General features: G+C 73.5%; 802 protein-coding genes, 11 tRNA genes, 1 other RNA gene, 27 pseudogenes, 2 riboswitches and 2 other annotated features (2 of these 845 running past the window's edge). Of the genes and pseudogenes, 478 read left to right on the top strand and 363 right to left on the bottom strand.

The features are described 5' to 3' along the window. Positions 1–35: the 5' end (the start) of an ROK family protein gene (locus CBP52_RS09355; protein ID WP_094180720.1), read on the bottom strand. 733 nt of this gene lie to the left of the window's left edge; only the first 35 of its 768 coding nucleotides appear in the window; its start codon is at positions 33–35; the stop codon falls past the left edge of the window. Between the two features lie 31 nt (positions 36–66). Between CBP52_RS09355 and CBP52_RS09350 the strand changes: the two genes are divergently transcribed. Next, positions 67–1,500 carry an RHS repeat-associated core domain-containing protein gene (locus CBP52_RS09350; RefSeq protein ID WP_094180719.1) on the top strand — a complete coding sequence of 478 codons (1,434 nt, stop codon included), beginning with the start codon at positions 67–69 and terminating at the stop codon, positions 1,498–1,500. A 291-nt stretch (positions 1,501–1,791) separates the two neighbouring features. Here the strand turns inward: CBP52_RS09350 and CBP52_RS09345 are convergent, their stop codons facing one another. Next, entirely contained in the window at positions 1,792–2,199 is a 408-nt protein-coding gene (locus tag CBP52_RS09345) for a DUF3459 domain-containing protein (protein ID WP_094180718.1), read from the bottom strand. Positions 2,200–2,203: 4 nt separating this feature from the next. Between CBP52_RS09345 and CBP52_RS09340 the strand changes: the two genes are divergently transcribed. From CBP52_RS09340 to CBP52_RS17905, 6 genes and pseudogenes are all read left to right on the top strand, one after another. Next, positions 2,204–2,875 (top strand): TNT domain-containing protein, encoded by a 672-nt coding sequence (locus tag CBP52_RS09340; protein WP_232514424.1) that lies wholly within the window; start codon positions 2,204–2,206, stop codon positions 2,873–2,875. A gap of 732 nt (positions 2,876–3,607) precedes the next feature. Then, a complete protein-coding gene (locus tag CBP52_RS09335; RefSeq protein WP_094180716.1) occupies positions 3,608–3,889 on the top strand; it encodes a hypothetical protein in 282 nt (93 codons plus the stop codon). 135 nt (positions 3,890–4,024) lie between these two features. Next, a complete protein-coding gene (locus tag CBP52_RS18710; RefSeq protein WP_198303427.1) occupies positions 4,025–4,312 on the top strand; it encodes a transposase in 288 nt (95 codons plus the stop codon). Then, on the top strand, positions 4,309–5,265 hold the full coding sequence (locus tag CBP52_RS18705; RefSeq protein ID WP_094180714.1) for a DDE-type integrase/transposase/recombinase: 957 nt from the start codon (positions 4,309–4,311) through the stop codon (positions 5,263–5,265). Before CBP52_RS18710 ends, CBP52_RS18705 begins: the two co-directional genes overlap by 4 nt. After that, positions 5,150–6,337, top strand: coding sequence for an IS30 family transposase (locus CBP52_RS09320; protein ID WP_369826348.1), 1,188 nt, complete (start codon positions 5,150–5,152; stop codon positions 6,335–6,337). The genes CBP52_RS18705 and CBP52_RS09320 overlap by 116 nt, the downstream gene beginning before the upstream one ends. Beyond that, positions 6,273–6,636 (top strand): annotated as a pseudogene (locus tag CBP52_RS17905) (IS3 family transposase); the annotation flags it as partial. The gene CBP52_RS09320 and the pseudogene CBP52_RS17905, both read left to right, overlap by 65 nt. A gap of 128 nt (positions 6,637–6,764) precedes the next feature. Here the strand turns inward: CBP52_RS17905 and CBP52_RS09310 are convergent. Together CBP52_RS09310 and CBP52_RS09305 are read right to left on the bottom strand one after the other, a co-directional pair. Beyond that, complete coding sequence (locus CBP52_RS09310) at positions 6,765–6,998, bottom strand: hypothetical protein (protein WP_198303426.1); 234 nt, start codon at positions 6,996–6,998, stop codon at positions 6,765–6,767. A 216-nt stretch (positions 6,999–7,214) separates the two neighbouring features. Next, complete coding sequence (locus CBP52_RS09305) at positions 7,215–7,955, bottom strand: DUF6338 family protein (RefSeq protein ID WP_369826347.1); 741 nt, start codon at positions 7,953–7,955, stop codon at positions 7,215–7,217. Positions 7,956–8,119: 164 nt separating this feature from the next. On the opposite strand from CBP52_RS09305, the gene truA reads away from it, so the two are divergent. Together truA and CBP52_RS09295 are read left to right on the top strand one after the other, a co-directional pair. After that, the gene (gene truA, locus CBP52_RS09300; RefSeq protein ID WP_094180711.1) at positions 8,120–9,013 is read left to right on the top strand and encodes a tRNA pseudouridine(38-40) synthase TruA; all 894 of its coding nucleotides are present in this window, start codon (positions 8,120–8,122) and stop codon (positions 9,011–9,013) included. 39 nt (positions 9,014–9,052) lie between these two features. Then, positions 9,053–11,782: an HAD-IC family P-type ATPase gene (locus CBP52_RS09295; protein ID WP_094180710.1), complete on the top strand. Its 2,730-nt coding sequence runs from the start codon at positions 9,053–9,055 to the stop codon at positions 11,780–11,782. A gap of 3 nt (positions 11,783–11,785) precedes the next feature. Here CBP52_RS09295 and CBP52_RS09290 read toward each other — a convergent pair whose 3' ends face one another. Both CBP52_RS09290 and CBP52_RS09285 read right to left on the bottom strand, forming a co-directional pair. After that, positions 11,786–12,628, bottom strand: a complete 843-nt coding sequence (locus CBP52_RS09290) for a CAP domain-containing protein (protein ID WP_157732558.1) — start codon at positions 12,626–12,628, stop codon at positions 11,786–11,788. A 68-nt stretch (positions 12,629–12,696) separates the two neighbouring features. Continuing rightward, positions 12,697–13,131: a DUF5709 domain-containing protein gene (locus CBP52_RS09285; protein WP_094180708.1), complete on the bottom strand. Its 435-nt coding sequence runs from the start codon at positions 13,129–13,131 to the stop codon at positions 12,697–12,699. Positions 13,132–13,215: 84 nt separating this feature from the next. Here CBP52_RS09285 and CBP52_RS09280 point away from each other — a divergent pair, with 84 nt between their 5' ends. Both CBP52_RS09280 and CBP52_RS09275 read left to right on the top strand, forming a co-directional pair. Beyond that, entirely contained in the window at positions 13,216–14,898 is a 1,683-nt protein-coding gene (locus tag CBP52_RS09280; RefSeq protein ID WP_094180707.1) for an ABC-F family ATP-binding cassette domain-containing protein, read from the top strand. 64 nt (positions 14,899–14,962) lie between these two features. Beyond that, on the top strand, positions 14,963–16,507 hold the full coding sequence (locus tag CBP52_RS09275; RefSeq protein WP_094180706.1) for a GIY-YIG nuclease family protein: 1,545 nt from the start codon (positions 14,963–14,965) through the stop codon (positions 16,505–16,507). Positions 16,508–16,511: 4 nt separating this feature from the next. Here the strand turns inward: CBP52_RS09275 and CBP52_RS09270 are convergent, their stop codons facing one another. Next, a complete protein-coding gene (locus CBP52_RS09270; RefSeq protein ID WP_094180705.1) occupies positions 16,512–17,117 on the bottom strand; it encodes a LysE/ArgO family amino acid transporter in 606 nt (201 codons plus the stop codon). Positions 17,118–17,188: 71 nt separating this feature from the next. Here CBP52_RS09270 and CBP52_RS09265 point away from each other — a divergent pair, with 71 nt between their 5' ends. The 6 genes from CBP52_RS09265 (at position 17,189) to CBP52_RS09240 (ending at position 22,777) form a co-directional block, all read left to right on the top strand. Further along, entirely contained in the window at positions 17,189–18,082 is an 894-nt protein-coding gene (locus CBP52_RS09265) for a LysR family transcriptional regulator ArgP (protein ID WP_094180704.1), read from the top strand. A 664-nt stretch (positions 18,083–18,746) separates the two neighbouring features. Continuing rightward, positions 18,747–19,196 carry a 50S ribosomal protein L13 gene (rplM, locus tag CBP52_RS09260; protein WP_094180703.1) on the top strand — a complete coding sequence of 150 codons (450 nt, stop codon included), beginning with the start codon at positions 18,747–18,749 and terminating at the stop codon, positions 19,194–19,196. A gap of 36 nt (positions 19,197–19,232) precedes the next feature. After that, positions 19,233–19,718 (top strand): 30S ribosomal protein S9, encoded by a 486-nt coding sequence (gene rpsI / locus CBP52_RS09255; protein ID WP_094180702.1) that lies wholly within the window; start codon positions 19,233–19,235, stop codon positions 19,716–19,718. Positions 19,719–19,865: 147 nt separating this feature from the next. Beyond that, positions 19,866–21,212, top strand: a complete 1,347-nt coding sequence (gene glmM, locus CBP52_RS09250) for a phosphoglucosamine mutase (RefSeq protein WP_094180701.1) — start codon at positions 19,866–19,868, stop codon at positions 21,210–21,212. Next, entirely contained in the window at positions 21,209–21,859 is a 651-nt protein-coding gene (locus CBP52_RS09245; RefSeq protein WP_094180700.1) for a peptide deformylase, read from the top strand. The genes glmM and CBP52_RS09245 overlap by 4 nt, the downstream gene beginning before the upstream one ends. Positions 21,860–22,063: 204 nt before the next feature. Then, positions 22,064–22,777, top strand: coding sequence for a DedA family protein (locus CBP52_RS09240; RefSeq protein WP_094180699.1), 714 nt, complete (start codon positions 22,064–22,066; stop codon positions 22,775–22,777). A gap of 19 nt (positions 22,778–22,796) precedes the next feature. Here the strand turns inward: CBP52_RS09240 and coaA are convergent, their stop codons facing one another. After that, positions 22,797–23,762, bottom strand: a complete 966-nt coding sequence (gene coaA, locus CBP52_RS09235) for a type I pantothenate kinase (RefSeq protein WP_094180698.1) — start codon at positions 23,760–23,762, stop codon at positions 22,797–22,799. Positions 23,763–23,856: 94 nt separating this feature from the next. Between coaA and glmS the strand changes: the two genes are divergently transcribed. From glmS to CBP52_RS09220, 3 genes are read left to right on the top strand one after another with little or no spacing between them, the layout of a single operon-like run. Beyond that, positions 23,857–25,713: a glutamine--fructose-6-phosphate transaminase (isomerizing) gene (gene glmS, locus CBP52_RS09230; protein ID WP_094180697.1), complete on the top strand. Its 1,857-nt coding sequence runs from the start codon at positions 23,857–23,859 to the stop codon at positions 25,711–25,713. A 3-nt stretch (positions 25,714–25,716) separates the two neighbouring features. Continuing rightward, positions 25,717–26,052 (top strand): pyrophosphatase, encoded by a 336-nt coding sequence (locus CBP52_RS09225; protein ID WP_094180696.1) that lies wholly within the window; start codon positions 25,717–25,719, stop codon positions 26,050–26,052. Continuing rightward, positions 26,049–26,402, top strand: a complete 354-nt coding sequence (locus tag CBP52_RS09220) for a holo-ACP synthase (protein ID WP_094180695.1) — start codon at positions 26,049–26,051, stop codon at positions 26,400–26,402. Before CBP52_RS09225 ends, CBP52_RS09220 begins: the two co-directional genes overlap by 4 nt. A gap of 78 nt (positions 26,403–26,480) precedes the next feature. Here CBP52_RS09220 and CBP52_RS09215 read toward each other — a convergent pair whose 3' ends face one another. From CBP52_RS09215 to CBP52_RS09205, 3 genes are all read right to left on the bottom strand, one after another. Beyond that, positions 26,481–26,684 (bottom strand): hypothetical protein, encoded by a 204-nt coding sequence (locus CBP52_RS09215; protein WP_094180694.1) that lies wholly within the window; start codon positions 26,682–26,684, stop codon positions 26,481–26,483. A gap of 66 nt (positions 26,685–26,750) precedes the next feature. Then, the gene (locus CBP52_RS09210; RefSeq protein ID WP_094180693.1) at positions 26,751–27,737 is read right to left on the bottom strand and encodes an LLM class F420-dependent oxidoreductase; all 987 of its coding nucleotides are present in this window, start codon (positions 27,735–27,737) and stop codon (positions 26,751–26,753) included. A 38-nt stretch (positions 27,738–27,775) separates the two neighbouring features. Then, the gene (locus CBP52_RS09205; RefSeq protein WP_094180692.1) at positions 27,776–28,228 is read right to left on the bottom strand and encodes a hypothetical protein; all 453 of its coding nucleotides are present in this window, start codon (positions 28,226–28,228) and stop codon (positions 27,776–27,778) included. A 104-nt stretch (positions 28,229–28,332) separates the two neighbouring features. Here CBP52_RS09205 and CBP52_RS09200 point away from each other — a divergent pair, with 104 nt between their 5' ends. From CBP52_RS09200 to CBP52_RS09175, 6 genes are read left to right on the top strand one after another with little or no spacing between them, the layout of a single operon-like run. Next, positions 28,333–29,964, top strand: a complete 1,632-nt coding sequence (locus CBP52_RS09200) for a bifunctional ADP-dependent NAD(P)H-hydrate dehydratase/NAD(P)H-hydrate epimerase (RefSeq protein ID WP_094180691.1) — start codon at positions 28,333–28,335, stop codon at positions 29,962–29,964. Continuing rightward, positions 29,961–31,181 (top strand): alanine racemase, encoded by a 1,221-nt coding sequence (gene alr, locus CBP52_RS09195; RefSeq protein ID WP_094180690.1) that lies wholly within the window; start codon positions 29,961–29,963, stop codon positions 31,179–31,181. Before CBP52_RS09200 ends, alr begins: the two co-directional genes overlap by 4 nt. Next, complete coding sequence (gene tsaE, locus CBP52_RS09190) at positions 31,178–31,765, top strand: tRNA (adenosine(37)-N6)-threonylcarbamoyltransferase complex ATPase subunit type 1 TsaE (protein WP_094180689.1); 588 nt, start codon at positions 31,178–31,180, stop codon at positions 31,763–31,765. Before alr ends, tsaE begins: the two co-directional genes overlap by 4 nt. Before the next feature lie 5 nt (positions 31,766–31,770). Further along, on the top strand, positions 31,771–32,460 hold the full coding sequence (gene tsaB, locus CBP52_RS09185; protein ID WP_094180688.1) for a tRNA (adenosine(37)-N6)-threonylcarbamoyltransferase complex dimerization subunit type 1 TsaB: 690 nt from the start codon (positions 31,771–31,773) through the stop codon (positions 32,458–32,460). Continuing rightward, the gene (gene rimI, locus CBP52_RS09180) at positions 32,457–32,987 is read left to right on the top strand and encodes a ribosomal protein S18-alanine N-acetyltransferase (RefSeq protein WP_094180687.1); all 531 of its coding nucleotides are present in this window, start codon (positions 32,457–32,459) and stop codon (positions 32,985–32,987) included. The genes tsaB and rimI overlap by 4 nt, the downstream gene beginning before the upstream one ends. Then, on the top strand, positions 32,984–33,844 hold the full coding sequence (locus CBP52_RS09175) for a sulfurtransferase (protein WP_094180686.1): 861 nt from the start codon (positions 32,984–32,986) through the stop codon (positions 33,842–33,844). The genes rimI and CBP52_RS09175 overlap by 4 nt, the downstream gene beginning before the upstream one ends. 8 nt (positions 33,845–33,852) lie before the next feature. Here the strand turns inward: CBP52_RS09175 and CBP52_RS09170 are convergent, their stop codons facing one another. Beyond that, a complete protein-coding gene (locus tag CBP52_RS09170) occupies positions 33,853–34,494 on the bottom strand; it encodes a malonic semialdehyde reductase (protein WP_094180685.1) in 642 nt (213 codons plus the stop codon). A gap of 157 nt (positions 34,495–34,651) precedes the next feature. On the opposite strand from CBP52_RS09170, the gene tsaD reads away from it, so the two are divergent. The 8 genes from tsaD (at position 34,652) to CBP52_RS09130 (ending at position 43,149) form a co-directional block, all read left to right on the top strand. After that, positions 34,652–35,698 (top strand): tRNA (adenosine(37)-N6)-threonylcarbamoyltransferase complex transferase subunit TsaD, encoded by a 1,047-nt coding sequence (gene tsaD, locus CBP52_RS09165; RefSeq protein ID WP_094180684.1) that lies wholly within the window; start codon positions 34,652–34,654, stop codon positions 35,696–35,698. Between the two features lie 143 nt (positions 35,699–35,841). Beyond that, on the top strand, positions 35,842–39,072 hold the full coding sequence (locus tag CBP52_RS09160) for a [FeFe] hydrogenase, group A (protein WP_094180683.1): 3,231 nt from the start codon (positions 35,842–35,844) through the stop codon (positions 39,070–39,072). A gap of 23 nt (positions 39,073–39,095) precedes the next feature. Then, positions 39,096–40,139, top strand: a complete 1,044-nt coding sequence (locus tag CBP52_RS09155; protein WP_157732557.1) for an ABC transporter substrate-binding protein — start codon at positions 39,096–39,098, stop codon at positions 40,137–40,139. A gap of 10 nt (positions 40,140–40,149) precedes the next feature. Further along, complete coding sequence (locus tag CBP52_RS09150; RefSeq protein WP_094180681.1) at positions 40,150–40,974, top strand: ABC transporter permease; 825 nt, start codon at positions 40,150–40,152, stop codon at positions 40,972–40,974. After that, the gene (locus CBP52_RS09145; RefSeq protein WP_094180680.1) at positions 40,971–41,597 is read left to right on the top strand and encodes an ABC transporter ATP-binding protein; all 627 of its coding nucleotides are present in this window, start codon (positions 40,971–40,973) and stop codon (positions 41,595–41,597) included. Before CBP52_RS09150 ends, CBP52_RS09145 begins: the two co-directional genes overlap by 4 nt. A 10-nt stretch (positions 41,598–41,607) precedes the next feature. After that, positions 41,608–42,222, top strand: coding sequence for an FMN-binding negative transcriptional regulator (locus tag CBP52_RS09140; RefSeq protein WP_094182297.1), 615 nt, complete (start codon positions 41,608–41,610; stop codon positions 42,220–42,222). Between the two features lie 49 nt (positions 42,223–42,271). Next, entirely contained in the window at positions 42,272–42,664 is a 393-nt protein-coding gene (locus tag CBP52_RS09135; protein WP_094180679.1) for a helix-turn-helix domain-containing protein, read from the top strand. Next, positions 42,661–43,149 carry an SRPBCC domain-containing protein gene (locus tag CBP52_RS09130; RefSeq protein ID WP_094180678.1) on the top strand — a complete coding sequence of 163 codons (489 nt, stop codon included), beginning with the start codon at positions 42,661–42,663 and terminating at the stop codon, positions 43,147–43,149. Before CBP52_RS09135 ends, CBP52_RS09130 begins: the two co-directional genes overlap by 4 nt. Positions 43,150–43,250: 101 nt before the next feature. Here CBP52_RS09130 and CBP52_RS09125 read toward each other — a convergent pair whose 3' ends face one another. Next, positions 43,251–44,387, bottom strand: a complete 1,137-nt coding sequence (locus CBP52_RS09125; RefSeq protein WP_094180677.1) for a glutamate--cysteine ligase — start codon at positions 44,385–44,387, stop codon at positions 43,251–43,253. Next, positions 44,387–45,592 carry a class I SAM-dependent methyltransferase gene (locus tag CBP52_RS09120; RefSeq protein ID WP_094180676.1) on the bottom strand — a complete coding sequence of 402 codons (1,206 nt, stop codon included), beginning with the start codon at positions 45,590–45,592 and terminating at the stop codon, positions 44,387–44,389. The genes CBP52_RS09125 and CBP52_RS09120 overlap by 1 nt, the downstream gene beginning before the upstream one ends. A 221-nt stretch (positions 45,593–45,813) precedes the next feature. On the opposite strand from CBP52_RS09120, the gene groES reads away from it, so the two are divergent. After that, a complete protein-coding gene (groES, locus tag CBP52_RS09115; protein ID WP_094180675.1) occupies positions 45,814–46,110 on the top strand; it encodes a co-chaperone GroES in 297 nt (98 codons plus the stop codon). A 166-nt stretch (positions 46,111–46,276) separates the two neighbouring features. Here the strand turns inward: groES and CBP52_RS09110 are convergent, their stop codons facing one another. Further along, positions 46,277–46,582, bottom strand: a complete 306-nt coding sequence (locus CBP52_RS09110) for a WhiB family transcriptional regulator (protein WP_094180674.1) — start codon at positions 46,580–46,582, stop codon at positions 46,277–46,279. A 370-nt stretch (positions 46,583–46,952) separates the two neighbouring features. On the opposite strand from CBP52_RS09110, the gene CBP52_RS09105 reads away from it, so the two are divergent. The 4 genes from CBP52_RS09105 (at position 46,953) to CBP52_RS09090 (ending at position 51,830) form a co-directional block, all read left to right on the top strand. Further along, on the top strand, positions 46,953–47,873 hold the full coding sequence (locus CBP52_RS09105) for a MerR family transcriptional regulator (protein WP_369826346.1): 921 nt from the start codon (positions 46,953–46,955) through the stop codon (positions 47,871–47,873). Between the two features lie 185 nt (positions 47,874–48,058). Beyond that, the gene (locus tag CBP52_RS09100; protein ID WP_232514422.1) at positions 48,059–48,757 is read left to right on the top strand and encodes a response regulator transcription factor; all 699 of its coding nucleotides are present in this window, start codon (positions 48,059–48,061) and stop codon (positions 48,755–48,757) included. Between the two features lie 54 nt (positions 48,758–48,811). After that, positions 48,812–50,329 (top strand): IMP dehydrogenase, encoded by a 1,518-nt coding sequence (gene guaB / locus CBP52_RS09095; RefSeq protein WP_094180673.1) that lies wholly within the window; start codon positions 48,812–48,814, stop codon positions 50,327–50,329. A gap of 232 nt (positions 50,330–50,561) precedes the next feature. After that, entirely contained in the window at positions 50,562–51,830 is a 1,269-nt protein-coding gene (locus tag CBP52_RS09090) for a cellulose binding domain-containing protein (RefSeq protein ID WP_094180672.1), read from the top strand. Positions 51,831–51,913: 83 nt separating this feature from the next. On the opposite strand, the gene CBP52_RS09085 is transcribed toward CBP52_RS09090, so the two are convergent. Further along, positions 51,914–52,633, bottom strand: a complete 720-nt coding sequence (locus CBP52_RS09085; RefSeq protein WP_094180671.1) for an exonuclease domain-containing protein — start codon at positions 52,631–52,633, stop codon at positions 51,914–51,916. Between the two features lie 78 nt (positions 52,634–52,711). Between CBP52_RS09085 and CBP52_RS09080 the strand changes: the two genes are divergently transcribed. After that, positions 52,712–53,836, top strand: coding sequence for a GuaB3 family IMP dehydrogenase-related protein (locus CBP52_RS09080; protein WP_094180670.1), 1,125 nt, complete (start codon positions 52,712–52,714; stop codon positions 53,834–53,836). Between the two features lie 38 nt (positions 53,837–53,874). On the opposite strand, the gene CBP52_RS09075 is transcribed toward CBP52_RS09080, so the two are convergent. The 5 genes from CBP52_RS09075 to CBP52_RS09055 all read right to left on the bottom strand — a co-directional run bounded on the left by CBP52_RS09075 (position 53,875) and on the right by CBP52_RS09055 (position 58,492). Further along, a complete protein-coding gene (locus CBP52_RS09075) occupies positions 53,875–54,399 on the bottom strand; it encodes a PH domain-containing protein (RefSeq protein ID WP_094180669.1) in 525 nt (174 codons plus the stop codon). A gap of 85 nt (positions 54,400–54,484) precedes the next feature. Continuing rightward, positions 54,485–55,249: an ABC transporter ATP-binding protein gene (locus CBP52_RS09070; RefSeq protein ID WP_232514773.1), complete on the bottom strand. Its 765-nt coding sequence runs from the start codon at positions 55,247–55,249 to the stop codon at positions 54,485–54,487. Between the two features lie 65 nt (positions 55,250–55,314). Then, positions 55,315–56,379 carry an iron chelate uptake ABC transporter family permease subunit gene (locus CBP52_RS09065; RefSeq protein ID WP_094180667.1) on the bottom strand — a complete coding sequence of 355 codons (1,065 nt, stop codon included), beginning with the start codon at positions 56,377–56,379 and terminating at the stop codon, positions 55,315–55,317. After that, positions 56,376–57,425 carry an iron ABC transporter permease gene (locus tag CBP52_RS09060; RefSeq protein WP_094180666.1) on the bottom strand — a complete coding sequence of 350 codons (1,050 nt, stop codon included), beginning with the start codon at positions 57,423–57,425 and terminating at the stop codon, positions 56,376–56,378. The genes CBP52_RS09065 and CBP52_RS09060 overlap by 4 nt, the downstream gene beginning before the upstream one ends. After that, positions 57,422–58,492: an iron-siderophore ABC transporter substrate-binding protein gene (locus tag CBP52_RS09055; RefSeq protein WP_094180665.1), complete on the bottom strand. Its 1,071-nt coding sequence runs from the start codon at positions 58,490–58,492 to the stop codon at positions 57,422–57,424. The genes CBP52_RS09060 and CBP52_RS09055 overlap by 4 nt, the downstream gene beginning before the upstream one ends. 186 nt (positions 58,493–58,678) lie before the next feature. On the opposite strand from CBP52_RS09055, the gene CBP52_RS09050 reads away from it, so the two are divergent. Next, the gene (locus CBP52_RS09050) at positions 58,679–60,346 is read left to right on the top strand and encodes a succinic semialdehyde dehydrogenase (RefSeq protein ID WP_094182294.1); all 1,668 of its coding nucleotides are present in this window, start codon (positions 58,679–58,681) and stop codon (positions 60,344–60,346) included. A gap of 102 nt (positions 60,347–60,448) precedes the next feature. Here the strand turns inward: CBP52_RS09050 and CBP52_RS09045 are convergent, their stop codons facing one another. From CBP52_RS09045 to CBP52_RS09035, 3 genes are all read right to left on the bottom strand, one after another. Continuing rightward, complete coding sequence (locus tag CBP52_RS09045) at positions 60,449–61,648, bottom strand: acetate/propionate family kinase (RefSeq protein WP_094180664.1); 1,200 nt, start codon at positions 61,646–61,648, stop codon at positions 60,449–60,451. Continuing rightward, entirely contained in the window at positions 61,645–63,732 is a 2,088-nt protein-coding gene (gene pta, locus CBP52_RS09040; protein WP_094180663.1) for a phosphate acetyltransferase, read from the bottom strand. Before pta ends, CBP52_RS09045 begins: the two co-directional genes overlap by 4 nt. 118 nt (positions 63,733–63,850) lie before the next feature. After that, complete coding sequence (locus CBP52_RS09035) at positions 63,851–66,331, bottom strand: phosphoketolase (RefSeq protein WP_094180662.1); 2,481 nt, start codon at positions 66,329–66,331, stop codon at positions 63,851–63,853. A gap of 288 nt (positions 66,332–66,619) precedes the next feature. On the opposite strand from CBP52_RS09035, the gene CBP52_RS09030 reads away from it, so the two are divergent. Next, complete coding sequence (locus tag CBP52_RS09030; protein WP_232514421.1) at positions 66,620–67,495, top strand: SURF1 family protein; 876 nt, start codon at positions 66,620–66,622, stop codon at positions 67,493–67,495. A gap of 161 nt (positions 67,496–67,656) precedes the next feature. Next, a complete protein-coding gene (locus CBP52_RS09025; RefSeq protein ID WP_141319929.1) occupies positions 67,657–68,073 on the top strand; it encodes a hypothetical protein in 417 nt (138 codons plus the stop codon). 76 nt (positions 68,074–68,149) lie between these two features. On the opposite strand, the gene CBP52_RS09020 is transcribed toward CBP52_RS09025, so the two are convergent. Then, a complete protein-coding gene (locus tag CBP52_RS09020) occupies positions 68,150–69,889 on the bottom strand; it encodes an ABC transporter ATP-binding protein (protein ID WP_094180660.1) in 1,740 nt (579 codons plus the stop codon). Then, complete coding sequence (locus CBP52_RS09015) at positions 69,886–71,739, bottom strand: ABC transporter ATP-binding protein (RefSeq protein WP_094180659.1); 1,854 nt, start codon at positions 71,737–71,739, stop codon at positions 69,886–69,888. The genes CBP52_RS09020 and CBP52_RS09015 overlap by 4 nt, the downstream gene beginning before the upstream one ends. A gap of 127 nt (positions 71,740–71,866) precedes the next feature. On the opposite strand from CBP52_RS09015, the gene guaA reads away from it, so the two are divergent. From guaA to CBP52_RS08995, 4 genes are all read left to right on the top strand, one after another. Further along, positions 71,867–73,450: a glutamine-hydrolyzing GMP synthase gene (gene guaA, locus CBP52_RS09010; protein WP_094180658.1), complete on the top strand. Its 1,584-nt coding sequence runs from the start codon at positions 71,867–71,869 to the stop codon at positions 73,448–73,450. A 28-nt stretch (positions 73,451–73,478) separates the two neighbouring features. Then, positions 73,479–73,907 (top strand): DUF3817 domain-containing protein, encoded by a 429-nt coding sequence (locus CBP52_RS09005; protein WP_369826208.1) that lies wholly within the window; start codon positions 73,479–73,481, stop codon positions 73,905–73,907. A 155-nt stretch (positions 73,908–74,062) separates the two neighbouring features. Further along, entirely contained in the window at positions 74,063–74,758 is a 696-nt protein-coding gene (locus tag CBP52_RS18700) for a hypothetical protein (RefSeq protein ID WP_369826207.1), read from the top strand. A gap of 262 nt (positions 74,759–75,020) precedes the next feature. After that, positions 75,021–75,515 carry an aromatic ring-opening dioxygenase LigA gene (locus tag CBP52_RS08995; RefSeq protein WP_094180657.1) on the top strand — a complete coding sequence of 165 codons (495 nt, stop codon included), beginning with the start codon at positions 75,021–75,023 and terminating at the stop codon, positions 75,513–75,515. 67 nt (positions 75,516–75,582) lie between these two features. Here the strand turns inward: CBP52_RS08995 and CBP52_RS08990 are convergent, their stop codons facing one another. Together CBP52_RS08990 and CBP52_RS08985 are read right to left on the bottom strand one after the other, a co-directional pair. Continuing rightward, positions 75,583–75,933 (bottom strand): hypothetical protein, encoded by a 351-nt coding sequence (locus CBP52_RS08990; protein WP_094180656.1) that lies wholly within the window; start codon positions 75,931–75,933, stop codon positions 75,583–75,585. Continuing rightward, a complete protein-coding gene (locus CBP52_RS08985) occupies positions 75,930–77,312 on the bottom strand; it encodes a PspC domain-containing protein (protein WP_094180655.1) in 1,383 nt (460 codons plus the stop codon). Before CBP52_RS08985 ends, CBP52_RS08990 begins: the two co-directional genes overlap by 4 nt. Positions 77,313–77,613: 301 nt before the next feature. Here CBP52_RS08985 and CBP52_RS08980 point away from each other — a divergent pair, with 301 nt between their 5' ends. The 6 genes from CBP52_RS08980 to CBP52_RS08955 all read left to right on the top strand — a co-directional run bounded on the left by CBP52_RS08980 (position 77,614) and on the right by CBP52_RS08955 (position 85,552). Then, positions 77,614–79,011, top strand: a complete 1,398-nt coding sequence (locus tag CBP52_RS08980) for an ATP-binding protein (RefSeq protein ID WP_232514420.1) — start codon at positions 77,614–77,616, stop codon at positions 79,009–79,011. Then, positions 79,008–79,709: a response regulator transcription factor gene (locus CBP52_RS08975; RefSeq protein ID WP_094180654.1), complete on the top strand. Its 702-nt coding sequence runs from the start codon at positions 79,008–79,010 to the stop codon at positions 79,707–79,709. The genes CBP52_RS08980 and CBP52_RS08975 overlap by 4 nt, the downstream gene beginning before the upstream one ends. 94 nt (positions 79,710–79,803) lie before the next feature. Further along, a complete protein-coding gene (locus CBP52_RS08970; protein WP_094180653.1) occupies positions 79,804–80,151 on the top strand; it encodes a hypothetical protein in 348 nt (115 codons plus the stop codon). Between the two features lie 64 nt (positions 80,152–80,215). Continuing rightward, on the top strand, positions 80,216–80,698 hold the full coding sequence (locus CBP52_RS08965; RefSeq protein WP_094182290.1) for a DUF456 domain-containing protein: 483 nt from the start codon (positions 80,216–80,218) through the stop codon (positions 80,696–80,698). 74 nt (positions 80,699–80,772) lie between these two features. Next, positions 80,773–83,370 carry a DNA helicase PcrA gene (gene pcrA, locus CBP52_RS08960; protein WP_094180652.1) on the top strand — a complete coding sequence of 866 codons (2,598 nt, stop codon included), beginning with the start codon at positions 80,773–80,775 and terminating at the stop codon, positions 83,368–83,370. A gap of 148 nt (positions 83,371–83,518) precedes the next feature. Further along, the gene (locus CBP52_RS08955) at positions 83,519–85,552 is read left to right on the top strand and encodes an acyltransferase family protein (RefSeq protein ID WP_232514419.1); all 2,034 of its coding nucleotides are present in this window, start codon (positions 83,519–83,521) and stop codon (positions 85,550–85,552) included. A 14-nt stretch (positions 85,553–85,566) separates the two neighbouring features. Here CBP52_RS08955 and CBP52_RS08950 read toward each other — a convergent pair whose 3' ends face one another. Both CBP52_RS08950 and CBP52_RS08945 read right to left on the bottom strand, forming a co-directional pair. Further along, complete coding sequence (locus CBP52_RS08950) at positions 85,567–86,088, bottom strand: Clp protease N-terminal domain-containing protein (RefSeq protein ID WP_094180650.1); 522 nt, start codon at positions 86,086–86,088, stop codon at positions 85,567–85,569. Then, positions 86,088–86,303, bottom strand: a complete 216-nt coding sequence (locus CBP52_RS08945) for an RNA polymerase subunit sigma-70 (RefSeq protein ID WP_094180649.1) — start codon at positions 86,301–86,303, stop codon at positions 86,088–86,090. The genes CBP52_RS08950 and CBP52_RS08945 overlap by 1 nt, the downstream gene beginning before the upstream one ends. Before the next feature lie 91 nt (positions 86,304–86,394). Here CBP52_RS08945 and CBP52_RS08940 point away from each other — a divergent pair, with 91 nt between their 5' ends. Continuing rightward, on the top strand, positions 86,395–88,512 hold the full coding sequence (locus tag CBP52_RS08940) for an ABC transporter ATP-binding protein (RefSeq protein ID WP_094180648.1): 2,118 nt from the start codon (positions 86,395–86,397) through the stop codon (positions 88,510–88,512). Here CBP52_RS08940 and CBP52_RS08935 read toward each other — a convergent pair. The 3 genes from CBP52_RS08935 to CBP52_RS08925 form a co-directional block, all read right to left on the bottom strand. Further along, a complete protein-coding gene (locus tag CBP52_RS08935; protein WP_094180647.1) occupies positions 88,448–89,212 on the bottom strand; it encodes a hypothetical protein in 765 nt (254 codons plus the stop codon). The genes CBP52_RS08940 and CBP52_RS08935 overlap by 65 nt on opposite strands. Before the next feature lie 162 nt (positions 89,213–89,374). Beyond that, entirely contained in the window at positions 89,375–89,677 is a 303-nt protein-coding gene (locus CBP52_RS08930) for a type VII secretion target (protein WP_094180646.1), read from the bottom strand. After that, entirely contained in the window at positions 89,674–90,402 is a 729-nt protein-coding gene (locus CBP52_RS08925; protein ID WP_094180645.1) for a hypothetical protein, read from the bottom strand. The genes CBP52_RS08930 and CBP52_RS08925 overlap by 4 nt, the downstream gene beginning before the upstream one ends. Before the next feature lie 335 nt (positions 90,403–90,737). Between CBP52_RS08925 and sucC the strand changes: the two genes are divergently transcribed. The 3 genes from sucC to CBP52_RS08910 all read left to right on the top strand — a co-directional run bounded on the left by sucC (position 90,738) and on the right by CBP52_RS08910 (position 94,304). Next, on the top strand, positions 90,738–91,913 hold the full coding sequence (gene sucC, locus CBP52_RS08920) for an ADP-forming succinate--CoA ligase subunit beta (RefSeq protein WP_094180644.1): 1,176 nt from the start codon (positions 90,738–90,740) through the stop codon (positions 91,911–91,913). Between the two features lie 23 nt (positions 91,914–91,936). Next, complete coding sequence (gene sucD, locus CBP52_RS08915; protein ID WP_094180643.1) at positions 91,937–92,827, top strand: succinate--CoA ligase subunit alpha; 891 nt, start codon at positions 91,937–91,939, stop codon at positions 92,825–92,827. Positions 92,828–92,969: 142 nt separating this feature from the next. Further along, positions 92,970–94,304 (top strand): DUF6350 family protein, encoded by a 1,335-nt coding sequence (locus CBP52_RS08910; protein WP_232514418.1) that lies wholly within the window; start codon positions 92,970–92,972, stop codon positions 94,302–94,304. A gap of 84 nt (positions 94,305–94,388) precedes the next feature. Here the strand turns inward: CBP52_RS08910 and CBP52_RS08905 are convergent, their stop codons facing one another. Then, entirely contained in the window at positions 94,389–94,934 is a 546-nt protein-coding gene (locus tag CBP52_RS08905) for a hypothetical protein (protein ID WP_094180641.1), read from the bottom strand. A gap of 219 nt (positions 94,935–95,153) precedes the next feature. Here CBP52_RS08905 and purH point away from each other — a divergent pair, with 219 nt between their 5' ends. Continuing rightward, on the top strand, positions 95,154–96,788 hold the full coding sequence (purH, locus tag CBP52_RS08900) for a bifunctional phosphoribosylaminoimidazolecarboxamide formyltransferase/IMP cyclohydrolase (protein WP_094180640.1): 1,635 nt from the start codon (positions 95,154–95,156) through the stop codon (positions 96,786–96,788). Between the two features lie 71 nt (positions 96,789–96,859). Here purH and CBP52_RS08895 read toward each other — a convergent pair whose 3' ends face one another. Together CBP52_RS08895 and CBP52_RS08890 are read right to left on the bottom strand one after the other, a co-directional pair. Further along, positions 96,860–98,155 carry an NAD(P)/FAD-dependent oxidoreductase gene (locus tag CBP52_RS08895; protein ID WP_232514417.1) on the bottom strand — a complete coding sequence of 432 codons (1,296 nt, stop codon included), beginning with the start codon at positions 98,153–98,155 and terminating at the stop codon, positions 96,860–96,862. Between the two features lie 57 nt (positions 98,156–98,212). Then, complete coding sequence (locus CBP52_RS08890) at positions 98,213–98,449, bottom strand: hypothetical protein (RefSeq protein WP_157732556.1); 237 nt, start codon at positions 98,447–98,449, stop codon at positions 98,213–98,215. Positions 98,450–98,483: 34 nt separating this feature from the next. On the opposite strand from CBP52_RS08890, the gene CBP52_RS08885 reads away from it, so the two are divergent. After that, positions 98,484–98,801, top strand: a complete 318-nt coding sequence (locus CBP52_RS08885) for a DUF3017 domain-containing protein (RefSeq protein WP_094180638.1) — start codon at positions 98,484–98,486, stop codon at positions 98,799–98,801. 29 nt (positions 98,802–98,830) lie between these two features. Here the strand turns inward: CBP52_RS08885 and CBP52_RS08880 are convergent, their stop codons facing one another. The 3 genes from CBP52_RS08880 to CBP52_RS08870 form a co-directional block, all read right to left on the bottom strand. Then, positions 98,831–99,274, bottom strand: coding sequence for a hypothetical protein (locus CBP52_RS08880; protein WP_157732555.1), 444 nt, complete (start codon positions 99,272–99,274; stop codon positions 98,831–98,833). Positions 99,275–99,372: 98 nt separating this feature from the next. Beyond that, complete coding sequence (locus tag CBP52_RS08875; RefSeq protein ID WP_157732554.1) at positions 99,373–100,566, bottom strand: hypothetical protein; 1,194 nt, start codon at positions 100,564–100,566, stop codon at positions 99,373–99,375. Positions 100,567–100,828: 262 nt separating this feature from the next. Continuing rightward, positions 100,829–101,902, bottom strand: coding sequence for an MIP family channel protein (locus CBP52_RS08870; RefSeq protein WP_094180635.1), 1,074 nt, complete (start codon positions 101,900–101,902; stop codon positions 100,829–100,831). Between the two features lie 234 nt (positions 101,903–102,136). Here CBP52_RS08870 and CBP52_RS08865 point away from each other — a divergent pair, with 234 nt between their 5' ends. Both CBP52_RS08865 and pulA read left to right on the top strand, forming a co-directional pair. Further along, a complete protein-coding gene (locus CBP52_RS08865; RefSeq protein WP_094180634.1) occupies positions 102,137–103,354 on the top strand; it encodes an NADP-dependent isocitrate dehydrogenase in 1,218 nt (405 codons plus the stop codon). A gap of 299 nt (positions 103,355–103,653) precedes the next feature. Further along, positions 103,654–110,646, top strand: coding sequence for a pullulanase-type alpha-1,6-glucosidase (pulA, locus tag CBP52_RS18215; RefSeq protein WP_232514416.1), 6,993 nt, complete (start codon positions 103,654–103,656; stop codon positions 110,644–110,646). Between the two features lie 71 nt (positions 110,647–110,717). On the opposite strand, the gene CBP52_RS08850 is transcribed toward pulA, so the two are convergent. Then, the gene (locus tag CBP52_RS08850) at positions 110,718–112,142 is read right to left on the bottom strand and encodes a PHB depolymerase family esterase (RefSeq protein WP_094182288.1); all 1,425 of its coding nucleotides are present in this window, start codon (positions 112,140–112,142) and stop codon (positions 110,718–110,720) included. Between the two features lie 281 nt (positions 112,143–112,423). Between CBP52_RS08850 and CBP52_RS08845 the strand changes: the two genes are divergently transcribed. Next, positions 112,424–113,425: a malate dehydrogenase gene (locus CBP52_RS08845; RefSeq protein ID WP_094180633.1), complete on the top strand. Its 1,002-nt coding sequence runs from the start codon at positions 112,424–112,426 to the stop codon at positions 113,423–113,425. Positions 113,426–113,432: 7 nt separating this feature from the next. Beyond that, on the top strand, positions 113,433–113,702 hold the full coding sequence (locus CBP52_RS08840; protein WP_094180632.1) for a DUF167 domain-containing protein: 270 nt from the start codon (positions 113,433–113,435) through the stop codon (positions 113,700–113,702). Between the two features lie 103 nt (positions 113,703–113,805). Here the strand turns inward: CBP52_RS08840 and purU are convergent, their stop codons facing one another. Next, complete coding sequence (gene purU / locus CBP52_RS08835; protein ID WP_094180631.1) at positions 113,806–114,681, bottom strand: formyltetrahydrofolate deformylase; 876 nt, start codon at positions 114,679–114,681, stop codon at positions 113,806–113,808. A gap of 48 nt (positions 114,682–114,729) precedes the next feature. Between purU and CBP52_RS08830 the strand changes: the two genes are divergently transcribed. From CBP52_RS08830 to CBP52_RS08820, 3 genes are read left to right on the top strand one after another with little or no spacing between them, the layout of a single operon-like run. After that, positions 114,730–115,218, top strand: coding sequence for a GNAT family N-acetyltransferase (locus CBP52_RS08830; RefSeq protein ID WP_094180630.1), 489 nt, complete (start codon positions 114,730–114,732; stop codon positions 115,216–115,218). A 7-nt stretch (positions 115,219–115,225) separates the two neighbouring features. Next, positions 115,226–115,981 (top strand): aminoglycoside 3'-phosphotransferase, encoded by a 756-nt coding sequence (locus CBP52_RS08825; RefSeq protein WP_094180629.1) that lies wholly within the window; start codon positions 115,226–115,228, stop codon positions 115,979–115,981. A 48-nt stretch (positions 115,982–116,029) separates the two neighbouring features. After that, entirely contained in the window at positions 116,030–117,481 is a 1,452-nt protein-coding gene (locus tag CBP52_RS08820; RefSeq protein WP_094180628.1) for a hypothetical protein, read from the top strand. Between the two features lie 7 nt (positions 117,482–117,488). Here CBP52_RS08820 and CBP52_RS08815 read toward each other — a convergent pair whose 3' ends face one another. The 4 genes from CBP52_RS08815 to CBP52_RS08800 all read right to left on the bottom strand — a co-directional run bounded on the left by CBP52_RS08815 (position 117,489) and on the right by CBP52_RS08800 (position 119,914). Further along, entirely contained in the window at positions 117,489–117,974 is a 486-nt protein-coding gene (locus CBP52_RS08815) for a VOC family protein (RefSeq protein ID WP_094180627.1), read from the bottom strand. Positions 117,975–118,073: 99 nt separating this feature from the next. Beyond that, entirely contained in the window at positions 118,074–118,547 is a 474-nt protein-coding gene (locus CBP52_RS08810) for an SRPBCC family protein (RefSeq protein WP_094180626.1), read from the bottom strand. Then, positions 118,544–118,891, bottom strand: coding sequence for a helix-turn-helix transcriptional regulator (locus CBP52_RS08805; RefSeq protein WP_094180625.1), 348 nt, complete (start codon positions 118,889–118,891; stop codon positions 118,544–118,546). The genes CBP52_RS08810 and CBP52_RS08805 overlap by 4 nt, the downstream gene beginning before the upstream one ends. A gap of 75 nt (positions 118,892–118,966) precedes the next feature. Then, positions 118,967–119,914 (bottom strand): DMT family transporter, encoded by a 948-nt coding sequence (locus CBP52_RS08800; RefSeq protein WP_198303424.1) that lies wholly within the window; start codon positions 119,912–119,914, stop codon positions 118,967–118,969. A 39-nt stretch (positions 119,915–119,953) separates the two neighbouring features. Here CBP52_RS08800 and CBP52_RS08795 point away from each other — a divergent pair, with 39 nt between their 5' ends. From CBP52_RS08795 to CBP52_RS08780, 4 genes are all read left to right on the top strand, one after another. Next, a complete protein-coding gene (locus CBP52_RS08795; protein WP_094180624.1) occupies positions 119,954–120,469 on the top strand; it encodes a MarR family winged helix-turn-helix transcriptional regulator in 516 nt (171 codons plus the stop codon). A gap of 79 nt (positions 120,470–120,548) precedes the next feature. Beyond that, positions 120,549–120,638, top strand: a riboswitch (ZMP/ZTP riboswitch). A 72-nt stretch (positions 120,639–120,710) separates the two neighbouring features. Continuing rightward, positions 120,711–121,994 carry a serine hydroxymethyltransferase gene (gene glyA / locus CBP52_RS08790; protein ID WP_094180623.1) on the top strand — a complete coding sequence of 428 codons (1,284 nt, stop codon included), beginning with the start codon at positions 120,711–120,713 and terminating at the stop codon, positions 121,992–121,994. 2 nt (positions 121,995–121,996) lie between these two features. Next, positions 121,997–122,878, top strand: a complete 882-nt coding sequence (locus tag CBP52_RS08785) for a bifunctional methylenetetrahydrofolate dehydrogenase/methenyltetrahydrofolate cyclohydrolase (RefSeq protein ID WP_094180622.1) — start codon at positions 121,997–121,999, stop codon at positions 122,876–122,878. 149 nt (positions 122,879–123,027) lie between these two features. Further along, entirely contained in the window at positions 123,028–123,402 is a 375-nt protein-coding gene (locus tag CBP52_RS08780) for a hypothetical protein (protein ID WP_157732553.1), read from the top strand. 20 nt (positions 123,403–123,422) lie between these two features. On the opposite strand, the gene CBP52_RS08775 is transcribed toward CBP52_RS08780, so the two are convergent. Next, positions 123,423–124,178, bottom strand: coding sequence for a D-Ala-D-Ala carboxypeptidase family metallohydrolase (locus tag CBP52_RS08775; protein WP_141322239.1), 756 nt, complete (start codon positions 124,176–124,178; stop codon positions 123,423–123,425). A gap of 184 nt (positions 124,179–124,362) precedes the next feature. Between CBP52_RS08775 and CBP52_RS08770 the strand changes: the two genes are divergently transcribed. Continuing rightward, complete coding sequence (locus tag CBP52_RS08770) at positions 124,363–125,175, top strand: exodeoxyribonuclease III (RefSeq protein WP_094180619.1); 813 nt, start codon at positions 124,363–124,365, stop codon at positions 125,173–125,175. 5 nt (positions 125,176–125,180) lie between these two features. On the opposite strand, the gene CBP52_RS08765 is transcribed toward CBP52_RS08770, so the two are convergent. Genes CBP52_RS08765 through CBP52_RS08735 form a run of 7 tightly spaced genes read right to left on the bottom strand, consistent with a single transcriptional unit; the run spans position 125,181 to position 131,798 of the window. Then, the gene (locus tag CBP52_RS08765; RefSeq protein ID WP_198303423.1) at positions 125,181–125,417 is read right to left on the bottom strand and encodes a hypothetical protein; all 237 of its coding nucleotides are present in this window, start codon (positions 125,415–125,417) and stop codon (positions 125,181–125,183) included. A gap of 59 nt (positions 125,418–125,476) precedes the next feature. Next, positions 125,477–126,649, bottom strand: a complete 1,173-nt coding sequence (galK, locus tag CBP52_RS08760; protein WP_094180618.1) for a galactokinase — start codon at positions 126,647–126,649, stop codon at positions 125,477–125,479. Continuing rightward, complete coding sequence (gene galT / locus CBP52_RS08755) at positions 126,646–127,863, bottom strand: galactose-1-phosphate uridylyltransferase (protein WP_232514415.1); 1,218 nt, start codon at positions 127,861–127,863, stop codon at positions 126,646–126,648. The genes galK and galT overlap by 4 nt, the downstream gene beginning before the upstream one ends. Then, positions 127,860–128,705, bottom strand: coding sequence for a DeoR/GlpR family DNA-binding transcription regulator (locus CBP52_RS08750; protein ID WP_198303422.1), 846 nt, complete (start codon positions 128,703–128,705; stop codon positions 127,860–127,862). Before CBP52_RS08750 ends, galT begins: the two co-directional genes overlap by 4 nt. A gap of 55 nt (positions 128,706–128,760) precedes the next feature. Next, a complete protein-coding gene (locus tag CBP52_RS08745) occupies positions 128,761–129,936 on the bottom strand; it encodes an Mrp/NBP35 family ATP-binding protein (protein WP_094180616.1) in 1,176 nt (391 codons plus the stop codon). Position 129,937: 1 nt separating this feature from the next. After that, positions 129,938–130,498, bottom strand: coding sequence for a DUF1003 domain-containing protein (locus CBP52_RS08740; RefSeq protein ID WP_094180615.1), 561 nt, complete (start codon positions 130,496–130,498; stop codon positions 129,938–129,940). After that, positions 130,491–131,798, bottom strand: coding sequence for a magnesium transporter MgtE N-terminal domain-containing protein (locus CBP52_RS08735; RefSeq protein ID WP_094180614.1), 1,308 nt, complete (start codon positions 131,796–131,798; stop codon positions 130,491–130,493). The genes CBP52_RS08740 and CBP52_RS08735 overlap by 8 nt, the downstream gene beginning before the upstream one ends. 126 nt (positions 131,799–131,924) lie before the next feature. On the opposite strand from CBP52_RS08735, the gene CBP52_RS08730 reads away from it, so the two are divergent. Both CBP52_RS08730 and CBP52_RS08725 read left to right on the top strand, forming a co-directional pair. Continuing rightward, positions 131,925–133,850 carry an adenylyl cyclase gene (locus CBP52_RS08730; RefSeq protein WP_094180613.1) on the top strand — a complete coding sequence of 642 codons (1,926 nt, stop codon included), beginning with the start codon at positions 131,925–131,927 and terminating at the stop codon, positions 133,848–133,850. Between the two features lie 116 nt (positions 133,851–133,966). Further along, positions 133,967–134,605, top strand: a complete 639-nt coding sequence (locus CBP52_RS08725) for a stage II sporulation protein M (RefSeq protein WP_232514414.1) — start codon at positions 133,967–133,969, stop codon at positions 134,603–134,605. 4 nt (positions 134,606–134,609) lie between these two features. Here CBP52_RS08725 and CBP52_RS08720 read toward each other — a convergent pair whose 3' ends face one another. Beyond that, complete coding sequence (locus CBP52_RS08720; protein ID WP_094180612.1) at positions 134,610–136,199, bottom strand: aminopeptidase P family protein; 1,590 nt, start codon at positions 136,197–136,199, stop codon at positions 134,610–134,612. 82 nt (positions 136,200–136,281) lie between these two features. Here CBP52_RS08720 and CBP52_RS08715 point away from each other — a divergent pair, with 82 nt between their 5' ends. Together CBP52_RS08715 and CBP52_RS08710 are read left to right on the top strand one after the other, a co-directional pair. Next, positions 136,282–137,121 carry a PHP domain-containing protein gene (locus tag CBP52_RS08715; protein ID WP_094180611.1) on the top strand — a complete coding sequence of 280 codons (840 nt, stop codon included), beginning with the start codon at positions 136,282–136,284 and terminating at the stop codon, positions 137,119–137,121. Between the two features lie 93 nt (positions 137,122–137,214). Then, positions 137,215–137,841: a MarC family protein gene (locus CBP52_RS08710; RefSeq protein WP_094180610.1), complete on the top strand. Its 627-nt coding sequence runs from the start codon at positions 137,215–137,217 to the stop codon at positions 137,839–137,841. Between the two features lie 107 nt (positions 137,842–137,948). Here the strand turns inward: CBP52_RS08710 and CBP52_RS08705 are convergent, their stop codons facing one another. Further along, the gene (locus CBP52_RS08705) at positions 137,949–139,721 is read right to left on the bottom strand and encodes a DEAD/DEAH box helicase (protein WP_232514413.1); all 1,773 of its coding nucleotides are present in this window, start codon (positions 139,719–139,721) and stop codon (positions 137,949–137,951) included. Between the two features lie 300 nt (positions 139,722–140,021). On the opposite strand from CBP52_RS08705, the gene CBP52_RS08700 reads away from it, so the two are divergent. Further along, a complete protein-coding gene (locus CBP52_RS08700) occupies positions 140,022–140,783 on the top strand; it encodes a ferritin-like fold-containing protein (protein WP_094180609.1) in 762 nt (253 codons plus the stop codon). A 95-nt stretch (positions 140,784–140,878) separates the two neighbouring features. Here the strand turns inward: CBP52_RS08700 and CBP52_RS08695 are convergent, their stop codons facing one another. Beyond that, positions 140,879–141,103 carry a DUF3107 domain-containing protein gene (locus CBP52_RS08695; protein WP_094180608.1) on the bottom strand — a complete coding sequence of 75 codons (225 nt, stop codon included), beginning with the start codon at positions 141,101–141,103 and terminating at the stop codon, positions 140,879–140,881. A gap of 185 nt (positions 141,104–141,288) precedes the next feature. Between CBP52_RS08695 and CBP52_RS08690 the strand changes: the two genes are divergently transcribed. Next, positions 141,289–142,257: an IS481 family transposase gene (locus CBP52_RS08690; protein WP_157732448.1), complete on the top strand. Its 969-nt coding sequence runs from the start codon at positions 141,289–141,291 to the stop codon at positions 142,255–142,257. Between the two features lie 110 nt (positions 142,258–142,367). Here CBP52_RS08690 and CBP52_RS08685 read toward each other — a convergent pair whose 3' ends face one another. Further along, positions 142,368–143,042: a TetR/AcrR family transcriptional regulator gene (locus CBP52_RS08685; protein WP_094180607.1), complete on the bottom strand. Its 675-nt coding sequence runs from the start codon at positions 143,040–143,042 to the stop codon at positions 142,368–142,370. 126 nt (positions 143,043–143,168) lie between these two features. Between CBP52_RS08685 and CBP52_RS08680 the strand changes: the two genes are divergently transcribed. The 3 genes from CBP52_RS08680 (at position 143,169) to CBP52_RS08670 (ending at position 150,854) form a co-directional block, all read left to right on the top strand. Beyond that, positions 143,169–144,062, top strand: coding sequence for a DUF3152 domain-containing protein (locus CBP52_RS08680; protein ID WP_232514412.1), 894 nt, complete (start codon positions 143,169–143,171; stop codon positions 144,060–144,062). Between the two features lie 118 nt (positions 144,063–144,180). Next, complete coding sequence (locus tag CBP52_RS08675) at positions 144,181–147,414, top strand: UrvD/REP family ATP-dependent DNA helicase (RefSeq protein ID WP_232514411.1); 3,234 nt, start codon at positions 144,181–144,183, stop codon at positions 147,412–147,414. Next, positions 147,411–150,854: an ATP-dependent DNA helicase gene (locus CBP52_RS08670; protein ID WP_094180605.1), complete on the top strand. Its 3,444-nt coding sequence runs from the start codon at positions 147,411–147,413 to the stop codon at positions 150,852–150,854. The genes CBP52_RS08675 and CBP52_RS08670 overlap by 4 nt, the downstream gene beginning before the upstream one ends. Positions 150,855–150,885: 31 nt before the next feature. Here CBP52_RS08670 and CBP52_RS08665 read toward each other — a convergent pair whose 3' ends face one another. Continuing rightward, positions 150,886–151,869, bottom strand: a complete 984-nt coding sequence (locus CBP52_RS08665; RefSeq protein WP_094182283.1) for a phosphotransferase — start codon at positions 151,867–151,869, stop codon at positions 150,886–150,888. 161 nt (positions 151,870–152,030) lie between these two features. On the opposite strand from CBP52_RS08665, the gene nudC reads away from it, so the two are divergent. Further along, complete coding sequence (gene nudC / locus CBP52_RS08660; protein WP_094182282.1) at positions 152,031–153,056, top strand: NAD(+) diphosphatase; 1,026 nt, start codon at positions 152,031–152,033, stop codon at positions 153,054–153,056. A 48-nt stretch (positions 153,057–153,104) separates the two neighbouring features. Here the strand turns inward: nudC and CBP52_RS08655 are convergent, their stop codons facing one another. Both CBP52_RS08655 and CBP52_RS08650 read right to left on the bottom strand, forming a co-directional pair. Beyond that, on the bottom strand, positions 153,105–153,767 hold the full coding sequence (locus CBP52_RS08655; protein ID WP_094180604.1) for a Type 1 glutamine amidotransferase-like domain-containing protein: 663 nt from the start codon (positions 153,765–153,767) through the stop codon (positions 153,105–153,107). Between the two features lie 60 nt (positions 153,768–153,827). Continuing rightward, positions 153,828–154,088: a mycoredoxin gene (locus tag CBP52_RS08650; RefSeq protein ID WP_094180603.1), complete on the bottom strand. Its 261-nt coding sequence runs from the start codon at positions 154,086–154,088 to the stop codon at positions 153,828–153,830. A 136-nt stretch (positions 154,089–154,224) separates the two neighbouring features. Between CBP52_RS08650 and CBP52_RS08645 the strand changes: the two genes are divergently transcribed. Next, a complete protein-coding gene (locus tag CBP52_RS08645) occupies positions 154,225–156,243 on the top strand; it encodes an ATP-dependent helicase (protein WP_094180602.1) in 2,019 nt (672 codons plus the stop codon). A gap of 546 nt (positions 156,244–156,789) precedes the next feature. Further along, positions 156,790–157,122 carry a WhiB family transcriptional regulator gene (locus tag CBP52_RS08635; protein WP_094180600.1) on the top strand — a complete coding sequence of 111 codons (333 nt, stop codon included), beginning with the start codon at positions 156,790–156,792 and terminating at the stop codon, positions 157,120–157,122. Here the strand turns inward: CBP52_RS08635 and CBP52_RS08630 are convergent. Next, the gene (locus CBP52_RS08630) at positions 157,055–158,371 is read right to left on the bottom strand and encodes a ThiF family adenylyltransferase (RefSeq protein ID WP_094180599.1); all 1,317 of its coding nucleotides are present in this window, start codon (positions 158,369–158,371) and stop codon (positions 157,055–157,057) included. The two genes, CBP52_RS08635 and CBP52_RS08630, sit on opposite strands and share 68 nt — an antisense overlap. 119 nt (positions 158,372–158,490) lie before the next feature. Continuing rightward, entirely contained in the window at positions 158,491–158,649 is a 159-nt protein-coding gene (locus CBP52_RS17900; RefSeq protein ID WP_094180598.1) for a DUF5679 domain-containing protein, read from the bottom strand. 272 nt (positions 158,650–158,921) lie between these two features. Here CBP52_RS17900 and CBP52_RS08620 point away from each other — a divergent pair, with 272 nt between their 5' ends. After that, the gene (locus CBP52_RS08620; RefSeq protein WP_369826206.1) at positions 158,922–159,614 is read left to right on the top strand and encodes a M48 family metallopeptidase; all 693 of its coding nucleotides are present in this window, start codon (positions 158,922–158,924) and stop codon (positions 159,612–159,614) included. A gap of 5 nt (positions 159,615–159,619) precedes the next feature. Here the strand turns inward: CBP52_RS08620 and CBP52_RS08615 are convergent, their stop codons facing one another. Further along, positions 159,620–161,074 carry a zinc-dependent metalloprotease gene (locus CBP52_RS08615; RefSeq protein WP_369826205.1) on the bottom strand — a complete coding sequence of 485 codons (1,455 nt, stop codon included), beginning with the start codon at positions 161,072–161,074 and terminating at the stop codon, positions 159,620–159,622. Between the two features lie 192 nt (positions 161,075–161,266). On the opposite strand from CBP52_RS08615, the gene CBP52_RS08610 reads away from it, so the two are divergent. Both CBP52_RS08610 and CBP52_RS08605 read left to right on the top strand, forming a co-directional pair. After that, on the top strand, positions 161,267–162,247 hold the full coding sequence (locus CBP52_RS08610) for a nucleoside-diphosphate sugar epimerase (protein WP_232514410.1): 981 nt from the start codon (positions 161,267–161,269) through the stop codon (positions 162,245–162,247). Positions 162,248–162,290: 43 nt separating this feature from the next. Then, the gene (locus CBP52_RS08605; RefSeq protein ID WP_232514409.1) at positions 162,291–163,439 is read left to right on the top strand and encodes a PDZ domain-containing protein; all 1,149 of its coding nucleotides are present in this window, start codon (positions 162,291–162,293) and stop codon (positions 163,437–163,439) included. A gap of 29 nt (positions 163,440–163,468) precedes the next feature. Here CBP52_RS08605 and CBP52_RS08600 read toward each other — a convergent pair whose 3' ends face one another. Continuing rightward, positions 163,469–164,044, bottom strand: a complete 576-nt coding sequence (locus CBP52_RS08600; protein ID WP_094180596.1) for a PPA1309 family protein — start codon at positions 164,042–164,044, stop codon at positions 163,469–163,471. A 133-nt stretch (positions 164,045–164,177) separates the two neighbouring features. Between CBP52_RS08600 and CBP52_RS08595 the strand changes: the two genes are divergently transcribed. The 4 genes from CBP52_RS08595 to CBP52_RS08580 all read left to right on the top strand — a co-directional run bounded on the left by CBP52_RS08595 (position 164,178) and on the right by CBP52_RS08580 (position 170,083). After that, entirely contained in the window at positions 164,178–167,210 is a 3,033-nt protein-coding gene (locus CBP52_RS08595; RefSeq protein ID WP_094180595.1) for a UPF0182 family protein, read from the top strand. 154 nt (positions 167,211–167,364) lie between these two features. Next, on the top strand, positions 167,365–168,345 hold the full coding sequence (locus CBP52_RS08590; RefSeq protein WP_094180594.1) for a metal ABC transporter solute-binding protein, Zn/Mn family: 981 nt from the start codon (positions 167,365–167,367) through the stop codon (positions 168,343–168,345). Continuing rightward, positions 168,342–169,139, top strand: a complete 798-nt coding sequence (locus tag CBP52_RS08585) for a metal ABC transporter ATP-binding protein (RefSeq protein WP_094180593.1) — start codon at positions 168,342–168,344, stop codon at positions 169,137–169,139. Before CBP52_RS08590 ends, CBP52_RS08585 begins: the two co-directional genes overlap by 4 nt. After that, positions 169,136–170,083, top strand: a complete 948-nt coding sequence (locus CBP52_RS08580; RefSeq protein ID WP_232514408.1) for a metal ABC transporter permease — start codon at positions 169,136–169,138, stop codon at positions 170,081–170,083. The genes CBP52_RS08585 and CBP52_RS08580 overlap by 4 nt, the downstream gene beginning before the upstream one ends. A gap of 25 nt (positions 170,084–170,108) precedes the next feature. Here CBP52_RS08580 and CBP52_RS08575 read toward each other — a convergent pair whose 3' ends face one another. Together CBP52_RS08575 and CBP52_RS08570 are read right to left on the bottom strand one after the other, a co-directional pair. Next, positions 170,109–170,513 carry a Fur family transcriptional regulator gene (locus CBP52_RS08575; protein ID WP_280525798.1) on the bottom strand — a complete coding sequence of 135 codons (405 nt, stop codon included), beginning with the start codon at positions 170,511–170,513 and terminating at the stop codon, positions 170,109–170,111. A 54-nt stretch (positions 170,514–170,567) separates the two neighbouring features. Beyond that, positions 170,568–171,107 carry a type 1 glutamine amidotransferase domain-containing protein gene (locus CBP52_RS08570; protein WP_094180592.1) on the bottom strand — a complete coding sequence of 180 codons (540 nt, stop codon included), beginning with the start codon at positions 171,105–171,107 and terminating at the stop codon, positions 170,568–170,570. A 148-nt stretch (positions 171,108–171,255) separates the two neighbouring features. Between CBP52_RS08570 and CBP52_RS08565 the strand changes: the two genes are divergently transcribed. Both CBP52_RS08565 and CBP52_RS08560 read left to right on the top strand, forming a co-directional pair. Then, positions 171,256–172,086: a hypothetical protein gene (locus tag CBP52_RS08565; protein ID WP_094180591.1), complete on the top strand. Its 831-nt coding sequence runs from the start codon at positions 171,256–171,258 to the stop codon at positions 172,084–172,086. A gap of 142 nt (positions 172,087–172,228) precedes the next feature. After that, on the top strand, positions 172,229–173,044 hold the full coding sequence (locus tag CBP52_RS08560; protein ID WP_094180590.1) for an alpha/beta fold hydrolase: 816 nt from the start codon (positions 172,229–172,231) through the stop codon (positions 173,042–173,044). Positions 173,045–173,182: 138 nt separating this feature from the next. On the opposite strand, the gene CBP52_RS08555 is transcribed toward CBP52_RS08560, so the two are convergent. Continuing rightward, on the bottom strand, positions 173,183–173,371 hold the full coding sequence (locus CBP52_RS08555; RefSeq protein WP_094180589.1) for a CsbD family protein: 189 nt from the start codon (positions 173,369–173,371) through the stop codon (positions 173,183–173,185). 66 nt (positions 173,372–173,437) lie between these two features. Further along, positions 173,438–173,665, bottom strand: a complete 228-nt coding sequence (locus CBP52_RS08550; protein WP_094180588.1) for a hypothetical protein — start codon at positions 173,663–173,665, stop codon at positions 173,438–173,440. 63 nt (positions 173,666–173,728) lie between these two features. Here CBP52_RS08550 and CBP52_RS08545 point away from each other — a divergent pair, with 63 nt between their 5' ends. The 6 genes and pseudogenes from CBP52_RS08545 to CBP52_RS08520 all read left to right on the top strand — a co-directional run bounded on the left by CBP52_RS08545 (position 173,729) and on the right by CBP52_RS08520 (position 180,420). Then, entirely contained in the window at positions 173,729–174,175 is a 447-nt protein-coding gene (locus CBP52_RS08545; RefSeq protein WP_094180587.1) for a MarR family transcriptional regulator, read from the top strand. A 137-nt stretch (positions 174,176–174,312) separates the two neighbouring features. Continuing rightward, positions 174,313–175,752: a glucuronate isomerase gene (gene uxaC, locus CBP52_RS08540; RefSeq protein ID WP_232514726.1), complete on the top strand. Its 1,440-nt coding sequence runs from the start codon at positions 174,313–174,315 to the stop codon at positions 175,750–175,752. 159 nt (positions 175,753–175,911) lie between these two features. Then, positions 175,912–176,915: pseudogene (locus tag CBP52_RS08535) on the top strand (ABC transporter permease). Between the two features lie 47 nt (positions 176,916–176,962). After that, positions 176,963–177,853: a carbohydrate ABC transporter permease gene (locus CBP52_RS08530; RefSeq protein WP_232514770.1), complete on the top strand. Its 891-nt coding sequence runs from the start codon at positions 176,963–176,965 to the stop codon at positions 177,851–177,853. Between the two features lie 107 nt (positions 177,854–177,960). Further along, positions 177,961–179,637 carry an extracellular solute-binding protein gene (locus CBP52_RS08525; protein ID WP_094182275.1) on the top strand — a complete coding sequence of 559 codons (1,677 nt, stop codon included), beginning with the start codon at positions 177,961–177,963 and terminating at the stop codon, positions 179,635–179,637. A gap of 72 nt (positions 179,638–179,709) precedes the next feature. After that, positions 179,710–180,420 (top strand): DUF624 domain-containing protein, encoded by a 711-nt coding sequence (locus tag CBP52_RS08520; protein WP_232514725.1) that lies wholly within the window; start codon positions 179,710–179,712, stop codon positions 180,418–180,420. A 45-nt stretch (positions 180,421–180,465) separates the two neighbouring features. Here the strand turns inward: CBP52_RS08520 and CBP52_RS08515 are convergent, their stop codons facing one another. Together CBP52_RS08515 and manD are read right to left on the bottom strand one after the other, a co-directional pair. Beyond that, complete coding sequence (locus tag CBP52_RS08515) at positions 180,466–182,574, bottom strand: alpha-glucuronidase (RefSeq protein WP_198303550.1); 2,109 nt, start codon at positions 182,572–182,574, stop codon at positions 180,466–180,468. Between the two features lie 5 nt (positions 182,575–182,579). Further along, entirely contained in the window at positions 182,580–183,863 is a 1,284-nt protein-coding gene (gene manD, locus CBP52_RS08510; protein ID WP_369826330.1) for a D-mannonate dehydratase ManD, read from the bottom strand. Positions 183,864–184,063: 200 nt separating this feature from the next. Here manD and CBP52_RS08505 point away from each other — a divergent pair, with 200 nt between their 5' ends. Then, positions 184,064–185,035, top strand: a complete 972-nt coding sequence (locus tag CBP52_RS08505) for a LacI family DNA-binding transcriptional regulator (RefSeq protein WP_232514724.1) — start codon at positions 184,064–184,066, stop codon at positions 185,033–185,035. Positions 185,036–185,069: 34 nt separating this feature from the next. Here the strand turns inward: CBP52_RS08505 and CBP52_RS08500 are convergent, their stop codons facing one another. The 4 genes from CBP52_RS08500 to CBP52_RS08485 all read right to left on the bottom strand — a co-directional run bounded on the left by CBP52_RS08500 (position 185,070) and on the right by CBP52_RS08485 (position 190,484). Then, entirely contained in the window at positions 185,070–187,673 is a 2,604-nt protein-coding gene (locus CBP52_RS08500) for a polynucleotide kinase-phosphatase (RefSeq protein ID WP_094180584.1), read from the bottom strand. Beyond that, positions 187,673–189,151 carry a 3' terminal RNA ribose 2'-O-methyltransferase Hen1 gene (locus CBP52_RS08495; protein WP_369826329.1) on the bottom strand — a complete coding sequence of 493 codons (1,479 nt, stop codon included), beginning with the start codon at positions 189,149–189,151 and terminating at the stop codon, positions 187,673–187,675. Before CBP52_RS08495 ends, CBP52_RS08500 begins: the two co-directional genes overlap by 1 nt. A gap of 78 nt (positions 189,152–189,229) precedes the next feature. Beyond that, positions 189,230–189,457 (bottom strand): hypothetical protein, encoded by a 228-nt coding sequence (locus CBP52_RS08490; RefSeq protein WP_094180583.1) that lies wholly within the window; start codon positions 189,455–189,457, stop codon positions 189,230–189,232. 298 nt (positions 189,458–189,755) lie between these two features. Continuing rightward, on the bottom strand, positions 189,756–190,484 hold the full coding sequence (locus tag CBP52_RS08485) for a TetR/AcrR family transcriptional regulator (RefSeq protein ID WP_157732552.1): 729 nt from the start codon (positions 190,482–190,484) through the stop codon (positions 189,756–189,758). A gap of 166 nt (positions 190,485–190,650) precedes the next feature. Here CBP52_RS08485 and CBP52_RS08480 point away from each other — a divergent pair, with 166 nt between their 5' ends. Beyond that, positions 190,651–193,215, top strand: a complete 2,565-nt coding sequence (locus tag CBP52_RS08480) for an MMPL family transporter (protein WP_094180581.1) — start codon at positions 190,651–190,653, stop codon at positions 193,213–193,215. 4 nt (positions 193,216–193,219) lie between these two features. Here the strand turns inward: CBP52_RS08480 and CBP52_RS08475 are convergent, their stop codons facing one another. The 5 genes from CBP52_RS08475 to CBP52_RS08455 form a co-directional block, all read right to left on the bottom strand. Continuing rightward, on the bottom strand, positions 193,220–193,579 hold the full coding sequence (locus CBP52_RS08475) for a hypothetical protein (protein ID WP_094180580.1): 360 nt from the start codon (positions 193,577–193,579) through the stop codon (positions 193,220–193,222). Then, entirely contained in the window at positions 193,566–193,979 is a 414-nt protein-coding gene (locus CBP52_RS08470) for a hypothetical protein (RefSeq protein WP_232514723.1), read from the bottom strand. The genes CBP52_RS08475 and CBP52_RS08470 overlap by 14 nt, the downstream gene beginning before the upstream one ends. Next, positions 193,976–195,205, bottom strand: coding sequence for an Nramp family divalent metal transporter (locus CBP52_RS08465; protein ID WP_094180579.1), 1,230 nt, complete (start codon positions 195,203–195,205; stop codon positions 193,976–193,978). The genes CBP52_RS08470 and CBP52_RS08465 overlap by 4 nt, the downstream gene beginning before the upstream one ends. After that, positions 195,202–195,666: a hypothetical protein gene (locus CBP52_RS08460; protein ID WP_157732551.1), complete on the bottom strand. Its 465-nt coding sequence runs from the start codon at positions 195,664–195,666 to the stop codon at positions 195,202–195,204. The genes CBP52_RS08465 and CBP52_RS08460 overlap by 4 nt, the downstream gene beginning before the upstream one ends. A gap of 68 nt (positions 195,667–195,734) precedes the next feature. After that, positions 195,735–196,598 carry an SDR family oxidoreductase gene (locus tag CBP52_RS08455; RefSeq protein WP_094180577.1) on the bottom strand — a complete coding sequence of 288 codons (864 nt, stop codon included), beginning with the start codon at positions 196,596–196,598 and terminating at the stop codon, positions 195,735–195,737. A 569-nt stretch (positions 196,599–197,167) separates the two neighbouring features. Between CBP52_RS08455 and CBP52_RS08450 the strand changes: the two genes are divergently transcribed. The 4 genes from CBP52_RS08450 (at position 197,168) to CBP52_RS08435 (ending at position 201,458) form a co-directional block, all read left to right on the top strand. Next, positions 197,168–198,088, top strand: coding sequence for a DUF2231 domain-containing protein (locus CBP52_RS08450; RefSeq protein WP_094180576.1), 921 nt, complete (start codon positions 197,168–197,170; stop codon positions 198,086–198,088). Positions 198,089–198,279: 191 nt separating this feature from the next. Beyond that, the gene (locus CBP52_RS08445) at positions 198,280–200,505 is read left to right on the top strand and encodes a SpoIIE family protein phosphatase (RefSeq protein ID WP_094180575.1); all 2,226 of its coding nucleotides are present in this window, start codon (positions 198,280–198,282) and stop codon (positions 200,503–200,505) included. Positions 200,506–200,605: 100 nt separating this feature from the next. Then, complete coding sequence (locus CBP52_RS08440; RefSeq protein WP_094180574.1) at positions 200,606–200,941, top strand: STAS domain-containing protein; 336 nt, start codon at positions 200,606–200,608, stop codon at positions 200,939–200,941. Further along, the gene (locus tag CBP52_RS08435; RefSeq protein ID WP_232514722.1) at positions 200,874–201,458 is read left to right on the top strand and encodes an LLM class flavin-dependent oxidoreductase; all 585 of its coding nucleotides are present in this window, start codon (positions 200,874–200,876) and stop codon (positions 201,456–201,458) included. The genes CBP52_RS08440 and CBP52_RS08435 overlap by 68 nt, the downstream gene beginning before the upstream one ends. 24 nt (positions 201,459–201,482) lie before the next feature. On the opposite strand, the gene CBP52_RS08430 is transcribed toward CBP52_RS08435, so the two are convergent. Together CBP52_RS08430 and CBP52_RS08425 are read right to left on the bottom strand one after the other, a co-directional pair. Continuing rightward, positions 201,483–202,352, bottom strand: a complete 870-nt coding sequence (locus CBP52_RS08430) for an NAD(P)H-hydrate dehydratase (RefSeq protein ID WP_094180573.1) — start codon at positions 202,350–202,352, stop codon at positions 201,483–201,485. After that, a complete protein-coding gene (locus CBP52_RS08425) occupies positions 202,349–203,110 on the bottom strand; it encodes a histidine phosphatase family protein (RefSeq protein ID WP_094180572.1) in 762 nt (253 codons plus the stop codon). Before CBP52_RS08425 ends, CBP52_RS08430 begins: the two co-directional genes overlap by 4 nt. 112 nt (positions 203,111–203,222) lie before the next feature. On the opposite strand from CBP52_RS08425, the gene CBP52_RS08420 reads away from it, so the two are divergent. Then, positions 203,223–203,363, top strand: coding sequence for a hypothetical protein (locus CBP52_RS08420; RefSeq protein WP_157732550.1), 141 nt, complete (start codon positions 203,223–203,225; stop codon positions 203,361–203,363). 78 nt (positions 203,364–203,441) lie between these two features. Beyond that, a complete protein-coding gene (locus CBP52_RS08415) occupies positions 203,442–204,167 on the top strand; it encodes a DUF72 domain-containing protein (RefSeq protein ID WP_094180570.1) in 726 nt (241 codons plus the stop codon). A 3-nt stretch (positions 204,168–204,170) separates the two neighbouring features. Here CBP52_RS08415 and CBP52_RS08410 read toward each other — a convergent pair whose 3' ends face one another. The 5 genes and pseudogenes from CBP52_RS08410 to CBP52_RS08400 form a co-directional block, all read right to left on the bottom strand. Further along, positions 204,171–205,178 carry a DUF808 domain-containing protein gene (locus tag CBP52_RS08410; protein ID WP_094180569.1) on the bottom strand — a complete coding sequence of 336 codons (1,008 nt, stop codon included), beginning with the start codon at positions 205,176–205,178 and terminating at the stop codon, positions 204,171–204,173. Positions 205,179–205,302: 124 nt separating this feature from the next. Further along, positions 205,303–206,070, bottom strand: a pseudogene (locus CBP52_RS08405) (APC family permease); the annotation flags it as partial. After that, positions 206,043–206,168 carry a hypothetical protein gene (locus CBP52_RS18475; protein ID WP_255407198.1) on the bottom strand — a complete coding sequence of 42 codons (126 nt, stop codon included), beginning with the start codon at positions 206,166–206,168 and terminating at the stop codon, positions 206,043–206,045. The pseudogene CBP52_RS08405 and the gene CBP52_RS18475, both read right to left, overlap by 28 nt. Further along, positions 206,165–206,341, bottom strand: coding sequence for a CDGSH iron-sulfur domain-containing protein (locus CBP52_RS18210; RefSeq protein ID WP_141318777.1), 177 nt, complete (start codon positions 206,339–206,341; stop codon positions 206,165–206,167). Before CBP52_RS18210 ends, CBP52_RS18475 begins: the two co-directional genes overlap by 4 nt. A 68-nt stretch (positions 206,342–206,409) precedes the next feature. Next, complete coding sequence (locus CBP52_RS08400; RefSeq protein ID WP_232514721.1) at positions 206,410–207,471, bottom strand: iron-containing redox enzyme family protein; 1,062 nt, start codon at positions 207,469–207,471, stop codon at positions 206,410–206,412. Between the two features lie 238 nt (positions 207,472–207,709). On the opposite strand from CBP52_RS08400, the gene CBP52_RS08395 reads away from it, so the two are divergent. Both CBP52_RS08395 and CBP52_RS08390 read left to right on the top strand, forming a co-directional pair. Then, positions 207,710–208,852 (top strand): zinc-dependent alcohol dehydrogenase, encoded by a 1,143-nt coding sequence (locus CBP52_RS08395; RefSeq protein ID WP_094180568.1) that lies wholly within the window; start codon positions 207,710–207,712, stop codon positions 208,850–208,852. A gap of 15 nt (positions 208,853–208,867) precedes the next feature. After that, positions 208,868–209,461 carry a hypothetical protein gene (locus CBP52_RS08390; RefSeq protein ID WP_094180567.1) on the top strand — a complete coding sequence of 198 codons (594 nt, stop codon included), beginning with the start codon at positions 208,868–208,870 and terminating at the stop codon, positions 209,459–209,461. Between the two features lie 126 nt (positions 209,462–209,587). Here the strand turns inward: CBP52_RS08390 and CBP52_RS08385 are convergent, their stop codons facing one another. The 7 genes and pseudogenes from CBP52_RS08385 to CBP52_RS08360 form a co-directional block, all read right to left on the bottom strand. Beyond that, a complete protein-coding gene (locus CBP52_RS08385) occupies positions 209,588–210,832 on the bottom strand; it encodes a cellulose binding domain-containing protein (RefSeq protein ID WP_094180566.1) in 1,245 nt (414 codons plus the stop codon). 178 nt (positions 210,833–211,010) lie between these two features. Further along, complete coding sequence (locus CBP52_RS08380) at positions 211,011–211,946, bottom strand: PaaX family transcriptional regulator C-terminal domain-containing protein (RefSeq protein WP_094180565.1); 936 nt, start codon at positions 211,944–211,946, stop codon at positions 211,011–211,013. Positions 211,947–212,106: 160 nt separating this feature from the next. Then, a tRNA-Met gene (locus CBP52_RS08375) sits at positions 212,107–212,180 on the bottom strand. 25 nt (positions 212,181–212,205) lie between these two features. Then, positions 212,206–212,676 carry a DMT family transporter gene (locus CBP52_RS18695; protein WP_369826345.1) on the bottom strand — a complete coding sequence of 157 codons (471 nt, stop codon included), beginning with the start codon at positions 212,674–212,676 and terminating at the stop codon, positions 212,206–212,208. 63 nt (positions 212,677–212,739) lie between these two features. Further along, a pseudogene (locus tag CBP52_RS18690) lies at positions 212,740–213,123 on the bottom strand (EamA family transporter); the annotation flags it as partial. Between the two features lie 169 nt (positions 213,124–213,292). Next, positions 213,293–214,885, bottom strand: coding sequence for a DUF2079 domain-containing protein (locus CBP52_RS08365; RefSeq protein WP_157732549.1), 1,593 nt, complete (start codon positions 214,883–214,885; stop codon positions 213,293–213,295). Positions 214,886–214,944: 59 nt separating this feature from the next. After that, entirely contained in the window at positions 214,945–215,934 is a 990-nt protein-coding gene (locus tag CBP52_RS08360; RefSeq protein ID WP_157732548.1) for a DUF4349 domain-containing protein, read from the bottom strand. A 574-nt stretch (positions 215,935–216,508) separates the two neighbouring features. Here CBP52_RS08360 and CBP52_RS08355 point away from each other — a divergent pair. Then, complete coding sequence (locus tag CBP52_RS08355) at positions 216,509–216,946, top strand: GNAT family N-acetyltransferase (protein WP_094180562.1); 438 nt, start codon at positions 216,509–216,511, stop codon at positions 216,944–216,946. On the opposite strand, the gene CBP52_RS08350 is transcribed toward CBP52_RS08355, so the two are convergent. Both CBP52_RS08350 and CBP52_RS08345 read right to left on the bottom strand, forming a co-directional pair. After that, a complete protein-coding gene (locus tag CBP52_RS08350; protein ID WP_094180561.1) occupies positions 216,879–217,859 on the bottom strand; it encodes an AlkA N-terminal domain-containing protein in 981 nt (326 codons plus the stop codon). The two genes, CBP52_RS08355 and CBP52_RS08350, sit on opposite strands and share 68 nt — an antisense overlap. Before the next feature lie 303 nt (positions 217,860–218,162). After that, positions 218,163–218,681 (bottom strand): thioredoxin domain-containing protein, encoded by a 519-nt coding sequence (locus CBP52_RS08345; protein ID WP_232514720.1) that lies wholly within the window; start codon positions 218,679–218,681, stop codon positions 218,163–218,165. A gap of 125 nt (positions 218,682–218,806) precedes the next feature. On the opposite strand from CBP52_RS08345, the gene CBP52_RS08340 reads away from it, so the two are divergent. Continuing rightward, positions 218,807–219,613 carry an SDR family oxidoreductase gene (locus tag CBP52_RS08340; RefSeq protein ID WP_232514719.1) on the top strand — a complete coding sequence of 269 codons (807 nt, stop codon included), beginning with the start codon at positions 218,807–218,809 and terminating at the stop codon, positions 219,611–219,613. Here the strand turns inward: CBP52_RS08340 and nhaA are convergent. Continuing rightward, on the bottom strand, positions 219,586–221,064 hold the full coding sequence (gene nhaA / locus CBP52_RS08335) for a Na+/H+ antiporter NhaA (protein WP_094182267.1): 1,479 nt from the start codon (positions 221,062–221,064) through the stop codon (positions 219,586–219,588). The genes CBP52_RS08340 and nhaA overlap by 28 nt on opposite strands. Before the next feature lie 270 nt (positions 221,065–221,334). Here nhaA and CBP52_RS08330 point away from each other — a divergent pair, with 270 nt between their 5' ends. After that, a complete protein-coding gene (locus tag CBP52_RS08330) occupies positions 221,335–222,750 on the top strand; it encodes an MFS transporter (protein WP_094180559.1) in 1,416 nt (471 codons plus the stop codon). 13 nt (positions 222,751–222,763) lie between these two features. Further along, positions 222,764–227,056, top strand: a complete 4,293-nt coding sequence (locus tag CBP52_RS08325) for a bifunctional nitrate reductase/sulfite reductase flavoprotein subunit alpha (RefSeq protein WP_094180558.1) — start codon at positions 222,764–222,766, stop codon at positions 227,054–227,056. 174 nt (positions 227,057–227,230) lie between these two features. Here CBP52_RS08325 and CBP52_RS08320 read toward each other — a convergent pair whose 3' ends face one another. The 6 genes from CBP52_RS08320 to CBP52_RS08295 all read right to left on the bottom strand — a co-directional run bounded on the left by CBP52_RS08320 (position 227,231) and on the right by CBP52_RS08295 (position 234,244). Next, positions 227,231–228,898 carry a molybdopterin-dependent oxidoreductase gene (locus CBP52_RS08320; protein WP_094180557.1) on the bottom strand — a complete coding sequence of 556 codons (1,668 nt, stop codon included), beginning with the start codon at positions 228,896–228,898 and terminating at the stop codon, positions 227,231–227,233. A 139-nt stretch (positions 228,899–229,037) separates the two neighbouring features. Further along, complete coding sequence (locus tag CBP52_RS08315) at positions 229,038–229,484, bottom strand: HIT family protein (protein ID WP_094180556.1); 447 nt, start codon at positions 229,482–229,484, stop codon at positions 229,038–229,040. Between the two features lie 44 nt (positions 229,485–229,528). Next, a complete protein-coding gene (locus CBP52_RS08310) occupies positions 229,529–230,773 on the bottom strand; it encodes an ABC transporter permease (protein WP_094180555.1) in 1,245 nt (414 codons plus the stop codon). After that, complete coding sequence (locus tag CBP52_RS08305) at positions 230,770–231,855, bottom strand: ABC transporter ATP-binding protein (protein ID WP_094180554.1); 1,086 nt, start codon at positions 231,853–231,855, stop codon at positions 230,770–230,772. The genes CBP52_RS08310 and CBP52_RS08305 overlap by 4 nt, the downstream gene beginning before the upstream one ends. Before the next feature lie 177 nt (positions 231,856–232,032). Further along, positions 232,033–232,593, bottom strand: a complete 561-nt coding sequence (locus tag CBP52_RS08300; RefSeq protein ID WP_094182266.1) for a DUF1697 domain-containing protein — start codon at positions 232,591–232,593, stop codon at positions 232,033–232,035. Positions 232,594–232,633: 40 nt separating this feature from the next. Beyond that, positions 232,634–234,244, bottom strand: coding sequence for an HNH endonuclease signature motif containing protein (locus CBP52_RS08295; protein WP_094180553.1), 1,611 nt, complete (start codon positions 234,242–234,244; stop codon positions 232,634–232,636). Positions 234,245–234,464: 220 nt separating this feature from the next. Here CBP52_RS08295 and nirB point away from each other — a divergent pair, with 220 nt between their 5' ends. The 5 genes from nirB to CBP52_RS08270 are packed head-to-tail and all read left to right on the top strand — an operon-like array spanning position 234,465 to position 240,631. Further along, positions 234,465–237,017 carry a nitrite reductase large subunit NirB gene (gene nirB, locus CBP52_RS08290; protein ID WP_304441738.1) on the top strand — a complete coding sequence of 851 codons (2,553 nt, stop codon included), beginning with the start codon at positions 234,465–234,467 and terminating at the stop codon, positions 237,015–237,017. Further along, on the top strand, positions 237,014–237,448 hold the full coding sequence (gene nirD / locus CBP52_RS08285; RefSeq protein ID WP_094180551.1) for a nitrite reductase small subunit NirD: 435 nt from the start codon (positions 237,014–237,016) through the stop codon (positions 237,446–237,448). Before nirB ends, nirD begins: the two co-directional genes overlap by 4 nt. Next, positions 237,445–238,725: a uroporphyrinogen-III C-methyltransferase gene (gene cobA / locus CBP52_RS08280; RefSeq protein ID WP_094180550.1), complete on the top strand. Its 1,281-nt coding sequence runs from the start codon at positions 237,445–237,447 to the stop codon at positions 238,723–238,725. The genes nirD and cobA (CBP52_RS08280) overlap by 4 nt, the downstream gene beginning before the upstream one ends. Further along, entirely contained in the window at positions 238,722–239,858 is a 1,137-nt protein-coding gene (locus CBP52_RS08275; RefSeq protein ID WP_232514718.1) for a uroporphyrinogen-III synthase, read from the top strand. Before cobA (CBP52_RS08280) ends, CBP52_RS08275 begins: the two co-directional genes overlap by 4 nt. A gap of 17 nt (positions 239,859–239,875) precedes the next feature. After that, positions 239,876–240,631, top strand: a complete 756-nt coding sequence (locus tag CBP52_RS08270) for a sirohydrochlorin chelatase (RefSeq protein WP_094182264.1) — start codon at positions 239,876–239,878, stop codon at positions 240,629–240,631. Between the two features lie 101 nt (positions 240,632–240,732). On the opposite strand, the gene CBP52_RS08265 is transcribed toward CBP52_RS08270, so the two are convergent. The 3 genes from CBP52_RS08265 to CBP52_RS08255 all read right to left on the bottom strand — a co-directional run bounded on the left by CBP52_RS08265 (position 240,733) and on the right by CBP52_RS08255 (position 244,971). After that, complete coding sequence (locus tag CBP52_RS08265) at positions 240,733–243,516, bottom strand: hypothetical protein (protein WP_232514717.1); 2,784 nt, start codon at positions 243,514–243,516, stop codon at positions 240,733–240,735. Between the two features lie 2 nt (positions 243,517–243,518). Beyond that, positions 243,519–244,193, bottom strand: a complete 675-nt coding sequence (locus tag CBP52_RS08260; protein WP_094182262.1) for a hypothetical protein — start codon at positions 244,191–244,193, stop codon at positions 243,519–243,521. 193 nt (positions 244,194–244,386) lie between these two features. Continuing rightward, positions 244,387–244,971 carry an NYN domain-containing protein gene (locus CBP52_RS08255; protein ID WP_094180549.1) on the bottom strand — a complete coding sequence of 195 codons (585 nt, stop codon included), beginning with the start codon at positions 244,969–244,971 and terminating at the stop codon, positions 244,387–244,389. Between the two features lie 350 nt (positions 244,972–245,321). On the opposite strand from CBP52_RS08255, the gene CBP52_RS08250 reads away from it, so the two are divergent. From CBP52_RS08250 to CBP52_RS08230, 5 genes are all read left to right on the top strand, one after another. Then, positions 245,322–245,786 carry a MarR family winged helix-turn-helix transcriptional regulator gene (locus CBP52_RS08250; protein WP_094182261.1) on the top strand — a complete coding sequence of 155 codons (465 nt, stop codon included), beginning with the start codon at positions 245,322–245,324 and terminating at the stop codon, positions 245,784–245,786. A 134-nt stretch (positions 245,787–245,920) separates the two neighbouring features. After that, positions 245,921–246,421 (top strand): flavodoxin domain-containing protein, encoded by a 501-nt coding sequence (locus CBP52_RS08245; RefSeq protein ID WP_094180548.1) that lies wholly within the window; start codon positions 245,921–245,923, stop codon positions 246,419–246,421. Between the two features lie 161 nt (positions 246,422–246,582). Beyond that, on the top strand, positions 246,583–247,731 hold the full coding sequence (locus CBP52_RS08240) for a ferrochelatase (protein WP_094180547.1): 1,149 nt from the start codon (positions 246,583–246,585) through the stop codon (positions 247,729–247,731). Between the two features lie 93 nt (positions 247,732–247,824). After that, positions 247,825–248,523, top strand: coding sequence for a hydrogen peroxide-dependent heme synthase (gene hemQ / locus CBP52_RS08235; RefSeq protein ID WP_341765917.1), 699 nt, complete (start codon positions 247,825–247,827; stop codon positions 248,521–248,523). A gap of 98 nt (positions 248,524–248,621) precedes the next feature. Continuing rightward, positions 248,622–249,044 carry an META domain-containing protein gene (locus tag CBP52_RS08230; RefSeq protein ID WP_094180546.1) on the top strand — a complete coding sequence of 141 codons (423 nt, stop codon included), beginning with the start codon at positions 248,622–248,624 and terminating at the stop codon, positions 249,042–249,044. 32 nt (positions 249,045–249,076) lie between these two features. On the opposite strand, the gene CBP52_RS08225 is transcribed toward CBP52_RS08230, so the two are convergent. From CBP52_RS08225 to CBP52_RS08200, 6 genes are all read right to left on the bottom strand, one after another. Further along, positions 249,077–250,327: a Glu/Leu/Phe/Val dehydrogenase gene (locus CBP52_RS08225; RefSeq protein ID WP_094180545.1), complete on the bottom strand. Its 1,251-nt coding sequence runs from the start codon at positions 250,325–250,327 to the stop codon at positions 249,077–249,079. A 95-nt stretch (positions 250,328–250,422) separates the two neighbouring features. Continuing rightward, positions 250,423–251,472: a LacI family DNA-binding transcriptional regulator gene (locus CBP52_RS08220; protein WP_094180544.1), complete on the bottom strand. Its 1,050-nt coding sequence runs from the start codon at positions 251,470–251,472 to the stop codon at positions 250,423–250,425. 114 nt (positions 251,473–251,586) lie between these two features. Continuing rightward, positions 251,587–252,501 (bottom strand): carbohydrate ABC transporter permease, encoded by a 915-nt coding sequence (locus CBP52_RS08215; protein ID WP_094180543.1) that lies wholly within the window; start codon positions 252,499–252,501, stop codon positions 251,587–251,589. After that, the gene (locus tag CBP52_RS08210) at positions 252,498–253,535 is read right to left on the bottom strand and encodes a carbohydrate ABC transporter permease (RefSeq protein WP_094182259.1); all 1,038 of its coding nucleotides are present in this window, start codon (positions 253,533–253,535) and stop codon (positions 252,498–252,500) included. Before CBP52_RS08210 ends, CBP52_RS08215 begins: the two co-directional genes overlap by 4 nt. A 161-nt stretch (positions 253,536–253,696) precedes the next feature. Next, positions 253,697–255,013, bottom strand: coding sequence for an ABC transporter substrate-binding protein (locus tag CBP52_RS08205; RefSeq protein ID WP_094180542.1), 1,317 nt, complete (start codon positions 255,011–255,013; stop codon positions 253,697–253,699). A 380-nt stretch (positions 255,014–255,393) separates the two neighbouring features. Next, the gene (locus CBP52_RS08200) at positions 255,394–255,900 is read right to left on the bottom strand and encodes a DUF2505 domain-containing protein (RefSeq protein ID WP_094180541.1); all 507 of its coding nucleotides are present in this window, start codon (positions 255,898–255,900) and stop codon (positions 255,394–255,396) included. Positions 255,901–256,027: 127 nt separating this feature from the next. Here CBP52_RS08200 and CBP52_RS08195 point away from each other — a divergent pair, with 127 nt between their 5' ends. Continuing rightward, positions 256,028–257,512 (top strand): sensor histidine kinase, encoded by a 1,485-nt coding sequence (locus tag CBP52_RS08195; RefSeq protein WP_094180540.1) that lies wholly within the window; start codon positions 256,028–256,030, stop codon positions 257,510–257,512. Between the two features lie 139 nt (positions 257,513–257,651). Here CBP52_RS08195 and CBP52_RS08190 read toward each other — a convergent pair whose 3' ends face one another. Next, on the bottom strand, positions 257,652–257,900 hold the full coding sequence (locus CBP52_RS08190; RefSeq protein WP_013883096.1) for a WhiB family transcriptional regulator: 249 nt from the start codon (positions 257,898–257,900) through the stop codon (positions 257,652–257,654). A gap of 379 nt (positions 257,901–258,279) precedes the next feature. Between CBP52_RS08190 and CBP52_RS08185 the strand changes: the two genes are divergently transcribed. Further along, positions 258,280–258,795, top strand: a complete 516-nt coding sequence (locus tag CBP52_RS08185) for a hypothetical protein (protein WP_232514716.1) — start codon at positions 258,280–258,282, stop codon at positions 258,793–258,795. A 30-nt stretch (positions 258,796–258,825) separates the two neighbouring features. On the opposite strand, the gene CBP52_RS08180 is transcribed toward CBP52_RS08185, so the two are convergent. From CBP52_RS08180 to CBP52_RS08165, 4 genes are all read right to left on the bottom strand, one after another. Then, positions 258,826–261,339 carry an FtsX-like permease family protein gene (locus tag CBP52_RS08180; protein WP_094180539.1) on the bottom strand — a complete coding sequence of 838 codons (2,514 nt, stop codon included), beginning with the start codon at positions 261,337–261,339 and terminating at the stop codon, positions 258,826–258,828. Further along, complete coding sequence (locus tag CBP52_RS08175; RefSeq protein ID WP_094180538.1) at positions 261,339–262,130, bottom strand: ABC transporter ATP-binding protein; 792 nt, start codon at positions 262,128–262,130, stop codon at positions 261,339–261,341. Before CBP52_RS08175 ends, CBP52_RS08180 begins: the two co-directional genes overlap by 1 nt. Positions 262,131–262,284: 154 nt before the next feature. Beyond that, entirely contained in the window at positions 262,285–263,022 is a 738-nt protein-coding gene (locus tag CBP52_RS08170) for a response regulator transcription factor (protein WP_094180537.1), read from the bottom strand. Between the two features lie 18 nt (positions 263,023–263,040). Next, positions 263,041–264,294, bottom strand: a complete 1,254-nt coding sequence (locus CBP52_RS08165; protein ID WP_094180536.1) for a sensor histidine kinase — start codon at positions 264,292–264,294, stop codon at positions 263,041–263,043. Between the two features lie 251 nt (positions 264,295–264,545). Here CBP52_RS08165 and CBP52_RS08160 point away from each other — a divergent pair, with 251 nt between their 5' ends. From CBP52_RS08160 to manA, 3 genes are all read left to right on the top strand, one after another. Next, positions 264,546–265,241 (top strand): response regulator transcription factor, encoded by a 696-nt coding sequence (locus CBP52_RS08160; RefSeq protein WP_094180535.1) that lies wholly within the window; start codon positions 264,546–264,548, stop codon positions 265,239–265,241. Positions 265,242–265,253: 12 nt separating this feature from the next. Further along, positions 265,254–266,579 carry an ATP-binding protein gene (locus CBP52_RS08155; protein ID WP_094180534.1) on the top strand — a complete coding sequence of 442 codons (1,326 nt, stop codon included), beginning with the start codon at positions 265,254–265,256 and terminating at the stop codon, positions 266,577–266,579. Positions 266,580–266,774: 195 nt separating this feature from the next. Further along, entirely contained in the window at positions 266,775–267,971 is a 1,197-nt protein-coding gene (manA, locus tag CBP52_RS08150) for a mannose-6-phosphate isomerase, class I (RefSeq protein ID WP_094180533.1), read from the top strand. Positions 267,972–268,007: 36 nt separating this feature from the next. On the opposite strand, the gene CBP52_RS08145 is transcribed toward manA, so the two are convergent. After that, positions 268,008–268,589 carry a GtrA family protein gene (locus CBP52_RS08145; protein ID WP_232514715.1) on the bottom strand — a complete coding sequence of 194 codons (582 nt, stop codon included), beginning with the start codon at positions 268,587–268,589 and terminating at the stop codon, positions 268,008–268,010. Between the two features lie 73 nt (positions 268,590–268,662). On the opposite strand from CBP52_RS08145, the gene CBP52_RS08140 reads away from it, so the two are divergent. Beyond that, on the top strand, positions 268,663–269,862 hold the full coding sequence (locus CBP52_RS08140; protein ID WP_094180532.1) for a 5-(carboxyamino)imidazole ribonucleotide synthase: 1,200 nt from the start codon (positions 268,663–268,665) through the stop codon (positions 269,860–269,862). 2 nt (positions 269,863–269,864) lie between these two features. Then, entirely contained in the window at positions 269,865–270,404 is a 540-nt protein-coding gene (gene purE, locus CBP52_RS08135; protein WP_094180531.1) for a 5-(carboxyamino)imidazole ribonucleotide mutase, read from the top strand. A gap of 52 nt (positions 270,405–270,456) precedes the next feature. On the opposite strand, the gene CBP52_RS08130 is transcribed toward purE, so the two are convergent. The 4 genes from CBP52_RS08130 to CBP52_RS08115 are packed head-to-tail and all read right to left on the bottom strand — an operon-like array spanning position 270,457 to position 274,852. Continuing rightward, positions 270,457–271,650: a DUF6716 putative glycosyltransferase gene (locus tag CBP52_RS08130; protein WP_157732547.1), complete on the bottom strand. Its 1,194-nt coding sequence runs from the start codon at positions 271,648–271,650 to the stop codon at positions 270,457–270,459. After that, the gene (locus tag CBP52_RS08125) at positions 271,647–272,642 is read right to left on the bottom strand and encodes a hypothetical protein (protein WP_094180529.1); all 996 of its coding nucleotides are present in this window, start codon (positions 272,640–272,642) and stop codon (positions 271,647–271,649) included. The genes CBP52_RS08130 and CBP52_RS08125 overlap by 4 nt, the downstream gene beginning before the upstream one ends. Positions 272,643–272,664: 22 nt before the next feature. Beyond that, entirely contained in the window at positions 272,665–273,561 is an 897-nt protein-coding gene (locus CBP52_RS08120) for an N-acetylneuraminate synthase family protein (protein WP_094180528.1), read from the bottom strand. 52 nt (positions 273,562–273,613) lie between these two features. Next, positions 273,614–274,852, bottom strand: a complete 1,239-nt coding sequence (locus CBP52_RS08115) for an acylneuraminate cytidylyltransferase (protein ID WP_094182256.1) — start codon at positions 274,850–274,852, stop codon at positions 273,614–273,616. A gap of 356 nt (positions 274,853–275,208) precedes the next feature. Between CBP52_RS08115 and CBP52_RS08110 the strand changes: the two genes are divergently transcribed. Genes CBP52_RS08110 through CBP52_RS08100 form a run of 3 tightly spaced genes read left to right on the top strand, consistent with a single transcriptional unit; the run spans position 275,209 to position 278,632 of the window. Next, entirely contained in the window at positions 275,209–276,198 is a 990-nt protein-coding gene (locus CBP52_RS08110) for a glycosyltransferase family 2 protein (RefSeq protein ID WP_157732546.1), read from the top strand. Beyond that, positions 276,195–276,863 (top strand): hypothetical protein, encoded by a 669-nt coding sequence (locus CBP52_RS08105; RefSeq protein ID WP_157732545.1) that lies wholly within the window; start codon positions 276,195–276,197, stop codon positions 276,861–276,863. The genes CBP52_RS08110 and CBP52_RS08105 overlap by 4 nt, the downstream gene beginning before the upstream one ends. Continuing rightward, positions 276,860–278,632: a glycosyltransferase family 2 protein gene (locus tag CBP52_RS08100; RefSeq protein ID WP_198303549.1), complete on the top strand. Its 1,773-nt coding sequence runs from the start codon at positions 276,860–276,862 to the stop codon at positions 278,630–278,632. The genes CBP52_RS08105 and CBP52_RS08100 overlap by 4 nt, the downstream gene beginning before the upstream one ends. Before the next feature lie 9 nt (positions 278,633–278,641). On the opposite strand, the gene CBP52_RS08095 is transcribed toward CBP52_RS08100, so the two are convergent. Both CBP52_RS08095 and CBP52_RS08090 read right to left on the bottom strand, forming a co-directional pair. Then, positions 278,642–279,733, bottom strand: coding sequence for a glycosyltransferase family 4 protein (locus CBP52_RS08095; protein WP_094180524.1), 1,092 nt, complete (start codon positions 279,731–279,733; stop codon positions 278,642–278,644). Positions 279,734–279,748: 15 nt separating this feature from the next. Beyond that, the gene (locus CBP52_RS08090) at positions 279,749–281,515 is read right to left on the bottom strand and encodes a polysaccharide pyruvyl transferase family protein (RefSeq protein WP_157732544.1); all 1,767 of its coding nucleotides are present in this window, start codon (positions 281,513–281,515) and stop codon (positions 279,749–279,751) included. A 187-nt stretch (positions 281,516–281,702) separates the two neighbouring features. Here CBP52_RS08090 and CBP52_RS08085 point away from each other — a divergent pair, with 187 nt between their 5' ends. Further along, positions 281,703–283,838, top strand: a complete 2,136-nt coding sequence (locus CBP52_RS08085; RefSeq protein ID WP_094180522.1) for an acyltransferase family protein — start codon at positions 281,703–281,705, stop codon at positions 283,836–283,838. 55 nt (positions 283,839–283,893) lie between these two features. Continuing rightward, entirely contained in the window at positions 283,894–285,195 is a 1,302-nt protein-coding gene (cysC, locus tag CBP52_RS08080) for an adenylyl-sulfate kinase (protein ID WP_094182255.1), read from the top strand. 35 nt (positions 285,196–285,230) lie between these two features. Here cysC and CBP52_RS08075 read toward each other — a convergent pair whose 3' ends face one another. Next, positions 285,231–286,490, bottom strand: coding sequence for a polysaccharide pyruvyl transferase family protein (locus tag CBP52_RS08075; RefSeq protein WP_094180521.1), 1,260 nt, complete (start codon positions 286,488–286,490; stop codon positions 285,231–285,233). Positions 286,491–286,735: 245 nt separating this feature from the next. On the opposite strand from CBP52_RS08075, the gene CBP52_RS08070 reads away from it, so the two are divergent. The 5 genes from CBP52_RS08070 to CBP52_RS08050 all read left to right on the top strand — a co-directional run bounded on the left by CBP52_RS08070 (position 286,736) and on the right by CBP52_RS08050 (position 292,097). Continuing rightward, the gene (locus CBP52_RS08070) at positions 286,736–287,164 is read left to right on the top strand and encodes a hypothetical protein (RefSeq protein WP_094180520.1); all 429 of its coding nucleotides are present in this window, start codon (positions 286,736–286,738) and stop codon (positions 287,162–287,164) included. Then, entirely contained in the window at positions 287,157–289,118 is a 1,962-nt protein-coding gene (locus CBP52_RS08065) for a hypothetical protein (RefSeq protein ID WP_094180519.1), read from the top strand. The genes CBP52_RS08070 and CBP52_RS08065 overlap by 8 nt, the downstream gene beginning before the upstream one ends. Then, entirely contained in the window at positions 289,115–289,912 is a 798-nt protein-coding gene (locus CBP52_RS08060; protein WP_094180518.1) for a 3'(2'),5'-bisphosphate nucleotidase CysQ, read from the top strand. The genes CBP52_RS08065 and CBP52_RS08060 overlap by 4 nt, the downstream gene beginning before the upstream one ends. Positions 289,913–289,989: 77 nt before the next feature. Then, positions 289,990–290,835 carry a sulfate adenylyltransferase subunit CysD gene (cysD, locus tag CBP52_RS08055; RefSeq protein WP_232514769.1) on the top strand — a complete coding sequence of 282 codons (846 nt, stop codon included), beginning with the start codon at positions 289,990–289,992 and terminating at the stop codon, positions 290,833–290,835. 2 nt (positions 290,836–290,837) lie between these two features. Further along, positions 290,838–292,097: a sulfate adenylyltransferase subunit 1 gene (locus tag CBP52_RS08050; RefSeq protein WP_094180516.1), complete on the top strand. Its 1,260-nt coding sequence runs from the start codon at positions 290,838–290,840 to the stop codon at positions 292,095–292,097. Positions 292,098–292,122: 25 nt separating this feature from the next. On the opposite strand, the gene CBP52_RS08045 is transcribed toward CBP52_RS08050, so the two are convergent. Together CBP52_RS08045 and CBP52_RS08040 are read right to left on the bottom strand one after the other, a co-directional pair. After that, positions 292,123–293,535, bottom strand: a complete 1,413-nt coding sequence (locus tag CBP52_RS08045; RefSeq protein ID WP_094180515.1) for an LCP family protein — start codon at positions 293,533–293,535, stop codon at positions 292,123–292,125. A 2-nt stretch (positions 293,536–293,537) separates the two neighbouring features. Continuing rightward, the gene (locus tag CBP52_RS08040; protein WP_232514714.1) at positions 293,538–294,797 is read right to left on the bottom strand and encodes an LCP family protein; all 1,260 of its coding nucleotides are present in this window, start codon (positions 294,795–294,797) and stop codon (positions 293,538–293,540) included. 225 nt (positions 294,798–295,022) lie between these two features. On the opposite strand from CBP52_RS08040, the gene CBP52_RS08035 reads away from it, so the two are divergent. The 4 genes from CBP52_RS08035 to CBP52_RS08015 are packed head-to-tail and all read left to right on the top strand — an operon-like array spanning position 295,023 to position 299,220. Beyond that, the gene (locus CBP52_RS08035) at positions 295,023–296,189 is read left to right on the top strand and encodes a glycosyltransferase family 2 protein (protein ID WP_094180514.1); all 1,167 of its coding nucleotides are present in this window, start codon (positions 295,023–295,025) and stop codon (positions 296,187–296,189) included. 7 nt (positions 296,190–296,196) lie between these two features. Beyond that, the gene (locus CBP52_RS08030) at positions 296,197–297,066 is read left to right on the top strand and encodes an ABC transporter permease (RefSeq protein ID WP_094180513.1); all 870 of its coding nucleotides are present in this window, start codon (positions 296,197–296,199) and stop codon (positions 297,064–297,066) included. Next, on the top strand, positions 297,044–298,099 hold the full coding sequence (locus CBP52_RS08020; RefSeq protein ID WP_232514713.1) for an ABC transporter ATP-binding protein: 1,056 nt from the start codon (positions 297,044–297,046) through the stop codon (positions 298,097–298,099). The genes CBP52_RS08030 and CBP52_RS08020 overlap by 23 nt, the downstream gene beginning before the upstream one ends. Positions 298,100–298,125: 26 nt before the next feature. Beyond that, positions 298,126–299,220, top strand: a complete 1,095-nt coding sequence (locus tag CBP52_RS08015) for a glycosyltransferase (protein ID WP_232514712.1) — start codon at positions 298,126–298,128, stop codon at positions 299,218–299,220. 3 nt (positions 299,221–299,223) lie between these two features. On the opposite strand, the gene CBP52_RS08010 is transcribed toward CBP52_RS08015, so the two are convergent. Next, on the bottom strand, positions 299,224–299,583 hold the full coding sequence (locus tag CBP52_RS08010; RefSeq protein ID WP_094180512.1) for a hypothetical protein: 360 nt from the start codon (positions 299,581–299,583) through the stop codon (positions 299,224–299,226). Continuing rightward, positions 299,580–300,899 carry a glycosyltransferase gene (locus CBP52_RS08005; protein ID WP_094180511.1) on the bottom strand — a complete coding sequence of 440 codons (1,320 nt, stop codon included), beginning with the start codon at positions 300,897–300,899 and terminating at the stop codon, positions 299,580–299,582. The genes CBP52_RS08010 and CBP52_RS08005 overlap by 4 nt, the downstream gene beginning before the upstream one ends. Before the next feature lie 162 nt (positions 300,900–301,061). On the opposite strand from CBP52_RS08005, the gene CBP52_RS08000 reads away from it, so the two are divergent. Continuing rightward, positions 301,062–302,288: a hypothetical protein gene (locus CBP52_RS08000; RefSeq protein WP_094180510.1), complete on the top strand. Its 1,227-nt coding sequence runs from the start codon at positions 301,062–301,064 to the stop codon at positions 302,286–302,288. 24 nt (positions 302,289–302,312) lie between these two features. On the opposite strand, the gene CBP52_RS07995 is transcribed toward CBP52_RS08000, so the two are convergent. Continuing rightward, positions 302,313–304,073, bottom strand: a complete 1,761-nt coding sequence (locus CBP52_RS07995) for a glycosyltransferase (protein WP_094180509.1) — start codon at positions 304,071–304,073, stop codon at positions 302,313–302,315. After that, complete coding sequence (locus tag CBP52_RS07990; protein WP_094180508.1) at positions 304,070–305,371, bottom strand: nucleotide sugar dehydrogenase; 1,302 nt, start codon at positions 305,369–305,371, stop codon at positions 304,070–304,072. Before CBP52_RS07990 ends, CBP52_RS07995 begins: the two co-directional genes overlap by 4 nt. 168 nt (positions 305,372–305,539) lie before the next feature. Here CBP52_RS07990 and CBP52_RS07985 point away from each other — a divergent pair, with 168 nt between their 5' ends. The 3 genes from CBP52_RS07985 (at position 305,540) to CBP52_RS07975 (ending at position 311,258) form a co-directional block, all read left to right on the top strand. Then, positions 305,540–306,859 carry a glycosyltransferase gene (locus tag CBP52_RS07985; RefSeq protein WP_094180507.1) on the top strand — a complete coding sequence of 440 codons (1,320 nt, stop codon included), beginning with the start codon at positions 305,540–305,542 and terminating at the stop codon, positions 306,857–306,859. After that, on the top strand, positions 306,852–308,618 hold the full coding sequence (locus CBP52_RS07980) for a glycosyltransferase family 4 protein (RefSeq protein ID WP_094180506.1): 1,767 nt from the start codon (positions 306,852–306,854) through the stop codon (positions 308,616–308,618). Before CBP52_RS07985 ends, CBP52_RS07980 begins: the two co-directional genes overlap by 8 nt. A gap of 129 nt (positions 308,619–308,747) precedes the next feature. Beyond that, a complete protein-coding gene (locus CBP52_RS07975; protein WP_157732543.1) occupies positions 308,748–311,258 on the top strand; it encodes a cell wall-binding repeat-containing protein in 2,511 nt (836 codons plus the stop codon). A gap of 265 nt (positions 311,259–311,523) precedes the next feature. On the opposite strand, the gene CBP52_RS17895 is transcribed toward CBP52_RS07975, so the two are convergent. Continuing rightward, the gene (locus CBP52_RS17895) at positions 311,524–312,000 is read right to left on the bottom strand and encodes a hypothetical protein (protein ID WP_198303627.1); all 477 of its coding nucleotides are present in this window, start codon (positions 311,998–312,000) and stop codon (positions 311,524–311,526) included. Here CBP52_RS17895 and CBP52_RS18685 point away from each other — a divergent pair. The 4 genes and pseudogenes from CBP52_RS18685 to CBP52_RS07955 all read left to right on the top strand — a co-directional run. After that, positions 311,945–312,421, top strand: a pseudogene (locus CBP52_RS18685) (SpoIID/LytB domain-containing protein); the annotation flags it as partial. The gene CBP52_RS17895 and the pseudogene CBP52_RS18685 overlap by 56 nt on opposite strands. Continuing rightward, positions 312,337–313,482, top strand: a complete 1,146-nt coding sequence (locus CBP52_RS18205; RefSeq protein WP_369826344.1) for a cell wall-binding repeat-containing protein — start codon at positions 312,337–312,339, stop codon at positions 313,480–313,482. The pseudogene CBP52_RS18685 and the gene CBP52_RS18205, both read left to right, overlap by 85 nt. Next, the gene (gene wecB / locus CBP52_RS07960; protein WP_094180503.1) at positions 313,479–314,555 is read left to right on the top strand and encodes a non-hydrolyzing UDP-N-acetylglucosamine 2-epimerase; all 1,077 of its coding nucleotides are present in this window, start codon (positions 313,479–313,481) and stop codon (positions 314,553–314,555) included. Before CBP52_RS18205 ends, wecB begins: the two co-directional genes overlap by 4 nt. Beyond that, positions 314,552–315,910 carry a SpoIID/LytB domain-containing protein gene (locus tag CBP52_RS07955; protein WP_094180502.1) on the top strand — a complete coding sequence of 453 codons (1,359 nt, stop codon included), beginning with the start codon at positions 314,552–314,554 and terminating at the stop codon, positions 315,908–315,910. The genes wecB and CBP52_RS07955 overlap by 4 nt, the downstream gene beginning before the upstream one ends. Before the next feature lie 64 nt (positions 315,911–315,974). Here the strand turns inward: CBP52_RS07955 and CBP52_RS07950 are convergent, their stop codons facing one another. The 4 genes from CBP52_RS07950 to CBP52_RS07935 form a co-directional block, all read right to left on the bottom strand. After that, positions 315,975–316,964, bottom strand: a complete 990-nt coding sequence (locus tag CBP52_RS07950) for a Gfo/Idh/MocA family protein (protein ID WP_094182251.1) — start codon at positions 316,962–316,964, stop codon at positions 315,975–315,977. Next, positions 316,964–318,064, bottom strand: coding sequence for a DegT/DnrJ/EryC1/StrS aminotransferase family protein (locus tag CBP52_RS07945; protein ID WP_094180501.1), 1,101 nt, complete (start codon positions 318,062–318,064; stop codon positions 316,964–316,966). Before CBP52_RS07945 ends, CBP52_RS07950 begins: the two co-directional genes overlap by 1 nt. Next, on the bottom strand, positions 318,061–318,678 hold the full coding sequence (locus CBP52_RS07940; protein WP_232514711.1) for an acyltransferase: 618 nt from the start codon (positions 318,676–318,678) through the stop codon (positions 318,061–318,063). Before CBP52_RS07940 ends, CBP52_RS07945 begins: the two co-directional genes overlap by 4 nt. A gap of 178 nt (positions 318,679–318,856) precedes the next feature. Next, entirely contained in the window at positions 318,857–319,627 is a 771-nt protein-coding gene (locus CBP52_RS07935; RefSeq protein WP_094180499.1) for a TIGR03089 family protein, read from the bottom strand. Positions 319,628–319,888: 261 nt separating this feature from the next. On the opposite strand from CBP52_RS07935, the gene CBP52_RS18575 reads away from it, so the two are divergent. From CBP52_RS18575 to CBP52_RS07920, 3 genes are all read left to right on the top strand, one after another. Continuing rightward, the gene (locus CBP52_RS18575; RefSeq protein ID WP_094180498.1) at positions 319,889–320,227 is read left to right on the top strand and encodes a WhiB family transcriptional regulator; all 339 of its coding nucleotides are present in this window, start codon (positions 319,889–319,891) and stop codon (positions 320,225–320,227) included. 129 nt (positions 320,228–320,356) lie between these two features. Next, the gene (locus tag CBP52_RS18570) at positions 320,357–324,142 is read left to right on the top strand and encodes a glycosyltransferase (RefSeq protein ID WP_094180497.1); all 3,786 of its coding nucleotides are present in this window, start codon (positions 320,357–320,359) and stop codon (positions 324,140–324,142) included. Then, positions 324,142–325,713, top strand: coding sequence for a DUF5719 family protein (locus CBP52_RS07920; protein WP_094180496.1), 1,572 nt, complete (start codon positions 324,142–324,144; stop codon positions 325,711–325,713). The genes CBP52_RS18570 and CBP52_RS07920 overlap by 1 nt, the downstream gene beginning before the upstream one ends. A gap of 4 nt (positions 325,714–325,717) precedes the next feature. Here CBP52_RS07920 and CBP52_RS07915 read toward each other — a convergent pair whose 3' ends face one another. Continuing rightward, positions 325,718–326,203 carry a metallopeptidase family protein gene (locus tag CBP52_RS07915; RefSeq protein WP_232514710.1) on the bottom strand — a complete coding sequence of 162 codons (486 nt, stop codon included), beginning with the start codon at positions 326,201–326,203 and terminating at the stop codon, positions 325,718–325,720. Positions 326,204–326,368: 165 nt separating this feature from the next. Here CBP52_RS07915 and CBP52_RS07910 point away from each other — a divergent pair, with 165 nt between their 5' ends. The 6 genes from CBP52_RS07910 to CBP52_RS07885 all read left to right on the top strand — a co-directional run bounded on the left by CBP52_RS07910 (position 326,369) and on the right by CBP52_RS07885 (position 331,621). After that, positions 326,369–326,761, top strand: a complete 393-nt coding sequence (locus CBP52_RS07910; RefSeq protein ID WP_094180495.1) for a DUF3499 domain-containing protein — start codon at positions 326,369–326,371, stop codon at positions 326,759–326,761. Between the two features lie 2 nt (positions 326,762–326,763). Further along, the gene (locus tag CBP52_RS07905; RefSeq protein ID WP_094180494.1) at positions 326,764–327,036 is read left to right on the top strand and encodes a hypothetical protein; all 273 of its coding nucleotides are present in this window, start codon (positions 326,764–326,766) and stop codon (positions 327,034–327,036) included. An 82-nt stretch (positions 327,037–327,118) separates the two neighbouring features. Beyond that, a complete protein-coding gene (locus tag CBP52_RS07900) occupies positions 327,119–328,597 on the top strand; it encodes a phosphomannomutase/phosphoglucomutase (protein WP_094180493.1) in 1,479 nt (492 codons plus the stop codon). Next, complete coding sequence (locus tag CBP52_RS07895) at positions 328,594–328,812, top strand: Trm112 family protein (protein ID WP_232514709.1); 219 nt, start codon at positions 328,594–328,596, stop codon at positions 328,810–328,812. The genes CBP52_RS07900 and CBP52_RS07895 overlap by 4 nt, the downstream gene beginning before the upstream one ends. A 65-nt stretch (positions 328,813–328,877) precedes the next feature. Continuing rightward, on the top strand, positions 328,878–330,269 hold the full coding sequence (locus tag CBP52_RS07890) for an SGNH hydrolase domain-containing protein (RefSeq protein ID WP_157732541.1): 1,392 nt from the start codon (positions 328,878–328,880) through the stop codon (positions 330,267–330,269). A gap of 53 nt (positions 330,270–330,322) precedes the next feature. Further along, positions 330,323–331,621 (top strand): SGNH hydrolase domain-containing protein, encoded by a 1,299-nt coding sequence (locus CBP52_RS07885; RefSeq protein WP_094180491.1) that lies wholly within the window; start codon positions 330,323–330,325, stop codon positions 331,619–331,621. 25 nt (positions 331,622–331,646) lie between these two features. Here CBP52_RS07885 and CBP52_RS07880 read toward each other — a convergent pair whose 3' ends face one another. Then, on the bottom strand, positions 331,647–332,486 hold the full coding sequence (locus tag CBP52_RS07880) for an RDD family protein (protein ID WP_232514708.1): 840 nt from the start codon (positions 332,484–332,486) through the stop codon (positions 331,647–331,649). Positions 332,487–332,565: 79 nt separating this feature from the next. Between CBP52_RS07880 and CBP52_RS07875 the strand changes: the two genes are divergently transcribed. Then, on the top strand, positions 332,566–333,555 hold the full coding sequence (locus tag CBP52_RS07875) for a stage II sporulation protein M (RefSeq protein WP_094180490.1): 990 nt from the start codon (positions 332,566–332,568) through the stop codon (positions 333,553–333,555). A 21-nt stretch (positions 333,556–333,576) separates the two neighbouring features. Here CBP52_RS07875 and CBP52_RS07870 read toward each other — a convergent pair whose 3' ends face one another. From CBP52_RS07870 to CBP52_RS07850, 5 genes are all read right to left on the bottom strand, one after another. Continuing rightward, complete coding sequence (locus CBP52_RS07870; RefSeq protein ID WP_094180489.1) at positions 333,577–334,917, bottom strand: DUF58 domain-containing protein; 1,341 nt, start codon at positions 334,915–334,917, stop codon at positions 333,577–333,579. Positions 334,918–334,921: 4 nt separating this feature from the next. Then, positions 334,922–335,842: an AAA family ATPase gene (locus CBP52_RS07865; protein ID WP_369826325.1), complete on the bottom strand. Its 921-nt coding sequence runs from the start codon at positions 335,840–335,842 to the stop codon at positions 334,922–334,924. A 148-nt stretch (positions 335,843–335,990) separates the two neighbouring features. Further along, positions 335,991–337,181 carry a DUF4350 domain-containing protein gene (locus CBP52_RS07860; RefSeq protein ID WP_094180487.1) on the bottom strand — a complete coding sequence of 397 codons (1,191 nt, stop codon included), beginning with the start codon at positions 337,179–337,181 and terminating at the stop codon, positions 335,991–335,993. Beyond that, positions 337,178–337,861, bottom strand: coding sequence for a DUF4129 domain-containing protein (locus tag CBP52_RS07855; protein ID WP_232514707.1), 684 nt, complete (start codon positions 337,859–337,861; stop codon positions 337,178–337,180). Before CBP52_RS07855 ends, CBP52_RS07860 begins: the two co-directional genes overlap by 4 nt. Beyond that, the gene (locus CBP52_RS07850) at positions 337,858–339,021 is read right to left on the bottom strand and encodes a hypothetical protein (RefSeq protein WP_166771942.1); all 1,164 of its coding nucleotides are present in this window, start codon (positions 339,019–339,021) and stop codon (positions 337,858–337,860) included. Before CBP52_RS07850 ends, CBP52_RS07855 begins: the two co-directional genes overlap by 4 nt. Positions 339,022–339,293: 272 nt before the next feature. Here CBP52_RS07850 and mtrA point away from each other — a divergent pair, with 272 nt between their 5' ends. The 3 genes from mtrA to CBP52_RS07835 are packed head-to-tail and all read left to right on the top strand — an operon-like array spanning position 339,294 to position 343,406. Beyond that, positions 339,294–339,977 carry an MtrAB system response regulator MtrA gene (gene mtrA / locus CBP52_RS07845; protein ID WP_094180486.1) on the top strand — a complete coding sequence of 228 codons (684 nt, stop codon included), beginning with the start codon at positions 339,294–339,296 and terminating at the stop codon, positions 339,975–339,977. A gap of 28 nt (positions 339,978–340,005) precedes the next feature. Next, entirely contained in the window at positions 340,006–341,709 is a 1,704-nt protein-coding gene (gene mtrB / locus CBP52_RS07840) for an MtrAB system histidine kinase MtrB (RefSeq protein ID WP_094180485.1), read from the top strand. Next, a complete protein-coding gene (locus CBP52_RS07835) occupies positions 341,706–343,406 on the top strand; it encodes an LpqB family beta-propeller domain-containing protein (RefSeq protein ID WP_094180484.1) in 1,701 nt (566 codons plus the stop codon). Before mtrB ends, CBP52_RS07835 begins: the two co-directional genes overlap by 4 nt. Positions 343,407–343,454: 48 nt before the next feature. On the opposite strand, the gene CBP52_RS07830 is transcribed toward CBP52_RS07835, so the two are convergent. Both CBP52_RS07830 and CBP52_RS17875 read right to left on the bottom strand, forming a co-directional pair. Continuing rightward, a complete protein-coding gene (locus tag CBP52_RS07830) occupies positions 343,455–344,366 on the bottom strand; it encodes a PH domain-containing protein (RefSeq protein WP_094180483.1) in 912 nt (303 codons plus the stop codon). Positions 344,367–344,409: 43 nt separating this feature from the next. Beyond that, positions 344,410–344,577 carry a hypothetical protein gene (locus CBP52_RS17875; RefSeq protein WP_166771971.1) on the bottom strand — a complete coding sequence of 56 codons (168 nt, stop codon included), beginning with the start codon at positions 344,575–344,577 and terminating at the stop codon, positions 344,410–344,412. 276 nt (positions 344,578–344,853) lie between these two features. Here CBP52_RS17875 and CBP52_RS07820 point away from each other — a divergent pair, with 276 nt between their 5' ends. From CBP52_RS07820 to secA, 5 genes are all read left to right on the top strand, one after another. Next, complete coding sequence (locus CBP52_RS07820) at positions 344,854–345,693, top strand: ComF family protein (protein ID WP_157732540.1); 840 nt, start codon at positions 344,854–344,856, stop codon at positions 345,691–345,693. A gap of 225 nt (positions 345,694–345,918) precedes the next feature. Next, positions 345,919–346,551 carry a ribosome hibernation-promoting factor, HPF/YfiA family gene (hpf, locus tag CBP52_RS07815; RefSeq protein WP_094180480.1) on the top strand — a complete coding sequence of 211 codons (633 nt, stop codon included), beginning with the start codon at positions 345,919–345,921 and terminating at the stop codon, positions 346,549–346,551. Between the two features lie 139 nt (positions 346,552–346,690). Then, positions 346,691–348,028 (top strand): winged helix-turn-helix domain-containing protein, encoded by a 1,338-nt coding sequence (locus CBP52_RS07810; RefSeq protein ID WP_369826324.1) that lies wholly within the window; start codon positions 346,691–346,693, stop codon positions 348,026–348,028. 72 nt (positions 348,029–348,100) lie between these two features. Further along, positions 348,101–349,105, top strand: coding sequence for a DMT family transporter (locus CBP52_RS07805; RefSeq protein WP_094180479.1), 1,005 nt, complete (start codon positions 348,101–348,103; stop codon positions 349,103–349,105). Continuing rightward, entirely contained in the window at positions 349,068–351,833 is a 2,766-nt protein-coding gene (secA, locus tag CBP52_RS07800) for a preprotein translocase subunit SecA (protein ID WP_094180478.1), read from the top strand. Before CBP52_RS07805 ends, secA begins: the two co-directional genes overlap by 38 nt. A gap of 137 nt (positions 351,834–351,970) precedes the next feature. Here the strand turns inward: secA and CBP52_RS07795 are convergent, their stop codons facing one another. After that, a complete protein-coding gene (locus CBP52_RS07795) occupies positions 351,971–352,579 on the bottom strand; it encodes an Rv3235 family protein (protein ID WP_094180477.1) in 609 nt (202 codons plus the stop codon). Beyond that, the gene (locus tag CBP52_RS07790) at positions 352,576–353,688 is read right to left on the bottom strand and encodes a LysM peptidoglycan-binding domain-containing protein (RefSeq protein WP_157732539.1); all 1,113 of its coding nucleotides are present in this window, start codon (positions 353,686–353,688) and stop codon (positions 352,576–352,578) included. Before CBP52_RS07790 ends, CBP52_RS07795 begins: the two co-directional genes overlap by 4 nt. Positions 353,689–353,859: 171 nt before the next feature. Between CBP52_RS07790 and CBP52_RS07785 the strand changes: the two genes are divergently transcribed. After that, positions 353,860–354,387, top strand: coding sequence for a hypothetical protein (locus CBP52_RS07785; protein ID WP_094180475.1), 528 nt, complete (start codon positions 353,860–353,862; stop codon positions 354,385–354,387). A 51-nt stretch (positions 354,388–354,438) separates the two neighbouring features. Here CBP52_RS07785 and CBP52_RS07780 read toward each other — a convergent pair whose 3' ends face one another. Continuing rightward, positions 354,439–354,675, bottom strand: coding sequence for a helix-turn-helix domain-containing protein (locus CBP52_RS07780; RefSeq protein ID WP_094182244.1), 237 nt, complete (start codon positions 354,673–354,675; stop codon positions 354,439–354,441). 119 nt (positions 354,676–354,794) lie between these two features. Between CBP52_RS07780 and CBP52_RS07775 the strand changes: the two genes are divergently transcribed. From CBP52_RS07775 to CBP52_RS07755, 5 genes are all read left to right on the top strand, one after another. Then, positions 354,795–355,481, top strand: coding sequence for a hypothetical protein (locus tag CBP52_RS07775; protein ID WP_094180474.1), 687 nt, complete (start codon positions 354,795–354,797; stop codon positions 355,479–355,481). After that, entirely contained in the window at positions 355,478–356,785 is a 1,308-nt protein-coding gene (locus CBP52_RS07770; protein WP_094180473.1) for a hypothetical protein, read from the top strand. The genes CBP52_RS07775 and CBP52_RS07770 overlap by 4 nt, the downstream gene beginning before the upstream one ends. A gap of 62 nt (positions 356,786–356,847) precedes the next feature. Continuing rightward, positions 356,848–357,315 carry a hypothetical protein gene (locus CBP52_RS07765; RefSeq protein ID WP_094182243.1) on the top strand — a complete coding sequence of 156 codons (468 nt, stop codon included), beginning with the start codon at positions 356,848–356,850 and terminating at the stop codon, positions 357,313–357,315. A gap of 151 nt (positions 357,316–357,466) precedes the next feature. After that, positions 357,467–357,538 (top strand) — tRNA-Gln (locus CBP52_RS07760). A 94-nt stretch (positions 357,539–357,632) separates the two neighbouring features. Continuing rightward, positions 357,633–357,705 (top strand) — tRNA-Glu (locus CBP52_RS07755). Between the two features lie 182 nt (positions 357,706–357,887). On the opposite strand, the gene CBP52_RS07750 is transcribed toward CBP52_RS07755, so the two are convergent. Further along, positions 357,888–358,607 carry an IclR family transcriptional regulator gene (locus CBP52_RS07750; protein ID WP_094180472.1) on the bottom strand — a complete coding sequence of 240 codons (720 nt, stop codon included), beginning with the start codon at positions 358,605–358,607 and terminating at the stop codon, positions 357,888–357,890. Between the two features lie 128 nt (positions 358,608–358,735). On the opposite strand from CBP52_RS07750, the gene leuC reads away from it, so the two are divergent. The 5 genes from leuC (at position 358,736) to CBP52_RS07725 (ending at position 364,460) form a co-directional block, all read left to right on the top strand. Beyond that, a complete protein-coding gene (leuC, locus tag CBP52_RS07745; protein ID WP_094180471.1) occupies positions 358,736–360,202 on the top strand; it encodes a 3-isopropylmalate dehydratase large subunit in 1,467 nt (488 codons plus the stop codon). Positions 360,203–360,233: 31 nt separating this feature from the next. Then, the gene (gene leuD / locus CBP52_RS07740) at positions 360,234–360,896 is read left to right on the top strand and encodes a 3-isopropylmalate dehydratase small subunit (RefSeq protein WP_094180470.1); all 663 of its coding nucleotides are present in this window, start codon (positions 360,234–360,236) and stop codon (positions 360,894–360,896) included. A 385-nt stretch (positions 360,897–361,281) separates the two neighbouring features. Continuing rightward, positions 361,282–362,598: a UDP-N-acetylglucosamine 1-carboxyvinyltransferase gene (murA, locus tag CBP52_RS07735; RefSeq protein ID WP_094180469.1), complete on the top strand. Its 1,317-nt coding sequence runs from the start codon at positions 361,282–361,284 to the stop codon at positions 362,596–362,598. 75 nt (positions 362,599–362,673) lie between these two features. Next, the gene (locus CBP52_RS07730; protein WP_094180468.1) at positions 362,674–363,429 is read left to right on the top strand and encodes a 1-acyl-sn-glycerol-3-phosphate acyltransferase; all 756 of its coding nucleotides are present in this window, start codon (positions 362,674–362,676) and stop codon (positions 363,427–363,429) included. Beyond that, complete coding sequence (locus CBP52_RS07725; protein ID WP_094180467.1) at positions 363,426–364,460, top strand: NAD(P)H-dependent glycerol-3-phosphate dehydrogenase; 1,035 nt, start codon at positions 363,426–363,428, stop codon at positions 364,458–364,460. The genes CBP52_RS07730 and CBP52_RS07725 overlap by 4 nt, the downstream gene beginning before the upstream one ends. Positions 364,461–364,481: 21 nt before the next feature. Here the strand turns inward: CBP52_RS07725 and CBP52_RS07720 are convergent, their stop codons facing one another. Then, a complete protein-coding gene (locus CBP52_RS07720) occupies positions 364,482–365,636 on the bottom strand; it encodes a PLP-dependent aspartate aminotransferase family protein (protein WP_094180466.1) in 1,155 nt (384 codons plus the stop codon). A gap of 57 nt (positions 365,637–365,693) precedes the next feature. On the opposite strand from CBP52_RS07720, the gene CBP52_RS07715 reads away from it, so the two are divergent. Further along, positions 365,694–366,848 carry a D-alanine--D-alanine ligase family protein gene (locus CBP52_RS07715; protein ID WP_094180465.1) on the top strand — a complete coding sequence of 385 codons (1,155 nt, stop codon included), beginning with the start codon at positions 365,694–365,696 and terminating at the stop codon, positions 366,846–366,848. Positions 366,849–366,872: 24 nt separating this feature from the next. Here the strand turns inward: CBP52_RS07715 and CBP52_RS07710 are convergent, their stop codons facing one another. After that, positions 366,873–367,358, bottom strand: a complete 486-nt coding sequence (locus CBP52_RS07710; RefSeq protein ID WP_094180464.1) for a DUF3515 family protein — start codon at positions 367,356–367,358, stop codon at positions 366,873–366,875. 87 nt (positions 367,359–367,445) lie between these two features. On the opposite strand from CBP52_RS07710, the gene CBP52_RS07705 reads away from it, so the two are divergent. Further along, positions 367,446–368,462 carry a thiamine-phosphate kinase gene (locus CBP52_RS07705; RefSeq protein ID WP_094180463.1) on the top strand — a complete coding sequence of 339 codons (1,017 nt, stop codon included), beginning with the start codon at positions 367,446–367,448 and terminating at the stop codon, positions 368,460–368,462. Positions 368,463–368,474: 12 nt separating this feature from the next. Here the strand turns inward: CBP52_RS07705 and CBP52_RS07700 are convergent, their stop codons facing one another. Further along, entirely contained in the window at positions 368,475–368,999 is a 525-nt protein-coding gene (locus CBP52_RS07700) for a GNAT family N-acetyltransferase (RefSeq protein ID WP_094180462.1), read from the bottom strand. Between the two features lie 87 nt (positions 369,000–369,086). Then, positions 369,087–369,278 carry a 50S ribosomal protein L28 gene (rpmB, locus tag CBP52_RS07695; protein WP_019136706.1) on the bottom strand — a complete coding sequence of 64 codons (192 nt, stop codon included), beginning with the start codon at positions 369,276–369,278 and terminating at the stop codon, positions 369,087–369,089. Between the two features lie 395 nt (positions 369,279–369,673). Here rpmB and CBP52_RS07690 point away from each other — a divergent pair, with 395 nt between their 5' ends. The 10 genes and pseudogenes from CBP52_RS07690 to mutM all read left to right on the top strand — a co-directional run. Continuing rightward, the gene (locus tag CBP52_RS07690; RefSeq protein WP_198303548.1) at positions 369,674–371,251 is read left to right on the top strand and encodes a DAK2 domain-containing protein; all 1,578 of its coding nucleotides are present in this window, start codon (positions 369,674–369,676) and stop codon (positions 371,249–371,251) included. A gap of 44 nt (positions 371,252–371,295) precedes the next feature. Next, positions 371,296–373,530: an ATP-dependent DNA helicase RecG gene (locus CBP52_RS07685; protein WP_094180460.1), complete on the top strand. Its 2,235-nt coding sequence runs from the start codon at positions 371,296–371,298 to the stop codon at positions 373,528–373,530. A 182-nt stretch (positions 373,531–373,712) separates the two neighbouring features. Further along, entirely contained in the window at positions 373,713–374,318 is a 606-nt protein-coding gene (rsmD, locus tag CBP52_RS07680; protein ID WP_094180459.1) for a 16S rRNA (guanine(966)-N(2))-methyltransferase RsmD, read from the top strand. After that, positions 374,315–374,944, top strand: coding sequence for a GNAT family N-acetyltransferase (locus tag CBP52_RS07675; protein ID WP_094180458.1), 630 nt, complete (start codon positions 374,315–374,317; stop codon positions 374,942–374,944). Before rsmD ends, CBP52_RS07675 begins: the two co-directional genes overlap by 4 nt. 5 nt (positions 374,945–374,949) lie before the next feature. After that, a complete protein-coding gene (coaD, locus tag CBP52_RS07670; protein WP_094180457.1) occupies positions 374,950–375,429 on the top strand; it encodes a pantetheine-phosphate adenylyltransferase in 480 nt (159 codons plus the stop codon). Positions 375,430–375,524: 95 nt separating this feature from the next. After that, positions 375,525–376,007: a hypothetical protein gene (locus tag CBP52_RS07665; protein ID WP_094180456.1), complete on the top strand. Its 483-nt coding sequence runs from the start codon at positions 375,525–375,527 to the stop codon at positions 376,005–376,007. Between the two features lie 239 nt (positions 376,008–376,246). Then, positions 376,247–376,825, top strand: a complete 579-nt coding sequence (locus CBP52_RS07660) for a DUF177 domain-containing protein (RefSeq protein WP_094180455.1) — start codon at positions 376,247–376,249, stop codon at positions 376,823–376,825. Between the two features lie 2 nt (positions 376,826–376,827). After that, the gene (gene rpmF / locus CBP52_RS07655) at positions 376,828–377,025 is read left to right on the top strand and encodes a 50S ribosomal protein L32 (protein WP_094180454.1); all 198 of its coding nucleotides are present in this window, start codon (positions 376,828–376,830) and stop codon (positions 377,023–377,025) included. 58 nt (positions 377,026–377,083) lie between these two features. Beyond that, on the top strand, positions 377,084–377,803 hold the full coding sequence (rnc, locus tag CBP52_RS07650; protein ID WP_232514706.1) for a ribonuclease III: 720 nt from the start codon (positions 377,084–377,086) through the stop codon (positions 377,801–377,803). A 3-nt stretch (positions 377,804–377,806) separates the two neighbouring features. Further along, positions 377,807–378,718 (top strand): annotated as a pseudogene (gene mutM, locus CBP52_RS07645) (bifunctional DNA-formamidopyrimidine glycosylase/DNA-(apurinic or apyrimidinic site) lyase); the annotation flags it as partial. 38 nt (positions 378,719–378,756) lie between these two features. On the opposite strand, the gene CBP52_RS07640 reads toward mutM, so the two are convergent. Beyond that, entirely contained in the window at positions 378,757–379,698 is a 942-nt protein-coding gene (locus CBP52_RS07640) for an NAD(P)-dependent oxidoreductase (protein ID WP_094182242.1), read from the bottom strand. Between the two features lie 67 nt (positions 379,699–379,765). On the opposite strand from CBP52_RS07640, the gene CBP52_RS07635 reads away from it, so the two are divergent. From CBP52_RS07635 to CBP52_RS07615, 5 genes are all read left to right on the top strand, one after another. Then, complete coding sequence (locus tag CBP52_RS07635) at positions 379,766–380,392, top strand: response regulator transcription factor (RefSeq protein WP_094180452.1); 627 nt, start codon at positions 379,766–379,768, stop codon at positions 380,390–380,392. A 512-nt stretch (positions 380,393–380,904) separates the two neighbouring features. Further along, the gene (locus CBP52_RS07630; protein ID WP_157732538.1) at positions 380,905–381,216 is read left to right on the top strand and encodes a transposase; all 312 of its coding nucleotides are present in this window, start codon (positions 380,905–380,907) and stop codon (positions 381,214–381,216) included. A gap of 26 nt (positions 381,217–381,242) precedes the next feature. Beyond that, positions 381,243–382,073 (top strand): IS3 family transposase, encoded by an 831-nt coding sequence (locus CBP52_RS07625; RefSeq protein WP_094180450.1) that lies wholly within the window; start codon positions 381,243–381,245, stop codon positions 382,071–382,073. Positions 382,074–382,298: 225 nt separating this feature from the next. After that, complete coding sequence (locus CBP52_RS07620) at positions 382,299–382,523, top strand: hypothetical protein (RefSeq protein ID WP_232514705.1); 225 nt, start codon at positions 382,299–382,301, stop codon at positions 382,521–382,523. Beyond that, entirely contained in the window at positions 382,520–382,765 is a 246-nt protein-coding gene (locus CBP52_RS07615; RefSeq protein WP_094180449.1) for a hypothetical protein, read from the top strand. The genes CBP52_RS07620 and CBP52_RS07615 overlap by 4 nt, the downstream gene beginning before the upstream one ends. 2 nt (positions 382,766–382,767) lie before the next feature. Here the strand turns inward: CBP52_RS07615 and CBP52_RS07610 are convergent, their stop codons facing one another. The 4 genes from CBP52_RS07610 to istA (CBP52_RS07595) form a co-directional block, all read right to left on the bottom strand. Then, positions 382,768–383,877, bottom strand: coding sequence for a cell wall metabolism sensor histidine kinase WalK (locus CBP52_RS07610; RefSeq protein ID WP_094182241.1), 1,110 nt, complete (start codon positions 383,875–383,877; stop codon positions 382,768–382,770). A 126-nt stretch (positions 383,878–384,003) separates the two neighbouring features. Beyond that, positions 384,004–385,193, bottom strand: a protein-coding gene (locus CBP52_RS07605) for an IS3 family transposase (protein ID WP_094180236.1) whose coding sequence is annotated in 2 segments (ribosomal slippage) — positions 384,004–384,912 and positions 384,915–385,193 — 1,188 coding nt in all. Because the reading frame shifts where the segments join, the coding sequence is not laid out codon by codon here. 175 nt (positions 385,194–385,368) lie between these two features. Further along, positions 385,369–386,163, bottom strand: a complete 795-nt coding sequence (istB, locus tag CBP52_RS07600) for an IS21-like element helper ATPase IstB (protein WP_094180448.1) — start codon at positions 386,161–386,163, stop codon at positions 385,369–385,371. Further along, positions 386,164–387,444, bottom strand: coding sequence for an IS21 family transposase (gene istA, locus CBP52_RS07595; RefSeq protein WP_157732537.1), 1,281 nt, complete (start codon positions 387,442–387,444; stop codon positions 386,164–386,166). Between the two features lie 248 nt (positions 387,445–387,692). Here istA (CBP52_RS07595) and CBP52_RS07590 point away from each other — a divergent pair, with 248 nt between their 5' ends. The 10 genes from CBP52_RS07590 to CBP52_RS07540 all read left to right on the top strand — a co-directional run bounded on the left by CBP52_RS07590 (position 387,693) and on the right by CBP52_RS07540 (position 396,626). After that, complete coding sequence (locus CBP52_RS07590) at positions 387,693–387,989, top strand: hypothetical protein (protein WP_013115605.1); 297 nt, start codon at positions 387,693–387,695, stop codon at positions 387,987–387,989. A gap of 1 nt (position 387,990) precedes the next feature. Beyond that, on the top strand, positions 387,991–388,974 hold the full coding sequence (locus CBP52_RS07585) for a cytochrome c biogenesis CcdA family protein (protein WP_094180447.1): 984 nt from the start codon (positions 387,991–387,993) through the stop codon (positions 388,972–388,974). Beyond that, positions 388,971–389,597, top strand: coding sequence for a peroxiredoxin (locus CBP52_RS07580; RefSeq protein WP_094180446.1), 627 nt, complete (start codon positions 388,971–388,973; stop codon positions 389,595–389,597). Before CBP52_RS07585 ends, CBP52_RS07580 begins: the two co-directional genes overlap by 4 nt. Positions 389,598–389,814: 217 nt before the next feature. Then, positions 389,815–390,441 carry a DUF305 domain-containing protein gene (locus CBP52_RS07575; RefSeq protein WP_013115608.1) on the top strand — a complete coding sequence of 209 codons (627 nt, stop codon included), beginning with the start codon at positions 389,815–389,817 and terminating at the stop codon, positions 390,439–390,441. Positions 390,442–391,140: 699 nt separating this feature from the next. Next, on the top strand, positions 391,141–391,542 hold the full coding sequence (locus CBP52_RS07565) for a four-helix bundle copper-binding protein (protein ID WP_094180445.1): 402 nt from the start codon (positions 391,141–391,143) through the stop codon (positions 391,540–391,542). 96 nt (positions 391,543–391,638) lie between these two features. After that, the gene (locus CBP52_RS07560) at positions 391,639–392,280 is read left to right on the top strand and encodes a DUF305 domain-containing protein (RefSeq protein WP_232514704.1); all 642 of its coding nucleotides are present in this window, start codon (positions 391,639–391,641) and stop codon (positions 392,278–392,280) included. Positions 392,281–392,543: 263 nt separating this feature from the next. Beyond that, positions 392,544–394,694 (top strand): heavy metal translocating P-type ATPase, encoded by a 2,151-nt coding sequence (locus CBP52_RS07555; RefSeq protein WP_369826343.1) that lies wholly within the window; start codon positions 392,544–392,546, stop codon positions 394,692–394,694. Positions 394,695–394,778: 84 nt separating this feature from the next. Further along, positions 394,779–395,327, top strand: coding sequence for a CueP family metal-binding protein (locus CBP52_RS07550; RefSeq protein WP_013115612.1), 549 nt, complete (start codon positions 394,779–394,781; stop codon positions 395,325–395,327). A 343-nt stretch (positions 395,328–395,670) separates the two neighbouring features. After that, a complete protein-coding gene (locus tag CBP52_RS07545; protein WP_090034559.1) occupies positions 395,671–396,030 on the top strand; it encodes a helix-turn-helix transcriptional regulator in 360 nt (119 codons plus the stop codon). Beyond that, the gene (locus CBP52_RS07540) at positions 396,027–396,626 is read left to right on the top strand and encodes a cadmium resistance transporter (protein ID WP_013115601.1); all 600 of its coding nucleotides are present in this window, start codon (positions 396,027–396,029) and stop codon (positions 396,624–396,626) included. Before CBP52_RS07545 ends, CBP52_RS07540 begins: the two co-directional genes overlap by 4 nt. A gap of 312 nt (positions 396,627–396,938) precedes the next feature. On the opposite strand, the gene merA is transcribed toward CBP52_RS07540, so the two are convergent. Next, positions 396,939–398,318: a mercury(II) reductase gene (gene merA / locus CBP52_RS07535; RefSeq protein ID WP_094180443.1), complete on the bottom strand. Its 1,380-nt coding sequence runs from the start codon at positions 398,316–398,318 to the stop codon at positions 396,939–396,941. A gap of 55 nt (positions 398,319–398,373) precedes the next feature. Between merA and CBP52_RS07530 the strand changes: the two genes are divergently transcribed. The 5 genes from CBP52_RS07530 to CBP52_RS07510 all read left to right on the top strand — a co-directional run bounded on the left by CBP52_RS07530 (position 398,374) and on the right by CBP52_RS07510 (position 401,671). Then, positions 398,374–398,772, top strand: coding sequence for a heavy metal-responsive transcriptional regulator (locus CBP52_RS07530; RefSeq protein ID WP_198303547.1), 399 nt, complete (start codon positions 398,374–398,376; stop codon positions 398,770–398,772). A gap of 155 nt (positions 398,773–398,927) precedes the next feature. After that, positions 398,928–399,953: an ankyrin repeat domain-containing protein gene (locus CBP52_RS07525; protein ID WP_094180442.1), complete on the top strand. Its 1,026-nt coding sequence runs from the start codon at positions 398,928–398,930 to the stop codon at positions 399,951–399,953. A 111-nt stretch (positions 399,954–400,064) separates the two neighbouring features. Then, positions 400,065–400,268, top strand: a complete 204-nt coding sequence (locus CBP52_RS07520) for a hypothetical protein (protein WP_243860739.1) — start codon at positions 400,065–400,067, stop codon at positions 400,266–400,268. After that, complete coding sequence (locus CBP52_RS07515) at positions 400,269–401,096, top strand: Fic family protein (RefSeq protein ID WP_232514703.1); 828 nt, start codon at positions 400,269–400,271, stop codon at positions 401,094–401,096. It begins immediately after the preceding gene. Further along, positions 401,093–401,671 carry a recombinase family protein gene (locus CBP52_RS07510; RefSeq protein WP_094180440.1) on the top strand — a complete coding sequence of 193 codons (579 nt, stop codon included), beginning with the start codon at positions 401,093–401,095 and terminating at the stop codon, positions 401,669–401,671. The genes CBP52_RS07515 and CBP52_RS07510 overlap by 4 nt, the downstream gene beginning before the upstream one ends. 41 nt (positions 401,672–401,712) lie before the next feature. On the opposite strand, the gene CBP52_RS07505 is transcribed toward CBP52_RS07510, so the two are convergent. Next, a complete protein-coding gene (locus CBP52_RS07505; RefSeq protein WP_094180439.1) occupies positions 401,713–401,931 on the bottom strand; it encodes a hypothetical protein in 219 nt (72 codons plus the stop codon). A 495-nt stretch (positions 401,932–402,426) separates the two neighbouring features. Here CBP52_RS07505 and CBP52_RS07500 point away from each other — a divergent pair. The 5 genes and pseudogenes from CBP52_RS07500 to CBP52_RS18675 all read left to right on the top strand — a co-directional run. Then, positions 402,427–402,777, top strand: a pseudogene (locus tag CBP52_RS07500) (helix-turn-helix domain-containing protein); the annotation flags it as partial. 51 nt (positions 402,778–402,828) lie between these two features. Continuing rightward, positions 402,829–404,066 (top strand): IS3 family transposase gene (locus CBP52_RS07495; protein WP_232514680.1). Its coding sequence is split into 2 segments (ribosomal slippage): positions 402,829–403,108 and positions 403,108–404,066, totalling 1,239 coding nucleotides; the frame shifts between segments, so codons are not numbered across the junction. Continuing rightward, positions 403,107–403,220, top strand: a sequence feature (AL1L pseudoknot). Its footprint overlaps the gene before it by 114 nt. A gap of 60 nt (positions 404,067–404,126) precedes the next feature. Next, positions 404,127–405,011: a hypothetical protein gene (locus tag CBP52_RS07490; protein ID WP_369826323.1), complete on the top strand. Its 885-nt coding sequence runs from the start codon at positions 404,127–404,129 to the stop codon at positions 405,009–405,011. Next, entirely contained in the window at positions 405,012–405,512 is a 501-nt protein-coding gene (locus tag CBP52_RS18680) for an ATP-binding protein (RefSeq protein WP_369826322.1), read from the top strand. Beyond that, the gene (locus CBP52_RS18675) at positions 405,458–405,805 is read left to right on the top strand and encodes an ATP-binding protein (protein WP_369826342.1); all 348 of its coding nucleotides are present in this window, start codon (positions 405,458–405,460) and stop codon (positions 405,803–405,805) included. The genes CBP52_RS18680 and CBP52_RS18675 overlap by 55 nt, the downstream gene beginning before the upstream one ends. A 51-nt stretch (positions 405,806–405,856) precedes the next feature. Here the strand turns inward: CBP52_RS18675 and CBP52_RS07480 are convergent. From CBP52_RS07480 to CBP52_RS07435, 10 genes and pseudogenes are all read right to left on the bottom strand, one after another. Further along, positions 405,857–406,144, bottom strand: a pseudogene (locus CBP52_RS07480) (DDE-type integrase/transposase/recombinase); the annotation flags it as partial. Positions 406,145–406,167: 23 nt separating this feature from the next. Beyond that, a protein-coding gene (locus tag CBP52_RS07475; RefSeq protein WP_094180161.1) for an IS3 family transposase occupies positions 406,168–407,441 on the bottom strand; the annotation gives its coding sequence in 2 pieces (ribosomal slippage) (positions 406,168–407,093 and positions 407,093–407,441; 1,275 coding nt in all). Positions 407,442–407,502: 61 nt separating this feature from the next. Beyond that, positions 407,503–407,826, bottom strand: coding sequence for an IS3 family transposase (locus CBP52_RS07470; RefSeq protein ID WP_094180437.1), 324 nt, complete (start codon positions 407,824–407,826; stop codon positions 407,503–407,505). A gap of 2 nt (positions 407,827–407,828) precedes the next feature. After that, complete coding sequence (locus CBP52_RS07465; protein WP_157732536.1) at positions 407,829–408,140, bottom strand: transposase; 312 nt, start codon at positions 408,138–408,140, stop codon at positions 407,829–407,831. Positions 408,141–408,154: 14 nt separating this feature from the next. Beyond that, positions 408,155–408,544 carry a hypothetical protein gene (locus CBP52_RS07460; RefSeq protein WP_094180435.1) on the bottom strand — a complete coding sequence of 130 codons (390 nt, stop codon included), beginning with the start codon at positions 408,542–408,544 and terminating at the stop codon, positions 408,155–408,157. Positions 408,545–408,588: 44 nt separating this feature from the next. Then, positions 408,589–410,370 carry a GAF domain-containing sensor histidine kinase gene (locus CBP52_RS07455; RefSeq protein WP_094180434.1) on the bottom strand — a complete coding sequence of 594 codons (1,782 nt, stop codon included), beginning with the start codon at positions 410,368–410,370 and terminating at the stop codon, positions 408,589–408,591. Further along, complete coding sequence (cydC, locus tag CBP52_RS07450; RefSeq protein ID WP_232514702.1) at positions 410,367–412,205, bottom strand: thiol reductant ABC exporter subunit CydC; 1,839 nt, start codon at positions 412,203–412,205, stop codon at positions 410,367–410,369. Before cydC ends, CBP52_RS07455 begins: the two co-directional genes overlap by 4 nt. Continuing rightward, complete coding sequence (gene cydD / locus CBP52_RS07445) at positions 412,202–413,878, bottom strand: thiol reductant ABC exporter subunit CydD (protein WP_094180433.1); 1,677 nt, start codon at positions 413,876–413,878, stop codon at positions 412,202–412,204. Before cydD ends, cydC begins: the two co-directional genes overlap by 4 nt. Continuing rightward, positions 413,875–414,960 carry a cytochrome d ubiquinol oxidase subunit II gene (cydB, locus tag CBP52_RS07440; RefSeq protein ID WP_094180432.1) on the bottom strand — a complete coding sequence of 362 codons (1,086 nt, stop codon included), beginning with the start codon at positions 414,958–414,960 and terminating at the stop codon, positions 413,875–413,877. Before cydB ends, cydD begins: the two co-directional genes overlap by 4 nt. A 22-nt stretch (positions 414,961–414,982) precedes the next feature. Then, positions 414,983–416,509 carry a cytochrome ubiquinol oxidase subunit I gene (locus tag CBP52_RS07435; RefSeq protein ID WP_094180431.1) on the bottom strand — a complete coding sequence of 509 codons (1,527 nt, stop codon included), beginning with the start codon at positions 416,507–416,509 and terminating at the stop codon, positions 414,983–414,985. A 426-nt stretch (positions 416,510–416,935) separates the two neighbouring features. Here CBP52_RS07435 and CBP52_RS18565 point away from each other — a divergent pair, with 426 nt between their 5' ends. The 13 genes from CBP52_RS18565 to CBP52_RS18195 all read left to right on the top strand — a co-directional run bounded on the left by CBP52_RS18565 (position 416,936) and on the right by CBP52_RS18195 (position 428,055). Continuing rightward, positions 416,936–417,670 (top strand): hypothetical protein, encoded by a 735-nt coding sequence (locus tag CBP52_RS18565; RefSeq protein WP_157732535.1) that lies wholly within the window; start codon positions 416,936–416,938, stop codon positions 417,668–417,670. Next, positions 417,604–420,327: a ribonuclease E/G gene (locus tag CBP52_RS07430; protein ID WP_157732534.1), complete on the top strand. Its 2,724-nt coding sequence runs from the start codon at positions 417,604–417,606 to the stop codon at positions 420,325–420,327. The genes CBP52_RS18565 and CBP52_RS07430 overlap by 67 nt, the downstream gene beginning before the upstream one ends. A gap of 243 nt (positions 420,328–420,570) precedes the next feature. Next, positions 420,571–420,879, top strand: a complete 309-nt coding sequence (gene rplU / locus CBP52_RS07425) for a 50S ribosomal protein L21 (protein WP_174773827.1) — start codon at positions 420,571–420,573, stop codon at positions 420,877–420,879. Between the two features lie 63 nt (positions 420,880–420,942). Next, entirely contained in the window at positions 420,943–421,200 is a 258-nt protein-coding gene (rpmA, locus tag CBP52_RS07420) for a 50S ribosomal protein L27 (RefSeq protein WP_094180429.1), read from the top strand. Between the two features lie 94 nt (positions 421,201–421,294). Beyond that, positions 421,295–422,812, top strand: coding sequence for a GTPase ObgE (gene obgE, locus CBP52_RS07415; protein ID WP_094180428.1), 1,518 nt, complete (start codon positions 421,295–421,297; stop codon positions 422,810–422,812). Positions 422,813–422,828: 16 nt separating this feature from the next. Then, positions 422,829–423,974, top strand: coding sequence for a glutamate 5-kinase (gene proB / locus CBP52_RS07410; RefSeq protein WP_094180427.1), 1,146 nt, complete (start codon positions 422,829–422,831; stop codon positions 423,972–423,974). Between the two features lie 154 nt (positions 423,975–424,128). After that, complete coding sequence (locus CBP52_RS17870) at positions 424,129–424,284, top strand: hypothetical protein (protein WP_166771978.1); 156 nt, start codon at positions 424,129–424,131, stop codon at positions 424,282–424,284. 19 nt (positions 424,285–424,303) lie between these two features. Further along, positions 424,304–424,891, top strand: a complete 588-nt coding sequence (gene nadD / locus CBP52_RS07405) for a nicotinate-nucleotide adenylyltransferase (protein ID WP_268534407.1) — start codon at positions 424,304–424,306, stop codon at positions 424,889–424,891. Next, entirely contained in the window at positions 424,888–426,411 is a 1,524-nt protein-coding gene (locus CBP52_RS17550; protein ID WP_157732533.1) for a hypothetical protein, read from the top strand. Before nadD ends, CBP52_RS17550 begins: the two co-directional genes overlap by 4 nt. A 22-nt stretch (positions 426,412–426,433) precedes the next feature. Next, entirely contained in the window at positions 426,434–426,826 is a 393-nt protein-coding gene (gene rsfS, locus CBP52_RS07390; RefSeq protein WP_094180423.1) for a ribosome silencing factor, read from the top strand. Next, positions 426,823–427,518 (top strand): histidine phosphatase family protein, encoded by a 696-nt coding sequence (locus CBP52_RS07385; protein ID WP_094180422.1) that lies wholly within the window; start codon positions 426,823–426,825, stop codon positions 427,516–427,518. Before rsfS ends, CBP52_RS07385 begins: the two co-directional genes overlap by 4 nt. 94 nt (positions 427,519–427,612) lie before the next feature. After that, positions 427,613–427,685 (top strand) — tRNA-Ala (locus tag CBP52_RS07380). Between the two features lie 130 nt (positions 427,686–427,815). Then, complete coding sequence (locus tag CBP52_RS18195; RefSeq protein WP_232514701.1) at positions 427,816–428,055, top strand: hypothetical protein; 240 nt, start codon at positions 427,816–427,818, stop codon at positions 428,053–428,055. Here the strand turns inward: CBP52_RS18195 and CBP52_RS07375 are convergent. The 8 genes and pseudogenes from CBP52_RS07375 to CBP52_RS07340 all read right to left on the bottom strand — a co-directional run bounded on the left by CBP52_RS07375 (position 428,004) and on the right by CBP52_RS07340 (position 435,474). Next, positions 428,004–429,338, bottom strand: coding sequence for a recombinase family protein (locus tag CBP52_RS07375; RefSeq protein WP_232514700.1), 1,335 nt, complete (start codon positions 429,336–429,338; stop codon positions 428,004–428,006). The genes CBP52_RS18195 and CBP52_RS07375 overlap by 52 nt on opposite strands. A gap of 181 nt (positions 429,339–429,519) precedes the next feature. Further along, positions 429,520–429,747 carry a hypothetical protein gene (locus CBP52_RS07370; protein WP_034224858.1) on the bottom strand — a complete coding sequence of 76 codons (228 nt, stop codon included), beginning with the start codon at positions 429,745–429,747 and terminating at the stop codon, positions 429,520–429,522. Positions 429,748–429,751: 4 nt separating this feature from the next. Then, positions 429,752–430,309, bottom strand: coding sequence for a hypothetical protein (locus tag CBP52_RS07365; RefSeq protein WP_034722060.1), 558 nt, complete (start codon positions 430,307–430,309; stop codon positions 429,752–429,754). Positions 430,310–430,328: 19 nt separating this feature from the next. After that, on the bottom strand, positions 430,329–430,769 hold the full coding sequence (locus CBP52_RS07360) for a single-stranded DNA-binding protein (RefSeq protein ID WP_034224863.1): 441 nt from the start codon (positions 430,767–430,769) through the stop codon (positions 430,329–430,331). 80 nt (positions 430,770–430,849) lie between these two features. Further along, the gene (locus CBP52_RS07355; RefSeq protein ID WP_094180421.1) at positions 430,850–432,628 is read right to left on the bottom strand and encodes a type IV secretory system conjugative DNA transfer family protein; all 1,779 of its coding nucleotides are present in this window, start codon (positions 432,626–432,628) and stop codon (positions 430,850–430,852) included. Beyond that, a complete protein-coding gene (locus CBP52_RS07350) occupies positions 432,625–433,173 on the bottom strand; it encodes a hypothetical protein (RefSeq protein WP_094180420.1) in 549 nt (182 codons plus the stop codon). Before CBP52_RS07350 ends, CBP52_RS07355 begins: the two co-directional genes overlap by 4 nt. Next, positions 433,170–434,653: pseudogene (locus CBP52_RS07345) on the bottom strand (ATP-binding protein). Before CBP52_RS07345 ends, CBP52_RS07350 begins: the two are co-directional and overlap by 4 nt. Then, positions 434,650–435,474 carry a hypothetical protein gene (locus CBP52_RS07340; protein ID WP_094180419.1) on the bottom strand — a complete coding sequence of 275 codons (825 nt, stop codon included), beginning with the start codon at positions 435,472–435,474 and terminating at the stop codon, positions 434,650–434,652. Before CBP52_RS07340 ends, CBP52_RS07345 begins: the two are co-directional and overlap by 4 nt. A 43-nt stretch (positions 435,475–435,517) precedes the next feature. On the opposite strand from CBP52_RS07340, the gene CBP52_RS07335 reads away from it, so the two are divergent. Continuing rightward, entirely contained in the window at positions 435,518–437,311 is a 1,794-nt protein-coding gene (locus tag CBP52_RS07335) for a hypothetical protein (protein WP_198303545.1), read from the top strand. Between the two features lie 19 nt (positions 437,312–437,330). Then, the gene (locus CBP52_RS17545; protein WP_157732532.1) at positions 437,331–438,149 is read left to right on the top strand and encodes a hypothetical protein; all 819 of its coding nucleotides are present in this window, start codon (positions 437,331–437,333) and stop codon (positions 438,147–438,149) included. Positions 438,150–438,194: 45 nt separating this feature from the next. On the opposite strand, the gene CBP52_RS07325 is transcribed toward CBP52_RS17545, so the two are convergent. From CBP52_RS07325 to CBP52_RS07315, 3 genes are read right to left on the bottom strand one after another with little or no spacing between them, the layout of a single operon-like run. Then, positions 438,195–439,664: a PrgI family protein gene (locus tag CBP52_RS07325; RefSeq protein ID WP_094180418.1), complete on the bottom strand. Its 1,470-nt coding sequence runs from the start codon at positions 439,662–439,664 to the stop codon at positions 438,195–438,197. Beyond that, positions 439,661–441,055: a conjugal transfer protein TrbL gene (locus tag CBP52_RS07320; protein ID WP_369826321.1), complete on the bottom strand. Its 1,395-nt coding sequence runs from the start codon at positions 441,053–441,055 to the stop codon at positions 439,661–439,663. The genes CBP52_RS07325 and CBP52_RS07320 overlap by 4 nt, the downstream gene beginning before the upstream one ends. Positions 441,056–441,073: 18 nt before the next feature. Then, entirely contained in the window at positions 441,074–441,370 is a 297-nt protein-coding gene (locus CBP52_RS07315; RefSeq protein ID WP_369826341.1) for a DUF6112 family protein, read from the bottom strand. A gap of 187 nt (positions 441,371–441,557) precedes the next feature. Between CBP52_RS07315 and CBP52_RS07310 the strand changes: the two genes are divergently transcribed. Beyond that, complete coding sequence (locus CBP52_RS07310; protein ID WP_094180416.1) at positions 441,558–442,424, top strand: TIGR02391 family protein; 867 nt, start codon at positions 441,558–441,560, stop codon at positions 442,422–442,424. A gap of 14 nt (positions 442,425–442,438) precedes the next feature. Here the strand turns inward: CBP52_RS07310 and CBP52_RS07305 are convergent, their stop codons facing one another. From CBP52_RS07305 to CBP52_RS07265, 9 genes and pseudogenes are all read right to left on the bottom strand, one after another. Continuing rightward, positions 442,439–442,705, bottom strand: a complete 267-nt coding sequence (locus CBP52_RS07305) for a DUF6112 family protein (protein ID WP_094180415.1) — start codon at positions 442,703–442,705, stop codon at positions 442,439–442,441. Positions 442,706–442,711: 6 nt separating this feature from the next. Next, a pseudogene (locus CBP52_RS07300) lies at positions 442,712–444,324 on the bottom strand (M23 family metallopeptidase). A gap of 13 nt (positions 444,325–444,337) precedes the next feature. Then, positions 444,338–445,030, bottom strand: coding sequence for a hypothetical protein (locus CBP52_RS07295; RefSeq protein ID WP_094182234.1), 693 nt, complete (start codon positions 445,028–445,030; stop codon positions 444,338–444,340). A gap of 36 nt (positions 445,031–445,066) precedes the next feature. Beyond that, positions 445,067–446,068, bottom strand: a complete 1,002-nt coding sequence (locus CBP52_RS07290) for a ParB N-terminal domain-containing protein (RefSeq protein ID WP_094180414.1) — start codon at positions 446,066–446,068, stop codon at positions 445,067–445,069. Next, positions 446,065–446,952: a hypothetical protein gene (locus CBP52_RS07285; protein WP_094182233.1), complete on the bottom strand. Its 888-nt coding sequence runs from the start codon at positions 446,950–446,952 to the stop codon at positions 446,065–446,067. Before CBP52_RS07285 ends, CBP52_RS07290 begins: the two co-directional genes overlap by 4 nt. A 93-nt stretch (positions 446,953–447,045) precedes the next feature. After that, entirely contained in the window at positions 447,046–447,450 is a 405-nt protein-coding gene (locus CBP52_RS07280; protein WP_094180413.1) for a hypothetical protein, read from the bottom strand. Continuing rightward, positions 447,447–448,088, bottom strand: coding sequence for a DUF2637 domain-containing protein (locus tag CBP52_RS07275; protein WP_094182232.1), 642 nt, complete (start codon positions 448,086–448,088; stop codon positions 447,447–447,449). The genes CBP52_RS07280 and CBP52_RS07275 overlap by 4 nt, the downstream gene beginning before the upstream one ends. 32 nt (positions 448,089–448,120) lie before the next feature. After that, a complete protein-coding gene (locus CBP52_RS07270; RefSeq protein WP_094182231.1) occupies positions 448,121–449,053 on the bottom strand; it encodes a bifunctional DNA primase/polymerase in 933 nt (310 codons plus the stop codon). Beyond that, positions 449,053–450,126: an ImmA/IrrE family metallo-endopeptidase gene (locus CBP52_RS07265; protein WP_048548412.1), complete on the bottom strand. Its 1,074-nt coding sequence runs from the start codon at positions 450,124–450,126 to the stop codon at positions 449,053–449,055. The genes CBP52_RS07270 and CBP52_RS07265 overlap by 1 nt, the downstream gene beginning before the upstream one ends. 260 nt (positions 450,127–450,386) lie before the next feature. Between CBP52_RS07265 and CBP52_RS07260 the strand changes: the two genes are divergently transcribed. From CBP52_RS07260 to CBP52_RS07210, 11 genes and pseudogenes are all read left to right on the top strand, one after another. Then, entirely contained in the window at positions 450,387–450,869 is a 483-nt protein-coding gene (locus CBP52_RS07260) for a hypothetical protein (RefSeq protein WP_369826320.1), read from the top strand. 59 nt (positions 450,870–450,928) lie between these two features. Next, positions 450,929–451,393 (top strand): hypothetical protein, encoded by a 465-nt coding sequence (locus CBP52_RS07255; RefSeq protein WP_094180412.1) that lies wholly within the window; start codon positions 450,929–450,931, stop codon positions 451,391–451,393. Beyond that, the gene (locus CBP52_RS07250; protein WP_094180411.1) at positions 451,390–452,403 is read left to right on the top strand and encodes an MAB_1171c family putative transporter; all 1,014 of its coding nucleotides are present in this window, start codon (positions 451,390–451,392) and stop codon (positions 452,401–452,403) included. Before CBP52_RS07255 ends, CBP52_RS07250 begins: the two co-directional genes overlap by 4 nt. Beyond that, positions 452,400–453,536 (top strand): alpha/beta hydrolase, encoded by a 1,137-nt coding sequence (locus CBP52_RS07245; RefSeq protein ID WP_094180410.1) that lies wholly within the window; start codon positions 452,400–452,402, stop codon positions 453,534–453,536. Before CBP52_RS07250 ends, CBP52_RS07245 begins: the two co-directional genes overlap by 4 nt. A gap of 135 nt (positions 453,537–453,671) precedes the next feature. After that, positions 453,672–453,854: pseudogene (locus tag CBP52_RS17865) on the top strand (helix-turn-helix domain-containing protein); the annotation flags it as partial. 73 nt (positions 453,855–453,927) lie between these two features. Further along, entirely contained in the window at positions 453,928–454,572 is a 645-nt protein-coding gene (locus CBP52_RS07235; RefSeq protein ID WP_094180409.1) for an N-6 DNA methylase, read from the top strand. Further along, positions 454,569–456,242, top strand: a complete 1,674-nt coding sequence (locus CBP52_RS07230; RefSeq protein ID WP_094180408.1) for an Eco57I restriction-modification methylase domain-containing protein — start codon at positions 454,569–454,571, stop codon at positions 456,240–456,242. Before CBP52_RS07235 ends, CBP52_RS07230 begins: the two co-directional genes overlap by 4 nt. A gap of 124 nt (positions 456,243–456,366) precedes the next feature. Next, positions 456,367–457,650, top strand: a complete 1,284-nt coding sequence (locus CBP52_RS07225; protein WP_198303543.1) for a DEAD/DEAH box helicase family protein — start codon at positions 456,367–456,369, stop codon at positions 457,648–457,650. 57 nt (positions 457,651–457,707) lie between these two features. After that, a complete protein-coding gene (locus tag CBP52_RS07220) occupies positions 457,708–459,045 on the top strand; it encodes an ISL3 family transposase (RefSeq protein ID WP_198303495.1) in 1,338 nt (445 codons plus the stop codon). 7 nt (positions 459,046–459,052) lie between these two features. Then, on the top strand, positions 459,053–460,276 hold the full coding sequence (locus tag CBP52_RS07215; RefSeq protein WP_232514699.1) for a hypothetical protein: 1,224 nt from the start codon (positions 459,053–459,055) through the stop codon (positions 460,274–460,276). A 30-nt stretch (positions 460,277–460,306) separates the two neighbouring features. Continuing rightward, complete coding sequence (locus CBP52_RS07210) at positions 460,307–461,710, top strand: DUF262 domain-containing protein (protein WP_198303542.1); 1,404 nt, start codon at positions 460,307–460,309, stop codon at positions 461,708–461,710. A gap of 554 nt (positions 461,711–462,264) precedes the next feature. On the opposite strand, the gene CBP52_RS07205 is transcribed toward CBP52_RS07210, so the two are convergent. After that, a complete protein-coding gene (locus tag CBP52_RS07205; protein ID WP_232514698.1) occupies positions 462,265–463,182 on the bottom strand; it encodes a DNA cytosine methyltransferase in 918 nt (305 codons plus the stop codon). A gap of 272 nt (positions 463,183–463,454) precedes the next feature. On the opposite strand from CBP52_RS07205, the gene mobF reads away from it, so the two are divergent. From mobF to CBP52_RS07185, 4 genes are all read left to right on the top strand, one after another. Further along, a complete protein-coding gene (gene mobF / locus CBP52_RS07200) occupies positions 463,455–467,066 on the top strand; it encodes a MobF family relaxase (protein WP_094182228.1) in 3,612 nt (1,203 codons plus the stop codon). 146 nt (positions 467,067–467,212) lie between these two features. Beyond that, on the top strand, positions 467,213–469,045 hold the full coding sequence (locus CBP52_RS07195) for a DNA cytosine methyltransferase (protein ID WP_157732531.1): 1,833 nt from the start codon (positions 467,213–467,215) through the stop codon (positions 469,043–469,045). Next, the gene (locus tag CBP52_RS07190) at positions 469,042–471,288 is read left to right on the top strand and encodes an ATP-binding protein (protein ID WP_094180406.1); all 2,247 of its coding nucleotides are present in this window, start codon (positions 469,042–469,044) and stop codon (positions 471,286–471,288) included. Before CBP52_RS07195 ends, CBP52_RS07190 begins: the two co-directional genes overlap by 4 nt. Then, positions 471,288–472,367, top strand: coding sequence for a hypothetical protein (locus CBP52_RS07185; protein ID WP_094180405.1), 1,080 nt, complete (start codon positions 471,288–471,290; stop codon positions 472,365–472,367). The genes CBP52_RS07190 and CBP52_RS07185 overlap by 1 nt, the downstream gene beginning before the upstream one ends. A 330-nt stretch (positions 472,368–472,697) precedes the next feature. Here the strand turns inward: CBP52_RS07185 and CBP52_RS07180 are convergent, their stop codons facing one another. The 5 genes from CBP52_RS07180 to CBP52_RS07160 form a co-directional block, all read right to left on the bottom strand. Continuing rightward, positions 472,698–473,951 carry an APC family permease gene (locus CBP52_RS07180; RefSeq protein ID WP_094180404.1) on the bottom strand — a complete coding sequence of 418 codons (1,254 nt, stop codon included), beginning with the start codon at positions 473,949–473,951 and terminating at the stop codon, positions 472,698–472,700. Next, positions 473,944–474,264: a PadR family transcriptional regulator gene (locus tag CBP52_RS07175; protein ID WP_094180403.1), complete on the bottom strand. Its 321-nt coding sequence runs from the start codon at positions 474,262–474,264 to the stop codon at positions 473,944–473,946. The genes CBP52_RS07180 and CBP52_RS07175 overlap by 8 nt, the downstream gene beginning before the upstream one ends. 123 nt (positions 474,265–474,387) lie before the next feature. Next, positions 474,388–475,206, bottom strand: a complete 819-nt coding sequence (gene istB, locus CBP52_RS07170; protein ID WP_094180402.1) for an IS21-like element helper ATPase IstB — start codon at positions 475,204–475,206, stop codon at positions 474,388–474,390. Next, entirely contained in the window at positions 475,203–476,876 is a 1,674-nt protein-coding gene (gene istA / locus CBP52_RS07165; protein WP_094180401.1) for an IS21 family transposase, read from the bottom strand. The genes istB (CBP52_RS07170) and istA (CBP52_RS07165) overlap by 4 nt, the downstream gene beginning before the upstream one ends. A gap of 88 nt (positions 476,877–476,964) precedes the next feature. Further along, the gene (locus CBP52_RS07160) at positions 476,965–477,768 is read right to left on the bottom strand and encodes a DNA-processing protein DprA (protein WP_094180400.1); all 804 of its coding nucleotides are present in this window, start codon (positions 477,766–477,768) and stop codon (positions 476,965–476,967) included. Between the two features lie 61 nt (positions 477,769–477,829). On the opposite strand from CBP52_RS07160, the gene CBP52_RS07155 reads away from it, so the two are divergent. Genes CBP52_RS07155 through CBP52_RS07150 form a run of 3 tightly spaced genes read left to right on the top strand, consistent with a single transcriptional unit; the run spans position 477,830 to position 481,067 of the window. Then, a complete protein-coding gene (locus tag CBP52_RS07155; RefSeq protein WP_369826318.1) occupies positions 477,830–478,354 on the top strand; it encodes a hypothetical protein in 525 nt (174 codons plus the stop codon). A gap of 29 nt (positions 478,355–478,383) precedes the next feature. After that, on the top strand, positions 478,384–478,551 hold the full coding sequence (locus CBP52_RS17540) for a hypothetical protein (protein ID WP_157732530.1): 168 nt from the start codon (positions 478,384–478,386) through the stop codon (positions 478,549–478,551). Continuing rightward, complete coding sequence (locus CBP52_RS07150; RefSeq protein WP_094180398.1) at positions 478,548–481,067, top strand: AAA family ATPase; 2,520 nt, start codon at positions 478,548–478,550, stop codon at positions 481,065–481,067. The genes CBP52_RS17540 and CBP52_RS07150 overlap by 4 nt, the downstream gene beginning before the upstream one ends. A 78-nt stretch (positions 481,068–481,145) precedes the next feature. Here CBP52_RS07150 and CBP52_RS07145 read toward each other — a convergent pair whose 3' ends face one another. Next, positions 481,146–481,475: a hypothetical protein gene (locus tag CBP52_RS07145; RefSeq protein WP_232514696.1), complete on the bottom strand. Its 330-nt coding sequence runs from the start codon at positions 481,473–481,475 to the stop codon at positions 481,146–481,148. A 253-nt stretch (positions 481,476–481,728) separates the two neighbouring features. Then, positions 481,729–482,091, bottom strand: coding sequence for an AAA family ATPase (locus CBP52_RS07140; protein WP_157732529.1), 363 nt, complete (start codon positions 482,089–482,091; stop codon positions 481,729–481,731). Between the two features lie 109 nt (positions 482,092–482,200). Between CBP52_RS07140 and CBP52_RS07135 the strand changes: the two genes are divergently transcribed. The 5 genes from CBP52_RS07135 (at position 482,201) to CBP52_RS07115 (ending at position 488,155) form a co-directional block, all read left to right on the top strand. Continuing rightward, positions 482,201–482,551 (top strand): DUF488 domain-containing protein, encoded by a 351-nt coding sequence (locus CBP52_RS07135; protein ID WP_166771980.1) that lies wholly within the window; start codon positions 482,201–482,203, stop codon positions 482,549–482,551. A gap of 6 nt (positions 482,552–482,557) precedes the next feature. Further along, complete coding sequence (locus CBP52_RS07130; protein ID WP_094180395.1) at positions 482,558–483,823, top strand: threonine/serine exporter family protein; 1,266 nt, start codon at positions 482,558–482,560, stop codon at positions 483,821–483,823. After that, positions 483,820–484,425, top strand: a complete 606-nt coding sequence (locus tag CBP52_RS07125) for a hypothetical protein (RefSeq protein ID WP_094180394.1) — start codon at positions 483,820–483,822, stop codon at positions 484,423–484,425. The genes CBP52_RS07130 and CBP52_RS07125 overlap by 4 nt, the downstream gene beginning before the upstream one ends. A 180-nt stretch (positions 484,426–484,605) precedes the next feature. Next, entirely contained in the window at positions 484,606–485,361 is a 756-nt protein-coding gene (locus tag CBP52_RS07120) for a hypothetical protein (RefSeq protein ID WP_094180393.1), read from the top strand. Between the two features lie 118 nt (positions 485,362–485,479). Further along, on the top strand, positions 485,480–488,155 hold the full coding sequence (locus tag CBP52_RS07115) for a phosphoenolpyruvate carboxylase (RefSeq protein WP_232514695.1): 2,676 nt from the start codon (positions 485,480–485,482) through the stop codon (positions 488,153–488,155). Positions 488,156–488,266: 111 nt separating this feature from the next. Here CBP52_RS07115 and CBP52_RS07110 read toward each other — a convergent pair whose 3' ends face one another. Beyond that, the gene (locus CBP52_RS07110; protein WP_094180391.1) at positions 488,267–488,755 is read right to left on the bottom strand and encodes an NUDIX domain-containing protein; all 489 of its coding nucleotides are present in this window, start codon (positions 488,753–488,755) and stop codon (positions 488,267–488,269) included. Between the two features lie 69 nt (positions 488,756–488,824). Continuing rightward, positions 488,825–489,469, bottom strand: coding sequence for a YkoF family thiamine/hydroxymethylpyrimidine-binding protein (locus CBP52_RS07105; protein ID WP_094180390.1), 645 nt, complete (start codon positions 489,467–489,469; stop codon positions 488,825–488,827). A 289-nt stretch (positions 489,470–489,758) separates the two neighbouring features. Between CBP52_RS07105 and CBP52_RS07100 the strand changes: the two genes are divergently transcribed. The 4 genes from CBP52_RS07100 (at position 489,759) to CBP52_RS07085 (ending at position 495,447) form a co-directional block, all read left to right on the top strand. Continuing rightward, positions 489,759–491,399, top strand: a complete 1,641-nt coding sequence (locus CBP52_RS07100) for an ABC transporter substrate-binding protein (RefSeq protein WP_094180389.1) — start codon at positions 489,759–489,761, stop codon at positions 491,397–491,399. A 79-nt stretch (positions 491,400–491,478) separates the two neighbouring features. Next, a complete protein-coding gene (locus tag CBP52_RS07095; protein WP_094180388.1) occupies positions 491,479–492,573 on the top strand; it encodes an ABC transporter permease in 1,095 nt (364 codons plus the stop codon). Between the two features lies 1 nt (position 492,574). Then, positions 492,575–493,723: an ABC transporter permease gene (locus CBP52_RS07090; protein WP_094180387.1), complete on the top strand. Its 1,149-nt coding sequence runs from the start codon at positions 492,575–492,577 to the stop codon at positions 493,721–493,723. Next, positions 493,720–495,447, top strand: a complete 1,728-nt coding sequence (locus CBP52_RS07085) for an ABC transporter ATP-binding protein (protein WP_094180386.1) — start codon at positions 493,720–493,722, stop codon at positions 495,445–495,447. The genes CBP52_RS07090 and CBP52_RS07085 overlap by 4 nt, the downstream gene beginning before the upstream one ends. 63 nt (positions 495,448–495,510) lie before the next feature. Here the strand turns inward: CBP52_RS07085 and CBP52_RS07080 are convergent, their stop codons facing one another. After that, the gene (locus tag CBP52_RS07080; protein WP_094180385.1) at positions 495,511–497,256 is read right to left on the bottom strand and encodes an alpha/beta-hydrolase family protein; all 1,746 of its coding nucleotides are present in this window, start codon (positions 497,254–497,256) and stop codon (positions 495,511–495,513) included. A 714-nt stretch (positions 497,257–497,970) separates the two neighbouring features. Then, positions 497,971–499,020, bottom strand: a complete 1,050-nt coding sequence (locus CBP52_RS07070) for a glutathione S-transferase family protein (protein WP_094180384.1) — start codon at positions 499,018–499,020, stop codon at positions 497,971–497,973. Positions 499,021–499,097: 77 nt separating this feature from the next. On the opposite strand from CBP52_RS07070, the gene CBP52_RS07060 reads away from it, so the two are divergent. From CBP52_RS07060 to CBP52_RS07045, 4 genes are all read left to right on the top strand, one after another. Next, the gene (locus CBP52_RS07060; RefSeq protein ID WP_157732528.1) at positions 499,098–500,777 is read left to right on the top strand and encodes a hypothetical protein; all 1,680 of its coding nucleotides are present in this window, start codon (positions 499,098–499,100) and stop codon (positions 500,775–500,777) included. 77 nt (positions 500,778–500,854) lie between these two features. After that, the gene (locus tag CBP52_RS07055; protein WP_094180381.1) at positions 500,855–502,696 is read left to right on the top strand and encodes a metallophosphoesterase family protein; all 1,842 of its coding nucleotides are present in this window, start codon (positions 500,855–500,857) and stop codon (positions 502,694–502,696) included. 87 nt (positions 502,697–502,783) lie between these two features. Further along, positions 502,784–504,367, top strand: coding sequence for a D-alanyl-D-alanine carboxypeptidase family protein (locus CBP52_RS07050; RefSeq protein ID WP_094180380.1), 1,584 nt, complete (start codon positions 502,784–502,786; stop codon positions 504,365–504,367). Positions 504,368–504,372: 5 nt separating this feature from the next. Continuing rightward, the gene (locus CBP52_RS07045) at positions 504,373–505,092 is read left to right on the top strand and encodes a metal-dependent transcriptional regulator (RefSeq protein ID WP_094180379.1); all 720 of its coding nucleotides are present in this window, start codon (positions 504,373–504,375) and stop codon (positions 505,090–505,092) included. A 36-nt stretch (positions 505,093–505,128) separates the two neighbouring features. Here CBP52_RS07045 and CBP52_RS07040 read toward each other — a convergent pair whose 3' ends face one another. Next, positions 505,129–506,979 carry a helicase HerA-like domain-containing protein gene (locus CBP52_RS07040; RefSeq protein ID WP_094180378.1) on the bottom strand — a complete coding sequence of 617 codons (1,851 nt, stop codon included), beginning with the start codon at positions 506,977–506,979 and terminating at the stop codon, positions 505,129–505,131. Between the two features lie 53 nt (positions 506,980–507,032). Between CBP52_RS07040 and leuS the strand changes: the two genes are divergently transcribed. The 5 genes from leuS to holA all read left to right on the top strand — a co-directional run bounded on the left by leuS (position 507,033) and on the right by holA (position 514,470). Beyond that, the gene (leuS, locus tag CBP52_RS07035) at positions 507,033–509,957 is read left to right on the top strand and encodes a leucine--tRNA ligase (protein WP_094180377.1); all 2,925 of its coding nucleotides are present in this window, start codon (positions 507,033–507,035) and stop codon (positions 509,955–509,957) included. After that, entirely contained in the window at positions 509,954–510,979 is a 1,026-nt protein-coding gene (locus CBP52_RS07030) for a DegV family protein (RefSeq protein WP_369826340.1), read from the top strand. Before leuS ends, CBP52_RS07030 begins: the two co-directional genes overlap by 4 nt. A gap of 97 nt (positions 510,980–511,076) precedes the next feature. After that, positions 511,077–511,916 carry a ComEA family DNA-binding protein gene (locus CBP52_RS18185; protein WP_232514693.1) on the top strand — a complete coding sequence of 280 codons (840 nt, stop codon included), beginning with the start codon at positions 511,077–511,079 and terminating at the stop codon, positions 511,914–511,916. After that, positions 511,913–513,508: a ComEC/Rec2 family competence protein gene (locus CBP52_RS07020; protein WP_094180375.1), complete on the top strand. Its 1,596-nt coding sequence runs from the start codon at positions 511,913–511,915 to the stop codon at positions 513,506–513,508. Before CBP52_RS18185 ends, CBP52_RS07020 begins: the two co-directional genes overlap by 4 nt. 29 nt (positions 513,509–513,537) lie before the next feature. Continuing rightward, a complete protein-coding gene (holA, locus tag CBP52_RS07015) occupies positions 513,538–514,470 on the top strand; it encodes a DNA polymerase III subunit delta (protein ID WP_369826339.1) in 933 nt (310 codons plus the stop codon). Between the two features lie 37 nt (positions 514,471–514,507). On the opposite strand, the gene CBP52_RS07010 is transcribed toward holA, so the two are convergent. The 4 genes from CBP52_RS07010 to CBP52_RS06995 all read right to left on the bottom strand — a co-directional run bounded on the left by CBP52_RS07010 (position 514,508) and on the right by CBP52_RS06995 (position 517,178). Beyond that, the gene (locus tag CBP52_RS07010; protein ID WP_094180373.1) at positions 514,508–515,122 is read right to left on the bottom strand and encodes an EAL domain-containing protein; all 615 of its coding nucleotides are present in this window, start codon (positions 515,120–515,122) and stop codon (positions 514,508–514,510) included. A 168-nt stretch (positions 515,123–515,290) separates the two neighbouring features. Then, entirely contained in the window at positions 515,291–515,812 is a 522-nt protein-coding gene (locus tag CBP52_RS07005) for a diguanylate phosphodiesterase (RefSeq protein WP_232514692.1), read from the bottom strand. Between the two features lie 312 nt (positions 515,813–516,124). Further along, complete coding sequence (rpsT, locus tag CBP52_RS07000) at positions 516,125–516,385, bottom strand: 30S ribosomal protein S20 (RefSeq protein WP_094180372.1); 261 nt, start codon at positions 516,383–516,385, stop codon at positions 516,125–516,127. A 238-nt stretch (positions 516,386–516,623) separates the two neighbouring features. Beyond that, positions 516,624–517,178: a type II toxin-antitoxin system PemK/MazF family toxin gene (locus CBP52_RS06995; protein WP_232514691.1), complete on the bottom strand. Its 555-nt coding sequence runs from the start codon at positions 517,176–517,178 to the stop codon at positions 516,624–516,626. Between the two features lie 154 nt (positions 517,179–517,332). Between CBP52_RS06995 and CBP52_RS06990 the strand changes: the two genes are divergently transcribed. Genes CBP52_RS06990 through CBP52_RS06975 form a run of 4 tightly spaced genes read left to right on the top strand, consistent with a single transcriptional unit; the run spans position 517,333 to position 521,177 of the window. Beyond that, positions 517,333–517,776: a hypothetical protein gene (locus CBP52_RS06990; protein WP_094180370.1), complete on the top strand. Its 444-nt coding sequence runs from the start codon at positions 517,333–517,335 to the stop codon at positions 517,774–517,776. A gap of 34 nt (positions 517,777–517,810) precedes the next feature. Further along, positions 517,811–519,418 (top strand): circularly permuted type 2 ATP-grasp protein, encoded by a 1,608-nt coding sequence (locus tag CBP52_RS06985; RefSeq protein ID WP_094180369.1) that lies wholly within the window; start codon positions 517,811–517,813, stop codon positions 519,416–519,418. Continuing rightward, positions 519,412–520,341: an alpha-E domain-containing protein gene (locus CBP52_RS06980; RefSeq protein ID WP_094180368.1), complete on the top strand. Its 930-nt coding sequence runs from the start codon at positions 519,412–519,414 to the stop codon at positions 520,339–520,341. Before CBP52_RS06985 ends, CBP52_RS06980 begins: the two co-directional genes overlap by 7 nt. Beyond that, positions 520,338–521,177 carry a transglutaminase family protein gene (locus CBP52_RS06975; protein WP_094180367.1) on the top strand — a complete coding sequence of 280 codons (840 nt, stop codon included), beginning with the start codon at positions 520,338–520,340 and terminating at the stop codon, positions 521,175–521,177. The genes CBP52_RS06980 and CBP52_RS06975 overlap by 4 nt, the downstream gene beginning before the upstream one ends. 19 nt (positions 521,178–521,196) lie before the next feature. Here the strand turns inward: CBP52_RS06975 and CBP52_RS06970 are convergent, their stop codons facing one another. The 4 genes from CBP52_RS06970 to CBP52_RS06955 form a co-directional block, all read right to left on the bottom strand. Beyond that, positions 521,197–522,045 (bottom strand): hypothetical protein, encoded by an 849-nt coding sequence (locus tag CBP52_RS06970; RefSeq protein ID WP_094180366.1) that lies wholly within the window; start codon positions 522,043–522,045, stop codon positions 521,197–521,199. After that, entirely contained in the window at positions 522,030–522,536 is a 507-nt protein-coding gene (locus CBP52_RS06965) for a DUF6318 family protein (protein WP_157732527.1), read from the bottom strand. The genes CBP52_RS06970 and CBP52_RS06965 overlap by 16 nt, the downstream gene beginning before the upstream one ends. A 303-nt stretch (positions 522,537–522,839) precedes the next feature. Continuing rightward, positions 522,840–523,040: a dodecin family protein gene (locus CBP52_RS06960; RefSeq protein WP_094180364.1), complete on the bottom strand. Its 201-nt coding sequence runs from the start codon at positions 523,038–523,040 to the stop codon at positions 522,840–522,842. Between the two features lie 129 nt (positions 523,041–523,169). Then, the gene (locus CBP52_RS06955; RefSeq protein ID WP_094180363.1) at positions 523,170–523,925 is read right to left on the bottom strand and encodes a maleylpyruvate isomerase family mycothiol-dependent enzyme; all 756 of its coding nucleotides are present in this window, start codon (positions 523,923–523,925) and stop codon (positions 523,170–523,172) included. A gap of 158 nt (positions 523,926–524,083) precedes the next feature. On the opposite strand from CBP52_RS06955, the gene lepA reads away from it, so the two are divergent. Both lepA and hemW read left to right on the top strand, forming a co-directional pair. After that, the gene (gene lepA / locus CBP52_RS06950) at positions 524,084–525,955 is read left to right on the top strand and encodes a translation elongation factor 4 (RefSeq protein ID WP_094180362.1); all 1,872 of its coding nucleotides are present in this window, start codon (positions 524,084–524,086) and stop codon (positions 525,953–525,955) included. A 24-nt stretch (positions 525,956–525,979) separates the two neighbouring features. Next, the gene (hemW, locus tag CBP52_RS06945) at positions 525,980–527,218 is read left to right on the top strand and encodes a radical SAM family heme chaperone HemW (RefSeq protein ID WP_094180361.1); all 1,239 of its coding nucleotides are present in this window, start codon (positions 525,980–525,982) and stop codon (positions 527,216–527,218) included. Between the two features lie 21 nt (positions 527,219–527,239). Here hemW and CBP52_RS06940 read toward each other — a convergent pair whose 3' ends face one another. After that, positions 527,240–527,545 (bottom strand): DUF4870 domain-containing protein, encoded by a 306-nt coding sequence (locus tag CBP52_RS06940; protein WP_094182226.1) that lies wholly within the window; start codon positions 527,543–527,545, stop codon positions 527,240–527,242. A 283-nt stretch (positions 527,546–527,828) separates the two neighbouring features. Here CBP52_RS06940 and CBP52_RS06935 point away from each other — a divergent pair, with 283 nt between their 5' ends. After that, positions 527,829–528,722 carry a hypothetical protein gene (locus CBP52_RS06935; RefSeq protein ID WP_094180360.1) on the top strand — a complete coding sequence of 298 codons (894 nt, stop codon included), beginning with the start codon at positions 527,829–527,831 and terminating at the stop codon, positions 528,720–528,722. A gap of 55 nt (positions 528,723–528,777) precedes the next feature. Here CBP52_RS06935 and CBP52_RS06930 read toward each other — a convergent pair whose 3' ends face one another. Continuing rightward, complete coding sequence (locus CBP52_RS06930; RefSeq protein WP_094180359.1) at positions 528,778–529,629, bottom strand: DUF3097 domain-containing protein; 852 nt, start codon at positions 529,627–529,629, stop codon at positions 528,778–528,780. A gap of 158 nt (positions 529,630–529,787) precedes the next feature. Between CBP52_RS06930 and hrcA the strand changes: the two genes are divergently transcribed. From hrcA to CBP52_RS06915, 3 genes are all read left to right on the top strand, one after another. Continuing rightward, positions 529,788–530,807: a heat-inducible transcriptional repressor HrcA gene (hrcA, locus tag CBP52_RS06925; RefSeq protein ID WP_094180358.1), complete on the top strand. Its 1,020-nt coding sequence runs from the start codon at positions 529,788–529,790 to the stop codon at positions 530,805–530,807. Between the two features lie 75 nt (positions 530,808–530,882). Next, entirely contained in the window at positions 530,883–532,013 is a 1,131-nt protein-coding gene (gene dnaJ, locus CBP52_RS06920; RefSeq protein WP_094180357.1) for a molecular chaperone DnaJ, read from the top strand. Positions 532,014–532,038: 25 nt separating this feature from the next. Then, on the top strand, positions 532,039–532,797 hold the full coding sequence (locus CBP52_RS06915; RefSeq protein ID WP_094180356.1) for a 16S rRNA (uracil(1498)-N(3))-methyltransferase: 759 nt from the start codon (positions 532,039–532,041) through the stop codon (positions 532,795–532,797). An 82-nt stretch (positions 532,798–532,879) separates the two neighbouring features. Here the strand turns inward: CBP52_RS06915 and ppdK are convergent, their stop codons facing one another. Then, positions 532,880–535,585, bottom strand: a complete 2,706-nt coding sequence (gene ppdK, locus CBP52_RS06910; RefSeq protein ID WP_094180355.1) for a pyruvate, phosphate dikinase — start codon at positions 535,583–535,585, stop codon at positions 532,880–532,882. Between the two features lie 407 nt (positions 535,586–535,992). Here ppdK and CBP52_RS06905 point away from each other — a divergent pair, with 407 nt between their 5' ends. The 21 genes and pseudogenes from CBP52_RS06905 (at position 535,993) to CBP52_RS06810 (ending at position 564,152) form a co-directional block, all read left to right on the top strand. Continuing rightward, complete coding sequence (locus tag CBP52_RS06905) at positions 535,993–536,949, top strand: PhoH family protein (protein ID WP_094182225.1); 957 nt, start codon at positions 535,993–535,995, stop codon at positions 536,947–536,949. Further along, on the top strand, positions 536,946–537,398 hold the full coding sequence (gene ybeY, locus CBP52_RS06900) for an rRNA maturation RNase YbeY (RefSeq protein WP_094180354.1): 453 nt from the start codon (positions 536,946–536,948) through the stop codon (positions 537,396–537,398). The genes CBP52_RS06905 and ybeY overlap by 4 nt, the downstream gene beginning before the upstream one ends. Then, a complete protein-coding gene (locus CBP52_RS06895) occupies positions 537,395–538,681 on the top strand; it encodes a hemolysin family protein (protein ID WP_094180353.1) in 1,287 nt (428 codons plus the stop codon). The genes ybeY and CBP52_RS06895 overlap by 4 nt, the downstream gene beginning before the upstream one ends. Next, entirely contained in the window at positions 538,678–539,610 is a 933-nt protein-coding gene (gene era, locus CBP52_RS06890) for a GTPase Era (protein ID WP_094180352.1), read from the top strand. Before CBP52_RS06895 ends, era begins: the two co-directional genes overlap by 4 nt. 107 nt (positions 539,611–539,717) lie before the next feature. Beyond that, entirely contained in the window at positions 539,718–541,214 is a 1,497-nt protein-coding gene (locus CBP52_RS06885; protein ID WP_232514690.1) for a S9 family peptidase, read from the top strand. Positions 541,215–541,400: 186 nt separating this feature from the next. Then, a complete protein-coding gene (locus CBP52_RS06880; protein ID WP_232514689.1) occupies positions 541,401–542,231 on the top strand; it encodes a PP2C family serine/threonine-protein phosphatase in 831 nt (276 codons plus the stop codon). Continuing rightward, entirely contained in the window at positions 542,228–543,886 is a 1,659-nt protein-coding gene (locus CBP52_RS06875) for an FHA domain-containing protein (RefSeq protein WP_094180349.1), read from the top strand. Before CBP52_RS06880 ends, CBP52_RS06875 begins: the two co-directional genes overlap by 4 nt. Positions 543,887–543,949: 63 nt before the next feature. Continuing rightward, a complete protein-coding gene (locus tag CBP52_RS06870) occupies positions 543,950–545,506 on the top strand; it encodes a serine/threonine-protein kinase (protein ID WP_094180348.1) in 1,557 nt (518 codons plus the stop codon). Continuing rightward, on the top strand, positions 545,503–549,498 hold the full coding sequence (locus CBP52_RS17855) for an Ig-like domain-containing protein (RefSeq protein ID WP_198303541.1): 3,996 nt from the start codon (positions 545,503–545,505) through the stop codon (positions 549,496–549,498). Before CBP52_RS06870 ends, CBP52_RS17855 begins: the two co-directional genes overlap by 4 nt. Further along, positions 549,486–551,654, top strand: a complete 2,169-nt coding sequence (locus CBP52_RS18180; RefSeq protein ID WP_232514764.1) for a fibronectin type III domain-containing protein — start codon at positions 549,486–549,488, stop codon at positions 551,652–551,654. The genes CBP52_RS17855 and CBP52_RS18180 overlap by 13 nt, the downstream gene beginning before the upstream one ends. Positions 551,655–551,692: 38 nt before the next feature. Next, a complete protein-coding gene (locus CBP52_RS06860; RefSeq protein ID WP_094180346.1) occupies positions 551,693–552,649 on the top strand; it encodes a MoxR family ATPase in 957 nt (318 codons plus the stop codon). Beyond that, on the top strand, positions 552,649–553,791 hold the full coding sequence (locus CBP52_RS06855) for a DUF58 domain-containing protein (RefSeq protein WP_094180345.1): 1,143 nt from the start codon (positions 552,649–552,651) through the stop codon (positions 553,789–553,791). Before CBP52_RS06860 ends, CBP52_RS06855 begins: the two co-directional genes overlap by 1 nt. Continuing rightward, positions 553,788–556,196: a transglutaminase domain-containing protein gene (locus CBP52_RS06850; RefSeq protein WP_094180344.1), complete on the top strand. Its 2,409-nt coding sequence runs from the start codon at positions 553,788–553,790 to the stop codon at positions 556,194–556,196. The genes CBP52_RS06855 and CBP52_RS06850 overlap by 4 nt, the downstream gene beginning before the upstream one ends. Continuing rightward, a pseudogene (locus CBP52_RS18670) lies at positions 556,193–556,642 on the top strand (RDD family protein); the annotation flags it as partial. The gene CBP52_RS06850 and the pseudogene CBP52_RS18670, both read left to right, overlap by 4 nt. 346 nt (positions 556,643–556,988) lie before the next feature. Continuing rightward, complete coding sequence (locus CBP52_RS17535) at positions 556,989–557,411, top strand: FHA domain-containing protein (RefSeq protein ID WP_157732526.1); 423 nt, start codon at positions 556,989–556,991, stop codon at positions 557,409–557,411. 330 nt (positions 557,412–557,741) lie between these two features. Then, on the top strand, positions 557,742–559,100 hold the full coding sequence (locus tag CBP52_RS06835; RefSeq protein ID WP_198303540.1) for a PQQ-binding-like beta-propeller repeat protein: 1,359 nt from the start codon (positions 557,742–557,744) through the stop codon (positions 559,098–559,100). 196 nt (positions 559,101–559,296) lie between these two features. Continuing rightward, positions 559,297–561,090, top strand: a complete 1,794-nt coding sequence (leuA, locus tag CBP52_RS06830) for a 2-isopropylmalate synthase (RefSeq protein WP_094180341.1) — start codon at positions 559,297–559,299, stop codon at positions 561,088–561,090. A 66-nt stretch (positions 561,091–561,156) separates the two neighbouring features. Then, positions 561,157–561,888 (top strand): DNA repair protein RecO, encoded by a 732-nt coding sequence (gene recO / locus CBP52_RS06825; RefSeq protein ID WP_094180340.1) that lies wholly within the window; start codon positions 561,157–561,159, stop codon positions 561,886–561,888. Between the two features lie 34 nt (positions 561,889–561,922). Next, entirely contained in the window at positions 561,923–562,714 is a 792-nt protein-coding gene (locus CBP52_RS06820) for an isoprenyl transferase (RefSeq protein WP_094180339.1), read from the top strand. A gap of 125 nt (positions 562,715–562,839) precedes the next feature. Continuing rightward, a complete protein-coding gene (locus tag CBP52_RS06815) occupies positions 562,840–563,547 on the top strand; it encodes an ABC transporter ATP-binding protein (RefSeq protein ID WP_094180338.1) in 708 nt (235 codons plus the stop codon). Continuing rightward, positions 563,544–564,152 carry an FtsX-like permease family protein gene (locus CBP52_RS06810; protein ID WP_157732525.1) on the top strand — a complete coding sequence of 203 codons (609 nt, stop codon included), beginning with the start codon at positions 563,544–563,546 and terminating at the stop codon, positions 564,150–564,152. The genes CBP52_RS06815 and CBP52_RS06810 overlap by 4 nt, the downstream gene beginning before the upstream one ends. Here the strand turns inward: CBP52_RS06810 and CBP52_RS06805 are convergent. Continuing rightward, positions 564,112–565,812, bottom strand: a complete 1,701-nt coding sequence (locus CBP52_RS06805; protein ID WP_094180336.1) for a bifunctional NAD(P)/FAD-dependent oxidoreductase/class I SAM-dependent methyltransferase — start codon at positions 565,810–565,812, stop codon at positions 564,112–564,114. The genes CBP52_RS06810 and CBP52_RS06805 overlap by 41 nt on opposite strands. Before the next feature lie 86 nt (positions 565,813–565,898). Between CBP52_RS06805 and CBP52_RS06800 the strand changes: the two genes are divergently transcribed. The 3 genes from CBP52_RS06800 (at position 565,899) to CBP52_RS06790 (ending at position 568,440) form a co-directional block, all read left to right on the top strand. Continuing rightward, a complete protein-coding gene (locus CBP52_RS06800; protein ID WP_369826316.1) occupies positions 565,899–566,492 on the top strand; it encodes a helix-turn-helix domain-containing protein in 594 nt (197 codons plus the stop codon). Positions 566,493–566,531: 39 nt separating this feature from the next. Further along, the gene (locus CBP52_RS06795; protein ID WP_094180335.1) at positions 566,532–566,882 is read left to right on the top strand and encodes a VOC family protein; all 351 of its coding nucleotides are present in this window, start codon (positions 566,532–566,534) and stop codon (positions 566,880–566,882) included. A 172-nt stretch (positions 566,883–567,054) separates the two neighbouring features. Next, the gene (locus CBP52_RS06790; RefSeq protein WP_094180334.1) at positions 567,055–568,440 is read left to right on the top strand and encodes a glycine--tRNA ligase; all 1,386 of its coding nucleotides are present in this window, start codon (positions 567,055–567,057) and stop codon (positions 568,438–568,440) included. Positions 568,441–568,582: 142 nt separating this feature from the next. Here the strand turns inward: CBP52_RS06790 and CBP52_RS06785 are convergent, their stop codons facing one another. Continuing rightward, entirely contained in the window at positions 568,583–570,181 is a 1,599-nt protein-coding gene (locus CBP52_RS06785) for a hypothetical protein (protein ID WP_094180333.1), read from the bottom strand. Next, positions 570,178–570,759, bottom strand: a complete 582-nt coding sequence (locus CBP52_RS06780; protein ID WP_094182223.1) for a SigE family RNA polymerase sigma factor — start codon at positions 570,757–570,759, stop codon at positions 570,178–570,180. Before CBP52_RS06780 ends, CBP52_RS06785 begins: the two co-directional genes overlap by 4 nt. Positions 570,760–570,849: 90 nt before the next feature. On the opposite strand from CBP52_RS06780, the gene dusB reads away from it, so the two are divergent. After that, the gene (dusB, locus tag CBP52_RS06775) at positions 570,850–572,046 is read left to right on the top strand and encodes a tRNA dihydrouridine synthase DusB (RefSeq protein WP_369826338.1); all 1,197 of its coding nucleotides are present in this window, start codon (positions 570,850–570,852) and stop codon (positions 572,044–572,046) included. 33 nt (positions 572,047–572,079) lie between these two features. On the opposite strand, the pseudogene CBP52_RS06770 reads toward dusB, so the two are convergent. The 4 genes and pseudogenes from CBP52_RS06770 to CBP52_RS06755 all read right to left on the bottom strand — a co-directional run bounded on the left by CBP52_RS06770 (position 572,080) and on the right by CBP52_RS06755 (position 576,140). Next, a pseudogene (locus CBP52_RS06770) lies at positions 572,080–572,897 on the bottom strand (AAA family ATPase). Continuing rightward, the gene (locus CBP52_RS06765) at positions 572,894–574,303 is read right to left on the bottom strand and encodes a Mu transposase C-terminal domain-containing protein (RefSeq protein ID WP_013882286.1); all 1,410 of its coding nucleotides are present in this window, start codon (positions 574,301–574,303) and stop codon (positions 572,894–572,896) included. The pseudogene CBP52_RS06770 and the gene CBP52_RS06765 overlap by 4 nt, the downstream one beginning before the upstream one ends. A 4-nt stretch (positions 574,304–574,307) precedes the next feature. After that, on the bottom strand, positions 574,308–574,907 hold the full coding sequence (locus CBP52_RS06760) for a recombinase family protein (protein ID WP_094180331.1): 600 nt from the start codon (positions 574,905–574,907) through the stop codon (positions 574,308–574,310). A 372-nt stretch (positions 574,908–575,279) separates the two neighbouring features. Further along, a complete protein-coding gene (locus CBP52_RS06755; RefSeq protein WP_094180330.1) occupies positions 575,280–576,140 on the bottom strand; it encodes an FAD-dependent oxidoreductase in 861 nt (286 codons plus the stop codon). Between the two features lie 23 nt (positions 576,141–576,163). Here CBP52_RS06755 and CBP52_RS06750 point away from each other — a divergent pair, with 23 nt between their 5' ends. The 11 genes from CBP52_RS06750 to lnt all read left to right on the top strand — a co-directional run bounded on the left by CBP52_RS06750 (position 576,164) and on the right by lnt (position 587,014). Then, a complete protein-coding gene (locus tag CBP52_RS06750; RefSeq protein WP_094180329.1) occupies positions 576,164–576,553 on the top strand; it encodes a metalloregulator ArsR/SmtB family transcription factor in 390 nt (129 codons plus the stop codon). Further along, entirely contained in the window at positions 576,550–578,517 is a 1,968-nt protein-coding gene (locus CBP52_RS06745; protein WP_094180328.1) for a cation-translocating P-type ATPase, read from the top strand. The genes CBP52_RS06750 and CBP52_RS06745 overlap by 4 nt, the downstream gene beginning before the upstream one ends. Then, positions 578,514–579,044 (top strand): signal peptidase II, encoded by a 531-nt coding sequence (locus CBP52_RS06740; RefSeq protein WP_198303539.1) that lies wholly within the window; start codon positions 578,514–578,516, stop codon positions 579,042–579,044. The genes CBP52_RS06745 and CBP52_RS06740 overlap by 4 nt, the downstream gene beginning before the upstream one ends. Before the next feature lie 86 nt (positions 579,045–579,130). Beyond that, the gene (locus CBP52_RS06735; protein WP_094180326.1) at positions 579,131–579,526 is read left to right on the top strand and encodes a helix-turn-helix transcriptional regulator; all 396 of its coding nucleotides are present in this window, start codon (positions 579,131–579,133) and stop codon (positions 579,524–579,526) included. A 118-nt stretch (positions 579,527–579,644) separates the two neighbouring features. Further along, the gene (locus tag CBP52_RS06730; protein WP_094182222.1) at positions 579,645–580,196 is read left to right on the top strand and encodes a TlpA disulfide reductase family protein; all 552 of its coding nucleotides are present in this window, start codon (positions 579,645–579,647) and stop codon (positions 580,194–580,196) included. After that, positions 580,193–580,939: a cytochrome c biogenesis CcdA family protein gene (locus tag CBP52_RS06725; RefSeq protein ID WP_094180325.1), complete on the top strand. Its 747-nt coding sequence runs from the start codon at positions 580,193–580,195 to the stop codon at positions 580,937–580,939. Before CBP52_RS06730 ends, CBP52_RS06725 begins: the two co-directional genes overlap by 4 nt. A 30-nt stretch (positions 580,940–580,969) precedes the next feature. Further along, positions 580,970–581,608, top strand: a complete 639-nt coding sequence (locus CBP52_RS06720; RefSeq protein ID WP_084074655.1) for a DUF3105 domain-containing protein — start codon at positions 580,970–580,972, stop codon at positions 581,606–581,608. 44 nt (positions 581,609–581,652) lie between these two features. Next, positions 581,653–582,294 (top strand): DUF305 domain-containing protein, encoded by a 642-nt coding sequence (locus CBP52_RS06715; protein ID WP_232514688.1) that lies wholly within the window; start codon positions 581,653–581,655, stop codon positions 582,292–582,294. A gap of 200 nt (positions 582,295–582,494) precedes the next feature. Continuing rightward, positions 582,495–584,000, top strand: a complete 1,506-nt coding sequence (locus CBP52_RS06710; protein ID WP_232514687.1) for a cytochrome c biogenesis protein ResB — start codon at positions 582,495–582,497, stop codon at positions 583,998–584,000. A gap of 2 nt (positions 584,001–584,002) precedes the next feature. Then, a complete protein-coding gene (ccsB, locus tag CBP52_RS06705; protein WP_084074650.1) occupies positions 584,003–584,989 on the top strand; it encodes a c-type cytochrome biogenesis protein CcsB in 987 nt (328 codons plus the stop codon). A gap of 219 nt (positions 584,990–585,208) precedes the next feature. Next, positions 585,209–587,014 carry an apolipoprotein N-acyltransferase gene (gene lnt, locus CBP52_RS06700; RefSeq protein WP_094180324.1) on the top strand — a complete coding sequence of 602 codons (1,806 nt, stop codon included), beginning with the start codon at positions 585,209–585,211 and terminating at the stop codon, positions 587,012–587,014. 10 nt (positions 587,015–587,024) lie between these two features. On the opposite strand, the gene CBP52_RS06695 is transcribed toward lnt, so the two are convergent. Continuing rightward, a complete protein-coding gene (locus CBP52_RS06695) occupies positions 587,025–588,017 on the bottom strand; it encodes a cytochrome c oxidase assembly protein (protein ID WP_094180323.1) in 993 nt (330 codons plus the stop codon). A gap of 128 nt (positions 588,018–588,145) precedes the next feature. Here CBP52_RS06695 and CBP52_RS06690 point away from each other — a divergent pair, with 128 nt between their 5' ends. The 4 genes from CBP52_RS06690 (at position 588,146) to CBP52_RS06675 (ending at position 590,973) form a co-directional block, all read left to right on the top strand. Further along, entirely contained in the window at positions 588,146–588,523 is a 378-nt protein-coding gene (locus tag CBP52_RS06690; protein WP_013882290.1) for a metalloregulator ArsR/SmtB family transcription factor, read from the top strand. Beyond that, positions 588,523–589,437, top strand: coding sequence for a cation diffusion facilitator family transporter (locus CBP52_RS06685; RefSeq protein ID WP_013882289.1), 915 nt, complete (start codon positions 588,523–588,525; stop codon positions 589,435–589,437). The genes CBP52_RS06690 and CBP52_RS06685 overlap by 1 nt, the downstream gene beginning before the upstream one ends. Positions 589,438–590,014: 577 nt before the next feature. After that, a complete protein-coding gene (locus CBP52_RS06680; RefSeq protein WP_006590980.1) occupies positions 590,015–590,374 on the top strand; it encodes a helix-turn-helix transcriptional regulator in 360 nt (119 codons plus the stop codon). After that, positions 590,371–590,973 (top strand): cadmium resistance transporter, encoded by a 603-nt coding sequence (locus CBP52_RS06675; RefSeq protein WP_048695616.1) that lies wholly within the window; start codon positions 590,371–590,373, stop codon positions 590,971–590,973. The genes CBP52_RS06680 and CBP52_RS06675 overlap by 4 nt, the downstream gene beginning before the upstream one ends. 183 nt (positions 590,974–591,156) lie before the next feature. On the opposite strand, the gene CBP52_RS06670 is transcribed toward CBP52_RS06675, so the two are convergent. Next, positions 591,157–592,065, bottom strand: coding sequence for a carbohydrate kinase family protein (locus CBP52_RS06670; protein ID WP_094180322.1), 909 nt, complete (start codon positions 592,063–592,065; stop codon positions 591,157–591,159). 106 nt (positions 592,066–592,171) lie between these two features. On the opposite strand from CBP52_RS06670, the gene CBP52_RS06665 reads away from it, so the two are divergent. Next, positions 592,172–593,647 carry an alpha-amylase family protein gene (locus CBP52_RS06665; RefSeq protein WP_094182219.1) on the top strand — a complete coding sequence of 492 codons (1,476 nt, stop codon included), beginning with the start codon at positions 592,172–592,174 and terminating at the stop codon, positions 593,645–593,647. 73 nt (positions 593,648–593,720) lie between these two features. On the opposite strand, the gene CBP52_RS06660 is transcribed toward CBP52_RS06665, so the two are convergent. Continuing rightward, positions 593,721–595,436 carry a glycoside hydrolase family 13 protein gene (locus CBP52_RS06660; RefSeq protein WP_094180321.1) on the bottom strand — a complete coding sequence of 572 codons (1,716 nt, stop codon included), beginning with the start codon at positions 595,434–595,436 and terminating at the stop codon, positions 593,721–593,723. A 151-nt stretch (positions 595,437–595,587) separates the two neighbouring features. Next, positions 595,588–596,649 carry a LacI family DNA-binding transcriptional regulator gene (locus tag CBP52_RS06655; protein ID WP_094180320.1) on the bottom strand — a complete coding sequence of 354 codons (1,062 nt, stop codon included), beginning with the start codon at positions 596,647–596,649 and terminating at the stop codon, positions 595,588–595,590. Between the two features lie 244 nt (positions 596,650–596,893). Here CBP52_RS06655 and CBP52_RS06650 point away from each other — a divergent pair, with 244 nt between their 5' ends. The 7 genes from CBP52_RS06650 (at position 596,894) to dnaG (ending at position 607,885) form a co-directional block, all read left to right on the top strand. Next, on the top strand, positions 596,894–598,153 hold the full coding sequence (locus CBP52_RS06650) for a maltose ABC transporter substrate-binding protein (RefSeq protein WP_094180319.1): 1,260 nt from the start codon (positions 596,894–596,896) through the stop codon (positions 598,151–598,153). Positions 598,154–598,325: 172 nt separating this feature from the next. Further along, complete coding sequence (locus tag CBP52_RS06645; RefSeq protein ID WP_094180318.1) at positions 598,326–599,948, top strand: ABC transporter permease subunit; 1,623 nt, start codon at positions 598,326–598,328, stop codon at positions 599,946–599,948. Further along, positions 599,948–600,853: a sugar ABC transporter permease gene (locus tag CBP52_RS06640; protein ID WP_094180317.1), complete on the top strand. Its 906-nt coding sequence runs from the start codon at positions 599,948–599,950 to the stop codon at positions 600,851–600,853. The genes CBP52_RS06645 and CBP52_RS06640 overlap by 1 nt, the downstream gene beginning before the upstream one ends. After that, entirely contained in the window at positions 600,850–602,697 is a 1,848-nt protein-coding gene (locus tag CBP52_RS06635) for a glycoside hydrolase family 13 protein (protein ID WP_094180316.1), read from the top strand. The genes CBP52_RS06640 and CBP52_RS06635 overlap by 4 nt, the downstream gene beginning before the upstream one ends. Before the next feature lie 28 nt (positions 602,698–602,725). After that, a complete protein-coding gene (locus CBP52_RS06630) occupies positions 602,726–604,009 on the top strand; it encodes a deoxyguanosinetriphosphate triphosphohydrolase (protein WP_094180315.1) in 1,284 nt (427 codons plus the stop codon). 247 nt (positions 604,010–604,256) lie between these two features. Next, positions 604,257–605,849, top strand: a complete 1,593-nt coding sequence (locus tag CBP52_RS06625) for a glycosyl hydrolase family 18 protein (protein WP_232514686.1) — start codon at positions 604,257–604,259, stop codon at positions 605,847–605,849. A 95-nt stretch (positions 605,850–605,944) separates the two neighbouring features. Next, the gene (gene dnaG / locus CBP52_RS06620; protein WP_094180313.1) at positions 605,945–607,885 is read left to right on the top strand and encodes a DNA primase; all 1,941 of its coding nucleotides are present in this window, start codon (positions 605,945–605,947) and stop codon (positions 607,883–607,885) included. Positions 607,886–607,918: 33 nt separating this feature from the next. Here the strand turns inward: dnaG and CBP52_RS06615 are convergent, their stop codons facing one another. After that, positions 607,919–608,740, bottom strand: a complete 822-nt coding sequence (locus CBP52_RS06615) for a transglutaminase family protein (protein WP_094182218.1) — start codon at positions 608,738–608,740, stop codon at positions 607,919–607,921. 270 nt (positions 608,741–609,010) lie between these two features. Here CBP52_RS06615 and CBP52_RS06610 point away from each other — a divergent pair, with 270 nt between their 5' ends. Further along, complete coding sequence (locus CBP52_RS06610) at positions 609,011–609,808, top strand: DUF1206 domain-containing protein (RefSeq protein WP_094180312.1); 798 nt, start codon at positions 609,011–609,013, stop codon at positions 609,806–609,808. Positions 609,809–609,811: 3 nt separating this feature from the next. On the opposite strand, the gene CBP52_RS06605 is transcribed toward CBP52_RS06610, so the two are convergent. The 3 genes from CBP52_RS06605 to CBP52_RS06595 form a co-directional block, all read right to left on the bottom strand. Continuing rightward, the gene (locus CBP52_RS06605; protein WP_094180311.1) at positions 609,812–611,149 is read right to left on the bottom strand and encodes a nitrate/nitrite transporter; all 1,338 of its coding nucleotides are present in this window, start codon (positions 611,147–611,149) and stop codon (positions 609,812–609,814) included. 172 nt (positions 611,150–611,321) lie between these two features. Beyond that, a tRNA-Asn gene (locus tag CBP52_RS06600) sits at positions 611,322–611,394 on the bottom strand. 46 nt (positions 611,395–611,440) lie between these two features. Then, on the bottom strand, positions 611,441–611,953 hold the full coding sequence (locus tag CBP52_RS06595; protein ID WP_094180310.1) for a hypothetical protein: 513 nt from the start codon (positions 611,951–611,953) through the stop codon (positions 611,441–611,443). 64 nt (positions 611,954–612,017) lie between these two features. Here CBP52_RS06595 and CBP52_RS06590 point away from each other — a divergent pair. Both CBP52_RS06590 and CBP52_RS06585 read left to right on the top strand, forming a co-directional pair. After that, a tRNA-Ile gene (locus tag CBP52_RS06590) sits at positions 612,018–612,091 on the top strand. 293 nt (positions 612,092–612,384) lie between these two features. Beyond that, a complete protein-coding gene (locus CBP52_RS06585; RefSeq protein WP_157732524.1) occupies positions 612,385–613,062 on the top strand; it encodes a transposase in 678 nt (225 codons plus the stop codon). Positions 613,063–613,064: 2 nt separating this feature from the next. Here CBP52_RS06585 and CBP52_RS06580 read toward each other — a convergent pair. After that, positions 613,065–613,642 (bottom strand): annotated as a pseudogene (locus tag CBP52_RS06580) (transposase); the annotation flags it as partial. Between the two features lie 842 nt (positions 613,643–614,484). Between CBP52_RS06580 and CBP52_RS06575 the strand changes: the two are divergent. Both CBP52_RS06575 and CBP52_RS17530 read left to right on the top strand, forming a co-directional pair. Continuing rightward, on the top strand, positions 614,485–614,997 hold the full coding sequence (locus tag CBP52_RS06575; RefSeq protein ID WP_094180308.1) for a sigma-70 family RNA polymerase sigma factor: 513 nt from the start codon (positions 614,485–614,487) through the stop codon (positions 614,995–614,997). Between the two features lie 365 nt (positions 614,998–615,362). Continuing rightward, positions 615,363–615,578, top strand: coding sequence for a hypothetical protein (locus tag CBP52_RS17530; protein WP_157732523.1), 216 nt, complete (start codon positions 615,363–615,365; stop codon positions 615,576–615,578). Between the two features lie 22 nt (positions 615,579–615,600). On the opposite strand, the pseudogene CBP52_RS06565 reads toward CBP52_RS17530, so the two are convergent. Further along, positions 615,601–616,609, bottom strand: a pseudogene (locus CBP52_RS06565) (IS481 family transposase). A 1,809-nt stretch (positions 616,610–618,418) separates the two neighbouring features. On the opposite strand from CBP52_RS06565, the pseudogene CBP52_RS18175 reads away from it, so the two are divergent. Continuing rightward, a pseudogene (locus CBP52_RS18175) lies at positions 618,419–618,661 on the top strand (IS21 family transposase); the annotation flags it as partial. Positions 618,662–619,363: 702 nt separating this feature from the next. Next, positions 619,364–620,605, top strand: a complete 1,242-nt coding sequence (locus CBP52_RS18170; protein WP_232514685.1) for a S1 family peptidase — start codon at positions 619,364–619,366, stop codon at positions 620,603–620,605. Positions 620,606–620,775: 170 nt separating this feature from the next. Here the strand turns inward: CBP52_RS18170 and CBP52_RS06545 are convergent. After that, positions 620,776–621,481: pseudogene (locus CBP52_RS06545) on the bottom strand (transposase); the annotation flags it as partial. 120 nt (positions 621,482–621,601) lie between these two features. Between CBP52_RS06545 and CBP52_RS06540 the strand changes: the two are divergent. After that, positions 621,602–622,912, top strand: coding sequence for an ISL3 family transposase (locus CBP52_RS06540; protein WP_094182216.1), 1,311 nt, complete (start codon positions 621,602–621,604; stop codon positions 622,910–622,912). Between the two features lie 390 nt (positions 622,913–623,302). Next, positions 623,303–623,377: riboswitch (cyclic di-GMP riboswitch) on the top strand. A gap of 18 nt (positions 623,378–623,395) precedes the next feature. Further along, entirely contained in the window at positions 623,396–623,620 is a 225-nt protein-coding gene (locus CBP52_RS06535; protein ID WP_094180305.1) for a BldC family transcriptional regulator, read from the top strand. A gap of 111 nt (positions 623,621–623,731) precedes the next feature. Here the strand turns inward: CBP52_RS06535 and CBP52_RS06530 are convergent, their stop codons facing one another. The 3 genes from CBP52_RS06530 to CBP52_RS06520 are packed head-to-tail and all read right to left on the bottom strand — an operon-like array spanning position 623,732 to position 627,548. After that, positions 623,732–624,268 carry a TetR/AcrR family transcriptional regulator gene (locus tag CBP52_RS06530; protein ID WP_094180304.1) on the bottom strand — a complete coding sequence of 179 codons (537 nt, stop codon included), beginning with the start codon at positions 624,266–624,268 and terminating at the stop codon, positions 623,732–623,734. Between the two features lie 39 nt (positions 624,269–624,307). Then, positions 624,308–626,731 carry a YhgE/Pip domain-containing protein gene (locus CBP52_RS06525; protein ID WP_094180303.1) on the bottom strand — a complete coding sequence of 808 codons (2,424 nt, stop codon included), beginning with the start codon at positions 626,729–626,731 and terminating at the stop codon, positions 624,308–624,310. A 25-nt stretch (positions 626,732–626,756) separates the two neighbouring features. Then, complete coding sequence (locus tag CBP52_RS06520) at positions 626,757–627,548, bottom strand: ATP-binding cassette domain-containing protein (RefSeq protein WP_094180302.1); 792 nt, start codon at positions 627,546–627,548, stop codon at positions 626,757–626,759. Between the two features lie 140 nt (positions 627,549–627,688). Here CBP52_RS06520 and def point away from each other — a divergent pair, with 140 nt between their 5' ends. Then, positions 627,689–628,177 carry a peptide deformylase gene (gene def / locus CBP52_RS06515; protein WP_094182215.1) on the top strand — a complete coding sequence of 163 codons (489 nt, stop codon included), beginning with the start codon at positions 627,689–627,691 and terminating at the stop codon, positions 628,175–628,177. Positions 628,178–628,398: 221 nt separating this feature from the next. Then, the gene (locus tag CBP52_RS06510; RefSeq protein ID WP_094182214.1) at positions 628,399–628,899 is read left to right on the top strand and encodes a DUF3145 domain-containing protein; all 501 of its coding nucleotides are present in this window, start codon (positions 628,399–628,401) and stop codon (positions 628,897–628,899) included. A gap of 62 nt (positions 628,900–628,961) precedes the next feature. On the opposite strand, the gene CBP52_RS06505 is transcribed toward CBP52_RS06510, so the two are convergent. The 5 genes from CBP52_RS06505 to CBP52_RS06485 all read right to left on the bottom strand — a co-directional run bounded on the left by CBP52_RS06505 (position 628,962) and on the right by CBP52_RS06485 (position 634,067). Continuing rightward, positions 628,962–630,206, bottom strand: a complete 1,245-nt coding sequence (locus tag CBP52_RS06505) for a beta-ketoacyl synthase (protein ID WP_094180301.1) — start codon at positions 630,204–630,206, stop codon at positions 628,962–628,964. 170 nt (positions 630,207–630,376) lie between these two features. Further along, positions 630,377–630,625 (bottom strand): acyl carrier protein, encoded by a 249-nt coding sequence (locus CBP52_RS06500; protein WP_094180300.1) that lies wholly within the window; start codon positions 630,623–630,625, stop codon positions 630,377–630,379. Between the two features lie 100 nt (positions 630,626–630,725). Next, entirely contained in the window at positions 630,726–631,727 is a 1,002-nt protein-coding gene (locus tag CBP52_RS06495) for a beta-ketoacyl-ACP synthase III (RefSeq protein WP_094180299.1), read from the bottom strand. Continuing rightward, positions 631,724–632,713, bottom strand: a complete 990-nt coding sequence (locus CBP52_RS06490; RefSeq protein WP_094180298.1) for an ACP S-malonyltransferase — start codon at positions 632,711–632,713, stop codon at positions 631,724–631,726. Before CBP52_RS06490 ends, CBP52_RS06495 begins: the two co-directional genes overlap by 4 nt. 109 nt (positions 632,714–632,822) lie before the next feature. Further along, positions 632,823–634,067 (bottom strand): CdaR family transcriptional regulator, encoded by a 1,245-nt coding sequence (locus CBP52_RS06485; protein WP_094180297.1) that lies wholly within the window; start codon positions 634,065–634,067, stop codon positions 632,823–632,825. Between the two features lie 295 nt (positions 634,068–634,362). Here CBP52_RS06485 and CBP52_RS06480 point away from each other — a divergent pair, with 295 nt between their 5' ends. Beyond that, positions 634,363–634,923, top strand: a complete 561-nt coding sequence (locus CBP52_RS06480) for a hypothetical protein (RefSeq protein WP_094182213.1) — start codon at positions 634,363–634,365, stop codon at positions 634,921–634,923. Positions 634,924–635,024: 101 nt separating this feature from the next. Here CBP52_RS06480 and aceE read toward each other — a convergent pair whose 3' ends face one another. Then, a complete protein-coding gene (gene aceE, locus CBP52_RS06475; protein ID WP_094180296.1) occupies positions 635,025–637,772 on the bottom strand; it encodes a pyruvate dehydrogenase (acetyl-transferring), homodimeric type in 2,748 nt (915 codons plus the stop codon). 352 nt (positions 637,773–638,124) lie between these two features. Here aceE and CBP52_RS06470 point away from each other — a divergent pair, with 352 nt between their 5' ends. The 7 genes from CBP52_RS06470 to CBP52_RS06440 all read left to right on the top strand — a co-directional run bounded on the left by CBP52_RS06470 (position 638,125) and on the right by CBP52_RS06440 (position 643,227). Then, on the top strand, positions 638,125–638,544 hold the full coding sequence (locus CBP52_RS06470) for a DUF3052 domain-containing protein (RefSeq protein WP_094180295.1): 420 nt from the start codon (positions 638,125–638,127) through the stop codon (positions 638,542–638,544). A 38-nt stretch (positions 638,545–638,582) separates the two neighbouring features. After that, positions 638,583–639,014: a peroxiredoxin gene (locus CBP52_RS06465; RefSeq protein WP_232514684.1), complete on the top strand. Its 432-nt coding sequence runs from the start codon at positions 638,583–638,585 to the stop codon at positions 639,012–639,014. 95 nt (positions 639,015–639,109) lie between these two features. After that, positions 639,110–639,186 (top strand) — tRNA-Val (locus tag CBP52_RS06460). 42 nt (positions 639,187–639,228) lie between these two features. Then, positions 639,229–640,059 carry an MOSC domain-containing protein gene (locus CBP52_RS06455; protein WP_094180293.1) on the top strand — a complete coding sequence of 277 codons (831 nt, stop codon included), beginning with the start codon at positions 639,229–639,231 and terminating at the stop codon, positions 640,057–640,059. A gap of 27 nt (positions 640,060–640,086) precedes the next feature. After that, positions 640,087–641,274 (top strand): Nif3-like dinuclear metal center hexameric protein, encoded by a 1,188-nt coding sequence (locus tag CBP52_RS06450; RefSeq protein ID WP_094180292.1) that lies wholly within the window; start codon positions 640,087–640,089, stop codon positions 641,272–641,274. A 64-nt stretch (positions 641,275–641,338) separates the two neighbouring features. Beyond that, complete coding sequence (locus tag CBP52_RS06445) at positions 641,339–642,079, top strand: zinc ribbon domain-containing protein (protein ID WP_094180291.1); 741 nt, start codon at positions 641,339–641,341, stop codon at positions 642,077–642,079. Then, positions 642,079–643,227, top strand: coding sequence for a bifunctional RNase H/acid phosphatase (locus CBP52_RS06440; RefSeq protein ID WP_094182212.1), 1,149 nt, complete (start codon positions 642,079–642,081; stop codon positions 643,225–643,227). Before CBP52_RS06445 ends, CBP52_RS06440 begins: the two co-directional genes overlap by 1 nt. Here CBP52_RS06440 and CBP52_RS06435 read toward each other — a convergent pair. The 3 genes from CBP52_RS06435 to CBP52_RS06425 are packed head-to-tail and all read right to left on the bottom strand — an operon-like array spanning position 643,224 to position 645,557. Continuing rightward, on the bottom strand, positions 643,224–644,396 hold the full coding sequence (locus tag CBP52_RS06435) for an SLC13 family permease (protein WP_094180290.1): 1,173 nt from the start codon (positions 644,394–644,396) through the stop codon (positions 643,224–643,226). The two genes, CBP52_RS06440 and CBP52_RS06435, sit on opposite strands and share 4 nt — an antisense overlap. Then, on the bottom strand, positions 644,393–645,172 hold the full coding sequence (locus CBP52_RS06430; protein WP_094180289.1) for a YaaA family protein: 780 nt from the start codon (positions 645,170–645,172) through the stop codon (positions 644,393–644,395). Before CBP52_RS06430 ends, CBP52_RS06435 begins: the two co-directional genes overlap by 4 nt. A gap of 37 nt (positions 645,173–645,209) precedes the next feature. Next, positions 645,210–645,557, bottom strand: coding sequence for a DUF6191 domain-containing protein (locus CBP52_RS06425; protein WP_094180288.1), 348 nt, complete (start codon positions 645,555–645,557; stop codon positions 645,210–645,212). Between the two features lie 49 nt (positions 645,558–645,606). Between CBP52_RS06425 and rnpB the strand changes: the two genes are divergently transcribed. The 3 genes and pseudogenes from rnpB to CBP52_RS18165 form a co-directional block, all read left to right on the top strand. Next, positions 645,607–646,004: RNase P RNA component class A (rnpB, locus tag CBP52_RS06420), an RNA gene on the top strand. Between the two features lie 78 nt (positions 646,005–646,082). Then, positions 646,083–646,709 carry a hypothetical protein gene (locus CBP52_RS06415; protein ID WP_094180287.1) on the top strand — a complete coding sequence of 209 codons (627 nt, stop codon included), beginning with the start codon at positions 646,083–646,085 and terminating at the stop codon, positions 646,707–646,709. A 77-nt stretch (positions 646,710–646,786) separates the two neighbouring features. Continuing rightward, a pseudogene (locus CBP52_RS18165) lies at positions 646,787–647,182 on the top strand (copper resistance protein CopC); the annotation flags it as partial. A gap of 122 nt (positions 647,183–647,304) precedes the next feature. Here the strand turns inward: CBP52_RS18165 and CBP52_RS06405 are convergent. The 4 genes from CBP52_RS06405 to map form a co-directional block, all read right to left on the bottom strand. Beyond that, positions 647,305–648,405 (bottom strand): DUF817 domain-containing protein, encoded by a 1,101-nt coding sequence (locus CBP52_RS06405; RefSeq protein WP_369826315.1) that lies wholly within the window; start codon positions 648,403–648,405, stop codon positions 647,305–647,307. A 73-nt stretch (positions 648,406–648,478) separates the two neighbouring features. Beyond that, positions 648,479–649,288: an MBL fold metallo-hydrolase gene (locus CBP52_RS06400; protein WP_157732520.1), complete on the bottom strand. Its 810-nt coding sequence runs from the start codon at positions 649,286–649,288 to the stop codon at positions 648,479–648,481. 31 nt (positions 649,289–649,319) lie between these two features. Further along, positions 649,320–650,075, bottom strand: a complete 756-nt coding sequence (ppgK, locus tag CBP52_RS06395) for a polyphosphate--glucose phosphotransferase (protein ID WP_094180284.1) — start codon at positions 650,073–650,075, stop codon at positions 649,320–649,322. After that, positions 650,072–650,935, bottom strand: a complete 864-nt coding sequence (map, locus tag CBP52_RS06390; RefSeq protein ID WP_094180283.1) for a type I methionyl aminopeptidase — start codon at positions 650,933–650,935, stop codon at positions 650,072–650,074. The genes ppgK and map overlap by 4 nt, the downstream gene beginning before the upstream one ends. Before the next feature lie 92 nt (positions 650,936–651,027). Here map and CBP52_RS17520 point away from each other — a divergent pair, with 92 nt between their 5' ends. Further along, the gene (locus tag CBP52_RS17520) at positions 651,028–651,204 is read left to right on the top strand and encodes an SPOR domain-containing protein (RefSeq protein WP_157732519.1); all 177 of its coding nucleotides are present in this window, start codon (positions 651,028–651,030) and stop codon (positions 651,202–651,204) included. A 56-nt stretch (positions 651,205–651,260) separates the two neighbouring features. Here the strand turns inward: CBP52_RS17520 and panB are convergent, their stop codons facing one another. Both panB and CBP52_RS06380 read right to left on the bottom strand, forming a co-directional pair. Beyond that, a complete protein-coding gene (gene panB, locus CBP52_RS06385) occupies positions 651,261–652,073 on the bottom strand; it encodes a 3-methyl-2-oxobutanoate hydroxymethyltransferase (protein ID WP_094182210.1) in 813 nt (270 codons plus the stop codon). Positions 652,074–652,138: 65 nt separating this feature from the next. Beyond that, the gene (locus CBP52_RS06380; RefSeq protein WP_094180282.1) at positions 652,139–653,791 is read right to left on the bottom strand and encodes an NAD+ synthase; all 1,653 of its coding nucleotides are present in this window, start codon (positions 653,789–653,791) and stop codon (positions 652,139–652,141) included. A gap of 175 nt (positions 653,792–653,966) precedes the next feature. Between CBP52_RS06380 and CBP52_RS06375 the strand changes: the two genes are divergently transcribed. The 3 genes from CBP52_RS06375 (at position 653,967) to CBP52_RS06365 (ending at position 659,301) form a co-directional block, all read left to right on the top strand. After that, positions 653,967–655,304, top strand: coding sequence for a glutamine synthetase family protein (locus tag CBP52_RS06375; RefSeq protein WP_094180281.1), 1,338 nt, complete (start codon positions 653,967–653,969; stop codon positions 655,302–655,304). A 5-nt stretch (positions 655,305–655,309) separates the two neighbouring features. After that, positions 655,310–658,357 carry a bifunctional [glutamine synthetase] adenylyltransferase/[glutamine synthetase]-adenylyl-L-tyrosine phosphorylase gene (locus CBP52_RS06370; protein WP_094182209.1) on the top strand — a complete coding sequence of 1,016 codons (3,048 nt, stop codon included), beginning with the start codon at positions 655,310–655,312 and terminating at the stop codon, positions 658,355–658,357. Between the two features lie 173 nt (positions 658,358–658,530). Next, positions 658,531–659,301 (top strand): BTAD domain-containing putative transcriptional regulator, encoded by a 771-nt coding sequence (locus CBP52_RS06365; protein ID WP_157732518.1) that lies wholly within the window; start codon positions 658,531–658,533, stop codon positions 659,299–659,301. Positions 659,302–659,315: 14 nt separating this feature from the next. On the opposite strand, the gene CBP52_RS06360 is transcribed toward CBP52_RS06365, so the two are convergent. The 20 genes from CBP52_RS06360 to glnA form a co-directional block, all read right to left on the bottom strand. Beyond that, positions 659,316–665,270: a DUF4157 domain-containing protein gene (locus tag CBP52_RS06360; protein WP_094180279.1), complete on the bottom strand. Its 5,955-nt coding sequence runs from the start codon at positions 665,268–665,270 to the stop codon at positions 659,316–659,318. A 5-nt stretch (positions 665,271–665,275) separates the two neighbouring features. Continuing rightward, on the bottom strand, positions 665,276–668,509 hold the full coding sequence (locus CBP52_RS06355) for a hypothetical protein (protein ID WP_094180278.1): 3,234 nt from the start codon (positions 668,507–668,509) through the stop codon (positions 665,276–665,278). A gap of 19 nt (positions 668,510–668,528) precedes the next feature. Further along, positions 668,529–669,992 (bottom strand): hypothetical protein, encoded by a 1,464-nt coding sequence (locus tag CBP52_RS06350; RefSeq protein WP_094180277.1) that lies wholly within the window; start codon positions 669,990–669,992, stop codon positions 668,529–668,531. Continuing rightward, positions 669,989–670,882, bottom strand: a complete 894-nt coding sequence (locus CBP52_RS06345) for a hypothetical protein (RefSeq protein WP_094180276.1) — start codon at positions 670,880–670,882, stop codon at positions 669,989–669,991. Before CBP52_RS06345 ends, CBP52_RS06350 begins: the two co-directional genes overlap by 4 nt. Before the next feature lie 3 nt (positions 670,883–670,885). Then, entirely contained in the window at positions 670,886–672,568 is a 1,683-nt protein-coding gene (locus CBP52_RS06340) for a hypothetical protein (protein ID WP_094180275.1), read from the bottom strand. Between the two features lie 27 nt (positions 672,569–672,595). After that, the gene (locus tag CBP52_RS06335; RefSeq protein ID WP_094180274.1) at positions 672,596–673,543 is read right to left on the bottom strand and encodes a hypothetical protein; all 948 of its coding nucleotides are present in this window, start codon (positions 673,541–673,543) and stop codon (positions 672,596–672,598) included. Between the two features lie 17 nt (positions 673,544–673,560). Continuing rightward, on the bottom strand, positions 673,561–674,058 hold the full coding sequence (locus CBP52_RS06330; RefSeq protein WP_094180273.1) for a hypothetical protein: 498 nt from the start codon (positions 674,056–674,058) through the stop codon (positions 673,561–673,563). A gap of 9 nt (positions 674,059–674,067) precedes the next feature. Next, positions 674,068–675,339 carry a hypothetical protein gene (locus CBP52_RS06325; protein ID WP_157732517.1) on the bottom strand — a complete coding sequence of 424 codons (1,272 nt, stop codon included), beginning with the start codon at positions 675,337–675,339 and terminating at the stop codon, positions 674,068–674,070. Beyond that, the gene (locus CBP52_RS06320; RefSeq protein ID WP_157732516.1) at positions 675,339–677,126 is read right to left on the bottom strand and encodes a baseplate J/gp47 family protein; all 1,788 of its coding nucleotides are present in this window, start codon (positions 677,124–677,126) and stop codon (positions 675,339–675,341) included. The genes CBP52_RS06325 and CBP52_RS06320 overlap by 1 nt, the downstream gene beginning before the upstream one ends. Continuing rightward, positions 677,123–677,575 carry a DUF2634 domain-containing protein gene (locus CBP52_RS17515; RefSeq protein ID WP_141319753.1) on the bottom strand — a complete coding sequence of 151 codons (453 nt, stop codon included), beginning with the start codon at positions 677,573–677,575 and terminating at the stop codon, positions 677,123–677,125. Before CBP52_RS17515 ends, CBP52_RS06320 begins: the two co-directional genes overlap by 4 nt. Next, positions 677,572–677,973 (bottom strand): PAAR domain-containing protein, encoded by a 402-nt coding sequence (locus CBP52_RS06315; RefSeq protein ID WP_094180270.1) that lies wholly within the window; start codon positions 677,971–677,973, stop codon positions 677,572–677,574. Before CBP52_RS06315 ends, CBP52_RS17515 begins: the two co-directional genes overlap by 4 nt. Then, a complete protein-coding gene (locus CBP52_RS06310; protein WP_094180269.1) occupies positions 677,973–678,623 on the bottom strand; it encodes a phage baseplate assembly protein V in 651 nt (216 codons plus the stop codon). The genes CBP52_RS06315 and CBP52_RS06310 overlap by 1 nt, the downstream gene beginning before the upstream one ends. Further along, positions 678,620–679,630 carry a hypothetical protein gene (locus tag CBP52_RS06305; protein WP_094180268.1) on the bottom strand — a complete coding sequence of 337 codons (1,011 nt, stop codon included), beginning with the start codon at positions 679,628–679,630 and terminating at the stop codon, positions 678,620–678,622. The genes CBP52_RS06310 and CBP52_RS06305 overlap by 4 nt, the downstream gene beginning before the upstream one ends. Then, complete coding sequence (locus CBP52_RS17510; protein ID WP_157732515.1) at positions 679,627–680,331, bottom strand: hypothetical protein; 705 nt, start codon at positions 680,329–680,331, stop codon at positions 679,627–679,629. The genes CBP52_RS06305 and CBP52_RS17510 overlap by 4 nt, the downstream gene beginning before the upstream one ends. Next, positions 680,328–681,713, bottom strand: a complete 1,386-nt coding sequence (locus CBP52_RS06295) for a hypothetical protein (protein WP_094180267.1) — start codon at positions 681,711–681,713, stop codon at positions 680,328–680,330. The genes CBP52_RS17510 and CBP52_RS06295 overlap by 4 nt, the downstream gene beginning before the upstream one ends. A gap of 12 nt (positions 681,714–681,725) precedes the next feature. Then, positions 681,726–682,106: a hypothetical protein gene (locus CBP52_RS06290; RefSeq protein ID WP_094180266.1), complete on the bottom strand. Its 381-nt coding sequence runs from the start codon at positions 682,104–682,106 to the stop codon at positions 681,726–681,728. 10 nt (positions 682,107–682,116) lie between these two features. Further along, complete coding sequence (locus tag CBP52_RS06285; protein WP_094180265.1) at positions 682,117–683,811, bottom strand: hypothetical protein; 1,695 nt, start codon at positions 683,809–683,811, stop codon at positions 682,117–682,119. A gap of 185 nt (positions 683,812–683,996) precedes the next feature. Continuing rightward, positions 683,997–685,145: an AI-2E family transporter gene (locus tag CBP52_RS06280; RefSeq protein WP_094180264.1), complete on the bottom strand. Its 1,149-nt coding sequence runs from the start codon at positions 685,143–685,145 to the stop codon at positions 683,997–683,999. Between the two features lie 412 nt (positions 685,146–685,557). Next, entirely contained in the window at positions 685,558–686,955 is a 1,398-nt protein-coding gene (locus tag CBP52_RS18160) for a cellulose binding domain-containing protein (RefSeq protein ID WP_094180263.1), read from the bottom strand. Between the two features lie 201 nt (positions 686,956–687,156). Next, on the bottom strand, positions 687,157–688,581 hold the full coding sequence (glnA, locus tag CBP52_RS06270; protein WP_094180262.1) for a type I glutamate--ammonia ligase: 1,425 nt from the start codon (positions 688,579–688,581) through the stop codon (positions 687,157–687,159). Between the two features lie 212 nt (positions 688,582–688,793). Here glnA and CBP52_RS06265 point away from each other — a divergent pair, with 212 nt between their 5' ends. After that, a complete protein-coding gene (locus CBP52_RS06265; protein ID WP_094180261.1) occupies positions 688,794–689,282 on the top strand; it encodes an RDD family protein in 489 nt (162 codons plus the stop codon). 84 nt (positions 689,283–689,366) lie between these two features. Here CBP52_RS06265 and CBP52_RS06260 read toward each other — a convergent pair whose 3' ends face one another. Both CBP52_RS06260 and lipA read right to left on the bottom strand, forming a co-directional pair. Beyond that, positions 689,367–690,077 (bottom strand): DUF4191 domain-containing protein, encoded by a 711-nt coding sequence (locus CBP52_RS06260; protein WP_094180260.1) that lies wholly within the window; start codon positions 690,075–690,077, stop codon positions 689,367–689,369. 41 nt (positions 690,078–690,118) lie between these two features. Then, positions 690,119–691,120, bottom strand: a complete 1,002-nt coding sequence (gene lipA / locus CBP52_RS06255; protein WP_094180259.1) for a lipoyl synthase — start codon at positions 691,118–691,120, stop codon at positions 690,119–690,121. 152 nt (positions 691,121–691,272) lie between these two features. Here lipA and CBP52_RS06250 point away from each other — a divergent pair, with 152 nt between their 5' ends. Further along, a complete protein-coding gene (locus CBP52_RS06250) occupies positions 691,273–691,764 on the top strand; it encodes a flavodoxin domain-containing protein (protein ID WP_094180258.1) in 492 nt (163 codons plus the stop codon). 31 nt (positions 691,765–691,795) lie between these two features. On the opposite strand, the gene lipB is transcribed toward CBP52_RS06250, so the two are convergent. Further along, positions 691,796–692,491: a lipoyl(octanoyl) transferase LipB gene (gene lipB / locus CBP52_RS06245; RefSeq protein WP_094180257.1), complete on the bottom strand. Its 696-nt coding sequence runs from the start codon at positions 692,489–692,491 to the stop codon at positions 691,796–691,798. A 108-nt stretch (positions 692,492–692,599) separates the two neighbouring features. On the opposite strand from lipB, the gene CBP52_RS06240 reads away from it, so the two are divergent. The 3 genes from CBP52_RS06240 to CBP52_RS06230 all read left to right on the top strand — a co-directional run bounded on the left by CBP52_RS06240 (position 692,600) and on the right by CBP52_RS06230 (position 696,095). Beyond that, a complete protein-coding gene (locus CBP52_RS06240; RefSeq protein ID WP_157732448.1) occupies positions 692,600–693,568 on the top strand; it encodes an IS481 family transposase in 969 nt (322 codons plus the stop codon). Between the two features lie 46 nt (positions 693,569–693,614). Further along, complete coding sequence (locus CBP52_RS06235; protein ID WP_094180256.1) at positions 693,615–694,637, top strand: Gfo/Idh/MocA family oxidoreductase; 1,023 nt, start codon at positions 693,615–693,617, stop codon at positions 694,635–694,637. Between the two features lie 81 nt (positions 694,638–694,718). Continuing rightward, positions 694,719–696,095: a hypothetical protein gene (locus CBP52_RS06230; RefSeq protein ID WP_157732514.1), complete on the top strand. Its 1,377-nt coding sequence runs from the start codon at positions 694,719–694,721 to the stop codon at positions 696,093–696,095. A gap of 3 nt (positions 696,096–696,098) precedes the next feature. Here CBP52_RS06230 and CBP52_RS06225 read toward each other — a convergent pair whose 3' ends face one another. The 5 genes from CBP52_RS06225 to CBP52_RS06205 form a co-directional block, all read right to left on the bottom strand. Further along, complete coding sequence (locus CBP52_RS06225; RefSeq protein WP_094180254.1) at positions 696,099–696,989, bottom strand: TIGR01777 family oxidoreductase; 891 nt, start codon at positions 696,987–696,989, stop codon at positions 696,099–696,101. A gap of 111 nt (positions 696,990–697,100) precedes the next feature. Next, positions 697,101–698,915, bottom strand: coding sequence for a 2-oxoglutarate dehydrogenase, E2 component, dihydrolipoamide succinyltransferase (gene sucB / locus CBP52_RS06220; protein ID WP_094180253.1), 1,815 nt, complete (start codon positions 698,913–698,915; stop codon positions 697,101–697,103). 27 nt (positions 698,916–698,942) lie between these two features. Beyond that, a complete protein-coding gene (gene lpdA, locus CBP52_RS06215) occupies positions 698,943–700,328 on the bottom strand; it encodes a dihydrolipoyl dehydrogenase (RefSeq protein ID WP_094180252.1) in 1,386 nt (461 codons plus the stop codon). Between the two features lie 171 nt (positions 700,329–700,499). Continuing rightward, positions 700,500–700,868 carry an oxidoreductase gene (locus CBP52_RS06210; protein ID WP_094180251.1) on the bottom strand — a complete coding sequence of 123 codons (369 nt, stop codon included), beginning with the start codon at positions 700,866–700,868 and terminating at the stop codon, positions 700,500–700,502. A gap of 40 nt (positions 700,869–700,908) precedes the next feature. Further along, a complete protein-coding gene (locus CBP52_RS06205) occupies positions 700,909–702,381 on the bottom strand; it encodes a leucyl aminopeptidase (RefSeq protein ID WP_094180250.1) in 1,473 nt (490 codons plus the stop codon). A 95-nt stretch (positions 702,382–702,476) separates the two neighbouring features. Between CBP52_RS06205 and CBP52_RS06200 the strand changes: the two genes are divergently transcribed. From CBP52_RS06200 to CBP52_RS06185, 4 genes are read left to right on the top strand one after another with little or no spacing between them, the layout of a single operon-like run. Next, positions 702,477–702,836, top strand: a complete 360-nt coding sequence (locus CBP52_RS06200; protein ID WP_094180249.1) for a hypothetical protein — start codon at positions 702,477–702,479, stop codon at positions 702,834–702,836. A 20-nt stretch (positions 702,837–702,856) separates the two neighbouring features. Beyond that, the gene (locus CBP52_RS06195; protein WP_094182208.1) at positions 702,857–703,309 is read left to right on the top strand and encodes a hypothetical protein; all 453 of its coding nucleotides are present in this window, start codon (positions 702,857–702,859) and stop codon (positions 703,307–703,309) included. 4 nt (positions 703,310–703,313) lie between these two features. After that, complete coding sequence (locus CBP52_RS06190) at positions 703,314–704,360, top strand: quinone-dependent dihydroorotate dehydrogenase (RefSeq protein ID WP_094180248.1); 1,047 nt, start codon at positions 703,314–703,316, stop codon at positions 704,358–704,360. Continuing rightward, positions 704,357–704,569, top strand: coding sequence for a hypothetical protein (locus CBP52_RS06185; RefSeq protein WP_232514683.1), 213 nt, complete (start codon positions 704,357–704,359; stop codon positions 704,567–704,569). The genes CBP52_RS06190 and CBP52_RS06185 overlap by 4 nt, the downstream gene beginning before the upstream one ends. A 24-nt stretch (positions 704,570–704,593) precedes the next feature. Here CBP52_RS06185 and CBP52_RS06180 read toward each other — a convergent pair whose 3' ends face one another. Next, positions 704,594–706,057: a PLP-dependent aminotransferase family protein gene (locus tag CBP52_RS06180; protein WP_094180247.1), complete on the bottom strand. Its 1,464-nt coding sequence runs from the start codon at positions 706,055–706,057 to the stop codon at positions 704,594–704,596. A gap of 247 nt (positions 706,058–706,304) precedes the next feature. Between CBP52_RS06180 and CBP52_RS06170 the strand changes: the two genes are divergently transcribed. After that, complete coding sequence (locus tag CBP52_RS06170; protein ID WP_232514682.1) at positions 706,305–706,985, top strand: YitT family protein; 681 nt, start codon at positions 706,305–706,307, stop codon at positions 706,983–706,985. 2 nt (positions 706,986–706,987) lie between these two features. Here CBP52_RS06170 and CBP52_RS06165 read toward each other — a convergent pair whose 3' ends face one another. After that, positions 706,988–707,998 carry an aldo/keto reductase family protein gene (locus CBP52_RS06165; RefSeq protein WP_094180245.1) on the bottom strand — a complete coding sequence of 337 codons (1,011 nt, stop codon included), beginning with the start codon at positions 707,996–707,998 and terminating at the stop codon, positions 706,988–706,990. A 76-nt stretch (positions 707,999–708,074) separates the two neighbouring features. After that, positions 708,075–708,641: a DUF3043 domain-containing protein gene (locus CBP52_RS06160; RefSeq protein ID WP_232514681.1), complete on the bottom strand. Its 567-nt coding sequence runs from the start codon at positions 708,639–708,641 to the stop codon at positions 708,075–708,077. 56 nt (positions 708,642–708,697) lie between these two features. On the opposite strand from CBP52_RS06160, the gene CBP52_RS06155 reads away from it, so the two are divergent. Both CBP52_RS06155 and CBP52_RS06150 read left to right on the top strand, forming a co-directional pair. Next, entirely contained in the window at positions 708,698–710,092 is a 1,395-nt protein-coding gene (locus CBP52_RS06155) for a dipeptidase (RefSeq protein ID WP_094180244.1), read from the top strand. 374 nt (positions 710,093–710,466) lie between these two features. Next, entirely contained in the window at positions 710,467–712,920 is a 2,454-nt protein-coding gene (locus CBP52_RS06150) for a hypothetical protein (protein WP_157732513.1), read from the top strand. Positions 712,921–713,141: 221 nt separating this feature from the next. On the opposite strand, the pseudogene CBP52_RS06140 reads toward CBP52_RS06150, so the two are convergent. Further along, a pseudogene (locus CBP52_RS06140) lies at positions 713,142–713,435 on the bottom strand (transposase); the annotation flags it as partial. A 157-nt stretch (positions 713,436–713,592) separates the two neighbouring features. Here CBP52_RS06140 and CBP52_RS06135 point away from each other — a divergent pair. Continuing rightward, positions 713,593–714,782, top strand: a protein-coding gene (locus tag CBP52_RS06135; protein WP_094180236.1) for an IS3 family transposase whose coding sequence is annotated in 2 segments (ribosomal slippage) — positions 713,593–713,871 and positions 713,874–714,782 — 1,188 coding nt in all. Because the reading frame shifts where the segments join, the coding sequence is not laid out codon by codon here. A 19-nt stretch (positions 714,783–714,801) separates the two neighbouring features. On the opposite strand, the gene CBP52_RS06130 is transcribed toward CBP52_RS06135, so the two are convergent. The 3 genes and pseudogenes from CBP52_RS06130 to CBP52_RS17505 form a co-directional block, all read right to left on the bottom strand. Beyond that, positions 714,802–716,088 carry an IS30 family transposase gene (locus tag CBP52_RS06130; RefSeq protein ID WP_369826313.1) on the bottom strand — a complete coding sequence of 429 codons (1,287 nt, stop codon included), beginning with the start codon at positions 716,086–716,088 and terminating at the stop codon, positions 714,802–714,804. Positions 716,089–716,182: 94 nt separating this feature from the next. Then, a pseudogene (locus CBP52_RS06125) lies at positions 716,183–717,168 on the bottom strand (IS3 family transposase); the annotation flags it as partial. Between the two features lie 628 nt (positions 717,169–717,796). Continuing rightward, positions 717,797–718,432: a hypothetical protein gene (locus CBP52_RS17505; protein ID WP_157732511.1), complete on the bottom strand. Its 636-nt coding sequence runs from the start codon at positions 718,430–718,432 to the stop codon at positions 717,797–717,799. A 13-nt stretch (positions 718,433–718,445) separates the two neighbouring features. On the opposite strand from CBP52_RS17505, the gene CBP52_RS17500 reads away from it, so the two are divergent. Continuing rightward, positions 718,446–719,159 (top strand): hypothetical protein, encoded by a 714-nt coding sequence (locus CBP52_RS17500; protein ID WP_157732510.1) that lies wholly within the window; start codon positions 718,446–718,448, stop codon positions 719,157–719,159. Here CBP52_RS17500 and CBP52_RS06115 read toward each other — a convergent pair. Then, positions 719,160–720,433, bottom strand: a protein-coding gene (locus CBP52_RS06115) for an IS3 family transposase (RefSeq protein ID WP_094180161.1) whose coding sequence is annotated in 2 segments (ribosomal slippage) — positions 719,160–720,085 and positions 720,085–720,433 — 1,275 coding nt in all. Because the reading frame shifts where the segments join, the coding sequence is not laid out codon by codon here. Positions 720,434–720,568: 135 nt separating this feature from the next. Between CBP52_RS06115 and CBP52_RS06110 the strand changes: the two genes are divergently transcribed. The 3 genes and pseudogenes from CBP52_RS06110 to CBP52_RS06100 all read left to right on the top strand — a co-directional run. Next, entirely contained in the window at positions 720,569–725,518 is a 4,950-nt protein-coding gene (locus CBP52_RS06110) for an RHS repeat-associated core domain-containing protein (protein WP_198303537.1), read from the top strand. Then, positions 725,493–725,849, top strand: a complete 357-nt coding sequence (locus tag CBP52_RS06105; RefSeq protein WP_094180238.1) for a hypothetical protein — start codon at positions 725,493–725,495, stop codon at positions 725,847–725,849. Before CBP52_RS06110 ends, CBP52_RS06105 begins: the two co-directional genes overlap by 26 nt. 391 nt (positions 725,850–726,240) lie before the next feature. After that, a pseudogene (locus CBP52_RS06100) lies at positions 726,241–726,605 on the top strand (transposase); the annotation flags it as partial. A 35-nt stretch (positions 726,606–726,640) separates the two neighbouring features. On the opposite strand, the pseudogene CBP52_RS06095 reads toward CBP52_RS06100, so the two are convergent. Beyond that, positions 726,641–726,940 (bottom strand): annotated as a pseudogene (locus CBP52_RS06095) (integrase core domain-containing protein); the annotation flags it as partial. Between the two features lies 1 nt (position 726,941). Further along, on the bottom strand, positions 726,942–727,424 hold the full coding sequence (locus CBP52_RS06090; RefSeq protein WP_157732509.1) for an IS30 family transposase: 483 nt from the start codon (positions 727,422–727,424) through the stop codon (positions 726,942–726,944). Positions 727,425–727,455: 31 nt separating this feature from the next. On the opposite strand from CBP52_RS06090, the gene CBP52_RS06085 reads away from it, so the two are divergent. Next, positions 727,456–728,693 (top strand): IS3 family transposase gene (locus tag CBP52_RS06085; RefSeq protein ID WP_232514680.1). Its coding sequence is split into 2 segments (ribosomal slippage): positions 727,456–727,735 and positions 727,735–728,693, totalling 1,239 coding nucleotides; the frame shifts between segments, so codons are not numbered across the junction. After that, positions 727,734–727,847 (top strand) — a sequence feature (AL1L pseudoknot). Its footprint overlaps the gene before it by 114 nt. An 18-nt stretch (positions 728,694–728,711) precedes the next feature. Here CBP52_RS06085 and CBP52_RS06080 read toward each other — a convergent pair. The 3 genes and pseudogenes from CBP52_RS06080 to CBP52_RS17845 form a co-directional block, all read right to left on the bottom strand. Then, positions 728,712–729,437 (bottom strand): annotated as a pseudogene (locus CBP52_RS06080) (IS30 family transposase); the annotation flags it as partial. Further along, positions 729,322–730,281 carry an IS3 family transposase gene (locus CBP52_RS18155; RefSeq protein ID WP_157732508.1) on the bottom strand — a complete coding sequence of 320 codons (960 nt, stop codon included), beginning with the start codon at positions 730,279–730,281 and terminating at the stop codon, positions 729,322–729,324. The pseudogene CBP52_RS06080 and the gene CBP52_RS18155, both read right to left, overlap by 116 nt. Beyond that, the gene (locus tag CBP52_RS17845; RefSeq protein ID WP_198303536.1) at positions 730,227–730,562 is read right to left on the bottom strand and encodes a transposase; all 336 of its coding nucleotides are present in this window, start codon (positions 730,560–730,562) and stop codon (positions 730,227–730,229) included. The genes CBP52_RS18155 and CBP52_RS17845 overlap by 55 nt, the downstream gene beginning before the upstream one ends. Before the next feature lie 155 nt (positions 730,563–730,717). Between CBP52_RS17845 and CBP52_RS06065 the strand changes: the two genes are divergently transcribed. Next, positions 730,718–731,907 (top strand): IS3 family transposase gene (locus tag CBP52_RS06065; RefSeq protein WP_094180236.1). Its coding sequence is split into 2 segments (ribosomal slippage): positions 730,718–730,996 and positions 730,999–731,907, totalling 1,188 coding nucleotides; the frame shifts between segments, so codons are not numbered across the junction. Here CBP52_RS06065 and CBP52_RS06060 read toward each other — a convergent pair. From CBP52_RS06060 to nadA, 4 genes are all read right to left on the bottom strand, one after another. Further along, positions 731,908–732,057 (bottom strand): transposase, encoded by a 150-nt coding sequence (locus CBP52_RS06060; RefSeq protein WP_157732507.1) that lies wholly within the window; start codon positions 732,055–732,057, stop codon positions 731,908–731,910. Between the two features lie 228 nt (positions 732,058–732,285). Further along, on the bottom strand, positions 732,286–732,828 hold the full coding sequence (locus tag CBP52_RS06055) for a thioesterase family protein (protein WP_094180234.1): 543 nt from the start codon (positions 732,826–732,828) through the stop codon (positions 732,286–732,288). Between the two features lie 43 nt (positions 732,829–732,871). Next, a complete protein-coding gene (locus tag CBP52_RS06050) occupies positions 732,872–733,471 on the bottom strand; it encodes a DJ-1/PfpI family protein (protein ID WP_094180233.1) in 600 nt (199 codons plus the stop codon). A 36-nt stretch (positions 733,472–733,507) separates the two neighbouring features. Continuing rightward, on the bottom strand, positions 733,508–734,728 hold the full coding sequence (gene nadA, locus CBP52_RS06045; protein WP_094180232.1) for a quinolinate synthase NadA: 1,221 nt from the start codon (positions 734,726–734,728) through the stop codon (positions 733,508–733,510). 93 nt (positions 734,729–734,821) lie between these two features. Here nadA and CBP52_RS06040 point away from each other — a divergent pair, with 93 nt between their 5' ends. Together CBP52_RS06040 and erpA are read left to right on the top strand one after the other, a co-directional pair. Then, positions 734,822–736,018: a glycerate kinase gene (locus CBP52_RS06040; protein WP_094180231.1), complete on the top strand. Its 1,197-nt coding sequence runs from the start codon at positions 734,822–734,824 to the stop codon at positions 736,016–736,018. A gap of 156 nt (positions 736,019–736,174) precedes the next feature. Continuing rightward, positions 736,175–736,525: an iron-sulfur cluster insertion protein ErpA gene (gene erpA, locus CBP52_RS06035; RefSeq protein WP_094182205.1), complete on the top strand. Its 351-nt coding sequence runs from the start codon at positions 736,175–736,177 to the stop codon at positions 736,523–736,525. A gap of 99 nt (positions 736,526–736,624) precedes the next feature. Here the strand turns inward: erpA and CBP52_RS06030 are convergent, their stop codons facing one another. Next, entirely contained in the window at positions 736,625–737,794 is a 1,170-nt protein-coding gene (locus CBP52_RS06030; protein WP_232514679.1) for a cysteine desulfurase family protein, read from the bottom strand. A gap of 250 nt (positions 737,795–738,044) precedes the next feature. Between CBP52_RS06030 and coxB the strand changes: the two genes are divergently transcribed. Genes coxB through CBP52_RS06015 form a run of 3 tightly spaced genes read left to right on the top strand, consistent with a single transcriptional unit; the run spans position 738,045 to position 741,129 of the window. Next, entirely contained in the window at positions 738,045–738,923 is an 879-nt protein-coding gene (gene coxB, locus CBP52_RS06025) for a cytochrome c oxidase subunit II (protein WP_094180229.1), read from the top strand. After that, positions 738,923–740,734 carry a cytochrome c oxidase subunit I gene (ctaD, locus tag CBP52_RS06020; RefSeq protein WP_094180228.1) on the top strand — a complete coding sequence of 604 codons (1,812 nt, stop codon included), beginning with the start codon at positions 738,923–738,925 and terminating at the stop codon, positions 740,732–740,734. The genes coxB and ctaD overlap by 1 nt, the downstream gene beginning before the upstream one ends. Continuing rightward, positions 740,731–741,129, top strand: coding sequence for a cytochrome c oxidase subunit 4 (locus CBP52_RS06015; RefSeq protein ID WP_094180227.1), 399 nt, complete (start codon positions 740,731–740,733; stop codon positions 741,127–741,129). The genes ctaD and CBP52_RS06015 overlap by 4 nt, the downstream gene beginning before the upstream one ends. 414 nt (positions 741,130–741,543) lie before the next feature. On the opposite strand, the gene CBP52_RS06010 is transcribed toward CBP52_RS06015, so the two are convergent. The 5 genes from CBP52_RS06010 to CBP52_RS05990 form a co-directional block, all read right to left on the bottom strand. Then, positions 741,544–742,173: a superoxide dismutase gene (locus CBP52_RS06010; RefSeq protein WP_094180226.1), complete on the bottom strand. Its 630-nt coding sequence runs from the start codon at positions 742,171–742,173 to the stop codon at positions 741,544–741,546. Between the two features lie 110 nt (positions 742,174–742,283). Further along, on the bottom strand, positions 742,284–744,005 hold the full coding sequence (locus CBP52_RS06005) for a cytochrome bc complex cytochrome b subunit (protein WP_094180225.1): 1,722 nt from the start codon (positions 744,003–744,005) through the stop codon (positions 742,284–742,286). Beyond that, positions 744,002–745,045 carry a ubiquinol-cytochrome c reductase iron-sulfur subunit gene (locus tag CBP52_RS06000; RefSeq protein WP_094180224.1) on the bottom strand — a complete coding sequence of 348 codons (1,044 nt, stop codon included), beginning with the start codon at positions 745,043–745,045 and terminating at the stop codon, positions 744,002–744,004. The genes CBP52_RS06005 and CBP52_RS06000 overlap by 4 nt, the downstream gene beginning before the upstream one ends. Beyond that, the gene (locus CBP52_RS05995) at positions 745,042–745,827 is read right to left on the bottom strand and encodes a c-type cytochrome (RefSeq protein ID WP_094180223.1); all 786 of its coding nucleotides are present in this window, start codon (positions 745,825–745,827) and stop codon (positions 745,042–745,044) included. Before CBP52_RS05995 ends, CBP52_RS06000 begins: the two co-directional genes overlap by 4 nt. 46 nt (positions 745,828–745,873) lie before the next feature. Then, positions 745,874–746,521: a heme-copper oxidase subunit III gene (locus CBP52_RS05990; RefSeq protein WP_094180222.1), complete on the bottom strand. Its 648-nt coding sequence runs from the start codon at positions 746,519–746,521 to the stop codon at positions 745,874–745,876. 275 nt (positions 746,522–746,796) lie between these two features. On the opposite strand from CBP52_RS05990, the gene CBP52_RS05985 reads away from it, so the two are divergent. After that, positions 746,797–747,222 (top strand): response regulator transcription factor, encoded by a 426-nt coding sequence (locus tag CBP52_RS05985; RefSeq protein ID WP_094180221.1) that lies wholly within the window; start codon positions 746,797–746,799, stop codon positions 747,220–747,222. Continuing rightward, positions 747,219–748,262 (top strand): anthranilate phosphoribosyltransferase, encoded by a 1,044-nt coding sequence (gene trpD, locus CBP52_RS05980; RefSeq protein ID WP_094180220.1) that lies wholly within the window; start codon positions 747,219–747,221, stop codon positions 748,260–748,262. Before CBP52_RS05985 ends, trpD begins: the two co-directional genes overlap by 4 nt. Before the next feature lie 37 nt (positions 748,263–748,299). Here trpD and CBP52_RS05975 read toward each other — a convergent pair whose 3' ends face one another. After that, entirely contained in the window at positions 748,300–748,581 is a 282-nt protein-coding gene (locus CBP52_RS05975) for an Lrp/AsnC family transcriptional regulator (RefSeq protein ID WP_094180219.1), read from the bottom strand. A 23-nt stretch (positions 748,582–748,604) separates the two neighbouring features. Further along, positions 748,605–750,515, bottom strand: coding sequence for a DEDD exonuclease domain-containing protein (locus CBP52_RS05970; protein WP_094180218.1), 1,911 nt, complete (start codon positions 750,513–750,515; stop codon positions 748,605–748,607). A gap of 130 nt (positions 750,516–750,645) precedes the next feature. Between CBP52_RS05970 and CBP52_RS05965 the strand changes: the two genes are divergently transcribed. Further along, positions 750,646–752,013, top strand: a complete 1,368-nt coding sequence (locus tag CBP52_RS05965) for an NYN domain-containing protein (RefSeq protein WP_094180217.1) — start codon at positions 750,646–750,648, stop codon at positions 752,011–752,013. Positions 752,014–752,083: 70 nt separating this feature from the next. Beyond that, positions 752,084–752,317 (top strand): hypothetical protein, encoded by a 234-nt coding sequence (locus CBP52_RS05960; protein WP_094180216.1) that lies wholly within the window; start codon positions 752,084–752,086, stop codon positions 752,315–752,317. A gap of 130 nt (positions 752,318–752,447) precedes the next feature. Here the strand turns inward: CBP52_RS05960 and CBP52_RS05955 are convergent, their stop codons facing one another. Then, positions 752,448–754,271, bottom strand: coding sequence for a long-chain fatty acid--CoA ligase (locus CBP52_RS05955; protein WP_094180215.1), 1,824 nt, complete (start codon positions 754,269–754,271; stop codon positions 752,448–752,450). A 258-nt stretch (positions 754,272–754,529) separates the two neighbouring features. Between CBP52_RS05955 and CBP52_RS05950 the strand changes: the two genes are divergently transcribed. Further along, entirely contained in the window at positions 754,530–755,474 is a 945-nt protein-coding gene (locus CBP52_RS05950) for an ROK family glucokinase (protein WP_094180214.1), read from the top strand. 16 nt (positions 755,475–755,490) lie between these two features. Here the strand turns inward: CBP52_RS05950 and CBP52_RS05945 are convergent, their stop codons facing one another. Continuing rightward, on the bottom strand, positions 755,491–756,123 hold the full coding sequence (locus CBP52_RS05945; protein ID WP_094180213.1) for a hypothetical protein: 633 nt from the start codon (positions 756,121–756,123) through the stop codon (positions 755,491–755,493). A 100-nt stretch (positions 756,124–756,223) separates the two neighbouring features. Between CBP52_RS05945 and CBP52_RS05940 the strand changes: the two genes are divergently transcribed. The 3 genes from CBP52_RS05940 to CBP52_RS05930 all read left to right on the top strand — a co-directional run bounded on the left by CBP52_RS05940 (position 756,224) and on the right by CBP52_RS05930 (position 759,774). Beyond that, complete coding sequence (locus CBP52_RS05940) at positions 756,224–757,018, top strand: 1-acyl-sn-glycerol-3-phosphate acyltransferase (protein WP_232514678.1); 795 nt, start codon at positions 756,224–756,226, stop codon at positions 757,016–757,018. Positions 757,019–757,204: 186 nt separating this feature from the next. Beyond that, positions 757,205–758,425: a pyrophosphate--fructose-6-phosphate 1-phosphotransferase gene (locus tag CBP52_RS05935; protein ID WP_094180211.1), complete on the top strand. Its 1,221-nt coding sequence runs from the start codon at positions 757,205–757,207 to the stop codon at positions 758,423–758,425. Beyond that, a complete protein-coding gene (locus CBP52_RS05930) occupies positions 758,422–759,774 on the top strand; it encodes a class II 3-deoxy-7-phosphoheptulonate synthase (protein ID WP_094180210.1) in 1,353 nt (450 codons plus the stop codon). The genes CBP52_RS05935 and CBP52_RS05930 overlap by 4 nt, the downstream gene beginning before the upstream one ends. An 85-nt stretch (positions 759,775–759,859) precedes the next feature. Here CBP52_RS05930 and pknB read toward each other — a convergent pair whose 3' ends face one another. Together pknB and CBP52_RS05920 are read right to left on the bottom strand one after the other, a co-directional pair. Further along, positions 759,860–761,869, bottom strand: a complete 2,010-nt coding sequence (pknB, locus tag CBP52_RS05925) for a Stk1 family PASTA domain-containing Ser/Thr kinase (RefSeq protein WP_094180209.1) — start codon at positions 761,867–761,869, stop codon at positions 759,860–759,862. 140 nt (positions 761,870–762,009) lie between these two features. Then, complete coding sequence (locus CBP52_RS05920; protein WP_094180208.1) at positions 762,010–763,209, bottom strand: LysM peptidoglycan-binding domain-containing protein; 1,200 nt, start codon at positions 763,207–763,209, stop codon at positions 762,010–762,012. Between the two features lie 168 nt (positions 763,210–763,377). On the opposite strand from CBP52_RS05920, the gene CBP52_RS05915 reads away from it, so the two are divergent. Further along, positions 763,378–763,782 carry an Rv2175c family DNA-binding protein gene (locus CBP52_RS05915; RefSeq protein WP_232514677.1) on the top strand — a complete coding sequence of 135 codons (405 nt, stop codon included), beginning with the start codon at positions 763,378–763,380 and terminating at the stop codon, positions 763,780–763,782. 65 nt (positions 763,783–763,847) lie between these two features. Here the strand turns inward: CBP52_RS05915 and CBP52_RS05910 are convergent, their stop codons facing one another. Both CBP52_RS05910 and CBP52_RS05905 read right to left on the bottom strand, forming a co-directional pair. Beyond that, positions 763,848–764,999: a polyprenyl synthetase family protein gene (locus tag CBP52_RS05910; RefSeq protein WP_232514676.1), complete on the bottom strand. Its 1,152-nt coding sequence runs from the start codon at positions 764,997–764,999 to the stop codon at positions 763,848–763,850. Positions 765,000–765,008: 9 nt separating this feature from the next. Continuing rightward, a complete protein-coding gene (locus CBP52_RS05905) occupies positions 765,009–765,530 on the bottom strand; it encodes a hypothetical protein (RefSeq protein WP_094180207.1) in 522 nt (173 codons plus the stop codon). 108 nt (positions 765,531–765,638) lie between these two features. On the opposite strand from CBP52_RS05905, the gene CBP52_RS05900 reads away from it, so the two are divergent. From CBP52_RS05900 to CBP52_RS18150, 3 genes and pseudogenes are all read left to right on the top strand, one after another. Then, complete coding sequence (locus tag CBP52_RS05900) at positions 765,639–766,892, top strand: DUF4192 domain-containing protein (RefSeq protein ID WP_198303535.1); 1,254 nt, start codon at positions 765,639–765,641, stop codon at positions 766,890–766,892. A gap of 122 nt (positions 766,893–767,014) precedes the next feature. After that, a pseudogene (locus tag CBP52_RS05895) lies at positions 767,015–767,406 on the top strand (universal stress protein). Positions 767,407–767,776: 370 nt separating this feature from the next. Continuing rightward, positions 767,777–769,372 carry an RNA polymerase sigma factor gene (locus CBP52_RS18150; protein ID WP_094180205.1) on the top strand — a complete coding sequence of 532 codons (1,596 nt, stop codon included), beginning with the start codon at positions 767,777–767,779 and terminating at the stop codon, positions 769,370–769,372. A gap of 196 nt (positions 769,373–769,568) precedes the next feature. Here the strand turns inward: CBP52_RS18150 and CBP52_RS05885 are convergent, their stop codons facing one another. Beyond that, a complete protein-coding gene (locus CBP52_RS05885; RefSeq protein ID WP_094182202.1) occupies positions 769,569–769,817 on the bottom strand; it encodes a hypothetical protein in 249 nt (82 codons plus the stop codon). A gap of 195 nt (positions 769,818–770,012) precedes the next feature. Here CBP52_RS05885 and CBP52_RS05880 point away from each other — a divergent pair, with 195 nt between their 5' ends. The 3 genes from CBP52_RS05880 (at position 770,013) to CBP52_RS05870 (ending at position 774,106) form a co-directional block, all read left to right on the top strand. Then, on the top strand, positions 770,013–772,142 hold the full coding sequence (locus CBP52_RS05880; protein ID WP_094182201.1) for a type IIA DNA topoisomerase subunit B: 2,130 nt from the start codon (positions 770,013–770,015) through the stop codon (positions 772,140–772,142). A gap of 52 nt (positions 772,143–772,194) precedes the next feature. Beyond that, a complete protein-coding gene (locus tag CBP52_RS05875; RefSeq protein WP_094180204.1) occupies positions 772,195–773,232 on the top strand; it encodes a GNAT family N-acetyltransferase in 1,038 nt (345 codons plus the stop codon). Between the two features lie 115 nt (positions 773,233–773,347). Next, the gene (locus CBP52_RS05870; RefSeq protein WP_094180203.1) at positions 773,348–774,106 is read left to right on the top strand and encodes a lysoplasmalogenase; all 759 of its coding nucleotides are present in this window, start codon (positions 773,348–773,350) and stop codon (positions 774,104–774,106) included. Between the two features lie 28 nt (positions 774,107–774,134). Here CBP52_RS05870 and CBP52_RS05865 read toward each other — a convergent pair whose 3' ends face one another. After that, on the bottom strand, positions 774,135–776,621 hold the full coding sequence (locus tag CBP52_RS05865) for a DNA topoisomerase (ATP-hydrolyzing) subunit A (protein WP_094180202.1): 2,487 nt from the start codon (positions 776,619–776,621) through the stop codon (positions 774,135–774,137). Positions 776,622–776,740: 119 nt separating this feature from the next. Here CBP52_RS05865 and CBP52_RS05860 point away from each other — a divergent pair, with 119 nt between their 5' ends. The 4 genes from CBP52_RS05860 to CBP52_RS05845 all read left to right on the top strand — a co-directional run bounded on the left by CBP52_RS05860 (position 776,741) and on the right by CBP52_RS05845 (position 782,096). Continuing rightward, positions 776,741–779,518: a GNAT family N-acetyltransferase gene (locus CBP52_RS05860; protein WP_094180201.1), complete on the top strand. Its 2,778-nt coding sequence runs from the start codon at positions 776,741–776,743 to the stop codon at positions 779,516–779,518. Positions 779,519–779,586: 68 nt separating this feature from the next. Next, a complete protein-coding gene (locus CBP52_RS05855) occupies positions 779,587–780,159 on the top strand; it encodes a DUF5998 family protein (protein WP_094180200.1) in 573 nt (190 codons plus the stop codon). Positions 780,160–780,172: 13 nt separating this feature from the next. Beyond that, positions 780,173–781,390 (top strand): alkaline phosphatase family protein, encoded by a 1,218-nt coding sequence (locus tag CBP52_RS05850; RefSeq protein ID WP_232514675.1) that lies wholly within the window; start codon positions 780,173–780,175, stop codon positions 781,388–781,390. Between the two features lie 19 nt (positions 781,391–781,409). Further along, positions 781,410–782,096 carry a thymidine kinase gene (locus CBP52_RS05845; protein WP_094180199.1) on the top strand — a complete coding sequence of 229 codons (687 nt, stop codon included), beginning with the start codon at positions 781,410–781,412 and terminating at the stop codon, positions 782,094–782,096. Positions 782,097–782,145: 49 nt separating this feature from the next. Here CBP52_RS05845 and sepH read toward each other — a convergent pair whose 3' ends face one another. Then, a complete protein-coding gene (gene sepH / locus CBP52_RS05840; RefSeq protein ID WP_094180198.1) occupies positions 782,146–783,276 on the bottom strand; it encodes a septation protein SepH in 1,131 nt (376 codons plus the stop codon). Positions 783,277–783,485: 209 nt separating this feature from the next. On the opposite strand from sepH, the gene CBP52_RS05835 reads away from it, so the two are divergent. From CBP52_RS05835 to CBP52_RS05825, 3 genes are all read left to right on the top strand, one after another. Further along, positions 783,486–784,079, top strand: a complete 594-nt coding sequence (locus CBP52_RS05835) for a TRIC cation channel family protein (protein WP_243860906.1) — start codon at positions 783,486–783,488, stop codon at positions 784,077–784,079. Continuing rightward, entirely contained in the window at positions 784,067–784,930 is an 864-nt protein-coding gene (locus CBP52_RS05830; protein ID WP_094180196.1) for an inositol monophosphatase family protein, read from the top strand. The genes CBP52_RS05835 and CBP52_RS05830 overlap by 13 nt, the downstream gene beginning before the upstream one ends. 162 nt (positions 784,931–785,092) lie before the next feature. Further along, entirely contained in the window at positions 785,093–785,392 is a 300-nt protein-coding gene (locus CBP52_RS05825; RefSeq protein ID WP_013883495.1) for a DUF4193 domain-containing protein, read from the top strand. 82 nt (positions 785,393–785,474) lie between these two features. On the opposite strand, the gene CBP52_RS05820 is transcribed toward CBP52_RS05825, so the two are convergent. Then, entirely contained in the window at positions 785,475–785,987 is a 513-nt protein-coding gene (locus tag CBP52_RS05820) for a DUF3093 domain-containing protein (protein WP_094180195.1), read from the bottom strand. Here CBP52_RS05820 and dut point away from each other — a divergent pair. The 4 genes from dut (at position 785,986) to CBP52_RS05800 (ending at position 788,585) form a co-directional block, all read left to right on the top strand. Further along, complete coding sequence (gene dut, locus CBP52_RS05815; protein ID WP_094180194.1) at positions 785,986–786,531, top strand: dUTP diphosphatase; 546 nt, start codon at positions 785,986–785,988, stop codon at positions 786,529–786,531. The genes CBP52_RS05820 and dut overlap by 2 nt on opposite strands. A gap of 133 nt (positions 786,532–786,664) precedes the next feature. Continuing rightward, complete coding sequence (locus tag CBP52_RS05810) at positions 786,665–787,435, top strand: DUF3710 domain-containing protein (RefSeq protein ID WP_094180193.1); 771 nt, start codon at positions 786,665–786,667, stop codon at positions 787,433–787,435. Beyond that, positions 787,432–787,800: an OB-fold nucleic acid binding domain-containing protein gene (locus CBP52_RS05805; protein ID WP_094180192.1), complete on the top strand. Its 369-nt coding sequence runs from the start codon at positions 787,432–787,434 to the stop codon at positions 787,798–787,800. The genes CBP52_RS05810 and CBP52_RS05805 overlap by 4 nt, the downstream gene beginning before the upstream one ends. Further along, the gene (locus CBP52_RS05800) at positions 787,797–788,585 is read left to right on the top strand and encodes a DUF3159 domain-containing protein (RefSeq protein WP_369826311.1); all 789 of its coding nucleotides are present in this window, start codon (positions 787,797–787,799) and stop codon (positions 788,583–788,585) included. The genes CBP52_RS05805 and CBP52_RS05800 overlap by 4 nt, the downstream gene beginning before the upstream one ends. Here CBP52_RS05800 and CBP52_RS05795 read toward each other — a convergent pair. Together CBP52_RS05795 and CBP52_RS05790 are read right to left on the bottom strand one after the other, a co-directional pair. Next, positions 788,521–789,234, bottom strand: a complete 714-nt coding sequence (locus CBP52_RS05795; protein ID WP_094180191.1) for a TrkA family potassium uptake protein — start codon at positions 789,232–789,234, stop codon at positions 788,521–788,523. The genes CBP52_RS05800 and CBP52_RS05795 overlap by 65 nt on opposite strands. Continuing rightward, a complete protein-coding gene (locus tag CBP52_RS05790; protein ID WP_094182198.1) occupies positions 789,231–789,881 on the bottom strand; it encodes a TrkA family potassium uptake protein in 651 nt (216 codons plus the stop codon). The genes CBP52_RS05795 and CBP52_RS05790 overlap by 4 nt, the downstream gene beginning before the upstream one ends. Before the next feature lie 104 nt (positions 789,882–789,985). Here CBP52_RS05790 and CBP52_RS05785 point away from each other — a divergent pair, with 104 nt between their 5' ends. Beyond that, positions 789,986–791,986, top strand: coding sequence for an APC family permease (locus tag CBP52_RS05785; RefSeq protein WP_094180190.1), 2,001 nt, complete (start codon positions 789,986–789,988; stop codon positions 791,984–791,986). After that, complete coding sequence (locus tag CBP52_RS05780; protein WP_094180189.1) at positions 791,979–793,247, top strand: class I SAM-dependent RNA methyltransferase; 1,269 nt, start codon at positions 791,979–791,981, stop codon at positions 793,245–793,247. Before CBP52_RS05785 ends, CBP52_RS05780 begins: the two co-directional genes overlap by 8 nt. Before the next feature lie 66 nt (positions 793,248–793,313). Here CBP52_RS05780 and CBP52_RS05775 read toward each other — a convergent pair whose 3' ends face one another. Continuing rightward, positions 793,314–794,621 carry a hypothetical protein gene (locus CBP52_RS05775; protein ID WP_094180188.1) on the bottom strand — a complete coding sequence of 436 codons (1,308 nt, stop codon included), beginning with the start codon at positions 794,619–794,621 and terminating at the stop codon, positions 793,314–793,316. Between the two features lie 160 nt (positions 794,622–794,781). Further along, a pseudogene (locus tag CBP52_RS18665) lies at positions 794,782–795,111 on the bottom strand (carboxypeptidase-like regulatory domain-containing protein); the annotation flags it as partial. A 196-nt stretch (positions 795,112–795,307) separates the two neighbouring features. Here CBP52_RS18665 and CBP52_RS05765 point away from each other — a divergent pair. From CBP52_RS05765 to acnA, 3 genes are all read left to right on the top strand, one after another. Then, positions 795,308–795,481 (top strand): translation initiation factor 2, encoded by a 174-nt coding sequence (locus CBP52_RS05765; RefSeq protein ID WP_094180187.1) that lies wholly within the window; start codon positions 795,308–795,310, stop codon positions 795,479–795,481. 92 nt (positions 795,482–795,573) lie between these two features. Beyond that, entirely contained in the window at positions 795,574–795,747 is a 174-nt protein-coding gene (locus tag CBP52_RS17490; RefSeq protein ID WP_157732506.1) for a hypothetical protein, read from the top strand. 69 nt (positions 795,748–795,816) lie between these two features. Next, a complete protein-coding gene (gene acnA, locus CBP52_RS05755) occupies positions 795,817–798,561 on the top strand; it encodes an aconitate hydratase AcnA (protein ID WP_094180186.1) in 2,745 nt (914 codons plus the stop codon). Positions 798,562–798,714: 153 nt separating this feature from the next. Here the strand turns inward: acnA and CBP52_RS05750 are convergent, their stop codons facing one another. The 6 genes from CBP52_RS05750 to CBP52_RS05725 all read right to left on the bottom strand — a co-directional run bounded on the left by CBP52_RS05750 (position 798,715) and on the right by CBP52_RS05725 (position 804,031). Further along, positions 798,715–799,188, bottom strand: coding sequence for an aromatic ring-opening dioxygenase LigA (locus CBP52_RS05750; RefSeq protein ID WP_094180185.1), 474 nt, complete (start codon positions 799,186–799,188; stop codon positions 798,715–798,717). 163 nt (positions 799,189–799,351) lie between these two features. Then, on the bottom strand, positions 799,352–800,245 hold the full coding sequence (locus CBP52_RS05745; protein ID WP_094180184.1) for a phosphotransferase: 894 nt from the start codon (positions 800,243–800,245) through the stop codon (positions 799,352–799,354). After that, positions 800,242–800,964, bottom strand: coding sequence for a CoA pyrophosphatase (locus CBP52_RS05740; RefSeq protein ID WP_232514672.1), 723 nt, complete (start codon positions 800,962–800,964; stop codon positions 800,242–800,244). The genes CBP52_RS05745 and CBP52_RS05740 overlap by 4 nt, the downstream gene beginning before the upstream one ends. Next, entirely contained in the window at positions 800,961–801,659 is a 699-nt protein-coding gene (locus CBP52_RS05735) for a type 1 glutamine amidotransferase (RefSeq protein ID WP_232514671.1), read from the bottom strand. Before CBP52_RS05735 ends, CBP52_RS05740 begins: the two co-directional genes overlap by 4 nt. After that, entirely contained in the window at positions 801,656–803,110 is a 1,455-nt protein-coding gene (locus tag CBP52_RS05730; RefSeq protein WP_094180183.1) for a GuaB1 family IMP dehydrogenase-related protein, read from the bottom strand. Before CBP52_RS05730 ends, CBP52_RS05735 begins: the two co-directional genes overlap by 4 nt. 93 nt (positions 803,111–803,203) lie before the next feature. Next, on the bottom strand, positions 803,204–804,031 hold the full coding sequence (locus CBP52_RS05725) for an alpha/beta fold hydrolase (RefSeq protein WP_094180182.1): 828 nt from the start codon (positions 804,029–804,031) through the stop codon (positions 803,204–803,206). Positions 804,032–804,096: 65 nt separating this feature from the next. Here CBP52_RS05725 and CBP52_RS05720 point away from each other — a divergent pair, with 65 nt between their 5' ends. From CBP52_RS05720 to pflA, 4 genes are all read left to right on the top strand, one after another. Then, the gene (locus tag CBP52_RS05720) at positions 804,097–804,684 is read left to right on the top strand and encodes a DUF4126 domain-containing protein (RefSeq protein WP_094180181.1); all 588 of its coding nucleotides are present in this window, start codon (positions 804,097–804,099) and stop codon (positions 804,682–804,684) included. Positions 804,685–804,762: 78 nt separating this feature from the next. Continuing rightward, a complete protein-coding gene (gene dxs, locus CBP52_RS05715) occupies positions 804,763–806,652 on the top strand; it encodes a 1-deoxy-D-xylulose-5-phosphate synthase (protein ID WP_094180180.1) in 1,890 nt (629 codons plus the stop codon). 111 nt (positions 806,653–806,763) lie between these two features. Then, entirely contained in the window at positions 806,764–809,037 is a 2,274-nt protein-coding gene (pflB, locus tag CBP52_RS05710; RefSeq protein WP_094180179.1) for a formate C-acetyltransferase, read from the top strand. 89 nt (positions 809,038–809,126) lie between these two features. Further along, positions 809,127–810,020 carry a pyruvate formate-lyase-activating protein gene (gene pflA, locus CBP52_RS05705; protein WP_094180178.1) on the top strand — a complete coding sequence of 298 codons (894 nt, stop codon included), beginning with the start codon at positions 809,127–809,129 and terminating at the stop codon, positions 810,018–810,020. On the opposite strand, the gene CBP52_RS05700 is transcribed toward pflA, so the two are convergent. From CBP52_RS05700 to CBP52_RS05675, 6 genes are all read right to left on the bottom strand, one after another. Next, entirely contained in the window at positions 810,017–810,685 is a 669-nt protein-coding gene (locus CBP52_RS05700) for a maleylpyruvate isomerase N-terminal domain-containing protein (RefSeq protein ID WP_094180177.1), read from the bottom strand. The two genes, pflA and CBP52_RS05700, sit on opposite strands and share 4 nt — an antisense overlap. Before the next feature lie 160 nt (positions 810,686–810,845). Next, positions 810,846–812,960 carry a 3-hydroxyacyl-CoA dehydrogenase NAD-binding domain-containing protein gene (locus tag CBP52_RS05695; RefSeq protein ID WP_094182195.1) on the bottom strand — a complete coding sequence of 705 codons (2,115 nt, stop codon included), beginning with the start codon at positions 812,958–812,960 and terminating at the stop codon, positions 810,846–810,848. Positions 812,961–813,016: 56 nt separating this feature from the next. Beyond that, on the bottom strand, positions 813,017–814,279 hold the full coding sequence (locus CBP52_RS05690; protein WP_094180176.1) for a thiolase family protein: 1,263 nt from the start codon (positions 814,277–814,279) through the stop codon (positions 813,017–813,019). 180 nt (positions 814,280–814,459) lie between these two features. After that, entirely contained in the window at positions 814,460–815,794 is a 1,335-nt protein-coding gene (locus CBP52_RS05685) for an HRDC domain-containing protein (RefSeq protein WP_094180175.1), read from the bottom strand. 67 nt (positions 815,795–815,861) lie between these two features. Further along, positions 815,862–816,365: a LuxR C-terminal-related transcriptional regulator gene (locus CBP52_RS18560; RefSeq protein WP_280525816.1), complete on the bottom strand. Its 504-nt coding sequence runs from the start codon at positions 816,363–816,365 to the stop codon at positions 815,862–815,864. Positions 816,366–816,478: 113 nt separating this feature from the next. Further along, complete coding sequence (locus CBP52_RS05675) at positions 816,479–817,063, bottom strand: DUF3000 domain-containing protein (protein WP_094180174.1); 585 nt, start codon at positions 817,061–817,063, stop codon at positions 816,479–816,481. A gap of 362 nt (positions 817,064–817,425) precedes the next feature. On the opposite strand from CBP52_RS05675, the gene CBP52_RS17485 reads away from it, so the two are divergent. The 3 genes from CBP52_RS17485 to CBP52_RS05660 all read left to right on the top strand — a co-directional run bounded on the left by CBP52_RS17485 (position 817,426) and on the right by CBP52_RS05660 (position 820,647). Then, positions 817,426–817,797: a YbaB/EbfC family nucleoid-associated protein gene (locus CBP52_RS17485; RefSeq protein WP_157732505.1), complete on the top strand. Its 372-nt coding sequence runs from the start codon at positions 817,426–817,428 to the stop codon at positions 817,795–817,797. Positions 817,798–817,924: 127 nt separating this feature from the next. After that, positions 817,925–819,385: an NADP-dependent phosphogluconate dehydrogenase gene (gndA, locus tag CBP52_RS05665; RefSeq protein ID WP_094180172.1), complete on the top strand. Its 1,461-nt coding sequence runs from the start codon at positions 817,925–817,927 to the stop codon at positions 819,383–819,385. Continuing rightward, positions 819,382–820,647 carry a hypothetical protein gene (locus tag CBP52_RS05660; RefSeq protein ID WP_094180171.1) on the top strand — a complete coding sequence of 422 codons (1,266 nt, stop codon included), beginning with the start codon at positions 819,382–819,384 and terminating at the stop codon, positions 820,645–820,647. Before gndA ends, CBP52_RS05660 begins: the two co-directional genes overlap by 4 nt. Before the next feature lie 33 nt (positions 820,648–820,680). Here the strand turns inward: CBP52_RS05660 and CBP52_RS05655 are convergent, their stop codons facing one another. The 8 genes from CBP52_RS05655 to CBP52_RS05620 are packed head-to-tail and all read right to left on the bottom strand — an operon-like array spanning position 820,681 to position 828,220. Beyond that, positions 820,681–821,166 (bottom strand): hypothetical protein, encoded by a 486-nt coding sequence (locus tag CBP52_RS05655; protein ID WP_094180170.1) that lies wholly within the window; start codon positions 821,164–821,166, stop codon positions 820,681–820,683. After that, on the bottom strand, positions 821,163–821,975 hold the full coding sequence (locus tag CBP52_RS05650) for a dihydrofolate reductase family protein (protein ID WP_094180169.1): 813 nt from the start codon (positions 821,973–821,975) through the stop codon (positions 821,163–821,165). Before CBP52_RS05650 ends, CBP52_RS05655 begins: the two co-directional genes overlap by 4 nt. Positions 821,976–822,009: 34 nt before the next feature. Continuing rightward, positions 822,010–823,194 carry a uroporphyrinogen-III C-methyltransferase gene (cobA, locus tag CBP52_RS05645; protein WP_094180168.1) on the bottom strand — a complete coding sequence of 395 codons (1,185 nt, stop codon included), beginning with the start codon at positions 823,192–823,194 and terminating at the stop codon, positions 822,010–822,012. Then, positions 823,194–824,702 carry a sulfate adenylyltransferase subunit 1 gene (locus CBP52_RS05640; protein WP_094180167.1) on the bottom strand — a complete coding sequence of 503 codons (1,509 nt, stop codon included), beginning with the start codon at positions 824,700–824,702 and terminating at the stop codon, positions 823,194–823,196. The genes cobA (CBP52_RS05645) and CBP52_RS05640 overlap by 1 nt, the downstream gene beginning before the upstream one ends. After that, on the bottom strand, positions 824,702–825,652 hold the full coding sequence (cysD, locus tag CBP52_RS05635; protein WP_198303534.1) for a sulfate adenylyltransferase subunit CysD: 951 nt from the start codon (positions 825,650–825,652) through the stop codon (positions 824,702–824,704). The genes CBP52_RS05640 and cysD (CBP52_RS05635) overlap by 1 nt, the downstream gene beginning before the upstream one ends. Next, positions 825,649–826,368: a phosphoadenylyl-sulfate reductase gene (locus tag CBP52_RS05630; RefSeq protein ID WP_094180166.1), complete on the bottom strand. Its 720-nt coding sequence runs from the start codon at positions 826,366–826,368 to the stop codon at positions 825,649–825,651. Before CBP52_RS05630 ends, cysD (CBP52_RS05635) begins: the two co-directional genes overlap by 4 nt. Next, complete coding sequence (locus tag CBP52_RS05625) at positions 826,365–826,562, bottom strand: hypothetical protein (protein ID WP_094180165.1); 198 nt, start codon at positions 826,560–826,562, stop codon at positions 826,365–826,367. Before CBP52_RS05625 ends, CBP52_RS05630 begins: the two co-directional genes overlap by 4 nt. Then, positions 826,559–828,220 (bottom strand): nitrite/sulfite reductase, encoded by a 1,662-nt coding sequence (locus CBP52_RS05620; RefSeq protein WP_094180164.1) that lies wholly within the window; start codon positions 828,218–828,220, stop codon positions 826,559–826,561. The genes CBP52_RS05625 and CBP52_RS05620 overlap by 4 nt, the downstream gene beginning before the upstream one ends. A 300-nt stretch (positions 828,221–828,520) precedes the next feature. On the opposite strand from CBP52_RS05620, the pseudogene zapE reads away from it, so the two are divergent. Both zapE and CBP52_RS05610 read left to right on the top strand, forming a co-directional pair. Beyond that, positions 828,521–829,608, top strand: a pseudogene (gene zapE / locus CBP52_RS05615) (cell division protein ZapE). A gap of 150 nt (positions 829,609–829,758) precedes the next feature. Beyond that, a complete protein-coding gene (locus tag CBP52_RS05610; RefSeq protein ID WP_232514670.1) occupies positions 829,759–832,782 on the top strand; it encodes a cellulose binding domain-containing protein in 3,024 nt (1,007 codons plus the stop codon). 57 nt (positions 832,783–832,839) lie between these two features. Here the strand turns inward: CBP52_RS05610 and CBP52_RS05605 are convergent, their stop codons facing one another. Further along, complete coding sequence (locus CBP52_RS05605) at positions 832,840–836,319, bottom strand: bifunctional proline dehydrogenase/L-glutamate gamma-semialdehyde dehydrogenase (protein ID WP_094180162.1); 3,480 nt, start codon at positions 836,317–836,319, stop codon at positions 832,840–832,842. A gap of 364 nt (positions 836,320–836,683) precedes the next feature. Here CBP52_RS05605 and CBP52_RS05600 point away from each other — a divergent pair. From CBP52_RS05600 to CBP52_RS05580, 5 genes are all read left to right on the top strand, one after another. After that, positions 836,684–837,957 (top strand): IS3 family transposase gene (locus CBP52_RS05600; RefSeq protein ID WP_094180161.1). Its coding sequence is split into 2 segments (ribosomal slippage): positions 836,684–837,032 and positions 837,032–837,957, totalling 1,275 coding nucleotides; the frame shifts between segments, so codons are not numbered across the junction. 237 nt (positions 837,958–838,194) lie between these two features. After that, complete coding sequence (locus tag CBP52_RS17835; protein ID WP_094180160.1) at positions 838,195–839,166, top strand: RHS repeat-associated core domain-containing protein; 972 nt, start codon at positions 838,195–838,197, stop codon at positions 839,164–839,166. Further along, positions 839,163–839,438, top strand: a complete 276-nt coding sequence (locus tag CBP52_RS05590; protein WP_232514669.1) for a MafI family immunity protein — start codon at positions 839,163–839,165, stop codon at positions 839,436–839,438. Before CBP52_RS17835 ends, CBP52_RS05590 begins: the two co-directional genes overlap by 4 nt. A gap of 16 nt (positions 839,439–839,454) precedes the next feature. Beyond that, positions 839,455–840,156, top strand: coding sequence for a hypothetical protein (locus CBP52_RS17830; protein WP_198303533.1), 702 nt, complete (start codon positions 839,455–839,457; stop codon positions 840,154–840,156). Continuing rightward, positions 840,156–840,650, top strand: coding sequence for an immunity 26/phosphotriesterase HocA family protein (locus tag CBP52_RS05580; RefSeq protein ID WP_094180158.1), 495 nt, complete (start codon positions 840,156–840,158; stop codon positions 840,648–840,650). The genes CBP52_RS17830 and CBP52_RS05580 overlap by 1 nt, the downstream gene beginning before the upstream one ends. Before the next feature lie 18 nt (positions 840,651–840,668). Here CBP52_RS05580 and CBP52_RS05575 read toward each other — a convergent pair whose 3' ends face one another. Continuing rightward, on the bottom strand, positions 840,669–841,067 hold the full coding sequence (locus tag CBP52_RS05575) for a helix-turn-helix domain-containing protein (RefSeq protein WP_094180157.1): 399 nt from the start codon (positions 841,065–841,067) through the stop codon (positions 840,669–840,671). On the opposite strand from CBP52_RS05575, the gene CBP52_RS18660 reads away from it, so the two are divergent. The 4 genes from CBP52_RS18660 (at position 841,034) to CBP52_RS05555 (ending at position 842,895) form a co-directional block, all read left to right on the top strand. Then, a complete protein-coding gene (locus CBP52_RS18660) occupies positions 841,034–841,282 on the top strand; it encodes a CHC2 zinc finger domain-containing protein (protein WP_157732503.1) in 249 nt (82 codons plus the stop codon). The genes CBP52_RS05575 and CBP52_RS18660 overlap by 34 nt on opposite strands. Further along, positions 841,279–842,262, top strand: a complete 984-nt coding sequence (locus CBP52_RS05565; RefSeq protein WP_094180156.1) for a Hint domain-containing protein — start codon at positions 841,279–841,281, stop codon at positions 842,260–842,262. Before CBP52_RS18660 ends, CBP52_RS05565 begins: the two co-directional genes overlap by 4 nt. Then, complete coding sequence (locus CBP52_RS05560) at positions 842,262–842,501, top strand: hypothetical protein (RefSeq protein ID WP_157732502.1); 240 nt, start codon at positions 842,262–842,264, stop codon at positions 842,499–842,501. The genes CBP52_RS05565 and CBP52_RS05560 overlap by 1 nt, the downstream gene beginning before the upstream one ends. A 130-nt stretch (positions 842,502–842,631) precedes the next feature. Then, positions 842,632–842,895, top strand: coding sequence for a hypothetical protein (locus tag CBP52_RS05555; RefSeq protein WP_157732501.1), 264 nt, complete (start codon positions 842,632–842,634; stop codon positions 842,893–842,895). A gap of 38 nt (positions 842,896–842,933) precedes the next feature. On the opposite strand, the gene CBP52_RS05550 is transcribed toward CBP52_RS05555, so the two are convergent. Together CBP52_RS05550 and CBP52_RS05545 are read right to left on the bottom strand one after the other, a co-directional pair. Beyond that, complete coding sequence (locus tag CBP52_RS05550) at positions 842,934–843,473, bottom strand: endonuclease V (protein ID WP_094180153.1); 540 nt, start codon at positions 843,471–843,473, stop codon at positions 842,934–842,936. Between the two features lie 8 nt (positions 843,474–843,481). Further along, positions 843,482–843,844, bottom strand: coding sequence for a helix-turn-helix domain-containing protein (locus CBP52_RS05545; RefSeq protein WP_157732500.1), 363 nt, complete (start codon positions 843,842–843,844; stop codon positions 843,482–843,484). Between the two features lie 69 nt (positions 843,845–843,913). On the opposite strand from CBP52_RS05545, the gene CBP52_RS05540 reads away from it, so the two are divergent. After that, positions 843,914–844,180: a hypothetical protein gene (locus tag CBP52_RS05540; protein WP_198303532.1), complete on the top strand. Its 267-nt coding sequence runs from the start codon at positions 843,914–843,916 to the stop codon at positions 844,178–844,180. A gap of 5 nt (positions 844,181–844,185) precedes the next feature. Next, positions 844,186–844,452, top strand: coding sequence for a hypothetical protein (locus tag CBP52_RS05535; RefSeq protein WP_094180150.1), 267 nt, complete (start codon positions 844,186–844,188; stop codon positions 844,450–844,452). A gap of 101 nt (positions 844,453–844,553) precedes the next feature. On the opposite strand, the gene CBP52_RS18655 is transcribed toward CBP52_RS05535, so the two are convergent. Beyond that, a complete protein-coding gene (locus CBP52_RS18655; RefSeq protein WP_369826309.1) occupies positions 844,554–845,081 on the bottom strand; it encodes a DUF3459 domain-containing protein in 528 nt (175 codons plus the stop codon). Between CBP52_RS18655 and CBP52_RS05525 the strand changes: the two genes are divergently transcribed. The 4 genes from CBP52_RS05525 (at position 844,986) to CBP52_RS05510 (ending at position 848,024) form a co-directional block, all read left to right on the top strand. Next, a complete protein-coding gene (locus CBP52_RS05525) occupies positions 844,986–845,828 on the top strand; it encodes an RHS repeat-associated core domain-containing protein (RefSeq protein ID WP_094180148.1) in 843 nt (280 codons plus the stop codon). The two genes, CBP52_RS18655 and CBP52_RS05525, sit on opposite strands and share 96 nt — an antisense overlap. A gap of 127 nt (positions 845,829–845,955) precedes the next feature. Then, positions 845,956–847,269, top strand: coding sequence for an ISL3 family transposase (locus tag CBP52_RS05520; RefSeq protein WP_094180147.1), 1,314 nt, complete (start codon positions 845,956–845,958; stop codon positions 847,267–847,269). 12 nt (positions 847,270–847,281) lie between these two features. Beyond that, a complete protein-coding gene (locus tag CBP52_RS05515) occupies positions 847,282–847,686 on the top strand; it encodes a hypothetical protein (protein WP_157732499.1) in 405 nt (134 codons plus the stop codon). A gap of 65 nt (positions 847,687–847,751) precedes the next feature. Continuing rightward, positions 847,752–848,024: a hypothetical protein gene (locus CBP52_RS05510; RefSeq protein WP_157732498.1), complete on the top strand. Its 273-nt coding sequence runs from the start codon at positions 847,752–847,754 to the stop codon at positions 848,022–848,024. A gap of 434 nt (positions 848,025–848,458) precedes the next feature. On the opposite strand, the gene treZ is transcribed toward CBP52_RS05510, so the two are convergent. The 4 genes from treZ to CBP52_RS05490 all read right to left on the bottom strand — a co-directional run bounded on the left by treZ (position 848,459) and on the right by CBP52_RS05490 (position 856,188). Beyond that, positions 848,459–850,279, bottom strand: a complete 1,821-nt coding sequence (gene treZ / locus CBP52_RS05505; protein ID WP_094180144.1) for a malto-oligosyltrehalose trehalohydrolase — start codon at positions 850,277–850,279, stop codon at positions 848,459–848,461. A gap of 1 nt (position 850,280) precedes the next feature. Continuing rightward, entirely contained in the window at positions 850,281–852,788 is a 2,508-nt protein-coding gene (gene treY / locus CBP52_RS05500; RefSeq protein ID WP_094180143.1) for a malto-oligosyltrehalose synthase, read from the bottom strand. After that, positions 852,785–855,049, bottom strand: a complete 2,265-nt coding sequence (glgX, locus tag CBP52_RS05495; protein ID WP_094180142.1) for a glycogen debranching protein GlgX — start codon at positions 855,047–855,049, stop codon at positions 852,785–852,787. Before glgX ends, treY begins: the two co-directional genes overlap by 4 nt. Positions 855,050–855,156: 107 nt before the next feature. Next, positions 855,157–856,188: a glutamate--cysteine ligase gene (locus CBP52_RS05490; RefSeq protein WP_369826308.1), complete on the bottom strand. Its 1,032-nt coding sequence runs from the start codon at positions 856,186–856,188 to the stop codon at positions 855,157–855,159. A 412-nt stretch (positions 856,189–856,600) separates the two neighbouring features. On the opposite strand from CBP52_RS05490, the gene CBP52_RS05485 reads away from it, so the two are divergent. Genes CBP52_RS05485 through CBP52_RS05475 form a run of 3 tightly spaced genes read left to right on the top strand, consistent with a single transcriptional unit; the run spans position 856,601 to position 861,077 of the window. Continuing rightward, positions 856,601–858,307 (top strand): glycosyltransferase, encoded by a 1,707-nt coding sequence (locus tag CBP52_RS05485; RefSeq protein ID WP_094180141.1) that lies wholly within the window; start codon positions 856,601–856,603, stop codon positions 858,305–858,307. Further along, positions 858,304–859,035: an HlyD family efflux transporter periplasmic adaptor subunit gene (locus CBP52_RS05480; protein ID WP_094180140.1), complete on the top strand. Its 732-nt coding sequence runs from the start codon at positions 858,304–858,306 to the stop codon at positions 859,033–859,035. Before CBP52_RS05485 ends, CBP52_RS05480 begins: the two co-directional genes overlap by 4 nt. Continuing rightward, entirely contained in the window at positions 859,032–861,077 is a 2,046-nt protein-coding gene (locus CBP52_RS05475) for a glycosyl hydrolase (protein WP_094180139.1), read from the top strand. The genes CBP52_RS05480 and CBP52_RS05475 overlap by 4 nt, the downstream gene beginning before the upstream one ends. On the opposite strand, the gene CBP52_RS05470 is transcribed toward CBP52_RS05475, so the two are convergent. The 7 genes from CBP52_RS05470 to CBP52_RS05440 are packed head-to-tail and all read right to left on the bottom strand — an operon-like array spanning position 861,036 to position 866,747. Then, the gene (locus CBP52_RS05470; RefSeq protein ID WP_369826307.1) at positions 861,036–861,596 is read right to left on the bottom strand and encodes a pyrimidine dimer DNA glycosylase/endonuclease V; all 561 of its coding nucleotides are present in this window, start codon (positions 861,594–861,596) and stop codon (positions 861,036–861,038) included. The genes CBP52_RS05475 and CBP52_RS05470 overlap by 42 nt on opposite strands. A gap of 11 nt (positions 861,597–861,607) precedes the next feature. After that, positions 861,608–862,537 carry a prenyltransferase gene (locus tag CBP52_RS05465; protein WP_369826306.1) on the bottom strand — a complete coding sequence of 310 codons (930 nt, stop codon included), beginning with the start codon at positions 862,535–862,537 and terminating at the stop codon, positions 861,608–861,610. After that, a complete protein-coding gene (locus CBP52_RS05460) occupies positions 862,534–862,866 on the bottom strand; it encodes a lycopene cyclase domain-containing protein (RefSeq protein ID WP_094180138.1) in 333 nt (110 codons plus the stop codon). The genes CBP52_RS05465 and CBP52_RS05460 overlap by 4 nt, the downstream gene beginning before the upstream one ends. Further along, positions 862,863–863,276: a lycopene cyclase domain-containing protein gene (locus tag CBP52_RS05455; RefSeq protein WP_094180137.1), complete on the bottom strand. Its 414-nt coding sequence runs from the start codon at positions 863,274–863,276 to the stop codon at positions 862,863–862,865. The genes CBP52_RS05460 and CBP52_RS05455 overlap by 4 nt, the downstream gene beginning before the upstream one ends. Continuing rightward, positions 863,273–864,874: a phytoene desaturase family protein gene (gene crtI, locus CBP52_RS05450; protein WP_094182189.1), complete on the bottom strand. Its 1,602-nt coding sequence runs from the start codon at positions 864,872–864,874 to the stop codon at positions 863,273–863,275. Before crtI ends, CBP52_RS05455 begins: the two co-directional genes overlap by 4 nt. After that, entirely contained in the window at positions 864,871–865,773 is a 903-nt protein-coding gene (locus CBP52_RS05445) for a squalene/phytoene synthase family protein (protein WP_094180136.1), read from the bottom strand. The genes crtI and CBP52_RS05445 overlap by 4 nt, the downstream gene beginning before the upstream one ends. Beyond that, positions 865,770–866,747, bottom strand: a complete 978-nt coding sequence (locus CBP52_RS05440) for a polyprenyl synthetase family protein (protein WP_094182188.1) — start codon at positions 866,745–866,747, stop codon at positions 865,770–865,772. Before CBP52_RS05440 ends, CBP52_RS05445 begins: the two co-directional genes overlap by 4 nt. Positions 866,748–866,832: 85 nt before the next feature. On the opposite strand from CBP52_RS05440, the gene CBP52_RS17475 reads away from it, so the two are divergent. Further along, entirely contained in the window at positions 866,833–867,027 is a 195-nt protein-coding gene (locus CBP52_RS17475; RefSeq protein WP_157732497.1) for a hypothetical protein, read from the top strand. Between the two features lie 18 nt (positions 867,028–867,045). Beyond that, positions 867,046–867,576: a MarR family winged helix-turn-helix transcriptional regulator gene (locus tag CBP52_RS05435; RefSeq protein ID WP_232514667.1), complete on the top strand. Its 531-nt coding sequence runs from the start codon at positions 867,046–867,048 to the stop codon at positions 867,574–867,576. A gap of 33 nt (positions 867,577–867,609) precedes the next feature. Here the strand turns inward: CBP52_RS05435 and CBP52_RS05430 are convergent, their stop codons facing one another. Both CBP52_RS05430 and CBP52_RS05425 read right to left on the bottom strand, forming a co-directional pair. After that, a complete protein-coding gene (locus CBP52_RS05430; RefSeq protein WP_094180134.1) occupies positions 867,610–868,674 on the bottom strand; it encodes a LacI family DNA-binding transcriptional regulator in 1,065 nt (354 codons plus the stop codon). 74 nt (positions 868,675–868,748) lie between these two features. After that, positions 868,749–868,997: a hypothetical protein gene (locus CBP52_RS05425; protein ID WP_094180133.1), complete on the bottom strand. Its 249-nt coding sequence runs from the start codon at positions 868,995–868,997 to the stop codon at positions 868,749–868,751. A 275-nt stretch (positions 868,998–869,272) separates the two neighbouring features. Between CBP52_RS05425 and CBP52_RS05420 the strand changes: the two genes are divergently transcribed. The 11 genes from CBP52_RS05420 to CBP52_RS05370 all read left to right on the top strand — a co-directional run bounded on the left by CBP52_RS05420 (position 869,273) and on the right by CBP52_RS05370 (position 882,634). After that, positions 869,273–870,292 carry a phosphatase PAP2 family protein gene (locus CBP52_RS05420; protein WP_157732496.1) on the top strand — a complete coding sequence of 340 codons (1,020 nt, stop codon included), beginning with the start codon at positions 869,273–869,275 and terminating at the stop codon, positions 870,290–870,292. A gap of 89 nt (positions 870,293–870,381) precedes the next feature. Further along, a complete protein-coding gene (locus CBP52_RS05415; RefSeq protein ID WP_094180131.1) occupies positions 870,382–871,593 on the top strand; it encodes a toxic anion resistance protein in 1,212 nt (403 codons plus the stop codon). A 7-nt stretch (positions 871,594–871,600) separates the two neighbouring features. Beyond that, the gene (locus CBP52_RS05410) at positions 871,601–872,125 is read left to right on the top strand and encodes a hypothetical protein (RefSeq protein WP_094182187.1); all 525 of its coding nucleotides are present in this window, start codon (positions 871,601–871,603) and stop codon (positions 872,123–872,125) included. Further along, complete coding sequence (locus CBP52_RS05405; RefSeq protein ID WP_094180130.1) at positions 872,122–873,675, top strand: AAA family ATPase; 1,554 nt, start codon at positions 872,122–872,124, stop codon at positions 873,673–873,675. The genes CBP52_RS05410 and CBP52_RS05405 overlap by 4 nt, the downstream gene beginning before the upstream one ends. Next, positions 873,672–874,952 carry a hypothetical protein gene (locus CBP52_RS05400; protein WP_094180129.1) on the top strand — a complete coding sequence of 427 codons (1,281 nt, stop codon included), beginning with the start codon at positions 873,672–873,674 and terminating at the stop codon, positions 874,950–874,952. Before CBP52_RS05405 ends, CBP52_RS05400 begins: the two co-directional genes overlap by 4 nt. Next, positions 874,952–875,944: a glutamate ABC transporter substrate-binding protein gene (locus tag CBP52_RS05395; RefSeq protein WP_094180128.1), complete on the top strand. Its 993-nt coding sequence runs from the start codon at positions 874,952–874,954 to the stop codon at positions 875,942–875,944. Before CBP52_RS05400 ends, CBP52_RS05395 begins: the two co-directional genes overlap by 1 nt. Beyond that, positions 875,941–877,059: a hypothetical protein gene (locus tag CBP52_RS05390; RefSeq protein WP_232514666.1), complete on the top strand. Its 1,119-nt coding sequence runs from the start codon at positions 875,941–875,943 to the stop codon at positions 877,057–877,059. The genes CBP52_RS05395 and CBP52_RS05390 overlap by 4 nt, the downstream gene beginning before the upstream one ends. Beyond that, a complete protein-coding gene (locus tag CBP52_RS05385) occupies positions 877,056–879,383 on the top strand; it encodes a serine/threonine-protein kinase (RefSeq protein WP_094180126.1) in 2,328 nt (775 codons plus the stop codon). The genes CBP52_RS05390 and CBP52_RS05385 overlap by 4 nt, the downstream gene beginning before the upstream one ends. Next, positions 879,380–880,480 carry a PP2C family serine/threonine-protein phosphatase gene (locus CBP52_RS05380; protein ID WP_232514665.1) on the top strand — a complete coding sequence of 367 codons (1,101 nt, stop codon included), beginning with the start codon at positions 879,380–879,382 and terminating at the stop codon, positions 880,478–880,480. The genes CBP52_RS05385 and CBP52_RS05380 overlap by 4 nt, the downstream gene beginning before the upstream one ends. A 64-nt stretch (positions 880,481–880,544) precedes the next feature. Then, the gene (locus CBP52_RS05375) at positions 880,545–881,822 is read left to right on the top strand and encodes a VWA domain-containing protein (RefSeq protein ID WP_094180124.1); all 1,278 of its coding nucleotides are present in this window, start codon (positions 880,545–880,547) and stop codon (positions 881,820–881,822) included. Beyond that, positions 881,819–882,634, top strand: a complete 816-nt coding sequence (locus tag CBP52_RS05370; protein WP_094180123.1) for an FHA domain-containing protein — start codon at positions 881,819–881,821, stop codon at positions 882,632–882,634. Before CBP52_RS05375 ends, CBP52_RS05370 begins: the two co-directional genes overlap by 4 nt. Positions 882,635–882,656: 22 nt before the next feature. Here the strand turns inward: CBP52_RS05370 and CBP52_RS05365 are convergent, their stop codons facing one another. Then, positions 882,657–884,768: an acyltransferase family protein gene (locus tag CBP52_RS05365; RefSeq protein ID WP_094180122.1), complete on the bottom strand. Its 2,112-nt coding sequence runs from the start codon at positions 884,766–884,768 to the stop codon at positions 882,657–882,659. A 248-nt stretch (positions 884,769–885,016) separates the two neighbouring features. Here CBP52_RS05365 and CBP52_RS05360 point away from each other — a divergent pair. The 3 genes from CBP52_RS05360 (at position 885,017) to CBP52_RS05350 (ending at position 885,296) form a co-directional block, all read left to right on the top strand. Further along, positions 885,017–885,088, top strand: a tRNA-Gly gene (locus CBP52_RS05360). A 45-nt stretch (positions 885,089–885,133) separates the two neighbouring features. Next, positions 885,134–885,204 (top strand) — tRNA-Cys (locus CBP52_RS05355). A gap of 17 nt (positions 885,205–885,221) precedes the next feature. Next, positions 885,222–885,296: transfer RNA gene (locus tag CBP52_RS05350), tRNA-Val, on the top strand. A gap of 14 nt (positions 885,297–885,310) precedes the next feature. Here the strand turns inward: CBP52_RS05350 and CBP52_RS18140 are convergent. Continuing rightward, the gene (locus tag CBP52_RS18140) at positions 885,311–885,844 is read right to left on the bottom strand and encodes a glycosyl hydrolase family 65 protein (protein ID WP_232514762.1); all 534 of its coding nucleotides are present in this window, start codon (positions 885,842–885,844) and stop codon (positions 885,311–885,313) included. A 130-nt stretch (positions 885,845–885,974) separates the two neighbouring features. Next, positions 885,975–886,568, bottom strand: a pseudogene (locus tag CBP52_RS18135) (HAD family hydrolase); the annotation flags it as partial. 174 nt (positions 886,569–886,742) lie between these two features. On the opposite strand from CBP52_RS18135, the gene CBP52_RS05340 reads away from it, so the two are divergent. Next, positions 886,743–887,876, top strand: coding sequence for a chorismate-binding protein (locus CBP52_RS05340; protein ID WP_094182186.1), 1,134 nt, complete (start codon positions 886,743–886,745; stop codon positions 887,874–887,876). A gap of 4 nt (positions 887,877–887,880) precedes the next feature. Next, complete coding sequence (locus tag CBP52_RS05335) at positions 887,881–888,741, top strand: aminotransferase class IV (protein WP_094180120.1); 861 nt, start codon at positions 887,881–887,883, stop codon at positions 888,739–888,741. Between the two features lie 97 nt (positions 888,742–888,838). Here CBP52_RS05335 and CBP52_RS05330 read toward each other — a convergent pair whose 3' ends face one another. Then, positions 888,839–889,267: an SsgA family sporulation/cell division regulator gene (locus CBP52_RS05330; RefSeq protein WP_094180119.1), complete on the bottom strand. Its 429-nt coding sequence runs from the start codon at positions 889,265–889,267 to the stop codon at positions 888,839–888,841. Positions 889,268–889,725: 458 nt separating this feature from the next. On the opposite strand from CBP52_RS05330, the gene CBP52_RS05325 reads away from it, so the two are divergent. From CBP52_RS05325 to CBP52_RS05230, 20 genes are all read left to right on the top strand, one after another. Continuing rightward, positions 889,726–889,800: transfer RNA gene (locus CBP52_RS05325), tRNA-Val, on the top strand. Positions 889,801–890,059: 259 nt separating this feature from the next. Continuing rightward, positions 890,060–892,075 (top strand): threonine--tRNA ligase, encoded by a 2,016-nt coding sequence (gene thrS / locus CBP52_RS05320; protein ID WP_094180118.1) that lies wholly within the window; start codon positions 890,060–890,062, stop codon positions 892,073–892,075. A gap of 36 nt (positions 892,076–892,111) precedes the next feature. Further along, positions 892,112–892,681 carry an HIT domain-containing protein gene (locus tag CBP52_RS05315; protein WP_232514761.1) on the top strand — a complete coding sequence of 190 codons (570 nt, stop codon included), beginning with the start codon at positions 892,112–892,114 and terminating at the stop codon, positions 892,679–892,681. Positions 892,682–892,685: 4 nt separating this feature from the next. Further along, the gene (gene pgsA, locus CBP52_RS05310; RefSeq protein WP_094180117.1) at positions 892,686–893,330 is read left to right on the top strand and encodes a phosphatidylinositol phosphate synthase; all 645 of its coding nucleotides are present in this window, start codon (positions 892,686–892,688) and stop codon (positions 893,328–893,330) included. After that, entirely contained in the window at positions 893,327–894,307 is a 981-nt protein-coding gene (locus CBP52_RS05305; RefSeq protein ID WP_094180116.1) for a phosphatidylinositol mannoside acyltransferase, read from the top strand. The genes pgsA and CBP52_RS05305 overlap by 4 nt, the downstream gene beginning before the upstream one ends. A 20-nt stretch (positions 894,308–894,327) precedes the next feature. Then, positions 894,328–895,524: a glycosyltransferase family 4 protein gene (locus CBP52_RS05300; RefSeq protein WP_198303579.1), complete on the top strand. Its 1,197-nt coding sequence runs from the start codon at positions 894,328–894,330 to the stop codon at positions 895,522–895,524. Then, positions 895,521–896,198, top strand: coding sequence for a hypothetical protein (locus CBP52_RS05295; RefSeq protein ID WP_094180114.1), 678 nt, complete (start codon positions 895,521–895,523; stop codon positions 896,196–896,198). The genes CBP52_RS05300 and CBP52_RS05295 overlap by 4 nt, the downstream gene beginning before the upstream one ends. Before the next feature lie 183 nt (positions 896,199–896,381). Further along, positions 896,382–897,308 carry a pyridoxal 5'-phosphate synthase lyase subunit PdxS gene (gene pdxS / locus CBP52_RS05290; protein WP_094180113.1) on the top strand — a complete coding sequence of 309 codons (927 nt, stop codon included), beginning with the start codon at positions 896,382–896,384 and terminating at the stop codon, positions 897,306–897,308. Next, a complete protein-coding gene (locus CBP52_RS05285; protein ID WP_232514664.1) occupies positions 897,305–897,958 on the top strand; it encodes an NUDIX hydrolase in 654 nt (217 codons plus the stop codon). Before pdxS ends, CBP52_RS05285 begins: the two co-directional genes overlap by 4 nt. A 69-nt stretch (positions 897,959–898,027) precedes the next feature. Further along, positions 898,028–899,212 carry a pyridoxal phosphate-dependent aminotransferase gene (locus CBP52_RS05280; RefSeq protein ID WP_094180112.1) on the top strand — a complete coding sequence of 395 codons (1,185 nt, stop codon included), beginning with the start codon at positions 898,028–898,030 and terminating at the stop codon, positions 899,210–899,212. A gap of 88 nt (positions 899,213–899,300) precedes the next feature. Next, positions 899,301–899,906, top strand: a complete 606-nt coding sequence (gene pdxT, locus CBP52_RS05275; protein WP_094180111.1) for a pyridoxal 5'-phosphate synthase glutaminase subunit PdxT — start codon at positions 899,301–899,303, stop codon at positions 899,904–899,906. 7 nt (positions 899,907–899,913) lie between these two features. Further along, positions 899,914–900,669 carry a YebC/PmpR family DNA-binding transcriptional regulator gene (locus tag CBP52_RS05270; protein ID WP_094180110.1) on the top strand — a complete coding sequence of 252 codons (756 nt, stop codon included), beginning with the start codon at positions 899,914–899,916 and terminating at the stop codon, positions 900,667–900,669. A gap of 167 nt (positions 900,670–900,836) precedes the next feature. Next, entirely contained in the window at positions 900,837–901,397 is a 561-nt protein-coding gene (gene ruvC / locus CBP52_RS05265; protein ID WP_094182183.1) for a crossover junction endodeoxyribonuclease RuvC, read from the top strand. Positions 901,398–901,492: 95 nt separating this feature from the next. Then, positions 901,493–902,116, top strand: coding sequence for a Holliday junction branch migration protein RuvA (gene ruvA, locus CBP52_RS05260; RefSeq protein ID WP_094180109.1), 624 nt, complete (start codon positions 901,493–901,495; stop codon positions 902,114–902,116). After that, positions 902,109–903,182: a Holliday junction branch migration DNA helicase RuvB gene (gene ruvB / locus CBP52_RS05255; protein ID WP_094182182.1), complete on the top strand. Its 1,074-nt coding sequence runs from the start codon at positions 902,109–902,111 to the stop codon at positions 903,180–903,182. The genes ruvA and ruvB overlap by 8 nt, the downstream gene beginning before the upstream one ends. A 157-nt stretch (positions 903,183–903,339) precedes the next feature. Then, positions 903,340–903,795, top strand: a complete 456-nt coding sequence (gene yajC, locus CBP52_RS05250; protein ID WP_232514663.1) for a preprotein translocase subunit YajC — start codon at positions 903,340–903,342, stop codon at positions 903,793–903,795. Positions 903,796–903,939: 144 nt separating this feature from the next. Beyond that, on the top strand, positions 903,940–905,901 hold the full coding sequence (gene secD, locus CBP52_RS05245) for a protein translocase subunit SecD (RefSeq protein ID WP_094182180.1): 1,962 nt from the start codon (positions 903,940–903,942) through the stop codon (positions 905,899–905,901). Beyond that, positions 905,901–906,995, top strand: a complete 1,095-nt coding sequence (gene secF, locus CBP52_RS05240; RefSeq protein WP_094180108.1) for a protein translocase subunit SecF — start codon at positions 905,901–905,903, stop codon at positions 906,993–906,995. The genes secD and secF overlap by 1 nt, the downstream gene beginning before the upstream one ends. After that, entirely contained in the window at positions 906,992–907,546 is a 555-nt protein-coding gene (locus CBP52_RS05235; protein ID WP_094180107.1) for an adenine phosphoribosyltransferase, read from the top strand. Before secF ends, CBP52_RS05235 begins: the two co-directional genes overlap by 4 nt. A 120-nt stretch (positions 907,547–907,666) precedes the next feature. Next, the gene (locus tag CBP52_RS05230; RefSeq protein WP_369826304.1) at positions 907,667–910,054 is read left to right on the top strand and encodes a bifunctional (p)ppGpp synthetase/guanosine-3',5'-bis(diphosphate) 3'-pyrophosphohydrolase; all 2,388 of its coding nucleotides are present in this window, start codon (positions 907,667–907,669) and stop codon (positions 910,052–910,054) included. On the opposite strand, the gene CBP52_RS05225 is transcribed toward CBP52_RS05230, so the two are convergent. From CBP52_RS05225 to CBP52_RS05215, 3 genes are all read right to left on the bottom strand, one after another. Continuing rightward, complete coding sequence (locus CBP52_RS05225; protein WP_094180106.1) at positions 910,012–910,650, bottom strand: hypothetical protein; 639 nt, start codon at positions 910,648–910,650, stop codon at positions 910,012–910,014. The genes CBP52_RS05230 and CBP52_RS05225 overlap by 43 nt on opposite strands. Before the next feature lie 61 nt (positions 910,651–910,711). Then, positions 910,712–912,361 (bottom strand): DUF349 domain-containing protein, encoded by a 1,650-nt coding sequence (locus CBP52_RS05220; RefSeq protein ID WP_094180105.1) that lies wholly within the window; start codon positions 912,359–912,361, stop codon positions 910,712–910,714. Next, positions 912,358–913,152 carry a peptidylprolyl isomerase gene (locus tag CBP52_RS05215; RefSeq protein ID WP_369826303.1) on the bottom strand — a complete coding sequence of 265 codons (795 nt, stop codon included), beginning with the start codon at positions 913,150–913,152 and terminating at the stop codon, positions 912,358–912,360. The genes CBP52_RS05220 and CBP52_RS05215 overlap by 4 nt, the downstream gene beginning before the upstream one ends. A gap of 207 nt (positions 913,153–913,359) precedes the next feature. On the opposite strand from CBP52_RS05215, the gene CBP52_RS05210 reads away from it, so the two are divergent. The 4 genes from CBP52_RS05210 (at position 913,360) to aspS (ending at position 918,539) form a co-directional block, all read left to right on the top strand. Beyond that, the gene (locus CBP52_RS05210; protein WP_094180104.1) at positions 913,360–914,088 is read left to right on the top strand and encodes an MBL fold metallo-hydrolase; all 729 of its coding nucleotides are present in this window, start codon (positions 913,360–913,362) and stop codon (positions 914,086–914,088) included. Between the two features lie 44 nt (positions 914,089–914,132). Continuing rightward, entirely contained in the window at positions 914,133–915,512 is a 1,380-nt protein-coding gene (gene hisS, locus CBP52_RS05205) for a histidine--tRNA ligase (protein WP_094180103.1), read from the top strand. A 92-nt stretch (positions 915,513–915,604) separates the two neighbouring features. Further along, on the top strand, positions 915,605–916,633 hold the full coding sequence (locus tag CBP52_RS05200; protein ID WP_094180102.1) for an Rv2578c family radical SAM protein: 1,029 nt from the start codon (positions 915,605–915,607) through the stop codon (positions 916,631–916,633). A 121-nt stretch (positions 916,634–916,754) separates the two neighbouring features. Beyond that, positions 916,755–918,539 carry an aspartate--tRNA ligase gene (aspS, locus tag CBP52_RS05195; RefSeq protein ID WP_094180101.1) on the top strand — a complete coding sequence of 595 codons (1,785 nt, stop codon included), beginning with the start codon at positions 916,755–916,757 and terminating at the stop codon, positions 918,537–918,539. A 102-nt stretch (positions 918,540–918,641) separates the two neighbouring features. Here aspS and CBP52_RS05190 read toward each other — a convergent pair whose 3' ends face one another. Beyond that, positions 918,642–918,983: a hypothetical protein gene (locus tag CBP52_RS05190; RefSeq protein WP_094180100.1), complete on the bottom strand. Its 342-nt coding sequence runs from the start codon at positions 918,981–918,983 to the stop codon at positions 918,642–918,644. Between the two features lie 19 nt (positions 918,984–919,002). Then, the gene (locus tag CBP52_RS05185; protein ID WP_232514662.1) at positions 919,003–921,237 is read right to left on the bottom strand and encodes an MMPL family transporter; all 2,235 of its coding nucleotides are present in this window, start codon (positions 921,235–921,237) and stop codon (positions 919,003–919,005) included. Positions 921,238–921,376: 139 nt separating this feature from the next. Between CBP52_RS05185 and CBP52_RS05180 the strand changes: the two genes are divergently transcribed. Further along, on the top strand, positions 921,377–922,746 hold the 5' portion of the coding sequence (locus CBP52_RS05180) for a replication-associated recombination protein A (RefSeq protein WP_094182177.1). It continues 28 nt past the right edge of the window; 1,370 of the gene's 1,398 nt are visible here — the first part of the coding sequence; it begins with the start codon at positions 921,377–921,379; its stop codon lies beyond the right edge, outside the window.

The following is a 922,746-nucleotide window of genomic DNA, read 5'->3' as shown; positions in this document are numbered from 1 at the left end:
TCCACGGCGAGCGTGTACGGCTCCACCTCAGGCACACCGCCACGCTAGAGGACGCCCCGCGCCCACGTGGAGCGCGACAAGCCGCCCCGACTGACCACCGAGACGAAGGTCCCGGGACAAGCCGGGTCAATCGGCCGCGCATCCTCGGTGAACGGGGCGGCGCCCACGACCGCGGGCTACGAGTACGACGCGGCCGGGCGGCAGACCGCGCGGCCGGGTTCGGGGCCGCTGGTGTGGGACGGTGAGGGTGAGCTCACGGCGGTGGGCGCTGCGGGGTCGAGGACCTCGATGGTCTACGACGCGGACGGTGAGCGTCTGACCCGCACGGACTCCTCCGGCACGACGGTCTACCTGCCTGGTGGGCAGGAGATCCGCGTCGAGCACGGCGAGGTCGTCTCCGCGGTGCGGTACTACTCGTTCGACGGGCAGACCGTGGCCGTGCGCACCGGCAAGGGTCTGGGGGCGGTCACGTCCTTGGTCGCCGACCTGCACGGCACGGCCCTGATCGCGATCGCGAACACCACATGGACCGCGGCCTGTGTCGTCAAGCAGTACACCGACCCGTTCGGCGCGGCCCGCAGCGCGGGCGTCGACGTCCCCGGTGAGCGGCAGTTCCTCGACAAGACCCGAGACGTGAGTACCGGTCTGACGCAGGTCGGTGCCCGCTACTACGACGAGACCACCGGCCGGTTCATCTCCGTCGACCCGGTACTCGACCTGACCAACCCTCAGCAGTGGAACGCCTACGTCTACGCCAACAACAACCCGACCACCTGGTCAGACCCCACCGGGTTGATGATCAGCTGGGACTGGCTCACCGATCCGATCGCCCGAGCCGGGCGGGGGACTGCGAACTGGTACAGCACGTGGTTGGAGGACTCCGACTGTCAGAGCATCATCGTCAACAGCCTGCAGTCGTGGGGCGCCGGATCAGCCGACGCCGTGCTCGGCGCGGTCGACCTCGTCACCCCAGGAACCATCGGGCGGTTCGGGAACCCGAACACCAACAGCATCTACGCGTACTCCGACGACATCGGAGAGTGGGCCGGTCCCCAGATCCTGATCGGCGGGAACGCGGGCAACGCCGCCAAGGCGACCACCTACGTCGGTAACCTAGGCGAGAAGGCACTCGCGCAGGCCGCGGCGTCACTGTCGGCTCGCGCAGCCGTCGAAACGGCCGTAGAGGCCGCTCCTTCGGTGGTTGCGGCCGAGCGAACGGCGGCCCAGGCGCTGAAGCCAAGTGAGGCCGTTGCTCGCTGGGACGATTTCTTGGGGAAGGGACCGACCACGAACACCCACCCTCGTACCGGTCTGCCTGACCCGAACAGGATCGTTTCGGCAGACGGCGCCCGGAGCATCCGCTTCGGTCCACATGAGATGGGCAGTTCCCGGACGAGGTTTCACTTCCACGAGGAGACGTGGAGCTTCGACCCGGGTTCGAACACCTGGTTCGTCGACAACGTGCTCGTGCGGGTGCCCTTCCCGAAGGGAGCCTGGTGATGCGCGTCGCCCTCGGCGAGGTCGCCGAGGGCGACCCTCCTACTGTGGTCGTGACTGCCTCGGGAGTGTCTGGCACTGGTCTGTGGCGAGGCGAGGCCCCTCCGACGGCCGTGACCGAGGTTGATGTTGAACTCGAGGTTCCCGGGCAGATCGACTGGGCCGACATCTTTGTCGCTCCGGACCTCCCTGGAGGCATTGCCCCGGCGGACGGCGAGTTGCTGCTACAAGGAGTCGTCGAGGGCGTTGACCAGGATGGAATTCTGACGCTGCGCATCGTGCATTCGATCGTTCTCATTGAGACTGTCGGTGAACCCCCCGTGGGTTTGGTGGGCACGCACGTCGCGGTGCTTGCTCGCCACACTGGGATCTATCCGACGGGTGTGTAGCGAGCGTGTCCGGGCCGTCGTAGCGGACGGTGTTCCATGCCGCGGCGACGACGAGCGGGACGTCGGGTTCGAGCGTGATCGCGCGCTCGTCGTCGTCGAGGTTGACCAGGATGCGTGCGTCGCCGCGGCGCAGGTCGAGCAGTCCGCGCCACGGGCCGGCGCTGTCGTCGGGGCCGGACCACATGAGGTCCGTCGCGGCCAGGTCGCCCGAGGCGAGGTCGGCGGACGAGCGGCGTAGCGCGACGAGCGTGCGGTACTGCTTCCAGCAGGCGGGCATGGTCGCCGTGCGGGGGACCGCGAACTGGTACAGCACGTGGTTGGAGGACTCCGACGGTCAGAGCATCATCGTCAACAGCCTGCAGTCGTGGGGCGCCGGATCAGCCGACGCCGTGCTGGGCGCGGTCGACCTCGTCACCCCAGGGACCATCGGGCGGTTCGGGAACCCGAACACCAACAGCATCTACGCGTACTCCGACGACATCGGACAGTGGGCCGGCCCCCAGATCCTGATCGGCGGGAACGCGGGCAACGCCGCCAAGGCGACCTCCTACGTCGGTAACCTGAGCGAGAAGGTACTCGCGGAGGCCGCCGCGTCACTCTCCGCCCGCGCAGCCGTCGAGACGGCCGCAAACACCGGCATCGCAGCGATTAAGGCGTCGGCGCGGGTTGCACCGTGGGCCGGAAACTCATTGAGTCGGCTGTCGTGCGAGGGCGAGACGATGTATCGGGTCTGGGGTGGTGGCGCGGACCAGGCCGGTTCGTGGTTGACCCCGATCAGGCCGGTCTCGTCGGTTGCGGCGCGGGAGGGTCTTGCACTCCCGGCTGAGAACGCGGCAACCTACGTCTCGCGGGTGACCCTCCCACCGGGCGTGCGCATGCAGGTGGGGACCGCGGCACCGGCCTTCGGTCAGCCTGGCGGATGGGCACAAGCCCAACTGCTGGAGCGCATCCCGCTCTCCAGTTTCGGGAAGGGAGAGATCCTCCCGTGAGTAGCCGGCTCTTCTTCTCGGTGAGTAGCGGGGTCCTCACGATCGCATCGGAAGGCGCGCGTGAGTTGTGGACCGGCATGCCGGACGGTATGCCGGTCCGAGATCTGCACGTAGCTCCGGATGGTCGTTCGGCGATTGCACTGCTAGACCCGCCAACTGGTGGAGGCCGAGTTCGGAATCTCGTGCGAGTCACGTCCTCTGGTGAGGTCGCATGGCGGGGTGAACTTCCCGAGGTCGGATCGGCGGATGCATTCGTCGGGGTGGACGTAGGCATCGAAGGAGTCCTCCTGGCAGCGACGTGGACCGGGTACCGCGTCCGCCTCGACCCGGTGACGGGACGATTGCTCAGCCAGGAGTTCACCAAGTGACTCTTCCATGGCACCGCGATCACCGTCTTAACCCACCGTCTCCCGGTCAAGGGAAGATCGGCCCACGCACAAACGTCACAAGAGTCCACGTTCCCCTAAACTTTGCGAGGTGAGCGCAGTGATCCTTTCGAAGGTCGCGGTGCTCAAGGCAACAGTGAATAGATCGGCGATCGACGGAGTCGCAGAGTTTCCACTCGCATTGATCCGCTGATTTTCGGAAACGGCGTGTACGCCGTTCAGCCTGGGTGGCAGAGCGACGTGTTTCATGCCGGGCTCATAGGGGTTACGCATGCATTCTGAATCGAAAGAGCTCTCGGTTCGACGGGCGCTGATTCGTTTCCTTCGGTCTGAAGAGGGTGGGCGGGTGAGCGCGCCGCTGTCTGGTGTTCGCTCGCAACTGGAACTCGGCGAGTTCCAGACCTCATGTGTCGTCGAGAGCGCTACGGGCATTTCGCATTTTGCGCTCGGCGAAGAGGTGCTTGTCGACATTCGAGTAATGCACCCTCAAATGCTCGGCGCGGCATTTGCTCAGCTCGAGAAGGTCGAGCTCTACGAGGGATCGAGGCTCGTCGCTTCCGGAAAGTTCGTTCGGGGGGCGCATGAGGTCCGCGCGAGCTTCCGCGGCTCATCGCAGTCGAGGGTGTAGTCGTGAAGCGCCGGTTTCGAGCAGGCTGCGGACGATGTAGTTGGTCAGGTTGCGGAACCCGAGGGCGGGTCTGCTGCACGGATAGGTGACACCTGACCTGCGGTGCCGTGAGGTGCCGCTGGAAGGATGTGCATCGTGCCCAGACCCTATCCCAAGGAGTTCCGCGACGACGTCGTGGCGATCGCCCGGCGCGGCGAAGCGCCGGTCTCGCAGATCGCGAAGGACTTCGGCATCTCCGACTCGTGCCTGCGCAACTGGATGCATGCCGCCGACGTCGAGGACGGCAACCGACCCGGCGTGACGACCAGCGAGTCGGTCGAGCTGCGCGAGCTGCGCCGCCGCAACCGGCTTCTCGAGCAGGAGGTCGAGGTGCTGCGCCGCGCCGCGGCGTACCTGTCCCAGGCGCATCTGCCGGGAAAATGATGTACCCGCTCGTGAAAGAGCTCGCCGGTCACGGGATTCCCGTCGCGGTGACGTGCCGGGTCCTCAAGCTCGCCCGCCAGCCCTACTACCGGTGGCTCGCCGCACCGGTGACCGCCCGCGACCTCGAGGAGGCGTATCTGGCGAACGTCCTGTTCGACGCCCACCGCGGCGACCCGGAGTTCGGGCACCGGCTGCTGGCCGACGAGGCCGCCGCGGCCGGCCTGGCAGCGTGTGACCGGCGGGTGTGGCGGATCTGCCGGGACAACCGGTGGTGGTCGGTGTTCGGCAAGGGCCGCGCCAAGAACGGCAAGAAGCCCGGGCCACCGGCCCACGACGACCTCGTGCGCCGCCAGTTCCGCGCCAACGCCCCGAACCGGTTGTGGCTGTGGGACATCACCGAGCACCCCACCGCCGAGGGCAAGCTGTACCTGTGCGCGATCAAAGACGTGTACTCGGGCCGGATCGTGGGGTACTCGATCAGCGACCGCATGAAGTCCCGGATCGCAGTCAACGCCCTGGCCGGCGCCGTACAACGCCGTCGTGACGTCGCCGGGTGCATCGTGCACTCCGATCGAGGCAGCCAGGGCGGACTCAACCGGTCGTCGCAACACCTCGTGATCACGGAGGTGTCAGGTGGTGCGACGGCAGCAGCAGGCGGACCGGGCGTTGCGACCGGCGATGCGTTCACCGGGGCGGCCGATTCCCGCTCGGCATGTGGAGCGGGAGTTCTGGCGGTTGATCGCGGCGGGCAAGAGTTCCGAGGAGGCCGCGGCCGGGGTTGGTGTGTCGTGGCCGGTCGGGTCGCGGTGGTTTCGTCACGCTGGCGGGATGGCGCCGTTGCCGCTGGCCGAGCCGACCGGCCGCTACCTGTCGTTCCACGAGCGCGAGGAGCTCGCACTTCTCAAAGCGCGCGGGCTTGGTGTTCGCGCGATCGCCCGCGAGCTGGGGCGTGATCCGGGGACGATCTCGCGGGAGCTGCGACGCAACGCGGCGACCCGGGGCGGCAAGCCCGAGTACCGGGCGACGGTCGCGCAGTGGAAGGCGCAGACCGCCGCCCGGCGCCCCAAGCCAGCCAAGCTCGTCATCAACGCTCGTCTGCAGGAGTACGTCCAGGTCCGGCTGAGCGGCCAGTTGCGCCGACCGGACGGGACGCTGGCGGCAGGGCCGGCGACGACCTGGAAGGGCCTGAACAAGCCGCACCGCAGCGACCGGCGGTGGGCGACGGCCTGGAGCCCGGAGCAGATCTCGCGGCGGCTGGTCATCGACTTCCCCGACGATGAGGACATGCGCATCAGCCACGAGGCGATCTACCAGGCGCTCTACATCCAGGGACGCGGGGCGCTGCAGCGCGAGCTGGTGGCCTGCCTGCGGACCGGCCGGGCGCTGCGCAAGCCCCGGGAGCGGGCCCGCAACAGGCCCCAGGGGCACGTCACGGCTGACGTCGTCCTGGCCGAGCGGCCCGCCGAGGCCGAGGACCGGGCAGTGCCCGGGCACTGGGAGGGCGACTTGATGATCGGGCTGAACCGGTCCGCGATCGGCACCGTCGTGGAACGCACGAGCCGCTACACCCTGCTGGTCCACCTGCCACGTCTCGAGGGCTACGGGACAGTCCCACCGGTCAAGAACGGGCCCGCGCTTGGCGGCTACGGCGCCATCGCGATGAAGGACGCCCTGACCGCGACGATGACCACGATGCCGTCCGAGCTGTTGCGGTCGTTGACTTGGGACCGCGGCAAGGAGCTGTCCGCCCACGCGCAGTTCACGATCGACACCGGGATCGCCGTCTACTTCGCCGACCCGCACTCACCCTGGCAGCGCGGCACGAACGAGAACACCAACGGGCTGCTGCGCCAGTACTTCCCCAAGGGCACCGACCTGTCCCGCTGGCCGGCCGAGGACCTCCTGGCCGTCCAGGCCGCGATCAACAGCAGACCCCGCAAGGTCCTCGGCTGGAGAACACCGGCCGAGGTCCTCGATGAGCAGCTACGGTCGCTCCAACGGGCAGGTGTTGCATCGACCGGTTGAACCCAGTCAGTTCCGCAGCAGGAAGGTGCTGCGCGAACTGACCCGCCACGACCTGGTCGGGTCCATGGGCCAGGTCGCCTCCGCCGGGGACAACGCCGCCATGGAGAGCTGTCTTCTCCCTGCTGCAGAAGAACGTCCTGGACCGACGACACTGGGCCACCCGCGCCGACCTACGCCTGGCGATCATCATCTGGATCGAACGGACCTACCACCGCCGACGACGCCAGGCCCGACTCGGTCGACTGACACCCATCGAGTACGAGACCATCAACACCCCTCAGGTCGCACTCGCCGCCTGAAACCGACTGTCACCTATCCGTGCAGCAGACCCGACGGCTGACACCGATCGAGTTCGAGACCATCATGACCACTCAGGTCGCACTCGCCGCCTGAGACCAGCTGTCACCAACTCGTGCACCAGCCCCCCTCACTGGGTCTTGCGTGCGGTCTCTCGACGCAGTTCGTCGGGTGCGTGCACGAGCATTGCCTTCATCGTCACCATGGCTGCAGGTCGGTGCTCGACGGCCTGGTCGTGGGCGATCTTCAGCTGCCGAATCATCTCTGCGGCACCGTCGGCGCTCTCGGGAGTGGCAGTCGCGAACCCGGCCAGAACGGCTCGTGCGGCGTTCTCGGCATCGAGAGTGTCGGACTTGCCGGCCAACCGTGTGCCGCGGGTCGCGGCACGGGTCCTTCAGGGCTGCGCGTTGAGCTTCTTCGCAGCGGTGGACGAGCCGGCGCTGCCGGGGGTGGTGTCTTGGGCGCTGTCGACGCGGGGAGCCGCGTGGCGACCGGTGTTGCGCCGCGCTGGCCCTCCTGGATGAGCATCCGCAGCGGGCGCGGGGAGCCGTCGGCCGCGCGTCGATGTGCGTGCGGTTCGCTAGTCACCACGGGTGGCTCCTCCAGTCGATGGTGCGGTGGCCGATTCGGCAGCCGCGTTGTCCGGGTCGACCCAGTCGATGATGTCACCAGGCTGCAACGCGTACCAGAAGCCGTCGCTTCCTGGTACCGCCCCGAGGAACTCGCCCGTCTCTGACATCCGCCACTGCTGCTCGACGTAGAGGTCGTGCGGCTCCGGGTAGGTGCTCACGAAGCTGTTCTCGCCGAACCAGCCGCCGACGAACTTGCCGGAGGCGGTCTCGATGCGCACGAACCGCCTCCCGAGGTTCGGCGCCGCAGCGTCCCACGCAGTAGGGATTCGGCTGAACGCGGGGACGACGCGGCCGACGTTCGCGGTCCACCACCCGGCTGCGGCCCGGCGCAGCGGACGCGCCCTGCGGATGGCCCAGCGGAGCGCGCCTGACGTCGGGCGGGTCCATCGGCTTCCCCGGTGAGCGATCCAGGCGACGAGCGCCGGGACGACCGCGCCGAGGACGAGTGCGTACGTCGCGGCGGCTCGCACGGAAGGCAAGCGACCGTCCGCGAGCGTGAATGCCTCGATCAGGGCCGCCCCGAAGACGGCCAGGTACACGAGGTCGAAGACGACTCCGGCGGCCAGGCCCTCACCGACCTTGAGCGTGGCGCTGATCGTGGATGCCCCGAGGCCGCGCGCCCTGTTGCGCACCGTCGCGTAGGTGATGCCGGGAAGCGCGACCAGGACCAGCACCATCACCTGTGTCACGGACGAGGGCAGGTCCACGCATCCTCCGAATGGTCGATCGTCGAGCACCCTGCCAGCGAGTCGGGCCCGCGACAAGAGCTTCAGGGCGGGCTGTGGACAACCGTGCGTGCGGGTCGTCACAGGTCCGGGGCGGAGGAGGTCGGCTGGGCCGGTAGCGTGGCGGCGTGAATGCCGTGCGCCTCCGTCTGGATCTCGCGTACGACGGGAGCGACTTCGCCGGGTGGGCGCGTCAGCCCGCGCTGCGGACCGTGCAGGGGACGCTCGAGGACGGGCTCGCGACGATCCTGCGCACGGGTCCGCGCGGGGTGCCCGCGCCTCGGCTGGTGGTCGCGGGGCGCACCGACGCCGGGGTGCACGCGCGTGGGCAGGTCGCGCACGTGGAGGTGGACAACCACGCGCTCGCTGCGGCACAGGGACGCAGCGAGCGTGACCCGCTCGACGCGGTGCTCACGCGGCTGGCAGGGGTGCTGCCGCCGGACCTCGTCGTGCGCCGCGTGACGCTCGCGCCGCCGGGGTTCGACGCACGGTTCTCGGCGCTGCGCCGCCGGTACTCCTACCGGGTGTGCGACGACGCGGCGGCGCGCGACCCGCTGACCCGCAGCCACGTGCTGTGGCACGCGCGCGCGCTGGACGTCGACGCGATGTGCGAGGCGGCAGCGGCGCTCGTCGGGCTGCACGACTTCGCGGCGTACTGCAAGCCGCGACCGGACGCGACGACCATCCGCACGCTCGAGCGCTTCGAGTGGACGCGACCGACGGAGGGTGCCGATGCCGGGCTCGTCGTCGCGACTGTGCAGGCCGACGCGTTCTGCCACTCGATGGTGCGCTCGCTCGTCGGCGCGAGCCTGGCCGTGGGGGAGGGGCGGCGCGCGGTGTCGTGGCCCGCGGAGGTTCTCGCGGCGCGGCGGCGTGACGCGGCGGCGCACGTGGTCGCCGCGCACGGGCTGACGCTCGAGGCCGTGCAGTACCCGGCCGACGACGAGCTCGAGGCTCGTGCCGAACAGACGCGCGCGCGTCGCGGCGAGCACGAGGTGCGCCCGGCGGCCGACTGCTGCTGAGCCGTGGCGCCCGGCCGGGCACCCGGCCAGGATGAGGCCATGACGGTCGCGCCGGAGCTCGCCGCCCACGCCGAGACACCCGATGCGGTGTTCACGACCCTCGCCAGCTCGCCCGACGGGCTCACCGAGGCGCAGGCGGCTCGCCGGCTCGCCGAGGTTGGCCCGAACCGGCTGCCCGAGCCGCCGCGCAAGAACGTCGTCCTGCGGTTCCTCGAGCACTTCGACGACGTGCTCATCTACATCCTGCTCGCCGCCGCGGTGCTCAAGGCGATCCTGGGTGACTGGGTCGACTTCGCGGTGATCCTCGCGGTGGCGGTCGCGAACGCGGTCGTCGGGTTCGTGCAGGAGGGGCGCGCGGACAAGGCGCTCGCGGGCATCGCGACGATGCTGTCGCTCGAGGCGGACGTGCGACGTGACGGCGAGTGGCGCTCGGTCGCGGCCGACGACCTGGTGCCGGGTGACGTGGTGCGCGTGCGGTCGGGCGACCGGGTGCCCGCGGACGCACGGCTCGTCGAGGCGACGACGCTGCAGGTCGAGGAGGCCGCGCTCACGGGCGAGTCGGTGCCGGCGAGCAAGGACGTGGAGCCGGTCGGCGCGGATGCGGGCGTGGGGGACCGGTCCTCGATGCTGTTCTCCGGCACGATCGTCACGGCCGGGCGCGGGGTCGCGGTCGTCACCGCGACCGCGGGTGCCACGGAGATCGGACGGATCCAGCAGCTCGTCGCGGAGGTCGACCACCTCGACACCCCGCTCACGCGCCAGCTCGCGCGGCTCGGGAAGCAGCTCAGCCTGCTGATCCTGCTCATGGCCGCCGCGATGCTCGTCATCGGCCGCGTGATCCACGACTTCGCGCTCGACGAGCTCGTGTCCGCGGCGATCGGGTTCGCGGTCGCCGCCGTCCCCGAGGGGCTGCCGGCGCTCGTCACCGTGACGCTCGCGCTGGGTGTGCAGCAGATGGCGAGGCGCCACGCGATCACCCGCAAGCTCACGTCCGTGGAGGGCCTCGGGTCCGTCACGACGATCTGCTCCGACAAGACCGGCACGCTCACGCGCAACGAGATGACGGTGCGCACCGTCGTCACGCCCGAGGCGACGTACGACGTCGAGGGCCTCGGGTACGAGCCCGTGGGTGCGGTGCGCCTGCACGACGACGACGGGCCACGTGACCTGGTCGAGCTCGACGCCCGGGCGGACCTCGCCGCGCTCGTCGGCGCCGGGGTCCGGTGCAACGACGCGCGCGCCGTGCAGACCGACGGGCGCTGGGGGATCGTCGGGCAGCCCACCGAGGGCGCGGTCGTCGTGCTGGGCGACAAGCTCGGCTACGCGCCCGCGGGACAGCGGCTCGCGCAGGTGCCGTTCGAGTCGTCGACGAAGTTCGCCGCGACGCTCGACGAACTCGGCGACGGCACGCGTGCGGTGCACGTCCTCGGTGCACCCGACCGGCTGCTCGACCGCTGCACCACGCAGCGCGACGACTACGGCTCGGCGCCCCTGGACACCGCGTACTGGGAACGGCAGATCGACGAGCTCGGCGCGCAGGGGCTGCGCGTACTCGCCGCCGCGCGGCGCGACGCGACGGACGAGACCGCGCTGGCCGGCGACGACGTCGGCACCGAGCTCGAGCTGCTGGGGCTGTTCGGGATCGTGGACCCGCCGCGGCCCGAGGCGGTCGCGGCGATCGCCGACTGCCACCGCGCGGGCATCCGGGTCAAGATGATCACGGGCGACCACGCGGGCACCGCGCTCGCGATCGCGCGTGAGCTCGGCATCGTCGGCGGCCACGTGGCAGGCGAGGCTGGTGAGCCGAACGACGACGCCGAGGTCATCACGGGCGCCGAGCTCGAGGCGATGTCCAACGAGCAGCTGCGTCAGCGTGTGCGCGGGGTCGACGTGTTCGCGCGCACGTCGCCCGAGCACAAGATCCGCATCGTGCGCGCGCTGCAGTCGCACCGCGAGGTCGTCGCGATGACGGGCGACGGCGTCAACGACGCGCCCGCCCTCACGCGCGCCGACGTCGGCATCGCGATGGGCATCAAGGGCACCGAGGCCACCAAGGAGGCCGCGGACATCGTCCTCGCCGACGACAACTTCGCGACCATCGAACGCGCGGTCGAGGAGGGGCGGCGGATCTACGACAACATCCGCAAGTCCGTGGCGTTCCTGCTGCCGACCAACGGCGCGCAGTCGCTCGTCATCCTCGTCGCGGTGCTCGCCGGGCTCGCGCTGCCGCTCACGCCCGTGCAGATCCTGTGGGTCAACCTCATCACCGCGGTGACGCTGTCGCTCGCGCTCGCGGGTGAGCCCGCCGAGCCGGACATCATGACCCGCCCGCCGCGCTCGCCCGACGCGCACGTCATCACCGCGCGCTCGCTCACCCTGATCCTCGTGGCGTCCGCCGTGATCGGTGCGGCCACGCTCGCGGTGTTCCTCGTCGAGAAGGACCAGCTGGGGGTGTCCGACGAGTACGCCCAGACCTCCGCGGTCCTCATGCTCGCGCTGGGCCAGCTCGCCTACCTGCTCAACTGCCGGTTCCTGGGCTCGACGAGCCTCACGTGGCGCGTGCTCGTCGGGAACCGGCTCGTGTGGCTCGCGGCCGGCGCCCTGCTGCTGCTGCAACTCGTGTTCACGTACGCGCCGTTCATGCACGACTGGTTCGGCTCGACCGCGATCGGCGCGCGCGAGTGGGGCATCACCGCGCTCGGCGCCGTGGTGGTGTTTCTCGTGATCGAGGTGGCCAAGGCGCTGACGCGCCGGACGCTGCGGGACTGACGCTCAGGCCAGGAACACCTGCGCGCACAGCGGTCCGCGGTCGGTGTCCGCGCACCCGACGCCGATCGACGTGAAATCGCCCAGCAGGTTGGCGCGGTGCCCGGGTGAGTCGAGCCAGCCGTCGACGGTCGCGCGCGCCGTGGGGTAGCCGAGCGCGAGGTTCTCGCCGACGGAACGCGCGTCGCACGCCTGGAGCACGGGCTCGAGCGGGTCGTGCTCGAAGCGGTCCTCCGCGGCGAGCACGGCGGCGCGGTCGGCCGCCTGGTCCGTCGCGCACGTCGACACCTCGAGGGGGTCCAGCCCGGCGTCGCGCCGCGCCTCGTTGGTGAGGGCGACGACCTCGTCGGCGGGCGTGGGTGCGGCGTCCGGCGGAGCGGACGAGGGAGCCGCCGAGGAGGGGGCGCTCGTCGCGCGCGGGGACGAGGGGCGCCCGGAGGGGGACGGAGCCGTGCGCTCGTCCTGCCCGGGCCGCGTCGTCGTCGCCGTCGTGGGTGCGGGCGGGGTCGTCGTGGTGGGTGCGGCCGAGGCGCTCCGCTGCGCCGAACGGCTCGCGGGTTCGCGCACGCCGTCGCGCGGGTCGGCGGTCGGGGTCGTCGGCCCGGCGGGGACCTCGACGACCGGGCCCGCCGCCTCGTGCGCGTCCGGGGCGAGCACCGCCGGGACGACGAGCGCGAGCGCCCCGAGCACGACGAGGGCCAGTGCGGCGTGCGACAGGCGGCGCCGACGCTGCCGCCGTGCCTGCCGCCGGGCGGAAAGTCGGCGCAGGTCACGGCGACGCGGGTCGCGTCGCACGGCGGGGTCGGGACGCGTGGCGCGACGTCCGGGGGAGGGCGGGGGAACCGGCACGAACCGGACGTTATCGGATCGTGACCTTGCCGGGGAGGGTCGGCGGCGCGGTACGCCCGATCGAGCGCTCAGTCCTCGTCGCGGTACGCCTCGTCGACGTAGACCTCCTCGACCACGTGCACCGCGGCCTCCTCGGCGCTCGCGGCGCCTCCCGCGACGCCCGAGTCGACCGCGAACGCGTCCGTGCCCCCGGCCGCGACCGCGTCGTCGTCCTCCACGAGGCGACCCGCGCGGTTCTCCTCACGGTCACCGGTGACCCGCGGCGCCTGCTCCCAGATCTCGGGCTCCTCCTGCGTGACGCGCTGGTCGATCGTCTCGCGGTGCTTCTCCTCCCACGCCGTCTCGCCGTAGTGCGAGCGGTTGTCCCGCTCGGGCGGGGAGTAGCCCTCGTCGAGCAGGTCGTCGACGCCGCGGTCGATCAGCGTGTCCTCGCGAGGGAGCTGGTCGGTGTCACCCTCCGAGCCGAGGGCAGGGTCGGTGCTGCTGGCAGGTGTCTCGCTCATGAGTCGACCTTCGCACCGCCGCCGGGCGCCCGCCACCGGCAATGGCTTTGGCCGGCGGGCGGGTCGCACCGCACACTGGCGGGCATGGGACACCTCGACGTCATGGGTGTCGGGTACGTGCTGCCCGACGGGCGGCCGCTGCTGGACGACGTGACGTTCCGGGTGGGCGACGGCGCGCGCGTCGCGCTCGTCGGCCCCAACGGCGTCGGCAAGTCCACGCTCCTGCGGATCGTCACGGGCGACGAGCAGCCGCACGCGGGCTCGGTCGCGCGCTCCGGCGGGCTGGGCGTCATGCGTCAGGACGTGGGGCGCATCGACGACGACCGCAGCGTCCGTGACCTGCTCGCGTCGTTGGCCACCGCCGCGGTGCGGGACGCGGCCGCCGAGCTCGCCGCCGCCGAGCTCGCGATGATGCAGGTCGACGACGAGCCCGCCCAGCTGCGGTACGCGCAGGCGCTCGTCGACTGGGCGGACGTCGGCGGCTACGAGGCGGAGGCCGGCTGGGACCAGGTGACCGACGCGGTGCTGTCCGTGCCGTTCGAGCGCGCGCAGTACCGCGAGGTCCGCACGCTGTCCGGCGGCGAGCAGAAGCGGCTCGTCCTCGAGGCGCTGCTGCGCGGTCCCGACGAGGTGCTGCTGCTCGACGAGCCAGACAACGCGCTCGACGTGCCCACCAAGCGCTGGCTCGAGGAGCGCCTCGTCGCCGCGGGCAAGACCGTGCTGCTGGTCAGCCACGACCGCGAGATGCTCTCGCGCGTGGCGACCCACGTCGCGACGCTCGAGCCCTCGCCCGCAGGTGCCTCGGTCTGGGTGCACGGCGGGAGCTTCACGACCTACCACGAGGCGCGTGAGGAGCGCATGAGCCGGGCCGACGAGCTGCTGCGGCGCTGGGAGGAGGAGCACGCCAAGCTCCGCACGCTCGTCACGACGCTCAAGCAGAAGGCCGCCTACAACGACGGCATGTCGTCGCGCTACCAGGCCGCGCAGACGCGCCTGCGCAAGTTCGAGGAGGCCGGGCCGCCGGCCGTGCGCGTGCGTGAGCAGTCGGTGACGATGCGGCTGCGCGGCGGGCGCACCGCCAAGCGCGCCGTGGTCGCGCGGCACCTCGAGCTCACGGGGCTGATGGAGCCGTTCGACCTCGAGGTCTTCTACGGCGAGCGGGTCGCGGTGCTCGGCTCCAACGGGTCGGGCAAGTCCCACTTCCTGCGTCTGCTCGCGCGCGGCGGCTCCGACCCCGGGCCCGAGCACGAGCCGGCCGACGACGCCGTGGTCGAGCCGGTCGCGCACACCGGCACGGTGGTGCTCGGCTCGCGCGTGCGGCCCGGCTGGTTCGCGCAGAACCGCACGCACCTCGACCTCGAGGGGCGCACGCTGCTCGACATCCTGCACCGCGGCGACGGCCGACGCGCCGGGCTCGGCCGTGAGCAGGCGAGCCGCGCGCTCGACCGCTACGAGCTCGTCGCGCAGGCCGAGCAGCGCTACGAGACGCTGTCCGGCGGTCAGCAGGCGCGGTTCCAGATCCTGCTCCTCGAGCTCGGCGGCGCGACGCTCCTGCTCCTCGACGAGCCGACCGACAACCTCGACCTGCACTCGGCCGAGGCGCTGGAGGACGGGCTCGCCGCGTTCGACGGCACGGTCCTCGCGGTGACCCACGACCGCTGGTTCACCCGCACGTTCGACCGCTACCTGGTGTTCGGCGCGGACGGCCGCGTGCGCGAGACACCGACCGCCGTGTGGGACGAGGGGCGCGTCGATAGGGTTCGGTGAACATGTCGCGGAGCGACATGACTCGGGCGCCGATTCGCACGGGGGCGTACAGCCGGGAGGGCGCATGTGTCGTGAGGGCGGGGACGAGCACGTCTCGAGGAACGGCTCTGAGATGGCCGCAGGAGGGTGGCGCAACCGCTACGCGGGTTCCTGGCTGATCGCGGCTGAACTCGTCCGTCGCGGTGGCCGAGAGGTCTTCTGGGACGACCACCCCCAGGGTGTCGCATACGACAACCTCCACGTCCAGCTCGTTGACCCCTCGGAGGCGGAGGTCTCGATGAATCGCGGCGGCGCGTTGCATCTCTGGCCCGATCACCCGGGGTGGATGCAGTGGGACGAGGCGTTCGAGATCGAGTCCGGGCAGCTCGCGGACCGGATGCTGGCAGGCCTCGGGTTGGCTCTGCCCTCGCGGGAGCTTTCGCTGCGCGCAGTGACGTATTCCGCGATCGCGAGCATTCTCACTGCGCTCTCGACCGACGGTGCCTGGGACGCCCGTCCGTGGGAGCAGCGGTCGGAGACCGACGAGCGTGGGTTCGAGCACGCGTCGCGGCATCTGATGCAGATGGGGCGGGCCGGGGTGACGGTGCGGTCCTGGAAGGTGGTCAGGGTCCCACGGAGCGGGTCGTCCTTCGGTCGTCCGGTTGTGGTGCTCACCGATGACGGGCGACTGTTCCTCCCGGACGGTCGGACGTCGGTCGACCTTCGTAACCTCCCGATGGGACCAAGCGCTGACCGAGAGGCGGTCGTCGGCTTGCAGCACGATACGGCTGGCTCCCGGCCCGACGTGGCTGAGCCAGCGGCACCAGTTCGCGAGTTCAGCACCTTGGCCCAGGAGGCGATGCGCTACTACGTGTACCTACTCCGGGACAGCCGGGACGGCACGGTCTTCTACGTGGGCAAAGGGATCGGGAACAGGGCCTTCGACCATGCGCGGGACGCTCTCGGTGGCGACGCGGCGCCGAGCGACAAGCTGGACCGAATCCGTTCGATCCTCGCTTCAGACGGGCACGTCCAGGTGGAGGTAGTCCGGCACGGAATCGAGAGCGAGAAGCACGCCTTCGTCGTCGAAGCGAGCGTGATCGACGCCCTGCGTGCTGTTGGGCACCCCCTGACGAACAAGGTCCTGGGTCACGATGTCGCTCTGCGCGGTTGGGCGAACGCCGAGGTCGTGAACTCGATCTACGACGCAGCGCCTCTGGGCGAGACGAAGGAGAGCCTCGTCCTTCTCAAGATCCCGCGCCTCTGGACGCCGGCGATGCCCAGCGGCGAGCTCTACGAGGCGACCAGGGGCTGGTGGGTCATGTCCGGAACGACAGCCGGGCGCGCCCGCACCGCGCTCGCGGTGTCGAAGGGTGTCGTCCGGGCCGCCTACGAGGTCGCGTACTGGCGGGAGCGTGTGGAGGGTGACCGTGACTACATACCGTTGGGGAAGCCTCGACTGGGCTTCTTCGGCAAGGCGATCGACCGCCCCGACATCGTGAACAAGAGCGTCAAGCACCTCAAGGGGCAGAACCCGGTGATGTACCTGAACTGCGGACCGGAGCAGCAGCAAGCCGTACCCGTATACCGCGGGGAGATTGCCCGGAAGGCGGCCGCGTCGGAGGCCTGAGGCGTCACGCGACGACGAGCGTGACCGCGAGCGTCGCCATGACGGCGGCGACGACGAGGTCGAGCACCTGCCACGCGCGCGGGCGGGCGAACAGCGGCGCGAGCCGCGTGGCCCCGAAGCCCAGCGCGCTGAACCAGCTCGCGCTCGCGAGCACCACGCCCACGCCGAACCCCCACGGGTGCGGCCGGGTGTGCGCGAGCGAGCCGAGCAGCACCACCGTGTCCAGGTAGACGTGCGGGTTGAGGAACGTCAGGGCCAGGCACGTCGTCACGACGCTGCGCCTCGAGGCGGGCCCGGCCGCGGCGGGGTCGAGACGCTCGGGGTGGCGCGCGCGGCGGACCGCCGCGACGGCGAGCCAGGCCAGGAACGCGGCGCCGAACCACCGCACGCCCGTGAGCGCGGCGGGATGCGCCGCGACCAGCGGTCCCAGCCCCGCGATGCCCGCCGCGGTGAGGACGAGGTCCCCCGCGGTGCACAGCGCGACGACGACCGCCACGTGCTCACGCCGGATGCCCTGGCGCAGCACGAACGCGTTCTGCGCCCCGATCGCGACGATCAGGCCGAGGCACGCGAGGAAGCCGGCCGCGAGGGCACCGAGGGCAGGAGGCACGACGAGGACGCTAGGAGACCCGCTGACTGGGAGTCCATCTCAGGTTTCTGAGGGAGCATTAGCCTGGCTTCATGAACCTCGACGCCGAGCAGCTCCGAGCACTCGCCGCCGTGCTCGAGGAGGGCACGTTCGAGGCCGCCGCCGCCCGGCTGCACGTGACCCCGTCGGCCGTGAGCCAGCGCGTGCGTGCGCTCGAGCAGCGGGTCGGGCAGGTGCTCGTCGTGCGCTCGCGGCCCTGCCGTGCGACCGAGCCCGGCGCCGTGCTCGCGCGCCTCGCCGGCCAGGTCGCCCTCCTCGAGCGGGACGCGGCGGCCGAGCTCGCGGGGGCTGGCCACGACGAGGCCGGTGGTGCGCCCACGCGCCTCGCCGTCGCGGTGAACGCCGACTCGCTGTCGAGCTGGTTCCCCGCCGCGCTCGTCGGCCTGCCGGAGGGTGTCGTCGTCGACCTGCGGCGCGAGGACCAGGACCGCACGGCCGAGCTGCTGCGCGACGGGACCGTCACCGCGGCCGTCACCGCCCAGGCGCACGCGGTCCAGGGCTGCCGCGTCCGGCCGCTCGGGGCCATGCGGTACCTCGGGCTCGTCGCACCCGCGGTGCGCGACCGCTGGTTCCCCGACGGTGTGACGGCCGCGGCGCTCGAGCGCGCACCGGTGCTCGCGTTCAACCGCGCGGACACGCTGCAGCACCGGTTCGCCGCCGCGCTCGTCGGGCGGGACGTCGCGCCGCCCGTGCACCACGTGCCGTCGAACACCGCGTTCCTCGAGCTGCTCGCCGCGGGGCTCGGCTGGGGGATGGCGTCCGAGGCGGCGGCCGCCGACGCCCTCGCGACCGGCGCGCTCGTGGACGTCGCTCCCGGTCGGTGGCTCGACGTCCCGCTGTACTGGCAGCACTGGTCCCTGCGCACCCCGACCCTCGACGACCTCACGGCCCGGGTCGTCCGCGCCGCGTCCACGTCCCTGCGCTGACCCCACCGACCACCCACCGACCACCCGCCGCCCACCCGCCGCCCACCCGCTGCCCACCCGCCGACCACCCGCCGCACCCACCGCCGCCCCCAGCTCCCGTCGAGCACCCTCCGTCGACCCCGTGGTTGTTCCGGTTCTCGTCGTCCGTTCCCGGAGCAACGACGGTCTCGTCGAGGGGATGACGGTCGACCCCGTGGTTGCTCCGGGTCTCCGCCCTGACAGCCGGAGCGATGGCGGTGTGGCGTGGTGGTGCGTCGACCCTGTGGTTGTTCCGGTTCTCGTCCGCCGTTCCCGGAGCAACGACGGTCTCGTCGGTGGGACGTCGGCCGACCCAGTGTTTGCTCCGGGTCTCGGCTCCGAGAGCCGGAGCGATGGCGGGGTCGGGGGGTGTGGGGGCGAGGGGGCAGGGTGTCGGGGGAGGGTGTCGGGGGGAGGGTGTGACGGACGTGGTTTTGACCCGTGTTCTCCGGCCCAGGTAGTCTGTTGAGTCGTTGTGCGTCCCTGTCGTGCGCCCGTGGCTTCTCACCACGCGGAGGCGATGGTAGGTCGGTGCGTTCCCACTCGCCGGTCGCGGATGCGCCACCGACAGCATCGACCGCCCCGCCGCGCCCGCGCGCGGATGGACGGTCGCCACACGACGCAACACGAGACAAAGGCAACGACCGTGCGTACGTACACCCCGAAGCCGGGCGAGATCGAGCGGAACTGGTACGTCATCGACGCGACCGACGTCGTCCTCGGCCGTCTGGCCACCCACGTGGCCACGCTGCTGCGCGGCAAGCACAAGGCCACCTTCGCCCCGCACGTCGACGGCGGTGACTTCGTCATCGTCATCAACGCGGACAAGGTCGCCCTGACCGGCAACAAGCGCGAGGCCAAGCTCGCGTACCGCCACTCCGGCTACCCGGGCGGCCTGCGTGCCACCCCGTACTCGGAGCTCCTGGCCAAGCACCCCGAGCGTGCGATCGAGAAGGCTGTGCGGGGCATGCTCCCCAAGAGCTCGCTCGGCCGTCAGCAGCTCGGCAAGCTCAAGGTCTACGCGGGTGCCGAGCACCCGCACCAGGCGCAGCAGCCGAAGCCGTTCGAGATCACCCAGGTCGCGCAGCAGGCCTGACGGCCGGCGCGACAGTAGAGACGACAGGACATCCCCGTGGCAGAGACGACGGTCGACTACGACCTCGAGGGCGACGCGCCCAGCAGCTACACCAGCGAGACCTCGGCCCCGACCGGCCGTGGCCAGAGCATCACCGCGCCGGGCCAGGCGCTCGGCCGCCGCAAGGAGGCGATCGCGCGTGTGCGCCTCGTCCCCGGCACCGGTGAGTGGAAGATCAACGGCCGCACCCTCGAGGACTACTTCCCGAACAAGGTGCACCAGCAGCTCGTCAACTCCCCGCTCAAGGTCGTGGACGTCGAGGGTCGCTTCGACGTCATCGTCCGCGTGACCGGTGGTGGCGTGTCCGGCCAGGCCGGCGCCGTCCGACTCGGCATCGCGCGTGCGCTCAACGCGATCGACGCGGAGTCGAACCGCCCGGCCCTCAAGAAGGCCGGCTTCCTCACGCGTGACGCGCGTGTGGTCGAGCGCAAGAAGGCCGGTCTCAAGAAGGCCCGCAAGGCGCCGCAGTACTCGAAGCGCTGATCCTCAGCGCGGCCCGATGGCCCCGCGGTCGCTCGACCGTCGGGGCCATCGGCATGTCCGGGCCGCGTCCACGCCGGACGCGCACGCCCGCCCGCGGCCTGCCCGCGGGACCAGTAACGTTGCAGCGCGACGACGAAGGGGTCTGACATGGGCCAGCTGTTCGGTACCGACGGGGTGCGCGGGCTCGCGAACCGGGACGTCACGGCGGAGCTCGCGCTCGACCTCGCGGTCGCGGCGGCGCACGTGCTCGGCACGCGCGGGGAGTTCGAGGGCCACCGGCCCCGAGCGGTCGTCGGGCGCGACTCGCGTGCGTCGGGCGAGTTCCTGACCGCGGCGATCGCGGCCGGCCTCGCGTCGGCGGGCGTCGACGTGCACAACGTGGGCGTCCTGCCCACGCCCGCGGTGGCGTACCTGACCGCGACGACGGGCGTCGACATCGGCGTCGTGCTGTCCGCGTCACACAACCCCATGCCGGACAACGGCATCAAGTTCCTCGCGCGGGGCGGGCACAAGCTCGACGACGACCTCGAGGCGCAGATCGAGGCGCGCATCGGCGAGGACTGGCAGCGCCCTTCGGGCGGTGCGGTCGGCCGCATCCGGGTGGACACCGGCGGCGCGGGGGACGCGTACGTGCAGCACCTCGTCGCCAGCATCGGCACGCCGCTGACCGGCCTGCGCATCGCGGTGGACTGCGCGAACGGCGCCGCGAGCGAGGTCGGCCCCGCCGCGCTGCGCGAGGCCGGCGCCGACGTCGTCGTCATCAACGCCTCGCCGGACGGGCGCAACATCAACGAGAAGTGCGGCTCGACGCACCCCGAGCAGCTCCAGGCGTTCGTCGTGGCGTCCGGCGCCGACCTGGGCGTCGCGTTCGACGGTGACGCGGACCGCTGCCTCGCGGTCGACAGCTCAGGCACGCTCGTCGACGGCGACCAGATCATGGGCGTTCTCGCGGTCGCGCTGCGGGACGCGGGCGAGCTCGCGCAGGACACGCTCGTCGCGACCGTCATGAGCAACCTGGGCCTCAAGCTCGCGATGGAGTCGGTCGGGATCCGGGTGCTCGACACCGCGGTGGGCGACCGGTACGTGCTCGAGGCGATGCGCGCGGGCGGGTACACGCTCGGCGGCGAGCAGTCGGGCCACATCATCATGTCGAAGCACGCGACCACGGGTGACGGCGTGCTGACGGCGCTGCACCTCGCGTCGCGCGTCGCGGCGACCGGCACGCCGCTGCACGAGCTGGCGGCGCTCGTCGGGCGGCTGCCGCAGACGCTGGTCAACGTGCCGGGCGTCGACAAGAACCGCACGCACGACGAGGCGCTGCTCGACGCGGTCGCGGCGGCGGAGGTCCGGCTGGGCCGCACGGGCCGGGTGCTCCTGCGCCCCAGCGGCACCGAGCCGCTCGTGCGCGTCATGGTCGAGGCCGCGACGCAGGACGAGGCGGACGACGTCGCGGCCGGGCTCGCGGACGTGGTGCGCGAGCGGCTCGCGCTGTGACGTCGCCCGCGGCCCGGCTGCGCGACCTCACCCTGCGGGTCGTCGAGGCGGCCGCCGAGGGCGTCGCGCCGATCGTCCGCGCGGGTCACCCGGCGCTGCGGGCGACCGCGCAGGCGTACGACGGCCAGCTCGCGGACGACGAGCTCGCGGCGCTCGTCGCGGTCATGCACCGCACCATGCGCCACGCACCCGGGGTCGGGCTCGCGGCGCCGCAGATCGGCCTGCCGCTCGCGATCGCCGTGGTCGAGGACCCGGGCGTGAGCGACGAGCGCGTCGCGGAGGTGCGTGAGCGGGTCCGAGTCGAGGCGCGGGTGCTCGTGAACCCCGCGTACGAGGCGGCCGACGACGAGCGCGCCGCGTTCTACGAGGGCTGCCTGTCGGTGCCCGGCTACCAGGCCGTCGTCGCACGGCACCGCAGGGTCCGGCTCACGGGCCAGGACGAGACGGGCGCCGCGCTCGACGAGGTGCTGACCGGCTGGCCCGCGCGCATCGTGCAGCACGAGACCGACCACCTGCGCGGGACGCTCTACCTGGACCGCGCGGAGCTGCGCTCGCTCGCGGCGGCCGACGAGCTGGGTCTGCGCTGGGCGAGCGAGCCGCGGCCGGAGGCCGCGTCGGCAGCGCTGGGCTTCCCGCTGCCGAGCTGACCAGCGGGGACGTGGCGCGGCGCCGGAACCCCGGGGCGGCGCCACGCGTTGGGCAGGAAGGACCGGTACGCGAGCAGGCCGGCCGCTGCCCGTCAGGGGTGAGCCGGGGCGGTCACGGATACCAGGACCAGCCACGGGCCCGTACGGTGGACCAAGGTCCGTGGTCAGCGGACCGCAGGGGGACCGGCGGAGGGACGGAGCGAGATGGGCTTGGAGCAGTGGGCGCTCGATCTCGCGGCGTCGCCGTGGATCTACCTGGTCATGTACCTGTTCGCGGCGATCGACGGCTTCTTCCCCCCGATCCCGAGCGAGTCCGTCGTGATCGCGCTCGCCGCGCTCGCGGTGGGCCCCGGGGGCGAGCCGAACCTGTGGGTCGTCGTCCCGGTCGCCGCGCTCGGCGCGTTCACGGGTGACCAGATCGCCTTCAGCATCGGCCGCCGCGTGCCCGTGCACCGGTTGCGGCTCTTCCGCTCGGGCCGTGGGCAGGCCGCGCTGGCGTGGGCCGAGCGGGCGCTGGAGCGCCGCGGCGCGTCGTTCATCATCGCCGCGCGGTACATCCCGGTGGGCCGCGTGGCGGTCAACATGACCGCGGGTGCCGTCGGGTTCCCGCGCCGGCGGTTCACGTTCCTCGCGGCGATCGCCGCCGTGACGTGGGCGTGCTACTCGACGGTGATCGGCGTGAGCGCGGGTGCCGCGTTCCGTGACCACTCGCCGCTGTGGGGCGTCGTCGTCGGGGTGGTCGGGGGCGTCGTCATCGGCGTCGTCGTCGACTGGGCACTGCGCCGCTGGCTGTCGCGCGCGGACCCGGACGGTGCCGCGATCCTCGAGGCGGACGAGTCGCCCGCCCCCACCGACCCGCCGCAGGCGCCCGCGGACAAGGTCCGCACACCGCAGCACCACGGCCCGCACACGCGGTGACCCGCAGGGGCGGGCGGTCCTAGAGCTTGCGCAGGCGCACGCGCTGGACGCTGTGGTCGGAGCCCTTGGTGAGGACGAGGGTCGCGCGGCTGCGCGTCGGCAGGATGTTCTGCTCGAGGTTCGGGGAGTTGATGGAGTCCCAGATCGACTCGGCGCGCGCGACCGCCTCGTCGTCCGACAACGACGCGTACCGGTGGAAGTACGAGGCCGGGTCGGCGAACGCGGTCTGCCGCAGGCTGAGGAACCGGTCGACGTACCACTGCCGCACGTCGCGCGGCTTGGCGTCGACGTAGATCGAGAAGTCGAAGAAGTCGCTGACCGCGAGGCTGGAGCTGCCCTCGGCCGAGGGGCGCGCGGGCTGGAGCACGTTGAGCCCCTCGACGATCAGCACGTCGGGCCGCCGCACGACGATGTGCTCGCCGGGGACGATGTCGTACGTCAGGTGCGAGTACACCGGTGCCGTGACCTCGGGCTTGCCCGCCTTGACCTTGGACACGAACCGCAGCAGCGCGCGCCGGTCGTACGACTCGGGGAACCCCTTGCGCTGCATCAGCCCGCGGCGCTCGAGCTCGGCGTTCGGGTACAGGAAGCCGTCGGTCGTGATCAGCTGGACGCGCGGCGTCGCGGGCCAGCGGGCCAGGAGCTCGCGCAGCAGGCGGGCGGTGGTCGATTTGCCGACCGCGACGGACCCGGCGACCCCGATGACGAACGGCGTGGGCGTGATGTCCTCGCGCAGGAACGTCGACGACGCGGCGTGCAGACCGCGGGTGGCCTCGATGTACAGGTCGAGCAGGCGCGAGATGGGGCGGTAGATCGCGTCGACCTCGGCGAGGTCGATCGGGTCCCCGATGCCCGCGAGACGTTCGACGTCCGCGTCGGTGAGCGGCAGGGGGGTGGACGCCGACAGCCGCCGCCACGCCTCCCGGTCGAGGTCGACGTACGGGGTGGCGGGGGCCAGGGACGGCGTCGACGACGACGGGAGCACCCCCCGATTGTGCCGGACGCGGCGGCTGGCCACGTGACGGGGGCGACCTGCCACGCCGCGAGCCCCGTACGGGGCGCCGGATAGACTCGCCCTCATGTGTGGAATCGTCGGCTACGTCGGTAGCCCGGTCGCCAGCGCCCGCCCCCTCGAGGTCGTCATCGAAGGTCTGCGGCGGCTCGAGTACCGCGGGTACGACTCCGCGGGCGTCGCGCTGGTCGGCCCGTCGGGAGTCCTCGCCACCGCCAAGAAGGCCGGCAAGCTCGCGAACCTGGTCGAGGAGATCGACGCGCACCCGCTGCCGGACGCGACCGCCGCGATCGGCCACACCCGCTGGGCCACGCACGGCGGGCCGACGGACGTCAACGCGCACCCGCACGTCGCGGGGGACCTGGCGGTCATCCACAACGGCATCGTCGAGAACTTCGCGGTTCTCAAGGCGCAGCTCGTGGCGGACGGTGTCGAGTTCGCCTCGGAGACCGACACCGAGGTCGTCGCGCACCTGCTCGCCCGGGCGTACACCGAGACGGGCGACCTGACGACCGCGATGGGCCGCGTGGCCCGCGCGCTCGAGGGCACGTTCACGCTGCTGGCCGTGCACGCCGCGGTGCCGGACACCGTGGTCGGCGCCCGGCACGACTCGCCGCTCGTCGTCGGGCTGGGTACGGGGGAGAACTTCCTCGGCTCGGACGTCGCGGCGTTCATCGCGCACACGCGCGAGGCGCTCGAGCTGGGCCAGGACCAGGTCGTGACGATCACGCCCGACGAGGTGCGGGTGACCGACTTCGACGGCGTGCCCGCGCAGGCGCGGCGCTACACGGTCGACTGGGACGCGGCGGCAGCGGAGAAGGGCGGCTTCCGCTCCTTCATGGACAAGGAGATCCACGACCAGCCGCACGCGGTCGCGGACACGCTCCTGGGCCGCACCGACGTGAGCGGGCGCCTGGTGCTCGACGAGGTGCGCATCGAGGAGTCGGTGCTGCGCGCGGTCGACAAGATCGTCGTCGTCGCGTGCGGTACCGCGGCGTACGCGGGGCACGTCGCCAAGTACGCGATCGAGCACTGGTGCCGGATCCCGGTCGAGGTCGAGCTCGCGCACGAGTTCCGCTACCGCGACCCCGTGGTGGACGAGCGCACGCTCGTCGTCGCCGTCTCGCAGTCCGGCGAGACGATGGACACGCTGATGGCCGTGCGGCACGCGCGCGAGCAGGGCGCGAAGGTGCTCGCGATCGTCAACACCCACGGCTCGACGATCCCGCGCGAGTCCGACGCGGTCCTCTACACGCACGCCGGCCCGGAGATCGCGGTCGCCTCGACGAAGGCGTTCCTGTCGCAGATCACCGCGGCGTACCTGTTGGGCCTGTACCTCGCGCAGCTGCGCGGCAACATGTACGCCGACGAGGTCGCGCGCATCCTCGACGAGCTGCGCGCCATCCCGGACAAGATCCAGCAGGTCCTCGACCGGGCGGGCCGCGTGCGGGAGATCGCACGGTGGATGGCGGACACGCAGTCGGTGCTGTTCCTCGGCCGGCACGTGGGCTTCCCGGTCGCGATGGAGGGTGCGCTCAAGCTCAAGGAGCTCGCGTACATCCACGCGGAGGGCTTCGCGGCGGGCGAGCTCAAGCACGGCCCGATCGCGCTGATCGAGCCCGGCCAGCCCGTGTTCGTCGTGGTGCCCTCGCCGCGTGGCCGGCACTCGCTGCACTCGAAGGTCGTCTCGAACATCCAGGAGATCCGGGCGCGCGGCGCGCGCACGCTCGTGATCGCCGAGGACGGCGACGAGGCGGTCCGCCCGTTCGCGGACGAGGTGTTCTACGTCCCGCAGTCGCCCACGCTCCTCGCGCCGCTGCTCGCGGTGGTGCCGCTGCAGATCTTCGCGTGCGAGCTCGCGACCGCCAAGGGCCTCGACGTCGACCAGCCGCGCAACCTCGCCAAGTCCGTCACGGTCGAGTGAGCGGTGGAGCTCGCCGACGCGCAGCGTGAGGTCGAGACGATCAGCCGCGTCTACGCGCGGCTGCACGGCATCGAGCGCACCGACGACTGGGCGGTGCTCAAGCTGGGCGAGGAGGTCGGCGAGCTGACGCGCGCCTACCTCGCGGCCACGGGGCGCTCGCGGCACCAGGGCGACCCGGCCGAGCTCGCGGCCGCGGTGCGCGACGAGGTCGCGGACGTCCTGGGGATGCTCATGATCGTCGCGCACCGCCTCGGCGTGGACCTCGACGACGCGGTCGAGCGCAAGTGGCTGCGGTGGAAGCACCTGGTCGAGGAGCAGGACCTGGAGCCGCAGCCGTGATCGTCGGGGTCGGCATCGACGTCGTCGACGTCGCGCGGTTCGTCGCGACGCTGCACCGCGTCCCGGCGCTGCGCGAGCGGCTGTTCACGCCCGACGAGCGTGTGATGCCCGAGACGTCGCTCGCGGCGCGGTTCGCCGCGAAGGAGGCCATCGCGAAGGCCCTGGGGGCGCCGCCGGGGATGTCCTGGCAGGACGCGACCGTGCGGCGGGTGGTGGGCGCGCAGCCGGTGGTCGAGCTGACCGGCACGGTGCTCGCGCGCGCGGCCGAGCTCGGGGTCACGCGGTGGCACCTGTCGATCTCGCACGACGCGGGCATCGCGTCGGCGATGGTCGTCGCGGAGCGCGACTGACGAACCGGCCGGGGCCGTCGGGACGGCCGAGGCCCGCCACCGCGACAGCGGTGACGGGCCCCGGCGTGGTGCGTGCGGTCAGCGCGCGATCGCGGCGGTCTGCTTCGACGTCGCCGTGCCGGCCAGGTGGCCGGGACGCTTGGCCGTGACCTTGACCGAGAGCTTCTTGCCCGCGTCGGACGAGGTGAGCGCGTAGGTGTTCTTCGTCGCGCCCGAGATCGCCTTGCCGTCACGCAGCCACTGGTAGCCCGGTCGAGCGAGCCCGGACGTCCCGACCGCCACCCGTGTGCGCGCGGTACGGCGGGTGACGGGCCGCCGGCCGCCCCGGGCGGCGCCGGGTCGGGTACGTCAGCGCAGCGCGGGGACGACCTGGTCGGCGAACAGCTCGATGCTCGAGCGGTCGTACGCCGCGTCGGCGAAGTAGGTGATCGCGTACCCGAGGCCCAGCTCGCGCAGCGCCGTCAGCTTCTCGACGACCTGCTCCGGCGTGCCGACCAGCGGCCCCTTGCGGAGGTCCTCGGCGAGCCCGGGCGCCTTGTCCGGCACGGTCAGCGCGTAGTGCTCCTCGAGCCACGCGACCTTGTCGTCGACGTCCGCCTCGGTCTCGCCGATGACGACGTTGTAGTTGGCCGAGCGCGTGATCTCGGCTGGGTCGCGGCCGATCGCGGCGCAGTGCTCCGCGAGGATCTGCGACTTGTGCGCGAAGCCCTCGGGGCTGCCGTCGAAGTTGGTGTACTGCGCGTGCTCGGCGGCGATCCGCAGCGTCTTGCGCTCGCCGCCGCCCGCGATCCACAGCGGGGGACCGTCGACCTGCAGCGGCAGCGGCGACAGCTGGGCGCCGTCCACCTGGTAGTGCCGGCCGGCGAACGTCGCGACGCCGTCGGTCCACATCTGCTTGAAGATCTGCACGCCCTCGTCGAGCATCGCGATCCGCTCGCCGGCGCTGGGGAACCCGTACCCGTACGCGCGCCACTCGTGCTCGTACCAGCCCGCACCGATGCCCATCTCGACGCGTCCGCCCGAGATCACGTCGGCCGTCGTCGCGACCTTCGCCAGGTAGGCGGGGTTCCGGTATGCCATGCACGTGCACATCTGCCCGAGCCGCACGCGCGACGTGCTCGCCGCGAACGCGTTGATGAGGCTCCACGCCTCGTGCGTCGCCTCGCCGTTCGGCTCCGGCACCGCGTGGAAGTGGTCGTAGACCCAGATCGACTCGAACGCGTCGCCCTCGTCGGCGTACCGCGCGAGCCCGCTCATCACCGCCCAGTGCTGCGAGGCGTCGATGCCCGTGAGGTCCTGCCGCCAGCCCTGGGGGATGAAGAGTCCGAAGCGCATGCGGCGCACGCTACCCCCGCGGGCGCGGGACGGCAGGGTCAGGCGGGGAACGTCTCACCGAACCGGACGACGAGCGCGGCGAAGCCCGTCCCGACGGTGCCGGCGAGCGTGACCGCGGCGAGGATCAGGGTGAGCGTCGCACGCGTGGTGCGTCCCTGGCGGCGCGGGGTCACGTCGGCGGGGTGGTGCGGGTCGACCCAGACCGTGCCGTCGAACGTGTACGCCACGCCGGGCGCGCGCACGAGCCAGACGAACAGCTGAGCCCGCAGCGGGCGGCCGTCGGGCCCGGGGTACTCGACGTCGACGAACGTCCCCGGCCCGACGTACGCGGACGACAGGGCGCGTGCCGGCACCTGCACGCGGTGCACGCGCCGTGCGGCGGCCAGCCAGCGCCCGCCGAGGGTCGCCAGGACGGCGGTGAGCAGAGCGCACACCGCGCACACGAGCCACAGCACCGCGGCGGGGGACGGGTCGCTCGCGGTGGCGTGCACGGTTCCTCCTGGATGACGCGACGGGGCGGGACGACTGGACCGGCGGGAAACGTAGCAAACCGCTCTCGTTGGCCTCGTCGCGGATCCGGCGCGAGGATGGGCACGTGCTGCTGTCCTGGACGTCCGCGCAGGTCCGCGCCGCGGAGGCCCCGCTCCTCGCCGACGGTGTCCCGCTCATGCAGCGCGCGTCGTTCGCGCTCGCGGGCGCGGTCGCGCGCGTGCTGCGTGAGCGACGTGGTCGCGTCGTCGGCGGGTCCGTCGTGCTGCTGGTCGGGCCGGGGAACAACGGCGGTGACGCCCTGCACGCGGGCGCGTACCTGCGGGCACGGGGTGCGGACGTGGTGGCGCTCGCGGTCGCACCGCGCGTGCACGACGAGGGCCGCGCGGCGCTCGAGGCGGCGGGCGGTCGCGTGGTCGTGGTCGACGAGGACGGCGTCGCGGCCGCCGCGGCGCGTGCGGCCGGTGCGGACGTCGTGCTCGACGGGATCCTGGGGATCGGGGCCCGGCCCGGGGGGCTGACGGGCGTCGCGGGCGCGCTCGTGGCACGGCTGTCGGCGCGCGACGACGAGCGCGGCCCCGTGGTCGTCGCGGTCGACACGCCGTCGGGCATCGGCGTCGACGACGGCTCGGCGACCGGGACGGTGCTGCGCGCCGACCGGACCGTGACGTTCGGTGCCGCCAAGCCGGGGCTGCTGCTGCCGCCGGCGGCCCGGCTCGCGGGTGAGCTCGAGGTCGTCGACATCGGTCTCGACCTGCCGGGGCGGCCCGCGATCGCGCGGCTCGAGGGCCACGACGCCGCCGCGCTGTGGCCCGTCCCCGGGCCGACGGCGCACAAGTACTCGCGCGGGGTCGTCGGGGTGGTCGCGGGCGCGCGGCGCTACCCCGGCGCGGCGGTGCTCGCGACGTCGGCCGCCGTGCTCGCGGGCGTGGGGATGGTCCGGTACCTGGGTGACGTGGCGGACCTCGTCGTCGCGCGGCGGCCCGAGGTGGTGGCCGGGCCGGGGCACGTGCAGGCGTGGGTGTTCGGGCCGGGGGTCTCGCCCGAGGACGCCGCGCAGCGGCGGCGCATCGAGCACGCCTTCGAGGGCGTGCTGCACCGCGCCGAGCCCGCGGTCGTCGACGCGGGTGCGCTCGAGCTGCTGCCGCCGCGCGTGCCCGCGCACGTCGTGCTCACCCCGCACGCGGGTGAGCTCGCGCGGCTGCTGACGGCCCGCGGGCACCGCGTCGACCGCGAGCACGTGGAGGCGCACCCGTTGCGGCACGCGCGCCTCGCGCACGAGCTCACGGGCGCGACCGTGCTGGTCAAGGGGCACGTCACGCTCGTCGTCGGGCCGGACGGCGCCGCGTACGCGCAGTCCGACGCGCCCGCGTGGCTCGCCACCGCGGGGGCCGGCGACGTGCTCGCGGGCCTGCTGGGGGCGATGCTCGCGGGACGCGCGGCGGACGTCGCCGACGACCCGTCGCTCGCGGCCGCGCTCGCGGCGGCCGCCGCGCTCGTGCACGGCCGTGCGGCGCGCACCGCGAACCCCGGCGGTCCCGTCACGGCGCGCGCGGTCGCGCTCGCGCTGCCCGAGACGGTGGCCGCGCTGCTCCGCGCGGACGCGTCCCGGCCGACGGTCGGCTGGACCGCCGGCTCGACGGCCCGCGTGACGACAGGGCCGACGACAGGGCCGACGACAGGGCCGACGACGAGGTCGGCGGAGGGGCCGGGTCGCGGTGGGAGGATGGGCCGGTGAGCTTCCCCGCCCGAGCCGTCGTCGACCTGTCCGTCATCGCGTCCAACGTCCGCTCCCTGCGCGCCCACGCGCCCACCGCGCAGCTCATGGCCGTGGTGAAGGCCGACGCGTACGGGCACGGGCTCGTGCCGTCGGCGCGCGCGGCGGTCGCGGGCGGTGCGACGTGGCTGGGCACCGCGCAGATGGACGAGGCGATCGCGCTGCGCGACGCGGGCGTCACCGCGCCGCGTGTGCTCACGTGGCTGTACGCGCCGGGCGCACCGATCGCCCGCGCGATCGAGGCGGACGTCGACGTCTCCGTCTCGTCCGCCCCCGCGCTCGACGAGGTCGTCGCGGCCGCGCGGCTCGTCGGCCGGACCGCGCGCGTGCACCTCAAGGTCGACACGGGCCTCGGCCGCAACGGCCTGACCCCCGACGGCCTCGCGGACCTGCTCCCCGCCGCGCTGCGGGCCCAGGCGGAGGGCGCGGTCGCCCTCGTCGGGATCTGGTCCCACCTCGCGTTCGCCGACGAGCCCGACCACGCGACCGTGCGCGCGCAGCACGACGTGTTCGCCGACGCCGTCCGGCTCGCGGAGGCCGCCGGCGCGGCGATCGAGGTCCGGCACATCGCGAACTCCGCCGCGACCCTCACGTCGCCGCAGGTGCACTACGACCTGGTGCGGCCCGGCATCGCGGTCTACGGGCTGTCGCCCGTGCCGCAGCTCGGTGGTCCGGGCGACTACGGGCTCGTGCCCGCGATGACGCTCGAGGCCGAGCTCGCGACCGTCAAGCGCGTGCCCGCGGGCCACGGGGTGTCCTACGCGCACCAGTACGTCACGCCGCACGAGACGCGGCTCGGGGTGGTGCCGCTCGGGTACGCGGACGGCATACCGCGGCACGCCTCGGGCTCGCGCGAGCGGTCCGGCGGGCCGATCCGCGTGGGTGACCGCACGCTCGGCGTCGCGGGGCGGGTCTGCATGGACCAGGTGGTCGTCGACCTCGGCCCGGACGCGACCGAGCAGGCCGGGGACCGCGTCGAGCTGTTCGGCACGGGTGCGGACGGCGGGCCGACCGCGCAGGACTGGGCCGTCGCCGCCGGGACCATCTCGTACGAGATCGTCACGCGGCTGTCCGGCTCGGTGCCGCGCGAGTACGTCGGCGTCGAGGTGCTCGGGGGCTCCGCCGGCGAGGCCGCGGCGGCGACCGGCGCGGCCGCGGTCACGGGAGGTGCGCGATGAGCGACGTCGTCGTCCGGCTGCCCGACGCGCAGGCCACCCGCGGGTTCGGCCGTGCGCTCGCGGGCGTGCTGCGCGCGGGTGACCTCCTGGTCCTCACCGGTGACCTCGGCGCCGGCAAGACCACGCTCACGCAGGGCATCGGCGCGGGCCTCGGCGTGCGCGGACAGGTCGCCTCGCCGACGTTCATCATCGCCCGGGTGCACCCCGGGCTCGTGCGCGAGGACGGCACGCAGGGCCCCGACCTCGTGCACGTCGACGCGTACCGGCTGTCCTCGCTCGACGAGGTCGAGGCCCTCGACCTCGACTCGAGCCTCGAGGACGCGGTCACGGTCGTCGAGTGGGGTCGGGGCTGGGTGGAGGCGATCGCCACCGACCGGCTCGAGATCGCCCTGACGCGACCGCGCGGTGCGGCGACGGCGGAGGACGCCGCGGAGGTCGCCGACGACGACGGGGGTGCGGGGGAGCGCGTCGTGACGCTGCGCGCGGTCGGCGAGCGGTGGTCCGGGGTCGACCTGGCGGCGCTCGCGCGCGCGGCGGACGACGCCGCCGACCGCACGGTCGGCGCGGACGACGTGGCAGGCTGAGCGTCGTGCCCCTGCTCGCCCTCGACACGTCCTCGTCCGTCTCCGTCGCCGTCACGGACGACGCCGGCAGCGCGCTCGTCCGCCACCGCGCGGACCTGCCCCGTCATCACGCGGAGCTGCTCGCCCCGCTCGTCGCCGAGGCGCTCGCGGATGCCGGCGTCGACCGCCGCGAGCTGTCCGCGGTCGTCGTCGGCACCGGTCCGGCGCCGTTCACCGGCCTGCGCGTCGGCCTGGTGAGCGCGCGGACCCTCGCGCTCGCACTCGGCGTGCCCGCGCTCGGCGTGCCGAGCCTCGACGCGCTCGCCGCGGCCGCGACCCGTGCGGTCCCGACGGGCGCGCCGCTGGTCGTCGCGACCGACGCGCGCCGCCGCGAGGTCTACTGGGCCGCGTACCGGCGTGACGAGCAGGGCGTCCTGGGCGCGCTCGTCGAGCCGCGCGTCGGGCCGGCGCACGAGGTGGCCGACGAGCCCGCGGTGGCGGGCGGCTTCGTCGTCGGCGCCGGCACGCACCTGTACCCCGACGCGTTCGCGGGCCTGACGCACGTGGCGGGCGCCGACGACCTCGACGCGGCCGAGCTCGTGCCGCTCGCGCTCGCGCGCCGCGCGGCGGGTGAGGCGCTCGGCACCGACCCGCTGTACCTGCGCCGCCCGGACGCCGTGCCGTCGGCGGGCAGCAAGCGCGTCCTGGGCGGATGAGCCCCGACAGCACGCCGCTGCGGCTGCGGCCGCTGACGCCCGACGACGTCCCGGCGCTGGACGTCCTGGAGCGCACGCTGTTCGGCGCCGCGGCCTGGTCGCCCGCGAGCCTCGCCGACGAGGTCGTCGGCCCGGGGCGCTGGTACGTCGGGGCGCAGTACGGCAACGGCCCGCTCGTCGGGTACGCCGGGCTGTGGTTCGACGGCTACGACGCGCAGGTGATGACGATCGGCACGGCGGTGGGGCACCAGGGCCGCGGCATCGGCCGGGTGCTGCTCGACGCGCTCGTCGCGCGGGCGCGCGAGGTCGGCGCACCGTCGGTGTTCCTCGAGGTGCGGGTCGACAACGAGCCCGCGCTGCGGCTGTACCAGCGGGCCGGGTTCGAGAAGCTCGGCCTGCGCCGCGGGTACTACCAGCCGGAGAACAAGGACGCCTGGACGATGCGCCTCGACCTGGCGCAGGCTCCGGGTGGAGGACCCCGCGCGACCGCGGGGTCCGGTGCCGACGAGACGGGGGAGCGGGCATGACGAACGGGACGACGGACACGACGCGCGCCGCGGTGCTGGTGGACGCGGTGGCGCTCGCGGCGGAGCTGGCGGGCGACGAGCCGCCCGTCCTGCTGGACGTGCGCTGGGCGCTGGGCCGCTCCGACGGCCACGAGCAGTACCTCGCGGGGCACCTGCCCGGCGCGGTCTACGTGGACCTCGACTCCGAGCTCGCGGCGCCGCCGAGCGCCGCCGCCGGCCGGCACCCGCTGCCGGACGTCGCGGCGCTCGAGGCCGCCGCGCGGCGCTGGGGCGTGCGGGAGGGGGTGCCGGTCGTGGCGTACGACGCGAGCGGCGGCACCTCCGCGGCGCGCGCGTGGTGGCTGCTGCGCTGGGCGGGCGTCGCGGACGTGCGGCTGCTCGACGGCGGGCTCGCGGCCTGGTCGGCAGAGGGCTTGTCGCTCGAGCCGGGCGAGGTCACGCCGGAGCCGGGCGACGTGGTGCTCGCGCCCGGCGCGCTCCCGACGATCGACGCCGACGACGCGGCCGCGTGGCCGCACGAGGGCACGCTGCTCGACGCTCGCGCGGCGGAGCGCTACGCGGGCGAGGTCGAGCCGGTGGACCCGCGTGCGGGCCACATCCCGGGCGCGGTGAGCGCGCCGACCGCGCAGAACCTCGCGGACGACGGCACGTTCCTGCCCGCGGACGCGCTGACGGAGCGGTTCCGCGCGCTGCGGGCCGCGGCGGGTGCGCCGGTCGCGGTGTACTGCGGCTCGGGGGTCACGGCGGCGCACCAGGTCGCGGCGCTCGCGAGCATCGGGGTGGAGGCGGCGCTGTACCCGGGTTCGTGGTCGCAGTGGTCGTCGGACCCGGACCGCCCGGTCGCGACCGGGTCCTGACCGACGCCTCAGACGGTCGTGGAGACCTGGTCCCAGGTGAGCCGCGCGGCCCGGGGGTGCGCGGTGCCCACGCCGTCACGGTGGCCGACGAGGACGATCAGCTGCGACTGCCAGCCCGTCCCGGCGAGCAGCTGCTCGTCGACGCCCGCGGCGTCGAACCCGCCGATCGGGCCCACGTCGAGGCCGGTGGCGCGCAGCGCGGTGAGCAGGTAGCCGGTCTGGATGAGCGTGTTGGTGCGCGCCATGCCCGCGCGCGTCTCGGGCTGGGCGTCGAGCGCGTCGACCATCGCGGCGCGGTGCGGGGCGAGCACCGGCAGGTGGTGGTGGAACGCCGGGTCGGCGGCGACGACGAGCGTGACGGGCGCGGCCAGGACGCGCTCGCGGTTGCCCTCGGCGGCGAGCGCGGCGAGCCGGGCCTTCGCCTCGTCGGAACGCACGACGAGCAGGCGCAGCGGCGTGATGTTCATCGCGGTCGGGCCCCACTTGAGCAGGTCGTACGCGGCCTGCAGGTCGGCGTCGGTCACGGGCTGGTCCGTGAACGCGCCGACGGTCCGGGCGCCGCGGAATAGCAGGTCGGCGGCGTCGTCGCCGATCGCGTACGTGGGCGTCGGGAAGTCGAGGGAGTCGATCGTCGAGGTCTCGGTCGTCATAGTTCACTTGAAGTCTCAACCAACCTCGACACTTCCCCCGGCGGCGTGTGACCGTCGTCACAGTGCGTCGGCACGTCTCGCGCTCGCCTCGCACGGGGGCCCACCCGGCGACGCGGCCGGTGCGAGCCCGGCGCGCGAGCGGCCTAAGGTTGTCGGCATGCCGAACAGCGAGCCCCTCGTCCTCGGGATCGAGACGTCGTGCGACGAGACCGGCGTCGCGCTCGTGCGCGGGTACGACCTGCTCGTCGACGCGGTGGCGTCCTCGGTCGACGAGCACGCGCGGTTCGGCGGGATCATCCCCGAGATCGCGTCGCGCGCCCACCTGGAGGCGATGGTCCCGACGATCGAGCGTGCGCTCGCCACCGCCGACGTCACGCTCGACCAGGTCGACGCGATCGCCGTGACCGCGGGACCGGGCCTGGTCGGGCCGCTCACCGTCGGCGCCGCCGCGGCGAAGGCCCTCGCGATCGGTCTCGACAAGCCGCTGTACGGCGTCAACCACGTCATCGGCCACGCCGTCGTCGACGAGCTCGTCGACGGCCCGTTCCCGGAGCGCGTCATGGCGCTCGTCGTCTCCGGCGGGCACTCCTCGCTCCTCATGCTCGACGACACCGTGCACGTCACCGAGCTCGGCTCGACGCTCGACGACGCCGCAGGGGAGGCGTTCGACAAGGTGGGCCGCCTGCTCGGCCTGCCCTACCCGGGCGGCCCGCACATCGACCGCCTCGCGCGTGAGGGGAACCCCGAGGCGATCCGCTTCCCGCGGGGTCTGACCGCCGCCAAGGACCAGGCGAAGCACGCGACGGACTTCTCGTTCTCCGGGCTGAAGACGGCGGTGGCGCGCTGGGTCGAGGCACGCCAGGACGCGGGCGAGGAGCTGCCGCTCGCGGACGTGTCCGCGTCGTTCGCCGCCGCGGTCGCGGACGTGCTGACCGCCAAGACGATCGCGGCGTGCCGCGCGCACGGGGTGTCGACGCTCGTCGTCGGCGGCGGGTTCTCCGCCAACTCCCAGCTGCGGGACCTGGCCGCCCAGCGGTGCGCCGAGGCCGGCATCGAGCTGCGCATCCCGCCCATCCGCTACTGCACCGACAACGGCGCGATGATCGCCGCGCTCGGCTCGGCGGTCGTCCGCCGCGGCATGCGGCCCTCGTCGCTCGACATCCCCGTCGACTCCTCGATGCCCCTCACGCAGGTCCTCGTCTAGGGCCCCGGCCTGCGCATCTGGGTCGGAAGTCACGCGCGCGCGCCGGGGTGGCGTCCCTAGCGTGGACGTGACGCGGCGTGGGCACGCCGCGCAGCGTGCGGGCGACGAGGCCCGGCGCGTGAGCCCTGCGAGGAGGGCGCCGCGTGAGCGTGCACGACGAGCGCGTGACCGTGACGGTCGACGGCCGCGAGGTGGAGGTCGACGCGGGCACGACGATCCTGCGGGCGCTGGCCGCCGAGGGGATCGCGATCCCGTCGCTGTGCCACGACGTGCGCCTCGAGCGCTCCAACGCGAGCTGCGGGCTGTGCGTGGTGGAGGTCGGCGAGGGCGCGCCGCGTGACGTCAAGGCGTGCCTGACGCCGCTGACCGCGGGCATGGTCGTCACGACGCGGTCGCCGCGCCTGGAGGCCTACCGCAAGGTGCGCCTCGAGCAGCTGCTCACGGACCACAACGCCGACTGCGTCGCGCCGTGCGTCCAGACCTGCCCCGCGGGCGTCGACGTGCAGACCTACCTGCAGCACGTCGCGGACGGCAACTACGAGGCCGCGGTGCGGGTGATCAAGGACCGCAACCCGTTCCCGTCGGTCTGCGGGCGGGTGTGCCCGCACCTGTGCGAGTCGGCGTGCCGGCGCAACCTCGTCGACGAGCCCGTGGCGATCAACTACGTCAAGCGGTTCGCGACCGACTGGGACATGGCGCGCGAAACACCGTGGGTCCCGCGGACCGCGCCCGCGACGGGCAAGCGGATCGCCGTCGTCGGCGCCGGGCCGTCCGGGCTGTCCGCGGCGTACTACAGCGCGCTCGCCGGCCACGCGGTCACGGTGTGCGAGAAGCAGGACCACGCGGGCGGCATGATGCGCTACGGCATCCCCGAGTACCGCCTGCCCAAGTCCACGCTCGAGCACGAGATCGACATCATCCGCGCGCTGGGCGTGCGCGTCGTGACCGGCAAGGCGCTCGGCACGCACCTGAGCCTGGAGGACCTGCGCCGCGACTTCGACGCCGTGTACCTCGCGATCGGCTCGTGGCGGGCGACACCGCTGCGCATCGACGGGGAGAACCTCGACGGCGTGTGGCTGGGCATCCAGTACCTCGAGCGCGTGGCGAAGGGCGACGAGATCCCGCTGGGCCGCACGGTCGTCGTCGGCGGCGGCAACACGGCGATCGACTGCGCGCGTACGGCGCTGCGCTCCGGGGCGTCGCGCGTGCAGCTCGTGTACCGGCGCACGCGCCAGGAGATGCCCGCGGAGCCGTTCGAGGTCGAGGAGGCCGTCGCGGAGGGCGTCGAGATGCTCTACCTGACGGCGCCCGCGCGGATCACGGTCGGTGCCGACGGCACCAAGCGCCTCGTCTGCCTGCGCATGGAGCTGGGCGAGGCGGACCGCACCGGGCGGCGTCGCCCCGTGCCCGTCGAGGGCAGCGAGCTCGAGATCGAGGCCGACACGATCATCGGGGCCATCGGCCAGAGCACCGACACGGCGTTCCTCTACTACGAGATGCCCGTGCACATCAGCTCGTGGGTGCGCGGTCGTCCCGCGCACGGCGCCGAGGAGGCCGCGTACGCGGACCTGCCCGTGCGGCTCAACCAGTGGGGCGACGTCGAGGTCGACGGCCGGACCATGCAGTCGTCGGAGGACAAGATCTTCGCGGGCGGCGACTGCGTCACCGGTCCCGCGACCGTGATCCAGGCGGTCGCCGCGGGACGCCGTGCGGCGGCCGCGATGTCGGACTTCGTCCTGCGCGGCTACGTCCGGCCGAGCCACGAGGACTACTCCTGCTCGCGCGGCACGCTCGAGGACCTGCCGCGGCACGAGCTCGAGGACGTCGTGCGCGTCCCACGCGCGACGATGCCGTCGCTGCCCGTCGAGGAGCGCCTCGCGGGGTTCGCCGAGGTCGAGACCGGGCTGACCGAGCAGCAGGCACGCACCGAGGCCGCGCGCTGCCTGTCCTGCGGGTGCGCCAAGCAGGACTGCTGCCAGCTGCGCGACGAGGCGACCGCGCACGGGGTCGTGTTCGAGCTGCCGCTGCACGTGCGGCCGTACGAGCCCGTGGTCGCGGACCACCCGTTCATCGTGCGCGACAACAACAAGTGCATCGCGTGCGGGCGGTGCGTCACCGCGTGCGCCGAGATCGAGGGGCCCGGGGTGCTGGCGTTCCAGTACCACGAGGGCCGGCTCGTCGTCGGCACGCACAACGGGCTCCCGCTGTCGCAGACCGACTGCGTCTCGTGCGGCCAGTGCGTGCGCGCGTGCCCGTGCGGTGCGCTCGACTACGTGCGCGAGCGCGGGGACGTGTTCACCGCGATCAACGACCCGCACACGGTCGTCGTCGGGTTCGTCGCGCCCGCCGTGCGGTCGGTGATCGCCGCGGAGTACGGCATCGAGCCGGCCGCGGCGAGCCCGTTCATCGCCGGGCTCATGCGCCAGGTCGGGTTCGACAAGGTGTTCGACTTCTCGTTCGCCGCGGACCTGACGATCCTCGAGGAGACCACCGAGTTCCTCGAGCGGGTCGCGACCGGGGGCGTGCTGCCGCAGTTCACGTCGTGCTGCCCCGGCTGGGTGAACCTCGTCGAGCGGCGCTACCCCGAGCTGATCGACCACCTGTCGAGCTGCAAGAGCCCGCAGCAGATGATGGGCACGACCGTGAAGCACCACTTCGCCGCGCAGGCCGGCATCGCGCTCGACGACCTGTACGTCGTGTCCGTCGTGCCCTGCATCGCCAAGAAGGACGAGGCCGCGCGGCCCGAGCACACGACCGACGGGGTCCGGGACGTCGACGCGGTCCTGACCACGACCGAGCTCCTCGAGATGGTGCAGATGCTGCGGCTCGAGGCCGCGGACGTCGAGCCGGGCGAGTTCGACGAGCCGTACGCGCGCGTGTCCGGCGCGGGTGTCCTGTTCGGCGCGTCGGGCGGTGTGGCCGAGGCCACGCTGCGCATGGCGGTCGAGCAGCTCACCGGTGAGCCGCTCGTCGACCACCTCGACTTCACCGAGCTGCGGGGGACCGACGGGTTCAAGGAGGCGCACGTCACCGCCGGGGGCGTCGACGTGCGGGTCGCCGTGGTCTCGGGGCTGGGCAACGCCGAACCGCTCATCCGCCGGGTGATCGCGGGCGAGGACGTCGGGTACGACCTCGTCGAGATCATGGCGTGCCCGGGCGGGTGCGTGAGCGGCGCGGGTCACCCCGTGCCGACGTGCGCCGCCGAGACGCCCGGCCGCCAGCAGGTGCTCGTCGACATCGACCAGCTCTCGCCGATCCGCAAGTCCCAGGAGAACCCGGACGTCCTGCGGCTCTACGACGAGTTCTACGGCGCACCGGCCTCGCCGCTCGCGCACGAGCTCCTGCACACGACGTACGCGCCGTTCCGCGCGTGACGACGACCGGGAAGGAGGCCGCGATGAGGCGGACCGTCGCCCTGCTCGGCGCGTGCGTGCTCGCGCTGCTCGCCGCGTGCGGCCCGAGCACGCCCCCCACGGACCCGGCCGCCGTCACCACCACCACGCCCGGGCCCCGCCCCTCGCCGTCCGCCGAGCGCGTCACCGTACGGGTCGCCGCGCTCGCGGGCCCGACGACGATCGGTCTGCTCGGCCTGATGCGGGACGCGGCCGCGGGCACCGCGCGCCAGGACTACCGGGTCACCACGTACGGCACGCCCGACGAGGTGGTCCCGCAGCTCGTGCGCGGCGACGTCGACATCGCGCTGCTCCCGGCGAACCTCGCCGCGGTCGTGCACCGGCAGACCCGCACGGACGCGGGCCCGGCCGTGCAGGCGCTGGCCGTCAACACGCTCGGCGTGCTCTCGGTGCTCGAGCACGGGACCGACGTCCGCTCGCTCGCCGACCTGCGCGGCCGCACGGTGCTCTCCACCGGCAAGGGTGCGAGCCCGCAGTACGTGCTCGAGCACCTCCTGCGGCGCGCGGGCCTGACGCCCGGCACGGACGTCACCGTCGAGTACGTGCCCGAGCCCACGCAGGTCGCCGCGGCCCTCGCCGCCACGCCCGGCACGGTGGGTGTCCTGCCGCAGCCGTACGCGACCGCGGTCACCGTGCAGGAGCCGGACGTGCGCGTCGCGGTCGACCTCACGCAGGCGTGGGCGGACGTCGAGCCGTCGTCGCAGCTCGTCACGGGAGTCACGGTCGTGCGGACCGCGTTCGCGCGCGAGCACCCCGGCGCGCTCGCCGACTTCCTCGCCGACGACGCGCGCTCCGTCGCGTTCGTGACCGGCTCGCCGCAGGACGCCGCACCGCTCGTCGTCGCGGCGGGGCTCGTGCGGTCCGCGCCCGTCGCGCAGGCCGCGATCCCCGCGTGCCACCTGGTGCTGCTCACGGGCGACGAGATGCGTGCCGCGCTCGAGGGCTACCTGGCGGTGCTGCACGCCGCGGAGCCGCGGTCGGTCGGCGGGGCGCTGCCGGGGGACGACTTCTACCTGGGTGCGACGTAGGCGGCGCAGGATGACGGGCCGCCAGGTGAGGGGCCGCCGACGGGCGACGACGCAGCGGGCGCGGGTGGCCGTGGCGGTCGTCGGCTGGCTCGTCGTGTGGCAGCTCGCCGCCGCGGCGGTCGACCAGCACGTCCTGCTCGTCGGACCGTGGGACGTGGCGGTGCGGCTCACCGAGCTGGTGCCGACGAGCGCGTTCTGGGCGGCGGTGACCCGCACGCTCGTGAGCATCGCCGCGGGCTTCGTCCTCGCCGTCGTCGTCGGTGTCGCGCTCGCGGCGGCGTGCGCCGCGTCGCGGTGGGCGGACGCGGTCGTCGCGCCCGTCGTCGTGACGGTGCGCGCCACGCCGGTGGTCAGCTTCATCATCCTGGTGCTCGTGTGGACCGACGCGTCCCGCCTCGCGCTCGTGGTCGCGTTCCTCATGGCGCTCCCGGTCCTGCACGCGACCGTGCTCGAGGGCATCCGGGCGCGTGACGTGCGGCTGCTGGAGATGGCGCGCGTGTTCGCGGTCCCGTGGCCGCGGCGGGTCACCGCGGTCGACGTCCCGCAGGTGCTGCCGTTCCTCGTCGCGGGGTGTCGCACGGGTGTCGGTCTGGCGTGGAAGGCGGGCATCGCGGCCGAGGTCATCGGCCTGCCCGCCGGGACGATCGGTGAGCAGCTCTACCAGGCGAGGCTGTTCCTGGCGACGGCGGACGTGCTCGCGTGGACGGTCGTCGTCGTCGTGCTCGCGGCGCTCACCGAGCGCGTCGTGGTCGCGGCCCTCGACCGTGCTGGCGGTCGGGGCGGCGAGCCGGTCCGTCGCCGCCCGTCGGGCCTCGAGGCGGGGGGCGTCGCGTGATCGCGCTGCACGACGTCACGGTCCGGTACGGCGGACGCACCGCGCTCGCCGGCCTGTCGGCCGTGCTGCCGCGGTCCGGTGTGACCGCGGTGACCGGGCCGAACGGTGCGGGCAAGACGACGCTCGGCCGGGTGCTGCTCGGGCTCGTGCCGCCGTCGTCGGGCCGCGTGACCGGGCTCGACGGGCTGCGCCGCGCGGTGGCGTTCCAGGACCTGCGGCTGTGCGAGCAGCTGTCGGCGGTCGCGAACGTGCGGCTGGTGCTGCCGCGGTCGGTGCGCGCGGTGGCCGTCACCGACGCGCTGGATTGCGTCGGTCTCGACGGGCGCGCGTGGCACGTCCCCGTGCGCACGCTGTCCGGCGGTCAGCGCCGCCGCGTCGCGCTCGTGCGCGCGCTCGCGGGCGACGCGGACCTCGTCGTGCTCGACGAGCCGTTCACCGGGCTCGACGCCGCCGGGCGGGACGCGGTCCTCGCGTGGACGCGCGAGCGGCTCGAGGGGCGCACCGTCGTGCTCGTGACCCACGACCCGGGTGACGTCGCGTTCTTCGCGGCGACCGAGCTGCCGCTCGTGCCGGCCGACGCCGGGCCGTGGCCGCCGCAGAATGCGCTGGACGGCGGTCGGTAGCCTCACGCGCATGTACGTCCCGGTGTTCAACGCCATCGACGACGACGACGCGCGTGCGCTCGTGCGTGCCGTCGGGTCCGCCGAGCTCGTGACCGTGGGTCCGGACGGGTTCCCGGTCGCGACGCTGCTGCCCGTGCTGTGGGACGAGGACCGGCTGGTCGCGCACATGGCGCGGGGCAACGGGCAGTGGCGGGGGATCGAGCCAGGCTCGCCGGCGCTCGCCATCGTGGCGGGAGACCAGGCGTACGTGTCGCCGTCCTGGTACGCGTCGAAGGCCGAGCACGGGCGCGTGGTGCCGACGTGGAACTACTCCGCGGTGCACCTCACGGGCCGCGTCACGGTGCACGACGACCCGCGGTGGGTGCGGGACGCGGTCACGCGGCTCACGGATGCGCACGAGGCGCAGCGGTCACGGCCGTGGCGCGTGACCGACGCGCCCGAGGTGTTCGTGACCAAGCAGCTGCGCGCGGTCGTCGGGGTCGAGCTCGTGGTGGAGCGCGTGGAGGGCAAGGCGAAGCTGAGCCAGAACCGGTCCGCGGCCGACCGTGCGGGCGTCGTCGCCGGGCTGCGCGGCGAGGCGGCGGCGGGTGCGCGGGCCGTCGCCGAGGCGATGCGCACGGACTGAGGTCCCCGGGGGTTGTGGCTGAGCCGGTCCGCGCGTAACGTACAACCACATGGTTGTAGGAACAGGCGTCGCCCAGCTCGACCAGGACGAGGTCGACCGGATCTTCGGCGCGCTCGCCGACGCGACCCGGCGCGACATCGTCGTGCGCGTGCTGCGGGACGAGCAGTCGGTCTCGACGCTCGCCCGGCGGTACTCGATGAGCTTCGCGGCGGTCCAGAAGCACGTCGCGGTGCTCGAACGGGCGGCGCTCGTGCACAAGCGTCGGCAGGGACGTGAGCAGATCGTGAGCGGCGACGTCGAGACGGTCCGGGCGGCAGCCCGGCTGCTCGACGCGTACGAGGCGGTCTGGCGCGGCCGGGTGGACCGGATCGCGGACCTCCTCGCCCAGGACGACGACCACCAGCAGCACCCGCCCACCCAGGACGAGAGGGACCCGTCATGACAGTCGTCAGCACGACCAAGGACACGCAGGCGCTCAGCCTCGTGATCGTCGCGGAGCTCGCCGCACCGCCCGAGAAGGTGTGGCAGATCTGGGCCGACCCGCGCAAGCTCGAGCGCTGGTGGGGCCCGCCCGAGTGGCCCGCGACGTTCCCGGACCACGACTTGCGCGTCGGCGGCCACGTCTCGTACTTCATGACGGGCCCGGACGGCGAGAAGGCGCACGGCTGGTGGACGTTCCTGGCGATCGACGAGCACAGGTCCATCGAGTTCGAGGACGGGTTCGCCGACGACGCAGGACAGCCGTCCGACGAGATGCCGACCATCCACGGGCGCGTGACGTTCGAGCCGCTCGAGGGCGGCACCCGGATGACCGTGACGTCGCGGTTCGACACCCTCGAGGACCTCGAGAAGCTCGTCGCGATGGGGATGGCCGACGGCATGACGGCCGCCATGGGCCAGATCGACGCGGTGCTGGCCGATGCCTGAGGGGACGGTGAGCGGCCCCGCCTCGTACTTCCCGTCGATCGAGCGGACGTACGCGCAGCGCTGACCACGCGGGCGGGCTCGAGGCGCGAGTCCCGGCCGGCTCAGAGCGGCTTGCCCGCCCGGAGCTCGGCGACGAGGGACGCGACCACCGCGTCGAGCTCGCCCGCGTTGCGCCGCGCGACCGCGCGCTGGCGCTGGTAGGACGCGCCCCGGCGCAGCACCACGCGCACCTGGTCGAGCTCGTCGGCGCAGCCGAGCCGCTCGGCCACGGGCGCGAGCACCTCGAGCCAGCGGGACACCGAGTCGGTGACCAGCTCCTCGTCGCCGGCCGCGTCGGTGATGACGATCGCGTCCATCCCGTAGCGCGCCGAGCGCCACTTGTTCTCCTGGACGAACCAGGTCGGCATGCTCGGCAGCGGCTCGCCCGCGTCGAGGAGCGTCGAGAAGTGCTCGACGAGGCAGTGCGTCAGCGCCGAGATCGCGGTGACCTCGAGCAGGTTCGTCGCGCCGTCGGCGATGCGCATCTCGAGCGTCCCGAACCGGGGCGACGGGCGGATGTCCCAGCGCACCTCGTCGAACTGGTCGATCACGCCCGTGTGCATCATGTCGCCCACGTACTGCTCGAGCTGCGACCACTCCTCGAACTGGTACGGCAGGCCCGCCGTGGGCAGCTGCTGGAACAGCAGCGCGCGGTTCGACGCGTAGCCGGTGTCCTTGCCGTTCCAGAACGGCGACGACGCCGACAGCGACTGGAGCTGCGCGAACACCGTCAGCATCGCGCGCGAGATCGGCAGCACCTTGGCCCGGTCCTCGACGCCGACGTGCACGTGCACGCCGTAGATCAGCATCTGCCGGCCCCACCACTGCGTGCGGTCGATCAGCGTCGCGTAGCGCTGCTTGTCGCTGACCTTCTGCGTCGCCCAGTTCGCGAACGGGTGCGTGCCGCCGCCCATCAGGTCGATGCGCAGGGGAGCGGCGGCCGCGGCGACCTCGTCGAGCGCGCGCTGCAGGTCCCGGCCCGCCTCGGCGACCGTGCGGCACTTGCCCGAGGAGATCTCGACCGTGTTCCGCAGGAGCTCCTGCGTGATGTTGGGGTGGTCGTGTCCGACGGTGTCGAAGATCGCGTCGGCCGCCTGGCGCAGGTCGCCCGAGTCGGCGTCGACGAGGGCGACCTCCCACTCGAGGCCGACCGTCGAACGCTCGCTGCGGGCGAACGGCAGGTGCACGGGTGCGGCCATCACGCGTCCCCCGGGGTGCTGGTGCGGGTCTCGAGCGGCTCGACGACGAGCACGCTCTGCTGCCCGGCGATGCGCGTCAGGACGATCGTGCCCGTCGCCTCGCCCCGCAGGTCGAGCTGGCGGCGCAGCTGCTCGGGCACGACGGCGGTGCCGCGCTTCTTGATCGTGAGCCGCCCGACGCCGCGCTCGCGCAGGTACGTGCGCAGGCGCTTGAGACCGAACGGCATGCGGTCGAGGACGCGGTAGCCCGTCGCGAACGGGGTCGCGCTGCGCTCGTCGGACGTCACGTACGCGATCGTCGGGTCGACGAGGCGTCCGCGCACGTCGAGCGCGACGTCCCCGACGAGCCCGGCGCGGATCACCGCCCCGTCGGGCTCGTACAGGTAGCCCCCGAGCTCGCCGACGTGCGCGGCCGCGGGCTCGTCGGGTGCGAGGACGTGCGCGGTGCCGCCCGCGAGGACGAGCGCGGACCGCCCGGGGCCCTCGGGTGCGAGGGGCCCGAACCACAGACCCAGCTCGACGACGTCACCGTCGACCGAGACCCACTGCGCGCGCGCGTCCGCGGGCAGGTCGCGGTGCGCGACGCCCGGGCCGAGCTTGAGGCCGAGGGCGGGGACGCGCTCGCGTACGGCGAGCACCGCGTCGAGCGGCGGTGCGTACGCGGCCGGGTCGTGGACGCGCGAGCCGCCGCCCGTGCGCCGGGCGGGGTCGGCGTAGACGCCGTCGACGTCCGCGAGGTCGAGCGTGAGGCCGTCGGTGTGCCGGACCTCGACCTCGGGGAAGTGGCGCAGGTTGACCGTGGCGATCGCGGCGGTCATCTCGTCGAGCTCGGCCGCGGTGACGCGCAGCCCCACGCCCGCGAACGCGAGCGCGTCGGCCCCGATCCCGCACGTGAGGTCCGCGACGTGCGTCAGGCCCGCGTCGCGGTACCGGCGCGCGTGGTGCGCGGCGACCTCGAGCCGGGTCGCCTGCTCGAGCCCGGCGGACGTGAACAGCATGCCGTCGGCGAAGTCGCCGAGCTTGGCGTGGGCCTTGGCGCGCAGCCGGGACTGCGTGAGCGCGGCCGCGACGAGTGAGGGGTGCAGCCCCTCGGCGCGCAGCCGCTCGCCCAGCGGCATCGCCAGCCGCTCGTCGTACGGCGGCAGGGCGGACAGCAGCGCCCACCCCTCGGGGGCGAGCAGCCGGCTGAGCCCGTCGGCATCCATGGCGGCGATCCTTCCACCTGTCGCGCGCCGCGGTGCACCGCACCGGGCGGCGGGTGGACACGGTTAGCACTCGCCTTGACCGAGTGCCAAGGCGTTCCTAGAGTGAGGGAACTGGCACTCTCGGTGTGAGTGTGCCAATGCGCCAGGCCTTCCGGCACCCGCGACGACGGTGGCTGGGCGCGACCCGCTGAACCACTCAACACGCGAAGGGGAGGTCCGCTGTGTCGGTCTCCATCAAGCCGCTCGAGGACCGGATCGTCGTGAAGCCGCTGGAGGCGGAGACGACGACGGCCTCGGGCCTGGTCATCCCGGACTCCGCCAAGGAGAAGCCCCAGGAGGGCGAGGTCCTCGCGATCGGTCCGGGCCGGATCGACGACAAGGGCAACCGTGTCCCGCTCGACGTCGCCGTGGGTGACAAGGTCATCTACTCGAAGTACGGCGGCACCGAGGTCAAGTACGCCGGCGAGGAGTTCCTGATCCTCTCGGCGCGCGACGTGCTGGCGGTCGTCGCCAAGTGATCGCCCGCCGGCTCGCGCCGCCGTCCGTGTGACGGTGACCGCGGTCGGCGACGACGAGGGCCCCCGTCCTGGTGGACGGGGGCCCTCGTCGTTCCCCGGTGGGTCCCGGTGGTCTCTCGGTGCCCGAGGTGCCTCGCGGCGGTCCGGGCGGTGGCAGCAGCGGGAGTCAGGCGCTGGTGCGGGCGACGACCGTGCGGGCACGCTGGGCGAGCAGCGCTGCGCGCTCGTCCTCGGAGAGCCCGCCCCAGACGCCGTACGGCTCACGGACCGCGAGCGACTGCTCACGGCACTGCTCGAGCACGGGGCACGTGGCGCACACGGCCTTGGCGGCCTCGGCGCGGCGACGGCGGGCTGAACCACGCTCGCCCTCGGGGTGGAAGAACAGGTCGGGGTCGGCCTGGCGGCAGGCGCCTTCGAACTGCCACTCCCACAGGTCCATCACCGGTCCGGGCAACCTCGAGATCTCGGCCATGCGTCCTCCTCGTGCAATCGTCCGGCTGCGGATCCGGGCGATCTGGTGTCTGGCGGTGGTGCGGTGCTGGTGGGCGGTGACCAGGGTCCGAAGTCCCAGGCCGAGCCGCTGTCGTGACCGGAACGCTACAACCGAGTCAGAATCCGGTCAAGACCCGTTCGCGAGGCAGTCGTGACGCGGTTCGAGTCGCGTGTGTCCCGGTTTTCCCCGAACGGGGGACGGCTCGGGACCGCGCCGGTGCGCGCAGCCCGCGAGGCGACTGGCAGAATCGCGCCATGACCTTGTCGCCCGACGACGGCTCTGCCGCGCCCGAGCGCGACCCGTCGGACGACACCGTGGCGACCGCACCCCCCGACGCCACGCCGCGCCGCTGACGGTCGCGGCCGTCGCCGCGCGCCTGGGCGTCGCGCCCGCGACGCTGCGCACGTGGGACCGCCGGTACGGGCTCGGTCCGTCCGAGCGCTCCGCCGGGTCGCACCGGCGCTACTCCGCGAGCGACGTCGAGCGGCTCCTCGTCATGCGGCGCCTCACGCTCGACGGCGTCGCACCCGGTGACGCCGCGCGCATCGCGAGCGTGACCGAGGTCGAAGGGCACGCGCAGCCCGGCCCGACGAACGTCGAGACCGCCCTGCAGGGCGGCGTCGGCGCGCGCCCGGGCGTGCCGTTCGGTGCGGGCACCCCCACCGCGCTCGTCGACGCCGCCCTCACGGGCGACGCCGCCACGTGCCGCGCGCTCGTCGCGCTGCCGCGCACGGCAGGCGTCGCCGAGCTCGAGCACTGGTGGACCGGGCTGCTCGAGCCGGCGCTCACCGAGCTCGCGCGTCGCACCGTGGTCGACCGGCCCGGGCAGGACGCGCCGCTCACCGTGCGGGCCGCGGCGGTCGAGGCCCTGCGCGCGTGGCTGCCGGCCGCGCCGCGCGGCGGGGGAGTCGTCCTCGTGCTCGTCCCGGAGGGCCAGGAGCGCCCGCTGCTCGTGCACGCGCTGACCGCCGCGCTCGTCGCCGCCGACGTCGACGCGCGGGCCGTGGGCGGGCCGACGAGCGTGCACCACGTGCTCGAGCTCGTGGTCATGACCCGGCCCGGCGCGGTCGTCACGGTCTCGCGACGCGCCGACGTGGACCTGGCGCATGTCGCCCAGCTCGCGCATGCTCATCCCGGGCTCGCCCAGTTCGTCATGATTCCCGACACGACGTCCGACGTGCCCTCGGGTGCGTCGGTGACCCGATCCCGCACGTTCCGCGGACTGCTGCACGAGGTGCTCGCAGTCGCGGGTCGTACTCCGAACGGGTGAAGTCCACGGTGGGCCGCGCCGCGGGCTGCGGGGGGAATGTGCCGGTGTCGGACGTAGCCATACCGTCCGATAGCAGCACATGCGGCCATCAAGCACCCATCCGGTACGCGGGACCCCCACCCGCCGCGCTGGACGGGCTCGCTAACGTCACGTACCCGAAGGGCCGATAGCACACGCAGGTCCCGATGGGGAACACCTGGAAGAAGGAGGACGCGATGGCGGGTGTGGTCGTCTGCCATGCCTCGACCGCCGTTCGTGAACGACTGGTCGTGACGTCGATCGGCGTGCCGACGCTGAGCCCGGTGCGAGCCGCCGCCACCGTCGACGAGCTGCTCGCGCACGCACGTCGCGTCCCGCCGACGGTCGTGCTGCTCGATGCGCACATCCCGGCGCCCGGCGCCGGTGAGGCGATCCGTCGGTTGCGCGCCGTCGCGCCCGGCGTCGCCGTGGTGCTGCTCGCGCAGCCCGACGACTCGGCGGCCCTCGACCGGGCGCTCGCGCTCGGTGCGCGGGGGTTCCTCGCGCCGGACGTCGGCCGTGCGGAGCTCTCGGCGGTCGCGGCGCACGTGCTCGCGAGCCCGGTGCTGCCCGGCGGGCAGCGGCCCGTCGTGGACGTGCCGCGTCCGGCGGTGCCCGCGGCGGAGGCCGAGGGCGGCGCGGGTGTCGCGCAGGAGCCGGCCAAGCCGGCCGTGACGCTCACGAAGCGGGAGATCGAGGTCCTCGTCGGCATGAGCAACGGGCGGTCGAACGCGCAGATCGGGGCCGAGCTGTTCCTCTCGGAGGACACGGTCAAGACGCACGCGCGGCGGCTGTTCCGCAAGCTCGGCGCCAACGACCGGGCCCAGGCCGTGGCGATCGGCCTGCGCGGTGGTCTGATCCGCTGAGCCGCAGTCGTGGACGGGCGGCCGTAGGGGCGGCGGGCGACGTATCCTGAGCGGATGACGGGACCCGACTCGCCGGCCGACCCCTTCGCTCGCATCGGCCTGACCTACGACGACGTCCTCCTGCTCCCGGGAGAGACCGACGTGATCCCCAGCGAGGTCGACACGACCTCGCGGCTCACGCGTGAGATCCACGTCCGCGTCCCGCTGCTCTCGGCCGCGATGGACACCGTGACCGAGTCGCGCATGGCCGTCGCCATGGCGCGCCAGGGCGGCATCGGCATCCTGCACCGCAACCTGTCGATCGCCGACCAGGCGCACCAGGTCGACCGGGTCAAGCGCTCGGAGTCCGGCATGGTCTCCGACCCCGTGACCGTGTCCCCGGACGCGACGCTCGCCGAGCTCGACGAGCTGTGCGGCCAGTACCGCGTCTCCGGCCTGCCGGTCGTCGACGACGAGCGCCGCCTGCTCGGCATCATCACCAACCGCGACCTGCGGTTCGTGCCGGTCGGCGAGTTCGCGACGCGCCGCGTGCGCGAGGTCATGACCGCGATGCCGCTCGTCACGGCGCCCGTCGGCATCGACCGCGACGACGCGGCGGCGCTGCTCGCCAAGCACAAGATCGAGAAGCTCCCGCTGGTCGACGACGCGGGCGTGCTGCGCGGCCTCATCACCGTCAAGGACTTCGTGAAGTCCGAGCAGTACCCGCTGTCGACCAAGGACGCCGAGGGCCGGCTCGTCGTCGGTGCCGCGATCGGCTTCTTCGGCGACGCGTGGGAGCGCGCCACGGCGCTCGTCGAGGCGGGGGTCGACGTGCTCGTGGTCGACACCGCGAACGGCCACGCGCGGCTCATGCTCGACATGGTCCGCCGCCTGAAGTCCGACCCGGCCACGCGCGGCGTGCAGGTGATCGGCGGCAACGTCGCCACCCGCGAGGGTGCGCAGGCGCTCGTCGACGCGGGCGTCGACGCTGTCAAGGTGGGCGTGGGACCGGGCTCGATCTGCACGACGCGCGTCGTCGCCGGCGTCGGGGTGCCGCAGGTGACCGCGATCCACGACGCGTCGCTCGCCTGCAAGCCCGCCGGCGTCCCGGTGATCGGCGACGGCGGTCTGCAGTACTCGGGCGACATCGCCAAGGCGCTCGTCGCGGGCGCCGACACGGTGATGCTCGGATCGCTGCTCGCGGGCTGCGACGAGTCGCCGGGCGAGCTCGTGTTCGTCAACGGCAAGCAGTACAAGCACTACCGCGGCATGGGCTCGCTCGGTGCGATGGCCTCGCGCGGGCGCATCTCGTACTCCAAGGACCGCTACTTCCAGGCCGACGTCGCGTCGGACGAGAAGATCGTCCCCGAGGGCATCGAGGGGCAGGTGCCGTACCGCGGGCCGCTCGCGGCCGTCGCGCACCAGCTCATCGGCGGTCTGCACCAGTCGATGTTCTACGTCGGCGCGCACACCATCCCGCAGCTCCAGCAGCGCGGGAAGTTCGTGCGCATCACGGCGGCGGGGCTCAAGGAGTCCCACCCGCACGACATCCAGATGACGGTCGAGGCGCCGAACTACTCGTCGCACCGCTGACCCCTCCCGAACGGCGGCCGCCCCTGCGGGGGTGGCCGCCGTTCGTCGTCCGGGGCAACCCCGCGAGACTCAACGTTTCACCCATGGGCCGGACGGTGCGGCGTGGATACCGTCTTCCCACCTCATGCCGTGGGGTCGGCGGCGCTCGTATGTGAGCGCTCAACCGGCCGGTCCGGGCGCGGTACCACTCGCACGACGCCGTGCGGCGCGTGCGCGACGGAAGGAGCACACGATGCCCGCTGGAGCTGCGACCGCACGACGGGCGGGGGTGGCGCTGCTCGCGGCGCTCGCCGTCGTCCTCGCGTGCCTCACCGTCGCCGCCTCGCCCTCGACCGCGGCGACGACCGCGGGCTGCGGGAAGGCCCCGACGCTGTCCACGGGACAGCACACCATCACCAGCGGCGGCGTGTCCCGCACGTTCCGGCTCGACGTCCCCGCGGGCTACGACCGCAACAAGCCGTACCGGCTCGTCGTCGGCCTGCACTGGTGGCACGGCACGTCCAACGACGTGGTGAACGAGAACTACTACGGCCTCAAGCCGCTGTCCGGGACGAGCACGATCTTCGTCGCGCCGCAGGGCATCGACAACGCCTGGCCCAACTCGGGCGGCCGTGACGTCACGTTCATCGACGACGTCCTGCGGCGCGTCGAGTCCGACCTGTGCGTCGACACCACGCAGCGCTTCGCGCTGGGCTTCAGCTACGGCGGCGGCATGAGCAACGCGCTCGCGTGCGCCCGTGCCGACGTGTTCCGCGCTGTCGCGATCCTCAACGGCGCCGAGCTCAGCGGGTGCGCCGGCGGCACGCAGCCGATCGCCTTCCTCGGCTCGCACGGCGTCAGCGACGACGTCCTCAACATCTCCATGGGGCGCTCGCTGCGCGACCGCGCGCTGCGGAACAACGGGTGCACGGCCCAGAACGCGCCCGAGCCCGCGCCGGGCAGCGGCACGCACACGCGCACCGCGTACAGCTGCCGTGCCGGCTACCCGGTGGTCTGGCTCGCGTTCGACGGCGGGCACGCGTGGGCCGCGCGCGACCGCAACCAGGGCCAGTCCTGGGTGCCGGGCGAGGTGTGGCAGTTCTTCACGTCGCTGACGTCGACGACGACCACGCCGCCTACCCAGACGACGCCGCCGCCGACCGAGACGACCCCGCCGCCGACCGGGACGACCCCGCCGCCGACCGAGACGACGCCGCCGCCGGTCACCGGCGCCTGCACCGCGCGGTACACGACGGTCAACTCGTGGCCCGGCGGGTTCCAGGGCGAGGTCACCGTCACGGCGGGCTCCGCCGCCCTCGGCGGCTGGACCGCGAGCTGGGCCCTCGCCTCGGGGCAGGGCGTCACGCAGGTCTGGGGCGGCACCTCGTCCGTGAGCGGCGGTCGCGCGAGCGTCGCGAACGCGCCGTGGAACGGGAGGCTCGCACCCGGGGCGTCGACGACGTTCGGCTTCATCGGCACGGGCTCGCCGAGCACGCCCTCGGTGGCGTGCGCGGCACGGTGAGCGGCGACGGCTGACGTCGCGCACCGCGAGGGTCGTCGTCCGCGTCCGGGTCAGCGCGGACGACGACCCGTCCGGGCCGCAGGTCAGCCGACCGCCGCGGGCGACGGGACGGTCATGAGGGCGTCGAGCACCGCCTGGGCCGCCTCGGCGGCCTTGCGCGCGTGGTACGCCGCGCGCCACGCGGCGACCGCCACGCGCTGCCGGTCGTGCAGGTCCTCGGGCGTCGCGGCCAGCAGCGCGGGGGACGACGCGAGCACCCGCTCCAGGACGTCGAGCGTCGCGAGCGCGTCGGCGTCCGCGGTGTGCAGCAGGCCCGTGGTCACGCCGTGGTGCTCGCACAGGTCGACGAGCCGGCGGCCGCCGGCACGCGCCGGGTCGGCCATCCGGTCGAGCACCATGGGGTCCAGGACCGGGCGGACCGGCCCGCCGAGGCGCTCGGGGAGCGTCGGCAGGCCGTGCCGGACCAGCTCCGCGTCGAGCACCGCGAGGTCGAAGTCCGCGTTGTACGCGACGAGCGCGCTGCCGCCGCGCAGTGCCGCCGCGATCTCGTCGGCCACCGCGTCCAGCGCGGGGCCGGGTGCGGTGCCGTGCTCGCGCACGTGCTCCGTCGTCAGCCCGTGCACCGCGCCGGCCGCCTGCGGGATCTCGACACCCGGGTCGACGAGCCACGTGCGCACGTGCGTCCCGGTGGCGTCCCGGCGCACGAGCGCGGCGCTCACCACGCGGTCGGAGCGCACGTCGACACCCGTGGTCTCGGTGTCGAAACCCAGCAGAGGCACGTGGTTCCAGCTCGCGGCGTTCACCCGCGCAGCATCGCACCGCGCACCGACACCGCCGAGGCAGCGACACGGCGCGCGAGATCGCCCCGGTAGGCTCGTCGGGTGAGCAACGAGATCGAGATCGGCCGCGGCAAGCGCGGACGGCGGGCCTACTCCTTCGACGACATCGCGGTGGTGCCCTCGCGGCGCACGCGTGACCCGCAGGACGTGTCGGTCGGGTGGCAGATCGACGCCTACCACTTCGACCTGCCGGTGGTCGCGGCCCCGATGGACTCCGTGATGAGCCCGGCGACCGCGGTCGCGCTCGGTCGCCTCGGTGGTCTCGGCGTGCTCGACCTCGAGGGTCTGTGGACCCGGTACGACGACCCGACCCCGTACCTCACGGAGGTCGCGGCGCTCGACCCGCAGCAGGCCACGGCCCGCATGCAGGAGATCTACGCGGCGCCCATCCAGCCCGAGCTGATCACCGCGCGGCTCAAGGAGATCCGCGCCGCGGGCGTCACCGTCGCGGGCGCCCTGTCGCCGCAGCGCACGCAGGAGCACTGGCGCACGGTCGTCGACGCGGGCGTCGACCTGTTCGTGATCCGCGGCACCACCGTCTCGGCCGAGCACGTCTCCGGCAGCGCCGAGCCGCTCAACCTCAAGCGCTTCATCTACGAGCTCGACGTCCCGGTGATCGTCGGCGGCGCGTCCACCTACACCGCGGCGCTGCACCTCATGCGCACGGGCGCCGCGGGCGTGCTGGTCGGGTTCGGCGGCGGCGCCGCCCACACGACGCGCGTCTCGCTGGGCATCCACGCCCCCATGGCGACCGCGGTGGCCGACGTCGCGGCCGCGCGCCGCGACTACCTCGACGAGTCGGGCGGCCGGTACGTGCACGTCATCGCCGACGGCGGCGTGGGCCGCTCGGGTGACCTGGTCAAGGCCGTCGCGTGCGGCGCCGACGCGGTCATGCTCGGTGCGGCGCTCGCGCGCGCGACCGAGGCGCCCGGACGCGGCTTCCACTGGGGGCCCGAGGCGCACCACCCGCACCTGCCGCGCGGCGAGCGCGTCGAGGTGGGCACGTCCGGCACGCTCGAGCAGATCCTGTTCGGCCCCGGCCGCACGGCTGACGGCACGCTGAACCTCATCGGCGCGCTGCGCCGGGCGATGGCGACGACCGGCTACTCGGACCTCAAGGAGTTCCAGCGCGTCGAGGTCGTCCTGTCGCCGTACCAGCCGCGCTGACGCCGTTCCCGACGGACGCCGGCCCCGCGGGGGCCGGGTCAGGCGTTCGGGAAGCGGTCGGGCTCGTCGTCCAGGCGGTCGTCGAGGCGTGCGTACAGCAGCGCGTGCACCTTCTCGACGCGCGGGATGTCCTCGAACTCCAGCGGGTCGTCCGACGCGGACTCGATGATGAGCGTCCCCGTGCGCAGGATCCGGTCCACCAGCCCGTGCCGGAACTGCACGGAGTTGATGCGCAGCACGGGGATGTCGATGCCGGAGCGCGTGAGGATGCCCTGGCGGAACATCACGCGGCGGTCGGTGATGACGAAGTGCGTGGTGCGCCACGACACGAGCTTCGCGACGAACCACACGAGCGCCGCGAGCCACACGACGGCGACGGCGACGGCGACGGCCGTCGCGACACCGTCGGACACCGAGTCGCCGGTCGACCACGCCAGCCCCCAGCCGCCGAGGGCGGTGGCGACGACGAGCGCCAGGCCCGGGGCGAGCAGCGCCTTGACGTGCGGGTGCTGGTGGACGACGACGACCTCGTCGTCGGTCAGCACGTCGTTCGGGTAGCCCACGGCTCCTCCTCGGTCCCGGCCGCCCGGCCGGCGGCGGCGTCGTCGGCGGAAGCATCCCACGCCGCGCGCCCCCCGCGGAACTCCGTCAGCCGGTCAGCTCCTGCGGCGTGACCTGCGGGTTCGTCGGCGTGTGGTGGCGTCCGACGGGCACGACGAGCGGCGTTCCCGACACCGGGTCGGCGATCACGCGAGCCGTCATGCCGAACACCTCCTCGACGAGCGCGGGCGTCACCACGTCGGACGGGGCGCCCTGCGCGACGAGCCGGCCCTCGCGCAGCGCGACCAGGTGGTCCGTGTAGCGCGCGGCGAGGTTGAGGTCGTGCAGCACCATGACGATCGTCGTCCCGCGCGCGCGGTTGAGGTCGGTGAGCAGGTCGAGCACCTCGACCTGGTGCGCGACGTCGAGGAACGTCGTCGGCTCGTCGAGCAGCAGCACGTCGGTCTGCTGCGCGAGCGCCATGGCGATCCACACGCGCTGGCGCTGGCCGCCCGACAGCTCGTCGACGGACCGGTCCGCGAGGTCGAGGATGTCGGTCGCGCGCAGCGCCTCCTCGACGGCCGCGTCGTCCTGCGCGGTCCACCGGCGGAACCAGCCCTGGTGCGGGTACCGGCCGCGTCCGACGAGGTCCGCGACCGCGATGCCCTCGGGGCTGACGGGCGTCTGCGGCAGCAGGCCGAGCACGGAGGCGACCTCGCGCGGCGGGATCGTGTCGATCGGGCGGCCGTCGAGCAGCACGCGGCCGGTCCGGACCTTCAGGAGCCGCGCCATCGCGCGCAGCAGCGTGGACTTCCCGCAGGCGTTGGCGCCGACGATCGTCGTGATCCGGCCCGCCGGGACCTCGAGCGTCATGTCGTGCACGACGACGCGCTCGTCGTAGCCGATCGTCGCGGCCTCGACCGCGAGGGTGTGGGTGCTCACAGGCTTCCTCCGGAGCGGTTGGTCCTGGCCAGGAGCCAGAGCAGGTAGGGCGCGCCCAGCACGCCGGTGACGACGCCCACGGGGAAGCGCGCGACGAGCAGGTGCTGGCCGACGAGGTCGCCCACGAGCACGAGCAGCGCGCCGACGAGCGCGGCGGGCACGAGCAGCGACCCGGTGCCGCGCACGAGCCGGTGCGCGATGGGGCCGGACAGGAACGCGACGAACGCGACGGGCCCGGTCGTCGCGGTCGCGACCGACACGACGGCCACCGCGACGACGATCAGGGCGAGCCGCGTGCGGTCGGGGCGCACGCCCAGCGCCGACGCGGCGTCGTCACCGAGCTGCAGCGCCGACAGGCGCCGCGAGAGCGCCAGCAGCACGGGCAGCAGCACCGCCATGGCGACCGCGAGCGGACCGACGCCCGGCCAGAACGCCGAGTTGAGGCTGCCGGTGAGCCAGCGCAGCGCCTCGTTCGCGTCGTACACGCCCGCGCGCGTCATCGCGTACGCGATGACCGAGTCGAGCATCGCGCCGACCGCGATGCCGATGAGCACCAGACGCGCGCCGTGCACACCGCCGCGCCACGACAGCCCGTAGATCGCCGCCGCCACGGCGATGCCGCAGACCACGGCGACGAGCGACAGCGCCGTGCCGCTGAGCCCGAACATCGTGATCGCGACCACCGCGGCAGCGCTCGACCCGGCGCTCACGCCGATGATGTCGGGGCTGGCCAGCGGGTTGCGCAGCATCGTCTGGAACACCACGCCGCCCATGCCGAACCCGAGGCCGACGAGCAGACCGGTGAGCATCCTCGGCAGTCGGATCGTCTCGACGTTGAACGTGGCCCCCGGCACGCGCTCACCGAGCAGGACCTGCAGGACCTGGGCCGGTGAGTAGGTCCGCTCGCCGACGCACAGCGTCACGACGGCGACGACGAGCAGGATCCCGACGAGCACGCCCACGACGGTGCGGCGGCGGCGCGCGCGTGCGCGACGTCCGGCGCTGACCGTGCTGATGCCTCCTGGGGCGGGCCGAGCCGCGGGAGGCAGGACGGCCGTCACAGCTCGCGCACCTTCTGCCGGCGGATGATCGCGATGAACACGGGCGCGCCCAGCACGGCGGTCACGATGCCGACCTCGACCTCCTGCGGCCGCGCGACGACGCGCCCGACGACGTCCGCGGCGAGCAGCAGGGCGGAGCCGAGCGCCGCCGCGTACGGCAGCAGCCACCGGTGGCTGGGGCCGGTGAACGCGCGCGCGAGGTGCGGGACGACGAGCCCGACGAACCCGATGGGGCCCGCGATCGCGACCGACGCGCCGCACAGCAGCACCGTCGCGAGCGCGCCCACCCCGCGCACGAGGCCGACGCGCTGACCGAGCCCGGTGGCGACCTCGTCGCCGAGCGCGATCGCGTCCATGCCGCGCGCGCAGCCGACCGCGAGCACCGTGCCGACCACGAGGAACGGCACGATCTGCCCGATCTCGGCGTACGACGCGCGGCCGATCGACCCGACCTGCCAGAACCGGAACGTGTCGAGCACGTCGGTGCGCGTGAGCAGCACCATGGACACGGCGGAGAGCAGCGCGGCGGACGTCGCGGCACCCGCGAGCGCGAGCTTGAGCGGGGTGGCGCCCTCGCGGCCCATCGAGCCGATCGCGTAGACGAGCAGCGACGCGAGGGCCGCGCCGAGGAACGCGGCCCAGACGTACTGGGTGAGCGTCGCGAGGCCGACCCAGGCCATGCCGAGCACGACGAACAGCGACGCGCCCGAGCTGACCCCGAGGAGCGCGGGGTCGGCGAGCGGGTTGCGCGTGAGCCCCTGCATGACGGAGCCCGCGAGGCCCAGCGCGGCGCCGACGAGCAGGCCCAGCAGCGTGCGCGGCACGCGGGAGGCCACCGCGGCCTGGGCGATGGTGTCGTCGGGGTGCAGCACACCGGCCACGACGTCGGACCAGCCGACGACGCGTGAGCCGAACGCGAGCGAGCACACGACGGCGACGACCACCGCGAGCACGCACACCGCGAGCCCGGTCGCGCGTCGCGGGCGCGCCGACGCCGGCCGCCTCGGGGCGAGGTCGGCCGGCGTCGCGGTGGTGCGCAGGGTCACCCGACCTTCTTCGCCGCCGCCTCGAACTTGTCGAGGTAGTCGTCGAGGACCCACGGGATCGACAGGACCGTCGGGCCGGACGTGGCGGCCGAGAGCGGGCCGTCGTTGGGCATGACGACGACCGAGCCGCGCTGCACCGCCGGGATCTTGCCGTAGAGCGGGTCGGCCTGGAGCGTGGCGAGCGTGCTCTCGTCGCCGTAGGTGACCAGGATGTCGACGTCCGCGAGCTCGTCGACGCGCTCGGCGGACAGGGTGATGTAGAACTCGTCGGTCTCGCCGGCGAGCGCGGTGACCGACGGCGCGACCGTCAGGCCGAGGTCCTCGACGAGCTGCACGCGCGCGTCGAGCGGCGAGTACAGGCTCACGGTGGTCGCGGCCGACGGGTCGATCCAGCCGTACGCGAACGTCTTGCCCGCGACGTCGGGGCGCGCGGCGAGCGCGTCGGCGATCTGTCCCTCCACGTCGTCGACGAGCTCCTGCGCCTGCGTCCCCAGGCCGAGCGCGCGGCCGTCGATCAGCGCCATGTCCTGCCAGCTCGTGCCCCACGCGTACTGCGGGTAGGAGACGGTCGGGGCGATGCCGCTGAGCGTGTCGAACTGCTCCTTCGTCAGGCCCGAGTAGGCCGCGAGGATGACGTCCGGCTCGGTGTTGTTGACCGACTCGAACGGGATGCCGTCGGTCTCGTCGAACAGCACGGGGAGCTGGTCGCCCGTGGCGCCGAGCTCCTCGAGCGCCGCGTACGTCCAGGGCAGGACGCCGTCGGTGTCGTCGTCCCCGTACGTCGACTTCTGGATGCCGACGGGCACGACGCCGAGCGCGATCGGCACGTCGTGGTTGCCCCAGTTGACCGTGGCGACCCGCTGCGGCTGCGACTCGATCGTGGTGTCGCCGAACGTGCTCGTGATCGTCACCGGGAACGCGTCCGACGAGGCGGCCGTCGTCGCGGCGCCGGTGGGTGCCGCGCCGTCGTCGGAGCCCGACGAGCAGGCGGTGAGCGCGAGCGCGGCGGCGGCCGCGACGGCGGCGAGCCGGATCGGGCGCGGGGCGCGCAGGAGTGCGGGGCGCATGGGGGTCCTCACGGTGGGGAAGGAGGCGCAGGCCTCTGACGTGCGTCGATTAGGCGAGCCTCACCTTAGTCCGCCCACGCGCGTGCTCCAAGGTCACCGTGATCACAGCACGGCGTCAGAAACGACACCCGGACACCGCGCACGGGCGTCCGCGGGTGCGTGGGCGGCCGCGCGTACGCTGACGGGATGTCGCAGGATCACGAGGGGCAGCGCCCCGGTCACGACGGCGGGCAGCGCGGCTCGGCGGAGCTGTACGACCCGGAGACCGACCCGCTCGCCACGTACGTCCTCGAGCCCGAGGACGTCGCGACGCTGCTGCGCCGCGTCGTCGCCTCGCCCGGCGCGCAGACGCACACCTCCCACGCGCCGTTCACGGGCGCGCCGATCGCCGCGGTCCCGCTCTCGACGCCCGACGACGTCGCGCGCGCGGCCCGCTCCGCGCGCGCCGCGCAACGGCTGTGGTCGGCCCGTTCCGTGCGTGAGCGCGCCGCGGTCCTCTCACGCGTGCACGACCTGGTGCTCGCGCGGCAGTCGGACGTGCTCGACCTCATCCAGCTCGAGACGGGCAAGGCGCGCGTCTCCGCGTTCGAGGAGGTCGCGGACATCGCGCTCGTCGCACGGCACTACGCCGCGCGCGCCCGGCGCTACCTCGCGCCGCGGCGGGTGCTCGGCACGGTGCCCGGGCTCACCGACGTGCGCGTGCTGCGCCACCCCGTCGGCGTGGTCGGCATCATCGCGCCCTGGAACTTCCCGCTCACGCTCACGCTCGGGGACGTCCTGCCCGCGCTCGTCGCCGGCAACGCCGTGCTGCTGCGCCCCGACCCGCAGACCGCGCTCACCGCGCTGTGGGCCGCCGAGCTGCTCGAGGACGCCGGGCTGCCGCCGGGTGTCCTCCAGGTCGTCGTCGGCGACGGCCCCACGGTCGGCGCCGCCGTCGTCGAGCACGTCGACCACGTGAGCTTCACCGGCTCGACCCGCACGGGCCGCGCGGTCGCGGCGAGCGCGGGGGACAAGCTCGTGCCCGCGACGCTGGAGCTCGGCGGCAAGAACGCGATGTACGTCGCCGACGACGTGGACGTCGAGACGGCCGCCGAGGGCGCGGTGCGCGCGGCCTTCGTCGGCGCCGGGCAGGTGTGCGTGAGCATCGAGCGCATCTACGTGCACCGCGACGTCCGGGACGACTTCCTCGAGGCGTTCGCGCGGCGCACGCGGGACCTGCGGCTCGGCGCCGGGCTCGACTACCGCAGCGACGTCGGCTCGCTCACGTCCGCCGCGCAGCTCGCGACGGTCGTCGAGCACGTGGAGGACGCCATCGGGCTGGGCGCACGCGTGCTCGCGGGCGGGGTGCACCGTTCCGACCTCGGCCCCTGGTTCTACGAGCCCACCGTGCTCGTCGACGTCTCGCCGCACGCGCGGCTGTTCCGCGAGGAGACGTTCGGGCCCGTCGTCGCGGTCTACCCCGTCGCGTCCGACGACGAGGCCGTCGCCGCGATGAACGACACCGAGTTCGGGCTCAACGCGAGCATCTGGACGCGCGACGCGCGTCGCGGGGCCGCGCTCGCGCGGCGCGTGCACGCGGGCACCGTCAACGTCAACGAGGGCTACGTGGCCACGTGGGGCTCGGTCGGCGCACCGCAGGGCGGCTGGGGCGCGTCGGGCATCGGCGTGCGGCACGGGCGCGAGGGGCTCTGGGAGACGACGCGCCTGCAGAGCGTCGCGGTGCAGCACGGCGCGCACGGCGCGCTCGGGCTGCCGCCGTTCGGGCTGCGACGCCTCTTCGAGCTCGGGACCGACGTGTGGCCGCAGGTCTACACCGAGCTCCTGCGTGTCATGAAGGCCGCCCGGCTGCCCTGACCCGGCACGACGACGGCAGGTGGCCCGCTCTCGCGGACCGACCTGCCGTCGTCGTGGTGTCGGGGATGGTGCCGGGGACGGTGTCGCGGACGGTGCGCCCGGTCAGCGGTCGCGGACCACGTCCAGCGCCTGGCGGGCGATCGCCAGCTCCTCGTTCGTCGGGTAGACGACCACGGTCGTCGCCGAGGCCTCGGTCGAGATGACCGTCGGCTCCTTCTTGCGGCCCGCGTTGCGCTCCAGGTCGATCTCGATGCCGAAGCCCTGCAGCCCCTCGAGGGACCGCGCCCGGACGATGTCGTCGTTCTCGCCCACGCCCGCGGTGAACGCGATGACGTCCACCCCGCCCATGACCGCGGCGTACGAGCCGATGTACTTCTTGATGCGACGCGTGTAGACGTCGACCGCGAGCCGCGCGTCCTCGTCACCCGACTCGACGAGGTCGTGGACCTCGCGCAGGTCGTTGTGGCCCGTCAGGCCCTTGAGGCCCGAGCGGCGGTTGAGCAGGTCGTCGATCTCGTCGATGCTCATGCCCGCGTTGCGCGACAGGTGGAACACCACGGCCGGGTCGATGTCGCCCGTGCGCGTCCCCATCACCAGGCCCTCGAGCGGCGTCAGGCCCATCGACGTGTCCACCGCGTGACCGCCGTCGACGGCCGAGACGGACGCCCCGTTGCCCAGGTGCAGCACGATCGTCCTGGTGGTCGCCAGGTCGCGGCCGAGGAACTCCGCGACCTCGCGCGAGACGAACTGGTGCGACGTGCCGTGCGCGCCGTAGCGGCGGACCTTGTACGTCGCGGCGACCTCGCGGTCGATCGCGTACGTCGCGGCCGCCGCGGGCAGGTGGTGGAAGAACGCCGTGTCGAACACCGCGACGTGCGGCACGTCCGGCAGCAGCGCGCGCCCCACCCGGATACCCGTGAGGTTCGCCGGGTTGTGCAGCGGGGCGAGCGCGGACAGCTCGTCGATCTTGCGCTCGACCTCCGCGTCGACCAGCACCGGGCCGTCGAACGCCATGCCGCCCTGCACCACACGGTGACCCACCGCGACGACGTTCGCCTCCGCGAGGTCCGGACCCGCCACCTCGAACAGGCTCAGCACGCGCCGCAGGCCCTCGCCGTGGTCCGGGATGTGCAGCTCACGCTCGGTCGTCGTCCCGCCGTGCACGTGCCGCAGGGAGCCCGTGGGCTCGCCGATGCGCTCGACGACGCCCGACGCGACCGCCGCTCCGGTGCCGAGCTCGACCAGCTGGTACTTGATCGAGGACGACCCCGAGTTGACGACCAGGACTGTCTGGGTGGTCATGCCTGAGCCTCCTCGCCGGCCTGCTGGGCCTGCGCCTGGATCGCGGTGATCGCGACCGTGTTGACGATGTCCTGCACGAGCGCGCCGCGCGACAGGTCGTTGACCGGCTTGCGCAGGCCCTGCAGGACCGGGCCGATCGCGACCGCTCCCGCGGAGCGCTGCACGGCCTTGTAGGTGTTGTTGCCCGTGTTCAGGTCCGGGAAGACGAACACGGTCGCCCGGCCCGCGACGGCGGAGTCCGGGAGCTTGGTCTTCGCGACCGACGCGTCGACCGCCGCGTCGTACTGGATCGGTCCCTCGACCGACAGGTCGGGCCGGCGCTCGCGCACGAGCGCGGTGGCCGCCCGCACCTTGTCGACGTCCGCGCCCGAGCCGGACTCGCCGGTCGAGTACGAGAGCATCGCGATGCGCGGCTCGATGCCGAACTGGATGGCCGTCTCCGCCGACGAGATCGCGATGTCCGCGAGCTGCTCGGCGCTCGGGTCCGGGATCACCGCGCAGTCCGCGTAGACGAGCACGCGGTCCTCGAGACACATGAGGAACGCCGACGAGACGTTCGAGACGCCGGGCGCGGTCTTGATGATCTCGAAGCTCGGCTTGATGGTGTGCGCGGTGGTGTGCAGCGCACCCGAGACCATGCCGTCCGCCAGACCCAGGTGGACCATCATCGTGCCGAAGTACGACACCGACGGGACGATCTCCCGGGCCCGCTCGACCGTCATGCCCTTGTGCGCGCGGATCTTGGCGTACTCGCCCGCGAACCGGTCCACGTACTGCGGGTCGTGCGGGTCGATGACGTCGGCCGCGTCCAGCGCGAGGCCCAGCTCCGAGGCGCGCGCCCGGATCGCGGACTCGTCGCCGAGGATCGTGAGGTCCGCGACGCCGCGCTCGAGCAGAGTCGAGGCCGCCCGCAGGATCCGGTCGTCGTTGCCCTCGGGCAGGACGATGCGCTTGCGGTCGGAGCGGGCGCGGTCCAGCAGCGTGTACTCGAACATCAGCGGCGTCACCACGTCCGGCTTCGCGACGTCGAGCGCCGCGAGCAGACCCGGGCCGTCGACGTGCCGCTCGAACAGGGACAGCGCGGTGTCGACCTTGCGCTGCGAGTCGGCCGACAGCCGCCCGCGCGTCGAGGCGACCGTGCTCGCGGTACGGAACGTGCCCAGGTCGGTCGCGATCAGCGGCAGCCGGCTGCCCAGGCCCTCGACCAGCCGCGAGATCGTCTTCGACGGGCGGAACCCGCCGTTGAGGATGATGCCCGCGAGCGTCGGGAAGCCGTCCGCCTGGTGCGCGAGCAGCAGACCGAGCAGGATGTCGGACCGGTCGCCCGGAGTCATGATGACCGCGCCGTCCGAGAGGCGACCGAGCAGGTGCTCGATCTCCATCGCGCCGACGAGCATGTCGAGCACCTCGCGGCCCAGCAGCTCCGGGTCGCCCGAGATGAGCGTGCCGTCCACCGCCTCCATGAGCTGGCGCATGGTCGGCGCGGACAGCAGCGGGCTCTCCGGGAGCGCCCAGGTCGGCCGGTTCAGCGACGTCTGGAGCAGGCGGCGGACCACGTCGAGCGCGGGCTGCGCGCAGCGGTTCGGCACGATCGCCGCGACGTGCGCGTGGTTCAGCGCGAGCTCGTTGACCGCGACCTCCGCGACCTGCTCGATCTCGTCGGGCCGACGGCGGGCGCCGTTGATGACCAGCACGACGGGCGCGCCCAGGTTGGCCGCGATCCGCGCGTTGAACGCGAGCTCGGTGGGGGAGGTGACGTCGGTGTAGTCGGTGCCGACGATCACGACCGCGTCGCAGCGGCGCTCGACCGCGTGGAAGCGCGCGACGATCTGCGACAGCGCCTCCTCGGGGTCGTCGTGCACCTGCTCGTACGTCGTGCCGATGCACTCGTCGTACGACAGGCCCACGCCGTCGTGCTCGAGCAGCAGCTCGAGCACGTAGTCACGCGCCTGCGTCGAGCGCGCCACGGGGCGGAACACCCCGACGCGCTGGACGGTGCGGGCGAGGAGGTCGACGAGACCGAGGGCGACGGTCGACTTGCCGGTGTCGCCCTCTGGAGAGGCGACGTAGATGCTGCGGGCCACGGTGGGCGTGCTCCAGTCCTGCGGGGAGGGGTGGTGCTTCTAGCGGGTCGTGCTGGTGGTGCAGGTTCGTGAGGTGACGGCGGGGGCGGGCCTGACCGGGCCCGCCCCCGCGTGTCGTCTACTCGTTGTCACCGCCCGTCGCGACGGTCGCGGCCACCTGGCCGGAGTCGGACAGGTCCTGCGCGTCGGGCCACACCCAGTCGCGGACCTCGGGAAGGTCCTCGCCGTGCGCCCGCGTGTACTCGCGGGCCCGGAGGCGGGCGTCGACCATGCGCTGGCGCAGGCCGGCCTGCGACGCGCGCAGCCAGTGCACGTGGTCGATGACGTCGATCACCAGGTGGTACCGGTCGAGGTCGTTGAGCATGACCATGTCGAACGGCGTCGTCGTCGTGCCCTCCTCCTTGTACCCGCGCACGTGCAGGTTCGCGTGCCCGTTGCGGCGGTACGTGAGGCGGTGGATGAGCCACGGGTAGCCGTGGTAGGCGAACACGATCGGGCGGTCGGCGGTGAAGATCGTGTCGAACTCCGCGTCCGTCAGGCCGTGCGGGTGCTCCCGTGCGTCCTGCAGGCGCATGAGGTCCACGACGTTGACCACGCGGACCTTGAGCTGCGGCAGCTCGCGGCGCAGGATGTCGACCGCGGCGAGCACCTCCAGCGTCGGCACGTCGCCCGCCGCCGCGAGCACGACGTCCGGCTCCTCGTCGGGCGCCTCCGAGCCCGCCCACTCCCAGATGCCGAGGCCGCGCGTGCAGTGCGCGACCGCCTGCTCCATGGTGAGGAAGTTCGGCGCGGGCTGCTTGCCCGAGACGACGACGTTGACGTACTGACGGCTGCGCAGGCAGTGGTCGTACGTGCTCAGGAGCGTGTTCGCGTCCGGCGGCAGGTACACCCGCACGACCTCGGCCTTCTTGTTGACCACGTGGTCGATGAAGCCCGGGTCCTGGTGGCTGAAGCCGTTGTGGTCCTGACGCCACACGTGGCTCGACAGCAGGTAGTTCAGGCTCGCGATGGGCCGGCGCCACGGGATGTCGTTCGTGACCTTGAGCCACTTCGCGTGCTGGTTGAACATCGAGTCGACGATGTGGATGAACGCCTCGTAGCTCGTGAACAGGCCGTGCCGCCCGGTGAGCAGGTAGCCCTCGAGCCACCCCTGGCACTGGTGCTCCGAGAGCATCTCCATCACGCGACCCGCGCGAGCCAGGTGCTCGTCGACCTCGGGACCCAGCAGCTCGGCGTTCCACTGCTTGTCCGTCACGCCGTACACCGCCTGCAGACGGTTCGACGCGGTCTCGTCGGGACCGAAGATCCGGAAGTTGTCCGGGTTCCGGCGGATGACCTCCGTGAGGTACTCGCCCAGGACGCGCGGCGCCTCCGAGATCGAGCCGCCCGGCTTGGGCACGTCCACCGCGAAGTCACGGAAGTCCGGCAGACGCAGGTCCTTGAGGAGGATGCCGCCGTTCGCCTGCGGGTTCGCGCTCATGCGCAGGTCACCCGACGGCGCGAGCGCGCGGATGTCCGGGTCGAGCCGGCCGGTCGCGTCGAACAGGTCCGCCGCGCCGTACGACTCGAGCCACTGCTCGAGCACCTGCAGGTGCTCCGCGGTGTCCCGTGCGTTCGCGAGCGGCACCTGGTGCGCGCGCCACGAGCCCGTCGTCTTCTTGCCGTCGATGACGTCCGGACCCGTCCAGCCCTTCGGCGTGCGGAACACGATCATCGGCCAGGCCGGCCGCGTGAGGTCGCCCGCCGCCGCACGCGCCTTGATCGCGGCGATCTCGTCGAGCACCTCGTCGAGCAGCGCCGCGAACCGGCGGTGCACCTCGACCATCGGCTCGTCCGTGTCGTAGCCGCCCTCGAAGACGTAGGGCTTGTGGCCGTAGCCGACCATGAGCGCGCGCAGCTCGTCGTCGCCGATGCGGTCCAGCACCGTCGGGTTGGCGATCTTGTAGCCGTTGAGGTGCAGGATCGGCAGCACCACGCCGTCCTGCGCGGGGTTGACGAACTTGTTCGAGTGCCAGCTCGTCGCGAGCGGGCCCGTCTCCGCCTCGCCGTCGCCGACGACGGCCGCGACCAGCAGGTCGGGGTTGTCGAACGCCGCGCCGTACGCGTGGGACAGTGCGTAGCCGAGCTCGCCGCCCTCGTGGATCGAGCCGGGGGTCTCGGGGGCCACGTGGCTCGGGATGCCACCCGGGAAGGAGAACTGCCGGAACAGCCGGCGCATGCCCTCCTCGTCCTCCGTGATGTCCGAGTAGACCTCGGAGTACGTGCCGTCGAGGTACGCGCTCGCCACGAGTCCGGGACCGCCGTGGCCCGGGCCCGTGACGTAGATCGTCGACTGGCTCCGCTCCGCGATCGCCCGGTTGAGGTGCGCGTACAGGAAGTTGAGGCCGGGGGTGGTGCCCCAGTGGCCCAGCAGGCGCGGCTTGACGTGGTCCCGGGTCAGGGGCTCACGCAGCAGCGGGTTGTCGAGCAGGTAAATCTGGCCGACCGACAGGTAGTTGGCGGCGCGCCACCACTTGTCGATGCGCCCCAGGGTCTCCTCGGAGACCTGCGAACCCTGTCCGGTCTGCCATGCGGTCGTCGCCGCCGTCGTCGTGCTCATGCATCGCTCCCCGTGTCGTCCCACGGCGTGCGCCGCAGGTCTTCGAGCCGGATCCAGCCTCTACCGCACGCTCTGCGACCCGTGGGACGTCCGACCCACGGGCGTCAGCACGCCATCTGCCATACAACCGCATTCCGAGCGGTGCCGCAGGACCAGATCGTCGCAGGTCACGGGCAGTTTGCGGGTGCGCGGGCGGGGCCCGGCGCGCCGCGCGACCCCGGGCGCAGGCGGCGGTGTGACGTTGGTGACGCAGCCGAGGCGCGCACAGCCCGCGGGTTACCGTGGAGCGTGCCCGAACGACCCCTCGCGCCCGCACCGGCCGAGACCCCCGCGGCGGACGGCGCGTGGGCGGTGCGCCGCGCCGACGAGCCGACGAGCATGCTGCGCGCCGCCGTGCGACCCCGGATGCTCGGGCTGCTCGTCGTGCTGCTCGCCGCGGCCGCGGTATGCGGGATGCTCGGCGCCTGGCAGCTCGACCGCGCGGAGATCCGTGGGTCGCGTGCGCAGGCCGAGCACGAGGCGGCGATCGTCGCGGCGGACCCCGTGCCGCTGGGCGACGAACTCGCGCCGCAGACCACGTTCCGCGGCGAGCTGGTGGCGCGCAAGGTCACCGTCACCGGCACGTACGAGGCGTCCGGGCAGGTGCTCGTGCGCCAGCGCGTGCACGACGGCACGTCCGGCTACCTGGTGCTCACGCCGCTGCGGGTCAGCGACGCGGGCGGCACGTCCGGGCGGGATGCCGCGGGCGCCGTGCTCCCCGTCGTGCGCGGGTGGGTCGCCACCCCGCAGGACGCCGACGTCCCGCCCGTCGGCCCGGTCGACGTCGTCGGGTACCTGCAGGCCTCCGAGGAGTCCGGCGACGGTGTCGAGGACGGCGAGGTCGTCGCGATCTCCTCCGCCGAGCTCGTCGGCGCGTGGGGCGGCCCCATCTACACCGGGTACCTGGTGCTCGTGGCGTCCGAGCCCGGCCAGTCGGGTGCGCTCGCGCTGCTCGACCCGCCCACCACGCCCGGCTCGGAGCTCAACCTGCAGAATCTCGCGTACGCGGCGCAGTGGTGGATCTTCGGGGCGTTCGCCGTGCTGCTCTGGCTGCGCATGGTGCGCGACGAGGCCCGCGGGCGGCCCGCCGACGAGCCCACCGCGCCGCAGACCACGGCGACCTGACCCCGTCCGACCTCGTGGCCGGGTCCGGCGCTCGTGGGTCTGCTCGTGCCGTGGGGTCGTCCGGCACGCCGCACCGACCCGAGACGCACGCGCCGCCAGGTGCGACGATGCACCCGGGCGCGGGGGTGCGCCGGGACGGTCGCGGACGACAGGAGACGAGCATGCTCGCGCAGGGCACCTACGACGCCGACTACATCGCGGACAGCCGGGGCCAGGTCGAGGCCGACATCGCGGCGTTCGACAACGCGCGGGCGGACGCCGACAGCGACGACCACGCGCTCGACGACCTCGAGCTCAGCTACTTCGCCGCGCTCGTGCTCGCGCTCGAGATGCGGTTCGTGCACCGCAAGCGCGGCCGGGAGGGCACGGACGGCAACGCGCTCAACGAGGTGCGGCTGCTGGCCCGGTCGCTCATGACGAACGGCGGGCGGCTGCTGGAGGACCCCGCGATCACGCTGGACCCGGCGCGCAGCGTGCTGGGCCTGCGGCCGGGGGACGACATCGTGGTGCGGTACGAGGACTTCGTGCGCCTGTCGCGGGCGTTCTTCGACGAGCTCGAGGCGCGCTACCTGGACTGACGCCGACCTGGACTGACTCCGACGCCCCTGTTCGCTGTGGGCGAACAGGGGCGTCGGACCGGCTCCGCGGCGGGCGTCAGGCGGACTCGTGCTGCCAGGACCGCCACAGCGCCGCGTAGTCGCCGCCGGCCGCCACGAGCTCGTCGTGCGGGCCGATCTCGGTGATCCGGCCGCCGTCGACGACCGCCACGCGGTCGGCGTCGTGCGCGGTGTGCAACCGGTGCGCGATCGCGACCACCGTGCGGCCCTCCAGCACGCCGTTGAGCGAGCGCTCGAGGTGCCGGGCCGCGCGCGGGTCGAGCAACGAGGTCGCCTCGTCGAGGACCAGCGTGTGCGGGTCGAGCAGCACGAGCCGCGCAAGCGCGACCTGCTGCGCCTGGGCCGGCGTGAGCGGGGCACCGCCCGAGCCGATCTCGGTCTCGAGCGCCTCGGGCAACGCGCACACCCAGCCCCACGCGTCGACCGCCTCGAGCGCACGGCGCAGGTTCTCCTGCGAGGCGCCCGGGGCCGCGAGACGCAGGTTGTCCGCGACCGTGCCCACGAACACGTGGTGCTCCTGGGTCACGAGCGCGACGTGCCCGCGCAGCTCGTCCAGCGGCAGGTCGACGAGCGGCACGCCGCCCACGGTCACCGTGCCGCCCGTGGGCGGGTGGATGCCCGCGAGCATGCGGCCGAGCGTCGACTTGCCCGCGCCCGACGGCCCGACGACCGCGAGGCGCTCGCCAGCGCGCAGGTCGAGGTCCACGCCGTGCAGCACGTCGTGACCCTCGCGGTACGCGTACCGCAGACCCCGCGCGCGCAGGTCCTCGTCGACCGGGGTCCCCTCGCGCACCTCGCGGTCCGGCTCGACGAGCCGCACCCCGACGATGCGCGCGAGCGACGTCGCGGCGACCTGGATCTCGTCCAGCCAGAAGATGAGGTCCCAGACCGGGCCGGACACCTGGTAGGTGTACAGCACGATCGTCGCGACCACACCGATCGTCACGTGCCCCTGCGAGACGAGCCAGCCGCCCCACAGCAGGACCGCGACGGGCGCGGTGATGAACGCGAAGTCGACGCCCGGGAACAGGACCGTGCGCAGGTTCAGCGTCGCGGTCTCCGCCTCGAACGCCTCGCGCAGGTCCGCCTCGACGCGCGCCTGCCGACGCGCGCCCATGCGCAGCGCGTCGATCGTGCGCGCACCCTCGACCGACTCGGTGATGGTGCCGTTCAACGTGGCGTAGGAGGCCGACTCGCGCAAGTACGCGGGCGTCGCGCGACGCAGGTACCAGCGCACGATCACGAGCATCACCGGCACGCCGACGAACATCGCGACGGCGACCAGCGGCGAGAGCACCAGGCACGCGACGACCGTGAGCGTGATCGTCACGACCGCGACGATCACGCGCGGCACGCCGAACCGCACCGCGTTCTGCAGCTTGTTGACGTCGTTCGTCGTGCGCGCGACCAGGTCGCCCGTGCCGGCGCGCTCGACGGTCGACAGCGGCAGCGACGTCACGGTCTCGATGAACTCCTCGCGCAGGTCGGCGAACACCATCTCGCCGAACCGCATCGAGGACCGCTGGGCGAACCGCGTGAGCACGGTCTGCCCGAGCACCGCGCCCGCGCCGACCGCCACGAGGGCGTTGACGTAGCCCGTCGTCGTGCCGTCGGCGACCGCGTCGACCAGCCGCCCGAGCAGCCACGGGCCCGCCAGGCCCAGGACCGCCGCGCAGGTGTGCAGCACCGCGATCCCGCACAGCGGGCGGCGGTGCGCGCGCAGCAGGTACGCCGCGTAGGCGCGCACGGTCGCGGAGTCCGCGATGGGGAGCTTCACGGCCGTCCTCCTGTCCTGTCCCGGGCCCCGGCGGGCTCGTCCTGCAGCAGCTCGTCGAACGCCTCGTCGGCGATCGGGTCGTCGTCGCCCACCTGTGCGACGCCGTGCGGTGGTGTCATCTCGTCGAGGTCGCGCCCGACGACGCGGCGGTACGCCGCGCCGTGCGCGTCGGTCCGCGCGAGCAGCCCGGCGTGCGTGCCCGTCGCGACCACGCGCCCGTCGACCAGCAACTGCACCTCGTCGACGTGGTCGAGGACGAGCGGCGAGGCGGTGACGACCAAGGTGGCCCGCCCGCGCCGGGCCTCGGCGAGCCGCGCCGCGATCCGGGCCTCGGTGTGCGCGTCGACGGCCGAGGTCGGCTCGACGAGCAGCAGGATCTCGGGGTCCAGCAGCAGCGCACGCGCGAGCGCGACGCGTTGCCGCTGGCCGCCCGACAGCGACCGGCCCTTCTCGGGCAGCTCGCCGTCGAGGCCGTCGGGCACGGAGTCGAGCACGTCGTGCGCGTCGGCCAGCGTGATCGCGTGCAGCAGCCGTTCCGCGTCCCGCGTGCCGTGCACGTCGAGCTCGGACGCGAGCGTCCCGGAGAACAGCTGCGGCGTGGCCTCGGCGAGGACGACACGCTCGCGCACCGCGAGCTTGTCGAGCTCGGCGAGCAGCTCGCCGCCCAGCCGCACCGGGGTGTCCGCCTCGGCCGCGTCGTCGAACCGCGCCATGCGCGTCGCGACGGCCGCGGAGGCGTCCGGGTCGACGCACACGAGCGCCGAGACCCGGCCCGGGGTGACGACCGTGCCGGAGACCTCGTCCACGAGCGGGACGTGCGCGGGCGGCATCGGGCGGGTGCCCGGCCGGGCACCCGTCGCGGGCACCACGCGCAGCACGTTCAGCACCTTGCTCGCGCCCACGTGCGCGCGTGTCGCCGACTGCACCGTGTACGTCATCTGCTGCACCGGCCACGACAGGAACGCCGCGAACCCGTACGCCTGCACCAGCTGGCCGGGCGTGATCTCGCCCGCGACCGCGAGGTGCGCGCCGTACCAGATGAGCACGACGACGAACGCGCCGGGCAGCAGCACCTGGAGCGCGTCGAGCCAGGACTGCGTGACCGCGACGTCCTCGCCCTTGCGTCGCACGAGCTGCGACTGCTCGCGGTAGCGCGCGGTGAACACGCCCTCGCCGCCGATGCCGCGCAGGATCCGCAGGCCCGAGACCGTGTCGGAGCCGAGCGTCGTCAGCCGTCCGGACGCCTCACGCTGCGCGGCCTGCCGCCGTTGCAGCGGCTTGACGAGCGCGGCGATGCACACGGCGACGGTCGGCAGGCCGAGCAGCACGATGAGGCCGAGCGACACCGACGTGCGCAGCATGACGAACGCGGCGATGCCGTAGGCCACGACCGAGCCGATGAACCGGGCCGACGTGTGGTAGATCTCGCCGATCCGCAGCGCGTCGTTCGCGACCGCGGACACGACCTCGCCGGTCGGCAGCTCGGCCGTGATGGTGTGCCCCGAGTGGGACACGCGGCGGCCGACGAGCTGGGAGGCGGCGAACGACGCGCGCAGCCAGTTCTCGACGTCGTACCGGTGGCCGACCGCACCCGCGGTGGCCGAGACCACACCCAGCCCGAGCAGCATCGCCGCCGACCGCCACAGGTCCGCGCCGAAGCCGTGCGCGAGGCCCGAGTCGATCGCGTGGCCGGTGACGTAGGGCAGCGCCGCCTGGCACGAGAACATGAGGACGCCGAGCAGCGCGCCGACGGTGAGGATGCCCCACTGGCGGCGCGCCTGCCACACCAGGTACGCCACGGGCCCCGTCAGAGGCGGGGTTCCCGGGTCGGTGAGGGGGAGGGATCGCACCCGCTCCACGTTACGTGCGGGCACCGACAGACCCGGAACGCTTTTCCGCGCCCGGGCCGGACGTCGTCGGGTTCCCGGGCGTGGACGGCGGGCCGGAGCAGGCCGGCGCGGCGACTACCCTGGGGGCGTGACCCAGACGCCTGAGCCCACCGCTCATCGCCCGGTCCTCGTCGTCGACTTCGGCGCCCAGTACGCGCAGCTCATCGCGCGCCGCGTGCGCGAGGCCAACGTGTACTCCGAGATCGTGCCGCACACGGCACGCGTCGAGGACCTGCTGGCCAAGGACCCGGCCGCGATCATCCTGTCGGGCGGCCCCTCGTCGGTGTACGCCGACGGCGCGCCGTTCGTCGACCCCGCCCTGTTCGAGGCGGGCGTCCCCGTGCTCGGCATCTGCTACGGCTTCCAGGCCATGGCGCAGGCCCTCGGCGGCACGGTCGCGCAGACCGGTCTGCGGGAGTACGGCGGCACCGCGGTCGAGGTGACGCGGGCGGGCACCGTCCTTTCGGGCAGCCCCGAGCAGCAGACGGTGTGGATGAGCCACGGCGACGCGGTGCACGCTGCGCCGGAGGGCTTCGAGGTGCTCGCGACGAGCGAGGGCTCGCCCGTCGCCGCGTTCGAGGACCGCGAGCGGCGCCTGTTCGGCGTGCAGTGGCACCCGGAGGTGCGGCACTCGCCGCTGGGTCAGAAGGCGCTCGAGAACTTCCTGTACGAGGGTGCGGGCCTCGCGCCCGACTGGAACCCCGGCAACGTCATCGCCGAGCAGGTCGAGCGGATCCGCGCCCAGGTGGGCGACGCGCGCGTGATCTGCGGGCTGTCCGGCGGCGTCGACTCCTCGGTGGCCGCGGCGCTCGTGCAGCGCGCGGTGGGCGACCAGCTCACGTGCGTGTTCGTCGACCACGGCCTGCTGCGGGACGGCGAGGCCGAGCAGGTCGAGCAGGACTTCGTCGCGTCGACCGGCGTGCGGCTCAAGGTCGTCGACGCGCGGGCGCGCTTCCTCACGGCCCTCGCGGGCCACACCGACCCCGAGACCAAGCGCAAGATCATCGGCCGCGAGTTCATCCGCGTGTTCGAGGACGCGGCGCGCGAGGTCGTCGCCGAGGCGGGCGACCACGGCCAGGAGGTCAAGTTCCTGGTCCAGGGCACGCTGTACCCCGACGTCGTCGAGTCGGGCGGCGGCGAGGGCGCGGCGAACATCAAGTCGCACCACAACGTGGGCGGCCTGCCCGACGACCTGCAGTTCGAGCTCGTCGAGCCGCTGCGCACGCTGTTCAAGGACGAGGTCCGCGCGGTCGGCCTCGAGCTCGGCGTCCCCGAGGCGATCGTGTGGCGTCAGCCGTTCCCGGGCCCGGGCCTGGGCATCCGGATCATCGGCGAGGTCACGGCCGAGCGGCTCGACGTGCTGCGCGCGGCCGACGCGATCGCGCGCGAGGAGCTGACGAGGGCCGGGCTCGACCGCGAGATCTGGCAGTGCCCGGTGGTGCTGCTCGCCGACGTGCGCTCGGTCGGCGTCCAGGGCGACGGCCGGACCTACGGCCACCCGGTCGTGCTGCGGCCCGTGTCGTCCGAGGACGCCATGACGGCCGACTGGACGCGGATGCCGTACGACGTGCTCGCGACGATCTCGACGCGCATCACGAACGAGGTCCCCGAGGTCAACCGCGTGGTCCTCGACGTGACGAGCAAGCCGCCGGGCACCATCGAGTGGGAGTGACGGCGAGCCGGTGGACAGGGAGCAGGACGTGACGCAGGACGGGACGACGACGGGTGCGACGGGCACTGCGGGCGCCTCGGGTACGGCGGGCGCGTGGGCGACGAAGGCGCGCGGCTCGCTGACGCGCTACCGCGTCCTCGCGTGGGTCACCGGGGTGATGCTGCTGCTGCTCTGCGTGGAGATGGTGCTCAAGTACGTGGTCCACTCGCCGGTGGCGGACGCGTTCGCGTGGATCCCGTACGCGCACGGCTGGATCTACGTCGTGTACCTCGTCACCGTCTTCGACCTGTGGGCCACGATGCGCTGGGGCTTCGGCAGGCTCGTGACGATGGCGCTCGCGGGCGTCGTGCCCGTCATGTCGTTCGTGCTCGAGCGCCGCGTGCACGCCCAGGCGCTCGCGCGCATCGACGCCGCGGCACCCCGCTCGCCCGCCGCGCCGGGCCCCGTCGAGGGCTGACCCTCCGGGCACGGCCCGGACGTGCCCGCCCGGCACGCCGCGGGTGCGTCCCGTGCGCCCCTCGCTAGGCTTGACGTGCAGGGACGCGACGAGCGGCCCGCGCACGGCCCCGTTCGCGAGGCGTCGGGGACCGGCTCTCCAGAGAGGGGAAGCACGTGGCGACCACCGGTAAGCAGCCAGGGGCGAGAGGTCTGGGCCTCTGGGTCATCGTCTTCGGGATCATCTTCATCGTGGCCGGGGCGGTCACCTGGGGTGCGGTCAGCACCAACCTCGCCGCCGAGAACATCACCGTGTCCGACGACGCGAGCGCCTTCCAGGGCCAGCTCGTCGACACCCCGTGGGAGGCCTGGGTCCAGGCCGACATCATCAACCACCACGCGCTCGACGCTTCGGGCGGCAAGACCTACGCCGAGCTCGACCGCGAGGACCCGGTCCGCGAGACGATGATGACCGCGTCCTTCCTGCGGTCGTCGCTGTTCACGTCGGTGGTCGCGTTCGGGGTCGCGCTGCTCGTCGTCGGCGTCGGTGTCGCGCTCCTGCTCGTCGGGATCGCGCTGCGTCGGCTGAGCCCCGTGGTCGTCGACGACGACACGTCCGCGCACACGCGCGTCGCGCCGGCGGTCGCTCCGGCGAGCGCGTCCCCGGTGGTCGCCGCGCCGGCTGCCCCGGCGCCGCCTGTCACCGCGCCGCCCGCCCCGGTCGCCCCGGCGACCGCGGCACCCACGACCGCGGCGCCCACGACCGCGGCCCCCACGACCGCGGCCCCCTCGACCGCGGCGCCGCCCGCGGTCGAGGGGCACACGCACGCCGCCCCGCCCGACCCGACGGTCGAGCGCGACGACCGCGCCTGACCCCCGCCGCCGAGGCCCGCGTCCCGCCCGGACGCGGGCCTCGGCCGTGCCCGGACCGTTTCAATTCGCGGCCCCTGAGTCCGATAGTTGCGGATTAAACGGTTATACCTCTCGAAATGACGTCACCCGTTCTGGTTACCGTCCCGCATGGCGCCACGGCCGGCGCCGACCCGCGGTCAGGCACCCGACCCACCATCCGACGGACACCCGACGGACGCCGACGGACCTGGTGACGGCGCGGGACGTCGAGAGAGGGGAAGACGTGACGACGACAGCACGCAGCCGCGCAGCCCGGAGCCTGGGTCTCTGGGTCACGATCCTCGGGATCACCTTCATCGTGGCCGGCGTCGGCTCCTGGGTGGGCGTGAGCGTCAGCCTCGGCTCCGAGCGGATCACGGTCTCCGACGACGCACCGGCGTTCGGCGGCAACCGGCTCGACACGCCCTGGGAGGCGTGGGCGCAGACCGAGCAGATCAAGAAGCACGCGCTCGACGCGTCCGGGGGTCAGACGTTCGCGCAGCTCGACCGCGACGACCCGGTGCGCGCGACGCTCGAGACGGCGTCGTTCCTGCGCACGTCGCTGCTCACCTCCGTGATCGCGTTCGGCATCTCGCTGCTCGTGATGGGGGTCGGGCTGGGGCTGCTGCTCACGGGGCTGGCGATCCGCAAGCTCGCGCCGGTCGCGCAGGTCGAGCCGGCCGCGGTGGCCGAGCGCGCGCCCGCGGGCGTGGCGCCGGCCTCGCCGGCGATCGCCTGACCCCGGCGCACCCGGCACACGACGAGGGGCCCCGACCGCCGGTCGGGGCCCCTCGTCGATACGGGCGTCAGCCCCGGCGCCGCACGCCGGAGACGACGGACCCGACGAGGAGCGCCACGCCCGCGCCCGCGACCAGCACGATCGCGGCGACGTCCACGTCGATCTGCCGGCCCGCCGCCCAGGCCAGGACCCCCACGCCGAGCACGGCGAGCACCAGACCCCACACGACGGTCCCGACGCGCGGTGCGCGCACGTCGCGCTCCGGGCGCACGGGCGGCGTCTCGGGGGCCGGCTGCGCCGACGTCTCGTCGGGCTCGAGCACCTGCGTGGCGCCCGTCGTCGGGTCGGTCTCGTCGACCGCCGGGTCGGGCGACGTCGTCGCGTCCGGCTCGAGGCCGCGCGGGTCCTGCGTGCTCATGAGTCCTCCCGGGTGATGGTGACCTCGCCCGCGCCCACGGACACGTCGAGGGACAGCTGTGGCGAGCCCGCACGGCTCGCGTCGTCGCGGAACGTCGTCCCGCCGATGCCGATCCCGGACGTGCTCTCGTACTGGCCGTCCACGTCCCACGTGGCGCTGCCGAGGCCGATCCGTGCCGTCGCCTCGACGGCCGCGTCCGCGGGGACGACGACGTCGAGCCGACCGGCGCCCACCGAGATCGGCACGACGAGGAGATCGTCGGTCAGCGGGACGTCCGTGAGGTCGAGCGTGGCCTCGCCGGCACCGAACCGCAGCCCGTCCTGCGCGGCCGCGCGGCTGGTCACCACGACCGGGGCGCCTGGACGGTGCACGCCGGCCTCGTCCCAGGTCCAGCTGCGGTGCTCGACGGCACCCGCGGGGAGCGACACGAGCAGCGCGACGATCGCGAGGAAGCCGAGCGACCCGCTCGAGCGGCCCCGCAGCCCGGCGACGACGACGCCCGCACCCGCGAGCACCGCGGTGACCCCGAGCGTCGTGAGCAGGACCGGACCGTCGTAGCGGTCCGCGCGCTCGGCGGCGAGCAGGCCGGCGAAGGTGAGCAGCGCCAGCGCGACCACGACGCCCACGCTCGTCGCGCCGGGCCCACGGCGGCGCGGCTTGGTGGGCGCGGGCACGTGGGGTGTGGACGCGTGCGGCCGGGAGACGTAGGGCGCGGTCGCGTAGGGGGCGGTCGCGTAGGAGGCGGTCGCGGGCGGCCCGCTCGGGGCGCCGTAGGGACCGTACGGGGCGTGCCCGGCCGTGCCCGTGTGGGGCGGGGTCCCGTACGGCGGCGCAGAGGTCGGTGCAGAGGAAGACGCAGAGGTCGGCGCAGACGGGACCGGGGCGGACGGCTGCCCCGGGGTCGGGCCGTAGGGGCCGTACGGCGGGCGCGGCGGCTGGCCGGCCCACGGTGGCACCGGGCCGCGCGACGGACGGCTGCGCGTCACCAGGACCAGCACCGTCACGGCGACGGCGACGACGAAGCCGAGCCACAGCAGGCCGGACAGCACGCCGAACACCCCGTGCGCCCAGCGCGGGCCGGCGTTCCACCAGCCGTTGTCGCCGCGGCCCAGGCCGATCACGAGGAGCGCGGCCGCGCCGAGCACCGCGGTGTCGAACCGTCCGGCGACGAGCTCCTCGGCGTGGATGCGGCCGTCGCGGCGCTCGGGCAGCAGGGCCCACGCGATCGCGTAGGCGACCGCGCCGACCCCGGACAGCAGGAACGTCACGACGAGCAGGCCGCGCACGATGAGCGGGTCGATGCCGAGCCGGTCGGCGACGCCGGCGCACACGCCGCCGACCCAGCGGTCGTCGGAGCGCTGGACGCCGAGCCGGCGCATGGCGCCGAAGAAGCCGCCGCCGTCGGGGCGGGGCGCCCCGTCGGGTGCGGGTCCGTCGGTGGGCTGGGGGAGGCGGCAGGCGGTGGTGTGCCGGGCGTGGTCGAGCTCATACGACGATCGTGGCGGCCGCGGCCCGCGCGCGACATCGGGTGCTCCCCTGACCGGACCCTGAACCCGGGGTCCGCACCCCGGGTCCGGGCCCTGAGCGACGCCCTGATCCCTGCCCTGATCCGTGCGTGATCCGCGCCTGCGGCGCTGTTCGGCGGCCCCGGTCGGCGTCGTGACGTGTGACGATGCGGTGGTGGACCTGACTGCCGGACCGACCGCCGTGCCGCGCCCCCGCGTGCCGCGCGGCGCGCTGCGGCGCCCCGAGCGCGGGCGCTGGGTCGGTGGTGTCGCCTCCGGAGTCGCGGCACACCTGGGCCTCCCGCTGGGCGGGGTGCGCGTGGCGTTCGTCGTCGCGACGCTCGTCGGCGGGGTCGGCGTGGTGCTGTACGTGTTCTGGTGGCTCACCGTCCCGCCGGGCGACCCGTGGGACGTCGCGGCGGCGTCGCGGCCGTCCAACCTCGCGCGGCTCGCCGGCCGGCCGGGCGGCGACGACGAGCACCCGCGGGGCCGCCGGTGGCCCGTGACCGACATCGCGGTGGGTGTCCTGCTCGTCGTGGTGGCCGGGGTGCTCGTCGCGGTGCGCACCGACCGGCTCGACGCGGGCTGGGTGCTGCCGCTGCTCGTCGTCCTGGCGGGTGCCGCGCTCGCGTGGAGCCAGCTCGACGAGGTCGCGCGGGGTCGCTGGCGCAGCCGCGCGGGCGGCCGCACGCCCGTGTCGGTGGTGCGGCTCCTGGGTGGTGTGGTGATCGCGGGCGTCGGTGTGCTGCTGCTCGTGGGGCGCGCGACGGGCCCCGGGGTGGACGCCGCGACGTTCGTGCAGTCGGTGGTCGCGTCGCTCGCGGTGCTCGCGGGGGTCGCGCTCGTCGTCGCGCCGTGGTGGCTGCGGCTGTGGCGGGCGCTGGCCGACGAGCGGGCGGCGCGGGCGCGCGAGTCGGAGCGCGCCGACATCGCCGCGCACCTGCACGACTCGGTCCTGCAGACGCTCGCGCTCATCCGCGCCCGGGCCGACGACCCGGCGGAGGTCGCGCGCATGGCCCGCGCCCAGGAGCGCGAGCTGCGCGAGTGGCTGTACGACGACCGCCCGGCGCCCGGCACGTCGCTCGCGGCGGCGCTGCGGGACCTCGTCGCCGAGGTCGAGGACTCGCGCTCCGGACCGGGTGGCGAGCCGGTGGCGGTCGACACGGTCGTCGTCGGCGACCGCGTGCCCGACGAGGCGACGGCGGCCCTGCTGCAGGCGACGCGCGAGGCGCTCGTCAACGCGGTCGTGCACGGCCGCCCGCCCGTCTCGCTCTACCTCGAGGTCGGCGCGGCCGAGGTCGAGGTCTTCGTCAAGGACCGCGGCGACGGGTTCGACCCGGAGGCAGTCTCACCCGACCGGTTCGGCGTGCGTGAGTCGATCCTGGGCCGTGTGCGCCGCCGCGGCGGCACCGCGACGGTGACGAGCCGGCCCGGCCAGGGCACGGAGGTGCACCTGGCGATGCCGTTCGCGGCGAGCGCGCCGGCCGACCCGTCTAGCGTGACGCCGACCGGGCCCGGCACCGGCGTCCCCCTGTCCGCGGGTGCGCAGGCACCGACCGAGGAGGAGTCATGACGCAGGACGTCCCGCAGGTGCCCGACCGGATCGCCGGCTCGGCCGGGCCGGGCGCGGTCGACGTCGTCCTGGTGGACGACCACCACCTGTTCCGCACGGGTGTGCGTGCGTCGCTCGACGAGCGGGTGCGCGTCGTCGGGGAGGCGGCGGGCGTGGACGAGGCGGTGCGCGTCGTGCACGAGCTGCGCCCGCCCGTCGTCCTGCTCGACGTGCACCTGCCGGGCGGCGACGGGGGAGGGGGCGCGGAGGTGATCCGCGCGTGCGCCGACGTCCCGGGGACGCGGTTCCTCGCGCTGTCGGTCTCGGACGCGGCGGAGGACGTGGTGGCGGTGATCCGGGCGGGTGCGCGCGGATACGTCACCAAGGCGATCGACGGGAACGCGCTGAGCGACGCCGTGCGTCGCGTCGCGGACGGCGACGCGGTCTTCTCGCCGCGGCTCGCGGGGTTCGTCCTCGACGCGTTCGGCGCGGCGGCGGGGGACGTCGCGACGGGCGACGACGAGCTCGACCGGCTGTCCGCGCGTGAGCGTGAGGTCATGCGGCTGATCGCGCGCGGCTACACCTACCGCGAGGTCGCGGGGGAGCTGTTCATCTCGATCAAGACCGTCGAGACCCACGTGTCCGCGGTGCTGCGCAAGCTGCAGCTGTCGAACCGGAACGAGCTCACGCGGTGGGCCGCGGCGCGGCGCCTGCTGTAGCGCGCGAGGTCTGGGGTGCGCGGGGCGGCGACGCCCGACGGGCCGATCCTGACACGGTGTCAGAACGTCATGCTGCCCGTCGTATCCTTGCGGCATGGAGCTCCTGAAGAACCTGCTGCTCGTCCTGCACCTGCTGGGCTGGGCCGTCGTGCTCGGCGGCGTGCTCGTCAGCATGCGCGACCCGAAGATCCCGGCCGGCGCCCTGCACGGTGCCCTCACCGCCCTCGTCACGGGCATCCTCATGGTGGGGGTGAAGGAGATGAGCGACGACCTGGCCGACCCGAACATGGTCAAGATCACGGTCAAGCTCCTCATCACGCTCGTCGTCACCGCGCTCGTCGTCGTCGGCGGGCGTCGGCCCGAGAAGGTGACCACCGGCTTCCTCGGTGCGATCGCCGGCTTCACCGTGCTGAACGTCGCGATCGCGGTGCTCTGGCACTGACCCGTCCACCCTGCCCGTGGCCTCGCGCCGCGGGCAGGGTCCGCGCCCGGTAGCCTCGGGCCTCGTGCCGGGCTGGGGAGAGGTCGTCGTCGGGGTCGTCGTCCTCGTCGGGCTGTTCGGGGTCGTCGTGCAGGTGCTGCCCGGTGCGCTGCTCGTCGCGGGCGCTGTCGTCGTCTGGGGCGTCGTCACGGGTGGCGTCGTCGGCTGGACGGTCGCGGTGGTCTCCGTGCTGGTCACGGCCGCCGCCATGGTCGGCAAGTACCTCCTCGCCGGACGGCACCTCAAGCGTGCCGGCGTGCCCGGCAGCACGCTGGTCTGGGGCGGCGTGGCCGGCGCCGTGCTGTTCTTCGTCATCCCCGTGGTCGGGCTCGTCGTCGGCTTCGTCGGCGCGGTGTACCTCGCGGAGTGGGTGCGTGTGCGCCGGGCGCAGCCCGCCTGGCGCGCGACGCTCGCCGCGATGCAGGCGACCGGGCTGACCATCCTGGTCGAGCTCGCCGGCGCGATGCTCGTCACGCTCGCGTGGCTCGTCGGCCTCGCGACCTCGTGACCCGCGTCCCGGGACCGGAGGTGCCGCGTGGGGCGTCCCCGGGTGTCGGTGGCGGCGCCTAGGCTGGTCGGGCCATGACGTCGCTCTTCGAACACCTCCCCGACTCGCTCGGCAGCTCCTTCCGGTCAGCCGTCGCGGCGGCCGCCGCGCGCTCGCACGCGGGCGAGTCGTCCGGGTTGCCGCTCGTCGTGCCGCCGCGCGGCGACTCCCCGGACGGCGCGTCCGACGGGTCGGCAACCGGACCCCACGAGTCCGCCGCCGAGGACCGGCGTGCGCATGACGACGCGGCCCGCGCGGAGCGCGCGCTGGCCCTGCTCGAGGGGCTCAACCCCCAGCAGAAGGAGGCTGTCACCCACCACGGCGGGCCGCTGCTGATCGTCGCGGGCGCCGGCTCGGGCAAGACGCGCGTCCTCACGCACCGCATCGCGTACCTGCTGGCCATGCGCCGGGCGCGCGCGGGCGAGGTCCTCGCGATCACGTTCACCAACAAGGCCGCGGCCGAGATGCGTGAGCGCGTGGGCGGGCTCATCGGCCCCGCCGCGGGGCGCATGTGGGTCTCCACGTTCCACTCCGCGTGCGTGCGGATCCTGCGCCGCGAGGCGACCACCCTCGGGCTGCGCTCGAGCTTCTCGATCTACGACTCGGCCGACTCGCAGCGGCTGCTCACGCTCGTGGCGCGCGAGCTCGACCTGGACCCCAAGAAGTACCCGGCCAAGGCGCTCGCGTCCAAGATCTCGTCGCTCAAGGACGAGCTCGTGGACCCCGAGACGTTCGCGGCGACCTCGGGCGGAGGCGCGGCGAACGACTTCGACACCGCGCTCGCGCAGGTCTACACGCGCTACCAGGCGCGGTTGCGCCAGGCGCACGCGCTCGACTTCGACGACCTGATCATGACGACCGTGCACCTGCTGCAGGCGTTCCCCGCGGTGGCCGAGCACTACCGCCGCCGGTTCCGGCACGTGCTCGTCGACGAGTACCAGGACACCAACCACGCGCAGTACGTGCTGGTGCGCGAGCTCGTCGGCACGGGGGCCGAGGACGGCCTCGAGCGCGGCGAGCTCACGGTCGTCGGCGACGCGGACCAGTCGATCTACGCGTTCCGCGGCGCCAACATCCGCAACATCCTGGAGTTCGAGGCCGACTACCCCGACGCACGCACGATCCTGCTCGAGCAGAACTACCGCTCGACGCAGACCATCCTGTCCGCGGCGAACGCGGTCATCAGCAAGAACCCGGGCCGCAAGCCCAAGCGGCTGTGGACCGACTCGGGCGCGGGCGCGCAGATCGTCGCGTACGTGGCGGACGACGAGCGCGAGGAGGCCCGGTTCGTCGTCGAGGAGATCGACCGGCTCGGGGACACCGCGGGTGTGCGTCCCGGCGACGTCGCGATCTTCTACCGCGCGAACGCGCAGTCCCGCGTGATCGAGGACGCGCTCGTGCGCGTGGGGCTGCCGTACAAGCTGGTCGGCGGGACGCGGTTCTACGAGCGGCGCGAGATCAAGGACGCCATCGCGTACCTGCGCGCGGTCGCGAACCCCGACGACGACGTGAACCTGCGGCGGATCCTCAACGTGCCCAAGCGCGGGCTGGGGGAGCGCTCGGAGGCGATGGTCGCGTCCTTCGCCGAGCGCGAGCGCATCTCGTTCGGGGCCGCGCTCGAGCGCCTCGACGAGGTCCCCGGGCTGGGCACGCGGGCGGTCACGGGCCTGCGCGCGTTCGTCGAGCTCATGGCGGGACTGCGCGCGCTCGCGGCGAGCGCCGGCCCGGCCGAGGTGCTCGGCGCGGTGCTCGACCGCTCGGGCTACCTGGCCGAGCTGCGCGGCAGCGAGGACCCGCAGGACGCGTCGCGCGTCGAGAACCTGGCCGAGCTGCACGCGGTGGCGACGGAGTTCGAGCAGAGCGACCCCGACGGTGACCTGGCCGACTTCCTCGAGCGCGTGTCGCTCGTCGCGGACTCCGACCAGATCCCGTCGCCCGACGGCGGCGACGAGGTCGCGGACGACCAGCCCGAGCCCGGCGTCGTGACGCTCATGACGCTGCACACCGCCAAGGGCCTCGAGTTCCCCGTGGTGTTCCTCACGGGCATGGAGGACGGCACGTTCCCGCACCTGCGCTCGCTGTCCGACCCGGACCAGCTCGCCGAGGAGCGACGGCTCGCGTACGTGGGCCTGACCCGCGCGCGCGAGCGGTTGTACATCTCGCGTGCGGCGATCCGTACGGCGTGGGGCGTGCCGAACGAGTTCCCGCCCAGCCGGTTCCTGGCCGACCTGCCCGAGGAGCTCATCGACTGGCGCCGCCGCGAGTCCTCCACCTCGGCGTTGCGCGGCGGGTGGGGCTCGGGCTTCGGCGCGGGCGGGCGCTCGGGCGGGTCCGGCTACGGCTCGGGCTCGGGGTACGGCTCCGGCCGTGCCGGGTCCGGCGGGTACCCCGCCAAGCGCGACGAGCGCCCGGCGCTGCCGTCCACCGGCGCGACGTTCGGCTCCGCGACCCCGCGCCCCGCCGGCGCGATCCCGTCGCTCGAGATCGGCGACCGCGTGACGCACGACGCGTACGGCCTGGGGACGGTCGTGGCGCTCGAGGGGGCAGGGCACAACGCGGTCGTGAAGGTCGACTTCGGGACCGAGGGGACCAAGCGTCTGCTGCTCCGGTTCTCACCCGTGACGAAGTTGTGACCTGCGGCTTTGCCATGATCCCGGGCTCGGGCGACAGTCTCGGGGTGAACCGCCGACCGGTGGGTTCGTCGCGGACCGGAGTGTCCGCGTCCGGCGTCCGCCTGAAGGCACCTACCGTGGCCTTCAGCAGCGAGCAAACGAGGTGCTGGTGACCACCACGACGTCGCGTCCGGAGTCCGGCGAGCAGACCGCTCCCGAGCCGACCACGCGCCGCCGTACGGCCGGGCACATCCGCGGCCTGGACGGGCTGCGGGCGATCGCCGTGCTCGCCGTGATCGCCTACCACCTGTGGCCCGCGGCGGTGCCCGGCGGGTTCCTCGGCGTCGATGTCTTCTTCGTGGTCAGCGGGTTCCTCATCACCACGCTGCTGCTGCGGCGCATGGGCGGCGGCGGTGGGCTCGCGCTGCGGGACTTCTGGGTGCGCCGGGCCCGGCGCCTGCTGCCCGCGCTCGCGCTCGTCCTGGTGGTCGGGACGCTCGCCGCGCGCCTCGTCGAGCCGGACCTGCTCGTGGGTGTGCGACGCCAGTGGCTCGGCGCGTGGACGTTCTCCACCAACTGGCTCGAGATCGCGGCGGGGTCGAGCTACTTCGACGCGACGCAGCCCGAGCTGTTCCAGCCGTTCTGGTCGCTCGCCATCGAGGAGCAGTTCTACGTCCTGTGGCCGCTCGTGCTCGCCGGCCTCGTGCTCGCCGCCGGCGCCCTGCACCGGCACGGCGGGCGCAGCATCGCGATCGCGGTCGGCGGTGCCGCCGTGGTCTCCGGCGTCCTCATGGCCGTGATGTACACGCCGGGGGACGACCCGACGCGCGTCTACTACGGCACCCCGACGCACGCCTTCGGCCTCCTCGCCGGGGCGGCGCTCGCGATCGCGGTGACCGGGCGGCCCGCAGCCGCGCCCGCCGGCGGGTCGCCGAGCAACGTCCGGGCGCTGACCCGCGCGCTGCCCGTCGTCGGGCTGCTCGTCCTCGCGGCGCTGGTCGCGCTGCTGCGCGACGACTCCTCGTTCACGTACCGGGGCGGCATCGTGCTCGGTTCGCTCGCCGCGCTCGCGCTCGTCGCGGGCTGCGCGTCCGAGCAGCCCCGTGCGCTGCTGGCGGTGCTCGAGCTGCGGCCCGTCGTGTGGGTCGGGGACCGCTCGTACGGGCTGTACCTGTGGCACTGGCCCGTGATCCTCGTCGTGGGCGCGGCCTTCGGGGACGCGCCGGGCTCCCCGCTGTGGTGGCGCGTCCCGGTCGTCGCGCTCGCGCTGTCGTTCGGGCTCGCGCACCTGAGCCACCGGTTCGTCGAGATGCCGGTGCGGCGCGACGGCTTCCGGGCTGTCGCGGCTCGTGCGGCGGCCGCGCTGCGGGGTCCACGGCCGGGCGCGCGCCTCGCGGGCGTGCTCGCCACCGTGCTCGTGCTCGGCGCGGTCGTCTCGGTCGCGACCGCTCCGGCCGTGACCTCGACGCAGCGGGCGATCGAGGCGGCCCAGCGCGAGATCGACCGGCGCGCCCAGGAGCAGGCCGGTGACGGCACGACGGGCGGGGACGAGAAGGGCACGGACCCGAAGGGCACGGATCCGAGGGACACGGACCCGAAGGGCGCCGACGGGCAGGACCCGGACGCGCAGGACCCGGACGCGACGGACCCCGACGGGGAGCAGGGCGGCGAAGACGGGGCCGGCGGCCCCGGCCGTGATGCGCAAGGCGCGATCGACGGGTCGGGCGTCGTCGGGTTCGGCGACTCGGTGCTGTCCGGCGCGGCGCCCGCGCTGTTCGACGCGTTCCCGAAGATCGCGATCGACGCCAAGCCGATCCGCAAGTGGCTCGACGCCCCGGCCGTCGTGCGCGACGCCAAGGACGCGGGCGGTCTGCGCCCGGTCGTGGTCCTCAACTTCGGGACCAACGGCGGCTTCAAGTTCGACGGCTCGCGCGAGGCGTTCGAGGAGACGCTCGACATCATCGGGCCGGAGCGCCAGGTGCTCGTGCTCACCGTCGTCGGGATCAGCTACTGGGTCGACGACGCGAACGCGGAGCTCGTCGAGATCGCGAACAGCCGGCCGAACGTGCACGTGGTGGACTGGCACGCGTACGTCGCGAAGCACCCGGGCCTGCTGCACTCGGACAAGACGCACCCGAACATGGAGGGCATCGTCGCGTTCGCGGACCTGCTGCGCGAGGCGCTCGAGAAGCTCGACTCCTGACTCCGCTCGGGCAGTCAGGCGGCCGCCGCCCACGCCGCGGTGACCGCGTCGCGGACCGCGTCGTCGGTCAGTCCGAGGGCGCCGAGCGCGGCGTGCGCGCCCGTCTCGTCGAGCCGGACCGCCGCCAGGAGCAGGTGGCCGGTGTCGATGCTCCGGCGCCGGCTGCGCACGGCCTCGCGCAGGGCGACCTCGAGGAGCTTCTTGGCGTCCGGGGTGAACGTCCTCGGGGAGGTCGGCGGGCCGGCGTCGAGAGCGCCGGGACCGAAGGTCGACTCGACCTGCTCGCGGATCGCCGCCAGGTCGACGCCGATCGACGCGAGCGCCTCGTCGTCGAGCCCCTCGCGCGCGCGGACCGCGGCGGCGACGTCGTCGGGCTGGATGCCGAGCGACGCGAGCGCGCGCCGCGCGGCGCCGTCGGTCCGCACGGCCGCGAGCAGGACGTGGTCGGAGTCGATGCGCTCTGCCCCGAGCGCGCCGGCCTCGTCCTGGGCCAGGGTGACCGCGGCGCGGGCGTCGCGGGTGAACCTCTCGAACATCAGGGCACCGCCTTCCCGTACTTCTTGTGGACGGCCTGGCGCGTCACGCCCAGGCAGTCGGCGATCTGCTGCCAGGACCAGCCCCGGCGGCGGGCACGCTCGACCTGGAGGGCCTCGAGCCGGTCCGCGAGGGTGCGCAGCGAGCGCACGGCCCGCAGGCCCTCGGCGGGCTCGGCGGCGCCTGCCGCGGTGAGCAACGAGTCGCTCCCGGTCATGGTGTCAACATAGGTTGACTGCCATCTGGATGTCAACATCGGTTGACACGCGGCGCGGCGGCCCGCATCGCCCTACCGTGTCCCGGTGAGCATGGGCGGGCCGGGCGGCCGAGGACGAGGAGCGGGTCGACCGCTCGACGAGGCGGCGCAGCGCCGCCTCAACGCGCAGGCGCCTCGCGTGCCGCAGCTGCGCCGCCGCGTGGTCGCGCTGTTCCGGCCCTACCGCGGGCGCATCGCCGTGACGGGCGTCATCGTCGTGGTCGCCGCGGGGATCGCCGTCGTCCCGCCGCTCGTCGTGCAGCGGATCTTCGACGACGCCCTCTTCCCGCTCGACGGCGGGCCGCCCGACCTGCCGCTCCTGGTACGCCTCGTCGTTCTCATGGTCACGCTGTTCCTCGCGTCCGCCGCGCTCACCGTCGCCCAGACCTGGCTCACCTCGACCGTCGGCAACCGCGTGACGGGCGACCTGCGCGTGCGCCTCTTCGAGCACCTGCAGTCGATGGAGCTCGGCTTCTTCACCCGCACCAAGACGGGCGTCATCCAGTCCCGGCTGCAGAACGACGTCGGCGGCGTCGCGGGCGTCCTGACCAACACCGTCACCACGATCCTGGGCAACGCGGTCACCGTGGTCGCCTCGCTCGTCGCGATGGTGCTCATCGACTGGCGTCTCACGCTCGTCGCGGTGGTCCTCATGCCCGGCCTCGTCGTCGTGCAACGGCGCGTCGGCCAGGTGCGGGCACGCATCGCCGGCGAGACCCAGGAGTCGCTGTCGGAGCTCACGTCGATCACGCAGGAGACGCTCAGCGTGAGCGGCGTGCTGCTGTCCAAGTCGTTCAACCGCCAGCAGTCCGAGTCCGCGCGGTACCGGGCGGAGAACGACAACCAGGTGCGCCTGCAGGTACGGCGAGCCATGAGCGGGCAGGGGTTCTTCGCGGTCGTGCAGGTGCTCATGGCGAGCGTCCCCGCGGTGGTCTACCTGGTGTCCGGCCTGCTGATGCGCGACCCGGCCGGCCAGACCATCACCGCCGGCACCGTCGTCGCGTTCACGACCGTCCAGGCGCGACTGCTCGGGCCGCTGCTCGGCCTCATGCGCGTCGCGCTCGACGTGCAGACCTCCGGCGCGCTGTTCGCCCGGATCTTCGAGTACCTCGACCTGCGGCCCGTCATCCGCGACGAGCCCGGCGCGATCGACGTCGAGCAGGCGCCCGGACCCCTCGGCCGGGTCGAGTTCCGCGACGTCGTGTTCCGCTACCCCGACTCCGCACCCGGCTCGCGCGCCACGCTCCAGGGCGTGAGCTTCGTCGCCGAGCCGGGGCAGCACGTCGCGTTCGTCGGTCCGTCCGGCGCGGGCAAGACGACCGTGCTGTACCTCGCGCCTCGCCTCTACGAGGCGTCGGAGGGTGCCGTGCTGTTCGCCGGGCAGGACGTGCGTGACCTCACGCAGCGCTCGATCATCGCGTCGGTCGGCATCGTCTCGCAGGAGACGTACCTGTTCCACGCGACCATCCGCGAGAACCTCGCGTACGCGAAGCCCGGCGCGAGCGACGAGGAGATCGAGGCCGCCTGCCGCGCCGCGAACGTCCACCACGTCATCGCGGGGTTCGAGAAGGGGTACGACACCGTCGTCGGGGAACGCGGCTACCGGCTGTCCGGCGGCGAGAAGCAGCGCATCGCGATCGCCCGCGTGCTGCTCAAGGACCCGCCCGTCCTCCTGCTCGACGAGGCGACCTCCGCGCTCGACACCGTCTCGGAGCGGGTCGTGCAGGAGGCGCTCGACGCCGCGGCGCACGGGCGGACCACGCTGACCATCGCGCACCGGCTGTCGACGGTGCTCGACGCCGACGTCATCCACGTGGTCGACGCCGGGCGCATCGTCGAGTCCGGGACCCACCCCGAGCTCGTCGCCGCGGGCGGGCTGTACGCCGAGCTGGCCGCGCAGCAGCTCGCGACCTCCCGGGTGCTCGCGAGCGAGCCCCACGAGCCGCCGGCAGACCACCCGTCGCGCCGCGCCGACCGCGCCCCCGACGAGGTCCCGGCCGACGTGCCCGACGCCCTCGCCGACGACGTGCCCGACGCCCTCGCCGACGTGCCCGACGACCTCGACGACGAGGCAGACGACGTGCCCGGCGCCGCGAGAGGACGGGTCACGCCGTCGCCGACGGCCAGTGACCGTGCGGGAACGCCGACGACTGACCCGTCGCGTTGGTGACGTGGACCGTCGCCGTCGCCGCGGCACCCTGGACGGCCATGAGCCCGGCGACCGCCGCGACGACCATGCCGCTCGTCACCGCCGCCTCCTCGACGACGAGCAGGACCCCCGCCCACGAGAACACCGCCGAGCCGAACGCGGCGATCGCGACCGCGAGGGCGGTCACGACCTTCGCGACGATCACCCCGAGCGCGACGTAGAACGCCAGCCCCGCGGCGGCGCACGTGGTCAAGGACGTGGCCACGGCCGTCGCGACGGCGTGCACCTGAGCCGCGGCCGGCGCCTGCCCCGCGACCGCCGCGCGGTACGCGGTCGCCGCCGCGCCCTCCCACGGCGTCGTGTGCAGCGCGGACGGCTGGAGCGCACCGGCCACGCGCGAGGCCGGTGCGCCGACGTCCGTGACCCAGTCGTTCGCGCGCACGAAGAACAGCACCGGCGCGGCGGCGCCCGTGAGCAGCTCGCCGACACGCGCGGCGAGGTCGCGGCCGAGGGCCACGAGCCGGTCCGTGCACGAGCGCACCGCGTCGGCCAGCCACCCCGGCACCCATGCGTGGCCCACGGCGTGCGACGCCGCGCGAGGGAGCTCCGTGAGCTGTCCGGACAGCGTGCGCACGCCGGCGCGCAGGCTCTCGACGGTCGCCTCGTAGGTGGCGGGGCTGAAGTCGGCGTGCCCGACGGTGATGACGCTGGCTGGGGTCATGGCGGTGTCCTCGCGGTGTCGGCGGTGCTGGCGGCAGGGCGTTGCTGGCGGCAGAGCGGTGCTGGCGGCAGGGCGTTGCTGGCGGCAGAGCGGCGGTGCGGGGCGTGGTCGAGCGTGGTGCGGTGTCGATCAGGGGTGCGGGTGGGCGGCGGGCCCCGGGGCTCAGAACGTCCCGGTCACGCGGTCGGCCACGGCCGCGTCCCGGCGCTCGTACGCCTCGGCGACGGTCCGCAGGGCGGCAGCGACGTCACTCATGGCCGCGCCGCCTTCCGTGCAGCGCCCGACGACGTGGTCGACCGCGTCGGCGTGCGCATCGCGCATGAGCGCGAACACCCCGCTCTCCAGGGTCGACAGGCGCAGCCGCCCGGCGGCCTGCGCGACCTGGCGGATCCCGGCCGCCTGCTCGTCCCAGGTGACGGCCTCGCGACGCAGGGCCGCGAGGACGACGTCCACGTCGGCGCTCACGTGCGGTCGCCGGCCGACGCCGGGTCTGCGGTCAGCGCCCGCAGGTGCGCGAGCACCTCGGCGAGCAGCGCGTCGCTCACGGCGGGCGCCTGCGCGGCGAGCCGGTGCCGCAGGTCCGTGACGGCGGCGCGCACCGCTCCGGTGAGCAGCCGGGACAGCTGGGTGCCGCTCGTGCGCGCCACGCGTGGCCCGCGTAGCGTGACGCCGACGATCCCGCCGCGCACCACGCGGACCTCGATCTCGTGGTCGAGCGCGCTGCCGGTGCCGACAGCCGCCGCGTCATCGGCCTGCGACGCCGCCGACAGCGACGTGATCGCGATCTCCGCGAGCTCGTCGAGCGGGCGCGGGGTGCCCGCGGGGGCGGGGCTCGCCACGGGCGCGCTCGGCGTGCGCCGGCGCCGGTCGGCGTCGTCGGCCAGGGAGGCCCACGCCCGCTCGTCGAGCGTCCGGGCGGCCGTGCGGGCGGCGTCGAGCACCGCGGCGGCGAGGTCGTCAACGGCGGCGTGGCGCTCCCAGCCGTCGACGACCTGCACGGCCGCGGGGGAGCCGTGCGCGTCGAGGGTGACCCGGGCGAGCCGACGGCCGTCCCACGCGGTGGTCGTCTCACGACCCGACGACGTCTCGCGGCCCGGCTCCGCCTCGTGACCCGCCTCCGCCTCGTCGCCCGCGGGTGCCCACGCGCCGGGTGCGTGGGGATGGTCCCGGTGGGTGCTCTGGTGGGGCATCGGTGCTCTCCTCGCCGTCGTCGTGCGCGCGGGCTGGCGTGCGCACGGGTCGTGCACGTGCAGGTGCTGGTCGTGACGTCCGCGGCTCGCCGGCGGCGCGTCAGGAACGGACACTAGAGGGCGATACGGACATCGCGCAGGTCTTCGGCCGGGGTTGTGGACGTGCGGGCGACACCGCGCGGCACGCGCGGGTGCGGCGGGTCCGGTGTCTCGATGTGAAGAGGTCCACATCTCTCGACATGAAGAGATCTGGGCGCGACGGTCTAGCATCGACCCGGCGCACACGGCCGCACCGAGGCCGCCGTCGCGCGGTCGACGAGAGGAACTGGACCACAGTGGACCTGTTCGAGTACCAGGCACGGGACATCTTCGAGAAGCACGGCGTACCGGTGCTCGGCGGCATCGTCGCCACCACGCCGGACGAGGCCCGCGCTGCGGCGGCGACGCTGCTCGGCGACCAGCCGGGCGTGGTCGTGGTCAAGGCGCAGGTCAAGACGGGCGGTCGCGGCAAGGCCGGCGGCGTCAAGCTCGCACGCTCGGCCGACGAGGCCGCGGAGCGGGCCGGCGAGATCCTCGGCATGGACATCAAGGGCCACACGGTCCACCGCGTGATGATCGCGGCGGGAGCGCGGATCGCGCAGGAGTTCTACTTCTCGCTGCTGCTGGACCGTGCCGAGCGTCGCTACCTGGCGATGTGCTCGGTCGAGGGCGGCATGGAGATCGAGCAGCTCGCGGTCGAGCGCCCGGAGGCGCTGGCGAAGGTCGCGGTCGACCCGCGCGTCGGCATCGACGCGGCGAAGGCCGACGAGATCGTCGCCGCGGCCGGCTTCGACGCGAGCATCGCCGGCAAGGTCGCCGACGTCCTGCAGAAGCTGTGGCTCGTCTACCGCGACGAGGACGCCACGCTGGTCGAGGTCAACCCGCTGGTCCTCACCGAGGACGGCGAGGTCGTCGCGCTCGACGGCAAGGTCTCGCTCGACGCGAACGCGGACTTCCGGCACGCGGACCACGCGGAGCTCGAGGACAAGGCCGCGGCGGACCCGCTCGAGGCCCGCGCCAAGGCCAAGGACCTCAACTACGTCAAGCTCGACGGCGAGGTCGGCATCATCGGCAACGGCGCGGGGCTCGTCATGAGCACGCTCGACGTCGTCGCGTACGCCGGTGAGAAGCACGGCGCGGTGAAGCCCGCGAACTTCCTCGACATCGGCGGTGGCGCCTCGGCGGAGGTCATGGCCGCGGGGCTCGACATCATCCTCACCGACCCGCAGGTCAAGTCGGTGTTCGTCAACGTCTTCGGCGGCATCACCGCGTGCGACGCGGTCGCGAACGGCATCGTCGCCGCGCTGGAGATCCTGGGCGACGAGGCGAGCAAGCCGCTGGTCGTGCGCCTCGACGGCAACAACGTCGAGGAGGGCCGCCGCATCCTCGCGGAGGCGAACCACCCGCTGGTCACGCTCGCCGACACCATGGACGGCGGGGCCGACAAGGCCGCCGAGCTCGCGAACGCCTGAGACGACGAGAGAGAACAACTGACATGGCGATCTTCCTCACCGAGGCCTCCAAGGTCATCGTCCAGGGCATGACCGGCTCCGAGGGCACCAAGCACACGACGCGCATGCTCGCCTCGGGCACGACCGTCGTCGGCGGCGTGAACCCGCGCAAGGCCGGCACGAGCGTGTCCTTCCCGCAGGGCGACGGCACGGTCGACGTGCCCGTCTTCGGGTCCGTCGCCGAGGCCGTCGCGGCCACGGGCGCCGACGTCTCCGTGATCTTCGTCCCGCCGGCCCACACCAAGGGCGCCGTCGTCGAGGCCGTCGACGCGGGCGTCCCGCTCGTCGTCATCATCACCGAGGGTGTGCCGGTCGCGGACACCGCGGAGTTCTTCGCGTACGCGCAGGACAAGGGCGTGCGGCTGATCGGCCCGAACTGCCCCGGCCTCATCAGCCCCGGGAAGTCGAACGTCGGGATCATCCCGGCCGACATCACGGGCCCCGGGCGCATCGGCCTGGTGTCGAAGTCGGGCACGCTGACGTACCAGATGATGTACGAGCTGCGGGACCTCGGCTTCTCGTCGGCCGTGGGCATCGGCGGCGACCCGATCATCGGCACCACGCACATCGACGCGCTCGCGGCGTTCGAGGCCGACCCGGACACGGACGTCATCGTGATGATCGGTGAGATCGGCGGCGACGCCGAGGAGCGCGCCGCGGCGTTCATCCAGGAGCACGTCACCAAGCCGGTCGTCGGCTACGTCGCGGGCTTCACCGCACCCGAGGGCAAGACGATGGGCCACGCCGGCGCGATCGTCTCGGGCTCGTCGGGCACCGCACAGGCCAAGAAGGAGGCCCTGGAGGCCGCGGGCGTGAAGGTCGGCAAGACGCCGTCCGAGACCGCCGCGCTCGCCAGGGAGCTGCTCTCGCGCTGAACCTGATCCCTCGGCGCAGGACGACGCCCCGCACGGCACCATCCGTGCGGGGCGCCGCCGTTCCCGGGGCAGTCGGACCGGATGCGGGGACTCGCCGGGCGGCGTGCACGGATCCCCGGCCCCGGGCGGTGACGATGGGGCGGTGAGTGTCCCGACCGGATCGCGCCGCCGCACGAGACCCGCCCCCGGGGCGTCGACGCGGCCCGACGAGCGACGCCCGCCCGTGGCGCCCGGCCGGCTCGGGACGGGCAACGGCCGCTCGTCGGCGTTCTTCGTGAGCGCCCTCGACGGGTCGCCGCACTGGCTGGCGGGTGCGCTCGCCGCGCTGCAGGGCGCGCTGCTGTCGTTCCTCGTCGTCGTGCTGCCCGCGGTCGCGGCGTACGTCGCCACGTCGGCCGACCCGGCGAACGAGGGCGTCGAGTGGTTCCGCTCGGTCACGGTCGGCGCGAGCATCTGGCTCGCGGGGCACGGCGTCCCGGCGGACGTCGGTGGCGTGCCGATCACCCTGGTGCCCCTGGGGGTCACGCTGCTGGCGCTGTTCACCGGCTGGGCGTCCGCGCGGCGCTCGGGCGTCGCGGACCGGACCGCACTGCTGGGTGGCACGCTCGCGTACGCCGGGCTCGTGGCGGTGCTGGCGTTGGCGACGGCCGGCCCGGTGGCGGCGCTCCGCGGCCTCGCGGGTGGGGCGCTCGTGGGTGGGGCCGGGGTCGCCGCGGGGCTGCTGGCGCGCCCCGAGGCGCCGACGTGGCGTGAGGTCACCCGGCCCTGGCACGGGCGGCTGCCCGTCGTGGTCGCGGTCGGCGTCGAGGCCGCGACGGTCGCGGCCGCAGCCGTCGTCGTGGTCGGCGCAGTCGTCGCGACGAGCTGGGTGCTCGCGGGCCGGACGACGGTCGTCGCGATCGCGGAGGGTCTCGACCTGGACACGCTCGGGGGAGCGGTGCTCGCGCTCGCCGAGCTCGCGTTCGCGCCGGTGCTCGTCGTGTGGGCCGTGGCGTGGGCCGCCGGGCCGGGCTTCTGGGTGGGCGAGGGGACGCACTTCGCGACCGACGCGGTGACGGGCGGCACGCTGCCGGCGGTGCCGATGCTCGGGGCCCTGCCGGGGGCGGACGTCGTCGGCGGGCCCTCGCTGCTCGCACCGGCGCTGCTGGTCGGCTGCGGGGCGCTCGCGGGCTGGTACCTGCACCGGGGGCTGCGCGCGCGCGACGGCCTGCGGGCCTGGAGCACGGGCGTGGCGTGCGTGGTGTGCGCGGCGGGTGCGGGCCTCGTCGCCGGGCTGCTGGTGCTGGCGGGGTCGGGCGGGGTCGGCCCGGGTCGCATGGCGCAGGTCGGCGCGTCGGCCGTGACCGTGGGCGGTGCGGTCGCGCTCGAGGTGCTGTTCGGTGCGGTGCTCGTCGCGCTGCCCTCCGACGAGCGGCTGCGCCGGGCGTGCGCGGCGGGGCTCGTCGGCGCGTGGGCGCGGCTGCGCGGCGCACGCTGAACCGCCCGCGCTGAACCGCCCGCGCTCAACCCCACGCTGAACGACACCAGCGCGCTGCACCACGCCACGGGTGCGGCGGGTCCGTCAGCGGCCGGTGCGCTCCTCGAGCCAGTCCTGGACGGACCGCTCGAACGTCGCCTCGCACTCGTGCCGCGCGCTCACGGTCAACGCACCCGCGAGGCACTCCTGCCGGTCGAGGTAGAGCGGCCACATGAGCGTCATCCCGGCCGACACGACCAGCCAGAACGCCGTCAGTCCCGTGCCGCCCGCGAGCAGCCCGATCATCGCGCCGCGCACGTGCCCCCGCACGGCACGCACGAGCGCACGGATGCCGACGACGAGCGCGATCGCACCGAACACGAGGCTCGCGCCCTGCCACGGGACGGGGAACGTACCCGTGAGCAGCGTCGCGAGCATGAGCACGGCGAACGTGCGTGTCCGCCGGGCGACGTCCACCACGACCGCGGGGTCCGGGGGCGGGGTCTGCCGCGGCGGCGGCGCGACGGGCTGCTGCGCGGGCGGCACGCCCCAGCCCGGCTCGGGGCCACGCTGGTGCTCGCGCGGCGGCGTGCGGCGCTCCGGAGCGTCCGCACCGGGGCGGTCGTCGGGCGGCGCGTAGGGGTTGCTCACCCCGGCATTCTCACTCACGGCACCCACCCGTGACCGCGCGGGACGCGAGGTGGGCCCGGACCGTGACCTCTTCGACCGGAGCAGGTGGCGGGCTAGACTGACCCCGGCCGTGACTGGCGAGGGTGGGAGCGACCACCGGGGAGCGGCCGAACGTCCCTGCAGCGCACCGCCCGCCTGGGTGCCTGGGTCCCCTGCGAAGCCGACCCAGGAGTGTGCCCCATGAGCGCCGTCCCGCCCGTCCCCGCCACGACCGCCGACCCGGCGTCCGACGTCACGCGCCGCCCGGTCCGCCGTGCCCTGGTCTCCGTCTACGACAAGACGGGCCTCGTCGAGCTCGCCACGGCGCTGCACGCCGCGGGCGTCGAGCTGGTCTCGACGGGTTCGACCGCGTCGACCATCGCCGGCGCGGGTGTGCCCGTGACGCGCGTCGAGGAGCTCACCGGGTTCCCCGAGTGCCTCGACGGGCGCGTCAAGACGCTGCACCCGCGCGTACACGCCGGGATCCTCGCGGACACGCGCCGGCCCGAGCACCTGGCGCAGCTCGACGAGCTGGGCGTCGCGGCGTTCGAGCTCGTCGTCGTCAACCTCTACCCGTTCACGCAGACGGTCGCGTCGGGTGCGGCGCCGGACGAGTGCGTCGAGCAGATCGACATCGGCGGGCCGTCGATGGTCCGCGCGGCCGCCAAGAACCATCCGAGCGTCGCGGTCGTCGTCGACCCGGCCCGGTACGACGAGGTCGGCGCCGCCCTCGCCGCCGGTGGCTTCACACTCGCGCAGCGCCGCGCGCTCGCCGCGCAGGCGTTCGCGCACACCGCCGCGTACGACACGGCGGTCGCGGGCTGGTTCGCGAACGCCTACGCACCCGACGAGACCGCCGACGAGTCGGGCTTCGGCGCGGTCGTCGGGGCGCAGTGGACGCGCGGGGAGGTGCTGCGCTACGGCGAGAACCCGCACCAGTCGGCGGCGCTGTACCTGTCCGACGAGGGGCGCGCGGGGCACGGCCTCGCGGGCGCGACGCAGCTGCACGGCAAGGCCATGAGCTACAACAACTACGTCGACGCGGACGCCGCGTGGCGCGCGGCGCACGACCACGGCGACGCGCCGACGGTCGCGATCATCAAGCACGCCAACCCGTGCGGCATCGCGGTCGGTACCGACGTGGCGGACGCGCACGCGAAGGCCCACGCGTGCGACCCGGTCTCGGCGTTCGGCGGCGTGATCGCGACGAACCAGCGGGTCACGCTCGCGGCGGCCGAGCAGATCGCGCCGGTGTTCACCGAGGTCGTCGTCGCCCGCGGGTTCGACGACGACGCGCTCGCGCTGCTCACGCAGAAGAAGAACATCCGCCTGCTCGTGGTGGACGGCCCGCCGTCGTCCGTCGTCGAGCTGCGCGCGGTCTCGGGCGGGCTGCTGCTGCAGCACGTGGACCGCATCGACGCGGCGGGCGACGACCCGGCGTCGTGGACGCTCGCGGCCGGGGACGCGGCCGACGAGGCCACGCTCGCCGACCTGGCGTTCGCGTGGCGTGCGGTGCGCGCGGTGAAGTCGAACGCGATCCTGCTCGCGCAGGACGGCGCGTCGGTCGGCGTCGGCATGGGCCAGGTCAACCGCGTCGACTCGTGCCGCCTCGCGGTCGAGCGCGCGAACACGGGTGACACCCCGCGCGCCCGGGGCGCCGTGGCGGCTTCCGACGCGTTCTTCCCGTTCGCGGACGGGCTGCAGGTGCTGCTCGACGCGGGTGTGCGCGCGGTCGTCCAGCCGGGTGGCTCGGTGCGGGACGAGGAGGTCGTCGCGGCGGCGCAGGCCGCGGGCGTCACGCTCTACCTCACGGGGACGCGGCACTTCGCGCACTGACCCGCCGGCCTCGGACGGCCCTCGGCGCCTCGGCGCACGGGGGCCGTCCGCGTTCGCGTTCCTGCCGTCGGTCAGGGGCGCAGCGGGCGGTCCGGGTCGGCAGCGAGCGGTCGTGCGAGCTCGGGGAGCGTCGCCGACGTGAACAGCCGGCGTGCGGCACCGACGTCACGCGGCCGGTCGACCGTCAGCACCCCGCTGATCGTGTCGCCGCCCGGCCGGTACCAGAGCGCGGTCCACCCGCCGTCCGCGGCGGGGTCGCCGCGCAGCACCACGTCGTCCTCGGCGGACGGCTGGCCGAACAGCGTGAGGTCGTGCCCGAGCTGCGTCGAGAACACGTACGGCGCGCGGTCGCCGCGTCCCGCCGCGGCCGCGTCGCCCTCGAGCAGGTCCGCGACGAGCTCGGCCGGGTCGCGCAGCGCACCGTCCCAGTGGCCGCCGGGCACCCAGCCGTGCCGCCGCGAGCGGCGCAGCGTGACGTCACCGACCGCGCGCACGTGGCGGCCCGGCGCACCCAGCACCGCGAACCCCTCGTCGACGCGCAGCGCCCCGTCCGCCTCGCGTGGGAGCGCGTCGCCGAGCCAGGCCGTCGCGGGGCGGGCGCCCACGGCGGCGAGCACCACGTCCGCGGGCAGGTGCGTGCCGTCGGACAGCCGCACCCCGCGGGCGTCCACCTGCGCGATCGTCCGGCCGGTCAGCAGCCGCACGCCGTGCTCGCCGTACCAGGGCACGGTCAGCGCGCCTACGCGCGCCCCGAGTGCACCCGCGAGAGGCGCGGCCGCCGCCTCCACGACCGTGACGTCCACCCCCGCGCGCGCCGCGACGCCCGCGACCTCGGCCCCGATCCAGCCGGCACCCACGACGACGAGCCGGTCCCCGGGCCGCAGCGCCGTGCGCAGCTCCTGCGCGTCCGCCCAGGTGTGCAGCGTGCGGGCGCCCACCCACGCGCCCGGCAGGACCGCGTGGGCACCGGTCGCGACGACGAGCGCGTCGGAGGTGAGGTCGCCCGCGTCGGTGTGCACCGTGACCGCGTCGGGCGTCACGACGAGCCCGCGGGCCGGCCGTGCGAGGTGGACCGCGTCGGCCTGCGACGTGATGTCGGTGCCGACCTCGTCCGCGAGCCACGCGGGGCTCACGTGGTCCAGGAGGTGCTTGGACAAGGGAGGTCGGTCGTACGGGGCGACGCCCTCGGCCCCGAGCACCGTGACGTGACCGGAGTAGCCGACCTCGCGCAGTGCGGCGACGGTCTGCGTCGCGGCCAGCCCCGCGCCCACGACGAGCACGGACGCGGGCCTGCGCGTGGGCCCTTGCGGCGGGCCACCCGCGTCACTCGTCGTGCGTGTGCGCGGTCGCTCGGGCGTCAGGCTCACCCGGCAACGGTAGTCTCACCCGTCGGGAGGCGGGATGGTTCACGAGCGCGTGCACGGTCAGTCGGCACGGACGACGACGCACGGCACCCCGCTGCCGGGCGCACCGGCCGGGTGGTCGGCGGGTCCGGCGACCCCGGCACCCGAGGCGCGGGCGGGCGGGCACGAGCCCGCGCCGCCTCCGCAGCACGCGCGACCCGCGTCGGCGAGGTCGTCGGCGGCGTCCCCCGTGCCCGCGGCCGGGCCCGCGAAGCGGCCTGCGCCCGCGAGCGCTCCCGCGAGCACTCCCGCGAGCACTCTTTCGAGCACACCCGGGGGCGTCCCCGAGGACGTGCCGCCCGCCGAGCGCCCGCTCGACCCCCGCGCCATCGCGCGCGCCTCGCTCGAGGCGTCGCGCAACGCGTCGTTGTGGTGGACGGCGGCGGGCGTGGCGCTCGCGTGCCTCGTCGCACTCGTGGCCGGGACCCCCGCGGGGGCGTGGACGCTGTCCGCGCTGCTCGCGGCCGGTGCCGGGGTCCGTGCGGTGCGCCCCGAGCCCGGCCCGGTCGCGTGGGCCGTGCGCTCGCGCGCGCTGGACGTCACGGTCCTGTGCTTCCTCGCGGTCTCGATCGCGGTGCTCGCCGCGATCCTCCCGACACCCGAGAGCTGACACGACCGAGCACCCGGCGCTGAGGGCGATCAAGAACACTCGGGCGAATGACCCGTGATCGACATCGCGGTCCTGTCCTGCCCGGCTCTGCGAGTCCCGTCCTCGTCGTACTCGACGCGAGTCGCCTCGAAGTGCGCGTCGTCGCTCAGCGTCCGCATCGGCTGGACGATCTGCCACAGCTCGCCGGGCCCGATCACGCCTTCGTCGAGGTCGACCCGATGTGACCACGCCTGTGCCGACCACTCGTCTCCCGGTGCTGGAGGAATGTCGCCGGCAACGGTGTACCACCGTCCACCTTCCTGGACCAGGAAGGGAGCGTCGATCTCCAGGTCGACCGCGCCAACCGCCTGGACGCTGACGATCCTGATCGGGGACGTCCCGGTGTTCTTGACCCACACCGCGCTCAAGGCGCGTGTGCTGCGCACGCCGGCGTCGGCACAGTTCAGCTCTTGCCCGCCCGGGCCGATGCTCAAAGAGCCACCTGGCAGGCCTGAGTCATCAGAGCAGGCCGAGCTCGCGCCCGCGAGGCCAAAGGTCAGAAGGGCAAGCGCAAGGGTGCGTCGACCGAGGGTCACGGCCTGGCGACCAGTCGCCCGGTGTTCACCTGCTCGGGAACATTGCCTGTCCCGCACACGGCGTACGACGTGCCATCAGGGCGAGTCATGATGATCTTCGACTCGTAGCTGTAGGCGGTCTGTGCGGAGGCGTTGAAGCCCATGGCTGCGGGAAGCGCCACACCGCTCGACCAGTACTGCGCCTTCCCCTTGCTGAAGTGATGCGTCGAGCTGTATCGCACGCAGTAGGCGGACGGCGTGGCGGGCACCGTCGAGCCCGCTTCGTACGATCCGAACGGTCGACCGATCGGCCGGACGGTGTAGGACACGATCTGGCCAAAGTCGCCATCGCAGATGACGCTCTTGTACTTGCCGTAGTTAAGGTACTTCTTGTAGATCTTTGCGTGACTGCCGGCCTTCTTGTCGAATTCGTCCACGTCGCCGTTACTGATCTTTGCTGTGCTGGATGCCGTCCATGAAGCATTGGCTCCGGTCTGGCTGAAGCCAATCCCGAACGTGGACTCGGCGCCCTTCGTGTAGATGAACTGGGTGGTCACTCTGGGTGCCGTCGAGTACGTCGAGCCGATGATTGTCGGCCGCCTGTCGAGTCGCTGCACCAGTTTCGTGCCGCACTCCATCCCCGCTGGCGCCGAGTCTTCCGCCGCCACCGGCGGGATCCCGTCCACCTCAGACGTGTCGGAGATCTCGTCCACTGTCAACGGCTCGTCAGCGTCAATCATGAGTTCATCGGTCAGAGCGCCGCTGATGGAGTCGTCGACGGCGATCTCAGGCGAAAGAACGGCTGAGGTCGAGACCATGGCTACCTTGGCGCCCGCGTTGGCGGCGGTCACGTCAAAGTTCACGATTCGTTCGTCACCGTCGGTGGCCTCCGCCACGGCTTCTGGGTCGGCGACCAGTTCGAAGCTGCCGTCTGTATTCGTCAAGGCTGCGGCGATCGTGACGAGTTCGACGGCGTCTCCCGGCTGGTGTCGGTCGAGTGTCTCCTGGTCAGGCCAGGCCTTCGCGATCACCGGGACGCCGGCGTGGGCGCCAATCACCTCTCCTGCGACGAGTACTGGTCCGTCCAGCTCGGTCGATGGTTCTACGCTGACCAAGACCGCAAGCGCGTCAACCTGCTCTTCAGTGGTGGGGCGCGGGTCCGGCTCCACGGGCGCGGATGCGCCGATCAGCAAGATGGCGGTCAGGGCCACCCCCGACAAGCGCATGACATCGGACCGCATTCGTATCTACCCCCTGCTCATAGTCGCGCGTTGCGCGCGGCGAGGAGGCGAGTGGAGCATACCGCGGGCTCGAGATGGGAGGAATTCGGCACAGTCTGCCCGAAATGGCCGCGTGATGTGCGTCACATGGCCGTCGTCGCGGAAGTTGGGGCGCGATCTCGCGCCGTGGGCGGGTGCCGGCCTCGACATCGAAGGGCCCGGGCGCGGTGCGCCCGGGCCCTTCGATGTCGGATCAGCGCTGCTGCTCCTCCACGACGACGACGTCCTCGCCGGTCACGTACACGTCGTCCTCCTCGAGGAGGTTGTCCTCGAGCGGGGGCTCCGCGGCGAACGCGCGGTACACGATGCCCGCGAGCGCGGCGCCGACGAGCGGCGCGACCCAGAAGACCCACAGCTGCTTCCACGCCCACGACTCGGAGAAGATCGCGGCGGCCGTGGCACGCGCGGGGTTCAGCGCACCGTTGGTGAGCGGGATGGTGATGAGCAGGCCGACGGCGAGCGTGAGGCCGATCGCGAACGGCGCGACGCGCGTGTTGGCGCGGCGGTCGGTCGAGCCGAGGATCACGGCGACGAAGATGCCCGTGACGACGAGCTCGATGACGAGCGCGGTGAACAGCGTCGTCTCCGCCTGGCCGCCCGAGGCGGTGCTCAGCGCGGTGTGCTCGCCGTAGCCGTTGGCGACACCGGAGAAGAACGCGCGCGCCGACTCGGACTGCACGAGGTTCGGCAGGCCGGACGGGATCGCGATGAACGCGACCGCGGCGCCGAGCGCGCCGCCGACGAGCTGCGCGAGCCAGTAGGGGAGCACGTCCTTCCAGGACGTACGGCCGCCGAGCGCGGCGCCGAGCGTCACGGCCGGGTTGAAGTGGCCACCCGAGACGTGGCCGAACGCGGCGGCACCGGCCGCGAGCGCGAGGCCGAACGCGAGGGCGACGCCGAGCGCACCGGACCCACCGCCGAAGATGGCGAAGTTCGACGACGAGAACAGCGCGACCCCGAGGCCGGCGAGCACGAGCAGGAACGTGCCGAGCACCTCGGCCCCGAGCCGCGCGGTCAGGCTCGGGCCGTCGACGATGACGGTGCCGGCGGGCACGACGTACGCGTCGTACTCGGTGGTGTCGGCCTCAGGACCGGGCGTGGGCTCGGGCGTGGGCTCCGGGGTGGGCTCGACGACCGGCTCGACGACGGGCTCGGCGACCGGCTCGACGACGGGCTCGGAGGTGGCCGCGGTCGGCTCGGCGGGCGTCGGCTCGGAGGGCTGGGCGCCCTTCGGCTCGGTCGCGCCGGCGGTGGGGTCCTGGGACATGGCGGTCCGTTCGGTAGGTTCGAGTGGTTCGCGGGCCAATATGCCAGTCCTGGCCGTGCACCGCGGCTGGTGGCGAGCACCAAAATCGGTGCTGCGCGTGGTTCGGCGCGGGTGTGGCGCGCGGGTGGGTGCGCGGCGTCGTCGGACGTGACCAGGCTCGCGTCGGCGGCCCGGCCGAGATCTCTCGATGTCGAGTAATCTTGGGTCGGCCCAGTTCCCAGCAAGGAGTCCCGCATGGCGAAGATCAAGGTCGTCGGCCCGGTCGTCGAGCTCGACGGCGACGAGATGACGCGCATCATCTGGCAGTTCATCAAGGACCGCCTGATCCACCCGTACCTCGACATCGACCTGCGGTACTACGACCTGTCGATCGAGAACCGCGACGCGACCGACGACCAGGTGACGGTCGACGCGGCCCACGCGATCAAGGAGCACGGCGTCGGCGTCAAGTGCGCGACGATCACGCCGGACGAGGCGCGCGTCGAGGAGTTCGGCCTCAAGAAGATGTGGCTGTCCCCGAACGGCACGATCCGCAACATCCTGGGCGGCGTCGTGTTCCGCGAGCCGATCATCATCAGCAACATCCCGCGGCTGGTCCCGGGCTGGAACAAGCCGATCATCATCGGTCGCCACGCCCACGGCGACCAGTACAAGGCGACGAACTTCAAGGTCCCCGGCGCCGGCACCCTCACGCTGACCTTCACGCCGGCCGACGGCTCCGAGGAGATCAAGCAGACGGTCGTCACCTACCCGGAGGCGGGCGGCGTGGCGATGGGCATGTACAACTTCAACGAGTCGATCCGCGACTTCGCGCGCGCCTCGTTCGCGTACGGGCTGCAGCGCGGCTACCCGGTGTACCTCTCGACGAAGAACACGATCCTCAAGGCGTACGACGGTGCGTTCAAGGACATCTTCCAGGAGGTGTTCGACACCGAGTTCAAGGAGCAGTTCGACGCCGCGGGCCTGACGTACGAGCACCGCCTGATCGACGACATGGTCGCCGCCGCGATGAAGTGGGAGGGCGGCTACGTCTGGGCGTGCAAGAACTACGACGGTGACGTGCAGTCCGACACGGTCGCGCAGGGCTTCGGCTCGCTGGGCCTGATGACGTCGGTGCTCATGACGCCGGACGGCAAGACCGTCGAGGCCGAGGCGGCGCACGGCACGGTGACGCGGCACTACCGCCAGCACCAGCAGGGCAAGCCGACGTCGACGAACCCGATCGCGTCGATCTTCGCGTGGACGGGCGGTCTGAAGCACCGCGGCAAGCTCGACGGCACGCCCGAGGTCACGGCGTTCGCCGAGACGCTCGAGGACGTCGTCGTCACGACGGTCGAGAGCGGCAAGATGACGAAGGACCTCGCGCTGCTCATCGGCCCGGACCAGCCGTGGCTGACGACGGAGGAGTTCCTCGCGGCGCTCGACGAGAACCTGGCGGCGCGCCTGGGCTGAGCCCGCGCGTCCCTCGAACGGCGTCCACCCTCCGGGGTGGGCGCCGTTCGTCGTCCTCCGCCGTCCGGCGTTCTCCGTCGTTCTCCGCGGTCGCGTGGCGGGCGGTTCGTGGTGGTTGGTCACGGGTCGGCAACGGCGGCAGCAAACTCTTGCTGCAAGTTGCGGCAAGCCGGTACGGTGCCGCCAGCCGTCGACGCCGCCGTCGTCGGACGCCCCGCAGCGGTGACCGCAGACGCCGCCGCGGGGCGTGCCAGCCCGCATGCCCGCGCCGACCGGCGCGGAGACGAAGGAGTCGCCGCATGTCCAGCGTCCTCGCGCGCGCCCGTCGCCCCCTGTCGCTCCTGACCGCCGCGACACTCGCGCTGGTCGGCGGCGCGGTGGTCACGCAGGGGGCGGCCACGGCCGCCGACCCCACGTACACGCTCGTCGGCTCGCTGCAGACCGAGCTCGGCTGCGCGGACGACTGGTCGCCCACGTGCACCGACGGCGACCTCGCCCCCGTCGACGGCCGCGAGGGGCACCACGGGGCGACGGTCACGCTGCCCGCGGGCAGTTACGCCTTCAAGGTCGTCGCCGACCACGCGTGGGACACCGCGTACGGGTTCGGCGGGTCGAGCGACGCGGGTGCACCCGACGTGCCGCTCGTCCTGGCGGGCCCCACGCGGCTCCTCGTCGACTTCGACGTCGCGACCGGACGCACGTCCCTGACGCCGCTCGACCTGCAGGACGAGGCCGAGCAGGACGCGGTCGCGCTCGCGCCCGTCCGCCAGCCCGGCTCGGGTCAGCAGCTCTACTTCGTCATGACCGACCGGTTCGCCGACGGTGACCCGTCGAACGACCGCGGCGGCCTCACGGGCGACCGCCTGGTCACGGGCTTCGACCCGACGGACAAGGGGTTCTACCAGGGCGGCGACCTCGCGGGCCTGATCGACCGGCTCGACTACGTGCAGGGCCTGGGCACCACCGCGATCTGGCTCACGCCGTCGTTCACCAACAAGTACGTGCAGGGTGCCGGCACCGACGACGTCTCGGCGGGCTACCACGGCTACTGGGTCACGGACTTCACGACGCTCGACCCGCACTACGGCACGATGGCCGAGCTGGACGCGCTGCTGGACGCCGCGCACGACCGCGGCATGAAGGTCTACTTCGACGTCATCGCGAACCACACGGCCGACGTGATCCAGTACGAGGAGGACCCGCAGCCGGGCGACACCCCGTACCCGTACGTCTCGCAGGCGGACCGCCCGTACACGGACGCGGATGGCGACGCGTTCCTGCTCGCGGACGTCGTCGGACGCCCGTTCCCCGAGCTGGACCCGGCGACGTCGTTCCCGTACACGCCGGTGGTGCCCGAGGCGGAGCGGGACGTCAAGGTCCCGGCGTGGCTCAACGACCCGACGCTCTACCACAACCGCGGCAGCTCGACCTACGCGGGGGAGTCCTCGACACTCGGTGATTTCGGCGCGCTCGACGACCTCATGACCGAGAACCCCCTGGTCGTCGACGGGATGGCCGACATCTTCTCCGACTGGGTCGACCGCGGCATCGACGGCTTCCGGATCGACACGGTCAAGCACGTCGACATGGAGTTCTGGAGGTCCTGGACGGCGCAGGTCATGGACCACGCGCGCGCCACGGGCAAGGACGACTTCTTCATGTTCGGCGAGGTGTACGACGCGGACGCGGCGAAGACGAGCCCGTACGTGCGGCAGACCGACATGAGCGCGGTGCTGGACTTCGCGTTCCAGTCCGCGGCGTCGGGGTACGCCGGCGGCGGGTCCGCCAGGAGCCTCGCGGGGCTGTACGCCTCGGACGACCTGTACACGACACCGGACTCGAGCGCGTACGCGCTGCCCACGTTCCTCGGCAACCATGACATGGGGCGCATCGGGTACTTCCTCGCGGGCAAGGACGCGGCGCTGGACCGGGACGTCCTCGCGCACCAGCTGATGTTCCTCACGCGCGGCCAGCCGGTCGTCTACTACGGCGACGAGCAGGGCTTCGCGGGCACCGGTGGCGACAAGGACGCGCGGCAGTCGATGTTCGGCACCCAGGTGGACTCGTACGCGGACCAGCCGCTCGTCGACGGCACGCCGATGGGCACCGACGACCACTTCGACACGGGCTCCCCGCTGTACGAGGCGATCGCCGAGCTCGGCGCGCTGCGCGGCGAGCACGACGCGCTGTCCCAGGGCGCCCAGGTCGAGCAGCTCGTCGCCGACGGCACGGGCGTGTACGCGTTCAGCCGCGTCGACCGCGACGAGCGCGTCGAGTACCTCGTCGCGGTCAACAACGCGACTGCGGCACGCACCGCGACGTTCACGCCGCTCACGCCGGACGCCACGTTCGACGCGCTGTACGGCGCGACCGGCTCCGTCACGGCGGACGACGAGGTGACGCTCGAGGTGCCGGCGCTGTCCGCGGTGGTCTACCGCGCGACGAGCCCGCTGCCCGCGCGCACGGCCGCCGTCGACGCGCAGTTCGTCGGCGCGCCCGGTCTGCCGGTCACCGCGCTCGAGGACCTCGCGGTCACGCTCGACGAGGAGGCGTACGCGGAGACGACGTTCTCCTGGCGGGTCGCGGGCGACGACGCGTGGACGACGCTCGGGACGAGCGACACCGGCCGCCCGCGCGTGTTCCACACGACCGCGGGCCTCGCGCCGGGTGCGCTCGTCGAGTACCGCGCGGTGGTGCGCGACGCGAGCGGCAACGAGTCCGTCGCGACGACGTTCGCGACCGTGGGCGAGGGCTACGGGCCCGGCACGCCCGTGGTGGCCGACGCCGAGAGCGTCGTGACGCTGCCCGGCAGCCACGGCTCGGAGATGGGCTGCGCGGCCGACTGGCAGCCCACGTGCGCCGCCGCGCAGCTGACGCAGCAGCCCGACGGTCGCTGGTCGGGCACGTTCGCGTTGCCCGCGGGGACCTACGAGTACAAGGTCGCCGTCGGCGCCGCGTACTACGAGGCGCAGGGCGCCGAGAACGGCGGCTGGCACGAGAACTACGGCGAGGACGGCGTGAAGAACTCGCCGTCGGGCAACATCACGTACACCGTGACGGACCCCGATCGTCCCGTGACGTTCTGGTACGACCCCGCGACGCACCGCGTGGTGAACGACGCCGCGGGCGCGGTGTACACGGTCGCGGGTGACTTCCAGACCGAGCTCGGCTGCGCGGGGGACTGGAGCGCCACGTGCCTGACCGGCGTCCTGGCCGACCCGGACCGGGACGGCGAGTGGACGTACACGACGTCCGCGATCCCCGCGGGCACGTACCAGGCCAAGGCCGTGCGCGGCTTCGACTGGTCGACGAGCTACGGCACGGCCGGTGGCGACGATGTGGCGTTCGCGGTGACCGCGGAGACCCCGACGGTCACGTTCCGGCTCGACACCGCGACGGGCGTGCTGACGATCGACGCGGGCACGCCGCAGGAGCCCGGGCCGGGCGACCTCGTCGTGAGCGTGCCCGGCAGCCACAACAGCGAGATGGGCTGCCCGGGTGACTGGGCGCCCGACTGCGCCGACGCGCGCCTCGAGCTCCAGCCGGGCGGGGTGTACGCGGGCACGTTCACGATCCCCGCGGGCTCGTACGAGTACAAGGTGGCGATCGGTGGCTCGTGGAGCGAGAACTACGGCGCGGGCGGCGTGCGGGACGGCGCGAACGTCGCGTACACGCTGGACGCCGAGCGTGCCGTGACGTTCGTCTACGACCCGGTGACGCACCAGTTCACGTCGACCGCCGAGGGGCCGCTGTTCACGCTCGCGGGCGACTTCCAGTCCGAGCTCGGCTGCCCGGGCGACTGGCAGCCCGACTGCCTCGCCGCGCTCCTGCAGGACGGTGACCGCGACGGGACGTCCACGTTCACGACGACGAGCCTGCCGACCGGGTCGTACCAGGTGAAGGTCACGCAGGACCGGTCCTGGGACCTCAACTGGGGTGCCGACGGCGTGCCCGGGGGTGCGAACATCACCTTCTCCGCGACGACGGGCAAGCAGGTGCTGTTCTCGTTCGACTCCGAGACGAAGGTGCTCACCGTGACGGTCCAGGACCCGCCGCTGCCCGGCACCGGCCAGGCGCGCGCGCACTGGGTCACGGCCGACACGCTCGCGTTCCCGCAGGACCTGCTCGGCGACGCCGACGCGGCGGACCTGACGTGGTCGCTGCACGCGTCGCCGACGGGCGGGCTCGAGCTCGCCGACGGTGCGGTCGAGGGCGGCGAGCCGGTCGCGCTCACGTACGACCCGGCGGGACTGCCCGGGGACGTCACGGCCGCGTTCCCGGCGCTCGCGGGCTACGCCGCGCTGCACCTGTCCGCGTCCGACGCGGCGCGTGCGCCGCAGCTGCTCGAGGGCGAGCTGCGGGTGCTCGCGGCGGGCGACTCCCCGGTCGCCTTCACGGGCGTGCAGGTCCCGGGCGTGCTCGACGACCTGTACGCCGACGCGGCGGCCACCGCGGACCTGGGCCTGACGTGGGACGACGGCACGCCGTCGTTCGCGCTGTGGGCGCCGACCGCCCAGGACGTCGACCTGCTGGTGTGGCCGGGCGAGGTGTCCGGCGAGCCCACGCGCGTGCCCGCCGAGCGCGGCGACGACGGCGTGTGGCGCGTCGCGGGCGAGGCGGGCTGGACCGGTGCGGCCTACCGCTACGCCGTGACGGTGTACGCCCCGAGCCTGCGGCGTGTCGTCGTGAACGACGTGACGGACCCGTACTCGGTCGCGCTCACGCAGAACTCGACCCACTCGGTCGTCGTCGACCTGGCCGACCCGGCCACGCGGCCGGCGATCTGGACGGACACGCCGTCCCCGACGGTCGAGCAGGCCGTGGACCGTGCGATCTACGAGCTGCACGTGCGGGACTTCTCGATCGCCGACGAGACCGTGCCCGCGGCCGAGCGCGGGACGTACCTCGCGTTCGCCCGCGACAGCGCGGGCACGCGGCACCTCGCCGAGCTCGCCGGTGCGGGCCTGACGACGGTGCACCTGCTGCCGACGTTCGACATCGCGACCATCGAGGAGGACCGCGGGGAGCAGGAGAGCCCCGCGTGCGACCTGGCGTCGTACGCGCCGGACTCCACCGAGCAGCAGGCGTGCGTCACCGCGGTGGCCGACGCCGACGGCTTCAACTGGGGCTACGACCCGTTCCACTACCAGGTGCCCGAGGGCTCGTACGCGGTCGACCCCGACGCGCGGGTCGGCGAGTTCCGCACGATGGTCGGGGCCCTGCACGCCACAGGCCTCGAGGTCGTGCTCGACGAGGTGTACAACCACACGTCGGCGGCCGGCCAGGCGGACACCTCCGTGCTCGACAAGGTCGTGCCGGGGTACTACCACCGCCTCGACGCGACGGGTGCCGTGCAGACGAGCACGTGCTGCTCGAACATCGCGACCGAGCACGCGCTCGCGGGCAAGCTCATGGTCGACTCGGTCGTGCTGTGGGCGCGCGAGTACAAGGTCGACGGGTTCCGGTTCGACCTCATGGGTCACCACTCGGTGGCGAACATGCAGGCCGTGCGGGACGCGCTCGACGAGCTGACGCTCGCCGACGACGGGGTCGACGGCTCGCGCATCTACCTGTACGGCGAGGGCTGGAACTTCGGCGAGGTCGCCGACGACGCGCTGTTCGAGCAGGCCCGCCAGGGCAACCTCGGCGGCACGGGCATCGGCACGTTCTCCGACCGGCTGCGCGACGCGGTGCGCGGCGGCGGCCCGTTCGACGAGGACCCGCGCGTCCAGGGCTTCGGCTCGGGCCAGCTCACCGACCCGAACGGCGCCGCGGTCAACGGCGACGCCGCGGCGCAGGCCGCCACGCTCGCGCACCAGACCGACCTGGTGCGGCTCGGGATGGCGGGCAACCTCGCCGACTTCTCGTTCCTCGCGAGCGACGGGACGGTGCGTACGGGCGCGCAGGTCGACTACAACGGCCAGCCCGCGGGGTACGCGACCGAGCCCGACGAGGTCGTCACGTACGTCGACGCGCACGACAACGAGACGCTGTGGGACTCGCTCACCATGAAGCTCCCGCAGGCCACGTCGATGGACGACCGCATCCGGATGAACACGCTGTCGCTCGCCACCACCGCGCTGGCCCAGACGCCGTCGTTCTGGCACGCGGGCGCGGACCTGCTGCGCAGCAAGTCGCTCGACCGCAACAGCTACAACTCGGGCGACTGGTTCAACGCGATCGACTGGACGGGGCACGACAACGGGTTCGGCAAGGGGCTGCCGCCGCGGCCGGACAACGAGGCGAAGTGGCCGTACATGGCGCCGCTGCTGGCCGACCCGGCGCTCAAGCCGTCCGCCGACGACGTCGCCACGGCGTCGGACGCGGCGCTCGACCTGCTGCGGCTGCGCGCCTCGACCCGCCTGCTGCGCCTCGGCTCGGCGGACGCGATCGAGACCAAGCTGACGTTCCCCACCAGCGGCCCCGACGCGACGCCCGGCGTGATCGTCATGAGCGTCGACGACACGCTCGGTGCGGACGCCGACCCCGCGCTCGACGGCGTGCTCGTCGTGCTCAACGCCGGCACGGAGGCGACCACCCAGGTCGTCCCCGAGCTCGCCGGGCGCGAGTACGCGCTGTCCCCGGTGCAGGTCGCGGGGTCCGACGACGTCGTCAAGGTGACCGCCTGGGACACCGCGACCGGCACGGTGACGGTCCCGGCCCGCACGGTCGCGGTGCTCGTGGAGGCCCAGGAGGACGGCGGGCCGACCCCGACGCCCACGGCGACGCCGACGGCCGGCCCGACCCCGACGGCCGGTCCCACGCCGACGACGAGCCCGACGGCCACGCCGAAGCCGCACCCGACGCGCACGCCCCACCCGCACCCGACGCGCACGGCGAAGCCGCGACCCGAGCCGACGCGCACGGCGAAGCCGCGGCCCGAGCCGACGCGCACGGCCGCCCCGAGGCCGCGGCCGCGGGTCGAGCTCTCGGCGGGCGTCGTCCGGCGCGGGAGCACCGTCGAGGTGCAGGCGTCGGGTCTCACCGCGGGGGAGCGGGTCCAGGTGTGGCTGCACTCGACGCCGGTGCTGCTGCTCGGCGGGTCGGCCTCGACGGACGGGACGGTCGACCTGACCGTGACGATCCCGGTGGACGCCGCGCTGGGTGAGCACACCCTCGAGGTCCGCGGCCTGACCTCCGGGCTCAGCGGGTCCGCGGCGGTGCGGGTCGTCGCGGCCGACGCGGAGCTCGGGGCCACCGGGTTCGACGCCGGGCTCGTCGCGCTCGCGGCCGCCGCGCTCGTCGCCGGCCTGGTGCTCGTGCTCGTCGTACGGCGGCGCCGCGAGAGCTGACGGGCCCGCGGGCCCGCGCACGAGGAGGGGCCCGGTCGCACCGACCGGGCCCCTCCTCGTCGTGGTGCACGTCAGCCGCAGAGCATGCCGTTCAGGGTGAACGACGTGGGTGCGGCGGCCGAGCCGCTGTGGCTCGCGTTGAAGCCGAGCTGGACGTTCCCGCCGGCCGGGATCGTCGCGTTCCACGGCGCGTTGGTGACCGTCACCACCTGACCGGACTGGGTGACCTGCGAGCTCCACGCCTGCTCGACCCGCTGGCCGGCGGGCAGCGTGAACCGCAGCGTCCAGCCGTCGACCGCGGTGGCGCCCCAGTTGCCGATGGTCACGTTGGCCGTGTAGCCCGTGTTCCACGCGTTGACCTGGTAGCTCACGCGGCACCCGGAGGGCACGGTCGTCGTCGCGGTGCCCGTCGGGGTCACCGACGGCGACGACGTCGGGGTGGGCGTGGGCGTGGGCGTGGGGGTGGGCGTCGGTGTCGGGGACGCGCTGTCCGTCGGGTGCGGGCTGCTCGTCGGCGACTGCGTGGGCGCGGGGCCGTCGAGGCCGAAGAAGTGGATCGCGGCGGCGGCGTCGACCGGCAGGTTGTGCGTCGTGTTCGCCAGCGAGTTCGCCTCGACGGGTGCCTGGTCACCCGTGCCGCCGTACCGCGTGCGCGTGACGACGCCGTTGACGCTGGTCGACGACGGCGTCGCGGAGACGCCGAGCACGTTCGTCCACTGCTCGACGGCCTCGCCGAAGTTGGCGTACGCGAGCGTCGTGTCCTGCGTGCCGTGCCACAGCTGCACGCGCGGGCGGGCGCCCGTGTAGCCGGGGTACGCCGCGCGCGCCAGGTCGCCCCACTGCTGGCCGGTGCGGTTGATGCGCCCCTGCGCGCAGTCGCTGTTCCACGGCGCCTGGCTCGTCGAGCCGGGCGGGGGAGAGGACGTCGAGAAGCACGTCGCCGGCACGCCCGCGAACGCGGCCCCCGCCGCGAAGATGTCGGGGTACGTCGCGAGCATCACCTGCGTCGTCATGGCGCCCGACGAGGTGCCCGTGACGAACACGCGCGACGCGTCGGTCGAGTAGGTGCGCTGCACGTAGCGGACCATGTTCGCGATGCTCGTCGGGTCGCTCCCGCCGTCGTGGCGCAGCGCCTGCGCGGACGACACGTCGAAGCACGCGCCCGGCCGGTCGGCCTGCGGGTACACGACGATGTAGCCGTACCGGTTCGCGAGCTCGTCGAACTGCGTGCCCGAGAACATCGCCTGGGCGCTGCCCGTGCAGTAGTGCACGACGACCAGGACCGGCGCGTTCGGCTTCACCGAGTCGGGGACGTACAGGTACATGCCGAGCCCGCCGGGGTTCTGGCCGAAGCTCGAGACCCGCACGAGCGAGGCGGCCTGGGCGGGTGGCGCGGTGGTGGTGGTGGAGACCAGGGCTCCCACCGTCGCGAGGCTGAGGGCGGCCAGCGCGGTGCCGGCCAGGGCGCGCAGGCGCCGGGACAAGGACGTCGACATCGATGACCCTTCCGTCGGGCGGACCCGCGTGCGCGCGTCCGCCCGGAAAGCGTCGTCCCGCCGCTCGACGAGCGACAACCCGGCGTCGGGCGATGAACCGTTTCGCCTCGACACCCGATGGGCCCGGGACGCACGGCCCGGCCGGGGCGGGACCGGGCCGACGCGCGTCGCGCGCTCGTCGCCGCGCCGGACGACCGCGCGCGATAGGTTCGGCGCAGGGAGTCGGGCCGCCCACGAGGCGCCGACGACCCGCACGTCCGGTCGATCGAAGGAGCCCGCCCGTGTCCGCACAGAACGCCGAGAAGACCCCCGCCGTCGTCACCGTGACGGGTGCGGCCGGGCAGATCGGGTACGCCCTGCTGTTCCGCATCGCGTCGGGCCAGCTCCTCGGGCCCCACACCCCGGTGCGGCTGCGTCTCCTCGAGGTCCCGCAGGCCGTGCGCGCCGCGGAGGGCACCGCCATGGAGCTCGACGACTGCGCGTTCCCGCTGCTCGCGGGCATCGACATCACCGACGACGTGCGTGCCGCGTTCGACGGCACGAACGTCGCACTGCTCGTCGGCGCGCGTCCGCGGACCGCCGGGATGGAGCGTGGCGACCTGCTGTCCGCCAACGGGGGGATCTTCGCGCCGCAGGGAGCCGCGATCAACGCCGGCGCGGCGGACGACGTCAAGGTGCTCGTCGTCGGCAACCCCGCGAACACCAACGCGTTCATCGCCGCCTCGCACGCGCCCGACGTGCCCGCCGAGCGGTTCACCGCGATGACCCGGCTCGACCACAACCGCGCGCTCGCGCAGCTCGCCGCGCGGACCGGACGGCGGGTCGACGAGATCCGCCACCTGACCATCTGGGGCAACCACTCCGCGACGCAGTTCCCCGACCTCACGCGCGCCACGGTGGCCGGCACGCCCGCGACGGACCTCGTCGACGCCGCGTGGGTGGCCGACACGTTCATCCCCACCGTCGCGAAGCGCGGTGCCGCCATCATCGAGGCGCGCGGCGCGTCGTCCGCGGCCTCGGCGGCGAACGCCGCGGTCGACCACGTCCGCACGTGGGTCGACGGCACCCCCGCCGACGACTGGACGTCGGCGGGCGTCGTCTCCGACGGCTCGTACGGCGTGCCCGAGGGGCTGATCTCGTCGTTCCCCGTGACCTCCGACGGCACGTCGTGGTCGATCGTGTCCGACCTGGAGCTCGACGCGGACTCGCGCGCGCGGCTCGACGCGTCGGTGGCCGAGCTCGTCGAGGAGCGCGAGGCGGTGCGCGCGCTCGGCCTCGTCTGACCGGGCCGTGCGGGTCGCGATCCGGGTCAGGCCGGGGGCGTCACGGACGCGCGTCGGCGGGTCGCACGCCGGCGCGCTCGTCGTCGCCGTGTCCGCCCGGGCCGTCGACGGCGCCGCGACCGAGGCCGCGCTCGCGGCGGTCGCGGACGCCTTCGGCGTGCGCCGCCGCCACGTCACGCTGGTGACGGGCACGACGAGCCGCGACAAGGTCGTCGACGTCGACGACGACGCGCTCGCCGACGCCCCGGCCCGCCTCACGGCACTCCTGAACCCCTGACACCCACCCCGGCCCGCGCGAGGTCGCGCGTCTCTCGGGAAGTCGCGCAGACGACTGCACGACCTCGCGAGAATCGCGCGACCTCACGAGGAATGACCCGGCGTCAGCGGAAGACGATGGTCCGGTGGCCGTCCAGCAGGACGCGGTGCTCGGCGTGCCAGCGCACCGCGCGGGCCAGCGCCCGGCGCTCGACGTCCTGCCCGAGCGCGACCAGGTCGTCGACCGACCGCGTGTGGTCCACGCGCTCCACGTCCTGCTCGATGATCGGCCCCTCGTCGAGGTCGCCCGTGACGTAGTGCGCGGTCGCGCCGATGAGCTTCACGCCCCGGTCGTGGGCCTGCGCGTACGGGCGCGCGCCCTTGAAGGACGGCAGGAACGAGTGGTGGATGTTGATGACGCGCCCGGCGAGCCTGCGGCACAGGTCGTCGGACAGGATCTGCATGTACCGGGCGAGCACGACGAGCTCGACGTCCAGCTCCTCGACGAGCTCCAGCAGGCGGGCCTCCGCGTCGGCCTTGGTGGCCGCGGTCACGGGCACGTGGTGGAACGGGATGCCGTAGAACTGCGCGAGCGGCTCGAGCACGGTGTGGTTCGACACGACGGCGACCAGGTCGACCGGCAGCTTCTCCGAGCGCTGGCGGAACGCGAGGTCGTTGAGGCAGTGCGCGGCCGTGGAGCCCATGACGAGCGTGCGGACCGGCCGGCCGGCGACGTCGAGCGACCACGTCATGTCGAAGGCCGCGCAGATGCGCTCGAGCGCCCCCGCGAGCTCGTCGTACGTCACCGCGGACGTGACCTGGACGCGCATGAAGAACAGACCGGTGAGCGCGTCCCCGAACTGCTGCGACTCCGTGATGTTCCCGCCGTGGTCCGCGAGCAGCCCCGCGACGGCGTGCACGATCCCGGGGCGGTCCGGGCACGAGAGGGTCAGGACCCAGTGGGTCTCTCCTGGGGTCGTCGGGCTCGCAGTGTGGGACACGAGTCCCGAGAGTAGTGCGCCGCGCCGCGCGGCTGACACGATGGCCGTATGACGGCCGACCTCGACATCCGCAAGGTGACCACCGACGACGCCGGCGAGCTGCTCACGCTGCGCCGCGCCGCGTTCGTCACCGAGGCGCAGCAGTACGGCGACCCGCACATCCCGCCGCTCACGCAGACGGTCGAGGAGCTCGTCGAGGACCTGCAGCGTCCGGACGTCGTGACGCTCGGGGGCTGGGACGGGCACCGGCTCGTCGGGTCGATCCGCGTGCTCATCGAGGACAAGAAGGCCACGCTCGGCCGGTTCGCGGTCGCGCCGGACCTGCAGGGCAAGGGGTTCGGGACCCAGCTGCTGCTCGCGATCCTGCCGTACCTGCCGGACGGCATCGAGGAGGTGTGGGTGTTCACGGGCCGCGACTCGGTGCAGAACATCGCGCTGTACGCGAAGCACGGCTACGAGCACCAGCACGACCAGACCGCGGGCGACCTGACCTACGCGTTCCTGCGCAAGACCCTGGTCGAGACCCCGGAGGACTGACCGCCACGTGAGCATCCCGACAGGGCCCGTCGTCGTCCCCGAGGCGGTCCACCGGCTCGTCGGCGACGCGCCGTTCGTCGCGGACCCGCCGGTGCACGCGGTGTGGCAGAACCTGGACGGCGGGACGACCTTCCACTCGCCGGTGCACGGCGTCTTCGTGAAGTGGGCGCCCGCGGGCACGCCGTTCGACCTCGCGGCCGAGGCCGAACGGTTGGTGTGGGCGGGGCGGTTCAGCCCTGTCCCCGAGGTCGTCACGCAGGGCGCCGACGACGAGGGCGCGTGGCTCGTGACGCGCGCGGTCCCGGGCCGCAGCGCGGTGGACCCGCTGTGGCTGGCGCGACCGCTCGACGCGGTGCGGGCCGTCGGGGCGGGCCTGCGCGCGCTGCACGACGCGCTGCCGGTCGTCGGCTGCCCGTTCTCGTGGTCGGTCGAGGACCGGCTCGGCCGGCTCGACGACCGGGACCGTGCCGCCGCGCTCGCCGAGGCGCCCCCGGTCGACCGGCTCGTGGTGTGCCACGGCGACGCGTGCGTGCCCAACACGCTGCTGTCCGACGACGGCGCGTGGCTCGCGCACGTCGACCTCGGCCGGCTCGGGGTGGCCGACCGTTGGGCGGACCTGGCGATCGCGACCTGGAGCACCGTGTGGAACTACGGCCCGGGCTACGAGGACGCGCTGCTCGACGCGTACGGCGTCGCGCCCGACCTCGAGCGCACCGCGTACTACCGCGCACTGTGGGGCAGCCCGCGCGTCTCGGCCTGGTAGGCGACGGCGGGGGCTCATCCAGTGACGGGCCCGTGCCGATGAAGCGGCGTGACCGAGGACCTCGCCGCGCCGCCGCGTCTCGCCGAGGACGACCGGCGCGAGCTGCTGCTGTCGTGGGCCGTCGCGGCAGACGCGCACGACGAGCTCGTCCTGTGCGACCTGCTCGTCGACGCGTCGGGCGGCACGGCGCAGCCCGTCACGTCCTGGCGCGCTCGCACCGCCGTGCTCCGCGGGGAGCCGGTGCGGGCCCTCGAGCTGCTCGGGCGTCGCGTCGACGAGACCGAGCTCGCGGTGCCGCGCGAGCCCGACGACGTCACCGCGCTCGTCGCGCTGGCGACGCTCGGCGACCGGCGCGCGCTGCCCCTGCTGGTGCGTGCGGGGCAGGTCCCGGGGACGACCCGTGCGGCCCACCTGTACCTGCTGGCGCTCGCCGCCGAGTACTCCGGCCGGGCGGATCTGGCGACCGACGCGTGGTGCGCGCTCGCGGACCAGGGCACGGACACCCCTCTGGTGCTGGGCCGCGCCGCGGCGGGCATGGTCGCGCGCCGGGACCGGACGGACGCGGACCGCGCCGCCGACGAGGTGTACGCGGCCGCGCTCCTCCTGCGCGGCGGCTCGCCGTCGCCGTGGCGTGACCCGGCCGCTCTCGAGCACGCCGCGACCGTGCTGCAGGACTCGGGTGACCCGGCCGGTGCCACGCTGCTCGCGTGCGCCGTGCGCCAGGTGTGCCCGCCGGGCGCTCCGCTCGAGGAGGTCGTGCGGCGGCTGCGGCCCCGGCGCAACCGGTGGGCGTCGCTCGCCCCGTGGCTCGTCGCGCTCCCCATGCTCGCCTTCGGGGTCCTCGGGCTGGTCGCGGGCTGGTACCTGGGCGGGATGCTGCAGCGGGCCTGGCGGCGGATCCCGTCGTGGTCGTTCGAGGACGAGCGGCTGTGGTTCGGCATCCGCGCGCAGTCCTACGACGTCGCGCGCGGTCGTCCGCGGACGTCCACGCTGCGCCCGCTGGACGTGCTCGGCGCGGTGCTCGGTGCGGCGGTCGGGACCGGGCTCGCGGCGGGTGTGGCGGGTGCGGTGCCGCTGAGCACCGAGACGGGCGCCTCGACGGCCCTCGCGGTCGTCGTGTGGACGACCGGCGTCCTCGGAGGGCTCGCCGCGGGCGCCCTCGGCGGGGAGGCGGTGCACCGCGCGCGTGACCGACGCGGGCTCCTCGCGGGCCTCGAGGTCGACCTCGCCGTGACGCGTCGCGTGCTCGCGACGTGCCGCTGCTGGTCCACCCAGTCGCTCGTCGGTGTCGCCGCCGCCGCGTACGCCGAGGGGCACCTGCGCCCCGCCGGGTACCCGGACGCGGGGCTCGACCGGCCCGGCACGGTGTTGCTGTGCGAGCTCTCCGGGGCCCGGTGGCTCGCGACGTGGACCGCTTCGGGGCGGTCCGCGCTGCTCCTGCGCGGGGTGCCGCGCCAGGACGATGTCGTCGAGCCGGTGGCCACCGGCCTCTACCTGTGAACCGGCGTCACTCGCCGCGGTAGGCCGCCTCGAGCGCGGCGATGTCGAGCTTCTTCTGCGTGAGCATCACCTGCGTGGCGCGGGCGGCGCCCTCGGGGTCGGCGTCGGGGGACAGCGTGAGCTCCATGAGGCGCGTGGGCACCACCTGCCAGGACAGGCCGAACCGGTCGGTGAGCCAGCCGCACGCGACCTCCTGCCCTCCGCCCGTGAGCAGCGCGTCCCAGTAGTGGTCGATCTCGGCCTGGTCGGCGCAGTCGACGACGAACGAGAACGCGGCGTTGAGCTGCAACGACGGCCCGGCCGAGATCGCGTCGACGCGCTGGCCGTCGAGCTCGAACGTGACGACGAACGGCGCGCCCTTGGTGACGCCGGGCATGTCCGCGGGCGCGCGCACGACGTTGAGGATGCGGGAGTTCGGGAACACCGAGACGTAGAACTCGGCGGCCTCGAGCGCGTTGTCGGAGTACCAGAGGTGCGGGTGGACGATGCCCATGGTCGTGCTCCTTCGTGGTGCGTGCTGTCGGGGTGGGTGTGCTGGTGGTGGTGCGCTGGTGGTGTGCTGGTGGTGGTGTGCTGGTGGTGGTGCGGCCGGTCAGGCCGCGACGATCGCGTCGAGGCGCGCGTAGCCCTCGGTGAGGCCGCGCTCCATGTCGCTCGCGACCATGCCGTCGCGTGCCTCGACCGTGGGGTAGACGGAGTGGATCTCGAGGCGCGTACGACCGTCGCCCAGGTCGACGAAGCGCAGGGTCTCGATCGACACGACGTCGGGGAACCCGAGGAACTCGAACGTCTGGATCGCGAGCTCGTCGGTGCGCACGGTGTGGAACGTGCCGCGGAACGCGTACGTCTCGCCGTCGGGCTCGGTCTGCTGGAAGCTCCAGCGCCCGCCGGAGACGAAGTCCCACTCGGTGACGTCGGTGCCGAGCCCGTCGGGGCCCATCCACCGCGCGACGAGCGCCGGGTCGGCGTGGGCGGCGAACAGACGGGACACGGGCGCGTCGAACTCGCGGGTGATGTCGATGAAGGGGACGCCGGCGGGTGCGTCGACGTGCACGGGGTGGGTCATGGCGGATCCTCCCGCTGGGCGGGGTCCTGCGCGAGCAGCGCGTCGAGGGACCGGAACCTGCGCTCGTGGACCAGTCGGTACCGGTCGATCCACGCGGTGAGACGCTCGAGCGCCTCGGGGGCCAGGTGCACGGGCCGGCGCTGGGCGTCGCGCGTGCGGGTGACGAGTCCGGCCTGCTCCAGCACGTGGATGTGCTTGGAGACCGCCTGCAGCGAGATGGCGTGCGGCTCGGCGAGCTCGTTGACGGTAGCGGGGCCGCGCGACAGCCGCGCGACGATCTGGCGGCGCACGGGGTCGGCCAGGGCCAGGAAGGCCCGGTCGAGCCGCTCGTCGTCCTCCGCCACGGTGTCCTCACGGCCGGCTCTCGTCGGCCGTCGTCCCTCCAGTTCGAGTATTCAACCTACAAGTTGAATAGGACGCTACGCCCGGCCGGACCGGACCGCAAGGGGTGCGGTGGGGTCGGTTTCGCGCTCCTGTGCCGGCAGGGGGGCCTCGACGGTGCGCACCGTGCCGCGACGGGCGAGCGCGGGGTGGCCCAGGGCGACGCCCGCGAGCACGACGAGCGCGCCGGCGGCCTGCTGGAGGGCGAGCCGCTCGTGCGCGACGAGCAGGCCCAGCGCCAGGCCGGCCACCGGGTTGAGCAGGCCGACGAGGCCCACGGTGCCGGCCGGGAGGCGACGCAGGCCCGCGAACCACGCGAGGTAGGCGAGCGCGGTCGCCGCGACCGAGAGGAACGCCAGCCCGGCCCACGCGGGTGCGTCGAGGTGCGGGGGAGCGCCCTCGACGACGAGCGCGGCCCCCAGCAGCGTGGACCCGCCGGCGACGAGCTGCCACGCGGTCGACGAGACCACGTCCACGTCGTCGTCGCGCCACCGCTGCGCGAGCACGAACCCGACGCTCGACATGAGCATCGCGGACACCGAGGCGACCAGCCCGCGCGCGTCGAGCGACGTCCCGCCCGTGAGCACCATGGCACCCACCCCGACGAGCCCCAGCACGCCTCCTGCGACCGCCGGCAGAGCCGGCCGCTGCGCGACCAGGGCCCACGCCACCAGCATCATCACCAGGGGCGAGGTCGCCATGACGGTCGCCGCGACGCTCGTCGGGAGCAGCTGGGCGGCGACGTACACGAGGACGAAGAACGCGCCCATGGTGAGGGTCCCGAGCACGAGCGAGCGCCACCACCACGCACCGCGGGGCAGGCGGCGCGCGACGAGCAGGAGCACGAGGCCGGCGGGCAGCGCGCGCAGCGCGGAGCCCCACAGCGGCGAGTCCGCGGGCAGCAGGTGCCGGGTGACGTAGTAGCTCGCACCCCAGGTGAGCGGCGCGTAGGCGGTGAGCGCCATGAGCCGCAGATTGCCTTCCATGGAAGACAATATATCTTGCCCGGAAGATAGTGTGGGGCGGTGCCCACCACACCTCCACCCGACCGGCTCGACCTGATCCAGGCCGCCTGGCGGCGCGAGCGCCCCGACCTGGACCCGTCGCCGCAGGGCGTCATCGGTCGCCTGCACCGCGTCGCCGGGCACCTGACCGACGAGCTCGTCGCCGTGTACCGGCAGCACGGGCTCTCGGAAGGTGACTTCGACGTCCTCGCGACGCTCCGCCGCGCGGGCGAGCCGTTCGAGCGGACCGCGGGCGACCTGGCCGCCAACACCCTCGTCACCTCCGGCGGCATGACCAAGCGCATCGACCGGCTCGAGCGCGCCGGGCTCGTCTCGCGTCGCGTGTCCGACGACGACGCGCGTGCCCGCCTCGTCGCGCTCACCCCGGCCGGCCGCGAGCTGATCGACGCCGCGTTCACCGACCACATGGCGAACGAGCACCGCCTGCTGGCGGCCCTCGACCCCCGCGACGCCGCCACGCTGGCCCGCATCCTGCGCACCTGGCTCACCCACCTCGAACCCCCACCCACCCCCTGACCGCGCGCCGCAGCAGGGATCGACGAGCGCGCGCAGCGCGTGGGAAAGGCGGTGGGTGGTCGCGCCGGGGTTGGTACCCTGGGCGCGTCGTGACTGGCGCAACGGGTGGGTCACCACCGGGGAGCGACGCAGCAGCTGGACCACGGGGTCGGACGCCTGGGCCCTCGGTCGCCTCATCACCGGACCGTCCGTGTGCGTGGCGCCGAGCGCGCCCGCACCTGACTGCGACAGGAGCAGCCGCATGAGCGACAACGTGCTCGACCAGAACATCGCCGACCTCGACCCCGAGATCGCCGCCGTCCTCGACGGTGAGCTCGCGCGCCAGCAGGGCACGCTCGAGATGATCGCGAGCGAGAACTTCGTCCCGCTCGCCGTCCTGCAGGCGCAGGGCTCCGTGCTGACGAACAAGTACGCCGAGGGCTACCCGGGCCGCCGCTACTACGGCGGCTGCGAGCAGGTCGACATCGCCGAGAACATCGCGATCGAGCGCGCGAAGGCGCTGTTCGGCGCGCAGTTCGCGAACGTCCAGCCGCACTCGGGCGCGACCGCGAACGCCGCCGTGCTGCACGCGATCGCCCGCCCCGGCGACACGATCCTCGGCCTCGCCCTCGACCAGGGCGGCCACCTCACGCACGGCATGAAGATCAACTTCTCGGGCCGGCTGTACGACGTCGTCGCGTACGGCGTCGACGAGACGACCTCGCTGGTCGACATGGACGAGGTCCGCCGCCTCGCCGTCGAGCACAAGCCCAAGGTCATCATCGCGGGCTGGTCGGCGTACCCGCGTCAGCTCGACTTCGCGGCATTTCGCGCGATCGCCGACGAGGTGGGCGCGTACCTGTGGGTCGACATGGCGCACTTCGCGGGCCTCGTCGCGGCGGGCGTGCACCCCTCCCCGGTGCCGCACGCGCACGTGGTGTCCTCGACCGTGCACAAGACGATCGGCGGCCCCCGTTCGGGCTTCATCCTGACCAACGACCCGGACCTCGCGAAGAAGATCAACTCCGCGGTGTTCCCGGGCCAGCAGGGCGGTCCGCTCATGCACGTCATCGCGGCCAAGGCCGTGGCGTTCAAGGTCGCCGGCTCGCCCGAGTTCCGTGACCGCCAGGAGCGCACGGTCCGCGGCGCCGCGATCATCGCCGAGCGGCTCACGCAGGCCGACGTCGCGGCGGCCGGCATCACCGTCCGGTCGGGCGGCACCGACGTGCACCTCGTGCTCGTCGACCTGCGCGACGCGGCGATCGACGGCAAGCAGGCGGAGGACCTCCTGCACGAGGCCGGCATCACGGTGAACCGCAACGCCGTCCCGAACGACCCGCGCCCGCCGATGGTCACCTCGGGCCTGCGCATCGGCACGCCCGCGCTCGCGACGCGCGGCTTCGGCGACGTCGAGTTCACCGAGGTCGCGGACATCATCGCGACCGCGCTGGTCGGCGGCGAGCAGGCGGACCTGGCGGCGCTGCAGGCGCGCGTCGCCACGCTCACCGCCGAGTTCCCGCTGTACCCGACGCTCAAGCAGTACTGAGCATGACGGCCCAGATCCTCGACGGGACCGCCACCGCGGCGGCCATCAAGGCGGAGCTCGCGCAGCGCGTCGCGGCGCTCGCCGCGCGTGGCGTGACCCCCGGCCTCGGCACGCTGCTCGTCGGCGACGACCCGGGCAGCCGGTGGTACGTCGCGGGCAAGCACCGGGACTGCGCCGAGGTCGGCATCGCCTCCATCCAGGAGGAGCTGCCGGGCGACGCGACGCAGGAGGACATCGAGGCGGCGGTGCGCCGGCTCAACGAGAACCCGGCGTGCACCGGCTTCATCGTCCAGCTGCCGCTGCCGAAGGGCATCGACACGCACCGCGTGCTCGAGCTCGTCGACCCGGAGAAGGACGCCGACGGCCTGCACCCGACGAACCTCGGTCGCCTGGTCCTGCGGGTCAACGAGCCGATCACGAGCCCGCTGCCGTGCACGCCGCGCGGCATCGTCGAGCTGGTCGAGCGGCACGGGATCTCGCTGCACGGGGCGGACGTCGTCGTCGTCGGACGCGGTGTCACCGTCGGCCGGTCGATCGGTCTGCTCCTGACGCGCCGGGCCGTCAACGCGACCGTCACGCTGACCCACACGGGCACCGACGACCTCGCGGAGCACACGCGCAACGCCGACGTGGTCGTCGCCGCGGCGGGCGTGCCCGGGATCATCACGCCGGACATCGTCAAGCCGGGCGCGGTCGTGGTCGACGTGGGCGTCTCGCGGGCGACCGACCCGGAGACCGGCAGGTCGCGGGTCGTGGGGGACGTCCACCCGGGCGTCAAGGAGATCGCCGCCTGGGTCTCGCCGAACCCGGGCGGGGTCGGCCCCATGACGCGGGCGATGCTGCTGAGCAACGTCGTCGAGACCGCCGAGCGGCTCGCCGGCTGACGACGCGTGCGAGAGCCCCGACCGGTCGCCGGTCGGGGCTCTCGCACGTCCGTGCGACGAGCACTGCGGAACGCCCACGCGCCCGGCCGCCGCGGCCCTACGCTGCGACCAGGTCGCCCGCGTCCGTGGGCGCGACGAAGGGACGTGCGATGGCGCGCAGTTTCGGACCCTCGGCGAAGGTCCTCGTGTGGGGCGTGGCGATGCTCGTCCTCGGTGCCCTGGCGAGCGTGTGGGGCTGGCTGTCACAGATCGCGCAGGCGTCCCGCGGGTACGTCGACACCGACGGGACCACCGCGCTCGTCGTGCTCGGCATCGTCGCGGCGCTGATCGGGCTGGTGGTCACGCTCGCGGGCGTCTGGCAGCTCGCGACGAACGTCGACATCGCGGCGCTCGCCGCGCAGGAGGCCGCGGCCCAGGTCGAGCGTGACCAGGAGCGGGCGGAGCGCTCGTACGCCGAGGCCGCACGCGACGTCGAGGAGCGCTGGAAGAACCGGCTCGCGGACGAGTCGGGGCGCGACGACTGACGACCCGGTCACCGGCTCGCTCACGCCTGTCGCAGGACGTCCTTGGCGGCCACCCGCGCGACGCGGTTGACCTGCGCCTTCGTCATCGCCCCGGCGGGCAGGGCGCGCGCGATCGCCTCGGCCAGCAGCTTGACGTCGACGACGCCCTTGGCCGCGGCCTGCGCGTTCGCGTTGGTGCGGCGCAGCAGCGCGTAGGTGTCGACGCGCTCGAGCTCCCTGTTCTTGTACCCCCAGACCGCACGGGCGATCTCGTCGACGGTCGGCATGTCGTCCTCCTCGGGGACCGGGCCCGACTTCTGTTCGGTGACGCGTCCGACGAACGCGCGGACGTCCGCCAGGGTGGTGCCCCTGGCGAGCTCGAAGTGCATCGCGTCGCGCCGCCCGCGGGGGAAGTCCAGCCCCCAGACGAACAGCCCGCCGGCGTCGCGCAGGACGTCCCGCACCGCGCGCTCCTGCGCGGCCGAGAAGCCGGACACGTACGGGGTGCCCCGCGGCTGGTGGAGCTCGAACGGGTGCCTCGCCCCGTTGACGTCCACGGCGGTCCCGGAGATGTGGTTGGAGCCCGCGGCGCCGCCCACCTGCGTGTTGAACGCCCTCGAGCGCCAGCCGTTGACCACGGCGACCTTCTCGACCCGCTCGTGCAGCTGCTCCAGGAGCCAGACGAACGCGCGGGCGACGTCGCCGTCGCGCACGGTGGCGCCGTTCGCGTCGTCGCCGACGACGATGCGCGTGACGCTCGACTCGCGGGCGTCGGACCACCCGTTCATCGTGACCATGTCGCCTCCTGACCGCTGGGCGCGGGACCAGTCGTGGGGCGTCGCGGGTCGGGGCTCGCGGCAGCGTACGTGGGACAAGGTGCCGTGCGGGGTCCGTCCTGATACGCCGACGAGGTCGTCCCGCCGGTGAGGCAGGATCGTCCCGGACGACCGCGGGAGGCCCGCGCGCCGAGGAAGGACTGCTGTGCTCACGATCGCGACCGTCAACGTCAACGGCATCCGGGCGGCGTTCCGCCGCGGGATGGGCGAGTGGCTCGACACGCGCAAGCCGGACGTGCTGCTGCTGCAGGAGGTGCGCGCCACCGACGAGATCCTCGCCGACCACCTGTCTCCCGGCGAGTGGCACCTCGCGCACGAGGCGTCGGTGACGAAGGGGCGCTCGGGCGTCGCGATCGCGACGCGCCTGCCGATGACGGCGGTGCGCGTCGGGCTCGGCACCGGTGTCCCCGGGGACTGCGGTCGGTGGGTCGAGGCCGACCTCGAGGTCGACGCGCACGACGGGCAGGGGCCGCGCACGCTCACGGTCGTCTCGGCGTACATCCACTCCGGCACGCTCGGCACACCGTCGATGGACGAGAAGTACGCGTTCCTCGAGGTGGTGACCGCGCGCCTCGCGGAGCTCGCGCAGGCGGGCCGGATGGTGGTGGTGGCGGGGGACGTGAACATCGCACACCGCGAGGCCGACATCAAGAACTGGAAGGGCAACCTCAAGTCGGCCGGGTTCCTGCCGCAGGAGCGCGCCTACCTGGACCGCTGGCTCGACGGCCTGGGCTGGCGCGACCTGGGCCGCGAGCTCGGCGGCGAGGGCCCCGGGCCGTTCACGTGGTGGTCGTGGCGCGGCAAGGCGTTCGACAACGACGCGGGCTGGCGGATCGACTACCAGCTCGCGACGCCCGCGCTCGCGGACCGCGCGGTCGCCGCGACGGTCGACCGTGCCGCGACGTACGACGCGCGGTTCTCCGACCACGCGCCGCTCGTCGTCGAGTACGACCTGTAGGCGGGTCAGCCGGGCGGCGTGCCGTGCACGGGCGCCGGCGGCAGGTCGCGGGAGCGCAGCAGCGGGGAGACGACGACGGGCAGCGTCGCGACGAGGCCGATGCCGGCGGCGACCCACAGCGTCGTCAGGACGCTCGTCGTGTGCCCGAGCCACCCGCCGAGGAGGCTGCCGAGCGGCATCGAGCCCCACACGAGGAACCGCACGGACGCGTTCATGCTCGTCGGGCGTTCGGCGAGGATCACGGGGTGAGCTCTTCGGCGGCGGCGAGCATCCGTGGATGTCCGACGAGCAGGGGAAGGGCTCAGGCGACGAAGGCCGGGGCTCGCAGGCCCTCGCGCGCGAACGCCGCGGCGACCGCGTCCGCGACGGTGACCAGCGCGTCCGCCTCGACCAGCGCGATGGCGGAGCCGCCGAACCCGCCGCCCGTCATGCGTGCACCGAGCGCGCCCGCGGCCCGGGCGGCTTCCACCGCGACGTCGAGCTCGCGGCACGACACCTCGTAGTCGTCGCGCAGCGAGGCGTGCGACGCGTCGAGGAGGGGACCGGTGTCACGCAGACGGCCCGCGTCGAGGAGGGCGACGAACTCGCGGACGCGCGCGATCTCGGTCAGCACGTGCCGTACCCGGCGCGCACGGAGCTCGCCGTCGGGCGTCCCGTCGTCGAGCGCCACGATCGCGTGCTCGGCATCCCCCGGGGCGTCGGTGAGCTCGCGCAGCGTGGCCACGCCGAGCAGCCGCGCGGCCTCGTCGCACGTCGCCCGACGCGCCGCGTACTGCCCGTCGACGAGCGCGTGCTCGGCGCGCGTGTCGATCACGAGGAGGGCGAGGCCCTCGGCGGCCGGGTCGAACGGCACGTGCCGGACCGACTGGTCGCGGCAGTCGAGCAGCAGCGCGTGGCCCGGCTCGGCACGCAGCGCCGCGGCCTGGTCCATGCCGCCCGTGGGTGCACCGGCGATCTCGTTCTCGGCGCGTACGCAGTCCGCGGCGAGCGCGGCGCGGTCCTGCGCGAGCGCGTTCACCGCGTCGAGCGCGAGCGCGACGGAGCAGGACAGCGCGGCAGAGGACGAGAGCCCGGAGCCGACGGGCACGCACGAGTCGATCGCGACGTCGAAGCCCGCCACCGGCAGCCCGCGCTCGCGCAGCGCCCACGCGACGCCCGCGACGTACGCGGTCCAGCCGGCGACGGCACCGGGGGCGACCGACGCGAGCTCGAGCGCGGTCACGACGCTCGCGTCCCACGCGGAGGCCATGCGCGCCGTGCCGTCGCCGCGGCGGCGCACGGCCGCGAACGTACGGTGCGCGAGCGCGACCGGCAGGCACAGGCCGCCGTTGTAGTCGGTGTGCTCGCCGATGAGGTTGACGCGTCCGGGTGCCGACCACACGCCGTCAGGCGCGACACCGAACGCGGTGTCGAACACCGCACGGGCGCGCTCCTCGCCCGTCCCCGCGTCCCACGCGGGCACCCACGTGGTCATGCGAGCTCCTGCAGCCGCGCCGCGATGCGCTCGGGCGTCGTGTCGCTGACCCAGGCCGCGACGCCGGACTCGACGCCCGCGAGGTACTTGAGCTTGCCGGGGGCGCGCAGCACCGAGAACACCTGTAGCGACAGGCGCCAGTCGTCACGTCCCTGCCGCGCGGGCGCCTGGTGCCAGCCCGAGATGTACGGCAGCGGGACCGCGGTGTCGTCGTCGACGAAGAACAGGTCGAGGCGCCGCAGCAGCTCGAGGTAGGTGGTCGCCAGGTCGGCGCGCTCGGCGTCGTCGAGGGCTGGCAGGTCGGGGACGTCCCGGCGGGGGACCAGGTGCACCTCGACGGGCCAGCGCGCCGCGAACGGCACGTACGCGACCCAGTGCTCGGACTCGAGGACGACGCGCGTGGCGTGCCGCAGCTCCGCGTCCAGCACGTCGCGGCCCAGCAGGCGGCCGGTGCGCGCGCGGTGCTCGCTCGCGGCCGCGAGCATGGTCGCGGTGCGGGGCGCGAGGTAGGGCAGCGCGTAGATCTGCCCGTGCGGATGGTGCAGCGTGACGCCGATCTCCTTGCCGCGGTTCTCGAACGCGAAGACCTGCTCGACGCCCTCGGTCGCGTTGAGCGCCGCGGTGCGGTGCGCCCACGCCTCGATGACCGTGCGCATCCGGCGCGGGCCGACTGTCCGCAGCGACGCGGTCGGGTCCGCCGAGAAGCACACGACCTCGCAGCGGCCCACCGCGGGGCGCGTCTGCCACAGCGGCTCGTCGTCGCGCAGCGTCACCTCGTCGAGCACTCCGGGCACGCGCAGCAGCGACGGGAAGCGGTTCTCGAACACGACGACGTCGTAGTCCTCCGCGGGGATCTCGCCGTCCTGGTACGCGGCGCCGGGCCGGGCGGGTGCGAGCGGGTTCGCGTCCGCGGGTGGCAGGAACGTGCGGTTCATGCGGTGCGCCGCCATCGCGACCCACTCGCCCGTGAGCGGGTCGCGCCGCAGCTCGGGGCCGGTGGGCACGACGCCGTCCGCGTCGGGCGCGAACCGGTCCGGCAGCGGGCGCGGGTCGTCCAGCCGGCGTGTCGCCGCGCCCGAGACGTAGGGCTCGGAGTCGTCGAAGTAGAGCAGCTCGCGGCCGTCGGCGAGCGTGGTGCTCGTGACGCGCACGCCGGCGCTCGCGGTGGGGGTGCCTGCGGGCGTGGCCGTGGTCGTGCTCGTGCGGGTGGTCATGCGTCGTCTCCCACGTGCGGAGGAAGGGTGCCGGGGGCACCCGCGGGGGGTCCGGCGGGATCGTCGCCGACGACGACCGTCTGCAGGCGGTCGGTGAGCAGGCGGCGGGCCGCGGCGGGGGCCTCGTCGTCCATCACGACGAGGTCGACCTCCTCGAGGTCGGCGATCTTCGCGAGACCGACCGTGCCCCACTTGGTGTGGTCCGCCAGCACGGTGGTCGCGGCCGCGCAGCCCATGAGCGCGCGGTCGGTCGCGGCCTCGGCGAGGTTCGGCGTGGTGAGGCCGGACTCGTCGAGCCCGTGCACCCCGAGGAACGCGCGGTCGACGCGCAGGAGAGCGAGCACGGCGTCGGCGACGCGTCCGACGAGCGCGTCGGACGGGGTGCGCACGCCGCCCGTGAGGACGACCTCGAGGTCACGCGGTGCGACGGCCCGGTGCAGGACGTCGGCGATGCGCAGGCCGTTGGTGACGACCGTGAACGGGCGCAGCGCGGCGTCCTGCGCGACGAGCTCGGCGAGCCGGTAGGTGGTCGAGCCGGCGGACAGCGCGACGGTCTGGCCGGGCTCGAGGTCCGCGTGCGCGGCGCGCGCGATCGCGGTCTTCTGCGGCCCGGCGTGCTCGACCTTGACCTCGAAGCCGGGCTCGTCTGACGCCCGCGTGCCCTCCGGCGCCACGGCCCCGCCGTGCACGCGGCGCACGAGGCCGGCGCGCGCGAGCTCGGCGATGTCCCGCCGGATCGTCATGTCCGAGACGCCGAGGTCGTCCACGAGGTCGGACACGCGTGCGGCACCGTGCGCGCGCACGGCCGCGAGGATCAGCTCTTGTCGTTGGGTCGCCAGCACTCGAACATCGTCGCACATGACCCAACAGAAACAAACACCCGGACGGGTGGGTCCGTCAGCGTCCCGCGGGGGAGAGGCCGAGCGAGCGCCCCGCGAGCCCGCGCTGACGGGTGCCCAGGGTGCGGGCGACCTGCCGCAGCGCGACCGCCGCGGGCGAGTCCGGGTGGCTCAGCACCACCGGCTCGCCCACGTCACCGCCCTCGCGCAGCGTCACGTCGATCGGCACCTGGCCCAGCACGGGCACGGTCCCGCCCGTGAGCTGCGTCAGGCGCGCCGCGACGTGCTCGCCGCCGCCCGAGCCGAACAGCTCGAGCCGCGAGCCGTCCGGCTGCTCGAGCCAGGACATGTTCTCCACCACGCCCACGACCTGCTGACGGGTCTGCACCGCGACCGAACCCGCGCGCTCGGCGACCTCCGCGGCCGCCGCCTGCGGCGTCGTCACGACGACGATCTGCGAGCCCGGCAGCAGCTGGGCGACCGAGATCGCGATGTCACCCGTCCCCGGCGGCAGGTCCAGCAGCAGCACGTCCAGGTCGCCCCAGAACACGTCCGCGAGGAACTGCTGCAGCGCACGGTGCAGCATCGGCCCGCGCCACACCACGGGCTGGCCCGGCGGCACGAACATCCCGATCGAGACGACCTTGACGTCGTGCGCCACCGGCGGCAGGAGCATGTCGTCGACCTTCGTCGGCGGCCGGTCCACGCCCAGCATGCGCGGGATCGAGAAGCCGTAGATGTCGGCGTCGACCACGCCGACCCGCAGGCCGTCCGCCGCCATCGCGACCGCGAGGTTCGCCGTCACGGACGACTTGCCCACGCCGCCCTTGCCGGACGCGATCGCGAACACCTTCGTGAGCGACGTGGCCTGCGCGAACGGGATCGTCGGCTCCGCGTCCGTGCCGCGCAGCAGGCGACGCAGGTCCGCGCGCTGCTCGGCGGTCATGACGCCCAGCTCGACGGCCACCTCGTCAACCCCGTCGACCCGTGCGACCGCGGCGGAGACGTCCCGCGTCAGGGTCTCCTTGAGCGGACAGCCGGGGGTCGTCAGGTCGATGCCGACGACGACGCGCGCGCCGCCCGTCGCGGTGGGTGCGCCGAGGTCGACCGAGCGGACCATGCCGAGCTCGGTGATCGGGCGGCGGATCTCGGGGTCCTGGACCGTGGCGAGCGCGGAGCGCACGGCGTCGAGGAGCGCGGCGTCGGTGGCGGGAGTCGGGGGCACGGCGACCATGCTAGGTCGGCCGCGGCGCGCCCCGTCCGGGCCGTCCGGCCCGGGCCCCGCCCGGCTCGGCGTCCTCGGCGTCGTCCTCCTCCGGCTGGGCCAGGAGCTCCTCGAGGAGGTTGCGCAGCTCGGAGCGCACGAAGTCGCGCGTCGCGACGTCACCCAGCGCGATGCGCAGCGCGGCGACCTCGCGCGCGAGGAACTCGGTGTCCGCGAGGTTGCGCTCGGCGCGCTGCCGGTCCTGCTCGGCCTGCACGCGGTCGCGGTCCGTCTGCCGGTTCTGCGCGAGCAGGATGAGCGGTGCGGCGTAGGACGCCTGGAGCGACAGCATGAGCGTCAGGACGGTGAAGCCGTTCGCGGAGCTGTCGAACCGCGGGCGGTCCGGGCCCCAGTCGGCGTTCCAGGTGAGCCACGCGGCGCAGAAGATCGTCAGCCAGAAGATGAACGACGGCGTGCCGAGGAACCGCGCGATGCTCTCCGACGCGCGCCCGGCGGCGTCCTGGTCCGCGTTCGGGCGCGGCAGCGACAGGCGTCGCCGCGACTCGCGCGGCTGGTCGAGGCGCTCAGCCACGACCGACCACCGGTCGGGCCGGGCGGGCGGGGGTGGTGCGCAGGGCGTGCTCCTCGTCGTCCTGCTCGCGCCAGTCCTCGGGCAGCAGGTGGTCGAGCACGTCGTCGACCGACACCGCGCCGAGCAGGCGCTTGTCGGCGTCGACCACCGGGAGCGCGAGCAGGTTGTACGTCGCGAGCTGGCGGGTCACGGCGATGAGCGGCTTGCCGGCCTCGACTGGCTCGATGTCGGTGTCGACGATCGACCCGATCGCCTCGTGCGGGGGTTCGCGGAGCATGCGCTGCAGGTGCACGACGCCGATGTAGCGCCCGGTGGGCGTCTCGAGCGGCGGGCGCGCGACGAACACCATCGACGCGAGCGCGGGCGTCAGGTCCTGGCGGCGCACGTGCGCGAGCGCCGCGGCGATCGGGGTCTCGGGGCCCAGGATCACCGGCTCGGTGGTCATGAGGCCACCCGCGGTGTTGTCCTCGTACGCGAGCAGGCGCCGGACGTCTCGGGCCTCCTCGGGCTCCATGAGCTCGAGGAGCTCGGCCGCCTGCTCGTCGGGCAGCTCGCCCAGCAGGTCCGCCGCGTCGTCGGGCTCCATGGCCTCGAGGACGTCGGCGGCGCGGCCCATCTCCAGGCCCTGGAGGATCGCGACCTGGTCGTCCTCGGGCAGCTCCTCGAGGACGTCCGCGAGCCGGTCGTTGTCGAGGGCCGAGGCGACCTCGAGCCGGCGCGTGGTGCCCAGGTCGTGCAGCACGTCCGCCAGGTCCGCGGGCTTGAGGTCCTCGTACTGCGCGAGCAGCAGCTCGGCGCCCTGCTGGCCGGCGGCGCGGGCGAGGCCGGTGACCTCGCCCATCGAGACGAGCTGCGTCTCGCCGCGGCGGCGCAGCAGGCCGCGGTGGCCGGGGACGACCCGCCGCACGAAGAGCTTGGTGACCACCCAGTCGTTGTTGCGCTGCAGCTCGATCGCGACGTCCTCGATCGTCGCCGACCCGCTGCCGTCCGCCAGGTCGACCGTGCGGTCGAGCAGCTCGCTCACGACGAGGGTCTCGAACGCGCGCTGCTCGAAGCGCCGCATGTTCACCAGGCCGGTCGAGATGACCTGGCCCGGGTCCATCGCGGTGACGCGCGTCAGGGGCAGGAACACGCGGCGCTTGCCGGGGACCTCGACGACGAGCCCGACCGCGCGCGGTGCGCCCTTGGGGCGCACGAGCACGACGACGTCGCGCACGCGCCCGACCTGGTCACCGAGGGGGTCGAAGACCGTGGTACCGGCCAGGCGCGCGACGAAGACCCGGGTGCCCACGCTGCTCACGCGGTCAGCCTAGACGCCGGGGCACCGGGCGGGGTCGTGGACACGTTTCACCACATCACTTACCGATCGGTCAGCAGGTGTGGTTTGCTCCGGTGTGTCCGGTCGAGCTCAACGGAGAGGATCACCGTGCACCACCACGCCACCGCACCAGCAGGACGCGTCCGCCGACGCGCGGCGCTCGCCGCGGGTGTCAGCCTCGTCGTCGCCGCGCTCGTCGCGGCCCCCGCCGCCGCGGGCGCCCGTCCCGGCCCACCCGGTCCCACGCGTCCCGACCCCACGCGTCCCGACCTCGGCGCGAACGTCGTCGTGCTCGACCCGAGCATGCCGGTCGCCCAGGTCCAGGCCGCGTTCGACGAGGTCCACGCCCGCCAGGTCGACGCCGAGATGGGCACGGGCCGCGCCAGCCTGCTGCTCCTGCCCGGCGAGTACGGGACCGCCGAGCAGCCGCTGCACGTCCGCGTCGGCTACTACACCGAGGTCGCGGGCCTCGGGGCGTCGCCGGGGGACGTCGTCGTGCACGGCACGATCGAGACGTACAACCGCTGCCTGTCCGACGACCCCGCGAACCCGAACTGCCTCGCGCTCGTGAACTTCTGGCGCACGCTGTCCAACCTCACGCTCGACATCGACGTCACCGGCCAGGACGGCTGCCGCTCGACGGCGAACTTCTGGGCCGTCTCGCAGGCCGTGTCCGTGCGCCGCCTGGACGTGCGCGCCGACCCCGGCGACCCCGCGTTCTCGCTCATGGACTACTGCACCGCCGGTCCCCAGTACGCGAGCGGCGGGTTCATCGCCGACTCGCGGTTCGGCGACGTCGTCAACGGCTCCCAGCAGCAGTGGCTCACACGCGACAGCGAGGTGCGCTCGTGGTCCAACGCGGTGTGGAACCAGGTCTTCGCGGGCGTCGAGGGCGCACCCGACGACGCGACGTTCCCCGACCCGCCGTACACGACCCTCGACACCACGCCGGTGAGCCGCGAGAAGCCCTACCTGTACGTCGACGCGCGCGGCGCGTGGCAGGTCCGCGTGCCGTCGGTGGCGCGCGGCAGCCGCGGCGTCACGTGGGCCGACGGGACGACACCCGGCCGGTCGGTCCCGCTGCGCGACTTCTACGTCGCCCGTCCCGGCGACGACGCCGCCCGTCTCGACCGCGAGCTCGCGCGCGGCAAGCACCTGCTGCTCACCCCCGGGCTCTACGACGTCGCGCGCACGATCACCGTGCGACGCCCCGGCACGGTCGTGCTCGGCCTCGGGCACGCGACGCTCACCTCGGTGCGCGGCGCCGTCCCGCTGGTGGTCGCCGACGTGCCGGGCGTGGTCGTCGCGGGCCTGACCGTCGACGCCGGTCCGACGAGGTCGCCTGCCCTGCTGCGGGTCGCCGGCACGCACCACGGCCCGCACGCCGCCGCCGCGAGCCGGCGCGACCCGATCACCCTGTCCGACGTGTACTTCCGCGTCGGCGGGCCGCACCGCGGCAGCACGGACGTCGCGCTGCAGGTCGACGCCGACCACGTGCTCGTCGACCACACCTGGGTCTGGCGGGCCGACCACGGCGTCGAGGGGTTCACCGAGGGCGTCAACGGCGACACCGACCGCTGGCGCACCAACATCGGCCGCACGGGCGTCGTCGTGAACGGCGACGACGTCACCGCCACCGGCCTGTTCGTCGAGCACTTCCAGCGCCACAACCTCGTCTGGAACGGCGAGCGCGGGCGCGTCGTGATGTTCCAGAACGAGCTGCCCTACGACCCGCCGACGCAGGCCGACTGGACGAAGCCCGACGGCACGCCCGGCTGGGCGGGCTACAAGGTCGGCGACCGGGTGCGCACGCACGAGGTGTGGGGTGCGGGCGTGTACGTGTTCAACCAGAACAACCCGTCGGTCGTCACCGAGCGTGGGTTCGAGGTGCCGCGCCGCCCGGGCGTACGCCTGCACCACGTGATGACCGTCAACCTCAGCGCCGGCACCGTGCGGCACGTCGTCAACGACACCGGCGCGCAGGTGGACGCCACGAACACCGGGACGCCCGCGTTCGTCGCGCAGTACCCCTGAGCGCTCGGGACCGGCCCCGGCGCTCCCGCGGCCCGGCACGCACGCGCTCGCGCGTCGCGTGCCGGGCCGACGGGCGCGCCTGGCGCACTGCCAGGTCGGCGGGGGAGGATCGGGCCATGGCGTTCACCGGTCAGTCCCGCATCCCGCGCACCCCGACCCCCCCGCAGGGCGAGACCGTCGCGCGGTACGACACGTACGCGCAGGCCCAGAAGGCCGTCGACCTGCTCGCCGACAAGGCGTTCCCCGTGCAGATGGTCACGATCGTCGGCGCCGACCTGCAGATGGTCGAGCGCGTCACCGGGCGGCTGTCCTACCCGCGTGCCGCGTCCGGCGGTTTCGTCTCCGGGGCGTGGTTCGGCCTGTTCGTGGGCATCCTGCTGTCGCTGTTCTCCGAGCCCGGCGGCACGAGCCCGTTCCTGCCCGCGATCCTCATCGGCGGGGCGTTCGGCCTGATGTTCTCCGTGCTGACCTACTCGCTCACGCGCGGGCGGCGCGACTTCACGTCCGCGAGCCAGATCGTCGCCGCGTCCTACGCGGTGCTGTGCCACGCGGAGAAGGCGAACCAGGCGCGTCAGCTCCTCGGCGAGGTGGGCGGCGTCGTGTCCGGTTGGCCCCCGCGCCCGGTCCAGCCCGCGCAGGTGGACCAGCCCGTGCCGGCCGACCAGCCCGCGCCCGTCGACCGGCCGGCGCCCGCCGAGCAGCCGCCCGCCGCGTCCGGCGAGGCCGGTCCGACGACGACCGGCCCCGCCGCGTAGCGCGTCAGCGCCCGAGCAGCCCCGCCATCCACGCCTCGACCGCGTCGGGGTCGCGCGGCAGCGCCGCCGAGAGGTTCTCGTTGCCGTCCGCGGTGATCAGCACGTCGTCCTCGATGCGCACGCCGATGCCCCGGTACTCCTCCGGGATCAGCAGGTCGTCGGACTTGAAGTACAGGCCCGGCTCGATCGTGAACACCATGCCCGGCTCGAGCACCCCGTCGAGGTAGAGCTCGGCGCGTGCCTGGGCGCAGTCGTGCACGTCGAGGCCCAGGTGGTGGCTGGTGCCGTGCACCATCCAGCGGCGGTGGTGCTGGTTGTCGGGGTGCAGCGACTGCGCGGCGGGCACCGGCAGCAGGCCCCACTCGTCGAGACGTGCGGCGATGACCTCCATCGCCGCCGCGTGCACGTCGCGGAACCGGGCTCCCGGCACGGCCGCGGCGAACGCGGCGTCGGCCGCGTCGAGGACCGCCTGGTAGACGCGGCGCTGGACCTCGGTGAACACGCCGTCGACCGGGAGCGTGCGCGTGAGGTCCGCGGTGTAGAGCGAGTCGACCTCGACGCCCGCGTCGAGCAGCAGCAGCTCGCCCGCGCGGACCTGCCCGTCGTTGTCGATCCAGTGCAGCGTGGTCGCGTGCTCGCCGGCGGCGGCGATCGTCTCGTAGCCGACCGCGTTGCCCTCCTGGCGCGCGTGCCCGACGAACGTGCCCTCCACCACGCGCTCGCCGCGCGCGTGGGCCTGCGCCGCGGGCAGCGCGCGCACGACCTTCTCGAACCCCTCGATCGTGGTCGCGACCGCGAGGCGCATCTGCTCGACCTCGTGGGCGTCCTTGACGAGCCGCAGCTCGGACAGCGCCTCGACCAGGTGCTCGTCGCGGTCCTCCTGCTCGGCCACCCGCTCGGCCTCCTGCCGACGGATCTCCTCGACGACCGCCTCGACGGCCGGGTCCACCTCGGGGACGACGAGCAGCTGCACGCCACCGGACCCGACGTCCTTGGCGAGCGCGTCGCGCAGGTCGTCGAGGTGCCGGGTGCTGATGCCCGTGAGCGTCTCCACGTCCTCGAGCGTGGGACGCGCGCCCACCCAGAACTCGCCGTAGCGCGAGTCCGAGAAGAACTCGGTGGTGTCCCGGCCCGCGAGCGGGCGCAGGTACAGCACCGCGTGGTGACCGCTGCCGTCGTCGCCCGTGCCGTCGGCCACGGGGTGCAGGACGAGCACCGCGTCGGGCTCCTGCTCGACACCGAGCCCGGTGAGGTGCGCGAACGCGGAGTGCGGGCGGAACCGGTAGTCCGTGTCGTTCGAGCGCACCTTGAACGTGCCGGCGGGCACGACGAGCCGGCGGCCCGGGAACTTGCCGGACAGCGCGCTGCGCCGCGCGGACGTGAAGTCCGCCGCGGGACCGCGGGTCACCCCGGACGCGGGGCGCGGCGCCCAGCCGGACGTCACGAACTCCAGGAACGCCGCCGACCCCGGCCGCTGCGAACGGTTCGCGCCGCGCTCCTCGACCGGCTGGCCCTCCTGCCAGCCCGGGGCGCCCGGACCGGCGCCCGCGGGAGCCGTCGTCGTCGCGTCGGTGGCTGCGGTGTCGTCGCTCATCCGACCATCTTCCCACCGCGTGCCCGGGACCCGTCCGGCGCCCGGCGCGCGAGGCGCCGACCGGGCTCGATACGGTTCCGGGGTGCGCATCGACCTGCACGCCCACTCGTCGGCGTCCGACGGCACGCAGAGCCCGGCCGAGCTCGTCGCCGCGGCCGCGCGCGCCGGGCTCGACGTGCTCGCGCTCACCGACCACGACACGACCGTCGGCTGGGCGCGCGCCGCGCGCGCCGCGCGCGAGCACGGCATCGCGCTCGTGCGCGGCACCGAGGTGTCCGCCCGGTGGCGCGGCGTGAGCGTCCACCTGCTGTCCTACCTGCAGGACCCGGACCACCCCGCGCTCGTCGCCGAGCTCGAGGCCACGCGGCACGCGCGCGTCACACGCGCCGAGCGCATGGTCGAGCTCCTCGCGGCGGACGTGCCGATCACCTGGGCGGACGTGCTCGCGCAGGCCGGTGACGCCGTGACCGTCGGGCGCCCGCACGTGGCGGACGCGCTCGTCGCCAACGGGGTCGTCCCGGACCGGGGCACGGCGTTCGCCCACCTGCTGCGCGCCGACGGGCCGTACCACGTGCCCCACTACGCGCCCGCCGCCGCGGACGCGGTCCGCGCGATCGTCGCCGCCGGTGGCGTCGCGGTCTTCGCGCACCCGGGCGCCGACGCGCGCGGCCGCATCGTGCCGGACGAGACGTTCGACGAGCTGGCTGCCGCCGGCCTCGCCGGCCTCGAGGTCGACCACCGCGACCACTCTCCCGCGCAGCGCGAGCGGCTGCGCGCGATCGCCGACCGGCTCGGTCTGCTCGTCACCGGCGGCAGCGACTACCACGGTGCGGGGAAGGCCAACGAGCTGGGGGAGAATCTCACCCGGCCGGAGATCCTGGCCGTGATCGAGGAACGAGGCACGAGTGAGGTGGTCCGGTGACCCCGGCGCAGCGACCGGTACGAGCGGCCCGGCGGCCGACATGAGCGCACGCGCGCACGCGCGCACCAGCGACGGCGTGAGCGGGGTGCGCCCGTGACCGAGGTCTTCGACCCGCGCCTGTTCGCGTCGGTCTTCATCACGCTGTTCGTCATCATGGACCCGCCTGGGACCGTGCCGATCTTCCTCGGCCTCACGGGCGCCATGACGCGCAAGCAGCGCAACAGGGCCGCGTGGCAGGCCGTCGCCGTCGCGCTCGGCGTGATCGTGTCGTTCGCGATCTTCGGCCAGTCGATCCTGTCGTACATGCACATCTCGCTCGCGGCGCTGCAGGCGTCCGGCGGGCTCCTGCTCCTGCTCATCGCGATGGAGCTGCTCACCGGCAAGATGGAGGAGCAGCAGGCGTCACCGAACGCCAAGGTCAACGTCGCGCTCGTGCCTCTCGGCACACCGCTGCTCGCGGGTCCCGGCGCGATCGTCGCGACGATGGTCTTCGTCAAGCAGGCCGACGGCACCGTGGGGGACTGGACGGCGATCGCGCTCGCGGTCGTCGCGGTGCACGTGTCCCTCTACCTCGCGATGCGGTTCGCCAACGTGATCCACCGCGTGCTCAAGGACTCGGGCACCATCCTCGTCACCCGCATCGCGGGTCTGCTGCTCGCCGCGATCGCGGTCCAGCTCATCGCCGACGCGGTGGTCGCGTTCGTGCAGGACGCGTCCTGACCGTTCCCGGCCCGCCGCGCACCGCCTGACGACGCGCGAAGGCCCCCGCGCCGTGGAGCGCGGGGGCCTTCGTTCGTCTGCGCGGCCGGCCGGCCGGCGGTGCGCGGTCAGGCGCCGGCGGGCTCGCCTGCGCCGCTCGCGCCGGCGTCCGCGCCCGACTCGCCCGCGGGGCGGCCGCCGCGCGTACGACGACGGTTGCGCGAGCGACGTGCGCGCGGCTCGCCGCCCTCGTCGGACCGCGGGGTGCCGGCGGGTGCGGCAGCGGTGCCACCGGCCTCGCCCGCACGGTCGCCCGCACGGTTCTCGTTCGCGCCGGCCTCGCCGGCGCCCCGGCCGCGGCCGCCGCGACGACGACGGCGGGCGCCGTCACCCTCGCCGGCGGTGTCGCGGGCCGGACGCGCGTCGGACCGGCCGCGCGAGCCGTCCTGCCCGCCGCGCCCACCGGACGCGCCCTGGCGCGTGCGCTTGCCGGTCTCGCCCAGGTCCTCGATCGCCTCGGCGGCGAGACCCTCGCGCGTCTGCTTGTCCTTCGGCAGTCGACCCTTGACGCCCTCGGGGATGTCGAGGTCGGTGTACACGTGCGGCGAGCTCGAGTACGTCTCGACGGGCTCGGGCTCGCCGAGGCCGAGCGCCTTGTCGATCAGGCCCCAGCGCGGCATGTCGTCCCAGTCGACGAACGTGACGGCCGTGCCCTTGTTGCCCGCGCGGCCCGTGCGGCCCGTGCGGTGCAGGTACGTCTTCTCGTCCTCGGGGCACTGGTAGTTGATGACGTGCGTGACGTCCTCGACGTCGATGCCGCGCGCCGCGACGTCGGTCGCGACGAGCACGTCCACCTTGCCGTGACGGAACGCGCGCAGCGCCTGCTCACGCGCGCCCTGGCCCAGGTCGCCGTGCAGCGCGCCCGCGGCGAACCCGCGCTCGACGAGCTCGTCGGCGACCTTCGCGGCCGTGCGCTTGGTGCGCGCGAACACGATCGTCAGGCCGCGACCGCGCGCCTGCAGGATGCGGGCGAGCAGCTCGACCTTGTCCAGCGCGTGGGCGCGGTACGCCACCTGCTTGATGTTCTTGACGGTCTGGCTGCCGTCGTCGTCGGGGTCCTGCGCGCGGATGTGCGTCGGCTGCGACATGTAGCGGCGGGCCATCGCGACGACCGGGCCGGGCATGGTCGCCGAGAACAGCATCGTGTGGCGCGTCGCGGGCGTGGCCGCGAGCAGCGTCTCGACGTCCGGCAGGAAGCCCAGGTCGAGCATCTCGTCGGCCTCGTCGAGCACGACCGTGCGCACGTGGGACAGGTCGAGGTGGCGCTGCTTGAGCATGTCGATCATGCGGCCGGGCGTGCCGACGACCACGTCGACGCCCTTGTTCAGCGCGTCGATCTGCGGCTCGTACGCGCGCCCGCCGTAGACCTGCACGACGCGCACGTCCCGGCGTGCGGACGCGGTCGCGAGGTCGCCCGCGACCTGGACGGCGAGCTCACGCGTCGGGACGACGACGAGCGCCTGGGGCTTGCCCGGCGCGCGCAGCGCGTCGTAGCCCTCCTCGCCCGGCGCGACGATGCGGTGCAGGAGCGGGACGCCGAAGCCCAGCGTCTTGCCCGTGCCGGTCTTGGCCTGGCCGATGATGTCGTGGCCGGACAGCGCGACCGGCAGCGTCATCGCCTGGATGGGGAAGGGGCGGGTGATGCCCGCGTCGGCGAGCGCCTGGACGATCTCGGGCCGGACGTCGAAGTCGGCGAAGGAGGCGTCCACGGCCTGCACGGACGAGGCCGTGCTCACCAGGGGGCGGGTCGAGGGGGCTGCGAGGGCCGAGGCGTGCTCGCTGGTGGTCTCGTCGGGGGCGCCGAGGTCGTCGGCGGGCAGGTTCGTCTGCGTCTGGGTCACGTGTGCTCTTCGGTGCGGGTGGCGGCCGCGCGCCGTCCGGTCGGGCGCGCCGTGGGGACGGGTCGCGCGCGCCGGGCGCAGCGGGGCGCCACGGGTGGCCGGCAGCCGATCGCGGATTGTCGAGCTCGCGGTCTCCGCCTCGTCGCGGGGCGACAGGGGCGTGCGAGGGGGTCGTGGTCGACCGGGCAACCGATGTACCCGTCCAGGGTAGCCGACGAGCACCCCCCACCGGGCGGGCGTCGCCCGGTCGCGTGACCAGCGTCTCAGCCGCGGGGCGTCCGGGCGTTCTACGATCCTCGGATGAGCAACGCCGCGCCGACCCCGCCCGCAGGTCCGTCCTCGTCCTCGGCCAGGTCCTCGGCGCCGGCCGCCACGGCGGACGCCGTGGAGCTCCTGGGCCTGGTCGCCCAGCTCGAGCACACCGCGTTCGTCCGGCTCGCGGGGGACTGCGCGCTCGCCCCCGACGTCGAGCAGCGGCTCGCGCTGTCGCGGTTCGCCGCGGCGGCGGTGGAGCGGCGCGACCGCGTCCTCGCTCGCGTCGCGGAGCTCGGGGCCGACCCGGCGGCCAGCATGCGCCAGTTCGACGACGTGCTCACCGAGTTCGACGAGCGCACGCAGCCGAGCTCCTGGTGGGAGCGGCTGCTCAAGGCGTACGTCGGCTACGGCGTCGCGGACGACTTCTGCCGCATCGCCGCCCAGGGGCTCGACGAGCGCTCGCGCGCGGTCGTGCTCGAGGTGCTCGACGACGCGTCGCACGCCGAGCTCGCGGTGGCAGAGCTCGACGCCGCGGGATCGGGCGACGGCGTGCTGTCGTCGCGGCTCGCCCTGTGGGGCCGCCGCCTCGTCGGTGAGGCGCTCGGGACCGTCCAGCGGCTCATCACGCAGCGCCCGGCCCTGGAGCGGCTCGTGGCGGCCGCAGCCGCCGAGCCCGTCGGCGCGCCGAGCGACGGCGGCAACGCGTCGGCCGCCGGCACGACGACGCCCAACGCACCCGCCAAGGTGTTCGGCGAGCTCACCGCGCAGCACACGCGGCGCATGAGCCGCCTGGGCCTGACGGCCTGACGGCCTGACGGCCTGACGGCCGCCACGACGCCGCCGGGCCCGATGCCTGGCGGCGCCCGATGCCTGGTGGTCGCGTCAGTCCGGGCGCGGGCCCGTCAGATCGAGCCGAAGCCCACGCGCGGCTTGGCCTCGACGCCGACCTCGACGTACGCGAGCGACGCCGTGGGCACGATCACCCGGCGGCCCTTGCTGTCGGTGAGCTCGAGCGCGGGCTTGCCGGCGAGCGCCGCCGCGACGGCGGCCGACACCTCGTCGGAGGTCTGGTCGCTCTCCAGGACGATCTCCCGCGCCGCGTTCTGCACGCCGATCGTGATCTCCACGCCCGTCTCCCTCCGTCGCCACCACGTGCGCGACACGTCGCCGTGACCCGGTCGCCCGGACCCGGCCTGCTGGTCTCGCGACGATCCTAGGTGTACTCGGCCATCACGTTGGTGACAGGGCGTTGACGTGGGCGAGGGCCTCCGGCGTAGTGGAGATGTCTCGTCTTCACGATCCGGAGGCCCTCGTGGTTCACGCTAATGCGCGGCTGACGCCGCATGGGAGATGGTTGTTGGTGCAGCGGGTGCGGGTGCAGGGGCGCCCGGTCGCTCATGTCGCCCGCGAGCTGGGTGTCTCGCGCCAGTGCGCGCATCGGTGGGTGGCTCGTTTCGATGCGCAGGGCCGTGCCGGTCTGCAGGACCGGTCCTCGCGTCCGCGACGGTCACCGGCGGTGACCAGCCCTGAGCGGGTCGCACTCGTGCTCGCTGCGCGTGAGCGGTTGCGGCGCGGTCCGGACGAGCTCGCGCGGGCGACCGGAGTGCCGGCGCGGACCGTCTCGCGGATCCTGCGCCGCGCCCACGTGCCCTACCTGTGGCAGTGCGACCCGATCAGCGGTGAGCCGATCCGGGCGTCGAAGGTGACCGCGGTCCGCTACGAGCACGCGCACCCGGGTGACCTCGTGCACGTCGACGTCAAGAAGGTCGGGCGGATCCCGCAAGGCGGTGGGTGGAGAGCGCATGGGCGAGCCGGCACCCAGGCCGCGAAGAAGAAGCGCCCGCTGATCGGCTATGACTACGTCCACGCCGCCGTGGACGACTACTCACGAGTCGCCTACGCCGAGATCCTGCCGGACGAGAAAGGCGCGACCTGCGCGGGCTTCATCGACCGTGCCCTGACCCACTTCGCCGCGCTGGGCACACCCGTCAGAGCCGTCCTCACCGACAACCACTGGTCCTACGCACACGCCCACGAGGTCGCTGCGGTGCTCGCCGCGCACCAGACCGCGCACTGGTTCATCAAGGCCCACTGCCCCTGGCAGAACGGCAAGGTCGAACGATTCAACCGCACCCTCGCCAGCGAATGGGCCTACCGGCATCCATGGACCTCGAACGACCAGCGAACCACCGCCTTCACCACCTGGCTCAACGAGTACAACACTGAACGTCACCACCACGCCGTCGGCGCCGCCCCCGTCACCCGACTGTCACCAACGTGATGGCCGAGTACACCTAGGCGGCTGCCGCGCACGGTCACGCCGTGTCCGCGACCAGCGAAACCCTGCACCCCGTGGCGCCCGCGCGGCCGTCCCGCACCGGATCCGGGGCGCTACTCGTCGTACGAGAAGTCCGCCCGCACGAGGCCCTGGACGCCCGCCCACGCCAGCCGCGTCACGAGGTCGGCCGCGTGCTCGGACGCGCGCGGGTCGGCGACCTGCGCGCCCCGCAGCCGGTGCGTCGCGGCGCCCTGGGCGAGCGAGATCAGGGACACCGCGATCACGTCGCAGTCCGCGGGCGGCAGGCCGGTGACGGGCTCGAGCACGGCCGCGCACCGCTGCGCCGCGACCGACGACGCGTGCTCGACGCGCTTGCGCACGTCGGCGTCGCGCGTCACGTCCGACTCGAACAGCAGGCCCGACGACTCGCCCGCGACCTCGACGAACGTCATGTACGCGCGGACGATCGCCGCGATCACGGCCTGCCCGTCGCCGCGGCGCACGGGCCCCTGCTCGATGGGTGCCACGGCCTGCTCGACCGCCGCGATGAGGTCCGCCCCGCAGCGGTCCACGACCGCCAGGTACAGGTCGAGCTTCGACGGGAAGTGGCGGTACAGCACGGGCTTGCTCACCATCGCCCGGTCCGCGATGTCGTCCATCGAGACGTGGTGGAAGCCCTCGCTCGCGAAGAGCTCCTGGGCGATCTCGAGCACCTGCGCGCGCCGCTCGCCTCCCGACATCCGGACGGTGCGGGGTCGCGGCGTCAGCTCGCTCGGGGGCTCGGCCATGCCGCGAATGCTAGCCACCGAACGTTTCCGGGATGCGACGATGTCGGGGTGAGGCCGCCGCGAGTGCACCGGACGAGTGACCCGAGCGCGCCCGGACGCACGTCCGCGGGCGTCCGGGGGGCGGTCGTGCGCCGCGCTCGGGCACGCGCCGCGACCGTCGTCGTGGGGGCCCTGCTCGCGGGCGCGGGGACCGGGTGGGTGGTCGCCGGACCGCCGACGACGAGCGCGGCCGAGCCGGTCGCCCGGCCGCCCGCCGCGACGCTCGACGCGCTCGACGTCGCCGTGCGCGGGGGCGGTGCCGCCGCTCGCGGCGCGGCGGGTGACCGACCGCTCGTCGGCCCGTCGCGTCCCGCCGGGCCGGGCCCCACCTCCCCGGGCGTCCCGAGCACCGCGACCACCCGGGCCGCGAGCCCGGCCCCCACCGTGCCACCGGGGCTGACGGCGGCGGACGTCGCGGCGGGGCTGCTCGCGGCGGACGTGCCGGAGCACGCGTCGGGCGAGCTCGTCGTCGTCCCGGCCGCGCAGCGCGCGCATGCGGACGCGGCCGGCGGCACCGACCGGGTGCTGCGCGTCCGCGTCGAGGTCGAGAAGGGCCTGCCGGTCGACCCGGCGGTGTTCGCCGACTTCGTCATGACCACGCTCACCGACGGTCGCGGGTGGGGCGGTGACGGGTCGGTGGCCTTCGAGGTCACGGACGCGGAGCCGGACGTGCGCGTCGTGCTCGCGTCGCCGGACCTCGTCGACGAGATGTGCGCGCCGCTGCGCACGGCGGGTCAGGTCTCGTGCGGCCGCAACGGGCACGCGGCGCTGAACTTCCGGCGCTGGGTCGAGGCCGTCCAGGACTACGGCGACGACCGCACCTCGTACCGGCAGTACCTGGTCAACCACGAGGTCGGCCACCTCCTGGGCCGGCCGCACCGGCCCTGCACCGCCGCGGGGGCGGTCGCCGACGTGATGCAGCAGCAGTCGTACGCGGTCAAGCCGTGCCTGCCGAACGCCTGGCCGTTCCCGCAGGACTGACCGCGCCGGCCCGCCGCACGGTGCCCGGATGTCGGCCCCGACGTCGGCCCGGATGTCGGCCCGGATGTCGGCCCGGATGTCGGCCCGAATGTCGGTGGGCCGTGATGGGATGCACGCCGTGACGACCCCCGCCCCCGTGCTGCGCCGGCCCGCTCTCGCCGACGCACCCGTGCGGGGACCGGGGTCGCCCGTGACGCTCGACGACGCGCAGGCGGCGGCCGTCGCGTGGGCCGTGGATGCGGGGTCCGACGAGCGCGCGCTGCTCGTCCTGGGTGCCCCCGGGACCGGCAAGACGACGGTCGCGCTCGAGGCGGCGGTCGCGGCCGTGCGTGCCGGGCTCGCCCCCGAGCACCTGCTCGTGCTGTCGGCGACGCGACGCGGCGCGGCCGACCTGCGCGACCGGCTCGCCGCGCGGCTGCCCGTCACCTCGAGCCGCCCCCTGGTCCAGACCCCCGCGGCGGCGGCGTTCGCCGTGCTGCGCGCGCACGCCGTCGCGCGGGGCGAGGTGCCGCCGACGCTCGTGTCGGGCCCCGAGCAGGACCTGGTGCTCGCGGAGCTGCTCGCGGGGCACGCCGCGGGCGAGGGCCGAGCCGTCGACTGGCCCGAGCGCGTGCGGGGTGAGGCGCTCGGCGTCCGCGCGTTCCGCGACGAGCTGCGCGACGTGCTCATGCGCGCCGCGGAGCGCGGCCTGGGTCCGGCGGACCTCGACGCGCTCGGTCGTGCGCACGCACGCCCCGAGTGGTGCGCGGCCGCCCGCGTGTACAGCGAGTACCTCGACGTCCTCGACCTGCGCGCGGCGACGCCCGACGCGGGGCTCCGGCTCGACCCGGCCGTCGTCGTCGCCGAGGCGTCGCGGGTGCTCGCGTCGTGGGAGCGCGAGGCGCCCGGGGCACGGCCGCCCGCGTGGCGCCTGGTGGTCGTCGACGACCACCAGGAGAGCACGTCCGCGACCGCGTCCCTGCTGGGCGTGGTCGCGGCCCGCGGCGCGCGCGTCCTCCTCACGGCGGACCCGGACGCGGCCGTCCAGACGTTCCGCGGCGCGGAGCCGGCGCTCGTCGCGCGCGCGAGCGCGCCGCGTGCCGCGGGCGGTCGGGCGGACGACGCGGCTGGCGCGCTCGGCGCGGCGCGCGTCGTGCTGCCGACGGTGTGGCGCCACGGGACGCACGTGCGCGACGTCGTCGAGCGGGTCACGCAGCGGGTCGGCACGCTCGGTGTCGCGGTGCACCGGCGGGCGGCGTCCGCGGCGCAGGCCCCTGCGGCGAGCGCGCGCGTCGCGATCCTGCCGAGCGGGGCGCAGGAGGCCGCGTTCGTCGCGCGCGAGCTGCGCCGCGCGCACCTCGAGGACGGTGTCCCGTGGGAGCGGATGGCCGTGGTGGCGCGCGCCGGTTCGCAGGTCACCGCGCTGCGCCGCGCGCTCGCGGGGGCGTCGGTGCCGGTCGCCGTGCTGGGCAGCGACGTGCCGCTGCGCGACGAGCCCGCGGTACGGCCGCTGCTGGACGCGATGGCGGTCGCGTGCGGCACCGCCGAGCTCGACGCGGTCCTCGCGGCGCGCCTCGCGTGCTCCCCCCTCGGCGGGCTCGACCCGGTGGGGCTGCGCCGCGTGCGCCGCGCGCTGCGGGCCGAGGAGCTCGCGGGCGGCGGCGGGCGGTCGAGCGACGCGCTCCTCGTCGAGGTGCTGGACGCGCCGGGCCGGGCCGGGACGCTGCCGCCCACGGTCGCGGCCCCGGTCGAGCGGCTCGCCCGCGTCGTGGACGCGGGCCGAGCGGCGGCCGCCGCGCCCGGTGCCGACGCGCAGGGCGTGCTGTGGGCGCTGTGGGACGCCGCGGGGCTCGCCGAGCCGTGGCGGCGCGCCGCGCTCGCGGGCGGCGCCGCGGGCGAGCGTGCGGACCGCGACCTCGACGCGGTGGTCGCGCTGTTCCGCGCGGCGGAGACGTTCGTCGAGCGCATGCCGCGCACACCGCCCGCGGCGTTCGTCGACTGGCTGCGAGCCCAGGACCTGCCGTCCGACTCGCTCGCGCCGCGCGCCCGGCGGGCCGCGGTGCCCGTGCTGACGCCGGCGGGCGCGGCCGGCGGGGAGTGGGACGTCGTCGCGGTCACCGGCGTGCAGGAGGGGGTGTGGCCCGACCTGCGGCTGCGCGACTCGCTGCTGGGCGCCCAGGCACTCGCCGACGTGGTCTCGGGGCGCACGACGACCGCGCAGGACGCCGCCGCGGCGGCGCAGGACGCGCGCGCCGCGGTGCTCGCCGACGAGCTGCGCTCGTTCGCCGTCGCCGTCTCACGCGCGCGGCGGGTGCTCGTGGTGACGGCGGTCGCCGACGCCGACCACCAGCCCTCGCCGTTCGTCGACCTCGTCGAGCCGGCCGAGGGGGAGCGGGACCACCGGCGCACGCAGGTCGAGCCCGCGCTGGACCTGCGCGGGCTCGTCGCGCAGCTGCGCGCGACGCTCGAGGCCGCGGCGGCCGCGGGCGAGCCCGCCGACCCGGGTGCGGTGGCCGCGCTCGCGGACCTCGCCGCGCGCGGCGTGCCCGGCGCCGACCCGCGGGAGTGGCACGGACTCGCGGCACCGAGCACCGACGCGCCGCTGTACGGGCCCGACGAGCTCGTGCGTGTCTCGCCGTCGAAGCTCGAGACCGCGCACCGGTGCGCGCTGCGCTGGGCGCTCGAGGCCGCGGGTGGGACCGCCGCCACGAGCAGCGGGCAGTCGCTCGGCACGCTCGTGCACGCGGTCGCGCAGGAGCACCCGCACGGCACGCGGGCCGAGCTCATGGCCGTGCTCGACGAGCGCTGGGACTCGCTCGGGCTGGGCACGGGCTGGCCCGCGCGCGCGATGCGCGCCAAGGCCGACGCGATGGTCGAGCGGCTCGCGGCGTACCTCGCGGGCGCCGGTGAGGCGTTGCTCGTCGAGGCCGACTTCGCGGTGCGCACCGACCGTGCGCTCCTGCGCGGCTCGGCCGACCGCATCGAGCGTGACCTCGAGCATCCCGAGCAGGTGCGCGTCGTCGACCTCAAGACCGGCGCGCGTCCGCCCGCGCGGGACGAGGCACTGGTCAACCCCCAGCTCGGCGCGTACCAGCTCGCGGTCGACGCGGGCGCGTTCCCGCTGCCCGAGGGTGCGACGAGCGCCGGCGCGCAGCTCGTGTACCTCGGCACCGGCAGGGCGGGGACGGTGCGCGACCAGCCCGCCCTCGGTCCCGAGGACGACGGGCCGTCCTGGGCGCGCGTGCTCGTCGACGAGGTGGCGCAGAAGATGGCGGCGTCCGCGTTCACGGCGTCGGCGAACGACCTCTGCGACCGCTGCCCCGTGCGTCGCTCGTGCCCCGTGCGACCCGAGGGCGGGCAGGTGGTCGCATGAGCGAGCGCACGGTGGCGCCCGGCGGCGGGCCGGTGAGCACGACGACCGAGGTGCCCTCGCAGGGTCGGTCCGCGGACGGGGCCCGGCCGGGCGGCGTCGTCGAGCCCGTGAGCGCGGAGGACATCGCGCGGCTGCTGGGGCGCGACCTGCCGACCCGGGAGCAGCGCCGGATCATCGAGGCGCCGCTGGGCCCCGCGCTCGTCGTCGCCGGTGCGGGCTCGGGCAAGACCGAGACGATGGCGGGCCGGGTCGTGTGGCTCGTCGCGAACGGGCTCGTCGAGCCGCAGCAGGTGCTCGGCCTCACGTTCACGCGCAAGGCGGCGGGTGAGCTCGCCGAGCGCGTGCGCCTACGGCTGCGCCGCCTCGCCCGGGCCGCGGCCGAGCAGGGTGTGGCGCTGCCCGGCCGCGCACACCTCGAGGACGACGTGCTCGGCGGCCGCCCGACCATCGCGACGTACAACTCCTACGCCGCGTCCCTCGTGCGCGACCACGCGCTGCGCCTGGGCATCGACCCGAGCGCACGCCTGCTCGGCGAGGCGGCGCAGTGGCAGCTCGCGAGCGAGGTCGTCGAGGCGTGGCAGGAGGACCTGGGCGTCGACGCGGCGGTGTCGACCGTCGTCGAGGCGGTCCTGTCGCTGTCCGGGGCGCTCGACGAGCACCTGCTGGACCCGGCCGCGGCGCGGTCCGCGGTCGAGGCCATCTGCGCGGACATCGAGGCGACCCCCACGCCCACGCGCGCGCACTACGCGGAGGTGGTCGCCCTGCTGCGGTCGCTGCGCGAGCGCGAGCGGCTGCTCGACGTCGTCGCGGCGTACCGGGCCCGGAAGCGGGCGAGCGACGCGATCGACTTCGGGGACCAGGTCGCGCTCGCGGCGCGGCTCGCGCGGGAGGTGCCCGAGGTCGGTGCGGGCGAGCGCGAGCGGTTCGCGGTGGTCCTGCTCGACGAGTACCAGGACACGTCGTTCGCGCAGCTCACGTTGCTCGCGGCACTGTTCGGGGACGGTCACCCGGTGATCGCGGTGGGCGACCCGCACCAGTCGATCTACGGGTGGCGCGGCGCGAGCGCCGGCGGCCTCGAGCGGTTCCCGACGACGTTCCGCCGCTCGGCCGCCGAAGGCGGGGGACCGGCCGAGGTGCTCGCACTGACCACGTCGTGGCGCAACGACGTCGCGGTGCTCGACGCGGCGAACCACGTCGCGGCCCCGCTGCGTGCGCGCACGGCGCGCGTGCCGGTCCCGCAGCTCGCCGCGAGCCCCGTCGCGGGTCCGGGCCGGGTCGAGGCGCTCATGGCGGCGACGGTGGTCGAGGAGGCGGACGCCGTCGCCGAGCTCGTCGCGGCGCACTGGCGGCCGGCGGGCCAGGGGCCGGACGGCGGTCGTGTGAGCGCCGCGGTGCTGTGCCGCAAGCGGTCGCAGTTCGCGGCGCTGCGCCGCGCGCTGCGCGCGCGAGGGCTGCCGGTGGAGGTCGTCGGGCTCGGCGGTCTGCTCTCGACGCCCGAGGTCGTCGACGTCGTCGCCGCGTTGCAGGCCGCGTACGACCCGCTGCGCGGCGACGCGCTCGTGCGGCTCATGACGGGCGCCCGCACCCGGTTGGGGGCGGCGGACCTGCACGCGCTCGCCGCGTGGGCGGGCGAGCTCGTCGGGCAGCGCACGGGACGCGACGCGGGCGTCGAGCTCGACGTCATCGACGAGCGCAGCATCGTCGACGCGCTCGACGAGCTGCCGCGGCCGGGGTGGCGCAGCCCGGGCGGGCGCGCGCTCAGCGACGAGGGTCGCGCGCGGCTCGCCGACCTGGCGGGGCTGCTGCGCACGTTGCGTGCGCACTCCTACCTCTCGGTCCCGGACCTGGTCGCGGAGGCGGAGCGGCTGCTCGGCCTCGACATCGAGGTCGCCGCGCGTGCGGGCGTCGGCGCGGGCCGCGCGCGGGCACAGCTCGACGCGTTCCGCGACGTCGCGGTGGACTTCGCGCGGTCGGTCGACACCCCGACGCTCGGCGGGTTCCTGTCGTGGCTCGAGGCCGCCGACGCGCGCGAGAACGGCCTCGAGCTGCCCGTCACGGACCCGGACCCGGACGCGGTCCAGCTCATCACCGTGCACGCGGCGAAGGGCCTCGAATGGGACGTCGTCGCGGTGGCCGGGCTGGTCGACGGCGTGTTCCCGACGACCGCGACGCAGGGCAAGGACGGGCCCAAGGACTCGGCGTGGCTCACCGGGCTCGGCGAGCTGCCGTACCCGCTGCGCGGCGACGCGGACGACCTGCCCCGGCTCGAGTACGCGGGGGCGCAGGACCCCAAGGAGCTGCGTGACCGCGTGCACGCGCTGCGGCTCGACGCGGGCGAGCACGAGGTCGCCGAGGAGCGCCGGCTCGCGTACGTGGCGCTCACGCGCGCCCGGCACCGCCTGCTGCTCACGGGCTCGTGGTGGGGGGACGGCAAGAAGCCGCGCCCGCCGTCGACGTTCCTGCTGGAGCTCGCGGAGGCCGGCCTCGTCGACGTGCGCGGGTGGGCGGACGAGCCGGCGCCCGACGACGCGAACCCGGCCACGGGCGAGGCCGCGACGGCGGTGTGGCCCGCGGACCCGTTCGCGGTCGAGGACGGCCCGGGGCGGCGGCCCGCGGTCGAGCAGGCCGCGGCGTGGGTACGAGCGGCGGCGGGGCGTCCCCGCGCGGGCGAGAGCCGCTGGGAGGTGCTCGCGCGCACGCTGCTGGAGGAGCAGCACGCCGCGCGCGCGTCGACAGGGGCGGTCGACCTGCCGTCGCACCTGTCGGCGTCCGCGCTCGTGCGCCTCGGCGCGGACGCGGCCGAGTTCGCGCGTGGCCTGCGCCGGCCGGTCCCCGCGGAGCCGTCGGGGCGGGCGCGGCTCGGCACGCGGTTCCACGCGTGGGTCGAGGGCTACTACGGCGCCGCGACGCTCGTCGACCTCGACGCGCTGCCCGGCGCCGAGGACGAGGACCTCACCGGGCCGGACCAGGTGGACGTCGACGAGGCCCGGCTGCGCGCGGCGTTCCTCGCGTCCGGGTGGGCGGACCGTCGGCCGCTCCAGGTCGAGGCGGACGTCGAGACGCACGTCGCCGGGTACGTGCTGCGCTCCCGGATCGACGCGGTGTTCCCGGCCGCGCCGGGCGACCCCGTCCCGGTGGGTGAGGGGGTGGTCGTCGTCGACTGGAAGACGGGCTCCGCCCCGCGGGACGCGGCGACGCGCGAGGCGCGGGAGATCCAGCTCGCGGTGTACCGGCTGGCGTGGTCGCGGTACTCGGGCGTGCCGCTCGAGCGGGTGGCCGCGGCGTTCCACTACGTCGCGGGTGGTCAGACCGTGTGGCCGCAGCGGCTGCTCGGCGAGGACGAGATCGCCGCGCTGCTGGAGCGCGTCACCGACGACGAGCCGGTCGGCGTGCGGGGGTCAAGTACGGACGCCGGCGTGCCGGGGTCGCGGCGCAGGTGACGGCGACGGGCGCGCCGCTCGGCCGGTCGGCTCAGGCGTACGAGGAGACCGCGGCGACGGGGGCGGTGGGTGCGTCGGAGCCCCACGCGACGCCGGACGGCGACGTCCGGGTGTGCTCGTCGAGGTCCTCGAGCATCGCGACCGCGTCGGCCACGACGTCCTCGTTGCCGGACCGCACGCCGTACAGGAGCCAGCGCGCGAGCGCGAGCTCGCCCGCGAGCAGCGCCCGGTCGGTCAGGTGCGGGTCGATCAGCTCGGTGCGGCGCAGCTGGTACGCCTCCATGATCGAGTCGGCCGCGTCCGGCGGCGCCGCGACGAGCAGCCACGACAGGTCGTCGGCCGGGTCGGCGACGCTCGCGTCGCCCCAGTGCAGGATCCCGCTCACGGTGCCGTCACCGACGAGGACGCGTTCGTTCGTCAGGTCGCCGTGCACGACGGTCGGCACGAACCGCCACAGCGCGACGTCCTCGAGCCGCTCCTCCCAGCGCCGCAGGAGCGTGGGCGGCACCTTGCCGGTGGCGGCGGCCTCGTCGACCTCGGCCTGGCGGCGGGCCCGGTACGCACCCGCGTCGTAGACGGGCAGCCCGGCGTTCTCGACGACGCTCGTCGGCAGCTCGTGGACCGCGGCGATGGCGCGTCCGAGCGACGCGCACAGCCCCGGTCCGGGCTCGAGCTCGGCGACGTCGAGGGCGCGGCCGGGGATCTCCTCGTGCACCGCGGCGCGACCGCCCTCGGGCAGGTGGGCGAACCCGACCGGGGCGGGGACGGCGAACGGCAGGGTGCCGTCGGTCGCGAACGCGTCGAGCCCGGCGAGCAGCTCGACCTCGGCCTCGAGGGCTGCGCCGGCGGCGGCGTTCACGGGTGCGCGCACCACCCAGCGTCGGCGGGCGGCGTCCACGACGACCGCGATGTCGTAGTCGGTGCCGGGGTGCGCGGGCCGCCGCACGTCGTAGGCGTCCAGACCCGGCACGGCCACGGTGGCCAGTGCGGCGAGGGCGAGCGGGGAGCGGGGCACGGGCCCAGAGTAGGCGCGCACGCGCCCGGCGGCCGCCAGCCCCTGCGGCGTGTCCGTCCCATTCGTCCCGTCCGGCCTGGTCGGGCCCGTACCCGGCGGGCTCGCGGCCGCCCGCGCCGGACCGGTGGGGGACGTCGTCGGCGCCGCGTACGGTGACGCCCGTGAGGTCCGACGAGCTGCCCCTGTCCCGCGCGGTCGTCGACCGTGCCGCGCACCTGCGCACCGATGCCGCGCAAGAGCGTGCCCTGGCGGACCCGGCGACGCGCGTCGTGCTGCTGCGCGACGGCCGGGTGCCGGTCGACGCGCGCGGCCGTCTGGTCCTGACGACGGTCGCGCAGGCGCAGCGGGCGGCGGCCGGCGGTGACCGTGCCGACGGCGAGCACCCGTGGCTCCTGCTCGGGGCCGACGACGAGCGCGCGTACGTCGCGCGTCGCGCACCCGGCGACGCCGACGACGTCGCGGACCTCCCGCAGCGCGGCGCACCGTCCGACCGGGACGTGCACGCCCCGGCCTCGCCGCCCGCCGACCCGCCCGCGCCGCGCGCCGTGGCGGACGGTGACGCGGTCCGCTGGGCGTCGCTGCGTGAGGTCGGGTCGCACCTCGAGGCGCGCGACGCGGGCCTCGTCGCCACCGCGGTCGCGCTCGACGCGTGGCACGAGCGGCACCCGCGCTGCCCGCGCTGCGGTGCGGCGACGCGCGTCACGCAGGCCGGCTGGGTGCGCGCGTGCACGGTCGACGGCTCGGAGCACTACCCGCGCACGGACCCGGCGGTGATCATGGCGGTCGTCGACGACGCGGACCGGCTGCTGCTGGCGCACGCGGTCGCGTGGGCGCCGGGCCGGTACTCGACGCTCGCGGGCTTCGTCGAGCCGGGGGAGTCGCTCGAGCACGCGGTGCGGCGCGAGGTCGCCGAGGAGACGCGCGTCGTCGTCGGTGAGGTCACCTACGCGGGCAGCCAGCCGTGGCCGTTCCCGGCGTCGCTCATGGTCGCGTTCGTGGCACGGGCGGTGGCCACGGACGTCCGGGTCGACGGGGTCGAGGTGGAGCACGCGGCGTGGTTCACGCGCGACGAGCTCGCGAGCGCGGTCGTCGCGGGCACGGTGGTGCCGCCGTCGCGCTCGTCGATCGCGCGCGCGCTCGTCGAGGACTGGTTCGGCGGCCCGCTCCCGGAGCCTGCCGCCCGCTGACCCGCCGGCGCCTGCGGCCCTGCGCCGTGCTGCGCGGTCCTGCGCTGCCTACCCGTCGAACCGGGTCCAGCGACCTTCCGAGACCACCTCGACACGGCCGTCGGCCACGACGAGCGCGGTCTGCTCGTCGATCGCGTAGGCGGGACCGTCGATCTCGGCCGCCCAGGCCCGTGCGTGCTCGGCGGTGTTCGTCGGGAAGGCGTCCAGGTGCGGGAAGACCGAGAAGTCGACGACACCCAGCGTGCGGTCGTCGGGTGCGCCGGCCCACTCGACGAACGAGGTCCCGATGCGCGGGGTCAGCACCATGCTCCCGGCGCTCACCCCGACCCAGACCGTGTCCGGCAGCGACGGCAGCAGGTCCGCGAGACCGGACTCGCGCAGCCAGTGGGCCAGGTAGGTGGCGTCGCCACCGTCGACGAGCAGCGCGTCGGCGTCCCGGACCCACGGCACCCACCGCTCGGCGCCGATCGTCGGCAGCGCGGTGAGCTCGAGCACGCCGAGCGAGGCCCAGCCCAGGCCGCTGAGGTGCGGGGACCCGTCCGCGCCGGCCGCGAGGCGCTGCACCGACGCGGGCCCGCACAGGGGATGGCCCCACTGCGCGGTGGGCACGACGAGCGCGGAGCTCTCGGCGACGGGTCTGCCGAGCAGCTGCTCGAGCGCGGCGCGGATGCGGGCGTTCGTCACGCCGCCGGACGTCAGGAGCAGCTTCACGGTGCCTCCGCCGATCTCGTCGTGGTCGGCACGATCCTGCCGGTGCGCCCCCGCGGACGCTCAGGACAGGCGCGCGCGCACCTCGACGAGCGACGGGTTGGTCGCCGCGGAGCCGTCGGGGAAGACGACCGTCGGGACCGTCTGGTTGCCCCCGTTGAGCGACGCGACGAGCGCGGCGGCGTCCGGGTGGTCCTCGATGTCGACCTCGGTGTAGCCGATCCCGACCGAGTCCAGCTGCGACTTGAGGCGGCGGCAGTACCCGCACCACGTCGTGGAGTACATCGTGATGGTGCCGGGCTCGGGGAGGGTCTGCGTGCTCATCGGTCCTCGCGTTCTCGTGGGTGCCTGCAGCGAGAGCCAACCACGACGACGCCCGGGTGATTCCGCCCGGTCCGCGCCGGGCGTGCCTGTGCATGCCCGCCCGCGGTGTCCGCGGTGCCTGAGAGACTGTCCGGCGATGTCCCCCGACGACCTGCTGGCCGCGCTCGACCCTGAGCAGCGCGCCGTCGCGACCGCGCTGCGCGGCCCGGTGTGCGTGCTCGCGGGCGCGGGGACCGGCAAGACGCGCGCGATCACCCACCGCATCGCGTACGGCATCCGCACGGGCGTCTTCCGTGCGGACCACGTGCTCGCGGTGACGTTCACGGCACGCGCGGCGGGGGAGATGCGCACGCGGCTGCGCGAGCTCGGTGCGGCCGGTGTGCAGGCGCGCACGTTCCACGCGGCGGCGCTGCGTCAGCTCACCTACTTCTGGCCGAAGGTCGTCGGGGGCGCGCCGCCGCGCATCGCCGAGGCGAAGGCGCAGCTCGTCGCGGAGGCCGCGCGCCGGGTCGGGCTCCCCGCGGACCGTACGGGCGTGCGCGACCTCGCGGCCGAGGTCGAGTGGGCGAAGGTCAGCCTGGTGGTGCCCGACGAGTACGCGGTCGCGGTCGCCGCGGTCGACCGCGTGGTGCCGGGCGGGCACGACGCCGCGGCGGTCGCACGGCTGATGACGGCGTACGAGCAGGTGAAGGACGAGCGCGGGGTCATCGACTTCGAGGACGTGCTGCTGCTGCTCGCGGCGATGCTGGCGGAGCGGCCCGACGTGGGGCGTGAGGTGCGCGGCCAGTACCGGCACTTCGTCGTCGACGAGTACCAGGACGTCAGCCCGCTGCAGCAGTACCTGCTCGACCAGTGGCTCGGCGGTCGTGAGGAGCTGTGCGTGGTGGGCGACCCGTCGCAGACCATCTACTCGTTCGCGGGTGCGACACCGCACCACCTGCTGACGTTCGCGCGCACGCACCCGGGCGCGCAGGTCGTCCGGCTGGTGCGGGACTACCGCTCGACGCCCCAGGTGGTCGAGCTCGCGAACCGGGTCATCGCGCACGCGGGCCGGGGCACGGGCGCGTCGACGCCCGCCCCGCTGGAGCTGCGGGCGCAGCGTCCCGACGGCCCGGCGGTGCGGTGGGCGGCGTACGCCGACGACGAGGCGGAAGCGGCGGGCATCGCGGCGGCCGCGGCGCGGCTCGTCGCGGACGGTGTCCCCGCGTCGCAGATCGCGGTGCTGTACCGGACGAACGCGCAGGCCGAGGCGTTCGAGGAGGCGCTCGGGACCGCGGGCGTCGCGTACCAGGTGCGCGGCGGGGAGCGGTTCTTCTCGCGGCGGGACGTGCGCGAGGCGCTGGTGTTCCTGCGAGGCGGTGCGCGCGCGGCCGACCCGCAGGTCGCTCTCGGCGAGGCGGCCCGGGACCTGCTGCGCAACGCGGGCTGGACGGAGCAGGCGCCGACCACCCGCGGTGCGGCGCGGGACCGGTGGGAGGCGCTGGACGCGCTCGCGCGGCTCGCGGACGAGGTCGAGGCGCGCGCGACGAGCGAGGGTAGGCGCGGGAGCGTCGCGGACCTCGTCGCGGAGCTCGACGAGCGTGCGGCCGCGCAGCACGCCCCCACGGTCGAGGGCGTGACGCTCGCGTCGCTGCACGCCGCGAAGGGCCTCGAGTGGGACGCGGTGTTCCTCGCGGGCCTGAGCGAAGGGCTCCTGCCGACGTCGCTGGCGGAGACGCCCGAGGCGATCGAGGAGGAGCGCCGGTTGCTGTACGTCGGCGTGACGCGCGCCCGCGAGCACCTGCAGCTGTCGTACGCCCGCTCGCGTCTGCCGGGTGGTCGTGCCTCGCGGCGGCCGTCCCGGTTCCTCGACGCGCTGTGGCCCGGGTCGTCGGCCGCGAGGCCCCGGGCCGGCGCCGGTGGTCCGCCGGCCGCGGACGAGGACCCGCGGGCGTCCGCGGTGCTCGCCGCGCTCACGCGGTGGCGCGACGAGCGGGCGCGGGAGCTCGGGGTCAGCCCCGGGCGGGTGCTCGCGACCCATGCGCTGCACACGCTCGCGGCGCGGCGGCCGGCGTCGCGTGAGGAGCTCGCGCTCGTGCCGGGCATCGGTGCGCAGACCCTCGCGACGGTCGGTGACGACGTGCTCGCGGTGCTCGCGCGCTCGGTCCGCGCCTGAGCCCTCGCCGGTGCGAGCGCCGGACCGGCGAAGGCCACGGCGCCGCTGCGCGGCACCTCGTCACGGCATTTCGGACGGTCTCGAGAACTCGTCGAACTTCTTTCGTTAATTCTGTTGTCCGCCCCGCGCGAGCGCGCCTAGGGTGGAGCCCGTCCTGGTAGCAGACCTGCGTCGTGACAGCGCGGGAAGATCCGAGAGAGGAGGTGGGCAGCGGTGAAGAAGATCCAGTTCACCCCGGTCGTCCGGTCGAGCATGCAGCTCCCGACGCTCCTGATCGCGCCCACCTTCGGCGGCTTCCAGGGGCGTGCTGTGCCCGCTGCGTGGCGTGCGTCCGATGACGCGCTCATCGCGCGTCACGGCGTGACCGTCGACGGGACGGCACTCGACCCTCTCAGGGCTTCGTTGGTCTAGACCAGGTTGGTCATCAAGGCCGCGGAGTCCGACAGGCTCCGCGGCCTTCGTCTTTCCCCCGGTGATCCCGGCGGGCGAGTCGGGACGTGGACGCCGAACCACCACCGCTCACCCGCAGGACACCAGGAGGACATCGTGCGGCTCACGACGCTGCTCGACACCAGCGGATCAGGCCCCTGGCCCACCAGCAGCACCGCGACCACCGACGACACCACCTTCGACCAGCTGGTCCGAGGGCTCATCCCGTGCCGCAACAACGACCCCGAGCTCTGGTTCGCGGAGCAGACCGCTCGCGTGGAGCAGGCGAAGGCGCTCTGCCGCGAGTGCCCGATCATGGCGGGCTGCCTCGCCGGGGCGCTCGAGCGCGAGGAGCCCTGGGGCGTGTGGGGTGGCGAGGTGTTCATCGGCGGCGTGGTCGTCCCGACGAAGCGTGGGCGAGGCCGTCCGCGCAAGAACCCCGCGGCCTGACGTCGGCGTCCGCGGGGCCGCCCTCCGGGGTGTCGACCGACAGGTCGACGTCGTGCTCCGGCCGGGCGGTCCCCGGCGCGTCGTCGGTGACCGTGATGCCCCGATGGGCGGTGCACCCGCAGGCCGGGTGCACCGCCCATCGGCGTCTGCGGGGCAGCGCGTCGGGCAGGCCGATCTCGACGGTCGTGCCGCCCAGCGCGCAGGTGCCCGTGTCGAGGAACGCGAGGACCGCGGCGGCGGCGATCCCGACCGCGACGCCCACGACCGCCGGGGGCTCGGGCGGGGACGGTCGCGTCCCGGGCCGGCCGGTCGCGGCCGCGCTCGTCGCGGGACCCGCCGCACGACCGACCGTGATACCAGCAGCGAGACCAGCAGCGAGACCAGCAGCGAGACCCGGACCGTGACCCGTCGCGACGCCCCGGGCGTGCGTGCCGAGCGCGTCCGCGACGACCGGCCAGGCGGGGTCGGCGTCGGTCCGGTGCAGGTCGAGGCAGCGCAGGCACGGGCCGGTGCCGGGGGCGACGAGCGGGCCCACGACGGTGTCCGCCTCGCGCAGCACGACGCTGAGGTGCGGCGTCGCGCGGTTCAGCAGCAGCGCACCGAGGCTGGGTGCGACGACGTCGTCGCTCACGACGACCACCAGGTCGGCACCGGCGGACGGTCCTCCCGACTCCTCGCCGGGTGCCACGCCCGCAGCGGTCGCCACGGCGGTCGTCGCGGGTGCGACCGCCGCGAGGACACCGACCGCGGCGGCGACCCGTCCGTGCCCGACGTCCTGGAACCGGTAGCCGCCCGGCCCGACGTCGCCCGAGCGCACCGGGCGGTCGTCGTCGAGCAGCACCCGGCCGACACCCGCCGCGGCGAGCGTGACCGCGATGCCCAGGCCGGTCGCGCCGAGCCCCACGACGCCGACGGTGCGGTGCGCCCGGCGCAGCACCCGGGCGGCGCCCGCGGAGTCGGGGTCGAGCAGCGAGAGCACGCGCGCGTCGTCGCCCGCGGCCCCCGGCAGCGCTCGCGCCCCGCCGGGCGCGGTCAGCCCCGCCTGGCGGAGCTGGTCCGTGAGGTGGGCGAGGCGCTGCGGATCGAGCTCGGCGGCGGCCAGCGCGAGCGGGAGTCCCTGGCCGAGCGCGACGAGCGCGCGCTCCTCGTCGGGGGTCAGGTCGTCGACCCGTACCGCCCACCGGGGGTCCGTGCCGACCTGCACCTCACCCGGCGCCCGACGCACGACGCGCAACCCGGTCCGCAGCATGGCGCCAGGCTGCCACCGGAGGGCTCGGCCGCGGACCGGTCATCCACAGGGGCGGGTACGACAAGGGGCGCCGTCCGTCGGACGACGCCCCTCGCAGCTTCTCGGCGGTCGAGCGGTGCTCAGGCCTTGCCGAGGATGCGGTTCAGCTTGGTGCCGCAGACGGGGCAGACGGCCTTGGCCATCTTGCGACCCGACTCGGAGACGACGACGTCACCCTCGGCCTCGCGCTTCTCCTTGCACTTCACACAGTAGAACTCGCCTGCATAGGTCTCGGCCATTGGTCCTCCTCGCGGTGTCCGGTGCACCGCCGACGTCCCGCGGCGATGGCCGGGCAGAGCGGTGACCTGCCCGAGCGCCTTCCACAGTAGTGGCCGATCCGCGTCGTCCCGCCGATGTGCGCGTGTCGCGGGCCGGTGTCGGTGATCTCGCACGTCCCGGTTCCTCCGAGCGGGTGACGGCGCGCAGCACGCCGGGGCCGTTCGGTGGCCCGCGTGCGGCACCCCGGCGCGCGGGGGCTGTCCGTGTGGGCGTGGCACGCTAGCGTGCGGCTGTGCTCCCGACGTACGACCTGTCGACGATCGACGGGGTCGACCACGAGGTCGAGGTCCGTCGCTCGCGCAGGCGCGTGCGGACCGTGACGGCCTGGCGTGAGGACGGCCGGACGGTCGTGGCCATCCCCGCGCGGTTCACGCGCGCCCAGGAGGCGGAGTGGGTGCGTCGGATGCTTCTGCGCCTCGCGACGCAGGAGCGACGCCGCCGGCCGTCGGACGACGAGCTCGTCTCGCGTGCCGCGGAGCTGTCCGCACGGTACCTGCAGGGCAGGGCGGTGCCGACGAGCGTGCGGTGGTCGGCGAACCAGGGGCGCCGCTGGGGGTCCTGCACGCCGTCGGACGGCTCGATCCGGATCTCCGACCGGGTGCGCGGCATGCCCCGCTGGGTGCTCGACTACGTGCTGCTGCACGAGCTGACGCACCTGCTGCACCCGGGGCACGGGCCGGAGTTCTGGGCCGAGCTCGACGCCTACCCCCGCACCCAGCGTGCGCGGGGCTTCCTCGAGGGCTACTCCTACCGTGAGGAGCGCGGCCCGCAGGACCCGGCGCCCGACGACGACGTCGAGGACGTCGAGGACACCGACGACACCGACGACGCCGAGCGGGTCGAGGCGCACGTGGGCGCGCTCGAGGGCGCGGCTGTGGACCGCCCGCCCGCGGCCGACGGCACGGACCGAGACGGTACGGACTGACCGGGTCAGGGGGTCGTGGGGTCCTGCGGGGGCTCCTCGCCGAGGATCTCGGCCAGCGCCTTGTCGAGGTCGGCGGACTCGTCGGCCGCGGCGCTGCGGCGGCGGGCGTAGCCGGCGGGGTCGTCGAGGTCCTCGGCGGTCGGCATGAGGTCCGGGTGGTCCCACACGGCGTCGCGCGCCGCGGGGCCGCCCTCGGTGCGCTCGATGTGCGCCCACAGGGCCGCGGCCTCACGCAGCCGGCGGGGCCGCAGCTCGAGCCCGACGAGCGTGGCGAACGTCTGCTCGGCGGGTCCGCCCGCGGCGCGGCGACGGCGGATCATCTCGCGCAGCGCGACGGAGTGCGGCAGGTGGGCGAGCGCGGCGGCCGCGCTCACCTCGTCGACCCAGCCCTCGACGAGCGCGAGCGCGGTCTCCAGCCGCTCGAGCGCGGCCCGCTGCGCGGGGGTCGTCTGCGGCGCGAACACGCCGCTCGACAGCGCGCTCTGCAGGGCCTCGGCGTCGGTCGGGTCGATCGAGCCGACCGCCTGCTCGAGCTGCTCGACGTCGATCGTGATCTCGCGCGCGTACGTCTCGACGAGCGCGAGCAGGTGCGCGCGCAGCCACGGCACGTGCGTGAACAGCCGCGTCGCGGCGGCCTCGCGGAGCGCCAGGAACAGCCGCACCTCGTCGGCGGGCGCGTCGAGGCCCTCGGCGAACGCGTCGACGTTGGACGCCACCAGCACCGGTGCGGGCACCTCGAGCAGCGGGAGGCCGATGTCGGTCGTGCCGAACACGTCGCGTGCGAGCGTGCCGGCGGCCTGGCCGACCTGCAGCCCGAACACCGCGGAGCCGAGCCGCCGCAGGAGCTGCCCGGGCGCGAGGCCCCCGGGCAGCGCACCGCCGGGCAGCCCGAGCGCGCGCATCTGCTCGTCGAGGTCGTCGCCCGCCCCGAGCTCGGGCAGCTCCCCGCCGAGAGCGTCGACGAGTGCGGTCGACAGGGACGACGCGACGGGCTCGGTGAGCGTGCGCCACGTGGGGAGCGTCGCCTCGACCCACTCGGCGCGGCTCCAGGCACGGCCGGGCGTGGTCGCGGGGGGCAGGTCGGTCGCGGCGTCGAGCCACAGCTCGGCGACCGTCAGCGCGTCGAGCACCTGACGCGTGCGAGCGGGCGTGAGCGACGGGTCACCGCCCACGGACGCCTGCTGCCGCGCCAGGTCGTGCGCCATCTGCCAGTTGACCGGCTCGTCGCCGCCGCTCGCGAACAGGCTCTGCACCTGCGCGAGGACCTGCTGCATCGCGGCGGGGTCGGTGGGCAGCGTGCCCGCCGCGCCGAGCGCCTCCGGGTCGATCCCGCGCGCCCGCATCTCGGCGATCGCCTCGTCGGCCCGGTCGCCCAGGAGCGCGCGCAGCATCTGCTCCCACGGCGGCTGCGTCGGTTCGGGCGTCGGTTCGGGCGTCGGGTCGCTGTGGTCCGGGCTCACGTGCGCCTCCTGGGAGTATGACTGCGGGGACACCGCCGACGGGCACCGGGACGGCGGGGTCGGGCGGGCCGGGTCGGGACGGTTCGGTCGCGGTCTGGCCGGGCTGGCCCCACGGTAACCACGTGACCGAGGAGTTCGTCGATGGCGGGTCGAGAGGTTCGCTCAGGGCGCAGCGCGCCGGACGTCGTCGTCGTGGGCACGGGACCCGTCGCGGCGGGCGTGCTCGCCGCGTGGGGAGCGCGGGCCCGCGCGGTCGACGAGGTGCCGACGGCGGCGCCCGCGTCGGCACTCACGGGCGCGCGTGTCGTCGTGCTCGTCGCGCACCCGGGCGACCTCGCGTCCGTGGCCGGGCGCCGGGGACCGCAGGGGCACGCCGCCGCGGTCGCGCACGCGCAGCGCACGTTCGCGGCGGCGCGCGAGGTGCGGGCCGAGCACGTGGTCGTCGTGACGTCGGCGCTCGTGCACGGCGCCCACCCCGACCGGCCGGTCCTGCACGACGACGAGCCCGTGCTCACCGGTGCGCGCGCCGTCCCGGACGGGCTGGTCGGCCACCTGCTCGCGGTCGAGGCGGTCGTCGCGCGCGCGGCCCGCCGCCGCTCACCGCGCGTGACGGTGCTGCGGCCCGCCGCGATGGTCGGTCGCGGCACCGACACGTTCGTGACGCGGCACTTCGAGGCGCCGCGCCTGCTCGTCGTGCGGGGCGTGGAGCGGCCGTGGCAGCTCGTGCACGTCGACGACGTGGGCGCCGCAACGGTGTTCGCGGTCGAGCACGCGCTGACCGGTGCGCTGACCGTCGGGCCGCCGGACACGCTGACGCCCGAGCAGGTCAGCGCCGCGGCCGGGATGCGCACGGTCGCGCTCGCGCCCGCGACGGCGTTCGGCACGGCCGAGCGGCTGCACCGCGTGGGCGTCCTGCCGGCGCCGGCGGCCGAGCTCGCGTACGTGGTCTACCCGTGGACGGTGGCGGCGGACCGGCTCACGGCGGCGGGGTTCACGCCGCGGTACTCGAGCGCCGAGGCCCTCGACGTGCTGCTCGAGGGCGTGCGCGGGCGCCTCGCGCTCGGCGGGCGCCGCGTCGAGCGGCGCGACGCGGCCGCGCTCGGCGCGGCGGGCGCCGCGGTCGCGCTGCTGGGCACCGCGGCCATCTGGCGGCAGGCGCGGCGTCGCGGCTGACCGCCCGCGTGTCGCACACACCCGCGTGCGGCATGATGCCGACGTGCCCGACGAGAACGTCACCCCGCCCGCACCCGCGTCCGCCGACGACGCGCTCGGCGCGCCCGCGCCCGTCGTCGCCGAGCGGCCCAGCCGCCGCGCGATCACGCTGTCGGTGTCGATGCTCGCCACCGCGGTGCTGCTCGCGGCGGTGGCCGTGCTGCCCGCGCCGTACTCGGTGAGCAGCCCGGGCCCGACCGAGGACGTGCTGGGCAAGGTCGACGACAAGCCGCTGATCACGATCGACGGCGCGCCGACGTACGACTCGACGGGCGAGCTGCGCCTCACGACGGTGTCCGCGACCGGTGGACCCGGGTACCCGTCGAGCACGCTGCGGGTGCTGCGCGGGTGGTTCTCGCCGTGGTCGGTCGTGCAGCCGCGCGAGATCCTGTTCCCCGATGCGGACGAGTCGCAGGAGGACATCGACCGCGAGAACACCGCGCAGATGGTGTCCTCGCAGGAGAACGCGGCCGTGGCGGCGCTGTCCGAGCTCGGCCGCCCGGTGCCCGCGACGCTCGTCGTCGCGGACACCGTCGAGGACACCGGTGCGGACGGCGTGTTCGAGGACGGCGACATCATCACCGCGATCGACGGCACGCCGCTGCCGGACTACCAGAGCCTCGTCACGACGATGGCCGCGGTGAAGCCGGGTGCGGACGTCACGGTCACGGTGCGCCGCCAGGGTGAGGAGGTCGACCTCACGGTCGAGACCACCGCGGGCGACGACGGTCGCGCGCAGATGGGCGTGTACATCGACCCGGACTTCGACATGCCGGTCGACGTGACCATCGACGCGGGCCGGATCGGCGGCCCGAGCGCGGGGACCATGTTCGCGCTCGGGATCATCGACCTGCTCACGCCGCAGGACGAGGCGAACGGCCAGGTGGTCGCGGGCACGGGGACGATCGACGTGGTCGGTCGGGTCGGCGCGATCGGCGGCATCCGCCAGAAGCTCGCGGGTGCGCACCGTGACGGTGCCCGGTGGTTCCTCGCGCCCGAGGCGAACTGCGGCGAGGTCGTCGGGCACGTGCCCGACGGGCTGCGCGTCGTGCGCGTCGCGACGCTGCACGAGGCGTACACGGACCTCGTCGCGATCGGCAAGGGCGAGGGTGACGCGCTGCCCACGTGCACGAAGGAGCCCGCGGGGTCCTGACGGGGCGGGCGCGGGGCCGGCGGCGAGGCTCAGGCGAGCGTCGCGCGCAGCGCCTCCAGCAGACCCGGGACCACGTCGGCACCCTGGCCCACCTGGTCGTCGCTGTCGTGCGCGCGCTGCCGCACGGCGCACCACGTCGGGCCCTCGCGCAGCACACCCACGGCGAGGCGCACGTCCTCGCGGTCGGGGTGGGCGAGCAGCCACGCGAGCGCCTCGTCGGGGTCGGCGGGCATCTGCGCCTCGGCGGCGGGCGGCAGCACGACGCGCTCGGCGGTCACGGCGACGCCGTCGACCGTCTGCGGCCACGACAGCCCCGCGAGGAGCGTCTCGAGGTCCGGTGCGTCGGGCAGGCCCTCCTGCTCGATCGACGTCAGGTGCCACGGCTCGGCCTGCGCGGCGGCGAGCGTCTGCGGCGTGAGCTGTGCGGCGAGCGAGGGCTCCGCGGCGAGCGCCGCCTGCGTGCGGACCAGGGCGAACACCCGCACGGGGGCGTCCCAGCCGGCGGCGGCGACGTGGTGCTCGATCTCGCGCACGGCGTCGGCGAGCGCGCGGGTCGCGGCGTCGGGGGCGGGCGTGGCGGCGGGCGGCGTCGTGCTGGGGTTCACCGGGCCATCGTCGCACCGAGCACCGCCACGGCGGGACCTGACACCTCGGACCGGGCGTGTGGGAACCTGGGCCCGTCCGCCCGCGTTGGGCTGGGCGAGTACACGACACCGAGACGACGAGGACCGCACCGACGTGAGCTTCGCCAGCACACCCCGCAACCCGAGCGCCGGCCGACCAGCCGGCCGTCCGAGCGAGAGGCGGCGCGGTGCGCTCGTCCCGACGCTGATCGTGCTCGGCGCGATCGTCGTGCTCGTCCTGATCCTCGCCCAGGTGTGGACCGAGTGGCTGTGGTTCGACCAGCTCGGGTTCATCGAGGTGCTGCGCACCGAGTGGGGCACGCGCGCCGTGCTGTTCGTCGTCGGCTTCCTGGCGATGGCCGTCGCTGTGGGGCTGACGATGCGGTACGCGTACCGCTCCCGGCCCGTGTACGCGCCGTCGACGCCCGAGCAGGCGAGCCTCGACCAGTACCGCGAGGCCATCGAGCCGCTGCGCCGGCTCGTCATGATCGTCGCGCCCGCGCTGCTCGGCCTGTTCGCCGGTGCCGCGGTGTCGCAGCGCTGGGACACGGTCCAGCTCTGGATGCACGCGCAGCACGTCGGGACGGCCGACCCCCAGTACGGGATCGACCTGGGCTTCTACCTGTTCGTGCTGCCCGGCATCCGGTTCGTCGTGTCGTTCCTCATCGCGGTCACGGTGCTCTCGGGCGTCGCGGCGCTCGCGACCCAGTACCTGTACGGCGGCCTGCGGGTCGGCGGCAGCAACGACATGCCGCGCACCACGCGGGCCGCGCGCATCCAGCTGTCGGTGATCGCCGCGGTGCTCATGCTGCTCGTCGCCGCCAACTACTGGCTGGACCGCTACTCGATCCTCACCAAGACCGCGGAGAAGTTCGACGGCGCCGCGTACACCGACGTGCACGCGGTGATCCCGTCCAAGGCGATCCTCGCGGGCATCGCGGTGTTCGTCGCGGTCACGTTCGTCGTGACGGCGGTGCGCGGCAACTGGCGCATGCCGCTGATCGGCGTGGGGCTGATGGTGGTCGCGGCGATCGCCGTCGGCGGCATCTACCCGGCCGTCGTGCAGCGCTTCCAGGTGCAGCCGAACCAGCAGGACGCCGAGGCGGAGTACATCAAGCGCAACATCGAGGCGACGCGCGACGCGTACGGCATCGAGGACGTCGACGTGAAGGAGTACGACGCCAAGGTCACGGCGGAGCCGCAGGCGCTGCGCGACGACGCGGAGACCGCGGCGTCGATCCGTCTGCTCGACCCGCAGGTCGTCAGCCCGTCGTTCAAGCAGCTGCAGCAGGTCACGACGTTCTACAGCTTCCCCGACACGCTCTCGGTCGACCGGTACGAGATCGACGGCGAGAGCCAGGACACCGTGATCGCCGCGCGCGAGCTCAACCTCAGCGGTCTCGAGGCGTCGCAGCGCAACTGGACCAACGACGTCACGGTCTACACGCACGGCTACGGCGTGGTCGCCGCGGCGGGCAACCGGACCGCGGCGCGCGGCGCCCCGTCGTTCCTCGAGAGCGGCATCCCGTCGAAGGGCGTGCTGGGCGAGTACGAGCCGCGCATCTACTTCAGCCCGGGCTCGCCGCAGTACTCGATCGTCGGCGGGCCCGAGGGCTCGGACTGGGAGCTCGACCGTCCGACGAACGACGGCGGCGGCTCGGTCAACACGCGCTTCCCGACGCAGGACGTCTCGGCGGGACCGAGCGTCGGCAACGCGTGGAACAAGCTGCTGTACGCCGTGAAGTTCGGCTCGGAGCAGATCCTGTTCTCGGACCGCGTGAACGAGCACTCGCAGATCCTGTACGACCGCAGCCCGCGCGACCGGGTCGAGAAGGTCGCGCCGTACCTGACGCTCGACGGGCGCGTGTACCCGGCCGTGGTCGACGGGCGTGTGGTGTGGATCGTCGACGGCTACACGACGAGCAGCCAGTACCCGTACGCCGCGCAGGTCACGCTCGACGACGCGACGGTCGACTCGCTCACGCAGTCGTCGCAGACCGTCCAGGCGCTGCAGCCGAAGACCGCGAACTACATCCGCAACTCGGTCAAGGCGACGGTCGACGCGTACGACGGCACGGTGACGCTGTACGCGTGGGACGACGAGGACCCGATCCTGCGGGCGTGGCAGGAGATCTTCCCGACCTCGCTGCAGCCGCTCAGCGAGATCGAGGGCGAGCTCATGGCGCACCTGCGCTACCCCGAGGACCTGTTCAAGGTGCAGCGTGAGCTGCTCGCCCGCTACCACGTGAGCAACCCGAAGCAGTTCTTCACCGGCACGGACTTCTGGGCCGTCCCGGACGACCCGAACACCGCGGGCAACGTCGCGCAGCCGCCGTACTACATGACGCTGCGGATGCCCGAGGAGAAGAGCGCGAGCTTCTCGCTCACGTCCACGTTCATCCCGTTCGGTCAGCAGGCCCGCAACGTGATGCGCGGGTACATCGCGGTCGACGCGGACGCGGGGTCGCAGGACGGCACGAAGGCGCCCGGGTACGGCAAGATCCGGCTGCTGGAGCTGCCCCGGGACGGCTCGGTGCCGGGCCCCGGCCAGGTGAACAACAACATGACGACCGACTCGAAGGTCGCCGAGGAGTTCACGCTGCTCGGCCGTGGTGGCGCGAACATCGTGCGCGCCAACCTGCTCGCGCTCCCGGTGGGCGACGGGATGCTCTACGTCCAGCCCGTGTACCTCCAGGCCGAGACGGGGACGACGTTCCCGCTGCTGCAGCGCGTGATCGTCGCGTTCGGCGACGAGGTGGCGATCTCCGAGACGCTCGACGGCGCGCTCAACGACGTGTTCGACGGGGACTCGGGGGTCGAGACCGACCCCGGCGCCCCGCCGGCCGGCGAGGACCCGGGGACGGGTGGTGAGAAGCCCGAGGAGCCGACCACGCCGCAGGAGCCCGGCGACGCCGACGCCAAGGCGCGGGCGGACCTGGCGGACGCGCTCGAGCGGGCGCGGGTCGCGATCCAGGAGGGTCAGGCGGCCCTCGCCGAGGGTGACTTCGCGGCGTACGGCGAGTCGCAGGACGCGCTCGACCAGGCGATCGCGGACGCGCTCGACGCCGAGGCGAGGCTCGAGGGCGGTACCGCGGTGACGCCGACGCAGGCGGCGACGCCGGCGCCGACGGCCACGGCCGGCAGCTGACGACCGACCCGACGAACGAGGGGGTCCGTGCCCGGGTGGGCGCGGGCCCCCTCGTCGGTCTCCGAGGAACCGGGGTCGCACGGTCCAGATCCTTATTGGGAACTGCTATCGTTATCGCTGGCCGCACGGTGCGGCACCGTGAAAGGGGTCCTCGATGCGTGCCCGCGCCGCCACCTCGCTCGCCCGCTCCGGGGCGGGCGCCCTCGTCCTTGCCCTCGCTCTCGCCGCCTGCTCGTCGGACGACGGGCCCGACGGCGCGTCCGACGACGCCACGCTGTCGGTCGTCGCGTCGACCAACGTCTGGGGCGACGTCGTGCGTCAGGTCGGCGGCGACCTCGTCGACGTCACGTCGGTCGTCGACGACCCGTCCGTCGACCCGCACTCGTTCGAGGCGAACGCGCGCGTCGAGCTCGCGATGTCGCGCGCCGACCTCGTCGTCGTCAACGGCGGGGGCTACGACGACTTCGCGTCGCAGCTGCTGGACGCGCTCGACCAGGCGCCGCCGGTCGTCGTCGCGGTCGACTCCCACGCGGCCGACGACGCGCACGCCGACGAGTCGCCCGAGGAGACGCACGCCGAGGAGACGCACGCCGAGGACGGCCACGCGCACGGCGAGGGCAACGAGCACGTCTGGTACGACCTGCCGACGGTCGAGGCGGTCGCCCTGGACGTCGCGGACGAGCTAGCGGCGCTCGCACCCGAGCACGCGGCGCAGCTGCGGGCCAACGCGGACGCCTTCGTCGGGCGGCTCGCCGAGCTCGAGCAGCGGGCCGCGCGGCTCGCCGAGGAGCACGGCGGTGCCGAGGTGCTCGCGACCGAGCCGGTCCCGCTGTTCCTCGTCGAGGCGGCGGGGCTCGTGGACCGCACGCCCCCGCAGTTCTCGGCGGCGGTCGAGGAGGAGACCGACGTCCCGCCGGCCGCGATGAGCGAGATGCTCGACCTCGTGTCGTCGCCCCAGGTGGCGTTCCTCGTGTACAACGAGCAGACGACGGGTCCGCAGACGGACCAGGTGCTCGAGGCGGCGCAGGCCGCGGGGCGCCCCGTCGTGGACGTGACCGAGACGCTGCCGGAGGGCGAGGACTACGTGTCGTGGATGGCGGGGAACCTGGACGCGTTCGCCCAGGCGCTCGCGTGAGCGCACCGGCGGCGCCGCTCGAGCTCGCGGGGGCGCGGCTGGCCTACGGGCCGCGCGTCGTGTGGTCGGACCTCGACCTCGTCGTGCGACCGGGGGAGTTCCTCACCGTGCTGGGCCCCAACGGGTCGGGCAAGACGAGCCTGCTGCGCGCGATCCTGGGGCTCGCGCCGCTCGACGGCGGGCGCCTGAGCATCCTGGGCCGCCCGCCGCGCCGCGGGAGCCGCGCGGTCGGGTACATCCCGCAGCAGCGGCTGATCGACCCGGCGACGCCCGTGCGTGCGCGGGACCTGGTGCGGCTCGGCCTCGACGGCGACCGGTGGGGTGTCGGCGGGCGCCGCACGCGTGCGCGGGTGGACGAGCTGCTCGCGGCGGTCGGGGCGACGTCGTACGCGGACGTCCCGCTCGGCATGCTCTCGGGCGGTGAGCAGCAACGCGTGCGCATCGCGCAGGCGCTCGGCACGGAGCCCGGGCTGCTGCTGTGCGACGAGCCGCTCCTGTCGCTGGACCTGCGCCACCAGCACGAGGTCACCGCGCTGATCGACGCCATGCGCCGCGAGCGGGGCACGGCCGTGGTGTTCGTGACCCACGAGATCAACCCCGTGCTCCCGTACACGGACCGCGTCCTGTACCTGGGACCCGCCGGGCACGCGATCGGCGCGCCCGACGAGGTCCTCACCTCGAGCCGGCTCACCGCGCTGTACGGCACGCCCGTCGACGTCCTGCGCTCGCACGGGCGCGTCGTCATCGTCGGCGGCGACGACGAGCACCACCACGTCGAGGAGGCCGAGGCATGAGCGTGCTCGCGACGAGCGCCCTGACGAGCGCCCTGACGAGCGCTGCGCCCGCCGGGGTGCGGGCGGAGGTCGCCGACGACTGGTGGCGGCGGGTGTTCGACTTCAGCGACTACGGCGCGCTGCTCGGCCTGGTGCACAACTCGCTGATCGCGGCCGCGGTGCTCGGGCTCGTCGGCGGTCTCGTCGGGGTGTTCGTCATGCAGCGCGACCTCGCGTTCGCGGTGCACGGGATCAGCGAGCTGTCGTTCGCGGGCGCGGCGGCGGCGCTGCTGCTGTCGGTCGACGTCATGCTCGGCGCGGTGCTCGGCTCGGTCGTCGCGGCGGTCGTGATCGGTCTGCTGGGCACGCGTGCGCGCGACCGGAACTCGATCATCGGCGTGCTCATGCCGTTCGGGCTGGGCCTCGGCGTGCTCTTCCTCGCGCTCTACCCGGGCCGTGCGGCGAACAAGTTCGGGCTGCTCACGGGGCAGGTCGTGGCGGTGGACTCGACCCGGCTGTCGGTGTTCCTGGTGGTCGCCGCGCTCGTCGTCGCGGGCCTGCTCGCGATGTGGCGCCCGCTGACGTTCGCCAGCGTGGACCCGGACGTGGCGGCCGCGCGCGGTGTGCCGACGCGCGCCCTGGGTCTGGCGTTCATGCTCCTGCTCGGGCTGGCGGTCGCGCTCGCGGTGCAGGTGGTCGGCGCGCTGCTCGTGTTGTCCCTGCTGATCACGCCCGCCGCGGCCGCGACGCGCGTGTCGGCGTCGCCCGTGGTGGTGCCCCTGCTGTCGGTGGGGTTCGCGATGACCAGCGCGGTCGGCGGGATCCTGCTCGCGCTCGGCGGCTCGGTGCCGATCAGCCCGTACGTCACGACGATCTCGTTCGTCATCTACGTCGTGTGCCGGCTCGTCGGACGCGCGCGCACGCGGCGCGGCTGGGCGCGCAGGACGCAGGCCGTCGCGGCCTGAACGGCCGCGTCCCTCGTCGGCCCCGTCAGGAGGTCGCGAGCTCCTCGGCGCACGTCGCGCACGTGCCGAACAGCTCGAGCGTGTGCGACACGTCCACGAAGCCCGTCTCGTCGGACAGCGAGGCGACGAGCGTCTCGAACGCGGCGGCCTGCACCTCGACGGTGCGCCCGCAGCTGCGGCACACGAGGTGGTGGTGGTGCCCCTGCCGCTCGCACCGGCGGTACAGCGTCTCGCCGGTCGCGGTGCGCAGCACGTCGAACTCGCCGCTCGCGGCCATCGCCCCGAGCGTGCGGTACACCGTCGCCAGGCCGATGTCCTCGCCCCGCTGCGCGAGGAGCTGGTGGATCTGCTGCGCGCTGCGGAAGTCCGCGAGCTCGTCCATGAGCTGGCCGATCGCGCGTCGCTGGCGCGTCGTGCGCTGACCGATCACGTGCACCTCCCGGGGGTCGCCCGAGTCTACGTGGCGCGGCCGTGCCGGACGGCGTCAGCCCCGGGACGTGCCACCCGCGCCGACCGCCTCGACGAGCGCCTCGCCGAACGCGGGCAGGTCGTCGGGCGTCCGGCTGGACACGAGCGGCCCGTCGACGACGACCTGCTCGTCCACCCACTGCGCGCCCGCGTTCGTCAGGTCGGTGCGCAGCGACGGGTAGCTCGTCATGCGCCGCCCGCGGACCGCGTCCGCCTCGACGAGGACCCACGCGCCGTGGCAGATCACGCCCACGGGCTTGCCCGCGTCGACGAACTCGCGCACGAACCGGACGGCGTCCTGCGACATCCGCAGGTCGTCCGCGTTGACCACGCCGCCCGGCAGCACGAGCGCGTCGAAGTCGGCGGCGTCGGCGGTGGCGACCGGGAGGTCGATGTTCTGCTCGTACCCGTTCTTCCCGACGACCGTGACGTCCGTGGGGGACACGAGCGACGCGCGCGCTCCGGCGTCCGTCAGGGCCGCCCACGGGTGGGTGAGCTCGCTGTCCTCGAAGCCGTCGGTGAGCAGGAAGGCGACGGTGCGGTCGTCGAGCGACATGGGGTCCTCCTCGTGGTCGGTCCGGTCAGGCTAGGCACGCCCCGTCCGGGTCGGCACGTCGAGCGGCGACGCCGCGCGCCACATGCACCCGCCGCGCGCGGCGTGCGCCCGCCGCGCGCGACGCCGCGCCGCGTGCCACGGTGGCGCCATGACGAGCGCGGTGGGGTCGATGTGGGCGTGGGACAACCCGGTGTCGCAGCAGGACGACGCGCGTGGGCGGGGGTACGCGCCGGCCGCACCTGCCCCGCTCGCGGCGTTCGCGGCCACGCGCGGGCTGGGCCGCGTGCACCTCGCGGCCCCGTGGGCGGCCGACGAGGGGCCCGTCGGGGAGTGGTTCGGCGACGCGGCGCGCGCGCTGCGCGCTGCGGGCGTCGCCGTGGGTGCGCTCGGCGGCGACCCGGGCTGGCTCGACCAGCCCGCGCTCGCCGCGACGTGGGCCGACGCCGCGCTGCGCTCGGCGGGCGGCGCGCTCGACGCGGTGCAGCTCGACGTCGAGCCGTGGACCCTGCCCGCGTGGCAGACGGACCCGGCCCCGGGCGCGCGCGCGTGGCTCGCGGTGCTCGACGCGACGCGCGCGGCCGTGGACGTCCCGCTCGGGGCGGACGCGCCGTGGTGGCTCACGACCGTGCCCGCCCCGGACGAGCCGGGCACGCTGCTCGACGCGGTCCTGCGGCGGGTCGAGCGCGTGGTGGTCGTCGCGTTCGCGGACCACGCGGACGGCGCCGACGGGATCGTCGCGCTCGCGCGGCCGGCCGTCGCCGCGGCACAGGCGGCGGGCGTCGCGTGGAGCGTGGGGGTGGAGACGGACACGCCCGAGGTCGCCGGGGGAGCGCAGTTCACGTTCGTCGACGAGGGTGCGGCGGTGCTCGAGCGTGAGGCGGCGCTCGTGGCGTCGGCGTTCGACGAGCCGGGCTGCGTGTGCGTGGAGCACCACCGCGCGTGGCGGCGACTGCTCGGGCTCGACGCCGCGCAGGACTGACCCGGCGCCGATCCGGTGCCGGGTCGGAGCTGACGCCTCGTCGTCCACAACCGGGTGCAGGGACCTCGTCGTCCCGTCGCGTGCGTCCTACGGTGGACGCAGGGACCGGGACATCGGCGTCCCGGGGGCGGAGGGAAGGCTCATGACCGCGGGTGAGCTCTGCACGGCTCGGTCGGGCGACGGGACGACGATCGCGTACGAGCGTTCGGGCGTCGGCCCGCCGCTCGTGATGGTCGGGGGCGCGTTCACCACGCGTGAGGTGTTCCGCCCGCTGGCCGAGCTCCTCGTGGACGTGTTCACGTCCGTGCTCGTGGACCGGCGGGGCCGGGGGGACAGCGGCGACGCGATCGTCCCGCACGAGGCGTTCTCCTACACGGTCGACCGCGAGGTGGAGGACCTCGAGGCGGTGGTCGCGGCCGAGGGCGGCCGCGCTGCGGTGCTGGGCTTCTCGTCGGGCGCGAACCTCGCGCTGCACGCGGCGGCGGCCGGCCTGCCCGTCACGGCCCTCGTGCTGTACGAGGCGCCGTTCTCGCTCGCCGGCCTGCCCGCCGCGGCGCCGGACGTGCCGCGCCGGCTCGCCGGTCTCGTCGCCGAGGGACACCTGGGCGACGCCGTCGCCACCATGCAGCGCGAGGTCATCGGCCTGCCGGCGGCGATGGTCGAGCAGGCGCGACGGTCACCGGGCTGGCACGCGCTCGAGGAGCTCGCGCAGACGTGCGTGTACGACGCGACGATCACGGCCGCGCCGAACGTCCCGACCCCCGCGATGCGTGCGCTCGCGGTCCCGACGCTCGTGGTCTGCGGTGCGCAGACGTGGCCGACGCTGCGTGCGGCTGGCGCGGCGCTCGCGGGCGAGCTGGCGGCCGCGCGGTACGTCGAGGTCCCGGGCGGTGCGGGGCACGAGATCGCCGCCGAGGCCACCGCAGCGCTCCTGCGCGCCGAGCTCGCCCACGGGTGACGCGCGCCGAGCGCGCACGCGGGATGACGAGCGGGGCTGCCGCGCTCGCCTGAGACGCGACGAGGGCGGGACCGCGTGGTCCCGCCCTCGTCGCGTCCTGGTCGCCCGCTGGGAGCGCCCAGGTCTGCTCGGCTGCCGTCAGAAGGCGTCCTTGACGTCCTTCGCGGCGTCCTTCACGTGGTCACCGGCCTGCTTGACGCCGGCCTCGGCCTGCTCGGCGCGGCCCTCACGCTCGGTGTCCTCGTCGCCCGTGGCCTTGCCGAGGCCTTCCTTGGCCTTGCCCGCGAGCTCTTCGCCCTGGTGCTTGATCTTGTCGTCGAGACCCATCGCGTCGTCCTTCCCTCGTGGTTGTCTCGAACGTAACCGCTCGCCGCGGGGGGCGCGCGGCGAGCGTCAGACGTCGCGCTCGTCGGGCTCGGTGGCGGACCGCTCGACGAGGTAGGTGCGTCCGTTGGCGTCCTGCACCCGCACGAGGGTGCTGCGCAGCTCCTGCTCGCGGGCGTGCTCCTGCTCGGTCGTCGGGCGTGCGGGCTCGCGGCTGTCGCCGACCTGCGCGGGGCCGAGGAGGTGACGCGCGAGCCAGTCGGTCAACGCGCGACCGGTGCGCGGCGAGCGGGACATGCGGTGCCTCCTGGCGACGGTGATAAGTGCCCTCACTATAAGTGCCCTCACGATCGACCTAGGATGACGCGCGTGACCGACGACCCTCTCGCGCTCGAGGCGCAGGTGTGCCTCGCGCTGTCCGCCGCCGCCCGTGCGCTCGTCGGGACCTACCGCACGCTGCTCGAGCCGCTCGGCCTGACGCACCCGCAGTACCTCGCGATGCTCGCGCTGTGGCAGCACGGGCCGATGTCGCTCGCGGGGCTCGCCGGGCGTCTGCACCTCGAGCCGGCCACCGCGTCGCCGCTCGTGCGCCGGCTCGAGGACCGTGGGCTCGTCGCGCGCCGGACGGACGAGCGGGACGAGCGCGCGCTGCTCATCGAGCTCACCGACGCGGGTGCCGCGATGCGCGCGCAGGCCGTCGGCGTGCCCGCCGCGATGCTCGACCGGCTGGGGATCGACGTCGACGAGGCCGCGCGGGTGCGGGACGCCGCGCTGCGCATGCTCGACGCGTGCGAGCGGGCGGTCTGAGCGCGCCGTCCGAGCGTGCGTCCGTCGCGTGACGTGCCTGGTTGCGCCGATGTCGGCGAAAGTGACAAACTCGCATGGCAAACGTTTGCAGCAGAGAGTCGGACGACGAGGTCCGGCCGCGACCGGAAGGAACCGCGGTGACGCGCCCCGCCCTGACCCTCGACCCCGACCGGGCGCTGCCGGCCGAGCCCACCGTCCGGGCCATCGCGCGCGAGCTGCTCGCCGGCACCCAGGACCTGCCGCTCGTCTCGATGCACGGCCACGTCGACGTGGACCTGCTCCTGGCCGACGAGCCGTTCCGTGACCCCGCCGAGCTCCTCGTCGTACCCGACCACTACCTGCTGCGGCTGCTCGTCTCGCAGGGCGTGAGCCTCGACGCGCTGGGTGTCCCGCGCCGTGACGGCGGCGCCGTCGAGCGTGACCCGCGCGAGATCTGGCGGCAGGTCGCCTCGCGCTGGCACGTGCTGCGCGGCACGCCGACGCGGTTCTGGCTCGAGCACGAGCTCGTGGACGTGCTCGGCGTGACGGTGCGCCCGTCGGCGCAGACCGCCGACGAGACCTACGACCAGATGGCCGAGGCGCTGGCCAAGCCGCAGACGCGGCCGCGTGCCCTGTTCGAACGGTTCCAGCTCGAGCTGCTCGCCACGACCGACGACGCGACCGCCCCGCTCGACGCGCACGCCGCGCTCGAGAACGCGGGGCTGCCGGGCCGGGTCGTGCCGACGTTCCGGCCGGACGCGCTGCTCGACGCCGCGGCGCCCGGGTGGGGGCAGCGCGTCGCGCGGCTCGACGAGCTCACCGGGGTGCGCGTGCGCGACGCGCGCACGCTCGTCGAGGCGCTGGCGGTCCGCCGGGGCCACTTCGTCGAGCGCGGTGCGCTCGCGACCGACCACGGCATGCGGACGCTGCGGGCGGAGCGCCTCGACGACCACGAGGCCGACGCGCTCGTCGTCGCCGCGCTGCGTGCCGCCGAGGCCGGGCACGCGCTCGACGCGCAGCAGGCCGGCGCGCTCGCGGGGCACCTGCTGTTCGAGATGGCGCGGACGTCGTGCGAGGACGGCCTCGTCATGCAGCTGCATCCCGGGGTCCTGCGGGGGTACGACACCCAGGTCGACGCGCTGCGCGGACCGGATGTGGGCTACGACATCCCGGTGGCGACCGACTTCGTGCACGGGCTGCGCCCGCTGCTCGAGGCGTTCGGGCACCATCCCCGGTTCCGGCTGGTCGTGTTCACGGTCGACGAGGACGCCTACTCGCGTGAGCTCGCACCGCTCGCGGGCGTGTACCCGGCGATGCGGCTCGGAGCGCCGTGGTGGTTCCTCGACACCCCCGACTCGATGCGGCGGTTCCGCGAGGCCGTGACGGACACCGCGGGCTTCTACAACACGACGGGCTTCGTGGACGACACGCGCGCGTTCTGCTCGATCCCGGCGCGGCACGACCTGGCGCGCCGGGTGGACGCGGGGTTCCTCGCGCGGCTCGTCGCGGAGCACCGGCTGGACCTGGACGAGGCGCACGAGACGGCGGTCGACCTCGCGTACCGGTTGCCGCTCGCGTCGTACCAGCGACCCATCTGACGCGGTTCGCAGGGTGTACACGCCGCACCCCCTGTGGCAACATGCGTGGCAACCGTTAGCCATCCGATTTGCCCCGCACGGTCACGGGACGTCGGCGGCACACCGGACGGCGACATCAGGACCTGCCGGCTCACGACGAGGTGAGAGGAGCTTCGCCCCATGGTCAGCGACACCGCAGGCGCGACGAGCGTCGTGGAGCCGCGCGCGCCGCAGAGGTGGCCGGGCGCACGCTCGCGGCCCCCGCGCCTGGACCGACCACCGCGTCGCACGTGGCGCCAGGCGCTCGCCCGTGACTGGCGGCTGTACTCGTTCCTCGTGCTCCCGCTGGTCTTCTTCGCGGTGTTCCGGTACCTGCCGATCCTCGGCAACGTCGTGGCGTTCCGCCGCTTCCGGCCCGGCTCGAGCATCTTCGGCGACGAGTGGGTCGGCCTGTACTACGTGCGGATGTTCATCCAGGACCCCGCGTTCTGGTCCGCGTTCTGGAACACGGTGGTCCTCGGTGGCCTCACGCTCGTCGTGGTCTTCCCGCTACCGGTCGTCCTCGCGCTCATGCTCAACGAGCTGCGCTCGCGGCGGTTCAAGCGCGCCGTGCAGACGATCAGCTACCTCCCGCACTTCATGTCGGTCGTCATCGTCGCCGGCATGGTCTTCCAGCTCACGGCCGCCAAGGGCACGGTCAACCAGGTCGTCACGTCGCTCGGCGGGACCGCTGTCGCGTTCTTCCAGGACCCCGACTGGTTCCGCCCCATCTACCTGACCTCCGAGGTGTGGCAGACCGTCGGGTGGGGCACGATCCTCTACCTCGCGGCGCTCACGACGATCGACGAGCAGCTCTACGAGGCCGCGCGGATCGACGGCGCCAACCGGTGGCGCCAGACGTGGCACATCACGCTGCCCGGCATCCGGCCGACGATGATCGTGCTGCTCATCCTCAACATCGGCTCGTTCATGGCGGTCGGCTTCGAGAAGGTCCTGCTGCTGCAGAACCCGGTGATCTACTCGACGGCCGACGTCATCTCGACCTACCTGTACCGCGTCGGCATCGTCTCGAACAGCGTCTCCTACGCGACCGCGATCGGGCTGTTCGAGGCGCTGATCGGCCTGACGCTGATCCTGTCGGCCAACGCGATCTCCAAGCGCACCGTGGGGCCTCGCTGTGGTGAGCGACGTGACGACGAGGAAGGTCGACCTCGGCCGGCCGCGCGCGCGGGTGCCGCGCGGGGTCCGCCCGCGCGACGGGGCGGGCTACACCGCGTTCCGCGTCGCGAACGCGGCGCTGCTGCTCGTGATGTGCGCGCTCGTGCTGTACCCGTTCGTCAACATCGTGGCGCAGGCGTTCAGCTCCGAGGGCTACATCAACTCGGGCCAGGTCAACCTGGTGCCGCGCGGGTTCAACCTCACGACGTTCCAGGTCGTGATGTCGGACGACATGTTCTGGGTCAACTACAAGAACACGGTCGTGTACACGGTCGTCGGCACCGCGATCGCGATGGCCCTCACCACCACGTACGCGTACGCGTTGTCGAAGAAGCACCTCAAGGGCCGCACGTTCTTCATCGGCGTCGCGGTGCTCACGATGTTCTTCAACGGCGGCCTGGTGCCGAACTACGTGCTCATCAACACGCTCGGGTTCAAGGACACCATCTGGGCGATCGTGCTGCCGAACGCGATCAGCGTGTTCAACCTGCTCGTCATGAAGTCGTTCTTCGAGAACTTCCCCGACGAGCTCGAGGAGGCCGCCGCGATCGACGGCATGTCGACGTACGGCATCTTCTTCCGGATCGTGATCCCGCTGTCCAAGGCCGTGCTCGCCACGATGGTGCTGTTCTACGCCGTGGCGTTCTGGAACAGCTGGTTCTCCGCCTACCTGTACATGACGGACCCGCACAACTACCCGGTGACGGTGTACCTGCGCAACCTCATGGCGGGCGTGACGTCGGGGACCACGGTGGCCGGCGGGAGCCTCGACAACACGACCCAGATCGCCTCCAACGTGCAGTCCGTGACGATGCTGCTCACGGTCCTGCCGATCGTGTGCCTCTACCCGTTCATCCAGAGGTACTTCGTGTCGGGCGTGATGCTCGGCGCGGTCAAGCAATGACGAGCGGGCGCACGCCGGGCCGTGAACCCGGCGTGCGCCCTATCGACCCCGTTCGCATTCCCAGCACCGAGCAGGACGACGAAGTTCCACCGGAGAAGGAGAAGGTCATGAGATCGACGAAGAAGAGCGTAGTCGCGTTCGGTTCCGCGGCCGCGCTCGTGCTGACGCTCACCGCGTGCTCGTCGGACGACCCGGAGCCACAGGCGACGGGAGGCGACGCGACCGCGAGCGGCGTCACTATCGACGAGGAGCACAGCGTCGGCGCCATGGCCGACTTCGCCGCCGGCACGCCGTTCGTCGCGACCGAGCCCGTGACGTTCTCGCTGCTGTACCGGGACCACCCGAACTACCCGCTCAAGAAGGACTGGCTCTTCTTCTCCGAGCTCAAGGCCAACACCAAGGTGTCGTTCGACATCACGAGCGCCCCGCTGTCCGACTGGGACGCGAAGAAGTCGCTCATCATCTCGGCCGGCGACGCGCCGGACCTGATCCCGGTGACCTACCCGGGCCAGGAGACGCAGTTCGTCGCGGGCGGTGCGCTCCTGCCCATCAGCGACTACGTGCAGTACATGCCGAACTTCCAGCAGAAGGTCGCCGACTGGGGACTCGAGCAGGCGATCGACAACCTGCGCCAGGTGGACGGCAAGTACTACATGCTCCCGGGCCTGTTCGAGTCGCCGCAGCCGCAGTACTCGATCGTCACGCGCCAGGACCAGTGGGACGCCGCGGGCATCACCGAGGCGCCCGAGACCTGGGACGACTTCAAGGCCGACCTCGCGACCCTCAAGCAGAAGAACCCCGACGCGTGGCCCATGTCCGACCGCTGGTCGACCACCAACAACGTCCCGCTCGGCGCGACGCTGCAGATCGCCTCGCCGAACTTCGGCACGGTCGCCGGGTGGGGCTTCGGCAACGGGCTCTGGTACGACGAGGAGTCGGGCGAGTACCAGTACGCGCCCGCGACCGAGGGCTACAAGCAGCTCGTCGAGTACTTCGCGGGCCTCGTCGCGGACGGTCTGCTCGACCCCGAGTCGATCACGCAGGACGACGACACCGCGATCCAGAAGTTCACGTCCGGCGAGTCGCTCACCATCTCCGGGAACACGCAGGAGATCACCACGTACCGCACGTCCTTCACGGACGCCGGCACGGACGCGACGCTGCGGCTGCTGCGCGTGCCGTCCGGCCCCGCGGGCGACAACGTCTCGGCGGGCAGCCGCACCGGTCCGGGCTTCATGCTGTCGGCCAAGGCGGCCGAGAACCCGAACTTCCTCGCGCTGCTGCAGTTCGTCGACTGGCTGTACTACTCCGACGAGGGCATCGAGTTCGCCAAGTGGGGGGTCGAGGGCACCACGTACACCAAGGACGGCGACACCCGCACGCTCGCCGACGACGTCGACTGGAACGGCCTGAACCCGGGTGCGCCGAAGCTCCTCAACGCCGACTTCGGCTTCAGCAACGGTGTGTTCATGCTGGCCAACGGGTCGTCCGACGAGCTCGTCGCGTCCACGTCCTCCGACGAGGTCAAGGAGTTCGTCGAGGAGATGTCGACGAAGACCGAGCTGCCGCTCGCACCCGCCGCGCCGCTCGAGGAGATGGAGCAGGAGCAGGTCAACCTGTGGCAGACGTCGCTCAACGACGCGGTCACGCAGGGCACGGCCGCGTTCATCCTCGGCAAGCGGCCCCTGTCCGAGTGGGACGCGTTCGTCGGCGAGCTCAAGGCGCTGAACATGGACCAGTACGTCGCCACGTTCAACACCGCGCTCGAGCGCGCGCAGGGCTGACGGCCTCCGGTGGCGGTCCGGGTGCGTGCCCGGGCCGCCACCGGCCGCCACCGCGCGTCAGGAGGAGGGACCGTGACCGTGACGGACCGCAGCACCCCGGCCTCCGAGATCGGCCGTGGACCGCTGTCGCGCTGGTCGGCGGCGGTGTACTGGGCGCTGGTGATCGAGCTGCTGATCCTGCTCACGGCGCTGCCCGGGCTGCTGGCCCTGGTCCTGCTCGACCGCTCGGTGTCCAACGCGCCGCTCGTCGCGCTGTGCCTCGTACCGCTCGGACCCGCGCTCGGCGCCGCGACGTACGCCTGGCGCGCCTACCTCGTCTCGCCCCCCGACCAGCGTGACCTCACGCCCGCGTCGTGGTTCTGGCGCGGCTACCGCCTGTCGTGGCGGGACGTGCTCGCGTGGTGGGTGCCCATGCTCGTCGTGCTCGCGCTGTTGGCGGTCGACGTCCTGCACGCCGGTGCCGTCGTCGGGCAGGGCTGGGCGGTCGCGTCGCTGGTGGTGGCCGTCGCGCTGCTCGTGTGGGCGGGCAACGCGCTCGTGCTGTCGTCGCTGTTCGCGTTCCGGACCCGGGACGTGGTGCGGCTGGCGGCGTACTACCTCGCGGCGCGCCCCGTCGCCGCGCTCGGCAACCTGACGCTCGTCGTCCTGGGCGCGACGCTGGCGACGGTCACCACGGACCGCCTCGTCCTGGCGCTCGCGACCCTCGCCGTGGCGTGCCTGGTCCGCACCGCCACGCCGGTCGTCGCCGACGTCACCGCCCGCTTCACGTCCCCGACCGACTGAGCCCGCCCCTCCGCCGACTGCGGACCGGGCCGGGGCGGGGACGGGTCAGGGGATGACGCGGCCGGCGGGGTCGGGGATGCCGGACTTGCGCCAGAAGTAGGTGTTGACCTGGTCGCGCCACTCGGCGGCGGAGCGGACCTGCTCGTCGAGCCGCTCCGCGACGCGGGCGTACACGGCGTCGGGGACCAGCCCCCGCACCTCGCGCCACGTCTCGCGCATGCGCTCGGTGGCCTGCGCGCCCGCGACGTGGGTGTCGTAGACGTGCTGGACCACCGTCGAGCCCGAGTGCAGCACGTGCGTGTAGGGCACGTGGTGGAAGAACAGCAGGAGCTCGTCGGGGCACGTGTCGAGCGACTCGTAGACGTCGCACCAGGGCGCCGGGTACTGGCCGGTGAACCCGGTGCCGGTGGCCCGCGTGCGGTCGACGCCGATGCCGTCACGGTCGGCGAAGTGGTACGTGCCCCACGGGGAGTACTCGTAGCCGTCGACGTCGGGACCGTAGTGGCCGTTCGGCTTGACCATGAAGCCGACTCCGAGCGGCGCGGTGTAGCTCTCGTAGACGCGCCACGAGTCGTCGAGGACCGCGTGCACGGTCGCGCGCACGCGCTCGTCGCAGCCGGGGAACGTCAGCGCGAGCCACTCGTCGAGCAGCGCCGACGGGGCGAGGGTCGGGTCCCACGCGAGCCGGCCGTACGCGTAGAGGTTGGCCTGCGCGAGGGGGTGCCCGGTCCAGAACGGGTCGTCGCCGACGTTGGCCACCGCGGCGAGCGCGCCGGCGAGCGTCCCGTCCCCGCGCACGACGTCGGCGACGGTCCGGCCCGGCCGCGCGGGGTCGAGCGGACCCCACGGCCGGAAGTCGAGCGCCTCGCGCCACAGCGGGGCGAGGTAGCACGCGTGCCGCTGCTGGCCGGTGTACTCCTGGGTGACCTGCAGCTCCATCGCCAGGCGGGTGCGCGGCATCGCGGCGATGAGCGGGGACAGGGGCTCGCGCACCTGGAAGTCGACCGGCCCGAGCTTGACCTGCACGACGACGTTCTCGTCGAACTGCCCGTCGAGCGGGGTGAAGTGGTCGTACGCGGCGCGGGCACGGTCGGTGCTCCGGTCCCGCCAGTCCTGGCGGTGGTCGTACACGAACGCGCGCCAGAACACCGTGCCGCCGTACGGGGCCAGCGCGCGCGCCAGCAGGTTCGCGCCGTCGGCGTGCGAGCGGCCGTACGCGAACGGCCCGGGCCGCCCCTCGGAGTCCGCCTTGACGACGAACCCGCCGAAGTCCGGGACCGCCGCGTGCACCCCGGCCGCGGCGTTCGCCCACCAGGCGCGCACGTCGTCGTCCAGCGGGTCGCTCGTCGTGAGCGCACCCGAGGTGATCGGCGCGGCGAAGTCCACCGCGAGGTACGTGCGGATGCCCTGGGCGCGGAACACCTCGGCCAGCCGTGCCACCTGGTCCAGCCCGGACGTCAGCAGCGCCGACTCGCGCTCGTGCACGTTGACGTTGTTGACGCACACCGCGTTGACGCCGACGTGCGCGAGCAGGCGCGCGTAGTCGTGCACTCGCGTGAGGTCGTCACGCAGCCGACCGTCGGCGAACCACAGCGACGCGCCGGCGTACCCGCGCTCGACCGGGCCCATGGGGGAGTCCGCGGCGATGTTGTCCCAGTGGTCGAGCTTGCGGATCGCGACGGCGGGCAGGTGGTCGACGAGCCCGGAGACCTCGTCGAGCACCTGCTCGTCGAACAGCGGCTCGCCGGTGCGCAGGACGTGGTGCCACCCGGCCAGCAGCCCGACCGGGGTCGCGGCGACGACGACGAGGGTCTCGCCGTCCCGTCCGACGACGAAGCCCTGGCGGCCGAGCTCGCCGTCGACCCCCGGCCGTCGCGCGAGGTCCAGCGCGCGTCCTGCCGCGCCGCTCAGCGCGGGCAGGACGCGCGCGTCGGACGCGAGCGCGAGGGTCAGGTGGGCGCGCTCGTCGTGCACCACGGCGCCGCCGTGGAGCCCGGTGGCCCGCACGAGCTCGTCGCGCAGGGTGGTCAGGACCGGGTCGTCACCGTCGGCCAGCAGCCGCACGCGCCGTCGCCCGGCCGGGCGGAGCACCTCGTCGGGCAGCCAGGCCGCGTGCCAGGGCCGGCCCGTCGGGCTCGTCGGACGTGTCGTCACCGGCCTCACCAGTCGTGGATGGTGCCGTCGTGCAGGCGCGTGAACGGCAGGTAGGCGGGCTCGTACGGGTGCGCCGCGGCCGCCTCGTCGTCGTACCCGACCCCGAGGCCCGGCTCGTCGCCCGGGTGCAGGTAGCCGCCCGTGAACGTGTACGACGTGCGGAACACCTCGCGCGTGCGCGGGGAGTGCGGCATGAGCTCCTGGATGCCGAAGTTGTGGATCGCCAGGCCGAGGTGCAGGGCGGCGGCCATGCCGACGGGGGAGATGTCCGTGGGCCCGTGGAAGCCCGTGCGGACCTGGTACATCGCGGCCTGGTCGGCGACCTTGCGCAGCGCGGTGACGCCGCCCGTGTGCGTGACGGACCCGCGCACGTAGTCGATGAGCTGCTCGCGCAGGAGCGTCTGGTAGTCCCACGCGGTGTTGAACACCTCGCCGATCGCGAGCGGCGTGGTGGTGTGCTGCCGCACCAGGCGCAGCGCCTCCTGGTTCTCGGCGGGCGTGCAGTCCTCGAGCCAGAACAGGTCGTAGGGCTCGAGGGCCTTGCCGAGCCGCGCCGCCTCGACGGGGCGCATGCGGTGGTGCCCGTCGTGCAGCAGCGGCAGGGCGGGGCCGAACTCGCCGCGCACCGCCTCGAACACGCCCGGGATGTGGCGCAGGTAGGCGCGTGTGTCCCAGTCCTCCTCGGCGGGCACGACCGCGCGCTGCGCGGGTTCGTAGTCATAGCGCGTGCCGGTGGTGGTGGGCTGGCTCGCGACGCCGTAGACCGTGCGCACGCCCGGCACGGACGTCTGCACGCGGATCGCGCGGAACCCCTCGTCGAGGTGGCGGCGCACCGAGTCGAGCAGCGCGGGCACGTCACGGCCCGACGCGTGCCCGTACGCGAGCAGGCCCGCGCGGCTCGCGCCGCCGAGCAGCTGGTACAGCGGCATGCCGGCGCGACGCGCCTTGATGTCCCACAGCGCGGTGTCGACCGCCGCGATCGCGGCCATCGTCACGGGCCCGCGGCGCCAGTACGCCGAGCGGTACAGGAACTGCCACGTGTCCTCGATGCGCTGCGCGTCGCGCCCGACCAGCAGGGGGACCACGTGGTCGCCGAGGTAGCTGGCGACCGCGAGCTCGCGGCCGTTGAGCGTCGCGTCGCCGAGGCCGACGACCCCGTCGGCCGTCGTGACGCGCAGCGTGACGAAGTTGCGGTCGGGGCTGGTGACCAGCACCTCGGCGCGGGCGATGACGTCGCGCTCGGCGGGCTCGGGGAAGGCGATGGGCTCGGCGAGCGGGGTGGTGCTCACGTCGGGGTCTCCTCGGTCGGCGGCGCCGGTGCCGCACGTGTCGTGACCCCGCGACCATAGCCAGCCGTTTCACCCTTTGGCAACCGTTTGCGCACAGTTGCCCGAGAGGCCGCGCGGCTGCGAGGATGATCCGCGGCAGACCCCGTCCCCGTCGTCCGGAGGCCCACGAGGTGGCAGAACGAGCAGCGACGCTCCGCGACGTGGCGGAGCGCAGCGGCGTGGCCGTGTCGACCGCCTCGCGCGCGCTCACCAAGCCCGGCCGCGTGAGCGAGGCGACCGCGCAGCGCGTCCTCGACGCCGCGCGCGAGCTCGGCTACTCCGCGTCCGCGGCCGGCCGCGCGCTCAGCTCCGGGCGGACCTGGACCGTGGCGCTCGTCGTCCCCGACATCACCAACCCGTTCTTCTTCGGCGTCATCCGTGGCACGCAGTCACGGCTGCGCGAGGGCGGCTACGCGCACGTGCTCGTCGACACCGAGGAGTCGGTTGAGGCCGAGGAACGCGCCCTGCGCTCGCTGCGCCGCTCGGTCGACGGCGTCATCCTCGCCGCCTCGCGCCTCGACGACGACAGCCTCGTGCGCTGGTCCGGCGACATCCCGCTCGTCACGCTCAACCGCACCTTCCCGGCGCTGACCAGCCCGAGCGTCGTCATCGACACCCCCAGCGGCGCCGTCCAGGCGCTCGAGCACCTCGCCTCGCTCGGGCACCGGCGCGTCGCGTACGCGGGCGGGCCGCGCACCTCGTGGTCCGACGGGCGGCGCCGCACCGCGCTCGCGGAGGCGGCGCGGCGGCTCGGCGTCGAGCTGACCGCCCTGGGGCCCTACGCCCCGCAGCGCGAGGCCGGCCCCGCCGCCGCCGACGCCGTCGTGCAGTCCGGCGCGACCGGTGTGCTGGCGTTCAACGACCTGCTCGCGTTCGGCATGCTCGAACGGCTCGAGCACCGTGGCGTGCGCGTCCCCGACGAGATGAGCGTCGTCGGCTGCGACGACGTGTTCGGCGCGGACCTCGTGCGCCCCTCGCTCACCACCGTCCGCGCCCCGCTCGAGAAGGCGGGTCACCACGCCGCCGAGCTCCTGCTCGCGTCCCTCGACCCGGTGCACCCCCGTGCCGGCGCGCCCGTCGAGCTGCCCACGCACCTCGTCGTCCGCGAGTCCTCCGGCCCCGCGCCGTCCTGACCGTCCTGGCCGGGCCGACGCGGGCGTCGGCGCCTCAGAGGCGAGGGTCGACCGGTTCGGACTCGAGCGCGAGGACCGCGAAGACCGCCTCGTGGACGCGCCAGAGCGGCTCGTCCGCGACGACGCGGTGCAGTGCCTCGATCCCGAGCGCGTACTCACGTAGCGCAAGGGCACGCTTGCGGCCCAGGTTGCGCGAGCGCAGGCGCTCCAGGTTCGCGCGCGTCGTGTACTCCGGGCCGTAGATGATCCGCAGGTACTCGCGGCCGCGGACCTTGATGCCCGGCTGGACGGTGCCGCGCGGGCCGCGCACGAGGTTGGCGAGCGGCTTGACGACCATCCCCTCGCCGCCGGCCGCGGTGAGGTCGGTCCACCACCGCGTGCCGGCCTCGACGGACGCCCGGTCCGCGGGGTCGACCACGAGGCGGCGGGTCGTGAGCAGTACGTCGTGGGGGTCGGCGGCGACGAGCGCGTCGGCGACCTCGAGGTGCCACAGGTGGTCGCGCTGCTCGAACGTCGCACCGCCGGACGCGCGACCCGCGGCGAGGAGCTGGAACGGTGCGAGCCGCACGCCGCGCAGCCCGTCGGTCGGCCAGACGTACGGGCGGTACGCGGCGGTGAACGCGTCGGCGTCGGCCACGCGCCGTGCGGTGCGCTCCAGCAGGTCGCCCACGTCGAGCCCGCGCGCGGCGGCCGTGGTCAGGGCGTCGAGCGACGCGCGGGTGGACGCCCGCGCCGCGGCGCCCACCGCCGCGTACTGCTCGCGCAGCAGGTCGCCCGCCTTGAGCGACCAGGGGAGCAGCTCGGCGTCGAGCAGCAGCCAGTCCGCGGGCGCTCGCGTGTCGTCGCCGGGCAGCGACGCGCCCACGGACGCCCACACGTCCGCCGCGTCGGCGGCGTCGCGGACGACCGCGAGCAGCTCCTCGGTGCGCGCGTCGTCGAAGAACGGGCGGCCGGTGCGGGTGTGGACCGCTCCGGTACTGCCCGCCGGCAGGGCGAAGCGTGCGGCAGCGACCTCGGGCGTCCGGCACACGAGCACCACGGCACGCGAGCCCATGTGCTTCTCCTCGCAGACCACGCGGTCCACGCCGTCGGACGCGTACTGCGCGAACGCCTGCGCCGGGTGCTCCAGCAGGTCGGCGCCCTCGGGCGCGGTGGCGCACGGCGACATCGTCGGCGGCAGGTACAGCAGGTGGCGCGGGTCGGTGGCGAACCGGCTCATCACCTCGAGCGCACCCGCGGCGTTCTCCTCCGCGACCGTCACACAACCCGCGAGCGTCGTCTCGACGACGCGCTTGCCGAGCACGTCGGTCACGTCGAGCACGTCCGGGTCGCGCGTCGCGGAGGCCGCCGGACCGGACACGAGGAACGGCCGCGGCGGCTCGCACCACACCTGCTCGGCGGGTACCTGCACGACCTCCTTCTCCGGGTAGCGCAGCGCGCTGAGCCGCCCGCCGAACACGCAGCCGGTGTCGAGGCACATCGTGTTGTTGACCCACACGGCGTCCGCCGACGGCGTGTGGCCGTACAGCACCATCGCCTTGCCGCGGTAGTCGTCGGCCCACGGCAGGCGCACCGGCAGTCCGTCCTCGTCGCTCTCCCCGGTCGTGTCGCCGTACAGCGCGAACGCGCGCACCCGGCCCGACGCCCGGTTGTGGTACGCCTCCTTGAGCCCGGCGTGCGCGACCACGAGCCGGCCCTCGTCGAGGACGAGGTGCGCGACGAGCCCGTCGCAGAAGTCCCGAACCTCCCGGCGGAACTCCTCAGGCTCGGCGGCGAGCTGCGCGAGCGTGCCCGCCAGCCCGTGCGCGGTCTGCACGGGGCGGCCGTCGAGCGCGCGGACGAGCTTGGCCTCGTGGTTGCCCGGGACGGCGAGCGCGTGGCCTGCGCCGACCATGCCCATGACGAGCCGCAGGACGCCCGCGGAGTCCGGGCCGCGGTCGACCAGGTCGCCGACGAACACCGCCCGCCGACCCTCGGGGTGCCGGGCGTCCACCGGCCGCCCCGCGTCGTCGCGGACGATCACGTAGCCGAGGCGCCCCAGGAGCGTCTCGAGCTCGCCGCGGCAGCCGTGCACGTCGCCGATCACGTCGAACGGCCCGGTCTCGTCCCGGCGGTCGCTGCGCAGGGGGCGGCGCTCGATGGTCGCGGCGTCGATCTCCTCGACCCCGTGCAGCACGTGCACGGTGCGGAAGCCCTCGCGGCCCAGACCGCGCAGCGACCGGCGCAGCTGGTCGCGCTGGCGCGCGACGACGCGTGACGGGACGGACCTGTCGGTGCGGGCCGCGTTGCGCGCGACGCACACCTCCTGCGGCGGGTCGAGCACGATCGCGACGGGGAGCACGTCGTGCTCGCGGGCGAGCGCGACGAGCTCGCGGCGCGCGTGCGGCTGGACGTTCGTCGCGTCGACGACCGTGAGCAGGCCCGCGCGCAGGCGCAGGCCTGCCGCGTGGTGCAGCAGGTCGAACGCGGCGTCGGTCGCGGACTGGTCCTCGGGGTCGTTCGAGACGACGCCGCGGCACCAGTCCGACGAGAGCGTCTCGAACGGACCGAACAGTCGGGCGGCGAAGGTCGACTTGCCGGAGCCCGAGGCGCCGACGAGCACGACGAGCGAGAGCGCGGGGACGTCGAGGGCGGCCATCACCGGTCTCCTTCCGTGCTCGTCGTGCTGCTCGTCGTGCTGGTCGGCTGGTCCTGGCGGTGGAACACCGCGAGCTGCGTCGGCGGCCCGACGTCCGGGTCGTCCGGACCCACGGCTGCGAACGACACCGTGTACCCGTACGCGCTCGCCGACCGCTGCGCCCATGCGCGGAACTGCGCGCGCGTCCACTCGAACCGGTGGTCGTGGTGGCGCACCCCGCCCGCGGCGAGCGACGGGTAGCGCACGTTGTGCTCGGCGTTCGGGGTGGTCACGACGAGCGTGCGCGGGCGAGCGACACCGAGCACCACACGCTCCATGGCCGCGAGGCGCGGCGGGTCGAGGTGCTCGACGACCTCCATGAGCACGGCCGCGTCGAACCCCGCGATGCGCGCGTCGGTGTACGTGACCGACGACTGCACGAGCTCGACGCGGGCGCGCACACGCTCCGGCATCGTGTCGAGGTGCAGGCGGCGTGCGGCCGTGGTCAGCGCGCGCACCGACACGTCGGTGCCGACGACGCGCGCGTACCCCTCGTCGAGCAGCCGCCCGACGAGGGCGCCCTCGCCGCAACCGAGGTCGACGACGGTGCGCGCGTCGGACGCGCGCAGGGCGGCGAGCACGGCCTCGTGCCGCTGGCGCACGATCGGAACGTCCGCCGGCGGCTCGGGCGTCGGCGTTCCTCCGGAGGGGTACGCCGCGTCGTCGTCGGTGGCCTCGACCGGCGCGACGCCCTCGACCTCGGCGAGGCGGTCCAGCGCGGAGGTCGTGAGCGCCCGGCTGCGCGCCAGGTAGCGGCGGGTGATCTCGTCGCGGGCCGGGTGCGCCGCGAGCCAGGCGCCGCCCGCGCGCAGGAGCTTGTCGACCTCACCCTCGTCGACCCAGTAGTGCTTGGTCCCGTCGAGCGCGGGCAGCAGGACGTACAGGTGGCTGAGCGCGTCCGCGACCCGGTGCGTGCCCCGCAGCCGCAGGTCCACGTACCGCGAGTCGCCCCACGCGGGCACCTGCGGGTCGAGCGGCAGCGGCGTCGCCTCGACCTCCCAGCCGAGCGGCGCGAGCAGTCGCTGCGCGGCCTCAGGCCCTCCCGCGCAGCCGACGACCGGCACGTGCACCTCGAGCGGCCAGCGCCGGTCGACCAGGTCGGGGCGGGCGTCGCAGCGGCCCGTGAGCGCCGAGCGGAACACGCGTCCCATCGCGACGACGAGCTGCGACGACGCGGTGTACGGCCGGTCGTTGACGTACTGCGCGAGGACGAACGGCTCGCGCCTGCCGGTGCCGCGCACGAGCGCGACGGGGTCGACCTCGAGCAGCACGGCGACCGTGCAGCGCTCGTCGTCCGCCTCCGGGTAGAGCACGTGCACGGTGCCGCCGTCGAACGTCTGCACGCGCGCGGGGTGCTTGTGCAGCAGGTAGCCGAGGTCGGACGCCGGCGTGGCGTCGTCCGGCCGGGTGGTCGTCAGGGTCAGCAGCACGCGGGGCATCTTCGCAGGTCGCGACCCCGCCCGTCGGTCGTTTTTCCCTGGCGGCCTCAGGGGGTCCCTCGTCGTCGAGCTCAGGCGTCAGCGCTTGTCCTTGACGTACTTCTTCGACGCCTCGTAGAGCTCCTGGCGGCTCATGCGGCCGGCCTTCGTGCCGGGAGGGAGGGCGGCCATGCCGTACGTGGCCTGACAGTCGGTGCAGACCGCGACCTCGTCCTGATCGGCGATCTTCGACGGTCGAGCCGCCTTGATGAACCGGACGTCAGAGTTGGTGAGCCCGGGTCGTCGCACGCGGAGTGCGCGTGCCACGTCGTCCTCGGCGCCCCCGCCTCGCCGAGGTTCTTCTTCGCCAAGTCCGCGTAGCTCGGCACGCTCATCGCTTCCCCCTCTACGTCGGCCGCGCTCGCCACGCGTGTCGCGTCGTCGAGCCGGCCGTCCAGCACCAGCACAGGGACGGCACGGACCGTCCGCCACTCTGGGCGGGGTGAACTTCTGGCTGGCGGCCGCGTCCGGCGGCGCTCGGGCCTGCCGGCGAAGGGCGGCGACGTCTCTGCCCATCTCGAGCGCGACACGTCCGGTCTCACGTGTCCCACGTGCCGGCCGCAGGTCAGGGGGTGCGTATGCGGGACCGCGAAGAGGATTCGGCCCAGTGCAGCGAGATCGACTGGACGGCGGGTTCGTCGAGCGGGTCCGGGATCGGGGCATGGTCCGGCGACGCGCGCAGCCCGTCGAGCAGGACGGTCGTGTAGCGGCGGTAGGCGTCGGGGCGGGTGTCGACGGCGTGCTTGGCGAGCTCGGTGACCATCCAGAGGACGATGATCACGTCCTGCTCCGTGGCTCCCTCGCGCAGGTCGCCCTGCTCGCGTGCCCGGCGGAACAGGTCGCGCGTGAGCTCCGCGATGCCGCCTGTGACCTCGGGGACCAGGTCCTCGTACCCGCCGAGGGCGGCGTCGCGCAGGCCGATGTTCTCGACCAGCAGGTCGGTCACGCGGCCGACGAGCAGCACGAGCCCGTCCCATGCGCGCGGCGTCGCGGCGGCCTCGCGCGCGACCGCGTAGAGCTCTTGGAGCGGCGCGGCGAGGGCGGCCTCGAGGAGCTCGCGGCGGTCCGCGAACCGGCGGTACACGGTGCCGACGCCGACGCCCGCGCGGTGCGCGACCTCGTTGAAGCCGACGCCGAGGCCGTGCTCGGCGTACAGCTCGCACGCGGCGCGGATGATCCGCTCGCGGTTGCGCTCCGCGTCCCGGCGCAGCGGCGCCGGGTGCGCCGTTCCGCCCGACACGCCGTGCGCCGTGCCGTGCGCGGGGGTGGGGGTCCGCGCCGGAGTCCTGTCCATCCGCTCAGGGTAACCCGCAAGCGGATACATGAGATCAACTTCACACCGGGCAAGCGGATGACCCGAATCAACTTGTGTGCCTACGATGCGGATCTGGAATGACGTGCCGGCGCACCCGCCGCACGCGACGACCAGCCGGCGGCGCCGGCGGGAGGACACCCCCCTCATGGCTGAGCTGCTCTACCGGATCGGCATGTTCGCGGCGCGTCGCGCCTGGCTCGTCGTCGGCGCGTGGGCCACGGCCCTCGCGCTCGCGGTCGGCGCGTTCCTCACGTTCGGCGGCACGCTGACGGAGGCCATCTCGATCCCCGGCACCCCGACCGCCGAGGTCACCGACCGGCTCGCGCGCGAGCTGCCGTCCGCGAGCGGCGGGACCGGTCGCGTCGTGTGGAGCACCGACGACGGCTCGGCCCTGACCGACGAGCAGCAGCAGGCCATCAGCGCCGAGCTCGCGAAGGTCGCCGACGTCGACGGCGTCGTGCAGGTCGCCGACCCGTTCGCCACCGAGGCGCAGCGCGCCGAGCAGGCCCGGCAGGTCAGCGAGGGCGAGCAGCAGCTCACCGCCGGCAAGGCGGAGCTCGACGCGGGCCAGCAGCAGCTCGCCGACGGCCAGGCGCAGCTCGACGCGGGACGCGCACAGCTCGAGAGCGCACAGGCCGAGCTCGACGCGACGGTCGCGCAGGTCGGCGACAACGCCCAGACCCAGGCCGCGCAGGCCGAGCTGGACGCGCAGCGCGCCCAGCTCGACGCCCAGCAGAAGGCGCTCGACGACAAGCAGGCCGAGCTCGACGCGGGGCGCGCGGAGCTCGAGGCCCGCGCGCCGCAGCTCACCGACGCGAAGGCGCTGCTCGACATGGCGTCCGAGATCCGCCTCGTCTCGAGCGACGGCTCCACAGCGGTCGGCACGGTCGTGTTCGCCCTGCCCCAGCACGAGGTCCCGGACGAGACCAAGCAGGCCGTGGTCGACACCGTGACGGCCGGCGTGCCCGACGGCGTCACCGCGGACTTCTCGACCGAGATCGCGCAGGGCTCGATCCAGCTCGGCGGCGCCGCCGAGGCGATCGGTGTGCTCGTCGCGGGCATCGTGCTCGTCGTCATGCTCGGCACGCTCGTCGCCGCAGGCCTGCCGCTGCTCAACGCACTCGTGGGCGTGGGCGTCGCCGCCGCGGGGGCGATGGCGTTCTCCGGCGTGGTCGAGATGACCTCGGTGACGCCCGTCCTGGGCGCGATGCTGGGCCTCGCGGTCGGCATCGACTACACGCTGTTCATCCTCAACCGGCACCGGCGACAGCTGCGGCTCGGGATGGACGTGCGCGAGTCGATCGGGCTGGCGAACGGCACGTCGGGCAACGCGGTCGTGTTCGCCGGCACCACGGTGCTGATCGCGCTGCTGGGCCTCAACCTCACGGGCATCGACTTCCTGGGCCTCATGGGCACCGTGGCGGCCGCGAGCATCCTCGTCGCGGTGCTCGTCGCGGTCACGCTCACGCCCGCGATGCTGGGGCTGCTCGGCCGCCGGATCCTGCCCGCGAAGCACCGCGACGAGGTCCGGCCGGACGCGCACGAGGCCGCGCAGCCCATGCGCAACGGCCGGGCGTGGCTGTCGATCGTCGCGGGCGTGGGCGTGCTCGTCGTCGTGGCCCTGCCGGCGCTGTCCATGCGCCTGGGCCTGCCGACCGGCGCGAACGAGCCCACGGAGTCGACGCAGTACCAGGCGTACGCCGCGGTCTCCGACGCGTTCGGCGCGGGCGTCAACGGCCCGCTCGTCGTCGTCGCCGACCTGCCCGAGGCCGTCACGCAGGACGAGCTCACGTCCGTCCAGGCGCGCCTGGGCGCGCAGCTCATGGCCGACGACGACGTGGTCGCCGTCGCGCCGGTCGGCACCAACGAGGCGCGCACGGTCCTCGTCTTCCAGGTCGTCCCTGCCGAGGGGCCGGACAGCGAGTCCACCGAGGAGCTCGTGCACACGCTGCGGGCGCTCGAGGTGGACGGCGGCACCGGCACGTTCCAGGTCGCCGGGAGCGCGAGCGCGAACATCGACATCTCCGAGAAGCTCGCCGACGCGCTGCCCGTGTACCTCGCGGTGGTCATCGGGCTGTCGATCTTCATCCTCGTCGCGGTGTTCCGCTCGTTCCTCGTCCCGGTCGTCGCGACCGGCGGGTTCGTGCTGTCGCTGTTCGCCGCGATGGGCGGCGTCACCGCCGTCTACCAGTGGGGCTGGGCGGCGGACCTGTTCGGCGTGTCCAACCCCGGCCCGGTGCTGAGCTTCCTGCCCACCCTGCTGGTCGGCATCCTGTTCGGCCTCGCGATGGACTACCAGCTGTTCCTCACCTCGGGCATGCGCGAGGCGTACGCGCACGGGGTTCCCGCGCGGCGCGCGGTCATGGAGGGCCTGCACGCGGGCCGGGCCGTCGTGACGGCCGCGGCGATCATCATGATCTCCGTGTTCGGCGGGTTCGTGTTCTCCCACCTGTCGTTCGTCCGGCCGCTCGGGTTCGCGCTCGCGTTCGGCGTGCTGCTCGACGCGTTCGTCGTGCGCATGCTGATCATGCCCGCGGTGCTGCACCTCGCCGGGGACAAGGCGTGGTGGCTGCCGAGCTGGATCGACCGCGTGATGCCCGACGTGGACGTCGAGGGCGCCAAGCTCGAGCGTCGTCACCCGGGCGTTCCCGGCGGCGCGCCCACCGAGCCGACGAGCGAGCCGACGAGCGAGCCGACGAGCGGGCCCTGACCCGTCAGCCGCCGGTGCGCGGCGGGAGCGTCGGCGCCCAGCGGCGGTAGCCCGCGCGCAGCTCCACCGGACGCTCGTCGTCGTCGCTGCCGTGCCCGGCGACGTCCTCCCACAGCACCAGGAACGTCCCGCGGTGCCGCCGGCGCAACCAGCCGGCGAGCACCGCGGGCGCGCGCGCGTCGGACCGCTCGTAGCCGAGGAACGACGTGCCCGTGCGTGGCGAGACGAGCAGGCCGTGCAGGCGCGGCGCGGCGAGCGCGCCGTCGAGCGGCCCGTCGAGCACCAGTCGCACGTCGACGACGAAGCCCAGCGGACGTCCGCGGTCGTCGACGACCCTTGCGTCCAGCAGGTCACTCAGGAGCATGGCGACCCCCCGGGATGCGTCCGATCACGTGCTCGCGCAGCCACCGCTCCACCCACAGCACGTCGAGCTCCTCACCGTGCACGCCCAGGCGGACCACGATCCCCACGTCCGTGACGTGCCGCCACGCGATGCGGTGCCAGCGGCTGCGCGGCGGGCGGCCGCCGAAGACCCGGGTCGCGAGCACGGGACCGGACAGCAGGTCGGTGACGACCACGAGCCCGTCCCGCTCGGCCAGCTCGACGTCGTCGACGGTCGCCACCGGGTCGCCGGCCACGTCGTCGACCTGGCGGTCCAGCAGGTGCAGGCGGGCGTCGAGGACGAGCCCGGCGGGACGCGGAGGGTCGGGCAGCCGCTCGTCGGGCGGGAAGGGGCGTTCGTGGCGCCGCGGGCGTGGGCTCATCCGCCGGCTCCCGTCGCGATCATGAGGGGGATCGCCGCGAGCGACGCGGCGAGGATGACGACCAGGTAGACCAGGCCGAGCGCGTTCGTCGCCCGACCGTTGACGTGGTCGCCCATGTACTCGCGGTCGTTCGCGACGACGAGGATCGGCAGGTACGTCAGCGGCAGCGCGACCGCCGAGAAGACCACCGAGTACTCGGTGACGGCGACCGGGTCGACGTTCGTCAGGAGGACGAGCGTGCCGACGAGCACGGCGACGGCCATCGCGGTGTGGAACCGGGCGGCCTGCGCGGGCCGGTGGTACTTGCCCCACGACCACCCGAAGAACTGCGCGAGCGTGTAGCCGGTCGACAGCGCGGTCTCGAGCGCGGCGCCGAACGTGGCCGCGACGATCCCGAGGATCACGAGCGCGAGCAGCAGCTTGCCGCCGGCGAGCGCGACGGGCAGCGTGATCTGAGACAGCGTCGAGACCTCGATGCCGCGGGGGAGCAGGACGACGGCCGCGCACCCGGCGATCGCGACGGACAGCAGCCCGCCCAGCGGGAACCCGATGAGCACGTTCGCGCGCGAGACGGACAGGTCCTTCACCGTCCAGCGCTCCTCGCGCGCGCCCGACGAGAAGAAGAACACCTCGTAGGGCGTCATCGCGGCGCCGAACAGCGCGACCGCGTAGTACCAGTACGTGGGGACCGGCTCGCTCGCGGGGACCTGCGGGCGCGTCGCCTGCTCGACGAGCTCGCCCCAGTCGGGGCCGAGCTGGAACAGCGCCACCGCGAACGCGGCGAGCGTGAGGCCCAGCAGCCCCGCGACGTTCTCCAGGACCGAGAACTTCACGCGCCACAGCACGAGCCACACGGCCAGCCCCGCGAACGGGATCCACAGTCGCCGTTCGACGCTGCTCGCGAGCTCGAGCGCGAGCGCGATGCCCCCGATCTCCGCGGTGAGCGTGAGCAGGGTGACGAGGAAGGACGCGACGAGGTTCGCGCCGCCCACCCGCGGGCCGAGGCGTTCGCGGATGATCTCGAACGTCGCGCGTCCGCTCACCGCGGCGACGCGCCCCGACATCTGCGCGAACAGGCAGATCCCGACGACCCCGACGAGCACGACCCACACGAGCGACAGCCCGAACCGCGCACCGACGACCGCGTTGGTGACCAGGTCGCCGATGTCGACGAAGCCGCCGATGGCCGTGAGGATGCCGAGCGCGACCGCGAAGAACTTCTTCACGAAGCCGCCTCCAGGTCGGCCGTCACGGCGTCGATCGCGTCGCCCGCCTCGGTGAGCGCGGCCGTCACGTCGTGCGCGGAGCCCGCGGACAGGTCGTTGACCCACGCGCGTGCCGCGGCGAGCGCGGTCGTCGCGGACGCGACCGCATCCAGCGCCCGCGCGCGGGTGTCCTGCCGCTCGAGCGGCGGCAGCGCGTCGGCGAGCGCGCTGCTCGCCGACCCGACCTCGGCGATCGCGTCGCGCAGGGTGCCGTCCGCGACGGGCGTCGTCGTGCGGTCACGGACGACGAGGTCGACGACGAGGAGGCCGACCTCGACGCCCGACGACGCCTCGTCGAGCGCGGCCGTCAGGGTGATCTGCGCCGACCCGTCGGCGGACGACGGACCGTACGCGCATCCGCCCAGCAGGAGGAGGCACGCCCCCGCGGCCGCGGCTCGCCCGGGGGTGAGTCGGCTGGTCATGTCGGTGATCGTGGACCCGCGCGGCGCGACGCGCACGGCGAGGCGCCGCGCGGGTCCGGGGCGACGGGTCAGAAGACCGGCTTGCCGCCCGTGACGCCCAGCACCGTCCCCGACACGTACGAGCCGGTCGTCGACGAGGCGAGGAACACGAACGCGTGCGCGACCTCGGCGGGCTCGCCCGCACGGCCGAGCGGGGTGTCCTGGCCGAACACCTCGACCTTCTCGGGCGGCTGCGTCGCGGGCTGCAGCGGCGTCCAGATGGGACCGGGTGCGACCGCGTTGACCCGGATGCCGCGCTCACCGAGCTCGGCCGCGAGGTTGACGGTGATGTTGTTGATCGCCGCCTTGGTGGAGGCGTAGTCGACCAGCGACTGCGACGGCTGGTACGCCTGGATCGACGTGCAGTTGACGATCGAGGACCCATCACCGAGGTGCTCGAGCGCCTCCTGCGTGACCCAGAACAGCGCGTACAGGTTGGTCTTCATGACCCGGTCCAGGTCGTCGGTCGTGACGTCGGCGAGCGAGTCGCGGCGCGCCATCTGGAAGCCGGCGTTGTTGACCAGCAGGTCGAGGCCGCCGAGACCGTCGACGGCGGTCCGGACGGTGCCACGCGCGGTCTGCTCGTCGCGCAGGTCGCCCGGCACGAGCACGCACGTCCGGCCCGCCTCGCGCACCCAACGCGCGGTCTCCTGCGCGTCCTCGTCCTCCTCGGGCAGGTAGCTGATCGCCACGTCCGCACCCTCGCGTGCGAACGCGATCGCCACGGCACGCCCGATGCCCGAGTCGCCGCCGGTGACGAGCGCGCGCCGGCCGGCGAGCAGACCGTGGCCGGTGTAGCTGTGCTCACCGTGGTCGGGCTGCGGGTCCATGGGGGCGGTGAGGCCCGGGGGCTCCTGCTGCTGGGCGGGTCGGACGGCGTTCTCGTCGCTCATGGTGCGCTCCCTCGAGGTCGTCGGTGGGTCCTCGCCACGCTAGGCAGAGGTACTGCGGACCGGCACCTCGAACGGTCGTCGACCTGGTGGGAGACGGCCCGCGGGGAACCGGCCAGAGGCGGGCAGAGACCCGAAGACACCCGAAGAGACCCGAAGAGACCCGCTCGCGGCCGCCGCGCTCGCCCGCACAGGGCGTCCGTGGCGTCTGGGCGGGGCTCTCGCCTCACGCTCGCGACGCGGGTCTCAGGTCGCCGCGACGGGTCGCGGCCTGGTGCTGGTCCTAGGTGTCGGCCCTAGGCGTCACGGCCCTAGGTGTCGGCCGCGCGGACGTCGCACATGCTCGCTCACCCCTTGATGTCCTGCCCCCGCACGCCTCGACGCGTGCCCGGACCCGGCAACGGCCGGTCGGGGCATCGCACCTCGGCCGGTCGGCACGTCGACCATAGGCCGCCCCGGCCGGCCCCGCATGTCGAGCGACCCGCACGGGCCGCGCACCGCCGCCTCCCTGCACGTGCGGGTACCGGTCGCGCACCGCAGGATGGGCACGGACCGACGGCGAGGAGGAGCCCATGGGTGGCGTGGACGAGGTGCTGCAGCGCTCGGGGAGGACGGTGCGCGGCGCCGTGGCGCGGCTCGAGGAGTCCGCGGCGCTCGACCGGCCCGCGACGGCCGTCCGGGCGGCCGCACGTGCGGTGCTGCGGCCGCGCGCACTGTCCGACGTGCTGCGCGGCGTGCCCGCCGGTCACCCCGCGCACCCGCCGCTCACCGACGTGCCGATCGGGCTGTGGCTCTCCGCGAGCACGCTCGACCTGCTCGCACCCGTCGCGGGGCGTCGCGCCGCGGACCGGCTGGTCGGGCTCGGCGTCCTCGCTGCGACGCCGACGGCGCTGACCGGCTTGGCCGACTGGGGCACGAGCGAACGGAACGACCCGGCGGTGCGGCGCGTCGGCGTCGTGCACGGCGTCGCGAACCTCGCCGCGCTGGCCTGCTACTCGACGTCGTGGGTGCTGCGCCGCCGCGGGCACCGGGCGGCGGGCGTGCTCGCGGGCCTCGCGGGTGGTGCGGTCCTGGGCGTCGGCGGCTACCTCGGCGGCCACCTCGCGCTGGTGCGCGGTGTGCCCCGCCAGGACCCGGTCGCGCGCGAGGTGGACCGGGTCGCGACCGGCGTGAGCCGCACGGCGTCGCACGAGGCCACGGCGGACCTGTTCGACCCGGTGGCCGTCGACGAGTCGAAGCGCAGCACCACGGACCACGCGGAGATCCGCACCTGGGTCGAGGCGCAGGGTGGAAGGCCCGCGCTCGTCCCGCCGCTCGGGCGCGGTGAGCCGCCCGTGCCGGCGGTGATCTTCCCGAGCGGGCCGAGCGGCCACGGCGCGGTCCCCGCGACGTGGCAGGAGTGGTTCGACGCGTTCGACCGCGGCGGTCTCGCGTTCGTCCGCCCGGCACGGCTGACCGACGCGCCGCCGTTCTTCGAGCTCACCCAGGCCTGATCGGGCGGGTGCCCACCGGGGTCCTCCAGCGGTGAGAGGACCCGCGTTCGCTTGCCGTGGACGCGCCCGCGCACGTACCGTCGTGAGCGCGGCCCGTATCGGGGCGGCATGCGAGGTGGCCTGCGACGCCCTCGCTCAGGCGGGCGGTCAGCCGTATCCTGCCCGCGACGGAGCACGTCGAGAGGCAGCGGATGACGGAATGGCTCGACCCTGAGCTCGCCGGGATCCGCGCAGACCTGCCCGACGACGGCGTGGACCACCTGCTGGCCCGCCGCCCGGCGTGGCGCGAGCGTGCGTCAGGCTCGGGCACGCGCCCGGACCGGGAGGCCCACGCGGACGGCGGCACGGACGCGGTGCTCGCCGACCTCGCCGCGCGGTACGAGGCCGACCGGCTGAGCTGGCAGCTCGCCGTCACCGCGGGTGGGGTCGGCAGCTTCGACTGGGACCTGCGCACGGGCCGGCTCGCGTGGGACGACCAGCTCCTGACGATCTTCGGGGTGGACCGCGCGCAGTTCGGCGGGACGATCGACGCGTTCTACGCGCTCGTCGAGCCGGACGACCGCGCACGCGTCGCCGAGGCCGTCGAGGGGGCCGTCGCGACGTGCGGGGCCTACGAGGCCGAGTACCGCGTGCTCCGCGGCGACGGGACCGTGCGCTGGGTCAAGGCGCGCGGTCTCGCGCTCGCGGGCCCGGACGGTCGAGCGGCGCGGCTCCTGGGCGCCGCGTACGACACGACGAGCGAGCGGGACGCCGAGGCGCGCATGGACCGCGTGCTCGAGACGATGCCGGGCGCGTTCCTCATCCTCGACGACGAGTGGCGGTTCCGGTACGTGAACTCCTCGGGCGAGCGTCTGCTCGGACGCCCGCGCGACGAGCTCGAGGGCGGGGTGCTGTGGGAGCTGTACCCGTTCGTCGTCGGCACGCAGGTCGAGGAGAGCTACCGCGCGGCGGTGCGCGACGGGAAGCCGCGGATCTTCGAGGTCGGCTCCGAGCTCCACCGCGGGCACTGGTACGAGGTCCGTGCGTGGCCGGGACCGGACGGGCTGTCGGTGTACTTCGACGACGTCACCGAGCGGCGCGCGGCGCAGGACGAGGCGCGCGCGGCGCGTGAGCTCGAGCAGGCGTCGTCGCGACGCCTGGCGCTGCTCTCCGAGGTGGGCGACCACCTGAGCTCGACGCTCGAGACGGAGGAGGCGGTCCGCCGCCTCGCGCGGCACCTGGTCCCGACATTCGGGTCGTGGTGCCTCGTCACGATGTCCGAGGACCAGCGCCACCTGCGGGACATCGCGGCGTGGCACGAGGACCCGACGCGCCGCGCGACCGTCGCCCGCTACGCGTCGCTGCGCATCGACTCGCTCGCACCGGACGCGTACCTGTTCCGCACGCTGCGCACCGGTGAGCCCGTCGTCGTGCCGGACGCGACCAGCTCGATCGTCCGCGTGCTGTCCGGCGGTGCGCGGGACGTCCTGCGCGAGCTGGCCCCGCGCACGGCCTACGCCGTCCCGATGCGCTCGCGCGGGCGGACGGTGGGTGCGATCACGATCTTCCTCGACGAGGGCTCGCCCGACCTCGGCACCGAGGACCTCGCGCTGCTGGTGCAGCTCGCGGACCGTGCGGGGCTCGCGCTGGAGAACGCGCGCCTGTACGAGCGTCAGCGGGAGATCGCGGTCGCGCTGCAGCGGTCGCTGCTGTCCGCGCCCGCGCAGAGCGAGGACCTCGACGTCGTCGTGCGGTACGTCGCGGCGGCGGAGGCCGCTCAGGTCGGCGGCGACTGGTACGACGCGTTCGTGCAGCCGTCCGGGCACACGGTCGTCGCTATCGGCGACGTCATGGGCCACGACACCCCCGCGGCGGCGGCCATGAGCCAGCTGCGCACGCTCCTGCGCGGCGTCGCGCACACCACGAGCGGCACGCCCGCGCAGGTGCTCGCGGCGCTGGAGTCGGCGAGCGCCGCGCTGCGCGTCGACGCGATGGCGACCGCGGTCGTCGCTCGGTTCGAGCCGGCCGACGACGACGACCTGACGACCATGCGGTGGACCAACGCGGGCCACCTGCCGCCGCTGCTCGTGCTCCCCGACGGCTCGGTGAGCCTGCTCGAGCCGGGACGTCCCGAGCTGGTCCTGGGCCTCGACCCGGGCACCACGCGCACCGACCGGACCACGACCGTGCCCCGCGGCTGCACGCTGCTGCTGTACACCGACGGGCTCGTGGAGCGCCGGGGCGAGCACCTGCGCCGGGGGCTCGCGCGGCTGGTCGACGAGGTCACGCGGCTCGTGCCGCTCGCGCGCATGTCGGGGCCCACGGGTGCGCTCGACCTCGAGCGACTGGTGGACGACCTGCTGGGTCGCATGACCGCCGGGCCGCCGGACGACGACATCGCGGTCCTCGCGGTCCAGCTCCGCCCGCTCGGCGTCTGACCGCTGCACTTGACCTCGGTCCGGATGCGCGCGGCGCCGCGACATGTGACGGTGTGCCTTGGTACGTCCCCGCCCGACGCGGGGGACCGCGGAGGACGCCATGACCGTGCGATATCGCCTGCCGGGTCGGATCGACCTGGAGCCGGGCGTGCCCCCGATCCTGCGGGTCTCGGGTGACGTGGACTTCTCGACCGTGGACGGGTTCTGCGTCCGGCTCGGGGTGGACCAGGCCGGGGTGGGCCGGGTGCTCGCGAGCAAGGGCGTGCGGGAGATCGACCTGTCCGAGGCGACGTTCATCGACTCCGCCGTGCTGAGTCTCGTCGTCGGGATCGCGCCGTACCTGCGCCCGGACCGGCTGCGGCTGCGGGGTGCGTCGGGAGCGCCGCTGGCGGTGCTCGAGATCACGGGCGTCGACCGGCTCGTCGACCTGGGCTGACGCGCGGCCCCCGACGCTGCGGTACCACCCGGCGGTCGTCGCGCAGAAGGCCGCGACGCTCGGCGTGCTGTCGCAGGGGCGGTTCCTGCTGAACCTCGGCGCGGGCGAGAACCTCGACGAGCACGTCGTCGGGCAGCGGTGGCCCGCGGTCGGAGAGCGGCACGACATGCTCGAGGAGGCGGTCACGGTGATCCGCGCGCTGCTCACGGGCGAGCGCACCACGTGGGAGGGGGCGCACTTCCGTGTCGACTCCGCGCGGGTGTGGGACGTGCCGGACCAGCCCGTGCAGATCGGGGTCGCGGTCTCCGGCGACCAGTCGGTGTCGCGGTTCGCTCCGCTCGCGGACCACTTGGTCGCGGTCGAGCCGTCCGCCGAGCTCGTGGCGGGCTGGGCGCAGGCGCGGCCCGCCGGCTTCACGGACGTGGCCGTGGTCCAGGTGGGCGACGAGGGCCAGCAGCGGTTCCTCGACGAGGCGGCCGGCCTGTTGCTCGAGCGGCTGCGCGCGGCTGCGCCCTGACGACGCGTCGGTAGCGGCGCGCCGTCAGCGGTGCGCGTGCGCGACCGCGGCGAGGTGCCGGCGGACCGCGGGCAGGGCGTCGGCCACCTCGCGTGCGAGGTAGCCCGCGGCACCCTGCTCGTGCGCGAGCCGCGCACCCGCCCCGGTGTGCAGCGCGACGCCCCACACCGCCGCGTCGACCCGCGGGAGCCCCGCGGCCAGGAGACCCGCGACGGCGCCCGCGAGCACGTCGCCGCTGCCCGACGTCCCGAGCCCCGGCGTCGTGGCGTCCCCGGCCCGGACGTCGCCTGCGGGGTCCGCGACGGCGCTCGCGGCGACGACGACCGCGTCCAGCCGGGCCGCGAGGCGAGCGGCCGCCTCGCGCTCGTCGTCCGGTCGGTCCTCGCCGAGCAGCCGGTCGAGCTCGGCCCCGTTGGGCGTCAGCACCGCGCGGCCGCGCACGCGGTCCTGGAGGTCCGGTGCGTCGGCGAGCACTCCGAGCGCGAACGCGTCGAGCAGCAGCGGCACGCGCGGCGCTGCCGTCTCGACGACCTGACGCAGCAGGCGCAGCGAGTGCTCGGGGTCCGCCAGTCCCGGCCCGACGAGCACCGCGTCGGCGCCCGCGAGCTCGTCGAGCGCCTCGTGGTCGCAGCCCTCGTCCTGCGACCAGGTGAGCACGCCGGCCTCGAGCACCGCGACCGCCGCGGGCGTCGCCGCGGCCTCGTCGACGACGAGCGTGAGCCGCCCCGCGCCCACCCGCAGCGTCGCGATCCCCGCGAGCAGGGCCGCGCCCACCGTCGCGCGGGCTCCACCGACCACGACGACGCGCCCGCGCGTGTCCTTGCTGCCGGTCGCCGCCGGGAGCGGCATCCCCGCCAGCAGCGTGCCGTCGATCGGGGTGGTCGACCCGCTCATCGCACCTCTCCCGCGTGCTCGGTGACGGGCGCTCCGACGTCGCGCAGGTGCGCCACGTCGTCGAACCGCTCCGCGCTCCAGACGCCGCCGCGGCGCACGAGCGTCGTGAGCGACGCGTTGCGTACGCCGTGCTCACGCACGAGCTCCATGACGCCCTCCTCGTCGAGCCGCTCGAGGACGTAGCGCAGCAGGACGACGACCGCGTCGTGCGTCACGACGAGCAGCGGGCCCTCCTCGTCGCGCACGTCCGTGACCCAGGACCGCAGGCGCAGCGCGACGTCGAGCCACGACTCGCCGCCCGCCGGCCGGTGGTAGAGCTTGCCGAGGTGCCGGCGCGCCGCCGCCTCGTCGGGGTGCAGGCGCTCGACGCCCCGGCGCGTGAGCCGGTCGAGCACGCCGAGCTCGCGGTCCCGCAGGCGGTCGTCCGTCCGCACGGGCAGGTCGAGGCCGGCGCGCTCGAGCGCGAGCCGCGCGGTCTGCCGCGCGCGCACGTACGGCGAGGACCACACGGCGACCGGACGCTCGTCGGGGTCGAGGTCACGCAGCGCGACCCCGAGCGCCGCCGCCTGCTGCGCGCCGAGCGGTGACAGCGGGGTGTCCGCGTCCCGGTGCTCGAGCTCGAGGCGGTCCAGCCCGCGGCGGTCCGCGTCGCGCGCCGCGACGTTCCCGGCGCTCTCCCCGTGCCGCACGGCGTGCACGACGAGCGGGCGGGAGTCGGCGGGAGCGGGGGAGGCCTGCGTCTCGGGTGACGTGCGCACCGGTCCACGTTCGCACCCGGGCGCGCGGCCCGCACGAGGAGCGGGCGGGTTCGAGATGCCGTGCGCCGGGCGGTCGCGCACGATCGAGGGGACCGCACGAGAGGAGATCGAGATGTCGCAGCCGCAGGAGCGAGAGCACCCGGTGGAGCCCGCCGAGGGTGCGCCGGAACCCGGTGAGCCGGGCACGCAGGGCGATGCGGGGACGGACGAGCGTGAGCACTCCCAGGACCCGGCGGAGGGCGGCGAGCAGTAGCGGTCGCACGGACCTGCGGAAGTCCCTCGCGCGGACCGGCGGCTGCGCCGGCCCGCGCGGGCGTGTCCGGGAGGGCGGATGAGCGTCGCCGTCGGGACGTCGGGGTGGTCGTACGACCACTGGACCGACGTGCTGTACCCGCCCGGGATGCCGCCCGAGCACCGGCTCGCGCGCTACCTGCAGGAGTTCGAGACCGTCGAGCTCAACGCGAGCTTCTACCGGTGGCCTCGGGACGCGGCCTTCGCCTCGTGGCGGCGCCGCCTGCCCGAGGGCTTCCGGATGACGGTCAAGGCGCCCCGCGGGCTCACGCACGCGCGTCGGCTGTACGGCCCCGAGGCGTGGCTCGGGCGGGTCGAGCGCGGGCTGCACGAGCTGCGGGGCCGGCGCGGTGCGCTCCTCGTCCAGCTGCGCCCCGACCAGGAGCGTGACGACGCCCGGCTGGACTGGTTCCTCGCGCGCGTCCCGCCGTGGGTGGACGTCGCCGTCGAGCTGCGGCACCCGAGCTGGCAGGTCGACGAGGTGTTCGACCTGCTCGCGCGGCGCCGCGCCGCGTACGTGGTGCTGAGCGGGGCGGGGCTGCCGTGCGTGCTCCGCGCGACTGCGCCGCTCGTCTACGTGCGGCTGCACGGTCCCGATCACCATCACCTGTACGCGGGCTCGTACTCCGACGAGGACCTCGGCTGGTGGGCCCAGCGGGTGCGCGAGTGGCAGCGCGGCGGGCACGACGTGCTCGCGTACTTCAACAACGACGGCGGCGGGAACGCGGTGCGCAACGCGCGCACGCTGCGTGACCTGCTGCGCTGAGCGTCAGGGCGCGGGGGCCGCGTCGTCCTCGTCGTGCGCGCCCTTGCCGTGCGCCGCCTCGTCGTGCGCTTCGTCGTGACCGCCCCGCACGTGGTGCACCAGGTGCATCACGCCGACGACGACCGCGCCCACGACGACGCCGACGAGCGCCGCGACGAGCGTGCCGACCAGCCAGGTGAGGACCCCGCCCACCCCCGCGACGCCGTGCACGGCCTCCTCGAGGTGGTGCACCACGTCGTGCGGCCAGTGCCAGCCGAGCTCGTCGACGCCCGAGAGCAGGATGTGCCCACCCACCCAGAGCATCGCGACCACGCCGACGACGGACAGCACCGAGAGGACCTTCGGCATCGCGGCGACGAGCCCGCGCCCGAGCGCGGCGCTCGCACCGAACCGCGTCTGCGCGAGCCGCAGCCCGACGTCGTCCATCTTCACGATGACCGCGACCACGCCGTACACGAGAACCGTCATGAGCAGCGCGACGACCACCAGGATCGCGGCGCGCAAGGCCAGCCCCTCGTCGGCCACCTCGTTGAGGGAGATGACCATGATCTCGGCGGACAGGATGAAGTCGGTGCGGATGGCGGCGCCGATGAGCCGCTTCTCGGCGGCCGCGCCGTCCTCCTCCGCGGCGACGGGGACCTCCTTGCCACCGTGCCCGGTCACGGCCTCCCACAGCTTCTCGGCGCCCTCGAACGCGAGGTACGTCCCGCCGACCATGAGGATCGGGGTGAGCAGCCAGGGCAGGAACTGGCTGAGCAGCAGCGCCGCGGGGAGGATGAACAGCAGCTTGTTGCGCAGCGAGCCCCGCGCGATCCGCCAGATGATCGGCAGCTCGCGCTGCGGCGAGACGCCCGTGACGTAGCGCGGGGTGACCGCGGTGTCGTCGATGACGACGCCCGCGGCCTTGGCGCTCGCGCGCCCGGCGGCCGCGCCGACGTCGTCGACCGACGCCGCGGCGAGCTTCGCGAGCGCCGCGATGTCGTCGAGCAGTGCTGCCAGTCCGCCTGCCATGAGCCGCCTTCGTCGTCGTGCCTACCGGGGTATGCCGCATCCTGCCAGCAGGACGCCCTGACGGTGCGTCACGTCCACACGCCCGGCGGGCGAGGGCGCGGCGGACGGGTGGGGACCGGCCGCCTCACGCGTCGGGCGCGCCGGTGCGCGCCGGCTCGGGCTCGGCGGCCGGGGTGCCGCGGCGGGCGGACCACCGCGCGAGGGCGTACAGGACGACGCCGAGCGCGAGCAGGACGCCCGCGAGCAGCCAGTGCCGCGCCTGCTGCTGGGTGAGCAGCCCGAGACACGTCGCCGCGGCGAGCACCGGCAGCGCGGTCCAGGCGCGGAAGTGGTCGTGCCCCACGTGGTCGCGACGCAGCACGAGCACCGCGACGTTCGTGCTCAGGAACACGAGCAGGAGCAGGAGGACGACCGTGGACGCGAGGTCGACGAGCGAGCCCGTGGCGGTCAGCACCATCGCGACCGCCGTCGTCGCGACGATCGCGACGACGGGCGTGCGGCGCCCCGGCAGGACGCGTGCGAACACCGGCGGCAGCAGACCCTCGTCGGCCATCCCGTACGCGAGCCGGCTCGACATGATCATGGTGAGCAGCGCGCCGTTGGCCACCGCGACCAGCGCGATCACGGAGAACACCTCGAGCGGCACGCCGCCGGCCGCCTCGACGACCTCGAGCAGCGGCCCGCTGGACTCCTGGAGCTGCCGGGGCGGGACCGCCGAGGGTGCGACGAGACCGACGAGCAGGTACACGACGCCCGCGGTGGCGAGCGCGCCGAACAAGGCGCGCGGGTACACGCGCCGCACGTCGCGCACCTCCTCGGCGATGTTCGCCGAGGTCTCGAACCCGACGAAGGAGTAGAACGCGATCAGGGCGCCGCCCAGCGTCGCGGCGGCCCCAGCACGTCGCCCAGGATGAACAGGAACAGCAACGGGCCGGTCACGGCGCGCCGCAGACGGGTCGGACGCTCGTCCGTCGCGGGTGCGGTGGTCATGAGGTGGTGAAGCCGATCGCCTTGTGCGTGCCGTCGCAGTAGGGCGCGATCGCGGAGCTGCCGCAGCGGCACAGCGCGACGGTGCGCCGCCGCCGCGGCAGCGGACGGCCCTCGTCGTCGACGATCTCGACGTCGCCGCGCACGAGGATCGGGCCGTCGGGGCACGCGACGATCCGCGGCGGTGCGAAACGGTCCGGCCGGGGTGCGGTGCCCTCGGGCGGGGGAGCGGGCTGCGTCGTCGTCACGCCGCCTCCCGCAGCGAGGACCGGCCGTGCTCCCACGCGTCGAGCACGTGCGCCGCGACGAGCTCGTCGAGGTACAGGCAGACCGCGGCGCCGAACAGGATGTCCGGCACGAGCGCGGGCTCCTGCTCGGCCAGCCCGCCCGCGAGGTCGCGGCCCGCGATCTGCTCGTGGACCGCGTCGGCCTCGACGTGCTCGTCGAAGTACCAGGTCGTGTCGGGGCCGAGCCCGTGGCGCCGGAACCCGTCGCCGTACAGGCGGTTGGGCAGCGAGCTCGTCATCTCGAACGCGGCCAGGTGGCCGGTGATCGCACCACGCAGACGCCGGTGCAGGCCCAGCAGCGACATCGCGTTGACGGAGGCGAGCGTGACCGCCGGGACCTGGTCGACGAACGCCCCGAAGGTCGCGTCGAGCCCCGCGCCGCGCATCGCGACCGCGAACAGCTCGCAGTGCATGCGCTCGGGTGCGCCGCCGCCGTACTCGTCCGCCTGGATCTCGACGAGCGCCGCCTTGGCACCACCCTCGAGGCGCGGGATCGCCCACGTGTGAGGGTCGGCCTCCTTGAGCTGGTAGACCGATCGGTGCACCAGGAACTCGTCGAGCTGGTCGCGCGTCGCACGCCGTCCGACGAAGCGCGCGAGGCTCGGCCCGGGACCGGGCGCCGTCATCGCGAACAGGGCGTCCGCGACCGCGCGCCGGTCGGCCGGGACGCCCGTGGGGGTCTCGACGCGATCGCGTAGGACCCGCTCGAACGCGTCCTCCAGCACGGCGCGGGCGCGCAGCAGGTCCGGGTCCCACTCCCACCGGTCGTCCACGCCGGCGAGGCCGCGGTAGTGCAGCTCGTACAGGACGAACAGCGTCAGCTGGACGTCGTCGTCGCGCAGCAGGTCGGTGGTGGACGCCACCGCCTCCCGAGCGGCGACGAGGAGGGCGGCGCGGTCGTCGTCGGGAACCGCGTCGGGTGCTGCCGCGAGCACGGGCAGCACGCGTGCGCTCAGCGGCCCCCGGGGCCCGGGTACTCGCATGGCGCCTCGCGCGGCGCCGACCGTGACCGTCGTCATCGCTGCCCTCGGCCGCCGACGGGGGCGCCTCGCCGGCGCTCGTCCCGTCCGTCGCGGGTCCCGTCGGCACGCCTCGACCCGAGGTCCGACCCGTCGTCCACATCAGCACCTGGACAGGCTGCCACGGCCCCGGCGAGGCCGCCTCCGGGGACGTGCGCCCCCGCGGATCGCGGCCCCGGATGCGGGACGGACGATGGCGTGCCCACCCTGGAGACCACCGACCTCCAGGAGGACGCCCATGCGCGCCATGGTCTACCGCGGTCCGTACAAGGTCCGCGTCGAGGACAAGGACGAACCGCGCGTCGAGCACCCCAACGACGCGGTCGTGCGGGTGACGTGCGCCGCGATCTGCGGCTCCGACCTGCACCTCTACCACGGGATGATGCCGGACACGCGGGTGGGTCACACGTTCGGGCACGAGTTCGTCGGGGTCGTCGAGCAGGTCGGTCCGTCGGTCGAGAACCTGCGCGTCGGCGACCGGGTCATGGTGCCGTTCAACATCTTCTGCGGCTCGTGCTTCTTCTGCGCGCGCGGCCTGTACTCGAACTGCCACAACGTGAACCCGAACGCGACGGCGGTCGGCGGCATCTACGGGTACTCGCACACGACCGGCGGCTACGACGGCGGCCAGGCCCAGTACGTGCGGGTCCCGTTCGCCGACGTGGGCCCCTCGCCGGTCCCCGACTGGCTGCCCGACGAGGACGCCGTCCTGATGACGGACGCGCTCGCCACCGGGTACTTCGGCGCGCAGCTGGCGGACATCGCCGAGGGCGACACCGTCGTCGTGCTGGGCGCCGGGCCCGTGGGGCTGTTCGCTGCGCGGTCCGCGTGGCTCATGGGGGCGGGCCGCGTGATCGTCGTCGACCAGCTCGAGCACCGGCTGGCGAAGGCCCGCGAGTTCGCGTACGCGGAGACGCGCAGCTACGCGGAGCACGACGACATCGTCGTCGAGCTCAAGAAGGCGACCGACGGCCTGGGCGCCGACCGCGTCATCGAGGCCGTGGGCGCCGAGGCGGACGGCAACCTGGTCCAGCACGTGACGGCCGCCAAGCTCAAGCTCCAGGGCGGCTCCCCGGTCGCCCTGAACTGGGCGATCGACGCCGTGCGCAAGGGCGGCACGGTGTCCGTCATGGGCGCCTACGGGCCGCTCTTCTCCGCCGTGAAGTTCGGCGACGCGATGAACAAGGGGCTGACGATCCGCACCAACCAGGCCCCGGTGAAGCGGCAGTGGCCGCGGCTGCTCGAGCACGTCCGCAACGGGTACCTCACGCCGTCGGACATCGTGACGCACCGGTTCCCGCTCGAGCACATCGCCGAGGCCTACCACGTGATGTCCGCGAAGCTCGACGGGTGCATCAAGCCGCTCGTCGTGCCCGCCTGAGGAGAGGTGACACCGATGACGACCCCCGCCGACGACGCGACGCCGACCCACGCCCCGTACACCGCCGACCGCCCTCCGCTGCGCGAGACCCCCGACGAGCTGCGCGCCCGCATCCCCGGGTGGGGTGCCGATCTCGACCCGGCCGACCGGCCCTCGTACCCGCGCGAGCGCACCGACCTGCCGCGTGCGCGCTGGGACTTCCCCGAGCGGCAGGAGCAGACGTCCCCGCGTGAGCGGTCGCTCGAGCACCTGGAGCTCACACCCGTGTTCGGGACCGCGCAGCCGCTGACGGGCGTCGCGGGGGCGATCCGCCGCTACTCGTACGAACGGTTCAGCGAGGGCCGGGCCGCGCACTGGCTGCTGCTCATCGCGGCGGACCGCGTCGAGTCGACCGCGGCGCACTGGCGCTCGCTCGCGAGCACCCGGTCCGACGACCCCCTCACCGAGACCGGGGTCCTCTCGGAGGCGCACCGGCACCCGGTCGCGTCGCGACGGGGGAGGGTGGACGTGCGGCACCAGCCGCTCGACGTCCTGGTCGTCGCCGGCCCGTGGGTCGCGGCCGGGCTGGCCGCGGTGGTGGCGGTGCGGGCGGTGGTCCGCCGCCGTTGACCCGGCGTGACCCGGCGCGCGCTCGTCGACCGGCTCGCCCCGCACGACGCGCCCGAGGTGGACCCCGACCCGGCCGCCGCCTGACGTCGACGCCGCGCCCGTGCCCCCCGCGCGGTCAGCGGCCGATCATGCGGCCCGGCACGTCACCGTCGCCCCGGCGCCGGACCCGGTGCCCTGGAACCCGAAGCTCGTGCGCTCGCCCTGACGCAGCGTGCCGTTCCACGGTGCGTTGCCGAAGGTCACGGTGCCGGTGGTGCCGGACTGCGCGCTGCTCCACGAGCCCGCGACGGCCGCACCGTTGGGCAGCCGCACCTGCACCACCCACCCGTTCAGCGCGGACCCGGCGGTCACGTCGATGTTCGCGACGAAGCCCTCGCCCCACTGGCTCGCGACCGTGTACGTCGCGGTGCACGCGCCGCCCACCGGGTCGTCGGTCCGGTCAGGCGTCGGCGTCGGGGTCGGCGTGGGGGAGGGCGTCGGCGTGGGAGTCGGTGTGGGCGTGGGAGTCGGTGTGGGTGTGGGGGTCGGCGTCGGGTCCGTCAGGACGAGGTTCTTCTGCCGGACGTCCCACTGCCCGCCGCACAGGCCGCAGCTCTGCCCGACGAACGCGCGTCCGGCCTGGGCGTCGCCCTTGAGCTGCCACGTGAACCAGAGCGTGCCGACCCGCGCGAACTCGCCACCGTTGTACTGGTCGTACGTGCCGCCGTGACCGACGGGCAGGTTGCCCATGAAGGCGGGCAGGCCCGCCGGCAACTTGCCCCAGTCGTCGATCGCGTTGGGATAGGCGATGTCGCCGGGTCCGCCGATGAAGTACGCGATCGGGTCGTCGAGACGGCGCAGCTGCCAGTCGTCGCCGTCGTTGAGCAGGCCGCTGGAGAAGATCGCGGTCGTCGTGACCCGCGGGTCGCCGGCGACCGCGTACGCCTCGAGACCGCCGCACGAGAAGCCCGCGACCGCGACCTCGCTCGTGTCGATGCGCCCGGCCAGCGCGCTGCCCGCACGGCTGTTCTCGGCGAACGCCCAGTCGATCGACTGCGTGAGCATCGTCGAGGTGGTGCTGCCCCCGCCGTTGGGGGAGCCGTTGGCGATGACGAGGAACCCGTGCGAGGCGATCTCCCGCAGGAAGTTGACCTGCGAGGTGCCGTTGCCGGAGCACCCGCCGTTGCCCCAGACCACGATGGGCAGGCGCTCGGCGGGGAGGTTCACGGGGCGGTAGATGGTGTGGCTCGGCAGCGAGCCGGCGGTCGAGTAGTCGGCCGGGTAGGGGCCGGACCCGCCCGGCGCCGCGGCCGCCGGTGCGAGCCCTGCGCCCAGCGCGCCGAGGGCGAGCGCGGCGGTCAGGCCCGCGCGGGTGAGCAGTCGTCGTCTCATGGGAGTCCTCCCTCGGAGGTGCGCGGACGCACCGATGCGTTCGTGTGCATCAACCGTCGCGGGAGTGACGAAAACTGTCGAGTACTTGTGCGGTGGTCCGGCGTCGCGGAAACGATTCGGCCAGTCCTCACCCGCAACCAGTCGTCACCCGCAGCCAGTCGTCACCCGCAACCAGTCGTCACCCGCGGCGCGGCGGCTGCGCGGGGTCGGTGGCGGCGACGAAGTACGTGACCCACCGGGTCGCGTCGGGCCAGGACGGCGCCGCGACCTCGACGAGGCGTCGTCGTGCCCCGGGCCCGAGCGCCGTGTGCACCTCGACGAACAGGTCCCGGGCCGCTTGCACGGGCCAGTCGGCAGGGACGACGTCGGCCGGCAGGTCCGGGTGTCGCAGGACGAGCGAGCGCCACTGGTCCATGAGGCGTGTCCGGGCGACCAGCGCACCGGCGTCGTCGACCGCACCCGCGCGCACGGCGTGCAGCACCGGGGTGTGCGCCGCGAGGAACGCGCGGAACTCCTGCGCCACGCCCGCGAGGTCGTACGCGTCCGCCGGGCCCTGCGTGCCCGCGACGTCCTCGAACCGCACCCGCATGACCGACCAGCGCGCCGCGTCGACGCCGCCGAGCACGTCCCGCAACGCGGCGAGGACCTCCTCGCGGACCCCCTCCGGGCTGATCCACACGCTGTCGTACAGCCGCGCGAACCCTGCCGAGGTCAGCACCTTGCGGACCGCGTGCCGCTCCGCGTGGCGTGACTCCGGCAAGGAGTACGAGACGGCGGACCAGCGGTCGTCGGGTGCGGCGGTGCGGGTCCCGTACGCGAGGAAGCGGTGCATCGTGGTCTGCCGCGCGATCGACGCGGTAGTGAGGTGGTACACGGTCGCCCGGCCGCGTCCGCGCGCCTCGACGAGCCCGCGCCGGGCCAGTCGGTTCAGCGCCGCCCGGGCGCTCGAGGCGCTGAACCCGAACTCCGCGAGCACCGCGTCGAGCGCAGCCGGCGGCAGCGGCGCGTCGGCGGAGTCGAGGTACTCGCCCAGGAGGGTCGCCAGCAGGTGCTGCGGGTTGGGGCCCGTCCGGGCCCGAGGGGCGTCGAGGTCGTCGTCGGCGCGGCTCGCCATGCGACGACCCTAGGCCCGAGCAGCCGAGCGCGGTGACGACGCGGGCATCTGCCCCGCCCGGCATCCCGACGCTGACCGCCGGCGGAGGGTGTCACGGTCGACGCCCGGACATGCCGAAGGCCCTTGCGCTCGTCTGAGCGCAAGGGCCTTCGGGTTCTTGTAGCGGGGGCAGGATTTGAACCTGCGACCTCTGGGTTATGAGCCCAGCGAGCTACCGAGCTGCTCCACCCCGCGTCGGCTCGACAACCTTACGACAGACCTACCGAGCGGCCAAATCGTCCCGACGTGACCCGCGCCACGGGAGCGGCCCGAGCCGCACCGCGCCCTGCGCGACGACGACCCCGACGACCACCAGGACGCCGCCCACCGGCTCGTGCCACGCGAGGTGCTCGCCGAGCACCGCCATGCCGAGCGCGACGCCGACGACGGGCGTGAGGTAGGTGACGGTCGAGGCGCGCTGCGCGCCCCACGCAGCCACGACCTGCGTGTTCCACACGTACGCGATCCCGGTGCCGAGCACGCCGAGCGCGACGACGCTCAGCACCACCGACGTGGAGAGCGTCACGGGCTCGCGCGCCACGACGGGTGCGAGCAGCAGCATGACGACCGCCGCGCTGCCCACCTGGCCGGCCGCGACGGTCGGTGCGGGCAGGTGCAGGGGAGTGACGAAGCGGCGCAGGTACGTCATGCCCAGGCCGTAGCACGCGGTCGCGCCGAGGCACGCGAGCACCGCGGCGACGGGTGCGCTCGCGGCCAGGTCGGACACGTAGGTCCAGGGCCCGACGATCACGACGACGCCGACGATGCCGAGCGCGAGCCCGACGCGCTGCCGGGCGGTGAGCCGCTCGGTGGGCAGGAGCGCCGCGGCGGCCGCGGCGGTCATGAGCGGGGTGGTCGCGTTGAAGATCGACGACAGACCGGACGCGAGGTGCTGCCCGGCCCACGCGAACGCGATGAACGGCAGCACGCACAGCAGCAGACCGAGCGCGACGAGGTGGCCTCACGTGCGCGGGTCGCGGGGCCAGGAGGAGCGTGTGGCCAGGGCGACGACGACGAGTGCGAGCGCGCCGAGGACCGTGCGCGCGAGCGCGACCTGCACCGGCGCGAGACCCTCGAGCGCGACCTTGATGAGCAGGAAGCTCGAGCCCCAGATGAGCGCGAGCGCGAGGTACTTCACCACCACGCCCCGGGCGGCACGGGCCGGCCGCACGGGGGTGTCGCCGGGCGCGTGCGCGGTGACCGCGGGCACGGGGGGCTGGCTCACGGGACGACGATCCGCCCGGTGACCCCCGTGAGGCAAGCGGATGTCGACATGACCGCGCGGCGCGCGGGTGCGCGCGCCTGCCTCAGCCCGTGCGCTTCGCGAGCTGGTACCCGCCCGCGTCGTAGACGACCTGCCACGTCGTACCCGGGTGCCGGTCCGCCGCGTACTGCGCGATGTCCGACGGCGCGGGGTTCCACCCGCCGCCCTGCTGGTCGATGACCAGGAAGTCCGGCGCCGGGTTGTCGGCGTTGCCGACGTAGAACACGTCGTTGTGGTCGACGAGGTACGACATGAGGCCGATGTCGGTCTCCACCACCGACCCCTCGGGGATCAGGTCGAGCAGCCCGCGGGCCTCGACCGCGCGCGACGACGGGGCCCACAGGTCGTCGGGCCGGCCGAGGCGCGCGACGTCGAGCTGCGGCACGAGCATCGCCGCGACGACGACCGCCACGGGTGCGGCGGCCAGCGAGTAGCGCCGCAGCCAGCCGCGTGGTGAGCGCCGCGCGAGCAGGACGCCGTCGAGCAGCGCCGCGAACGCGATCGGCATGAGCACCGCGGAGTAGTGCCACGTGTGGCCGTAGTAGTAGTCGATGTCCGCGTAGAACCGCCACATGATCGTCGGCACCGCGATGAGCAGCACCGGCGAGCGCAGCCCGACGAAGCCGGTGACCGCGACGAGCATGAGCAGCGTGACGATCTTCGAGCCGTCGTCGACGAGCAGCGTGACCGCCGTCCAGGGGTGCGTGACGATCGCGGCGAAGTCGATCCGCGAGCCGTAGTCGTACTGGTCCTTGGTGTTGAGCGCGGGCAGCAGCACGGTCGTCGACAGGACGACCCAGGCGAGCCCCCACAGTGCGAGCCACGCGCCGAGCAGCGGCTCGCGCACGTCCGTGCGGCGCCGCGTCCGCCACCACATCACCGCGCCGAGCGCCGCGACCGTCAGGCCCAGGTCCTCCTTGACCAGCACGAGCGGCGCCGCCCACAGGGCCGCCGCCCACCATCGCTCGCGCAGGAACGCGACCAGCGCCAGCGCGAGGAGCGGGACGGCGAACGCGATCTCGTGGAACTGCGCCGCGACCGCCCCGACCAGGCCGAAGCTCACCGCGTACGCCGCGGCGACGGACGTGCCCTGCAGCGCGCCGAGCACGCGGACCGCTTCACGTCCGACGACGTACACCGAGAACGCGAACAGCAGCCCCTGCACGACGAGCAGGGTGAGCGCCGAGGGTGCGATCCGGTACGGGACGCCGAGCAGCACCAGCAGCGGGTGGAAGTGGTCGCCGAGCAGGTTGAACCCGTCGCCCTTGATCGTCACGACCGGCGCCTCGAGGTGCGCGTACCGGCGCGCGAGCTGCGTGAAGATCCCCAGGTCCCACGACGGCGACTCGAACCGCCGCCACTGCAGCACCGAGTACAGGACGTACGTGGCGGCGGCGAGCAGCGCGACGACCAGCGGCCCGGCCCACGCGGCGACGCCTCGCGCCGGCTCGGGAGCCAGCGGCTCGCTCGCGACGGGGACCGGGACGGCGACGGTCGAGGAGCCGGGCGCCTCGTCCTTCCAGGTCCCGCTCTCGGGAGCCGGCGCCTCGGTGGGGTCGACCTCGGCACCCTGGTCCGGCTCCGCCGATGCGGGTGCCGGGTCAGGCGTCTTCGTCGCGTCGTCCGTCACAGCCACCGGGGCATCATGGCAGGCTCGGCCGTCACGCGGCGCGAATGCCGCCGATCGGGCGTCCGTCAGCCGTCGTCGCCGGGGCGGACGCCACCCTCGTCGGACCCGGACCGCGCGCCGACGGCCACGGGCTCGGGCGCCGCCGGCTCAGCCGGTGCGGGGCGGCGACGGCGCCGGACCGCCATCACGACGAGCGCCACGACCCCTGCCGACGCGAGCCACGGCAGCAGCGCGCCGAGGACCACCATGACCACGCCGACCGTCGTCACGAGCGCCTCCCAGCCCGACGCGAGGCCCGTGAGGAACGTGCCGTCCTCCTCCTGGGTCTGCACCGGCAGGACGCCCGGACCGGACACCACCACCTCGATGGTCGACAACGCGACCTGGTCCGCCAGCCGCGCGCGCTGCGACTGCAGGCTCTCGAGCTCGGCCTGCCGCTCCGAGAGCGCGGACTCGGCCTCGAGCAGGTCCTTGGTGGTGCCCGCCGCCGACATGAGCGCCTCCATGCGCTGCACCGAGAGCTCGAGCGCGTGGATGCGGGCGTCGAGGTCCTGCGCCGTGCTCGTGACGTCGTCGGCCTGCAGGTCGACCGCGGTGACCTCGCCGATCCTGCCCAGCTCCTCGATCGTCGCCGTCACCGAGCTCGCCGGCACCCGCACGACGAGCACCGCGGTCGCGGTCCCGTCCGCGCTCGCGGCCGACTCCGAGCGTGACTCCACCCGGCCGCCGCGGCGGTCGACGTCGTCGGCGACCGCGCGCGCCGCGGCGATCGGGTCCTCCGCCTCGACGTGCACCGACCCGGTCTGCACGACCATCCGCGCGTCGTCCCGTGCGGCGGCCTCCCCGCCGGCGTTCTGCCCCGATCCGCCCTCGTCCGCGTGGGCCGCCGAGCCGTCGACCGCACCGCCGACCGCGTCGCCGGCCGGGGACACGGCGGAGTCCGCGTCCTGCGAGCACCCCGCCAGCAGCACCCCCGCGACGAGCAGCCCGAGGAGCGCACCGGCCGGTCGCCGGGCAGGTCGTGGGGTCCGCAGGCGCAGCAGGCTCGTCGTCATGCCACCGACGCTAGGGACCGGCCGACGCGTGCGAGCAGGTTCGCCGAGGATGTGCCGCAATCGTGACGAGCCCGACGCCGGATCGTCGTCGGACCGCCTGCAAGAAGCCCGCGTCACCGCACAGTGAGACCGTCCCCGAACGTGGTTGACCGGCGTGAGAACGGGACGTACCGTCGCGTCGAACGGGTCGGACGTGCCCGTGTCGGAGGTGTGCACGATGGACGGACGCCGGGTCGAGCCCGCGACGTCGGCCTCGTGCGCGCTCATCCGTGAGGCCATGCGAATGCGCCCGGCGACGACCGCCGTGCGATATCCGCGCGGCTGTTGCTGTCGCCACTGACCTCACCCGCCGAGCCGGGGCGAGGCGAGCGTCGACCGTCCGGTCCGCTCGCACCCCGCGTGCTCGTGCCCGCGCAGCGCGCGCTCACGGACCGCACGGTCCCGACGAGAGCCGCGTGACCCGTCGACCGCGACGCACCCCGCCCGCCGGGCGCAGCACCGCCTCACCGCGCGTGCCGCCCGCGGCGCCACCCGAACGTCCCACCACAGCGACCCGCGTCGCCGAGGAGTCCCCGTGTCCCAGGTCCTGGACCTTCCCGTCACCCCCACGTCGCTCGTCGGCGACGACCCGACCTTCGTCGTCGACGAGGACGACGACGCGCGCACCGCGGACGACGTGGTCGTCGTGTTCGACCGCAACGTCGCCGTCGCCGGCGGGTCCTACCGCGGACGGAGCGCCGCGCTGCCCGCACCCGCGGGGGACGGCGCGCGCGTCGCGCACGTCACCGGCGTGTGGGTCCTGCCGGGTCGGCGCCGCCGCGAGCACGTGCGTCGCGCGCTCGTCGAGCTCGAGGCCAGCGCCGCCCGCGCCGGCTTCTCGCGTCTGCACGTCGTCGTCGAGCAGTCCCGGACCGACGCGCTCGCGCTCCTGCGTGAGCGGTGGTTCACGCCCGTGGACGCGCCGTCCGCGACGGGCGACCTCGAGCTGGAGAAGTGGCTGCTGCCCGCGTGAGGCGCGCGAGCTGAGCCGCGGACCACACGTGCTGCGCCGCGAACGCCCGCCACGGTGACCATCGCGCGGCGCGTCGTCCGAGCTCCGCGGCCGGTGCGAGTGCGAACGCCTGGCGCAGCACCAGGTCGCCCGCGGGGAACGCGTCCCGCGCGCCCAGGGCCCGCAGGGCCAGGTAGTCGACCGTCCACGGCCCGACGCCCGGCAACGCGAGCAACCGCTCGCGCACCGCGGGCGCGTCGGCACCGGGCGACAGGTCGACGCCGTCGGCGCACGCGCGGGCGACCGCGACGAGCGTGCGCGCCCGGGTGGCCGGGACGCGGAGCACGCCGCGCAGCTCGTCGGCGTCCGCGGCGGCGACCACGTCCGCGGGCGGGAAGAGCGTCAGGCCGTCAGGACCCGGTGTGCCCAGCGCCTCCGCGAGCCGGCCCGTGAACGTCCGCGCCGCGGCGAGCGAGACCTGCTGGCCCAGGACCGTCTGCGCCGCGACCTCGAACCCGTCGACGTGCCCCGGCACGCGCAGGTGCGGGCGCGCCGTGACGAGCGGGGCCAGCACGTCGTCGTGCCGCAGGTGCTCGCCGGCCGCCGCGACGTCGTCGTCGAGCCCGAACCACCGTGCGAGCAGGTTCTCGACCTCGTCGGACGTCAGCCCCGGTCCGACCCCCGACGCCGGGTGGGCCTCCGCGACGACCTCGTCCGGCGCGAGCCGCACCACCAGCCGGACGACCGACCCGTCCGCGGCGCGCACGAGCCGCTCCACGCGGCCGCTGCTCGGCGTCCCCGCGTCCGCGCCGACCACCTCGTCGACCACCCCGTCGAGCTCGAGGCGTTCGACGCCCGGGACGAGGTGCACCGCGAGGTAGGCGAGCATCGCCCGCGCGTCGAACGGCACCCGCACCACCACCGCGCCCCGCATCACCCGGCCAACCTAACGGGCTCTCCCCACACCACCGCCGCTCCGCCCCTCCCGACCCCGCGCTTGCTCCGGCTCCGCCCCCGCACTCCCGGCGCAACGACGGTCTCGTCGACGTCCCGTCCCGCGACCCCGCGCTTGCTCCGGCTCCGCCCCCGCACTCCCGGAGCAACGACGGTCTCGTCGGCGGCCCGTCCCGCGAGCCCGTCGTTGCTCCGGCTCAGGGGCCGGATTGCCGGAGGAAGGGCGGGGTCGGCGGGTCGTTGGGGGCGGCGGGGTGGGACGGGAGGGGGGTGGTCCGGGTGGTCAGGGGGCGGTGGCGGCGCGGAGGGCCGGGAGGGTGAGCGGGCCGCGGTAGGGCTCGCCGTCGACGAGCAGCGTGGGCGTCCCCGCGACGCCGTGCGACAGACCGTCGAGGTAGTCCGCCTCGACCGCGGGCGCCCAGCGCTGCGCGGCCTGGCCGACGACCTCGTCGGGGTCGATGCCCGCCTCGACGGCGTAGCGCCGCAGGTCCGGGTCGGCGAGGTGGTCCTGGTGCGCGAACGCCGCGTCGTGGAGCTCCCAGAAACGACCGTGCGCACCGAACGCCTCGGCCGCGAGGGCCGCGGTGAGCGCGTGCGGGTGCACCTCGAACAGCGGGAAGTGCCGCCAGACCAGACGCACCGCGCCGTCGGACGCGTCGACGAGCGTGCGCAGCACGGGAGCGGCGGCGCGGCAGTGCGGGCACTCGAGGTCCCCGAACTCCACGACCGTCACGCGCGCGTCGGGCGACCCGTACACGTGGCGCACGGATCCGGGGGACTGCGCGGCGGCGTCAGACGGCACGAGGTCAACCTAGGCCCGCCGGCGCCGCACGCGCACCGGGACGGGCACTGCGCGCGCCAGGACCGGGCCGCCCCCTCCGGCTGTCCCGGCAGGGCGCACCGAGCGTGAGGTGGCAGGGTGGGAGCGTGACTCGGACGGCTCTGGTGACAGGTGCAGGACGCGGGATCGGGCGGGGCATCGCGCTCGGCCTGGCGGCTGCGGGGTACGACGTGGCGCTCGTCGGGCGCACGCGCGCGCATCTCGACGAGGTGGCGGCCCTCGTCGCGGGACGCAGCCCGCAGGTGCGGGTCGTGGTCGCCGCGGCCGACCTCGTCGACCCGACGCAGGTCGCCGACGCGGTCGCGCGGGTCGAGGACGGTCTGGGCGGGATCGGTCTCGTCGTGAACAACGCGGGCGTGATCGAGCGCGCGGAGACGGACTTCGTCTCGGACGAGGTCGAGGACGCGTGGCGCGTGGTCGAGACGAACGTGCGGGGGCCGATGCTCGTCGCGCACGCCGTGCTGCCCGCGATGCTCGCGCGCGGTGAGGGACGCCTGCTGCAGGTCAACTCGGGCTCGGGCTACAGCACGGCGGGCGCCTACACGGGCTACGGCATCTCGAAGGGCGCGCTCGCGCGTCTCACCACGCTGCTCGACGCGCAGTACCGCGACCGCGGCATCCGCACGCTCGACCTGGCGCCGGGGGTCGTCGCGACCGACATGACGGCCGCCATGCCCGTGCACGCGGACCGCACGCGGTGGACGTCGCTCGACGACGTGGTCGCGCTGGTGCGGGCGTTCGGCGACGGCGAGCTCGACGCGCTCTCGGGCCGGTTCGTCCGCGCGGGTGCGGACACGGTCGCCTCCCTGCTGGCGGCCGCGGACCGCATCGCGGACACCGACACGCGCCGCCTGCGCGTGCCCGCCTACGGCCCGGACGACCCGCTGGCCTGACCGGGCAGGCACTGCTGCGCCCCGGCGTCGTCCGCCGCGTCCGTCGTCGCGCCGGGGTCCGCCGGGTCGTGCGCGCCCGGGGCGCGCCAGGGGAGCGGGGGGAGCGCCGGTGGGGGGTCGGACGGCGGGGAGCACAGCGGAAGGCGTTCGCCGAGCCAGCGCAGCAGCACCGAGCCGACGACGGCCGCGACCAGCGAGCCCGCGAGGATTCCGGTCTTCGCCTCGGCGAGGTGCTGCTCGTCGTCGAACGCGAGCTCGGCGATGAACAGCGAGATCGTGAACCCGATGCCGGCCAGCACCGCGCCGCCCATGAGGTGACCCCAGCGCACGCGGCCGGGCAGGTCACCGAGCCCCAGGCGGATCGCGAGCGTCGCGGCGCCGGTGATGCCGACCGCGTTGCCGACGACGAGGCCGACCATGATCGCGAGCGTGAGACGCGAGCGCGCCGCGTCGGCGAGCGACTCGGTGTCCAGCCGCACGCCGGCGTTGGCGAGCCCGAACAGCGGGACGACGACGAACGCGCTCCACGGGTGCAGCATGCGCTGCAGCCGGTCGCTCGCCGGGACCGCGGCACGCGACGCGAGCTCGGTCAGGTGCTCGCGCTCCGCCGTGGTCTCCTCGACGAGGTCGCGCGCGTAGCCCTTGACGGCCTGGACGTCCTCGCGGCGGGCGGCGGTGGCGGGGACGACGAGCCCGACCGCGACGCCGGCGAGCGTCGCGTGGACGCCGGACGCGTGCACGGCGACCCACAGCGCGACCCCGCACAGCGCGTAGGGGAGCAGCCGCCACACGCGCACCCAGCGCAGGACCAGCATGACGACGACGAGCGCGCCCGCCACGGCCAGCGCCACCAGGTCGACGTCGTCGGTGTAGAACACGGCCATCGCCGTGATGGCTCCGATGTCGTCGACGATCGCGAGCGTCAGCAGGAACAGCCGCAGCCGGTCCGGGCACGCGGGTCCGAACAGCGCGAGCACGCCGACGAGGAACGCCGTGTCGGTCGACATCACGACGCCCCACCCGTGCGCCACGTCGGTGCCGGCGGTGAGCGCGAGGTACAGCAGCACGGGCACGACGAGCCCGCCGAGCGCCCCGAGCGCGGGGACGGCGACGGTGCGCCGGTCACGCAGCTCGCCCCGCGTGGCCTCGCGGGCGATCTCGAGACCGACGACGGTGAAGAACACGGCCATCGCGGCGTCGTTCACCCAGGCGTGCAGCGACAGGTCGAGCGACCACGAGCCCAGGTGCAGGCCCGCGGTGGTGTCCCACAGCGCGTCGTACGCGGCCGACCACGGCGAGTTGACCCAGACGAGCGCGACGACGGTCGCGGCGAGCAGCGCGAGCGCCGACGCGGCCTCGGTGCGCAGGAAGTCCAGCACGGACGGGGACAGCGACGGCACCCGCACGCGCAGCGCGGGACCGACGCCGCCGCGCGGCGGTGCGCTGGTCACGCGCGGCCCGGGGTGCGTCGGGCGGTGCAGCGCGGGGCGGTGGCGGCCGCAGTCATAGCGGTGAACGTACGCCAGGGCGCCGACGCGACGCACCTGCCGGGTGCCGGGCGCGGCGGCCCGGCAGGTGCACCGCCCGCTACTTCTCACGCCTGGCGCCGCGCACGTGTGCGCGAAAGGTTCCCGGGACGCAACAGCGCCGCGTCGGGCGACGAAACATCCGATTCCTAGCGTCGGGGACGTCCGAGCCCCACCCGAGCCCCGGAGGCCCCCATGGCGCAGCCGCTCGCGACCGTCGACGAGTCGCCCTCGTCGTCCCCCTCGTCGTCCAGCACGTCGTCCAGCACGTCCGGCACGTCCCCCACGGCCCTCGCGGGCGCACCGCTCGTCCACCGCCGCGGCCGGTGGATCGATGGCTGGGACCCGCAGGACGAGGCGCAGTGGAGCGCGGTCGGCCGCGCGATCGCCCGCCGCAACCTCGCGCTGTCGATCTTCGCGGAGTTCCTCGGCTTCGCCGTGTGGGCGCTGTGGAGCATCGTCGTCCCGCAGCTCCCGGCCGCGGGCTTCGACCTGAGCGTGGACCAGATGTTCTGGCTCATCGCGCTGCCCAGCCTCGTCGGCGCGACGCTGCGCATCCCGTACACGTTCGCGGTGCCGCTGTTCGGGGGCCGCAACTGGACCATCGTGTCCGCGCTGCTCCTGCTGATCCCGACGATCAGCCTCGCGGTCGTCGTGCAGGAGCCGGGCACGTCGTTCGGCGTGCTGCTGGGCGTCGCGGCGCTCGCGGGTGTGGGCGGCGGCAACTTCGCGTCGTCGATGGCCAACATCTCGTTCTTCTACCCGGAGAAGGAGAAGGGTCGCGCGCTGGGTCTCAACGCGGCGGGCGGCAACGTGGGCACCGCGGCGGTGCAGCTCGCCGTGCCGCTGGTGATCGGCGCGGGCGCGGCGCTGTCGCTCGAGCGGGCCGGCCTGATGTTCGTGCCGCTCGCGATCCTGGCCGCCGTCCTCGCGTGGCGGTGGATGGACAACCTGTCGCACGCGAAGTCCGACCCGCGCTCGTACGGCGTGGCGGCACGCGCCCGGCACACCTGGGTCATCTCGTTCATCTACATCGGCACGTTCGGCTCGTTCATCGGCTTCTCGGGCGCGTTCCCGACGCTGCTCAAGGGGACGTTCCCGGAGGTCACGGCGACGGTCGCGTTCCTCGGGGCCCTCGTCGGGTCCGTCGCCCGGCCGCTCGGCGGCATCCTGGCGGACCGGCTCGGCGGGGCGCGGGTCACGATCGCCGCGTTCGCGGTGATGGCCGCGGGCGTGGTCAGCGCGATCTTCGCCCTGCGGTCGCACAGCTTCGGCGCGTTCCTCGCGTCGTTCCTGGTGCTGTTCGTCGCGACGGGTGCGGGCAACGGCTCGGTGTACCGCATGATCCCGGCCGTGTTCCGGCACGGCGCGACCGACGCCGAGGACCGGGTCCGGCGGGCGCGCGCGGCGGCGGGGTGCCTCGGCATCGCGGGTGCGGTCGGGGCGTTCGGCGGGTTCCTCATCCCGCGCGGGTTCGCGGTCTCGACGTCGCTCACGGGGAACATCCAGGCGGCGCTGTGGGTGATCGTCAGCCTGTACGCGGTCATGGCGTTCGTGACGTGGGCGGTGTACTCGCGCCGCGGGTCGGCCTTCGGCGACACGGTCATCTGAGCCGCGAGAGCCGATGACGACCACCACCACGCAGGTCCAGGGGAGCACGCCGTCGCTCGAGCAGGTGGCGACGGTGTGCTCCTACTGCGGCGTCGGCTGCGGGATCGTCCTCGACGTCGCGTGCGACGACGAGGGCCGCCGGGTCGCGCGCGGCGCGCGAGGCGACAAGGCGCACCCCGCGAACGCCGGTCGCCTGTGCACCAAGGGCGCGACGAGCGCCGACATGCTGGCCGCGGGCGGTCGCGCGACGCACGCGCTCGTCCGCGCGGAGCGGGGGGCCGAGCCCGAGCGTGCGGACCTCGACGAGGCGGTCGCGCTCGTCGCGCGTCGGCTGCGCGAGGTGATCGACACGCGGGGACCGGACGCGGTGGCGTTCTACGTGTCGGGGCAGATGAGCCTCGAGGCGCAGTACCTCGCGAACAAGCTCGCGAAGGGGTACGTGCGCACGCAGTGGATCGAGTCGAACTCGCGGCTGTGCATGGCGTCGGCGGGCACGGGGTACAAGCTGTCGCTCGGCTCGGACGGCCCGCCCGGCTCGTACGACGACCTCGACCACGCGGACGTGTTCCTCGTCATCGGCGCGAACATGGCCGACTGCCACCCGATCCTGTTCCTGCGGCTCCTGGACCGTGTCAAGGCGGGCGCCAAGCTCATCGTCGTCGACCCGCGGCGCACCGCGACCGCCGACAAGGCGGACCTGTTCCTGCAGGTCAGGCCCGGGACGGACCTGGCGCTGCTGAACGGGTTGCTGCGGCTCGTCGTCGAGGCGGGCGGTCTCGACGAGCAGTTCGTCGCGGAGCACACCGCCGGCTGGGACGCGGTCGAGGCGATGCTCGAGGACTACCCGGCCGACGAGGTGGAGCGGCTCACGGGCGTGCCGGCGGCGGACCTGCGGGCCGCGGCGGAGCTGATCGCCGCCGCCGGGAGCTGGGTGTCGTGCTGGACGATGGGGCTCAACCAGTCCACGCACGGGACGTGGAACACGAACGCGCTGGTCAACCTGCACCTCGCGACCGGCGCGATCTGCCGGACCGGGTCGGGGCCGTTCTCGCTCACCGGGCAGCCCAACGCGATGGGCGGCCGCGAGATGGGCTACATGGGCCCGGGCCTGCCGGGCCAGCGCTCGGTGCTCGACGCGGCGGACCGCGCGTTCGTCGAGGAGGTGTGGGGGCTTGAGCCGGGCACCATCCGCGCCGAGTCGACCGGCCGCGGCACGGTGGACATGTACGAGCGGATGGCCGCCGGCGAGATCGCGGCGTGCTGGGTCATCTGCACCAACCCCGTCGCGTCGGTCGGCAACCGGCGCACCGTGATCGAGGGGCTCGAGCGTGCCGAGCTCGTCGTCACGCAGGACGCGTTCGCCGACACCGAGACCAACGCGTACGCGGACGTGGTCCTGCCCGGGGCGCTGTGGTCGGAGTCCGACGGCGTGATGATCAGCTCCGAGCGCACCCTGACGCTCGCCCGCGCCGCGCTGCGGCCGCCGGGCGACGCCCTGCCGGACTGGCTGCTGATCGCACGCGTCGCGCAGGCGATGGGCTACGACGGCTTCGACTTCACGACCTCGCAGGAGGTGTTCGACGAGCTGCGCGCGTTCGCCAACCCCCGCACGGGGTACGACCTGCGCGGCGCGACCTACGAGCGGCTGCGCGGCGGCCCCGTGCAGTGGCCGGTCGCGCCGGACGGCCCGCGCCGCAACCCGATCCGGTACCTCAACGACGGCGTCAGCCAGCCGGAGCTCGTGCGCGAGGACGGCACGCGACCGCGGCTGCGGTTCGCCACGGCCGACGGCCGCGCGCAGTTCCACGCACGGCCGCACCTGCCCGCCGCGGAGCTGCCCGACGACGACTACCCGTACGTGCTCAACACCGGGCGTGTGCAGCACCAGTGGCACACGCTGACCAAGACCGGCAAGGTCGCCAAGCTCAACCGCCTGGCGCCCGGCCCGTTCGTCGAGGTCCATCCCGACGACGCGGCCGCGCTCGGCGTCGTCGACGGCGCGTCCCTCGAGGTCGCGTCGCGGCGGGGGCGCGCGGTGCTGCCCGCCGTGGTGACCGACCGCGTGCGCCCGGGCTCGCTGTTCGCGCCCTTCCACTGGAACGACCTGTTCGGGGAGTACCTGGCCGTGAACGCCGTGACGTCCGACGCCGTCGACCCGCTGTCGTTCCAGCCCGAGCTCAAGGTCTGCGCGGTCGCGGTCACCCCCGTCGCCGGCCCGACCGGTGGCCCCGACCGTGCGGACGGTGCGACCGACGTGCGTGAGCACGACGAGACGGCGGGCCCCCTCGCGCCGGGACCGGGCACGACGAGCCGCGGCGGGCTGACCCCGGGCGCGGTCGCGATCCGGGCGCTCGGCGCCGCGCTCGGGCTCGACGGCCTCGAGCCGCCGCCGCTCGGGGCCGACGAGCGGCGCTACCTCGCGGGCTTCCTCGCGGGTCTCGGCGGGGGCGCACCCGGCACACCCGTGCTCCCGACGTCCGCACCGCTGGCGCCCGACCAGGCGCTGTGGGTCGACGGCCTGCTCGCCGGCCTGTTCTCCCGCACGCCCGAGCCGCACCCGGCCCGCGCGTCGCGCGCTGCGGGCGAGGCGCCCGGTGTGCGCGCGCGGCAGGTCGTCGTGCTGTGGGCCTCGCAGACCGGGAACGCCGAGGAGCTGGCCGCGCTCGTCACCGAGCGGGTCACGGGTGCGGGGCTCGCGGTGCGGTGCGTCGCGATGGACGACTGCCCGCCCGCCGACCTGCCGACCGACGCGGACCTGGTGCTCGTGACCAGCACGTTCGGCGACGGCGACGCCCCCGACAACGGCACCGCGTTCTGGGAGGCGGTCGCCGCGCCCGACGCCCGGCGGCTCGACGGCACGCGCTTCGCGGTGCTCGCGCTCGGGGACTCGAGCTACGACCGGTTCTGCGGGCACGGGCGCCGCCTCGACCACCGGATCGCGGAGCTGGGCGCCACGCGCCTCGTCGAGCGCGGGGAGTGCGAGCCCGGCGAGGACGACCGCGCGCACGCGTGGCTCGACGCGCTGCTCGCCGTCCTCGTCCCCGCGACGGCCGATCCTGCCGCGGGCGGCGCACCCTCGACCGGGATCGCGTCGTCCGCGTCCCTCGTCGTCCCGGCGCCCGGCGCGTCCTCGAGCTCCTCTGCCTCGTCGGCCTCGTCGGCCTCGTCGCCGCGCGACCCCGCGGCCGCGACGCGGCAGGACCCCGGCGCGGCGCGGCTCGTAGGGAACCGGCTGCTGTCACTGCCGGGCTCCGCCAAGGAGGTCCGCGAGATCGTCCTCGACGTGGCTGACAGCCCGCGCGCGGTCACGTACCGGGCGGGCGACGCGCTGGCCGTCCGTCCGACGAACGCGACCGCACTCGTCGACGAGTGGTTCGCCGTCACCGGGTGGGACCCCGAGCAGCTCGTCGCCGTGGACGGCCGGGCCGTCCCGCTGCGCGCCGCGCTCACCGACGAGCTCGACATCACGCGCGTCTCACGCGACCTGCTCGCCGTCGTCGCGGAGCACGGCGGCAGCCCCGAGCTGCGCCGCATGCTCCGGCCCGACGGCGGCACCGACCTCGCGCGCTGGACCTGGTGCCGCCAGGCGGTCGACGTGGTCGCCGAGCTCGCACCCGACGTCCCCGCGACCGCGCTCGTCGGCGCGCTGCGACGCCTCGCGCCGCGGCAGTACTCGATCTCCTCGAGCCCTCGCGTCACGCCCCGCACCGTGTCGCTCACGATGTCGGTCGTGCGGTACGCGTCGCCGTCCGGCGCCGCGCGCGGCGGGGTGTGCTCGACGTTCCTCGCCGACGCGCCCACCGGCACCGTCGTCCCCGTGCACGTGCAGGCCAGCGCCCACTTCCACCCGCCCGCCGCGGACGTCCCCGCGATCATGATCGGCCCCGGCACGGGCGTCGCGCCGTTCGTCGGCTTCCTCGCCGACCGCGCGGCCGCCGGTCACACCGGGCGCAACTGGTTGTTCTTCGGCGAGCAGCACGCCGCGACCGACTTCTACTACCGCGACGAGCTGTCCGCGATGCTCGCCGACGGTCGGCTCGACCGCCTCGACACCGCGTTCTCGCGCGACCAGCGCGCCAAGGTCTACGTGCAGGACCGCATGCGCGAGCACGGCGGACGCGTGTGGGAGTGGCTCGAGTCCGGGGCGTCCGTGTTCGTGTGCGGCGACGCGTCGCGCATGGCGAGGGACGTCGACACCGCGCTGCGGGACGTCGTCGTCGCGCACGGCGGGCTCACCCGCGACGCGGCCGACGCCTACGTCAAGGACCTCACCACCACGCGGCGGTACGTGCGCGACGTCTACTGACCCCGCGGTCTGCCCCGTGACCCTGCCCGGCGACGCTGCTTGGTCACGCTGACCGGTCACGCTGACCGGTCACGATGTCCGGTCACCCTGTCCGGTCACGCTGCCCGGTCACGCTGCCCGGTCACGCCGTCCGGTCACGCTGTCCGGTCGTGCCGCCCGACGAGCCCGTCCGGGTCACACGACCGTGACGTGCACCGAGTCGTAGCCCGTCGCGCCGTCCGGCAGCACGTCCGCGACCTCGCCCGTCTGCGGGCCCTCCGGGTCGAACGCCCGCACGTGCAGCACGTGCTCGCCCGGCTCTGCGCGCCACGTCCAGCGCCACTGCCGCCACGAGTCGATGCCGCCGTCCGCCGCGAGCGTCGCGTCCTGCCACGCGCCCTCGTCGGCCCGGACCTGGACCCGCCGCACGCCACGGTGCTGCGCCCACGCCGTCCCGGCGACCACGACGTCACCCGCCGCGACGTCCCCGCCGCCGCGTGGCACCTCGATCCGTGACTGCGTCTTCACCGGGCCGCGCTCCGACCACCCGCGCTGCGTCCAGTACGCCCGCGCGTCGGCGAACCGCGTGACCTCCAGCTCGGTGACCCACTTCGTCGCCGACACGTACCCGTACAGGCCGGGCACGACGAGCCGCACGGGGAACCCGTGCTCGACGGGCAGCGGCGCGCCGTCCATCCCGACCGCGAGCAGCGCGTCCCGGTCGTCGGTCAGCGCCTCGATCGGTGTGGACGCCGTCCAACCGTCGGCGCTGCGCGAGAGCACCATGTCCGCGTCCGCGTGCGGCACCGCACGCGCGAGCAGGTCCCGCACCGGGAGCCCGAGCCACCGCTGGTTCCCGACGAGGTCACCCCCCACCGGGTTCGACACGCAGCACAGCGTCACCCACGCCTCCACCAGGTCGGAGGCGAGCAGCTCGTCCCACGTGAGCTCCACCTCACGCTCGACGAGGCCGTGCACCCGCAGCGTCCAGGTCGCCGGGTCGACCTGCGGCACGACGAGCGCGGTGTCGATCCGGTAGAACGCGTCGGGTGGCGTCCGCCACGGCTCGACCCCGTCGACCGGGACGTCGACCCCTGCGGGCACCGGTGCCGCCGCGCGGACCGGCCGCGGGAGCCGGACCGCGTCGCGCGCCGCCGTCACCGCGCGTCCCGCCGCACCCGCGGCCCGGCCGACGACCACCCCGACCGCTCCGAGAGCCGCCGCCACCCCCACGGCCTGCAGGAAGCCCCGCCGGTCCGTCCTCGACCACGCATCGCGCGCGGACGTCCCGACCGTCCCGGGCCCGCCCGCGCTCGCGGTCCCGACCGGGTGCGCGGGCGTGCCCCCGCTGCCGGTCGCCGCGACGGAGCTCGACCGGGCGGGCGCCGGCAGGCGGTCGACGAGCAGCCGGAGCGTCCAGAGCCCGGCGGCGGTCCCGACGACCGCGGGCGCCGCCGTCCACGCCGACGCCCCTGGCCGGCCGAGTGCCGCGGCGGCTGCCACGAGACCGAGCGCGACCACGACCGCGGCGCCCCAGACCCACCGCCGCGCGGCCAGCACCCCGGCGAGCGCGGCGAGCCCCGCGAGCACGAGCGCCTCGCCGACGGCGAGCGCAGCCTTGTCGGCGGTGCCGAACGTCTCGGCGGCCAGCTCCTTGAGCCACGTCGGCGTCGCGTCGACGAACGCCGCGCCGACCGCGACGAGCGGATCGCTCGACGCCCCGGTGACGACCGCGACCAGCGCAGCGGCCCCGAGCGTCACGAGCCCCGAGGCGAGCCCGGCCAGCGCCGCGAACCGCGCCCGCGCGCTCCGCCCCCGGCGGTGTCCCGAGCCCTGCTCGTCACCCGTCCCGACCGCCGCCATGCCTCCATGCTGCGGCCTGACCCGGCTCCCGACCAGACCCGGCGCCCGACGAGTACGCCGTTCCCGACGAGAGTCTGTTCGCGACGAGACTCTGTTCCGGGTCTGACTCTGTCGGCGCCTCGTGCGGCCGGCGCGCGGGTCAGAGCGCGGGGGAGCCGAGCGTCGCGGGGACGTGGTCGGTGTGTCCCGCGGTGCGCAGCGCTGTGCGCAGACGCTCGGCGGCGGCGTCGAGCTCCTCGGCGGGCACGTCGCTGCGCGCGTTCGCGAACGTGAGGCTCGACTCGTCCCACGCGGGCAGCACGTGCAGGTGCAGGTGCGCGACCTCGAAACCGGCGACGAGCAGCGCAGCGCGCGGCGCACCCCACTCGGCCTGCTGCACCGCCCCGATGGTGCGCGCGACGACCGCGAGGTGCGCGACGACGTCGTCCGGCGCCTGCGTGAGCTCGGTGATCTCGGCGCGCGGCACGACGAGGACGTGCCCCGGCGTGATCGGCACGATGGTCGCGAAGGCGACGCACACCTCGTCGGCCCAGACGAACCGTCCGGGGATCTCGCCGTCGATGATCTTGGTGAACAACGTGGCCATGCGTCCAACCTAGCCGCGCGCCGGGTCTCGTCCGCGCGGCGTGCTCAGGCGCGCCGCAGGGCGTCGCGGATCTTCATGCGGCTCCCGGAGTGCAGGATCGCACCCGAGTAGATGCGGCCTGCGAGCCACACCAGCACCGGCACGAGCGCGATCGACAGCCCGAGCGCGAGCAGCGCCTCCCAGGTCTCCGCGGCGCCGAGCGCGATGCGGATCGGCGTGAGCATCGGTGAGCAGAACGGCACGAAGGACAGCCAGGTGGCGAGCGAGTTCGTCGGGTCCCAGGGCAGGATCGAGATGCCGAGGACGTAGGGGACGATCATCAGCGTCGTGACGGGGCCGATGACCGAGCCGACGTCCTCCTGGCGCGAGACGAGTGCTCCGAGCGCGCCGAGCACGAGCGCGTACATCGCGAACCCGACCACGAACCACACGAGCGCCCACACCGCGGTCGTGCCGATGTCGAGCGACGAGGCGTCGAGCAGCCCGAGTGCGGTGGCGGTGCCGGCTCCGGCGGCGACGACGAGCGCGACCTGCAGCAGCCCGACGACACCGATGCCGAGCACCTTGCCCGCCATGAGCTGGGCGGGCCGCACGGTCGCGAGCAGGAGCTCGACGACCCGGCTGGACTTCTCCTCGACGACGCCCTGCGCGACGAGCTGGCCGGCCGTCATGAGTGAGATGAACAGCAGGATGCCCGCGATGTAGCCCGCGACGATCTGACCGCCGTCGCGCACCGGCTCCGGGTCCAGGGCGGTGACCTGCGGCTGGGCGTCGGCGATCTGCCCCGCGACCTCGGCGGGCTCGCCGCCCAGGTCGGTGACGGCCGACGCGAGGGCGAGCTGCTGCGCGAACGCCGCGAGCACGGGCTCGAGCGCCTGGCCGACCGCGTCGTCGACGGTGACGTCGAGCGTCGGGTCCACCGCGGTCACCACGAGCTCGAGCGAGCCGTCCTGCAGCTGCTCGTCGACGGTCGCGTCGTCGACCTCGTGGGTCTGGACCGTGACCCCCATGCCCTTCGCGGTGGCCTCGAACAGGCTCGCCGCCTGCGCGGCGGACGGCGTGAAGCCGACGTCGGTGGCGTCGGGCTCCTGGCCGCCCACGACGTCGAGCAGGATCCCTCCGAGGACGACCGCGGCGACGAACAGCGCGGTCGTCCAGATGAACGCGCGCGTGCGGACCCGCGTCGTGATCTCCCGAGCCGCGACGAGGCGGATCGCCGCGCTCGTCCCGAGCTCCCCGGTCGCGGCGACCTGGCGCGTGCTGGCTCCCTGCCGTGCATCGGCGCTCACGCCGTCACCTCCGTGCTCGTCGAACCGGCCGAATCGGTGGTCGAACCGGTCGGCAGTACGGTCGGGGTCGACCCGTCGGGACCGGGCGGGTCGTCGCTGGTCACCACGTGCCGGTACAGCTCGACGAGCGACGGGCGCACGCGGGCGAACTCGCGCACCGGGCCGACGCCCAGGGCCGCGGCGAGGAGCTGCTGGTCGACGTCCTGCAGCTGCGGGTCCGCGACCTCGACGACGCTGCGCGTCCCTGCGGCCCCGACGCTGCGCGTTCCTGCGGTCGCGTCTTGCCCCGCGACCGGGCTCGTCGGGCTCCCGGCTCCGGGCGCGAGGTCGGTCTCCTGCGTGGAGACGAGCCGCGCTGCGGGCACCTGAGCGAGCCACAGCCGCGGTGCCGGCCCGTCGACGAGCCAACGCCGCTCGGGCGTCGAGCGGAGCTCGTCGATCCCGCCCACCGCGACCATCGAGCCCGACCGGACGATGCCGACGCGGTCGCACAGCCGCTCGACGAGCTCGAGCTGGTGCGACGAGAACATGACGGGCACACCCGCTGCCGCCTGGTCGTGGAGCACCTGGCTCATGACGTCGACCGCGACCGGGTCGAGCCCCGAGAACGGCTCGTCGAGCACCAGGATGTCGGGGCCGTGGACGAGTGCCGCCGCGAGCTGCACACGCTGCTGGTTGCCGAGCGACAGCTTGAGCACCTCGTCCCCGCGCCGCGAGTCGATCCCGAGCACGTGCGTCCAGTGCTCCATGGCGCTCACGGCGTCCGACTTGGACATGCCGTGCAGCCGCGCGAGGTACACCAGGTGCTCGCCGACCCGCATCTTGGGGTAGAGCCCCCGCTCCTCGGGCATGTACCCGATGCGCCGGCGCACGGTGAGGTCCAGCGGCCGGCCGTCCCAGCGCACCTCGCCCGAGTCGGCTGCGAGAACGCCCAGGATGATGCGCATCGCCGTGGACTTGCCCGCACCGTTCGACCCGACGAACCCGAAGATCTCGCCGGCGCGCACCGAGAAGGACATGTCGCGCAGTGCTTGTACGGGCCCGTACGCCTTGGACAGGGAGTCGATGGTCAGCTCGGCCATGACCACGATCCCATCAGACGGATCGCCATCTGACCAGCACGATCACGGCGGCGCGCCCAGGTCGCGAGGGGTACGACCCGCGGTCCGCGAGCCAGGGCGCGCGTCGCCGGCCGGTCGCGCTGATCGTCACCTGGTCCTCCCACCCGCCCGCCGTGCCGCTCCCGTCTCCCCGCGCGCTCAAGCCTGACCTCCCGCCTCGCGTTCGCGTGCCAACGCGTCGAGGGCGAGCACGGTGTTCCAGTTGCGGGCGGTCCCGCCCCGGCCCGCGGCCTTCTCGAGGACGGGCAGCGTGAGCCGCGACCGACCGATCCCGTCGGGGTAGTAGGCGTAGAGCTCGGTGCGCGACCAGACCAGCCGCTCGTTCCCGTACCGCGCCGGGTCGAACGCGCTGGCGGTCTCGGCGACCGGGCCGTCCCACGCGACCACGACGAGGTGCGACGGGTCGTCGCGGGCCTCGTCGGAGAACGGGCACGCCTCGACGACCGCGTGCCACGCGCTCGCCGTCCGGGCGACGACCGGGACGTCGAACCCCGCCTCGGCGGTGAGCGCGGCACCGAGGGCGTCCGCGGCAGCGGGCGCGCCGTGCGGCGCGACGACGACCACGTTCCCGGAGTTCACGTACGTCTTCACCTCGGTGTACCCGAGCCCTTCCGCGGCCGCGCGCAGCTGTGCGGACGTGAGCTTGCGTCCACCCACGTTGACCGCGCGCAGCAGGCCGATGACCACAGTCCTGGTCACGGAGTCCACCTCTCTGTCACGGGGTCCACCTCTCTCTTGCTCATGGGCCGCACCGCGGGTCGGGCCCGGGCCCGTTCACCACGCGCCCGGACCGGCCGAGGAACTCGTACCGCGCGGGCACGTCGATCCCGGACGTCGGCCCGGTGTCCTGGTCGTCAGCATCCCGTCCCGGGCGGGGCGGGTCCACCGGCGACAGGCGGCGCACGTCGAGGTCGAGCCGGTGCACCTCGTGGTGGTGGAACCCGCACAGCAGCACGGAGTTCTCCAGGTCCGAGGGGCCGCCGTCGCGGTGCCACCACCGGATGTGGTGGACCTGGCTGTACCGCGCGGGCGTCGAGCACCCGTTCCAGGCGCACAGCCTGTCCCGAGCGACCACCGCGAGGCGTTGGGCGGGCGTGAACATGCGTCGACTCCTTCCGACGTCGAGGGGAAGACCAGATGCGCTCATGACCACGCGCGCCATCGCGCAGTCGCACAGCGCCGCCGCGAGCTCGGTACGCGTCAGCACGACCCCGTCGTCGCTGACCGCCGGCCGCACCCGCGGCACCGCCCGCGACGTGACCTGCGACGAGACCTGCGACGTGACCTGCGACGTGACCTCGGACGAGTCCGGTGGTGGTGCATCTCGCGGTGCTGCATCTCCCGGTGGTGCACCTCGCGCCGCCGGGAGCCCGTCACCGGCCGAGCGGCTCGACCGGGCCCGCTCGCGGACCTCGAGCCAGGCCTCGGCGGGCACGAGCAGGCTCACGTGCGCGGCAGGCGCCCGCGCCGCGCCGTCGGGCAGCTGACCGTCGTCGGCATGCAGCGCGACGTCCGGCGGACCGGCCGGGGCCGATGCCCCCGTGGCGCTCGGAGGGTGCGTGCGCTGCCCACCCGTCAGTGCGTGGTGCGCGAGGGCTGTCAGCGCGTCGGCGCGCGCCTGCTCGCCCGTGCGGTCGTCGTCGGCGCGGTGCCCTGTGGCGTCCAGGGCGCGGGCAAGAGCGTGACCGGACAGCGGGTCGAGCCGACCACGCAGGTAGGTCCCGTCCGCGCCGTGCGTGAGCGTGAGGAACCGGGCCCGGCGCGCGGCCTCGCGGGCGTCGCTGACCACGTCCGGCTCGTGCTGGGCGACGAGCGCCCCGACCGACCGCGCGAACTCGCGCGCGTCGGTCTGCCGTGCGAGCTCGACGAGCTCGCGCTGCGTCTCGGGCCGCGCAAGGACGTCGACCGCGCGCGGGCCCGCCGTCGTGAGCGTGCGGCCGAGGACGTCGAGGTGGCCGACGGGCACGACGTGCTCCGCCACGGCCCGTCCGACGTGGGGGAGCGCAGCCATGGCGTGCGCCGCACCCAGCTCGCGCGCGACCGCCGCCCGGCTGGCCCCGGACTGCCGCGCCCGGGCGTCGACGAACCCGCGCTCGTTCGCCACCTCGGCGGCCGCGGCGTGCTGCGCGACGAGCAGCGGCGCGCGCACCGCCGTGACGACGGCGGCGAGCCCGTCGAGCACACGGATCGCCCGCGCGCGCGTCGCGGCGTCCCACGTCCCGGGCTCGCTGGACCCCGCCAGCGACCGCAGCGAACCGTGCGCGCGCTCCAGCAGCGCCAGAGCGCTCTGGCTCCCAGGCGCCCCCGGCGCCCGCGCGGCGCCTCCGGTCACGACATCGGCCTCGAACATGTGTTCGACCCTACGCGATCCGGACATCGGCGCGCCAGGGGTCGGCGCACCCCGTGCGGGGCTCACATCGACGCGGCGCCCGGTGTGCGAGAAAGGTTGCGACCGGGAAACGCGAGCGCACGCGTGCCCGAAACACGCGGTTCGTAGCGTCGGCGGTGTTCTCGTCACCCGTCGGACGGAGCCCCCCGTGAACAAGCACCTCGTCGTCGTCGGCGGCGGCATGGTGGCGCAGCGCCTCGTCGAGGCCATGCGTGACCGCGACACCGCCGGCACGTGGCGCATCACCGTGCTGGCCGAGGAGCCGCGTCGTCCGTACGACCGCGTCGCCCTCACCAGCTACTTCTCCGGCCGCGACGCGGACGACCTCGCGCTCGGCGACCCGGCGCTGTGGGACGACCCGCTCGTCACGCTGCGCAGGGACGACAAGGTGGTGGCGGTCGACCGGTCGGCGCGCACGGTCACCACCGCGCGCGGCCGCACGGAGCGCTACGACCACCTGGTGCTCGCGACGGGCTCGTCGGCGTGGGTCCCGCCGATGGAGGGTGCGGACCTGGAGGGCGTGTTCGTCTACCGCACGGTGGACGACGTCGCGGCGCTGCGCGGGTACGTCGAGCGGCTGCGGGAGAGCGGACGCGTGGTGCGTGGCGCGGTGCTCGGCGGTGGTCTGCTGGGCCTGGAGGCCGCGGGCGCGCTGCAGGCGCTGGGCGCGCAGGCGACGGTGATCCAGGTGGGCACGCACCTGATGTCGACGCAGGTCGACCTGGGCGGCGGTGAGGCGCTGCGGCGCCTGATCAACGGCCTGGGCGTGGGTGTGCGGCTGAACGCGATGACCACGCGGATCCGCCCGCACCGCCGCGGGGGTGTGGGCCGGCTCGACCTCGCGGACGGGGGCCGCGTGGACGCGGACGTCGTCGTGGTCGCGGCGGGCGTGCGGCCGCGTGACGAGCTCGCGCGCAGCAGCGGTCTGACGGTCGGGGAGCGCGGGGGTGTCGTCGTCGACGACACGTGCCTGACCGACGACCCGCACGTCTCGGCGGTCGGCGAGGTCGCCTGCATCCGGGGCGCGTGCGTCGGGCTCGTCGCGCCGGGCTACGCGATGGCGGAGGTCACGGTGGACCGCCTGCTGGGCGGGGCGGCGCAGTTCCCGGGCGCGGACACGGCGACGAAGCTCAAGCTCGCGGGGGTGGACGTCGCGAGCTTCGGCGACGCGTTCGGCACGACGCCGGGCGCACTCGAGGTCGTGTGGGCGGACCCGGTCGCGGGCGTCTACAAGAAGCTCGTGCTGTCCGACGACGCGCGCACGCTGCTCGGGGGCGTCCTCGTCGGTGACGCGTCCGCGTACGCGAGCCTGCGGCCGATGCTGGGCCGTGAGCTGCCCGGCGACCCGGGCGCGTACCTGCTCCCGGAGGGCGGGGCGGGTGCGCCCGACCTCGAGCTGCCCGACGACGCGGGCGTCTGCTCGTGCAACAACGTCACCGCAGGCGCGGTCCGGGCGGCGGTCACGGAGCACGGCTGCACCGACGTGGGCGCGGTCAAGGCGTGCACGCGGGCGGGCACGTCCTGCGGCTCGTGCCTGCCGTTGGTCAAGAAGCTCGTGGGGACGGAGCTCGCGAAGCAGGGGATCACGGTGTCGTCGGCGCTGTGCGAGCACTTCGCGCTGTCCCGCGCGCAGCTCTACGACGCGGTGCGCGTCTCGGGCGTCGCGTCGTTCACCGACGTCATCGCGCGGTTCGGCACGGACGCGGCGGGCCGCGGGTGCGACATCTGCAAGCCGGCGGTGGCGTCGATCCTCGCGACGACGGCCCCGGCGCACGTGCTCGAGGGTGAGCGTGCGGCACTGCAGGACACGAACGACCACGTGATGGCCAACCTGCAGAAGGACGGTTCGTACTCCGTGGTGCCGCGCATCCCGGGCGGTGAGGTCACGCCCGAGGGGCTGATCGCGATCGGCGAGGTCGCCAAGGACTTCGGCCTGTACACGAAGATCACGGGCGGTCAGCGCATCGACCTGTTCGGCGCGCGCATCGACCAGCTCCCGGCCGTCTGGCAGCGGCTGGTCGACGCGGGGTTCGAGTCGGGGCACGCGTACGGCAAGTCGCTGCGCACGGTGAAGTCGTGCGTCGGGTCGACGTGGTGCCGGTTCGGGGTGCAGGACTCGGTGGCGCTCGCGGTGCTGCTGGAGCTGCGGTACCGCGGCCTGCGCAGCCCGCACAAGATCAAGCTGGGCGTCTCGGGGTGCGCGCGCGAGTGTGCGGAGGCGCGCGGCAAGGACGTCGGGGTGATCGCGACGGACAAGGGCTGGAACGTCTACGTGGGCGGCAACGGCGGGTTCACACCGCGTCACGCACGGCTGCTCGCGGAGGACCTCGACACCGAGACGCTCATCCGGACGATCGACCGGTTCCTCCTGTACTACGTCCGCACGGCGGACCGCCTGCAGCGCACGGCACCGTGGGTCGACGAGGTCGAGGGCGGCCTCGAGGGGGTGCGCGCGGTCGTCATGGACGACTCGCTGGGGATCTGCGCGGACCTGGACGAGCAGATGGCGCGGCACGTCGAGGACTACACCGACGAGTGGCGCGCCACGCTCGAGGACCCCGAGAAGCTGCGGCGGTTCGCGTCGTTCGTGAACGCCCCCGAGGTGCCCGACCCGTCGCTCGCCTACGTCCCCGAGCGGGGCCAGGCCCGACCCGCCACGCCCGACGAGCGTGCCGCCGCCGAGCGCGGCGAGCCGGTCCTCGTCGCCGGCACGACCCTGGAGGTACGCGCATGACCGTCCTCGACATCCCCCAGCACACCCGGCGGACCGAGCCCGCGGGTGGGTGGGTCGCCGTCTGCCGGCTGGCGGACCTGACCCCGGAGCGCGGCGCGGCCGCGTTGGTCGGCGGTGCGCAGGTCGCGCTGTTCCGGCTCGTCGACGACACGGTGCACGCCGTGCAGCAGCAGGACCCGTTCTGCGGTGCGTACGTGCTGTCGCGCGGCATCGTCGGGACGCGTCACGTCGGCGACGAGGTGGTGCCCACCGTCGCGTCGCCGATGCACAAGCAGGTGTTCGACCTGCGCACGGGCGTGTGCCTCGACGCGGTCGGCAGGTCGCCGGTGGCGGGGATGCCGGCGGACCTGCGCACGTGGCGCGTGCGCGTGGTGGACGGCGTGGTCGAGCTCGCGGCCCCGTCGGCGGACGTCGCGGGGAGTGCCGGATGACGACGATGCTCGGGGTGGACCTGACGGGCCGGCGCGTGCTCGTGGTCGGCGGTGGCCCGGTCGCGGCGCGGCGGGTGCCGGCGCTGGTGGCCGACGGCGCGCGCGTCGTCGTCGTCGCGCCCGCGTTGTGCGAGCCGCTGCGGGACGCGCATCGCTGGGGTCAGCTCGAGTGGCGCGCGCGCGAGGTCGTCGAGAGCGACCTCGACGGCGTGTGGCTCGTGCACACGGCGACGGGGGACCGCCGGTGCGACGACGACGTGGCGCGCTGGGCCGCGGACCGCCGGGTGTTCTGCGTGCATGCCGCACGGGCCGCGGGTGGCACGGCACGGACGCCGGCGACGACGAGCCTCGGCGACGTGCTCGTCGGCGTCGTCTCGACCGGCGCGCCCGACCCGGGCCGCACGGCGGTGGTGCGCGACGCGCTCGCGGAGCGGGTGCGCGACGTGCTGGCCGAGCACCTGCGGGAGGGGCGTGCGGACGTGCGCGCGCGGCGCCGCGGCGGCGCGGGGCGGGTCGTGCTCGTCGGCGGCGGTCCCGGTGACGTGGGGCTGCTGACGCTCGCGGGCCGGCGGGCGCTCGCGGAGGCGGACGTGGTGGTGACCGACCGGCTCGGCCCGGTCGAGGTGCTCGACGAGCTCGCGCCCGACGTAGAGGTCGTCGACGTCGGGAAGACGCCCGGCCATCACCCGGTGCCGCAGCACGAGATCGGCAGGATCCTCGTCGAGCACGCGCAGCGCGGGCGCGTCGTCGTGCGGCTCAAGGGCGGTGACCCGTTCGTGTACGGGCGCGGCGGCGAGGAGGTCCTCGCGTGCCGTGAGGCCGGGGTCCCGGTGACGGTGATCCCGGGCGTGAGCTCCGCGCTCGCCGCGCCGGCCGCGGCGGGCATCCCGCTCACGCACCGCGGCACGGTCGGAGCGCTGCACGTGATGAACGGCCACGACGGCTGGTCGTCGGCCGCGCTCGTCGGGCTGCGCGACGCGACGTGCACGGTCGTCGTGCTCATGGGCGTGGCGGCGCTGGGCGAGCTCGCGTCGGGCGCGCTCGCCGCGGGTGTGCCGCCGACGACGCCCGCCGCGCTGGTCGAGCGTGCGACCACCCCGACGCAGCGGGTCACGCGCGCCACGCTCGGGACGCTCGAGGCGACGGCGCTCGCGGCGGGCGTGCGCGCACCCGCGGTGCTCGTGCTGGGCGAGGTCGCGGCGCCGGGTCTGCTCGACCCGCGTGGCGCGGACGCGTGCGAGACGACGGACCTCACAGACCGCACAATGGCGTGGTGAGCATCGCGCCGAGCACGACCCACGAGGGGATCGACCAGACCCTGGCGGGGTGCGTCGTGCTCATCACCGCCGACCGACGCTCCGCCGAGCTGACCGCCGCGCTCACGCGCCGTGGCGCCGCGGTGCGCCACGCCGCGGCGCTGGGGATGGTCCCGCACATCGACGACGCGGCGCTCATCGCCGCGACGCGCGACCTCGTCGCGGACCCGCCGGACACGGTCGTCGTGACCACCGGGATCGGGTTCCGCGGGTGGGTGGAGGCCGCGGACGCCGCCGGGATCGCCGACGACCTGCTCGCGGCGCTGCGGGACGCCCGGATCGTCGCACGCGGCCCGAAGGCGCGCGGCGCGATCCAGGCGGCGGGCCTGACGCCCGACTGGGTCGCGGAGTCCGAGACGAGCGCCGAGGTGGCGCAGGTCCTGCTCGACGAGGGCGTCCACGGTCGCGACATCGTGGTCCAGCACCACGGCGCGGGATCCGACGGCCTCGACGACGCGTTCCGTCTCGCGGGCGCGCGCGTCCGCAGCCTCGTCGTGTACCGCTGGGGTCCGCCGCCCGACCCGGCCGCCGTCGCGGCGTCGGTGTGCGCCGTGGCCGGGGGTGAGGTCGACGCGGTCGCGTTCACGTCCGCACCGGGTGCGGCGGCCTGGCTCGACGCCGCCGACGCGCAGGGGGTGACCGACCTCGTCGTCGAGCGCTGCCGCGAGGGGTCGGTCGTCATGGCGGCCGTCGGACCCGTGACGGCGGCGCCGCTCGTCGCGCGCGGCATCGAGCCGCTCGTGCCCGACCGCGGCCGGCTCGGGTCGCTCGTGCGGCTGATCGTCAACCACTACGGCGGTCTGGAGGCGCTCGAGACCGCAGCAGGTCCGCTGCGCGTCTACCGCGGTGCGGCCGTCCTCGACGGCCGGGTGCTGCCGCTGACACCGACGGGTCTGGAGATCCTGCGGCTGCTGGCCCACGCCCGCGGGTCCGTCGTGCCGCGCGACCAGGTCCTCGCGGCGCTGCCCGGCGACTCGCGCGACCCGCACGCCGCCGAGGTCGCGATCGCCCGGCTGCGGGAGGCGACGGGCTCGCGCGGGCTCATCCGCACGGTCGTCAAGCGCGGGTACCGGCTCGAGCTGGCGCTGTCGTGACCCCGGAGACCGCCGCGGTGCGCGCGGCGCGCGACGCGAGCGCCCCGCGACGCCCGACGAAGCCGCTCGTCCTGGTCGGCTGCTCGCACGGCACCGACGACCACGACGGCCGTGCCGCGATCCGGTCGATCCTCGCGGGGGTCGCCGCGCTGCGCAGCGACCTCGACGTGCGCGAGGCGTTCGTCGACGTGCAGTCGCCCGAGGTCGCCGATGTCGTGGCGGACGCGGTCGCGGGTGGCGCGCAGGCCGTCGTCGTCCCGCTGCTGCTCTCGGTGGGCTTCCACGTCAAGGTCGACGTCCAGGCGGCGGTCGACGTGCCGGACGCGTGCGCGGCCGCGCCGCTCGGGCCGGACGCCACGCTCGTGGAGATCCTGGTCGACCGTCTCGAGGAGGCGGGTCTGGGGCCCGACGACGCGGTCGTGCTCGCTGCGGCGGGCTCGACGGACCCGGCCGCGGCGCTGGCGGTCCGGGCGACCGCCGACCGGCTCGCGGCTGCCCTGGGCCGGCACGTCGGGCCGCCCGACGAGCGCGGGGGAGGGCTGGTCGTCGGGTACGGCGCGGGTGCGAGCCCACGCGTGCCCGAGGCGGTCGAGATCGTCCGCGCGGCGTCGGACCGGCGGGTCGTCGTCGCGTCGTACCTGCTCGCGCCCGGGTTCTTCCTGGACCGGGTGCGCGAGGCGGGTGCGGACGTGGTCGCGGCGCCCCTCGCGCCTGACCCGCGCCTGGCGCATCTGGCCCTGCGCCGGTTCGAGGAGGCGCTGGCGGCGGGTTGAGCCGTCGACGGGTCCCGGGCGCGGTCGGCCCGGCACCCCCTGGCACGACGACGCGCCCCCGGCGAGCCGCGGCTCCCCGGGGGCGCGTCCGCGCGACGCCGTCAGGCGGTGCGACGCCGCACGACCGTGCCGATCACGCCGGCCGCTGCGAACAGCGCGAGCGCGGCGACACCCTTGCCGACGTTCGTCGCGTTGCCGCCGTCGACCCCGGCGATCTCGAGCGAGTAGGCCGTGGTCCCCGTCGCCCCCTCGGGTGCACCGAACGCCATGCCCTCGGTCGCGGCGCGCTCGGCGCCCGCGGCGAGGACCGCGTACCCCGTGCCGAACCGGGCTGCGGTGCCCGCGCCCGACTCGACGAGCTGCGACGTGCCCTCGTCGGACAGGCGCTGGGTGCCGTCGACGAGCTGCGGGGCGCCGTCGGCGGCGCTGCCGAGACCGTCCGCGAGCTGCTGCGACCCGTCGGCGGCGTCCCGCAGGCCGGCCGCGAGGTCGCGCGAGCCGGCCGCGGCCGTCCCGATGCCGACCGCCAGGTCGCTCGAACCCTCCGCCGCGGTCCCGATGCCCGCCGTCAGCCGGCTCGAGCCGGCCGCCGCGGAGCGCAGGCCGTCGAGCAGACGCTGCGAGCCGGTGCCCGCGGTGGCGAGCCCGGTCGACAGGGTCCGGGAGCCGGTCGCGGCGGTGTCGAGCCCCTCGGCGAGGCGGCCCGCCCCGGTCGCGGCGCCCGCGATGCCTGTGGACAGCGTGCGGGACCCGCGCGCGGCGCTGGTGATGCCGGCGGACAGCTCACCCGCGCCGGTGCTGAGCTGCGACGCGCCCGCACCGAGCTCGCCGAGCCCGGTGACGAGTCCGTCGCCGCCGTCCTGGAGCAGGCCGACGCCTGCCTGCAGGCCGTTCACGCCGCCGCGCAGCGTCTCGTCGTCCGGCGTGTCCGTCGCGGTGCCCACGCCGCCCTGGACCCGCGCGACCACACCGTCGGTGAGCGTCGTGAGTCCCGCGTCGACACCGGCGAGGCCCTCGAGCAGGCCGGGGCGGGCCGGGTCGCACACGCCCGGGAGGGACGCGGCGGACAGCCCGCACTGCACGAGCGCGAGCGTCGAGGACGCCGTGCCGAGCTGGGTCGCCGAGCCGGTCATGCCGGTCTCGAGCTGGCCCAGACCGTCGGCGATGCCTCCGAGGAGCGCCGTGTACGACGCCTGCGCGCCGGCGGGCAGCATCGCCGTGAAGGCCTCGAGCCCCGTCGCCGGGTCGGTCACCGCGGCCTCGAGGTCCTGGATCGACCCGACGGTGCCCGTGGCCGTGCTGGACGCCGCCGCGAGCTGCGTGCGCAGGGCGTTGACGGCGTACATCAGGCTCGGTCGCTGACCCGCCGCCGGGGGTGCCGTGGTGCCGATCCCCGCGCGCATCGACGTCACCGCGTCGTGCAGCGGCTGCGCCTGGGCGGGCAGCGTGCCGATCTGCGTGGCGAGCGTCTCGAGGCCCGCCTCGACCTTCGCCAGGCCGTCGTCGACCTGCGTGAGGCCGGCGACGAGCGCGGGCGCCTTGGTGAGCGCCGTGGCGAGGCCCGCGTCGAGCGCGGCGGCACCGGCCGCGACGCGCTTGGCGCCCGGCGCGGCCGAGTCGTTGAGCCCGGCCGCCAGCGCCGCGGCACCCGGCGCCGCGGAGTCGGTCAGACCCTCCGCGAGCTCGGTGGCACCGGGCGCGAGCTGGTCGTTCAGGCCCGCGGCGAGCTGCGCGGCTCCCGGGGCGAGCTGGTCCGCGAGCCCCTCGTGGAGGTCGGACATGCCCGGCACGAGGCGTCCGCCGAGCCCCGAGCTGAGGTCCTTGGCCCCCGGCAGGATCTGGTCGTTGAGGCCGTCGGCCAGCGTGCGCGCGCCGGGCGCCGCCGAGCCGGTCAGGCCCGTCGCGAGCTGCTCGGCGCCGGGTGCGGCCTGGCCGACCAGCCCGTCGCGCAGCGTGCCCGCACCGTCGCGCAGCTGGACGATCCCGGCGAGCAGCTCCGCCGCGCCGTCGTGCAGGCGCTGCAGGTTGTCGTCGATCTGGATCGCGCCGGACGTGAGGTCGACGCCGGACTGCGCGCCCGACGCGTAGCTCTCCGAGCCACCCTTGAACGAGGGGTAGTCGAGCGGCGAGACGGGCATCGACGTGAGCGTCGCCGCGGGGACGACCCCGCGCGAGATGCGCGCGCTGTACCCGAACTCGGCCGTCGGCGAGCCGATCGGCGGGAACAGCGTCATCTGGAACTGCAGGCGCGTGCCGCCGCGCCCGTCGCCCGCGATCCCGGCCTCGGCGGACTCGACCGCCGTGAAGGACGGGGGCAGCACGGTGACGAGCTGGCCGATCATCGGCACGACGGTCGTCGCGGTCGTCGTCGCGGTGCCGCCGCGCCCGTCGTCGTACGTCACCTCGTCCTCGCGTGTCGTGAGGTTGGTGACCGTGTAGCGGACCTCGAGCAGGCCCGAGCGTCCGACGACGTCTCCCGGCGTGACCTTCTCGCCGTCGAGCGTGTAGTGCACCTCGACGCCGATCGGCAGGTCCGCGTCGTAGTCGCTCACGGTGCGCAACCGGCGCTCGCCGTCGACGTCCACGTCGACGACCATGCGACCGTCGGAGACGGAGTACGACGAGAAGCCGTCGAGGTTGCGCAGACCGCTCGTCGAGACGGGGTTGGCGATGTGCGCGGTGCCGCGCCCGCTGAGCGCGAGCTGCTCGTACACGCGGGCCTCGCGCAGCGCGCCGGTCGCGTCGAGCCTGGCCTGCACGGTCTCGGTGTTCGCGACGACGACGTCGCCGGTGTCGTCGGCGGCCGCGGCCGCGGTGCCGCACAGCAGCAGGGGCAGGGTCAGGGGAACCGCCGCCAGTGCGACGACGGGACGGGGACGACGCACGGTCAGGCCTCCGGCTGGGGGTGCGAGGACGGGTGGGCAGCCGCGGCCTGCGGCGCGGGCGACGAGAAGACGGGGTGCGCCGTGGACGTGCTCTCGTCGCGCGGTCCGACGACCGGCACGCCCCGCACGGGCGTCGCGGTGTCGTCGGCGTGCGCCCCGCGGGACGTCGCCGTGCGGCCCGCTGCGCGCGCGGCGCCGGACGCCGGGGCGAGGAACGCGGTGGCGAGCAGCCCGACGGCCGCGGCGAGCAGGACGCTCGTGACGGTCTCGACCGACGTGCTCGCGACCGCCGACGGGTCGGCCGCGTAGACGCGCTCGTACGCGCCCGCCACGGCGGCGACGCCGAGCAGCGGGCTCCAGGCCGGGACCCGGCCGCGCGCGGCGGCGACGACGACCACGCCGATCCCGAGCACGACCAGCGCGGCCACGGCCCGGCCGGCGGCCGAGTCGGGCAGCGCGGCCGCGCGCAGGACGTAGCCGACCCAGGCGAGCAGCGCGCCCGCGACGAAGCCCACGGCGCGCGCCGCGACCGAGCCGTCGGGCACGAGCCCGAGCGCCCCGCCGAGGGCGGCTCCGAGCAGGACCACCGGTGCACCCTCGGCGCCCAGGAGGGACGTGCCGACGACCACCGTCGTGAGGACGGCGAGGACGAGCCCCGCCATGACGTAACGCTTCATCGACCACCTCGTCGTGAGCCAGGGCCCGGAGGTCGCCTTCGTCCTCCGGTCGCGAGGTGTCTACCAGGGGCACGGATACCGTGGCCATCCGGTACTAGGTAAATCCCCGGGGAGTATCAGGTAACCGTTATCGAGCCGTGACCAGGGGTGGGACCGACGGCCCTGGCGCCGCCGTCCCCGCCGGTCGCGCCCGTCAGAGGTAGCGCGTCGGGTCGAACTCGTCGAGCGGGATGATCCGGACACGCGGCAGCTGCACGTTGAACGCGTTGACGTCGTGCTCGAGGTCGAACGTCTGCAGCCCCTGGCCGATCAGGCCCGACAGCGCGGTGGAGGTGAACTCGCGGAACGCGATGAGCCCGGTCCGGCGCGCGGGGTCCTCGACGAGCGTGGCGAGCTCACCCGCGAAGTCGCCGTCGTGGCTCACCAGCATGACGTCGCCCGAGCGGCCGGCGATCGCCTCGAGCGTGCGCTTGATGCCGATGTCGACGACCTTCTCGTGCGACTCGCCCGACAGCGGGATCGGCTGGAACCCGATGGCGAGGAGCGCCTGCACGAAGCTCATGGGCAACGAGCCGCTCGAGGCGTTGAGGAAGAACAGCCCCTTGACGTCCTGGCCCCACTCCTTCTGCGCGAACGCGAGCACCCGCTCCCAGCGCGGCCGCTGGTCCGGGGCCGGGCGCGCCTGCAGGATCGCGGTCCCCAGCGTCGCGTCGATGTTCTCCCCGTCGACGACGACGTACGTGGTGCCGGACGTGCCCGGGTCGCTCGCTGTGCTCATCGCCCCAGGCTAGACGCACTGGCGGGGCGCCGGGCCGTCGTGACCCGAGGGAACGGGAGTGGGGGTCGCGACGGCCCGGCGCGCGGGCGCGGGCGAGGGGATCGACCGGCCGCGACGGCCGCCGCGGGGAGCGCCGGGTCGGACGCGCCGCGCCGGTCGCGACGGCACCGCCGGGGCGTGCCAGAGTGGGCGCAGCCGGTGGTGCCGGGCGACGGCGCGGGCGGACCCCGTGCCTCGTGCGCAGGACGGCCGTGCCGCGTCCAGCGTGGCGTGCGCGTGCCGCACGCCACGAGGGCTCCAACCGATTAGGTTGCCCCGAGGTGTCGACGACGGTCGAGGAGGATGCGCGCATGACGACGAGCGCGCGCCGTGCCACCCCGCGCGAGGCCGCGCAGGCCTGGGAGTCGCTGTTCCGGACGCAGGTCGCGCTCATGCGCCGGTTCGCGGCCGAGGACGTGTGGGGCGACCTGTCGGTGCGGGAGTACGACGTGCTGTTCACCCTGTCGGGCTGCGAGGGTCGCGCCGCGCGCCTGCGCGAGCTCGGTGCGCAGAGCCTGCTGTCCCAGCCGAGCCTGTCCCGCATGGTCGAGCGGCTCGAGCACCAGGGCCTCGTGCGCCGCTCGCCCGCGCCCGACGACGGTCGCGGCGTCGTCGTCACGCTGACCGAGGAGGGCGTGCGGGTGCAGCGCGAGATCGGGCGGCGGCACGTCGACCAGATCCACCGGCTCGTCGGGGGCGCGCTCGACGCCGAGGAGCTCGCGACGCTGCGTCGCCTCACCGACCGGCTCCGGGAGCGCCAGGCCACCATCAGGTGAGCAGCCTCACGCCCTCGCGCACGTCCCGGGGCCGTGCCCGGGCACGTCTCGGGACTCAGGGCCCACCCGCCGCGCGCCTCCTCGTCGGACGATGGACGGGCCAGCACGCAGGAGGAACGGACCAGGAGGTGCGCATGCGGGTGCTCGTCGCGGTGGCGTCCCGGCACGGCGGGACGTGGGGGATCGGTGAACGCGTGGCCGAGGTGCTGCGCGCCCGGGGCCACGCGGTCGAGCTCCGGGAGCCCGAGGACGTCGTCGACGCCCAGGGCTACGACGCGCTCGTCCTGGGGTCCGCGGTCTACACGGGGCACTGGCTGCCCGCGGCGCGCGCGTTCGCCGAGCGCGTCGAGGCGGGCGGGGTGCCGCCGCTCGTCTGGTTGTTCTCGTCCGGGCTCGCCACGCAGCCCGCGGCGGCGGCGAACTCGCCGCACGAGCTCTCCGCGCTCGGCGCCGCGCTGCACGCACGCGGGCACCGCAGCTTCCGCGGGCGGCTCGACATGGCCGCGCTCTCGTTCGCGGAGCGCGCGATCATCGCCGGTGCGCGGGCGCGCGCCGGCGACCACCGCAACCTCGAGCTCGTCGCCGAGTGGGCGAACGGGCTCGCGGACGCGATGGCGCTGCAGCCGGCGCACTAGCGGCCCGACGACCGCCGCCGCCCCCGACCGTCCAGCGGCCGGGGGCGGCGTGCTGCCCGGGCCGTCGGCCCGGCGATGCTGACACGGTGTCGGGTCGATCTCACTGCCCCCGTCACACCCTTCGACGGGGCGCTCGGGCGGCGCGGTGCGATGATCGACGGGTGCCTCACGACGAGTCCATCCTGAGCCCGGCAGCGCCCTACGACGCCCTCCTGCTCGCCTCGTTCGGCGGCCCGGACGGCCCCGACGACGTGCTGCCGTTCCTGCGCAACGTGACCGCGGGCAAGGGCATCCCCGACGAGCGCCTGGCCGAGGTCGCCGAGCACTACCACCACTTCGGCGGCGCGAGCCCGATCAACGGCCAGAACCTCGCGCTGCAGCGCGCGCTGGTCGACGAGCTCACGCGGCGTGGCATCGACCTGCCGGTCCTGTGGGGCAACCGCAACTGGACGCCCTACACCAAGGACGCGCTCGCGGCCGCGCACGCCGACGGCCACCGTCGCATCCTCGCGCTCGTGACGAGCGCGTACTCGTCGTACTCGGGCTGCCGCCAGTACCGCGAGGACTTCTGGACGGCGCTCGACGAGCTCGAGGACGAGCTCGGCTTCGACGACGAGGAGCCGCTGCGGCTCGACAAGCTGCGCTCGTACTTCAACCACCCGGGCTTCGTCGAGGCGAACACCGACGCGGTCGCCGAGGCGCTCGGCAAGGTGCCCGAGGACGCGCGCGTCGTGTTCGTGACGCACTCGATCCCCGACACCATGGAGGAGGCGTCCGCGGTGAGCGGCGCGACCTACTCCGCGCAGCACCTCGACGTCGCCGCGAGCGTCGCCGCCGCCGTGGGCGAGCGGCTGGGCCGCACGCTCGAGTGGGACCTCGCGTACTGCTCCCGGTCCGGCCCGCCGAGCCAGCCGTGGCTCGAGCCCGACGTCAACGACCTGCTCACCGCGCTGGCCGGGCAGGGCGTGCAGTCCGTCGTCCTGGCGCCGATCGGCTTCATCTCCGACCACATGGAGGTCGTGTACGACCTCGACACCGAGGCGCTGGAGACCGCCGACTCGCTCGGGCTCACGGCCGTGCGGGCGGACACCGTCGGCACGCGCGAGCCGTTCGTGCGCGGCCTGGTCGACCTGATCCTCGAGCGCGCCGCCGCCGAGCGTGCCCTGGCCGCGGGCGAGACGCCGCTGCCCGGCGCCGCCGTGGGCACGTTGCCCGCCTGGCACGGCGTCTGCCCGCCCGGGTGCTGCCGCCGGCAGGCCGGCGTGGACTCGGGCCGCCCCGCCGCGTGCGCGGTCGACCCGCTGCGCTGAGGTCCACCCGGCGCACGGCCCCCGGGCCGGCGTCGTCCGACTGCCGAGCGCGTCCCCGCCGGGACGCTCGTCGCCCCACGAAAGGAACGCCGCGTGACCGACGTCGACCACGAGGTCCTCAACGCCACCGTCCGCTACACGATGTGGTCCGTCTTCGCGCTCGAGGAGGTGCTGCCCGCCGACGCCGACGAGCGTGCCGCGCTGATCGCGGACGCGCAGGCCGCCGTCGGCGAGGACGCCGCGCTCGTCGTGCGGGGCTGGTACGACGTGGCCGGCCTGCGGGCCGACGCGGACCTCATGGTCTGGTGGCACGCCGAGACCGTCGAGCAGGTGCAGGGCGCGTACCAGCGCCTGCGCGCGAGCGACCTCGGCCGCCACCTGCTGCCCGTGTGGTCGGTCGTGGGCCTGCACCGGGCCGCCGAGTTCAACCGCAGCCACGTCCCCGCGTTCCTCGCGGGTGAGGAGCCCGGCGCGTACCTGTGCGTCTACCCGTTCGTGCGGTCCTACGACTGGTACGTCCTGCCCGAGGACGACCGGCGGCGCATGCTCGTCGAGCACGGCCAGGCCGCACGTGACTACGCCGACGTGCGCGCCAACACCGTCTCGGCGTTCGCGCTCGGCGACTACGAGTGGCTGCTGGCGTTCGAGGCGCCCGAGCTGCACCGCATCGTCGACCTCATGCGGGAGCTGCGCAACACCGAGGCGCGCCTGCACGTGCGCGAGGAGGTGCCGTTCTACACCGGCCCGCGCACGACCCTGGAGGCGTGGGCGGAGCGTCAGCCGCGCGGCTGACCGCGGTACCGGCGGCATCGGCGCGATCGGCGCCTCGTCCGGCGGCTCGTCCGGCGGCTCGTCCGGCGTCGGGGAGGCGCCGGTGCCATGATCGACGCATGCTGCGACTCGTCGGCCGGTGGCGTGTGGACGTCCGCACGGCCACCCCGCCACCTGCCGACGACGCGACCTCGTCGGAACCTCCACGCACCGCGTCGCTCACGTTCGAGGGCGACGGGCAGGTCTTCGGGACCGGTGGGGTCAACCGGCTGCGGGGGACGTGGTCCGTCGACGGGGACACGCTCACGTTCGGACCCGTCGCGTCGACGCTCATGGCCGGGCCCACCGCCGCGATGCACCAGGAGGCCGAGCTGCTGCGCCTGCTGCACGAGCCGCTCGAGCTGCGGGCACCCGACGGGAGCCCGGTCACGGTGCTCGAGCCTCTCGCGGCGCCGGCGGGTCCCACCGACGACGGCGCGGCGGCCCGGGTCGAGCTCGTCGCCGCCACGGGGGAGCGGCTGACGCTCACGCGCGAGGACTGACGCCCGGGCCAGGGGCCGCAGGGGTAGAGGCCTCAGGGGTAGAGGCCGCGGATCTGGTGCGCCTCTGCGACCCGCTGGACCCCGATCGTGAGCGCAGCGTCGCGCAGCGAGAGGGACTGCTCGCGCGCCGTGCGGGAGACCGCGTCGTACGCGGTCCGCATGCGCAGCGCGAGCCGGTCGGCGATCTCCTCGGCGGTCCACCAGTACGCCTGGTTCGCCTGCACCCACTCGAAGTACGAGACGACGACGCCGCCCGCGTTCGCCAGGATGTCCGGCACGACGACGATGCCCCGGTCCGCGAGCACGCGGTCGCCCTCGGGCGTCGTCGGCCCGTTGGCGCCCTCGACGACCCAGCGCGCCTTGACCCCCGCCGCCGTGGTCTCGTCGAGCACGCCCTCGACCGCCGCGGGCACCAGCAGGTCCACGTCCAGGGCGAGGAGCTCGGCGTTCGACACCGGTGTCCCGCCCGGGAAGTCCGCGACCCGGCCGCCCTGCGCCCGGTGCGCCAGCAGCGCGGGCACGTCCAGCCCGCCGTCCGCCCGCGTGCCGCCGTCCACGTCGGTCACGGCGACGACGCGCGCCCCGCCCTCGTGGAGCCAGCGCACGGCGTGCGAGCCGACCTTCCCGAAGCCCTGCACCGCCGCGGTGACCTCGGACAACGTCACCCCGTCCTCCGCGAGGGCGGCCTCGGCCGCATGCACCACGCCCCGGCCCGTCGCGGTCGCACGCCCGAGCGAACCGCCCACCGCGAACGGCTTGCCGGTCGTCACACCCGGGATCGTGTAGCCGAGGTTGACCGAGTACGTGTCCATGACCCACGCCATGGTCTGCTCGTCGGTGCCGATGTCGGACGCCATGATGTCCCGCTCAGGCCCGATGATCGGCATGATCTCCGAGGTGTACCGACGCGTGACGCGCTCGAGCTCCGCGCTCGAGTACTGCGACGGCTCGATCGTCACCCCGCCCTTGGCGCCGCCGTACGGGACGTCGACGACCGCGCACTTCCACGTCATCCACATGGCCAGCGCCCGCACCTCGTCGATGTCGACCGACGCCGCGTAGCGCAGCCCGCCCTTGCCCGGGCCCCGCGAGATGTTGTGCTGCACGCGGTAGCCGTGGAACATCACGATCTCGCCCGTGTCGCGGCGCAGCGGGACCGCCACGTTCATCTCCCGACGTGGGGTCGCGAGCATCTCGTGCAGACCCGGGGAGTACCCGAGGATCTCGACGGCGGACGCGAGCTGGGCCTGGGCGGTGGTCAACGGTGACGTCACGCCCGACACTCTGCCATCCGGCCCGGGCCTCGTCCTGGTGGCCCGTCGTCCCGGCTCGTCCTGACGGCTCGTCCCGTGGCCCGTGCCGGCGCCGGGGCAGGACGTCAGGCGGAGGCGCGGACGATCAGCTCGGGGGCGAAGATCAGCGGGTCGCGGGTCAGGCTCTCGCCGTGGAGCTGGGCGAGCAGCCGCTGCCCGGCGGCGCGCGCCATGGACACGACGGGTTGCACCACGGTCGTCAGGGGAGGCGTCGTCGACGCAGCGACACCGATGTTGTCGTAGCCGACGACCTTGATGTCCCCGGGCACGTCCTTGCCGAGCTCGGCGAACGCGGCGAGCGCGCCGGCGGCCATGAGGTCGGACGCGATGAACACGCCGTCCACGTCGGGGAACCGCTCGACGAGCTCGCGGGCCAGGCGCGCACCCGACGCGAGCGTGAAGTCGCCGTGCAGCACCGCGTCGTCGGGCAGACCCGCCGCGCGCACCGCGGTGCGCCACCCGGCGAGGCGGTCGACGCCCGCGGACATGTCCTCGGGGCCGGCGATCGTCGCGATGCGGCGCGTCCCGTGCTCGATGAGGTGGCGGGCGGCGAGCTCGCCACCGGCGACGTTGTCGGTGTCGACGTAGTGCACGTCGTCCGGGTCGACCGACAGGGGCCGGCCGACGAAGACGTTGGGCACACGCGACGAGAGCAGCACGCGGTCGAGGTCGTCGGTGCGGTGGTGCGACACGACGATCGCGCCGTCGACGTGACCGTTGCGCAGGTAGCGGACCGTGCGCTCGCTCTCGCCGGGGCGGGCGATCACGAGGACCACCTGGATGTCGGAGTCGGCGAGCGCGGCGCTCAGCCCGTTGAGGGTGCCGGCGAAGAACGGGTCCGACAGGACACGCTCGTCGGGCTCGGGTACCACGAGCGCGATGGAGTCGGTGCGCTTCGTGACGAGGGAGCGGGCGGCGCGGTTGGGCGTGTAGCCCAGCTCGGCCACCGCGGCCTCGACGGCGGCGAGCGCGTCGGGCGAGACGCGCAGCCCGCCGTTGATCGCCCGCGACGCGGTCGACCGGGACACACCCGCTCGCTCGGCGACCTGCTCGAGCGTCGGAGCGGTGGGTCGGTCGTCGCCGGCGAGGGCGAGGGGAGAGTTCTCGACCACCATCGGTCAGTTCCCTTTCGTGTGCCAGGCAGTCGTCCGGATCCCGGGGCCTGGTGCCTGGCGGCCCGGCGGACCACCGGGTCGGGCCGGCGACACCGCCGGCCCGACCCTGGAGGATCAGCCCTTGACTGCTCCGGCCATGATGCCCGCCACCAGCTGGCGGCCGGCGAAGGCGAACAGGACGAGCAGCGGGAGCGTCATGAGGAACACGCCCGCCATGATCAGCGAGTAGTCGACGAAGTAGTTCTGCTGCAGCAGCCGGATGGCGAGCGGCAGCGTCGGGTTCTGGTTGTTGAGCACGATCGACGGCCAGAAGAAGTTGACCCACTGGGCGACGAACGTGAACAGCGCGAGCATCGCAGCTGCCGGCCGCGCGGCCGGCAGGGCGATGGACCAGAACGTGCGGAACATCGACGCGCCGTCGACACGGGCGGCCTCGATGAGCTCGTAGGGCAGAGCCTCCTCGAGGTACTGCGTCATCCAGAACACGCCGAACGCGCCGACCAGGGCGGGGACGATGATGGCCTGGAGGTGCCCGATCCAGCCGAGCTTCGTCATGATGATGTACATCGGGACGACGCCGAGCTGCGTCGGGATGGCCATCGTCGCGATCACGAAGACGAGCAGCCCGCGGCGACCGGGGAAGCGCAGCTTCGCGAACGCGAACCCGGCGAGTGTCGAGAACAGCACCGTGGACGCCGAGACGACGACCGCGATGACGACCGAGTTCCACACCGCCTGCCAGAAGCTGAAGGCGTCGGCGTCGATGACCCGCTTGAAGTTGTCGAACAGGCTCGCGTCCGGGAAGACCTGCGGCAGAGCCTTCTGCGCGATCGCGACCGGGTCGGAGGACCCGATGACGAGCGTGTAGTAGATCGGGAGGATGCCGATGAGGACGACGATCCCGAGCAGGACGTAGTTCACGAAGTGCGGGCGGCGGTCGTACCCACCGACCTTGCGGTTCGACCGGCGCGCGGCGGCGCGTGCGGCACCCCGGCCGGCACTCTGCTCGATGGCGGGGATGGAGTTCATGCCGACGTCCTGTTCGAGTCGTAGCGCTTGGACTGCCGCTTCACCTTCTTGCCCGGCCCGGAGGACGAGCCGCTGGCGATCCGCTGCGTCAGCGCGAAGTTGACGAGACCGATCACGAGGATGAGCAGGAAGAGCAGCCAGGCGATCGCGGCCGCGCGGCCGAGGTTGTACTGGCCGCTCCAGCCCGTGTTGTAGAGGTACAGGGTGGTGGTGAGCCACTGACGCGAGGCGCCGCCGGCGCCGCTGCTGTCGAAGACGCGCGGCTCGTCGAAGATCTGCAGGCCACCGATCGTCGAGGTGATCACGACGAAGAGGACGGTCGCGCGGATCTGGGGGATCGTGACGGAGAAGAAGCTCCGCACGCGTCCGGCGCCGTCGATGATCGCGGCCTCGTAGAGCTCACGCGGGACGGCCTGCATGGCGGCCAGGAAGATCAGCGCGTTGTAGCCGGTCCAGCGGAAGTTCACCATCGTCGCGATGGCGATGTGGCTTGCGAGCGGGTCGACGTGCCACCGGACGGGGTCCATCCCGAAGGCGCCGAGCCACGCGTTGATGAGGCCGGACTGGTCGGCGAAGAGACGGCCGAAGATGAGGCCGACGGCGACGGGGGCGACCACGTAGGGGAGGAGGACGCCCATGCGCCAGAAGGTCTTCGCGCGCAGGTTCTGGTCGAGGAACGCGGCGATGAGGATCGCGGCGATGACCTGGGGGACGGCCGAGATCACGAAGATCGACAGCGTGTTGCGCAGGGAGAGCCAGAAGTCCTTCTGCTTGAACACGTCGACGTAGTTGTCGAAGCCGACGAAGTCGCCCTGGCCCTGCAGCAGCTGCCACTTGTGCACCGAGACGTAGCCGGTGTACAGGATCGGGAACAGACCGGTGACGAAGAACAGGATGAAGAACGGCGAGATGTACAGGTAGGGCGAGACCTTGACGTCCCAGCGGCTCAGCGTCTGGGAGAAGCCCACGCGGCGCGGCTGCCGCGGTGCGGGCGCGAGATCGCTCTCGGGCTCGACGGGTGACTGGACGGACATGACCACCTCATGACGGCGTGAGTGGACACGGCGCCCGGCGGATGCCCCGCTCCCACAGGGGCGAGGGCTCCCGCCGGGCGCCGCTCGGATCCAAGGCCGGCTCTCTCAGCCGGACACTCGGCTGGTCGGGCCGGGCGCCTCAGCGCCCGGCCCGACCCGGGTCACAGACCCAGCGCGTTGAACGCGTCGAGCGCGCCCTGCCAGGCTGCAGCCGAGTCCGCCGACTTGTCGACGTCGACCTTCGTGATGGCGTCGCCAACCGTCTGGTGGATCGAGAAGTAGTTCGGGCCCTTGAACGGCGTGACCTTGATGGCCTTGTAGCGGTTGCCGAAGATCGTGCCGACCGGCGCGTTGTTGAAGAAGTCGTTCTTCGCGCCGGTCAGAGCCGGGTCGGTCAGCGCCTCGGTCTGGCTCGGGAAGGTGCCCGCGTTGAGGAACGCCTTGATCTGGATCTCGGGCGAGGTGAGCCACGCCGCGAGCTCCTTGGCCGCCTCGGCGTTCGCGCCCGCCGCCGGGACGGTCAGGTACGAACCGCCCCAGTTGCCGCCGCCGCCGGGGAAGACGTCAGCGATGTTCCAGCCGGTGATGCCGCCCGAGTTCTGCTCGATCGGACCGGTCATCCACGCCGGGCAGAGCATCGTCGCGAAGCCGTTCTTCTGGAACGCAGCGGTCCAGTCCTCCGACCACTGGCCGAGGTGCGCGGAGAGCTCCTGCACCTGGGCGCCCGTGACGGTCTCGTACAGGCCCTTGACCTGGTCGTTCTCGGCGAGCGGGATCGGCGTGCCGTCCGTGTTCTCGTACGCGGCCTCGAGCTGGTTGACCATGCCCTGGTAGATGGCGTTGGCCGAGTCGAACCAGGCGCTCTCCGACTTGTCGACGAACGTCTTGCCGACCTCGAAGTACTTGTCCCACGTGGCGCCGTCGCCACCGAGGAGCTCGGCCACCTCGGCCGGGTCGGTCGGCAGGCCGGCCGCCTCGAACAGGTCGGAGCGGTAGCAGATGGCCTCGGGGCCGACGTCGGTGCCGTAGCCGATGAGCTTGCCGTCAGCGGCCGTGGCCGGCTTGGTCTTGAACTCGAGCCACCGGCCCTCGACCTCGTCGGAGTTCAGGTCGAGGAACTTGTCGGACGACTGGACGAGCTCGGGGAGCCAGTCGATCTCGATGGCCTCGACGTCCGCCAGGCCCGCGCCACCGGCGGCGAGCTTGGTCGTCAGGTTGGTGCGGGCGTCCTCCGCCTTGGCGGCGACCGTCTGCTTGACCGTGACGTTCGGGTGCGTCTTGGTGTACTCGGCGAGGAGCTCGTCGGTGTAGCCGAAGTTGTTGAACGTCGCGACGGTCAGCGTGATCGGCTTGCTGTCCTTGGTCGCGTCACCCGTCGACGCCGGCTTCGGGTCGTCGGACGAGCACGCCGTCGCCAGGAGGGCGATGCTCGCGACCCCGGCCGTGGCGGCCAGGAACTTCCGTGTGGTCTTGCGCACTGTGACTCCCTTGTCATTCGGACGGCTGCCATGCCGTACCTCTCGGGGTCGCCTCCGCGGCCGGACACGTGCCTCCGAACCACGTCGGCGTGGGTCTGAGAGACCCCGCCTGGGAGCGCTCCCCTCCGCAGTCTGCGGGAGCGTTCCCACGCGCTGGGTGACACCTTCGTCGGACGGGTCCGAGGTGTCAAGGAGCGTGGCGTCCGAAATGCGCGTGGTAGCGATTCCACGGCAGTGTTACCGCAGGTCAGAGCGCACTTCCACGATTCCCACGTTACCGAATCGTTACGGCGTGGAAGCGGTACCGTGACCAGTGCGTCGGATCCCCGCCGCACCCGCTCGGGTGACCCGGGCGCGGGCGTCCGGCACGGGACGCCCGGTCAGGCCAGTCGAGCGGCCGCGGCGGCCGCCTCCGCGGCCAGTGCCGTCCGGATCGCCCGGGCGGTCGCGTCCTCGATCGCGGCGCCGAACAGCGGGACGGAGGCATGCAGCTCTCCGTCGTAGCGCACCGCCGTGGCGCCCGTGCCGTGCGCGACGAGCGTCGCCCGCCCGGTCAGCCGCACGGGCGCCCCCGCGACCTCCACGAGGACCGTCCCGACCCGCTCGCCGGTCTCGTCCGGCCGCTCCCAGGCCTCGACCTGCCGCACCTCGATGCGCCCGCCGACGAACCCGCGCAGGTGTGCGGGGATCTGGTCGGCGGGCAGCGCGCGCCGCGTCGTGACCGTGAACGCACCGACCGGGTCGCCCGCGACCTCGCCCGTGACGTCCGCCTGCTCGCACGTCGCGCCAGACGCGACGACCTTCTCGCGCGCGAACGCCGGGTCGGCGAGCAGGCGCGCGGCCGCGCGCGGGTCGGTCGGCAGGACGATCGTCTCGGTCAGGCGCACCGGGGTCTCCTTGGTCGGTCGCGCCGCAGGCGCGGCGCGTCGAGCCTAACGAGCGCCACCACAGCCGTACGGCGCAGGCCGCGGTGCCTGGCGGCCGGTGTCCCGCGCGCCGCATAGGCTGGGCGCCGTGTCGACCCTGAGCGTGCTCGTCGAGCGTCACGGCTCCCTGTCCGGTGCGGACCTCGAGTGGCTGCACCTGCTCGTGGGGGACTGGCAGGTCGCCTCCGACCTGGCGTTCGCCGACCTGGTGCTCTGGCTGCCGACGACCGACGGCGACTTCGTCGCGGTCGCGCAGTGCCGCCCGTCGACGGGTGCCACGGTGCACTACGACGACGTCGTCGGCTCGCGCGTACCCGAGGGGCAGCGCCCGCAGCTGCGGCGCTCGCTCGACGAGCGCCGCCAGCTCCGCTCGCGCGAACCGCGCTGGTTCGGCTCCTACGCGGTCCGCGAGGAGGCCGTGCCGGTCGTGCGCGACGGCCGTGCGATCGCGGTGATCGCCCGCCAGACGAACCTCGGGGGTGCGCGCACGCCGAGCCGGCTCGAGCTCAACTACGTCGAGGCGGCCGACGACATCTTCGCGATGATCGCCAACGGCGAGTTCCCCGCGCCCGACGCCCCGACCGGCCCGCGCCGCGGTGCCCCGCGCGTGGGGGACGGTCTCGTCCGGCTGAACTCCGAGGGTGAGGTCCTCTACGCGAGCCCCAACGCGCTGTCGTGCTTCCACCGGCTCGGCGCGCTGGGTGACCTCGTCGGGCGCTCGCTCGTCGAGGTCACCGCGGACCTGATCCCCGAGCAGCGCGCGACGGTCGACGAGTCCATGCCGCTCGTGCTCATGGGCCGCGCGCCGTGGCGCACCGACGTCGAGGTGGGCGGGGTGGTGCTGTCGCTGCGGGCGGTGCCGCTCACCGAGAGCGGGCAGCGGATCGGTGCGGTGCTGCTGTGCCGTGACGTGTCCGAGCTGCGCCGGCGCGAGCGCGAGCTCATCACCAAGGACGCGACGATCCGCGAGATCCACCACCGCGTGAAGAACAACCTGCAGACCGTGGCCGCGCTGCTGCGGCTCCAGTCGCGCCGCATGACGTCGCCCGAGGCGCGCGACGCGCTGGCGGAGGCGATGCGTCGGGTCGCGACGATCGCGCTGGTGCACGACTCGCTGTCCCAGACGATCGACGAGAGCGTGCCGTTCGACGACCTCGTCGGGCGCAGCCTGCGGCTCGCGGCGGACGCGGCGTCCGCCGGCGCGCACGTGCGCACGACGGTCACGGGCACGTTCGGCTCGGTCCCGGCCGAGGACGCCACCGCTCTCGCGCTCGTGCTCACCGAGCTCGTGACGAACGCCGTGGAGCACGGGTTCGACGGGCGCCCCTCGGGCACCGTGGAGATCGTCGTCGAGCGCGACGACGACGCGCTGCGGGTCACGGTGCTCGACGACGGCTCGGGCATCCCCGAGGGCCGCGGCGCGGGCTCGGGGCTCGGCACGCAGATCGTCCAGACGCTCATCACCAACGAGCTGCGAGGGACCATCGAGTGGCGGCCCCGCCCCGAGGGTGGCACCGCGGTCGAGGTGTGCGCCGAGCTGCGGACCGGGCGCGACGCGGCCCAGCTGGGCTGAGCACCGGCGTCCGGTCGGGGTCGCTCGGCGGGCTCACCGGGCAGGGACGACGGAGGGGCCGGCCGCGCGTGCGGCCGACCCCTCCGGGAGATCGTGTGCGTCGTCCGACCCGGACCGGCTCGGCCGGTGCGGCGACCGGTCAGCCGGCGCGGCGCTGGCGAGCCGTGCGGCGCTTGAGCGCGCGGCGCTCGTCCTCCGAGAGCCCGCCCCACACGCCGGCGTCCTGGCCCGTCTCGATGGCCCACTTGAGGCATGTGTCGACGACGTCGCAGCGACGGCAGACCGCCTTGGCCTCCTCGATCTGGAGCAGGGCGGGGCCCGTGTTCCCGATCGGGAAGAACAGCTCGGGGTCCTCGTCGAGACATGCTGCGCGGTGGCGCCAATCCATGGAAGTCTCCTTGGGCGCACGACAGCGACGGCGCCAGGATGAGGGCGCGCGCCGTCATGGCGGTGTCGTGGGGGGTTTGACCGGGGGTTTGACCGGGGGCTGGGTGATGAAACCTGCTGCATCAAGGTTCACACCCGTTCACCTCTCCGCACAAGGGGTTACGAGTTGGTTTCGACTCAGTTACGGATGAGGCGTTCATCACACAGGTTCCCGCTCGGCACGCCGCTCTCGGAACGATTCGGGCATCGCGGGTGGGGCTCCTGGGCGGTCGTCCGGTTCGGCTGGGATCGTCCGTGTGGTATGCGATCCGCGTCACTGCGGGCGGCGCACGCCTCGGCCACCGGACCCGTGCCGCCCACCGCCCCGTAGTCTCGGGCGCGTGAGCCCGTCCCGCCGCCCGACCACGCCGTCCGGACCCCGCGAGGGAGGCCGCCGCCCGCCCGCGCCCGCGCGGCAGCCCGATCCCGCACCCGCCCGCCCGCCGCTGCTCGCGGTCCTCTGCCTCCTGACGCTCCTCGAGGCCGCGGCCGCGGTGGGTCTCGCGGTCGCATGGGTCGTCGACCTGGTGAGCGGCGTGTCGGTGCGCCCGGCCGCGACGGTGTTCCTGGTGGTGTTCGGGCTCGCGGTCGCACTCGTGCTGGCCGCCTCGGCGCGCGGGCTGTGGCGCGGCCGGCGCTGGGCGCGCTCGCCCGTCATGACGTGGCAGATCATGCTCGTCGTCCTGTCCCTCGGATGGGTCGGGGCCGACCCCGCACCGTGGACATGGGCCGTGCTCGCCGTCGCGCTCGTCGTAGGGGTGGGCCTGCTGCTGCCTCCCGTCGTCGCGGCCACCACGGGCCGCGCGGGGGACGACGACGCCCCGGGTACCGCGAGGGGTACCGCGGGGCGTCGCTGACCGGCGCACGCCGGCTCGGGGCTCAGCCGCTCACTCGACGCTCAGCGCCGCGACCGGCCGGGTGCGCACCGCGGAGCGTGCCGGGATCACCGAGGCCGCGAGCCCCGCGAGCAGCGCGACCGCGACGATCACGACGAGGTCGAGCCACGGCACCGTGAGACGGGCCTCGCCCAGCGACTCGAACGCGATGGCCGCACCCGCCCAGCCGTACAGCAGGCCGAGCAGCGCCCCGAACAGGCCACCGACGCCCGCGATGAGCGCACCCTCCGTCGCGAGCGACAGCCGCAGCTGACCGCGCGTCAGGCCGATCGCCCGCAGGATCGCGGACTCCCGTCGCCGCTCGATGACCGACAGCGACAGGGTGTTCGCCACGCCGATCAGCGCGATCACCACGGCGACCGCGAGCAGGCCGATGACGATGGCGAGCAGCGCGTTGATCACCTGCTCGTACTGCGCCCGCTCGGAGGCCGCGCTCTCGATCGACACGGACTGCGAGGACAGCTCGCTGCGCACGGAGTCGACCACCTCGCCGGCGGCGGCGTCGGACGAGACCATCGCCCACACGCTCGTCGTCGCGTGGTCCCCGACCACCTTCTCGAACGTGGCAGGCGTCAGGTAGACGTCGCCGGTCCGCGGGCTGTCGACCACGACGGCGTCGACCGTCGGCGCGTCCGTCGTGGGCTCGCCGTCGACCGTGTCCTGCGCCGCGCGGATCGTCGTCGAGGAGGATCCCAGGTCGACGGGCAGGACCACGGCGCCGTCGCGCAGGGCCGCCGGGACACGGTCGTCCCGCAGGACCTTCGCGGCCTCGGGGGTGACCTCCCATGCCGTCATCCACCGGTCGTCCCCGAGCGTGACGTCCGCGCTGCGCACGAGCGCGGTCCGCTCGATGCCCTCGACGCCCGCCACGGTCCGCGCCACCTCGGCGCTCACCCGGTCGCCGTCGGTGGGCGCCACCGTGATGTCCACGAGGTAGTGCGCGTCGAGCTCCGCCGCGGCCGAGAGCCGGGCGCTCGCGGCACCCGTCGACATCATCGCGACCAGCGTCACGCCGATGAGCAGCGCGGTGCTGGTGGCGGCCGTGCGCCGCGGGTTGCGCACCGAGTTGACCGCCGCAAGACGTGCGGCGGCGCCGCTGCGGCCCAGGGCCCGGCCCATGAGGTCGACGACCCGCGGCACCCAGAACACGGCGCCGACGAGCACCCCGACGAACGAGACCGCGCCCCCCAGCATGCCGAGACCCAGCCAGATCACGGCGTCGTCCGAACGCGTCCGCGCACCGACGATCGCGAGCGGGAACGCCAGCGCCCCGCCGACCGTCAGGACGAGCGCGAACGCGAGCCGCAGCCTGCCGGCGCGCGAGCCGACGTCCGGTGCGTCCATGGGGCGCAGCGCGACGATGGGGCTCACCTTGGTCGCCGCACGGGCGGGCACGAGGGCGGCGAGCAGCGTGACGGCCGTCCCCACGAGCAGGGGGACGATCACGACGACGGGCGTGACCTGCACGTACTCCGGCAGCGGCACCTCCTGCTGCACGCCGCGCAGCACCGACAGCGCCACCTGCGCGAACACGGTCCCGAGGACCACGCCCGCGACCGAGGACGCGACGCCGAGGATGCCCGCCTCGAGCAGCACGGAGCGCCGCAGCTGGCCGCGGACGGCGCCCACGCAGCGCAGCAGCGCGAGCATCCGCGCCCGCTGCGCGACGAGCACCTGGAACGTGTTCGAGATGACGAGCGCGGCGACGACGAGTGCGACCGCCGCGAACCCGAGGACGATCACGACGATGACGTTGTCGCCGTCCGCGAGCTCACGGATGCGCTCGTCGCTCGCCTCGTCCTTGGTCAGCACGCGCACGTCGTCGGACAGCGCCTGGAGCGCGACCTGGACGGCTGCCGTGTCCTTCGGTGCGTGGACGATCATGCCCTCGTCCCACACGAACTCCTCGTCGAGGTCGCCCCACGTCTGCAGGGCGCCCAGGGTCACGAGCGACGCGCCGCCGAACCTCGTCCACGCGCCCTCGGGGTCGCTGGTCAGGCCGGTGACGGTCGCCGGCACGACCTTCTCGGTGCCCTCCTGCGTGTCGTCGTCCCACACCCAGTAGCGGACGTCGACCGTGTCGCCGACGGCCACGCGCAGGCGCTTCGCGGTGGCCTCGGGGAGCGCGATCTCGTCGTCCGTGGCGGGCGCGACGCCCTCCTCGACACGGAGCGCGCCGAGGTGCGGGTCCGACGGCACGGGGACGAGCAGCTGCCAGCTGCGCTGCGCGCCCTTCTGGAGCTCGGCGCCGCTCGCGGCCAGCGGGTCGGCGGCGACGACGCCGGGCGTCGAGCGGATCTTCTCGTGGATCGCGCCCACGTCGCCCTCGACGACGAGGTCGGCCTGCGCGAGCTCGGCCGTCACGGCGTCATAGCTCGAGCGCGTGATGACGCCACCGGTGAGCAGCGTCGCGGCGACGAAGCCCGTGCCGATGGCGGTCGCGATCGCGGCCGCGGTGAGCCGGCCCAGGCTGCGGCGCATCTGGGCGAGGGTGAGTCGCAGCATCAGGCACCCACACCGTCGGCGACGGGCGCCTCGAGCGCGCGCAGGGCGTCGAGGCCGGCGAGCACGGACTCCGGGGTCGGGTCCGCGATGTCGCCCGCGATGCGACCGTCGGCCAGCAGCACCACGCGGTCGGCGTAGGCGGCGGCGGTCGGGTCGTGCGTGACCATGATGACCGTGCGGCCCAGCTCGCGCACCGAGCGGCGCAGGAACGAGAGCACCTCGGCCCCGGAGCGCGAGTCGAGGTTGCCGGTCGGCTCGTCGGCGAACACGACGTCGGGCCGCGTGATGAGCGCGCGCGCGATCGCGACGCGCTGCTGCTGGCCGCCGGACAGCTCGCTCGGGCGGTGCGTCAGGCGGTCGCCGAGACCGAGCGTCGCCGTCAGCAGGTCGTACCAGTCCGGGTCGACGCGACGGCTCGCGAGCTCGAGCGGCAGCGTGACGTTCTGCGCCGCGGTGAACATCGGCAGCAGGTTGAACGACTGGAACACGAACCCGACGCGGTCACGACGCAGCCGCGTCAGCGAGTCGTCGTCGAGCGAGGTGATCTCGGTCTCGCCCAGGCGTACCGAGCCGGTGGTGGCCTGGTCGAGCCCCGCGAGCAGGTGCATGAGCGTCGACTTGCCGGAACCCGAGGGGCCCATGATCGCGGTGAACGCACCCGCGGCGAAGTCGACGTCGACGCCGTCGAGGGCGCGCACGGCGGCGGCACCCGCGCCGTACGTCTTGGTCAGGCCACGCGCCGACGAGGCGGGCGCGCTCCCGGGCGTCGGGGCGGCGGGGATGGAGGTCACGGTGCTCCTCGGTTCGTTCCGGTGGGGACGTGACCACGCTAGGCAGCGGCCGTCGGCCGCCTCGTCGGACCCCGGTCTCGACGTGGGGTGCCGCGGTCATCCCGTGGCATGACCCGGCGTGCGACCGTGGGTGCGCCGTCGGGCGCGCCCGCGCTCACGTGCCGGGCGTGACCAGTCCCGCCTCGTACGCGGTGACGACCGCCTGCACCCGGTCGCGTGCGCCGAGCTTGGCGAGGATGCGCCCCACGTGCGTCTTGACGGTGGCCTCGGCGACGAACAGGTCGCGGCCGATCTCGGTGTTGGACCGGCCGCGCGCCATGAGCAGCAGGACCTCGCGCTCGCGCTCGGTGAGGTCGTCGACGGCCGCGCGCGCGGGGCTCGGCGGGCCGTCCGGCACGGCCTCGGGCAGCGCCGAGACGAGGTGCTCGATGAGCCGGCGGGTGGACGACGGCGCGATGACGGCGTCGCCGCGGTGCACGGTGCGGATCGCGGTGAGCATCTCCTCGGGCGGCGCGTCCTTGAGCAGGAACCCGCTCGCGCCCGCGCGGATCGCGGACATGACGTACTCGTCGAGGTCGAACGTCGTCAGGACGATGACGCGCGGTGCCGGGTCGGCGTCCGTGCCGCGCGCGATGATCTGCGCGGTCGCCTCGAGCCCGTCCATCGTCGGCATGCGCACGTCCATGAGCACCACGTCGACGCGACCGAGCGCGGTGCGGGCCGCGGGGTCGAGCGCCCGGACGGCCTGGGCGCCGTCGCCCGCCTCCAGCACCACCTCGAGGTCCGGCTGCGAGTCGATGACCATGCGGAAGCCCGCACGCACGAGCTGCTGGTCGTCGACGAGCGCGACGCGCACGACGTCGCTTCGGTGGGCGCTCGGCTGCTCGGTCACGGGCGTGCTCCTCGGGTGTCAGGCGTCGGGTGCCGCGGTGCGCGGCCGGTCGGGGAACGGCAGCCGCGCGCGCACACGGTAGCCGCCGCCGGGCCGCGGACCCGCGGTGACCGAGCCGCCGAACATGGTGGCGCGCTCGTGCATGCCGCGCAGCCCCTGCCCGAGCCCGTCCGTGCCCGCGGACGCGCCCCGGCCGTCGTCGGTGACGTCCAGCTCGATCGAGTCGGGCCGCCACTGGACGACGACGGTGACGCGCGGTGCCGGCCCCGCGTGCTTGAGCACGTTCGTGAGGGCCTCCTGCGTGATGCGGTACACCGCGAGCCCCACGCCGGGCGGCAGCGGGCGCGGCTCGCCCATCCGCACGAGCGAGACCTGGGCGCCGCTCGCGCGGACCTGGTCGACGAGCCGCGGGATGTCGGACTCGCCGGGCTGGGGCGCGACCTCGGTCAGCGGTGCCCGGCGCAGGACCCCCGGGCCGTCGGCGGTCGCGCGCAGCCGCCCGTCGGGCTCGCTGCGCAGCACGCCGAGCAGGCGGCGCATGTCGGTGAGCGCGGCGCGGCCGGTCTCCGCGATCGTCTCGAGCGCGCGTCCCGCGGCGCCCGGGTCGGACTCCGCGGCGTAGCGGCCGCCGTCGGCCTGCGCGATGACGACGGACAGCGAGTGCGCGACGATGTCGTGCATCTCGCGCGCGATGCGCGCGCGCTCGGCCTGCGTGGCGAGCTGCGCCTGCTGGTCCCGCTCGTTCTCGAGGCGCACCGCGCGGTCGACGAGCGCCTCGAGCGTCTCGCGGCGCGAGCGGCGCACGAGCCCGAACGCCCACACGGTGAGCGAGCTGGTGCCGATGAGCAGCGCGGCCACCGTCACCACGGGCGCCGTCATGTCGGCGACGAGCCGCAGGGGGAGCAGCACACCCGCGGCGAGCGCGCACGCGATCGCCGCGCGGTGCGCCCACACGGGGCCGTGCACGGTGACCGAGTAGAGCGCGACGAGCACCGCGAGGTCCCCGGGCAGCACCGTGGGGGCGACGACGAGCTGCGCCAGGCCCACGGCGTACACGGCGCCGGCCGATGCGACGGGCTGCACGCGCCGCCACGCGAGCGGGGCGACGAGCAGGAGCGTCCAGCCGAGCATGGCGTCGGACGACGGCGCCATGCCGACGCCGGTCACGAGCGACAGTGGGCTGACCACGACGAAGAAGAGGACGGCACCGACGGCGTCGACGACGAACCGGTGCGAGTCCTCCCAGCGCAGCAGCCGGTCCCACGTGCTCACCCCGCGAGCCTAGGGCGGAGCGCGCACGCTCGTCGTACCCCCGCAGGCGGACGGTCGCGCGGGCCGCTACGACGTGGGTCGCGGTTCGCTCACCCCGCGCGCGGTCCGGCGCGGCCCGCGTCGGACGCCGCACGAGCCACCGCCGGGTACGTGCGTGCACGCACACCCGGGCGCATCTCACACCCGTCGACGTGCACCCGTGGGCCGCGAGTCCTGGCGGTGGATACCAGGGCGTGACCTAGCATGGGGCAATGACCCAGGTGCTTCTGGCGGAGGACGACCCCGCTATTGCCGAGCCTTTGGCCCGGGCCCTCGGACGTGAAGGCTATGACGTCCGCGTGCAAGGGACCGGTCAAGGTGCCATCGACGGGGCCGCCGCCGCGGACCTCGTGGTGCTCGACCTGGGGCTCCCGGACATGGACGGCCTCGACGTCGCCCGCGCCATCCGCAACCAGGGCCTCACCACGCCCGTGCTCGTCCTGACGGCGCGCGCCGACGAGGTCGACCTCGTCGTCGGGCTCGACGCGGGCGCCGACGACTACGTGACCAAGCCCTTCCGGCTCGCCGAGCTGCTGGCGCGCGTGCGGGCGCTGCTGCGCCGCACCGCCGTCGAGGCGGGCGACGAGGACGAGCTGCACGCGCAGAACGTGCGCGTCGACGTCGCGGCCCACCGCGCGTTCCAGGGCGAGCGCGAGCTGCACCTGACCGCCAAGGAGTTCGACCTGCTGCGCGTGCTCGTCGCGTCGGCCGGCACCGTCGTCGCGCGCGACACGCTCATGCGCGAGGTGTGGGACTCGGACCCGACGGGCTCGACCAAGACGCTCGACATGCACGTGTCGTGGCTGCGTCGCAAGCTCGGCGACGACGCGAACGCGCCGCGCTACATCTCCACCGTCCGCGGCATGGGCTTCCGGTTCGAGACCGGGCCCGTGCCCGCCGGCGGCTGAGGCCGGCGGCGCGTGCGTCGTCGCGTCCTGCAGGCGACCATCGCGGCGGTGACCGTCGCGGTGGTGCTCCTCGGCTTCCCGCTGGCGTTCCTCGGCGCGCAGCTCGTGCGCGAGAACGAGGTGCAGCGGATCGAGACGCGCGCGCAGTCGGCCGCGCGTGCGGTGGACTTCCGCATCGGCCTGGGCATCGAGCTCAACGACCAGATGTTCGAGCCGTTCGCCACGGGCAGCGAGGGTGACCTGCCCGCCTCCGTCGTGGTGCACGCACCCGACGGCACGGTCTACCAGGCGGGGGAGCGGGTCGACGGGCGCACCGAGTCGGTGCGGGCGCTGTCCGACCAGGGCGCGGTCGTCGTGCTGTACGTGTCCTGGTGGGAGGTGTTCTGGCTCGGAGCGCGCGTGATCGCGCTCGTCGTCGTCGCGGCCGTCGTGGCGTTCGCCGCGGGCATCGCGATGGCGATCTGGCAGGCGAACCGGCTCGCGGCGCCGCTGGTCTACCTCGCGGCGTCGGCGGAGCAGCTCGGCTCGGGCCAGGTGCGGCCGCAGCTCGAGCCGTCCGGCGTCGAGGAGATCGACCTCGTGGCGTCCGAGCTCGCGCGCAGCGCCGACCGCATGGCCGGCCGGCTCGCGGCCGAGCGCAAGTTCGCCTCCGACGCGTCCCACCAGCTGCGCACACCGCTCACGGCGCTGTCGATGCGGCTCGAGGAGATCATGCTCGCGTCGGACGACGAGGAGGTGCGTGAGGAGGCCCGCATCAGCCTCGAGCAGGTCGAGCGCCTCGTGCGGGTCGTGGACGACCTGCTCATGGCGTCGCGCCGGGCCCAGGGCGGCACGACGGAGGCGGTCCGGCTGATCGACGTCGTGCACCAGCAGGAGGAGGAGTGGTCGGCGACGTTCGAGGCCGTCGGGCGCCGGTTCGTCGTCGAGGTGGACGCCGCGACGCAGGTGCTCGCGACGCCCGGTGCGCTCGCGCAGGTGCTCGCGACCCTCATCGAGAACTCGCTGCGGCACGGCGACGGGACGACGACCGTGCGGTCGCGCTCCGGCGGACCGTCGGGCACGGTCGTCGTCGAGGTCGCGGACGAGGGTGAGGGCGTGCCCGACGAGCTCGCGGGGCGGATCTTCGAGCGGGACGTGACCTCCGGCAAGGGCACGGGCCTGGGCCTCGCGCTGGCCCGCGACCTCGCGTCCGCCGACGGCGGGCGCCTCGAGCTCGCGCAGCGGCGGCCCGCGGTGTTCGCGCTGTTCCTGTCCGGCGTGCCCGCGTCGCTGCGCCCCGACGTGGTGCTCCCGCTCGGCGCGGTCGTCTCGTCGCGCCCCGACCGCCGGCGGCGCTGAGGCCGCGGCGCCGGACGGCGACGGGCGTGTGTGGCGTTCCGCACAGCCCGATCCGGGGCGAACGGGGTCAGGTGCGCCCGCGCCGGTCCGGGCCACCGGCGCGGGGCGCGTTGCGGACACCTGCGGCGGAATCGCCCGCGAGGGTCGCCCGGTAGGGTGTGGGGAACCTTTGCGCCCCGCCCGGAAGGACGCGCGTTGTACCGCCTCGCTCCCGCGACCCAGAGCTACGCCTGGGGCTCGACGACCGCGATCCCGCAGCTGCTCGGCACCGAGCCCGACGGCCGTCCCGTGGCCGAGGCCTGGTTCGGCGCCCACCCGCTCGGGCCCGCCCGCCTGACCGGCGCCGACGCCGAGCGCCTCGACGCGCTGGTCGCGGCCGACCCCCGCGGGGCTCTCGGGGAGGACGTCGTCGCGCGGTTCGGCCGGCAGCTGCCGTACCTGCTCAAGGTCATCGCCGCGGCCTCGCCCCTGTCCCTGCAGGTCCACCCGTCCCGGGCCCGGGCGCACGCCGGCTACGAGCGTGAGGACGCCGCGGGCGTCCCGCTCGACGCGCCGCACCGCAGCTACCGCGACCGCAACCACAAGCCCGAGCTCGTGTTCGCGCTCTCGCGGTTCGAGGCGATGGTGGGCTTCCGTGCGCCGCGCCGCGCCGCGGAGCTGCTCGTCGGGCTCGAGTCGACGCTCGCCGAGCAGCTGCACAAGATCCTCGCCGACGACCCGACGCCCCAGGGTGTGCGGACCGCGTTCGAGTGGCTCCTCGCGCCGCACACCCGCCCGCACCCCGACGACGTCGCCGAGCTCGCCCGTGCGTGCCAGCGCCGCCTCGACGCCGGCTCGCCGTCACCCCGCACGGACGGCACGGTCGTGCGCCTCGACGCCCAGTACCCCGGCGACCCGGGTGCCGTGACGTCGGTCCTCCTCAACCCCGTGACGCTGCAGCCGGGCGAGGCGCTGTTCGTCCCCGCGGGCGCGGTGCACGCCTACCTCGAGGGGCTCGCGGTCGAGCTCATGGCGAACTCCGACAACGTGCTGCGCGCGGGTCTGACCGCCAAGCACGTCGACCTGCCGGAGCTGCTCGACAACCTCGACGTCGTCGCCGCCCCGCCGATCCGCATCGCGCCCGAGCACGTGTTCACCGCGACCGCGGTGTACTACGCACCCGTCGACGACTTCGAGCTGTCGGTCACCACGCTGGCGGACGACACCGAGACCGTGCGCCTGCCCGGCCGCGGGCCGCGCATCCTGCTGTGCCTCGACGGGACGGTCGAGCTGCACGGCGAGCACGACGGGACGCTCGAGCTCGTCGCCGGGCAGTCCGCGTTCGTGCCCGCCTCGGACGGTCTGCTCACGGCGCGCGGCACGGGCCGCGTCGTCCAGGCGGACGTGCCCTGACCCGACGTCCCGGCCGGGGCACCGGCGGTCGCGGCGTCAGCCGTCGTGGTGCTCGAGGTGGTCCTCAGCCGCCAGCACGGCACCGAGCGGGATGACGGGCTGCACGGCGAGCGCCACGGCCGCCTCCTGCGCGGCGTGCTCGTCGCGGCCCTCGTCGGCGGACGTCGTCTCGCCCGTGAACACCCACTGCTTGTAGCCGACGTACCGCAGGACCGTGCCCAGCGCGATGCCGATGAGGTTCGCGACGTTGTCCGGGACCGGCCCGTCGAGGTGCAGCACGTACTGCGAGAACGCGAGCGGCGCGGCGCCGACCGCCAGGCCCAGGCCGTTGACGACGACGAACAGGAACAGCTCGCGCCCGCGGTGCCGCGTGCGCTGCGACGCGAACGTCCACAGCCGGTTGCCGACCCACGACACGAGCGTCGCGACGAGCGTCGCCACCACCTTCGCGGTGAGCGGCTTGGCTGCGAGCAGCTCGCCGGGACCGAACCGCAGCAGGTTGTACAGGCCCACGTCGACGACGAACGCCACGCCACCGACGGACAGGAACCGTGCGAGCTCGAGGAGCCGGGCCCGGTGGTCGGGTCCGAGCAGTCGCGTCAGCACGGCGGTCGTCACGTCCGCGAGGATATCCCGCGCCCCCGTGGACGCCTCGTCGGACCCTGGTCCTACTCGGTTAGGGTGGGCGCCCGTGAACGCACCCGTGGTGGCCGTGGTCGGCGGTGGGCAGCTCGCCCGCATGATGGCTCCCGCAGCGACCGCGCTCGGGGTGCACCTGCGCGTGCTGGTCGAGAGCGCGACGGGCTCCGCCGCGCAGGTCGTCGTCGACGCGCCCGTCGGGGCTGCCTCGGACGAGGACGCGATCACCGCGCTCGTCGCGGGTGCCGACGTGCTCACGTTCGAGCACGAGCACGTGCCCGGCGCTCTGCTCGACCGCATCGACGGCTCGGGTGTCCCGGTCCGGCCCGGCGCCGCCGCGCTCGTGCACGCGCAGGACAAGATCGTCATGCGCCGCCGGCTCACCGAGCTCGGCGTGCCGTGCCCGCGGTGGGCGCCCGTGACCACGCGCGAGGACCTGGCGCGGTTCCTCGCGGGCAGCGCCGACGGCACGGCGGTCGTCAAGACCGCGCGCGGCGGCTACGACGGCAAGGGTGTGCGCGTCGTGGCGGCCGACGACGAGGCCGACGACTGGCTCGCCGCGGCCGCCCGGCCCGGCGGGGTGCCCGTCCTGGTCGAGGAGAAGGTGCCCTTCACGCGTGAGCTCGCCGCGCTCGTCGCGCGTCGCCCGTCGGGCGAGGTGCGCACCTGGCCGGTGGTCGAGTCCGTGCAGCGCGACGGCGTGTGCGCGGAGGTGGTCGCCCCGGCGCCCGACCTGGCGGAGGACACCCGCGCCCAGGCGCTCGACGTGGCGGTGCGCGTCGCGGAGGGGCTCGGGGTCGTCGGTGTGCTCGCGGTCGAGCTGTTCGAGGTGCCGGACGCGGACGGTGGCGCCCCGCGCGTGCTCGTCAACGAGCTCGCGATGCGCCCGCACAACTCGGGTCACTGGACGATCGACGGCTCGGTGACCAGCCAGTTCGAGCAGCACCTGCGCGCGGTGCTCGACCTGCCGCTGGGCGACGTCACGCCGCGCGCACCCTGGACCGTCATGGCGAACGTGCTCGGCTCGACGCTGCCCGAGCTGACCGACGCGCTGCCCGCCGTGGCCGCGCTCGACCCGGGCGCGAAGGTCCAGCTCTACGGCAAGGAGGTGCGTCCGGGTCGCAAGCTCGCGCACGTCAACGTGAGCGGGGACGACCTCGCGCAGGTGCGCGCGCGTGCGCTCGCCGCCGCCGCGCTCCTGCGCGGCGAGCAGCCGGGGCAGGATGGCCCCACCCGGACGGACGGAGAGTGACCATGACCGCAGGCGCCCGCGTGGGCATCGTGATGGGTTCGGACTCGGACTGGCCGGTCATGCGGGCCGCCGCCGAGGCGCTCGCCGAGTTCGACGTGCCCGTCGAGGTCGACGTCGTCTCGGCGCACCGGCAGCCCGACAAGATGGTCGCGTACGGCCGCGAGGCCGCGGCGCGCGGGCTGCGGGTGATCGTCGCCGGGGCCGGGGGTGCCGCGCACCTGCCGGGCATGCTCGCCGCGGTCACGACGCTCCCGGTGGTGGGTGTGCCCGTCCCGCTGCGCCACCTCGACGGGTTGGACTCGCTGCTGTCGATCGTGCAGATGCCGGCCGGCGTCCCCGTGGCGACGGTGTCGGTCGGTGGCGCGCGCAACGCGGGGCTGCTCGCGGTGCGGATCCTCGCATCGGGCACCGACGACGAGGCCGCGCGCCTGGCCGCCGCGATGGCGACGTTCCAGGACGGTCTGCGCGAGCAGGCCGACGCGAAGGGCGAGCGTCTGCGCGCGCAGGCCGCGGGCCGACCCGCGACGGGCTTCACCGCCTGACCCGCACGCCGCGAGGCGGGACGGGCCGTGCGATGTGGACGTGCCGGCCCCGTCAGGGGGCCAGGCGGCGGGTCGCGCGCACGCTGGGCATGAGCGCCATGACGCGACGCGACGCCGCGGGGGCCGCGAGCCGCAGGCGCCGGCGCAGGTGCGACGGGACCGAGCCGACGCGCGGCGGCGCCGCGAGCGGGGCCAGGGGCGCGGCGAGGAGCTCGTCGAGCGCGCCCGGCAGCTCGTCGGGCGTGTCCTGCAGGTAGTTCTCGCGCAGCCAGGCCGGGTCCGCGTGGTGCACGCGCGCGGCCGCGAGGTCGGCGAGCGAGCCGACCAGGCCGCTGTCGGCGTACGCCGCGGTGAGGTTGTGCTCGCCGATCCCGAAGTCGTCGAGCACGAGCGCGCGCAGGCCGAGCGCGAGCGCCTCGAGCAGCGCGGTCGAGCTCACGGTCACCAGCGCGGTGCCGGGCACGAGGAACTCCTCGAGCGGACCCGTCGCCACGCGCAGGCGGGCGACGCCCGGCTCGTCGGCGTGCCGTGCGGTGAGCGCGTCGAACGGGAACGCCTCGTGGTGCGTCTGCGGCTCGCCGACGAGCCCGCGCAGCTTGACGACGACGTCGAGGTCCGGCCGGGCCTCGGCGAGCGCGGCGAGCCCGTGCAGCAGCCGGACGCGGTCGTCGAGCGTCTCGGGGAACTTCGCCTGGGGCGCGAACACGACGCGGTGCAGCGCGGTCGTGTCGGGCTCGGGCAGGGCACCGCCCGTGCCGGCGAGGAACGGCAGACGGTCGACCACGAGGCGCGACCGCGTGCCGAGCTGCCGCGCGAGCTCGTCGAACGCGCGCGCCTCGCGGTGCGAGTGCACGACGAACAGGTCGGCCGTCGCGCGGTAGCGCAGCGCGAGCGCGGTCGCGGGCAGCGACATCCCCGGCAGACCCGTGACGACCACGGGACGCGCCGGCAGGCCGGGCAGCGCGCGCAGCACGAGCTCGGCGGCGGGGCCCGTGGTCGCGACGAGCAGCACGTCCGGCGGTGCCGCGCGCAGCGTGCGGACCAGCGCGCGCAGCCGCAGCAGCCGCGGCGCGGCGGCCGCGAGGCGGGTCCCGGCGACCGCTGCGCGGACCTGCGCGGGGGAGGGACGCACCGGGCTGTCGAGCACGACGAGCGACGCCGTCACGTCGTCGAGCCGGTCGAGCGTCGCGGCCGCCCACTTCACGTACGAGTCCGAGTCGGCGACCGCGAGCACCCGCCGCGTCACGCGTGACCCGCGATCGACCGTACGGAGGCGCGGAACCGGGCGCTCGCGTGCGGCGTCCACCACGAGTCGGGCACCGACGAGCCGACGAGCTCGACGCCCGCGTCCGCGAGGAGGCTGCGCAGGGTCAGCAGCGGCGTCGACGGCAGGCAGTGCACCACCGAGCCGGGCGCCAGGCAGCGCAGGCTCACCTCGACCGGCCACGGGCCGCGCTCGACCCGGATCGAGTCGCGGTCCGCCACCGCCGCCGTGATCGCGGGCGTCTCTCGGCGGTGCGGGATGTAGACGACCTCGTCGTGGCCCGCGTCGGCGATCTCGTGGACCCAGGCCGCGTACGCGTCCGGGTCGACCAGCCCGTCGGACGCCATCGCGGACCCGACGACGACGACGCCGGCGCCGTGCAGCTCGGGCTCGCGCAGCGACGCGCTCCACGCGAACGAGTGCCCGACCAGGCGTCCGCCCGTCGCGCGGAACGCGTCCGCCAGGCCGTCCGGCACGGGCAGCGCCGTGAACACCGTGAGCAGGCCGGCGTCCGCTAGCGACAGGAGCCTGCTGCGGGCGGCCGAGGCGAGCGTGCGGCGCGCGAGCCCGGGGTGCGCGCGGGCGCGCACGAGGTAGCGGCCGTCGGCGGCGGTGAGCAGGCGCAGCAGGTGCAGCGTCGCGAGCCCGTCGTCGAGCACGACGAGCGGGCGGCGCACGCCGAGCAGACCGCGCGCCTGGACAGCGCCCGAGAACGCGTCGCCGACCGCGCGGACCTGACCGTGGCGCCACAGGCTGCGCGTGCTCTCGGGGGTGACGGTCGTGCCCGCGGGCAGCGCGATCGTGCCGAGCCGCGCCGCGAGCTCGGCCAGCGGCGTGATGCCCGTGCGGTAGACCACGTCCACCGACGGGCCCAGGAGCCCCGCCGCGCTCGCCTCGAGCGCGGACACCATCTGCAGGGGTGACTCGACCCACGCACGGGCGAGGTCCGTGCGAGCGCTGCTCGAGGTCGTCACGACGGCGGGGCTCCGGCGCAGGTCAGGCGCCGACGCGGCGCAGACGCGACAGCGGTGCGAGCTCGCCCGGGAAGACGCGCTTGACGCCGTCCCCCATGGCCTGCTCGACGATGCGGATGTCCCGCACGAGGTTCTTCAGGCCCGTCGGCTCGAGCGAGGACGCCTGGTCCGAGCCCCACATCGTCCGGTCGAGCGTGATGTGCCGCTCGACGGCGACCGCGCCGAGCGCGACCGCGGCGACCGAGATCTGCAGCCCGCGCTCGTGGCCCGAGTAGCCGACCGGCACGCCGTAGCGCTCCTGCAGCGTCGTGATCGTGCGCAGGTTCGCCTCCTCGGGAGGCAGCGGGTAGGTCGAGGTCGCGTGCAGCAGGACGAGGCGCTCGGTGCCCAGCGTCTCGACCGCGACGTCGATCTGCTCGAGCGTCGACATGCCGGTCGAGAGGATGACGGGCTTGCCGGTCGCCGCGAGCGCGCCGAGCAGCTCGAGGTCCGTCACGGACGCCGAGGCGACCTTGTGGCCGACGACACCGAGCTCCTCGAGGAACTCGACCGAGGGGACGTCCCACGGCGAGGCGAACCAGTCGAGGCCGCGCGCCGTGGCGTGCGCACCGATCTCGAGGTACTGCTCGCGGCCGAACTCGACGCGGTAGCGGTACTCGAGGTACGTCATCTCGCCCCAGGGCGTCTGACGGATCTGGTCGCGCTGCGCGGCCGGGGTGGAGATGTCCGGCGTGCGCTTCTGGAACTTCACGGCCTGGGCGCCCGCCTCGGCCGCGACGTCGATGAGCTGCTTGGCGATCTCGACGTCCCCGTTGTGGTTCAGGCCGATCTCACCGATCACGTAGACCGGCGCGTCGGCACCGATCCGGTGCGCGCCGAAGGGCACGCCGGCAGGGGTGGCAGTGGGGGAGGTGGTCATCGCTGTCCTCTTCTCGGACGCGCGCCGTGCGCGCGCGTCGTCGTCGTCGCTGTCATCGTGCCACGCCCGCCGGGGCGGGTCCGTCGTCCTGCCGGGCGGCCAGCACCCGGTCGGTCACCTCGCGCACGGCGCCGTGCCCACCCGCGGAGCGCAGCACCACGCGGGCGGCGGCGAGCACCTCGGGACGGGCGTCGGCGACCGCGACGGGCCAGCCGACGAGCGCGAGCGCGGGGAGGTCGTTCACGTCGTTGCCGACGTACGCGACACGCGCGGGGTCGAGCCCGCGCTCGGCCATCCACGCGCGCAGCGCGGACGCCTTGTCCTCGACGGCCTGCAGGCACTCGACGCGGAGCTTGCGGGCGCGTGCGGACACGACCCCGTCGGTCTCCGTCGAGAGGATGAGCACGGGCACGCCCGCGCGACGCAGCCGGGCGACGCCCAGGCCGTCGCCGCGCAGCACGCGCACCGACTCGTTCCCGGCGGCGTCCACGTGCGCCGCGTCGTCGGTGTGCACACCGTCGAAGTCCGTCACGAGCGCGTCGACGTCGATCGCGTCACCGTCGGTCGCGTCGCCGTCGGTCGAGCCGGGCCGCTGTGCCGCGGCGTGCTCGTCGGCGAGCGTGCGCGCGACCGCGAGGTCCGCGGGCGTGTCGATCTCGACGGCGGTCGCCTCGTCGACGACCTCGATCCCGGTGCGCCCGAAGAACCGGTGCCCGCCCGCGCGCAGGCCGCTCGTGCGCATCGCGTAGAACGCGCCCGTCTCGGCGTACAGCGGCTCTCGGTCCTGGCGTCGCGGGCGGTGCGCGGCGTCGTGGCCGACCGCGACGGCCCGGCCGTCGTCGACGCGCCACGTGAACACGTGCGTGGGTGCGGCGGCGAGGACCGAGTCGTCCTCGTCGTCGAGCACGCGGCGCACCGCGTTCGCGAGCGCGGTCGCGTCGATGAACGGGGAGGTGGCCTGCACGAGGACGGTGACCTGCGGGTCGACGCCCTCGGGGAGCAGCGCGTCGAGCGCATGCAGCACCGCGGACTCGGACGTCGCGGTGTCACCCGAGAGCGCGGCCGGGCGCTCGACGACGCGTGCGCCCGCCGTGCGGGCCTCGGCCGCGATCTGCTCGTGGTCCGTGCTGACGACGACGAGGTCGACCGCCGGCAGGCACGCCTCGACGGCGCGCGCGACCAGCGAGCGGCCGCCGACGGCCTGCAGGTTCTTCAACGGGACGCCCTTCGACCCGCCGCGGGCGGGGATGACGGCGACCGAGCGCGGGCTCGTCGCGACGCTGCGCTCCAGGGTCGTCCTCCGATGTCGTGTCCCGCGGGCGGGCGGCGGCTCGTGCGGGCTCGTCGTGCTGATCGGTCGTGCTGATCGGTCGTGCAGCGCGTTCGTGCAGATCGGTCGTGCGTGACGTCCCGCGTGGCCGGACGAGGGCCGGTGCGTGACCCGGCGTCGGCCGGGTGCGGCTCCGGCGGGAGGCCGGCCGTGGCCGGCGGACTCCGCCCGTGCCGACACTCGCGTCGGCCTGGTCATCCTATGCTGTCGCCGACATGTGCCGTCGACGTCGGGCGTGTCGCCGCACCCGGGAGCGCCCGGGCGGGACGCGGGCCGACCAGCGGCCCCGCGGCCGACGAGGGACACGGGAGGCGAGCATGCCGGGCCGTCCGGACGCCCTGCTCGACGTCGTGGTGGCCGTGCACGACGGTGCCCGGCACCTGCCGACGTTCGTCGCGAGCGCCCGCCGCAACCTCGTCCCCGGCATCCGGTTCGTCGTGGTGGACGACGCGTCGTCCGACCAGACGCCGCAGCTGCTCGCACGAGCGGCGCGCGAGCTGCCGCTCGAAGTCCTGCGCAACCCCGAGAACCGCGGCGTGGCCGCGAGCCGCAACCGTGCGCTCGACGCCGCGGACGCCCGCTACGTGACGTTCGTCGACGCCGACGACTGGTGCGCTCCCGGGCACCTGCCCGCGATGCTGGCAGCGGTCGAGCGCACGGGCGCCGCGATGGTGCGCACGGACCACGTGCGGGTCGACGGCCTGCGCCGCGAGGCCGAGCGCGCGCCGTGGGACGGACCGCGTGACGTGGCGTTCGCGGCGCGCGAGGGGATCGGCGACGCGGGCGGGCGCGCACTGGTCGACTACCCGTACCTGTGGGCCGCAGCGTTCGACCGCGAGCGCGTCGAGCCGCGGCTGCTGCGGTTCCACGAGGACCTGCGCACGGCCGCGGACCGCCCGTGGTTCTGGCGGCTGCACCTCACGGACCTCACGTGCGCGGTGGTCGACAGCCCCGGGTACTTCTACCGGCGGTCCGCGGGCTCGGGCTCGCTTACGCAGGCCGGTGCGGACCGTCTGTTGGACTTCCTCCTCGCGTACGACCGCGTCCTCGACCTCGCGCTCGCCGACGGCGACCCGGCCGTCGAGCGGCGCGCGCTGTACGGCGCGTGCCGGATCGTCGACTTCCACGTCTCCCGGCGGCACCGGCTCTCGCGTGCGCTGCAGCGCCGGCTGCTCGCGGGAGCGGCCGCGCTGCTCGCACGCGGCGGCGACGACGCCTTCGAGGTGGCCGTGCAGGGCGCACCCGCGGGCGGCCGACGGCTGCTGCGCGGGCTGCGCGCCACCGGCCGGGCGGCGGGTGCCGCATGAGCACCCTGGTGCTCGCCACCGACGCGCGGCAGGTCGCACGCGCGTGCGACGCCGTGGCGTCCGGCGTGCTGCGCGACGACGACGGGCTGGTGCTGCTCGTCGCCACGCTCGACCCCGTGCCCGAGGTCGCGCCCTCGCCGCTCGACGGCGACGACGGCGCGGGGCACGACCTGGCGGCACGGGCCGCGGACGCGTTCGTGCGCGTGCTCGACCTGGGCGCGCTCGTCGCGCCGCAGCACCCGGCGGCGTGGGACGCGCGGGACCTCGCCGCGGGCGCCCCGGTGCTGCTCGACGCGCTCGCGGGCGTGCACCGCGTGGTCCGCTGCGTGGCGGGAGCGGTGCCCGTGCTGCCCCTCGTGCTGCCCGACGCGCGCTCCGGCCTGCTCGGCGCGCACGAGGTCGTCGCCGACCCCCACCGGCTCGGCGCGGTCCCGACGCCCGAGCAGGCGTCGGCCGCGCGCGGCCGCGTGCTGCGCACCGCGCGGCGCGCCCCGGGTGCGGTGCGCCGACGCGTCGAGCGGGCGCTGCGGCCGTGGTGGGAGCGACGGGTGCTCGCGCGCGCCGGGCGTGACCTGGCCGCGCTGCGCGCGCAGGGCGACGCCGACGGGACGCCTATGCTGGCGCGGGCCGTGGCGGCCACGCCCGGGTGGAGGAGGAGACGTTGACGGACGGCGAGCGCACGCCCGCGATCTCGGTCGTGGTGCCGACGCACGACGTGGTCGAGTGGGTCGACGACTGCCTGACCAGCATGCTCGACGACCAGGACGTCGACCTCGAGGTGGTCGTCGTCGACGACGGCTCACGTGACGGCACGTGGGAGCGCGTCACGGCGCGCGCCGCGGCCGACCCGCGCGTTCGCGCCTTCCGGGCGCCGGGCGTGGGCGGCGGCCAGGCGCGCAACTTCGGTGTCGAGCAGGCCCGCGGCGAGTTCCTCGCGTTCGCGGACGGCGACGACCTGGTGCCGCGCGGCGCCTACGCGGCGATGCTCGCGTCCGCGCGCTCGTCGGGCTCCGACATGGTCGTCGGCGACTTCCTGAAGTTCTCCGCGCTGCAGACCTGGAGCCCCACCGCGCGGTGGACGGGCTTCGCCGAGCGGGCGCAGGGCCTGACGCTCACGGACCGCCCGCAGCTCGTGCGCAACCGCGCGTGCTGGAACCGGCTGTTCCGCACGCGGTTCTGGCGCGAGCAGGCCATCGCCTACCCGTCCGTCCCGCGCTCGAACGACATCGTCCCGATGGTGACCGCGCTCGTGGCGGCCCGCACGATCGACGTCGTCCCGGACCTCGTCTACCTCTACCGCGAGCGTCCCGGCGGCACGTCCATGACCGCCCAGGCGAGCGCCGACGCCGCGGTCGCGTCGTACCTCACGCAGGAGCTGCTGTGCGCGCACCTGCTCGGCTCGTACGACGACGACCAGCTCGCCGCGACGTACTGGCAGATGGTGCTCAACGCCGACGGGTGGGTGCACCTGCGTCGCTACGCGCGCGGCGCGCAGACGCGCGGCGAGCAGTCCGCGGTCCCGCAGCTCCTCACCGAGCTGCTCTCGCTGCGCCGGACCTACACGTTCTCCCGCCTGCGGCCCGAGAAGCAGGCCGTCTACGCGCTGGGCACGCTCGGCGAGGTCGAGCTCGCGCGCGAGGTCCTGGACGTCATCGGCGACGGTGGCACGGACCCCGTGCCGATGGACCCCGTGCGGGCGATGCGGGCGACGCTGGCCGCCGCGGGCACGGGCCTGCTCGACGAGCGCGCGCAGCGCGGGCTCGCGTACGCGCTCGTCGTCGAGAACGTCGCGGGACGCGCCGTCCCGGTCGACGAGGGGACAGCCGCCGAGCTCGTCGCGCTCGCCGCACCGCACACGGCGTGGTTCACCTCGTCCGTCGCCCCCGTCGAGCGTCCGCAGGACCGCCTCGCGCGCGCCGCCCTCGTCGCCGGGGACCCCCACGCCCTGCGTGAGGCGTCCCGTGGCGGTGAGCCGCAGGTCGTCCAGTCCCTCGTCGTCGGGCGGACGGCCGCGCAGGTCGAGCTCGGTCTGCCCGCCGACCTCGCGGCCGGCGCGACGCTCGAGCTGCGCGCGTACAAGCCCGGACGCCCCGAGACGCAGCGCCCCGTGGGGCGGGTCCGCCGCGACGGCGAGCGGTGGGTCGCCCGCGTGGGCGCGAGCGCGCTGCCGAGCGAGGGCACGTGGGCTCTCGAGCTGCTCGTGACCGCGCCCGACGGCGAGCTGCAGGTGCCGCTCGTCGTGCAACGGTCCGCGGTGCGCCTGGAGGGCGGACGCCTCGGCCGGCTCACGGTGCGCGGCAAGGGCGCCGGCCTGGTGACCGTGACGCTGTTCCGCCGCCCGTCGGTCGTGCGCCGCGCGGTGCGCGCGCTGCGCCGTCGAGGAGCCGCCGTCGTCGCTGAGCTGCCCTCGTCGCTGAACTGCCCTCGTCGCTGAGCGGGCGGGTCAGCCCGCGAGCGCCCGCGGCGCCGGCCCGACGGGCGCCTGCCCGTCGAGGATGCGCAGGAAGTCACGGCTCATCGCGTACGGCGGGTAGCGCGACGCGAACGCGGCCGCGTCGTGCGCGGTGCGCCGCGCCGTGCGCAGCGCCGACTGCACCGCGCGCGCCAGGTTCTCCACGACGTCGCCACCCGGGCGGTAGAACGTCACCCACGGCTCGTCGCCGAGCTCCGCGACCAGGTGCGCCTCCCGGGGCAGCACGCACGGGCGCCCGAGCGTCGCCGACAGCAGCACGGACCCCGAGTTCAGGACGCGCTCGTACGGGAACACCATGACGTCCGCGGCCCGGAACCACGTCTGCATGTCCGCGTCCGCGACGAAGTCGTGGAACCGGACCGTGCGCACCCCGCGCGGCAGCGCCGCGTCCACCTGCGGCAGCACGTCGTCGCGCGTCTTGCCCGCGAGCAGCAGCGTGAGGTCCTCGACGTCCTGCGCGACCCGCCCCGCGGCGGCCAGCAGCGTCGTGATGCCCTTGTAGGGACGGATCTGCCCGACGAAGCCGATGGTCGGCGACGTGAGCGGCACGTCGAGGCGCGCACGCGCCTGCGCCTGCGTCATGGAGTCGGGGTACACGCCGCGGTAGGACGCGTGGGGGAGCGTGACGACCTTCTCGACCGGCAGCGTGTACTCGTCCGCGACCGCCTCGACGGTGTGCCCGTTGAGCTGGATCACGACGTCCGCGAGCGCGGTCAGGTGCTGCGCGAGCTCCAGCTCCAGGTCGCGGTAGGCGACCTCGTGCGGCAGCTTGTTGTGCACCGTCCACACGAGGCGCACGCCCGACGCGCGCGCCGCGCGGACGGTCGCGACGAACGTGTCGAGCCGCTCCCGCGCGGTCCTCGCGTCCGGTGCGGCCTGGCAGATCGGCGACGTCCAGTGCACGTGCAGCACGTCGCCCGAGCCCAGTGCGCGCGTGCGGCGCACGAGCTCGTCGAACGCGGTCGTGCCCTGCACGTCCCAGCCGGCACCGCGCGTCGCGAGGTACAGCAGGTTGAGGTACGGGTTGTCGCGCCAGGCGGGGAACGCCAGCAGCGTGGGCATGCGGATCCTCTCAGCTCACGCCGGGACGGCGGTCGGGTCGACGTGCAGCGTCCACGCGGTCGGCGGCGGTGCCTCGCCGCCTGCGCCGGACATCACCAGGCCGAGCGTCCCGCGCGGCGCCAACGGCACCTCGGAGCGCGTGCCGAGCCCTTCGACGAGCAGGACGTGCACGTCCCAGCGGTCGCCGCCGCCATCGGTGGACGCCGCGGACTCGAGCGCGTGGCGCGGCACCAGGACGTCGACGTCGAGGTGCCACTGACGCGCGTGGAACGGCGAGCGCGGCACGGGGACGACGACGCGTGCGTCGGAGCCCTGCGCACGCAGCACGAGCGCGAGCTCGTCGATCCCGCCGCGCACGTGCGGCACCTGGACCGTGAGGCTCAGGACCCAGCCGCCCGCGGCCGGGCGCTGCGCACGCAGCTCGGCGGCGGCCGGGCGGCCGTGCAGGCGGGCCGCGACCGCGAGCCGTGCCGCGTCGCGGCGCTGCACGAGCTCGGCGAGGTCGCGCTGGTCGTCCTCCAGCGTCGTGGTGTCCAGGCCGGGCACGACGAGCGCGCGGTACGTCGCCGCGACCTCGAGCGGGTCGTCGGGCGCCTCGTCGGACGCGTCGTCCGAGGCGAGGGCGGGCGCGTCGTCGGCCTGCGCGTCGTCGGCCTGCGCCTCGTCTGCGCTGGCCTCGTCTGCGCTGGCCTCGTCCGCGGTGGCGTCGTCTGCGGTGGCCTGATTCGCGGTGGCCTGGTCTTCCGTGGCCCGGTCGGTCGGCTCGAGCACCAGCGGCGCGACCTCCGCGCCCGTCGCCGCACTCACCGCGCGCGGCACGAGCTGCTCGAGCCAGCGCGCGCGCAGGTCGTCGGCCGACAGCTCGTCGCGGGTCGCCCGCAGCAGGTCGCTCGTGACGACGCGCGGGAACCGCGCGACCCCGAACTCCCGCCCCGCCCACCCGGTCTGCCGGGAGTCGAGCGCCCAGACGTCCCGGGGGAAGGCCGCGAGCAGGCGCTCGAGGTCGATCACCGGGGGCTCGTGCGGCCCGAGCTCGAGGGCCTGGTCGACCGAGTCCGCGATGCGCGCCAGGGGCCGGCCGGTGCCCGCCAGGTAGTCGCGGTACTTGAACACGGACTCGTTCGCTGAGGCCACGAACCGCGCGGGGATGCCGAGCGCGTCCGCGATGATCACGGCGTGCAGGGAGGACCCGACGACGAACCGGGACTGCGCGATGGTCCGCAGGACCGTGCGCAGCGGGTCGGTCGGGACCAGCAGGCGCTGCCCCGCCTCGGGGTCGACCGGCCACGACGGCCCCGAGCGCAGGTCGTTGAGGTTCGGGGCGACCAGCAGGTCGGTGACCTGGTGGCGCGTCCAGAGCGACAGCTCGGGCATGAGCATCGGCAGGAGCATCGCCGGGTCGCCGTAGACCTCGGGCACGTCGATGCCGCGCGCGGTCATGTACGCGGCGGACAGCGGGCCGCGCACGGCGCGGACGTCGAGCTTGCGCTCGCCGTGCACGCGCGCGTTCGTCACCTTGCCGTTGATGCCCGTGCCCCACACCACGTCACGCGGGCGGGCGAAGTGCATGACCGAGCCGACGGACACGACGCGCCGCTCGGGCGTCTGCTCGAGCCGGGTGCCGGGGGCGATCGACTCGAGCACCAGCTCGACCACGACGGGGCCGAGCAGGTCGCCGAAGTTGTTCAGCAGCTGCGTCTCGCCGTCGACCTCGCGCAGCGGGTTCCACTGGAAGGCGTGCACGCCACCGACGCGCCGCAGGTAGTCGCCAGGCTCGTCCACCGGGCCGAGGGTACCGGAGCGCGGGCGGGGGGCGTGCGCGCGCGGCACGCCGGAGCGGCTCACCTGCGGCGTCGTCGGGTGCTGGGGCAGGGCGGTATCTTTTCGGAGCGCTCAGGCCCGCCGTCAGGAGGCGGGCCGTGGCAGAAGGAGCCCCCAGGACGATGGCCGGGACGATCGAGGCCGCCGCATGACGTCGGCGACCGCGCAGGCCGTGGCGGCGTCGGCCGAGCGCCCGACGCCGGCAGCGCGCCGGAGGGACGTCCAGGGGCTGCGTGCCGTCGCGGTGATCGCCGTGATGGCCGACCACGTGGTCGGCTGGCCGCACGGCGGGTTCGTCGGTGTCGACGTGTTCTTCGTCATCAGCGGCTACCTCATCACCGGACTCCTCCTGCGCGAGCACCGCCGCAGCGGCACCATCTCGTTCCGCGGGTTCTACGCGCGCCGCGTGCGCCGCATCCTGCCCAACGCGCTCCTGACGCTCGCCGTGACCGTGGGGCTCACGGCCGTGCTCGTGGGCGGCAGCCGCCTGGCGAGCACGGTGCGCGACGCCGTCGCCGCGGCGCTCACCGTCGTCAACTGGCGGTTCGCGCGCGAGGGCACCGACTACTTCGCGCAGGGGCTGCCGCCCTCGCCCGTGCAGCACTTCTGGTCGCTCTCCGTCGAGGAGCAGTTCTACTTCGTGTGGCCGTGGCTCATGCTCGGCCTGCTCGTCCTGACGGCGCGCCGCGCGGCGGGGCGCGAGCGCGCGGCGCGGCACGGCCGTGCGCTGTTCGCCGCGATGAGCGTCGTCGTCGCTGCCTCGTTCGTGTGGGCGGTCGTCCAGACCTCGGCGCAGCCGACCTACGCGTTCTTCTCGACGCTCACGCGGGTGTGGGAGCTGGGCATCGGTGCGCTCGTCGCGATCGCCGCGGCGCGCCTGGGCATGACGCTCGGGCGTGCACGGCCCGTCCTCGCGTGGGTGGGGCTCGCGGGGATCGTCGTCTCGCTCCTGGTCGTGCGGGAGGACGCGGGCTTCCCCGCACCGTGGGCCGTGCTGCCGGTGCTGTCCACCGCGCTCGTGATCGCCGCGGGCGAGGGCGCGGGCGTGCGCGGCCCGTGGCCGCTGACCAACCGGTTCGCGAACTACGTGGGCGACGCCTCCTACTCGCTGTACCTGTGGCACTGGCCGGTCGTCGTGCTGCTGCCCACGCTGCTCGCCGAGGACTCGCCGTGGTTCGTGCCCGTGGCGCTCGCCGGCGGCGTGGCGCTCGCGCTCCCGGCCTACCACCTCGTCGAGAACCCGGTGCGGCACGTGGGCGGGCTGCCGCGGCGCGAGACGGCGCGACGGCTGCGCACCCCGCTGGTCGCGGCGAGCGCGATCACGGTGCTCGTGGTCGCGGGCGCCGCGGCCGGGGTGCGTGCGCTCGAGCAGAACGCGACGCCGACGGCCACCGCACCCCCCGCGGTCCAGGCGGACTGCCGCGGCGCGCTCGCGCTCGAGCACCGCGAGGCGTGCGCGGGCGTCACGTTCGCCGGCATGGTGCCCTCGCCGCAGGACGCGGAGCACGACACCGAGCGCGCGTACGACTGCTACTCGACCCCCACGTCCGGCGCCCGCACGTGCGAGGACGGCGACCCGGACGGGTCGCTGCGGGTCGCGGTCGTCGGCAACTCGCACGCCGCGGCCCTGCTGCCCGGGCTGCTCGAGCAGGCCGACGAGCGCGGCTGGCGCGTCACCGTCATGGTGGGCAACGGGTGCTCCCTGAGCCGCGACGTGAACGAGAACTGCGTCGAGACGTCCGAGGAGATCCGCTCGAAACTGCTCGACGGCGAGCCCTACGACCTGGTCATCACGTCGGGCAGCCGGTCGGCGGTCGGCGCCGAGAAGCTCTCGCGCGTGCCCGGCATGGCGGCGATGATGCGCGACGTCGCGCGCCGCGGCTCGCAGGTCGTCGCCGTCTCGGACGGTCCGATCGTGAGCGAGGCGGCCCTGGCGTGCGTCGCGCGCATCGGGCAGGACCCCGCGGGCTGCACCATCCCGCTCGACGAGGGCTTCGCCGTGGTCGACCTGCTGCAGCTCGCGGTGGAACGCGTGCCCCGGGCGCACTACGTCGACATCCAGGACCTGTACTGCACGGACACCGGGTGCCCCGTGGTCATCGGCGGCGTGCTCGCGTACCGGGACACGGCGGGGCACATCACGGCGACGTACGCGCGCTCGCTGGGCCCGCTCGTCGCCGACCGGATCCTCGCCGCCACGGGTCTGGACGAGCGCGACGACGACGCGCGTGACCGCACGGGCAGCCCCGAGCCGCACCCGAGCGGGACCGCCGCGGACGGGTGACGGCCCGCGCCGGGACGCGTTGTCGACCTCCGGGGTCGAGATAACCTGGGCGATCATGAGCGACGACTGGACCCGCTGGAGCGGTCTACCCCAGCTGGTCCTCGGCGCGACGGACGCCGACGCCGTCGAGCTCGCGCTCGGCGGGGCGATCCCGGCCGACCGGCACCCGGTGGTCGCGGCCGCCCCGGACGGCGCCGTCGTCCTGCTGGACGACGAGAACACGCCCGTCGCGGTCCGCGAGCGCGGCGGCCACCCGCTGGCGGCGCTGCGCCCCCGCGGGCTGCGGGGCGGCGAGGACGCGGACCCGCGTGCCCGCGTGGCCGCGCACGCCGTCCGGGACCGCGTGGGCGACGGACCCGTGCTGGGCGTCCTGGTCGACGACGTGGTCGGTCTGGACCAGGTCGACGGGCTCGTCGAGCGGGCCCGGGACGTGCGCAGGGTCCTCCTGCTCTGCCTCGTCGCACCGCCGCGCCCCGCGCACGCGCTGGACGTGACGGCGGCGGGCGTCGTGCGGGCGACCGCCGCGCTGCGCGACGAGCTGACGCGCGCGGGCCGGGTCGCGGTGCCCGTCGAGGTCGTGGCGGTCCCGTGGGCGCGCGGCGCGCGCCTCGAGCGCCTCGCGTGGCCGGGCGGCGAGCCCACGCTCGACGAGCTCGCCCGCGCGTACGGCGCGACCGACGTCCTCGACCTCACGGCGGCGCCCAGCGCAGCGCGGGTGGCGTACGCCGAGGCCGAGCAGCGCCGCGCGGCCGTGCTCGAGGCCCGGTTCCCCGCCGCCTCGGTGCGGGAGCTGGCGTCGTCGCGCGACGCGGGCGCGGGGCCCGGCGCGGTCGTGCTGTTCACGGGGCTGTCGGGCTCCGGGAAGTCGACCGTCGCCAAGGCCGTCGCGCAGCGCCTGCAGACGTCCGTGTCCCGGCAGGTCACCGTGCTCGACGGCGACGAGGTGCGGCACATGCTGTCCGCGGGCCTCGGGTTCGACCGCGAGTCCCGCTCGCAGAACGTGCGCCGCATCGGCTACGTCGCCTCGCTCGTCGCGGGCGCGGGCGGCATCGTGCTCGTCGCGGCGATCGCGCCGTTCGAGGAGGACCGCGCGGACGTGCGCCGCCGCACGGAGGCGGTCGCGGGGTTCGTGCTCGTGCACGTCGCCACGCCCCTCGAGGTCTGCGAGGCGCGTGACCGCAAGCACCTGTACGCGCGCGCCCGGGCGGGGGACCTGCCGGAGTTCACGGGGGTGTCCTCGCCCTACGAGGTGCCGCACGACGCGGACGTCGTGCTGGACACGTCGCGCGACGACATCGGCGGCGCGGTCGCGACCGTCCTGGCGGCCCTACGCGCAGCGGGGGTCGACGGCCTCTGAGGCGTCGACCCCCGCTGCGGGGTGCGGTGCTGCGGTCAGCGCGCGACGACCGCCTCGGCGATCGCGTTCGCGAGCCCGCGCATGTGCTCCGTCGCCTGGCGGCGGATCCGCGCGAGGTCCGTCGGGTCGACCTCGGGCCGGCCGTCGAACTTCTCGATCAGCTGCGGCGAGTCGAAGCTCGACACGAGCGCGTCGAGCCCGATGCGGTGCATGAAGTTGATGTTCTTGTTCGTCGGGATCATGACGATCGACGGCACGCCGTACATCGTCGCGACCACGGTGCCGTGGAACTTCATCGACGCGAGCGTGGTGCACTCGCCGATCGCGCGCGACAGGTCGTCGAGGTCCTCGGAGTACACGACCTCCTTGCCCTCGAACACGAAGTCCTCCGCGTTCGCGAGGTCACGCTTGCCCACGTTGTTCGTGCCCAGGATGATCTGGCGCACGCGCCACCCCTGCTCGGTCACGTGCTGCGCGAGCTTGACGACCTCGGAGTAGTCGTCCGGCTTCGCGCGGTTGGGGCGGAAGCGGGTCACGACGCCCAGGATCGGCGCGCCCGCGGGCTTCGTCGCCGGGGGCAGGTCGAGGCTCGAGACGATGTCCGGCGCGACGAGGATCTCGCCCGGCGGGTCGAGCCGGTCGCGGATCCACAGGGCGGCCTGGTCGTCGCGGACGCCGATCCGGCGCACGTTCGGGTGCGCCATGAAGCGGCGGTGCCGCGCGACGATGTGCTCCTTCTCCTCGGGCGCGTTGGGGCCCGTGTACTGGGGCACGCCGATGCCGACGACGAACACCGGCTTGGCCAGGAACGCGTGGTTGAAGTAGCGCGGGTCCTGGTTCCACGGCTGCAGGATGTCGCCGCCGCCGATGACGATCGCGTCGACGTCCGCGACCACGTCCTTGACGTCGCGCGAGAAGTACGGCGTGCTCGGCAGGTCCGCGAGGACCTTGAGCTCGAAGTGCGGGCCGAGGTGCTGCTTGAACACCTCGAGGAACAGCTCGTCGCCGTAGTTGCCGTCGCCGAAGAACCCGGCGAGGCCCACGACGGGCTTGCGGCCGGAGACCTTCGCGGTCGTCGGGCGCGCCGCCGTGACGGTGACGCCGCCGGGCAGGCCGCCGACGAGGCGGCGGACCTCCGCGAGCGCGCTCTCGGCGAGGTCCGCGGACGTCGCCGCGTCGCGCGCGGCCTTGCTGGCCTTCTTCGCGTCCGAGGCGACGGCCGGTGCGACGACGTTGCGCACCCTCCGCTTGAGAGAGCGCTTGGCGCGGCCAGCTGTCGATCGCAGTCGACCCATGGGGGATGTCCTCCTGAAGACTCGGTCCCGGGCACGACGAGACGTGGCGCGGCCCGGCCGAGGCTGAACGCTACCGTATGGGTCGGTGCCCGCCGCCGGACCTCCGGCGTCCCCCACGGGCGCCGGAGAGCCCGTCGGCCCGCCTGTGCGGGACCGTGAGGAAAGGCAGTGCACTGACGTCCCCCGAACGTCCCGGCATCACCGCAGGCCACGACGCACAGCACGACGACCGGACGACCGCGACGGTGCGGCTCGACGACGAGAGCGCCGCGGCGCAGCGTCGTGCCTGGGCGCGGGCCGTGCTCGCGGGGGACGTGCGGACCTTCGACGAGTGGGCCGCCCAGCCCGCGGTCCAGACCGACGGCGGGGCCGACGCAGGGTCCGAGGCTGGGGCGTCGGACGACCGCCCGCTCCCGTCCGACGCGGCGCTCGAGCTCGTCCGCCGGGTCACCGCGGCGCTGCCCCCGACGGAGCCCGGGACGCTGCGGGACCGCCTGCGCGCGGACGTCGTCGCCGACGTGCTGCGGCTCGCGGCGGACGGCACGGGCACGGCGCACGGCTCCCCGGCGGTCGACGAGGTCGACGCCGAGCTCGTCGGCGAGCTCCTCGCGGGGGTGTTCGTGCGCACGCTCGCGCTCGTCGACGAGGCGCGCGCGGAGGTGGCCCGTGGCTGACCTCGTCCTCGAGCCGCTCCCGGAGGGCACACGGCTCGTGCACATCGGCGCGCACAAGACCGGGACGTCGTCGGTGCAGGGCGCGTTCCACGACCAGCGCGCCGAGCTGCAGGCGGCCGGTGTGCAGTACCCGGGCACGGACGTCAACCACGCGCTCGCGTTCCGCGCGCTGTTCGGGTGGGCGAGCGTCGAGACGCAGACGGCCGGGCAGCACCGGCTGGGGGACCTGCGGGCGGCGCTCGCGGCGGACACGACGAGCCGGGTGCTGCTGAGCTCCGAGGAGCTCACCTGGTCCGACCTCGACGAGGTGCGCCGCGTCCGCGAGCTCGTCGGCCCGCGCTCGCACGTCGTCCTCACGCTGCGGGACATGGGCGGCTTCCTGCCCTCGATGTGGCAGCAGGCGGTCCGCAACGGTGAGCCCACACCGTTCGACGACTGGCTCGCCGCGCGGCTGCGCCGGCCCGAGCGCGTGCGCACGTTCCACCGCGCGGACGACACGTGGCTCACGCACCGGTGGGCGCGGGTGTTCGGTGCCGAACACGTGACGGTCGTCGTGCTGCAGCGCTCCGCGCCCGAGCGGCTGTTCTCGGTGTTCGAGCAGCTGCTCGCGATCCCGGCCGGCACGCTCGCGGTGAGCGAGCGCAACCGCGGCATGACCCTGCCCGAGAGCGAGCTCGTGCGGCAGCTCAACGTCCGCACGCGCCGGCTGCGGGTGCCCGCCGCGCGCCGTCGCGCGCTGGTGTACCGCGGGGCGGTCACGCCCATGCTGCACGGGTGGGAGCCGCCCCCGGGGACGGTGCGGCCGACCATCCCGGCGCCGCTCGTCGCGGGTGTCGCCGCGCTCGGCCGGCAGGTCGCCGACGAGGTCCGCGCGTCGGGTGTGCGCGTGGTCGGTTCGCTCGACGAGCTCGCGCGCGTCCCGGCGGACCCGCCCGCGTCGAACACGACGACGAGCGTGCCGCTGGACGTCGCGACGATCGCGCTCGCAGGTCTGCTCGAGCGGGCGGAGGAGCTCGTCGCCGAGGCGCAGGCGGGGACGCAGCGCCGGCACCGCCTCGACGGGGTGAACCTCGTGCCCGCGCCCGGCCGGCTCGTGCACGTCGGGCCGCCGCACACGGGCGGGCCTCGCCTGCGCGCGGCGTTCGCCGCGTCCGCCGACGCGCTGCGCGCGCACGGCGTCGACCTGTCGCCCGACGCGCCCGCCGCGGGCCGCCGGACGTTCGTGAGCGACGACGCCTGGGCCCTGGACCCCGGTGCGGTGTCCGACTCGGACCTGCGGGACGCGCGCGTGCTCGTCACGCTCCGCCCGCTCGGGGACGTCCTGCTCGGCTGCTACGCCGACCACCTGCTCGCGGGCGGGACGCAGACCCTGCGGTCGTGGCTGACCGCCGCGCTCGCGGCCGGCGGGCCGGGCCGCGTGCCGCTCGCCGCGCCCGACCGTGAGGACCTCCTCGGCGTGTGGACGCGCCGCGTGGGTGTGGAGGGCGTCACGGTGCTGGTGCCGCGACCGTCCGACGGCGCGCTGCTGGTCGACGCACCCGTGCGCATGCTGGACCTCCCGACGCGCCTCGTGCGGGCGGGTCGCGTGGTCCGGGCGATGAGCGACCGCGAGGCCGCGGTGCTGCGGCTGCGCAACACCGGCGCGCTCGGTCGACGCGCGTCGGGCCTCACCCCGGCGCAGGTGCGCACGGCACTCTCGCGGTGGTCCACGGGTCCCGACGAGCCTGCGCTCGGCGTGCCGGAGGACCTGCAGCCGCAGGTCGCGGAGCTCGCCGAGCTCCTCGTGGCGCGCGTGACCGCGTCGGGCGTCGCGGTCGTCGGCGGGCTGGGGACCGTGCTGCGGCCACCGCGCACCGCCGCGGACGACGACGTGGTCGACGCGTCGGCGCCGCGGCTCGTGGGTGCGGCTCGCGCGCTGCGCTCGACGCTGACCCCCAAGGAGGACGACGCATGACCGACCACGAGCTGGCCGCCGCGCTCGCGCAGGGCGCGGGCCGGGTGCTGCTCGCCGAGCGCGACCGGGGCGACACGGCCGACCTGCGCGCGCGGGGCGACCGCGTCGCCCAGGCGTATCTCGCGCGTGAGCTGACGCGGGCGCGCCCGCACGACGCGGTGCTGTCGGAGGAGGCCGCCGACGACGGTGCGCGCCTGTCCGCCGACCGTGTGTGGGTGGTCGACCCGCTCGACGGCACCCGCGAGTACGCCGAGCGGCACGACGACGGCTCGTGGCGTGACGACTGGGCGGTGCACGTCGCGCTCTGGCAGCGCGGGCGGGGGCTCGTCGCGGGCGCCGTGGCGCTGCCCGGACGAGGGACGGTGCTGCGCACCGACGCGCGCGTCGAACGGCCCGCGCGCCGGCCCGGCCCGCTGCGGCTCGCGGTGAGCCGCTCGCGCCCGCCCGCGCTCGTCGACGCCCTCGCGACGCTGGCCGACGTCGAGCTCGTGCCCATGGGCTCGGCGGGGGTCAAGGTCGCCTCGGTCGTGACGGGCCGGACCGACGCGTACGTCCACGCGGGTGGCCAGTACGAGTGGGACTCGGCCGCGCCGGTCGCGGTCGCGACCGCGGCCGGTCTGCACTGCTCGCGCGTCGACGGCGCCGCGCTCGAGTACAACCGGCGCAGCCCATGGCTGCCCGACCTGCTCGTGTGCGAGCCCGAGCGCGCGGACGAGCTCCTGGGCCTGGTCGCCCGCGCGCAGGCGCTCGTCGCACCCGACGCCCCGCCGACCCGGGAGGATGATGCCCCGTGACCCCGAGCCGACCGCACCACCAGCCGCACTACCAGCTGAGCCACCTCGAGGCCCTCGAGTCCGAGAGCATCCACGTGATGCGCGAGGTCGCGGCCGAGATGCGCCGGCCCTGCCTGCTGTTCTCGGGCGGCAAGGACTCGATCGTCATGCTGCACCTCGCGGTGAAGGCGTTCGCGCCCGCGCGCATCCCGTTCCCGGTGATGCACGTCGACACCGGGCTGAACTTCCCCGAGGTCATCGAGTTCCGCGACGCGGTCGTCGACGAGCTCGGGCTGCGGCTCGTCGTCGCGTCGGTCCAGGAGGCGATCGACCGCGGGCTGGTCCGCGAGGAGCGCAGCGGCTCGCGCAACCGCATCCAGACGCCCGTGCTGCTCGAGGCCGCGGAGCAGCACGGCTTCGACGCGCTGTTCGGCGGGGCGCGGCGCGACGAGGAGAAGGCCCGGGCCAAGGAGCGGGTGTTCTCGTTCCGTGACGAGTTCGGCCAGTGGGACCCGAAGAACCAGCGCCCGGAGCTCTGGTCGCTGTACAACGGCCGCGTGCACCCGGGCGAGTCGATCCGGGTGTTCCCGCTGTCCAACTGGACCGAACTCGACATCTGGTCGTACATCGGTGCGCAGGACGTCGCGATCCCCGACCTGTACCTGGCCGCGGAGCGCGACGTCGTCGAGCGCGACGGGATGCTCTACGCGGTCAACGCGTTCGTCGAGCCCCGGGAGGGCGAGACCGTCACGCGCCGCAGCGTGCGCTACCGCACGATGGGCGACGCGAACCTGACCGCGGCGGTCGAGTCGACCGCCGCGACCGTGCAGGACGTGATCGACGAGATCGCGGCCGCCCGGCTCACGGAGCGCGGCGCGACGCGCGGCGACGACCGGGTGAGCGAGGCCGCGATGGAGGACCGCAAGCGCGAGGGGTACTTCTAGACATGAGCGATCTGCTGAGGTTCGCGACCGCCGGCTCCGTCGACGACGGGAAGTCGACGCTGATCGGACGCCTGCTGTACGACAGCAAGTCGCTGTTCACCGACCAGGTCGAGGCGGTCGAGCGGGTCAGCGCCGACCGGGGCGACGACTACACCGACCTCGCGCTGCTCACCGACGGCCTGCGCGCCGAGCGCGAGCAGGGCATCACCATCGACGTCGCGTACCGCTACTTCTCCACGCCGCGGCGCAAGTTCATCATCGCGGACACCCCGGGGCACATCCAGTACACGCGGAACATGGTCACGGGGGCCTCGACCGCGGACGCGGCGCTGATCCTCGTCGACGCGCGCAAGGGCATGACGGAGCAGAGCCGCCGCCACGCGTTCCTCGCGACGCTCCTGGGCGTGCCGCACCTCGTCGTGTGCGTGAACAAGATGGACCTCGTCGACTGGTCGCAGGACGTGTTCGACGAGATCCGCGCCGACTTCGCCGACTTCGCGGCGCGACTGCGCACGCACGACCTGACGTTCATCCCGGTGTCCGCGCTGCTCGGGGACAACGTCGTGGACCGCAGCACCCGCACGCCCTGGTACGACGGCGCGACGCTGCTCGGGCATCTCGAGCACCTGCACGTCGCGAGCGACCGCAACCTCATCGACGTGCGCTTCCCGGTGCAGTACGTGATCCGCCCGCAGTCGAGCTCCGCGCGCGACTACCGGGGGTACGCGGGCCGGGTCGCCAGCGGCGTCATGCGGCCGGGCGACCCCGTGGTCGTGCTGCCCAGCGGGTTCACCTCGACGATCGCCTCGATCGACCAGGCCGGCGAGCCCGTCGACGTGGCGTTCCCGCCGATGTCGGTCGTCGTGCGGCTCGCCGACGAGCTCGACATCAGCCGGGGCGACATGCTGTGCCGTCCGGCGAACACGCCGCACGCGACGCAGGACCTCGACGTGCAGGTGTGCTGGATGGACGAGACAGCGCCGCTACGGCCCGGCGTCGTCTACGGGCTCAAGCACACGACGCGCTCGACGCGCGCGAAGGTCACGGCGGTGGACTACCGGATCGACATCAACACGCTGCACCGCGACCCGGGTGCCGACACCCTCGAGCTCAACGACATCGGCCGCGTGCGGCTGCGCACCGCGACCCCCGTGCTCGTCGACCAGTACGAGCTGAACCGCGAGACCGGGTCGTTCATCCTCGTCGACGAGTCGACGTTGCGGACCGTCGGCGCGGGGATCGTCACGGCGGCGCGCGACTGACCGGTGCGGCCGGGACGCCGGGGAGTCAGTCGCCCCCGACGGTCCCCGGCTCGAGCGTGCCCTCGCGGATCGCCTTCCAGAACGGGGGCGTCCGCTCCGGGTCGAGCTGGACGGTCGAGCCGACGCCGCCGGGACGGTAGTCCATGCTCGCGATGGGCGGTGTCCCCGTGATGCCGCCCTTGCCGTTCGCGGCCTTGAACGCGAGCGCGAGCCGGGCGAGGTCGACGACGTCGCTCGACTCGTCGACCGTGAGCGCGTCCGTCGCGGCGGACACGAGCGAGACCTGCTGCGACGGGTGCAGCGCGAGGGACTTCGGGTCGACCTTGTCGAGCACTGCGCCGACGAGCTGACGCTGACGCTGACCGCGGCCGATGTCGCCCAGCGGGTCGGCCTTGCGCATGCGGGCGAACTGCAGCGCCTTCTGGCCGCCCACGGAGTGGCAGCCCGCCGACCACTTCATGTGCGAGTCACGGTCGTCGACGTCGTGGTCGTAGCACAGGCGCACACCGCCGACCGCGTCGACCACGTCCTTGACACCCGCCATGCCGATCTCGGCGTAGTGGTCGACCGTCAGCCCCGTGAGCTCCTCGACCGTCTCCACGAGCAGCGGTGCCCCGCCGAACGCGAACGCCGCGTTGATCTTGTTCGGGTCGTGCCCCGGGATCTGGACGTACGTGTCGCGCGGCAGGGAGATGAGGGCGGTGGGGCCGCTGTCCGGCACGTGCAGCACCAGGATCGTGTCGGAGCGCTGGCCCTGCGTGCCGTCGTCCTTGACCCCGCCGTCGGCGCGCGAGTCGGACCCGGTGATCAGGTAGGTGGTGCCGGGCGTGCCGTCCGCGCCCGAGAGCGCCTCCGTGCGCTGGATCTTGCCGTTGGCCCACACGAGCAGCCCGATGGGCCACGCGAGCAGCAGGACCAGGACGAGCGCGACGACCGCGAGGGCGATCCGGCCGCGGCGGCGACGCGGGGGCGCCTGGTCCGGGCCCGCGACGGCCGCGCCGCCGGGACCCGTGGGACCGCCGGGACCGCGGCCCGCCGGAGCGCGCCCGGCGGGCGGGGCGGGTCGGCCGGCCGTGGCGCCACCGGTCGTCGGCCTGCCCGGCGCGCGACCCGACGGTGCCGCGGTGCGACCCGACGAGGCCGCGGTGCGACCCGACGGGGCGGCCGTGCGACGCGGCGCGGTCCGCGCGGTCTCGTCGCCCGGCGTGAACGACGGGGGAGTGCCGCCGGTGCCGCGGGGCGCCGTGGGGCGCCGGCTCGTGGCGGCCCGGGGCGCGGCGGTGCGAGGAGGAGCGGCGGTGCGAGGAGGCGCGGGCGGCGTCCCGGCACCACCGGGCGACCTCGACGAGCCGACGACGACCGCGTCCTGCCCCGTGGGCCGGCTCCCGCCGGACCCCGGGGCGAAGCTCGGCGGCGTGCCCCGCTCGTCGCGCGCCATGCTCAGCAGCTGGCCGTGTTGTCGTCGAGCGTGAACGCCTCGCGGCCGGCCTTGCGCGTGGCCTTCGGCGTGGGCGCCTTGGTCGGCTCGGCGGTCTGGCCCTGCGTGGGCGTCGCGGTCGCAGACGGCTTGTCCGTGGCCTTCGCGCCCGGGTCCTGCGACGTGCCGGTGAGCAGCGGCGTGTCCGCCGCGATGTTCGACCAGATGATGTCGGCCTCGTCGGTCCACACCACACGGTTCTTGTCGTCGGGCGCCGCGCCCCACGGGATCGTCATGAACGTGATGTTGCCAGTGCGGATGCTCCGGGCGCTGTAGGCGAGGCCGGCCATGTCGGGCGTGTGCATCGACGTCGTGAGCGACTTGGTCGCGGCGTTGAGCAGGCCCAGCAGGTCCGTCCAGTCCGTCAGGACGTTCTTCGACAGCGTCTGCGAGGCCATCGCGGCGAGCAGCCGCTGCTGGTTGCCGATGCGGCCGATGTCCGAGCCGTCGCTCACCTGGCTGTGCCGCGAGCGCGCGAACGCCAGCGCGGTCTTGCCGTCCAACGTCTTGTTGCCGGCCTCGACGTGCAGCTTCGCCTTCTTGTCGTCCATGTCCTGCGGGATGCAGATGTCCACGCCGCCGATCGCGTCGACCATCGTCTGGAACCCGGCGAAGTCGACCAGCATGAAGTCGTGGATGGTGATGCCCGTGTTCGCCTCGACCGTGCGCCACGTGCACGCGGCCGCCGACTGCAGGTCCAGCCCCAGGTCCCAGCCGCGCGCGAACGCCTCGTTGAACATCGCGTAGCTGCTCGCGCCGGTCGTCCCGTTCGTCGTCTGGCACGAGGGGATCTCGACCATCGAGTCACGCGGGATGGAGACCATCTCGACGCGGTCCCGGTCCGCCGAGATGTGCATGACGATCGTCGTGTCGGAACGCATGCCGCCCGCGACGCGACCGCCGATCTCCCCGTTGGCACCCTCGCGCGAGTCCGAGCCGATCAGGAGGATGTTGACGTCCTTGCCGGCGTTCGGGTCCTTGCCGACCTGCGCGCCGTTCGTCGGCCGCGGGCCGATGAGGCCCGAGACGTCGACGTGGTTGATGTTGCCGTTGAGCCGGGCGTAGACCGCGTACGCCGCGGTGCCGCCGAACGCGAGCAGTGCGACCGTCGCCAGCGCGGTCCCGCGCAGGATGTGGCCGGTGCGGTGGTGACGGGCGTGGCGCACCGTCGACGGACGCGCGGCGGAGGCGTGGCGGGCCGAGGAGGCAGGGGTGCTGGTCACGCGGTCGATCCTAGGGAGCCCCCTCGGCGTGAGAGGGGGAGTCCTCGCAGGTGCCCGGTGGAGAGATTGTGGAGATGCGCGCACACCCGGCGAACGGGTGACGTCGCAGGTCACAGCGGCGGGTCGCGCAGTCGCGCCGGGCGCCGAGGCAACCGTCCCGGATCGCCCTGACGGGCGTCGCGCGCGAGCCTGCGCACGTCGTCGCCTGGGCTAGCCTTGTCGGCGATGTCCCCCGCGAAGAGCCCGTCGGAGCCCGACGGCACCAGCCACCTGCCTCCGGTCTCCGTGTTCCTCACGGTGCGCGACGAGGAGCGGCACCTGACGGCCGCGATCGAGCGGGTCCTGGGCCAGGACTACGCCGGCGAGCTCGAGGTCGTGCTGGCCGTCGGACCGAGCCACGACCGGACGCTGGAGATCGCGCACGAGCTGGCCGGGCGCGACGCCCGCGTGCGGGTCATCGACAACCCGACCGGACGCACGCCCGACGGGCTCAACCTCGCGGTCGCCGCCGCGCGGCACGACGTGCTCGTGCGCGTCGACGGCCACAGCGAGCTCGAGCCGGACTACGTGCGGCGCGCCGTCGATGCCCTGCTCGAGACCGGCGCCGCCAACGTCGGCGGACGCATGGTGCCCCTGGGGACCACGTCGTTCGAGGACGCCGTCGCGCGGGCGATGAGCAGCCCGCTCGGCATCGGCTCCGCCGCGTTCCACACCGGGGGCGAGCCGGGGCCCGCACCGACCGTGTACCTGGGGGTCTTCCGGCGCGACGCGCTCGAGCGGGTCGGCGGGTACGACGAGCACTTCGTGCGCGCGCAGGACTGGGAGCTCAACCACCGGCTGCGGGAGGCCGGCGAGGTCGTCTGGTTCGTGCCCGACCTCGGCGTGACGTACCGGCCGCGCGGCGACGTGCGCGCGCTCGCGCGGCAGTTCTTCCGCACGGGGCAGTGGCGGCGCCAGGTCATCAAGCGCCACCCGCAGACCGCCGGGCTGCGCTACCTCGCGCCCCCCGCCGCGGTCGCCGGGATCGCCCTGGGGACCGCGGTCGCGGCCGTCGGTGCGACCGCCGGCCCGCGCTGGCTCCTCGTCGGGCTCTCCGCGCCCGTGGGGTACGCCGCGGCCGTCGTCGCGGGCTGCGCCGTCGTCGGCCGCGACCTGCCTCCCGCGGCGCGCCGCCGCCTGCCCGGCGTCGTCGCCACGATGCACCTCGCGTGGGGCTCCGGCTTCCTGCGCGGGCTGCCGCGTGCGGGAGCACCGGCGGTCGCTCCCGGGACGACCGCATCCGCCTCCGCGGCGGGGGCGACGACGGGCGTCGTCTATCCTGTTGCGGCGAATGCGCCCCGTCCGGCCCCGACCGAAGGCCCGGGGCCTGACCGTCACGTGACGGAGGACTGACCACCACATGTCGACCAAGGACGTCGTGCGCGATGCCGACGCGGACCTGCAGGTCTACTCGCCCCACCGGGCGGGCCTGCCGAGGTTCGGACCGTACTTCCGCGACCTGCGCGCGCGACTGCCGTTCGCGGCGGAGTCGTCGAAGGCCAGCATCCGTGCCGCTCACTCGCAGACGGTGTTCGGCCAGCTCTGGCTGATCATCAACCCGCTGCTCATGTCGTTCGTGTACTTCCTTCTCACCGTCATCATCGGCGGCAAGGGCGGTATCGACCTGCTCGCGCACATCGTCAGCGGGCTGTTCGTCTTCCACCTCGTGTCGGGCTCGATGTCCGCGGGCGCGAGCTCGGTGACGGGTGGCGGCCGACTGATCATGAACATGGCGTTCCCGCGCCTGCTCATGCCGATGTCCGCGGTGCGTACCGCGTTCTTCCGGTTCCTGCCGACGCTGCCCGTGGTCCTGATCATGAAGGCCTTCACCGACGAGGAGTGGGGGCCGCAGATGCTCCTGGCGGCCGTCTTCCTGGGCTTCATGGTCGTGTTCTCCATCGGGCTCGCGTCCGTCCTGGCGACGCTGCAGGTGTACTTCCGGGACACGTCGAGCTTCCTGCCGTTCGTCACCCGCATCTGGCTGTACATGTCGCCGATCATCTGGACCGTCGACACCGTGCAGACCGGCAAGTTCGCGCGGTTCGCCGACTTCATGCTGTACGGCAACCCGCTGTTCACGATGGTCGGCGGATGGACGGACCTCGTGCTCGACGGGACCGTCCCGCCGCTGTCGTTCTGGGTGATCTCGGCCTGCTGGGCCGTGGGCATGGCCGTCGTCGGCAGCCTGTTCTTCATGTCGAGGGAGCGTGAGTTCGCTGTCCGCCTCTGAGGTGAGCACGTCGGGCGACTCCCGACGACCGTCCGGCACCGCGACGGGCGCGGACGCGCCCGCGCAGCCCGCCGACCCGCAGCAGCCCGACGCGCCCGCGGCGCCGTCCGCGCCCGACGCGCCCGCCGACCAGACGGCACCCGCGGGCGAGGAGGCGGCCCCGAAGCCCAAGGCCAAGAAGCCGGCGGCCAAGAAGCCCGCGGCCAAGAAGCCCGCCGCCACGGTCGAGCCGCGCATCGAGCGCAAGTACCAGGTCGACACGAGCGTCCCGCCCGCGGTCAGCGTCCAGGACGTGTCGATCACGTACCGCACGACGTTCGAGAAGGTGCCGACCCTGAAGAGCGCGATCGTGCGCTTCGGGCGCGGCGAGCGCGCGGTGCGCGAGGTCGAGGCGATCCAGAACATGTCCTTCGACGTCCCGGTGGGGACGGCGCTGGGCATCCTCGGCGCGAACGGCGCGGGCAAGTCGACGCTCATGCGAGCGCTCGCGGGCGTGCTCCCGCCCACGTCGGGCCGCATCGAGGTGCGCGGGAAGATCAGCTCGCTGCTGTCGCTCGGTGTCGGGTTCAACTCGGCCCTCACGGGGCGGGAGAACGTGGTGCTCGGCGGGCTCGCGCAGGGCCTGACGCGCGAGCAGGTCGCGGAGCGCGCCGACGAGATCGCGGACTTCGCCGAGATCGGCGAGTTCATGGACATGCCGATGCGCACGTACTCGTCGGGCATGTCGCAGCGGCTCGCGTTCGCGGTGTCGGTCCACATGGAGCCGGACATCCTGCTGATCGACGAGGCGCTGTCCGCGGGTGACGCGAAGTTCAAGAACAAGGCCGCCGCGAAGATGGACGAGCTGATGTCCTCGGCGCGCGCGATGTTCCTCGTCTCGCACTCGCTCGGGTCGATCCGTCAGCTGTGCAACGACGCGATCTGGATCCACAAGGGCAAGCTCATGATGCGCGGCACCCCGGAGGAGTGCGGCGCGGCGTACACCAAGTTCCTCGAGGTCGGCGAGACCGCGTTCACGCTCGAAGACTTCTGAGCGGGGTGCGCGCGATGAGGCCGCAGGTGAGCATCGTGACGTCGGGCCACGACGTCGCGGACGCCCGCCTGCACCGCGAGGTCGCGGCGCTGAGCCGGCGCGGGCTCGAGGTCGAGGTGCTCGGCCTGGGCCAGGCCGCCGCCGGGCCGCCCGAGGCGTCGACCCGCTCGTGGCGACGGGGCGGGGGACTGCGCCGCTCGTGGCACGCGCTCACGCTGCCCCTGCGTGCCCGCGGTGACGTGCTCGTCGCGCTCGACCCCGACTCGGCGGCGGGCGTGTGGCTCGCGCGCGGCCTGCGCCGGCTCACCGGCCGCCGGATCGCGGTGGTGACCGACGTGCACGAGGACTACGAGCTGCTGCTGCAGGACCGCCCGTGGGCGTCGGGGGTGCGCGGTGCGCTCGCGTCGGTGTGGGCGCGCCTCGGCATCCGTGCCGCGCAGCGTGCGGACCTGCTCGTCGTCGCCGACCAGCACCTCATGACGGACGTCGAGCGACGCCTCGTGGTGCGCAACCTCGCCGACACCTCGATGCTCCCGGGGCCGACCGCGCCGGGGCCGACCCCGCGCGCGCTGTACATCGGTGACCTGCGGCGCAGCCGCGGTCTGTTCGCCATGCTCGACGCGGTCGAGGCGGCTCCCGGGTGGGAGCTCGACCTCGTCGGGCCCATCGCCCCCGCGGACCGCGAGGAGTTCCTCGAGCGCCTCGCGTCGCCCGTGCTCGCGGAGTGCGTGCGGTGGCACGGCCGCCAGCCCCCGCGCGAGGCGTGGACGCTCGCGCGCGGCGCATGGGTCGGGCTGCTGCTGCTCGACCAGACTCCCGCGTTCCGCGACGCGATCCCCAGCAAGCTCTACGAGTACCTCGCGTGCGGCCTCGCGGTGGTGGCCACCGACCTGCCGCGCAGCGCGCGCGTCGTGCGCGAGAGCGCCGCGGGCGTCGTGGTCGACGACGCCGCGGGCGCCGCCGAGGCACTGCGGACGTGGCAGGCCGACCTGGGCGGGTTCTCGCGCGTGCGCGACGCGGCGGTCGCCGCCGGCGGCGCGTACGTCGCGGAGGACGACCTGTCGGCCTTCGCCGACGCGGTCGCCGCCCTCGTCAAGACGCCGGTGGCCGCCGGGGTCTGAGCGTCACCGCCGCCCCGCGAGCACGCGCTGCCCCGCGGGGACGCCGTTGACCAGTGCCGCGCTCGGGTTGGTGCGCCGCGTGCGCCACACGGCGGGGACGGCCGTGCGGTCGGCGGCGACGATGAGCTCGGCGTCCCGGAGCTGTGTGCGCTGCGCCGTCGTGACGCGGCGGGCCGCGGACCACGAGGCGGTGGTCCCGGCCAGGGCTGCGGCGAGCCGGCCGGTCGCGGTGCGGGTGCCGGGCGCGCGCAGGTCGACGACCGCGACGTCGCCGCCCGCGTCGCGCAGGGCAGCGGCCAGGGACTCGACGGCCTGGTCCGAGGTGTCGGACGAGGCGACCACGAGGACGGTGCGGGTGCTCATGCGTGCTCCCCGTCGAGGGCGGCGCCGAGCGCGGCGACGCGCGGGGCGAGCTGGGCGTCGCGCCGGTACGCGAGGGCCAGGCGGGCGAGGGTGTCGGCGTGCTCGGGTGCGGCCGCGACGAGCGCGGGGACCTCGCCGAGGGCGCGCGCGACCTCGGCGGGCGTCACCTGCTCCACGCGCGCGACGAGCGGGTGCCCCGCGATGACGTCGGTGGTCGCGTTGCGCGGGTCGTGCACCGCGACGACGGGGCGGCCCGCGGCGACGTACTCGTAGACCTTGCCGCTGCTGACGTAGCGGCCGGACCCGAGCGCGAGGACGAGCGCGTCGGCGTCGGCGTAGAACCGTGAGACGTCGGCCTTCGCGACGGGACCGACGTACCGCACGCCGTCGGCCGCGGCGTCGGCGACGGCCTGCGCCAGCGTCCCCTGGGGGACGGCGAAGTAGCCCAGGTGGCCGCCGAGCGTGAGCGTGGACCCGGCGGGCAGGCGTCCGTCGGCCAGCGCGAGGCGCCAGCCCGCGATCAGCTCGGCCAGCGGGACCTTGGGCGTGACGGTCCCGAGGTACGCGAGCCGCAGGCCCGGGCCGGGGCGCGGCGTGTGCACCAGCGGGACCTCGAGCAGGGACGGGTCCCAGCCGTTCGCGACGACGTGCATCCGGTCCGCGGCGTGCGGGTACTGCTCCCGGTGCCACGCGCGGATCGGCTCGTTGACGAACCACACCTCGTGGGCGTCGGCGACGAGCCGGCGCTCCCAGCGACCCACGCGGGAGTGCGCGGAGGCGGTCGTCGCACCCGAGAACACGTCGAGCCGCCACGCGTCGCGGTAGTCCATGACGTACGGGACGCCCGCGGCGCGCCGCAGGTCGTGCGCCGCGGCGAACGTCACGTGCGGGTTCGCGGTCGCGAGGGTCAGGTCGACCGGGTGCTCGGCGTGCACGGCGCGCGCGGCCGCGGCGAGCCGGGCGCGCCACGGGCCGTAGGACGCCTCGGGAAAGGGGATCTCGTCGGCGAGGCGGCGCAGGCGCGCCCACACGGGCGGGAGCGCGACGCGCAGCGCCGAGTAGCCGCGGATGTCGGTGTCCTGCGCGGGCCAGTCGAACGGCACGCGCCGGACCGTGACGCGGGGGTCGACGAGCGCCTCGAGCGACGTGTCCGCACCCGTGTACCGCTCGAACGTCTCGCGGCTCGCGGTGACGACGGTGACGTCCCAGCCCGCAGCGGCGAAGGCGTTGACGGTCGCGAGCGCGCGGTACACGCCACCCGCGCGCGACGGCGGGAAGCCCCACGCGAGGTGGAGCAGGTGCTTCGGTGTGGTCATCGTCCCTCGGGAGAGCGGGTGCGGGCCGCCCCCGAGGGTACGCGGTGCCTGCCCGACGAGGCCGCGTGCGTGCTCGGCGAGGCGCGCGGGCCGTCACAATGGGTCTGCGCGACGCGACGCGCACGGCACCGGCGGAGCACCGCCGAGACACGAGGAGGACCCGTGGTTCGACGAGCCCGCGCGCTCGCCGCCGGTGCGGCGTCCGTCCTCACGACGCGCCGACACGCGCTCCCGCCCGCCGTGGACCGCGCGCTGGACGCGGCCAAGTGGGCGCGCGCGCCGTGGACGGCCGACCCGGGCGCCGTGCCGACGCTGGTCTCGCCCCGGTCGGGTCGCCCGGCGCGCGTGCTGCTCGGACCGGCGAACTTCGCGGGCCAAGGGCTCGCGTGGGCGGCGGCGCTCGACCGCGCGGGCGTGCCCGCCGTGGCGTGGGCGTTCACGGCGGACCCGAGGTTCCGGCACGGCGCCGACCACACCGCGCCGCTGGCCGTGGTGCACCGCGCGTCGCGCGCGTACCAGCAGCGCGTGTTCGACGCGGTCGTCGCCGGCGTCGAGGCGGTCGTGATCGAGGCGGGCCGGCCGTTGTTCGGGCGGCTGCACGGCTTCGACCCGGTCGCCGAGGCGCGTGCGCTGCAGGCCCGGGGCGTGCGCGTCGCGCTGCTGTGGCACGGCACGGACGTGCGCGTGCCGAGCCGGCACGCCGCGACCCACCCGGCTTCGCCGTTCCGCGCGGGGCCCGGCGGTGACCCGCGCACGCGCGCGCTCGAGTCTGTCGCGCTGCGCAACCGGCGCCGCGCCGCGGGGTTCGACGGCCCCGTGCTGGTCTCCACGCCCGACCTGCTGCCGGGCTGGCCGGGCGCACGGTGGTGCCCGGTGGTCGTCGACGCGGACGCGTGGGCGAGCGACGCGCCCGTGCTGGAGCGCGCGGTGCCGCGGGTGGTGTTCGCGCCGAGCAACGGTGTGCTCAAGGGCGCGGACCTCGTCGGGCGGGCGCTCGCGCCGCTCGTCGCCGAGGGGCTCGTGGAGCGGCGCGTCGTCGCCGGGGTGCCCGCCGACGAGGTGCGCGCGCTGTACCGGGACGCGGACGTCGTGCTCGACCAGTTCCGGCTCGGCATCTACGGCGTCGCGGCGTGCGAGGCGATGGCCGCGGGACGGCTCGTCGTGAGCCACGTCGACGCGCAGGTCCGGGCCGAGGTCCGCGCCGCGACCGGGCGGGACCTGCCCGTGCTCGAGTCCGCCGGCGACGCGCTGGGCGGCACGCTGCGCACGGTACTCGCGGACCGCGACGCGGCGCGCGCGACGGCCGCCGCGGGTCCCGCGCTCGTGGCAGAGCTGCACGACGGGCGTCGCAGCGCCGCGGTCCTGCGCGAGGTCCTGCTCGACGGCTGACCGGGGCACCCGGACAGCGGGCGGTCAGACCCCCAGGAGCCGGCGCAGCGTCGCGTCGCTCGGCGGTCGCACGACGCGTGCGTCGGGGTGCCGCTCGCGCAGCACGGCCGCGAGCGCGTTGGCGCTGCGGTCGCCGAGCACGACGACGTCGGCGGGCTCGTCGGCCCACCCCGGCGCGAGCCGGTCCGCGGCGTCCGGCAGCACGCGGCCCTCGACCCGTGCGAACAGCGCCCGGTCCGCACCGCGGCGCGCGCGGGCCGCGGCGCGGCGCCAGCGGGCGAGCACCGCGCTCGTGGCGCGCTCGCCGCGAGACGCGAGGGCCGAGGTGGGGCCGGGCACGCGCGCGACGAGCGCGCACGCGCGCCGCACCGCCCGAAGCACGAGGTCGGGCGCGAGCTCGAGCCCGCGCCACGCGACACGCCACGGCAGCCGAGCGACCCCGGACGACAGGTCGACGACCTCGACGACCGGCTCGGCCGCGACAGCCTCGGCCGCGAGCTGCGTCACGAGCCGGACGTGCGCACCGGCGCGGACGGCCTCGGCCTGCACGGGCACGAGCGCACCCGCGCCCGCCTCGCTCGTCGCGAGCAGCACGACGCGGACCGTGGACGCGGCGGACGGGAGCGGGGCGTCGAACAGGTGGTGGCGCAGCGCGTCGCGGTAGGCGGCGGTGCCGTAGCGCGCGACGAGCACGTCCCGCACCGCCGCACGGTCGCACGTCTCGGCGCGTGCGGCGAGCGCGGTGACCGCCGCGACGACCTCGTGGGGCGCGGGACGCACGGGCACGAACGCGACGAGCCCCTGCTCGGCGGCGTCGGACAGCGTCTCGGGCGGGCCCGCGCTGCGGGTCACGACGACGGGCAGCCCCGCCATCGCCGCCTCGACGACCGTGAGACCGAACGTCTCGTAGTCGGACAGGTGGACGAGCACGTCGGCCGCGGCGAGCAGCCCGGGGAGCTCGTCGGGGTGTGCGGGGCCGTGCCAGGTGACGCGGTCGGCGACGCCGAGGCGGTCGGCCAGCGCCGCCAGCTCGTCGCGCTGCGGGCCGTCCCCGACGAGCGTGAGCCGCGCGGCGGGGTCCGCGACGGCGAGCGCCTCGAGCACCGTGCGCACGTTCTTGCGCTCGACGAGGTTGCCGACGTAGACCCAGCGCAGCAGCGGCCCGTGCGGCGCGGGGACGGGCACGAACCGCGCGTCGTCGACCGGGTTGCCGATCACGTCGACGCGCGGGCGCAGGTCCGGCACCCGGCGGCGCAGGTCGCGCGCCTGCGCGCGGGACACGGTCAGGTGCACGTGCCCGCGCTCGAGCATCGAGCGGTACGCGGCGAGCCCGTCCGGCGTGCGCAGGACGGTCTCGAGGTAGGTCGCGTGCTCGGTCGTCACGAGCCGCTGCCCCGCGCGCAGCAGCGGCGCGACCGCGAACCCCGACGGCATGCCGACGTGCGCGTGCACGACGTCGGCCGCCGCGAGCTCGGGCAGGTCGCCCGCGGCCTGGGCGGCGACGATCGCCTCGCGGTGCGCGAGCGCGGTCGCGACGCGCGGCGTCATCGGGTCGAGCGGCACACGCAGACGCACGACGGTCCCGTGCGGCGAGTCCTCGCGCGTGAGCGAGGCGGCCTCGTCGGGCGCCACGGAGGTGACCTGCACGATCGTCGTCGCGCTCGCGGGGTGCGCGAGCGCGGCGACCGACTGCTCGACGAACGAGCCGTGGTAGGGCGCGTCGGCCGTCGGGTACCACGGCGTCAGCACGACGAGCCGCCGCTCGCCGCCCCCGGGCCGCGTCACGTCGTGGCCGCGCCGAGCACGATGCGCGTGACGCCGTCCCAGCCGGGCTCGCCGGTGACGCGGCGGCCGTCGACCAGCACGCGCACGCCGGGCAGCTGCTGTGCGGACAGCGTGCGGTACTCGTCGTGGTCGGCCTGCACGACGGCGACGTCGACCGGCTCGCCGAGGTGGTAGGCGTCCCAGCCGAGCGAGCCGAGCTCCTCGTCGGAGTACAGCGGGTCGTGCACGAGCACCTGCGCGCCCGCGGCGCGCGCGGCGTCGACGGTCGCGAACACGCCCGAGAACGCGGTCTCCTTGACGCCGCCGCGGTACGCCGCGCCGAGCACGACCACGCGCAGCCCCGACAGCGAGCCGCCCGCGGCGGCGCGCGCCAGGTCGACCGCGTGCGACGGCATCGCGGCGTTGGCCTCGCGGGCCGCGCGCACGATCGTCGCGTCCGGGTCGTTGAACAGGTAGAGCCGCGGGTAGACGGGGATGCAGTGCCCGCCGACCGCGATGCCGGGCCGGTGGATGTGCGAGTACGGCTGCGAGTTCGAGGCCTCGATCACGGCGTGCACGTCGATGCCGTTCTTCTCGGCAAACCGGCCGAACTGGTTGGCCAGGCCGATGTTGACGTCGCGGTACGTCGTCTCCGCGAGCTTGGCGAGCTCGGACGCCTCGGCCGAGCCGAGGTCCCACACGCCGTTCGGGCGGGCCAGGTCGGGCCGCTCGTCGAAGTCGAGCACCTGCTCGTAGAACTCCACCGCGCGCTGCGCGCCGCGCGGCGACAGCGCGCCGACCAGCTTGGGGTAGCGCCGCAGGTCCGCGAACACGCGGCCCGTCAGGACCCGCTCGGGGGAGAACACCAGGTCGAAGTCCACACCCTCGGTCAGGCCGGAGACCTCCTCGAGCAGGGGCTTCCAGCGGGTGCGCGTGGTGCCCACCGGCAGCGTCGTCTCGTAGGACACGAGCGTGCCCGGGGTCAGGTGCGCACCGAGCGAGCGCGTCGCGGCGTCCATCCAGCCGAAGTCCGGCTGCCACGTCTCGTCGTCGACGAACAGCGGCACGACGAGCACGACGGCGTCCGCGCCGGGGATCGCGTCGGCGTAGTCCGTGGTCGCGCGCAGCCGGCCCGCGGGTACCAGCTCGGTGAGCTTGTCCTGCAGGTGCGCCTCGCCGGGGAACGGCTCCGTCGCCGCGTTCACCAGCTCCACGACCTGCGGGTTCACGTCGACACCGACGACGTCGTGCCCCTTCGACGCGAACTGGACGGCCAGCGGGAGGCCGATCTTGCCAAGGGCGACGACAGCGATCTTCACAGGATCCTCGAGGGTGCGGGGGCGGGGCTGACGGACGTCGACAGGAACCGCGCGAAACGGCCTCCCTATACTAACGACGGCCTTCGCGCTGTCCCCGGGACCCACCGGGACCCACGCGGAGGTCGTCCCTTGTCGACGCGGCGCGCCCGGCGCGCCCGAGGAGGTCGAGTGGTCCACGACGGGCGACGCCCGCACGTCCTGCTGGTCGCGCTGTACTACCCGCCGTCCCGCGCGAGCGGGGTGTTCCGACCGCTGGCGATGGCGAACCACTTCGCCGCGTCGGGCTGGGACGTGACGGTCGTGACGGTGACGGAGGACTTCTTCGACCGGGTCGTCGGCTCGCGCGACGACTCGCTGCTCGCGACCGTCGACCCGCGCGTGCACGTCGTGCGCGTGCCGCTGCCGATGTCGCACCTCGACCCCGACCTGCGCCACCGCGGGCGTCTCGCGACGACGCTGCCGTTCGTGCACCGCGCGCTGACGATCGCGGGGCAGAAGTACGTGTTCCCCGAGCAGTACGGCTCGTGGGTCCTGCCCGTCGCGAACGCGATCGGCCGCGTGCACCGGCACCACCCGGTCGACGTCGTCGTCGCGACGGGGAACCCGTGGTCGGACTTCGCCGCGGCGTACGCGGCGCACGTGCGCCACCGCATCCCGTACGTCATGGACTACCGCGACTCGTGGACCCTCGACCTGTTCGAGGAGACCGACGCGTTCCCGCCCGGGCACCTCGCGAGGCGCTGGGAGAGCCGGCTGATCGGCTCGGCCGCGCGCGTGACGTTCGTCAACGAGGCGCTGCGGCACTGGCACGCCGAGCGCTACCCCGCGGCCGCGGACCGGATGCGTGTGCTGCCCAACGGGTACGACGCGGACCTGCTCGGCGAGCCGGGGTTCCGCTCGCCCGAGCCCGGCGCACCGCTGCGCTTCGGGTTCATCGGCACGGTCACCGACCGGCACCCGCACGACGCGATGTGGGAGGGCTGGAAGCTCGCCCGCCGCGACCCCGCGATGGCGGGCGCGACCGCGCACGTCTACGGGCACCTCGGGTTCTTCGCCGGCCAGGCGGACCGCATCCGCGCGCTGCTGCCGTTGGACGAGAACGTCGGGGTCACGTACGAGGGCCCGGTCTCGAAGGCCACCATCGGGAAGGTGTACGACGACCTCGACGCGATCCTGCTGATGGCGGCGGACTCGCGCTACGTCACCTCGGGCAAGGTGTTCGAGTGCATGGCGTCGGGCAAGCCGATCACCGGCGTGTTCTCCCCGACGACCGCGATCGCCGAGCCGCTCGCCGGCTACCCGCTCGCGTGGTCGGCGGCCGAGCTCACGCCGCAGGGCGTCGCCGACGCGCTCGTCGCGACCGCCCGCGGCGCGCGCGAGCAGACCGCCGGCCAGCACGTCGACGCGCTGGTGCACGCCCGCACCTACCGGCGCGACGCGTTGCTCGAGCCGTTCGTCGCCGAGGTCGCGGAGGTGGCCGGTGCCTGAGCCCACGCAGGATCGGACCGCGGCCGGCCGGCCGGGCCGGCTCGTCGTCGTCACCCCCTGGTACCCGACGCCGGAGAACCCGTACTGGGGCGCGTTCGTGCGGGCCACGACGCTCGCGCTGGTCGAGCAGTTCCCGGACCCGCTCGTCGTGCACGTCGAGGCGCGCGTCCCGGACGCCCCGGCGGTCGCGACGTCGCGCGAGGTGATCGACGGGATCGAGGTGCTGCGCGTGCCGTTCGTCGTGGCGCCCGCCACGTCCCGCGCCCGCGTCGCTGAGCTCACGCGTGACGCGCTCGCGCCGTACGCCGACGAGCTCGCGGCCGCGCAGGTCGTGCACGCGCACGTCGGCATGCCGACCGGCTGGGCGGTCGTCGACCTCGTCGGGGAGCGCACGCGCGTCGTCGTGAGCGAGCACGCCTCCTACCTCAACCGGCTGTGGGCCGACGAGCGCACGTCCGCGATGTACGCCGACACGGTGCGCGGGGCCGCGCGGTTCACGAGCGTCGGCGAGGACACCTCGCGCGCCCTGCGCCGTCGGTACCCGGACGTCGCCGAGTCGGTCCACACCGTGCACAACCCGGTCGACGTCACGCGGTTCGAGCTGCGCGAGGACGTGCCGGGCCGGCTCGACCGGTGGCTGTACGTCGGCAACGTGCTCGAGGCCAAGGGCGTGCTGCGGCTCGTGCGCGCGTTCGCGGCGTGGCGCGCGCGCCGCCCCGACGCGACGCTCACGGTCGCGGGCGGCGGCGCCGACACCGACCGCGCGCTCGCACTCGCCGACGAGCTCGGCGTGGCGGACGCGGTGCGGTTCCTCGGCCGCGTCGACCCCACCGGGATCGCCGCGGTCTACCGCGACGCGGACGTGCTCGTGCACCTGTCGGTCTCGGAGACGTTCGGGCTGTCCGCCGTGGAGGCGCTCGCGACCGGGCTGCCCGTCGTGGCGACCGCGACGCGCGGTGCGCAGCGCAACCTCGACGTCGCCCAGGACCTGTGGATGGCGTGGCTCGTCGAGGTCGGCGACGAGGTGGACGACGTGCTGGCCGCCGTCGAGGGCCTCGAGGCGCGGCACCGCTCGGCCCGGCCGGGGCTCGTGCGCGAGGATCTCGCGCTGCGGTTCGGCCCGCAGACGGTCGCGGCGACGCTCGGACGCACGTTGCGCGGCGAGCCGGAGCCCGAGCTGCCGGCCGACGCGCCGGTCGTCGTCGCGATCGCTCTGCACCGCGCGGTCGTCGCCGCCGCGACGCGCGTCGTGCGGGACGCGGCGCGGCGCGGGGCGCGGGCGTACCTCGTGACGGACGGCTCGCACGCCGTCGATGTCGACGACCGCGTGACCGTCCTGGACGTCTCGCCCGCGCGCTACCGGGTGATCACGCACCGTCTCGAGCGGTGGACGGTCGACGGCGTGCCGCGTGTCCTGCTCGGCGCGGCGCGCCCGCTGGCGCGCGGCCTGGGCCGCGCGGACGCCCTGGACGCGCTCGCCGCGCGGCAGCAGGACCTGAGCACGCGGCTCAAGCGCACCGTGGGGGAGAAGGGCGTGCACGCGCACGTCGACCCGCTCGTGCTCGCGCGCTACGTCGAGCGGACGTGGGGTGACCTGCTCGTCGACCCGGTGCTGGTGACGTGGGGCGACCCGCGCGGCATCCCGCTGGCGACGCGGCTCGCACGCGCGAACCCCGACGCGCACGTCGTGCGGACCGCGCACCACGACCTGCTCGTCGACGTGCTGGCGGGCGCGTCGGGCACGCGCGACACCGACTGACGGCCGACCGCGGGGACCGGTGGGACGTGGCGCGCCACGCCTCGCCGGTCCCCGCGGCCTGCGTGCATGTGTGACAGGTGTGAATTACTGTGACCGCGGCTTGGACCGCGAGCAGCGAGGGGCACCACCATGCGACGACGCCGACACCTCGCCCTGGTGTGCGCTCTCGTCGGCGCGCTGACCGTGACGGCGGCCCCCGCGGCCGTGGCGGCCCCGGCGCGCGACGCCCTCCCGGCGGCGGGCGCGGACCCCGGCGGCGTGACGGGCGCGACCAGCGTCCCCGTCGCGCCGGACGCACCGGTCCGCACCACCACCGTGCCGCTCGCCGGCGGCGTCGACGGCCCCAGCCGGCGCACGCTCGACCTGCCGGTGGACGCGGACCACGACCACGAGGTGCCGGCGACCTCCCGGCTCGCCGTGCTCACCGCGGCGCGCGGCACCGCCGACTTCGACCTCGTCGGCGTGACGTGGGCCGCGGGGGCGCAGGTCACGCGCGTGCTCGTGCGCACGCGGCACGCCGGCGCGTGGTCGACGTGGCAGGAGCTCGAGGTCGACCCCGCGACACCCGAGGCCGGGACCGCCGAGGCCGAGGGTGCGCGCGGCGGCACCGCGCCGTTCGTCCGCACGGGCTCCGACGGGCTGCAGGTGCGGCTCGAGACCGCGACCGGAGCCGCGCCCGCGCGGCTGTCCGCGACGCTCGTCGACGCGGGCGTCGAGGACCTCGCCGACGCCCAGGTCACGCAGGTCACCGACGCGACGGCGGGCGTCGCCCCCGGCACCACCGCGCTCGACACCGCCACCGCCGTGGCCGGCGTGAGCCCCGCCGCGCTGCGGCCCGCGATCGTCACGCGCGCGCAGTGGCGCGCGAACGAGCGGCTGCGCAAGCCCATCGACTGGAGCTCGACCATCCAGGCGGCCGTCGTCCACCACACGGTCAACGCGAACGACTACACGCGCGCGCAGGCACCGGCGCTCGTGCGGGGCATCTACGAGTACCACATCAAGGGACGCGGCTGGAGCGACGTCGGCTACCACTTCCTCGTCGACCGGTTCGGGACGGTGTACGAGGGGCGCAAGGGGTCGCTCGACAAGGTGCCGCTCGGCGTCCACTCGGGCGGCTTCAACACCAACACCATCGGCATCGCGATCATCGGCGAGTTCACGAGCAAGGTCCCGTCGACGACCGTGCTGCGCGCCGTCGCGCAGGTCGCGTCGTGGAAGCTCGCGTCGTACGGGCGTGACCCGCTCGGCACCACCGTCCTGACCGCCCGCAGCGGGAGCACGCACCCCAAGCGCAAGCCGGGCTGGCGCGGTGAGCTGCCCGTCATCATGGGTCACCGCGACGTCGGGTCCACCGCGTGCCCGGGCCAGATGGTCTACAACCGGCTCTCGACGATCCGCTCCTACGCGGCCGACCAGGTGAACCGGGTGACGTCGCGCGTCGCGACGGCCGCGAGCACGCCCGGCCGCAACGTCGTGGCCGAGGCGTACGCGAAGAGGTGGTCGACGTGGTCGGCGTCGGTGCGCTCGGTGTGCACCGGCTCGGTCGTCGCGAGCCTGTCGGGCAAGAGCCGCGGGTGGATGCCGGTGCGGTGGGGCCAGAAGCTCGCGGACGGCTCGACGGCACCGCCAGGGCTGTACTCGATCACGACCACGCGGCACGGGCTCGTCGACACGGTGTACGTCGAGGCGCTGCCGAAGGGCGGGTACGGCGACGAGTCGTGCGGCATCTCGCGCTGGGGTGGCGCCGACCGGTACGCGACGGCGGTCGCGCTCGGCCGCGCCGCGACCGGTGGCTCGCAGCAGGTCGACGACATCGTGCTGGTCGCCGGCACGCAGTCCTCGGTCGTCGACGGGCTCGTCGCCGGCCCGTTCGCGGCGTCGCTCGACGCGCCCGTGCTGCTCGGCGCGGTCGACGGGCTGCCGGAGGCCACCCGGACGGAGATCCGGCACCGCGCCCCCGAGCGGGTGTGGCTCGTCGGCGGGACGGGCGTGCTGGGCCGGGCCGTCGAGTCGCAGCTCGAGGCGCTCGGCGTCCGGGACGTGCGCCGGCTGGCGGGGGCGGACCGGTACGGCACGGCGGCGGCGGTCGCGGCGCGGATGCCGGCCGGCCGCTCGGTCGTGCTCGCGTCCGGTGCGCAGGCGAACCTCGTGGACGCCGCGGCGGCCGGCGGGGCGGCGGCCGCGACCGAGCAGCCCGTGCTGCTCACGGCGCCGGGCACGCTGCCCACGGCGACGAAGAACGCCATGCAGGCGCGAGGGGTGCGCACGACGACGGTGGTGGGCGGCACCGGCGCGGTGTCGCTCGCCGTCACGTCGTCCGTGCGCTCCGTGACGAAGGGACAGGTCGTGCGGTTCGGAGGTGACGACCGCTACGCCACCGCGCTCGCGGTCGCGAAGGGGTTCGCGTCGGCGGTCGGGACGTCGCGCGTCGTCGTCGCGGCGGGCTCCGACGACCACCTGATCGACTCGGTCACGGCCGGTGCCCTCGCGCGCCTCGTCGTGCTGGTGCCGGGGAACGCGAGCCACGGCGGCGTGCAGAAGTGGCTCAAGGCCGCAGGCACGGACCGGCTGGACGTCGCGGGCGGCGCCGGTGCGGTGACGCCCGGCACGCTGCGGAGCCTGGTGGCGGCGATCTGATGCGCCGAGCCCTCACGCCGCTGCTCGCGGCGCTCGTCACCAGCACGCTCGTCGTGACCCCGGCGGCCGCGATGGACCCGCCCGTGAGCCCGACGCAGAGCGGTCGCACCGAGCGTGCGGCCGCGTCCGTCGACCTCCCGGCGGCCGCGCCCGCGTCCTTCACGGTGCACGGCAGCGGCTGGGGCCACGGCCTGGGGATGTCGCAGTTCGGCGCGTACGGCATGGCGCTCGACGGTCGCTCGGCGACGAACATCCTCGAGCACTACTACGCGCCCGCGAAGGTCACGACGCGCACCGACGACCCTTCGATCCGCGTACAGGTCCGTGCGGGCGTCACCTCGGTCACCGTCAGCCGGGACTCGGGCGTGACGTGGACGCTCGGCACCGCGCCGGGCACCACCGTGTCGGTCGCCGCGTCGTCGCTCACCTTCACGTACTCCACCGCGAGCGGGACCGCCCGCGTCTCGACGACCGTCGACGGCACCCAGTACCGCACCAACCCGTCGACGTGGCCGGAGCTCACGCTCACCTGGAAGGGCGGTGTGGTCAGCGTGCCCGGCGCCAACGGTGGGACGGGCACCGTGCGGTACAAGCGCGGGAGCCTCGCGTTCGGCCCGCTGAGCGGCGCGGTGAACACCGTCAGCGTCGTGCGGCTCAACAGCGAGTACCTGTACGGCATCGCGGAGATGCCGTCGTCGTGGCCGGCGTCCGCGCTGCAGGCGCAGGCGATCGCGGCGCGCACGTACGCCTACCGCAAGTACCAGGCGGGCGTGCGCTCGTCGATCAACGCGCACCTCACCGACGAGACGACCGACCAGAAGTACACGGCGTACAACAAGGAGGCCGAGGCGGGGTACGGCAAGTACTGGGTCGCGGCCGTGGACGCGACCCGCGCGTCGGGCAACGCGCGCGTGATCCAGGCGCCGGACGGCCGGCTCGCCGAGACGTACTACTCGTCGTCGACCGGCGGTCGGACGACCAACTCCGAGGACGTGTGGGGGAGCGCGACGATCCCCTACCTGCGCAGCCGCGACGACCACTGGTCCGTCGACCCGCGCGTGCGCAACCCGTACGCGACCTGGACCACGACGATCACGCAGGCGCAGATCCGCGCGAAGTTCCCGCGGCTGTCGGACGTGGCGCGCCTCGAGGTCTCGCAGCGCGCGAGCTCGGGCGCGGCCATGCAGCTCAAGGCGACGTCCACCGCCGGCTCGGTGCAGTACCTCCTGGCCAAGCCGACGACCGACGGTGTGCGCACCGCGCTGGGGTCGCGGCTCGGGATCATGTCCGCCTACCTCAGCCTCGAGGCGCCCCGGCGCCCGACCCGAGGTCGGACGTCCAGCGGCTCTCGGGCGACGACCGGTTCGCCACGGCGGCGGCCATCGGTCGCGCCGCGTTCCCCACGGGCCGCACGGTCGTGGTCGTCTCCGGCCAGCAGGCCTCGCTCGTCGACGGGCTCGTCGCCGCGCCGTACGCGCGCTCGATCAAGGCGCCGGTGCTCCTCTCGACGCGCAGCTCCGTGCCCGAGGCGTCGATGGCCGAGATCACGCGTCGCGGCGCCACGAGCGCCGTGCTCGTCGGCGGCACGGGTGTGCTCACCACGGACGTGTCCGCGCAGCTGCGCGCCGCGGGGCTGTCCGTCACGCGCCTGTCGGGGGCGGACAGGTACGCGACCGCCGCCGCGGTCGCGCGGGCGTTCGGCTCCGCGAGCTCCGTCGTCGTCGCGTCGGGCGTCACGGCCAACCTCGTCGACGCGGCCGCCGCGGGCGGACCCGCTGCGGCGTCGGGCCAGCCCGTGCTGCTGGTGCCGCGCTCGAGCGTCCCGCCCGCGACCCGCGCGACGATCACGGCGCTCGGTGCGCGCAGCGCGACGATCGTCGGCGGCACGGGCGTCGTGACGAGCAGCGTGGCGGACGCCCTGCGCGCGGACGGCCTGCGGCTCACGCGACTGTCGGGCACCGACCGGTACGCGACCGCGGCGGCGGTCGCCGACGCCTACGAGCCCTCGGTCAAGGCCGGTACGGTGGTCCTCGCGTCCGGTCTGGACGCGAACCTCGTCGACTCCCTCACGGGCGGCGTGCTGGGTCGGCTGACCCTGCTCACCGCGGGTGCGGGGGTCCCCGCCGCGACCGACCGGTGGTTCGCCGTGCGGGAGGTGTCGCTGCTGCAGGTGCTCGGCGGCACGGGCGCGGTCCCGGACTCCGCGGTGGAGGCAGTGCGTTGAAGGTCCTGAGCGTCGTCGGCGCTCGTCCGCAGTTCGTCAAGCTCGCCCCGATCGCCGAGGCCCTGGGCCGCGCGGGCGCCGAGCACGTGATCGTCCACACGGGTCAGCACTACGACCCGGGGATGTCCGACGTGTTCTTCGCCGACCTGCGCATCCCCGCACCGGACGTGCACCTCGCGGTCGGGTCCGGTTCGCACGGTGCGCAGACCGGCGCCATGCTCGGCCCGCTCGAGGCGGTCATGGACGAGCACCGGCCGGACTGGGTGCTGGTCTACGGCGACACCAACTCGACGCTCGCGGCCGCGGTCGCCGCGGTGAAGATCCACCTGCCGCTCGCGCACCTCGAGGCGGGACTGCGCTCGTTCAACCGGCGCATGCCCGAGGAGCACAACCGCGTGCTCACCGACCACGCCGCGGACCTGCTGCTCGCCCCCACGCAGGTCGCGATGGACCACCTCGCGCACGAGGGGCTGGCCGAGCGGTCGGTGCTCGTTGGCGACGTGATGACGGACGTGTGCTTCCGGGTGCGTGACGCGGTCGCCGCGTCGGGGACCCGTCCGGCCGGCGTCCCCGACGGCGAGTACCTCGTCGCGACGATCCACCGCGCGGAGAACACCGACGACCCGGCGCGCCTGCGCGCGATCGTCGCCGCGCTCGCCGCCCTGCCCGTGCCGCTCGTGCTGCTCGCGCACCCGCGCCTGCGCGCCCGCTGCGCCGAGCACGGGATCGACCTCGCGCAGGGGTCGGTCGTGGTCGCCGACCCGCTGCCGTACCCGGAGATGGTCGCGGCCGTGATGGGCTCGGTCGGCGTCGTCACCGACTCCGGCGGCCTGCAGAAGGAGGCCTTCCTCCTGGGGCGCGCGTGCACCACACTGCGAACCGAGACGGAATGGGTCGAGACGCTCGAGGGGGGATGGAACGTGCTGCTTCCGGACGAGGCGGACCTCGCGCGGCTCGCGCAGGTGGCGCTGCGAGGACCAGGTGCGCTGCCGCAGGCGACGCCGTACGGGTCGGGCGACGCCGCCGACCGGGTGGTGCGGGTGCTGCAGGACGCGCTCGAGGGTCGGCCGTGAGCGCGCGCGTGCGTCGCGGCGCGCTCGCGGCGCTGGTCGCCGCGGTCGTCGTCGGCGCGGCCGCTCCCGGGGCCTGGGCGGACGACTCGAGCCTCGAACGGCCGGGTGCGCTGGGCGGGACCGCGGACAGCGCGGTCGTCGCCGCCACCGCGCGGCCGCTCGCGGACGCCCGCCCGGCGGCTGCCGGCGACCTGACGATCGACGGGCGCGGGTTCGGCCACGGCATCGGGTTGTCGCAGTACGGCGCGCAGGGCCAGGCGAAGGCGGGCCGCACCGCGAGCACGATCCTCGCGTTCTACTACCCGGGCACCGGCTCGACCACGCGGTCGGACTCGCGTGCTCTCAAGGTCTGGCTGCGCGACGACACCGACCACCTGCTCACGTTCGTCGCGGAGCCGGGCCTGACGGTCGCGGGCAGCAACCCCGTCACGGGCACGTCGAACGCCGCGACGCCGCTGCCGGAGACGGTCGTGCAGGGCGGCAAGCGCCTCACGGTGACGTTCTGGCAGGTCCGCCGCTCGGGTTCGTCGTGGGCGCTGCAGGCCAAGGCGAACGGCACCTGGTACCCGTACACCAGCAGCCGCGTGCGCACCGCCCTCGCCGGGTCGACCAAGGTGACCGTGCGCGCCAAGGACAGCACGCTGCGCAACGTCAACGGCTCCAAGGCGCGCGAGTACCGCGGCACCCTCGCCGCGAACCTCACGGGGACGTCCGCGAGCTCGGTGACCGTCACGGCCGGCACGACGTACACCTCGTACCTCGTCTCCGTCGTGCCCTCGGAGATGCCCTCCTACTGGCACCAGCAGGCGCTGCGCGCGCAGGCTGTCGCCGCCCGCACGTACGCCGCGTTCGACGCCGGGTACTCGAGCCGCCCGTGGTGGTACGACACGTGCGACACGGCCGCGTGCCAGGTGTTCAAGGGCCTCGCCGAGTACGACCTCAAGGGCACCCGGCTGCAGACGTTCACGGCCGCGAGCACCACCGAGGCCGTCAAGGCGACCGCGGGACTGGTCCGGACGTACGGCGGCAAGCTCGCGTTCACGCAGTTCAGCGCGTCCAACGGGGGATACACCGTCGCGCGCAGCGGTTATCCGTACCTCAAGGCGCGGGCCGACACGTACGACGCGTACCCGGCGTGGCAGGTGACGGTCAGCCGCGCGACGGCCGAGAGCGTCTTCGGCGTCGGCCGGGTCACCAAGGTCGCCGTGACGCGCGACGGCAAGGGTGCGTACGGCGGCCGGGCCACGTCCGTGACGGTCACGGGGACGGCGGGCTCCAAGACCCTCACGGGCGACGCGTTCCGCATCGCGCTCGGCCTGCGCTCGACGCTGTTCACGGTGTCGGTCGGGTCCTGACGCCCGACGACGACGCGCGCGGCCCCCGTGGTGGGGACCGCGCGCGTCGTCGTCCGGTGCGGGATCAGTCGAGGAGCTGCGTCGTGCCCGTCGCGGCCGAGCGCAGCACGGCCTCCGCGACACGCACGGTCGCGAGGCCGTCCTGCATCGTGACGATGTCGACCTCCTTGCCGAGCACCGCGTCGCGGAACGCCTCGTGCTCGGTGCGCAGCGGCTCGGGCTTCGGGATCGCGAACCGCACGACGTCGCCCTCGCTCACTCCGCGGAACTTGGCGATCGACTCCCACGTCGTCGGGACCGTGCCGTTGGCGTAGAACGTCAGGTCGGCGGTGAGCGTGTCGGCGACGAACGCGCCCCGCTCGCCGGTGACCACCGTGACGCGCTCCTTGAACGGCGACAGCCAGTTCACGAGGTGGCTGGTGACGGTCCCGTCGGCGAGCTTGCCGACGACCGCGACGAGGTCCTCGTGCTCGCGGCCGCTCTGCAGCGAGGTCTGCGCCGCGACGGACACGAACGACGACTGCGTGACCCACGCGGTGAGGTCGATGTCGTGCGTCGCGAGGTCCTTGACCACGCCGACGTCGGCGATGCGCGCCGGGAACGGGCCCTGCCGACGCGTGACCACCTGGTACACCTCGCCCAGCTCGCCCCCGGCGAGCCGCTCGCGCAGGTGCTGGAGCGAGGGGTTGTAGCGCTCGATGTGCCCGACGGCGCCGACGAGCCCGCGTGAGGCGAACGCGTCAGCGACGCGCTGCGCGGCCGCGGTGTCGGGGGCGAGCGGCTTCTCGACGAGGCAGTGCACGCCCGCCTCGGCGAGCGTGATCGCGACCTGCTCGTGCAGCGTCGTCGGGACCGCGGCGGTGACGTAGTCGACGCCCGCGGCGATGAGGTCCTCGACGGAGCGGCCCACGGGCAGCCCGCCCGCGACGCCGTGCCGGTCGCCGCTCGGGTCCGCGACCGCCACGAGGTCGACGCCGTCCAGCGAGCGCAGGACCCGCGCGTGGTGGCGCCCCATCATCCCCAGGCCGATGAGCCCGGCGCGCAGGTTCGCCATCACGCACCCGCCTTCGCGACCGCGTTGACGCCCGCGACGACGCGCTCGAGGTCCTCGGCGCTCAACGCCGGGTGCACCGGCAGGGACAGCACCTGCTCGCACGCCTCGCGGGTGACCGGCAGGTCGAACTCGAGGCCGAACGAGGGGAGCTGGTGGTTCGGGATCGGGTAGTACACGCCCGAGCCGACGCCGTGCTCGGCGAGCAGGGCCTTCGCGAACCCGTCGCGGTCGTGCGGGACACGGATCGTGTACTGGTGCCACACGTGCGTCGCGCCCGGCGCGACGTACGGGACACCGACACCCTCGAGGTGCTCGGACAGGAACGCGGCGTTCGCCTGGCGCTGCGCGGTCCAGCCGGGCAGCTTGCCGAGCTGCACGCGGCCGATCGCGGCGTGCACGTCGGTCATGCGCGCGTTGAACCCGACGACCTCGTTCTCGTAGCGGCGCTCCATGCCCTGGTTGCGCAGGAGCTGGACCTGGCGCACGACCTCGGGCGTCGCGCACGAGACCATGCCGCCCTCGCCGGACGTCATGTTCTTCGTCGGGTAGAGCGAGAACATCGCGAACGTGCCGAACGAGCCGACCGGCGCGCCCTGCCACGTCGCGCCGTGCGCCTGCGCGGCGTCCTCGAACAGCTGCAGGCCGTGCGCCTGCGCGAGCGCGCCGAGGGCCGTGACGTCCGCGGGGTGGCCGTACAGGTGCACCGGCATGATCGCGGCGGTGCGCTCGGTGATCGCGGCCTCGACCGACGCCGGGTCCAGGCAGTAGGTCCGCGGGTCGATGTCGGCGAACACCGGGGTCGCGCCCGTGAGCGCGACCGAGTTCGCGGTCGCGGCGAACGTGAACGACGGGACGATCACCTCGTCGCCCGGGCCGATGCCCGCGGCCAGCAGGCCGAGGTGCAGGCCGGTGGTGCCGGAGCTGACCGCGACGCACGCGCGGCCGCCGACGAGCGCCTCGCCGAACTCCTTCTCGAACGCGGCGACCTCGGGTCCCTGCGCGATCATCCCGGAGCGCAGCACGCGGTCGACCGCGGCGCGCTCCTCGTCACCGATGAGCGGCTTGGCCGCCGGGATCGTGGTGGGCGTCGTTGCGCTCATGCGTCCTGCTCCTCGTCCGCCGACGCACGTCGCGTCAGCACGCCGTCGTGCTCGTCGTAGACCTCGCCCGTGGTGGGGCAGCGGAACACGCCGCCGCCGGCGTCCTCGAGCGGGACCCCCGCGCGTCCCACCCACTTGAGCCGGCGCGCCGGGACACCCGCGACGAGCGCGTAGTCCGGCACGTCCCTCGTCACGACCGCACCGGCGGCGACCGTGGCCCAGCGTCCGACCGTCACGGGCGCGACGCACACGGCGCGCGCGCCGACCGACGCGCCCTCGCGCAGCGTGACGCCCACCGCCGTCCAGTCGTGCGCGCTCTTGGCCGTGCCGTCGGGGTTCACCGCACGCGGGAACTCGTCGTTGGTCAGCACCGCTGCGGGCCCGACGAACACGCCGTCCTCGAGCACCGCGGGCTCGTACACGAGCGCGTAGTTCTGCACCTTGCAGTTCTCGCCGATCCGCACGCCGGAGCCGATGTAGGCGCCGCGTCCGACGACGCAGCCCGCGCCGAGCGTCGCCCCGTCACGGACCTGCGCGAGGTGCCAGACGGACGTCCCGTCGCCGATCGTCGCGGTGGGATCGACGTCAGCGGACGCCACGATGCGCACGTTCACCAGGCAGTTCTCCGGTCGGGGCAGCGGGTCGGGACGGTCCCGGCGGGGCGCCGAGACCTCGCACAGCGTACCGACGCGGGGCCGCCCGCCGGGGACGGGAGGTCCCAGGCACGCGGGTGCGGTCATGGTTCCGTGCGGTCACGGTTCCGTGGGGTCACGGTCACGGTCACGGTCACGGTCACGGTTGCGTGCGGGTGACCCGCTCGGTGGCGACGAGCCGCTCGAGCGCGGCGGCGTCCTGCGCGAGGCCCGCGGCGCGCGCGGGGGAGAGCAGGACCACGGAGCCGTCGGCCGCGAGCACCCGCAGCACGTCGCGCAGCCAGCCGGCGACGTCCGGGCGCGGCGCGAGCAGCACGCGGGGGCGGTCCGCGTCCTCGCCGGACCACCAGGCCGCGAGCTCGGCGTGCCGCACCGTGGCGGCCGGGTCCTGCGGGTGCGTGGCGAGTGCCGCGCGCGCCGGGTCCGCGGGGGGCACCCAGCCGAGCTGGTCGGCGTACGTCATGACGGCGGCCGCGGCGTCCACGGCGCCGGCGGGGAGCGGTCCGTCGGCGCGGCGCGCGAGCGCGGCGAGGGTCACGACGACGAGCGCGGCGCGTGGGGCGGGCTCCGGCGGGCTCGTCGTGAGCAGGACGTCGACGTCGTCGCCCACGCGCGCGGTCGCGTCGCCGGGGACGACGAGCGTGGCACCCGCACGCCAGGTCGCGAGCGCCCACAGCACGGTGCGCCAGTGCGGTGGCAGGTCGCTGCCGACGCCGGTCCCCGGGCCCGCGTCGAGCTCCTCGACGAGCAGGTTGGTGGTCTTGGCGACCCAGTTCGCGAGCACCGCCCCGGACAGCTCGACGCGCTCGCCGTCGTCGCCGTACCACGTGAGCCGAGGCCGTCCCGGGTCGGCCGTCAGGAGCTGCAGGAGTGCGGCCGGGTCACGCGGCGCGGGGGTGTGCGAGGGCATGCTCGTCACCCTAGAGGGGGCTCGCCGGAGCCGCGGCGCGCCGACCGCGTGGCCAGAATGTGAAAGTTCACCCGACAAACCGGGACAACTACCACGCCCCCGGTTGACGCCTAGGAACGACACGCGTGTAATTCGGATTGTCCGAGAACCAACTGGCGCAGCACCGGTGGACACGGCCGTCGACGGCGGCCCGCCGCAGGGGCCGCACAGGTCGAGCCTCGACCAGTCGATCATCAGATCCAAGCACCACCGGAGGCACGCATGTGGAACCTGCTCGACGATGACGGGGCCACGTCCGAGTTCCCCTCCGACGCGCACCGCCAGGCGCCCGTCGCGGCGTCGAACGTCCTGTCGCTGTTCGGCACGCCGGACGACGACGGCCCGATGGGCTGGCAGGAGCGCGCACTGTGCGCCCAGACCGACCCGGAGGCGTTCTTCCCCGAGAAGGGCGGTTCGACGCGCGAGGCCAAGAAGGTGTGCTCGGGCTGCGACGTGCGAGCGGAGTGCCTCGAGTACGCCCTCGAGAACGACGAGCGCTTCGGCATCTGGGGCGGCCTGTCCGAGCGCGAGCGCCGCAAGCTCAAGCGTCGCGTCGTCTGACCGCCCGAGCGCCTCGGTGCGGGTGCGGGTCCTGTCCCGCGCCGCGCCCCGAGCGTGCGGCGGCCGGTCGGGGGAGCGTGGCGAGTCGGTCCCGGCACCCACGGCCCCGGCGTGCATCATGGCCCGAGCATGAACTCCACCCGCCCGCCGCACGACCCCGCGGCGCACCCCGCGACGACGCCTGACCCGACGACCGGCCCGGGCGCACCCGCCGTCGACCTCGGCGCAGCGGCAAGCGCTGCGACCCCGACGAGCTCGACCCCGACGACGAGCTCGACGGCGACGAGCTCGATCCCGACGACGACGTCGGTGACCGCGGTCCTCGTCACCCGCGGGCGCACGCCGTACCTGGCAGCGACGCTCGACGCGCTCGCGGGTCAGTCCCGTCGACCGTCCCGCGTGCTCGTCGTCGACGTCGCACCGCGCACCGACGACCCGCAGGGCCCGCTGCCCCTCACGGTCGAGCGCGCGTTCGCGGTCGCGGCGTCCGCGCACTCCGGCCCGCTCCCGCAGGTGCGGGTCCTGCGGGCCCCGCACGCCCGCACGTTCGGGCAGGCGGTCCGCGACGCGCTCGCGTCCGACGACGGTGCACGCACCACGTGGCTGTGGCTCCTGCACGACGACAGCGCGCCCGAGCCGACCGCGCTCGCCGAGCTCGCGCGCGCGGTCGCCCGCGCGCCGTCGGTCGTGATCGCGGGGGCCAAGCAGCACACGTGGACCGACCCCGTCCGGCTGCTCGAGCTGGGGGTGCGCACCGACCGGTCCGGGCGGCGCATGACGGACGTCGAGCCGGGGGAGCTCGACCAGGGCCAGCACGACGCGCGCGACGACGTCCTCGGCGTCGGGACCGCGGGTGCGCTCGTGCGCCGCGACGCGTGGGACGAGCTCGGTGGACCCGACCCCGCGCTCGGGCCGTTCGGCGACGGGTTCGACCTGTCCCGCCGGGCGCGGCTCGCGGGGCACCGCGTCGTCGTCGTGCCGAGCGCCGTGGTGCGGCACGCGCAGGCGTCCTACCTGGGCCTGCGCGGGACGGGCCCGTCCGGGCGCGACGCGGACGGCGACGGCGAGGACGACAGCGCGGACCCGCGCCGCTCGTTCGCGGCCCGCCGCCGGGCGCTGACCCACCAGAGACTGGTCACCGCGCCGCTGGTGTTCGTCCCGGTCGTCGTCGTGCTCGCGCTCGTCAGTGCGGTGGTGCGATCGCTCGTGCAGGTCGCCGCGAAGCAGCCCGGGCTGGCGGTCGACGAGCTGCGCGGCCCGCTCGAGGCGCTCGCGCGTCCGACGGCGGTCGCCGCCGCGCGCCGGCGTGCGCGCCGCACGCGTCGGCTGCCGCGTCGCGCGCTGCGGCCGCTGCAGGCGACGTGGCGCGACGTCTGGCGCCAGGCACGAGACCGCCGGCTCGCCCGGCGCGAGGCGCGGCGCGTGGTGCAGGCGCCCTCGGAGCTCGAGCTGCGCGAGCTCGCGGCGCTCGCGACGCGCCGCCGTGCGGGCCTCGCGACCGTCGCGGTCGCGCTCGTCGCGGTGTCCGCCGTCGCGTTCGGCCCGCTGGCCGCGGCGGTCGGCCGTGGGGCGCGGCTGGTCGGCGGCGGGCTGCTGCCGCTCGCGGACGGTCTGGGTGACCTGTGGGCCGCCGCGACGTCGAGCTGGGTGTCCGGCGGGCTGGGTGAGCCGGGGCCCGTGGACCCGCTGCTGGGCGCGCTCGTCGTGCCGACGACCCTCGCGGGCGGACGCCCGTCGGTGGGCGTGGCGCTCGTCGTGCTCGGTTCGGTGCTGCTCGCGGGTCTGGGCGCGTGGGCTGCCGCGGGTGCCGCGACGCGCGCGGTGACGTCGCGCGCGTGGGCCGCGGTCGTGTGGGCGGGAGCGCCTGCGCTGCTGCTCGCGGTCGGTGACGGCCGGCTCGGGCCGGTCCTGGCGCACGTGCTGCTGCCGTGGGTCGCGCTCGGGATCGCGCGCGCGGTCGGCGTGCAGCGCGTGGACCTGGTGCTGTCCGGTCTGGCGACCGCGCGCCGCCGGGACGACGAGCGCGCGGGCGGACGGGCAGCGGACGAGGGGTCCGACGGGGATCAGCGGTCCGACGAGCGGTCCGACGAGCGGTCCGACGAGCGGTCCGACGAGCGAGCCGACGAGCGGTCCGACGACGAGCGGTCCGATGACACGGCCGAGGACGGGACGGCCGCCGTCCGGGCGCCGGTCACCAACGCGACCCGTCGCTCGCGCCGCGACGAGCGTGCCGAGGCGCGCGCCGACCGCTCGCGGGGGACCCGCCCGCGACCCGTGACGTCCGCCGACCCCGCCGACTGGGTGGGTGCCGCCGCCCGCCCGACGGGATCGGTGACCGCCGCGGCCGCGGCCGCGCTCGCGTTCGCCGGCGTGGTCGCGGGTGCCCCGGCGCTGCTGGTCCCCGGTGTGCTCGCGGTCCTCGTCGCGGCGGCGTGCGCACCGCGGCACCGGCGCCGGGTCGCGTTCGTCGTCGTGCCCGCGCTGGTCGTGTCGGGACCCGTGCTCGTCGAGGCGTTCACGCGCGGCGCCGCCGGCCTGCGGCTGCTCGTCGCGGACCCCGGCCTGAGCGTCGCGACCCGCCCCGAGGGGGCGTTCGAGCGCCTGCTGGGGCTGCCGAGCGCCGCGGGTGCGCTGGTGCCGCAGAGCGTGCCGGACGGCGCGGTCACGCGTGCCTGGCCGCTCGCGCTCGGCGCGGTCGTGCTCGGCCTCGCGGTCCTGGCGCTGCTGCGCGGCCGGGTCGCGCGCGGCGTGCGGCTCGGCTGGGCGGTCGCGGCGGTCGCGCTCGCGGCCGCGACCGCGGTCGCGCTGCTGCCCGTCGGCGTGCAGGACGGTGTGGTCGCCTACGGCTGGACGGGCCCGGCGCTGTCGCTCGCGCTGCTGGGCCTGGTGCTCGCGGCGCTGCTGGGCGCCGACGGGATGCTCGCGCGGCTCTCGCGGTACGCGTTCGGCTGGCGGCAGGCCGGGGTCGGGCTGGTCGCGGTCGTCGCGCTCGCCGTCCCGGTGGTGTGGCTCGCGGGGTGGGGTGTGCAGGCGCGCGACGGCTCGGCGCTCGCCGTGACGGCCACCGAGCGCACGGTCGTGCCCGCGGTCGGGCGGCAGGCGCAGGGCTCGGCGAACGCGTCCCGCGTGCTGGCGATCGCGCGGGCGGCCGACGGCGCGGTCACGTGGCAGCTCCTGCGCGCGGACGGCCCGCAGCTCGTGGACGTCGCGGCCGCGGTCGAGACGCGCGCGGTCGCGGGCCCGGCGGACGCGCCGCACGGCGCCGGGACGGACGCGGCGACCGACGAGGTCGACGCGCTCGTCGCGCGCCTCGCGGCGGGTGCGAGCGGCGACGTCGCCGGGTCCCTCGCGGCGCTCGCGGTCGGCGACGTGCTCGTGCCGGTGCTGCCCGACGGTTTGTCCGAGGAGGGCGAGGCCGCCGCGGAGCGCGAGCGGGACGCGCTCGTCGCGGAGCTCGACTCGACCGCCGGTCTCGAGCGCGTCACCCAGAACGCCTCCGGGATCCTGTGGCGCGTGCAGCCGGCGGCACCCGCCGGTGGCGGCGAGGCCGTCGACGTGGTCACCGCGTGGGCGCGCACCGTCCCGGGCGGCGACGTGCGGGACCCGGCGACGGACGCGGTCGCGGTGCCCGCGCGCGGACGCTCGGTCGACACGCGCGTCGCCGACGGTGACCCCGGCCGCCTCCTCGTCCTCGCCGAGCGTGCCGACCCCCACTGGCACGCGACCCTCGACGGCGTCCCGCTGCGCTCGGTCGACAACGGCTGGCGGCAGACGTTCGAGCTCGGTCCGCAGGGTGGTCACCTCGAGGTCGGGCACGACGCCCCGCAGCGCACCACGTGGCTCGTCGTCCAGGTGGTCGTCCTGGCCCTGACAGTGCTGCTCGCGATGCCGGTACGACGACGGAGGGCGGGCTGATGGGCGCGCGGGTGACGGCGGTGACCGCGGTGCGGCTCGTGTCCGGGGCGGCGGTGGCGGCGCTGGTCGCCGGGGTCGCCGTCCTCGGCTCGGGGCTGCCGTCCCCGGCGACCGACGAGGTGACGGTCCCGGGCGCGCTCGTCGACGTGCCGTTCTCCCCGACGCGCCTGGTGTGCGCGGGGCCGCTCGTGCTGCCGCAGGAGCGGGACGCGGGAGACGCGTTCGACCCGGTCCCGGTGACGCCGCTGACCTCGCTCGTCGCGGTCGCGACGTCGAGCGGCGGCGGTGCGGTGACCGACCTCGGGGGCGGCGTCGTGGCTGAGCGGTTCGGCGCGGGCGCGAGCTCGACGACGTCGCGCTGGGTGACCGAGCCCCTCGTCGTGCAGGCGGAGCCGACCGACGACCCCGCGTCCGTCGCCGCCGCGACGTCGGCCTACGTGACCGCGGGCGACCTGCGCGGCCTCGCCGCCGCGTCGTGCCAGGCGCCGACGACCGACGCGTGGCTCCTCGGCGGCTCGACCGAGCTGGGCGCGACGGCGCTGCTCGTCCTGCAGAACGCCGGGTCGACCGCGGCGGTCGTGCACCTCGACGTGTACGGCGCCACGGGTCCGGTCGACCTCGACACCGAGCAGTACCTGGTCGCGCCCGGGGCCGAGCGCGTCGTCGTGCTCGGCGGTCTCGCGCCGCAGGAGCGGCGGGTCGCGGTCCACGTCACCGCGACGGGCGGGCGGGTCACGGCGCACGTGCAGGACTCCACGCTCGACGGCTTCACCCCGACGGGCACGGACCTCGTGGTCGCGAGCGCGCCGCCGTCGCGGCGCCAGGTCGTGCCCGGCGTGGCGGTCCTGGCCACCGAGGTCGACGACCCCGACGCGGGGGCGGTGCGGCTGCTCGCGCCGGGCGGTGGGACGACGACGGCGCGCGTGCGACTGCTGGGCCCCGACGGGGTCGAGGACCTGCCGGGCGCGGGCGAGCTCGTGCTCGAGCCGGGCGTGGTGACCGACGTGCCGCTCGGCGGACTGCCCGCCGGCGCGTACACGCTCGTCGTCGAGGCGGACCGTGCGGTCGTCGCGAGCGCGATGCTCGCTCGGCCGGGTGCCCCGACGCAGCAGGACCCGGACGTCGCGACGCGCGAGCGGGCGTGGGTCCCCTCGGTGCCGGCGCCCGACGCCGCGGCGGCCACCGACGCGCAGGTGGTGGCCGTGCCGGACCGCGCCACGGGCACGCTCGTGCTGGGCGCGGTGGCACGCTCGGGTGCGCTCGACGCCGACGGCACGGCGACCGCCGAGGTGCGCGTGCTCGGCCCGGACGGGGAGCCCGTCGTCCGCGAGCGGGTCGAGCTGGCGCTCGGCCGGACCGCCGCGTGGGACCTGACGCAGCTCGTCCCCGCAGGCACGCGCGTGCGCGGTGTGCAGGTCGTGCCGGACGGCGGAGCGTGGCTCGCCGGTGGGCTCGTCGCCCAGGTCGACCGGCCGGACGGCACGCTGCTCTCGGTGCTCGTCCCGGTCCCGGCGGACCTCGTGTCCGGCGCGACCGAGGTGCGCGAGGACCCGCGCCTCGGGACCCGCTGACGCGTCAGCGCGCGTCGTCGCCGTACGTCGGGTCCACGTCCTCGGGCGCGCGGCCCAGCATGTGCGCGACCTGCTCGACGACGACGTCGCGCACCAGGTCCGCGAGGTCGAGCGGGTCGTGCGCCCGCCCCTCGACCGGCCGGCGGTACACGACGACCCGCGCGGGCAGCCCCGCGTCGGCGGGGAAGTAGCGACCGAGCGGGACACCGCCGTGCTCCCACGGCGCCGGGTTGGACGGCGGGACGTCCTCGACCGCGAACTCGGTGCCCTCGAGCTGGCGTGCCCAGCGCCGCTCGAGGTGCTCGACGGCGTCGAGCACGAGGTCGTCGAACCGCTGCGCACGCGTGCGGTACGCGGGCATCGTGGTCGGCATCAGGGGTCCGCGCAGCCCGCGGCCGCGCCGGTCACGGCGCCGTACGGGCTGGACCGCCGGCGCCTCGCGCGGGCCGAGCGCGCGGCGTCCGGCACGGTCGGGCGAAGACGTGCTCACGCTCCGCACGATAGTCGCTGGACGAGCACGGGACCGCCGCGGCGGGCGGGGGAGGCGGGCCAGGCGCGACAGGACGGCGGCCGGTCGTGGTCGTGGCGGGGCGCTGCGCGGCGACGAGCGGCGTGGACGCGCGACGCCCCGCGCGCGGCGGGGTAGGTTCAGCCCGTGAGATCCGTCCGGCAGTGCTCGCGCACCGCGTGCGGCCGCCCGGCCGTCGCGACGCTGACCTACGTGTACGCGGACTCGACAGCCGTGCTCGGCCCGCTCGCCCAGCACGCCGAGCCGCACTCCTACGACCTGTGCGTCCCGCACGCCGAGCGCCTCACCGCGCCCCGCGGGTGGGAGGTCGTCCGGCTGCTCCCGGAGTTCGAGCCGCTCGCGCCGAGCCGCGACGACCTGCTCGCGCTCGCGGACGCCGTGCGCGAGGCAGGGCGCGCGCCCGAGCCGGTGGTGGCACCGGGCGTGCCCGAGCCGGCGGCGCTCGCCGACGCCCCGCGTCGTGGGCACCTGCGGGTGCTGCGAGGGGCAGGCGCGGACGTGGGCGAGGGGACGGTCTAGCAGTGGCACGTCGCAGGGGGGACGCCGCACGCGCGCGCGCGGCCGCGGCACCGGAGCCGCTGGGCTCCATCAGCCAGCCGCGGGGCGCGCTACCGCCCGGGACGCAGGAGTGCCTCGGGTGCGGCGAGACCCGCTTGACCCGCATCCGCATGGCGCTGCCGGACACGCGTCAGGCGACGTTCGTCTCCTGCCCGTCGTGCGAGGTGACCAACTGGTTCGCCCTGGAGGGTGACGGGACGCCGCTGTCCCGCGACGAGGTGACGGGCGGCGCGTGACGTCCCGCCCCGGGTGCGCGGGGCGTGCGCCGCAGCGCGTCCGACGTCCGGCGGTTCGACCGTTCCCCGATACGATGCCCCGGTGAGTGCCGAACGAGTCGACCTGTCCGCGTTCATCAAGGCGTACGACGTGCGAGGGGTCGTCCCCGACGAGCTCGACGCGCGCGTCACGCGAGCGATCGGCGCGGCGTTCGCCGACGTCGTCGTGATCCCCGAGACGCCGGCGGGATCCCGGCCGACCGTGGTCGTGGGCAACGACATGCGCCCCTCGGGCCCCGAGCTCGTGGCCGGTTTCGCCGACGGCCTCGCAGGTCGCGGCGTCGACGTCGTGACGATCGGGCTGTGCTCGACCGACGGCCTGTACTTCGCGTCGGGCAGCCTCGGCGTCCCGGGGGCGATGTTCACCGCGAGCCACAACCCGGCCCGGTACAACGGCATCAAGCTGTGCCGCGCGGGTGCGCGCCCGGTGGGCCAGGACACGGGACTCGCCGCGGTCCGGGACCTCGCGGGCGACTACCTCGGGGGCGAGGTGCCGCAGGTCGCCGACGACGAGCGCGGCACGGTCACCGAGCGGGAGATGCTCGCGGACTACGCGGCGTTCCTGCGGTCGCTCGTCGACCTGTCGGGCATCCGGCCCCTGAAGGTCGTGGTTGACGCGGGCAACGGCATGGGCGGGTACACGGCCCCCGCGGTCCTGGGCACGGCCGCGGGCCTGCCCGAGCTGCCGCTCGACGTCGTCCCGCTGTACTTCGAGCTCGACGGCACGTTCCCGAACCACGAGGCGAACCCCCTCGAGCCCGCGAACCTCGTGGACCTGCAGAAAGCCGTCGTCGAGCACGGGGCGGACATCGGCCTCGCGTTCGACGGCGACGCCGACCGCTGCTTCGTCGTCGACGAGCAGGGCGACCCCGTCTCCCCGTCGGCGATCACCGCGCTCGTCGGGCTGCGCGAGGTCGCGCGGGAGCAGGCGGCGGGCCGCGAGTCGACCGTGATCCACAACCTCATCACGTCGCAGGTCGTCCCCGACCTGCTGCAGGCCGCGGGAGCGCGCACCGTGCGCACCCGCGTCGGCCACTCGTTCATCAAGGCGCAGATGGCCGAGCACGAGGCGGTGTTCGGCGGCGAGCACAGCGCGCACTACTACTTCCGCGACTTCTTCTTCGCCGACACCGGCATGCTCGCCGCGCTGCACGTGCTCGCGGCGCTCGGCGGCCAGCCGCACCCGCTGTCCGCGCTCGCGGACTCCTACCAGCCGTACGTCGCGTCGGGCGAGATCAACTCGCGCGTCGTGTCCGTGCCCGACGCGCGTGCGCGCGTCGTCGACGCGTACGTGACGCGTCAGGGCGCCGGCCCGGTGACGGTCGACGAGCTCGACGGCCTGACGGTCTCGCACTGGGACTCCCACCCGCGCTGGTGGTTCAACCTGCGCGCGTCCAACACCGAGCCGCTCCTGCGGCTCAACGTCGAGGCCGCGGACGCCGACATCATGGAGAAGGTGCGCGACGACGTGCTCGCGCTCGTGCGGCAGGGCGAGCCCGCGTACGCCGGGGGTGCGGCGTGAGCCCCGACCTGACCGCCGCGAGCGGCGGGATCGAGGCGTGGGCTCGCGACCTGCTGCGCTGCCCCGTGACGGGCGCGACTCTGATGGACGCGACGGACGAGGAGGGCGCGCCGTGCCTGGACTCCACGGACCCGCAGCGTCCGCTGCGGTACCCCGTGCGCGACGGCATCCCCGTCCTGCTGGAGTCCGCCGCGACGCCGCTGCCGGCGCGCTGACGACGACGCCCGGCGTCCGCACGCCGACGCTCACGCAGCTCGCCGCGGTCCTGCTCGCAGCGGTCGTGATCGGTGCTGTGCTGATCGGTGCGGTGCCGGCGGTGGCCGGCGCGACGGGCTCGCGCGCGGGCGGCGACCGCGCGGACGCCCGCGACCAGACCGCCGCGCGGGCACCGTCGCTGCCCGTCGCCGCGCGCGCCCTCGCGCCCGCGGCCGGCGCCCCGGTCGTGGCCACCGGGGCCGCGCGGACGGTGACGGGGCCGTGGGCGGTCGGTCAGCCGTTCGTGCCGCTCGCCGCAGGCGCCGGTCGGGCGGTCGCGGACGTGGTCGTGACCGGCACGGGCGGGCCGGGGAGCGCGCGTGACGTCGCCGGGCACGTGCGGCCCGCCGCCGCCGGGGCGCCCGTCGCGCTGCAGCGGTGGACGCCCGCCGGGTGGCAGACGGTCGACCGCGGCCGGGCACGCGTCGACGGTGCGTTCACGCTGCGGCTCGTGACGGGCGGGCTCGGCAACGCGCAGTACCGGGTGGTCGCGCCGCACTGGCTCGGGCAGCCCCGGGTCGCGAGCGACGCGATCGACGTGGGCGCCTACGGCGACCTGCGCGAGGTCCTGCCGCCCGACGAGCCGTGCCAGGGCGCGGTCGCGTTCGCCGAGCCCGGGTGCGAGAACCCCGACCTCGCGGGCCGGCTGATGCCCGACCCGCGCCGCGGCGTGGGCTGGCACCGGGACACCAACGGCGCGTTCACGTGCTTCCACGGCGAGACCGACGTCCCCGTGGAGCGGTGCGACTACGGGTCCACGCGTCCCGACGCGCTGCGGGTCGCTCTCGTCGGCGACTCGCACGCGGCGATGGTGCTGCCCGGGCTGCGGGACCAGGCCGAGCGGCTCAACTGGCGGCTGCACAGCTACGCGGCGGCGCGCTGCCTGCTCGCCGACCCCGGGCCGGTCGACGACGAGTGCCACTTCCGCCGCGGCGACCTGCTGCGCCGGTTGCTGGGCGGGCGGTACGACGTCGTCATCCTCACCGGCTACCGGCAGACCGCGGCGGCGCCGGACGCGATCGCGCTGGCGCTGCGGCGGCTGCTCGGCACCGGCGCGGTGGTCACGGTGATCGGTGACGGCCCGAAGCTCGACGACGCCACGCTCGCGTGCGCCACGAACCCGGCCGCCACGGTCGCGCAGGTGGTCGCGTGCGCGATGCCGCGTGCGGCGGCGCTCCAGCCGCCCGACCCGCTGCTCGCCGCGCACGCGCAGGCGCCCGGGACGGTGCTCGTCGACACGGTCGACCTCATGTGCGGCGCCGCCGACTGTCGGCCCGTCGTCGGGCACGTCATGGCGTACCGGGACCTGCACCACCTGTCGGCGACGTTCGGCCGCTCGATCCTCGCGTACCGTCTGGGGCCGGTGGTGGCGGCGCTCGACGCGCGCGCCGCGGGGGAGCGCGGCATCGTCGGATGAGACCTCCCCAGCCTCCGGACCCGACGCGACCCCGTACCGCCCAGGAGGACCTCATGAGCGCCCTGCGCCGCACGCGCCTGCCCGGTGCCCTCGCCGCGCTCGTCGCGCTCGTCGCGCTGCTCGCGGTCGGGGTACCGGCTCCGGCGGCCCGAGCGGACGGCTCTGCCGCAGGCGCGTCCACGCGTGCGACGACGGGCGGTGCCGTGCGAGCGGGCACCGAGGCGGCCGCCACGACGTCGCGGCGCGTCACCGGCTTCGCGGCCCGCGGGACCGGCGGGCCGGGCACGCTGCGCGTGTTCTCGGGCCGCGTGCTGCCCGCGGCCGACCAGGCACCGGTCGTGCTGCAGCGCTGGACCGCGGGCTCGTGGGTCACCGTGGCGCGCGCCCGCACGGGCTCGCGCGGCGGGTTCGACCTGCGCGTGCGGCCCGACGCGCTCGGGAACCGCCAGTACCGGGTGGTCGCCCCGGCCTGGTACGGGCGGCCGTGGGTCGCCAGCGGCGCGCTGGACGTGGGCGCGTACGGGGACCTCACGCGCGTCCTGGGCACGGGGGTCCCGTGCCTCGGCGCGGCCGCGATGGACCCCCGCGACCATCCGTGCACCAACCCCGACCTGTCGGGCAGCATCCGCCCCGACCCGCGCCGCGACGGGTGGCAGGACGACACCGGAGGCGCGTTCTCCTGCTACGTCGCCGCCGTGACGGAGCGCGTGCGCTCGTGCACGTACGGGTCCCGGTCGCGGGATGCGCTGCGCGTCGCGGTCACGGGCGACTCGCACGGGGCCATGACGCTCCCCGGGCTGCGGGACTCCGCGGCGCGGCTGAACTGGCGGCTCGACACGTACGTCGCGCAGGGCTGCCTGCTCGCCGACCCGGGGCCGGCCGAGCACGCGTGCCACCTGCGCCGCGCCGACCTGCTGCGCCGGCTCGTCGCCGGGCGGTACGACGTCGTGGTCGTGACGGGCTACCGCGAGACGGGCGCGACGCCCGACGCGATGGCCGTCGCGTGGCGCCGCCTCCAGGAGGCGGGCACGCGCGTCGTCGCGATCGTCGACAACCCCACCATGAGCCGGTCGGCCCTCACGTGCGCCACGGGCGCCACGACCGTGCGCGTCGCGCTCGCCTGCCGCACGGCGCGCGACGTCGCGCTCGCGACGCCCGACCCGCTGCGCAAGGCCCACGCGCTGGTGCCCGGCAGCGTGCTCGTCGACACCACGTCGCTCCTGTGCACGTCGTCGGTGTGCCGGCCCGTGGTCGGGCACGTGATGGCGTACCGGGACCGGCACCACCTGTCGGCGACGATGAGCCGCACGCTCGCGCCGTACCGGCTCGACCGCATCGCCGCGGCGCTCTGAGCGCCGCGCCGCACCCGGCGGGGCGTCAGGACCGGGGGTCCGGGACGCCGTGCGGCAGACGGTGCAGGAGCGCCGCCTCACGGTCGCGACGCTCGGCGGCCCGGTGCTCCGCGACCAGCTCGCGGTCCCGTCGCTCGGCCAGGACCGCGGCGAGGAAGGCCTCAGGATGCGTCCCGGCAGGCGGCAGCGGGTGCACGTAGCGTTGCACCTCCTGCGTGAGACGCGTGCCGAGCTCGACGCGCGAGCCCAGGTGCAGACGCGGCGCGCGCCCGAGGAACTGCCGCGTCGACAGCGCGAGACCGTCGGGCAGGCGTGCGACGTCCGCGGAGCGCGCCCACGCGGCCAGGTGCGGGGGCATGACGAGCGGCGCCCGCGAGGGTGAGCCACCCCGCACCCGCACCGCGTACGTCCCGGCCAGCACGTCACCGACCCGCTTGCCGCGCGGGTGGACCATCGACGTGATCAGCGCGACCGAGCCGAACGTGAGCCACAGCTCGACGACGCCGGTGAGCGCGCGCACGAGCGCCTGACGGAACACGATCGGGCCACCGTCGTCGCGCACGATGCGGATGCCGACCGCGAGCTTGCCGAGCGAGCGCCCGCGCGTGAGCGTGTCGACGAGCGTCGGCAGCCCGATCAGCAGGAACGCGACCATCACCGTCCCGCCGACGCTCGCGACGGCCTCGGACGCCGTGATCCGCACGACGTTCGCGAGCAGCATCGCGGCGGCGATCAGCACGACGACCAGCACGGCCAGGTCGATGAGCGCGCCGAGCAGGCGCGAGAGCACCGACGCCGACCGCGCGTCGAGCTCGACGGCCTCACCGATGACGATCGTGTCCGCCCCGACGTCCAGCCCGCTCACCTCCGGCCCCCTCGTCTCCCGACCCGCTCACCCCGCGTCCGCACCCTAGCGGGTCGGGCGGGATGGCAGGCTGTGCCGCATGGACCTCGACGCCTACCAGGCGGTGCACGCCGCGTCCTGGCAGCGGCTGGACGACCTCACGCGCATCCGGCGGCGGACGGGAGCGCAGACCGACGAGCTCGTGCGGCTCTACCAGGCCGCCGCGACCGACCTGTCGACGATCCGCTCGGCCGCACCCGACCCGGAGACCGTCGCCCAGCTCTCGCAGCTCGTCGCCCGGGCCCGGGCGGCGGTCGCGGGCACGCACGAACCGTCCTGGCGCGAGGTCGTGCGGTTCGTCGTCGTGACCGTGCCCGCGGCGTTCTACCGCCTGCGCTGGTGGACCGTGGGCGTGATGGTCGCGTTCGTCGCGGTCGCGCTGGTCGCGGGCGTGTGGGTCGCGACGGATCCGGGCGCGCTCGCGGCGATGGGCACGCCCGCGGCGCGGCAGGAGTACGTCGACGACGCGTTCGCCTCCTACTACGACCCGGGCGTGGGCTTCGCGGCCACGGTGTGGACCCACAACGCGCTGCTCGCGGCGATCTGCGTGGGCACGGGCGTCACCGGCGTCGGGCCGGTGTACTTCCTGTGGTCCAACGCGGTCGCGATCGGCAACATCGGCGGCATGATGTCCGCGCACGGCGCGCTGGACGTGTTCCTGACGCTCATCGCCCCCCACGGGCTGCTCGAGCTCACGGCCGTGTTCGTCGCCGGCGCCGCCGGGCTCAAGGTCTTCTGGGCGTGGGTCGCGCCCGGGCCACGCACGCGTGGGCGCGCCCTGTCGCAGGAGGCCCGTGCGCTGTTCACCGCCGCGATCGGGCTGGTCGGTGTCCTCGGGCTGTCGGGCCTCGTCGAGGGCTTCGTGACCGGCTCGGGCCTGTGGTGGTGGCTGAAGATCGTCATCGGCGCGCTCGCGCTCGCGGCGTTCTGGACGTACACGATCGTCCTGGGTGGACGCGCCGTGCGGGCGGGGGAGACGGGCGACCTCACCGACGACCGCGCCGGGTACGCCCTGGCGACCGCGGGCTGAGACGGGCCGCCAGGCCGCGGCTCAGAGCCGGCCGGCGGCCTTGAGCGCCAGGTAGGTGTCCGCGAGCCGCGGTGCGAGGTCGTCCGGCAGCCCCTCGACCACCTCGGCGCCGCGCTGACGCAGGCGCACCGCGACCGCCGCACGCTCGAGGCCGGCGCGCTCGGCGGCGGCCGCGTCGAACACGGCCGTCGCGTCCGCGCGTCCGCGCGCCAGCTCCGCGACCTCCGGGTCGGCGACCGACGCGACGACCACCTGGTGCCGGTCGGCCAGCCCGGCGACGACGTCGAGGAGCCCGTGCTCGACGACCACGGGCTCCAGCGTCGTCAGGAGCACGACGAGCGCGCGCTGCGACATCCGGGCACGCACCTGCGCCACGACCCCGGGCCAGTCCGTCTCCACGAGCGCGGGCGTCACGCCCGCGAGCTGGTCCGCCAGGGCGGGCATGAGCCGCGGCCCGGACGTCCCGGCGACCCGCGCGCGCACGCGCCGGTCGTAGGCCAGCAGCTCGACGCGGTCGCCCGCGTGCTGCGCGAGCGCGGACAGCAGCAGCGCGGCCTCGATGCCCGCGTCGAGCCGCGGCTCGTCCTGCACGCGCACGGCCGACGTCCGGCCGGTGTCCAGCACGATCATCACGCGCCGGTCCCGCTCGGGCCGCCACGTGCGGACCACGACGTCGGCACGACGCGCCGACGCGCGCCAGTCGATCGAACGCACGTCGTCGCCCATGACGTACTCGCGGAGCGAGTCGAACTCGGTCCCCGCACCGCGGATCTGCACCGCGGCGCGCCCGTCGAGCTCGCGCAGCCGGGCGAGACGCGAGGCGAGATGGCGCCGGGAGCGGAACGCGGGCAGCACGCGCAGCCGCGTGGGCACGTCCACGGATGCCTGGCGCGCGGCGAGTCCCAGCGGCCCCCACGCGCGGATCGTCACGCGGTCGCCCCGCAGGTCGCCGCGGCGCGTCGGGACGAGCAGCGTGCGGACGCGCCGTGCGTCGCCCGGGGCCAGGTCCACCGCGTGCCGGTCCGGGTGCGTCTGCGCGCCACGCCCCCCGGTGCCGGGGTCGCCGCCCGGGGTCGCACCGGCCGACGGCGGCCAGGCGTCCCGCACGTGCGCGCGCAGCCGCCGACGACCGCCGACGTGCGTGAGCGTGACCGTCGAGCGGACCGGCTCGCCGAGCCGCACGGACGCCGGCACCTCGCGACGCACCGCGACCTCGCGCGGTGACGCCGCGAGCCACGCGTCCACGCCGCACGCGAGCACGACGAGCACGGCCCACACGATCACCGTCCCGGACATCGGGACGAGCAGGACCACGGGGATCCCGAGTGCGGCGAGCAGCACGGCCCGCCAGGTCACCGCCACGTCGTCAGCGCGGGACGGGGACCGAGGCGAGGACCGTGTCGAGCACGGTCTCCGCCGTCACGCCCTCGAGCTCGGCCTCCGCCCGCAGCTGCACGCGGTGCCGCAGCGTCGGGTGCGCGAGCGCCTTGACGTCGTCCGGCGTCACGTACGCCCGCCCGGACAGCCACGCCCACGCGCGGGCCGTCGCGAGCAGCGCCGTGGCGCCACGCGGCGAGACGCCGAGCGACAGCGAGGGGGACCGCCGCGTCCCGCGGCACACGTCGACGGCGTACCCGAGCACCTCGCGCGCCACCTGCACGCGCGCCACCTCGGCCCGCGCGCGGTCGAGCACCGCCTGGTCCGCGACGGGCCGCACGCCCGCGGCCGCCAGGTCGCGCGGGTCGAAGCCCGCGGCGTGCCGCGCGAGCACCTCGACCTCGTCCTCGCGCTCCGGGAGCGGCAGCGTGAGCTTGAGCAGGAAGCGGTCGAGCTGCGCCTCCGGCAGCGGGTACGTGCCCTCGTACTCCACGGGGTTCTGCGTCGCGATCACGAGGAACGGGTCGGGCAGGCGGCGCGGCTCGCCGTCGACCGAGACCTGCCGCTCCTCCATCGCCTCGAGCAGCGAGGACTGCGTCTTGGGGGGCGTGCGGTTGATCTCGTCCGCGAGCAGGAGGTTGGTGAACACCGGCCCGGCCCGGAACGAGAACTGCGCGGTCCGGGCGTCGTACACGAGCGACCCGGTGACGTCGCCCGGCATGAGGTCCGGCGTGAACTGCACGCGCTTGGTCTCGAGCTGGAGGCTCGCCGCGAGCGTGCGCACCAGCAGCGTCTTGGCGACGCCGGGGACGCCCTCGAGCAGCACGTGCCCGCGGCACAGCAGCGCGATCACCAGACCGGACACCGCGGCGTCCTGGCCCACGACGGCCTTCGCGACCTCGGCGCGCACGTCGGCGAGCGCCTGGCGCAGCTCGACGCTGGGCGCGAACCCCGCGGGTGCGGCGGGCTGCCCGCCGGCCGGGGGGGCCGGGGGGCTGCTCGGGGGGCTGCTCGGGGGGCTGCTCGGGGGGCTGCTCGGGGGACGGTCACGTCGTCGGTCACGATCGGTGAACCTCGCTCTCCAGGGTGTCGAGCCGGCCGGCCAGCTGGGCCAGCGCGGAGTCGGTGGTCGGTGGCGGGCCGTACAGCAGCTCCTCGACGCCGGCCGCGTCGCGTCCCGTGGCGCGCGCGACCGCGTCGATCACGTCGGGTGCGGCGGCCGAGCGCGGCAGGCCGAGCCGCGCGGCGCACCGGCTCGCGGTCGCGGCGCGCAGGGCGGCCGCCGCGTGCCCGTGCGCGCGGCCCCGGCGGTACAGCCGTCCGCGGCCACGCGTCGTCTCGCCGGCCCGCACGACGACGGGCAGCGGCTCGACGACGAGCCGCCCGAACCGTCGTCCGCGCCACACGCCCGCGACCACGACGACGAGCGCGAGCATCCACAGCAGCGGTCCGGTCCACGGGGGCATCGTGCTCGCGAGCGTCTCGTCGGACGCGGTGCCGTCCCACGGGTCGTCCCAGGACGGCAGGTACCAGACGAGGCGTTCGCCGCGACCCAGCACCCGCAGAGCGAGCGCGGCGTTGCCGGCGGTCTGAAGGTGGTCGTTCGTCAGGAGGTCCGCGCTGCCGAGCGCCGCGACACGGTGGCCGTCGACCTGCGCCACGACGTACGCGACCGACGCCCCGGCCGAGGGGAAGCAACCGACCTGGCCGGGTGCGGCGACCAGCGCACCGGTCGAGACGACCGTGCCCGCGGCGCGCGCGTCGGGGTCGTCGCAGCGGGCCGGCCGCGGGGCGTCGCTCGTGGCGCCGAAGCCGCCGCGGATCCCCGCGACCTGCTCGGCCGTCCACGGTGTGCCGACGAGCACGAGGTCCGCCCCGAGGCCGCGCAGCGCGTCGACCTGCGCGTCACCGAGCGCGGACTCGCCGAGCACCGCGACGGTCACGCCCGGCGCGTCTGCCGCGACGACGTCGGCGAACCGGCGCGTGTACTGCACGTCCACGCCGTGCCGCCCGAGGATCTGCGCGACGGCCCGTGCACCCGTCGGTCCCGGGTTGTCCGGTGCGAGCGGCGTGGTCGAGGTGCGCGGCTCGGGCAGCGCGGCGAGCAGACCGATCACCAGGAGCGCCGCGACGAGCGCGAGCGGGACCCGCAGGCGCCGCCAGCGGCCGGCGGCGCGCGAGCGCGTCGTCGTCCCGTCGCCGACCACACCGGCCGGGTGGCTGCCGGCGTGCACGTCCGTGGTGCTCATCGCGGCACCGCCACCGAGCCGTGGTGCGCGGTGCCCGCGGGCGCGGTCGGCCGCGCGGCGCCGACCGCGACGACGAGCGCGCGGAGCCGGTCGTCGTCGACGCGCGTCGCGGTCCGGCCGCCGTACGCCACGTCGTCGAACAGCGTGCCGCCCGCGACGAGCTCCGCGGAGACGTCGGGCAGCCGGGCGCCCGCGTCGAGCGTGGCCTCGTGTGCGGTGCGCCCGGGACGCTCGTCGAGCACCGCGCGCTCCTCGAGGTCGCGCACGACGGCGCGGAACCGCTCGAGCACCGCGGTGGTCCAGTCACCCGCACGCGCGGCCGCGTCCGCCGCGGCGCGCAGCTGCGCGGCGGTGCGCGTGTCGTCGTGGTCGAGCACCGTGCGGGTCGCGGACGCGCGCCCGCTGCGCACCGGACCGGCGACCCACCACGCCACCAGCAGCGCCAGCGCCACCGCGCCCACCAGCACGAGCGCGACCACGGGCCCGTCGAGCGAGACGCCCTGCATGTCCGAGAACTGCCGCTGCAGCCACTCCAGCAGCCGCTCGAGGACCGAGCGCCGGTCCTGGTACTCCGGGCTCGCGAGCTCCTCGACGGCCCAGCGGCGTGCGGTCTCGGCGTCGGGCGTCACGGGCGGCTCCACCGCGCCGAGGACCCGCGCGAGCAGCGCGCCTGGCGTCACGCGGCCTGCTCCGCCGCGCGCGCGAGCTCGATGTCGAGGCCCTCGCGGCGCATGCGCGTGTCGATGTACAGCAGTGCGACGACGGTCGCCGTGAAGACGGTCGTGAGCGTCAGCGCGAGCACGTTGCCGACCGACGTCACCGCGATCGCCCCGCCGCTCAGCGCGTCGGTCGAGCCGACGACGAACGTGAGCACGAGCGTGACGGGGAACTGCACCACCCACGCGACGACGCTCGCGATGAGGTAGGTGAGGATCTGGATGCCGAGCAGGCGCCAGAAGCTGCCGCGCGTGAGGCGCCAGGCGCGCGCCACGGTCGGCCAGAACTTGCGCTGCTCGAGCATGAGCGCCGCCGGCACGAGCAACGTGCGCACGCCGAACCACAGCGCCGCGACGACGAACGCGAGCCCCGCGAGGAGCGCGTACGCGAGCACCCAGCCCCACGAGGTCTGCGTCGCGATCAGCACGCCGATCCCGATGGCGACCGCGGCGACCAGGGTGACCGCGACGCCCTGCAGCAGCGAGAAGCCGACGACGTGCCACACGCGTCCCGAGCGCAGCACCTGCGACATGGTCGCCTTGCGTGCGATGACCGAGCGGCTGACGCTCACGATGAGCAGGCCGACGAGGATCGTGGTGGCGAGCGCGGTGACCGGCTGCGTCAGCAGCATCGCGCTGGAGGCGCCGAGCGAGCTCGCGCCGTCGTCGGCCAGGCCCGAGTCGACGAGGACCGGGTCGTCGAGGACCGAGGACCACTCCTGCGCGAGCAGGCCGCCGACGTACCACGTGAGGACGCCCTGCAGCAGCACGGCGACCGCGACGACCGCGAACGACAGCCCGAACATGACCGCCGGGTTGGCGCGCACCGCCCGGAACGCGCCGTCGAGGATCTCGCCGAGGTTCAGCGGGCGCAGCGGGATGATCCCCGGGCGCGCGGCGGGCGGCTGCCAGCCCGCGGGGCCGTAGCCGGGAGCGGTGGTGCCGTACCCGGGCGGAGGCCCGTACCCGGGCGGGGGACCGTAGCCCGGCGGGGGACCGTAGCCCGGCGGCGTGCCGTAGCCGGGCGCCGGCTGGCCGGCGGGAGGGTAGGGCGCGGGCGGCTGCGCACCGGGCGCCGGTCCCCAGCCGTCCGCCGCGGGGGCCGCAGGGGGCACGGCTGGCACGGAGGGCACGGTCGGTGCGGCGGGCGTCGGCGGTGTCGACGGCGCCGATCCGGGCGCGGCCCACGTGGGCGTCTGGTCGGCGTCCTGCGGGCCCGTCATCGAGCGTCGCTCCCTCGCGTCGGTGGCCGGGTCGGTCGCCCGGTCGTGGCAGCGCGCGGTCGGGGCCGAGCGCGCCCTCATCGTGCCACGTCGGGCGTCCCGCGAGGCAGATCCACCCGGTCGGCGGCACGGCATCACCCGGAGCTGCCGGGTCGCGGTGCGACAATGCCGCCATGAAGGGACGCGTGCTGGTGGTCGACGACGACACCGCCCTGGCCGAGATGATCGGGATCGTGCTGCGGTCGGAGGGTTTCGACCCGGTGTTCTGCGAGGACGGCGACGAGGCGCTGGGCGTGTTCCGCCAGACCCAGCCGGACCTCGTCCTGCTCGACCTCATGCTGCCCGGCAAGGACGGCAACGAGGTGTGCCGGCAGATCCGCGCCGAGTCGGGCGTGCCCATCGTCATGCTCACCGCCAAGAGCGACACGGTCGACGTCGTCCTGGGCCTCGAGTCGGGCGCGGACGACTACATCTCCAAGCCGTTCAAGCCCAAGGAGCTCGTCGCGCGCGTGCGCGCCCGCCTGCGCCGGTCCGACGAGCCCGCGCCCGAGCACCTGACCATCGGCGACGTGACGATCGACGTGCCCGGCCACCGGGTCGAGCGCGGCGGCCGCCCGGTGTCGCTCACGCCGCTCGAGTTCGACCTCCTCGTCGCGCTCGCGCGCAAGCCGTGGCAGGTGTTCACCCGCGAGGTGCTGCTCGAGAAGGTCTGGGGGTACCGGCACGCCGCGGACACGCGTCTCGTCAACGTCCACGTCCAGCGCCTGCGCAGCAAGATCGAGAACGACCCCGAGCAGCCGGAGATCGTCGTGACCGTCCGGGGCGTCGGGTACAAGGCAGGTGTGACGCCCACGTGACGGCCGGGACCGCCGGGGGGCACGCGCGATGCCGCGGCTGAGGGGGACCGGGCGGCTGCTGCGGGCGCGCGCGGGCCGTCGGCTGCGGCGCTGGGGGCACGCGTGGCGCTCGTCGCTGCAGGTCCGCGTCATCACGACGACGCTCGCGCTCGGCCTCGCCGCGCTCGGCGCGATCGGGCTGTACGTCGGCGAGCGCATGAAGGATGGGCTGTACACGGGCCGCGTCGAGCAGCTCCTCACCGAGAGCGCGCGCAGCACCGCGCAGGCGCAGACGACGTTCGACTCGTCGAACGCGCAGACGGCGGTCGACGTGCAGCGGCTCCTGCGTGAGGTGGCCGCCGCGCAGGCGTCCGGCGGCACGGGCGAGCGTGAGGTGTTCCTCCTGCGCGCGCCGGGGGAGGAGTCGGCCCTGTCGGTCGGCGTCGCGGGCTCCAAGCTGGCGCTCGCGGACCTGGTGAGCGAACGGCTGCAGGACGCGACGGCCGAGGGCGGCCAGCACTGGCAGTCGGTCGCCTGGGAGGTCGGCGGACGCGTCGAGCCGGCGGTCGTCGTCGGGCAGGACGTCACCGTGCCGCAGGCCGGCGAGTACGGCCTGTTCTTCCTCTACAGCCTGCAGGCCGAGCAGGAGCGGCTGGACTTCCTGCTGCGGACCCTGGCGGCCGCCGCGGCCGCGCTCGTCGTCCTCCTGGGCGGCATGACGTGGCTCGTGACCCGGCAGGCGGTGCGTCCCGTGCGCCGCGCGGCCGAGGTCGCCGAGCGGCTCGCCGACGGCCACCTCGCGGAGCGCATGCCGGTGCGCGGCGAGGACGAGATGGCGACGCTCGCGTCCTCGTTCAACGAGATGGCCGCGAGCCTGCAGGACCAGATCCGCCGCATGGAGGAGCTCTCGGCCGTGCAGCGCCGGTTCGTGTCCGACGTGTCGCACGAGCTGCGCACCCCGCTCACGACGATCCGCATGGCGGGCGAGGTCATCCACGCCTCGCGCGACGACTTCGACCCCGCGGTCAAGCGGTCCGCCGAGCTGCTGCAGACCCAGCTCGACCGCTTCGAGGACCTGCTCGCGGACCTGCTCGAGATCAGCCGCTTCGACGCCGGCGCCGCCGTGCTCGACGCGGACTCGCGCGACGTGCGGGACGTGGTCCTCGCGGCGGTCGAGCACACGTTCCCGCTCGCGGGACGACGCGGCTCGTGGCTGCGCGTCGACCTGTCCGCGTCGGAGTGCGTCGCGGACATCGACCCGCGCCGCGTCGAGCGCGTGCTGCGCAACCTGCTCGTCAACGCGGTCGAGCACGCCGAGGCCAGCACGGTCGAGGTCGTCGTCGCCGCGGACCGCAACGCGGTCGCCGTGACCGTGCGGGACCACGGCGTCGGGATGACCGCCGACGAGGCCCAGCACGTGTTCGACCGCTTCTGGCGCGCCGACCCCGCTCGCGCGCGCACCACGGGCGGCACGGGACTCGGGCTCGCGATCTCGCTCGAGGACGCGCACTTGCACGGCGGCTGGCTCGAGGCGTGGGGCCGCCCGGGCCGGGGTGCGAGCTTCCGGCTCACGCTCCCGCGGCGTGCCGGCATCCGGCTCACCGACTCGCCGCTCCCGCTCGTCCCGGAGGACACCGTGCCGCCCGACCCCGTGACGCGGACCGTCAGCCGCCCGCGGACCGACCCGGCGGCGCTGCCGGACCTCGGGGACGAGCCGTCGACCGACCCGCGCGAACGTCAGGAGGTGCGATGAGCACGGCCCGTCGCCGGTCCGCCGGCGCTCCCGCCGGCCGCGGGGGCGCACGCGTGGTGCGCCTGCTCGGCGCGCTCGTCGCGACGGCCGCCCTGGGCGCGTGCGCGGCGATCCCGACGTCGGGTGCGGTGCGCGAGGGCGACGGCACCGTCTCGGAGAGCCGGGACGTCGACGTGCTCGCCGAGGGCCCCCGCGCCGGCGCCACGCCGCAGCAGATCGTCGAGGGTTTCCAGCTCGCGGGGGCCGCGGGCTTCGTCGGCGAGTTCTCCACGGCGCGCGAGTACCTCACGGGGGCGGCGCTCCAGTCGTGGGAGCCGCTTGCGGAGGTCCTCGTGTACGACGACCCCGTGATCCCGGCCTCGACACAGGCCGGGACCGTGATCGCCACGATCCCGCTCACCGCTCGCGTCGACGCGGACGGGCGGTTCACCGAGGCGCCCCGGGACGCGCAGCGGGCGCTGACGTACGAGCTCGTGCGCAACCGCTCGGGGGAGTGGCGGATCGCGGACGCGCCCGACGGTCTGGTCCTGTCGGAGTCGGTCTTCGACAAGCAGTTCCGCGCGACCTCGCTGTACTTCCTGTCCGCCGACGGCACGTTCCTCGTGCCCGAGACGCGCTGGTTCCCCTCGCAGTCCCACAACCTGCAGACCTGGGTCGCGCGCGCGCTGCTCGCCGGCCCGTCCCCGTGGCTGCGGGACGCCGTGACCACGGCCGTCCCCGAGGGCGTGCAGCTGCAGGCCGACACCGTCGTCGTCGACGACTCGGGCATCGCGACCGTGCCGCTCGACATGGGCACGACCGTGCTCAAGGGCGACACCGCGAGCCTGTACGCCCAGCTCGACGCGACGCTGCGGCAGGTCCCCGGGGTGCGCGAGGTGAAGGTCACCGCGGGCTCCGTGCCGATCGTCGACACGCGGTCGGTGCAGCGCGGCGGCCTGCCGGACGGACCGGTCGAGATGATCCAGGACGACCGGCTCGTGACGCTCGGCGAGGACGGGCTCGGCCCGGTCGAGGGCGTCGCTCCGCTGCCCGTGGGCGCACGCTCGCCCGCGCGCGACGAGGACGGCACCGTCCGCGTGATGCTCGACCCGGCCGGCACGCTCGTGACGGTGCCGCTCGAGGACAGCCCCTCGCAGGTGCTGCTCGACGGGCCGCGGCTCGTCGCACCGTCGGTCGACCGGCTCGGCTGGGTGTGGACCGCACGGCCCGGCGAGGGTGTCATCGCGGTCAAGCAGGGGCTCGACCCGGTCGTGGTCCCCGCCGAGTGGCTCGACGGGCGCACGGTGGTCGCGTTGCGCATGGCGCGCGACGCGACCCGCCTCGCGGTGGTCTCGCGCGGCTCGGACGGGGTGTCCGTCGACGTCGCGGCGGTGGTGCGCGACGCGCAGGGCACGCCGCAGAACATCGGCGAGCCCGTGCGCGCGGGTGCGGTGCTCCAGGACGCGAGCGACGTCGTGTGGCTCGACGAGTCCGTGCTCGGCGTCGTGGGGTCGAGCGACTCGTCGGTGCTCGTGCACAAGGTGCCCGTCGCGGGGCGCACGACCACCGAGGCCGAGGTCCCCGACCTCGCGGGCCTCGCGGGCGGGCGCGTCGTGTACGTCGCGACGACCGACGGCACGCTGCACCGGCTGGTCGGCTCGACGTGGGCGGCCGTCACGCACGTCGAGGGGGTGCGGGACCCGGCGTACCCGGGCTGACGGTAGGCACGCCCGCCGGGTGGCCGCGGATCCGACGCGCCTTGACGGCTACCGGCCGCGGCCCTCGTCGCGGCCCGGACGCGATGGCCACGGCGGGGCGTCGGGCACGTCGTCCTCGTGGCGCCGCCCGCGGCCGGTCAGGTCGACGAAGCGTGTGGTCGGCTCGGAGACGTCCCACGACCGCTCGACGACGGTCTCGACGACGGGCTGGGGGCCGACGCGCGGTCGCACGCGCAGCGGCTGCGTGTCGTGCGGCTCGTAGCGCCCGTCGTCCTCGTCGGGCTCGTCGTCGGGGAAGTCGGCGTACGCGTCGTCGAGCTCGTCGTCGGACGTCTCGTCGGGGTCCTGCGCCGCCGCCGAGTGCCGGCCGTGGCCGGTCGGGCGCGCGGGCAGGACTGCGGGTGGCAGGGGACCCGCGTCGTCCTCGCCGTCCGGGGGCGGCGCCTCGCCCGGCGTGAAGATCAGCGCGCACAGGTCCCGGTACGTCGCGTCGGGGCGGGCGACCCAGTTGATCTGCCGCAGCGCCTGGTCCTGGCCGGCGGACTCGAGCAGGAACTGCCCGTAGCCGAGCAGCTGGCCGAGCACGGACCGCGAGTACCGCATGTCCGTGACCTTCATGAGCGGCATCATCCCGATCTGGTGGGTGACGAGCCCGGTCAGCAGGAGCATCCGCTTGTCGGTCGCGACGAACCACTCGACCCGCCACACGAGCGCCAGCCAGGCGAACCGAGCCAAGGCCGCGGCCCACAGCCACCAGACCCACAGCGCACCGTCCCCCAGCGTCGGGGTCAGCGCGATCGTGAGCCAGCCGCACAGGACGAACACGCCCGTCGCCGTGAGCGCAGGCTCGACCAGCTGCGCCCAGTGCCGCCGCGCCGCGAGCACCACGCGCTCGCCCGGCAGGATGTAACGGCGCAGCAGCCGGTGGGACATGACGATCCGGGTCGCGTCGTCGTCCACCCCCGTCACCTCCTCACCGGCGCAGCGGCCCCCGGCGAGCCCGTCAGGCCGCCAGGTTGCTGAAGAACTGCGCGAACCCCGCGAACGCGCCGTAGATGAAGTCCCACACGGACCGCACGACGTCGGCGGCCTTGTCCGGGTTGCGCACCACGGCGTAGATGACGAAGACCACGACGATCCAGATCAGGATGCTCTTCGCTCTCGGCGGCATGGTCGGACCCTCCGGCTCGTTCGTCGTCGCGTGGTCAGGGCTGCTGGGCACCGCAGACGTCGTCGTCCGGCCGGTCATCCGCGACCACGGCGTGCGGTCCCGGACGGCGCACACAGTACAGACCGGGAGCAACTGTGCGAAAAGGGCGCGCGGTGCGTCGGTGGGACCGGCGCGATCCGCCAGGCCACCCGACCCCAGCCCCGCAGCCCGGCGCGCCCGTCCCCAGCCGGACGCCGTGCCGGTCCCGCGCGGCGCCGTCGGCGTCACCCTGGGGGCGTGCGGGACGATGGGACGGGGCGCGGCGCGGCGGTGGCCGCGCTCGTCCGCGCGTGGTGGGCGCAGGTCGTGCACCTGGTCCTGCCCGTGCGGTGCGCGGGGTGCGACCTCGCCGACGTCGCGTGGTGCGCGTCCTGCCGCTCGGCGTTCGACGAGGACCCGTGGCGCTGCGAGGACCGTGCGGGTCGCCTCGACCCCGTGGGGGCGCGGGGTCTGCCCGTGCTCACGCTGGCGGACTGTGCCGGCCCGGTGCGCGCGGCCGTGATCGCGTGGAAGGACCGCGGGCGGCGGGACCTGACGCGTCCGCTCGTCGGGCACGCCCGACGGCTCGGGGCCGCCTGCGCGGCGGTGCTCGACGAGTCCCTCGCGGCGGAGCCCTGCCCCCGCTCGCGGCCGACCGCGCCCGTGCTCGTCGTCCCCGCGCCGTCGACACCCGTGGCGCGGCGGCGCCGTGGCTTCGCGCACGTCGACGAGCTCGCACGCGGCGTGGTCGAGGGCCTGCGCGCCGCCGGACGCCCGGCTCGTGTGGCGCGGGTCCTGCGCCGCCGGCGCGGTGACCGTGCCGACCAGGTCGGGCGGGGCGTGCGCGACCGCGCCCGGGTCGACGTGCGCGTCGCGGCGCGGCATCGCGACGCGCTGCACGGCCGTGTCGTCGTGCTCGTCGACGACGTGCTGACGAGCGGTGCGACGCTCGCGGCCGCGCAGCGCGCGCTCGTCGTCGCAGGCGCGTCGCCGCGCGCGGCCGTCACGCTCGCGTCCACGCCCGGCCCGGCCGACCGCGGGGCGGGCCGCGGCCCGATGCACCTGGTCGCCGCAGGTGGGGTTGCTCCGACAGGGTGAATCCGGGACCTTCCGCCCGCGGGAGCGACGTTCCCGGCGCGCACAGTGGTCACGTGCCCCCTGCGGCGTTAGCGTGGCAGTCCGAGCCGACGGCGCCGCACGGACGGGTTCCTCGCGAACCCTCGGGCGCGTGGAGGAGGTGATGCCCGCAGCGGCCCTCTCGAGGGCCACGACCGCAGACATCGGGCGGCGGCCCCGCCGCCCCTCACCTCCCAGGAGGCTCTCATGGAGATCGTGGTTGCAGGCCGGCACACCGAGGTGTCCCCGAAGTTCCGGGCACACCTGACGGACAAGCTCGCGAAGGTCGAGCAGCTGGCCCCCCGCGCCCAGCGGATCGACGTCCTCGTCTCGCACGAGGTCAACCCCCGTCAGGCGGACAGCTCGGAACGCGTCGAGCTCACCGTCGTCGACAAGGGGCCCGTGATCCGCGCCGAGGCGTGCGCCGACGACCGGTACGCCGCGCTCGACCTCGCGCTCGCGAAGCTGCTCGAGCGGCTGCGCCGGATGCGCGACCGACGCAAGGACCACCGCAACCACACTCCGCTGACCCCCGTGGACGTCCGGCCGCCCCAGGAGGAACCCCTCGCGGCCGACACCCCGGTCGCGGTCGACGGCGCGGTGGAGGTCACGCTCGGCGACTCGCCGGTGGTCATCCGTGAGAAGACCCACCAGGCGCAGCCCATGACGATCGACGACGCGCTGTACGAGATGGAGCTCGTCGGGCACGACTTCTTCCTGTTCGTCGACGCCGAGACCGCCCAGCCCGCGGTCGCGTACCGGCGCCGCGGCTGGAGCTACGGCGTGATCAAGCTCGACTCGCCCGTCGTGGGCACCGAGCGCGCGCAGGCGGTCGGCTGACCGCCGGGCGGCTCCCGAGACCGACGCGCCCGGCCGGCGGCACGCCCCCGGCCGGGCGCTGTCGCGTCGTCCCGCCTCGCTGTCGCGTCGTCCCGCCTCGCCGGTGAGGCGTGTCGGTGGCCGGCGGCAGGATGACCGCGTGGTCACGAGCACCGGAACAGAGCCGACCGCGGCGCGAGCCGCCGGCGCCCGCGCGGCGTCTGCCGCCCCCGAGCGCTACACGCTCGCGCAGGCGCGGCGGATCGCGCTGGCCGCCCAGGGGCTGCACCGCCCCCGCGCGGGGCGCGCGGTCACGATGCGCCAGGTCCAGCAGGTCGTCGACCGCATCGGGCTGCTCCAGATCGACTCGGTCAACGTGCTCGCGCGCGCCCACCAGGTCCCGTTGTTCTCCCGGCTCGGGCCTTACGACACCGCGTTGCTCGACCGTGCGGCGGGCCGTGCGCCGCGCCGCCTCGTCGAGTCGTGGGCGCACGTGGCGTCGTACGTGCCCCCGGAGACGTACCGCCTGCTCGAGTGGCGCCGCCGGGAGGACCGCGAGCGGTTCGGCGGGCACCTGGTCGAGGGTGTCCCGCTGCGCGACTCGCCCGTGCTCGAGGAGGTGCGCACGGTCGTCGCGGAGCGGGGTCCCGTGACCTCGCAGCAGGTGCACGCGCTGTTCGCCGAGCGGTTCCCGCGCCCCACCGGCGCGTGGGGGTGGAACTGGACGGTCGCGAAGAGCGCCCTGGAGTACCTGTTCTTCGCCGGCGACGTGGCCGTCAGCGGCCGGAACGCGGCGTTCGAGCGGCTGTACGACGTCCCCGCGCGGGTGCTGCCGCGCCCGGTCGCGGACCTGCCGGCGCCGGACGGCGAGGAGGCGGTGCGCGCGCTCGTCGAGATCTCGGCCCGCGCGCACGGCATCGGCACGCTCGGCTGCCTGGCGGACTACTTCCGGCTGCGCACCGCACCGACCCGGCGGGCGGTGGCGGAGCTCGTGGACGCCGGCGTCCTCGTGCCCGTGCGGGTCGACGGCTGGCGCGAGGCGTACCGCCACGTCGAGGCGACGACGCCGCGGCGGGCGACCGGGCGCGCGCTGCTCAGCCCGTTCGACCCGCTGGTGTTCGAGCGTCGACGGCTCGAGGAGCTGTTCGGGCTGCGGTACCGGATCGAGATCTACGTACCCGCGGCGCAGCGCCGGTGGGGCTACTACGTCCTGCCGTTCCTCATGGACGAGGCGATCGAGGCGCTCGTCGACCTCAAGGCCGACCGGGCCTCGGGCCGGCTCGTCGTGCAGGCCGCGCACCGCGCACCCGGCGCCCGGGACCGGGCGGCGGGGCGGGGGACGCGCGTGCCGGACGACGACGAGGTCGCGGCAGCGCTCGTGGACGAGCTCGTGCTCGTCGGCCGCTGGGCGGGCGTGCCCGAGGTCGTCCTCGGGACGGACGGCATCGGGGGTGACCTCGCCGTCGCGCTGGCCCGTAGGCTGGCGCACGGTCGCTGAGCCCCCCGTGGTCGCGCGAGGGTGCCGCGCCGCAGGTCAGGCGCGTGTCGAGCGGTGTCGGAGGGAGCTCGGGTGGGCCGTCGCGGGGACTTCTGGCTCGTCGCGCTCGCCGGCGTGCTGTGGGGGACCGGCGGTCTGGCGGGAGCCGAGCTCGGCGACGCGGCCGGACTGACGAGCGCCGCGGTCGCGGCCTACCGCCTGCTCGGCGGCGGCGGCCTGCTGCTCGTCGCGCTCGCGGTCACCGGGCGTCTGCGCGGCGTGCCGCGCTCGCGGGCCGCGGCGGTGCGCGTCCTGGCGACCGCTGGCCTGATCGCGGTCTTCGAGGCCGCCTACTTCGAGGCGGTCGCGCGGGCCGGGGTCGCCGTGGCGACGCTCGTGACGCTCGGAGCGGCGCCGCTGCTCGTCGCGTCCGCGACGGCGCTGCGGGCGAGGGCGTGGCCGGGACGCAGCACGGCCCTCGCGCTCGCCCTCGCGCTCGCAGGTCTCACGGCGCTGGTGCTGGGCCGCGACGCGGGGCACGCGGTCGACGCGGGAGGTGTCGCGCTCGCGCTGGTCGCCGCGGTGGCGTTCGCGTCGCTGACCGCGGTGAACACCCGCCCGGTGCCCGGGCTCGACGGGCTCGCCGTGACCGCGCTGGCGTTCACGCTCGGCGGGGTCCTGCTCGTGCCGTACGCCGCCTCGGTCGGGCTGCGCGTGCCGCACGACGCCGCGGGCTGGGCGTGGCTCGTGTTCCTCGCGGTGGTGCCCACCGCGGCGGCCTACAGCGCGTACTTCACGGGCCTGCGCACCGTGCCGGCGACGACGGCGACCCTGCTGTCGCTGCTCGAGCCGGTGACCGCAGCGGCGCTCGCGGTCGTGGTCCGGGACGAGCGGCTCGGCGCCTGGGGCGTGGTGGGCGCGATCCTGCTCGTGACTGCTGTGGTCGTCCTGCGCCCACGGAGCGCTGCCTCGCCTACCATGGTCGGGCTCGGCGACGCCGCCGGGCGCCCGCGCCACCCCGCGCCGACCACGCACGGGGCGTCTACACCAGGAGTCATGCGTGTCAGCGATTCTCGAGAAGGTCCTGCGACTCGGTGAGGGTCGGATCCTCAAGAAGCTGTCGGGCGTCGCCCAGCAGGTCAACGCCCTGGAGGACGCGTTCGAGTCGCTGAGCGACGCGGAGCTGCGGGAGGAGACCGACCGCTTCAAGCAGCGCCTCGCGGACGGTGAGACGCTCGACGACATCCTCGCGGAGGCGTTCGCGACGGTGCGTGAGGCGGCCCGCCGCACGCTCGGGCAGCGGCACTTCGACGTCCAGCTGATGGGCGGCGCGGCCCTGCACCTCGGCAACATCGCCGAGATGAAGACCGGTGAGGGCAAGACGCTGGTCGCCACGGCGCCGGCGTACCTCAACGCGCTGACCGGCAAGGGCGTGCACGTCGTCACGGTCAACGACTACCTGGCGAGCTACCAGAGCGAGCTGATGGGCCGCGTGTTCCGGTTCCTGGGTCTGACGACGGGCTGCATCCTGTCGTCGATGACGCCCGCGGAGCGCCGTGAGCAGTACGCCGCGGACATCACGTACGGCACGAACAACGAGTTCGGCTTCGACTACCTGCGCGACAACATGGCGTGGAGCACGGACGAGCTCGTGCAGCGCGGCCACAACTTCGCGATCGTCGACGAGGTGGACTCGATCCTCATCGACGAGGCGCGTACGCCGCTGATCATCTCGGGCCCGTCCTCGGGCGACGCGAACCGCTGGTACGCGGAGTTCGCGAAGGTCGTGCGCCGCCTGCAGCCCGAGCGTGACTACGAGGTCGACGAGAAGAAGCGCACCGTCGGCGTCCTCGAGCCGGGCATCGAGCGCGTCGAGGACTACCTCGGCATCGACAACCTGTACGAGTCGCTGAACACGCCGCTGATCGGCTTCCTCAACAACGCCATCAAGGCGAAGGAGCTGTTCAAGCGCGACAAGGACTACGTCGTGATGAACGGCGAGGTGCTGATCGTCGACGAGCACACGGGCCGCATCCTGCCCGGGCGCCGCTACAACGAGGGCATGCACCAGGCCATCGAGGCCAAGGAGGGCGTGGCCATCAAGGCCGAGAACCAGACGCTCGCCACCATCACGCTGCAGAACTACTTCCGGCTGTACGCCAAGCTCTCGGGCATGACCGGTACCGCCGAGACCGAGGCGGCGGAGTTCCAGGGCACGTACAAGCTCGGCGTCGTGCCGATCCCCACGAACCGCGAGATGCAGCGCATCGACCAGCGCGACCTCGTCTACAAGAGCGAGGCCGGCAAGTTCGACGCGGTCGTCGAGGACATCGTGGAGCGGCACGCCAAGGGCCAGCCCGTGCTCGTCGGCACGACGAGCGTCGAGAAGTCCGAGCTGCTGTCCACCAAGCTGCGCAAGCTCGGTGTCCCGCACGAGGTGCTGAACGCCAAGCAGCACGCGCGCGAGGCCGCGATCGTCGCGCAGGCGGGCCGTAAGGGCGCCGTCACGGTCGCCACGAACATGGCCGGCCGCGGTACCGACATCATGCTCGGCGGCAACGCGGAGTTCATGGCTGTCGCGGACCTCGCGGCACGTGGCCTGGACCCCGCCGAGAACGCCGACGAGTACGAGGCCGCGTGGCCCGGTGCGCTCGAGAAGGCCCGGCAGGCCGTCGCGGCGGAGCACGACGAGGTCGTGGAGCTCGGCGGGCTGTACGTGCTCGGCACCGAGCGTCACGAGTCGCGCCGCATCGACAACCAGCTGCGCGGCCGGTCGGGCCGTCAGGGCGACCCGGGCGAGTCCCGGTTCTACCTGTCGCTGCAGGACGACCTCATGCGCCTGTTCAACTCGGGCCTCGCCGAGTCGATGATGACGCGCGCGGGCTTCCCGGAGGACCTGCCGCTCGAGTCGAAGATCGTCACGCGCGGTATCCAGTCGGCGCAGTCGCAGGTCGAGTCGCGCAACTTCGAGATCCGCAAGAACGTCCTGAAGTACGACGACGTGATGTCCCGCCAGCGCGAGGTCATCTACGACCAGCGTCGGCGCGTGCTCGAGGGCGAGGACCTGCAGGAGCAGGTCGGGCACTTCCGGTCCGACGTCATCTCCGCGTACGTCGAGGGCGCCACGGCCGAGGGGCGTCCGGAGGACTGGGACCTCGAGGCGCTGTGGACGGCGCTGCGTGCGGTGTTCCCCGTCTCCATCACGCCCGAGGACGTCGTCGAGGAGGCGGGTGGACCCACGCGGCTCACGGCCGAGCTGCTCACGCGTGAGCTCGCGTCCGACGCCGAGGTCGCCTACGCCGACCGCGAGCAGCAGATCGGCTCGGACAACATGCGTCAGCTCGAGCGTCGCGTGACGCTGTCCGTGCTCGACCGCAAGTGGCGTGAGCACCTCTACGAGATGGACTACCTCAAGGAGGGCATCGGGCTGCGGGCGATGGCGCAGCGCGACCCGCTCGTCGAGTACCAGCGCGAGGGGTTCCAGCTGTTCAACGCGATGACCGACGCCATCAAGGAGGAGACGGTCGCCTACCTGTACAACCTGCAGGTCCAGGTGCAGACCGACGAGGACACCTCGGTGCAGGACGGTCCCGTGGTGACCGCCGACTCCGCGGCGGCCGCTGCGGGCGGTGGCCCGCGCCTGGTCGCGAAGGGGATCGACGGGCCGGAGCGACGCGTCCCGCTGCAGTACTCGGCGCCGTCCGTGGACGGCGACGCGACCGGTGTCGCGCAGGCGGCGGCCCCGGAGGACGAGCCGGCGCCGTCCGGCGACGCGGGCAACCGCGAGGCCCGTCGTCGCGCGGCGAAGCAGCAGCGCAAGCGCTGACGTGACGGGCCTGCGGGCCGACACGAGCACGACGAGACGCCGCCGGCGGGGGATCCCGCCGGCGGCGTCGTCGCGTCGTGCGTCGTGCGGTGGTGCCGTGGTGCCGTGGTGCCGTGGTGCCGTGGTGCGTGGGCCGGTCAGCCGATCTCGAGCGCCGTCACGCGCCACGACCGGCGGTGCGCCTCGAGCCGCATCGCGACCGCCCGCACGCGCGTCCCGTCGTCCACGACCGCGCTCGCCTCGAGGACACGCTCCTGCGTCCGGCAGCCCCGCACGCTGCGGACCACGACCGACCGTCCGCCGCCGCGGGCGGCGAGCACCCGCGCCGAGGCGGTGGCGCGCGCGTGCAGCGCGTCGTAGACCCCGGGCGTGAGCCATCGGGCGAGCTGTGCGACCGAGCGTCGGCCGACGAGCGACTCCACGCTCGCGAGGGCGAGCGACCCGACGAGCGCGCGCGGGTCCACGGGCGCCGCGGGTGCCGGCTCGTCGGCGTCGTCGCCGAGGTCCGTGCGGTCCGTGCTGCGCAGCACGGCGATGCGCGTGCGCAGCGTGTGGACCGGGCGCACGTCGTGCTCGACCTCGGGCAGGGGGGCGGGGGAGGGCGCCAGGTCGGGCAGCGGACGCACGCGCGGTGCGCCCGCGAGGCGCAAGTGGGTCCCCGCCCGGGGCCGGCGCGGTGCGGCGATCCCGGCGGCGAGCGCATCCTCGAGCGGCGAGGCGACCTCCGCGACGGTGAGCGCGCTCATCGGGCCGCCTCCGTCGCGGGAGCCGTGAGCTGCTGGCCGGGCTGGAGGACGTCGGGGTCGTCCCCGACGACGTCGCGGTTCGCCTCGTACCAGCGCGGCCAGGCTGCGGCGACCTGCGCGTCACTCGCGCCACGCGGCAGGTGGGCGGCGGCGATCGACCAGAGCGAGTCGCCGGCCGCGACCACGACCACGTCGGCTCGGTCCGCGCCGCCGGCGGGCGCCGTGGCCGGTCCGCGGTCACCCGACCGACCCGCGACCTGACCAGCGACAGGACCCGCGGTCTGACCAGCGCTCTGGGCGGCGGCGCTCGCGCCACGCGCGCGGTCTCCCGTGGCGCCGTCCGTCCGGCCGCCCGCGCCGTCCGCGGCCGCACCGCTCGTCGGGACCCAGCCCGCGGCGACCGGTGCGGGTGCCGGGCCGTCCGGGGGCAGAGCGCCGTCCGCGGGGGCAGTGCCATGCGTGGGGGACGTGCCGTCCGTCGGTGCGGTGACCGGCCAGCCGAGCGCGGGCGACGCCGGGTCCGGAGCCCCGACCGGGGCCTGCGGCGCGGTCCCGGTGTCGCGGACCGAGTCGACCGAGCCGACCGCCACAGAACCCACGGGGACGACGCCCGAGCCCCGCGAGGGGCCCTCGAGGGTGCCGTCCGCCACGCCGTCCGCGCCCGTGCGGGGTGCAGGAGGCTCGGACGGCGCCTCGTCGGCGACGCTCACCGCCACCGGTGCCGGGTCGACGGGCGCCGCCTGCGCCCCGGTCGCGACGAGCCCGAGCCCGAGGCTCGCACCGACGGCACCTGCGACGGCCCGTCGCACGACGACGGGCGCGCAGCGCCGCAGGAGCGCCTCGCCGGAGCGCCAGCCGGCCCCGACCAGCCGCCCGGCGACGCACGCCGACCCCAGGGCGCAGGACACCGCGAGCCACGCGGCGACCGCCGCGCCCAGCGCGGCGACCGCGACGTTGACGACGTCCTGCACCGCCAGGGGCCGGTCCGGCTGTGCGGCCGCCAGTGCGGCCAGCACGAGCGCGACCGCGACCGCGGCGGCGGTCAGTGCGGCGACGGCGAGCGTCGCGGCCGTCGTCGCCATGGGCCGGCGACGTGCCCTGCTGGTCATGTTTCCCCCCGCATGCTTCGTGATGATGTCGTTTGATCACGTTTGATGTCCGTAGGTCTAGCGGAGGACTGTCCGATCTGTCCAGTCGTGTCCGCCTCCTGGCTACCCGGCGGGCTGCTTCGCGGTCGGCGGTCGCGCCCGCCGAGGGTCGGTCACCGCTACCGTGGGCGCGTGCGGTGGGAGGCGCTGTTCGCGGACCTGGAGAGCGGTCTCGATGCCGCTCGGGCCCAGGACCTGCGTGACGAGGTCGCCGAGCTGACGCGTGCCGAGCGGGCGCAGGTGCACCTGGCGGACCGGCTGCGGGCCGCGCGCGCGACGACGCTGCGACTCGTGCTGCGCGACGGTCAGACGGTCGACGGCGTCGTCGTCGACGCGGCGCCGCAGTGGGTGCTCCTCGCGCCCGACGGCGTCCGACGTGCTCTCGTGCCGACGGCGGCCGTGACCGCGGTCGTCGGCCTCGGCGCATGGGCGGCACCGGCCGCGGGCGAGGTCGAGCGCCGGCTCGCGCTGGGCCACGCGCTGCGCGCCGTGGCGCGGGACCGCACGCTCGTGCGGGTCGACGCGCAGGGCGTGAGCGTCTCCGGGCGCATCGACCGGGTCGGCGCCGACCACGTCGACGTCACGCCCGCGGACGCCGCGCGCGGAGCCGCGGGCTGGACGTTCGCGTTCGAGACGCTGCTCGTCGTGCGGTCCGGCTGAGGTGACCGCGGGTGCGGTCCCGGAGGCCGGGGTGCGACCGCCGGACGGGCGTCAGGACTCGTCGCGGCCCTCGTCGTCGAACCCCGCGCCGCTCGTGATGCGCTCGCGCGTCCGCGCCTTCGCGCGCTGGACGTAGGCCTCGAGGTCGGCGACGTCGACGCGCCAGATCTTGCGCCCGCCCATCTGGAAGCCCTCGAGCTCGCCCGTCGTCACCATGGTGCGCACCTGGCCGACCGAGACCCCGAGGGTCTCGGCGACGTCGGCGAGGGAGAGGTACCGCTGCGGCATGACCGCAGTGTGGCACGCGGTGGCGGGCACATCCGGTTATCCACAATCCTTCCGTTTCGCCCGCTTCGCCCCCGCCGTCTGGGGCAGGATGCGGAGCGCCGACGACCGAAGGAGCCCGCGTGGACACCGCCCTGCTCGACCTCCCTGCGCCGACCGCGGCGCGGCTGCGCCGTCCCGGGTGGCGCGACCCACGGCTGCTCGCGGGGATCGTGCTCGTCGCCGCCGCCGTCGCGCTCGGCGCGTGGGCCGTGCGGTCCGCGCAGGAGACCGTGCCGGTCTACGCGACGCGTGGCGTGCTCGTCCCGGGGTCCGCGGTGGGCCCGGACGACCTCGTCGTCGTCGAGGTGCGCCTGCCCGAGCTCGCGGGCGCGGAGTACGTCTCGGCGTCCCGCGCCTTGCCGCAGGACGCGGTCGCGCTGCGCACGGTCGGCGCGGGTGAGCTGGTCCCGGCCGACGCGCTGGGATCCGCAGCGGACGTCGCGCTGCGGCCGGTCGCGGTCCCGGTGCGGTCGGCGCCGTCCGACGACGTCGTGGCGGGCGCGGTCGTCGACGTGTGGTTCACGCCCAAGCCGCCTGCGTCCTCCTCCGAGCAGGGCAAGGAGGGCAAGGACGCGCCGGGGCCGCGGACGCTGGCGACGGGGGTGACGGTCGCCGAGGTGAACCGGCCCGAGGGGACGTTCGCCACGAGCGGGGCGGCCGTGGTGCACGTGCTGGTCCCGCAGGACGCGCTCGCCTCGCTGCTCGCCGCGCTCTCGGCCGAGGGCGCGATCGACGTCCTGCCCGTCCCCGGGCCGGCCGGGCGATGAGCGAGCAGTCGCCGGGCGTCGTCGGCGTGCTGTGCGCCGTGCGCGGGACGGCCGAGGTCGCGGTGGTCCGCGCGCTCGACGACGACCCCGCGCTGCGGGTCACCCGTCGGTGCGCCGACCTCGCGGAGCTGCAGGCGGCGGCGGACGCCGGTCTGGGGCGTGTCGCGGTGGTCTCGTCCGACGTCGAGCAGCTCGACCTGACCGCGGTCGCGGTCCTGCGCGCCGCCGGCGCCGCCGTCGTCGTCCTGCTGGACCCCGAGCGCACGTCCGCGGCGGACCGGGCGCGCGTCGCCGCTGCCGACCTCGTCCTCGACGCACCCGTGGACGCCGGGGGAGCGGCCGCGCTCGCGGACCGCGTCGTGACGCTCGTGCAGGGGATGCACCGAGCGCCCGCACCCGACGTCCCCGACGGCCCGCACTGGTCGGGAGCCGCGCCGTGGGACGAGGCGCCGGTCCCGCCCGCCGAGCGTGGCCGCCTCGTGGCGGTCTGGGGCCCGACGGGTGCGCCCGGCCGGTCCACGGTCGCGCTGAACCTCGCCGCGGAGGCGGCGGCGGCCGGCCGGTCGACGCTGCTCGCGGACGCCGACACGTACGGCGGCTGCCTCGCGCAGCTGCTCGGCCTGCTCGACGAGTCGCCCGGTCTGGCGGCCGCGGCCCGCGCGGCGGGGCAGGGCTCGCTCGACCTCGTGACGCTCGCGCGCCTCGCGCCGTACGTGAGCGGGGACCTGAGGCTGCTGTCGGGCATCACGCGCGCCGACCGGTGGCCCGAGCTGCCGGGCTCGGCGCTCGACGCGGTCTGGGTGGTCGCGCGGCGGCTCGCGGCGCTCGTCGTCGTCGACTGCGGGTTCTCGGTCGAGCAGGACGAGGTGCTGAGCTACGACACGCGCGCGCCGCGGCGCAACGCCGCGACGCTCGGGGCGCTCGCGGCGGCCGACGAGGTCGTCGTGGTCGGGTCCGCGGACCCGGTCGGCATCCAACGCCTCGTGCGCGCGCTGTCCGACCTCGGGGAGCTCGGGATCACCCCGCAGCACGTCGTCGTCAATCGTGTGCGCGCGTCGGTCGCGGGGCCCCAGGCCGCTCGCGCGGTCGCGGGAGCTCTCGAGCGGTACGCGGGCGTGCGTGACGCGGTGCTGGTGCCGGACGACCGGCCGAGCCTCGACGCGGCGGTGCTCGAGGCGCGCACGCTGCGGGAGATCGCACCGGGATCGCCGGCCCGCCGCGCGATCGTCGGCCTCGCCGCACGGGTGGGGCAGGGGGTCGGCGGCGGCGTCCCTGCGGTCGCGTCTGTCGCGCCGTTCGCGTGACGTGGAGCGGGAGCGCGCGCTCCGGTGCGACGCGCGCCCCGCACTCGCGGCACACTGACGTCGTGCGCCTCTACCTGCCCGCCACGCTCGACGAGCTCGACCCCGCCGCCGACGGCTCGGTCACGCTCGGCCCCCGGACCGCTCACGCGGTCACCGCCGCACTGCGCGCCGCGCTGCCCGACGAGGACGACGAGGGGCTCGAGTTCTCCGCGCACCTCATGGCCGCGGACGACAGCCTCGCGATGCTCGCCGCGCGCGGTGACGCACCGCGCCTGCGGCTCGTCGTGACGGTCGACGTCCCCGACGGCGCCGTCCGGCTCGACGCCGCACCCGACGACGCGGGCCCGAGCGCGGTCGCGCTCGTCGACGCCGTGGGTGGCGACGCGATCGCGTGCGTGCACGTCGACGAGCCCGAGGTCGCGGCGGACGTCGCCCGGGCGCTCGAGGGCGACGTGGCGGCGGCGGAGCGCGTCGACGACGCGGACCTGCTCTGGTACGACGCGGCGGAGATCGCCCAGATCCCTCGCTGAGCGGCGTGGCGCGGCTCTCACGGCAGCGGTTTGGTCGTCGGGCCTGCGACCGGGTAACGTTCACGGGCGGTACGACGTCCGGATCAGTCCGAACCGAGTGGCCCTCACGCCCCGTCGTGAGGCTGCCGGGAGGCCCGGAAGTTATACCCCATGGGGTATGGTGTAATTGGCAGCACGACTGATTCTGGTTCAGTTAGTCTAGGTTCGAGTCCTGGTACCCCAGCGCGAGCACCGCTGATCGGACGGTTCGGAGCACGAGCGGACGTCGGGTAAAGTGTTCACACGCAAGCGAGGCCCACGGGTCACGCAGGCGATAGGCCCCCGTTGTGTAGCGGCCTAGCACGCCGCCCTCTCACGGCGGTAGCGCCGGTTCGAATCCGGTCGGGGGTACGTCAGAAGGCCCGGTCACCACGGTGACCGGGCCTTCGTCGTCGTGAGCTGATCCTCGTGAAGATGACGTCGTGAGCGCGGTGTGCTCGGCGCCTCTCATGCACGACGATGGCCCCGGCGCAGGGCCGGGGCCATCGCGTGAGGTCTCGGACCTCTGGGGGGACGTGGGGAGGTGGCGGGTGTCACTCCGCGGTGCGGCGCAGCACCTCGGTCAGCCGGTTGGCGGCGGAGACGACCGCGGCGGCGTGCAGGCGGCCCGGCTGGCGGGTCAGACGCTCGAGCGGTCCGGATACCGAGACGGCCGCGACGACGCGTCCCGACGGCCCGCGCACGGGTGCGGAGACCGACGCGACGCCGACCTCGCGCTCCGACACGGACTGGGCCCAACCGCGGCGGCGCACGCCGGACAGGATCGTCGCGGTGAACTTGGCGCCCTGCAGCCCGCGGTGCAGCCGGTCGGGCTCCTCCCATGCGAGCAGCACCTGCGCGGCCGAGCCGGCCTGCATGGTGAGCGTCGCGCCGACGGGGATGGAGTCGCGCAGGCCGATGGGCCGCTCGGCGGCAGCGACACAGATGCGCTGGTCACCCTGCCGGCGGTAGAGCTGCGCGCTCTCGCCCGTGTGGTCGCGCACGGCGGCGAGCACCGGTCCGGCCGCGGCGAGCAGCCGGTCCTCGCCCGCCGCGGTGGCGAGCTCGGACAGGCGCGGGCCGAGCACGAACCGGCCCTGCATGTCGCGGGCGACGAGACGATGGTGCTCGAGCGCGACGGCGAGCCGGTGGGCGGTCGGTCGAGCAAGATGGGTGGCGGTCACGAGCTGCGCGAGGGTCGCCGGACCGGCCTCGAGCGCGCTCAGGACGGCTGCGGCCTTGTCCAGGACGCCGACTCCGCTAGAGTTGTCCATAGGCCGATATTGGCGTCTCGCAGGCTGAGATGCAAGTGCAGAGGCACGACGCGTTCGAGAAGTCACCCCGATCGGCCCCGAGAACCGGGAACACCCCCACCCGGACGAGCAGAACAGGACCGCAGCACATGTCCGGTACGTTGGCGGAGAAGGTCTGGGACGCGCACGTCGTGCGACGAGGCACGGACGGAGCCCCTGACCTCCTCTACATCGACCTCCACCTCGTCCACGAGGTCACCAGCCCGCAGGCGTTCGAGGGCCTGCGGCTCGCCGGCCGTCCGGTCCGTCGCCCGGACCTGACGCTCGCCACCGAGGACCACAACACGCCGACGCTCGACATCGACCGCCCGATCGCGGACGCGACGAGCCGCACGCAGATCGAGACGCTGCGCACCAACGCCGCCGAGTTCGGCGTGCGCATCCACTCGCTCGGCGACGCGGACCAGGGCATCGTCCACCAGGTCGGCCCGCAGCTCGGCCTCACGCAGCCCGGCCTGACGGTCGTCTGCGGCGACTCGCACACGTCCACGCACGGCGCGTTCGGCGCGCTCGCGTTCGGCATCGGCACGTCCGAGGTCGAGCACGTGCTCGCGACCCAGACGCTCCCGCTCGCGCCGTTCAAGACCATGGCGATCACCGTCGACGGCCGTCTGCCCGAGGGCGCGACCAGCAAGGACATCATCCTCGCGGTCATCGCCAAGATCGGCACCGGTGGCGGCCAGGGGTACGTGCTGGAGTACCGCGGCGAGGCCATCCGCGCGCTGTCGATGGAGGCGCGCATGACGATCTGCAACATGTCGATCGAGGCCGGTGCGCGCGCCGGGATGATCGCGCCCGACGAGACCACGTTCGAGTACCTCAAGGGCCGCCCGCACGCGCCCGAGGGCGCCGACTGGGACGCGGCGGTCGAGTACTGGCGCACGCTGCACTCGGACGACGACGCGGTCTTCGACGCCGAGGTGGTCCTGGACGCCGCGGACCTCGAGCCGTTCGTCACGTGGGGCACCAACCCGGGCCAGGGCCTGCCGCTGTCGGCCGACGTGCCCGTGCCCGAGCAGATCGCGGACGCGAACGAGCGCGTCGCCGCCGAGCGCGCGATCGAGTACATGGGCCTGACGCCGGGCCAGCCGCTGCGCTCGATCAAGGTCGACACGGTCTTCATCGGCTCGTGCACCAACGGCCGCATCGAGGACCTGCGCTCGGTCGCGAAGGTCGTGCAGGGCCGCAAGAAGGCCGACGACGTGCGCGTCCTCGTGGTCCCGTCGTCGGCGCGCGTGCGCCTGCAGGCGGAGGCCGAGGGGCTCGACAAGATCTTCCTCGACTTCGGTGCGGAGTGGCGCAACGCGGGCTGCTCGATGTGCCTGGGCATGAACCCCGACCAGCTCGCTCCGGGGGAGCGTTCGGCGTCGACGTCGAACCGCAACTTCGAGGGCCGCCAGGGCAAGGGCGGGCGCACCCACCTCGTCTCGCCGCTCGTCGCGGCCGCGACCGCCATCCGCGGCACGCTCTCGTCCTACGCGGACCTGGGCACGGGCCGGCCCGCGCCGGACGGCTCGCCGCTGACCGGCCCCGCCGCCGACCTCCAGACGGTCTGACGACCCGACGACGAACGAGAGAGACAGACCCATGGAGAAGTTCACCCAGCACACCGGCGTCGGGGTCCCGCTGCGTCGCAGCAACGTCGACACCGACCAGATCATCCCCGCCGTCTACCTCAAGCGCGTGACGCGCACGGGGTTCGAGGACGCGCTGTTCGCGGCGTGGCGCGGCGACCCGGAGTTCGTCCTCAACCAGGACGCCTACCGCTCCGGCTCGGTCCTCGTCGCGGGCCCCGACTTCGGGACGGGCTCGTCGCGTGAGCACGCGGTGTGGGCGCTCAAGGACTACGGCTTCAAGGTCGTGGTCTCGGCGCGGTTCGCGGACATCTTCCGCGGGAACTCGGGCAAGCAGGGCCTGCTGGCCGCTCAGGTCGCCCAGGAGGACATCGAGCTGATCTGGAAGATCCTCGAGACGCGCCCGGGCACCGAGGTCACGGTCGACCTGGTCGCGCGCACCGTGCAGTGCGACGACGTCGTCGTCCCGTTCCACGTGGACGACTACACGCGCTGGCGGCTCATGGAGGGTCTGGACGACATCGGCCTGACGCTGCAGCACGTCGACGAGATCTCCGCGTTCGAGGAGCGTCGTGAGTCGTGGCGTCCCGCGACGCTGCCCGCCAAGCACCTCCCGCCGGTGGAGATCAAGGCAGCGCGGCCGGTCGAGGTCGCGATCGGGCGCCGCCCCGCCTGACCCGCCCGGTACGACGACGGCCCCGGTGCGCCCCGGACGGGTGCGCCGGGGCCGTCGCGTGCGGGCACCGCGTTCGCGCTAGCGTGGGCAGCGGTCCGTCGCGCCGGAGACGCCGGTGCGGGAAGAACTCCGCGACGGTCCTGGTTGGCTGTGCTCGGGCGGACGGCCCCTCGTCGGCGCGCGGTACATGGCGCCGGTGGGAGGTCGAGGCCAAGAACGGACCGGGTGCGCGCAAGCGGCTCGGCAAGAGGTCGTCACGGCGTCGTCGTGCGGGGCGACACCCGCGCGCGCGGGTGTCGCCGGCCTGTGAAGGTGTCGTGCGGAGCAAGGTGTCGGGCCCCCGTGTGGTCGGGGGCCGGTGCCGTGGGTAGGCGAGGATGGGCGCGTGAACGATCTGCTGTACGTCAACGGTGGCAACCCGCTGCGGGGAGAGATCACCGTGCGTGGCGCCAAGAACTTCGTGTCGAAGGCCATGGTGGCCGCGCTCCTGGGGGAGACCCCCAGCGTGCTGCGCAACGTGCCGCAGATCCGGGACGTCGCGGTGGTCAAGGGGCTGCTCGAGCTGCACGGGGTGCGCGTCGAGGCCGACGACGCCGCCGGCACCCTGCGCCTGGACCCGAGCGACGTCGAGATCGCGCACGTCGCGGACATCGACGCGCACGCCGGCTCGAGCCGCATCCCGATCCTGTTCTGCGGCCCGCTGCTGCACCGCCTGGGCGAGGCGTTCATCCCCGACCTGGGTGGCTGCCGGATCGGCGACCGGCCGATCAACTACCACCTCGACATCCTGCGCCAGTTCGGCGCGGTCGTGGAGAAGCGCCCCCAGGGCATCTACCTCAGCGCCCCGCGGCGCCTGCAGGGCACGAAGATCGCGCTGCCGTACCCGAGCGTGGGCGCCACCGAGCAGCTCCTGCTCACGGCGGTCCGCGCCGACGGCATCACCGAGCTGGCGGGCGCGGCGATCGAGCCCGAGATCATGGACCTGATCAACGTCCTGCAGAAGATGGGCGCGATCATCTCGGTCGACACCGACCGCGTGATCCGCATCGAGGGCGTCGAGCGGCTCGAGGGGTACCAGCACACCTCGCTGTCCGACCGCATCGAGGCGGCGTCGTGGGCGTCCGCGGCGCTCGCGACGGGCGGTGACATCTACGTGCGCGGAGCGACGCAGCCGGAGATGACGACGTTCCTCAACACATTCCGCAAGGTGGGCGGCGAGTTCGCGGTCGACGACGAGGGCATCCGCTTCTACCACCCGGGCGGCGACCTGCGCTCGATCCAGCTCGAGACGGACGTGCACCCCGGCTTCATGACGGACTGGCAGCAGCCGCTCGTCGTCGCGCTCACGCAGGCCAAGGGCCTGTCGATCGTGCACGAGACGGTGTACGAGAACAGGTTCGGGTTCGTCGACGCGCTCGTCGGCATGGGCGCGACGATCCAGGTCTACAAGGAGTGCCTGGGCGGGCGGCCGTGCCGGTTCGGCCAGCGCAACTTCTACCACTCGGCGGTCATCAGCGGCCCGACGCCCCTGTCGGCGGCGGACATCGAGGTGCCGGACCTGCGCGGCGGCTTCAGCCATCTCATCGCGGCGCTCACCGCGAAGGGCACGTCCCAGGTGCGGGGGATCAGCCTGATCGACCGCGGGTACGAGCACTTCATGGACAAGCTCTCGGCGCTCGGGGCGGAGTTCAGCCGCGACTGACCCCGCACCTCGGGCACCCCCGTCCCCTGGTGGCGCCCAGGTCCCGTCCCGCCGCCAGAAGGTAGCCTGCTCGTCGTGCGTCCGCCTGCCCGTTCCAACCGCGCCTACCGCAACGTCGCGCGGATCGTCCGACCCTTGCTCAAGGCGATGACCAAGCCCGACTGGCACGGTGTCGAGCACCTTCCGACCGACCGCGGGTTCATCGTCGCGGCGAACCACATGACGAACGTCGACCCGCTGACGTTCGCGCACTTCCTGTGGGACAACGGCGTGGCGCCCAAGGTGCTCGCGAAGGACCCGCTGTTCAAGGTCCCGCTGGTGGGCCGCGTCCTGCGCGCGACCGGGCAGATCCCCGTCTACCGCAACACGAGCGCGGCGGGGGAGTCGCTCGGCGCGGCGGTCACGGCGCTCCAGCAGGGTGACGCCGTCGCGGTGTTCCCGGAGGGCACCCTGACGCGCGACCCGGACCTGTGGCCCATGGTCGGGAAGACGGGCGTCGCGCGGCTGGCGCTGACGACGCGCGTCCCCGTGATCCCCGTCGCGCAGTGGGGCCCGCAGAACCTGCTGGGGCGCTACGCGAAGCTGCTCAGGCCGATCCCGCGCAAGACCGTCACGATCGTCGTCGGGCCGCCGGTGGTGCTCGACGACCTGTACGAGCGCCCGCAGGACGCCGCGACGCTGCGCGAGGCGACGGAGCGCGTCATGGACGCCATCACGCGGCTGCTCGAGGGCATCCGCGGCGAGCAGGCACCCGCCGTGCGGTACGACATGCGCAAGCCCGACGCGCAGCGGTCCGGCGGCGAGCGCGCGGCCCGGCCGGAGCAGCCGTGACGGCGTCCGACGAGAACGGCGAGACGCTGCGCACGGCCGTCCTCGGCACCGGCAGCTGGGGCACGACGTTCGCGGCGGTGCTCGCCGACGCGGGGTGCGACGTGACCGTGTGGGGCCGCTCGGCCGCCGTGGTGCGGCAGATCGCGGACCAGCACCGCAACGAGGCCTACCTGCCCGGCATCGACCTGCCCGCGTCCGTGACCGCGACGACCGACGCCCGCGCGGCCGTCGCGCACGCACGCATCGTCGCGGTCGCCGTGCCGTCGCAGGTCGCGCGCGACACCCTCGCGCCGCTGCGCGGTGCGCTGCGCGACGACGCGGTCGTCGTGTCCCTGATGAAGGGTGTCGAGCTCGGCACCGACAAGCGCATGAGCGAGGTCGTCGCCCAGACGCTGGGTATTCCCGACGAGCGCGTGGCCGTCGTCTCCGGCCCGAACCTCGCACGCGAGATCGCGCGCCACCAGCCGACCGCCACGGTGGTCGCCTCGACGTCGCCGGAGACCGCCGCGCTCGTCGCGCGCGCCGTGGCCTCGTCGTACTTCCGCCCGTACACCAACCCGGACGTCGTGGGCGTCGAGCTGTGCGGTGCGGTGAAGAACGTCATCGCGCTCGCGGTCGGCATCTCGCAGGGGCGCGGCCTGGGCTACAACACCATGGCGACGGTCATCACGCGGGGCCTCGTGGAGATCACGCGTCTCGGGCTCGCGCTCGGGGCCCGCCCTGAGACGTTCCCCGGGCTCGCCGGCATGGGGGACCTCATGGCGACGTGCGCGTCCCCCGACTCGCGCAACCACACCCTCGGCGGTCACATCGGCCGGGGGATGGGGCTCGACGAGGCCATTGCCGCGACCGGTGGGACGGCCGAGGCGGTCAAGACGTGCCGCCCCGTCCTGGAGCTCGCACGCCGGCTCGGGATCGAGATGCCGATCACCGAGGCGGTCGTCAAGGTGCTCTACGAGGGTCTGCCGGTCGACCAGCTCGCCCCCATGCTCCTCGCGCGGCCGCGCCGCTCGGAGGTCGTGGTCCGCTGAGCCGCCCCGGGTGCCGGGCGCTCAGAGCGTCGCGAGCGCGGCGTCGAGGTCGCGCCAGAGGTCCTCGACGTCCTCGATGCCGACGCTCAGGCGCAGCAGGTCCTCGGGCACGGTGACGGACTCGGTGGTGAACCGGCGGCGCCGCTCGAGCGTCGACTCGACGCCGCCGAGGCTCGTCGCGGGCACCCAGAGCCGCAGCGCGTCGACGAGCGCGTCCGCCCCGTCGGGCCCGCCTGCCGGGCGCATGCCGATGATCGAGCCGTAGCCGTCCATGAGCTTCGTCGCGCGCGCATGCCCGGGGTCGTCGGGCAGCCCGGGGTGGCGCACCGCGAGGACACGCGGGTGGGCCGCGAGGCGGTGCGCGAGCTCGAGCGCGTTGGCCTGGGCGCGCTCGACCCGCAGCGCGAGCGTGCGCAGCCCGCGCAGCGCGAGCCAGACCTCGAACGGCCCCGCGATCGCGCCGTGCACGGTGCGGTACTCGTGCAGGCGGGCACGCACCCGCGGGTCGGCTGCGAGCACCGCGCCGAGCACCACGTCGCTGTGCCCCGCGAGGTATTTTGTGACGGAGTGCACGACGACGTCCGCGCCGTGCTCGAACGGCCGCTGCACGAGCGGCGTGGCGAACGTGTTGTCGACCGCGACGAGCGCGCCGGCCTCGTGCGCCCCGGCGACGAGCGCGGGCAGGTCCGCGACCTCGAGCATCGGGTTGGTGGGGGACTCGACCCACAGCAGGTCCGCGGGCGGCGTGCCGTCGGCGCCGCGGGTCGCGGCGAGGACCGCATCGGTGTCCGCCACGTCCACGAGCTCGACCTGCACGCCGCTGCGCCGTGCGAGGTCGGCCGCGTAGCCGAGCGTGACCTGGTAGCTGTGCCGGGGGAGCACGAGGCGACCCCCCGAGGGCACGAGCGAGAGCGCGGCCGCGATCGCGCCCATGCCCGAGCCCAGCACGAGGGCAGGGGTCGGGGACGCCTCGAGCGCGGCGAGCGCCTCCTCGAACGCGTGCCACGCGGGCGTGTCGGCGCGCCCGTACATCGGCTCGTCGCCCGGTACGCCCTGCGAGACGAACGTGGAGGACAGCACGAGCGGCGGGTTGAGCGGCGCGCCCTGCCCGCGGTCGGGGCGTCCGGCGGTCACGACGAGCGTCGCAGGGGCCCGGTGCGCGTGCGGCGAGGTCACCGCGCCAGCGTACGCGCGCGGTCGGCACCTGGTCGGCGGCAGGTAGGGTCGTCCCCGATGAACGCCCAGCCGCAGCCCGCCGACACGAGCGCCCCCGCTTCCTCCGCCCGTCCCCGCGTCATGGTCCTGTTCGGCGGCCGCTCCGGGGAGCACGCGATCAGCTGCGCGACCGCGGGCGGCGTGCTGCGCGCGCTCGACCGTGACCGGTACGACGTCCTCGCGGTCGGGATCACGCCCGAGGGGCGCTGGGTGCTGGCGGACGACGACCCGGACCGCTGGGCGATCACCGAGGGGCGGCTGCCGCAGGTCGAGGACGCGCGTGCGCACGTGCAGCTCCCGCAGTCGTCGTCGGACCGTGAGGTGCACCTCGTCTCCGACGGTGACGTGCCGCTCCCGCTCGGTGAGGTCGACGTGGTGTTCCCGCTGCTGCACGGCCCGTTCGGCGAGGACGGCACGCTCCAGGGCATGCTCGAGCTCGCGGACGTGCGGTACGTCGGCGACGGCGTGCTCGCCTCGGCCGTCGGCATGGACAAGCACATGATGAAGCTCGTCTTCGCGGGCCAGGGGCTGCCCGTCGGGCCGTTCGTCGTGCTCCTGCCCGGCGCGTTCGACCGCGATCCGCAGGGCCAGACGGAGCGGGTGCGCGCGTTGGGGCTGCCGCTGTTCGTCAAGCCCGCGCGCGCCGGCTCGAGCCTGGGCATCACGCGCGTCGACGACCTCGCCGACCTGCCCGCGGCGGTCGCCGAGGCGCAGCGCCACGACCCGAAGGTCGTCGTCGAGGCCGCGATCGTGGGCCGCGAGATCGAGTGCGGCGTGCTCGGCGGGCACCACGGCGAGCGGGCGCGCGCGTCGCTGCCGGGCGAGATCGTCGTCGACGCGGGCAAGCACGCGTTCTACGACTTCGAGGCCAAGTACCTCGACGAGGCGGCCGTGCGGCTGGCGTGCCCCGCCGACCTGCCCGAGCACGTCACGGACCGCGTGCGCGAGGTCGCCGTGCAGGCGTTCGAGGCGCTCGGGTGCGAGGGCCTCGCGCGCGTGGACGTGTTCGTCACGCCCGACGACGAGGTGATCGTCAACGAGATCAACACCATGCCCGGGTTCACGCCGTTCTCGATGTACCCGCGCATGTGGGAGGCCACGGGGCTGACCTACCCGGAACTGGTCGACGAGCTGGTGCGGCTCGCGCTCGAGCGCCCCACCGGCCTGCGCTGACGCCCGGCCCCGAGCCGGGCGCGGCTACAGGCAGCCGCGCTCGCGCGTCGTGTGCTGGACGGCCGGGCCGAGCGCGTCGAGGAACGAGGTCGGGTGCGTGCGCGCGATCGCGGCGGGCACCAGGAGCTGGACCGCCGGCACGCGGCCGTACGTCGTGAACGTCCAGTCGCTGCCCGCCTCGTCGTCAGGGTCGGACGCGACGACGACCCAGTCGACCGACGTGCCGTCGGGCGACTCGACGCTCTCGCAGCGGTCGGTGGTCGGTCCGAGCGGCTCGACGCCGCAGCGCAGCACCACCGCGCCCGAGTCGTCGGCCCACGCGGTCGTCGCCTGCGCGTCGGTGTCGCGGCGCTCCAGCCCGCTTAGCTCGTCGGGGGTCGCGAGGACGACCTGCGCGCACACGGGGTCCGTCGCGTGCGGGCCGGGGGCGGTCGCGACGGCCGACGCGCACCCGGCGAGGGCGGCCGGGACGAGGGCGAGGGCGAGGGCACGACGAGCAGCGCGGGGCACGTCACCACCGTAACGACTCGCGGGGCGTGCTCCGCACGAGCGCGTGCGCGGGCTGGCTCGCCGTCGCGCGGGCGCTAGCGTGGGCGGGTGCGAGTCGCGGACCTGACCGAGGAGCAGCTGCTGGCCCGGATCGTCCCGGAGCTGCCGGCGGGCGCGGCGACCCTCCTGGGCCCGGGCGACGACGCAGCGGTCGTCGCGGCAGCGGACGGGCGGTTCGTCGTCACGACGGACGTGCTGGTCGAGGACCGGCACTTCCGTCGCCCGTGGTCCTCGGGCGAGGACGTCGGGCGACGCGCGGCGGTGCAGAACCTGGCCGACGTCGCGGCGATGGGCGCGGTGCCCACGAGCCTGGTCGTGACGCTCGTCGTACCCGCGGAACTGGACGTCGACTGGGTCGTCGGGCTCGCGCGCGGTCTCGCCGCCGAGTGCGGCCCGCTGGGTGCGGGCGTGGTCGGCGGGGACCTGTCGGGCGGGCCGCTCGTCGTCGTCGGCGTGGCCGCGCACGGCGACCTGCAGGGGCGTGCCCCCGTGCTGCGCTCCGGCGCGCGGACCGGTGACGTGGTCGCGCACGCGGGGGTCCTGGGGTGGTCGGCCGCAGGTCTGGCGTCGCTGTCCGCGCGCGCCGCGCACGTGCCCGCCCGGTTCGTCGAGGCCTACCTGCGGCCGCGCTCACCCCTCGCCGCGGGGCCGGACGCCGCGCGCGCGGGCGCGACCGCAATGATGGACGTGTCCGACGGGCTGCTCAAGGACGCGGGGCGGCTCGCGCGTGCGAGCGGGGTCCGCGTGGACCTGGACCGCGGTGCCCTCGCCCCGGCCGCGGACGCGCTCGCGGACGTGGCCCGCGGGCTCGACGCCGACCCGTGGGCATGGGTCCTCGGCGGAGGAGAGGACCACGGCCTGCTCGCGACGTTCCCCGCGGGGACCGAGCTCCCGGCACCGTTTCGCGTGATCGGCCGGGTGATCGGCCGGGTGGTCGACGGGGCGGTCGGTGGGGTGGTCGGCCGAGGGGAGCCGGCCGGGGACGACGAGCCCGCCGTCACCCTCGACGGGGAGGCTCCCGGTGTCGCGACGGGCTGGGACCACTTCGCCGGCCGGACGGGCTGAGCGTCCTGGCGGTCAGCGGCGGCGGTAGCGGACCTCGAGCAGCTCCTCGCCGCCCACGTCCTCGAACCGCTCGACACCGTCGGGCTGGAAGCCGTGGCGCCGGTAGAAGTGGCGCGCGCGCTCGTTCGCCGCGAGCACCCACAGCGACAGCGGCGTGTGGTCGCCCGCCTCGGCGATGAGGGTGCGCATGAGCTCACGCGCGACCCCGTGCCCCCACGTCCCGGGGTCGAGGTAGATCGAGTAGATCTCCAGGTCGCCGCGGCCGGCGTCCTCGTCGCGGCTCGGACCCATCGACGCGAAGCCCAAGGGCCGGCCGCCGTCCTGCGCGAGCCACGTCCGCACGCCGTCGTCCGGTCCGCGCTCGAGGTGGTGCCGCCACCGCTCGGCCGCCGACTGCGGGTCGAGCGAGTCGAGGTAGGTCGCGGAGACGATCCCGACGTACGCCTCCTGCCACGAGCGCACGTGCACGGACGCGATCGCGGCGGCGTCCGCCGGCCCTGCCGCGCGGATGGTCAGCTCCTCGATCTGCTCGGCCATGGGGTCACCATGCCACACGGGCGCGACGACGCAAGGCCCGCGAGGAGAATTCCTCGCGGGCCTTGCGGTCGATGCTGGAGGTGCGACTCAGACGGCGCGCTGGACCTTGCCGGCCTTGAGGCACGAGGTGCACACGTTGAGACGCTTGGGGGTCCCGGCGACGACCGCGCGGACGCGCTGGATGTTCGGGTTCCAGCGACGCTTCGTGCGGACGTGCGAGTGCGAGATGCTGTGCCCGAAGCTCGGGCCCTTGGCGCAGACGTCGCAGGTGGCGGCCACGGTCTTCTCCTGTTGCTCTGGTCGAACTTGAACAGCCGCGAGGTCCGCGGCGAAGTCGGTGTTTCCCGGTGGGCGGCGGTCGCGGACCGTCGGACGAGATCGTCGGACGAACCTGCCACCGCGCCCGTCAGGGCGCGCCCGAACCCGTCGGGCAACCGGTCAAGACTAGCCCATGGCGCGCAGGGCCCCCAAATGTGGGTGCGGTGGTGCAGGGTGAGATGCGCCGCACCGACGTCCGCCGCGTCGGGCAGGCTGGTGCGCGGTCTCGTCGCCGATGGGACGGACGGCACGACGACCTGACGACGACGACTGGACCACCACGACGACCGGACCACCACGACGACCGGACCACCACGACTACCAGACCACGGCGGGACGACGAGAAGGGAGCGCGCGTGCTGCTCGGGACCGACCAGGCCCTCGCCTGGGTGTCCGCCGCACGCGCGGGGCTCGTGGGTGCGCGGGGCCGCATCGACGCCGTCAACGTGTTCCCCGTGGCCGACGCGGACACCGGCACGAACGCGTGGCTCACCGTCGAGGGCGGCGCCCGTGCGGTCGACGACCTGCTCGCGTCCCCGGGTGGGCCGCCCGACGCCGAGGCGGCCCTCGCGGCGTTCGCGCGCGGCGCCATGCTCGCGGCGCGCGGCAACTCCGGGGTGATCCTCAGCCAGTGGCTCGCAGGCTTCGTGCGGCGCGCACGGCGCGACGAGGACGGCCCGGCACGTGTCCTCGCGGACGCGCTGCGGGACGCGGCGCGCGCGGCGCGGCTCGCGCTCGCGGACCCGCAGGAGGGCACCGTGCTCACGCTGGCCGACGAGGTCGCGGAGGCGGCCGGGCTCGCCGCGGACGCCGGTGCGCCGACCGAGCAGGCCGTGGCCCATGCGGCCGCCGCGGGGCACCAGGCGCTCGCCCGGATCTCCGCCACGCACCCGGTGCTGCGCCGCGCGCACGTCCCGGACGCCGGGGCGTGCGCGCTCCTCGTCGTCGTGGACGCGCTGGTCGCGGCGGTGACGCGCGAGCCGGCACGCGACCCCGCGCTGTGGCTTCCGGAGCGCTCCGTGCCGCGGGCGCGGGACGCGGACGGCGACCTGCCGGACGCGGGGCACGGCGGCGGGGCGTTCGAGGTCATGCTCGTCGTCCAGGCGCCGCGCGCGGACCTGGGCGACCATCTGCGCGAGGGGCTCGCGGCCGTCGGGGACTCGGTCGCCGTCGTGGGGGCCGACGGCTGGTGGCACGCGCACGTGCACACCGACGAGCCGGTCGCCGCGATCGACGCGTGCGCCGCGGGCGCGCGCGAGCAGGTGGTGGTGCGGCGGCTCGACGTGGTCGACGCCGCGGTCGGCCCGCGCCCGGACGGGTGGGGCCTGGTCGTCGTGACGGCGTCACCGGGGCTCGCCGCCTGGTACGCGACCGCGGGGGCCGTCGTCGTCGTGCGCTGCCCCGAGCTGCCCGTCCGGGCCGAGCACGTGCGGCGTGCCGTGGAGGACGCGCGCGACGAGTCCGGCCGGGCCGTGCTCGTCGTGCCCGGTGGTGCCGTGGCGGGGGACGAGCTGGACCTGCTGCTCGGGATCGACGGGGTCGAGGTGCTCGGCGCGGACGACGAGGCGCGCGCGGCGGTCGCCACGCTCGCGTTCGTGACCGCGGGGACCTCGGCAGCGGCCGCGGCGGCGCTCGCGACGGCCCGCGCGCGGGTGGCCGCGCTCGAGCCCGACGCGTCGGTCGCGGAGCTCGGCCGGACGGTCGACGGCCTCGTGCGCGCGGTGCCCGACCGCCTGGCAGACCTCCCCGACCGCCCGGCCGGCGCCCTGACGGACGGCGTCCTGCCGGTCCCGGAGAGCCTGACGGTCGTCGTGCCGGGGCCGCTGGACGAGGTGCTGGCCGCGCAGGTCGAGCGCGTCGCGGCGCAGCACGGGCTCGAGCCGACCGTGCTCGCGGACGCGAGCGCGACGCGCGTGCTCGTCGCGGTGGACTGACTCGAGGTGCGGGCGACGAGGATGCGGACGACGAAGGAGGACGCGTGCGGTACGCGGACGGGGTGAGGCGCGCGGCGGGGCTCGACCGCCCGGTGGGCTCGCTCGTGCCGCGCACGGGGCCGAAGTTCGAGGCCCTGGGCGTGCGGACGGCGGGCGACCTGCTGCGCTACTACCCGCGCCGGTACGCCGACCCGAGCCGGCTGACGGACATCGCGGGTCTCGTGATCGACGAGAAGGTGTCGGTGGTCGCCGAGGTGCGCTCGTGCTCCGGTGTGCTGCGCGCGCGGTCGTCGGGCAAGCTCCGCGTCGAGGCGCAGGTCACCGACGGACGGTCGGTGCTGCACCTCGCGTTCTTCGCGCAGCGCGAGCACATGGCCAAGCGGTTCGTGCAGGAGCTGCGGCCCGGGCGGCGGGGGCTGTTCACGGGGAAGGTCGGCTGGTTCAACGGCCGCGCGCAGCTCGCGAACCCCGAGGCGGTGTGGTTCGACGCCGACGACGAGGGCGCGGCGCTCGAGCACGCCGCGCGACCGCTGCCGGTCTACCCGGCGAGCGCGGGTCTCGACAGCGCGCGGATCGCGACCGCCGTGCAGCTCGTCCTCGACCCGCTCCGGGACGGTGACGTCCCCGACCCGGTGCCCGCGCAGGTGCGCGACGCGCGCGGCCTGGGCGACCTGCTGCCCGCGCTGCGCGCCATCCACCGCCCCGAGACCGAGGAGGACTGGCGCGCGGCCCGCCGCCGGCAGCGCTACGAGGAGGCGTTCGTGCTGCAGGCCGAGCTCGCGCGCCGCCGGGCGCGCGCGGCGGCGCAACCCGCGGTGGCCCGGCCCCACGTGCCGGGCGGGCTGCTCGACGCGTTCGACGAGCGGCTGCCGTTCACGCTCACCGCGGGTCAGCGCACGGTGGGCGAGCAGGTCGCCGCCGAGCTCGCGGAGCCCGTCCCCATGCAGCGGCTCCTGCAGGGTGAGGTCGGGTCCGGCAAGACGGTGGTCGCGCTGCGCGCGATGCTGCAGGTGGTCGACTCGGGTGGGCAGGCGGCTCTGCTCGCGCCGACGGAGGTGCTCGCCGCCCAGCACGCGCGGTCGCTGCGGGCGATGCTCGGCGACCTCGCCGAGGGCGGGATGCTCGGGGGTGCCGACCAGGGCACGCGCGTCGCGCTCCTGACCGGCTCCGTCACGGGTGCTGCGCGCAAGCAGGCGCTGCTCGACGCCGCGTCGGGTGCCGCGGGCATCGTCGTCGGGACGCACGCGCTGCTCGAGAAGACCGTGCAGTTCGCGGAGCTCGGGCTCGTGGTGGTCGACGAGCAGCACCGGTTCGGCGTCGAGCAGCGCGACGCGCTGCGCGCCAAGGCGTCGGCACAGCCGCACCTGCTGGCCATGACCGCCACGCCGATCCCGCGCACGGTCGCGATGACCGTGTTCGGGGACCTCGAGACGTCGGTGCTCGACGAGCTGCCCGCGGGCCGGTCCCCGATCACGACGTTCGTCGTGCCCGCGCACCTGCCCACCTGGATGTCCCGGACGTGGGCACGCGTCCGTGAGGAGGTCGCCCGGGGTGGCCGCGCGTACGTCGTCTGCCCCCGCATCACGGGCGACGACGCGGACGGGGCGGACCTCGTGGCCGACGAGCCCGCGACGCTCGGCGACCAGGGCGCGACGCCGCGGCGTCCGCCCCGGGCGGTCCTCGAGGTGGTCGAGGAGCTGAGGTCGCTGCCCGAGCTCGCCGGGGTCGGCGTCGGGATGCTGCACGGGCGGCTCGCCCCCGAGGAGAAGGACCGCGCGCTCGCGGACTTCGCGTCGGGCGCGGTGCCGGTGCTGGTCTCGACGACGGTCGTCGAGGTCGGCGTCGACGTGCCCGAGGCGACCGCGATGGTGATCCTGGACGCCGACCTGTTCGGCGTCTCGCAGCTGCACCAGCTGCGTGGCCGTGTGGGCCGCGGCAGCGCGCCGGGCGTGTGCCTGCTCGTCTCGGGCGCGCAGGAGGGCGGTCCCGGGCACGAGCGGCTGCGCACGGTCGCGGAGACGCTCGACGGGTTCGCGCTCGCGGCGTTCGACCTGGAGCAGCGGCGCGAAGGTGACGTGCTGGGCGCGTCGCAGTCCGGCGGGTCGACGTCGTTGCGCCTGCTGCGCGTCACGCGCGACGGTGACCTCATCGAGCAGGCGCGGGCGGACGCGCGCGCGGTGGTCGAGCAGGACCCCGAGCTCGAGTCGTACCCCGCGCTGCGCGACGCGATCGAGGCGCTGCTGGCGGGCGAGCGCGAGGAGTTCCTCGACCGTGCGTGACGGGTCGGGGCTCGGCCGGTACCGGGCGAGGTGACGGCCGGGCCGGTGATGGGCGAGGCTGTGCGCACGGCACACCGTCCCTGGTGCGGCTCCGGTCGCCGGGCCGCAGGTCGGGTCGTCGCACATCGGGTCGTCGCAGGTCGGGTTGTCGCAGGTCGGGTTGTCGGGGACGGGAGGACGGCGTGACGAGGATCGTCGCGGGCAGCGTCGGCGGACGGGCGCTGCAGGTGCCGCGGGCCGGGACGCGGCCGACGAGTGAGCGCGTGCGCGAGGCGCTGTTCTCGCGCCTCGAGCACCTCGACGTCGTCGCCGGCGCGCGCGTGCTCGACCTGTACGCCGGCTCGGGTGCGCTCGGGCTCGAGGCCGCGAGCCGCGGCGCCGGGGCCGTGACCCTCGTCGAGCTCGCGCGGCAGGCCGCCGAGGTCTGCCGGCGCAACGTGGTCACGCTCGGCGTCGGGGACCGCGTGGTGGTCGTGGCCGAGAAGGCCGAGCGCTTCGTCGAGCGGGCCCCGCTGTCGCCGTGGGACCTCGTGCTCGTCGACCCCCCGTACGACCTGCCCGAGGCCGACCTGGAGGCCGTGCTGCGCGCCCTGGCCGGGCACCTCGCCCCGGGCGCGGTGGTCGTCGTCGAGCGCTCGGGCCGGGCGCCCGAGCCCGCCTGGCCGGACGGGGTGCGCCGGTTCGACGCGCGTTCCTACGGCGAGACGGCGGTGTGGTTCGCCGAGCCGGACGAGCCGGCGGTCACGGACGAGGGTCCCGACGACGTCGAGGAGGGCGGTCCACGATGATCGACGAGCGGCTGGTGCGCGCGGCGCGTTGGGACGACGTCCCCGCGATCCGGACGGTCCTCGCGCTGGCGTTCCACGACGACTCGCTCGTGCGGTGGGCGCTGCCCGACGAGGCGACGCGCGACGACGTGTGCGCGGCGTGGTTCGGTGCGCTCGTCGACCGGTACGTCGCGGTCGGGCGGGTGGACGTCGTGGAGGTCGACGGGGAGGTCGTGGCGGTGGCCGCGTGGCGTCCGCCCGACGTGCCGGCCGACCACCCGGTGATGACGAGCCTGCCGTCCGTCCCCGGCGTCGTCGCCGCGGTCGTCGGCCCCGAGCGCGCCGCGCACCTGTTCGCGACGCTCGGGCGCTCGTCGGCCCTCGCGCCTGCGGGCGCGCCGACCTACCTGCACCTGCTGGCCGTCCGGCCGGACCTGCAGGGCCGCGGCCTGGGAACGCTGCTCGCCACGCGGGGGCTCGCGTCGTGCGACGAGCGCGGCGCGACGAGCTGGCTGTGCACGGCGGAGGCACGCGACGTGGTGCTCTACGAGCGGCTCGGGTTCACGGTCGTGGGTCAGGTGCCGCTCGACGACGTGGGGACGCTGCGCGTGATGCACCGTGCCCCGCGGGACGCTGGCCTACGCTGACGCACGTGAGCCTCGCCGTCTGCCCCGGGTCGTTCGACCCCCTGACGCTCGGTCATGTCGACGTCGTGCGGCGCGCGCGGTCGATGTTCGACGAGGTCGTCGTCGGGATCGCGCGCAACTCCTCAAAGTCCCCGCTGCTCGACGTCGACCGTCGGGTCGCGCTCGCCCGGGCGGCGTTCGCGCAGGACGCGGGCGTGCGGGTCGAGGTCGTGCCCGGGCTGCTCGCGGACTTCGTGCGCGAGGTCGGCGCCGCCGCGGTGGTCAAGGGCCTGCGCGGGGGAGCGGACTTCGACGGCGAGCTGCCGATGGCGCTGATGAACCGGCACCTCACGGGCGTGGAGACCGTGTTCGTGGTGGGCGACCCCGCGCTCGCGCACATCGCGTCGTCGCTGGTGAAGGACGTCGCGCGGTTCGGCGGGTCGGTCGCGGACCTGGTCCCGGCGGGCGTCGCGGACGCCGTGCGCGACGCCCTGGCCCGCGCCTGAGCCGTGCCTGAGCCGCGCGGGGCGACCTGCGGTGCGAGGCTGGACCCGCGCACCGCGCCGGACCGGGCCGTGCGTGCGAGAGGAGGAGGATCGTCGTGAGCGAGGCGCAGGAGCGCACCGAGGGCCTGACGGGGGTGCTCGACGCGATCGAGCAGGCCGTCGCGTCCGCCCGGAACATGCCCATGTCGTCGTCGGTGCTGGTGAGCCGCGCCGAGCTGCTGGACCTCGTCGCGCAGGCCCGCGAGGTGCTGCCCGACCAGCTGACCCGCGCCGACCAGGTGCTCGCCGACGCGGACGCCGCGCGCACCGCCGCGCAGGAGGACGCCGAGCGGATCCTGGAGCGTGCGCGGGCGAGGGCGGCCGAGCTCGTCGCGCAGGAGGCGGTCGTGACGGCCGCGCAGGAGCACGCGGCGGCGCTGGTCGCCGACGCGCAGAGCACCGCCGAGGAGCTGCGACGCGACGCGGACGACTACTGCGACCGTCGGCTCGCGGACTTCGAGATCGACCTGGGCAAGGTGCTCGCGCAGGTCCAGGCGGGCCGCGCGAAGCTCGCGGGCAGGCTCTCGACCGACGTCTGACCCCACCACCCCGCTCGCGCCGACCCCGCACCTGCTCCGGCTCGGCGTGCCGATACCCGGACCAACCGCGGCCTCGTCGTGGCCTTCGGCGTGACCCTCGTCGCGACCCTCGTCGTGGTGGCGACGCTCACGGCCCGAGGATTTGGGGGCGTCCCGCGGGACCTGTAGCATCGTCCGTTGGTCCTGCCGGTCTGGCGGTACCGAGAATCCAAGGAACAGCACCTGACGAGGGGACGGCCGTGCAGCGCCCAGTTCACCTCGATCCCCGCTCGCCGTTCGTGCTCGACACCCACGAGCTCGGCCGACGTCCGGGATCGACGCGGACCGTGCAGCGGACGGTCGCCGCTCCCGCGGATCTCGGCACCGACGTGATCGGTTTCCCCGAGGGGGCGGATCTCGAGCTCGACCTGAGGCTCGAGGCCGTCATGGAGGGGGTCCTGGTCACCGGATCCGTCCGTGGTCGGGCGGTCGGGGAGTGCGTGCGCTGCCTGGGCGAGGTCGTCGACGACGTCGACGTCTTCCTCACGGAGCTCTACGCGTACCCCGAGCGCGCGAAGGCCGCGGCCGAGGAGGGCGACGAGGGTGAGGACGTGCGTGAGCTCGAGGGCGACCTGATCGACCTGGAGCCCGCGCTGCGGGACGCGGTGGTGCCGGCTCTGCCGTTCCAGCCGTTGTGCCGGCCCGACTGCCCGGGTCTGTGCTCCGAGTGCGGAGCGCGCCTGGCGGACGACCCTGACCATTCGCATGAGACGCTTGACCCTCGCTGGTCCGCCCTGAGCGGTCTGGTGAGCCAGGACGACGAGACGAAAGAGAGCTAGCCGTGGCGGTTCCGAAGCGCAAGATGTCGCGCAGCAACACCCGTGCGCGTCGGTCGCAGTGGAAGACCACTGCCACGACGATCACGCAGTGCCCCAACTGCAAGGCCGACAAGAAGCCCCACACGGCCTGCCCGTCGTGCGGTGCCTACAACGGCCGTCAGTACGCCGAGGCGCTGCGCAGCGAGCACGACGCCCGCTGACGCGGGTGCGCGCAGTCGTGACGTCCCGGGCCCTGGCATGAGTGCCGGCGGGGGCGACATGGCCACCGAACTCCTCGAGAAGCTCGGGGTCCACCTGGACCCCGAGCTTCTCGTGCTCGCCCTGACCCACCGGTCGTTCGCGCACGAGGCCGGCGGCATCCCGACGAACGAGCGCCTGGAGTTCCTGGGCGACACGGTCCTGGGCCTCGTGGTGACGGAGTCGCTGTACCGCACGCGTCCCGACGAGCCCGAGGGTGCGCTCGCGAAGATGCGTGCCGCTACCGTGTCGCAGCGCGGGCTCGCGGGCGTCGCGCGGGACCTTGACCTGGGCCGCTACGTGCTGCTCGGCAAGGGCGAGCTCGCCACGGGCGGCCGCGACAAGGACTCGATCCTGTCCGACACGCTCGAGGCGCTGTTCGGGGCGATCTACCTGACGCACGGGCTCGAGACCGCGCGTGTCGTCGTCGAGCGCCTCGTCGGCCCGACGCTCGCGCAGGCGGCCGACCTGGGCGCAGGTCTCGACTGGAAGACGTCGCTGCAGGAGCTTTCCGCGTCCCTCGGGCTCGGTGCGCCGCACTACGACGTCGTGGGCGAGGGCCCGGACCACGCGCGGTCGTTCACCGCGCACGCCGTCGTGGGCGGCGAGGTGCGCGGCACGGGCGTCGGCCCGGCGAAGAAGGTCGCCGAGCAGCAGGCCGCAGAGGCCGCGTACCGACGGCTGCAGGCCGAGAGCGCGGTGGACGACGACGCTGCGGCTCCCGGGGCTGCCGCCGGCTGACGCGTGCCCGAGCTGCCCGAGGTCGAGACCGTCCGCGACGGGCTCGCACGTCACGTCGTCGGCCGCCGCGTGCTCGACGCGCAGGTGCTGCGCGACTACAGCGTCCGTCGGCACCTGGGCGGTCCCGCCGACCTCGTCGGCCGCGTGCAGGGACGCACGCTCGCCGCAGCGGTGCGGCGCGGGAAGTTCCTGTGGGTGCCGCTCACCGGGGACCGGAATGCCGCCGACGAGGCGTTGCTCGTCCACCTCGGGATGAGCGGCCAGCTCCTGGTGCGCTCGTCGGACGAGACCGCGGGAGACCGTGCGGCCCATCCGCACCTGCGCGTGCGGTTCGTGCTCGACGACGGGGGCGCGCTCGACTTCGTCGACCAGCGCACGTTCGGCCACGTGAGCGTGCAGGACCTCGTCCCGACCCCGGACGGTGCGCCCGGTGGGCGCGGGTCGTCGGACGCGACCGTCCCGGAGCCCGTCGCACACATCGCGCGCGACCTGCTCGACCCGGCCCTCGACCTGCCGGCCCTCGTGCGCGCGGTGCGTTCGCGTAGGACCGGCATCAAGCGCGCCCTGCTGGACCAGACGCTCGTCTCGGGCGTCGGCAACATCTACGCCGACGAGGCGCTGTGGCGCGCGCAGGTGCACTTCGCGCGGCCGACCGCGGCCCTGCGGCCGACCGACGTCACGCGGGTGCTGGACGCGGCCGCGCAGGTGATGTCCGAGGCGCTCGCGCAGGGTGGCACGAGCTTCGACGCGCTGTACGTCAACGTCAACGGCGCGTCCGGGTACTTCGACCGCAGCCTCGCGGTGTACGGGCAGGAGGGGCGCCCGTGCCCGCGCTGCGGCACGCCGATCCGACGCGTGGAGTTCATGAACCGCAGCTCGGCGTTCTGCCCCCGCTGCCAGCCCGCCCCCGCGCGCCGCGCGTCCCCGCACGGTCGACGTGACCTGCCGGGGCGTCAGCGTGCGACGACGTTCGGCAGCGGGCGCCCGTCGTCGTACGCCCGCAGCGCGTCGCTGAGGAACGTCCCGGCACGCTGCGGGCGGCCCCCGGCGGCGTGCGGGCTGATGAGGATGCGGGGCTCGCCCCACAGCGGGCTCGACGGCGGCAACGGCTCGCGCTCGAACACGTCCAGCGCGGCACCCGCGATCTGCCGCGTGCGCACCGCGTCGACGAGCGCGCTCTCGTCGAGCGTCGAGCCGCGCCCCACGTTCACGACGAACGCGCGCGGCGGGAGCATCGCGAGCACCCGCGCGTCGATCGCGTGCCGGGTCTGCGCGGTGGCGGGCAGGATCCCGACGAGCGCGTCGGCCGTCGGCAGCACGCGCGGCAGCTCGTCGGGCGTGACCACACCGAACCCCTCGCGCTCGCCCGCGGTCCGCGCGACCCCCGTGACGTTCGCCCCGAGCGCCACCAGCAGCGGGGCGAGCCTGGTCGCGATGGACCCGAACCCCCAGACCACGACGTGCGCCCCCGCCAGGGTGCGGAACTTCGTGTCGTGCACCCGCTGCACGCCGCCGAGCTCCCCGGCCCACCGGCGCTCGTCCTGCGCGCGCACCAGGTCGGGCAGCCGCCGCGCGCACGCGAGCAGGAGCGCGAGCGCGTGCTCGGTGACGGGCCCGTCGTGCAGCCCGCGACCGGACGTCACGACGACCGACGGATCGAAGCCCGCGTCGTCGACCGCGTCCGTGCCCGCCGCGAGGCACGCGACCCAGCGCAGCCCCGCCAGGCGTCGCGCGGCGTCCGCCAGCGCGGGACGACGGTTCCCCCACACCACCAGCACCTCGGCGTCGAGCCCCGCGGTCGGCAGCGGCAGCGCGGGGTCGTAGTCGAGCGAACGCCACCCTTGTGGCAGCGCGACGCGCTCTTCGAGCGTGGTGGGCAGCAGGATCGTCCTCATGCCTGGCTACGATGCCACTGTGCCGAACCTTGACGCCGCCCCAGGGAAGCAGGGACCGATCACGGTCATGATCGTCGACGACCACGAGGTGGTCCGTCGCGGCATCGCCGAGGTGGTCGAGCGCACCGAGGGGATGACCGTTGTCGCAGAGGCGGGGTCCGTCGCCGACGGCGTGCGCCGTGCGACGCTCGTCCACCCGCAGGTCATGCTCGTCGACCTCCAGCTGCCTGACGGCACGGGGATCGACCTGCTGCACCAGGTGCACGAGAAGCAGCCGGGGGCGCGCGCCATCGTCCTGACGTCGTTCGACGACGACGACGCGGTCGCCGCCGCGCTCGAGGCGGGCGCCGCGGCCTACCTGCTCAAGTCCGTGCGCGGTGCCGAGATCACCGACGTCATCCGCGCCGTGGCCGCGGGCCGCACGCTGCTCGACGAGCGCACGGTCACCCGCCGTCGCGCGGGCCAGGACGACCCGACCGAGAACCTCACGCCCAGCGAGCTGCGCGTGCTCGACCTCATCGGCGAGGGCTTGTCGAACCGCGAGATCGCGGAGCGGCTCGGCGTCGCCGAGAAGACCGTGAAGAACCACATCACGTCGCTGCTCGCGAAGATGGGCCTGCAGCGCCGCACGCAGGTCGCCGCGTGGGTCGCGTCCCGCAAGCACTCGAGCTGGCGCGCCGAGCCCGGCCACTGACCTCTGCTCGGGTGCACAGTCCGGGAGGCGTAGTGGCCTCCGCCGTCGAGGTGCGCCCTGGAGGGGGCAGTAGTCGCTTGGCTCGCGGTGACCGCGCGCCCACGCCCGACGCCGATCCTCCGCTGCTCGAGGTCACATGCCGCTCGATTCAACGACCGCCGCAGGCCCGATGACCCCTCATCCGGTTCGGGAATGATCGCCTAGGTTGAAGGTCATAGTTCGCCTCGGGATCTGCCTGGTGCGTCCGTATGTGTTGAATTGCTGACGGCTGCGTGGGCGAAACGCGTCCGGACATGCCCGGCGTCCTGCTAGTTTTCGGCTGCCCAGTTCGAGGCGGTCCTGCACCGACTGGTGGATGTCGGTTGGTTGCGGTTGTCGGCGTAAGCGCCGGGCGTGACCGGATGAGCGGGGGCCTTGGTGGGCGTGTGACGCGGACCCTGCCGGCTCGTTGACACTTCCCTGAGCCGTCGGGCTTGGGGACGATGGTCGCTCTGATCGCCCTGGGAGGGCTGATGAGCGAGAAGCGCAAGTACCGGCAGTTCACGCCGGAGCAGAAGACCGAGGTCGTGCTCGCGGGGCTGCGCGGGGACCGTTCCGTGCGGGACGTGTGTCGCGAGTACGAGATCTCCGAGACCCTCTACTACTCCTGGAGGGACAAGCTGCTCGAGGGCGGCAAGGCCGCCCTCGCGTCATCGAACGCCCGGACCCCGGAGCACGTCGAGGTCGTGGAGCTGAAGAAGCAGGTCGCCGCCCTGGAACGGTCCCTGGGGCGCAAGACCTACGAGCTGGAGATCGCGGGGGAACTCATCCGGGACTGGACGTGAGCACCCGGGTGTCCAGGGCCCGCGCCGTGATCGCCACCGGGCGCAAGCCAGCCGTCGTCGCGCGCGTCGCCGGGGTGTCCCGTCAGGCGCTCTACCGGCCGATCTCCCGGCGACCACCCGGCGCCGGCCCGGGCCGCGGTCGACCAGGTGACGACGCGATCGTCGAGGTCGCCCGCGCGAACCCGGTCGACGGCACCCGGATGGTCGCCGCCCTGGCCTCACGAGCGCTCGGTGAGCCGGTCAACCGCAAACGCGTGCAACGCGTCATGCGCGCCCACGGGCTGCTGCAACGCTCCCGTAGCACCGACCGGCGCCGCCGGCCGGGGTACTTCCGGGTCCGTCGGCCGGACGAGCTGTGGCACCTGGACATGACCAAGGTCTGGACCGCGGCGCACGGCTGGGTCTACCTGCACGTCGCGGTGGACTGCTGCACCCGGGAGGTCGCCGGCTGGACCCTGGACCTGCGCACCCGCACGCAGGAGGCGATCGCCTGCGTCGAGGCCGCCGTCCTCGCACGTGGGGTCACGCCGGGGCGCCTGACGCTCGGGACCGACAACGGCAGCCAGTTCACGTCCCGGGACTTCCGCAAGCACCTGTCCGCCCGCGGGATCACTCACCGCCGCGGCGGATACCGCGACCCCGAGTCCCAGGCGTTCATCGAGTCCTGGTTCGGGCAGTTCAAGAAGCGCTGCGCCTGGCGCACCGAGTGGGAGACCATCGAACAGGCACGTCAGGAGATCGCCTCCTACATCGACGCCTACCACCACCGCCCGCACTCCGGGCTGGCCTACCGCACCCCCACCGAGGTCGCCCGCACCTGGGCCGACCCCGAATCCCTACACACCGCAGCGACCTGACCCGTCAACGGCGACGGGGTCCACGTCAGGAGACACGCCCTAGTCGCGGCGCCCTGGACTGAGCAGCCTGGCATCGATTGCCCAACGGGTTTGCGTTCCCGACGAGCTCTCTTTCATCGAGCCTTCATCGGACCTCGACCGCATCTTGGGGGTGCCCGGGGCAGCCTCAGGCCGTGGGCGCCGTCGGCGCCCGGCGCGAGAGGGAGCGGACCGATGCCGTGGTGCGTGGATCTGGGAGTCGGCGGCTGGCTGGTCCTCGCGTCGAGCCTGGCGGTGCTCGGCATGGCCGTGTGGGCGGTGACGCGACTGTTTCCCGCTGCACCAGAGCCGGACGCGGTGACGCTGCTCGACGCCCGGCTGGCCGCCGGGCAGATCGATGTGGACACCTACCGCAGGCTTCACGCCGAGCTCGCCGGACCTGTTCCGGCGCGATCGGAAGGACTGCGATGAAGAGCCACCTCAAGGGAATGGTCGTCGCTGCTGCGGCGGTGCTGGTCGTGGCGCTGGCAGCGGGTGTGCGTCCTGGCGCGGCGTTGGCGGCTGCGCTGGCGTGCCCGCTGATGATGATCGCCATGATGGTGTGGATGCACCGCCGCGGCCACACCGGGCAGCCCCACCATGGCGCGCACGACGTCACGGCGGACGCGCCCGTGACGTCGCCGCCGCACAGCGCGGCGCCGGGAGCCCGCTGAGCTCAGCCGGGCGGCACCGGAAGCGTGACGGTGAACGATGCGCCGGCTCCCGGGCCGTCGCTCGTTGCGGTGATGGTGCCGCCGTGGGCCTCGGTGAGCGCTTTGCAGATCGCCAGGCCGATGCCCGATCCGCCGTGGGTACGGTCACGCGCGGTATCGGCCCGGTAGAAGCGCTCGAACAGGTGCGGCAGGTGCTCGGGCGCGATGCCGGCACCGGTGTCGGACACGTGCAGCGCCACGCGCTGGTAACCGCCGGTCGCACGGAGCGTGATCGTGCCTCCGGCCGGGGTGTGACGCAGTGCGTTGGCGACCAGGTTGTCCAGGACCTGGCCCATACGCTGGCGGTCGACACGGACGTGTCCCAGCTCGGGGTCGACCTGGACCCGCACGTCGACCCCGGCGGCGGTCGCGCGCTCCCGCCAGGTGCCGGTGGTCGCTGCAAGCAGTTCGTCTGGCGCGAGCGGTTCGAGCGTGAGTACGAGGTCACCGGCCTCGGCGCGGGTCACCGCGGCGAGGTCGCGTGCCAGCCGGGTCAGGCGCGCGGACTGGTCGCGCAGCACGGCCATTGTGGGCTCGTCCATCGGTTGCAGGCCGTCTTCCACGGCCTCGAGGTACCCGGCGATGGTGGCGACGGGGGTGCGGACCTCGTGGGCGACGTCGGCCAGGAGCCGGGCCCGCAGCCGCTCGGCCTCTTGCAGCCGCGCGGCCATGGCGTTGAACGACTCGGCGAGGTCGTCGAACTCCGCGCCCAGTCCTGCAGCCGGGACGCGGGACTCGTACCGACCGGCGCCCAGGCGCGCCGCAGCGGTGGCCACGGCCGCCAGAGACCGGCCGATGCGCCGCGCGAGCACGAGACTCACGGCAGTTGAGGCCACAGCGGCGGCGCCCAGGGCCAGGGCCAGGGAGACGGCGCTCGCGTCGCGAAAGGCCCGCTCGGCGTGCATGACGGCGTCGTCGTGGTCCTCCAGGCCGGCGCGCACCATGTGCTCGTGGAACAGGCCTGGGCCCACGGCGGAGGCCACCAGCCACGCTGTCAGGGCTGCGGTCGCGAGCACGATGACGAGCGCGATGAGCAGGCGACCTGCAAGGCCCCACCGCGCTGCCGGCGGGATCGGCTTCACTCCCCGGTCCCGATCCGGTACCCGACACCTCGCACCGTGCGCACGAACCGTTGCTGTTCAGCACTGTCACCGAGCGGGTCTGCCCCCGGTCTGGTTGACACTCGGGGTTTGCGGTAGTCAGGCCGCGTCTGCGGCCGTGTAGATCATCTCAAACTCGACGGGCGTGAGCTTGCCGAGGGCGCGTTGGCGTCGTCGGCGGTTGTACTTGGTCTCGATCCAGGTCACGATCGCCAGGCGCAGGTCGTCGCGGGTGTGCCAGCGGCGGGTGTTCAGGACGTTCTTCTGCAGCAGGGAGAAGAAGCTCTCCATGCTCGCGTTGTCGCCCGCGCCGTAGGAGCGGCCCATCGACCCGACCAGGCCGTTGTTCGCCAGCAGCCGCTGGGTCGCCTTCGCACGGAACTGGCCGCCTCGGTCCGAATGACACACCGTGCCGGCCGGTGAGCGCAGCGCGATCGCGTTGCGCATCGCCGCCCGCGCCAGGGACGACTTCATGCGCGAGTCGATGGAGTACCCGACGATCTTGTTCGAGTAGACGTCCTTGATCGCGCAGATGTAGAGCTTGCCCTCGGCGGTGGGGTGTTCCGAGATGTCCCACAGCCACACCTTGTCCGGGGCGTCCGCGACGAACTCGTGACGGACCACGCCATGCTCGTCGACCACGGCGAGCAGGTCGTCGTGCGGCGCGGGACCGCTCGATCCGGCCTTGGACCGTCTCTTGTGGTGGCTCGCGGTGATGCCGGCGAGCCGGCACAGCCGGTGCACCCGGTTCTCCCCGACGCTGATCGCGTGCTCGTCGGCCAGTTCGTCGGTGATGAACCGGTAGCCGAGCGTCGCGTCGTCGCCATGGATCTCGTAGATCGCGTCCAGGACGTGCGCGTCGTCCCAATCCCGCCGAGACACGGGGTCCTTGAGCCACTTGTAGTACCCCTGGGTCGACAGGCCCAGGACCCGGCACGCCACCGCGACCGGCACCCGCACTCGGGCGCCGGCCGCGGCCATCTCACGGACGAGCGGGAAGACTATTTTCCCGGCAGACCCGCCTGCGCCAGGTAGGCGGCCGCGCGACGCAGGACCTCGTTCTCCTGCTCCAACACCCGGATCCGCCTGCGCGCCTCACGCAACTCGGCGCGCTCGGCCTGCGTCGGCCCGGACCGGCGACCGTCCTCGACATCGGCCTGCTTCATCCAGTTCGACAACGACCCTTCGGAGATACCGAAGTCCTTCGCGATCTGCGTCAGCGGCACCTGCCCCTTGCGGGCCACGGCCACGACGTCATCACGGAACTCCTTGGGATACGGCTTCGCCACGGGGACATCCTTCCAGCGAGGACCAGATCCTCACAGGTCAGGTGTCAACCAAACTCGGGGCAGACCCAGCTTCTGGCGCACGTGCAGCACATGCACGTCGACGAGGTGTGTCAACGACGGCTGAAAACTGAGCAGGAATCGACGCCTGAAAACTGAGCAGGCCAGGTGCCCTGGGCTACTTGTCGCGGTCCTTGGCGAGCAGTTCGCGGCGGGCTCGGGTGCGGTAGGACTCGCCGGCGAGGGTGAGGACTTCGGCGTGGTGGACGAGGCGGTCGATCATCGCGGCGGCGACGACTTCGTCGCCGAAGACCTCGCCCCAGCGTCCGAACGGCAGGTTGGACGTGACGAGGATGGAGCCGGTCTCGTAGCGGGACGCGACGAGCTGGAAGAACAGGTTCGCGGCGTCGGTGTCGAACGGGATGTAGCCGACCTCGTCGATGATCAGCAGCTTGTAGCGGCGGATCTTCTTCAGCTCGGCCTCCAGGGCGCCGCTGTGGTGCGCACGGGCGAGGCGGTCGATCCAGTTCGTCGCGGTGTCGAACAGCACCGAGTTGCCGGCCTGGGCGGCCTTGATGCCCAGCCCGATCGCGAGGTGGGTCTTGCCGAGTCCGGGTGGGCCGAGCAGGATCACGTTCTCGGCCTTGGGCACGAACGTCGCGGTCGCCAGGTGCGCGAGCACGTCCTTCCTGAGGGAGGGCAGGTGCTCGAGGTTGAAGTCCTCCAACGTCTTGATCGCCGGGAAGTGCGCGGTGCGGATCCGCATCGTGGTCCCGGCGGACTCCCGGTCGGCGACCTGGCGTTCGAGGACCGCGGCCAGGTACTCCTCGTGCGACCAGTTCGCCTCCCGTGCCTGATCAGCGAGTGTGTCCCAGGTGCGCCCGATCGTCGGGGTCTTCAGGACGCGGGTCAGGTAGGCGAGCTTGGAGTCCAGCCCGTCCGGGACACCCCTGGGCTTCGTGGTGGTGGTCATCTACGTCCCTTCGGCGATCGTCTGGCGGTCCGTCCCAGGTTCGGGGCGGGGGTCGAAGTCGACGCCGAACAGGGCGTCGTAGTCCGGCAGCGCCCGGATCGCCACGACGTGTCCGTCGGCGTGCTCACGCGTGAGGCGGTCCTGACGGCGAGCGGCGAGGTCCGCGCGCATCTGCTTCGCGGTCGCCCGGTGGGCGGGATCAGTGATCGTCGCGCCGCTCGACCAGCAGCGGGCGTGCTGCGCGACGACCTGCCCGGCGCAGATCGCGGTGACCTGGTGCAGGTCGGCGTGCACGTCGACGAACCTGCCGATCACGCGCGGGTCGATCGAGTAGTCGTTGGCGTCCAGCCGCACGTAGTAGTCCCGCCCGAGCCGGACCCGGTGCGCCAGCCCGACGGTCGGCGCGAGCGGCGGTAACGCGACCATCGCCGCCCGATCGGCGTCCCAGCGGTCCAGCGACCGCGCGCCGCCCAGGGCGCGCAGCGGCCGGGTCGCGGCCCGCGCCGGCAGCCACGCGCTGATCTGCTCGGTGAAGTCACGCGGGGAGGTGAACGTGCGCACGGGCAGGAACGAGGTCTCGAAGAACCCGTTGCGCCGCTCGACCAGCCCCTTGAACTCCGGATCACGCGGCGGGGCCAGGCGCAGCCGGACGCCGAGGGTCCCGACGAACGAGGTCGCCTCCAGGGTCGGCTTGCCGGACCCGCCGATCGCGGCCTCCCGGTCCCAGACCAACGTGCGCGGGCAGGCATCCCAGCCGGCGACGATCTGCCACATCCCGGCCAGGATGTCCCCGGCCTTGCGACTCGGGATCATCACCGCCGAGGTCATCCGCGAGTACCCGCACGTCATCGCCAGCACCGGCAGCACCCGCGCCGTGCCGCCGCCAACCGGGACCGGCACCGGCGGGAACCACAGGTCGCACTGCGCAACCTGGCCCGCCTCGTACTCGACCCGGTCGGTCGGGTCCGGCGGCACGAACAACGGCCGCAACTGCGCGACCCGGACCTTGAGCACCGTCATCGACCGCGTCCAGCCGATCCGCTCGGCGATGACCGTCGCGGGCATCTTCGCGTCCAACGCCAGCTCGCGGCGGATCGCCGCCTCGAACGCGTCGACCGCCGACCCCGTCGCCGGCCGCGAGTACCGCGGCGGCTGGGCCGAGGCCAACGCCTTGGCGACCGTGTTCCTCGAGATCCCCAGACGACGCGCGATCGCCGCCTGCGACAACCGCTCCGACCTGTGCAACCGACGGATCTCGGCCCAGTCCTCCACGCTGATCACCCCTCAGCAGTACCGCGGGATGCTCACGATTCACCCGTCGACTACCGCTCAGTTTTCAGCCGTCGTCGACAGCGCGCCGCGCTGTGGTCGTCGTGGTGTCTGGGGTGGGGGTCACCTGGCCATTGTCGGCTGCGGACGGACGCCGGTCGGGGACCTTCATCGAACCTTGATCCAAGGGCGACCGGTCCTTCGGTGCGGCACGTCGACGCTCCACATGTACCGATCCGCGACCGCCTGCAGGAGAACCCGTGTCGACCATCGAGCCCGCCGACCCACCGGTCCTCGTCACCGTCGTCCATGCCCCGGCGTGCCATTTCTGCCACGACGCCGAGGAGGCCCTAGCCGCCCTGGCCGGTGATTTCCCGCTGGTGGTCCGCAGTGTCGGCATCGATACGGACGAGGGCCGGGCCCTGGTCGCCGAGCACCGCCCGCCGATGAACCCGCTGGTGCTGGTAGACGGGGAGTTCTTCTCCGCCGGGCGACTGCCGCGGAAGAAGCTCACCAAGGTCCTGCACAGCCGGCGCACGGCAGCGGTCGGGGCCTGAGATGGGCAGCGAGTTGCTGACGACTGGGAGCATCCTGGCGGCGTTCTTCGCCGGCGGGGTGGCCCTGTTCGCCCCGTGTTGCATCGTCTTCCTGGCGCCGTCCTACCTGGCCGGTGCGGTCAAGAACGCCCGGTGGCGGCTGCTGCCGCTGACCTTCGTCTTCGCGGCGGGCTTGGCCGTGGTGCTGGTGCCGATCACGCTGGGGATGAGCCTGCTCGCCGGCGCGATCGCCCGGTACCACGCTCCGCTGTACTGGGCCGGCGGCCTGCTGATGATCGCCCTGGCGGGCCTGGCCCTCTCGGGTCGGATGTGGTCGCTGCCGTCGTTCCTGCGTACTCCGGATACCACCGGTGGTGACACCGCGAGCTTCTTCTCCCTCGGGGTGTTCTCCGGGATCGCGTCCTCGTGCTGCGCCCCAGTCCTGGCCGGGGTGATGACCCTGTCGATTCTGTCCGGGTCTCCCATCGGGGGGCTGGCCCTGGGGTTGGCGTACGTGTTCGGCATGGTCTTCCCGCTGTTCGTGATCGCCCTGGTCTGGGACAAGGCGCGCCTCGGTGAGCGCAAGCTGTTCCAGGCCAGAACCGTCCGGCTGCGCGTCGCGGGCCGCACCCTGGTCACCAACACCCTCAACATCGCCGTCGCGGTCGGGTTCACGGTGATGGGCGTGTTCGTCATCGCCCTGGCCGGCAGCAAGGACATGACCGGCGGCTCGGCGTTCCAGGACGCCGCCAGCCGCACCCTGACCGACGTGTTCGCCGCCGTCCAGGACTTCCTGTCTCCGGTGCCCGAGCCCCTGCAGGGGTTGGCGCTGCTCGCGGTCGCCGCCGCGTTCATCTGGGCGACGCTCGTCGACCGGCGCCGGCCCGCTCGGTCGAAAAGCGCCGCCCCGGCCACGACCACGGCTGCTGCAGGGCCGAGCGACGGCCCAGCCGTGCCCGTCCCGTCCTGCCACGCCACCCCGACCACGGAAGAAGTGACCCGATGACCTCCGGAACCGCCACCCGCCGCCTCGCCGAACGCCAGCAGGCTCTGCAGGAGGTTCAGGCCGCGCAGGCGGGACAGGCGCGCCGCCGCCAGCGCATCAGCTGGGCCGCGTGGGGCGCCGGTCTGCTGATCGTGGCCACGCTGATCGCCGCCGCGTTGATCACCTCCCAGCCGACCACGTCCAGCGACGTGCGCGTCGCACCGGACTTCACGCTGCCCGCCTCGGACGGCTCGACCGTCTCGCTGGCGGACTTCCGCGGTGGACCGGTCGTCCTGTACTTCAACGAGGGCGCCGGCTGCGACTCATGCCTGCTGCAGATGGCCGAGATCGAGAAGGATCCAGCGTTCGCCGAGACCGGCATCACCGTGCTGCCGATCGTGATGAACACCGCCGAGCAGATCAACACCGATCGCCAACGCCTCGGCGTCCAGGCACCGTTCCTGCTTGACGACGGCACCGTCTCCGCCGCCTACGACACCCTCGGCAAGGGCATGCACGAAGGCCTCCCGGGGCACGGGTTCGTCCTGGTCGACGCCGACGGCAACCAGCTGTGGCACGGCAACTACCCGTCCATGTGGCTTGCCCCCGCCGACCTGCTCAAGGAGGTCAGCAGCCGACTCTGACCATCACCGTTTGACCTGACGCGCGCGTCACCGACCTATGAAGGAGAGCCCGATGGGCTGCTGCCAGGACACCCCTACCTCGACGACCACGACCCAGAGCACGGCCACCACGACGAGCAACAGCTGCTGCGGCGGCGGCGCTCAGGACGCGGACACCTGCTGCACGACCAGCACCTCGGCCTGATCCCCAACACCGATCCTGGGAAGGAACCACCCCTTGACGAGCACCACGCGCCGGCGCCTCGCCGCGACGACAGCAGCACTCGCCCTGGCGGCCACCCTGACCGCCTGCTCCACCGGCGACGAACCGACGCCCGAACCCCCCGCGGCGCAGGAGTCCTCGAGCAGCGAGGACGCCGAGGCGGCGACTGAGCACAACGCCGCCGACGTGGAGTTCGCGCAGATGATGATCGTCCACCACCAGGGAGCGCTTGAGATGGCTGAGCTCGCGGTCGAGCGGGCCTCCACCGACGAGGTCCGCGCACTGGCCGAGCGAATCGCCGCAGCGCAGGGCCCGGAGATCGAGCTCATGTCCGGCTGGCTGGAGACCTGGGACGAGGAGCTCCCCGCTGAGGCTGAGCACGGCGGCATGGACCACGGCGGGATGGAGATGGACGGCATGGACCAGGAGGAGGCGATGTCCACCCTGGCCGAGTTTGAAGGGGTCGCGTTCGACCGGAGGTTCCTCGAGCTCATGGTCGCCCACCACCGCGGCGCCGTCGAGATGGCCCAGGCCCAGATCGGCGAGGGCGCAGACCCCGACGCCCTGGCACTCGCCCGGACGATCAGGGACGACCAGAACATAGAGATCACCGAGATGGAGAACCTGCTGCGGTCCCTCTGAGCAGCCCGCAGCACGACCGGCAGGAGGCCACCCCGCACGAAAAGGTGGCCTCCTGTCGCGTGCGTCTGCCACCGGCGCTGCGGCGAAGCGCTAGGTGCGGACGTACCGTCGCCCGGTGCCGAACTCCCCGTTTGACAAGGAAGAACCTGCCCGGCCTCACCGCGTGCAGTCTGTGTGCCGGAGAGACCCTGGGCGAAGCTGACACCGCCCCGCGTGGCCAGCTGCAGCGCCTGAGGCACCTGGCCGACTCCGGCGTGGCTCGCCTGACGACCGTCGACTGCCTCGACGCGTGCGATCGCGGCGACGTCGTGGTCGCTCGTCCGTCCGGTGCATGCCGCCGCACCGGCGCACGACCGGTGTGGTTCGAACGCCTCGCCGGGGATGAAGTCACCGGCGAGCTCGCGCGCTGGCTCCGGTGCGGCGGTCCGGGCGTCGCGCGACTGCCCGACCGACTCGTCGGCAACGTCATCCAGCGCTCTGACCCCGTGCCCGCCGGCCCTGCGGCGTAGCCGTCGGATTCACGGCCTGACGCGCGTTCGCCCTTGCGCGGCCGTCCGCCGGAGAGACCCTCATCGAACCTTCATGGCGGCGCCGTCCCTCTCACCGCGCGAACACGCGGCCCTGTCTATAGCGTCGAAAGGGTCCCCGCGGCGCACGAGCGATCGATGTGCCGCACGATCCGCAAATCAGGAGGCCGTCGTGAAGACCACGCAGATGCTCGACACCTACCCCGCGACCATCAACCTCGACCGCCAGCTGCTGGCTCGCGTCATCGAGTCCCTGGTCGCCTGCTCGCAGGCGTGTACCGCGTGCGCGGACGCGTGTCTGAGTGAGGAGATGGTCGCCGACCTGCGCAAGTGCATCCGGTCCAACCTCGACTGCGCCGACAGCTGCGCGGCCACGGCGCGGATCCTGTCCCGCCACACCGGCTATGACGCCAACATCACCCGGGCTCACCTCGAGGCCTGCATCGCCGCGTGCCGGGCCTGCGGCGACGAGTGCGAGCAGCACGCGGGCATGCACGAGCACTGCCGCATCTGCGCCGAGGCGTGCCGGGACTGCGAGGCCGCCTGCGCCGAGCTCCTCGCGGCCATCCGCTGAGCCCGTCCACGCGGTGCCGGCGGGCATCCCGCCCGCAGCACCCCGTGAGTCCGTCCGACACCCAGGCAGGTAGGAGCGAGACGAGGAGACGCAGCGATGTCCGTGCAGCGTGAGCACGATGGCGAGTCGATGAACGACGAGCACGACGGTGACGGCGCCCATCACGGGGGTGAGCGGCACGGCGGTGGGCAGGGCCATCAGATGAAGGGCATGTACCTGCGGTTCGCCGCCATGATCCTCACGGCCATGGTGGTCATGTACTGGGTGATGTTCGTCGGCTCGTGGGAGCTGGATCACGTCCGATTCAGCCAGAGCCGGATCTTCATGGCGGTCACCATGGGCGGCACGATGGGGCTGATCATGCTCGCCTGGATGCTGAACATGTACAAGAACGCGAAGGCGAACATCGCCGTGGTCGCCGTCAGCGTGCTGCTCCTTGCCGGCGGCGTCGCCCTCGACCGCAGCCAGGTCACGGTCGGCGACACCGCATTCATGCGCGCGATGATCCCGCACCACTCCCTGGCTATCACCCGCTCCGAGCGGGCCCAGATCGACGACGTCCGGGTGTGCGAGCTCGCCGTCGAGATCATCGAGGCTCAGCAGCGGGAGATCGCCGAGATGGACTGGCTCATCGAGGACATCGAGCGCAAGGGCATCGCAGCAACGGCGGCCGAGGCCGACGCGCGCCCCGTACCGGACTTCGAGGGCACCGCGCTGCGCTCGTGCCCGACCCCCTGACCTGACCCGCTCGGCGTCGAGGTGCCCCCGAGCCGGGAATACCGGCCATGAGCACGCCGTTGGCCGCTCACATACCCCCTGGGGGTATTTTTACGCAGATGACGGTGGAGCACGGGTCGAGGAGAAGAGCCATGAGCAACGCGCACCAGGGCCACGACGTGCACGGCGAACGACGCAGCAGCGCGAGCCAGCGGCACGAGCTGTCCGTCGAGGACACTGATCCGCTGGCTCACGACCGCCACGGTGGGCACGACGCCGGCCAGATGGAGCACGAGGGCCACCACATGCCCGCGCATGTGGATGGGCACGACGCCGAGCACCGGCCCTCCGCGAGCCACCATGGCGTGCACATGGGCGCCGAGGGTGGCCACGGCGGGCACGGGGCACACGGCGGTGGTCACGGTGACCACGTCGCCCTGTTCCGGCGCCTGTTCTGGATCAACCTCGCGCTCGCCGTGCCGACGGTCCTGCTCAGCGGGATGTTCGCCGACCTGCTCGGCTATGCCCTCCCCGACGTCCCGGGGCTCACCTGGGTCGCGCCGGCCCTCGGCACCGTGATCTACCTGTGGGGCGGACGGCCGTTCCTCACCGGAGCGGTCGCTGAGTTCCGGGCCCGCAAGCCGGGGATGATGCTGCTCATCGGGATGGCGATCACCGTGGCGTTCGTCGCCTCCTGGGGCGCGACCCTCGGGGTACTCTCGCACGAGCTGGACTTCTGGTGGGAGCTGGCCCTGCTGGTCGTGATCATGCTGCTCGGCCACTGGCTGGAGATGCGGTCCCTGGCGCAGACCTCCTCCGCTCTGGACTCCCTGGCGGCGCTGCTGCCGGACGAGGCGGAGAAGGTCGACGGCGACTCCGTCGTCACGGTCGCTCCGTCCTCGCTCGCCCTGGGGGACGTCGTCATCGTCCGCCCGGGCGGCCGGGTGCCGGCCGACGGGCAGGTCGTCGAGGGCGCTGCCGACGTCGACGAGTCGATGATCACGGGCGAGTCGCGGCCGGTGTTCCGGACCGTCGGCGACCAGGTCGTCGCGGGAACCGTCTCGACCGACAGCGCCCTGCGCGTGAGGGTCGACGCCGTCGGTGACTCGACCGTGCTGGCCGGGATCCGACGACTGGTCGCCCAGGCGCAGTCGTCCACGACGCGTGCGCAGCTGCTGGCCGACCGCGCCGCCGGGTGGCTGTTCTGGTTCGCCCTGATCGCCGCCGTCATCACGGTCGCGATCTGGAGCGCCGTCGGGACACCGGACTTCGCAATCATCCGCGCCATCACGGTGCTCGTCATCGCCTGCCCGCACGCCCTCGGGCTCGCCATCCCGCTGGTGGTGTCGATCTCCACCGAACGCGCTGCCCGGGGTGGCGTGCTGGTCAAGGACCGTGCCGCACTCGAGCGGATGCGCGTGGTCGACACCGTCCTGTTCGACAAGACCGGGACGCTCACCAAGGGCGAGCCCGTCGTGCACGATGTCGCGACGACCGGGATCGGTGACGACGAGCTCCTCGCGCTGGCCGCCGCCGCGGAAGCCGACAGCGAGCACCCGCTGGCACGTGCGATCACCGCCGCAGCACACCATCGAGGGCTCACGGTGCCGCGCGCCGAGGACTTCCAGGCCTCGACGGCTGTCGGAGTCTCCGTCACCGTGGACGGACGCTGGGTCGCCGTCGGCGGCCCGAACCTCCTGGCCGAGCAGGGGCTCGATCCTCTGCCGGTGACCCAGCCCTGGTCCGACCGCGGACAGATCGTCCTGCACGTCGTGGTCGACGGCCGCGTGGCCGGAGCGCTAGGGCTCGCCGACGAGGTACGTCAGGAGTCCCGCGAGGCGGTCGACGCCCTTCACGCCCTCGGCATCCGCGTAGTGATGATCACCGGTGACGCCGAGCCGGTGGCCAAGGCCGTGGGGACGGAACTCGGCATCGATCAGGTCTTCGCGGGCGTCCGCCCGGAGGACAAGAGCAGCACGGTGGCCTCCCTGCAGGGTGAGGGGCGGACCGTGGCGATGGTGGGTGACGGCGTCAACGACGCGCCCGCCCTCGCGCAGGCCGACGTCGGCGTCGCCATCGGTGCCGGCACGGACGTGGCCATCGCCTCGGCCGGGGTCATCCTCGCCTCCGACGACCCCCGGTCTGTCCTGTCCGTCATCCAGCTCTCCCGTGAGGGCTACCGGAAGATGAAGCAGAACCTGTGGTGGGCCGCCGGCTACAACATCGCCGCCGTGCCCCTCGCCGCCGGAGTCCTCGCGCCGGTGGGGTTCGTCCTGCCGATGGAGATCGGCGCGATCCTCATGTCCCTGTCCACGGTCGTCGTGGCCGCGAACGCCCAGCTCCTGCGGCGTCTTGACCTGAGCCCACAGGCCTCGACAGCCGCAGCACACGGGGCCCAGCGCGTCGGACCGCGGACAGCGGTGCCAGCTGCCTGAGCAGACGACCCCTTCATCGAATCTTCATCGCCGACGGGCCTTCGGTCGGCGGAGCCGCGCACGACGGTGAGCGAGGATCTTCACATGCGTTCTCGACTCCGCCTCGCCGCCGTCGTCGTTGCTGCCACCGCTGTGCTCGCCGGCTGCTCCGCCACCTCGGATGACGACGTCCTCGCCGACCTCGGGCTCGACGGCCTGACCGGTCAGGAGATCGTCACGCGACTCGACACCTCGACGGACAGCCGGCCGCTGAACTTCACGGCCTCCGTGCGCGAGGACGAGGTCCTCGTCGGCGACGGGACCGCCGAGGTCGCCGTGCCCCTCGACGAGGGCGAGTTCTACGTCTCGATCGCGCCGTACATCGAGACGACGCACGAGTGCTACTTCCACAGCCTCGCGACCTGCCAGGGCGAGTTGGTCGACGAACCGGTGGAGGTCACGATCACCGACGCCGACGGTGTTGTCCTCGTCGAGGAGAGCGCCACGACCTACTCCAACGGGTTCGTCGGCTACTGGCTCCCTGAAGACGTCGAGGGAACGATCGAGATCACTCAGGGCGACCTGAGCGGCAACGTTCCGTTCAGCACGACCGAGGGCAGCCCGACCTGTGTGACCACCCTCCAACTCACCTGATCGACACGGCCGCTCCGAGCGGGCTCGGCCTCCGGTCGCCGTCGACGCACAGAAGCCGGGGGTGTTGCTCAGCTCCGCGGCATTGGGCCGAGGTTGGCCGCAGCAACCACAGGTCCGAGTCGCGGTCGACAGTGCACCGCTGCGGTGCGGTCATGACCCCGCGCTGTCGAAGAATCACCCCAGCTCCCGGACGGAACTCCCGGCCGGGCACCGCCACTTAGCCTCGGCAGAAGCCCGCCATCTTCCGCTGGAAGTCACACCGCCCGGCCCTCCGGCGCGTGTAGCGGAATCGTTCGTTTGCGGCACAGGCTGCCGGTTCAGTCAGTGCTGTATAGTTCAGCACATGCTGAGCATTGCTACTCGCCTGGACGTGATGAACCGGTTGGGCCGGGCAATGGCCGACCCAACACGGTCACGGCTCCTGATGGCGTTGTTGGAGCGGCCCGCCTATCCGGCAGAGCTGGCACGCGACCTCGGGCTGACGCGCTCGAACGTGTCGAACCATCTGGCTTGCCTGCGCGACTGCGGCATCGTGGTCGCCGAGCCCGAGGGCCGCCAGACACGTTACGAGATCGCCGACCCGCACCTGGCACGGGCGCTCAACGCACTGGTCGAGGTCACCCTCGCCGTGAATGAGAACGCTCCCTGCATCGATCCTGCCTGCCCTGTTCCCGGGTGCGCCAACGCGGAGCCTGACGCGTGATCGTTTCCTCGGTCCTGCAGGCGATCGGCCTGTTCGTTGCCACCAACATCGACGACATCATCGTGCTCTCGCTGTTCTTCGCCCGGGGCGCAGGGCAACGCGGGACGACGGCCCGGATCACCGCAGGCCAGTACCTCGGGTTCGCCGGCATCCTGGGCACCGCCGTGCTCGTGTCACTGGGCGCGGGAGCATTCCTTCCTGAAGAAGCCATCCCCTACTTCGGGCTCATCCCCCTGGCCCTAGGCCTGTGGGCCGCATGGCGGGCCTGGCGCGGGAGCGACGACGATGACGATGACGCCAAGGTTGAGGGCAAGAACGTCGGCGTCTTGACCGTCGCCGCGGTCACCTTCGCCAACGGAGGAGACAACATCGGCGTCTACGTCCCGGTCTTCCTCAACGTGGGACCTGTAGCCGTGGTCGCCTACTGTGTCGTCTTCCTCCTGCTCGTCGCGATCCTCGTCATGCTGGCCAAGTTCATCGCCACGCGCCGACCGATCGCCGAAGTCCTCGAACGCTGGGAACACGTGCTGTTCCCGATCGTTCTGATCGGCCTGGGCATCGTCATCCTCGTCAGCGGCGGAGCCTTCGGCCTCTGACGCCCTGCCCCGGCCCATGACGCATCTCGGTTGAGAGACTGCACGCACGGAGCGAAGAGCTCCGAGGAGAGGCATGGTGGATAGCCGCGCCGGTGTTGCCATCGCGTGGCCGCGCTGGCAGATCTCGCGGTAGACCCGCGATCACCCCCTGGTTGTCGGCGCCAGCTGACCCGACCGCCACAGAACACCGACAAGGCCCCGCCACCTGAACGCCAAGACCACACGGTCTCCGCACGAACTGCGGGCTCCCCGCCTGTTCCACTTCCAAGGAAGTGGGACACGGGCCGCGCGGAACCGGTCAGCCGCTGCCGTTCACGCGCAGCAGCTCGTTGGCATGTCGCTGCGGAAGAGGCCGGCGCAGATGCGCAACGCCTCGCTCATGGTCAGGTAGGGCGCCCAGGTGTCGGCGAGGTCGTCGACGGTGAGCCCGAACTTGATCGCGTAGGTCGCGGCGAGCATCACGTCGCCGGCGCCGTCGAGGGCGGCGTGGACCCCGAGGATCTTGCGGGTGTGGGCGTCGACGACGACCTTGAGCGTGCCGCGGGTGTCGCGGTTGGCGAGCGATCGGGGGATGTCCTGGGCATCCAAGACCCGGGAGTCGCACTCGTGCCCGGCGGCCAGTGCCTGCTGCTCGGTCAGGCCCGCGGAGGCGAGCTGGGGGGTCGTGAACGTCACCGACGGCAGGCCGCGGTAGTCGACGGTGGTGGGCCGGCCAAGGGCTCCGGCAGCTGCAGCGTGACCGGTCTGTGCAGCGACGTAGACGTACTGCGGGGCGCCGGAGACGTCACCGGCGGCGAAGATCCGCGGGTTGCTCGTGCGCTGGTGCGCATCCACCGTGATGAACCGTCGGTCGTCGGTGTGCACCCCGGCGTCGTCCAGCCCGAGGTCGTCGGTGTTCGCGTGCCTCCCGGTGGCCACCAGCAGACGCTGACCGGTCAGCTGCGCGCCGCGCTCGGTCCGGACCAGCACGGCGCCGTCGGCGGTGCGCTCGAGCGCCACCGCGCGTTCCTCCACGACGGTGATGCCGTCGTCGGCGAACACGGTCCGCAGCACGTCCGCGACCTCTGGCTCGGCGTGAGGCGCGAGCCGGCCGACGAGCGTGACCGCGACACCGAGCTGGGACCAGAGCTGGGCCTGCTCGAGCCCGACGTACCCACCGCCGAGCACCACCATCGAGGAGGGGATGTCCTGCAGCTCCATCGCGGTGGTGCTCGTCAGCGGGTCGATCGTGTCCATGCCTGGCAGGGCCGGGATGTGAGCGGCCGAGCCTGTCGCGACGATGTATGCCGCGCCGGCGACTCGCTCACCGTCGACCTCGAGCGTCTGCTCGTCGACGAATCGCGCGTGGCCGTACATGACCGGGAAGCCGTGCGCCTCGGCCACGTCGGTGTACTTCGCCTGACGGAGCCGGTCGATCAGCTCCTGCTTCTGCGCCATCAGAGCCGCCAGGTCGACGCCCCCCGCGCCGGTCGGGAGGCCGGGGAACGGGTTGACGAGCGCCCGGTGACGGCGCCCCGCGGCCGCGAGCAGGTTCTTGCTCGGGATGCACCCCACGTTCAAGCACGTTCCACCCAGCACCCCGTGCTCGACCAGCAAGACCGACTTCCCGCGCGACCGGGCCTCAATCCCCGCGGCCATCGCCGCCCCTCCGCTACCGATGACGACCAGGTCCCACGTCTCTTCCATGCCCATCGACGGACCGTAAACGTTCCACCGCACGGCAAGGTCAAGACGTAGCCTTGAGACCATGAGGATCGGGGAGCTGGCCGAGCAGGCGGGTATGACGACGAAGACCTTGAGGTTCTACGAGCAGGCGCAGGTGCTGCCGCAGCCGGCCCGGACCGCGTCGGGCTACCGCGACTACGACGAGACATCGCTCGCGCGGCTCCGCTTCGTCCGAGCCGCCCAGGGTGCCGGCTTGAGCCTCGCCGAGATCCGCACCATCATCACGGTCCGCGAAGACCAAGGGCCGCCCTGCGGACACGTCACCGCGCTGCTCGAGCGACACGCCGCTGCCCTGGACGAGCGCATCGCAGAGCTCGAGGCGACGCGCGAGGAGGTCCGCCGGCTCCGGGACCGCGCAGCCACCCTGAACCCCGCGGCCTGCTCCGAGGACGGCGTCTGCCACGTCATCCCCACCCACTGACAGGCGGCCGCGGGCTTAGAGTCGGTGCTGGCGCGGAGGGCGCCACCGGGCCCGCGGACAGGACTGAGTCCACCTCCACAGCACCACGACGAACCACTCCCGTCGACGATCTCCTCTGCCTGGCAGCGCGGGCCGCCAGCTCCTAAGGAGACGTCATGCCCCTTCTGCCAGCGCGCGCCGACCTCGAGCAGCTCCGGCGCCAGGCCAAGGACCTTCTACGGACGGCCGAACGCGGTGACCCAGCTGCCGTCGCCCGGATCCGCTCCGTATCCGAGCAGCTCGCCCTGAGCTCAGCGCAACTCTCCGTGGCCCGCGAGTACGGGTTCCCCCACTGGGCCAAGCTCAAGCTCGAGGTCCAGCGACGCGCCATCCTGGACAGCGGCGACGCCGCCCGGCTGGTCGACCTGCTCGCCGCGCACCCCGAGCTGGCCGTCCAGAGGATGTCCGGGTGGTGTGACCACCTGCACGGAGCCAGCCCCCTGGGCTACGTGGCGATGATGCGCTTCGACACCACGCGCGACACCTGGCGAGACGTCCCCGGCACCGCTGCTCTCGCCCGCGCGCTCCTCGACGCCGGCGCTCCGGTCGAAGGCGATCCCCTGGACGCCGAGACGCCCTTGATGACCGCCGCCAGCTACGGCGACGCGGAGGTCGCGCGGGTCCTCGTCGAGGCTGGAGCGGACCTGGACGCGACCGCGTCGCCCACCGCCGGTGGCGTCCCAGGAGGGACCGCCCTCCGACACGCTGTCGTCTTCGGCATGACCGACGTCGTGGACGTCCTACTCGCCGCCGGAGCGCAGGACCTGGTTCAGGCTGCGGCTGCTGGTGACGTCACCGGCGCCCTGAGCTCCGAGACCTGTGAAGAGGATCGCGTCGCGGCCCTGCGGACTGCCGCGGCACACGGCCGGCTGAACGTGATCGATCAGCTCATCGCAGCGTCCACGCCCGTAGATGGGGTCGACCGGGACGGATCCACCGCCCTGCACGAGGCCGCCTTCTCCGGCCGAGCCGACAGCGTTACCCGCCTGCTCCATCACGGCGCAGACCCCACGCGCCGCGACACGAGATTTGGCAGCACGCCCCTGGAGTGGTGCCAGCACCAGCGCGCCGAGATCGGGCCCGGGAAGGGACACGACGAGGTCGAGGATGTCCTGCGACCCATCACTCCCGGCGCCACCTGACTGTCCCGCCACGCTGCGGCGGCAGAACCCCGCCATTTAGCGCCGAAAGTCACAGGAGAGGGGACCCGCGCCGTGGCTACAAAGTTCGACGTTGAGGAGCGCTGGCCTGAGTTGTTTGCGCAGCTCGACAGCGCGCAGCGCCGCGCGGTCGTGCAGTCGCTCGCCAGTGCGTGGCACGAGGGCTGGGAGCCCAACCGTGAGGACGTCGCGGACCTGATCGACGAGGCGCGCGGTGCGATCACGTTCGAGGAGTACCAGCGGCGGTCGGTCGCGAAGGCCGAGCGTGCCATCTCGCGCGAGCGTGCTGCTCTGTAGGTGGCTACCCGGTTCGACTCCTGGGAGTTCTACTTCTACCCCGAGACCTATGACCCGCGGACCGGCCAGGGTGTCATGCGGAACCTGCGTGAGTGGCGCAGCGCGGAGGCGCTGAGCAGTTACGAGTACCGCATGACGGGTGCGCGTCAGCGGCAGCTCCTTGCCCGGCCGGACCTCGTGTCGCACACGTTCGACGCCGACCACGTGCGAGCGATTCACCAGCACCTGTTCCAGGACGTCTACGAGTGGGCCGGACAGTTCCGCGGCGTGAACATGGCCAAGGGCTCCGGACGTGGATTCGGAGACGTCAAGACCGGCGAGATCGACCGGTACCTCAGCGACGTGCACCGGCTGGTCGAGAGCACCGCATGGGAGCGGCTGGACCGCGAGCAGTTCGGGGAGCGGACAGCGACCGTGTTCGCCTATCTGAACCAGGCTCATCCGTTCCGGGAGGGCAACGGGCGCACGTCGAAGGTGTTAATGGAGCACGTCGCTGCGCGATCGAGGTTCGCCCTCGACTTCGACCGCGTGTCACCTCTCGAGTGGAACCAGGCCTCGGAGTTCACCCGCCCGGACCTGCTCGCCTACGACCCGGTGCCGGACTCGCTCGTACCGGTGTTCCGACACATCGCGGTCGAGCGCCCGGCAGCGCCAGCACCCGCCGTCGACGCCGCCGCACAAGTGCGCTCGCTGCTCAGCGCGAGCTACCCGCGACCGGCTACCCCGGGACCCAGCACGGCCGCGCAGAGCACCACGGAGCGGCCCCGTCGCACCGGTCTGGGTCTGCCGGGGCAGGGCTACACCACGGGACGAGGGGAGGGCCGATGAGCAACGTCGTCGGCTACGCGCGCGTGTCACGTCACGACCAGGACCCGGCCGCGCAGGAGGCCGAGCTGCGCGCCGCCGGCGCGGTGCGGGTGTTCGTCGACCAGGGCGAGTCCAGCCGGGTGAGGGACCGCCCGCAGTGGCTCGCGTGCCTGGACTACCTGCGCGCCGGGGACACCTTGCTCGTGCGCCGGCTCGATCGGATCGCCGGCAGCGAGAAGATGGCCATCGAGACCATCAACGAGTTGCACGAGCGCGGCGTCAACATCAAGTCGTTGACGGAGCCGGACATCGACACCACGACCCCGATGGGCCGCGCCCTGTTCGGGATCGTGGCGGTGTTCGCGCAGCTGCGCGTCGACACCATCCGCGACAACACCCGCCGCGGCCTGGCGCACGCCCGCGCGCAGGGCCGGGTCGGCGGCCGGCCGTCGGTGATGACCCCCGAGCGCACCGCGGCCGCGGCGCGGATGCACGAGCAGGGTCAGAGCATCGCGCACATCGCCCGCGTGCTCGGCGTGGGCGCGTCCAGCGTCTCGCGCGCACTGGCGAAGGCCGAGGAGACGACGACCGTCTGATCGGACAGCGCCGGATCAACACGGTCGCCCGGATGATCCCCTCAGAGGTACTGGCGCAGCCAGTCGGGCATGCTCGAATCGTCGAGGTCCCACGACTCCACGACTTCCTCATCGTGATGCCAGGTGCTCTCGTCGCCATCGAAGAACTTCTGTCGGTGGCACTTGTACTTGACGACGCTGTTGCCTTCCAGCCGGTACTCGTTCCAGTAGTAGTTCTGCTTGCCGTGCCCCTGCCACTCGTTGGTCGTGTAGATCGTCACGCCGGAGGCCTCCTCTGGTCCTTGTCCACCGGCAGAGCATCGCGCACATCGCACGTGTGCTCGGCGTCGGTGCGTCCAGCGTGTCGCGGGCGCTGGCCAAGGCCGACGAGGCGACGTCGGTCTGAGGCCGGCCCCCGGCACTTCCCCCGTCCCCGATAGCGGCCAGCCAACGCACGAGAGCCCCCCGTCAAGGGTGCGGCGTAGACGCATCACGGAGTGACGCGCAGCGCTCTTGACGGGGGGCTCTCGTGCGTGAGGATCAAGGCTGCGGGGGAGCGGGGTGCCTCGCACCCACCCAGGCCGTGCACGGGCCGCACGCGCTCGTCGCGAGCCGGTCTACGGACGGTGACGGTGCGGCCGGTGTGCGGGCGGTCAGCCGGGGTCCCGCTGTCCACCTGTGGGCGGCCGGAGCCGCGGAGCGGTGTTCTCGACGACGCGCTGAGACTGACCCCCTGACGACGGATTGGGACTGACCCCCTCCGGGACTCTGGAGGGGTGATTGCGCTGGAAGGTTGGGCTGAGATCCGTCGGCTGCATCGGGCCGAAGGGGTCCCGATCAAGGAGATCGCGCGTCGGCTCGGGCTGGCGCGCAACACGGTCCGAGCAGCGTTACGGGCCGAGGCGCCGCCCTCGCGCGAGCGCGGTCCGCGGGGTTCGGCCGTCGACGCGGTCGAGCCGCAGATCCGGGCGTTGCTGGCGGAGTTCCCGCGGATGCCTGCGACGGTGATCGCGGAGCGGATCGGGTGGACGCGGTCGCTGACGGTCCTGAAGGACCGGGTCCGTGAGCTGCGGCCGTTGTTCGTGCCGCCCGACCCGGCCGACCGGGTCGAGTACGACCCCGGCGAGTGAACCGCCCCGGGTTCCATGGAGGCTCTCAATCCACGGAGGATGAGAGTCATGGCAGCACCGAGGAAGTACCCGGACGAGCTTCGGGAGCGGGCGATCCGGCTCGTGCTGGACGCGAGGAAGGACCCGGCGACCCGACCGGCAGCGGCGCGGCGGATCGGTGAGCAACTCGGGATCAACCCGGAGACGCTGCGCGGGTGGGTCAAGCAGGCCGAGATCGACGCCGGGGACCGGCCCGGGACGAGCACTGCGGATGCGGCGCGGATCGCCCAGCTGGAGCGGGAGAACCGGGAGCTGCGCAGGTCGAACGCGATCTTGCGCAGTGCGTCGGCTTTCTTCGCGGCGGAGCTCGACCGCCCGTCGACCAGGTAGTGGCGTTCATCGACGCCCACCGTCAGGAGTTCGGGGTCGAGCCGATCTGCGCGGAACTGCAGGTCGCCCCGAGCACCTACTACGCGGCCAAGGTCCGACCGCCCTCGAAGCGGGCGCTCACCGACGCGGCGCTGAGCGAGGTGATCGTCGTCGAGCACGCGGCGAACTACTCGGTCTATGGGGCGCGGAAGATGTGGAAGCACCTGCACCGCGCCGGTCACCCGGTCGCGCGCTGCACGGTCGAGCGACTCATGCGGGCCGCTGACCTGCACGGAGTCGTCCGCGGCCGGGCCAAGCGCACCACAATCCCGGGCAAGGACGGTTCTCGGGCCGGTGACCTGGTCAACCGGGCGTTCACCGCGACCGCGCCGAACCAGCTGTGGGTGGCGGACTTCACCTACGTCCGGACCTGGGCCGGCTTCAGCTACGTCGCGTTCGTCATCGACGTGTTCTCCCGGATGATCGTCGGTTGGAAGGCCGACACCCGCATGCGCGCCGACCTGGTCACCGACACCCTCGAGATGGCCGTCTGGGCGCGCGGCCGCGCCGGGGTCAACGACCTGGCCGGGTTGATCCACCACAGCGACGCGGGAGCCCAATATGTCAGTCTGGCGCTGACCGAGAGGCTCGCCGCGCTCGGGATGCGCGCCTCGATCGGGTCCGTCGCCGACGCCTACGACAACGCCCTGGCCGAGTCCACGATCGGCTTGTTCAAGAACGAGCTGATCCGCCGCAAGGGACCATGGCGCACGCTCGACGACGTCGAGATCGCCACGCTCGAGTACGTCGACTGGTTCAACAACCGGCGCCTGCACACCGAGCTCGGCGACATCCCACCCTCCGAGCACGAGGCCAACCACTACCGTCAGAACCCGGCGTCGACGACGCTGGAGACCAGAGAACCGAGCCTCCACTGAACCCGGGGCGGTTCAGAGGTCGCCCAGTGCGACCTGTGGTTCCCGCCGCAGCCGATCCCCGTGGGCGGCGGGCAGGAGCGGGTGCTGCCGGTGCTGGCGATGACGTGCGGGTACTCACGCGTCACGGGCGGGGTGATGATCGCCTCGCGCAAGGCCGGGGACATCCTGGCCGGGATGTGGCAGATCGTCGCGGGGTGGGACGCCTGTCCTCGGACGCTGGTCTGGGACCGGGAGGCCGCGATCGGCGGGACCGGGCGGCCCACGATCGAGGCGACCAGCTTCGCGGGGACGATCGGGGTCCGGCTCAAGCTCGCTCCGCCGCGAGATCCGGAGTTCAAGGGCCTGGTCGAGCGTCGCAACGGGTTCTTCGAGACCTCGTTCCTGCCCGGGCGCACGTTCACCTCGCCGGTGGACTTCACCGAGCAGATCAGCGGCTGGCTGGCGACGCGCGCGAACACGCGGGTGCTGCGCTCGATCGGGTCGTTGACGCCCACGGACCGCTGGGCGGCCGACCGGGCGGCGATGGTCGCCCTGCCGCCGGTCGCACCGTCGATCGGGCTCACGCACCGGGTCCGGCTCGGGCGGGACTACTACGTGCGCATCGACGCCAACGACTACTCGATCGACCCGCGGGCCATCGGCCGGTTCGTCGAGGTCCTGGCCACCCCGGCCCGGGTCGTGGCGACCTGCGCGGGGCAGGTCGTGGCCGACCACGCCCGTGACTGGGGCCACGCCCGCACGATCACCGACCCCACCCACCAGGCGACGGCCAGGGCGCTGCGCCAAGACCTCGCGATCCGCCGCCAGCAGCAGGCGCGCTCGACCCGTGTTCACGGCGATGGGCACGTCGTGACGATTCGGGCGCTGCCGGACTACGACGCCCTGTTCGGCGTCGACTTCGACCCCCGCCCCGCCCCGGGAGCGGCAACCGCTGAAGGGAGGTAGATGACCACCACGACGAAGACCAGACCGACCCCCGACGGGCTGGGATCCAAGCTCGCCTACCTGACCAGGGTCCTGAAGACCCCGACGATCGGGCGGACCTGGGAGAGCCTGGCCGAGCAGGCGCGGGAGGCGAACTGGTCGCACAAGGAGTACCTGGCCGCGGTCCTGGAACGCCAGGTCGCCGACCGGGAGTCGGCCGGCACGACGATGCGGATCCGCACCGCGCACTTCCCGGCGATCAAGACGTTGGAGGACTTCAACCTCGAGCACCTGCCCTCGCTGCGCAAGGACGTGCTCGCGCACCTGGCCACCGCGACGTTCGTGCCCAAGGCGGAGAACGTGATCCTGCTCGGCCCGCCCGGACTCGGCAAGACCCACCTCGCGATCGGGCTGGGCATCAAGGCCGCGCAGTCCGGCAACAGCGTGCTGTTCGACACCGCGACGAACTGGATCGACCGCCTCGCCCGCCCCACCACGCCAGCGCGCTGGAGGCCGAACTGAAGAAGATCCGCCGCTACAAGCTGATCATCATCGACGAGGTCGGCTACATCCCCTTCGACACCGACGCCGCGAACCTGTTCTTCCAGCTCGTCGACTCCCGCTACGAGACCGGCTCCATCCTCGTCACCAGCAACCTGCCCTTCGGGCGCTGGGGCGAGGTCTTCGGCGACGAGGTCGTCGCCGCCGCGATGATCGACCGACTCGTCCACCACGCCGAGGTCCTCACCCTCGCGGGCGAGTCCTACCGCACCCGGGCCCGCCGCGAACTGCTCGCCAAGGACCGCGACCAGTAGCACGAACCGACCCCCTGGGGGTCAATCCCAATCCGTCGCTACGGGGTCAGTTCCAGTCCGTCGTTGACACCAACGGGCCATCCGCAGCGGGACCATGACGAGATCGGTCGGCCGGGACGACATCGCGTGCCAGCCCACGATCTTCTGGGCGAACACGTCCACGACGAACGACACGTAGACGAACCCAGCCCAGGTGCGCACGTAGGTGAAGTCGGCCACCCAGACCCGGTTCGGTGCGCCCGCACGAAAGTCCCGGTTGAGCAGGTCACCGGCCCGGGCCCCGTCCTTGGCGGGGATCGTGGTGCGGTGCATCCGGCCGCGGCGCAAGGGCCCTACCCCCGGATCTTGGACACGGGGTGTGATTACGCAGCGGTGGGCAGCGTAGTGGCCCGGCGGGCCTCGTAGTTGGAGGGGGACAGGTAGCCGCACCAGGAGTGACGGCGGCGGGTGTTGTAGCGGACGAGCCACGTGAAGACCTGTCGGCGGCAGGTCAGCTCGTCGGGCCAGCAGGCGGCGTCTTGGAGGACCTCGCGCTTGATCGTGGCGTTGAACGATTCCGCCAGTGCGTTGTCGGCCGAGGAGCCGACGGCGCCCATGGACTGGGTGAGACCGAGCTTGCGGCACAGCTTGGCGTAGGCCTTGGAGCAGTAGACCGACCCGTGGTCGCTGTGGAACACGGCGCCCTTGAGGCTGCCCCGGGTTGCGGCGGCGGCCTTCAGGGCGTCCTCGACCAGCTCGGTGCGCATGTGGTCGGCGATCGCCCAGCCGACGAGCCGTCGGCTGTAGCAGTCGATCACGGTCGCCAGGTACAGGTTCGTGCCGTCCGCGATCGGGAGGTAGGTGATGTCCCCGACGTAGCGCTCGTTGGGGCGCTCGGCGGTGAAGTCGCGGTTGACCAGGTCGGGGTACTTCTGTCCCGACGGCTCGGGGATCGTGGTCCGCGCCCGGCGCTTCTTCACATAGCCCCGGATGCCCTCGACCCGCATCACCCGCGCGACGCGCTTGTGGTTCACCCGCTCACCGCCAGGACCGCTGTCGCCGAGCTGAGCGTTGAGCTCGACGGTGATCCGCGGCGCGCCCTGGGTGTTGTCGACGGCATGAATGGCCCTGATCCGCTCGGCCAGCGCGGCGTCCGCGGCCGCCTTGGCTCCGCGGGCAGGGGCCGCCTTGAGCCAGGCGTAGTAGGACGAGCGCTCGATCTCGACGAGCTCGCACAGTCGCTTCACCTCGAAGGTGGTGGAGTTGTCGGCGACGAACTGGAAGCGACTCACCAGCGCGTCTCCCCGGCGAAATACTTGGCCGCCCGCTGCAGGATCTCCCGCTCGGTCGTGAGCTTGGTGGTCTCGACCTCGAGCTCGTTCACCCTGGCCTCGAGCCGGGCGATCTTCTGCTCCGGCGTCTCCCCGGCCGGCGCGGACGACCTCGCCGGGGACGTCTTGGACTGCAGCGGGCTGGAGGTCAACGTCCCGTCAGCGGCGGTCTTCTTGCCGGTCCCGTAGACCTCGAGCCAGTGCCGCAGCGTGCCGCGCACAATGCCGAGATCCTCGGCGATGCCGCGGACCGTGGCGCCCGGGATGGACTCGTACAAGTCGACAGCCTGACGACGGAACTCCTCGGAGTAGTTCTTCCTGGCCATGGTTCCTGAATCATCTCGCTTCCCCAGCAGATGCTGGATTCAGCGTGTCCAAGAACCGGGGTCAAGCCCCCAACCCGTTCCAGCCGTGCTCACGCATCAGCCGGTCGACCGTGCAGTGCGCCACTGCCAGGCCGCGGCGACGCAGCAGCGCGGTCGTCTTGCGTCGCCCGTAGAGCGACTCCGGGGTCGGTCGGCCGTGCTCGTCGATCCGTGACGAGCGGATCGCGTCGACCACGACCGCGTCCGACACCGTCCGCGCTGCCGGCGACAGCCTGGACCAGGACCGGTACGTCCTCGCGGCGACCTGCACGCCCTGCTCACGCAGGACGGCGCAGATCGTCTCGACCGCGAAGCCCTTGCCCCTCATGGAGTCGATGAACCCCATGATCAGCGGTTTCGGGAGTCGAGCTCTCCCGCGAAGAAAATGGAAGCCGCGCGCAGGATCGCGTTCGCCTCCGCCAGCCGCTTGTTCTCCGCCTTGAGCCGGCGGATCTCCTCGGACTCCGCCGTGCTGACACCGGGCCGGGCGCCGTCGTCGATGTCGGCCTGCGCGACCCAGCGACGCAGCGACTCCCGCGCGATCCCCAGCTGGGCACCGACCGCGACCGACGCCGCCGTCACCGACCCGTAGTCCTTGACGTGCTCACGCACCATCCGCACCGCCCGAGCCTTGACCTCGGGGTCGTACTTCTTAGGCATCTCGCCATCCTTCATCACAAGGAAGCGGCCGAGAAGCCGTGACGGTTCAAGGTGTACGGGTGCCAATAAGGCGCAGCTCCACCCACCTCGGAGGCTGTGCTCGGCGCGGCGCACGAGGTGGCCGACTTCGCGGTCCACGCCTGGATCAGGCGGCGCAGCTCGTCGTACTGGAAGCACTGGTTGTCCCAGGGCAGGGCCGCCTTGCCGATCTTCGCGGTGGGCTGGTCCTTCGCGCTGATGACGTTGCCCGCGTCGTCGTACGCGCAGCGCATCGCCAGATCGGTACCGGTGACCTGCTCACGGTCGAGCGCCCTTGACCGGGCAACCGCCCGGGCGCGGTCCTGCCAGCCCGCCACGACCCGCTCGGGCACGCCGATCAGGCAGCAGAACCTCGCGTTCGCCATGCCCGCCTCGACGCGGACCTCACGCCGGGATCTCCAGGTGCGGGTCAGCCGAGGGGGGCCTGCCAGCTCAGGAGGGTGCCGCGGCCGCCGGGTGCGGTGCCGAGGGTGAACGTGCCGCCGTGCTGGCGGGCGCGGGAGGCGAGGTTGCCGGTGCCGGAGCGGCGGCTGCGCGTCGTGGGCAGGCCCAGGCCGTCGTCCTCGACGTCGACCCGCACCGAGCCGAGCGGCCCCTGACCCGACACGTCCACGCGGACGGACACGGACGACGCGTGCGCGTGCCGCGCGGCGTTGGCGAGCCCCTCACGCACGACCGCGACGACGTCGTCGGTCAGCTCCGTGCCGACGCGCTCGTCGAGGCGGTCCTCGTCGAGCCCGTCGTCGGACAGGGGTGCGCCGTCGAGCTGGACGACGAGCGAGGGGGCGAACCCGAGGCCGGTGCGTGCGAGCGACGCCTCGCGGCGCAGCCGCTCGACGAGGCCGGTGGCGGCGTCGGGGTCACGCAGCGCGTGGACGATCTTGCGGATCTCCCGCACGGAGGAGTCGACGTTGTCGAGGGCCTCCTCGACGATCGAGGTGAGCTCGGACGGGTCGACGCCGCGGGCGGCGCGGCGGCGCACGGTCTCGAGCTGCATGCCGGTCGCGAAGAGCTGCTGGATCGCCATGTCGTGCAGGTCACGCGCGATGCGCTCACGCTCGTCGAGCAGCGCGGCGATGTCCTGTGCGTGCCGGGCCTCGGCGAGGACGAACGCGAGGGCGGCCTGGGAGGCGAACGACTCGGCGGTGGCGAGGTCGCTCTCCTCGAACGGCAGCGACCCGACGCGCCGCAGCAGGATCAGCACCCCGACCCCGCGGCCGGAGGTCTGCAGCGGCGCGAACATCGCGGGGCCGAACGCGCGCATCTGCTCGACCTTGACGTTGCGTGACGCGGACAGCGAGGGCGTCAGCAGACCCCGACCCTCGGTCATGACGGTCCAGGCACGCCCGTGCTCGGGCATCTGCACGCCGACCAGGCGGTCGGCGTCGTGCCCGTCGGCGAGCTCGATCATGAGCCGGCCCCCGACACCGGGCAGCGCGAGCGCGGCCGTGTCCGCCCCGGCGACGGCGCGCGCCGTGGCGGCGATGTGCGCGAGCGCGTCCTCCTCGTCGATGCCCTCGAGCAGCATCGTCGTGATCTCCTGGCCCGCGCGCAGCCAGTGCTCGCGGCGGCCGGACTCGGCGTAGAGCTGGGCGTTCGCGACCGCGACACCGGTCGCGGCGGCGAGCGCGATCACGGTCTGCTCGTCGGACTCCGTGAACCCGCCCGGCTTCTCGGACAGGTACAGCTGGCCGAACACGTGGTCACCCAGCCGGACGGACGCGCCGAGGAAGGAGCCCATCGGCGGGTGGTTGGCGGGCCAGCCCTGGAACGCGGGGTGGTCGGTGAGGTCGTCGAGGCGCAGCGCGCCCAGGACCGGGATCTGGCCGAGGACGCCGCGCGCGTGCGGGGCGTGCCGCATCATCCGGGCGATCGCCGTGGGCACGCCCGTGTAGACGAACGTGGTGGAGGCGCCGTTGTCGTCGAGCACGTTGATCGCGCCGTACCGGGCGCCCGTGAGCTCCGCGCTGACCTGCACGAACCGGTTGAGGACGGCGGGCAGCTCGAGCTCGGAGGCGACCGCGAGGATCGCGTCGAGCAGGTCGGTGAGCGCGTCGCCGGTGAGCGGGACGGGCGGAGCCTGCGAGTCGGACATGACGCCGCCGGTGAACGGCTGTCCGGCGACCGGGACCAGGCCGTCCTCGCCGCGGCCGCCGCGGCGGTGGGCCGGGCCCGGGTTGTCGTCGCTCATCGCTGGTCCTGGAGCTCGTGCTGCACGGCCTCACGGTAGCCGTCGTCGTGCGCGAGCAGGTGCGCATGCGTACCGCGCGCCGCGACCCGGCCGTCCGCGATGCGGATCACCTCGTCCGCGACCTCCAGCCCGGTCAGGCGGTGCGTCACGACGAGCACGCCCCGGTCGTGCTGCGCGCGCAGGACGTGCAGCACGTCGTCGGCGCCCGCACCGTCGAGGTGCTCCGTCGGCTCGTCGACCAGGAGGAACGGCGTGCCGGTCAGCAGCGCGCGCGCGAGCAGCAGGCGGCGGCGCTCGCCGCCGGACAGGGTGCGACCGTCCGGCCCGAGCGGTGTGGCGAGGCCGTCCGGCAGGTCCGCGAGCCAGGGTCCGAGCCCGACGGCGGCCAGCGCCGCGCTCGCCTCGTCGGGTGTCACGTCGCCGCGCGCGACGCGCAGGTTCTCCAGCAGCGTCGTGCCGAACACGTGGGCGTCCTCGGCGGTGAGGGACGTCGAGCGGCCCGGCACCGGCGCCGTGCCACCGCCGGAGGTCGAACCGTCCACGTCCACGTCGCCGGCGTGCGGTGCGAGCAGGCCCGCGAGCGTGAGCAGGAGCGTCGTCTTGCCCGTCCCGGAGGGACCGACGACGGCGACGAGGCGCCCGACGCGCAGGTCGAGGTCCAGGGACAGCAGGTCGGGTCCGCCCGGCCAGCCGACGACGAGGTCGCGTGCGGCCAGACGCGTCGCGCGCGTGCCGGCGGCCTGCGCGGTGCTGGCCGGTGCGGTATCGGCCGACGCGGTGCCGTCCGGTGCGGTGCCGTCCGGTGCGGTGCTGCCCGGTGCGGTGCCGGCCGCGTCGAGCAGCGCGAGGATGCGCGCGGCGGCCGCGCGCGAGCGGTGCACCTGGACCGCGGCATGGGGGAGGACCGACGTCGCCTCGAACGCGGCGAGCGGGGTCAGCACGACGACCGCGAGGAGCACCGGGGCGAGCCGGCCGTCGCCGACCGCCGGGATGCCGGTGACGAGGGCCGCGAGCACCGCCAGCCCCGTGGCGAGCTGGCCGAGCCCGGCTGCCAGGGCGGAGGGGCCGGCACCCGCGTCCACCGCGGCACGCGCGCGGGCGTCGGCCTCACGCAGCGCGGCGAGGCGCTGCGGGACACGACCCGCGACGGTGAGCGGCCCGGCGTCGTCGAGCAGCGCGAGGGCCTCGGCGGTGACGTCGGCGCGGGCCCGGGTGCCGAGCCGTTCCGACGTGCGGGCGCCGCGGTCGGCGAGCCACGGTGCGACCACCCCCGCGAGCACCAGGCAGGCGCCGAGCGCGAGGCCGGCGGGCGGCCAGATCATCGTCATGGCCGCGGTGGTCGCGACGCCGAGGGTCGCCGCGACCGCGGCGGGCAGCAGGCCGCGCACGACGAGGTCGCCGACGTCGTCGACGTCCGCCCCGACCCGGGCGAGCAGGTCGCCGCGCCGCACGGCGAGCACCGCGCCCGGCTGCCCGGACGCGAGCCGTTCGTAGAGCGAGGTCCGCAGCCGGCTCATGCCGGACAGCGCCAGGTCGTGCGAGACGAGCCGCTCCACGTACCGCAGCACGCCGCGCCCGACGCCGAACGCACGCACACCGACCGTCGCGACCGACAAGGTCAGCACGGGCGGCATCTGGGAGGCGCGGGCGATGAGCCACGCGGAGACGGCGGCGAGCGCGACCGCGCAGCCGAGCGCGAGCGTGCCGAGCAGGACCGCGAACGCGAACCGTCGGCGGTCGACCTCGAGCAGCGCGACGGCCCGGCGCAGCGTGCCGCGCGCGGGGGAGTCGCGCAGCTCCACCACGCGCGGGGCCGTGGGGCGGGTCGCCGTCACGGCGTCACCCGCTCGCCCGCGAGCACCACGACGTCGTCCGCGCACGCGAGGAGCGCGGGCCGGTGCGCGACGAGCAGCACGGTGCGTCCGGCGTCGCGCAGCGCCGCGACGGTGCGGAGCACCACGCGCTCGCTCGCGTCGTCGAGGTGCGCGGTGGGCTCGTCGAGCACGACGAGCGGTGCCGCCACGACGAGCGCGCGCGTGAGCGCCGCACGCTGCGCCTGACCGACGGACAGGCCGTGCCCGCCCCGGCCGACGCGGGTCGCCCAGCCCTCGGGGAGCTCGTCGACCACGACGTCGAGCCCCGTCACGGCCGCGGCGGCGGCGCGCTGCTCGTCGTCGCCGCCCACGACCTGTGCGAGCGTGCCGGGCTCCAGCACGGGACGCTGGGGCAGCCACGAGACCTGCCGCCGGAAGTCGGCGAGGTCGACCGTGCCCGGGGCGTCGGCGGCGACGACGACCGCGTCCTCGCCGAGCACCACGCGGCCCTCGTCGGGCGGCAGGAGGCCGAGCAGCACCTCGACGGCGGTGGACTTGCCCGACCCGGGCGGCCCGGCGAGTGCGGTCACCCGGCCGGGGGTCAGCACGACGCTCAGGTCGTCGGGCGTGGCGCCGCGGGCGGTGCGCACGGTGACGTGCTCGAGCCGCACGGCGGTGCGGCTCAGGTCGGGCGCCGGCCCGGTGGCGGCCGCGGCGACGGGCAGCGGCTCCTCGAGCAGCGCGAACGCGGCCTCGGCGGCGGCGACGCCGTCGGTCGAGGCGTGGAACTGCGCGCCCACGGCCCGCAGCGGGGCGAGCACCTCGGGCGCGAGGACGAGCACCGCGAGGCCGGTCACCAGGTCGAGGTGGCCGTGCACGAGCCGCAGCCCGACGCCGACCGCGACGAGCGCGACCGACAACGTCGCCAGCAGCTCGAGCACCATGCCCGACAGGAACGCGATCCGCAGCGTGCCCATCGTCGCCCGCCGGTGCGCGTCGCCGAGCGCCTGGACGCGCGCGCCTGGGCCGCGCTCGCGCCCGAGCGCCCGCAGCGTCGACAGCCCCGCGACGAGCTCGAGGACCTGCGCCGAGAGCCGCTGCATGGCCGCGAGGCCCCGCTGCGAGCGGCCCTGCGTCAGCACGCCCACGAGCCACATGAACAGCGGGACGAGGGGGAGCACGGCGGCGAGGATCGCCGCGGACACCCACTCCAGCCCGAGCACCACGAGCAGCGTCGCGGGTGTGACCGTCGCCGCGAGCACGAGCTGCGGCAGGTAGCGCACGAAGTACGGCTCGAGGTCGTCGAGCCCGCGCGTCGCGAGAGCGACGACCTCGGGTGCGCGGCCGTCGCCGAGCCGTCGCGGTCCCAGCGCGGTGGCGTGCGCGACGACGCGCTCGCGCAGCTCGGCCACCGCGCGCGCCGCGGCCCGGTGCGCGTACCGCTCCTGCACCACGGTGACGAGCACGCGCAGGGCGACGACGAGCACGAGCCAGCCGACGAGCGGGGCGAGCGCGTCCCACGCGCCGGCCCCGAGGTCCACGCCGTCGGACACGGCCCGCCCGAGCGCGTGTGCCAGCAGGAGTGCCTGCGCGACGACCAGGGCGGCGGTCACGAAACCGAGCGCGACGGTCAGGGCGACGTACCACCGCGCTGCGCGGGCGTGGCGCAGCAGGCGCGGGTCGAGCGGTCTCACCCCTCGATCGTGCCCGATCCCGCGGAGTCCGTCGGACCGGCGTGCGCCTCGACCGGACGCTCGAAGCGCAGGCCCGCGGGCGCGGGGAGGTGCTCGGTCGTCAGACGCTTGCGGAACACCCAGTACGTCCAGCCCTGGTAGAGCAGGACGAGCGGGGTGAGGATCACCGCGACCCACGTCATCACCGTGAGCGTGTAGCTCGTCGACGACGCGTTCTCGACCGTGAGCGAGTTCGCCGGGTCGAACGCGGGCATGACGTCCGGGAAGAGCGAGCCGAAGATCAGCACCACGGCGGCGACGATCGCGACGGCGGACGCGACGAACGCCCGGCCCTCGCGGCGCGCGCGGGTCGCAAGCACCAGGAGGACGAGCGCGACGGCGGCGACGGCGACCGCGGCCCACGTCCAGCCCTCGTCGGAGTAGGACAGCTGCAGCCACACGGCCCACACGCCCGCCGCGACGAGCGTCGCGACCGACGAGCGCGCGGCGAAGGCGCCGGCCCGCGTGCGGATGTCGCCGTCGGACTTCAGCGCCAGGAACACGGCGCCGTGCGTCAGGAAGATCAGGGCGGTCACCACGCCGCCGAGCAGCGCGAACGGGTTGAGCAGCGCGAAGAACCCGCCCACGTACTGGTGGTCGGCGTCGAGCTCGACCCCGCGCACGATGTTCGCGAACGCCACACCCCACAGGACGGACGGCAGCCAAGAGCCGAAGATCAGCGCGCGGTCGGCCCAGGCACGCCAGCGGTCGTCGTCGATCTTGCCGCGCCACTCGAACGCCACGACGCGCACGATGAGCGCGACGAGGATGAGGAACAGCGGCAGGTAGAACCCGCTGAACAGCGTCGCGTACCACTCGGGGAACGCCGCGAAGGTCGCTCCGCCCGCGGTGAGCAGCCACACCTCGTTGCCGTCCCACACCGGGCCGATCGTGTTGATCATGACGCGTCGCTCGCGCTCCTTGTCGCCCTTCTTGGGCAGGAGGCCGAGCAGCATGCCGACACCGAAGTCGAACCCCTCGAGCACGAGGTAGCCGGTCCACAGGACCGCGATGAGGACGAACCAGACGGTCGTGAGCTCCATGGTGATGTCTCCGTCTCGCGGCTCAGTAGGCGAAGGACAGGGTCGAGTCGTCGTCGGAGCCGTCGCCCCCGGCGGCGGCGCGCGCCTCGGGGCTCGGGTCCTTCTCGCTGGCGGCGACGCCCTCGACCGCGTAGCGGTGCATGAGGCGGTACCAGACCACGGCGAGCACGCCGTACAGGAGCGTGAAGCCGATCAGCGAGATCCAGATCGTCGTGGGGCTCGTGACGACCGAGACGCCCCGCGCGGTCAGCAGCCACACGCCGTCGACGCCCGAGGAGTTCGGGTTCGGGGCGACCACCCACGGCTGCCGGCCCATCTCGGTGAAGATCCAGCCGAACGACGAGGCCAGGAACGGCGTGGCGATCGCGGCGATGCCCAGCGTGCCGAACCACGGCTTGTCCGTGACCGCGCCCTTCTTGCGCAGCAGCCACAGAGCGGCGAGCGACAGGGCCGCCGAACCGACGCCGAAGCCGATCATGAGGCGGAACGACCAGTAGGTGATCGCGAGGTTCGGGTAGAAGCGCGTGTCGTCGTCGAACGTGGGGGCGACGCCGTTGGCCTCCTCCCAGTCGCGGATCCACTGCGCGTAGTAGTCCTGCAGCTCGTCGACGCCACGGACCCGGGAGTCGAACTCGCCGGTCGCGAGGAACGAGGTCAGGCCGGGGATCTCGATGAGGTGCTTGACGCCCGCGCAGTCGTTGGTGAGGTCGCCGATCGCGAGGATCGAGAACGACGCGCCGTCGGCCGACTCGCACAGGCCCTCGGCGGCCGCCATCTTCGCCGGCTGCTGGTCGAACATCAGCTTGGCCTGCGAGTCGCCCGAGATCGCGACGCCCGCGCCGCCGACGAGCATCGCGACGAGACCGAGGATCACGGCCGGTCGGTACACGTCACGCGCCGTGGCGGCGTCGCCCGAGCGGACCTTCTTCACCATCCACCAGGCGGCGATGCCGGCGACGAACGTGCCCGCGGTCAGGAGCGCGGCGGTGATCGTGTGCGGGAACGCGGCGAGCACCGTCGGGTTCGTGAGCACCGCGCCGATGTCGTTCATCTCGGCGCGACCGGTCTCGAAGTTGTACGTGATGCCCACGGGGTGCTGCATCCACGAGTTGGCCGCGAGGATGAAGTACGCCGACAGGTTCGTCGCGATCGCGACCGCCCAGATGCACGCGAGGTGGATCTTCTTGGGCAGCTTGTCCCAGCCGAAGATCCACAGCCCGAGGAACGTCGACTCGACGAAGAACGCGGCGAGCGCCTCCATGGCGAGCGGCGCCCCGAACACGTCCCCGACGAAGCGCGAGTACTCGCTCCACGCCATGCCGAACTGGAACTCCTGCACGATGCCGGTGGCGACGCCGATCGCGAAGTTGATCAGCAGGAGCTTGCCGAAGAACTTGGTCAGTCGCAGCCAGCGCTCGTTGCCCGTGCGGTACCAGATCGTCTGCATGATCGCGACGAGCGGCGACAGGCCGATCGTCAGCGGCACGAAGATGAAGTGGTAGACGGTCGTGATGCCGAACTGCCAGCGGGCCAGGTCGAGGGCGTCCACGTGTTCTCCGGAAGGCGTGCGGGCGGCGTGGGATCGGGCGTGAACCCACCTGGGCGAAACGCTAGGACGGCGCTGTCGACGGTCCCGGGACCAAGGTCCCGGGACCTGACGTCGTGTCGTGAACCGCCGGGACGCCGGGACGCGCCCCGGCGGCCGTGCTGTGCGATACTGACCGCGGTCCGACGAGCGCCCACACCGCGAGGCGGACCCGTGAGCTCGCACCCAGTGCGCTGCGCGCGCCAGCCGCCGCTGCACCGTCGAGAGGCCACCCGGCCCGGACGGACGAGGCAGGCGATGGTGCGCGCCGGCCCGGTGTGCGGCCGCGACCACCGACTTCCGCCGCCACGCGCCGCGTGGGCGACGACCGACCGACCGAGGACCGCCACACGTGTGGAGGGTGGTTCGCGGTACCCAGGAGCGCTTCGCGTGACCGACCAGAACACCCCCGAGCTCGACGCAGCAGCAGCACCGAGCCTGGACGGGGGTGAGCCGACGACCACGCGCCCGCGTCGTCGTCGCGCATCGCGCCCCGCGGCTCCGCCCGAGGCGGTGGCGGCCGAGGCCGCCGCGGGGGAGACGCCGCCCGTCGAGGCCCCGCCCGTCGACATCTCTGCTCCCGAGGTCACGGCGCCCGAGGTCGCCGCGCCCGAGGTCGCCGTGGCCGAGACGCCCGCGGCGGAGAAGCCCGCCAAGGCGCGCCGTACCCGCGCGCCCCGCGCGACGAAGGCCGGCGCTAAGGCCGCCGAGGCGCCCGCCACCGACGCGGCGCCCGAGTCGGCCGCCGAGCCGTCGGACACCGTGTCGTCCCACGCTCCGTCGCCCGACGCTCAGTCGCCGGACGCTGAGTCGCCGGACACGCAGCCTGCCGACGCCGAGGCGCCGGCCCGGCCCGCGCGTCGCCGACGTGCGGCGACGCGTCCGGTCGCGACGCCCGCGCCCGAGGCGCTCGCTCCCGAGGCGCTCGAGGGCACCGACGAGCAGACGCCCACCGCGGACGACGCGTCCGCCCCTCAGGCCGCCGAGAAGACCCCGAGAAGGCCCCCGAGAAGCCGGCCCGTCGTCGCGCGCGCCGCGCCACCACCGCCCCGGAGCCCGTGGTCGAGGAGGCGCCCGAGGTCGTCGAGGAGGAGGACGAGGACGCCGCGGTCGCGCAGGACGTGACCCCCGCGCCCGCCGACCGGGCCGCGACCGAGCCTGCGAGCGAGGCCGCCGCACCCCTGGCGCCGCGACTGGCGACCACGGCACTGCTGTTCCAGGCACCGGACCTCACGACCTCGCGCCCGCGCCGTCGCCGGGCGACGTCCAGCACGGGCTCGCCCGAGGAGATCTCGCAGGCCGCCCGCCACACCGCCGAGGAGGTCCCCGCGGAGAAGGCCGACGCCGCCGGACCCGCCGAGGGCGCGCCGGTCGAGGCCGGCGACGAGGCGCAGGGCGGCGAGCGTCCGAGCCGTCGTCGCGGCCGTCGGGGCCGTGGTGCGCGCACCGACGAGACGCAGGACAAGGCTGCGGCCGAGGAGACCGTCGCCGAGACGGTTGCCGGCGACGACCTGGCGGGCGCCGGCGGCGACCTCACGGCCGACGCCGCCGCCCAGGAGTCCGCGGACGCGACCCCGGCCACCGACTCGGGCAGCAACTCGGGCGGCAGCACCGACGAGGCCGAGGACGACGGCGCGGAGGGGTCGGCGGCCCAGCGCCGCCGTCGTCGTCGCGGTGGCCGTGGCCGCCGCCGGACCGACTCGGCCGAGCGCGACGACGAGGGCACCGAGACGCCCGGTGACGCCGCGTCGGGCGACGACGAGCCCGAGAACGACGAGGGCGACGACGAGCAGGGCGACGGGGGCTCGAGCCGTCGTCGGCGCCGTCGTCGGCGCGGTTCGCGCTCGGGCGAGGGCGAGAGCGCTGCGGAGCCGCGTCGCCGCGGTGACGAGGTCACCGCGCTGCGCGGCTCGACCCGCCTGGAGGCCAAGCGTCAGCGCCGCCGCGAGGGCCGTGACGCGGGCCGCCGCCGCCAGATCATCACCGAGGCCGAGTTCCTCGCGCGCCGTGAGTCGGTCGAGCGGTCGATGATCGTGCGGGAGAAGGACGGTCGCACGCAGATCGCGGTGCTCGAGGACGGCGTGCTCGTCGAGCACTACGTCTCGAACCAGGCGCAGGCCTCGATGGTCGGCAACGTGTACCTGGGCCGCGTGCAGAACGTGCTGCCGAGCATGGAGGCGGCGTTCGTCGACGTCGGCAAGGGCCGCAACGCGGTGCTGTACGCGGGCGAGGTGAACTGGGACGCGGCCGGGCTCGAGGGCCAGCCGCGCCGGATCGAGCAGGCGCTGAAGTCCGGCGACTCGGTGCTGGTGCAGGTCACCAAGGACCCGATCGGCCACAAGGGCGCGCGGCTGACCTCGCAGGTCACGCTCGCGGGCCGGTACCTGGTGTACGTGCCCGGTGGTGGCATGACCGGCATCAGCCGCAAGCTGCCCGACACCGAGCGCAACCGTCTCAAGAAGATCCTGCGCGAGGTCGTCCCCGACTCCGCGGGCGTGATCGTGCGTACCGCCGCCGAGGGTGCCAGCGAGGACGAGCTGCGCGCCGACATCGCGCGCCTGCAGGCGCAGTGGGAGGCGATCGAGAAGAAGTCGAAGACCGCGTCCGCGCCCGCGCTCCTGCAGGGCGAGCCGGACATGGCGATCCGCGTGGTCCGCGACATCTTCAACGACGACTTCTCCTCGCTCGTCGTCCAGGGCGGCGACGCCTGGTCGACCATCTCGTCGTACATCGACGAGCTCGCGCCGGACCTCGCCCAGAAGGTGTCGAAGTACACCGGCACGGGCGACGTGTTCGCGGCGCACCGCATCGACGAGCAGCTCACCAAGGGCATGGACCGCAAGGTCTGGCTGCCGTCGGGCGGCTCGCTCGTGATCGACCGCACCGAGGCGATGACGGTCGTCGACGTCAACACCGGCAAGTTCACCGGCTCGGGCGGCACGCTCGAGGAGACCGTCACGCGCAACAACCTCGAGGCGGCCGAGGAGATCGTCCGTCAGCTGAGGCTGCGCGACATCGGCGGCATCATCGTCATCGACTTCATCGACATGGTGCTCGAGTCGAACCGCGACCTGGTGCTGCGCCGGCTCGTGGAGTGCCTGGGCCGGGACCGCACCAAGCACCAGGTGGCCGAGGTGACGTCGCTGGGCCTCGTGCAGATGACCCGCAAGCGCGTCGGCCAGGGCCTCGTCGAGGCGTTCTCCGAGACGTGCGAGCACTGCCACGGGCGCGGCTTCATCGTGCACGACCAGCCCGTCGAGAAGAACCCGCGTCCCGACGCGGGGGCGCCCGCGCCGGCCGCGGCCGACGAGCCCAAGCGCGCGCGGCGCAAGCGCGGCGGGACCAAGGAGGCGGCCCCTGCCGCGGCGCACACGGGCGTACCCGTGCTCCCGCAGGAGCGCTCGGCCGTGAAGGCGACGCTCGCGACCATCGCGGCCGCCGCCGCGCACGCGCACGAGCACGACCACGAGCACCACGACGAGGTCGCACCCGAGCAGGTCGCACCTCAGCCGGACGCACCCGAGGCCGTCGCACCTGAGCCCGTCGCGTCCGAGCCTGGCGAGCCCGACGCCGCGGTGCACGAGGTCGCGACGACGGTCGTCGTCGAGACGCCGGCCGACCCCGAGAAGGGCGCCGGCCCCGAGCTCGACGTGCTCGCCGAGCTGTCCTCGCTGCGCAAGGAGCCGGCCTCCGCGGAGCACCTGGAGCTGACTCCCGTCGACCCGTCGGTCTTCGTGACGTTCGACGCCGACGAGGCGCCGGACGACGGTGCGACGCGTTGACCACCGCGCGGCGCGTGTGACGTGCGCCGCGTGGTTTGACCCTGCGGCGCAGGGTCCGTAACCTAGATCGACGGTGCGCCGTGTGCGCGCTGGTCATGTGTGCCGCCGATCGACCGACGAGGTCGACGCGGACGCGACTCCCCACCGGACCGGGCCTCCCGGACGCTGCGGGACGCGCGCGGGCGCAGGCTGGCACCTGACACCCTGGACCGAGCAGTTCGACGAGCAGAGATGAGCAGCAACGTGGTGTACGCGATCGTGAAGGCCGGCGGCCGCCAGGAGAAGGTCGCCGTCGGCGACGTCGTCGTCGTCGACCGTCTCGCCGCCGAGGCGGGTTCGACGGTCGAGCTGCCGGCACTCCTGCTCGTCGACGGCGAGAAGGTGACCACCGACGCGGGCGCGCTCGCGAAGGTCAAGGTCACGGCGGAGGTCGTCCGGGACGAGAAGGGCCCGAAGATCGACATCCTCAAGTACAAGAACAAGACCGGCTACCGCAAGCGCCAGGGCCACCGTCAGGCCCTCACGCGCCTGAAGGTCACCGGCATCAAGTGATCTCGCGCCGCGGCACGCCGCGGCTGCAGCGACAGTTCTGAGCAACCCGAGAGCAGGTTCGTCATGGCACACAAGAAGGGCGCGAGCTCCTCGCGCAACGGTCGCGACTCGAACGCCCAGCGCCTGGGCGTGAAGCGCTTCGGTGGCCAGGTCGTCAAGGCCGGCGAGATCATCGTCCGCCAGCGCGGCACCCACTTCCACCCCGGCAACAACGTGGGTCGCGGTGGCGACGACACGCTGTTCGCGCTGGCCGCCGGTGCGGTGCAGTTCGGCACGCGCCGCGGCCGCAAGGTCGTCGACATCGTGGCTGCCGAGGCCTGAGTCCTCTCCACGACTCGTCACGAAGGGGCGCACCGTCTCGGTGCGCCCCTTCGTCGTTCGACCATCGAAGTCCCGCTATCCCAGGAGGTCCGCCGTGGCGACGTTCGTCGACCGCGTGGTGCTGCACGCGACCGGTGGTGACGGCGGGCACGGCTGCGCCTCCATCCACCGTGAGAAGTTCAAGCCGCTCGCCGGCCCTGACGGCGGGAACGGCGGCAACGGCGGCTCGGTGATCCTGCGGGTCGACCCGCAGGTCACCACGCTGCTCGAGTTCCACCACCTGCCGCACCGGCGGGCCTCGTCCGGCACGCAGGGCATGGGTGACCACCGGTCGGGTGCGACGGGGGAGGACCTCGTCCTCGGCGTCCCGGACGGCACGGTCGTCAAGACCCCGGACGGCGACGTGGTCGCCGACCTCGTGGGGGTCGGCGCGGAGTACGTCGTCGCGTCCGGCGGGCGTGGCGGGCTCGGCAACGCGGCGCTCGCGTCGCCGCGCCGCAAGGCACCCGGCTTCGCGCTGCTCGGCGAGCCCGGCGAGAGCGCGGACGTCGTGCTCGAGCTCAAGACGATCGCCGACGTCGCGCTCGTCGGGTACCCGTCGGCGGGCAAGTCGAGCCTCGTCGCCGCGATCTCCGCGGCACGCCCGAAGATCGCGGACTACCCGTTCACCACCCTCGTGCCGAACCTCGGCGTGGTGCAGGCCGGCGACGCGCGCTACACCGTCGCAGACGTGCCGGGGCTGATCCCGGGCGCGTCCGAGGGGCGTGGGCTCGGGCTGGAGTTCCTGCGGCACGTCGAGCGGTGCGCCGTGCTCGTGCACGTGCTCGACTGCGCCACGCTGGAGCCCGGCCGCGACCCGCTGAGCGACCTCGACGTCATCGAGGCCGAGCTCGCGGCGTACGCGGGGGACCTGGAGATCGAGGGTGGTGGCGTGCCGCTCACCCAGCGTCCGCACGTCGTCGTGCTCAACAAGATCGACGTGCCGGAGGCGCGCGAGCTCGCCGAGCTGGTCCGTCCCGAGCTCGAGGCGCGCGGCCTGCGGGTGTTCGAGGTGTCGACGGCCAGCCACGAGGGCCTGCGTCCGCTCACGTTCGCCCTCGCGCAGATCGTCGAGACCGCGCGTCGCGAGGCGCCCGCGCCCGAGGCGACGCGCGTCGTGCTGCGACCGCGTGCCGTCGACGAGGCGGGCTTCACGGTCACCCGGCGCGAGGCCGGCGGTGAGGTGTGGTTCCAGGTGCGGGGCGAGAAGCCCGAGCGCTGGGTGCGTCAGACGGACTTCAACAACGACGAGGCCGTCGGGTACCTCGCGGACCGCCTCGCGCGCCTCGGCGTCGAGGAGCGGCTGTTCGCCGCCGGCGCCGTCGCGGGCGACGAGGTGCGCATCGGGCCCGAGACGAACTCCGTCGTGTTCGACTGGGAGCCCACTCTCGTCACCGGCGCCGAGCTGCTCGGTGCGCGCGGGACGGACCTGCGGCTCGAGGACCACTCCCGTCCGACGCGCGGCGAGAAGCGCGCCGAGTTCAAGGACCGGATGGACGCCAAGGCCGCCGCCCGCGCCGAGCTGCGCTCCGAGCGCGAGCACGGCGTGTGGACCGACCCGGACGCCGACTGATCGGGAGAATGCCCAGGTGACCGCCGCCCCGTTGCACGACCGTGCCGAGATCGCCACGGCCTCGCGGATCGTCGTCAAGGTCGGGTCGTCGTCCCTGACGAGCCCGGACGGGCGCCTCGACCCGGCGCGGCTGCGCGCCCTCGTCGACGTGCTCGCGAAGCGGCGCGCCGAGGGCGGGCAGGTCGTGCTCGTCTCGTCGGGCGCCATCGCCGCGGCCATCGGTCCACTCGGCCTCGCGGCACGCCCGCGGGACCTCGCGACGCAGCAGGCGGCCGCCTCGGTGGGGCAGGGGCTGCTGGTGGCGCACTACACCAAGGCGTTCGCGGACCTCGGGCTGCGCGTCGGGCAGGTGCTGCTCACCGCCGACGACACCGTGCGGCGGGTGCACTACCGCAACGCGCACCGCGCGCTCACCCGCCTGCTGGACCTGGGTGTCGTCCCCGTCATCAACGAGAACGACGCGGTCGCGACCGACGAGATCCGGTTCGGTGACAACGACCGCCTCGCGGCGCTCGTCTCGCATCTCGTGCACGCCGACGCGCTCGTGCTGCTGACCGACGTGGACGCCCTGTACACCGCGGCGCCCTCCGCGCCGGGCGCGCGGCGGATCTCGCGCGTCGACACCCCGCGCGACCTCGAGGGGATCGACGTCTCGCGGCGCGGGTCGGCAGTCGGCACGGGCGGGATGGTGACGAAGCTCGAGTCGGTCGCGATCGCGACCGCGTCCGGCATCCCCGTGGTCCTGACCTCGGCCGCGCAGGCCGCGCAGGCGCTCGCGGGCGACGACGTCGGCACGTGGTTCGCGGCGACCGGACGGCGCACGTCGATCCGCCTCCTGTGGCTCGCGCACGCCGCGCGCGTCCGTGGGCGCCTCGTCCTCGACGAGGGTGCGGTCAAGGCGGTCGTCGAGCGACGCACGTCGCTGCTGCCCGCGGGCGTCACCGCCGTCGAGGGCGACTTCGAGGCGGGTGACCCGGTCGAGCTCGTCGCACCCGACGGGCGCGTCGTCGCCCGGGGTCTCGTCGCGTTCGGCGCCGACGAGGTGCCGAGCCTGCTCGGACGCTCGACGCGCGACCTGCGCCGCGAGCTCGGTGCGGGCTACGACCGCGAGCTCGTGCACCGCGACGACCTCGTCCTCATGCGCCGCCGCCTGTCCTCCTGAGGCCGGGGGAATCCCGTCCGGACCCGGCGGACGGGGTCTCACGGGCCGCGCGGGCCTCCGCCCGCTCAGCAGGACGTGCGACAATCGTCAACGCTCGTCCCCCGGGAGGGGGGCGATGGTCAGAGCACCACCACTCGAGCACCGGAGGACTGCCGTGCACGCCGCCTTGATCGCCGCCGCTGGGGAAGCTGCCGAGAAGACGAACGAGCTGCCCTTCCCGCCCGTCGTGTTCGGCATCGGTGCGTTCGTGGGCCTCGTCGCAGCGCTGCTGTTCACCTACGCCTTCCGTCTCGTCGGCACGCGTCACTGATCGCGTGCACGACCGCCCGGTGACGCGACTGGGGGTGATGGGCGGGACGTTCGACCCCGTCCACCACGGCCACCTGGTCGCGGCGAGCGAGGTCGCCGCGAGGTTCGGCCTCGACGAGGTCGTCTTCGTCCCGACGGGCACGCCGTCGTTCAAGCAGGACCAGGACGTCACGCCCGCGGAGCACCGCTACCTGATGACCGTGATCGCGACGGCCTCCAACCCGCGGTTCACGGTCAGCCGGGTGGACATCGACCGCGGCGGTGTGACGTTCACCGTGGACACCCTGCGCGACCTCAAGGCGGCTCGGCCGGATGCCGAGTTGTTCTTCATCACCGGTGCCGACGCTGTCGCCCAGATCCTGACGTGGAAGGATGCGCAGGAGCTGTTCTCGATGGCGCAGTTCGTGGCCGTCACACGCCCGGGGCACACGCTCTCGGTCGAGGGACTGCCGGAGGACCGGGTGCACGTCATGGAGATCCCGGCCCTGGCGATCTCCTCGACCGACGTGCGCGCCCGGGAACGGGCCGGCCAGCCGGTCTGGTACCTCGTCCCCGACGGGGTGGTCCAGTACATCGCGAAGCACCAGCTGTATCGAGGTTTGTCATGACGGAACCAGGAGCACGGCCGCGGCGCCGTGACCTGCACCGGAGCGACGACGCCAGCGTCGGGACGCCCGTGACCCCGCAGGCCCCGCAGGCGTCCGCCACGGGACCGGACGCGGGGCCCGCACCGGGGTCGCGCCGCGCCCGACGCGCGGCGAGCGAGTCGTTCGACGCCCCGGTCCAGCAGCACCCGACCGCCCCCGGCTGGCCCGGCACGCAGAGCGGGTACCCGGCGTCCGGCGGCGCTGCGGCGCCCACCACGCCGCAGCGTCCGTCCGCGCAGCCCACGGCACAGCGTCCGTCCGCGCAGCCCGCGGCTGCCCCGGCGTGGGCGCCCCAGCAGCCGACCGGCCCCACCGCGCCGCGGCCGGCCTCGTCGGCTGCTCCTCAGCCGTCCGCGCGACCCGCGGGCACTGCGATGCCCGCTCCGGGCGCACCCACCGCAGGCCCCGCCGCGGGCCCGTCGGCTCCCGCTCCCGTGGAGCGTCCCCGCCGGTCGTCCGTGCGCGACACGATGCTCGACCCGACGAGCTCGCGCTCGGTCGCCGTCCCGCCGAGCGCGCCGCGGCCCGCCGCGACGCCCGCCCCGGCCCCGGCGCCCGGTCCCGCATGGGGGACGTCGGGCCAGCCCGGTGCAGCCCGGCCGGGCGCAGCCCAGCCCGGTGCCCAGCCCGCAGCAGCCCAGCGCGGCGCGCAGGCACCCCCGGCGCAGCCCGTCGTCCCCGCGGCGCGCACGTCCGCGTGGACGGGCGGTCGCCCGGAGGCGCCCGCGTCGTCGTACGCGCCCCCCGCCGCCCAGCCGTCCGCCCGTCCCGCCCCGGCGGTCCCGCAGCAGCCGGCCGGTCCAGCGCCGGCGGCCGCGCCGTCGTGGTCGCAGCCCGCGCAGGGCACGGGGTGGGCTCCGACGACCGCTGGCGCGCAGGCGCCGGTGACCCGCCCGGACGGCTCGGTGCCGAGGACCGCGCGCTCGGCGCCCGCGCAGCCCGCCCCGACGCAGCCTGCCCCGACGGGTCCGGCGCCCACCGGCGGGCCGTCGGCACCGGCATCGGGCTTCGGGGTGACGGGTTTCGGCGTGACCGGGCTCGGTGCGGCCGCTGCCGCGTCGGCCCCGGCACCCGCCGCAGCCCCCGCCGCGTCTCCCGCGGCGGCGCCCGGCTCGAGCTGGGCGCCCGCGGGTGCCTCGACGGGGTGGACGCCGACGCCGTCGGTGGCGCCCGGCCCGGCGCCCCAGGCCGAGCCCGCGGCGACGCCGTGGGGCCACGACACCCCGTCCGAGTCCGCCGCGGGCCGGCCCTTCGCACCCGTGCCCGGCACCGAGCACGACGCCGTCGAGCCCGACGAGGAGGAGGACGACGAGCGTCCGCGCCACCCCTACACGTGGCTGCACCTCATCGTGCTCGCCGTCGTGGCGTTCGTCCTCGGCTTCCTCATCGTCCTGCTGTACACGAAGGCGAGCGGCGAGGCGACCGCCTCGGGCAGCACCGTGGTCACGGTGTCCGCCGCCCGGGCCGGGCCGAGCGCCTGACCCACCCGAACCTAGGAGACCAGTGCCCGCCACCGAACGTGCCGTCGAGCTCGCCGTCGCCGCCGCCCGCGCGGCGTCCGACCTCAAGGCGCAGGAGATCATCGCGCTCGACGTGAGCGAGCAGCTCGTCCTGACGGATGTGTTCCTCATCGCGTCGGGCACCAACGAGCGGCAGGTCGGCGCGATCGTCGACGCGGTCGAGGAGTCGCTGTTCGCGCTCGGCGCCAAGCCCGTGCGTCGCGAGGGCAAGGCGCAGGGGCGCTGGGTGCTCATCGACTTCGGCGACGTCGTGGTGCACGTGCAGCACGCGGAGGACCGCGTGTACTACGCGCTCGAGCGCCTGTGGAAGGACTGCCCGCTCATCGAGCTGCCCGCCGACGCGCGGGGCGGTGACGGGAGCGAGGCGGACGCGTGACCGTCGGCCGCCTGCTGCTCTGGCGGCACGGCCGCACCGCGTTCAACGCCACCGCCCGGCTCCAGGGCCAGGTGGACATCCCGCTCGACGACGTCGGGCGCTGGCAGGCGCGCACCGCGGCGGCCGCGATGCTCGTGCGGCACACACCGACGCGCGTCGTGTCCTCCGACCTGGGCCGCGCCCGTGAGACCGCCGACCCGCTCGCGCGCATGACGGGCGTCGAGGTCGAGACCGACGAGCGCGTGCGCGAACGCGCGTTCGGCGAGTGGGAGGGTCTGAGCGGCGCTGAGATCGCCGAGCGGTGGCCGCAGGAGTTCGCGCTGTGGCGGGCCGGCGGTGAACCCGAGCGCGTGGGCGCCGAGACCCGCCTCGAGGTCGCGCAGCGCACGGCGGCGGCGATCGACGAGCACGCCCAGCGCATGACGCGCGAGGAGACCCTCGTGATCGTGTCGCACGGTGCCGCGATCAGCTCCGCGGTCGCCGAGCTCATGGGTCTGCCCGCCGACTGGCGCGCGCTCGCGGGGATGCACAACGCGCACTGGGCGGAGCTCGTGCCGTCGTCGTCGGGTGTCGCGCCCGCGTGGCGGCTCGTCGGCTACAACCTCGGCCCGACGGACGCCTCCGCGGACTGGAACGCCGGCCCGGACCGCACCGACGAGCACGAGGGCGGCTCGACCCGCGACCCCGACTGACGCGTGACGTGTGTCGCACGGAGCGGATTGGCGTCGGGGCCGGTCATCGGCCTAGACTCTCCGAGCGTCCCCACGGGGGCCGACAACAGAACACGGGGCTGTGGCGCAGCTGGTAGCGCACCTGCATGGCATGCAGGGGGTCAGGGGTTCGAGTCCCCTCAGCTCCACCGCACGCACAAGGCTCGAACCCTTGCCAACGGAAACGTTGGTTGAGGTTCGGGCCTTGTGTGCGTCTGTGGCCCAGGTCAGCGCGTTGGCGTTGACCTGTGGATCGAGGAGCATCTCGAAGGGTCGGTTGTGCTCGACGCGCAGCTCGTTGTCTTCGTCGATGAAGACCTTGGTGAAGAACGCCTGATTGCACAGCCGCCGGTTGGTGTCGTCGCACCGGGTGTAGATGTCGGCGCAGTTGGCGAGCAGACCGAGCGCGTCGTCGAGGTGGGAGCGGGCGTCGGCGTAGTCGCCGTAGTGGGCGTCGATGCGGCGGGTCACTTGGTCGAGTTCGGCGACGATGCGGTCCTGTTCGCGCTTGAGCACTGAGAGCGGAATCGCGTCGGCGTAGTGCGCCTGCATGAGGCGGTCCTGCTCGCTTTCGAGCCGGTCGCGGTTGGTGGTGAGGCGTTCCAGTTCCTCGGTTTCGGCGGCCATGAGCCGGTCGAACTCGTGGTGGAGCATCCCGCGAGCGCGTCCTGCTGGGCGGGCGTGATCTGGACGCGGGTGTAGTAGTCCTCGACGAGTTTCTCGACGTCTTCGATGAGCATCGCCTGGCGTGTGCAGTCGGTGCGCTTGGAGTGCCGGCCGGAGCACACGAAGTAGCAGTAGACGTTGCCGTGGCGGTTCTTCGCGTTGGAGACGATGAGTCGGGAGCCGCACTGGCCGCAGTGGATGGTGCCTTTGAGGTAGTGGCCGTGGACTTGGGTTGCCTCGACGGCGCACTGGTGCGCGGTGAGCACGGACTGGACCTGGTACCAGACCTCGGCGGGCACGAGCGCCGGGTGGTTGCCCTTGTAGCGGGTGCCTCGGTAGACGACATCGCCCTTGTAGTACGGGTTGGTCAGGAGGCGGTGGATGGTGGACACGGCGAGCGGCTTCGCCGGCCTCTTCGGCGTGGGCAGACTGCGCAGCCCCCGCGAGGTGAGTTCGTCGTGGAGTTGGCTGACGCTCCAGTTGCCCGAGGCGTAGGCCTTGAACGCCCATTCGATCATCGGTGCGCGCTCAGGATCGAGCTCGATGGTGCGGACTTCGCGCCCGAGCTCGTCGCGCTTGCGGACGTTCAAGTAGCCGATGGGCGCGCGCCCGTTCGTGCCGCCGCCGATGGCCTTCTGGTTCATGCCCTTGGCGACCTCGGTGGCGAGGTTGCGGGAGTAGAACTCGGCGATGGTGGACATGATGCCGTGCAGCAGCATCCCGGAGGGGGTCTCGTCGATGTTCTCGGACGCAGACACGAGCATGACCCCGCACTGTTGGAGTGCGAGGTGGATACTCACGTCGTCGGCGCGGTTGCGGGCGAGCCGGTCGACCTTGTGAACGATGCAGTACGCGACCTTATTGGCCTTGACATACTGGATCATCCGCATCAGCTCGGGCCGGTCGGACGACTTGGCTGAGGCTCCCGCGTCGACGAACTCCTCGACGATGCCGGCGCCGAGCTGTTCGGCCTTACGCCGGGTCGCTTCGCGCTGGGCAGGGATCGAGAAGCCTTCGTCGGTCCCGCCCTTCTCGGCCTGCTCGCGGGTGGAGACCCGCAGGTACGACACGGCGGCAGCCGCAGTCTTGGGCGGGTCGATGAGGCTGGCTGCCGGATCGTCGGCAATGGTGGTCATCGGGGGCTCACTCTCACGCGGTTCGACCCTCGCGCTCCCACTGTTGGTGGGAGGGGTGTTGATCGTGAGAGCAGCCGTTGAAGGCTGTAGGGCGAGACCCGATGGTCTCGGTGCGTGTTGCCCGCCGAGCGGCGAGGTTTAGGCCACAACACCCCGCATCGCGAGGCTTGCACAGTTCATTCTACCGGGCGGCTTCAGAGGCGGCCAGGCCATCCGGCGCCGCCCGGTAGGTGTCGGGCACCCGCTCGGCCGCGCGGGCCGCGCGGCTCTCGCCGGTCTCCTGCAATGTCAGCCGGATGAGAACCTCGGCGAGCTTGTGCAGGTCGGCGCGTTCGCGGTGGACGGCCCGGACGGAGAACGACCGCTCCTCGTAGGGGCGACGGTCGGTCTTCTTGGCGTAGCGGCTCATCGGTCTACTGCGCTTCGTCGTCGTCCAGGCCGGCGTAGAACTCGTCTTCGGCCTCCTGGCGCTTGCGGACTTGGGCGATGACGAACTCGACGAACTCGGCGTCCCGGTCGGTGAAGGTGAAGTCCTGGATCGTGGGTGCCGGGTCCTCACCGGGCCACGCAGCTTGCCGGGTCGGGCGGTCGCGGTCCCCACGAGTACCGCAGGCCGTGACCCAGTAGCGAAGCCGCTCTCGAGCGTCGGCGAAGTCGCGGTGCCAACCGAGCGGCGCGGATGCGTTCTGCTCGGGGTCGTAGGCCGCGAGCCAATGCAGGTGCAGCGCCGACAGCTCCCAGACCATCTCCGGGTGGTGGTGCCAGAACGGCGGCACCACCGCGACCGGGAGGCCATAGGTGCGCCGCAGCCAGTCAACCCACCGGTTCAGCGCGAGCCATTCCTGCTCCAGCTCGTGCGCCGTCAGCAGGTTCCAGTTCACGGGGTGCGGCGGTTCGGGCATGTCCGCGTTCGTGACACGGGGCGGTCCGTCGAAGACGTCCGGCTCATCCATCTCATGCTGATCGTTCATGGTGCTTCGACTCCCGAACTCACATGCTGACCGGGGCGTGCGCCGCGGTCGCTGCTCGCTGCGTCGGCTCGTACGTTGCTGCGTCCCGGCCCACTCCATTGCGCGGCGTCCGGTCGACCTCGTAGCGGGTTCGCGCGGCGTCGTGGCCGATCTTCTTGGCGACGAACTCTTCGCCCTCGATTGCCTGACCGTTGCGCTCGTAGTTGACCGGCCGCGTGTAGCCCTCGGCGACGAAGTTGTCGCCCTGGGCGAAGCTCGCGTGCGCGTGCTCAGCGGAACGCCCGAACATCACCAAGTGGTGGTAGGTCGTCTCGGTCTGCGTGAACGAGCCGTCGTCCTCGCGGCGGAAGTGCTCCTTGCCGATACGGGCGAAGAACCTGGCGTCTCCCTTTGCCGTCTCGGTGAGCAACGGCTCCGAAGCGATGAAGCCTGACAGCGATTCCTGGGTGTGAATGGCCATGATGGCCTCCTCCTGACTCGGGCGACCAACTGCGTGTGGGTCGCTCTGTCAGGCAGGTGCACTGGAGCTTCCAAGCGTCGTCAGGAGGCGGGACGGTGGCGCAGAAGCGCTTCGAGTTCGTCGCGGTCAGTGCGGAGCTGCGCTGCGTCGGGCCGGGTCGGCCAGGCGCGCAGGTCGGTGACGATGGGCGGCGCAGAGCGCAGCATCGTGATGCCGGTGCCGAACGGCAGTGTTCGGATGCGGTCTGGCGGCAGGATCGGGACGCGGCGGATCGAGCGCTGATTCGAACGGGTGCCGTGGTCGCCGAGGGTCACGCTGTCGGTGTACTCGTCGCGCTCTCCGATGAGCGTGGAGAGGTCTTGGAGGTCACGGCTGTTGGATGCGCCGCCGAGGATGATCTTGACGATGCTGGCGTCCCAGATCGCGCCGGCCTGATGCTCACTCCACCTGTCGCGAGCCTGGGCGAGGGACTGCAAGACCGGCATGGTCGTGATCCCGGTGCCGCCACCTTCGGCCATGAGCGTCGGCAGTGACGGCAGCGGCGCGAGGTTTCCGATCTCGTCGAGCGCGAGCAACAGCGGCGGGTCGAGCCGGGCTCCCGGTGAGCGTGCCGCGAGTCGGCGGGCGGTTTCGATGAGGTCTTCGACGAACGCCGCGACCAGCGACGCGGAGGCTCCCGCTCCGGCACCGGTGGCGAGCAGGTAGAGGGTGCCTTGCTCGGTGAGGAAGGTCTCGGGGTCGAAGTGTTCGTGCGGTCCTGGCGTGACAGCATCGAGCACGCGCGGGTCGGCGAGGGCTGCGAGCGCGAGGGAGACGCCTTGCCAGATGCTGTCGCGGGTCTTGGGGTCGGCGTCGATCATCGCGGCTAGCGAGTCGTCCCAGCCCATCGCGGCGTTCGGGTGCGAGTTGAGGATCGCGACGGCCTCCGACGCCGCGCTGGGATCAAGAGTCCACCTGAACAGCTCGGCCGGCTGGCGGCCGTCGAGCGCGGCAGCGTGCAGCAGGCTCTGGAGTGCTGTGCGGGTCTTGCCCTCCCAGAACCCGCCGGACTCGACCCCGCCAGCACTGAGGCCTGTGGCGGCGGCGAGGCCGTTGGCGCGGATCATCGCGGTCAGCGGATCGTCGCACCCGCGAATGGGCGACCAGCGCAGCCCGGCGGGGATGCCCTCGGCGAGGTGTTGCGGGTCGAACACGGCGACCGGCCCGCCCTTGCGGCGTCGGTCGCGGAGGGTCGCGGTGAGGTTATCGGGCCTGGTGCTGGTGGTGACGACCGCTCCGGGTGCGTCGAGGATCGCGTTGATGACGACATGCAGGCCCTTGCCTGAGCGGGGCGGGCCGATCAGCAGGATCGAGTCTTCGACCGATGCCCAGACCTTCGTTCCACGACTGGCACCGAGCAGGTAGCCGACATCCTGCGGTGCTGGCGACTCCAAGGAGGGCCGCAGCGTGGCCGCGCGGTGAAGCAGTGCTTTCGCGGATGCGGCGGTCTTGACCTCGTGGCTGGTCGCGATCCCCGCCAGTCGGTGCGGGTCGGTCTCTGTCTTCCGCGTGTGGCGGCGCAGCACGATCCACACCCAGACGATCCCGGCAGCGAGTCCGCCGAGCAGTGCCGTGCTGACAAGCCAGTAGACGACCGGGTTGAGTCCGTCGGCACCGAGCGCGGTCGCTGGATCGCCGGGGTTGAACAGTACGGCGAGCCCCGCCGCTGCGCCGGCGTCTGGTTGCGGTGTGCCGGTGAGGAACGCGGCGACGCTACCAGCGGCGCGGAGGGCGAGAGCGATCCCGAACATGCCGATCAAGCCAATGAGGGCGGCGTTGGTGAGTTCGTCGCCCATGCCCGCGGCTTGCCGCTGGTTCATGTCAGCCGCCGCACCGCGAGCGTGCCCGAGATGCGCCCGAACAGGATCACCTCGTGTGTGCCGTCCGGCAGGTCGTCGAGGTCAATGAGCGTCCGGGTTTCGCCGGTTCCGGTGGCGTCGGTGTGGGAGACGATCGTCGCGACGGCGACATCCTCGCCGGGGACGAACCCGCCCGCGGTGACCTCGGCCAAGCGCGGCATCCGTCGGGCGTGACGGCTCCGACGAGTCTCCGGCACCGGGTTCTCGGTCGGTGCCGCTGCGCGTCGGGGCTTGCGGGTGCGGAGGATGTCGGTGAAGACGCTGCCATCGTTCTCGCGCACTTCGACCCGGACCGCGATGGTGCGGTCCTTGGTGATGGCATCCATGAGCGGCCCGAACGTCGCCCGCGTCCAAGCGCTCCCGTCCGGCGACGCGAACGGTGTCCCATCGACCATCGCGGCGAGGGTGCCGTCTTCGGCGACGGTCACGAGGACATGCGGCAGCTCGACGGGAGCCGTGTTCTCGTCGTCGGTCGTGGTGGATCGGCGTGGGCCATTGAGGTTCATCGGTGGCCTCCGGCTGCACGGCTGCTGGTGTCGAATAGTGCGAGTTCGTCGGGGTGGAGTTGGTGTTGGCAGACGAAGCTTCTGGCCTTGATCCGCCATAGGCCTTGTCCGACGCCGAGGTTTGGCAAGAGCTGCTGCTCGGTGCCGGTCAGGCCGAGAGCGGTAGCGGTCGGTCCGAGTTGGTCGGACTCCTGCCGGTACACGATCCGCGTCTCGGCGTTCGCAAGCAGTGAGTTGGCCAGCGAGCGCATGGCGGAGCCCTGGTCGCCCACGTTGTCGAGGTCGGTGAGCTTGTGGAAGATCAGCATGTTCGCGATCCCGTAGTGCCTGGCGAGTCGCCAGTGCGCATCCATCCGCCGCAACAGAGCCGGGTGGGACATGAGCCGCCAGGCCTCGTCGTAGATCACCCACCGCTGCCCACCGTTCGGGTCGAGCAGCGCAGACTCCATCCACGCCGACGAGCACGTCATCAACACCGAAATGAGCGTCGAGTTCTCGGTGACCCGCGAGAGATCGAGCGAGATCATCGGCAACGACGGATCGAACGCGACCGTCGAAGGCCCATCGAACAGCCCGGCCAGGTCACCGGCCACGAGGCGGCGCAGCGCATGGCCGACAAGCCTGCCGTCCTCGGCCAACCTGCCGTCGGCATCCGCACTCGGGCGAGGATGCGATCAACGACCATCGGCAGGATCGGCACGTCGTTCTCCCGCACCGTCTGAGTCAGGGCGATGTCGATCGCGGTGTGCTCCAACGGCGACAAGCCGCGCGCGAGCACGGTCTCCGCGAGGGCGCCGATCAGGTCACGGCGTCGCGCAGCGACGGTCGAGGCCCACTGCTCATCCGAGAGTCCGCTGGGCCGGTGGCCTTCGTCGAGTGGATTCAGGCGAGTGTTGAGTCCGTGGCCGAGGACGATGGCGCGTCCGCCGACGGCGTTGGCGACGGCGGTGTGTTCGCCCTTTGGATCGCCGGGAACGTACACGCGCCGCCCGAACGGTAGCGACCGCGTGTAGAGGGACTTGGCCAGCGATGACTTGCCGGAGCCGACGATCCCGGCCAGCACCACGTTGGGTGCGGTGATGATGCCGCGTGCGTAGAGCACCCACGGGTCGTAGACGAAGCTCCCGCCCGAGTAGAGGTCTTGGCCGACGAACACGCCGTCGGCGCCGAGACCGCCCTCGGCGACGAACGGGTACGCGCCCGCCAGTGTCGCCGACGTGTCCTGATGCCGCGTCAGATGAAACCGACCTGGGGTGCGCAGCCGCGCAGCACCGGACTCGCCCGCCTTCGGCAGGTAGATCGTCGCGCGGCGCTCGGCGCGCTCCTGCTCAGCCTTCGCCTTCGCGGCGGCGATCGCGGTCCTGTGCTGCTCGGCGTGGAGCCTCGCCTCGGCCTTGCGGCGCTGCTTGCGGAGCTTGCGCCGCTCCTTCGACGGTGCCACCAGAACGGCAGTGTGCAGCCGCGCGCGATCCTCGGTCACCGCACCAGCCCCCGCGCCTGCTTGACCGCCGTGGTCTTGGCCGGCTCGAACCACGACCCGTCTCGCTTCGGCGCGGGCAGGTCGGCCCGCTCTGGGGCGCCCGGCGACGAGTACGACACCAGCAGTTCCGGCCCACCCTGCACCGGCTCGATCTGTTCGGCGGCCTGGGTCTCTGCCTCCGGTTCGGTGTAGCGGCGCAGCAACGAGACGTAGCCGACGTGCGGGTTGACGACCAGCGCGTAGTCGCCCGAGAGCGCCACCCGGTCGTTTGTTCCCTCGCCGGGCTCGTCGTAGACGTATCCGTTCTCCAGCGCGGCCTGCGTGGTCTCGTCGCCGTAGTCCCACTGCGCGAGGAAGTCCACCGCATCGACATGGCCCAGCTCGCCGAGGATGCGCAATGGCCGGTCGGCCTCTTCGCCCTGGAGGAACACCACGCTGACCCACCGCGACGGCGCGGCCTCCTCGACGGCGGGCTCGGGATGCCAAGCGATCCGCCCCGCAGCGATGAACCCCTCCGCGAGCCGGTCATACGCCCGGTCGACGAGACTCGCGGCCTGACGCAACTCCTCCGCAGTGGCGAGCGCGTCCCGCACTCCTGCCTCGTGGCTGCCGGCGTCGTTGAAGGCGTGCGCGGCCTTGCGCTCGTGAACATCAGCGATCTGGTCGAGCGCCTGCCGCAGCGACCGCATCCCCGAGGACAGGTCACCGATAACCCCATACATCTCGGCTGGCTGATCGAACCCCCGGCTCGCGTGAGTGAGTTCGCGCAAGGCTTCGGACGCCTCAGCGGCATCGGCAGTCGAATCGAAGAACGTGGGCATGGTCGGCCTCCTCGCAAGTCGTGTGACCAGGAGGTGTGCTGCGATGACCCAGGCGCTGTCGAAGGCGGCTGACATACTTGATGGAGGCGTCGGAGGGAGGCACGAGGCAGTCACCGGCGAGAAGGAGAGCCACATGGACGACCCGCGCGACGAGTCCGGTAATGATGACGCCGTTGGCAGGCAGACCGCAGAGGATGGTCAGGTCAGGTCCGACGCGCTTGAGCTCGCAGCGTCCACGACCCTCGTCGAGGTGACGCCAGGCGTCGCAGTCGTATTCGGCGAAGTCCCCGACGGTCTTGAACTCATCAGCCTTGACATGGTGCCGTCCTTCGACCGCGCTCAGCTCTCCACCGCTCTCGGCTCCTTCGGCAACGCAGGCACGATCGTCGGGAACGTCGCAGAGGCTGTATCGAGCGCGCAAGGCCTCTTCCGCGTCAACGATGCGACGCTATCTCTGTTGAAGAGCGGCGGGGAGATGGCAGCAAAGGACGGCGCCAAGCTCGGGGCGATCTTCAAGAACGGTGAACTGGTCGCCCAGGCGCGATTCATCCCAGCCTCCATGACGGCCGCCACGGCGATCGCAGCTATCGGCCCGGCCGTCGCCATGATCGCGCTCCAAATGCAGCTCGGCGAGATTTCCGGCCTCGTCCGCTCCAACATCCAGCTCACGACGCAGACGCTCAAGGCCATCCGAAACGAGCAATGGGCAGAGCTTGAAGGGCTGGCGGAGTCCGTCGATGAGGCAGTCAAGGAAACCCGCGAACTCGACGCCATCACAGACTCTGTCTGGGAGCCCATCGCTCCCAGCGGTCCCAACATCCGCAAGCAATTGAAGCTATACCGCAAGAACGTGGCAGGCCATGTCCAGGAACTCGGGAAGTTGGACAGTCGCGCTCGCCGCCAGTACCTCGAATCCAACGCCGAAGCAATCGTCTTCGATACCTACGCGCTTCTCAGCTCACTCAAGACCCACGCGGAGTACCAGGCTGTCCGGGCCGCCCTCGCCAGAACACGAAGCACCAACGACGAGAGCGAAGCGCAGCTCTTCGACCGGATCGCCCGGAACACTCCCGTCGAGATCGACGAGTCGCTCTCCGAAATCCGATCGCTGACCGAGTCGCTCGTCCGCGAGTTGCGGATCATCGCCGAACTCCCCGGCCGCGCCACCGTGCCTCTCACGAAGAAGCGAAAAGACGCCAAGGCTTCTCAACTCACTTGCAGGCAGCTCCTCGAAGCGATCGACCCTTTGGCCAACATGCTCCAGCCAGCAGTCGAGATGCCAGCAGTACCAGCGGCGGTATGCGCACCCGAAGGGCTTGAACTCGATCCGTATCTGCATATCCTTCGGTGGTTCCTTGAGGATGGCGAGACGCTTCGCAGCGTGGCCTTCCCATACGAAATGGGAACTCACAACTTCGCTGGCGTCGTGCCGGCCATTCTCGCCAGAAGGGTTGATGCGACCTGGGATGCGCTCGCGCCAGGAAGAGCCAGTGCCATCGTTGAGAAGCTCGCGTCGAGCACGTTCGTAGCGGTGACTGACCGACGGATCGTCACCGCTAACCCAGGGAACCTCCTAAAGCGAGGCGAACTCGGCCCGATCTACTCCCTGGATGACGTGCGGAATGTACGCGGTCGCTCGCACCGCGGAGCGGGCGTCCGACCCACTATCGACGTGGCCACAGAGGAGCGCGATCTGCATTGGATGTTCCCCGACGCCGCGGAGCACGAGGACATCGACAGCCTGGCGGCGGCTCTCTCCGAAAGAACGCCCCACGCTGTTTCGGCCCCGACAGCGATTGAAGGACTTGCCACAGCAGACTCCGCCATCGACGCCTAGAGATTGCGCGAGTGCAGGCATGAGTGAGCAGGAAGGCTTCCGGCCGACGGGTGGGCGGGCAAAGAGCGGCAAGTGCGCGCTGTGCGGGGCCCGGGCAAGACTCACCAAGGCACACGTGCCACCGAGAGCTGCATTCAACAATGGGAGCTTCTCTTGGGGCGGCACGACAGCAGGCAACCGACTTGCCCACGGGCGTCCACGACTCGGTGGCGCCAGCCTGTATGCGCATTGCGAACCTTGCCGGGCAGCCACATCCCCTTGGGATGACGAGTACATTCGGTGGGCCTACACCTTTGCAGGCAACCTGCTCCACTCCCAATGGAAGGGCGAGCGGACTCATATTGAAGGAAAGCTCAACGAGGTTCGCCCGGGCCGATTCATCCGCTCCGCGCTCGCGGGCATGACAGCGCTGACTCCGAAACTCATCGATTCACACCCTGACCTGGTCGGGGCCGTGCGGCATGGAGTCGCAGCCCCAGCGCCAGAGGGCATCCGGCTCTTGGCGGCGATCGCGCCGGACGGAGCGGCGGCGGTCCTTGAGGGAGCACACGAGGGCTTGGCCGTAAAGCTGTCGCGGGATGGTGGAAGGGACGATGAATGGACGACAACGACCACACCGACAATCTCTGCCGTGATTCACTTCCCTCCGTTCAGCTTGCTGCTCGCGGATCGCCAGCTGGTGAGCGCTTTGCCACATGCCGACTGCACGGACTGGCTAGAACTCGGGGTCGACGACCTCGCAGACGTGTCCCTGGTGCTTCCCGTGGTCGATCTGCCACGAACCCCAGACGCGCCGGTTCCTGTTTCGATGCTTCGGTTCATCGAGGCGCGAGCCTGATCCCCGGAGCAAGGGTCGGGTCACGCCGCGGCGGTGGCGGTTGACCTAGACCCGGCGGCAGAGCGGGAGCGCGGCGGCGGTGAACGCGGCGGCTTGCTGTCCGACGAGGAGCCGGGTCTCACAGGATGCCTGGATCGCGGCTTGCTCGATGGCGGCAACGGCTGCGTCGAGTTCTTCGACGGTGGGTGCGGAGACGGCGATGAGGCCGGTGTAGCGAAGGATGCCGTGTCCGGCGGTGAGATCGGCTTCTTGTTGGAGCACGTCGTGGTACTCGGCGGTCTGGGAGGCATCTTCGATCTGGCCGATCTTCGCGCGCTGGGCCTGGTCGGAGATGTGCTCGACCTTCTTCTTGCGGATGTCGCGAGCGGCAGCATCGGAGCGCATCGGGGTGCAGATCAGCGAGAACGATCGCTGGATGCCAGTGGACAGCAACACCGGCGACAGGAACCCCGGATACACCAGCGACCGCGGCCACTCGCTGACCCAGAGCACCGCATGGTGAGCGGAGTCGGTGCGCAACCTGCCCCAGGTCTCGGTGACGGCAACCGGCCCCGCAGTCGCAAGCGACTGGCCGAGCCTCCCGTGGCGTTCCAGCGTGGCGGCGATGGCGGGGTCGTAGGCCGAGCGCAGCATCACCGCGATCTGCCCCGGTGTCAGCCACCCGGACGGCGAGAGGTCGGCGGAGCGGAGCGCGGCGACGAGGGTGTTCATCTCCTGGCGCAGCACGGCGGCGGCACCGCGTATCCCGCCGCCAGCGGTCCTGATCTGACGAGCACTGGTCTTCATGTCCAGTGACAGCGAGAGCGTGGTGGCGTGTCGTTCGCCGGCGGGTCCGGCGCGGTCGATGAGTTCGGCGTAGGTGTCGGCCGCCCACGAGCCGTCCGGGGTGCCGTGGGTGGCCCACCATTCGGCCAGTCCGGTGCCGGAGTCCGGGAGGGTGCGTTCGAGGACTTGCAGCGTCGCGATCCGCCCGGAACGGCAGACGGTGGCCAGGACGCGGCCCCAGGAGCTGACGCGGCGTTCCTGCTCGCCGGGATCGAGGAGCACGAACGCGGGATGGGTGACCTCGCACACGACGGTCAACGTGGCGGCGTGGGGGTCGTGGATCATGCCGGCGCTGGTGTCGGGCTCGGTGTACTCGCGCAGTCGCGCCATGTCGCCGGGCAGTGCGAGGGTGCCGACAGGGCGCGGGACGACGATCCTGAGCCGGTACAGCAGTTGGCCGCCGGTGGTGCGCCACAGCCACCAGCAGGCGATGGGTAGCCACTCCACGATGGGACGGCCTGCGATGGGTATCCAGGTCAGGGCTGCGGCAAGTACCCAGATGGGCGCGGTGTAGGCGAGGAGCATCCCGCCGCCGGCGTAGAACGCGCCGATGAGCGTGGCTCCGCCGATGGCAAGCGTGATGAGCTGGGTCAGCGACAGGCCGAGAAGGACACCACGGCGGGTGAGGCGGGAGAACTTCACCGGCACGAGTTCGCCCGCGGTCGGGTGGTCGTGGTTCGTGCTGCTCATCGTCTACTCCTTCGGTGGGCGTGGCGCGGGCGCAGGGGCTGCTTCGGCGGCGGTGACGGGTCGGTGCTCGGCGGTCGTGGTGCCAGGCTCGACGGCGGTGCCGCAGGTGAGGCTGCGGGCGGTGGCGGTGTCTGCGCGGCGGCGTCGGCGGCGTGCTCGCCCTGGGCACCCAGCGCGGTTCCGGCCTTCGGCCCGGCGGTCGCGGCACCCTTGGCGACACTCGCTCCGATCACCACCCCTGCTGCCACGGGACCGGCTGCGGCTGCACTGCTCCCGCCTGCTGCTGCTCCACCACCGGCGGCGCCTCCGCCGCTCGCGGCGGGTGCCGGCGCTGGGGTTTTCGGCGGTGGCGGTGTGCTACTTCCTCCACCGGAGCCTCCGCCCGCGTTCCCGCCGCTGCTGGTTCCGTCGAGTACCTTCTTCGGGTCACCGCCACCTTGCGGCTTGGTCGGGACCGGGATTGGCCGGTTGAGTGCGCTCTTGGCGTCCTGCTCGGAGCCGATTGCGTGGTACATGTCGAACCCGACGAACGCGATGAACTTGTAGGTGAGATAGGGCGCGAATGCGGCCATCGCCATCAGCACGATCCCCGCGATGGGATCGCTGACCGAGGCGAGGTCAGCATCGATCGGTGCAGAGACCTGGGTGATCGCGACGAGGAACATCACGACGAGCACGAGCTTGGAACAGATCAGCGCGACGACGAACATCGCCCACTTCCCGATCCACCCCCGCGAGGCATCCCAGGATGCGCCGCTGAACGCAAGCGGCGCGAACACGACCGCCACCAGCAAGAGAGCTTTCCTGACGAGGAGGGACAGCCACACAATCGCGGCGGCGGTGATCGCAAGCCCGGCCATGAAGATCGTGATGATCGCACCGACGCCGGGAGCGGCGGTATTGATGCCGACCAGCCCTGCGGCGAGGAGGGCGATCTTGTCGCCCATCGACTCAGTGGTCTCGCCGGCTGCCTGCACGATCCCGATGCACAACTGATCGATCACTTCCAGCAGCAGCGCCGTGAGCGTGATGACCACGAACGACCCGAGGACCGACTTCGCCAGCCCCAGGGCGGCGCGGGTGAGGGCGGTGGGGTCGCGGCGGATCAGACCGGTAATGAGTTGGAGGCAGAAGAAGATCAGCATCACGAAGACCGCGATGCCGAACAGCAGGTTGTAGACGGCGATGTAGCCGGGCTTGGTGACATCCACCAGGGTCGTGGTGTCGAAGACCGACCAGACCGCCTCGAACAGCCACCCGGCGGCGGCGCCCATCGCCTGGGCGAGCCAGTCGAACGGGGCCGCGACCAGAGACGCGGCTCCTTCGCCGACGGCATCGCAGACCGAGGAGATCACGGGAACATCGCACACGCCCATCACGAACACCAGCACTCTCGACGACAGGGTGGGTCAGACGGACTGGCCGACGTTCCAGAAGAAGTTGATGAGCGTCACGCTCGCGCCGCAGATCACCGCCGCGCCGCAGGAGACGAGGACGCCGACCTTCCCGCGCGAGGCGAGGTGCGGGTTCGACGAGTTCGCGCCGAAGCCCCACACGATCGCGGACACGATCAGCGCGAGCACGCTGAGGATCAGGCCGATGGTCATCACCGCGCCGACGATGGTGCGCAGCTGGTTGATCCCCGGCAGGCCGTTGGTGTTGGGGTCGATGTTGATGTCCATCGGCACCAGCAGCGGCGCGGACATGACGTTGGCGAGCAGATCGAACACGGTAGGTCTCCTTGGCGACAGGCGGCCCGCCCACGGAATCGCAGACGGGGTACACGCGACAGGTGCGCGCTCGTCGCCGTCCCCGTCGGTGGCCGCCCGTAGCCTTGGAGTATCTGTGCGTCGCTCGCCCGCACGGGACCGCCGGACGAGAGGTGCAAGGAACATGAGTCAGTACGGGGTGGATTACCTCCAGCGATTGCGTGCCGCTGTTGAGAAGTTCGAGGAAGCGTTCGACGCCTGGATGAGCACTCAGGTTGAGTCGGATCACATGTCGGCGCGCGGCCTCTTTCCTACTGTGTGGACAAAGGAAGGCCAGGATCAGAGCGAGGTTCAACGGCTCGAACTCCGTGTCGCGGAGGCTGCTGGCCTGGCGGCGAGCGCTGTGTCAGTGACCGGCGCCTACATTGGGATCGCTGGTCTCGGGGCGATCGACCCGATCTCCAACTGGTCATTCATGTCTGCACCCAAGGCCCCCATCGCGCCTCGGGATATTCGGACTACGACCGCCAACGTCAAGGGCAGGCTCGACGCGATGATCGTCGACGCCGAGTCACGTACGGACTCTGACCTTCCGACCTTCGCTCCCGCACAGTTTCACCCCGTGGTCTGGGCTGGTGCTTCCGCCCATTGGACGACGCATCAGTACCGAGTGGCAGTTCGTGAAGCGGCCGAAGGCCTCACGGTCCACTGGAAGGAACGTCTCGGCCGGAACGATGTCGATGACACGGTCTTCTGGCAGCAGACGTTATCGCCGGGCGCTCCTGAACCGGGCAAGCCGAAGCTCACCTGGCCGGGGGGGGCGGATGACAAGACGGTGAAGAGCATGCGCGGTGGTCTTGAACCGCTCGCTAAGGCCCTCAACGCCCTGGCCACTGGTCTGAACCTCACGGTCCGCAACGTGACGACCCACACACGCACCGAACTGTCCGAGCAGGAAGCGATGGAGCGCCTCGCGGCATACAGCTACCTCGCGCGCCTGCTCGACCAGTGCGAGACAGCGAGCGCCGACGCGGAGGAATCGGACCGATGACCGCGACGCCGCAACTACAAACTTGAACCGACTGTGAGGAGCCAGTTCATCCATGCCACGCCGCCTCCGGCGAGGACGGCCGCGCCGACGGCGACGAGCACACCGATTCGGCCTTTGCTGGCGGTGGCGTAGTTACCGTGGGCGGTCGCGATGGCCCAGACGATTGCAGAGACGATCAGCATGAGGACGGCGACGATGAGGATGAACGTCAGGAGCGCGCCGACGACGGCGCGGAGGTCGCCGATGCCGCCGAGTCCGTCGAAGTCGGGGAAGACACCCATCGCCGGTCACCCTGCCTTGACGGTGACGTGGAGGTGGTCGTAGTGGCCTCCGGTGATGGAGGCGGGGTCGTGCATACCGCCTTCGTTGTAGGGTCGCCAGCCGTCGGCGTCGCGTGCGACGGACCAGATTTGGCCTTGCCAGATCAGGTACTCGACGCCGAGCACGTCGGCGTTGTCCTTCATCCAGTTGGTGACCTTCCAGCCGGCGTCGAGTTGGGCCGGGGTGGGGCGCTGGCCGATGCGGTTGCCGAAGGTGATGTCGCACGCTCTGCCGAGGGGATGCTCGGACTTGGTGCCGGGGCGCGGTGAGTAGCAGCCCCAGCCGGTGTTGGGGAACGCGGCGAGGGTCTGCTGGTAGAGGTGGAGCATGCGGGCGGTGATCTTGCCCGAGCTGGTGGGATCGTCGACGAGCCGGTCGGGGTCTCCATCGACGCCGGTCGGCGTGCCCGCAGTGGTGGTGTTGCAGGCGGTGGGTGATCCGCTGGTCGCTGTCGGCAGGTTCGCGGCACCGTGCTCGTTGAGCCAGGCGGCGGCGTCGATGGCCTCACCGTTCGTGCCACCGGGCCGGACCTCGAAGTGCAGATGCGCACCGGTGCTCATGCCCGAGGAGCCGACATCGCCGATGTGCTGCCCCGCGCTCACCCGGTCGCCGGGACGGACGTGGATGCCGCTCTGCCACATATGGGCGTATGCCGTGGCGACGGTCTTGCCGGCGATGGTGTGCTCGATGACGATGAGGCCGCCGTACCCGCCTGAGAACTCCGCGACGGTGACTGTGCCGTCCGCGGTGGCGAGGATCGGGGTGCCGTCGGGCGCGGCGAAGTCGGTGCCGGTGTGCATCTTCCGTTCGCCCGTGATCGGGTGCACCCGCATCCCGAACGGCGAGGTCAGCACCCAGGTGCCCTCGGGTAGCGGGAACACCACCCGCAATGACGAGACCGCCGGCCCACCCATGCCGCGAACCGGAGTGCTGCCGCCGCTGGTGAGGGCGGCGAGGATGCTGTCGGCGACGGGCGCGTAGTTGCGGTATCGGTCGGGGTAGGCAGAGACCTCGACGGCTTGGGCGGCTTCGCCGGGGTCCATCTGTTGCCAGCCGGGGATGTCGAGCAGGCCGCGCGGTGAGGGGTAGTTCGGTCCGGTCGGTCCGCCGAAGAACGCTCGCGCCTGATAGTTCGGGTCCATCAGTTCGGCGACCGAACCCCAGCCCGATTGCGGGCGCATCTGGAACAGGCCGAGGGAGTCGTGGTCGCCGCCGTTGCCGTCGTTGGGGTAGTTCGCCGACTCGGGTAGGCGCTCGTGTTGGTGAGCATCCGTAGCGTGGACTCGGTGAGCGCGGCCATCAGCGCGATCTTGATTCCAGGCTTGCCCACGTCGGTGATGCCGTTGCCGACGGCGATGATCGTTGCCGCGTGCGTGAGCTGCTGACGGTTCAGAGTGAAGGTCTCGCCGTTCGCGGTGGTCACGGTGAGCGAGTCCGGGATCGGGCCGAGGTTCACGGTCCCGGCAGGGGTGGCGCAGTAGGCGGCAGCGGGGTTCATCAGCACCCCGATCCCGAGGAGTGCTGCGGTGGGGGCGAAGGACAGCAGCGCCAGGGCTGCGATGGCGGCTTTGCGGAACACGACTACACCCCCTTCAGCGCAGCGGGTTGTCGAGCTGGGACAGCCGCAGCAGGTGGCAGGTCGGGTAGGTCGGTGCGCAGACGACGAACACGGTGAACGCGACCGGATGCTCGCTGGTGACCGGCTGGCCGTTCCAGACCCCGGCACGGTGGCGGGTGCCCTCGATCGTGACGGCTGTAGTTCCGGCCGCGAGCTGCTCTGGCTGGGCCTGCGCGACGGCGTCGGCCCAGGCGTCGGGGATGTAGGCGGTGTCGATGGTGAGGTGCTGGCGGGTGGCGTACTGGCGCAGCTCGATCCAGGCGTCGCGGGTCGGCAGGTACGCGGCCACGTCGGAGGCGAGCCCGGCTTGCTCGTCTCCGCTGGGGTCACCGACCGCGAGGATCGCTGAGGTGTAGTCCAGCGGCCACAGCCCCGAGGCCGTGTCCCACGCGAACAGCGTGGACGCGACGCCCTGAGCGAAGGTCTCGGGATTGGCCGAACGCGGAACCGCTGGAACCCGTGGTGGCTGGGGCGTGCTCGGTGCCACGGTCGGCGGTGCCGTCGTGGCCGGGCCGGGCTCCGGGTCGGGATCGGTGCTGGTGCTGCTTCGGGGCCCGGTGAGGAGTCCGTACACGCCGACGCCGGCCAGGAGCAGCAGGGCGATGCCGGCGGTGATGAGGGCGACGAGTCGGCGGCGGTTCCAAGGATCAGTAGGTGCAGGGCTCATGCCGAGCAGGTGCGCACCCGGCACCTCTGCCCGTTGTCACAGTGCGCGGAGTCGTGGCCGCTCCGCCGCGCCGCCGCGGGCGGCTCGGAGTGCGTCGGCGAACCGGACGGTGCCGTCGGCGGTGGCGAGGAAGTTCTCGAACTGCTCGTCGGTCAGTTCATCGGCGAGAGTGTCGGCGTCGTAGTGGGTCCACCAGTTCGTCAGTTCGCCCCAGGTCTGGATGAACGCGCGCAGTGGGTAACGGACGGGTTGCCCGTCTTCGGTGGCCAGGGGCAACGGACGCGGTGGGGTGCGCCTGCCCTTCTTGATCGACTTCGCGCGGGCCACGGCTGCTTCGGCGCGGGCGTGCAGCTCTGCCTCGCGCCGCTCCCGCTCGGTGGTGTCGGCGTCGCGGATCGCTTGATAGATCGGATGCACCGAGTCCCCGGCCTCGATCCGCTCCAGCCCGGCGGCGGCCTCGGCGCGCAACGTCTCGGGCTGGGTGGGGTTGTTGGCGACGTCTTCGAGGTAGCCGATCTTCTCCAGTGTCGTGTGCGACGCGCCGCCGGGAATCATCGCCGCCGCCTGCTCCCGGGCCTTCCCGAGCGGCCCGTTCGACGGTGGTGCAAAGTTTGCACCACCGTCACTTCCGGGCTGATTCTCGCTGCTGAACTGGGTCGCGCTCTTGCGGCGGGCGGCGTCTTCGGCCATGACCTGCTTGAGTTCTCGGTAGAGGCCGGCGGCTTCGAGCTGGGTGTAGGGCTTGTGGAGCATGTTGTCGTCCTGCTCGGCAAGGAGCTGCCCGAGCCGGTCGGACAGGCCACTGCGAACCCACACGTTGACGGTGCGCCAGCCCAGCTTCTTGATCGCGGCAAGGCGTCGTGCTCCGCACACGAGCACGCCGTCGATTGTGATCGTGAGCGGTTGCAGCAGGCCGTCGCGGTCGATGGATGCCGCGAGGGCGTCGATGTCGCCGAGGTCGGCGCGGTGCCGGGCGCCGACGAGGATCGAATCGACGGTGCGGTCGAGCTGGATGCTGCCGATCAGCGGCTCGCTCACGACGACTCACCGCCTCCACCGTTCGGAGCGGCCAGAGCGAGCGCGAGGATCAGATCGTCGTCGCGGAGCAGCAGGTCGAGCGTCTCGCCCAACAGCAGCCGGAGCAGGACGCCGCGGCCACTGCTGGTGGCCACGTAGGCCGGGTGCGGGTTCCCGAGCAGCGCCTTCAGCAGCGCGGCCCAGGAGCGGCGCGGCAGGTCGAGCAGTGCCCGCGCGTGCCGATCGCGGCGCAGCGTCTCGTAGGCGGACTGGCGGGTGCCGGCCTTCATCAACGCTCCGCAGACGTGCTCGACGGCGGCCCGTGCGGTATCGGCCGGCCAGTCGAGCAGGCACAGCATCGCGATGGCGTCCTCGGCGGCCGATCCGGCGGACATGCATGCCTGCGCCGACCCGAGACTGTCGCGCGGCTCAGGTTCGAGGTCGCTGGGACGCAGGTCGGTGGTGTGGAACGCGGGATGATAGTCGGCCAGCGCGGTGTCGCGTTCGGAGAACCGTTCGGGATCGTGGAACGCCGAAACGTGCGCGCGACGAGCCTGGTGCACCGAGCAGAGCAGGCCTTGGGCGCGTTCCTCGTAGACGCAGGTGATCCGCACGGCGTGGGTGATGATCGCCCACGGATCGTTGGCCTCGCGGGTCGAGCGGTACTGCATCGCGTCGAACGCCGCCGTCACCGCTTCCCAGGTGTCGAGCTTGTGCTTCCTCGCGAGAGCGCGGTACTTGTCGGCGGCGAACTCCATCAGATCGCGAGCCACCGGGTCGTGAACCCAGGCATCCTCGCCGCCCGCGGCGAGGCGATGGAGCAGGGCGCGCAGGCCCTCGCCGGTGGTGAAGTCCTCAGCCCCGAAGGCCGTCTGCTCGGTGCTGGTGCGGGTTGGTGTGGTCATGGTGTCGGCACCTCCTGGCAGGCAGGTGAGCACTCGCTCCCACGAGCGCGTCCTGCATGCCGATGCCGTCGCCACCATGACCTCTCACCACCGTCAGCTCATCGAGACCCCAGAGCGGGACACCTGCGAGGCAGGCGCGCTGCTGCGCCCGAACGCCGAGATCGGCGGCAACCGCCGGGCGCGATCCCCGAGACGACGAACACCGGCACCGAGCGGGGTGCGGGTGCGGCGTGCCAGCTCGGCCTGGAAGTCGAGGCCACGCCCGGCGGCGTGCGCCGAATGCCGGGCGATCAGGTCGGTGGGGCGCACCCACTCCACGCCGCGCCCGCGAACGAGCGCGTGCTGCTTGTCGTCGCGGGCGACCTGCGCGGCCCGCACCGCTTCCGGCGTGCTCGTCGCTTCGACGGGCTCGGGTCGCTCCCGCGGCTCCTCGGGCACGAGGCGTGCGGGATCGGGCCTCGCGGGGTCGTTCTGTTGCGGGTTGTCGGTGGTGTTCATGGGGTCGTCTCCTCCCGCTCGTCTGCGGTGTCGGTGGTGTCAGTGAGGTGCGCGACGGCGAACCATCTGCCCACGGTCGAGGGATGCACCCCGAGTTCGCGGGCGATCCGCTTGTTCGACCAGCCCGCCTCGCGCAGCTCCCACCCCAGCGCCCGCCGATCCGCCACACCGTCGTTTCGACGGGTCGGTTCCGGCCCGCCAGACGACAGCTCTGGCATGGGCTCGACGGCGACCGTAGAGAACGCGGCGGCCGGTTCCTTGTCGGGGTCGGTGGTGCGGGTGAGGATCACGGTCAGGTGCGTGATGGCGAGCAGAACGACGGGCGGCACCGCGGCGACCGAGGCTGCGAGCATCCGTGGCACGTCGGCGTCTGCGGCGACGACTGCGTGAATGGCGTTCGCTGTCACTGAGACAAGCGCGCCGCCGACCAGCAGCGCCCACGGATACCAGGCCGAGCGCTGCCCGGCGAGCGCGACGACGGCGACCGTGGCGACGACGATGATGCCGTCCACGATCAGCGGCCACGCCCACGCCTGCCCCGCCCCGATCCCGGAGCGAGCGGCCAGATCGGCCAACGACGTGAACGACAGCCAGAACGCCCCGGCAGCGATGAACACCGTCCCCGCGACCGCCGTCATCGCGGCCCACCGCCGCCCCTCCGATTCACGCCTCACAGCCCCGCCCTCCCGAAGGCTGCGGACGGTGGGCTCGCCGAACGACCGAACCAGCGACCCACGTTCCGGCTCCGGCCGTCTGACGCGGTCTCGGATGCGGGCTGAATGGCTCGGTAGGCAGAGCGCACGGTCGTGGCGATCTCGCGATCACCCAGACCCGCCGACTGTGCCGCAGCACCCAGCGCATCGAGCGCATCGGCGGCCGAGACGCCGTTCTCGGCGAGGCGACAGGCAGCCCAGAACAGGCCACGGTTCCGCTCGCCCTCATCCCGCCCGGCGACCCACGCCGCCAACCGCTCAGATTCCATATCCATCGAGCCGCTGCTGGGACGTGGTGGGGCGACGGGGCGCGGGTCGAGAAAGTCCCGCAGACGTGCCGCATCCACCGCGCCGACCGAGTGCGCGGCGATGTCCGCGACCTGGTAGAGCTTCACATTGCCGTCGATGATTCGCCGGGAAGGAGGAGCGATGATGTAGCCGCCGTCGCCCCGGAAATCGACACCCGCAGCGGCTGCCTGCCACGAACGCTGTTCGCTGCCCGGTGTCGCCGGGAAGTACACGTGCGCGCCACCGGTGGGTGTGCGCACCAGCAGACCCGCTCCATCGACGAGCCCCGCTTCGGTGGCGCGCTGGTACGCCGCGCGGCCATCGTGGGGGCCGTGGACATCGACATCCACGACGACAACGCCCGATGCCGCTCCCGTCGGGATGCCGATGTTCGCATTCGGTGTGCGCGACCACCACGCGGCAACCTGTTCCGGGTCGCTGCTCGCGTCGAGGAACCCACGGCGGGTCAGCGGACGCTTCCCCTCCACGAGGCACGGGAACACGGGCACCCCCGCCGCCGCGAGACTCTGCGCAGCCAAGGCCAGGTTTGGTGAGCGATCCACGCGAATGAGCGCCGCAAGGACATCGAATGGATCGGGCATCACAGCCCCCGCCCCGCCAGCGCCGACGCAGCACGCGGACGATCGGTCTCTACCGCAGGCGCAGCCGTGCGGGAAGTGCGCGGACTGGGGGTGTCACGGTCGAGGCCGGGCGGGGTGCCGTCGCCGACCTGGAGCGTGTCGAGCTGGTCGAGGATCGCCAGCGCGGTCTTCCGCACCCTCTCGCCGGTGGCCTGCACCACCTGGACGGGCTCGTGGCCGTCCACTCGGGCGGCCCAGGTCGAGACGTACGGGATCGTGTACCCGGCGGTGTCCATGCCGTGCGCGGCACCGATCATCAGCGCGACGGACTCGGCTTCGACCTCGCGGATGCCGCGATGCTGCCGCGCCTCCTCGTCGTCGGGATCGTGCATCAGCACATGCGCCAACTCGTGCGCGAGGGTCTTGACCTGCGCGGCAGGGTCCATGTTCTCCCGCACCGCGACCGTGCGCGCCTCGTAGTCGGTCATGCCGTTCGCGCCGGAGATCATCCCCTCGTGCGGCACCCGCCGCACCTCAAACCCCGCGACGCGAATCTGCCCGGCCAGCCCCTCCCACAACCCTGACGGTGCTTCGCCTTCCAGCAGCGTCGGAGCGGGCGGCACCGGCAGCGGTTCGCCGTCCGTCTGCGAGGCATCCCACACGTAGGCCGGGCGCGCTCCGACCATCCGCGAGCGCACCACCTCGTTGACCTTGTGCTTCTCTCGCGGCCCCAAGCGACGCCAGGAGTTCGGATCGGCAGGATTGGACGACGCGAACCGGCCCGTCACCGGCGCGAAGATCATGTACCCGGTCTGCCCTTTCATCACCTGCCGCCCGAGCCCCTGCCACTGCCGGTACCCGGCGACCAGGGTGGGGAAGGGCTCGGGCACGCGGCCCGCCTCGAACGCGGCCTCGTGCTGCACCCAGATCAGCATCGTGTTGTTGAATGACCGCGACCTGAACCGTGCGGCGAAGGCGAGCGCCTGCCGCCAGTCGTCACCCGAGACCAGCGACTCGACCGCGCCGGTCAGTTTCTCGTGCAGCTCGTCGAGCTTCGCCTCTCGCGCCGCGCGGGCGTCCTCGTTCGATGCCATGCTCCGGCCTCCTCTTCGGCGGGCCGCGCCAAGGTTGCGCGCGGCGGTACACCTGGCAGGTAGGCGCGAACACCCGTGCCCGAACCGTGAGCTGGACATCGTTCACCTCCTTGAGGCAGCCCGAGCCGAGACCGGGACGCGGCATTGAGCATGCTCAAAATGTCCCGGAGTCCTGTTCTAACACCGCCCGTTGAGCATGCGCAAGCCTTGATTTGTGCATGCTCAACGAGTACGGTTGAGCATGCACAACCACCCTCCGGGTGGACTACATCGATGCCTTGCCCGTCGCGAAGGGAAGGGGGTCAGCCACCATGACCGAAGACGAGAGCCAGGCTGCGGCCGAAGACCTCGCCAAGCGTCTACGGCTCCTGATGGATGTCGCCGTCGCCGAGTCCGGCACCGAACCGACCTACTCGCAGATCGCCGACTACCTCCACGAACGAGGCACCAACCTGTCACGGTCGCGCTGGACGTACATGGTCAACGGCCACCGCTACGTCCAAGACCCCGCCGTCTTCGAGGGGCTCGCTGCGTTCTTCGACGTGGACGCCGCGTTCCTGCTCGGCGAGGACGGTGCCGCCACGCCCGAGAAGGTCTCAGCGCAGCTCGATCTGGTTCGGTCCATGCGGGCCGCGAAGGTGAAGTCCTACGCAGCGCGCACCCTCGGCGACATCTCGCCGAAAGCACTCCACGCCATCACCAAGTTCCTGGACGAGGAAATGACACATATGCCCGAGCACTGACCGGTACCGCGCGACGGAGCCGCCACCGGTCTCTGCTCCCTACAGAGAAGGGGCGAACCGTGAATATCGAACAGACCGTATCGGCGGCCGTCGCGGGCCTTGAGCTCGGCAACACCTTCGCCCTTGACGATCTCCTCCACACCGTCCAAGACCGGCGCCACCGTAGGCTCCGCGTCGTTGAACTCGCCGGCCTTGGCACCCACGATGGCCTCTGCGCGCTCTGGCTCTCCACCGATGCCGAAGACGTCGTGCTTCACGCCCGCAGCGACTCCGCGCTGCATCGCCAGCAGTTCGTGCTCCATGAGCTCGCCCACATGATCCTCGGGCACTGCGAAGGCGACGACTGTGCAGTCGGGGAGGCACTGCTGCCCAACATCCCGCCGTACACCAGAGGTCGCCTGCTCAGGCGGCAAGACCTCGACAGCGAAACCGAGATCGCCGCCGAGTCCCTCGCCGACCGGCTCGCCGCAGGCATCCGAGGATCGGTCTTCGCCGAATCGGCCTACTCGGAGGTCTTCGGATGATCCAGACGCTCGTCGCGACGCTCATGTGGGCGCTCGTGGCGAGCCTGCTCATCTTCCGCCGCAAACGCACCGACCGCAGCATCACCTACGCCGCCCTCACCATCGCCATCGCCATGACGCTGAACGTCGATGACATCTACACGGTCGTCGATCCGCTCCTCGGCGGCACGAACATCGCGACACTGATCGCGGACGCGCTCCTGATGACAGGGCTCTTCTTCCTCGGGCGCGGCGTCATGAAGTCCGGCGAGTACCGGCCCAGGCTCGTCCGCGCCACCGTCAGCGCACCCGTCCTGCTCGTCGCGCTGCTCGCGATCACCGCATCGTTCCTGTTCATCGACCGCGGCACCACCACCACGACACGATTCATGAACGACCTCGGCGCGCAACCAGCGGCAGCGGTCTATTCGATCATCAACTTCAGCTACGGAGCACTCGTCATCGCGACGATGCTCGTCCTCGCAGCCCGGCAGTATCGGCACAGCGCCGGCATCCAGCGCCTCCCCGCCGCACTGCTCAGCCTGGGATCGGCGTTCGGTGTCACGCTCTGCCTCGCCGTGATCGTCATGGACATCGCCCACGCCGCCGACCACCTCGATCTCATGCACGCCATCCAGGCCGCCTACGATCCGCTTTCTGTCCTCACTTTCGTGTTCCTCTGCGCCGGGTTCGCGGTCCAGCCCGCCGTCCGCCGCGCCCAGCACCGCTCCCGGCGTCGGCACACGATCTCGTTCACCGCGCAGTTGGAGCCGCTCTGGCTCCGAGCGACACATGCACGGCCCGGGCTGAGCCAAGCCGACCCCCTCGCCGCCAACCGCGAAGACCCCGAAGGGCACCTCCACCGAGTGATCGTCGAAATCCGCGACGCGATGATCGACCCGCGCATCACCTTCGCCATCAGCACCGACGACCGCGACCTACTCGAACGCGCCGAGACCCACCTCGTCGGAAGCGATAGCGCCCTCGCAGAGACCTTGCACGTTCCCAACGTTGAGGAGCGTGGAGCGTGATCGGCCGCATCGCGCTTGGCGGCGGGATCGCGGCGGCAGCGGCTGCCGGGCTCGGGTGGACCATCGCGCGGCGACTCACGGCACCCGTCGGCCCACGCACGTTCGACCTCACCATCCGCAGCGTTGAGCACGACGACAATGGCGACCTGATCGTGCTCGACCGAACCGAGCAGACCACCGCGCACGGCATCTACAACCTCTGGTTCGAGCACGGTGGGTGGGCGCAACTCTCCACCGAGGTCATCGGTCGCGGACCCACCCGAGTCGCCCGCAGAATCACGGGCCTCACATCGGGCTCCACTCCAAAGGCCGGCGACCGGACCTCCTGGAGCGGCATCTACTACGCCACCCCAGCCGAAGCCGGACTCCACGCCCGTGACATCACCATCACGACCCCCGCCGGGCGATGCCCGGCCTGGCGCATCGAGGGAGACCCTTCGGTCTGGGCGATACACATCCACGGCCTCGGCAGCACCCGCGCCGGCACCCTCCGCGGCGTGCGGGTCGCAACCGAACTCGGCTACACCTCCCTCGTCGTCAGCCACCGCAACACCACCGAAGGGCCACGAGTCGGCACCGGCCGAACAACCCTCGGCCACACCGAGACGAGCGACGTTGACGAAGCCATCGGATACGCCGTTCGACGCGGAGCGCAGCAAGTCGTGCTCTTTGGCTGGTCAATGGGGGCCGCCATCGCCCTCCAACTCGCCGACCACCCGCGACACGATGGACTGATAGCCGCGCTCGTACTCGACTCACCCGCCCCCAGCTGGACCGAAGTCATCAAGACCAACTGCGTTCGCAGTGGACTGCCCGCAGCAGCCGGGCACCTTGCGATCCCGTGGCTCACCGTCGGCCCGCTGGCTCGCGCAGTTGGCTTGCCGGGCAGCATCCCGCTCCGCTCCTTCAACTGGACCGCACGAACCGCAGACCTCGCGACGCCGACCCTGATCCTCCACGGCACCCGAGACGACTCCGTACCGATCCGGCTCTCACAAGCACTCCGAGACGCCCGCCCGGACCTCGTCAAGCTGGAGACCTTCGACGCCGACCACACCCTCTGCTGGAACACCGACCCCGACCCGTGGCGGGAAGCAGTGATCACCTGGCTCAGGGCCCGTGTCCCGCACTGATCGGCCGAGCAGATCGACCACCCTCGGCACCCACCTCGTTCGGCCACGCCCGGAGAAACCCCACTCAAGCCGTACCTCCACCGGTATCATCGTGAGTGTTGGCCTGCCTGGGCCATTGAGCGAGGGAGGACCAACGTGGCTGAGCCGTGGCTGTCCGCAGACGACATCGCCGCCCACCTCGGGGTCACCAAAGACACCGTCTACACCTGGATCGCCGAGAAGGCCATGCCAGCCCACAAGGTCGGACGCCTCTGGAAGTTCCAAGCCAGCGAGATCGACGACTGGGTGCGTGCGGGCGCGGCGGCCAGCGACGACGAGACCGCTCAGCAGCCCACGCAAATGTCAGCGGTCACTCCTACGATCGTGACAACGAGCACGGGAAGGGGAGACGATGACGCTGAGTGAAGCCCAGCGCTTGGTGAAGTCCAAGCAGCGCGTTGCCGATCACGGCGAGGTGTTCACGCCGGGGTGGATGGTCGAGGACATGCTCGATCTCGTCAAGCACGAGTCGGAGCGGATCGACGCTCGCGTGCTTGAGCCCGCTTGTGGCTCGGGAAACTTCCTTGTCCCGGTCCTGGCCCGCAAGCTCGTCACCGTCCAGCTCCGTCACGGCAAGAGCGAGTTTGAGAAGCGCCACTACGCCCTGTTTGCGCTGATGTGCACGTACGGCATCGAACTCCTCGCAGACAACGCCGAAGAGTGCCGCGACAATCTAGCCGAGGTGTTCAACACGTTTCTGGGCATCAGCAGCGATGACCAGTGGGCGCAAGCGGCGCGCGCGGTCCTAGCCGTGAACATCGTCCAGGGGGATGCCTTGACCATGACCTTGGTGAGTGGCCAGCCGATCACCTTCCCTGAGTGGGGCTACCTCGGCAAAGGGAAGTTCCAGAGGCGCGACTTCCGCTACGACGATCTCACCCAGAGAGCCTCGTACGAGGGCACACTGTTCGGCGAACTGGACGACGACGACCTGTTCGTTCCCGCGCAGACCTACCCGACCATGACCGTCAATCAGATCGCCGAGGCCGCCGCGTGACCCTTGCACCCTTTACCCTCAGAGGGCACAACCCGGATGTCTTGACCTGCATCGCAAACCTCTCCAACGATGAGGTCTTCACTCCGCCGGAGTTCGCAAGCCAGATGCTCGACACGCTTGCCGCCGCCTGGGCAGACGCCAACGACGGTGCGAACATCTGGGCCAATCCTGACATCACGTTCCTCGATCCGTTCACAAAGTCCGGTGTGTTCCTCCGCGAGATCGTCCGTCGACTCACCGACGGGTTGATCTTGGTGATCCCCGACTTGGCCGAACGCGTCGATCACATCCTCACCCGCCAGGTGTTCGGCATCGGGATCACTCAACTCACCGCACTGCTGGCACGCCGCAGCGTCTACTGCTCGAAACTAGCCAACGGCCCGCACTCGATCGCCAAGTCATTTACGACCGAGGACGGCAACATCTGGTTCGAGCGCACCGAGCACACATGGGGCGGCGGCAAACGCGAGTTCCGATCCGATCCGCTGACCAGCGAAGAAGTCATCGTCTATACCAACCGCAAGTGCATCTACTGCGGAGCGGGCGAGGACGACTACGCACGTGGTGACGATCTTGAGACTCACGCCTACGCCTTCATCCATACCGACGACATCAAGGCTCGGATCGCCGAGCTGTTCGGAGACAACATGCAGTTCGACGTCATCATCGGCAACCCGCCCTACCAGCTCAGCGACGGCGGACACGGAACCAGTGCTGCGCCGATCTATCAACTGTTCGTGGAGCAAGCCAAGAAGCTTGATCCCCGCTTCCTCACGATGGTCATTCCTTCCAGATGGTTTGCCGGTGGCAAGGGATTGGAGGATTTCCGCGAGTCGATGCTCAAAGACGGACGACTTCGCTCGATAGACGACTTCCTCAGTGCGGCCGATGTCTTTCCGGGCGTTGGCCTCAAGGGCGGCGTGAACTACTTCCTCTGGGATCGCGACCATCCTGGAGAGTGCGTGGTCACGACCCACTTCAAAGGATGGGATGACTCGACCGACACCCGGCCGCTACTCGAAGAAGGCGCCGATGTCTTCATACGCTTCAATGAGGGTGTTTCCATCCTGAAGAAGATCATGAAGGTCGAGCTCGCAGGGCAGCCGAGCGTTTCCCTCCCGGCCGAGAAGAGCTTCAGCGAACTTGTAAGTTCGGCCCGTGCGTTCGGGTTGCGGACCTTCTTCAAAGCGAAGTCCGTCGCCGGCCCCGAGGATGTGAAGGTCTACCAGAACGGTGGCATCGGCTATATAGCGAGGAGCGAAGTGGCTTCTGGCAAAGCGTTGATCGACAAGTGGAAGATCTTCGTCAGTTACGCGGCTCCGGGTACCGGCAACAAAGACTCGTATCCCCACCGCGTCATCAGCACGCCATTCCTCGGCGAACCCGGGAGTATCTCCACGGAGACATACCTGGCCATCGGCCCCTTCAATTCGAAGGAGGAAGCAGAGAGTGCGCTCTCGTACCTGTCCTGCCGGTTGACGCGCTTGTTGATTCAGCTCCGAAAGGCCTCCCAGCATGTTACGAGCAGGGTCTACGGCTTCGTGCCTGTTCAAGAATGGACCAAGCAGTGGACCGACTCTGACTTGTATGCGAAGTACCGTTTGACCGATGAGGAGATCACGTTCGTCGAGAAAGTAGTCCGTCCGATGGAGTTGGGAATCGATGAGTAGAAGTCTCGACGAGCTTCTCCCGGAGAGGCCGAAGGCGCGTCTACGCATATACGCGTGGTCGCCGAATGATCCACCCGCGGGATATACGGGACTGCTGAAGGTGGGACAGACGACCAAGAGGGACGTGAACGCCCGCATCCGCGAGTCGCAGGGCCAGATGCAGCAGGCCTACACGCTCCACGTGGATGAGCTCGCCGAACGCGGCGATGGGTCGATCTTCCGCGACTCAGATGTGCGTCAACGGTTGGTCGACAAGGGCTTCGAGAACCCGATCTTCGGCTCAGCGCGAGAGTGGATGCGCTGCACCCCGGACGATGTGCGCACGGCGATCACTGAGCTTCGCACGGGCGTGAAACTTAGCGGCACCCATCATGAGACTTTCCCAATGCGCCCGGAGCAGGTCAGCGCCGTCGAGAAGGCGCAGGGCTACTTCGAGTCGATTTGGGCCGAGAATTACCACGCGGTGCCACGCTTCCTGTGGAACGCCAAGATGCGCTTCGGAAAGACCTTCGCCGCCTACCAACTCGCTAAGCGGCTCGGCGCCAAGCGCATCCTCGTGGTCACCTTCAAACCTGCGGTGGAGGACGCCTGGCAGACCGACCTGGAGTCTCACGCCGACTTCGACGGCTGGCAGTACCTCTCCTCAGCGACTGGGGGTAGCCCGGACGACGCCGACAAGACTCGGCCGCTGGTCTACTTCGGATCGTTCCAGGACCTGCTCGGGCGCGACCGGAAGACCGGTCTCATCAAGGCAAAGAACGAATGGGTCCACACCACCAACTGGGACCTCGTCATCTTCGACGAGTACCACTTCGGTGCCTGGCGTGAATCCGCCAAGGAGCTGTTCGAGGGCGAGGACGAGAAGGTCAAGCAGAAGGAGTTGGCCGCCGAGTACAACGACGGCCTAGTCGCCTTCGATGAAGAGCTTGACGAGCTCGGCAACGACGAGGACGACTTCCTGCCGATCACCACCCGCGCCTACCTGTACCTGTCGGGCACGCCGTTCAAGGCGCTGGCGACTGGTGAGTTCATCGAGGAGCAAATCTTCAACTGGACCTATACCGACGAGCAGCGGGCCAAGGCTGAGTACGCAGTCGCGCACCCGAACGACTGGAACCCGTACGGGGCACTCCCGGAGATGCGCCTGTTCACCTACCAGATGCCCGACGAGCTCATCGCCGTCGCGAACCAGGGCGAGTTCGACGAGTTCGACCTCAACGAGTTCTTCGAGGCAAAGGGCATCGGCGCGGACGCCGAGTTTACGCACAAGACCGACGTTCAGAAGTGGCTCGACCTCATCCGTGGAGCTCACCTGCCCACGCAGGTCGACGCCATGCGAATGGGGCTCTTCGCAGATCCGGTGGGGGTGTCGCGACGCGCCGGTGAGGCGGGTTGCGTGGTGATGTAGGTCGAGGTCCTCAGGATCGGTAGCGACCAAGCAAACCGTTCCACGATGACCTCGACGATGCCCAACGCTACGGGGTGCGCCGCTGGCGCGCCCGCATCTGACCCCTGCCCGCGGTGCGAGGTGCTGCTCGGCCTGGACGGCGTGCAGGTGGTGGGCGTCGAGCGTGACGACGGGCGCCTGCGGGTCACGGTCCAGACGCCGTGGACGCTGATGGGCTGCCCGGACTGCGGGGTCGTTGCCCCCAGTCGGGGGCGACGCACCCGGGTCCTTCACGACGTGCCCGGGACGGTCCCCGTCGAGATCGTGTGGCGCCAGCGCCGGTGGGCGTGCCCCGATGCGGGCTGCCCGCGGCGCACGTTCAGCGAGCAGGTGCCGACCCTGGTCACTGCGCGCGGGTCGATCACGACGCGGGTGATCTCCTGGGCGATCAGGCAGCTACGCGCCGAGCACGCCACGATCGGCGGTCTGGCCCGTCAGCTGCGCGTGGCGTGGTGGACGCTGTGGCGGGTCGTCAAGCCGCGTCTGGAAGACCTGGCCGCCGATGAATCCCGGTTCGCCGGGGTGGGGACTCTCGGGGTCGATGAGCACGTGTGGCACCACACCCCGCACAAGACCTCCACCAAGGGGCCGGCGATGTTCACCGGGATGGTCGACCTGACCCGTGACCAGGACGGACGCGTCCACGCCCGGCTGCTCGACCTCGTGCCGGGGCGCACCGGCAAGGCGTACGCGACCTGGCTGACCGACCGCACGGCCGCGTTCCGGAGCGGGGTGAAGGTCGCCACCCTGGACCCCTACCGCGGCTACGCCAACGCGCTGCGCGACGAGTTGTCCGAGGCGGTCCCGGTCCTGGACGCGTTCCACGTCGTCAAGCTCGCCGCCCAGGCGATGGACGAGATCCGCCGCCGCGTCCAACAAGCCACCCTCGGGCACCGCGGCCGCGCCGGCGACCCGCTCTACCGGATCCGCAACATCCTGCACCGCGCCGCGGGCGAGCTGACCGAGCGGCAGTGGGCCCGGCTTCTCGACTGCCTCGAGCGCGGCGACCCCGGCGACGAGGTGCTCCTGGCCTGGCAGTGCTACCAGCAGGTCCGCTCCGCCTACGCCGCCGTAACTCCCGCCGCCGGCAGGGCCATCGCCGAGCACGTCGTGGCGAGCTTCGCGTCCTGCCCGATCACCGAGATCGCCCGCCTGGGCCGCACCCTGCGCCAGTGGAAGAACACCTACCTGGGCTACTTCACGACCGGCGGTGCGAACAACGGCGGCACCGAGGCGATCAACGGGATCATCGAGCTGCACCGACGCATCGCCCGCGGCTACCGCAACCCCGACAACTACCGCCTGCGCATGCTCCTCGTCGCCGGCGGACTACTCCTCCCACCGGATCTGCGATGAGCCGCGAATGGGCACCCGCCCGCCGTTCCCGTACTCCGATGTCCGGCTCCTGCCCTACCTGCAGCACTCGTTCTGGTTCCTACCCAATGTGGCTGCCTGCCAGGCGATGGCCAACCTGCTCGCGGAGAAGCAGAACGTGTTCTGGCACGACTACAAGGTCCTCGTCGTCGCAGGCACTGGCGCGGGCATTGGCCTGGATGCCCTCCCACCGGTGCGAGCGGCGATCGGCGACGGCCACGACACGAAGACGATCACCCTGTCCTGCGGCAAGCTCACCACGGGCGTCACCGTCAAGCAGTGGTCCTCGATCCTGATGCTGCGAAACCTCAACTCGCCCGAGACCTACTTCCAGGCCGCGTTCCGTGTGCAGTCACCATGGTCGATCAAGAACCCCGACGGGGACAATCCGAGCGCCGAAGCTGTCCTCAAGCCGGTGTGCTTCGTGTTCGACTTCGCGCCCACCCGGGCGCTGCGTCAGATCGCCGACTACGGGGCTGGTCTCTCGCCGGAGACGCCGAACCCGGAGCAGGCCGTCGAGGAGCTCGTGAAGTTCCTGCCCGTGTTGGCCTACGACGGGTCGAACATGACCCAGGTCGATGCTGGCGGCATCCTCGACATCGCCATGTCGGGCACGTCCGCGACCCTCCTGGCCCGCAAGTGGGAGTCCGCGATACTCGTCAACGTCGACAACGACACCCTGCGCAAGATCATGAACAACCCTGACGCCCTCAACGCCGTCATGAACATCGAAGGCTTCCGCGCGCTCGGCAACGACATCTTCGAGACCGTCGTGAACAAGAGCGACGCCGTGAAGAAGGCGAAGAAGGAGAAGGGCGAAGAGATCACTCCGGCGGAGAAGAAGGAACTCACGGCGGAAGAGAAGGAGTACAAATCCAAGCGGAAGCAGATTCAAGAGAAGCTGGTCAAGTTCGCCACCCGCATCCCGGCGTTCATGTATCTAACCGACTTCCGCGAGAACACCCTCCAGGACGTCATCACCAAGCTCGAACCGGGCCTGTTCCGCACCGTCACTGGACTGACCGTTGAGGACTTCCATCTGCTCGTGAACCTCGGCGTCTTCAACGCCACCCACATGAACCAGGCCGTCTTCGCCTTCCGGCGCTACGAGGACTCGTCCCTGTCCTACACCGGCATCGAGTCCCACAAGGGGCTGCGGCACTACGGCCTCTACGACACTGTCGTGGCCGTCGATGACGACGCCATCGCCTGACCATCTGCCAGCCCGACCGAGAGAATCCGCATGTCGTTCCAGACCCCGCGCAGCATCGAGGAGATGCTGACCGCTATCCACAAGCGCGAGTACCTGATGCCGGCGATCCAGCGAGAGTTCGTGTGGGGTGCCGATCAGATCACCAAGCTCGTCGATAGCCTCATGCGTGGGTACCCCGTCGGGTCGTTCCTGCTCTGGGACGTCAAGCCTGAAACTGCGCAGTCGTACACGTTCTACGAGTTCCTGACCAACTACCACGAGCGCGACAACCCCTACGCCGACAAGGCAACGGTTCCCTCCGGGAGTGGCACGACGGCGGTGCTCGATGGACAGCAGCGGCTCACCTCGTTGAACATCGCGCTGTACGGCAGCTTCGCGGAGAAGAAGAAGTACGCGTGGTGGAACAGCGCGGACGCGTTCCCCGTCAAGCGCCTCTACCTCAACCTCGTCGACGAGCCCGACGACGAGGAGCTCGGCACGAAGTACGACCTGCGGTTCCTCACCGACCGGGAGGCCTCCCCGGCGGACGGCGAGGCCGACAAGTGGTTCCGAGTCGGCGCAGTCCTCGATCTCGCCAACGCTGGCCCCGCGATCATGCGCGAGCTGGAGCAACGCGGCATCGCTGGATCGGCTGACGCGTTCCAGCGGCTCTACGACCTGTACGAGGCGGTGCGGGTTCTCAAGCCGATGAACTACTTCCTGGTCACCGATCAGGACGCCGACAAGGTGCTCGAAATCTTCGTCCGCGTCAACAGCGGCGGCACCACGCTCTCGTACTCCGACCTGCTGCTGTCGATGGCGACGAACCAGTGGCAAGAGCTGGACGCGCGCGAGGAGGTCCGCTCGCTGGTCTCCGAGATCAACAGCAACGCCGGGCGACAGTTCTCGTTCTCCAAGGATGTGGTGCTGAAGACCGCGTTGACGATCGCGGACGTGGATGTGCGGTTCAAGGTCACCAACTTCACCCAGGGGAACATGGCCAAGGTGGAGGCCGCGTGGCCGCAGATCAAGGGAGCCTTGCTGCGTGCTGCGACTTTGCTTCAGCAGTTCGGGTACAACGAACGTAACCTCACCGCGAACAGCGTGATCGTCCCGGTCGCGCACTACCTGCACCTCCGGGGCGCAGGTGACTCCTACCTCGACTCCACCGTGGACGCGGCCGACAGGCTCGCCCTTCAACGGTGGGTGACCCGCTCGCTGGTCAAGCGCGGCATCTGGGGTCGGGACTCGACACGCTCCTCACCCGCATCCGCGATGTCCTCCGCACTAACTCGACGAACGGCTTCCCGGTCGCTGCGGTCGAGGAGGCAATGGCGGCCGTCGGCAAGAGCCTCACGTTCGACAACGCCGAGATCGACGAACTGCTCAACCTCAAGTACGCCGGCCAGCGGACGTTCTCCGTCCTCTCGGTTCTGTATCCGGGGCTGGACCTGAGCAAGAAGTTCCACGAAGACCACATCTTCCCCAAGTCCCGGTTCACCAAGAAGAAGCTCCTCGACGCCGGAGTCCCGCTCGACAGCATCGACGACTACCTGGCGGCCGTGAATCTCCTGCCGAACCTCCAGTTGCTCGCTGGCACCGCCAACATTGAGAAGCAGGACGGCCTGCCCGCGGAGTGGATTGAGACTGCCTTCCCGAGCGAGGACAAGCGAGCCACCTACCTCGCCGAGAACGACCTCGACGGCCTTCCGCTCGACCTGGCCGACTTCACGTCGTTCTTCGAGCAGCGCAAGCAGCGAATCCGGACCCGCCTACTCGCCGCTCTGGGAACAGCACCGGGCGCACCGGAGGACGCGGCTCTGTAGTAACCCACGTTCACGCGGCGAGCAGCGACAGTGCGGACACGGCCTGGAGAGGTAGCACTCCGTTGCCCAGCGCGGTGATCTGCTGGTTCTGCGTCAGGTCATCGCTGTCCGTAACCCATCCGTTCGGTAAGCCCATGAGCCATTCGACGAAAGCTGGTGCTGGGCGGGGGTCGTCGGCGTCGTTCAGGAGGGCTGGCGCTGGCGCGGGGCGTCCGGTGATGTGTTCCCAGCGGGTGATGGCGTCGGCGTAGCGTCCCCAGCGTTGAAGAGTCCCTCTATCAGGGACCACAGGGTCTCCGATTCGGCTCTCCTGGTCGGTGAGCCAGCCGGTCCGTGGAGCGCGAAGTCGATGATCTGGTGCGACAGTGCGATCGTCCCGCGCCTCGCTCGCACCTGGTCGAGAGTCTCCCCGCCGCGCGATGAGTCGGTCGCCAGCGGGGTGCGGAACAGTGCGCCGGGCGAGGGCGAAGATGTGGAAACGTTGGTGAGGAGCGCCGATAAGGGAAGCCGGTAGGCCGATCCATCGCGCATCCAGCCGCAGGTCGGCCAGATCACCGAGAACGGCGCCGAGAGCCCGTAGAGGTCGAGCTGCGTTGTCTCCCAGATGCCACGGGTCGCGTCCATGCCGCGAAGGGTTGCGCCGTCGGGGGTTGCATCGCCGGGGTTGCGTCGGTCATGGTCGTCTCCTTCTGCGGGTGGCCGTGTCGCGGGTGAGGACAGCAGCCCGCGGACGTTCTCGATGACGACCCATTCGGGCTGGAGCGCGTCGATGGCCACGGCCATGTGCGCCCACAGACCCGAGCGCGTACCCGGGGCGAGACCGGCGCGCTTGCCTACCGTCGAAACGTCTTGGCACGGGAACCCGCCGATAAGGATGTCCACAGGCTCGACCTGACGCCAGTCGATGGTCGTGATGTCGCCGAGGTTCGGCGCGTCGGGCCAGTGGCGGGCGAAGATGCGGGCGACGGGCTCGTTGAGTTCGGAGAACCACACGGTCTTGGCGTTGAAGACGTGCTCGACGGCGAGGTCGAGGCCGCCGTAGCCGCTGAAGAGCGATCCGATCCTGAGTCCTGGGCCACCGCTGGCGTTGAGGTCGTGCATGAAGTCTGCTCCGGTGACGGTCGTCCTCGGCAACGCCTCATCCGGAAGCTGATGCCGAGCTGGTCACCTGTCAGGTGCACGACTCCGACACGCGCTCGCTGCTCAACCGAGACCCGCTTGCCGCCGCCTGAGGTCCTCCATCTCCGGCCTCGGCTCCGACCGCCATCCGAGGCCACACGCGTCTTGCAGGTCGAGGTAGAAGAGCCGGGCACTACCGGCTCAGAAGTCACCGGGTGCGGGTGCTCACCTGCTCGCCAGGAACGGAGGTGAGCATGACGGTTTCGATGCGCGTGATGTCGGCAGGTGATGGCTACAAGTACCTGCTCAAGACGGTCGCGGCAGCCGACGGCAACAGGCCGCTCTCGACGCCGCTCACTCGTTACTACATGGAAGAAGGCACACCGCCCGGCCGCTGGCTCGGCGCAGGCGTAGCGGCCCTCGGCAAGGGCGAGATTCAGGTGGGCGACCGAGTATCAGAAGACCAACTCCAGCTCCTGATGGGCACGGGCTGTGATCCGATCACCGGCGACAAGCTCGGCCTGGGCTTCCCTGCGTACAAGAGCCAGGACGAGCGGATCGAGGCACGGATCGCCGCTCTTGACCAGACGCTCACACCTGGGGCCAAGGGCGAGGCCATCGCGCAGATCGTTGCCGAGGAGACAGCTCACAGCACACGGCGTGCGGTCGCAGGCTTCGACTTCACCTTCTCCATCCCGAAGTCCGCATCGGTGCTGTGGGCAGTCGCCGACGCCGGGGTCCAAGCACTCATCGGGGAGGCGCACCATCGAGCGGTTGCGGAGGTGGTTGCGTTCATGGAACGTGAAGTTGCAGCCACCCGCGCGGGCGCAACCGCCGGAGACGGCGCGGTTGCGCAAGTCGATGTCACCGGGCTCATCGCCGCCGCCTTCGATCACTTCGACTCCCGCGCCGGCGACCCCCACATCCACACGCACGTGGTGATCAGCAACAAGGCCAAGACCGTCGTCGATGGGAAATGGCGCTCGCTTGACGGCAGACCGATGCACGCCGCCGTCGTTGCCCTCTCCGAACTACACGAAGCCGTGTTCGCCGACCATATGACGCGCTCCTTCGGCGTCTCGTGGGAGGAGCGCGAGATGGGGCGGGACCGGAATCCGGCGTGGGCGATCACCGGGGTTCCGGAAGAGCTGGTCTCGGAGTTCTCGTCCCGTGCCCGTCACATCGACGTCGAGAAGAACCGGCTCATCGCCGAGTACGTTGCCCATCACAGACACCAACCATCGAACGCGACGATCCTCAAGCTGCGAGCCCAGGCCACGCTGGCCACGAGGCCTGAGAAGCAGGTCCGATCCTTGGCTGACCTGACCGCCGAGTGGCGGGATCGCGCATCCAAGACTCTCGGTCGGGACGCGACGACGTGGGCACGCGAGATGACCGACAACGACAAACCGCTCCTGCTACGCGCCGACGACGTGCCACTCGACGTGATCGGCGAGCTCGGGCGCTCGGTCGTCGAGGTGGTCGGTGAGAAGCGCTCGACCTGGCGGCGATGGAATCTCATGGCCGAGGCATCCCGGCAGACGATGGGCTGGCGGTTCGCCACCACGCAGGACCGGGAAGCCATCGTCGCGATGGTCGCCGACGCCGCCGAACTCGTCTCGCTTCGGCTGACGCCGCCCGAACTCGCCGCGTCCCCGGTTGTGTTCCGTCGGCCCGACGGCACCTCGGTGTTCCGGCCGAAGAGCTCGACCGTGTTCACCTCCGAGTCCCAGCTCGCGGCGGAGGACAGACTCCTGGAACGAGCAGCGAACCTGGCCGGTCCGACGGTGCAGCTCGCGACGGTCGAGAAGATCACGCGCAGACCCGACGCGGACGGTCGGATGCTCGGCGACGACCAAGCCGATGCCTTGACCCGCATCGCGGTGTCGGGACGGATGCTCGACGTGCTGGTCGGTCCTGCCGGGGCAGGCAAGACCACCGCCATGAACGCACTCCGCCGCGCCTGGGAAGCCGAGCACGGCGCCGGTTCCGTCGTCGGGCTCGCGCCGTCAGCGGTCGCCGCACAGGTCCTCGCCGATGATCTCGGGATCGCGACTGAGAACACGGCGAAGTGGTGGCAGAACCACATCCTCCACGGCGACACGTTCGAGGCGGGTCAGCTCGTCATCATCGACGAAGCCTCCCTCGCCGGCACCCTGTCGCTGGACCGCATCACACACCTCGCCCAAGACGCGGGCGCGAAGGTGCTGCTGGTCGGCGACTACGCCCAGCTCCAGTCCGTGGACGCCGGCGGTGCATTCGCGATGATCGCCAGAGACCGCGCCGACACCCCCGAACTGGTCGACGTTCACCGCTTCACCCACGCCTGGGAGAAGACCGCCTCACTCGAGCTACGCCACGGACACACCCGGGCCATCGAGACCTACCTCGCCCACCAGCGCATCACCGACGGCGACGCCGAGGCCATGACCGACACGGCCTACAACGCCTGGCGCGCCGACCGCGACGCCGGACTCACCTCGGTGCTGATCGCCGAAACCCACGAAGACGTGACCGCGCTGAACCGTCGCGCCCGCGCCGACCTGATCCTCAACAAGACATTGATCCCCGACCGCGAAGTCGAACTGCGCGACGGCACCGCCGCAGGCGTCGGCGACACCATCATCACCCGACGCAACAACCGGAACCTCCGCACCATGGCAGGGCGGGACTGGGTACGCAACGGCGACATATGGACCATCACCGCCGTCGGCGACGACGGGACAATCACCATCGCACGCGACTACGGGACCGGCACCACTGTCCGCGAAGACGGCACCATCAGGGCTCGCAGGCGTGAGCGCAGGTTCGGCGGCAGCATCCTCCTCCCAGCCGCATACGTGGCCGAGCATGTCGATCTCGGATACGCAGTCACCGCCTACCGTGCCCAGGGCGTCACGACGGACACTGCGCACGTGCTGGTCGAGCCGACCTCGACGAGGGAGACCTTCTACGTCGCGATGACCAGGGGGCGGAACTCGAACCACGCCTACGTGGCTCTCGACCGCGCCGACGACCACACGCAGCCGCACCCCGGCGACGACCCGAATGCCACCCCGCGAAGCGTTCTCTACGGCGTTCTCCAGCACAGCGGAGCCGAACTCTCAGCGCACGAAACCATCGTGACTGAGCAGGAGCAGTGGGGCTCCATCGTTCAGCTCGCCGCCGAGTACGAGACCATTGCCGCCGCAGCCCAACACGACCGGTGGGCCACCCTCGTCCGCGGCTCCGGACTCACCGACGAACAGGCCGAGAGCGCTATCGAATCTGAGGCGTTCGGCCCGCTCGCGGCTGAACTCCGCCGTGCCGAGGCCAACCATCACAACGTCGAAGCGCTGCTCCCGCGCCTCGTCGCAGCGCGCGGATTCAGCGACGCCGACGACATCGCCGCCGTCCTCCACTACCGGGTCGAGCGTGCGACAGCACGACCCGCAGGCTCGGGCCGGACTCGCAAGCCGCCGCAACTCATCGTCGGCCTCATCCCACAGGCGCACGGAGTGATCGACGCCGAGATGCGAGCAGCTCTCGATGAGCGAGAGGCACTGATGGAGGCGCGTGCCGCCGCCGTACTCGACGGCGCGCTGACCGAGAGCGCGCCGTGGACGAAGGCTCTTGGAGTGCAGCCGAACGAGCGACGACGAGCCGCGACCTGGCGCAAGTCCGCACGCGTGGTCGCTGCCTACCGAGACCGCTACCGCATCACCGACGACGCACCTCTCGGTGCGCCGCCCGAGTCGGCCCCCCAGACGATCGACGCTGCGCGGGCACGAGTGGCGCTTGAACAGGTGCGAGGCTTGGAGCGGGCAGAGGAGCCGCGGCCAGCAGGGCGAACGCCGGGTAAACAGGTGCCCGGCGTCTCGATGTGAACCGCTGCGGGGTGTTCCGACGCGGAACCGACCGCATCGCTAAGATGGACTGAGGTGACGTGTCGGTTCGGCGAACCTACACGCTGCGAGAACGTCAACTGTGTTCTCCTGGAGGTGAGCGTCTAGACGGGAAGGAGCGCTGGGGCTTGGCAACGTACGCAGTGAAACTTGAGCGCTCGGCGCCGCTTACACTCCCGAGACACCCGGAAGCACCCGAAGAAGAGTCCTTCGAAGAGTGGTGCGCGCGGGAGAAGGCAACAGGGCGTCCGCTCGCCGTCGACCTCTTCTCCGGCGCAGGAGGGCTCGGTGCCGGTGTAGAAGCCGCAGGCTGGACCGTTGTCGCTGCCGTGGATCATGATCGCGCGGCCCTAGAGACGCACCAATCTAACTTCCGCGGGCTTGCCCTCGATGTGGACATGTCCGACCAAGACCAGGTGGCGGCTCTCATCGAGAGGCTCCAGCCGCTTGGGATTGATCTTGTCGCGGGAGGGCCACCCTGCCAGCCATTCAGCCGGGCGGGCCGCGCGAAGATACGAAGCCTCATCAACGAGGGAGTCCGTGAGGAGGAGGACGCCAGAAAGGAGCTCTGGCGATCCTTCATCGACGTTGTTCTCGCGGTCGCGCCTCGGGCGGTGCTCATGGAGAACGTCCCGGATATGGCAATCGGCGACGACCTGACCGTCATTCGCGAGATCGCCATGCTCCTCGAAGAGTCCGGCTATATCGTCGACTATCGACTCCTCGATGCGTGGCGTTACGGGGTGCCCCAACACCGCAAGCGCTTCATCCTCCAGGCACGCAACGACGGAGCGCTCCCGGTCTGGCCAGAACCAGCGACGACCCGTCCTACTGTTCGCGACGCCATCGCCGACCTGCCAACGCTGAACGACACTACGGGAGCACGTGAGCTGCGCTACACGGGAGAGCCCTCCAGCGCGCTGGCCAAGGCACTGCGAGGGGACGGACAGAGCGACGTCATCCACGACCACATGACTCGCCCCGTTCGCGACGACGATCGCGAAGCCTTTGAGCTCATGACCTCATCAACGCTGTATTCGGACCTTCCTGAACGGCTCCGCCGCTACCGTTCAGACACGTTCAACGACAAGTACAAGCGCCTTGACTGGGACGACTTGAGTAGAACAATCACGGCCCACATTGCCAAGGACGGTTACTGGTACATCCATCCCGCCGAGCATCGCACGCTCACCGTTCGCGAAGCCGCACGCATCCAGACGTTCGCAGATGACTTCCGCTTCGCCGGAACCCGCAGTGATGCGTTCCGGCAGATCGGCAACGCCGTTCCACCAAGCCTGGGCAAGTACGTCGCCGAGGCGATCCTCCCGTTGGACTTGCCGCGCACTGAAGCTCCCCGACTCCCAGCGATGCGCGAGCTACTGGTTCAGTGGGCGAAAGAGCAACGCGCTGTGAAATGGTGGTGCTATCCCGGCCCCGATATGACTCAGGCTGCTGCTGCCGTCGCATCGCTGCTCGACGTTCACCGCATGCCCACCGCCGCTGCTGAGACTCTCATGACGCCGCTGCGGGGCGTGGAGAAACTATCACTCGACCTGCTCCAGCACATCGATGTCCATACGCTCAGCGCTACCCGCAAGCGGACCCTGCGAGCACTCCGCGAGTGCCTCCGCGACGAGGACAACAAGGACTGGCCCGAGCATGTCGAGTCGGCGCTGGGCGAAGCCCAGGGTCGTCTCTACTCCCTGCTCCGGGGCTCTGACGAACTTGTAGTCAACGGCCACGTGAGCAAGATCGTCGTGCTCCTCATGGACCTTCCTGACGATCACACTGGCCTGCGCACCGACATCAAGGTCGCGTTGGCTCAGCTAGTCTCAAGTGGGGATGAGGCGTCACTGAGAATGTGTGCCATCCGCGGCATCACTGTTGCTGAAGCGCGGGCGCGCATTGCGTCCAACGTCCTTTCGGTGCGGGATGCGGCTCCCGAGGAGAGTGCCTCGTGACACGCGGTGCGAACCAAGACTCCGGGGCGGAGCCAGCAGGACGCGGCGCGCTACGCCCCAAAGCGCGGCTTCTCAGGACACTCGGCAGCGACCTCATCAGCAGCGACAAGGTTGCGCTCATCGAACTGGTGAAGAACTCCTACGACGCCGACGCAGGTGTCGTCCTGATCCGGTTTCGTGGTCCTCTGAACGCGGGCGAGGGAGGCATCGAAGTTTGGGATGACGGACATGGCATGGACGCTGCCACGCTCCAGAGTTCCTGGCTCGACATTGCCACCGACACCAAACGACGGAACCCACGCAGCGACGGCGGGAGGCGTGTTCTCGGCGAGAAGGGTATCGGGCGCCTTGCTGCCGCGCGCCTTGGCGAGGAGATGCTCCTTACCACGAGGAAGCAGGATGCTGACGAGGTCAAGCTCCTCATCGACTGGACAGACTTCGACCGGGAGGATGCCTACCTGGACGAGATCGAGGTCGCCTGGGAGGTCGGGGCCCCGGATGTCTTCGCGGCAAACGGTGCCGCTGCGGCGGCCTTCAGCGATCTCCACGCTGACGGGTGGCATCAAGAACGAGGCACTGTTCTCCAAGTCGACAGGCTCTCCCGGGAGTGGACTCGCGACGACCTTCTTGAGCTTCGCACGGCCCTCACCCGCCTTATCCGCCCGCGTCCGCAGGGTTCAGGCGCTGGATCGGCCAAGGACGCATCCACCGAGCCGGACTTCCAGATTGTGCTTGAGCTCACGGATGTGGACGACACGCTGGAGGATCTCGCTGGTCCGATCGAGCCGTCGGCAGACCTACGAACCCCCCACTACCGACTGAGCGGTTCGATCGATGTCAATGGATCGGCCACGCTGCACTACGAGCAGCAGGACCCGCCGGAGACCCAAGACATCGGAGTGATGCAACTCTGGAACCTCGAAGACCGCCCACCTCAGGCCGGCCCCTTCGAATTCGAGATCAGCGTCTGGGATCGAGAGAAGACCGCACTCCAGAGATCACTACAAGCAGCCAACCCCGAGAACACTGCACCGAGCGCCAGCGACCTCAAGGGCTTCCGAGACACGATGGACGAGGTTGCGGGCGTCAGCATCTACCGCGACGGGTTCCGCGTACTCCCGTTCGGTGAGAGTGGAGACGATTGGCTCGGACTCGACCTGCGACGCGTGCAGAGCCCGACGCTGAGGCTGTCGAATAACCAGATCATCGGTCACGTCTTCATCGGTGCGGACACAAACGAGAGCCTCAAAGACCAGTCCAACCGCGAGGGCATCCTCGCCGGGGTCGCCTACGCCGATCTTCAATCCCTGGTGCGGGCGGCACTCAACCAACTCGAACAACGCCGCTACGGTGCTCGACACCCGAAGAAGGAGCAGCCAGAACGTAAGGGTGGTCTGTTCGAGCGGTTCGACCTCGGTGAGATCAGCACTGCACTGAAGCAGAGCTACCCGGGCGACAAGCGGCTGCACGGCCTCATCGACGAGAAGAATCGCGACATCCAGGAGGGCGTCACACAGGTCCAGAACGTCCTGTCTCGGTACTCACGCCTCGCCACCCTCGGCGCGCTCATCGACCGAGTGCTCCACGATGGGCGCACCGTCGTCACCCGACTCAAGAACATCGCGCGCTTCGGAACCCGCGACCTCAACAAATCGAACTTGAAGGACAGCGACAAGATCAGCATCGCGCTCGGATCAATGACTGACACCGCCGAACAGGCCGAACTTCTCTCTTCATTGTTCAAGCAGATCGAGCCGTTCGGTGGACGGAAGCGCGGCCGTCCCAAGCAGATCAGCGTCGGCGAAGTCATCGACCGCGCTATCTCGATACTCCAGCAGGAAGCCGATGATCGCAGCGTGCAACTCGTCGGCGGCGGCGCAGGTACTGCGGTCAAAATCGATGAGGCAGAACTCCTGACAGTCCTCGTGAACCTGATCCAGAACGCGATCTACTGGGCCGCTACCCAACCCCACGGGATTGAGCGGAAGGTCGTTGTGGATGCCCGGTCGAACGACGATGGATCGGTGACACTCATCGTTAGCGATTCCGGGCCGGGGGTCGCGTCAGCGAACCGAGATCACATTTTCGATCCGTACTTCTCCAGCAAGCCCGACGGAGTAGGGCTCGGACTGAGCATCGTGGGAAACCTTGTCGAAGACATCTACGCGGGAGAGCTCATGCTCGTCGATGAAGGGCCGCTTGACGGTGCAACCTTCGAGGCCACGTTCAGGAGGCGAGTGTAGTGAAGCAGGTGGTGCGAGTCCTCATCATCGAGGATCAAGCGCGCGAGGCAGCGGACGCCCAACGGGAGATCACGGACGCCTTCGAGGGCAATGAGGAGATCGAGGTTCTTGTCTCGCTCGCCTCTGATTTCGACGACGGTTTCACTCGTGTTCGCAATGGCGAGAGCGATGTCGTCGTCCTCGACGTCCGGCGGGAAGCCACAGCTTCGGTGCCGGAGGACGACACTGCTGGTCACGCTACGTATCTCGACATCAAGAAGGCTCGTTTCGCTCCCGTTGTGTTCTGGACTGCATTGCCGGAGAAAGTCATTGATGAGGAGATGCCACCGCTAGTGACGGTGCTCACCAAAGAGGACATTGAGCAGCTCCCGGTCGCCATCACCGCGGCAGTTGAGAGCCGAGCGGTTGCCACGATCAACGAGATTGAGCAACAAGTCGCGGACGTTCTGACCGAGCATATGTGGAATGAGCTGGCTCCGAACTGGGCTGAGTACACGGCGGACGGCGACGCCGCCGACATCAGCCAGGTACTGCTGAGTCGGCTTGCGCGAATCCTCAACGATAAGCGGGAACAAGCCAACGCTTCACACCCGAGCCACCGCTACGTGTACCCATCACCTTCCGCGCACCGCGCGCCCGGCGACATCCTCCGCGCGACGGACGAAACGTGGTGGGTGACGCTCACTCCAGCTTGTGACTTCGCTCAGGACAAGGTCAAGTTCGTCCTTATCGCAAAGGCCGATCCACTGGAGACGAATGCTCGGTATCAGGCTTGGGCAGAGAAGAGATCGAACGGTGCGTGGAAGGAGCTGGAACGAAACGTTCTGAGGGCGACCCAGGGTCGCTACTACTATCTCCCGGCGTTCAGGGACATCCCTGACCTTGTGCTCGACCTAGAGAATGTCCGGACGATCACCGTTGACGAACTTGAACCGATGGAGGCTGTGGCCTCGCTGGTCAGTCCCTTCGCCGAGGCGCTGCTTGTGCAGCACAGCCAGTTCCGGGGCCGAATCGGTGTGCCAGACCTCAACGCCGGGTTGGTCCAAGCTCGACTTCTGTCCAGCAGCGCAGCTGACTGACCGCTCCGTCACCTACTCTGTGCTACAGGACAGGCCGCTGATCGACTGAACGCGAACCCGCTCGGATCACCGCTGAGCCTAGCGAAGGTTCGCTCGCTGGATGCCGGTCAGACTGATCCAGAACATCTCCGCCGCATGTGACGAGCGTGGCGTTGCCCTCGCGAACCAGCCGGTGAGGCCCCACGCTCGTTGCGCTGGTTACCGGGCCGGGCACGGCGCGAACGTTGCGCCCTAGGTCGTGCGCGAACTGCGCCACCTTCATAGAGCCTGAGCTGAGTATGTCAACTATTTTTGGCCCCGTTAGGGCGGCCATATCCGGCCCCGTCCGGGTCAGGATTTTCTGCTTAGCCTGACCAGGCGCAGGATGATTCCTGCCGCGAACATGAGGATGCCGAGCACCACAGACAGCGGCGGGAGGGTGGTAACCAGGGCAACGCATGCCACGGCGCCAAGTACTTGCAGTGCTTTGGGATAACGGCGGTCCGTGTCCGGCTGCGTGAAAGCGGCGATGTTGGCGACCAGGTAGTAGATCAGCACGCCGAACGAGGAGAAACCGATCGCGCCTCGCAGGTCGGCGACGGAGATGATCGCGCAGATCACCACGGCCAGGGTGGTCTCGGCCCGGTGGGGAACTTTGTAGCGGGGGTGGACGGCGGAGAGCCAGTGCGGAAGGTCGTGTTCGCGGGCCATGGCCAGGCTGGTTCGTCCCAGCCCGGCAATGAGGGCCAGCAGGGCGCCCAGTGCCGCGACAGCTGCTCCTGCCCGGACTACGGGGCCAGCCCATGACATCGACCCGGCTTCTACCGCGGCGGCGAGGGGTGTGGGGTTGGTTGCCACTCCTTCGGGGCCGATGGTCGCCAGGAGGGTGACGGCAATGACGGCGTAGACGATGATGGTGATGCCCAGGGCGATACCGATAGCGCGGGGGATGGTGCGTTTGGGGTCACGGACTTCTTCGCCCATGGTCGCGATTCTGGCGTAGCCGGCGAAGGCGAAGAACAACAGCCCCGCGGATTGCAGGATCCCGTACCAGCCGTGAGCCAGCAGCCCGTCCCCGAGAATCCTTGCCGGGTCCGGGGAGGAGCCTCCCCAGCAGGCCGCAACGGCGATCGCGAGGGCTGCCAGCACGGCGACGACGAGGATGCGGGTCAGCCCGGCTGTCCTTGTTACGCCGTGGTAGTTCACGGCGGCGAGAACGATCACGGCGGCGATGGCCACGGGACGTTCCCACCCTGCCGGGGCGGCGTAGGCGGCGAAGGTCATGGCCATGGCCGCGGCGCTGGCGGTTTTGCCGATCACGAATCCCCACCCTGCCAGGAATCCGGACCAGGGACCGAGCCGTTCACGGCCGTAGACGTAGGTTCCGCCTGAGGTCGGGTAGACGGCGGCGAGCTGGGAGGAGGATGTGGCGTTGCAGAACGCCACGAAGGCCGCGACGACCAGACCAACCAGCAGGCCGGACCCTGCCGCGGCCGCTGCAGGGGTGAATGCCGCGAACACACCGGCGCCGATCATCGAGCCAAGACCGATGACGGACGCGTCGAATGTTCCCAACCGGCGGGCCAGGGCCTGAGGGTTACTCATACGGGTTCTCCTTCGGGGACGTGGGGAGGACTTCGGCGGCGAGTTCAGCAATGGACCTGCGGCCTTCAGCCAGGGCGTCAAGGCCTGCTGTCGTAGCCCGGTAGACGCGGCGGGGCCTGCCGCCGACTACTTCCTGGCGGGAGACCAGCAGGCCGTCCTGCTCCATCCGGTGCAGTGTCGGATACAGGGTTCCGGGAGAAATGGAATACCCGTGGTTGGCCAGCTCTTCGGACATCCAGGCGCCGTGGATGTCTTCCTCGGCGGCGTGGTGGAGGATGTGGAGTCGCACGGCTGCACGCATCAATTCACGCATCGCACTCCCAATGTCGAATACAGATATCGAAATCCGATATCTGGTCTGGGTTCTACGATACCTCCGCTCCGCGTCTTCTCCGAGCCCGAGGACACGTTCTCGGACGGAGGGCCTGGACCGCGCTTACTGGCCCTGGGCCGTTGCGAGACTGCGGGCGAGTCGGTAAGAGTCAGTGCCGGTTTCGATGATGGTGCCGTTGAATGTCAGACGGTCCACGATGGCTGCACAGAGTCGTGGATCCGTAAATGTCTTGGTCCAGCCGGAGAACGACTCGTTGCTGGCGATGGCCACGGAGTTCTTTTCTTCGCGTTCGGTGAGGACCTGGAACAACAGCTCTGCACCGCGCCGGTCCAGTTCCATATAGCCAAGTTCGTCAATACACAACAAGTCCACGCGCCCGTAGCGGGCAATGGTCTTGGCCAAGACTTTCTCATCAGAGGCCTCGACGAGTTCGTTCACGAGCCGGGTGGCCAGCGTGTATTTGACCCGGTAGCCCTTCTCCGCTGCGGCGGTGCCGAGGCCGATGAGCAGGTGGGACTTTCCGGTCCCGGAGTCGCCGATCAGGCACAGGGGCGATCCTTTGCGGATCCAGTCCCCGGTTGCCAGGGTGTGGATCGTGGCGGCGTTGATGTTCGGGTTCGCGTCGAAATCGAAATCCCCGAGCCATTTATCCCGCGGGAAGCCGGCTGCTTTGACGCGGCGGATCGAGGAGCGCCGATCCCGGTCATCACACTCGGCCAGCAACAGCTCCGCCAGGAACCCCTGATAGGAGAGCTGTTCCTTCCCCGCGACGTTGAGGGCTTCATCGAGCACCGCCCGGACGGTGGGCAACCGGAGCCGCCGGCAGGCCTGGTCCACGGCCGCGACCGCCGCCTGCTCGGTCAGGCCACGCCGCCGGCGCAGGGTCGGAGTGATGCTTGTTCCAGGGACGCTGGGGCTCATGAGATGTTCTCCTTCGACACTGTTCCTTCGGTATGGGTGCGTTTGGCCAGCAACTCGTCATAAGCACTGATCGAGGGCATTGGCCGGGTGTCCGGCGGGAGTCCTGCGATGACGGCTGCAGGGTCCATGAGCCGGCGCTGGGTGAGGCTGACAACCCGTTGCACATTCACTTCCACATGAGCACCGGGATGACAGTCCGGACCGGACCCACCTCCGGAAGAAATCGTTGCGTGTCTGCGGGCTTCGACCGCGACGACGTCGGCGCTGACCGCACCCACTCCCAGGGCTGCGGTGATTCCTGCAGTGACAGCGGATGCGTCCATGGAGCGGTGAAGCAGCAGGACGCCGATGAGTTCACGGGTGCCGACCGCGTCGCCGTTGACTCTGCGGGAGGCGGCCCAGAACGCCTCATGAGCACTGGTAAACGCGCCCGACTCCCGCGCCCGGGCCAGAGCCGTGGAACCAGGCAGTGCGCCGGGTTTGGTCTTGAGGACCTCGAGGTAGTGATCCAGCTGAACTGACTGCCCGTGTTTGGCAACAATCCGCTGATGCCTGGCGGCCACGGCACGGCCGTCGAAAACCACGACTTCGGAGGCCCGCAAGGACACCCGGACCTTCCTGCCGATGAACCGGGCCGGAACGGAGTACTTCACCATCCGCACCGTGATCATCGAGGACCGGTCCACCCGCGGTGTCAGCGCCAGCCCCGGGTCGAAGACCTCTCCCGGCAGCGGCGCCAGGAACGGCTGTTCGGTCTCGAAGTCCTGGCCGATGGTGTGGATCCTGTCATTGATCCGCCGCCGGCCGTCCAGGGATTCCCATTCACGGATCCGGTCGTTGAGCTCATCCAGAGACGAAGCGACAGGCATGGGCGAGAGCCTGTTACGACGGAACCAGCCCACCTCGCCTTCGACCCCACCCTTCTCGTGAGCCCCTGCAATGCCGGGCTGGCAGTAGAAGGGATCAAAGCCGTAGTGCGAGCGGAACAACACCCACCGGTCGTTCTCCTGCCGTTGCCGGCCCTGCCCGAACACCACGGCACTGACCGCGCTGGTGAGATTGTCGTAGCGGATGTGCTTCGTTGGGATGCCGCCCAAAACTTGGAAGGCGGCGATGTGGCCTTCCAGAAACGCTTCCTGGGCCTGTGTCGGGTAAATCCGGTGGATAGCCTTGCCGGAGTGGGATAACCGGAAGACGAACATATGACACTTCGTCTTCACACCATTCAGGACCACCCAGACTTCACCGAAATCCACCTCCGCCTCCGCACCCGGGGCATGCTCCTGCGGGACGAATACTTCAACCCGGCGGCCGGCCTCCACATCGATCTGAGCCCGACGGACCCGCACATAGTCACGCACGGTCGAATACGACAACTCCTCCGCCCCGCGCTCCTCAATGAGCCGGGCCAGAATCCGGCGGGCAGTATGGCGTTGCTTCCGTGGCGCCGTCGTATCCTCGGTCAGCATGGCATCGATCGCAGGCTTGAACGGCTCCAACCGCCAGGCCACGCCTTGTCGTGGTTTGCGTTCGGGAGGGGAAGCAGATTCCAGAGCCTGTCTCACAGTCCTTCGGTGAACCCTGTGCCTAGCCGCTAGTGCACGGACCGAGAGGCCCTCGACCCGGGCATCCCTTCGGATCTGCGCGAACAACTCCACTCTCGACTCCATCCAGACCAGCCTTCCGCCGCATCCATACACTGATGAATCCAAGGTTGAAGGTGGGGCCACATATAACCGTCACAAGGTGCCCGGCGAGTCATGATGTGGGGCCAGAGATAACCGTCCTACCGGGGCCATTCAAACCTGTCACAGTCACTGAGCGAGCTCCGGCCTCGACAACGACAGTCGCTGCGGAGAGTGCGGCCATCAGGCGTGCGCGAGCGAGGAAGCGATGGCGCGTCGGCACTGCGCCAGGTGGAACCTCGCTGACCATGAGGCCGAGGTCAGCCACTCGCTCAAGCAGTTCACGGTGACCCACCGGGTAGGGGCGATCGACGCCGTTCGCCATGACCGCGATCGTATCGCCACCCGATGCCAGCGCCGCTCGATGGGCGGCACCTTCGATGCCGTACGCGCCGCCGGCCACGACAAGCCGTTCAGCGTTGGTGAGGTCGGAAGCAAGCCGTCTGGCCACCTGCTCGCCGTAGGATGTCGAGGCCCTTGCGCCGGTGATCGTGACGAGATCGCTGAGCGGCCGCGCAAGGAACGATGTCGTGCCGCGAGTCCAGAGGACGTACGGCCGCCGGTCGCCAAGATCGTCGAGTGCGGAAGGCCACTCCTTGTCGCCGGGGATCAGCGTGCCGATACCGGCGCGCTCGGCTGCGACAATGTTCTGCTCAAGTGTCCGAGTATCTGAACGCTGGAACTGGGAGCGCCACACGTGAGCGTCAACGGCACTGAGGCCCGCCACCACGTCATCACGCTCGGCAAGCCGAAGCAGCTCAAGCGCCCCCAGTTGGCGAAGGAGACGCCCGGACACGGCGTCGTCTGGTTCCACGATCATCGACAGCACCATCCGTGCTGTGCGTTCGTCCTGGACTACGTCGCTCAGGTTCGTCATCGTCGGGTCCTCTCACTCCTACAGAGAGGTGCGCGTGGCGACGCGGGAGCCGAAGGGTTCCGTGAACGCCGACCCCGGCGTACAGTGGATGGTGAGGCAGGTTCTCCTCATATTGCGGGTCCTCCGGGACGGCCTTCGGGCACTCACACACGTTCTGCCTCCTCGACGGAGTAACACGTGTGACGAGAGGCCCGTCATGTTCCGCCTTATCTGGACGATCAGCGTTCGCACCCGCGACTACCTGCACCGCTACATGCCGAGCAACCGACTGCTCGCTGCCATCCGCACACGTCGCGGACTTAAGTGGGGGATACCCGCGATGCTGGTCGCGCTTCCATACATCCTGATCGCCAGCATCTGCTCTAGCTCGGCAGCCGACGGCGGCCCCGGCTGGCTCCACCTCATCGTCCTGTGGGCATGCTGGAACGCACTCAAGTTCATCATCATGGGCCCCACGAGCCTCCTCCTGTTGGTGCGCGCGAGCATCGCTGAGGCCGCCGCGCGACACGGTGGGCGGAGAGACGACGATGCGAGCCAGTCGAGGGGCCACGCCGCAGCTGGTACCGAGCCGTTGCTTCACAGGTGAGTGCGGGTCCGTTCACTACACTGTTGTGGGTGTCCGAACTGTTGCCCAACCTGGAGCCGCTGACTGCGCTGCTTGGGCACGCCACGCCCGCGAAGGCAGACGCTCACGCGCTCCTCGATGCGGTCGCGACGGCCGCGTCGGTCGATCAGTTGGATGAGGCTATCGGCACGATTGTCGAGAGCTGGCGAACCCCATGAGCAGAACCAGCATCGTCTCAATCGACGTACGCGGTTTCAGAGCTTTCGGCACGGTGCCTGCCCACTTCGAACTGGACGCGCCCCTGACGGTGGCTCACGGCGGCAACAGCCAGGGCAAGACCAGCCTGGCCGAGGCTGTGGAGTTTTTGCTGTCGGGTTATAGCAGTCGCCGGGAGCTTCTTGGTGGTGCGAAGGCTGAATACAACGACAGCCTACGAAATGCTCATCTCCCTGAGGGCGACGATGAGGTCTTCGTGGAAGCTGTAGTGCGTACTGCTGACGGTTCGCTCCACCGTGTTCGGCGGATCTTGACCGGTGACTTTGGCCGAGGGGCGGAATGCGAGAGTCGGCTCCTCGTCGACGGGAACGAGGTCAGTGACCTGTCGAGTGTCGGGCTCATGCTGGCCGACCCGCCGGTGCGCGCTCCCGTCCTGTTGCAGCACATCCTTCGCCACGCCCTTTCGACGGAGCCCAAGCAACGAGTCTCCTACTTCAAGTCGCTTCTGTCCCTCAGTGACCTCGACCTGCTACGTGCACGAGTCGCCGAAGCACGCAAGCACCTGGAACAAGAGCCCGATGGACCGTGGCTCCAGAGGGTGGCGACGCTACCTACGGACCTCTCTGACGCACGGAATCGTCTCCAAACCATCGCCAGAACCGCATCCTCCGGTGCTGGCGCGGTCACGGACGCTTTGTCCGCAGAGTTACGTGAGGCGGCCGGAGCAGCTACGGGAGAGCACTACTCAACTCTTGCCGACGCCAAGACCGGACTTGAGACCCGCGCTAGAGCCAAGGCGGAGGCGCTCTTCCCGATCGCACAGTTTGTTGCAGCGCCGTTTCCCTCAGTCGAACTCGAGGTGCCCGACACAACTTCCTACAGGGAGGCGCTTGCCTCGATTGAGGAGGAAGTCGCCCGCCTGCTGCCCATCTTCGCAGCAGTCCTGCGAGTGCATGAGTTCGCGGAGCTAACTGCTCCCGCAGACTGTCCGGTCTGCGCGACGCCGGAAGCGCTGACACCAGCGCGCATTGACACGATGAGAGCCGAGCTTGGCCACGCTTCAAATCTTGATCAGACCGCCGCCACGACACTCGCATCCATTGACCGAGCAGGCGAGACGCTCACGGCCCTCGCAGAGTTCGTGCGTGCAGGCATGCCTAGCGCTGGCAGCCTGTCGGAGACCGAGCTCAACGCGCTGGCGGCGAAACTTCAGGACTGGGGCCTTCGGCCCACACTCGTCCGAGACGCCTATGCCGCTGCGACAGCTCTGACCGATTCCACGCAGGCGCTCGTCACCGCGGGGCGCGAAGTCCGTGAAGCGATCGCCACTCTGCGACTTGCGATCGAGCGACGAGAGTACCCGACTGACATTGAAGCGGCCTTCGTCGGCCTGCGTACAACTCTCGATACTGTACGCACGAAGCGCGAGTTGCACGCGGAAGCCGCCTCCGCGCTTGAAACTGCAATCGCGCCGGTCATCGAGGAACGCGCTGGGATCGCTGATCATCGGCAGTTGCTGACGCTGCTCGACGGAGTGGCGGAGCTCGCAGGTGACGTGATCAGATCATCCGAGCGGCAACGCGCATTGACCCGGGCGAAAGCGGCCGAGAAGGCACTTCAGGATGCTTCGGTCGAGCTGCTCGACGCGCGCTTCGCCGAGATGAGCGACACCATCAAGTCTTGGTGGCTGACGATCCGTCCTGACGAGTTGGTCGACTTCGTGGGTGCGCGAACACGTGCCGGCGGCACTCGCTTCGTAAACTTGATAGCCGCACTGCACGCCGAAGCGGGAACATCGCCGGTCGTGCGCGACGCGCTCGGCGTTTACAGTGACTCACAGTTGAACGCGCTCGGCCTGTCGATCTTCCTGGCACGCATCGAACTCCTTGACTCACCGGTAGTGGTCCTCGACGATCCCATCCCTGGAAGCGACCCTGACCACCGACTTACCTTCGTTCAGAACACCATTGCGAAGCTTCTCGATGATGGTGTGCAGGTCATCTTGACTACTTACGACAGCAGACTGGCTGACTGGACAATGAGCAATCACGACCATCGTGGACTGATTGCGTATGAACTGAATCTTGTCGATCCCAGGGCCGGTACTGTGCCGACACAGACGTCCGACATGTTTAGCCGACTGATGCTGGATGCTGAGGACAATCTCAACGCACCAACTGCACGCGGCCGCAGGGCCGCGTGCGGAAGCTATCGTTCGGCGGCAGAGCGCCTTGCGAAGCAGATCATCGCTACCGGGCGTACTCAGGCGGGTGCAGCCTGCTCGGTCGCGGACGTCGATGCCGAGGCATCAATGCTGGGGCAACTCGTCCCGCTCGTCCGCGGTTTCGCTCTTGATAACGGGGAGAAGGGTCAATGGAACACCTTTGCGACGGTCCTGAATCCTGGGAACCACGACGACGACGTGCCGTCGACGGCAGAACTGAGAGTCGTCCGAGGTAACCTGCGCAAGATCGCGAAGACACACCGGGAGCACTGGCCGAACGGCTTGGTCTCGTGATCCCCGGCTAGCAACCAAGAGTTGGATAAGAGCGCGGGTCGAGCAAGTCCTGATCATCGCTCTCCGCTATCGAAGCCCCTACGCAGTGATCCGGGAACCACGGCGCCCACCAGGACGGATCATTACGCCGTGCGAAGCAAGCGCTCGCCGGACTGCCTGAGGCCCCGCCCCGACCTTCACGCCGACCTCTGCCAGCGTCAACCCGCTGAGGTAGAGGTCGGCTGCTTCGTGGATGCGGGAAGGATCGAACCGTCCACGGCGGATCGTCACCTCCCGCCGGGTGAGGTGGGTGGCGACCGTGCGGCGGTTCACTCCGAACAGGGACGCCAGCTCCACGAGCGTCGCGCCCTCGCGGTACTGCGCCACCAGGTCGTCGACCTGCTCGGGCCGTAGCAGGGTTTGAGCCATCTCAAGTGATCGCACCACTCGACCCCTGGAGTCGAAGACTGTAGGCTCCGATGAGCGCTGGTCATGGTCGTACAAGCCCCGTGACCTGCGCAAAGACAAGGTTTTCAGGTGTGGGCAGGGGTTCTCAAACTCTCTACGGAGGTCCACCGGATCGAGAGCGGGTCGTCGTCGACGGCCCGCTCTCGTCGTCTCTGGCGCCGGTGTGGTGCGAGCGGGTGGTCGCTGGGGTCCGCCCTCGCGCCGCGAGGACCGGTCATTCTCCTGGTGGTCCGGCGTGGTCGCTCGGGCCGAGGACGTACCGGCCGGAGCCCACTGCCGCGTGCACCGCGCAGGCGGTCTGCGCGAGCATCCATGGCCCGACGATGCCGTCGACGACCGTGAGGTAGCCGCCCTCGGCATACGTGAACGCTGCCTGGGCCACGACGCGCAGGACCGTCTGGTTCTGCGCGTCGGCCTCGGGCAGGTACGGGGGGACTGCCCCCGAGACGACCCAGTGCCAGACGTCGTCGGTGTGCAGGTGCACCGCACGCGGGTGCGACGCGGCGAGCGCGCGTGCCGTCGTGGACTTCCCGGCCCCGGGCGGGCCAGTGAGGATCCCGACGTCGGCTGCGCCCACGTCGGGATGCTACCGAGCGGTGAGGTGCCGCACCTCGGGCCGGCGGCCTCGTCGCGGTCGGCCGGCGCTCGGCGCGTGCGGGTCGGGAGGAAAGTGCATGATGTGGGGCATGGTGCAGGTCGGGCGGGTGTACGACGAGGGCGACGGGAGCCGTCGCGTCCTCGTGGACCGGCTGTGGCCGCGCGGGATGCGCAAGGACGACCCGCGGATCGACGAGTGGCTGCCGCTGGCCGCGCCGAGCACGGAGCTGCGGCACTGGTACGGCCATCGTGCCGAGGCGTTCGACGAGTTCGCCCGTCGCTACGAGGCGGAGCTCGCGCAGGGCGAGCAGGCGGACGCGTTCGCGCGGCTGGCCGCGCTGGTGGAACACGAGCCGACGACGATGGTGACCGCGACGCGCGAGGTGGAGCTGAGTCACCTCACGGTCCTGGCGCGGCTGCTCGACGAGCGCACGCGCTGACCCCCGATGCCCGGCGCGCGGTGGGTCGCGGACGTCGACCCGCTCCCGGCGGCGACGCCCGGCGAGTCGTCGACGCCCGCTGCGACCTCGGTCCCCGCGACCCAGGAGCCCGTCCCGACGGGACCGGCGGCGACGCCGAGCCTGCCGATCCCGGCGCCCGACGCGACCGCCCCGCCGACGGCCCCGCCGACCGCCGTTCCGACGCCGTCCGCATCGCCGTCGCCCGCGGGTACGGGATCTCCGGCGCCGCTGCCGACGACGAGCGAGGTCGCCACCCCGACGCCGACCAGCACCGGGTCGGTCTGGACGACGCCACCGACGGTCACGACGAGCGAGCTGCCGGTCGGGATGCTCGTGCTCGCCCTGCTGGTCCTCGTCGCGGCGAGCGCCGCGATCCTGCTGGCGACGCGTCGCGGGGGTGCGCGGCGGCCGACGACCGCGCCGGCGACGGCGTCCGCCCCGGCGACGGCGTCCGCCGCGACACCGGGCACGACCGTGACGGTCCCGCTGCGGGTCCCGACGTCCACGCTGCTCGTCGGCGGCTCCGCCATCGCGAATGCCGACGAGGACGTCGCCGACCTGCTCGCGGCGACACCGCCCGACGAGGCGCCGGTGGGGCCCGCGGAGGAGCCGGCGACGGCGGACGAGACGGTGCGGTTCTGCCTCCAGCTCGGTGAGGCGATGATCGACGCGACCGCGCCGGTGGTGCAGGTGCAGGACGCGCTCGAGCACGTGGCGCACGCGAACGGGCTGCCGGACGTGGAGGTCGTCGCGCTGCCGACCGCTCTGGTGCTGTCCACGCCGCGCGCGGCGCAGACGCGCACGGTCGCGGTGTCGGCGGGGTACCGCTCGCTGCGGCTCGACCAGGTGCACGCGGTGCTCGAGGTCGCGGACCTGGCGCGCGAGGGGGAGGTCGGGCCGGCGGAGGGCTCGCGCCGGATCGCGGCGGCGTTCGCGAGCGACTCGCCGTACACGGCGTGGCAGCAGGCCATGGGGTACGTGACCTCGGCCGTGGGGCTCGCGCTCGTGCTCGGCGGGTCACTCACGGACGTGGCGCTCGCGGCGGTGCTGGGTGCGGCGGTCGTCGGGTTCGAGAAGCTCACCGGCGCGTGGGCCGGACCGTACCGGTCGATCGTCGTGCTGCTGTCGGCGTTCGGCGTGTCGACGGTCGTCTTCTCGGCGTCGCGCACGGGGCTCGACGTGTCGCTGCTGCCCGCGCTCGTGGCCCCGCTCATCACGTTCCTGCCGGGGCGCTGCTCACCACGTCGGTGATCGACCTCGCGACGCGGCAGATGATCGCGGGCGCGGCGCGGCTCGCGGCCGGCGTCATGACGCTCGTGCTGCTCGCGCTCGGGATCGTCGGGGGAGCGAACCTCGTCGGCATCCCGGCGTCGGCGGTCGCACCGGGCGGGGAGCAGGCGCTCGGCTGGCCGGGTGCCTGGCTCGGGGTCGTGGTGTACGGGGTGGGCGTGACGATCCGGCACAGCGCGCGGCGGCGCGCGGTGCCGTGGATCCTGCTCGTGCTCGTCGTCGCGTACGCGGGGCAGCTCGTCGGCGGCGCGCTGCTCGGCTCGCAGGTGTCCGGCTTCGTCGGCGCGCTCGCCATGACGCCGGTGGCGCTCGTCGTCGCCCGCCACCCGGACGGTCCGCCCGCGATGGTGAGCTTCCTGCCGGCGTTCTGGCTCCTGGTCCCCGGGGCGCTGGGTCTCGTCGGCGTGACGTCGGTGCTGGGGGAGTCGGCCGGGCAGGGGATCACGGCCGTCGTCACCGCCGCGACGACGATGGTCGCGATCTCGCTGGGGGTGCTCACGGGCCTGGGCGCGGGGTCGTGGGCGCTCGCGAACCGGTGGTGGGTGCGCGAGCGGACGGGCTGAGCCGCCTCGGCCTAACGGGTGAGCGCGGGACGAGCACCTGGTCCGTGAGGGTCGAGGGCGCCACACGTCCGGGTCGTTTGTCCGGACTTCGCGCCCGAAAACCCGACATGCCGGGTAGTGTCCGGCGCGGCCGTCCGTGCGCGGAGGGCCGCACGACCCGACGAACGAAGGAGCAGGCGGATGAGCAGGTGGACCACGGTCGCGACGAACGGGCGCAAGCGGTGGGCGGCGGTGGTCGCGGGTGCGGCGCTCGTGCTCACGACGGCGTTCGCGGCGGCGCCGGCGAACGCGGACACGGCGCAGGCCTACCCGGTCACCATGAAGATCTCGCCGTTCAGCGCGACGAAGCCCGCGAGCGGCTGCAAGGACATCTTCTGGTGGGTCACGGTCTCCGGTCTGAAGTCGGGCACGGTGTACAAGTTCACGTCCTCGGCGAAGCAGGGGACCGCTGACCCGATCACCGGCTCGCTCGTCAGCTACCCGCTGAAGAACGGCAGCAACAAGGTCCGCGGCTACGTCTGCTCGAGCCTCGACAAGTCCGGCCCGTACAAGATCAACGCAGCCGTGCGCGTGGACGGCAAGGTCCAGGGCGCGGCCGAGGCGCGCGGTGCGCTGCGCGTCACGCCGGTGCTCGACCTCAACGGCTACGACACCACCTCGGGCTTCTACGTCTACGGGTACCCGTCTCCTGCCATCGACATGAAGGGCAAGGAGATCCGGATCTACTTCAAGAAGAAGGGCACGAGCACGTTCAAGGTCGTCGGCAAGACGACCGTGAACTCGAGCGGCAAGTGGGGCTTCAAGTCCAAGGCGATCACGCTCGGTCACGTCTACGTCAGCTACGCGGGCTCGGACTACGTGCTCAAGGCGCGGTCCGTGACGCGTGAGATCGTCCCGGCGCGCTCGTCGTCGGCGACCGGCGTGTCGCTCGGCTGACCCGTGTCGCGCCTCGGGCCCGGACCCCTCGTGGGTCCGGGCCCGAGGCCGTTCCGGGGCCCTGCTCACGCCGTGGAACGCGGGCACGGACCGCACACCCGTGGCCTATGTTGTCCGGGTGACAGCACCACTTCCCGCCCGTGAGAACCGCCGCGGCACCGCCCGTCACGAGGTCCCCGAACCCCTGCGCAACGACGTCCGCGTCCTCGGTGAGTTCCTCGGCCGGGTGCTGCGGGAGTCGGTGGGGGACGGCCTCCTCGTGGACGTCGAGCGGCTCCGCGAGCTCGCGATCGCCGCGCACGACGAGCCCGAGGGCGACGCCCTCGCCCGAGCCGAGGAGCTCGTCGCGGGCTTCACGCTCGAACGTGCCGAGCAGGTCGCCCGCGCGTTCACGTGCTACTTCCACCTCGCCAACACGGCGGAGGAGTACCACCGCGTGCGCGTCCTGCGGGAGCGCGAGGCCCACGCGGACCCGCACACCCTCACGGCCGACGACTCCCTGCCGTCCGCGGTCGCGCAGCTCGCGACCGAGGTCGGCGAGCAGGAGGCACGCCGTCGCCTGGCCGAGGTCGAGTTCCGGCCGGTCCTGACGGCGCACCCCACGGAGGCGCGCCGCCGCGCGGTGTCCCGCTCGATCCGGCGGATCGCGGAGCTGGTCGCCGAGCGTGACGTGCTGTCGACCGGCGGGGTGTCGCTCGCCGAGAACGACCGGCGCCTGCTCGCCGAGATCGACACGCTGTGGCGCACTGCGCCGCTGCGTCAGTCGAAGCCGACCGTGCTCGACGAGGTCCGCACGGTGCTCGGCGTGTTCGAGTCGACCCTGGCCGACGTGCTGCCCGCCGTGTACCGCCGCCTCGACGACTGGCTCCTCGACGGTGACGCGGGCACCACGCCGCCCGTCGTGCGCCCGTTCGCGCGCCTGGGCTCGTGGATCGGCGGCGACCGCGACGGCAACCCGAACGTCACCGCGGAGATCACGCGTGCCGCGGCACAGCTCGCCTCGGAGCAGGCGCTGCTCGAGCTCGAGCGGTCCGCGGTCCGCACGGCGGCCGGCCTCACGCTCGACGGCGCGGGCACGCCCGCCTCGTCGGAGCTCAACGCGCTGTGGCAGCGCGAGCGTTCGCTGTCGGAGGCGATCGCATCCCGCGTCGCGGCCGAGTCGCCCAACGAGCCGCACCGCCGCGCGCTGCTGTTCGTGGCCGAGCGGCTCGCCGCCACGCGCAGCCGCAACGCCGACCTGGCGTACGGCACCTCGGGCGAGCTCGAGGCCGACCTGCTCGTCGTGCAGCGTTCGCTCGTCGACGCCGGCGCGACCCGGCAGGCGTTCGGTGACCTGCAGCGCCTGCTGTGGCAGGTGCAGACGTTCGGCTTCCACCTGGCGGAGCTCGAGCTGCGCCAGCACTCCCAGGTGCACGAGGCCGCACTGGCGGACATCGCGGCCAAGGGCGTCGACGGTGACCTGGAGCCGCGCACGGTCGAGGTGCTCGACACGTTCCGGACCATCGGCACGGTGCAGAAGCGGTTCGGGCCGGACGCGGCGCGCCGCTACATCGTGTCCTTCACGCAGAAGCCCGAGCACCTGGCGGCGGTCTACGAGCTCGCCGAGCTCGCGTACGGGGGCGCGGAGAACGTGCCCGTGATCGACGCGGTGCCGCTGTTCGAGACGTTCGCGGACCTGCAGGCGAGCGTCGGCATCCTGGAGAAGGCGCTCGAGCTGCCGCAGGTGCGCAAGCGCCTCGCGGAGAACGGCCGACGGGTCGAGGTCATGCTCGGCTACTCCGACTCGTCGAAGGACGTCGGCCCGCTCTCGGCGACGCTCGCGCTCGACGACGCGCAGCGGCGCATCGCGCAGTGGGCGAGGGACAACGACATCCAGCTGACCCTCTTCCACGGGCGCGGCGGGGCGCTCGGCCGCGGTGGCGGTCCCGCGAACCGTGCGGTGCTCGCGCAGCCCCCGGGCTCGGTCGACGGTCGGTTCAAGCTGACCGAGCAGGGCGAGGTCATCTTCGCCCGCTACGGCGACCCGCACATCGCCGCGCGGCACATCGAGCAGGTCGTCGCGGCGACGCTGCTGCAGGGCGCGCCGAGCGTGGAGCGACGCAACGCCGAGGCCGCCGACCGGTTCCGGCCGCTCGCGGACCGGCTCGACGTCGCGTCGCGCTCGCACTTCCACGCGCTCGTGAGGGCCGAGGGCTTCCCGCAGTGGTTCGCCCAGGTCACGCCGCTCGAGGAGATCGGTCTGCTGCCGATCGGCTCGCGCCCGGCGCGCCGCGGCCTGTCGGTGTCGTCGCTCGACGACCTGCGGGCGATCCCGTGGGTGTTCTCCTGGTCCCAGGCGCGCATCAACCTGGCCGGCTGGTACGGCCTGGGCACGGCGCTCGAGTCGGTCGACGACCTCGCCGAGCTGCGCTCCGCGTACGAGCAGTGGCCGCTGTTCGCGACCATCATCGACAACGTCGAGATGTCGCTCGCGAAGACCGACGAGCGGATCGCGGCGCGCTACCTCGCGCTCGGTGACCGCGAGGACCTCGCGCAGCTCGTGCTCGACGAGATGGTGCGCACGCGGCACTGGGTGCTCGCGATCACGGACTCGGACGCGATCCTGTCCCGCCGTCGGATCCTCGGCCGCGCGGTCCAGCTGCGCAGCCCGTACGTCGACGCGCTGTCGCTCCTGCAGCTGCGCGCGCTTCGGGGGCTGCGCACGGGCGACGCGCCCGAGCGCACCGAGGACCTGCAGCGTCTGCTGCTGCTGAGCGTCAACGGCGTGGCCGCGGGCGTCCAGAACACGGGCTGACGCGCACGCACCCGGACACACGACGAGGGCTCCCCGGCAGTGCCGGTGGAGCCCTCGTCGTCGTGCGGGCCGTCGTCGTGCGGGCCGTCGTCGGGCGTGCGGCGACGTCCCTCAGCGTGGCAGCGAGACGACCGCCGGCAGCGGGCGTCCCGTCGCGAGCGCGTCGAGCACCAGCCGCTCGTGCGGGACGACGTCCGGCAGCGCGGTGAGCGGGTACCAGCCCATCGCGGCGCTCTTGTCCGGCTCCTGGAGCGTGGGCTCGCCGTGCCACGACCGTGCGAGGAAGAACGCGTCGAGGCGCTGCTCGACCGCCGGCCCGCCGCGCTCGAACCGGTGCAGCGCGGTGAGCGGCTCGAGCGCGTCGGGGTCGACCCGGACGCCGCCCTCCTCGAGCGCCTCGCGCACCGCGGCCTCGTGCACCGACTCGCCGGGGTCGACGTGCCCCGCGAGCACGCCCCAGCGGCCGTCCATGTAGCCGGTGCCCTGCCGCAGCTGCAGCAGGACCTCGTCGCCTCGTCGCAGCACGACGTAGGCGGCGGCGACGAGCAGGCTGCGGTGGCCCAGGTGGTCGTCGGGACGGTAGTGCTCGGGTGTGGTCACCCGGCGATCATCCCCGACGCGGAGCCACCACGAGCCGGCTCACCACGAGCCCGCTCACCACGAGCCCGCTCACCAGGACGGCGAGGCGACGACGAGCGTCGCGTGGGTCGCGACGTGACGCACGGTCCGCCCCGCGGTGAGCCAGCCCTCGACGACGGTCGTCAGCACGTCGGCGAGGTCGCCGTCGAGCCGGGTGACGAAGTGCTCGGGCGTGACGTCCACGCGCCGGTGTGCGGCGTCGACCGCCGCGGTCACGGCCGACATGTGGTCGCCCTGGCGTCCGGGCGCACCGTCGTCGAGCGGGTACAGCGACCAGTGCGCGGCGGTCGGCATGCCGCAGCGGGGCAGGACGGGGACGGGCGGGGTGGCGAGCACGACGTCGTCGGGCAGGTCGCACGCGACCTCGCCGGGGCAGCCGCGCGACAGGTGCACGTGGGCGACCAGGTGCCCGCCCGCCTCGGCGGCGGCGCGCAGCGCGTCGAACAGGTACCGCACGACCGCGTCCTCGGTGCCGCGCACGAACGTCGTGACGTCGTCGGTGGTGACCTCGACGTCGTCGGCCTGCGCGGCGTCGAGCGCGTCGATGATGACGTCGACGAAGTCGTCGCGGTGCGGGTGGAGCGAGAACCGGGCCCCGATGCCCAGCTCGGTGGGTGTCGGACCGGGCCGCCGGTCGGTCGGTGCTGTCGTGAGCGTGCGCGTGTCGTGCGTCATCCGTGTGCCCCCTAGTCGTCGCGGTCGAGGCGCCCGACGACGGCTCGCGCCGGCCGCGGCACGCCCCGCGGGCACGACCCTAGCGACCCGCCCGGAATGCCCGGGATGTCCGTCCCGCGAGGTGGACGGGCGTGTCGCGGTCGGATGCGTGCCCGGGCCGTTGCCGAATCGAGATCGCGATGTTACTCACCGGTAAGACGGCGGTTACCCACGTCATACCTGTGTGCTACACAAGCCCTCACCACGTACTGCGCCGGCCTCCAGCCGGCCCCCACGGAAGAGGTGACGGATGACCTCCGCACGCAACCGCCGTCGCGTTCTCGCGACGGCCGCAGGCCTCACGGTCGCAGCGCTCGTGCTCACGGCCTGCTCGGGCAAGGACGACTCCGCCGACGGCGGCCCGACCGGCGGGGGCGGGGGCACGCTGACGATCGGGACGACGGACAAGGTCACGACGCTCGACCCGGCCGGCTCGTACGACAACGGCTCGTTCGCCGTCATGAACCAGGTGTTCCCGTTCCTGCTGAACACGCCGTACGGCAGCCCCGACGTCGAGCCCGACATCGCCGCGTCCGCGGAGTTCACCGCACCCACCGAGTACACCGTCACGCTCAAGCCCGGCCTGAAGTGGGCCAACGGGAACGACCTGACCTCGTCGGACGTCAAGTTCACGTTCGACCGTCAGCTCGCGATCGCCGACGAGAACGGCCCCTCGTCGCTGCTCTACAACCTCGAGAGCGTCGAGGCCAAGGACGACACCACGGTCGTGTTCCACCTCAAGAGCGAGAACGACCAGGTCTTCCCGCAGATCCTGTCGAGCCCCGCGGGCCCGATCGTCGACGAGGAGGTCTTCGCGGCCGACGCGCTGACCCCGGACGCCGACATCGTCAAGGGCAACGCGTTCGCGGGCCAGTACGTCATCACGAGCTACGACTTCAACAACCTCGTCTCGTACGAGGCGTACGCGGACTACCAGGGCGTCCTGGGTGCGGCGAAGACGAAGGAGGTCAACGTCAAGTACTACGCGGACTCCTCCAACCTCAAGCTCGACATCCAGCAGGGCAACATCGACGTCGCGTTCCGCAGCCTCACCGCGACCGACATCGAGGACCTGCGCGGGAACGACGCCGTCCAGGTCGTCGACGGCCCCGGTGGCGAGATCCGCTACATCACGTTCAACTTCGACACGCAGCCGTACGGCGCCAAGACGCCCGAGGCCGACCCGGCCAAGGCGCTCGCGGTGCGCCAGGCCGTGGCGGACCTCATCGACCGGGACGCGATCTCGGAGCAGGTCTACAAGGGCACGTACACGCCGCTGTACTCCTACGTCCCGGCAGGTCTGACGGGCGCGACCGAGTCGCTCAAGGGGCTGTACGGCGACGGCTCGGGCGGCGCGGACGCCGCGAAGGCCAAGGAGCGCCTCGCGGCCGCGGGGGTCACGACGCCCGTGAAGCTCGGCCTGCAGTACTCGAACGACCACTACGGCCCGTCGTCGGCGGACGAGTACGCGATGATCAAGGACCAGCTCGAGGCGGACGGCCTGTTCTCGGTCGACCTGCAGACCACGGAGTGGGTGCAGTACTCGAAGGACCGCACCGCCGACGTCTACCCGGCGTACCAGCTCGGCTGGTTCCCGGACTACTCGGACGCGGACAACTACCTCACGCCGTTCTTCCTGACGGAGAACTTCCTGGCGAACCACTACGCGAACCAGGAGGTCAACGACCTCATCCTGCAGCAGGCGGTGACCACGGACCCCGCCGAGCGCACCTCCGTGATCGAGAAGATCCAGGACGAGGTCGCGGCGGACCTGTCGACGGTGCCGTACCTGCAGGGCGCGCAGGTCGCGGTCGTCGGCAAGGACGTGCAGGGCACGCAGGACACGCTCGACGCGTCGTTCAAGTTCCGCTACGGCGCACTCTCCAAGTGACCCGACGACGGCCCGCCCCGCAGCTCGCGGGGCGGGCCGTCGCCCGTCACGCACCTCCGACGCCGAACCGGGACGACCCATGACGACCCTGACCACCGACGACACGGCGAGCGCCGCCGCGGCGGCGACCACGCCCGGGCGACGACGCCCGGGCGGTGGCCTCGGCCGCTACCTGCTGGTGCGCTTCCTGCTGATCTTCCCGACGATCCTCATCCTCGTGACGACCGTGTTCGTCATGATGCGCGCGACCGGCGACCCGATCACCGCGGCCCTCGGCGGCCGCCTGACGGCCGACCAGCTCGCCGAGCGCATCCACGACGCGGGGTACGACCGGCCGATCGTCGTGCAGTACCTCGAGTACCTCGGCGGCATCCTGCGGGGCGACTTCGGCACGACGATCTCCGACAACCGGCCCGTGACCGAGGTCCTCCTGACGTACGGCGCGGCGACGCTCGAGCTCGCGGTCTACGCGCTCGTCGTCGCGTTCGCGGTCGGCATCCCGCTCGGTCGGCTGGCCGCCGCGCGCCGCGACACGGGTGCGGACGCGACGCTGCGGGTGTCCGCGGTGCTCGTGTACGCCACGCCGGTGTTCTTCGCGGGGATGCTCCTCAAGCTCGTGTTCTCGGTCTGGCTCGGGTGGTTGCCCGTGGCCGGCCGGGCGTCCACGGGCGCCGAGATCCAGATGCAGCGCACCGGAGCGGACACGGGGATCTACCTCGTCGACGCCATCAGCACGGGCGACGGCGCGGTCGTCGCGGACGTGCTCGAGCACGCGGTGCTGCCCGCGATCGCGCTGGGCCTGCTCACCGCGGGGGTGTTCCTGCGCCTGGTGCGCACCAACGTCATCGGGACGCTGACCACCGGGTACGTCGAGGCCGCGCGCTCGCGCGGCGTCTCCGAGCGGCGCCTGCTGCGCAAGCACGCGTGGCGTCCCGCGCTCGTCCCCATCATCACGGTCATCGGCCTGCAGATCGCGCTCCTGCTCGCGGGCGCGGTGCTCACCGAGACGACCTTCGAGTGGAAGGGGCTGGGCTTCCAGCTCGTCCAGTACCTGCTCGCGCGCGACTTCGTGGCGGTGCAGGGCATGGTCGCGATGCTCGCCGTGATCGTCGCGCTGACCAACTTCGTCGTCGACGTGATCGCGGCGCTCGTCGACCCCCGGGTGAGGTACTGACATGGCGACCGAGACCCCTGTGCCCACCCCGGTGCCCACCCCCGTCGGGGCCGCCGCGGCGCCCGAGCACACGTCACGCTGGAAGCGTCTGCCGGTGGTGCACCAGCTGCGCACGAGCGTCGGCCTGCAGCGCGGCATGCTCGTCGCGGGCCTGGTGCTGTGCGTGGTGTTCCTGGTCGCCGCGCTTCTCGCACCCGTGCTCGCGCCGTACGGGTGGGCGCAGCTGCGCGCCGACGGCGAGCTGTTCGGCGCGCACGTCGAGCCGAACGCCGACCACCTGCTCGGCACGACGGTCGCCGGCTACGACGTGCTGTCGCGCGTCGTGTGGGGCGCCCGCACCGCGCTGTACACGATCGTGATCGGCGTCGCGGCGTCCATCGTCATCGGCGTGGTGCTCGGCCTGGTGTCCGGGTACTTCGGCGGGTGGCTGGACCGCGTGCTCGTCGTCGTGTCCGACGCGATCTACGCGTTCCCGTCGCTGCTGCTCGCGATCCTCGCGGCCATCGTCATCAGCGGCGGGCAGTCGTCCATGTGGGGCGGTGTGATCGCGACCGCCGTGTCCATCACCGTGGTGTTCATCCCGCAGTACTTCCGCGTGGTGCGCGCGGAGGTGGTGCGCGTCAAGGGCGAGGCGTTCGTCGAGTCGGCGCGCGTCGTCGGCTCGGGGCACGTGCGGATCATGACGCGGCACGTGCTGCGCAACGCGGTCCGCACCCTCCCGCTGATCGTCACGCTCAACGCGTGCGAGGCCGTGCTGACCCTCGCGGGCCTCGGCTTCCTGGGGTTCGGCATCGAGCCGACCGCCGCGGGGGACTGGGGCTACGACCTGCACAAGGCGCTCGCGGACGTGACGAGCGGCATCTGGTGGACGGCGATCCCGCCGGGTGTCGCGATCGTGCTCACCGCGCTCGGCGTGACGCTCGTCGGGGAGTCGCTCAACGACCTCGCCGACCCGCGCCTGCGCACGCGCCGCCGCAAGGCACTCGTCGCGGGCGAGGTCGGCCAGACCGTCGCCGTGCCCGGCGGCGTGCTCGCGGCCGGTCCGGAGGGTGTCGGCGCCCTCGACGCGCTCGAGGGCCCGCCGCCCGACGTCGTCCCCGAGCCCGAGGACGGCCCCGCCGAGGAGCCCGCCGAGGAGAAGGACCGATGAGCACACCCGTCGTCGACATCCGCGACCTGCGGATCACGTTCGACACCGACGCCGGACCCGTCGAGGCCGTGCGGGGCGTGAGCCTGCAGGTCGCGCCCGGCGAGGTGCTGGCGGTCGTGGGGGAGTCCGGCTCGGGCAAGACCGTGACGGCCCGCACGATCCTCGGGCTGCTGCCGCGCACGGCACGCACGCAGGGCGCTGTCCTGCTCTCGGGCCGCGACGGTGGTGAGGCACGCGACGTCACCACTGCGTCGCCCGCCGAGCTGCGTCGGCTGCGGGGGCAGGACGCCGCGATGGTGTTCCAGGAGCCCTCGTCGGTGCTCAACCCCGTCTACCCGGTCGGCTGGCAGATCGTCGAGGGGCTGCGCTCGCACACGCGCATGTCCCGCGCCGCGGCGCGCGAGCGGGCGGTCGACGTGCTGCGGCGTGTCGGCATCCCGGACCCGGAGCACCGCGTAGACCACTACCCGCACCAGTTCTCCGGCGGGCAGAAGCAGCGCATCGTCATCGCGCAGGCGCTGGTCCTGAACCCGGGTCTGGTGATCGCCGACGAGCCCACGACCGCGCTCGACGTCACGGTGCAGGCCGAGATCCTCGACCTGCTGCGGATCCTGCCGCGCGAGTTCGGTGCGGCGATCGTGCTCATCACGCACAACATGGGCGTGGTCGCCGACCTCGCCGACCGCGTTGCCGTGATGTACGACGGCGAGATCGTCGAGCAGGCCGAGGCGCGCACGCTGTTCACCTCGCCCCAGCACCCGTACACGCGCCGGCTCCTCGACTCGGTGCCGCGGGTCGGCGGGCCGTCGCTGCGGGCGCGCCCCGAGCCCACGCTCACGTCGCACCCGGCGGACACAGGGGCGGGGGTGGCGTCGGGAGCAGTGGCGGGACCGGCGGCGGGGGCGGTGGTCCGCGCACGCGCGCTCGAGGTGACGTACCCGGGCCGGCTGCGGCGCCCCGGGTTCCGTGCCGTCGACGGCGTGGACCTGCACATCGGGGCCGGTGAGGTGCTCGGCCTGGTGGGCGAGTCCGGCTCCGGCAAGACGACGATCGGGCGCGCGATCGCAGGCCTGACGCACGTCACGGGCGGTTCGCTCGAGGTGCTGGGCGTCGAGATGAACGGCGTGCGCGAGCGCCGGTTCCGCCCGGTGCGCAAGCGCATCGGGTTCGTCTTCCAGGACCCGGCGACGAGCTTCAACCCGCTGCTCACGATCGCGCAGTGCGTCGCCGAGCCGCTCGTCGTGCACGGTGTCGCGACGTCGCCGCAGGCGGCGCGCGGCCGGGTCGACGAGCTGCTCGAGGCCGTGCAGCTGCCGCGCGCGTTCGGTGACCGGTTCCCGCACGAGCTGTCGGGCGGGCAGCGCCAGCGTGCGTCGCTGGCTCGTGCGCTCGCGCTCGACCCGGAGCTGCTGATCGCGGACGAGCCGACGTCCGCGCTCGACGTCTCGGTGCAGGCGCGCGTGCTGGACCTGTTCGCGCGGCTGCAGGCCGAGCTCGGGTTCGCGTGCCTGTTCATCAGCCACGACCTCGCGGTGGTCGACCTGCTGGCGGACCGCATCGCGGTGCTGCACCGCGGGTCGCTCGTCGAGGAGGGCACGGGCGCCCAGGTGCTGGGCGACCCGCAGCATCCCTACACGCAGCGCCTGCTGGCGTCGCTGCCGGTGCCGGACCCGGTCGAGCAGGCCGAGCGCCGGGCGCGGTGGCAGGAGCTGCGCACGCCGTGAGCGGACGAGGGGCGGGGTGCCGGACCGCGGTGCCCCGCCCCTCGTCGACCGTCGCCCGGGCGGTCAGGCCACGGACTCCACGAGCCCGACGACCTCGCGCAGCACGGCCGTGTCCTGGGTCGTCCAGCCGGGCGGCGGGGCGATCGCCGACCAGCCGTCGGCGTACTCCGTGTGGTAGTTGTGCCCGTGGCCGGCGGGTGCCGACCCCGCGACGAACAGGTCGATCGTCGTCTGCCAGAACGTGACGATCGGCACCCAGCGGGTCGAGGGGAGTACGTCCGAGCCGCGGGGCTCGCTCAACCGGTCCGGCTTGTTGAGGACGAGGCGCGGAGACCACCAGGTCACGCCGTCCGACGCGTGCTGGTCGTACACGACGCGCGGACGCTCCCAGTCGTCCCCGAGCGCCCACAGCTGGCGGTCCGAGCCGTCGGCGGGCCGGTTGGCCCACCGCACGGTCCGGCCGTCGTCGAGCACGGGCGTGATCTCGGGCGAGCCGGGGTCGCGGTCCGCGGTGAGCTCGCCCCACAGCGGCGTGAAGCCGGGCGTGCCGACCCACAGTGCGCCGTCCGTGCGGGCGACGACGTCCTGCACCGACGAGAAGGCGCCCTGGGAGCCGTACGACCCGAGCGAGATGCCGGCGGCGTACAGCAGCGGCCGGTCGTCCTCGGGGAGCTGCGACCAGCGCTCGTACACGGCCTCGAACAGCGCCTTGCCTGCCGCGGGCGGCGTCGAGCGGTCGCCGACGAAGCTGATCCACGACGGCAGGTAGGAGTACTGCATCGACGCGATCGCCGTGTCGCCGCCCCACAGCAGCTCGAGGGAGTCCGACATCGACGGGTCGACCCAGCCGGTGCCGGTGGCGGTCACGACAGCGAGCACCGAGCGGTCCCACGCGTGGGTGCGGTCCAGCTCGGCGACGACGAGCTGCGCGACCTCGTCGAGCGAGTCTCCGGCGGACAGCCCGGCGTAGACGCGGATGGGGTCCTGCAGCGGCTCGGTCCTCCCCGTGCGGGCCGCGACCTCCTCGAAGTGGGCGGCCGGGCGTCCGCCGGCGACGAAGGTGCGCCCCTGCAGCCCGAGGTCGTCCCACGCGGACGACGACTCGGGCGACCCGCTGCGCAGCGGGTCGTCGGGTTGCACCACGCCCGGCGCGGTCCCGCTGTCGAGCGTCGAGTAGACGCCGTTGAGCGCCGCGAGGCCACCCCGCACCACCGTGCCGTCGAGCACCACGACCGTGAGCCACGCGACCAGCGCCACCGCCACGAGGCGGGTGACGGGGACCGGCACCCACCGGCCCAGCACGCGGCCGACGAGCCCGCCCACCCAGCGTGTGACGCGCCGCAGCCCGCGCCCGACCTGGAGCAGCAGCACGGCGAGGACGAGCGCGAGCGTCACCACGACGAAGGGGTGCGACGACTCCGCGGGCGGCTCGCCGAACAGCCCGCGCAGCTCGTCCTGCCACGTGCGGTTCCACCACAGCGCCGCGGGGACCGCGACGAGCGTCGCGGCGAGCAGGACGCGCCGGAACCAGCGGCTCACGCGGCGTGACCACGGCACCCCGGCGCGGCGCACCACCCAGGCGAGCAGCGCGCCGAGCCCGTACCCGATCGCCGCGCAGATGCCCGCGACCGCGCCCTGGTAGAACGCGGCGCGGGGGAGCAGCGCCGGACCCAGCGAGATCGTGAAGAACACGAGCGCCCCGGCCAGACCGGGGCCGGACAGCCGGCGGGGCCAGTGCGCGAACGCGTCGAGGACGCGACGTCCGAGCGTGGGCCGGTGGGGCGTGGCAGCGGGGCGCTGGACCGTCATGGCGTCCTCCGAGGTCGGGTCGCGGCGCGGCAACCGTCGCGCTCGCCCGTCGCGACCCTAGCGTGGGGGCGTGAGCGACACCGGGTACGGGGACTTCGAGTTCGAGCGACGGTTCTGGGTGCGGGACCTGCCGGTCGACCTGCTCGACGAGTCGCCGACGATCATCGTGCAGTCGTATTTCCTGGCCGACGAGGGGTTCGCGCTGCGCGTGCGCGTCCAGACGTCGGGCGGCGCCCCCGCGGTGGACCCGGCGAGGTCGCCGCTCGAGGTGCTCGACGAGCACGCGGACCGGTTCGACTTCTGCGCCGTCACCGTGAAGGGCCCGATGAACTCCGGCACGCGCTACGAGGCCGAGCGCGAGCTCGACGTCGCGGTGGGGATGGAGCTCGTGCGGCGCGGTGGGCAGCGGGTCGCCAAGACACGGCACTCGGTGTGGCTGGGCGACGACGGCTGGGTCGTCGACGTGTTCGCGGGTGCGAACGCGCCGCTCGTCGTGGCCGAGGTCGAACGTGGCGGACCCGTCACGGACCTCGTCGTGCCCGAGTTCTGCGTCACGGAGGTGACCGACGACCCGCGGTTCGGCAACGACGCGCTCGCGCGCACGCCGTACGGCGCGTGGGCCGCAGGCTACGAACGCGAGCTCGCCGCGACCGGCCCCGGTTCCTGCCGGGCCTGGGCCGTACGCGTCGCGCCGGCCAGGACTGAGCGGACCCCTCAGGCGGGTCGGGGGGCGGTGTGCTCCGCGGGGACCTCCTCGCCCGGCGCCACCGGACCCGGCGGCGTGCCGTCACCGAACGGTCGCCCGCCGAGCTGCTCGCGTGCGTGCGGCGTCCACCAGCCCGACAGGTCGGGGCCCAGGGGCACGATCCCGCGGGGGTTCAGGTCGCGGTGCACCTCGTAGTAGTGCCGCTTGATGTGGACGAAGTCGACCGTGTCGCCGAACCCGGGCGTCTGGAACAGGTCGCGCGCGTACGCCCACAGCACCGGCATCGCCGCCAGCGTGCTGCGGTTGCACTTGAAGTGCCCGTGGTAGACGGCGTCGAACCGCACCAGGGTCGTGAAGAGGCGCACGTCGGCCTCGGTGATGGTGTCGCCGACGAGGTAGCGCCGGCTCGCGAGCCGCTCGCTCAGCCGGTCGAGCCGGTCGAACAGGCGGTGGAACGCCGCGTCGTAGGACTCCTGGTCGCCGGCGAACCCGCACCGGTACACACCGTTGTTGACGTCGCGGTACACGACGTCCGCGACCTCGTCGATCTCGTCGCGCAGGTGCTCGGGGTACAGGTCCGGCGCGCCCGCGCGGTGGTGCGCGGTCCACTCGGTCGACAGGTCGAGCGTGAGCTGGGCGAAGTCGTTGGTGACCACCTGCCCGGTCGGCACGTCGACGATCGCGGGCACCGTGATGCCACGCGGGTAGTCGGGGAACCGGGCGAGGTAGGCGTCGCGGATGCGGGGGATCCCGAGCACGGGGTCGACCCCGCCCGGGTCGAGGTCGAACGTCCACGAACGCTCGTCGTGCGTCGGCCCGCACACGCCCATCGACAGCACGGGTTCGAGGCCGAGCAGGCGTCGCACGATGATCGCGCGGTTCGCCCACGGGCAGGCCCGCGCGACGACGAGCCGGTACCGGCCCGGCTCCACGGGGTAGCCGTCTCGGCCGTCGGCCGTGATGCGGGTGGTGATGTAGCGCGTGTCCCGCCGGTACTCGGTCCCGTCCTGGGAGTACACACCGGGACGGTCGTGCGCGTCCTGCGCGGTGGGGCTCATCGTCCGATCATGCCCGGTCCGCCCACCGCCGGCAGCCGTAGAGTGGCTGGCCTTGTCTCCGGCAGGAAGGGTGGGGCGTGGGTCGAGGTCGGGTGGTCGTCACCGTCGTGGTGCTCGCGGTGCTGGTGGGGACGCTGGCAATCGTCGTGGGGAGCCAGGGCTGGCCGCAGGCGTGGTCGCCCCGGGGCGCCTCGACCGCACCGTCGGCCGGGGCGTCGGCGGTCACGACGCGCGCGGCGCCGACGCCGACACCGTCCCCCGCGGTTCTCGCCGCGCGGGTGCGGGCCCCGCAGGAGGCGGCCACGGTGCTGGCGGCGGACGACCCGGTCGCCGCGGCGGTGCAGGCGTCCTCCGCGGTGTTCGCGTCCGCGCCCGTCGTCGTGATCGCCCCCGACGACGACCCCGCGGCCCAGGCCACGGGCGCGTCCGCCGCGGTCGAGGTCGGTGGCCCGCTGCTGCTCATGACGGGGTCGACGGCCGACCGACCCGTGCGCGCCGAGATCGTCCGGCTCGCGGCGCGGGCCGTCCTCGTGGTCGGCTCCGCCAGCACGCGCGCACTGCCCGAGTCGGTCGCGCTGGTGCCCGTCCCCGCGGACGCCGACGCCGACGAGCTCGCGGCGGTCACCGGCGCACGGACGCCGGTGACGGCCACCCGCGCACCGACGCCGTCCGCGTCGTCGCGCGCGACCCCGCCGGCCACCCGACGCCCGGCGCGTGTGCCGGGCCTCGTCGGGCTCACGGGTGCGGGCGGTGACACGACCGCCGCGGTCGCGACGCTGCGAGCCGCACGGATCCCGCTGGTCGCGGTGCCCGGCGCCGACCCGCGCGCCTCGACGCACACGGTCCGGGCGCTCGCGAAGGCCGAGGCGACGCACGTGGTCGCGCTCGGGGCCGCGTTCGGACCCGCGGACCGCCTCGCGGCGCGGGTCGCGACCGCCGCCACCGGGACGCTCGCCCCCGGGGGCGGCCAGCTCGTGTTCCCCGCGGTCGAGGGCGTGCCGGCGAAGCGGTACGTCGCGCTGTACGGCTCGCCCGGCTCGGGTGCGCTGGGTGTGCTCGGCGAGCAGGACGTGCCCGCGACGATCGCACGCGCGCAGAAGGTCGCGCGGCACTACCGTCCGCTCACCGACGCCACCGTGGTGCCCGCCGTCGAGGTCATCGCGACCATCGCGTCCGCCGAGCCGGGTGACGACGGCGACTACTCGCGCGAGCGCCCCGTCGCGGAGCTTCGTCCGCTCGTCGAGGCGGCGGGGGAGGCGGGCCTCGCGGTCGTGCTCGACCTGCAGCCGGGCCGCACGGACTTCCTCACGCAGGCGAAGCGGTACCGCGAGCTCTTGGAGCTGCCGTACGTCGGGCTCGCGCTCGACCCCGAGTGGCGCCTCGAGCCCGACCAGAAGCACCTCGCGCAGATCGGCTCGGTCGGCGTCGACGAGGTCGACGCGGTCGGCGACTGGCTCGCCGAGCTCACCGCGTCGCGCCGGCTGCCGCAGAAGATGTTCGTGCTCCACCAGTTCTCGCTGCGGATGGTCGAGGGCCGCGAGCGGCTCGACACGAGCCACGACGAGCTCGCGATCGTGATCCACGTCGACGGGCAGGGCACGCAGCCCGCCAAGCAGGGCACGTGGCGCACGCTGCGACGGGGTGCGCCAGCCGTGCACTGGGGGTGGAAGAACTTCTTCGACGAGGACTCGCCGATGCTGACCCCGCGGCAGACCAACCAGGTCGACCCGGTCCCGGACCTCGTCACCTACCAGTGAGCCCACGGCCAGGCGGGCCGTCGCGGTCCGACGACCCCGCCGCGATGCGGCGCGCTCACGCGTCTAGGCTCGTCGCGATGAGCGAGCAGACCGACGCGACGAGCGACGACCGGCGCACGCGGTGGCTCGTGCGCGCCGCCCTCGCGCTCGTCGCGGTCCTGGTGTCGCTGACGTACGGCCTCACGACGGCGCGCGCCGAGGCCGGCTTCGGGCCGCACCTGGCGCAGTACGCCGTCACCACCGACGACCTCGTGGTGGTCGACCTCGGCCCGCTCGGCACGCTCGAGGTCGACTCGCCGCTGCCCCTCACGCTGGGTGCGCGCGTGACGGTGCAGGAGATCCCCGCGACGCTGACCGAGGTCGACGACGCGACCACGCTCCAGGCCCTGTCCGGGGACCTGCAGCGGTACGTCCAGTTCTTCTCCGCGCCGCGCGCGACGATCGAGGACGTGACACGCGCGATCGTCGCCGACGCGCTGCGCCGCGCCGGGGGCGCGCTCGTCGTGCTCGTCGGGCTGTGGTGGCTCGGGCGCGTCGCGCTCGGGGCGACCCGTCGCGCGGAGCTGGGCGCCACCTGGGGCGCGCACCGCGCGCAGATCGCCGTGGGCACCGCGCTCGCGGTGGCGGTCGCGAGCCTGACCACGTCGAGCCTCGGGCCGCGGGACCACGTCGACGAGGCGCGGCAGGTCTCGCGCGTGTTCGACGGCACCGCGCTCGAGGGGGCGCGGGTCACCGGCCGGCTCGGTGGCGTCATCGACACCTACGGCGCGAAGGTGCTCGCGGCGTACCGCACGAACGAGGAGTTCTACGCACGCGCGGACGAGGCGCTCGCGGTCGCGTGGGACGAGCGGCAGGACGCGCAGGCGCGTGAGGCGGCGCAGGCGGCGCAGGCCGAGCGGCTCGCGCAGGAGCTCGCCGAGCGCGAGCGCGCGGCGGCCGGGGGTGCCGCGCCTCCCGCCCCGACCACGGACACGACGACGGACCCGACGAGCGCCCCGACGTCCGACCCGACGAGCGCCCCGACGTCGGACCCGACGAGCGCCCCGACGACCTCACCGACGGCCGCCCCGCCCACGACGAGCCCGAGCCCGACACCGAGCCCCACACCGAGCCCGACACCGCCGACGCGCGCGGAGGACCTCGTGACGCTCGTCGTCGTCTCCGACCTGCACTGCAACGTGGGGATGGCCCCGCTCATCACGACGCTCGTCGAGCGGTCGGGTGCGTCGGTCGTACTGGACGCGGGCGACACGACGATGAACGGCACGGCGGTCGAGCAGTACTGCACGTCGACGTTCGCGTCTGCCGTCCCGGACGGCGTCGACCTCGTCGCGGTCGGCGGCAACCACGACTCGGCCGAGTCGGCGCACAGCTACGCGAAGGCGGGCGCGACCGTCCTGTCCGGCAAGGTGGTCGAGGTCGACGGCATCCGGGTCCTCGGCGACGCCGACCCGAACGAGACGCGCGCGGGTGCCGCGACCGCCTCGCTCGGCGAGAGCGCACGGGACGCGGGCGAGCGGCTCGCGGCCGTGGCGTGCGACGACGACGGCGTCGACCTCCTGCTCATCCACACCCCCGCGGTGGGGGAGGCCGCGATGTCGAGCGGCTGCGTGCCCGCGCAGGTCTCGGGCCACCTGCACCGGCGCACGGACCCGCAGCAGGTCGGTCTGGGCGTCCGGTTCATCAGCTCGAGCACCGCGGGCGCGACGCTCGGGCAGGCAACGGTCGGCCCGCTGAACGGCACCGCGGAGCTCACGGTCCTGCGGTGGGACCCCGCGACGCGGCTGTTCGTGGACTCCCAGGTCGTGCGGGTGTCGCCCGCGGCGACGGTCGAGGTGCTCGAGCGCCGACCCTGGCCGACGGTCGTGCGGCCCGAGCGCGGGTCGCCCGTGCCGATCCGGGGCCCGGTCCCCTTCTGACGGTTCACCCGTGCCTGCTCGCGCGCACGGGCTTACCGTGGACCGGTGGCGAGGCGGCCCGGGGGGATCGCGCCGCGACGGTCGAGGGTGACCGCCGCGTCGTCGCACACGTCCCTGCGGCACTCGCTCGTGCGGGTCGTGCTGACGATCCTGCTGGCCCTGGGTCTGACGGTCCTCGCGATGCTCGGTCCGGTCGCGCCGGGCAACGCGGGTGCGGACACCGACCACCTCGCCGCGGGCGAGTCCCTGCGGCCGCGCGAGTCGCTGGTCTCGCCCGGGGGGACGTCGGTGCTCGTCGTGGGCGCGTCCGGACGGGTGTCGGTGTACGGCCCGGGCGGTGACGTGGTGTGGACCGTGGGCGGTCGCTCGCGCGGTGCGGCGCTCGAGCTCGACGACGAGGGCCACCTCGGGCTCGTCGGGCGGGGCGGGCGCACGCTGTGGACGCCGGACCTCGGCGAGGGCCGCGTCGTCGGGGCCCGCCTCGAGCTGCGGGACGACGGCGACCTGGTGCTGCTCGACGACACGGGCGCGACGGTGTGGGCGACGGGCACGGCGCAGCGCTCGTCGACGCTCGCGGCCGGCGGCTCCGTCCTGCCCGGCCAGCCGCTCACGTCACCGGACGGGCGGCACGTGCTCGTCGTGCGGCGGACCGGCAACGTGGTGCTGCTCGGCCCGGACTCGCGTCCACGCTGGTCGAGCGCGACCGAGGGCGCGGGCACGGCGTTGACGCTGGACGCGGACGGCGTGCTCGCGGTCCGCGACGCGCAGGGTGCCGCCGTGTGGACCACGCACCGCGCGGCCGTGCCCGGCTCGACGCTCGTCCTGCGCGACGACGGTGACGTGGTGCTCACGGCGCCCGACGGCAGCGCGGTCTGGAGCAGCGGGACCGGGCTCGGACCTGCGTCCCTGCCGGTCGACGCCGCGCTGACCGAGGGGCAGCGCCTCGACGGCCCCGACGGTCACCTGCACCTGGACCTTGCCGCGGACGCGCTGACGCTGCGCTACGACGACACCACGGTGTGGGCCGCGCCGGCGGCCCCCGGCCCGGGCGGCTCGTTGCACGTGCGCGGTGACGGGCGGCTCGTGCTGGTCGACGGCGACGGCCGGGCCGTCTGGGGGACGCCGGCCCCGGAGGGCGGGGCGCCCGGTTCCGCGCTGCGTCTCGACGCCGCCGGTGCGCTGCTCACGGCGGGCAACGGCCAGGAGCTGTGGCGCGTCGACGTCCCCGCGGACGTGCTCGCGGCCGCGACCGCACCGCCGCCCGCCGACTGCTCGCTCGTCGACGGCCCGGTCGGCCTCGACGCCACGGTCCTGACCAGCCACGGCGCCCGCGTGCACGCCTGCCTCGCGGACGCGGTCGACGAGCTGCTCACGCAGGCCCGCGCGGCGGGCATCGACCTCGGGGCGTCCGGCTGGCGCAGCCACGAGCAGCAGGTGGCGGCCCGCGCCCGCAACTGCCACGCGACGTCGTCGGGCGTCGTGTGCCGTCCACCGACCGCCGTGCCGGGCAGCTCGCGGCACGAGCGCGGGCTCGCGCTCGACCTCACGGACCACGGACGGCTCGTGCGGACCGGGACGCCCGCGTGGGACTGGCTGGTCGAGCACGCCGGGCGGTACGGGCTGCAGAACCTGCCGGGCGAGCCGTGGCACTGGAGCGTGGACGGGTCCTGACCCGCATGGTCGCCTGGCCTAGCCTGGTCGTCGTGACCGATGCCCGACCCGAGCCGACCCCCGCGCTGTCGCCCGTCGCGCAGGACTACCTCAAGGTCGTGTGGTCGGCCACGGAGTGGGCCGAGCGACCGGTCACGACGAAGCTGCTCGCCACGCGGCTCGGCGTCGGCGCCTCGACCGTCTCGGAGACCGTGCGCCGGCTCGCGGACCAGGGTCTGCTCACGCACGAGCCGTACGGCGCCGTCGGCCTGACCGACGAGGGGCGCCGGCACGCGCTCGCGATGGTGCGCCGCCACCGCCTCGTCGAGACGTTCCTCGTCGAGGTGCTCGGGTACGGCTGGGACGAGGTGCACGACGAGGCGGAGGTGCTCGAGCACGCCGTGAGCGACGTGTTCGTCGAGCGCGTCGCCGAGCGGCTCGGCCACCCGGTGCGCGACCCGCACGGCGACCCGATCCCCGGCCCCGACGGCAGCCTGGTGGCGCCCGACGCGACGCCGATGTGGGACGCCGACCCGGGCCGGTGGACGGTCGCGCGGATCAGCGACGCGGACCCCGACCTGCTGCGCTACCTCGACGAGGTCGGCATCGGCATCGACACCGTGCTGACGGTGGGCCCGCGCCGCGACGCGGTCGGGACGGTCGGCGTCACCGTGGGTGACCGGGTGCTGGACCTGGGCCAGGTCGCGGCGCACGCGATCTGGATCACCCCGGCCGCGACGCGCTGAGCAGGCGGCGGACGCGACGCCCGGGAGGTGCGGCGCTCAGCGCCGCCGCGTGCCGAACACCGTCCGGGTGATCTCCCGGCCGAGCTGCGTGCCGACCGAGCGCAGCAGCGAGTCGAACGCACCGCTCGTGCGCTGCGTGGTCTTCTTGCGTGCCGCGGCGGCCTCCTTCTCGCGCTGCTTGGCGACCCGCTCGGCCTCCTCGGCCTTCTCCTTCGCCTGCTCCGCCTCCTGCGCGGCCTGCTGCGCGGCGAGCCGCTCCGCGGCGCTCTGCTCCGCCCGCGCCGTGAGCAGCTCGTACGCCGACTCCCGGTCCACGGCCTGCGCGTAGCGCGCGGCGAGGGGGCTGGCGGTCACCGCGGCGGTCTGCTCGTCGGCCGGGGCCGGGTCCATCGACGACTGCGGCGCACGCAGCCGGGTCCACGCGACGGGCGTCGGGACACCCTTCTCGCCGAGCACCGTCACGACCGCCTCGCCCGTCCCCAACGAGGTGAGCACCTCCTCGAGGTCGTAGGGCGACGTCGGGAACGTGCGCGCGGCGGCCCGCAGCGCCTTGGCGTCCTCCGGGGTGTAGGCGCGCAGCGCGTGCTGCACGCGGCTGCCGAGCTGGGCGAGCACGTCCGCGGGCACGTCCTTGGGGCTCTGGGTCACGAAGAACACGCCGACACCCTTGGACCGGATGAGCCGGACGGTCTGCGTGACCTGCGTGAGGAAGTCGTCGGACGCGTCGTGGAACAGCAGGTGCGCCTCGTCGAAGAAGAACACCAGGCGCGGCTTGTCGGGGTCACCGACCTCGGGCAGGACCTGGAACAGCTCCGCGAGCAGCCACATGAGGAACGTGGAGAACAGCGCGGGGCGGTCCTGCACGCCGGGCAGCTCGAGGGCCGTGACGACCCCGCGGCCGTCGGCGGCGGTGCGCAGCAGCTCGGTGACCTCGAACGCGGGCTCGCCGAAGAACGCGTCGGCACCCTGCGCCTGCAGCGCGACGATCTCGCGCAGGATCACTCCCGCCGTCGCGGCGGACAGCCCGCCGATGCCCTTGAGCTCGGCCTTCCCCTCGTCGGACACGAGGTACGCGATCGTCGACTGCAGGTCCTTGAGGTCGAGCAGCGCGAGCCCCTGCACGTCCGCCCAGTGCATGATCAGCCCGAGGCTGGACTCCTGCGTCGCGTTGAGCCCGAGCACCTTGGCGAGCAGCAGCGGACCGAAGTCCGTGACGGTCGTGCGCACCGGGACCCCGGTGCCCATCCCGCCCAGCGTGAGCAGCTCCACGGGCGACGCCGTGGGCACCCACTCCTGGCCGACGCTGCGCGTGCGCTCGAGGAGCTTGTCCGACGACGTCCCGGGCCGCATGAGCCCGGACAGGTCGCCCTTGACGTCGGCGACGAACACCGGGACGCCCGCGGCCGAGAGCCCTTCCGTCATGACCTGCAGCGTCTTGGTCTTGCCCGTGCCGGTCGCGCCCGCGACCAGGCCGTGCCGGTTGAGCATGGCGAGCGGGAGGCCCACCTGCACGGACGCGACGGGGGAGGAGTCCTCCAGGAACGCGCCGAGCGGGAGCACGGCGCCGGAGAACGTGTAGCCCGCGCGCACCGTCGCCGCGTGCTCCGACAACGTGGCGGGCGTCGACGCGGCCGGCTGGGCGGCGGCGGGCGTCGTTCCGGGCGCCGTGTCAGGCGTCGTACCGGGCGCCGACGAGAGTGCGGCGGCCTCGGCCGCGGCGAGCGCGGCTGCGGCGGCGGCCGCCTTCGCCTCGGCCGCCTCGGCGGCCGCTGCTGCCGCGGCGGCGCGCAGCGCGGCGAGCTCCGCCTCGCCGGCGGGGGCGCTCGGGGTGCTCGGGGTGCTCGGGGTGCCGGCGGCGCCGGCGGCAGGGACCTCGCTGTCCGACATGCGTCGATCCTAGAGCGGCCAGGGGCCCCGCGCGGGCTCGGTAAACTCGCGGGGTGACCACGACCCCTGCGCAGAGCCCCGATCCGAGCGTCGAGTCCCGCGACGACGTGCCGTTCCGCTACACCGCGGACCTCGCACGAGAGATCGAGCTCCGCTGGCAGGACGAGTGGCAGGAGCGCGGGACGTTCTTCGCCGCGAACCCCACGGGTCACCTCACCGACGGCGAGGGGCGCCACGCGGACCCGTCGAAGCGCACGTTCTTCGTCATGGACATGTTCCCGTACCCCTCGGGCGCGGGCCTGCACATCGGTCACCCGCTGGGCTACATCGCGACCGACGTCGTGGCGCGCTACCGCCGCATGCGGGGCGACAACGTGCTGCACGCCCTCGGCTTCGACGCGTTCGGCCTGCCGGCCGAGCAGTACGCCGTGCAGACGGGCCAGCACCCCCGGGTCACGACCGAGGCGAACATCGCGATCATGCAGCGTCAGCTGCGCCGCCTGGGCCTCGCGCACGACCCGCGACGCTCGTTCGCGACGATCGACCCGGAGTACGTGCGCTGGACGCAGTGGATCTTCCTGCAGATCTTCGGCGCCTGGTACGACGAGGACGCGGTGCGCGCCGACGGCGGCCGCGGCAAGGCCCGGCCGATCGAGGACCTCGAGGCCGAGCTCGCCGCCGGCACACGGCCCGTCCCGGCCGTCGACGGGGTGCGCGCGGGTGTCGCGTGGGCGGACCTGGACGCCGTCGAGCGTCGTCGCGTGCTGGACTCGCGCCGCCTGGCGTACGTCTCCGAGACGCCCGTGAACTGGTGCCCGGGCCTCGGCACGGTCCTCGCGAACGAGGAGGTCACCTCCGACGGTCGCTCCGAGCGCGGCAACTTCCCCGTGTTCCAGCGCAGCCTGCGCCAGTGGAACATGCGGATCACCGCGTACGCGGACCGCCTGACCGACGACCTCGAGCACATCGACTGGCCCGAGAAGGTCAAGTCGATGCAGCGCAACTGGATCGGGCGCTCGTCGGGTGCGCACGTGACGTTCGCGGTCGAGGGCGGGCAGGAGGTCACGGTCTTCACGACGCGGCCCGACACGCTGTTCGGCGCGACGTTCATGGTCGTCGCGCCCGAGCACCCGCTGCTCGACGAGGTGCCCGCGGCCTGGCCCGACGGGACCAAGGACGCGTGGACGGGCGGTCACGGGTCGCCCGCCGCCGCCGTGGCGGCGTACCGCGCGGAGGCGGCCGCGAAGACGGCCGTCGAGCGGCAGGCGGACGCGGGCCGCAAGACGGGCGTGTTCACCGGCCATCTGGCGGTGAACCCCGTGAACGGCGAGCCGCTGCCGGTGTTCACCGCCGACTACGTGCTCATGGGCTACGGCACCGGCGCGATCATGGCCGTCCCCGGCGGCGACGCGCGTGACTTCGCGTTCGCGCAGGCGTTCGACCTGCCGGTCGTCTACACGGTCGACGGCGAGGAGACGGACGCCGCCCGCACGGGCGACGGCGCCGTCGTCAACTCCTCGAACGACGAGATCTCGCTCGACGGTCTGGACGTCGCGACCGCGAAGGACCGGATCACGCAGTGGCTCGAGGCCAAGGGCGTGGGGGCGGGCACCGTCACGTACCGCCTGCGCGACTGGCTGTTCTCGCGCCAGCGGTACTGGGGAGAGCCGTTCCCGATCGTCTACGACGAGCACGACCTGCCGATCGCGCTGCCGCTCGACGCGCTGCCGGTCGCCCTGCCCGACGTGCCCGACTACTCACCGCGCACGTTCGACCCCGACGACGCGGACTCCTCGCCCGAGCCGCCGCTGGGCCGCAACGAGGACTGGGTGGCCGTCACGCTCGACCTGGGCGACGGACCGCGCACCTACCGCCGCGACACCAACACGATGCCGAACTGGGCGGGGTCGTGCTGGTACTACCTGCGCTACCTCGACCCCGCGTCGCAGGACGTGCTCGTCGACCCGGTGCTCGAGAAGTTCTGGCTGGCGCCGGGCCACTCGGGCGACCCGACGGACACGGTCGGGGGTGTCGACCTGTACGTCGGCGGCGTCGAGCACGCGGTGCTGCACCTGCTGTACGCGCGGTTCTGGCACAAGGTGCTGTTCGACCTCGGCCACGTGAGCGGCGCCGAGCCCTTCCACAAGCTGTTCAACCAGGGCTACATCCAGGCGTACGCCTACACCGACGAGCGGGGCGTGCACGTGCCCGCGGCCGAGGTGGTCGAGGACGCGTCGTCGTCCACGGGGTTCTCGTGGGAGGGCCGGCCCGTCAACCGCGAGTACGGGAAGATGGGCAAGTCGCTGAAGAACATGGTGACGCCCGACGAGATGTACGCCGAGTACGGCGCCGACACGCTGCGCGTGTACGAGATGTCGATGGGGCCGCTCGACCTGTCGCGGCCGTGGGAGACGCGCGCGGTCGTCGGGTCGCAGCGGTTCCTGCAGCGCCTGTGGCGCAACGTGGTCTCGGAGACGGACGGCACGCTCGTCGTGTCCGACGACGCCCCGTCGGACGAGACGCTGCGCGTGCTGCACCGCACGATCGCGGACGTCACCGAGGACATGGCGCACATGCGGATCAACACCGCGATCGCCAAGCTCATCGTCCTCAACAACCACCTCACGACGCTGGACGCGGCGCCGCGGGCGGCGGTCGAGGCGCTCGTGCTCATGACCGCGCCGATCGCACCGCACCTCGCCGAGGAGCTCTGGGCCCGCCTGGGCCACGAGCGCTCGCTCGCGCACGCGCCCTACCCGGTGGCGGACCCGGCGTACCTCGTCGAGGACACCGTCACGTGCGTCTTCCAGGTGCAGGGCAAGGTCCGGGGTCGCGCGGAGGTCTCGCCGCAGGTGTCGGACGACGACCTGCGCGCGCTCGCGCTCGCGGACGCCGGTGTGCAGCGCGCGCTCGACGGCCGTGACGTGCGCACCGTGATCGTGCGCGCGCCCAAGCTCGTCAACGTGGTGCCGGCCTGATCGGGCGCCGCGGGCGGCCGGCCGCCGGGCCGGTCGCCGTCGTCACGGACTCCACCGCGTCGCTGCCCGAGGGGCTCGCGGAGCGGTGGGGCGTGCGCGTGGTGCCGCTCGACGTGCTCGTCGGGACGCGACGGCACGTCGAGGGCGTGGACCTCAGCCCGGCCGACCTGCTCGGGGCGCTGCAGCGCGGTGAGCGCGTCAGCACCTCGCAGCCACCGCCCGCGGCGTTCGCGGCCGCGTACCGCGCGGCCGCGGAGGCCGGGGCGCGCGAGGTCGTCTCCGTGCACCTGTCGGGAGAGCTGTCCGGCACGGTCGGGGCCGCGCGGGTCGCCGCCGCCGACGCACCGGTCCCGGTGCACGTGGTCGACTCCGCGGTCACCGTCATGGCGCTCGGGTTCGCGGCGCTCGCCGCAGCCCGGCACGCGCGAGGCGGTGCCGGGGGCGGTCCCGGGGGCGGTCTCGTGGGCGTCCCAGGGGGCGACGAAGGCGCGGTGCGTCTCCTGGACGGGCCGCCGGCGTCCGAGCCCGCGTCCACGCGCCTGGTCGACCGGGTCGCGCAGTGGGTCGCCCGGGGCGACGCGCCCGCCCTGCCCGACGGTGACGACGTCGCGCGCGTCGCACGCGAGCGCAGCGCCGCCGCGCGGGCGTGGTTCCTCGTCGACTCGCTCGACCACCTGCGACGTGGTGGTCGGCTGTCCGCGCCCGCGGCGGCGCTCGGCACCGTGCTGGGGCTGCGTCCGCTCCTGACGCTCGACGAGGGCCGCGTGGTCGTGGCCGAGAAGGTCCGCACCCGGCGCGCGGCGCGGGAGCGTCTCGAGACCGTCGCGCGTGCCCACGCCGAGACACGCGGCCCGGTGCGGGTCGCCGTGCACCACCTGGGGCAGCCCGACGTCGCGGCGGAGCTCGTCGCGCAGGTGCGCCGGTGGCCGCGCGTCGTCGAGGTCGTCGCGTGCGAGACCAGTGCGGTCATCGCGGCGCACGTCGGCCCGGGGCTGCTCGCGGTCGTCGTCGTCGACGCCTGACGCGCCACCCGACCCCAGCCCCCGCACGGGCGCGAGGCCTCCACAGCCGGGGACCGTGCCGTCCGCCGACGGGACGCCGCGGCCTAGCGTTCGGGCGGTGATCCCGCTCGACCCGACCCGGTCCCGCGACGTGCGCTCGCGGCTGCGCGCCCTGACGGCGCCGGACCCCGACGCGGCCGACGACACCGCACGGCCGGTGCCGTCCGGGTCGAGGCGTGCGTTCGGGGACGCGCTCGCAATCGCCGCGGAGCGGTACGCCGACGCGCACGGCGTGCTGCCGGTGCCTCACCCGGAGCCCACCCGCGTGCGGTGGCGGCCGAGCGTGCGCAGCGCGCTCGCGGGAGCGGTCGCGCTCGCGCTCGTCGCGGGAGCCGTCGTCGTGCGCAGCGTCGCGACGCAGCCCGGGCCCCCGGTCACGCTCCCGGTGCCGGCGCCGCTGGCCTCGTCCCCCGCCCCGGCGTCGGACGCGACGAGCGGCGGCGCGCCGGGTGCCACGGCGACCGCGGCGCAGGAGGTCGTCGTGGACGTCGCCGGGGAGGTCGTCCGGCCCGGCGTCGTGCGCCTGCCGGCGGGGTCACGCGTCGTCGACGCGATCGAGGCCGCCGGGGGAGCGACCGGCGGCGCGGACCTCGCGCGGCTCAACCTCGCGCGGGTGCTCGTCGACGCGGAGCAGGTGCTCGTCCCGCGCCCGGGGGACCCGCTCCCGGCCGGTCCGACGTCGGGGTCCTCGAGCGCGTCGTCGGCGGGCGCCCTCGTCGACCTCAACCTCGCCGACGCCGCGACGCTCGACACGCTGCCCGGCATCGGCCCGGTGCTCGCCGGGCGCATCGTCGAGCACCGGACGCAGCGCCCCTTCGGGAGCGTCGACGAGCTGGTCGACGTCCCCGGCATCGGGACGGCGCTGCTCGAGCAGCTGCGCGACCTGGTGCGCGTGTGACGGTCGACCTGCGCCTCGCACCGGCCGCGCTCGGGTCCTGGGTCTGCGCCCTGCTCGTCGTGCGCGCTCCGCCCGGGACGGCGCTCGTCGCCGCGGTCGCTGCGGGGGTCGTGGCGCTCGTCGTGGCGCTCGGGCCGAGCCGGCGCCGCTGGGACGGGCTCGAGCGGCCGACGTGGCGGGCGTCGGTGGTCCTGGCGCTGCTGGCGGCCGCGGCGGTGGGTGCCGCCGGCGCCGCGCAGGTCGGGGCGCGGGAGCGCGGCCTGCTCCCCGAGCTCACGGCCCGCGCCGCGGTGGGCACGGTGGTCGGCCGTGTCAGCGCCGAACCGGTGCCGGTGCGCGCGGCGTGGCCGGGCGCACCGCCGCGCGTGCGGTGGGCGCTCGACGTGACGCGCGTCGAGGCCGCCGGTCGGGCGTCGGGCGCCGTCGGGCGGGTCGTGGTGCTGAGCGGCGAGCCCGCAGCCGGCGGCCCGGCGTACGGTGCGCGCGTCCAGGTCACGGGCCGGGTGCACGCGGCGCAGCGCGGGGCCCGCGAGGTGGCGCTGCTGGTCGCGTCCGCCGACCCGGTCGTGCTCGCGCCCCCGCGGGCCTGGGACGCGGTCGCCGGACGGGTCCGCGCGCACGTCCGCGGGCTCGCGGACCCGCTCCCCGGTGACGCGGCGGCGCTCCTGCCGGGCGTAACCGTGGGGGACACCGCGCGCGTCCCCGACGACCTGTCGGACGCCATGCGGGCGTCCGGGCTGACCCACCTCGTGGCCGTCTCGGGTGCGCACTTCGCGCTCGTCGCCTCGCTCGTCCTCGCCGGCACCGCAGCCCTGCGCGCGCCGCCGCGCGTGCAGGCCGCCGCGACCGTCGTCGTCGCCGCCGGGATGCTCGTGCTCGTGCACCCCGAGCCCAGCGTGGTGCGGGCGGCCACGATGGGTGCGGTCGCGGTGCTGGGAATGGCGGCCGGGCGGCCGGCGCGCTCACCCGCGGCGCTCGGCGCGGCCGTGACGGTGCTGCTCGTCGCGGACCCCTGGCTCGCGGCCGAGCTCGGCTTCGCGCTGTCGGTCGCCGCGACCGCGGGCATCGTCCTGCTCGGCGTCGCGCTCACCCGGCGCTGGGCGGGTCGGCTCGGGCACGGCGTCGCGGCGGCGCTCGCGGTCCCGGTCGCGGCGCAGCTGGTGTGCGCCCCGCTCGTCCTGGTGGCGAGCGGTGTCCTCACGCCGTGGGGCGTCCTGGCGAACGTCGCGGCCGCGCCCGCGGTCGCGCCGGCCACGCTCCTGGGGCTGCTCGCCGCGGCGCTGGCGCCGTGGTGGCCGGGCGGCGCGCAGGCCGCCGCGGCGGCCGCCGGGGCGGCGTGCTGGTGGATCGGCGCCGTCGCCCGGCACGCCGCGCAGCTGCCCGGTGCGCGTCTCGCGTGGGTGCCGGGGACGGCGGGCGTGACGCTCCTCGCCGTCGTGGGCCTCGCGCTCGCGCGGCTGCTGCTCGGGCGGCGGCGGGAGGTGTCGGCGGCGTCTGGCAGGCTGGACCCGTGCCCGCGCCCACCCGCTCCAGCCGCTCCTCCGGTGGTCGCCCCGGCGGTCAGCGCCGCGCGTCGTCGCCCCCCGGCCTGACGTGGGAGGAGGCGGCGCCCGCACCCGTCGTGCTCGTGCGCGGTGCGGAGGGCCTGCTCGTCGACCGTGCGACCGACCGGATCGTCGGCCTCGCGCGCGAGGCGGACCCCGACGTGGAGGTCACGCGGATCGACGCGGCGCAGTACACGGCCGGGATGCTGGGCGTGACGACGAGCCCGTCGCTGTTCGCCGAGGACAAGGTCGTCGTGGTCGAGGCGCTCGAGACGGGCACGGACGACGTGTTCGCCGACGTCCAGGCCTACCTGACGGCGCCCGCTCCGGGCGTCGTGCTGGTCCTGCGCCACGGCGGGGGAGCCCGCGGGAAGAAGACGCTCGACGCCCTCCGCGCCGCGCAGGTGCCGGAGGTCGCGTGCGACGCCGTGACCTCCGACTCGGACAAGACCTCGTTCGTGAACGCCGAGCTGCGGCGGGCGGGCCGGCGTGCCGACGGCGCCGCGGTGCGCGCGCTCGTCGACGCCGTCGGCAGCGACCTGCGCGAGCTCGCCGCGTCGTGCTCCCAGCTCGTGGCCGACACCACCGGCATGATCGGCGTCGAGGTCGTCGAGCGGTACTACGGCGGCCGCATCGAGGCGACCGGCTTCCGGGTCGCCGACGCCGCGGTGGCGGGCGACGCGGGTCAGGCGGTCGCCCTGCTGCGCCACGCGCTCGCCACCGGGCTCGACCCCGTGCCCGTCGTCGCCGCGCTGGCCGCCAAGCTCCGCACCATCGCGAAGGTCGGCGCCGTGCGCGGCCGCGGGCAGGGCGCGCTGCGGGACCTCGGGCTGGCCCCGTGGCAGGTGGACCGCGCGCTGCGCGAGCTGCGCTCGTGGACGCCGGAGGCGCTCGCGGAGGCGATCAGCGCGGTCGCTCAGGCGGACGCCGAGGTCAAGGGCGAGAGCCGGGACCCCCGGTTCGCGGTCGAACGGGCAGTGCTCCGCGTGGCGGCCGCCGCCCGCTCCTGACGGTCGACCGTCCGCCCGGCCGGCGCCAGGACGACCGTCAGAGCATCGTGGCCGCGGGGCCGAGGATGTCGCCCTGCAGCAGGTCGAACCCCCACGCGACGCAGTGGTCCACGAGCGCGGCGTCGCTCACCCGCTCGGCGACCACCTGCGCCCCCGTGCTGCGTGCGAGCTCCACGAGCGCGCTGCCGTGCCGGACCAGGTCGCGGCAGTCGATCTTCACGTAGTCGGCCCACGGCAGCATCGCGAGCTGCGCGGCGGTCGCGGTGAAGTCGTCGATCGCCAGGCGGTAGCCCGCCGACCGCAGCCGCGTGAGGCCGGCGAGGGCGGCGTCGTCGGCCGGGACGGTCTCGACGACCTCGAGCACGAGCCGGTCGCGGTGCGGCGGCAGGGTGCGGCTGTCGACCAGGTAGCCACGCGTGACGTTGACGAACGCGAGCGTGTCGTGCAGGTCCATCGTCGGGATCCGGCCGAGCACCGCCTCGGTGGCGTCCTCCTGGCGCCCCTCGTCCCAGTGGTCCACGCCCGCCGGTGTGCCGTCCGGCCTGCGGTACAGCAGCTCGTAGCCGTGCAGGTCACCGCCCGGTGACCAGATCGGCTGGCGCGCGACCTGCGGCGGCGTCGAGGGCCGTGACGCGCTCGTGGAGGGACTCACGCTGGATGAGAGGCGCAGACGCGCGATCCATGACGCCGTTTCGTGGGACACGTCGCCGGCGTCCGTGTCCGCGTCAGTCGACGATCTGGGCGCTCGCGCGGTCAAGGACGCCCGCGCGCTCGAGAAGGTTGCCCTGGAACAGGGTGAACCCCAGGTCACGGGCGTGTGTCATCGCCTCGGGGTCTCGACGTACTCCGCGACGAGGCTCGCGCCGTACGAGCGGGCGAGCGTGACGACGGGGTGCCCCTCGACGTCGAGGTCCCGCACGTCGACCTTGACGTAGTCCGCGTGCGGCAGGAGCCGACGCTGCGCCGCGCTGCTCACGAACGCCGGCAGCGCGAAGCGGTAGCCCTCGGCGCGCAGGCGCCGGACGCCGGCGAGCACGTCGGCGTCGATCGGCACGGTGTCCGGGACGACGAGCACGAGCCGGTCGGGGCGGCGTGGCACCGCGAGGTCCCCGACGAGGTACGCGCGCGTGCACCGCACGAACAGCAGCCGTCCGTTCGCGACGCTCTCGAGGTCCGCGCGGCCGAACGTCGCGGACAGCACGTGGGCGGTCGCACGCTCGTGCTGCTGCGCGCTCCAGGAGCCCGCGGAGGCGCCCGACAGGGCGCCGTCCCCGCGGTAGGAGAGCTCGTACGCGACCGGTTGGCCGGATGCGGTGAAGATGCCCTGGCGGCCGACGAGCACGGGGGAGGCCGAGACGTGCGCCTCCCACTGCGTGCGAAGGGCCCCGGGATCGCCTCGTCCACAGCCGCCGCGAGGCGCCGGAGTGCCGCGTCGTCGAGGTCGTCCTTCACACGCACCATGACATCACAGGTGCGCGGCGCGGTTGCGCGAACGCCCGGGTGGAAATCGCTCGCCCCAAACGTTTCATCCACGCGGTGGTCCACGCTGCCGCGACGCGCGGCCGCCGGAGACGGGACGAGGCGCCACCCCCTCAGGGGTGACGCCTCGTGGCTCACGCACGACGTGCGGCGTGTGCTGCCCGCGCGCGGGAACTCAGAGCGAGTTGACCGACTTCGCGAGCGCCGACTTCTTGTTGGCCGCCTGGTTGGCGTGGATGACGCCCTTGCTGACCGCCTTGTCGAGCTTCTTCGACGCGGTCTGCAGCGCGGCGGTGGCCGCGTCCTTGTCACCGCCGGCGACGGCCTCGCGGACGCGACGGACGTGCGTCTTGAGCTCGGACTTCACCGACTTGTTGCGCAGGCGCGCCTTCTCGTTGGTGCGGATGCGCTTGATCTGGGACTTGATGTTCGCCACTGGTGGACTCTCTTGTGCGTTCGCCGAAGCGATCTGACAGGTCGTAGAGGGCGCGCGCAGCTCCGGGACTGGGGCGTGGGGACACCCGCGGAGAGGAGCTGGGCGAGTGCCCGCCGACCTGGGCGGACACGCAAGGGAAGATGCTACCCGACGCGGACGCCCCCACCCAAGCCGCGCAGCCCGGACCGGCGGACGTCACACCGGGTCGCCACCGCCGGGGTCTCGGGGGCGACGGCCCTCAGGCCCGGCCGCGCAGCTCGGTCAGCGCGTCGGTCACCCGCACGAACAGGTCGTGGTCGACGACGGCGCCCTCGCGGCGGATGGAGTCGGGGTCGAGGCGCAGCACCCGGTCCAGGCGGACCTCGCTGTCCCGGCGCCGCGCGTCCCACGGGCCCGAGCCGATGTCCATCCACACGCGACCCTTGCGCGCCTCCCGCGCGGCGTTGCGGCCGTGGTCCGTGCTCGTGAGCATGAGGCCGAGCACGACCGGCCCGTCCCAGCCGACGACGAGCACCGGGCGGTCCTTGCCCTGCGTCGCGTCCTCCTCGTAGGGCACCCACGTCCACACGATCTCGCCCGGGTCGGCGGCGCCGTCCGGCTCGGGGCTGTAGTGGATCGGCACCGCGCCGACGTGGTCCGGCAGCGTGCGGCGTGCGGTCTGCGGGGCCGTCGGCCCCGCGGGGCGCGGTGGGCGCGGGCGTTCGCGGGTGCTCGACGAGCCGCGTGCGCCGAGCGCGCGCAGCAGCGCGGCAGCGCTGCGCAGGAGGTGCGAGACGGAGGACGAAGCGGGCACGCCCGGGAACCTAGCGGGTCGCCCGGGTCGGTGTGCAACCTCGTCGGGACCCACCGGGTCGCATACCGGGTCTCGTACGAGATCCAGCACCAGGTCTACGGTCGGCGCGTGGACGTCCGGGCCGGACGCCACGCGACGGTGGAGGGGAGCGCACATGGCGGGACGGACCACCCGCGTCGAGCCCTGGGACGGGTGGGTCGCGAGCCGGCCCGCTCGCCACCTGCGGGCGCCTGCGGCGCCGGGCGTCCTGCTCGACGCGTTCGTGCGTGCCGCGCGCGGCGCACGGCTGCGCGTCGCCGTCGGCGCGGCGGGGGCGCGCGCCGCGCGGGGCGTGCGCCTGGGCGGCCTCGCCGCCGAGGTCCTCCAGCTGCCCGTCGCGCACCTGTGGGCACGTCTCGAGGTGCGGGCCGACGAGTACACGGTCGTCGACGAGCCGCAGCTGCGCGAGCTGCGGGTCGTGTGCGTCGCGGGGGAGCGCGAGCCGGGCAGCGCGACGAGGGTCGCCCGGCTCCTCGACGACGCGGTGGCGCGCGTGGAGCGCTCGGGCGTCGCCGTCGACGTGCTGCCCTGGGCCGCCGCGCTCGACGGGGCCACGTAACGCGCCGGTGATCTGCCCGGGCTACGTTCGGCCCATGGCGGACCTCTTCGACGACTACCCGGCCGGGGTCGCCTGGGACGAGATGCTCGACCCCGCGACCGGCCCGCGCGCCGCGTACAAGCACGTGCACGCGGCGCTCGCGCAGCTCTCCGCCGGCGAGCTGCGGGCTCGCGCCGACGCGCTCGCCCGCACCTACCTCACGCAGGGCGTGACGTTCGACTTCGCGGGCGAGGAGCGGCCCTTCCCGCTCGACGTCGTGCCGCGCGTCCTGGCGGGCGACGAGTGGGAGCACGTCGCGCCGGGCGTCGCGCAGCGGGTCCGCGCGCTCGAGGCGTTCCTGGCGGACGTGTACGGGCCGCAGCGGGTCGTCGCGGACGGCGTGCTGCCGCGCTCGGTCGTCGTCTCGTCGACGAACTACTGCCGCGCCGCGCGCGGGATCACCCCGCCCAACGGCGTGCGGGTGCACGTGTCGGGCATCGACCTGATCCGCGACTCGCTCGGTGGCTGGCGTGTGCTCGAGGACAACGTGCGCGTCCCGAGCGGCGTGAGCTACGTCCTGTCGAACCGGCGGGCGATGGCGCAGACGTTCCCGGAGCTGTTCGCGGCGCTGCGGATCCGGCCCGTCTCGGACTACCCGCGCCGCCTGCTCGCCGCGCTGACCGCGGCCGCCCCGGCTGGCGTGGACGACCCGACGGTCGTCGTGCTGACGCCGGGCGTCTACAACAGCGCGTACTTCGAGCACTCGCTGCTCGCGCGGACGATGGGCGTCGAGCTCGTCGAGGGTCGCGACCTGTTCTGCGCCCAGGGTCGCGTGTGGATGCGCACCACGCAGGGTCGTCGTCGGGTGGACGTCATCTACCGCCGGGTCGACGACGACTTCCTCGACCCGGTCACCTTCCGTGCCGACTCGCTGCTGGGCTCGCCCGGCCTCATGACGTGTGCGCGCAACGGCACGGTCACCATCGCCAACGCGGTGGGCAACGGCGTGGCCGACGACAAGCTCGTCTACACGTACGTGCCGGACCTGATCCGCTACTACCTGGGCGAGGAGCCGATCCTCGCGAACGTCGACACGTGGCGCCTGGAGGAACCCGGGTCGCTCGAGGAGGTGCTGGACCGGCTCGACGAGCTCGTCGTCAAGCCCGTCGACGGCTCGGGCGGCAAGGGGCTCGTCGTCGGCCCGGCGGCCACGCGCGCCGAGCTCGACGCGCTGCGCTCGCGGCTCGTCGAGGACCCGCGCGGGTGGATCGCCCAGCCCGTCGTGCAGCTGTCGACCGTCCCGACGCTCGTCGAGGACGGGTTGCGCCCCCGGCACACGGACCTGCGCCCGTTCGCCGTCAACGACGGCGACGACGTGTGGGTGCTGCCCGGCGGTCTGACGCGCGTCGCGCTGCCGGAGGGGCGGCTCGTCGTGAACTCCTCGCAGGGCGGCGGGTCCAAGGACACGTGGGTGCTGGGCGGTGCGCCCCCGCGACGCGAGCCCGCGACCGCGGCCGTGCACCACCCCGTCCCCGTGGGGAACGCGGTGCCGATCGACGCGAACCCGCAGGACATCCGCGCGCACGTCATGCAGCAGCAGCAGCAGACGCTCGACGGTCCCGTGCGCGCGTCGTCGTCGGACCAGGAGGTGGTGACGTGCTGAGCCGCATCGCGGAGTCGCTGTTCTGGATCGGCCGCTACGTGGAGCGGGCCGACGACACCGCGCGCCTGCTCGACGTGCACCTGCAGATCCTGCTCGAGGACCCGTGGGCCGAGGAGGACCTGGCCTGCCGCTCGCTGCTGTCCGTCATGGACCGCCGGCTGCCGGCCCAGGGCGCGCCGATCGGACGCGTCGAGGTGCTGGACCTGCTCGCGTACGACCGGTTCTCGCCGTCGTCCATAGCCGGCGCGCTCGTCTCGGCGCGGGAGAACGCGCGTCGGGCCCGCGAGGTCATCTCGACCGAGCTGTGGGAGAGCCTCAACGCGACGTGGAACCAGCTCCCGTCGCACATGCGCCCGGCACGGCCGCACGACTACTTCACGTGGGTGCGGGAGCGGGCCGCGGTGGTCGCCGGGGTCGTCGACGCGACCGCGTCCCGCGACGACACGTGGGCGTTCATGGTCCTGGGCCGCTCGATCGAGCGTGCGGACATGACCGCGCGCCTGCTCACCACGCGCGCGCTCGCGGGGTCCGGCGGGCCGGGCTGGACGACCCTGCTGCGCTCGTGCGGCGCGCACGAGGCGTTCCTGCGCACGTACCGCGGCGCGGCGTCCGACGAGCGTGCGGCAGGGTTCCTGCTGCTCGACCGCCTGTTCCCGCGCTCGATCGTGTTCGCGCTCAACCAGGCCGAGGCGTGCCTGGCGGCGCTGGAGCCCGTCGCGGACCGTGCGATCGTCGACGACGCGCGTCGCCACATCGGCCTCGTGCGCACCAACCTCGAGTACCGGCCGCTGATCGACGTGCTCGACGCGCTGCCGCGCGAGATGGAGCAGGTGCAGCGGGCGTGCGCCGCGGCGTCCGACGCGGTCCGCGGCCGCTACTTCCCGTCCGCGCTGACCACGACCTGGGTGGGGGAGAACCTGTGAACCGGCTCCGCGTGGTGCACACCTCGACGTTCCGCTACGCCGCGCCCGTGCAGGCGTCCTACAACGAGGCGCGCATGACCCCGGTGTCGCAGGCCGGGCAGACCGTCGTCTCGAGCAGGTTCGAGGCCCAGCCGCACACGTGGTCGTATGAGTACCGCGACTACTGGGGCACCGCGGTCACCGCGTTCGAGGTGCTCGTGCCGCACGAGTCGATGGTCATCACGGCCGAGCACGTCGTCGAGGTGCGTGAACCCGCCCCGCCCCGCGCGGTGCTCGGGTGGGACGCGCTCGGCACCGACGAGGTCCGCGACCGGATGGCCGAGTTCCTCGCCGACACCCCGACGACCGCCGCCCCCGACGAGGTCGCCGAGCTCGCGCGGGCGAGCGCCGAAGGGTTCGAGCCCTCCGACGCGGCCGTCGCGGTGTGCGAGGCGCTGCGTGACCGCGTCGAGTACATCCCCGGTGTCACCACGGTGCACACCCCGGCCGCCGAGGCATGGGCGGCCCGCGCGGGGGTGTGCCAGGACGTCGCGCACCTCGCGCTGGGTGCCCTGCGGTCCGTCGGCATCCCGGCGCGCTACGTCTCGGGCTACCTGCACCCGACTCGCGGCGGGGAGGTCGGCCAGACCGTCACCGGTGAGTCGCACGCCTGGGTCGAGTGGTGGGTCGGCGACTGGGTCGCGTACGACCCGACGAACCGGGTCCCCGCGGGCGAGCACCACGTCGTCCTCGCGCGCGGCCGGTCCTACGACGACGTCGCGCCGCTGCGCGGCATCTACGCAGGCGCCGGCACGCAGGAGCTCGACGTCGAGGTCCGCATCACCCGCGAGGCCTGACCCCGCAAGCAGGCGCCGGTCAGCCGTCGAGGTGGCTGCGGAGCTCGACGATCTCGAACTGGGGCGTGCTCGACGTCGTGAACGCCGTGCCGTCGATGTCGCGCCACTTGTGCAACGGGTCGATGTCCACTCGGTAGCGACCCGTCCATGTCGTGTACAGGGTGATCCGCGCGCTCCCGGGCTCACGGTACGACCGCGCCAGGTCGTGGTCGGGGTAGGGGTGACCGGGACTCGTCGTCTCCAACGGACGCTCGCCGTCGCCGAAGTCCCACACGAAAGCGATCGGTGTCGCCTCGATATCGAGTCCGAACCCCAGGAGCTCCGTCCGGAAGGTGGCCGGTTCTGCCTCCGTGTAGACGATCGTGGGCTTGTTGACGAGGACCTCACCCCGATCCGGTTGCATGTGCGCTCGCAGCGGCGTGATCGTCAGCTGCCGGAAGTCGTCCTCGGCGACGGCGGGGAGCAGGTCCTCCGGGCAGTGCCATCCCACCTGCTGCTCCCACGGGTTCACGTCCCGTATGCGACGCCAGATCGGCTGGAGCGCGTCGCCGTCCTCACACTCAGGCGGATCGTGCTGGACTGCCGATCCACCCCAGCAGAGATCGTGGCTGACGTCGTCGATCTCCGGAGCACGGCTCCAGCACGGGAGGTCGCGCTTCCACTCGTACGCACCTCGCCCGGGGTCGTCTTCGTAGTGGTTCAAGCCGTCGGTCGCCTGGCGAGCGCGAAGGAAGATGTCGCCGCCGACGATGTCCTCGTCTGTCTCGAGTGCGGCCGCCCGACCTGCAGCGCCGACGACGAACCCGGACGAGAGCGCGAGAGCGATGACAACCGCACGGCATGCCGCACTGGTCAACGGCTGAGCCACGCCGTCACCACCCACGAACCCTCGTGCTTCAGGACGTCGATCTCGTGAACGCGCTTGCCTCCTGACCCCTCGGCAACGACGTCGCCCCCAGGGCCGATCTCGCGCGATGCAGCCTGGGTGTAGGTGACCGTCGCTGTGAAGAGCGTGTCGCTTCGGTCCATGACAGCGATGTCGTCGACTCGGATTGCGCCACCTTCGGTGACGACTCCCTCGGCTTCGTACTGCTCGATGAGGTCGATGAGTTTGTTGCAGTACGTGCACGTGCTCGACGTGAGTTCCTTCATCTCATCGAGATCGTGCGTGGCCGCGGCGTAGGCGAAGAGGTGCAGGTAGTACTCGGCGATCGCTCCTGCCGACTCCTTGTCGGCGGGGCCATCGAATGCGGCGGGCCGCTGCGGCCGGGTCGTCGGATCGGTTCCTGGGACCGGGGGCACTGCGGTGGTCTGGGCCGCCTCGGGTGTCGGCGGCGCGGTAGGCGATGGCGAGGGCATGGCACCGCGCGTCGCGGGAGATCGTGTGGCGGCGATGTCCGCGGGCTCCGGAGAACACCCCGCGACCGCGGCGACGACCAGAGCGAAGGCAGTGAGGGCGCTCCACGTGAGACGGCGAGCGGAGCGTCGGTGGAGCCGAGCCTCAGCGGGTGTGGAAGAAGCCACCGTTGGTTGCATGGCCCGAAGGTACTCAAAGCGGACATGGCGTGGAGCGATCTTCCGCCAGGCTGTGGACGAGCGTCCGGCCCTGGAGCGCGGACATGCCCCGCGGCCCGATGGGCGCGGGGCGCATCGATGGGCACGTCACTCGAGGACGAAGGTGACTTCCAGCACCACGTGGTACGCGGTGATCGTGCCGTCGGCCACCTCGACCTTCTGGTCCTTGACCCACGCGCCCGACACGTTGCGCAGGGTCGCCGACGCGCGTTCGACCCCGAGCCGTACGGCGTCGTCGAAGCTCTTCTCGGAGCGGGCGCTGATGGTGGTGATGCGGGCGACGGACATGACGCGACCTCCTGTGGGTTGGTGGTGCGGTGGCAGGTCAGCGCGGGCCGTGCGTGGTGCTGCGCTCGCTGCCGACCGTCCTTCGACTGTGGCCGCGGTCACACCAACCCGCAACCGGACGGAGCGCCGTCAGGGCGTCAGGCGGCGGGCGAGCGCGTCGTCGAGTGCGGCGGCGTCACCGCGCACCGCGACCTCGTCGGGCGACCGGCGGCCCCACACCAGGAGCGCGAGGTCCTGCGCGGTGCCCTCGACCGTGACGGAGGGTGTGCCCGTGCCGCCCAGCAGCCAGGTCTGGTCCGCGTCGGTCGCGACGAGGCGCACCGGGGCGGGCAGGGGCTGCATGCGCCCCATCGCCTGCTGGCGGGGCTGCATGACGGTGACGACCTCGTCGACCGTGTCGGACCACACGGCGGCGTCGTCGTCGAGGGGAAGCCCACCCGCGGTGCGCAGGTCCCACAGGTGGACGGTCGTCTCGTGGAGCTGGCGGCGGCGCCACCAGGACGCGGGACCGTTGCCGACCAGGGTCCAGCCCTCGGTGTCGCCGAGGCGGACGAGGGTCTCGCGCAGCTCGGCGGCCTGGGTCGCGTAGAACGTGTCGAGCACGAACGGCCCGCGTCCCAGCGGTGTCTCCTGCCGCTTCGACGCCTGGCCCGCGGCCCAGTGGTGGATGCGTCCCAGGTGCACGACGAGGTCGCGCACGCGCCAGCGCCCGCACCACGGCACGCGCGTCGTCGGGTCCACCTCGGCGATCGAGGCGAGGAACGCGTCCTGCGCCGCCACGAGGTGCGTGAGGTGGTCGAGCCCGAGCGGTGCGGGGGAAGGCGCACCGTCCGAGGCGCGTGCGGGCGGCTCGGCGGTCGCGGCGTCGTACGGGGCCCAGGTCATGGGACCATGGTGGCGCCGGGCACCGACACCCACGAGTGCCGGTCCGGCCGAGTCCCGGGCATCTTCCGCCAGGTCCTCGAGCACCGCACCGCACGGCGAGTCCCGGTCGACCGGGGCCTGCCGGCCGTAACCCCGACGAGAACCGGAGCACCCGCCGCGTGTCCCCGATCCCGAGTGCCGCAGCCGCAGCGCGCATCCGCCCTGCCGCCACCGCGCCCGAGCTCCTGCGCAACTTCTGCATCATCGCCCACATCGACCACGGCAAGTCGACCCTGGCCGACCGGATGCTGCAGCTCACGGGCGTCGTCGAGGCGCGCGCGATGCGGGCCCAGTACCTCGACCGCATGGACATCGAGCGCGAGCGCGGCATCACCATCAAGTCGCAGGCCGTGCGCATGCCGTGGCAGGTCGGCGACACCGCCTACGCGCTCAACATGATCGACACGCCCGGTCACGTGGACTTCACGTACGAGGTGTCGCGCTCGCTCGCCGCGTGCGAGGGCGCGGTGCTGCTCGTCGACGCCGCGCAGGGGATCGAGGCGCAGACGCTCGCGAACCTCTACCTCGCGCTCGAGAACGACCTCGCGATCATCCCGGTGCTCAACAAGATCGACCTGCCGGCCGCGCAGCCCGAGAAGTACGCGGAGGAGATCGCGGGCCTCGTCGGCGGCGACCCGGGCGACGTCATGAAGGTGTCCGGCAAGACGGGCGAGGGCGTCGAGGCGCTGCTCGACCGCATCGTCGGGACCATCCCCGCGCCCGTGGGCGCCGCGGACGCGCCGGCGCGCGCGATGATCTTCGACTCCGTCTACGACACCTACCGCGGCGTCGTCACGTACGTGCGCGTGGTCGACGGCAACCTCAACCCGCGCGAACGCATCGCGATGATGTCGACCAAGGCGACGCACGAGCTCCTCGAGATCGGCGTGATCAGCCCCGAGCCGGTCCCGACGAAGGGTCTGGGCGTCGGCGAGGTCGGTTACCTCATCACGGGCGTGAAGGACGTGCGGCAGTCCAAGGTCGGCGACACGGTGACCAACGCGGCCAAGCCCGCCGCGGAGGCGCTCGGCGGCTACTCGGACCCCAAGCCGATGGTGTTCTCGGGCCTGTACCCGATCGACGGCTCGGACTACCCCGCGCTGCGTGACGCGCTCGACAAGCTCAAGCTCAACGACGCGGCGCTGAACTACGAGCCGGAGACGTCCGTCGCGCTCGGGTTCGGGTTCCGCGTCGGGTTCCTCGGCCTGCTGCACCTCGAGATCATCCGCGAGCGGCTCGAGCGCGAGTTCGACCTCGACCTCATCTCGACCGCCCCGAACGTCGTCTACGACGTCGTCATGGAGGACCGCACGGAGGTCCACGTGACGAACCCGTCGGAGTTCCCGGGCGGCAAGATCCGCGAGGTCCGCGAGCCCGTCGTCAAGGCCACGATCCTCGCGCCGAGCGAGTTCGTCGGCGCGATCATGGAGCTGAGCCAGTCCAAGCGCGGCGACCTGCTCGGCATGGACTACCTGTCCGAGGACCGCGTCGAGATGCGCTACACGCTGCCGCTCGCGGAGATCGTGTTCGACTTCTTCGACCAGCTCAAGTCCCGCACGCGCGGCTACGCGAGCCTCGACTACGAGCCCTCGGGCGAGCAGGTCGCGGACCTGGTGAAGGTCGACATCCTGCTCCAGGGCGAGCAGGTCGACGCGTTCAGCGCGATCGTGCACAAGGACAAGGCGTACGCGTACGGCGTGATGATGACCGCCAAGCTCAAGGAGCTCATCCCGCGCCAGCAGTTCGAGGTGCCGATCCAGGCGGCCGTCGGGAGCCGGGTCATCGCGCGCGAGACGATCCGCGCGATCCGCAAGGACGTCCTGGCCAAGTGCTACGGCGGCGACATCACGCGCAAGCGCAAGCTGCTCGAGAAGCAGAAGGAGGGCAAGAAGCGGATGAAGACGATCGGTCGGGTCGACGTGCCGCAGGAGGCCTTCATCGCCGCGCTGTCGTCGGACTCCGCGGCGCCCAAGGACGCCAAGAAGAAGTGACGCACCTCCCGCTGTGAGCCGCCCGTGAGTCCCGCCCTGCCCGACGGCGACGCCGCTCCCGACGACGGCGCCCTGCCCTCGTCGGTGGTCGAGGGCGCCGACGCGCGCGCGTTCGGGGTGTACCTGCACGTGCCGTTCTGCACGGTGCGCTGCGGGTACTGCGACTTCAACACCTACACCGCGACCGAGCTGGGCGGCGGGGCGAGCCAGGTCTCGTACGCCGCGACCGCGATGCGCGAGGTCGCGCTGGGCGCGCGGGTGCTGCGCGACGCCGGGCTGCCGGAGCGGCGGGTGTCGACGGTGTTCGTCGGCGGCGGCACGCCCACCGTCCTGCCGGCCGACGACCTCGTCGGGATGCTCCGTGCGGTCGACGACGCCTGGGGCCTGGCCGACGACGCCGAGGTCACGACCGAGGCGAACCCCGACTCGGTGACCCCGCGGTCGCTCGCGGCGCTCGCGGCCGGTGGCTTCACGCGCGTGTCGTTCGGCATGCAGTCGGCCGTGCCGCACGTGCTGCGCACGCTCGAGCGCACGCACGACCCGGCACGCATCCCCGACGTCGTGCGGTGGGCGCGGGACGCCGGGCTCGACGTGTCGCTCGACCTGATCTACGGGACGCCGGGGGAGTCGCTCGACGACTGGCGGGTCTCGCTCGAGTCGGCGCTCGCGACCGGCGTCGACCACGTCTCGGCGTACGCGCTCGTCGTCGAGCAGGGCACGCGCATGGCGGTGCAGGTCCGTCGCGGTGAGCTCACGCTGCCGGACTCCGACGACCAGGCCGCCAAGTACGAGCTCGCGGACGACCTGCTGACCGCGGCGGGGCTCGGCTGGTACGAGGTCTCGAACTGGGCGCGCGGCGCGGAGCACGCGTGCCGGCACAACCTCGCCTACTGGCGCGACGACGACTGGTGGGGCGTCGGGCCGGGCGCGCACTCGCACGTCGGTGGCGTGCGCTGGTGGAACGTCAAGCACCCGCGCGCGTACGCGGCGCGCCTCGACGCGGGCCTGAGCCCCGCGGCCGGGCGGGAGGTCGTCGACGAGGAGGGGGCCGCGCTCGAGCGGCTCATGCTGCACGTGCGGCTCGCCGAGGGGATGCCGCTCGACGAGCTCGCCGACGACGAGCGGAGCCGGGTGGCCGGGCTCGTCGCCGACGGGCTCGTCGACGGTCGGACGCTGCTGACCGCGCGGCGTCTGGTGCTCACGCGCCGCGGGCGGCTGCTCGCGGACCTCGTCGTGCGGACGCTCGCGGGCTTCGGCGCCTGAGCACCGCCCGCGAGCGCCGCGTCACTTGACCAGGCGGAGGGTCAGCGGGTAGCGGTACCACTCGAAGCGGCTCGCAGCGACGGCGGCCATGATCTCGAGCACGAGCGCACCGATGCCGACGACGGCGAGGATGACAAAGCCGACCAGCACGATCGTGAGGATCGAGCCCACGACGACCGCGATGAGCACGGTGATCTGGAAGTTCAGCGACTCCTTCGCCTGGTTCTCCAGGTACGGGCCGCGGCCGCGGAACACCAGCCAGATCACGAGCGGCGCGATGAAGCCGAGACCGATCAGGGGCAGGACGTGCGCGAGGATCGCCCACATCTTCTCCTCGTCGGGCCGCAGCGGCTGCGGGCCCGCGCCGTACGCGGGCGGCGGCGGGGCCGAGTCCCAGCCCTGGCCGTTCGGGGGGTCGTGCTCACGAGGTACCTCCGTCGTGTCGGTGGGCGCGTGTCGGACGTCACCCGGATCGGTGAGGCGGCGACTGTGCTGGTCGCAGGGTAGTCGTTCGGGGTCGTCCACAGGGTCTGCACGGTTCCTTGACACGACTGGTGCACTTCGGTTCGCTTTCGTGGGGCCACCCCCGGCCCACTGACGAAGGAGACGCATGAGCGACACCACGCCGCGGCCGGACGACGGGAGCAACCCGGTCCCGCCCGGACCGCAGGAGCCCACGCCGCCGGCGCCCGAGGGTGCCTACCCGCCGCCTCCCGCCGGTGCCTACCCGCCGCCCCCCGCGGGCGCCACCCCGCCGCCCCCCGGCGGCTACCCGCCGCCGCCCGCCCCGGGCGGCTACGGCGGCGACCAGAGCGTCGACGTCGTCGAGGGCTTCAAGTGGGGCTGGAAGAAGTTCACCGAGAACCTCTCGCCGATCCTCATCGCGATCGTCGCGTACGTCGTCGGCTCGATCGTCGTCATCGGCATCTGGTACTTCGTGATCGCGGGCCTGTTCCTGCGCACGTCGGAGACCACGATCGACGACGACGGCAACATCACCTTCGGGTCGGGCCCGGGCTTCGCGGCCGTGCTGCTCTCGACGGCGCTGATCTCGGTCGTCGCGGTGCTCGTGCTGTCGATCGTGCAGGCCGGCTTCGTGCAGGGCGCGCTGCGGATCAGCCGTGGCGAGGCGCTGACCGTCGACACGTTCTTCAAGTTCAAGAACCTGCCCGCGGTGATCCTGGCGTCGCTGCTGGTCGCCGTGCTGACGGCCGTCGGCTACGCGCTGTGCTACCTGCCGGGCATCGTGGTCGCGTTCTTCGCGCAGTTCACGCTGTACTACGTCGTGGACCGCGGCTCGGGCGCGGTGGACGCGCTCAAGGCCAGCTTCCAGCTCGTCAGGGACAACATCGTGCCCGCGCTGCTGATCTTCCTCGGCGTCGCGCTCGCGAGCGCCGTCGGTGGCCTCGTGTGCGGTGTCGGCACGCTCGTCACGCTGCCCGTCGCGCTGCTCGCGCAGACCTACGTGTACCGCCGGCTGAACCGCGAGCCGGTCGTCCCCTGACCGGTCCGGAACCGAGGACGGGCTCCCGCGCCGCAGCGCGGGGGCCCGTCCGTCGTCAGGCCGTGACGAAGTCGATGAGCTCCTCGACGCGGCCGAGCAGCGCGGGCTCCAGGTCGGCGAAGGTGCGCACCGTGCCGAGGATCCGCTTCCAGGCCTGCGCGACGTCGGCCTGGTCGGCCGCCGGCCAGCCGAGCTCGCGCAGGATCCCGAGCTTCCACTCGGTGCCGCGCTCGATCGTCGGCCAGGCGGTCAGGCCCAGCCGCGCGGGACGCACGGCCTGCCACACGTCGACGTAGGGGTGCCCGAGCACCAGGACCGTGCCCGCGGGCGCGACGCGCACGGCTTCGGCGGCGATCCGCGCCTCCTTCGACCCCGCGACCAGGTGGTCGACGAGGACGCCGACGCGCCGCTCGGGGGTGGGGGAGAACTCCCGCAGCGCCTCGACCAGGTGATCCACGCCCTCGAGCAGCTCGACCACGACCCCCTCGACGCGCAGGTCGTCGCCCCACACCTTCTCGACCAGCTCGGCGTCGTGCCGGCCCTCGACCCAGATGCGGCTGCCCCGCGCCACCCGCGCCCGGGCGCCCTGGACGGCGCGCGAGCCGGACGCGGTTCGCTCGGGCGGACGCGGCGCCGTCGACGTCACGGGCGCCGTGAGGACCACCGGCTCGCCGTCGACCCAGAACCCCGGCCCGAGCGGGAACGTGCGCGTGCGGCCCTTGCGGTCCTCGAGCACGACGACGTGCTGCCCGCCCGACTTCTCGACGCGCACCACGGCACCCACCCACCCGGTGGTGACCTCCTCCACGACGAGCCCGCGCTCGGCGGCCTGCGGACGCGACGTCCGCGGTCCTCGGTGGTGCTCGGCACGTCCGCCGCCCAGCACGTCCGACCCGTAGCGATCCATCAGCCTGGCTCTCCCTCGTCGCGGTCCGTCGGTCCGTCACCCTAGGGTGCCCACGGACCGCTCGGGCGGCAGCGCCCGCGCGCGGCGTAGGATTGGCACTCGGACGAGGCGAGTGCTACCAGTGACGGGCAGCGGGCGGCGCGACGGACGGAGGCGAGATGAGCGACGAGCGGCGGATGGACGTGCTGCGCGCGATCGTCGAGGACTACGTCTCGACGAGCGAGCCCGTGGGCTCGAAGGCGCTGGTCGAGCGGCACGCGCTCGGGGTGTCGTCGGCGACGATCCGCAACGACATGGCCGCTCTCGAGGAGAGCGGCTTCATCGCTCAGCCGCACACGTCCGCCGGTCGCATCCCGACCGACAAGGGGTACCGCGTCTTCGTCGACCGCCTGACGACCGTCAAGCCGTTGTCCGGGCCCGAGAAGCGCGCGATCGGCGCGTTCCTCGAGGACGCGGTCGACCTGGACGACGTCGTCGACCGCTCGGTGCGGCTGCTCGCGCAGCTCACGCACCAGGTCGCCGTCGTGCAGTACCCCTCGCTGCGGCGCTCCGCGCTGCGCCACATCGAGCTCGTGCCCGTGGGCCAGCGACACCTGCTCGTCGTGCTCATCACCGACACCGGCCGCGTCGAGCAGCGCACCCTCGAGGCGTCGGCCGAGCTCGACGAGCTCGGCGTCGCGCAGTTGCGCGCGACGCTCAACGCGCGCGTCGCCGGCCGCCGGCTCGCGGAGCTGCGCGGCGTGGTCGACGAGCTCGCGGAGCGGTACACCGACGACGACCTCGCGCTGCTGCGCCAGGTCGTGGGCGTGGTCGAGGAGACGCTCGCGCAGGAGAGCGAGGAGCGCGTCGTGCTCGCGGGCACGGCGAACCTCGCCCGCGGGGGCACGGACTTCGCGCGCAGCCTCGGTCCGGTGCTCGAGGCGCTCGAGGAGCAGGTCGTGCTCCTGCGCCTGCTGTCCGAGATGGCCGAGGACACGGCCGCGGTCTCGGTGCGGATCGGGCACGAGACGCAGCACGACGGTCTGGTCGAGACGAGCTTCGTCACGAGCGGGTACGGCGACGAGGGCGGTTCGGTCGCCCGGGTCGGCGCGATCGGTCCGACCCGCATGGACTACCCCGCGACCATGGCGTCCGTGCGCGCCGTGGCGCGCTACCTCACGCGCATCCTCGCCGGGTAGCCCCCGGCCACGCACCGCGGACGCCCGGCGTCCCGACCATCCGACGAGCCCGCCAGGAAGCGAGCAGACCACCACGTGAGCACCGACTACTACGCGATCCTCGGCGTCCCGCGCGACGCGACGCCCGAGCAGATCAAGAAGGCGTACCGCAAGCTCGCCCGGGAGCACCACCCGGACGTGGCGGGCGACGACCCGGCCGCGGAGGAGCGGTTCAAGGACGTCTCGCGCGCCTACGAGGTGCTCGGCAACCCGGAGAAGCGCCGCGCGTACGACCTGGGGGGCGACCCGTCGTCGCCCGGCGGCGGCATGGGCGGCGGCTTCGGGTTCCAGGACATCTTCGAGACGTTCTTCGGCGCCGCGACGGGTGCGGGCGCGCAGCGCGGCCCGATCCCGCGCGCGCGGCGCGGCCAGGACGCGCTGCTGCGCCTCGACCTCGACCTCGCGGAGGTCACGTTCGGCACGCACCGCGAGGTCCCGGTCGACACCGCGGTGGTGTGCCCCACGTGCCAGGGGTCCTGCTGCCGGCCCGGCACCTCGCCGCGGACGTGCGAGGCGTGCCACGGCCGGGGCACGGTGCAGCGCGTGGCGCGCTCGTTCCTCGGCCAGGTCATGACGAACCAGCCGTGCGCGGCGTGCCGCGGGTTCGGCACGACGATCCCGGAGCCGTGCACCGAGTGCGCGGGCGAGGGGCGCGTGCGGGCGCGCCGCACGATCGCGGTGGACGTCCCCGCGGGCGTCGACACCGGCACGCGCATCAAGCTCACGAGCCAGGGCGAGGTCGGCCCGGCGGGTGGCCCGCCCGGTGACGTGTACCTCGAGGTGCGCGAGCGCCGGCACGAGGTGTTCACGCGCGACGGCGACGACCTGCACGCGACGCTGTCCGTGCCGATGACCGCCGCCGCGCTGGGCACCGTGCTCACGTTCGAGACGCTCGACGGCGAGCAGGAGGTCGACCTGCGCCCCGGCACGCAGCCCGAGCAGGTCGTGACGCTCAAGGGGCTCGGCGTGGGGCACCTGCACGTCGGCGGACGCGGCGACCTGCACGTGCACGTCGAGGTGACCGTCCCGACCGGCCTCGACGACGAGCAGGCCGAGCTCCTGCGCCGCCTCGCGGCGCTGCGCGGCGAGGAGCGCCCCGAGGGCCGGCTCGCCGCCGCGCACCAGGGCGTCTTCGGCAAGCTGCGCGACAAGCTCGCCGGCCGCTGAGCGTGCGGGACTGGACCCGTAGCCGATGACCGCACCCGTCTTCGTCGTCGACCCCGGCCGTCTCGACGCCCTCGCGGTGGGCGACACGTTCCGGCTCGACGGCACCGAGGGCCGCCACGCCGGCGTCGTGCAGCGCCGGGCGCGCGGTGAGCGGGTCGACGTGGTCGACACGCGCGGCGTCCGGCTCGTCGGCGTGGTCGCGCACGCCGGCCACGAGGGCGTCGACGTCGAGGTGCTCGAGCTCGTGCGGGAGCCCACGCCCCGCGTGCGGCTCGTGCTCGTGCAGGCGCTCGCGAAGGGCGACCGCGACGAGCTCGCGATCGAGGCGGCGACCGAGGTCGGCGCGGACGCGGTCGTGCCGTGGCAGGCGGACCGCTCGATCGTCGTGTGGCGCGGCGAGCGCGCCGCCAAGTCCCGCGCGCGCTGGCTCGGCACGGTGCGCACGGCCGCGAAGCAGTCACGCCGCGCGTGGGTGCCGGACGTGGACGTCGCGCTCGACTCCCGGGCGCTCGCGGTCCGCGCGCGTGAGGTGGTCGCGGCCGGGGGAGCCGTGCTGGTGCTGCACGAGAGCGCGACCGACCCCCTGGCGGGCGCCGAGCTCCCGCAGGACGGCGACGTGCTCGTCGTCGTGGGTCCGGAGGGCGGCATCGGCGACGACGAGCTCGCGCGGCTCGTCGACGCGGGCGCGCGGCCCGTGCGCCTCGGACCGCACGTGCTGCGCACGTCCACCGCGGGCCCGGTCGCGCTGGCGCTGCTCGCGACCCGCCTGGGCCGCTGGGGCTGAGCACGACGGCGCCGGCCCGCGTATCTCCGCGCGGACCGGCGCCGTGCTCGTGCCCGGCGTCACCCCGCCGGGAAGGGGTCCGTCAGCGCGTGTCGCTCGCCGCCGCGACCGCGGAGCGACCGGCCTCGAGCCGCGCGACCGGCACCCGGAACGGGCTGCAGGACACGTAGTCCAGACCGACCGCGTGGAAGAACCGGATGCTCTCCGGGTCGCCGCCGTGCTCGCCGCATACGCCGAGGTGCAGGTCGGGCCGCACGGCGCGGCCCTCCTCGACCGCGATCTGCACGAGGCGCCCGACGCCGCGGGTGTCGACCGTCTCGAACGGGGAGACCGCGAGCACGCCGTTCGCGTTGTACTGCGGGAAGAACGCGCCCTCGACGTCGTCACGCGAGAAGCCCCACGTGGTCTGCGTCAGGTCGTTCGTGCCGAACGAGAAGAACTGCGCCTGCGTCGCGAGGCGGTCCGCGGTGAGCGCCGCACGCGGGAGCTCGATCATGCAGCCGACCGGCAGGTCGAGCGGCTGACCGGTCTCCTGCGACACGTCCGCCATGATCCGCAGCGCCTCGTCGCGCACGAGCCGCAGCTCCTGCACCGAGCCGACGAGCGGGACCATGATCTCGGGCCGTGGCGCGAGGCCGTCCGTGAGCAGCTGCGCGGCCGCCTCGCAGACCGCACGGATCTGCAGCGCGAACAGCCCGGGCACCACGAGCCCGAGGCGCACGCCACGCAGGCCGAGCATCGGGTTCGCCTCGTGCATGCGCCGTACGGCGGCGAGCAGGTGCAGGTCGTGCGGGTCGACCTCGCCGCGCGACTCGGCGAGCGCGACGCGCACCGAGAGCTCGGTCAGGTCGGGCAGGAACTCGTGCAGCGGCGGGTCGAGCAGCCGGATCGTCGTCGGCAACCCGTCCATGGCCCGCAGGATCCCGACGAAGTCCTCGCGCTGGACCGGCAGGAGCGCGTCGAGCGCGGCCTGGCGCTCGTCGTCGTCGGTCGCGAGGACCACCCGCTCGACGAGCACGCGACGGTCGCCCAGGAACATGTGCTCGGTGCGGCACAGCCCGATGCCCTGCGCACCGAGGCGGCGCGCGCGGGCGGCGTCCTCGGGCGTGTCGGCGTTCGCGCGCACGCCGAGGCGGCGGACGGCGTCGGCGTGCGTGAGGATCCGGTCGACCGCGACGACGAGCTCGGCCGTCTCCTCGTCCGCGGCCTCGGCGAGCGCGACGTCGAGACCGTCGTCGAGGTAGCGGCTCACGGGCGAGGGCTGCACGGGCACGGACCCGACGAAGATCTCGCCGGTGGTGCCGTCGATCGCGATGACGTCGCCCTCGTGCACGGTGCGCGGCCCCACGTGCAGGCGGCGGCCGGGGAGGTCGATGTCGAGCGCCTCGGCGCCGACCACGCACGTGCGGCCCATGCCGCGTGCGACGACCGCGGCGTGCGAGGTCTTGCCGCCGCGCGCGGTGAGCACGCCCACCGCGGCGATCATGCCGCCCAGGTCGTCCGGGTTGGTCTCTCGGCGGACGAGGACGACCTCCTTGCCCTCGGCGGCCCACTCCTGGGCCGTCTCCGCGTCGAACACCGCCATGCCGACGGCCGCACCCGGCGACGCGGCCATGCCGCGGGCGAGCAGGTCGCGCTCGGCGCCCGCGTCGAACTGCGGGAACAGCAGCTGGGACAGCTGCGCGCCGGTCACGCGGTCGAGCGCCTCGTCCATCGTGATGAGGTTCTCGTCGACGAGCTGCACGGCGACGCGGAACGCGGCGGGTGCGGTGCGCTTGCCGACGCGCGTCTGCAGCATCCAGAGCTTGCCGCGCTCGACCGTGAACTCGATGTCGCACAGGTCGCGGTAGTGGGTCTCGAGGCGGCGCATCGCGCGGCGCAGGTCCTCGTACGCCTCGGGGTCGAGCCGCTCGAGCTCGGTGAGTCCCGAGGTGTTGCGGATGCCCGCGACGACGTCCTCGCCCTGCGCGTTGGCGAGGTAGTCGCCGTACACGCCGGACCGGCCGGTGGCGGGGTCGCGCGTGAACGCGACGCCGGTGCCGGAGGTGGGGCCGAGGTTGCCGAACACCATCGCGCACACGTTCACCGCGGTGCCGAGGTCGTCCGGGATGCGCTCCTTGCGGCGGTACAGCCGTGCGCGCTCGGTGTTCCACGAGTTGAACACCGCGGTGATCGCGAGGTCCAGCTGCTCGCGCGGCGACTGCGGGAACTCGCGCCCCGTCTGCTCGCGGACGATGTCCTTGTACGCCCCGACGAGGTCACGCAGGTCGTCGGTGCCGAGCTCGACGTCCGAGCTGACGCCGCGGGCGGCCTTCGCCTTGTCGAGCGCGTCGGCGAACTCCTCACCCGGGATGCCGAGCACCGTGCGGCCGAACATCTGCACGAGCCGCCGGTAGGAGTCCCACGCGAAGCGCTCGTCGCCCGTGAACGCGGCGAGGCCGTGCACGGTCAGGTCGTTCAGACCGACGTCGAGGACGGTCTCCATCATCCCGGGCATCGAGAACTTCGCGCCCGAGCGGACCGAGACGAGCAGCGGGTCTGCCGGGTCGCCGAAGTGCCGCTGCATGGCGTCCTCGAGCCGCCGCATCGCCATGGTGACCTCGACGCGCAGCTCGGCCGGGACGTCGCCGTCGGCCATGTACTCGCGGCACGCCTGTGTCGTGATCGTGAACCCGGGCGGCACCGGCAGGCCCAGGCGGGTCATCTCCGCCAGTCCCGCACCCTTGCCACCGAGAAGGTCGCGGGCATCCTTGTCGCCCTCGCTGAAGTCCCATACGTAGCCGGCCACGGCTCCACCTCCTGGGAGTACGGCCGGGCGTCCTTGCCCGACCGCGAGTAGCTCACCCGAGCCCCGTCGCGCGGGTGACCCACCCAGTCTCGTCCCACCAGGCGGACGCCTCCACGGGACCAACGTCCGCCCTCGCCACCTGCTGCGACGCCGACCCCGCGGTTCCTCCGGCTCTCGCCGCCGATGCCCGGAGCAACCGCGGGGTCGGGGCCGGGGCGGGTCGGGGGCGGGGCTCGGGGCACGGGAGCCGCCGAGAGAGTCGGGGGTCGGGGACCGTAGGATGGGGCAGCAGACCACGACGAAGGAGCGACGGCGCACGCCGAGCACATGGCCGACCAGAACCCCGCCCGCGCGGCGCGAGCACCCCGGCGCCGCACACCGGCGCACCCGCGCTCGTCGAGCACCGCATCACCGTCCCGTCCGAGGTCTCGATGGTCGAGCTGCTCGGGCTGCGCGACGAGGTGCTCAAGGAGATCGAGTCCGGGTTCACCGGCATCGACGTGCACGTGCGCGGCAACGAGGTACGCCTCGCGGGTCCCGCGGGCGACGTCGCGCTGGTCACGCGCCTCGTCGACGAGCTCGTCGAGATGACCGCCGCGGGGACGCCGCTGACCCCGGACGTGGTGCGCCGCACGGTCGCGATGCTCAGCGCCGGGTCGCACGCGCGGCCGGCCGACATCCTGACGTTCAACATCCTGTCGACGCGCGGCAAGACGATCCGGCCGAAGACCGCCGGGCAGAAGGAGTACGTCGACGCGATCGACCGCAACACGGTCACGTTCGGGATCGGTCCCGCGGGCACCGGCAAGACGTACCTCGCGATGGCGAAGGCCGTGCAGGCGCTCAACGACCGCTCGGTCAACCGGATCGTCCTGACGCGCCCGGCGGTCGAGGCGGGGGAGCGCCTCGGGTTCCTGCCCGGCACGCTCGCCGAGAAGATCGACCCGTACCTGCGCCCGCTGTACGACGCGCTGCACGACATGGTCGACCCCGAGTCGATCCCGCGGCTGCTCGAGGCGGGGACCGTCGAGGTCGCGCCGCTCGCCTACATGCGCGGGCGCACCCTCAACGACTCGTTCATCATCCTGGACGAGGCGCAGAACACGTCCGTCGAGCAGATGAAGATGTTCCTCACCCGCCTCGGCTTCGGGAGCAAGGTCGTGGTGACGGGCGACGTCACGCAGGTCGACCTGCCGTCGGGCACGACGTCCGGCCTGCGGGTCGTCGAGCGCATCCTCGGCGACGTCGACGACGTGGCGTTCTGCCGGCTCTCGTCGTCCGACGTGGTCCGCCACCGGTTGGTGAGCGACATCATCGACGCGTACGCGCGCTGGGACGCAGACGGGAGCCACGACCGCCGATGAGCATCGAGGTCAACAACGAGACCGGGTTCGCGGTCGACGAGGCCGAGTTCGCGGCGCTCGCGCGGTACGTGCTCGACGAGATGCACGTGCACCCGCAGACGGACCTGTCGATCATGCTGGTCGACACGGACGTCATGACCGAGCTGCACGTCAAGTGGATGGACGAGCCCGGGCCGACCGACGTGCTGTCCTTCCCGATGGACGAGCTGCGGCCCGGCCGCGAGGGCGACGTGACCCCCGCGGGTCTGCTCGGCGACGTGGTGCTGTGCCCCGAGGTCGCCGCGCAGCAGGCGGTCGCCGCGGGCCACTCGACGGTCGAGGAGCTGTTGCTGCTCACGACGCACGGGATCCTGCACCTGCTCGGGTTCGACCACGCGGAGCCCGAGGAGGAGAAGGAGATGTTCGGCCTGCAGCGCCGGCTCCTGCTGACCTTCCTGGCCGGCCGGTGAACGACGAGCCGGTCGCGCTCCTCGTCGTCGTCGCCGTCCTGGGCTGGGTGCTCGCGGCGGCCCTGTCGGCGGGGGAGGTCGCGGTGCAGCGCGTCACGCGCGCCGCGGTCACCGAGCTGGTCGCGCGTCGCCACCCCGCCGCCGACCGGATCCTCGGGCTCGTCGAGCACCCGCAGCGCGTGGCCTCCGCCGCGGCGTTCTTCCGCCTCGTCGTCGAGGTGCTCGCGACCGTGTGCCTCACGATCGTCGTCGCCGCCAGCGAACTGCCGTGGTGGGGCGTGCTGCTCGGCGGTCTCGCTCTCGGCGTCGTGTTCGCCTACCTGGTGGTGCGCGTCAGCCCCCGCACGATCGGCCGGCGCCACCCCGTGCGCGTGCTGACCACCCTGTCGCGGCTGCTGGCCGTCGTGGCCGCCGCCGGCCCGCTCGCGCGGCGCACCACCTCGGCGCGCGGCGTCACGGACGACGACGAGGCCGAGCTGCGCGACATGGTGCAACGCGTGAGCGAGTCCGAGGCGATCGAGGACGACGACCGCGAGCTGTTCCGCTCGGTGCTGTCGCTCGGCGACACGCTCACGCGTGAGGTCATGGTGCCGCGCACCGACATGGTCGTGACGCAGGCCGACACGCCGCTGCGCAAGGCGCTCGCGCTGCTGCTGCGCTCCGGGTTCTCGCGGGTGCCGGTCGTGGGGGAGTCGGTCGACGACCTGCGCGGCGTGCTCTACCTCAAGGACGTCGTGCGGCGGATCTCCGTCGCGGACGCCCAGGGCGACGACGAGGACCCGCTCGACGCGCCCGCCGAGGCGCTCGCGCGGCCCGCCGTGTTCGTGCCCGAGTCGAAGCCCGTCGACGACCTGCTGCGCGAGCTGCAGGAGGGCTCCTCGCACATCGCGATGGTCGTCGACGAGTACGGCGGCATCGCCGGGCTGGTGACCATCGAGGACGCGCTCGAGGAGATCGTCGGCGAGCTCACCGACGAGCACGACCCGAGCGCGCCCGTCGTGGAGGACCTCGGCGACGGTGTGTACCGCGTGCCTGCCCGTCTGGGCCGCGACGAGCTCGGCGAGCTGTTCGGGCTCGAGGTCGACGACGAGGACGTGGACTCCGCGGGCGGCCTGCTGACCAAGGCGCTCGGCAAGGTCCCGCTGCCGGGGTCGTCGGGCGAGATCCACGGGCTGCACCTGGTGGCCGAGAAGGTCGAGGGTCGCCGCCGGCGGCTCGCGACCGTGCTGGTGAGTCGCGTCGAACGGGACGACGACCCCGAGGACGAGGACGAGACACGATGAACGACACCCCCGCGGCACCCTTCCGGTCCGGGTTCGCCTGCTTCGTCGGGCGGCCCAACGCCGGCAAGTCGACGCTGACCAACGCGCTCGTCGGCCAGAAGGTCGCGATCACCTCCGGACGACCGCAGACGACCCGGCACACGATCCGGGGCATCGTGCACCGCGACGACGCGCAGCTCGTGCTCGTCGACACCCCCGGCCTGCACCGCCCGCGCACCCTGCTCGGCGAGCGGCTCAACGACCTGGTCAAGGACACGCTGACCGAGGTCGACGTCGTCGGGTTCTGCCTCCCGGCCGACCAGAAGGTCGGGCCCGGGGACCGGTTCATCGCCGAGCAGCTCACGGACATGGCGCGCGACGGCCGGGGCACGCCCGTGGTCGCGGTCGTGACGAAGGCCGACCTGGTCTCGCGCCAGCGGCTCGCGGAGCACCTGCTCGCGGTGCAGTCGCTCGGGGACTGGGCCGACATCGTGCCCGTGTCCGCGGTCGGCGGGTACCAGGTCGACGTCCTGGCGGACGTGCTCGTCGGGCACCTGCCCGCCGGGCCCGCGCTGTACCCGGACGGTGAGCTCACCGACGAGCCCGAGGACGTCATGGTCGCCGAGCTCGTGCGCGAGGCCGCCCTCGAAGGCGTGCGCGACGAGCTGCCGCACTCGCTCGCGGTCGTCGTCGAGGAGATCGTCCCGCGCGAGACGCCCGCCGCCGACGGCACGCCCATGCTCGACGTGCGCGTCAACCTGTACGTCGAGCGCGACAGCCAGAAGGCGATCGTCATCGGCCGGGGCGGCGCGCGGCTGCGCGACGTCGGCAGCGAGGCGCGTCGCGGCATCGAGGTGCTGCTGGGCGCGCGGGTCTACCTCGACCTGCACGTGAAGGTCGCCAAGGACTGGCAGCGTGACCCCAAGCAGCTCGGCCGGCTGGGCTTCTGAGGGCTGCGCAGGAAGGGACGAGAGCCACGACCGCCACCAGGATCCCGCCGACGGGCACGGAGCACGTTCGGCACCGGGACGAGCACCTGCTCACCGGGCCGTACCGCGTGCTCGCGAGCACCGTGCTCGGCGTCGTCGTGCTCGCCGTGCTCGGCGCCGTCATGGGGCCGCAGTGGGACCCCGTGCCGCTCACCGACCCGCTCACGGTCGAGACGTCGTCGACCGCGATCGGTCAGGCCCCCGCGACCGAGCACCACGACGTGCGCCGCGAGGTCGTCTCGGTGCAGCTCGACGGCGCGACCGTCGAGGCCCAGCTCACCGTGCCGGTCGGGCTGAGCGGGCCCGCGCGCGCGGTGGTCTTCGTGCACGGCGCCGGGACCGGGACGTACTCCGACGCGTTCCACGAGCAGGCGCGCGCGCTCGCCGAGGCCGGTGTGGTCACGCTCGTGCCGAACAAGCGGCTCGACACGTACACGTTGCGGCACCGCGACTACGTGGCGATGGCCGACGACTACGCGCGCTCCGTCGCCTACCTGCGCTCCCTGCCGGAGGTGGACCCCGAGCGGGTCGGCGTGTACGCGGAGAGCGAGGGCGCCTGGATCGCGCCAGTCATGGCCGCGCAGGACCCCGGCCTCGAGTTCGTCGTGCTCGTCTCCGCGCCGGTCGTCCCGCCGCGCCAGCAGGCCGCGTTCGCGGCCGACGCGTACCTGCGCGCGACCGGCGTGCCGCACGGCGTGTTCCGCGCCATCCCGCGCGCGGTCGGCATGGCGATCCCCGGCGGCGGCTTCGAGTACGTCGACTTCGACGCGACGTCCTACCAGCGCCGCCTGACCCAGCCCGTGCTCATGGTCTACGGCACCGGGGACTCGTCGATGCCGATCGTCCAGGGCGCCGTCCAGGTGATCCGTGACGCCGCGATCGCGGGGAACAGCGACGTCACGGTGCGGTACTACGAGGGTGCGTCGCACGGGATCCGGGTCGACGACCGGATCGTGCCCGCGTTCCTGCACGACATGACCGGCTGGGTCGTCGGACTGCCCGGCACGGCCGGCGCCAGCCCGAAGATCGCGGGCGACCAGCCCAACCAGACGTTCCTCGCGATGCCCGTGCCCGAGCCGCGCTGGCTGCACAACGGCGACGTCGTGGCGGTCACGATCATCGCGTCCTGCGCCGTCGTGCTGCTCGCGGGCCTCGTCGTGCCCGTCTCGCGCGGCGCCGAGCTCGCCGCGGTCCGTCGCGGCGGTCAGCGGTCCGGGCGCCGGTTCGCGCCGGGCGTGGCCCGGTGGACGGCGGCGCTCGGCGCCGGTGCGGTCGTCACCACCGTCGCGTTCGTCTGGTACATCCTCGTGATCGCCCGGCTCGCGCTCGACTACTCGAGCAACGGGCTCGTCGTCACGGGCCTGTGGCTCGCGATCCGCGTCGTCGGCGTGCTCGTCGTCGCCGTCGCGTGCCTGCTGTCCCGCTCGATCGTGCGCAACCGCGCGCAGCACGTGCCGATCGCGCCCGGCGCCGCGCGCACCGTCGCGCTCGTCGGGGTGGTCGGCGCGTCCGCCGTCCTGCTCGTCGTGCTCGCCTACTGGGGTGTGTACCAGCTGGGCATCTAGGATGCCCCGAGCGATCAGGTCGACACCGGACGATCGACCGCCTTTCGGGCGGTGATACTCCAGCGCCGCCCTGGTGAGGCACCATGTGGGGGCCGCCACCCGGCGGCCCGGCACCATTCGAGGCGGAGAGGGGCTCGCGTGCGAACGTCGTGGGGTTCTGCGACCGATCGCGGTCTCATCCGTGAGGTGAACGAGGACGCGCTGCTGGCCTACCCGCCGGTGTTCCTGGTCGCCGACGGCATGGGCGGTCACGACGCGGGGGACCTCGCGAGCCGCATCGCGGTCGAGGAGTTCGCGCAGCTCGCCGGCCAGAGCGCCGCGACCGCGGACGACATCCACTCGTGCTTCTCGCGCACGTCCGCGCGCATCCGGGGCGAGTTCACCGGCGGCCGTCAGGGCGGGACGACGGTCGCGGGCGTCGCGGTCACGGTGCACGACGACACGGCCTACTGGCTCGTGTTCAACGTGGGCGACTCGCGCGTGTACCGGTGGGCCGAGGACACGCTCGAGCAGGTCAGCGTCGACCACTCCGTGGTCCAGGAGCTGCTGGACCAGGGCCGGATCGAGCCCGCCGATGCCGACACGCACCCCGAGCGGCACGTGCTGACGCGCGCGCTCGGCACGGGCGACGAGCCCGAGCCCGACTACTGGCTGCTGCCCGCCGGGCTCCACGACCGGCTCCTGATCTGCACCGACGGCCTGACCCGTGAGCTCGGGGACGGCGAGATCGAGGCCGTCCTGTCGCAGGTGGCCGACGCGCAGGACGCGGCCAACGAGCTCGTCCGCCGCTCGCTCGACGCGGGCGCCCGCGACAACGTCAGCGCGGTCGTCGTGGACGTCGCCACGTCCGTCGGTGCGCTCGACGACGTGCACATCACCGTCCCCCGCGCGGGCTCGCAGCTCGGCCCGCACCTGTGGGACGAGATGCTGCACGGCGCGACGGTGCCCCGCGCCCGCCGCTCGTCCACGCAGGCGCCCGGCGCCGGCGACCCGTCGTCCGAGGAGGTCACGTCATGAGCGTCCCCGAGTACCTGCCCGGCCGGTGGACGGCCGTGTCGCGCCCCGGGTTCGTGGCGCTGCTCGGCCCGACCGCCGCGCCCGCCACCGCTCGCGCGGTGTGGGAGGCGTCGCCGGACGGTCTGCTCGCGGCGCTCGTCGTGCTGGCCCGCAACGGGTTCGCGGGGCTCCCCGCCTTCGCGCTCGTGCACCTCGACGGCGACCGCGCGCACCTCGCGCTGCGCGGCGACGTCACCGCCGAGGTCGGCACCGCCTCCGGTCCGCGCACGCTGCGGTCGGGGGACGTGGGCACGTGGAGCGAGCAGGTCGTGGAGGACGTCACCTGGGTGCGGCTGCTGGGCGACGACGCGTCCGACGAGGGGACGCCGCTGCCGCTCGCGGACGGGGTCGCGTCCGGGTCGGTGCTCAGCGTCGTGCTCGTCGAGGGCGCCGACGAGGTCCCCGACGACGAGGCCCCGGACGACGAGGCGCGCGACGGGGCGACCGGCGCGGTCGCCGTGGGGGCCGGCGACGAGCCGACCCCGGACCCGGCCGCGCAGCCCGGCTCCGAGCCGGCCGTCGAGCCCGTCGTCGAGCCCGCTGCGGAGCGCGTCGTCGAGCCCGCTCCCGAGCCCGCCGTCGAGCCGGACGACGTCGTCATCGAGGCGCCGCCGGCGCCGCTCGCGCCCACCTCGCCGGTGCTGCCCCCGCCCGGAGCCCCGATCCTCGGCGCCCCGCTGGACGAGCCGGTCGAGGTGCCCGCGCAGCGCACCGAGCCCGACGCGCCGGCCGCCGCCGAGACCGCGGCGACCGGCACGGACGCCCTCGAGCAGGAGGCCGCCGACGAGGCCGCCGCCGACGAGACCGCCGCTGACGAGGGTGACGACGAGGCTGCTCCCGACGAGGCCGCGCACGAGGGCCCCCGCGGCGGGGCCGGTGCGGACGAGAGCGGGTCCGCCGAGGGCCGGGACGCGGCGCAGCGCGCCGACGCGCAGCCCGGCGACGCCCCGACCGACGCGACCCCGACCCACGTCAGCCCGGTGGTGCCCGACGTCCCGGCGGTCCCGGACCTCCCCGTGCTCCCGGCGCCGCCCGCTCCCGAGCCGGTGCCCGCGCTCGTCGCGCTGGGCACCCCCGAGGCCGACGTCGAGTCGACCGTCGACGACGTCCGCACGCTCGTCGGGCCCGCGTCGCAGGACGACCACGACGGTCTGACGATCCTGTCGTCGGACCTCGCGCAGATCCGCGAGCAGCTGCCCGCGTGGGCGGCCCAGTGGCCGCAGGAGGGCGCGACGCCCGGCCCGTTCACGGTCCCCGAGCCGGTGGTCCAGCCCGACCCGCCGCGGCTCGTGCTGTCGACCGGCGTGGAGGTCACGCTCGACCGGACCGTGCTGCTCGGGCGCGCGCCGCAGGTCGCGCGCGTGACGAACCGCGAGCTCCCGCGCCTGGTCGCGGTGCCCAGCCCGCAGCAGGACATCTCGCGCACGCACGCCGAGGTCCGCGCCGAGGGCGAGCACGTGCTCGTCACGGACCTGCACTCGACCAACGGCGTGCACGTCACGCGGCAGGGCGAGGGCGCGCGCCGCCTGCACCCGGGCGAGGCGAGCGTCGTCGTGCCGGGCGAGGTCGTCGACCTCGGTGACGGCGTGACGTTCACGGTGGAGGCCGGGCGGTGACGGTCACGGCATGACTTCCCTCACCACGGCACGCGCCGACGCGCGCTGCGCGGGTGCGCGCCGATGACCGCGAGACGCGAGGCGTCGGCACCGCCCACGCTGCCCGGGTACGCGCACGTGCGGACCCTCGGCCTCGGCGGCTTCGCTGACGTCTTCCTGTACCGGCAGGAGCTGCCGCGACGTGAGGTCGCGGTCAAGGTGCTGCTCGCGGGCAGCCTGGACGACGAGGTGCGCGCCCGGTTCCAGACCGAGGCCAACCTCATGGCCCAGCTGTCGCACCACCCGTCGATCGTCACGGTCTACCAGGCCGCGATCGCGTCGGACGGACGGCCGTACCTGGTCATGGAGTACTGCTCGCGGCCGGGGCTCGCGGAGCGGTACCGCTCCGAGCGGATCGCGGTGCCGGAGGTGCTGCGCATCGGCGTGCGCCTGGCGTCGGCCGTCGAGACCGCGCACCGCGCGGGCATCCTGCACCGGGACATCAAGCCCGCGAACGTCCTCACCACGGACTTCGGCTGGCCCGCGCTGACGGACTTCGGCATCGCCGCGACCACGGGGCAGGGCGCCGGGGCGACGGTCGGGATGTCGATCCCGTGGTCGCCCCCCGAGCTGCTCGCGGAGCACCCGCACGGCGACGAGCGGTCCGACGTGTACTCGCTCGCGGCGACCCTCTACTCGCTGCTCGCGGGCCGCACGCCGTTCGAGATCCCGGGCGGGCAGAACGGGGCGCAGCAGCTCGTCGCGCGCATCGAGCGCGCGCCGCTGCCGCCCACGGGCCGCGACGACGTGCCCGCGGACCTGCAGGCGGTGCTCGAGCGCGCGATGGCGAAGGTGCCCGAGCTCCGGCACCCGTCGGCCGCCGCGCTGGGCCGCGCGCTGCAGCAGATCGAGGCGGACCTGCGCCTGCCCGTCACGCCGCTGGACCTGCTGGACGAGGGCGTCGTCGAGCCCGCGGCACCGCAGTCCGACAGCGGCGCCGCGGACGCGACGCGGCTGCGCTCGATCGTCGAGATCTCGTCGGCCCCGCCGGCCGCCGCCACCGACGACGCCCAGACGCGCGTGCGGGGCCCGGTCACGGTCCAGCACGACGCCCAGCACGACCTCCAGCACGGCCCCCAGCCGGTGGGACCCGGCTTCCTCGCGCCGCCCCCCGCACCGCCGCAGCCGGTGCCCCTGGGGGAGGTCGAGCACGACGAGGCGCCCGCGCGCGGCCGCACCGTCGCGGCGCTCGTCTCGGGTGCTGTCGTGCTCGCCGCGCTGGCCGTGGTCGCCGCCGCGGCACTGGGCGGTGGGGACCCCGAGCCACGCCCGGGGGACACGGACTTCGCCCCGACTGACGGGACGGCCGTCGAGGCGGTCGTCCCCGCGCCGCACTCGCTCGAGGGCGTGCGCGACGCGTCGGGGGCCGTGACGTTTTCCTGGGTGAACCCTGACCCCAAGCCGGACGACCACTACCTGTGGGGGGTGCTGAAGGTGACCGGACAGCCGGAGCTGGAGGTGGTCGACGAGCCCACCGTGACGATCCCCGCCGCGCGAGCCGGGGACGAGGTGTGCGTCGAGGTGTCGATCGTGCGCGCCGACCGGCGCGCGTCCGCCAAGCCCGCGCAGGCCTGCGCATGAGGGGCCTGACGTCGCGTCGCAACGTGACGACCGCCGCGGCGGCCGTGACGGTCCCCGCCGTCGTCGCGGTGCTCGCGCTGCTGAACCCGGGCTTCCCGCTCGCGCGCGTGGAGCTCAACGACGGTGCGGTCTGGCTCACGGCCACGCAGGAGCAGAAGCTCGGCCGCTACAACGTGCAGGTCGACGAGCTGAACGCCGGGCTCGTCGCCGAGCAGGGCACGTTCGACGTGCTCCAGGACGGCGCCGACGTGGTGCTCGTGGAGCCCGGCCGGATCTCGGTCGTCGACCCCGCATCGGTGTCGCTCACCACGCAGGTCGCCGCGGCGGGGGTGCAGCCGTCGTTGCGGCAGGACTCGGCGGTGTCGATGACGGCGGGCGTCCTGTCGCTCGTCGACGCCGAGGGCGGGCTGCACGTGCGCGCGCTGTCGGACCTCGACTCGATGCGGCCGGGGGAGGGGGAGCCCGACGCCGAGCTGGGTCGTGGCGCTCGCGCGGTCGTCGGGACGGACGGCGTCGCTTACGGGGTCGCCGCCGACGGTGCGGTCACCGAGGTCGGCGTCGCGGGCGGTGACGCGCGCGTCTCGCAGGACGGCTCGTTGGGCGAGGGTGAGCTGGACCAGCTCACCGCCGTCGGCGACGAGCCCGTGGGCCTGCGCGGCAGCACGGTGGTCACACGGCACGGCTCGGTCGAGCTGACCGGCACCAACCTCACGCTCCAGCAGCCCGGGCCGGCGTCGTCGCGCGTGCTCGTCGCGAGCGACACCGCGCTGGTCGAGGTGCCGCTGGACGGGGGGTCGCCGATCGAGCACCCGTCGAACGGCTCGGGCAAGCCCGCCGCGCCCGTGCAGGTCGGCAGCTGCGCGCACGGCGCATGGGCGTCCGCGCAGGGCTCCTACCAGCGGTTGTGCGACGGTGCGGCCCCCGTGGAGCTCGCGCTCGAGGACATGTCCGCGCAGGACGCGCTCGTCTTCCGGGTGAACCGGTCGCAGGTGGTGCTCAACGACGCCGTGCGCGGCCGGGTCTGGGAGCCGCAGGAGGACACCGAGCTGCGGACCCTGAACTGGGAGGACATCAAGCAGAAGAAGGACCCGGAGTCCACGGACGACAAGAACGAGTCGGAGGTCAGCTCGAGCGAGCTGCAGGCCGAGTGCTCCGCCGAGACCGCGCCGCCCGTCGCGAAGGACGACACGTTCGGCGTGCGCCCGGGCCGGACGACGGTGCTGCCGGTGCTCGCGAACGACTCCTCGTCCGACTGCGGCATCCTCGTCGTCAGCGAGTTCGAGTCCCAGAAGGTGCCGACCGAGTTCGGCAGCGTCCGGTCGATCTACGGCGGGCGGGCGTTGCAGGTCGAGGTCGACGGCGACGCCGGCGGCTCCGTCGAGTTCTCCTACACGATCGAGGACGGCCGGGGGACGTCCGCGCCGTCGACCGCGACCGTCACGCTCGAGGTCCACGGTGACGGCGACAACACCGCGCCCGTCGAGGACCGTCGCGGTGCGATGGAGGTCGAGCAGGGCGGACAGGCGCGCTACGACGCGCTCGCGAACTTCCACGACCCCGACGGCGACGACATGGTGCTCGTCGGCGCCACGACGGACGCGTCGATCGGGACGGTGCGCTTCCGCCAGGACGGGACCATCACGTTCCGGGCGGACGGCGGCAAGCTCGGCCGGGCGACCGTCACGGTCCTGGTCTCCGACGGCTCGTCGCTCGAGCCCACGGCGGGCACGATCGAGGTCGACGTGCGTTCCGCGGGCTCCCTCGCCCCGCAGATCGACCCCGTGCACGCGGTCACCTACGTGGACCAGCCGGTGCTGCTCGAGCCGCTCGACGCGGTGCGCTCGACGGGCGCCGAGCCCGCGCGGCTCGCATCGGTCGAGGAGGTCACCGGCGCCACCATCACCACGGACCTGCAGGCCGGCACGTTCACGTTCGCCGCGCCGCGCACCGGCTCGTACTACGTGAAGTTCGTGATCGCCGCCCCGCCGCAGCAGGCGACCGGACTCGCGCGCATCGACGTGCGGGAGTGGCCCAAGGAGGCCGAGCCGCCGGTCGCGGTGCGTGACCGGGCGTTCCTGCCCGCGGGCGGCGAGGTCACGATCGACCCGCTCGCCAACGACTCGGACCCCGCCGGTGGGCTGCTCGTGCTGCAGTCGGTCGACACCGCCGACGCGGACGGCCTCAGCGTCGCGATCCTCGACCACCACCTCGTCCAGATCCGTTCCGAGCGCACGCTCGACCGCGTGGTCGTCCTGCCGTACACGATCTCGAACGGCAGCAAGACCGCCACCGGCCAGATCGTCGTGCAGCCCGTGCCACCGACGTCGTCGACCCAGCCGCCCGTCGTCGAGCCGATCGAGGCGACGGTCCGCACGGGTGGCGTGGTCACCATCCCCGTGCTCGAGAACGCCTACGACCCCGACGGTGACGCGCTCACGCTGCGCCGCGCGCTGGTCGAGGAGCTCGGGGAGGGCGAGGGGCTGATGTTCGTCTCGGGCGACGTCCTGCGCTACCAGGCGCCGTCCAAGCCGGTCACCGCGCGTGCGGTGTTCGAGGTCGAGGACTCGACCGGCGCGGTGACGGCAGCGGCCGTGACGGTGCGCGTGCACGAGTCCGACCCGTCGTCGAAGGCGCCGCCGCAGCCCCGCGACCTCGAGGCGCGCGTGTTCGCGGGCGAGGTCGTGCGCATCGACGTGCCGCTCATCGGCATCGACCCCGACGGCGACGGCGTCGCGCTGCTCGGGCTCGCGAGCGGGACGACGAAGGGACGCGTGCGCGCCGTCGGGCCGGACTGGATCGAGTACGAGGCGTACGCCGACTCGACCGGCACCGAGGAGTTCCAGTACGCCGTCGAGGACTGGGTCGGCCAGCGCGCGGTGGGGACCATCCGCGTCGGCATCAGCCCACGTCCGAGCGACGCGGCCGCCGTGGTCGCGCGCGACGACGAGGTGACGATCCGGCCCGGTGAGCGCATCGAGGTCCGCGTGCTCGCCAACGACGTCGACAACTCCGGTGACGAGCTGACGCTCGCAGGCATCGAGGCCGACGAGGGCGTCGACGCCGTGATCAACGGCCGCCGCGTCGTGGTGACGGCGCCCGACGAGGAGACCGTGCTGCAGATCCTGTACACGGTGACGAACTCGCGCGGCGGGCAGGACTCCGCGGTGCTGACCGTCCGGGTGACCGCGGACGCCGCCGTGCTGCCGCCGGTCGCGGAGGACGTCGTCGTGCCCGCGACCGAGACGTTCGGGCTCACCGAGGTCGTCGTCGACGTGCTCGCGACCGCCCAGAACCCCAGCGGACCGGAGAGCGACCTCGACGTCCGGATCCCGGCGTCCGTCGCGTCGGTCGCGAAGGTCACGGGCGACCGCAAGGTGCTGGTCACGCTGTCCGACCAGACGCAGACCCTGCCGTTCGAGCTCGTCAACGTGCGCGACCCCGAGCGGGCCAACGCCTTCGCGTTCATCACGGTCCCCCGCTCGGCTTCATCCGCCCGTCGCTGCGCCCGGGCGCCCCGGCGCTGCGCGTCGCGTCCGGCGAGACGCTCACGATCGAGCTCGAGGAGCAGATCAAGGTCGCGCAGGGCCGTCAGCCGTCGGTCGGCGACCCGCTCGAGGTCTCCGCGACGCGAGGCACCGTCAAGATCGCGAAGGACGGCCGGTCGGTCACGTTCACGCCGGCCGACGAGTACTCCGGACCGGCGTCGGTCACGATGCCCGTCACCGACGCGACGTCCGCGAACGACACGTCGGCGCGGACGGCCTACCTCACGCTGCCCATCGAGGTCTTCGCGGTCGACAACCACCCGCCGTCGTTCCTGTCGTCCGCCGTCGAGGTGGCGCCGGGCGACCCGGCGAAGACCGTCGACCTGCGCGCGTTCACGCAGACCCCGGAGGGCACCGAGCCCGCGGAGGGTCGGTACACGTACGCGATCTCCGGTGCCGTGCCCGCCGGCTTCAAGGCGACGGTCGACGGCTCGATGCTGGCCGTGAGCGCGGACTTCGCAACCGACAAGGGCACGCGCGGCGTGCTCCAGCTCACGATCGGGTACGGGCGCGCGGGCAAGCTCGACGCCCAGATCGACCTGCGCGCGATCGCGAGCACCCGGCCCAAGGCGAAGGTGCTCGACTGGACGGTCGAGAAGGCCGAGGAGGGCAAGGCCGAGACGCTCGACGTGCTCGAGGGCGCGTTCAACCCCTTCGCACCCGAGCCCCTGCGCGTGGTCGGTGCCACCGTCGAGTCCGGTCAGGGCACGGCCGCCGCGACGGCGTCGCGGGTCACGGTCACCCCGGCGGAGGGCTTCATCGGCACGCTCGTGGTGCGCTACCGCGTGCGTGACGTGATCGACGAGGCCGACCGTGAGGTCGACGGCCGCGTGACGCTCAAGGTCCGCGGGGTGCCGGACCAGCCCACCGCGCCCAAGGTCGTCGAGTCCCGCGACCAGACGGTCGTCCTGTCGTGGACGGCGCCCGACAGCCGCGGCGCGGCGATCACGGGGTACCGCCTGACGACGAAGGGCGGGCTGTCGACGACGTGCAAGTCGACGACGTGCACGTTCGACGGGCTGACCAACGCGCAGACGTACACGTTCACCGTGGCGGCCCAGAACGAGGTCGGCTGGTCGCAGGAGAGCGCACCGTCCGGTGAGGCCGTGCCCGACGCCGTGCCCGACGCGCCCACGCGCGTCGACGTGGAGGCGTTCGGCGACGGGTGGCTGCGGTGGAGCTGGCCGGCAGCGGCCTCGCGGGGCTCGTCGATCACGAAGTACGACGTGCAGATCTCGCCCACGCCGCCGAGCGGTGGGGCGACGCGCACGTCGACGACCACCGGCATCAAGATCGGCGGGCTGGAGAACGGCACCGCGTACTCGGTCCGGGTCCGGGCGTACAACGACCTCGAGACGCCGAGCCCGTGGTCGCCCTCCTCGGGCCCGGAGACGCCTGCGGGCCCACCGAGCGCGCCCACGGGACTCACCGCGACGCGGACGGACACGGCACTGGGTGAGCAGATCGACGTGTCGTGGCAGGAACCGGCCGACGACAACGGGGACGACGTCCAGGGCTACGCGGTCGTCGTCTCGGACGGCGGCAGCACGCGCACGCTCGACGCCGGGACGAGCAGGTCGCTCGCGTTCAAGGCTCAGAACGGCGTGGAGTACACGTTCCAGGTGAAGGCACGGAACAAGGCGGACTGGGGCCCGCTCTCGTCCCCGGTCTCGGCGAAGGCGTACGGGCGTCCGACGGCGCCCACGCTCGCAGTGCCCACGACCCCGCCGGGCACCGGAACCGTGCGGCTGACCTGGGAGCGCTCGGACGACCGTGGCGCGCGCGTCACGTACGAGATCTACGACGACGGCTCCAAGATCGGGACGACGGACGGCACGTCGTTCGAGCACACCGGCCTGGCAGGTGGCTCGTCGCACACCTACAAGGTCCGCGCGACCAACGACGCCGGCTCGGCCGACAGCAACGAGCGGACCGCGCGGCCGACCACCCGCCCCGGCAAGGCGTCGAAGCTCGACATCCGCGTCGCGACCCGGGGGGACAACAACCGTCCGGAGAGCGTCGACCTGTCGTGGGACGCGGCGGACAGCGGCGGAGCCGAGTCGGTCACGTACGCCTGGACCTTGACGGCGAACGGCGGCCGGGAGCGCCGCGGGGAGACCAAGTCGGGCTCGGTGACGGGGGTCGACATCTCCAACTGGGTCGCGTACTCAGGGACGCGCCTCACGCTGACCGTCACGGCCATCACGCGCGTCGACTCGACGGACCTCGTGGGCGACCCCGAGTCGATCTCGCCCGAGTTCGGGTGGGGCGACCCTCCCACTGCGCCGCTGAACGTCCAGCTGAGTGTCGATCCGGAGGCGGACAAGGTCGTCGCGACCTGGGCACCCCCGTCGTCGGACGGCGGCGTGCAGCTCGACGACTACCGCTACTGCTGGTACGTCGACGGCAAGTTCGAGTCATGCGGTGCCACGAAGTCGACGTCCACGGAGCGTTGGTTCAACAACCTGGGGCTCAACGGATCGCGCAAGTACGACGTCAAGCTCGTAGTGGTCGCGCGGAACTGGAAGGGCGAGTCACCCGAGGCCTCCGCGGAGATCGTCGTCGACCTGTCGCCGGCGCCGGATCCGACCCCCACCCCCTAGCCGGCCGCCTACCTACGCCATCCAAGGAGATCCTTGACATGACCCCCGAGCAGAGCACCTGGTTCGCGGAGACGTTCTCCGCGCTCGCGGAGAACGTCAGCCGCGTGCTGCTGGGCAAGGACCGCACGGTGCGGCTCGCGCTGACCGCGATGGTGGCGGAGGGCCACCTGCTGCTCGAGGACGCGCCGGGCACGGGCAAGACGTCGCTCGCGAAGGCGCTCGCGGCGACGGTGCAGGGCACGCACCACCGCATCCAGTTCACGCCGGACCTGCTGCCGTCCGACGTGACGGGCGTGACGATCTACGACCAGGGGACCGCGCGCTTCGAGTTCCACCCGGGGCCGGTCTTCGCGACGATCGTGCTGGCGGACGAGATCAACCGCGCCTCGCCCAAGACGCAGGCGGCGCTCCTCGAGGTCATGGAGGAGGGCAACGTCACGGTCGACGGCGTGTCCCACCCGGTGGGTCGGCCGTTCATGGTGATCGCGACGCAGAACCCGATCGAGCAGGCGGGCACCTACCGGCTGCCGGAGGCGCAGCTGGACCGGTTCCTCATCAAGACGAGCCTGGGCTACCCGGACCGTGCCTCCACGGTCGAGATCCTCGCGGGGGCCAAGGACCGGACGGTGGGCCTGGGTGCGCGCATCACCACGGAGGCCGTCGGCACGATGGCCGACCTCGCGCGGACGGTGCACATCGACCCCGTCGTGCTGGACTACGTCGCGCGCATCACCGAGGCGACGCGTGACGACAGCCAGACGGCGCTCGGCGCGAGCGTGCGCGGCGGGCTCGCGCTGGTGCGGACCGCCAAGGTCTGGGCCGCCGCGCAGGGCCGCGAGTACGTGCTGCCCGACGACGTGAAGGACCTCGCGCAGCCGGTGCTCGCGCACCGCCTGGTGCTCGACGCGGAGGCGGAGTTCGCGGGCGTCACCGCGATCGACGTGCTCGCCCGACTGCTCGACCAGGTCGCGCCCCCGGTGCTGCGGGCGGCCTGATGCGGATCTCGGGCGTCGGCTGGGGGTGCGTGCTCGTCGCGCTCCTCGGCCTCGTGCTGGGCCGGGTGCTCGGCTGGGTCGAGCTCGCGGCTCTCGGCGCGGGTCTCGGCGGCGTCCTCGTGGCGTGCCTGCTCATGACGGTCGGCCGCGCGCGCTACGCGGTGACGCTCGACATGGCGGACAACCGCGTGAAGATCGGCGAGCGCGCGGTCGGTCGCATCGAGATCCGCAACGCCGCGCGGCGCCGGTCGCTGCCGTCGCGGCTGGAGCTGCCGGTCGGGGCGGGTCTCGCGGAGCTCGCCATCCCTTCGCTCGCGCCGGACGCGACGCACGACGAGCTGTTCGCGATCCCGACGGCGCGGCGCGCGGTCGTCGTCGTCGGTCCGGTCCGCTCGGTCCGCGGCGACCCCCTGGGCATCGCGCGACGCAGCGTGCTGTGGACGCGGCCCGTCGACCTGTACGTGCACCCCGCGCTGGTCGCGCTGGGCGGTGCGAGCGCCGGCCTGCTGCGCGACCTGGAGGGGCAGTCGACGCGCGACCTGTCGGACTCGGACATGTCGTTCCACGCGCTGCGGGACTACGTCGCGGGCGACGACCGCCGCTACATCCACTGGAGGACGACCGCGCGGCGCGGCAAGCTCATGGTCAAGCAGTTCGAGGACACGCGACGCACGCAGACGGTCCTGGCGCTCGCGACGAGCCCGGGCGACTACGCGGACGACGACGAGTTCGAGATCGCGGTGTCCACGGTCGCGTCGATCGGCGTGCAGACGCTGCGCGACGAGCGTGACCTCGCGGTGCTCGCGGGTCCGGGGTCGTTGCGGGTGAACACGCCGCCGCTGCTGCTCGACGACTGCTCCGGCCTCGAGCAGGACCCGACGGGCGCGGACGTCACGCTGCTGGGCCGTCGCGTGGTGCGCGAGACGCCGCAGTGCTCGGTCGCGGTGCTGGTGACCGGTTCGGTGCCGACGGACGGCGACCTGCGCCTCGGCACGCGTCACCTGCCGGCGGGCACGCGCACGCTCGTCGTGCGGTGCGAGCTGGGCGCGGAGGTCTCGGTCCGGACGCAGGGTCAGCTCACGCTCGGGACCCTGGGCTCGCTCGACGACCTGCCCCGGCTCCTGCGGCGGGTGGTCTCGTGACGACGACGCTCGAGCGGCCGCGCACCTCGCCCGCCGCGGCCCCCGCGCAGCGGTCCCGCGCCGCCGCGCGGCGCCGTCCGCGCCCGCTCGCGCACGGCGTCGTCGACGCCGTGGTCCTCGTCGGGGTGCTCGCACTGGTGCTCTGGCCGCTGGTCGAGGTGTTCGGTGGCGGTACGGCGGTGCCCGCCGTGGCCGGCGGCCTCCTGCTCGGGACGCTGCTCGCGCTCGCGGGCGCGTGGGCGCGCTGGTCGGGGCTGTCGGTGGTGGCGGTGGCGCTCGCGACGTACGCCCTGGTGGGCGGCGCGCTGGCGGCCCCGACGACGACCGTCGCGGGCGTGGTCCCGACGCCGCAGACCGTGCTGGCGCTCGCGCGCGGCGCGGTGACGTCCTGGTCGCAGGTCGTGACGTTGCAGCCGCCGCTCGGCTCGGGCGGCACGCTGCTCGTCGCGCCGCTGCTGCTCGCGTACGTGGGCGCGCTCGTCGCGGTCGCGACGGCGGTGCGCGTGCGCGGCCGGTGGTCCGCGGCCGCGGCGCTCGTGCCGGTCGCCGTGCTGGTCGTCGTGATCCTGCTCGGCACCCGGTTCCCGAGCGTGCCGCCGCTCCTCACGGGCCTCGTGCTCGCGCTGGTGCTGCCGGCGTGGGCCGCGTGGCGCACGGGTGCGCTGCGACCGCGGCGCGTCGTCGCGCTCGGTGCGCTGGCCGCGGTGGGCGTGGGCTCGGGCGTGCTGGCGTCGCCCGCGGTCGTCGACGACGAGCCGCGCTACGTGCTGCGCGACGAGATCGTCCCGCCGTTCGACCCGCGGGACTACGCGAGCCCGCTGTCGGGCTTCCGGCGGTACCTCAAGGACCTCGAGGACTCGACGCTGCTGACCGTCGAGGGCCTCGAGGCGGGCGACCGTGTGCGGCTCGCGACGATGGACAGGTACGACGGTGTCGTGTGGAACGTCGCGGGAGACGGCTCCGCGCAGAGCTCGGGCGAGTTCCGGCGGGTCGGCGACGTGCTCCCGACGAGCGTGCGCGGCGAACGCCGGACCGTGCGCATCACGGTCGACGAGCTCGCGGGCGTGTGGCTGCCGACGGTCGGGCAGGCGACGTCGTTCCACCTCGACCGCGGCCAGTCGTCGCAGCTGCGCTACAACGACGCGACGGGTGCGGCGGTCCTCACCGGCGGCCTGCGCCGGGGCACGACGTACGAGATCGACGCGGTGGTGCCGCCCGTCCCCGGCGAGGACGACCTCACGTCGTCGGCCGCCGCCGACGTCGCGCAGCCCGCGCTCGAGGGCGTGCCCGACGTCGTGGGCGTGACGGCGGCGGACGTGGCGCGCGAGGCGGGCCGCGCCGTCGAGATCGCCGACGCGCTCGCCGACTGGCTCATCGACGAGGGCTACTACAGCGACGGGCTCGAGGGGCAGGTCGACTCCCTGTCCGGGCACGGCGCGGACCGGATCGCGACGCTGCTGGGCGCCGACCAGATGATCGGCGACGGCGAGCAGTACGCGGCCGCGATGGCGCTCATGGCGCGCTCGATGGGCCTGCCGGCCCGGGTGGTGCTGGGCTTCGTGCCGTCCCGCGAGGACGTGGCGGAGGGCGAGCCGGTCACCGTGCGGGGCGCCGACGTCCAGGCGTGGGTGGAGATCGCGTTCACGGGCCACGGCTGGGTGCCGTTCGACGCGACGCCGCCCAAGGAGAAGACGCCCGACACCGACCCGACCGAGACCGAGGACGACCCGAACCCGCAGGTCGTCCAGCCGCCCCCGCCGCCGCCCGGCGCGGTGACGCCGCCCGACGACGACACGGAGCAGCCCGCACCCGAGCAGCCCGAGGAGGACGACGACGCGTCGGCGCTGTGGCGCACGATCGCGGTCGTCGCCGTCGCGGTCGGCATCCCGGTGCTGCTGCTCGCCGCGCCGTTCCTCGTGGTCGGCGCGATCAAGGCGGCTCGTCGTCGCCGGCGGCGCCGACGTGGCGACACGGTGACGCGCGTGGCGGGCGGCTGGGACGAGGTGCTCGACCACGCCGTCGACCTGCGCCGCACCCCACCGGCCACCGGGACGCGGCTCGAGGCGGCCCGTGCGGTCGCCGCGGCGTTCACGCCCCCCGCCGACGCCGCAGCGCGGCGGCACGCGGTCGCGGGTGAGCTCGGCGGGCGGGTCGCGACGCTCGCGCAGGGCGCCGACCGGGCGGTGTTCGGGCCGGGTGAGCCCGACGACGCGCTCGTCGGCCGCTACTGGTCGCAGGTCGACGAGGCGCTCGCGACGATGCGGGCGACGGTCGGGTGGCGCGGCCGGCTCCGGGCGCGGCTGTCGCTGCGCTCCGTGCGGGCGCGACGCCGTGCCCGCCGCGCACAGGACGGTGCCCCGGTCGCTCGGGGCGCCGCTCGCAGGTCCAGGAAGGAGTCCCGGTGATCCGACACTCGACGGCAGCCCCCGCTGCCGGTCTGGGCCGGCGCGCTGCCGCGGTGGTCGTCGACGCGTCGCTGACCCTCCTGGCGGGCGGCTGGCTGTGGGTGGTGGCGGGCGCGCGGTCCGTGGCCGCGGCGGCCGACGGTCGCACGTCCGCGCTCGGCGACACGGGGCTGCCCGCGTGGGTCACGCCCGCGTGCGCGGCCGCGGTGCTGGTGCTGACGGTCGCGCAGTGGGTGCTGCACGGGAGGTTCGGCTGGACGGTCGGGCGTCGCCTGGTGGGCGTGCGGACCGTGGACGAGCGCAGCCGCCGGCCGATCGGGATGTGGCGCGTGCTGCTGCGCGGCCTCGTGGTCGCGGCGGGCTCGCTCGTGGTGGGCGTCGGCCAGCTCGTCGTGCTGCTGTCGCCGCTGTTCGACGCCTCCGGCCGGCGCCAGGGGTGGCACGACCGTGCGGCGCACGCGATGGTGCTCGACGTGCGGGGCGGTCTCGGTGCGGCGGCCGCACCTCCGCCGCCCCCGCGACCCGACCTGCTGCGTGCCGGGACGACGACGTCGTTCCGCGCCCCGGCCGACGAGGTCGGGGTGGTGCCGCCGGTGCCCCCGTGCCCGCCGTGCCCCCCGTGCCCCCGCCGCCCGGCCCCGGCGTCCCGCACGCCACGGGTGCTGTCCCGCGGCCGCTGGTCCTCGCGCCGCTCGCCCCGCACCGTGCGGGCCCCGACCTCGACACGCGCGCGCTGCCGCTCGTCCCGCCCCGCCGGCGCCCACGGCCGCCGAGGCGCCGGCCGGCGAGAGCGTGCCGCAGCCGTCGGACGACGACGAGGACGTGGAGTCGACGCGTCGCCGGATTCTCCCGCCGCCGCCCCCGCCCGCGCACGAGCGCGGGACGGTGACGGTCGCGGTGGTGGAGATCAGCGACGGCCAGCGGGTCGAGGTGCGGCGCACCGCGCTCGTCGGGCGCAACCCGGCCGCCGCCGCGGACGGTGTGCAGCTCGTGCGGGTGGTCGACCCCGGCCGGTCGGTGTCCAAGACGCACCTGCAGATCGCGGTCGAGGAGTCGGGCGTGTGGGTCGCGGACCGCGGCTCGACCAACGGCACGGTCGTGACGCTCCCCGACGGCGCGCAGGTCATCTGCCCGGTGGACCAGCCCGTGCGGCTGCGCCTCGGGTCGGTCGTGATGTTCGGGGACTGCGCGATGCGGCTGGTCGCGACGTCCTGACGGGGCGCCCGCGGGTCGTCGTGCTCCCGGCAGGTGACGCGGGGGACCGGGATCGTCGTTCGGCGCCCGTGCGGCGCCCGGCCCCCCTACGCTGGCGGTATGTCCAGCGGTCGTCGGGCTGCACAGCTGCAGCTTGTCGAGGTCGACGAGGAGACCGCGCCCACGGTCGCCCGTGGCAGCTCAGCGCCCGCAGGCGGCCGCGCAGACGGCTCCACCGACGGCTCCGCGGCTCGCCCCCGGGCGGGTCGGGCTGACGGTACCGACGCCCCCGGGCCGGCCTCGACGGCCGGCACTGCGGCCGGCACTGCAGACGGCACTGCAGACGGCACGGTGGACACGGTCCCCGACGACGGCGGTCCGGGCGGCCGGCGCGGGCACCTGCGCCGGCATGCGGTGCTCTGGTCGGTCGTCGCGCTCGTCGTCGTGGCGCTCGTGGCGGTGCTCGTCGCCGTCGACGCGGCGCGCCGGGACCGCGCCTACCAGCAGGCCGTGACGGTCCCCGGCCTGCTGACGCCCGTCGACGGCCCGGTGCACGTGCGCTGGCGCGCACCCGCCAAGCCCGGCCCCGGCACGGTGCTCGTCGCCGACGACACGGTCGTCGTCGTCACGCAGGACTCGCAGGGCCGCCACCTCACCGGCTACGAGGCGGGTTCCGGCGCGCAGCGCTGGACCGCGCGCGTCACCCCCGCGCAGGCGGGTGCGCAGGACGTCCCGGTGCAGTGCCCGAGCTGGCGCGAGGGGCGCGTCGACTCGCTCGTCGTGTGCGTCACGGGGCTGATCGAGCCCGTCTACGTGGACGGCGAGGAGGTGACCGCCGGGCTGCGGATCCTCGCGTTCGACGCCGTGACGGGCCAGGAGCTCGGGGCGTGGACGCGCCTCGGCACGCTCACCGGGTTCGGGCGGGTCGGTGGTGACGTGGTCGTCGCGGTCACGGAGCCGGACGGGCAGACCGCGGTCGAGCGGCGGGACGGTCGCACGGGCGACGTGCGGTGGTCGTACCGGTCGCACGAGCGCCTCGCGAGCGCGCTCGCGATCGAGCGCACGACGATGGAGCTCACCGACCGGGTCGCGGTGGTGCGCGGCGCGCAGATCGCGGTGCTGCGGCTCGCGGACGGGTCCGTCCTGCACGACGAGGGGCGCGGGCGCGCCCTGGCGCTCCTGCCGTACCGGGACGGCTACGCGGCGTGGACCCCGGCCGGCAGCGGTCGGCTGTACGACGGCGCCGGCGACGAGGGTCCGGCGATCCCCGCCGTGCCCTCGCGCCTCGACATCGACGACGACTCGGCACCCGACGTCGTGGTGGTGTCCACGGGGCTCGCGATCCGCGCGCTCGAGGCCGCGACGGGTGAGGAGCTGTGGTCGCTGGGCCTGCGCGCCACGCCGCGTGCCGTGGTCGGCACGACCCTGCTCGCGTCCGACGGCGGTCGGTACGCGGCGTACGACGTGCGCACGGGGGCCCCGCTGTGGTCCGACGCGTCGGACGCACCGGACTGGCCGCCGCTGACCGACGGCTCGCTCGTGCTGACCGCGGCGCAGGACGACGGGGTCACGACGTTGACGGCGCGCGGTCTGCGCGACGGGGCGCAGCGCTGGCAGATGGACCTGCCGCGCCAGGTGACGCAGCTCGCCGCGGTGGGCGGGCTGCTCGTCGGGCGGACGGCCGACGGCATCGTCGTGCTGGGGGCGTGAGCCGACCGTGGCGTGAGCGGGGTTTGCGGACCCCGCCGGGCGGGGGAGTAAGGTGACCGACGTGCTGAGCACCACACGCGTGAGCCTCCTCCTTCGGTGCCGCGGCGGGGCCTTCTAGGCCGGATCCCTGCCGCGGTGTCGTGATGCGCCGGCTGACCACTCGCCGAGTCGAACCACCGAAGGAGCAGGTCCCCTCATGAGCGTCACCCCCACGGGCGCGAGCTACCAGCAGACGAGCCCTCAGAAGCCCTCGGGCATGCCGGTCCACAAGTACCGGCCGTTCCACGAGCAGATCCGCGTCGACCTGCCGGACCGCACATGGCCGGACGCGCGCATCACGAAGGCCCCGCGCTGGTGCGCGGTCGACCTGCGCGACGGCAACCAGGCGCTGATCGAGCCGATGAACCCGGCCCGCAAGCTCGAGATGTTCGAGCTGCTGGTGGACATGGGCTACAAGGAGATCGAGGTCGGCTTCCCGGCGGCGTCGCAGACGGACTTCGACTTCGTCCGGATGCTCATCGAGGAGAACCGGATCCCCGACGACGTGGTGATCCAGGTGCTGACGCAGTCACGCGAGCACCTGATCGAGCGCACGTACGAGGCGATCGCGGGCGCGAAGCAGGCGATCGTCCACCTGTACAACTCGACGTCGACGCTGCAGCGGGACGTGGTGTTCCGGTCCGACGAGGACGGCATCGTCGACATCGCGGTCTCGGGTGCGCGGTTCTGCAAGAAGTACGAGGAGCTGGTCCCGGACACCGAGGTGTACTACGAGTACTCCCCGGAGTCGTACACGGGCACCGAGCTGGAGTTCGCGGTGCGGATCTGCAACGCGGTGCTCGAGGAGTGGCAGCCGACGCCCGACCGGCCCGTCATCGTCAACCTGCCGGCGACGGTCGAGATGGCCACGCCCAACGTGTACGCGGACTCGATCGAGTGGATGAGCCGCAACCTGCGCTTCCGGGAGTCGGTGGTGCTGAGCCTGCACCCGCACAACGACCGCGGCACGGCCGTGGCGGCCGCGGAGCTGGGCTACATGGCGGGCGCCGACCGCATCGAGGGCTGCCTGTTCGGCAACGGCGAGCGCACGGGCAACGTCTGCCTGGTGACGCTCGGCATGAACCTGTTCAGCCAGGGGGTGGACCCGGAGATCGACTTCTCCGACATGGACCGCATCCGGCGCACCGTCGAGCGCTGCAACCAGCTGCCGGTGGGCGAGCGCCACCCGTACGGCGGCGACCTGGTCTTCACCGCGTTCTCGGGCTCGCACCAGGACGCGATCAAGAAGGGCCTGGACGCCCTCGAGTCGCGTGCCGCGGCGCTGGGCCGCACGGTCGACGACGTGGTGTGGGCCGTGCCGTACCTGCCGATCGACCCGAAGGACGTCGGCCGCTCGTACGAGGCGATCATCCGCGTCAACTCGCAGTCCGGGAAGGGCGGCATCAGCTACCTGATGAAGTCCGAGAAGGACCTGGACCTGCCGCGCCGGCTGCAGATCGAGTTCTCGCAGGTGGTGCAGCGGCACACGGACCAGCACGGCACCGAGGTCACGGCGGACGACCTGTGGCGCATCTTCGTCGACGAGTACCTGCCCGTGGAGGCCGCGAAGGTCGCGACGCCCGCGCAGGAGTTCGGCGGCCTCGTCCCCTGGGGCCGGTTCTCGCTGCAGGGCACGCGCGCGACGAGCGCGCAGGACGGCCCGGACACGCTCTCGGTCGACCTGGTCGACCGGGGGCAGGTCCGCACGCTCGAGGGCTCGGGCAACGGTCCGGTCGCGGCGTTCGTCGCCGCGCTGAAGCAGGTCGGCGTCGACGTCGCGGTGCTCGACTACGCGGAGCACGCCCTGTCCTCGGGAGGCGACGCGACGGCCGCGGCCTACGTCGAGCTCGCGATCGGCGACGAGATCCTGTGGGGCGTCGGCATCGACCCGTCGATCACGACGGCGTCGCTCAAGGCCATCGTCTCGGCGATCAACCGCCACCTGCGCTGAGCCCGCCGAGGGCCTTCTCCCCGCGCCGTCCGCCCGAGCGTGGGCGGCGTGGGGGAGGATGGCCCGGTGAGCCTCTACCGCGACGAGGCGATCGTGCTGCGCACCCACAAGCTGGGTGAGGCGGACCGGATCGTCACGCTCCTGACCCGCCAGCACGGCAAGGTGCGTGCGGTCGGCAAGGGCGTGCGCCGCACGACCTCACGGTTCGGCTCACGCCTCGAGCCGTTCATGCACGTCGACCTGCAGCTCTCGACGGGCCGCAACCTCGACATCGTGACGCAGGCGGAGACGTTGGGGCCGTACGGTCGGCCGATCGCCGAGGACTACGCGCTGTACACGGTCGGCACCGTGATACTCGAGACCGCCGAGCGGCTCGTGGAGGCCGAGCACGAGCCGGCGCTCCAGCAGTACTGGCTGCTCGTCGGCGCGGTCCGCGCGCTCGCGACGCGCGAGCACACGCCGGGCCTCGTGCTCGACTCCTACCTGCTGCGCGCGCTCGCGGTCGCGGGCTGGGCACCGAGCTTCGCGGACTGCGCGCGCTGCGGTGAGCCGGGCCCGCACCACGCGTTCAACGTCCAGTCGGGCGGCGCGGTGTGCGCGCGGTGCCGTCCGCCGGGCTCGGCGTCGCCGGCTCCCGAGACGTTCGCCCTGCTCGCGGCGCTCATCTCGGGCGACTGGGTGGTCGCCGACGCGAGCGCGGAACGACACCGAGGCGAGGCCGCGGGCCTCGTCGCGGCCTTCAGCCAGTTCCACCTCGAGCGGCGTCTGCGCTCGTTGCCGCACGTCGAGCGGGTGTAGCAGGCGTCCCGCACGCGGTCCCGCGGGCGGCACAATGGCGGACGTGTCGACGAGCGTGCAGCCCCCGTTCCCGCACCCCTCGGGTGCCCGGCCCCCCGCCATCCCGCGTCAGTTCGTGCCGCGGCACGTCGCGGTCGTCATGGACGGCAACGGCCGCTGGGCGAACGCCCGCGGGCTGAGCCGCATCGAGGGGCACAAGGCGGGCGAGGCGTCGCTGCTCGACGTGGTGGCGGGAGCAATCGAGATCGGCGTCGAGTACGTCTCGGCGTACGCGTTCTCCACGGAGAACTGGAACCGCTCGCCCGAGGAGGTGCGCTTCCTCATGGGCTTCAACCGCGACGTGATCCGGCGGCGGCGCGACGAGATGGCGTCATGGGGCGTGCGCGTGCGGTGGGCCGGCCGGCGGCCGCGGCTGTGGCGTTCGGTGATCTCCGAGCTCGAGGAGGCGGAGCGACGCACGAAGGACAACACGGTCTGCACGCTGACGATGTGCGTCAACTACGGCGGGCGTGCCGAGATCGCCGACGCGGCCGCGGCGCTCGCGCGCGACGTGCAGGCGGGCCGGGTGAACCCCAACCGCGTGAACGAGAAGGTGTTCGCCCGCTACCTCGACGAGCCGGACCTGCCGGACGTCGACCTCTTCGTGCGCTCGTCGGGCGAGCAGCGCACGTCGAACTTCCTCATCTGGCAGGCCGCGTACGCCGAGATGGTGTTCCTCGACGAGCCGTGGCCCGAGGTCGACCGCCGGCACCTGTGGCGCGCGATCGAGGAGTACGCGCGCCGGGACCGCCGGTACGGGGGAGCGGTCGACCAGCCGAAGGTCTGACCGGGCGTATCCGCCGAGAGGATGACAACGTCTTGCGGCAGGACCGCCGAGGGTCGCACGCGAGCCCGGTAGGACGAGACCCGTGAGGGACGTCCGACGCGCGCGTCCGGCGCCAGGCTGGGCGCATGACCTCGACCGCCGCGCACCCGCTCCTCGAGATCACGACGCCCGGGCAGCCGCGTCTGGTCGCCCGTGGCCTCGTCAAGCGCCACGGCGCGACGACCGCGCTCGCGGGCGTGGACCTGGAGCTCGGTGAGGAGGAGTCGCTCGCGCTCACGGGGCCGTCGGGCTCGGGCAAGTCGACGCTGCTGCACGTGCTCGCGGGCATCCTGACGCCCGACGAGGGCACGGTGGCGCTGCGCGGCCGACGTGTGGAGGGCATGTCGGAGCGCGAGCGTGCGCTGCTGCGGCGCGGGCGGTTCGGGTTCGTGTTCCAGCACGGGCAGCTGCTGTCCGAGCTGTCGGCGCTCGAGAACGTCGCGCTCGCGGCGATGCTCGACGGGGAGCCACGCGCCTATGCGGAGGGGCTGGCGGCGCAGTGGCTCGCGCGTCTCGGCCTGGCCGGCGACGAAGGTCGCCGGCCGGGCGAGATGTCCGGCGGCCAGGTGCAGCGCGTCGCGGTCGCGCGAGCACTCGTGACGCGCCCGGACGTCGTCTTCGCGGACGAGACGGCGGGCCTGCTCGACGAGGCGACGAGCCGCGAGGTCCTGCGCGTCCTGGTCGACTCGACGCGTGCGATCGGCGCGTCGCTCGTCGTCGTCACGCACGACCCGCTGGTCGCCGGGTGGTGCGACCGCCGGGTCGAGCTGCGCGACGGGCGGCTCGACCCGTGAACCCCGTCCTGGCGCTCGGGCCGCGGCTGCGCCGCGCCGAGGGGCGCGACGGCCGGGTGCGGACGGGCGTCGCGGTGGCCGCGTCCGCGCTGACGACCGTCCTCACGACGAGCGTGCTCGCCGTGACCCTCGCGTTCGCGCAGCGCGCCGCGCACCCGGCCGCGGCGTCGGGTCTCGACCACCCGCAGGTGCGGCTCGCGTCCGCCGCGACCGTGCTGCTCGCCGTCGCGCTCGTGGTGCTCGGCGCCGCCGCGGCCCGGCTGGGTGCCGGGCGCCGCGACGAGCGGATCGCCACGCTGCGCCTGCTGGGTGCGACGCCGCACGAGGTGCTCGGGCTCACCGCGGTGGAGTCGGCGTCGCACGGGCTGGTGGGTGCGGTGCTCGGGTCGCTGCTGTACGGCGCGCTGCTGCCCGTGTGGGCCGCCGTGGCGGCACCGGGCGCGTTCACGGTCGCGGAGCTGTGGGTCGGCCCGTCGTCGCTGGCGCTCGTGGGTGCGGGCGTGGTGCTGCTCGCGGCGGTGAGCGGCGTGGTGACCGTGCGTCGCACGCTCGTCGGGCCGCCGGTCAGGCGCGTCGCGCTCGCAGCACCGCGTCGTGCACCGTGACGGTCTCGCCCTCGCGCGTGGTCGCGTGACGCGGGACGGCGAGCGCGACCTCGACCGTCCATGCCGCGTCGAGCGCGAGCAGCTCGTCGCGCACCTCGTCCGCCCCGGGGAACATCGACGGGTCGTCGGGCCGCCCCACCGGCGCGGCGAGGTCGAGCGCGTGGTGCTGCACGAGCAGGAGCGTCCCGCCGGGTGCGACGAGCCGGGCCGCGCGCGCGACGTGCCCGCGTCGGGCCTGCGGCGCGAGGTGCAGGAAGTGTGACGTGACCAGGTCGAACGTCGACCCGCCGTCGAGCGCCCGCTCGTCCGGCGTCGCGAGGTCCGCCTGTACCCAGCGCACGTCCACCCCGGCCTGCTGGGCCGCACGGGCACCGCGCTCCAGCGCGGTCGCGGCGAAGTCGACGGCCGTGACGCGCCAGCCGCGCTGCGCGAGCCACACCGCGTCGCGGCCCTCGCCCGCCCCCAGGTCCAGCGCGGTGCCCGGGGTCAGGTGTGCCGTCTGGGCGACGAGCGCGGCGTTGGGCTGCCCGCTCCACACCGCGGGCGCGGTGCCGTAGCGCTCCTCCCAGCCGTGCGCGTCGAGCGACCACGCGGACGTCGCGTCGGGCCCCGAGGTGAGCCCGCGCCACCGGCTGACGGCCTCGCGGGCGTCCAGCTCGACCAGCTCGGCGTTGAGCATCCCGGCGACGGTGGCGCCCTGCGCGGCCGAGACCAGCACGGTCGCGGCGGGGTCGGACACGTTGCCCGCCACGCGCACGCCCGGCACTCCGGTCCCGCCCCAGGCGTCCGTGGGCACGGCGCGGGCCACGACGACACCGGCGTGCTCGACGGGCTCCGCACGCAGCCCGAGCGGCGCGAGGTGCTCGTCGTCCGCCTCGAGCAGCGTGCGCACGACCAGCGCGTCGGCGGCGAGCGTCTCGCCCGCGTCTGACCGCACGCCGGTCAGCCGGTCGTCGGTCACGACGAGCTCGGCGAGCCGTCCGAGCGCGACGCGCACGCCCCGTGCGGCGAGCCGTGCCGCCTCGTCGGCGGGCAGCGCGGCGTCCGGGCGCAGCAGCGTGACGCGCGGCGTCCACTGCCGCCACAGCAGCGCGGCGTGGACGCCGAGCGGACCCTCGGCGGCGACGACGACGCGCCCGTCGCCGACCTCCCAGCCGTGGCAGTACGGGCAGTGCAGGACGTCCCGCCCCCACCGCTGCGCGAGGCCCGGGACGTCGGGCAGCGCGTCACGGCCGCCCGTGGCGCTGACGACCGCGCGCGCCGCGAGCCGCGTGCCGCCCTCGAGCGTCACGACGAACGCGCCGAGCTCGCCCTCGACGGCCGTCACGCGCCCCGGCAGCACCTCGCCGCCGTAGCCGAGCACCTCGTCGCGACCGTGCGCGAGCAGCGCGCGCGGGGCGGCGCCGTCGCGCGTGAGGAAGCCGTGCGCGTGCGCGGCGGGTGCGTTGCGCGGTGCGCCCGCGTCGACGACGAGCACGCGCCGCCGGGCGCGGGACAGCACGAGGGCCGCGGCGAGGCCGGCGGGACCGCCGCCTGCGACGACGACGTCCCAGGGTCGGTCGGCGGCGGGCGGGTCAGGCGTCGGTGGGGTGGGCCGCGCCGCGGGGGCGTCCTGGGCGGGCTCGTCGTGGCGGTGGCCGTGCGTGCGCTCGTGCGTCATGGTGTGCTCCTCGCGGTCGTGGTGTGCTGTCCGCACCGTCCCGCATCCGCGGTTGGGGTGGCAAGGATCGTTGCCGGACTGGCAACATGGCGCGCATGACGGACGACGTGCTCTCGGGGGTCGGGCCCCGGCTGCGTGCGCTGCGCCAGCGCAGGGACCTCACCCTCGCCGCGGTCGCGGAGGAGACGGGCATCTCGATCAGCACGCTCTCGCGTCTCGAGGCGGGCCAGCGCCGCCCGACGCTCGAGCTGCTGCTCCCGCTCGCACGGCTGCACCGCGTGGCGCTCGACGACCTCGTCGGCGCACCCGAGTCGCGCGACCCGCGCGTGCACGCGACGCCGATCCACCGGCGCGGGCGCACGTACGTGCCCCTCACGCGCCGTCCCGGCGGGATGCGCGCGTACAAGGTGGTCCTCCCGCCCGAGCCGGGCCCGCCCGGCGAGCTGCAGGTGCACGAGGGGCACGAGTGGGTCTACGTCCTGACGGGACGGCTGCGCCTGCTGCTGGGCGACCGCGACCTGGTGCTCACCGAGGGCGAGGTCGCCGAGTTCGACACCCGGACGCCCCACGCGCTGCTCAACCCCGGGCCCGGACCGACCGAGCTGCTCACGCTGTTCGGTCCGCAGGGCGAGCGCATGCACGTGCGCGCCCGGACCCGGCGGGTCGACGACGCGTCCTGACCCGGCTCGCGTGTCGGCGCCCGGCCCTACGGTGTGCGCATGGCACTCATGGTGGAGATGGTCACGTTCGACTCGACGGACCCGCACGCGCTCGGCTTGTGGTGGGCGCGCCAGCTGGGTGGCACCGTCCAGGGCGAGACCGACGCGTGGTTCGTCGTGGTGACGGACGTGCGCGGCGTGCAGCAGCTCGGGTTCCAGCGCGTCGAGAGCCCGACGCCGGGCAAGAACCGCGTGCACCTCGACCTGCAGGCGCCGGACGTGGCGGCCGAGGTCGATCGGCTCGTCGCCGACGGTGCGACGCTCGTCGCCCGGCACGCGGAGCAGGGCCTGTCGTGGACCGTGCTCGCCGACCCGGACGGGAACCAGTTCTGCGTCTCGCAGCACGCCTGAGCGCTGCGTCGCCCCACGCGCGCGGGGGCGCCCGGCCTGGGTCCTGCGGTACCCGGACGGGCGCGTCGGGCCGGTAGCCTGGGCGGGCTCCGCGGCGCACGTGCACCGCGGACGTCACCCATCCGGCTCACGGCACCCAGCCGCGGGCACCGAGCACCAGGAGAGCACCGCCGTGGCAGCACCCTCGCGTCTGGATTCCGTCGTCTCCCTCGCCAAGCGGCGCGGGTTCGTGTTCCCGAGCGGCGAGATCTACGGCGGTACGCGCTCCGCCTGGGACTACGGACCGCTGGGGGTCGAGCTCAAGGAGAACATCAAGCGCCAGTGGTGGCGTGCGATGGTCACGAGCCGCGAGGACATCGTCGGCCTCGACTCGTCGGTCATCCTGCCGCGCCAGGTGTGGGTCGCGTCGGGCCACGTCGGTGTGTTCACCGACCCGCTGACCGAGTGCCTGAGCTGCCACAAGCGCTTCCGGGAGGACCAGCTGCTCGAGGAGTTCGAGGAGCGCAAGGGCCGCGCGCCCGAGGGCGGCCTCGCGGGCGTGCCGTGCCCGAGCTGCGGCACCAAGGGCGAGTGGACCGAGCCGCGCGACTTCAACATGATGCTCAAGACGTACCTCGGCCCGGTCGAGGACGAGTCCGGCCTGCACTACCTGCGGCCCGAGACCGCGCAGGGCATCTTCGTGAACTTCAAGAACGTGTACACCGCGGCGCGCATGAAGCCCCCGTTCGGCATCGGCCAGATCGGCAAGTCGTTCCGCAACGAGATCACGCCCGGCAACTTCATCTTCCGCACGCGCGAGTTCGAGCAGATGGAGATGGAGTTCTTCGTCGAGCCCGGCACCGACGAGACCTGGCACCAGTACTGGATCGACTACCGCACGGACTGGTACGTCGACCTGGGCATCGACCGGGACAACCTGCGGCACTACGAGCACCCGGCCGAGAAGCTGTCCCACTACTCGAAGCGGACGGTCGACATCGAGTACCGGTTCGGCTTCCAGGGCAGCGAGTGGGGCGAGCTCGAGGGCATCGCCAACCGCACCGACTTCGACCTGTCGACGCACACGGAGCACTCGGGACAGGACCTGTCGTTCTTCGACCAGGCCAAGAACGAGCGGTACGTGCCCTACGTCATCGAGCCCGCCGCGGGACTGACGCGCTCGCTCATGGCGTTCCTCGTCGAGGCGTACGCCGAGGACGAGGCGCCCAACACCAAGGGTGGGGTCGACACGCGCGTCGTGCTCAAGCTCGACCCGCGCCTCGCGCCCGTCAAGGCGGCGGTGCTGCCGCTGTCCCGCAACGAGCAGCTCTCGCCCAAGGCCCGTGACCTCGCGGCCGAGCTGCGCAAGAGCTGGAACGTCGACTTCGACGACGCCGGCGCGATCGGCCGTCGTTACCGTCGCCAGGACGAGATCGGCACGCCGTTCTGCATCACGGTCGACTTCGACACGCTCGACGACCAGGCCGTGACCATCCGCCACCGCGACGACATGTCGCAGGAGCGCGTGGCGCTCGACCAGGTGACGTCCTACCTCGCACCGCGTCTTCTGGGCGCCTGACGCCCGGGTCCCGCGGCCGCACGCACGGCGAGGCCCGTCCCCGGTCGGGGACGGGCCTCGCCGCTCCGTAGAGAACGCAGCAACCCCGTACGGTGTTGCGTCCCGAAAGTGCCCCACCCGACCGGGAACGGTCGGGTCGCGGTCAGCCGTCCGCGTCGGTGGTCCCGGTCCGCACGCCGCGTGCCGCGAGCTCGGCCAGCAGCGCGGCGCCGCCGTCCGGCTGCGCGTCGAGGCACTCCGCGGGCACACCGGTGCACAGGCCGCCGGCGTCGAGCACATCGGCCGTCGACCCGCCGCCCAGGTGCAGGACCAGCGGAGCGGCGCCGGGTCCGTCCGCGCGTGTCACGCTGCCGAGCGCGACCACGTACAGCCGGGCTCCCGTGCCGGTGGGGTCCGCGAAGGTCGGGACCTCGAGCGCGTGCACGGTGCGCCCGTCGTCGTCGCGGATGCCGTCCGGGAACCAGAGCAGCACGTCGGCCCGGGGCATCCACCGGGGGACGACGCCCGTGACGAGCCGCACGTCGTCCGCGCCCCAACGGGCCGCGCCGGGGTAGGACGAGTCCGCGGCGAGGCGTTCGGCGGTGTCGTCGTCCGACCACGTGACGGGTAGCTGGATCTCGGTGCCCGCGACTCGCGCGACCACGCCGCGGCCGGGTCGGTCGCCGTCCGGACCCCCGGCGGCGAGCAGGTCGGCCGGGGTGGCGCGGGCGAGGCTCACGGTGCGCTCGACCGTCGCGACGACCGAGACGGGCACGCGGACCCCGGTGTCCCAGCCCGCACCCGTCGAACGGGCGAGCGCGGTCGTGGCGCGCACGCCGGGCGCGAGGTCGGTGACGGAGGCGGCCGCGTCGCGCGGCTCGGCGCGGATGGCGGCGACCGCGTCGGCGAGGCCGGGCACCTCGTCGACGTCCGGGCACTGCTCGGGGCCCGCCCCGTCGCACGGCACCGGGACGACGTCCCCGTCGGAGTCGACCAGGAGGACCCCGGACCGGCCCAGGCGCATCCGGGCCGCGACGGAGTAGTCGCCGAGCGCGGCGGCCAGCAGCTGGCCGTCGGGTGCGGCGAACGTCGGCAGCTCGACCACCGTAGTGGCGCCGCCGGTCACCGCGAACCCGGTCGTGCTCCACAGCAGCACGTGGGGCTCCCGGAGGTCCTGGGGGAGGACCACGAGCTCGGTCCACTCGCCGGTCTCGAGCTCGCCCGAGAACCGCAGGCCCGCGGTGGCGGGGGCGCTGCCCCAGGTCCACGTCCCGCCGCCCGTGCCTTCCGCGCTGCCGGCGGCGACAACCGTGTAGTAGGCGGCGGCCTCCTGCTCGCCGTCGGACTCGTGGCCGACCGTGAGCACCAGCTCGCGCTCGTCCGAGCTGAGGCCGAGGTCGACCTGCCACTGCGCGTCCCCGGCGAGGGGCACCGAGTGGCGTTGCGGGGCGCGCGGCGCGCCGACCCGGTTGACCGCGAGCAGCCCCTGCGCGACCTCGACGACGTGGTCGTCGCCCAGGGGCAGCGCGATCTGCGTCGGCGGCTGCGCGGGACGCGGCTCGGCGGTGCGGTCGGCCAGGTCGACGACCACGGTCGCGGCGAGCGCGACCGCGAGCACGCCGCCGGCGACGCGCGTCGCCGTGCGCCGCCGGACGTGCCGGTGCGCCGCGTGCAGCAGCGCGTCGCGGTCCAGCGACATGGGCGGGGTCGCCTGCGCGGCGCGCGCGGCGAGGTCCGGGTCCGGACGCAGCTCGGCGCTCATCGGGCCTCCTCCTGGTGCGTGGCGAGCGCGGCGCGCAACGTCGCGAGCCCGCGGGACGCGGTGGACTTCACGGTGCCGACGCTCACACCGAGCTCGGCGGCGACCTCGGCCTCGGGCATGCCGATCATGTGCCGCAGCACGACGATGCGTCGCTGCCGCGGGCTGAGCAGCGCGAGCGCGCGGGCGAGCTGGTCGCGGTCCTCGGTGCGGGCGTGCACGTCGTTGCGCGCACGCTCCGGCAGGTCCTCGGGCGCGGTGAGCACCTCGCGGCGTCGTCGTCGCCACGTGTCGACGCGCAGGTTCGCCAGGACGCGCCGCGCGTACGCGAGCGGGTCCTGCGCGCGGTGCCACGCGGCGTAGGTGCGCACGAGTGCCTGCTGGGTCAGCTCCTCGGCGCGGTGGGCGTCCCCGCACAGCAGCCAGGCGGTGCGCAGCAGGTCGTCCCCGTGCTCGGCGACGAACGCGCTGAACTGCTCGTCCGTCGCGCTGCGGGTCCGGGCGGCGCGCGGGCGCGGGGCGACGACCGTGAGCTGCTCGACGCGGACGGTGCCGTCCTCGTCGCGTGTCCCGGCTGTCATGGTGGTCACACCGTAGGAGACGCACGAGCGTGCGCGAAGGTTGAGTGCCGGGCGTCACGTCGTGGCGATGGGAGGATGGGGCGCGTGACTGTGACGAACGAGGCGACCACTCGCGCGGCGGGGGCGGTGCTCCCGCCGCTGCGGATCGGCCCCCTGCAGGTCGACACGCCCGTCGTCCTCGCGCCGATGGCGGGCGTGACCAACGCGGCGTTCCGCCGCCTGTGCCGCGAGCAGGGTGCGGGGTTGTACGTCGCGGAGATGGTGACGAGCCGCGCGCTCGTCGAGCGTGGTGAGGAGTCGCTGCGGATCATCCAGCACGAGCCCGACGAGCGGCCGCGGTCGGTGCAGCTGTACGGCGTCGACCCGGGCACGGTCGAGGCGGCGGTGCACATGATCGTCTCGGAGGACCGCGCGGACCACGTGGACCTCAACTTCGGGTGCCCGGTCGCGAAGGTCACGCGCCGCGGCGGCGGCTCCGCGCTGCCGTGGAAGCGCGGGCTGTTCCAGGACATCGTCACGCGGGCCGTGCGTGCCGCGCAGCCGTACGGGGTGCCCGTGACGGTCAAGATGCGCAAGGGCATCGACGACGACCACCTGACGTACCTCGAGGCGGGCCTCGTGGCGCAGGACGCAGGCGTCGCGGCGGTCGCGCTGCACGCGCGCACCGCGGCGGAGTACTACTCGGGCACGGCGGACTGGGAGGCGATCGCGCGGCTCAAGCAGACGGTCACGGACGTCCCGGTGCTCGGCAACGGGGACATCTGGTCCGCGCAGGACGCGCTGACGATGGTCGAGCAGACGGGGTGCGACGGCGTGGTCGTCGGGCGCGGCTGCCAGGGGCGGCCGTGGCTGTTCGCGGACCTCGCGGCCGCGTTCGCGGGGTCCGACGAGCGGGTGCGGCCGGGGCTGCGCGAGGTGGCGCACACGGTGCGCCGGCACGCCGAGCTCATGGTGGAGCACTTCCGCGACGAGTCGAAGGCGCTGCGCGAGATGCGCAAGCACATGGCGTGGTACTTCAAGGGCTACGTGGTGGGTGGCGACCTGCGCGCGCGGTTCGGCCTCGTGAGCTCGCTGGCCGAGCTCGACGACCTGATCGCGCTGCTCGACCTGGACCAGCCCTACCCCGGCGAGCCCGCCGAGGGTCAGCGCGGCCGGGCGGGCTCGCCCAAGAAGGTCGTGCTGCCGTACGGCTGGCTCGACTCGCGTGACCTGTCCGACGACTTCCGCCGCGAGCTGCACGAAGCCGAGCTCAGCGTCTCCGGGGCTGACTGTGACCTTCGCCGGTAGGTGGCGGCCTGCGGCAGCCGATTCCTGGCGGGCTCACTCGACCCCGATGACGAGGGTGCTCGCGGCGGCTTCGACGACGTCGTTGGTGATGGTCTGCAGCTCGTTGATTCTCAGTACGCGTTCGATCTGGGGGAAGAGTCGTTCCAGGAGGCGGAAGTTGCCGCGGGTGATGCGGCTGATCGCGGCGATGGCCTGGGCGTCGGTGAAGTCGTCGGGGTTGAGAGTCTTGCTGAGGGTGCGCCAGTGGCGTTGCAGGACGAAGAGGAGCTCGTCGTTGCTCAGGGGGCGGTACTGGTGGGCGAACCCGACGCGGCTGTAGAACTGGGGGTAGTGGCTGAACTGCTTCTCCAGGCCCGGCATGCCGATGAGGATCAGGGCGATCTGGTCGCGGTCGTAGCGGTCCCGTAGGAGCTCGAGCGCGGTGGGGCTGAGACGTTCGGACTCGTCGACGATGACGAGCTGGACGTAGTTGGTGGTGCGCCGGGCGCCGCCCCGGTCCACAGGGGCGCGGCCCGGGGCTTCAAGGTGCTGCTGGATGCAGATGCTGGTGCGCGTGATGATCCGGTCCAGGTCCTCGCGTAGCAGCCGCGGGGTGGTCAGGACCCCGGGGTGTAGAGGGCGGTGCGGTTCTTGGCCAGGGCGGCGTAGACCTTGGCGTCGTCGTCGCTGCGTGGGCCCCAGGCGGTGACCAACTCGTGGGCTTGGTCCCAGTGGGCGTAGCGGCGGGCGGAGACCGTCTTGCCGACCCCGGCCGGTCCGAAGCACAGCCCGATGGTGCGCCCTCGCCGGACGGAGTCGGCGAACTCGGTGAAGCGGCGGTGCTCCTTGGTCACGATGAAGCGTTCGCTCACCGTAGGTCCTCCTTGTAGACCTTGAGCTTCACCGGGCCCGAGGCTGGGGTCCGTGGCGGCAGTGGCCTGGCACGGGGGTCGGTTGTGTGGGCGCCGACCATGGCGATCCGCTCGTTGATGCCTCGGCGCAGCGCGCGGCGGCGGGCGTTGCGGGCGGCCTGGACTTCCTTGAGGCTGATCTGGCGCCCGTGGTGGTCCTGGTCGACGGCGGCGCACAGGAACTGGTCGTGGTCGAAGACGCGGATCTCGGTGATGTCTCTGGGGTCGTAGCGGATGACCACGGGGCGCCCGACGAAGCCGGCGAGGGTCGGGGAGACGTAGCGCAGGCCCTGGAAGTGGACGCCGTCGCGGCGCACCGTTCTGGATCGGGCCACGCTGAGCAGCAGCCCGTCCAGAGCCTGGAGGCTGTCGGGGGTGCGTGGCAGCCACCCGTCGGCGATCCACGCCGCCCGCGGCGAGATGCCGAGCTCGCTGTGGGTGCGGTCGTTGTAGTCCAGGACGAACGCCCCGACCACGCCGTCCAGGTCGGCCAAGGACAGGGCCGGCGCCGGCCAGCGCCCGGCACCGTGGTGGAGGTGTCCGGGCAGGGTGGTGAGCAACTCGGTGTTGACGGTTCCAAAGAACCGCTCGACCTTGCCCCGCCCCTGTGGTCGGGCGACGGCGGAGTGGATTAGGCGGATGTGCAGGTCGACGGTGGTGCGGGCCAGGTGGTCGCTGGTGAAGTCCGACCCATGGTCGACGTAGAGCACCTCGGGGATCCCGCACATCGGCCACCGTGGGTCGCTCTTGTGCCAGATCGCCTGCCGTAACGCCAAGGCGGTGTTCATCGTGGCCGGCGCGCCGAAGAAGACCATGTACCCGCAGATCGCGCGCGAGCAGTCGTCCATGACGACGGTCAGCCACGGCCGGGCCGGCTTGCCATCCGTGCCGACGAGCACGATGTCCAGCAGGGTGTGGTCGGCCTGCCACATCGCGTTGGGCCGGTCCGCCGCCCGGCGCACCGCGAGCTCGTACTTGTCCCGGTAGGAGCCTGGTCCCTCAAGGGCGAGGGTGACCATGCCGGGGTCCAGGGCGGTGATGATCGAGCGGACGACGCCGTAGGACGGGACCGGCCAGTCGGCGCCGGCGCAGACCTTCACCACCGTCCGGTGGATCGCGGCGATTGGTGGGCGGGGCCGGGTCAGGCCCAGCCCTTCGATCAGCGTGACGAGTTCCGCCGGCAGACGGTGCCCGCCGACGTCCGCCCGCGGTGTCCGGTCCAGGGCGGCCAGGCCGCCTGCGCGGTAGCGGGCGTGCCAGCGTTCCAGCGTGCGCACACCCAGGCCGTGATGCCGGGCCAGCGCGGCGAGCGGGACCTGGTCCTCGACATGCAGCCGCAGGATCTGCCACCGCCCGCCCGCATCCACGTTGCTACACGGCGCTCGTGGCTCGTCGCGGCGAGGCCGGCGCAGCGGGTAGGCGGTTCAGGGCCCGGTAGATCGTGGTGCGGGAAACCCCGAGCACCTCACCGATCTGGGCGACCGTCATGTCCTTCTGCTCATACATCCGCCGGGCCGCCCGGACCTGGTCGCCGGACAGCGCCGAGGGGCGCCCACCGGTGCGGCCCCGTGCGCGGGCGGCCTCCAGGCCGGCGTTGGTCCGCTCCCGGATCAGGTCGCGCTCGAACTCGGCCAGGGCGGCGAAGACGTGGAAGACCAACCGTCCTCCTGGGGAGGTCGTGTCGATCGTCTCCTGCAGGGACCGGAACCCCACGCCGCGGTCGGATAGGACCTGCAGCTGGTCGATCAGGTGCCGGATCGACCGGCCCAGCCGATCCAGGCGCCACACCACCAGGGTGTCCCCTGGACGCAGCTGGTCGAGCAGCTTGTCCAGCTCGGGGCGCTGCTGCAGCGATCCGGAGATCGTGTCGACGAACACCCGGTAGCACCCCGCCCGATTCAGGGCGTCGATCTGCAACGCCGCGTCCTGATCAGCGGTGGACACGCGCGCGTACCCCAGCAGATGCCCCACCGGTCGAGCGTAGCGAAACTCATCCCCACCGGGAAGTTCCGAACCGTAGATTTCGGCACTGAGTTCCGCTACACGATCCGGGTCGATGTCAGACCTCACCGGAATCTCGACTCCGGTGTAGCGGAAACGTTCGTTTCCGGCGATGGCGTGAGACGGTCGGCGGCAGCGCCTGGTTCGGCTCAGCGCGGAACGGCGGGCGGCCCAGAGCGCCCAGCCGCCGCCAGGTGTAGAACCGGGCGTGTGGCTGAGCTCGGCGGCATGGGGCCGAAGCTGGCCACAGCATCCGGGTCGCGAGCGACAGTGCCGGGTTTGGTGCGGTCAGCACATAGCGCGGCCGGAATGACAGCGGCGGCGTCGAGGGCGCTGGACCGGTCAGGCGCAGCAGGACGTCGGCAAATGGTTGCGGAACAGCCCTGCGGCGATCCGCAGGCTCTCGGCCATGGTCAGGTAGGGCGCCCAGGTGTCTGCGAGGTCGTCGACCGTCATGCCGGTTCTGATGGCGTAGGTCGCGGCGAGCATGATCTCGCCGGCACCGTCGGCGAGGGCGTGCACCCCCAGGACCTTGCCTGTTGTGGCGTCGGCGACGATCTTCACGGCCCCTCGGGTGTCGCGGTTGACCAGGGCGCGCGGGACCTCTGAGAGGTTCAGTACTCGGGACCTGCAGTCGTGGCCGCGCTCGAGGGTCTCCTTCTCGCTCAGCCCGGCCGAGGCGAGCTGGGGGTTGGTGAAGACCACGGTGGGCAGGCCGGTGTAGTCGACCCGCGCCCCAGGACCGTCCGGGCCGGTCAGTGCGTTGGTGGCGGCGGCGCGGCCTGCGGCGGCGGCGACGTAGACGTACTGCGGGGCACCGGACACGTCGCCTGCGGCGTAGACGCGCGGGTTGGTCGTGCGCTGGAACTCATCCGTGACGACGAAACCCCGCTCGTCGACGTCGACGCCGGCTGCGGCGAGCCCCAGCCCGTCGGTGCGGGCCGTGCGACCGGTGGCGATCAGCAGCCGTTCTGCGCGGACGGCAGCACCCGAGGTGGCCCGTACGACGACCTCGCCTCCGTCGACCGAGACGGCGACGGCGTGCTCCTCGAGGACACCGATGCCGTCCTCGGCAAAGACCGCACGCAGGCGTTCGGCCAGCTCCGGCTCGGCCCGGGGGGCCACGCGCCCGACCAGGGACACCCTCGCACCGAGACGGGCCAAGAGCTGCGCCTGCTCGAGCCCGACGGGTCGAACCCACACCCGATAGGCGCTAGCATCGACCCATGCCGATGATCACCGCAAGTCCTGATGTAAGTGGCCGGGCCGAGCTCGCGCCCGCAGGGGCGTTGTTCCGAGGCCTGGGCGACCCCACGCGCCTGGCGCTGGTGCGCCGCCTGGCGAGGGGCGAGGCGCGGGTCGTGGACCTGTGCACCGAGCTGGGCCTGAGCCAGTCCACCGTGTCCTCACACCTGGCCTGCCTGCGGGACTGCGGGTTGGTCGACTACCGCGCGCAGGGACGCGCGTCGGTCTACCACCTGACCCGCCCGGAGCTGATGGACCTTCTCGCTGTGGCCGAGGGCCTGCTGGCCGCGACCGGCAACGCTGTGGCCTTGTGCCCCACCTACGCAAACCCCACCACCTCTGACCCGATCACCAAGGAGAGCGCACGATGAGCGACGCCTGCGGCTGCAGCGACGACGAGACCACCCCCGGCGGCGAGGAAGCCGAGGAGCACGAGGCCGAGCGGCTGTGGGAGGTCAGCGAGCTCCGCTTCGCCGCCGTCGCCGGCGTGCTGCTCCTGGCGGGCCTGGTCGCAGGGTCCAGGGATCAGTCCGCCGTTGCGACGGTGCTGAACTGGGTGGCGCTGCTGGTCGGTGCGTGGACGTTCGTCCCCAGCACGATCCGGCGACTGGTCAAGGGCAAGATCGGCGTCGGGACCCTGATGACGATCGCCGCGATCGGCGCGGTGCTGCTCGGTGAGGTCGCCGAGGCGGCCGCGCTGGCGTTCTTGTTCTCCATCAGCGAGGGCCTGGAGGAGTACTCCCTGGCCCGCACCCGCCGCGGCCTGAGGGCGCTGCTGAACCTCGTGCCCGCTACCGCGACGGTGCTGCGCGACGGCGCAGAGACCACGGTAGCTCCCGGTGAGCTGGGCATCGGGGACCTGATGGTGGTCAGGCCCGGGGAGCGGGTCGCCACCGACGGGATCATCCGCACCGGTCGCACCGCCCTGGACGTCTCAGCCATCACCGGTGAGTCGGTGCCCGTGGAGGCCGGACCCGGACAAGACGTCTACGCGGGGTCGATCAACGGATCCGGCGTCCTCGAGGTGGAGGTGACCACCACCGCGCAGGACAACTCCCTGGCGCGGATCGTGCGGATCGTCGAGGCCGAGCAGTCGCGCAAGGGCGAAGCCCAACGCCTGGCGGACCGCATCGCCAAGCCGCTAGTGCCCGGTGTGATGATCGCCGCCGCGCTCATCGCCGTCGTCGGCAGCCTGCTGGGCGACCCGGGCACGTGGATCGAGCGGGCCCTGGTCGTGCTCGTCGCAGCGTCACCGTGCGCCCTGGCGATCTCCGTGCCGGTCTCCGTGGTCGCCGCCGTCGGGGCCGCCTCCAAGCAGGGTGTGCTCATCAAGGGCGGCGCGGCCGTGGAGGCCCTCGGTGCCATCCGCGGGGTCGCCCTGGACAAGACCGGGACGCTGACCCGCAACGCCCCTACCGTCGTGGCCGTCGTCGCCGCGCCCGGCCGCACCCAGGAGCGCGTCCTGCAGGTCGCGGCCGCCCTCGAAGCACGCAGCGAGCACCCCCTGGCACGGGCCATCCTGGCCGCCGTACCCACGGTCAGCCCCGCCACCGACGTCGAGGCAGTCCCCGGTGCGGGCCTCACCGGGACGTTCGAGGGTTGGCCGGTCCGGCTCGGGCGACCCGGATGGGTCCACGCCGGGTCGTTGGCCGGTGAGGTGGAGCGGATGCAGCAGGCCGGCGCGACCGCCGTCCTGATCGAGGAGGACGGCTCACTGCTCGGTGCGATCGCCGTGCGTGACGAGCTGCGGCCCGAGGCCGCGCAGGTCGTGGCCCAGCTGCGCCGCGACGGCTACCACGTCGCCATGCTCACCGGCGACAACACCCTGACCGCGACCGCCCTGGCCCGCGAAGTGGGCATCGACGAGGTCCACGCGGACCTGCGCCCGGAGGACAAGGCCGCACTGGTCGCCCAGCTGCGCACCCAGCGCCGAACCGCGATGGTCGGCGACGGCGTCAACGACGCCCCCGCCCTGGCGACCGCCGACCTCGGCATCGCGATGGGAGCGATGGGCACCGACGTGGCGATCGAGACCGCCGACGTCGCGCTCATGGGTGAGGACCTGCGTCACCTGCCCCAGGCGTTCGCCCACGCCCGCAGGGCCCGGCGCATCCTGCTCCAGAACGTCGGCCTGTCCCTCGCGATCATCATCGTGCTCATGCCCCTGGCCCTCTTCGGTGTCCTCGGCTTGGCCGCCGTGGTCCTCGTGCACGAGGTGGCCGAGGTCGTAGTGATCGCCAACGGCGTCCGCGCCGGCCGGACGCGGCCCCTTCCCCACGACACGATCCCAGACACGACCGCGACGGCCGAGCGTGCAGCGATGGCCGAGCGGTGACCGCCCCGACCACTGACAGGCCGGTCCGGCCGGCGGTCTCACCGGTGAGGCGACGCCTGGCGGCAGGCGTCGGTGTCGTCCTGGTCGCGGCCACCGACCTCGGTGTGAAGGCGTGGGCGGTGAACGGGCTGCAGGATCGGGTGATCAGCCTGGGCGTGGTCGACCTGCGCCTGGCGTACAACCCCGGGGTCGCCTTCTCCGTCGGTGCCGGTGCACCGGCATGGCTGGTGCTGACCGTGACCGCGATCGTCACCGCTGCGGTCGGCGTGGTCGCCTGGCGCACCGCCGCTGCCAGCACCAACGGGCGGCTGGCTGCCTTGGCCCTGGTCCTCGGCGGCGCCACCGCCAACCTCGCCGACCGCGCCGCAGACGGCGTCGTCACCGACTACCTGCACAGCGGGTGGTTCCCGACCTTCAACCTCGCCGACACCGCCATCGTCACCGGCGCCGCCCTGCTGGTGCTGTCCACCCTGCGCCAGCCCGCACCCGCAACACCGAGCGAGAACGGCACGATCGGTGCCCGGTGAGGGAACCCGCGCAGGCCTCGCGTTGAGCACCGCCACGAGTACGATCGGCGGCCGGTGCTCACATCAACGTTTGTTACGATGACCGTATGACGGCTGAGGGGTGCGACCTGCTGTGCCTGGACGTGTCGCGCGCCGAGGCGGTCCGTGCAGCACTGCCGAAGGAGCGCCGCTCCCAGGCGATGGCCGTTACTGCCAAGGCATTGGCCGACCCGGTGCGCCTTCGCACGGCAACGGCCCTGGCCCTCGGGGCCGAGCTGTGCGTCTGCGATCTGGCGTGGGTCGTCGGCGCCGCGCCGAACCTGGTCTCGCACCACCTGCGCGTTCTGCGCCGCGCCGGCCTGGTGACCTCCCGCCGGCACGGCAAGCTGGTCATGTGCCGGCTGACCTCCCAGGGCGCGGCGCTACTGGACGCCCTGGGCGTCGCCGCACCGGGTGAGAGTCTGTGGGCGGAGCCGTCCGAGCTGATCACCGCTCGTGGATGAGCCGACCGCGGCCGGCGGACCTCCGGTCCAGGGATCGCCCGCACGGGCACGGCCGCGCCGGCCACTGACCGGCCCGCGGGTGATCCTCCTGGTCCTGGTCCTCGTCACTGCAGGCGTGGTGGCGGTCCAGCTCACCGGCTTCCTGTCGGCGGGCCAAGACGCGGCGCTCGAGGGGTCCTCGGCGGCGGCGGGCAGCACGACGGTGACGGAGTACGCACCTGAGGACCGGGCTGGACCGGTGGCACTGTCGGGAACCGGGCTGACTGGTGAGGCGATCGACATCGCCGCATGGCGCGGCGGCGTCGTGGTGATCAACGTGTGGGGTTCGTGGTGTGCGCCGTGCCGGGAGGAGGCGCCGATCCTTGCCGCCACGTCGGCTGCATACGCGAACCAGGGAGTGCGGTTCGTCGGGGTCAACGTGCGCGACAATCCGGCCGCGGCGATCGCGTTCGAGGACAGCTACGGGATCACCTACCCGAGCATCGACGACAGGAATGGCAAGGCCCTGCTGAGCCTGGCCGATCACCTCCCCGGAGCCGGGGTCCCGGTGACCCTGCTCCTGGACCGTGACGGGAGGCCGGCGGCGCGCGTCCTCGGCGCGGTGCAGGAGTCGACCCTGACCGCCCTGCTGGACACGGTCCTGGCCGAGCCCGCCACGGGGTCGTCGTGAGCGTGGTCCAAGACCTGGTCGCGACCGGCCCGATGCTGGCCGCCGTGGCCGTCGCAGCCCTGGCGGGGCTGATCTCCTTCGTGTCCCCGTGCGTGCTGCCCGTGGTGCCCGGGTACGTGTCCTACGTCGCTGGCGGCCCCTTGCTCGATGAGGGTGTCGCGACGCGGCGACGTCCGGTGGTGGTGGGTACTGCCTTGTTCATCCTGGGGTTCGCCTCGGTCTTCGTCGCCTACGGCGCCCTCTTCGGCGGTCTTGGCGCGACGCTGCAGTCCTCGCAAGCGGTGCTCACCCGTGTCCTGGGCGTCGTGGTCGTGGTGATGGGTCTGGTCTTCGCCGGCTGGCTGCCCCGGTCCCAGCGCCAGCTGCTGCCGCGGCTGCGTCCCAAGTCGGGCCTGGTCGGCGCCCCGCTGATGGGGGTCACCTTCGGACTGGGCTGGACGCCGTGCCTGGGCCCGACCCTCGCCACGGTGCAGACCTTGGCGTTCACCGAGGCCAGCGCCGGGCGCGGGGCGACGCTGGCCGCGGTCTACGCCGCCGGGCTCGGTCTCCCGTTCATCGCGGTCGGTCTGGGCATGCGGCGGGCACTGACGGCGACCCAGTGGGCACGTCGGCACACCGTGGGGATCAAACGCGCTGGTGCGGTCATGCTCATCACCACCGGTCTGCTGCTGGCCACCGGGGTGTGGGACCACCTGATGCGAGGCCTGCAGTCCACGATCTCGGGCTACACCACCGTCCTGTGAACGACGTCGACGAGCGAAAGGCCTCCACTGATGGCAACCCGTAAGCACGAAGCGGCCGAACGCGCTGCCCGGTTGGCCGAGATCCGCGAGCAGCAGCGGCGCGCCGAACGCCGCCGCACGGCGGTCATCACCGGCACGAGCGTGCTCGTGGCCGGGGTCCTCATCGGAGCGACGGCTGTCGTGCTCGTCGGCGAGCAGCGGCGCGCCGCCGAAGTCACTGAGGCAGCATCGGGCGACATCGAAGGGGTTGCGACCTTCAGTGATCTGTCGGCCAGCCATGTCCAGCAGCCGGTGCGGTACGAGCAGACGCCGCCCGTCGGTGGTGACCACGCGGGCGTGTGGGCCAACTGCGGGACGTACACCGAGCCGATCGCCAACGAGCTCGCGGTGCATTCCCTGGAGCACGGTGCCGTGTGGATCACCTATAGCTCGGACCTGCCGGCCGAGCAGGTGCAGCGGCTCGCCGAGCTGGCTGAGGGCAACGCGTACGTCCTGCTCAGCCCCTTCGATGGCATGCCCGAGGAGCCGGTGGTGGCCAGCGCCTGGGGGACCCAGCTGGCGCTGGAAACCGCGGATGACCCGCGCCTGGAGCAGTTCCTGGTCAAGTACCAGCAGGGTGAGCAGACACCGGAGCCGGGTGCGCCGTGCACGGGCGGGGTGGACGCGTGATGAGCGAGAGCGCTGGCGCACGCAGGCGCCCGACCGTTGCGGTGGTGATCCTGGTGGCCGCCGTGGTGGGCGTCGCCGGCCTGGTCGCCGGTTCGGCCCTCACCAGCGCAGGCGAGCGGGTCTCGCGGCCGGCCGAGGGGTCAGCCGAGGCTGGGTTCGCCCGCGACATGCAGGCGCACCACGCCCAGGCGGTGGAGATGTCCACGATGGTGCGCGACGGCACGGAGGATCCCGAGGTCCGGTCCCTGGCGCTGGACATCCTGCTGACCCAGCAGCAGCAGGCTGGGCAGATGTACGGCTGGCTGGAGCAGTGGGACCTTCCGCAGGCCAGCCTGGCCGCGCCGATGCAGTGGATGAGCGAACCCGGCTCCGGCATGGGGTCCATGGGCGACGGTGCTGACGCGACCGGGGGGCCGGGATCCGATGAGGTGATGCCCGGGATAGCGAGTGATGAGGACCTGGGCAGGCTCGCCGAGGCGGGAGGGCTCGATGCTGAGGTTCTGTACCTGCGGCTCATGGTGGCGCACCACGAAGGCGGCGTGGCCATGGCTCAGGCGGCCCTCGACCTGGTCGGGGACCAGGACGTGCGTCGTCTGGCCCAGGCGATCGTCAGCTCCCAGACCGCCGAGCTCGCGGTACTCAATGACATGCTCGACGCGCGGGAAGCCGGGTCTGCGGGCCGGTGACCGAATCAATCGGCGCCTGGCCCGGTAACGCCGTCGCCGAGGCCACGGCATCCCGGCCAGCCGAGGACACGCTCGAGGACACTGCGCTCAGCCACCGTCTCGAGGAGGCGGCTCGCCCTGGGGTGATGGCGGTGCCACCGCGCCCGACGGGGCAGGGCCTGGTGGCATGGGCCAGGTGGGCGTGGCGGACGCTGACGTCCATGCGGACCGCAGTGCTGCTGTTGCTGGCGCTGGCCCTGGCTGCCGTGCCCGGGTCGTTGCTTCCCCAGCGCGGGGTCGCGTTCGACCCCGGCGCCGTGACCCGCTTCCTGGCTGACAACCCGGTGGTGGGCCCGTGGTTGGACCGGCTTGGGTTCTTTGAGGTGTACTCCTCGCCCTGGTTCGCCGCGATCTATCTGCTGCTCATGGTCTCCATGACTGGATGCGTCCTGCCGCGCGCGGCGCGCCTGTGGCAGTCGGCGCGCGCTGAACCCCCACGGGCACCGACGAACCTCGCGCGCCTGGACGACCACCTTCGTGCGACCGTGGCCGCGGAGCCGGCGCAGATCCTGCAGGCAGCCGCCTCTCATCTGCGGGCCCGGAGGTTTCGCGTCGTCGTCGATGACGATTCCGTGCGGGCGGAGAAGGGGTACTTGCGCGAGGCCGGCAACCTGGTGTTCCACCTGTCACTCCTGGTCCTGCTCTTCGGCGTCGCGATCGGGTCGCTCTTCGGCTTCGAGGGGCGGGTGATCGTCGTGGAGGGTGCTTCCTTCACGAACACGCGGCTGCAGTACGACGAGTTCACCCCGGGGCCTTTGACTGACGCCGCGGGCCTGAGTCCGTTCTCGGTCACGCTGGACGACTTCACTGCCAGGTTCGAGACGGCCGGCCCCCAACGCGGCAGCGCCCGGGACTTCCAGGCCGACCTGACTGTGCTGCGCACCCCCGGCGGCCCTGCGGAGAAGGTCACCGTCGAGGTGAACCACCCGCTGCAGGTGGAGGGCACCAAGATGTTCCTCACCGGCCACGGCTACGCCCCGGTGGTCAGCGTCATCGATGGCCGGGGTCAGACGGTGTTCTCCGGGCCGGTGGTGTTCGTGCCCTTCGACGGCAACCTGTCCTCCGAGGGCGTGATCAAGGTCCCGGACGGGCAGCCGACGCAGCTGGGGTTCGAAGGGTTCTTCCTGCCCACCGCCTCCGTCGACCCCGCGGCCGGCCCTCGATCGCTGTACCCGGACCTGGTCGATCCCCAGCTGCTGCTGACCGCCTACACCGGTGACCTCGGCCTGGGTGACGGCGCACCGCAGTCGGTCTTCCGCCTGGACAAGACCGATCTGAGCCAGGTCATGGTCGGGGACGAGCCGTTCGCGCGCGCTCTGCGACTTGGTGAGTCGATGACGTTGCCCGGCGGGCAGGGCACCTTGACGTTCGAGTCGGTCTCGCTGTTCGCGAACTTTCAGATCGCCCACGACCCCGGCAAGGAGCTCTCCTTGGTCGCCGCGGTCGCCCTCCTGCTGGGCCTGACGGTCTCACTGGCGGTCCGCCGACGCCGGGTCTGGGTCCGTGTCAGCGCAGCGTCCGCAGGCGGCGCCGCGACTGTCGAGGCAGCCAGCTACGCGCTGACCCGCCGTGAGCCGGTCCCTGGCGAGCTTTCGTCGCTGCTCGCCGCCCTGCCAGGCGCTGAACCGGGCGGCGCAGACGCTTCCCCGCACGACCGAGAGGACTGAACGTGCCCATCCCCAACCTCCTGGCCGAGCTGAGCGACCGGCTCATCTACAGCGCCATCGCGGTTTATGCGTTGGCGATGCTCGCCTACGCCTACCAGGCGGCCCGCCGGTCGCACCCGGTGCCTGAGGACGCGCCTCGCCTCGAGCCGGACGCCGCCGGCGCACATGCCGCCGTTCCCGACCCGCAGCCGCCGACCGCTGGGGGCCGGCCCGCGATCCGCGATGCAGCCGCGCGTCGCACGGAGCGGATCGCGGCGGCACTGACCACGCTCGCGTTCGTGTTGCACGTGGCCGGGGTCGTCGCCCGGGGTCTGGCCGTGGGCCGGGCGCCGTGGGGCAACATGTATGAGTTCACGACCGCCGCCACACTGGCCGCCACGGCCGCTTACCTGGTGTTCCTGCGCCGCGGCCAGCCGGTTCGGGACCTGGGTGTGTGGGTCCTTGCTCTGGTCACCTTGTGCCTGGGGTTGGCCGTGACGGTGCTCTACACCCCCGCGGGGGACCTGGTCCCGGCGCTGAACTCGTACTGGTTGGTCATCCATGTCGCGGCGGCGATCATCGCCGGTGGTGTCTTCACCGTCGGGGCAGCTGCTACCGGCCTGTACCTGACGCGCCGACGCGCCGACGCGCGCGATGCCGGCGGGCAGGCGACCCGCGGCTACGCCGGCCGGCTGCCGGCTGGCGCCACCCTGGAGCGCGTCGCCCACACCGCCCACCTGTTCGCCTTCCCGGTGTGGACGTTCGCCGTGCTGGCCGGTGCGATCTGGGCCGAGGACTCCTGGGGCCGGTACTGGGGCTGGGACCCCAAGGAGACCTGGGCCTTCATCACCTGGGTGCTGTACGCCGCCTACCTGCACGCCCAGTCCACCGCCGGGTGGCGGGGCAGGAAGGCCGGGTGGCTCGCCTTGGCCGGATACGCCGCGTTCTGGTTCAACTTCGTCGGCGTCAATCTGTTCATCACGGGCCTGCACTCCTATGCCGGCGTCTGAGGACCGGCCGACGCCGATGTGCGCCCGGCAGGTGCGTGACGACCCATCGGGAGGCGCTGGGTGAGCACGGCTCCGGACCGCCCTTCCTTGTCGGCCGCGCGGCCCGGTCCAGCTGGTGTGGTCGGCGGGGATCCTCGCGTCGACGTCGGGTCGCCCCGGCAGGAGGTCGAGCGCGTGAATGCGCGACGCCGCAACGGTGGCGCCTCATTGCCTGGCCTCATGCTGCCGGGGCTGGTGCTGGTCGGAGCAGGCGTGGGTGGCTGGGCGATGAGTCTCGCGTTTCCTGACCGGGGATGGTGGCCGCTGGCCTACGCTGGCATGGCGTGCCTGCTGCTCGCGATGCGCGGCGCGTCACCGGTCCGCGCCGCAGGCATCGGCCTGGTCTGGGGGCTGGCCTTCTTCTTGCCGCTGGTCCACTGGGCAGTGCAGGCCACCGGATCGGCGCTCCCGTGGGTCGCGCTCAGCGTGTTCCAGGCGCTGTACGTCGCCGGCTTTGGTGCGCTGTGGGCGTACGCGCGCAGGGCCGTCTGGCTCACCGGTCGCCCGCTGGCCCAGGCGGTCACCGCAGCCGTGCTGTGGGTCGCCATCGAGCAGGTCCGCGGCTCCTGGCCCTTCGGGGGCTTCCCGTGGGGCTTCCTGGCGTTCTCCCAGACCGAGGCGCCCCTGCTGCGTCTCGCGCCCTACGGAGGGGAGGTCCTGGTCTCCGCGTTCGTCGCCGTGACGGGGGCGCTGATCGCGCTGGCGCTGCAGTACCTGCGCCGCACCGCGGTTATCCCCGCGGCTCGGGCGCTGCTCGCCGCGGTGCTCCTGGCGGGTGTCCCGGGCCTGCTTCCCCTGACCGCGGGCCCGGAGAACGGCTCACTGCTGGTCGGCGCCGTCCAGGGCAATGTCCCGCAGCAGGGCGCCGACTGGGCCGAGCAGGCCCGCGACGTCACGGCCAACCACGCCGAAGGCACCGAGCGGCTCGCGGCGACCGCCGGAGGGCGCCAGCTGGACCTGGTGGTGTGGCCGGAGAGTGCCGCCGACATTGACCCCCGCACCGACCTGGCGCAGGCTTCGGCCGTGGAGCGCGCCGCCGCAGCGGTTGGCGCCCCCCTGCTGCTGGGGACCCAGCGGTTTCCCGACGGGCAGGACATCCGCTACAACGAGATCATCACCTGGACCGCCGGTGCGGGGAGTGGCGACGCCTACGCCAAGCAGCACCCGGTGCCCTTCGGGGAGTACGTCCCCTTCCGCGCGTTCTTCCGCCAGCTCACTCCGCTCGTCGACCGGGTCACCACGGACATGGCAGCCGGCGGCGACCCCGCCGTCATGGACGTGTGGATCGACGCGCTTGGACGTGACGTGCGCCTGGCCACCGGGATCTGCTTCGAGGTCGCCTACGCAGACCTCATCCGCGAAGGGGTCCTCGACGGGGCAGAGCTGATCGTCATCCCGACCAACAACGCCTCGTTCGGGCGCACTCCGGAGTCGACCCAGCAGCTGGCGATGTCCCGCTTCCGGGCGGTGGAGCACGGCAGGTCGACCGTCCAGGTCTCCACCGTCGGCGTCAGCGCGATGATCATGCCGGACGGGGCGGTCGTGGCGCGGACCGGTCTGTTCACCGATGAGGAGCTCATCGCCTCGCTGCCGCTGCGCAGCACGCTCACCCCGGCGGCGCGACTGGGCACCACGCCGCAGACCGCCGTCTACGTCCTGGCGGCGGCCGCTGTCGTCAGCGGTGCGCTGGTAGGCAGTCGGCGACCCGGCCGTGACCGCAGCCGCCGCCCCTTCCCGCGGCGGCTCCGCGCGGCGGAGGCCCAGGCCCCGAGGCTGCGGGTGCGGGCCCAGCGGGTGCGAGCCCTGCGGGTGCCGGGCCGGGTGTGGGTCACCCGCGTGTGGCCCTCGTGGCTGGAGTGGCGCCTGATCGTCGGGTTCCTCGTGCTGATGGCCGTCGCGGCCTACACCGGGATACGGCTCGGCCAGGACATCGTCGAGAAGACCACCACCGCGGTGTCGACAACGTCCGATGCTGCGGTCCCGTGAGGCTCGACCATCACGGTTGTGCAGGTGGCGCCCCCGAGGGCCGCGAGCCGTTCAAGCGCGCGAGGTAGGCGTTGTACTGCTCGAGCTCGGCGTCGGCGCCGCCGTCGCGGTCGATCTGCCGGTCTCGGGCGGTGGAGCGCTCGGTGTCGTTGCGCTGCCACCTGCTGGCGATCAGCAGGAGCATCAGCAGTCCCGGCGCCTCCCCGTAGGACCAGGCCAGCCCACCGGCCAGCTGCTGGTCGCGCAGGGGATCGATCCCCCAGCCGGCCGGCGGCGCGGCGAACAGCGGGACCATCGGCGCGGGGGCCATCATCACGATCACCCCGAAGAACGCGTGCAGGGGCATCTCCAGCAGCAGGTCCAGTGCCCGGCCGTGATGGGTCTGCCGGATAGGCAACGGGTCGGTGGACAGCACCGGCACGGTGAACAGCAGACCGGCCACCAGGAACCCCACCTCCAGGGCGAGGTGCCCGGTCCAGGTGCGCAGCAGCGGGTCGGCGAGCTCGGCCAGGTACAGCCCGTAGAACGCCAGCAGGAACAACGGCACCATCACCGCCGGGTGCAGCACCACCCGACTGACCCGGCTGCGCAGGGCCCGCCGCGCCGTGACCAGCACCACCGTGCCCACCCCCCGGTGCGGGGTCGCGCGCAGCAGCAACGTGCCGGGCCGCCCCAGCACCAGCAGCGGTGGGACGAGCATCATCAACGTCAGCTGCTGGAACATGAACGCCGAGAACAGCCGCAACCCGTACCCCTCGATGCCCGCACCGGTCACCAGCGCCAGCACCACACAGCCCACCGTGAACGAGATGGTCGCACCGATCGACCAGCGCCGACCCCGCAGCCACAGCCGGCACGCGCCCGCCAGGTACAGCACCAGCAGCACCACCGCCAGCACCGGAAGGACCGGCACGGGCTGCAGCGTCGGTGCCAGCATCGTCTCCAGGGACGCCGGTGCGGTCGGCAGCCACACCGGCCCCGTAACGCCCGGGTCGTCCTGCATACGTTCCTCCCCGCCTGCGTCCCTGACAGCGACATGGGTCTGAAGACCGATCGACCGGTTGCGACCCCACGGCGATCGCAGCGCTAGGGTGACGTTATCTGAAGATCCGCGTAGATGAGGAGATGCCCATGGGTCGGGTCCTGCCGTTGGACGGCTGCGTCGGTGATGATCCCCTGTCGCAGCGCGTGGCGCTGGTCCGCGCCAGCGTCCCGGACGACGCCGAGGCAGGGACGCTGGCCGAGCTGTTCCGGTTGCTCGGTGACGTACGGCGCACCAAGATCCTCTACGCGCTGCTGGAGGCCGGTGAGCTGTGCGTGTGCGACATCTCCGCAGCGGTGCAGGTCCCAGAGGCGTCGGTGTCCCAGACGATGCGTCTACTGCGGGCCTCGGGGGTGGTGGGCAACCGGCGAGAGGGCCGCCGGGTGTACTACCGGTTGGCCGATACCCACGTGCGGATGCTGCTGGACGTGTGCCGCGAGCACACCGGACACGAAGGGATCCGCTGATGGGCGCCGGGCACGCTCACGCCCCCGTCGCTGAGCACGCCGGCGGGCGCTACCGCCGCCGCCTCGCCGCAGCGTTCTTCCTGACCGCGACGTTCTTCGCCGTCGAGCTGGCAGCGGGGCTGATCTCCGGCTCGCTCGCGCTGATCTCCGACGCCGGGCACATGGCCGCCGACGTCGTGGCCCTGGGGGCGTCCCTGCTCGCCACCCGGATCGCCACCCGCCCCGACCCCACCGGAAGAAGAACCTACGGCTCGTACCGCGCGGAAGTCTTCGCTTCCGGCCTGACCGTGCTGATCATGCTCGGCGTCGGGGTGTACGTGGTGGTCGAGGCGATCAGCCGGATCGGCGAGGACCCGTCCCTACCCTCGGGCGTGATGCTCGCGGTCGGTTTCGTGGGCCTGGTGATCAACCTTGTCTCCATGCTGCTGCTGCGCAGCGGGTCCAAGGACAGCCTCAACGTCCGGGGCGCCTACTTCGAAGTGGTGGCCGACGCTGCCGGCTCCGTCGGTGTCATGGTCGCCGGTGTTCTGATCATCGCCACCGGGCGACCGGTCTGGGACCTCGTCGTCGCCCTGGCGATCGCCATCTTCGTCATCGTGCGTGCCGTCACCCTGGGGCGGCAGGTCGTCGCGGTACTCGGCCAGCACGCACCCGCCGGCATCGACCCGGAGGCCGTCAGCCGAGAGCTGAGCGCCGTGCCCGGCGTGAGCGCCATCCACGACCTGCACCTGTGGGTGCTGACCTCCGGGATGAACGTCGCCACCGCTCACCTCGTCGCGAGCAGCGGATCGGATCACGCCGCGGTCCTGGCCGCCGCGCGGGACATCCTGCGGGATCGCTTCGGCATCGCCCACGCCACGCTCCAGGTGGAGACGGCCCAGCAGCAGCACGAGTGCTCAGACCTGACCTGGTAGCCGCTCAGTCCCTCGACACCTCCGCCGAGCGCTTGGGGGGCCCCTGGTTGCTGGGTGCGCCCAGGGGCGGTGGCATCGGCGCGCCGGGCCAGGCGTGCGAGCATCGCGTTGTAGGCGGCCAGGTCGGTGTCGCCCCTTCGTCGGCACGCTCGGGCGACGGCTCAGATGTGCTCGCGCTTTCAGGCGCCGCCTCAACGGTGAAGCGGAAGGTCCCGTCGACAGGGTGGCCGTCACCGGACACGGAGCGCAAGCGACCTGGAAGTCCCCGGCCGGGAGGCCATCGCCAAGGCGCTGGGTAACAGTGGCGCCGGACACCGTCGTGGCTCCGTCGCCCCACTCCTGCCCGTCAGGTCCGTTCACCGCGACGACGGCACCCACGGCCAGCTGGTCAGCGGATCGAACGCCCGGCCAGCCCACCGCCACTTAGTCCCGGCAGGAGCCCGCCAACTTCCGCCGGGAGTCACATCGTTCCTCTCGATAAGTAGCGGTGGTGTCCGGTGAGGGTTCCCCTTACGGGCATGCGATCTGGGCTGACGCCTGTGACCGAGTGTTCAGTGCGCGCTGTATAGTTCAGTCGATGCTGACTATTGCTTCGCGTCTCGACGTGATGAACCGCCTGGGTCGTGCACTGGCCGACCCCACTCGATCCCGGATCATCTTGACCCTGCTCGACCATCCCGCTTACCCGGCGGAACTGGCCCGAGATCTGGACCTGACACGCCCGAACGTGTCCAACCACCTGGCATGCCTGCGCGATTGCGGGATCGTCGTCTCCGAGCCCGAGGGTCGTCGGACACGATATGAGATCGCCGATTCGCACCTGGCGCAGGCGCTGACGGCACTGGTCGATGCCACCCTGGCAGTGGACGAAGACGCCCCGTGCATCGATCCCGCCTGCTCGCTTCCCGGATGCGACGCAGCTGGGGAGGGCGCATGATCCTCACCTCGGTCTTGCAGGCGATGGGCCTGTTCGCAGCGACCAACATCGACGACATCATCGTGCTCTCCCTCTTCTTCGCGCGAGGGGCAGGCCAGCGCGGCACTACCGCCCGCATTCTGGCCGGCCAGTACCTCGGATTCGCCGGCATCCTCGGTGCCGCGGTCCTGGTGACTATCGGTGCCGGAGCATTCCTGCCCTCGGCAGCCATCCCGTACTTCGGTCTCATCCCTCTGGGCCTCGGCCTCTGGGCCGCATGGCAGGCCTGGCGCGGAGACGATGACGACGATGACGACGAGGTCAAGGTTGCCGGCAAGAAGGTCGGCGTGTGGACAGTCGCAGGCGTCACCCTTGCCAACGGCGGCGACAACATCGGCGTCTACACCCCTGTCTTCCTCAGCGTGGAACCTCTCGCAGTAGTCGCCTACTGCATCATCTTCCTCGCGCTCGTCGCGGTCCTGGTGGCCCTGGCAAAGTTCGTCGCCACCCGCCCCCCGATCGCCGAAGTGCTCGAACGCTGGGAGCACATCCTCTTCCCCATCGTTCTCATCGGCCTCGGCATCGTGATCCTCGTCAGCGGCGGAGCCTTCGGACTCTGACGTAGCGGCAGCGATCCAAACGGCCCCGACCGGGCGCACCCCTCTCGGTTCAGACCGCGACACCTACCTGCAGCCAGTCCTGCGTGATCGCGGCAACAAGACCGCCACGGAGCGCTGCAAAAACCCCGCCACCAAGCGAACGAAGCCACAGGCTGACCCCGCTCCGCGCGGCGGAGCGGGACCTCACTCGACGCGCGCGACCCGCACCGTCGCGGCGAGCCGGACCACGTCCTGCACGGTGGCGTGCGGTGCGCCGAGCCCGACGTGCGTGACGGCGAGCCCCGCGGTCGCGGCGGCCTCGGCGAGCGTCCGCGCGCGCGGCTCGCCCGCGAGCACGGCGCGCAGCAGGCCGGCGAGGAACGCGTCACCGGCGCCCTCGGCGTCGAGCACCGGTCCGACGTCGGCCGGCCCGACCTCCCACCAGCCGTCCGCGTCGCGCGCGATGGCCCCGCGGGCGCCGCGCGTGCAGACCGCGAGCGACGCGCCGCCCGCGACCGCCGCGGACAGGTAGGCGCCGGGGTCGGCGAGCCGCGCGTCGGACACCAGCAGGACGTCCGCGGCCGCGACGAACGCGCGCTGGTGGTCGCCGATGCCGTCGTCGTCGTGCACGTCGCACCACACCGGGACGTGCGCGGCGCGCGCGACGCTCAGGAGCTCGCGCGAGGACGTGGCCAGGTCGAGGACCGCGGCGTCGGCGGAGCGCACGAGGTCACGCAGCGCGTCGTCCGCCGGGGGAGCGGTGGGCAGCTCGAGGTAGACGGAGAGCCGGTCGCCGTCGTCGGAGACGAGGTTGACGTGCCGCTCGGTGCGGCCCGCGACCGCCGGCCGGTCGAGCACCGTGAGCGGCGCCGCGCCCGCGCGCGGCCGGAGCGCGGTCAGGACCCGCTCCGCGTGCTCGTCGTCGCCGAGGGTGGTGACGAGCGTGGTCGGCACACCGAGCGCGGCGAGGGTGCGGGCCTTGCCGGCGGACGTGCCCCCGAGGTCGTCGTGGTGCGCGGAGGCCAGCACCATGTGCGGGACGGGCTCGGGGAGCTCGGCCACCCGGACGACGGTGTTCCAGGTGGCGGGTCCGTTCACGACGACGTGGGTCACGCACGCAACCTACGGCGCTGGACCCGTACCCTGGAAGCGCGCGACGAAAATTGCTGCAACGGATTGCAGTGCGCGCAGACCTGACGACGACGACCTGGTGGTGACGATGACGCACCTCGCACGCCGCGCGCGCCGCGGCTGGGCCGCGCTCGCGGCCCTGCTCCTCCTGCCCGCCGCGCTCGGCGCGTGCTCGGACGACCCCCCCGACCCCGCCACGCAGCCCGCGTCGGACGGCAGCGGGCACGACGTCGGCGTGCAGCTCTTCCAGTGGACGTGGGACGCGATCGCGCAGGAGTGCTCCACGACGCTCGGGCCCGCGGGGTACGCGTGGGTGCTCACCTCACCGCCCAACGAGCACATCACCGGCGAGCCCTGGTGGACGTCGTACCAGCCCGTCAGCTACCGCCTCGAGTCGCGGCTCGGCACGCGCGAGCAGTTCGCGTCCATGGTCGACGCGTGCCACGAGGCGGGCGTCGACGTGCGCGTCGACGCCGTCGTCAACCACATGACGGGGCAGGACGTGCCCGGCACCGGCTGGGCCGGCTCGCCGTACGAGCACTACGAGTACCCCGGCACGTGGACGCCCGCGGACTTCCACCACTGCGGGCTGACGCCGGACGACGACATCGCGATGTACCTGGACCGCGCGCAGGTCCAGACGTGCGAGCTGCTGAACCTCGCGGACCTCGACACCGGCGCCGCCCACGTGCGCGAGCGCCTCGCGGCGTACCTGCAGGACCTCGTGGACCTCGGGGTCGACGGCTTCCGCATCGACGCGGCCAAGCACATGGCGACCGAGGACGTCGCGGCGGTCGTCGCTGCCCTGCCCGACGACGTCGCCGTCATGCAGGAGGTCATCCGCGGCTCGGCGGAGCCGATCACGCCCGAGGAGTACACCCCGAACGGCCAGGTGTACGAGTTCACGTACGGCAAGGAGCTCGCCGGGGTCGTCGCGGGCTCGCCGGGGCTCGCGCTCGAGCTCGGCGAGTCGACCGCCCGGTACGTGCCGTCCGCCGACGCGGTCGCGTTCGTCGAGAACCACGACACCGAGCGCAACGGCTCCACGCTGTCCTACCGCGCCGGGACCGACGACGCGCTCGCGACCGTGCTGATGCTCGCCGGCACGTACGGCACGCCGCAGGTGTACTCGGGCTACGCGTTCGAGGACGTCGACGCGGGCCCGCGTCAGGACACCGACGGGCGGGTGCTCGACGCGACGTGCGCGCCCGACGTCGCGCCGGGCGACGACCTGGCCCCCGGCGACTGGGTCTGCCAGCACCGCTGGCCGCAGGTCGCGGGCATGGTGGGCTGGCGCGGCGTCGTGGGCGACGCGCCCGTCGTCGACACGTGGTCGCAGGGCGACGCCGTCGCGCTCGGACGCGGACAGCGCGGGTTCGTCGTCGTGAACCTCGGCGACGACGAGCTGCGCGCGACGCTCGCGACCCGGCTGCCCGACGGCGAGTACTGCGACGTGCTCGCCGGGGCCGGGACGTGCGCGCCGACCCGGGTGCGTGACGGACGCGTCGACGTCGTCGTGCCGGCCGGGTCCGCGGTGGCGTGGGACGTGAGCCGCACGCGCTGACCGCGCCACGACGACGAAGGGCCGGGTCCCGCGGACGTCTCCGCGAGGCCCGGCCCCGGCCGTCAGGCGTGCGTCAGGCGCGCACCCACACCGTGGTCTCCGGCTCGACGAGCAGCCCGCCGGATGCGTCGCCCGAGACCGGGCCCGACGCGAGCAGCAGCTGCGTCGGCGCGGGCAGCACGACCGGCTCCGCCGACAGGTTCGCGACGACACGCACGTCCCGGTTGACCAGGTCCAGGACGTCGTCGTGCGACGCGTGCCAGGCCAGCCCGCCCGAGCCGAGCGCCTCGGCCTTGCGCAGCGCGAGCGCCGCGCGGTAGAGCTCGTACGTCGAGCCGGGCACACCCCGCTGCGCGTCCAGCGCGTACCGCGCCCACGACAGCGGCTGCGGCAGCCAGGCCGCACCCGTGGGCGAGAAGCCGAACGCGGGGGCGTCGGCCGACCAGGGCAGCGGCACGCGGCAGCCGTCGCGGCCGAGCTCGGCACCCTGCGTGCGGAAGAACGCGGGGTCCTGACGCGCGTCGTCGGGCAGCGCGGTGTGGTCCGGCAGGCCGAGCTCCTCGCCCTGGTAGACGTACGCCGAGCCGGGCAGGCCGAGCATGAGCAGCGTCGCGGCGCGTGCGCGGCGCAGGCCCAGCTCCTCGTCGGGCTGCTCGTCGCGCGCGCCGATGCCGTTCGGGCGCGAGCCCGGCACCGGCAGGCCCAGCCGGGAGGCGTGGCGCACCACGTCGTGGTTCGACAGCACCCACGTGGTGGGCGCGCCGACGGCGTCGCTCGCGGCGTACGACGCCGTGATGACGTCGCGCAGCGAGGGCGCGTGCCACAGCGTCGCGAGGAATGCGAAGTTGAACGCCTGCTGCATCTCGTCGGGGCGCACGTAGCGCGCGAGGCGGGACAGCGGCTCGACCCACGCCTCGGCGACGAGCGCGCGGTCGCCGTCGTAGTCGGCGAGCACCCTGTTCCAGGCGCGGTAGATCTCGTGCACGCCCTCCTGGTCGAACATCGGGCCCTGGTTGCCGGACCCCGTGACCTCGTCGACGCGGTCGAGCGCCGACGCGTCCTGCGACCCCTCGATCATGGACACGTGGCCGTGCCAGTCGGGCAGGCCGGGTGCCTTGACCATCCCGTGCGCGACGTCGATGCGGAACCCGTCGACGCCGCGGTCCAGCCAGAACCGCAGGACGTCCTCGAACTCGGCGCGGACCTCGGGGTGCTCCCAGTCGAGGTCGGGCTGCTTGGAGTCGAACAGGTGCAGGTACCACTGGCCGTCCGGCACGCGCGTCCAGGCCGGGCCGCCGAAGATCGACTGCCAGTTGTTCGGCGGCAGCTCGCCGTGCTCGCCGCGGCCGTCGCGGAACAGGTACCGCTCGCGCGCGGGTGAGCCCGGGCCGGCCGCCAGCGCCTCGACGAACCACGCGTGCTCGTCGGACGTGTGGTTCGGCACCAGGTCGACGATCACGCGCAGCCCGAGGCCGTGCGCGGCCTCGAGCATGACGTCGAAGTCGGCGAGCGTGCCGAACAGGGGGTCGACGTCGCGGTAGTCCGCCACGTCGTAGCCCGCGTCGGCCTGCGGCGAGCGGTAGAACGGCGAGAGCCACACGGCGTCGACGCCGAGCTCGGCGAGGTGCGGCAGGCGCTCGGTGATGCCGGGCAGGTCGCCCACGCCGTCGCCCGTGCCGTCCGCGAACGAGCGCGGGTAGACCTGGTAGATGACGGCGTCGCGCCACCACTCGCCGTCGGGCGAGCCGGGTGCGTGGACGAGGGTCGGTCGGGTGTCGAGGGTGGTCACGCGGTGGTCTTTCTCTGGGGTCCGCGGGCGCGGACGTGCGGGGGTCGGCCGGGGGTGGCCGGGGACCGGGGGAGGCGGGGCTCGACGTCGTGCGCCGGTCCACGCAGCGAGGTGCCGCGGGCCCGGTGACCGGGCCCGCGGCGCTCGCGGGTCAGCGGGTCGCTGCGGGCGCGAGCCCGACCGTGGCGGGTGCGGCACCCGTGGACCCGCGCACGATGAGCTCGGGGTGGAACTTGAGCTCGATGCGCGAGGCGGGGGTGCCGTTGATCTCGGCGACGAGCGCCGAGACCGCCGCGTGCCCCATCGCGAGCACGGGCTGGCGCACCGTGGTCAGGGGCGGGTCGGTGAACGCGATGAGCGGCGAGTCGTCGAACCCGACGACGGACAGGTCGTCCGGCACCTCGAGGCCGCGCGAGCGGGCGGCCCGGATCGCGCCGAGGGCCATGAGGTCGGAGCCGCAGACGACGGCCGTGTGGCCCGAGGCGATGAGCTCGAGCGCGGCGGCCTGGCCGCCCTCGACCGTGAACAGGGTCGAGACGATGTGGTTCTCGGCGTCGGTGAGGCCGAGGTACCGGTTCAGGTTGTCGGCGAACGCGGCGCGCTTGCGCTGTGCGGGCACGAACCTGTCGGGGCCGATCGCGAGACCGATCGAGCGGTGGCCGAGCGACACGAGGTGCCGGAACGCAAGGTCGAGAGCTGCCTCGTCGTCGGTCGAGACGAACGGCGCGTCGACACCGGACGCGAACCCGTTGACGAGCACGATCGGCATACCCCGGCTGCGTAGCCGGTGGTAGCGCTCCTTGCTCGCGGAGGTGTCGGCGTGCAGGCCCGAGATGAACACGATGCCGGCGACGCCGTGCTCGAGCAGCATCTCGACGTACTGGTCCTCGGTGGTGCCGCCGGGTGACTGCGTGCACAGCAGCGGCGTGTAGCCGCGCTCGGTCAGCATCGACTCGATGACCTGCGCGAACGCGGGGAACACGGGGTTGGCGAGCTCGGGCACGACGAGGCCGACGAGGCCCGCGGAGCGGGTGCGCAGCTTCTCGGGGCGCTCGTAGCCGAGCACGTCGAGAGCGGCGAGCACCGCCTGGCGTGCCTGCGCCGACACACCGTGCTTGCCGTTGAGGACACGGGACACGGTGGCGGTGCTGACACCGGCCTGTTCCGCAAGGTCCGTCAACCGCGTACGCACGGGAGGCAGCGTAGGGGACATGGGACCTCCTCGTCCTCGCCCATTCGGGTTCGTGGGTCTCTCCGGGTCGTTCGAGCAGCCATTCTGGACGTCTGGACGACCGTCTGAAACCGTTGCCTGAAAGTTACCGTAACGACTTGCAGGTCGCCTTGCAACGGCGTTAGCGTCGGCATCATCAGGCCAGAGCCGGTCGCAGGAGCCCGTCACAGCACGGTCGTCGCGTGGGCGTCTCTGGGCTACGCCACCCAAGATCAGGAGACACACGATGCGACGGAGCATCCCGGCCCTCGCGGCCGCGCTGGGGCTCGCACTGACACTCACCGCGTGCGGCGGCAGCGGTGACGACGGTGCGAACGAGACCACGGAGCCGACGGCCGGCGCGGCCACCACCGAGCCCGCGCTCACCGGCACGCTCACGATGTGGGTCGACGAGACCCGCATCGACGTCATGAAGCCGATCGTCGAGGAGTTCCAGTCCGAGACCGGCGTCAAGGTCGACCTCGTGCAGAAGGTGTCGGGCGACATCCGCACCGACTTCGTCTCGCAGGTCCCGACCGGCCAGGGTCCCGACGTCATCGTCGGCGCGCACGACTGGACCGGCGAGTTCGTCAACAACGGCGTCGTCGCCCCGATCCAGCTCGGCGCCAAGAGCGACGAGTTCGCGCCGTCCGCCGTGCAGGCGTTCACCTACGACGGCCAGGTCTACGGCGCCCCGTACGCGATCGAGAACATCGCGCTCGTCCGCAACAACAAGCTCGTCCCCGAGACCAAGGCGACGACGTTCGACGAGCTGGTCGCCGAGGGCAAGGCCGCCGGCGTCAAGTACCCGGTGCTCATCCAGCAGGGTGACCAGGGCGACGCGTACCACCTGTACCCGCTGCAGACCTCGTTCGACGCCCCGATCTTCACCCAGACCGCGGACGGCTCGTACACCACCGAGCTCGGCCTCGGCGGCGAGAACGGCGGGAAGTTCGCGACGTACCTGCAGAAGCTCGGTAAGGAGAAGGTCCTCGACCCGGCGCTCGGCGGCGACCAGGTCAAGGAGGCCTTCCTCAACGGCGAGTCCCCGTACATCGTGACCGGCCCCTGGTACACGACCGAGTTCACCAAGGCCGGCCTCGACATCTCCGTCCTCCCCGTCCCGAGCGCGGGTGGCGCGGAGGCCAAGCCGTTCGTGGGCGTGCAGGGCGCGTTCATCTCGGCGAAGTCGGCCAACCCGGTCCTCGCGAACGAGTTCGTCGTGAACTACCTGACGACCGAGGCCGTCCAGTCGAAGCTGTTCGACCTGGGTGGCCGCATGCCGGCCCTGAAGACCGCTGCGGCCAAGGTCGACGACCCGATCCTCCAGGGCTTCAACGAGGCCGGCGCAACCGGCGCCCCGATGCCGTCGATCCCCGAGATGGGCGCGATGTGGCAGTTCTGGGGCACCACGCAGGTGCAGATCATCGGCGGCCAGGCCACCGACCCCGTCGGCGCCTGGAACACGATGGTCAAGAACATGCAGGACGCGATCGACGCGGCGTGACCTGACCGGCCGCCCGCTCCGCCACCCGGCGCGTGCGGGCGGCCGCCTCACGTGCCGTGACCCGGCACGCCCCGGACCCCCGCCCCCGTACCGCGCCCACGCGCGCGCCGTGCGGCGGCGGAGCACACTGCACACATCGGCGCCCGACGGCGGGCGCCGCGCGGAGGACCCCATGTCGCAGCAGACGATCGCGCCCGACAGCGAGCACGCCCCACCCGAACCACCTCCCGGCGACGCGCGCCCCGTGCGCGGTGACTCCTCGCCCGCCCGGGACTTCTCCAAGGGCTTCCTGGCCAAGCTCGTGCTGGTCGGCCTGATCGACGCGATCGGGCTGTACGGCATCCTCACGGCGATCTCGGTCGAGCAGTGGGCGATCGTCGCCTTCCTCGTCCTGGCGCTCGTCGCCGTCAACTGGGCGTACTTCTCGCGGCGGGCGCTCGCCGCGAAGTACCTCCTGCCCGGGCTGGTGTTCCTGCTCGTCTACGTGATCTTCACCGCCTGCTACACGGCGTACGTGGCGTTCACGAACTACGGCGACGGCCACAACTCCACGAAGGACGACGCGGTCGCCGCGATCCTCGCGCAGAACGAGCAGCGCCTGGAGGGCTCGCAGGCGTACCCGCTGACGATCCTCACCGACGGTGACGGGGCCCTCACGTTCGCGATCGTGCGCGACGGCCAGGCGCTCGCCGGCACGCAGGGGGACCCGCTCGCCCCCGCGCCGGACGCGACCGTCGAGTCCGACAAGGTCACGGCTCTGCCCGACCACGAGGTGCTCGGTTTCGGGGCCGTGGCGCAGCGGCAGCAGGAGATCGTCGACCTGCGCGTGCCGGTGTCCGACGACGCCGCCGACGGGTCGCTGCGCACGCAGGACGGCTCGACGGGCTACATCTTCGAGTCCGTCATGGAGTACGACCCCGCCGCCGACACCATGACCGACACGCAGACCGGCGTGGTTTACCGGCCCAACGACCATGGGCAGTTCCAGGCCGAGGACGGCTCGACCATCACGCCCGGCTGGCGCGTCAACGTGGGCTTCGAGAACTTCACGCGGGCGTTCAGCGACGACCGCCTGCGCACGGCGTTCGTCGAGATCTTCCTGTGGACGTTCGCGTTCGCCCTGCTGTCGGTCGTCACGACGTTCGTGCTCGGCCTGTTCCTCGCGGTCGTGTTCAACGACCCGCGCGTGCGGGCCCGCAAGCTGCTGCGCGCACTGCTGATCCTCCCGTACGCGGTCCCGGCCTTCATCTCCGCGCTCGTGTGGAAGGGCATGCTCAACACGCGCAGCGGCTTCCTCAACCAGGTGATCCTCGGCGGTGCCGAGATCCCGTGGCTGACCGACCCGTGGCTCGCGAAGCTCTCGATCATCGCGGTCAACCTGTGGCTCGGCTTCCCGTACATGTTCATCGTGTGCACGGGCGCGCTGCAGTCGATCCCCGGTGAGGTCTACGAGTCGGCACGCATGGACGGCGCCAAGCCCTGGCGCATCATGCGCTCGATCACGCTGCCGCTGCTGATGGTCTCGGTCGCACCGCTGCTGGTCGCGTCGTTCGCGTTCAACTTCAACAACTTCGCGCTCATCTACATGCTCACCGGAGGTGGGCCCAACTTCGTCGGCACGCCCGTCGTCGTCGGGCACACGGACATCCTCATCTCGATGGTCTACTCCATCGCCTTCGAGAGCGGCCTCAAGCAGTACGGCTTCGCGAGCGCCCTGTCGATCCTCATCTTCATCCTGGTCGGCGCGATCTCCTGGTGGGGCTTCCGTCGCACGCGTCGTCTCGAGGAGCTGTGATGACCACCACCCAGACCCAGCCGGGCAGGGCCACGACGAACCTGCGCCGCAGCGGGACGCACGGGCGGCGCTGGTGGCGCGAGGTGTCGTGGCGCTACCTCGTGGCGCTCGTCATGATCGTGATCTGCGTGACGCCGCTGCTGTACGTCATCTCCGCGTCCCTCAACCCGGGCGGTTCGCTCGTCGGGTCCAACCGCCTGTTCCGCACCGTCTCGGGCGAGAACTTCGCCGACCTGGAGGCGCGCGGGTTCTGGACGTGGCTCGGCAACTCGCTCGTCGTGTGCTCCGTGACGGCGATCGGCACGGTCCTCATGGGCGCCGCGGCCGCGTACGCGTTCTCGCGGTTCCGGTTCAAGGGCCGTGAGAAGGGGCTCACCGGGCTGCTGCTCGCGCAGATGTTCCCGCAGACCCTCGCGTTCGTCGCGATCTTCCTGCTGCTGCTCACGCTCAAGGACGTCTTCCCGGCGTTGGGGCTCGACAGCCTGCTCGGGCTGATCTTCGTGTACCTCGGTGGCGCGCTGGGCGTGAACACGTTCCTCATGTACGGCTTCTTCAACACGGTCCCGCGCGAGCTCGACGAGGCCGCGAAGATGGACGGCGCGACGCACGGCCAGATCTACTGGACGATCATCCTGCGCATGGTCACGCCGATCCTCGCGGTCGTCGGGCTGCTGTCGTTCATCTCGTCGTTCGGCGACTTCCTCATCGCGAAGGTCGTGCTGCAGCGCTCGGACCACTGGACCGTCGCGGTGGGGCTGTACTCGCTCGCGGCCGACGAGCGCACCGCGCCGTGGGGGCTGTTCGCCGCCGGTGCCGTGGTCGCCGCCGTGCCCGTCGTGCTGCTGTTCATGTTCCTGCAGAAGTACATCGTCGGCGGCCTCACGGCGGGCTCCGTCAAGGGATGACGTCATCAGGCCTGCCGCACCACGACGGGTCGGAGCTGTACGTCGCACGCGGCACGCCGCGGCTCGGGGACGTCGTACCCGTCCGGGTGCGCGTCCCCGCGTCGCGGACCGAGCGCGGGGTGTGGGTGCGGGTCGTGCGGGACGGCGAGCCGCGGCTCGTCCCCGCGCGGCTCGATCGCGGCGACGAGCACGAGCGCTGGTACGTCGCCGACGTGCTCGTGCACAACCCCGTCACCTCCTACCGGTTCCTGCTCGACGAGCCCGGCGGGTACCGCTGGCTCGACGGGCGCGGCGTGCACTCACGGGACGTGACCGACGCCGGCGACTTCCGGCTGACCGTGCACGAGCCGGCCCCGCGCTGGCTCGACGACGCCGTGGTGTACCAGGTGTTCCCGGACCGGTTCGCCCGCTCGTCGGGCCACACCGGTCCGCCTACCGGCCCGCTGCCCGACTGGGCGCTGCCCGCCGCGTGGTCCGACGAGCCGATCGACGCGGGCCCGGGCGTGGCGCAGCAGCTCTACGGGGGTGACCTGGCAGGGATCGAGGCGCGGCTGGACCACCTGCAGCGGCTCGGCGTCGACACGCTGTACCTCACGCCCGTCTTCCCGGCGCGCTCGAACCACCGCTACGACGCGACGTCGTTCGCGCACGTCGACCCGCTGCTCGGCGGCGACGCGGCGCTCGCGTCCCTCGCGGGCGCGGTGCACGCCCGGGGGATGCGGGTCGTGGGCGACCTCACGACCAACCACACCGGCGCGGGTCACGACTGGTTCACCCGGGCGCAGTCCGACCCGACGAGCGACGAGGCGCAGTTCTACTACTGGACCGAGGAGCCGCCCGGCTACGTCGGCTGGCTCGGCCACGCGTCCCTGCCGAAGCTCAACTACAACGCCGCGGGTCTGGCCCGACGGCTCGTCGAGGGCCCGGACTCCGTGGTCGCGCGCTACCTCGAGCCGCCGTTCGCGCTCGACGGGTGGCGGATCGACGTCGCCAACATGACGGGGCGGCACGCGGCCGACGACCACACGCACGCGGTCGCCCGCGCGATCCGCACGACGATGGCGCAGGCCAACCCGTCGGCCGTGCTCGTCTCGGAGCACTTCCACGACGCCGCGGCCGACCTGGTGGTGGGCGGCTGGCACACCAACATGAACTACTCCGCGTTCACCCGGCCCGTGTGGACGTGGGTGGTCGAGCCGGGCTCGACGCTGCCGTTCATGGGTCTGCCCGTGCCGGTGCCGAGGTCCGGGGGAGCGGCCATGGTCGCCACGATGCGTGACTTCGACTCGACCGTCCCGTGGTCGGTCACGCGGCACCAGTGGAACCTGCTCGGCTCGCACGACACCGCGCGCATCCGGACCGTCGCGGGGTCGCGCGAGCGCGTGGAGGTGGCTGCCGCGCTTCTGGCGACCTACCCCGGCACGCCCGTGGTCTGGGCGGGCGACGAGGGTGGCCTCACGGGCGTCAACGGCGAGCACGGTCGCGTCCCGATGCCCTGGGACCGCATCGACGGCCGGCCGGGTGCGCAGGGCGCGCCGTGGGACGTCGAGACGTTCGAGACGTACCGCGAGCTCCTCGCGCTGCGGCGCTCGTCGCGCGCGCTGCGTGAGGGCGGGCTGCGCTGGGTGCTGGCCGAGGACGACGCGGTGGCGTACCTGCGCGAGACCGCCGACGAGCGCGTGCTCGTCGTGCTCGCACGCGACGCCTGGCCGGGCGCGCGCCTGGCGGTGACCGCGCGCGCGGCCGAGCGGCTGCACGGCGACGGGTCGGTGACCCTGACGCCGGCGGGGCTCGTCGTCGGCGGGTCGCGGGGGCCGTCAGCGCAGGTCTGGCGGCTGTCCTGACCCGTGCCGTTGCGTACGCTGGGCACCGATGACCACGCTGGAGCACCTGGACGTCGGCGGCTACGTCGACGTCGACCGTGAGCGCTGGGTCGCCGAGTCGGCGAAGTCCAAGGGGCGCACGCCGTTCGAGCGCGACCGCGCGCGCATCGTGCACTCCTCGGCGCTGCGCCGCCTGGGTGCCAAGACGCAGGTGCTCGGTCCCTCGTCGGACGACTTCGTGCGCACGCGGCTGACGCACACGCTCGAGGTCGCGCAGGTGGGGCGTGAGATCGCGAAGGCGCTGGGGTGCGACCCGGACGTCGTCGACACCGCGTGCCTCGCGCACGACCTCGGCCACCCGCCGTTCGGGCACAACGGCGAGCGTGCGCTCGCGGCGCTCGCGAAGGGGATCGGTGGCTTCGAGGGCAACGCGCAGACGCTGCGTCTCCTGACGCGGCTCGAGCCGAAGGTCGTCGCGCCGGACGGGCGCTCGGTGGGGCTCAACCTCACGCGCGCCTCGCTCGACGCGTCGGTGAAGTACCCGTGGCGCCACCTGCAGGGACCCGTGAGCCCGGCGAGCGGTCGGCCGACGCACAAGTTCGGCGTCTACGAGGACGACCTGCCGGTGTTCGAGTGGCTGCGCCGGGACGCGCCCGCGGGCCGCAAGTGTCTCGAGGCGCAGGTCATGGACCTCGCGGACGACATCTCGTACTCGGTGCACGACGTCGAGGACGCGGTGGTGGGCGGCCGCCTCGACCTCGCGGTGCTGTCGATCCCCGACGAGCGGGCGCGCGTCGCGGAGGCGATCTCGACCTGGTACGGCGACGCGGTGGACGAGAACGGGCTGCTCGAGGCGATGGACCGCCTGGTCGCGGCGCGTCTGTGGGCGCCGGGCTTCGACGGCTCACGCGGTGCGCTCGCCCTGCTCAAGGACGCCACGAGCCAGCTCATCGGCCGGTTCGCGAAGGCCTCCCAGAAGGCCACGCGCGCGCAGTACGGCGCCGGTCCGCTCACGCGCTACGCGGCGGACCTCGTCGTGCCGCTCGAGACGCAGGCGGAGATCCTCGTGCTCAAGGGGCTCGCGGTCGCGTACGTGATGGCGCCGCGCGAGCTCGAGCCGCTGTACCACCGCCAGCGCGAGGTCCTCACGGACCTGGTGCACGTCATGGCCGACCGGGCGCCGCTCGCGCTCGAGCCGCCGTTCGCGGCGGACTGGACGCAGGCCGCGGACGACGCGGCACGGCTGCGCGTCGTGGTCGACCAGGTCGCGTCGCTCACCGACGTCTCCGCGGCGGACACGCACGCGCGGCTCGTCCGCCCGCCGCGGCACTGACGGTCCGGGGGCGCCCCCGTCGGATCGCGGGGGAGTGCTGCGTGCGCTCCCGCCGATTTCCCGCGCATCGTTGACCGGATTCCGGCGTTCTGGCTAGTTTCATGGGTGAGGGATTTGTGAATTTCCCTTACAAAATGCCCGCACTTCCCCATCGCACAGGGAGGCAAGGATGCATCACCCCACCAGGCGGGCCGGCGACGGCGCCGGACCCGCACACCAGCAGCGACGACGAGGAGCCCTCGTCGCGATGGCCGCAGCCGCGGCGCTCGTCGCGACCGGCCTCGTCGCCGCACTCCCGGCCACCGCGGCCGGGGCCTTCACGGCGACGTTCACGTCCGCCGGGGACTGGGGGACCGGTCACCAGGCGTCCGTCACCGTCACCAACGGCACGACGAGCACGGCGAGCACCTGGACGCTCGAGTTCGACCTGCCGGCCGGCACCACGATCACCAGCTCGTGGGACGCGGACGTGACCCGCACCGGCACCCACTACAAGGTCACCTCCAAGAGCTGGGCCGGCCCCTTCGCCCCGGGCGCCACCCAGACGTGGGGGTACATCGGCAGCGGCCCGTTCGCGCAGCCCACGGGCTGCACGGTCAACGGCGCCACCTGCACCGGCGGGACCGTCCCGACGAACCCGACGACGGGTCCCACGACCAACCCGACGACAGGTCCCACGACGAACCCGACGACGGGCCCCACCTCGAACCCGACCGCGAACCCCGCAGGCCGCAAGCTCGTCGGGTACTTCGCGGAGTGGGGCGTCTACGGGCGCAACTACCACGTCAACAACATCAGGACGTCGGGCAGCGCGTCGAAGCTGACGCACATCCTGTACGCGTTCGGGAACACGACCGGCGGGCGCTGCTCGATCGGCGACGCGTACGCGGCCTACGACAAGGCGTACACCGCCGACCAGAGCGTCGACGGCGTCGCGGACACCTGGGACCAGCCGCTGCGCGGCAACTTCAACCAGCTGCGCAAGCTCAAGGCCGCCAACCCGGGCCTCAAGGTCCTCTGGTCGTTCGGGGGCTGGACCTGGTCGGGCGGCTACACGCAGGCGGCGGCGAACCCCACCGCGTTCGCGGACTCGTGCTACTCGCTGCTCAACGACCCGCGCTGGGCCGGTCTGTTCGACGGCATCGACGTCGACTGGGAGTACCCGAACGCGTGCGGCCTGAGCTGCGACTCGAGCGGTCCGCAGGCGTTCGACCGGGTCGTCACAGCGCTGCGCGACAAGTTCGGCTCGAGCTTCCTCGTCACGGCCGCGATCACGGCGGACGGCAGCAGCGGCGGCAAGATCGACGCGACCGACTACGCCACCGCGGCGACCAAGCTGAGCTGGATCATGCCGATGACGTACGACTACTTCGGCGCGTTCAACCCGCAGGGACCGACGGCACCGCACTCGCCGCTCACGTCCTACCCGGGGATCCCGCAGGCGGGCTTCAACTCCGAGGACGCGGTGAACAAGCTCATCGCCAAGGGGATCCCGGCGAGCAAGATCCTGCTCGGCGTCGGGTTCTACGGACGCGGCTGGACGGGCGTCACGCAGAGCGCACCCGGCGGCTCGGCGACCGGCGCCGCGCCCGGCACGTACGAGGCGGGGATCGAGGACTACAAGGTCCTCAAGAACCGCTGCCCGGCCACCGGGACGGTCGGCGGGACCGCGTACGCGAAGTGCGGCAACGAGTGGTGGAGCTACGACACCCCCGCGACGATCGCCACCAAGACCGCCTGGGCCACGAGCAAGGGCCTCGGCGGGGCGTTCTTCTGGGAGCTGTCGGGTGACACGAGCAACGGCGAGCTGATCTCGGCGCTCAAGTCGGGCATCGGCTGACCGGACGACGAGGTGAGGGGGTCGGCGCCGACGGCGTCGGCCCCCTCACCCGCCCGGACGTCGGGACGACGGCGCGGACGACCTAGACTCCTGGCGTGGCGGGACGCATCCGGCGGGAGGACGTGGAGGCGGTCCGCGAGCGTGTGCGCATCGACGAGGTGGTCGGCGCGCACGTGCAGCTCAAGACCGCGGGCGTCGGCTCCCTCAAGGGTCTGTGCCCCTTCCACGACGAACGCTCGCCGTCGTTCCACGTGCGGCCCCAGGTCGGCCGTTACCACTGCTTCGGCTGCGGCGAGGGCGGCGACGTCATCGACTTCGTCATCAAGGTCGACGGCCTGGGGTTCACCGAGGCGGTCGAGTACCTGGCGGGGCGCGTCGGGATCCAGCTGCGCTACGAGGAGGGCGGCGGTCCCGCCCGGCCCGAGCAGGAGCCCGGCCGTCGGCGCCGGCTGATCGAGGCGCACAAGGTCGCCGAGGAGTTCTACCGCGAGCAGCTCACGACGCCCGCCGGTGCCGCCGGCCGGCAGTTCCTCGCCGAGCGCGGCTTCGACCGGACCGCTGCCGAGCAGTTCGGCGTCGGGTTCGCCCCCACCGGGTGGGACGCGCTCATGCGTCACCTGCGCGGGCGCGGGTTCACCGAGCCCGAGCTCGTCGCCTCGGGGCTCGTCAGCCAGGGGCAGCGCGGCGTCTACGACCGGTTCCGCGGGCGGCTCGTCTGGCCCATCCGCGAGGTCACCGGCGAGACCATCGGGTTCGGCGCGCGCCGCCTGTTCGACGAGGACAACGGCCCCAAGTACCTCAACACGCCCGAGACCGCGCTGTACCGCAAGTCCCACGTGCTGTACGGGCTCGACCTCGCCAAGCGCGAGATGCAGCGCGCCAAGCAGGTGGTGGTCGTCGAGGGGTACACCGACGTCATGGCGATGCACCTGTCCGGCGTGGGGACCGCGGTCGCGACGTGCGGCACCGCGTTCGGCTCCGACCACGCGCGCATCGTGCGCCGTCTCATCGGCGACTCCGGTTCCAGCAGCGGCGTGCAGCTCGCGACGGGGGCGTCCGTCGGCGGCGAGGTGATCTTCACGTTCGACGGGGACGCGGCCGGGCAGAAGGCCGCGCTGCGCGCGTTCGGCGAGGACCAGACGTTCGCCGCGCAGACGTTCGTCGCGGTCGAGTCGAGCGGGATGGACCCGTGCGAGCTGCGCCTCGCGCGCGGACCGGACGCGGTGCACGCGCTCGTGCGCGGCCGCCAGCCGCTGTTCGCCTTCGTCCTGCGCTCCACGCTCGCCGCGTACGACCTCGCGACCGCCGAGGGTCGCGTCGCCGCGCTGCGCGCCGCGGCGCCCGTGGTCGCCGGGATCCGCGACACCGCGTTGCGCCCCGAGTACACGCGCCAGCTCGCCGGCTGGCTCGGCATGGAGGACCTGTCGACCGTGCAGCGCGCCGTCGACGGGGCGCGTCGCGGCGGGCCGTCGGGCCGCGGCACGACGAGCGGGCCGACGCGTGCCGGTGCACCCGAGCAGGGCCGCCCCGCCCGTCCGGCCCGGCCGGACCGGTCCGACCCCGTGCTGCTGGTCGAGCGCACCGCCCTCGAGGTCGTGCTCCAGGCGCCGACGCTCGTGCCGGGCGAGTTCGACGAGCTGGGGGCCGACGCGTTCGCCGCTCCGGCCCACCGCGCCGTCCACGAGGCGATCCGGGCCGCCGGCGGTGTCGTCGCCGGTGCCGCGTCCGTCGGCGCGGACGGCAGCGCCGCCGCGTGGGTCGGTGCCGTGCTGGAGGAGGCCGCCGAGCCCGTGCGCGCGCTCGTCACCGAGCTCGCGGTCGCGCCCGTGCCCGAGGACCGTCCCGAGGCGGTCGCCGACTACGTGCGCGGCGTCGTGCTGCGGCTCGTCGAGATGGGCTTCACGCGCCAGATCGCCGAGCTGCGCGGACGCCTGCAGCGCATGGACTCGGGCGCCGACCCGGCGGCCTACCAGGCGGCGTTCGCCGAGCTCGTCGCGCTCGAGGGCCGTCGTCGCACGCTGCGCGAGAGCGCCTGACGCGGCCCGGTGCCGCGGGCGTGACCCGACGCGTCAGCGCAGCGTCCGCAGGCCCGTGCCGTCGTCGGACGTGGCCTGCGCCGCCCCGGCCTCGTCGGACGAGGGCGTGACGCTCGCGGTCACCGTCATCGCGCGCAGCGAGAGGTCGCCGCCGTAGTACGACAGGAACGCGGTGTCGGTCGCGTCGCGGCCGGTGGCGATGCGCAGCATCGTGTCGCGCGGCGCGAGGCGGGTCGCGTCGAGCACGTGCCAGGCGCCGTCGACGTACGCCTCGGCCACCGCGTGGAAGTCCATCGGCCTGAGCCGGGGCGCGTACACCGACGCGAGGCGCGCGGGCGTATCGCACGCGCGCAGCAGCGCGACGACGAGGTGCGCGAAGTCGCGGCACACCCCACGGCGCGCCAGGAGGGTCTCGGTCGCGCCGTCCGTCGGCTGGCTCGCGCCCGGCACGTACCGCACGTGCGAGGCGACCCACCCGACGACGGCGTCGACGAGCTCGGCCCCCGCCAGACCGCGGAACTGGTCGCGCGCGAAGGCGAGCAGGCGGTCCGACTGGACGTACCGGCTCGGGCGGCGGTACTCGACGAGGTCGAGGTCGTCGACGGGCGGGGGCCCGGACCGCCCGGACACGGTCGCGTGGTAGTCGACGACGACCCGGCCCGCGGGGACGTGCACGCGGTGCGAGCGGCCGCCGTGCCCGGACTTGATCTCCAGGACGTCGAGCGGACCGTCCTCGTGGCGCACGACGAGCTGCTCGGTGCGGTCGTAGGAGCCGTCGGCGACCGCGACGGCGAGGTAGAGCTCGAGGGGGCTGCGCACGTCGAGGGAGAGGTGGCAGGAGACGGTGCGCAGCACGGCCGGCGGGTCCATTTCCCCGGCTGTCGGTGGCCGGAATCACGAGGGGGCAGCGCAAGTGTGAGGCTCGCGGGACGGTTCGACAAGCCCGCCCGGTGGGCACGGTGAAACCGCAGGTCAGGCGCCTGTGCTGCGGGTCGCTTGCCGCGTGCGGGGCCTCGACGCGTGGGTGGGTGCACCCCGCCGGGTGCCGCCTGCGGTCGCGCGACCGCGGGGGCGCTGCCACGATCGGTCCTGCCTCCTTCGCCACCCCCCACGACGGGAGACCTCATGTCGAGCGCCACGTACTTCACCGGGACCACGCAGGACGCGTGGGAGAAGGCCGCGCGTGCCGGGTACGCCGTCAGCGGCGTGCTGCACGCGCTCATCGGCGTGCTCGCGCTGCGGCTCGCGTTCGGCGACAGCTCGGCCTCCGCGGACCAGTCGGGCGCGCTCTCGACCGTCGCCCAGGAGCCGTTCGGCCAGGTCGTGCTGTGGGTCGCGGCCGTCGCGTTCCTCGCGCTCGGCGCGTGGCAGGCGGCCAAGGCCGCGCACGTCGGCCACGCGGGCCGTGCGCACCGCGGCGACCGCGCGAAGGCCGTCGGACGCGCGGTCGTGTACCTGGCGCTCGCCGCCACGTCGGTCGCGTGGGCGGACGGTGCGGGCTCGTCGTCGTCGGACCAGTCGAAGGGCATGACGTCGGACCTGATGTCCGCGCCGGGGGGCCGGCTGCTCGTCGGCGCGATCGGCGTCGCCGTCCTCGCCGTCGGGATCTACCACGTGGTCAAGGGCTGGCGGAAGAAGTTCCTCGAGGACCTCACGGGGCTGCCGGGCGGGCAGGCGGGGCGGGGGACCGTCATCGCCGGCCGCGTCGGGTACATCGCCAAGGGTGTCGCGCTCGGCATCGTCGGCGTGCTGTTCGCGCTGGCCGCGTGGCACGCGGACGAGTCGGAGGCCACCGGGCTCGACGGCGCGATGCGGACGCTCAAGGAGGGGCCCGCCGGGACGCTGCTGCTCGCGCTCGTGGCGGTCGGCTTCATCGCGTTCGGCGTCTACTGCGTGGTGCGCACCCGCTACGGCCGGCTCTGAGGGTCAACGGTCGCGCGCGCGGCGGGGCACGTGCGGGCGGCGCACCGCGTCCCGCAGGCGCGGCACGACGACGCCCTCGTCGGCCATCGCCGCGCGCGTCCGTGCGCGGCTGCGCAGCACACCCCACACGCCCAGCAGCCACGGGACCAGGAGCACGCTGAACGCCCAGCGGTAGGCGTCGAGCGAGTACGTCGTCGCGCCCGCGGGGGAGACCGCCTGGAGCGCGACCCCCACGGCCAGGACGCCGACGATCGTGGAGACGAACCCGCCGGTGTTGACGAAGCCGGACGCGGTCCCGAGCCGCTCGGGGGCGCTGTACGTCCGCGCGAAGTCGATCCCGACGAGGGACACGGGGCCGCCCATGCCGACGAGCACGACGAACAGCACCAGCTGCCACAGGGGCCGCGGGGTCGAGGGCACCAGCACGACCAGCCATGCGACGAGCGTCATGCCGCACGACCCGAGCACCGCCCAGGTGCGCCGCAGCGGGTGGCGCCCGGTGAAGCGGCCGACGAGCGGGCCCGTGGTCATCGCGGTGACGGTCAGCACGGTCAGCAGGGCCCCGGCCTCGGCCGTCGAGCGCCCCTGCGCGGTCACGAAGAACGGCACGCCCCACAGCAGCGCGACGACGTTCGCGGAGAACGGCGTGGCGAAGTGGCTCCACCAGCCCAGGCGGGTACCCGGCGGCTCGACTGCGGCGCGCACCGCCCGCAGGAACGACGTGTCGGAGTGCGGCGCGTCGCGCCGGTCGTCGTCGGGCTCGCGGACCCCCAGGAACGAGGCGACGGCCGCGACCGCCCCGACCGCCGCGAGCACGGTGAACGTGGGCGTCCAGCCGTGGTGGTGCACGAGCCACGCGACGGGGATCGCGGACGCGAGCTGGCCCGACTGCCCGATGAGCCCGGTCACCTGCACCATCAGCGGCGCGCGCATCGGCGGGAACCACTGCGCCACGAGGCGCACGGCCGAGATGAAGATGCCCGCGTCGCCCGCTCCGATCAGCACACGCGCAGCGAGCGCCAGCGGCACGTCGTCCGCGAACGCCAGCAGGAGCTGGCCCGCGGCCATCACGGCCGAGCCGCCGCCGATGACGACGCGCGCGCCGAACCGGTCGAGCACCCGTCCCGCCGGCAGCTGCATGCCCGCGTACACGGCGAGCTGCACGACCGAGAACATCGACAGCGCGGTCGCGCCGAGGCCGAACCGCTCGATCGCCTCGACGCCCGCGACGCCCAGCGACGTGCGGTGCAGGACGGCCACGAAGTACGCGGCGACCGCGGCCGTGAACACGACCATCGCGCGGTGCGACGACGTGCGCACGGGGTGCGGCACGCCGGTCATGGGGAGGCTCCGTCTCGGTGGGCGGCTCGGTGAGGGTCGGGACAGGTGCCTCGACGAACCGGCCACCAGCCTACGTCCGGCCCGCCGCCGCACCGACCGCGCCACGGGGGCGCGACAGCCGCCCGAGCACGACGAAGGCCCTGCCTGCGATGCAGGTCAGGGCCCCGTGGAGCTCCCCCGACTGGACTCGAACCAGTAACCCTTCGATTAACAGTCGAATGCTCTGCCAATTGAGCTACGGGGGATCGCGCTGCAGAACTCTAGCAGCCGTTCGGGGGTGCTCCCGACCAGTCAGGCCGGCAGCCCGGCGCTCGCGCGGAGCTCGGACTCCGCCGCGTCGACCAGCGCCGCCACCTCGGGCCGGGCGAGGTCGACGCCCTCGTCGGCGACCACCTGCGTGAACAGCTCGCCGTCCTCGTCGCGCCGCAGGGCGACCCGCGCCTGACCGCCACCCGGGAGCGTGACCGAGGTGGCGTGCACCACGGACGACTGCACGCGCTCCCGGAACGTCTGCGCGAACCGCACCGACTGGCGGTCCGTGCCGAACGCGAACGTGTCGCTCGCCCCCCACACCCACCGCACGGCGAGCGTGCGCGTCTCGGGGTCGAGCGAACCGCGGTCCACGTCCGCCCACGGCGTGCGCGCCGCCTCGCCGTCGCGCAGCACGTGCAGCGCGAGTCGCGAGGCGGCCACCCGGCGACCGTCCGTCAGGGTCGCGGCGACGAGCACACGGTCGCCGCGACGCAGGTCGAGCAGGCGACGGTCGTCGTCCGTGAGCGCGCGGGTGGAGAGGAAGCCGGCCACGGGCCCACGGTACTCGGCCCTGGTCCGGTCCCGTCCTGGTCCCGGTAGCCTGGCGGTCGATCTCGGGGCAGTAGCTCAGCCGGTCAGAGCAGCGGACTCATAATCCGTGGGTCGTGGGTTCAAGCCCCACCTGCCCCACTCGCGTTCTCCCATGTCAGGCCGTACTTTGGCGTCGCCGTCGGGCTACCGGGCGACGACGGGGACCAGTTCAGCCGCCGTGGGGACCAGTTCACGCCCGTCTCGCAGCGCCCGCATCGCCGCGCACCATGCCGACGCTGAGCTCGCCCCGGTGCGGCTCGCTGCCCTGGGCAATACACGAGATGAATCCACTTTCGTCTGGCAGTGGCGCCGGGCCTCTGGCTACCCGTAGCGTTTTCCGCGTAAGCGCTGTACGGAGCCGACACGCCCCCGGAGTGACAAGCCGGGTCGCGATGCCAAGCGACTCGACGGGAAACTGCGAAAGACAGGGGACCAGCGCGAGGAGCGGCAGCGGAGGGTTCACCGGCTTCAGGACCGCCGCTGCCGAGGAGCTGCCCGACGCCGTCGCGGTGATGGACCCCTTCCACGTGGTCCGCCTGGCCAGCGATGCGCCCGACCGGTGCCGACGGCGGGTCCAGAACGACCTGCACGGACACCGCGGACGGGCATCCGACCCGCTCTACAAGGCCCGCCGGACCCTGCACACCGGGTCTGACCTGCTCAAGAACAAGCAGAAGGCGATCATCGCCGCGCTGTTCGCGGGAGACGAGCACGTCGAGGTCGAAGCAACGTGGCAGGTCTACCAGACGATGATCGGCGCCTACCGCGACCCCGACGCCACGGCCGGACGGGAGCGGATGACCACGCTGATCGCGTCGATCTCCACCGGCGTCCCGGCAGCGTTGGTCGAAGTCCGCCCCCTGGGTCGGACCCTGAAGCAGCGCGCCGCGGACGTCCTGGCCTACTTCGAGCGGCCGGGCACGAGCAACAGGCCGACCGAAGCGATCAACGGGCGCCTGGAACACCTGCGCGGCACCGCGCTCGGCCTTCGGAACCTGACCAACTACATCACCCGCAGCCTGCTCGAGACCGGCGGCTTCAGGCCGGTCCTACACCCTCCATTGCGATGAGCCGCCAACGGCTCCCCGGTGCCCTCGGGGCCGTGGTCGACGAACGCGCACAACGGGTGGAACCCGAACCCGCGCTTGAACGTCGCCGCGGCCTTCTCCTTCTCGGAGTGCGCGCCCACCAGGGTCGCGTCCAGGTCGATCACCAACGGGCTCGCTGCGCTGCGGTCGTGGTCGGGCGCGTTGACCCCGGCCGCCGCCCAGACCCTGGCCCGCGCCTTCGCGCGTGCGGTGTTGACCGCGGCCAACACCTTGTCCACATCCGTGGCCAGACGCGCGATCGTGCGTGAGGCCGTCGGGTCGGAGGCCACCGGCCCGAACACCGCCGGCTCACCGCGCACGACCGCCAGGTCCGAGCACGCGTCCCACCCAGCGCGAGGGTCAACGCGAGATCCAGCAGCACCTTGGCCGGGTCATGGTGAGCCAGCGGCGCCCGCCACGGCGCGAGCGCCTCCCGCAACGCCACGTCCAGCCCCGCCGCGCGGACCGTGGAGGTCAGCAGGACACCACCTGCCTGCGAGACCGCCGACCCGCCGTTCGCGTCGACCGCAGGTCGCGGGGAAGACCCGGTAGGCTTCTTCACCTGGAAGGTGCTCCTTGAACTGGGTTGATATGTCCGTCGCAAGACACATCATCGCAGGTCAGGAGCACTTTTCACGTCTACGGCACGCCACCGGCGTGAAAGACTGAGGGTAGGTTGTCATGGCTCACGACAGTTCGTGCCGTCGCGTAGGAGTGAGGCAGTGGTGCCCTCGCGGGGGTGGTAGACGTGCAGCCAGCGCCCGGCCGCAGGCACGCCTGTCCCTCGAGGAGTCATCGCTGACGCGGCGGCGGCCTTCGGCGGGCGCCTGGCGCAGCGCTGAGCGCGTCGTCCGATCGCGCAGGTTGCGACCGGGTAGGTCTCGGTGCAGGCGGTGTCGAAGGTGGACGGCAGGTTCGACGAACTGGGCGAGCCGGGACTGAGTCGGCGGCGCATCGTCCAGCAGCGCTGCCCGCCCGTTCGACGAGGCAGCCGTTGCGCGCATCGAGGCGCTGCGTCGTGCTCAGGGGACGAAGACGCGGTAGGTCTGCGGGCCTGACCGCCGAATGACGTGGCCGTGTCCACGGCCTGGGGACGGCCGGCCCGACTGGATGGTGGCCGGCGGCGCGACATCGACCCTGACGGTTCGAGCAACACCTCGCGCTCACACAGCGGTGGCCGACCGGCTCACGACTCCCGCCCCGGCCACCCGCGTCCAAGGCCAGAATGTCCAGTGAGCACGACTCGGCATGGGAGCCCCACCGCAGGCGGACGGACGGATCTCGTCGGGACCTGAGCGGTTCGGCGGGACTCGCAGTCGGGCCGACGAGCGACGCGAGTAAACACTCTGGGTCGCTCGGTTCGTCTTAGTAGTAGTGGTGCGGTGACAAGGAGGTGAGCGAACTGTGGCACAGCTCGACGCCGGCGGTGACATGAGCGTCCCTGCGTTCGTTGACGAACACTGGGCGGACCTCATGCGGCTCGCCGTGGCGTTGTGTCGTGACCACGTCGCAGCCGAGGATCTCGTGCAGGACTGTCTAGAGCGACTCCTCTCCCGATGGGGCCGTGTCCAGTCGGCAGACTCGCCGTTGGCGTACGCCAAGCAGTCGCTCGTGCGCCTGTTCATAGACCAGACACGGCGTCGGCGGGTTCGTCTGGTCGAACTCGGCGAAAGCGATGGGCGATCGTCTGACGGTGGCATCTCCGTCGTCGATGGGTACCTGACCGCACTGGCGATGTTGCGGCAACTGCCGCCGCGGGAACGTGCGGTGCTCGCACTCCGATACATCGAGTGCATGGACGACGCGTCCATCGCTCACACACTACGCATCACGCGGAGCACGGTGCGTACAACAGCTCACCACGCACTACGCAAGCTCTCTGTAGGCACTGACACAGAACTGGAGGCTGCAAGATGATGATCTCCGAGGCAGACTTCGCCGCTCGGTTGCGTGCCGAGGCCTCTGCAGCGTCCAGCGATCGGCCACCGCGCCTACTCACCCCAGTCGACGGAACGCGTAGATCCTGGAACAGGGTGGTCCTTGCCGGAGCCGTACTTGCGGTTGCCCTAGGAGGCATCGGCACTCTTGCCGTGCAACTAGGCAACAGTGCGCCCGGGACAGCGGTGCCGCCCGGGGCCGCGCCGACCTCCGTGGACCTCCCCGCAGACGTTGCATCCATCCAGGCGGCTATGAGCGACTCGCTAGCAGTAGGTGACGCGAGGTATGAAGGTGGGACGCTGGCGGACATCGATGGCTGCCTTGGCATCGATGATCGTTTGCTCGTGCTGAAGCGTTCGTTCTGGACGTGGAACACGCAAGAGCAGACGCTGACGTCCCGCACGACCGGTGCGACTTACCGAATCGGCGACGAGTTGCCGCCGCTCAGTGGTGGTTCGTTTGGTGCGCGAAGCGTGCAGGAGACAAGCATCGAGCTGCCTTCAAACTGCGCAGACTTCGACGGCGGCGCCTTCGTGGCTGGTCCGCCGACTGCCCTCTGACGTCCGGCATCCCCCGGGACACCTAGGTGTTCTGGGTCATGACGTTGGTGACGCGTGCGCGCAGGCGTGAGGCCGGGGGCCGGTCGCCGGCGGCGGTGTGAGCGCGATGGTAGTTGTAGTGGATGTTCCAGATCTTGATCGCCGCGGCCCGCTCGGCTTCGGAGGTCCAGACCCGGGCGTAGAGGAACTCCTCGGCCAGGATCCGGTTGTAGCGCTCGACCTTGCCGTTGTCGCGGGGCGTGTGCGGGCGGATGCGCTGGTGGCGGGAGGCGGCCGCGACGACGGTGCGGGTGAAGGCGGTGGCCTTGTAGTTCGCTCCGTTGTCCGTGATCACGCGCACGATCCGAGCGATGCCGTGGGCGGCGAAGAACGCTCTGGCGCGGTGGAAGAACCCGATGGTGGCGGCGGCCTTCTCGTCGGGCAGGCGCTCGGTGTAGGCCAGGCGGGAGTACCCGTCGATCGCCGAGTGCAGATAGACGTAGCCCGCCCGTGCACCCTTGGTCTTCGCGCGCTGGGCGGCCTTGTCCTGCTTCGATCCGCGGCCGTGGGCGCGCCACCCGCCGCCGTCGGGGATCCGTCCGACCTTCTTCACGTCCAGGTGGACCATGTGCCCGGGGTAGCGGGCGGTGATCCGCCCGGTGGCGCGGTTGGCCGACCCGTCGGGGTCGATGTCCCGGCGACGGTTGATCCCCAGGCGCACCAGCCACCGCGAGACCGTCGCGAGCCAGACCCGGTGCCCTGCGCGGGTCAGCTCAAGGTGAATCTGCCGGGCGGTCCACTTGTGCGCTCGGCGCAGCCGCTCGATCAGCTCGACCAGGTCCGGGTCCAGCTGCGTCGGGCTCGAACCGGGCACGCTGGAGCGGTCGAGCAGTCCGACCTCGCCGAGCTCGTCGTAGCGGGCCTTCCCCTTGGACAGGCACTGCCGGGAGATCCCGGCCTCGGCCGCGACATGCGCGATCGGACGCGACCGGCAGCGCTGGACCAGGCGAAAACCGGCCGACAGGGGTCAACGGGGCGTTAGCGTGGCTCATGAGGGGTAGGCCTCTCTCGGCGCGGATGTGTAGGTCGCACTTCCCATCCTGCCGCCGACGGGCCTACCCCTCCCTCACACCCCGCGCCGTGTCACCAACCTCATGAACCACAACACCTAGCAGCCGTCCCACCCACGCCTCGCCGCCGACTCGCAGCCGCCTCGCCCCACACCGCCGTGGACTGGTCGGCCACCGGAGCGGGGGTGCTGGCGCCGACGCCGCAGGCGGCAGCGACGGCACCGACCACCGCCACCTGGTCTCGGTCGTCGCCCCGTCCGTCGTCACGTCGGGCGTCACGGTGTCGCCTCGCCTGCATGGTCATGCGGTCCGGGTTACGCCTGTGCAGGCTTGGTCAGCGGGCTTCGGCAATCTCCGTCCCGGCCGCGGACGACAACGGTGCCCTCGCTGCGGGCAGGCCGGTCGCCTGCGGAAAAGCTGGTCATCGACCCCACCCGGCCCCGCTGCAATGACGCAATCCTGTCAGTTCCTGCATAGACATCGCTCCGCGTGTCTATGCGGACTGCCGTATACTCTTGCGCATGACCGAGACAGTCACACCCACTTTCCACAACCTCGACCTCACCCTCGGTCACCTGCTCCACGCCGACGCCAGCACGCCCTGGACGGTCTTGCTGCGTGTCCTGCCCGCCGCGATTCGCCGCGGCTACCCAGTCCCCGTCATCCGACGTTGGGTCACCTCCCGCTCCCGCCGCGAAGACGTCACCACCCTCGCCTCGTCTCCGACCTGGCACCGCGCCGTCGCCGCCTCCCGGCAGTTGGTGCGCGGCACCGCTACCGCCGACGGACTGCGCGCGCGCCGCCTGCAAGTCGCCGGGCGCATGGTCGGCCGGCTCCTGTCGCCTGTCCCTGCCGGCGTCACGCCGCTGGTGGCGCAGGGGGCGAGGATGGCGGTCGTGATGGTGGGGCTCGAGGCGCTGGACCGGCTAACGCTGGAGCGGCCGGAGTCGGAGCGGATCGATACGCCGCGACTGTCACGGGGCGTGGTCGCGGTCCGGCTGGGTGTCTCCGAGCCCACAGCTCAGAAGTGGTTGACGGCGGCCGAACGCCTCGGCTGGCTCGGCCGTGGTGACCACGTCATTCGCGGGCCGGGTGGGCACGGCTCAGGACACGCCGGGATCCGCCGGCTGCTCCAGCTCGACGCAGACGCAGGGGCGATCGCGTGGGTACACGCCGAGTTGGTTGACGCGCTCGTCGACGGCAACGAGGACGCTGCCGCGACGCTGGTCCGGTCTGCGACGCACCCCGCCTGGTGTTACCGGGTGGGCCACCGGCACTGGTTGGTCGCATTGGCCCGGGCCGTCAACGTTGAGCCGGTGGCCCGGTTCGGCATCCCGGACCGGGCCGTCCGATCCGCGGTCCGCGGCCTGGACCGGGCGGGCCTCGTGGACTGGACCGAACGAGAGCTGCTGGACCGGCTCAACGAGTTGGCCCGCGAGGCCGGACCAGATGGCGGACCGTCGGCCATGGTCGAGGCTGCAGCGGCGGATGCACGACGCGCCCAGCTGGCCGCGGACCGGAAGGCCGCGGTCCTCGAACTGCGTGCCGCCCGCGACGCCGAGCGGGCCGCGGACCGAAGGCACGCCGCCCGCGCGGCCCGGTCAGCCGGGGACGGCCCGCGGACGGAACCGGGCGGAGGCAAGGCGCCGGCGGCCCGGCGGACTATCCGGCTGCCCGACGACTGGTCCGAGCGCGGAGGCGAAGCGCAACTGCGCGCCGTGCTTGCGGCGCGCGGGATGCTCGTCGTCGCCGTGAGCTCCGCGGAGCGGACCGTGACCGTCGAGATGGTTGCTGCTCGCGGACTTCCCGCGGATGCCGGCACCGGTGATCGCGGAGAGGATCGGGTGGACGCGGTCGCTGACGATCCTCAAGGACCGGATCCGGGAGCTGCGGCCGTTGTTCGTGCCGCCGGACCCGGCCGACCGGGTCGAGTACGACCCCGGCGAGGTCGCCCAGTGCGACCTGTGGTCCCCGCCGCAGCCGATCCCGGTCGGTGGCGGGGCCGAGGGGATCGTGCCGGTGCTGGCGATGACGTGGGTACTCGCGGGTCACGGACGCAGTCATGACCTACGGATGCGGATCCTCGGCCAGCCGAGCCCGCACACAGTCGCTGAACGGTGCGAAGCCGTCCGGACCCTGACGGACCTGAACGCCGGTGACCGTCCTCCGGTCAGGTAGGCGCGGGCCGTCTTGCGGTCCCGACCCAGGTGCCGCGCGATCGCCGAGATCGTCCACCGCTGCTTTTGCAACGCGTCCGCGTCGGTGTCTTCCTCCCGTGTGAGCATGAGCGGCAGGCGCCCCCTCGGTCGGCCGGCGTGTGGTCACAGACCGCCAGCCTCGAAGGGGCTCCGTCGCGGTCGGCGGAGCCACACGGGTGGGGGACTCTAGTCGGCAGGTTGGGGAGACTCAGGTGACCGCCGCCACGCCCGGCCGGCTTCCCCCCGACATATCACTCGAATGGATGAAGAGCGGGCGGCACGCCGGAGCTAGCGTCGAGGTACCACAGGCGCACGACAGACTTGGGGCGGGCCATGGCAGAACCTCGTCGCGTGCGGGCCGGACCTCATTGTTGGGGGTTGCGGCCCTCTGCCTCCGTACAGCCCTTGTGCGATGTCGAGAGTGGTGAGAGACATGGACAGACGGTTGGCTCCATTGGGGATCGGCTGAATTTGCGTTGCGTTGACGGTTGGAACAGTGACTTCCTCAGTGGCGGCGCCTCCCGACACGACGTCCACTGTGACCGTCACGACGGGTGCCATCCCCAGCCGCGTTGACGAACTATTCAGCGGATCGCTCAACGCCGCCGAACGCATCCACGACGAGTACGCCAGCGCCGCCGCCAAGGCCGACTCCCCGCCGGATACGCGCGCGTTTTGGGGCTACGATAGGGACGCGTTTGAGAGGAGAGCATCAGACCTCCTTGACGAACTAGCAGAGAGGTTCCCCGACTCGTTTGCTGGGGGTGCACTCGATCCCGCCAAAGCTCTCGTTACTGTCGGGGTCACTCGGGACGATCCGGAACTCGCGAAGTTTGCGAGCGATCAGGCGGATGCGTTTGAAGTCGAGTACACGCGGATGCCGTATTCGCTCAGCGAGCGCACGGCACTAGTCCAGGATTTCCGTGAAGCGGAGATCGGATCGGTTAACGATGGTTTGATGTCTGACCTGGTAGAGGTACAGGTTCCCGTCAAGTCAGCGCGGTCAGATGCCGCGCGCATCGCATCGACGGTCGCATCGGCGACCCTGAGCCTCGCAAGAGCGGAAGGAGCGGCCGTCGAGCTCGAGCAGGCGCTGGTCGACGCGGCCGCCAGCGCCGACCGCTCCGAGCGCATCTCGATCGGCCCAGTCGCGATCACAGTTGCGGACGTGCAGGTTGAGACTGAGTCAATCTCGGCCGGCGTCGCGCTCAAGAACTCGGCGGGGTCGAATGTATGCACCTCCGGGTTCGCTATGCGGAAGAAGTCCACCGGGGTGCTCTATATAACGACAGCCGCCCACTGCTACGGCGTAAACCTGTATCGTTCAGGAACCTTGCTACCATGGACGTCCGCGATTGGGACGTCCATCGAGGACTACGCTAACGGTCAAGATTGGGGCTATCTATCCGTTCCCTCTCCGGTGGCACCTCCCGTAGGCGTCGTGTGGGTCGACGCTAACACGCAGTACAATGTGCAGGGCGCGTGGCGGTCGAGTTGGCCCGGTTTGAGCCGGTGCCACATGGGTGGCACGATGGGCTATTCCTGCAGCACCCTAATGGGTGACATCTGCGGCGGATTTGAGTCAACTCTCTACGACTCTGACGGCGGCGATTCAGGCGGACCCGTCATCTACCCGTACGGCACAATCCTGGCCGCTGGCCTCCACACCGGGACATGCCTCGATTCTTCGAGCGGCCGTTGGTTCAAGGTCTACACAAAGATCTACAACGTCGAGAAGGCGGGGAATTCGTCCGCCACTTATGAGGTCGTGACGAACTAGCCTTGATCTTTCATCGGGCTGTGGTGTGAGGTCTGGATCCGGCTCGGTGGCCGGGTTCGGGGTTGATTCTGCCGGGTGGGTGCGACAGGCCGCCCGCTGTCGTGCGGGTTGGTCGCCGGTTCCGGGTCCGGGAGCGTGCTCGGGGTCGCGGGGGAGGCCGGAGCTGGGCGTCAGCCGGGTGCGAGGGCTCCGAGTCGTTCCAGGGCGGTGATGGCCAGGCTGGCGAAGGGTGCCCGGGTGGCCAGGTGCAGGCGGGTGCGTCGTGCGTTGTGGGCCAAGGAGGGCCACCAGTGCGCACCAGATGCGGTTGGCGGCGAAGGAGTGCAGGGGTAAGTTGGCCAGGCCGGTGTCCTTGGCCAGGCGGATGCGGTCTTCGCAGCGGGCGCGTCGGCGGTGGCGTAGTTCGAGGTCGGCGAGCTGGCTTGTCGTGGTGTTGGTGACGAACGCGGTGATCCGCATCCCGTCGACGTCCTCGAAGCGCAGCTGGGCGCCGGGGTGGGGTCGTTCCTTGCGCACGATCACCCGCATGCCCGCGGGCCATCCGGTCAGGTCCATCAGGTGCGTCAGCTCGGCGACCCACGCACCGTCACGGGTCTGGTCGTGGGCGTCGTAGGCGGGGGTCCACACCTTCTCGGGGATGAGCCTGAGCAGGTCGGGGGTGTTGTCCGGGAGGGTGAACCCCACCGAGTACGCCAGGCGCCGCTTGGTGAGGGCTTCGATGACCTTGTGCGACCCGTCGGCCCCGTCGATCCGCACGAGGATCGACTTGCTACGGGTGGTCCCCGGGATCTGCGCCAACGCCTCGGAGATGACTCGTAGGTGGTCGGCGGCGGTGTTCGACCCCGCGTTGTCGGGTCGTGGTGCGATCGCCAACGGGGCTCTTCGCAGTTGAGGGTGTAGAGCTACGTTGAGGTCGGCGGCGTGGCGGTGCTCGCCGAGGCGTCGAGGTCTTCCGATGATGGCGGTTCCTACGCCGGCCACCCGGAAGACCTCGACATACGCGACGCTACCTTCACCGACCCCGACGTGACGACATTCACGCGCCTGGACGGCCACGGCCTGCGGGTCGTCGGCCAGCGCCTGGAGCCCGGCCGGGCGGTCTTGGCCTGCCGTGTCGCCGAGCCGGATCCTTGGTGTCGGCGCTGCGGCGCCGAAGGCGTGGTCCGCGGGACGGTGGTGCGTGAGCTCGCGCACGAGCCTGTGGGCTGGCGCCCCACGATCGTGCAGGTCAGGGTTCCCCGCTATCGGTGCGAGGGCTGCGCGCACGTGTGGCGCCACGACATCTCGGCGGCGGCCGCGCCGCGCGCGAAGCTGACCCGCGGGGCGCTACGGTGGGCGTTGGAGGGCATCGTGATCGCCCACCTGTCGATGGCTCAGGTCGCCGCCGCGCTGGGCGTCGCGTGGCACACCGCGAACACCGCCGTGCTCGCCGAAGGGCGGGCGTTGCTGATCGCCGATGAGCACCGCTTCAACGGCGTGCACGTCATCGGCGTCGACGAACACGTCTGGCGTCATGCCCGCACGGGCGGGAAGTACGTCACGGTGGTCATCGACCTGACCCCGGTGCGCGCCGGCACCGGTCCGGCGCGGTTGCTGGACGTCGTGGAGGGCCGCTCCAAGCAGGTCTTCAAGACCTGGCTCGCCGAACGGCCCGCCGATTGGCGGGCGGGACTGGAAGTCGTCGCGATGGACGGGTTCACCGGCTTCAGGACCGCCGCTGCCGAGGAGCTGCCCGACGCCGTCGCGGTGATGGACCCCTTCCACGTGGTCCTCCTGGCCAGCGATGCGCCCGACCGGTGCCGACGGCGGGTCCAGAACGACCTGCACGGACACCGCGGACGGGCATCCGACCCGCTCTACAAGGCCCGCCGGACCCTGCACACCGGGTCTGACCTGCTCAAGAACAAGCAGAAGGCGATCATCGCCGCGCTGTTCGCGGGAGACGAGCACGTCGAGGTCGAAGCAACGTGGCAGGTCTACCAGACGATGATCGGCGCCTACCGCGACCCCGACGCCACGGCCGGACGGGAGCGGATGACCACGCTGATCGCGTCGATCTCCACCGGCGTCCCGGCAGCGTTGGTCGAAGTCCGCCCCCTGGGTCGGACCCTGAAGCAGCGCGCCGCGGACGTCCTGGCCTACTTCGAGCGGCCGGGCACGAGCAACAGGCCGACCGAAGCGATCAACGGGCGCCTGGAACACCTGCGCGGCACCGCGCTCGGCCTTCGGAACCTGACCAACTACATCACCCGCAGCCTGCTCGAGACCGGCGGCTTCAGGCCGGTCCTACACCCTCCATTGCGATGAGCCGGGAATACGCGCGAATCGCCAGGTGAGCAGCTCGCCGAGAGCGTGCCGACCAGCGGCCTCATGATCCGTTGGTCGTGGGTTCAAGCCCCACCTGCCCCACCCAGCAGCTCCAGCACCCCACCCGGTGGTCGGTTCGTCGCCCGGGACACGCCGAGACCCCACAAGTGACCGAGATCACTTCCGAAACTTCGTCGCGCGTGTCGGGGCGTGTGCCAAGTCAGCAAGAACGGCCCTGAACTGGACGAATGTCCGGATCACAAACCGGACGTCCGACTTGGTCCTGTTCCTCCTGGTCCACCGCGTCCGAATTTCACCCGAATGCCCGTGGTCTCCCACGGCTCGGCTTCTTGCACGCCTGTCCAGTTTCGGGGATAGTTCTGAGTTGTCAGCGACAAATGGCAAACCCTCCGCGAGGAGGGGACGCAAAGCCACGGGGCCCACCGGGTCAGCCGAGCTACCGAACGACGAAGGAGAGCCACCATGGCCATCACCACCCCCCACACCGACGCCCCCCTGCAGCAGGGCGCTCTGCTGACCCCCGGCGAGGTCGCGGTCCTCTTCCGGGTCGACCCCAAGACCGTCACCCGGTGGGCGCAGGCCGGCAAGCTCTCGGCGGTCCGCACCCTCGGTGGGCACCGTCGCTTCCACGAGGCCGAGGTCCGTCAGCTCCTGCAGGGCGTCCCGCAGCAGCGCGCGGGCGAGTGAGCGCGGCGGGGACGTCCCGCACGTACGTCAGGCGCAAGGGCCGGTGACCGCGTCACCGGCCCTTCGTCATGCCCGCGCCCGGCGGCGTCCCGCCCGCGGCGCTCGGACCGGTCAGGAGAGCGTCGCCAGGACCGCGGCGCGCACGTCCTCGACCGGGCGGTCCGGCTGGAACACGAGCCACTCGAGGCCCGCGACGAGCGTCGCGCCGAACAGCGCGGCCGCCGTGAACCACGCGTCCCGCTCGGGCCACGCGTCCTGCACGACGGCGGCCAGCGCACCCATCGACTCCTCGCGCACCTGACGGATCGAGTCCTGCCACGCACGTCCGGAGCGGAACGACTCCGCGACGACGAGCTTGGCGAAGTCGGGGTGGGCCTGCACCTGCTCGAGCAGCGCGCCCACCATGGACTCGACGGCGGCGCGGCCGGACCGGCCGGCGCCCGCCTCCTGCAGCGCGGCGGTCAGCCGCGTGACGCCCGCGGCGATGATCGCCTCGAACAGCCCCGACTTCGAGCCGAAGTTGTAGAACACGCTGCCCTTCGCGACGCCCGCCGCCGCCGCGATCTCGTCGACGGTCGTCGCCCCGATGCCGCGGTCGGCGACCAGCGCGAGAGCGGCATCGACGATCTGCTGCCGCGTGTCCGTCATGGTCCGCAACCCTAGACCGCCTCTCGTCGTCCGCCCGGCCTAGATCGACAGGACGGGGTGCAGGCGCTCGAGCGTCCACGTGCGCATGCGCCCCGCGCGCCACGCCGTCATGGCCAGCGAGCCTACGAGTACGCCCGCCAGGACGGCGACCGCGACCCAGAACCGCGCGTCGACGGGCCCCGTGATGACCTCCCGCAGGCCGGTGACCGCGTAGCTCATGGGCAGCAGCGGGTGGATGGCGCGGAAGAACGCCGGCGTCGTCTCCACGGGGTAGGTCCCGCCCGACGAGGCGAGCTGCAGCATGAGCAGGGCGAGGATCGCGACCTTGCCCGCCGCGGGGCCGAGCACCGCCATGAGCATCTGCTGGAGCGCGAGGAACGTCGCCGCGACCAGCATCGTGAACGCGAGCGTGCCGATCCCGGAGCTGAGGTCGAGCCCGAGACCCAGGTGCACCACGCCGAGCATCACGACGACCTGCGCGACGCCGAGCGCGAGCGCCGGCAGGTACCCGGCCAGCGTGACGCGAGCACCGGACGCGGGCGTCGCGAGCGCGCGCGGGGGCAGGGGCCGCAGGAGCAGCCACGTGATGAGCGCGCCGACGAACAGCGCGAGCGGCAGGAAGAACGGCGCGAAGCCCTCACCGAAGCCCTCGGCCTGGCTCACGTGCTCCTCCGTGACGTGCACCGGGGAGGCGATGGTGCTCGCGCGTGCCGGCGCCGCGACGTCGGCGGGGATCGCGGACTCGCCGTCCACGAGGCCGTCGGCGAGCTGCCCCGCGCCCTCCTGCAACCGGCCCGAGCCGTCGGCGACCTTCCCGGCGCCGTCGGCGAGCGTCGCGGTGCCGTCCGCGAGCCGGCCGGCGCCGTCCGCGAGCTCACCCGTGCCGTCGACCAGCTCGTCCGCACCGGACGCGAGGTCGGCGGATCCCGAGCCGAGGCGGGTCAGCCCCGCCGCGAGGCGGGACGTGCCGTCCGCGAGGGCGTCGGCCCCCGTGGCGGCGCTCGTGGTCCCGGTCGCGAGCGCGCTGGATCCGCTCTCGAGCGTGTCCAGACCGTCGGAGAGCGAGGACGTGCCATCCGCGAGCGTGCTCGCGCCGTCGGCCAGCCGGCCGAGGCCCGAGGCGAGGTCGCCCGTGCCGTCCGCAAGGTCCTGCGCGCCGGCCGCGAGCGTCGAGACGCCGCCGGCCAGGTCGTCCGCGCCGCTCGCTGCGATCGACGCGCCGCTGGACAGCGCCGCCAGGCCGTCGGACAGCTCGGAGAGCTGCGCGTCGGACGGCAGGGCCCCGGCCTGCGCGGACAGTCCCGTCAGCAGCTGAGCGGCGGTCGTGTCGCCCGCCTGCGCGCGAGCCGTGAGGTACGCGGAGACCTGACCGAGCCCGGTGCGCAGGGTCGGCACCGCCGACACGAGGGGCGACAGCTCGTCCTCGAGCGTGCTCACGCCGGTGGCGAGCGCGGCCGTGCCGTCCCGCAGGTCGTCTGCCCCCGACGAGGCGCTCGTGAGCCCGGAGGCGAGCGTGCCCGCACCGGAGTCGAGGCGCGCGGCGCCGTCGGCGGCGGTCTGCGCGGAGCTCGCGAGCGTGGCCGCGCCGTCGGCCAGGGAGTCGGCGCCGTCGGCTGCGTCGTGCGCGCCCTGCGCGACGCGGCCTGCGCCGTCGTCGAGCGTCCCGAGGCCGGCTGCGAGGTCGTGCGCGCCGCTCGCGGCGTCGCCCGCGCCGCGCGTGGCGCTCGTCGCTCCCTCGGCCAGCGTGGCGGCGCCCGTGGCCAGGCGTGCCGCACCCGCGTCGAGCGCGCCCGCCCCCGCGGCCAGGTCCCTGGCTCCGTCCGCCGCGTCGTGCGCACCGCCGGCGACCTGGGTCGCGCCGTCGTCGAGGTCACCGGCCGCCGCGTGCAGGGTGAGCGCACCGTCGGACGCCTGCGCGAACCCGTCGCGGGCAGCGCCGAGCCCGACGAGCACGCGCTGGGTCGCCTGCTCGCCGATCGAGTCGGAGACCGCGGCCTCGACCTGCGTCATCGCGCTGCGTCCCAGCGTCGAGGCGAGGAAGGAGTTCGCGTCGTCGTACGTCACGAGGATCTGCGCGCTCGTCGGCTCGTCGCCCGACGCGGACGCCACGTCGGCCGAGAAGTCCGCCGGGAGCGTGACCGCGAAGTAGTACGTCCCGTCCGCGACCCCGGCCGCGGCGTCGCGCGCGTCGGTCGGGCGCCAGTCGAGGTCGGCCGACGACGTGAGCGCCTCGGCCACCTCGTCGCCGGCCCGCAGCGGTGCGCCGTCCAGGGTCGTCCCCGCGTCGGCGTTCACGAGCGCGACGGGGAGCCGGTCGAGGTGCCCGGTCGGGTCCCAGAAGGCCCACAGGTACAGGGCCCCGTAGAGCAGGGGCACGAGGATCATCGCGGCGACGGCGAGCCGGGGCAGCCGTCCGCGGCGGAACCGGCGCAGCTCGGTGCCGGTGGTGGTGAGCGCGGGCATGGGGGAGTCCTCGGGGTGAGCGCGGTCAGGCGGCGTCGGTCGCGGGCACGGCGTGCGGGCCGGTCGCGAGCGTCACCTGCGTGGGTGGGGTGCGCCAGGGCGTGCGGGCGACCTCGTCGAGCGAGGCGACCGCCGCGACGACGGTCGTGCCGGAGGCGGTCAGCGCCTCGAGCCGCGACCAGAGGGTCGCCCGGCGGGTGGAGTCGTGGACCTGGTCGACGTCGTCCACGACGAGCAGGCGCGGGCGCTGGGCGGTCGCGAGCGTCACGCGCAGGAGCAGGGTGTCGACCTCGTCGAGGTCCCACACGACGCTCGTCGTCCGGGGCAGGGGCCGCTCACCGAACACGGGGCGTGCGAGCGCGGCGAACGTGCGCTGGTCCACGCGTGGCACGCGCCGGTACCAGGGGGCGAGCCACGTGAGCCGCTCCCGGACGACGTCGCCGACCGTGACGCTCGGGTCGAGGTCGTCGATCCCCGCGAAGCCCGCGATGGCGGCCTCCCGCTGGACACGGTCGCGCTCGCGGGGCAGGGCGTGGCCCAGCACGGTGAGGGCCGACCCGGCGTCGGGGACCATGCGGCCCGCGAGCGTGAGCAGCAGGCTCGAGCGTCCGGCGCCCTGGGGGCCCTGCACGACGGTCAGGGCACCGGCGGGCAGCTCGAGGTCCACGGGGCCGTACACGACGCCGCGCTCGCCGTGCAGCGCGAGCCGGCGCGCGACCACCGCGGCCGGGGCCGGGGGCGTCCCGGTGTCGGGCTCGGGGGGTGCCGGCTGACCGGCGGCGTGCTGGGGCGGGCGGAGAGGGGTCTGCTGGACCATGCGATCGGGCTCCTGACTGACTGGTCAGTACAAAGCCTAGGTCGCGATGCCCGACTCGTCACCCGGCGGACGCTGTCTGTCCCGTCACACGGGCGGACCGGGCGAGAGCCCGCGCGGCGCGGCATGGGAAGATGCTCGGCATGGCGATGCGAGAGATCCGGACCGTCGGCGACCCCGTGCTGCGCACACCGTGCGACCCGATCACCACCATCGACGACCGCGTCCGGTCCCTGGTCGAGGACCTGCTCGAGACGGTCGACGAGGACGGTCGCGCCGGGCTCGCCGCGAACCAGATCGGCGTCGGCCTGCGCGCGTTCTCCTGGAACATCGACGACGAGATCGGCTACGTCCTCAACCCGACGATCGTCGAGCTGTCCGAGGACGAGTACCAGGACGGCGACGAGGGCTGCCTCTCGGTCCCGGGGCTCTGGTTCCCGACCCGGCGCGCCTGGTACGCGCGCGTCGTCGGGCACGACCTGGACGGCAAGGAGGTCGTGGTCGAGGGCACCGAGCTCATGGCGCGCTGCCTGCAGCACGAGGTCGACCACCTCGACGGGATGCTGTACCTCGACCGCCTCGAGCGGTCCGTGCGCAAGAAGGCGATGCGCGCGATCCGCGAGCAGCTCTGAGCAGACGTGCCTGCCCGGTCCGGCCGTCGTCGATACGCCCTCCCGGCAACCGGTCAGGCCGGCCGCGTCACGCATCCGGGGGACGTGCGGCGGTTCCGCTTGGCGTCTCGTCGCCTCGTCGTGCATCCTGAAGGCCGTACGCCGCGTGCGCCCCAGGGTGCTCCGCAGCAGTCACGAGGTCGTTGGGGAAGGCGAACCTCGAGCCGCTGATGGAGGACGACATGGCAGGTGCGATCACCCGCGGTGTGCTTTTCGTGCACTCGGCACCGCGTGCGCTGTGCCCGCACATCGAGTGGGCGGCGGGCAACGTGCTGGGTCAGCGCGTCTCGCTGGACTGGACGGAGCAGCCGGCCGGTCCGGCGTTCTACCGTGCCGAGCACTCGTGGCAGGGCGTGCCGGGCACCGGCGCGCGGCTGGCGTCCGCGCTGCGCGGCTGGGCCCACCTGCGGTACGAGGTCACCGAGGAGCCGAGCCACGGCACCGACGGCTCGCGCTGGAGCCACACGCCCGACCTCGGCATCTTCCACGCGCAGACGGACGTGCACGGCAACGTCGTCGTCCCCGAGGACCGCATCCGTGCGGCGCTCGAGCACGCGGGCGACCCGGCGCGCCTGCGCGCCGAGCTCGACCTCGCGCTCGGCCAGGCGTGGGACGACGAGCTCGAGCCCTTCCGCTACGCGGGAGCGGGCGCACCCGTGCGCTGGCTGCACCGCGTCGGCTGAGTCGCAACCCACAGCACGAAGGGGCGCCCCCACCGGGGGCGCCCCTTCGTCGTGCGTGAGGGTCAGACGCTCGTGACCACGAGAGCGACGTTGTGACCGCCGAAGCCGAACGAGTTGTTGATCGCGGCGATGTCGCCCGAGGGCAGTGCACGCGGCGTGTCGCGCACGAGGTCGAGCACGAGCTCCGGGTCCGGGTTGCTGACATTGATCGTCGGCGGAGCCTGACGTGTGTGCAGCGCGAGGACCGTGAAGATCGTCTCGAGCGCACCCGCACCGCCCAGCAGGTGGCCGGTCATCGACTTCGTCGCGGACAGCGCGACGTGGTCCGCGTCGTCGCCCAGCACCCCGCGGATCGAGCGGGCCTCGATGAGGTCGCCCACCACCGTGGAGGTCGCGTGCGCGTTGACGTGCACGACCTCGGGCGCGGAGACGCCCGACTCCGCGAGCGCGGCGCGCATGGCGCGGATCTGGCCGTCGCCGCTCGGCTCGGGAGAGGTGATGTGGTACCCGTCGGCGGACAGGCCGACGCCCGCGATGCGGGCGTACACGCGCGCCCCACGGGCCGCGGCGTGCTCCGCGCTCTCGAGCACGACGACACCCGCGCCCTCGCCGATCACGAACCCGTCGCGGTCGACGTCGTAGGGCCGGGACGCGCCCTGCGGGTCGTCGTTGCGCAGCGACAGCGTGCGTGACGCCGCGAACGCGGCGATCGGCATGGGGTGGATCGTCGCCTCGGTGCCGCCCGCGACGACGACGTCGGCGCGCCCGGCGCGGATCATGTCGACGCCGTAGCCGATCGCCTCGGCACCCGACGCGCACGCCGAGACGAGCGCGTGCGCACCCGCCTTGGCACCGAACTCCAGCGACACGTAGGCCACGGGGGAGTTGGGCATGAGCATGGGGACGGTCATGGGCAGCACGCGGCGCGCGCCCTTCTCGCGCAGCAGGTCCCAGCCGTCGAGCGTGGTCCAGATGCCGCCGATGCCGGACGAGACGACCGCGCCCAGGCGCTCGCCGTCGACCTCGGGGGTGCCCGCGTCGGACCACGCCTCACGCGCCGCGATGATCGCGTACTGCGCGGAGGGGTCCATGCGCTTGAGCTCGGGCCGCTCGAGGACGTCCTCGGGACGGACCTTGATCGTCGCGGCGAACTGCACCGGGATGCCGTAGCGCTCCGACCAGTCCTCCTCGAAGGGACGGGCGCCGGACTCGCCGGCGAGCGCCGCGGCCCACGTGCTCTTCACGTCGCCGCCGAGGGGCGTGGTGGCGCCCAGGCCGGTGACGACGACGTCGGTCGTGTGGCTCATCGTTGCTCCCAAGAGGTCGGGTCCCGGTCTCACGGGTGTCGTGCGGGGGTTCCGGCGGTGCCGGGTGGCCGGTGCCGGACGGCAGGTGCCGGACGGGCAGTTGCCGGACGGTGTCCGACGACGCCCGGCGCGTCCGTCCTGCGCACGCGCGCAGGACGGACGCGGGTGGGTCAGGCCTGCGCGTTCGCGATGAAGCTGACGGCGTCGCCGACGGTCGCGAGGTTCTTGACCTCGTCGTCGGGGATGCGCACGTCGAACTTCTCCTCGGCGAGCGTGACGATCGTCATCATCGACAGCGAGTCGATGTCGAGGTCGTCGGTGAACGACTTCTCCGGCTGCACCGCGTCGGTCGGCAGGCCGGTCTCCTCGCTCACGATCTCGGCCAGGCCGGCCAGGATGTCCTGCTCGCTGTACGCCATGGGTGTCTCCTTCGTGGGACGTTAGGGGTCGGACGAACGGTACAGCCGGGCGGCCGGACCGACGGGGGAGTGCGGACCGCGGTCGCGGCCCGCGGGGGTGTCAGGGCAGGACGACGACCTGGGCGGCGTAGACGAGCCCCGCACCGAAGCCGATCTGCAGTGCGAGCGCGCCCGACGACACCTGGCCCTCACGGAGCAGGCGCTCGGTCGCGAGCGGGATCGACGCCGCGGAGGTGTTGCCCGTGTCGACGATGTCGCGTGCGACCACCACCGACTCGGGCAGCTTGAGCTGCTTGATCATCTGGTCGACGATCCGCATGTTCGCCTGGTGCGGGATGAACGCCTCGACCTGGTCCGCGGTGATGCCCGCGGCGTCGAGCGCCTTCTGCGCGACGGGCGCCATCTGCCACACGGCCCACTTGAAGACCGACTGGCCCTCCTGGCGCAGCGTGGGCCAGCCCGCGCCCGTCTGCGTCTCCTTCCAGGAGTGCGTCTGGCGGATGGCCTGCGCCTGGCCGCCGTCCGAGCCCCACACCGTCGGGCCGATGCCGGGCGTGTCCGACGGTCCGATGACCACCGCGCCCGCACCGTCGCCCAGCAGGAACGAGATGGAGCGGTCGGTCGGGTCGATGAAGTCGCTCATCTTCTCGGCGCCGATGACGAGCACGTGGCGTGCGGTGCCGGCGCGCACGAGCGCGTCCGCCTGGCCGATGCCGTAGCAGTAGCCCGCGCACGCGGCCGAGATGTCGAACGCGGCGGCGGGCGTCGCGCCGATCCGGTCGGCGATGATCGCGGCCCCCGCAGGGGTCTGGTGGAAGTACGTGACGGTCGACAGGATGACGGCGTCGATGTCCGCACCGGTCAGACCGGCGTGCTCGAGCGCCTTGCGGGCCGCGCCCTCGGCGAGGTCGAGCACGTCGGTGCCCTCGCCGGCGCGGGCGCGCGTGACGATCCCCGTGCGCTGGCGGATCCACTCGTCGGACGAGTCGATCGGCCCGGCGATGTCGTCGTTCGTCACGAGGTTCTCGCCGCGGACGCCGCCGATCCCGAGGATGCGGGTGTGCGCGGGGCCGGTGGCCTGCGTGAGGGTGGGACGGGTCACGACGACTGCTCCTGGCTGCTCGCGGACGTGGGGACGGCCGACGACGCGTGGCGGCGCACGAGGTCGCGTGCGGCGTCGAGGTCGGCGGGGGTCTTGACGGCGACGGTCTCGACCCCGGGCAGCGTACGGCGCGCGAGGCCCGTGAGCACACCACCGGGGGCGACCTCGAGCAGGCCGGTGACGCCCAGCTCGAGGAGGGTCGCGCAGCACAGGTCCCACCGCACCGGGTTGGCGACCTGCGCGACGACCCGCGCCAGGGCCTGCGCGCCGCTCGCGACCGCGGCGCCGTCGGCGTTGGACAGCAGCGTGACGCCGGGCTCGCCGGGCGTCACCTCGGCTGCCGCCGCGCGCAGCTCGTCGACCGCGGGCGCCATGTGCTCGGTGTGGAACGCGCCCGCGACCTGCAGGGGCACCACGCGTGCGCGGGCGGGGGGCTCGGCGGCGAGCGCGGCGAGGGCGTCCAGCGTGCCGGCGGCGACGACCTGGCCGCCCCCGTTGACGTTCGCGGGCACCAGCGCGTGGCGCGCGAGGGCCGCGAGCACCTCGTCGGGGTCCCCGCCGAGCACCGCGCTCATGCCGGTGGGCGTCACCGCGGCCGCGCGGGCCATGGCGGCACCGCGCACCGCGACGAGCCGAAGCGCCTCGTCGTCGGTCAGGACGCCCGCGACCGCCGCTGCGGCGAGCTCACCCACCGAGTGGCCAGCGGTCACGTCCACGCGGTCCGCGACCGCCGCGCCCAGCGGGGCGCTCACGTCCAGCTCGAGGACCGCGCGCAGCGTCGCGAGCGCGGAGGCGACCAGCAGCGGCTGCGCCACGGCGGTGTCGCGGATCGTGTCGGCGTCCGACGTCGTGCCGTGCGCGACGAGGTCGAGGCCGGTGGCCTGCGATGCACGGCCCACGGCCTCGGCGACGGAGGGCAGCTCGAGCCAAGGGGCGAGCATGCCGGGGGACTGGGCACCCTGTCCGGGGCAGACGACGACGAGCACCCGTCAACTGTGCCTGCCCGACGGCGGGGCACCGGTACGCGGCGCGCACCGAGAATGTGGCGGGGCGTTGTGGCTGTCCTACAAAGCCCTCCTGTCGGTGCGCCGGCGGTCAGGAGGTCGCGTCGAGCCGCCCCACGGCGAGCGCCGTCTGGAGCACGTACGACTCACGCGGGTCGAGCGGGTCCCACCCCGTGACGTCCGCGACGCGCTTGAGCCGGTACCGCACCGTGTTGGGGTGCACGTAGAGCGAGCGTGCGGCCGCCTCGAGCGAGCGGCCCGTCCCCAGGTACGCCGAGATCGTCTCGAGGAGCGCGCCCTGGCTCGCGGACAGCGGGTCGTACGCCTGCGCGACGAGCGTGCGGCGTGCGAGCGGATCGCCGACGAGCACGCGCTCGGGCAGCAGGTCGTCCGCCGCGACGGGCCGCGGCGCCTGCGGCCATGCCGCCGCGGCCTGCAGCCCGGCGAGCGCCGCACGGGCGGAGCGTGCGCTCTCCGTCAGGTCCGCGACCTGCGGCCCGACGACGACGGGGCCCGGCCCGAAGCGCGGGAGCAGGGACGTCACCGCCGCGCGCAGGTCGCCCTCGCCGCCCAGGAAGATGACGAGCCGGTCGCCCTGGATCCCGACGAGCGCGTCGTCGGCCGCGCGGCTGGTCGCACGCCGCAGGTCTGCCGCGCGTACCTCGTCGATCGGCGCCGCGGTCGTCCCGACCACGACGAGGGTGGGACCGCGCCCGCCCCAGCCGAGCGCGGCGACGCGCGAGCGGACCGAGTCGTCCACGTCGCCGCGGACCAGCGCGTCGACCACCAGCGCCTCGAGCCGGGCGTCCCACGCGCCGCGCACCTCGGCGGCGCGCGCGTAGACCTCGGCGGCGGAGAAGGCGACCTCCCGCGAGTACAGGAGCACCGCCTCGCGCAGCTCGCGCTCCTCGCCCGGCGCCGCGAGGCGCTCGGCGTGCGTCTCGACGACGTCGACGACCACGCGCACGAGGTGCAGCGTGTGCTGCAGGGAGATGGACCGCGTCAGCTCGGGTGGCGCGCTCGCGAAGATGTCGCTCACACCGTGCGGCGGGCGGGTCGAGTCCGCGAACCACGTGATGAACGCGCTGATGCCGGCCTGCGCGACCAGGCCGACCCACGAGCGGTCCTCGGCGGGCAGCGCCCGGTACCAGTCGAGGTCCTCGTCGAGGCGGCGCATCGCGGCGGCCGCGAGCAGCCCCGCGCCCTCCCGCACGCGCCGCTGCGTCTCGCTCGTCGGGACGTGCTGCGCCACCGACTGGGACGGCGTGAGCGCCCCCGCGGCCGCGGCCCGCGGCGTCGTCGTGGAGCGCGCGGGGCGGTCGGAGGAGCGGGACATGCGCCGAGCATAGGCGGACGGCTTGTGGGAAGTCGACAAAGCGCGGCGCGCGTCGCGGCCCGGTTCGCGCCGCTGGGGCCCCGCCCGGAGCCCCGGCGGATCGTCCGTCTGGCCCGGTTCGCGGCGTCTCGGGTCGGTCCCCCGGACGCCGACGGGCTAGTGTCGCAGCATGGCTCTGCTGCCCCGTCTGAGACAGCTGATGCGTCGGCCCTCGTCCGCCTCGCGCGTCGGCGCCCGTCGTCCCACGAGCACGGCGCGCCGCGGCGACACCCTCCACGAGGACGCCCTGCGGTCGATGTTGTCCGACGACCCGAACAACGTGCGCGCGTTCGCGGCCCTCGCCGAGATCGTGCGCCGTCGCGCGGCCGAGACCGGCCCCGACGGCGACCCGTTGACCGCGCCGCAGGACGACGCCGAGCGGCAACGTGCGGCCGACCTCGCGGTGTGGTCGCTCGGCGAGGAGCTCGCGGGCAACCCGCGCGCCTGGTACCCGCTCATCGAGGTCGCCCGCCTGTCGGTGCGCGACGACCACGAGGGGACGCTGCGCCGGCTGACGACCGCCGCGGAGCGTGACCCGTCGGGCACGGCGCTCGTGGAGGCGCTGAGCCTGCTGCGGGAGGCGGGCAAGCCGGTCGACGCGCTCGGGATCGGCGTCGGTCACTGGCGGCCGCGCGAGCACGACCCCGCGGTCGCGCGCCAGCTCGTCCTCGCGGCGGTCGAGGCCGACCGGCCGCTGGACGCCAAGCAGTACCTCGCCAACCTCGACCTGTACCCGGACCAGGCGTCGGTGCGCGAGCTGCGTGAGGAGCTCGCGCACGTCGTCGCGCAGGCGCAGCAGGCGATGCCGGGGACCTGAGCGCTCCCGTACCTGAGTACTCCCGCGCCGTCGCGGCGCGGACGACGAAGGGGGCCGACGATCGCTCGTCGGCCCCCTTCGCGCAGGTCAGGCGCGGACCGTCAGGAGTCGCCGCCCGCGTTGCCGGACGTGCCGGCCGTGACGTCGTGCAGGCGGTAGCGCTCGATCGCCTGCGCCGGGGCGTCCGCGGCCACCGCACCCGTGCGCGCGAGCTGCTGCAGCACGCGCACCGCGGTCGACGGGCCGTCGATCTTGAAGTGCCGGCGAGCGGCGGCGCGCGTGTCCGAGAAGCCGAAGCCGTCGGCACCGAGCGTCGCGTACGTGCCGGGCACCCACGCGCGGACCTGGTCCGCCACGAGGTGGTCGTAGTCCGTCGTCGCGACGAACGGACCCTCGGCCCCCGCGAGCTTCTGCGTGAGGTACGCGGTGCGCGGCTCCTCGTCCGGGCGCAGGAACGCCTGGGCGTCGGCCTCGAGACCGTCGCGGCGCAGCTCGCTCCACGACGTCACGGACCACACCGCGGCCCGCACGCCCCAGTCCTCGGCGAGCAGGTCGCGCGCCTCGAGGGCCCAGGGCACCGCGACACCCGACGCGAGGATCTGGGCGCGCGGCCCGTCACCCTCGGCGGGGGCCAGCAGGTGGATGCCCTTGAGGATCCCCTCGACGTCCACACCCTCCGGCTCGGCGGGCTGGACGATCGGCTCGTTGTAGACCGTGAGGTAGTAGATGACGTCACGGTCACGACCGCCGTTGTCCGGCGCGTACATGCGGTCGATGCCGTCGCGCACGATGTGCCGGATCTCGTAGCCGTACGCCGGGTCGTAGTGCACGACGTGCGGCATGGCGCCCGCGATGAGCGGCGAGTGCCCGTCGGCGTGCTGCAGGCCCTCACCGGTGAGCGTGGTGCGGCCCGCGGTCGCCCCGATGAGGAAGCCGCGCGCCATCTGGTCGCCGGCCGCCCAGAACTGGTCGCCCGTGCGCTGGAACCCGAACATCGAGTAGTAGAAGTAGAACGGGACCAGGGGCTCACCGTGCGTCGCGTACGACGTGCCGACGGCCTGGAACGCGGACGCGGACCCGGCCTCGTTGATGCCGGTGTGCATGATCTGCCCGGACTCGGACTCCTTGTAGCTCAGCATCAGGTCGCGGTCGACCGCGAGGTAGTGCTGACCCACCGTGTTGAAGATCTTCGCGCTGGGGAAGATCGAGTCCAGGCCGAACGTGCGGGCCTCGTCGGGGATGATCGGCACCAGCCGGTGGCCGAACTCCTTGTCCTTCAGGAGGTCCTTGAACAGGCGCACGAGCGCCATGGTCGTGGCGACCTCCTGCTGGCCCGAGCCCTTCGCCAGGCCGTCGTACTTCTCCGGCGCAGGCGTCGTGACGGGCTTGTGCGTCGAGCGGCGCTCGGGCACGAACCCGCCGAGCTGACGGCGGCGCTCCAGCATGTACTGGATCGCCTCGTCGTCGGCACCCGGGTGGTAGTACGGCGGGACGTAGGGGTTCTCCTCGAGCTGCGCGTCCGTGAACGGGATGTGCAGCGTGTCGCGCAGCGTCTTGAGGTCGTCGATCTTGAGCTTCTTCATCTGGTGGGTCGCGTTGCGCCCCGCGAAGCCCGAGCCGAGCCCGTAGCCCTTGATCGTGTGCGCCAGGATGACGGTCGGCTGGCCGGTGTGCTCGCGCGCCGACTTGTAGGCCGCGTAGATCTTCCGGTAGTCGTGACCGCCGCGCTTGAGCGCCCAGATCTCGTCGTCGGTCATCTTCTCGACGAGCGCCTTGGTGCGCGGGTCGCGCCCGAAGAAGTGCTCGCGGATGAACGCGCCGTTCTCGGCCCGGTACGTCTGGAAGTCGCCGTCCGGCGTGATGTTCATCAGGTGGACGAGCGCGCGGTCCTTGTCGGCGTTGAGCAGGACGTCCCACTCGCGGCCCCAGATCACCTTGATGACGTTCCAGCCGGCGCCCCGGAACTCGGCCTCGAGCTCCTGGATGATCTTGCCGTTGCCGCGTACCGGACCGTCGAGGCGCTGCAGGTTGCAGTTCACGACGAACGTGAGGTTGTCGAGGTTCTGCTGCGCCGCGAGGTGGATGAGGCCACGCGACTCGGGCTCGTCCATCTCGCCGTCGCCGAGGAACGCCCACACGTCCTGCTGGCTGGTGTCCTTGATGCCGCGGTTGTGCAGGTAGCGGTTGGTCCACGCCTGGTAGATCGCGCCCGACGGACCCAGGCCCATCGACACGGTCGGGAACTCCCACAGGTCCGGCGCGAGGCGCGGGTGCGGGTAGGACGGCAGGCCGCCGCCGGGGTGCGACAGCTCCTGACGGAACCCGTCGAGCTGGTGCTCGCTCAGGCGTCCCTCGAGGAAGCCGCGGGCGTACACGCCGGGGGAGGCGTGGCCCTGGAAGTACACCTGGTCGCCGCCGCCCGGGTGGTCCTTGCCGCGGAAGAAGTGGTTGAGGCCGACCTCGTACAGCGTCGCGACCGACGCGTACGACGAGATGTGGCCGCCGACGCCGATGCCGGGGCGCTGCGCCCGCGTGACCATGACGGCCGCGTTCCAGCGGTTCCACGAGCGGTAGCGCCGCTCGATGACCTCGTCGCCCGGGAAGTAGGGCTCGTTGTGCACCGCGATCGTGTTCACGTACGGCGTGTTCATCGACGACGGGATCGCCACGTTCCGCTCACGCGCGTGCCGCAGCAGGCTCATGAGCACGTACCGCGCGCGCGGGCCGCCCTTGTCGTCGATGAGTCCGTCGAGGGACTCGACCCACTCGCCGGTCTCGTCGGGGTCGATGTCCGGTACCTGGCTGAGCAGGCCGCCGATGAGCGGGCCTGTCTCGTCGATCTGAGCCACCAGTGCTCCTCGCCTCTCGTCGGCGCGCGGGCCGGATCGGCCACGGCGCACATCGTCGGCCCGGGCCCGAGCGTGGCTGGCTGCCGCGTGCACGGGGCGGGTAGTCCGCCCCATTCTCGGACCCTGACGGCCTGAAAGTCACACGCGGGTCATCTCTGGTGCACGTGACGTCCGTGACAGTGCCTCCTGCGTCACACGCCCACCGCACGCCCACCGCACGGCCGCCGACCCGTCCGGCACGGTCCACCGCGGCGACTCTTGCCAGGTGGCGCGTGCTGCGGTGGGCTAGGTTGTGCGCACATCGGGAGGCGCCCGCAGGGGTGGGGGCCGCGACGAAGGGATCGGACGGGACGTGTCAGCGAGTGCGGACGCCGGGCAGCAGCAGGCTGCTCGACTGGGATTCGCCGCGGGGCAGGTGATCCAGGAGCTCGGCTACGACGACGACGTCGACGAGGGCCTGCGCGAGTCGATCGAGGCGATCACGGGTGCCGAGATGGTCGACGAGGAGTACGACGACGTCACCGACGGTGCGGTGATCTGGTTCCGTGAGGACGACGGTGACCTCACCGACTACCTCGTCGACGCCATGACGGTGCTCGAGGACAACGGCCCGATCTGGGTGCTGTCGCCGAAGTCGGGCCGGCCGGGCCACGTGTCGCACTCCGACATCGAGGAGGCCGCGACCACGTCGGGCCTGCACGCGATGTCGACGTTCGCGATCGCCCCGGACTGGTCGGCGACGCGGCTCGGCACGCGCGGCCGCGGGAAGTGACCGCAGCGGGCACGCGTGCGCTCGTCGTCGGAGAGCCCGTGCCGGACCTGACGCTGCCCGACACGCACGGCACGCCCGTCACGCTGTCGCAGCTGCGCGGTGGCGCCCTGGCCGTCGTGTTCGTCCCGTTCGCGTTCTCCGGGATCTGCACGAGCGAGCTGTGCGAGCTGCGGGACAACCTCGGGGCGTTCGACGAGGCCGGTGTGCGGCTGCTCGTCGTCTCGTGCGACCCGATGTTCACGCTGCGGGCGTGGGCGGAGCACGAGGGCTACACGTTCGACCTCCTCTCCGACTTCTGGCCGCACGGCGAGGCCGCGCGCGCGTTCGGCGTGTTCGACGAGAGCACCGGGCACGCGCTGCGCGGCTCGTTCCTCGTGGACGCGCAGGGCGTGCTGCGGTGGAGCGTCGTCAACGCGCGCGGCCAGGCGCGTCCGCTCGGCGCGTACCGCGAGGCGCTCGCGGCGCTGTGAACCTGCGCGGCCGCCCGCTGGCGGGCCACCGCGCCGGGCGCCGGGCGCTGCCGGTAGGCTGTGCCGCCGTCGGGCGCCCGGGCGCACGGCAGCAGGGGCCTGTAGCTCAGCTGGTCAGAGCACCGCGCTTACACCGCGGGGGTCGCCGGTTCGAACCCGGCCGGGCCCACCAGGCGGACGCCGCGACGACGCGCGCACGAGGAGGTCGCCCGTCATGAGCGACGCCCCCTCGCGGCCGCCGCGTGTCGCGTCGCTCGCCGTACGGCCCGTGAAGTCGCTGCGCGGCGTCGAGGTCGAGCGGGTCGCGCTCGACCGGCTCGGGCCCCGCGGGGACCGGCGGTGGATGGTGGTCGGCCCGGACGGCGCGACCGTCACCGCACGGCAGGTGCCGGCGATGCTCGGCCTCACCGCGCGCCCCGTCGACGGGGGTGTGGAGCTCACGGCCCCCGGGCGCGTGCCGCTCGTCGTGCACGAGCCACGCGCGGGCCGGCGGGTCCCCGTGACGCTGTCCCGGGTGGGCGAGGCGACCGCGTGCGCGGCGGAGGCGGACGCGTGGCTCTCCGAGGCGCTCGCGCTCGCGGTGCGGCTCGTGTGGCTCGACGACCCGGCGCGACGGTCGGTCTCGCCCGACCACGGCGGGCGCCCCGGCGACCCGCTGTCGTTCGCGGACGCCGCGCCCGTGCTCCTGACGACGACCGCGTCGCTCGACGCGCTCAACGGCTGGCTCGCGCACGAGCGGGGGCACCCGCCGCTCCCGATGGAGCGGTTCCGCCCGACCCTCGTGGTCGACGGTGACCTCGAGCCGTTCGCGGAGGACCGGTGGGCGCGCGTGCGCGTCGGAGACACCGTGCTGCGCTTCGCCGAGCGGTGCGACCGGTGCGTCATGACGACGGTCGACCTCGACACGCTGCGCACCGGCACCGAGCCGACGCGCACGCTCGCACGGCACCGCCGCGAGGACGGCAAGGTGTGGTTCGGGGTGCGGCTCGTGCCAGAGCAGGTGGGCGAGCTCGTCGTCGGCGCGCCCGTCGTCCCGCTGACCTGACCCGACCGCCGGGTAGCGTGCTCGTCTGTGAGCGCTCCTCGTCTGGCCGACGTCGTCCGGGTCCTCGAACGGCGCTACCCGCCGTCGACCGCCGAGTCGTGGGACGCCGTCGGCCTGGTCACCGGTGACCCGGACCAGCCGGTACGTCGCGTGCTGTTCGCGGTGGACCCCGTCGCCACGGTGGTCGACGAGGCGCTCGAGTGGGGTGCGGACCTCGTCGTGACCCACCACCCGCTCCTGCTCAAGGGCGTGACGTCGGTGGCTGCGACGACGTTCAAGGGGGCGGTGCTGCACCGGCTGGTGCGCGGCGGCTGCGCGCTGCTGGCCGCGCACACCAACGCGGACAGCGCGACCGACGGCGTCGCGGACGCGCTCGCCCAGGTGCTCGGGCTCGTCGACGTCGAGCCGCTGCTGGCGGACGCGGGCCCTGCGCTCGACAAGCACGTCGTGTTCGTGCCGGTCGCCGACGCGCCGCGCGTGGTCGACGCCATGGCAGCGGCCGGGGCCGGCGCCCTCGGGGCGTACGAGCGGTGCGCGTGGACGACGACCGGCGAGGGGACGTTCACGCCGCTGCCGGGCGCGTCGCCCACGATCGGCTCGGTCGGTACCCGCGAGGTCGTCGTCGAGGCCCGCGTCGAGATGGTCGCGCCGCGGGGTGCCCGCACCGCGGTCGTGACGGCGATGCGCGGCGCGCATCCGTACGAGGAGCCCGCGTTCGACGTGCTGGAGGCCGCGAGCCTGCCCGGGAGCACCGGCACGGGACGCGTCGGCAGGCTCGCCGAGCCCACGACGCTGCGCGCGTTCGCGCAGTGCGCCGCGGACGCGACGCCGGCCACCGCGCAGGGCGTGCGGTTCGCGGGCGACCCGGACGGTCGCGTCGAGCGGGTCGCGGTCGTCGGCGGGTCGGGCGACCCGTTCTTCGACGCGGCGCGCGCGGCGGGTGCCGACGTGTACGTCACGGCGGACCTGCGCCACCACCCCGCGTCCGAGCAGCGCGAGCGTGCGGCGTTCGACGCGCGCGGGGGCAGGGCGGCGACGCCCTACCTGGTGGACCTCGCGCACTTCGCGTCCGAGTGGCCCTGGCTGCCGCTCGCCGCGCGCGACCTGGCGGCGGACCTGCACGCGCAGGGCACTACGGTGGAGACCCGCGTGAGCGTGCGGTGCACCGACCCGTGGACGGGTCGCGTCGGCCGCACGGACTCCCGCAGCAGCTAGCCCCGCCATCCGGCGAGAGCCGACGACGACCCACGCGCGCCGCCGCGTACGGAAAGGACTGCCCGTGGCCAACGCCCCCGCAGCGGACCAGCGACGACTCCTCGACGTCCAGGCGCTCGACACGCGCCTCGACCAGCTCGCGCACCGGCGCCGGACGCTGCCCGAGCTCGCGCGCATCGCCGAGCTGGACTCGCAGGTCGCGGACCTGCACACCGCGCTGGTCACGTCGCAGACGGCGGTCGCGGACCTGCGCCGCGAGCTCGCGAAGGCCGAGGCGGACGTGCAGCAGGTGCGGGACCGCGCGGCGCGAAACCAGGCGCGTCTCGACGCGGGTCAGGGGACCGCCAAGGACCTGCAGGCGCTGCAGCACGAGCTCGAGTCGCTCGCGCGGCGCCAGGGCGACCTCGAGGAGGTCGAGCTCGAGGTGATGGAGCGTCTCGAGGCGCACGAAGCAGCGCTCGCCGAGGTCACCGCGGCGCACTCGCAGCTCGTCGAGAGCAAGGCGCAGGTCGTCTCCGAGCGGGACGCGGCGTACGCGCAGCTCGACGCCGAGGCCGCCACCGTGCAGGCCGAGCGGGCGGGCGCCGCGAGCGGTCTCGACGCGGGCCTGGTCACGCTGTACGACCGGATCCGCGCGCAGCTCGGGGGGCAGGGCGCGGCGGCGCTGCGCGGCCGACGCTGCGAGGGGTGCCACCTCGACCTCAACCCGTCCGACGTGGACGTCATCAAGGCGAAGCCGGACGACGCGGTGGTCCGCTGCGAGGAGTGCGGGCGGATCCTGGTCCGGCTGCCCGAGGGGCAGTGATGCGGCGGCTCGTCGTCGAGGCCGACGGGGGCTCGCGCGGCAACCCCGGTCCTGCCGGGTACGGCGCGCTCGTGCGTGACGCGGACACGGGCGAGGTGCTCGCCGAGCGGGCCGACTACGTCGGGATCACGACGAACAACGTCGCGGAGTACTCGGGCCTCGTCGCGGGTCTGCGCGCCGCGGTCGGCATCGACCCCGACGCGGCGATCGAGGTCCGGATGGACTCCCAGCTGGTCATCCGCCAGATGAGTGGTGAGTGGCAGGTCAAGCACGACGACATGCGCCGGCTCGCGGCGCAGGCCCGCGCGCTCGTCGACCCCACGACGGTCACGTGGACGTGGGTGCCGCGGGCCGAGAACGCCGCCGCGGACCGGCTCGCGAACCGCGCGATGGACACGCGAGGCCCGGTCGTGACCGACGCGGCCGCGTCGTCGTCCGTGACGCAGGCCGTGCGGCGGCGGCAGCCCGGCCCGTCCGGGGCGGGCGTGCGGTTCGACGACGAGCAGCCCGTCACGGTCGTGCTCGTGCGGCACGGTGAGACCGCGATGACCGTCTCGCGCGGCTACTCGGGCTCGGGCGAGCCCGGCCCGCCGCTCAACGACCACGGCCGCGCACAGGCGCGTGCCGCGGCCGCGCTCGTCGACCGTGTGGGCCGTGACCTGTGGGGGGACATCGAGTACCCGAGCGAGCTCCTCGCGTCGCCCATGGTGCGCACGCAGGAGACCGCCGGGATCGTGGCGGAGCGGCTCGGGCTGCCGGTGCGGACCGACGACCGCGTCAAGGAGGCGGACTTCGGTGAGTGGCAGGGTCTGACGTCGGAGCAGATCGAGGAGCGCTGGCCGGGCACGCTCGAGCCGTGGCACACGCTCGCGACGGTGCGACCGCCGGGCGGGGAGTCGATCGCCGACGTCGGGGAGCGCCTGCGGTCGGTGTACGACGACCTCCTCGCGGCGGGCGGGGGACGCACCGTGGTCGTCGTCTCGCACGCCGTCGCCATCCGCGCGGCGCTCGGTCTCGCGATGGGTGCGCACCCCGGGACGTGGAGCCAGCTGCGCGTCTCGCCCGCGTCCGTCAGCATCGTGCGCCTGTACTCCGACCGGCGCCACGAGATCGCCGTGGCGGGAGCGCCGAGCGAGGGCTGGTCCTAGGTCACGGCGACCAGGGCCGCGACCGACGCCACGAGCGCGAGCGGCGCGAGCAGCAGGCCCTGCCGGACGATCGTCGCGGCCGGCACGTCGAGCAGCACCTGACGGCACCGCTGCCACCACAGGACGGTCGCGAGCGAGCCCCACGGGGTGAGGATGGGTGCGACGCCCGTCCCGACGAGCAGCGCGGCGATGCGCAGCGGGTCGCCCGCCGTCGCCGGGTCGAGCGCCAGGAACGCGGGCAGGTTGTTGATCCCGTTCGACGCGAGCGCCCCGACGCCCGCGAGCCGCAGCAGGTCCAGCGGGCCGTGCCCGTCGCCCGCCGCGCGGTGCAGCACGCCCGCGAGGCCGTGCGCGTGCGCGGCCGCGACGAGCACGAACAGCGCGGCGACGACGAGCAGCGTGCGCCACGGGACCATGTCGCCGGGCGCGACCGGCAGCGGTCGGCGCCGCGCGAGCGTCACGGCGAGCAGCACAAGCGCGGTCACGCCCGCGGCGAGCTCGGGCGTGACGCCGACGACGAACGCGACGGCCATCGCGGCGACGGCGACGCCGGTGACGCGCAGCAGGACGGGGTCCGGGGCGTCGGGCGTCGCGACGGGTGCGTACCGGCCGCGGATCGCGCCCCGGTCGCGCACGGCCAGCACGACGACCGTCACGACGACCGCCGCGAGCGCCGGCGCCCACATCAGCGTCAGGTAGTCGGTGCCCGAGCGCCGGATCTCGTGGTCCGCGAGCAGGTTCGTCAGGTTCGAGACGGGGAGCACGAGCGAGGCCGTGTTCGCGAGCGCCACGACGGCGAGCGCCATCGGCAGAGGAGGCGTGTGCGTGCGGCGCGCGAGGGCGATCACGACGGGCGTGAGCAGCACCGCCGTGGTGTCGAGCGAGAGCACCGCGGTCACGACGGTCGCGAGCACGACGACACCGGCCCACAGGACCCAGCGCCGGCCGCGGGCGGCGCGCGCCGCGAGCGCTGCCGCGGCCGCGAACAGGCCGGCGCCGGCGCAGAGCTCGGACACGACCGTGAGCGCGGCGACGAACAGCAGGACGGGGCCGGTGCGCTCGGCGAGCGCGACAGCGTCGTCGCGCGGCAGCACCCCCGTGGCCACCGCGAACACCGACACGACGAGCGCGACCACCCACCACGGGCGGCCGCGAGCCGGCGTGCTCACCCCACCACGAGCGTGAGCGTGCGCGGCCCCCGGGCACGCGCGTCGCCCAGCTCGACACCCAGGAGTGCCGTGCCGACGAGCTCGCCGGCCGCGTGCGCCAGCGCCTCGGCGTCCCGCGGCGGCTGCGCGCGACGCGTCAGCAGGTGACGCGCGAGGACGCCCCGCGTGTGCTTCGCGTGGTGCGACACGACCGACCGTCGCCCCGCGAGCTCGCGCTCGACCCGCACGGCCACCCAGTCCGCTCCCGCGGGCGGGCGCCACATCGCGACGTAGTCCGCCGACCGGCCGTCGACGACGAGCGCGCCCTGCGCCTCGGCGTCGAGCACGTCCGGCAGCGCCGCGCGCCAGGCCGCCGCGAGCGGACCGATGCCGGGCAGGTCGACCCCGCCCGACAGCCGGTACGCCGGCACCGCGTCGTCGGGGGTCACGACGCCCCACAGCCCCGAGAAGATCCGCACGCACGCCGCCGCTCGTCGCCGCTCGGCGGGTGTCAGCCCGGCGAGCCCCGCCGCCGCGTACAGCACGCCCGTGTAGACGCCGCGCGCGGGCGCGGCGGGCGCCTCGCGCAGCCGGGTGTTGCGCGCGACCTCGTCGGCCAGGCCGGGGGGCACGCCGAGCACCTGCGCCGCGTCCGGCCGGGCCGAGACCTCGACGAGCGCGTCGAGCACCGTGGCGCGCAGCGGGTTCAGCGCGGGGGAGGACAGCGCGTCGAGGTCGACCGGGGCGCCGCGGCGCGGCGCGGTCTTGCCCTCGGACGGGGGGAGCAGCAGGAGCACCGCACGACTGTAGGACGCCCGCACCGCGCGGGCCGCGTCAGTCCGGGTGCGGCGCGACGTGAGATGCGTCGTCCTCGTCGCCGGGCCGGGCCCGCGGTCGCAGCACCACGGTTCCGGAGTCGAGGTCGAACGGCGGTGCGTCGTCGCCCGCGTAGTGGATGTCGAGCCGCTGACGCTCCTTCTCGGCTGTCAGGTGCTCCCGGTTCGGCTGGAACAGGTCGCCGAGCGAGTCGAACAGCCCGCCGGCCGCGCTCCCGACGTCCGTGCGCACCGCGCGCGGTCGGTCGAGGAACCGGTCGAGCCGCCCGCTCGCCACCAGCCGGTCGGCGACGACGAGCAGCCCGCCGACCACCGCGACCCCGACGACCCAGGCGAGCCAGCCCATGCACCCATGCTGGCACGCGCCCGCGACGTGCGTAGACTCGTCGCGCGGATGAGTCAGCCAGGCGGCCGCGTCGGTGAGGCCCCCGGGCCCCACCGCCGAGGAACGTCCGGGCTCCGTAGGGCAGGGTGGTGGGTAACACCCACCCGGGGTGACCCGCGGGACAGTGCCACAGAGAACAGACCGCCCCGACGTGCCGGTTCGCCGGCCCGGCCGGGGTAAGGGTGAAACGGTGGTGCAAGAGACCACCAGCGCACCGGGTGACCGGTGCGGCTCGGCAAACCCCACCCGGAGCAAGACCAGACAGGGAGCGTTCGAGGGCGGCCCGCCCGAGCTCCCGGGTAGGTCGCTGGAGGCGTGCGGCAACGTACGTCGTAGATGGATGGCCGCCACCCGTGCGTGGGCGACCGCGCACGGGGACAGAACCCGGCGTACCGGCTGACTCATCCGTGCCAAACCGTTGAGGTGCGGGGATTCTCACACCTCACGGTGAGGACCTTGGTCCCGTACGCGGGCTAGCGTCGGCTCATGACCAGGGCGTCCACCGCACCGGCGCGTCTCGCGCGTGCGGCGGCGCTGTCGGTCCTGGTGGTCGCGCTGGCCGCGGGCGGGCACGCGCTCGGCGGGGGAGCCGCGCCGCAGCCCGGTCTGCTGGTGGCGCTCGTCGCGGTGTCCTCACCCGTCACCGTGCTGCTGTGCGGCCGGCGCGTGACGCGCGGGGTCGCGCTCGCGGTCCTCGCCGTGGGGCAGCTGGCGCTGCACGGTGCGTTCACCGTCGTCGGCTCGTGCGCGACGTCCGGACCCGCCGCGGGGGCGCACGCGCACCACGGGGGTGCGCACCTGCAGCACGTGTGCGCCACGGGTGCCGGGTCGCTCACCGGTTCCTCGGCCGGTGCGATGGTCGCGTGGCACGTCGTCGCGACGGTCGTCACTGCGCTCCTCGTCGCGGGGGTCGAGCGCGGCTTCCCGCTCGTCGCCGGGGTGCTCGCGGCCCTGTTCCGCGCGCCCGCCGCACTCGTCGCACCCGTGCTGGCGCGGCTCCTGCCCGCCGGCGAGCCCGACGCGCGCGTCGCGACGCTGCACCTGCGCGGCGCGCCGGCGCGCCGCGGACCCCCGCCGCCGGCGTCCCCGCCCACCGGCACACCGCGGACCTGACGCGCCGACCGTGCGCGGCCCGGTGCGCCGCACCGACCCCGCCGCCCCGCGGCCCGCCCGTGAAGGACCCCTGACCCATGCACCGCACCGACCCCACCCCGACGCTGCGCGACGCGCCCCCGACCACCCGACGCACGCTGCGGTCCCTTGCGGCGCTCGTCGCGACGGGGGTGCTGCTCGTGGCCGGGGCGAGCGCCACGCACGCGCACGACACGCTCCTGTCGACCGACCCGGCCGACGGCTCGACCGTCCCGGTCGCGCCCGAGGCGGTGACGCTCACGTTCTCGTCGCCCGCGATGGCACTCGGCACGCGCGTCGTCGTCCTGACGCCCGACGGCCGGGACGCCGCGGCCGGTGAGCCGCTGCTCGACGGCGCCGCCGTGACCCAGCCGCTGTCGGGTGAGCTGCCGCCCGGCCGGTACACCGTGCAGTGGCGCGTGACCTCCGCCGACGGCCACCCCGTCGACGGGACGTTCGCGTTCACGGCGGCGAGCGGCACCGGGACGCCCGAGCCGACGCCCACCCCCACGCCCACCCCCACGCCCACCCCCACGCCCACCCCCACGCAGGCGCCGTCGCCCACCTCGGGTGCGGGTCAGACCGCCGCGCCGTCCCCGACGCCGTCGGCGCTGCCGACGATCGACCCCGGCCCGCGCAGCGGTGGCCCCGCGTCGTTCGTCGTCGGGGCGCTGTTCGTCGTCGTCGCGGCCGTCGCCGTCGCCGCGCTCCTCGCCGCCCGTCGTCGTCGCCCCTGACGTGCGGGCACGTCCCGCGTCCCGCCGACGGTCACCGCGCCGGCCGGCGGGCGCGGGACGTGCACCCACGTGACGAGCACGACCGAGATGACCAGCAGCAGGAACCACGCGACGAGCTTGTGCGGCGACACGGGGTGCCAGCCGGCGGCCTGCGCCGGGTACAGCCACGCGCCGGCGAACGTCGCGAGGTTCTCGGCCACCCAGATCACTGCGGACACGAGGCCGAACGCCACCAGGACGGGCATGCGCACCACGCGCGTCAGCACCCGCACGTGCATCACGCAGCGCGCCCACACGGTCAGCACCGCGGCCACCAGCAGCCAGCGTGCGTCCCACCACCAGTGGTGGGTGAAGAAGTTGACGTACACCGCGGCGGCGACGAGCGCCGTGACCCACCGCCGCGGGTAGCGCTCGAACCGCAGGTCGAAGATCCGCATCACGCGCACCAGGTACGAGCCGACCGCCGCGTACATGAAGCCCGAGAACAGCGGCACGGCGCCCACCCGCAGGACGCCGTCCGCGGCGTACGACCACGACCCCACGTCCGTCTTGAACAGCTCCATCGCGGTCCCGACCACGTGGAAGACCCCCACGACCCGCAGCTCCGCGACCGTCTCGAGGCGCGTGACGAGCATCAGCACCTGCAGTGCCAGCGCCGCGAGCGTCAGGAGGTCGTTGCGCGCCAGCGGCGCGTCGTCGGGGTACCAGAGCCGGGTCGCGAGGATCAGCGCGAGCAGCAGCGCACCGAACAGGCACGCCCACGCCTGCTTCAGGACGAACACCACGAGCGTGACCAGCCACGCCCGCGGACCGTCCGTCGGGAGCCCGTCGAGGCGGCGGTGCGCCCACGCGTCGACGCGCTGCTCGACCGAGGTGAGGCCGCGCTCGACGGCGGAGCGGGCTTGAGCCAGCGGGGCGACGACGCGCCGGGGGAGCAGCACGCCACCACCCCACCACGACGCGCCGCCCGCGGGCGGTCGTGCATGTGGAGGTTCGGGGTGGGGACCGGGCAGGTCAGTGGTGCAGGAGCCGCCGCTGACGGTCGTCGGCGGCACGCTGCCACGCCGAGGCCAGGCGCGGGTCGCGCGCACCCGCGGCGCCCCGGTCCGTGGGGTCCGCGTCCGTGAGACCGGCGAGGTACGCGCGGTCCGCCGCGACGCGCGGGGCGAGCGGCCCCGGCGAGCCGTGCCCGGGCACGACGAGCCCGGCGCCCGAGGCGGCCAGGGCGTCGAGCGCCAGGACGTAGTCGCCGAGCGGGTCGCTCGCCGCCTCGTCGAGCAGCGGGACCTCGACGTCGCTCAGCATGTCGCCCGCGACGAGCACGCCCACGTCCGCCACGAGCAGCGCGCCGTGCCCCGGGGCGTGCGCGCGGTGCGCGAGGACCAGGACCCGCGGGCCCGCCCAGCCCAGCGCGGCCGTGTCGAGCGAGCGCCAGCCGGGCGGTGCACCGGCCGGGGCCGGGTGCGTCGGGGCGACCGCGGGGACCGGCGCCATCGCGGCGGGGCCGTCCCCGGGCCGGGACCGCAGGACGCGCGCGAGCTCGTCGTCCGCGTCCCGCTCGGCGGCGAGCGTCGCGTGCTCGTCGTCGCGGGCCGCGACCGCCCAGCGCGGCACACCCGCGAACGCGGGGCCGTCCAGCCGGTGGTCCCAGTGCGGGTGCGTCGACCACACGGCCGCCGCGCGCCGCCCGGCCGCCGCGAGCTGCGCACCCAGCGCCGCGACCTCGTCGGCCGTCACGCCCGGGTCCACGACGAGACACGCGCCGCCGGACCCGACGAGCACGGTCGTCGTGGTCGCGTACACCGCGCTCGTCGTGACGAGCACGCCCGGCGCGACCTGCGCGAGGGCCAGGGCGTCAGTCCTCGTCCGTGACCGCCGCGAGGGCCGCCGCGCCCACGATGCCCGCCGCGTTGCGCAGCTGCGCCGGGACGATGCGCGTGCGCAGGTCCAGCAGCGGCAGGAACTTCTCGTGGTGCTTGCTGACCCCGCCGCCGACGACGATGAGGTCGGGCCAGAACAGGTTCTCGACGACCGAGAAGTACCGCTGGAGCCGCTGCGCCCACTGCTCGAAGTCCAGGCCGTCACGGTCGCGCGCCGCGTCCGAGGCGCGCGACTCCGCGTCGTGCCCGTCGATCTCCAGGTGCCCGAGCTCGGTGTTCGGCACGAGGCGGCCGTCGACGACGAGCGCCGAGCCGATCCCGGTCCCGAGCGTCACCACGAGCACGACGCCAGAGACGTCCTTCGCCGCGCCGTACCTCGCCTCGGCGAAGCCCGCCGCGTCCGCGTCGTTCACCGCCACCACGTGCCGGCCGGTCGCCTCCGCGAACAACGTCTGCGCGTCCGTGCCGATCCACGAGTCGTCCACGTTCGCGGCCGACTGCGCGACGCCGTGCAGCATCACGGCCGGGAACGTCACGCCGATCGGGACGTGCTCGTCCAGGTCGAACGAGTCGACGATCTCGCCGACCGTCCGTGCGACCGCGTCCGGCGTGGCCGGCTGCGGGGTGGGGATGCGCAGCCGGTCGTCGGTGAACTCCCCCTTCTTGAGGTCCACGGGGGCGCCCTTGATGCCGCTGCCGCCGATGTCGATGCCGAACGCTCGCTTGCTCATGGCAGTGTCAGGATCTCCGCTCCGTCGTCCGTGACCAGCAGGGTGTGCTCGAACTGCGCGGAACGACGACCGTCGGCCGTCAGGACCGTCCAGTCGTCGTCCCACATGACCCAGTCCGGCGTGCCGAGGTTGAGCATGGGCTCGATCGTGAACACCATGCCGGGCTCGATGACCGTGTCGTACTGCGGTGCCGCGTCGTAGTGCGGGACCACGAGGCCCGTGTGGAACGCCGGTCCCACGCCGTGCCCGGTGTAGTCGCGCACGACTCCGTACCCGAATCGTGCTGCGTACTTCTCGATCACGCGACCGATGACGTTGATCTCCCGCCCCGGCCGGACCGCCTTGATCGCGCGCTCCAACGCCTCGCGCGTGCGCTCGACGAGCAGGCGCGACTCCTCGTCGACGTCTCCCGCGAGGAACGTCGCGTTGTTGTCCCCGTGCACCCCGCCGACGTACGCCGTGACGTCGACGTTCACGATGTCGCCGTCCTGCACCACCGTGGAGTCCGGGATGCCGTGGCAGACGACCTCGTTGAGGCTCGTGCACAGCGACTTGGGGAAGCCGCGGTAGCCGAGCGTCGACGGGTACGCACCGTGGTCGAGCAGGAACTCGTGGCCGATGCGGTCGAGCTCGTCCGTCGTCACACCCGGCCGCACGTGCGCGCCGACCTCGGCGAGCGCCTGCGCGGCGAGACGCGCCGCGACCCGGACCCGCGCGACCGTCTCGTCGTCCAGCACGTCGGGTCCGCGGTACGGCGTCGGCGCCGGCTTGTCCACGTACTCGGGGCGCGCGATGGTGGCGGGGACGGCACGACGAGGGCTGATCGTCCCCGGGACGAGCGGGGAGCGGACGGGCGACATGCCTGGCAGTCTACGGACCACGCCGGACGAAGCCCCAGGTCCGGGGCGACGCGCGACCCGAGAGACGCGGACCGACGAGCGAAGGAGCGGACGTGAGCGAGACCCAGTACTGGTACAACACCGAGACCGGCCAGGTCGAGGAGGGCCGGCACAGCGACTGGAGCAAGGTCATGGGGCCGTACCCCACGCGGGACGCCGCGCAGCACGCGCTCGAGCAGGCGCGGGCGCGCTCCGCCGCGTGGGACGCGCAGGACGAGGCGGACCGCTGACGGCGCCCTGAGCCGCGCGACCGGGCCGCCCGCTCCCGCGTGGGCGGCCCGGTCGCTCACTTCTCGAAGCTGTGCGCCGCGTCGGGGAAGGACCCCGAGCGGACCTCGTCGACGTACGCCGTCGCCGCGGCGCGCAGCGCGGCACCGACCTCGCCGAACCGCTTGGCGAACCGCGGCGACCAGTCGCCCATGCCCGCCATGTCGACCCAGACCAGCACCTGGCCGTCGCACTCCGCGCCCGCACCGATGCCGATCGTCGGGATCGCGACGATCTCCGTGATGCGCGCCGCGACCGGCGCCGGGACCATCTCGAGGACCACCGCGACCGCACCGGCGTCCGCGACCGCGAGCGCGTCCTCGGACAGCTCCTCGGCGGCCACGTCGCCGCGGCCCTGGACGCGCGGGCCGCCCAGCAGGTTCTCGGACTGCGGCGTGTAGCCCAGGTGGCCGACGACGGGGATGCCCGCCGACGTGATCGCCCGGATCTGCGCCGCCGAGCGCTTGCCGCCCTCGAACTTCACCGCGTCCGCGCCGGTGGCCTTCATGACCCGCACCGCCGACTCGAGCGCCTGCTGCGGGCCCGCCTCGTACGAGCCGAACGGCAGGTCCACCACGACGAACGCGCGCGTGGCGGCACCCGCGACGGCCCGCGCCGGCGGGATCATGTCCTCGATCGTCACGGGCAGCGTGGTGGCGTGCCCGTGCATCGTGTTCCCGATCGAGTCGCCGACGAGCAGCATGTCGACGCCGGCCTCGTCGAAGATCCGCGCGGTGACCGCGTCGTACGCCGTGAGCATCGTGAGCCGCTCACCGCGCTCCTTCGCCGCTCGCAGGTGGTGCACCCGCACGCGCTTGATGGTCTCGCTCATCGTCGCTCCGTTCGTACGTCCCGCGGACGTGGGGTCGGTGGTGATGCGTCGGTGGTGCTGCTCGGTCAGGGCTCGCGCCACCGCGAGGTCACGGGCAGGCGGCGGTCGCGGCCGAACGCGAGGGCCGTGACCTTCGGGCCGAGCGGGTACTGACGGCGCTTCCACTCCGCGCGGTCGACCAGCTGCAGCACCCGGTCGACGACGGCCTCGTCGTACCCGCGGGCCAGCAGCTCGGCACGGCCCTCGGCGTGCTCGACGTACGCGTCGAGCACCTCGTCGAGGAGGTCGTACGGCGGCAGGGAGTCCTGGTCGGTCTGGCCGGGGCGCAGCTCGGCGCTGGGCGGCTTGGTGATCGAGGACTCCGGGATCGGCGGGATCTCGCCCCGGTCCAGCGCGTGGTCGTTGCGCCACCGCGCGAGCGCCCACACGCGCGACTTGTCGACGTCCTTGAGGGGCGCGAAGCCGCCGATGCTGCCCGCGTCGTAGATCGTCGCGTAGCCGGTCGCGAGCTCGGACTTGTTGCCCGGTGCGATCACGAGGTGCCCCTCGCGGTTGGAGATCGCCATGAGGATCACGCCGCGCACGCGCGCCTGCAGGTTCTCCTCCGCGACGCCCTCGAGCGCGAGCTGCTCCTGGAACGCGTCCACCATCGACGCGATCGGCTGGACGCGGTAGTCGGCGCCGAGCCGCGCGGCGAGGTCCGCCGCGTCGTCCTTCGAGTGCTGGGACGAGAACGACGACGGCATGGAGACGCCGACGACGTTCTCGCCGCCGATCGCGTCCGCCGCGATCGCCGCGGTCAGGGCCGAGTCGATCCCGCCGGAGACGCCCAGCACCACCGAGCGGAAGCCGTTCTTGCGCACGTAGCCCGCCAGGCCCAGCACCACCGCGCGGTAGGTCTCCTCGTCCGCGCCCAGCGGCGGCACCTGCGGGCCGGGCAGCGACGGCTCGCCCTCGTCGGCCAGGTCCCACACGAGCAGGTGCTCGACGAACTGCGGCGCGGTCGCCAGCGTCGTCCCGTCGCGGTCCACCACGAACGACCCGCCGTCGAACACCAGGTCGTCCTGGCCGCCGACGAGGTTGACGTAGACGACGGGGGCGTCCATCTCCGCGGCGCGTCGGGCCGCGAGCTCCGCGCGCACGTGCCCCTTGCCCTCCTCGAACGGCGAGCCGTTGAGCACGACGAGCGCGGCCACCTCGTTCGCGTCCATCTGGGACACCGGACCGCCGTCCTGCCAGATGTCCTCGCAGATCACCACGCCCAGGCGGCGGCCCGCGACCTCGACGACGCAGATCTCGTCGCCCGAGGTGAAGATGCGGAACTCGTCGAACACGCCGTAGTTGGGCAGGTGGTGCTTCGCGTACCGGGTCTCGACGCGACCGTCACGCAGCAGGACCGCGTCGTTCGTCGGGCGCCGCACGCCCGTCGCGCTCGTGCGCTCGCCGACCGACCCGACGAGCACCGCCACCGCGCCGAGCCCGGCCGCGGCCAGGTCCTGCGCGAGCCGGTCGAGCGTCGCCTGCGCGGCACGCCGGAACGACGCGCGCAACGCGAGGTCCTCGATGGGGTAGCCGGTGAGCGTCATCTCGGGGAAGACGACGAGGTCGGCGCCCGCGTCCGCCGCGCGGCGGGTCCACTCGAGCACCAGACGCGCGTTTCCCTCGAGGTCCCCGACGCACGTGTCGACCTGCGCTGCAGCGATCCTCACCCGGCTCACCCCCCGACCCTACCCAGCACCCCGCACCCACCACGCCCCGAGACCGTCCCCGCCCCCTTCTCGGCGGGGTGGTGTCGGGCGGGGTGGGGTGGTGGGTGAGGGGTGGGCGGGGCGTGGCGCGCCGGTGGGTGGGATGGGGGCGGCGCGGGGCGGCGGATCGGGCAGGATATGCGCCATGGACAGGCAGCAGGAGTTCGTGCTCCGCACGGTCGAGGAGCGGGACATCCGCTTCATCCGCCTCTGGTTCACCGACGTGCTCGGCATCCTGAAGTCGGTGGCGGTGGCCCCGGCCGAGCTCGAGGCCGCCTTCTCCGAGGGCATCGGGTTCGACGGCAGCGCGATCGAGGGCCTGACGCGCGTGTACGAGGCCGACATGATCGCCCGGCCCGACCCGTCCACGTTCCAGGTGCTGCCGTGGCGCGGTGAGCGGCACGGCACCGCGCGGATGTTCTGCGACCTGCTCACGCCCGAGGGCGAGCCGAGCCTCGCGGACTCGCGCAACGTGCTCAAGCGTGCGCTGAGCCGGGCGAGCGACAAGGGGTTCACGTTCTACACGCACCCCGAGGTCGAGTTCTACCTGTTCGACGCGCCGGCCGACCCGTCGCAGCCGCTGGTCCCGGTGGACCAGGGCGGCTACTTCGACCACGTGCCGCGCGGCACCGCGCACGACTTCCGCCGTGCGGCGATCACGATGCTCGAGTCCATGGGCATCTCGGTGGAGTTCTCGCACCACGAGGCCGGCCCCGGCCAGAACGAGATCGACCTGCGCTACGCCGACGCGCTGACGACCGCGGACAACATCATGACGTTCCGCCAGGTGGTCAAGGAGGTCGCGCTGGAGCAGGGCGTGTTCGCGAGCTTCATGCCCAAGCCGCTGGCCGACAAGCCGGGCTCGGGCATGCACACGCACCTGTCGCTGTTCGAGGGGGACCGCAACGCGTTCCACGAGCCGGGTGCGCACCTCGAGCAGTCGAAGGTCGCGCGCAGCTTCATCGCGGGTCTGCTCAGGCACGCGGCGGAGATCACCGCGGTGACCAACCAGTTCGTGAACTCGTACAAGCGCCTGTGGGGCGGCTCCGAGGCGCCGAGCTACATCTGCTGGGGCCACAACAACCGCTCGGCGCTGGTCCGCATCCCGATGTACAAGCCCGGCAAGGGCAACTCGGCACGCGTGGAGTACCGCGCGGTGGACTCGGCCACCAACCCGTACCTGGCGTTCGCGGTCCTGCTCGCGGCGGGCCTCAAGGGCATCGAGGAGGGCTACGAGATGCCCGACGGTGCCGAGGACGACGTGTGGGAGCTCACCGACGCGGAGCGCCGTGCGCTCGGCATCGAGCCGCTGCCCACGTCGCTCGACGCGGCGATCGAGGTGATGGAGCGTTCCGAGCTGGTCGCGGAGACGCTCGGTGAGCACGTGTTCGACTTCTTCCTGCGCAACAAGCGCCAGGAGTGGGAGGAGTACCGCTCGCAGGTGACGCCGTACGAGCTGAAGCGGTTCCTGCCGGTCCTGTGACCGCGATGAGCGACCGGAGCGAGCGCGGCACGTCGCTGGGGGGCCGGCTCACGCGGGCCGGGGTCGACGACGTCCCGCGCGCGCAGCGCCTGCTCGAGGACGCCGCGCTGCTCGAGGTGCTGCCCGACGCGACGGAGGTGCTCGTCGGGCCGCTCGCGGAGGTCGCCGACCCGGACGCGGCGCTGCTCGCGCTGGCGAAGCTCGCCGGCGTCGTCCGTCCGGACCCGGAGCTGAGCGCTCTGCTCAGGGACGTGCTCACGCACGACGACGAACGGCGTCAGCGGCTGCTCGCCGTGCTCGGGGCCTCGGTGGCGCTGGGCGACACGCTCGGCGCGCACCCGGCGAACCTGCGCGTGCTGGCCGACCCGACCCCGGGCACGGGCGTCCCGGTGGCGCAGGTGCGAGCGGAGCTGCTCGCGGCCGTGGGCGCGGACCCCGACGCGGCGGTGCCGGTCGCGACGCTCGTCGGCACCGCGGGCGTGGACGCGATGCGGCGCGCGTACCGCACACGGCTGCTGCGCATCGCCGCGACGGACCTCACGGTCGTCGACCCGCTGAACCGCATGCCGGGGGTCGCCGCGGCGCTCGCGGACCTCGCGTCGGCCGCGCTGGAGGCGGCGCTCGCGCTGGCGCGCGCCGACCTGCCGGACCACGGCGCGGGCGTGCGGCTCGCGGTGATCGGGATGGGCAAGGCCGGCGGCCGCGAGCTCAACTACGTCTCCGACGTGGACGTCGTGTACGTGTGCGAGCCCGACGAGGGCGCGGGCGTCAGCGAGGCGGACGCGCTGGCCACGGGCACGCGGCTGGCGACGGGTCTGGCGCGCGCGTGCGCGACGCCGTCGGGTGAGCCCGCGCTGTGGCCGGTGGACGCGGCGCTGCGGCCCGAGGGCAAGGACGGCCCGCTGGTCCGCACGCTCGCGAGCCACCGCGCGTACTACGAGCGCTGGGCCAAGACGTGGGAGTTCCAGGCGTTGCTCAAGGCGCGTCCGCTCGCGGGCGACCGGGACCTCGGGCGCGCGTACGTGGAGATGACCCAGCCGTTCGTGTGGTCCGCGGTGCAGCGCGAGCACTTCGTCGAGGACTCGCAGCGCATGCGCCGCAGGGTCGAGGACAACATCCCGGCCGCGGAGGCGGACCGCCAGCTCAAGCTCGGGCGCGGTGGCCTGCGGGACGTGGAGTTCACGGTGCAGCTGCTGCAGCTGGTGCACGGCCGCTCCGACGACGAGATCCGCTCGGGCAGCACGCTCACCGCGCTCGGGGCGCTCGCGGCCGCCGGGTACGTGGGCCGGGACCACGCCGCGCGGCTCGCGGTCTGCTACCGGTTCCTGCGCCTGCTCGAGCACCGCATCCAGCTGCACCGGCTGCGGCGCACGCACCTCCTGCCGACCGCCGACGCCGACCTGCGCCGGCTCGCGCGGTCGGTCGGGATGCGCGCGGAGGGCGCCGAGGGTCTGCTCGAGCGGTGGCGGCAGGTGCGGCGCGACGTGCGGCACCTGCACGAGGAGCTGTTCTACCGCCCGCTGCTGCCCGCGACCGCGCGCCTGTCCGACGAGGAGGCGAGCCTCGCACCGGACGCCGCCAAGGCCCGGCTCGCTGCGATCGGCTACCGCGACCCGGCGGGCGCGGTCCGGCACATCGCGGCGCTCACCGAGGGTGTCTCGCGCCGCGCGTCGATCCAGCGCCAGCTCCTGCCGGTGATGCTCGGCTGGTTCGCGGACGGGCCCGACCCGGACGGCGGACTGCTGGCGTTCCGCCGGCTGTCCGACGCGCTCGGCCGCACGCACTGGTATCTCAAGCTGCTGCGCGACTCGGGCACGGCCGCGCAGCGGCTCGCGCGCGCGCTGTCGACGTCGCGGTACGTCGCGGACGCGCTCATGCGCTCGCCCGAGTCGGTGCCGTGGCTCGCGGACGACGACGAGCTCGAGCCGCGCACGCGCGAGCGCCTCGCCGCCGAGGCGGACGCGATGCTCACGCGCGCGGACGAGCCCGTGCCCGCGGTCACGCTGCTGCGGGGCTTGCGTCGCCGCGAGCTCGCCCGGACGGCGGTCGCGGACGTGCTGGGCGTCGTGACGGGCATCCGGGCCGCGCAGAGCATGACGGTCGCCGCCGACGTCGTCCTCGCGGGTGCGCTGCGCGTGGCGCGGTGGGAGGTCCGCGAGGCGCGCGGGCTCGCGCAGGACCCGACGCGCATGCTCGTCGTCGCGATGGGCCGGCTCGGGGGCGGGGAGATGGGGTACGCCTCGGACGCGGACGTGCTGTTCGTGCACGACCCGGTCCCGGGCGCGGACCCGCGCGAGGCCCAGGCGTTCGCGGTCGCGGTGGCCACCGCGATGCGTCAGCTGCTCGGTGCGGTGGGCGCCGAGCCGCCGTTGGCGGTCGACGCGGACCTGCGCCCCGAGGGGCGCAACGGGCCCCTCGCGCGGTCGTTCGACGCGTTCGTGGAGTACTACGGCCGCTGGTCGTCGCCGTGGGAGAGCCAGGCGCTGCTGCGCGCGCGTCCCGTGGCGGGCGACGACGAGCTGGGCGAGCGGTTCGTCGCTCTCGTCGACCCGCTGCGCTACCCGGCCGACGGCCTCGACCCGGCGGCGGTGCGCGAGGTGCGCCGGATCAAGGCGCGCGTCGAGGCCGAGCGGCTGCCGCGCGGTCAGGACCCGGCCCGGCACCTCAAGCTCGGGCGCGGCGGGATCGCGGACGTGGAGTGGACCGCGCAGCTGCTGCAGCTGCAGCACGCCCACGCCGTGCCGGGACTGCGCACGACGAGCACGCTCGACGCGCTCGCCGCCGCGCACGAGGCCGGGCTGCTCGAGGACGACGACCTGCCGGTGCTGGTGCAGTCGTGGGAGCTCGCGTCGCGGCTGCGGGACGCGAACGTGCTGTGGACGGGGCGCGCGGAGGGTGCGCACACGGACGTGCTGCCGCACGACCACCACACGCTCGCGGGGCTCGCGCGCGTGATCGGGATGCCGCCCGGCTCGGGTGGCGAGCTCGAGGAGACGTACCTGCGGACCGCCCGGCGGGCGCGGGCGGTGGTCGAGCGCGTGTTCTACGGCTGACCGGCGCGGCGGACCCCCGGTGCCCGCGGCGCGCCAGGGGTATCTGGGCGCGGTGCCGCGCGCTCCTTCCCGACGACCATGGCGGTCGAACCTGCGGAGGGGCGCGGTGACGACGATGTCGGGTGAGCGTGGCCGGCCCGCGGCGGCCGGTCGGTGACGGGCGGCGACGGGCGATGTCATCCCGTGCGGGGGAGACGGCGTCGGAGGCGGCAGGGGTACCCGGTGCCGCGTCGGTCGAGCGGGGTGCGCAGGCCCACGTGACGCTCCTGGGCGACTTCCGGCTGCAGGTGGCGGGTCGCTCGGTCGAGCTCGGGACGTCGTGCCGGCGGGTCGTGGCGCTCGTGTGCCTGCGCGGCGCGGTGCCGCGCGCGCGGGCGGCGGGGACGCTGTGGCCCGCGGTGGCCGACCGGCGCGCGGGCGCGAACCTGCGGACCGCGCTGTGGCGCGTCGGCGCGGTCGCGCCGCAGGTGCTGCGCGTGGAGCGCGGCTGGCTGGAGCTCGGGCCCGGGGTGTCGGTGGACGTGCGGGACGTCGCGCAGCGCGCGCTGCGCGCGCAGGACGCCGCCGACGACGTCGCGGACCTGCCGCGGCTCGCGGACGCGGACCTGCTGCCCGACTGGGACGACGAGTGGGTCGCGGAGGACCGCGAGCGGGTCCGGCAGCTGCGGCTGCACCTGCTCGAGGCCGTCGCGCGCACGCTCGCCGGGCGGGACCGGTTCGCGGCGGCGGTCGACCTGGCGCTCACCGCGCTGCGCGCCGACCCGCTGCGCGAGAGCGCGCACCGCACGGTGATCGCGGTGCACCTCGCGGAGGGAAACGTCGCCGAGGCGCGGCGGGCGTTCGCGGCGTGCCGCGCGCTGCTGCACGCCGAGCTGGGTGTCGAGCCGTCGGCCGCCACCGCGGCCCTCGTCGCGACGCCCGTGCGAGCGCTGACGGTCAGCTGACTGTCAGCTGACGGTCAGCTGACGGTCACAGCGCACGTCAGGGTGTGCGACGTCGTCCCGTCGCCCACGCTCACGGTGAGCACGTAGGCGCCGGGGGTGGCAGCGGCGGGGAACAGGACGCGCCACGCGGAACCGGTCGCGCCGAGGAACGCGGCCGCGTCGGGCGCGTCGGCGCGAGCGACCGGGTCCGGGGTGCCGGCGGGCGGCGGTGCTCCGCCGATCGTCGCGACGGCGGGCGGCCCGGTCACGTTCGCGGGGACCAGCAGGAACGCCTCGGTGCCGCGGGCGAGCGTGGTGACCTCGGCCGCGTCCGCGCGTGCGGCGGCGCGCAGGGGCACGGTCGTGACGACCTCGACGGTGAACGTCCGCACGGGCACGTCGAGGTCGCGCGACAGGTGCATGCCCGCGAACGCGAGCCCGCCGGTGTACCGCCCGTCGGTCGCGGCGTAGTGCCGGCTGACCTCGACGGGGACGGGCGCGGTGGTGGCCGACACCGCGGTCAGCCGCGCGTCGCGCACGGTCACGGAGCCGGCCGGGTCGAGCGCGGTGACCCGGTGGACGCGGGGCGCGCCGGGCGTCGTCGTGACGTCCACGGACTGCGTGGGGACGAGCACGAGTCGGTCGCTCGTGCCGGGTGCCGTCGCGTCCAGCGTGCGGCCCGCGGCGGTGACGGTGACGTCCGCGACCGTGACGTCGAACCACAGCGTCTGCAGGTCCTTGGCGTGCGCCTCGACGGCCTCGGTGGCGCCGGCGATCCCGTTGCGGGTGGTGACCCGGTGGTCGCCGGGGCGGGTGAACGCGGCGTAGACGCTCTCGTTGCGCTCGAGCCGCGCGCTGACCGGGACCGAGCCGAGCGCGGACGCGCGGTACCCGAGCGCGTCCGGCGTCCCGCCGCCGTTGAGGGGGAGGGCGCGCGGGTCGGTGTCGCCCTCGTGGTCCGTGAGGACCGCGGAGACGAACCCGCCGGGGTCGGGCGTGGCGGCGTCGGCGCGGACCGCGCCGTTCGGGTCGGCGGACGTGCCCGTGGAAGAGCGGGTGGGCATCACGCGCAGGGTCCGCGACAGGTGCACGCCGGGCGCGTCGAGCCGGTCGCGCGTCACGAACGTGCGCGAGCGGTCCCCGGGCGTGAAGCGGTACCGCATGACGTCGCCCACGGTCGCGCGCCGGTCCGCGATCGCGCCGCCGCGCTCGACCTCGCCGGTGAGCCGGGCGAGCGGCGAGTACACGTCACCGGACTCGCTCGACGCCTCCTGCTCGATCGGTGCCTCGTGCTCCTTCTGGAGGCCGAACAGCCGCCCCCACCACACGTACCCGAACGGCAGCAGCGAGAAGTTCTGCGTGCCGAGCAGCCAGCGCATCACGCGCAGCAGCCAGCGCGTCCAGTCGCCCGGTGCGACCGCGGGCTCGACCTGCCCGTACGGGTCGAAGAGCCACTTCATCCACCCCATGCCCATCTCGACCATCGCCGCGGAGTCGGCGTTGCCGAGCGGGTCGCTCGCGCCGACGCGCGCGATGCGCACCGACAGCTCGTCGCCGGTGACGGGGACCCGGGTCGCGAGCTCGACGCGCCCGCCCGCCACCGCGAGGACGTCGGTGCGGAACGGGCGTCCCGACCGGTACCGCACGACGACCCGGTCCTCGGGCTCGAGACCGTGACCCGCGCCCAGGTCCACCGCGAAGTGGTTCGCGGCGTCGACCGTCCCGGCGCGATAGTCGTACCAGTCGAACGCGCTGCCAGGCTCGTGCGAGTCGTACGCGGCCACGCGCACGTCGCCCGTGAACGTGACCGGCTCGCCGAGCGAGAGCGTCTGCCCGGCGCGGGTCGCGGAGCGGATGACGGTGTCCTCGCCCTGCCGGACGGTGACGCGCCCGGTCGCCGGGATCTTCTCGGCGTCGCCGGCCCGGGCGAGCGTGATCGTCGTGCCCCCGACCGTCACGGTCCCCGCGTACAGGTCCCCGGTGCCGCCGATCGCGCGCCCGAGCCCGTAGAACGCCTTGCCGACGAGCCAGAAGATCCCGCCCCACGTGGAGCCGGCGAGCAGGTTCACCAGACCGCCGTGCGTCATGAGGTCGAGGATCGCGATCGACACGTCCCACCCCGCGGCGCTCTGCTTCTTGCGGACCGCGACGCGGCCGGTCGGCACCGTGCCCGACGAGACGCGCACGCGCACCACGTCGCCCGACGACGAGCGGACCTCGGCCTCGACGATCCGTGCGCCCTGCACCACCTGGAGCGTGTCGCCCTCCGCGAGGGACACCCCGCCGCGCTGCGGGATCGTGACGTCCCACAGCGCGTCCGCGCCCGCCGCGACGCTCGCGTCGAGGAACGCGGAGAACTCCGGCAGCTCGGTGTCGGACGTGAGGATCGCCGGCAGCTCGAGGGCGATCATCGGGAACGCGCAGAACCACAGGGGCCCCCACCGTGCGTACTGGACGGTGTGCGTGAGCTCGTGGTTCGACAGGGACTGGCCGCGGTCGATCTCGGTGGTCTCCTCCTCGGGGACGAGCAGCGTCCCGGGGCCGAGCGTGACGGTACGGGCGTCGCCCACCGCCTCGAGCGCCACCGCGACGACCGACTGGCCGGGCGCGGTCGTGATGGTGCCGGCACCCGGCGGCGTCTCGGCGAGCAGCACGCCCCCGTCGCGCGTCACGGACGCCAGGACCGCCGTCGTCACGTGCGTGAACACCTCCACGTCGACCGCCGACGCGGTGAACGTCGTCGAGAACGTCACGGACCGCACGAGCGCGCCGCCGTTCTGCTGCACGGGGTGCGTGACGTCGCCGTCGACGATGCCGAGCGCCGCGGTCCCCGCGGGGAGGTCGTCGGACCGCCACAGCGAGAACGTCGCCGTCGTCGTCGCGCCGCTTCCCGTGCGCGTGCCCCTGATCCCGAGGGAGGGGCACCCGGTGTCCGGGTCGCCGACGGCGGCCTGGCGCACGGTCGCGGCCGCGCCGGGGGTCAGCGCGGTCGTCGCGGCCGTCACCGTGACGCGCCCGGCGGCCTCGGCGGTGACCCGGTGCCACGTCGTCGCGCCGCCGGACGTGACCTCGACCAGGTCGCCGGGGCGCAGCCGCGGGAACGGCGCGTCGACCGGTGTCCCGGCGACCGTCACCGTCGCACGCAGGTCGAGCGCGTCCGCGGCGGCGACGACCGCGTCGTACGCGAAGCCCGTCGGCTCGAGCCGCACGAGGCGCAGGTCGCCCGCACCGAGGTCGACCGCGGGCGTGAACGTCACGTCGCACCGCAGGTCGCGCACCGCGGTGTGCTCGGTGCCGACGCGCACCGGGAAGCCCGCGCGCAGCCCCGCCGCGGCCGTCGGCGTCGCCAGGGTCGTCGTGCCCGCCGTGACGTCGACGCCCGTGAGCGCGCCGGTGACGGTGGGCGGCTCCCCGGCGACCCGCGTGAGCAGCAGGGGCATGCCCTCGAACCGTTCGGGCGAGGGCACGACGACGGACAGGACCTGCGCGAGCGTGAGCGACGTGAGCGCGGTGCCGCGCGTGCGCCACCGCTCGACGGTGAACGGCCCGGCGCCGACGAGCGGCCGGTCGAGGACGACGACGTCGTGCGTCGGCGCAGCGGGCACCACGCGGGCGTGCGCGGTGCCCCCGGACTCGACACGCAGGACGACGAGACCGGCGGAGCCGTCGGGTGCCGAGCCCGCCGTGAGCGGGGTGTACGTGAGCGCGGGGTCCGTCTCGGCCGCGCCGGTCCGGGTGCCGAGGACCGTGCTCGCGGTCACGGTCTGGAAGCCGGTGGTGCCGGCGGGTGCCGCCACGTCGACCGCGGTGGTGGAGCCGGTCGGGTCCGTCTCGACCCGCGCGCCCGTCGTCGTACCGCCGACGAGCAGCCCCGTGGTGCCGCGGCCCGGCGGCGTGGCGGGCGCGAAGTCGAGCGTCGTGCCGGTCGCCGTGACGGTCGTGGTGGGACCCACGACGCCGGTCGCGACCGCGATCGGCCCCGCGAGCGCGGCGGGCAGCGCGCGTTCGAGCGGCACCCGCGCCTCCAGGTGCGCGACGCGCGCGACGAGCACCTGCCCGCCCGCGGCCCGGACGCGCACCAGGTCACCCGGCGCGTACGTCGTCGTCGTGCCGCGCGCGTCGAGGGACGCCGCGGGTGCTCCCGCGGGACGGGACTCCGACGACGCGGGCGCGGCCTCCAGCGGCGTCACGCGCAGCGACGGGCCGGTGAGCGTGAGCGCCTCGGCGAGCTGCACGCGCTCGCCGCCGGGCACCGGGACGACGCCCACCACGGTCGCGATCGCGAGCGCGGTGCCGTCGTCGACGAGCACGAGCGCCCCTGCCGCGAGCCCCGTGGCGGCGTTCGACGTGAGCACCGACCGCTGCTCGAAGTCGCCGACCCCCACCGGGCCCGGTCGCAGCTCGGTGAGCGTCGCGTCGACGTCGTGCCGCGTGTCCATGCGGGGCGTGTCCAGGTGCAGCCCGCCGGACGGGAACCACGGCGTGAGCGTGCCGGGTGCGGCCGGCACGCCCAGCCCGCCGTGGCGGGACCAGGAGGTCAGGTTGCCCGGGAGCCCGGGCATCGTCGTCGGGCCGCACGCCAGGAACGACGTCGGCGCCCCCGTCGGCGCGAGCGACAGGACCGTGCCGTAGTGCGTGGGCTCGTACGCGCCGCGCGGGTCGACCACCTCGCCGCGCTGCAGGAGCGCGAACTCGCTGTCCGGGGACCAGACGATGTGCTGCGTGGTGAACGCGCGGCCACCCGTGATGACGTTCATGAACCCGTCGCGGCGCACGCCGAACGACCCCAGCCGGTCGGTCGACGACAGCCCGGTCGAGGAGAAGAAGTCGTACCTGTCGCCCGCGAACGGCGCCGCGAGCAGGCTGAGGAACAGGTTGAACCACCAGTCGATCCCGAAGAACGTCATGATGTTGTTCTGGAACGACCACGTCAGCGTCGACAGCACGAGACCCGCCGAGACCCCGCCCGTCGGGTCGGAGCGACCGACCGGGTCGCCGCGGCACACCTCGAACGCCGAGCGTGGCTCCTTCTCGACCGGCACGGGGCCGCTGTACCCGGCGGGCCGGCGCGGGTCGTCGTCGCCGCCGTGCCACGGGTCCGGCTCGCAGAACGTGCCCGTGCGCGGGTCCAGCCGACGCAGCGGGAGGTGCACGACGCCGGCGTGCACGCGCCCCCCGAACAGCCCCGGCACGTCGGGCACGTCGAGCAGCCCCTCGCCGTAGGCGTCACGCGGCAGCCGCCGCGCACCGTCGGCCGTCACGACGCGCACCGGGGTGCCCGACGGGTCCAGGCTCAGGACCGCGGCCAGCGGGGTGCCGAGCGGGCCGTCCACCCGTGCGAGGCAGCGCATGCCGTCCCACAGGAACACGCAGCGCACGCGCCCGTCGGGCGCACGCGTGACCCAGGTGCGGCCCTCGTCGTCCACCGTGTCGCCCGCCGGCCGCGCCGCCAGGAGCCGGTGGCCGCGCGCGTCGTGCGCGAGCACCGTGGCCCCGGACTCGTCGTGCACCTCGCGCGCACGACCGTCCGGCCCGAGGACGACGCGGCGCTCGCGGCCGGGGCCGCGCACCTCGACGAGCCCGCGCTCGTCGTGCGTGTAGAGCCAGCGGTGCCCGGCCGGTGCCGGGTCCGGGCCGCCGGGCAGGCACGCGACGACGCGGCCGCTCGCGTCGCGGCGTACCTCGACGCCGTCGACGAGCACCAGGTGGTCGCCCGACCAGCGGTAGTGCTCGGTCCACGCCGCGCCCGTCACGGGCCGCACCCGGCGGTCAAGCGTGCCCTCGCCGACCCGCTCGCTCGTCGTGCAGACCCCGTGCCAGACGCGCGTGCCGTCGTGGCCGACCGTGAGGTAGTCGCGGCCTCCGCCGCGCAGCGCGACCAGCACGCCGGACTCCGCGTCGCGCTCGACCTCGAGCACGCCCGCGTCGCCCAGGTCCACCCGGTCGGTGACGCCCGCGACGTGCGCGGGCCGGTCGATCGTCGTCGTCATGGTCGTCACCCCACGGAGGCGGACACGGACACGGACGCCGACGCCGAGGCGCCCGCGTACCGGATGGACTCGAGCAGCGCGACGAGCTCGTCACGGATCGCCTCGACGAGCGTCGAGACACCGTCCGCGACCTGGGGCGGGATCGCGTCGACGATCGCGAGCATCCCCTCGACGTCGAGCGCGCGCAGCTGGTCGCCGACGGCCTCGAGCTGGGTGCCCACGCCGTCCAGGGCCTCCAGCGGCAGCACCTGCGCGATGCGTGCGACCTGCGCCTCGACGCCCGACAGGTCCGGCATCAGGTGCGCCGGGTCGAGCCCACGGATCGCACCCGCCACCTGGCCGAGCAGCGCGTCGAGCTGCGCGGCGAGCACCGCGGGGTCGTACGCCGCGATCGTCGCACGCACGACCGCGTGCACCTCACCGAGCTCGTCGGCCAGACGCGCGGGGTCGAGCAGCGCGAGCTCGTCACGCAGCACCTCGACGACCGCGAGGTACCGCTGCGCGAGCGAGCCGGGGTTGAACTCCTCGACGAGCGCGCGCACGCGGTCGGCCAGCTCCGTCACGGCGGACCCGGCCGCCGTGAGGAACCCGGGGACCGCCGCGACGATCGAGGCGAACAGCGCGTCGAGCTCGGCGGCGAGCGGTTCCGGGTCGAGCGCCGCGAGCAGGCCGTCGGCGTCCGCGAGCACGCCCGCCGGGAGCGCGGCCTCGAGCAGCGCGGCCACGTTCTCGAGGTCGTCGGCCACGGGTCCGACGAGCGCGCCGGCGAGCCCGCGCGTGCCGTCGAGGACGATCGCGCGCTCACCGTCCACGGCGCGCAGCAGCGCGCCGGGCGAGACGCCGCCGACGAGCTCGACGGACACCGCGACGTCGAGCCCGCCCGCGCTCAGCGCGGCCGACCCGCGCAGCGCGAGCTGCGCGTCGAGCTGCGCGGCGCCGACGGGCGCGAGCGCCGCGGCGAGACCGGCCTCGATCTGCGCCTGCAGCCCGAGCAGCCGGTCACGCGTCGCACGCAGCGCGGCGGCGGTGCCCGTGAGCGTGTCGTCGATCGTCGCGAGCACCTCGCCGACCGGACCGGTACCCAGGTCCTCGAGCGCCTCGCGCAGGCGCGCGGGCAGGTAGCCGACGAGCCGCACGACGTCGCCGAGCCGCAGGTCCGGCGGGGGAGTCGGCTGGGGCCGGTCCGTGGTGGGTGCCGAGCCGCCCGCGCCCACCGCGCTCAGCGTGGGCTCGACGACCGCGCGCGCCGCGGCCTCCCCGGCCTGCGCGGTGACCGCGCCGACGCGCGCACCGATCGCGTCCGGTGCCGGCACCGGGATCGCGCCGGTGAGCTGGCGGTACAGGTCGATCGCCGGGCTGAGCAGCGTGCGCGGGTGGACGCGGTCGACCGCGCCGAGGACCTGGGCGAACACGTCGCTCGCAGGCGCGACGAGCTCGGTCAGGTGGACGCCCTCGACGGCACCGGCCGCGTCGTCGAGGAGCTGCGTGACGCCCGAGGTGAGCGACGAGACGTCGATCGACCGCAGCTGGTCGAACGCGTCCGCGAGCAGCGCGTCGAGCTCGGCCGTCAGGTCGGCGGGGACGAGCGAGGAGATCGCGTCGCTCACGGCCTGCAGACCCTCGCGCACGGTCTGGCCGACAGCCGGCGGGACGGTGAGCCGGGACGCGGCGTCCTCGAGCGGGCGGCGCACGGCCTCGTCGAGGTCGATCGAGTCGAGCAGCCCGACGAGCTGGTCGACGCCCGCGCGCAACGGCTCGGGCAGCTCGACGGACGAGACCACCTCGCCGACCTCCTCGCGCAGCTCTCGCAGCTCGGCGGCGATCGCGGCCGCCGTGTCGGCGATCTGCGTGCCGCCCACCGCGTCGACGATCGCGTGCGCCGCCTCGGAGAACGCCCGCAGCCCGTCGACCGCACGCCCGAGCACCTCGCTCGCCTCGTCCGCGACGGCCTCGACACCCTCGGCGATCCCGCCCAGCGCGTCGCGCACCGCGTCCACGAGGTCCCGCACGACGCCCTCGAGCCGCTCGACGGCGGACGCGACGAGCGCCGCGGGGTCCGCCTCCGCGAGCGTCTGCGCGACCTGCGTGAGGGTGTCCCGCACGACCGCGACGGGTGCGTCGAGGTCCGCGTCGTCGATCACCCGGGCGAGCCGGGCGATCGCCTCCGACAGCTCCTGGCGCAGCGGACGCAGCGGCAGCTCGCGCAGCAGGTCGCGCACCCAGCCCTTGATCACCTCGACCGACTGGTCGACCACGCCGAGCACGGTCTCGCGCGCCGCGCGCTCGACGTCGTCGAGCAGGTCGCGTGCCGCGTCGAGGGCGGCCTGCGGGTCGATGCCGTCGACGAAACCGCGCGCGTCGGCGAGCATCCCGCGCCACTCGTCGAGCTGGTCGAGCGCGCCCTTCTCGACCGTGTGCAGCGCGCCGCGCAGGGCCCGCACGGGAGCGGCGAGGTCGCCGACGCGCGTCGCGGACAGCACGCCGGCGACCGTGCGCAGCGCCGCGGCGAGCTGGGTGACCGTCGCGGCGCGGACCTCGGCGAGCGTCGCGAGCGCCGTGCGCACCGCGGCGACGTCACCCGCGTCCGCCGCCGCCCGGAGGCGGCCCAGGGCGACGACGAGGCCCTCGCCGAGCCGCGGGTCGATGCGCACCCGGTCGAGCTGCGCGTCCACGGTGCGCGCCCAGCCCCGCACGGGGTCGACCGCCGCCGTGCCGAACGGGAGCAGGATCTGCATGGCGACGCCGACGAGCGCGGCGGGGTCGCGCGGCAGCCCGCGGTCCACCAGCTGCACGAGCGACCGGAGCTGCTCCGCACCGCCCGCGACGGCGCTCGCCTGGTCGCCGAACCCGTCGGCGACGCGTGCCAACGCGTCGCCCGCGTCGCCCGTGCCGGGCATGCTCAGGCGCAGCGGGTCACCCGAGAGCGCGCCGACCAGCCCGGCGACGATGCGTGCGCCGTCCGCGACGGCGCTCGCGTACTGCGCGAGCGGCAGGTCTGCGCCGATCGAGTCGAGCAGCTCGAGCAGCGCGGCGGCGAGCGGCTCGACGAGCGTGGACGGGTCCTCGACGGCCGCCACGGCGGTGCTCACCGCGGTGCCCAGGTCGCCGAGCACGGTCGCGACCGCGCCGTCGCCGAGCAGCGCCTGGAGATCGGACACGTCGAGCGCCGCGGCGATGTCGAGCTTCCCGCCGACCACGGCGGACAGGTCGAGCGCCTGCAGGTCGTCCAGCAGCGTCATGCGAGCCTCCTCACCGCGGTCATGGCGCGAACTCCATGACCGCGCTCGAGAGCGCGACGGTGACGAGCTGGTCGGTCGTCACGTCCCACCCGTCGGTGCCGGCGAGCGACACCCCGGGCACGTGCGTCTCGGGCCCGGTGAGCGTGACCGTGAGCCCGCCGACGGTGACGTGCGCGCCCGCCGCGGGTGCCTCGACCGCGAGGCGCACCGCGGGCTCGGGCGCCGCGAGCCACGCGAACGTGCCGCGTGTCGCGCGCAGCGTCACCTCGAGCGGACGGTCGACCGCCACCGCGTCGCCCAGGTCGAACCACACGACCTGGGGCGTCGAGCGTCCGACCGGCCCGACGAGGCCGGTCGCCGTCACGGTGCGACCCAGCACGACGAGCGACAGGTCCGTCCCGGCGGACGGCCACCCGACGACGCCGACCCGCACGAGCCGCGCGTCGGCGAGCGTCGCGGCCGCGACCCGCCGCGTGACGGGTTCGTCGCGCACCGTGGGACCGCCGAGGCCCGCGTCGACGGCGGGCACCGGGTCGGAGGCCGGGTGCAGCGCGGCGCCGTGGTGGGTCACCGTCAGGTCCGCCCGGGTGCGGGTCGGGGCGCGTCCGGGTGCGACGCCCGGCCGGGGCAGCGTGGTCGCCGTCCCGTCGCAGCTCACGGTGAGCCGCCCGTCGAGCGCGCGCTCGATGACGACGTCCTGCACGTCGAGCTGCACGTGCGCCTCGCCCACGACGTCCGAGCGCACCGTCACCGGAGCGCTCCCGCCCGGCTCGGTGCGCACCGCGACGGCGAGGTGGCGTGCGAGCGCGGGCGCCAGGTCGTGCGACACCCGGCCGCGCACCGGCCCCGCGACCGCGAGCTGCTCGTCGCCGTCGGGCCCCAGGACGTGCAGCCCCACGGGCATCGGGGCGGCGCGCAGGCGCACGTCGCCGTGCGCGAACGGGAGCTCGGTGAGCGCGTCGAGCGTCCGGCCGGACACGACCGTGAGCGTGAGGTCGCCCAGGAGGTCCGGCAGCGTCACGCGTGAGCCCGAGACCGTCCCGCCCGGCAGCTGCGCCGGCACGTAGCCGACCGCCGGCAGCGGGGGAGCCGCGACCACCGGTCGCCCGTCCTGCCGCACCATCACGTGCAGGTCGTCGGACCAGGGGAACGTCTCGCCGTCGGGTGCGGTCACCCACTGCGGGACGGTCAGCGCGCGGGTGGGGACGCGCGGGTCCGGGGGCCGGACGGTGATCGAGGTCGTCGGTCGCTTCCCGGGCGCGACGACGCCCAGGTCGCGCCCGTCGCCCGCGGTCACCGGGTCGAGGGTGAGCAGCGCGCGGCCGACGCGCGCGCCCGTCGCGCCGGCGACGGCCCGCCACGGCGTGCTCAGCACGTGACCGGCGGGCGGCACGGTGACGGGGGCCGGGAGCAGGACGGTGTACCCGGTCATGTACCCGGTCACGGCGACGGCCGGGACCCCGAGCAGGGAGACCCCGGTCACGGCGTCACCACCAGGTCGAACCGCGCGAGCTCCATGCCGGTGCGCGCGTCGGCGCCCTCGCCCGCGCGCGCCAGCACGACGAGCTGCTCGCGCACGGCGGTCGCCGGTGGGACGTACGTGAACGTCGTGCCCGCACCCGCGTCCCGCGCGTCGACGCTCGCGACGACCTGCGTCCCGGTGGGCGAGGCGGGCGTGTCCAGCGACCCGGCGCCCGGGCCACCGCCCGCGTCGAGCAGGTGCAGCGCGAGCTCGCCGAACGGTGCGCTCGTCGTCGCGCCCGCGGTGACGTCCGCGGTCCCGGTCGCGCCGAGCACCAGGTCGCACGCGACGCCCGCACCGCCGGCGACGAGCGGACCGCCGAGCGTCAGGCGCACCGGGAGCCGGACCTCGCGCACGAGGGCCCGGACGATCGCGCGCCCGTCCTGGCCCGCGACGCCGACCGGCCAGAACCAGCCGACCGCCTCGAGCAGCACCGCCGGGTCGTCGTCGCCCACGTCGAGCAGCTCGAGGGAGTCGAGGCGGAACCCCTGGTCACCGGGCGCCAGGAGCGCGCGCCCGGACCGCACCTCGGGCGCCTGCAGCGCGAACAGCAGCGCGTCGGTGCCCGCGAGCAGCCCCAGCCGGTCGCCCGGCGGGTCGGTCGTGACGTCGACGCCGACCCGCACCCGCAGCCGCACGACGCGCCGCAGCGACGGTGCCCCGGCGCCGGTCTCCGGGCGTGCGGAGAACAGGTCGGGCTCGAGCGGCGAGTACGCCTCGACCCCGAGCCGGACCACCGGTCCGGCACCGTTCGGTGGCGCGGCGCCCCGCCTGCGCACACGCCCGCCGAACGGCGCCGGCAGCGCCGCTCCGAGGACGTCCGCGAGGCGGGACTCGAGCTCGGTGAGCACCCGTCACCCCCGTCCGACCCGCACGTCGACGATCCGTTCGAGCTCGGGGCGCAGCGTCGCGAGCTGCTTCTCGACGATCGTCGGGATGTCCTGGGTCTGCCGCGCGACCTCGTTGGTGACCAGCCCTGCGACCTGCACCTGGAACCCGGCGAGCTCGGCCGCGACCGTGTCCCGCACGCCGGCCGTCTCGCTCGCGACCGCCGAGCGGACGACGCCGGTGACGTCGGTGCGCAGGCCGGTGCCGAGCACCTGCACCTCGGTCGCCGCGGCCTGCCGGGCGACCTCGGCGAGGCGCACCTCGAGGTCGCGCTGCGCCGCGGTGACCTCGGCCTGCAGGTCGAGCCCGAGCTGCGTGCGCGCGTCCTGGACGTCGCGGCCGATGCGCGTCGCAGTCTCCCGGTCGAGCCGCTCGACCTCGGTGAGCAGCTCCTGACGCAGCGTGTCGCGCTCGTCGACCCCGACGCGGCGGTTGACCTCGATGCGCTCCTCGAGCCGGTCCACCCGCACACCCATCTCCTTGAGCACGCCCTCCAGCCCGGACATGCGCTCGTCCACGCCGCCGACCCGCGCGGTGAGCTCGCCCAGCACGTCCGCCAGGCGTCCCTCGACGGTCTTCTCGACGAGCGCGCCGAGGCTCGCGTCGATGTTCGCCAGCGCCTCGCGCGTCGCCTCGTCGGCCGCGCGCAGCCGCGCGTCGACGTCCGCGCCGACGGCCTCCCGCACCCGTGCCGCCATCGAGTCGAGACCCGCGGCGAGGTCCGCGCGGGACGTGGTGAGGACCTCGTCGACCAACCCGGCGGTCGCCCGCCGCACCCGCGCCTCGACCTCCTCGCCGACCTCCGCGAGCCGGGCGGACAGCACCGAGCGCAGGTCCGTGCCGAGCGTCTCGACAGCGGACGTCGCCTCGGCGCGACCGGCCTGCCGTGCCGCGTCGAGCACCTGGTCCAGGTCGCCCGGGCCGCCGCTGCCGCGCACCTCGTCGATCGCCTCGGTCAGCTGGTCCTGCGTGACGAGCGCGGACTGCAGCTCCGACAGCCGGATCTCCAGCCCGGAGGCGTCCAGCAGCGAGCCGTCCGGGCGCGTGAGGCGGTCCCGCAGCTGCTCGACGGACCCGAGCCGCTCCACGAGCCCCGGCACGTCCAGCGGAGCACCGTCGACCTCGAGCATGCTGCCCACCTCGACCGCGCGCCCCACCTCGGTCTGGAGGGTGCGCAGGGTCGAGCGCAGGTCGGCGATGTCACCGCGGTCGTCGGCCGCGCCGAGGACCTTGCGGTTCAGGCGGTCGAGCGTCGCGGACCGCGTCAGGTCGTTCGTCGCGACCACGTCGACGCGCGTGCGCGTCGCGGCCAGGTCGTCGCCCACCCGGCCGATGCGGGTGTCGAGCAGACTCACGTCACGGCGCAGCCTCACGAGCGTCGAGTCCAGCGCCGGGTCCTTGAGCCCGCCGCCCGTGACGATCTGCCGCAGCTGCGGGTCGAGCCAGCCGATGCCCACCTGGTCCGGGTGCTCGTGCTGCGGCACGCCCGCCTGGCCGGTCGCGACCGTGGCCCGGCCGATCTCGACGATCGCGGACACGAGCGTGTTCCAGTCGTCGGCCGCGATGAGCTCGCCGCGCGTCTTGCCCGCGAGCGGGCGCAGGCGTTCGACGAGCGCCTGCAGCCGCTCGATCTCGACGGCTGTTGCCATGGTCGTCCTCCTCGCGAGGGTGGGCCGTCACAGGGCCCGGAACAGCGACGGGCCGGTGGCCGCGACGCCGCGTCGGTACGTCTCGAGCTCCTCCTCGGGACGGCTCGCGCCGCCCGCGGAGGAGAACGTCTGCAGCAGCGTCAGCGCGCCGCTGACCTCGGGCGACGCGAGGAACTCGTCGGCCCCCGTGCCCTGCTCGTTCGCGAGCTCGAGGACCTCGCGGATCGCCGCGTTGGAGTGGTTCGCGATGAGCGGGGTCCACTGCGCGGTCGTGACGAGCGTCGACTGCTGCAGCTCGGCGACGCGGCCGAGCACCCGGTCGCGCACCGCGCTGGTCGCCGCCCCCTTGTCGAGCACGGCCGTCAGGCGGCCGCGCAGGTTCTGGCTCTCGACCTCGCGCCGCAGCTCGAGCAGGCTCCGCCCGAACGACTCGCTGAACCGCACGATGTTGCCCTGCACCTCCGCGAACTTCTCCGCGATCTCGGGGTGGTCGTGGCCCACGGGGGACACGAGCCGCGTCAGCTCGCCGACGGCGCGCGCGAGGTCGGCGACCGCCGCCGCGAGGACGTTCCAGTCCTCGGCGCGGATGACCTCGCCCGGCGCCTTGTTCGCGAGCCGTCCCACGTTCGTCGTGACCGCGCCCGCCTGCTGCTGCACCGGGGCCAGGCCGGCGTCCTGGATGTCACGGATCGGCGAGTCCCGGAACAGGTCGGGCGGCACGACCACCGGCACACGCGTGGGGATGTCCTGCGGGAAGAGCCGCACGACACGTCGGTCGATGACGTTCACGAGGTTGGGGTGCGTGACCGTCATCTCCCAGCTGCCCGGGTCGAGGTCGCGCACCAGCAGCGAGCCGTCGAGGAACGGCTTGCGCTCCACCTGCTGCCCCGTGGACTGGTTGACGAGCTTGACGACGGCGTCGCGGTTCGCGGGCACGAAGCCCTCGAGGCGGATGTCGAACGCTGCCTTGGCCATGGTCGGTTCCCTTCGACTCAGGTGAGCCACTGGAGGTCGCCGTACGGGAACTCGACTTCCCAGAACAGCGTCAGCTCGTGGTCGTCGCCCTTGTCGACGGGCGCGAAGACCACGCGGTTGTAGAGGACGGCGTCCGTGTCGCCCTGCGAGACGAGGCCCGCCTCGCGGATGCGCCCGACGGCGGCGTCGTCCGGGAGCGTCGCGCGCACCCGCACCCGCACGACGCGCCGCTCCGGCACGAGCATGGCCGTGAACGCCGACGCGGCGACGGGCGTCGTCGTCGCGCCCACCAGGGCGGCGTCATCCCCGCCCCCGTTCGTCAGGGCGGTCACCGAGACGTCCTCGGGCGAGTCGTCGTTGGTGCCCACGCCCATGTGGGTGATGGGGTTGCCGACCCCCGCGAACAGGTCCGCGATGATCCGCGCGCCGCTCGCCATCACGGTGTTGTGGGCGCGTCGCTCGTCGACGACGGAACCGTCGTGGTCGCTCAGCACCAGGTGCAACGTGGCCTTCATGGCGCCTCCTCAGGCAAGGACCGAGTCGTCGAAGTCGGTGACGTCGAACGCTGCGCCCGCGTCGGGCAGCGCGTCGGCGCCGGTGGGTCCGGCCTCGCGGAACGTGCGCGGCCAGACGCCGACGAGGTGCGCCTCGCCCGGCTGCCGCTCGGTGAACGCGCGCAGCACCACGTCCGCCGCGATCCCCGCGCCCGCGGTCCGCTCCACCGCGGCGTCGAGGCCCGCCTCGAGCCGGTCACGCGCCAGGACGGCCTGGTCGGCGGCGCCCGCGTCGCTGACCAGCGTGCTCGCGGGCAGTCGGACCTCGAGAGTCGCCGGCTGCGCCTCGACCCACGCGACGCGTGCGGCCACGAGCGCGGGCTGCGCGAACAGCGAGCGGTCGAACGCCGTCGAGTCGAACCGGGCCTGGGTGAGCGAGTCGTCGGCCATCGCGAGCAGGTACCGGTCGAGGCCCGGGGCGTCGTAGGTGGCCAGCGGCAGGAACCACAGGACGTTGGTGCCGCGTGCGAGCGCGCCCGCGACGAGCGTGCCGGCCGGCTCGCCGGGGCCGTCGGCGCCCGCCCGCAGGTCGGTCCAGACCGTGAGCCGGCTCGTCACGTCGCGCCCGTCGAGGTCGGCGCGCAGCAGCGAGCGGTCGGCGGCGGACGGCGCGATCGTCAGCCGCTGGCCGGGCGCGAGCGAGCCGCGGAACAGCACCGCGTGACCGGTGGTGCGGTTCACGACGACGGGCGAGTGCTCGGGCTGCTCGCCCGTGCCCCGCAGCACCACCGCCCACGGCGCGGGATCCATGCCGCGGTTGTCGACCTCGAGGTGCGCGAGCGGTTCCCACCCGCCCGCCTGGGGCAGCCGGGTCTCCCGCACGAGCGTCGGGTTGTCGACGAGCTGCGGGCCGTCGGGCGCGGTCGACCACGCGTCGACGCGGCCGACGGTGCGGATGCCCGCCGCCCGCTGGAAGCCGTCCGCGTAGTCGCTCACGAGCACCCGCAGCGCCTCGCGCGTGACCGCACCGAGCTGCAGGCGGGCGCGCACGACCGCGTGCACCCACGCGCGGTACTCGCCGAGCCCCGCGTGGAACGGCTCGGGCGGGATGTCGAGCAGCGCGGCGAGCGCCGCGGCCTCGTCGAGGTCGGGTGTCGCGTCGAACCAGTGCGCACGCTGCACGCTCACGCCCGCCTCGTCGAGGCCGTCGAGCTGCACGCCCCACGTCCCGGCGAACGCGCCGAGCACCTCGCCCTCGCGGTACAGCGTGGGCAGGTGGGACAGCACCGCGTCCGTCCGCATCACACACCCCCCTCGCGCACGTCGAGCGCCACGGAGCGGATCCGGGCGGAGTCCTGCGCACCGAGCGCGTGCGTGCCGAGGCCGTCGGCGAGGCGCAGGAACCGGCCCTCGGCCTCGGTGGTGAGCGCGACGTGCGCGCGCACCACCGCGTACCGCGTGTCGTCACGCACCGCCGCGACGAACGCGTCGACCGAGATCTGCGTGCCGGGGCCGAGGCCCGCGGCCCACGACCGCGCGGCCAGGCTCATCGCCTGCTCCGCCTGGCCCGCCGTGACGCCGGGGGCGAGGTGCACGGGGACGAGCGCGTCGACCTCGACGGTCGCACCCGGGCCCGTGCCGGACTCCGTGCTCACGAGGTGCGTGAACGGCCGGACGACCGACAGCACGTGCCCCGTCGGGGCCGTCACGCTCGGCTGCGGCCCGGCTCCCGTGTCGAGCCCGAACGTCGCGTCGACGATGCGCGGGTCGGACAGTGCGGCGGCCGAGAGCTGGGCCGCACGCGCGGTGCCGCCCGGCGGCAGCGCGCCGACGATCGCGGCGACGCGCTCCTCGAGCGCGCTCTGCAGCGACTGCAGCTCGGCCCCGCCGACGCCCGAGCCGGCGAGCACGAGCGTGGCGGTCACCTGCGCGGGCTGCGGCTGCGTGCGCCCGAGGGTGACCCGCACGCCCGCGGGCCGCAGGTCGTCGACCCGTGCCACGACGCGCGCCAGCAGGTCCGGCGTGGGCTCCCCGTCGTACGAGACCGACAGCAGCACCTCGCCCGGCAGGCCTTGCGGGAACTCCGTGACCGTGACGTCCTGCACGCCCTCGAGGTTCGCCACGCCGTGCCGCAGCGCGTCGAGCGTCCCGCGCGCCGCGACCGCGAGCGCGCCGCGCGCGCGCCGACGCAGGTCGTCGTCGGGCTCGGGTCCGCCCGCCGCCGCCGCGGGGGACTCGTTCGTCACCGCGCCGACCCCCGCGATGAGCACCTCGAGCCGGTCGAGCGCACCCGCCTCGACCGCCGCGGTCGCGGGGGAGAGCGCGGCCGCGAGCACCTCGCGCGAGTCCTCGCCGACCTCGAGGACCAGCGGGACGGTCGTCGCGTAGCGGTTGGCCTGCGCGTCGGAGACGACCGTGCCGACGGGCACCGTGATGCGTCCGGTCGAGCCGGCGGCGCGCGTGAACCGCACGCGCGCGGTCGGCACGCCCCCGGGTCGTCGGGCGACCCCGACGAGCGCGACGACCTTGTCGAGCGAGGTCCCCTGCGCGGTCTCGAGGAACGCCGAGCGGTACACCGCGTCGAGCCCCAGCTCCACCAGCGCGAGCTCGCGCGCCACGGACTCGAGCAGCGTGCGCGCGACCGACCCGACGCTCAGGTCCGTGACCGGCGCAGGACGGGACTGCGAGGGGTAGTAGTTGACGACGACGGTCGAGCCGGTCGGCGGCCGACGGCCCGTGGGCCGGAACCGGATCGCGTCGCGCTCGACACCCTCGCGGCCCGTCGCGACGACCTCGAAGTCGGCGTCCGTGAAGCGGTACGGCACGGGCACCTGCTCCTCGACGGTGCGGCCCTGCGCGTCGCGCACGAGGTCGCCGTTGACGTCCCGCAGCGGCCGGGTGACCTCGACGACGCCCTGCAGGTGGCTCACGCGCCGGATCGGGCGGTCGCGCAGCGAGTCGAGCACGACGAGGTCGCCCGCGGGCACGGTGACGACCTCGCGCACCGTGCCGCCCGTGAGCGTGGTGAGCGTGTCCCGCACGATCTCCGGGTACGGGCGCGGCGAGAAGCCGTCCGGCAGGCCGTTCACAGCTCCACCCCCAGGTCGACCGACACGGGCTGCCCGCCCTCGACGGGCTGGACCGTGAGCAGGAACCGCAGCTCGGACGGTCCCTCCGACGGGATGTCGAACGTCAGGTCGACGACCTCGTCCAGCACGCGCGGCTCGGCGGCGACCGCCTCGAGGACGAACGCCTTGCACCGGGCGCGGCTCGACTCGTCCTTGCGCTCGCCGACCAGCTCGTGCAGACGCGACCCGTACGCGGCGTGCCCGAGCCCGGCGAGGGTGCCGCGCGGCGTGAGCAGCCGCAGCACGAGTGCCTGACCCAGGTTGTGGCGGTCCGAGACGAGCTGCGGGCCGTCCGCGGCGCGGTCGACGAGGCCTGCGCCGAGCCGCAGGTCGAGTGCGGCCGCGTCGTGCGCGGCCATGCCGGGCGGGCCGAGCAGCACGCGCAGGTCGGTGCCCAGGACGTCGCTCATCCGACCATCACCGTCCCGACGGGTCCGACGAGCGTGCCCACGGGCTGGTCGCTCGGGTCGTTGCACGTGGTCACCTGGTCGCCGACACGGGCGACGCCCTTGCCGCCGATCGTCACGGTGCTCGAGGCCTGCGTGACGGTGCCCTCGTCGGAGGGCGGCGACTGGAACGTGGTGCCGGGGGGCGTGGCGACGTGCGGGGGCTTGTTCCTGGCGACCGAGTCGAGCGTCGCGGCGGCCTTGCCGCCGATCGTCACGGTGGACGACGTGGCGCTGGTGATCGTGCCGGAGAACACGTGCGGCAGCGGGGTGGGCACGGTCCCGCCGGGCGTCGGGACGAGCACGACGTGCGTGTCGACCGCGACGACCATCGCGTCGGTGCCCACGGCGGGGGTGCCCATCAGTTCACCTCCACCAGGCCGCCGGAGACCGTGACCTTGCTCGACCCGTCGATCACGACCTCGGGCGCCTTGAGCGTCAGCCGGGTCGACGCCTCGAGGCTCACCTCGCCGTTCCCGCCGAGCGTGAGCGTGCTGTCCTTCGCGGTGAGCGTCACGCTGCCGGGGGAGGCGCCGTCGACGACGACCTCGCAGTCGCCGATCGTGAGCGTCGCGCGGTCCTTGGCGAGCTCGATGCTCGTGTCGCCGACGACGAGCGTGACCTGCGGTGCGCTCGCGTCGACCTGCAGGTCGACGTCCTTCCCGCCGGGTGGCAGCTGCAGGACGACCTTGCCGTCGCCGTGCTCGGGCGGTGCCAGGTCGCGGTGGTACAGCCGCCCGACGACGACGCCCGCGTGCGGGTCCCCGTCGGCGAACGCGACGACGACCAGGTCGTCGACCGCGGGCGTGGCGACGAACCCGAGGGCGCCCACCGCGACCGGGACGCGCGGGACGACGACCGCGGTGTCCCGCAGCCGCACGCTCACGCTGTGGTCGGGCGAGCCGGCGGCGGTCGTGTGCACCTCGGTGACGACGGCGACGCTGACCCACGAGCGCGCGTCGGCCTCGTGGCGCGCGATGCGCGCGACGGCGTCGTACAGCACGTCGGTCACAGCAGCCCCCCGAGCGCTCCGGCGAGCCCGCCGAGCAGGTCGTCCGACGCACGGGCCGCGACTCCCGCGAGCGTGGTGCGCGCGACGCCCGGTGCCAGCTCGTGCCGCACGGTGGTGAGGAGCCACGGGCCGGACTGCGCGGGGTCGGTGGTCTCGTCGATGCGCACGACGTCGCCGGGTCGGCGCGCGGGCTGCAGCCAGCACGTCGCGCGCATGCGCGCCGTCGCGGCACCGCGCCGGGAGGACTCGCCGCGGGCCGCGAGGTCCACGTCGCTGCGGGTGCGCAGGACGGGGGCGGGGGACCAGGTCCGCGTCCCGTCGGGCTCGTCGGCGCCGGTCAGGGGGTCCGTGCTGGGCACCCACGCGTCGGGTGCCTGCGCGGCGCCCGACCCGCCCGCGCCCACGGGCGTGAACTCGTGCGCGGGTGTGTGCGCGGACGTGGTGAACGACGTGAACTCGCGGTCGAGCCGCATCGCGGCGGTGGCGACGCCGACCGGCCACGCGACCACGGTGACGCGCCCCTCGGCGTCCACGGCGGCGACCGCGTCGGACCGGTGCGCGATCGCGGCGACGTGCTCGGCAGCGGTGCGCCGCGCGTCCGCGACGTACGCGGCGGTCTGCGTGAGCGCCGCGACCTGCCCGGTGTCGGCCGATGCGAGGTCGGCGAGCTTGCCGACCACCTGCACGCCGGTGAGCCCGTTGTACGTCTCGGAGGGCCGGGTGGCGGCGAGCGCGGCACCCGCGTCGGTCACGACGACGACCGCGCCGCTCGTCGTGCGCTCGACGTGGTCGACGGTGCCGGTGAGCACGACGGCCGTACCGTCGCCGCCGTCGAGCTCGACGCTCGCGCGCGCGCCGGCGGCCGCGGGCACGTCGACCCCCGCCGCGATCGCGACCTCGGCGCGGTTCACGCCGGGCAGGAGCACGAGCTCGGCCGCGACCGAGCGGATCTGGACGGTGTAGCGCAGGTCGTCGAGCGTGACGGTGGCGCCGGTCGCGAGGGTCATGAGCCGAACACCTGCCCGAGCGCGTCGAGCGCGGTGCCGAGCTGGTCGCCCGCGGTCTCGATCGAGCGTTGCAGGTCCTGCACCGGCGCCAGGACGCCGTCGAAGTCGAACGACGCGAGCCCGGACAGGGCGGACAGCGCGTCGACGGCGGCCAACGCGCCCTCGACGGCGCCGGCGACGTCGTCCGCGAGACCGGACAGGTCGTCGAGCAGGTCCGTGTCGAAGCCGAGGTCGCCCAGCCCGAAGTCGTCGAGCCCGCCGAACCCCGCGAGCTGCGCGGGCGGGGGCAGGGGCGGGTCCTCGGCCAGCTCGAGCAGCAGCTCGACCACGCCGGGCCGCCCGGCGACCTCGCTCGCCGCGAGCCGCGTGACCACCACGTGCTGCAGCTCGAGCGCCGTGACGATGTCCGCGGTGAAGGTCGTCGGCTCGCCCGACGCGGCGAGCGTCTGGAGCGTGCCGAGGTCGTCCAGCGCGGTGGGCCCCGCCAGCACCGCCGCGATCGCGACCCGGTGGCTCGGGCGGCCCGAGCGCTGCTGCGCGTGCCCCGGCAGGCCGAGGACGGGGACGTCGACGAAGCCGCCGTCGAGCGCGTGGTCGACGCGCTGCGCGGCCGTGAGGGTGACGTCGCCGATCACCGGCATGGGGCGGGCACCCTGCTCCGGACCGGGTGCGGGGGCGGACGGCAGGGTCGGGATGCTCATCGCCGCACCCCGCGCAGGTCGGCCGCGCGGTGCAGCGCGCGTGCGAGGGCGTCGGTGTCGACGGGCTCACCGCCCGGAACGGCGACGTCCGAGGTCCAGGCGGGCCGCGCGGGGCCGGGCGAGCGATCGTCGAGCGGCCGGCCCGGCGCGCGCCACGTCGTCACGAGCGAGCCGGGGACGAGGGCGCCGGGGCCGGGAGCCCCGGGTACGGCGGCCGCGCGGGGCTGCGTGGTCGCCCGTCCTGGCCCGCGGAGCGTCGCGTCGGACGCGGTGAACGGTCCGGGCGCGGTCGGCCACGCGTGACCGTCCGGCGCGCCCCACCGGTCGAGCGCCGCGTGCGGCACCGGCAGGGGGGCTCCCGCCGCCGTCGCCGCCCGGCCGTGCGCGGTGCCCGGGCGCGCGTGGTGCGCCGCGCCGTGCCGCTCGGCGGGGGCGGGCGCGGGGCCGACGGCCGCGGCACCGCCCGGCGCCGAGGTGAGCGCCGACGCCTCGTCGCCATGCCCAGCCTGCCCGGCCTGCCCGGCCTGCCCGGCCTGCTGCCGGGAAGCCGGCTGCACGGCGGACCAGCGCCCGTCCGTCGACGCTCGCCCGCCGGCCGGTCCCGGCCCGAGCGGGGACGCGCCGTCGCACGGCACGGCGTCGCGGGCGTCGGCGGGCGGGCACGTGCGGTCGTCCGGCGTGCCGAGCGGAGCGCGCACGGCCGCCGGAGAGCCGGTCGGACCGGGCGGGTCGTCAGGGTCGGCCGGCGGCGTGAGCCTGCCCGCGGCGGGCGCAGCGTCGGGTACCCACGTGCCGGCGTCGGCGGGGCCGTCCGGTGCGGCCAGCACCAGCACACGCGCGAGGCCGGGGTCCAGCGCCTCACCCGCGCGGGCGAGGAGCCCTGCCGCCAGGTGGTCGCGCACGTCGTCGGGCGTCCGCGGCGCCACGTGGGCCTCGTGGTGCAGCGCGATCCTGGTCCACCCGTCGTCGTCCGTCACCGCGTGCGCGAGGCGGCCCGCGAGGTCGTCGGCGTCCGCGGCGGCGAGGTCGCCGCCCGCAGCTCCCGCTGCCCGGGCCGCGAGCAGACGTGTGCGGACCAGAGCGCCCTCGTGCTCCGCACCGGCCAGGTGCAGCGCCACGGCCTCGAGCGCGGCGCGCGTCTCGTCGTCGCCCGTGCTGCCCGTCCCGCAGGCGGCCGCGAGCACGAGGCGCGCGAGCGTGCGCACCGCGTCGGGACCGGTCAGCTCCGCGGCGAGCGCGACGAGGTCGTCGCGCTCACGCAGCCGCAACCGGCGCAGGCGCGTGCCCAGCACGGCGACGCGCCCGTCGGGCAGCAGCCCTCCGGGGAACGTCGCGTCGCCGACCCGCACCTGCCCGGCGACGAGCTGGACCGCAGCACCCATGACCGTCCGACCTCACCGCTCCTCGCGCACGCGTGTCGCGGTGAACGCGTAGACCGTCTCGCCGTGCCCGCCCGCGCTCATCGCGAAGGACTTCTCGGTGAGCAGGCACTCGTCGAAGCTCACCGTGACGGTGGTCTCGCCCTGCCGCAGCGGCGCGGTGATCTGGAAGAACGCGTCGCCGACGAGCGCGTCCAGGTCGGGGGCCGACGACGCGACGCGGATCCGGCCCTCGACGCTGCGACCGCCGGTGATGACGCCGATGCGCTCGGACGAGCCGATCGCGTACAGGTCGGAGCGGGCCACCAGCGAGCGGTGCTCGACGGAGCGCACCCCCTCGACGGGCGTCCCGTTGACCAGGACGGAGCTCTCGTTGGCTGCGTACACGGTGGGCATGGCACGCCTCTCAGTTCTTCACGCGGATGGTGGCGTAGACGAAGTCGATGGCGCGCACGGGGCGGACCGCGATGTCGATGCGGACGTTGCCCTGCGCGAAGTCGAGCTGCGTGGAGTACACGTCGACGAGGAACGCGGGGTCGGTCCCGTCGGTCGACGGCACGAGCTCGCCCGCGCGCTCCATGCGCGTGAACGTCGCGACGATCTGCTGGCGCAGGGCCGTGCGGGCGTCGACGGTGTTGAGCTGGCCGATGAAGTTCTCCGCGATGGCCTTGACCTCGCGCACGCACGCGTCCGCGACGCGGGTGACGGAGATCTGGTCGCCGCTGGTGTCCAGGCCGCGCAGCACGATCACGCCGCGGCCCGACCGGTCGGCGACGACGAGCGCGTTGTGCGTCGGGCCGAGCAGCCGGTTGAGCTCGCTGTCGGTGTAGCGGGCGGGCGGGATGCCGAACAGCGGCACGGGCTTGAACGTCGGCGAGACGGACGGCCCGGTGCGCGCGACCGCGCCCAGCACGGCGCCCGCCGCGCCCGCGGGTGTGACGAGCACGAACCGGCGGTTGCGCACGCCGGCGGCGTGGTCGCGGATCCGGTCGAGGCTGCCCTGCTCGGCGGGGGTCACGGAGCCGAACGCGATGCGCGGCGCGCCGGCGTCGGCCTGCGCCACGGCGTGCGCGACGAGGGCCTGGTGCACGGTCGCGACGAACGTCTCGCCGCGCGTCGGCTCGATGGACGCGGCGACGAGGCTGATGCGCGGGTCGGTCGCCAGCAGGTCGATCGCCGCCTGGTAGTCGGCGGCGCTCGGGGACGTCGCCCCGGCGAGCGGGGTGGGCGCGATCGCCACGGGGAGCCGGTCCGGCCCGGCCAGGGACGAGGCCTGCCGCACGTGGATCAGCGCGCTCTCGCGCAGCACGACGGCGGGCAGGTAGTTCGCCGAGTCGGGGTTCATCGTCAGGCGCGTGAACTCCTCGGCCTGCGCACCGTCGCGCAGCACGCGCACGCGCACGTTGTCCGCCGAGGGCGACAGGAGCTCGACCGTGAGGCCCTCCGGGTCGACTCCGGGCTCCGCGAACAGCGTGAGCAGGGTCTGCGCGGCGCCCGAGCGGGGCACGACGACGCCGGTCCCGTCCGCCGGGATCACGTACGTCCCCGCGGCGGGCAGCGCGTCCGCGAGCGACGGGTCGAGCGCGACGAGGTACAGCGAGCGGGTGTTGATCGTGTCGAACAGGTCCTGGTGCGAGCCGGGCTCGACCACGAGGTCCGTGAACTCCTCGACGACCTGCCCGGCGCGGAACACGCGCAGGCTCACGCGGACGGTCTCGCCCGCGGCGTTCGTCACGGTGCGCACGTCCACCGCGACCTGGTGCGCCCACGTGCCGACCGACCGCGCGCGCAGCAGCACCGCGTCGGTGGACACCGCGTTGCGCAGCACGAGGGACGCGGCACCGCCGCCCCCGACGGGCGCGACGAGCACCTCGGACGCGCCGTTGGCCAGGGCGTGCACGATCTCGGGCGCGGACGCGACGGTCCCGGGCCCGAGGGCGCCGGCGATCTCCGCGGCTCGTGAGAGGCCGACCAGCGCGGCGGGGGTGGGCGGCCGGTCGACGATGCCGGCGATGCCGACCACGCCCGACGAGGCGGGCAGCGGCGGCAGCACGTCGAACCGTGTCTCGACCTGTACCCCGGGTACGACGAGCGTCGCCATGGCTTCCTCCTCGCGCGACGACCACCGGCACGGTGCACCGGCGACGGGAGCCCGCAGGTCGGACGCCTGCGTCACAGCCCCTGGCAGGGAGCGTGCGCCGCCGCGCGCCTCACGCGCGTCACGCGCGCGTCACAGGGACCGCTCGCGACGGCGTCGGGGCGGGGGAGGAGCGGGTGAAACCCGGGTCAGTCGTCCGTGCGGTCGGCCGGCGCGTCCTCGGGTTCGAGGTCCTCCCAGCCGTGGTCGCGCCGCATGGCCTCGGCGTCCTCCCGCAGGAGCGGGTCGTCGACGATCTCGTGCCGCCGCACGTAGGTGGAGGCGACCGCCTGGATCGTGGCCATCACGGGCAGCGCGAGGAACGCGCCCATGGCACCGAACACGGCGCCGAACCCGATGACCCCGAGGAACGACACCGCGGGATTGAGCAGCAGCGCCCGCGCCGAGATCTTCGGCGAGAACAGGTAGTTCTCCACCTGCTGGTAGGCGATGATCCACGCGAGCACGAGCAGCGCCTTGACCGGCGAGACGGTCAGCGCCACGGCGACCGGCAGGGCGCCACCGATGTACGTACCGATCGTGGGCACGAACTGCGACACCACGCCTGTGAACGCCGCGAGCGGGAGCGCGTACGGGACGTGGATCAGCATGAAGAACACCCAGGTGAACGCCGTGGACAGCGCGGCGAGCACGAGCCGGGAGTTGATGAAGTCCGCGACCTTCTCCTGCGAGACCTCCCACACGCGCAGCACCTCGCGCTGACGGCTCGGCTCGAGGTACGCCAGGACCGCGGCCCGGAACCGCGGGCCGGCGCTCGCCATGTAGTAGGTCACGAGCAGGATCGACGTGGCGTTGAAGATGCCGCCGATGAGCGAGGCCCCGGCCCCGATGATGCCGGGCGCGAGCGACTGCCAGTGCGTCCCGAGCGTGTCGAGCGCCTCGTCGGCCGTCGGGATCTGCGCGCCGAACCGGTCGTCGAGCCACTCCGCGAGGTCCGCGTAGTAGTCGGGCAGGTGCGTGACGAAGTCGACGACCTGCTGCACGAACAGGCTGCCGAACAGCGCCACCACGACGGTCACGACCACGCCCGCGCCGAGCATGACGAGCCCCGTGGCACGCGTGCGCCGCAGCCCGTGCCGCACGAGCCAGCGGATCGGCGGCTCCATCGCGAGCGCGATGAACCACGACCACACGACGATCGTGATGACGTTCGTCAGGAGCCCGAGCGAGCGCCACACGAGAACGGCGGCGAACACCGCGAGCACGCACATGAGCAGCGCGCGCGGCAGCCAGGCCGGGGGCCGGCGGGCGTCCATCGCGGTGCGGGGCTTCGGCATCGGACCTCGTCACGTCCAGGCGGGGCGGTGCATGTCGCGACGACCGTACCGGGACCGTGACCGGCGCGGGCGCAACCCGGCGCGAGGCGCACCGGTGCGCCGCGCGGTGCACCGGCGCGCGGACCTGCGGATCGCCCACGCCGGGTGGTGCGCCGCTGCGGCGGTGCTGCGATGGTCGGTGCGCTGGGGTCCCACCGCACCCTCGTCGGAGGTGCGTCATGACGGACGGCGAGCTGCGCGCACGGCTCGCGGCGCTCGAGGCCGAGATCGACGCGTCGTTCCCGCTCATGCAGAGCGAGGATCTTGTCCGGCCGCAGAACGCGTACCGCCTGCTGCGCGGCGGCGCGCGGGTGCGATGCAGGACCGGCCGGCACGCGTGCTGCCGTGCCGGCCGGTCCTGCGTGCTCCGGGGTCAGGCGGCCGTGCAGGTCACCGTCGCACCCGCGCCCGACCCGGTGCCCTGGAACCCGAATACCGTGCTCTGTCCCGCGCCGAGGCGCCCGTTCCACGGTGCGTTGGTGACCGTGAGCGGTGACGTGCCCGTCGACTGGCCGCTCCACACGTTCGTGGCCGTCCCCGACGGCAGGGTCACGGCGACCCGCCACCCGTCGACCGCCGCGTTGGCGGCGACCTTCACCTCGGAGACGAACCCGCCGGGCCAGCTGCTGACGACCGTGTACGTCGCGGTGCACCGGCCCTGCGGGGCGGGCGAGCTCGTGGTCCCGCCGGTCGGCTCGTCCGTCGGGCCGCCGGTCGGCTCGTCGGTGGGCTCGTCGGTGGGCTCCTGCGTGGGCTCGTCCGTCGGACCGGGACCCGGGTCGACGTCGGCCCAGGCGTCCTTCAGGAACGCGGCGATCGTGTCCCAGCTCGGGTTCGGGCTGCCCTGCGTGACGGTCTCACGGCACCCCTGCGTCGTGCGGACCGTCTGCTGGCCGTAGCGCGACGAGCTCGTGACGTCCGCGTGGCTGTGGCCGGCGCCCGGGACGGAGAAGAACCGCGTGTCGACGCACGCGGCCTTGAGCGCGTCGTACAGGATCTCGGTCTGCGCGTGCGGCACGACGTTGTCGGCCCGCCCGTGCAGGAGCAGCATCGGCGGGTCGTTCGCGTCGACGTAGCGGATCGGGTCGGCCTGCCGGGCCTTGTCGGGGCACGACGGGATCGCGCAGCCGAGCAGCTGCGCCTCGGGCGCGTCGGGGCTGTTGTGGTCGATCCAGCCGCCCTGGTCCTGCTGCGCGAGCCGGATGAAGTCGGTGGGGCCGAAGAAGTCGACACCGGCCTGCACCGCGCTCGACACGCCGGTGGTCCCGATCTGCCCCTCGAGCGCCGCCACGCCGCCGGTGAGGGCGCCCATCGCGGCGACCCACCCGCCCGACGAGTCGCCCATCGTCGCGAACCGTGCAGGGTCGATCCGGTACTGCGCCGCGTTGGCGCGCAGGTACCGGATCGCCGCCTTGATGTCGTACACCTGGGCGGGGAACTTCGCCTGCGAGCTCGACCGGACGCTGACGCCCGCCACCGCGATCCCGCGGGGGTTGAGCTGCTGGGCGATGGCGTTGGCCCCCGACTTGCCGTCGTCGGACGTCCAGGCGGAGCCCGTCGACCACACGACGAGCGGCCACGGCCCGGCGCCGTCGGGGACGTACAGGTCGAGCAGGTGCCCGCGGCTGCCGGCCGGGTCGGCCGGTGCGTACGCGACGTTCGTCGTCGTCTGCACCGCGTTCGCCTCGGTCCCCACGGCCGCCACGACCCCCGCGGCGACGAGCGCGGCGACCGCCCACCGCGCCGTCACCCTGATGCGTGCGCTCCACATGACTGTGTCTCCCCTCGAGCGTGGTGTGATCGATCACACCTTCCTGAGGAAGATCGGTGCGGGACCAGGTCCCGAATCCTTTCGGCGTCATGCCCGCACATTTCGGACGAGACGCCACGAGGAGCGCCCCCGAACGGGACGCCACGAGGGGCGCCCCGCGAACGGGACGCCCCTCGTGCCGAACTGATCGGGAGCAGCCGATCAGACGTCGTAGTAGAGCTCGAACTCGTGCGGGTGCGGACGCAGCCGGATCGGGTCGACCTCTGCCGAGCGCTTGTAGTCGATCCACGTCTGGATCAGGTCCGGCGTGAAGACGTTGCCGGCCGTGAGCCAGTCGTGGTTCGCCTCGAGGTTGTCGAGCACCTCGGACAGCGAGCCCGGGACCTGCTGGATGAGGGCGTGCTCCTCGGGGGGCAGCTCGTACAGGTCCTTGTCGACCGGCTCCGGCGGCTCGATGCGGTTCTGGATACCGTCGAGGCCGGCCATGAGCATGGCCGCGAACGCGAGGTACGGGTTCGACGACGGGTCCGGCACGCGGAACTCGATGCGCTTGGCCTTCGGGTTCGAGCCGGTGACCGGGATGCGGATGCACGCGGAGCGGTTGCGGGCCGAGTAGACCAGGTTGACCGGGGCCTCGAAGCCGGGGACCAGGCGGTGGTAGGAGTTCACCGTCGGGTTCGTGAACGCGAGCAGCGCGGGGGCGTGCTTGAGCAGACCGCCGATGTACCAGCGCGCGAGGTCGGACAGGCCGCCGTAGCCCTTCTCGTCGAAGAACAGCGGCTCGCCGTCCTTCCACAGCGACTGGTGCACGTGCATGCCCGAGCCGTTGTCGCCGAACAGGGGCTTCGGCATGAAGGTCGCGGTGCGGCCGTTGGCGTGCGCGACGTTCTTCACGACGTACTTGAACAGCTGCACCTTGTCCGCGGACTTGGCGAGCGTGTCGAAGCGGTAGTTGATCTCCGCCTGGCCGGCGGTGCCGACCTCGTGGTGGGCGCGCTCGACCTGCAGGCCGAGCTCGTCGAGCTGCAGCGAGATCTGGTCGCGCAGGTCCGCGAAGTGGTCGACCGGGGGGACCGGGAAGTAGCCACCCTTGTAGGGCGTCTTGTGGCCGAGGTTGCCACCCTCCTCGACGCGGCCCGTGTTCCAGGCGGCCTCGATGGAGTCGATGTAGTAGTACGACGCGTTCTGCTTCGTCTCGAAGCGGATGTCGTCGAAGATGTAGAACTCGGCCTCGGGGGCGAAGAACGCCGTGTCCGCGATGCCGGTCGACTTCAGGTACGCCTCGGCCTTCGCGGCGACCTGACGCGGGTCGCGGCTGTAGGGCTCGTCGGTGTACGGGTCGACGATGTGGAAGTTGATGTTCAGCGTCTTCTCGGCACGGAACGGGTCGACGTAGGCCGTCGAGACGTCGGGCACGAGCTTCATGTCCGACTCGTGGATCGCCTGGAAGCCGCGGATCGAGGAGCCGTCGAACATCTGGCCGTCGGTGAAGAAGTCCGCGTCCAGCGACTGGGCCGGGACGTTGAAGTGCTGCATGACGCCGGGCAGGTCGCAGAACCGCACGTCGACGAACTTGACGTCCTCGCTCTTGATGAACGCCAGGACTTCCTCTGGCTTGCTGAACATCCGCTGCTCCTCGGTTGGTGGTGCCCCATCGGGCTGTGCCGAAACTAGGCCGGGGGGATTTCTCGGGTGTGTGTCCTTTGTTACCGCGAGGTTACGGGGACCGCCCTCGTGTAACGATCGTGCGAATCGGCCGGCTTGACCTGCCTTGCGCCCGCGGCCCTGCCCGACGTGCGCGGACGGGGCGGACGCGCCCGCGCACGTAGGCTGAGGCGGTGACGACGAGGCAGAACGTGGGGTCGTGGCTCGAGGGCGGGCCGTCGGGCGAGGGTGACCATGGCGCCGGGCTCGGACTGGCGCCGAGCGGACCGGGGTCGGCCGCGCCGCTCGGCCGCCGCGCGCTCGCCCTGGTGCTCGACTGGACCCTGTCGCTGCTCCTCGCTTCGGCGTTCTTCTCGTCGTCCGAGGGGCCGTTCTGGGAGCGTGCGGACCCGATGGTGACGCTCGCGGTGTTCGCGGTCGAGAACCTGCTCCTCGTCGGCACGCTCGGGTTCACGGTGGGGCACCGGGTGCTCGGGCTGCGCGTGCGCCGCGCGGGTGCGACCCCGGACGGCCCGCTGCCCGACGACGGCCGCGCGCCCGGTCTCGGCCGTGCGGCGGTGCGCACCGTGCTGCTGTGCCTCGTCATCCCCGCGGTCGTGTGGGACTCCGACGGTCGCGGGCTGCACGACCGCTCCGCGGGCACCGCGATCGTCCGCCGCTGAGCCGGCGGCACCACGACCGTACGACGAAGGGCCCCGCCGCAGGACGGGGCCCTTCGTCATGGGTGCGAGCACGGCGGCGGGACGTCAGCGGCCGCGCATCCCCTTGCGGTCCGGGCGCATGCGCATGGGGTCGATGCCCTTCGGGACGGGCAGGCGGGCACCGCCGAGCGCCTGCAGGCGCTTGGTGACCTCGGCGACCTCGGGCTTGGTGAGGCGCGGCTTGAGCTTGCGCACCGCGGCGGGCAGCTTGCGCAGCGGCACCTGGCCCTCGCCGCGGCCGGCGACGATGACCGTGACGGGGACGGTGGGCAGCACGCGGGTCGTGCGCTTGCGCTCCGACTCGAGCAGGCGCGCGACGTTGCCCGTGCCCTCGCCGACGAGCACGACGCCCGGCCGGCCGACACCGCGGAACACCATGTCCTGCGAGCGGGGGTCGATCGCGACGGGCTCCTCGACGAACGTCCAGCCGCGGCGCAGCGTGCGCAGCGCCGCGAGCGCGGCACCCGGCTGTCCCTCGATGCGGGAGTAGGCGGCGGCCTCGGCGCGGCGCGCGAGCAGGAACATCGCGACGAGCAGCGCGAACGGCAGCGACATCAGCACGAAGTAGATGACCGCGTCGAGCAGGACGCCGACGATCACGCCGATCCCGACGACGACGACGAACGCCCCGACGACGACCCAGGTGACGGCGGGATCGGTCTCCCGCGTCATCTTGTACGCCTCCCACAGCTGGTGGTACCAGCGCACCTTCTTGGTCTTGGGCGCGTTCGAGGAGGCGGACTTGTCTCGGGCCATGGTCGCGAGTCTACCGAGCCGCGGGACCCGTCCCGCGCGCGTCAGCGGGCGAGCAGGCTGGACGCCTCCTGGCGGGCCGTCGTCGGCTCGCCGAGGTGCGCGAGGGCCTCGGGGATGGGCAGCCCGCGGCGGCGCATCGCCTGTCCCCACAGCCGTCCGGCGCGGTACGACGAGCGCACCAGCGGACCCGACATCACGCCGAGGAAGCCGAGGTCCTCCGCGACCTGGGACAGCGCGACGAACTCCTCGGGCCGGACCCAGCGCTCCACGGGGTGGTGCCGCACCGACGGGCGCAGGTACTGCGTGATCGTGATGAGGTCGCAGCCGGCCTCGTGCAGCGCGCCGAGCGCGTCGACGACCTCGTCGTACGTCTCGCCCATGCCGAGGATGAGGTTGGACTTGGTGACGAGCCCGGCCTCGCGCGCCCGCGTGATCACGGACAGCGAGCGCTCGTAGCGGAACGCGGGACGGATCTGCTTGAAGATCCGCGGCACGGTCTCGAGGTTGTGCGCGAGCACCTCGGGGCGCGAGTCGTTCACCTCGTCGAGCAGCTCGGGGATCGCGTTGAAGTCCGGGATGAGCAGCTCGACGCCCGTGCCGGGGTTGAGCGCGTGGATCTGCCGGACGGTCTCGGCGTACAGCCACGCACCGCCGTCGGGCAGGTCGTCGCGGGCGACGCCCGTGACGGTCGAGTACTTCAGCCCCATCGCCTGCACGGACTCCGCGACGCGCCGCGGCTCGTCGGCGTCGAAGTCCGCGGGCTTGCCCGTGTCGATCTGGCAGAAGTCACAGCGCCGCGTGCACTGGTCGCCGCCGATGAGGAACGTGGCCTCGCGGTCCTCCCAGCACTCGAAGATGTTGGGACAGCCCGCCTCCTCGCACACCGTGTGCAGGCCCTCGCGCCGCACGAGGCCCTTGAGCTCGGAGTACTCCGGGCCCATGGTCGCGCGCGTGCGGATCCACTCGGGCTTCTTCTCGATGGGCGTGGCGGCGTTGCGGGCCTCGACGCGCAGCATCCGGCGCCCTTCGGGTGCGATCGTCACGCGAGCCACACTAGCCGCCGCGGCCGCACCTGCACCCGCGCGCCCCGGGAGGCGGGCGTCACACTCGTCGGGACCCAGGTCCCGTGCCCTCGCGCCGCGCGCCGGAGAGGCTGGACGTGGCGGCAAGGAGGCCCCGAGGGAGGGAGACCCACATGCGAGTCCTGGTGACGGTCGCGTCCCGGCACGGCGCGACCAAGGAGATGGGCGACGTGGTCGCCCAGGTGCTCCGCGAGGCGGGGCACGTCGTGGACGTCGTCGAGCCCGACGACGTCGACCGGGTCATGCCGTACGACGCGGTCGTGCTGGGCTCGGCGGTCTACGTCGGCCGGCTCTCGGCCTCGCTGCGCGACCTCGTGGTGCGTCAGGGCGCGCACCTGCGGCTGCGTCCGGTGTGGCTCTTCTGGTCGGGTCCCGTGGGCGCGAACCCGGCGACGAGCGAGCCCGACGACGTGCAGGCGATGGTCGAGGCGACCGGTGCGCGCGAGGCACGCTGCTTCGTCGGCGCGCTCGACAAGGCGTCGCTGTCGTTGTCGGAGCGGGCGCTCGTCGCGCTCGTGCGGGCGCAGGACGGCGACTACCGCGACCTCGACGCGGTGCGCGCGTGGGCCGTGGGCGTGGCTGCGGAGCTGCAGACCGCGGCCTGACGCCCGGGGTCGGTCCTGGCGGTGGGCGCCCTCAGGCCGGCGACGGTCCCGGTGCCGTGAGCGCGGGCTCGTCGTCGGGCGTGCCCGCTGCCACCACGCCCGCGAGCGCGTCCCGCAGGTGGCGCTGCACCGGGGCGAGGACGTCGGCGATCGACACCCGCCGGCCGCACTCGACGCTCAGCGACGTCACGTCGGCGTCGGGGATCCCGCACGGCACGATGCGGTCGAACGCGTGCAGGTCCGGCTCGCAGTTCAGCGCGAACCCGTGCATCGTCACGCCGCGCGAGACGCGCACGCCGATCTGCGCGACCTTGCGCTGCAGACCCCCCGGTCGCGCCTCGAACCACACGCCGCTGCGTCCCTCGACGCGCACGGCGGCCAGCCCCAGGTCGGCGCACGTCCGGATGAGCGCCTCCTCGAGCGCGCGGACGTACCGCACGACGTCCACCGGCTCGCGCAGCCGCACGATCGGGTAGCCGACGAGCTGGCCCGGGCCGTGCCACGTGATGCGACCGCCCCGGTCGACGTCGACGACCGGCGTGCCGTCGACCGGCCGGTCCCAGCGCGCCGTGCGTCGGCCGGCGGTGTAGACGTCCTCGTGCTCGCACAGCAGCACGGTGTCCTCGCGCACGCCGTCGGCGACCTCCGCGTGCACCTGGCGCTGCAGGTCCCACGTCGGCAGGTAGGGGACGAGCCGGTCGCCCAGGTCGAGCTCCTCGAACCGCATGCCCTCACCCTAGGTGTACTCGGCCATCACGTTGGTGACAGGGCGTTGACGTGGGCGAGGGCCTCCGGCGTAGTGGAGATGTCTCGTCTTCACGATCCGGAGGCCCTCGTGGTTCACGCTAATGCGCGGCTGACGCCGCATGGGAGATGGTTGTTGGTGCAGCGGGTGCGGGTGCAGGGGCGCCCGGTCGCTCATGTCGCCCGCGAGCTGGGTGTCTCGCGCCAGTGCGCGCATCGGTGGGTGGCTCGTTTCGATGCGCAGGGCCGTGCCGGTCTGCAGGACCGGTCCTCGCGTCCGCGACGGTCACCGGCGGTGACCAGCCCTGAGCGGGTCGCACTCGTGCTCGCTGCGCGTGAGCGGTTGCGGCGCGGTCCGGACGAGCTCGCGCGGGCGACCGGAGTGCCGGCGCGGACCGTCTCGCGGATCCTGCGCCGCGCCCACGTGCCCTACCTGTGGCAGTGCGACCCGATCAGCGGTGAGCCGATCCGGGCGTCGAAGGTGACCGCGGTCCGCTACGAGCACGCGCACCCGGGTGACCTCGTGCACGTCGACGTCAAGAAGGTCGGGCGGATCCCGCAAGGCGGTGGGTGGAGAGCGCATGGGCGAGCCGGCACCCAGGCCGCGAAGAAGAAGCGCCCGCTGATCGGCTATGACTACGTCCACGCCGCCGTGGACGACTACTCACGAGTCGCCTACGCCGAGATCCTGCCGGACGAGAAAGGCGCGACCTGCGCGGGCTTCATCGACCGTGCCCTGACCCACTTCGCCGCGCTGGGCACACCCGTCAGAGCCGTCCTCACCGACAACCACTGGTCCTACGCACACGCCCACGAGGTCGCTGCGGTGCTCGCCGCGCACCAGACCGCGCACTGGTTCATCAAGGCCCACTGCCCCTGGCAGAACGGCAAGGTCGAACGATTCAACCGCACCCTCGCCAGCGAATGGGCCTACCGGCATCCATGGACCTCGAACGACCAGCGAACCACCGCCTTCACCACCTGGCTCAACGAGTACAACACTGAACGTCACCACCACGCCGTCGGCGCCGCCCCCGTCACCCGACTGTCACCAACGTGATGGCCGAGTACACCTAGGCGCTGCCCGCGCGCCTAGGGTGAGGCGCATGGGGACGCTACGGGTCGCTCTGGTCGGGTACGGCGGTGCGGGACGCGGGATCCACGCACGTCTCGTGCGCGCCGCGGGGCAACGGGTCGTGGCGGTCGTCACGCGCAGCCGGGCGGCGCAGGTCGAGGCGGACTGGCCGGGCGCGCGTGTGCTGCCGGACGTCGGGTCGCTGCTGGCGGACCTGTCCGACGTCGACCTCGTCGTGGTGGCGAGCCCGACCGGCGACCACGTCGCGCACGTCGGGGCGGCGCTCGACGCGGGCGTGCACGTGCTCGCCGACAAGCCCCTCGCGACGACCGCGCGGGACGCGGCGGACCTCGTCGCGCGCGGCGGGGACCGGCTGACGGTGTTCCAGAACCGCCGGTGGGACCCCGAGCAGCTCGCGCTGCGCGGGCTGCTCGCGCGGGGGGAGCTCGGCGACGTGCACCGGTTCGAGCGGCGCTGGGAGAGGTTCCGGCCGCAGCCGCAGGACCGCTGGAAGGAGAACGACGTCGAGGCCGGCGGGTTGCTGCTCGACCTCGGCACGCACCTCGTGGACTCCGCGGTGCAGCTGTTCGGGGCGGTGCGCGAGGTCTACGCCGAGCTCGCGGCGCGCAGCACGCCGGCGGTCGACGACGTCTTCCTCGCCCTGCGTCACCGGTCCGGCGTGCTCAGCCACCTGCAGGCGGGCGGGCTGGTCGGTGCGCCCGGCCCGCGCACGCGCGTGCTCGGCTCGGCCGGCGCGTACCTCGTGACGAGCTTCGAGGGCGAGCCGACGCCGTTCGGTGCCCTGGACGACGCGTACGAGGAGGGCCGGCGGCCGGGGGAGCCCGTGCACGAGGGCTGGTTCGTCCAGGGCGCGCAGCGCACCGCCGTGCCCGCCCCGACCGGCGGGCACCACGAGATCTACCCCGCCCTCGCGGCGTGGGTCCGGGGAGACGCACCCGCCCCCGTCGACCCCGCGGACACCGTCGAGACCGCCCGCGTGCTCGACGCCGCGCTCGTCTCCGCGCAGACCCGCACGGTGGTCCCGGTGGTCTGACGGCGGCCTGACGGTGGCCTCACGGGGCTCCCTGTGGATGACGCCCGACGGCGTCCGCCCGGATCGGGTTGCATGCGGTCCATGGACGCACGGGTGGACCCAGCGGTGGACCGGGCGCTCGCCGCGGCGGGCTTCCGCGCGGCGGCGCGCGACGCGCACGGCTCGTGGCGTGCGGTCGCGCTCGACGGCTCGGACCGGACGGTCGACCTGCACGTGCTCCCGCAGGACGCGACGACGGGTGCGCGCGCCCGTGCGTTGCAGTCCGTCCGGCACGAGCACCTGGCGCGCGTGCTCGAGGTCGTCCCGCTCGACGACGCTCGGCTGGGCGTGTTCGCCGAGCACGTCGACGGCATCCCGCTCGACCGGCTGTGCGCCGCGCGTGACGCGCTCTCGCCCGGCGAGGCGGCGACCGTCGCGATCCCCGTCGCGCAGGCGCTCGAGGCGCTGCACGAGGCCGGGGTGCAGCACGGGGCGCTGAGCGCGGGGGCCGTCGTCGTCGGACGCGACGGTCGGCCGGTGCTCGCGGGGCTCGGCGCGGCGCTCCACCACGTGCCACGGGCGCACGACGAGTCCGCCGAGGACGTGCGGGCGCTCCTGACCGCGGTGCTCACGTACCTGGCACCCGACGACGGACCGTCCGGACCGGGCGAGGGGCTGCGCGGCGCGCTCGAGGAGCTGTGGCGCGAGGACGCGCCCGCCGCGGGTCGGGTCGTCGACCGCTGCTTCCGGGTCGCCGTACCGTGCGCGGTGCGCCTGCCGCCCGCGCCGGACCGCGAGGTGCCCCGCCGGGGCGTACCGGGCGGCGACGAGGCCCGCGCCGCCACGCGCAGCATCGCCGCGCTGCGCGAGGCGAGCCGCGGCGGCACCGGCGCGCACCGCGTGCCGCGGCCCGCCTCGCGCGCCCGGGCGGTGCGGCCCCTGCTCGTCGGCGCGCTCGCCCTCGGGCTGGCCGCCGTCGGGACCTGCGCCGTGCTGGTCGCCCCGTGGCGCGGGACGACGGACGGCGGATCGGCCGTGGCCTCGGTGCCCTCGTCAGCCGCGCCGCGGGCGACGGGGACGCCGGTCGGGGCGGTGTCGCAGCGGCTTGCTCCCGACGACGCCGCGGTGGCGCTCACGCAGCGGCGTGCCGCGCTGCTCGAAGCCGGCGAGCGGGCGGCGCTCGCGCAGGTCGAGGTCGCGGGCTCGCCCGCGCACGACGCCGACGTGCGGATGCTCGCCGGCCTCGGTGACGACCGGGTGGCGGGGCTCGAGGTCACGGTCACGCGCGTCGAGGCCCTCGACGACGGAGCCGGCGACGAGGCGCGGGTGCGCCTCACGAGCACGACCAGCGCGTACGAGCGCGTCTCGCCGGACGGGACACGCCGCCCCGGCGGACCGGCCACGACGTCCACGGTCGTGCTGGTCCTGCGGTGGACCGAGCAGGGGTGGCGCGTCTGGGACGTCGCCGCGGGGGAGTGAGGCTCAGGCGCTCCCGGCGGTCCACCGTGCCGCGGTCTCGAGGTCGGCGTGCTCCGGGACGAACCCGCTCGCGTCGAGGACGGCCGGGACCGCCCGCACCGAGCCGAGCACCTCGGACGCGAAGTCGCGCAGCGCGAGCCGCAGCGCGAACGCCGGCACCGGCACGACCGCGGGTCGGCCGAGCGCCCCGGCGAGCGCGGCCACCACGTCCGCGTTGCGGTCGGCGTGGGTGACGAGGTTGACCGGCCCCGCGACGTCCGCGGTCAGCAGGTGCTCGATCGCGCGGACCTCGTCGTGCAGCGTGATCCACGGCCAGAACTGGCGTCCGGACCCCAGGCGCCCGCCCAGCCCGGCGCGCAGCACGGGCCACAGCGGGCGCAGCGCGCCGCCGCCACGGCCCAGCACGACGCCCGTGCGCAGCAGCACGACCCGCGCGCCGGCCTCCCGCGCGGGCGCGGTCGCCTCCTCCCACTGCCGGACCACCTCGGCGAAGAACGTCGTGCCGAGCGGCTCCCGCTCGTCCACCTCGGTCTCCCCGCGGTCGCCGTACGCGCCGATCCCGGAGGCCTGCAGGAGTGCCGGGCGGGGCCCGTCGAGACCGGCGATCGTGCGCGCCAGCAGCCCGGCGGTGTCGACCCGCGACGCGACGACGTCCCGCTTCCGGGCCGCCGTGAGCGGCCGCGTGCCGGGGTTGGTGCCGGCGAGGTCGACCACGGCGTCGACCCCGGCGAGGGCGGCGGGATCGAGCCGGCCGCGCGCGGGGTCCCAGGACACCTCGGCCGGGCCGCTCGCCGGCCGGCGCACGAGCACCCGGACGTCGTGGCCGGCGTCCCGCAGCCGCGCGAGCAGAGCGGTGCCGATGAAGCCGTGCGAGCCCGCGACCAGGATCTCCATGCTCGCCACCCTAGGCAGCGCGCGGCACCTGCGCCCGCCCGTTCGGCACCTGGGGTCGTCCGGGTACGCCGGAGGCCCGGCCCCTCGCAGGGACCGGGCCTCCGGACGGGGTCACAGACCGAGCTCGGCCTCGAACGCGCCCTCCTCGAGACGGGCCTTGACCGCAGCGAGGTAGCGCGACGCGTCGGCTCCGTCGACCAGGCGGTGGTCGTAGGACAGGCACAGGTAGCACATGGAGCGCACCGTGATGACGTCCTCGCCCTCCGGGCCCTTGACCACGGCCGGGCGCTTGACGATCGCACCCGTGCCGAGGATCGCGGACGTCCCGACCGGGACGATCGGGGTGTCGATGATCGCGCCACCCGAGCCGGTGTTCGTGACGGTGAACGTCGCGCCCGACAGCTCGTCCGGCGAGACCTTGTTGCCGCGCGTGCGGGTCGCGAGGTCCGCGATCTTGCGCGACAGGCCCGCGAGGTTGAGGTCGCCCGCGTCGCGGATGACGGGCACGACGAGGCCGCGCTCGGTGTCGACGGCGATGCCGACGTTCTCCTGGCCGTGGTACGTGATCTGGTTGCCCTCGAGCACCCCGTTGATCTTCGGGAACGCCTTGAGGCCCTCGATCGCGGCGAGCACGAAGAACGGCAGGAACGTGAGGTTGGTGCCCTCGCGCGCCTTGAAGTCCTCCTTCGCGGCGGCCCGCAGACGGGCGATCTTGGTCACGTCGACCTCGACCACCGTCGTGAGCTGGGCCTGCGTGTGCAGCGCCTCGACCATGCGCTCGGCGATGATCTGACGCAGGCGGCTGGCCTTCTCCGTGGTGCCGCGCAGGGGCGAGACGGCGGGGACCTTGGGCGCGGCCGGGGCCGCTGCGGGCGCGGCGGGTGCCGCAGGAGCGGCCGCTGCCGCCTTCGCCGCCTCGGCCTTCGCCGCGGCCTCGAGGACGTCCTCCTTGCGGATCCGACCGCCCACGCCCGTGCCCGTCAGGGTCGAGACGTCGACGCCCTTGTCCGCCGCCAGCTTGCGCACGAGCGGGGTGAGGTAGCCGCCGGCGGCTGCGGGTGCGGCCGCAGCCGCGGGTGCCGGGGCGGCGGGCGGCGCAGCGGCCGGCGCCTGGGCCGGAGCAGCCGGAGCGGAGGCGGCGGGTGCCGGGGCCGCGGGTGCAGGGGCGGCCGGAGCCGGGGCCTGCGCCGCGGGCTCGGGCGTGGCCGGCACGGGGGCCGGCTGCGCGGGCGCGGCGGGGGCCTCGGCCGGTGCGGCCGCGGCGCCGGACCCGACCCGAGCGAGCACGGCACCGACCTCGACCGTCTCGTCCTCCTGGACGAGGATCTCGACGAGCGTGCCCGCCACGGGCGACGGGATCTCGGTGTCGACCTTGTCGGTCGAGATCTCGAGCAGCGGCTCGTCGACCTCGACGCTGTCGCCGACCGCCTTGAGCCAGCGCGTCACGGTGCCCTCGGTCACGGACTCGCCGAGCGCCGGGAGCGTGACGTCCTCGGTGTCACCCGAGGCCTGGGGGGCGGCCGCGGCCGGCGCGGGCGCGGCCTCCTCGTGCTGCTCGACCGACTGCTGCGCGGGCGCGGCCTCCGCGGCCGACTCCTCGGCGGGGGCCTGCTGCGCGGGCGCCTCGTCCGCGGGCGCCTGCTCGGCGGGCTGCGCGGCAGGCTCGGCGGACTGCTCGGACGCGCCCTCTCCGGAGCCGATGACCGCGAGCGTCGCGCCGACCTCGACGGTCTCGTCCTCCTGGACGAGGATCTGCTCGAGGACGCCGGCGAACGGCGACGGGATCTCGGTGTCGACCTTGTCGGTGGAGATCTCGAGCAGGGGCTCGTCGACCTCGACCGTGTCGCCGACGTTCTTCAGCCAGCGGGTGACGGTGCCCTCGGTGACGGACTCACCGAGTGCGGGAAGCTGCACGTTCTGGGACATGACCGCGTCGTCTCCTTCGATTCCAGGTCAGTTGTGGGCGTGCAGCGGCTTGCCGGCGAGTGCCAGGTGGGCCTCGCCGAGCGCCTCGTTCTGCGTCGGGTGGGCGTGGACCAGGGCGGCGACGTCCTCGGGGTACGCCTCCCAGTTCACGATGAGCTGCCCCTCGCCGATGAGCTCGCCGACGCGCGCGCCGATCATGTGCACGCCGACGACGGGGCCGTCCTTCTGGCGCACGAGCTTCACGAAGCCCTGCGTGCCGAGGATCTTGCTCTTGCCGTTGCCGGCGAGGTTGTACTCGAGCGTCTCGACACCGTCCGCGCCGTAGAGCTCCTTGGCGCGCGCCTCGGTCACGCCGACCGAGGCGACCTCGGGCTCGGAGTACGTGACGCGCGGGATGCCCGACTCGACGATCGGCGCGGGGTTGAGGCCACAGATCTGCTCGGCGACGAAGATGCCCTGCGCGAAGCCGCGGTGCGCGAGCTGCAGGCCCGGGACGATGTCGCCGACGGCCCAGATGTTCGCGACGCCCGTGTGCAGCTTCTCGTCGGTGATCACGAAGCCGCGGTCGAGCGTGATGCCCTGCTCCTCGAAGCCGAGGCCCGAGGTGCTCGGTCCGCGGCCGACCGCGACGAGCAGCACGTCGGCGTCGAACGTCTTGCCGTCCTCGAGCGAGACGTGCACGCCGTCGTCGTCCTGCGTGACGCCCGAGAACCGGACGCCCAGGTTGAAGGCGATGCCGCGCTTGCGGAACGCGCGCTCGAACGCCTTGGACAGCGCCTCGTCCTCGTTGGGGACCAGGTGGGGGAGAGCCTCGATGATGGTGACGTCCGCGCCGAACGACTTCCAGACGGACGCGAACTCCGAGCCGATCACGCCGCCCCCGAGGATGATCGCCGACTTCGGGATCCAGTCGAGCGTGAGGGCCTGGTCGGAGGTCATGACGCGACCGCCGATCTCGAGGCCCGGCAGCGAGCGCGCGTACGAGCCGGTGCCGAGCACGATGTGCTCGCCCGTGAGCGTCTGGTCCCCGACCTGGACGGTGTTCGGGCCGGTCAGCTTGCCGTAGCCCTCGACGACCGTGATCTTGCGCGACTTGATGAGGCCCTGCAGGCCCTTGTACAGGCCGCCGATCACCGAGTCCTTGTACTGGTTGACGCCCGCCATGTCGACGTGGTCGAGCGTGGTGTGCACGCCGTAGTGCGCACCCTCTCGCGCGTTGTCGGCCAGCTCGGCGGCGTGCAGCAGCGCCTTGGTCGGGATGCAGCCCTTGTGCAGGCAGGTGCCGCCGACCTTGTCGGCCTCGACGAGGGCGACGTTCTTGCCGAGCTGGGCCGCGCGCAGGGCGGCCGCGTAGCCACCGCTTCCCGCTCCCAGGACGACGATGTCGAAGGCGGTGCCGGTGGTCTCGGCCACGTGCAGACTCCTCAGCTCAAGGACGACAGGTTCGCAGGCCGCGCACGCGGGGGTGTGGGTCTGCCGAGTCGCCGACCATCTTGTCATCACGGCTGCGACGGATCGACCGTAGCCCCTCGGCGACCGGTGTGACGCTCGGAACAGTCATCCCAGGTCTGCTGTCCGAGGCGGTCAGGACGACGCCGCGCGGCGCCGCTCGATCCGCTGGCGCGCGTTCCAGTCGCGCACGCGCTGCGGGTACCCCGTGCGCTGCACGTCGTACACCGGGATCCCGAGCGTGGACGCGAGCTGCGCGGCGGCACGCGCGTCGGGGACCCGGCGCCGCGTCCACTCGCCGTCCGTCGCCACGAGCATCACGGTCGTGGGGGTCACGTTGGTCTGCGGCTCGACGTACGCCTCGACACCCACGCGCGTGCTGACGAAGTCCTGCAGGTGGGCGAGCGTCGCCTCCCGCGCCTCCTTGGGGGAGGGTTCGCGGGACTCGTCGGACGTGCCGGAACGGTCGGGACGTCGCGAGGAGAGTCGGCGGAACAGGCCCATGGCGAGAGGGTAACCGTCGGGGCTGTGCCTGCGCGGGCCGTCAGGCGTACGACTCGACGAGCGCGAGCAGCGTGCGCACACCGACGCCGGTGCCGCCGACCGGCGTGTAGTCGTGCGCGCTCTTCTCGTTGAACGCGGGGCCGGCGATGTCGAGGTGCGCCCACGGCGAGTCGCCGACGAACTCGCGCAGGAACACACCGGCCGACAGCATCCCGCCCCAGCGCTCACCGATGTTCGCGATGTCCGCGATCTTCGACTTCAGGCCCGCGCGCAGCTCGTCGGGCAGCGGCATGGGCCAGAACAGCTCGCCGGACTCGCCCGCGGCGGCGACCACGCGGTCGCGTGCCTCGTCGGTGCCCATGACCGCGGACACGCGGTGGCCGAGCGCGACGACCTGCGCACCCGTGAGGGTGGCGATGTCGAGCACGACGTCGGGCTTCTCCTCGAGCGCCGCGACGAGGCCGTCCGCCATGACGAGGCGGCCCTCGGCGTCGGTGTTGAGCACCTCGACCGTCGTGCCGCCGCGGATCGTGATCACGTCGGACGGGCGCTGCGCAGTGCCCGAGGGCATGTTCTCGGCGAGGCACAGCCAGCCGGTCACGGCCACCGGCAGGCCGAGCCGGGCGGCGGCGACGACCGTGTGCAGCACGGCGGCGGCGCCGGCCATGTCGGACTTCATCGCCTCCATGCCCGCGGCGGGCTTGATCGAGATGCCGCCCGAGTCGAACGTGATCCCCTTGCCGACGAGCGCGACGGTCGCGCGCGGCTTGGCCGGCGAGTACGCGACGCGCACGAGGCGCGGGGGCCGGGCCGAGCCCTGGCCGACGCCGACGAGCCCGCCGTAGCCGCCCGCGGCGAGCGCCTTCTCGTCGAGCACGGTGACCTTGACGCCCTTCACGCCCTTGACCGCGGCCTTCGCCTCGTCGGCGAACACGGCGGGGTAGAGGTCGTTGGGCGCGGTGTTGACCAGGTCCCGCGTCGCGTGCACGGCGGCCGCGACGACCTCGGCACGCGCGACGGCCTCGCCCGCGGCCTTGTCCCGGGTGCGGTCCGTCACGAGTTCGACGCGTGCGACGGGCGCGTCGTGCAGCGAGTGGTAGCGGCTGAACGCGTACGCGCCGAGCAGCGCGCCCTCGGCGACCGCGCCCACGGACGCGACGTCGGGCGTCGGCAGCGCGACCGCGACCGACTCGAGCCCGGCGACCTCGCGCGTCGCGGCACCCGCGGCGCGGCGCAGCGCCTCGCGCCCGGCCGCCGAGCCGTCGAGCTCGGCGTCACCGACGCCGGTCAGGACCAGCGTCGACGCCTTGAGCCCCGTCCCGGGCAGTCGGCGGACCTCGTCGACGGCGCCCGTGATGCCCAGGCGCGCGGCGTCGCGTGCCAGGAGCTGCACGAGCTCCTTGGGCAGCCACGCGGCGTCGACCGCGTCCACCGCGTTCCCGCGGGGGCGGACTGCCACGACGACGGCGTCGACGGCGAGCTGGGCGGGGTTCTTCGAGGTCAGTGAGATCACGCGACGATCGTAACCGCGTGTCCGCGCCGTGCCTCGGGACGTGCGGGGTGGCGCGGGGCCGGTGCGTGCGCGGTGCGGGGGTAGGTTGTGCAGCCGTGAACCTCGTGATCGCCGTCGTCGTCGGCCTGCTCTGCGCGGCCCTGGCCGGCTGGGCCCTGTGGTTCGTCGTGCGGGACCGCGCGGTCGTCCTGCGCCAGCTGTGGGGTGCCGCGGTGGTCGAGGGCGCGCTCGTCGTGCAGGCCGTGGTCCTGGCGGTCGTGCAGGTCACGGGCGAGCACGCGGTGGACGGCGTGCTCGTGTGGGGCTACGTGGTGACCCAGCTGATCGTCCTGCCGCTCGCCGCCGCCTGGGCGTTCGCGGAGCGCACGCGCTGGAGCTCGGTCGTGCTGCTGGTCGCCGCGCTCACCGTCGTCTTCCTGGAGCTCCGGCTCCTGCAGATCTGGGGGACCCTGTGACCGGACCGTCGCACGCTCCGATGCCCGGGCCGGCACCGGCCCACCGCCCCACGGGCTCGGGCGCGGGCCGGCTCCTCGTCGCGGTGTACGGCGTGCTGGCACTCGCGGCGACCGCGCGCGGCCTGTACCAGGTGACGACCAAGCTCGACGAGGCGCCCCTCGCGTACGTGCTCTCGCTCCTGGCGGGGATCGTGTACGTCGTGGCGACGATCGCGCTCGCCCGTGACCTGCGGCGACTCGCGTGGGTCACGGTGGGCTTCGAGCTCGTCGGGGTGCTCACGGTCGGCGTGCTGTCGCTCGTCGACGTGGGCGACTTCCCGGACGAGACGGTGTGGTCGCAGTTCGGCGCGGGCTACGGGTACGTCCCGCTGGTGCTGCCGTTCCTGGGGCTGTGGTGGCTGTGGCGGACGGGTCGGCCGGTGCCGCCCGGCCTGGACGTACCCGACGACGACGCCGCGCCGACCGTAGGGTGAGCGCGTGTACCGCCTCCTGTTCGACCTGGTCTTCCGGCGTATGGACCCCGAGCGCGCGCACGAGGTCGCGTTCGGCCTGATCTCGTTCGTGGGGCGGGCGCCCGTGCTGCGCGCGCTCGTCGCCCCGCTGTTCGCGGTCCCGCGCAGCGGCGCGGTCCGGGTGTGGGGGCGCGAGCTGCCCGGCCGGTTCGGCCTCGCGGCGGGGTTCGACAAGAACGCCCGTGCGGTCGAGGGGCTGGCGATGCTCGGCTTCGCGTTCGTGGAGGTCGGCACGGTCACGGCCCAGGGGCAGCCCGGCAACGAGGCGCCCCGGCTGTGGCGGGTGCTGGACCGCCGCGCGCTGCGCAACCGGATGGGCTTCAACAACGAGGGGTCGCAGGTGGTGGCGCGCCGCCTCGCGCGGCTGCGCAGCACGCCGCACGGCCGCTCGCTCGTCGTCGGCGTCAACATCGGCAAGACGAAGGTGACGCCCGCGGAGCAGGCGGCCGCCGACTACGCGACGAGCGCGTCCCGGCTGGCGCCGTACGCCGACTACCTGGTCGTCAACGTCTCGTCGCCCAACACCCCCGGCCTGCGTGACCTGCAGTCCGTCGAGGCGCTCCGCCCGATCCTCGAGGCGGTGCGTGCGGCGGCCGACGAGGCGACCGCGGCGGCCGCCGTCAACCCCGTGCCGCTGCTGGTCAAGATCGCTCCCGACCTGTCGGACGCGGACGTGGACGCGGTCGCCGACCTGGCCGCCGAGCTCGGGCTCGACGGCGTGGTGGCGGTCAACACGACGATCGGCCACGACCTGGGACCCGGTGGGCTGTCCGGCCCGCCGCTGCTCGCGCGGGGGCTCGACGTGGTCGCCCGGCTGCGCACCCGGCTCGGTGAGGACGCCGTGATCATCGGGGTGGGTGGCATCACGACGCCCGCGGACGCGCGCGAGTACCTCGCGGTCGGCGCGACCCTCGTGCAGGGCTACACGGCGTTCATCTACGAGGGCCCCGCGTGGGCGGCGCGGGTGGGCCGCGCACTGGCGGCCGACGCCCGGCAGGAGGAGGCGGCGTGAGCACGCTGCGCCCCCAGTGGGAGTGGCAGCTCTCCGGCTCGTCGGGCCCACTGGACCGGCCCGTCAGCCCGGTGTTCGGCAACCGTTACGACGCCGAGCAGTGGCTCGGGGAGCACTGGCGTACCCTCGCCGGGCAGGGCGTCACGGTGGCGTCGCTGCGTCAGGAGGACAGCCCGGTCGGTCCGCCGATCCCGTTGCCCCGGTCCTGACCCTCCTCGCCCGGGCGGCGAGGCCTAGATCACGACGAGCGACGGCTCGGCCTGCGCGGGCGCTCGCTCGACGACACCCAGCTCGGCCCAGGCCCGCGCCAGACCGTCCACCGCGCGCTCGAGCCGCTCGGGCGGCTCCGTGAACGGCACGCGCAGGTAGCGCTCGAGCCCGGGCTCGACACCGAACACCGGGCCCGCCGCGACCCGCACGCCGTGGCGCGGCGCCAGTGCGGCGAGCGCCGACGAGACGGGCGCGCCCAGGTCCACCCACAGGGCCAGGCCGCCGGGCGGGAGGTTCGGCCGCCAGCCGGGCAGACGCTGGGCGAGCAGACCGCGCAGCAGGTCGCGGCGCTCACGCAGCATCGCGCGACGCTGCGCCAGGACCGTGTCGCGCTCGGCGAGCAGGCGGGCGACGACGAGCTGGTCGAGCACCGACGAGCCGATGTCGACGTGCGCACGCTGCGCCGTGAGCCGGCCCACGAGGTCACGGTGCGCGCGCACCCAGCCGATGCGCAGCCCGCCCCAGTACGTCTTGGACGCCGAGCCGAGGCACGCGACCTGGGCGGCGGTGCCGTCGCCCGCGAACGACGCCGGCTCCGGCCCGTCCAGGGTGAGGTCGGTGAGCGCCTCGTCGCCGACGACGAGCGTGCGCGTGCGCACGGCGAGGTCCCGCACGCGGGCACGCTCGTCCGCCGAGAGCGACGTGCCCGTCGGGTTGCGGTGGTCGGGGATGAGGTAGGCGAGCCGAGGTGACGCCTGACGCACGGTCGACGCGAGGAGGTCGAGGTCGAGGCCGTCCGGACCGGACGGGACGGCGACGGGTCGCGCGGACGCGGCCCGCACGGCGTCGAGCGCGTGCGGGTACGTGGGGTGCTCGAGGAGCACGCGGTCGCCCGGCCCGGCGTGCGCGGCGACGAGCAGGTGGATCGCTTCCTGACCACCCGTCGTGACCAGCACCTGATCGGGGGTCGTCGGGGTGCCGCGCTCGGTGTACCGCGCCGCGATCGCGGCCCGCAGCTCGGGCAGCCCGGCGGGGGAGTAGCCGGTGGTCGGGAGGTAGCGGGGGAGCAGGTCGAGGGCGTCGCGCACCGCGTCGTGCAGGCCCTCGGGCGCCTGCGGGGCGGCGGTCGTGAGGTCGACGAGGTCGTCGGGGCGCAGGCTCGTCGGCCGGGTGGGTGCCGGGCCCGGCTGCGGCAGGCGCGCGGGGAGCGTGGTGACGGTCCCGGAGCCGCGGCGCGAGACGAGGTAGCCCTCGTCGCGCAGCGCGTCGTAGGCGGCGGTGGTGGTGGTGCGCGACACCCGCAGCGCCTCGGCCAGCTCGCGCTCACCGGGCAGCCGGGTGCGCAGCGGCAGGGCCCCGGACAGGACGGCCTGACGCAGAGCGTCGGCGAGGGCCACGTACGCCGGGCCCGGTCTGGTCCACGCGCCGAGGAGCGCGGCGACCCCGTGCCCCGAGATGCGCCGGTCGCTGGAGAGCTCGTCCGTCATGTAGCCACTCTTGCAGAAGTGGCTATGGAATCAATAGCCATGTCCCGCCAGATTGGTGCCCCATGGAGATGATGGTCGTCGTGACGGGGGTCCTCGTCGCGCTCGCGGCAGCGTTGGGGCGGGTCGTCCGTGCGGACAATTCGCGCGGTCGCAGGGCCGGTGCCGCAGCGGCGCCGCGGGACTGGGCGGAGGGAACCACCCTCGAGCTCCCGCGCAGCACGTCGGTCCCGTCGGCGAGGATGGGTCGGTGATCCCCGCCCCCGCCGGTCGGCGCCTCGTGCGCCTCGCGCTCGGCCTCGTGCTGTACGCGCTGTCCATCGCGATGCTCGTCGACGCCGGGCTGGGCAACATGCCGTGGGACGTGCTCAGCCAGGGCGTCTCGGGCCGTACGGGGGCGAGCTTCGGCACGGTCACGATCGCGATCAGCGCGCTCGTGCTCGCGTGCTGGATCCCGCTGCGGCAGCGCCCCGGGTTCGGGACGGTCGCCAACGTGCTCGTCATCGGCGTGCTCGTCGACCCGTTCCTCGCGCTGCTCGGCGGTGTCGATGACCTCGCCCCGGGCTGGCGCGTGCTCGTCGCCGCCGCGGGCATCGCCCTCAACGGCCTCGCCACCGCGCTCTACGTCGGCGCCGGGCTCGGCCCCGGCCCACGTGACGGGCTCATGACCGGCCTCGTCGCGCGCACCGGCTGGCCGGTCGCCGTCGTGCGGACCTCCATCGAGGTCGTGGTGGTGGCGACGGGGATGCTGCTCGGCGGGCGGTTCGGCGTCGCCACCATCGCGTACGCGCTGCTCGTCGGACCGCTCGTGCACGTCCTGCTCCCGCGCCTGCGGGTGGACGCCGCGCCGTCGACGCGTCACGACGCGGTCGGGCCGGCCGTCGACCACGACGACCGGCCCGACCGAGCAGGCGTTCCCGAGAGGCGCTGAGGTCAGCGCGACGAGGGCGAGGTCCGGGCGGTCTCGCCCGGGTCCCGCACCACGCTGTCGCCCAGCACCTCGTCGATGCGGGCGAGCAGCTCGTCGGGGATCGTGACGCCCGACGCCTTGACGTTCTCCGCGACCTGCTCGGGACGCGACGCCCCGATGATGGCCGCGGCCACGTTGTCGTTCTGCAGCACCCACGCGACCGCGAGCTGCGCCATCGACAGGCCCAGCTCATCCGCGACCGGTCGCAGCTGCTGCACGCGCTCGAGCGTGGCGGAGTCCTCGAGGAAGCGGCTGATCATCTGCGCGCCGCCCTTGGAGTCGGTGCCGCGCGACCCCGCAGGGGCGGGCTGGCCGGGCAGGTACTTGCCCGTCAGCACGCCCTGCGCGACCGGCGACCACACGATCTGCGAGAGGCCTTCCTCACGCGACGCGGGGACGACCTCCTCCTCGATGACGCGCCACAGCATCGAGTACTGCGGCTGGCTCGAGACGAAGGGGATGCGCAGCTCACGCGCGAGGGCGGCGCCCTCGCGGATCTGGTCCGCCGTCCACTCGCTGACGCCGATGTAGAGCGCCTTGCCCTGCCGCACGACGTCCGCGAACGCGACCATCGTCTCCTCGAGCGGCGTCGAGTGGTCGTAGCGGTGCGCCTGGTAGACGTCGACGTAGTCCGTCTGCAGACGCTGCAGCGAACCGTCGATCGACTCGAGGATGTGCTTGCGCGACAGGCCCGAGTCGTTGGCGCCCTTCGGACCCACCGGCCAGTAGACCTTCGTGAGGATCTCGAGCGACTGGCGGCGCTCGCCCTTCAGCGCCTCGCCGAGGACGGTCTCCGCCGCGGTGTTCGCGTACACGTCGGCCGTGTCGAACGTCGTGATGCCCGCGTCGAGCGCGGCACGCACGCACGCCTTCGCGGTGTCGTTCTCGACCTGCGAGCCGTGCGTCAGCCAGTTGCCGTAGATGATCTCGGTGACCTTGAGGCCCGAGCGGCCCAGGAATCGGTAGTTGACCATGGGGCCAGCCTAGGCCGTCGCTCGAACCGATTCGACCCGAGGGTGACCACACGCACCCGACCGTCCCCGGCGTGCGTCACTCGGGGTAGGCGCGGCGCTTCACCTGAGGCTTGGGCAGACGCGAGCGGCGCAGCTGGAAGGCCCGCATCACCGCGTACATGAGCGTCCCGCGCGGGACCTCGCCGAACTTGGCGACCAGGCGCCGCTTGAGGCGGAACCACAGCACGACCGCGTCGAGGATCGCCGCGATGACGTACGCGTACAGCAGGAACAGCGCGATGACCGACACGTACGCGTTGATCTGCGCGAACGAGAGCTGCACGACGAGGCAGACGGCGGCGATGGGCAGGAACATCTCGCCGAGGTTGATGCGCGCGTCCACGTAGTCGCGCACGTAGCGCCGCACGGGCCCACGGTCACGCGGGGGCATGGCCTTCTCGTCGCCCGCCTGCAGCGCCTTGTACTCGCGGTCGCGCTGCTCACGCTGCGCGGCCCTCGCGGCCTTCGCGGCGCTCTGCCGGTCCGCGGGCACGAGCGGGCGCCGGTTGGCGGCCTCCGCCTCCTTGCGGCGCGGCGTCGGGCGGCCCTTGCCCTCCTCGATGACGCCGACCGGCCGGTCGTCGCTCGGGTCGGGGGTCGTCACGGGGGGCTTCTGGCGTCCGAACACCACTCCAGGGTAGTCGAGTAGCGTGACTGGCCGTGACGACCGACCACGCCCTGTCCGCCCTGCCCACCCCCGAGCGCGTCGCCGAGCTCCGGGCCCGCACCGCCGCCGCGTTCCCCGCGCTGCGTGCCGAGCTCGAGGCGCTCGTGCGCATCCCGAGCGTCTCGAACGCGGAGTTCGACCAGGGGCACGTCGCGACGAGCGCGGCGCACGTCGCCGACCTCCTGCGCGGCGCGGGCCTCGAGGACGTGCGCGTGGTGCACGCGGCGGGCGCCGACGGTCGTCGCGGCCGTCCCGCCGCGCTCGCGACGCGCCCCGCGTCGCCCGGTGCGCCCACGGTCCTGCTCTATGCGCACCACGACGTGCAGCCGCCGGGCGACGACGCCGAGTGGGACACCGCGCCCTTCGAGCCCGTCGAGCGCGACGGGCGCCTCTACGGGCGCGGGGCGGCCGACGACAAGGCCGGGATCGTCGCGCACCTCGGTGCGCTGCGCGTGCTGGGCGACGAGCTCGGCGTCGGGCTCGTCGTGTTCGTCGAGGGCGAGGAGGAGATCGGCTCGCCCACGTTCGCGGACTTCCTGAAGGCCCATCACGACGAGCTCGCCGTCGCCGACGTCATGGTCGTCGCCGACTCGTCGAACTGGGCCGTGGGGACGCCTGGGCTGACGACGTCGCTGCGCGGTCTCGTGGACCTCGAGGTCGAGGTCGCCGCGGTCGACCACGCGATCCACTCCGGGATGTACGGCGGCCCGGTGCTCGACGCCCCGACCCTGCTCGCGCGCCTCGTCGCGACGCTGCACGACGAGCACGGCGACGTCGCGGTGGCCGGGCTGCACCGAGCCGCTGACCCGAGCGTCGACTACGACGAGGCCGCGCTGCGCGCCGACGCGGGCGTGCTGGACGGCGTGCAGCTTGCCGGCACCGGTCCGCTCACCGCACGGCTGTGGACGCGACCGGCGATCAGTGTCATCGGGTTCGATGCGCCGCGCGTCGCGAGCGCCTCCAACACGATCGCGCCGCGCGCCACAGCCAAGCTGTCGGTCCGCATCGCGCCCGGCAGCGACCCTGCGCAGGCGATGGCGGCGATGCGCGCGCACCTCGAGGCGCACGCGCCGTTCGGCGCCCGCGTCACCGTGCGCGAGGGCGAGCAGGGCAAGCCGTTCCAGGCCCCGGCCGACTCGCCCGCGATGCAGGCCGCCCGGTGGGCGTTCGCCCAGGCGTGGGGGACCGACCCCGTCGACATCGGCATCGGCGGTTCGATCCCGTTCATCGCGGACCTGCTCGAGCTGCGGCCCGACGCGGCGATCCTCGTGACCGGGGTCGAGGACCCCGACTCGCGCGCGCACGGCGCCAACGAATCCGTGCACCTCGGCGAGCTCGAGAAGGTCGTCCTGGCCGAAGCGCTCCTGCTGGACCGCCTGTCCCGTTGAGCTCATCCCGGCGCGGCCGGCGGGCTTCACCTCAGATGGCCGGGCGCGTTCTTCGTCGCTGGTCAGCGCCGTCGTCGCGCCCGATCGGGTCCCGCAGGGCGGTAGTGCGTGCTCCCGACCAGGAAAGATGCGCGATGGGCAAGGAGCGGGGTGCCATGTCAGCCCGCCGCGGGCCCCTGTTCCTTCTCGGAGCCCCGATGACGCCGTCGACCCGGAATGGTGTTGTGTGGAAAACGCAGCACGGCGCGGCGGATTCTTCGCCATAATCCTCGCGCCGGGTCGCGCACCGTTGCCCGTCGAGCAGTCTCGGGTTGCAGGGGGAGCGTGTGCGTAAGGGCTTGATGGGTCGTGGCCGGCGGACGGTCGTGACGGCGGTGGCCGCTGTGCTGGTCGCGGGTGCGGCTTATGCGGCCGCGGACGCGGTGCGGGGTTCCGATGTCGACTGCTCGGCGACGCAAGCGCCCACGCTGACCGAGGCGTTGCTGCTCGCTCAGGCGTGTGAGCACGACGTGGTCGCGCTGGACTCGTTGGACCCGTACAGCTCGTTGACCGCGACACCTGCGGGTGCTGTGCGCGCGAGTGCGAGCACGGGGGCGGTTCGTACCGAGGTCTCGGGTGAGTGGGCGCCGGTCGACCCGAGCGTGGTGACCGACGAGGAGTCGGGTGAGCTTCGCGTCGCTTCGCCGGTGCATGCCATCACGTTCGACCCGAAGGACGGGTCGGGGTTCGTCGCGATCGAGTCGGACGAGGGTGCGATCAGCCTCGACGTGCCGGTCGATCTCGGTGCTCCGCGAGTGAGCGGCTCCCGGGTGGTGTGGGACGTGCTCGACGCGACCGGGTCAGTCATCGACGGCGTGGAGCTGATCGCTCAGGTCCAGCCGGATGCGTCCGGTGTGACTCCGTTGTTCGAGGTCCGTGACGCGGCCGCCTACGAGGACCTGGAGCAGGCCTCGGGAGGTCGGATCGCGTTCGAGTACGTGACGTCTGGTTCGCTTGAGCTGCGTGACGAGCGGGGCAAGGCGTTCTCCGCGGTCGATGGCCAGACGGGGGACACGGTGTTCGCGGCTGCCGAGGCGCGGCAGTGGGACAGCGCGTCCGGGGTCCCATCGGGCGGGGAGCGTGAGGGCACCAAGGCTGGGGCTGTCGACTCTGGTGTGGCGCCGGCGGACGGTGACAGCGTTTCCACGCTCGAGGTCGAGGTGAGGGACGACGCGGCGACTGTCGTGGCCGACGGTGACATGGCCAGCGACCCGGACACGGTCTGGCCGGTGACCATCGACCCGAAGATCGAGGACCACAAGCTCAACCAGTGGATCGTCGTGCGCGATTACACGGGCTGGCCGTCGAAGTACAACACCGACGGGAATGAGGGCGTGGGGTACTGCCCGTCGGTCTCGGTCACGGCCGGTTGTCAGGGGGTGCACAGGTCCCGGGTCTTCTGGCAGTTCAACAACATGGGTGTGCTCAAGGAGCTCAGCGCGCAGGACGTCATCTCGGCGCAGTTCCGTGCCAAGGGCGTGCACTCGTGGGACTGCTCGGGACCGGCTCTCGACCTGTACCTCACGGGCGGGTTCACCTTGTCGACGACCTGGGCCACGCAGCCCGCGACGAAGATGAAGCTCTCTTCGGCGAGGCCCAAGCACCGGGACGCGTGTGGTGGAGCGACGTTCGACGAGTGGGACGCGACCGCGGCGGCCAAGGACTACGCGGGCGTGAACACCTCGATGACGCTGGGCCTGCGAGCGGCCAGTGAGACCGAGCCGTCGTGGTGGCGGTACGAGCTGCACACCGCCCAGCTCGACGTCCTGTTCAACCGTGCCCCGACGATCGACACGGCGTCGAGGACGACGTTCTGGACCGCCCGGAAGGCGACCAAGGAGAACGCCTGCAGTGCCACCCCCGTGCTGGTGAACTCGACGGACGTCCAGGTCTCGGTTCTCGCCCGGGACCCCGACGGGAGCCAGGTCAGGGTGCACCTGCAGGTGTACAAGTCCGGGTCGCGGCTGTGGGACTACTCGTTCCAGCTGAAGTCGTCGGGGACCGCGTTCGTCAAGACGATCCCGTCCGAGCTGTTGGGTGACGGCACGTTCAGCTGGCGGGTGCGCGCTGAGGACCCTGACGGGTTGCTCAGCGAGTGGACCTCGTCCTGTTTCTTCGAGATCGACACCGTCAAACCGGGACCGATCCAGATCAGGGCGATGGGCGGTGACGAGCGCAAGGAGATTCGAGCCGTCTACGCGAAGGGCCTCGAGCGGGGTGGTGTCGGTCAGACCGGTTGTTTCGAGTTGAGCAGTTCCGCCTCTGATGCTCACCAGTTCTGGTACTCGTTCGGAACCGAAGCACGCGACGGGCACATCCTGGCCTCGAACGGCAAGGCAGTGGTGTGCTTCACGCCGCAGGCCGCGGGGTCCGCGTTCGTCAGCGCTCTGGTCAAGGACAAGGCCGGCAACGAGTCGGAGGACACGAATTACGGCTTCTTCGTCGCCCACCCTCGTGAGGACGGCGTGTGGTCGTTCGACGAGGGCACGAGCCCGGCGAAGGACGACTCGCTCGCGTGGGAGCGGGACCCCAAGCTCGGGGTCGGTCCGATCACTGTCGCCGGCGCGAGGTGGGCCCAGGGCCCGCATGCGGAGTTCTTGTCGCGCGAGGGTGACCTGGCGCTGGACTTCGACGGCCAGGACGACGAGGCGTACACGGCGTCCCCGGTGTTCGCCACCGACGACAGCTTCGTGATCGCGGCGCACGTTCGTCCCGACGCCGTGGCGACCCCCGGACGGTCATGGTCCAGGAAGGTGCGACCAATGGTGTCTGGAGCGTCGGACTGGTGAACTCCGGGTGCCCGGGGACTCTCACGACGTGCTGGGGGTTTTCGACGCTGGACAAGTTCGGCGCCACCTGGACGGTGCGGTCTTCGGTTGCACCGGCGAAGTACGCGTGGACCCAGCTGACTGCGGAGTACGACGCCTCCAAGGGCCGGGTCCGGCTGTGGGTGTGCGACATCGGCACGCTCAACCGGGCCCTACCCCCGGATCTTGGACACGGGGTGTGATTACGCAGCGGTGGGCAGCGTAGTGGCCCGGCGGGCCTCGTAGTTGGAGGGGGACAGGTAGCCGCACCAGGAGTGACGGCGGCGGGTGTTGTAGCGGACGAGCCACGTGAAGACCTGTCGGCGGCAGGTCAGCTCGTCGGGCCAGCAGGCGGCGTCTTGGAGGACCTCGCGCTTGATCGTGGCGTTGAACGATTCCGCCAGTGCGTTGTCGGCCGAGGAGCCGACGGCGCCCATGGACTGGGTGAGACCGAGCTTGCGGCACAGCTTGGCGTAGGCCTTGGAGCAGTAGACACTGGGTTCAACCGGTCGATGCAACACCTGCCCGTTGGAGCGACCGTAGCTGCTCATCGAGGACCTCGGCCGGTGTTCTCCAGCCGAGGACCTGGGTCTGCCCCGAGTTTGGTTGACACCTGACCTGTGAGGATCTGGTCCTCGCTGGAAGGATGTCCCCGTGGCGAAGCCGTATCCCAAGGAGTTCCGTGATGACGTCGTGGCCGTGGCCCGCAAGGGGCAGGTGCCGCTGACGCAGATCGCGAAGGACTTCGGTATCTCCGAAGGGTCGTTGTCGAACTGGATGAAGCAGGCCGATGTCGAGGACGGTCGCCGGTCCGGGCCGACGCAGGCCGAGCGCGCCGAGTTGCGTGAGGCGCGCAGGCGGATCCGGGTGTTGGAGCAGGAGAACGAGGTCCTGCGTCGCGCGGCCGCCTACCTGGCGCAGGCGGGTCTGCCGGGAAAATAGTCTTCCCGCTCGTCCGTGAGATGGCCGCGGCCGGCGCCCGAGTGCGGGTGCCGGTCGCGGTGGCGTGCCGGGTCCTGGGCCTGTCGACCCAGGGGTACTACAAGTGGCTCAAGGACCCCGTGTCTCGGCGGGATTGGGACGACGCGCACGTCCTGGACGCGATCTACGAGATCCATGGCGACGACGCGACGCTCGGCTACCGGTTCATCACCGACGAACTGGCCGACGAGCACGCGATCAGCGTCGGGGAGAACCGGGTGCACCGGCTGTGCCGGCTCGCCGGCATCACCGCGAGCCACCACAAGAGACGGTCCAAGGCCGGATCGAGCGGTCCCGCGCCGCACGACGACCTGCTCGCCGTGGTCGACGAGCATGGCGTGGTCCGTCACGAGTTCGTCGCGGACGCCCCGGACAAGGTGTGGCTGTGGGACATCTCGGAACACCCCACCGCCGAGGGCAAGCTCTACATCTGCGCGATCAAGGACGTCTACTCGAACAAGATCGTCGGGTACTCCATCGACTCGCGCATGAAGTCGTCCCTGGCGCGGGCGGCGATGCGCAACGCGATCGCGCTGCGCTCACCGGCCGGCACGGTGTGTCATTCGGACCGAGGCGGCCAGTTCCGTGCGAAGGCGACCCAGCGGCTGCTGGCGAACAACGGCCTGGTCGGGTCGATGGGCCGCTCCTACGGCGCGGGCGACAACGCGAGCATGGAGAGCTTCTTCTCCCTGCTGCAGAAGAACGTCCTGAACACCCGCCGCTGGCACACCCGCGACGACCTGCGCCTGGCGATCGTGACCTGGATCGAGACCAAGTACAACCGCCGACGACGCCAACGCGCCCTCGGCAAGCTCACGCCCGTCGAGTTTGAGATGATCTACACGGCCGCAGACGCGGCCTGACTACCGCAAACCCCGAGTGTCAACCAGACCGGGGGCAGACCCCCTTGCGGGGTCTGCTGTTGATCGCGGCCTGGACGGCCAGGAGGTCCTCGGCCGGCCAGCGGGACAGGTCGGTGCCCTTGGGGAAGTACTGGCGCAGCAGCCCGTTGGTGTTCTCGTTCGTGCCGCGCTGCCAGGGTGAGTGCGGGTCGGCGAAGTAGACGGCGATCCCGGTGTCGATCGTGAACTGCGCGTGGGCGGACAGCTCCTTGCCGCGGTCCCAAGTCAACGACCGCAACAGCTCGGACGGCATCGTGGTCATCGTCGCGGTCAGGGCGTCCTTCATCGCGATGGCGCCGTAGCCGCCAAGCGCGGGCCCGTTCTTGACCGGTGGGACTGTCCCGTAGCCCTCGAGACGTGGCAGGTGGACCAGCAGGGTGTAGCGGCTCGTGCGTTCCACGACGGTGCCGATCGCGGACCGGTTCAGCCCGATCATCAAGTCGCCCTCCCAGTGCCCGGGCACTGCCCGGTCCTCGGCCTCGGCGGGCCGCTCGGCCAGGACGACGTCAGCCGTGACGTGCCCCTGGGGCCTGTTGCGGGCCCGCTCCCGGGGCTTGCGCAGCGCCCGGCCGGTCCGCAGGCAGGCCACCAGCTCGCGCTGCAGCGCCCCGCGTCCCTGGATGTAGAGCGCCTGGTAGATCGCCTCGTGGCTGATGCGCATGTCCTCATCGTCGGGGAAGTCGATGACCAGCCGCCGCGAGATCTGCTCCGGGCTCCAGGCCGTCGCCCACCGCCGGTCGCTGCGGTGCGGCTTGTTCAGGCCCTTCCAGGTCGTCGCCGGCCCTGCCGCCAGCGTCCCGTCCGGTCGGCGCAACTGGCCGCTCAGCCGGACCTGGACGTACTCCTGCAGACGAGCGTTGATGACGAGCTTGGCTGGCTTGGGGCGCCGGGCGGCGGTCTGCGCCTTCCACTGCGCGACCGTCGCCCGGTACTCGGGCTTGCCGCCCCGGGTCGCCGCGTTGCGTCGCAGCTCCCGCGAGATCGTCCCCGGATCACGCCCCAGCTCGCGGGCGATCGCGCGAACACCAAGCCCGCGCGCTTTGAGAAGTGCGAGCTCCTCGCGCTCGTGGAACGACAGGTAGCGGCCGGTCGGCTCGGCCAGCGGCAACGGCGCCATCCCGCCAGCGTGACGAAACCACCGCGACCCGACCGGCCACGACACACCAACCCCGGCCGCGGCCTCCTCGGAACTCTTGCCCGCCGCGATCAACCGCCAGAACTCCCGCTCCACATGCCGAGCGGGAATCGGCCGCCCCGGTGAACGCATCGCCGGTCGCAACGCCCGGTCCGCCTGCTGCTGCCGTCGCACCACCTGACACCTCCGTGATCACGAGGTGTTGCGACGACCGGTTGAGTCCGCCGACCGACCCGTGGTCGCTGTGGAACACGGCGCCCTTGAGGCTGCCCCGGGTTGCGGCGGCGGCCTTCAGGGCGTCCTCGACCAGCTCGGTGCGCATGTGGTCGGCGATCGCCCAGCCGACGAGCCGTCGGCTGTAGCAGTCGATCACGGTCGCCAGGTACAGGTTCGTGCCGTCCGCGATCGGGAGGTAGGTGATGTCCCCGACGTAGCGCTCGTTGGGGCGCTCGGCGGTGAAGTCGCGGTTGACCAGGTCGGGGTACTTCTGTCCCGACGGCTCGGGGATCGTGGTCCGCGCCCGGCGCTTCTTCACATAGCCCCGGATGCCCTCGACCCGCATCACCCGCGCGACGCGCTTGTGGTTCACCCGCTCACCGCCAGGACCGCTGTCGCCGAGCTGAGCGTTGAGCTCGACGGTGATCCGCGGCGCGCCCTGGGTGTTGTCGACGGCATGAATGGCCCTGATCCGCTCGGCCAGCGCGGCGTCCGCGGCCGCCTTGGCTCCGCGGGCAGGGGCCGCCTTGAGCCAGGCGTAGTAGGACGAGCGCTCGATCTCGACGAGCTCGCACAGTCGCTTCACCTCGAAGGTGGTGGAGTTGTCGGCGACGAACTGGAAGCGACTCACCAGCGCGTCTCCCCGGCGAAATACTTGGCCGCCCGCTGCAGGATCTCCCGCTCGGTCGTGAGCTTGGTGGTCTCGACCTCGAGCTCGTTCACCCTGGCCTCGAGCCGGGCGATCTTCTGCTCCGGCGTCTCCCCGGCCGGCGCGGACGACCTCGCCGGGGACGTCTTGGACTGCAGCGGGCTGGAGGTCAACGTCCCGTCAGCGGCGGTCTTCTTGCCGGTCCCGTAGACCTCGAGCCAGTGCCGCAGCGTGCCGCGCACAATGCCGAGATCCTCGGCGATGCCGCGGACCGTGGCGCCCGGGATGGACTCGTACAAGTCGACAGCCTGACGACGGAACTCCTCGGAGTAGTTCTTCCTGGCCATGGTTCCTGAATCATCTCGCTTCCCCAGCAGATGCTGGATTCAGCGTGTCCAAGAACCGGGGTCAAGCCCCACCGCCCAGCCCCGGGTGAGCCGATCGAGTCGAAGGTGAGCACGCCCAACCCGCTGAGAAGTGCGTCTGGTCCGGTCGTACTGGGACGCGGGCAGAGCGGCGGTGCTGCGGCGGGGTGGTGGGACGGGCGCATCGACAACGTCCGGATGTTCAAGGGCCAGGTCGTGGCTGACGCCAAGATCCGGCGCATGTGCCAGGGCGCCGAGGCGAACCAGGTCCAGGGCGGCGAGGCAGCGCTCGACCCCACGACGACGGTGGGGCAGTGATGAGGGGGACAGTGGTGCGCGGATCGGTGCGTGGGCGGTGGGCCGGGGCGCTGGGAGCCGTCGCGCTTGCGGTCACGGTGACGCTCGTCATGGAGCCGACGCTGAGCGTCGCTGACGACCTTCCTCCGGTGGTGGATGGCCTGGCGACGCGTGCGGAGAACTTCGAGGCCGCATTGGCGGCGTTGGATGAGGAGCAGCCTGTCGAGCCGGCTCCCGTGCCGTCGGGGGAGGCGGATCCGGTTCCCGTGGCTTCCGACGCGCCGGTTGCGCTGGTGGAGCTGCCGTCCGCTGGTCAGACGATCGTGTCGTTCGGCGGCGGGACGCTCGCTCGTGCGTCGACGTCGTCTGCGGCGGCGTCGACGTCCTCCCAGGGCACGGACGGGTGGGTGAGCAGCGTCGTCGGCGGGTTGCCGGTGGCGTTGGCACCCGTTGACGGGGAGAGCGCGCCGCAGGCGGTCGCGGTCCGCGTCGCGTCGCCGGAGGAGTCGATCGCAGAGGATCTCGGGGGCGTGATCGTCGAGGTCGAGGATGCCTCGGACGAGCCGGCGGGGCCGTCGAGCCTGCACCTGCGCCTCTCGTACGAGGACATCTCGGGTCTGTCAGGCGCGGACTGGGGTCCGCGGCTCACGTTGTTCGAGAAGACGAGCTGCGAGCCCGGCGCGCCGACCGGCGATGCGGGCACCTCGGATGGTCTCGACGAGGGGTGTACGTGGCTGCCACTGGAGTCGGCGATCAACGACGTCGACGGCCAGACTCTCACCGCGAGGGTCGACCTGGCGTCAGCGTCCTCGACCACGGCCGGGTCTTCCGCGTCCGCCGTGACTCTCGCGGTTGCTCCGGCGGCGTCCGGGGCGAACGGTGACTGGGGCGCGACGAGCCTGTCGTCGTCGGCGTCGTGGAATGCGTCCGGCTCGTCGGGGGCGTTCACGTGGACCTACCCGATGCGCGTGCCTGGCGTCGCGGGCGGGCTGGAGCCGCAGCTGTCGCTGTCCTACTCGTCGGCGGTGTCGGACGGCCGTGTCGCCTCGACGAACAACCAGGCGTCGTGGGTCGGTGAGGGCTTCGACCTGACCTCGAGCTACATCGAGCGCAAGTACGTGCCGTGCGCCGAGGACATGGGCAAGGTCGACGGCACCGCGGCGAGCAACCGGGTCAAGACGGGTGACCTGTGCTGGGGCAAGGACAACGCCTCTCTGGTCCTGAACGGCGTCGCCTCGGAGCTGGTCCCGACCGGGGACGACGAGAACGGGACGCACGCGGCCTGGCGCCTCAAGCACGACGACGGCACCCGCGTGGAGCTGGTGACCGTCTCTGTCTCGGACACGGTGCGTGAGGAGTACTGGCGGGTCACGACGTTGGACGGGACGCGCTACACGTTCGGCGAGCACGACGCGGCCTCGAACGCGACGTGGACGGTTCCGGTCTTCGCGAACCACCCCGGCGAACCGGACTACGAGGCAACCTTCAAGTCCGCCAGACGCCAGACGGCCTGGCGGTGGAACCTCGAGTCCGCGCAGGACACGTCGGGGAACACGATGTCGTACTGGTACGCAGCGGAGAAGGCGGCGTACCACAGCCTGGGCGCGGATGCGGTGCTCGGCTACACCTCTGGTGGGCACCGGGCCCTACCCCCGGATCTTGGACACGGGGTGTGATTACGCAGCGGTGGGCAGCGTAGTGGCCCGGCGGGCCTCGTAGTTGGAGGGGGACAGGTAGCCGCACCAGGAGTGACGGCGGCGGGTGTTGTAGCGGACGAGCCACGTGAAGACCTGTCGGCGGCAGGTCAGCTCGTCGGGCCAGCAGGCGGCGTCTTGGAGGACCTCGCGCTTGATCGTGGCGTTGAACGATTCCGCCAGTGCGTTGTCGGCCGAGGAGCCGACGGCGCCCATGGACTGGGTGAGACCGAGCTTGCGGCACAGCTTGGCGTAGGCCTTGGAGCAGTAGACCGACCCGTGGTCGCTGTGGAACACGGCGCCCTTGAGGCTGCCCCGGGTTGCGGCGGCGGCCTTCAGGGCGTCCTCGACCAGCTCGGTGCGCATGTGGTCGGCGATCGCCCAGCCGACGAGCCGTCGGCTGTAGCAGTCGATCACGGTCGCCAGGTACAGGTTCGTGCCGTCCGCGATCGGGAGGTAGGTGATGTCCCCGACGTAGCGCTCGTTGGGGCGCTCGGCGGTGAAGTCGCGGTTGACCAGGTCGGGGTACTTCTGTCCCGACGGCTCGGGGATCGTGGTCCGCGCCCGGCGCTTCTTCACATAGCCCCGGATGCCCTCGACCCGCATCACCCGCGCGACGCGCTTGTGGTTCACCCGCTCACCGCCAGGACCGCTGTCGCCGAGCTGAGCGTTGAGCTCGACGGTGATCCGCGGCGCGCCCTGGGTGTTGTCGACGGCATGAATGGCCCTGATCCGCTCGGCCAGCGCGGCGTCCGCGGCCGCCTTGGCTCCGCGGGCAGGGGCCGCCTTGAGCCAGGCGTAGTAGGACGAGCGCTCGATCTCGACGAGCTCGCACAGTCGCTTCACCTCGAAGGTGGTGGAGTTGTCGGCGACGAACTGGAAGCGACTCACCAGCGCGTCTCCCCGGCGAAATACTTGGCCGCCCGCTGCAGGATCTCCCGCTCGGTCGTGAGCTTGGTGGTCTCGACCTCGAGCTCGTTCACCCTGGCCTCGAGCCGGGCGATCTTCTGCTCCGGCGTCTCCCCGGCCGGCGCGGACGACCTCGCCGGGGACGTCTTGGACTGCAGCGGGCTGGAGGTCAACGTCCCGTCAGCGGCGGTCTTCTTGCCGGTCCCGTAGACCTCGAGCCAGTGCCGCAGCGTGCCGCGCACAATGCCGAGATCCTCGGCGATGCCGCGGACCGTGGCGCCCGGGATGGACTCGTACAAGTCGACAGCCTGACGACGGAACTCCTCGGAGTAGTTCTTCCTGGCCATGGTTCCTGAATCATCTCGCTTCCCCAGCAGATGCTGGATTCAGCGTGTCCAAGAACCGGGGTCAAGCCCCACCTGCAGGAGATCACCTACGGGACCAGGAGCACGAGCACCCGCGACGGCGCTCCCGCGAAGGTCATGTTCACCACCAAGGACCGGTGTATCGAGCAGTCGTGCAGCCAGACACAGATGCGGGCCAAGCCGCACCTGTGGCCCGACCTGCCCGCGGACCAGTACTGCGCCCCCGGCTCCACCAAGGCGACGTGCAAGACGCAGTTCTCCCCGGTGTTCTTCGACCGCACCAAGCTGGTCCAGGTCAAGACAGTGACGCTCGACGGCAGCGGCTACGTCCCCGTCGACTCCTGGACGCTGGCGCAGGTACTCCGCGCTCCTGACGGGACGACGGCCAAGCAGCAGTCCTCGGGGAGCATCCTGCAGCTCAACTCCCTGACCCACACCGGCATGGGAGGCACGTCCGGATCCAGCGACGACATCGCCCTCGACCCCGTCCTGTTCGAGTGGGAGCTGAAGGACAACCGTGTCGACGCACCGGCCGATGGCCCGTCGGCGATGCAGCGTCCCCGTCTGACGGCGGTCCGGTCGGAGTCGGGCGCAAAGACGCACATCGAGTACGCGGGCGCTGACGAAGCGTGCGCACCGGGCAAGCTCTCGACGCTCGACCCGGCGAGCAACACGGCCCGCTGCTTCCCGGTGAACTGGGACCCCGAGGGGCAGACGAAGAGCAAGCCGGACTGGTTCCACAAGTACGTGGTGCGATCGATCTCCGAGGACCCCACGTCCGGCAAGAACGTGGACGGCACGGCGGTCACGACAGGCTCGGACTCCGTCGTCTCGACGTACACCTTCGAGAACCCACGCTGGGAGAAGCCCAAGGATGCGTTGACCACGCCCTCGCAGATCACGTACTCGGACTTCAAGGGCTTCGCCGTTGTCACCGCAGGCACGGGCGAAGGGGCTGAGCAGACCACGTCCGTGACGCGGTATCTGCAGGGCTCCGGGGCGTCCGTCACGGTCGACATCGGAGAGGCGGAGCCGGTCAAGATCACGGACCGCGACCGGTTCGAGGGGATCGCGTACGTCCAGGACCAGCGCAACGGGGAGAAGGTGGTCACGCGGACGGTCACGCAGCCGACGTCCGTCGTCACCACGGCGACCAGCAGCGTCGACTCGAGCGTGACCGCGCAGGTCATCGGGCAGGTCACGAACCACCAGGTGACCTACGCGGCATCCGGCGCCCGTGACGCGCTGACGCGCGCCACGACGACGTACAACGACCGAGGGCTGCCGGTCACGGTCGACGACGTAGGGGATGTCGCGTCGAGCGAGGACCAGCTGTGCACCCGGTACACGTACGTCGACGCGAGCGGAGCCCGTGCGCGCAACCTCTACGGACTTCTCGAACGGACCGAGGTCGCCCACGTGGGGTGCGATCGAAAGCCGCAGGGACCTGCGGAGGTCGTGTTCGACTCCCTGACGGAGTACGACAGCGCCGGTCGCCCGGTCGCCGCCTGGCGCCTCGACCCCGACATCACGGACGAGGCGACCCGCGCCCCGGACGATCCCGCCAAGCCCGGCTACCAGCTGGTGGGCCGCACCGAGTACGACACCTTCGGTCGAGTCGTGCAGGTGCGAGACGCACTCGGCAGATCCACGACAACCGCGTACGCACCCATGGGCGCCTCGCTCGTCGAGAGCGTGTCGGTCACGACCCCGCCGACCGCCAGCGGTGACCGCCTCACGACGACGACCACCTATGTGCCGCAGACCGGTTGGCCGGTGCGGTCGACCGACGCGAACAAACTCGTGACCACGGCCGAGTACGACGCGCTGGGGCGACTGGCGAGCGTGCGGTACCCCCAGCACGCAGGGTCGGGCCCTGCCTCGATCCAGTACGAGTACGAGGTCAACGCACGCGGGCAGAACGCCGTCGTGACCAGGACCCTGGGCGCCGACGGCACGACCCAACACGTCAAGGCCGCGCTGTACGACGGGCTCCTGCGCGTGTTCCAGACGCAGGACGAGAACCCCGCGGTCACCACGAAGGGGCAGACGGCCGCACAGCGTGGGACGGTCCTGTCGCACACGTACTACGACTCCGCCGGCCGTGTGAAGAAGGTCGCGGGGCCATGGGTCGTGTCCCAGACGGTGCCTTCCGTCGTGCCCCAGGACGCGCCGAGCTCCAGCCGTCGGGTGGTGACGTACCGCTACGACAAGGCGGGTCGGGTCACTGACGAGATCGTCTGGCACAACACCGCCGCGAACCCGAACAACGAGAAGTTCCGTACGGTCACGCTCTACGACGGCCGGTACACCACGGTGGTGCCGCCTCAGGGTGGGACGGCATCGACGACGATCGTGGACGGCAGGGGCAGGACGGTCGCGGCGCGGCAGTACACGACCCGCCCGACCGTCCAGATCACTCTCAACGCCTCCACCGTGTCCCTGGACCCGAGGACGGCGTCGTCGGCCGGGTACGTGGAGGCCAGGTACACCTACACGCGGGCCGGCCAGCTGAAGTCCGTGGTGCAGGACTCCACGACCAGCGAGAGCCCGACCTGGACGTACACGTACGACAAGGCGGGCCGCAAGGTCTCCTCGCAGGACCCGGACAACGGCATCACACGCACCTTGTACGACGCCGTCGACCAGGTCGTCCAGGTCACCGACGCGCGCGGGTACTCCACGTCGACGACGTACGACCAGCTCGGGCGGAAGACCGCCGTCGTCGGGAAGACGTCTGCTGGTGCGACCCTCAGCAAGGCGACGTTCGTCTACGACACCGCCCCGCTCGTCGGGAAGGAGAGGCTGGCGCTCGGTCAGCTCGCGTCGTCGTCGCGGACAATCGGCAGCGACGTGTACACCACGGCCGTGGACGGTTACGACGTCGCGGGCCGTCCGACGAGCACGACGGTGACGCTGCCCGCCGTCGGCGCGCTGAGCGAGCTGGAGAACCGGTCGTTCACGACCGCGTACACGTACATGGCCGACGGTCAGGTCGAGTCCGTCGCGCTGCCCGCGGTGACGACCGAGGGCGCGTCCGGTGGTGAGAGCGTCCTGGGCGCGGAAACCGTGCGCACGTACTACGACCAGGCGTCCAAGCCTCGGTGGATGGCGGGCGGGTTCGGGTGGGGTACCTACGTCGCGGACTCCAGCTACGACTTCATCGGTCAGCCGAACGCCCTGGATCTGGGTACGACGTACGGTGCTGCGGTCGCCTACTCCTACGACGACCTGACACGCCGGCTGACCGGTGTCGCGCTGATGCGCGAGCAGATCGGCGGGACGGACCTCGACGTCACGTACACCTACGACGACGCGGGCAACCTCACCTCGGCTGTCGACGAGCCGGGGAACACGGCCCTGGGGGTGCACCGCTGCGATGTGCAGAACTTCCGTTACGACGGGTTGCGTCGGCTCACCCGGGCGTGGACCGCGAACGACACCGGTGAGTGCGCGAAGAACGCCACGAACGCCATCTCGAGCAGCCCGGCGCCGTACGACGTGGCGTACACCTACGACGTCCTGGGTAACCGCACGACCGCGACCGCCACCGGTGTGAACGGTGCGGTCACGGCGACGAGGTACACGTACTCCTCGACCCGACCGCACCAGCTGCTCGCGGCGAGCACCACCGGCGCGGCCAGCGCGACGGCGACGTTCGCGTACGACGCGGCGGGTCACCAGATCACACGAACGACCAACGGGTCCAAGGTGGACCTGATCTGGGACGCCGAGGGTGAGCTGACGTCGGTGGGCACGGACACCTCGGCCGTGTACGACGCCAACGGTGAGCGCCTCGTGCGCGTCGATGGCACGGGCACGACGGTCTACCTGCCCGGTGGCCAGGAGCTGTCGATCAACGCCGGCAAGGTCACCGCGACCCGCTACTACACCTTCGCCGGTCAGAGCGTCGCCGTACGCACAGGACGCGGCCTGGGCGCCGTGACCTCACTGGTCGCGGACATGCACGGCACGACCCTGGCCGCGGTGCCCAACGGGTCCTGGAAGAAGACGTCGGTCATCAAGCAGTACACCGACCCGTTCGGCGCGACCCGCGGCACCACCGCCGCCATCCCGGGAGACCGCCAGTTCCTCGACAAGACCCGCGACCAGACCGGCCTGACCCTTGTCGGGGCTCGCTACTACGACGAAACCACCGGCCGATTCATCACCGTCGACCCCATCATGGACCTGCTCGACCCACAACAATGGAACGGGTACGCCTACGCCAACAACAACCCCACATCGCTGTCCGACCCCACCGGTTTGGCGGTCAGCGTCAGCATCGAGGACGACGGCGGCAAGAGACCCTCGACCGGAGTGAATGCGGGCTCCCCGGCCACGTGGTCCACGCGCCCAGTCGCGGCCTCTAGCCAGAGTCCTGAATCGCCGGAGTACCAGTGCACCCCCGACCGTGCGGTTCGTGGCATGAGCAACTCGGAGGCAGGACACCTTGCCGTCGACGTACTGGGGATGGCGCCTGGCGTGGGGGAGGTGGCTGATGCGCTGAACGGCGCGTGGTACGCGACGGAAGGAGACTGGTTTGGTGCTGTGATCTCAGGGGTCTCTGCCGTGCCGGGTGTCGGATGGCTTTCGACCGTGGCAAAGTGGACGATCAGAGGCACCAAATTTACAAAGTATGCTGAGCCGATCATCAAGGTCGGTGGAGTCAACCCTCGCGCCATGGGGCGCAACATCATGCCGGATGGTAAGTGGGATTACTTGTTTGGGCGCGTAAGATCTAGCCCTAAGAACCAGGCGCGCTCTATTCAGTTGTGGCAGGAATTTGCAAGAATTGGAGTTTACGACAATGCGTTCGGTAGGGAGTTGCTATTGCGCCATTTCGACTTGGTGGTCGCAAGAAGCGACAACATCTCGAAGACATTCGTGAAGACGGTGAAGGGTAAGCAGGTCGTGCAGCAGGTTCGCGAATCAGTCTTCTTCGGGCCCGGGGGATCATCAAATTGGAGTCAACCTGGGTGGTCAGGCACGATGGACTGCAGTTCTCGACCGTCATTCCCGATGGAAAGGGGCCGTACAAGTGACTCTCGAGATTCCGCCAATTGAAGAGCTCGATGATCTGGGCATCGTGGTCGAGCCACTTGAGAGCGACACCGTCGCCCTGTGTCTCACTGCCTGGTCGGCGGACGGCGACATGGTGGTGGTCACGTGGAGTGGCGAGCACAACTCGGTGAGTGTCCGATGGGAGCGAGAGGGCAGCGAGCTGCTTTTCATCGAACGGGAGTGCGTTCGCAAGGTGTCGGCACGAAAGTCCGGGCAAGTCGTCACCTTCCTGGCCTGGAGTATCCATGGGGAGGTGGGCGGAGAACTCTCTGTGGCAGTGGGTGACACCGTGTACATTCGCGACGTGCTCCTGGAGGGACGGACGGTGCCGTAGCGCACAAGCAGGCTCGTCGCCGAGGTGCTGTGAACAACCCGTCGAGCGGGCACTGCTCGCCAGGCATGCCTGAGGAGACGGGTGCCTCGCCCCGGTTTCAGTGGAAGCCCGGGTGGGTGACGCGTCGGCGTTCGTCGGCACGGTGTTCTGACGGTAGTGGTTGTTTCGTGCTCGGCCGGCGATTGAGGCCCGATCTGGCCCTGCAGGCGTCGCTACAGCGAGAAGCTCCCGGCTGGAGTAGCCGGCGCGTTAAGTTCTGGGGCGTTGTCTCCGAAGCGGGTCCCGATCGCGCGAGGTGAGAACTCGCTGATCCTCAACACGCGCTTCTTGTTCAGGTTGAGTCGCCCTGGGGAGGTTGGAGGCTCCTGACCTTGGAAACGAGGATGGAGTCATGCCACGAGAGGTGTCGAAGGGGAAGCCGAGCACGCGCCGGTACTCCGAGGAGGAGAAGGCCGCGGCGGTGCGGATGGTGCGCGCGTTGCGCGCAGAGCTCGGGACCGACCACGGGACGATCCAGCGGGTCGCGTCCCAGCTGGGATACGGGACCGAGTCGGTGCGGCTGTGGGTGCGGCAGGCCGACATCGACGACGGCCGCGCACCGGGGGTGACCTCGAGCGAGAGCGCCCGGTTGCGGGAGCTGGAGCAGGAGAACCGTGAGCTTCGCCGGGCCAATGAGATCTTGAAGCGGGCCGCGAGTTTCTTCGGGGCGGAGCTCGACCGCCAACACAAGAGGTAGTCGCGTTCATCGACGGGGACTGCTGCAGGGTCGGTTGACACCGGGTGAGTGGTGATCATGCCGCAAGGGCGGCGTTCTGGGCGGTGAAGGCGAGCTCGAACTCGACCGGGGTGAGCTTGCCGAGGGCGCGCTGGCGTCGGCGCCGGTTGTAGGTGCGTTCGATCCAGAACACGATCGCTTGGTGCAGCTCGTCGCGCGTGCGCCAGCGGCGGCGGTTCAGGACGTTTTTCTGCAGCAGCGCGTTCCAGGACTCCATGGCCGCGTTGTCCCCGGCCGAGGCGACCCTGCCCATCGAGCCCTGCAGCCCGGCCGCGGTCAGGACCGCCCTGAAGCTGCGTGCTCGAAACTGACTGGGTTCAACCGGTCGATGCAACACCTGCCCGTTGGAGCGACCGTAGCTGCTCATCGAGGACCTCGGCCGGTGTTCTCCAGCCGAGGACCTTGCGGGGTCTGCTGTTGATCGCGGCCTGGACGGCCAGGAGGTCCTGGGCCGGCCAGCGGGACAGGTCGGTGCCCTTGGGGAAGTACTGGCGCAGCAGCCCGTTGGTGTTCTCGTTCGTGCCGCGCTGCCAGGGTGAGTGCGGGTCGGCGAAGTAGACGGCGATCCCGGTGTCGATCGTGAACTGCGCGTGGGCGGACAGCTCCTTGCCGCGGTCCCAAGTCAACGACCGCAACAGCTCGGACGGCATCGTGGTCATCGTCGCGGTCAGGGCGTCCTTCATCGCGATGGCGCCGTAGCCGCCAAGCGCGGGCCCGTTCTTGACCGGTGGGACTGTCCCGTAGCCCTCGAGACGTGGCAGGTGGACCAGCAGGGTGTAGTGAACCGCCCCGGGTTCCATGGAGGCTCTCAATCCACGGAGGATGAGAGTCATGGCAGCACCGAGGAAGTACCCGGACGAGCTTCGGGAGCGGGCGATCCGGCTCGTGCTGGACGCGAGGAAGGACCCGGCGACCCGACCGGCAGCGGCGCGGCGGATCGGTGAGCAACTCGGGATCAACCCGGAGACGCTGCGCGGGTGGGTCAAGCAGGCCGAGATCGACGCCGGGGACCGGCCCGGGACGAGCACTGCGGATGCGGCGCGGATCGCCCAGCTGGAGCGGGAGAACCGGGAGCTGCGCAGGTCGAACGCGATCTTGCGCAGTGCGTCGGCTTTCTTCGCGGCGGAGCTCGACCGCCCGTCGACCAGGTAGTGGCGTTCATCGACGCCCACCGTCAGGAGTTCGGGGTCGAGCCGATCTGCGCGGAACTGCAGGTCGCCCCGAGCACCTACTACGCGGCCAAGGTCCGACCGCCCTCGAAGCGGGCGCTCACCGACGCGGCGCTGAGCGAGGTGATCGTCGTCGAGCACGCGGCGAACTACTCGGTCTATGGGGCGCGGAAGATGTGGAAGCACCTGCACCGCGCCGGTCACCCGGTCGCGCGCTGCACGGTCGAGCGACTCATGCGGGCCGCTGACCTGCACGGAGTCGTCCGCGGCCGGGCCAAGCGCACCACAATCCCGGGCAAGGACGGTTCTCGGGCCGGTGACCTGGTCAACCGGGCGTTCACCGCGACCGCGCCGAACCAGCTGTGGGTGGCGGACTTCACCTACGTCCGGACCTGGGCCGGCTTCAGCTACGTCGCGTTCGTCATCGACGTGTTCTCCCGGATGATCGTCGGTTGGAAGGCCGACACCCGCATGCGCGCCGACCTGGTCACCGACACCCTCGAGATGGCCGTCTGGGCGCGCGGCCGCGCCGGGGTCAACGACCTGGCCGGGTTGATCCACCACAGCGACGCGGGAGCCCAATATGTCAGTCTGGCGCTGACCGAGAGGCTCGCCGCGCTCGGGATGCGCGCCTCGATCGGGTCCGTCGCCGACGCCTACGACAACGCCCTGGCCGAGTCCACGATCGGCTTGTTCAAGAACGAGCTGATCCGCCGCAAGGGACCATGGCGCACGCTCGACGACGTCGAGATCGCCACGCTCGAGTACGTCGACTGGTTCAACAACCGGCGCCTGCACACCGAGCTCGGCGACATCCCACCCTCCGAGCACGAGGCCAACCACTACCGTCAGAACCCGGCGTCGACGACGCTGGAGACCAGAGAACCGAGCCTCCACTGAACCCGGGGCGGTTCAGTAGCGGCTCGTGCGTTCCACGACGGTGCCGATCGCGGACCGGTTCAGCCCGATCATCAAGTCGCCCTCCCAGTGCCCGGGCACTGCCCGGTCCTCGGCCTCGGCGGGCCGCTCGGCCAGGACGACGTCAGCCGTGACGTGCCCCTGGGGCCTGTTGCGGGCCCGCTCCCGGGGCTTGCGCAGCGCCCGGCCGGTCCGCAGGCAGGTCACCAGCTCGCGCTGCAGCGCCCCGCGTCCCTGGATGTAGAGCGCCTGGTAGATCGCCTCGTGGCTGATGCGCATGTCCTCATCGTCGGGGAAGTCGATGACCAGCCGCCGCGAAATCTGCTCCGGGCTCCAGGCCGTCGCCCACCGCCGGTCGCTGCGGTGCGGCTTGTTCAGGCCCTTCCAGGTCGTCGCCGGCCCTGCCGCCAGCGTCCCGTCCGGTCGGCGCAACTGGCCGCTCAGCCGGACCTGGACGTACTCCTGCAGACGAGCGTTGATGACGAGCTTGGCTGGCTTGGGGCGCCGGGCGGCGGTCTGCGCCTTCCACTGCGCGACCGTCGCCCGGTACTCGGGCTCGCCGCCCCGGGTCGCCGCGTTGCGTCGCAGCTCCCGCGAGATCGTCCCCGGATCACGCCCCAGCTCGCGGGCGATCGCGCGAACACCAAGCCCGCGCGCTTTGAGAAGTGCGAGCTCCTCGCGCTCGTGGAACGACAGGTAGCGGCCGGTCGGCTCGGCCAGCGGCAACGGCGCCATCCCGCCAGCGTGACGAAACCACCGCGACCCGACCGGCCACGACACACCAACCCCGGCCGCGGCCTCCTCGGAACTCTTGCCCGCCGCGATCAACCGCCAGAACTCCCGCTCCACATGCCGAGCGGGAATCGGCCGCCCCGGTGAACGCATCGCCGGTCGCAACGCCCGGTCCGCCTGCTGCTGCCGTCGCACCACCTGACACCTCCGTGATCACGAGGTGTTGCGACGACCGGTTGAGTCCGCCCTGCGACCCTCGGTCCGAGTGCACCACCACGACACCGGTCGGCGCGCGCCGGGCGACAGCGGTGCGCAGCGCGGTGACGGCGAGCTGGGCGGTCATCCGTTCGTCGATCGCGTAGCCGACGATCCGGTTGGAGAACAGGTCCTTGATCGCGCAGCAGTAGACCTTGCCCTCGGCAGTGGGGTGCTCGGTGATGTCGGTGACCCACACCTGGTCCGGGCCCTGCGCGGTGAAGTCCCGGCGGACGTGGTCGTCGTGGACCGCCGGCCCCGGAGACTTAGCACTGCCGCGACGGCCCGTGCGCACGGTCGTCGACCACAGCCGCTGCTGGGAGCACAGCCGCCAGACCCGCCGCTCCCCGACGGCGTGGCCGGCCCGCTCGAGCTCATCGGCCAGGAACCGGTAGCCGAACTCCGGGTCGTCACCGTGAGCGTCGATCAGGGCGTTGGTCAGGTAGGCGTCCTCCAGCTCCCGATCGCTGACCGGGGCGGCGAGCCAGGCGTAGTACGCCTGTCTGGAGTGGCCCAGCACCCCGCAGGTCAACCGCACCGGGATGCCCTCGGCGGCCAGGTCACGGACCAGCGGGTAACCCATTTTGGGAGCGAGCCGGCGGCGAAGTAGGCCGCCGCGCGGCGAAGGATCTCGTTCTCCATCTCCAGCCGGCGCTTGTCCCGGCGCAACTGCACGAGCTCGTTCTGCTCGCTGGTCGTCTTGCCGTCGGCGACACCGTCGTCGATGTCGGCCTGGCGCACCCAGCGGCGCACCGATTCGATCGAGATGTCGAAGTCGGCAGCGACCTCGGCGTGGGTCAGATCGCCGCGGCGAGCGACCCGCACGACGTCACGCTTGAACTCAGGCGGGAACTTCTTGGGCACAGCGACATCCTTCCAGCGGGACCTCGTCCCACAGATGGAGTGTCAACCAGCCCTGCAGCAGTCCCTAAAGCGTCTCAGAGATCTCGTAGGGTCTGCCCCGAGTTTGGTTGACACCTGACCTGTGAGGATCTGGTCCTCGCTGGAAGGATGTCCCCGTGGCGAAGCCGTATCCCAAGGAGTTCCGTGATGACGTCGTGGCCGTGGCCCGCAAGGGGCAGGTGCCGCTGACGCAGATCGCGAAGGACTTCGGTATCTCCGAAGGGTCGTTGTCGAACTGGATGAAGCAGGCCGATGTCGAGGACGGTCGCCGGTCCGGGCCGACGCAGGCCGAGCGCGCCGAGTTGCGTGAGGCGCGCAGGCGGATCCGGGTGTTGGAGCAGGAGAACGAGGTCCTGCGTCGCGCGGCCGCCTACCTGGCGCAGGCGGGTCTGCCGGGAAAATAGTCTTCCCGCTCGTCCGTGAGATGGCCGCGGCCGGCGCCCGAGTGCGGGTGCCGGTCGCGGTGGCGTGCCGGGTCCTGGGCCTGTCGACCCAGGGGTACTACAAGTGGCTCAAGGACCCCGTGTCTCGGCGGGATTGGGACGACGCGCACGTCCTGGACGCGATCTACGAGATCCATGGCGACGACGCGACGCTCGGCTACCGGTTCATCACCGACGAACTGGCCGACGAGCACGCGATCAGCGTCGGGGAGAACCGGGTGCACCGGCTGTGCCGGCTCGCCGGCATCACCGCGAGCCACCACAAGAGACGGTCCAAGGCCGGATCGAGCGGTCCCGCGCCGCACGACGACCTGCTCGCCGTGGTCGACGAGCATGGCGTGGTCCGTCACGAGTTCGTCGCGGACGCCCCGGACAAGGTGTGGCTGTGGGACATCTCGGAACACCCCACCGCCGAGGGCAAGCTCTACATCTGCGCGATCAAGGACGTCTACTCGAACAAGATCGTCGGGTACTCCATCGACTCGCGCATGAAGTCGTCCCTGGCGCGGGCGGCGATGCGCAACGCGATCGCGCTGCGCTCACCGGCCGGCACGGTGTGTCATTCGGACCGAGGCGGCCAGTTCCGTGCGAAGGCGACCCAGCGGCTGCTGGCGAACAACGGCCTGGTCGGGTCGATGGGCCGCTCCTACGGCGCGGGCGACAACGCGAGCATGGAGAGCTTCTTCTCCCTGCTGCAGAAGAACGTCCTGAACACCCGCCGCTGGCACACCCGCGACGACCTGCGCCTGGCGATCGTGACCTGGATCGAGACCAAGTACAACCGCCGACGACGCCAACGCGCCCTCGGCAAGCTCACGCCCGTCGAGTTTGAGATGATCTACACGGCCGCAGACGCGGCCTGACTACCGCAAACCCCGAGTGTCAACCAGACCGGGGGCAGACCCGTACTCACGGCACACGTCCCGCACCGACCGGTCGCCGCGCAACCCCGCGAGCACGACCTCGGTCTTCTGCTCCGGCGTGAACTGCCGGTACTTGCGCTTCTCGCTCATCAGCCCTCCCAGGGCGATCAGAGCGACCATCGTCCCCAAACCCGACGGCTCAAGGAAGTGTCAACGAGCCAACGGCGCCGACCTACGCCAGGCGATCATCACCTGGGTCGAACGGACCTACCACCGCCGCCGCCGACGCCAGGCCCGTCTCGGTGCGGCGGCTGGGTCGGCTCATCGACGAGGTCCAGCGAGCGACTGGAATCGAGATGTGAGTGCCCGAACCTGCGCTCAGCGGGCGGCGACGTCCACCGCGCGGGCCCAGGCCGCGACGTCGTCGGGGACGGGCGGGCTCGGGACGGGCGAGCCGGCGAGGAGCTCGACCACGTCGGGCGCTGCGACGCGGGTGCCGTCGCGGCCCAGGAACCGCCCTGCGACCACGCCCCGCGCCACGTGCTCGGGCCGGCCGTCGCGGCCTCGTCGGGAGAAGGCCTGCTCGAGGTAGACGACGCGCGCGTCCCAGCCGAGCAGCGTCGTCGTGATCTCGAACCGCTGGCGGAACGTGAGCGAGCGGCGGTACTTGATCGTCTGCGCGGCGACGACGGGGTACCAGCCGCGCTCGTTGAGCGCGTCGAACGCGCCGAGGTCGGCCAGGTAGTTCGACCGGGACACGTCCATGCACTGCAGGTAGATGCCGTTGTTGACGTGGCGGTACAGGTCGAGGTCGGACAGGTGCACGCGCATGCGGGTGACCGAGGGGCTGAACAGGTCCTGACCGGGGACCGGGCGGCGCGGACGGTAGGTGGCGGCCGCGAGCTGCAGGGTGCGGATCACGTCGTGATGTTACTCACCGGTACGCGCCGGGTCCCGTGTCGGGTCAGACCGGCGGGTGCGGGTCGTACTGGATGCCACGGCGCACGCCCCGCGCCGCCTCGACCGAGTCGAGCCGCGCCACGAGGTGCAGCGCCATGTCGATGCCCGCGGACACGCCCGCCGAGGTGACCACGTCGCCGTCGTCGACGAACCGCGCCTCGCGGTCCACCTGCACGCTCGGGTCGATCTCGGCCAAGAGGTCCAGCGAGGCCCAGTGCGTCGTGGCGGGACGGCCGCCGAGCAGACCGGCGGCCGCGAGCACGAGCGCCCCTGTGCACACGCTCGCGACGAGCGGCGTGCCGGCGCGCATCCGGCGCACCCACGCGAGGTGCTCCTCGTCGCGCATCAGCACCCGGGTGCCCTGGCCGCCCGGGTACACCAGGACGTGCAGGTCCTGCGCGCCGTCGGCGTCGGTGTCGGGCACCAGACCCAGACCTTTCGCGCAGCGCACGGCGCGGCCGTCGGCCGAGAACGTCACGACCTCGGTGTGCGAGCGCCCGTGTCGCGCCCACGACGCGAGCACGTCGTACGGGCCGACGACGTCGAGCTCCTCGCAGCCGTCGAACACGAACAGACCGATGCGCACAGGCTTCTCGGTGGACACGACTCCTCCTGGGTGCCGGGCCGGGGCGAGACCGGGTCAGTAGCCGGGCAGCGCGAGCATCTGGTCGAGCGCGACGCGTGCCCAGTGCGCGTCGTCCGGGTCGACGACGATCCGGTTCACGACCCGCCCCGCGGCGAGCGACTCGAGCGTCCACACCAGGTGCGGCAGGTCGATCCGGTTCATCGTCGAGCAGAAGCACACCGTCGAGTCGAGGTAGTGCACCGTCTTGTCGGGATGTGCCGCCGCGAGGCGACGTACGAGGTTGAGCTCGGTGCCGATGGCCCACGACGAGCCGGCCGGGGCGGCGTCGAGCGCCTTGATGATGTACTCGGTCGACCCCACCATGTCCGCCGCGGTGACGACCTCGTGCTTGCACTCGGGGTGCACCAGCACCGTGACGCCCGGGTCGGCCGCGCGCACGTCCGCGACGTTGCGCTCCGAGAACCGCCCGTGCACCGAGCAGTGCCCGCGCCACAGGATCATCCGCGCGTCGCGCAGCTGCTGCGTCGTCAGCCCGCCGCCGGGACGCCGCGGGTCGAACACCACGCAGTCGTCGAGCGACAGGCCGAGCTGCTGCACCGCCGTGTTGCGGCCCAGGTGCTGGTCGGGCATGAACAGCACCTTGCCGGTGCCGTCGACGCCGCCGACCTTCTCGAACGCCCAGCGCAGCGCGACGTGCGCGTTCGACGACGTGCAGACCGTGCCGCCGTGGCGGCCCGTGAAGGCCTTGATCGCCGCGGTGGAGTTCATGTAGGTCACCGGGACGGTGTCGTCCGCGACGCCCGCGTCGACGAGCACGTCCCACGCGTCCTCGACCTGGTCGATCGCGGCCATGTCGGCCATCGAGCAGCCCGCCGCCAGGTCCGGCAGGACGACCTGCTGGGCGTCCGAGGTGAGGATGTCGGCTGACTCGGCCATGAAGTGCACGCCGCAGAACACGACGAACTCCGCCTCGGGACGCGCCGCCGCCTCGCGTGCGAGCTTGAACGAGTCGCCCGTGACGTCGGCGAACGCGATCACCTCGTCGCGCTGGTAGTGGTGCCCGAGGACGAACGCCCGGTCGCCGAGCGCCGCGCGCGCCGCGCGCGCCCGTTCGACGAGGTCGGGGTCGCTGGGCGCCGGCAGGGCTCCCGCGCACTCGACCCCGCGCTCGGACGTGAGGTCCACGCCGCGGCCCAGCAGCAGGAGGGCCGAGGGGGCCGGCTCGACGAACGCGCCGGTGGCCGGCTCGGACGTGCCAGTGGTCGTCAGGCTCACGGGGCGATCCTCGCACAACGCACCCGCGCGCCCGCGAGGACTGCGCGTGCTCGCGGGCGTGGGCGACGTCACACTCCGCCCGCCCGTGCGACGATGCGCGGCGTGCGAGTGCTGGTGGCCCCCGACTGCTTCGGCTCGAGCCTGACGTCCGCGCAGGCCACGACCACCGTCGTCGACGCGTGGCGCGCGGCCGCGCCGCACGACGAGGTGACCGGCTGCCCCCTGTCGGACGGCGGGCCGGGGTTCGTCGAGACGCTGCGCGCGACTCTCGGCGGCGAGCTCGTCGCGGTGACCGTGGCCGGACCGCTCGCAGACCCCGCGCCCGCCGCGGTGCTGGTCGTCGACGACGAGCGCGGCCGCACCGCGTACGTGGAGTCCGCGCACGCCGTGGGCCTCGCGCTCGTGCCCGCCGACCGCCGCGACCCCACGCGCACCACCACGCGCGGCCTCGGTGAGCTGCTCGCCGCCGCGCGAACCACCGGGGCCCGCCGCGTCGTCGTCGGCCTCGGCGGGTCCGCGACCAACGACGCCGGCGCGGGCCTGCTCGTCGGTCTCGGCCACCCGGACCCCCGCGACGTCCTCGGCCACGGCGGCGGTGCGCTCACGGACGTCCGTCCCGACGACCTGCACGGGCTGCGTGCGCTGCGCGACTCCTGGCGCGACGTCGACCTGCTCGTCGCGACCGACGTCGACGTCCCGCTGCTCGGCCTGCAGGGCGCGAGCGCAGGCTTCGCCCCGCAGAAGGGCGCGACCCCCGAGCAGGCGCAGGACCTCGAGCGCGCGCTCGCCACGTTCTCGCGCGCCGCCGTCGACGCGCTCGGCGCGGACCTGCGGCCCGACCTGCTCGCGGGACCCGCGGGCCCGGCCGCCGCGGCGAAGCGGCTCACGCACGCGCCCGGCGCCGGCGCGGCGGGAGGCCTGGGCTTCGGGCTCGCGCTGCTCGGCGGGCGGGTGGTGCCCGGTGCCGCGCTCGTCGCGGACGTCGTCGGCCTCGACGCGCGCATCGCCGCGAGCGACCTCGTCGTGACGGGGGAGGGACGCTTCGACTGGCAGTCGCTGCACGGCAAGGTCGCCGCGCTCGTCGCGGAGCGCGCCCTGCCGCACGCCGTCCCGACGATCGTCGTCGCGGGTCAGGTCGAGGTCGGGCGCCGCGAGTGGGCCGCCGCCGGGCTCGCCGGTGCGTACGCGGTCGCCGACCGGGACGACCTCGTCGCGGCCGCGCTCGCCGACCCCGCCGGCACGCTCGCGGCGCGGGTCGCGCGTGTCGCACGCACGTGGTCGCCCGCCTGAGCCTCGCCACGCTGTGGCGTGCCTCTCGGTCCCGCGGCTCACCGGGCGTGCGGGCGTACGCTTGTCGCCAGGATCCGCACCCGCCCACCGGGAACATCTGCCGCGCCGGCGGGGTTGGGTCCTGCGAAGAACGTTCGTCTTCCGTCAGGAGTGCTCATGAGCGAGACCACCGAGGTCGCCACGCACGGCGTGAACCTCACCGACGTCGCGGCGGACAAGGTTCGCAGCCTGCTCGAGCAGGAGGGTCGTGACGACCTGCGCCTGCGCGTGGCCGTGCAGCCCGGCGGCTGCTCCGGCCTCATCTACCAGCTGTACTTCGACGAGCGCCTGCTCGACGGTGACGCGGTGCGCGACTACGACGGCGTCGAGGTCGTCGTGGACCGCATGTCGGTGCCGTACCTCGAGGGCGCGACGATCGACTTCGCGGACACCATCGAGAAGCAGGGCTTCACGATCGACAACCCGAACGCGGGCAGCGCCTGCGCGTGCGGCGGCTCCTTCAGCTGACGCCTCGGACCTGGTCCGACGACGGCCCGTTCCTCGCCTCGGCGAGCGAGCGGGCCTTCGTCGTCCCTGCGGTCCTCGTCGTCCTTGCGGGTGCTCCCGTCAGACCACGCCGAGGCTCGCGCGCAGCTCCGCGACGACGCCCGGCAGCACGGCCAGGAAGTCGGTGACGTCCTGCGCCGTGGTGGCGTGGTGCAGCGCCACGCGCACGTTGCCCTGGGTGAGCGCGCCCATGGCGGCGAGCACGTGCGACGGCTCCAGGGTGCTCGACGAGCACGCCGAGCCCGAGCCGACCGCGAAGCCGTGGCGGTCCAGCTCGGAGACGATCGCCTCACCGTCCACGTACAGGCACGAGAACGTCAGCACGTGGGGGAGCCGGTGCACCGGGTCGCCGACGACGTCGACATCGGGGACGCGCGCCGCGACCGTCGCGCGGATCGTGTCGACGAGCGGGCGCAGCCGCTGGTCCTCCTCGCGCGCGGCCGCGACCGCGTCCTGCAGCGCGACCGCCGCGGCGAGCGCCGCGGGGACCGACACACCGCCCGGGAACCATCGGTCCTCGTCCTGCGGCCAGTCCGGTGCACGCCGCACGCCCGTGCGCGTGACCAGCACGCCGAGACCACCTGGGCCGCCCCAGTCACCCGGGTCCGCTGCGAGCACGTCCCACGACGATCCCGTGGGCACGTGTCCCACGCTCGCGCCGGCGTCGACGAGCAGCGGCACACCCGCCGCGCGCGCGGCGGCGTGCACCGCGTCGAGGGGCTGGAGCGTGCCGACCTCCCCGTTCGCGTGCTGCAGCGCGGCGAGCGCGACGCCCGGCGCGCGCAGTGCGGCCGCGAGAGCGTCGGGGTCGACCGCGCCCGACCGGTCGACCGGCACGGTGACGTGCTCGCCGGCCGAGCGTTGCGTGACGAAGTCCGCCGCGTGCAGGACGGCGGCGCGCTCCACGGCGCTCGTGACCACGTCCGCGCCGACGCGGCGCCGCCCGCGCGCGACCATGAGCACCGCGGCGTGCAGCGCGGCGGTGTGCGACCCGGCGAGGTCGACGTCCTGCGTCCGTGCGCCGAGCGCACCCGCGATCGCCTCCCGCGCGCCGTCGAGCAGCGCGCGGGCGCGGCGGCCCTCGGCGTGCAGACGGCGCGGGTCGGCCCAACCCTGGTCCAGCGCCTCGACGAACGCGGCGCGCGCACTCGGACGCAGGGGAGCGCGCCCGCCGGCGTCGAGCACCACGCGCCGCGGGGCAGCGGGGCCAGCGCTGAGGTCGTCGTCCACGGCGCCACGCTAGCGGGAGGCGGCGTGGACACCCGTGCACACGTGCACGGGTGGTCGGCCGCAGGGGGTGGCACGGCGGGCGGCAGGGTCGAGCGAGTGTGACGGTGCTGACACGGCGTCGTCATCGCGCGCCGCGAGCGACCAGCAGGGCGGTTCGCGCGCTAGGCTGCACGAGTCGAGGACGAAGGTCCCAGGTGCGTGACGCCCTCGCGGGCGCCGCGGATCGGGGACGCGAGCGAGAGGTCCCCCGTTGCACCCGGAAACCCCCCGCCGGACGCGGCGCCCGGCCCTGAAGTGGGCAGGCATCGCGGCCGTCGCAGCTGTCGCACTGAGCGGATGCTCCGAGCAGGTCGAGCGCGGCTGGCTGCCCGGCAGCTCTGACGCCGAGGTCACGAACCAGACGGGCCGCATCACCGACCTGTGGGTCGGCTCGTGGATCGCGGCGCTCGTCGTCGGCCTCATCACGTGGGGCCTGATGCTCTGGTGCGTCGCCGTGTACCGCAAGCGCAAGTCGGACGACGTGCTGCCCGTCCAGCTCCGCTACCACGTGCCGCTCGAGATCATGTACGTGATCCTCCCGATCGTCATGGTCGGCGTGCTGTTCTTCTTCACGAACCGCGACATGACCGAGATCACCGACACGTCCGGCGAGGCCGACGTGCACGTGCAGGCCATCGGCAAGCAGTGGAGCTGGGACTTCAACTACCTCGACGACGACGTGTACGACACGGGCCAGCACGCCCAGAACGTCGGCACGACCGAGGGCGTCCTCGACGACCAGATCACGCTCTACCTGCCCGTCGGCGAGTCCGTCGAGTTCACGCTGGACTCGCGCGACGTCATCCACTCGTTCTGGGTCCCCGCGTTCCTCTACAAGCTGGACATGATCCCGGGCAAGACCAACCACTTCCAGGTCACGCCTCAGCAGGAGGGCCTCTACCGCGGCAAGTGCGCCGAGCTCTGCGGCGAGGAGCACTCCTCGATGCTCTTCAACGTCAAGGTCGTCTCGCGCGAGGAGTACGACGCGCACATCGACGAGCTCCGTGCCAAGGGGCAGACCGGTGCGCTCGGGCTCGAGTACAGCCGCAAGCAGGACCTGAACAGCGCGACGCAGGAGGACGAGAACTGATGGCCGCGGTCGTGGAGAACATCCCGGGCCTGGCGCCGTCGCGCCAGGGTCTCGGTCGCACCGTGGTCAAGTGGGTCACCTCCACCGACCACAAGACGATCGGGTACATGTACCTGATCACGAGCTTCGTGTGGTTCATCGTCGGAGGCCTGCTGGCGCTGCTGATCCGCGCCGAGCTCTTCACGCCGGGAATGGACCTGTTCCAGTCCAAGGAGCAGTACAACCAGGCGTTCACGATGCACGGCACGATCATGCTGCTGCTGTTCGCGACGCCGCTGTTCGCGGGCTTCGCGAACGTCATCATGCCGCTGCAGATCGGCGCGCCCGACGTGGCGTTCCCGCGCCTGAACATGTTCGCGTTCTGGCTGTTCTTCTTCGGCGGGCTCATCGCCGCCGCCGGCTTCCTCACGCCGCAGGGCGCCGCCTCGTTCGGCTGGTTCGCCTACGCGCCGCTGTCCAACACCGTGTACTCGCCGGGGCTCGGCGGTGACCTGTGGGTGTTCGGCCTCGCGCTCGGTGGCTTCGGCACCATCCTCGGTGCGGTCAACTTCATCACCACGATCGTCACGATGCGCGCGCCCGGCATGACGATGTTCCGGATGCCGATCTTCACGTGGAACACCCTCGTGACGTCGCTGCTCGTGCTCATGGCGTTCCCGCCGCTGGCCGCCGCGCTGTTCGCGCTGGGTGCCGACCGCCGCCTCGGCGCGCAGGTCTTCAACCCGGACAACGGCGGCGCGCTGCTCTGGCAGCACCTGTTCTGGTTCTTCGGGCACCCCGAGGTCTACATCATCGCCCTGCCGTTCTTCGGCATCGTCACCGAGATCCTGCCGGTGTTCAGCCGCAAGCCGATCTTCGGCTACAAGGGCCTCGTCTACGCGACCATCGCGATCGCCGCGCTGTCCGTCACCGTGTGGGCCCACCACATGTACGTGACCGGGTCGGTCCTGCTGCCGTTCTTCGCGTTCATGACGATGCTGATCGCGGTGCCGACCGGCGTGAAGTTCTTCAACTGGATCGGCACGATGTGGCGCGGGAAGCTCACGTTCGAGACCCCGATGCTCTGGACCATCGGCTTCCTCGTGACGTTCCTGTTCGGCGGTCTGACGGGCATCATCCTGTCCAGCCCGGCGCTCGACTTCCACCTGTCCGACACGTACTTCGTGGTCGCGCACTTCCACTACGTGGTGTTCGGGACCGTCGTGTTCGCGATGTTCGCGGGCTTCTACTTCTGGTGGCCCAAGTTCACCGGGAAGATGCTCGACGAGCGCCTGGGCAAGATCCACTTCTGGACGCTGTTCATCGGCTTCCACACGACGTTCCTGGTGCAGCACTGGCTCGGCGTCGTCGGCATGCCGCGTCGTTACGCGGACTACGCCGAGGCGGACGGGTTCACGTGGATGAACCAGCTGTCGACCGTCGGCGCGGTGATCCTCGGCGCCTCGATGCTGCCGTTCTTCTGGAACGTCTACACCACCGCGCGCAACGCGCCGAAGGTGACCGTCGACGACCCGTGGGGCTTCGGCGCCTCGCTCGAGTGGGCCACGTCCTGCCCGCCGCCGCGGCACAACTTCACCTCGCTGCCGCGCATCCGCTCGGAGCGCCCCGCGTTCGACCTGCACCACCCCGAGGTCGCCGCGATGGACTTCGTCGAGCCCGACCCGGGTCCGCTCGACTGGGAGGCCCAGCGCACCGGTGAGACCAGCACGGCCGCCGAGCGTGTCGCCAACGGCACCGGTGAGCCCGAGCAGTCCACGACCGAGATCGTCGACGAGCCGCGCACCAACCCGAACGAGGAGGGGACGAAGTGAAGCTCGAGGCCAAGCTCTTCGGCTACGGGATCGCGTTCTTCGTCCCGGTCGGGCTCGTCTACGCGCTGTGGAGCGACGGTGAGCCGGTCGGTACCGTCGCCATCCCGCTCGTCGGTGGCCTCGTGGGCATGATCGGCGCGTACTTCGCGCTCCTCGCCCGCCGCATCGACCCGCGCCCCGAGGACGACGAGCACGGCGAGATCGAGCAGGGCGCCGGCGACCAGGGCGTGTACGCCCCGTGGTCGTGGTGGCCGCTCGCGATCGGTGCCGCGTCCGCGATCGTGTTCCTCGGCCTCGCGGTCGGCTGGTGGCTCGTCTTCATCGGGGTCGCGGTCGGCGTGGTCGGGCTCGTCGGCTGGGTGTTCGAGTTCTCCCGCGGACAGCACGCGCACTGACCTCCAGCCACGTGCACTGACAGCACACCACAGCTCACGAGGCCCGACCGGCACAGCCGGCCGGGCCTCGTCGTCTCTCCGTCGAACCCTGCGAGTCCGCGGTGCCACGGCGCGGAGTGCTGCCGACCCCGTGGTTGCTCCGGCGCAGCGGTCCGTCACCCGGAGGATCCGCGGGGTCGTCGCGCGGCGTGCTGCCGAGCCCGTGGTTACTCCGGCTCTGCGGTCCGTAACCCGGAGGGTCCGCGGGGTCGTGATGCGGCGTGTGCCGACCCCGTGGTTGCTCCGGCTTACCGGCCGCTTGCCCGGAGGAATCGCGGGGTCGTTGCGTCTGCGCGTCGCTGCGGACGCGGCCAGGGGTGTGCGGGTATGCCGAAGGCCGCCACGCAGGGCGTGACGGCCTTCGGCGGGAGGGTGTCAGACGGCCGGGACGATGAGGCCCGAGGTCTGCGAGCGGGCGCGCTCGAAGCGCGACGCGGCGTCCGCCCAGTTGACGATGTTCCACCACGCCTTGACGTAGTCCGCCTTGACGTTGACGTAGTCCAGGTAGAACGCGTGCTCCCACATGTCGAGCACCACGATCGGGACGAGGCCGAGCGGGAAGTTGCTCTGCTGGTCGTAGAGCTGGAAGATCGCGAGCTTCTGCCCGATCGAGTCCCAACCGAGGATCGACCAGCCGGAGCCCTGGATGCCCACGGCGTTGGCGGCGAAGTGCTTCTGGAAGCCGTCGAAGGACCCGAAGAACTCGTCGATGGCTGCCGCGAGCTCGCCCGTCGGCTTGTCGCCGCCCTCGGGGGACAGGTTCTGCCAGAAGACCGAGTGGTTCACGTGCCCACCCAGGTTGAACGCGAGGTTCTTCTCGTGGAGGTTGACCGCACCGAGGTCACCGGACTCGCGAGCCTCGGCCAGCTTCTCGAGCGCCGTGTTGGCACCGGTGACGTAGGCGGCGTGGTGCTTGTCGTGGTGCAGCTCCATGATCCGGCCGGAGATGTGCGGCTCGAGCGCCGCGTAGTCGTACGGCAGGTCCGGAAGCGTGTAGTCAGCCATGCGTGAGTACCTCTCCTGCGTCGCGCGGGGGCGAGTGGCTCCCGCTGGGTACGAGTAGGGCGGCCCGCCGGAGTGGCGAGCCGCCCGACCCGGTCAACTCTGGTCCGGGATCAGTGATTCCGCTCGTCGGCGGCCGTCTCGGATGCTGGAGCCCCGGCGCCGACCTGCGCGGGGACCCCGTGCGGGGTCTCGACGGCGTGGTCGTCGTGGTGGCCGTGCGCGGCGTGGGCCGCGGCGAGCTCGGCAGGTGTGACGGGCTCGACCCGGTCCTCGTAGAACAGCTGCGAGAGCCGCTGCCGCAGACGGTCCGCCTTGTAGCCCTTGCGACGCACGCCGCGCGAGTCCTCGGCCGGCTCGATCTCGAGCGGGCGGATGGCCTCGTGCTGCACCCGCAGCCAGCGCTCGTGCGCGTCGAGCGGCTTGTGGACCTCGATGTACTCACCCGACGCGTAGCGGACGATGCGACCCGTCTCGTGACCGTGGAGCACGAGCTCACGGTCCTTGCGCTGCAGGCCGAGGCAGATCCGCTTGGTGATCAGGAACGCGAGCCACGGGCCGACGAAGATCAGCACCCGGAACGCCCACGTGATGTCGTTGATCGACATGTGGAAGTGGGTCGCGATGAGGTCGTTCGAGCCCGCCAGCACGAGAATGCCGAACGCGACGAGGAGCGAGACACCGAACGCCGTACGGAACGGGCGGTTGCGCGGGCGGTCCAGCACGTGGTGCTCGCTCTTGTCGCCGGTCGCGAACGCCTCGATGAACGGGTACGCGCCCAGGAGCGTGAACAGGATGCCCGGCACGATCATCGCCGGGATGATCACGTTCAGGCTCAGCGTGTAGCTGCCGAGCATGATCTCGGTGCCGCCCGGCATCAGTCGCAGGGACCCTTCGAGGAACAGCATGTACCAGTCGGGCTGGGCGCCCGCGGACACGGGGGACGGGTCGTACGGCCCGTAGTTCCACACGGGGTTGATCGACATCGTGCCCGCCATGAGGGCGATCACGCCGAACACCACGAAGAAGTTGAAGAGCAGCTTGCCGGCGTACGCCGGGAGTGCCGGGTAGCCCACCACGTTGGTGTTGCTGCGGCCCGAGCCCGGGTACTGGGTGTGCTTGTGCATCACCATGAGGAACAGGTGCAGGCCGATGAGAGCGAGGATCAGGCCCGGCACCAGCAGGATGTGCACGGTGAACAGGCGGGGGATCAGGTCGGTCCCCGGGAACTCGCCGCCGAAGATGAAGTACGACAGGTAGGACCCGATGATCGGGATCGCCTTGACGACGCCGTCGGTGATGCGCAGGCCGTTGCCGGACAGGACGTCGTCCGGGAGCGAGTAGCCCGAGAACCCGGCCGCGAGGCCCAGGATCAGCAGCACGAAGCCGACGACCCAGTTGATCTCACGCGGCTTGCGGAACGCGCCCGTGAAGAAGACGCGGAACATGTGGACGACGATCGACGCCATGAAGATCAGCGCCGCCCAGTGGTGGATCTGCCGCATGAGCAGACCGCCGCGGACCTCGAACGACAGGCGCAGCGTCGAGGAGAACGCCTCGGACATCTCCACGCCGTTCATCGAGGGCCACGGGCCCTCGTAGTGCGTCTCGGCCATGCTCGGCACGAAGAACAGCGTCAGGAACACGCCCGAGATGAGCAGCGTGACGAAGCTGTAGAGCGCGATCTCGCCGAGGAAGAAGGACCAGTGGTCCGGGAACACCTTGCGCGCGAAGAACTTGACCGCATTGCCGACGCCGGTGCGCTGGTCGAGGTAGTCCGCTGTCGCTCCCGCGGCCTTCGCGCCGCGGGACGGGGCCGTCTTGAGGTCGCTCACTTGGTCGCACGCTCCCAGAAGCTCGGGCCGATGGGCTCGGCGAAGTCGCCCTGCGCGACGAGGTAGCCCTCGTCGTCCACGGTGATCGGCAGCTGCGGCAGGGGACGCTTCGCGGGGCCGAAGACGACCTTGCAGCTGTCCGCCACGTCGAACGTCGACTGGTGGCACGGGCACAGCAGGTGGTGGGTCTGCTGCTCGTACAGCGCCACGGGGCACCCGACGTGCGTGCAGATCTTCGAGTAGGCGACGATGCCGTCGTGCGACCAGGTCTCGCCCTCGGGCGACTGGTCGGACTTGAGGTCGCGCGGGTCGAGCCGCACGAGCAGGACGACGGCCTTGGCCTTCTCGTCGAGCTTGCCCTCGTGCAGGTCCTCGAGGCTCTCGGGGATGACGTGCCAGACGTCGCCGATCGTCACGTCCGACGCCTTGATCGGGCGGCCGGTCGGGTCGGTCGCGAGGCGCGTGCCCTTCTTCCAGATCGTGTGCTTGAACTTGCGCACGTTCCAGTCCTCGCCGACGTTGCCGATCAGCGGGACGAGGAGGGACAGCGGGAACAGGGCGAGCGCGGTGACGCCTGCGCCGATGATCGCGCCGCGACGCGTCAGGCCGGAGTCCTCGCCGCCGTCCTTGAGCATCTGGACGGCGATCTCGCGGGTCTCGTCGGACGAGCGGATCTCGTGCCGCTCCTCGACGTACTCGCGGTTGCTCATGAGGAGCTTGATGTAGTAGTTGCCACCGATGCCGATGCCGAGGAGGCACACGGCGAGGCCGACGCCCAGCACGAGGTTCGACAGCCGCATCGAGCCCACGGTGTCGCCCGGGGGGAGCGCGAAGTACGCCCAGACGACGGCGATCGTGCCGAGGATCGACAGCGTGAGCAGCAGGAGGACCTGACGCTCGACGCGCTTGGTGACCCGGGGGTCCACGTCCGCCTGACGCGGCTTGTGCTCGTGCAGCCCGGGGTTCTCGAACCGCGCGGGCGGCTGAGCCTGACCGCCGGGGACGCTGAGCTCCTGGTGGGAGTCGTGGGGGGTGCTCACGAGGACTTCGCTCCGATCCAGACAGAGAGGCCCAGCAGCAGGCCGAGGCCGACGACCCAGGCCCACAGGCCCTCGCTCACGGGGCCGAGCGAGCCGAGGTCGAGACCGCCCGGGGAGCCGTTGCCCTGCTCGTCGATGAACGCGATGATGTCGCGCTTCTCCTCGGGCGTGAGGTTGGCGTCGTTGAACACCGGCATCGACTGCGGACCCGTGAGCATCGCCTCGTACAGGTGCGTCGGCGTCGTGCCCCACAGGTTCGGGGCGAACTTGCCCTGCGAGAGCGCGCCGCCCGCGCCGATGGCGTTGTGGCACATCGCGCAGTTGGTGCGGAAGAGCGCCATGCCGGACGCCGAGTCGCCGAGCGCGGGGTCGACCATCTCGGACGTCGGGATGGACGGGCCCGCGCCGAGCGACGCGACGTAGGCCGCGAGCTGCGCGATCTGCTCGTCCGTGAACTGCACGGGCTTCGCCTGGGCCTGCGGGCCGCTCATCTGCATCGGCATGCGACCGGTGCCGACCTGGAAGTCGACGGCGGCGGCGCCCACGCCGATCAGCGACGGTGCGCTGTCGGTGCCGGCCGCGGACGGTCCGTGGCAGGTGGAGCAGTTGGCCTGGAACAGCTTCTCGCCGGCGGCGATGTCGTCAGCGGTCGCGGTCTTCGTGGCGGCCTGGGCCGACGAAGGGGCGACCACGGCGTACACCGCACCGACCAGCAGCAGCGCCAGCAGGAGCAGCAAGGCCGGTGCGCGCCGGTCGTGCCTGCGGGCTGCGAGTGCCTTCACGGATCGATCCTCGTCTCGCAAGTAAGGGGGCAGGGGCGGTGCTGCGTCAGCGCAGCAGGTAGATGACCGCGAACAGCGCGATCCAGACGACGTCGACGAAGTGCCAGTAGTACGAGGTCACGATCGCCGTCGTCGCCTCGTGGTGCCCGAACCGCTTGGCCGAGAACGAGCGGCCGAGCAGGAACAGGAAGGCGATGAGGCCGCCCACGACGTGCAGGCCGTGGAAGCCGGTCGTCAGGTAGAACACGGAGCCGTAGGCGCTGGACGAGATCGTCAGGCCCTCGTGCACCAGCTCGGCGTACTCGAAGACCTGGCCGCCGATGAAGAAGGCGCCCATGAGGTACGTGAGCGTCATCCACTCGTTCATGCCCCAGCGGTTGACCTGCAGGAGCGAGCCGCTCCGCACGGGCTGGAAGCGCTCGGCGGCCCACACGCCCATCTGGCACGTCACCGACGACAGCACCAGGACGGTCGTGTTGATCGCCGCGAAGGTGAGGTTGAGCTTGGCGGTCTGCTCCGCGAACTCCTCGGGCACGGCAGCGCGCACGGTGAAGTACATGGCGAAGAGTCCGGCGAAGAACATGAGCTCGCTGGCGAGCCACACGATCGTGCCGACCGAGACGGGGTTCGGTCGGTTGACGCTCACGTGGGGGGCAGAGCGAGGGGCAGCCGTTGCGGTCGACACGCTGGCCATTATGGCCGATGCGGCGTCCGCATGGGTCATTGGGCCCAGGCGCGGCGGGCGGTAAATGTCACATCGTCATGAACTCCCGGCGTGTCGGGCCGTGCGTCCGTCCGGTGGAGCCGCTGCGCGCGTCCCGTGCGGACCCGGTGAACAGGCGGCGACGGGGTCTCGCGAGGACCTGCGGGCCGGTCCGGGCGCCCGCCGCCCCGCCGGGGTCGTCGTGTCCCGCGTCACGCCGTGCCAAGATGCGTTCGACGCACGTCGACGACGAGTGAGGAAGCACCATGAGCACCGCCCAGGACCAGGCCGCCGCGACCCCCGGACCGCGGATCGTCCTCTACAGCGACGACGTGGACGTGCGCGCCCAGGTGCGGCTCGCGCTCGGTCCGCGCCTGCAGCACGGGGCCCCCGCGATCGACTGGATCGAGACCGCGACCCCCGCGGCGGTCGTCGCCGCGACCGAGGCCGGCGGCGTCGACCTGCTCGTGCTCGACGGCGAGGCCGACAAGCTCGGCGGCATGGGTCTGGGTCGCCAGCTGAAGGAGGAGGTCTACCGCTGCCCTCCGGTGCTGGTGCTGACCGGCCGCCCGCAGGACGCGTGGCTCGCGTCGTGGTCGAACGCCGACGCGACCGTCAGCCGGCCCCTCGACCCGCTGGAGCTGCACCGCACGGTCGTCGAGCTGCTCGCCGCGCAGGCCGTCGCCGGATGAGCCCCGCCGCCACGTGGCCGGACCTCCTGACGGGTCTCGTCGCCGGTCAGGACCTCACCGCGCAGCAGGCGTCATGGGCGATGGACGAGATCATGCGCGGCGAGGCGTCGCCGGTGCAGATCGCGGGGTTCCTCGTGGGCCTGCGGGCCAAGGGTGAGACCGTCGACGAGCTCACCGGGCTCGCCGAGACCATGCTCGCGCACGCCCACCGCATCGAGGTGCCCGGCCGGACGGTCGACATCGTCGGCACGGGCGGCGACCGCGCGCACACCGTCAACATCTCGACGATGGCGTCCCTCGTCATCGCGGGCACGGGGCTGCGCGTCGTCAAGCACGGCAACCGGGCCGCGTCGTCCTCGTCGGGCTCCGCGGACGTCCTCGAGCAGCTCGGGATCCGCCTGGACCACACGCCCGAGCGCGTCGCGCAGATCGCGGCCGAGGCGGGCATCACGTTCTGCTTCGCGCAGGTGTTCCACCCGTCCTTCCGGCACACCGCCGTGGCGCGCGCCGGTCTGGGCATCGCCACGGCCTTCAACTTCCTCGGTCCGCTGACGAACCCGGCGCAGCCACCGGCGGCCGCGATCGGCGTCGGGGACGGGCGGATGGGGCCGCTCATCGCGGGCGTGCTCGCGCGTCGCGGCGTCAGCGCGCTCGTGTTCCGCGGCGAGGACGGCCTCGACGAGATCGCCCCGACGGCCCCGACCCGCATCTGGCACGTGTCCGACGGTGAGGTTGTCGAGCACGTCGTCGACTGGGCTGACCTCGGGGTCGCGCGCGTCGAGCTGGCGGAGCTGCGCGGCGCCGACGCGGGCTACAACGCCGGCGTCGCCCGTGCACTGCTCGACGGCGCGCCGGGACCGGTGCGCGAGACCGTGCTGCTCAACGCGGCGGCCGCGCTCGTCGCGGACGGCACGCTGCCCGGGACGGGCGAGGGCACGCTCCTCGAGCGTCTGACCGCGGGCGTGGAGCACGCACGCGCGTCCGTCGACTCGGGGGCCGCGCGGGAGTCGCTGGAGCGCTGGCGGCGCGCGAGCGCCTGATCACGCGGCAGACGCGACCGGGGAGCGCCGGGCGGCGTCAGTCCTCGAGCCCCAGCGCGAACGCCTGGTCGAGGTCGTGCTGGCTGTAGGTGCGGAACGCGATGTAGGTCTGCGTGCGCAGCACGCCCTCGACCTTGCTGACCCTGTCGGCGATGACGTCGGCGAGGTCGTCGTGCTCGCGCACGCGGACGAGGGCGATGAGGTCCACCTCGCCGGTCACCGAGTAGACCTCGCTGACGCCGCGGATGTCGGCGATCTGCGAGGCGACCTCGGGGATCCGGGCGGCGTCGGTCTCGATGAGGACGATGGCGGTCAGCATGGCGCCATCATGCCGCGCACCGGTCAGGCCGTGCGCGGCATCACGCCCGGCGCGTCGGCCACCGCGCGTGCGAGGTCCACGGGCGTCGTGCCGTCGGCGGAGGGCCGCAGAGCGACCTCGGCGCTCGCCACGTCGTGGCCCGCGACCGCGGCGGCGTGCGCGGCGATCGCGGCCGCCGGCTCGACGTCGCCGAGCGCCGTGCGCACCGGGAGCGCCCAGACGCCCACGACGTCGACGATGCGGACGCCCGGACGCTCGAGCCAGTCGAGCACGAGGTCTGCCTCCTCGGGGTGCGCGGCTGCCGCCGGGGGCACAGGTGCCGGGACGTGCTCGGCGGTGGCGCGCAGCGTCGCGATGGTGGGCCGCGGGTCCGTGGCGCGGTCGACGCGGGCCGTCGCGGCGAGCCGGCCGTGGCAGACCAGGACGATCTCCCAGCCCCCGTCGTCGCTGCGGCGCGCCGCGACCACTTCGGCACACCGCGCGACGGGGCCGACCCGCTGCGCGCGAGCGGCACCGCGCAGGAACGCGCCCAGCCGGTCGCGCACGGTGGCGGCCTCCTCGTAGCGCTGCTGCGCGACGAGCGCGTCGATCCGCTCGGCGTGCGCCCCGACGACGGGCGCGGGGTCGCCCAGCATGGCGGAGCGCACACGGTCGGTGACGGCCGCGTACCCGGTGGCGTCCTGCCCGCCGACGCAGGGCGCACCGCACCGGCCCATGTCGGCGAGCGCGCACGCGGACGTGCCGGGGGTGGCGACGAGCGGCAGGCGGCGCGTGCACTGCCGCACCGGGAAGGACTCGTGCAGCGCCTCGAGCGCGAGCTGCGCGGACGACTGCGAGCCGAACGGGCCGATGTAGGCGGCGCCCGGCTCGTCGCGCACCTCGCGCACCACGGACAGGCGGGGGTAGGGCTCGCTCGTCAGCCGGACCCACGGCATCCGCTCGGGGAACCGCGAGCGACGGTTGTAGCGCGGCGAGTGCTCGGCGATGAGCCGCAGCTCGCGCACCCGCGCCTCCAGCGGCGTCGCGCAGACCACGGGGTCGACGCGCTCGGCGATGCGCACCATCTCCTGGATGCGACCACGCTTCTCCGACGACGTGAAGTACGAGCGCACGCGCGTGCGCAACGACGTCGTCGAGGTCCCGACGTACAGGACCTCCTCGTTCGGGCCGCGGAACAGGTAGACACCGGGCGCGTCGGGCAGCCCGTCGGCGAGCGTGCGCTTGCGCCGGACCTCCTGGGGGACCGGGTCGGTCGCGGTCGCGAGATCCTCGAGGTGCGTGACGCCCAGCGGGCCGAGGCGTCCGAGCAGCGCGTGGAGCACGTCGACCGTCGCGCGCGCGTCCTCGAGCGCGCGGTGGTTCGGCGTCACCCGCGCCCCGAACAGTGCCGCGAGCGTCCCGAGCTTGTGGTTGGGGGCCTCGTCGCGGGTCACGACGCGGCGCGCGAGGCGCACCGTGTCGACCACCCGGTAGCCGGGCCACGGATGACCCGTGCGCGCGGCCGCGGCCCGGAGGAACCCGACGTCGAACGGCGCGTTGTGCGCGACGAGGACGCTGCCGCGGGCGAACTCCAGGAACGAGGGCAGGACCTCCTCGACGGGCGGGGCGCCGACGAGCATCGACGACGTGATGCCGGTGAGGACCTGGATGAACGGGGGCACGGGGCCGCCGGGGTCCACCAGGGTCTGGAACTCGCCGAGCACCTCGCCGCCGCGCACCTTGACCGCACCGATCTCCGTGATGCCGCACTCCGCGGGCGTGCCGCCCGTCGTCTCGAGATCGACGACCACGAACGTCACCTCGGAGAGCGGCGTGCCGATCTCGTCGAGCGCGAGCTGCACGGGCGCCGGCCCGCCCGCGCCCGGCGTCGCACCGGGTCCCGGCACCGGGTCCCCGACCCAGACGGGTCGCAGGCGGTGCAGGCTCGAGCGCATGTCCCGGACCGTACCCCCGCGCTCCGACACGCCCCGCCGGGCGTGCGCCGCGTGTCGCGTCCCGGTCGGCTCCCGACGACGCGCCCGCGGACTGCGCGCGTGCCCCCGAGGCGCGGCCTAGGGTGACGCCATGGTGGTCGACGCGCAGGTCCCGGCGTCGCTGCGGGCCGAGCTCGTCGCGGTCGCCGCCCGCACGCTCGCGGGGTACGACCCGAGCGCGGTCCCGCCGTCGCTGCGGCGCGTCGCGGCGTTCGCCCCGGCGAAGCGCGCGTCCGCGGGTGCCGTCCCGTTGTGGTCCGCGCTGGACGACGAGCACTTCCGCTCGCGCGCCGCGCGCACGTGGGCGGGTGAGCACCCGGACCTCGCGGCCGCGCTGGGCGCGCCCGCGAGACCCCACGAGCCGGACGACGAGCCCGGCGACCAGCCGGAACACGAGCCCGACGACGTGCCCGGCGACCAGCCGGAGCACGAGCCCGACCGTGAGCAGGACCGTGAGCCGCAGGGGCCGCCCGTCGCGGCCCCTGCGCCGTCCCTCGCTGCCGCGGCCGGGGCGTGGCTGCTGGGCGCCGACTGGCGCGCGCTGCTGCCGTCCACCGCGACCGCACCGCACCGCACCGGCCCCGCCACGCCGCCCGACGCGGCCGCGCGCGCCCGGGACGAGCTCGAACGCGTGCGTGCCGAGCGCGACGCCGCACTCGAGGAGCTGGCCACGCTGCGCAAGCAGGCGCGCAGGCTCCGCTCGGACGCCGACCGCGCGCGTGCGGAGGGACGTCGCGCGCTCGAGCAGGCCGCCGAGGAGCTCGCGCAGGCCCGTGCCGCGCGTGACGAGGCGGCGACCGCGCTCGAGGTGGCGGGTGACGAGCGACGAGCGGCCGACGCGGAGCGGACCGCGGCGCGCGCGGAGCTGCGGGTGGCCCGCAAGCTCGCCGACGCGCGCGTGCGGCTGCTGCTGGACACGATCGTCGACGCGGCGAGCGGGTTGCGCACGGAGCTGGCGCTCCCACCGGCGAGCGAGCTGCCCGCGGACCTCGTCGCACCGGCGCAGGAGGCTGCCCCCGCGCGGCTGGGGTCGCGCGGGCGGCACGTCGACGACCCCGGGCTGCTCGACGAGCTGCTGCGGCAGCCGCGCGCGCACCTCGTCGTCGACGGGTACAACGTCACGAAGACGGGGTACGCCGAGCTCACGCTGGAGCGGCAGCGACGCATGCTCGTCGACGGCCTCGCGGGCCTCGCGACGCGCACCGGGGCGGAGGTCACGTGCTGCTTCGACGGTCGCCCGACGCCGCTCGCACCGGGCACGCTCGCCCACGGCGTGCGGGTGCGGTTCTCGGTGGGGGAGATCGCCGACGACCTCATCCGTCGGCTGGTGCAGGCCGAGCCGACCGGACGTGTGGTGGTCGTCGTCACGAGCGACCAGGAGGTGGCGCGCGACGTCGAGGCGCGGGGTGCGTACGTGGTGCCGTCGGCCACGCTCGTCGCACGGCTGCGGCACGCCTGAGCGACCGGCGCCACGCGCGGGCGCCAGGCGTGTCCCGGGCGTGTCGGAGGTCGGCCCTAGCGTCCGGCTCATGATCATCGACTGCGAGGGGTGCACCGCCCGCCCGGCCGCCTGCGCCGACTGCGTCGTCACGTTCGTCCTCGAGGTGCCCCGCCGGCGCGGCGCCGAGCGCACCGGCGGTGGGGACGCGGCCGCGCGGGTCGGCCCGCCGGCGTTCGAGCTCGACGAGGCGGAGCGGGCGGCCCTGGGCACGTTGTCCGACCTGCGGCTGGTGCCGCCGCTGCGCATGGCCGAGGGCGGCTGACGCGCGAGGCAGGACGACGGGTGCGACGACGACGGGTGCGACGACGAGGGTTGCGACGACGACGGGCGGGCGGGAGGTCCGTGGGACCTCGCCGCCCGCCCGTCGTCAGTGCACCCGACGCGCGGCGCCGTCAGCCGACGTCGTGCCCGCCGGTCGTCGGGTCGTACAGCGCCTCGACGTCCGCCGCGAAGTCCTTGAGGACGACCGCGCGCTTCACGCTGAGCTTCGGCGTGAGGTACCCGTTCGCGATGGTGAGGTCGGTGTCGAGGATGCGGTAGCGGCGGATCGACTCGGCACGCGAGACGGCCTTGTTCGCGCGCGCGACGGCCTTGTCGATCGAGGCGAGGACGTCGGGGTCCTGCGCGGCCTCCTCGAGCGTGAGGGCGGGCTTGCCGTGCGCGGTCAGCCAGCCGGGGACGCCCTCGGGGTCGAGCGTGACGAGCGCCCCGATGTAGGCGCGCTGGTCGCCCACGACGACGACCTGGCTGATCAGCGGGTGCCCACGCAGCCGGTCCTCCAGCACCGCGGGCGCGACGTTCTTGCCGCCGGCGGTCACGATGATCTCCTTCTTGCGGCCCGTGATGGCCAGGAAGCCCTCGTCGTCGAGCGAGCCGAGGTCGCCGGTGCGGAACCAGCCGTCCGAGAGGGACTCCGTGGTCGCCGCCTCGTTGGCGTGGTAGCCGCGGAACACCTGGATGCCCTTGACCTCGACCTCGCCGTCGTCGGCGATGCGCACGGACGTGCCGGGCAGCGGCACGCCGACGGTCCCGATCTTCGTCCGGGAGGGCAGGTTGACCGTGGCGGGCGCGGTCGTCTCGGTGAGGCCGTAGCCCTCGAGGACGTTGAGCCCCACGCCCCGGTAGAAGTGCCCGAGCCGCTCGCCGAGCGGCGCGCCCCCCGAGATCGCCCACCGTGCCTGCCCGCCGAGCAGCGCCCGGATCTTGTGCAGGACGAGCACGTCGGCGACCTTGTGCTGCAGGCGCAGCCACGGGCTGGGGCCCTTGGGGTCGTCGAGCGCACGCGAGTAGACGATCGAGGTCTTGGCGGCGCGCTGGAAGATCGCGGCCTTGCCGCCCGCGGCGGCCTTCTGCTCGGCGCCGTTGTAGACCTTCTCGAACACGCGGGGGACCGCGAGCACGAACGTCGGCCGGAAGCTGCCGAGGTCCTCGAGCAGCGTGCGCGTGTCGGACGAGTGGCCGAGCACCGCGCCCGCGGGGATGCACAGCACGTGGATGAACCGCGCGAACACGTGCGCCATGGGGAGGAACAGCAGCGTGCGCGCGCCCGGGTCGGAGACGACCTCCTTGAGCCCCTCGACCGCGTTGACGGTGAGCTCGTAGAAGTTGCCGTGCGTCAGCTCGACGCCCTTGGGGCGACCGGTCGTGCCCGAGGTGTAGATCACGGTCGCGACGCTCGAGAGCTCGGCGGACGACCGGCGGCGCGCGACCTCGTCGTCGGCGACCTGGGCACCCGCGGCGACCAGCGTCTCGATCGCGCCCGCGTCGATCGTCAGCACCTCGCGGAGCCCGGGCGCCTCGGCGCGGACCTCGTCGACCGTCGCCGCGTTCGCCTCGTTCTCGACGACGAGCACGCTGACGTCGGCGTCCGTGAGGATCCAGGACACCTGCTCGGCCGAGGACGTCTCGTAGATCGGCACCGGGATGGCGCCGGCCGCCCAGATCGCCCAGTCGAGCAGCGTCCACTCGTAGCGGGTGCGCGACATGATGCCGACGCGGTCGCCCGGTTCGACGCCCTTGGCGACCAGGCCCTTCGCGACGGCCACGATCTCGGCGTCGAGCTCGCGTGCGGTGATCGGGATCCAGGGGCCGCTCTGCTCCGTCTTGTGCTCGACGACGACGCCGTCCGGGTCCGCGGCGAGGCGCTCGGCGAACAGGTCGTTGAGGTTGCGGTCAGGCGCGATCTCGACGAGCAGAGGTGTGCTGTACTCGACCATTCTGGCTCCATTGGCAGTGGCGACGGGTCCGACGAGGATACGGGACGTCCGTCCAGGTGGTCGGCCTCCGGCGCGCGTTAGCCTCACGAGGTCGCCCGGACGGACTCACGCACGACCCCCCGCGGGTTGGCGCTAGCGTGGGGGCGCCGGGGATGCGCCGTCAACGCGTCCGCCGAGGCCTCGCAGCACGCGGCCGCACACCACCGACCACGGCTCCTGCCGTGGCCGCAGCACACACTCATCGGGAGCACGAGACGCATGCACGCCATCGGGGTGGACATCGGCGGGACGAAGATCGCCGTCGGTGTGGTCGACGACGAGGGTCGGATCCTGGCGCAGACGCGACGTGACACCGAGCCCGACGACGTCGCGAGCATCGACGCGGCGATCGCGGACGCGTACGCCGAGCTCGCGGTCGAGCACAAGGTCGGCGCGATCGGCCTCGCCGCTGCGGGCTTCGTCGCGGCGGACCGCTCGGGTGTGCTGTTCGCGCCGAACATCGCGTGGCGTGACTACCCGCTGCGGGACCGGATCGCCGCGCTCGTCGAGGACAAGGTCGAGATCGTCGTCGAGAACGACGCGAACGCCGCGGGCTGGGCCGAGTTCCGGTTCGGCGCGGCGCGCGACGTGGACGACATGCTGACCCTGACGATCGGCACGGGCCTCGGCGGTGCGGTGGTCTCCAACGGCGCGCTGGTGCGTGGCTTCGCGGGTGTCGCGGCCGAGGTCGGCCACATGCGGGTCGTGCCCGGCGGCCACTACTGCGGCTGCGGGCACGAGGGCTGCTGGGAGCAGTACGCGTCCGGCAGCGCGCTGGTGCGCGACGCGCAGGCGGCCGCGGTCGCCCACCCGGACCGCGCGACCCGCATCCTGGAGCTCGCCGGCGGTTCGGCCGAGAAGATCGTCGGCCCGCACGTGACGCAGGCGGCGCAGGAGGGCGACGAGCTCGCGGTGCACCTGCTCGCGGAGCTCGGCCGGTGGGTGGGGGAGGGCGCGGCGTCCGTCGCGGCGCTGCTCGACCCCGCGATGATCGTGATCGGCGGCGGCGTGGCCGCGGCCGGGGACCTCGTCCTCGAGCCGGCACGCAAGGGGTTCGCGGACCAGCTCTCGGCGCGCGGGCACCGTCCGGAGGCGACCATCGTCGTCGCGTCCATGGGCAACGACGCGGGCATCGTCGGCGCGGCCGACCTCGCCCGCCTCTGACGCCGGTCCGGGGCGGCTAGACGACCGCCCCGTCGTCGTCCTGGCGCTCCCGGCGCTGCGGCATCCGCCACACCAGCACCGCGACGCCCAGGACGAACACGATGCACGCCGCCTGGGCGAGCGCGGCGGGGGCGTCGCGCCACGCGATGAGGATGACGAGCAGGAGCAGGGGCATGCCGGCCGCCGCGAACCAGGCCATCGTGAGGAGCGGGTCCCCGCCGAGCACGGGGCCCGGGTCGGGCGGGACGAAGCCGTCCTGCGCGTCGAGGTCGTCCTCGGCCTCGTCGTACTGCGAGGTGCCGTCCCAGTCGCGTCCGCTGGCGGAGGCGAGCGGGTCGCGCGGCGTGTCTGGGCCCGCAGCGGGGCGGACGACACGCGCGGCGTCGAACGGCGAGTCGACGCCCGGTGCCACCGGGAAGTCGAGGCCGCCCCGGGCCGCGCGCTCCGCCGCGGTCTCGACGTCGCCGAGCTGCGCGACGATGCTCGCCCAGTCGTCGTCGGCGACGGGGGCGTCCGGGTCCGGCCCCGCGGTGCGGCCCGTCGCGTCGTCGTCGGAGGGGTGCGCGGGCGTCCCGTCGGGACGCGCGTCCGCATGCTCGTCGGGTCGCTCGTCGGGTCGCTCGTCGGGTCGGTCGGAGCGAGCAGCCATGAGAGCACTCTAGAGTCGGTCCAGCGGTCCTGGCGGTCCGCACGGGCGGCCGAGGGTCGTCCGGCGGCGGGTGCCGCCGACGGTGCAGGAAGGTGAACCCTTGTTCTACTGGTTGATGAAGCGGGTCTTCGTGGGTCCGTTGCTGCACCTGGTGTACCGGCCGTGGATCCGGGGCGAGCAGAACATCCCCAGCCAGGGCGCGGCGATCCTGGCGAGCAACCACCTCGCGGTGATCGACTCGTTCTTCCTCCCGCTGATGCTGGACCGCGAGCTCGTGTTCATCGGCAAGCAGGAGTACTTCTCGGGCCGCGGCGTCAAAGGCCGGCTGACCGCGGGCTTCATGCGCGGGGTCGGGACGATCCCCGTGGACCGCGGTGGCGGCAAGGCCTCGGAGGCCGCCCTGCGCACCGGCCTGCGCCGCCTCGAGGAGGGCGACCTGTTCGGGATCTACCCGGAGGGCACCCGCAGCCCCGACGGCCGGCTGTACCGCGGCAAGACGGGCGTCGCGCGCCTCGCGCTCGAGTCGGGCGCGCCGGTCATCCCCGTCGCCATGATCGGCACGAACGTCGCGCAGCCGCTCGGGCGCACGATCCCCAAGATCATGCGCATCGGCATGGTCGTGGGCGAGCCGCTCGACTTCTCGCGCTACAAGGGCATGGAGAACGACCGCTTCATCCTGCGGTCGGTCACCGACGAGATCATGTACGCGATCATGAGCCTGTCCGGTCAGGAGTACGTCGACGTGTACGCGGCCACGCAGAAGGCGCGCATCGCGGCCGGCGTGGCCGACGCGCAGCCCGCGGACACCGAGCCGCGCACCGCGGCCCCGGGCGGTCGCCCCGCGCCCGACGTCCAGGTTCCGGTCCCCCGAAGGACGAGGGCGAGCCGTCAGTAGGATGAGCCGGACGTCCGTCGCGCACGGTCGTCGTCGAGCCGCGGGACGTGCCCGTGAGCCCGGCCCCGAGTACAGCCGATAGTCCCGCCGTCCCCCGTAGAAGGTCCCGGTCGCGCCGTGCGGCCGCGGCCTAGGGTCGCGGCGTTCCCGCAGGGTCGTCCTGCAGCTCAACGGAAGGTGCCTGTCATGTCGGTCCGTCGCGTCGCCCTCCTCACCGCGGGTGGCTTCGCCCCGTGCCTCTCGTCCGCCGTCGGTGGGCTCATCGAGCGCTACACCGAGATCGCGCCCGACGTCGAGATCATCGCGTACGAGCACGGGTACTACGGGCTGCTGCGGGGCGACAAGATCGTCGTCGACGCCGAGACCCGCAAGAACGCCGGCATCTTGCACCGCTTCGGTGGCTCGCCGATCGGCAACTCGCGCGTCAAGCTGACGAACGCCAAGGACTGCGTCAAGCGCGGTCTCGTCGCCGAGGGCCAGGACCCGCTGCAGGTCGCGGCCGAGCAGCTCAAGGCGGACGGCGTCGACGTGCTCCACACGATCGGTGGCGACGACACCAACACGACCGCGGCGGACCTCGCCGCCTACCTCGCGGACAACGGCTACGGGCTGACCGTCGTGGGCCTGCCCAAGACGATCGACAACGACGTGGTGCCGATCCGTCAGTCGCTGGGCGCCTGGACCGCCGCCGAGGAGGCCGCGGGCTTCGCGGCGAACATCATCGGCGAGCACCGCAGCGGCCCCCGCATGCTCATCGTGCACGAGGTCATGGGCCGGCACTGCGGCTGGCTGACCGCGGCCGCCGCGGTCGAGTACCGCAAGTGGCTCGACCAGCAGCAGTGGGTCCCCGGCATCGGCCTGACGCGTGAGCGCTGGGACGTCCACGCCGTCTTCGTGCCCGAGCTCGCGATCGACATCGACGCCGAGGCGGAGCGCCTCAAGGCGGTCATGGACGCGCAGGGCAACGTCAACATCTTCCTGTCGGAGGGTGCGGGCATGCACGAGATCGTCGAGCAGCTCACGGCCGCGGGCACGCCCCCGGAGCGGGACCCGTTCGGCCACGTCAAGCTCGACACGATCAACCCGGGCCAGTGGTTCGCGAAGCAGTTCGCGGAGAAGCTCGGCGCCGAGAAGGTCATGGTCCAGAAGTCGGGCTACTACTCGCGCGCCGCTGCGGCGAACGCCGAGGACCTGCGTCTCATCAAGTCGATGACGGACCTCGCGGTCGAGTGCGCGCTGCGCGGCGAGGCCGGTGTGATCGGGCACGACGAGGAGCGCGGCGACGTGCTGCGCGCGATCGAGTTCCCGCGCATCGCGGGCGGCAAGGCGTTCGACGTGTCGCAGCCCTGGTTCGGTGAGCTGCTGGCGGACATCGGCCAGCCCCTGGTCCCGGCGAGTCACGAGTGAGCGTCACCCCCGACCCCACGGTCGTCGAGGGGCTCGACGCGTGGCGCTCACTGCCCGTCGTGCAGCAACCGGTCTGGCCCGACGCGGACGCGCTGACGCGCGCGACCGACAAGCTCGCGTCGCTCCCGCCGCTCGTGTTCGCGGGCGAGGCCGACGCGCTGCGCGCCCAGCTCGCGGCCGCGGGCCGGGGTGAGGCGTTCGTCCTCGTCGGGGGCGACTGCGCCGAGACGTTCGCCGAGGCGACCGCCGACAACATCCGCAACAAGATCAAGACGATCCTGCAGATGGCGGTCGTGCTGACGTACGGCGCGAGCATGCCGGTCGTGAAGATCGGGCGCATGGCGGGCCAGTACGCCAAGCCGCGCTCGTCGGACACGGAGACACGCGACGGGGTGACGCTGCCGGCGTTCCGCGGCGACATCGTCAACGGGTTCGACTTCACGCCCGAGGCGCGCACGCCGGACCCGCAGCGGCTGCTCGAGGCGTACCACACGTCCGCCGCGACGCTGAACCTCATCCGTGCGTTCACGACGGGCGGCTTCGCGTCGCTCCTGCGGGTGCACGAGTGGAACCGCGGCTTCACCAAGACCCCCGCATACGCGCGGTACGAGGTGCTGGCCGCGGAGATCGACCGCGCCATCCGGTTCATGGCGGCGTGCGGCGCCGACTTCGACCAGCTGCGCACGGTCGACTTCTACTCCAGCCACGAGGGGCTGCTGCTCGACTACGAGCGGCCGCTCACGAGGATCGACTCGCGCACGGGCCTGCCGTACGACTGCTCGGCCCACTTCGTGTGGATCGGCGAGCGCACGCGTCAGCTCGACGGGGCGCACGTCGACTTCTTCTCGCGCCTGCAGAACCCGATCGGTGTGAAGCTCGGCCCGACCGCCTCGGCGGACGACGCGCTCGCTCTGCTCGACAAGCTCAACCCGACCGGTGAGGCCGGCCGGATCACGTTCGTGACCCGTATGGGTGCGGGTAAGGTCCGTGACCTGCTGCCGGGCCTCGTCGAGAAGGTCGCGGCCGACGGGCGCCCGGTCACCTGGGTGTGCGACCCGATGCACGGCAACGGGATCACGTCCGCGACCGGGTACAAGACGCGCCGGTTCACGGACGTCATGGACGAGGTCGCGGGGTTCTTCGAGGTGCACCGCGCGCTCGGCACCGTGCCCGGCGGCCTGCTCATCGAGCTCACCGGTGACGACGTGACCGAGGTGCTCGGGGGTTCGGTCGAGATCGACGACGAGCGGCTCGCGGAACGGTACGAGACCCTCGTGGACCCGCGTCTGAACCACCAGCAGTCGCTCGAGCTGGCGTTCCAGGTGGGCGAGCTGCTGCGCTCGGCCTGACACGTGCGCTGACCACGTGCGCTGAGCTGCGCGCGTGCGACGGAGGGTCGGGTCCGCTCTCGGGCGGTCCGACCCTCCGTCGTCGTCAGGTGATCGTGAGGACGACGACCGTGCCCTTGGGGTGCATCGACCCGCCACCGGGCTCCTGACCGACCACGAACCCGAGGCCGAAGTACGTCGCGGCGTGCCTGACCTCGACCTCGAAGCCGGCGGCCTTGAGCGTGTCCGTCGCGGACCCGATGCCGTTGCGCATGACGTCCGGCACCTTGAACAGCTCGGGTCCCTTCGAGACGACGAGCGTCACGGTGTCGCCCCGGTGCCCCCGGGTGCCGCCCTCGGGCGACTGCCGGATCACGACGCCGGCCTTGACGTCGGAGCTGAACTCCTCGGTCGTGCGGACCTTGAGGCCGTCGCCCTTGAGCTGCTTCGCGGCCGCGTCGGCGGCGGCGCCGACCTGGGAGGTGACGGTCACGGGCGCAGGACCCTTGGAGGTGGTCAGCGTCACGACGGTGTGCCGGATCGTGCGCTCACCGGCCTTCGCCGGGGTGCCGTCGGGGAGCTCGGCCGCGACGACGACGCCCAGCCCCGCCTTGTCGTCGTAGACCGGGTCGGCGTACTCGACCTCGAGGTCCGCCGCCACGAGCGCGGCCTCGGCGTCCGCCTGGAGCGTGCCGACGACCCCGTCCGGGACGTCCACGTAGTCGGGTCCCTTGGAGAGGGTGACCTCGACCGTCCCGTCCTTGCGGACCTTGTCGCCCGGCGCGGGATCGCTCGTGACGACGAGGCCCTTGGCGACGTCGCTCGAGAACTCGGAGGTGGTCGTGGACTCGAGCCCGACGGCGGTGAGCGCGGCACGCGCGGCCTCGGCGCTCGATCCCGCGATCTCGGGCACGGTCGTGTAGGCGCCGGGCCCGGCCACCACGTACCACCAGCCCGCGCCCCCGAGCCCGAGCGCCACGAGCAGGGCGAGCACCGCGGCGAGCAGCCGGCGACGCGGTCGACGAGCGGGAGCGGGCGCGGCGGCGGCCGGCGCGATCGCGCGAGGTCCGGAGCCGCCGGTGCCCAGCCCGATCGGGAGCGCGACCGTCGAGCCGCGCGGCAGGTCCTCGATGCGGACGGTCGAGCCGTCGTCGCCGGGGACCGCGTCCGCGCCGTCGGGCAGGGGTGTCTCGTCGGGGTCCGTCGCGGCGGGGAGCACGATCGACGGGGCGACGTCCGCGCGGCGCGAGAGCGTGGCGTCGTCGAGCTCACCGCGGGCGCGGCGCAGGAGGCCGACCGCGGCGGCCGCGTCGACCGGCCGGTCGTCGGGATCGCGTGCGGCGAGCGCGCGGACCAGGTCGTCGACCTCGACGGGGAGCCACTCGAGGTCGTCGGACGGTGCGGGCACGTCGCTGTTGACGTGCTGGTAGGCGACCTGGATGGGCGTCTCGCCGACGAAGGGCTGGCGGCCCGTGAGCATCTCGAACAGCAGGATCCCGCAGGCGTAGACGTCGGTGCGGGCGTCGCTCGCGCCGCGCACGACGAGCTCGGGCGCGAGGTACGCGACCGTGCCCAGGACCGTTCCCGTGGTGGTCGAGGTGACCTCGGTGACGGCGCGTGCCAGCCCGAAGTCGGCGAGCTTGATGCGACCGTCCGTGGCCAGCAGCACGTTCTCGGGCTTGATGTCCCGGTGGACGAGGTCGCCCCGGTGCGCCGCGGCGAGCGCGTCCAGCACCGACTCGGTGATGCGCAGCGCCTCGGAGACGGTGAGCGCACCCTGCTCCGCGAGGCGTCGGCGCAGGTTGGACCCGTCGACGTACTCCATCGTGAGGTAGCTGGTCTCGCCGTCGACGCCCTGGTCGTACACCGCGACGAGGCCGGGGTGGGTGAGGCGTGCGGCGGCTCGCGCCTCGCGCCGGAACCGCGCGACGAAGTCCGCCCCGGAGCCGCCCTCCGCCAGGTGGGGGTGCATGACCTTGAGCGCCACGTCACGGTCGAGCCGTCGGTCCACCGCGAGGTAGACGGTCGCCATGCCGCCGCGCGCGATCCGGGAGACGACCTCGTACCGGCCGTCGACCAGACGGCCGACGAGCGGATCGGTGACGGCGGTTCCCACGCGGCGAGTCTACGTTCGGCGGGCGCCCGGCCCGGGTATTGGGGCGAGCGTCACGCGCGCGTCGCCCGGTCCGGAGCCCGGCGTCACCGCGTCCCTCACGGGTCCCCGACCGGTGCGTCGTCGGTCAGCTGCGTCGCCGGTCAGCGGAAGCGGGTCATGAGGGTCTGGACGTTCGCGGCGTAGCGACGCGTGTCCGAGAACATGCCGTACTTCCGCACCGAGGCCGCGCCCTGGTAGTAGCCGGCGATCGCGCTGGGCAGGTCCGGCGACATGCGCACGAGCGCACGCAGGATGACGACGCCCGCGGTGACGTTGTCGTCGGGGTCCAGCAGGTCGAGCTGACGCCCGACGATGCTCGACGCCCAGTCGCCCGAGCTCGGGATCACCTGCATGGTGCCGATCGCGTTGGCGGGGGAGACGGCCGTGTGGTTGAACCCGGACTCCTGGAACGCGATGGCCTGCGCGAGCGCCGGGTCGAGGCCGTAGGCCCGTGCGGTCGCGGCGACCTTCGCCTGCATCTGCGCCGTCGAGGGGACGCCGGCGGCGAGCAGCGCGCGCTTGTTGGCGTTGGCGGCGTCGACGACGTCACGCGCGTAGGTGCGGCCCTCGAACGTCGAGCCGACGAGCGGGCGTCCCGTCGAGGGGGCAGGCGTCGACGAGGCGGCGCCGCCGAGGCGCAGCGTCTGCCCGACCCGGATCATGGCGTTCGCGCCGAGGCCGTTGGCGGAGACGATGGCGGAGACGCTCGTGCCGAACCGCGCCGCCACGCCGGAGACGGTGTCGCCGGCGCGGACGGTGTAGGTCCGCCCCGGGGCGGTCGTGCGTGCCTGCGGCGCGGTGCTGCCGCTGCCGGGGATCGTCAGGGTCTGGCCCTCGATGATGAGGCCGTCGGCGCGCAGGCGGTTGGCCGCGATGATCGCCCGGACGCTCGTGCCGGTCCGCGCGGCGATGCCCGACACGGTCTCACCCGCGCGCACGACGTGCCGCGCCACGGGCGCCTGCGCCGGGGTGCTCGTCGGGCGCGCGGCCGAGCGGGACGACGTGGTCGGGATCGTCAACACCTGCCCGGCGCGGATGCGCGAGGGGTCGGCGAGGGCGTTGGCGCGCGTGATCGCGGCGATGCTCGCGCCGGTGCGGGTGGCGATGTGGCTCACGGTGTCGCCGTCGCGCACGGTGTAGGAGTCGTCCGCGTGCGCGGCTCCGGAGGTGGAGACCGAGATCGCGACGAGCGCGAGCGTGGCACCCGTCCCGCTCGCGGCCCGGCGTGCGGTCCGCCGACGACCGTCGCGCTCGGCGCGGGCGGTCTGCGAACGGCGTGCGGCTGCGGTGCTCGAGGCCATGACGCCCCCCTGAACGGTGTGACACGAGTCAAGACGCGTGACTGGTGTGGCTGATGTGACAGAAGTGAAACTAGCCGACACGCCCGGAGGAGGAAACCCCGAGCCCCGCGCGCCACCCGGACGGCGGGTGCGCGGCGACGGCCCGGACCGCTGCGTAGTCTGGGCACCGTGAGCGAGACCCTGGACCCGCACGCGGCTGCTGCCGACGCCCTCGTCGACTCCTGGTTGACCCTGCCCGACGTCGCCGAGCGCGTCGGCCTCGACGTCGGCAAGGTCCGGCGCCTGCTGCAGGAGCGCAAGCTCGTCGGCATGCGCCGGGGCGAGCCCCGCGTCCTGTCGGTGCCGGAGCGTTTCCTGGTGCCCGGTCACCAGGGCGCCGGCGCGACCGGCGAGTGGGCCGCGCTGCCGTGGCTCCAGGGCACGCTGACGGTGCTCGCCGACGCGGGCTTCTCCGACGAGGAGGCGATCGTCTGGCTCTTCACGCCGGACGACTCCCTGCCCGGCGCGCCGATCGACGCGCTGCGGGCAGGCCAGAAGACCGAGGTCCGACGCCGCGCCCAGGCCGAGCTCTAGCTCCCGCCCGCCGGCGCGTCCACCGCGACCGGGGCCTCCGCGACGCGGTGACCGTCAGGTAACGGTCAGGCGCGCCGGTCGACCGCCGCGCGCGCGAGCCGCGTCAGCACGTCCGCGGCGGGCGCGGGCCAGGGCTGCTCGGCGAGCAGCGAGAGCGCCTCGTGCGCCAGGTCGTCGATCAGTCGCTCGACCTCGTCCACGGCACCCGTCGCGCGGATCGCCCGCGCCACGCGCGCGACCTGCGCGTCGTCGAGCGTGCGGTCGCCGAGGCTCGCGCCGAGCAGGTCACCCGTCGCGGCGTCGCCACGCTCGCGTGCTCGCCGCGCCGCACGCGCGACGAGAACCGTGCGCTTGCCCTCGCGCACGTCGTCACCCGCAGGCTTCCCCGTCGTCGCGGGGTCGCCGAACACGCCCAGCACGTCGTCCCGGAGCTGGAACGCCTCGCCCAGCGGGAGCCCGACGGCCCGCACCGTCGCGAGCGCGTCGTCGTCCGCGTCCGCCAGGGCAGCCCCCAGCGAGAGCGGGTGCTCGACGCTGTACCGCGCCGACTTGGCCCGGATGACCTCGCGAGCCCGTCGCTCGTCGGCGGCCGGGTCTCGACCCCACGGCTGGGACTGCGCGAGCACGTCGAGGTACTGGCCCACCGTGACCTCGGTGCGCATGAGGTCGAACACGGCCCGGGCCCGCTGCTGGCGCGCGAGGGGCAGCGGCTCGAGCGCGCGCGCGAACTCCTGCTCGCTCGCGACGAGCGCGAGGTCGCCCAGGAGGATCGCCGCGGAGGTGCCGAACCGGACGGCGTCGCCGTGCAGGCCCTGCTCGACGTGGAGGTCCGCGAACGCGCGGTGCGCGGCGGGCAGGCCGCGGCGCGTGTCGGAGTCGTCCATGACGTCGTCGTGGAACAGTGCCGCCGCCTGGAACAGCTCCAGGGCCGCGCCCACGCGCAGGACCGCCGCGGCGTCCGGTCCGTCCGGCTCGCCGCCGTGCGCGCGCCAGGACCACCAGCAGAACGCCGCGCGCAGGCGCTTGCCGCCCGACAGCATCCTCTCGACCGCGTCGGCGAGGAGGTCGGCCTCCGGGCTGATCGCCGCGAGCGTGCCGCGCAGCTGCGTGACGTGCTCCGCCAGCAGCGCGTCGACCCCGCCGCGGACGTCCTCGAGGTCGACGAGCGTGCGCACGTCGGACGTGGACTCGGACGAGGGGTCGGTGTGGCGGGTCACCACGGCAGCCTAGGGGACCACCACGCGGCCGCCGAGCGTGAGCGTGCGGACACCGTCACGGTCGAGGACCGCGACGGTGAGGACCTCGCCGGACCTGCGCGCGAACGTCGACTCCGCCGCGACCCCCACCGGCGGCGTCGCGACCGGTGCCTCCGTGAAGCCGGCGTCCGTGAGCGCGCGCCGCAGGTCCGTCATGAGCGTGGTGGCCTCGACCGCCGTGCGCAGGTTGAGGCTGAGGGTCGTGGTCCCGCCGTCGGCGTCGACCTCGGCGGACGACACGAGGATCTGCGCGTCGGCAGGCAGCGGCACCAGGTCCGCAGGGAAGCCGTCGGCGAGCTCGCCGACGGCCGCGTGCTCGTCGTCCGGCGTGTCGAACGTCGCCTCGGCGGTGACAGCGGGCTCGGCGAGCAGGGAGTGCTCGTCCGCCTCCTGCGACGGGTCCAGCCGCGCGGGCTGCGAGCTCGTGCAGCCGCTGACGGCGAGCAGCGCGGCGACCGCCAGGGCGGCGACGCGTGATGTGGTCCGGAGCACCGCGACAGCGTAGCCGCGACCCGACCCCAGGCCGCCGGGCCGCCCGCACGTTCCACAGGCCGGGGGAGCGGCGCCCCGCGTGCCCCCCGCGTGCGGTGTGCTGCGGCCATGACGGCGACCACGACGCTGCGGGTGAACGAGCCCCGCGAGATCCTCTCCCTGCTCCCGTACCGGCTCGGCTTCCGGCCGCGCGACAGCGCGGTCGCGGTCAGCCTGCGCGCACCGCGCGGACGCGTCGGCGTGGTGATGCGTGTCGACCTGCCCGCGCTCGCCGACCCGGACGTGGGGGCGCAGGTCGCGCGGGCGACGGTGGCCGTCATGGGCCGCGACCGAGCGCAGGGCACGATCCTCGTCGTCTACACCGACGCCGACCCGCGGCTGGCCGACGACGACGAGGCGCGCGCGCTGGCGCGTGCGGTCACGCACTACCGCGAGGCGGCGGACGCCCCGCTCGGCGAGGTCGCCGTGTGGGTGGTGACGTCGACCGGCTACCTGTCCTACGACTGCGCGCGCTCGTGCTGCCCGCCGGGTGGCCGCCCGCTGCGCGAGCTCGAGTCGACGCAGGTCTCGGCGCGCATGGTGCTCGAGGGTGCCACCGTCGCGAGCTCGCGCGACGACCTCGTGCGCATCCCGCTGGCGGATCCGCAGCGTCGGCGCGTCGTCGCCCGCGCCCGCCAACGGTGGGAGCGACGCGCCGCGCAGGCGCAGACCGACGGGCCGGCCGCGTGCGAGCACTGGCGGCTCGGGGCGGTGGCCGCGTGGCGGTCGGCGGTCGACCTCGTCGCGGGACGCGCGCCGGCGGGGACGCCCGCGCCGTGGGGTCGGCTGGAGGCCGGGCTCCAGGACCGCCGGGTGCGGGACGCGGTGCTCGCCTCGTTCGTGCCCGGTGTCGGCGACCTGCCGGAGCGCAGCGTGCGGGGCGAGCGGCCCAGCGTCTCGGTGGACGCGGCGATGCAGCAGGTGACCGCGCGGATCGTGCGCTCGGACGCGGCGCTGCCCCCGCCCGAGACGCTCGTCCGGCTGCACGAGGAGACGCTCGAGGCGCTCGTCGCGCACGGGCGACGTGACGCGCAGGCCCCCGCGCTGTCCCTGCTCGCGCTCCTCGCGTGGTGGCGCGGTGACGGGGCGCGCGCGCAGATCCTGCTCGACCGTGCCCTGCGCGACGACCCGGGCTACCGGCTCGCGGCGCTGCTGGCATCCGCGCTCTCGGCGGGGCTCGGCCCGGGCTGGACGCGTGACGACGTGCCGGAGGACGCGGGCACGCCCGACGACGTGCCGGGTCCCGACGCCGGCGTCGACGGTGGGATCGACGACGGCCGCGCGGACCACGCGCCCGACCCTCGGGACGTCCCGCCGAGGTAGCGGCGCGCGGGTGCGGCACGCCGGTGCGAGGTGCGACGCGCCACGCCACGCGCGTCGCCGCAGGTGGAGCCACGGGCCGCGCGGCGGTACGGTCCTCGCACGGGCGTCGAAAGGAGCTCAGCATGGGCATCGTGGTCGGCTACCTGGCGACGCCGGAGGGTCGCGCCGCCCTGGACGCGGCGGTCCAGGAGGCGAACATCCGTGGTCGTAGCGTGGTGGTCGTCGTGAGCTCGCGTGCCGACGAGCCCGCGGAGCAGCGCGCGCTGGTCGAGTCGGAGCTCGCGAGCGTCGCGGCGAACCTCACGTCACAGGGTGTGCCGCACGAGGTGCGGCTGCTCGACGGCGGGGACGTCGCGGACGACCTCATCGCGACGGCGGAGGAGACCGGGGCGGAGCTGGTGGTGCTCGGCCTGCGGCAGCGCAGCCCCGTGGGCAAGCTGATCCTCGGGCCAACGCCCAGCGCGTGCTGTTCGACGCCCCCTGCCCCGTCCTGACGGTCAAGCCCAAGCACTGACGCGTCAGGGGCTTCGGGTCCCAGACGTCGCGGGGGCCTCGGTCCGTCGCGCTCGGTGCGCCCGTTCGGGTGATCGGCGGCACGTCTTCCCGGGCCGGGAATCCTCCGGGCCGTCCGTGCGTTGGGTGGGGGTGGAGGTCCCGGCGTCGCCACCGACCGGCCGCGTGAGAGGACTCCACCTGCGTGCCGCGCGCGCCGACGACGGTCCGACCGCTCGTCCCCCGCGGCGCCAACGAGGCTCCCGCCGAGAACTCCACCCGGTCGTCGCGCACACGTGTGCGCAGGACGACTCTGCGGTGGCGTCGGCTCGGTACAATATCCGTCTACCACCCGGCCTCGTCGCCGGTGTCGTGCTGCCGAAAGGTCGTTCGTGTCGTCCCAGACCCCGCATCCCGCACTCCCTCGTGAGTTCGAGCACCCTGCGCTGCAGGACCTCGTGGTCAGGGGCCGTACCCACGGCTCCGTCGGAGCCGCCGAGGTCCGCTCGGCGTGCGAGCAGGCCGGCGTCGAGGACGCCAAGCGGCTCAAGGCCGTCGTCCGGGGCCTGGCCACGGCGGGCGTCACGGTGAGTGACGCGGCCGCTCCGCGGGTCGCCGCTGCGACCAGCGCCAAGACCCGCACCACCGCGAAGGCGGCGGTCGCCGCCGCGCCCGCGACGAAGTCGGCATCGAAGGCCGTCAAGGCGGTCGCGACCGCCGACGACGACGAGCCGGCTGCGAAGCCAGCCGCGAAGCCGGCGGGCAAGGCGGCCGCCAAGCCTGCGGCGAAGGGCGGCGCGAAGACGACCGCCAAGGGCGCGAAGTCCGCGGCCAAGGGCACCGACGACGACGCGCCGGCCGAGGACGACGAGGACGTCGAGATCGAGGAGATCGACGAGGCGGAGCTCGAGGTCGAGGCCGACGCCGAGCCGGACGCCGAGGCGACCGACGAGGACGCCGAGGAGGAGAAGCCCGCCGCACCGGCGGCCAAGGCCACCGAGGAGTCCGAGGACTCGGGCTTCGTCTACTCCGACGCGGACGACGACGACGCACCCGCGCAGCAGGTCGTCACCGCGGGTGCCACGGCCGACCCGGTCAAGGACTACCTCAAGCAGATCGGCAAGGTCGCGCTGCTGAACGCCGAGCAGGAGGTCGAGCTCGCCAAGCGCATCGAGGCCGGCCTGTTCGCGGAGGAGCGTCTCGGCTCGGGCGTGTCGATGGAGCCGAAGCTGCGGCGCGAGCTCGAGTGGATCGCGGGCGACGGTCGTCGCGCGAAGAACCACCTGCTCGAGGCGAACCTGCGCCTCGTCGTCTCGCTCGCCAAGCGGTACACGGGCCGCGGCATGCTCTTCCTGGACCTGATCCAGGAGGGCAACCTCGGTCTGATCCGTGCGGTCGAGAAGTTCGACTACACCAAGGGTTACAAGTTCTCGACCTACGCGACGTGGTGGATCCGCCAGGCGATCACGCGTGCGATGGCCGACCAGGCGCGCACCATCCGCATCCCTGTGCACATGGTCGAGGTCATCAACAAGCTCGCCCGCGTGCAGCGCCAGATGCTCCAGGACCTGGGCCGCGAGCCCACGCCGGAGGAGCTGGCCAAGGAGCTGGACATGACGCCCGAGAAGGTCGTCGAGGTCCAGAAGTACGGCCGCGAGCCGATCTCGCTGCACACGCCTCTCGGCGAGGACGGCGACAGCGAGTTCGGTGACCTCATCGAGGACTCCGAGGCCGTCGTGCCCGCGGACGCCGTGAGCTTCACGCTCCTGCAGGAGCAGCTGCACCAGGTCCTCGACACGCTCAGCGAGCGCGAGGCGGGCGTCGTGTCGATGCGCTTCGGACTGACCGACGGCCAGCCCAAGACGCTCGACGAGATCGGCAAGGTCTACGGCGTGACGCGTGAGCGGATCCGTCAGATCGAGTCCAAGACGATGTCCAAGCTGCGCCACCCGTCGCGCTCGCAGGTCCTGCGCGACTACCTGGACTGACGCGTCGGCCCGGCGGCCCTCAGGGCCGCCGCACCCCACGCACGCCGAACGAGCCCCCGCACCAGTCCGGTGCGGGGGCTCGTTCCGTCACTCATGTGCCGACCGGGACGACGACGAGGCCCGGACCTTCGCGGTCCGGGCCTCGTCGTCGAGAGAGTCGTCGAGAGCGCTCGTCGAGCGGGTCGACGAGAACGCGTCAGCGCACTGCGCCGGCGCCGTGCTCCTCGAGAAGTCGGTCGGTCTCGTCGTGCACCTCGGTCGCCAGCTCGGCGAACTTCGGGGCGTGCTCGCGCGCGTGGTGCGCGCAGAACAGCAGCTCGCCCACGGGGAGCACGACGCGGACATAGGCCTGTGCACCGCACCGGTCGCAGCGGTCGGCGGCGGTGAGCTGGGGGGTCGTCGTCGCTGTCACATCCCCATACAACCATCCGGGCGCTGGATCCATCCCCTCGAGGGCGGGTGGTTCGCTCACCGCGTACCCAAACGTCACACGATCGTGACGGACGCGACACGCAAGGGACCTTCGGCGCACGCCGCGCAGGTCGCCGGGCTGCGGGTGCGGACGTCCCGCGTGTCACGGTACGTCGCGCCCGGCATGGCGAGCGGGGGAGCGTGGGTGGGCGCGACTACCATCGCACGCGTGACGACGACCTCCTCCCGCTCGGACTACACCGCTCGGCACCTGTCGGTGCTGGAAGGTCTCGAGGCCGTCCGCAAGCGCCCGGGCATGTACATCGGCACGACGGACAGCCGCGGGCTCATGCACTGCCTCTGGGAGATCATCGACAACGCGGTCGACGAGGCGCTCGCCGGCCACGGCGACCGCATCGACATCGTGCTGCACGCGGACTCGTCGGTCGAGGTCCGGGACAACGCACGTGGCATCCCCGTCGACGTCGAGCCCAAGACGGGGCTCACGGGCGTCGAGGTCGTGTTCACCAAGCTGCACGCGGGCGGCAAGTTCGGCGGCGGCTCGTACGGCGCGTCGGGCGGTCTGCACGGCGTGGGCGCCTCGGTCGTCAACGCGTTGTCGTCGCGTCTCGACGTGGAGGTCGACCGCGAGGGCCGGACGCACCGCATGACGTTCCACCGCGGCGAGCCGGGCGTCTACGACGACTCGGCGGGCCGGACACCCGAGTCGCCGTTCGAGCCGTTCGTCTCGGGCTCGGAGCTCGCGGTCGTCGGCAAGGTCGCGAAGGCGCGCACCGGGACGCGCGTGCGGTACTGGGCCGACCGGCAGATCTTCCCGAAGTCCGCGGTGTTCGCGTACGACGAGCTCGTGACGCGCGCCCGGCAGACGAGCTTCCTGGTCCCGGGCCTGACGATCGTCGTGCGCGACGAGCGCGGGCTCGCCGGCACGCCCGGCGAGCACGGGCCGCACGAGGAGACGTTCTGCCACACGGGTGGCGTCGTCGACTTCGTCGACCACCTCGCGCCCGACGCACCGGTGACCGACACGTGGCACCTCACGGGCTCGGGCACGTTCACCGAGACGGTCCCGGTGCTCGACGAGAAGGGCCACATGACGCCGCGCGAGGTGCAGCGCACGTGCGAGGTCGACGTCGCGCTGCGCTGGGGCACCGGCTACGACACGGAGCTGCGCACGTTCGTCAACATCATCTCGACGCCCAAGGGCGGCACGCACCAGGCCGGCTTCGAGGCGGGGCTGCTCAAGACGCTGCGCAAGCAGGTCGAGGCGAACGCGCGCAAGCTCAAGATCAGCGCGAAGGACGCGGCGACCGAGCGCATCGAGAAGGAGGACGTGCTCGCGGGGATGACCGCGGTGCTGACGGTCCGCCTCGCGGAGCCGCAGTTCGAGGGCCAGACCAAGGAGGTCCTGGGCACGGGACCGGTGCGCGGCATCGTGAGCAAGGTCGTCGAGAGCGAAATCACGGCGCTGTTCTCCTCGAGCAGGCGTGAGCACAAGGCGCACTCGGCGGCGCTGCTCGAGAAGGTCGTCGGCGAGATGCGCGCGCGCCTGTCCGCGCGCAAGCAGAAGGAGATCTCGCGGCGCAAGAACGCGCTGGAGTCGTCGTCGCTGCCGGCCAAGCTCGCGGACTGCCGCATCGACGACGTGGAGCGCAGCGAGCTGTTCATCGTCGAGGGAGACTCGGCGCTCGGCACCGCCAAGCTCGCGCGCTCGTCGGACTTCCAGGCGCTGCTGCCGATCCGCGGCAAGATCCTCAACGTCCAGAAGGCGTCCGTCACGGACATGCTGAAGAACGCGGAGTGCGCGGCGATCATCCAGGTGATCGGCGCGGGCTCGGGGCGCACGTTCGACCTGGAGGCGGCGCGCTACGGCAAGATCGTGCTGATGACGGACGCCGACGTCGACGGTGCGCACATCCGCACGCTGCTGCTGACGCTGTTCTTCCGGTACATGCGCCCGCTCGTGGAGAACGGTCGGGTGTACGCGGCGGTCCCGCCGCTGCACCGCATCGAGCTCACGGGCGTGCGCGGCGACGGCGACAGGTACATCTACACGTACTCGGAGGCCGAGCTCGCGGCGACGCTCAAGAAGCTCGACAAGGCCGGTAAGCGTTACAAGGACGACATCCAGCGCTACAAGGGCCTCGGAGAGATGGACGCCGACCAGCTGGCGGAGACGACGATGGACCCGCGCCACCGGACCCTGCGCCGGGTCACGGTCGAGGCCGCGCAGCGCGCCGAGGAGATCTTCGAGCTGCTGATGGGCTCGGACGTCGCGCCGCGCAAGGACTTCATCGTGGCGGGCGCGCACGCGCTCGACCGCGCGCGCATCGACGCCTGACCCACCCCAATTCCGGTTGCCCGTGAGCCGGTCGAGGCCCGAGCCTGGGCGCATGTCCTCCGACACCACCACGCTGCCCCCGATCGCGGAGCGCGCGCAGGCGCCCGCCGAGGTCCGGGTGCCGTCCACCGCGACCGGCCTCACCTGGCGTCCGCTCACGCCGTCCGACACGCCCGCGCTGACCCGGCTCGTCAACGACATCGAGGTCGCCGACGCGGAGCCGTTCCGCACGTCCGACGAGGAGATCGCCGAGCGCTTCGACGGTTCGGGAAAGGACATCGCACGGGACACGCTCGCGGGCGTCGACGAGGCCGGTGAGCTGCGGGCGTGGGCGTTCGTCGTCCAGCCGCCCGGCGACGTGAGCGTGGTGCGCACGTTCCTGGAGGGCGGCGTGCACCCGCGGTGGCGCGGCCGCGGCGTCGGGCGCGAGGTGCTCGCGTGGGAGGTCGACCGGGCGCGCCAGCTCCTCGCCGCGACCGGCAAGGACGTGCCGGCGCGCATCGGTGCGTTCGCGTCCGAGCAGGCGGCCGCCACGGTGGGCCTGCTGCGGTCCGCGGGGCTGACGCCCGTGCGGGTGTACTTCGAGATGCGCCGGCCGCTCGACGTCGCCCTCCCGGACGCGCCCCTGCCACCGGGCCTGCGCGTCGAGGCGTGGTCCGACGCGCGCGACGAGGACGCGCGGCTCGCGCACAACGACGCGTTCGCGTCGCACTGGGGGAGCGAGCCCCGTACTCCCGAGTCGTGGCAGGAGGGCCGCGCGCAGTTCGCGCCCGGGTGGAGCCTGCTCGCGGTGGACGATGCGACCGACGAGATCGCGGGCTACCTCGTGGCCGGGCGGTACGAGCAGGACTGGGAGGTCGCCGGCTACAGCTCCGGCTACGTCGAGCTGCTCGGCGTCCGGCCAGCGTGGCGCGGGCGGGGCATCGCCCCGGCGCTGCTGACCGCGTTCATGGCGCGGCTGCGGGAGGAGGGCATCCAGGTCGCCGAGCTCGGGGTCGACACCGAGAACCGGTCCGGGGCGCTCGGGCTGTACACGCGGCTGGGGTTCGAGGCGTTCCACAGCTCGACGCTGTACTCGATCGAGCTCTGAGCGTCGAAGCCCTGACCGGGCGTCCCGGCGCGCGCGTCGGCCCGGGTAGCATCCCGTCCGGCGGACGACGAGGTCCGCCGTCGTGCTGCCGGGACACCGGCGGGAAGGACGCCCGATGCTCTCGTCGGCCGTGCTGCGGTCGTGGTCCGTCGCCTACGTCGTGCTCGTCGCGACCCACCTCGGCGCGCTGCTCGCGGATGCCGACGCGCTCGCCGACCTCACGCAGTGTCTGGTGATGCCCGCGCTCGCGGGTGTGCTCGCGGCCGCGACCCGCTGGCCGCGCGGGCGCGTCGTGACGTGGGCCTTCGCGGCGCTCGCGGCGTCGTTCCTGGGGGACTCGCTGCCGCGGCTGCTCGACGGTGACGCCGCGTTCCTCGCGATGGTCGGGTGCTTCCTGCTCGCGCAGGTCGCCTACGTGGTCGCGTTCGCCCCGCGCGTGCGCCGCAGCGTGGTGCGCACGGCGCCCGGCCGGCTCGCGGCGTACGCGGGCGTGCTCGTCGTCCTGGTCGCGGTGTGCGCCCCGCACGCGGGCGCGCTGCTCGTGCCGGTGGCGGTGTACGGGGGCGTCCTGACCGCCATGGCGGTGCTCGCCACCGGGCTCGGGCGGCTCGGCGCGGTGGGCGGTGCGGTGTTCCTGGTGTCCGACGCGCTCATCGCGCTGGGGCGGTTCGTGCCCGGCTGGGACCTCGCGGGCCACGACGTCTGGGTCATGCTCACGTACACCGTGGGCCAGGCGCTGCTCGTCGTCGCGGTCGCGCGGGACAACCGCGAGCGTCGCCGCGTGCGTCCCGCCCCGGCCCGCGAGGTGCGCGCCGCGCGGCCGCCCGACAACGTCGTGGCGCTCGTCGCGGCGCGCCGGGGGCTTCAGGTCTGAGCGCGCGGTCGGGCGCCGCCCCGACGCCTCACCCGATGGCGTGCACGGGCGCGTGCAGGGGGACGCCGGACATGTCGCGGCGGGGGTCCACCGCCGGCAGCTCGACAGGCTGCCCCGCCGAGCCGCACGCCCACGCGGGAGCGGGTCCGACCCACGCGAGGATCAGCGCGTCCTCGCCCTTGAGGAACCGGTGCGAGCGCACGCCGCCCGTCGCGCGGCCCTTGCCGGGGTAGACCTCGAACGGCGAGACCTTCGCGGATCCCGCCTGCGTGCCCGGCAGCGCCGACGACGACCCCGCGACGGTCACCACGACGGCCTCACCGGCGCGTGCGGCGGGCACGCTCGCGAACGCGACCACGCGCTGGCCCGCGGCGAGCTTGATGCCCGCCATGCCGCCTGCCGCGCGGCCCTGCGGCCGGACCTGCGAGGCGGTGAAGTGCAGCAGGGACGTGTCGGACGAGACGAGCACGAGCTCGTCGTCGTCCGTGACGTGCGCGGCGCCGACGACCTCGTCGCCGTCCTTGAGGGAGACGACCTCCCACGCGTCCTTGTTGCCCGGCACGTCCCCCTGCGCGACGCGCTTGACGACGCCCTGCGCGGTCGCGAGCGCGAGCGTCGGGGCGTCGTCGGCGAGCGACGCGAGCGCGACGACGCGCTCGCCCGCCTCGAGTGCGACGACCTCGCCGAGCGGGACACCGCCCCCGAGCGACGGCGCGCCGTTCGTCGGCGGCAGCGCGGGCAGGTCGAGCACCGAGAGCCGCACGACCCTGCCACGCGAGGTGACCGCGCCGATCTCGGCACGCGCGCTGGTCGCGACGACCGAGGCCAGCACGTCGTGCTTCGAGCGCCGCGCGTCGGCGGCACGCTCGAGCGGTTCGTCGGTCGCGGTGCGCGCGAGCAGGCCGGTGCCGGACAGCAGCGCCCAGCACGGGGTGTCGGCGATCTCGAGCGACGGTGCGGCGGCGCGGGACGAGCCCTTCGCAGCGGGCGCACCGCTGAGCGCCGTGCCGCCCGCGGACTCGAGGAGGATCGTGCGGCGGGGCGTGCCGTAGGTCGCGGCGGCCTGCGCCATCTCGTCGGAGACGAGCTCGCGCAGCCGCGCGTCGTCCGCGAGGATCGCGCGCAGCTCGGCGATCTCGGACTCCAGCTGCTCCTTCTCGCGCTCGAGCTCGAGGCGCGAGAACTTCGTCAGTCGGCGCAGCCGCAGCTCGAGGATGTACTCCGCCTGCGGCTCCGACAGGTCGAACACGACACGCAGGCGCGAGCGGGCGGCCTCCGCGTCGTCCGACGACCGGATGACCTGGATGACCTCGTCGATGTCGAGGATCGCGACGAGCAGGCCCTCGACCAGGTGCAGGCGCTCGAGGCGCTTGTCGAGCCGGTGCTGCGAGCGGCGGCGCACGACGGACAGCCGGTGCGCCACCCAGACCTCGAGCAGCTCGCGCAGGCCGAGCGTGCGCGGCTGGCCGTCGACGAGCGCGACGTTGTTGATCGAGAACGAGTCCTCGAGCGGGGTCGCGCGGTAGAGCTGCTCGAGCACGGCGTCGGGGTCGAAGCCCGTCTTGACCTCGATCACCAGGCGCAGGCCGTGCGCGCGGTCGGTGAGGTCCACGACGTCCGAGATGCCGGAGAGCTTCTTCGCCTGGACGCCCTCCTTGATCTTCTCGATGACCTTCTCGGGACCGACCGTGTAGGGCAGCTCCGTCACGACGATGCCCTTGCGGCGCGGCGTGACGTTCTCGATCCGCGCGGTCGCCCGGGTGCGGAACGCGCCGCGGCCCGTGCGGTACGCGTCGCGCACGCCGTCGAGCCCGACGATCTTGCCGCCGGTCGGCAGGTCGGGACCCGGCACGAACCGCATGAGGTCCTCGAGCGTCGCGTCGGGGTGCATCACGAGGTGGCGGGCCGCGGCGACGACCTCGACGAGGTTGTGCGGGGCCATGTTCGTCGCCATGCCGACCGCGATGCCGGACGCGCCGTTGACCAGCAGGTTCGGCAGCGCGGCGGGCAGGACCTCGGGCTGCGTGAGCTTGTTGTCGTAGTTCGGGACGAAGTCGACGACGTCCTCGTCGAGGTCCGCGGTCATCGCCGTGGCGGCCGGCGCCATGCGCGCCTCGGTGTACCGCGGTGCGGCCGGGCCGTCGTCGAGCGAGCCGAAGTTCCCGTGCCCGTCCACGAGCGGCAGGCGCAGGCTGAACGGCTGCGCGAGGCGCACCATCGCGTCGTAGATCGCGGCGTCCCCGTGCGGGTGGAGCTTGCCCATGACCTCGCCGACGACGCGCGCCGACTTCACGTACGGCCGGTCGGGACGCAGGCCCATGTCGGCCATCTGGAACAGGATGCGCCGCTGCACGGGCTTGAGGCCGTCGCGGGCGTCGGGCAGCGCGCGCGAGTAGATGACCGAGTACGCGTACTCGAGGAACGAGCCCTCCATCTCGGTCGCGACGTCGATGTCGACGATCTTCTCGACGAGGTCCTCGGGCGGGAGGTTCGGGGTCGCGGGGCGACGCGCCATGGGTGGATGCGCTCCTCGGGTGCTGCGGCTGCGGCGTGGTCCGGCGTGGGGTCGACCCACATTGTCGCGTGCGGGACGAGGTGGACGTGCCAGGCGCGCGGGATCGCTAGCCTGACGGGATGGACGAGCAGGTGGCCCGCGACGAGGCGGAGGCACGGTACCCGGCCGCGTGGGAGGCCGACGTCGTCCTCCAGGACGGCGGGACCGCGCGCGTGCGTCCGATCCGCCCGTCCGACGCCGACGCGCTCCAGGCGTTCCACGTCGCGCAGTCCGAGCGCTCGACGTACCTGCGGTTCTTCGCGCACCTCGAGCGGCTGCCGGAGCGTGACCTGCGACGGCTCGTGACGGTCGACCACGACGCGCGGGTCGCGCTCGTCGCGACCGTCGACGACGACGAGGCACCCGGGTACCGGATCATCGGCGTCGCGCGGTACGACCGGCTGGACGACGACGAGGCCGAGGTCGCGTTCAACGTGTCCGACGCGCACCAGGGCCGGGGCGTCGGCTCCGTGCTGCTCGAGCACCTCGCCGCGGCGGCACGCGAGCGCGGTGTGCGGCGGTTCGTGGCCGAGGTGCTGCCGCAGAACGGTCGCATGCTCGCGGTGTTCCGCGACGCCGGGTACGAGGTCCGCCAGCACGCCGAGGACGGCGTGGTCGCGCTCGGGTTCGACATCGACCCCACGGACCGGTCGCTCGCGGTCATGGCGGACCGGGAGCACCGCTCCGAGGCGCGCTCGATGCGTGCGGTGCTGGGTGCGCGGTCGGTGCTCGTCGTCGGACCCGCCCTCCCGGGTACCGCGCACCCGCGCCGGCTGCACCTGGGCATCGCCCGCGCGCTCGTCGCGCACCTCGCGCTCGCGGACCCGGCCGTGCGGGTGCAGTCGGTGGGCACGGACCCGCTGCCGGAAGCGGCGCCCGACGAGAACGGCGGGGACGAGGCCGACCACGGCGCAGCGTTCACGGCGGCGTTCACGGCGGCGTTCGCGCACGTCACCGGCCCGGTCGACCTGGCGGTCCTGGCGGTACCCGCCGCCCGCGCGCCGGCGGTCGTGCGCGCGGTCGCGCAGACGGGCGCGCGCGCGGTCGTCCTGACGAGCACCGGGTTCGCCGAGACCGGGCCCGAGGGGCTCGCGCTGCAGCGCGAGGTGCTCGCCGCCGCGCACGGCGCGGGGCTGCGCGTCATCGGGCCGGGGTCCTACGGCGTCGTGTCGCTCGGCGAGGACGGTGCGCTCAACGCCTCGCTCGCCGACGAGCTCCCGCGCCCCGGGCGGCTCGGCCTGTTCAGCCAGTCCGCCGCGCTCGCCGTCCCGCTGCTCGCCGCGGTGCGCCGCCGAGGGCTCGGGCTCGCGGAGTTCGTCTCGGCCGGGCACCGCGCGGACGTGTCGGGCAACGACCTGATGCAGTTCTGGGCGGACGACGACGGCACGGACGTCGTCGGCCTCTACCTCGAGTCGATCGGCAACCCCCGCAAGTTCTCCCGCGTCGCGCGGCGGCTCGCGCTCGCGAAGCCCGTGATCGTGCTGACCGCGGGCCGCTCCGGCCACGTGGTGCCGCCCGGGCACGCGGTCCGCGCGACCCAGGCGCCCGCCCGCGTCGTCGACGAGCTCATGCGGCAGTCGGGGGTGATCCGCGTCGAGAACACGCACCAGATGCTCGACGTCGCGCAGGTCCTGGGCGCACAGCCCCTGCCCGCGGGACGGCGCGTCGCGGTGGTGTCCAGCTCGTCGTCCGTCGCGGCGCTCGTCGCGGAGGCCGCCTCGACGGCCGGGCTCGTCGTCGCGGGCGCCCAGGTCCTGCCGGAGGACGCGAGCGACGAGGCGGCGCACGCCCAGGTGCGCGCCGCGCTCGAGGACGACGACGTGGACGTCGCGATCGTCGTGCGGATCCCGCTCGTGGGCGGACCGGACCTCGCGTTCGCCCGCACCCTGGCGGGCGTCGCCGCGAGCAGCGGCAAGACGGTCGTGGCGTGCATGCTCGGCCTGCACGGGCTGACCGACGAGCTCACGGCGCCGGACGCCGACGGGACGCCGCGCACCGTGCCCGCCTACGCGACGCCCGAGGACGCGGCCCTCGCGCTCGGGCTCGCGGCGCGCTACGCCTCCTGGCGCGCGCGCGACCACGGCCGGCCCCTGCACCCCGAGGGCGCGGACCTGCGTGCCGCAGGACGCCTCGTGCGCGGGTGGTTGCCCGCGGCGGCGGAGCGCGAGGTCGAGCTGACCGCCGCGCAGGCCGCGCAGCTCCTCGCGACCGTCGGCGTGGACGTGCTCGCGTCGACGCCCGTGCACGACGCCGACGAAGCGGTGGCCGCCGCCCGCGCGATCGGCTACCCGGTCGCGCTCAAGACCACCGTCCCGGCGCTGCGGCACCGGGCCGACCTGGGCGGGATCCGGCTCGACGTGGCGGACGACGTCGAGCTGCGCGCGGACGTCGCCGAGGTGCTCGCGCTCGCGGCGCAGCACCGCTCCGAGGCGGGCGTCGCCCCGCTCGAGGTGCAGGCGATGGCGCCGCGCGGGTCGTCGTGCGTGCTGCGCACCGTCGAGGACCCGCTGTACGGGCCCGTGCTCAGCCTCGGGATGTCGGGCGACGCGTCCGACCTGCTCGGCGACGTGTCGTACGGCATCCCGCCGCTGACCGACGTCGACGTGGCCGACCTCGTGCGCGCGCCGCGCGCCGCGCCGCGGCTCTTCGGGTACCGCGGGCTGCCGCCGCTCGACGTGGCCGCGCTCGAGGACGTCGTCGCGCGCGTCGCCGTCCTGTCCGACGCGCTGCCCGAGCTGCGCAGCCTCGAGCTCAACCCGGTCGTCGTCGCGGAACGGGGAGCCGTCGCGCTCGCGGCCCGCGCGACGCTCGCGCACGCGGACCGCGCCGACGCGACCCGCCGCCTGCAGCGCGGCTGACGCCCGTGTGTCCACATCCACGCCCCGCGCGCTGGGGCGCAGCGGCCGACCGGTGCGAGGATGTGCAGATGCCCGCAGCTTCTCGCTCCCTCCACGAGGACCTGTACCGCGCCGGGTACTACCCGGAGCTCGTCGCCGACGTCCTCGACGTCGCGCTCGCCGACGAGCCGGTCATGGCGCACCTCGTCCACCCCGAGACGACGTTCGACTCCGCCGAGGTGCGCCGGCACGTGACGGTGCTCGTCCTGACCCCGACGCGCCTGGTCTGCGCGCACGTCGACGACCACCCCGCCGACTCCGAGCACCCGTCGTCGGCCGCCTCCGCGACCACCGAGTCGGTGCCGCTGAGCGAGCTGCGCTCGGTGGTGCTCACGCACGTCGTCGAGCGGCCCGAGAGGCACAGCGCGGGCAAGCCCACGCTGGAGCTCACGCTGGCGATCGGCTGGGGCGCGGTCTCGCGCGTGGACCTCGAGCCCGCGTCGTGCGGCGACCCGGCGTGCGAGGCCGACCACGGCTACACCGGCACGCTGGCGCCCGACGACGTGGTCGTGCGTGTGAGCGCCGCCGCCGAGGGCGCCGAGTCCGTGCGCGCGGCGACCCAGTTCGCGCGCACGCTGTCCGCGGCCAGCGCGGCTCGCTGACGTGGTGACCCACGTGGAGGGTCGGGCTCTGCCCGCGGTCCTCGAGGAAGCCGTCGAGCAGCACGGTTTCGTGCTCCCCGGCTCCGACGCGCGTGCGGGCCTCGGCTCGGTCCTCGTCGCGGCGGCGGGCGCGGTGCTGACCGGGACGGCGCCCGCGGGTGCCACCTCGCTCGACGCGGTCGCGGGCGCGTGGCACGCCGCGCAGGAGCGGCTCGGCCTGCCCGTCGCGCCGCGCGTATGCGTCGTGCTCGTCGACGGGCTCGGCCACCTCAACCTCGCCGAGCGCAGCGGCCACGCACCGTTCCTGCGCCGCGCCGGCGCCGGCTGCGAGCCTGTGACCAGCACGTTCCCGTCGACGACCGCCACCGCGCTCGGCACGTTCGGCACGGGCGTCGAGCCCGGCGGGACCGGGATGCTCGGCTACACCGTGCGCGTTCCGGGCACGGGCGCGCTCGCGAACCTCGTGCAGTGGAGCGGCGCGCCCGAGCCGGAGGAGTTCCAGCCGCACGCGAGCACGCTCGAGTTGCTCGCAGGTGCCGGCGTCACCGTCACCAGCGTCGGGCCCGCGCGGTTCGCCGGGTCGGGACTCACGCGCGCCGCGCTGCGCGGCGCGCGCTACGTGCCCGCGGAGTCCCTCGCGGACCGCGTCGACGCCGCGGTGCGCGCGCTGCGCGAGCCAGGTCTCGCCTACCTGTACTGGGGCGACGTCGACAAGGTCGGCCACCACCAGGGGGTCGGCTCGCACGCGTGGGGCGACGCGCTCGCGGACGCCGACTCGGAGCTCGCCCGGCTGGCGCGCTCGCTGCCTCGCGGCACCGTCCTCGTCGTGACCGCGGACCACGGGATGGTCGACGTCGACCCTCGGCTGCGCTGGGACGTGGCGACGGACCCACGACTCGCCGCCGGCGTCGCGCTCGTGGCGGGGGAGCCGCGCGCGAGCCACGTGCACCTCGAGACGGGCGCCCCGCTCGAGCGCGTGCGGGACGCGTGGCGCGACGTGCTCGGCGACGCGGCAGTGGTCCTCACGCGCGGGGAGGTCGTGGACGCCGGGCTGCTCGGTCCCGTCGCGGACCGTGTGCTGCCGATCGTGGGGGACCTCATGGTCGCCATGACGGGTGTGGCGACCGTCGTGGACACGCGCACGCAGACCGCCGCGTCGCTCGAGATGGTCGGCGTGCACGGGTCGCTCACGCCGCAGGAGATGCTGGTGCCGTGCATCGTCGTGGCATGACGCAGGGGTGGGGGTAGCGGTGGCCGAGCTCGTCTTCTTCTCGGGCACGATGGACTGCGGGAAGTCGACCCTCGCGCTCCAGATGCACCACAACCACGCGGCGCGGGGCCGTGACGGTCTGCTCTTCACCCGCCAGGACCGCGCGGGCTCCGCCACGATCTCGTCCCGGCTCGGCCTGACCAAGCGCGCGTACGAGGTCGACGACCGCACCGACTTCTGGGTCGAGGTGCTCGGCCGCCGCACGCAGGGCCGGCCCGTGGACTACCTCATCGGCGACGAGGCGCAGTTCTACACCGCGGCGCAGGTCGAGCAGCTCGCTCGCGTGGTCGACGAGCTCGGCGTCGACGCGTACGCGTTCGGGATCTCGTCGGACTTCCGTGCACGCCTGTTCCCCGGCGCGCAACGGCTCGTCGAGCTCGCCGACCGCGTCGAGATCCTCCAGGTGCGAGCCCTGTGCTGGTGCGGTGCGCGCGCGACGCACAACGCCCGCACGGTCGACGGCGTCATGGTCGTCGAGGGCGAGCAGGTGGTCGTCGGCGACGTCGCGGGGGCGTCCGACCCGCACCACGGCGAGGTGCAGTACGAGGTGCTGTGCCGGCGCCACCACATGCGCCGCATGACGGCCGCCGCGTCGCGCGCGCTCGCGCCGGACGCGGCGCCCGCCCCCCAGCCCGTGCTCGCGGAGCAGCCGACGCTCGACGTGTGACGCGGGGGACCGCCGGGGGACCGCCGGGGCGCTCGCCCCGGCGCGGGCCTCACTCGGGGCGGGCCCCGAACACGATCTCGTCCCAGCTCGGCACCTTCGCGCGGCCCTTGCGGGCTCGCGGGCGCTCCTCGGCCGCCGGCTCCGCCGCGGGCTCGGCCGTCGGCTCCGACGCAGGCGCGGTCTCGTCGGCCACCGCGACGGTCGAGTCGGCCTTGTCGGCCGGGGCGGGCAGGTCGTGCGACCCCGCGACGGGAGGCATCGACGGGCGGCGCGGGTGCAGCACGACGGCCTCGCGCTGCGGGTCCGCGTCCGCCGGGTGCGCACCCGGGACGTCGTCGAGCCGCGTGAAGTCGAACGCGTGCTGCGGCCCGAACCCCTCGAACGTGCCGTCGTCCTCGTCGTCGTCGCCCTCGGCGACGCTCTGCCGCACGCCCCGCCGCGCCTGCAGGTCGTCGAGCAGAGCGTGCGTGCGCTCGTCGGCGTCCACCGCCGGCTGCTCGTGGGTGTCGTCGTCGACCGGCCCGTCGCCGACGTGGCGCACCGAGCCCACCGAGTCGAAGTCGAAGACCACGTCCCGCACCGCCGACAGGTGCCGACGTGCCACGGGCTCGTCGGGCAGCTCCGTCTCGGACAGCCACCGGGCCTCGTCCTCGTCCGCGACGAGCGTGCGCGCGCCCGGGTCGAACGTCCAGCGGGCCTCGCGCGGCGAGTCGTCCACCGAGAACCGCGCGAGCACGCACCAGGGGCCGTGCGGCTCACGCGCCGCGTCCCACGAGAGCGAGCCGAGGTCCACCCCGCGCGCGGCGAGCCGGTCCGTGACGAGGTCGCCCAGCACCGGGGCGCCGTGGTCACGCCCGACGCGCGTCGCGCGCGCCTGCTCCGCGACGTACTCGCGCTCCGCGAGGACCGGGCCCTCGTAGCGGCGCACGTGCGCGACCGGCAGGCCGGACGCGTCCGCGACCTCCTGCGTCGTCGCACCGGCCCGGATGCGCGCCTGGATCTCACGCGGGCTGAGCGAGCTCGCTCCCTCGGCCCGCAGCTGCTCGAGCTGTGGGCGGTCGCGCCGCACCGCGGCGCGCAGCGGCTCGTCGATGCGGACGCGGAAGCGCTGGCCGTCCGCGCGCGCGAGCACCAGGTGCTCGCCGTCGTCGTGCAGGCCCACCAGCTCGAGCTCGTCCATGCGTCCTCCTACTGCGTCACGGTCGAGGGTGCCACCTTCCGGGTGTCTCGCGGCGGAGGTGCGCCCGGTGTGCCGCCTGTCGTCGTGATCGTCACACCGCGACACACCAGGACGGTGCCCGCGACCGCCCCGGCTGTCATCATGCCCTCGTGGTGGAGGACATCCCGTTCGAACCGGTGCTCGAGCTCGTCGGTGTGCTCGTGGGCGCGATGTCCGGAGCCCTCGCGGCCGTGCGCAAGCAGTTCGACGTGTTCGGGATCGTCGTGCTCGGCTGGGCCGCAGGGCTGGGCGGCGGCATGCTGCGCGACGTCCTGATCGGCGCCGTGCCTCCGGTCGGGATCGCGGACTGGCGGCTGATCACGACAGCGGTGCTCGGGGCGTTCCTCATGTACTTCTTCCACCCGCGGCTGGAGCGCGCGCGACGGGTCATCGTCGTGCTGGACGCCGGTGCGCTCGCCGTGTTCACCGTCGTCGGCACCGTCAAGGGCCTCGAGTACGGCACCACGGCCGTGGCGGCGGTCATCGTGGGCGTGATGACCGGCGCCGGCGGGGGAGTGCTGCGCGACGTGCTCTCGGGCGAGGTGCCGGTCGTCCTGCACGACCGCCAGCTGTACGCCATCCCGTCGATGCTGGGCGCGATCGGGGTCGCGGTCTGCTGGTCCGTGGGGTGGCGGACGCCCGTCGTCCTGTCGGCGGTGGTGGTCGGGATCTTCGCGCTGCGGGTGCTGTCGCTGCGGTTCAGGCTGCACGCGCCGGGCCCGTGGCGGGGCCGCCCCGGCGGGCAGGCAGGATGGTCGCCATGACGACCTCCGCACCGCACGACGTCCAGGCCCTCGTCGAGACGGCCGCCACCCTCGCGCGTGAGGCCGGTGCGCTGGTCCACGACGGACGGCCCGACACGGTCCAGGTGCACGCCACCAAGTCGAGCCCGGTCGACGTCGTCACCGCGATGGACCTCGCGTCGGAGGCGCTGCTGCGGCGACGGCTCGCCGAGCTGCGGCCCGGTGACGGGATCCTCGGCGAGGAGCAGGGGTACGAGCCGGGCACGACCGGTGTGACGTGGGTCGTCGACCCGATCGACGGGACCGTGAACTACCTGTACGGGCTCTCGTCGTGGTCGGTGTCCGTCGCGGCGGTCGTCGGGGAGCCCGGTGCGCCGCTGGACGTCGCTCCCGGACCGCGGACGTGGACCGTGCTCGCCGGTGCGGTGCACGCGCCGGTCGAGGGCCGCACGTTCCTCGCCGGCCGAGGTCTGGGCGCGACCCGCGACGGCGTGCCGCTGCGCGCGAACGACGCCCGGCCGCTCGACCGCTGCCTGGTCGGGACGGGCTTCGGCTACCTGGTGGAGCGGCGCCGGGCGCAGGCCGCGGTCGTCGCCGAGCTGCTCCCGCTCGTGCGTGACATCCGTCGTCTCGGGTCCGCCGCGCTCGACCTGTGCGCGGTCGCGTCGGGCACTCTCGACCTCTACTACGAGCGTGGGCTGCAGCCGTGGGACCTCGCGGCGGGGGCGCTCGTCGCGCAGGAGGCGGGCGCGGTGGTGACGGGTCTGCGGGGGCGTCCGGCGGACCAGGAGATGACCGTCGCCGGGCCGCGCGGCGCCGTGGAGCCGCTGGTAGCGTTCCTCGAGGCGAAGGGTGCCGACACGACGGCGTGAGCGGTATCACTCGTCCGAGTGATCCCGAGTGTGCAGGTTGCGCTCGCACGCGTCCCGGAAGTGGTGCACAATCCCCTCCGCGCGGGAACAAACGGCTCCAGTCATGCATTGATCACGCGTACTCATCAGCCTGCAACACCAAGACGGAGTGTGACGCCCCACATGGCTACCGACTACGACGCCCCGCGCAAGACCGAGGAAGACCTCAGCGAGGACTCCCTCCAGGAGCTTCAGGCGCGGCGTGCGGACAAGAACTCGGGCGTGGTCGACGAGGACGAGACGGAGGCCGCCGAAGGGTTCGAGCTCCCGGGTGCCGACCTGTCCGGCGAGGAGCTCTCGGTCCGCGTCCTGCCGCGCCAGGCGGACGAGTTCACGTGCTCGCGCTGCTTCCTCGTGCATCACCGCAGCCAGCTCGCGTACGAGCGCGACGGCCAGCAGGTCTGCTCGGAGTGCGCTGCCTGACGTCCTTCGTCACCGCAGGCGCCCGTACGACGACGGCCGGCCCCTCCGGGGGTCGGCCGTCGTCGTGTCCGGGCCGGCCGGGTCAGTCGCGCGTGAGCGCGGCGACGAGCGCGGTGGGGCGGCGGGTCGAGACGAGCCAGTACGGCGTCGGGTCCTGCGGGTCCTCGACGTCCACGCGCACGGCCGTGCGGATCCACCCGCGCAGGCACACGTAGGCGCGTGCGTCGAGGCCGGGGCCGAGCGCCTCGCGCAGCGCGGGCCCCTCGAGCACGACCGGGTCGCGCAGGAGGTCCAGCGGGATGTGCGCGCGGCCGGCGTGCAGCTCGCCGGCGTGGACGCGCACACGCGGCGTCCACCGCAGCACCAGCACGACCGTGACGACTGCGACGACGAGCGCGACGACGGTCGCGAGCACGGCGTCCACGGGCAGCAGCGCGACCCACACCGTCAGCGCGAGCCCGACGACCGCGAGCCACCCCAGCGGGGCGGGGCGCAGCCGCTCGTCGAACGAGGCGCCCGGCACGGGGGAGGGAGCGGACGCGGGACGCGTCGTCTCGTCGGACGCCGGGCGTGCGGGGTCGGAGCTCGCGGACATGGCACCAGCATCCCAGACCGGGGCCGGTAGGGTCGGCGCCGTGACGACCGACCCCGCGCTCGAGGTGCTGCTGCAGCGCCTCGACCCCGACCTGCCCGTCCCGTCGTACGCCCACCCGGGCGACGCGGGCGCCGACCTCGTGACCAGGGTCGACGTCGTGATCTCGCCGCAGGGTCGGGTCACGGTGCCGACGGGCACGGCGATCGCGCTGCCCGACGGCTACGCCGCGTTCGTGCACCCCCGATCGGGCCTCGCGGCACGCCACGGCCTGACCATCGTCAACGCGCCCGGGACCGTGGACGCGGGCTACCGGGGCGAGATCGCGGTGACCCTGCTGAACACCGACGTCGAGCACCCCGTCGAGCTGCACCGCGGAGACCGCGTCGCGCAGCTCGTCGTGCAGAAGGTCGAGCGCGTGCGCTTCGTCGAGGTCGAGCGCCTGCCCGGCTCGCACCGCGGCGAGGGCGGGTTCGGGTCGAGCGGTGGGTGGAGGTCCGCGGCCGCGGCGGCACCGGCCGAGCAGGCGGCAGGCCCGGACGCCTGACGAGGGCCCGTCTGCGGCTAGGTTCGGGACGCCGCGCGGGCTAGTGTCGAACGAGGAGCACCAGTGCAGGCTGCCCGCCGCCGGACGGCGCGGGCGCGCGACGGGCGCGACAGCGCCCGAGGAGGAGTGACACGTGGCGATTTTCCGGCGCCGCCCGCAGGGCGACGACGAGCCCCAGGTGGCCGACGAGCGGCTCGACGCCGAGCCGACCGGGGACGAGGAGGCGGACGCGTCCGCCTCCGACGACGCACTCGACACCGTCACCGCGGAGCGTCCGGCCGGCGGGCCGTGGGACGCCGACGACGAGGCGACCGCACTGCCGCGGCTCGACCTCGGCGCGCTGCGGCTGCCCGGCGTGCCCGGCATGGAGCTGCGCATGGAGGTCGACAAGACCACGAACGCGGTGTCCGCGGCGGCGGTCTCGATCGACGGGTCGACGCTGCAGCTGCAGGCGTACGCCGCACCGCGCAGCGAGGGCATCTGGGACGAGATCCGTCAGGAGATCCAGCAGTCCGTGGTGCAGCAGGGCGGCGCCGCCGACGACCTGCCCGGCCCGTTCGGGCGCGAGCTGCTGGCCCGGCTCCCCGCGCGCACGCCGGAGGGCCGCACGGCCCACCGCCCGGCGCGCTTCCTGGGCGTCGACGGGCCGCGCTGGTTCCTGCGCGGCGTCATCACGGGCCGCGCGGCGGTCGAGCCGGACGCCGCCCAGGTGCTCGAGCGGGTCTTCGGCGAGGTCGTGGTCGTCCGGGGCACCGACGCCCGCCCGCCCCGCGACCTGCTCACCCTCACGCTGCCCAACCGGCAGGAGCCCGGCGCGGCGCCGGCGGCCGACGAGCCGCCCGCAGCGCAGGAGCCCGACTTCGACCCGCTCACGCGGGGTCCGGAGATCACGGAGATCCGATGACGCTCAAGGAGCTGCTGCACACGCTCTCGGCCTCGCAGGCCGAGGTCGAGGCCGCGGAGGAGCGGGTCGAGGCCGGGCGGTCCGTGGGCTGCACGACCGTCGAGAGCGCCCCGCCGCGGCGTCGCGCCAAGGTGAGCGGCGTCCTGCGCTCGGTGACGTTCCGTCCCCGGCAGGGTGTGCCCGCGCTCGAGGCCGAGCTGTACGACGGCTCGGGCTCGCTCGCGCTCGTGTGGTTGGGACGCCGCGAGATCGCCGGCATCATCCCCGGCCGCCGCCTGACGGCGGAGGGCATGGTGTGCCTCGTCGACGGGCGCCGCGCGATCTTCAACCCGCGCTACGAGCTGCGCCCCCGGCCGGGCGAGTGAGCACGCCCGACGAGCGGCCCCCGGCCGCGCCGCTCGACGCGGTCGACGACGTGGTCCCGCCCGAGGAGGGCGGGGCACGCGGCATGCGCGTGCTGGCCTCCGAGACGTTCTCGGCGTCGGACGCCGTCGGCGGGGTGCGGGGCGTGGTCGAGTCCGTCGCGCCGGGGCTGCTGTTCGTCGTCGTGTACCTCGCCACCGGGCAGCGGCTGACGCCCGCGCTGGTCGCCGCGGCCGGCGCCGCGCTCGTCGCGGTCGTCGTGCGGCTCGGGCAGCGCACGCCCGTGACGCAGGCGCTGTCGGGCGTGATCGGCGTCGGCGTGGGTGTCGTGTGGGCGTGGCGGACGGGCGACGCGAGCGACTACTTCGCGTACGGGCTGTGGGTCAACGCGGCCTACCTCGTCGGCACGCTCGCCACGGTTCTCGTCGGGTGGCCGCTCGTCGGCCTCGTCATGGGGCTGTTCGCGGCCGACGGGCCGCTGTCGGGCGGTCCCTGGCGCAACGTCGTCGCGTGGCACGACGACCGCGAGGTGCGCCGCGCTTACACGCTCGCGACGCTGCCGTGGGTCGGGATGTTCGCACTGCGGCTCGTCGTGCAGGTCCCGCTGTACCTCAACGACGACGTCGCGTGGCTCGGCACGGCGAAGCTGGCGATGGGCGTGCCGCTCACGGCGCTCGTGCTGTGGGTCAGCTGGGTGCTGGTGCGTCCGGTGCAGCGAGCCGTCAGGGCGCGCTCGGCGCAGGACCCGCAGGACCAGCAGGAGCAGGCACCTTCGTCGCACCCGTGAGCAGGGCCTCGAGGGCGCCCTCGTCGGCCTCGCGGCTCGTCACGAACAGCAGCTCGTCGCGACCCTCGAGCGTGTCGTCGACGCTGGGTGCGATCGGGCGGCCGTCGCGCACGATGCAGGCGAGCACCACGTCGGTGGGCCACGCCACCTGACCCACGCGCACCCCGACGAGCGGGGCGTCCAGCGGGAGCGTGATCTCGAGGATGTCGGCACCCGACTGGTGGAACGTGAAGATCCGCACCAGGTCGCCGACCGCCACGGCCTCCTCGACCATCGCCGTCATGATGCGCGGCGTGGAGACCGCGACGTCCACGCCCCACGCCTCGTCGAACATCCACTCGTTCTTCGGGTTGTTCACGCGAGCGACCGTGCGCGGCACGCCGAACTCGGTCTTCGCGAGCAGGGAGATGACGAGGTTCGCCTTGTCGTCGCCCGTGGCGGCCACCATGACGTCGCACTCGTCGGCGCGTGCCTCGCGCAGCGTCGGCAGCTCGCACGCGTCCGCGAGCAGCCAGTCGGCCTCCGCGACCTGCGCCACCCGCATCGCCGTCGGCTGCCGGTCGATCAGCGTGACCTCGTGCTCGTGCGCGAGGAGCTCGCGCGCGATCGAGCGGCCCACGGACCCGGCACCTGCGATGACGACCCTCATTCGGACACCCCCGGCTCGGCGGTCAGCACGCGCTCGACGTGCGCGAGGCCGTCGACACGGGCCATGACGTGCACGACGTCGTTCTCCTGCAGGACGGTCGACGCGTCCGGAAGCACGCCGTCGCCGTACCGCGTGAGGTACGCGACGCGCACGCCCGCAGCGGCCTCGAGCTGCGTGACGGGCCGGCCGACCCAGCCCGTGTGGACGTCGACCTGGGCGAGCGTGAGCTGCCCCGACGAGTCGCGGAACTCGTCCGTGGCGCCGAGCGGCAGCAGGCGGCGCAGCACCTGGTGCGCCGTCCAGCGCACGGTCGCGACCGTCGGGATGCCGAGCCGCTGGTAGATCTCGGCCCGGTGCGGGTCGTAGATGCGGGCCACGACATTCTCGATCTTGTACGTCTCGCGTGCGACCCGCGCCGCCAGGATGTTCGAGTTGTCGCCGTCCGCGACGGCCGCGAAGCCGTACGCGTCGTCGATCCCGGCCTTCACGAGGGTGTCCCGGTCGAAGCCGAGACCCGTGACCTTGTGCCCCGCGAAGCCGCCGGACAACCGGCGGAACGCCTCGGGGTTCTGGTCGATCACGGCGACGGAGTGGCCGTTCTCCTCGAGCGTCTGCGCGAGGTTCGCGCCCACCCGACCGCAGCCCATGATGACGAAGTGCACAGCGCGTCACGCTATACCCCCGCAGGTGCACCCGCAGCCACCGGGGCGCGTCGCACGCGCACGGCCGGGTACGCCTACGATGGGGCATCGTGTCGGACCTCGCGGATGCCGCCAAGAGACTTCTCCTCGGACGCCCCGTCCGCAGCGACAGGCTCGGCCACACGCTCCTGCCGAAGCGGGTCGCGCTGCCGGTGTTCGCCTCGGACGCGCTCTCGTCCGTCGCGTACGCCCCCGACGAGATCCTGCTGACGCTGTCGCTCGCCGGCATGTCGGCGCTCGTGATCTCGCCGTGGGTCGGTCTGGCCGTCGTGGTCGTGATGATCACCGTCGTCGCCAGCTACCGGCAGAACGTCCACGCCTACCCCTCGGGCGGCGGTGACTACGAGGTCGCGACGGTGAACCTCGGGCCGAACGCCGGCGTGACCGTCGCGAGCGCCCTGCTCGTGGACTACGTGCTGACCGTCGCGGTGTCGATCTCGTCGGGCGCGCAGTACGCCGCCGCGGCGGTCCCGGCCCTCAAGGGGCACGAGGCCGTGTTCGCGATCGGGCTCGTCGTGCTCCTCACGCTGGTCAACCTGCGCGGCGTGAAGGAGTCCGGCAGCGCGTTCGCCGTCCCCGTGTACCTGTTCATGCTTGCGATCGGCATGATCGCGGTGGTCGGCTCGGTGCGCTACGCCATGGGCACGCTGCCCATGGCCGAGAGCGCGGGCTTCGAGGTGGCCGCCGAGGCCGGGTTCGAGAACGGGCTCACCGGCCTCGCCGGGTTCTTCCTCGTCCTGCGCTCGTTCGCGTCGGGGTGCGCGGCGCTCACCGGTGTCGAGGCGATCAGCAATGGAGTGCCGGCGTTCCGCAAGCCCAAGTCGCGCAACGCGGCGACCACGCTGGCGCTGCTCGGCGCCATCTCGGTGACGATGATCCTGTCGATCCTCATGCTCGCGCGTGCCACCGGGGTGAAGTTCGCCGACGACCCGCACGAGCAGTTGCTGGTCGACGGCGTGCCCGTGGGAGCCGACTACGAGCAGCACCCGGTGATCGCGCAGCTCGCGTCGGCGGTGTTCGAGGGTGCACCCGTGCTGGTCGCGGTCATCGCGATCGTCACCGGCCTCATCCTCGTGCTCGCCGCGAACACCGCGTTCAACGGCTTCCCGGTGCTCGGCTCGATCCTCGCGCGGGACGGGTACCTGCCGCGCCAGCTCCACACGCGCGGCGACCGGCTCGCGTTCTCCAACGGCATCGTCACGCTCGCCGTGGTCGCGATCGGGCTCATCTGGGCGTTCGACGCCGAGGTCACGCGGCTCATCCAGCTCTACATCGTCGGCGTGTTCGTGTCGTTCACGCTCAGCCAGCTCGGGATGGTCCGGCACTGGACGCGCGCGCTGCGCACCGAGCCGAACCCGACCACGCGAGCCCGCATGAAGCGTTCGCGGGTGGTCAACGCGATCGGTCTCGGGATGACGGCGACCGTGCTCCTGGTCGTCCTGGCCACCAAGTTCACGCACGGCGCGTGGATCGCGATCCTCGCGATGGTCGTCGTGTTCGTGCTCATGCAGGCGATCCACCAGCACTACGTGACCGTGCGGCGCGAGCTCGCGCTGGGCGAGGACGCCGCCGCGGCGCGCGCGCTGCCGAGCCGGGTGCACGCGATCGTCCTCGTCTCGCACCTGCACCGTCCGACGATGCGCGCGCTCGCGTACGCGCGAGCCGCACGCCCGCAGGTCCTCGAGGCGGTCACGGTGGGCGTCGACGAGGAGGACGTCGCGCGGCTGCGCGCGCAGTGGGACGAGATGGACCTGCCCGTGCCGCTGCGGGTCCTCGACTCGCCGTTCCGCGAGATCACGCGCCCGGTGCTGCAGTACGTGCGTTCCGTGCGCCGCGACAGCCCGCGCGACCTCGTCGTCGTGTACATCCCCGAGTACGTCGTCGGGCACTGGTGGGAGCAGCTCCTGCACAACCAGAGCGCGCTGCGGCTCAAGGGGCGCCTGCTGTTCACGCCCGGCGTGGTGGTCGCGTCGGTGCCCTGGCAGCTCGCGTCCTCCGAGGGTCACACCGGCCTCGAGGACCGCGTGCGCCCGGCGGTGCCGCGTGACTGAGAGCGCCACCGACGAGAAGGAGACGGCCATCATCGAGCTCGAGATCGAGCGGGTCGCCCACGGCGGCCACTGCGTCGCACGGCACGACGGGCGCGTGGTGTTCGTGCGCCACACGCTGCCGGGCGAGCGCGTGCGCGCGCGCCTCACGGACGCCGAGCCGGACGCCACGTTCTGGCGCGCCGACGCGGTCGAGGTCCTGGCGGCCTCGCCCGACCGCGTGGCGAGCGCGTGGCCGGCGGCCGGGCCGGACGGGGTCGGCGGTGGCGAGCTCGCGCACGTCGCGCTCCCCGCGCAGCGCCAGTGGAAGGCGGCCGTGCTCCGCGAGCAGCTGCAGCGGCTCGGCGGCGTCGAGCGTGACGTCGTCGTGCACGCGGCGCCGGGCGACGACGAGCGCGGCGGGCTCGCGTGGCGCACGCGCATCGACCTCGTGACGGACGACGAGGGCCGGGCGGGGATGCGACGCCACCGCTCGCACGACGTCGTCGCGCTCGACACGATGCCGCTCGCGGTCGAGGCGATCGCCGAGCTCGACCTGTTCTCGCGACGCTGGCCGGCGGGTGTGCGCGTCGAGGCGGTCGCGCCGGTCGGCGGGGACCGGCCCCTGGTGCTCGTCGACGGCACGCCGTTCGACCTGGGCCGGCGCCGCCCCGACACGCGGCCCAACGCACGCTCGTCCGTGCGCGAGGTGGTCGAGGCCGCCGGGTCGCGGTGGGAGTACCGCGTTGCGGCGGCCGGGTTCTGGCAGGTGCACCGCACGGCGCCCGCGACGCTCGTCGACGCGGTGCTGAGGGGTGCCGGTGACGTCGCCGGGGCGACCGTCGTGGACCTGTACGCGGGGGCGGGCCTGTTCACGGCGCCGCTCGCGGACGCCGTCGGTCCCGAGGGGCGTGTCGTGTCGGTCGAGGGCGACGCGCGGGCCGTGCGCGACGCGCGGCGCAACCTGCACGACCGGGAGCAGGTGACGCTGCACGTCGGTGACGTCGCGCGCACGCTCACGGGCGGTCGCGGGCAGGAGCCCGCGGTCGCGCACGCGGACGTCGTCGTGCTCGACCCGCCGCGCGCGGGTGCGGGTCGCAAGGTCGTCGACGCTCTCGTGTCGCTCGAGCCGCAGCGGGTCGTGTACGTCGCGTGCGACCCGGCCGCGCTCGGGCGCGACGTGGCGCTGCTCGCCGCCGCCGGGTACGAGCTCGTCGACGTCGCCGGTCACGACCTGTTCCCGATGACGCACCACGTCGAGGCGGTGGCCGTCTTCTCCCGCTGACCCCCGGCGCACGCCGCGACGCCCGCCGAGCCCCTGGGCCGGCGGGCGTCGCAGCGCGCGGGCCGGTCAGACGACCTTGGCGGTGCTCGCCGACGACCGCGACTGCGACACGTACCCCGACCGCGAGCCCGTGACCCGCACGTGCAGGCGCGCCCCGCGGTCCGCCTTCGCCACGACGTACGTCTTGCCCGTCGCGCCGGAGATCGCCGTGCCGTTGCGGTACCAGCGGTAGGTGAACGTGACGCCCGAGGGCTTCCACGTGCCGACCTTCGCGGTGAGCGTCCGGCCGACCTTCGCGGTGCCGCTCACGGTGGGCGTCGCGGGCACGAGGACGCCCTTGACCGTCGCCGTGCTCGCCGACGTGCGCGACGCCGTGTCGTAGCCCGCGCGGGCGCCCGTGACCTTGACCTTCACCCTCGCGCCGCGGTCCGCCGCCTTGAGCGTGTAGGTCTTGCCGGTCGCCCCGCTGATCGCCGTGCTCCCGCGGTACCACTGGTAGGTGAGGGTCGTCGGGGTCGGCGACCACGTGCCGACCTTCGCGGTGAGGGTCTGGCCGACGACCGCGGTGCCCGCCACGGTCGGGGTCGCGGGCGTGAACGCCAGGCCGGGGACCCGCACCTTCGCCGTCGCGAGGCGCTCGCCACCGCCGCTCGCCGTGAACCGGGCGCGCACCTCGACGGTCGCGGTGCGGTGCGCCGTCGTGACGGCGAACGTCGTGCCGTAGCCGGCGGGGACGCCGTTCACGTACCACTCGGACCAGACCGACGAACCGGCGGGCGAGAGGGCGCCGTGCGACGCGGTGAGGGTCTGGCCGGGCGCGGGCGTGCCCGTGATCGTCAGCGGCGAGGTGACCGTCGGAGCGGTCCGGCCGATCGGGCCCAGCGAGGTGAGCCGGGTGGCGGTCGCGTACCCGGTGCGCCGCCCCGTGACCTCGACGCCGACCTGCATGCCCTGCTGCGCGCTCGTCGTCGTGAACGTCGCGGCCGTCGCACCCGGGATCTGCTCGCGCCCACCGGCCTCCGAGTACGTGTACCACCGGTAGCTCAGGCTCACGGTGCCGGGGCCCCACGTCCCGGGGGACGCGGTGAGAGTCGCGCCCGTGTCCGTGCTGCCGACGATCGCGGGGTAGCCGAGGGTCAGCGCCTTGCCTGCCGTCGGCATGACGACGGTGACGTCCACGCGCTGACCCACGTCCGTGAACGAGATGTCGCTCGCGTCGGCGAGCGCCACGCCGGACCCGCCGCCCGCGTCCCAGCACCCGTCGGTGTGGCGGACCGCGGGCGTCCACCTGCCCATGCCCTCGTCGGTCGGCTGGTACCAGGAGTCGGTGAAGCAGAGTCGCCACGTCGTGCCAGGGTCCGCCGCGAACCACATGCGACCGCCCTCGTCGGGAGGTCGGCCGCAACCGGAACGCCACGCCCGTCAGGTCGCTCGTGCCCGTGTCGAACGTCGTCCACGCCTCGACCCCGGCGGTGCCGTCCCACGTCTGGTGCCGCCACCGGTCCTCGGCCGCCCAGTCGTCGTCGACCGAGAGCTCGCTGCGGCCGGGCGGGACGGCCGCGATGGTGAACCGGCCGTCGCTCGCGGTCGTGGCCGACAGCACGCGGCCACCGCCGTCGGGGCTGATCGAGACGACCAGGTCCGCGATCGGCTGGTCGGCCTCGTCGGTCACGCGGCCGGACACGGAGATGGTGTCGGCGGCGTGCGCGGGCAGCGCCGGGGCCAGTGTCGCGAGGAGCAGGGCGACCACGACGGACGCGGTCCTGCCTCGTCGTCGCAGGGGAGTGCGGGGACGGTCGGGCAGGTGCACGGTCGTGTCCTCAGGGTCGGTCGTCGTGGCCAGGGCCCTCGGGGGCTGCGTCATCGTATGCGCGTGCACGGCACGAAAGGCCCGGGTTCGTCCCGCGACGCACGGTTCACCCGACCGTGGTGCGCCGACGGTGTCGGTGGTGCGCCGTTCGGGGCGTCGCTGCCGTGCGCGCGGGCGCGGGCGCGCCTAGCGTGGAGGCGGGCCCGGCCGGTGCCGGCCGGGGCCGCACACGAGCCGAGAGGAGCCGGGCATGAGCGAGCAGGACGCGGCCCACAAGCTGGCCGAGGCGCGTCGCGTCGCGACGGAGGAGCTGTTCAAGCAGGGCACGCCGGAGTACGACCAGCGCGCGCACCAGCGAGCCGTCGAGGCCGAGCGCAAGGCCGCCGAGGCGGCCCAGGCGGCGAAGGCGGACGGCGAGCACTGAGCCGGCGGGGGAGCCGGATCGGGCTGACGCGCGACGACGAGGGCCGGGCGGCTGCGGATGCCCGGCCCTCGTGCTCGTCGTCCACGCTCGTCGTGCTCGTGCTCGTGCTCGTGCTCGTGCTCGTGCTCGTGCTCGTGATCGTGATCGTGCCCGGCGGGGCGCTGCCGAGCGCGCCGCGCCGTGGGACGGACGTGCACGAAGGCCCTTCGACCATGTATCTTGACGTCGAGATAACTGGTCGTCCCACCGGCGTCGTGACGGCCTAGGCTGGCATCGACGCCCTGCGGTCCGGAGGACCCCCGTCCCCGGCGCACTCGCCCCAGAAGGAGCCGCCCGTGAGCACCGTCGACAGCTTCGGATCCAAGGGAACGCTGCAGGTCGGTGACGCCTCGTACGAGGTGTACCGCCTGTCCGCCGTCCCCGGACTGGAGCGACTGCCCTTCAGCCTCAAGGTCCTCGCCGAGAACCTGCTGCGCACGGAGGACGGCGCGAACATCACGGCGGACCACATCCGGGCGCTCGCCACGTGGGACCCCGATGCGCAGCCCGACACGGAGATCCAGTTCACGCCCGCGCGTGTGATCATGCAGGACTTCACGGGCGTCCCGTGCGTCGTCGACCTCGCGACGATGCGCGAGGCCGTCGCCGAGCTGGGCGGCGACCCCGAGCGCATCAACCCGCTCGCGCCCGCCGAGATGGTCATCGACCACTCCGTGCAGATCGACGTCGCCGGCCGCGCCGACGCGTTCGAGCGCAACGTCGAGCTCGAGTACCAGCGCAACCGCGAGCGCTACCAGTTCCTGCGCTGGGGCCAGACCGCGTTCGACGACTTCAAGGTCGTCCCGCCGGGCACCGGCATCGTGCACCAGGTGAACATCGAGTACCTGGCCCGCGGCGTCATGGTCCGCGACGGCAAGGCGTACCCCGACACGTGCGTCGGCACCGACTCGCACACGACGATGGTCAACGGCCTCGGCGTGCTCGGCTGGGGCGTCGGCGGCATCGAGGCCGAGGCCGCCATGCTCGGCCAGCCCGTCTCGATGCTCATCCCGCGCGTCGTCGGGTTCAAGCTCACGGGCAACATCCCCGCGGGCGTCACCGCGACCGACGTCGTGCTCACGATCACCCAGAAGCTGCGCCAGCACGGCGTGGTCGGCAAGTTCGTCGAGTTCTACGGCGAGGGCGTGGCGGCCGTGCCGCTCGCGAACCGCGCGACGATCGGCAACATGAGCCCCGAGTTCGGCTCGACCGTCGCGATCTTCCCGATCGACGGCGGGACGATCGACTACCTGCGCCTGACCGGCCGCTCGGCCGAGCAGCTCGCGCTCGTCGAGGCGTACGCCAAGGAGCAGGGCCTGTGGCTCGACCCGACGGCTGAGGGCTACACCGAGCCGGTGTTCTCCGAGTACCTCGAGCTCGACCTGTCGACGGTCGTCCCGTCGATCGCCGGCCCGAAGCGCCCGCAGGACCGCATCGAGCTCTCGAAGGCCAAGGAGCAGTTCCAGCGCGACCTGCCGACCTACGCGCCCGAGCTCAACCAGGTCGACGAGGCCGAGCGTGAGTCGTTCCCGGCGTCGGACTCGCCCGCGATCTCGTCGTCGGCGACCCGCACGTACTCGGTCACGGACAGCGAGGGCCGCGCGTTCGAGCTGTTCCACGGCGCGGTCGCGATCGCCTCGATCACGTCGTGCACCAACACCTCGAACCCGTCGGTCATGATGGCCGCCGCGCTGCTCGCGAAGAACGCGGTCGAGAAGGGCCTCGTCGCCAAGCCGTGGGTCAAGACGTCGATGGCGCCCGGCTCGCAGGTCGTGACGAACTACTACGAGAAGGCCGGCCTGTGGCCGTACCTCGAGAAGCTCGGCTTCCACCTGGTCGGCTACGGCTGCGCGACGTGCATCGGCAACTCCGGCCCGCTCGACGAGAAGGTGTCGGCCGTGGTGCAGGAGCACGACCTGGCGGTCGCCGCCGTGCTCTCCGGCAACCGCAACTTCGAGGGTCGCATCAACCCCGACGTGAAGATGAACTACCTCGCGTCGCCGCCGCTGGTCATCGCGTACGCGCTCGCCGGGACCATGGACTTCGACTTCGAGGCCGACCCGCTGGGCCGCACCGAGGACGGGCACCCGATCTTCCTGGCCGACATCTGGCCCGCGCCCGAGCAGGTGCAGGCCACGATCGACGCGTCCATCGACCGCGAGATGTTCGAGGACGACTACGCCGACGTGTTCTCCGGCGACGAGCGCTGGCGCGGGCTGGACACGCCCGAGGGCAACGTCTTCTCGTGGGACCCGCAGTCGACGTACGTGCGCAAGCCCCCGTACTTCGACGGCATGGGCGCCACGCCCGAGCCCGTCACGGACATCTCGGGTGCGCGCGTGCTCGCCAAGCTGGGCGACTCGGTCACGACCGACCACATCAGCCCCGCGGGCTCGATCAAGGCGGACAGCCCGGCCGGCGTCTACCTCGCCGAGCACGGCGTCGAGCGTCGTGACTTCAACTCCTACGGCTCGCGCCGCGGGAACCACGAGGTCATGATCCGCGGCACGTTCGCGAACATCCGGCTGCGCAACCAGCTCGTGCCCGGGGTCGAGGGCGGGTTCACCAAGAACCTCCTCACGGGCGAGGACACGACGATCTACGACGCGTCGGTCGCCTACCAGGCAGCGGGCGTCCCGCTGGTCGTGCTCGGTGGCAAGGAGTACGGCTCGGGCTCGTCGCGCGACTGGGCCGCCAAGGGCACGCGCCTGCTCGGCGTGCGTGCGGTGATCACCGAGTCGTTCGAGCGGATCCACCGCTCCAACCTCATCGGGATGGGCGTCCTGCCGCTGCAGTTCCCGGAGGGGGAGTCCGCCGACTCGCTCGGCCTGGACGGCACGGAGACGTTCGACATCGCCGGTGTCACCGCGCTCAACGACGGCGTGACGCCGCGGACGGTCAAGGTCACCGCGACGAAGGCGGACGGCTCGCGCGTCGAGTTCGACGCGGTCGTGCGCATCGACACCCCCGGGGAAGCGGACTACTACCGCAACGGCGGCATCCTGCAGTACGTGCTGCGCCAGGTCGCCGGCGTCGCCTGACGCACCACCGCACGAGGCCCGCTCCCGAACCCGGGGGCGGGCCTCGTCGTGTCGCAGGGGTCCGGAAGCGGTCCGCACCTGCGGGTACGACGAGGGCCCCTGCCCGCCGGGGGAAGCGGGAGGGGCCCTCGTCGTGGGGGGACGTGCGGTGCGTCAGACCGCGGAGGAGGCGAGCGTCGGCGCGTTCGTCGTGGCCGCGTCGGCCGGAGCGAGCTTGCGGATCGCGACGCCCGTGACGGCGAGGACGACGCCCAGGCCCATGACCAGCAGCGCGACACCGAAGGCCACGACCGAGGTGAACAGCGACGCCCGCAGGAAGGAGCCGTTCATCGCGACGGCGCGCAGCGGGTCCTCCTTGTCGAGCTCGGCGTAGGTCTTGCCGCCGGTCGCGTCCAGCGCGTGGTGCTTGATGATGTCGGCCTGCGAGAAGGCCTCCCACGGGGTGTCGACGCGGCCGCCGGCGAATGCCGCGGCGTCGTCGGCGACCGTGATGTTCTCGGCCTTGAGGTTGACCGAGACGGCGGTCCAGGTCGCGGCACCGGCGACGAAGAAGATCGCGCCGAAGATGATGACGATGAGGCCCAGCAGGCGGGGGAGCTTGGTGGTGGAAGCGGTCGGCGTCGACATCGTGTGAAGTCCTTGTCTGATCCCTCGGTCGGAGCTTGTGGCTCCGGCGAACCGGTCCGGCTCGCTGAACTGATCGTTCACCCCCGAAGACGCGTCGACCTGGGACCAACGGTCCATGTGCCTCGGGTCACATGTGGACGCGTATACACCGCGCCGACGCAGGTCAGGACGCCGCGATCTGCTCCGCCGCGTGCCGCCCGACGCGCGCCATGAGCGGGTAGTCCTCGGGGTGGGCCAGGAACACGGGCACGAGCCCGGCGGCCCACGCCCGGGCCCGGCGCCAGGTCGCGTCGTCCCACGCGCGCATCTGTGCGGTGCGTCCGACGAACGCCTCGCGGCCTGCGACGTCGAACGTCAGCCAGCCGGTCGCGAGGTCACTCGCGGGGTCGCCGTGCCCCAGGTCGCCGAAGTCGAGGAGCGCGGTGAGCCGGCCGGCGTCGCTCACCAGGTTGCCGGGGTGCGGGTCGCCGTGGACCCAGACCGGCGCTCGGTCCCACACGGGTGCGGCCAGACCGTCGCGCCATGCGTCCACGAGAGCCGCACGGTGCGGGATGCCGGGCGCGTCGGTGAGCCGTGGGCCGACGACGTCGGCACGTGACGCGAGCGAGCAGCCGCGGTACGGGTTGACCGGAGCGTCGGCGGGCGCGGGCACGTGCAGCGCCGCGAGCGCCTCGGCCAGCTCGTGCGCCCACGGCGTGCGCTCGGTGACGTCGGTCGCGGCCACGACGCTCCCGGGGAACCACGGCACGACCGTCCACGGCCACGGGTAGCGCGCCGACGGGCGGCCCGTGCGCACCGGGGCCGGCACGGGCACGGGTACCCGTGCGGCGAGCTGCGGCAGCCACCGGTGCTCGGTCGCGACGAGGGGCGCGCTCACCTCGCGGACCGGGAAGCGCAGCGCGAGCGTCTCGCCGAGCCGCCAGGTGATGTTGTCCCACCCGTGCACGCGCCCGTGCAGGGACAGGTCGGCGAGGTCCGGGTGCTGCTCGACGAGCAGGTCCCGCGCGAGCGCAGCGCTCACCTCGACCTCGATCAGCGGGTGCCGTGGGCCGCTCACGTGGGCCCGCTCGGCTCGAACCTCTGCCGCTCGAACGCCCGGGTGCGGTCCCACGGGACCGTCCACCCCAACCCGTCGAGGATCCCGTCCAGCACGAGCGCGGTGAAGCCCCAGACCAGCACGCCGTCACCGACGACGAACGCGGGAGTGCGGAGCCGGCCGCGCACACCGGCGTGCTCGACGACCCCGCGTCGGGCCGGGTCCAGCAGCTCGGCGACCGGCGTGCGGAACACCTCGACGGCCTCGCGGTGGTCGACGGCCGCGACCCGGGACGGCGTCGCCCACCACGCGACGACGGGGGTCACGAGGTTGTCGCTCACCGGGAGCGGGACGTCCGCGAGCGTGCCCAGCACCTCGACGCCCGCGGGGTCGAGACCGGTCTCCTCGACCGCCTCACGCACCGCGGCCTCGCGCGGGCCGGCGTCCTGCGGGTCGAGGCCGCCACCGGGGAACGCCACCTGGCCAGGGTGGTGCCCGACCGTCGCGGATCGGCGCTGCAGCAGCACGTCGAGGTCGGCCGGCACGCGTGGCACCCCCGGCGCGTGCGCGGGGAGGTGGTCGAGCACCCCGAGCAGCACCAGCACGGCCGACCGGCGCGCGCGAGCAGGGTCGCGCAGCGCACGCGCGGGGTCCACGGGCCAGCGCACGCCGCGCTCGACGAGCGCCACGAGCTCGTCGCGTGCGTCCGCAGGGCTCAGGGGTCGACCGGGCGAGCTCACCCGCGCGTCCGCACCTGCTCGGCGAACAGCTGCACGACCTTGCGCGCGGCGGGCACGAGGGTCGGCAGCACGCGGGCGCCGTCGAGGCGCACCTGCTCGACCTCGTCGTCCTCCAGGCCGCCCACGAGCCCGGGCGTACCGAGCCACAGCTCGAGCATCGACGCGTCGACCTCGAGGTGGAACTGCACCCCGAGCGCGCTCCCGGCGCGGAACGCCTGGACGGGCGTGACGTCCGACGACGCGAGCAGCGTCGCGCCCGGCGGCAGGCCGACCGCGTCGGAGTGCCAGTGCAGCACGGTGGGACGCGAGCCGAGCGGGCCGAGCACGAGGTCGTCGTGGTGGACGTCGACCGGTGCGAACCCGATCTCCGTGCCGTGCCGGCGCAGCAGCGGTGCGCCCAGCGCCATGCCGAGCAGCTGGGCGCCGAGGCACACGCCGAGCACCGGGACGTCCGCCTCGACCGCGGCTGCGAGCAGCCGCCGTTCGGCGGCGAGCCCGGGGTGGCCGCGGTCGTCGTCGGCGTCCATCGGACCGCCCATGACGACGAGGCCGGAGATCTCCGCGACGTCCGGCAGGGCGGGGTCCGCGGTCCCGACGACCGTGCGCACCCGCACCGGCGCGTCCAGACCGGGCGCGATCATGCCCGGTCCCTCGTACGGGACGTGCGTGAGGACCAGGACCGGGCGCACGCTCACCACCCGTCCGGGAGGGGGCGGCCCTCCTCGTAGCCGGCGGCCGACTGGATGCCGACCGTCGCACGGTCGTGGAGCTCGTCGAGCGTCGCGGCGCCGACGTACGTGGCTGCGGACCGCACCCCGGAGGTGATGTGGTCGATCAGGTCCTCGACGCCCGGCCGGCGCGCGTCCAGGTACATGCGCGAGGACGAGATGCCCTCCTCGTACAGCGCCTTGCGTGCCCGCTCGAACGCCGAGCCGCCGCGCGTGCGCGCCGCCACCGCCCGCGCGGACGCCATGCCGAACGACTCCTTGTAGAGCCGGCCCGAGCTGTCCTCGTGCAGGTCGCCGGGCGACTCGTGCGTGCCCGCGAACCACGAGCCGATCATCACCTGCGACGCACCGGCCGCGAGCGCGAGCGCGACGTCGCGCGGGTGACGCACGCCGCCGTCCGCCCACACGTGCGCGCCGAGGCGGCGCGCCTCCGCGGCGCACTCGAGGACGGCCGAGAACTGCGGCCGTCCGACGGCCGTCATCATGCGCGTCGTGCACATCGCACCCGGGCCGACGCCGACCTTGACGATGTCGGCGCCCGCCTCGACGAGGTCGCGCGTGCCTTCCGCGGTCACGACGTTGCCCGCGACGACCGGCACCTGCGGGTCGAGCGCGCGCACCGCGGCGAGCGCGTCGAGCATCTTGCGCTGGTGGCCGTGCGCGGTGTCGACCACGATCGTGTCGATGCCCGCCTCGAGCAGCGCCGCGGCCTTCGCCTTGACGTCGCCGTTGATGCCGACCGCGGCCGCGATGCGCAGGCGGCCGGAGTCGTCCAGCGCCGGGCGGTAGATGGACGAGCGCAGCGCGCCGACCTGCGTGAGCACGCCGACGAGCACGCCGTCGCGGACCACCGGGGAGAACCGGCGCCGGCTCGAGTGCAGCTTCTCGAACGCCGCCTCGAGCCCCCGCGCACCGCCGGCCTCGACGACCTCGAGGTCGACGGTGGTGGGGTGCGCGGTCATGACGTCCTCGACCTGTGTGAAGCGGTCGACGCCCTGGCAGTCGGCCTCGGTCACGACGCCGAGCGGGCGGCCGTCCGCGACGACCACCGCGGCGCCGTGCGACCGCTTGCCGATGAGCGTCAGGGCGGTGTGCACGGTGTCGTGCGGAGAGACGACGACCGCGCTCTCGACGACGGGGTGCGCGCCCTTGACGGACCGCACGACGTCCTCCACGACGTCGACCGGGATGTCCTGCGGGATGACCGCCATCCCGCCGCGGCGCGCGACCGTCTCCGCCATGCGGCGGCCCGCGACAGCCGTCATGTTCGCGACGACCACGGGGATCGTCGTGCCGGTGCCGTCGGTCGTCGCCAGGTCGACGTCGAAACGTGAGGTGACCTCGGACCGCGTCGGGACGAGGAAGACGTCGCCGTAGGTCAGGTCGGAGGTGGCCGAGTGGCCGGGCAGGAATCGCATGAGGGGTACCCCTTTCCGATGCATGTTACCCGGCGGGGGTACCACCGGCCGGTCCGCCGCCGTGGCCGCCGGTCGGGCCCGCGGGAGACGCCGTCAGTCGCCGAGCGTGTCGATCAGCCAGTCCAGCGCGACGGGCAACGCACGGAGCACCGAGACGTGCCCGTCGTGCGGGCGCTCCCACAGCTGGGCGTCCGGCAGCAGGCCGAGCAGGCGGCGGCTGTGCGTCGACGGGACGACGCCGTCGAGATCGCCGTGCACGAGCAGCACGGGCGCGCGCACGTCACGGGGGGAGAACCCCCACGGTGAGGCGTAGGCGACGTCGTCGTCGACCGCGCCGTCGGGCCAGGCCTCGCCCGCGGGCCCCGCGTCGGCACCGAGCGCGGCCCACGGGCCGTCCAGTACGTGCCAGTCGGCGTCGACGAACCCCGCGACGCCGTCGTCGTCCACGCGCGCCCGGGCCTCGCGCCCGGCGGACGCCGCTCGCAGCGCGGCGTCCGAGGCCATGCCGGCGGCCCAGTCGAAGCCCGGGTCGAACGGCGCGAGCCCGGCGATGCTGACGACCGCCGTCGCACGCCCCGGCAGCAGTCCGGCGCACGCGAGTGCGTGGGGGCCGCCCCCGGACGCCCCGACGTGCGCCGCGCGCGGCACGTCGAACGCGTCGAGCACCGCCGCGACGTCGCCTGCGGCCGACGCCACGTCCCGGCCGGGCGCGGGCGACGACCCGCCGTACGACGGTCGCGCGTAGGACACGACGCGCAGGCCGCGGGGTCGCGCTGCGGCGAGCACGGGCTCGAGCAGCGCGCCGGACTGCGGCGTGCCGTGGTGCCACACGACGACGGGTGCGTCCGGGCGTGCGTCGCTCGCGTGCGCGCGCAGCACACGGCCGTCGGGCAGGGTCAGCGTGCGGGACGTGGTGGCCACGGCCCGAGTATGGGTCCGGGCGCCCACACGCGCCGCGGGGGCGCCGGCTCGCTAGGGTCGCCGTCATGTTCGTCGCGCTCACCGGGATCGGCCTGTCCATGGCCGCGGGCCTGAACGCCTACATCCCGTTCCTCGTGGTCGCGCTCCTCGCGCGCCTGACCGATGTGGTGACTCTGCCCGACCCGCTGGTGTGGATCGAGTCCTGGTGGGCGATCGGCATCGGCACCGTGCTGCTGCTCGCGGACGTCGTGCTCGACAAGGTGCCCGTGGTCGACTCGGTCAACGACGCGGTGCAGACCGCGATCCGGCCGCTGTCCGGCGGCGTGGTGTTCGCCGCGACCTCCGCCGCCGCTGACCTCGAGCGGTCGGACTGGGTCGAGCGGCACGCGTGGGTGCCGTTCGTCGCCGGGGTGCTCGTCGCGGCCCTCGTGCACGCTGGCAAGGCGACGGTCCGGCCCGTGGTGAACGCCGCGACGCTGGGGGCCGGTGCGCCCGTCGTCTCGACGGTCGAGGACGGCACCTCCGTGGGGCTGAGCCTGGCCGCGGTGTTCGTCCCGGTCCTCGTCCTCGTGCTGCTCGTCGCGCTCGTCGTGGCGTTCGTCGTGCTCCGGCGCCGGCGGCGTGCCGCGACGCGCGGGCCCGACCCGGCCTAGAGTGGGACGTCCGCCGTCGCCGCGCCCACCGGTCACGGGCGAGCGGGCGGGCACCAGGACGAGGGAGGCAAGGACCGCGTGGCACGTTCGCTGCTGTCGTCCATCCGCACACCGGCGGACGTCCGGGCGTTGCGCCCGGGCCAGCTGGACGCGCTCGCGCAGGAGATCCGCACCTTCCTGGTCGACCAGGTCGCGCGCACCGGCGGCCACCTCGGCCCGAACCTCGGGGTCGTCGAGCTGACGATCGCGATGCACCGGGTGTTCTCCTCGCCGCGGGACACGTTCGTGTTCGACACCGGCCACCAGTCCTACGTACACAAGCTGCTCACGGGACGCCAGGACTTCGCCGCGCTGCGGCGCCGCGACGGCCTGTCCGGGTACCCGAGCCGCGCGGAGTCCGAGCACGACGTCGTCGAGAACTCCCACGCCTCCACGGCGCTGAGCTGGGCGGACGGCCTCGCCAAGGCCAACGAGCTGCAGGGCCGCTCGGACCGGCACGTCGTCGCGGTGATCGGTGACGGGGCGCTCACCGGCGGCATGGCCTGGGAGGCGCTCAACAACATCGCCGCCGCGCAGGACCGTCGGCTCGTCGTCGTCGTCAACGACAACGGCCGCTCCTACGCGCCCACGATCGGCGGCCTCGCGATGCACCTCGACGCGCTGCGCACCACGCAGGGCTACGAGAACGTGCTGTCCTGGGGCAAGCGCACGCTCACGCGCTCCGGCCCGCCGGGACGCCTCGCGTACGACGCGCTGCACGGCCTCAAGAAGGGCATCAAGGACGTCGTCGCGCCGCAGGGCATGTTCGAGGACCTGGGTCTGAAGTACGTCGGTCCGGTGGACGGGCACGACGAGCAGGCCGTCGAGCGCGCGCTGCGACGCGCGCAGGCGTTCGGCGGCCCGGTGATCGTGCACGTCATCACCGAGAAAGGGCGCGGCTACACGCCCGCCGAGCAGGACGTCGCGGACCGGTTCCACGCGGTCGGCGTGATCCACCCCGAGACGGGGCTGCCGGTCGCACCGTCGCGGTTCGGCTGGACGAGCGTGTTCGCCGACGAGATCGTCCGCATCGGCCGGCGCCGGCCGGACGTGGTGGCGGTCACCGCGGCCATGCTCCAGCCGGTGGGTCTCGCGCCGTTCGCGGCGGAGTTCCCGGACCGCGTGTTCGACGTGGGCATCGCGGAGCAGCACGCCGCGACCTCGGCCGCGGGCCTGGCGTTCGGTGGCCTGCACCCGGTGGTCGCCGTGTACGCGACGTTCCTCAACCGTGCGTTCGACCAGGTGCTCATGGACGTCGCGCTGCACCGCGCGGGCGTCACGTTCGTCCTGGACCGCGCGGGCATCACGGGCGACGACGGCGCGAGCCACAACGGCATGTGGGACATGGCGATGCTCGCGATCGTCCCGGGCCTGCGGCTGGCCGCCCCGCGCGACGAGGCGACGCTGCGCACCGCGCTGCGCGAGGCGGTGGACGTCGACGACGCACCGACCGTGGTCCGCTACCCGAAGAGCGCGCTCGTGGCCGAGATCCCCGCGCTCGAGGACCTCGACGGCCTGGACGTGCTGGCGCGCCACGAGGCCGCGGACGTCGACGCCCGGCGCGTGCTCGTCGTCGGCGTGGGGTCGATGGTCGGCACGGGGCTCGAGGTGGCCGAGCAGCTCGCGGCGCACGGGCTGCACGTGACGGTCGTCGACCCGCGCTGGGTCCTGCCGGTCCCGGAGGCCCTCACGAAGCTCGTCGGCGAGCACGACCACGTCGTGACGATCGAGGACGGTCTCGTGGACGGGGGAGTCGGGTCGCACGTCGCGCAGCGCGCGGTCGAGCAGGGCGTGGTCGTGCCGGTCCAGTCCTTCGGCGTGCCGCGCGAGTTCCTGCCGCACGCGACGCGCGACCAGCTGGTCACGGCCCTGCGGCTCACGGCCGGCGACATCACGCGGGACGTGCTGACGGCTCTGTCCCGGCGCTGACGCGAACAGGTGTGATTCGGGGCACACGGGGTACGGGACCAGGGTCCCGAGACATCCCATCATTCGCTCCGTAGGTTCGGTGGTACCGGACCGATTCCACGAGGAGCGAAGATGTCCACCACCGCCGTACCCGGCACCGACAACCTCGAGGCGACGACGCCTGCAGCCTGGGCGGGGTTCGTCGCCGGACCCTGGGTCGACCACGTCGACGTGCGCGACTTCATCCAGCGCAACTACACGCCCTACGAGGGTGACGCGGCGTTCCTGGCCGGCCCCACCGCGCGGACCACGGGCATCTGGTCGAAGCTCTCCGAGCTGTTCCCCGAGGAGCGCGAGAAGGGTGTCTACGACGTCGACGCCGCGACCCCGTCGACCATCACCTCGCACGCCCCCGGGTACATCGCGAAGGACGACGAGGTCATCGTCGGCCTGCAGACCGACGCGCCGCTCAAGCGCGCGATCATGCCGAACGGCGGCTGGCGCATGGTCCAGACCTCGCTGCAGACGTACGGCTACGAGGCACCGCAGGAGATCGTCGACATCTTCACCAAGTACCGCAAGACGCACAACGACGGCGTCTTCGACGTGTACCCCCCGGACGTGCGCGCCGCGCGCTCGTCGCACATCATCACCGGCCTGCCGGACGCGTACGGCCGCGGCCGCATCATCGGTGACTACCGTCGCGTCGCGCTGTACGGCGTCGACGCGCTGATCGACGCCAAGAAGCTCGAGAAGGCCGAGCTCGACATGGAGCGTTCGGTCGAGGACGTCATCCGGGCCCGCGAGGAGCTGGCGGAGCAGATCCGCGCGCTGGGCGAGCTCAAGCAGATGGCCGCGTCCTACGGCTACGACATCTCGGGCCCCGCGACGACCGGCCGCGAGGCCGTGCAGTGGCTGTACTTCGGCTACCTCGCCGCGGTGAAGGAGCAGAACGGCGCCGCGATGTCGCTGGGCCGCACGTCCACGTTCCTCGACATCTACCTCGAGCGCGACCTGGCCGCCGGCACCATCACCGAGGAGCAGGCGCAGGAGATCATCGACGACTTCGTCATCAAGCTGCGCATCGTCCGGTTCCTGCGCACCCCCGAGTACGACAACCTGTTCTCGGGCGACCCGACGTGGGTCACCGAGACCATCGGTGGCATGGGCGAGGACGGCCGCACGCTCGTCACCAAGAACTCGTTCCGCTTCCTGCAGACCCTCTACAACCTGGGTCCGGCGCCCGAGCCGAACATGACGGTCTTCTGGACCGACGCGCTGCCCGAGGGCTTCAAGAAGTTCTGCGCGCAGGTGTCGATCGACACGTCCGCCGTGCAGTACGAGTCCGACGACCTGATCCGTGCCGACTGGGGCGACGACGCCGCGATCGCGTGCTGCGTGTCCCCGATGCGGGTCGGCAAGCAGATGCAGTTCTTCGGCGCCCGCGTGAACCTGGGCAAGGCGCTGCTCTACGCCATCAACGGCGGCCGCGACGAGGTGTCGGGCAAGCAGATCGCCCCGGTGTCCGCGCCGGTCGAGGGCGAGTTCCTCGACTACGACGACGTCATGGCGAAGTTCGACAAGACGATGGACTGGCTCGCCCAGACCTACGTCGACGCGCTCAACTGCGTGCACTACATGCACGACAAGTACGCGTACGAGCGCATCGAGATGGCGCTGCACGACCGCGACATCCTGCGGACCATGGCGTGCGGCATCGCGGGCCTGTCGGTCGTGGCGGACTCGCTGTCGGCCATCAAGTACGCGAAGGTGCGCGCGCTGCGCACCGCGGACGGTCTCGTCACCGAGTACCAGGTGGAGGGCGACTTCCCGACCTACGGCAACGACGACGACCGTGCCGACGACATCGCGGTGTACCTGGTCGAGACGTTCATGCGCAAGATCCGCCAGAACCCGACGTACCGCGGCGCGCTGCACACGCAGTCCGTGCTGACCATCACGTCGAACGTCGTGTACGGCAAGGCGACGGGCTCCACGCCCGACGGCCGGCGCCACGGCGAGCCGTTCGCCCCGGGCGCCAACCCGATGAACGGCCGCGACACGCACGGCATGCTCGCCTCCGCGCTGTCGGTCGCGAAGCTGCCCTACTCGCAGGCGCAGGACGGCATCTCGCTCACGTCGTCGGTCGTGCCCTCGGGCCTCGGCCGCACGCGGGACGAGCAGATCGCCAACCTCGTCGGCCTCCTGGACGCGTACACGATGTCCCACGGCTACCACATGAACGTCAACGTGCTGAACCGTGAGACGCTCGTCGACGCGATGGAGCACCCGGAGAACTACCCGCAGCTCACCATCCGCGTGAGCGGCTACGCCGTGAACTTCGTCCGGCTGACGCGCGAGCAGCAGCTCGACGTCCTGTCGCGGACGTTCCACGGCGCGGTCTGACACGACGCCGCCGGGGTGGGTCCGTCCCGCTGACACGCGGACCCGCCCCGGTCGGACCCCCCCTTCCCGCACCCCCAGAGGAGACGACGATGAGCACGGTGACCGACCCGCAGGTCGGGGCCCCGGTCGTCCCGCTGGGGATGCCGCTCGTCGGCGGCGCGCACGGGCGCGTGCAGGGTGCGGGCACCGAGGGCCTCGAGGAGGCCACGAACGAGGACCGGTCCGCGCGGCTCGCCGCCGTTCGGGCGGGCGAGGTCGGGTCGGTCCACTCGTGGGAGCTCGTCACCGCGGTGGACGGGCCCGGGACCCGCATGACGGTCTTCCTGGCCGGCTGCCCGCTGCGCTGCCTGTACTGCCACAACCCGGACACCATGGAGATGCGTCGCGGCACGGACGTCACGTCCGACGAGCTGCTCGCGCGGGTGAGCCGCTACCGCGGCGTCATGCGTGCGACGCACGGCGGCCTGACGATCTCCGGCGGTGAGCCGCTCATGCAGCCCGCGTTCGTGCGGCGCCTGCTGCGCGGCGCGAAGGCCATGGACGTGCACACCGCGATCGACACGTCCGGCTACCTGGGCGCGCAGTGCACCGACGAGATGCTCGACGACCTCGACCTCGTCCTGCTGGACGTGAAGTCCGGCGACCCGGAGACCTACGAGCGCGTCACGGGCCGTGAGCTCGAGCCCACGCTGCAGTTCGGCCGGCGCCTCGCGGCGCGCGGCGACACGGAGGTCTGGATCCGCTTCGTGCTCGTGCCCGGCCTGACGGACGACGTCGAGAACGTCGAGAAGGTCGCGCAGTACGTCGCGTCGCTCGGCGAGTGCGTCACGCGCGTCGAGGTGCTGCCGTTCCACCAGATGGGCCGCGACAAGTGGGCCGAGCTGGGCATGCGGTACGAGCTCGAGGACACGCAGCCGCCCAGCCCCGAGCTGGTCGAGCGGGTGCGCGGTCAGTTCCGGGCGCGCGGCCTGCAGGTCTTCTAGAACGCGCTGACCTGCTCGGGAGCACGCTGGGGGCGGCTCAGCGTCCGCACCAGTGCGTCCTGCCCGTGCCGGCGCAGCGCGAGGTCGGTCAGGAGGGTCAGCACGGGCGACAGCGCCTCGGGCGCGAAGCGCGGTGCCGGGACCGACAGGCTCGCGGCCAGGTCGTCGGAGTGCACGACGATCTCGAGCAGGCGGGTCGCGACGAAGTCCTCGATCGCCATGGCCGCACCGGTCCAGGGCACGACGACCACGGGCGGCGCGGTCGTGAGCGCGACGTCGAGCCGTGCCGCGACCTCGACCGCCGCGGCGGCAGCCGCCTGCGGGCCCGCGGCCGCCTGCTCCTCGCCGCGCTCGCGCACACCAACGTTCGACGGGCCGTCGAGGTCCTCGCGGATCCACACGGCGTTCGCGTAGTGCGTCGAGACGGGGATCGGCTCGGCCAACCGGGAGTCGTGCGGGTCGTGGGCCGCGAGCGTCTCGACGATCCGCTGCGGCTGGTTCACGAGGTGCCAGGTGAGCGCCCCGACGCTCATGCCGGCGCACGCCGACTCGTCGTGCCAGCGCGTCGTGATCTCGGGCCAGGCGACGAGGCCGGCGAGCAGACGCGACGCCCCCACGGCCGCGCGGGGGTCGAGGGAGCCGACGAAGGTCAGATCGGGCCACATGGGGACAACCTTGTCACGTCCGCTGGGTGAGGAGGTGGGACCGCGCGTGAGAGCGGCCGCACCGTGGGTGCGACCGCCCTCACGCGTCGTCGTGCGGTCAGGTCGTGCGGTCAGGTCGTCGTGAGAGCGCGTGGTCAGAGCGCGCTGTCGGGCCGCGTGGTCACGCTGTGGGGACGTTCGCCACGCCGTCCGGCAGCAGCCGGCGCCCGAGCACCCGCTCGCTGCAGCCCGTGCGGTCCAGGTACGGCGTGATCCCACCGAGGTGGAAGCCCCAGCCGGCACCCAGGATCATGCACAGGTCGATCTGCTGCGGGGTGGCGACCACGCCCTCGTCGAGCATGTGCCCGATCTCGCGCGTGAGGGCCGTGAGCACCGAGTCGAGGACGCCCGCCTCGTCGAGCGGTTCGCCGAGCGGCTCGGCCTCGCGGGCCGCGTCGAACGTCGCCTGGATCGCCGGGTCGACAGGCTTGGGCAGGCCCTTGCCGGCGGCGGGCAGCACGACGGTCGTGCCGTCCTCGACGAGCCTGGCCAGACCGGGGGAGCGGGGGAACCGCTCGCCCAGGTCCTCGCGCAGCGAGGTGAGCACGTGCAGGCCTACGGCCGGACCGACGAGGTCGAACAGCTCGAACGGCGGCATGGGCAGGCCGAGCGGCCGCAGCGCGCGGTCCGCGACCTCGACGGGCGTGCCCTTCTCGACCGCGTCGACGATCACGCCGAGCAGCAGCACGAGCAGGCGGTTGACGACGAAGCCCGGGCGGTCGGCGACGAGCACGGCCGTCTTGCGGAGCCGGCTCGCGACCGCGAACCCCGTGGCGAGAGCCTCGGGCGAGGTGCGCTCGGCCTGCACCACCTCGACGAGCGGCATGGCGGCGACCGGGTTGAAGAAGTGCAGCCCGACGACGCGCTCGGGATGCTGCAGGTCCGCCGCCATCTGCGTGACCGACAGGGCGGAGGTGTTCGTCGCGAGCACCGCGTCAGGCGAGACCACCTGCTCGACCTCCGCGAACACCCGCTTCTTGAGCGAGAGCACCTCGGTCACCGCCTCGATCACGAGGTCGCAGTCCGCGAGGTCGGCGAGGTCCGTGGTGCCACGCACGGAGCCGAGCAGGCGCGACGCTGCCGCGGGCGACAGCCTGCCGGTCGACGTGAGCCGCTCCACGCCCGAGCGGACCGCCTCGAGCCCCTTGGCCACGCGCTCGTCGTCGAGGTCGCGCATGACCACCGGTACCCCGAGGCGCTGCGCGAGCAGCAGTGCGATCTGCGCCGCCATGAGCCCGGCGCCGACGATCCCGACGCGCGTCACCGGGCGGGCGAGCGCGGGGTCGGGTGCGCCGACGGGTCGCTTGCCACCCGAGACGAGCCCGAACGCGTAGACCGACGCGCGCATCTCGTCGGACAGGATGAGGTCGGCGAGCGCCTCGTCCTCCGCGGCGAACGCCTCCTCGCGCGAGCGGTCGCGCGCGTGGGCGACGAGGTCCAGCGCCCGGTACGGAGCGGGCCGCGAGCCGTGGATCGTCGCGTCGAGGCGTGCGCGGGCGGCGTCGGTCACCGCGCGCCACGTGGCCTCGTCGTCGAGCTCGCGGCGCGGCACGACGACCTCCCCCCGCAGGACGCGCGCGGCCCAGCGCACGGACTCCTCGAGGAAGTCGGCCGTGTCGAGCACGACGTCGACCAGCCCGATCCGCTCCGCCTGCTGCGCGGTGAACGGCTTGTTCGCCGCGGGCCGCGTGAGGATGACGTCGAGCGCGTCCTGCACGCCGACGAGCCGTGGGACCAGGTACGCACCGCCCCACCCCGGCACGAGGCCGAGTCCCGTCTCGGGCAGGGCGAGCGCGCGGACGTCGGCGGCGGCCGTGCGGTAGTCGCAGTTCAGCGCGAGCTCGAACCCGCCGCCGAGCGCGACGCCGTTGACGAACGCGAACGTCGGCACGCCCATGTCGTGCAGGAGCCCGTACGCGGCGTGGCCGCCCCGGCCGAGCTGAAGAGCCTCCTCGCGGCTCGTGACGCCCGCGACCTGCGTGAGGTCGGCGCCGGCGGCCAGGTAGTACGGCTTGCCCGTGACCGCGACCGCCTGGACCTCGCCGGCGCGCACGCGGTCGCGCACCGACGTCAGCGTCGCGGTGAGCTCCGCGATGCCCGTCGGGCCGAACGTGGTGGGCTTGGTGTGGTCCAGGCCGTTGTCGATCGTGACGAGGGCGAGCGTGCCCGCCCCGTCGGGGAGGCGGACGTCGCGCGCGAGGGCGTGCGCGACACGCTCGGTGCGCGGCGAGCCCACGGCGCGGCTCGTGGGGTCGTTCGTCGTGGGGGTGGGCGTGGGGGTGGTCTCGCCGCTCACGGGGCGACCTCCTCGTCGATCGGCGCGGCGCCGGCCGCGGTGGTGGCCGTCGGCTCGTACTCGGCGTGGTGCGGGTTCTCCCAGATGACGGTGCCGCCCTGGCCGAGACCGACGCACATCGTCGTGAGCCCGTAGCGGACCTCGGGCCGCTCGGCGAACTGGCGGGCGAGCTGCGTCATGAGGCGGACGCCCGACGACGCGAGCGGGTGACCCACGGCGATCGCACCGCCGTACGGGTTGACGCGCGGGTCGTCGTCCGCGATCCCGAACGCGTCGAGGAACGCGAGCACCTGCACGGCGAACGCCTCGTTGATCTCGAAGAGCCCGATGTCGTCGATCGTCAGACCCGCACGCTCGAGCGCGCGGTGCGTCGCGGGCACCGGACCCACGCCCATGATCTCGGGCTCGACGCCCGCGTACGCGAAGGAGACGAGCCGCATGCGCACCGGCAGGCCGAGCTCGGCGGCGGTGTCCTCGGCGGCCAGGAGGCACGCGGTGGCGCCGTCGGTCAGCGGCGCGGAGGTGCCCGCCGTGACGCGCCCGCCGGGGCGGAACGGGGTCGGGAGCGCGGCGATCGCCTCGAGGGTCGTGCCCGGACGGGGCGGCTCGTCGGCCGTCGCGAGGCCCCAGCCCCGCTCGGGGTCGCGCGTGGCGACGGGCACGAGGTCCGGGTCGATCTTGCCCGCGGCGAGCGCGTCGACGTACTTGCGCTGGCTCGCCACCCCGTACGCGTCGGCGCGCTCGCGCGTGAGGCCCGCGTCGCGGTCGTGCAGGTTCTCGGCCGTCACGCCCATGTTGAGCGCGTCGGCCGCGACGAGCCGCTCGGACAGGAAGCGCGGGTTGGGGTCGGCGTCGAACCCCATGGGGTGGTGGCCCATGTGCTCGACGCCGCCGGCCAGCGCGACGTCGGCCGCGCCCACGCCGATCTGGCCCGCGAGGTTGGTGACCGCGGTCATCGCGCCGGCGCACATGCGGTCGATCGCGTAGCCGGGCACGCTGCGCGGCAGCCCGGCGAGCACGCCGACCGTGCGGCCGAGGGTCAGGCCCTGGTCGCCGGCCTGCGTGGTCGCGGCGATCGCGACCTCGTCGACCCGCTCGGGCGGGAGCTGCGGGTGGCGGCGCAGGAGCTCACGGACGGTCTTGACCGCGAGGTCGTCGGCGCGTGTGTGGCCGTACAGGCCGTCGGGGCGTGCGCGGCCGAACGGGGTGCGGACCCCGTCGACGAACACGGTGCGACGGACGGCGGGGGCGGCGGGCATCGGGGCCTCCTGAGGGACGACGGTGTCCAGGGGTGGTCAACGACCGGGAAGCGCTGCGGGTGTCCCGCGACCTGCACGGACGTCGGGACCTTCGACCCATGGGGCCGAAGTTACCCGAGAGTAACATCCGTCGCCCGACCCCGGGCGGGTTCCGCGCAGCGATCCGGGCTCAGGCCCGGCTCAGGGCCCGAGGGTCGCGAACGCCGCCGCGAACGGCCCCGCCACGAGCTCGACCTGCCACGCGCGAGCGCCCCCGGCGGTGAGCTGCTCGGCGATCGACCCCGCGTCGAGCGAGGAGGGCGGCGACCAGCACAGGCGCCGCAGCAGGTCCGGCTGCAGGAGGTTCTCGACCGGCACCGTGTGCTGCTCCGACAGGCTCACCACCACGTCGCGCGCGGCGGCGAGCCGTGCGGCAGCGGCAGGGTCACGGTCCGCCCACGCGCGCGGCGGCGGGGGCGCGTCGCTCTTCGGCCCGCGCACCGACGGCAGCTCGGAGTCGGGCAGCGCGAGTGCGCGGTCGATCGCGGACTGCCACAGCGGTGCGCGCCGCCGCGTGCCCTTGCCCGAGAACGCCGGCAGTGCCGTCAGTGCCGTGACACCGCGTGGCAGCGCCTGCGCGGCCGCGACGATCGCCGCGTCCGGCAGCACGCGTCCGGGCGACAGGTCGCGCTGGCGCGCGTTCGTGTCACGCGTCTCCCACAGCTCGCGCACGACCGCGAGCCGACGCGCGTCCCGGACCGCGTGCAGGCCCGAGACGCGGCGCCACGGCTCCACGCGCGGGGGCGGCGCGGGTGCGGTCCGCACGGCCTCGAACTCCTGGGCGGCCCACTCGGCCTTGCCGCTCACCGCGAGCCGCTCCGCCAGGACCTCACGCACCTCCACCAGCACCTCGACGTCGAGCGCCGCGTACCGCAGCCACTCCACCGGCAGCGGACGCGTGGACCAGTCCACGGCCGAGTGCTCCTTGGCGAGACCGAGGCCGAGGGTGTCGGCCACGACGGCCGCGAGCCCCACGCGCTCCATGCCCAGCAACCGGGCGGCGAGCTCGGTGTCGAACACGCGCGAGGGGCGCATGCCCTGCTCCGCGAGGCCCGGCAGGTCCTGCGACGCGGCGTGCAGCACCCACTCGACGCCGACGAGCGCCTCCGACAGCGCCGACAGGTCGGGCAGCGCGATCGGGTCGACGAGCGCCGTGCCGGCGCCCTCGCGCCGGAGCTGGACCAGGTACGTGCGCTGGCCGTAGCGGTATCCCGACGCGCGCTCCGCGTCGACCGCGACGGGGCCGGTCGCCGCGCCGAAGGCCGCGACCACGGCGGCGAGCGCCCCGGGGGTGTCGACGACCGGCGGGACGCCCTCGGCCGGCTCGGTCAGTGCGACGACCTCCACCGCCGCGGGGGTCCCGGGCGTCGTGGTGTCGTCGGTCGCTGCCGGCTCGGTCACTGCCGGGTCGGCCACGGTCGAGGAGTCGACGTCCGCGGTCCCGGCGGGCGCGCGCTCGTCGTCCTCAGGTCGCATGTTCCCACCGTAGGCGACGTGGCTGCGCTGCCACGCGAAGCGCGCCGCAAGTCGTGGGACGACAGCGTCAGTCGAGGAGTCCGCCACGGAACGACATGGCGACCAGGTGGGCACGGTCGCCCGTGCCGAACTTGCGGGAGATGCGCGCGAGGTGGCTCTTGACCGTCAGCGCGGACAGGCCGAGCTCCTCGCCGATCAGCCGGTTGCTGCGCCCCTGGGCGACGAGCTTGAGGACGCTCAGCTCACGGGTCGTGAGCTCCGGCAGGGACGGCGCGGGCGGGGGAGCGGCCGGTGTGCGCTGGAGCGACGGCGACGTGGCGCCCGCGACCGCGCCACGCACCCCGCCGGCGAGCAGGATGCCGAGCTCCTGGCGGCTCGCGCGGCGGGTCAGCACGACGACGCGCTGGCTCCCGCGGCGGCGCAGGTTCTGCACGAGCGAGCTCCCGTCGCCGTCGGCGAGCTCGGTGACCACGACGCACATGTGATGGGCCGCGGCGGGGCGCGTCGCGGCCTGGCCCGCCGAGGCAGCAGGACGGGCGACGGGTGCGCGGCGCAGCGGCTCGATGCTCACGACGTGCTGATCGGCACCCCGGTCCGGGGACTTGAGCCCCGGTAGGACGAATCCGTCACACCGGTGAGGTGAGTGCGCTGCTCAGGCTGCGCGTCAGCGGTGCGGACCGAGCGTCAGTGGCGCGGACCGAGCGGGACCACGCCCTCGGGCAGGGGCGGTAGGCCGGCCGCGGTGCACAGCAGCGTCTCCCACGCCCGCAGGTGGTCGCGCAGGTCGTCGTCCGCCGCCGTCCACGACGCGCGGATCTCGAGCTCGGTCTGCTCGGCCCGCACCTCGAGCGCGCCGAAGCTCTGGGACAGCACCCGGGTGACCGTCCCACCCGCGGCGTGCGCCTCGAGGCCGACGCTCGCGAGCGCGTCGAGGAACCAGGTCCACGCGACCTCCGCGAGCAGCGGGTCCGCGCCGACCTCCGGCTCGAGCGTCGCCCGCACGAGCGTCACCAGCCGGAACCGGCCGTCCCACGCCTCCTGGCCCGCCGGGTCGTACAGCACGACGAACCGGCCCGACGCGAGCTCGGCGGCCGCGACGGAGCGACGCGCGGTGCGCACCTCGGCCGTGAGCGCCGCCGAGAAGGGCGCGATGCGGGCCGGACCCGGCACCTCGTCGAGGAGCACCTCGGGTCGGACGCTGACGGCACGCAGCGAACGCAGGGCCTGGACGAACTCGACGGGGACGTCGTCGGGGCCGGCGGGGGTCATGGTTGCCGAGCGTAGGCAACGGGACCCACGCGCGCGTGCAGGGCGCGCCGAGCGCCTGTGGAGGACGCGCTCGGGCGTCCTCGCCACGCCGCTACCGTCCCGACCGTGCCGCACGAGGCGCACCGACGACGAGCGACGGGGGAGCAGTCATGGACGCGAACGGACCACGCACGGGGGACACGGGCGGGGGCTTCGTCCCCTCGGCGCGGACGGGCGGCCGCAGGCCGCGTGCCGGGTCGGCGCCGTCGCGCGCGAGCGGGTCGTCGACGGTCTCAGCACCCGGCGCCGCCGCGGACGGCGGGCCGGACGGCCGCCCGGATGGCCGCCCGGATGGCCGCCCGGATGGCCGTCCGGACGGCGGGGTGGAGGGCGCCTGGCACGAGGGGGCGAGCGAGCGCATCGCGCGGCAGGTGCGGGACGCGGAGCGGCACGCGGAGGCGGCCGAGGCGCTGCGCGACGAGCTCGCGCGCCAGCACGCGTCCGCGCGCTCCGGGCGCGGCGAGGTGCGCGTGGAGGTCGACGCGCGCGGACGCCTCGTCCGCCTCGTGCTGTCCGACCGCGCGACGGCGCTGCCCGCCGCGACGCTCGCACGGCTGGTCGAGGACACGGCCCGCGCCGCGGCGCACCAGGTCGACGCGTCGGCGCTCGCGCTCGTCGAGCGGCGCCTCGGAGCGGGCTCCCCGCTGCTGGCCGCGATGCGGGAGGACCTCACGCTCGGCGCGGCCCCGCGGTGAGACATCTTGACCCCTGATCGTCCCGGCGGGGCGTCGGGGCGTGCGCACTAGGCTGAGGCGGCACCTCATCCGGCACACCACACGTCCGCGCCCGCCGAGGCGACGAACCGAAGGAGCACCACACAGCATGGTCGACATCGCCCCCGGCGGTCAGGTCGGGATCGCGCAGATCGGCGTCACCGGGCTCGCGGTCATGGGCCGCAACCTGGCGCGCAACTTCGCCCGCAACGGCTTCACCGTGGCCGTGCACAACCGATCGTGGGAGAAGACGGCCTCGCTGGTCGCCGAGCACGGCGACGAGGGCACGTTCGTGCCGTCCGAGTCGGTCGCGGACTTCGTCGCGTCGCTCGAGCGGCCGCGCAAGGTCGTCGTGATGGTCAAGGCCGGTGCGGCGACCGACGCGGTGATCGACGAGCTCGTGCCGTTCCTCGAGGAGGGCGACATCGTCGTCGACGCCGGGAACGCGCACTTCCCGGACACGGTGCGCCGCGAGAACGCGCTGCGTGCCCAGGGCCTGCACTTCGTCGGCTCGGGCGTCTCGGGCGGTGAGGAGGGCGCGCTGCTGGGCCCGTCGATCATGCCGGGCGGCACGCGCGAGTCCTACGCGAGCCTGGGCCCGATCCTGGAGACGATCGCGGCGAAGGTCGACGGCGTGCCCTGCTGCACGTACGTGGGCCCGGACGGCGCCGGGCACTTCGTCAAGATGGTGCACAACGGCATCGAGTACGCGGACATGCAGCTCATCGCGGAGGCGTACGACCTGCTCAAGCAGGGGCTGGGCGCGTCGGCCGCCGAGATCGGCGAGATCTTCGCCGAGTGGAACACCGGGGACCTCGAGTCGTTCCTCATCGAGATCACCGCCGACGTGCTGCAGCACGTGGACGCGGCGACCGGGTCGGCGTTCGTCGACGTGGTGCTGGACCAGGCGGAGCAGAAGGGCACCGGCCGCTGGACCGTGCAGAACGGCCTCGACCTGGGTGTCCCGATCACCGGCATCGCGGAGGCCACGTTCGCGCGCGCGCTGTCCGGCGGGGTGGCCCAGCGCGAGGCCGCGCGCGGCGTGCTGCCCGCGGCGACCACGCCGTGGGAGGTGACCGACCGGGACGCGTTCGTCGAGGACGTGCGCCTGGCGCTGTACGCGTCCAAGGTCGTGGCGTACTCGCAGGGCTTCGACCAGATCGCCGCCGCCTCCGAGCAGTTCGGCTGGGACATCGACCGCGGGGCCATGGCGCGCATCTGGCGCGGCGGCTGCATCATCCGCGCCCGGTTCCTCAACCGCATCACCGAGGCGTACGAGCGCGCCCCGCACCTGCCGCTGCTGCTGGCCGACGAGTACTTCGCCGGTGCGGTCGGCAACGGTGTGGCCGCGTGGCGTCGGATCGTCGCCGGGGCCGCGCTGCACGGCGTGCCGACCCCCGCGTTCTCGTCGTCCCTCGCGTACTACGACGGCGTGCGTGCCGAGCGCCTGCCCGCCGCCCTCATCCAGGCGCAGCGCGACTTCTTCGGCGCGCACACCTACCGCCGCACCGACCGCGACGGCTCGTTCCACACCCTGTGGTCGGGCGACCGCACCGAGCAGGACGCGTGACGCAGGCCAGCGCCCCCGCCGGGGGTCACGGGACGGCCGCGCGTGCGCTCCAGCCCGTGATCCTCGGCGCGGACATCGGTGTCTACGCGCTCGCGCGGTCGTTCCACGAGCAGTACGGCGTGACGTCCGTGGTCGTCGCGGGCGCCGCGCTCGGTCCCGTGCAGCACTCGCAGATCGTCGAGCACGAGATCGTCGCGGACGGGCACGACCCGCGCCAGCTCGTCGACCGTCTGCTTCAGGTCGCGCACCGCCTGCCGGACCGCCGGCTGCTGCTGATGGCGAACTCGGACTGGCTCGTGCGCGTCGTCGTCGAGCACCGCACCGAGCTCGAGCCGTTCTACGCGGTGCCGTTCCTCTCGGCGGACCTGCTGGCCCGCATCAGCGACAAGGCGACGTTCGCGGAGATCTGCGCCGAGCTCGACATCTCGGTCCCGCGCACGATCGTCCAGTCGTTCGGATCGGACGAGCCCGACGTGCCCGTCGATCTGGAGTACCCGCTGATCGCGAAGGCGGCGAGCAGCGCGGACTACCAGGACGTCGAGTTCGAGGGGAAGAAGAAGGTCTTCGAGATCTCCTCGCCCGACGAGCTCGCGGCGCTGTGGCGTTCGCTGCGCGCGGCGGGGTACCGCGGCCGGTTCGTCGTGCAGGAGCTCGTGCCGGGCGACGACACGCAGATGCGCTCGGTCACCGCGTACGTGGACCAGCGCGGGGTCGTGACCCTCTCGTGCTGCGCGCACGTGCTGCTCGAGGAGCACACCCCGTCCGGCCTGGGGAACCCGGCCGCGATGGTCACCTACCGCGACGACGCGATGCTCGAGCAGGCGCACCGGTTCCTCACCGCGACCGGCTACGTGGGCTTCGCGAACTTCGACGTCAAGGTCGACCCGCGCACGGGCCGGTTCCGGTTCTTCGAGGTCAACCCGCGCATCGGGCGGAACAACTACTACGTGACCGCGGCGGGTGCCAACCCGGTGCGGTTCGTCGTGGAGGACCGCATCGAGAACCGCGCGGTCGATCCCGTCGTCGTCGACCGCGAGGTGCTCTACTCGATCCTGCCGCACCGCCTCCTGCTGCGGTACGTGCGGGACCCGCAGCTCGCGGCGCGCGTGCGCGGCCTGATCCGGGCGGGCGCCACCGCGCACCCGCTGCGCTACCGCAAGGACCTGTCGCCGCGGCGTCGGTTCTACGTGCTCGCGGCAGCGGTCAACCAGGTGCGCAAGTTCCGTCGCTGGTACCCGGAGCCCACCGACACGGGCTTCTGACCCGCGTCGGCGCAAGCGTCGAGATCCTCGCGGTCAGCCGAGCTCGGACGTGCCCGAGTACAGGTGCAGCACCGGGATGTGCAGCTCGTCGCGGGCCCGGGACGCCCAGTCGCGGTGGAACGTGTCGAGCCACGCGTGCGGGTAGGTGACGATCGCGACCTCACGCGCGTCGTGCGCCGCCGCGGCGGCGCGCAGCGCGGGCAGTGGGTCGTCGTCGACGACCTCGCCGGTCGCGGTCCGGCCGGCCGCGGCGAACTCCGCGAGCGTGCTCGAGAGCTGCTCGGCGGCCGTCGCGGTCGCCTCGCGCTCGGTGGGCTCCTTGCCGCGCAGGCGCTCGAGCGCGCCCTTGATCTCGCCGAGCCCGAGGTCGTCGACGATGGTCGGCAGCAGCGGGCGGTCGGTGTCGGCAGGCACCAGCACGTGGTACGCGAGCTGCTCGCCCTCGTGGAGGGCGAGCAGGTGCTGGACGTCGACGGGCGCGAGGGTGTCCTCGATGAGCACCAGGATCGTGTCGGTCACGTCGCCGAGCCTAGTTGCGAACGCGCGTCCTGGCTGGCCGTGCGCAGGTCCCAGCGCCCGAGCAGGACGCCGTCGGCGTGCAGGAGCTGCACGAGGCGCGCGGGCAGGGGGTCGCGCACCCACGGCGCGCCGTCCAGGACCCGCGGTGCGGGGCCGCCCACGACCGTCGGGCTCCACGTGAGGAAGAGCTCGTCGACGAGGCCCAGCGACACGAGCTCCCCGAGCAGCGTCGGCCCGCCCTCGGTGAGCACCGCGGTCAGGCCGCGCTCGGCCAGCGCGGCGAGGGCACCCCGCAGGTCGACGGCGGAGCGTCCCGCGACGACGAGGCCGTCGCCGAGCCGGTCGCGCAGCTCCCCGACGCGCGGGCTCGTCGCGCACGTGACGACGAGCGGCGGGCGCTCGGCGTCGAGCAGCGCGCCCGGCACGTCGCCGGACCGCGTGACCACGGCGAGCGCGGGGCGGTCGCCCCGGCCGTGCGCGCGGCGCGTCGCGGCCACCGCGGGCGGCAGGTCCAGCTCGCGGTAGCGCTCCTGGCGGACCGTGCCCGCGCCGACGAGCACCACGTCGGCCAGCGCGCGCAGCGCGGTGAACACGCGCAGGTCGGCCGGTCCGTTGATCGAGCCCGTGACGCGGTCCGGGCCGGTCGCGGCGCCGTCGAGCGTGGCGATCATGTTGGCGCGCACGGACCGGCCGGGGGCGAGGTCGTCGAGCAGCGCGACCAGCTCGGCCTCGTCCTCCCGCGGCTCGAGCCGCGTGGGGGGCGCGGCGGTCGCGTGCAGCAGGACGTCGAGCGCGGGGGAGTCGGTCATGGTCAGACCGTAGGGTGCCTGCGCTCGCCCCGGGTCACAGCGAGTCGGCGAGGGCGGCGACGTCGCCGACGACGATGACCGCGGGGTTGGCCACCGCGCGCTCGCGCGCGAGGTCCGCGATGGTCGCGAGGGTGCCGACCGTCGTGCGCTGGCTCGGCAGGGTGCCGTTCTCGACGACGGCGACCGGTGTCCCGGGGTCGGTGCCGTGCGCGACGAGCGCGTCGGCGTACGCGCCGATGCGCGCGACCCCCATGAGCAGCACGAGCGTGCCGCCGAGCTGCGCGAGGGCGGACCAGTCGGGGTCGGTGTCGTGCGCGGACAGGATCGTGACCTGACGGGACAGGCCGCGGTGGGTCACCGGGATGCCCGCGGCACCCGGCACCGCGACGGCGCTCGTCACGCCCGGCACGACCGTGACGGGCACGCCGGCCGCCACGCACGCGGCGACCTCCTCGCCGCCACGCCCGAGCACGTACGGGTCGCCGCCCTTGAGCCGCACGACGCGCAGCCCGGCGCGCGCGCGGTCCACGAGCACCGCGTTGATCTGGGTCTGCGTGAGTGTGTGCGCGTGCGGGGCCTTGCCCGCCTCGACGACCTCGACCTCGTCGGGCAGCTCCGCGAGCAGCTCGCGCGGCCCGAGGCGGTCGACCACCACGACGTCGGCCTCGGCGAGCGCTCGCCGACCCTTGGTCGTGATGAGCCCCGGGTCACCCGGCCCACCGCCGACGAGCGTGACGGAGCCCGTGGCGGGAGCCCGGTGGTGCCGCAGCGGGAGGCCGCCGGTGTCCAGGAGCAGCGCGATCGCGGACCGCAGCGCGGCGGCGCGACGCGGGTCGCCGCCCGCGTTGACGGCGACGGTGACGTCCCCGGAGCGTGCCACCGCGGGCGTCCATGCGGAGGACGCGGCGTGGTCGTCGGCGCGGACGCACCACACGCGCGCGTTCTCGGCGTCGGCCGCGACCTGGTCGTCGATCGCCCGCACACCCGTGGCGGTGTGCACGAGCCACGCGTCCGCGAGGTCGCCGGGGGCGTAGTCGCGCCTCTCCCAGCGCACGCCGCCGCGTGCGGCGAGCGCCGCCAGGTCCTCGCAGAGCGCGGGCGCGACGACGAGGACGTCGGCCCCGTCCTCGACGAGGCGTGCGCAGCGGCGGGCCGCGACCGGACCTCCGCCGACGACGAGCACGCGCCGTCCGGCCAGGTCCAGCAGGAGCGGGTGCATCAGATGCCTGCCCCCGCGAGCCAGTCCGCGTCGGCCGTCTCGTCCGCGACGACCTCGGGGGCGAGACGGTCGAGCAGCGTCGGGCCGACCATGCCGGCGGCGAGCGTCGAGCCGTCCGCGGGGTCGACGAGGAGGAACGCGCCGGTCCCGCGGTGCTCGGCGTAGTCGTCGAGCAGCACGGGCTCGGCGAGCCGCACGCGCACGCGACCGATCGCGTTGAGCCCGAGCCCCGTGGGGGTGGCGTCCGACGACGTGTCGGTGGCGTCCACCTGGTGCAGCGTGTCGACGCCGCTGAGCAGCTCGACCGTCTGGGTGTCGACGTCGAGGCGGGCGTCGACCTCGCGCAGGAGCGCGCGCACGGTGCGCGTGCCGACGCGTACGAGCAGACGCGCGCCCAGCACCGAGCGGCGCTCCGACAGCCAGCACACGGTGCCCACGAGGTCCTGCCCGAGGGTCACGGACGCACCGGTGGGGACAAGCACGTCGCCGCGGGAGATGTCGAGCTCGTCGGCGAGCCGCACGGTCACGGACCTGCCCGCGGTCGCCTCGTCGAGCGGGCCGTCGAACGTGTCGATGCCCGTGACGAGGCTCGTCTTGCCGGACGGGAGCACCGTCAGCGCGTCGCCCACGCGCACGGTGCCCGACGCGATGCGTCCGGCGTACCCGCGGTAGTCGGGGTGCTCCGCGGTGCGCGGCCGGATGACCACCTGCACGGGCAGGCGCAGGTCGTCCTCACCGCGCGCGTCGGACACGGGGACGGTCTCGAGGTGCTCGAGCAGCGTCGGCCCGTCGTACCAGGGCGTGCGCGACGAGCGCTCGACGACGTTGTCGCCCGTGAGCGCCGAGACCGGCACGGCCAGCACGTCGCCCAGCCCGAGGCCAGCCGCGTAACCCGCGAAGTCCTCGGCGATCGCGTGGAACGTCGCGGCGTCGAAGTCGACGAGGTCCATCTTGTTCACGGCGAGCAGCACGTGCGGGACGCCGAGCAGCGCGGCGACCGTGGCGTGCCGCCGCGTCTGCTCGAGCACGCCCTTGCGGGCGTCCACCAGCACGATCGCGAGCTGGGCGGTCGAGGCGCCCGTGACCATGTTGCGCGTGTACTGCACGTGGCCCGGGGTGTCCGCGAGGACGAACGCGCGTCGGGCCGTCGAGAAGTAGCGGTACGCGACGTCGATCGTGATGCCCTGCTCGCGCTCGGCGCGCAGGCCGTCGGTGAGCAGGGCGAGGTCGACCTCGCCCGCGGCGGCGCCGCGCGCCGCGGTCGCGCGCTCGACGGCCGAGAGCTGGTCGGCGAGCACCGACTTCGTGTCGTACAGCAGGCGCCCGATCAGCGTGGACTTGCCGTCGTCGACGGAGCCGGCGGTGGCGAGCCGCAGGAGCTCGCGCGAGGCGTGCTCGGCGGCGCCCTCGGACAGCGCGGCGGGTGCGGTGCCGGGGGCGGGGGTGGGGGACGTCGTCACGGGTCTCGTCTCGTCGTTCGTCTGGGTGGGGCCGGGGGCGGTGGGCATCAGAAGTACCCCTCCCGCTTGCGGTCCTCCATGGCGGCCTCGGACGCGCGGTCGTCGGCGCGGGTGGCGCCACGCTCGGTGAGGCGGCTCGCGGCGACCTCGGCGATGACGTCTGCGACGGTCGTCGCGGACGAGTCGACCGCTCCGGTGCAGCTCATGTCACCCACGGTGCGGTACCGCACGGTGCGCGTCTCGAGCCGCTCGTCGGCGCGGGGCCCACCCCACTCGCCGGGTGCGAGCCACATGCCGTCACGCGCGAACACCTCGCGCTCGTGCGCGTAGTAGATCTCGGGCAGCTCGATGCCCTCGCGCTCGATGTAGCGCCACACGTCCAGCTCGGTCCAGTTGGACAGCGGGAACACGCGCACGTGCTCGCCGGGCTTGTGGCGGCCGTTGTACAGGTCCCACAGCTCGGGGCGCTGGCGGCGCGGGTCCCATTGGCCGAACTCGTCGCGCAGGGAGAACACGCGCTCCTTGGCACGCGCCTTCTCCTCGTCGCGACGACCGCCGCCGAACACCGCGTCGAACCGGTTGCTCGTGATCGCGTCGAGCAGCGGGACGGTCTGCAGCGCGTTGCGCGACCCGTCGGGGCGCTCGCTCACGCGGCCGTCGTCGATCGCGTCCTGCACGTGCGCGACGACGAGCCGCAGCCCGTGCCGCGCGACCGTCGCGTCGCGGTACTCGAGCACCTCGGGGAAGTTGTGCCCGGTGTCGACGTGCAGCAGCGCGAACGGGACCGCGGCGGGCCAGAACGCCTTGCGTGCGAGGTGCAGCATGACGATCGAGTCCTTGCCGCCCGAGAACAGCAGCACGGGTCGCTCGAACTCGCCGGCGACCTCGCGCATCACGTGGATCGCCTCGGACTCGAGCGCGTCGAGCTGGGTCAGGCGGGTGGGGGACAGCGGGGAGGCCACCGGCGTGGGGGACGTGGCGCCGAGGGTCGTCGTCATGTGTGCAGACCGCATTCCGTCTTGGAGGTACCGGACCAGCGCCCCGCCCGCGGGTCCTCGCCCGGGGCGACGGCGCGCGTGCAGGGGGCGCACCCGATCGAGGTGTAGCCCGCCTGCCTCAGGGGGTTGAGCACGACGCCGTGGGTCTCGACGTACTCGTCCACCTGCGCCTGCGTCCAGGCGGCGAGAGGGTTGAGCTTCACCTTGCCACGCTTGGCGTCCCAGCCGACGACCGTGATGTCGGTGCGGGTCGGGGCGTCCTCGCGGCGCATGCCGGTGACCCACGCCCGGTAGGGCGCGAGGCCGCGCTCGAGCGGCTCGACCTTGCGCAGCGCGCAGCACAGGTTCGGGTCGCGGTCGTGCAGGCGCGGGCCGTGCTCGGCGTCCTGCTCCGCGACCGTGCGCAGCGGCAGGACCGTGCGCAGCCGGATGTCGGTGAAGTCGGCGTAGTAGTCGCGCGTGCCGATCGTCTCGGCGAAGTGGTAGCCGGTGTCGAGGAAGATGACCTCGATCCCGGGCACCGCCCGCGCGGCCATGTGCACGAGGACCTCGTCGCCCATGGACGACGCGACGACGAGGTCGCGGCCGAACGTGTGCGCGGCCCACGCGAGGATCTCCTCGGGGTGGGCGCCCTCGAGCTCGACGCCCGCGCGGGTCGCGAGCTCGCGCAGCTCGTCGGGGGACAGGTCGGCCGCGGCCGGCGTCGTCGTGCTCATCGGGCACCTCCCGCGATCGCCGGGCGTGGCGTGCGCTCACCCGGGTCGGCGACGGACACGAACCGCACCGCGAACGTGCGCGCGCACGAGCGGCACTCCCACTGCCCGTGGGTCTCGCCCGCGGGCCACAGGTCCTCGCTCGCGCAGAACGGGCAGTAGTACGGGACCGCGCGTCCCTCGCCGGAGCCGCTCATCGCAGGTCCTCCTCTGCCGCTCGGTGCACCCACTGCGCGAATTGCTCACCCTCGAGGCGCTGCTCGTCGAACCGGCGCGTGACGCGCTCGATGTAGTCCGGCAGCTCGGAGGACGGCACGCGCAGGCCGCGCAGGGTCTTGCCGAGCCCGCTGGTGAGGCCGAGCCCGCCGCCGAGGTGGACCTGGTAGCCCTCCTCGCCCTGCGCGAGCGCGCCCTTGAGACCGATGTCGGCGGTCTGGATCCGCGCGCAGGAGTTCGGGCAGCCGTTGACGTTGATGGTGATGGGCTGGTCGAACGTGGGCAGGCGGCGCTCGAGCTCGCCGACGAGGGCCGTGGCCCTGGCCTTCGTCTCGACGATCGCGAGCTTGCAGAACTCGATGCCGGTGCACGCGAGCGTGCCACGCCGGAACGTCGAGGCGTTGCGCACCTGCAGGCCGAGCGCCTCGAGGCCGTCAACCACCGCGTCGACCTTGTCGCCCGGCACGTCGATCACGACGAGCTTCTGCTCGGTGGTGAGCTGCACGCGGTCCGAGCCCGCGAGCTCGACGAGGTCCGCGACCGCGTCGAGCACCTCGCCCGAGATCCGGCCGACCGCGGGTGCGGCGCCGATGTAGAACCGGCCGTCCTTCTGCGGGTGCACGCCCACGTGGTCGCGTCGGCCCGTCGGCGGGGGCGGCGGCTCGGGACCGTCGGGCAGCGCGTACCCGAGGTACTCCTCCTCGAGCACGCGGCGGAACAGCTCCGGCCCCCAGTCGGCGAGCAGGAACTTCAGGCGCGCACGCGTGCGCAGCCGGCGGTACCCGTAGTCGCGGAAGATCGACGTGACCCCGACCCACACCTCGGGGATCTGCTCGAGCGTGACGAACGCGCCGAGACGCTTGCCGAGCATCGGGTTGGTGGACAGCGCACCGCCGACCCACAGGTCGAACCCGGGGCCGAGCTCGGGGTGGACGACTCCGACGAACGCGACGTCGTTGATCTCGTGCGCGACGTCCTGGTGCGGCGAGCCGCTGACCGCGGTCTTCCACTTGCGCGGCAGGTTCGAGAACGCCGGGTCGCCGATGTAGCGGCGGTGGATCTCCTCGATCGCGGGCGTGCCGTCGATGATCTCGTCGGCCGCGACGCCCGCGACGGGCGAGCCGATGATGACGCGCGGGACGTCGCCGCACGCCTCCTGCGTCGTGAGGCCGACCGACTCGAGGCGGCGCCAGATCTCGGGCACGTCCTCGATGCGGATCCAGTGCAGCTGGATGTTCTGGCGGTCGGTGATGTCCGCGGTGCCGCGGCCGAACTCGCGCGAGACGCCCGCGACGGTGCGCAGCTGGGCGAGCGACAGCCGGCCGCCGTCGCAGCGCACGCGGAGCATGAAGTACTCGTCCTCGAGCTGCTCGGGCTCGAGCGTGGCCGTCTTGCCGCCGTCGATGCCGGGGCGGCGCTGCGTGTACAGGCCCCACCAGCGCATGCGGCCGCGCAGGTCGTCACCGGGGATCGAGGCGAAGCCCTCGTGGGCGTAGATCGTCTCGATGCGGTGCCGGACGGACAGGCCGTCGTCGGCCTGCTTCATCTCCTCGTTGCCGTTGAGCGGTGTCCGCTCGGGGTCGAAGGCCCACTGGCCCTCGGGCTTGGCGGCGGGTGGCGCGATCCGGGTCTGCGCCATGAGGCGCTACCTCCAGGACGTTCACGGGCGTTCGGCTGCGCTCAGGACCCGGCCTCGAGCCGGGTGCATCCCTCTGGGCACAGACCGCGCGCCCAGGGTGGGGGACGGGGGCGGGGTCAGTTGCTCCGCAGACAGCAGCACATGCACATGGACGTGCGGGCACGCGCAGCCGACTCGGCACAAGGCCGACAGCACCGCACGAACCCGGACTCGATCACGCGTCGAGGTTCACACGCTGTCGCCCGATCGGGGAGTCCCAGACCGGATGATGAGACGCACATGACACGATGCGGACGCCCGATGGGTCACGAGGTGGACGTACCCTGGACGACCGTGACGGACCTCCAGCCGGACCCGACGCACGGCCGTGCCGCGGCCGTGCGGTCGCTCGCCGCGACCGTGCCGGCGGTCGCGCCCGACCGGCTCGTCGCCGAGCTCGTCCCGCCCCCGCACTTCGCGGGCGCGTCGTTCGAGTCCTACGTGCCGGACCCCGCGCACCCGAGCCAGGCCGCGGCGGTCGAGCGCCTGCGCCGCGCGACCGAGCAGGTCGTCGGGTCGACCGGCTCGTCGTGGTGGCGCCGCCGGCGCACGCAGCCCGAGGCGGTCTACCTCGACGGCGGGTTCGGCGTCGGCAAGACGCACCTGCTCGCGGCGCTCGCGCACGCCGTGACCGCCGCGGGCGGGCGGGCCGCGTTCGGCACGTTCGTCGAGTACACCAACCTCGTCGGAGCGCTCGGCTTCCGGCAGACCGTCGCAGCGCTGTCCGCCTACCGCCTGGTGTGCATCGACGAGTTCGAGCTCGACGACCCCGGCGACACCGTCCTCATGTCGCGCCTGCTGCGCGAGCTCGCGGACCACGGCGTCGCGCTCGCGGCGACGTCGAACACGCTGCCCGAGTCCCTCGGGAGGGCCGGTTCGCCGCCGAGGACTTCCTGCGCGAGATCCAGGCGCTCGCCGCGCGGTTCGACGTGCTGCGCATCGACGGCGAAGACTACCGCCACCGGTCGGTCGAGCACGGCGACGCGCTGGCCGACGACGCGGTGCGCGAGGCCGTGACGGGTCGTCCTGGCGCGACGCTCGACGACTTCTCGGCGCTGCTCGCGCACCTCGCGACCGTGCACCCCTCCAAGTACGGCGCGCTCCTGGACGGCACGGAGGTCGTCGGGTTGACGGGCGTGGGGCCGGTGACGCGCCAGGAGGTGGCGCTGCGGCTGGTCGTGCTGGTGGACCGGCTGTACGACCGCGACGTGCCCGTGCTGCTCGGCGGCGGCGGGACGCAGGGCCTGTTCAGCGACGAGATGCTGCGCGGCGGGTACCGCAAGAAGTACTACCGCGCGCTGTCCCGGCTCGGCGCGTTGGCCGCCGCCGGCGCTCGCGCCACCGCCTGACCGACGCCGAATCGTTTTGCCGCGCGTTGCCGCGTCCGTGCCCCTTGTTCGTTGGGAAAGCGCAATCCTACGGTGGTGGCCCGACCATCGAAGGTGAGGCATGTGATGAGACGACCAGTCGCAGCGCGACTCGTTGGGCTCGGGGCCACCGTGGCCCTGACCGCGACGCTCGGGCTCGCAGCAGTGTCGACCGGCGCCCAGGCGGCGACCGGGCAGGCGACGGGCTTCGCGAGCCTGAACGGAGGGACCACGGGCGGCGCGGGCGGACAGACCGTCACCGCCGGCACGGGCACCGCCATCCACGCGGCGCTGTGCAGCCGCGCGAGCTCCAGCACACCGATCACCATCCAGGTGTCGGGCACGATCACGGTGGGCAACACGGCCAAGGTCTCCGGCTCGAGCTGCAACACCGCTTCCGGGGTGATCGAGCTCAAGGGCATCAGCAACGTCACGATCGTCGGTGTCGGCGGCGCGACGTTCGACCAGATCGGCATCCACATCCGCGACTCGAGCAACATCGTGATCCGCGACGTGACCGTCAAGAACGTCAAGAAGTCCGGCTCGCCGACCTCCAACGGCGGAGACGCGATCGGCATGGAGTCGACCGTCCGCAACGTGTGGGTCGACCACGTGACGCTCGAGGCGTCCGGCGGTGAGGACGAGGGCTACGACGGCCTGTTCGACATGAAGGACGACGTCAAGTACGTGACGCTGTCGTACAGCATCCTGCGCAACTCGGGTCGCGGCGGGCTCATCGGGTCGAGCGAGAGCGACCGGGCGAACTCGTTCATCACGTTCCACCACAACTTGTACTCGAACATCGAGTCCCGCACGCCGCTGCTGCGCGGCGGCGTGGCGCACATGTACGACAACCACTACGTCGGGCTCGGCAAGTCCGGGATCAACTCCCGTGCGGGCGCGCAGGCGAAGGTCGAGAACAACTACTTCGAGGACTCCAAGGACCCGCTCGGCACGTTCTACACCGACGAGGCCGGCACGTGGCAGGTCGCGGGGAACATCTTCGACAACGTGACGTGGTCGTCGCGCGGCACGGACAACAACCCCGCGGGACCCGACGTGCGCTCGACGACGAGCGTGTCCATCCCGTACGCGTACACGCTCGACGCCGCGACGTGCGTGCCCGCCCTCGTCGCCGCGACCGCGGGCGCGAACAAGGGGCTGAAGGTCTCCGACGGAAGCTGCTCGCCGCAGACCCCGGACCCGACGACCGACCCCACCGGCGGCCCGACGTCGGAGCCGACCGGTGACCCGACCTCGAACCCGACGTCGAACCCGACCCCCGGTGGTCAGAACCTCAGCATCGGCGCCGGCGCTGACGGCTCGAGCAAGGCCAGCGGCACGAGCTACGGCAACGTCGTCGACGGCAACCGGTCGACGTACTGGTCGCCGAGCGGCTCGACCGGCACGGTCTCGGTCAAGTGGTCGTCGGCGACGACGATCTCGTCGGTCGTCGTCGTGGAGGCGTCGGGCGCGACCGGGCGGCTGGGGTCGTGGAACCTCGTGAACGCGGACACCGGCGGCGTGCTGACGTCCGGCAGCGGCGCGGGTGTGGTCACGTTCCCGACGACGAGCCTGAAGAAGGTCAGCCTGCAGGTCACCGGCTCGAACGGCGTGCCGCAGATCGCCGAGCTCGAGACGTACGCGGGCACCGTCACGACGCCCGACCCGGAGCCCACCAGCGACCCGACGTCCGACCCGGAGCCCACGGGTGGGCCGCAGCCGAGCGCCGGCACGCTCTACGTGTCGCCGAACGGCAGCGCGGGCGCCGCGGGGACCGAGTCCGCCCCGACGACCCTCGCCTCGGCCGTGAGCAGGGTCGCCTCCGGCGGCGAGATCTTCCTGCGGGGCGGGACCTACCGCCTGTCGGAGACGGTGCTCATCACCGCGGACGGGAAGTCTGGCGACCGCACGCTCCTGTCGGCGTACCCGGGGGAGACGCCCGTGCTGGACTTCTCCGCGCAGAGCGAGCTGTCCACCAACCGCGGGCTGTCGCTCAACGCCGACTACTGGCACCTGTACGGGATCGTCGTGCAGCGCGCGGGCGACAACGGCATCTCGATCGGCGGCAGCAACAACGTCGTCGAGCGGGTGGTGACGCGCCACAACCGCGACACGGGCCTGCAGATCTCCCGGGCCGCGTCCGACACGCCGCGTTCCGACTGGCCGGCGAACAACCTCGTCGTGAGCAGCGAGTCGCACGACAACGTGGACTCCGACGGCGAGGACGCCGACGGCTTCGCGGCCAAGCTCACGGTCGGGTCGGGCAACGTGTTCCGGGACACCGTCTCGCACCACAACATCGACGACGGCTGGGACCTGTACACGAAGTCCGACACCGGGGCGATCGGTCCGGTGACGATCGAGCGTTCGCTCGCGTACGAGAACGGCACGCTGTCCGACGGCAGCCAGGCCGGTGCGGGCGACCGCAACGGCTTCAAGCTCGGCGGTGAGGACATCGAGGTCGACCACGTGGTGCGCGACAGCTACGCGGTGGACAACGGCAAGCACGGGTTCACGTTCAACAGCAACCCGGGTGCCATGACGATCACGAGCAACGTGGCCGTCGGCAACGCGCAGCGCAACTTCAACTTCGACGGCGGCTCGTCGGTGTTCAGCAAGAACGTCTCGTGCGACAGCGGCTCCAAGGACCGCATCGTCGGCAGCGACAAGGGTGACAACGCCTTCTGGAACGGCTCGAACGCCTCCGCGTGCTCGGCGTACGACGGTGACCTCGCATGGTCGTTCGGTGCGGACGGCACGCTGCGCGTCACGTTCGGCGGCACGAGCCCGGACCCGGGCCCCACGTCGTCGCCCGACCCGGGCCCGACCTCGTCGTCGCCGGCGCCGCCCTCGGACGGCTCCTGCACGGCGGCGGTGACGCAGGTCAACGCGTGGGCCGGGGGCTACCAGGCGACGGTCACGGTCACGGCACGGGACGGCGCGATCGCGTCGTGGCGGACCACGCAGACGCTGTCCGACCCGGCCGCGGTGCAGGGCTGGAACGGGACGTTCACGCAGTCGGGCACGGCGCTGACCGTGACGAGCACGCCGTGGAACGGGGCGCTGCCGGCGGGCGGCACCGCCTCCTACGGCTGGGTCGGCTCGGGCGCCGCACCGTCCGTGCCGACGGCGGTCGGCTGCACGACCGGCTGACCGTGCGAGGACGGCGGGGGTCCGGGGCGACGTCCCCGGGCCCCCGCCGTGGTGTCCTCAGCGATCGGCGGACGCGATCGTGACGAGGGGCGCCACGGGTGTGCCGAAGCGGTGGGTGGTGGTCGTGACGGACTGCTCGCGCAGGAACGGGGCGAGCTCGACGCGCCCGGACTCGGTGGCCGGGTGGTCCCAGACCGCGACGTCCGGACGACCGCGCGTCGCCTCGGTCAGCGTGGCGACCGTCGCTCCGAGGAGCCGGACCCGCCCCCCGACCAGGTCCGCGACGCGCGCCGACCACGCGGCGTCGTCCTCGGTGACCAGCGCGCTCGCGGCGTCGGCCAGCGCGACCGCCAGGGTGTCGGGCAGCGCGTGGGCGGTCGAGACGACGACGTCGGTCCCGGCCGCCGCGGCCGCCGCGACGACGCGCGCGAGGTCCGCGACCGAACCGGCGGCCGCGAGGCGCACGAGCACCGGCTCGGGCACGGGCCGGTAGCGCAGGACATTGCTCTCGCACGTCAGCCCCGTGACGTCGCGCGGCGTGAAGCGGGTCGCGAGCGCGTGGGCGTCGCTGCGGGCCCCGCGTTCGACGGCGTCGGCCTCGTCGGGCGGGAGGTCGGCGTGCGCGGCCGCGACGATCGCGCGCGCGTGCTCGTCGGACACCGGGGCCCCGTCGACGGCGCGCCCGGGCCGCCACGAGACGAGCGTGTCCAGGTAGCCGGGTCCGCCGGCTTTGGCGCCCGGACCCACGGCTGAGCGCTTCCACCCGCCGAACGGCTGGCGGCGCACGATCGCACCGGTGATGCCGCGGTTCACGTACAGGTTCCCGGCCTGCACGCGCGCGAGCCACGTCGCGATCTCGTCGGGGTCGAGCGAGTGCAGACCGCTCGTCAGGCCGTAGTCCACGTCGTTGACGACGGCGATCGCCTCGTCGAGGTCCGCGACGGTCATGACCGACAGCACGGGCCCGAAGTACTCGGTGCGGTGCGACCGGGAGCCGGGCTGCACGCCGACCCGCACGCCCGGGGTCCACAGCCGCCCGGCGACGTCGAGGCGGCGCGGCGTGAGCGCCCACGACTCGCCGGGGTCGAGCTCGGTGAGGCCGCCGAGCAGCTTGCCCGCGGCGGGCTCGACGAGCGGCCCCATCTGCGTGCGCGGGTCGTGCGCCTCGCCGACGACGAGCGACGACGCCGCGTCGAGGAGCTGGTCCCGGAACCGGCGTGAGCGCCCGACCGACCCGACGAGCACGACGAGCGAGGCCGCCGAGCACTTCTGACCCGCGTGCCCGAACGCGGACGCGACGACGTCCTTGACCGCGAGGTCGAGGTCCGCGCTGGGCGTCACGACGATCGCGTTCTTCCCGCTCGTCTCGGCGAGCAGGCGCAGGTCGGGGCGGAACGAGCGGAACAGCGCCGCCGTGTCGTACGCGCCCGTCAGGACGACCTGGTCGACGCCGGGGTGCGCGACGAGCACCCGCCCGAGCGTCCCCTCGTCGACCTGCACCAGGTGCAGCACGTCGCGCGGGACGCCCGCCTGCCACAGCAGGTCCGCGAGCACGGCGCCGCAGCGCTGCGACTGACCCGCGGGCTTGAGCACGACCGACGACCCCGTCGCGAGGGCCGCGAGCGTCGAGCCCGCCGGGATCGCGACAGGGAAGTTCCACGGGGGAGTCACGAGCGTGAGCCCCACGGGCTCGAAGCGCGCGCCGTCGACGTCGTCGAGCCCGCGTGCGAGCTCGGCGTAGTAGTGCGCGAAGTCGACGGCCTCGGAGACCTCGGGATCGCCCTGCTCGAGCGTCTTGCCCGCCTCGGCCGCCATCACCTCCAGGAGCACGTCCCGGTGCTCCTCGAGCACGTCGCCGACGTGGTGCAGCACCCGCGCACGCTCGTCGGACGGCAGTGCCGCCCACCGCGCGGCGCCGGAACGCGCGGTCGCGACGACGGCATCGACCTCGTCCGACGAGCGCAGCCACGCGCCCACCGCGGCGTCGACGCCGAGCGTCGAGCCGGGAACACGCGACAGCACGGCCCGTGCGCGGGCGCGGTTCTCGGCGACGGCCGGGTCCGTGTCCGGCGTGCTCGCGAACCGGCCCAGGGTCGGGCGGGGGACCGCGGCGTACCGGTCGGGCACCCGGTGCCGCTCGGGCGCCTCGTCGTCGATCGCCGCGACCGACGCGAGGAAGCGGTCGCGCTCGCGGTCGAGCAGGCGCTCGTCGGACCCCAGGTCGAACACCGCGGACAGGAAGTTCTCGCTCGACGCGCCCTCCTCGAGCCGGCGGATGAGGTAGGCGATCGCGACGTCGAACTCGGCCGGTGCCACGACGGGCGTGTAGAGCAGGAGCCCGCCCACGTCCCGCCGCACGACGTCCGCCTGGCCCGGTGCCATGCCGAGCAGCATCTCGACGTCCACGGCGTCCCGGACGCCGCGCCGCCCGGCGAGCAGCCACGCGTACGCGACGTCGAACAGGTTGTGGCCAGCCACACCGAGCCGCACGTTGCGCACGCGATCGGGCGTCAGCGCCCACTCGAGCACGCGCTTGTAGTGCGTGTCCGACTCCCGCTTGGTGTGCCACGTCGCGAGCGGCCACCCGTGCAGCTCGGCCTCGACGCGCTCCATGGGCAGGTTGGCGCCCTTGACGAGCCGGACCTTGACGGGCGCGCCACCGCGCGCGCGACGTGCCGCGGCCCACTCCTGCAGGCGCCGCATCGCGGGCAGCGCGTCAGGAAGGTACGCCTGCAGCACGACACCCGCTTCGAGGTGGAGCAGCTCGGGCTCGTCGAGCAGCCGCTGGAACACCGCGAGCGTGAGGTCCAGGTCGCGGTACTCCTCCATGTCGAGGTTGACGAACGTCGTCGGCGACGAGGACGCGGCCAGCCGGTACAGCGGGCGCAGCTGCTCGACGACGTGCGCGACGGTCTCGTCGAACGCCCACGGCGCGTGCGGCGCGACCACGGACGAGACCTTGACCGACACGTAGTCCACGTCGTCGCGCGCGAGCAGCGCCATGGTGCCGTCCAGCCGCCGTCGCGCTTCCCGCTCGCCCAGCACCGCCTCGCCCAGCAGGTTGATGTTGAGCCGCACGCCTTCCGTCCGCAGCCGCGCGATCGCCCGGGTCAGCCCGCGGTCGCTCGCGTCGACCACGAGGTGCCCGACGAGGTGCCGCAGCACGCGACGGGCCACGGGCACCACGACGTCGGGCAGCGCCGGTGCCAGCGCACCACCGGCGCGCAGCAGCGCACGCAGCGGCGGCGCCAGGAACCGCGGCGCACGTGCCGCCAGGTGGTGCAGCGCCGCCGCCGCGACGCGCGTGTCCTGCGGCCGGACCACCCCGTCGACGAACCCGACGACGAACGCGAGCCCGTCCGGGTCCCGTAGCGCCGCCGCGAGCTGCGCGGCCGACGCGTCGGGCCGATGGCCGGCCGACTCGCGCACCCAGCCGCGGACGAGCTCGACCGCCTCGAGTGCGAGCGCCTCGCGCTCGAGGCGCGGGTCCGGCACGTCCTGGCGGCCGTCGGGGTCCGTGTCGGGCGAGAGCGTCATGGCAGTCCTTCGTGAGGCGGCGTCGAGCGGAGCGGGCCGGGGGTGGTGGCCCTGCACCGACAATGCGGCCTGCGAGCCGCCCGCGCCAGACCGAGCGTGCCCTGGCTCCGCCGGCCCGCGGCGCCCGGACCACAGGTTGTCAGCGGTCCAATCGGGTGAACTGCGGACATCTCGACCGTGAGCGGGGTGCGTGACCACCACGCTGCGTTCGGATCTGATCGCAGCCCAGCCCGGTGGTTCGCCCTCCTCGCTGAGTGGGACCGGGGGGGCTCGTGCGTGTGTCGAGTCGTGGTGGGGGCTTGACCCCGGTTCTTGGACACGCTGAATCCAGCATCTGCTGGGGAAGCGAGATGATTCAGGAACCATGGCCAGGAAGAACTACTCCGAGGAGTTCCGTCGTCAGGCTGTCGACTTGTACGAGTCCATCCCGGGCGCCACGGTCCGCGGCATCGCCGAGGATCTCGGCATTGTGCGCGGCACGCTGCGGCACTGGCTCGAGGTCTACGGGACCGGCAAGAAGACCGCCGCTGACGGGACGTTGACCTCCAGCCCGCTGCAGTCCAAGACGTCCCCGGCGAGGTCGTCCGCGCCGGCCGGGGAGACGCCGGAGCAGAAGATCGCCCGGCTCGAGGCCAGGGTGAACGAGCTCGAGGTCGAGACCACCAAGCTCACGACCGAGCGGGAGATCCTGCAGCGGGCGGCCAAGTATTTCGCCGGGGAGACGCGCTGGTGAGTCGCTTCCAGTTCGTCGCCGACAACTCCACCACCTTCGAGGTGAAGCGACTGTGCGAGCTCGTCGAGATCGAGCGCTCGTCCTACTACGCCTGGCTCAAGGCGGCCCCTGCCCGCGGAGCCAAGGCGGCCGCGGACGCCGCGCTGGCCGAGCGGATCAGGGCCATTCATGCCGTCGACAACACCCAGGGCGCGCCGCGGATCACCGTCGAGCTCAACGCTCAGCTCGGCGACAGCGGTCCTGGCGGTGAGCGGGTGAACCACAAGCGCGTCGCGCGGGTGATGCGGGTCGAGGGCATCCGGGGCTATGTGAAGAAGCGCCGGGCGCGGACCACGATCCCCGAGCCGTCGGGACAGAAGTACCCCGACCTGGTCAACCGCGACTTCACCGCCGAGCGCCCCAACGAGCGCTACGTCGGGGACATCACCTACCTCCCGATCGCGGACGGCACGAACCTGTACCTGGCGACCGTGATCGACTGCTACAGCCGACGGCTCGTCGGCTGGGCGATCGCCGACCACATGCGCACCGAGCTGGTCGAGGACGCCCTGAAGGCCGCCGCCGCAACCCGGGGCAGCCTCAAGGGCGCCGTGTTCCACAGCGACCACGGGTCGGTCTACTGCTCCAAGGCCTACGCCAAGCTGTGCCGCAAGCTCGGTCTCACCCAGTCCATGGGCGCCGTCGGCTCCTCGGCCGACAACGCACTGGCGGAATCGTTCAACGCCACGATCAAGCGCGAGGTCCTCCAAGACGCCGCCTGCTGGCCCGACGAGCTGACCTGCCGCCGACAGGTCTTCACGTGGCTCGTCCGCTACAACACCCGCCGCCGTCACTCCTGGTGCGGCTACCTGTCCCCCTCCAACTACGAGGCCCGCCGGGCCACTACGCTGCCCACCGCTGCGTAATCACACCCCGTGTCCAAGATCCGGGGGTAGGGCCCGTCTTCGCGTCATGGGCGCTGGGCTTGCGGGTGTGCTCGTGGCGGTGGCTGCTTACGCGGTCGGTGAGGTGGTCGGCGGGTCGTCGGCGGGGCGCAGTGAGACAGAGGCACCGGACATCGAGTCGGCGCTCGTCCTCGCACAGAGCTGCGGACAGGTCGACCTGGGGAACACCTACGGCGCTGTGCAGCTCGCGGCGCGGGCGTGGACGTGCCCGGTGAGCGGCAGTTCCTCGACAAGACCCGAGACCCCAGCACCGGTCTGACACAGGTCGGTGCACGCTACTACGACGAGGCGACCGGACGGTTCATCTCGGTCGACCCCGTGCTGGACCTGACCAACCCTCAGCAGTGGAACGCCTACGTCTACGCGAACAACAACCCGACCACCTGGTCCGACCCCACCGGACTGTTCAGCTGGGGCTCGATCGGGGACGTCCTGAGCGGGTTCGGCAAGGGTACGTTCAACACCGTCGCGTCCGTCGCGCACTCGTTCAACCCGGCCTCCGTCGTGCAGTCCATCGCCGCGATGCCCGCCATCGCGAAGGAGAACGGTGGCGGCGCGTGGGGCTGGTACACGTCTGCGACGTTGACCTTGAACCCGATGTACGGCGCGGTCGCGAGCGGCTACTCGACCGTGGACGCGGTCAAGGACGGCAACGTCGAGGCGGCGGCCTTCCACGCCACCAGCGCAGTCCAAAGCACGGCGATCGCCGCCGCCACCGTGTACCTGCCCGTCAGGGGCGGAATCGGCGTCATGACCGGCAAGGGAGCCCGCCCCACCACCACGATCAGCGAGACGCCCCATGCTACGGTCCCCAAGACAACACCGCCTGACCTGCCCCAGGCCGCCGCAAAGTCTGCGGACGAGTTCGTCGACCTAGCGTCAGCGTCGCGTCGTAGTCATATCCTTGACGGCCACCGCTATGGCGGGGAGGCCGGCAACACCTGGTTCCCCAAGGGCTGGTCGGACGACAAGATCATGCACTCGATCTCGGACATCGCGACTGACCCATCGCTCACCTGGGTTCAGCAAACGGGTCGAGCAGGCGCAGCGTTCACACGCGGCGGTGCGCCAGTCAGATACACCGTCGAAGGCGTCCGAGACGGGGTCAAGATCCGGGTCGTCCTCGAACCCGGCGGCGAGGGCATCATCACGGGGTTCCCGATTCCATGACCACGACACCGACTCCCGAGCAGATGACCGTCCGACTCCACAAGGCGATGGACGCAGCCGTTGGGCTCACCCCGGATGACATCAGCAACGTGCAGTCGCTGATCGATGTGGGCGAGTGGCTCGTAGCCTTCGAGACACTGTGCACCCAGATCTACGAATGGGAGATAGGGCTCGAGCCCGACGTCATTCGTGACCTCGAGGGTCTCGGTGCGGTGCTCGGCGCTCGCCGCGAGCTCACCGATCATCTGTGGGAAGACGCTGCCGATGCGTAGCAGGATCGGGACCCTGATGGCCGCGGTGATCGCCGCAGTGCTGGCTCTGCTTGCAACTCCAACGTCTAACGCCGTCGCTGTCGCTCCAGGAGAATCGTTCCCCGGCTACGCCTACGACGGCACCCGCGCTTCCGAGCCGTTCGACGACACCGCAGCGGAGCGTGGGCCTCCCGGGCCTAACGACCGTGCAATGACATACGACGCCGTCGACCGTTGGTCGCACGGCGCTTCGGCGTCCCCGGATATCGCCACACCTGGACCTACGAGGACCTACACCGCCCCCGGCGGTCCCCCGCAGGTTGTCGAGGCTGCGGGCAAGACCCAGGCGGGAGCCCGGGCTGACGTCGGGGGCCTTTCGTCGCTCGCGCGAGCCGGTGTTGCCGCAAACGCGGGAGCGCATGTCCTGCCGAAGGCGCTGAGCGGTGGCCCAGCGAACACTCACGTGTACCTGGGAATCCGTAGCGGCAAGCCGGTGTACGGCGGCATCACCAACAACTTGGCTCGCCGATCGAGTCAGCACGGTGCTCGCTTCGATCAGTTGCAACAGGTGACTTCGGCTCCGGTCACGCGTGGTCAGGCACGTGCGATCGAGCAGGCGCTGATCGTCCGCAACGGCGCCGGCTTCGAGAACAAGATCAACAGCATCTCGCCCACGCACTCCTACTACGACGACGCGGTGAGTTGGGGCGAGTCCTGGCTCAAGCAGAACGGGTATTGATGTCCGACGTCCTGACGAACCTGCGCGTGCTCAAGCCGAGCCGGAAGAAGCCGCAGCAGGGAGACGTGTTCGCGATGCAGCTTCCTGACGAGACGTACCTGTTCGGCAGGGTGATCGGAGCTGAGCTTGATCATCCCAAGGCGCCGATGCCGAATTCGTACTTGATCTACGTCTACAGGGAGCGGTCGACGTCGAAGGAGCCTGCCCTGGCGCAACTCCGGCCTGATCGGTTGCTCTTGCCGCCGGTCTTCATCAACCGGATGCCGTGGACGAGGGGGTACTTCGAGACGGTGACGAGTCACGCGCTGTCACAGGGCGACCTCCTTGATCAGCATTGTTTCTGGGACGCTGCTCGCTCTCGTCACGTCGACGAGAACCTCAATGTCCTTCCAGGGGAGAGGCAGCCCTGCGGAGACTGGGCGCTATCGAGCTACCGCTGGCTGGACGACCAGGTGAGCGATGCCCTCGGCATCCCTCGCGTGCCAGAGGCCTGATCCGTCGGCAGCGCCCGTTCAGCTTCCGCCGGCGAGGACCTTGAGCCTTGTCTTGGTGACGAGGGCGTCGATGAAGCTGGCGACGAGGTTGAGGTCTTCTTCGCTGAGTTCGGTGACGGCGGCGATCCGGTCGTCGCCGAGGGCAGCTTCGTCGGGTGTGCGCCGGGGGCGTCGGGGGGCGTCGTCGAGGAGCAGGTAGTCGGTGGTGACGTCGAAGACTTCGGCGAGCCGGATGATGACGTCGGCCGAGGGGGTGATGCGGCCGTGCTCGTAGCGGCTGATCTGGCCGGCGTCGCCGCCGATCTTGGAGGCGAGGTCGGCCTGGGACCAGCCGACTCGTCGAGGGCTGCGGCGTCGCGCTGCGTCGCCAGGGCAAGGACTACGTGGGTGCGTGTCCGTTCCACGAGGACGACTCACCGTCGCTGGTGATCACGCCGAGCAAGAACCTGTGGCACTGCCTGGGTGCCTGCGGCCGCGGTGGCGGTCCGCTCCTCTTGCGCTACGTGTCCGCGACCGCCCCCGTCATCGCTCCCGGGCGCCCGCGTCATCGGTTCCGTCATCGCCGCCGTCATCGACACGGGCCTCCCAGAGCCCCGCTGACGGCCCTGGCGCTGCCAGACTCAGGTCCATGACCACCTCGACCCGCCGCGCCCACGCGCCGGCCTGGGTCCTGGCCTTCCTAGCCGCCGTCCTTGCCGTCGTCCTCGGCGCGTTCACCGCCGGACCGGCGTCGGCCCTCACAGCCTCCGCGGCGCAGAACGCCGTCGGGGCCTCCACGCCCACGGCGCAGGTTGCCGTCGAGCCATCAGCGAGCATCACCGCAGGTCCGCGACTAGGGAACGACCCCCCGCAACCCCGAACCGTGGTGGCTACCGGTGTTGCCGCAAACACAGGACGCACAGCAGCACGCACGTGCCTGCGGTCCTTCGCTGGAACCACGCTGGTGCTCATGGCCGACGGCACCAAGAAGCCGATCAAGGACATCAAGGTCGGCGACGAGGTGGTGGCCACCGACCCCGAGACCGGCGAACGCGTCACCCGCAAGGTCACGTACCTGTGGGTCCACGATGACGAGCTCGCAGACCTGGTCCTGGCCGACGGCAGCGTCCTGACCACGACCACCGATCACCTGTTCTGGTCCGTCACTGACCAGCGCTTCGAGCAAGCGGACCAGCTCACGGCGGGCGAGGTCGTCCTCGGAGACGGCGGCCGCCAGATCACGGTCATTGGTTTCCGGCCAGGGACCGAGAGCTCCGGGCTGGCCTACAACCTCGAGATCGCTGGCGTCCACACCTATCACGTCGGCCCCGAAGCGATCCTCGTCCACAACGAGTGCTCGGACGAGGCGTGGGACATCGCGATGAAGGCGTTCGACAAGCACGGTGCCGATATGGGCTTCAAGTCCGTCGATGAGATGGGTGCCTACGTTGATGACGTGATGAGTCGGAGCGCGGGCCATCTTCGCGATGACGGTTCACGCTTCTGGATCGACTACGGGAACTCCGCGATCATCTTCCGAGGCCCGAACGCAGGCGTCCCGGGGTCGGTCTACCGCCCGGACAACTTCAGTCACGCGGTCGACGAGGCCCTGCGAAGGGCGGTGAACGAGTGATGATTGCCAGATTCCGGAGCGACGGCGTTGATCTTGATCTGACGAAGGACGAGTACATCTTCGTCTACTTGACGTTGTCGCACGCGCTTCACGGGGTTCGGATGGAAGACCACGACTTCCGAAACATCCTCGGTATGTCGCGGGAGGACGCCGAGGCGCTCATGGGCCGAATCGGTGCGGCTGAGGATGAGGCCCGAGCCTCGGGGACGCATTGGAACCCGATCAGTTCGGAGCAGTGACAACCGGTGAACCAGCAACTGGTGACGGCCTTCTTCGAGGACCTGGCGCGCTCGATGGACCACTGGGTCGACGCGGTCGCTCTTCTCGCAGGGGACGATCTACTCGGCGGCTGAGCCGACGGTGTCCGTGGTGCTTGCTGCTCTGACGGAGGACCAGCCGTCCTGGCGAAGCGGCCGGATGTTGGATCTCTTGTTCTTCATCGTGAGAGGCACGTCGGTGACGGATTCGACCCTGCAGTCTCGCTGCAGGGACCGTGCGCGTGAGGGGCTCTGGCTGCTCGCGCGATGGGCACTGGCGCATGAAGGGTGGGCGCGAGACAACGCCCTGGAAGTGATCGAGGTCGTCGCGCCTGATCGGATCGAGTTGATCCGCTCGGCGCTGGCTGCGCGTTGATCTCGTCTGGGCGCGGGCCGGCCGGAGGATAAGCCGAGTCAGGAGGTGTCTTCGGCGTTGATCGGCTGGACGCGGCCGCGAGCGAGGAGGTCCACCCTCGCCAGTACGGCGGGGAGCCGGTTCGGTCCTGTCATCGCAGCGACGATCCGTGCCGCCTCAGCGGTTGTGAGCCCTCCGGCGGCCGTGACGTAGAGGGGTCGGGTCGCGGCGCCGCGGATCACCTCGGCTGCATGTGTCGCGGTGCGGAAGGGCGTCTTCGCGACGCCGATGACCGGAATGCCGATTGCGGCCGCGGCGTGCGCTCCGAGCCCTGGGCGGCCCGATGGATCGAGAGTGGCATAGCCGTCGATGACCAGGAGCTCGAGCGGTGGACCGAGTGCCAGGACCGCTTGGATGCACGGTAGTTCCCGCTTGAAGAGTGCACCCGGCTCGTATGGTGCCGTCCGGGCGATGGTGGCGACGTGCTCGGAGGACACCGTCGAGAAGGTGAGTTCTCGACAGGCGACCAGGGCGGCTCTCGCTCTACCCGCGTCGTCGTAGTGAACGTCTACGGCGCCGACCGTCGTTGCGTCGTGCACGGGGTTGGTCAGCTGGCGTCGGTGGTCAGGGCGCGGAGTTTGGTCTTGGTGACGAGGGCGTCGAGGACTTTGAGTAGTGCGGCTTGGTCGTCGGGGGGCAGGGTGGCGAAGGCTGTGAGCTGGTCGGCCAGGGCGTTGGTGGGGGCGTGCAGGGGCCGGCGGGGCGCGTCGGGGACGACGAGGTAGTCGACGGCGACGTCGAAGGTCTCGGCGATGCGGACGACGGTGTCCAGGCCGGGGGCGACTTTGCCGCCTTCGTAACGGGAGACCTGGCGGGCGTCGGAGTCGATCTTGTCGGCGAGGTCGGCCTGGGACCAGCCGGCCTGGGTGCGTAGCTCGCGTAGGCGGTGGGGCTGGAACGCGCTGGGCATGTCGTGGCCCGATCGGCCCTGACCCGCCCTCGCTTGGCAAGTGACCTTGCGACAAGTAACCTTGTGATCATGGCGGGCGGACCGACGAACTCTCAGGCGCCCACCGACCCGATCATCTTGGACTCGGCCTACCGCCACGGGGTGAGCGAGGACGACATGCTGCACGCGTTGCGGTTCGCTCTCGCTCATGTCCGCCAGGACGACGACATGGTCATGTTCATCGGTCCCGACGTCGCCGGCGCCCAGCTGGTCGAGGTCGGGGTCGTGATCTGGTGGGGAGGCGAGCTCGCCATCGCCCACGCGCTGCGCCCGGCCCGGAACAAGTACCTCAGGTGATACCCATGCGACCCTCACTGACCGACCTGATCGCCCACGCCGATCAGCTCGCCGACGCCTTCGAGGACTATGACCCGACCGCGGGTGACTTCGACGCGCCGCTGCCACCGCTGATGGCGGTCAAGCTCGCCGCGTTCCGCCGCGCGGCGGCGGAGAAGGAGCTCGCCCAGGCCATCCACGCCGCCCGCGAGGCGCACCTGTCCTGGCGCGAGCTCGGCGAGGCCATCGGCACCACCGGCGAAGCCGCCCGGCAACGCTACCGAGCATCCTGACCCTGTCCTCGAGCGCAGTACAAGCGCCGCGGCACAAGTCGCCGGCGTGCTATCTCCATGAGCGACATGGGTCGGGCCTGAATGGACGGCGGTCCGCGGCGTCACGCACTCGGCGACTCGTCGCGCGGGAGCAGGACCGTGACCGAGGTGGCGGGGACGACGAGCGTGTCCGGGCCGTCGTAGCGGACGCCGTCCCATGCGGCGGCGACGACGAGCGGGACGTCGGGTTCGAGCGTGACCGCGCGGTCGTCGTCGTCGAGGTTGAGCAGGACGCGTGCGTCGCCGCGGCGCAGGTCGAACAGCCCGTGCCACGGGCCGTCGCTGTCGTCCGGGCCGGACCACATGAGGTCCGTCGCGGCCAGGTCGCCGGACGCCAGGTCGGCGGACGAGCGGCGTAGCGCGACGAGCGTGCGGTCGCGGGCTACGAGTACGACGCGGCCGGGCGTCAGACCTCCCGGCCGGGTTTCGGGCCGCTGGTGTGGGACGGTGAGGGTGAGTTCACGGCGGTGGGCACTGCGGGGTCGAGGACCTCGATGGTCTACGACGCGGACGGTGAGCGTCTGACCCGCACGGACTCCTCCGGCACGACGGTCTACCTGCCTGGTGGGCAGGAGATCCGCGTCGAGCACGGCGAGGTCGTCTCCGCGGTGCGGTACTACTCGTTCGACGGGCAGAGCGTGGCGGTGCGCACCGGCAAGGGTCTGGGGGCGGTCACGTCCTTGGTCGCCGACCTGCACGGCACGGCCCTGATCGCGATCGCGAACACCACATGGACCGCGGCCGGTGTCGTCAAGCAGTACACCGACCCGTTCGGCGCGGCCCGCAGCGCGGGCGTCGACGTCCCCGGTGAGCGGCAGTTCCTCGACAAGACCCGAGACGTGAGTACCGGTCTGACGCAGGTCGGTGCCCGCTACTACGACGAGACCACCGGCCGGTTCATCTCCGTCGACCCGGTACTCGACCTGACCAACCCTCAGCAGTGGAACGCCTACGTCTACGCCAACAACAACCCGACCACCTGGTCGGACCCCACCGGGTTGATGATCAGCTGGGACTGGCTCACCGATCCGATCGCCCGAGCCGGGCGGGGGACTGCGAACTGGTACAGCGCGTGGTTGGAGGACTCCGACGGTCAGAGCATCATCGTCAACAGCCTGCAGTCGTGGGGCGCCGGATCAGCCGACGCCGTGCTCGGCGCGGTCGACCTCGTCACCCCAGGGACCATCGGGCGGTTCGGGAACCCGAACACCAACAGCATCTACGCGTACTCCGACGACATCGGAGAGTGGGCCGGCCCCCAGATCCTGATCGGCGGGAACGCGGGCAACGCCGCCAAGGCGACCTCCTACGTCGGTAACGTGGCTCATCACAGATGAGGGTGTAGGAGTGTCGACGATGTCGTGAGACGTCGGGCGTGGTGGCGGGCGTGTCGAGGTGGGGGAAGGCGTCGAGGTCTTCCGAAGATGGGGGTTCTCACACCAACCCATCCGAAAGACCTCGACGTTGGACGACGCTACCTTCTGCCCGCCTGACCTGACCACGTTCGCCCGTCTGGACGATCTCGGCTTGGTCGTCGTCGGCCAGCACGTCACCGACCGCCGCACGGTGCTCGAGTGCCGGGTCGTCCCGGTGCCGGGCGACGAGTTCTGCCGCCAGTGCGGTGCGGAGGGCCTCGTGCGGGACACGGTCACGCGCCGACTGGCGCACGAGCCGTTCGGGTGGCGGCCCACCACGCTGCACGTGCGGGTGCGCCGTTACCGGTGTCCCACCTGTGAGCGGGTGTGGCGGCAGGACACCACCCGGGCGGCGGAGCCGCGTGCGAAGCTCTCCCGTGCCGCGCTGGCGTGGGCGCTGAACGGGCTGGTGGTCCAGCACCTGACCGTCGCCCGGCTGCGCGACGCGCTCGCCGTGGCCTGGAACACGGTCAACGACGCCGTCCTCGCCGAAGGCCACCGCGTGCTGATCGCCGATTCGGCCCGGTTCGACGGGGTCACCGTCATCGGCGTGGACGAGCACGTGTGGCGGCACACCCGCCGTGGCGACAAGTACGTCACCGTCATCATCGACCTGACCCCCGTGAAGGACGGCACGGGGCCGTCCCGACTGCTCGACATGATCGAGGGCCGCTCCAAGGCGGTGTTCAAGGACTGGCTCGCCGGGCGGCCCAAGGCGTGGCAGCAGGGCGTCCAGGTCGTCGCGATGGACGGGTTCACCGGGTTCAAGACCGCCGCCGCCGAAGAGCTCCCCGACGCGGTCGCGGTCATGGACCCGTTCCACGTCGTGCGCCTCGCCGGTGACGCCCTCGACAAGTGCCGGCGCCGGGTCCAGCAGGAGCTCCACGGGCACCGCGGCCTCGCGACCGATCCGCTCTACCGGGCCCGGCGGACCCTGCACACCGGTGCTGACCTGCTCACCGACCGGCAAGCCGCCCGCCTCGAGGCCCTGTTCGCCGACGAGGAGCACGTGCCCGTCGAGGCGACCTGGGGCATCTACCAGCGGATGATCGGCGCCTACCGGCACCCGGACCGGACGACCGGCAAGAAGATCATGACCGCGCTGATCGACTGCGTCGCTACCGGAGTACCGACGTCGCTGGTCGAGATCATCACCCTCGGCCGGACCCTGAAGAAGCGTGCCGCGGACGTCCTCGCGTTCTTCGACCGCCCCGGCACCAGCAACGGCCCCACCGAGGCCATCAACGGGCGGCTCGAACACCTGCGCGGCTCCGCCCTCGGCTTCCGGAACCTGACGAACTACATCACCCGCAGCCTCCTCGAGACCGGCGGCTTCAGACCCCGACTACACCCTGCATTGTGAAGAGCCGGTAACGTGGGAGAGAGGGTACTTGCGGAGGCCGCGGCGTCACTGTCGGCTCGCGCAGCCGTCGAGACGGCCGCAAACGTCGCAGTCTCGAAGCCCTTCGCGATGGGGATCAAGGATCACCTGGATGATTTCGCTCTGACCCATGGTGCTGATACGTGGAAGTCGCTGCCGGAGGTGGGGCCGGACGCGCCTCTAGGTGCGTGGAAGGACGGTGTCGTGAGAAAGTTGCGGGATCCGGGTCAGCGCGTTCTGTTCAACCTGGATGGCGTTGACGTCTGGCCGGGCGTGTCCCGGGCGGCCGCGGGTAGGGGCGGTGCGACTGACTGGGAGCTGCTGCAGATTCGAGAGGGCAGCTTCCCGAACCTGGAGTTCTGGCAGAACGGGAAATGTGTTGGGAATCCCTTCGGATGAGTAGTGTCTCGTACCCGGATCGTCTGTTTCAGCTCTGGGAGTACCGCGTTAGCCATGGCGGTCTGATGATCCGCAGCCCCCGTGGGCCGAACACCTCCACGAACGTCGACCTTATCTTCGACGGGGTTGAGTTGCTCTGCTGCGCAAGGATCCTGAGGGGCCTTGAGTTGGTGCAGCCGGAGGAAGGGGATGTTGCCAAGGTCTATGATTTCCTCGGCGAACTTGCAGGGTCGGACGGCGTCTTCGTGTTCGCGTCTGAAGGCGTGCGACACATCGTCGTGGCGTCCTCGTTCCGCGTCGTGGAGCACGAGGGCGACATCTTCGACAGTCCCTTCTGATCTGCTGCGATGCGCCAGCCTGAGCTCACGCATCGTTGTGCTACGAGACGGGCTCGGCGAGGCATGACAGGGTGGCGCCTCGTCCGGGTCCCGGGTCCTAGATCAGGGTGACGGTCCCCAAGACGGCGCACCGGCTCCGGTCCCGGGCGCCGCAGCTACCGGAATGGTGGCGCTCGGCTGGCGCAGGACACCGCGGTGAGCCCCATGGCTCCGAGAGCGCTTCTCAACCGCCTGCAAGTCTTCGTAGTGCGGAGCCTGACCCGCTTCTACGGACACGTGAGCGGCCGGTCGCAGAGGTCGCGTCCGAGTTGGGGCTCGGGACGCGGCGCTACCTACCGCCGTCGGTGGTGAATCTGCTCACGCTTGCGGCTTGAGGAGAGTCGGCGGGTGACGTCGAAGACCCTGGAGCAGAACTGCCGACAGATGTTCGCCCGTCACAAGGTGCGGCGGGGCCGGGAGGCCGGAGATGGGTCGTGCGGGAGCAACACCACCGCCGAGGCGGCAGGGACGACCAGCGTGTCCGGGCCCTCGTAGCGGACGGGGTCCCATGCGGCGGCGACGACGAGCGGGACGTCGGGTTCGAGCGTGACCGCGCGGTCGTCGTCGTCGAGGTTGAGCAGGACGCGTGCGTCGCCGCGGCGCAGGTCGAGCAGCCCGCGCCACGGGCCGTCGCTGTCGTCGGGGCCGGACCACGCGAGGTCCGTCGCGGCCAGGTCGCCGGACGCCAGGTCGGCGGACGAGCGGCGTAGCGCGACGAGCGTGCGGTACCACTCCAGCAGGCGGGCATGGTCGCCGTGCGTGCGCTCGTCGCGGTCCAGGACCGCTGCGTCGCGAGTCGTCGGGTCCTGCGGGTCCGGGACGTCGACCTCGCGTCCGTACAGCGTGGCCCAGCCATGGCCTGCGAACTCGTGGCGTCGGCCCTCACGGACCGCGTCGCCCAGGTCGGGGTCGGTGTACGACGTGAAGAACGGGAACGGGCGGCGCGTGCCCCACTCCTCGCCCATGAACAGCATGGGCGTGAACGGCGAGAGCAGCAGGAGCGCGGCCTCGCACGCGAGGAGGCCCGGGCCGAGCCGCGCGGACGGGCGGTCGCCGAGCGCGCGGTTGCCGACCTGGTCGTGGTCCTGGACGAACACCACGAACCGGTGGCCGTCGGTGCCCTCGGGGACGGGCCGGCCCCAGTCACGCCCGCGGAACGTGGAGCGGCCGCCGTCGTGCACGAACACGCGCGTGAGCGCCTTCCGCAGCGTCGCGGGGGAGCCGAAGTCGACGTAGTAGCCGTGCCGCTCGCCGGTGACGAGCGCGTGGATCGCGTGGTGCACGTCGTCGGCCCACTGCGCGGTCATGCCCCAGCCGCCCTCGCTCGTCGGCGTGATCGAGACGACGTCGTTGAGGTCGGTCTCGGCGACGAGCGACAGGGGGCGGCCCAGCTCGGCGGACAGCGCCGCGACCTCGTCGGACAGCTCGGACAGCAGGTGGCGGTCCGAGTCGTCGCGCAGCTCGTGCACCGCGTCGAGGCGCAGCGCATCCACGTGGAAGTCGCGCAGCCAGCGCAGCGCGGAGCCGATCAGCCACGCGCGCACCTCGTCCGACCCGGGCTGGTCGAGGTTGATCGCGGATCCCCACGGCGTGTGGTGCGCGTCCGTCCAGTACGGCCCGAACTCGCCCACGTACGCGCCGGCGGGGCCGAGGTGGTTGTGCACGACGTCGAGGCAGACCGCGAGGCCGTGCGCGTGCGCCGCGTCGACGAACCGCTGGAGCGCCGCCGGCCCGCCGCACGCCTCGTGCACGGCCCAGGGACCCACGCCGTCGTAGCCCCAGCCGCGGTCCCCGTCGAACGGTGCGACCGGCATGAGCTCCACGACGTCGATGCCGAGGGAGACGAGGTCCTCGAGGTGCTCGCACGCCGCGTCGAGAGTGCCCTCGTCGGTGAACGTCCCGACGTGCAGCTCGTACAGCACACGACCGCGCACGTCGACACCGGCCCACCCGTCGTCGGTCCAGGCGAACCGGGCGGTGTCGAACACGCGGCTCGGGCCGTGCACGCCTGTCGGCTGCCACGCGCTGCGCGGGTCCGGGCGGGCAGGGCCGCCGTCGAGCGAGAACGCGTAGTCCGTGCCGTGCGGGAGCTCCCGGTCGTCGTGCCACCAGCCGTCGGGCGACCGCGTGAGCGCCCGGACCTCGCGCGGCGTGTCGTCAGGTCCGACGAGCACGTCGACCCGGGCGGCGTCGGGCGCCCATACCGCCGCGCGCACGTCAGTCCTCCCGCACCAGCAGTGCGACGGGCAGCCGCTCGAGGACGCCCGCGACCGGTGTCACCCCGCCCTCGGTGGTGCGCCCGGTGAGCACGTCACGCCACGTGCCCGGCGGGACCGCGACCGTGTGGTCCGCCCAGCCGCCGAGCCGGTCGACGGACGCCGCGAGCCGCGTCGCGACGACCGTCACGCGCGGCTCGTCGGCGACCGTGCGCGCGTACGTCACGGCGTGGCCCGACGAGTGCGCGAGCGGCACGTACCCGGCCTCGGGTCCGACGAACGCCTCGGGCAGGTCCCGGCGCACCCGCAGGGCCCGCGACGTGACGAGCAGCTTCTCGTCGGACAGGTCACGGGGCCCGGCGCCCGAGTCGAGCCGCTCGAGACGTGCGACCAGCGGTTCGAGCTCGACGAAGCGTCGGTTGTCCGGGTCGACGAGCGTGGGGGAGTCGACCTCGGTGCCCTGGTACACGTCCGGGATGCCCGGGAGCGTGAGCTGCACGAGCTTGGTCCCGAGCACGGCCGCACGCACCGCCGCGCGCGAGCGCTGCTCCCAGTCGGTGAGCAGCGCGACGACCTCCGGGTCGCCCAGCGCGCGCGTCGCGAGGTCGACGACCGCTGCCTCGTACGCCTCGTCGGGCGCGGTCCACCACGTGTGGGTCTTGGCCTCGCGCAGCGACTTCGTCAGGTACTCGACCAGCCGTTCGCGCGAGATCGGTCCCTCGGGGGTCCAGGTGCCTGCGAGCGTCTGCCACACCCACTGCTCGGCGCGCCCGTCGACGCGTGCGCTGCGCGCGGACGCCGTCGCGCCCCGCACCGCGAGGACCAGCCGCGACCACTCCGCGGGCAGCTCGCTCAGCACGCCGAGCCGCGCGCGGGTGTCCTCGCTGCGCTTCGTGTCGTGCGTCGACAGCGTGGTCATCGCGAGCGGCGCGGCCACCTGCTGGCGCGCGGCCCACGCCGCGAGGTCGGTGGGGGTGAGCGCGAACCGCGACGGCTCGCCGCCCACCTCGCACAACCCGACGAGCTGCGTCCAGCGGTAGTACGCCGTGTCCTCGACGCCCTTGGCCGTGACGGCACCGCACGTCTGCTGGAACCGCACGACGAGCTCGTCGCGCCGCTCGCCGCGCGTGCGTCCCGCACTGCCGACCTCGCGCCCGAGCAGGAGGTCGACCAGCACGTCCATGGTGGCGTGCCGCTCGGTCGACATGCGTCCGCGCGCGACGGCGGCGGCGCGCTCGAGCGCGGTGACAGAGTCGGACGGGACGACCTCGCCGGGCACGACGTACGCGCGGTACCGGTCGAACGCGACGAGCAGCTCGACGAGGCACTCGTGCAGCGCACGCCACGTGTGGTCGCGCAGGCGCAGGTCGTCCGCGCAGATGCTCGCCGCGAGCGTCGTGAGGCGGTACACCTCGGCGTAGAGCGGGCCGTCGACCACCTCGCGCTTGGCCTGCTCGACCACGCGCTCGTAGTCGTCCGACGCCTCGCCCGTGAGCCGGTGCATGAGCGCGCCGAGCGGGGCCGCGCCGCCCGGGTCGACGAACGTCTGCTGGATGCGCCACAGCGCGTCGTAGCCCGTGGTCCCCGCGGTGTCCCAGTCGGCGGGCAGCTCCTCGTCGCCCTCGAGGATCTTCTCGACGACGACCCACGCGCCCCCGCTCGCCTCACGCAGCCGCGCGAGGTATCCCGCGGGGTCGGCGAGGCCGTCGGGGTGGTCGACGCGCAGACCGTCGAGCACACCCTCCTCGAGCAGGTCGAGCACCAGCCGGTGCGTCGCGTAGAACACGTCCGGGTCCTCGACCCGCACCGCGACGAGCGTGCCGACGTCGAAGAACCGGCGGTAGTTGAGCTCCTCGTCGGCCACGCGCCAGTACGCGAGCCGGTAGTGCTGGCGCTCGAGCAGCTCGGTGAGCGGCAGCTGCTCGGTGCCTGCTCGGACCGGGAACACGTGGTCGTGGTACCGCAGCACGGTGCTCGGCCCGCGTCCCGGCACCTCGGCCGTCGTGAGCTCGAGCTCACCGCGTGCGAGCACCGCGCCGATCCGGTCGCCGAGCACGGGCATGAGCACCGCTCCGTCGCCCGCGGACCAGTCCACGTCGAACCACGCCGCGTACGGCGACCGGGCGCCGTCCTCGAGCACCGACCACAGGGCGGCGTTGTGCCACACGGGCGTCGGCACCGCCATGTGGTTCGGCACGATGTCCAGCACGAGGCCCAACCCGGCGGCGTGCGCGGTGTCCGCGAGCCGACGCAGCCCGTCGATCCCGCCCAGGACGGGGGAGACCTCGTCGTGCGCGACGACGTCGTAGCCGTGCGTCGAGCCCGGGGCGGCCGTCAGCACCGGCGACAGGTACATGTGCGACACCCCGAGCGACGCGAGGTACGGGACCCGCTCCGCGACGTCGTCGAACGTGAGGTCCGCGCCGAGCTGGACGCGGTACGTCGAGACCGGCACAGGTCGGCCGGGTGCGACCAACCGGCGCGCGGGCGTCTGCCGCGTGTCCGTCACGCGTCGCCCTCGTGCGCGGTGCCCGACGACGAGCGCGCCGAGGGACGCCGCGTGCTGCGGCGCTTCGGCTCCGTCCGCGTCGGGGTGACCTTCGCCGACTCGCGCGCGGCCTCCGCGATCGCACCCGAGCCGGACGCCGCCGGGATCGGGGTGACCGGCGGCCGCGTGAGCACGACCATCGAGTGCCGCGCGAGCGCGAGCTCCTCGCCCGGCGCCGCGGTGTCGCCCGGGTCCACCTGCGAGTCCGTGTCCAGCACCGCGGTCCACTGCTCGCCGTACTCGGAGTCGGGGATGGTGAACGACGTGGGCTCGGGCGACCCGTTGAACAGGATGAGGAACGAGTCGTCGACGATCTGCTCGCCGCGCACGTCCGGCTCGGCGATCGCGTCGCCGTTGAGGAAGACCATCACCGCACGCGCGCTCGAGCTGTTCCACTCCTCGTCGGCCATGTGCTCGCCCGAGGGCGAGAGCCACGCGATGTCCCGCAGGTCCGACTCGCCGCCGTGGTCGGGCGCCCCCGCGAAGAACCGGCGCCGCCGGAACACGGGGTGCTCCTGGCGCAGCTGTACGACGCGACGGGCGAACGCCAGGAGTGCGGTCCGCTCCTCGTCCAGGTCCCAGTCCACCCACGACAGCTCGTTGTCCTGGCAGTACACGTTGTTGTTGCCCTGCTGCGTGCGCCCGAGCTCGTCGCCGTGCGCGAGCATCGGGATGCCCTGCGACAGCAGGAGCGTCGCGAGGAAGTTGCGCTGCTGGCGGCCGCGGAGCTTGTTCACCGCCTCGTCGTCGGTCGGGCCCTCGACCCCGCAGTTCCACGACCGGTTCCAGCCCTCGCCGTCCCGGTTGTCCTCGCCGTTCGCCTCGTTGTGCTTCTCGTTGTAGGAGACGAGGTCGCGCAGCGTGAAGCCGTCGTGCGCGGTGACGAAGTTGACGCTCGCGATCGGCCGGCGGCCGGTGTGCTCGTACAGGTCCGACGAGCCCGACAGGCGGCTCGCGAACTCGCCGAGCGTCGACGGCTCGCCCCGCCAGAAGTCACGCACCGTGTCGCGGTACTTGCCGTTCCACTCCGACCACAGCGGAGGGAACCCGCCCACCTGGTAGCCGCCGTCGCCGACGTCCCACGGCTCCGCGATGAGCTTGACGCGCGAGATCACCGGGTCCTGGTGCACCAGGTCGAAGAACGCCGACAGGCGGTCAACCTCGTGGAACTGGCGGGCCAGGGTCGCCGCGAGGTCGAACCGGAACCCGTCGACGTGCATCTCCGTCACCCAGTACCGCAGCGAGTCCATGATCAGCTGGAGCACGTGCGGCGAGCGCATGAGCAGGGAGTTGCCCGTGCCCGTCGTGTCGAAGTAGTGCTCCTTGGCGTCGTCGACGAGCCGGTAGTAGTTGGCGTTGTCGATCCCGCGGAAGCTCAGCGTGGGGCCCAGGTGGTTGCCCTCGGCCGTGTGGTTGTAGACGACGTCGAGGATGACCTCGATGTTCGCGGCGTGCAGCTCGCGGACCATCGCCTTGAACTCCTGGACCTGCTGACCGGGCTGCTGGAACGCCGCATACGCGTTGTGCGGCGCGAAGAAGCCGATCGTGTTGTAGCCCCAGTAGTTCGACAGGCCCTTCGCCTGCAGCGAGGGGTCGTTGACGAACTGGTGCACCGGCATGAGCTCGATGGCGGTTACCCCGAGCTGCGTGAGGTGCTCGATGACCGCCGGGTGCCCGAGCGCGGCGTACGTCCCGCGCAGCTCCTCCGGGACCGCGGGGTGCTGCTTGGTCAGCCCGCGCACGTGCGCCTCGTAGACGACCGACTCGTGGTACTCGTGCTGCGGCGGGCGGTCGTGCCCCCAGTCGAAGAACGGGTTGACGACCACCGACAGCATCGTGTGCGCGGCCGAGTCGTCCTCGTTGCGCTGCGCCGGGTCGTCGAACCGGTAGGAGTACAGCGACGCGTCGCCGTCGACCTGGCCGTGGATGGCCTTGGCGTACGGGTCGAGCAGCAACTTGGACGGGTCGCAGCGATGGCCGTTCTCCGGGTCGTACGGCCCGTGCACGCGGTAGCCGTACAGCTGACCGGGTTGCACGGCGGGCAGGTAGCCGTGCCACACGAACGCGTCGACCTCCACGAGGTCGACGCGGCGTTCCGTGCCGTCGGGGTCGATCAGGCAGAGCTCGACACGCTCCGCGACCTCCGAGAACAGCGCGAAGTTGGTGCCGGCCCCGTTGTAGGTGGCGCCGAGGGGGTAGGGGCGTCCGGGCCAGATGAGCATGCGACCCAGCGTGCCAGCGTCGGCGCAGGTCGGCGCGGTGAAACAGCGGGAGGCACGTCACACCTGCGCGTCCCGGTGCCCGGCCGTGCCGGCTGCCCGTCCCGCGCTCAGTGCACGAGTGCGGGTGCGCCGAGCGTGCGCTCGACCGCCCGGCGCACCACCGCGGCGTCGTCGTCGCCGCGCGCCCGCCAGCCCATCTGCTCGACCGCGCCGTTGCCGCGCCGCCGCACGTGCGCGAGCTGGCGCTCGACCGCCTCGAGGTCGCCGTTCTCGACGAGCGCGTCCCGCACGTGGTCGACGAGCTGGTCCACGACGTCCATCGCGGGCGCCGGACGCCACGTCAGCGGGCTCACGAGGTCGCCGGACAGCCCCGAGCGTGCCGCGCGCCACGCCGCCGTGCGCAACAGCTCGGCGCGCACCGGGTGCTCGTCGCGCGGGCTGCGCACCGCCGTGTCCGCGAGCGCGCGCACGAGCGCGGCCTGCAGCGCCGCGTCGCCCGCGTCCAGGCACACGTCCGCGATGCGCACCTCGACGGTGGGGTAGCGCTTGGACAGGCGGGCGTCGAAGTACAGCATGCCGTCGTCGAGGATCGTCCCGGACGCGAGCAGCGACTCGACGACCTCGCGGTACGTCGCCGCGTCGCCGAACGGAGCGGTCGGGCCCGCGGTGGGCCAGCGACCCCACACCTGCGAGCGGTACGACGCGTACCCGCTCGCCACGCCCTGCCAGGACGGGCTGTTCGCCGAGAGCGCCAGGAGCACCGACGTCCACGGGCGCAGGTGGTCCAGCACGACGACGCCCTCGTCGTCGTCGGACACGCTCACGTGCACGTGGCACCCGCACGTGAGCTGCTCACGTGCCGTCAGCCCGAACCGTGCGCGGATCTCCTGCGCGCGCCGGTCGGGGATGACGGTGGGGTCGACCGCCTGCGGCGCGGTGCCGAGCGCGGCGATCCGCACACCGGCGGCCTGCGCGACGGAGTCGACGCGCTCACGTCCCGCACGGACCTGGTCGAGCAGCTCGTCCAGGTCCGTGCACGGGTGCGTGGACGTCTCGACCTGCTCGCTCTTGAACTCCTTCTCGACGTCGCCGCCGGGCACCGCGGTGCTCGTGAGCTCGCGGGCGGCGATGCCGAGCACCGCCGGCGACTTGCGCTGCCGGCTCGCCCTCGGGCGTGACCAGCAGGTACTCCTCCTCGACTCCCATGGTTCGCACGCGGCAAGTCTCGGGTCAGATCGTCGTCGCGGCGACCCGAACGGCCGCATGCGGGCGGGTGACGGGCGCGTCCACCTGACGGGCGACACGCGGGAGCGCGACCACGGCCCGTATGCGCGCTGACCAGGCACGTCGCAGAGTGTGACGTGGGCCACACCGTCGTGCGGTGGACAGGTTGCCCGAAGTGTCCGTTAGCGTCGCATGTGTTCCGCACGGGGCCGGCAGGACGACCACGGTCACCCGCCCGCCCCCGTGCACCGGCGCCACCGCTGCCGTCGAACGGCACCGGTGGGCCACCCTCCGGTCGTCGTGCCAGACCGACGGAGGGGGCCCCACATGACCACCACGTTCGACCGGCTCGTGCTCGAGCCACGGCGCACCGACGAACCGCTCGCGCGCCCGACGCGCTCCACCGAGACGCAGGCGGCCCAGAGCCCCTCGCTCGTCCTCATGGTCCTGCTCGCGAGCGCGGGCATCGTCGTCTACGCCGTCTTCCTGCTCAACCCGGACAACCGCGGCGACTGGCTGCCCTACAGCATGGTCATCGCCGCCGAGACGGTGCTCGTCGTCCACGCGCTCCTCGCGATGTGGACCGTCCTGTCCGCGGGCCACGACCCGCGCGGCTTCACGTTCCACCACGCGCAGGACCGCCTGTACGACGTCGCCGAGATCATGCGCGACAGGGTCGAGAACCGACCGCAGGACTGGCAGGTGTACCTCGCCGACCGGCCCGTCACCATCGACGTGCTCATCACGACGTACGGCGAGGACCTCGACACGATCCGCAGGACCGTGACCGCCGCGGTGGCCATGCAGGGCCGCCACCGCACCTGGGTGCTCGACGACGGCCGGTCCGACGAGGTGCGGGACCTGGCCGCCGAGCTCGGCGCGCGCTACGTGCGCCGGCTGTCCAGCAACGGCGCCAAGGCCGGGAACATCAACCACGCGCTGTCCATCGCGCGCGGCGACCTGTTCGCCGTCCTCGACGCCGACTTCGTCCCGCACCCGACGTTCCTGCACGAGACCGTGCCGTTCTTCGCCGACGACCAGGTCGCGTTCGTCCAGACGCCGCAGACGTACGGCAACCTGCACACCGTCATCTCGAAGGGCGCCGCGTACATGCAGGCGGTCTTCTACCGGTTCATCCAGCCCGGCCGGAACCGGTTCAACGCCGCGTTCTGCGTCGGCACCAACGTGGTGTTCCGGCGCGCGGCCATCGACTCGGTCGGGGGGATCTACTCCGACTCCAAGTCCGAGGACGTGTGGACCTCGCTCATGCTCCACGAGAAGGGCTGGCGCACGGTGTACATCCCCGACGCGCTCGCGGTCGGCGACACCCCCGAGACCATCGAGGCGTACTCCAAGCAGCAGCTGCGCTGGGCGACCGGTGGCTTCGAGATCATGCTCACGCACAACCCGCTCTCGCGGCGTCACCCGCTCACCCTCGACCAGCGCCTGCAGTACACCGTGACCGCGACGCACTACCTCACGGGCATCGCACCGCTGCTCCTGCTGCTCGTCCCACCGCTGCAGATCTACTTCGACCTGACCCCGATGAACCTCACCATCACGCCGCTGACCTGGGTGCTCTACTACGCGGGCTTCTACGTGATGCAGATCTTCCTGGCGTTCTACACGCTCGGGTCGTTCCGCTGGCAGGTCCTGCTGCTCGCCTCGGTGTCGTTCCCCATCTACACGCGCGCGCTGGTCAACGCGCTGCTGCGCCGCGACCAGGCATGGCACGTCACCGGCTCGAAGGGCGCGTACCGCTCGCCCTTCGCGTTCATCACCACGCAGGTGCTGTTCTTCGAGCTCCTCGCCATCACGACCGCCGTAGGGATCTGGAAGGACGTCTCCAACGGCTACCCGAGCCTCGCGGTCGCGTGGAACGCGACCAACACGCTCATCCTCGGCGGGTTCGTCGTGACCGCGTGGCGCGAGGGACGCGCCGGACGGCGGGCCGCGCGCGAGCACGCGGCGGCCGAGCGAGACATGCACGTGCGCGAGGGGTCCCTCGCGCTGACGACGGGAGGTGCGGCATGACCTGGCGCGTGCGGTTCAAGCTCTTCGCGGGGACGGTCCTCGTGCTGCTCGTGGCGGCCTACGCCACCTACCACGTGAACGAGACGCGCGGCACGGCCGTCAGCGACTCGGCGCAGATCCTCGGGGAGACGTACGTCGTCGGCACCCCGTACGCCGGCCTCGTCGTCGCGCAGAAGGTCGCCGTCGGCGACGTCGTGTCCGAGGGTGACCCGCTGTTCGTCATCGACTCCGCCGCGCTCGACCGCGACCTGTCGCTCGGCACGGTGAGCACCGCGGGGCAGGCGACCACGATCGACGTCGACGGCAACCTCGTCGTCCTCGCGACGCAGGACGGCACCGTCACGGACGTCGCCGCGCAGTCCGGCACGTTCGTCTCCGCCGCGGACCACCTGGCGACCGTGCAGATCGCCGGGTCGCTGTACGTGCAGGCCGAGTACACGCTCACGGCCAAGGAGTACGCCCGCGTCCCGGAGGACGCCGCGGTGACGATCGAGCTGCCCAGCACCGCGACCCTGCGCGGCACCGTCGAGCGGGTGCAGGTCACCACGGTCGGCGGCAAGGCGCTCGCGCTCGTCACGGTCGGGTCCGACGAACTTGTCGACGGCGAGGAGAACGGCCTGGTCGGGTCCGGGACCCCCGTGACCGCGAGCATCTCCCTGCGCAACGACGGGGTGGTGACGACCGTCTCGCACGCCGTGACCACCTACGTCCGGGGGGTGTTCGGGTGACGCGGCGCTGGTGGCTCGTCCTCGCGCTCGTCGCCCTGGTCGCGGTCGTCACGGGGGGTGTCGCGGCCCTCGTGAGCGACCGGGACCGCGCCGCGGCGACCAGCGGCGGTGCACCCGGCCCGCCGGACGCGCGCGTCCCCGCGCTCGACACGGCGGCGCTCGTCGCCGACGTCCCCGCGCGTGACGTGGCACGGCTCCCCACCGCGCGCGTCGCGGACGGGGTGCTGCCGCAGACGAACCGCTGGTACAGCGGCCTGGTGTTCGGCGACGAGCCCGTGTTCGCCCAGCCCCTGTCGTTCCAGCTCACCGACGCGGGCTTCACGCTCGGGCTGCCGAAGCCCGTCGCGACGGAGAAGACGATCGCGGGACCGCACGTCCCCGCGCTCACCGTCGACGTCGGCGCGGCGTCCGCCGTCGTCAGCGCGGCCGACCCCGTCGCGGTGACGATCGACCTGCTGGACGAGTCGGGTGAGGTGCTCGGGCACGTCGCGCTCGCGGAGGGCTCGCCCGTCGTGACGTTCACGGCCGCACGCGACGTCACGGTCCGGACCGACGGCGGACTCACGGCGACGCCCGACGGCCCGGCCGCCGCGCAGGGCGACGTGGCGGGAGCGGTGTGGGCGCTCGCGGCGCCGGGCTTCGACGCGGGTGCCACCTCGCTCGCCCGCGGCGAGGTCGCGGGCTGGTACGCCCTGCCGGACGGGCCGAGCGCGGCGGCGCAGGACGCGTTGGCCGCCGCCGCCCGGCATCCGGTGGAGTCCGTCGACGTGACCTACGGCGTCGACGACGAGCACGCCCGCACCACCCTCACGTACCGGACCCGCGGCGGGGCCGGCGCCTACGTGCTGTCCCCGCACCACCGCGCGGGTGACCAGCCCGCGCGCACCGGATGCGGGCTGGGGGAGTACGCGTCCGTCGGCGGGCCGCTCGAGCTGTGCGCGGGCTCGGTGCTGTCCGCGTACGCGCCGACGGTCGCCCCCGCGGGTGTCCCGGACGTCCGTGAGGCGTCCGACGAGCAGCGCAGCGCGATCCTGGCCGCACTCGAGCAGGACGTCGCCGCGACGCCCGCCTTCCCGTCCGACACCTACTTCGGTGGCAAGGCGCTGTTCCGGGCCGCCACGCTCGTCGTGCTGGGCGAGCAGCTCGGTGCGGACGACGTGGTCGCCGACCTGCGGGCCACGACGGCCGACGCGCTGCGCGAGTGGGCGCAGTCCGACGGCTGCACGCAGCGCGACGCCCGCTGCTTCGTCTACGACCCGACGGCCCGCGCCGCCGTCGGCCTGCAGGCGTCGTTCGGCTCCGACGAGCTCAACGACCATCACTTCCACCACGGCTACCTCCTGGCCGCCGCGGGCCTGCTCGCGGCCGACGACCCCGCGCTCGCCGACGACCTCGGTGTGCTCGACCTGCTCGCGGCCGACGTCGCCAACCCCACGGCGAGCAAAGAGCTCCCGCAGCTGCGCTCGTTCGACCCGTACGCGGGTCACTCCTGGGCCTCGGGACCCTCGCAGTTCGCCGACGGCAACAACCAGGAGTCCAGCTCCGAGGCGGTCAACGCGTGGAACGGCCTCGGGCTGTGGGCCCGCGCGACGGGTCAGGACGCGCTGCTGGTGGAGGCGACGTGGCTCGCCTCGACCGAGTCCCTGGCGGCGCGCACCTACTGGACCGCGCCGGACCTGGCGTGGGCGCCGGGGTTCACGCACCAGGTCGTCTCGCTCGTGTGGGGCGGCAAGCGTGACTACGCCACCTGGTTCAGCCCCGAGCCGGCCGCGATCCTCGGTATCCAGCTCATCCCGATGGGCCCGGCACAGCGTGCGCTCGCCACCGACGTGGACCCGCAGCGGATCCGCGCGGCCGTGGACGAGGGAGGTGCGGACGGGACGGCGACCACGTTCGGCGGCTACCTGCTCGCGTACCTCGCGCTCGCCGGTCCCGACGACGCCGCCACGGCGTGGGAGCGCCTGCGCGCGGTCCCCGACGACGCGATCGACGACGGCACGTCACGCGCTGCGCTGCTCGCCTTCGTCTCCGCGCTCGGCTGACGGCTCGACCCCTGCCACGACTGACGGCTCGACCCCTGCCACGACCGACGGCTCGACCGGCGCCTCGACCGACGGTGGTCCGCTCGGCGGACCCTTCTCCCAGGACGCGACCGGACCCGGCACGACGACGAAGGAGGGGTGGGCGCGCAGACGGGCGGCGCGCAGCGCGTGCGCGGCCGCGGGGTCCCGCACGTCGAGCTTGGCGAGCAGGTGCGCGCGCTCGTACGCGAGCTGGCCCTCGGTCACGACGAGCAGCGTCGTCACGTCGCGGGGCAGCTCGGCGTGACGGCGCACGGCGATCCGCATCCGGTCGAACCGGTAGCCGCGCGCGTCCGCCTCGTCGGCCAGCGCCTCGAGGTACGTCCCGACCGCGGCCAGCGGCACCCGGGCGGCGCGGAACCGCTCGAGCTGCGGGTGGCGGCCGTAACCGCCCTCGGGCCGCCGCAGGGCCGCCTGCGCGAGGAGACCCTCGCGCCAGCAGGCGACCAGGCCCACGCGGTCGAGGTGCTCGGGGTGCACGGACCAGAGCCTCACGACCCGCCCCCGACGACGTGCGCGAGGATCAGGCCCTGCGTGACAGCGAAACCCGCGACCAGGTTAAGCCACAGGAAGCGCCGCCAGCCGCGGTTGGCGCTCTCGCACTCCTCGTCGGTCACGTCCCGGAACGGCGCGACGGACACGAGGTAGGCGACCGGCACCGCGGCCGCCAGCGCGGTGGGCCAGCCCGCGGTGAGCAGGAGCACCGCCGCGAGCCCGTAGCCCGCCATGGCGAGGCGCACCGTGCGGCGTGCCCCCAGGACGGTCGCGACCGAGCCGATCCCCGCCCCGCGGTCGGCGCGCACGTCCTGCACCGCACCGAAGGCGTGCGACGCGCAGCCCCACGCGGTGAACGCCAGGAGCGTCGCGACGACGGGCCACGTCCAGGCTCCGCCGGCCGCGGCGACGCCCACCACCGCGGGTCCGACGAAGTGGCTCGCGGACGTCACCGAGTCGACGCCCGGCCGTTCCTTGAACCGCAGCCGCGGTGCGGAGTAGGCGACGACCGTGAACACGCACAGAGCGAGCGGCACGAGCGCCCACGGATGCCCCGCCACGACGGCCAGCACGGCGAGCGCGACGAGGAACGGCGCGTTGCTCGCGACCGCGGCGACCACCGTCGTGCGGTGCCACCGCGTGTCCAGCACGACGCCCTCGACCCCACCCTTGCGGGGGTTCGCGAGGTCCGACTCGTGGTCCCACACGTCGTTCAGCCCGTACATCAGCAGGTTGTACGGCACCAGGAAGTACAGCGTCCCGACGACGAGCAGGGTGTCGACCGAGCCACCCGCGAGCAGGTACGCGGCGGCGAACGGGTACGCGGTGTTGATCCAGCTCAGCGGACGGGAGGACCCCACCACCTGGCGGAGCCCGGCGAGTGCCTCGCTCCCGGGGGTGGTGGCGCGGGGGGTCACGGCGGTCACGCGCGGGCCTCCGTGGTCCGTCGGTCGGTGGTGAGCGCGAGCAGGGACGGCAGCGCGAGCGCCGCCGCGAGCGGCCAGGCGAGGTCCTCGACCGGGGCGCGGCCCACGCGGGGCCCGAGCAGCGCGGCCTCGTCGTAGCGGAACAGGTCGGCGGCGATCATCAGCGAGTCGAACACCACGGTCAGCAGGCACAGCGCGGCCGCGGTCAGCCCCAGCACCGCGAGCAGCCGCGCGGGGCGCCGGCCGCGGCGCGGCTCGGTCGCCACCGCCCACACGGCGACGGCGGCGCACGCCACGACCACGCCGACCCCGAGCCCCGCGTACGTCATGACGCCACCTCGCGCGCGCGGGCGTCGTCGGACGGCACGTGCGCACCCGCGTCGGTGCGCGGCCCGTCGTCGGTGCGGCGCGAGCGCCGGGGTGCGCCGCCGACGAGCCGCTCGGCCCCGCCGGCCGCGACGAGCGTGACGTACGCGAAGAACACGACGAACACCACCTCCTCGAGCGGCAGGTGCGGTGCGAGCCACACACCGAGCAGAGCGGGGGAGTCACCCCGCCCGTAGAACCCGGCCCGGATCGCGACGACGTCCCACAGCAGCAGCAGCGCCGCGGCGGCCGACCCGACGGCGACCGTACGCGCGCGCGACCGCGGGTGCCACAGTGCGAGCCGCCAGCGTCGGTCGAGGAGCGCGACACCAGCGCCGGCCGCGAGCAGGCACAGCAGGTACGCACCCCTCATGCGGCGACCTCGCGCAGCCGCGCGGGGACCGGCAGAGGTCCCGTGGACGTGTCGCCGCGCAGCCGCTTGACGACGAGCTCGGCGCTGATGAGGCACATCGGCAGCCCGATCCCGGGCACCGTCGACCCGCCCGCGTACAGCAGCCCCGCGACCCGGCGGGACGCGTTGCGCCCGCGGAAGAACGCGCTCTGGCGCAGCGTGTGCGCCGGCCCGAGCGCGCTGCCGCTCCAGGACGAGAGGTCGCGTGCGAAGTCGGCGGGGCCGACCGTCCGGCGCACGACGACGCGCGAAGCGAGATCCGGCACCTGCGCCCAGTCGGCGAGCGTCGCGATCGCGGCGTCCGCGACGGCCTCGACGGCCGCGTCGCCCGAGCCCGCGATCCCGCCGGCGCCGATGGTCGGGTCGGCGGGCACGGGGACGAGCAGGAACAGGGTCTCGTGGTCGTCGGGGGCGACGCCGGGGTCGGTGCGCGAGGGTGTGCAGACGTAGAACGAGGCCGGGTCGGGCACGCGACGGCCCGCGCCGAAGATCGCGTCGAAGTTCGCGTGCCAGTCCCGGGTGAAGGCGAGCGTGTGGTGCGCGAGGGCCGGGAGACGACCGCGCACGCCCAGGTGCACGAGGACGGTGCCGAAGCCGGGGTCGCGCGAGTCCCACCACCGCTCGGGGTACGTCGCGAGCTCGGGCGGCAGGATCCGCGTCTCGAGGTCGTGCAGGTCGCCCGCACCGACGACGACGTCCGCGGCGAGCCGCTCACCGTCGGCGAGGTCCACGCCGACCACCCGGGCCCGGACCCCGCGGCGACCGCGCTCCGGGACGGTGGCGACGCCGCTGACCCGCGTGCCGGTGCGGACGCGCACGCCGGCGGCGGTCGCGGTGCGCACGAGCGCGTCGACGACCGCGCCGAAGCCCCCGCGCGGGTACAGCACGCCCGCCTCGAGGTCGGCGTGGCTCATGAGGTGGTACAGCGACGGTGCGCGGTCGGGCGACGTGCCCAGGAACACGGCCGGGTAGCCGAGCACCTGACGGGCGCGCTCGTCGGCGAAGCGCGCGGCGACGAACCGTTCGAGCGACGTGCCGAGGAGCCGGGCCAGCCGGGGGGCGCGTCGGACGACGTCACGCCCGACGAGTCCGCGCGGGCTCGCGAACGTCGTGTACAGGAAGTGCCGCAACGCGAGGTCGTACGCCTCGCGCGACGAGCGCAGGTACGCGTCGAGCCGCGCGCTCGAACCGGGCTCGAGCGCCTCGAACGCCTCGTGCGCGCGGCCCGTGCGCACGTCGACGGCCGGGGCAGCGCCCTCGCCCTCGCGCGGCTCGAACAGGACCCGGTAGGCCGGGTCCAGGCGGACCAGGTCGAGCTCGTCCTCGGCGCTCGTGCCGCACAGCCGGAAGAAGTGGTCGAAGACCTCGGGCATGAGGTACCACGACGGCCCGAGGTCGAACGTGAACCCCTCGTGCTGCCACGTCGCCGCGCGCCCACCCACGTGGTGCTGCTGCTCGACCACCTCGACGTCGTAGCCCTCGCGCGCGAGCAGCGCCGCGGTCGCGAGCCCCGCGACACCGGCGCCGATCACCACCGCGCGCCGGCCGGCCCCGTTCATCGCCACCCCGCGGGCAGCAGCGTGCGGGCGACCACGAGCGCCTTGGTCGGTGCGGGCACACGGACCCGCTCGGCCGCGATCCGCTCCGCGGGGGTCGCGCGCAGGCGGGCCGACAGCGCGGCGAACAGGTCGTGCGCGGCCCGCACCCCGCGCCGGCTGGACCGGGGGAGCGCGGCGACTCCCGCGGCGGCGGCGGCCAGGTCGGCGTCGACGTCGTCGAGGAGCGCGTCGCGCTGCGCGTCCGTCAGCGCGTGGGGGTCCAGCCCGGGCACGTACGCGCGCCCGAGGTCGTCCCTGTCGGCGGCGAGGTCACGCAGGAAGTTGACCTTCTGGAACGCGGCGCCCAGGCGGCTCGCGGCCGGCGCCAGGCGCTCGTAGCCGTGCGCGCGCATCTCGTCGTCCGCGTCGGGCGCGGCGACGAACACCCGCAGGCACATGAGCCCCACCACCTCGGCGGACCCGTGCACGTAGGTCGCGTAGGAACGCTCGTCGTGACGCGAGGCGTGCAGGTCGGTGCGCATCGAGGCGAAGAACGGGCGCACGAGGTCCGGCCCGATGCCGTGCTCGCGGGCCGTGTGGGCGAACGCGTGCACCACGAGGTCGGTCGCGAAGCCGGTGCGCAGCGCCGTCAGCGTCTGCTCCTCGAGCGCGTCGAGGTAGGCGGCACGCTCCTCGGCCGTGAGCGCCAGGTCGGGGGCGTCGACGATCTCGTCGGCCACGCGCACGAGCGCGTAGATGACGCGGACGTGACCCCGCACGGGCTCGCGCAGCAGGCGTGTGGCACGGCCGAACGACGTCGAGTACTCGCCGACGACCGTCGACGCGGCGGTCGCGGCGGCGTGCGCGTAGCGCTCCGCCCCGCCGTGCGGGACCTGCGCTCGGGCCGAGCCGCGCGTCATGCCGCGACCCGCGGGTCGTCGACGACGAGGGCGAGCAGGGCCGCGAGGACGTCGTCGGGCAGCCCGGCGTCGCGCGCGACCTCGCGCGCGGCCTCCAGGTGCTGGGCCGCGAGGTCCTCGACGAACGCGCGCGAACCGCACCGCACCAACGCGACGCGTGCGGCGTGCGCGCGCTCGGCGGTCAGCGCGGGGTCCCCCAGGGCGGCCGCGACCACCGGCCAGGAGTCCGTCGTGCGGGCGTGGGCGATCAGGGCGGTCACCTTGCCCTCGCGCAGGTCGCCGAGCGCGCTCTTGCCCGTCACGTGCTCGTCGCCGAAGACGCCGAGCAGGTCGTCGTGGAGCTGGAACGCCACCCCGACGAGGCGACCGGCACGGTCGAGCGCCGCGACGACGTCGGCAGGCGCCCCCGCGAGCAGCGCACCCGCGCGCAGGGGCAGCGCGAAGGAGTACGCGGCGGTCTTGAGCTCGGCGACCTGCAGCGCGTCCCCGACGGTCGGCCGGTCCACGCGCAGCGCGAGGCGCACGTCCGCGAGCTCGCCCGCCGCGGACAGCGCGACCGTCTCGTCGAGCAGGTCGAGCAGGGCGGTGACCACCCGGGACGGGGCGGGCGCGGTGGCGAACGCGCGGGTCGCCGCGACGAGCGCGAGGTCGCCCGCGAGGATCGCTGCCGCGCGCCCGTACCCGTGGGCCGCGCCCTCGTCGGCGCCGGCGGACCGGGCGCGGGCCGTGAACGTCCCGGCCACGTTGGGCCGCCCTCGGCGCACGTCGTCGCCGTCGATGACGTCGTCGTGCACGACGAAGGCCGCGTGCAGCAGCTCCACGGCGTCGGCGACGTGCGTGGCGGCGCGGACGTCGGTGCCGCCGAACGCGCGGTACGCCGCGTGCACGAGGTGGGGGCGCACGCCGCGCCCGCCGCGGGTCGCGTCGCCCGCGGCCGTCCAGAGTGCCTGTGCGTGACCGTCGTGGGCGAGCACGCCGGGGCCCGCACGGAAGGCGTCGAGCGGTCGCCGCTCGGTCGTGGTGGGCGCGCTCGCCGCAGGTGCGGGGGAGGCCGGGACCGTGCTGGGTGCCGTGCTCGTCGCTGTACTCGTCGGCGTGCTCGCGGTCGTGGAGCTCGGGGCGGTCGCCGTCGTCACGACCGTGGTCGCGCTCATGACGGGGCCGGTGCGTGGTGCGGGCGCGCGCGGCGCGCGAGGTGTGGCGTCACGTCGACTCCGTCCCGAGGCGATCTCGCTAGCCTCTCTAGTTACTTGAGAGACTAGTATGACTGCCATGTCCGAGACCGCAACTCCAGAGCACTACTGGTACGGCGAGGACCCCTCGCCCGCCGAGATGCTCGAGGCGTTGCGCGCGTTCCGCCGGGCCGACGCGGCCATGCGCCGCCGCACGGCCGCCGACATGGCCATGAACGAGACGGACCTGCGCGCGCTCCAGGTCGTCATCGCGCGTGAGCTCGACGGTCGCTCGACGAGCCCCCACCACCTCGCGGACGTCCTCCAGATCTCGACCGCGTCGACCACCAAGCTGGTCGACCGGCTCACGCGCTCGGGTCACCTGGTGCGCGAGGCGCACCCGACCGACCGGCGCGGGGTCGTCGTCCGCGCGACGCCGCACGCGCACGACGAGGTGCACGAGAGGCTCGCCGGGATGCATGCGCGCATGGCCGGAGTCGCCGACGACGTCCCGCGCGACGCGCGCCCGGCAGTGGTGGCCTTCCTGCGCGAGATGACGGCCGTCCTCGACGACGACGAGCCGATCGCGCCGCTCACCACCGCTCCCACGGCGGTCGACGGCGACGCCTGAGAACCGCGCGACGCGGGGCCCGGCCCGGGCTCGTCAGGCGGGCGCGGGGCCCGTCGAGGCGCGCACGACGAGCTCCGTCGGGACGACGACGTGCTCGGGCGTGCTCGGTGCGGCACCGGGTGCGGCCGCGGCGATGGCGTGCTCGATCGCACGCGCGGCCGCGCGGCCCTTGGCCGCCAGGTCCTGGCGGACCGTGGTCAGCGGCGGGACGACCGTGCGGCTCAGGGCGCTGTCGTCGTAGCCGACGACCGACACGTCGCCGGGGACGTCCAGACCGAGCTCGCCTGCTACGCGCACCACCGCCCACGCCACCAGGTCGGAGAAGCAGAGCACCGCGGTCGGGCGGTCGGGGAGCGTGAGTGCGGTGCGGGCAGCCTCGAGCGCGTCCGCCTCCAGGTTGTCCTCCATGTGCACCGCCACCACGTCGGCACCTGCCGGGCCCAGGGCGCTCATCCAGCCTTCGACGCGCTCGCGCGAGACGAGCCCGACGCCGGCGGTGGCGGGGTCGGGTGCGACCCCGGGCTGCTCGCCCCACGCGGTCGTCAGGAGCGCGACCCGCCGGTGGCCCAGGTCGAGCACGTGCTGCGCGGCGGCGCGCGCCCCCGGGCGGTCGTCGAGCAGGACGCTCGAGGCGCGCTCGACCGTCGGTGCCTGGTCGACGAAGACCAGGGGCAAGGACCGGCGCTCGAGCCAGTCGAACGCCGTGGTGTCCGTGACGCACGCGTACACGAGAGCGGCGTCCATGGGGACGTCGCGTGCCGCGTCCCGGATCGCTGCGCTCTTGGCGGGCAGGAGCGCGAGCGCGAGGCCGGTGGGTGCGAGCTCCTCGGCGACCGAGGCGAAGAACTCGGCGGCGATGGGGTCGCGGAACGCGTTCGCGGGCGACTGCGTGAACAGCACCCCCACGGTGCCCGACGAGCCCCGGGCGAGGATCCGCGCTGCGGGGTCCGGGCCCACGTACCCGAGCTCGTCCGCCGCCGCCAACACCTTGGCCCGTAGCTCGGCGGAGAGCTGGTCGGGCCGGGAGAACGCGTTCGAGACCGTCATGCGGCTCACCCCGACCTTGTCGGCGATCGTCTGCAGCGTGACCCGCCCCACGCTCGTCTCCTGTCGTCCCGACCCCGCGTCCCGCGCGAGGTCCCGGACGTCAGGGTAGGCGACGCCGGCGCGGGTCAACGGACGAGCGCGGAGCGGTCCGCCGGTGCGATCGCGTCCGCGAGCCGGTGCAGCGACCGGGCGCCGCGACGGCGGACGGCGAGCACGCCGCCGTGCCCGCCGGAGTCGGCGGAGCGCCGGTGCGCGACGGGGCCGGTAGTCGGTGCGTCGGGCACCACGGGGGCGTCCGGGAGGGCGCTGCGCGACTGCGTCAGGGTCGCGCGGCGCGAGTGGAGCAGGGCGAGAGGCGGCTGGCTCAGGTACACGGTCGTTCCCCTTCTGTACCGGTCAAGTGATGGCGTCGACGCTACGCCCTCGATCTGTACCGGTCAAGAGATATCTGCGCCGAATGTCGGACCGCCTCCGCTCGGCCCCGCGACACGGCATCGGCCCTGGTCCGGCCGGGTCCGACATCACCCGCGCGGGCGCCGTGAAGGGGGTGGACGCGCTCCCGCGGGGGTCTAGGGTGGCTCGGGTGGTCCGTGCGGTGAGTGGCGTGAGTGGGCATGGCGCGAGTGGGCATGACATGAGGGGGCGTGACGTGGGCGACGAGGCGACAGGCGCGGCGGAGGAGTCGGCGCGCGGTCGGCGTACCCGCCGGGACGTCATCCGCGAGGTCGTGCTCGTCGTCGGCCTCTACGTCGCGTACTCGGCCACGCGCCTGGCCGCCAGCGGGTCGTGGGACGTCGCCAAGGGGCACGCCCGAGGGATCCTGGACGTCGAGCGCCGGCTCCACATCGACGTCGAGCTCGCGCTCAACACGTGGACCTCGCAGCACCAGTGGTTCGAGATCGCGACGTCGTACTGGTACCAGTCGATGCACTACCTCGTGACGCCCACCGTGCTCGTCGTGCTCTTCCTGCGCCGTCCCTTGCTCTACCGTCCCGCGCGCACCGCCCTCATGGGGGCGACGTTCCTCGCGCTGTTCGGCTACTTCTTCTTCCCCACGGCCCCGCCCCGCCTGCTCGGCGAGTACGTCGACACGGTGTCCGAGACCTCCCGGTGGGGATGGTGGCCCTCGGCCGCCGAGCAGGCCGCGAGCGGCGCGAGCTCCGTGACCAACCAGGTGGCGGCGATGCCCTCCATGCACGTCGGCTGGGCGGTCTGGGTGAGCGCCGTGCTGTGCGTCCTCGTGCGGCCGCTGTGGGCGAAGATCGCGGTCTGGGGCTACGCGGTCACGACGACGCTCGTCGTCATGCTCACCGGCAACCACTGGATCCTCGACGCGGTCGCGGGCGCGGCGATCGTCCTCGGGTGCTGGTGGTTCGCCGGTCACCGCTACGGGCTGTGGGCGCCACGCGCGCAGGTCGACGCCGAGCTCGACGAGCTCGTCGGCGCCGCACCGGCCGTGCGGCCGGCGACCTCCGCCACCGACGACCTGGCACTCGCAGGCGCGGCGGAGACGGTGCCTGCCGCCTCGGGGCGCGACGACGGCGAGCCGGACGCCCCCGTCCCTGACGGCGCCGCCCCTGAGGGAGCCGTCCCTGACAGGTCGGCTCCCCGCGGCGGACCCCGGGTCAAGTCCGGACAGGCCGCCCACAACGTCCCCGGCATGGCATAGCGTGCTGCCGGACGACGACGCAGGCCGCAGCCCCCGGGCGCACGGCCCGCGCACGCCCTGATCGCTTGCCCCCACGCGGAGGTGGACCCATGACGGAACCCGCAGCCGGTGCTCCCGCACCCCTGACGCCGCCCCTCGAGCTCGAGGCGCCTGCCCCGCTCGCGCCCGTCGCCCAGACGCAGGCGCCGGCCATGGCGCCCCGGGTCGACGAGGCGGCGCTGCCCGGCCTGGACTCCAAGGTCGAGTCGTACCTGGCCGGCCTCGCGGCCGCGCAGGCGGGCTCGCCCGAGTTCGCCGCCAAGGCCGAGGACGTGCGGACCATGGGCGACGCGGACATCCGCGCGGCCGCCGAGACCTCGAACCGCCTGCTGCAGATGCCCGTCAAGGAGCTGCGCGACGGGGGCGTGTCCGGGACCTCCCAGGTGAGCAGGTCGCTGCTCGACCTGCGACGCACGGTCGAGGAGCTCGACCCGTCCGAGGCCAGCCTGGGCAAGAAGATCCTCGGCTTCCTGCCGTTCGGCGACAGCATCACCGACTACTTCCGGCGCTACGAGAGCGCGCAGAAGCAGATCGACGCGATCGTCAACGCGCTCTACAACGGCCAGGACGAGCTCCGCAAGGACAACGCCGCGCTCAACCTCGAGAAGCAGCACCTGTGGGCCACCATGGCGCGGCTCAACCAGTACGTCTACGTCGCGGAGAAGCTCGACGCGCAGCTGTCCGCGATGGTCGTCGAGGTCGAGCGCACCGACCCGCAGCGGGCGAAGTCCCTGCGCGAGGACGTGCTGTTCTACGTCCGCCAGAAGCACCAGGACCTGCTCACGCAGCTCGCGGTGTCGATCCAGGGCTACCTGGCGACCGACATCATCCTCAAGAACAACGGCGAGCTCATCAAGGGCGTGGACCGGGCGACGACGACGACGGTGGCGGCCCTGCGCACCGCCGTCCTCGTCGCGCAGGCGCTCAACAACCAGAAGCTCGTGCTCGACCAGATCGGCGCGCTCAACGCGACGACGACCGGGATGATCGCGTCCACCTCGAAGCTCCTGCGCGAGCAGTCGGTCGCGATCCAGGAGCAGGCCGCGAGCTCGACGCTGGGGCTGCCGCAGCTGCAGCAGTCGTTCAACGACATCTACGCGACCATGGACGCGATCGACGGCTTCAAGGTCAAGGCGCTCGACTCGATGGCCGCCACCATCGGCGTGCTCGAGACCGAGACCACCAAGGCGCGGTCGTACCTCGACCGCGTGCAGCAGTCCGACCGGACGGGTGCTGCCGGCGGCTCGCTCGACCTGGCCTGAGGCGTCGATGGGGTGGTGGGGTGACCTCGTCGGCCGGGTGCGCGGGCGTGCCGGCGACGGCCCCGAGCCCGCACCCGTGCCCGCGGCGCCGACGTCCACGCAGATCGTCGAGGCGGTGCACGCGGTCGAGCGGGACGTCGAGGGCCGCGTGCCCGCCGCGGTGACCGCGCGCGTGCACCGGATCGCGCGCGTCGTGGAGGACATGGCGCCCCGGCTCGACCGGCTCGGCATCGGGAGCCGCCAGGCGCACACGGTCGTCGCGACCGCGACGAGCTACCTGCCCGAGGCGGTCGGGGCCTACCTGCGGCTCCCGCGCGACTTCGCCGACCGGCGGGTGGTCGCGCAGGGCAAGACGTCGCTCATGCTCCTGTGCGACCAGCTCGACCTGCTCGGGACGACGCTGTCGCAGATCTCCGACGCGGTCTCGCGTCAGGACGCGCGCGCGCTCGTCGCGCACGGGCAGTTCCTCGCCGAGAAGTTCGGCACCTCGTCGCTCGAGGTGCCGCCCGGTGGACCGGCGGTGGCGTCATGAGCGCGGAGGCGCTGCGCACCGCCCTCGACGACCTGGTCGCGGCGGGCGTGACCGCCGGGCTCGCGGTCGCGGAGGTGCGCGACGAGGGTGCGCGGCTCGCCGCGGCGGTGGCCGAGGCGGTCCCCGGGGCCCCCGAGACGTGGGCGTCGGCCGTCGGGCAGGACGGCCTGACGGCCTTCTTCACCGCGGCGTCGAGCGCGCGGCGGTGGCGGTCGTCGCCCACCGACCTGCTCGAGCGGCTCGTCGGGGACGGCTCGCCGCACGCGGCCGGGTACGCACGGGCGCTGGCCGGCGTGACGTCCGCCGCGTGCGACCTCGGGGACGCCCCGCTCGACGTCATCGCGCGCGCGTCCACCACCGCCGCCGTGCACCTGGCCGCGGCCCGGACCGCCGTCCCGGACGCACCCACGCCGCCCACGTCCATCCCGTCGGCCGCTCCCACTGCGTCGGCCGCACCGGACCGGTTCGCGTCGCCCGGCGGTGCGTCCGCGGTCGTGGACCGAGCGCCGACCGGCGGCAGCGGGTCCGCGGCGACCGCGACCCTCGGCACGGCGGCCGCCCCCGAGCCGGAGCCGGACCCGCGCACGCTCGAGGAGCTGCTCGCGGACCTCGACGCGCTCATCGGCCTGCGGCGCGTCAAGCGCGAGATCCGTGAGCAGGCGCAGCTGCTGCGCGTCGAGAAGCTGCGCACCGACGCCGGGCTGACCGCGCCGACGATCACGCGGCACCTCGTGTTCGTCGGGAACCCGGGAACCGGCAAGACGACGGTCGCGCGCCTCGTCGCGGGCATCTACCGGGCGCTCGGGCTCCTCTCCAAGGGGCACCTCGTCGAGGTGGACCGATCCGAGCTCGTCGGCGGCTACCTCGGCCAGACGGCGCACAAGACCTCGCAGGTCGTGGCCGACGCGGTCGGGGGAGTGCTGTTCGTCGACGAGGCGTACTCCCTCACGGGCGACCAGTACGGCGAGGAGGCCGTCAACACGCTCGTCAAGGACATGGAGGACCACCGCGACGACCTCGTGGTGATCGTCGCGGGGTACCCGGGCCCGATGGGGCGCTTCCTCGCGACGAACCCCGGGCTCGAGAGCCGGTTCTCCACGACGATCACGTTCGACGACTACTCCGACGACGAGCTCACCCGCATCTTCGAGCTCGCGGCGACCCGGTCCGACTTCGCGCCCGCGCCCGCGACGCTCGAGCGGTTCCGCGGCGTCGCGGCGGCCCAGCTGCGCGGCGAGGGGTTCGGCAACGGGCGGTGGGCGCGCAACATGCTCGACAAGGCCGTGCTGCGCCACGCGTGGCGGTTGCGGGACGTGGCGGCGCCGTCGGTCGACGAGCTGCGCACGTTGCTGCCCGAGGACCTGGTCGAGCGGCCCGACGACGGGCCCGACGAGGACTCGGCCGAGACGACCGGAGCCGAGAGCACGACGCCCGAGAGCAGGACGCCCGAGAGCATGACGCCCGAGAGCGCCGTCACGACGCAGGAGCCGCGCCCGGCCCTGCACGACGCGCCCACCGCAGGGACCGACGACGAAGAGGAGCCCGCGTGACCCCGACGCCCGCCCCGGCCCCAGCGCCGCCCGCCCGTCCCGTTCTCGCGACTCCCGCGGCGGGGTCCGCGCGGACGGGGCGCCTGCGTCGCACCCCGGCGCGACTGCGCCTCGCCGCCGCGGTCGCGGTCGTCGCGTGTGCCCTCGTCGCGGTCGGCGGGCTGCTCGTCGGCCTCGTGCAGGCCGACGCGCTGCGCTCGGCGGCGGACGACACCGCGCAGCAGGTGCGCACGCTCGACGTCCGCAACGACCTGGTCGCCGCGGACGCGACCGCGACGAACGCGTTCCTGGTCGGCGGCCGCGAGCCGGTGGCGCAGCGCGAGCGGTACGACGTGTCCCTGGCGTCGGCGGCGAGCGGGCTCACGGCCGTCGCGGGCGCCGATCAGAGCGACGCCGGGCGCCTGCCGGGCGTCAGCACGTCCGTCGCGACGTACAGCGGGCTCGTCGAGCAGGCCCGCGCGAACAACCGGCAGGGGTTCCCGGTGGGCGCGGCGTACCTCGAGACGGCCTCGCAGGAGCTGCGCGCCGAGGCGTTGCCGGGCCTGGACGAGGTCGTGTCCGCGAACGCCTCGAGCGTCACCGACGCGTTCCAGGTCGCCGGCCGCGCGACGCTCGTGCTGCTCGTCGTGCTGGTCGCGCTGGTCGCGCTGGTCGTCGTGCAGGTCTGGCTCGCGTCACGCACGCATCGTCGGCTGAACCTCGGGCTCGTCCTGTCGACCGTGGTGCTGCTGGTCGCGGGCTTCCTGCTCGGGTCGAACCTGGACGGCGGGTCGCGCACCGCGAGCGACGTGCAGGACGGTGCGTACGGGCAGACGGTCGCGGTCGCGCGCGCGTACTCGCTCGCGAACGACGCGAAGGCGGCGGAGTCGTTCACGCTGATCAAGCGGGGTTCGGGTCAGGCGTACGAGGAGTCGTACCAGGCGAGCGTGGACGCGGCCTCGGAGCTGCTCCAGGGCGTCGGTGGCCAGGTCCAGACGACGTTCGACGCCTGGGCGGCCACGCACGACGAGATCCGCGGGCTCGACGACGGTGGGGACTGGGACGGCGCGGTCGCGCTCGCCACGTCGTCGGAGCCGGGCAGCCCGAACGCGCAGTTCGACGCGTTCGCCCGGGAGGCGCAGACCGCCACGGCGGACTCGAGCGCCCAGGCCCAGTCGGACCTCGAGCACGCCGCCTCGGCCTCGGAGCGCACCGCCTGGCTCGCGCTCGTCGCGGGTCTGCTGGCCGCCGGGGCCGCGGTGTGGGGCTTCGCCCCGCGACTGAAGGAGTACCGCTGATGACGACGACGCGCGCACCCCGGACGACGGCTCGCCGCGCCGCGCGCAGGCTCGCGCTGCTCGCGGCGGGCGCACTGGTGCTCGCGGGCTGCACCGCCACGCCGGAGACGGCCGCCGGTGACCCCACGGTCGAGGCGGTGGCGTCGGCCGCGCCGGGGCCGCGGGCCGCCGCGGTGACGTGCGAGGACCTGACGGCGTCCTACGACCCCGGCGCGGACGGCGCGAAGATCTCGGGAAAGAAGCACGTGCAGGCGATCAAGGAGCGCGGCTCGCTGGTCGTCGGCGTCTCGGCGGACACGCTGCTCATGGGCAGCCGCAATCCCATCACGGGTGAGATCGAGGGCTTCGACATCGACATGCTCAAGGCGGTCTCGACCGCGATCTTCGGGTCGCCCGACCACCTGCAGTTCCGTGTCATCACCTCGGGTCAGCGCCTCGACGTGCTCAAGAACCACGAGGTCGACCTGGTGGCGCGCGCGTTCTCGATCACGTGCGAGCGCTGGGACGAGATCGCGTTCAGCGCGGAGTACTTCCACTCGGGGCAGAAGGTGCTGGTCCCGCTCGACTCGACGGCGCGCGGGATCGCGGACCTCGACGGGGCGCGCGTGTGCGCACCCGAGGGGACCACGACGATCGAGCGGCTCGCGGACTTCCCCGAGGTCGAGGCCGTCGGCGCGCAGACACACACGCAGTGCCTGGTCCTGTTCCAGCAGGGCAAGGTCGACGCGATCACGGGCGACGACACGATCCTGGCCGGCTTCGCCGCGCAGGACCCGTACGCGAAGGTCGTGGGCGAGGCCATCAGCGACGAGCCGTACGGCATCGGTGTCGCCGCGGACCAGGTCGACCTGGTCCGGTACGTCAACGCGGTGCTCGACGAGGTCAAGGCCGACGGCCGCTGGGCGCAGTCGTACGAGCGCTGGCTGGGTGCGCTCGGGGACGCGCCCGCGCCGCCCGGGTCGGTGTACGGGCGTTCGGCGGGCTCGTCGTGACACCCGCCGGGACGGTGGACCCGCCGGTCGCCCCGGGCCGCCTCGGTGAGGCGATCCCGGCCGCGGAGCTGCTGACGTACCTCGCGGCGCTCGAGCGGTGGGCCGCGGACCGTCGCGCCGAGCTCGACCGGCTGGACGCGGTGTCGCGGCAGACGGACACACCCGACGCGTTCACCGGAGACGTCGTGCTCGCCATGACCATGTGGCAGGCGATCCGCGGACGGCTGGACCGGCTCGTCGAGGTCTGGGACTCCGGTCGGGCCGACGTGCTCGCGCGTGAGCAGATGTCCCAGCTCGTGTGGGGGCGGCTGGACGCGGGCGGCTCGTCCGCGCTCGTCTCGCTCGTCGAGGCGGTGACGCTGTGCGACGCGATGATCGACCAGCTGCGTGACCGCCTCGCGTTCGACCCCGGCGCGGCGGACGAGGCGGCGCGCCTGCGCGCGGTGCGCGCCGCGGTGGTGCGGTGCGAGGACCTGGCGTCCGACGAGGACGCGCTGCGCCTCGTGCGTGACCTGCGCGCGCGGGAGCAGGGCATCACGGCCCAGGCGGCGCGCGGCGCCGACGTCGCGGGTCCGCTCGCGGAGCTGGAGACCGCGGTCGCACGCGCGGAGCGCGACCTGATCGTCGACGTCTCGCAGCGGCGGACGCTCGCCCGCCAGCGCACCGACGCGGCCGCGCTGCGCGACGCGCTCGAGGACCGTGAGCCCACGCTGCACGCGCTCGCCGACCGGTGCCGGCGCGAGGTCGTCGACCCGCCGCTGCTCGCCGTGCCCGACGTCTCGCGGCTCGGCGACGTGCCGCCGACCCGCGCCGAGGTGGACGCGTTCGTCGAGCGGCTGCGGACGGTGCAGCGCGCGTTCGACGCGGTCGCCGAGGCGTACGGGCGCCCGCTGCGCGAGCGCGCCGAGCTGCGCTACCAGCTCGAGCGCCTGCGGGCGGTGGCGGACGCGAACGGCCGCAGCGCGTCGCCCACGGTCCGCTCCGGGTACGACGAGGCGCGCGACGCCGTCGAGCGCACGCCGTGCGACGTGGTGCTCGCCCGCTTCCTCGTCGAGCAGTTCGAGTTCCTCACCCGCGACCTGCCCGTGCACGGGCCGAAGGGAGCCGCGCGATGACCGCCTGCACCGAACCGGGCTGCACCGGGACGTACGAGGACGGCTACTGCGACGTCTGCGGGTCTCCGCAGGCGCCGACGGCTCCCGCCGGGACGGGGGTGACGGCGGCGCCGGTCGCCGCGGGTGCGTCCGCGACGTCGCTGCTCGGCACGGGCATCGCGGGGACCGCCACGTCGCCCCGCGGAGGCGCGGCGGCGGGCGAGGACCCCGACGCCGAGCGGTCCACGCGCACCGGCCGGACCAGCTCGAGCCGGCTCGCGACCGCGGCGCTGGGCTCGGCGCGCACCGCCGCGACCGGCTCGCGCGCCACCCGGCGCCTCGGCACGGGGTCCACCCGGCTGCGCGGCGCGCGGCTGGGTGCGGGCCTGACGACCGTCCCCTCGGCCCCGGTGCGCGACCCGCTGCAGGTCGTCATGGCCGACCCGCAGGTCCCCGAGCGCAAGAGGTTCTGCCCGTCCTGCGGCGCGCCCGTCGGCCGGGAGCGTGACGGCGTGCCGGGGCGGACCAAGGGGTTCTGCCCGCAGTGCGGGTCGGGCTTCGACTTCGACCCGCGCCTGGTGCCGGGCGACCTGGTCGGCGGGCAGTACGAGGTCGTCGGCTGCCTCGCGCACGGTGGGCTCGGCTGGATCTACCTCGCGCGGGACCAGAACGTGTCCGGACGGTGGGTCGTGCTCAAGGGCCTGCTGAACGCGGGGGACGCGGACGCCTACGCGGCCGCGATCGCCGAGCGGCAGTTCCTCGCGGAGGTCGAGCACCCCCTGATCGTCGAGATCTACAACTTCGTGATGCACGACGGCGCGGGCTACACCGTCATGGAGTACGTGGGGGGCACGTCCCTCAAGGAGATGCTGACGGCACGCCGGGAGGCGAACGCCGGCGTGAACGACCCGCTGCCGGTCGCGCACGCCATCGCCCTCGTGCTCGAGGTGCTGCCCGCGTTCGCGTACCTGCACGACGTCGGGCTGCTGTACTGCGACTTCAAGCCCGACAACGTGATCCAGCAGGGTGACGCGGTCAAGCTGATCGACATGGGCGGTGTGCGCCGCGTCGACGACCTCGACTCGGCGATCTTCGGCACGATCGGCTACCAGGCGCCCGAGGTGGGCGAGGTCGGCCCTTCGGTCGCGTCCGACGTCTACACGATCGGCCGCACGCTCGTGTCGCTGGTGATCGACTTCCGCGGCAACACGACGACCTACGCGGCCTCGCTGCCGGCCGTCGCCGACACGCCCGTGTTCGCGACGTACGACTCGTTCTACCGCCTCGTCGCGAAGGCGTGCGCCCCGGCCCCGTCGGACCGGTTCGCGACCGTCGACGAGCTGCGCACGCAGCTGCTGGGCGTGCTGCGCGAGGTCGTCGCGGCCGACCGGGGACCGGGCCACCCGGCGCTGCACTCGGCGGCGTCCGTGCTGTTCGACGCGCCGACGACCGACGGTCCGCATGCTCCGCTGCGGTGGGACGAGCTGCCGACGCTCAAGGTCGACGCGTCCGACCCGGCGGCCTCCTGGCTCGCCGGTGTGAGCGTCGCGGACCCGCACCAGCGCATCGAGGCGCTCGGCGAGGCCCCCGAGGAGAGCGTCGAGGTCAGGCTCGCGCGGGCGCGCGCCGGGATCGAGGCCGGCGAGCCGGAGGTGGTCCGTGCGGCGCTCGCGCAGGTGCTCGACGCCGACCCGTGGGAGTGGCGCGCGGTCTGGCTCGACGGCCTCGCGCAGCTCGCCGCGGGTGACCCCGTCGCGGCCCGGGCGTCGTTCAACGCCGTGTACGGGCAGGTCCCGGGCGAGCTCGCGCCGAAGCTGGCGCTCGCCGTGGCGTGCGAGCTGTCCGACGAGCCCGAGATCGCCGAGCAGCTCTACGTCATCTGCGCGCGCTCCGACGCCAACTACACGGCCGTCTCCGCGTTCGGGCTGGCGCGGGTGCGGCGGGCCGCGGGCGACCTGGACGGCGCGCTCGCCGCGCTCGACCTCGTGACCGCGACCCGCAGCTCGTTCGCGGAGGCCCGCGTGCAGCGGGCCAAGCTGCTGACCACGTCGGACCGCGGCGTGGCGGCCCTCGCGGAGGCGCTCGCCGGGCTCGAGCGCGTGACGGTCGAGCCGCAGCAGCGTGTGGACCTGCGGATCGAGGTGTTCACCGCGGCGCTCGCCGAGGTCGAGCGCAGCGGCGCGAAGCCGACCCTGCGGATCGCGGACGTGCCGGTGGACGACGCGACGCTGCGCGACGCGCTCGAGGCCGCCTACCGCGAGTCCGCCGCGCTCGCGCCGTCGCGCGACGCCCGGATCGCCCTCGTCGACCGGGCCAACGCGGTGCGGCGGTGGACGGCGTGGTGAGCGGGACCACGAGCGCCGTGACGTGCACCGGCTGCGGGGGAGCGCTGCACCCCGACGACCGCTTCTGCGAGGCGTGCGGGACGCCCGTGGGTGCCGGGACCGAACGGGACCGGCCCGACGGCGAGGCCTCGAGCCTGCCTCCGGTCCCGGCACCGCCCGCCGCGAAGGTCGCGGACGAGGACGGCGACGACGTGCCGCCGGCCGGCGGGGCGCCGGTGTGCCGCGCGTGCGGCGGGAGGGTCGCGGCGGACGGCTACTGCGAGGAGTGCGGCACCCCGGCGGCCTCCGAGCGGGACCACTTCGCGCAGAGCCCATCGTCCTGGGTCGGCGGCGTGTGCGACCGGGGCGTGCGGCACGCGCGCAACGAGGACGCGATGGCGCTGTCGGCGTCCGGCGGCTTCGCGGCGCTCGTGGTGTGCGACGGCGTGTCCACGGCGCCCGGCTCCGACGTCGCGAGCCTCGCGGCGGCAGGTGCGGCGCTCGGCGTGCTCGTCGCGGGTGGGCCTGAGGGGGCCGCGAGGGTGACGGGGACGGTCGCGGCACGTCAGGCGGCGTGGTCGTCGCTGCTGGGACGCGCGGCGGTCGCGGCGGACGACGCGGTGGCGGCGAGCGCCCCCGGCGCGGAGCCCGAGCACGCACCCTCGTGCACGTTCGTGGCCGCGGTGGTCGACGCCGCGCTGCTCGTCGTCGGCTGGCTCGGCGACTCGCGCGCGTACTGGCTCCCCGACGACGGGACGCCCGAGCAGCTGACGGCCGACGACTCGGGTGCCGGCGAGCTCATGGCGCGCGGCGTCCCGCGCGCGGCGGCGGAGGCGTCACCGCAGGCGCACGCGATCACGCGCTGGCTCGGCCCGGACGCCGAGGACGTCACGGCGCGCACCACCGCGGCGACGGTCGACGGACCCGGCTGGGTGCTCGTGTGCTCCGACGGGTTGTGGAACTACTGCTCCCCGGCGCCGGACGTCGCGCGGCTCGTGCGCGAGCACGCCGCCGCGGCCGGTGCGGACCCCACCGCGACCGCGGCCGCGCTCGTCGCCTGGGCGAACGCGCAGGGTGGACGCGACAACGTCACGGCCGCGCTGGCCCGGGTCGGCTAGCCTCGAGCCAGCGCCCGAGGCCCAGCCGCCGGCACCCCGAACGCACACCGACGAAGGATTGAGCGTGGCCGTCTTCACTGCCGAGGTCTTCCAGAACGAGTTCCTGCCCCAGGGCAGCACGGACGTGCACGCGATCGTCACGCTGACGAGCCAGGGCGCCGGGTCCGCGGACACCGCGTCGGGCGCCGTGGCCGAGATCATCATGGTCGACACGTCCGGCTCGATGAGCGGGCGCAACATGGACGCCGCGAAGCACGCGGCGCAGGTCGCGGTGGACCAGATCCCGGACGGCACGTGGTTCGCGATCGTCGGGGGCAGCCACGTCGCGCAGCGCGTGTTCCCGTACCCGAACGCGGTGCGGGACATGGTGCAGATGGAGCCGGGCGCGCGCTTCGAGGCGAAGCGGGCGATCGCGTCGTTGCAGCCGTCGGGCGGCACCGCGATGAGCACGTGGCTCGCGCTCGCCGACCGGCTCTTCGCGACGGTCCCGCACGCGCCGCAGCGGCACGCGATCCTGCTGACCGACGGCAAGAACGAGTCGGAGCCGCGGCAGGCGCTGTCGGGGGTCGTGCGCGCGGTCACGGGTCACTTCCAGTGCGACGCGCGCGGTGTGGGCGCGAACTGGCAGGTCGACGAGCTGCGTGAGATCGCCACGGCGCTGCTCGGCACGGTGGACCTCATCGCGGACCCCGACGACATCGCCGCCGACTTCCGGGACCTGGTGCAGCGCTCGATGGCGCGGGGCATCGCGGACGCGGAGCTGCGGGTGTGGGCCCCCCAGGGCGCCCAGGTGCTGTTCGTCCGGCAGGTGTCGCCGACGGTCGAGGACCTCACGGCCCGCCGGCGCGAGGTCAACCCGCTCACGGGGGCGTACCCGACGGGCTCGTGGGGCGACGAGTCCCGCGACTACCACGTGGCGGTCCGCGTCCCTTCCAAGCCGGTGGGCGCGGAGCAGCTCGCGGCGCGCGTGCAGATCGCGGTGGGCGGCGAGGTGCTCTCGTCGGGCCTGGTGAAGGCGCGCTGGTCCGACGACGACTCGCTCACGGCTCGGATCAGCCCGGAGGTCGCGCACTACACGGGCCAGGCGGAGCTCGCGAGCGCGATCCAGGAGGGCCTCGCGGCGAAGGCGGCCGGCGACGAGGCGACCGCGACGGTGAAGCTGGGCCGTGCGGTGCAGCTCGCCCAGGAGACGGGCAACGACGAGGCGACGAGCCGGCTGCGGCGGGTCGTCGAGATCGAGGACCCGGAGCAGGGCACCGTGCGCCTCAAGCGCAACACCGACCGGCTCGACGAGATGGCGCTCGACACGGCGTCGACCAAGACGACCCGGGTGCGCCGGTGAGCACGGTCCGTTGCCCCGAGGGGCACCCGTCGACGTCGACCGACTACTGCGACGTGTGCGGCGCCCCGATCGCTGCCGGCGGTGCGTCCACGCCGGCCGCGGCGGGCCCGTCGCCCTCCGCCGGGCCGACGACGTGCCCGCACTGCCAGTCGCCCGCGGCGGCGGGTGCGCTGTTCTGCGAGAACTGCGGCTACGACTTCACGACGGGCGCGACCCCCGCGCCCCTGGTCCCGCCCGCGGGCGTGGCCTCGACGTCCTCGCCTTCGGCCGCGACGGGTGAGCAGCCCGCGGTGGAGGCGACCGAGGTTCGGACGCAGGAGCCCGCGACCGACCCCGCGACCGGTGCCTCTCCGGGTCCCGGCCCGGCGTCCGCGGGCGGCGGGCTGCCGACTCCGGCACCGGACGGCCCCGACTCGTGGGTGGCCGAGGTCTGGATCGACCCCGACTGGTACGCGCTCCAGTCGCCCGAGGACCCGATGCCGTCCGCGGGGCTGCCCGTGCTCGTCCCGCTGCGCACGCGCAGCGCGCTCGTCGGACGTCCGTCGGTGTCGCGCAACATCCACCCGACGATCGACTGCGGCGCGGACTCGGGGGTGTCGCGGCGGCACTGCCAGCTCAACACCGACGGCACGCGCTGGTGGGTCGAGGACCTGCAGTCCTCGAACGGCACGTACGTGGCGCGCGTGGGTGAGCCGCTTCCGCAGGCCCCGATCCCGGTGGGTCAGCGCTACGAGCTGGCGGACGGCGACCGCGTGTACGTCGGCGCATGGACGCGGATCGTCGTGCGGCTCGCGCTGCCGGGCGAGGTCTGAGCCGCAGCGCTCGGGCGTCGACCTAGCCGCGCACCGAGCCACGGATGCGGTCGGCCACGGCCGCCTCGACCTCGGGGCGCAGCGACTGCGCGAACGTGCGCGTGAGGTGGCCGTGGTCGAAGTACACGATCGCGCCGCCGACGACGTCGTGGCACCGGCCGTCCCAGCAGAGCACGTGGTCGAGGTCGAGCACCGAGACGAGGCCGCTCGCGTCGTCGGCCGCGGCGTCGGCGAGCGGGTCCGGCTCGATCGCGACGTCGGCGGGCCGCGTGCACGAGCGCCATCCGCCACGTTCGCGCGCCACGCAGTCCGGCGCGGGGTCGCCGAGGTCGGGGGTGTCGCGGATGACCAGCACGGGGATGCCCCGGGACGTCAGCCGGTCGAGCAGACGCCCGTACGCGGCCCGCTGCTGGGTGCGCTGGGCCTCCTGCGGCACGTCCAGGAGCGGCCGGAACGTGCGCGCGGCGAGGACGACGAGGTCGGGGTCCCGCGCGACGACCTCGTCGAGCGCCCACCGCGTCCACCGGGAGCACCCCTCGACCGCCGACGGCCGCGTCACGTCGACCGGGACGTCGACGGGGTAGCACTCGGACGTCAGGTAGGTCGTGAGCGACCAGCCCTCGCGCTCGACCTGCCCGACGAGCGCGGGCTGCCACTGCCCGGCGTGGGAGTTGCCGAGCAGCACGACCTCGCGGGCCGGGTCCGTGGCGCCGTACGTGCAGGTCCGACGCGAGGCGAACGGGGTGTTGTTCCAGCACCCGTCGGCGTAGAGGTCGCTGCGGTCACCGGCCGCGACGCCGGGCGCGACGAGCAGCCGGTCGCCGACGGGGTCGCACGCGGGGTCCCGCACCGCCTCCGCGGCGAAGCACGGCTCCTGGCCGGACGTCGCACGCGCGAACAGGTCCTCCTCGTGCGCGGCGCGGGCCGACCCGACCGCACCCGCGCCGACGGCCAGCGCGGCGCACACGGCCGCGGTGACGGCGCCCAGCGCGAAGGTGCGCGGCAGTGACCCGACGAGCCGAGGCGCGTGCCGCACGGGGTCCTCGACCCATCGCGTGCTCGCGGACGCGAGGACGAGCGTGACGCCGACGACGCCCGCCAGGCCCCACCCGGTGAGCTCGGCGCCCACCGCGAACGGCGCGAGCACGAGCAGCGGCCAGTGCCACAGGTAGACGCCGTAGGAGACGTCACCGAGGCGCACGACGGGCCGCCGGCCGAGCACGGAGCCCAGCCCGCCCGGCACGTCGTCGGTCGCGCTCGCGACGACGAGCACCGTCCCGAGCGTGGGCACCAGGGCCGTGGTGCCGGGGAACGGTGTCTCGCCCGTGAACCGCACCGCGGACCAGGTGATCGCCGCCAGACCGACCCATCCCGCGGCGGCGCGCACGCGGACCGCCCCGGTGGTCCGGGCGCCCACGACCGCGACGAGCGCCCCGAGCCCCAGCTCCCACACGCGCGTCGTCGTGACGAAGTACGCACGCGCCGGGTCGGCAGCGGTGAGCGACGCGCTCCACCACAGCGACGCGAGCGTCACGGCCGCGACGACGACGCCCGCGACGGCCCGGCGCCGACCGGTGCGGCGCGCGACGAGCGCGGCGGCGGCCAGCAGCAGCGGCCACACGACGTAGAACTGCTCCTCGACGCCGAGCGACCAGAAGTGCTGCGCCGGGCTGGGGGTGGCGTCCGCCGCCAGGTAGTCAGTGGCCTGCTCGGCGAGCTGCCAGTTCTCCTGGATCAGGGTCGCGGCGAGCAGCTCGCGGGCGGCCTGCGTCAGCAGGTGGCTCGGCAGGAGCACGACGCTCGCGACGGTGGTCACCGCCAGGACCGTCGCGGCCGCGGGCAGCAGGCGCCGCACGCGGCGGGCCCAGAACGCCGCCAGCCCGCGCAGGTCGGTCGGTGGGTGGCGCAGCAGGTGCGAGGTGATGAGGAAGCCCGACACGACGAAGAACACGTCGACGCCCACGTACCCGCCGGGCAGCGCCTGCGGCCAGGCGTGGAAGACGACGACCGCCGCGACCGCGACCGCGCGCAGCACCTGGATGTCGCGCCGCGCGGGCACGGCACGGCGCTCGCGCGGCGTCCGGTCGGAGCCGGCGGCCGCGGGCGGCCGGGGGAGCGTGGTCGTCGAGGTCATGAGCTCGGCTCGCGGGGAAGGGGACGGCTTGCGGGGCCGGTGCCGGGTGTCGGCGACGGACCAGGGTAGGCGGACGGGGGCGTCCAGCGCGCCGCGGGCGCCGCACGCGCGCGGCGACACGCCGGGAGATCCGCGTGATCCTGCGGATCGGGCCCGGGTGCCGGGAGCCAGTTGGACTCTGACGCGAAGACTCGGATAAAGTCTGGGACGCACACGGAACGCCGGTGAGAAACCGGGGGACGTGCAGCGCGGACGTGGCTCAGTGGTAGAGCATCACCTTGCCAAGGTGAGGGTCGCGGGTTCGAATCCCGTCGTCCGCTCGGAGACATCCTTTCGGCTCAGGCCGCTGAGGACTGCGGTCTCAGGGTGGAGTGGCCGAGAGGCGAGGCAGCGGCCTGCAAAGCCGTATACGTGGGTTCGAATCCCATCTCCACCTCGCAGCAACACACCCCCGGGCGATTGGCGCAGCGGTAGCGCGCTTCCCTGACACGGAAGAGGTCACTGGTTCGATCCCAGTATCGCCCACCAGGCAAGGCCCCAGGTCATCGACCTGGGGCCTTCGTCGTACCCGGGCTCGTGGCATCCAGGCTCGTCGTACCCGGGCTCGCCGTGCTCGAGCCCGTCGCGCTGGAGACCGTGGTGCCGGCTGAGGCGGCCGGTGCCGACGCCCCGTCGTCGGTCGGTGCGCCGTCGCTCGTCTGGAACACGCCGGTGAACGAGACCGGTGAGCCCTGCGCCGCGGTGAACGGCACGTCGCGGTGGTGTCCCGAGACCGGGGGACCGCTCAGCACGGCGTACGTGACGCGCCGCGGCTCGATGCTCACCTCGAGGACCGAGCCGCGGATCCGCAGCGGGAACCGCAGCCGCCGACCACGCGTCGGGAGCATCGGGTTGAAGCGCGTGCCACGCCACCGGTAGCCGGCGAATCCCTGGACGAGCGCCATCCACGTCCCGCCCGCCGACGCGACGTGCACGCCGTCGCCCAGGTTGCCGGCGGTGTCGGCCAGGTCGAGCGCGACCGCGTCGACCAGGTACTCCTCGGCGGTCCGGTACTTGCCGACGTCGACGGCCGCGATCGCCTGGACGCACTCGGACAGGGACGAGTCGCCAGTGCTCGGCCGTGTGGTCGTCCCGGTTCACGCCGATGACGAGGCCGAAGCCGCCCGCCCGGCCCGCCGCGACGCCCGCGACCGCGTCCTCGACGACCACGCAGCGCTGCGGTGTCGCGTCCACGCGCCGCGCGCCCTCGAGGAAGCCGTCCGGCGCGGGCTTGCCGCGCAGCCCGAGCTCGAGCACCGTCTCACCGTCGACCCGCGCGTCGAACAGCCCGGCGATGCCCGCGGCCTCGAGCACCGCCGCGCAGTTGCGGCTGCTGGAGACCACCGCGGTGCGCAACCCCGCCTCGCGCAGCTCGCGCACCCAGGCGACCGAGCCGGGGAACGCCTCGACCCCGCTGCGAGCGATCTCGTCCTCGACGAGCAGCTGCTTGCGGTTGCCCAGCCCCCATTCGGACCGCTCGTCGGGCGGCGAGTCGGGCCGCCCGGGCGGGAGCGTGATGCCGCGGGACGCGAGGAAGTCGTGGACACCGGTCTCGCGTGTCTTGCCGTCCACCGCCGACGCGTAGTCGGCGCGCTCGTCGAAGCGCGGCAGGTCCGTGCCGTGGTCCGTGTCCCACTCGGCGAGGAACTCGTCGAACATGGACTTCCACGCCGCCGCGTGCACGGTGCGCGTGGTCGTGAGGACCCCGTCGAGGTCGAAGAGCACCGCGTCGAAGTCGCGAGGGGTGACGGGCGAGGGCATCGATCCTCCGCGGCCGACGCCCAGCACACCCGGCTGGCCGTTCAGCCGGCTCGGGGCGCCGCTCGCTCCGATCGTTCTCCCGCGAGCCGCAGGCGTCAATCGCGCGCGCGACCAGCCGCCCGGCGCTCCCGGACGCCCCGACCCGGGCGTGAGTGCGGCGGCTACCGTGTGCGCGTGCCCGAGTCCGCAGCCCACGCCCGGTTCGCCGGCCTGCGGCTGCGCGGGCTCGTCGAGTGCGTCGACGTGCGCCTGCAGCCCGAGCGGCTCGCGGAGCCCGGCTGGTGGGCGCTCGTCGGTGAGTTCGAGGGGCGCGTGCGCGCGTGGCGGTTCGAGGAGGCGGACGCCGCGCCCGCGGGCGGTGGCGGGGCGTGGGTCGGCCCGCGTGCGGCGGACTGGGTGAGCTCGCTCACGCGGGAGGAGTACGTGCGGGCCGTCGAGTCCGTCCGCGCGCACGTCCGTGAGGGCGACGTCTACCAGGCGAACGTCTGCCGGGTGCTCTGCGCCGAGCTCGGGTCCTCCGACGACGAGCCTGACGCGGCCGCTCTCGCGGACGTCCTGGCGGCCGGCAACCCGGCGCCGTACGCCGGCTACGTGCACGTCCCGCGGGGGAGTGCCGGCGTCGGGGGCACGGACCGCTCGGACGGGCCCCGCCACGACGAGGGGGTGTGGGTCGTGACCGCGTCACCCGAGCTGTTCCTGAGGGTCGAGGACGGCGTCGTGACCTCCGCGCCGATCAAGGGCACCGCGACGACCCGCGACGGGCTGACCCCCAAGGACGTCGCGGAGAACGTCATGATCACCGACCTCGTCCGCAACGACCTGCAGCGCGTCTGCGAGCCGGGGACGGTCGAGGTCACGACGCTCCTGGGGGTCGAGGAGCACCCGGGCCTCGTGCACCTCGTGTCGACCGTGCGCGGGACGCTCGCAGCACCGCACCGCGGGGCCGGCGCGCTGTGGCCCGCGCTGCTGGAGGCGACGTTCCCGCCCGGCTCGGTGGCGGGCGCGCCCAAGTCGTCGGCGCTGCGCGTCATCGACGAGGTGGAGCCCGTGGCGCGCGGGCCGTACTGCGGCCTCGTCGGGTGGGTGCACGTGGCGCCGGACGGTGTGGTCCGCGCGGAGCTGGCGGTGGGGATCCGGACGTTCTGGTGGGAGCCGGACGCCGACGGGCGAGGCCGGTTGCGGTTCGGCACGGGCGCGGGCATCACGTGGGGGAGCGACGCGCGCGCCGAGTGGGCCGAGACCGAGCTCAAGGCCGCGCGGCTCGTCGCACTCGCGTCCCGGGACGCAGGTCCGGGGATGTCAGACTGACGCCATGAGCGTCGTGATCTGGGCGGACGGTCGACTGCACGCACCCACGGACCGCATCCTCACGGGCGTGGACCACGGCGTGACCGTGGGCGACGGCGTGTTCGAGACGTGCGCGGTCTACGGCGGTCGCGCGTTCGCGCTCTCCCGCCACCTGCGGCGTCTCGCCCGCTCCGCGACGGGGCTGGGCCTGCCCGTGCCCGACGAGGACGCCGTGCGCGAGGCCGTCGCCGCGGTGCTGGCCGCCGCGCCCGACGCCGGTCGCCTGCGGCTGACCTACACCGGCGGTCCGGGTCCGCTCGGGTCGCACCGCGACGAGCCCGACGTGCAGCGCCCGACCCTCGTCGCGCTCGCCGGGCCGGCCACACGTGCCGCGACCAGCCGGGTGGTGCGGGTGCCGTGGGTGCGCAACGAGCGGTCGGCGGTCGCCGGGCTGAAGACGACGTCGTACGCGGAGAACGTCGTGGCGCTCGCCGAGGCGCACCGCCGCGGCGCCGACGAGGCGGTTCTCGCCAACACCGTCGGCCTGCTGTGCGAGGGGACCGGGTCGAACGTCGTCGTGGAGCGCGACGGCGAGCTCGTGACGCCGCCGCTGTCGAGCGGGTGTCTCGCCGGGATCACGCGCGAGCTGCTGCTCGAGTGGGCCCGCGAGGCCGGTCTGCCCGTGCGGGAGGCCGTCGACGGCGAGCTGCGCTACGAGGTCCTCGACGAGGTGCTGGCCGGCCGGGCGCACCTGACGCTGACGGGTTCGATCCGCAACGTGTCGCCCGTGGTCGCGCTCGACGAGCGGGACGTCACCGCGGGGCCGCTCTCGCTCGCGGCCGCCGAGCAGTTCCAGGCACGCGCGCTCGACGACCTCGACCCATGACCGTGGGGCCGGCCCGCGACCGGCGTCGGCACGGCCCCGGACAGCACGAGAGCCGGCCCCGTCGACGGCGACGGGACCGGCGTGATGCTCGGGATGGTCAGGCGGTGAGCAGCGCGGCGATGAACGCCGAGATCTCCGCCTCCATGCGGTCGCTCTCCGCACCCAGCGGCACCAGCTCCTCGGTGCGGGCGAGGAACCGGACGATGGGGTCGCTCGGGGCGGCGAGCAGCGCACTGCCCTCCACCCCGCTCAACGACACGAGCGCGTAGTCGGGATCCGCGTCCCGCCACACCTGGACGTCGCCACTTCCGGCAGGCGCCTCGGACGACGCGTGCATGCCCATGGAGAGCAGCTCGCGGCCGATGAGCCAGGTCGACATGGTGTGCGGGCCGGTGAAGACCGCGCGCACCGTGTACGGGTCCGTGGTCCGGAAGGAGAGCTCAGCGCTCACCGGGATGACGCTCGCGTCACTCCCGATCAGCTGCATGGCGACGACCTCGACGACGTCATACGACGAATGCGTCATCGGGTCCCCTCTTCTCGTTACGTGGGCTGTTCGTCCCATCATGGCAGTGCGATTGCCCGATTGGACCTGAAGTGCACCCAGGTTCACCCGGTGGGACGTGTGGTGACCGTGCTCACCGGGTCCGAGGATGCCCCCGACACCTCGTGTTCGGCCACCCCTTCGTGTGGCCGCGTCCTTGTTCCCTGCACGATCGGTCGGTCCGGGCGCGGACTTGAGGCCCGGGTGCACACTTTTTCGGTCGATTTCTGCCGGGCCGTCCCGGTGTGCGTGGCGGGGTCCGTCGGCGCTGCGCCGGCCGGGCCGTGCGGCGGCGACGCATCACCCGTCCGGGGGGTCGAGGACGTGCCCGCCCCGCGGGTGGGGCCCTGCGCCGGGCCCGGTTCGGAATCTGTGCGCATCCCGGGTAGCATTCCGTCTGCGCCGCTCACGGGTGGTGCGCGTCGGCCCTGCCGGCGGACGGGCGATTGGCTCAGTGGTAGAGCGCCTCGTTCACACCGAGGAGGTCACTGGTTCGAACCCAGTATCGCCCACCACCACATCGACGAAGGCCGCCGCGAGGCGGCCTTCGTCGTCCCCGGCCGCTGGCGCGCCGTGGCGCGGCCCTCGTCCTGGCTCTGGCCTCGTCCTGGCTCGGTCCTCGTCGAGACGCGGTCCTCGTCGAGACGCGGTCCTCGTCGTGGCGAGGCGTGCGAGGTCGGCGACCTGCGCAGGTAGCATCGACGGGTCCGCTGCCCGGCGGAATCCCACGTCGCGCGGGTGACCGCGCGAGCTCCCGAGGAAGGCCACCACCCCGTGCCTGATCAGATCGCCCTCACCGTCGACGGAACCGCGACCACGGTGCAGGCGGGCACGACGGGCACGGACCTCTTCGGTGACCGCAAGGACGTCGTCGTCGTACGCGTGGACGGCGAGCTGCGCGACCTGCACCTGCCGCTGCCCGAGGGCGCGAAGGTCGTCGAGCCGGTGAGCGTGCACGAGCCCGACGGGCTCGCCGTGCTGCGGCACAGCGCAGCGCACGTGCTCGCGCAGGCCGTCCAGGAGGTCAACCCGACCGCCAAGCTGGGCATCGGCCCGCCGATCACCGACGGCTTCTACTACGACTTCGACGTCGAGACCCCGTTCACCCCCGAGGACCTGCGCGCGCTCGAGAAGGTCATGTCGCGCATCGTCAAGGAGGGGCAGACCTTCCGTCGCTGGGACGTGACCGAGGAGCAGGCCCGCGAGGTGCTCGCGGACGAGCCGTTCAAGCTCGAGCTCATCGGCCTCAAGGGCGACCCGGGCGCGGCGGACGGTGCGAGCGTCGAGGTCGGCCTCGGCGGGTTGTCGATCTACCAGAACGTGCGCGGGGCCGGCCGGGAGAGCGAGACCGTCGTCTGGCAGGATCTGTGCCGCGGCCCGCACCTGCCGAGCACCCGGCTGATCGGCAACGGCTTCCAGCTCATGCGGTCGGCCGCGGCCTACTGGCGCGGCAGCGAGAAGAACCCGCAGCTGCAGCGCGTGTACGGCACCGCGTGGCCCAGCAAGGACGAGCTCAAGGCGCACCTGGACCGGCTCGCCGAGGCGGAGCGGCGCGACCACCGCCGGCTGGGCAACGAGCTCGACCTGTTCTCGTTCCCCGACGAGATCGGCTCGGGCCTGGCCGTGTTCCACCCCAAGGGCGGGATCGTGCGCATGGAGATGGAGGAGTACTCGCGCCGTCGGCACGTCGAGGCGGGCTACTCGTTCGTCAACAGCCCGCACATCACCAAGGCCAAGCTGTTCCACACCTCGCGTCACCTCGAGTGGTACGCGGACGGCATGTACCCCCCGATGAAGCTCGACACCGAGTTCCACGAGGACGGCACGGTCAAGCGTGAGGGCCAGGACTACTACCTCAAGCCCATGAACTGCCCGATGCACAACCTCGTCTACCGCTCGCGTGGGCGCTCGTACCGCGAGCTGCCGCTGCGGCTGTTCGAGTTCGGGACGGTGTACCGCTACGAGAAGTCCGGCGTCGTGCACGGCCTGACCCGCGCGCGCGGCTTCACCCAGGACGACGCGCACATCTACACCACGCGTGAGCAGATGCGCGAGGAGCTCGGCTCGCTGCTGACGTTCGTGCTCGACCTGCTGCGCGACTACGGCCTCGACGACTTCTACCTCGAGCTGTCGACCCGCGACCCCGAGAAGTCGGTGGGCGACGACGCGACCTGGCACGAGGCGACCGAGACCCTGCGCGAGGTCGCCACGGCGTCCGGGCTGCACCTGGTCGACGACCCGGGCGGCGCCGCGTTCTACGGCCCGAAGATCTCGGTGCAGGTCAAGGACGCGATCGGCCGCACCTGGCAGCTCTCGACCATCCAGCTCGACTTCTTCGAGCCGGAGCTGTTCGAGCTCGAGTACACGGCTCCCGACGGGTCGCGCCAGCGTCCCGTGATGATCCACCGCGCGCTGTTCGGGTCGATCGAGCGCTTCTTCGGCATCCTCGTCGAGCACTACGCGGGCGCGTTCCCGGCGTGGCTCGCACCCGTCCAGGTGCTCGCGGTGCCGGTCGCGGAGCCGTTCGAGGGCTACCTCGACGACGTCGTCGCGCAGCTGCGCGCGCAGGGGATCCGCGCTGAGGTGGACCGTTCCGACGACCGCTTCGGCAAGAAGATCCGCAACGCGAGCACGCAGAAGATCCCGTTCGTGCTCATCGCGGGCGGCGAGGACGTCGAGGCGGGTGCGGTCTCGTTCCGCTACCGCGACGGCCGCCAGGAGAACGGGGTGCCGGTGGCCGAGGCGGTCGAGCGGATCGTCGCCGCGGTCCGTGACCACACGCAGGTCTGAGCCGTGGCTGACGACCGGCACCGTCCGGACGCCGGCGTGACGAGTCCCGAGCTCGTCGACGCGCGCGATCTCGCCGGCGAGCCGGACGGCTTCCAGCGGCTGTGGACCCCGCACCGCATGGCGTACATCGGCGGGGAGAACAAGCCCGTCGACGCCGCCGCGGGGCCCGGCTGCCCGTTCTGCCGCATCCCCACGCAGGACGACGAGCAGGGTCTCGTCGTCGCGCGCGGGCAGCGGGCGTACGTCGTCATGAACCTGTACCCGTACAACCCGGGCCACGTGCTCGTGTGCCCGTACCGCCACGTGCCGGACTACACCGACCTCACGGACGACGAGCTCGCGGAGGTCGGGTCGCTCACGCAGACGGCGATGCGCGTGCTGCGCGCGGTGATGTCGCCCAGCGGGTTCAACCTGGGGATGAACCAGGGCGACGTCGCGGGGGCCGGCATCGCGGCGCACCTGCACCAGCACGTCGTGCCGCGGTGGGACGGCGACTCGAACTTCCTGCCCGTCGTGGGCCGCAGCCGGGCGCTGCCGGAGCTGCTCGCCGACACGCGGGCGCGGCTCGCCGCCGCGTGGCCCCAGCCGTCCACCACCGGGAGATGACCGCGTGCTGAACCGACTCCGCGGGGCCATGACCCGCCTGTTCACGCCCGTCGCGCGGGTGCTGCTGCGCGCGGGCGTCTCGCCCGACGCCGTGACGGTCACGGGCACGCTCGTCGTCGTGGTCACCGCTCTGTGGGCGTTCCCCACCGGCCACTTCCTCGCCGGGTCGCTCGTCATCGCGGTGTTCGCGCTGACCGACTCGCTCGACGGCGTCATGGCCCGGCAGGCAGGTCGCTCGGGTCCGTGGGGTGCGTTCCTCGACTCGACGCTCGACCGGTTCGGGGACGCCGCGATCTTCGGCGGGATCGTGCTGTGGGGCTTCGGGGTCGGTGACGACGAGCTGACCGCCACGCTCGCGCTCGCCGCGCTCGTGCTCGGGTCCGTCGTGCCCTACGCGCGGGCGCGGGCCGAGGGGCTGGGCATGAACGGCTCGGGCGGCATCGCCGAGCGCGCGGACCGGTTGCTGCTCGTGCTCGGCGCGACCGGCCTGGTCGGGTTCGGTCTGCCCGTCGTCGTCCTCACCGTGGTGCTCGGCCTCCTCACGGTCGCCTCCGCCGTGACCGTGGTGCAGCGCATGGCCAAGGTGCGCCGGCAGGCGCGCGCGCTCGAGGTCGCGCCGTCCGACGGCGCCGCGGGGGCCGGCGCGTGAGGCTCGACGTCGGGGCGCTCTACGCGTTCGCGTGGCGGCACGCGCACCGCGTGCCGGGACCGGTGCTGCGGGGCGCCGCGAACCTGGGAGCCGACGTCACGTGGTGGCGGCACGGTGACGGGGTCCGGCGGCTGGAGAAGAACCTCGCGCGCGTGCGCCCCGAGCTCGACGCGGCACAGCTGCGCCGGCTGTCGCGAGCCGCGATGCGGTCCTACCTGCGCTACTTCGTCGAGGCGTTCTCGCTGGGCGGCTCCACCGGCGACCAGATCGACGCGCGCGTGCGCGCCGTCGGGCTCGACGCGATCCAGCACCACGTCGCGCAGGGGCGCGCCGTGGTGCTCGCGCTCGGGCACCTGGGGAACTGGGACCTCGCCGGAGCGTGGGCGACGCGCAACGTCGCGCACGTCACGACCGTCGCCGAGCGGCTCGAGCCGCCGCAGGTCTACGAGGAGTTCCTGCGGTTCCGCGAGGGCCTCGGCATGAGGATCCTCGCGCTGGGTGACGGCGACGTGTTCCGCGAGCTGCTGCGCGTCGCGCGCGCACCGCAGGGCGGCATCGTCCCGCTGCTCGCGGACCGTGACCTGACGCACCGCGGCGTCGAGGTCGACCTGTTCGGACACCGGGCGCGCGTTGCGGCCGGACCGGCCGCGCTGTCGCTCGCGTCCGGGGCGCCGCTGTTCGCGGCGGCGATCACGTACGAGCGGCTGCGCGGTGAGCGCCGACGGCGCGCCGGGACCCCGTGGGGTCTGCGCATCGACTTCGTGCCCGTGGAGCCCGTGAGCCGCGACGTGCCGCGCGCCGAGCAGGTGCGGGTCCTGACGCAGGCGTGGGTGGACCGCCTCGCGGAGTGCCTGCACCGGCGCCCGCAGGACTGGCACATGCTCCAGCGCGTGTTCGTCGAGGACCTCGACCCCGAGCGGTACGCGGCCACGCGGCGGCGGGCCGGGGAGCTCGACGAGCGGGTGGAGGCGTCATGACCGCGCCCGCGACGCGCGCGCTGCGCGTGGGCATCGTCTGCCCCTACTCGTACGACGTGCCCGGCGGGGTGCAGTTCCACGTCCGGGACCTCGCGGAGGCGCTGCTCTCGCGGGGTCACGCGGTCGAGGTGCTCGCTCCTGCCGACGACGACACCCCGGTGCCCGACTACCTCACGGCCGCGGGCCGGGCCGTCCCCGTCCGATACAACGGCTCCGTCGCGCGCCTCACGTTCGGCCCCGTGACCGCCGCACGCACCCGCAAGTGGCTCGAGCAGGGCCGGTTCGACGTGCTGCACCTGCACGAGCCCGTGACGCCGAGCCTGTCGATGCTGGCGCTGTGGATCGCGGACGGCCCCGTCGTCGCGACGTTCCACACCTCGACCGTGCGCTCGCGCTCGCTGCAGGTGGCGTTCCCGCTCGTGCGGCAGTCGCTCGAGAAGATCTCCGCGCGCATCGCCGTCTCGGAGGACGCGCGCCGCACGCTCGTCGACCACCTCGGCGGTGACGCCGTGGTCATCCCGAACGGCGTGTACGTGGACACGTTCGAGGCGGCCGAGCCCGACCCGCGCTGGACCGGGTCGCCGCAGGCGCCCACGATCGCGTTCCTCGGCCGGCTCGACGAGCCGCGCAAGGGCCTGGGCGTCCTGCTCGGCGCGGTGCGGGAGGTGCTCGCGCACGTGCCCGGTGCGCGGTTCCTCGTCGCGGGCCGCGGCGAGACGGGGCAGGAGCAGGCGCGCGAGGTGCTGGGGGACCGGGCCGGTGCCGTCGAGTTCCTCGGCGGGGTGTCCGACGAGGACAAGGCCACGCTGCTCGCGTCGGTCGACGTGTACGTCGCCCCGCAGACCGGGGGGGAGAGCTTCGGCATCGTGCTGGTCGAGGCGATGAGCGCGGGCGCCACCGTCGTCGCGAGCGACCTGGGCGCGTTCTCGCGCGTGCTCGACGACGGGGCGGCCGGCGTGCTGTTCCGGACGGGCGACAGCGACGACCTGGCCCGCACGCTCGTGCGGGTGCTCGCGGACGCGGACCTGCGCACGCGCGTCGAGGCGCACGCGCGTGCGGTGGTCCGCCGGTACGACTGGTCCGCGGTGACGGACCAGGTGCTCGCCGTGTACGAGATGGCCGTCGCCGGAGGGCACGCGCCCGTGGGCGAGGACCCGTCCTCGCTGCGCGGCGCGCGGCTCATGGAGCTGCGCCGCAACCGGGGTGAGGCCCGATGAGGTGGTCCGAGGTCGCGGGCGTCGTCGTCGTGGTGCTCGCCGTGCTGGTGTGGTCGGTGTGGGTCGCGGCGTCCCGGCTCGACCGGCTGCATCGCAAGGTGGGTGCGTCGCGCAGCGTCGTGCAGGCGCAGCTCGTCCGACGCGCGACGGTGGCCGCCGAGCTCGCGACGTCGGGCCTGCTGGACCCGGTCTCGTCGGTCCTCGTGGGGGAGGCCGCGTGGTCGGCGCTCGCCGCGGACAGCGCGGTCGCGCGCCCCGACGCACCGCCCGAGCTGCTCGCGCTGCTGCTGTCGGACCCGCGGTCGAGCGGTGAGCGTGCCCTGTCGTCGCCCACGGAGGGCGCCCTGGCGACGGTCGAGGAGCTGCGCGACGAGCGCGGCGAGGTGGAGAGCGAGCTGAGCGCGACGCTGCGCGCGGTGCTCGACGACCCGGACGAGATCGCCGCGATGCGCGCCGTCCCGGGCGGTGACGAGCTCCTCGACGCACTGAGCTCGGCCTGGTACCGGGCGGAGATCGCTCGTCGGTTCCACAACGAGGCGGTGCTGCAGGCGCAGCGCGTGCGCCGGGGGCGGTTCGTGCGGCTCCTGCGGCTCGCCGGGCACGCGCCCGAGCCGCGCACGCTGGAGCTCGACGACGCGTGGCCGGAGGCGCTCGCGCGGCCCGGCGTCGGCTGACCCCGCAGCGGCGCCGGGGCGTGCCGCGCGTGAGACGTGCGGGCGGGTGCCGGTGCGCCACGCACTAGGATGGCCGGGTCGGTCCGTCGTGGTGCCCGTCCTCGTGTGGACGTCCCGCCCACGCGCGACGGCACCCCCCGACCGCACACCCCGTGACCGCACTTTCCACCTGCGAGGCTCGACGTGACCAGCGACACCAGCCAGCCCACCCCCACGAGCGACGCGGCCGGCGTCGTCGGCACCGCGCGCGTCAAGCGCGGCATGGCCGAGATGCTCAAGGGCGGCGTCATCATGGACGTCGTCACCGCGGAGCAGGCGAAGATCGCCGAGGACGCGGGCGCCGTCGCCGTCATGGCGCTCGAGCGCGTGCCGGCGGACATCCGCGCGCAGGGTGGCGTGGCGCGCATGAGCGACCCGGACCTGATCGACGGCATCATCGAGGCCGTCTCGATCCCGGTCATGGCCAAGGCGCGCATCGGGCACTTCGTCGAGGCGCAGGTGCTGCAGAGCCTCGGAGTCGACTACGTCGACGAGTCCGAGGTCCTCACGCCCGCGGACTACGCCCACCACATCGACAAGTGGGCGTTCACGGTGCCGTTCGTGTGCGGTGCGACCAACCTGGGCGAGGCGCTGCGCCGCATCACCGAGGGTGCGGCGATGATCCGCTCCAAGGGCGAGGCGGGCACGGGCGACGTGTCCAACGCGACGACCCACATGCGCACGCTGCGCGACGAGATCCGCCGCCTCACCTCGCTGCCCGAGGACGAGCTGTACCTCGCCGCCAAGGAGCTGCAGGCCCCGTACGAGCTCGTCAAGGAGGTCGCGACCGCGGGCAAGCTCCCGGTGGTGCTGTTCACCGCGGGTGGCATCGCGACGCCCGCGGACGCGGCCATGATGATGCAGCTCGGTGCCGAGGGCGTGTTCGTCGGCTCGGGCATCTTCAAGTCGGGCAACCCGGCCGAGCGCGCCGCGGCGATCGTCAAGGCGACGACGTTCTACGACGACCCGGACGTCATCGCGAAGGTCTCGCGCGGCCTCGGCGAGGCGATGGTCGGCATCAACGTCGACGACGTGCCGGTGCCGCACCGCCTGGCCGAGCGGGGCTGGTGACCTCACCGGGTTCGACGAGGGCCGCGGGCGACGAGGAGCCCGCGGCCCTCGTCGTGCCTGCCGGTCCGCCGGCCGACGACGCCGGGGACCCGGACGGCAGCGGCACCGGACCGGACCACGCGCTCGGTCCGGAGTGGACCCGCGGTGCGGACGGGATGCTGTCGCGCGCCGCGGCGCGCGTGATCCTGCTCGACGAGCACGACCGCGTGCTGCTGATCCGGGGGCACGACGCGGACCAGCCGGAGCGGTCGTGGTGGTTCACGGTCGGCGGCGGGATCGACGCGGGGGAGTCCGCGCGCGAGGCGGCGGTGCGCGAGGTGCGCGAGGAGACGGGCATCGTGCTGGCCGACGACGCGCTCGTCGGTCCGGTGCTGACGCGGTCGGCGATCTTCGACTTCTTCTTCGAGCACTGCCGGCAGGACGAGGAGATCTTCCTCGCGCGCGTGCCGGCGTCGTCGTTCGTCGCGGAGGACCGCTCGGGCTGGACCGCGCTCGAGCAGGACGTGATCGACGAGCTGCGGTGGTGGTCGCTGGCCGACCTCGCCGCCGTCGAGATCGAGGTGTTCCCCGAGGGGCTCGCGACGCTCGTCGCGGGCCTGCTGCCGCAGTGGGACGGCGAGACGCGCCACCTGGGCCTCGCGCGGGAGTGAGGGTCGCCCGTGCGGGTGACCGTACTGGTCGGTAACCTGCGCGTGACCTGAGCCGCCTACCGTCGGAGCATGCCGACCCTCTCGCCGACCTCGCCCGCGCGCGCGATCCCGCGCAGCGCCATCCGGACGCTCATGGAGCTCGCGCTGCGCGACCCCGACGCGCTCCACCTCGAGATCGGCGAACCCGACGCGACACCCCCCGCGCACGTCCTCGACGCGGTCGCGCGGGCCGGCCGCGACGGGCGGCTCGGCTACACCTCGAGCCTGGGTCTCGACCAGCTGCGGGAGGCCGGCGCGGAGCGGATCGCCCGACGGTCCGGCGCGCGCGCCGACGCGTCCTCGGTCGTCGTGACGCACGGCGCGATGAACGGGCTCGCGACCGTGATGACCGCGCTGCTCGGGCCGGGCGACGAGGTGCTGCTGCCCGACCCCACGTTCCCGAACTGGGCGATGGCGGCGCGCGCGTGCGCGGCCGTGCCGACGACCTACCCGGCGCACGCCCGGGAGGGCTTCGTCCCGCGGGTCGAGGACGTCGAGGCGGCGATCACGCCCCGCACGCGGGCGCTCGTCGTCTGCTCGCCCAACAACCCGACGGGCGCGGTCTACCCGGCCGCGACGCTCGAGGCGCTCGTCGAGCTCGCACGCCGGCACGACCTGTGGGTCCTGTCCGACGAGTGCTACGAGGCGATCACCTTCGACACCCCGCACGTGAGCCCCGCGGCGTTCGACACCGACGGGCGCGTGCTCGTCTTCCACTCGATGTCGAAGACGTACGCGATGACGGGATGGCGGATCGGTCTCGCGCACCTGCCCGACCCGGAGCTCGTCGAGATCGTCGGGCACGTCGCGGAGGGGACGCTCGCGTGCCCGTCGGCGGGCGGGCAGCACGCCGCGCTCGCCGCCCTCACCGGCTCCCAGGAGTGGGTGCACGACGCGGTCGAGTCGTACTGGGACCGGCGCGACGCAGCGGTGCGGCTGCTGACCGCGCGCGGGCTGCGGTTCAGCGAGCCCGACGGCGCGTTCTACCTCATGGTCGACGTGGGCACGCCCGACACCGACGCGTTCGCGACCCGCCTGCTCGCTCGACGGCACGTCGCGGTCGCGCCCGGGTCCACGTTCGGCCGCGGCGCGCAGCGCATGGTGCGCGTGAGCCTGGCGGCGCCGCGCGACCGCCTGCTCGAGGGTCTGTCCCGGCTCGCGGACGAGGTGCGCCCGGCGGCCGGCAGCGCGGTGCGTGCCGCAGCGGCCCGCTGACGGCGCGACCGCAGGGCTGCCGCGCGGTGGAGGCGGCGGGCGTGAGCGCACGCGCCGGGCGGCGCCGGGGGCGACCTAGGATCGCCGGGTGACTGTCACCGTCGGTGTCCTGGCCCTGCAGGGGGACGTGCGCGAGCACGCGCACGCGCTCGAGTCCGAGGGCGCACGTGCGGTCCCCGTGCGTCGCACCTGCGAGCTCGACGCGGTCGACGCGCTCGTCATCCCGGGTGGGGAGTCGACGACGATCGACAAGCTCCTGCGCGCGTTCGACCTGTTCGAGCCGGTGCGTGCGCGGCTGCGCGGCGGTATGCCCGCGTACGGCTCGTGCGCGGGCATGATCCTGCTCGCCGACCGGGTGCTCGGCGGGATCGAGGGGCAGCAGACGCTCGGTGGCGTGGACATCACCGTGCGGCGCAACGCGTTCGGGCGTCAGGTCGACTCGTTCGAGACCGACCTCGCGATCGAGGGCGTCGAGGACGGTCCGCTGCACGCGGTCTTCATCCGCGCGCCGTGGGTCGAGGAGGTCGGCCCGGCGGCCTCGGTGGTCGGGCGCGTCGAGTCGGGGCCGGCCGCCGGTAGGATCGTCGCGGTCCGCCAGGGACCGCTGCTCGTGACCTCCTTCCATCCCGAGGTGACCGGCGACACCCGGGTGCACCGTCTCTTCGTCCAGATCGTCCTCGACACCCAGGGGTAACGAGCGCATGTCGGGTCACTCCAAGTGGGCCACCACGAAGCACAAGAAGGCCGTGATCGACGCGAAGCGCGGCAAGCTCTTCGCGAAGCTGATCAAGAACATCGAGGTGGCCGCCCGCACGGGCGGTGGTGACCCCGCGGGCAACCCCACGCTGTTCGACGCCATCCAGAAGGCCAAGAAGTCGTCCGTCCCGAACGACAACATCGACCGGGCGGTCAAGCGCGGCTCGGGCCAGGAGGCCGGCGGCGCGGACTACCAGACGATCATGTACGAGGGCTACGGCCCCGGTGGGGTCGCGGTGCTCGTCGAGTGCCTCACCGACAACCGCAACCGCGCGGCGTCCGACGTCCGCGTGGCGTTCACCCGCAACGGCGGCCAGATGGCCGACCCGGGCTCGGTCGCGTACATCTTCAGCCGCAAGGGCGTCGTCGTCGTGCCCCGGGAGGGCACCGACGAGGAGGCGGTCATGGAGGCGGTCCTCGAGGCGGGCGGCGAGGAGGTCAACGACCTCGGCGAGTCCTTCGAGGTGCTGAGCGAGGCGACCGACCTCGTGCCCGTGCGGACGGCGCTGCAGGAGGCGGGCATCGACTACGACTCCGCCGACGTCGTGTGGTGGCCGTCGACGCAGATCGAGGTCGACGCCGAGGGTGCGCGCAAGATCCTGCGCCTGATCGACGCGCTCGAGGACTCCGACGACGTGCAGAACGTCTACGCGAACTTCGACGCCTCCGACGAGGTCATGGCCGAGCTCGAGGACGACTGAGCCGGCCGGACGCGGTCCGTCCGAGCACGCGACGAGGGGCGCGTCACCTGCGGGTGACGCGCCCCTCGCGCGTCGCGGGCGGGCACCGACGCGTCGCGGCGAGCGGCGTGGGCGACTCGCGGCCGCGGGTGCCGGGGGAGCCCGCGGCGGGGTGCGACGATGCGCTCGTGCGAGTCCTCGGTGTCGACCCCGGCCTGACGCGGTGCGGCCTCGGCGTGGTCGACGGCCTGCCGGGGCGCCGCGTGCAGCTCGTCGCGGTGGGCGTGGCCACGTCCGCGCCGACGCTCGACGTGGACCAGCGGCTGCTCGTGATCGAGCGGCGGATCGAGGAGTGGCTCGAGGAGCACGCGCCCGACACGGTCGCCGTCGAGCGGGTGTTCGCGCAGCACAACGTCCGGACGGTCATGGGCACCGCGCAGGTCGCCGGGCTCACGATGGTCGCCGCCGCGCGTCGACGCATCCCCGTCGCGCTGCACACGCCGTCCGAGGTGAAGGCCGCGGTGACGGGCAGCGGTCGTGCGGACAAGCCGCAGGTGCAGGCGATGGTCGCGCGTCTCCTGCGGCTCGAGGCGGTGCCCCGGCCCGCGGACGCGGCGGACGCGCTGGCGCTCGCGATCTGCCACCTGTGGCGGCCGGCCGGCGCGCTGGGCGCGCCGCAGCGCCCCGGGTCGGCCCTGACCCCGGCGCAGCGCGCCTGGGCCGCGGCGGAGCAGGCGGCGCGGCGCTAGCGTGTCGTTCGTACAGATGTTCGCCCCTGTGGGAGAGTGGCCCGGGCAGGCCGTCCCGACGACCAGCGGACGGCCGTGACGACGAGGGAGGGCGCGTGATCGCCTCGGTGCGCGGGACGGTGCTCGCGGTGCGGCTGGACTCGGCGGTGGTCGAGGTCGGGGGCGTCGGGATGCTCGTGCAGGCGACCCCCGCCACGCTCGCGCAGCTGCGCGTCGGGCAGGAGTCGACGTTGCACACCTCGCTCGTCGTGCGGGAGGACTCGCTCACCCTGTTCGGCTTCGCGGACGACGACGAGCGCGAGGTGTTCGAGACGGTGCAGACGGTCAGCGGGGTCGGCCCGCGCCTGGCGCTGGCGATGCTCGCGGTGCACACGCCGGACGGGCTGCGCCGGGCGGTCGCCGACGAGGACCTCAAGGCGCTCGAGCGCGTGCCCGGCATCGGCCGCAAGGGCGCGCAGCGCATCGTGCTCGAGCTCAAGGACCGGCTGGGTGCCCCGGCCCCGGCCGTGATGGGCGGGCAGCCGCAGGCCACCGCGCCCACCGGGGACGACCGGCGCCAGCAGGTCGTCGACGCGCTCGTCGGCCTCGGCTGGAACGCCAAGGTCGCCGAGCAGGCCGTCGAGTCCGTGCTCGAGGACGTCGAGGGCCCGCTGCGCGCCGACGAGGTGCCGGGGGTGCTGCGGGCGGCGCTGCGGAGCCTGGGTGGTGGCCGTGGCTGACCGGGACGACGAGCGCTCCGACGTCGAGCTCGTCACGGAGCGGTTCCCCGCGGAGTCGCTCGTGCACGCGGGTGCGGACGACCTGGAGCGTGCCGCGGAGGCGGCCCTGCGCCCGAGGCGACTCGCGGAGTTCGTCGGGCAGCGGGTGGTGCGCGAGCAGCTGTCCGTGGTGCTCGACGCCGCCCGGGGACGGGGGAGGGCACCCGACCACGTTCTCCTGTCCGGTCCGCCCGGGCTGGGCAAGACGACGCTCGCGATGATCGTCGCCGCCGAGCTCGGCGCGTCGCTGCGGGTGACGAGCGGCCCCGCGATCCAGCACGCGGGCGACCTGGCGGCCGTGCTGTCCTCGCTCGAGGAGGGCGAGGTGCTGTTCCTCGACGAGATCCACCGCATCGCGCGGCCCGCGGAGGAGCTGCTGTACGTCGCGATGGAGGACTTCCGGGTGGACGTGGTCGTCGGCAAGGGTGCGGGCGCGTCCGCGATCCCCCTGTCGCTCCCGCCGTTCACCGTGGTCGGCGCGACGACGCGTGCGGGTCTCCTGCCCGCACCGCTGCGCGACCGGTTCGGCTTCACGGGCCACCTCGACTTCTACGACGCCGACGAGCTCGAGCAGGTGCTGCTGCGCTCGGCCGGGCTGCTGGGCGTGCAGCTCGCGGGCGCCGCGGCACGCGAGATCGCGTCGCGCTCGCGCGGCACCCCCCGCATCGCGAACCGGCTCCTGCGCCGCGTGCGCGACTGGGCCGAGGTGCGCGGCGACGGGACGCTGAGCCTGGCGGCGGCGCGCGCGGCGCTCGAGGTGTACGAGGTCGACGAGCGCGGCCTGGACCGGCTGGACCGCTCGGTGCTCGAGGCGCTGTGCCTGCGGTTCGGCGGCGGACCGGTCGGGCTGACGACGCTGGCCGTCGCCGTGGGCGAGGAGCCCGAGACGGTCGAGACGGTCGCCGAGCCGTTCCTGGTGCGTGAGGGCCTCGTGGGCCGGACGCCGCGCGGCCGGGTCGCGCTGCCGGCGGCCTGGTCCCACCTGGGCCTGACGCCACCGCAGGACCCGGGGACGCTGTTCGCGTGACGGTCGGCGTGGGCAGTTCGTCCCAGCCGTGCCCGGATGACGGCCGCGTGTGAGAGGCTCCCCGCGGTGCGGGAACGCCCGCACCTGGACGTGCGTTGGAGCGCTGGGCGGCTACGCCTAGACTGCCCCGGACACGATCGAACGTGAGGACCCCGCTGTGACCCTGCTCAACGCCGCGCCTGCCGCCGATACCGCGGCCGCCACCACCGGTGGTGGCGGCTACTCGATGTACCTGATCCTCATCCTCGCGGTGGCCGCGTTCTGGTTCATGTCGCGCAAGAGCCGCAAGCAGCAGCGCGCGCAGCAGGAGTTCCGCAGCACCCTCCAGCCCGGCGACGAGGTCATGACCGCGTCCGGGATGATGGGCGTCGTCGTCGAGGTCGAGGACGACACGATCACGCTGGAGTCGACCCCGGGCAGCCGCACGCGCTGGGTCCGCGCCGCGATCGCCAAGAAGGTCGAGGCGCCCGTCGCCGACGACCAGCCGTCCGACGAGGACGGCACCGAGGACGACGAGCCCGCCGACCGACTCGACGACGAGCCGATCGACGTGCCCGACGACCTGTCGTCGCTGCCGCCGTCCCGCGGCGACGACGACACCGACCGGAAGTAGTCCCGCGGTCCGACGAGCGGTTCGTCGGACCCAGTCCCCACCGGTCGCACGCGCGACCGGTGCGCGCACGAGAGAAGAACTCCGTTGGCCCCACCCACACGCCGCCGCCGGCCGGTCCGCACGCTGATCACGCTCGTGGTCCTCATGCTCCTGCCGTTCATCGCGGTCTTCATCGGAACGAAGACGTCCGACGCGACCTGGACGCCCAAGCTCGCCCTCGACCTCGAGGGCGGTACGCAGATCATCCTGACCCCGGTGACCACCGACGGCCGGCAGCCGACCTCGGAGGACATCACCCAGGCGATCAACGTCATCCGGCAGCGCGTCGACGGCTCCGGTGTCGCCGAGGCGGAGATCTCCAGCCAGGGCGGCAGCAACATCGTCGTCGCGATCCCCGGCAAGGCATCCGAGGAGACCATCGCGGCCGTGAGCCGGTCGTCGCACATGGAGTTCCGCCCGGTGCTCGTCGAGGACTACGCGATCACCGCGCAGCCGTCGGCCGACCCGAGCGCCGACCCGAGTGCCGGGCCCAGCGCCGACCCGAGCGCCGAGCCGACGTCGGCGCCCACCGCGGGCGAGTCCGCCGAGCCGTCGCCGACGCAGTCGAGCGACACGACGGCCGACGCGACCGACGACGAGAGCGCGCCCGCCACGGCCGAGCCCACCGAGCAGCCCACCGAGCGGCCGACCGCGCAGCCGAGCGACGCCGCCTCGCAGGAGCCGTCGCCGGCCGCGACCGCGCCGAGCGAGCCGACGTCGGCGAGCGACAAGGCGTACTGGGTCACGGACGAGGTCCAGGCCCAGTTCGACGCGCTCGACTGCACGGACCCGGCGAACCTCGCCGGCGGTGTCTCGGGCGACCCGGACAAGGCGTTCGTCGCATGCGGCGTCGACTCCGACGGCAACAGCTCGATGCTGAAGTACATCCTCGGCCCGGTCGAGATCGACGGTTCCGAGATCTCGTCCGCGGGCTCGGGCCTCGAGACCCTCGCGAACGGCGCCATCGGCAGCCGCTGGATCGTGAACATGGAGTTCACGTCCAAGGGTGCCAAGGAGTTCTCGGACGTCACGACGCGACTGGCGTCGCTCACGACGCCGCAGAACCAGTTCGCGATGGTGCTGGACGGCCTCGTGATCTCGGCACCGAGCGTCGACAAGACGATCCCGAACGGCAAGGCGCAGATCTCGGGCAGCTTCAACCAGACGACCGCCGCGTCGCTCGCGAACCGCCTGAGCTTCGGCTCGCTGCCGCTCAACTTCGAGGTGCAGTCGGAGCAGCAGATTTCCGCGACGCTCGGCACCGAGCAGCTCCAGAAGGGTCTGCTCGCGGGCGTCATCGGCCTGCTGCTCGTCGTCGTGTACTCGCTGATCCAGTACCGCGCGCTCGGCCTGCTGACCGTCGCGTCGCTGATCGTCGCCGCGACGCTGACGTTCGGCGTGATCGCGTTGCTCTCGTGGACGCAGGGCTACCGCCTGTCGCTCCCGGGTGTCGCGGGTCTGATCGTGGCGATCGGTATCACCGCGGACTCGTTCATCGTGTACTTCGAGCGCATCCGTGACGAGCTGCGCGAGGGCCGCACGCTCGGTGCCGCGGTCGAGCGGGGCTGGGCGCGTGCCCGCCGCACGATCCTGGCGTCCGACGCGGTGAACCTCATCGCGGCGATCGTCCTGTACTTCCTCGCCGTCGGCGGCGTGCGAGGGTTCGCGTTCACGCTGGGCCTGACAACGGTCATCGACGTCATCGTCGTGTTCCTGTTCACGCACCCGGTGATGGAGCTCATCGCCAAGACGCGGTTCTTCAACGAGGGTCACGCGGCATCCGGCCTCGACCCGCGCCGCCTCGGTGTGCCGGGGACGCGTTACGTCGGCCGCGGCAAGGTCGCGATGGGCCGGCGCGAGGACACCGAGCCCGGCGAGGGCTCGCTGACCGCCGAGGTCCGGACGCCCGTCGCGTCCGGTGTCGGTGGCCGCGGGGACGGGCTGACGATCGCGCAGCGCAAGGCGGCCGAGCGTGCGGCGCAGCAGCGCCTCGCGCAGGACCCGGTCGCTGACGCACCGACCGACGACGCGACCGGCGACGCGCCGGCCGAGGGGAGCGAGCGCTGATGGCCGTCGGATTCGCCCAGTGGGGCAACGACCTGTACACGGGCCGCCGTTCGTACGACATCGTCGGCCACCGCCGGGCCTTCTACCTGGCGTCGGCGATCCTCGTGCTGATCTCGGGGTTCCTGCTCGTGAAGCCGGGGCTCAACCCCGGGATCGAGTTCCGCGGGGGCTCGGAGTTCGTCGTCTCGGGCATCGAGGGCGAGCGCGACCAGCAGCTCGCGATCGACACCGTGCTCGCGGTCGCGTCGCAGGAGTCGCCCGAGGTGACCAACCTCGGCGGGGACTCGCTGCGCATCCAGGTCGCCGAGCTCACGGACGCCGAGCTCAAGGAGGTCGCCTCGGCGCTGCAGGCCGCGTTCGACGTCTCGCAGGACGAGATCACGACGCAGTTCGTCGGCCCGACCTGGGGCGCTGACGTGTCCAGCAAGGCCATCAGCGGCATCGTCGTGTTCCTGGTGTTCGTCTCGGTCGTGATGACGGCGTACTTCCGGAACTGGCGCATGGCGCTGGCCGCGATCATCGCGCTCATCCACGACCTGATCATCACGGTCGGCCTGTACGCGGGTGTCGGCTGGGAGGTCACGCCCGCCACGGTGATCGGCTTCCTGACGATCCTCGGGTACTCGATCTACGACACCGTCGTGGTGTTCGACAAGGTGCGGGAGAACACCGCCGACACGCTCGACCAGACGCGGTTCACGTACGCGGAGAAGGCCAACCTCGCGGTCAACCAGACGCTGGTGCGGTCGATCAACACGTCCGTGGTCGCGCTGCTGCCGGTGTCCGCGATCCTCTTCGTCGGCGCGTTCATCCTCGGTGCGGGCACGCTGCGCGACATCGCGCTCGCGCTCTTCGTCGGCATGCTCGTCGGCGCGTACTCGTCGATCTTCCTCGCGACGCCGCTCGAGGTGAGCCTGCGCGAGCGTGAGCCGCGCATCAAGGCGCACACCGCCAAGGTCCTCGCCTCGCGCGTCCCCGGAGCGGAGGGCGAGGCCGTCGCGGCGGCGTCGACCGTCCGGGCCGTGGGCCAGCTCCGGCCGGGCGCGCACCAGGGGCAGGCCGCGCAGCCGAAGCGGCGCAAGCCCGCGCGATGAGTGACCTCGTCACCGGTGACCCGGCCCGCGACGCCGTCGCGCGCCGGGTCACCGAGCTCGTCCGGCTCGTCCCCGACTACCCGCAGCCGGGAGTGCTGTTCCGCGACATCACGCCGTTGCTCGCCGACGCGCGCGCGTTCGCGGACGTCGTGGCGGCCATGGCGTCGGTGGCGGGTCAGGTCGACCTCGTGGCGGGCATGGAGGCTCGCGGCTTCCTGCTCGCCGGTCCGGTCGCGACCGCGCTCGGCGCGGGCCTCGTGCCGGTCCGCAAGGCCGGCAAGCTGCCCGGCCCGACCGCGTCGGCCACGTACGCGCTCGAGTACGGCGAGGCCGAGATCGAGATCCACCCGGCGACCATCACCCCCGGTGCGCGGGTGCTCGTGGTGGACGACGTGCTCGCCACGGGCGGCACGGCCGCCGCGACGGTCGGGCTGCTGCGCTCCTGCGGTGCGGACGTCGTCGGCCTGTCGTTCCTCGTGGAGCTGGCGGGTCTGGGCGGGCGCGCGCACCTGCCCGGGCTGTCCGTCGACACGGTGCTCACCGTCGACTGAGACGTCGTCGGGGCTCACCGCGGGCACGCGAGCGCACACGTTGAGCCCGCCCGCACGGGTCCCTCGGCGGGCCCGCGCGCGGACGACCCGTCGTGCGGACGTAGACTCGTGCGATCCAGCGTGAGCAGCACGGAGGGAGACCGGGTGGCCGAGGACCTCGTCGCGCCCGCCACGGGCGATCGGTCGCCGTCAGCCGCGGCCCAGCCCACCGGGTCGGCGTCAGCGACCGGCGAGCAGTCCGGCTCGTCGGCGTCGCGGGTGCGCGCGCGTCTGACCCGGTTCGGCGGGACCCGAGGTCCCGCGTACCCCGCGCTCGAGCCCGTCCTGCAGGCCGCGCGAGCGAACCACCCGAAGGCCGACCTCGGCACCGTCGAGCGTGCGTACGTCGTGGCCGAGCGCGCGCACCGCGGCCAGCTCCGCAAGAGCGGCGACCCGTACATCACGCACCCGGTCGCTGTCGCGACGATCCTCGCCGAGCTCGGCATGACCCCGTCCACGCTCGTCGCGGCTCTGCTGCACGACACGGTCGAGGACACCGAGTACTCCCTCGAGCAGCTGCGGCGCGAGTTCGGCCCCGAGGTCGCGATGCTCGTCGACGGCGTGACGAAGCTCGACAAGGTTACTTATGGCGACGCGGCGCAGGCGGAGACGGTCCGCAAGATGGTCGTCGCGATGGCCCACGACATCCGCGTCCTGGTCATCAAGCTGGCCGACCGCCTCCACAACGCGCGGACCTGGAAGTTCGTCCCCGCCGCGTCGGCCGAGAAGAAGGCGCGCGAGACGCTCGAGATCTACGCCCCGCTCGCGCACCGGCTCGGCATGAACACGATCAAGTGGGAGCTCGAGGACCTGTCGTTCGCGACGCTCTACCCGAAGGTCTACGACGAGATCGTGCACCTCGTCGCCGAGCGCGCGCCCGCGCGCGAGGAGTACCTGGCGGTCGTGCGGGACCAGGTCGGCGCGGACCTGCGCGCCGCGAAGATCAAGGCGACCGTGACGGGCCGGCCGAAGCACTACTACTCGATCTACCAGAAGATGATCGTGCGCGGCCGCGACTTCGCCGACATCTACGACCTGGTGGGCGTGCGCGTCCTGGTCGACACGGTCCGTGACTGCTACGCGGCGCTCGGCGCGCTGCACGCGCGGTGGAACCCGGTCCCCGGCCGGTTCAAGGACTACATCGCGATGCCCAAGTTCAACCTGTACCAGTCGCTGCACACCACGGTGATCGGGCCGGGCGGCAAGCCCGTCGAGATCCAGATCCGCACGCACGACATGCACCGGCGCGCGGAGTACGGCGTCGCCGCGCACTGGAAGTACAAGGAGAACGCGAAGAGCAACGGCGGCACGCAGACCGAGGCGCCCTGTGGCGGCGATATGGCGTGGCTGCGCCAGCTCGTCGACTGGCAGCGCGAGACGGCCGACCCGACCGAGTTCCTCGACTCGCTGCGGTTCGAGATCGCCGGCTCCGAGGTGTACGTGTTCACGCCGAAGGGTGACGTGATCGCCCTGCCGCAAGGCTCGACGCCCGTCGACTTCGCGTACGCGGTGCACACCGAGGTCGGGCACCGCACGATGGGCGCGCGCGTCAACGGGCGGCTCGTCCCGCTGGACTCCACGCTCGAGAACGGCGACGTCGTCGACGTCTTCACCTCGAAGTCCGAGACCGCCGGCCCTAGCCGCGACTGGCTGGGCTTCGTCAAGAGCCCGCGTGCCCGCAACAAGATCCGCCAGTGGTTCTCCAAGGAGCGCCGCGAGGAGGCCATCGAGCACGGCAAGGACTCGATCGCCAAGGCGATGCGCAAGCAGAACCTGCCCATGCAGCGCCTGCTCTCGCACGAGTCCCTCGTCGCCCTCGCGTCCGAGATGCGGTTCGCGGACGTCTCCGCGCTCTACGCCGCCGTCGGCGAGGGCCAGGTCGCCGCGTCGACCGTCGTGCAGCGCCTCGTGCAGGCGCTCGGCGGGGAGACGGGCGCCGAGGAGGACCTCGCCGAGACCGCGCGCCCCGGCCCGACCGCGCGGCGTGTGCGCACGGGCGACCCCGGTGTCGTGGTCCGTGGCGTCGACGACGTATGGGTCAAGCTCGCGAAGTGCTGCACCCCTGTGCCGGGCGACGACATCGTGGGGTTCGTGACGCGTGGCGCGGGCGTGAGCGTGCACCGCGCCGACTGCATCAACGTCGAGCAGCTCCGCCAGCAGCCCGAGCGCATGCTCGACGTCGAGTGGAGCCACACCTCGTCGTCGCTGTTCCTGGTGCAGATCCAGGTCGAGGCCCTCGACCGGGCGCGGCTGCTCTCGGACGTCACACGGGTCCTGTCGGACCACCACGTCAACATCCTGTCGGCGTCGGTCTCGACGTCGCGCGACCGGGTGGCGATGTCGCGGTTCGTGTTCGAGATGGCCGAGCCCTCGCACCTCGCGTCGGTCCTCGCGGCGGTGCGCAAGATCGAGGGCGTGTTCGACGTCTACCGCATCACCGGGGCCCGGCCCGACGACGCGCTGCGCTGAGGTTCGCCGCGCGCCACGCCGAGGGACGCGACCCGCTCGCTCGCGTCCTCGAGTGCGCCGAACGCGCGTCGCACGTGCCGGCGCCCCGTCATGGCGGCGAGGCGCGCACGCACCTCCTGCAGGTCCACCCCGCACGAGGCGAGCGCCACGAGCCGCTCGACGGCCGCGGCACCCTCCACCCAGCGCGCGACGTCCGCCCCGGTCCGCACGGGTGAGGTGACGGGGACGCCCGCGACGACGACGACGTCGCCCTGCGCGAAGACGGTCTCCGCGCTCGCGCGGTCCGGCCGCGCGTCCGGCCGTCGCACGCCGACCGGCACCAGGACGCATGCCCGGGCCGGCGCCCGACCGCCCGCGTGCACCCAGGCAGCGGCGTCCCGGCCGAGCACGCCGTGCCGGGGGAGCGCCGGTGCGAGCGCCTGCGCGCGGTCGCCCGGCTCGGGTGGACGCTCGGTGGTGACGGCGACGTCGTCGGTCAGCGCGACGAGCACGCCGTCGAGCTGCATGCCCACCCACTCCCCGGGCGGCAGGTCGCCGCGGCGCACGAGGCGCGGGAGGACGCACGGGGCGGGAAGCAGCGAGAGGGCGTCGGCCATCCCGTGAGGATGCCCGACGCCCTCCGGCGGCGTGCGCGCGCCTGTGGACAGACGCGACCGGTCAGCCGCGCGCGTCCTGCGCGGCGCGCTGCACCTGCTCGAGCCAGGCCCGACGCGCGTCGAGCGCGGCCTGCGCCTCGTCGATGCGGCGCTGGTCCTTGGCGGCCTTCGCCTTCTCCAGGTCGGCCTCGAGGCCCGCGATCGCCTGCTCGAGCTGCGCGGCCGCGCCCTCGGCACGCGCGCGCGTCTCGGGGTTGGACCGCGTCCACTGCTTCTGCTCCGCCTCGCGGATCGCGGTCTCGACCGCCCGCAGCCGTCCCTCGACGCGCTGGATGTCGGCACGCGGCACCTTGCCCGCGGCCTCCCAGCGGTCCTGGATGCCGCGGATCGCCGCCTTCGCCGCGCCGAGGTCCGTCACGGGGAGCAGTGCCTCGGCCTCGACGAGGATGGCCTCCTTGACCTCGAGGTTCGCCCGGAACTCCGCGTCGGTCGCCGCGTTCTGCGCGTCACGAGCCGCGAAGAACGCGTCCTGCGCCGCGCGGAACCGCGCCCACAGCGCGTCGTCGTCGGCACGGCTCGCGCGGCCCGCGCTCTTCCACTGCGTCATGAGGTCGCGGAAGGCACCCGCGGTCGCGCCCCAGTCGGTGCTCGACTGCAGCCGCTCGGCCTCGTCGACGAGGCGCTCCTTGGCGGCCTTCGCCTGCGCGTTCGACTGCTCGAGCTGCGCGAAGAAGTGCCGACGCTCACGGTCGAACGTGGTGCGCGCGTGGCTGAACCGCTTCCACAGCGCCTCCTCGGTCGGCCGGTCCAGCCTCGGGCCGGAACGCTGCGCGTCCTTCCACTGGTCGAGGAGCGCCCGCAGCTGCTCACCCGCGGGGCGCCACTGGATGCGGCCGGGGTCGGTGGCGGCGATCCGCTCGGCCTGCTCGACGATCGCTGTGCGGGCCTCCACCGCCGCCGCGCGGGCGGCCTGGCGCTCGGCCTCGGCCTGGGCGCGGCGCTCGGCGGCGACGCCGCGCAACGCGTCGAGACGCGCGCGCAGCCCGTCGAGGTCGCCCACCGCGGCCGGCTCGGCGGTCTCCTCCGTGAGCTTGGCGAGCGTCTGGTCGATCTCCTTGACCGACAGGTCCGTCGCCCCCAGGCGCGCCTCGAACAGCGCGACCTTCGCCTGCAGGTCGAGGAACCGGCGCACGTACAGCGCGAGCGCCTCCTGCGCCGTCGCGCCCGGGAACTGGCCCACGACGCGCTCACCCGACGCCTCGCGCACCGTCACGGTGCCCTCCGCGTCGACCGAGCCGAACGTCGCGGCGTGCGCGGCCTCGGCGGCATCGACCGGAGGCACCGGTGCGACGGCCGGGCCGGCCGCCGCGGGGGCGGCGGGCGTCGCGACCGGGGGCCGGGGGAGCGGACGGGCGCTGGGCTTGACCGAGGCCGGCGTGGGCCGCGGCGTCGGAGCCGGAGCGGCGCCGGCCTCCGGAGCGGCGGTCTCGTCGGCTGCGGGCTCGACAGGGGTGTCGTCGGTGGGCGCCGCCTCGGTGACGGGTGCCTCGTCGGATGCCGCCTCGTCGGCCGGCGCGTCGACGACCTCGGCGGGCTCGGGCGTCGCGTCCACGTGCGTCTCGGCTTCGGGAGCGTCCTGCTGCGGCGTCTCGACCTGCTCGGCGGCGGCGTCGGCCGTGCTCGGGGCCGACTGGTCCGGGGTCTGCGTCACTGGATCTTCACTCCCTTGATGATGACGTCGGACACGGGAGAGCCGTCGGTCGACCCGTCCGCAGTGCCCGCGTCGGCGATGGCCGTGACGACGTCCAGACCGGACGTCACCTTGCCGAACACGGTGTAGCCACCCGCCCCGTCGGACGGGATCCTGCTGTCGTCGTAGACGATGAAGAACTGCGAGCCCATCGAGCTGCCGTTGCCGCTCTGCCGCGCCATGGCGATGGTGCCCGCGGGGTACTGCTCGTCGGCGGGGGCGTTCTCGACCGGACCCCACGAGTACCCGGGTCCGCCCATGCCGGTGCCCTCGGGGTCGCCGCACTGCAGGACGTAGATGCCGTCCGTGGTGAGGCGGTGGCACTTCGTGCCGTCGAAGAACCCGTCCTGCGCGAGCGTCACGAAGTTGGCGACCGCCTGGGGTGCCGCGGCGCCGTCGAGGCTGATGCCGAGCGCGCCCTGGCCGAGCGTGATCTCGCCGGTCCACGTGCGGTCCTCGGCGAGCGCCGGGGCGGGGACGAGGTCGGAGTTCGTCGGCTCGCCGGTCGGTGCACCCGCGGTGGCGGCCGGCGAGACCGGATCGGTCGGGGACCCGGCGGTGTCGTCGGACCCACCGGCGACGACCGCGGCGACGACGCCGATCACGACGACCAGCGCCCCGACGACCGCCCCCGCGACGATGCGCTGGCGGCGCTGGCGCGCCTTGGCCTCGGCCTGCCGTGCCTGCCACTTCTCGAACCGGCGGCGCTCGTACTCGCGCTCGCGCTTGTTGGACACCCGCTTGTTGGACACCCGCACTCCTCGCGTGACTGTCGATGCACCGTACGAGCGGACGTCTCCCGCACCGTCGCACAGTGGAACCCCGGACAGTCTAGGCAGGTGACAGGGGTGTGCGATCCGCACGCCGCGCGCTGGGACGGCGTCCGGGTGACACGCGCTGGTCCCGGCGCCTGCGGCGCGCGTCGCCCGGCCGTCCGCGGGGCGTCTAGCCTGCCTCTCGTGGAGCTCCTGACGGTCCTGTCCCCGGTGTTCGGTGCCCGCACGAGCGTGCTCGTCGCGGACGACGGTGCGTGCGTCGTCGTGGACGCGGGTGCGCTCGTCGCCGACGCGGTCGCGTCGCTCGTCGAGGAGCGGGGCCTCGCCCCGCAGGGTGTGCTCGTCACCCACGGCCACGCGGACCATGTGTGGGACGCCGGACCGCTCGCACGGCGGCTCGGCGTCGCCGTGCACGTCCACGCGCGCGACGCCTACCGGCTCGCGGACCCGTTCGGCACGCTCGGCGTGCTCGGGGGAGCGTCGCACGACCCGGCCGGCCCGCTCGCGCAGGCCCTGGCCGCGGTCGGGGCCGACCCGGCGGCGTTCGAGCGTCCGGACGACCTGCGGCCGTTCGGCACGCCACGCGGTGCGGCCCTCGACGACGCGGGGGAGCGCGACGAGGACGTGCGGCTCGAGCTCGGGTCGATCGCCGTCGTGGCCCGGCACGCGCCCGGCCACACCGAGGGCTCCACGCTCTACCTCGTCGACGGCCTCGCGTTCACGGGCGACGTGCTGTTCGCGGGGACGGTCGGGCGCACCGACCTGCCGGGCGGCGACCCGGCGGTCATGACCCGCACGCTGCGGGACGTCGTCGCGCGCCTCGACCCGGCGACGCAGGTCGTGCCGGGGCACGGCCCGACGAGCGAGATGCGTCGGGAGCTGGCGACCAACCCGTTCCTCGCGGCGCGCTGACCGCACCGCGCCGAGCGGGTGCGCGCGTCTGGGAGGATCGGGGCATGGCGCGACCGACACCCCTGTCCGGATTCCCCGAGTGGCTGCCCGAGGGGCGCATCGTGGAGCAGCACGTGCTCGACGTCCTGCGGCGCACGTTCGAGCTGCACGGGTTCGCGGGCATCGAGACGCGGGCGGTCGAGCCGCTCGACCAGCTGCTGCGCAAGGGCGAGACGTCCAAGGAGGTGTACGTGCTGCGCCGGCTCCAGGAGGAGCCCGACGCGGCGCCGGAGCGCGCGGGCCAGCTCGGCCTGCACTTCGACCTCACCGTGCCGTTCGCGCGGTACGTGCTGGAGAACGCCGGCCACCTGGCGTTCCCGTTCCGCCGCTACCAGATCCAGAAGGTGTGGCGCGGCGAGCGGCCGCAGGACGGCCGGTTCCGCGAGTTCGTGCAGGCCGACATCGACGTCGTCGGCGCGGGGTCGCTGCCGTACCACTACGAGGTGGAGCTCCCGCTCGTGATGGCGGAGGCGCTCACCGCGCTGCGGGAGATCGGGCTGCCGCCCGTGCGCATCCTCGTGAACAACCGCAAGGTCGCCGAGGGGTTCTACCGCGGGATCGGTCTGACGGACGTCGAGGGCGTCCTGCGCAGCATCGACAAGCTCGACAAGATCGGCGCGGACGCGGTGGCCGGGCTGCTGGTCGCGGAGACGGGCGCCGGCGAGGACCAGGCGCGTGCGTGCCTGAGGCTCGCCGGGATCAGCGGGACCGACGAGGACGTCGTCGACCGGGTGCGGGAGCTCGCCGCCGAGGTGGGCGCGCAGCACGAGCTGCTCGACGAGGGTCTGGCCGAGCTCGGGCAGCTGGTGCGCGCGGCACAGGACCGAGCCCCCGGCGTCGTCGTCGCCGACCTGAGGATCGCGCGCGGGCTCGACTACTACACGGGCTCCGTCTACGAGACGGTGCTCGTCGGGCACGAGCAGCTCGGTTCGATCTGCTCGGGGGGCCGGTACGACACGCTCGCGTCCGACGGGGCGACGACGTACCCGGGTGTCGGCCTGTCGATCGGCGTCTCGCGGCTGGTGTCGCGCCTGCTGGGGGCCGGTCTCGTGCGCGCCACGCGTGCGGTGCCGTCCGCGGTGCTCGTCGCCGTCGCCACAGAGGAGGACCGGCACCGGTCGGACGCGGTCGCCTCCGCGCTGCGCGAGCGGGGCATCCCGGTCGAGGTCGCGCCGTCGGCTGCGAAGTTCGGCAAGCAGATCCGCCACGCGGACCGCCGGGGGATCCCCTTCGTGTGGTTCCCCGGGCCCGCCGAGGCGGGAGGGACCGCGGACGAGGTCAAGGACATCCGCTCGGGCGAGCAGGTGCCGGCGGACGCCGCGACGTGGTCGCCGCCCGCGGAGGACCTGCTCCCGCGCGTGGTCGCCGCGTCGGCGCAGGACTGAGCGCACCCCGCACCGGCCGTCGCCCGGCCGTGACCGACCGGACGTGACCGTCTGGTCTTGATCGACGTGCGTACGTGTGTTCGAATCGACGCGTGCGGTGGGACGGTCAGAAGCTCGAGCACGACGCCGACGTGCTCCCCGGGCTGGAGCTCGCGGGACTCGTGCGGACGGTCCGCACGCCCGAGTTCGCGGGCGTCACGTTCCACGAGATCCACGCGCGGACGGCGCTGTCGCACGTGCCCGCCGCGTCGCAGGTCCCGTTCCGGTGGACCGTGAACCCGATGCGCGGCTGCCTGCACCGGTGCGTGTACTGCTTCGCGCGGGGCACCCACCGGTACCTGGACCTCGACGCGGGCGAGGACTTCGACACGCAGATCGTCGTCAAGACGAACGTGGCCGACGTCCTGCACGTCGAGCTCCAGCGGCCCTCGTGGACCCGCGAGCACGTCGCGCTGGGCACCAACACCGACCCGTACCAGCGGGCCGAGGGTCGCTACCGCCTCATGCCGGGCGTCATCGACGCGCTGGTCGGCTCGGGCACGCCGTTCTCGATCCTCACGAAGGGCACGCTCCTGCGCCGTGACCTGCCCCTGCTCGCGGACGCGGACGTCTCCGTGTCGCTCGCGGTGTCCGTCGCGGTCCTGGACGACGAGCTGCAGCAGCGACTCGAGCCCGGCACGCCGACCGCGCGCGCCCGGCTCGACCTCGTGCGCGCGATCCGCGACGCGGGGCTGCCCGTGCACGTCATGGTCGCCCCGGTGCTGCCGTGGCTCACGGACTCGACCGACCACCTCGACCGCCTCTTCGCGCAGGTCGCACAGGCCGGTGCGCAGCGCGCGACCGTCCTGCCGCTGCACCTGCGGCCCGGCGCGCGCGAGTGGTTCACCGCGTGGCTCGAGCGCGAGCGTCCCGACCTCGTCGCGGCGTACCGCCGGGTGTACGGGGACGGGTCGTACGCGCACCGGGAGTACCGGCAGTGGCTCACGCGGCGGGTGGCCCCCCTGCTGGCCCGCCACGGACTCGACCGTCCCGACGGTCAGGCCGCAGGCGGCCTGCGCTGGGGGCGTCGCGAGGCGCTCGCGCACGACGCCGCCGCCCAGGTGCAGCCCAGCCTGTTCTGACCGCACGAGCCGCGGGTGCCGGCCGCGGATATCCGGGCGGGCCGGGGCGTCGCGCGCAACTATGATCGTCGGGGCTCCCCAGGGGGCCGCAGACCCCGATCCCTGAACCGAAGGACCTTCCGTGCTGCGCACCCACACCGCCGGCTCGCTGCGGGCCGAGCACATCGGCTCCACCGTCACCCTCACGGGCTGGGTGGACCGCCGGCGCGATCACGGCGGCGTCGCCTTCGTGGACCTGCGGGACGCGTCGGGGATCGCCCAGGTCGTGATCCGGGACGAGGCCGTGGCGCACGGTCTGCGCTCGGAGTACGTCCTGCAGGTCACCGGAGAGGTCGGCCGTCGGCCCGAGGGGAACGAGAACGCGAACCTCGCGACGGGTGAGGTCGAGGTCGTCGCGACCGAGGTCGTCGTCCTCAACGAGTCCGCGCCGCTGCCGTTCCAGGTCTCGTCGTCGCTCGACGAGCAGGTGGGCGAGGAGGCACGGCTCAAGCACCGCTACCTCGACCTGCGTCGTCCCGCTCCGGCGCGCGCGCTGCGCCTGCGTGCCCAGGCCAACCGTGCCGCTCGCGCCGTGCTCGACGCGCACGAGTTCGTCGAGATCGAGACGCCCACGCTCACGCGCTCGACCCCCGAGGGTGCGCGTGACTTCCTGGTGCCCGCGCGCCTGTCGCCCGGCAGCTGGTACGCGCTTCCGCAGTCGCCGCAGCTGTTCAAGCAGCTCCTCATGGTCGCCGGCATGGAGCGCTACTACCAGATCGCCCGCTGCTACCGCGACGAGGACTTCCGCGCCGACCGGCAGCCCGAGTTCACGCAGCTCGACGTCGAGATGAGCTTCGTCGAGCAGGACGACGTGATCGCGCTGGCCGAGGAGGTGCTGGTCGCGCTGTGGCGCCTGGTCGACGTCGAGATCCCGACGCCGATCCGCCGGATGACGTTCGCCGAGGCGATGGAGAAGTACGGGACCGACAAGCCGGACCTGCGCTTCGGACTCGAGCTCACCGAGCTCACGGAGTACTTCCGCGACACCCCGTTCCGGGTGTTCCAGGCGCCGTACGTGGGCGCCGTCGTCCAGCCGGGTGGTGCCGCGACGCCGCGCCGCGGGTTCGACGCGTGGCAGGAGTGGGCCAAGCAGCGCGGCGCCAAGGGCCTCGCGTACGTGACGGTCGGCGAGGACGGCGAGCTCGGGGGGCCGGTCGCCAAGAACATCACCGACGACGAGCGCGCCGGGCTCGCGGCGGCCACGGGGGCGCAGCCCGGTGACGCGATCTTCTTCGCGGCGGGCAAGCAGTCCGAGGCCCGCGCGCTGCTCGGTGCCGCGCGGCTCGAGATCGGCCGCCGCGGCGGGCTGATCGACGAGTCGCAGTGGTCGTTCGTGTGGGTCGTCGACGCGCCGCTGTTCAAGCCCACGGGCGAGGACGACGACGTCGCGGTCGGCGGGGGCGCCTGGACCGCGGTGCACCACGCGTTCACGTCGCCCACGCCCGAGTGGATCGACACGTTCGAGCAGGACCCGGGCCAGGCACTCGCGTACGCGTACGACATCGTCTGCAACGGCAACGAGATCGGCGGCGGGTCGATCCGTATCCACCGCCGCGACGTGCAGCAGCGCGTCTTCGAGGTCATGGGCATCGGCCCGGACGAGGCGCAGGAGAAGTTCGGCTTCCTGCTCGACGCGTTCCAGTTCGGCGCCCCGCCGCACGGCGGGATCGCGTTCGGCTGGGACCGCATCGTCGCGCTGCTCACCGCCTCGGAGTCGATCCGCGAGGTCATCGCGTTCCCGAAGTCGGGTGGCGGCTACGACCCGCTGACGCAGGCGCCTGCGCCCATCACGCCCGAGCAGCGCCGTGAGGCGGGCGTCGACGCGAAGCCGAAGGCGGCCGCCCAGGTGGCCGAGCCGTCCGCCTGAGCCGCGCGCCCTGGACGACGGGGCCCGGTCCGTCGACGACGGCCGGGCCCCGTCGTCGTCGTGGTGACCGTCCGGCGCCCTCCAGCGCCCCGTGCAGCCTCCTCACCACCGGGTCGGGGGCGGCCCGGCGTCGTCGGAGAACGAGGCGTGCCGGGTGGGTGGCTCGACCGCGGGTACGGTCGGTGGCGGCGGTCGGCGTGCAGCACGCAGCGCGCGGCGGGTGCTCCACCAGCAGGCGGCGGCGAGTGCTGGTGTCGACAGCAGCGCGGTGAACCACGAGAGCGCGTCGCCCGACTCGGGGCTGGACGCACCCGACACGACGTAGCGCACGTAGGCCATGAGGACGACGAACCCGGCGACGGACGCGGCCGTCCACGCGACGATCGCCGTCGGCGAGCCTGCGCGCGGTGGTCGTGACGACGTCCCGGCGCTCGGGTCGGTCACCGGCATCGTCGTCCCGCTCTCAGTGCGTGATCGCCAGGCGCGCGTGCACGCGCCTGGCCCACCGCGGTGCCCACCAGTTGGCCTCGCCGAGCACCGTCATCGTCGCGGGGACGAGCACGAGCCGGACGACCGTCGCGTCGATGAGGACCGCGACGGCGAGCGCGAAGCCGACCTCCTTGATGACGAGCAGCTGCCCCGCCATGAAGCCGGCGAACACCAGGATGATGATCGCCGCGGCGGACGTGATGATCCGGCCGGAGCGCTGCAGGCCGAGTCGCACGGCGTCGTCGGTCGAGCGGCCCTGGTCGTGCAGCTCCTTGATGCGGGAGATCAGGAAGACCTCGTAGTCCATCGCGAGCCCGAAGCCGAACGCGAGGACGAGCGCGAGCACGTACGTCTCGATGCCGCCGGTCGAGATGAAGCCCAGCAGGTCGTCGAGATGGCCGTCCTGGAACGCCCACACGAGGACGCCCACGGACGCCGCGAGCGAGAGCGCGTTGGTCAGCAGGGCCTTGACGGGGAGCACGAAGGACCCGGTCATGAGGAACAGCAGCAGCAGGGTCGCGACGACGACGATGAGCACGGCGAGCGGGGCGTCCTCCTGGAGCGCCGCGACGAAGTCGATCTGGAACGCGGCCTGGCCCGTCACCCAGGTGGGGAACCCCGGGTCGAGCGACCGGATCTCGGTGACGACGTCGCGCGCGACGCTCCCGCCGGCGTCGGCGGAGTCCGGGCGGACGCCGATCACGACGTACGGACCCGACGCGGTGGGCGGGTCGACCGACGCGACACCGTCGAGGGCGGCGAGCTCCTGCGCCCAGGTGCCGCCGGCCTCGAGCGACGTCTCGGCGACGACCGTGACCGCGGGTGACGCCGCGGCGGGGTACTCGCGGGCCAGCGTCTCGACGAACTGCCGCTGCGTGCTCGCGGGCGGCAGGAGGCCCGTGGTCGAGCTGCGCAGCTCGAGGTGGGTGAGCGGCAGCGCGAGGACGAGCAGGACGAGCACGGCGCCGCCGAGGAACCGCCACGGGTGGCGCTGCACGCGCTCGGCGAGCCGCGAGAACGCGCCCTCCTCGCTCGCGGTGTCCACGGTGCGGGCGAGGACCGCGCGCACGCCGGGGACGCGGGACAGCAGCCCCGGGCGCAGGAGACGTCGGCCGGTGAGCGTCAGGAGCGCGGGGACGAGCGTGAGCGCGGTGGCGACCGCGATGAGCACGACGGCCACGCCACCGGCGCCGATGGCCCGCAGGATGTCGGGGCTGAACACCAGGAGCGCGCTGATGGCGATCGCGACGGTCACGGCGGAGAACGCGACCGTGCGCCCGGCGGTCGCCATCGTGCGCTCGACGGCGGCCGCGACGGCGCCGTCGCCGCGGCGACGCCGTGCTGCCCGTCCGCCGTCGTCGTCGACGAGGCGGTGCAGCTCCTCGCGGAAGCGCGACACGATCAGGAGTCCGTAGTCGATCGAGAGGCCGAGACCGAGCACCGTGACGACGTTGACGACCGACGAGTCGACGTCCATGACGTGGCTGAGGCCGAGCACGGCGGCGAGCCCGCCCGCGATCGAGGCGAGCGCGCCGGCCATCGGCATCGCGGCGGCGAGGAAGCCGCCGAAGACCAGCACCATGACGACGAGCGCGAGTGGCAGCGTCACGGCCTCACCGGTGCGCAGGTCCTGGCGGACCTGCGAGGTGATCTCCTGCACGATCAGCCGTGACCCGCCGACGACGCCGGTGGCGTCGGGTGCGACCTCGCGCAGGTCGTCCGGCACCCGGTCCAGCCGCCGGACCACCGCGTCGAGCGCGGCGTCGCGTTCCGTCGGCCGCAGCGCGGGGTCCAGGTCCACGACGACGAGGAACCCGTCGCCCGACCGCGCGAGCAGCGGCGCGGCCGCAGGGTTCTCGACCCCGCCGGGCAGCGCGACCGGGTCGATCACGGACTCGACACCGGGGATCGCCCCGAGGTCGCGGCGTGGGGCCTCGAGCGCGGCGCCGAGCCCCGTATCGGTGGGGTCCACCCCCGAGACCACGAGCGTGACGGACGTCCCGCCGTCCTGCGACGCGTAGAGCAGGTCGCGCCCCTGCACGCTCTCGGAGCGCGGGACGGTGGGCTCTCCAGTGCTCACGCGGTCGAACACGGACTCGCCCTGGACACCGACGACCGCGAACGCGTAGCCGAGCGCGGCGAGGGCGAGCCACACGACGACGACGGTGCGGGGACGGTGCGCGACGAGGCGGCCGAGTCGGGCGAACACGGCGCCATGGTCGCAGGTCCTGGGACGGGCGCGCACACCAGCGCGCCGCGCTGTGGACGAGGGGGTGCCGGCGCGCGACCCCGAGCGTCGGCCGGCGGACCCGCCCGGACGCGTGGGCGCCGCGACGTACGCTGCGCGCATGGACCTGTTCGACGCGGTCAGCTCGACGGCCGCCGGCGTCCCCGCGCCGTCGGCGGGGGCTCCCCTCGCCGTGCGGATGCGCCCGCGCTCGCTCGAGGAGGTCGCCGGCCAGTCGCACCTGCTCGTCCCCGGGTCGCCGCTGCGCCGGCTGGTGGAGCCCGCGGGGGACTCGGAGGGCCGGGCCGCGCCGTCGTCTGTCGTGCTGTGGGGCCCTCCGGGCACGGGCAAGACGACGCTCGCGTACCTGGTCGCCGCGACGTCGGGCCGCCGGTTCGTCGAGCTGTCCGCGGTGACGGCGGGCGTGAAGGACGTGCGGCAGGTCGTGGAGGACGCGCGGCGCCGGCTCGCCGCGGGCGGGGACGAGACGGTCCTGTTCATCGACGAGGTGCACCGGTTCACCAAGGCCCAGCAGGACGCGCTGCTGCCGAGCGTCGAGAACCGGTGGGTCACCCTCGTCGCGGCGACCACGGAGAACCCGTCGTTCTCCGTGAACTCGCCGCTGCTGTCGCGCTCCCTGCTGCTCACCCTCCAGCCGCTGGGGGTCGAGGACGTGCGGGCGCTCGTGCGGCGGGCGGTGGCCGACGAGCGTGGTCTCGCCGGGAGCGTCGAGCTCGCCGAGGAGGCCGAGGAGCACCTGCTGCGGCTGGCGGGCGGCGACGCGCGCAAGGCGCTGACGATCCTCGAGGCCGCCGCGGGCGCGGCGCTGAGCGACGACGAGCGCGTCCCCCCCACCGACCCGGACACCGCTGGTCAGCCGGTCCCCGTGCCGGTCGACCTGGCGACCGTCGAGCGCGCGATCGACGTCGCGGCGGTGCGCTACGACCGGGACGGCGACCAGCACTACGACGTCATCAGCGCGTTCATCAAGTCGATGCGCGGCTCGGACGTGGACGCCTCGCTGCACTACCTCGCGCGGATGATCGCCGCGGGGGAGGACCCGCGGTTCATCGCGCGGCGCATCGTCATCGCGGCCGCCGAGGACGTCGGCATGGCGGACCCGAGCGCGCTGCAGACCGCGGTCGCCGCGGCGCAGGCCGTGCAGCTCATCGGCATGCCCGAGGCGCGGATCGTGCTCGCCGAGGCGGTCGTGCACCTCGCGACGGCGCCGAAGTCCAACGCGGCGTACGTGGGGGTGGACCGTGCGCTGGCGGACGTGCGGGCGGGGCGCCTCGGTCCGGTACCGACGCACCTGCGCGACGCGCACTACCCGGGTGCGAAGCAGCACGGCCACGGTCAGGGGTACGTGTACGCGCACGACGAGCCGCACGGCGTGGCCGCGCAGCAGTACCTGCCCGACGAGCTCGTCGGCTCCCGGTACTACGAGCCGACCGACCGCGGGTACGAGCGCCAGGTCGCGGACCGCCTCGA

Source organism: Cellulomonas sp. PSBB021 (assembly GCF_002240455.1).
Classification (GTDB): domain Bacteria; phylum Actinomycetota; class Actinomycetes; order Actinomycetales; family Cellulomonadaceae; genus Cellulomonas; species Cellulomonas uda.
Note: the sequence above shows the minus strand (reverse complement) of the source record. Positions and strands in the feature narration are given on the sequence as shown.

Bases quoted from the DNA above. Each gene is read 5' to 3' on its own strand.
- CBP52_RS06745 (WP_094180328.1), top strand. From the start codon at position 576,550: ATGAGCGACGCCTGCGGCTGCAGCGACGACGAGACCACCCCCGGCGGC.
- hpf (WP_094180480.1), top strand. From the start codon at position 345,919: ATGGAGATCGTGGTTGCAGGCCGGCACACCGAGGTGTCCCCGAAGTTC.
- CBP52_RS07210 (WP_198303542.1), top strand. From the start codon at position 460,307: ATGTCGTTCCAGACCCCGCGCAGCATCGAGGAGATGCTGACCGCTATC.
- CBP52_RS06505 (WP_094180301.1), bottom strand. From the start codon at position 630,206: ATGAGCCACACGACCGACGTCGTCGTCACCGGCCTGGGCGCCACCACG.
- CBP52_RS08850 (WP_094182288.1), bottom strand. From the start codon at position 112,142: ATGTCGACGTCCTTGTCCCGGCGCCTGCGCGCCCTGGCCGGCACCGCG.
- CBP52_RS17510 (WP_157732515.1), bottom strand. From the start codon at position 680,331: ATGAGCATCCCGACCCTGCCGTCCGCCCCCGCACCCGGTCCGGAGCAG.
- CBP52_RS06365 (WP_157732518.1), top strand. From the start codon at position 658,531: ATGTCATCCCGTGCGGGGGAGACGGCGTCGGAGGCGGCAGGGGTACCC.
- CBP52_RS06640 (WP_094180317.1), top strand. From the start codon at position 599,948: ATGACCACCACCCAGACCCAGCCGGGCAGGGCCACGACGAACCTGCGC.
- CBP52_RS06210 (WP_094180251.1), bottom strand. From the start codon at position 700,868: ATGGGCCTGTTCCGCCGACTCTCCTCGCGACGTCCCGACCGTTCCGGC.
- CBP52_RS08400 (WP_232514721.1), bottom strand. From the start codon at position 207,471: ATGACGACGGTCACGGTCGGCGCCGCGCGAGGCGCCATGCGAGTACCC.
- CBP52_RS07550 (WP_013115612.1), top strand. From the start codon at position 394,779: ATGCGTTCTCGACTCCGCCTCGCCGCCGTCGTCGTTGCTGCCACCGCT.
- CBP52_RS05535 (WP_094180150.1), top strand. From the start codon at position 844,186: ATGCGACCCTCACTGACCGACCTGATCGCCCACGCCGATCAGCTCGCC.
- CBP52_RS18705 (WP_094180714.1), top strand. From the start codon at position 4,309: ATGATGTACCCGCTCGTGAAAGAGCTCGCCGGTCACGGGATTCCCGTC.
- CBP52_RS08250 (WP_094182261.1), top strand. From the start codon at position 245,322: ATGACGACGAGCGCGCGCCGTGCCACCCCGCGCGAGGCCGCGCAGGCC.
- CBP52_RS07790 (WP_157732539.1), bottom strand. From the start codon at position 353,688: ATGACCAGCAGGGCACGTCGCCGGCCCATGGCGACGACGGCCGCGACG.
- CBP52_RS05870 (WP_094180203.1), top strand. From the start codon at position 773,348: ATGCTCTCGTCGGCCGTGCTGCGGTCGTGGTCCGTCGCCTACGTCGTG.
- nirB (WP_304441738.1), top strand. From the start codon at position 234,465: ATGGTGGCGCAGCGCCTCGTCGAGGCCATGCGTGACCGCGACACCGCC.
- CBP52_RS06650 (WP_094180319.1), top strand. From the start codon at position 596,894: ATGCGACGGAGCATCCCGGCCCTCGCGGCCGCGCTGGGGCTCGCACTG.
- CBP52_RS08560 (WP_094180590.1), top strand. From the start codon at position 172,229: ATGACCGCGGGTGAGCTCTGCACGGCTCGGTCGGGCGACGGGACGACG.
- CBP52_RS08780 (WP_157732553.1), top strand. From the start codon at position 123,028: ATGGCGCGCAGTTTCGGACCCTCGGCGAAGGTCCTCGTGTGGGGCGTG.
- CBP52_RS08870 (WP_094180635.1), bottom strand. From the start codon at position 101,902: ATGTCCCAGGACCCCACCGCCGGCGCGACCGAGCCGAAGGGCGCCCAG.
- CBP52_RS05510 (WP_157732498.1), top strand. From the start codon at position 847,752: ATGATCCGCAGCCCCCGTGGGCCGAACACCTCCACGAACGTCGACCTT.
- CBP52_RS07120 (WP_094180393.1), top strand. From the start codon at position 484,606: ATGAGCAGGTGGACCACGGTCGCGACGAACGGGCGCAAGCGGTGGGCG.
- CBP52_RS06735 (WP_094180326.1), top strand. From the start codon at position 579,131: ATGACGGCTGAGGGGTGCGACCTGCTGTGCCTGGACGTGTCGCGCGCC.
- CBP52_RS06235 (WP_094180256.1), top strand. From the start codon at position 693,615: ATGGGGACGCTACGGGTCGCTCTGGTCGGGTACGGCGGTGCGGGACGC.
- CBP52_RS06230 (WP_157732514.1), top strand. From the start codon at position 694,719: ATGGACGCACGGGTGGACCCAGCGGTGGACCGGGCGCTCGCCGCGGCG.
- CBP52_RS05565 (WP_094180156.1), top strand. From the start codon at position 841,279: ATGACCACCTCGACCCGCCGCGCCCACGCGCCGGCCTGGGTCCTGGCC.
- CBP52_RS06375 (WP_094180281.1), top strand. From the start codon at position 653,967: ATGGACAGGCAGCAGGAGTTCGTGCTCCGCACGGTCGAGGAGCGGGAC.
- CBP52_RS08645 (WP_094180602.1), top strand. From the start codon at position 154,225: ATGTCCCCCGACGACCTGCTGGCCGCGCTCGACCCTGAGCAGCGCGCC.
- CBP52_RS08470 (WP_232514723.1), bottom strand. From the start codon at position 193,979: ATGAGCCCACGCCCGCGGCGCCACGAACGCCCCTTCCCGCCCGACGAG.
- CBP52_RS06940 (WP_094182226.1), bottom strand. From the start codon at position 527,545: ATGTGGGCGATCCTCGCGCACGTCCTGCCCCTGATCGGTCTCGGCTTC.
- CBP52_RS18570 (WP_094180497.1), top strand. From the start codon at position 320,357: ATGAACTCCACCCGCCCGCCGCACGACCCCGCGGCGCACCCCGCGACG.
- CBP52_RS08650 (WP_094180603.1), bottom strand. From the start codon at position 154,088: ATGAGCACGCAGACCCTCCCCGAGCCCGGCACCATCACGATGTACTCC.
- CBP52_RS06680 (WP_006590980.1), top strand. From the start codon at position 590,015: ATGCTGACTATTGCTTCGCGTCTCGACGTGATGAACCGCCTGGGTCGT.
- mtrA (WP_094180486.1), top strand. From the start codon at position 339,294: ATGAAGGGACGCGTGCTGGTGGTCGACGACGACACCGCCCTGGCCGAG.
- glyA (WP_094180623.1), top strand. From the start codon at position 120,711: ATGAGCGACAACGTGCTCGACCAGAACATCGCCGACCTCGACCCCGAG.
- CBP52_RS08545 (WP_094180587.1), top strand. From the start codon at position 173,729: ATGACGCGCGTGACCGACGACCCTCTCGCGCTCGAGGCGCAGGTGTGC.
- CBP52_RS05385 (WP_094180126.1), top strand. From the start codon at position 877,056: ATGACCGCCTGCACCGAACCGGGCTGCACCGGGACGTACGAGGACGGC.
- CBP52_RS06060 (WP_157732507.1), bottom strand. From the start codon at position 732,057: ATGAGCGAGAAGCGCAAGTACCGGCAGTTCACGCCGGAGCAGAAGACC.
- CBP52_RS05950 (WP_094180214.1), top strand. From the start codon at position 754,530: ATGCACGCCATCGGGGTGGACATCGGCGGGACGAAGATCGCCGTCGGT.
- CBP52_RS08360 (WP_157732548.1), bottom strand. From the start codon at position 215,934: ATGACGACGAGCCTGCTGCGCCTGCGGACCCCACGACCTGCCCGGCGA.
- CBP52_RS06415 (WP_094180287.1), top strand. From the start codon at position 646,083: ATGACCAGGGCGTCCACCGCACCGGCGCGTCTCGCGCGTGCGGCGGCG.
- CBP52_RS07700 (WP_094180462.1), bottom strand. From the start codon at position 368,999: ATGGCCGAGCAGATCGAGGAGCTGACCATCCGCGCGGCAGGGCCGGCG.
- CBP52_RS07090 (WP_094180387.1), top strand. From the start codon at position 492,575: ATGGCGACCGAGACCCCTGTGCCCACCCCGGTGCCCACCCCCGTCGGG.
- pcrA (WP_094180652.1), top strand. From the start codon at position 80,773: ATGACGTCGCTCTTCGAACACCTCCCCGACTCGCTCGGCAGCTCCTTC.
- CBP52_RS05650 (WP_094180169.1), bottom strand. From the start codon at position 821,975: ATGACCGACTCCCCCGCGCTCGACGTCCTGCTGCACGCGACCGCCGCG.
- CBP52_RS08925 (WP_094180645.1), bottom strand. From the start codon at position 90,402: ATGCCCCACCAGAGCACCCACCGGGACCATCCCCACGCACCCGGCGCG.
- CBP52_RS05560 (WP_157732502.1), top strand. From the start codon at position 842,262: ATGATTGCCAGATTCCGGAGCGACGGCGTTGATCTTGATCTGACGAAG.
- CBP52_RS07375 (WP_232514700.1), bottom strand. From the start codon at position 429,338: ATGACCACCATTGCCGACGATCCGGCAGCCAGCCTCATCGACCCGCCC.
- CBP52_RS08500 (WP_094180584.1), bottom strand. From the start codon at position 187,673: ATGGCCGCCCTCGACGTCCCCGCGCTCTCGCTCGTCGTGCTCGTCGGC.
- CBP52_RS05700 (WP_094180177.1), bottom strand. From the start codon at position 810,685: ATGTGGCCCGATCTGACCTTCGTCGGCTCCCTCGACCCCCGCGCGGCC.
- CBP52_RS06340 (WP_094180275.1), bottom strand. From the start codon at position 672,568: ATGGCAACAGCCGTCGAGATCGAGCGGCTGCAGGCGCTCGTCGAACGC.
- CBP52_RS07135 (WP_166771980.1), top strand. From the start codon at position 482,201: ATGGTGCAGGTCGGGCGGGTGTACGACGAGGGCGACGGGAGCCGTCGC.
- CBP52_RS09110 (WP_094180674.1), bottom strand. From the start codon at position 46,582: ATGGCCGAGATCTCGAGGTTGCCCGGACCGGTGATGGACCTGTGGGAG.
- CBP52_RS06675 (WP_048695616.1), top strand. From the start codon at position 590,371: ATGATCCTCACCTCGGTCTTGCAGGCGATGGGCCTGTTCGCAGCGACC.
- CBP52_RS05960 (WP_094180216.1), top strand. From the start codon at position 752,084: ATGATCATCGACTGCGAGGGGTGCACCGCCCGCCCGGCCGCCTGCGCC.
- CBP52_RS05580 (WP_094180158.1), top strand. From the start codon at position 840,156: ATGTCCGACGTCCTGACGAACCTGCGCGTGCTCAAGCCGAGCCGGAAG.
- CBP52_RS05335 (WP_094180120.1), top strand. From the start codon at position 887,881: ATGAGCGTCGTGATCTGGGCGGACGGTCGACTGCACGCACCCACGGAC.
- CBP52_RS06625 (WP_232514686.1), top strand. From the start codon at position 604,257: ATGGCCGCAGCCGCGGCGCTCGTCGCGACCGGCCTCGTCGCCGCACTC.
- galK (WP_094180618.1), bottom strand. From the start codon at position 126,649: ATGACCACGTGGGTGCCCGCGTGGGACGCGGGGACGGGCGAGGAGCGC.
- CBP52_RS09285 (WP_094180708.1), bottom strand. From the start codon at position 13,131: ATGAGCGAGACACCTGCCAGCAGCACCGACCCTGCCCTCGGCTCGGAG.
- CBP52_RS08380 (WP_094180565.1), bottom strand. From the start codon at position 211,946: ATGGCGAGCCGCGCCGACGACGACCTCGACGCCCCTCGGGCCCGGACG.
- CBP52_RS17550 (WP_157732533.1), top strand. From the start codon at position 424,888: ATGACGGAACCAGGAGCACGGCCGCGGCGCCGTGACCTGCACCGGAGC.
- CBP52_RS07285 (WP_094182233.1), bottom strand. From the start codon at position 446,952: ATGACCACACCAACCCGCACCAGCACCGAGCAGACGGCCTTCGGGGCT.
- CBP52_RS18155 (WP_157732508.1), bottom strand. From the start codon at position 730,281: ATGGGTTACCCGCTGGTCCGTGACCTGGCCGCCGAGGGCATCCCGGTG.
- CBP52_RS06930 (WP_094180359.1), bottom strand. From the start codon at position 529,629: ATGGATCGCTACGGGTCGGACGTGCTGGGCGGCGGACGTGCCGAGCAC.
- CBP52_RS08030 (WP_094180513.1), top strand. From the start codon at position 296,197: ATGTCGACCAAGGACGTCGTGCGCGATGCCGACGCGGACCTGCAGGTC.
- dut (WP_094180194.1), top strand. From the start codon at position 785,986: ATGGCACCAGCATCCCAGACCGGGGCCGGTAGGGTCGGCGCCGTGACG.
- CBP52_RS08180 (WP_094180539.1), bottom strand. From the start codon at position 261,339: ATGCTGCGACTCACCCTCGCCCAGATGCGCCGCAGCCTGGGCCGGCTC.
- CBP52_RS08050 (WP_094180516.1), top strand. From the start codon at position 290,838: ATGAGCGATCTGCTGAGGTTCGCGACCGCCGGCTCCGTCGACGACGGG.
- CBP52_RS07105 (WP_094180390.1), bottom strand. From the start codon at position 489,469: ATGACGCACGACACGCGCACGCTCACGACAGCACCGACCGACCGGCGG.
- CBP52_RS08525 (WP_094182275.1), top strand. From the start codon at position 177,961: ATGAGATCGACGAAGAAGAGCGTAGTCGCGTTCGGTTCCGCGGCCGCG.
- CBP52_RS06195 (WP_094182208.1), top strand. From the start codon at position 702,857: ATGCCCGGGCCGGCACCGGCCCACCGCCCCACGGGCTCGGGCGCGGGC.
- CBP52_RS08815 (WP_094180627.1), bottom strand. From the start codon at position 117,974: ATGGGCATCGTCCACCCGCACCTCTGGTACTCCGACAACGCGCTCGAG.
- CBP52_RS05235 (WP_094180107.1), top strand. From the start codon at position 906,992: ATGAGTGACCTCGTCACCGGTGACCCGGCCCGCGACGCCGTCGCGCGC.
- CBP52_RS07315 (WP_369826341.1), bottom strand. From the start codon at position 441,370: ATGTCCGCGCCGCTGCTGGTGCCGATGGACATCAACATCGACCCCAAC.
- CBP52_RS08305 (WP_094180554.1), bottom strand. From the start codon at position 231,855: ATGGCCGAGCTGACCATCGACTCCCTGTCCAAGGCGTACGGGCCCGTA.
- CBP52_RS06510 (WP_094182214.1), top strand. From the start codon at position 628,399: ATGGCAGGTGCGATCACCCGCGGTGTGCTTTTCGTGCACTCGGCACCG.
- CBP52_RS08945 (WP_094180649.1), bottom strand. From the start codon at position 86,303: ATGACCGGGAGCGACTCGTTGCTCACCGCGGCAGGCGCCGCCGAGCCC.
- tsaD (WP_094180684.1), top strand. From the start codon at position 34,652: ATGCCGAACAGCGAGCCCCTCGTCCTCGGGATCGAGACGTCGTGCGAC.
- CBP52_RS07885 (WP_094180491.1), top strand. From the start codon at position 330,323: ATGAGCGCCCTGCGCCGCACGCGCCTGCCCGGTGCCCTCGCCGCGCTC.
- CBP52_RS09125 (WP_094180677.1), bottom strand. From the start codon at position 44,387: ATGGCCGCACCCGTGCACCTGCCGTTCGCCCGCAGCGAGCGTTCGACG.
- CBP52_RS05795 (WP_094180191.1), bottom strand. From the start codon at position 789,234: ATGAGGGTCGTCATCGCAGGTGCCGGGTCCGTGGGCCGCTCGATCGCG.
- CBP52_RS17515 (WP_141319753.1), bottom strand. From the start codon at position 677,575: ATGAGCGACGTCCTGGGCACCGACCTGCGCGTGCTGCTCGGCCCGCCC.
- CBP52_RS09090 (WP_094180672.1), top strand. From the start codon at position 50,562: ATGCCCGCTGGAGCTGCGACCGCACGACGGGCGGGGGTGGCGCTGCTC.
- CBP52_RS05935 (WP_094180211.1), top strand. From the start codon at position 757,205: ATGTCGGTCCGTCGCGTCGCCCTCCTCACCGCGGGTGGCTTCGCCCCG.
- CBP52_RS06090 (WP_157732509.1), bottom strand. From the start codon at position 727,424: ATGGAACCCGGGGCGGTTCACTACACCCTGCTGGTCCACCTGCCACGT.
- CBP52_RS05720 (WP_094180181.1), top strand. From the start codon at position 804,097: ATGTTCGTCGCGCTCACCGGGATCGGCCTGTCCATGGCCGCGGGCCTG.
- CBP52_RS05790 (WP_094182198.1), bottom strand. From the start codon at position 789,881: ATGGGCTGCGGTCGGGTGGGCGCGAACCTCGCGCAGACGCTCGAGGAG.
- CBP52_RS09170 (WP_094180685.1), bottom strand. From the start codon at position 34,494: ATGACGACCGAGACCTCGACGATCGACTCCCTCGACTTCCCGACGCCC.
- CBP52_RS05460 (WP_094180138.1), bottom strand. From the start codon at position 862,866: ATGACGTACGCGGGGCTCGGGGTCGGCGTGGTCGTGGCGTGCGCCGCC.
- CBP52_RS08590 (WP_094180594.1), top strand. From the start codon at position 167,365: ATGCGTGCCCGCGCCGCCACCTCGCTCGCCCGCTCCGGGGCGGGCGCC.
- CBP52_RS08700 (WP_094180609.1), top strand. From the start codon at position 140,022: ATGAGCAACGCCGCGCCGACCCCGCCCGCAGGTCCGTCCTCGTCCTCG.
- CBP52_RS08670 (WP_094180605.1), top strand. From the start codon at position 147,411: ATGAGCGAGCGCACGGTGGCGCCCGGCGGCGGGCCGGTGAGCACGACG.
- CBP52_RS05775 (WP_094180188.1), bottom strand. From the start codon at position 794,621: ATGTGGTTCGCGGCGGACCCTGGCACGACGTGGCGACTCTGCTTCACC.
- CBP52_RS05685 (WP_094180175.1), bottom strand. From the start codon at position 815,794: ATGCGACCTGAGGACGACGAGCGCGCGCCCGCCGGGACCGCGGACGTC.
- CBP52_RS08095 (WP_094180524.1), bottom strand. From the start codon at position 279,733: ATGCCCACGCTGCTGGCGTTCCCCGCCTGGCGCGACAACCCGTACCTC.
- CBP52_RS05640 (WP_094180167.1), bottom strand. From the start codon at position 824,702: ATGCCCACCGCCCCCGGCCCCACCCAGACGAACGACGAGACGAGACCC.
- CBP52_RS08220 (WP_094180544.1), bottom strand. From the start codon at position 251,472: ATGGTGGTCGAGAACTCTCCCCTCGCCCTCGCCGGCGACGACCGACCC.
- CBP52_RS08990 (WP_094180656.1), bottom strand. From the start codon at position 75,933: ATGAGCACGCAGGACCCGCGCGGCCTCGAGCCGGACGCGACGACGTCG.
- CBP52_RS09265 (WP_094180704.1), top strand. From the start codon at position 17,189: ATGAACCTCGACGCCGAGCAGCTCCGAGCACTCGCCGCCGTGCTCGAG.
- CBP52_RS08450 (WP_094180576.1), top strand. From the start codon at position 197,168: ATGGGTGGCGTGGACGAGGTGCTGCAGCGCTCGGGGAGGACGGTGCGC.
- CBP52_RS07340 (WP_094180419.1), bottom strand. From the start codon at position 435,474: ATGCCCACGTTCTTCGATTCGACTGCCGATGCCGCTGAGGCGTCCGAA.
- CBP52_RS06305 (WP_094180268.1), bottom strand. From the start codon at position 679,630: ATGACCCTCGCGACCGGCGCCACCGTCACGCTCGACGACCTGCGCTAC.
- CBP52_RS06225 (WP_094180254.1), bottom strand. From the start codon at position 696,989: ATGGAGATCCTGGTCGCGGGCTCGCACGGCTTCATCGGCACCGCTCTG.
- CBP52_RS08935 (WP_094180647.1), bottom strand. From the start codon at position 89,212: ATGACCCCAGCCAGCGTCATCACCGTCGGGCACGCCGACTTCAGCCCC.
- CBP52_RS05945 (WP_094180213.1), bottom strand. From the start codon at position 756,123: ATGGCTGCTCGCTCCGACCGACCCGACGAGCGACCCGACGAGCGACCC.
- mobF (WP_094182228.1), top strand. From the start codon at position 463,455: ATGACGGTTTCGATGCGCGTGATGTCGGCAGGTGATGGCTACAAGTAC.
- merA (WP_094180443.1), bottom strand. From the start codon at position 398,318: ATGGGCATGGAAGAGACGTGGGACCTGGTCGTCATCGGTAGCGGAGGG.
- CBP52_RS05875 (WP_094180204.1), top strand. From the start codon at position 772,195: ATGTCCTCCGACACCACCACGCTGCCCCCGATCGCGGAGCGCGCGCAG.
- CBP52_RS07555 (WP_369826343.1), top strand. From the start codon at position 392,544: ATGGAGCACGAGGGCCACCACATGCCCGCGCATGTGGATGGGCACGAC.
- CBP52_RS07935 (WP_094180499.1), bottom strand. From the start codon at position 319,627: ATGCCCTCGCACACCCCCGCGCCGCGTGACCCGGCCGCACTCCTGCAG.
- CBP52_RS08245 (WP_094180548.1), top strand. From the start codon at position 245,921: ATGCGGGTGCTCGTCGCGGTGGCGTCCCGGCACGGCGGGACGTGGGGG.
- CBP52_RS05765 (WP_094180187.1), top strand. From the start codon at position 795,308: ATGAGCGAGCAGGACGCGGCCCACAAGCTGGCCGAGGCGCGTCGCGTC.
- rpmA (WP_094180429.1), top strand. From the start codon at position 420,943: ATGGCACACAAGAAGGGCGCGAGCTCCTCGCGCAACGGTCGCGACTCG.
- CBP52_RS08550 (WP_094180588.1), bottom strand. From the start codon at position 173,665: ATGTCCCGCTCGCCGCGCACCGGTCGCGCGTTGACCGACTGGCTCGCG.
- CBP52_RS07305 (WP_094180415.1), bottom strand. From the start codon at position 442,705: ATGGGTGTCTTCCCCGACTTCGACGGACTCGGCGGCATCGGCGACCTC.
- CBP52_RS08865 (WP_094180634.1), top strand. From the start codon at position 102,137: ATGGCGAAGATCAAGGTCGTCGGCCCGGTCGTCGAGCTCGACGGCGAC.
- CBP52_RS06280 (WP_094180264.1), bottom strand. From the start codon at position 685,145: ATGCCGAAGCCCCGCACCGCGATGGACGCCCGCCGGCCCCCGGCCTGG.
- CBP52_RS08800 (WP_198303424.1), bottom strand. From the start codon at position 119,914: ATGGAAGGCAATCTGCGGCTCATGGCGCTCACCGCCTACGCGCCGCTC.
- CBP52_RS06295 (WP_094180267.1), bottom strand. From the start codon at position 681,713: ATGGGTGCTGCGGTCCAGCTCGTCGCCGGGCAGGTGCGGGTCGGCGAC.
- CBP52_RS06795 (WP_094180335.1), top strand. From the start codon at position 566,532: ATGGCACTCATGGTGGAGATGGTCACGTTCGACTCGACGGACCCGCAC.
- CBP52_RS08060 (WP_094180518.1), top strand. From the start codon at position 289,115: ATGACCGACCACGAGCTGGCCGCCGCGCTCGCGCAGGGCGCGGGCCGG.
- CBP52_RS05630 (WP_094180166.1), bottom strand. From the start codon at position 826,368: ATGAGCACGACGACGCCGGCCGCGGCCGACCTGTCCCCCGACGAGCTG.
- CBP52_RS18160 (WP_094180263.1), bottom strand. From the start codon at position 686,955: ATGTGGAGCGCACGCATCAGGGTGACGGCGCGGTGGGCGGTCGCCGCG.
- CBP52_RS06855 (WP_094180345.1), top strand. From the start codon at position 552,649: ATGCGGATCTCGGGCGTCGGCTGGGGGTGCGTGCTCGTCGCGCTCCTC.
- CBP52_RS05480 (WP_094180140.1), top strand. From the start codon at position 858,304: ATGACCTGGCGCGTGCGGTTCAAGCTCTTCGCGGGGACGGTCCTCGTG.
- CBP52_RS06530 (WP_094180304.1), bottom strand. From the start codon at position 624,268: ATGACGGACACGCGGCAGCAGATCGTCGATGCCGCTCTCGCGCTGGTC.
- CBP52_RS08120 (WP_094180528.1), bottom strand. From the start codon at position 273,561: ATGACCACCTCCCCCACTGCCACCCCTGCCGGCGTGCCCTTCGGCGCG.
- CBP52_RS08810 (WP_094180626.1), bottom strand. From the start codon at position 118,547: ATGACCCACCCCGTGCACGTCGACGCACCCGCCGGCGTCCCCTTCATC.
- CBP52_RS05830 (WP_094180196.1), top strand. From the start codon at position 784,067: ATGGTCGCCATGACGACCTCCGCACCGCACGACGTCCAGGCCCTCGTC.
- CBP52_RS08475 (WP_094180580.1), bottom strand. From the start codon at position 193,579: ATGCTCCTGAGTGACCTGCTGGACGCAAGGGTCGTCGACGACCGCGGA.
- CBP52_RS07715 (WP_094180465.1), top strand. From the start codon at position 365,694: ATGAACGCCCAGCCGCAGCCCGCCGACACGAGCGCCCCCGCTTCCTCC.
- CBP52_RS05990 (WP_094180222.1), bottom strand. From the start codon at position 746,521: ATGGCCAGCGTGTCGACCGCAACGGCTGCCCCTCGCTCTGCCCCCCAC.
- CBP52_RS09025 (WP_141319929.1), top strand. From the start codon at position 67,657: ATGCTCGCGCAGGGCACCTACGACGCCGACTACATCGCGGACAGCCGG.
- CBP52_RS08230 (WP_094180546.1), top strand. From the start codon at position 248,622: ATGCTGCGACTCGTCGGCCGGTGGCGTGTGGACGTCCGCACGGCCACC.
- CBP52_RS08315 (WP_094180556.1), bottom strand. From the start codon at position 229,484: ATGGCCACGTTGTTCACCAAGATCATCGACGGCGAGATCCCCGGACGG.
- CBP52_RS09140 (WP_094182297.1), top strand. From the start codon at position 41,608: ATGTACGTCCCGGTGTTCAACGCCATCGACGACGACGACGCGCGTGCG.
- CBP52_RS07180 (WP_094180404.1), bottom strand. From the start codon at position 473,951: ATGAGTAACCCTCAGGCCCTGGCCCGCCGGTTGGGAACATTCGACGCG.
- leuA (WP_094180341.1), top strand. From the start codon at position 559,297: ATGAGCGTCACCCCCACGGGCGCGAGCTACCAGCAGACGAGCCCTCAG.
- CBP52_RS08775 (WP_141322239.1), bottom strand. From the start codon at position 124,178: ATGGTCACGATGAACGGGTGGTCCGACGCCCGCGAGTCGAGCGTCACG.
- CBP52_RS06635 (WP_094180316.1), top strand. From the start codon at position 600,850: ATGACGTCATCAGGCCTGCCGCACCACGACGGGTCGGAGCTGTACGTC.
- CBP52_RS06325 (WP_157732517.1), bottom strand. From the start codon at position 675,339: ATGCGGACGGACGCGGTGCTGTCCCACCTGCCCACGCTGTACCGCGAG.
- CBP52_RS05625 (WP_094180165.1), bottom strand. From the start codon at position 826,562: ATGAGCGGCTCCGGCGAGGGACGCGCGGTCCCGTACTACTGCCCGTTC.
- CBP52_RS08295 (WP_094180553.1), bottom strand. From the start codon at position 234,244: ATGTTCGAGGCCGATGTCGTGACCGGAGGCGCCGCGCGGGCGCCGGGG.
- leuC (WP_094180471.1), top strand. From the start codon at position 358,736: ATGTCCGGTACGTTGGCGGAGAAGGTCTGGGACGCGCACGTCGTGCGA.
- CBP52_RS05970 (WP_094180218.1), bottom strand. From the start codon at position 750,515: ATGCGCTCGAGCCTGCACCGCCTGCGACCCGTCTGGGTCGGGGACCCG.
- CBP52_RS07160 (WP_094180400.1), bottom strand. From the start codon at position 477,768: ATGACGAACCTGAGCGACGTAGTCCAGGACGAACGCACAGCACGGATG.
- CBP52_RS07530 (WP_198303547.1), top strand. From the start codon at position 398,374: ATGAGGATCGGGGAGCTGGCCGAGCAGGCGGGTATGACGACGAAGACC.
- CBP52_RS08570 (WP_094180592.1), bottom strand. From the start codon at position 171,107: ATGTCGCTCGACGACCGCACCGTCGCCTTCCTGCTCACCGACGGCTTC.
- CBP52_RS08785 (WP_094180622.1), top strand. From the start codon at position 121,997: ATGACGGCCCAGATCCTCGACGGGACCGCCACCGCGGCGGCCATCAAG.
- ctaD (WP_094180228.1), top strand. From the start codon at position 738,923: ATGGCCGCGGTCGTGGAGAACATCCCGGGCCTGGCGCCGTCGCGCCAG.
- galT (WP_232514415.1), bottom strand. From the start codon at position 127,863: ATGACCACCCGCACGAGCACGACCACGGCCACGCCCGCAGGCACCCCC.
- CBP52_RS05860 (WP_094180201.1), top strand. From the start codon at position 776,741: ATGGACGAGCAGGTGGCCCGCGACGAGGCGGAGGCACGGTACCCGGCC.
- CBP52_RS07265 (WP_048548412.1), bottom strand. From the start codon at position 450,126: ATGGCATCGAACGAGGACGCCCGCGCGGCGCGAGAGGCGAAGCTCGAC.
- CBP52_RS07770 (WP_094180473.1), top strand. From the start codon at position 355,478: ATGAGCGAGCAGTCGCCGGGCGTCGTCGGCGTGCTGTGCGCCGTGCGC.
- CBP52_RS05900 (WP_198303535.1), top strand. From the start codon at position 765,639: ATGACGGCGACCACGACGCTGCGGGTGAACGAGCCCCGCGAGATCCTC.
- CBP52_RS05445 (WP_094180136.1), bottom strand. From the start codon at position 865,773: ATGACGCGCGGCTCGGCCCGAGCGCAGGTCCCGCACGGCGGGGCGGAG.
- CBP52_RS07635 (WP_094180452.1), top strand. From the start codon at position 379,766: ATGATCGTCGACGACCACGAGGTGGTCCGTCGCGGCATCGCCGAGGTG.
- CBP52_RS08720 (WP_094180612.1), bottom strand. From the start codon at position 136,199: ATGAGCGACGACACCGCAGCCACCGACGCGACGACGACGGCTCCCGCG.
- lnt (WP_094180324.1), top strand. From the start codon at position 585,209: ATGCTGCCGGGGCTGGTGCTGGTCGGAGCAGGCGTGGGTGGCTGGGCG.
- CBP52_RS07130 (WP_094180395.1), top strand. From the start codon at position 482,558: ATGCCCGGCGCGCGGTGGGTCGCGGACGTCGACCCGCTCCCGGCGGCG.
- CBP52_RS07175 (WP_094180403.1), bottom strand. From the start codon at position 474,264: ATGCGTGAATTGATGCGTGCAGCCGTGCGACTCCACATCCTCCACCAC.
- pflA (WP_094180178.1), top strand. From the start codon at position 809,127: ATGAGCACGGTGACCGACCCGCAGGTCGGGGCCCCGGTCGTCCCGCTG.
- CBP52_RS07585 (WP_094180447.1), top strand. From the start codon at position 387,991: ATGGGCAGCGAGTTGCTGACGACTGGGAGCATCCTGGCGGCGTTCTTC.
- CBP52_RS07235 (WP_094180409.1), top strand. From the start codon at position 453,928: ATGACGCTGAGTGAAGCCCAGCGCTTGGTGAAGTCCAAGCAGCGCGTT.
- CBP52_RS06800 (WP_369826316.1), top strand. From the start codon at position 565,899: ATGGCGCGCATGACGGACGACGTGCTCTCGGGGGTCGGGCCCCGGCTG.
- glmS (WP_094180697.1), top strand. From the start codon at position 23,857: ATGTGTGGAATCGTCGGCTACGTCGGTAGCCCGGTCGCCAGCGCCCGC.
- CBP52_RS18575 (WP_094180498.1), top strand. From the start codon at position 319,889: ATGTGGAACCTGCTCGACGATGACGGGGCCACGTCCGAGTTCCCCTCC.
- CBP52_RS09120 (WP_094180676.1), bottom strand. From the start codon at position 45,592: ATGGATGCCGACGGGCTCAGCCGGCTGCTCGCCCCCGAGGGGTGGGCG.
- CBP52_RS09130 (WP_094180678.1), top strand. From the start codon at position 42,661: ATGACAGTCGTCAGCACGACCAAGGACACGCAGGCGCTCAGCCTCGTG.
- CBP52_RS07795 (WP_094180477.1), bottom strand. From the start codon at position 352,579: ATGAGCGCGCTCACCGTCGCGGAGGTCGCCTCGCCGCTCGAGGATGCG.
- CBP52_RS05605 (WP_094180162.1), bottom strand. From the start codon at position 836,319: ATGACGCTCTCGCCCGACACGGACCCCGACGGCCGCCAGGACGTGCCG.
- CBP52_RS08985 (WP_094180655.1), bottom strand. From the start codon at position 77,312: ATGCGCCGGCTCGGCGTCCAGCGCTCCGACGACCGCTGGGTCGGCGGC.
- cydB (WP_094180432.1), bottom strand. From the start codon at position 414,960: ATGGAGCTCACGACCGTCTGGTTCGTCCTCATCGCGGTCCTGTGGACC.
- CBP52_RS07270 (WP_094182231.1), bottom strand. From the start codon at position 449,053: ATGCCCGATCCATTCGATGTCCTTGCGGCGCTCATTCGCGTGGATCGC.
- CBP52_RS05525 (WP_094180148.1), top strand. From the start codon at position 844,986: ATGGTCTACGACGCGGACGGTGAGCGTCTGACCCGCACGGACTCCTCC.
- CBP52_RS08630 (WP_094180599.1), bottom strand. From the start codon at position 158,371: ATGCTGCGGACCGGGTTGCGCGTCGTGCGTCGGGCGCCGGGTGAGGTG.
- CBP52_RS06585 (WP_157732524.1), top strand. From the start codon at position 612,385: ATGCCAAGCGACTCGACGGGAAACTGCGAAAGACAGGGGACCAGCGCG.
- CBP52_RS08950 (WP_094180650.1), bottom strand. From the start codon at position 86,088: ATGTTCGAGAGGTTCACCCGCGACGCCCGCGCCGCGGTCACCCTGGCC.
- erpA (WP_094182205.1), top strand. From the start codon at position 736,175: ATGAGCGAGACCACCGAGGTCGCCACGCACGGCGTGAACCTCACCGAC.
- CBP52_RS07355 (WP_094180421.1), bottom strand. From the start codon at position 432,628: ATGAACCAGCGGCAAGCCGCGGGCATGGGCGACGAACTCACCAACGCC.
- CBP52_RS08565 (WP_094180591.1), top strand. From the start codon at position 171,256: ATGACGAGCGCGGTGGGGTCGATGTGGGCGTGGGACAACCCGGTGTCG.
- CBP52_RS07280 (WP_094180413.1), bottom strand. From the start codon at position 447,450: ATGAACACCACCGACAACCCGCAACAGAACGACCCCGCGAGGCCCGAT.
- CBP52_RS05955 (WP_094180215.1), bottom strand. From the start codon at position 754,271: ATGGTCGAGTACAGCACACCTCTGCTCGTCGAGATCGCGCCTGACCGC.
- CBP52_RS08035 (WP_094180514.1), top strand. From the start codon at position 295,023: ATGTCCCCCGCGAAGAGCCCGTCGGAGCCCGACGGCACCAGCCACCTG.
- CBP52_RS07630 (WP_157732538.1), top strand. From the start codon at position 380,905: ATGAGCGAGAAGCGCAAGTACCGGCAGTTCACGCCGGAGCAGAAGACC.
- CBP52_RS07295 (WP_094182234.1), bottom strand. From the start codon at position 445,030: ATGAGCCCTGCACCTACTGATCCTTGGAACCGCCGCCGACTCGTCGCC.
- CBP52_RS08190 (WP_013883096.1), bottom strand. From the start codon at position 257,900: ATGGATTGGCGCCACCGCGCAGCATGTCTCGACGAGGACCCCGAGCTG.
- CBP52_RS07085 (WP_094180386.1), top strand. From the start codon at position 493,720: ATGAGCACACCCGTCGTCGACATCCGCGACCTGCGGATCACGTTCGAC.
- purE (WP_094180531.1), top strand. From the start codon at position 269,865: ATGACCGCAGGCGCCCGCGTGGGCATCGTGATGGGTTCGGACTCGGAC.
- CBP52_RS07470 (WP_094180437.1), bottom strand. From the start codon at position 407,826: ATGGGGTTCATCGACTCCATGAGGGGCAAGGGCTTCGCGGTCGAGACG.
- CBP52_RS06010 (WP_094180226.1), bottom strand. From the start codon at position 742,173: ATGGCTGACTACACGCTTCCGGACCTGCCGTACGACTACGCGGCGCTC.
- CBP52_RS18180 (WP_232514764.1), top strand. From the start codon at position 549,486: ATGCTGGCCGTGAGCGCGGACTTCGCAACCGACAAGGGCACGCGCGGC.
- CBP52_RS09050 (WP_094182294.1), top strand. From the start codon at position 58,679: ATGTCGCAGGATCACGAGGGGCAGCGCCCCGGTCACGACGGCGGGCAG.
- CBP52_RS08555 (WP_094180589.1), bottom strand. From the start codon at position 173,371: ATGGGTCTCGACGACAAGATCAAGCACCAGGGCGAAGAGCTCGCGGGC.
- hisS (WP_094180103.1), top strand. From the start codon at position 914,133: ATGGCGCGACCGACACCCCTGTCCGGATTCCCCGAGTGGCTGCCCGAG.
- CBP52_RS06665 (WP_094182219.1), top strand. From the start codon at position 592,172: ATGACGCACCTCGCACGCCGCGCGCGCCGCGGCTGGGCCGCGCTCGCG.
- CBP52_RS06630 (WP_094180315.1), top strand. From the start codon at position 602,726: ATGACCACGCTGGAGCACCTGGACGTCGGCGGCTACGTCGACGTCGAC.
- CBP52_RS05540 (WP_198303532.1), top strand. From the start codon at position 843,914: ATGGCGGGCGGACCGACGAACTCTCAGGCGCCCACCGACCCGATCATC.
- lipB (WP_094180257.1), bottom strand. From the start codon at position 692,491: ATGCGGTTCGAGGAGCTCGACCTGGGCGACCGGCTCGTCCCCTACCTG.
- CBP52_RS09240 (WP_094180699.1), top strand. From the start codon at position 22,064: ATGGGCTTGGAGCAGTGGGCGCTCGATCTCGCGGCGTCGCCGTGGATC.
- CBP52_RS07055 (WP_094180381.1), top strand. From the start codon at position 500,855: ATGAGCGAGCAGACCGACGCGACGAGCGACGACCGGCGCACGCGGTGG.
- CBP52_RS09275 (WP_094180706.1), top strand. From the start codon at position 14,963: ATGTGTCGTGAGGGCGGGGACGAGCACGTCTCGAGGAACGGCTCTGAG.
- CBP52_RS06535 (WP_094180305.1), top strand. From the start codon at position 623,396: ATGGCCATCACCACCCCCCACACCGACGCCCCCCTGCAGCAGGGCGCT.
- CBP52_RS07750 (WP_094180472.1), bottom strand. From the start codon at position 358,607: ATGGACAACTCTAGCGGAGTCGGCGTCCTGGACAAGGCCGCAGCCGTC.
- cysD (WP_198303534.1), bottom strand. From the start codon at position 825,652: ATGACGACGACCCTCGGCGCCACGTCCCCCACGCCGGTGGCCTCCCCG.
- CBP52_RS08970 (WP_094180653.1), top strand. From the start codon at position 79,804: ATGGAGCTCCTGAAGAACCTGCTGCTCGTCCTGCACCTGCTGGGCTGG.
- CBP52_RS09100 (WP_232514422.1), top strand. From the start codon at position 48,059: ATGGGGAACACCTGGAAGAAGGAGGACGCGATGGCGGGTGTGGTCGTC.
- CBP52_RS06915 (WP_094180356.1), top strand. From the start codon at position 532,039: ATGACCGCACCCGTCTTCGTCGTCGACCCCGGCCGTCTCGACGCCCTC.
- CBP52_RS07100 (WP_094180389.1), top strand. From the start codon at position 489,759: ATGACCTCCGCACGCAACCGCCGTCGCGTTCTCGCGACGGCCGCAGGC.
- CBP52_RS06110 (WP_198303537.1), top strand. From the start codon at position 720,569: ATGTTCACCACCAAGGACCGGTGTATCGAGCAGTCGTGCAGCCAGACA.
- CBP52_RS07780 (WP_094182244.1), bottom strand. From the start codon at position 354,675: ATGCCGCAGCGGTACCTCTCCCTCGCCGACGTCGCCGAGACCCTCGGG.
- CBP52_RS08215 (WP_094180543.1), bottom strand. From the start codon at position 252,501: ATGAACTCCATCCCCGCCATCGAGCAGAGTGCCGGCCGGGGTGCCGCA.
- CBP52_RS05820 (WP_094180195.1), bottom strand. From the start codon at position 785,987: ATGTCCGCGAGCTCCGACCCCGCACGCCCGGCGTCCGACGAGACGACG.
- CBP52_RS06440 (WP_094182212.1), top strand. From the start codon at position 642,079: ATGCGGCGGCTCGTCGTCGAGGCCGACGGGGGCTCGCGCGGCAACCCC.
- CBP52_RS07875 (WP_094180490.1), top strand. From the start codon at position 332,566: ATGGACCTCGACGCCTACCAGGCGGTGCACGCCGCGTCCTGGCAGCGG.
- CBP52_RS06130 (WP_369826313.1), bottom strand. From the start codon at position 716,088: ATGCGTTCACCGGGGCGGCCGATTCCCGCTCGGCATGTGGAGCGGGAG.
- CBP52_RS08420 (WP_157732550.1), top strand. From the start codon at position 203,223: ATGTCGCAGCCGCAGGAGCGAGAGCACCCGGTGGAGCCCGCCGAGGGT.
- trpD (WP_094180220.1), top strand. From the start codon at position 747,219: ATGAGCCCCGCCGCCACGTGGCCGGACCTCCTGACGGGTCTCGTCGCC.
- CBP52_RS18680 (WP_369826322.1), top strand. From the start codon at position 405,012: ATGACCACCACGACGAAGACCAGACCGACCCCCGACGGGCTGGGATCC.
- CBP52_RS09070 (WP_232514773.1), bottom strand. From the start codon at position 55,249: ATGACGCTCGAGGTCCCGGCGGGCCGGATCACGACGATCGTCGGCGCC.
- CBP52_RS06335 (WP_094180274.1), bottom strand. From the start codon at position 673,543: ATGGCCAAGGCAGCGTTCGACATCCGCCTCGAGGGCTTCGTGCCCGCG.
- CBP52_RS17855 (WP_198303541.1), top strand. From the start codon at position 545,503: ATGAGGGGCCTGACGTCGCGTCGCAACGTGACGACCGCCGCGGCGGCC.
- CBP52_RS07360 (WP_034224863.1), bottom strand. From the start codon at position 430,769: ATGGCCATTCACACCCAGGAATCGCTGTCAGGCTTCATCGCTTCGGAG.
- CBP52_RS17830 (WP_198303533.1), top strand. From the start codon at position 839,455: ATGGCCGCGGTGATCGCCGCAGTGCTGGCTCTGCTTGCAACTCCAACG.
- CBP52_RS05675 (WP_094180174.1), bottom strand. From the start codon at position 817,063: ATGACCCCCGCCGGCCCCGACGACGTCCCCGTCGAGTTCGTCCAGGCC.
- CBP52_RS07335 (WP_198303545.1), top strand. From the start codon at position 435,518: ATGACCCAGGCGCTGTCGAAGGCGGCTGACATACTTGATGGAGGCGTC.
- CBP52_RS08415 (WP_094180570.1), top strand. From the start codon at position 203,442: ATGAGCGTCGCCGTCGGGACGTCGGGGTGGTCGTACGACCACTGGACC.
- nirD (WP_094180551.1), top strand. From the start codon at position 237,014: ATGACCGTCCTCGACATCCCCCAGCACACCCGGCGGACCGAGCCCGCG.
- CBP52_RS06965 (WP_157732527.1), bottom strand. From the start codon at position 522,536: ATGCCCTCGCCATCGCCTACCGCGCCGCCGACACCCGAGGCGGCCCAG.
- rimI (WP_094180687.1), top strand. From the start codon at position 32,457: ATGAGCCCCGACAGCACGCCGCTGCGGCTGCGGCCGCTGACGCCCGAC.
- CBP52_RS07560 (WP_232514704.1), top strand. From the start codon at position 391,639: ATGTCCGTGCAGCGTGAGCACGATGGCGAGTCGATGAACGACGAGCAC.
- CBP52_RS08045 (WP_094180515.1), bottom strand. From the start codon at position 293,535: ATGGCGCGCGACGAGCGGGGCACGCCGCCGAGCTTCGCCCCGGGGTCC.
- CBP52_RS17500 (WP_157732510.1), top strand. From the start codon at position 718,446: ATGCGCGTGCCTGGCGTCGCGGGCGGGCTGGAGCCGCAGCTGTCGCTG.
- CBP52_RS07950 (WP_094182251.1), bottom strand. From the start codon at position 316,964: ATGGCGAACCTGCGCGCCGGGCTCATCGGCCTGGGGATGATGGGGCGC.
- CBP52_RS08430 (WP_094180573.1), bottom strand. From the start codon at position 202,352: ATGAGCGGGTCGACCACCCCGATCGACGGCACGCTGCTGGCGGGGATG.
- map (WP_094180283.1), bottom strand. From the start codon at position 650,935: ATGTCGCCCGTCCGCTCCCCGCTCGTCCCGGGGACGATCAGCCCTCGT.
- CBP52_RS09135 (WP_094180679.1), top strand. From the start codon at position 42,272: ATGGTTGTAGGAACAGGCGTCGCCCAGCTCGACCAGGACGAGGTCGAC.
- CBP52_RS06290 (WP_094180266.1), bottom strand. From the start codon at position 682,106: ATGCCCACCGTGTACGCAGCCAACGAGAGCTCCGTCCTGGTCAACGGG.
- cysC (WP_094182255.1), top strand. From the start codon at position 283,894: ATGAGCGACGACTGGACCCGCTGGAGCGGTCTACCCCAGCTGGTCCTC.
- ybeY (WP_094180354.1), top strand. From the start codon at position 536,946: ATGAGCATCGAGGTCAACAACGAGACCGGGTTCGCGGTCGACGAGGCC.
- CBP52_RS06330 (WP_094180273.1), bottom strand. From the start codon at position 674,058: ATGAAGGCCACGTTGCACCTGGTGCTGAGCGACCACGACGGTTCCGTC.
- CBP52_RS05330 (WP_094180119.1), bottom strand. From the start codon at position 889,267: ATGACGCATTCGTCGTATGACGTCGTCGAGGTCGTCGCCATGCAGCTG.
- CBP52_RS05435 (WP_232514667.1), top strand. From the start codon at position 867,046: ATGTCCGAGACCGCAACTCCAGAGCACTACTGGTACGGCGAGGACCCC.
- CBP52_RS08005 (WP_094180511.1), bottom strand. From the start codon at position 300,899: ATGACCACACCGAAGCACCTGCTCCACCTCGCGTGGGGCTTCCCGCCG.
- CBP52_RS06315 (WP_094180270.1), bottom strand. From the start codon at position 677,973: ATGGGCACCCCCGCCGTGGGCACCGACGCGATGGTCGTCGCGGTCGAC.
- CBP52_RS06655 (WP_094180320.1), bottom strand. From the start codon at position 596,649: ATGTCCCCTACGCTGCCTCCCGTGCGTACGCGGTTGACGGACCTTGCG.
- CBP52_RS07460 (WP_094180435.1), bottom strand. From the start codon at position 408,544: ATGGCGAACGCGAGGTTCTGCTGCCTGATCGGCGTGCCCGAGCGGGTC.
- CBP52_RS09155 (WP_157732557.1), top strand. From the start codon at position 39,096: ATGAGGCGGACCGTCGCCCTGCTCGGCGCGTGCGTGCTCGCGCTGCTC.
- CBP52_RS06645 (WP_094180318.1), top strand. From the start codon at position 598,326: ATGTCGCAGCAGACGATCGCGCCCGACAGCGAGCACGCCCCACCCGAA.
- CBP52_RS05415 (WP_094180131.1), top strand. From the start codon at position 870,382: ATGACGGAACCCGCAGCCGGTGCTCCCGCACCCCTGACGCCGCCCCTC.
- CBP52_RS08330 (WP_094180559.1), top strand. From the start codon at position 221,335: ATGGCGCAGCCGCTCGCGACCGTCGACGAGTCGCCCTCGTCGTCCCCC.
- CBP52_RS08255 (WP_094180549.1), bottom strand. From the start codon at position 244,971: ATGAGCACAGCGAGCGACCCGGGCACGTCCGGCACCACGTACGTCGTC.
- hrcA (WP_094180358.1), top strand. From the start codon at position 529,788: ATGAGCGACGAGCGGCGGATGGACGTGCTGCGCGCGATCGTCGAGGAC.
- CBP52_RS08485 (WP_157732552.1), bottom strand. From the start codon at position 190,484: ATGGACAGGACTCCGGCGCGGACCCCCACCCCCGCGCACGGCACGGCG.
- CBP52_RS06860 (WP_094180346.1), top strand. From the start codon at position 551,693: ATGACCCCCGAGCAGAGCACCTGGTTCGCGGAGACGTTCTCCGCGCTC.
- CBP52_RS07975 (WP_157732543.1), top strand. From the start codon at position 308,748: ATGCGACGACGCCGACACCTCGCCCTGGTGTGCGCTCTCGTCGGCGCG.
- CBP52_RS06455 (WP_094180293.1), top strand. From the start codon at position 639,229: ATGAGCGACGCCCCCTCGCGGCCGCCGCGTGTCGCGTCGCTCGCCGTA.
- ppgK (WP_094180284.1), bottom strand. From the start codon at position 650,075: ATGAGCAAGCGAGCGTTCGGCATCGACATCGGCGGCAGCGGCATCAAG.
- CBP52_RS05270 (WP_094180110.1), top strand. From the start codon at position 899,914: ATGTCGGGTCACTCCAAGTGGGCCACCACGAAGCACAAGAAGGCCGTG.
- CBP52_RS08210 (WP_094182259.1), bottom strand. From the start codon at position 253,535: ATGTCCGTCCAGTCACCCGTCGAGCCCGAGAGCGATCTCGCGCCCGCA.
- CBP52_RS17545 (WP_157732532.1), top strand. From the start codon at position 437,331: ATGAGTGAGCAGGAAGGCTTCCGGCCGACGGGTGGGCGGGCAAAGAGC.
- tsaE (WP_094180689.1), top strand. From the start codon at position 31,178: ATGAGCGACGTCGTCGTCCGGCTGCCCGACGCGCAGGCCACCCGCGGG.
- CBP52_RS09280 (WP_094180707.1), top strand. From the start codon at position 13,216: ATGGGACACCTCGACGTCATGGGTGTCGGGTACGTGCTGCCCGACGGG.
- CBP52_RS05485 (WP_094180141.1), top strand. From the start codon at position 856,601: ATGACCACCACGTTCGACCGGCTCGTGCTCGAGCCACGGCGCACCGAC.
- CBP52_RS05405 (WP_094180130.1), top strand. From the start codon at position 872,122: ATGAGCGCGGAGGCGCTGCGCACCGCCCTCGACGACCTGGTCGCGGCG.
- CBP52_RS06425 (WP_094180288.1), bottom strand. From the start codon at position 645,557: ATGGGCTGGCTCGCCTGGGTCGTCGGGGTCGCGGTGGTCGGCGGGCTG.
- CBP52_RS07835 (WP_094180484.1), top strand. From the start codon at position 341,706: ATGAGCACGGCCCGTCGCCGGTCCGCCGGCGCTCCCGCCGGCCGCGGG.
- panB (WP_094182210.1), bottom strand. From the start codon at position 652,073: ATGAGCGAGACCATCAAGCGCGTGCGGGTGCACCACCTGCGAGCGGCG.
- CBP52_RS08480 (WP_094180581.1), top strand. From the start codon at position 190,651: ATGGCTGAGCTGCTCTACCGGATCGGCATGTTCGCGGCGCGTCGCGCC.
- CBP52_RS09175 (WP_094180686.1), top strand. From the start codon at position 32,984: ATGACGAACGGGACGACGGACACGACGCGCGCCGCGGTGCTGGTGGAC.
- CBP52_RS09035 (WP_094180662.1), bottom strand. From the start codon at position 66,331: ATGAGCACGACGACGGCGGCGACGACCGCATGGCAGACCGGACAGGGT.
- CBP52_RS05395 (WP_094180128.1), top strand. From the start codon at position 874,952: ATGACGACGACGCGCGCACCCCGGACGACGGCTCGCCGCGCCGCGCGC.
- pulA (WP_232514416.1), top strand. From the start codon at position 103,654: ATGTCCAGCGTCCTCGCGCGCGCCCGTCGCCCCCTGTCGCTCCTGACC.
- CBP52_RS08685 (WP_094180607.1), bottom strand. From the start codon at position 143,042: ATGGCCGAGCCCCCGAGCGAGCTGACGCCGCGACCCCGCACCGTCCGG.
- CBP52_RS08350 (WP_094180561.1), bottom strand. From the start codon at position 217,859: ATGCGGGGCGCGGTGGTGGTGCGGGTGCCGTTCGACGCGCGGGCGATG.
- CBP52_RS05590 (WP_232514669.1), top strand. From the start codon at position 839,163: ATGACCACGACACCGACTCCCGAGCAGATGACCGTCCGACTCCACAAG.
- CBP52_RS07040 (WP_094180378.1), bottom strand. From the start codon at position 506,979: ATGTCGGACAGCGAGGTCCCTGCCGCCGGCGCCGCCGGCACCCCGAGC.
- CBP52_RS07370 (WP_034224858.1), bottom strand. From the start codon at position 429,747: ATGAGCCGCTACGCCAAGAAGACCGACCGTCGCCCCTACGAGGAGCGG.
- pflB (WP_094180179.1), top strand. From the start codon at position 806,764: ATGTCCACCACCGCCGTACCCGGCACCGACAACCTCGAGGCGACGACG.
- CBP52_RS07545 (WP_090034559.1), top strand. From the start codon at position 395,671: ATGCTGAGCATTGCTACTCGCCTGGACGTGATGAACCGGTTGGGCCGG.
- CBP52_RS05805 (WP_094180192.1), top strand. From the start codon at position 787,432: ATGACGCTCAAGGAGCTGCTGCACACGCTCTCGGCCTCGCAGGCCGAG.
- def (WP_094182215.1), top strand. From the start codon at position 627,689: ATGGCGATGCGAGAGATCCGGACCGTCGGCGACCCCGTGCTGCGCACA.
- crtI (WP_094182189.1), bottom strand. From the start codon at position 864,874: ATGAACGGGGCCGGCCGGCGCGCGGTGGTGATCGGCGCCGGTGTCGCG.
- CBP52_RS06165 (WP_094180245.1), bottom strand. From the start codon at position 707,998: ATGGTCAACTACCGATTCCTGGGCCGCTCGGGCCTCAAGGTCACCGAG.
- CBP52_RS06870 (WP_094180348.1), top strand. From the start codon at position 543,950: ATGACCGCGAGACGCGAGGCGTCGGCACCGCCCACGCTGCCCGGGTAC.
- CBP52_RS06750 (WP_094180329.1), top strand. From the start codon at position 576,164: ATGCCGATGATCACCGCAAGTCCTGATGTAAGTGGCCGGGCCGAGCTC.
- CBP52_RS08455 (WP_094180577.1), bottom strand. From the start codon at position 196,598: ATGAGCGACGAGAACGCCGTCCGACCCGCCCAGCAGCAGGAGCCCCCG.
- glmM (WP_094180701.1), top strand. From the start codon at position 19,866: ATGGGCCAGCTGTTCGGTACCGACGGGGTGCGCGGGCTCGCGAACCGG.
- CBP52_RS17875 (WP_166771971.1), bottom strand. From the start codon at position 344,577: ATGCCGCCGAGAGCGAAGAGCATCCTGATCTGGATCGTCGTGGTCTTC.
- CBP52_RS06180 (WP_094180247.1), bottom strand. From the start codon at position 706,057: ATGACGGACGAGCTCTCCAGCGACCGGCGCATCTCGGGGCACGGGGTC.
- CBP52_RS07365 (WP_034722060.1), bottom strand. From the start codon at position 430,309: ATGAACGATCAGCATGAGATGGATGAGCCGGACGTCTTCGACGGACCG.
- CBP52_RS08320 (WP_094180557.1), bottom strand. From the start codon at position 228,898: ATGGCGGCGGTCGGGACGGGTGACGAGCAGGGCTCGGGACACCGCCGG.
- sucB (WP_094180253.1), bottom strand. From the start codon at position 698,915: ATGTCCCAGAACGTGCAGCTTCCCGCACTCGGTGAGTCCGTCACCGAG.
- CBP52_RS05455 (WP_094180137.1), bottom strand. From the start codon at position 863,276: ATGAGGGGTGCGTACCTGCTGTGCCTGCTCGCGGCCGGCGCTGGTGTC.
- CBP52_RS05280 (WP_094180112.1), top strand. From the start codon at position 898,028: ATGCCGACCCTCTCGCCGACCTCGCCCGCGCGCGCGATCCCGCGCAGC.
- CBP52_RS07250 (WP_094180411.1), top strand. From the start codon at position 451,390: ATGATCCAGACGCTCGTCGCGACGCTCATGTGGGCGCTCGTGGCGAGC.
- CBP52_RS05730 (WP_094180183.1), bottom strand. From the start codon at position 803,110: ATGCGATTCCTGCCCGGCCACTCGGCCACCTCCGACCTGACCTACGGC.
- CBP52_RS09210 (WP_094180693.1), bottom strand. From the start codon at position 27,737: ATGCGCTTCGGACTCTTCATCCCCCAGGGCTGGCGGCAGGACCTCACG.
- CBP52_RS18475 (WP_255407198.1), bottom strand. From the start codon at position 206,168: ATGACCACCGCACCCGCGACGGACGAGCGTCCGACCCGTCTGCGGCGC.
- CBP52_RS08395 (WP_094180568.1), top strand. From the start codon at position 207,710: ATGCGCGCCATGGTCTACCGCGGTCCGTACAAGGTCCGCGTCGAGGAC.
- glgX (WP_094180142.1), bottom strand. From the start codon at position 855,049: ATGCTCATCTGGCCCGGACGCCCCTACCCCCTCGGCGCCACCTACAAC.
- CBP52_RS05965 (WP_094180217.1), top strand. From the start codon at position 750,646: ATGGTGGTCGACGCGCAGGTCCCGGCGTCGCTGCGGGCCGAGCTCGTC.
- CBP52_RS05835 (WP_243860906.1), top strand. From the start codon at position 783,486: ATGTCCGGAGCCCTCGCGGCCGTGCGCAAGCAGTTCGACGTGTTCGGG.
- purH (WP_094180640.1), top strand. From the start codon at position 95,154: ATGAGCGCCGTCCCGCCCGTCCCCGCCACGACCGCCGACCCGGCGTCC.
- CBP52_RS08325 (WP_094180558.1), top strand. From the start codon at position 222,764: ATGACGACCACCACCACGCAGGTCCAGGGGAGCACGCCGTCGCTCGAG.
- CBP52_RS08410 (WP_094180569.1), bottom strand. From the start codon at position 205,178: ATGGCAGGCGGACTGGCAGCACTGCTCGACGACATCGCGGCGCTCGCG.
- CBP52_RS08440 (WP_094180574.1), top strand. From the start codon at position 200,606: ATGACCGTGCGATATCGCCTGCCGGGTCGGATCGACCTGGAGCCGGGC.
- CBP52_RS09150 (WP_094180681.1), top strand. From the start codon at position 40,150: ATGACGGGCCGCCAGGTGAGGGGCCGCCGACGGGCGACGACGCAGCGG.
- CBP52_RS08105 (WP_157732545.1), top strand. From the start codon at position 276,195: ATGAGCACCCTGGTGCTCGCCACCGACGCGCGGCAGGTCGCACGCGCG.
- CBP52_RS07455 (WP_094180434.1), bottom strand. From the start codon at position 410,370: ATGAGCGACGACAACCCGGGCCCGGCCCACCGCCGCGGCGGCCGCGGC.
- CBP52_RS06720 (WP_084074655.1), top strand. From the start codon at position 580,970: ATGGCAACCCGTAAGCACGAAGCGGCCGAACGCGCTGCCCGGTTGGCC.
- CBP52_RS07640 (WP_094182242.1), bottom strand. From the start codon at position 379,698: ATGAGGACGATCCTGCTGCCCACCACGCTCGAAGAGCGCGTCGCGCTG.
- CBP52_RS06485 (WP_094180297.1), bottom strand. From the start codon at position 634,067: ATGTCCCGCTCCTCCGACCGCCCCGCGCGCTCCACGACGACGCCGCGG.
- CBP52_RS06960 (WP_094180364.1), bottom strand. From the start codon at position 523,040: ATGTCCGTCGCCCGCATCACCACCATCAGCGCCCGCTCCGAGAAGAGC.
- CBP52_RS06520 (WP_094180302.1), bottom strand. From the start codon at position 627,548: ATGGTCCAGCAGACCCCTCTCCGCCCGCCCCAGCACGCCGCCGGTCAG.
- CBP52_RS07675 (WP_094180458.1), top strand. From the start codon at position 374,315: ATGATCGACGAGCGGCTGGTGCGCGCGGCGCGTTGGGACGACGTCCCC.
- CBP52_RS06875 (WP_094180349.1), top strand. From the start codon at position 542,228: ATGAGCGTCCCCGAGTACCTGCCCGGCCGGTGGACGGCCGTGTCGCGC.
- CBP52_RS06250 (WP_094180258.1), top strand. From the start codon at position 691,273: ATGCGAGTCCTGGTGACGGTCGCGTCCCGGCACGGCGCGACCAAGGAG.
- rnc (WP_232514706.1), top strand. From the start codon at position 377,084: ATGGCCACCGAACTCCTCGAGAAGCTCGGGGTCCACCTGGACCCCGAG.
- leuD (WP_094180470.1), top strand. From the start codon at position 360,234: ATGGAGAAGTTCACCCAGCACACCGGCGTCGGGGTCCCGCTGCGTCGC.
- CBP52_RS07070 (WP_094180384.1), bottom strand. From the start codon at position 499,020: ATGAGCCCCACCGCGCAGGACGCGCACGACCGTCCCGGTGTGTACTCC.
- CBP52_RS07080 (WP_094180385.1), bottom strand. From the start codon at position 497,256: ATGACGGTCCAGCGCCCCGCTGCCACGCCCCACCGGCCCACGCTCGGA.
- CBP52_RS05855 (WP_094180200.1), top strand. From the start codon at position 779,587: ATGCCCGCAGCTTCTCGCTCCCTCCACGAGGACCTGTACCGCGCCGGG.
- CBP52_RS08385 (WP_094180566.1), bottom strand. From the start codon at position 210,832: ATGAGACGACGACTGCTCACCCGCGCGGGCCTGACCGCCGCGCTCGCC.
- CBP52_RS06360 (WP_094180279.1), bottom strand. From the start codon at position 665,270: ATGACGACGACGATCGACCGGCCCGCGCACGTCGCGGGCGTCACCGAC.
- CBP52_RS06695 (WP_094180323.1), bottom strand. From the start codon at position 588,017: ATGCAGGACGACCCGGGCGTTACGGGGCCGGTGTGGCTGCCGACCGCA.
- CBP52_RS05545 (WP_157732500.1), bottom strand. From the start codon at position 843,844: ATGCCCAGCGCGTTCCAGCCCCACCGCCTACGCGAGCTACGCACCCAG.
- CBP52_RS06525 (WP_094180303.1), bottom strand. From the start codon at position 626,731: ATGCCCGCGCTCACCACCACCGGCACCGAGCTGCGCCGGTTCCGCCGC.
- CBP52_RS05750 (WP_094180185.1), bottom strand. From the start codon at position 799,188: ATGTCGACGCCGACCGCTTCCACCACCAAGCTCCCCCGCCTGCTGGGC.
- CBP52_RS08075 (WP_094180521.1), bottom strand. From the start codon at position 286,490: ATGGGTCGACTGCGATCGACAGCTGGCCGCGCCAAGCGCTCTCTCAAG.
- secF (WP_094180108.1), top strand. From the start codon at position 905,901: ATGGCCGTCGGATTCGCCCAGTGGGGCAACGACCTGTACACGGGCCGC.
- CBP52_RS07310 (WP_094180416.1), top strand. From the start codon at position 441,558: ATGAGTCAGTACGGGGTGGATTACCTCCAGCGATTGCGTGCCGCTGTT.
- CBP52_RS05225 (WP_094180106.1), bottom strand. From the start codon at position 910,650: ATGGCCGACGCCCTCTCGCTGCTTCCCGCCCCGTGCGTCCTCCCGCGC.
- CBP52_RS07045 (WP_094180379.1), top strand. From the start codon at position 504,373: ATGGTCGCCTGGCCTAGCCTGGTCGTCGTGACCGATGCCCGACCCGAG.
- CBP52_RS09045 (WP_094180664.1), bottom strand. From the start codon at position 61,648: ATGACCACCCAGACAGTCCTGGTCGTCAACTCGGGGTCGTCCTCGATC.
- CBP52_RS06955 (WP_094180363.1), bottom strand. From the start codon at position 523,925: ATGACCTGGGCCCCGTACGACGCCGCGACCGCCGAGCCGCCCGCACGC.
- CBP52_RS05865 (WP_094180202.1), bottom strand. From the start codon at position 776,621: ATGGCGCGTCGCCCCGCGACCCCGAACCTCCCGCCCGAGGACCTCGTC.
- CBP52_RS05825 (WP_013883495.1), top strand. From the start codon at position 785,093: ATGGCTACCGACTACGACGCCCCGCGCAAGACCGAGGAAGACCTCAGC.
- CBP52_RS08390 (WP_094180567.1), top strand. From the start codon at position 208,868: ATGACGACCCCCGCCGACGACGCGACGCCGACCCACGCCCCGTACACC.
- CBP52_RS08460 (WP_157732551.1), bottom strand. From the start codon at position 195,666: ATGACCAGCCGACTCACCCCCGGGCGAGCCGCGGCCGCGGGGGCGTGC.
- CBP52_RS07860 (WP_094180487.1), bottom strand. From the start codon at position 337,181: ATGAGCACCACGGACGTGCACGCCGGCAGCCACCCGGCCGGTGTGGTC.
- CBP52_RS06355 (WP_094180278.1), bottom strand. From the start codon at position 668,509: ATGACGCTGCTGGACGACCTGCAGGCGCTCGACCTGTCCGCCGTGGTC.
- CBP52_RS07150 (WP_094180398.1), top strand. From the start codon at position 478,548: ATGAGCAGAACCAGCATCGTCTCAATCGACGTACGCGGTTTCAGAGCT.
- gndA (WP_094180172.1), top strand. From the start codon at position 817,925: ATGGTCGACATCGCCCCCGGCGGTCAGGTCGGGATCGCGCAGATCGGC.
- CBP52_RS08975 (WP_094180654.1), top strand. From the start codon at position 79,008: ATGACGCAGGACGTCCCGCAGGTGCCCGACCGGATCGCCGGCTCGGCC.
- CBP52_RS06985 (WP_094180369.1), top strand. From the start codon at position 517,811: ATGGCGGACCTCTTCGACGACTACCCGGCCGGGGTCGCCTGGGACGAG.
- istB (WP_094180448.1), bottom strand. From the start codon at position 386,163: ATGACCACCACCACGAAGCCCAGGGGTGTCCCGGACGGGCTGGACTCC.
- CBP52_RS06805 (WP_094180336.1), bottom strand. From the start codon at position 565,812: ATGACGCACGAGCGCACGCACGGCCACCGCCACGACGAGCCCGCCCAG.
- CBP52_RS07220 (WP_198303495.1), top strand. From the start codon at position 457,708: ATGCCCAACGCTACGGGGTGCGCCGCTGGCGCGCCCGCATCTGACCCC.
- CBP52_RS06990 (WP_094180370.1), top strand. From the start codon at position 517,333: ATGGCGGGACGGACCACCCGCGTCGAGCCCTGGGACGGGTGGGTCGCG.
- CBP52_RS05690 (WP_094180176.1), bottom strand. From the start codon at position 814,279: ATGCCCGCCGCCCCCGCCGTCCGTCGCACCGTGTTCGTCGACGGGGTC.
- CBP52_RS05295 (WP_094180114.1), top strand. From the start codon at position 895,521: ATGAGGTGGTCCGAGGTCGCGGGCGTCGTCGTCGTGGTGCTCGCCGTG.
- cobA (WP_094180550.1), top strand. From the start codon at position 237,445: ATGACGACGATGCTCGGGGTGGACCTGACGGGCCGGCGCGTGCTCGTG.
- CBP52_RS05410 (WP_094182187.1), top strand. From the start codon at position 871,601: ATGGGGTGGTGGGGTGACCTCGTCGGCCGGGTGCGCGGGCGTGCCGGC.
- CBP52_RS08445 (WP_094180575.1), top strand. From the start codon at position 198,280: ATGACGGAATGGCTCGACCCTGAGCTCGCCGGGATCCGCGCAGACCTG.
- CBP52_RS08085 (WP_094180522.1), top strand. From the start codon at position 281,703: ATGACGTCGGCGACCGCGCAGGCCGTGGCGGCGTCGGCCGAGCGCCCG.
- CBP52_RS05620 (WP_094180164.1), bottom strand. From the start codon at position 828,220: ATGGCGCAGACCCGGATCGCGCCACCCGCCGCCAAGCCCGAGGGCCAG.
- CBP52_RS07205 (WP_232514698.1), bottom strand. From the start codon at position 463,182: ATGCACGACCTCAACGCCAGCGGTGGCCCAGGACTCAGGATCGGATCG.
- CBP52_RS05975 (WP_094180219.1), bottom strand. From the start codon at position 748,581: ATGCTGACCGCCATCGTCCTCATCGAGACCGACGCCGCCCGGATCCCC.
- CBP52_RS07580 (WP_094180446.1), top strand. From the start codon at position 388,971: ATGACCTCCGGAACCGCCACCCGCCGCCTCGCCGAACGCCAGCAGGCT.
- CBP52_RS06710 (WP_232514687.1), top strand. From the start codon at position 582,495: ATGCGGACCGCAGTGCTGCTGTTGCTGGCGCTGGCCCTGGCTGCCGTG.
- CBP52_RS09295 (WP_094180710.1), top strand. From the start codon at position 9,053: ATGACGGTCGCGCCGGAGCTCGCCGCCCACGCCGAGACACCCGATGCG.
- CBP52_RS08830 (WP_094180630.1), top strand. From the start codon at position 114,730: ATGACGGCCGACCTCGACATCCGCAAGGTGACCACCGACGACGCCGGC.
- CBP52_RS06605 (WP_094180311.1), bottom strand. From the start codon at position 611,149: ATGACCGGCGTGCCGCACCCCGTGCGCACGTCGTCGCACCGCGCGATG.
- mtrB (WP_094180485.1), top strand. From the start codon at position 340,006: ATGCCGCGGCTGAGGGGGACCGGGCGGCTGCTGCGGGCGCGCGCGGGC.
- CBP52_RS08745 (WP_094180616.1), bottom strand. From the start codon at position 129,936: ATGGTCGCCGTGCCCCCGACTCCCGCCACCGACGCCGCGCTCCTCGAC.
- CBP52_RS08260 (WP_094182262.1), bottom strand. From the start codon at position 244,193: ATGAAGCGTTACGTCATGGCGGGGCTCGTCCTCGCCGTCCTCACGACG.
- istB (WP_094180402.1), bottom strand. From the start codon at position 475,206: ATGAGCCCCAGCGTCCCTGGAACAAGCATCACTCCGACCCTGCGCCGG.
- guaB (WP_094180673.1), top strand. From the start codon at position 48,812: ATGACGGGACCCGACTCGCCGGCCGACCCCTTCGCTCGCATCGGCCTG.
- CBP52_RS06690 (WP_013882290.1), top strand. From the start codon at position 588,146: ATGGGTCGGGTCCTGCCGTTGGACGGCTGCGTCGGTGATGATCCCCTG.
- CBP52_RS08160 (WP_094180535.1), top strand. From the start codon at position 264,546: ATGACCCAGGTGCTTCTGGCGGAGGACGACCCCGCTATTGCCGAGCCT.
- CBP52_RS06935 (WP_094180360.1), top strand. From the start codon at position 527,829: ATGAGCGACACCACGCCGCGGCCGGACGACGGGAGCAACCCGGTCCCG.
- glnA (WP_094180262.1), bottom strand. From the start codon at position 688,581: ATGTTCAGCAAGCCAGAGGAAGTCCTGGCGTTCATCAAGAGCGAGGAC.
- CBP52_RS07095 (WP_094180388.1), top strand. From the start codon at position 491,479: ATGACGACCCTGACCACCGACGACACGGCGAGCGCCGCCGCGGCGGCG.
- CBP52_RS07275 (WP_094182232.1), bottom strand. From the start codon at position 448,088: ATGACGGCGGTCGCGGGGACGGTGTTCATCGCTGCCGGGGCGTTCTGG.
- era (WP_094180352.1), top strand. From the start codon at position 538,678: ATGAACGACACCCCCGCGGCACCCTTCCGGTCCGGGTTCGCCTGCTTC.
- CBP52_RS06685 (WP_013882289.1), top strand. From the start codon at position 588,523: ATGGGCGCCGGGCACGCTCACGCCCCCGTCGCTGAGCACGCCGGCGGG.
- CBP52_RS07510 (WP_094180440.1), top strand. From the start codon at position 401,093: ATGAGCAACGTCGTCGGCTACGCGCGCGTGTCACGTCACGACCAGGAC.
- CBP52_RS06480 (WP_094182213.1), top strand. From the start codon at position 634,363: ATGTTGTCCGACGACCCGAACAACGTGCGCGCGTTCGCGGCCCTCGCC.
- CBP52_RS07920 (WP_094180496.1), top strand. From the start codon at position 324,142: ATGGGCGCGCGGGTGACGGCGGTGACCGCGGTGCGGCTCGTGTCCGGG.
- CBP52_RS07525 (WP_094180442.1), top strand. From the start codon at position 398,928: ATGCCCCTTCTGCCAGCGCGCGCCGACCTCGAGCAGCTCCGGCGCCAG.
- CBP52_RS05885 (WP_094182202.1), bottom strand. From the start codon at position 769,817: ATGGATCCAGCGCCCGGATGGTTGTATGGGGATGTGACAGCGACGACG.
- CBP52_RS06610 (WP_094180312.1), top strand. From the start codon at position 609,011: ATGTCGAGCGCCACGTACTTCACCGGGACCACGCAGGACGCGTGGGAG.
- CBP52_RS07350 (WP_094180420.1), bottom strand. From the start codon at position 433,173: ATGAACCTCAATGGCCCACGCCGATCCACCACGACCGACGACGAGAAC.
- CBP52_RS08110 (WP_157732546.1), top strand. From the start codon at position 275,209: ATGCCGGGCCGTCCGGACGCCCTGCTCGACGTCGTGGTGGCCGTGCAC.
- CBP52_RS08495 (WP_369826329.1), bottom strand. From the start codon at position 189,151: ATGCCCCGCGTGCTGCTGACCCTGACGACCACCCGGCCGGACGACGCC.
- CBP52_RS06780 (WP_094182223.1), bottom strand. From the start codon at position 570,759: ATGACAGCCGGGACACGCGACGAGGACGGCACCGTCCGCGTCGAGCAG.
- CBP52_RS08725 (WP_232514414.1), top strand. From the start codon at position 133,967: ATGGCGTTCACCGGTCAGTCCCGCATCCCGCGCACCCCGACCCCCCCG.
- CBP52_RS06260 (WP_094180260.1), bottom strand. From the start codon at position 690,077: ATGGCCCGAGACAAGTCCGCCTCCTCGAACGCGCCCAAGACCAAGAAG.
- istA (WP_094180401.1), bottom strand. From the start codon at position 476,876: ATGGAGTCGAGAGTGGAGTTGTTCGCGCAGATCCGAAGGGATGCCCGG.
- CBP52_RS09055 (WP_094180665.1), bottom strand. From the start codon at position 58,492: ATGCGCCCCGCACTCCTGCGCGCCCCGCGCCCGATCCGGCTCGCCGCC.
- CBP52_RS08580 (WP_232514408.1), top strand. From the start codon at position 169,136: ATGAGCGTGCTCGCGACGAGCGCCCTGACGAGCGCCCTGACGAGCGCT.
- cysD (WP_232514769.1), top strand. From the start codon at position 289,990: ATGCGCGAGGTCGCGGCCGAGATGCGCCGGCCCTGCCTGCTGTTCTCG.
- CBP52_RS07615 (WP_094180449.1), top strand. From the start codon at position 382,520: ATGAAGAGCCACCTCAAGGGAATGGTCGTCGCTGCTGCGGCGGTGCTG.
- CBP52_RS07145 (WP_232514696.1), bottom strand. From the start codon at position 481,475: ATGGCTCAAACCCTGCTACGGCCCGAGCAGGTCGACGACCTGGTGGCG.
- CBP52_RS06785 (WP_094180333.1), bottom strand. From the start codon at position 570,181: ATGAGCGCCGAGCTGCGTCCGGACCCGGACCTCGCCGCGCGCGCCGCG.
- CBP52_RS17900 (WP_094180598.1), bottom strand. From the start codon at position 158,649: ATGGCCGAGACCTATGCAGGCGAGTTCTACTGTGTGAAGTGCAAGGAG.
- CBP52_RS06285 (WP_094180265.1), bottom strand. From the start codon at position 683,811: ATGGCGACGCTCGTCGTACCCGGGGTACAGGTCGAGACACGGTTCGAC.
- CBP52_RS06040 (WP_094180231.1), top strand. From the start codon at position 734,822: ATGCGCGGCGTGCGAGTGCTGGTGGCCCCCGACTGCTTCGGCTCGAGC.
- CBP52_RS07945 (WP_094180501.1), bottom strand. From the start codon at position 318,064: ATGAGCGCAACGACGCCCACCACGATCCCGGCGGCCAAGCCGCTCATC.
- cobA (WP_094180168.1), bottom strand. From the start codon at position 823,194: ATGCACCCGCTCCTGCTGGACCTGGCCGGACGGCGCGTGCTCGTCGTC.
- sucD (WP_094180643.1), top strand. From the start codon at position 91,937: ATGGCGATCTTCCTCACCGAGGCCTCCAAGGTCATCGTCCAGGGCATG.
- CBP52_RS05920 (WP_094180208.1), bottom strand. From the start codon at position 763,209: ATGGCCTCGAGCACCGCAGCCGCACGCCGTTCGCAGACCGCCCGCGCC.
- CBP52_RS07465 (WP_157732536.1), bottom strand. From the start codon at position 408,140: ATGCCTAAGAAGTACGACCCCGAGGTCAAGGCTCGGGCGGTGCGGATG.
- CBP52_RS06815 (WP_094180338.1), top strand. From the start codon at position 562,840: ATGACCTCGACCGCCGCGCACCCGCTCCTCGAGATCACGACGCCCGGG.
- CBP52_RS05985 (WP_094180221.1), top strand. From the start codon at position 746,797: ATGAGCACCGCCCAGGACCAGGCCGCCGCGACCCCCGGACCGCGGATC.
- CBP52_RS07325 (WP_094180418.1), bottom strand. From the start codon at position 439,664: ATGAGCAGCACGAACCACGACCACCCGACCGCGGGCGAACTCGTGCCG.
- CBP52_RS06500 (WP_094180300.1), bottom strand. From the start codon at position 630,625: ATGGCGTACAGCGAGCAGGACATCCTGGCCGGCCTGGCCGAGATCGTG.
- CBP52_RS08010 (WP_094180512.1), bottom strand. From the start codon at position 299,583: ATGAGCACCCGCACCGTCCTCGTGGTCGCCTCGTCCGACACCTCGGAC.
- CBP52_RS08940 (WP_094180648.1), top strand. From the start codon at position 86,395: ATGGGCGGGCCGGGCGGCCGAGGACGAGGAGCGGGTCGACCGCTCGAC.
- CBP52_RS06820 (WP_094180339.1), top strand. From the start codon at position 561,923: ATGGCGGACGTGTCGACGAGCGTGCAGCCCCCGTTCCCGCACCCCTCG.
- CBP52_RS07215 (WP_232514699.1), top strand. From the start codon at position 459,053: ATGGGCACCCGCCCGCCGTTCCCGTACTCCGATGTCCGGCTCCTGCCC.
- CBP52_RS06370 (WP_094182209.1), top strand. From the start codon at position 655,310: ATGAGCGACCGGAGCGAGCGCGGCACGTCGCTGGGGGGCCGGCTCACG.
- CBP52_RS05365 (WP_094180122.1), bottom strand. From the start codon at position 884,768: ATGACCTCGACGACCACGCTCCCCCGGCCGCCCGCGGCCGCCGGCTCC.
- secD (WP_094182180.1), top strand. From the start codon at position 903,940: ATGCTCCTGCCGTTCATCGCGGTCTTCATCGGAACGAAGACGTCCGAC.
- sepH (WP_094180198.1), bottom strand. From the start codon at position 783,276: ATGGACGAGCTCGAGCTGGTGGGCCTGCACGACGACGGCGAGCACCTG.